Source organism: Bradyrhizobium sp. USDA 4341 (genome assembly GCF_054063755.1).
This window is the reverse complement of the sequence record NZ_JBSSGO010000002.1, coordinates 3,088,709-3,990,108: the sequence shown is the minus strand read 5'-3', so window position 1 is coordinate 3,990,108 and position 901,400 is coordinate 3,088,709. Positions and strand designations below refer to the sequence as shown.

General features: G+C 64.2%; 836 protein-coding genes, 3 tRNA genes, 17 pseudogenes and 2 riboswitches (2 of these 858 running past the window's edge). Of the genes and pseudogenes, 450 read left to right on the top strand and 406 right to left on the bottom strand.

Annotated elements, in window-relative coordinates:
* The 8 genes from ACVIGB_RS24915 to uca form a co-directional block, all read left to right on the top strand.
* Positions 1-414: the 3' portion of an SDR family NAD(P)-dependent oxidoreductase gene (locus ACVIGB_RS24915; protein ID WP_456720647.1), read on the top strand. It extends 330 nt beyond the left edge of the window; 414 of the gene's 744 nt are visible here — the last part of the coding sequence; its start codon lies beyond the left edge, outside the window; the stop codon is at positions 412-414.
* A 4-nt stretch (positions 415-418) separates the two neighbouring features.
* A complete protein-coding gene (locus ACVIGB_RS24910; RefSeq protein WP_092123821.1) occupies positions 419-1,063 on the top strand; it encodes a glutathione S-transferase family protein in 645 nt (214 codons plus the stop codon).
* 309 nt (positions 1,064-1,372) lie between these two features.
* A riboswitch (guanidine-I (ykkC/yxkD leader) is annotated at positions 1,373-1,483 on the top strand.
* Positions 1,484-1,561: 78 nt separating this feature from the next.
* The gene (locus tag ACVIGB_RS24905) at positions 1,562-2,635 is read left to right on the top strand and encodes a putative urea ABC transporter substrate-binding protein (protein ID WP_456720648.1); all 1,074 of its coding nucleotides are present in this window, start codon (positions 1,562-1,564) and stop codon (positions 2,633-2,635) included.
* A gap of 46 nt (positions 2,636-2,681) precedes the next feature.
* The gene (locus tag ACVIGB_RS24900; protein ID WP_456720649.1) at positions 2,682-3,500 is read left to right on the top strand and encodes an ABC transporter permease; all 819 of its coding nucleotides are present in this window, start codon (positions 2,682-2,684) and stop codon (positions 3,498-3,500) included.
* Positions 3,497-4,330 carry an ABC transporter ATP-binding protein gene (locus tag ACVIGB_RS24895; protein ID WP_456720650.1) on the top strand — a complete coding sequence of 278 codons (834 nt, stop codon included), beginning with the start codon at positions 3,497-3,499 and terminating at the stop codon, positions 4,328-4,330. The genes ACVIGB_RS24900 and ACVIGB_RS24895 overlap by 4 nt, the downstream gene beginning before the upstream one ends.
* On the top strand, positions 4,327-5,172 hold the full coding sequence (locus ACVIGB_RS24890; protein WP_456720651.1) for an urea amidolyase associated protein UAAP1: 846 nt from the start codon (positions 4,327-4,329) through the stop codon (positions 5,170-5,172). The genes ACVIGB_RS24895 and ACVIGB_RS24890 overlap by 4 nt, the downstream gene beginning before the upstream one ends.
* A complete protein-coding gene (locus ACVIGB_RS24885) occupies positions 5,169-5,807 on the top strand; it encodes an urea amidolyase associated protein UAAP2 (protein WP_456720652.1) in 639 nt (212 codons plus the stop codon). The genes ACVIGB_RS24890 and ACVIGB_RS24885 overlap by 4 nt, the downstream gene beginning before the upstream one ends.
* Before the next feature lie 3 nt (positions 5,808-5,810).
* Complete coding sequence (gene uca, locus ACVIGB_RS24880; protein WP_456720653.1) at positions 5,811-9,353, top strand: urea carboxylase; 3,543 nt, start codon at positions 5,811-5,813, stop codon at positions 9,351-9,353.
* Between the two features lie 44 nt (positions 9,354-9,397).
* On the opposite strand, the gene ACVIGB_RS24875 is transcribed toward uca, so the two are convergent.
* Positions 9,398-10,015, bottom strand: coding sequence for a GNAT family N-acetyltransferase (locus ACVIGB_RS24875; RefSeq protein ID WP_456720654.1), 618 nt, complete (start codon positions 10,013-10,015; stop codon positions 9,398-9,400).
* Positions 10,016-10,083: 68 nt separating this feature from the next.
* On the opposite strand from ACVIGB_RS24875, the gene ACVIGB_RS24870 reads away from it, so the two are divergent.
* Positions 10,084-10,998: a LysR family transcriptional regulator gene (locus tag ACVIGB_RS24870; RefSeq protein WP_456720655.1), complete on the top strand. Its 915-nt coding sequence runs from the start codon at positions 10,084-10,086 to the stop codon at positions 10,996-10,998.
* Between the two features lies 1 nt (position 10,999).
* Here ACVIGB_RS24870 and ACVIGB_RS24865 read toward each other — a convergent pair whose 3' ends face one another.
* From ACVIGB_RS24865 to ACVIGB_RS24835, 7 genes are all read right to left on the bottom strand, one after another.
* Positions 11,000-11,695 carry an ABC transporter ATP-binding protein gene (locus ACVIGB_RS24865; protein ID WP_176529142.1) on the bottom strand — a complete coding sequence of 232 codons (696 nt, stop codon included), beginning with the start codon at positions 11,693-11,695 and terminating at the stop codon, positions 11,000-11,002.
* Positions 11,695-12,444 carry an ABC transporter ATP-binding protein gene (locus tag ACVIGB_RS24860; RefSeq protein ID WP_342724466.1) on the bottom strand — a complete coding sequence of 250 codons (750 nt, stop codon included), beginning with the start codon at positions 12,442-12,444 and terminating at the stop codon, positions 11,695-11,697. Before ACVIGB_RS24860 ends, ACVIGB_RS24865 begins: the two co-directional genes overlap by 1 nt.
* Entirely contained in the window at positions 12,441-13,733 is a 1,293-nt protein-coding gene (locus ACVIGB_RS24855; protein WP_456720656.1) for a branched-chain amino acid ABC transporter permease, read from the bottom strand. Before ACVIGB_RS24855 ends, ACVIGB_RS24860 begins: the two co-directional genes overlap by 4 nt.
* Entirely contained in the window at positions 13,730-14,677 is a 948-nt protein-coding gene (locus ACVIGB_RS24850; RefSeq protein WP_173638683.1) for a branched-chain amino acid ABC transporter permease, read from the bottom strand. Before ACVIGB_RS24850 ends, ACVIGB_RS24855 begins: the two co-directional genes overlap by 4 nt.
* Positions 14,678-14,812: 135 nt before the next feature.
* On the bottom strand, positions 14,813-16,051 hold the full coding sequence (locus tag ACVIGB_RS24845; RefSeq protein WP_092123853.1) for a branched-chain amino acid ABC transporter substrate-binding protein: 1,239 nt from the start codon (positions 16,049-16,051) through the stop codon (positions 14,813-14,815).
* Between the two features lie 294 nt (positions 16,052-16,345).
* A complete protein-coding gene (locus tag ACVIGB_RS24840; protein WP_456720657.1) occupies positions 16,346-17,569 on the bottom strand; it encodes a TetR family transcriptional regulator in 1,224 nt (407 codons plus the stop codon).
* A 201-nt stretch (positions 17,570-17,770) separates the two neighbouring features.
* Positions 17,771-18,835, bottom strand: coding sequence for an alpha/beta hydrolase family protein (locus ACVIGB_RS24835; RefSeq protein WP_456720658.1), 1,065 nt, complete (start codon positions 18,833-18,835; stop codon positions 17,771-17,773).
* A 94-nt stretch (positions 18,836-18,929) separates the two neighbouring features.
* On the opposite strand from ACVIGB_RS24835, the gene ACVIGB_RS24830 reads away from it, so the two are divergent.
* Both ACVIGB_RS24830 and ACVIGB_RS24825 read left to right on the top strand, forming a co-directional pair.
* Entirely contained in the window at positions 18,930-19,739 is an 810-nt protein-coding gene (locus tag ACVIGB_RS24830; protein ID WP_456720659.1) for a LytTR family DNA-binding domain-containing protein, read from the top strand.
* 124 nt (positions 19,740-19,863) lie between these two features.
* The gene (locus ACVIGB_RS24825; protein WP_456720660.1) at positions 19,864-20,928 is read left to right on the top strand and encodes a ketopantoate reductase family protein; all 1,065 of its coding nucleotides are present in this window, start codon (positions 19,864-19,866) and stop codon (positions 20,926-20,928) included.
* A gap of 102 nt (positions 20,929-21,030) precedes the next feature.
* Here ACVIGB_RS24825 and ACVIGB_RS24820 read toward each other — a convergent pair whose 3' ends face one another.
* Positions 21,031-24,084, bottom strand: coding sequence for an AAA family ATPase (locus tag ACVIGB_RS24820; RefSeq protein WP_456720661.1), 3,054 nt, complete (start codon positions 24,082-24,084; stop codon positions 21,031-21,033).
* Positions 24,085-24,397: 313 nt separating this feature from the next.
* Positions 24,398-24,757 carry a hypothetical protein gene (locus ACVIGB_RS24815; protein WP_456720662.1) on the bottom strand — a complete coding sequence of 120 codons (360 nt, stop codon included), beginning with the start codon at positions 24,755-24,757 and terminating at the stop codon, positions 24,398-24,400.
* A 54-nt stretch (positions 24,758-24,811) separates the two neighbouring features.
* Here ACVIGB_RS24815 and ACVIGB_RS24810 point away from each other — a divergent pair, with 54 nt between their 5' ends.
* Complete coding sequence (locus tag ACVIGB_RS24810) at positions 24,812-25,540, top strand: sulfite exporter TauE/SafE family protein (RefSeq protein WP_092123865.1); 729 nt, start codon at positions 24,812-24,814, stop codon at positions 25,538-25,540.
* Between the two features lie 156 nt (positions 25,541-25,696).
* The gene (locus tag ACVIGB_RS24805; protein WP_092123867.1) at positions 25,697-25,891 is read left to right on the top strand and encodes a hypothetical protein; all 195 of its coding nucleotides are present in this window, start codon (positions 25,697-25,699) and stop codon (positions 25,889-25,891) included.
* Between the two features lie 266 nt (positions 25,892-26,157).
* Here the strand turns inward: ACVIGB_RS24805 and rnk are convergent, their stop codons facing one another.
* The 3 genes from rnk to ACVIGB_RS24790 form a co-directional block, all read right to left on the bottom strand.
* A complete protein-coding gene (gene rnk / locus ACVIGB_RS24800) occupies positions 26,158-26,577 on the bottom strand; it encodes a nucleoside diphosphate kinase regulator (protein ID WP_456720663.1) in 420 nt (139 codons plus the stop codon).
* Positions 26,578-26,878: 301 nt separating this feature from the next.
* Positions 26,879-27,409, bottom strand: a complete 531-nt coding sequence (locus ACVIGB_RS24795; protein ID WP_456720664.1) for a chromate transporter — start codon at positions 27,407-27,409, stop codon at positions 26,879-26,881.
* On the bottom strand, positions 27,406-27,972 hold the full coding sequence (locus ACVIGB_RS24790; protein WP_456720665.1) for a chromate transporter: 567 nt from the start codon (positions 27,970-27,972) through the stop codon (positions 27,406-27,408). Before ACVIGB_RS24790 ends, ACVIGB_RS24795 begins: the two co-directional genes overlap by 4 nt.
* Before the next feature lie 111 nt (positions 27,973-28,083).
* Between ACVIGB_RS24790 and ACVIGB_RS24785 the strand changes: the two genes are divergently transcribed.
* Together ACVIGB_RS24785 and ACVIGB_RS24780 are read left to right on the top strand one after the other, a co-directional pair.
* Positions 28,084-28,998, top strand: a complete 915-nt coding sequence (locus ACVIGB_RS24785) for a LysR family transcriptional regulator (protein WP_456725082.1) — start codon at positions 28,084-28,086, stop codon at positions 28,996-28,998.
* Positions 28,999-29,192: 194 nt separating this feature from the next.
* Positions 29,193-29,741, top strand: a complete 549-nt coding sequence (locus tag ACVIGB_RS24780) for a carboxymuconolactone decarboxylase family protein (protein ID WP_456720666.1) — start codon at positions 29,193-29,195, stop codon at positions 29,739-29,741.
* A gap of 240 nt (positions 29,742-29,981) precedes the next feature.
* On the opposite strand, the gene ACVIGB_RS24775 is transcribed toward ACVIGB_RS24780, so the two are convergent.
* On the bottom strand, positions 29,982-30,977 hold the full coding sequence (locus ACVIGB_RS24775; protein ID WP_456720667.1) for a GlxA family transcriptional regulator: 996 nt from the start codon (positions 30,975-30,977) through the stop codon (positions 29,982-29,984).
* Positions 30,978-31,041: 64 nt separating this feature from the next.
* Between ACVIGB_RS24775 and ACVIGB_RS24770 the strand changes: the two genes are divergently transcribed.
* Positions 31,042-31,746, top strand: a complete 705-nt coding sequence (locus ACVIGB_RS24770; RefSeq protein ID WP_456720668.1) for a DJ-1/PfpI family protein — start codon at positions 31,042-31,044, stop codon at positions 31,744-31,746.
* A gap of 30 nt (positions 31,747-31,776) precedes the next feature.
* Here ACVIGB_RS24770 and ACVIGB_RS24765 read toward each other — a convergent pair whose 3' ends face one another.
* Positions 31,777-32,268 (bottom strand): hypothetical protein, encoded by a 492-nt coding sequence (locus ACVIGB_RS24765; RefSeq protein ID WP_456749225.1) that lies wholly within the window; start codon positions 32,266-32,268, stop codon positions 31,777-31,779.
* A 235-nt stretch (positions 32,269-32,503) separates the two neighbouring features.
* On the opposite strand from ACVIGB_RS24765, the gene ACVIGB_RS24760 reads away from it, so the two are divergent.
* The 5 genes from ACVIGB_RS24760 to ACVIGB_RS24740 all read left to right on the top strand — a co-directional run bounded on the left by ACVIGB_RS24760 (position 32,504) and on the right by ACVIGB_RS24740 (position 38,225).
* Positions 32,504-33,568 (top strand): amidohydrolase family protein, encoded by a 1,065-nt coding sequence (locus ACVIGB_RS24760; protein ID WP_456720670.1) that lies wholly within the window; start codon positions 32,504-32,506, stop codon positions 33,566-33,568.
* 71 nt (positions 33,569-33,639) lie between these two features.
* The gene (locus tag ACVIGB_RS24755) at positions 33,640-34,752 is read left to right on the top strand and encodes an amidohydrolase family protein (RefSeq protein WP_456720671.1); all 1,113 of its coding nucleotides are present in this window, start codon (positions 33,640-33,642) and stop codon (positions 34,750-34,752) included.
* Between the two features lie 7 nt (positions 34,753-34,759).
* Complete coding sequence (locus tag ACVIGB_RS24750) at positions 34,760-35,173, top strand: Rieske (2Fe-2S) protein (RefSeq protein ID WP_173638671.1); 414 nt, start codon at positions 34,760-34,762, stop codon at positions 35,171-35,173.
* Positions 35,174-35,471: 298 nt separating this feature from the next.
* On the top strand, positions 35,472-36,089 hold the full coding sequence (locus tag ACVIGB_RS24745) for a glutathione S-transferase family protein (RefSeq protein ID WP_456720672.1): 618 nt from the start codon (positions 35,472-35,474) through the stop codon (positions 36,087-36,089).
* Between the two features lie 60 nt (positions 36,090-36,149).
* Positions 36,150-38,225, top strand: coding sequence for an FAD-binding oxidoreductase (locus tag ACVIGB_RS24740; RefSeq protein WP_456720673.1), 2,076 nt, complete (start codon positions 36,150-36,152; stop codon positions 38,223-38,225).
* A 51-nt stretch (positions 38,226-38,276) separates the two neighbouring features.
* Here ACVIGB_RS24740 and ACVIGB_RS24735 read toward each other — a convergent pair whose 3' ends face one another.
* Positions 38,277-38,630: a hypothetical protein gene (locus ACVIGB_RS24735; RefSeq protein ID WP_456720674.1), complete on the bottom strand. Its 354-nt coding sequence runs from the start codon at positions 38,628-38,630 to the stop codon at positions 38,277-38,279.
* 142 nt (positions 38,631-38,772) lie between these two features.
* On the bottom strand, positions 38,773-39,348 hold the full coding sequence (locus ACVIGB_RS24730; RefSeq protein ID WP_456720675.1) for a TetR/AcrR family transcriptional regulator: 576 nt from the start codon (positions 39,346-39,348) through the stop codon (positions 38,773-38,775).
* A gap of 125 nt (positions 39,349-39,473) precedes the next feature.
* Here ACVIGB_RS24730 and ACVIGB_RS24725 point away from each other — a divergent pair, with 125 nt between their 5' ends.
* Complete coding sequence (locus ACVIGB_RS24725; RefSeq protein ID WP_456720676.1) at positions 39,474-40,451, top strand: zinc-dependent alcohol dehydrogenase family protein; 978 nt, start codon at positions 39,474-39,476, stop codon at positions 40,449-40,451.
* Positions 40,452-40,520: 69 nt separating this feature from the next.
* On the opposite strand, the gene ACVIGB_RS24720 is transcribed toward ACVIGB_RS24725, so the two are convergent.
* The 4 genes from ACVIGB_RS24720 to ACVIGB_RS24705 form a co-directional block, all read right to left on the bottom strand.
* A complete protein-coding gene (locus ACVIGB_RS24720) occupies positions 40,521-42,521 on the bottom strand; it encodes a hypothetical protein (RefSeq protein WP_456720677.1) in 2,001 nt (666 codons plus the stop codon).
* 383 nt (positions 42,522-42,904) lie between these two features.
* Entirely contained in the window at positions 42,905-43,675 is a 771-nt protein-coding gene (locus tag ACVIGB_RS24715; protein WP_456720678.1) for a COG4705 family protein, read from the bottom strand.
* 75 nt (positions 43,676-43,750) lie between these two features.
* Positions 43,751-44,149 (bottom strand): hypothetical protein, encoded by a 399-nt coding sequence (locus ACVIGB_RS24710; RefSeq protein WP_456720679.1) that lies wholly within the window; start codon positions 44,147-44,149, stop codon positions 43,751-43,753.
* Between the two features lie 57 nt (positions 44,150-44,206).
* On the bottom strand, positions 44,207-44,962 hold the full coding sequence (locus tag ACVIGB_RS24705) for a COG4705 family protein (protein WP_456725083.1): 756 nt from the start codon (positions 44,960-44,962) through the stop codon (positions 44,207-44,209).
* Positions 44,963-45,227: 265 nt separating this feature from the next.
* Between ACVIGB_RS24705 and ACVIGB_RS24700 the strand changes: the two genes are divergently transcribed.
* The 4 genes from ACVIGB_RS24700 to ACVIGB_RS24685 all read left to right on the top strand — a co-directional run bounded on the left by ACVIGB_RS24700 (position 45,228) and on the right by ACVIGB_RS24685 (position 49,031).
* Positions 45,228-45,890: a response regulator transcription factor gene (locus tag ACVIGB_RS24700; RefSeq protein WP_456720680.1), complete on the top strand. Its 663-nt coding sequence runs from the start codon at positions 45,228-45,230 to the stop codon at positions 45,888-45,890.
* Positions 45,887-47,191, top strand: coding sequence for an ATP-binding protein (locus tag ACVIGB_RS24695; protein ID WP_456720681.1), 1,305 nt, complete (start codon positions 45,887-45,889; stop codon positions 47,189-47,191). Before ACVIGB_RS24700 ends, ACVIGB_RS24695 begins: the two co-directional genes overlap by 4 nt.
* Positions 47,192-47,379: 188 nt before the next feature.
* A complete protein-coding gene (locus ACVIGB_RS24690) occupies positions 47,380-48,192 on the top strand; it encodes an amino acid kinase family protein (RefSeq protein WP_456720682.1) in 813 nt (270 codons plus the stop codon).
* A gap of 14 nt (positions 48,193-48,206) precedes the next feature.
* Entirely contained in the window at positions 48,207-49,031 is an 825-nt protein-coding gene (locus ACVIGB_RS24685) for an amino acid kinase family protein (protein ID WP_456720683.1), read from the top strand.
* A 62-nt stretch (positions 49,032-49,093) separates the two neighbouring features.
* Here the strand turns inward: ACVIGB_RS24685 and ACVIGB_RS24680 are convergent, their stop codons facing one another.
* Positions 49,094-49,492 carry a hypothetical protein gene (locus ACVIGB_RS24680; RefSeq protein ID WP_244549789.1) on the bottom strand — a complete coding sequence of 133 codons (399 nt, stop codon included), beginning with the start codon at positions 49,490-49,492 and terminating at the stop codon, positions 49,094-49,096.
* 195 nt (positions 49,493-49,687) lie between these two features.
* Here ACVIGB_RS24680 and ACVIGB_RS24675 point away from each other — a divergent pair, with 195 nt between their 5' ends.
* On the top strand, positions 49,688-50,059 hold the full coding sequence (locus ACVIGB_RS24675) for a cupin domain-containing protein (RefSeq protein WP_456720684.1): 372 nt from the start codon (positions 49,688-49,690) through the stop codon (positions 50,057-50,059).
* A 24-nt stretch (positions 50,060-50,083) separates the two neighbouring features.
* On the opposite strand, the gene ACVIGB_RS24670 is transcribed toward ACVIGB_RS24675, so the two are convergent.
* The 5 genes from ACVIGB_RS24670 to ACVIGB_RS24650 form a co-directional block, all read right to left on the bottom strand.
* A complete protein-coding gene (locus tag ACVIGB_RS24670; protein WP_092123912.1) occupies positions 50,084-50,320 on the bottom strand; it encodes a hypothetical protein in 237 nt (78 codons plus the stop codon).
* Positions 50,321-50,410: 90 nt separating this feature from the next.
* A complete protein-coding gene (locus ACVIGB_RS24665) occupies positions 50,411-50,578 on the bottom strand; it encodes a hypothetical protein (RefSeq protein WP_456720685.1) in 168 nt (55 codons plus the stop codon).
* 43 nt (positions 50,579-50,621) lie between these two features.
* Complete coding sequence (locus tag ACVIGB_RS24660; RefSeq protein ID WP_456725084.1) at positions 50,622-51,740, bottom strand: acyl-CoA desaturase; 1,119 nt, start codon at positions 51,738-51,740, stop codon at positions 50,622-50,624.
* A 232-nt stretch (positions 51,741-51,972) separates the two neighbouring features.
* Positions 51,973-52,182 carry a cold-shock protein gene (locus ACVIGB_RS24655; protein ID WP_092123914.1) on the bottom strand — a complete coding sequence of 70 codons (210 nt, stop codon included), beginning with the start codon at positions 52,180-52,182 and terminating at the stop codon, positions 51,973-51,975.
* Between the two features lie 229 nt (positions 52,183-52,411).
* Positions 52,412-53,020, bottom strand: a complete 609-nt coding sequence (locus ACVIGB_RS24650; protein ID WP_456720686.1) for a TetR/AcrR family transcriptional regulator — start codon at positions 53,018-53,020, stop codon at positions 52,412-52,414.
* Positions 53,021-53,132: 112 nt separating this feature from the next.
* Here ACVIGB_RS24650 and ACVIGB_RS24645 point away from each other — a divergent pair, with 112 nt between their 5' ends.
* From ACVIGB_RS24645 to ACVIGB_RS24610, 8 genes are all read left to right on the top strand, one after another.
* Positions 53,133-53,828, top strand: a complete 696-nt coding sequence (locus ACVIGB_RS24645) for a PspA/IM30 family protein (RefSeq protein WP_456720687.1) — start codon at positions 53,133-53,135, stop codon at positions 53,826-53,828.
* Positions 53,829-53,912: 84 nt separating this feature from the next.
* Complete coding sequence (locus ACVIGB_RS24640) at positions 53,913-54,188, top strand: YiaA/YiaB family inner membrane protein (protein ID WP_456720688.1); 276 nt, start codon at positions 53,913-53,915, stop codon at positions 54,186-54,188.
* A 329-nt stretch (positions 54,189-54,517) separates the two neighbouring features.
* The gene (locus tag ACVIGB_RS24635; protein ID WP_456720689.1) at positions 54,518-55,573 is read left to right on the top strand and encodes a hypothetical protein; all 1,056 of its coding nucleotides are present in this window, start codon (positions 54,518-54,520) and stop codon (positions 55,571-55,573) included.
* The gene (locus ACVIGB_RS24630; protein WP_456720690.1) at positions 55,570-56,445 is read left to right on the top strand and encodes a HesA/MoeB/ThiF family protein; all 876 of its coding nucleotides are present in this window, start codon (positions 55,570-55,572) and stop codon (positions 56,443-56,445) included. The genes ACVIGB_RS24635 and ACVIGB_RS24630 overlap by 4 nt, the downstream gene beginning before the upstream one ends.
* Positions 56,442-57,641, top strand: coding sequence for a hypothetical protein (locus tag ACVIGB_RS24625; protein ID WP_456720691.1), 1,200 nt, complete (start codon positions 56,442-56,444; stop codon positions 57,639-57,641). The genes ACVIGB_RS24630 and ACVIGB_RS24625 overlap by 4 nt, the downstream gene beginning before the upstream one ends.
* Positions 57,638-58,759: a GNAT family N-acetyltransferase gene (locus tag ACVIGB_RS24620; RefSeq protein ID WP_456720692.1), complete on the top strand. Its 1,122-nt coding sequence runs from the start codon at positions 57,638-57,640 to the stop codon at positions 58,757-58,759. Before ACVIGB_RS24625 ends, ACVIGB_RS24620 begins: the two co-directional genes overlap by 4 nt.
* A complete protein-coding gene (locus ACVIGB_RS24615; RefSeq protein ID WP_456720693.1) occupies positions 58,756-59,751 on the top strand; it encodes a hypothetical protein in 996 nt (331 codons plus the stop codon). Before ACVIGB_RS24620 ends, ACVIGB_RS24615 begins: the two co-directional genes overlap by 4 nt.
* 192 nt (positions 59,752-59,943) lie before the next feature.
* Positions 59,944-60,150 carry a hypothetical protein gene (locus tag ACVIGB_RS24610; RefSeq protein WP_028332951.1) on the top strand — a complete coding sequence of 69 codons (207 nt, stop codon included), beginning with the start codon at positions 59,944-59,946 and terminating at the stop codon, positions 60,148-60,150.
* 293 nt (positions 60,151-60,443) lie between these two features.
* Here the strand turns inward: ACVIGB_RS24610 and ACVIGB_RS24605 are convergent, their stop codons facing one another.
* Both ACVIGB_RS24605 and ACVIGB_RS24600 read right to left on the bottom strand, forming a co-directional pair.
* Complete coding sequence (locus tag ACVIGB_RS24605) at positions 60,444-61,019, bottom strand: DUF2478 domain-containing protein (protein ID WP_456720694.1); 576 nt, start codon at positions 61,017-61,019, stop codon at positions 60,444-60,446.
* A gap of 81 nt (positions 61,020-61,100) precedes the next feature.
* Positions 61,101-62,510, bottom strand: coding sequence for an aldehyde dehydrogenase family protein (locus ACVIGB_RS24600; RefSeq protein ID WP_456720695.1), 1,410 nt, complete (start codon positions 62,508-62,510; stop codon positions 61,101-61,103).
* Between the two features lie 177 nt (positions 62,511-62,687).
* Here ACVIGB_RS24600 and ACVIGB_RS24595 point away from each other — a divergent pair, with 177 nt between their 5' ends.
* The gene (locus tag ACVIGB_RS24595; protein ID WP_456720696.1) at positions 62,688-63,068 is read left to right on the top strand and encodes a hypothetical protein; all 381 of its coding nucleotides are present in this window, start codon (positions 62,688-62,690) and stop codon (positions 63,066-63,068) included.
* Between the two features lie 104 nt (positions 63,069-63,172).
* Here the strand turns inward: ACVIGB_RS24595 and ACVIGB_RS24590 are convergent.
* From ACVIGB_RS24590 to ACVIGB_RS24575, 4 genes and pseudogenes are all read right to left on the bottom strand, one after another.
* Positions 63,173-63,271, bottom strand: a pseudogene (locus tag ACVIGB_RS24590) (short-chain dehydrogenase); the annotation flags it as partial.
* Positions 63,272-63,296: 25 nt separating this feature from the next.
* On the bottom strand, positions 63,297-63,584 hold the full coding sequence (locus ACVIGB_RS24585) for a DUF1330 domain-containing protein (protein ID WP_456720697.1): 288 nt from the start codon (positions 63,582-63,584) through the stop codon (positions 63,297-63,299).
* Between the two features lie 68 nt (positions 63,585-63,652).
* Entirely contained in the window at positions 63,653-64,123 is a 471-nt protein-coding gene (locus ACVIGB_RS24580) for a hypothetical protein (RefSeq protein WP_456720698.1), read from the bottom strand.
* Positions 64,124-64,197: 74 nt separating this feature from the next.
* The gene (locus ACVIGB_RS24575) at positions 64,198-65,133 is read right to left on the bottom strand and encodes an NmrA family NAD(P)-binding protein (RefSeq protein ID WP_456720699.1); all 936 of its coding nucleotides are present in this window, start codon (positions 65,131-65,133) and stop codon (positions 64,198-64,200) included.
* Positions 65,134-65,213: 80 nt separating this feature from the next.
* Between ACVIGB_RS24575 and ACVIGB_RS24570 the strand changes: the two genes are divergently transcribed.
* Positions 65,214-65,801: a TetR/AcrR family transcriptional regulator gene (locus tag ACVIGB_RS24570; RefSeq protein WP_456720700.1), complete on the top strand. Its 588-nt coding sequence runs from the start codon at positions 65,214-65,216 to the stop codon at positions 65,799-65,801.
* An 81-nt stretch (positions 65,802-65,882) separates the two neighbouring features.
* Here the strand turns inward: ACVIGB_RS24570 and ACVIGB_RS24565 are convergent, their stop codons facing one another.
* Positions 65,883-66,734, bottom strand: coding sequence for an SDR family NAD(P)-dependent oxidoreductase (locus ACVIGB_RS24565; RefSeq protein WP_456720701.1), 852 nt, complete (start codon positions 66,732-66,734; stop codon positions 65,883-65,885).
* Between the two features lie 197 nt (positions 66,735-66,931).
* Here ACVIGB_RS24565 and ACVIGB_RS24560 point away from each other — a divergent pair, with 197 nt between their 5' ends.
* The 3 genes from ACVIGB_RS24560 (at position 66,932) to ACVIGB_RS24550 (ending at position 69,675) form a co-directional block, all read left to right on the top strand.
* A complete protein-coding gene (locus tag ACVIGB_RS24560; protein WP_456720702.1) occupies positions 66,932-68,428 on the top strand; it encodes an aldehyde dehydrogenase family protein in 1,497 nt (498 codons plus the stop codon).
* A gap of 315 nt (positions 68,429-68,743) precedes the next feature.
* Complete coding sequence (locus ACVIGB_RS24555) at positions 68,744-69,034, top strand: hypothetical protein (RefSeq protein ID WP_456720703.1); 291 nt, start codon at positions 68,744-68,746, stop codon at positions 69,032-69,034.
* Positions 69,035-69,099: 65 nt separating this feature from the next.
* Positions 69,100-69,675 carry a hypothetical protein gene (locus ACVIGB_RS24550; RefSeq protein WP_456720704.1) on the top strand — a complete coding sequence of 192 codons (576 nt, stop codon included), beginning with the start codon at positions 69,100-69,102 and terminating at the stop codon, positions 69,673-69,675.
* Between the two features lie 531 nt (positions 69,676-70,206).
* Here the strand turns inward: ACVIGB_RS24550 and ACVIGB_RS24545 are convergent.
* On the bottom strand, positions 70,207-70,590 hold the full coding sequence (locus ACVIGB_RS24545) for a winged helix-turn-helix domain-containing protein (RefSeq protein WP_092123946.1): 384 nt from the start codon (positions 70,588-70,590) through the stop codon (positions 70,207-70,209).
* 162 nt (positions 70,591-70,752) lie between these two features.
* On the opposite strand from ACVIGB_RS24545, the gene ACVIGB_RS24540 reads away from it, so the two are divergent.
* A complete protein-coding gene (locus tag ACVIGB_RS24540) occupies positions 70,753-71,880 on the top strand; it encodes an alkene reductase (protein WP_456720705.1) in 1,128 nt (375 codons plus the stop codon).
* A 131-nt stretch (positions 71,881-72,011) separates the two neighbouring features.
* A complete protein-coding gene (locus ACVIGB_RS24535; protein ID WP_229167228.1) occupies positions 72,012-72,527 on the top strand; it encodes a GFA family protein in 516 nt (171 codons plus the stop codon).
* Between the two features lie 60 nt (positions 72,528-72,587).
* Here ACVIGB_RS24535 and ACVIGB_RS24530 read toward each other — a convergent pair whose 3' ends face one another.
* On the bottom strand, positions 72,588-74,072 hold the full coding sequence (locus tag ACVIGB_RS24530) for a hypothetical protein (protein ID WP_456720706.1): 1,485 nt from the start codon (positions 74,070-74,072) through the stop codon (positions 72,588-72,590).
* A 337-nt stretch (positions 74,073-74,409) separates the two neighbouring features.
* Here ACVIGB_RS24530 and ACVIGB_RS24525 point away from each other — a divergent pair, with 337 nt between their 5' ends.
* Positions 74,410-76,074, top strand: coding sequence for a thiamine pyrophosphate-binding protein (locus ACVIGB_RS24525; RefSeq protein WP_456720707.1), 1,665 nt, complete (start codon positions 74,410-74,412; stop codon positions 76,072-76,074).
* 276 nt (positions 76,075-76,350) lie between these two features.
* Here the strand turns inward: ACVIGB_RS24525 and ACVIGB_RS24520 are convergent, their stop codons facing one another.
* Positions 76,351-77,739: an LLM class flavin-dependent oxidoreductase gene (locus ACVIGB_RS24520; protein ID WP_456720708.1), complete on the bottom strand. Its 1,389-nt coding sequence runs from the start codon at positions 77,737-77,739 to the stop codon at positions 76,351-76,353.
* Positions 77,740-77,977: 238 nt separating this feature from the next.
* Here ACVIGB_RS24520 and ACVIGB_RS24515 point away from each other — a divergent pair, with 238 nt between their 5' ends.
* The 3 genes from ACVIGB_RS24515 (at position 77,978) to ACVIGB_RS24505 (ending at position 81,955) form a co-directional block, all read left to right on the top strand.
* The gene (locus ACVIGB_RS24515; protein ID WP_456720709.1) at positions 77,978-79,357 is read left to right on the top strand and encodes a M20 family metallopeptidase; all 1,380 of its coding nucleotides are present in this window, start codon (positions 77,978-77,980) and stop codon (positions 79,355-79,357) included.
* Between the two features lie 207 nt (positions 79,358-79,564).
* The gene (locus ACVIGB_RS24510) at positions 79,565-80,860 is read left to right on the top strand and encodes an MFS transporter (protein ID WP_456720710.1); all 1,296 of its coding nucleotides are present in this window, start codon (positions 79,565-79,567) and stop codon (positions 80,858-80,860) included.
* A gap of 249 nt (positions 80,861-81,109) precedes the next feature.
* Positions 81,110-81,955 carry an IclR family transcriptional regulator gene (locus ACVIGB_RS24505; RefSeq protein ID WP_456720711.1) on the top strand — a complete coding sequence of 282 codons (846 nt, stop codon included), beginning with the start codon at positions 81,110-81,112 and terminating at the stop codon, positions 81,953-81,955.
* A 210-nt stretch (positions 81,956-82,165) separates the two neighbouring features.
* Here the strand turns inward: ACVIGB_RS24505 and ACVIGB_RS24500 are convergent, their stop codons facing one another.
* The 3 genes from ACVIGB_RS24500 to ACVIGB_RS24490 all read right to left on the bottom strand — a co-directional run bounded on the left by ACVIGB_RS24500 (position 82,166) and on the right by ACVIGB_RS24490 (position 85,290).
* Positions 82,166-83,674: a tripartite tricarboxylate transporter permease gene (locus ACVIGB_RS24500; protein WP_229167324.1), complete on the bottom strand. Its 1,509-nt coding sequence runs from the start codon at positions 83,672-83,674 to the stop codon at positions 82,166-82,168.
* Positions 83,675-83,680: 6 nt separating this feature from the next.
* Complete coding sequence (locus ACVIGB_RS24495) at positions 83,681-84,166, bottom strand: tripartite tricarboxylate transporter TctB family protein (protein ID WP_456720712.1); 486 nt, start codon at positions 84,164-84,166, stop codon at positions 83,681-83,683.
* Between the two features lie 155 nt (positions 84,167-84,321).
* Complete coding sequence (locus ACVIGB_RS24490) at positions 84,322-85,290, bottom strand: tripartite tricarboxylate transporter substrate binding protein (protein WP_456720713.1); 969 nt, start codon at positions 85,288-85,290, stop codon at positions 84,322-84,324.
* A 382-nt stretch (positions 85,291-85,672) separates the two neighbouring features.
* Here ACVIGB_RS24490 and ACVIGB_RS24485 point away from each other — a divergent pair, with 382 nt between their 5' ends.
* From ACVIGB_RS24485 to ACVIGB_RS24455, 7 genes are all read left to right on the top strand, one after another.
* A complete protein-coding gene (locus ACVIGB_RS24485) occupies positions 85,673-86,089 on the top strand; it encodes a hypothetical protein (RefSeq protein WP_456720714.1) in 417 nt (138 codons plus the stop codon).
* On the top strand, positions 86,086-86,949 hold the full coding sequence (locus ACVIGB_RS24480; RefSeq protein WP_456720715.1) for an alpha/beta fold hydrolase: 864 nt from the start codon (positions 86,086-86,088) through the stop codon (positions 86,947-86,949). The genes ACVIGB_RS24485 and ACVIGB_RS24480 overlap by 4 nt, the downstream gene beginning before the upstream one ends.
* Before the next feature lie 28 nt (positions 86,950-86,977).
* Positions 86,978-87,895 carry an amino acid ABC transporter substrate-binding protein gene (locus ACVIGB_RS24475; protein ID WP_456720716.1) on the top strand — a complete coding sequence of 306 codons (918 nt, stop codon included), beginning with the start codon at positions 86,978-86,980 and terminating at the stop codon, positions 87,893-87,895.
* Between the two features lie 151 nt (positions 87,896-88,046).
* Complete coding sequence (locus tag ACVIGB_RS24470) at positions 88,047-88,778, top strand: amino acid ABC transporter permease (protein ID WP_092123970.1); 732 nt, start codon at positions 88,047-88,049, stop codon at positions 88,776-88,778.
* 2 nt (positions 88,779-88,780) lie between these two features.
* Positions 88,781-89,473 carry an amino acid ABC transporter permease gene (locus ACVIGB_RS24465; RefSeq protein ID WP_092126720.1) on the top strand — a complete coding sequence of 231 codons (693 nt, stop codon included), beginning with the start codon at positions 88,781-88,783 and terminating at the stop codon, positions 89,471-89,473.
* A gap of 18 nt (positions 89,474-89,491) precedes the next feature.
* The gene (locus ACVIGB_RS24460; RefSeq protein WP_456720717.1) at positions 89,492-90,223 is read left to right on the top strand and encodes an amino acid ABC transporter ATP-binding protein; all 732 of its coding nucleotides are present in this window, start codon (positions 89,492-89,494) and stop codon (positions 90,221-90,223) included.
* Between the two features lie 217 nt (positions 90,224-90,440).
* Positions 90,441-91,301 (top strand): D-amino-acid transaminase, encoded by an 861-nt coding sequence (locus ACVIGB_RS24455; protein ID WP_456720718.1) that lies wholly within the window; start codon positions 90,441-90,443, stop codon positions 91,299-91,301.
* Between the two features lie 149 nt (positions 91,302-91,450).
* Here ACVIGB_RS24455 and ACVIGB_RS24450 read toward each other — a convergent pair whose 3' ends face one another.
* The 3 genes from ACVIGB_RS24450 to ACVIGB_RS24440 all read right to left on the bottom strand — a co-directional run bounded on the left by ACVIGB_RS24450 (position 91,451) and on the right by ACVIGB_RS24440 (position 95,139).
* Positions 91,451-91,909, bottom strand: coding sequence for a carboxymuconolactone decarboxylase family protein (locus ACVIGB_RS24450; RefSeq protein ID WP_092123976.1), 459 nt, complete (start codon positions 91,907-91,909; stop codon positions 91,451-91,453).
* 35 nt (positions 91,910-91,944) lie between these two features.
* Entirely contained in the window at positions 91,945-93,555 is a 1,611-nt protein-coding gene (locus tag ACVIGB_RS24445; RefSeq protein ID WP_456720719.1) for an MDR family MFS transporter, read from the bottom strand.
* 435 nt (positions 93,556-93,990) lie between these two features.
* On the bottom strand, positions 93,991-95,139 hold the full coding sequence (locus ACVIGB_RS24440) for an HlyD family secretion protein (protein ID WP_456720720.1): 1,149 nt from the start codon (positions 95,137-95,139) through the stop codon (positions 93,991-93,993).
* A gap of 143 nt (positions 95,140-95,282) precedes the next feature.
* Between ACVIGB_RS24440 and ACVIGB_RS24435 the strand changes: the two genes are divergently transcribed.
* The 4 genes from ACVIGB_RS24435 to mctP all read left to right on the top strand — a co-directional run bounded on the left by ACVIGB_RS24435 (position 95,283) and on the right by mctP (position 99,230).
* Positions 95,283-96,194 (top strand): LysR family transcriptional regulator, encoded by a 912-nt coding sequence (locus ACVIGB_RS24435; protein WP_212313681.1) that lies wholly within the window; start codon positions 95,283-95,285, stop codon positions 96,192-96,194.
* Positions 96,195-96,422: 228 nt separating this feature from the next.
* Positions 96,423-97,394, top strand: a complete 972-nt coding sequence (locus ACVIGB_RS24430; RefSeq protein ID WP_456720721.1) for a Bug family tripartite tricarboxylate transporter substrate binding protein — start codon at positions 96,423-96,425, stop codon at positions 97,392-97,394.
* Between the two features lie 149 nt (positions 97,395-97,543).
* A complete protein-coding gene (locus tag ACVIGB_RS24425) occupies positions 97,544-97,729 on the top strand; it encodes a DUF3311 domain-containing protein (protein WP_050628491.1) in 186 nt (61 codons plus the stop codon).
* A 10-nt stretch (positions 97,730-97,739) separates the two neighbouring features.
* Complete coding sequence (gene mctP, locus ACVIGB_RS24420) at positions 97,740-99,230, top strand: monocarboxylate uptake permease MctP (RefSeq protein ID WP_456720722.1); 1,491 nt, start codon at positions 97,740-97,742, stop codon at positions 99,228-99,230.
* Here mctP and ACVIGB_RS24415 read toward each other — a convergent pair.
* Entirely contained in the window at positions 99,201-102,677 is a 3,477-nt protein-coding gene (locus tag ACVIGB_RS24415; protein WP_456720723.1) for an indolepyruvate ferredoxin oxidoreductase family protein, read from the bottom strand. The two genes, mctP and ACVIGB_RS24415, sit on opposite strands and share 30 nt — an antisense overlap.
* A gap of 154 nt (positions 102,678-102,831) precedes the next feature.
* Between ACVIGB_RS24415 and ACVIGB_RS24410 the strand changes: the two genes are divergently transcribed.
* Positions 102,832-103,287, top strand: coding sequence for an Lrp/AsnC family transcriptional regulator (locus tag ACVIGB_RS24410; RefSeq protein ID WP_456720724.1), 456 nt, complete (start codon positions 102,832-102,834; stop codon positions 103,285-103,287).
* A gap of 271 nt (positions 103,288-103,558) precedes the next feature.
* Here the strand turns inward: ACVIGB_RS24410 and ACVIGB_RS24405 are convergent, their stop codons facing one another.
* Positions 103,559-104,056 (bottom strand): hypothetical protein, encoded by a 498-nt coding sequence (locus ACVIGB_RS24405; protein ID WP_456720725.1) that lies wholly within the window; start codon positions 104,054-104,056, stop codon positions 103,559-103,561.
* 85 nt (positions 104,057-104,141) lie between these two features.
* Positions 104,142-104,555, bottom strand: a complete 414-nt coding sequence (locus tag ACVIGB_RS24400) for a muconolactone Delta-isomerase family protein (RefSeq protein WP_244549793.1) — start codon at positions 104,553-104,555, stop codon at positions 104,142-104,144.
* Positions 104,556-104,687: 132 nt separating this feature from the next.
* Here ACVIGB_RS24400 and ACVIGB_RS24395 point away from each other — a divergent pair, with 132 nt between their 5' ends.
* Positions 104,688-105,608 carry a LysR family transcriptional regulator gene (locus ACVIGB_RS24395; protein ID WP_092123992.1) on the top strand — a complete coding sequence of 307 codons (921 nt, stop codon included), beginning with the start codon at positions 104,688-104,690 and terminating at the stop codon, positions 105,606-105,608.
* A 194-nt stretch (positions 105,609-105,802) separates the two neighbouring features.
* On the opposite strand, the gene ACVIGB_RS24390 is transcribed toward ACVIGB_RS24395, so the two are convergent.
* The 4 genes from ACVIGB_RS24390 to ACVIGB_RS24375 all read right to left on the bottom strand — a co-directional run bounded on the left by ACVIGB_RS24390 (position 105,803) and on the right by ACVIGB_RS24375 (position 110,551).
* Positions 105,803-106,987 carry a serine hydrolase domain-containing protein gene (locus ACVIGB_RS24390; protein WP_456720726.1) on the bottom strand — a complete coding sequence of 395 codons (1,185 nt, stop codon included), beginning with the start codon at positions 106,985-106,987 and terminating at the stop codon, positions 105,803-105,805.
* A 325-nt stretch (positions 106,988-107,312) separates the two neighbouring features.
* The gene (locus ACVIGB_RS24385) at positions 107,313-108,098 is read right to left on the bottom strand and encodes a fumarylacetoacetate hydrolase family protein (protein WP_456720727.1); all 786 of its coding nucleotides are present in this window, start codon (positions 108,096-108,098) and stop codon (positions 107,313-107,315) included.
* An 11-nt stretch (positions 108,099-108,109) separates the two neighbouring features.
* The gene (locus tag ACVIGB_RS24380; RefSeq protein WP_456720728.1) at positions 108,110-109,474 is read right to left on the bottom strand and encodes an LLM class flavin-dependent oxidoreductase; all 1,365 of its coding nucleotides are present in this window, start codon (positions 109,472-109,474) and stop codon (positions 108,110-108,112) included.
* Between the two features lie 24 nt (positions 109,475-109,498).
* Positions 109,499-110,551, bottom strand: a complete 1,053-nt coding sequence (locus ACVIGB_RS24375; RefSeq protein ID WP_456720729.1) for an Ldh family oxidoreductase — start codon at positions 110,549-110,551, stop codon at positions 109,499-109,501.
* Between the two features lie 403 nt (positions 110,552-110,954).
* Between ACVIGB_RS24375 and ACVIGB_RS24370 the strand changes: the two genes are divergently transcribed.
* Entirely contained in the window at positions 110,955-115,070 is a 4,116-nt protein-coding gene (locus ACVIGB_RS24370; protein WP_456720730.1) for a bifunctional diguanylate cyclase/phosphodiesterase, read from the top strand.
* Here ACVIGB_RS24370 and ACVIGB_RS24365 read toward each other — a convergent pair.
* Both ACVIGB_RS24365 and ACVIGB_RS24360 read right to left on the bottom strand, forming a co-directional pair.
* Positions 115,044-115,418, bottom strand: coding sequence for a hypothetical protein (locus ACVIGB_RS24365; RefSeq protein WP_456720731.1), 375 nt, complete (start codon positions 115,416-115,418; stop codon positions 115,044-115,046). The two genes, ACVIGB_RS24370 and ACVIGB_RS24365, sit on opposite strands and share 27 nt — an antisense overlap.
* A 23-nt stretch (positions 115,419-115,441) precedes the next feature.
* On the bottom strand, positions 115,442-115,912 hold the full coding sequence (locus tag ACVIGB_RS24360; RefSeq protein ID WP_231168810.1) for a cupin domain-containing protein: 471 nt from the start codon (positions 115,910-115,912) through the stop codon (positions 115,442-115,444).
* Between the two features lie 219 nt (positions 115,913-116,131).
* Between ACVIGB_RS24360 and ACVIGB_RS24355 the strand changes: the two genes are divergently transcribed.
* Positions 116,132-116,731 (top strand): 3-keto-disaccharide hydrolase, encoded by a 600-nt coding sequence (locus ACVIGB_RS24355; RefSeq protein ID WP_092124003.1) that lies wholly within the window; start codon positions 116,132-116,134, stop codon positions 116,729-116,731.
* Positions 116,732-116,790: 59 nt separating this feature from the next.
* Here the strand turns inward: ACVIGB_RS24355 and ACVIGB_RS24350 are convergent, their stop codons facing one another.
* The 7 genes from ACVIGB_RS24350 to ACVIGB_RS24320 all read right to left on the bottom strand — a co-directional run bounded on the left by ACVIGB_RS24350 (position 116,791) and on the right by ACVIGB_RS24320 (position 125,964).
* Positions 116,791-118,293, bottom strand: a complete 1,503-nt coding sequence (locus tag ACVIGB_RS24350; protein WP_244549794.1) for a hypothetical protein — start codon at positions 118,291-118,293, stop codon at positions 116,791-116,793.
* 92 nt (positions 118,294-118,385) lie between these two features.
* Positions 118,386-119,492: a glycoside hydrolase family 5 protein gene (locus tag ACVIGB_RS24345; RefSeq protein WP_456749224.1), complete on the bottom strand. Its 1,107-nt coding sequence runs from the start codon at positions 119,490-119,492 to the stop codon at positions 118,386-118,388.
* Positions 119,493-119,557: 65 nt separating this feature from the next.
* Positions 119,558-121,876 (bottom strand): exopolysaccharide transport family protein, encoded by a 2,319-nt coding sequence (locus tag ACVIGB_RS24340; RefSeq protein ID WP_456720733.1) that lies wholly within the window; start codon positions 121,874-121,876, stop codon positions 119,558-119,560.
* A gap of 150 nt (positions 121,877-122,026) precedes the next feature.
* Complete coding sequence (locus ACVIGB_RS24335) at positions 122,027-122,779, bottom strand: polysaccharide deacetylase family protein (RefSeq protein WP_456720734.1); 753 nt, start codon at positions 122,777-122,779, stop codon at positions 122,027-122,029.
* Positions 122,776-123,591, bottom strand: coding sequence for a class I SAM-dependent methyltransferase (locus tag ACVIGB_RS24330; protein ID WP_092124013.1), 816 nt, complete (start codon positions 123,589-123,591; stop codon positions 122,776-122,778). The genes ACVIGB_RS24335 and ACVIGB_RS24330 overlap by 4 nt, the downstream gene beginning before the upstream one ends.
* A 4-nt stretch (positions 123,592-123,595) precedes the next feature.
* On the bottom strand, positions 123,596-125,044 hold the full coding sequence (locus ACVIGB_RS24325; RefSeq protein ID WP_092124015.1) for a lipopolysaccharide biosynthesis protein: 1,449 nt from the start codon (positions 125,042-125,044) through the stop codon (positions 123,596-123,598).
* Positions 125,038-125,964, bottom strand: a complete 927-nt coding sequence (locus ACVIGB_RS24320) for a DUF6492 family protein (protein ID WP_456720735.1) — start codon at positions 125,962-125,964, stop codon at positions 125,038-125,040. The genes ACVIGB_RS24325 and ACVIGB_RS24320 overlap by 7 nt, the downstream gene beginning before the upstream one ends.
* A gap of 418 nt (positions 125,965-126,382) precedes the next feature.
* Here ACVIGB_RS24320 and ACVIGB_RS24315 point away from each other — a divergent pair, with 418 nt between their 5' ends.
* Positions 126,383-127,351 (top strand): glycoside hydrolase family 26 protein, encoded by a 969-nt coding sequence (locus tag ACVIGB_RS24315; RefSeq protein WP_456720736.1) that lies wholly within the window; start codon positions 126,383-126,385, stop codon positions 127,349-127,351.
* 72 nt (positions 127,352-127,423) lie between these two features.
* On the opposite strand, the gene ACVIGB_RS24310 is transcribed toward ACVIGB_RS24315, so the two are convergent.
* The gene (locus ACVIGB_RS24310; RefSeq protein ID WP_456720737.1) at positions 127,424-128,512 is read right to left on the bottom strand and encodes a radical SAM/SPASM domain-containing protein; all 1,089 of its coding nucleotides are present in this window, start codon (positions 128,510-128,512) and stop codon (positions 127,424-127,426) included.
* Between the two features lie 404 nt (positions 128,513-128,916).
* On the opposite strand from ACVIGB_RS24310, the gene ACVIGB_RS24305 reads away from it, so the two are divergent.
* Positions 128,917-129,912, top strand: coding sequence for a glycosyltransferase family 2 protein (locus ACVIGB_RS24305; protein WP_456720738.1), 996 nt, complete (start codon positions 128,917-128,919; stop codon positions 129,910-129,912).
* Positions 129,909-131,222, top strand: a complete 1,314-nt coding sequence (locus ACVIGB_RS24300; RefSeq protein WP_456720739.1) for an O-antigen ligase family protein — start codon at positions 129,909-129,911, stop codon at positions 131,220-131,222. The genes ACVIGB_RS24305 and ACVIGB_RS24300 overlap by 4 nt, the downstream gene beginning before the upstream one ends.
* A gap of 81 nt (positions 131,223-131,303) precedes the next feature.
* On the opposite strand, the gene ACVIGB_RS24295 is transcribed toward ACVIGB_RS24300, so the two are convergent.
* Positions 131,304-132,395 carry a hypothetical protein gene (locus tag ACVIGB_RS24295; RefSeq protein ID WP_456720740.1) on the bottom strand — a complete coding sequence of 364 codons (1,092 nt, stop codon included), beginning with the start codon at positions 132,393-132,395 and terminating at the stop codon, positions 131,304-131,306.
* 190 nt (positions 132,396-132,585) lie between these two features.
* On the opposite strand from ACVIGB_RS24295, the gene ACVIGB_RS24290 reads away from it, so the two are divergent.
* Positions 132,586-133,533, top strand: a complete 948-nt coding sequence (locus ACVIGB_RS24290; RefSeq protein WP_456720741.1) for a cupin-like domain-containing protein — start codon at positions 132,586-132,588, stop codon at positions 133,531-133,533.
* A gap of 36 nt (positions 133,534-133,569) precedes the next feature.
* Complete coding sequence (locus ACVIGB_RS24285) at positions 133,570-134,751, top strand: GNAT family N-acetyltransferase (protein ID WP_456720742.1); 1,182 nt, start codon at positions 133,570-133,572, stop codon at positions 134,749-134,751.
* 68 nt (positions 134,752-134,819) lie between these two features.
* On the opposite strand, the gene wrbA is transcribed toward ACVIGB_RS24285, so the two are convergent.
* The 3 genes from wrbA to ACVIGB_RS24270 form a co-directional block, all read right to left on the bottom strand.
* Complete coding sequence (gene wrbA, locus ACVIGB_RS24280; RefSeq protein ID WP_456720743.1) at positions 134,820-135,419, bottom strand: NAD(P)H:quinone oxidoreductase; 600 nt, start codon at positions 135,417-135,419, stop codon at positions 134,820-134,822.
* A gap of 92 nt (positions 135,420-135,511) precedes the next feature.
* A complete protein-coding gene (locus ACVIGB_RS24275) occupies positions 135,512-136,210 on the bottom strand; it encodes a pirin family protein (protein ID WP_420968928.1) in 699 nt (232 codons plus the stop codon).
* Between the two features lie 70 nt (positions 136,211-136,280).
* On the bottom strand, positions 136,281-137,033 hold the full coding sequence (locus ACVIGB_RS24270) for an SDR family NAD(P)-dependent oxidoreductase (protein WP_456720744.1): 753 nt from the start codon (positions 137,031-137,033) through the stop codon (positions 136,281-136,283).
* Between the two features lie 116 nt (positions 137,034-137,149).
* Between ACVIGB_RS24270 and ACVIGB_RS24265 the strand changes: the two genes are divergently transcribed.
* The 4 genes and pseudogenes from ACVIGB_RS24265 to ACVIGB_RS24250 all read left to right on the top strand — a co-directional run bounded on the left by ACVIGB_RS24265 (position 137,150) and on the right by ACVIGB_RS24250 (position 141,702).
* Entirely contained in the window at positions 137,150-138,064 is a 915-nt protein-coding gene (locus ACVIGB_RS24265; RefSeq protein WP_342724370.1) for a LysR family transcriptional regulator, read from the top strand.
* 187 nt (positions 138,065-138,251) lie between these two features.
* Positions 138,252-140,687 carry a Nal1-like putative serine protease gene (locus ACVIGB_RS24260; protein ID WP_456720745.1) on the top strand — a complete coding sequence of 812 codons (2,436 nt, stop codon included), beginning with the start codon at positions 138,252-138,254 and terminating at the stop codon, positions 140,685-140,687.
* A 414-nt stretch (positions 140,688-141,101) separates the two neighbouring features.
* Positions 141,102-141,200: pseudogene (locus ACVIGB_RS24255) on the top strand (tripartite tricarboxylate transporter substrate binding protein); the annotation flags it as partial.
* Positions 141,201-141,348: 148 nt separating this feature from the next.
* Positions 141,349-141,702: a hypothetical protein gene (locus ACVIGB_RS24250; RefSeq protein ID WP_456720746.1), complete on the top strand. Its 354-nt coding sequence runs from the start codon at positions 141,349-141,351 to the stop codon at positions 141,700-141,702.
* A gap of 101 nt (positions 141,703-141,803) precedes the next feature.
* Here ACVIGB_RS24250 and ACVIGB_RS24245 read toward each other — a convergent pair whose 3' ends face one another.
* From ACVIGB_RS24245 to ACVIGB_RS24230, 4 genes are all read right to left on the bottom strand, one after another.
* Positions 141,804-142,289, bottom strand: coding sequence for a YbaK/EbsC family protein (locus tag ACVIGB_RS24245; protein WP_456720747.1), 486 nt, complete (start codon positions 142,287-142,289; stop codon positions 141,804-141,806).
* Between the two features lie 20 nt (positions 142,290-142,309).
* Positions 142,310-143,053, bottom strand: a complete 744-nt coding sequence (locus ACVIGB_RS24240) for a haloacid dehalogenase type II (protein WP_456720748.1) — start codon at positions 143,051-143,053, stop codon at positions 142,310-142,312.
* Positions 143,050-143,892 carry a dienelactone hydrolase family protein gene (locus ACVIGB_RS24235; protein WP_456720749.1) on the bottom strand — a complete coding sequence of 281 codons (843 nt, stop codon included), beginning with the start codon at positions 143,890-143,892 and terminating at the stop codon, positions 143,050-143,052. Before ACVIGB_RS24235 ends, ACVIGB_RS24240 begins: the two co-directional genes overlap by 4 nt.
* Positions 143,893-144,056: 164 nt before the next feature.
* Positions 144,057-144,941: an amidohydrolase family protein gene (locus ACVIGB_RS24230; protein ID WP_097671664.1), complete on the bottom strand. Its 885-nt coding sequence runs from the start codon at positions 144,939-144,941 to the stop codon at positions 144,057-144,059.
* Positions 144,942-145,401: 460 nt separating this feature from the next.
* On the opposite strand from ACVIGB_RS24230, the gene ykgO reads away from it, so the two are divergent.
* Positions 145,402-145,527, top strand: coding sequence for a type B 50S ribosomal protein L36 (ykgO, locus tag ACVIGB_RS24225; RefSeq protein ID WP_002718645.1), 126 nt, complete (start codon positions 145,402-145,404; stop codon positions 145,525-145,527).
* Positions 145,528-145,632: 105 nt separating this feature from the next.
* On the top strand, positions 145,633-146,304 hold the full coding sequence (locus ACVIGB_RS24220; RefSeq protein WP_371821749.1) for a tetratricopeptide repeat protein: 672 nt from the start codon (positions 145,633-145,635) through the stop codon (positions 146,302-146,304).
* A gap of 76 nt (positions 146,305-146,380) precedes the next feature.
* Here ACVIGB_RS24220 and ACVIGB_RS24215 read toward each other — a convergent pair whose 3' ends face one another.
* Positions 146,381-146,557, bottom strand: coding sequence for a hypothetical protein (locus ACVIGB_RS24215; protein WP_171948016.1), 177 nt, complete (start codon positions 146,555-146,557; stop codon positions 146,381-146,383).
* A 364-nt stretch (positions 146,558-146,921) separates the two neighbouring features.
* Between ACVIGB_RS24215 and ACVIGB_RS24210 the strand changes: the two genes are divergently transcribed.
* Together ACVIGB_RS24210 and poxB are read left to right on the top strand one after the other, a co-directional pair.
* A complete protein-coding gene (locus tag ACVIGB_RS24210) occupies positions 146,922-147,905 on the top strand; it encodes an alpha/beta fold hydrolase (RefSeq protein WP_456720750.1) in 984 nt (327 codons plus the stop codon).
* Between the two features lie 83 nt (positions 147,906-147,988).
* On the top strand, positions 147,989-149,725 hold the full coding sequence (poxB, locus tag ACVIGB_RS24205) for a ubiquinone-dependent pyruvate dehydrogenase (RefSeq protein ID WP_456720751.1): 1,737 nt from the start codon (positions 147,989-147,991) through the stop codon (positions 149,723-149,725).
* A 60-nt stretch (positions 149,726-149,785) separates the two neighbouring features.
* Here poxB and cycA read toward each other — a convergent pair whose 3' ends face one another.
* On the bottom strand, positions 149,786-150,178 hold the full coding sequence (gene cycA / locus ACVIGB_RS24200) for a cytochrome c-550 CycA (protein WP_092124037.1): 393 nt from the start codon (positions 150,176-150,178) through the stop codon (positions 149,786-149,788).
* 250 nt (positions 150,179-150,428) lie between these two features.
* Here cycA and ACVIGB_RS24195 point away from each other — a divergent pair, with 250 nt between their 5' ends.
* A complete protein-coding gene (locus ACVIGB_RS24195; protein WP_092124038.1) occupies positions 150,429-151,922 on the top strand; it encodes an FAD-linked oxidase C-terminal domain-containing protein in 1,494 nt (497 codons plus the stop codon).
* A 136-nt stretch (positions 151,923-152,058) separates the two neighbouring features.
* Here the strand turns inward: ACVIGB_RS24195 and ACVIGB_RS24190 are convergent, their stop codons facing one another.
* Positions 152,059-152,607 (bottom strand): hypothetical protein, encoded by a 549-nt coding sequence (locus tag ACVIGB_RS24190; protein ID WP_456720752.1) that lies wholly within the window; start codon positions 152,605-152,607, stop codon positions 152,059-152,061.
* A 274-nt stretch (positions 152,608-152,881) separates the two neighbouring features.
* Between ACVIGB_RS24190 and ACVIGB_RS24185 the strand changes: the two genes are divergently transcribed.
* Entirely contained in the window at positions 152,882-154,027 is a 1,146-nt protein-coding gene (locus ACVIGB_RS24185) for an acyltransferase family protein (RefSeq protein WP_456720753.1), read from the top strand.
* Between the two features lie 54 nt (positions 154,028-154,081).
* Here the strand turns inward: ACVIGB_RS24185 and ACVIGB_RS24180 are convergent, their stop codons facing one another.
* A complete protein-coding gene (locus ACVIGB_RS24180) occupies positions 154,082-154,567 on the bottom strand; it encodes a putative quinol monooxygenase (RefSeq protein ID WP_456720754.1) in 486 nt (161 codons plus the stop codon).
* Positions 154,568-154,882: 315 nt separating this feature from the next.
* On the opposite strand from ACVIGB_RS24180, the gene ACVIGB_RS24175 reads away from it, so the two are divergent.
* Both ACVIGB_RS24175 and glcF read left to right on the top strand, forming a co-directional pair.
* Positions 154,883-156,121, top strand: a complete 1,239-nt coding sequence (locus ACVIGB_RS24175; RefSeq protein WP_456720755.1) for an FAD-binding protein — start codon at positions 154,883-154,885, stop codon at positions 156,119-156,121.
* Positions 156,118-157,434 carry a glycolate oxidase subunit GlcF gene (glcF, locus tag ACVIGB_RS24170; protein ID WP_212313590.1) on the top strand — a complete coding sequence of 439 codons (1,317 nt, stop codon included), beginning with the start codon at positions 156,118-156,120 and terminating at the stop codon, positions 157,432-157,434. The genes ACVIGB_RS24175 and glcF overlap by 4 nt, the downstream gene beginning before the upstream one ends.
* A 185-nt stretch (positions 157,435-157,619) precedes the next feature.
* On the opposite strand, the gene ACVIGB_RS24165 is transcribed toward glcF, so the two are convergent.
* The gene (locus ACVIGB_RS24165; RefSeq protein WP_456720756.1) at positions 157,620-157,997 is read right to left on the bottom strand and encodes a hypothetical protein; all 378 of its coding nucleotides are present in this window, start codon (positions 157,995-157,997) and stop codon (positions 157,620-157,622) included.
* 404 nt (positions 157,998-158,401) lie between these two features.
* Between ACVIGB_RS24165 and ACVIGB_RS24160 the strand changes: the two genes are divergently transcribed.
* Positions 158,402-159,391, top strand: coding sequence for a TorF family putative porin (locus ACVIGB_RS24160; protein WP_092124043.1), 990 nt, complete (start codon positions 158,402-158,404; stop codon positions 159,389-159,391).
* Positions 159,392-159,672: 281 nt separating this feature from the next.
* Here ACVIGB_RS24160 and ACVIGB_RS24155 read toward each other — a convergent pair whose 3' ends face one another.
* Entirely contained in the window at positions 159,673-161,415 is a 1,743-nt protein-coding gene (locus tag ACVIGB_RS24155; RefSeq protein WP_456720757.1) for an ABC transporter ATP-binding protein/permease, read from the bottom strand.
* 309 nt (positions 161,416-161,724) lie between these two features.
* On the opposite strand from ACVIGB_RS24155, the gene ACVIGB_RS24150 reads away from it, so the two are divergent.
* Both ACVIGB_RS24150 and ACVIGB_RS24145 read left to right on the top strand, forming a co-directional pair.
* Positions 161,725-163,395, top strand: a complete 1,671-nt coding sequence (locus ACVIGB_RS24150; protein ID WP_456720758.1) for an L-lactate permease — start codon at positions 161,725-161,727, stop codon at positions 163,393-163,395.
* A gap of 146 nt (positions 163,396-163,541) precedes the next feature.
* Positions 163,542-163,958: an META domain-containing protein gene (locus tag ACVIGB_RS24145; RefSeq protein ID WP_456720759.1), complete on the top strand. Its 417-nt coding sequence runs from the start codon at positions 163,542-163,544 to the stop codon at positions 163,956-163,958.
* Positions 163,959-163,974: 16 nt separating this feature from the next.
* Here the strand turns inward: ACVIGB_RS24145 and ACVIGB_RS24140 are convergent, their stop codons facing one another.
* The gene (locus ACVIGB_RS24140; RefSeq protein WP_092124046.1) at positions 163,975-164,658 is read right to left on the bottom strand and encodes a hypothetical protein; all 684 of its coding nucleotides are present in this window, start codon (positions 164,656-164,658) and stop codon (positions 163,975-163,977) included.
* 171 nt (positions 164,659-164,829) lie between these two features.
* Between ACVIGB_RS24140 and ACVIGB_RS24135 the strand changes: the two genes are divergently transcribed.
* The 3 genes from ACVIGB_RS24135 (at position 164,830) to ACVIGB_RS24125 (ending at position 166,429) form a co-directional block, all read left to right on the top strand.
* Complete coding sequence (locus ACVIGB_RS24135; RefSeq protein WP_456720760.1) at positions 164,830-165,294, top strand: GNAT family N-acetyltransferase; 465 nt, start codon at positions 164,830-164,832, stop codon at positions 165,292-165,294.
* 76 nt (positions 165,295-165,370) lie between these two features.
* The gene (locus tag ACVIGB_RS24130) at positions 165,371-165,949 is read left to right on the top strand and encodes a bifunctional transcriptional activator/DNA repair enzyme AdaA (RefSeq protein WP_456720761.1); all 579 of its coding nucleotides are present in this window, start codon (positions 165,371-165,373) and stop codon (positions 165,947-165,949) included.
* 12 nt (positions 165,950-165,961) lie between these two features.
* On the top strand, positions 165,962-166,429 hold the full coding sequence (locus ACVIGB_RS24125) for a PaaI family thioesterase (RefSeq protein ID WP_456720762.1): 468 nt from the start codon (positions 165,962-165,964) through the stop codon (positions 166,427-166,429).
* A gap of 205 nt (positions 166,430-166,634) precedes the next feature.
* Here ACVIGB_RS24125 and ACVIGB_RS24120 read toward each other — a convergent pair whose 3' ends face one another.
* On the bottom strand, positions 166,635-167,162 hold the full coding sequence (locus tag ACVIGB_RS24120) for an ester cyclase (protein WP_456720763.1): 528 nt from the start codon (positions 167,160-167,162) through the stop codon (positions 166,635-166,637).
* 248 nt (positions 167,163-167,410) lie between these two features.
* On the opposite strand from ACVIGB_RS24120, the gene ACVIGB_RS24115 reads away from it, so the two are divergent.
* The gene (locus ACVIGB_RS24115; protein ID WP_143046836.1) at positions 167,411-167,608 is read left to right on the top strand and encodes a hypothetical protein; all 198 of its coding nucleotides are present in this window, start codon (positions 167,411-167,413) and stop codon (positions 167,606-167,608) included.
* A gap of 18 nt (positions 167,609-167,626) precedes the next feature.
* Here the strand turns inward: ACVIGB_RS24115 and ACVIGB_RS24110 are convergent, their stop codons facing one another.
* Positions 167,627-168,826, bottom strand: coding sequence for a hypothetical protein (locus ACVIGB_RS24110; RefSeq protein ID WP_456749223.1), 1,200 nt, complete (start codon positions 168,824-168,826; stop codon positions 167,627-167,629).
* Between the two features lie 106 nt (positions 168,827-168,932).
* Positions 168,933-169,409, bottom strand: a complete 477-nt coding sequence (locus ACVIGB_RS24105; protein WP_456720764.1) for a MarR family winged helix-turn-helix transcriptional regulator — start codon at positions 169,407-169,409, stop codon at positions 168,933-168,935.
* Positions 169,410-169,505: 96 nt separating this feature from the next.
* Here ACVIGB_RS24105 and ACVIGB_RS24100 point away from each other — a divergent pair, with 96 nt between their 5' ends.
* From ACVIGB_RS24100 to ACVIGB_RS24090, 3 genes are all read left to right on the top strand, one after another.
* Positions 169,506-169,874: an antibiotic biosynthesis monooxygenase family protein gene (locus ACVIGB_RS24100; RefSeq protein ID WP_456720765.1), complete on the top strand. Its 369-nt coding sequence runs from the start codon at positions 169,506-169,508 to the stop codon at positions 169,872-169,874.
* 689 nt (positions 169,875-170,563) lie between these two features.
* The gene (locus ACVIGB_RS24095; RefSeq protein WP_456720766.1) at positions 170,564-171,013 is read left to right on the top strand and encodes a hypothetical protein; all 450 of its coding nucleotides are present in this window, start codon (positions 170,564-170,566) and stop codon (positions 171,011-171,013) included.
* Between the two features lie 102 nt (positions 171,014-171,115).
* A complete protein-coding gene (locus ACVIGB_RS24090) occupies positions 171,116-172,657 on the top strand; it encodes an OpgC domain-containing protein (RefSeq protein ID WP_456720767.1) in 1,542 nt (513 codons plus the stop codon).
* A gap of 342 nt (positions 172,658-172,999) precedes the next feature.
* On the opposite strand, the gene groL is transcribed toward ACVIGB_RS24090, so the two are convergent.
* Together groL and ACVIGB_RS24080 are read right to left on the bottom strand one after the other, a co-directional pair.
* On the bottom strand, positions 173,000-174,646 hold the full coding sequence (groL, locus tag ACVIGB_RS24085; protein ID WP_092126735.1) for a chaperonin GroEL: 1,647 nt from the start codon (positions 174,644-174,646) through the stop codon (positions 173,000-173,002).
* Positions 174,647-174,822: 176 nt separating this feature from the next.
* Positions 174,823-175,119, bottom strand: coding sequence for a co-chaperone GroES (locus ACVIGB_RS24080; protein WP_018269780.1), 297 nt, complete (start codon positions 175,117-175,119; stop codon positions 174,823-174,825).
* Between the two features lie 319 nt (positions 175,120-175,438).
* Here ACVIGB_RS24080 and ACVIGB_RS24075 point away from each other — a divergent pair, with 319 nt between their 5' ends.
* Positions 175,439-175,957 carry a hypothetical protein gene (locus tag ACVIGB_RS24075; RefSeq protein ID WP_456720768.1) on the top strand — a complete coding sequence of 173 codons (519 nt, stop codon included), beginning with the start codon at positions 175,439-175,441 and terminating at the stop codon, positions 175,955-175,957.
* Between the two features lie 166 nt (positions 175,958-176,123).
* On the opposite strand, the gene ACVIGB_RS24070 is transcribed toward ACVIGB_RS24075, so the two are convergent.
* From ACVIGB_RS24070 to ACVIGB_RS24060, 3 genes are all read right to left on the bottom strand, one after another.
* A complete protein-coding gene (locus ACVIGB_RS24070; protein ID WP_456749382.1) occupies positions 176,124-176,378 on the bottom strand; it encodes a hypothetical protein in 255 nt (84 codons plus the stop codon).
* 207 nt (positions 176,379-176,585) lie between these two features.
* Positions 176,586-177,065 (bottom strand): hypothetical protein, encoded by a 480-nt coding sequence (locus tag ACVIGB_RS24065; RefSeq protein ID WP_244549799.1) that lies wholly within the window; start codon positions 177,063-177,065, stop codon positions 176,586-176,588.
* 541 nt (positions 177,066-177,606) lie between these two features.
* Positions 177,607-178,383, bottom strand: a complete 777-nt coding sequence (locus ACVIGB_RS24060; protein ID WP_456720769.1) for a protein phosphatase CheZ — start codon at positions 178,381-178,383, stop codon at positions 177,607-177,609.
* Between the two features lie 308 nt (positions 178,384-178,691).
* Here ACVIGB_RS24060 and ACVIGB_RS24055 point away from each other — a divergent pair, with 308 nt between their 5' ends.
* Complete coding sequence (locus tag ACVIGB_RS24055) at positions 178,692-179,501, top strand: L,D-transpeptidase family protein (protein WP_456720770.1); 810 nt, start codon at positions 178,692-178,694, stop codon at positions 179,499-179,501.
* Between the two features lie 207 nt (positions 179,502-179,708).
* Here ACVIGB_RS24055 and ACVIGB_RS24050 read toward each other — a convergent pair whose 3' ends face one another.
* The 5 genes from ACVIGB_RS24050 to ACVIGB_RS24030 form a co-directional block, all read right to left on the bottom strand.
* A complete protein-coding gene (locus tag ACVIGB_RS24050; RefSeq protein WP_456720771.1) occupies positions 179,709-180,551 on the bottom strand; it encodes a DUF2076 domain-containing protein in 843 nt (280 codons plus the stop codon).
* 208 nt (positions 180,552-180,759) lie between these two features.
* Entirely contained in the window at positions 180,760-181,602 is an 843-nt protein-coding gene (locus ACVIGB_RS24045; RefSeq protein ID WP_456720772.1) for a ChbG/HpnK family deacetylase, read from the bottom strand.
* Positions 181,599-182,645 (bottom strand): glycosyltransferase family 2 protein, encoded by a 1,047-nt coding sequence (locus ACVIGB_RS24040; RefSeq protein WP_456720773.1) that lies wholly within the window; start codon positions 182,643-182,645, stop codon positions 181,599-181,601. Before ACVIGB_RS24040 ends, ACVIGB_RS24045 begins: the two co-directional genes overlap by 4 nt.
* A gap of 139 nt (positions 182,646-182,784) precedes the next feature.
* Positions 182,785-183,762 (bottom strand): ATP phosphoribosyltransferase, encoded by a 978-nt coding sequence (gene hisG / locus ACVIGB_RS24035; protein WP_456720774.1) that lies wholly within the window; start codon positions 183,760-183,762, stop codon positions 182,785-182,787.
* Positions 183,759-184,949 (bottom strand): ATP phosphoribosyltransferase regulatory subunit, encoded by a 1,191-nt coding sequence (locus ACVIGB_RS24030; RefSeq protein ID WP_456720775.1) that lies wholly within the window; start codon positions 184,947-184,949, stop codon positions 183,759-183,761. Before ACVIGB_RS24030 ends, hisG begins: the two co-directional genes overlap by 4 nt.
* Positions 184,950-185,185: 236 nt before the next feature.
* On the opposite strand from ACVIGB_RS24030, the gene ACVIGB_RS24025 reads away from it, so the two are divergent.
* Positions 185,186-185,437 (top strand): type II toxin-antitoxin system ParD family antitoxin, encoded by a 252-nt coding sequence (locus ACVIGB_RS24025; RefSeq protein WP_456720776.1) that lies wholly within the window; start codon positions 185,186-185,188, stop codon positions 185,435-185,437.
* Between the two features lies 1 nt (position 185,438).
* Positions 185,439-185,741 (top strand): type II toxin-antitoxin system RelE/ParE family toxin, encoded by a 303-nt coding sequence (locus tag ACVIGB_RS24020; RefSeq protein ID WP_456720777.1) that lies wholly within the window; start codon positions 185,439-185,441, stop codon positions 185,739-185,741.
* A 28-nt stretch (positions 185,742-185,769) separates the two neighbouring features.
* Here the strand turns inward: ACVIGB_RS24020 and ACVIGB_RS24015 are convergent, their stop codons facing one another.
* Positions 185,770-186,522, bottom strand: a complete 753-nt coding sequence (locus ACVIGB_RS24015) for a 16S rRNA (uracil(1498)-N(3))-methyltransferase (protein WP_456720778.1) — start codon at positions 186,520-186,522, stop codon at positions 185,770-185,772.
* A 556-nt stretch (positions 186,523-187,078) separates the two neighbouring features.
* On the opposite strand from ACVIGB_RS24015, the gene ACVIGB_RS24010 reads away from it, so the two are divergent.
* Together ACVIGB_RS24010 and ubiA are read left to right on the top strand one after the other, a co-directional pair.
* A complete protein-coding gene (locus ACVIGB_RS24010; protein WP_456720779.1) occupies positions 187,079-187,813 on the top strand; it encodes a hypothetical protein in 735 nt (244 codons plus the stop codon).
* Positions 187,814-187,838: 25 nt separating this feature from the next.
* Complete coding sequence (ubiA, locus tag ACVIGB_RS24005; RefSeq protein WP_456720780.1) at positions 187,839-188,771, top strand: 4-hydroxybenzoate octaprenyltransferase; 933 nt, start codon at positions 187,839-187,841, stop codon at positions 188,769-188,771.
* A gap of 446 nt (positions 188,772-189,217) precedes the next feature.
* Here the strand turns inward: ubiA and ACVIGB_RS24000 are convergent, their stop codons facing one another.
* On the bottom strand, positions 189,218-189,742 hold the full coding sequence (locus ACVIGB_RS24000; RefSeq protein WP_456720781.1) for a DUF6101 family protein: 525 nt from the start codon (positions 189,740-189,742) through the stop codon (positions 189,218-189,220).
* 276 nt (positions 189,743-190,018) lie between these two features.
* On the opposite strand from ACVIGB_RS24000, the gene ACVIGB_RS23995 reads away from it, so the two are divergent.
* The 6 genes and pseudogenes from ACVIGB_RS23995 (at position 190,019) to lpxK (ending at position 195,634) form a co-directional block, all read left to right on the top strand.
* Entirely contained in the window at positions 190,019-191,407 is a 1,389-nt protein-coding gene (locus ACVIGB_RS23995; protein ID WP_456720782.1) for a TldD/PmbA family protein, read from the top strand.
* Entirely contained in the window at positions 191,394-192,203 is an 810-nt protein-coding gene (locus tag ACVIGB_RS23990; protein ID WP_456720783.1) for a 3'(2'),5'-bisphosphate nucleotidase CysQ, read from the top strand. Before ACVIGB_RS23995 ends, ACVIGB_RS23990 begins: the two co-directional genes overlap by 14 nt.
* Before the next feature lie 159 nt (positions 192,204-192,362).
* Positions 192,363-192,611 carry a DUF4170 domain-containing protein gene (locus tag ACVIGB_RS23985; protein WP_050628541.1) on the top strand — a complete coding sequence of 83 codons (249 nt, stop codon included), beginning with the start codon at positions 192,363-192,365 and terminating at the stop codon, positions 192,609-192,611.
* The gene (locus ACVIGB_RS23980) at positions 192,608-193,321 is read left to right on the top strand and encodes a lysophospholipid acyltransferase family protein (protein ID WP_456720784.1); all 714 of its coding nucleotides are present in this window, start codon (positions 192,608-192,610) and stop codon (positions 193,319-193,321) included. Before ACVIGB_RS23985 ends, ACVIGB_RS23980 begins: the two co-directional genes overlap by 4 nt.
* A pseudogene (locus ACVIGB_RS23975) lies at positions 193,284-194,619 on the top strand (3-deoxy-D-manno-octulosonic acid transferase). The gene ACVIGB_RS23980 and the pseudogene ACVIGB_RS23975 overlap by 38 nt, the downstream one beginning before the upstream one ends.
* Positions 194,612-195,634 (top strand): tetraacyldisaccharide 4'-kinase, encoded by a 1,023-nt coding sequence (gene lpxK / locus ACVIGB_RS23970; RefSeq protein ID WP_456720786.1) that lies wholly within the window; start codon positions 194,612-194,614, stop codon positions 195,632-195,634. Before ACVIGB_RS23975 ends, lpxK begins: the two are co-directional and overlap by 8 nt.
* Before the next feature lie 14 nt (positions 195,635-195,648).
* Here the strand turns inward: lpxK and ACVIGB_RS23965 are convergent, their stop codons facing one another.
* A complete protein-coding gene (locus ACVIGB_RS23965) occupies positions 195,649-195,876 on the bottom strand; it encodes a DUF2093 domain-containing protein (RefSeq protein WP_029079217.1) in 228 nt (75 codons plus the stop codon).
* 186 nt (positions 195,877-196,062) lie between these two features.
* Here ACVIGB_RS23965 and ACVIGB_RS23960 point away from each other — a divergent pair, with 186 nt between their 5' ends.
* Positions 196,063-196,896 carry a dienelactone hydrolase family protein gene (locus ACVIGB_RS23960; RefSeq protein WP_456720787.1) on the top strand — a complete coding sequence of 278 codons (834 nt, stop codon included), beginning with the start codon at positions 196,063-196,065 and terminating at the stop codon, positions 196,894-196,896.
* A gap of 107 nt (positions 196,897-197,003) precedes the next feature.
* On the opposite strand, the pseudogene xseA reads toward ACVIGB_RS23960, so the two are convergent.
* Positions 197,004-198,624 (bottom strand): annotated as a pseudogene (gene xseA / locus ACVIGB_RS23955) (exodeoxyribonuclease VII large subunit).
* Between the two features lie 165 nt (positions 198,625-198,789).
* Here xseA and purD point away from each other — a divergent pair.
* Positions 198,790-200,073: a phosphoribosylamine--glycine ligase gene (purD, locus tag ACVIGB_RS23950; protein WP_456720788.1), complete on the top strand. Its 1,284-nt coding sequence runs from the start codon at positions 198,790-198,792 to the stop codon at positions 200,071-200,073.
* A 134-nt stretch (positions 200,074-200,207) separates the two neighbouring features.
* Here the strand turns inward: purD and ACVIGB_RS23945 are convergent, their stop codons facing one another.
* Positions 200,208-201,440, bottom strand: a complete 1,233-nt coding sequence (locus ACVIGB_RS23945; RefSeq protein ID WP_038388024.1) for an acyl-CoA dehydrogenase family protein — start codon at positions 201,438-201,440, stop codon at positions 200,208-200,210.
* Positions 201,441-201,560: 120 nt separating this feature from the next.
* Between ACVIGB_RS23945 and ACVIGB_RS23940 the strand changes: the two genes are divergently transcribed.
* A complete protein-coding gene (locus tag ACVIGB_RS23940) occupies positions 201,561-202,466 on the top strand; it encodes an alpha/beta fold hydrolase (RefSeq protein WP_456720789.1) in 906 nt (301 codons plus the stop codon).
* 241 nt (positions 202,467-202,707) lie between these two features.
* On the opposite strand, the gene ACVIGB_RS23935 is transcribed toward ACVIGB_RS23940, so the two are convergent.
* Positions 202,708-203,166, bottom strand: a complete 459-nt coding sequence (locus ACVIGB_RS23935) for a nucleoside deaminase (RefSeq protein WP_223967159.1) — start codon at positions 203,164-203,166, stop codon at positions 202,708-202,710.
* Between the two features lie 129 nt (positions 203,167-203,295).
* Between ACVIGB_RS23935 and ACVIGB_RS23930 the strand changes: the two genes are divergently transcribed.
* From ACVIGB_RS23930 to ACVIGB_RS23920, 3 genes are all read left to right on the top strand, one after another.
* Complete coding sequence (locus ACVIGB_RS23930; RefSeq protein WP_456720790.1) at positions 203,296-205,482, top strand: pseudouridine synthase; 2,187 nt, start codon at positions 203,296-203,298, stop codon at positions 205,480-205,482.
* A 6-nt stretch (positions 205,483-205,488) separates the two neighbouring features.
* Positions 205,489-206,046 carry a 16S rRNA (guanine(966)-N(2))-methyltransferase RsmD gene (gene rsmD, locus ACVIGB_RS23925; RefSeq protein ID WP_092124078.1) on the top strand — a complete coding sequence of 186 codons (558 nt, stop codon included), beginning with the start codon at positions 205,489-205,491 and terminating at the stop codon, positions 206,044-206,046.
* 94 nt (positions 206,047-206,140) lie between these two features.
* Positions 206,141-206,758, top strand: a complete 618-nt coding sequence (locus ACVIGB_RS23920) for a hypothetical protein (protein WP_456720791.1) — start codon at positions 206,141-206,143, stop codon at positions 206,756-206,758.
* 88 nt (positions 206,759-206,846) lie between these two features.
* Here ACVIGB_RS23920 and mutL read toward each other — a convergent pair whose 3' ends face one another.
* Entirely contained in the window at positions 206,847-208,664 is a 1,818-nt protein-coding gene (gene mutL, locus ACVIGB_RS23915) for a DNA mismatch repair endonuclease MutL (protein WP_456720792.1), read from the bottom strand.
* A gap of 234 nt (positions 208,665-208,898) precedes the next feature.
* Here mutL and ACVIGB_RS23910 point away from each other — a divergent pair, with 234 nt between their 5' ends.
* Positions 208,899-209,219: a ribbon-helix-helix domain-containing protein gene (locus ACVIGB_RS23910; RefSeq protein WP_092124081.1), complete on the top strand. Its 321-nt coding sequence runs from the start codon at positions 208,899-208,901 to the stop codon at positions 209,217-209,219.
* A 188-nt stretch (positions 209,220-209,407) separates the two neighbouring features.
* Here ACVIGB_RS23910 and ACVIGB_RS23905 read toward each other — a convergent pair whose 3' ends face one another.
* The 4 genes from ACVIGB_RS23905 to ACVIGB_RS23890 form a co-directional block, all read right to left on the bottom strand.
* A complete protein-coding gene (locus ACVIGB_RS23905; RefSeq protein WP_456720793.1) occupies positions 209,408-210,976 on the bottom strand; it encodes a GMC family oxidoreductase in 1,569 nt (522 codons plus the stop codon).
* Between the two features lie 110 nt (positions 210,977-211,086).
* Positions 211,087-211,635 (bottom strand): gluconate 2-dehydrogenase subunit 3 family protein, encoded by a 549-nt coding sequence (locus ACVIGB_RS23900; protein WP_456720794.1) that lies wholly within the window; start codon positions 211,633-211,635, stop codon positions 211,087-211,089.
* A gap of 32 nt (positions 211,636-211,667) precedes the next feature.
* Positions 211,668-212,063, bottom strand: a complete 396-nt coding sequence (locus ACVIGB_RS23895) for a VOC family protein (RefSeq protein ID WP_456720795.1) — start codon at positions 212,061-212,063, stop codon at positions 211,668-211,670.
* Positions 212,064-212,384, bottom strand: a complete 321-nt coding sequence (locus tag ACVIGB_RS23890) for a c-type cytochrome (protein ID WP_456725085.1) — start codon at positions 212,382-212,384, stop codon at positions 212,064-212,066. It lies immediately after the preceding gene.
* A gap of 388 nt (positions 212,385-212,772) precedes the next feature.
* Here ACVIGB_RS23890 and ACVIGB_RS23885 point away from each other — a divergent pair, with 388 nt between their 5' ends.
* Positions 212,773-213,090, top strand: coding sequence for a hypothetical protein (locus ACVIGB_RS23885; protein WP_456749222.1), 318 nt, complete (start codon positions 212,773-212,775; stop codon positions 213,088-213,090).
* A gap of 149 nt (positions 213,091-213,239) precedes the next feature.
* Here the strand turns inward: ACVIGB_RS23885 and arfB are convergent, their stop codons facing one another.
* From arfB to ACVIGB_RS23845, 8 genes are all read right to left on the bottom strand, one after another.
* Positions 213,240-213,659, bottom strand: coding sequence for an alternative ribosome rescue aminoacyl-tRNA hydrolase ArfB (gene arfB / locus ACVIGB_RS23880; RefSeq protein WP_456720797.1), 420 nt, complete (start codon positions 213,657-213,659; stop codon positions 213,240-213,242).
* Positions 213,660-213,976: 317 nt separating this feature from the next.
* Entirely contained in the window at positions 213,977-215,341 is a 1,365-nt protein-coding gene (locus ACVIGB_RS23875; protein WP_456720798.1) for a M16 family metallopeptidase, read from the bottom strand.
* A complete protein-coding gene (locus tag ACVIGB_RS23870) occupies positions 215,338-216,729 on the bottom strand; it encodes a M16 family metallopeptidase (RefSeq protein WP_456720799.1) in 1,392 nt (463 codons plus the stop codon). The genes ACVIGB_RS23875 and ACVIGB_RS23870 overlap by 4 nt, the downstream gene beginning before the upstream one ends.
* 149 nt (positions 216,730-216,878) lie before the next feature.
* On the bottom strand, positions 216,879-217,610 hold the full coding sequence (locus tag ACVIGB_RS23865; RefSeq protein ID WP_456720800.1) for a hypothetical protein: 732 nt from the start codon (positions 217,608-217,610) through the stop codon (positions 216,879-216,881).
* Positions 217,611-217,710: 100 nt separating this feature from the next.
* Positions 217,711-218,208: a signal peptidase II gene (gene lspA / locus ACVIGB_RS23860; RefSeq protein ID WP_456725086.1), complete on the bottom strand. Its 498-nt coding sequence runs from the start codon at positions 218,206-218,208 to the stop codon at positions 217,711-217,713.
* Between the two features lie 185 nt (positions 218,209-218,393).
* A complete protein-coding gene (gene ileS / locus ACVIGB_RS23855) occupies positions 218,394-221,411 on the bottom strand; it encodes an isoleucine--tRNA ligase (RefSeq protein WP_456720801.1) in 3,018 nt (1,005 codons plus the stop codon).
* 213 nt (positions 221,412-221,624) lie between these two features.
* Positions 221,625-222,152: a sugar O-acetyltransferase gene (locus ACVIGB_RS23850; RefSeq protein WP_092124091.1), complete on the bottom strand. Its 528-nt coding sequence runs from the start codon at positions 222,150-222,152 to the stop codon at positions 221,625-221,627.
* 17 nt (positions 222,153-222,169) lie between these two features.
* Positions 222,170-223,153, bottom strand: a complete 984-nt coding sequence (locus tag ACVIGB_RS23845; RefSeq protein ID WP_456720802.1) for a bifunctional riboflavin kinase/FAD synthetase — start codon at positions 223,151-223,153, stop codon at positions 222,170-222,172.
* Between the two features lie 214 nt (positions 223,154-223,367).
* Here ACVIGB_RS23845 and ACVIGB_RS23840 point away from each other — a divergent pair, with 214 nt between their 5' ends.
* Positions 223,368-223,763: a response regulator gene (locus ACVIGB_RS23840; protein WP_016844467.1), complete on the top strand. Its 396-nt coding sequence runs from the start codon at positions 223,368-223,370 to the stop codon at positions 223,761-223,763.
* Between the two features lie 308 nt (positions 223,764-224,071).
* Here ACVIGB_RS23840 and ACVIGB_RS23835 read toward each other — a convergent pair whose 3' ends face one another.
* The 7 genes from ACVIGB_RS23835 to uvrC form a co-directional block, all read right to left on the bottom strand.
* The gene (locus tag ACVIGB_RS23835; protein ID WP_092124093.1) at positions 224,072-224,926 is read right to left on the bottom strand and encodes a TIGR01459 family HAD-type hydrolase; all 855 of its coding nucleotides are present in this window, start codon (positions 224,924-224,926) and stop codon (positions 224,072-224,074) included.
* A gap of 15 nt (positions 224,927-224,941) precedes the next feature.
* Positions 224,942-226,354, bottom strand: a complete 1,413-nt coding sequence (locus ACVIGB_RS23830; RefSeq protein ID WP_456720803.1) for an EAL domain-containing protein — start codon at positions 226,352-226,354, stop codon at positions 224,942-224,944.
* 175 nt (positions 226,355-226,529) lie between these two features.
* Complete coding sequence (gene prmB, locus ACVIGB_RS23825; protein WP_456720804.1) at positions 226,530-227,489, bottom strand: 50S ribosomal protein L3 N(5)-glutamine methyltransferase; 960 nt, start codon at positions 227,487-227,489, stop codon at positions 226,530-226,532.
* Positions 227,489-227,956: a molybdenum cofactor biosynthesis protein MoaE gene (locus tag ACVIGB_RS23820; RefSeq protein WP_456720805.1), complete on the bottom strand. Its 468-nt coding sequence runs from the start codon at positions 227,954-227,956 to the stop codon at positions 227,489-227,491. The genes prmB and ACVIGB_RS23820 overlap by 1 nt, the downstream gene beginning before the upstream one ends.
* Before the next feature lie 8 nt (positions 227,957-227,964).
* Positions 227,965-228,216, bottom strand: coding sequence for a molybdopterin converting factor subunit 1 (moaD, locus tag ACVIGB_RS23815; RefSeq protein WP_176529284.1), 252 nt, complete (start codon positions 228,214-228,216; stop codon positions 227,965-227,967).
* Positions 228,213-228,827: a CDP-diacylglycerol--glycerol-3-phosphate 3-phosphatidyltransferase gene (gene pgsA, locus ACVIGB_RS23810; RefSeq protein ID WP_016844474.1), complete on the bottom strand. Its 615-nt coding sequence runs from the start codon at positions 228,825-228,827 to the stop codon at positions 228,213-228,215. Before pgsA ends, moaD begins: the two co-directional genes overlap by 4 nt.
* A 97-nt stretch (positions 228,828-228,924) precedes the next feature.
* Positions 228,925-231,123: an excinuclease ABC subunit UvrC gene (gene uvrC, locus ACVIGB_RS23805; protein WP_456749221.1), complete on the bottom strand. Its 2,199-nt coding sequence runs from the start codon at positions 231,121-231,123 to the stop codon at positions 228,925-228,927.
* 264 nt (positions 231,124-231,387) lie between these two features.
* On the opposite strand from uvrC, the gene ACVIGB_RS23800 reads away from it, so the two are divergent.
* Entirely contained in the window at positions 231,388-232,011 is a 624-nt protein-coding gene (locus ACVIGB_RS23800) for an outer membrane protein (RefSeq protein ID WP_456720807.1), read from the top strand.
* 272 nt (positions 232,012-232,283) lie between these two features.
* On the opposite strand, the gene ACVIGB_RS23795 is transcribed toward ACVIGB_RS23800, so the two are convergent.
* From ACVIGB_RS23795 to ACVIGB_RS23780, 4 genes are all read right to left on the bottom strand, one after another.
* Entirely contained in the window at positions 232,284-232,496 is a 213-nt protein-coding gene (locus tag ACVIGB_RS23795; RefSeq protein WP_016844477.1) for a cold-shock protein, read from the bottom strand.
* 260 nt (positions 232,497-232,756) lie between these two features.
* Positions 232,757-233,617: a 23S rRNA (adenine(2030)-N(6))-methyltransferase RlmJ gene (locus ACVIGB_RS23790; RefSeq protein ID WP_456720808.1), complete on the bottom strand. Its 861-nt coding sequence runs from the start codon at positions 233,615-233,617 to the stop codon at positions 232,757-232,759.
* Between the two features lie 159 nt (positions 233,618-233,776).
* Positions 233,777-234,400 carry a ribonuclease T2 family protein gene (locus tag ACVIGB_RS23785; protein ID WP_456725087.1) on the bottom strand — a complete coding sequence of 208 codons (624 nt, stop codon included), beginning with the start codon at positions 234,398-234,400 and terminating at the stop codon, positions 233,777-233,779.
* Positions 234,401-234,578: 178 nt separating this feature from the next.
* On the bottom strand, positions 234,579-235,073 hold the full coding sequence (locus tag ACVIGB_RS23780) for a hypothetical protein (RefSeq protein ID WP_456720809.1): 495 nt from the start codon (positions 235,071-235,073) through the stop codon (positions 234,579-234,581).
* A gap of 166 nt (positions 235,074-235,239) precedes the next feature.
* Between ACVIGB_RS23780 and ACVIGB_RS23775 the strand changes: the two genes are divergently transcribed.
* The 3 genes from ACVIGB_RS23775 (at position 235,240) to ACVIGB_RS23765 (ending at position 239,085) form a co-directional block, all read left to right on the top strand.
* Positions 235,240-235,539 carry a hypothetical protein gene (locus ACVIGB_RS23775; protein WP_456720810.1) on the top strand — a complete coding sequence of 100 codons (300 nt, stop codon included), beginning with the start codon at positions 235,240-235,242 and terminating at the stop codon, positions 235,537-235,539.
* 43 nt (positions 235,540-235,582) lie between these two features.
* Positions 235,583-236,113 (top strand): DUF3617 domain-containing protein, encoded by a 531-nt coding sequence (locus ACVIGB_RS23770; RefSeq protein ID WP_092124104.1) that lies wholly within the window; start codon positions 235,583-235,585, stop codon positions 236,111-236,113.
* Positions 236,114-236,784: 671 nt separating this feature from the next.
* Positions 236,785-239,085 carry a TonB-dependent siderophore receptor gene (locus ACVIGB_RS23765; RefSeq protein ID WP_456720811.1) on the top strand — a complete coding sequence of 767 codons (2,301 nt, stop codon included), beginning with the start codon at positions 236,785-236,787 and terminating at the stop codon, positions 239,083-239,085.
* Here ACVIGB_RS23765 and ACVIGB_RS23760 read toward each other — a convergent pair whose 3' ends face one another.
* The 3 genes from ACVIGB_RS23760 to ACVIGB_RS23750 are packed head-to-tail and all read right to left on the bottom strand — an operon-like array spanning position 239,086 to position 241,754.
* On the bottom strand, positions 239,086-240,471 hold the full coding sequence (locus ACVIGB_RS23760; protein ID WP_092124106.1) for an ATP-binding protein: 1,386 nt from the start codon (positions 240,469-240,471) through the stop codon (positions 239,086-239,088).
* 9 nt (positions 240,472-240,480) lie between these two features.
* Complete coding sequence (locus ACVIGB_RS23755) at positions 240,481-241,203, bottom strand: response regulator (protein WP_171948219.1); 723 nt, start codon at positions 241,201-241,203, stop codon at positions 240,481-240,483.
* Positions 241,204-241,205: 2 nt separating this feature from the next.
* Positions 241,206-241,754: a MarR family winged helix-turn-helix transcriptional regulator gene (locus tag ACVIGB_RS23750; RefSeq protein WP_409334648.1), complete on the bottom strand. Its 549-nt coding sequence runs from the start codon at positions 241,752-241,754 to the stop codon at positions 241,206-241,208.
* A 331-nt stretch (positions 241,755-242,085) separates the two neighbouring features.
* On the opposite strand from ACVIGB_RS23750, the gene ACVIGB_RS23745 reads away from it, so the two are divergent.
* The 5 genes from ACVIGB_RS23745 (at position 242,086) to ACVIGB_RS23725 (ending at position 246,363) form a co-directional block, all read left to right on the top strand.
* On the top strand, positions 242,086-243,165 hold the full coding sequence (locus ACVIGB_RS23745) for a branched-chain amino acid aminotransferase (protein ID WP_456720812.1): 1,080 nt from the start codon (positions 242,086-242,088) through the stop codon (positions 243,163-243,165).
* Positions 243,166-243,373: 208 nt separating this feature from the next.
* The gene (locus ACVIGB_RS23740) at positions 243,374-243,880 is read left to right on the top strand and encodes a YegJ family protein (protein WP_456720813.1); all 507 of its coding nucleotides are present in this window, start codon (positions 243,374-243,376) and stop codon (positions 243,878-243,880) included.
* 73 nt (positions 243,881-243,953) lie between these two features.
* Positions 243,954-245,468, top strand: coding sequence for a histidine--tRNA ligase (gene hisS, locus ACVIGB_RS23735; RefSeq protein WP_456720814.1), 1,515 nt, complete (start codon positions 243,954-243,956; stop codon positions 245,466-245,468).
* Between the two features lie 110 nt (positions 245,469-245,578).
* Positions 245,579-245,782 carry a tautomerase family protein gene (locus tag ACVIGB_RS23730; RefSeq protein ID WP_044538952.1) on the top strand — a complete coding sequence of 68 codons (204 nt, stop codon included), beginning with the start codon at positions 245,579-245,581 and terminating at the stop codon, positions 245,780-245,782.
* 170 nt (positions 245,783-245,952) lie between these two features.
* Entirely contained in the window at positions 245,953-246,363 is a 411-nt protein-coding gene (locus ACVIGB_RS23725) for a thioesterase family protein (protein ID WP_456720815.1), read from the top strand.
* A 176-nt stretch (positions 246,364-246,539) separates the two neighbouring features.
* Here ACVIGB_RS23725 and proC read toward each other — a convergent pair whose 3' ends face one another.
* Entirely contained in the window at positions 246,540-247,370 is an 831-nt protein-coding gene (gene proC / locus ACVIGB_RS23720) for a pyrroline-5-carboxylate reductase (RefSeq protein WP_456720816.1), read from the bottom strand.
* Between the two features lie 177 nt (positions 247,371-247,547).
* Positions 247,548-248,048 (bottom strand): type III secretion system chaperone family protein, encoded by a 501-nt coding sequence (locus ACVIGB_RS23715; protein WP_016844492.1) that lies wholly within the window; start codon positions 248,046-248,048, stop codon positions 247,548-247,550.
* Between the two features lie 444 nt (positions 248,049-248,492).
* Positions 248,493-248,647, top strand: a riboswitch (FMN riboswitch).
* Between the two features lie 78 nt (positions 248,648-248,725).
* Between ACVIGB_RS23715 and ACVIGB_RS23710 the strand changes: the two genes are divergently transcribed.
* Together ACVIGB_RS23710 and ACVIGB_RS23705 are read left to right on the top strand one after the other, a co-directional pair.
* Positions 248,726-249,292, top strand: a complete 567-nt coding sequence (locus ACVIGB_RS23710; protein ID WP_456720817.1) for a 6,7-dimethyl-8-ribityllumazine synthase — start codon at positions 248,726-248,728, stop codon at positions 249,290-249,292.
* 119 nt (positions 249,293-249,411) lie between these two features.
* Positions 249,412-250,218 (top strand): SDR family NAD(P)-dependent oxidoreductase, encoded by an 807-nt coding sequence (locus ACVIGB_RS23705; RefSeq protein ID WP_456720818.1) that lies wholly within the window; start codon positions 249,412-249,414, stop codon positions 250,216-250,218.
* Between the two features lie 312 nt (positions 250,219-250,530).
* On the opposite strand, the gene ACVIGB_RS23700 is transcribed toward ACVIGB_RS23705, so the two are convergent.
* The 8 genes from ACVIGB_RS23700 to ACVIGB_RS23665 form a co-directional block, all read right to left on the bottom strand.
* Complete coding sequence (locus tag ACVIGB_RS23700) at positions 250,531-251,484, bottom strand: ribose-phosphate pyrophosphokinase (protein WP_171948021.1); 954 nt, start codon at positions 251,482-251,484, stop codon at positions 250,531-250,533.
* Positions 251,485-251,662: 178 nt separating this feature from the next.
* Entirely contained in the window at positions 251,663-252,271 is a 609-nt protein-coding gene (locus tag ACVIGB_RS23695; protein WP_456720819.1) for a hypothetical protein, read from the bottom strand.
* Positions 252,272-252,411: 140 nt separating this feature from the next.
* Positions 252,412-253,344, bottom strand: a complete 933-nt coding sequence (locus ACVIGB_RS23690; protein ID WP_456720820.1) for a MerR family transcriptional regulator — start codon at positions 253,342-253,344, stop codon at positions 252,412-252,414.
* A 74-nt stretch (positions 253,345-253,418) separates the two neighbouring features.
* The gene (gene pgeF / locus ACVIGB_RS23685) at positions 253,419-254,186 is read right to left on the bottom strand and encodes a peptidoglycan editing factor PgeF (protein ID WP_456720821.1); all 768 of its coding nucleotides are present in this window, start codon (positions 254,184-254,186) and stop codon (positions 253,419-253,421) included.
* Positions 254,183-255,241, bottom strand: a complete 1,059-nt coding sequence (locus tag ACVIGB_RS23680; RefSeq protein WP_456725088.1) for a class I SAM-dependent methyltransferase — start codon at positions 255,239-255,241, stop codon at positions 254,183-254,185. Before ACVIGB_RS23680 ends, pgeF begins: the two co-directional genes overlap by 4 nt.
* Positions 255,242-255,325: 84 nt before the next feature.
* Positions 255,326-256,168 carry a prolipoprotein diacylglyceryl transferase gene (lgt, locus tag ACVIGB_RS23675; protein ID WP_092124120.1) on the bottom strand — a complete coding sequence of 281 codons (843 nt, stop codon included), beginning with the start codon at positions 256,166-256,168 and terminating at the stop codon, positions 255,326-255,328.
* A gap of 5 nt (positions 256,169-256,173) precedes the next feature.
* Positions 256,174-256,665, bottom strand: coding sequence for a GNAT family N-acetyltransferase (locus ACVIGB_RS23670; RefSeq protein ID WP_456720822.1), 492 nt, complete (start codon positions 256,663-256,665; stop codon positions 256,174-256,176).
* A gap of 16 nt (positions 256,666-256,681) precedes the next feature.
* Entirely contained in the window at positions 256,682-257,413 is a 732-nt protein-coding gene (locus tag ACVIGB_RS23665; protein ID WP_456720823.1) for a dienelactone hydrolase family protein, read from the bottom strand.
* 178 nt (positions 257,414-257,591) lie between these two features.
* Here ACVIGB_RS23665 and ACVIGB_RS23660 point away from each other — a divergent pair, with 178 nt between their 5' ends.
* The 4 genes from ACVIGB_RS23660 (at position 257,592) to ychF (ending at position 260,733) form a co-directional block, all read left to right on the top strand.
* Positions 257,592-257,852 carry an accessory factor UbiK family protein gene (locus ACVIGB_RS23660; RefSeq protein ID WP_038388183.1) on the top strand — a complete coding sequence of 87 codons (261 nt, stop codon included), beginning with the start codon at positions 257,592-257,594 and terminating at the stop codon, positions 257,850-257,852.
* A 265-nt stretch (positions 257,853-258,117) separates the two neighbouring features.
* Entirely contained in the window at positions 258,118-258,843 is a 726-nt protein-coding gene (locus tag ACVIGB_RS23655) for a 50S ribosomal protein L25/general stress protein Ctc (RefSeq protein WP_092124122.1), read from the top strand.
* A gap of 55 nt (positions 258,844-258,898) precedes the next feature.
* Entirely contained in the window at positions 258,899-259,504 is a 606-nt protein-coding gene (gene pth / locus ACVIGB_RS23650) for an aminoacyl-tRNA hydrolase (RefSeq protein WP_456720824.1), read from the top strand.
* 131 nt (positions 259,505-259,635) lie between these two features.
* Complete coding sequence (ychF, locus tag ACVIGB_RS23645) at positions 259,636-260,733, top strand: redox-regulated ATPase YchF (RefSeq protein ID WP_456720825.1); 1,098 nt, start codon at positions 259,636-259,638, stop codon at positions 260,731-260,733.
* A 109-nt stretch (positions 260,734-260,842) separates the two neighbouring features.
* Here ychF and ACVIGB_RS23640 read toward each other — a convergent pair whose 3' ends face one another.
* Together ACVIGB_RS23640 and ACVIGB_RS23635 are read right to left on the bottom strand one after the other, a co-directional pair.
* Positions 260,843-262,009 (bottom strand): IS481 family transposase, encoded by a 1,167-nt coding sequence (locus tag ACVIGB_RS23640; RefSeq protein ID WP_456720826.1) that lies wholly within the window; start codon positions 262,007-262,009, stop codon positions 260,843-260,845.
* Positions 262,010-262,137: 128 nt separating this feature from the next.
* Positions 262,138-262,413: a metal-sensitive transcriptional regulator gene (locus tag ACVIGB_RS23635; protein ID WP_092124125.1), complete on the bottom strand. Its 276-nt coding sequence runs from the start codon at positions 262,411-262,413 to the stop codon at positions 262,138-262,140.
* A gap of 65 nt (positions 262,414-262,478) precedes the next feature.
* On the opposite strand from ACVIGB_RS23635, the gene ACVIGB_RS23630 reads away from it, so the two are divergent.
* Positions 262,479-264,872: a heavy metal translocating P-type ATPase gene (locus tag ACVIGB_RS23630; RefSeq protein WP_456720827.1), complete on the top strand. Its 2,394-nt coding sequence runs from the start codon at positions 262,479-262,481 to the stop codon at positions 264,870-264,872.
* Positions 264,873-265,036: 164 nt separating this feature from the next.
* On the opposite strand, the gene dapA is transcribed toward ACVIGB_RS23630, so the two are convergent.
* From dapA to trxB, 3 genes are all read right to left on the bottom strand, one after another.
* The gene (gene dapA / locus ACVIGB_RS23625) at positions 265,037-265,951 is read right to left on the bottom strand and encodes a 4-hydroxy-tetrahydrodipicolinate synthase (protein WP_456720828.1); all 915 of its coding nucleotides are present in this window, start codon (positions 265,949-265,951) and stop codon (positions 265,037-265,039) included.
* A gap of 566 nt (positions 265,952-266,517) precedes the next feature.
* Positions 266,518-267,438 carry a LysR family transcriptional regulator gene (locus tag ACVIGB_RS23620; RefSeq protein ID WP_029081982.1) on the bottom strand — a complete coding sequence of 307 codons (921 nt, stop codon included), beginning with the start codon at positions 267,436-267,438 and terminating at the stop codon, positions 266,518-266,520.
* A 2-nt stretch (positions 267,439-267,440) separates the two neighbouring features.
* Positions 267,441-268,406, bottom strand: coding sequence for a thioredoxin-disulfide reductase (gene trxB / locus ACVIGB_RS23615; protein WP_456749220.1), 966 nt, complete (start codon positions 268,404-268,406; stop codon positions 267,441-267,443).
* A 283-nt stretch (positions 268,407-268,689) separates the two neighbouring features.
* Here trxB and ACVIGB_RS23610 point away from each other — a divergent pair, with 283 nt between their 5' ends.
* Complete coding sequence (locus ACVIGB_RS23610; RefSeq protein WP_092124130.1) at positions 268,690-269,169, top strand: Lrp/AsnC family transcriptional regulator; 480 nt, start codon at positions 268,690-268,692, stop codon at positions 269,167-269,169.
* A 114-nt stretch (positions 269,170-269,283) separates the two neighbouring features.
* On the opposite strand, the gene ACVIGB_RS23605 is transcribed toward ACVIGB_RS23610, so the two are convergent.
* Complete coding sequence (locus ACVIGB_RS23605; protein WP_456720829.1) at positions 269,284-270,489, bottom strand: hypothetical protein; 1,206 nt, start codon at positions 270,487-270,489, stop codon at positions 269,284-269,286.
* Between the two features lie 197 nt (positions 270,490-270,686).
* On the opposite strand from ACVIGB_RS23605, the gene ACVIGB_RS23600 reads away from it, so the two are divergent.
* The 6 genes from ACVIGB_RS23600 (at position 270,687) to ACVIGB_RS23575 (ending at position 274,203) form a co-directional block, all read left to right on the top strand.
* Positions 270,687-270,869 (top strand): hypothetical protein, encoded by a 183-nt coding sequence (locus ACVIGB_RS23600; protein ID WP_456720830.1) that lies wholly within the window; start codon positions 270,687-270,689, stop codon positions 270,867-270,869.
* Between the two features lies 1 nt (position 270,870).
* Complete coding sequence (locus ACVIGB_RS23595; protein ID WP_456720831.1) at positions 270,871-271,620, top strand: thioesterase domain-containing protein; 750 nt, start codon at positions 270,871-270,873, stop codon at positions 271,618-271,620.
* Between the two features lie 86 nt (positions 271,621-271,706).
* On the top strand, positions 271,707-272,249 hold the full coding sequence (locus ACVIGB_RS23590) for an SGNH/GDSL hydrolase family protein (RefSeq protein WP_456720832.1): 543 nt from the start codon (positions 271,707-271,709) through the stop codon (positions 272,247-272,249).
* A 198-nt stretch (positions 272,250-272,447) separates the two neighbouring features.
* Positions 272,448-273,032 carry a protein-S-isoprenylcysteine O-methyltransferase gene (locus tag ACVIGB_RS23585; RefSeq protein ID WP_092124132.1) on the top strand — a complete coding sequence of 195 codons (585 nt, stop codon included), beginning with the start codon at positions 272,448-272,450 and terminating at the stop codon, positions 273,030-273,032.
* Positions 273,033-273,212: 180 nt separating this feature from the next.
* A complete protein-coding gene (locus tag ACVIGB_RS23580) occupies positions 273,213-273,407 on the top strand; it encodes a hypothetical protein (protein ID WP_092126756.1) in 195 nt (64 codons plus the stop codon).
* 265 nt (positions 273,408-273,672) lie between these two features.
* Positions 273,673-274,203 carry a hypothetical protein gene (locus ACVIGB_RS23575; protein ID WP_456725089.1) on the top strand — a complete coding sequence of 177 codons (531 nt, stop codon included), beginning with the start codon at positions 273,673-273,675 and terminating at the stop codon, positions 274,201-274,203.
* A 220-nt stretch (positions 274,204-274,423) separates the two neighbouring features.
* Here ACVIGB_RS23575 and ACVIGB_RS23570 read toward each other — a convergent pair whose 3' ends face one another.
* The 5 genes from ACVIGB_RS23570 to ACVIGB_RS23550 all read right to left on the bottom strand — a co-directional run bounded on the left by ACVIGB_RS23570 (position 274,424) and on the right by ACVIGB_RS23550 (position 280,497).
* Positions 274,424-274,828: a DoxX family protein gene (locus tag ACVIGB_RS23570; protein ID WP_212313370.1), complete on the bottom strand. Its 405-nt coding sequence runs from the start codon at positions 274,826-274,828 to the stop codon at positions 274,424-274,426.
* A gap of 351 nt (positions 274,829-275,179) precedes the next feature.
* A complete protein-coding gene (gene greA / locus ACVIGB_RS23565) occupies positions 275,180-275,653 on the bottom strand; it encodes a transcription elongation factor GreA (protein ID WP_092124135.1) in 474 nt (157 codons plus the stop codon).
* Between the two features lie 197 nt (positions 275,654-275,850).
* Entirely contained in the window at positions 275,851-279,315 is a 3,465-nt protein-coding gene (gene carB, locus ACVIGB_RS23560) for a carbamoyl-phosphate synthase large subunit (RefSeq protein ID WP_456720833.1), read from the bottom strand.
* 339 nt (positions 279,316-279,654) lie between these two features.
* Positions 279,655-279,730, bottom strand: a tRNA-OTHER gene (locus ACVIGB_RS23555).
* A 77-nt stretch (positions 279,731-279,807) separates the two neighbouring features.
* A complete protein-coding gene (locus ACVIGB_RS23550; protein WP_456720834.1) occupies positions 279,808-280,497 on the bottom strand; it encodes a class I SAM-dependent methyltransferase in 690 nt (229 codons plus the stop codon).
* Between the two features lie 126 nt (positions 280,498-280,623).
* Between ACVIGB_RS23550 and ACVIGB_RS23545 the strand changes: the two genes are divergently transcribed.
* Positions 280,624-281,163 (top strand): Dps family protein, encoded by a 540-nt coding sequence (locus tag ACVIGB_RS23545; RefSeq protein ID WP_456720835.1) that lies wholly within the window; start codon positions 280,624-280,626, stop codon positions 281,161-281,163.
* Between the two features lie 124 nt (positions 281,164-281,287).
* On the opposite strand, the gene ACVIGB_RS23540 is transcribed toward ACVIGB_RS23545, so the two are convergent.
* The 4 genes from ACVIGB_RS23540 to carA all read right to left on the bottom strand — a co-directional run bounded on the left by ACVIGB_RS23540 (position 281,288) and on the right by carA (position 284,957).
* Positions 281,288-281,839 (bottom strand): hypothetical protein, encoded by a 552-nt coding sequence (locus ACVIGB_RS23540; protein ID WP_456720836.1) that lies wholly within the window; start codon positions 281,837-281,839, stop codon positions 281,288-281,290.
* A gap of 62 nt (positions 281,840-281,901) precedes the next feature.
* Entirely contained in the window at positions 281,902-283,002 is a 1,101-nt protein-coding gene (locus tag ACVIGB_RS23535; protein WP_456720837.1) for a mandelate racemase/muconate lactonizing enzyme family protein, read from the bottom strand.
* A gap of 127 nt (positions 283,003-283,129) precedes the next feature.
* Positions 283,130-283,627: a PaaI family thioesterase gene (locus ACVIGB_RS23530; RefSeq protein ID WP_456720838.1), complete on the bottom strand. Its 498-nt coding sequence runs from the start codon at positions 283,625-283,627 to the stop codon at positions 283,130-283,132.
* Positions 283,628-283,763: 136 nt separating this feature from the next.
* On the bottom strand, positions 283,764-284,957 hold the full coding sequence (carA, locus tag ACVIGB_RS23525) for a glutamine-hydrolyzing carbamoyl-phosphate synthase small subunit (RefSeq protein WP_456720839.1): 1,194 nt from the start codon (positions 284,955-284,957) through the stop codon (positions 283,764-283,766).
* A gap of 161 nt (positions 284,958-285,118) precedes the next feature.
* Here carA and ACVIGB_RS23520 point away from each other — a divergent pair.
* From ACVIGB_RS23520 to ACVIGB_RS23500, 5 genes and pseudogenes are all read left to right on the top strand, one after another.
* Positions 285,119-285,821 (top strand): annotated as a pseudogene (locus ACVIGB_RS23520) (alpha/beta fold hydrolase).
* Positions 285,822-285,879: 58 nt separating this feature from the next.
* Positions 285,880-286,335 (top strand): GatB/YqeY domain-containing protein, encoded by a 456-nt coding sequence (locus ACVIGB_RS23515; protein ID WP_092124143.1) that lies wholly within the window; start codon positions 285,880-285,882, stop codon positions 286,333-286,335.
* A 15-nt stretch (positions 286,336-286,350) separates the two neighbouring features.
* Positions 286,351-286,818: a hypothetical protein gene (locus ACVIGB_RS23510; protein ID WP_456720841.1), complete on the top strand. Its 468-nt coding sequence runs from the start codon at positions 286,351-286,353 to the stop codon at positions 286,816-286,818.
* Positions 286,819-286,911: 93 nt separating this feature from the next.
* Positions 286,912-288,433: pseudogene (locus tag ACVIGB_RS23505) on the top strand (FAD-dependent oxidoreductase).
* A 158-nt stretch (positions 288,434-288,591) separates the two neighbouring features.
* Positions 288,592-290,202, top strand: a complete 1,611-nt coding sequence (locus tag ACVIGB_RS23500; RefSeq protein WP_456720843.1) for an acyl-CoA synthetase — start codon at positions 288,592-288,594, stop codon at positions 290,200-290,202.
* A 165-nt stretch (positions 290,203-290,367) separates the two neighbouring features.
* On the opposite strand, the gene ACVIGB_RS23495 is transcribed toward ACVIGB_RS23500, so the two are convergent.
* The 4 genes from ACVIGB_RS23495 to ACVIGB_RS23480 are packed head-to-tail and all read right to left on the bottom strand — an operon-like array spanning position 290,368 to position 292,144.
* Entirely contained in the window at positions 290,368-290,880 is a 513-nt protein-coding gene (locus tag ACVIGB_RS23495) for an SRPBCC family protein (RefSeq protein ID WP_456720844.1), read from the bottom strand.
* 32 nt (positions 290,881-290,912) lie between these two features.
* Positions 290,913-291,380, bottom strand: a complete 468-nt coding sequence (locus ACVIGB_RS23490) for an SRPBCC family protein (protein ID WP_092124148.1) — start codon at positions 291,378-291,380, stop codon at positions 290,913-290,915.
* Positions 291,373-291,837, bottom strand: a complete 465-nt coding sequence (locus ACVIGB_RS23485) for an SRPBCC family protein (RefSeq protein ID WP_092124149.1) — start codon at positions 291,835-291,837, stop codon at positions 291,373-291,375. Before ACVIGB_RS23485 ends, ACVIGB_RS23490 begins: the two co-directional genes overlap by 8 nt.
* Positions 291,830-292,144 (bottom strand): ArsR/SmtB family transcription factor, encoded by a 315-nt coding sequence (locus ACVIGB_RS23480; RefSeq protein WP_028333124.1) that lies wholly within the window; start codon positions 292,142-292,144, stop codon positions 291,830-291,832. The genes ACVIGB_RS23485 and ACVIGB_RS23480 overlap by 8 nt, the downstream gene beginning before the upstream one ends.
* 120 nt (positions 292,145-292,264) lie before the next feature.
* On the opposite strand from ACVIGB_RS23480, the gene ACVIGB_RS23475 reads away from it, so the two are divergent.
* The 3 genes from ACVIGB_RS23475 (at position 292,265) to ACVIGB_RS23465 (ending at position 295,080) form a co-directional block, all read left to right on the top strand.
* Positions 292,265-293,704: an LVIVD repeat-containing protein gene (locus ACVIGB_RS23475; protein ID WP_456720845.1), complete on the top strand. Its 1,440-nt coding sequence runs from the start codon at positions 292,265-292,267 to the stop codon at positions 293,702-293,704.
* Positions 293,705-293,711: 7 nt separating this feature from the next.
* A complete protein-coding gene (locus ACVIGB_RS23470) occupies positions 293,712-294,254 on the top strand; it encodes a hypothetical protein (protein WP_456720846.1) in 543 nt (180 codons plus the stop codon).
* A 208-nt stretch (positions 294,255-294,462) separates the two neighbouring features.
* Entirely contained in the window at positions 294,463-295,080 is a 618-nt protein-coding gene (locus ACVIGB_RS23465) for a LysE family translocator (protein WP_092126760.1), read from the top strand.
* A 7-nt stretch (positions 295,081-295,087) separates the two neighbouring features.
* Here the strand turns inward: ACVIGB_RS23465 and ACVIGB_RS23460 are convergent, their stop codons facing one another.
* From ACVIGB_RS23460 to ACVIGB_RS23450, 3 genes are read right to left on the bottom strand one after another with little or no spacing between them, the layout of a single operon-like run.
* Positions 295,088-296,011, bottom strand: a complete 924-nt coding sequence (locus ACVIGB_RS23460; protein ID WP_456720847.1) for an FAD binding domain-containing protein — start codon at positions 296,009-296,011, stop codon at positions 295,088-295,090.
* On the bottom strand, positions 296,008-298,689 hold the full coding sequence (locus tag ACVIGB_RS23455; protein WP_456720848.1) for a molybdopterin-dependent oxidoreductase: 2,682 nt from the start codon (positions 298,687-298,689) through the stop codon (positions 296,008-296,010). The genes ACVIGB_RS23460 and ACVIGB_RS23455 overlap by 4 nt, the downstream gene beginning before the upstream one ends.
* A complete protein-coding gene (locus ACVIGB_RS23450; protein WP_456720849.1) occupies positions 298,686-299,372 on the bottom strand; it encodes a TetR/AcrR family transcriptional regulator in 687 nt (228 codons plus the stop codon). The genes ACVIGB_RS23455 and ACVIGB_RS23450 overlap by 4 nt, the downstream gene beginning before the upstream one ends.
* 191 nt (positions 299,373-299,563) lie before the next feature.
* On the opposite strand from ACVIGB_RS23450, the gene ACVIGB_RS23445 reads away from it, so the two are divergent.
* The 4 genes from ACVIGB_RS23445 to ACVIGB_RS23430 all read left to right on the top strand — a co-directional run bounded on the left by ACVIGB_RS23445 (position 299,564) and on the right by ACVIGB_RS23430 (position 301,546).
* Positions 299,564-299,797 carry a DUF6894 family protein gene (locus ACVIGB_RS23445; RefSeq protein ID WP_092126762.1) on the top strand — a complete coding sequence of 78 codons (234 nt, stop codon included), beginning with the start codon at positions 299,564-299,566 and terminating at the stop codon, positions 299,795-299,797.
* Between the two features lie 9 nt (positions 299,798-299,806).
* Positions 299,807-299,983 carry a hypothetical protein gene (locus ACVIGB_RS23440; RefSeq protein WP_456720850.1) on the top strand — a complete coding sequence of 59 codons (177 nt, stop codon included), beginning with the start codon at positions 299,807-299,809 and terminating at the stop codon, positions 299,981-299,983.
* A gap of 209 nt (positions 299,984-300,192) precedes the next feature.
* Positions 300,193-301,356 (top strand): PepSY-associated TM helix domain-containing protein, encoded by a 1,164-nt coding sequence (locus tag ACVIGB_RS23435; protein ID WP_456720851.1) that lies wholly within the window; start codon positions 300,193-300,195, stop codon positions 301,354-301,356.
* A 7-nt stretch (positions 301,357-301,363) separates the two neighbouring features.
* Positions 301,364-301,546: a hypothetical protein gene (locus ACVIGB_RS23430; RefSeq protein ID WP_456720852.1), complete on the top strand. Its 183-nt coding sequence runs from the start codon at positions 301,364-301,366 to the stop codon at positions 301,544-301,546.
* Positions 301,547-301,984: 438 nt separating this feature from the next.
* Here ACVIGB_RS23430 and ACVIGB_RS23425 read toward each other — a convergent pair whose 3' ends face one another.
* Positions 301,985-302,782 (bottom strand): N-formylglutamate amidohydrolase, encoded by a 798-nt coding sequence (locus tag ACVIGB_RS23425; protein WP_456720853.1) that lies wholly within the window; start codon positions 302,780-302,782, stop codon positions 301,985-301,987.
* 102 nt (positions 302,783-302,884) lie between these two features.
* Between ACVIGB_RS23425 and ACVIGB_RS23420 the strand changes: the two genes are divergently transcribed.
* The 3 genes from ACVIGB_RS23420 (at position 302,885) to ACVIGB_RS23410 (ending at position 305,257) form a co-directional block, all read left to right on the top strand.
* The gene (locus ACVIGB_RS23420) at positions 302,885-303,787 is read left to right on the top strand and encodes a transglutaminase family protein (protein ID WP_456720854.1); all 903 of its coding nucleotides are present in this window, start codon (positions 302,885-302,887) and stop codon (positions 303,785-303,787) included.
* A 2-nt stretch (positions 303,788-303,789) separates the two neighbouring features.
* A complete protein-coding gene (locus ACVIGB_RS23415; protein ID WP_456725090.1) occupies positions 303,790-304,602 on the top strand; it encodes a transglutaminase-like domain-containing protein in 813 nt (270 codons plus the stop codon).
* A 256-nt stretch (positions 304,603-304,858) separates the two neighbouring features.
* Positions 304,859-305,257, top strand: coding sequence for a gamma-glutamylcyclotransferase family protein (locus ACVIGB_RS23410; protein WP_456725091.1), 399 nt, complete (start codon positions 304,859-304,861; stop codon positions 305,255-305,257).
* A 122-nt stretch (positions 305,258-305,379) separates the two neighbouring features.
* Here the strand turns inward: ACVIGB_RS23410 and ACVIGB_RS23405 are convergent, their stop codons facing one another.
* The gene (locus tag ACVIGB_RS23405; RefSeq protein WP_456720855.1) at positions 305,380-305,934 is read right to left on the bottom strand and encodes a chlorite dismutase family protein; all 555 of its coding nucleotides are present in this window, start codon (positions 305,932-305,934) and stop codon (positions 305,380-305,382) included.
* 210 nt (positions 305,935-306,144) lie between these two features.
* On the opposite strand from ACVIGB_RS23405, the gene dnaG reads away from it, so the two are divergent.
* Complete coding sequence (dnaG, locus tag ACVIGB_RS23400) at positions 306,145-308,157, top strand: DNA primase (protein WP_456720856.1); 2,013 nt, start codon at positions 306,145-306,147, stop codon at positions 308,155-308,157.
* Positions 308,158-308,410: 253 nt separating this feature from the next.
* Entirely contained in the window at positions 308,411-310,543 is a 2,133-nt protein-coding gene (gene rpoD, locus ACVIGB_RS23395) for an RNA polymerase sigma factor RpoD (protein ID WP_223977169.1), read from the top strand.
* Between the two features lie 99 nt (positions 310,544-310,642).
* On the opposite strand, the gene ACVIGB_RS23390 is transcribed toward rpoD, so the two are convergent.
* Entirely contained in the window at positions 310,643-310,879 is a 237-nt protein-coding gene (locus tag ACVIGB_RS23390; protein WP_092124162.1) for a hypothetical protein, read from the bottom strand.
* A 120-nt stretch (positions 310,880-310,999) separates the two neighbouring features.
* Entirely contained in the window at positions 311,000-313,834 is a 2,835-nt protein-coding gene (locus ACVIGB_RS23385) for a CHAT domain-containing protein (protein ID WP_456720857.1), read from the bottom strand.
* A 527-nt stretch (positions 313,835-314,361) separates the two neighbouring features.
* Between ACVIGB_RS23385 and ACVIGB_RS23380 the strand changes: the two genes are divergently transcribed.
* The 5 genes from ACVIGB_RS23380 to ACVIGB_RS23360 all read left to right on the top strand — a co-directional run bounded on the left by ACVIGB_RS23380 (position 314,362) and on the right by ACVIGB_RS23360 (position 319,039).
* A complete protein-coding gene (locus ACVIGB_RS23380; RefSeq protein ID WP_456720858.1) occupies positions 314,362-314,772 on the top strand; it encodes an ester cyclase in 411 nt (136 codons plus the stop codon).
* Between the two features lie 175 nt (positions 314,773-314,947).
* A complete protein-coding gene (locus tag ACVIGB_RS23375) occupies positions 314,948-316,246 on the top strand; it encodes a hypothetical protein (protein WP_456720859.1) in 1,299 nt (432 codons plus the stop codon).
* A gap of 32 nt (positions 316,247-316,278) precedes the next feature.
* On the top strand, positions 316,279-317,172 hold the full coding sequence (locus ACVIGB_RS23370) for a DUF4231 domain-containing protein (RefSeq protein ID WP_456720860.1): 894 nt from the start codon (positions 316,279-316,281) through the stop codon (positions 317,170-317,172).
* Positions 317,173-317,256: 84 nt separating this feature from the next.
* Positions 317,257-318,063: a lytic murein transglycosylase gene (locus tag ACVIGB_RS23365; protein WP_456720861.1), complete on the top strand. Its 807-nt coding sequence runs from the start codon at positions 317,257-317,259 to the stop codon at positions 318,061-318,063.
* A gap of 130 nt (positions 318,064-318,193) precedes the next feature.
* Entirely contained in the window at positions 318,194-319,039 is an 846-nt protein-coding gene (locus ACVIGB_RS23360) for an FRG domain-containing protein (RefSeq protein ID WP_456720862.1), read from the top strand.
* 263 nt (positions 319,040-319,302) lie between these two features.
* On the opposite strand, the gene ACVIGB_RS23355 is transcribed toward ACVIGB_RS23360, so the two are convergent.
* Positions 319,303-320,169, bottom strand: a complete 867-nt coding sequence (locus ACVIGB_RS23355; RefSeq protein ID WP_456720863.1) for an SDR family NAD(P)-dependent oxidoreductase — start codon at positions 320,167-320,169, stop codon at positions 319,303-319,305.
* A 160-nt stretch (positions 320,170-320,329) separates the two neighbouring features.
* Between ACVIGB_RS23355 and ACVIGB_RS23350 the strand changes: the two genes are divergently transcribed.
* From ACVIGB_RS23350 to ACVIGB_RS23315, 8 genes are all read left to right on the top strand, one after another.
* Positions 320,330-320,731 (top strand): response regulator, encoded by a 402-nt coding sequence (locus ACVIGB_RS23350; protein ID WP_092124170.1) that lies wholly within the window; start codon positions 320,330-320,332, stop codon positions 320,729-320,731.
* Positions 320,732-320,866: 135 nt separating this feature from the next.
* On the top strand, positions 320,867-321,478 hold the full coding sequence (locus ACVIGB_RS23345) for a LysE family translocator (RefSeq protein WP_456720864.1): 612 nt from the start codon (positions 320,867-320,869) through the stop codon (positions 321,476-321,478).
* A 639-nt stretch (positions 321,479-322,117) separates the two neighbouring features.
* Positions 322,118-323,332, top strand: a complete 1,215-nt coding sequence (locus ACVIGB_RS23340) for a GGDEF domain-containing protein (RefSeq protein ID WP_456749219.1) — start codon at positions 322,118-322,120, stop codon at positions 323,330-323,332.
* 51 nt (positions 323,333-323,383) lie between these two features.
* Positions 323,384-324,001 (top strand): peptidoglycan recognition protein family protein, encoded by a 618-nt coding sequence (locus tag ACVIGB_RS23335; protein WP_456725092.1) that lies wholly within the window; start codon positions 323,384-323,386, stop codon positions 323,999-324,001.
* Positions 324,002-324,201: 200 nt separating this feature from the next.
* Positions 324,202-325,560: a metal-dependent hydrolase family protein gene (locus tag ACVIGB_RS23330; protein ID WP_092124174.1), complete on the top strand. Its 1,359-nt coding sequence runs from the start codon at positions 324,202-324,204 to the stop codon at positions 325,558-325,560.
* A 411-nt stretch (positions 325,561-325,971) separates the two neighbouring features.
* Positions 325,972-326,736 (top strand): L,D-transpeptidase, encoded by a 765-nt coding sequence (locus tag ACVIGB_RS23325; protein ID WP_456720865.1) that lies wholly within the window; start codon positions 325,972-325,974, stop codon positions 326,734-326,736.
* A 210-nt stretch (positions 326,737-326,946) separates the two neighbouring features.
* A complete protein-coding gene (locus ACVIGB_RS23320; RefSeq protein WP_456720866.1) occupies positions 326,947-327,327 on the top strand; it encodes a hypothetical protein in 381 nt (126 codons plus the stop codon).
* Between the two features lie 1,011 nt (positions 327,328-328,338).
* A complete protein-coding gene (locus tag ACVIGB_RS23315; RefSeq protein ID WP_456720867.1) occupies positions 328,339-329,004 on the top strand; it encodes a CarD family transcriptional regulator in 666 nt (221 codons plus the stop codon).
* A gap of 554 nt (positions 329,005-329,558) precedes the next feature.
* Here ACVIGB_RS23315 and rpoH (ACVIGB_RS23310) read toward each other — a convergent pair.
* Entirely contained in the window at positions 329,559-330,455 is an 897-nt protein-coding gene (rpoH, locus tag ACVIGB_RS23310; RefSeq protein WP_021077401.1) for an RNA polymerase sigma factor RpoH, read from the bottom strand.
* A 217-nt stretch (positions 330,456-330,672) separates the two neighbouring features.
* Positions 330,673-331,653 (bottom strand): RluA family pseudouridine synthase, encoded by a 981-nt coding sequence (locus ACVIGB_RS23305; protein WP_456725093.1) that lies wholly within the window; start codon positions 331,651-331,653, stop codon positions 330,673-330,675.
* 63 nt (positions 331,654-331,716) lie between these two features.
* Between ACVIGB_RS23305 and ACVIGB_RS23300 the strand changes: the two genes are divergently transcribed.
* From ACVIGB_RS23300 to ACVIGB_RS23290, 3 genes are all read left to right on the top strand, one after another.
* Complete coding sequence (locus ACVIGB_RS23300; protein WP_456720868.1) at positions 331,717-332,052, top strand: hypothetical protein; 336 nt, start codon at positions 331,717-331,719, stop codon at positions 332,050-332,052.
* A gap of 126 nt (positions 332,053-332,178) precedes the next feature.
* Positions 332,179-332,826 carry a QcrA and Rieske domain-containing protein gene (locus ACVIGB_RS23295; protein WP_092124181.1) on the top strand — a complete coding sequence of 216 codons (648 nt, stop codon included), beginning with the start codon at positions 332,179-332,181 and terminating at the stop codon, positions 332,824-332,826.
* A 66-nt stretch (positions 332,827-332,892) separates the two neighbouring features.
* On the top strand, positions 332,893-334,623 hold the full coding sequence (locus ACVIGB_RS23290; protein WP_092124182.1) for a methanol/ethanol family PQQ-dependent dehydrogenase: 1,731 nt from the start codon (positions 332,893-332,895) through the stop codon (positions 334,621-334,623).
* 157 nt (positions 334,624-334,780) lie between these two features.
* On the opposite strand, the gene ACVIGB_RS23285 is transcribed toward ACVIGB_RS23290, so the two are convergent.
* The 3 genes from ACVIGB_RS23285 to ACVIGB_RS23275 form a co-directional block, all read right to left on the bottom strand.
* The gene (locus ACVIGB_RS23285) at positions 334,781-335,053 is read right to left on the bottom strand and encodes a hypothetical protein (RefSeq protein ID WP_456720869.1); all 273 of its coding nucleotides are present in this window, start codon (positions 335,051-335,053) and stop codon (positions 334,781-334,783) included.
* Between the two features lie 141 nt (positions 335,054-335,194).
* Entirely contained in the window at positions 335,195-337,522 is a 2,328-nt protein-coding gene (locus ACVIGB_RS23280; RefSeq protein ID WP_456720870.1) for a molybdopterin cofactor-binding domain-containing protein, read from the bottom strand.
* A 1-nt stretch (position 337,523) separates the two neighbouring features.
* A complete protein-coding gene (locus tag ACVIGB_RS23275; protein WP_092124185.1) occupies positions 337,524-337,976 on the bottom strand; it encodes a (2Fe-2S)-binding protein in 453 nt (150 codons plus the stop codon).
* Positions 337,977-338,473: 497 nt separating this feature from the next.
* Between ACVIGB_RS23275 and ACVIGB_RS23270 the strand changes: the two genes are divergently transcribed.
* Positions 338,474-338,548 (top strand) — tRNA-Glu (locus tag ACVIGB_RS23270).
* Between the two features lie 390 nt (positions 338,549-338,938).
* Positions 338,939-339,205 carry a helix-turn-helix domain-containing protein gene (locus tag ACVIGB_RS23265; protein ID WP_456720871.1) on the top strand — a complete coding sequence of 89 codons (267 nt, stop codon included), beginning with the start codon at positions 338,939-338,941 and terminating at the stop codon, positions 339,203-339,205.
* 739 nt (positions 339,206-339,944) lie between these two features.
* Here ACVIGB_RS23265 and ACVIGB_RS23260 read toward each other — a convergent pair.
* The gene (locus ACVIGB_RS23260; RefSeq protein ID WP_456720872.1) at positions 339,945-340,112 is read right to left on the bottom strand and encodes a hypothetical protein; all 168 of its coding nucleotides are present in this window, start codon (positions 340,110-340,112) and stop codon (positions 339,945-339,947) included.
* Positions 340,113-341,117: 1,005 nt separating this feature from the next.
* Here ACVIGB_RS23260 and ACVIGB_RS23255 point away from each other — a divergent pair.
* Positions 341,118-342,581, top strand: a complete 1,464-nt coding sequence (locus ACVIGB_RS23255) for a catalase (RefSeq protein WP_456720873.1) — start codon at positions 341,118-341,120, stop codon at positions 342,579-342,581.
* 119 nt (positions 342,582-342,700) lie between these two features.
* On the top strand, positions 342,701-343,438 hold the full coding sequence (locus ACVIGB_RS23250; RefSeq protein ID WP_456720874.1) for an MIP/aquaporin family protein: 738 nt from the start codon (positions 342,701-342,703) through the stop codon (positions 343,436-343,438).
* Positions 343,439-343,611: 173 nt separating this feature from the next.
* Here the strand turns inward: ACVIGB_RS23250 and ACVIGB_RS23245 are convergent, their stop codons facing one another.
* The 4 genes from ACVIGB_RS23245 to ACVIGB_RS23230 form a co-directional block, all read right to left on the bottom strand.
* Positions 343,612-344,517 carry a helix-turn-helix domain-containing protein gene (locus tag ACVIGB_RS23245; protein ID WP_456720875.1) on the bottom strand — a complete coding sequence of 302 codons (906 nt, stop codon included), beginning with the start codon at positions 344,515-344,517 and terminating at the stop codon, positions 343,612-343,614.
* Between the two features lie 263 nt (positions 344,518-344,780).
* On the bottom strand, positions 344,781-346,115 hold the full coding sequence (locus ACVIGB_RS23240) for an ATP-binding protein (protein WP_092124303.1): 1,335 nt from the start codon (positions 346,113-346,115) through the stop codon (positions 344,781-344,783).
* A 4-nt stretch (positions 346,116-346,119) separates the two neighbouring features.
* On the bottom strand, positions 346,120-346,776 hold the full coding sequence (locus ACVIGB_RS23235) for a response regulator (protein ID WP_456725094.1): 657 nt from the start codon (positions 346,774-346,776) through the stop codon (positions 346,120-346,122).
* Positions 346,777-347,390: 614 nt separating this feature from the next.
* A complete protein-coding gene (locus ACVIGB_RS23230; RefSeq protein ID WP_456720876.1) occupies positions 347,391-347,867 on the bottom strand; it encodes a hypothetical protein in 477 nt (158 codons plus the stop codon).
* Positions 347,868-348,269: 402 nt separating this feature from the next.
* On the opposite strand from ACVIGB_RS23230, the gene ACVIGB_RS23225 reads away from it, so the two are divergent.
* Genes ACVIGB_RS23225 through ACVIGB_RS23215 form a run of 3 tightly spaced genes read left to right on the top strand, consistent with a single transcriptional unit; the run spans position 348,270 to position 352,794 of the window.
* Positions 348,270-349,520: an efflux RND transporter periplasmic adaptor subunit gene (locus ACVIGB_RS23225; RefSeq protein ID WP_456720877.1), complete on the top strand. Its 1,251-nt coding sequence runs from the start codon at positions 348,270-348,272 to the stop codon at positions 349,518-349,520.
* Positions 349,521-349,533: 13 nt separating this feature from the next.
* Positions 349,534-352,641 carry an efflux RND transporter permease subunit gene (locus tag ACVIGB_RS23220; protein WP_456720878.1) on the top strand — a complete coding sequence of 1,036 codons (3,108 nt, stop codon included), beginning with the start codon at positions 349,534-349,536 and terminating at the stop codon, positions 352,639-352,641.
* 30 nt (positions 352,642-352,671) lie between these two features.
* Complete coding sequence (locus ACVIGB_RS23215; RefSeq protein WP_456720879.1) at positions 352,672-352,794, top strand: hypothetical protein; 123 nt, start codon at positions 352,672-352,674, stop codon at positions 352,792-352,794.
* An 891-nt stretch (positions 352,795-353,685) separates the two neighbouring features.
* Here the strand turns inward: ACVIGB_RS23215 and ACVIGB_RS23210 are convergent.
* The 6 genes from ACVIGB_RS23210 to ACVIGB_RS23185 form a co-directional block, all read right to left on the bottom strand.
* A complete protein-coding gene (locus ACVIGB_RS23210; protein ID WP_456720880.1) occupies positions 353,686-354,174 on the bottom strand; it encodes a hypothetical protein in 489 nt (162 codons plus the stop codon).
* Positions 354,175-354,300: a hypothetical protein gene (locus ACVIGB_RS23205; RefSeq protein WP_456720881.1), complete on the bottom strand. Its 126-nt coding sequence runs from the start codon at positions 354,298-354,300 to the stop codon at positions 354,175-354,177.
* 151 nt (positions 354,301-354,451) lie between these two features.
* Complete coding sequence (locus ACVIGB_RS23200; RefSeq protein WP_456720882.1) at positions 354,452-355,273, bottom strand: ABC transporter permease; 822 nt, start codon at positions 355,271-355,273, stop codon at positions 354,452-354,454.
* On the bottom strand, positions 355,263-355,868 hold the full coding sequence (locus ACVIGB_RS23195) for an ABC transporter ATP-binding protein (RefSeq protein ID WP_456749218.1): 606 nt from the start codon (positions 355,866-355,868) through the stop codon (positions 355,263-355,265). Before ACVIGB_RS23195 ends, ACVIGB_RS23200 begins: the two co-directional genes overlap by 11 nt.
* A gap of 160 nt (positions 355,869-356,028) precedes the next feature.
* On the bottom strand, positions 356,029-359,136 hold the full coding sequence (locus ACVIGB_RS23190) for an efflux RND transporter permease subunit (protein WP_456720884.1): 3,108 nt from the start codon (positions 359,134-359,136) through the stop codon (positions 356,029-356,031).
* A complete protein-coding gene (locus tag ACVIGB_RS23185) occupies positions 359,133-360,311 on the bottom strand; it encodes an efflux RND transporter periplasmic adaptor subunit (RefSeq protein ID WP_456720885.1) in 1,179 nt (392 codons plus the stop codon). Before ACVIGB_RS23185 ends, ACVIGB_RS23190 begins: the two co-directional genes overlap by 4 nt.
* A gap of 48 nt (positions 360,312-360,359) precedes the next feature.
* On the opposite strand from ACVIGB_RS23185, the gene ACVIGB_RS23180 reads away from it, so the two are divergent.
* The gene (locus ACVIGB_RS23180) at positions 360,360-360,803 is read left to right on the top strand and encodes a hypothetical protein (RefSeq protein ID WP_456749217.1); all 444 of its coding nucleotides are present in this window, start codon (positions 360,360-360,362) and stop codon (positions 360,801-360,803) included.
* Positions 360,804-361,334: 531 nt separating this feature from the next.
* Here the strand turns inward: ACVIGB_RS23180 and ACVIGB_RS23175 are convergent.
* From ACVIGB_RS23175 to ACVIGB_RS23155, 5 genes are all read right to left on the bottom strand, one after another.
* Complete coding sequence (locus ACVIGB_RS23175) at positions 361,335-361,736, bottom strand: cupin domain-containing protein (RefSeq protein WP_456720887.1); 402 nt, start codon at positions 361,734-361,736, stop codon at positions 361,335-361,337.
* Positions 361,733-362,749 carry an aldo/keto reductase gene (locus ACVIGB_RS23170; RefSeq protein WP_456720888.1) on the bottom strand — a complete coding sequence of 339 codons (1,017 nt, stop codon included), beginning with the start codon at positions 362,747-362,749 and terminating at the stop codon, positions 361,733-361,735. Before ACVIGB_RS23170 ends, ACVIGB_RS23175 begins: the two co-directional genes overlap by 4 nt.
* Positions 362,750-363,014: 265 nt before the next feature.
* A complete protein-coding gene (locus ACVIGB_RS23165) occupies positions 363,015-363,476 on the bottom strand; it encodes a hypothetical protein (protein ID WP_456720889.1) in 462 nt (153 codons plus the stop codon).
* Positions 363,477-363,767: 291 nt separating this feature from the next.
* Positions 363,768-364,013 (bottom strand): hypothetical protein, encoded by a 246-nt coding sequence (locus tag ACVIGB_RS23160; RefSeq protein WP_456720890.1) that lies wholly within the window; start codon positions 364,011-364,013, stop codon positions 363,768-363,770.
* Between the two features lie 302 nt (positions 364,014-364,315).
* Entirely contained in the window at positions 364,316-365,476 is a 1,161-nt protein-coding gene (locus tag ACVIGB_RS23155) for an NAD(P)-dependent oxidoreductase (protein ID WP_456749216.1), read from the bottom strand.
* A 189-nt stretch (positions 365,477-365,665) separates the two neighbouring features.
* Here ACVIGB_RS23155 and ACVIGB_RS23150 point away from each other — a divergent pair, with 189 nt between their 5' ends.
* A complete protein-coding gene (locus ACVIGB_RS23150) occupies positions 365,666-366,346 on the top strand; it encodes a response regulator transcription factor (protein WP_092126808.1) in 681 nt (226 codons plus the stop codon).
* Between the two features lie 56 nt (positions 366,347-366,402).
* Positions 366,403-367,770 carry a sensor histidine kinase gene (locus ACVIGB_RS23145; RefSeq protein WP_456720892.1) on the top strand — a complete coding sequence of 456 codons (1,368 nt, stop codon included), beginning with the start codon at positions 366,403-366,405 and terminating at the stop codon, positions 367,768-367,770.
* Positions 367,771-367,782: 12 nt separating this feature from the next.
* Here ACVIGB_RS23145 and ACVIGB_RS23140 read toward each other — a convergent pair whose 3' ends face one another.
* The 4 genes from ACVIGB_RS23140 to ACVIGB_RS23125 are packed head-to-tail and all read right to left on the bottom strand — an operon-like array spanning position 367,783 to position 370,554.
* Positions 367,783-368,523, bottom strand: coding sequence for a hypothetical protein (locus ACVIGB_RS23140; protein ID WP_456720893.1), 741 nt, complete (start codon positions 368,521-368,523; stop codon positions 367,783-367,785).
* Positions 368,472-369,821: a PQQ-dependent sugar dehydrogenase gene (locus ACVIGB_RS23135; RefSeq protein ID WP_092124317.1), complete on the bottom strand. Its 1,350-nt coding sequence runs from the start codon at positions 369,819-369,821 to the stop codon at positions 368,472-368,474. Before ACVIGB_RS23135 ends, ACVIGB_RS23140 begins: the two co-directional genes overlap by 52 nt.
* Positions 369,818-370,270, bottom strand: coding sequence for a DUF2231 domain-containing protein (locus tag ACVIGB_RS23130; RefSeq protein WP_456720894.1), 453 nt, complete (start codon positions 370,268-370,270; stop codon positions 369,818-369,820). The genes ACVIGB_RS23135 and ACVIGB_RS23130 overlap by 4 nt, the downstream gene beginning before the upstream one ends.
* Positions 370,271-370,308: 38 nt before the next feature.
* A complete protein-coding gene (locus tag ACVIGB_RS23125) occupies positions 370,309-370,554 on the bottom strand; it encodes a hypothetical protein (RefSeq protein ID WP_456720895.1) in 246 nt (81 codons plus the stop codon).
* Here ACVIGB_RS23125 and fdhD point away from each other — a divergent pair.
* From fdhD to cydB (ACVIGB_RS23110), 3 genes are all read left to right on the top strand, one after another.
* A complete protein-coding gene (gene fdhD / locus ACVIGB_RS23120; RefSeq protein WP_456720896.1) occupies positions 370,547-371,374 on the top strand; it encodes a formate dehydrogenase accessory sulfurtransferase FdhD in 828 nt (275 codons plus the stop codon). The two genes, ACVIGB_RS23125 and fdhD, sit on opposite strands and share 8 nt — an antisense overlap.
* 138 nt (positions 371,375-371,512) lie before the next feature.
* On the top strand, positions 371,513-372,910 hold the full coding sequence (locus ACVIGB_RS23115) for a cytochrome ubiquinol oxidase subunit I (RefSeq protein ID WP_456720897.1): 1,398 nt from the start codon (positions 371,513-371,515) through the stop codon (positions 372,908-372,910).
* Positions 372,911-372,925: 15 nt separating this feature from the next.
* Positions 372,926-373,915 (top strand): cytochrome d ubiquinol oxidase subunit II, encoded by a 990-nt coding sequence (gene cydB, locus ACVIGB_RS23110; RefSeq protein ID WP_456720898.1) that lies wholly within the window; start codon positions 372,926-372,928, stop codon positions 373,913-373,915.
* 329 nt (positions 373,916-374,244) lie between these two features.
* Here the strand turns inward: cydB (ACVIGB_RS23110) and ACVIGB_RS23105 are convergent, their stop codons facing one another.
* On the bottom strand, positions 374,245-375,492 hold the full coding sequence (locus tag ACVIGB_RS23105) for an oxalate decarboxylase family bicupin (protein WP_456720899.1): 1,248 nt from the start codon (positions 375,490-375,492) through the stop codon (positions 374,245-374,247).
* A 236-nt stretch (positions 375,493-375,728) separates the two neighbouring features.
* On the opposite strand from ACVIGB_RS23105, the gene ACVIGB_RS23100 reads away from it, so the two are divergent.
* Positions 375,729-378,044 (top strand): FdhF/YdeP family oxidoreductase, encoded by a 2,316-nt coding sequence (locus tag ACVIGB_RS23100; RefSeq protein WP_456720900.1) that lies wholly within the window; start codon positions 375,729-375,731, stop codon positions 378,042-378,044.
* Positions 378,045-378,053: 9 nt separating this feature from the next.
* Positions 378,054-378,446 (top strand): thioesterase family protein, encoded by a 393-nt coding sequence (locus tag ACVIGB_RS23095; protein WP_456720901.1) that lies wholly within the window; start codon positions 378,054-378,056, stop codon positions 378,444-378,446.
* A gap of 120 nt (positions 378,447-378,566) precedes the next feature.
* On the opposite strand, the gene ACVIGB_RS23090 is transcribed toward ACVIGB_RS23095, so the two are convergent.
* Together ACVIGB_RS23090 and ACVIGB_RS23085 are read right to left on the bottom strand one after the other, a co-directional pair.
* Complete coding sequence (locus tag ACVIGB_RS23090; RefSeq protein WP_456720902.1) at positions 378,567-379,241, bottom strand: helix-turn-helix transcriptional regulator; 675 nt, start codon at positions 379,239-379,241, stop codon at positions 378,567-378,569.
* Positions 379,242-379,302: 61 nt separating this feature from the next.
* Positions 379,303-379,563 carry a DUF305 domain-containing protein gene (locus ACVIGB_RS23085; protein WP_456749215.1) on the bottom strand — a complete coding sequence of 87 codons (261 nt, stop codon included), beginning with the start codon at positions 379,561-379,563 and terminating at the stop codon, positions 379,303-379,305.
* A gap of 424 nt (positions 379,564-379,987) precedes the next feature.
* Between ACVIGB_RS23085 and rpoH (ACVIGB_RS23080) the strand changes: the two genes are divergently transcribed.
* The 5 genes from rpoH (ACVIGB_RS23080) to ACVIGB_RS23060 all read left to right on the top strand — a co-directional run bounded on the left by rpoH (ACVIGB_RS23080) (position 379,988) and on the right by ACVIGB_RS23060 (position 386,427).
* Entirely contained in the window at positions 379,988-380,902 is a 915-nt protein-coding gene (gene rpoH, locus ACVIGB_RS23080; RefSeq protein ID WP_456720904.1) for an RNA polymerase sigma factor RpoH, read from the top strand.
* Between the two features lie 216 nt (positions 380,903-381,118).
* Positions 381,119-384,301, top strand: a complete 3,183-nt coding sequence (locus tag ACVIGB_RS23075; RefSeq protein ID WP_456720905.1) for an efflux RND transporter permease subunit — start codon at positions 381,119-381,121, stop codon at positions 384,299-384,301.
* Positions 384,298-385,563 carry an efflux RND transporter periplasmic adaptor subunit gene (locus ACVIGB_RS23070; RefSeq protein ID WP_456720906.1) on the top strand — a complete coding sequence of 422 codons (1,266 nt, stop codon included), beginning with the start codon at positions 384,298-384,300 and terminating at the stop codon, positions 385,561-385,563. The genes ACVIGB_RS23075 and ACVIGB_RS23070 overlap by 4 nt, the downstream gene beginning before the upstream one ends.
* A 165-nt stretch (positions 385,564-385,728) precedes the next feature.
* On the top strand, positions 385,729-385,971 hold the full coding sequence (locus ACVIGB_RS23065; protein WP_456720907.1) for a hypothetical protein: 243 nt from the start codon (positions 385,729-385,731) through the stop codon (positions 385,969-385,971).
* A 177-nt stretch (positions 385,972-386,148) separates the two neighbouring features.
* On the top strand, positions 386,149-386,427 hold the full coding sequence (locus ACVIGB_RS23060; protein ID WP_456720908.1) for a hypothetical protein: 279 nt from the start codon (positions 386,149-386,151) through the stop codon (positions 386,425-386,427).
* 693 nt (positions 386,428-387,120) lie between these two features.
* On the opposite strand, the pseudogene ACVIGB_RS23055 reads toward ACVIGB_RS23060, so the two are convergent.
* The 4 genes and pseudogenes from ACVIGB_RS23055 to ACVIGB_RS23040 form a co-directional block, all read right to left on the bottom strand.
* Positions 387,121-387,240 (bottom strand): annotated as a pseudogene (locus tag ACVIGB_RS23055) (integrase core domain-containing protein); the annotation flags it as partial.
* Between the two features lie 97 nt (positions 387,241-387,337).
* Complete coding sequence (locus tag ACVIGB_RS23050) at positions 387,338-388,462, bottom strand: alkene reductase (protein WP_456720909.1); 1,125 nt, start codon at positions 388,460-388,462, stop codon at positions 387,338-387,340.
* Between the two features lie 45 nt (positions 388,463-388,507).
* The gene (locus ACVIGB_RS23045) at positions 388,508-389,515 is read right to left on the bottom strand and encodes an MBL fold metallo-hydrolase (RefSeq protein WP_456720910.1); all 1,008 of its coding nucleotides are present in this window, start codon (positions 389,513-389,515) and stop codon (positions 388,508-388,510) included.
* Between the two features lie 24 nt (positions 389,516-389,539).
* Positions 389,540-390,409: an alpha/beta fold hydrolase gene (locus tag ACVIGB_RS23040; protein WP_456720911.1), complete on the bottom strand. Its 870-nt coding sequence runs from the start codon at positions 390,407-390,409 to the stop codon at positions 389,540-389,542.
* A gap of 441 nt (positions 390,410-390,850) precedes the next feature.
* On the opposite strand from ACVIGB_RS23040, the gene ACVIGB_RS23035 reads away from it, so the two are divergent.
* Positions 390,851-391,792 (top strand): ring-cleaving dioxygenase, encoded by a 942-nt coding sequence (locus ACVIGB_RS23035; RefSeq protein WP_456720912.1) that lies wholly within the window; start codon positions 390,851-390,853, stop codon positions 391,790-391,792.
* Here the strand turns inward: ACVIGB_RS23035 and ACVIGB_RS23030 are convergent.
* Positions 391,789-394,650: an ATP-binding protein gene (locus ACVIGB_RS23030; RefSeq protein ID WP_456720913.1), complete on the bottom strand. Its 2,862-nt coding sequence runs from the start codon at positions 394,648-394,650 to the stop codon at positions 391,789-391,791. The genes ACVIGB_RS23035 and ACVIGB_RS23030 overlap by 4 nt on opposite strands.
* Before the next feature lie 91 nt (positions 394,651-394,741).
* On the bottom strand, positions 394,742-395,173 hold the full coding sequence (locus tag ACVIGB_RS23025; protein ID WP_456720914.1) for a hypothetical protein: 432 nt from the start codon (positions 395,171-395,173) through the stop codon (positions 394,742-394,744).
* A gap of 189 nt (positions 395,174-395,362) precedes the next feature.
* Between ACVIGB_RS23025 and ACVIGB_RS23020 the strand changes: the two genes are divergently transcribed.
* Positions 395,363-396,286, top strand: a complete 924-nt coding sequence (locus ACVIGB_RS23020; RefSeq protein ID WP_456720915.1) for a helix-turn-helix domain-containing protein — start codon at positions 395,363-395,365, stop codon at positions 396,284-396,286.
* A gap of 17 nt (positions 396,287-396,303) precedes the next feature.
* On the opposite strand, the gene ACVIGB_RS23015 is transcribed toward ACVIGB_RS23020, so the two are convergent.
* Positions 396,304-396,930, bottom strand: coding sequence for a hydrolase (locus ACVIGB_RS23015; RefSeq protein WP_456720916.1), 627 nt, complete (start codon positions 396,928-396,930; stop codon positions 396,304-396,306).
* A gap of 14 nt (positions 396,931-396,944) precedes the next feature.
* Positions 396,945-397,760 (bottom strand): alpha/beta fold hydrolase, encoded by an 816-nt coding sequence (locus ACVIGB_RS23010; protein ID WP_456749214.1) that lies wholly within the window; start codon positions 397,758-397,760, stop codon positions 396,945-396,947.
* A gap of 358 nt (positions 397,761-398,118) precedes the next feature.
* On the opposite strand from ACVIGB_RS23010, the gene ACVIGB_RS23005 reads away from it, so the two are divergent.
* The 8 genes from ACVIGB_RS23005 (at position 398,119) to ACVIGB_RS22970 (ending at position 406,206) form a co-directional block, all read left to right on the top strand.
* A complete protein-coding gene (locus ACVIGB_RS23005; protein ID WP_342713089.1) occupies positions 398,119-398,757 on the top strand; it encodes a hydrolase in 639 nt (212 codons plus the stop codon).
* Between the two features lie 132 nt (positions 398,758-398,889).
* Positions 398,890-399,174 carry a XapX domain-containing protein gene (locus ACVIGB_RS23000; RefSeq protein ID WP_456720918.1) on the top strand — a complete coding sequence of 95 codons (285 nt, stop codon included), beginning with the start codon at positions 398,890-398,892 and terminating at the stop codon, positions 399,172-399,174.
* Complete coding sequence (locus tag ACVIGB_RS22995; RefSeq protein ID WP_456720919.1) at positions 399,171-401,048, top strand: amidohydrolase; 1,878 nt, start codon at positions 399,171-399,173, stop codon at positions 401,046-401,048. Before ACVIGB_RS23000 ends, ACVIGB_RS22995 begins: the two co-directional genes overlap by 4 nt.
* A 1-nt stretch (position 401,049) precedes the next feature.
* Positions 401,050-401,490 (top strand): DoxX family protein, encoded by a 441-nt coding sequence (locus ACVIGB_RS22990; protein WP_456720920.1) that lies wholly within the window; start codon positions 401,050-401,052, stop codon positions 401,488-401,490.
* 25 nt (positions 401,491-401,515) lie between these two features.
* Positions 401,516-402,469 (top strand): glyoxalase, encoded by a 954-nt coding sequence (locus ACVIGB_RS22985; RefSeq protein WP_456720921.1) that lies wholly within the window; start codon positions 401,516-401,518, stop codon positions 402,467-402,469.
* A gap of 8 nt (positions 402,470-402,477) precedes the next feature.
* On the top strand, positions 402,478-403,899 hold the full coding sequence (locus ACVIGB_RS22980) for an alginate export family protein (protein WP_456720922.1): 1,422 nt from the start codon (positions 402,478-402,480) through the stop codon (positions 403,897-403,899).
* Between the two features lies 1 nt (position 403,900).
* Positions 403,901-404,596 (top strand): YoaK family protein, encoded by a 696-nt coding sequence (locus ACVIGB_RS22975; RefSeq protein ID WP_456720923.1) that lies wholly within the window; start codon positions 403,901-403,903, stop codon positions 404,594-404,596.
* A gap of 8 nt (positions 404,597-404,604) precedes the next feature.
* The gene (locus ACVIGB_RS22970) at positions 404,605-406,206 is read left to right on the top strand and encodes a Na+/H+ antiporter (protein ID WP_456725095.1); all 1,602 of its coding nucleotides are present in this window, start codon (positions 404,605-404,607) and stop codon (positions 406,204-406,206) included.
* Between the two features lie 59 nt (positions 406,207-406,265).
* On the opposite strand, the gene ACVIGB_RS22965 is transcribed toward ACVIGB_RS22970, so the two are convergent.
* Both ACVIGB_RS22965 and ACVIGB_RS22960 read right to left on the bottom strand, forming a co-directional pair.
* Complete coding sequence (locus tag ACVIGB_RS22965; RefSeq protein ID WP_456720924.1) at positions 406,266-406,895, bottom strand: alpha/beta hydrolase; 630 nt, start codon at positions 406,893-406,895, stop codon at positions 406,266-406,268.
* Positions 406,892-407,830, bottom strand: a complete 939-nt coding sequence (locus ACVIGB_RS22960) for a ring-cleaving dioxygenase (protein ID WP_456720925.1) — start codon at positions 407,828-407,830, stop codon at positions 406,892-406,894. The genes ACVIGB_RS22965 and ACVIGB_RS22960 overlap by 4 nt, the downstream gene beginning before the upstream one ends.
* A 123-nt stretch (positions 407,831-407,953) precedes the next feature.
* On the opposite strand from ACVIGB_RS22960, the gene ACVIGB_RS22955 reads away from it, so the two are divergent.
* On the top strand, positions 407,954-408,847 hold the full coding sequence (locus tag ACVIGB_RS22955; RefSeq protein ID WP_456720926.1) for a LysR substrate-binding domain-containing protein: 894 nt from the start codon (positions 407,954-407,956) through the stop codon (positions 408,845-408,847).
* A gap of 5 nt (positions 408,848-408,852) precedes the next feature.
* Here ACVIGB_RS22955 and ACVIGB_RS22950 read toward each other — a convergent pair whose 3' ends face one another.
* The 3 genes from ACVIGB_RS22950 to ACVIGB_RS22940 are packed head-to-tail and all read right to left on the bottom strand — an operon-like array spanning position 408,853 to position 412,391.
* Positions 408,853-410,001, bottom strand: coding sequence for an FAD binding domain-containing protein (locus tag ACVIGB_RS22950; RefSeq protein ID WP_456720927.1), 1,149 nt, complete (start codon positions 409,999-410,001; stop codon positions 408,853-408,855).
* A 39-nt stretch (positions 410,002-410,040) separates the two neighbouring features.
* Complete coding sequence (locus ACVIGB_RS22945; protein WP_456720928.1) at positions 410,041-411,150, bottom strand: FAD binding domain-containing protein; 1,110 nt, start codon at positions 411,148-411,150, stop codon at positions 410,041-410,043.
* Positions 411,151-411,188: 38 nt separating this feature from the next.
* A complete protein-coding gene (locus ACVIGB_RS22940; protein ID WP_456720929.1) occupies positions 411,189-412,391 on the bottom strand; it encodes an MFS transporter in 1,203 nt (400 codons plus the stop codon).
* Positions 412,392-412,817: 426 nt separating this feature from the next.
* Here ACVIGB_RS22940 and ACVIGB_RS22935 point away from each other — a divergent pair, with 426 nt between their 5' ends.
* From ACVIGB_RS22935 to ACVIGB_RS22925, 3 genes are read left to right on the top strand one after another with little or no spacing between them, the layout of a single operon-like run.
* The gene (locus ACVIGB_RS22935) at positions 412,818-414,125 is read left to right on the top strand and encodes a c-type cytochrome (RefSeq protein ID WP_456749213.1); all 1,308 of its coding nucleotides are present in this window, start codon (positions 412,818-412,820) and stop codon (positions 414,123-414,125) included.
* 42 nt (positions 414,126-414,167) lie between these two features.
* The gene (locus ACVIGB_RS22930) at positions 414,168-414,656 is read left to right on the top strand and encodes a (2Fe-2S)-binding protein (protein WP_456720931.1); all 489 of its coding nucleotides are present in this window, start codon (positions 414,168-414,170) and stop codon (positions 414,654-414,656) included.
* On the top strand, positions 414,653-416,881 hold the full coding sequence (locus ACVIGB_RS22925; protein WP_456720932.1) for a molybdopterin cofactor-binding domain-containing protein: 2,229 nt from the start codon (positions 414,653-414,655) through the stop codon (positions 416,879-416,881). The genes ACVIGB_RS22930 and ACVIGB_RS22925 overlap by 4 nt, the downstream gene beginning before the upstream one ends.
* 16 nt (positions 416,882-416,897) lie before the next feature.
* On the opposite strand, the gene ACVIGB_RS22920 is transcribed toward ACVIGB_RS22925, so the two are convergent.
* Positions 416,898-417,569 carry a TetR/AcrR family transcriptional regulator gene (locus ACVIGB_RS22920; protein WP_456720933.1) on the bottom strand — a complete coding sequence of 224 codons (672 nt, stop codon included), beginning with the start codon at positions 417,567-417,569 and terminating at the stop codon, positions 416,898-416,900.
* Between the two features lie 202 nt (positions 417,570-417,771).
* On the opposite strand from ACVIGB_RS22920, the gene ACVIGB_RS22915 reads away from it, so the two are divergent.
* From ACVIGB_RS22915 to ACVIGB_RS22900, 4 genes are read left to right on the top strand one after another with little or no spacing between them, the layout of a single operon-like run.
* Positions 417,772-419,022: an FAD binding domain-containing protein gene (locus ACVIGB_RS22915; protein WP_456720934.1), complete on the top strand. Its 1,251-nt coding sequence runs from the start codon at positions 417,772-417,774 to the stop codon at positions 419,020-419,022.
* Between the two features lie 30 nt (positions 419,023-419,052).
* On the top strand, positions 419,053-419,352 hold the full coding sequence (locus ACVIGB_RS22910) for a DUF485 domain-containing protein (RefSeq protein WP_092124354.1): 300 nt from the start codon (positions 419,053-419,055) through the stop codon (positions 419,350-419,352).
* Positions 419,349-421,007 carry a cation/acetate symporter ActP gene (actP, locus tag ACVIGB_RS22905; protein WP_456720935.1) on the top strand — a complete coding sequence of 553 codons (1,659 nt, stop codon included), beginning with the start codon at positions 419,349-419,351 and terminating at the stop codon, positions 421,005-421,007. Before ACVIGB_RS22910 ends, actP begins: the two co-directional genes overlap by 4 nt.
* Positions 421,008-421,043: 36 nt before the next feature.
* The gene (locus ACVIGB_RS22900) at positions 421,044-421,487 is read left to right on the top strand and encodes a hypothetical protein (RefSeq protein WP_456720936.1); all 444 of its coding nucleotides are present in this window, start codon (positions 421,044-421,046) and stop codon (positions 421,485-421,487) included.
* 405 nt (positions 421,488-421,892) lie between these two features.
* On the opposite strand, the gene ACVIGB_RS22895 is transcribed toward ACVIGB_RS22900, so the two are convergent.
* From ACVIGB_RS22895 to ACVIGB_RS22865, 7 genes are all read right to left on the bottom strand, one after another.
* Positions 421,893-422,825, bottom strand: a complete 933-nt coding sequence (locus ACVIGB_RS22895; RefSeq protein ID WP_456720937.1) for a sugar-binding protein — start codon at positions 422,823-422,825, stop codon at positions 421,893-421,895.
* 92 nt (positions 422,826-422,917) lie between these two features.
* Positions 422,918-424,000, bottom strand: coding sequence for an ABC transporter permease (locus ACVIGB_RS22890; protein WP_456720938.1), 1,083 nt, complete (start codon positions 423,998-424,000; stop codon positions 422,918-422,920).
* A complete protein-coding gene (locus ACVIGB_RS22885) occupies positions 424,000-424,764 on the bottom strand; it encodes an ATP-binding cassette domain-containing protein (protein ID WP_456720939.1) in 765 nt (254 codons plus the stop codon). The genes ACVIGB_RS22890 and ACVIGB_RS22885 overlap by 1 nt, the downstream gene beginning before the upstream one ends.
* Positions 424,765-424,804: 40 nt before the next feature.
* Positions 424,805-426,154 carry a carbohydrate porin gene (locus ACVIGB_RS22880; RefSeq protein WP_092124359.1) on the bottom strand — a complete coding sequence of 450 codons (1,350 nt, stop codon included), beginning with the start codon at positions 426,152-426,154 and terminating at the stop codon, positions 424,805-424,807.
* Between the two features lie 312 nt (positions 426,155-426,466).
* The gene (locus ACVIGB_RS22875) at positions 426,467-427,528 is read right to left on the bottom strand and encodes an ABC transporter permease (protein WP_456720940.1); all 1,062 of its coding nucleotides are present in this window, start codon (positions 427,526-427,528) and stop codon (positions 426,467-426,469) included.
* The gene (locus ACVIGB_RS22870; RefSeq protein WP_456720941.1) at positions 427,525-429,051 is read right to left on the bottom strand and encodes a sugar ABC transporter ATP-binding protein; all 1,527 of its coding nucleotides are present in this window, start codon (positions 429,049-429,051) and stop codon (positions 427,525-427,527) included. Before ACVIGB_RS22870 ends, ACVIGB_RS22875 begins: the two co-directional genes overlap by 4 nt.
* A gap of 64 nt (positions 429,052-429,115) precedes the next feature.
* On the bottom strand, positions 429,116-430,081 hold the full coding sequence (locus ACVIGB_RS22865) for a sugar-binding protein (protein ID WP_229169362.1): 966 nt from the start codon (positions 430,079-430,081) through the stop codon (positions 429,116-429,118).
* Positions 430,082-430,322: 241 nt separating this feature from the next.
* Here ACVIGB_RS22865 and ACVIGB_RS22860 point away from each other — a divergent pair, with 241 nt between their 5' ends.
* Positions 430,323-431,588, top strand: coding sequence for an ROK family protein (locus ACVIGB_RS22860; RefSeq protein ID WP_456720942.1), 1,266 nt, complete (start codon positions 430,323-430,325; stop codon positions 431,586-431,588).
* A gap of 79 nt (positions 431,589-431,667) precedes the next feature.
* The gene (locus ACVIGB_RS22855) at positions 431,668-432,426 is read left to right on the top strand and encodes an SDR family NAD(P)-dependent oxidoreductase (protein WP_092124364.1); all 759 of its coding nucleotides are present in this window, start codon (positions 431,668-431,670) and stop codon (positions 432,424-432,426) included.
* Between the two features lie 130 nt (positions 432,427-432,556).
* Here ACVIGB_RS22855 and ACVIGB_RS22850 read toward each other — a convergent pair whose 3' ends face one another.
* The 21 genes from ACVIGB_RS22850 to ACVIGB_RS22750 all read right to left on the bottom strand — a co-directional run bounded on the left by ACVIGB_RS22850 (position 432,557) and on the right by ACVIGB_RS22750 (position 456,689).
* Complete coding sequence (locus ACVIGB_RS22850; RefSeq protein ID WP_456720943.1) at positions 432,557-434,926, bottom strand: xanthine dehydrogenase family protein molybdopterin-binding subunit; 2,370 nt, start codon at positions 434,924-434,926, stop codon at positions 432,557-432,559.
* 15 nt (positions 434,927-434,941) lie between these two features.
* Complete coding sequence (locus ACVIGB_RS22845) at positions 434,942-435,400, bottom strand: (2Fe-2S)-binding protein (RefSeq protein WP_456720944.1); 459 nt, start codon at positions 435,398-435,400, stop codon at positions 434,942-434,944.
* 15 nt (positions 435,401-435,415) lie between these two features.
* Positions 435,416-436,306: an FAD binding domain-containing protein gene (locus ACVIGB_RS22840; RefSeq protein WP_456720945.1), complete on the bottom strand. Its 891-nt coding sequence runs from the start codon at positions 436,304-436,306 to the stop codon at positions 435,416-435,418.
* Positions 436,306-437,319, bottom strand: a complete 1,014-nt coding sequence (locus tag ACVIGB_RS22835; RefSeq protein WP_456720946.1) for an ABC transporter permease — start codon at positions 437,317-437,319, stop codon at positions 436,306-436,308. The genes ACVIGB_RS22840 and ACVIGB_RS22835 overlap by 1 nt, the downstream gene beginning before the upstream one ends.
* Positions 437,312-438,328: an ABC transporter permease gene (locus tag ACVIGB_RS22830; protein ID WP_456720947.1), complete on the bottom strand. Its 1,017-nt coding sequence runs from the start codon at positions 438,326-438,328 to the stop codon at positions 437,312-437,314. The genes ACVIGB_RS22835 and ACVIGB_RS22830 overlap by 8 nt, the downstream gene beginning before the upstream one ends.
* Entirely contained in the window at positions 438,325-439,863 is a 1,539-nt protein-coding gene (locus tag ACVIGB_RS22825; protein ID WP_456720948.1) for a sugar ABC transporter ATP-binding protein, read from the bottom strand. The genes ACVIGB_RS22830 and ACVIGB_RS22825 overlap by 4 nt, the downstream gene beginning before the upstream one ends.
* Positions 439,864-439,936: 73 nt before the next feature.
* Positions 439,937-441,043 carry a TMAO reductase system periplasmic protein TorT gene (gene torT / locus ACVIGB_RS22820; protein WP_456720949.1) on the bottom strand — a complete coding sequence of 369 codons (1,107 nt, stop codon included), beginning with the start codon at positions 441,041-441,043 and terminating at the stop codon, positions 439,937-439,939.
* A 116-nt stretch (positions 441,044-441,159) separates the two neighbouring features.
* A complete protein-coding gene (locus tag ACVIGB_RS22815; RefSeq protein ID WP_456720950.1) occupies positions 441,160-443,121 on the bottom strand; it encodes a hydantoinase B/oxoprolinase family protein in 1,962 nt (653 codons plus the stop codon).
* A 3-nt stretch (positions 443,122-443,124) separates the two neighbouring features.
* On the bottom strand, positions 443,125-445,149 hold the full coding sequence (locus tag ACVIGB_RS22810; protein ID WP_456725096.1) for a hydantoinase/oxoprolinase family protein: 2,025 nt from the start codon (positions 445,147-445,149) through the stop codon (positions 443,125-443,127).
* A gap of 193 nt (positions 445,150-445,342) precedes the next feature.
* Positions 445,343-446,302 carry an AraC-like ligand-binding domain-containing protein gene (locus ACVIGB_RS22805; RefSeq protein WP_456659386.1) on the bottom strand — a complete coding sequence of 320 codons (960 nt, stop codon included), beginning with the start codon at positions 446,300-446,302 and terminating at the stop codon, positions 445,343-445,345.
* A 106-nt stretch (positions 446,303-446,408) separates the two neighbouring features.
* Positions 446,409-447,374, bottom strand: coding sequence for a LysR family transcriptional regulator (locus ACVIGB_RS22800; RefSeq protein ID WP_092124373.1), 966 nt, complete (start codon positions 447,372-447,374; stop codon positions 446,409-446,411).
* A 211-nt stretch (positions 447,375-447,585) separates the two neighbouring features.
* Positions 447,586-448,563, bottom strand: a complete 978-nt coding sequence (locus tag ACVIGB_RS22795; RefSeq protein WP_456720951.1) for a 5-oxoprolinase subunit C family protein — start codon at positions 448,561-448,563, stop codon at positions 447,586-447,588.
* Complete coding sequence (locus tag ACVIGB_RS22790; protein WP_092124374.1) at positions 448,553-449,428, bottom strand: 5-oxoprolinase subunit B family protein; 876 nt, start codon at positions 449,426-449,428, stop codon at positions 448,553-448,555. The genes ACVIGB_RS22795 and ACVIGB_RS22790 overlap by 11 nt, the downstream gene beginning before the upstream one ends.
* Before the next feature lie 43 nt (positions 449,429-449,471).
* Positions 449,472-450,872: an acetyl-CoA carboxylase biotin carboxylase subunit gene (locus tag ACVIGB_RS22785; protein ID WP_456720952.1), complete on the bottom strand. Its 1,401-nt coding sequence runs from the start codon at positions 450,870-450,872 to the stop codon at positions 449,472-449,474.
* Between the two features lie 14 nt (positions 450,873-450,886).
* Positions 450,887-451,129, bottom strand: coding sequence for an acetyl-CoA carboxylase (locus tag ACVIGB_RS22780; RefSeq protein WP_021082329.1), 243 nt, complete (start codon positions 451,127-451,129; stop codon positions 450,887-450,889).
* A 38-nt stretch (positions 451,130-451,167) separates the two neighbouring features.
* On the bottom strand, positions 451,168-451,896 hold the full coding sequence (locus tag ACVIGB_RS22775) for a LamB/YcsF family protein (RefSeq protein ID WP_092124377.1): 729 nt from the start codon (positions 451,894-451,896) through the stop codon (positions 451,168-451,170).
* An 89-nt stretch (positions 451,897-451,985) separates the two neighbouring features.
* Positions 451,986-453,173, bottom strand: coding sequence for an ABC transporter substrate-binding protein (locus ACVIGB_RS22770; protein ID WP_456720953.1), 1,188 nt, complete (start codon positions 453,171-453,173; stop codon positions 451,986-451,988).
* 30 nt (positions 453,174-453,203) lie between these two features.
* Positions 453,204-454,277, bottom strand: coding sequence for a branched-chain amino acid ABC transporter permease (locus ACVIGB_RS22765; protein ID WP_456720954.1), 1,074 nt, complete (start codon positions 454,275-454,277; stop codon positions 453,204-453,206).
* Between the two features lie 3 nt (positions 454,278-454,280).
* Positions 454,281-455,195 carry a branched-chain amino acid ABC transporter permease gene (locus ACVIGB_RS22760; protein ID WP_092124380.1) on the bottom strand — a complete coding sequence of 305 codons (915 nt, stop codon included), beginning with the start codon at positions 455,193-455,195 and terminating at the stop codon, positions 454,281-454,283.
* 1 nt (position 455,196) lies between these two features.
* Positions 455,197-455,919: an ABC transporter ATP-binding protein gene (locus tag ACVIGB_RS22755; RefSeq protein WP_092124381.1), complete on the bottom strand. Its 723-nt coding sequence runs from the start codon at positions 455,917-455,919 to the stop codon at positions 455,197-455,199.
* The gene (locus ACVIGB_RS22750) at positions 455,916-456,689 is read right to left on the bottom strand and encodes an ABC transporter ATP-binding protein (RefSeq protein ID WP_456720955.1); all 774 of its coding nucleotides are present in this window, start codon (positions 456,687-456,689) and stop codon (positions 455,916-455,918) included. Before ACVIGB_RS22750 ends, ACVIGB_RS22755 begins: the two co-directional genes overlap by 4 nt.
* A 100-nt stretch (positions 456,690-456,789) precedes the next feature.
* Here ACVIGB_RS22750 and ACVIGB_RS22745 point away from each other — a divergent pair, with 100 nt between their 5' ends.
* Both ACVIGB_RS22745 and ACVIGB_RS22740 read left to right on the top strand, forming a co-directional pair.
* On the top strand, positions 456,790-457,710 hold the full coding sequence (locus tag ACVIGB_RS22745) for a LysR substrate-binding domain-containing protein (RefSeq protein WP_176533312.1): 921 nt from the start codon (positions 456,790-456,792) through the stop codon (positions 457,708-457,710).
* A gap of 174 nt (positions 457,711-457,884) precedes the next feature.
* Positions 457,885-458,538, top strand: coding sequence for a TetR family transcriptional regulator (locus ACVIGB_RS22740; protein WP_456720956.1), 654 nt, complete (start codon positions 457,885-457,887; stop codon positions 458,536-458,538).
* An 8-nt stretch (positions 458,539-458,546) separates the two neighbouring features.
* On the opposite strand, the gene paaZ is transcribed toward ACVIGB_RS22740, so the two are convergent.
* Both paaZ and paaG read right to left on the bottom strand, forming a co-directional pair.
* Positions 458,547-460,574 carry a phenylacetic acid degradation bifunctional protein PaaZ gene (gene paaZ / locus ACVIGB_RS22735; protein ID WP_456720957.1) on the bottom strand — a complete coding sequence of 676 codons (2,028 nt, stop codon included), beginning with the start codon at positions 460,572-460,574 and terminating at the stop codon, positions 458,547-458,549.
* 103 nt (positions 460,575-460,677) lie between these two features.
* Positions 460,678-461,481, bottom strand: coding sequence for a 2-(1,2-epoxy-1,2-dihydrophenyl)acetyl-CoA isomerase PaaG (paaG, locus tag ACVIGB_RS22730; RefSeq protein ID WP_456720958.1), 804 nt, complete (start codon positions 461,479-461,481; stop codon positions 460,678-460,680).
* 339 nt (positions 461,482-461,820) lie between these two features.
* Here paaG and ACVIGB_RS22725 point away from each other — a divergent pair, with 339 nt between their 5' ends.
* From ACVIGB_RS22725 to ACVIGB_RS22705, 5 genes are all read left to right on the top strand, one after another.
* Positions 461,821-462,837, top strand: a complete 1,017-nt coding sequence (locus ACVIGB_RS22725) for an AraC family transcriptional regulator (protein ID WP_456749212.1) — start codon at positions 461,821-461,823, stop codon at positions 462,835-462,837.
* A 427-nt stretch (positions 462,838-463,264) separates the two neighbouring features.
* Positions 463,265-464,386: a branched-chain amino acid ABC transporter substrate-binding protein gene (locus tag ACVIGB_RS22720; RefSeq protein WP_229166805.1), complete on the top strand. Its 1,122-nt coding sequence runs from the start codon at positions 463,265-463,267 to the stop codon at positions 464,384-464,386.
* A 237-nt stretch (positions 464,387-464,623) separates the two neighbouring features.
* On the top strand, positions 464,624-465,667 hold the full coding sequence (locus tag ACVIGB_RS22715; protein WP_456720960.1) for a hypothetical protein: 1,044 nt from the start codon (positions 464,624-464,626) through the stop codon (positions 465,665-465,667).
* 84 nt (positions 465,668-465,751) lie between these two features.
* A complete protein-coding gene (locus ACVIGB_RS22710) occupies positions 465,752-466,609 on the top strand; it encodes an alpha/beta fold hydrolase (protein WP_456720961.1) in 858 nt (285 codons plus the stop codon).
* 46 nt (positions 466,610-466,655) lie between these two features.
* Positions 466,656-467,495 (top strand): class I SAM-dependent methyltransferase, encoded by an 840-nt coding sequence (locus tag ACVIGB_RS22705; protein WP_456720962.1) that lies wholly within the window; start codon positions 466,656-466,658, stop codon positions 467,493-467,495.
* A gap of 2 nt (positions 467,496-467,497) precedes the next feature.
* Here the strand turns inward: ACVIGB_RS22705 and ACVIGB_RS22700 are convergent, their stop codons facing one another.
* Positions 467,498-468,043, bottom strand: a complete 546-nt coding sequence (locus ACVIGB_RS22700) for a TetR/AcrR family transcriptional regulator (RefSeq protein WP_456720963.1) — start codon at positions 468,041-468,043, stop codon at positions 467,498-467,500.
* A 113-nt stretch (positions 468,044-468,156) separates the two neighbouring features.
* On the opposite strand from ACVIGB_RS22700, the gene ACVIGB_RS22695 reads away from it, so the two are divergent.
* From ACVIGB_RS22695 to ACVIGB_RS22680, 4 genes are all read left to right on the top strand, one after another.
* Positions 468,157-468,474: a monooxygenase gene (locus ACVIGB_RS22695; protein WP_092124395.1), complete on the top strand. Its 318-nt coding sequence runs from the start codon at positions 468,157-468,159 to the stop codon at positions 468,472-468,474.
* 160 nt (positions 468,475-468,634) lie between these two features.
* A complete protein-coding gene (locus ACVIGB_RS22690; protein ID WP_456720964.1) occupies positions 468,635-469,684 on the top strand; it encodes an aldo/keto reductase in 1,050 nt (349 codons plus the stop codon).
* Positions 469,681-470,535: an amidohydrolase family protein gene (locus ACVIGB_RS22685; protein ID WP_456720965.1), complete on the top strand. Its 855-nt coding sequence runs from the start codon at positions 469,681-469,683 to the stop codon at positions 470,533-470,535. Before ACVIGB_RS22690 ends, ACVIGB_RS22685 begins: the two co-directional genes overlap by 4 nt.
* A 119-nt stretch (positions 470,536-470,654) precedes the next feature.
* Positions 470,655-472,994 carry a Tex family protein gene (locus ACVIGB_RS22680; protein WP_456720966.1) on the top strand — a complete coding sequence of 780 codons (2,340 nt, stop codon included), beginning with the start codon at positions 470,655-470,657 and terminating at the stop codon, positions 472,992-472,994.
* A 237-nt stretch (positions 472,995-473,231) separates the two neighbouring features.
* Here ACVIGB_RS22680 and ACVIGB_RS22675 read toward each other — a convergent pair whose 3' ends face one another.
* Positions 473,232-474,695: a catalase gene (locus ACVIGB_RS22675; RefSeq protein ID WP_456720967.1), complete on the bottom strand. Its 1,464-nt coding sequence runs from the start codon at positions 474,693-474,695 to the stop codon at positions 473,232-473,234.
* 432 nt (positions 474,696-475,127) lie between these two features.
* On the opposite strand from ACVIGB_RS22675, the gene ACVIGB_RS22670 reads away from it, so the two are divergent.
* The 3 genes from ACVIGB_RS22670 to ACVIGB_RS22660 all read left to right on the top strand — a co-directional run bounded on the left by ACVIGB_RS22670 (position 475,128) and on the right by ACVIGB_RS22660 (position 477,857).
* The gene (locus ACVIGB_RS22670; protein WP_456720968.1) at positions 475,128-475,658 is read left to right on the top strand and encodes a hypothetical protein; all 531 of its coding nucleotides are present in this window, start codon (positions 475,128-475,130) and stop codon (positions 475,656-475,658) included.
* A gap of 146 nt (positions 475,659-475,804) precedes the next feature.
* Complete coding sequence (locus tag ACVIGB_RS22665) at positions 475,805-476,497, top strand: response regulator transcription factor (protein ID WP_021075850.1); 693 nt, start codon at positions 475,805-475,807, stop codon at positions 476,495-476,497.
* Positions 476,484-477,857: an ATP-binding protein gene (locus tag ACVIGB_RS22660; protein WP_456749211.1), complete on the top strand. Its 1,374-nt coding sequence runs from the start codon at positions 476,484-476,486 to the stop codon at positions 477,855-477,857. Before ACVIGB_RS22665 ends, ACVIGB_RS22660 begins: the two co-directional genes overlap by 14 nt.
* A gap of 212 nt (positions 477,858-478,069) precedes the next feature.
* Here the strand turns inward: ACVIGB_RS22660 and ACVIGB_RS22655 are convergent, their stop codons facing one another.
* The 24 genes from ACVIGB_RS22655 to ACVIGB_RS22540 all read right to left on the bottom strand — a co-directional run bounded on the left by ACVIGB_RS22655 (position 478,070) and on the right by ACVIGB_RS22540 (position 504,465).
* Positions 478,070-478,696, bottom strand: coding sequence for an FMN-dependent NADH-azoreductase (locus ACVIGB_RS22655; protein ID WP_456720969.1), 627 nt, complete (start codon positions 478,694-478,696; stop codon positions 478,070-478,072).
* Between the two features lie 9 nt (positions 478,697-478,705).
* Positions 478,706-480,277 (bottom strand): isochorismatase family protein, encoded by a 1,572-nt coding sequence (locus ACVIGB_RS22650; protein WP_456720970.1) that lies wholly within the window; start codon positions 480,275-480,277, stop codon positions 478,706-478,708.
* A gap of 18 nt (positions 480,278-480,295) precedes the next feature.
* Positions 480,296-481,144, bottom strand: a complete 849-nt coding sequence (locus tag ACVIGB_RS22645; protein ID WP_092124404.1) for an MBL fold metallo-hydrolase — start codon at positions 481,142-481,144, stop codon at positions 480,296-480,298.
* Positions 481,145-481,193: 49 nt separating this feature from the next.
* Positions 481,194-482,084, bottom strand: a complete 891-nt coding sequence (locus ACVIGB_RS22640; RefSeq protein ID WP_456720971.1) for an amidohydrolase family protein — start codon at positions 482,082-482,084, stop codon at positions 481,194-481,196.
* Positions 482,081-483,199, bottom strand: coding sequence for a vWA domain-containing protein (locus ACVIGB_RS22635; RefSeq protein WP_456720972.1), 1,119 nt, complete (start codon positions 483,197-483,199; stop codon positions 482,081-482,083). The genes ACVIGB_RS22640 and ACVIGB_RS22635 overlap by 4 nt, the downstream gene beginning before the upstream one ends.
* Entirely contained in the window at positions 483,196-484,077 is an 882-nt protein-coding gene (locus ACVIGB_RS22630) for an AAA family ATPase (protein ID WP_456720973.1), read from the bottom strand. Before ACVIGB_RS22630 ends, ACVIGB_RS22635 begins: the two co-directional genes overlap by 4 nt.
* A gap of 9 nt (positions 484,078-484,086) precedes the next feature.
* On the bottom strand, positions 484,087-485,109 hold the full coding sequence (locus ACVIGB_RS22625; RefSeq protein WP_028333322.1) for a xanthine dehydrogenase family protein molybdopterin-binding subunit: 1,023 nt from the start codon (positions 485,107-485,109) through the stop codon (positions 484,087-484,089).
* Positions 485,110-485,111: 2 nt separating this feature from the next.
* Positions 485,112-486,704 carry a xanthine dehydrogenase family protein molybdopterin-binding subunit gene (locus ACVIGB_RS22620; RefSeq protein ID WP_456720974.1) on the bottom strand — a complete coding sequence of 531 codons (1,593 nt, stop codon included), beginning with the start codon at positions 486,702-486,704 and terminating at the stop codon, positions 485,112-485,114.
* Positions 486,705-486,716: 12 nt separating this feature from the next.
* On the bottom strand, positions 486,717-487,196 hold the full coding sequence (locus ACVIGB_RS22615; protein WP_456720975.1) for a (2Fe-2S)-binding protein: 480 nt from the start codon (positions 487,194-487,196) through the stop codon (positions 486,717-486,719).
* A gap of 6 nt (positions 487,197-487,202) precedes the next feature.
* Positions 487,203-488,021, bottom strand: a complete 819-nt coding sequence (locus tag ACVIGB_RS22610; RefSeq protein ID WP_456720976.1) for an FAD binding domain-containing protein — start codon at positions 488,019-488,021, stop codon at positions 487,203-487,205.
* Between the two features lie 15 nt (positions 488,022-488,036).
* Complete coding sequence (locus tag ACVIGB_RS22605; RefSeq protein WP_456720977.1) at positions 488,037-488,480, bottom strand: SRPBCC family protein; 444 nt, start codon at positions 488,478-488,480, stop codon at positions 488,037-488,039.
* 3 nt (positions 488,481-488,483) lie between these two features.
* Entirely contained in the window at positions 488,484-488,921 is a 438-nt protein-coding gene (locus tag ACVIGB_RS22600) for an SRPBCC family protein (protein ID WP_456720978.1), read from the bottom strand.
* Positions 488,922-488,930: 9 nt separating this feature from the next.
* Complete coding sequence (locus ACVIGB_RS22595; protein WP_456720979.1) at positions 488,931-491,822, bottom strand: flotillin domain-containing protein; 2,892 nt, start codon at positions 491,820-491,822, stop codon at positions 488,931-488,933.
* 24 nt (positions 491,823-491,846) lie between these two features.
* Complete coding sequence (locus ACVIGB_RS22590; RefSeq protein ID WP_456659422.1) at positions 491,847-492,680, bottom strand: phosphoenolpyruvate hydrolase family protein; 834 nt, start codon at positions 492,678-492,680, stop codon at positions 491,847-491,849.
* Between the two features lie 3 nt (positions 492,681-492,683).
* Entirely contained in the window at positions 492,684-494,894 is a 2,211-nt protein-coding gene (locus ACVIGB_RS22585) for a Tm-1-like ATP-binding domain-containing protein (RefSeq protein ID WP_456720980.1), read from the bottom strand.
* Positions 494,887-495,669: an ABC transporter ATP-binding protein gene (locus ACVIGB_RS22580; RefSeq protein ID WP_456720981.1), complete on the bottom strand. Its 783-nt coding sequence runs from the start codon at positions 495,667-495,669 to the stop codon at positions 494,887-494,889. Before ACVIGB_RS22580 ends, ACVIGB_RS22585 begins: the two co-directional genes overlap by 8 nt.
* Positions 495,662-496,747 carry a branched-chain amino acid ABC transporter permease gene (locus ACVIGB_RS22575; protein ID WP_456720982.1) on the bottom strand — a complete coding sequence of 362 codons (1,086 nt, stop codon included), beginning with the start codon at positions 496,745-496,747 and terminating at the stop codon, positions 495,662-495,664. The genes ACVIGB_RS22580 and ACVIGB_RS22575 overlap by 8 nt, the downstream gene beginning before the upstream one ends.
* 1 nt (position 496,748) lies before the next feature.
* Positions 496,749-497,759 carry a branched-chain amino acid ABC transporter permease gene (locus tag ACVIGB_RS22570; protein WP_092124418.1) on the bottom strand — a complete coding sequence of 337 codons (1,011 nt, stop codon included), beginning with the start codon at positions 497,757-497,759 and terminating at the stop codon, positions 496,749-496,751.
* A gap of 130 nt (positions 497,760-497,889) precedes the next feature.
* Positions 497,890-498,708: a helix-turn-helix transcriptional regulator gene (locus ACVIGB_RS22565; RefSeq protein ID WP_092124419.1), complete on the bottom strand. Its 819-nt coding sequence runs from the start codon at positions 498,706-498,708 to the stop codon at positions 497,890-497,892.
* 138 nt (positions 498,709-498,846) lie between these two features.
* The gene (locus tag ACVIGB_RS22560) at positions 498,847-500,097 is read right to left on the bottom strand and encodes an ABC transporter substrate-binding protein (RefSeq protein ID WP_050401637.1); all 1,251 of its coding nucleotides are present in this window, start codon (positions 500,095-500,097) and stop codon (positions 498,847-498,849) included.
* A gap of 433 nt (positions 500,098-500,530) precedes the next feature.
* Complete coding sequence (locus tag ACVIGB_RS22555; protein ID WP_456720983.1) at positions 500,531-501,250, bottom strand: SDR family NAD(P)-dependent oxidoreductase; 720 nt, start codon at positions 501,248-501,250, stop codon at positions 500,531-500,533.
* Between the two features lie 19 nt (positions 501,251-501,269).
* A complete protein-coding gene (locus ACVIGB_RS22550; protein ID WP_456720984.1) occupies positions 501,270-502,514 on the bottom strand; it encodes an acyl-CoA dehydrogenase family protein in 1,245 nt (414 codons plus the stop codon).
* A gap of 113 nt (positions 502,515-502,627) precedes the next feature.
* Entirely contained in the window at positions 502,628-503,563 is a 936-nt protein-coding gene (locus ACVIGB_RS22545) for a helix-turn-helix domain-containing protein (protein WP_456720985.1), read from the bottom strand.
* Positions 503,564-503,691: 128 nt separating this feature from the next.
* A complete protein-coding gene (locus tag ACVIGB_RS22540) occupies positions 503,692-504,465 on the bottom strand; it encodes an SDR family oxidoreductase (RefSeq protein ID WP_456720986.1) in 774 nt (257 codons plus the stop codon).
* 136 nt (positions 504,466-504,601) lie between these two features.
* Between ACVIGB_RS22540 and ACVIGB_RS22535 the strand changes: the two genes are divergently transcribed.
* Entirely contained in the window at positions 504,602-505,510 is a 909-nt protein-coding gene (locus ACVIGB_RS22535; RefSeq protein ID WP_456720987.1) for a LysR family transcriptional regulator, read from the top strand.
* 37 nt (positions 505,511-505,547) lie between these two features.
* On the opposite strand, the gene ACVIGB_RS22530 is transcribed toward ACVIGB_RS22535, so the two are convergent.
* The 3 genes from ACVIGB_RS22530 to ACVIGB_RS22520 all read right to left on the bottom strand — a co-directional run bounded on the left by ACVIGB_RS22530 (position 505,548) and on the right by ACVIGB_RS22520 (position 506,810).
* Positions 505,548-505,715: a hypothetical protein gene (locus tag ACVIGB_RS22530; protein ID WP_456720988.1), complete on the bottom strand. Its 168-nt coding sequence runs from the start codon at positions 505,713-505,715 to the stop codon at positions 505,548-505,550.
* A 116-nt stretch (positions 505,716-505,831) separates the two neighbouring features.
* The gene (locus tag ACVIGB_RS22525; RefSeq protein ID WP_456720989.1) at positions 505,832-506,305 is read right to left on the bottom strand and encodes a hypothetical protein; all 474 of its coding nucleotides are present in this window, start codon (positions 506,303-506,305) and stop codon (positions 505,832-505,834) included.
* A gap of 43 nt (positions 506,306-506,348) precedes the next feature.
* Positions 506,349-506,810, bottom strand: a complete 462-nt coding sequence (locus ACVIGB_RS22520; RefSeq protein ID WP_456720990.1) for a hypothetical protein — start codon at positions 506,808-506,810, stop codon at positions 506,349-506,351.
* On the opposite strand from ACVIGB_RS22520, the gene ACVIGB_RS22515 reads away from it, so the two are divergent.
* Positions 506,803-507,735, top strand: coding sequence for a LysR family transcriptional regulator (locus ACVIGB_RS22515; protein WP_456720991.1), 933 nt, complete (start codon positions 506,803-506,805; stop codon positions 507,733-507,735). The two genes, ACVIGB_RS22520 and ACVIGB_RS22515, sit on opposite strands and share 8 nt — an antisense overlap.
* 66 nt (positions 507,736-507,801) lie before the next feature.
* On the opposite strand, the gene ACVIGB_RS22510 is transcribed toward ACVIGB_RS22515, so the two are convergent.
* The 3 genes from ACVIGB_RS22510 to ACVIGB_RS22500 all read right to left on the bottom strand — a co-directional run bounded on the left by ACVIGB_RS22510 (position 507,802) and on the right by ACVIGB_RS22500 (position 512,179).
* Positions 507,802-510,075 carry a TonB-dependent receptor gene (locus ACVIGB_RS22510; protein WP_456720992.1) on the bottom strand — a complete coding sequence of 758 codons (2,274 nt, stop codon included), beginning with the start codon at positions 510,073-510,075 and terminating at the stop codon, positions 507,802-507,804.
* A gap of 147 nt (positions 510,076-510,222) precedes the next feature.
* Positions 510,223-510,594, bottom strand: coding sequence for a DUF2946 family protein (locus ACVIGB_RS22505; protein WP_456720993.1), 372 nt, complete (start codon positions 510,592-510,594; stop codon positions 510,223-510,225).
* 160 nt (positions 510,595-510,754) lie between these two features.
* Positions 510,755-512,179 (bottom strand): aldehyde dehydrogenase family protein, encoded by a 1,425-nt coding sequence (locus tag ACVIGB_RS22500; protein WP_456720994.1) that lies wholly within the window; start codon positions 512,177-512,179, stop codon positions 510,755-510,757.
* 96 nt (positions 512,180-512,275) lie between these two features.
* Between ACVIGB_RS22500 and ACVIGB_RS22495 the strand changes: the two genes are divergently transcribed.
* The 3 genes from ACVIGB_RS22495 to ACVIGB_RS22485 all read left to right on the top strand — a co-directional run bounded on the left by ACVIGB_RS22495 (position 512,276) and on the right by ACVIGB_RS22485 (position 514,928).
* Complete coding sequence (locus ACVIGB_RS22495; protein ID WP_456720995.1) at positions 512,276-513,181, top strand: LysR family transcriptional regulator; 906 nt, start codon at positions 512,276-512,278, stop codon at positions 513,179-513,181.
* 123 nt (positions 513,182-513,304) lie between these two features.
* Positions 513,305-513,925 carry a hypothetical protein gene (locus tag ACVIGB_RS22490; protein WP_456720996.1) on the top strand — a complete coding sequence of 207 codons (621 nt, stop codon included), beginning with the start codon at positions 513,305-513,307 and terminating at the stop codon, positions 513,923-513,925.
* Between the two features lie 229 nt (positions 513,926-514,154).
* Positions 514,155-514,928, top strand: a complete 774-nt coding sequence (locus tag ACVIGB_RS22485) for an SDR family NAD(P)-dependent oxidoreductase (RefSeq protein WP_456720997.1) — start codon at positions 514,155-514,157, stop codon at positions 514,926-514,928.
* A gap of 203 nt (positions 514,929-515,131) precedes the next feature.
* On the opposite strand, the gene ACVIGB_RS22480 is transcribed toward ACVIGB_RS22485, so the two are convergent.
* From ACVIGB_RS22480 to ACVIGB_RS22465, 4 genes are all read right to left on the bottom strand, one after another.
* Positions 515,132-517,603, bottom strand: coding sequence for a TonB-dependent receptor (locus ACVIGB_RS22480; protein WP_456720998.1), 2,472 nt, complete (start codon positions 517,601-517,603; stop codon positions 515,132-515,134).
* A 324-nt stretch (positions 517,604-517,927) separates the two neighbouring features.
* Positions 517,928-518,602 (bottom strand): RraA family protein, encoded by a 675-nt coding sequence (locus ACVIGB_RS22475; RefSeq protein WP_456720999.1) that lies wholly within the window; start codon positions 518,600-518,602, stop codon positions 517,928-517,930.
* Positions 518,603-518,635: 33 nt separating this feature from the next.
* Positions 518,636-519,661 (bottom strand): amidohydrolase family protein, encoded by a 1,026-nt coding sequence (locus tag ACVIGB_RS22470; protein ID WP_456721000.1) that lies wholly within the window; start codon positions 519,659-519,661, stop codon positions 518,636-518,638.
* Between the two features lie 22 nt (positions 519,662-519,683).
* Complete coding sequence (locus ACVIGB_RS22465; RefSeq protein ID WP_456721001.1) at positions 519,684-521,012, bottom strand: MFS transporter; 1,329 nt, start codon at positions 521,010-521,012, stop codon at positions 519,684-519,686.
* Between the two features lie 202 nt (positions 521,013-521,214).
* Here ACVIGB_RS22465 and ACVIGB_RS22460 point away from each other — a divergent pair, with 202 nt between their 5' ends.
* Positions 521,215-522,150, top strand: a complete 936-nt coding sequence (locus ACVIGB_RS22460; protein ID WP_456749210.1) for a LysR substrate-binding domain-containing protein — start codon at positions 521,215-521,217, stop codon at positions 522,148-522,150.
* Between the two features lie 252 nt (positions 522,151-522,402).
* Positions 522,403-522,753, top strand: a complete 351-nt coding sequence (locus ACVIGB_RS22455; RefSeq protein WP_456721003.1) for a hypothetical protein — start codon at positions 522,403-522,405, stop codon at positions 522,751-522,753.
* Between the two features lie 9 nt (positions 522,754-522,762).
* On the opposite strand, the gene ACVIGB_RS22450 is transcribed toward ACVIGB_RS22455, so the two are convergent.
* Positions 522,763-523,476 carry a glutamine amidotransferase-related protein gene (locus ACVIGB_RS22450; RefSeq protein WP_456721004.1) on the bottom strand — a complete coding sequence of 238 codons (714 nt, stop codon included), beginning with the start codon at positions 523,474-523,476 and terminating at the stop codon, positions 522,763-522,765.
* Positions 523,477-523,559: 83 nt separating this feature from the next.
* Positions 523,560-524,534, bottom strand: coding sequence for a hypothetical protein (locus ACVIGB_RS22445; RefSeq protein ID WP_456725097.1), 975 nt, complete (start codon positions 524,532-524,534; stop codon positions 523,560-523,562).
* 448 nt (positions 524,535-524,982) lie between these two features.
* Between ACVIGB_RS22445 and ACVIGB_RS22440 the strand changes: the two genes are divergently transcribed.
* On the top strand, positions 524,983-525,525 hold the full coding sequence (locus tag ACVIGB_RS22440; RefSeq protein ID WP_456659442.1) for a cytochrome b: 543 nt from the start codon (positions 524,983-524,985) through the stop codon (positions 525,523-525,525).
* Positions 525,526-525,692: 167 nt separating this feature from the next.
* On the opposite strand, the gene ACVIGB_RS22435 is transcribed toward ACVIGB_RS22440, so the two are convergent.
* A complete protein-coding gene (locus ACVIGB_RS22435; RefSeq protein WP_171948063.1) occupies positions 525,693-526,166 on the bottom strand; it encodes an Lrp/AsnC family transcriptional regulator in 474 nt (157 codons plus the stop codon).
* Between the two features lie 141 nt (positions 526,167-526,307).
* Here ACVIGB_RS22435 and ald point away from each other — a divergent pair, with 141 nt between their 5' ends.
* The 7 genes from ald (at position 526,308) to ACVIGB_RS22400 (ending at position 533,604) form a co-directional block, all read left to right on the top strand.
* The gene (gene ald / locus ACVIGB_RS22430; RefSeq protein WP_456721005.1) at positions 526,308-527,423 is read left to right on the top strand and encodes an alanine dehydrogenase; all 1,116 of its coding nucleotides are present in this window, start codon (positions 526,308-526,310) and stop codon (positions 527,421-527,423) included.
* Between the two features lie 248 nt (positions 527,424-527,671).
* A complete protein-coding gene (gene leuC / locus ACVIGB_RS22425; RefSeq protein ID WP_456725098.1) occupies positions 527,672-529,060 on the top strand; it encodes a 3-isopropylmalate dehydratase large subunit in 1,389 nt (462 codons plus the stop codon).
* Between the two features lie 3 nt (positions 529,061-529,063).
* Complete coding sequence (gene leuD / locus ACVIGB_RS22420; RefSeq protein ID WP_456721006.1) at positions 529,064-529,714, top strand: 3-isopropylmalate dehydratase small subunit; 651 nt, start codon at positions 529,064-529,066, stop codon at positions 529,712-529,714.
* Positions 529,711-530,844, top strand: coding sequence for a 3-isopropylmalate dehydrogenase (gene leuB / locus ACVIGB_RS22415; protein WP_456721007.1), 1,134 nt, complete (start codon positions 529,711-529,713; stop codon positions 530,842-530,844). The genes leuD and leuB overlap by 4 nt, the downstream gene beginning before the upstream one ends.
* Positions 530,844-531,905, top strand: a complete 1,062-nt coding sequence (locus ACVIGB_RS22410; RefSeq protein ID WP_456721008.1) for an ABC transporter substrate-binding protein — start codon at positions 530,844-530,846, stop codon at positions 531,903-531,905. The genes leuB and ACVIGB_RS22410 overlap by 1 nt, the downstream gene beginning before the upstream one ends.
* Entirely contained in the window at positions 531,902-532,735 is an 834-nt protein-coding gene (locus ACVIGB_RS22405) for an ABC transporter ATP-binding protein (protein ID WP_456721009.1), read from the top strand. The genes ACVIGB_RS22410 and ACVIGB_RS22405 overlap by 4 nt, the downstream gene beginning before the upstream one ends.
* On the top strand, positions 532,732-533,604 hold the full coding sequence (locus ACVIGB_RS22400) for an ABC transporter permease (protein WP_456721010.1): 873 nt from the start codon (positions 532,732-532,734) through the stop codon (positions 533,602-533,604). Before ACVIGB_RS22405 ends, ACVIGB_RS22400 begins: the two co-directional genes overlap by 4 nt.
* Positions 533,605-533,694: 90 nt before the next feature.
* Here the strand turns inward: ACVIGB_RS22400 and ACVIGB_RS22395 are convergent, their stop codons facing one another.
* Entirely contained in the window at positions 533,695-533,901 is a 207-nt protein-coding gene (locus ACVIGB_RS22395) for a hypothetical protein (protein ID WP_456721011.1), read from the bottom strand.
* 215 nt (positions 533,902-534,116) lie between these two features.
* Between ACVIGB_RS22395 and ACVIGB_RS22390 the strand changes: the two genes are divergently transcribed.
* Positions 534,117-534,380, top strand: coding sequence for a hypothetical protein (locus ACVIGB_RS22390; RefSeq protein WP_092124442.1), 264 nt, complete (start codon positions 534,117-534,119; stop codon positions 534,378-534,380).
* A gap of 130 nt (positions 534,381-534,510) precedes the next feature.
* Here the strand turns inward: ACVIGB_RS22390 and garD are convergent, their stop codons facing one another.
* From garD to ACVIGB_RS22360, 6 genes are all read right to left on the bottom strand, one after another.
* Positions 534,511-536,052, bottom strand: coding sequence for a galactarate dehydratase (garD, locus tag ACVIGB_RS22385; protein WP_456721012.1), 1,542 nt, complete (start codon positions 536,050-536,052; stop codon positions 534,511-534,513).
* A 107-nt stretch (positions 536,053-536,159) separates the two neighbouring features.
* Entirely contained in the window at positions 536,160-537,608 is a 1,449-nt protein-coding gene (locus ACVIGB_RS22380; protein WP_456721013.1) for an aldehyde dehydrogenase family protein, read from the bottom strand.
* A 16-nt stretch (positions 537,609-537,624) separates the two neighbouring features.
* Entirely contained in the window at positions 537,625-538,980 is a 1,356-nt protein-coding gene (gene gudD, locus ACVIGB_RS22375; protein ID WP_456721014.1) for a glucarate dehydratase, read from the bottom strand.
* Positions 538,981-539,011: 31 nt separating this feature from the next.
* Positions 539,012-539,953 (bottom strand): 5-dehydro-4-deoxyglucarate dehydratase, encoded by a 942-nt coding sequence (kdgD, locus tag ACVIGB_RS22370; protein WP_456721015.1) that lies wholly within the window; start codon positions 539,951-539,953, stop codon positions 539,012-539,014.
* A 127-nt stretch (positions 539,954-540,080) separates the two neighbouring features.
* On the bottom strand, positions 540,081-540,986 hold the full coding sequence (locus ACVIGB_RS22365; protein WP_456725099.1) for a LysR substrate-binding domain-containing protein: 906 nt from the start codon (positions 540,984-540,986) through the stop codon (positions 540,081-540,083).
* 249 nt (positions 540,987-541,235) lie between these two features.
* Positions 541,236-542,573 carry an MFS transporter gene (locus ACVIGB_RS22360; protein ID WP_456721016.1) on the bottom strand — a complete coding sequence of 446 codons (1,338 nt, stop codon included), beginning with the start codon at positions 542,571-542,573 and terminating at the stop codon, positions 541,236-541,238.
* A gap of 212 nt (positions 542,574-542,785) precedes the next feature.
* Here ACVIGB_RS22360 and ACVIGB_RS22355 point away from each other — a divergent pair, with 212 nt between their 5' ends.
* Both ACVIGB_RS22355 and ACVIGB_RS22350 read left to right on the top strand, forming a co-directional pair.
* Positions 542,786-543,823, top strand: a complete 1,038-nt coding sequence (locus ACVIGB_RS22355) for an alpha/beta fold hydrolase (RefSeq protein WP_456721017.1) — start codon at positions 542,786-542,788, stop codon at positions 543,821-543,823.
* A 7-nt stretch (positions 543,824-543,830) separates the two neighbouring features.
* Complete coding sequence (locus tag ACVIGB_RS22350; protein ID WP_456721018.1) at positions 543,831-544,781, top strand: fatty acid desaturase; 951 nt, start codon at positions 543,831-543,833, stop codon at positions 544,779-544,781.
* Between the two features lie 3 nt (positions 544,782-544,784).
* Here ACVIGB_RS22350 and ACVIGB_RS22345 read toward each other — a convergent pair whose 3' ends face one another.
* Positions 544,785-545,396 (bottom strand): TetR/AcrR family transcriptional regulator, encoded by a 612-nt coding sequence (locus ACVIGB_RS22345; protein ID WP_456721019.1) that lies wholly within the window; start codon positions 545,394-545,396, stop codon positions 544,785-544,787.
* Positions 545,397-545,547: 151 nt separating this feature from the next.
* Between ACVIGB_RS22345 and ACVIGB_RS22340 the strand changes: the two genes are divergently transcribed.
* The 8 genes from ACVIGB_RS22340 to ACVIGB_RS22305 all read left to right on the top strand — a co-directional run bounded on the left by ACVIGB_RS22340 (position 545,548) and on the right by ACVIGB_RS22305 (position 553,201).
* The gene (locus ACVIGB_RS22340) at positions 545,548-546,573 is read left to right on the top strand and encodes a histone deacetylase family protein (protein ID WP_456721020.1); all 1,026 of its coding nucleotides are present in this window, start codon (positions 545,548-545,550) and stop codon (positions 546,571-546,573) included.
* A gap of 237 nt (positions 546,574-546,810) precedes the next feature.
* On the top strand, positions 546,811-547,740 hold the full coding sequence (locus tag ACVIGB_RS22335) for a Gfo/Idh/MocA family protein (RefSeq protein WP_456721021.1): 930 nt from the start codon (positions 546,811-546,813) through the stop codon (positions 547,738-547,740).
* 2 nt (positions 547,741-547,742) lie between these two features.
* On the top strand, positions 547,743-548,813 hold the full coding sequence (locus ACVIGB_RS22330) for an aldose epimerase family protein (protein WP_456721022.1): 1,071 nt from the start codon (positions 547,743-547,745) through the stop codon (positions 548,811-548,813).
* 35 nt (positions 548,814-548,848) lie between these two features.
* Positions 548,849-549,727, top strand: coding sequence for an SMP-30/gluconolactonase/LRE family protein (locus ACVIGB_RS22325; protein WP_456725100.1), 879 nt, complete (start codon positions 548,849-548,851; stop codon positions 549,725-549,727).
* A gap of 58 nt (positions 549,728-549,785) precedes the next feature.
* Positions 549,786-550,520, top strand: a complete 735-nt coding sequence (locus tag ACVIGB_RS22320) for a TetR/AcrR family transcriptional regulator (RefSeq protein ID WP_456721023.1) — start codon at positions 549,786-549,788, stop codon at positions 550,518-550,520.
* 19 nt (positions 550,521-550,539) lie between these two features.
* Complete coding sequence (locus ACVIGB_RS22315) at positions 550,540-551,409, top strand: hypothetical protein (protein ID WP_456721024.1); 870 nt, start codon at positions 550,540-550,542, stop codon at positions 551,407-551,409.
* The gene (locus ACVIGB_RS22310; protein WP_456721025.1) at positions 551,409-552,332 is read left to right on the top strand and encodes a DUF1932 domain-containing protein; all 924 of its coding nucleotides are present in this window, start codon (positions 551,409-551,411) and stop codon (positions 552,330-552,332) included. Before ACVIGB_RS22315 ends, ACVIGB_RS22310 begins: the two co-directional genes overlap by 1 nt.
* 86 nt (positions 552,333-552,418) lie before the next feature.
* Positions 552,419-553,201: an SDR family NAD(P)-dependent oxidoreductase gene (locus tag ACVIGB_RS22305; RefSeq protein WP_212315702.1), complete on the top strand. Its 783-nt coding sequence runs from the start codon at positions 552,419-552,421 to the stop codon at positions 553,199-553,201.
* A 359-nt stretch (positions 553,202-553,560) separates the two neighbouring features.
* Here ACVIGB_RS22305 and ACVIGB_RS22300 read toward each other — a convergent pair whose 3' ends face one another.
* Complete coding sequence (locus ACVIGB_RS22300) at positions 553,561-554,373, bottom strand: enoyl-CoA hydratase (RefSeq protein WP_456721026.1); 813 nt, start codon at positions 554,371-554,373, stop codon at positions 553,561-553,563.
* Positions 554,374-554,784: 411 nt separating this feature from the next.
* Between ACVIGB_RS22300 and ACVIGB_RS22295 the strand changes: the two genes are divergently transcribed.
* Entirely contained in the window at positions 554,785-555,438 is a 654-nt protein-coding gene (locus ACVIGB_RS22295; RefSeq protein ID WP_456721027.1) for a PilZ domain-containing protein, read from the top strand.
* 18 nt (positions 555,439-555,456) lie between these two features.
* Here ACVIGB_RS22295 and ACVIGB_RS22290 read toward each other — a convergent pair whose 3' ends face one another.
* Positions 555,457-556,161: a hypothetical protein gene (locus ACVIGB_RS22290; RefSeq protein ID WP_456721028.1), complete on the bottom strand. Its 705-nt coding sequence runs from the start codon at positions 556,159-556,161 to the stop codon at positions 555,457-555,459.
* 185 nt (positions 556,162-556,346) lie between these two features.
* Here ACVIGB_RS22290 and ACVIGB_RS22285 point away from each other — a divergent pair, with 185 nt between their 5' ends.
* The 7 genes and pseudogenes from ACVIGB_RS22285 (at position 556,347) to ACVIGB_RS22255 (ending at position 564,217) form a co-directional block, all read left to right on the top strand.
* The gene (locus ACVIGB_RS22285; RefSeq protein ID WP_456721029.1) at positions 556,347-556,967 is read left to right on the top strand and encodes a class I SAM-dependent methyltransferase; all 621 of its coding nucleotides are present in this window, start codon (positions 556,347-556,349) and stop codon (positions 556,965-556,967) included.
* Positions 556,968-556,990: 23 nt separating this feature from the next.
* A complete protein-coding gene (locus tag ACVIGB_RS22280) occupies positions 556,991-557,401 on the top strand; it encodes a DOPA 4,5-dioxygenase family protein (RefSeq protein ID WP_456721030.1) in 411 nt (136 codons plus the stop codon).
* A 135-nt stretch (positions 557,402-557,536) separates the two neighbouring features.
* Positions 557,537-559,918 (top strand): putative bifunctional diguanylate cyclase/phosphodiesterase, encoded by a 2,382-nt coding sequence (locus ACVIGB_RS22275; protein WP_456721031.1) that lies wholly within the window; start codon positions 557,537-557,539, stop codon positions 559,916-559,918.
* Between the two features lie 210 nt (positions 559,919-560,128).
* Positions 560,129-561,169: a DUF2778 domain-containing protein gene (locus tag ACVIGB_RS22270; RefSeq protein ID WP_456721032.1), complete on the top strand. Its 1,041-nt coding sequence runs from the start codon at positions 560,129-560,131 to the stop codon at positions 561,167-561,169.
* Positions 561,170-561,418: 249 nt separating this feature from the next.
* Positions 561,419-562,469: pseudogene (locus ACVIGB_RS22265) on the top strand (aromatic ring-hydroxylating dioxygenase subunit alpha).
* 8 nt (positions 562,470-562,477) lie between these two features.
* A complete protein-coding gene (locus tag ACVIGB_RS22260; protein ID WP_456721034.1) occupies positions 562,478-563,224 on the top strand; it encodes a GntR family transcriptional regulator in 747 nt (248 codons plus the stop codon).
* 12 nt (positions 563,225-563,236) lie between these two features.
* The gene (locus ACVIGB_RS22255; RefSeq protein ID WP_456721035.1) at positions 563,237-564,217 is read left to right on the top strand and encodes a PDR/VanB family oxidoreductase; all 981 of its coding nucleotides are present in this window, start codon (positions 563,237-563,239) and stop codon (positions 564,215-564,217) included.
* A 34-nt stretch (positions 564,218-564,251) separates the two neighbouring features.
* On the opposite strand, the gene ACVIGB_RS22250 is transcribed toward ACVIGB_RS22255, so the two are convergent.
* A complete protein-coding gene (locus ACVIGB_RS22250; RefSeq protein WP_456721036.1) occupies positions 564,252-566,213 on the bottom strand; it encodes a putative bifunctional diguanylate cyclase/phosphodiesterase in 1,962 nt (653 codons plus the stop codon).
* Positions 566,214-566,482: 269 nt separating this feature from the next.
* Between ACVIGB_RS22250 and ACVIGB_RS22245 the strand changes: the two genes are divergently transcribed.
* Positions 566,483-567,478, top strand: a complete 996-nt coding sequence (locus ACVIGB_RS22245; RefSeq protein WP_456721037.1) for a VOC family protein — start codon at positions 566,483-566,485, stop codon at positions 567,476-567,478.
* 1 nt (position 567,479) lies between these two features.
* Positions 567,480-569,111, top strand: coding sequence for a bifunctional 3-(3-hydroxy-phenyl)propionate/3-hydroxycinnamic acid hydroxylase MhpA (gene mhpA / locus ACVIGB_RS22240; RefSeq protein ID WP_456721038.1), 1,632 nt, complete (start codon positions 567,480-567,482; stop codon positions 569,109-569,111).
* Here mhpA and ACVIGB_RS22235 read toward each other — a convergent pair.
* The 3 genes from ACVIGB_RS22235 to ACVIGB_RS22225 are packed head-to-tail and all read right to left on the bottom strand — an operon-like array spanning position 569,101 to position 572,671.
* Entirely contained in the window at positions 569,101-569,574 is a 474-nt protein-coding gene (locus tag ACVIGB_RS22235; RefSeq protein ID WP_456721039.1) for a GlcG/HbpS family heme-binding protein, read from the bottom strand. The genes mhpA and ACVIGB_RS22235 overlap by 11 nt on opposite strands.
* Positions 569,575-569,613: 39 nt before the next feature.
* Complete coding sequence (locus ACVIGB_RS22230; RefSeq protein ID WP_456721040.1) at positions 569,614-571,119, bottom strand: aldehyde dehydrogenase family protein; 1,506 nt, start codon at positions 571,117-571,119, stop codon at positions 569,614-569,616.
* 10 nt (positions 571,120-571,129) lie between these two features.
* The gene (locus ACVIGB_RS22225; protein WP_456721041.1) at positions 571,130-572,671 is read right to left on the bottom strand and encodes a hypothetical protein; all 1,542 of its coding nucleotides are present in this window, start codon (positions 572,669-572,671) and stop codon (positions 571,130-571,132) included.
* Between the two features lie 308 nt (positions 572,672-572,979).
* Between ACVIGB_RS22225 and ACVIGB_RS22220 the strand changes: the two genes are divergently transcribed.
* The 6 genes from ACVIGB_RS22220 (at position 572,980) to ACVIGB_RS22195 (ending at position 577,500) form a co-directional block, all read left to right on the top strand.
* Entirely contained in the window at positions 572,980-573,747 is a 768-nt protein-coding gene (locus ACVIGB_RS22220) for a TenA family transcriptional regulator (protein WP_092124471.1), read from the top strand.
* 20 nt (positions 573,748-573,767) lie between these two features.
* On the top strand, positions 573,768-574,112 hold the full coding sequence (locus ACVIGB_RS22215; RefSeq protein WP_092124472.1) for a 2Fe-2S iron-sulfur cluster-binding protein: 345 nt from the start codon (positions 573,768-573,770) through the stop codon (positions 574,110-574,112).
* Between the two features lie 3 nt (positions 574,113-574,115).
* Complete coding sequence (locus tag ACVIGB_RS22210) at positions 574,116-574,412, top strand: ferredoxin (RefSeq protein WP_456721042.1); 297 nt, start codon at positions 574,116-574,118, stop codon at positions 574,410-574,412.
* A gap of 12 nt (positions 574,413-574,424) precedes the next feature.
* A complete protein-coding gene (locus tag ACVIGB_RS22205) occupies positions 574,425-574,754 on the top strand; it encodes a 2Fe-2S iron-sulfur cluster-binding protein (RefSeq protein ID WP_456721043.1) in 330 nt (109 codons plus the stop codon).
* A 127-nt stretch (positions 574,755-574,881) separates the two neighbouring features.
* Positions 574,882-575,691, top strand: coding sequence for a GntR family transcriptional regulator (locus tag ACVIGB_RS22200; RefSeq protein ID WP_456721044.1), 810 nt, complete (start codon positions 574,882-574,884; stop codon positions 575,689-575,691).
* 177 nt (positions 575,692-575,868) lie between these two features.
* Positions 575,869-577,500, top strand: coding sequence for a GMC family oxidoreductase (locus ACVIGB_RS22195; RefSeq protein ID WP_092124476.1), 1,632 nt, complete (start codon positions 575,869-575,871; stop codon positions 577,498-577,500).
* Between the two features lie 299 nt (positions 577,501-577,799).
* Here the strand turns inward: ACVIGB_RS22195 and hemE are convergent, their stop codons facing one another.
* On the bottom strand, positions 577,800-578,846 hold the full coding sequence (hemE, locus tag ACVIGB_RS22190; protein ID WP_456721045.1) for a uroporphyrinogen decarboxylase: 1,047 nt from the start codon (positions 578,844-578,846) through the stop codon (positions 577,800-577,802).
* A 121-nt stretch (positions 578,847-578,967) separates the two neighbouring features.
* Here hemE and ACVIGB_RS22185 point away from each other — a divergent pair, with 121 nt between their 5' ends.
* Positions 578,968-579,153, top strand: a complete 186-nt coding sequence (locus ACVIGB_RS22185; protein WP_456721046.1) for a hypothetical protein — start codon at positions 578,968-578,970, stop codon at positions 579,151-579,153.
* Positions 579,154-579,309: 156 nt separating this feature from the next.
* Here the strand turns inward: ACVIGB_RS22185 and ACVIGB_RS22180 are convergent, their stop codons facing one another.
* The 3 genes from ACVIGB_RS22180 to ACVIGB_RS22170 are packed head-to-tail and all read right to left on the bottom strand — an operon-like array spanning position 579,310 to position 581,742.
* Positions 579,310-579,600, bottom strand: coding sequence for a PilZ domain-containing protein (locus tag ACVIGB_RS22180; RefSeq protein ID WP_456721047.1), 291 nt, complete (start codon positions 579,598-579,600; stop codon positions 579,310-579,312).
* 56 nt (positions 579,601-579,656) lie between these two features.
* Complete coding sequence (locus ACVIGB_RS22175; protein WP_456721048.1) at positions 579,657-581,327, bottom strand: pilus assembly protein TadG-related protein; 1,671 nt, start codon at positions 581,325-581,327, stop codon at positions 579,657-579,659.
* Position 581,328: 1 nt separating this feature from the next.
* Positions 581,329-581,742 carry a TadE/TadG family type IV pilus assembly protein gene (locus ACVIGB_RS22170; protein WP_456721049.1) on the bottom strand — a complete coding sequence of 138 codons (414 nt, stop codon included), beginning with the start codon at positions 581,740-581,742 and terminating at the stop codon, positions 581,329-581,331.
* 397 nt (positions 581,743-582,139) lie between these two features.
* Here ACVIGB_RS22170 and ACVIGB_RS22165 point away from each other — a divergent pair, with 397 nt between their 5' ends.
* Positions 582,140-583,027 (top strand): LysR family transcriptional regulator, encoded by an 888-nt coding sequence (locus ACVIGB_RS22165; RefSeq protein ID WP_456721050.1) that lies wholly within the window; start codon positions 582,140-582,142, stop codon positions 583,025-583,027.
* A 30-nt stretch (positions 583,028-583,057) separates the two neighbouring features.
* On the opposite strand, the gene ACVIGB_RS22160 is transcribed toward ACVIGB_RS22165, so the two are convergent.
* Positions 583,058-583,273 carry a SlyX family protein gene (locus ACVIGB_RS22160; RefSeq protein ID WP_050401697.1) on the bottom strand — a complete coding sequence of 72 codons (216 nt, stop codon included), beginning with the start codon at positions 583,271-583,273 and terminating at the stop codon, positions 583,058-583,060.
* Complete coding sequence (gene trhO / locus ACVIGB_RS22155) at positions 583,266-584,018, bottom strand: oxygen-dependent tRNA uridine(34) hydroxylase TrhO (RefSeq protein ID WP_092126864.1); 753 nt, start codon at positions 584,016-584,018, stop codon at positions 583,266-583,268. Before trhO ends, ACVIGB_RS22160 begins: the two co-directional genes overlap by 8 nt.
* Positions 584,019-584,192: 174 nt before the next feature.
* On the opposite strand from trhO, the gene ggt reads away from it, so the two are divergent.
* The 4 genes from ggt to ACVIGB_RS22135 all read left to right on the top strand — a co-directional run bounded on the left by ggt (position 584,193) and on the right by ACVIGB_RS22135 (position 588,695).
* Positions 584,193-585,779, top strand: coding sequence for a gamma-glutamyltransferase (ggt, locus tag ACVIGB_RS22150; RefSeq protein WP_456721051.1), 1,587 nt, complete (start codon positions 584,193-584,195; stop codon positions 585,777-585,779).
* Between the two features lie 130 nt (positions 585,780-585,909).
* A complete protein-coding gene (locus tag ACVIGB_RS22145) occupies positions 585,910-587,118 on the top strand; it encodes an NAD(P)/FAD-dependent oxidoreductase (protein WP_456721052.1) in 1,209 nt (402 codons plus the stop codon).
* A 64-nt stretch (positions 587,119-587,182) separates the two neighbouring features.
* Positions 587,183-587,641 (top strand): FKBP-type peptidyl-prolyl cis-trans isomerase, encoded by a 459-nt coding sequence (locus ACVIGB_RS22140; protein ID WP_092124484.1) that lies wholly within the window; start codon positions 587,183-587,185, stop codon positions 587,639-587,641.
* A gap of 46 nt (positions 587,642-587,687) precedes the next feature.
* Entirely contained in the window at positions 587,688-588,695 is a 1,008-nt protein-coding gene (locus ACVIGB_RS22135) for a D-2-hydroxyacid dehydrogenase family protein (protein WP_456721053.1), read from the top strand.
* Between the two features lie 66 nt (positions 588,696-588,761).
* Here the strand turns inward: ACVIGB_RS22135 and ACVIGB_RS22130 are convergent, their stop codons facing one another.
* Positions 588,762-588,977 (bottom strand): CsbD family protein, encoded by a 216-nt coding sequence (locus ACVIGB_RS22130; RefSeq protein WP_456721054.1) that lies wholly within the window; start codon positions 588,975-588,977, stop codon positions 588,762-588,764.
* Between the two features lie 140 nt (positions 588,978-589,117).
* On the opposite strand from ACVIGB_RS22130, the gene ACVIGB_RS22125 reads away from it, so the two are divergent.
* A complete protein-coding gene (locus tag ACVIGB_RS22125) occupies positions 589,118-589,642 on the top strand; it encodes a cupin domain-containing protein (RefSeq protein ID WP_456721055.1) in 525 nt (174 codons plus the stop codon).
* A gap of 54 nt (positions 589,643-589,696) precedes the next feature.
* Positions 589,697-590,434, top strand: a complete 738-nt coding sequence (locus ACVIGB_RS22120; RefSeq protein ID WP_456721056.1) for an enoyl-CoA hydratase/isomerase family protein — start codon at positions 589,697-589,699, stop codon at positions 590,432-590,434.
* Positions 590,435-590,575: 141 nt separating this feature from the next.
* Here ACVIGB_RS22120 and ACVIGB_RS22115 read toward each other — a convergent pair whose 3' ends face one another.
* Positions 590,576-592,102, bottom strand: coding sequence for an amidohydrolase family protein (locus tag ACVIGB_RS22115; RefSeq protein WP_456721057.1), 1,527 nt, complete (start codon positions 592,100-592,102; stop codon positions 590,576-590,578).
* A 282-nt stretch (positions 592,103-592,384) separates the two neighbouring features.
* Here ACVIGB_RS22115 and ACVIGB_RS22110 point away from each other — a divergent pair, with 282 nt between their 5' ends.
* Positions 592,385-593,401 (top strand): alpha/beta hydrolase, encoded by a 1,017-nt coding sequence (locus tag ACVIGB_RS22110; protein ID WP_456721058.1) that lies wholly within the window; start codon positions 592,385-592,387, stop codon positions 593,399-593,401.
* A 119-nt stretch (positions 593,402-593,520) separates the two neighbouring features.
* On the top strand, positions 593,521-593,943 hold the full coding sequence (locus ACVIGB_RS22105) for a VOC family protein (protein WP_456725101.1): 423 nt from the start codon (positions 593,521-593,523) through the stop codon (positions 593,941-593,943).
* 33 nt (positions 593,944-593,976) lie between these two features.
* Here the strand turns inward: ACVIGB_RS22105 and ACVIGB_RS22100 are convergent, their stop codons facing one another.
* Both ACVIGB_RS22100 and ACVIGB_RS22095 read right to left on the bottom strand, forming a co-directional pair.
* Complete coding sequence (locus tag ACVIGB_RS22100) at positions 593,977-595,617, bottom strand: sensor histidine kinase (RefSeq protein WP_456749381.1); 1,641 nt, start codon at positions 595,615-595,617, stop codon at positions 593,977-593,979.
* On the bottom strand, positions 595,617-596,288 hold the full coding sequence (locus ACVIGB_RS22095; protein WP_456721059.1) for a response regulator: 672 nt from the start codon (positions 596,286-596,288) through the stop codon (positions 595,617-595,619). Before ACVIGB_RS22095 ends, ACVIGB_RS22100 begins: the two co-directional genes overlap by 1 nt.
* A gap of 466 nt (positions 596,289-596,754) precedes the next feature.
* On the opposite strand from ACVIGB_RS22095, the gene ACVIGB_RS22090 reads away from it, so the two are divergent.
* Both ACVIGB_RS22090 and ACVIGB_RS22085 read left to right on the top strand, forming a co-directional pair.
* On the top strand, positions 596,755-598,524 hold the full coding sequence (locus ACVIGB_RS22090; protein WP_456721060.1) for a glycosyltransferase family 39 protein: 1,770 nt from the start codon (positions 596,755-596,757) through the stop codon (positions 598,522-598,524).
* A gap of 504 nt (positions 598,525-599,028) precedes the next feature.
* Positions 599,029-599,358 (top strand): hypothetical protein, encoded by a 330-nt coding sequence (locus tag ACVIGB_RS22085; RefSeq protein WP_456721061.1) that lies wholly within the window; start codon positions 599,029-599,031, stop codon positions 599,356-599,358.
* 67 nt (positions 599,359-599,425) lie between these two features.
* Here ACVIGB_RS22085 and ACVIGB_RS22080 read toward each other — a convergent pair whose 3' ends face one another.
* On the bottom strand, positions 599,426-600,586 hold the full coding sequence (locus tag ACVIGB_RS22080) for a hypothetical protein (protein ID WP_456721062.1): 1,161 nt from the start codon (positions 600,584-600,586) through the stop codon (positions 599,426-599,428).
* Between the two features lie 2 nt (positions 600,587-600,588).
* Positions 600,589-601,299, bottom strand: coding sequence for a FecR family protein (locus ACVIGB_RS22075; RefSeq protein ID WP_456721063.1), 711 nt, complete (start codon positions 601,297-601,299; stop codon positions 600,589-600,591).
* 237 nt (positions 601,300-601,536) lie between these two features.
* Between ACVIGB_RS22075 and ACVIGB_RS22070 the strand changes: the two genes are divergently transcribed.
* Positions 601,537-602,841, top strand: a complete 1,305-nt coding sequence (locus tag ACVIGB_RS22070) for a phospholipid carrier-dependent glycosyltransferase (protein WP_456721064.1) — start codon at positions 601,537-601,539, stop codon at positions 602,839-602,841.
* Between the two features lie 153 nt (positions 602,842-602,994).
* On the opposite strand, the gene ACVIGB_RS22065 is transcribed toward ACVIGB_RS22070, so the two are convergent.
* Complete coding sequence (locus ACVIGB_RS22065) at positions 602,995-603,627, bottom strand: OmpA family protein (protein ID WP_456721065.1); 633 nt, start codon at positions 603,625-603,627, stop codon at positions 602,995-602,997.
* 162 nt (positions 603,628-603,789) lie between these two features.
* Between ACVIGB_RS22065 and ACVIGB_RS22060 the strand changes: the two genes are divergently transcribed.
* The 23 genes and pseudogenes from ACVIGB_RS22060 to ACVIGB_RS21950 all read left to right on the top strand — a co-directional run bounded on the left by ACVIGB_RS22060 (position 603,790) and on the right by ACVIGB_RS21950 (position 632,034).
* The gene (locus ACVIGB_RS22060) at positions 603,790-604,032 is read left to right on the top strand and encodes a hypothetical protein (RefSeq protein ID WP_456721066.1); all 243 of its coding nucleotides are present in this window, start codon (positions 603,790-603,792) and stop codon (positions 604,030-604,032) included.
* Positions 604,033-604,137: 105 nt separating this feature from the next.
* Positions 604,138-605,301: a winged helix-turn-helix domain-containing protein gene (locus ACVIGB_RS22055; RefSeq protein ID WP_456721067.1), complete on the top strand. Its 1,164-nt coding sequence runs from the start codon at positions 604,138-604,140 to the stop codon at positions 605,299-605,301.
* A 204-nt stretch (positions 605,302-605,505) separates the two neighbouring features.
* Positions 605,506-606,831, top strand: coding sequence for an MFS transporter (locus ACVIGB_RS22050; protein ID WP_456721068.1), 1,326 nt, complete (start codon positions 605,506-605,508; stop codon positions 606,829-606,831).
* A gap of 355 nt (positions 606,832-607,186) precedes the next feature.
* Positions 607,187-608,293: an efflux RND transporter periplasmic adaptor subunit gene (locus ACVIGB_RS22045; protein ID WP_456659504.1), complete on the top strand. Its 1,107-nt coding sequence runs from the start codon at positions 607,187-607,189 to the stop codon at positions 608,291-608,293.
* A gap of 134 nt (positions 608,294-608,427) precedes the next feature.
* Positions 608,428-611,565 (top strand): efflux RND transporter permease subunit, encoded by a 3,138-nt coding sequence (locus ACVIGB_RS22040; protein WP_456721069.1) that lies wholly within the window; start codon positions 608,428-608,430, stop codon positions 611,563-611,565.
* A gap of 21 nt (positions 611,566-611,586) precedes the next feature.
* Positions 611,587-612,195 carry a TetR/AcrR family transcriptional regulator gene (locus tag ACVIGB_RS22035; RefSeq protein WP_456721070.1) on the top strand — a complete coding sequence of 203 codons (609 nt, stop codon included), beginning with the start codon at positions 611,587-611,589 and terminating at the stop codon, positions 612,193-612,195.
* A gap of 162 nt (positions 612,196-612,357) precedes the next feature.
* Positions 612,358-612,981, top strand: a complete 624-nt coding sequence (locus tag ACVIGB_RS22030; protein WP_141340508.1) for a flavin reductase family protein — start codon at positions 612,358-612,360, stop codon at positions 612,979-612,981.
* 269 nt (positions 612,982-613,250) lie between these two features.
* Positions 613,251-614,517: pseudogene (locus tag ACVIGB_RS22025) on the top strand (SMP-30/gluconolactonase/LRE family protein).
* 377 nt (positions 614,518-614,894) lie between these two features.
* Positions 614,895-617,162 (top strand): acyl-CoA dehydrogenase, encoded by a 2,268-nt coding sequence (locus ACVIGB_RS22020; RefSeq protein ID WP_456721072.1) that lies wholly within the window; start codon positions 614,895-614,897, stop codon positions 617,160-617,162.
* Positions 617,162-618,445, top strand: coding sequence for an acetyl-CoA C-acetyltransferase (locus ACVIGB_RS22015; protein WP_456721073.1), 1,284 nt, complete (start codon positions 617,162-617,164; stop codon positions 618,443-618,445). The genes ACVIGB_RS22020 and ACVIGB_RS22015 overlap by 1 nt, the downstream gene beginning before the upstream one ends.
* Positions 618,446-618,447: 2 nt before the next feature.
* Positions 618,448-620,544, top strand: a complete 2,097-nt coding sequence (locus tag ACVIGB_RS22010) for a 3-hydroxyacyl-CoA dehydrogenase NAD-binding domain-containing protein (RefSeq protein WP_456721074.1) — start codon at positions 618,448-618,450, stop codon at positions 620,542-620,544.
* On the top strand, positions 620,526-620,987 hold the full coding sequence (locus tag ACVIGB_RS22005; protein ID WP_409334657.1) for an acyl-CoA thioesterase: 462 nt from the start codon (positions 620,526-620,528) through the stop codon (positions 620,985-620,987). Before ACVIGB_RS22010 ends, ACVIGB_RS22005 begins: the two co-directional genes overlap by 19 nt.
* A 167-nt stretch (positions 620,988-621,154) precedes the next feature.
* Entirely contained in the window at positions 621,155-621,349 is a 195-nt protein-coding gene (locus ACVIGB_RS22000; RefSeq protein WP_092124508.1) for a hypothetical protein, read from the top strand.
* Between the two features lie 80 nt (positions 621,350-621,429).
* On the top strand, positions 621,430-622,104 hold the full coding sequence (locus ACVIGB_RS21995) for an HAD family hydrolase (RefSeq protein WP_456721075.1): 675 nt from the start codon (positions 621,430-621,432) through the stop codon (positions 622,102-622,104).
* 199 nt (positions 622,105-622,303) lie between these two features.
* The gene (locus ACVIGB_RS21990; RefSeq protein WP_092124510.1) at positions 622,304-623,134 is read left to right on the top strand and encodes a DeoR/GlpR family DNA-binding transcription regulator; all 831 of its coding nucleotides are present in this window, start codon (positions 622,304-622,306) and stop codon (positions 623,132-623,134) included.
* 356 nt (positions 623,135-623,490) lie between these two features.
* Positions 623,491-625,035 (top strand): glycerol-3-phosphate dehydrogenase, encoded by a 1,545-nt coding sequence (gene glpD, locus ACVIGB_RS21985; protein WP_456721077.1) that lies wholly within the window; start codon positions 623,491-623,493, stop codon positions 625,033-625,035.
* A complete protein-coding gene (locus ACVIGB_RS21980) occupies positions 625,032-626,171 on the top strand; it encodes an ABC transporter ATP-binding protein (RefSeq protein WP_456721078.1) in 1,140 nt (379 codons plus the stop codon). The genes glpD and ACVIGB_RS21980 overlap by 4 nt, the downstream gene beginning before the upstream one ends.
* A 12-nt stretch (positions 626,172-626,183) precedes the next feature.
* Positions 626,184-627,269, top strand: coding sequence for an ABC transporter ATP-binding protein (locus ACVIGB_RS21975; RefSeq protein ID WP_092124513.1), 1,086 nt, complete (start codon positions 626,184-626,186; stop codon positions 627,267-627,269).
* Positions 627,269-628,171 carry a carbohydrate ABC transporter permease gene (locus ACVIGB_RS21970; RefSeq protein WP_092124514.1) on the top strand — a complete coding sequence of 301 codons (903 nt, stop codon included), beginning with the start codon at positions 627,269-627,271 and terminating at the stop codon, positions 628,169-628,171. Before ACVIGB_RS21975 ends, ACVIGB_RS21970 begins: the two co-directional genes overlap by 1 nt.
* Positions 628,171-628,977, top strand: coding sequence for a carbohydrate ABC transporter permease (locus ACVIGB_RS21965; RefSeq protein WP_021075985.1), 807 nt, complete (start codon positions 628,171-628,173; stop codon positions 628,975-628,977). The genes ACVIGB_RS21970 and ACVIGB_RS21965 overlap by 1 nt, the downstream gene beginning before the upstream one ends.
* Positions 628,978-628,986: 9 nt before the next feature.
* Positions 628,987-629,313, top strand: a complete 327-nt coding sequence (locus ACVIGB_RS21960; protein ID WP_456721079.1) for a DUF2160 domain-containing protein — start codon at positions 628,987-628,989, stop codon at positions 629,311-629,313.
* Positions 629,314-629,421: 108 nt separating this feature from the next.
* On the top strand, positions 629,422-631,164 hold the full coding sequence (locus tag ACVIGB_RS21955) for an ABC transporter substrate-binding protein (RefSeq protein ID WP_171948230.1): 1,743 nt from the start codon (positions 629,422-629,424) through the stop codon (positions 631,162-631,164).
* A gap of 159 nt (positions 631,165-631,323) precedes the next feature.
* Positions 631,324-632,034, top strand: a complete 711-nt coding sequence (locus ACVIGB_RS21950; RefSeq protein ID WP_456721080.1) for a hypothetical protein — start codon at positions 631,324-631,326, stop codon at positions 632,032-632,034.
* Here ACVIGB_RS21950 and ACVIGB_RS21945 read toward each other — a convergent pair.
* Entirely contained in the window at positions 632,023-632,835 is an 813-nt protein-coding gene (locus ACVIGB_RS21945; protein WP_456721081.1) for a tetratricopeptide repeat protein, read from the bottom strand. The two genes, ACVIGB_RS21950 and ACVIGB_RS21945, sit on opposite strands and share 12 nt — an antisense overlap.
* A gap of 73 nt (positions 632,836-632,908) precedes the next feature.
* Complete coding sequence (locus ACVIGB_RS21940; RefSeq protein WP_456721082.1) at positions 632,909-634,078, bottom strand: FAD-dependent oxidoreductase; 1,170 nt, start codon at positions 634,076-634,078, stop codon at positions 632,909-632,911.
* 73 nt (positions 634,079-634,151) lie between these two features.
* Here ACVIGB_RS21940 and ACVIGB_RS21935 point away from each other — a divergent pair, with 73 nt between their 5' ends.
* A complete protein-coding gene (locus ACVIGB_RS21935; RefSeq protein ID WP_456721083.1) occupies positions 634,152-634,625 on the top strand; it encodes a MarR family winged helix-turn-helix transcriptional regulator in 474 nt (157 codons plus the stop codon).
* A 246-nt stretch (positions 634,626-634,871) separates the two neighbouring features.
* Here ACVIGB_RS21935 and ACVIGB_RS21930 read toward each other — a convergent pair whose 3' ends face one another.
* The 4 genes from ACVIGB_RS21930 to ACVIGB_RS21915 form a co-directional block, all read right to left on the bottom strand.
* Positions 634,872-635,975 carry an alkene reductase gene (locus tag ACVIGB_RS21930; RefSeq protein WP_456721084.1) on the bottom strand — a complete coding sequence of 368 codons (1,104 nt, stop codon included), beginning with the start codon at positions 635,973-635,975 and terminating at the stop codon, positions 634,872-634,874.
* Between the two features lie 88 nt (positions 635,976-636,063).
* Positions 636,064-636,924: an SDR family NAD(P)-dependent oxidoreductase gene (locus ACVIGB_RS21925; protein ID WP_456721085.1), complete on the bottom strand. Its 861-nt coding sequence runs from the start codon at positions 636,922-636,924 to the stop codon at positions 636,064-636,066.
* A gap of 121 nt (positions 636,925-637,045) precedes the next feature.
* Complete coding sequence (locus ACVIGB_RS21920) at positions 637,046-637,549, bottom strand: DUF1993 domain-containing protein (RefSeq protein ID WP_092124521.1); 504 nt, start codon at positions 637,547-637,549, stop codon at positions 637,046-637,048.
* A 278-nt stretch (positions 637,550-637,827) separates the two neighbouring features.
* A complete protein-coding gene (locus ACVIGB_RS21915; RefSeq protein ID WP_456725103.1) occupies positions 637,828-639,144 on the bottom strand; it encodes a lytic murein transglycosylase in 1,317 nt (438 codons plus the stop codon).
* 211 nt (positions 639,145-639,355) lie between these two features.
* On the opposite strand from ACVIGB_RS21915, the gene ACVIGB_RS21910 reads away from it, so the two are divergent.
* A complete protein-coding gene (locus ACVIGB_RS21910; RefSeq protein ID WP_456721086.1) occupies positions 639,356-641,008 on the top strand; it encodes an ATP-binding protein in 1,653 nt (550 codons plus the stop codon).
* Positions 641,009-641,240: 232 nt separating this feature from the next.
* The gene (gene htpX / locus ACVIGB_RS21905; RefSeq protein ID WP_456721087.1) at positions 641,241-642,173 is read left to right on the top strand and encodes a zinc metalloprotease HtpX; all 933 of its coding nucleotides are present in this window, start codon (positions 641,241-641,243) and stop codon (positions 642,171-642,173) included.
* Positions 642,174-642,384: 211 nt separating this feature from the next.
* Here the strand turns inward: htpX and ACVIGB_RS21900 are convergent, their stop codons facing one another.
* The gene (locus ACVIGB_RS21900; protein WP_456749209.1) at positions 642,385-643,335 is read right to left on the bottom strand and encodes an aldo/keto reductase; all 951 of its coding nucleotides are present in this window, start codon (positions 643,333-643,335) and stop codon (positions 642,385-642,387) included.
* Positions 643,336-643,603: 268 nt separating this feature from the next.
* Between ACVIGB_RS21900 and ACVIGB_RS21895 the strand changes: the two genes are divergently transcribed.
* Positions 643,604-644,065 (top strand): GYD domain-containing protein, encoded by a 462-nt coding sequence (locus tag ACVIGB_RS21895; protein ID WP_456721088.1) that lies wholly within the window; start codon positions 643,604-643,606, stop codon positions 644,063-644,065.
* 267 nt (positions 644,066-644,332) lie between these two features.
* On the opposite strand, the gene ACVIGB_RS21890 is transcribed toward ACVIGB_RS21895, so the two are convergent.
* Positions 644,333-644,746 carry a nuclear transport factor 2 family protein gene (locus ACVIGB_RS21890; RefSeq protein ID WP_456721089.1) on the bottom strand — a complete coding sequence of 138 codons (414 nt, stop codon included), beginning with the start codon at positions 644,744-644,746 and terminating at the stop codon, positions 644,333-644,335.
* Positions 644,747-645,024: 278 nt separating this feature from the next.
* On the opposite strand from ACVIGB_RS21890, the gene ACVIGB_RS21885 reads away from it, so the two are divergent.
* The 4 genes from ACVIGB_RS21885 to ACVIGB_RS21870 all read left to right on the top strand — a co-directional run bounded on the left by ACVIGB_RS21885 (position 645,025) and on the right by ACVIGB_RS21870 (position 648,367).
* Positions 645,025-645,747 (top strand): S1 family peptidase, encoded by a 723-nt coding sequence (locus tag ACVIGB_RS21885; protein ID WP_456725104.1) that lies wholly within the window; start codon positions 645,025-645,027, stop codon positions 645,745-645,747.
* Between the two features lie 147 nt (positions 645,748-645,894).
* Positions 645,895-646,326, top strand: a complete 432-nt coding sequence (locus tag ACVIGB_RS21880; protein WP_456721090.1) for a hypothetical protein — start codon at positions 645,895-645,897, stop codon at positions 646,324-646,326.
* A 443-nt stretch (positions 646,327-646,769) separates the two neighbouring features.
* Positions 646,770-647,810, top strand: coding sequence for an IS110 family RNA-guided transposase (locus ACVIGB_RS21875; RefSeq protein WP_456721091.1), 1,041 nt, complete (start codon positions 646,770-646,772; stop codon positions 647,808-647,810).
* A 92-nt stretch (positions 647,811-647,902) separates the two neighbouring features.
* Positions 647,903-648,367 (top strand): hypothetical protein, encoded by a 465-nt coding sequence (locus tag ACVIGB_RS21870; protein ID WP_456721092.1) that lies wholly within the window; start codon positions 647,903-647,905, stop codon positions 648,365-648,367.
* A gap of 8 nt (positions 648,368-648,375) precedes the next feature.
* Here the strand turns inward: ACVIGB_RS21870 and ACVIGB_RS21865 are convergent, their stop codons facing one another.
* Complete coding sequence (locus ACVIGB_RS21865; protein ID WP_456721093.1) at positions 648,376-649,818, bottom strand: helix-turn-helix domain-containing protein; 1,443 nt, start codon at positions 649,816-649,818, stop codon at positions 648,376-648,378.
* Positions 649,819-650,060: 242 nt separating this feature from the next.
* Here ACVIGB_RS21865 and ACVIGB_RS21860 point away from each other — a divergent pair, with 242 nt between their 5' ends.
* The 3 genes from ACVIGB_RS21860 to ACVIGB_RS21850 all read left to right on the top strand — a co-directional run bounded on the left by ACVIGB_RS21860 (position 650,061) and on the right by ACVIGB_RS21850 (position 651,860).
* Entirely contained in the window at positions 650,061-650,270 is a 210-nt protein-coding gene (locus tag ACVIGB_RS21860) for a DUF4170 domain-containing protein (protein ID WP_016839740.1), read from the top strand.
* A 209-nt stretch (positions 650,271-650,479) separates the two neighbouring features.
* Positions 650,480-651,055, top strand: coding sequence for a hypothetical protein (locus tag ACVIGB_RS21855; protein ID WP_456721094.1), 576 nt, complete (start codon positions 650,480-650,482; stop codon positions 651,053-651,055).
* 22 nt (positions 651,056-651,077) lie between these two features.
* Positions 651,078-651,860, top strand: coding sequence for a glycine-rich domain-containing protein (locus ACVIGB_RS21850; RefSeq protein ID WP_456721095.1), 783 nt, complete (start codon positions 651,078-651,080; stop codon positions 651,858-651,860).
* Positions 651,861-651,959: 99 nt separating this feature from the next.
* Here ACVIGB_RS21850 and ACVIGB_RS21845 read toward each other — a convergent pair whose 3' ends face one another.
* Positions 651,960-652,847: a metallophosphoesterase family protein gene (locus ACVIGB_RS21845; RefSeq protein ID WP_092124534.1), complete on the bottom strand. Its 888-nt coding sequence runs from the start codon at positions 652,845-652,847 to the stop codon at positions 651,960-651,962.
* A gap of 147 nt (positions 652,848-652,994) precedes the next feature.
* Here ACVIGB_RS21845 and ACVIGB_RS21840 point away from each other — a divergent pair, with 147 nt between their 5' ends.
* The 3 genes from ACVIGB_RS21840 (at position 652,995) to ACVIGB_RS21830 (ending at position 654,466) form a co-directional block, all read left to right on the top strand.
* Positions 652,995-653,483: an NUDIX domain-containing protein gene (locus ACVIGB_RS21840; protein ID WP_229164821.1), complete on the top strand. Its 489-nt coding sequence runs from the start codon at positions 652,995-652,997 to the stop codon at positions 653,481-653,483.
* 39 nt (positions 653,484-653,522) lie between these two features.
* Positions 653,523-654,035, top strand: coding sequence for a GNAT family N-acetyltransferase (locus ACVIGB_RS21835; protein WP_092124535.1), 513 nt, complete (start codon positions 653,523-653,525; stop codon positions 654,033-654,035).
* 113 nt (positions 654,036-654,148) lie between these two features.
* Entirely contained in the window at positions 654,149-654,466 is a 318-nt protein-coding gene (locus ACVIGB_RS21830; protein WP_092124536.1) for an EthD family reductase, read from the top strand.
* Positions 654,467-654,650: 184 nt separating this feature from the next.
* On the opposite strand, the gene ACVIGB_RS21825 is transcribed toward ACVIGB_RS21830, so the two are convergent.
* The 6 genes from ACVIGB_RS21825 to ACVIGB_RS21800 all read right to left on the bottom strand — a co-directional run bounded on the left by ACVIGB_RS21825 (position 654,651) and on the right by ACVIGB_RS21800 (position 664,619).
* Positions 654,651-657,035 carry a TonB-dependent receptor gene (locus ACVIGB_RS21825; RefSeq protein ID WP_456721096.1) on the bottom strand — a complete coding sequence of 795 codons (2,385 nt, stop codon included), beginning with the start codon at positions 657,033-657,035 and terminating at the stop codon, positions 654,651-654,653.
* A gap of 112 nt (positions 657,036-657,147) precedes the next feature.
* The gene (locus tag ACVIGB_RS21820; RefSeq protein ID WP_456721097.1) at positions 657,148-657,570 is read right to left on the bottom strand and encodes a DUF2946 family protein; all 423 of its coding nucleotides are present in this window, start codon (positions 657,568-657,570) and stop codon (positions 657,148-657,150) included.
* 162 nt (positions 657,571-657,732) lie between these two features.
* Positions 657,733-659,796: a hypothetical protein gene (locus ACVIGB_RS21815; protein ID WP_456721098.1), complete on the bottom strand. Its 2,064-nt coding sequence runs from the start codon at positions 659,794-659,796 to the stop codon at positions 657,733-657,735.
* Between the two features lie 67 nt (positions 659,797-659,863).
* The gene (locus tag ACVIGB_RS21810; protein WP_456725105.1) at positions 659,864-662,674 is read right to left on the bottom strand and encodes a DUF4159 domain-containing protein; all 2,811 of its coding nucleotides are present in this window, start codon (positions 662,672-662,674) and stop codon (positions 659,864-659,866) included.
* Positions 662,674-663,615, bottom strand: coding sequence for a DUF58 domain-containing protein (locus tag ACVIGB_RS21805; RefSeq protein ID WP_420966477.1), 942 nt, complete (start codon positions 663,613-663,615; stop codon positions 662,674-662,676). The genes ACVIGB_RS21810 and ACVIGB_RS21805 overlap by 1 nt, the downstream gene beginning before the upstream one ends.
* Positions 663,615-664,619 (bottom strand): AAA family ATPase, encoded by a 1,005-nt coding sequence (locus tag ACVIGB_RS21800; RefSeq protein WP_176533166.1) that lies wholly within the window; start codon positions 664,617-664,619, stop codon positions 663,615-663,617. Before ACVIGB_RS21800 ends, ACVIGB_RS21805 begins: the two co-directional genes overlap by 1 nt.
* Before the next feature lie 229 nt (positions 664,620-664,848).
* Between ACVIGB_RS21800 and ACVIGB_RS21795 the strand changes: the two genes are divergently transcribed.
* The 4 genes from ACVIGB_RS21795 to ACVIGB_RS21780 are packed head-to-tail and all read left to right on the top strand — an operon-like array spanning position 664,849 to position 667,686.
* On the top strand, positions 664,849-665,505 hold the full coding sequence (locus ACVIGB_RS21795) for a DUF1285 domain-containing protein (protein WP_456721099.1): 657 nt from the start codon (positions 664,849-664,851) through the stop codon (positions 665,503-665,505).
* A gap of 32 nt (positions 665,506-665,537) precedes the next feature.
* A complete protein-coding gene (locus tag ACVIGB_RS21790) occupies positions 665,538-666,173 on the top strand; it encodes a CoA pyrophosphatase (protein WP_420971857.1) in 636 nt (211 codons plus the stop codon).
* Positions 666,170-666,433 (top strand): DUF6111 family protein, encoded by a 264-nt coding sequence (locus tag ACVIGB_RS21785; RefSeq protein WP_456721100.1) that lies wholly within the window; start codon positions 666,170-666,172, stop codon positions 666,431-666,433. Before ACVIGB_RS21790 ends, ACVIGB_RS21785 begins: the two co-directional genes overlap by 4 nt.
* Entirely contained in the window at positions 666,430-667,686 is a 1,257-nt protein-coding gene (locus tag ACVIGB_RS21780; protein ID WP_456721101.1) for a CCA tRNA nucleotidyltransferase, read from the top strand. Before ACVIGB_RS21785 ends, ACVIGB_RS21780 begins: the two co-directional genes overlap by 4 nt.
* 154 nt (positions 667,687-667,840) lie before the next feature.
* Here ACVIGB_RS21780 and ACVIGB_RS21775 read toward each other — a convergent pair whose 3' ends face one another.
* From ACVIGB_RS21775 to ACVIGB_RS21750, 6 genes are all read right to left on the bottom strand, one after another.
* Positions 667,841-668,113 (bottom strand): YodC family protein, encoded by a 273-nt coding sequence (locus ACVIGB_RS21775; RefSeq protein ID WP_456721102.1) that lies wholly within the window; start codon positions 668,111-668,113, stop codon positions 667,841-667,843.
* Positions 668,114-668,224: 111 nt separating this feature from the next.
* Positions 668,225-668,965: an HAD family hydrolase gene (locus ACVIGB_RS21770; RefSeq protein ID WP_456721103.1), complete on the bottom strand. Its 741-nt coding sequence runs from the start codon at positions 668,963-668,965 to the stop codon at positions 668,225-668,227.
* Entirely contained in the window at positions 668,956-669,852 is an 897-nt protein-coding gene (gene hemF / locus ACVIGB_RS21765) for an oxygen-dependent coproporphyrinogen oxidase (protein ID WP_456721104.1), read from the bottom strand. Before hemF ends, ACVIGB_RS21770 begins: the two co-directional genes overlap by 10 nt.
* Positions 669,853-669,854: 2 nt before the next feature.
* Entirely contained in the window at positions 669,855-670,220 is a 366-nt protein-coding gene (locus ACVIGB_RS21760) for a 6-pyruvoyl trahydropterin synthase family protein (RefSeq protein ID WP_092126881.1), read from the bottom strand.
* A 125-nt stretch (positions 670,221-670,345) separates the two neighbouring features.
* Positions 670,346-670,978: a 7-carboxy-7-deazaguanine synthase gene (gene queE, locus ACVIGB_RS21755; RefSeq protein WP_456721105.1), complete on the bottom strand. Its 633-nt coding sequence runs from the start codon at positions 670,976-670,978 to the stop codon at positions 670,346-670,348.
* 10 nt (positions 670,979-670,988) lie between these two features.
* Entirely contained in the window at positions 670,989-671,474 is a 486-nt protein-coding gene (locus ACVIGB_RS21750) for a tRNA (cytidine(34)-2'-O)-methyltransferase (RefSeq protein ID WP_456721106.1), read from the bottom strand.
* Between the two features lie 277 nt (positions 671,475-671,751).
* Between ACVIGB_RS21750 and petA the strand changes: the two genes are divergently transcribed.
* The 3 genes from petA (at position 671,752) to ACVIGB_RS21735 (ending at position 675,300) form a co-directional block, all read left to right on the top strand.
* Complete coding sequence (gene petA / locus ACVIGB_RS21745; protein WP_092124547.1) at positions 671,752-672,282, top strand: ubiquinol-cytochrome c reductase iron-sulfur subunit; 531 nt, start codon at positions 671,752-671,754, stop codon at positions 672,280-672,282.
* 72 nt (positions 672,283-672,354) lie between these two features.
* Positions 672,355-674,427: a cytochrome c1 gene (locus ACVIGB_RS21740; protein WP_456721107.1), complete on the top strand. Its 2,073-nt coding sequence runs from the start codon at positions 672,355-672,357 to the stop codon at positions 674,425-674,427.
* Between the two features lie 198 nt (positions 674,428-674,625).
* Complete coding sequence (locus tag ACVIGB_RS21735) at positions 674,626-675,300, top strand: dienelactone hydrolase family protein (RefSeq protein ID WP_456721108.1); 675 nt, start codon at positions 674,626-674,628, stop codon at positions 675,298-675,300.
* Positions 675,301-675,449: 149 nt separating this feature from the next.
* Here ACVIGB_RS21735 and ACVIGB_RS21730 read toward each other — a convergent pair whose 3' ends face one another.
* A complete protein-coding gene (locus ACVIGB_RS21730) occupies positions 675,450-676,448 on the bottom strand; it encodes a VOC family protein (protein WP_456721109.1) in 999 nt (332 codons plus the stop codon).
* A 342-nt stretch (positions 676,449-676,790) separates the two neighbouring features.
* Here ACVIGB_RS21730 and ACVIGB_RS21725 point away from each other — a divergent pair, with 342 nt between their 5' ends.
* Both ACVIGB_RS21725 and ACVIGB_RS21720 read left to right on the top strand, forming a co-directional pair.
* Positions 676,791-678,956: an anthranilate synthase component I gene (locus tag ACVIGB_RS21725; protein ID WP_456721110.1), complete on the top strand. Its 2,166-nt coding sequence runs from the start codon at positions 676,791-676,793 to the stop codon at positions 678,954-678,956.
* A gap of 114 nt (positions 678,957-679,070) precedes the next feature.
* The gene (locus tag ACVIGB_RS21720; RefSeq protein ID WP_092124551.1) at positions 679,071-679,610 is read left to right on the top strand and encodes an adenine phosphoribosyltransferase; all 540 of its coding nucleotides are present in this window, start codon (positions 679,071-679,073) and stop codon (positions 679,608-679,610) included.
* 136 nt (positions 679,611-679,746) lie between these two features.
* Here the strand turns inward: ACVIGB_RS21720 and ACVIGB_RS21715 are convergent, their stop codons facing one another.
* From ACVIGB_RS21715 to ACVIGB_RS21670, 10 genes are all read right to left on the bottom strand, one after another.
* Positions 679,747-680,415, bottom strand: coding sequence for a P-loop NTPase family protein (locus tag ACVIGB_RS21715; RefSeq protein WP_092124552.1), 669 nt, complete (start codon positions 680,413-680,415; stop codon positions 679,747-679,749).
* Positions 680,416-680,522: 107 nt separating this feature from the next.
* Complete coding sequence (locus tag ACVIGB_RS21710) at positions 680,523-681,266, bottom strand: P-loop NTPase family protein (protein ID WP_166214394.1); 744 nt, start codon at positions 681,264-681,266, stop codon at positions 680,523-680,525.
* 163 nt (positions 681,267-681,429) lie between these two features.
* Entirely contained in the window at positions 681,430-682,686 is a 1,257-nt protein-coding gene (locus tag ACVIGB_RS21705; RefSeq protein ID WP_456721111.1) for a M48 family metallopeptidase, read from the bottom strand.
* A 146-nt stretch (positions 682,687-682,832) separates the two neighbouring features.
* Complete coding sequence (locus ACVIGB_RS21700; protein WP_092124555.1) at positions 682,833-683,393, bottom strand: LemA family protein; 561 nt, start codon at positions 683,391-683,393, stop codon at positions 682,833-682,835.
* A 250-nt stretch (positions 683,394-683,643) separates the two neighbouring features.
* On the bottom strand, positions 683,644-684,609 hold the full coding sequence (locus tag ACVIGB_RS21695) for a small ribosomal subunit Rsm22 family protein (RefSeq protein ID WP_456721112.1): 966 nt from the start codon (positions 684,607-684,609) through the stop codon (positions 683,644-683,646).
* Between the two features lie 122 nt (positions 684,610-684,731).
* The gene (smc, locus tag ACVIGB_RS21690; protein ID WP_456721113.1) at positions 684,732-688,196 is read right to left on the bottom strand and encodes a chromosome segregation protein SMC; all 3,465 of its coding nucleotides are present in this window, start codon (positions 688,194-688,196) and stop codon (positions 684,732-684,734) included.
* Positions 688,197-688,542: 346 nt separating this feature from the next.
* Complete coding sequence (locus tag ACVIGB_RS21685; protein ID WP_050403998.1) at positions 688,543-689,199, bottom strand: DsbA family protein; 657 nt, start codon at positions 689,197-689,199, stop codon at positions 688,543-688,545.
* 122 nt (positions 689,200-689,321) lie between these two features.
* Complete coding sequence (locus ACVIGB_RS21680) at positions 689,322-689,801, bottom strand: DUF721 domain-containing protein (RefSeq protein ID WP_456721114.1); 480 nt, start codon at positions 689,799-689,801, stop codon at positions 689,322-689,324.
* Positions 689,802-689,833: 32 nt separating this feature from the next.
* Positions 689,834-690,154, bottom strand: a complete 321-nt coding sequence (locus ACVIGB_RS21675; protein WP_229164846.1) for a HigA family addiction module antitoxin — start codon at positions 690,152-690,154, stop codon at positions 689,834-689,836.
* Positions 690,126-690,410, bottom strand: coding sequence for a type II toxin-antitoxin system RelE/ParE family toxin (locus ACVIGB_RS21670; RefSeq protein ID WP_456721115.1), 285 nt, complete (start codon positions 690,408-690,410; stop codon positions 690,126-690,128). The genes ACVIGB_RS21675 and ACVIGB_RS21670 overlap by 29 nt, the downstream gene beginning before the upstream one ends.
* A 78-nt stretch (positions 690,411-690,488) precedes the next feature.
* Here ACVIGB_RS21670 and mutY point away from each other — a divergent pair, with 78 nt between their 5' ends.
* Together mutY and ACVIGB_RS21660 are read left to right on the top strand one after the other, a co-directional pair.
* Positions 690,489-691,595, top strand: coding sequence for an A/G-specific adenine glycosylase (gene mutY, locus ACVIGB_RS21665; RefSeq protein WP_456725106.1), 1,107 nt, complete (start codon positions 690,489-690,491; stop codon positions 691,593-691,595).
* Positions 691,596-691,663: 68 nt separating this feature from the next.
* On the top strand, positions 691,664-692,083 hold the full coding sequence (locus ACVIGB_RS21660) for a PaaI family thioesterase (RefSeq protein ID WP_092124561.1): 420 nt from the start codon (positions 691,664-691,666) through the stop codon (positions 692,081-692,083).
* 162 nt (positions 692,084-692,245) lie between these two features.
* Here ACVIGB_RS21660 and ACVIGB_RS21655 read toward each other — a convergent pair whose 3' ends face one another.
* The gene (locus ACVIGB_RS21655; protein ID WP_456721116.1) at positions 692,246-693,514 is read right to left on the bottom strand and encodes a flavin-dependent oxidoreductase; all 1,269 of its coding nucleotides are present in this window, start codon (positions 693,512-693,514) and stop codon (positions 692,246-692,248) included.
* 172 nt (positions 693,515-693,686) lie between these two features.
* Between ACVIGB_RS21655 and ACVIGB_RS21650 the strand changes: the two genes are divergently transcribed.
* Positions 693,687-694,307: a glutathione S-transferase family protein gene (locus tag ACVIGB_RS21650; RefSeq protein ID WP_456725107.1), complete on the top strand. Its 621-nt coding sequence runs from the start codon at positions 693,687-693,689 to the stop codon at positions 694,305-694,307.
* 163 nt (positions 694,308-694,470) lie between these two features.
* Here the strand turns inward: ACVIGB_RS21650 and ACVIGB_RS21645 are convergent, their stop codons facing one another.
* Entirely contained in the window at positions 694,471-695,385 is a 915-nt protein-coding gene (locus ACVIGB_RS21645; RefSeq protein ID WP_092124564.1) for a LysR family transcriptional regulator, read from the bottom strand.
* A gap of 151 nt (positions 695,386-695,536) precedes the next feature.
* On the opposite strand from ACVIGB_RS21645, the gene ACVIGB_RS21640 reads away from it, so the two are divergent.
* Positions 695,537-695,980, top strand: coding sequence for a nuclear transport factor 2 family protein (locus ACVIGB_RS21640; protein ID WP_092124565.1), 444 nt, complete (start codon positions 695,537-695,539; stop codon positions 695,978-695,980).
* Between the two features lie 4 nt (positions 695,981-695,984).
* On the top strand, positions 695,985-696,161 hold the full coding sequence (locus ACVIGB_RS21635; protein ID WP_456721117.1) for a DUF1127 domain-containing protein: 177 nt from the start codon (positions 695,985-695,987) through the stop codon (positions 696,159-696,161).
* Positions 696,162-696,228: 67 nt separating this feature from the next.
* On the opposite strand, the gene ACVIGB_RS21630 is transcribed toward ACVIGB_RS21635, so the two are convergent.
* The 3 genes from ACVIGB_RS21630 to ACVIGB_RS21620 form a co-directional block, all read right to left on the bottom strand.
* Entirely contained in the window at positions 696,229-696,915 is a 687-nt protein-coding gene (locus ACVIGB_RS21630) for a glutathione S-transferase family protein (RefSeq protein ID WP_456721118.1), read from the bottom strand.
* A gap of 143 nt (positions 696,916-697,058) precedes the next feature.
* Positions 697,059-697,385, bottom strand: a complete 327-nt coding sequence (locus ACVIGB_RS21625) for a hypothetical protein (protein ID WP_456721119.1) — start codon at positions 697,383-697,385, stop codon at positions 697,059-697,061.
* 253 nt (positions 697,386-697,638) lie between these two features.
* Entirely contained in the window at positions 697,639-698,772 is a 1,134-nt protein-coding gene (locus ACVIGB_RS21620; protein ID WP_092124569.1) for a site-specific DNA-methyltransferase, read from the bottom strand.
* A gap of 381 nt (positions 698,773-699,153) precedes the next feature.
* Between ACVIGB_RS21620 and ypfJ the strand changes: the two genes are divergently transcribed.
* Positions 699,154-700,089 (top strand): KPN_02809 family neutral zinc metallopeptidase, encoded by a 936-nt coding sequence (ypfJ, locus tag ACVIGB_RS21615; protein WP_092124570.1) that lies wholly within the window; start codon positions 699,154-699,156, stop codon positions 700,087-700,089.
* Positions 700,090-700,212: 123 nt separating this feature from the next.
* Positions 700,213-700,776, top strand: coding sequence for a molybdenum cofactor biosynthesis protein B (moaB, locus tag ACVIGB_RS21610; protein WP_456721120.1), 564 nt, complete (start codon positions 700,213-700,215; stop codon positions 700,774-700,776).
* A 127-nt stretch (positions 700,777-700,903) separates the two neighbouring features.
* Here the strand turns inward: moaB and ACVIGB_RS21605 are convergent, their stop codons facing one another.
* Complete coding sequence (locus ACVIGB_RS21605; RefSeq protein WP_456721121.1) at positions 700,904-701,845, bottom strand: bifunctional helix-turn-helix transcriptional regulator/GNAT family N-acetyltransferase; 942 nt, start codon at positions 701,843-701,845, stop codon at positions 700,904-700,906.
* Positions 701,846-701,938: 93 nt separating this feature from the next.
* Positions 701,939-702,508 (bottom strand): glycosyltransferase family protein, encoded by a 570-nt coding sequence (locus tag ACVIGB_RS21600; RefSeq protein WP_092124572.1) that lies wholly within the window; start codon positions 702,506-702,508, stop codon positions 701,939-701,941.
* A gap of 164 nt (positions 702,509-702,672) precedes the next feature.
* On the opposite strand from ACVIGB_RS21600, the gene ACVIGB_RS21595 reads away from it, so the two are divergent.
* From ACVIGB_RS21595 to ACVIGB_RS21580, 4 genes are all read left to right on the top strand, one after another.
* The gene (locus ACVIGB_RS21595; protein ID WP_456721122.1) at positions 702,673-703,839 is read left to right on the top strand and encodes a PA0069 family radical SAM protein; all 1,167 of its coding nucleotides are present in this window, start codon (positions 702,673-702,675) and stop codon (positions 703,837-703,839) included.
* A 161-nt stretch (positions 703,840-704,000) separates the two neighbouring features.
* Positions 704,001-704,447, top strand: coding sequence for a VOC family protein (locus ACVIGB_RS21590; RefSeq protein WP_456721123.1), 447 nt, complete (start codon positions 704,001-704,003; stop codon positions 704,445-704,447).
* A gap of 78 nt (positions 704,448-704,525) precedes the next feature.
* Positions 704,526-705,302 (top strand): ribonuclease HII, encoded by a 777-nt coding sequence (locus tag ACVIGB_RS21585; protein WP_456749208.1) that lies wholly within the window; start codon positions 704,526-704,528, stop codon positions 705,300-705,302.
* Between the two features lie 255 nt (positions 705,303-705,557).
* Positions 705,558-707,063: a glycosyltransferase family 39 protein gene (locus ACVIGB_RS21580; protein ID WP_456721124.1), complete on the top strand. Its 1,506-nt coding sequence runs from the start codon at positions 705,558-705,560 to the stop codon at positions 707,061-707,063.
* 94 nt (positions 707,064-707,157) lie between these two features.
* On the opposite strand, the gene ACVIGB_RS21575 is transcribed toward ACVIGB_RS21580, so the two are convergent.
* Complete coding sequence (locus ACVIGB_RS21575; RefSeq protein ID WP_092126889.1) at positions 707,158-707,970, bottom strand: uracil-DNA glycosylase; 813 nt, start codon at positions 707,968-707,970, stop codon at positions 707,158-707,160.
* A 192-nt stretch (positions 707,971-708,162) separates the two neighbouring features.
* Here ACVIGB_RS21575 and ACVIGB_RS21570 point away from each other — a divergent pair, with 192 nt between their 5' ends.
* The 6 genes from ACVIGB_RS21570 (at position 708,163) to ACVIGB_RS21545 (ending at position 717,797) form a co-directional block, all read left to right on the top strand.
* Entirely contained in the window at positions 708,163-709,821 is a 1,659-nt protein-coding gene (locus ACVIGB_RS21570; RefSeq protein WP_092124577.1) for an electron transfer flavoprotein-ubiquinone oxidoreductase, read from the top strand.
* A gap of 554 nt (positions 709,822-710,375) precedes the next feature.
* The gene (locus ACVIGB_RS21565) at positions 710,376-712,163 is read left to right on the top strand and encodes a tetratricopeptide repeat protein (protein ID WP_456721125.1); all 1,788 of its coding nucleotides are present in this window, start codon (positions 710,376-710,378) and stop codon (positions 712,161-712,163) included.
* A gap of 316 nt (positions 712,164-712,479) precedes the next feature.
* On the top strand, positions 712,480-713,367 hold the full coding sequence (locus ACVIGB_RS21560; RefSeq protein ID WP_456721126.1) for a 4-(cytidine 5'-diphospho)-2-C-methyl-D-erythritol kinase: 888 nt from the start codon (positions 712,480-712,482) through the stop codon (positions 713,365-713,367).
* Positions 713,368-714,496: 1,129 nt separating this feature from the next.
* The gene (locus ACVIGB_RS21555) at positions 714,497-715,423 is read left to right on the top strand and encodes an SMP-30/gluconolactonase/LRE family protein (protein ID WP_456721127.1); all 927 of its coding nucleotides are present in this window, start codon (positions 714,497-714,499) and stop codon (positions 715,421-715,423) included.
* 108 nt (positions 715,424-715,531) lie between these two features.
* The gene (locus ACVIGB_RS21550; protein WP_456721128.1) at positions 715,532-716,125 is read left to right on the top strand and encodes a GNAT family N-acetyltransferase; all 594 of its coding nucleotides are present in this window, start codon (positions 715,532-715,534) and stop codon (positions 716,123-716,125) included.
* Positions 716,126-716,153: 28 nt separating this feature from the next.
* Positions 716,154-717,797, top strand: coding sequence for a GMC family oxidoreductase (locus tag ACVIGB_RS21545; RefSeq protein WP_456721129.1), 1,644 nt, complete (start codon positions 716,154-716,156; stop codon positions 717,795-717,797).
* A 168-nt stretch (positions 717,798-717,965) separates the two neighbouring features.
* On the opposite strand, the gene ACVIGB_RS21540 is transcribed toward ACVIGB_RS21545, so the two are convergent.
* From ACVIGB_RS21540 to ACVIGB_RS21530, 3 genes are all read right to left on the bottom strand, one after another.
* Positions 717,966-719,468 (bottom strand): flavin-containing monooxygenase, encoded by a 1,503-nt coding sequence (locus ACVIGB_RS21540; protein ID WP_456721130.1) that lies wholly within the window; start codon positions 719,466-719,468, stop codon positions 717,966-717,968.
* A 72-nt stretch (positions 719,469-719,540) separates the two neighbouring features.
* Complete coding sequence (locus tag ACVIGB_RS21535) at positions 719,541-720,383, bottom strand: AAA family ATPase (RefSeq protein WP_092124583.1); 843 nt, start codon at positions 720,381-720,383, stop codon at positions 719,541-719,543.
* A gap of 104 nt (positions 720,384-720,487) precedes the next feature.
* On the bottom strand, positions 720,488-720,733 hold the full coding sequence (locus ACVIGB_RS21530; RefSeq protein ID WP_092124584.1) for a GlsB/YeaQ/YmgE family stress response membrane protein: 246 nt from the start codon (positions 720,731-720,733) through the stop codon (positions 720,488-720,490).
* 286 nt (positions 720,734-721,019) lie between these two features.
* Between ACVIGB_RS21530 and ACVIGB_RS21525 the strand changes: the two genes are divergently transcribed.
* From ACVIGB_RS21525 to sseA, 3 genes are all read left to right on the top strand, one after another.
* Entirely contained in the window at positions 721,020-722,195 is a 1,176-nt protein-coding gene (locus ACVIGB_RS21525; RefSeq protein WP_456725108.1) for a vWA domain-containing protein, read from the top strand.
* A 55-nt stretch (positions 722,196-722,250) separates the two neighbouring features.
* Positions 722,251-722,664 carry a rhodanese-like domain-containing protein gene (locus ACVIGB_RS21520; protein ID WP_016847778.1) on the top strand — a complete coding sequence of 138 codons (414 nt, stop codon included), beginning with the start codon at positions 722,251-722,253 and terminating at the stop codon, positions 722,662-722,664.
* Between the two features lie 147 nt (positions 722,665-722,811).
* Positions 722,812-723,669, top strand: a complete 858-nt coding sequence (sseA, locus tag ACVIGB_RS21515) for a 3-mercaptopyruvate sulfurtransferase (RefSeq protein ID WP_456721131.1) — start codon at positions 722,812-722,814, stop codon at positions 723,667-723,669.
* A gap of 10 nt (positions 723,670-723,679) precedes the next feature.
* Here sseA and ACVIGB_RS21510 read toward each other — a convergent pair whose 3' ends face one another.
* Positions 723,680-724,519: a hypothetical protein gene (locus ACVIGB_RS21510; protein ID WP_456721132.1), complete on the bottom strand. Its 840-nt coding sequence runs from the start codon at positions 724,517-724,519 to the stop codon at positions 723,680-723,682.
* A 328-nt stretch (positions 724,520-724,847) separates the two neighbouring features.
* Here ACVIGB_RS21510 and ACVIGB_RS21505 point away from each other — a divergent pair, with 328 nt between their 5' ends.
* Positions 724,848-726,095, top strand: a complete 1,248-nt coding sequence (locus ACVIGB_RS21505; protein ID WP_456721133.1) for a L,D-transpeptidase family protein — start codon at positions 724,848-724,850, stop codon at positions 726,093-726,095.
* Between the two features lie 71 nt (positions 726,096-726,166).
* On the opposite strand, the gene ACVIGB_RS21500 is transcribed toward ACVIGB_RS21505, so the two are convergent.
* Both ACVIGB_RS21500 and ACVIGB_RS21495 read right to left on the bottom strand, forming a co-directional pair.
* Positions 726,167-727,129, bottom strand: coding sequence for a D-2-hydroxyacid dehydrogenase family protein (locus ACVIGB_RS21500; RefSeq protein ID WP_456721134.1), 963 nt, complete (start codon positions 727,127-727,129; stop codon positions 726,167-726,169).
* Positions 727,130-727,255: 126 nt separating this feature from the next.
* Positions 727,256-727,498: a hypothetical protein gene (locus ACVIGB_RS21495; RefSeq protein ID WP_456721135.1), complete on the bottom strand. Its 243-nt coding sequence runs from the start codon at positions 727,496-727,498 to the stop codon at positions 727,256-727,258.
* 270 nt (positions 727,499-727,768) lie between these two features.
* Between ACVIGB_RS21495 and ettA the strand changes: the two genes are divergently transcribed.
* Together ettA and ACVIGB_RS21485 are read left to right on the top strand one after the other, a co-directional pair.
* Positions 727,769-729,418: an energy-dependent translational throttle protein EttA gene (ettA, locus tag ACVIGB_RS21490; protein ID WP_456721136.1), complete on the top strand. Its 1,650-nt coding sequence runs from the start codon at positions 727,769-727,771 to the stop codon at positions 729,416-729,418.
* Between the two features lie 169 nt (positions 729,419-729,587).
* Complete coding sequence (locus ACVIGB_RS21485; RefSeq protein ID WP_456721137.1) at positions 729,588-730,172, top strand: TIGR00645 family protein; 585 nt, start codon at positions 729,588-729,590, stop codon at positions 730,170-730,172.
* Between the two features lie 31 nt (positions 730,173-730,203).
* On the opposite strand, the gene ACVIGB_RS21480 is transcribed toward ACVIGB_RS21485, so the two are convergent.
* Positions 730,204-731,316, bottom strand: coding sequence for a toll/interleukin-1 receptor domain-containing protein (locus ACVIGB_RS21480; protein WP_456721138.1), 1,113 nt, complete (start codon positions 731,314-731,316; stop codon positions 730,204-730,206).
* 243 nt (positions 731,317-731,559) lie between these two features.
* On the opposite strand from ACVIGB_RS21480, the gene ACVIGB_RS21475 reads away from it, so the two are divergent.
* The gene (locus ACVIGB_RS21475) at positions 731,560-732,792 is read left to right on the top strand and encodes a lytic murein transglycosylase (protein ID WP_456721139.1); all 1,233 of its coding nucleotides are present in this window, start codon (positions 731,560-731,562) and stop codon (positions 732,790-732,792) included.
* 85 nt (positions 732,793-732,877) lie between these two features.
* Here the strand turns inward: ACVIGB_RS21475 and ACVIGB_RS21470 are convergent, their stop codons facing one another.
* Together ACVIGB_RS21470 and ACVIGB_RS21465 are read right to left on the bottom strand one after the other, a co-directional pair.
* Positions 732,878-733,162, bottom strand: a complete 285-nt coding sequence (locus tag ACVIGB_RS21470) for a hypothetical protein (RefSeq protein ID WP_092124594.1) — start codon at positions 733,160-733,162, stop codon at positions 732,878-732,880.
* Between the two features lie 236 nt (positions 733,163-733,398).
* The gene (locus tag ACVIGB_RS21465) at positions 733,399-733,704 is read right to left on the bottom strand and encodes a hypothetical protein (protein WP_050422015.1); all 306 of its coding nucleotides are present in this window, start codon (positions 733,702-733,704) and stop codon (positions 733,399-733,401) included.
* Between the two features lie 387 nt (positions 733,705-734,091).
* Here ACVIGB_RS21465 and ACVIGB_RS21460 point away from each other — a divergent pair, with 387 nt between their 5' ends.
* Positions 734,092-734,364 (top strand): (2Fe-2S)-binding protein, encoded by a 273-nt coding sequence (locus ACVIGB_RS21460; RefSeq protein WP_016843730.1) that lies wholly within the window; start codon positions 734,092-734,094, stop codon positions 734,362-734,364.
* 228 nt (positions 734,365-734,592) lie between these two features.
* The gene (gene bfr, locus ACVIGB_RS21455; protein WP_092126895.1) at positions 734,593-735,081 is read left to right on the top strand and encodes a bacterioferritin; all 489 of its coding nucleotides are present in this window, start codon (positions 734,593-734,595) and stop codon (positions 735,079-735,081) included.
* A 97-nt stretch (positions 735,082-735,178) separates the two neighbouring features.
* On the opposite strand, the gene ACVIGB_RS21450 is transcribed toward bfr, so the two are convergent.
* From ACVIGB_RS21450 to ACVIGB_RS21435, 4 genes are all read right to left on the bottom strand, one after another.
* Positions 735,179-735,592, bottom strand: a complete 414-nt coding sequence (locus ACVIGB_RS21450; RefSeq protein ID WP_456721140.1) for a hypothetical protein — start codon at positions 735,590-735,592, stop codon at positions 735,179-735,181.
* A gap of 177 nt (positions 735,593-735,769) precedes the next feature.
* Positions 735,770-736,123, bottom strand: coding sequence for a hypothetical protein (locus tag ACVIGB_RS21445; RefSeq protein ID WP_456721141.1), 354 nt, complete (start codon positions 736,121-736,123; stop codon positions 735,770-735,772).
* A 158-nt stretch (positions 736,124-736,281) separates the two neighbouring features.
* Positions 736,282-736,629 carry an MmcQ/YjbR family DNA-binding protein gene (locus tag ACVIGB_RS21440; protein WP_456721142.1) on the bottom strand — a complete coding sequence of 116 codons (348 nt, stop codon included), beginning with the start codon at positions 736,627-736,629 and terminating at the stop codon, positions 736,282-736,284.
* A 62-nt stretch (positions 736,630-736,691) separates the two neighbouring features.
* Positions 736,692-737,093 (bottom strand): nuclear transport factor 2 family protein, encoded by a 402-nt coding sequence (locus ACVIGB_RS21435; protein ID WP_456721143.1) that lies wholly within the window; start codon positions 737,091-737,093, stop codon positions 736,692-736,694.
* A gap of 138 nt (positions 737,094-737,231) precedes the next feature.
* Here ACVIGB_RS21435 and ACVIGB_RS21430 point away from each other — a divergent pair, with 138 nt between their 5' ends.
* Entirely contained in the window at positions 737,232-737,921 is a 690-nt protein-coding gene (locus ACVIGB_RS21430) for an ArsR/SmtB family transcription factor (protein ID WP_143046866.1), read from the top strand.
* A gap of 15 nt (positions 737,922-737,936) precedes the next feature.
* Here the strand turns inward: ACVIGB_RS21430 and ACVIGB_RS21425 are convergent, their stop codons facing one another.
* The gene (locus ACVIGB_RS21425; protein WP_016840968.1) at positions 737,937-738,182 is read right to left on the bottom strand and encodes a DUF2188 domain-containing protein; all 246 of its coding nucleotides are present in this window, start codon (positions 738,180-738,182) and stop codon (positions 737,937-737,939) included.
* A 119-nt stretch (positions 738,183-738,301) separates the two neighbouring features.
* Between ACVIGB_RS21425 and ACVIGB_RS21420 the strand changes: the two genes are divergently transcribed.
* Complete coding sequence (locus ACVIGB_RS21420; RefSeq protein ID WP_212311623.1) at positions 738,302-738,568, top strand: DUF2277 domain-containing protein; 267 nt, start codon at positions 738,302-738,304, stop codon at positions 738,566-738,568.
* An 87-nt stretch (positions 738,569-738,655) separates the two neighbouring features.
* Entirely contained in the window at positions 738,656-738,883 is a 228-nt protein-coding gene (locus ACVIGB_RS21415) for a hypothetical protein (protein WP_092124600.1), read from the top strand.
* Positions 738,884-738,939: 56 nt separating this feature from the next.
* On the opposite strand, the gene ACVIGB_RS21410 is transcribed toward ACVIGB_RS21415, so the two are convergent.
* A complete protein-coding gene (locus ACVIGB_RS21410) occupies positions 738,940-739,467 on the bottom strand; it encodes a collagen-like protein (RefSeq protein WP_456721144.1) in 528 nt (175 codons plus the stop codon).
* A 129-nt stretch (positions 739,468-739,596) separates the two neighbouring features.
* Here ACVIGB_RS21410 and ACVIGB_RS21405 point away from each other — a divergent pair, with 129 nt between their 5' ends.
* Entirely contained in the window at positions 739,597-740,583 is a 987-nt protein-coding gene (locus tag ACVIGB_RS21405; protein WP_456721145.1) for a hypothetical protein, read from the top strand.
* Here ACVIGB_RS21405 and ACVIGB_RS21400 read toward each other — a convergent pair.
* Both ACVIGB_RS21400 and ACVIGB_RS21395 read right to left on the bottom strand, forming a co-directional pair.
* Positions 740,580-740,840, bottom strand: coding sequence for a helix-turn-helix domain-containing protein (locus tag ACVIGB_RS21400; RefSeq protein WP_021076090.1), 261 nt, complete (start codon positions 740,838-740,840; stop codon positions 740,580-740,582). The genes ACVIGB_RS21405 and ACVIGB_RS21400 overlap by 4 nt on opposite strands.
* Before the next feature lie 169 nt (positions 740,841-741,009).
* Positions 741,010-741,777, bottom strand: a complete 768-nt coding sequence (locus tag ACVIGB_RS21395; RefSeq protein ID WP_092124602.1) for an SDR family NAD(P)-dependent oxidoreductase — start codon at positions 741,775-741,777, stop codon at positions 741,010-741,012.
* Positions 741,778-741,901: 124 nt separating this feature from the next.
* Here ACVIGB_RS21395 and ACVIGB_RS21390 point away from each other — a divergent pair, with 124 nt between their 5' ends.
* Positions 741,902-742,375 (top strand): hypothetical protein, encoded by a 474-nt coding sequence (locus tag ACVIGB_RS21390; RefSeq protein WP_456721146.1) that lies wholly within the window; start codon positions 741,902-741,904, stop codon positions 742,373-742,375.
* 85 nt (positions 742,376-742,460) lie between these two features.
* Here the strand turns inward: ACVIGB_RS21390 and ACVIGB_RS21385 are convergent, their stop codons facing one another.
* Positions 742,461-742,715, bottom strand: coding sequence for a hypothetical protein (locus ACVIGB_RS21385; protein ID WP_456721147.1), 255 nt, complete (start codon positions 742,713-742,715; stop codon positions 742,461-742,463).
* Between the two features lie 272 nt (positions 742,716-742,987).
* On the opposite strand from ACVIGB_RS21385, the gene ACVIGB_RS21380 reads away from it, so the two are divergent.
* A complete protein-coding gene (locus ACVIGB_RS21380) occupies positions 742,988-743,428 on the top strand; it encodes a hypothetical protein (protein WP_456721148.1) in 441 nt (146 codons plus the stop codon).
* 125 nt (positions 743,429-743,553) lie between these two features.
* Here the strand turns inward: ACVIGB_RS21380 and ACVIGB_RS21375 are convergent, their stop codons facing one another.
* The 4 genes from ACVIGB_RS21375 to ACVIGB_RS21360 form a co-directional block, all read right to left on the bottom strand.
* Positions 743,554-744,135, bottom strand: a complete 582-nt coding sequence (locus tag ACVIGB_RS21375; RefSeq protein ID WP_092124606.1) for an NUDIX hydrolase — start codon at positions 744,133-744,135, stop codon at positions 743,554-743,556.
* A gap of 19 nt (positions 744,136-744,154) precedes the next feature.
* A complete protein-coding gene (locus ACVIGB_RS21370) occupies positions 744,155-744,595 on the bottom strand; it encodes a GNAT family acetyltransferase (protein WP_092126901.1) in 441 nt (146 codons plus the stop codon).
* 14 nt (positions 744,596-744,609) lie between these two features.
* Positions 744,610-746,037 (bottom strand): FAD-binding oxidoreductase, encoded by a 1,428-nt coding sequence (locus ACVIGB_RS21365; protein ID WP_456721149.1) that lies wholly within the window; start codon positions 746,035-746,037, stop codon positions 744,610-744,612.
* A gap of 112 nt (positions 746,038-746,149) precedes the next feature.
* Positions 746,150-747,136, bottom strand: a complete 987-nt coding sequence (locus ACVIGB_RS21360; RefSeq protein ID WP_456721150.1) for an L-threonylcarbamoyladenylate synthase — start codon at positions 747,134-747,136, stop codon at positions 746,150-746,152.
* A gap of 78 nt (positions 747,137-747,214) precedes the next feature.
* Between ACVIGB_RS21360 and ACVIGB_RS21355 the strand changes: the two genes are divergently transcribed.
* Positions 747,215-747,291, top strand: a tRNA-Pro gene (locus ACVIGB_RS21355).
* Between the two features lie 216 nt (positions 747,292-747,507).
* On the opposite strand, the pseudogene ACVIGB_RS21350 reads toward ACVIGB_RS21355, so the two are convergent.
* A pseudogene (locus ACVIGB_RS21350) lies at positions 747,508-747,858 on the bottom strand (site-specific integrase); the annotation flags it as partial.
* A 195-nt stretch (positions 747,859-748,053) separates the two neighbouring features.
* Between ACVIGB_RS21350 and ACVIGB_RS21345 the strand changes: the two are divergent.
* Positions 748,054-748,335 (top strand): hypothetical protein, encoded by a 282-nt coding sequence (locus ACVIGB_RS21345; RefSeq protein WP_456721151.1) that lies wholly within the window; start codon positions 748,054-748,056, stop codon positions 748,333-748,335.
* Between the two features lie 1,164 nt (positions 748,336-749,499).
* A pseudogene (locus ACVIGB_RS21340) lies at positions 749,500-749,822 on the top strand (DUF736 domain-containing protein).
* A 306-nt stretch (positions 749,823-750,128) separates the two neighbouring features.
* Here ACVIGB_RS21340 and ACVIGB_RS21335 read toward each other — a convergent pair.
* Entirely contained in the window at positions 750,129-750,734 is a 606-nt protein-coding gene (locus ACVIGB_RS21335) for a MarR family winged helix-turn-helix transcriptional regulator (protein ID WP_456721152.1), read from the bottom strand.
* A 597-nt stretch (positions 750,735-751,331) separates the two neighbouring features.
* On the opposite strand from ACVIGB_RS21335, the gene ACVIGB_RS21330 reads away from it, so the two are divergent.
* The 19 genes from ACVIGB_RS21330 (at position 751,332) to ACVIGB_RS21240 (ending at position 770,292) form a co-directional block, all read left to right on the top strand.
* A complete protein-coding gene (locus tag ACVIGB_RS21330) occupies positions 751,332-751,874 on the top strand; it encodes a flavin reductase family protein (protein WP_456749207.1) in 543 nt (180 codons plus the stop codon).
* 20 nt (positions 751,875-751,894) lie between these two features.
* Complete coding sequence (locus ACVIGB_RS21325) at positions 751,895-753,364, top strand: 4-hydroxyphenylacetate 3-hydroxylase family protein (RefSeq protein WP_456721154.1); 1,470 nt, start codon at positions 751,895-751,897, stop codon at positions 753,362-753,364.
* Positions 753,365-753,381: 17 nt separating this feature from the next.
* Positions 753,382-753,762 (top strand): cupin, encoded by a 381-nt coding sequence (locus tag ACVIGB_RS21320; RefSeq protein WP_342724666.1) that lies wholly within the window; start codon positions 753,382-753,384, stop codon positions 753,760-753,762.
* Between the two features lie 184 nt (positions 753,763-753,946).
* Complete coding sequence (locus ACVIGB_RS21315; RefSeq protein ID WP_456721155.1) at positions 753,947-755,212, top strand: ABC transporter substrate-binding protein; 1,266 nt, start codon at positions 753,947-753,949, stop codon at positions 755,210-755,212.
* 46 nt (positions 755,213-755,258) lie between these two features.
* A complete protein-coding gene (locus tag ACVIGB_RS21310; protein ID WP_342724664.1) occupies positions 755,259-756,158 on the top strand; it encodes a branched-chain amino acid ABC transporter permease in 900 nt (299 codons plus the stop codon).
* Positions 756,158-757,081, top strand: a complete 924-nt coding sequence (locus ACVIGB_RS21305) for a branched-chain amino acid ABC transporter permease (RefSeq protein ID WP_456721156.1) — start codon at positions 756,158-756,160, stop codon at positions 757,079-757,081. Before ACVIGB_RS21310 ends, ACVIGB_RS21305 begins: the two co-directional genes overlap by 1 nt.
* Positions 757,078-757,824 carry an ABC transporter ATP-binding protein gene (locus ACVIGB_RS21300; protein WP_456721157.1) on the top strand — a complete coding sequence of 249 codons (747 nt, stop codon included), beginning with the start codon at positions 757,078-757,080 and terminating at the stop codon, positions 757,822-757,824. Before ACVIGB_RS21305 ends, ACVIGB_RS21300 begins: the two co-directional genes overlap by 4 nt.
* On the top strand, positions 757,824-758,516 hold the full coding sequence (locus ACVIGB_RS21295) for an ABC transporter ATP-binding protein (RefSeq protein ID WP_456725109.1): 693 nt from the start codon (positions 757,824-757,826) through the stop codon (positions 758,514-758,516). The genes ACVIGB_RS21300 and ACVIGB_RS21295 overlap by 1 nt, the downstream gene beginning before the upstream one ends.
* Positions 758,500-759,183: a DUF2848 domain-containing protein gene (locus ACVIGB_RS21290; protein ID WP_456725110.1), complete on the top strand. Its 684-nt coding sequence runs from the start codon at positions 758,500-758,502 to the stop codon at positions 759,181-759,183. Before ACVIGB_RS21295 ends, ACVIGB_RS21290 begins: the two co-directional genes overlap by 17 nt.
* 29 nt (positions 759,184-759,212) lie before the next feature.
* Entirely contained in the window at positions 759,213-760,541 is a 1,329-nt protein-coding gene (locus ACVIGB_RS21285) for an amidase family protein (protein WP_456721158.1), read from the top strand.
* Positions 760,542-760,794: 253 nt separating this feature from the next.
* On the top strand, positions 760,795-761,793 hold the full coding sequence (locus tag ACVIGB_RS21280) for an AraC family transcriptional regulator (RefSeq protein ID WP_456749206.1): 999 nt from the start codon (positions 760,795-760,797) through the stop codon (positions 761,791-761,793).
* A 148-nt stretch (positions 761,794-761,941) separates the two neighbouring features.
* A complete protein-coding gene (locus tag ACVIGB_RS21275; protein ID WP_456721160.1) occupies positions 761,942-762,940 on the top strand; it encodes a SphA family protein in 999 nt (332 codons plus the stop codon).
* A gap of 85 nt (positions 762,941-763,025) precedes the next feature.
* On the top strand, positions 763,026-763,763 hold the full coding sequence (locus ACVIGB_RS21270) for an alpha/beta fold hydrolase (RefSeq protein WP_456721161.1): 738 nt from the start codon (positions 763,026-763,028) through the stop codon (positions 763,761-763,763).
* Between the two features lie 40 nt (positions 763,764-763,803).
* Positions 763,804-764,247 carry a nuclear transport factor 2 family protein gene (locus ACVIGB_RS21265; protein ID WP_456721162.1) on the top strand — a complete coding sequence of 148 codons (444 nt, stop codon included), beginning with the start codon at positions 763,804-763,806 and terminating at the stop codon, positions 764,245-764,247.
* Positions 764,247-764,675 (top strand): hypothetical protein, encoded by a 429-nt coding sequence (locus tag ACVIGB_RS21260; RefSeq protein WP_456721163.1) that lies wholly within the window; start codon positions 764,247-764,249, stop codon positions 764,673-764,675. The genes ACVIGB_RS21265 and ACVIGB_RS21260 overlap by 1 nt, the downstream gene beginning before the upstream one ends.
* A 757-nt stretch (positions 764,676-765,432) precedes the next feature.
* Entirely contained in the window at positions 765,433-767,439 is a 2,007-nt protein-coding gene (locus ACVIGB_RS21255; protein ID WP_456725111.1) for a ParB/RepB/Spo0J family partition protein, read from the top strand.
* Positions 767,440-768,158: 719 nt separating this feature from the next.
* Positions 768,159-768,470 carry a DUF736 domain-containing protein gene (locus tag ACVIGB_RS21250; protein ID WP_456721164.1) on the top strand — a complete coding sequence of 104 codons (312 nt, stop codon included), beginning with the start codon at positions 768,159-768,161 and terminating at the stop codon, positions 768,468-768,470.
* A gap of 640 nt (positions 768,471-769,110) precedes the next feature.
* Positions 769,111-769,401 carry a DUF736 domain-containing protein gene (locus ACVIGB_RS21245; RefSeq protein WP_456725112.1) on the top strand — a complete coding sequence of 97 codons (291 nt, stop codon included), beginning with the start codon at positions 769,111-769,113 and terminating at the stop codon, positions 769,399-769,401.
* Between the two features lie 657 nt (positions 769,402-770,058).
* Positions 770,059-770,292: a hypothetical protein gene (locus ACVIGB_RS21240; protein ID WP_456721165.1), complete on the top strand. Its 234-nt coding sequence runs from the start codon at positions 770,059-770,061 to the stop codon at positions 770,290-770,292.
* A gap of 10 nt (positions 770,293-770,302) precedes the next feature.
* Here ACVIGB_RS21240 and ACVIGB_RS21235 read toward each other — a convergent pair whose 3' ends face one another.
* On the bottom strand, positions 770,303-770,692 hold the full coding sequence (locus ACVIGB_RS21235; protein ID WP_456721166.1) for a hypothetical protein: 390 nt from the start codon (positions 770,690-770,692) through the stop codon (positions 770,303-770,305).
* Between the two features lie 67 nt (positions 770,693-770,759).
* On the opposite strand from ACVIGB_RS21235, the gene ACVIGB_RS21230 reads away from it, so the two are divergent.
* The 8 genes from ACVIGB_RS21230 to ACVIGB_RS21195 all read left to right on the top strand — a co-directional run bounded on the left by ACVIGB_RS21230 (position 770,760) and on the right by ACVIGB_RS21195 (position 776,563).
* Complete coding sequence (locus ACVIGB_RS21230; RefSeq protein WP_456721167.1) at positions 770,760-770,969, top strand: helix-turn-helix domain-containing protein; 210 nt, start codon at positions 770,760-770,762, stop codon at positions 770,967-770,969.
* A gap of 541 nt (positions 770,970-771,510) precedes the next feature.
* Complete coding sequence (locus tag ACVIGB_RS21225; protein ID WP_456749205.1) at positions 771,511-772,413, top strand: hypothetical protein; 903 nt, start codon at positions 771,511-771,513, stop codon at positions 772,411-772,413.
* Between the two features lie 22 nt (positions 772,414-772,435).
* On the top strand, positions 772,436-772,996 hold the full coding sequence (locus tag ACVIGB_RS21220; protein WP_456721170.1) for a hypothetical protein: 561 nt from the start codon (positions 772,436-772,438) through the stop codon (positions 772,994-772,996).
* Between the two features lie 54 nt (positions 772,997-773,050).
* The gene (locus tag ACVIGB_RS21215) at positions 773,051-773,959 is read left to right on the top strand and encodes an AAA family ATPase (protein ID WP_456721171.1); all 909 of its coding nucleotides are present in this window, start codon (positions 773,051-773,053) and stop codon (positions 773,957-773,959) included.
* Positions 773,956-774,432 carry a hypothetical protein gene (locus tag ACVIGB_RS21210; protein WP_456721172.1) on the top strand — a complete coding sequence of 159 codons (477 nt, stop codon included), beginning with the start codon at positions 773,956-773,958 and terminating at the stop codon, positions 774,430-774,432. The genes ACVIGB_RS21215 and ACVIGB_RS21210 overlap by 4 nt, the downstream gene beginning before the upstream one ends.
* A complete protein-coding gene (locus ACVIGB_RS21205; RefSeq protein WP_456721173.1) occupies positions 774,429-774,929 on the top strand; it encodes an HORMA domain containing protein in 501 nt (166 codons plus the stop codon). Before ACVIGB_RS21210 ends, ACVIGB_RS21205 begins: the two co-directional genes overlap by 4 nt.
* Positions 774,926-775,828, top strand: coding sequence for a CBASS oligonucleotide cyclase (locus ACVIGB_RS21200; RefSeq protein WP_456721174.1), 903 nt, complete (start codon positions 774,926-774,928; stop codon positions 775,826-775,828). Before ACVIGB_RS21205 ends, ACVIGB_RS21200 begins: the two co-directional genes overlap by 4 nt.
* Positions 775,829-775,840: 12 nt before the next feature.
* Positions 775,841-776,563: a DUF6602 domain-containing protein gene (locus tag ACVIGB_RS21195; RefSeq protein ID WP_456721175.1), complete on the top strand. Its 723-nt coding sequence runs from the start codon at positions 775,841-775,843 to the stop codon at positions 776,561-776,563.
* Between the two features lie 53 nt (positions 776,564-776,616).
* On the opposite strand, the gene ACVIGB_RS21190 is transcribed toward ACVIGB_RS21195, so the two are convergent.
* The 8 genes from ACVIGB_RS21190 to ACVIGB_RS21155 all read right to left on the bottom strand — a co-directional run bounded on the left by ACVIGB_RS21190 (position 776,617) and on the right by ACVIGB_RS21155 (position 787,204).
* Positions 776,617-776,943 carry a pPIWI-associating nuclease domain-containing protein gene (locus tag ACVIGB_RS21190; RefSeq protein WP_456721176.1) on the bottom strand — a complete coding sequence of 109 codons (327 nt, stop codon included), beginning with the start codon at positions 776,941-776,943 and terminating at the stop codon, positions 776,617-776,619.
* Positions 776,847-777,440, bottom strand: coding sequence for a pPIWI-associating nuclease domain-containing protein (locus ACVIGB_RS21185; RefSeq protein WP_456721177.1), 594 nt, complete (start codon positions 777,438-777,440; stop codon positions 776,847-776,849). The genes ACVIGB_RS21190 and ACVIGB_RS21185 overlap by 97 nt, the downstream gene beginning before the upstream one ends.
* Positions 777,441-777,628: 188 nt before the next feature.
* A complete protein-coding gene (locus ACVIGB_RS21180; RefSeq protein ID WP_456721178.1) occupies positions 777,629-780,079 on the bottom strand; it encodes a hypothetical protein in 2,451 nt (816 codons plus the stop codon).
* Positions 780,076-781,668, bottom strand: coding sequence for a hypothetical protein (locus ACVIGB_RS21175; protein ID WP_456721179.1), 1,593 nt, complete (start codon positions 781,666-781,668; stop codon positions 780,076-780,078). The genes ACVIGB_RS21180 and ACVIGB_RS21175 overlap by 4 nt, the downstream gene beginning before the upstream one ends.
* A 430-nt stretch (positions 781,669-782,098) precedes the next feature.
* A complete protein-coding gene (locus tag ACVIGB_RS21170; protein ID WP_456721180.1) occupies positions 782,099-784,192 on the bottom strand; it encodes an NAD(P)-binding protein in 2,094 nt (697 codons plus the stop codon).
* A gap of 23 nt (positions 784,193-784,215) precedes the next feature.
* Positions 784,216-784,713, bottom strand: coding sequence for a hypothetical protein (locus ACVIGB_RS21165; protein ID WP_456721181.1), 498 nt, complete (start codon positions 784,711-784,713; stop codon positions 784,216-784,218).
* Positions 784,714-785,126: 413 nt separating this feature from the next.
* Positions 785,127-785,909, bottom strand: coding sequence for an iron-containing redox enzyme family protein (locus tag ACVIGB_RS21160; protein WP_456749204.1), 783 nt, complete (start codon positions 785,907-785,909; stop codon positions 785,127-785,129).
* 275 nt (positions 785,910-786,184) lie between these two features.
* The gene (locus tag ACVIGB_RS21155; RefSeq protein WP_456721183.1) at positions 786,185-787,204 is read right to left on the bottom strand and encodes an iron-containing redox enzyme family protein; all 1,020 of its coding nucleotides are present in this window, start codon (positions 787,202-787,204) and stop codon (positions 786,185-786,187) included.
* A gap of 599 nt (positions 787,205-787,803) precedes the next feature.
* Between ACVIGB_RS21155 and ACVIGB_RS21150 the strand changes: the two genes are divergently transcribed.
* From ACVIGB_RS21150 to ACVIGB_RS21120, 7 genes and pseudogenes are all read left to right on the top strand, one after another.
* A complete protein-coding gene (locus ACVIGB_RS21150) occupies positions 787,804-788,769 on the top strand; it encodes an iron-containing redox enzyme family protein (protein WP_456721184.1) in 966 nt (321 codons plus the stop codon).
* A gap of 391 nt (positions 788,770-789,160) precedes the next feature.
* Positions 789,161-789,355, top strand: a complete 195-nt coding sequence (locus ACVIGB_RS21145) for a hypothetical protein (RefSeq protein ID WP_456749203.1) — start codon at positions 789,161-789,163, stop codon at positions 789,353-789,355.
* A 129-nt stretch (positions 789,356-789,484) separates the two neighbouring features.
* Positions 789,485-790,846, top strand: coding sequence for a hypothetical protein (locus ACVIGB_RS21140; protein WP_456721185.1), 1,362 nt, complete (start codon positions 789,485-789,487; stop codon positions 790,844-790,846).
* A gap of 25 nt (positions 790,847-790,871) precedes the next feature.
* On the top strand, positions 790,872-791,873 hold the full coding sequence (locus ACVIGB_RS21135) for a hypothetical protein (protein WP_456721186.1): 1,002 nt from the start codon (positions 790,872-790,874) through the stop codon (positions 791,871-791,873).
* A gap of 157 nt (positions 791,874-792,030) precedes the next feature.
* The gene (locus ACVIGB_RS21130; RefSeq protein WP_456721187.1) at positions 792,031-793,488 is read left to right on the top strand and encodes a flavin monoamine oxidase family protein; all 1,458 of its coding nucleotides are present in this window, start codon (positions 792,031-792,033) and stop codon (positions 793,486-793,488) included.
* A gap of 207 nt (positions 793,489-793,695) precedes the next feature.
* A pseudogene (locus tag ACVIGB_RS21125) lies at positions 793,696-793,997 on the top strand (IS630 family transposase); the annotation flags it as partial.
* A gap of 190 nt (positions 793,998-794,187) precedes the next feature.
* Positions 794,188-794,451 (top strand): helix-turn-helix domain-containing protein, encoded by a 264-nt coding sequence (locus tag ACVIGB_RS21120; protein ID WP_456721188.1) that lies wholly within the window; start codon positions 794,188-794,190, stop codon positions 794,449-794,451.
* A gap of 221 nt (positions 794,452-794,672) precedes the next feature.
* Here the strand turns inward: ACVIGB_RS21120 and ACVIGB_RS21115 are convergent, their stop codons facing one another.
* Complete coding sequence (locus tag ACVIGB_RS21115) at positions 794,673-796,781, bottom strand: P-loop NTPase fold protein (protein WP_456721189.1); 2,109 nt, start codon at positions 796,779-796,781, stop codon at positions 794,673-794,675.
* A gap of 441 nt (positions 796,782-797,222) precedes the next feature.
* Positions 797,223-798,128 (bottom strand): LysR substrate-binding domain-containing protein, encoded by a 906-nt coding sequence (locus tag ACVIGB_RS21110; protein ID WP_456721190.1) that lies wholly within the window; start codon positions 798,126-798,128, stop codon positions 797,223-797,225.
* Positions 798,129-798,219: 91 nt separating this feature from the next.
* Between ACVIGB_RS21110 and ACVIGB_RS21105 the strand changes: the two genes are divergently transcribed.
* From ACVIGB_RS21105 to ACVIGB_RS21020, 18 genes are all read left to right on the top strand, one after another.
* On the top strand, positions 798,220-799,641 hold the full coding sequence (locus ACVIGB_RS21105) for an aldehyde dehydrogenase family protein (protein ID WP_456721191.1): 1,422 nt from the start codon (positions 798,220-798,222) through the stop codon (positions 799,639-799,641).
* 204 nt (positions 799,642-799,845) lie between these two features.
* The gene (locus ACVIGB_RS21100) at positions 799,846-800,748 is read left to right on the top strand and encodes a helix-turn-helix domain-containing protein (RefSeq protein WP_456721192.1); all 903 of its coding nucleotides are present in this window, start codon (positions 799,846-799,848) and stop codon (positions 800,746-800,748) included.
* Positions 800,749-801,212: 464 nt separating this feature from the next.
* Complete coding sequence (gene budA / locus ACVIGB_RS21095; protein ID WP_456721193.1) at positions 801,213-802,043, top strand: acetolactate decarboxylase; 831 nt, start codon at positions 801,213-801,215, stop codon at positions 802,041-802,043.
* 125 nt (positions 802,044-802,168) lie between these two features.
* Positions 802,169-803,896: an acetolactate synthase AlsS gene (gene alsS, locus ACVIGB_RS21090; RefSeq protein ID WP_456721194.1), complete on the top strand. Its 1,728-nt coding sequence runs from the start codon at positions 802,169-802,171 to the stop codon at positions 803,894-803,896.
* 258 nt (positions 803,897-804,154) lie between these two features.
* Positions 804,155-804,814: a helix-turn-helix domain-containing protein gene (locus ACVIGB_RS21085; RefSeq protein ID WP_456721195.1), complete on the top strand. Its 660-nt coding sequence runs from the start codon at positions 804,155-804,157 to the stop codon at positions 804,812-804,814.
* A 334-nt stretch (positions 804,815-805,148) separates the two neighbouring features.
* A complete protein-coding gene (locus ACVIGB_RS21080; RefSeq protein ID WP_456721196.1) occupies positions 805,149-805,307 on the top strand; it encodes a hypothetical protein in 159 nt (52 codons plus the stop codon).
* A 75-nt stretch (positions 805,308-805,382) separates the two neighbouring features.
* Positions 805,383-805,970 carry an ABC transporter substrate-binding protein gene (locus ACVIGB_RS21075; protein ID WP_456721197.1) on the top strand — a complete coding sequence of 196 codons (588 nt, stop codon included), beginning with the start codon at positions 805,383-805,385 and terminating at the stop codon, positions 805,968-805,970.
* A gap of 508 nt (positions 805,971-806,478) precedes the next feature.
* On the top strand, positions 806,479-807,885 hold the full coding sequence (fumC, locus tag ACVIGB_RS21070; RefSeq protein WP_456721198.1) for a class II fumarate hydratase: 1,407 nt from the start codon (positions 806,479-806,481) through the stop codon (positions 807,883-807,885).
* Between the two features lie 167 nt (positions 807,886-808,052).
* Positions 808,053-808,796 (top strand): (Fe-S)-binding protein, encoded by a 744-nt coding sequence (locus ACVIGB_RS21065; protein WP_456721199.1) that lies wholly within the window; start codon positions 808,053-808,055, stop codon positions 808,794-808,796.
* On the top strand, positions 808,793-810,346 hold the full coding sequence (locus tag ACVIGB_RS21060; RefSeq protein WP_456721200.1) for a lactate utilization protein B: 1,554 nt from the start codon (positions 808,793-808,795) through the stop codon (positions 810,344-810,346). Before ACVIGB_RS21065 ends, ACVIGB_RS21060 begins: the two co-directional genes overlap by 4 nt.
* Entirely contained in the window at positions 810,343-810,966 is a 624-nt protein-coding gene (locus tag ACVIGB_RS21055) for a LutC/YkgG family protein (RefSeq protein ID WP_456721201.1), read from the top strand. Before ACVIGB_RS21060 ends, ACVIGB_RS21055 begins: the two co-directional genes overlap by 4 nt.
* A 4-nt stretch (positions 810,967-810,970) precedes the next feature.
* A complete protein-coding gene (locus ACVIGB_RS21050) occupies positions 810,971-811,417 on the top strand; it encodes a hypothetical protein (RefSeq protein ID WP_456721202.1) in 447 nt (148 codons plus the stop codon).
* 373 nt (positions 811,418-811,790) lie between these two features.
* Positions 811,791-813,431, top strand: a complete 1,641-nt coding sequence (locus ACVIGB_RS21045; protein WP_456721203.1) for an NAD-dependent malic enzyme — start codon at positions 811,791-811,793, stop codon at positions 813,429-813,431.
* A 116-nt stretch (positions 813,432-813,547) separates the two neighbouring features.
* Positions 813,548-814,099 (top strand): FUSC family protein, encoded by a 552-nt coding sequence (locus tag ACVIGB_RS21040; RefSeq protein ID WP_456721204.1) that lies wholly within the window; start codon positions 813,548-813,550, stop codon positions 814,097-814,099.
* 51 nt (positions 814,100-814,150) lie between these two features.
* Positions 814,151-814,906 (top strand): YoaK family protein, encoded by a 756-nt coding sequence (locus tag ACVIGB_RS21035; protein ID WP_456721205.1) that lies wholly within the window; start codon positions 814,151-814,153, stop codon positions 814,904-814,906.
* Positions 814,906-816,972, top strand: coding sequence for an FUSC family protein (locus ACVIGB_RS21030; protein WP_456721206.1), 2,067 nt, complete (start codon positions 814,906-814,908; stop codon positions 816,970-816,972). Before ACVIGB_RS21035 ends, ACVIGB_RS21030 begins: the two co-directional genes overlap by 1 nt.
* Positions 816,959-817,162, top strand: coding sequence for a DUF1656 domain-containing protein (locus ACVIGB_RS21025; RefSeq protein WP_456721207.1), 204 nt, complete (start codon positions 816,959-816,961; stop codon positions 817,160-817,162). The genes ACVIGB_RS21030 and ACVIGB_RS21025 overlap by 14 nt, the downstream gene beginning before the upstream one ends.
* A gap of 8 nt (positions 817,163-817,170) precedes the next feature.
* On the top strand, positions 817,171-818,070 hold the full coding sequence (locus ACVIGB_RS21020) for an efflux RND transporter periplasmic adaptor subunit (RefSeq protein WP_456721208.1): 900 nt from the start codon (positions 817,171-817,173) through the stop codon (positions 818,068-818,070).
* A gap of 250 nt (positions 818,071-818,320) precedes the next feature.
* On the opposite strand, the gene ACVIGB_RS21015 is transcribed toward ACVIGB_RS21020, so the two are convergent.
* Both ACVIGB_RS21015 and ACVIGB_RS21010 read right to left on the bottom strand, forming a co-directional pair.
* Positions 818,321-818,770 carry a hypothetical protein gene (locus tag ACVIGB_RS21015; RefSeq protein ID WP_456721209.1) on the bottom strand — a complete coding sequence of 150 codons (450 nt, stop codon included), beginning with the start codon at positions 818,768-818,770 and terminating at the stop codon, positions 818,321-818,323.
* A gap of 203 nt (positions 818,771-818,973) precedes the next feature.
* Positions 818,974-819,213 (bottom strand): hypothetical protein, encoded by a 240-nt coding sequence (locus ACVIGB_RS21010; RefSeq protein ID WP_456721210.1) that lies wholly within the window; start codon positions 819,211-819,213, stop codon positions 818,974-818,976.
* A 1,297-nt stretch (positions 819,214-820,510) separates the two neighbouring features.
* Here ACVIGB_RS21010 and ACVIGB_RS21005 point away from each other — a divergent pair.
* The 7 genes and pseudogenes from ACVIGB_RS21005 to ACVIGB_RS20975 form a co-directional block, all read left to right on the top strand.
* Positions 820,511-820,696 (top strand): annotated as a pseudogene (locus tag ACVIGB_RS21005) (thiamine pyrophosphate-binding protein); the annotation flags it as partial.
* A 41-nt stretch (positions 820,697-820,737) separates the two neighbouring features.
* Positions 820,738-822,144: a cytochrome ubiquinol oxidase subunit I gene (locus ACVIGB_RS21000; protein WP_456721211.1), complete on the top strand. Its 1,407-nt coding sequence runs from the start codon at positions 820,738-820,740 to the stop codon at positions 822,142-822,144.
* A complete protein-coding gene (gene cydB / locus ACVIGB_RS20995) occupies positions 822,141-823,121 on the top strand; it encodes a cytochrome d ubiquinol oxidase subunit II (protein WP_456721212.1) in 981 nt (326 codons plus the stop codon). The genes ACVIGB_RS21000 and cydB (ACVIGB_RS20995) overlap by 4 nt, the downstream gene beginning before the upstream one ends.
* Before the next feature lie 123 nt (positions 823,122-823,244).
* Complete coding sequence (locus ACVIGB_RS20990) at positions 823,245-825,200, top strand: FUSC family protein (RefSeq protein ID WP_456721213.1); 1,956 nt, start codon at positions 823,245-823,247, stop codon at positions 825,198-825,200.
* Positions 825,197-825,400 (top strand): DUF1656 domain-containing protein, encoded by a 204-nt coding sequence (locus tag ACVIGB_RS20985; protein ID WP_456721214.1) that lies wholly within the window; start codon positions 825,197-825,199, stop codon positions 825,398-825,400. Before ACVIGB_RS20990 ends, ACVIGB_RS20985 begins: the two co-directional genes overlap by 4 nt.
* 10 nt (positions 825,401-825,410) lie before the next feature.
* The gene (locus ACVIGB_RS20980) at positions 825,411-826,703 is read left to right on the top strand and encodes a biotin/lipoyl-binding protein (protein ID WP_456721215.1); all 1,293 of its coding nucleotides are present in this window, start codon (positions 825,411-825,413) and stop codon (positions 826,701-826,703) included.
* A 164-nt stretch (positions 826,704-826,867) separates the two neighbouring features.
* Positions 826,868-827,164: pseudogene (locus ACVIGB_RS20975) on the top strand (DUF3551 domain-containing protein); the annotation flags it as partial.
* 601 nt (positions 827,165-827,765) lie between these two features.
* On the opposite strand, the gene ACVIGB_RS20970 reads toward ACVIGB_RS20975, so the two are convergent.
* From ACVIGB_RS20970 to ACVIGB_RS20940, 7 genes are all read right to left on the bottom strand, one after another.
* Positions 827,766-827,936 carry a hypothetical protein gene (locus ACVIGB_RS20970; RefSeq protein WP_456721216.1) on the bottom strand — a complete coding sequence of 57 codons (171 nt, stop codon included), beginning with the start codon at positions 827,934-827,936 and terminating at the stop codon, positions 827,766-827,768.
* Between the two features lie 3 nt (positions 827,937-827,939).
* On the bottom strand, positions 827,940-829,682 hold the full coding sequence (locus ACVIGB_RS20965) for an adenylate/guanylate cyclase domain-containing protein (RefSeq protein ID WP_456749202.1): 1,743 nt from the start codon (positions 829,680-829,682) through the stop codon (positions 827,940-827,942).
* A gap of 729 nt (positions 829,683-830,411) precedes the next feature.
* Entirely contained in the window at positions 830,412-831,149 is a 738-nt protein-coding gene (locus tag ACVIGB_RS20960; protein ID WP_456721218.1) for a hypothetical protein, read from the bottom strand.
* A gap of 396 nt (positions 831,150-831,545) precedes the next feature.
* Entirely contained in the window at positions 831,546-831,923 is a 378-nt protein-coding gene (locus ACVIGB_RS20955) for a tyrosine-type recombinase/integrase (protein ID WP_456721219.1), read from the bottom strand.
* Positions 831,924-832,840: 917 nt separating this feature from the next.
* Entirely contained in the window at positions 832,841-834,220 is a 1,380-nt protein-coding gene (locus ACVIGB_RS20950) for a caspase family protein (RefSeq protein WP_092118266.1), read from the bottom strand.
* A gap of 13 nt (positions 834,221-834,233) precedes the next feature.
* Positions 834,234-837,188, bottom strand: a complete 2,955-nt coding sequence (locus ACVIGB_RS20945; protein WP_456721220.1) for a hypothetical protein — start codon at positions 837,186-837,188, stop codon at positions 834,234-834,236.
* 15 nt (positions 837,189-837,203) lie between these two features.
* Positions 837,204-839,489 carry a hypothetical protein gene (locus ACVIGB_RS20940; RefSeq protein ID WP_143046749.1) on the bottom strand — a complete coding sequence of 762 codons (2,286 nt, stop codon included), beginning with the start codon at positions 839,487-839,489 and terminating at the stop codon, positions 837,204-837,206.
* A 565-nt stretch (positions 839,490-840,054) separates the two neighbouring features.
* Between ACVIGB_RS20940 and ACVIGB_RS20935 the strand changes: the two genes are divergently transcribed.
* Positions 840,055-840,390 carry a hypothetical protein gene (locus ACVIGB_RS20935; RefSeq protein ID WP_456721221.1) on the top strand — a complete coding sequence of 112 codons (336 nt, stop codon included), beginning with the start codon at positions 840,055-840,057 and terminating at the stop codon, positions 840,388-840,390.
* 107 nt (positions 840,391-840,497) lie between these two features.
* On the opposite strand, the gene ACVIGB_RS20930 is transcribed toward ACVIGB_RS20935, so the two are convergent.
* The 3 genes and pseudogenes from ACVIGB_RS20930 to ACVIGB_RS20920 all read right to left on the bottom strand — a co-directional run bounded on the left by ACVIGB_RS20930 (position 840,498) and on the right by ACVIGB_RS20920 (position 841,764).
* The gene (locus ACVIGB_RS20930; RefSeq protein WP_456721222.1) at positions 840,498-840,752 is read right to left on the bottom strand and encodes a hypothetical protein; all 255 of its coding nucleotides are present in this window, start codon (positions 840,750-840,752) and stop codon (positions 840,498-840,500) included.
* A 783-nt stretch (positions 840,753-841,535) separates the two neighbouring features.
* Positions 841,536-841,637 (bottom strand): annotated as a pseudogene (locus ACVIGB_RS20925) (SOS response-associated peptidase); the annotation flags it as partial.
* Positions 841,627-841,764: a hypothetical protein gene (locus ACVIGB_RS20920; protein WP_456721223.1), complete on the bottom strand. Its 138-nt coding sequence runs from the start codon at positions 841,762-841,764 to the stop codon at positions 841,627-841,629. The gene ACVIGB_RS20920 and the pseudogene ACVIGB_RS20925, both read right to left, overlap by 11 nt.
* A gap of 144 nt (positions 841,765-841,908) precedes the next feature.
* Between ACVIGB_RS20920 and ACVIGB_RS20915 the strand changes: the two genes are divergently transcribed.
* On the top strand, positions 841,909-842,760 hold the full coding sequence (locus ACVIGB_RS20915) for a tyrosine-type recombinase/integrase (protein WP_456721224.1): 852 nt from the start codon (positions 841,909-841,911) through the stop codon (positions 842,758-842,760).
* A 426-nt stretch (positions 842,761-843,186) separates the two neighbouring features.
* On the opposite strand, the gene ACVIGB_RS20910 is transcribed toward ACVIGB_RS20915, so the two are convergent.
* Entirely contained in the window at positions 843,187-845,019 is a 1,833-nt protein-coding gene (locus ACVIGB_RS20910; protein ID WP_456749201.1) for an outer membrane protein assembly factor BamB family protein, read from the bottom strand.
* 255 nt (positions 845,020-845,274) lie between these two features.
* On the opposite strand from ACVIGB_RS20910, the gene ACVIGB_RS20905 reads away from it, so the two are divergent.
* From ACVIGB_RS20905 to ACVIGB_RS20895, 3 genes are all read left to right on the top strand, one after another.
* Positions 845,275-846,849, top strand: a complete 1,575-nt coding sequence (locus ACVIGB_RS20905; protein WP_456721226.1) for a sugar ABC transporter ATP-binding protein — start codon at positions 845,275-845,277, stop codon at positions 846,847-846,849.
* A complete protein-coding gene (locus ACVIGB_RS20900; RefSeq protein ID WP_456721227.1) occupies positions 846,846-847,838 on the top strand; it encodes an ABC transporter permease in 993 nt (330 codons plus the stop codon). Before ACVIGB_RS20905 ends, ACVIGB_RS20900 begins: the two co-directional genes overlap by 4 nt.
* A gap of 74 nt (positions 847,839-847,912) precedes the next feature.
* Positions 847,913-849,064 (top strand): substrate-binding domain-containing protein, encoded by a 1,152-nt coding sequence (locus ACVIGB_RS20895; RefSeq protein WP_342712712.1) that lies wholly within the window; start codon positions 847,913-847,915, stop codon positions 849,062-849,064.
* An 80-nt stretch (positions 849,065-849,144) separates the two neighbouring features.
* Here ACVIGB_RS20895 and ACVIGB_RS20890 read toward each other — a convergent pair whose 3' ends face one another.
* On the bottom strand, positions 849,145-849,939 hold the full coding sequence (locus ACVIGB_RS20890) for a DeoR/GlpR family DNA-binding transcription regulator (RefSeq protein WP_456721228.1): 795 nt from the start codon (positions 849,937-849,939) through the stop codon (positions 849,145-849,147).
* 348 nt (positions 849,940-850,287) lie between these two features.
* Here ACVIGB_RS20890 and deoC point away from each other — a divergent pair, with 348 nt between their 5' ends.
* The 8 genes from deoC to ACVIGB_RS20850 all read left to right on the top strand — a co-directional run bounded on the left by deoC (position 850,288) and on the right by ACVIGB_RS20850 (position 859,744).
* Entirely contained in the window at positions 850,288-851,205 is a 918-nt protein-coding gene (gene deoC / locus ACVIGB_RS20885) for a deoxyribose-phosphate aldolase (protein ID WP_456725114.1), read from the top strand.
* A 10-nt stretch (positions 851,206-851,215) separates the two neighbouring features.
* Positions 851,216-853,603: an aldehyde dehydrogenase family protein gene (locus ACVIGB_RS20880; RefSeq protein ID WP_456721229.1), complete on the top strand. Its 2,388-nt coding sequence runs from the start codon at positions 851,216-851,218 to the stop codon at positions 853,601-853,603.
* A gap of 177 nt (positions 853,604-853,780) precedes the next feature.
* Positions 853,781-854,236, top strand: coding sequence for an RbsD/FucU family protein (locus ACVIGB_RS20875; protein ID WP_456721230.1), 456 nt, complete (start codon positions 853,781-853,783; stop codon positions 854,234-854,236).
* Between the two features lie 4 nt (positions 854,237-854,240).
* Complete coding sequence (gene rbsK / locus ACVIGB_RS20870) at positions 854,241-855,164, top strand: ribokinase (protein ID WP_456721231.1); 924 nt, start codon at positions 854,241-854,243, stop codon at positions 855,162-855,164.
* 7 nt (positions 855,165-855,171) lie between these two features.
* Positions 855,172-856,047: a carbohydrate ABC transporter permease gene (locus tag ACVIGB_RS20865; RefSeq protein ID WP_092124618.1), complete on the top strand. Its 876-nt coding sequence runs from the start codon at positions 855,172-855,174 to the stop codon at positions 856,045-856,047.
* A complete protein-coding gene (locus ACVIGB_RS20860; RefSeq protein WP_456721232.1) occupies positions 856,044-857,081 on the top strand; it encodes a carbohydrate ABC transporter permease in 1,038 nt (345 codons plus the stop codon). Before ACVIGB_RS20865 ends, ACVIGB_RS20860 begins: the two co-directional genes overlap by 4 nt.
* 49 nt (positions 857,082-857,130) lie before the next feature.
* Positions 857,131-858,570, top strand: coding sequence for an extracellular solute-binding protein (locus ACVIGB_RS20855; RefSeq protein WP_312000884.1), 1,440 nt, complete (start codon positions 857,131-857,133; stop codon positions 858,568-858,570).
* A gap of 82 nt (positions 858,571-858,652) precedes the next feature.
* Positions 858,653-859,744 carry an ABC transporter ATP-binding protein gene (locus ACVIGB_RS20850; protein WP_456721233.1) on the top strand — a complete coding sequence of 364 codons (1,092 nt, stop codon included), beginning with the start codon at positions 858,653-858,655 and terminating at the stop codon, positions 859,742-859,744.
* Positions 859,745-859,777: 33 nt separating this feature from the next.
* Here the strand turns inward: ACVIGB_RS20850 and ACVIGB_RS20845 are convergent, their stop codons facing one another.
* Positions 859,778-860,791: an AraC family transcriptional regulator gene (locus ACVIGB_RS20845; protein WP_456749200.1), complete on the bottom strand. Its 1,014-nt coding sequence runs from the start codon at positions 860,789-860,791 to the stop codon at positions 859,778-859,780.
* A gap of 524 nt (positions 860,792-861,315) precedes the next feature.
* Between ACVIGB_RS20845 and ACVIGB_RS20840 the strand changes: the two genes are divergently transcribed.
* The 3 genes from ACVIGB_RS20840 to serA all read left to right on the top strand — a co-directional run bounded on the left by ACVIGB_RS20840 (position 861,316) and on the right by serA (position 863,774).
* Positions 861,316-861,612, top strand: coding sequence for a hypothetical protein (locus ACVIGB_RS20840; protein ID WP_244549841.1), 297 nt, complete (start codon positions 861,316-861,318; stop codon positions 861,610-861,612).
* A gap of 157 nt (positions 861,613-861,769) precedes the next feature.
* Positions 861,770-862,138: a BA14K family protein gene (locus tag ACVIGB_RS20835; RefSeq protein ID WP_456721234.1), complete on the top strand. Its 369-nt coding sequence runs from the start codon at positions 861,770-861,772 to the stop codon at positions 862,136-862,138.
* Between the two features lie 382 nt (positions 862,139-862,520).
* Positions 862,521-863,774, top strand: coding sequence for a phosphoglycerate dehydrogenase (serA, locus tag ACVIGB_RS20830; RefSeq protein WP_456725116.1), 1,254 nt, complete (start codon positions 862,521-862,523; stop codon positions 863,772-863,774).
* A 9-nt stretch (positions 863,775-863,783) separates the two neighbouring features.
* On the opposite strand, the gene ACVIGB_RS20825 is transcribed toward serA, so the two are convergent.
* On the bottom strand, positions 863,784-865,223 hold the full coding sequence (locus ACVIGB_RS20825) for a helix-turn-helix domain-containing protein (protein ID WP_092124625.1): 1,440 nt from the start codon (positions 865,221-865,223) through the stop codon (positions 863,784-863,786).
* 144 nt (positions 865,224-865,367) lie between these two features.
* Between ACVIGB_RS20825 and ACVIGB_RS20820 the strand changes: the two genes are divergently transcribed.
* Complete coding sequence (locus tag ACVIGB_RS20820) at positions 865,368-866,996, top strand: isocitrate lyase (RefSeq protein WP_092124626.1); 1,629 nt, start codon at positions 865,368-865,370, stop codon at positions 866,994-866,996.
* 224 nt (positions 866,997-867,220) lie between these two features.
* Positions 867,221-867,748 (top strand): DUF4269 domain-containing protein, encoded by a 528-nt coding sequence (locus tag ACVIGB_RS20815; protein ID WP_456721235.1) that lies wholly within the window; start codon positions 867,221-867,223, stop codon positions 867,746-867,748.
* A 9-nt stretch (positions 867,749-867,757) separates the two neighbouring features.
* Here ACVIGB_RS20815 and ACVIGB_RS20810 read toward each other — a convergent pair whose 3' ends face one another.
* From ACVIGB_RS20810 to ACVIGB_RS20775, 8 genes and pseudogenes are all read right to left on the bottom strand, one after another.
* On the bottom strand, positions 867,758-868,972 hold the full coding sequence (locus ACVIGB_RS20810) for a PepSY-associated TM helix domain-containing protein (protein ID WP_456721236.1): 1,215 nt from the start codon (positions 868,970-868,972) through the stop codon (positions 867,758-867,760).
* Positions 868,965-869,990 carry an extracellular solute-binding protein gene (locus ACVIGB_RS20805; protein WP_456721237.1) on the bottom strand — a complete coding sequence of 342 codons (1,026 nt, stop codon included), beginning with the start codon at positions 869,988-869,990 and terminating at the stop codon, positions 868,965-868,967. The genes ACVIGB_RS20810 and ACVIGB_RS20805 overlap by 8 nt, the downstream gene beginning before the upstream one ends.
* A gap of 1 nt (position 869,991) precedes the next feature.
* Positions 869,992-872,325, bottom strand: coding sequence for a TonB-dependent siderophore receptor (locus ACVIGB_RS20800; protein ID WP_456725117.1), 2,334 nt, complete (start codon positions 872,323-872,325; stop codon positions 869,992-869,994).
* 278 nt (positions 872,326-872,603) lie between these two features.
* The gene (locus tag ACVIGB_RS20795; protein WP_456721238.1) at positions 872,604-872,837 is read right to left on the bottom strand and encodes a hypothetical protein; all 234 of its coding nucleotides are present in this window, start codon (positions 872,835-872,837) and stop codon (positions 872,604-872,606) included.
* Positions 872,838-873,047: 210 nt separating this feature from the next.
* On the bottom strand, positions 873,048-873,566 hold the full coding sequence (locus tag ACVIGB_RS20790; protein ID WP_456749199.1) for an acyl-CoA thioesterase: 519 nt from the start codon (positions 873,564-873,566) through the stop codon (positions 873,048-873,050).
* A gap of 91 nt (positions 873,567-873,657) precedes the next feature.
* A pseudogene (locus ACVIGB_RS20785) lies at positions 873,658-873,792 on the bottom strand (acyl-CoA thioesterase II); the annotation flags it as partial.
* 182 nt (positions 873,793-873,974) lie between these two features.
* Positions 873,975-875,090, bottom strand: a complete 1,116-nt coding sequence (locus ACVIGB_RS20780; protein ID WP_456721240.1) for a hypothetical protein — start codon at positions 875,088-875,090, stop codon at positions 873,975-873,977.
* 55 nt (positions 875,091-875,145) lie between these two features.
* Complete coding sequence (locus ACVIGB_RS20775) at positions 875,146-876,369, bottom strand: ABC transporter substrate-binding protein (RefSeq protein WP_456721241.1); 1,224 nt, start codon at positions 876,367-876,369, stop codon at positions 875,146-875,148.
* 203 nt (positions 876,370-876,572) lie between these two features.
* On the opposite strand from ACVIGB_RS20775, the gene ACVIGB_RS20770 reads away from it, so the two are divergent.
* The 10 genes from ACVIGB_RS20770 (at position 876,573) to ACVIGB_RS20725 (ending at position 885,739) form a co-directional block, all read left to right on the top strand.
* Positions 876,573-878,126, top strand: a complete 1,554-nt coding sequence (locus ACVIGB_RS20770) for an acyl-CoA synthetase (RefSeq protein ID WP_456721242.1) — start codon at positions 876,573-876,575, stop codon at positions 878,124-878,126.
* Positions 878,096-879,193 carry a phosphotransferase family protein gene (locus tag ACVIGB_RS20765; RefSeq protein ID WP_456721243.1) on the top strand — a complete coding sequence of 366 codons (1,098 nt, stop codon included), beginning with the start codon at positions 878,096-878,098 and terminating at the stop codon, positions 879,191-879,193. Before ACVIGB_RS20770 ends, ACVIGB_RS20765 begins: the two co-directional genes overlap by 31 nt.
* Positions 879,190-879,699, top strand: coding sequence for a hypothetical protein (locus tag ACVIGB_RS20760; RefSeq protein ID WP_456721244.1), 510 nt, complete (start codon positions 879,190-879,192; stop codon positions 879,697-879,699). The genes ACVIGB_RS20765 and ACVIGB_RS20760 overlap by 4 nt, the downstream gene beginning before the upstream one ends.
* Before the next feature lie 188 nt (positions 879,700-879,887).
* Entirely contained in the window at positions 879,888-881,147 is a 1,260-nt protein-coding gene (locus ACVIGB_RS20755) for an aromatic ring-hydroxylating oxygenase subunit alpha (protein ID WP_456721245.1), read from the top strand.
* Complete coding sequence (locus ACVIGB_RS20750; protein ID WP_050425761.1) at positions 881,147-881,644, top strand: aromatic-ring-hydroxylating dioxygenase subunit beta; 498 nt, start codon at positions 881,147-881,149, stop codon at positions 881,642-881,644. The genes ACVIGB_RS20755 and ACVIGB_RS20750 overlap by 1 nt, the downstream gene beginning before the upstream one ends.
* A 101-nt stretch (positions 881,645-881,745) precedes the next feature.
* Positions 881,746-882,540: an enoyl-CoA hydratase/isomerase family protein gene (locus tag ACVIGB_RS20745; RefSeq protein WP_456721246.1), complete on the top strand. Its 795-nt coding sequence runs from the start codon at positions 881,746-881,748 to the stop codon at positions 882,538-882,540.
* 3 nt (positions 882,541-882,543) lie between these two features.
* Positions 882,544-883,296 carry an SDR family NAD(P)-dependent oxidoreductase gene (locus tag ACVIGB_RS20740; protein ID WP_456721247.1) on the top strand — a complete coding sequence of 251 codons (753 nt, stop codon included), beginning with the start codon at positions 882,544-882,546 and terminating at the stop codon, positions 883,294-883,296.
* 1 nt (position 883,297) lies between these two features.
* Positions 883,298-884,233, top strand: a complete 936-nt coding sequence (locus ACVIGB_RS20735; RefSeq protein WP_456721248.1) for an alpha/beta hydrolase — start codon at positions 883,298-883,300, stop codon at positions 884,231-884,233.
* Complete coding sequence (locus tag ACVIGB_RS20730; RefSeq protein ID WP_456721249.1) at positions 884,230-885,423, top strand: acyl-CoA dehydrogenase family protein; 1,194 nt, start codon at positions 884,230-884,232, stop codon at positions 885,421-885,423. The genes ACVIGB_RS20735 and ACVIGB_RS20730 overlap by 4 nt, the downstream gene beginning before the upstream one ends.
* A gap of 55 nt (positions 885,424-885,478) precedes the next feature.
* Positions 885,479-885,739, top strand: a complete 261-nt coding sequence (locus tag ACVIGB_RS20725; protein WP_456721250.1) for a hypothetical protein — start codon at positions 885,479-885,481, stop codon at positions 885,737-885,739.
* 75 nt (positions 885,740-885,814) lie between these two features.
* On the opposite strand, the gene ACVIGB_RS20720 is transcribed toward ACVIGB_RS20725, so the two are convergent.
* From ACVIGB_RS20720 to ACVIGB_RS20685, 8 genes are read right to left on the bottom strand one after another with little or no spacing between them, the layout of a single operon-like run.
* A complete protein-coding gene (locus tag ACVIGB_RS20720) occupies positions 885,815-886,558 on the bottom strand; it encodes an NAD(P)H-dependent oxidoreductase (protein WP_456721251.1) in 744 nt (247 codons plus the stop codon).
* A 4-nt stretch (positions 886,559-886,562) separates the two neighbouring features.
* Complete coding sequence (locus ACVIGB_RS20715; protein ID WP_456721252.1) at positions 886,563-887,723, bottom strand: ABC transporter substrate-binding protein; 1,161 nt, start codon at positions 887,721-887,723, stop codon at positions 886,563-886,565.
* 34 nt (positions 887,724-887,757) lie between these two features.
* Positions 887,758-888,804 (bottom strand): branched-chain amino acid ABC transporter permease, encoded by a 1,047-nt coding sequence (locus ACVIGB_RS20710; RefSeq protein WP_456721253.1) that lies wholly within the window; start codon positions 888,802-888,804, stop codon positions 887,758-887,760.
* Complete coding sequence (locus ACVIGB_RS20705) at positions 888,804-889,676, bottom strand: branched-chain amino acid ABC transporter permease (RefSeq protein ID WP_456721254.1); 873 nt, start codon at positions 889,674-889,676, stop codon at positions 888,804-888,806. Before ACVIGB_RS20705 ends, ACVIGB_RS20710 begins: the two co-directional genes overlap by 1 nt.
* On the bottom strand, positions 889,677-891,611 hold the full coding sequence (locus ACVIGB_RS20700) for an AMP-dependent synthetase/ligase (RefSeq protein ID WP_456721255.1): 1,935 nt from the start codon (positions 891,609-891,611) through the stop codon (positions 889,677-889,679).
* A complete protein-coding gene (locus tag ACVIGB_RS20695) occupies positions 891,611-892,402 on the bottom strand; it encodes an ABC transporter ATP-binding protein (RefSeq protein ID WP_456721256.1) in 792 nt (263 codons plus the stop codon). The genes ACVIGB_RS20700 and ACVIGB_RS20695 overlap by 1 nt, the downstream gene beginning before the upstream one ends.
* The gene (locus ACVIGB_RS20690) at positions 892,399-893,253 is read right to left on the bottom strand and encodes an ABC transporter ATP-binding protein (protein WP_456721257.1); all 855 of its coding nucleotides are present in this window, start codon (positions 893,251-893,253) and stop codon (positions 892,399-892,401) included. The genes ACVIGB_RS20695 and ACVIGB_RS20690 overlap by 4 nt, the downstream gene beginning before the upstream one ends.
* A 5-nt stretch (positions 893,254-893,258) precedes the next feature.
* Positions 893,259-894,569, bottom strand: a complete 1,311-nt coding sequence (locus ACVIGB_RS20685; protein WP_456721258.1) for a phytoene desaturase family protein — start codon at positions 894,567-894,569, stop codon at positions 893,259-893,261.
* Between the two features lie 251 nt (positions 894,570-894,820).
* Between ACVIGB_RS20685 and ACVIGB_RS20680 the strand changes: the two genes are divergently transcribed.
* On the top strand, positions 894,821-895,456 hold the full coding sequence (locus ACVIGB_RS20680) for a TetR family transcriptional regulator (protein ID WP_456721259.1): 636 nt from the start codon (positions 894,821-894,823) through the stop codon (positions 895,454-895,456).
* Between the two features lie 22 nt (positions 895,457-895,478).
* On the opposite strand, the gene ACVIGB_RS20675 is transcribed toward ACVIGB_RS20680, so the two are convergent.
* Positions 895,479-896,618 (bottom strand): thiolase family protein, encoded by a 1,140-nt coding sequence (locus ACVIGB_RS20675; protein ID WP_456721260.1) that lies wholly within the window; start codon positions 896,616-896,618, stop codon positions 895,479-895,481.
* 18 nt (positions 896,619-896,636) lie between these two features.
* Positions 896,637-897,056 (bottom strand): Zn-ribbon domain-containing OB-fold protein, encoded by a 420-nt coding sequence (locus ACVIGB_RS20670; RefSeq protein WP_456721261.1) that lies wholly within the window; start codon positions 897,054-897,056, stop codon positions 896,637-896,639.
* A 97-nt stretch (positions 897,057-897,153) separates the two neighbouring features.
* Here ACVIGB_RS20670 and ACVIGB_RS20665 point away from each other — a divergent pair, with 97 nt between their 5' ends.
* From ACVIGB_RS20665 to ACVIGB_RS20640, 6 genes and pseudogenes are all read left to right on the top strand, one after another.
* A complete protein-coding gene (locus ACVIGB_RS20665) occupies positions 897,154-897,810 on the top strand; it encodes a TetR/AcrR family transcriptional regulator (RefSeq protein WP_456721262.1) in 657 nt (218 codons plus the stop codon).
* Positions 897,807-899,357, top strand: coding sequence for a class I adenylate-forming enzyme family protein (locus ACVIGB_RS20660; RefSeq protein ID WP_456721263.1), 1,551 nt, complete (start codon positions 897,807-897,809; stop codon positions 899,355-899,357). Before ACVIGB_RS20665 ends, ACVIGB_RS20660 begins: the two co-directional genes overlap by 4 nt.
* On the top strand, positions 899,354-900,145 hold the full coding sequence (locus ACVIGB_RS20655) for an SDR family NAD(P)-dependent oxidoreductase (RefSeq protein WP_456721264.1): 792 nt from the start codon (positions 899,354-899,356) through the stop codon (positions 900,143-900,145). Before ACVIGB_RS20660 ends, ACVIGB_RS20655 begins: the two co-directional genes overlap by 4 nt.
* Positions 900,146-900,154: 9 nt before the next feature.
* Positions 900,155-900,508 (top strand): annotated as a pseudogene (locus ACVIGB_RS20650) (enoyl-CoA hydratase-related protein); the annotation flags it as partial.
* 49 nt (positions 900,509-900,557) lie between these two features.
* Complete coding sequence (locus ACVIGB_RS20645) at positions 900,558-900,929, top strand: enoyl-CoA hydratase-related protein (RefSeq protein ID WP_456749198.1); 372 nt, start codon at positions 900,558-900,560, stop codon at positions 900,927-900,929.
* Between the two features lie 2 nt (positions 900,930-900,931).
* A protein-coding gene (locus ACVIGB_RS20640; protein ID WP_456721266.1) for an NAD(P)H-dependent flavin oxidoreductase crosses the window boundary here: on the top strand, positions 900,932-901,400 show its start. It continues 506 nt past the right edge of the window; only the first 469 of its 975 coding nucleotides appear in the window; the start codon lies at positions 900,932-900,934; the stop codon falls past the right edge of the window.

Sequence of the window (901,400 nt, the reverse complement as noted above, 5' to 3'; positions counted from 1 at the left end):
GAGCTCGCCTGCTTCGCCGGCTTCCTGGTCGGGCGCGAGGCGACCCGGCACATGCTGCGGCATGGCCGCGGCTCCATGCTGTTCACCGGCGCGACCGCGAGCGTGCGCGGCAGCAGCGGCTTTGCGGCATTCGCATCCGCCAAGTTCGGCCTGCGCGCGGTTGCCCAGGCGATGGCGCGCGAGCTCGGACCGAAGAACATCCATGTCGCGCATCTCCTGATCGATGCCGGCGTCGACAGCCCGGCCATTCACCAGCGGATGAAGGCCGCCACGGGCGTCGATGCGTCGGCGATCCCGCCGGATTCGTTGACACGGACGTCCTCGATCGCGGAGGCCTACTGGTTCGTGCATCAGCAGAGCCGCGACGGATGGAGCCATGAACTCGATCTGCGTCCCTCCGTCGAGAAATGGTGACGTCATGCCGGAGACGCTGACGCTATGGGGGGTGGGGACATCGCGGACGATCCGGGCCCATTGGGCATTGCACGAATTGGGGCTGGACTATCACTGCAAGCCGATCCTGCCGCGCTCCGGCGAGACCAAGACGCCGGAATACACGCTGCTCAATCCGCGGCAGAAGATTCCCCTGCTGCAGGATGGCGACTTCACGATCGGGGAGAGTGCCGCCATCGTCGCCTATCTGGCGCGCCATTATTCCAACCCGAACATCTCGCTCGTTCCGGTCGAGGAGCGCGACTTTGCACGATGGCTGGAATGGTGCTTCTTCATCGTGGCGGAACTGGACTCGACCAGCCTCTACGTGATGCGCCGCCATGACGTCCAAGGCCTCGCCCACATCTACGGCCATGCTCCGGATGTGGTCGTGAAAGCGGCCGAGTATTTTCGCCAGCAGCTCCGCCATGTCGAGGTCGCCTTGTCGGACGGCCGCCAGTATCTGATGGGCGATCAATTCACCAGCGCGGATATCCTGCTCGCGACATGCCTGGTATGGGCGATCGACTACGGTGTCGGGGTTTGCGACGTCGCAACGCCCTATCTCGACCGCGTCACGGCGCGGCCGGCCTATAAGGAAAGCGTCGCGATCAATACCGTGAAGAGCTGATCGGTCGCGCCATTCAGGGTTGGCGCTGCCGGGGACCGCCGATCTCGCATCCAGGCATCAGACCAAACCGGCCGTGCAGCCCGCGCCAGAGGCTGCCGCAAAGTACGCTCAGAAGCTTGCGCATCGACTTCCCCCTCGACATCCGCCGACTGCGATCCTGCTGACGTCGTCGGCGCAATGACAGAGCCAATTCTGGGCAGGCCTGCGTAGTTTTTAAGCAAAGCGTTCTCGCGGCCGCGCGGCGCGCGCCGAAAAATCTCATCAGATTCAAAAGCCGGCGGTGTGGCACGCCTCGTGCATCAGGGGCATCGAGTTGGCCGCTAGGGTTCCGACCTTGAGACACAAGGTGCTGGTCCGAGAGCAGCCGCTTGCGGGGGAGACATCCCCGCAGGTGCACGGCGGGATAAAAGCCCGGGAGACCTCGTTAGCCAAGGGATTGGCGGAGCGATGGTCTTTTCGCCAGTCCTTTTTTGTGAAGTTTCGCAAGAGGGATCGGCAATGAACAAATTCGTCTTCTTCCTCCGCTCTGTTGTCACCGGCTGCGCGATCGTGCTCGCGGCCGCATCCGTCGCTGACGCCGCACCGAAGAAAAGCTTCAAGGTCGCCTGGTCGATCTATGTCGGGTGGATGCCGTGGGGCTATGCGGCCGACACCGGCATCGTCAAGAAGTGGGCCGACAAATACGGCATCACGATCGAGGTCAAGCAGTTCAACGACTACGTCGAATCGATCAACCAGTATACCGCCGGCGGCTATGATGCCGTCACCATCACCAATATGGACGCGCTGTCGATTCCGGCGGCAGGCGGTGTCGACACCACCGCGGTCGTGATGGGCGATTTCTCCAACGGCAACGATGCCGTGATCCTCAAGAACAAGTCGGATCTCGCCGCGATCAAGGGCCAGACGGTCAACCTGGTTGAGTTCTCGGTGTCGCACTATCTGCTGGCCCGCGCGCTCGAGACCAGCAAGCTGAGCGAGAAGGACGTCAAGGTCGTCAACACCTCCGATGCCGATATCGCAGCTGCCTACAAGACGCCCGACGTCAACGCGGTCGTGACCTGGAATCCGATCGTGACGGAAATCCTCGGCTCGCCTGATGCAAAGAAGGTGTTCGACTCCTCGCAGATCCCAGGCGAGATCATGGACCTGATGGTGGTCAATACCGCGGTCGCCAAGGACAATCCGGATTTTGCCAAGGCGCTGGTCGGCATCTGGTACGAGACGTTGTCCAGGATGACGGCGAACGATCCGGCCGCGAAGGCTGCCAAGGAGGCGATGGCCAAGGCCTCCGGCACCGACCTCGCAGGTTTCGACAGCCAGCTCTCGACCACAAAACTGTTCGACAAGGCAACCGACGCCGAAGCCTTTACGCGCAGCCAGACCATCGGCGTGACCATGGACCGCGTCCGCAAGTTCCTGTTCGAGAAGGACCTGCTCGGCAAGGGCGCGAAGTCGGTCGACGCGGTCGGGATCGAGCTCGCCGACAAGTCGGTGCTGGGCGACAAGTCGAACGTCAAGCTGCGCTTCGATCCGACCTACATGGACGAAGCCGCCAAAGGCAAGCTTTGACGTCAAGCTCTGACGCGCGCCGCGTCGCCTCAAGCAGGAGCCGGACATGCGACTTGTGAACATACGGCCGGGACGGCAGACGCGATTCTATCTGCTCGCGCTGCCGTTCCTGTTGGTCGCAATCGCCTACTTCGCTGGCTCCAGCGCGCGGCTCACGCAAAACCCGAACGACAAGCTGCTGCCGGCGCTGCCCAGCATGGTGCAGGCCGTCAAGCAGATGGCGTTCGAGGTCGATCCGCGCACCGGAGGCTATCTGATGGCCTCCGACACCGTCGCGAGCCTGGGGCGACTGGGGTCGGCGCTGGCGATCTCGACGGTGGCGGCGCTCGTGCTCGGCATCGTGATCGGACTGCTGCCGGGCGCCAATGCCCTGCTCGGGCCGTTCGTGTCGGTGACTTCGATGGTGCCGCCGCTGGCGTTGTTGCCGATCCTGTTCATCGTGATGGGGTTGGGTGAGAACTCGAAGATCGCGCTGATCGTGATCGGGACGCTGCCCTGCATGATCCGCGACCTCGCCATGAAGGTGCAGGAGCTGCCGCGCGAGCAGATCGTCAAGGCGCAGACGCTCGGCGCCTCGACCTGGCAGATCGCGCTGCGCGTCGCGATGCCGCAAACCCTGCCGCGGCTGATCGACGTGCTGCGGCTGCAACTTGGACCGGCTTGGCTGTTCCTGATCGCGGCCGAGGCGATCGCCTCGGATTCCGGGCTCGGCTACCGGATATTCCTGGTGCGCCGCTATCTCGCGATGGACGTCATCATCCCTTACGTCGCCTGGATCACGCTGCTGGCGTTCCTGATCGATGCCGGCCTGCGCGTCACGCAGCGCAGGCTGTTCCCCTGGTTTGCCTCGGTGAGGGCGGAATGAGCGCGATCCGGTTCGACGACGTCTGGAAGGAATACGGCGACCACATCGTGCTTGAGCGCATCACGATGGAGGTCGAGCCGCGTGCCTTCATTGCGCTGGTCGGCCCGTCCGGCTGCGGCAAGACCACGCTGCTGCGGATGCTGCTCGGCGAGGAGCAGCCGAGCCGCGGCCAGATCTTGGTCGATGGCAAGCCGTTGCGCGCCGAGCCGGATGCCGACCGCGGCGTGGTGTTCCAGCGCTACTCGGTGTTTCCGCATCTGACCGTCCTGCAAAACGTCATGCTCGGCCGCGAGTTGCGCGACGCCAAATTCACGGCCCGGCTGTTCGGCGCCGCGCGCCGCGCCGCCGCCGACGAGGCCATGGCGTTGCTCGCCGAAGTCGGGCTCGCCGGTCAGGAGAGCAAATATCCATCGGCGCTGTCGGGCGGCATGCAGCAGCGCCTCGCGCTTGCGCAAGCGATCATGCGCGGCCCGAAAATCCTGCTGCTCGACGAGCCGTTCGGCGCGCTCGATCCGGGGATTCGCGCCGACATCCACCTGTTGATGAAGCGGCTCTGGAACGAGACCCACCTCACGGTCGTGATGGTCACGCATGACCTCAGCGAGGCGTTCGGGCTCGCGACCCGCGTGATCGCGCTGGAGCGGCAGCGCAACCGGCCGGAGGAGCGCGAGCGCTACGGCGCCACCGTGTCACGCGACCTCGAGATCTTCCCACGCCGCAGCGCCGAGCTGCGGTCATCAGTTCAACCGGCTCCGATCGGGACGACCCGGTCAGGCACGGAGCATCAGCCGGGACGGCCCGGCGCTCTCGTCTTGAAGGAGCAACCATGATCCTCACAGAGGAACAGAAGGCCGAGATCGCAGCGCATACCCGACGGTACAACGAGCTGAAGGCGGCAGGGCAGGAGCATGCGCCGCGGGCGCTGCCGGCGCCGACCGCGCGCGACGCTGCGCCGATCGCCACCGATGCCATCATCCATCGCGAGGTGATTCCGGCCGGCTGGTACTGGACCACCCGGCTGAACCGCGGCGATACGCTGCGTATCGTCAACAGTTCGGGGGCATCGACCGTCAGCCTGCTCGCCTGGAACAGCGCTGACACCACCGAGCGGCTCAACCACGCCGACACCATCAAGGTGCAGTGGGCGGCGCGGCTGCAGAAGGGGCGCGTCCTGCTCTCGGACATGGGGCGCGCGCTGCTCGGTATCACCGAGGACAGCAGCGCCGCGCATGATGCCCTGGTCGGCGGCTCGACTGCGGCGACCAACCTGGCCAAATATGGCGAAGGGAATTTCCGCAATACGCGCGACAATTTCATCCTCGCCGCGGCGAAGCTCGGGCTCGATCGCCGCGACGTTCATCCCTGCGTCAGCTTCTTTGCGCCGATCGCGATCGACGCGGGCGGCAAGTTTTTCTGGTCTGAGGCGCGCCGGCAAAAGGGTGATTTCGTCGATCTGCGCGCGGAGATGGACCTGCTGATTGCGCTGTCGAACTGTCCGCATCCGCTCGATCCCGCGGAAGGCTATCCGCAGGCGAGCGTGGAGATCGTGCGCTACCGCTCGGCCAAGCCCGCCGCCGATGATCTGTGCCGTACCGCGACGGCCGAGGCGATCCGCGCCTATCAGAATAATGCGCTGTATTTCGGCGAGATGAGCGAAGGAGCCGTGCGATGACCACGCAATCCGCTCAGAGCCGTGGCCGCGCCGTTCTCGACGTGGAAATTCCCGCGCGCAAGCCGTGGTCGGCCATCATCCGCAAAGGCCAGACGCTGCGGATCACCGATACCCATGGCCAGCAGGCGGTCGATACGCTGTTCTATCGCGCCGCCGACTTTGGCGAGCGCTACAGCGGCCAGGATACGCTGCGCGCGCAGGGTTCGGCCTATGTCGGGCTCGGCACCAGGATCATGTCCAATGAAGGCCGGGTGATGCTGCGCGTCACCGCGGATAGCTGCGGCCTGCACGACACCTCGGCGGGCGCCTGCTCCTGCGAGAGCAACACGGTGCGGTTCGGGCACCAGACCCGCTACCAGCACGCCTGCCGCGAGAATTTTGTGATCGAAGCCGCAAGGTACGGCATGTCGAAGCGCGACATCGTGCCGAACCTGAACTTCTTCATGAACGTGCCGATCGATCCCGCCGGCAACTTCACCGTGGTCGACGGCGTCTCCAAGCCCGGTGACGCCATCGAGCTGGTGGCCGAGATGGACGTGCTCTGCCTGATCTCGAACTGCCCGCAGATCAACAATCCCTGCAACGGCTTCTTCCCGACGCCGGTGCAGGTCACGATCTTCGAGCCGGAGGCTTGAGGCATGTTCAGCAAGGTCCTGATTGCCAACCGCGGCGAGATCGCCGGGCGGATCGGCAGAACATTGCACCGCATGGGCATCGGCTCGGTCGCGGTCTATTCCGACGCCGACCGCTTCACGCGGCCGGTGCTCGACGCCGACGAGGCGGTGCGCATTGGCCCGGCGCCGGCGGCCGAGAGCTATCTCAACGTCGATGCGATCATGGCGGCCTGCCTTGCGACGGGCGCGCAGGCGGTCCATCCCGGCTACGGCTTCCTGTCGGAGAACCGCCGCTTGGCCGAACGGCTCGCCGAGCACGGGATCAAGTTCATCGGGCCCCGGCCTGAGCATCTCGACGCCTTCGGCCTCAAGCACAAGGCACGCGAGATCGCCGAGGCTAGCGGCGTGCCGCTGTTGCCGGGCTCCGGCCTGCTGGAGACTATCGACGAGGCGGTGCGCGAGGCTGACAGAATCGGCTTTCCGGTGATGCTGAAGAGCACGGCGGGCGGTGGCGGCATCGGCATGCAGCTCTGCCACGACATGGCGACGCTGCGCGAGCGGTTTGAATCCGTGCAGCGCACGGCGCGCGCAAGCTTCGGCGATGCCCGGGTCTATCTCGAACGGTTCGTTGCGCGGGCACGCCACATCGAGGTGCAGATACTCGGCAACGGCAGGGGCGATGTGGTCGCGCTCGGCGAACGCGATTGCTCGCTGCAGCGGCGCAACCAGAAGGTTTTTGAGGAGACCCCCGCGCCGGGGCTCTCCGCCGAGATCAGGCAACGGCTGCATGCGGCCGCGGTGTCGCTCGGCAAGGCGGTGTCGTACGAATCCGCCGGGACGGTGGAGTTCATCTATGACGTCGCGTGCGAGGACTTCTACTTCCTCGAGGTGAACACCCGCCTTCAGGTCGAGCATCCCGTCACCGAGCAGGTCACTGGCGTCGACCTCGTGGAATGGATGATCCGGCAGGCGGCCGGCGAGGATGTGCTGGGCCAGGCCGGCGCGCTCGCACCAGAGGGCGCCGCGATCGAGGTGCGGCTCTATGCCGAGAACCCGGGCGCAGGCTTTCGCCCGAGCGCGGGCCGGCTGACGCAGGTCAGCTTTTCGCCGGATGCGCGGATCGACGGATGGATCGAGACCGGCACCGAGGTCTCGCCGTTCTACGATCCGATGCTGGCCAAGATCATCGTGTCGGCCGAGACGCGCGATGCCGCGATCGCAAAGCTGACGCGGGCACTGGATGATACGGTCGTCGCCGGCATCGAGACCAACCTCGATTATCTGCGCGCCATCGCGGCATCCGATGTATTCCGCGGCGGGCAGGTGGCGACCAGCGTGCTCGGCGCGTTCGCTTATCGCCCGCGCACCATCGATGTTGTCGCACCCGGTGCGCAGAGCGGGGTGCAGGAATTGCCCGGCCGCCTGCATCTCTGGCATGTCGGCGTGCCGCCGAGCGGGCCGATGGACGAGCGGTCGTTTCGTCTTGCCAACCGCGTGGTCGGCAATCCGGAGACGACGACCGCGCTGGAGTTGACGGTCAACGGCCCGACCCTGCGCTTCAATACCGATGCGATCGTCGCGCTCTCGGGCGCACGCATGAAGGCATCGCTCGATGGTGCCGAGGTCGCCCATGACGAGCCGGTCGCGGTGCGCGCGGGCCAGACGCTCGTGATCGGCAGCATCAAGGGCCCGGGCCAACGCGCATATCTCGCCGTGCGTGGCGGCATCGACGTGCCCGAGATTCTCGGCTCGCGGGCGGTGTTCGCGCTCGGCGCCTTCGGCGGCCATGCGACGGGCGCCCTGAAGGCCGGCGACGTGCTGCATATCGGTGCCGAGCCGTCGAGCCTTGCGGCGCCGCGCCGCGCAACGGAGGACGAGCGGCCGCAGCTCGCATCAGCGTGGCAGATCGGCGTGGTCTACGGCCCGCACGGCGCGCCGGACTTCTTCCTCGACGAGGACATCGAAACGCTGTTCGCGGCGAGCTATGAGGTGCACTTCAACAGCGCCCGCACCGGCGTGCGGCTGATCGGTCCGAAGCCGCGCTGGGCCCGCGCCGACGGCGGCGAGGCCGGGCTGCATCCGTCGAACATCCACGACAACGCCTATGCGGTCGGCTCGATCGATTTCACCGGCGACATGCCGATCATTCTGGGGCCGGACGGACCAAGTCTCGGCGGCTTCGTCTGCCCGGCGGTCGTCGCGCGCGACCAGCTCTGGAAGGTCGGCCAGCTCCGGCCGGGCGATACCGTCCGGTTCGTGCCGGTGAAGCGCGACGATCCGGTTGCAGGCCCCACGGTGCTGCGCGCGCCCGAACTCGGCTCGGCGGTTGTCGGCCGTCATGATGACGGCCCGATCCCCGTGGTGTACCGCCGCGCCGGCGACGACAATCTGCTGGTCGAATACGGCCCGATGGAGCTCGACATCGCGCTGCGGCTGCGCGTGCATGTGCTGGCGCAGGCGCTGGAGGATGCAAAGCTCGGCGGCCTGATCGACCTCACGCCCGGCATCCGCTCGCTGCAGATTCATTATGACGGCACCGCGCTGTCGCGAACGAAGCTGCTCGACGTGCTCAGGCGGATCGAGCGCGACTTGCCGCCGGTCGATGCGATGCGGGTGCCGAGCCGCACCGTGCATCTGCCGCTGTCGTGGCGGGATCCAGAGGCCGAGCTTGCGATGCGCAAGTATCAGGAGCTGGTGCGCGCGGATGCGCCATGGTGTCCGTCGAATGTCGAGTTCATCCGGCGCATCAACGGGCTCGGCAGTGAGGACGACGTCCGCCGCATCGTGTTCGATGCCGACTATTTCGTGCTCGGCCTCGGCGACGTCTATCTCGGCGCGCCGGTGGCGACGCCGCTCGACCCGCGGCATCGGCTGGTGACCACCAAGTACAATCCGGCGCGGACCTGGACGCCGGAGAACGCGGTCGGCATCGGCGGTGCCTATATGTGCATCTACGGCATGGAAGGGCCGGGCGGCTACCAGCTGTTCGGCCGCACCATCCAGGTCTGGAACACCTGGCGCACCACGCGGGTGTTCGAGCCTGATCATCCCTGGCTGCTGCGGTTCTTCGACAAGATCCGATTCTTCCCGGTCGACGCCGACGAGCTGCTTGACGCCCGCGCCGCGTTCCCGCACGGGCAATACGACATCAGGATCGAGCAGGGCGAGTTCTCCTACGCCGACTATGCGAAGTCCTTGGCCGAAGCGCGGCCGTCGATCGCCGCGTTCAAGGCGACGCAGCAGGCCGCGTTCGATGCCGAGCGCCAGCGCTGGCGCGAGATGAAGCTCGACGAGACGCGGGTGGAATCGATCGATGCAGGAGCTGCGGCAACCGGCATTCCCGACGGCCAGGTCGGCGCGTTCTCGGAGGTGCCGGGCAACATCTGGAAGATCCTGGTCGAGGAGGGCGCCGTGGTCGCAGCCGGCGACACACTCGCCATCATCGAGTCCATGAAGATGGAGATATCAGTGCATTCGCCGAGCGCGGGCCGCATTGCGTCGGTGCCGGTCAAGCCCGGCCAGACGTTGCGCGCCGGGGATGTGGTGGCGTTGATCCGGCCGGAGTAGATTCGGCCGCGTCGGTCTGCTGCGGTCCTGTCCCCGTCATGGCGCTATGGGGGACGATCGGACGGGAGCCGACAGCGCCACGCCTCGTTGGCAAGGAGCCGGCGCTGTCGGTCGGCGATGGCAGGCCATCCGGAGCGTACCACGCTGAGGACCGCAGCGTCGGCGGATGGACCTTCATCGCAAGCAAAATAGGCGCGAAGCCGTCCTTCGCAGCGGAAGCCGAGGCCGGTGTAGAGCTCGAGCGTACGCCGCAGGCGCCAATCCAGATGCACCTCGGCCCGCTCGACGGCGAGCACCTCGAAGGCATACCGCGTCATGAGATGCGCGACATGGCTGATGAGCAGGACCTCGTCCAATCGTCCGCTGCTCCAGATCGGCGCAAGCGTCGCCCGCCTCTCCTCCGGCTCGAGCGCTGCGAAAGCGGTAAGGCCGACGATGTCGCCTGACCCGGCGTCCTCGATCGCGAACGCGGCCGTGACATTCGCGCAGCTCAGCGTGGCTGCCATGCGCGCGGCCGCCGCCTGGCCGGAGCCGCCGCGATCGAGCTGCCGAAGCGTGCCGGCGTCCCCGAGCGGCTTTACCCGCGAGATCTCAGAACCGTGGATCCTGGTCAGCAGGATGCGGTCGGTGGCCAAGGCGGCGTGGCTGTCTGCGAATTGCATGCCCTATTGACGCATCGAACCAACATGCCGTCAAATGACCGGAATGGCAGTTCATATGCGGATTGGTCATGCCCCTGAATCCAAGACACGTTGACCTGTTTCGCGAGGTCGTGCGTCACAACGGAATCACCAAGGCGGCCCTGAGCCTGCGGATCGGGCAGCCCTTCGTCAGTCGCGCCATCGCGCGGCTGGAGCGCGAGATCGGCTTCGCGCTGTTCGAACGCGGGCGCGGCGGCGTCACGTTGACGCCGGAAGGCGAGATATTCCTGCATGAGGTGGAGCGCAACCAAGCCGGGCTGGAGTATCTGGCGCGTGCCGCGCGCGGCATTCGCGCGCGGGGCAGCGGGACGCTGAGGATCGCCTGCCTTCCAGCATTCACCTATTCGTTGATGCCGCGGATCGTCAGCAAGTTCTCCAGGAAGAACCCCGGCATCATGCTGTCGGTCGCCGTGCACAGCCCTGAACGGGTCTGGAGTCTGGTTGCTGCAGGCCAGTGCGATGTCGGGTTGGCGCGACCCCAGTCAGGCTTTGCAGCGGTCGACGACGAACTGTTGATGACGACCGACGCCATCTGCGTGCTGCCGCGTCAGCACCGACTGCGGTCCAAGCGGTTGATCGTGCCAAAAGACCTGCACGGCGAGGCGATGATTGCGGCAGCCCCGGGCGCGCCGCATCGATCGCGCCTCGAACGCGCCTTCGAAGACGCCGGGGCCGAGGTCAGAACGGTGGCGGAGATTCAGTACAGCATGCAGCGCTGCGCTCTGGTTGCGCAGGGGCTGGGCTTCTCGATCGTCGATCCCGTCGTGGCGCGGGATTTTGCCAGCGCCCGGATCGTGCTCAAGCCGTTCGCGCCGCAGCTGGAGATCACCACTGTGCTGCTGTTTCCGTCGCAACGGCCGCGCAGCCGTCTTGCGCTGGAATTCTGCGACCTGCTTCGCGCCGAGACCGCGGAATACAGGAAGCCCGCCCGCGCTCCGGCCTGACTCACACTTCCAGCCATTCCTCGCGAATGGCGGCATTCGCCTTGAGCTGGTCGGGCGTGCCTTCGAACACGACGCGGCCGTGGCCCATGATGTAGACCCGGTTCGAGATCTTCATCGCGATCGACAGCTTCTGCTCGACCAGCAGGATGGCGACGCCGGCCTTGGCGATCCGCGCGATCAGTTCGCCGACCTGCTGCACGATCAGCGGTGCCAAGCCCTCGGTCGGCTCGTCGATCATCATCAGTTCAGGATCGCCGAGCAGGGTGCGGCAGGTGGTCAGCATCTGCTTCTCGCCGCCCGAGAGCACGCCGGCCGGCGTGTCGGCGCGGCGGGCGAGGTTGGGGAACATGTCGAGCATCTCCTGCAGCCGCCACTTGCCGGGGCGGCGCGGGTCCTTGATGCCGAGGATCAGGTTCTGGCGCACCGTCAGGCTCGGGAAGATGTCGCGATGCTCCGGCACATAGCCGAGGCCGAGGCGGGCGATCTTGTGGCTCGGCAGGCCCGCGATGTCCTTGCCCTTGAAGCGGATGGTGCCCTGCGGCGGCACCTCGCCCATGATCGCCTTGACGGTCGTGGAGCGGCCGACGCCGTTGCGACCGAGCAGGCTGACCACTTCGCCGGCGGCGATGTCGAGATCGACACCCTGCAGGATGTGGCTCTTGCCGTAATAGGCGTGGAGATTTCTGACCTCGAGCATCAGTCGACCTCCTCGCCGAGATAGGCTTCCTTGACCTTCGGATTGCCGCGGATTTCCTCCGGGGTGCCGGAGGCGATGATGTGGCCGTAGACCAGCACCGAGATGCGGTCGGCGAGGCCGAACACCACGCTCATGTCGTGCTCGACGATGACGAGCGTGCGTCCTTCGGTGAGGCGGCGGATCAGCGCGACGGCGCGTTCGGTCTCGGCGTGGCTCATGCCCGCGGTCGGCTCGTCCAGCATGATGACGCTGGCGCCGCCCGCGATCGTGATGCCGATCTCGAGCTCGCGCTGCTCGGCATAGGTGAGCAAGCCCGCCGGCACGTCGCGGCGATGGGTGAGATGGATGTCGTCGAGGATCTGCGCGGTCCGCTGCTTCACCTCGGGCAGATTGTCGACGTTCTTCCAGAACGCGTAGCGGTGGCCGGTCGCCCACAGCACGGCGCAGCGGACGTTCTCCCACACCGTCATGCGGGCGAACACATTGGTGACCTGGAACGAGCGCGACAGGCCGCGCCGGTTAATCTCGAACGGCCGCAGGCCCGAGGTGACTTCGCCGTTCAGCCGGATCTCGCCCGAGGTCGGCTTGATATAGCCACTGATCAGGTTGAACGTCGTCGACTTGCCGGCGCCGTTCGGGCCGATGATGGCGTGACGCTCGCCCTTGGCGACGCTCAAATTGAGATCGCGGATGATGGCGACATTGCCGAAGCTCTTCTCGACGGCGTTGACTTGGATGGCTGCGGTCATGCGAGATACCCCCGATCACGAGCCACCGTCGCGGCGCGATCCCAGGCTTCGGCGACGCGCCGCCAGGTGATACGCGCGACCAGGAAGCCGCCGACCACCAGAACCGCGGCGGCCGCCCAGGTCGTCGGTGCGGTGGCGACGAAGGGAATGCCGAGCAGATTGATTGCGTCGCCACCCGAGAAACGCGCGACGGTCTCGATGCTCAGGATGATGCCGAGCCCAAGCGCCAGCGTCGGGATCGCCGCGACCAGATAGGACGGGACCACGGTGCCGAGGGTGCCGGCGCGGATCAGCGGACGGTGTTTCATCAGGATGCCGGCGATGCCGCCCGGCGCGAACATCACGATGGCGATGAAGATGATGCCGAAATAGAGCTGCCAGACCGAGGTGACGTTGGTCAGCCCGAGCTGCAGGTACGTCACCAGGATGGCGCCGAGGATCGGACCGAAGAAATAGGCGGTGCCGCCGATGAAGGCTGCGAACAGCACCAGGCCTGACTGCGTCGCGCCGAGATAGGCCGAGTTGGCGATCTCGAAATTGATCGCGGCGAGGCCTCCGGCGATGCCGGCGAAGAAGCCGGCGAACATGTAGGCGAGATAGCGCACCACATGCGGATCGTAGCCGATGAACTCGACGCGCTCCGGATTGTCGCGCACCGCGTTGCAGATGCGTCCGAGCGGCGTACGGGTCAGCGCATACATCGCGATCGCGGAGACCATCACCCAGAACGCGATCAGGTAGTAGACCTGGATCTGCGGCCCGAAGGTCCAGCCGAACAGCGGCATCAGCGCGGTGCGGTCGGTGGTGATGCCGGATTCGCCGCCGAACACACTGCGCAGGATCAGCGACGATGAGGCCACCAGTTCGCCGATGCCGAGCGAGATCATCGCAAACACCGTGCCGGCGCGCTTGGTCATGACCCAGCCGACCACCAGCGCGAAAGCCATGCCGCCGATGCCGCCCATCAGCGGGATCACCGGCAGCGGGATCGGCCAGTTGTGGCTCGCGACCGCGTTCATGGCATGCACGGCAAGGAAGCCGCCGAGGCCGTACTGCACGGCATGTCCGAACGACAGCAGCCCGGTCTGGCCGAGCAGGATGTTGTAGGACAGCGCGAAGATGATCGCGATGCCGATCAGGCTGAACGAGGTCAGCGAGCCGCCGGAGGAGAACACCAGCGGCAGTACGACCAGCGCTGCGGCTGCGACCAGCCAGACGCCATAGAAGCTCAGGGCGCCGCCGGACTCATGCTCGGCCGCGGCGGGAGCGGGGGTCACAGCGTTCGTCATGACTCGCGCGTCCCCAAGAGGCCCATGGGGCGGAAGATCAGGACCAGCACCAGCAGCAGATAGGGCAGGATCGGGGCGATCTGCGCGATCGTGACGTTCCAGATGTCGGTGAGGGGCGAGGCGCCGAGGCTCGGATCGAGCGGGCCGAACACGCTGGCGAGCGAACCGTTGAGCGCGACCGCGAAGGTCTGGATCAAGCCGATCAGCAGCGAAGCGATGAAGGCGCCGGGCAGCGAGCCGAGGCCGCCGAACACGATGACGACGAACAGGATCGGCCCGAGCAGCGCGGCCATGTCGGACTGGGTCACCAGCGAGGGACCGGCGATGACGCCGGCGAGACCCGCCAGCGCGCTGCCGACGCCGAACACCAGCATGAACACGCGGCCGACATTGTGGCCGAGATGGCCGACCATGCTCGGATGGGTCAGCGCGGCCTGCACGATGAGGCCGACCCGCGTCCGCTTCAGGGTGACCAGGAGCGCGATGAAGATCACGACCGAGACCACCAGCATGAAGATCTTGTAGGCGGGGTAGTTGGTGGAGAACACGGTGAAGGCCGGGAAATCGAGAGCTGCCGGAACTCGATAGTCGACCGGGCTCTTGCCCCAGATCATCGAGACGATTTCCTCGATCGCGAAGGCGAGACCGAAGGTCAGCAGCAGTTCGGCGACATGGCCGTGCTTGTGGGTGTTGCGCAGGCCGTAGCGCTCGACGCCCATGCCGACGACGCCGACCAAGAGCGGTGCGATCACCAGCGCCGGCCAGAAGCCGATCCAGCGGGTGAGCTGAAAGCCGAAGAACGCGCCCAGCATGTAGAAGCTCGCATGCGCGAAGTTGAGCACGCCCATCATGCTGAAGATGACGGTGAGTCCGCTGGACAGCAGAAACAACAGCATGCCGAACAGCACGCCGTTGAGTGTCGAGATGACGATGAGCTCAGCCACGGCGCACCCGCTTGAGACTGGAACGGTTCACGTGATCAATAACCTGTCGGTGAAATGAACTACGGCACCACGACGCTGCCGGAAGACGAACGCCTCCGCAACCCTGTGGTCGCGGAGGCGCCTTGCAGCGGCCGATCAGGGCCGCTTCATGTTGCAGGTGGTCGGAAGCATCGTCTGATCGGTGTCGATCTTGGAGACGGGGTGCCAACCCCAGCCGGTGTTCTCTTCGTCGAACGGCTCCTTGGCCTTGTCGGCCAACGTTCCGAACGAGGAGATGATGATCGGCTGGAAGAACTGGTGGTCGTCCTTGCGCATGAAGCCGTCGCCGCCGTCGAACACTTCGAACTTCATGCCCTCGAGTGCGGCCGCGACTTTCACCGGATCGATCGAATTGGCTTTCTCGGCGGCGGCCTTGAACATCCGCATCTCGTTGACGGCGCGCGGATACCACACGGAAATGCCGGTCTTGGCGCGGAAGTCCTTCTCGAAATCCATCGCCGCCTTGTTGCCGGAATTCGGGATGCCTTCGCTGATCTGGAACACCTGGTGGTCGAGGCCGGTCTGCTTGATCGCGGTCGGTCCACCGGCGCCGCCGGCATAATAGGTGTACCAGTTGACCTTGAGGCCGGCATCGGCCGCGGCCTTCAGCAGCAGCGCGAAGTCCTGTCCCCAATTGCCGGTCACGACCGTGTCGGCGCCGGACGCCTTGATCTTGGCGATGTAGGGCGAGAAGTCGGTGACCTTGAGCATCGGGTGCAATTCGTCGCCGACGATCTGGATATCCGGCCGCTTTTCGCCCAGCATCTTGCGCGCCTCTGATCGCACCGACTGGCCGAACGAGTAGTCCATGTTGATCAGATAGACCTTCTTGATCGACGGCTGGCCCTTCATGTAGTTGGTCAGCGCGGCCATCTTGATGTCCGAGTTCGCATCCCAGCGGAAATGCCAGTAGCTGCACTTCTCATTGGTCATGCTCGGATCGACCGCGGCGTAGTTGAAGTACAGCACTTCCTTGCCGGGGTTGCGCGAGTTGTTCTTGGTGACGAAATCTTCCAGCGCGGCACCGACCGACGAGCCGTTGCCCTGGGTGATGTAGTGGATGCCGGCGTCGACCGCCTTCTGCGCCTGCACCAGGCTTTCCTGCGGATTGGTCTTGTTGTCGAGGGGGACGATCTCGACCTTGTGGCCGAGGATGCCGCCCTTGGCGTTCAATTCGTCGGCGAGATACTGAAACGTCTTCAGGCCGCCTTCGCCAACGCTGGCGCCGCCGCCGGAGAGCGGATCGATATAGCCGATCTTGATGGTTTCCTGCGCGGACGCCGCGCCTCCCAACACCGTCAGCGCTGCCGCGGCGGCAACGATCAGCTTATGCATCCTGCGTTCCTCCCTTGCTCATGTTTCTGATTGATCTTGAACGATCGAGGCCGTCTCATAACCCCAATTGCCGCGCCTTCGCAACTTTCGCTTTGAATATGGTGTCAAGTTTTAGCGGAAGGTAGTATGATGTTATAGGCTATATGCCCTCGGAATCGGCCACTGTTTTGAATTACAGGTAAACTTTTGGATGAGGCCTGCGCTCGCACGCTGCCTCACTATTTGGGAACCAATGCCGTCCAAGCCTGCACGAAGCGAGCCGATGCTACAAGCTGCGGGACGCGAATTGGCGGCTCAGGCCGGATGCCGGCGCGGCTTGAGCCCTGCGAGAAACAACTGCGCGAAATGATCGGCGATCTGCGCTGGAGACCAGTCGCGCCTGGTCTTGAACCAGATCGGATACCAGTGGCCCATTCCAGTCAGAATACGCTCGGCGAAGTAGGTATCGATGCGGCGGAAGCGGCCCTCATCGATCCAGCGCTGATAGCTGTCCTGGTCCTGCCGGATCGTCGCCAGCACCTCGCCGACATAGGCTTTCCGGTCAGTTTCGTTGAGATAGTTGATGTTGTGGTAGGTCGCCTTCGGGCCGCAGGGCGTGTCGTGCAGCATCAGCAGCAGGCGGATCCTCTGCACGATGTGATCGAATGCGCCGAGGCGCTGGTCTTGCAGGTGCTCGCGAATGCTGATCTCGCCGGTGAGTCCGCGTCGCAGGCAAGCCAGCAGCAGGCTCTCTTTTTCGCTGAAGTGATAGTAGATGCCGGCGCGGGTCATGCCCGCATCGACGGCGATGCTCTCGAGCGACGTGCCCGACGGGCCCCTGCGGTTGAAGCTGTCGGAGGCAATCGAAAGCATCCTGTCGAACTTCGCGGCCCGCTTGTTCAACGCCGCGCGAGACTGCAGGAATGGGGCAAGGCTGAGCGGTTCGGGCATCTCGGGAACCGCGATCTCGCGCCGGTAAACGCCATGCGTGATGATGTCGTCGATGGCATCGATCGCCTGCTGGCGCGTGTAGTAGTCGCGTTCGGACAGCCAGAACGGCACCCAGTCCAGGATGGAGATGAGCGCCACCGCCGTGAGCTGTGGTTCGTCGCAGGCGATCGAGCCGTCCGCCACACCCCGATCCAGAATCTCCGCAAGCCGCGCGGCATTCTGCCAGCGCTTGGCATGGACTTCGCGGCTGTAGGGCGCGGCCAGCGCATCGATATCGGTGAACAGGATCATGCGCTGGCTTTCAGGCCGCAGCCTGCCGCGCACAAAGCGCCGGACGATCTCGAGCCCATCGATACCGGGCTCGGCCGCCGCCTCCATCTCGCGCCTGTAGATGGCGAGGCCACGCAGATAGCAATGAAAGATCAGGTCTTCCTTGTCGCGAAAGTGATGATACAGCGCGCCCGGCACGGCCTGCACCGCCGCCGCAACCTGCTCCATCGTGACATTGGCATAGGAGTGGCGGGCAAACAGCCGGGATGCAGCGACCAGAATCTCTTCAGCTCGATCTGTCAGCGCAGCGATTTGCAAGCTCCGATGCCCTTTCCGATTGCAGGACGACGCCGATCCTGACGGGGAGATAATCCTCTCGGCACCGAACTTTCAATTGTCGATTTGGCCCGACGAATGTCCCATCGCGTGATCCGGAGCATAAGATCATGACGCGGCGGCGCGCATCATGATCTCGTCTCGTTGCGTGAGCACGATCCCGGCGAAGGCCGGCTTCGCAGGCTACTCCTGCGCAAAGGCCTTGTCGAAGAAGGCGGGCAAGTCGTTGCGCAACTGTGTGAGCAGCGCCTCGCGATCGAAGCCGGGCGGATCTGCCGCGGCGTCGCCATCCAAGGTCTGGATCGGTGTGCCGGGGCGGTCCATGAAGGCGAAGTGCCACGCGTTGGGGATCATGTGAAATTCGGCATGCGGCACATTCTGTGCGACCCACTCGGCATGGAAGCGCGGCACCAGCCAGCGGTCGCGTTCCACTGCGTAAACCGCGGTCGGTATCCTGATCGCGGCGAGCGATGCGGCGGTGAAGAACACGCCGGCCGGCGCCATCGCCACCGCCGCGCGCACCCGCGGATCGGTCGCCGTGGGCAGCAATGTCGTCGCCGGCGGTGACTTGGAGCCGCCGCCCATGCTGCAGAACAACGGATCGTCCTTGCTGTCGGTCTTGCAATGCTCGCCGATGCGGGACAGGTCGACCTGGCCGCCGGCCAGCGCGATCACGGTGTAGCCGCCGGCGGAGTGTCCGACCGCCCCGATGCGCGGACCCTGCGCATCGGTCGCGATCTTGTCCTTCCATTCGGGGGTGGCCAACAGCGCATCGATCACCCGCGACGCCTGCCGCGGCCGTTCGGTGAAGAAGGTCCCCGGCGGCTGCTGCCAGATCGAATGATCTTCCCAATTGTCGCCGGGATGCCGCAAGGCCGCGACTAAATAGCCGTGCTGGGCCAGCGCCTCCGCCAGGCTGGTATGCCCGATCTCGGAGCCGCCCGTACCGTGACTGAGGATGATCAGGCCCTTGAACTTTGCATCTGGCGGCGCCCCGATCGCCACCCGGGCCGTGAACGCGCCCATCGGGATGGCACGGGCCGGCGTTTGGGTCGGGTAATAAAGTGCGACGGGGATCGCCGCTGGATTGGAGGGGGAGACCGGGATCGTGATCTGGCGCCAGCCCGCCTCGGCCGCCGCGGCCGCAGTGGGCGGCATCAGCACCGGGAGGGCCAGCAGTCCAAGGCAGAACCAGCGACAGGGCCAAAGCAGCCGGAGGCGAGCCGCCGGAACCAACGAAAATTTCATGAGCGCGTCCTCGAATGATCGACCGTCCGGCTGCTATAGGAAGGGGCGGTCTCGGGTCCACGTCCACTTCGCGAACGGCAGTTCTTATTCGCCAATGACCATCACCGAGCTTTTTCGCCAGGATTCGATGGCCTTGCCGCGGCGCCACGCCGCGCTGCTGCTGCCGGTGGCGACCGGTATCGGGCTCGCGATCGTGGGCGCGTTCGGCACCTATGTCGGGATGGGGTTGCTGACGCGGTTGCTGCATTTCGTTGCCGGGTCGCTCTTGATCACCACCCTGGTCATTGCCGTGACGGCGTTGGTGCGGCGCTATCTGTTCTCCGGCGCCGAGCCGCTCTGGGTCGCGGTCGGCGTCGCGGTCGCGGTTGCGCCGGTCGGCGGCTGGATCGTTCACCAGTTGCTATGGCTGCTGGCGCCGCAGGTGCTTCCCTTTGTGACCTACCGCGATCTCGCCCTGCAGGTGCTGTCCATCAACCTGTTCCTCGGCCCGCTGATCTGGGTCCTTCGGCGGGTACCCGCCGGAACTGCCGATCTTGCCGTCGACCCGGCACAGCCGACGTCCCCGCCGGACGTACGCTGTTCGATTCGGTCGAAATTGCCGTTTGCGCTCCGCAGCGCGGCCATCCTGTCCCTGAGCGCGGAGGACCATTATGTCCGCGTACGCACCGATCGTGGTGAGGCCCTGATCCTGATCAGGCTGGCCGACGCCGTCGCAGCCCTGGGACCGGAGACCGGGGTGCGGATCCATCGGTCGCACTGGGTCGCCCACACCGCGGTCCGGGGGCTGACCCGTCAGTCCGGCCGGCTCGGCGTCCAGCTCGACGACAATCTCGTGCTGCCGGTGAGTCGCGCCGGACAGAAACTGATGCGTAATCAGCAGGATAAGATGCCGCTCGGCGCCTGAGCCGACAAAGCCGCATCGTCGCGCCAAGGCGCTTGGCCGGATCGCCGGAACATCGTAAGACAAGTATCTGGTATACCACGGACCGCCCGCAAGAGGTCCGGGATTGGTCTTCGAGAGAGGAAACATGGCGCGCAACATTCTGATCCTTGGGGCTTCCTACGGCTCCCTGCTGGGGACCAAGCTTCTGATGGCCGGGCACAACGTGTCCCTGGTGTGCCGAAAGAACACCGCGGACCTGATCAACCGCGACGGCACCGAGGTGCGCATCAAGCTGCGGGACGAGAAGGAGCATCGCTCGATCTTCTCGCGCGACCTGCCGGGCAAGCTCGACGCCGTCACGCCCGCCGATGTCGACGTGTCGCGCTACGACATGGTCGGCCTGGCGATGCAGGAGCCGCAATACGCCAACCACACGGTTCGCGTGCTGATGATCAAGATCGCGGCGGCGAAGCTGCCCTGCCTGTCGATCATGAACATGCCGCCCCTGCCGTATCTGAAGCGGATTCCCGCGCTCGGCGGCATGGACCTCGAGGAAGCCTACACCAACGCCCAGGTCTGGGAGCGCTTCGAGCCGGGACTCGTCACGCTGTGCTCGCCGGATCCGCAGGCGTTCCGTCCGCCGGAGGAGAAGGCCAACGTGCTGCATGTCGGCCTGCCGACCAACTTCAAGGCCTCCGCTTTCGCCGACGACAAGCACAACAAGGTTCTGCGCGAGCTCGAAGCCGACATCGACGCGGTGACGCTCGACGGCCAGGACGTTCCGGTGAAGCTGAAAGTGTTCTCTTCGCTGTTCGTGCCGCTCGCGAAGTGGTCGATGCTGCTGACCGGCAACTACCGCTGCATCACGCCATCCGAGCCGCAATCGATCCGCGACGCCGTCCACGGCGATCTCACGCGCTCGCAGGCGATCTATGACCATGTCGATACCATCGCGCGGAAGCTCGGCGCCGATCCTGCCGATCAGGTGCCGTTCGCGAAATACGCCAAGGCGGCGGAAAGCCTGCTCAAGCCGTCATCGGCGGCCCGCGCGGTCGCCGCCGGCGCGCCGTTCATCGAGCGCGTCGATCTGCTGGTGAAGCTGATCTCGCATCAACTCGGCACGCCCAGCGCCGAGATCGACCGCACCGTCGAGACCGTCGACCAGAAGCTGAACGAGAAGATCGTGCAGGGCGGCTCGGGCGCCGAGTAACGGGAACGCACGTTGACGGCGGGGCAGGGCTCGAACCTGCACGACCGTCATGAGCGACGGGATAGCGATCAGCTTCGTTGATCTTGCTGTGGTCTCGGTCGGCTAAGCGGGCCGCGAAGGCAGCGAGGTCATCGCTTCGAGCTGCGCTGTTCGCGTCGCTAAGACAGCGAGCAGGCTCTTGTGCAGCCGATCCTCGGGTTCGAAATTTTGCGCGAGCGTTCGGATGGTCTCGGCAAATCGCATGCGATACGTCGCCGCCCTGTCGACGTCTCCGTAGTTCGCGAAGATCTCGGCGGCCGTGCGGTACACCCGCCAGGACGCAATCGGGAAGTCGGCACTGTCGACGATCTCCAGCGCGCGGGACAGCTGCAACCGAGCCTCCGCTGAATCGCCCAAGGCAAGCGCAGTACGCGCGAGCAGTCCGTGGGCCTGGGCCAGATGATTGAGATCTGGAGCCGTGGCCACATAGTCGTGGAGCTGGCGTGCACAGCTCTGAGCCTGCGTAAAGTCGTCAACCTGCAAGTAATATTCGCCGAGGCAATGATACACCTGCGTCGCGGCGGTAAATTCGATGTCGATGCCTTCCTCATGCCTGCGCCGCTCGATATCGTCGAATTGCCTGCGAGCTCCCGACGGATCGTTCAGGCCGACATAGGCCTTCGCAAGGACGGCCCGCTTGTGGAAGTACGTCGACTGATCGCCGACCAGCAGACTGTCGTCGACGCTTTCGCAGAGCTCCCGGGCTCCATCAAAGTCCATCGCTTCGACATGCAACCATGCAAGCGTCAGCCGGCACAATGCGCTGCTGGGGCCGTTCGCGTTCCTGACGGCAAGTTCCAGGCCGGCCGTGATTTCACGCCGCAGTTCGCGCCATTCGCCCAGATGAATGAGCGCGATGGATTCAAGAACGTTGAACAGAACAAAGGTGTAAACGTCGCCGGCCAAGCGCGCCAACCGCTTTCCTTCGGTGCCGGCGCGGCGGCACTCCTGATACCGCGACCTCCAGCAATCAACGATACCGGATATTCCATTGCGCCTGATCAAGACGCCATAGTTCGTGGCATTCGCACTCAGCTCGATCGCCCTGTCGCAGAGCGTGGCGTCCTGTTTGCGCCAGCCGTTGAGGAACAGGTTGACGCTCGCGCTGCTGCCCTGGACCAGAGCCTTGAATGTGTCGTCCGCAAGCATCTGGCTTCGCGACAGCACATCGTCAGCGGCCTCAAGGCAGGCGTGGCGATCCACGCGCAAGCAGAGACTGCTCACAGCCGTGAGGCCATTGAGCTGCTGCTTGATCTCGCCGGCCTGTTCGGCGCAGGCAATCATGTCGCGCAAATCACGGATCGAGCCGACGAGGTCGCCGCACGAGCGAAGCGCCCAGCTCCGCTCCCGCAAGAGAGCGACGCGGGTTGAGAATTGGTCGGCCGCATCGAAACGATCAAGTATGCCAAGCGCGCGGGTGAGATAGCTTGCGGCCTCCGCATGGCCGAGGCGTTTCGTCGAGCTCCTCGCCGCTTCCCTGAGGTAGCGCAACGCGCTCGGAAAGTCGCGACCCTGCTCAAAGTGAAGTGCGAGCGCGGGCGCTATTTCAGGGGTGCGGCCGGCATAGGCCTCCTCCAGCCTCTTGCCCAAGCGCTTGTGCGTCTGCGCGCGGTGCCCCGGCGGCAGATTCTGGTAAATGATATTCTGATAGAGAATGTGACGAAAGGCGTAGGAGCCCGAATATGTTCCATCGGGCCACTCGGAAACCCCCGAGCGAACGAGGATTTGATCCTTCCGGATCGACGCTTCGATGTCCCTTTCAACGTTGATCGCATCGTCGGACAGGCCGGCCGCAACGAGGGCCGCAGAAAATTCCTCACCGGCAACGCTGGCGACATCGAGCAGACGCCGCTCCTTATCGGTGAGGCGATCGAGCTCGTGGCCGATCATGTTCAGGAGGCTGTCTGGAATGCGATCTTGCGTGAATGTCGCCTGCGAGGCCAGGCGCCATCTGCCGTCGATTTCGACGATCGACTCGTGGTCGATCAAGTGTTTGAGCAGCGAGGCAACAAACAAGGGATGTCCCAGCGTTCGCTCGAACACGGGCTTTGACAGGCTGGAGGCAAGTTCCTCGTCGTCGAAGCGCAATGCCAGGTAACGCTCGACCTCCGAACGCGACAATCGGTCGAGGCGCAATTCGCTGCAGTATCCATGGATCTCGAGATCCCGATGCAGGCGACGGATGGGATGCCCGCCGGCGGAACTATCGGCCGGACGATAGGAGCAGAGCACCAGCACGCGCGCGTTGCCGTTTCCGCGCGCGAAGCGAGACAGCACGTCGAGTGTCGCGAAGTCGCTCCAATGCAGATCTTCGAGCACAAGCACCCAGGGGCGGCCGGTGCTCAGCGCTTCCAGAAGATCGCAAAATTCGCGCAGCATCCGCTCGCGTGTCGCGCCGAACACTTCGTCCTGGAAAGCCGCGCGTTCCGATGCGTCGATGGCGCCAGGCAATTGCAGTATCCAAGTCGGGGCGTGCGCGCGAACGGCCGAAATCAATTCCGGACCGTTTGCGCGATAACGGTTCACCAGCGCATCGATGAGTGGAAGAAAGACTTCGTCCGTTCCGAATCGTTCAGTGCAGCGCCCATAGAGCTGATCGAAGCCCTGTTCCGTCAGCTGCTCGATCGCCTTGGTGATGAAGGCCGTCTTGCCAATCCCGGCTTCTCCGGTGACAAAAGCCATCTGTCGTTTGCCGGACAATACATGCCGTGTCATCTGGTCGATCATCGCGAAGGAGGCTGTCCGGCCGACCACCAGGGTGGCGATCTCGACCTTCAGAGGTGCGACCGCGTTCGCGACCTCCCTGGGTGCTTCCCGCACCGTGCCGACAAAGCGGACGCCTTTGCGCGGCAAGGTCTTGATCAGCCGTTGCGCCTCGCCGGAATCGCCTATTCCCGTCCGGGCTGCGTTGATGCGGGTGGTGAGCGCTGACTCCGAGACGATGCGCCCGCCCCAGATTGCACTGATCAGATCGTCCTTGGTCACCACGCGGCCGCGGTGGCGGACAAGATATTCAAGGAGGTCAAAAACCTGAGGCTGCAACGGGATCGGACGTCCGTCACGGCGCAATTCCCGCTGCTCGGTGTCGAGAACAAACTCGTCAAATAGATACTGCAAAACAATGCCTTCGGAGGTGCACGCGAGGCGGACATTCAACCGGTACACCGGCCCGAAAGCAAGCACGCCCTTCAAAATCAAGGAAACGATAAGAACAAATTAAGCTCGCGTTAAAGCGTGGCGTGGCGTGGCGTTCGATACTTCCAGCCGTATCCAGCCACTCACACAAGGTGCTCGTGTCATGCGCTTGGAAGAAAAGGCGCGGCGTCTTACCCGCGTGTTCTATGGGTTGTTGTTTCGCAAGATGTTTCAGTCGATCGCGGCATCGGCCGCACCATTGTTTGACGGCAGGGCTTCAGCCCGAAGCGACCCGTTATTTTCTGTCGCCTCCACGAGTTCTTCCCGGAAAATGGGCTGGTTTGGGCGCCTCCTTCAAACGCTCCACCATTCGCGACGGCCGCAGGCAGAGCGCACCCTTCGACAGTATCGTCACCTGATCGACAACAGGTGGCACCAGTTTGCCTCGCGATCCGATGTTGGAGGACATGACAATGTCGGTCAGTGAAAAGTCGTCCGAACGCAAACTTCGGATTTCGGCATCGAGCGAGAATGCGCTGCTGGCAACGATCGCCATCTGCTTTGTCATTGTGCACATCCTTGCAGCCACGATGTTGACTTCGACGCGCCAGAGCGATGCCGGGGCGGCGCCCGAGCCGGCCGGACTGTCGTCCACGGACTGATCGCCACGTCGCTATTCCCAGATTTTGCGAACCGGAAGGGTTAGCTCATGGGCGACATTGCGTCGTTTTGCCTGCTTAGTATCGCCGTGTTTTGCGGCGCTTTCGTCTCGGGCCTCGCGGGTTTTGCCTTTTCGGCGGTGGCCGGCGCGATTCTGCTTCACGTTCTCCCACCACTGGAGGCGGTCCCGCTGATGATGGCCTGCAGCATCACCGTGCAAGTCACGGGTCTTTGGGCCTTGAGAAAAAGCATCCGCTGGAAACAGAGCTCCGCGCTGGTCGTCGGCGGATTGCTTGGCGTACCGATCGCCGTCTGGCTGCTGCAAGCCGCGGACGCGCGGATCTTCAGAGAGAGCTTTGGTCTCGCCGTCGCCTGCTATGCGGCCTACACCTTATTCCGGCCGGTGCTTTCTCATCGCTTGCAGATGAATGCGGGCCGTAATGCATTGATCGGTTTCGGCGGAGGCTTTGTCGGCGGGCTGACGGCAATGCCGGGTGCAATACCGACCATATGGTGTGACATCCACGGCGTGCCGAAAACCGAGCAGCGCGGAATGGTTCAACCCTTCATCGCGGCCATGCAGATATTCGCACTTGGCCTCATGCTGATCCGAGGAGATCTGTCGACAAAGGTCCTGGTCGACTTCGCCGTCAGCATCCCGGCACTCCTCGCAGGAACAGCGCTCGGGCTTTTTGTGTTTCGCTGCGTCGATGACGCGCTGTTCCGGCGAATCATTCTCGGCATCTTGCTGGTTTCGGGACTGTTGCTGGTGTTGTAGCTGCGCCAGCCGCGCCTCCGGTTACAATGGCAGCCAGTTGCTGGCTTCTCGCCATGCATCGGCGATTGGGAAAATGCAGAACCGCGATTGCCGAACGCATGGCTCCGCCTACCCAGGTGAGGTAGGCTCGCGCAGTTGCGGTTGGGAGCCACGGACATGCCGATCAAAACGCTTCCTCTTCTTGCAATCTATGGCGATCTGGAACGCGCGCGCGACATCATGCGCGCCTGGCAGCCGCTCGACCATCTTTCCCCCGACGATGCCGAGATCGTCGTGAAAGCGATCGCCGAGGGCATTGCGCGCGGGCGCCGGCACGGGCTCGAGTTGGGGCAGTGCCATTTGGCGGCTTAAGCCACGCGCTGAGCGATTCTGATATCGCCAGCACGTGAGGTGAGTACGCCGGTCAGGCTTCCTCTCCCCTTGCGGGAGAGGGTGGGGAGAGGGGTGGCCCGGGCGAGATGATTGGCATGGGTGTCGCTATCGCAGCGCCGACCGTGCCGTACGAATATTGAGAGAGACCGTCGTGTGGCACCCCTCTCCCCAACCCTCCCCCGCAAGGGGGGAGGGAGCCCTTCCGCCGGTGACTCCCTTACTTGCGTGAATGGCGATACTGCATTCTAGCTCTGCTGCTTCACGGCCAAGATCGTCACCGCACGCGTCTGGTGGCTCGGCGTCTGGAAATCGATGGTCTGGCCGACCGACAATCCGATCAGGGCGGCGCCGACCGGCGTCAGCACCGAGATGCGCCGGAGTGCGATGTCGGCTTCGTGCGGGTACACCAGCACGACTTCCCTGACGTCGCCGGTCTCGTCGTCGCGGTAGCGCACGCGCGCGCCCATACGGACCACGTCAGGCAGTTCGGAATCGTCGGCGACGACCCGGGCCCGGTCGGTCTCGCGCGCGAGGAACTGGGCCACGCGCGGAAACACCGCCATGCTGGAATCGGCCAGCGCGCTGAGGCGATGCGCCTCGCTCGCGGTGATCACGATCGGTGGCAACGCGGGAGCGGTAAAGTCGTTCGCAATGGTTCGGGTCATGTCGGATGATCTTTGCGGTTGATCGGAGGCGCGGCGACGCCGGCGCGTGGATGTCTCGCGCGATGCGTCGGGCCGAATGATCTTGATGAAGCTATGATTTTGACGGCGTCGAGAAACCGGACGGCGCGCGATCGCCGGCCGGCTAAGTGCCTGCGTGCAGACGTCCAGCGCGCAAGCCGAGGCGCGCAATGCGGGTGTCGATGCTCAACATGTCGATCATGGCACCATCAACATAGCCGCTCGTGACGTCGCATCCATTGCGGCGAAAGCGCGCACGCGCCATCGCCGTAGCAGTCCGGCGTCAGGGCTGGCCGATACCGGTGAGGCCGAGCACCGCGCCGGCGGCGAGCGCGAGCAGCGGATGGATGCGGGTGGTCGTGGTGGCGATCGCAACGATTGCCGCGATCAGGATGGTACCCCAACTCGAAGCGGACGCATGGGTGATCACGATGGCGCTGGCAGTGACGAGGCCGGCGGTGACCGGAACCAGCCCGGCCTGCACCGTGCGGCGCCACGGCCGGTCCTTGAAGCGTTCCCAGAGCCGCAGCGCGAAGGCGGTGACGAGCGACGACGGCCCGAACTTGGCGAGCGAAGTCACCAGTACGCCGGAGAAGCCGGCGACATGCCAGCCGACCAGCGGGACCACCATCATGTTCGGTCCGGGAGCAGCCTGCGCCAGCGCGAACAGCGCGCCGAATTCCTGCGCCGTCATCCAGTGATGGATGTCGACCACCTGACGCTGCATCTCCGGCAGGATGGTGTTGCCGCCGCCGAACGCGAGCAGCGAGAGCTCGGCGAAGATCAGTGCGAGTGTGACCAGGGTTCCGGTCATGGCGCCTGCCTCGATCGGAGGACAATGCTGAGCGGCGCGAGCGTCAATAGCGTTGGCAGCAGCGGCAATCTGAACACCGCGATCGCGAGCACGCAGAGCGCGCCGATCAATAGGCCGAGCACATCGCGGCGCAACGGCCAGGCGATCTTGATCGCGGTGGAGATCAGCAGCCCGGCTGCCGCGGCGGCGAGGCCGCCGAACAGATGACGCACCACCGGGTGGTCGGCGAAGCGGCCATAGATCACGCCAAGCCCAATCACGACCGCGGTCGGCACCGCGATCAGGCCGAGGATCGAAGCAAGGGCGCCGGGAATGCCGCGAAACTTGAGCCCGACCGCCACCGACATGTTGATGATGTTGCCGCCGGGCAGGAATTGGCAGAGCCCGAGCAAATCGGTGAACTCGGCGCTGGAGAGCCAGCCGCGCTTTTCCACCATCATGTGCCGCGCCAGCGGCAGCACGCCGCCGAAACCGGTCAGGCCGAGAATGAAGAAGCCCGTGAACAACTCGCCGACATCAGGTGCGTCATGCTTGGCGGTCTGTGCGGCCGGTATGGCGTCCATCGGCGGGGCGGCTCCGGTTCGTTCCTGAACCGACTTTAGTTGGCCGCGTGCCAAATATCCAATATATGGATAAGGGAATTTGCATATCTATTGCATATGGATCGCCTGATGATCGAGCTGCGCCATCTCCGCTATGCCGTCGCGGTCGCCGACGAGGGCCACATCACCCGTGCCGCCGCGCGCCTTGGCATCCAGCAGCCGCCGCTGAGCCAGCAGATCCGCGCGCTGGAAACCGCGATCGGCGCGCCGCTGTTTCGCCGGCAGCCGCGCGGGGTCGAACTGACCGCCGCCGGCCGCGCCTTCGTCGGCAAGGCCCGCGCGATCCTGCGCGACACGGAGCTTGCCGTGGAAGCCGCGCGCCGCGCGAGCCGCGGCCAGGAAGGGCAGCTTGCGATCGGCTTCACCTCGTCGGCCGCCTTCCATCCCTTCGTCACCGGCGTGATGCGCGAAATGCGCGAGCGCGCGCCGGCGATCACGCTGTCGCTCGAGGAGGCCTCGACCGGCGAGCTGATCGAGGCGGTCGAGGCCGACCGGCTCGATGCCGCATTCGTGCGCTCGCCGAGCGAGCGGCTGGAGAACCTCACGATCACGCATCTGCTCGACGAGGAGATGCTGGTCGCGCTGCCCGACCATCATCCGCGCGCCCGGAAGGATCCGCGCCGGCGGATCTCATTGGCCTCGCTCGCCGACGAGCCGCTGATCCTCTACCGCCGTCCGACCGGGCCCGGCCTATACGACAGCATCATCGCCGCCTGCCGCGCAGCGGGCTTCAGCCCGAAGGTGGCGCAGGAGGCGACGCGGATGGTGTCGACGCTCAGCCTCGTCGCGGCGGGGCTCGGCATTTCGATCGTGCCGGAATCCATGGCGCGGCTGGAGACCGCAGGCGTGTCCTATCTCCGCCTCGACCGCGCCACCGGCCTCGTCGCGCCGCTCGCGCTGGCCCGCAAGAAGGGCCCCGCTGGCGGCACGCTCGGCCGCCTGCTCGGGATCGTGACGCGGCGGGTGAAGGACCGTGCCGCCGTTTGAGGAAGTGTCGCGCGACGTGGCTGAGCATCAACGCAGGCCCCGCGGATGGCGTGGAATGTGGGGAGTTTGGCGAACGTTCGCGTCAGGGCGCGGCTAGATAGCTCCCATCGAACTCTGATGCCGGCGCGTCGATCGCAACAGCTCAGTTGCGTCCGGCTGCCTCGGGTTCAATCACCACAGTGAAAGGCAGTTCAATGGCACGTTTTCCTGTCCATACGCTCGACTCCGCACCGGAAGCCTCGAGGCCCGCCCTGCGTGACGTCGAGGCGCGGTTTGGCATGATCCCTAACCTTGCGGCGACGATGGCGACGTCGCCGGTGCTGATCCAGAGCTTCATCGGCATCTTCGACAAGGTTCACGGTGGCAGCTTCACCGAGCAGCAGATCCAGACCGTGCTGCTCACCGATGCGGTGACCAATGGCTGCACCTGGGCGGTCGCGCTGCATTCCGCGCTCGGCCTGCAGGCCGGCCTCGATCCTGAAGATGTCGATGCGATGCGTGCCGGCCGCTCGCCTGCCGACAAGACCCTCGGCGCACTCTCGACGCTGGCGAGGTCGCTGATCGAAAAGCGCGGGCGGCTCGACGACGAGGAGATCGAACGATTCCTGGCGGCCGGGTTCTACAAGGACCTCGTGCTCGAGGTGATTACCATCGTCGCGGCATCGACCATCACCAACTACACCGGCAGCGTGACCAATCCACCGCTTGAGGCGGGATTGCGGGCGCATGCCTGGAATGGTTGAGCCGATCTCAGCCGGCCGGTTGATCACAAGCGAGGCGCTCTACTTTACCTCGCCCCGCGTGCGGGGAGAGGTCGGAACGCATCGTTAGATGCGTTCCAGGTGAGGGGGAGCCTCCGCAAACGCAGCTATTGCGGTATATGCGGAGACAGCCCCTCACCCCAACCCTCTCCCCGTAAGAACGGTGCGAGGGAGCGTAGCAGCCGTCGCAATCGCCTTCGACCCAATCTCATCACGCTCTAGCTAACGTGCAAACCTGGCGCGGTAATCCTGCGGTGTGGTCGACAGCACGCGCAAGAAGCTGCGGCGCATCGTCTCTTCGGACCCGAAGCCGCAGCGCTGCGAGATTCGCTTGACCGGCAGGCGCGTCTCCGAGAGCAGGTGCCGGGCGCCCTCGACCCGCAATCGCTCGATCGCGCGTGCCGGCGTCAACCCGGTTGCATCTGCGTAGTGCCGGCTGAAGCTGCGCTCGCTCATGCCGGCCTGTTTCGCCAATGTCGAAAGCGAGAGGTCGTCGGCCAGATGGCCGCTGATCCAGTCATGCAGCGCGCCGAACCTGTCGTCAGTCGTTTGCAGCGACAGGATTTCGCTGAACTGCGCCTGTCCGCCCGGCCGCTTGAAGAACACCACGAGATAGCGGGCGACGGCAAGCGCCGCCGCGCGGCCGAGGTCTTCCTCCAACAGTGCCAGCGCGAGATCGATGCCGGACGTGACGCCGGCCGACGTCCAGAACGATCCGTCGCGCACGAAGATCGGATCGGACTCGACACGAACATCGGGAAAGCGTTCGGCGAGTTCCGAACAGAATTGCCAATGGGTCGCGGCACGACGGCCATCGAGAACACCCGATGCGGCGAGCAGGAACGCGCCGGTGCAGACCGATGCGGTGCGGCGTGCCTGCCCGGCGCGTCCGCGCACCCAGTCCACCAGGACGCGATCGGCCGCCGCTGCGTTGACGCCGTCGCCGCCAGGAATCACCAGCGTATCGACCGCAGTGCTGACGGCGGGCAGCGGGTGCACCGCGAGCCCGACGCCGGCCGATGCTTCGATCGTGGGCCCGTCCTTGGCGACGACGCGGACCTCATATGGCTCGGCATTGCCTGCCCTGGCCGCCAGCGCGTTGGCGGATGCGAACACCTGCAATGGCCCGGTGACATCGAGCAACTGCACCGCCGGGTAAGCCAGCACTTCGATCAGGCGGCGGCTTTTTGGCGAGAAACGTGGGCTGGTTGGCGTCATCGCCGAAACGTGCCGCGCTAGATTTGCTTTGTCCATAGTTCAAGCGAAGTTTGAGGGAAGTGCGATGATTGCTCACGATGTCCACTTGCGGATCGGATCACTGCTGTTCGAGGGCGTCGATCAAATCGACTTGACCGGGCCGTTCGAGGTGCTGTCGCGGATTCCGAATTCGACCTACCGCATCTACGGCAAGACCGCCGAGCCCGTCCGCGACATCAAGGGATTGCGGCTGACACCGGATGCGACGCTGGCCGAAGCGCCGCCGCTCGATGTGCTGCACGTGCCGGGCGGCTTCGGTCAGCAAGCCTTGATGGAGGACGCCGAAGTGCTCGGCTGGATCAGCCGGCAGGCGGCGGGCGCATGCCGCATTTTCTCGGTTTGCACGGGCGCACTGATTTGCGGAGCGGCCGGCCTTCTGAAGGGGCGCAGGGCGACGACACATTGGGCGTCGTTTCATCTGCTGCCGTTCTTCGGCGCTACGCCCGTGAACCAACGCGTGGTGGTGGATGGAAGCTTTGTCTTCGCCGCCGGAATCACGGCAGGCATCGATGGGGCATTGCGGCTTGCCGCCGAATTGCGCGGCGACGATGCCGCGCGCGCGATCCAGCTCTATATGGTGTATGCGCCGGAGCCGCCGTTCGACTGCGGCACGCCGGAGACCGCGCCACCCGAGATCCTGCAGCAGTCGCGCGAGGCCGTGCGCGCGATCACGGCGCAGCGGGAGGAGACCGCACGCCGCGTGGCCGCTAGGCTGGGTGTCGTGGTGTAGGGAGATTGAGAGCCGCGCTTCAGGTGCGCTCTAATTTCCCGGCTCGAAAGTGCAGTCGGCGCCGCCGCCGGCCTTGTCCTTGATCACCTTTGGATCGAGTGTGCAGGACAGTTTCGACAGCGCCTCGTAGATCGTGCCTGCGGCGCCGTCGGGCGGCACGCCGGCCAGCGCCACGGTCGCGTAGATCGCGTTGGCCTCACTGCCCTTCACGGTGTGGGTCCGGCTGCCGAAGGTCAGCGCGCAGGAGCGCGAGGTGATGTCGACATTGCTGGCGCGGCAGACGACCTTGTCGGCCGTGACGGTGATCTTCCCGGTGACGCGAACATTGCTGTTGCCGTTGAAGAACGCGGCGACCGCCTTCTTCTCCTTGGCCGGCAGCGGCGAATAGGGCGCCACCACGCCTGCGAGCGCCAGCGCGACCGAGCCGGACGTGGTCGCAGGCGCGGCCCATGCGGCGGACGAAGCCAGCCACAATGAACATGCGAGGATCGTCAATCGGCCAAGTCTCATTCCAAGTCTCATTCCCGTCTCCTGTATCTGCGCTTTCCGCGGCGCGGAATCGCTAGCACGCCTTGTGACCTGAATGGGTGATGCCGTTCACACGCGATCCGGCAACTTCACGTGAGGCCGGTGCGCGCATATGGCAGGGCGGCCCCGCGCGGATCGGCTTGCACGATCGCGCCTTCGGCGTCACAGTCCGCTCCGCGGCAGCGATGTCGCCAACAACCAAGACAAGACGATCAGTCCGAGGAACGCCATGGCGGCCATGCGCATCGACTGCGACATCCATCCCGCGGTGGGAGGAACGCGCACCACGTTGCTGCCGTATCTCAGCGATCACTGGAAGGAACAGGTGGTCAGCCGCGCCATCGACGGGCTCGATCTCAATTCCTATCCGCCGTCGATGCCGCTGTCGGGACGCGCCGACTGGCGGCCGGCCGACGGCCGCAAGCCGGGCAGCGATCTCGCCATGGTGCAGCGCGGCGCGTTCGACCAGCTCGGCGCCAGCCACGCCATCGGCAACGTCGTCTATGGCGCGCAGGCGGTGTTCGATCCCTACATGGCGGCGGACTTCTGCAAGGCGATCAATGACTGGATCGCGGCCGAATGGCTCGCCAGGGACACGCGGCTGCGCGCCTCGATCGTGGTGCCGATCCAGGCGCCGGACCTTGCCGTCGAGGAGATCGAGCGCCGCGCCGGCGATCATCGCTTTGTCTCCGTGCTGGTGCCCTCGCAGGGCGAGATGCTGCTCGGGCGGCGGCACTACTGGCCGATCTATCAGGCCGCGGAGAAGTACAGACTGCCGATCGCGATCCACGCCGGCAGCGCCTACCGCGGCGCGCCGAGCTCGATCGGCTGGCCGTCCTATCGCTACGAATATTATCTGGCCGAAGCGCAGGCGTTCCAGGCGCAGACGCTGAGCCTGATCTATGAGGGCGTGTTCGGGAAGTATCCGGGATTGACCGTGGTGCTGATGGAGTCGGGCGTCAGCTGGCTGCCGGCCTTCATGTGGCGCGCCAACAAGACCTGGCGCGGCGTCCGCGTCGAGGTGCCGTGGGTTGAGCGCGAGCCGGCCGCGATCATCCGCGACCATTTCCGTGTCACCATGCAGCCGTTCGACGCGCCGATGGATGCAACCGGCGTCGCGGACATCATCGACCAGATCGGCTCCGACAAGATGTTCCTGTTCGCGTCCGACTATCCGCATTGGCAGTTCGACGGCGACGATCCGATCCCGCCGCACCTGCCGGCGAGCCTCGTCAAGCGGATGTGCGAAGACAACCCGATTGAAACGTTCCCGCGTCTGAAGCTCGACTCGTAATTCGCGCATGACCCGGAAAAGTGGGAACCGGTTTTCCGAACAGATCAGCGCCAAACAAAATGGAGGATCGCATGAGTGACGTCATCGACCGCCCGATGCTCGACCAGGACACCACCGCCGCGACGCGGCTCAAGATCATCGATTGCGACATCCATCCGAGCATTCATGCGCACAGCGACCTCAACGAGTTCCTGCCGAAACGCTGGCAGCAGCATCTGAAGGAATACGGCAGCCATCTGCGCACGCCCTATATCGGCACCACGCCGTATCCGCGCTCCTCGCCGCTGATCGCGCGGCGCGATGCGTGGCCGCCGACCGGCGGCGTGCCCGGCTCCGATCTCGATTTCATGCGCAAGCAGCATCTCGATCCGTTCGACGTCGAGTTCGGCATCCTGCAGGTGCTCGACCTCTTCATCTTCTCGCAGCAGAACCTGGAATTCGGCGCGGCGATCCAGCGCGCCATCAACGACTGGCAACTCGCCTTCTGGGCGCACCGCGATCCGCGCCTGAAAGCCTCGATCCTGGTCGGGCAGGACGGCTCCGACCTTGGCCTCGCCGAGATCGACCGCTGCGCGAAGACCGGTGAGTACATCCAGATCAACGTCTCGCCGCGCGCCAACGAGCCGCTCGGCCGCCGGCGCTACTGGCCGATCTATGAGCGCGCGCAGGAGCTCGATCTGCCGATCGGCATCCATGTCGGCGGCTATGGCGGGCATGCGCCGACCGGTGGCGGCTGGCCGTCCTATTATTGCGAGGAGCACCAGTCGAACGCGCATACGGTGGCCTCGAACCTCACGAGCCTCGTGCTGGAAGGCGTTCCCGAGCGTTTCCCGAAACTGAAGATCGTGTTCATCGAGGGCGGCTTCGGCTGGATCCCGGCGACGATGTGGCGGATGGATCAGCATTTCGAGCGCTTCCGCAGCGAGGTGCCGCATCTGAAGCGCAAGCCGAGCGAGTATGTGAAGCAGCATTTCTGGTTCACGACCCAGCCGATCGACGAGCCGGATGAAGCGAAGCACCTGCGCCAGCTGATCGAATGGGTCGGGATCGACCGGCTGCTGTTCTCGTCGGACTATCCGCACTGGGACTATGACGACGCGCGCTTCGCCTTCAAGACGCCGCTGACCGACGCCGAGCGGCGCAAGATCTTCAACAGCAACGCCCGCGCGGTCTACAAGTTTTAGGACAAAGATGACCCGTCACATCGTCGCGCGCACCAGCGAGATTCCTGCCGGCGGCAACAAGGTGTTCGGCCTCGAGGGCCGCGACATCGTCGTGTTCCACGTCAATGGCGAGTTCTTCGCGCTGCTCAATCGCTGTCCGCATGAGGGCGCGCCGTTGGAGAAGGCGGCCTGCGTGGCGCGCCTGACCTCGCCGGAGCCCGGCATCTATCAGCGCGACCGTGTCGGCGAGATGCTGCGCTGTCCGTGGCACGGCTGGGAATTCGACATGCGCAACGGCCAGTCCTGGTTCGATCCCAAGCGGTTCAGGATCCGCTCCTATCCGGTCGCGGTCGAAAGCGGCGCCGAATTGCAGAAGGGGCCGTATGTCGCCGAGACGTTTCCGGTGCACATCGAGGACAATTACGTGATTGTCGAGGTGTAATAGGCTGCCCCGAATTTCGCGTCATGCCCGGCCTCGTGCCCGCCTTCGCTGATGCTTCGGCGAGGCTGAGAGCAAAGCTCGGCGAAGCCTTGGCGTAGCGGGCTGCCGGGCATCTACGTCTTGCTTTGCTGCAGGAAAGACGTGGATGGCCGGAACAAGCCCGGCCAAGACGGGAGAGTATTTATTGCGAAATATGCAATAATGAAGTGTCGTTGTCAGTGATTATAATGTGACGTGCAATGGGCCACCTTGAGCCTGCGGTCGGGATGACCCCGTCCACGACATCAGGAACGGCACCATGAAGCTCTATCACTTTGCTCTCTCCGGCCACGCACACCGCGCCCGCCTGTTCATGTCCCTGCTGGGCATTCCGCACGAGGTGGTCGACGTCGACCTCAGGTCCGGAGCGCAGAAGACGCCGGAATTCCTCGCGCTCAATCCATTCGGCCAGGTGCCGGTGCTCGACGATGACGGCACCATCATTGCCGACTCCAATGCGATCCTGGTCTATCTCGCGACCAAGCTCGGCCGCGCCGACTGGCTGCCGCAGGATGCAAAGGGTGTCGCAGCCGTGCAGCGCTGGCTGTCGGTTGCCGCCGGCGATCTCGCGTTCGGGCCTGCCGCGGCGCGGCTGATCACCGTTTTCGGCGCGAAGCACAATCCGGACGATGTGATCGCTCGCGCCCATGTCCTGCTGAAGCGGCTCGAAGCCCATCTCGCCGATCGTGACTGGTTGGTCGGCGCGCAGCCGACCATCGCCGATGTCGCGCTCTACAGCTATCTGTCGAGCGCGCCCGAAGGCAATGTCGATCTCTCCGCCTACCCGCGCGTCAACGCCTTCCTGCGCCGGATCGAGGCGCTGCCGGGCTTCGTGCCTTTTGCCAAGACTGCCGCCGGTCTGGCAGCGGCTGCGTGACATGTCGACCGGGCGTGCCTGCGGGCGCGCCCGTCCAACCCCGAAGGGGAGGGCGAGGCGATGAGCGACAGGCGAACCAAGAGCAAGCTCGCGACCTGGCATGCCGGCGAGATGGCGATCCAGCAGAAGGTCGGCGTCGCCGAGAAGATGGCGGCCGTCGGCCAGCGCGCGGTGCGGGATTTCATGCCCGACCAGCATCGCGATTTCTTCGCGCAGATTCCCTTCATCGTGGTCGGCAGCGTGGACCGGAGCGGCGATGTGTGGGCCTCGTTGCTGGCCGGCCGGCCCGGCTTCATCGCCTCGCCGACGCCGCGCAGCCTCGAGATCGATGCGCGGCCTGACGCCAGCGATCCCGTCAGCGAGGGCATGCGCGAGGGCGATGCGATCGGACTATTGGGAATCGAATTGCACACGCGGCGTCGCAACCGCGCGAACGGGCTGCTCCGTGCATCATCAGGCAAGGCGCTGAGCTTCGAACTCGATCAGAGTTTTGGCAATTGTCCGCAATACATCCAGCTGCGCGATTTCGCATTTGTGCGCGAGCCGGATATCGCTTTCACCGGAGAGGTCGAGCAGGGCACGACGCTCGATCAGGCGGCACGCGACACGATCGAGGCGGCGGATACGTTCTTCGTGGCGTCCTATGCCGAGCGCGAGGACCGTCGTCAGGTCGACGTCTCGCATCGCGGCGGCAAGGCCGGTTTCGTCCGTGTCGCCGCCGACGGCACGCTGACGGTCCCCGATTTCGCCGGTAATCTGTTCTTCAACACGCTCGGCAACATCCTCGTCAACGGCAAGGCGGGGCTGGTGTTCGTCGATTTCGAAACCGGCGACATGCTGCAATTGACCGGTGATGCCGAGGTGATGCTGGACTCGCCGGAGATCGCAGCCTTCCAGGGCGCCGAGCGGCTCTGGAGCTTCCGTGCCCGCCGGGTGGTGCGCAGGCGCGGTGCGCTGCCGCTGCGCTGGGCTTTCCGGGCCGAAGGCTGGTCGCCGAATGCCTTGATGACCGGCGACTGGGCGCAGGCCGCCGACCGGCTCCGCGCGGCGGAGCGCGCCGCGCAGTGGCGCCCGTTCAAGGTCACTGGGATCGTCGACGAGAGCCGTTCGATCCGCTCGTTTCATCTGCAGCCGGACGATGGCGCAGGGCTGCTGCCGCATCAGGCCGGACAGCATCTGCCGATTCGCCTCACATTGCCCGGCTCCGGCAAGCCGGTCATTCGCACCTACACGCTGTCGGTCGCGCCGTCGGATGGCATGTACCGGATCAGCGTGAAGCGCGACGGCCTGGTGTCGCGGCATCTCCACGACACGATCCATGTCGGCGATATCATCGAGGCGCGCGCGCCGAGCGGCGGCTTCACGATCGATGCGCGCGAGAAACGGCCCGCGGTGCTGCTTGCCGGCGGCGTCGGCATCACGCCGATGCTCGCGATGCTGCGCCACGTGGTCTATGAAGGGCTGCGCACCCGCGGCATCCGGCCGACATTACTGTTCCAGGCTGCGCATGCCAGGGCCGAGCGCGCGTTCGGTGACGAGTTGCAGCAGCTGGCTGAGACCGCCGGCGGCGCAGTCCGGATCATCCGCGTCCTCGGTGACGTCGATGGCGCCGAGCAGGGCACGGACTACGATGCCGCGGGACGGATCGACATGGCGCTGCTGTCGCGCGTCCTGCCGTTCAACGATTACGATTTCTATCTGTGTGGGCCGCCGCAGTTCACGCAATCACTCTATGACGCCCTGCGCCGCTACAACATTGCCGACGGCAGGATTCACGCCGAGGCGTTTGGTCCATCGTCGCTGGTGAGGAAGCCGGAGGTGGCCACAACAGTGCCGCCGCGCCGGCCGCCTGCGACCACGCCGGTGCCGGTCGCCTTCACCGCATCGATGAAGGAAGCGCGCTGGACGCCGGAATCCGGAACGCTGCTCGAACTGGCGGAGGAGCGCGGCCTCAACCCCGTGTTCAGTTGCCGTGAAGGCAATTGCGGAAGCTGTCGAACCCGATTGCTGGTAGGCGCCGTGACCTATCTGAAGGAGCCGACCGCCGAGGTGGCTGACGACGAGGTGCTGATCTGCTGCGCCGTGCCGGCGAAGCCGGATGGCGACGGCGAGGAGCGGCTCCAGCTGGATCTTTGATCAGCCGAGTTCGCCGACCACGCAATCCGCACGGCGCGCCGTCGCGGCTGCTCAGCCCATGCTGCCCGGCATGAAGCAGCGCGGCCGCGGGTGGCCATCGAGGTAATACGGCCAGACCATGGTGCGGCCGGCGCGGTTCGGTCCGGCGACGACGGCGTCCTCGGGAACGTCGACCCACTCACCCTCGAGGCGGACGCGATAGTGGCCGTCCTTGGTGTCCCAATCGGCATCGTCGACGCGCTGCGCGTCGCTGCCGTCGCAGCAGGGTCCCTTGCCGCTGTGCAGGCTCTCATACCAGCCGTTCAACTCGGGATGCTGGTGATCATGGGCTTGCACCGGGCCGATCGCCGGCAGCGCCAGCAAGCCGGTGGCAAAAAGCATCGCACGCCAAAACGGTTTGTTCATCTGATCCCCAGATCCGGAAAGGCCCAGCAGCCAATCCGGACATGGTCATCACGCGCCCGACATCAATAACATGACGATCGTCATATATTCACATTCTTGCGAGGCACTGTGTGCCGCCGGGCCAGGCCGGGTGCCGGCAAACTCAGGCGAGCAGGCCCATGACCTGGTCGATCACGGCCTTCACCCGTTTTGAATCCGGCCTCTGGTGCGCGAGCGCCAGCAGCCCGGCATGCACGACCATGATGGTGTGCGCGGTGACGTCGGGATCAAAACCCTTCCTGAACTGGGCGCGGTCGGCGCGCAGCCGGACGCGCAACAGCTCTTCGAGCTGCCGGTTGTAGCGTTCGATGCTCTTGCGAAGCTCGGCCTGATCGAGCGAGCCGTCGGTCGCGGAATTGATCGACAGGCAGCCGCGCTGTCCTTTCTCGCCCGAGCAGTAGGGGATGAAGCCGGTGAGCCACTGCCTGATGGCTTCGCTGGCCGGCCCCGGCTGCGCCAGCACGCGCTCGGCCCAGCCCAGGATGCCGTCGTGATAGCGGTCCAGCACCTTGAGGAACAACGCGTTCTTGTCGCCGAACGCCGCGTAGAGGCTGGGCTTCGCGACGCCGCTCGCGGCCGTGATCTCGTCGAGCGAGGTCGCCTGGAATCCCTTTTGCCAGAATACCTGACGGGCGATTTCCAGGACATCGTCCGGATCGAAGCTGCGCGGCCTTGCCATATTGCCCTTTTATGTACTCCCGCGTCGGATGTGAAGCCTTCACCTTGCTGTGAAGGCAGTCTGGACCATTGACGTCATCCATGTTCTGTACTTACTAGTACACAACGAAATCGGGAGATCGTGCCATGAAGGCTGTTCAGGTCGTTGCGTTCGGACGTGCCCAGGATGTGGTCAAGCTCAATGAGGTGCCCGACGTCGGCAGCCCCGGCGCCAACGAGGTCGTGGTCGCGGTGGAGGCCGCGCCAATCAACAACTCGGATTTCATGATCATCGCCGGGCGCTACGGCTATCTGCCGACGCCGCCGGCCACGCTCGGGATCGAGGGCGTCGGGCGGGTGGTTGCCGCGGGATCGCAAGTCAAGAACCTGAAGGTTGGCGATCGCACGTTGATCCCGTTCACGGTCCCGACCTGGACCGAACGCGTCAAGTTCACGGCGTCGTGGCAGCGGCCGTTGCCTGAGAAAGCGGATATCCAGCAACTCTCGATGATCGGGGTCAATCCGGCGACCGCCTATCTGCTGCTGACCGATTTCGTGAAGATCCCGCACGGCGGCTGGGTGATCCAGAACGGCGCCAATTCGGCGACGGCGCGGGCGGTGATCGCAGTTGCCAAGTCGCTCGGGCTCAAGACGGTCAACGTCGTCCGGCGCGAGGAAGTCGTGGACGAGGTCAAGTCGGTCGGCGGTGATGTCGTGCTGGTCGACGGGCCGGATCTCGTCAAGCGCGTCGCCAAGGAGACCGGCGGGGCGCCGATCCTGCTGGCGCTCGACGTTGTCGGCGGCGCGTCCACGTTGAACCTGATGAACTGCCTGGCGCCGAAGGCGGTGCTCGTCATCTACAGCGCGATGAGCGGACAGCCGTTCTCCGGCTCGGCATTGAGCGTGATCTTCAATGAAGTGTCCGTGCGCGGCTTCTGGCTCGGCCATTGGGGCAAGACCGCAACCGACGAGACCCTGACCAAGATGTACGACCACCTCGTGCCGATGGTCGCATCCGGCGCGATCAGCGCACCGGTGGTCGGGAGCTATGGCCTCGAGGGATTCCCGGAGGCCATCGCGCAGGCGGCAGCATTCAAGGGCAAGGTCATCTTCACGCCAAGCTAGGCTGTGTACCCGCGCAGCCGGTGGCGTGACACGGCAATGCCGTGTCAGCCGCCGGATCGCGACAGGCAGCTAGACGATGGTCGTGAGCACGAATGCGTGCCACGCGCCCCAGTCGATGCCGTCGAACGCACGCACATACATCGGCTCGGCGCCGGTGGCGGCGCCACCGCGGACCCAGACGTCATCGACGGCCGCGGCGCTGACGTCGATGACGGTGCTGGCTGCCCAATGGGAATTCGCGGAGGTCCAGAAGTAGCCGCTGTCGGCGGTGTTGCCGCCGTCGAAGAACTGATACTCGGTCGCGGGATTTCCGTCGACGTCAGAGTAGGACAACAGGTTGCTGACCTGGCTCCACTCGTTGATGTGCAAGGTCTGATCGTTGATCGAGGCGACGGGCGCGTGGTTTGGCAGCGACGTCAGGGTAAAGCTGTCCCAATTGCTCCAGGCGGTACCGTCGAAGGCCCGCACATACATGGTTTCGGAACCGCCGGCGGTGCCGCCTTGCACCCAGACACTGGCCAGATCGGACGCTGAAACGTCGATGGGGGTGCTGGCTGCCCAATGTGAATTGGCGGGCGTCCAGAAATAGGCGCTGTTCGCGGCGCCGCCGCCGTCCCAGAACTGGTACTTGGTGATCGCATCTCCGTCGGCGTCGGATGCCGTCGTCCAGTTGACGAGCTGCGCCCACTGCGCGGCGTTCAGCGAATGATCGCTGATCGCAACCGTCGGGGCGGTGTTCGTGGACGTCAGGGTAAAGCTGTCCCAATTGCCCCAGGCGGTGCCGTCGAAGGCGCGCACGTACATGGTCTCGGAGCCCGCCGCCGAGCCGCCCTGAATCCAGAGATTGTCCAGATCGGACGCCGAAACGTCGATGGGCGTGCTGGCCGCCCAGTGCGCATTTGTCGGCGTCCAGAAGTAGGCGCTGGTCGCGGCCGCGCCGCCGTCCCAGAACTGATACTTCGTGATCGTATCGCCTTCGGCATCGCTGGTGCTGAGCCAGCCCTCGGGTTTGACCCATTGATTGACGTGAACCGACTGGTCGTTGATGGTCGCAACCGGCGGCGTGTTGACCGTCGACGTCAGCGTGAAAGTATCCCAATTGCTCCACGCGGTGCCGTCGAACCCCCTGACCCACATTGTCTCGGAACCGGTCGCCGAGCCGCCCTGGATCCAGACATTGGCGAGATCAGCGGCCGAAACGTCGATCACGGTGTTGGCACCCCAGTGGGAATTGGTCGGAGTCCAGAAATAGGCGCTGGTCGCGGCCGAGCCGCTGTCCCAGAACTGATACTTCGTAATTGCATCGTTGTCGGCATCCGACGTCGTCAACCAGTTGCCGACGGTCACCCACTGGCCCATGTGCACGGAATGGTCGCCGATCGTCACGATGGGGGCCGAATTCGTCGACGTCAACGTGAAGGTATCCCAGTTGCTCCAGTCCGTTCCGTCGAACGCTCTGACCCACATGGTCTCGGAGCCGGTCGTGGAGCCGCCCTGGATCCAGACATTGGCGAGATCGGCGGCCGAAACGTCGATCACCGTGTTGGCAGCCCAATGGGAATTGGTGGGAGTCCAGAAATACGCGCTGGTGGCGGACGTTCCGCTGTCCCAGAACTGGTACTTGGTCGCAGCATCGCCGTTGGCGTCGGAGTAGTTCAGCCAGTTCGTGACCTGCGCCCATGTGTTGGTGTGCAGCTGCTGGTCGTTGATCGTGGCGACAGGCGGCGTGTTTGGAATCGTCGTGAAGGTGAACGTGGTCCAGGTGCTCCAGTCCGTCCCGTCGAAGGCGCGTGCCCAGAGTGTCTCGCTGCCGCCGACCGAGCCGGCACGCAGCCACACATCGGAGAGGTCAGACGCGGCAACGTCGATGACGGTGCCGGCATCCCAATGGCTATTGCTGGGAGTCCAGAAATAGCCGCTGGTCGCGGCGGTGCCGCTGTCAAAGAACTGAAAGCTCTGCGCGGGATTGCCGTCAGCGTCGAAATAAGTCAGCCATGGCTGCATCTTCTGCCACTGATTGTACAACAGGCTGTGGTTGCCAATCGTGACGACCGGTGCGGTATTGGCCATGGTTTGCGTCCTCGTGGTGCGCCGGTCGAAACCGGTTAATGTCCAAGGTGCAAGGCAATCAATTTTGTGCTCGCGAAGCGGGCTGGTGCTGAACCAGCGTCATTGGGCCGAGAGCAGCGCATCAAAAAAGCAGGCAGTATCAAGATCAGGATCGCAGAATTCGCGCGCGTCATCTATGACGGGCGTCACACCTCCTGGCCGAACGAACTGCGGCAAAACGTCCTAGACCCTCGCTTCGGAACCACGTCACACAGAGAGGCTCCGTTCATGCAATTCGCGACGGACCATCGACCGCGATCGGATCGATCGCGAGACGATGATCGCGCCGCGCCAACGTACCCGCACTCAGAGAACGATGTCCGGTGCGGGCAGAGGCTCGGCGTTCACGCGTGCTCTCCGGCCCGCTGCGGCAGGATGAAGACCAGGGCGGCGATCGCAACGGCGAGAGCGATCGATGCCGTGTAGCGGCTGAGCGCAAGGCCGCCGTGATCCAGCGGCTTGTCAAGGAAATCGCCGACAGTCGCGCCGAGCGGCCTGGTCAGGACGAACGCGATCCAGAACAGCACGGTGCGCGACACCCGCGTCCAGAGATAGGCGGCGGCGATGATGGCGATGCCGGCGGCGAACACGATGGCGCCGCCGCTATAGCCGAGGCCGGTGGAATCGGCCATCCAGTCGCCGAGCGCGGTGCCCAGCGTCTGCGAGAACAGGATCGTGATCCAGTAGAAGGTTTCGGCCGCCTTGTTGTCGATCGATGCGATCGAGACCGTTCCCATGGCGCGATGCCATGTGGCGAGGGACACGACGAGCAGTCCGGCGAGCAGCGATGAGCCGCCGAGATATCCGATTCCCAGCGAACGGTCGACGAAATCGGCAAAGGTCGTGCCGACGGTCGTCGTCGCGATGATCACGGTCCAGTAGAGCAGCGGATGAAAGCGCTTCGCGGCCATCTGCGCCGCGACGGCAACAGCGAAGATGACCGCGAAGATCGCGGTGCCGACGAGATAGCCGAGATTCATCGACATCGTGACGGCGTCGCCGCCGGTCTCGCCGAGCGTCGTGGCGAGAATCTTGATGACCCAGAAGCCGAGCGTGACGGCGGGGACTTTCCCCGCGCGCTCGTCCGCGGCGGTGTCGTGCAACAATAATTCCATGGGTTCTTCGCTCCGGGAGGCCGGGTCGCCGGCGGTCGATGCCGCCGGCGGTGGTCGAAATGATGGATGGAGAGATCAGGCCTTGATCGAGTCCATGATCGACAGCAGCTCGGCGAGTGCCTTCCTGCATTTGGCGGCGTCCGGGTTGGTCTCACGCACCGCATCGAGCGCACGATCGATCGCCTTGTCGACTGTGTGCCAGTCCGCAGCCGCGCGCGGCTTCAGTCCGGCTTCCGCTTCGTCCCATTTGGTCTCGAGATCCTTGATCCGCGTCTTGGCGCCGGCCAGGTCGCCCTTGTCGACCAGTGCCGCGACATCGGCGGCGATGCTGCGAAATGGCGTCAGGTCGCCGAGCCTGGCGGCGGCCGTCTGCGTGTGCGGCAGCAGCCTGAGGCCTGCGTTGGCATCGGGGAGCGGCTGGATGACTGCGAGCGCAACAATCGCCGTCGCAAGGCCGAGTGTCGTCTTGTTCATGGGTGGTTCTCCTGTGTGGGGGGCTTCGATGGGTGTCCGTCGGGACGCATGTCGAATTCACGCGCCGGGCGACGCCTCGGGCTTTCCGCCGGCGTCGGCTTCGAACGACAGCCAGGCGACCAGCGCAACGATCACGGTCAGAAAGGCGAGGCTGGTGTAGATCGTGCCGAAGCCGAGGCCGCCATACTCACGGGCCTGGGACAGCAGGTCGCCGAACGATGCTCCGAGCGGACGCGTCAGGATGTAGGCGAGCCAGAAGGTCAACACTGCATTGGCGCCGAGTGCGTAAGCTGCCGCGATCGCCGCGATCAGTGCCGCGAACGCGACCACCCCGACGTTGAAGCCAAGGCCCAGCGCTTCGGTCGCAAGATCGCCCGCAGCCGTGCCGAGCGCGAATGTGAAGAGGATCGCGGCCCAGTAGAACAGTTCGCGCCGTTGGGTCACGATACTGTGGATCGACAGCGTCCGCTCGACCGAAAACCAGATCGCGAAGGTCGCGGCCAGGGCGATCGCGAAGGCGGCCGTACTGACGTAGAGGCTGATCTCGAGCTTGTCGGTCAGTGCATCGGTGATCTGCGTCCCGACGATGCTGACGAGCACGACCGTCAGCCAGTAGACCCATGGCACGTAACGGTCCATCCGCAGCTGAATGGCCAGTACTGCGGCAAGCAGCGTGATCATCAGCAGCCCGGTCACACTGGTGCCAAGGCCGACATGGACGGCGAGGTAATCGGCGCCGGTCTCGCCGACCGTGGTCGACATGATCTTGATCAGCCAGAAGACGAGAGTGACTTCGGGGACCTTGCTCAGCATGCTGCGGCCGATGGGTCTGATATCCAGCACGGTGTGAAGCTCCGCTTTGACAGGGTCGGCGGTTCCGCCGAGTTCGACAGCGAGCGTGCCCTGCGAGACTTAGCCCCGGCTTAGGTGGGCGGTGCGGCCGCCATCTGGGCGCCGAAAGCCCCTAAGCCGCGGCTAAGTCGAAACTGATATGATCGCGCAGGCGTCGCGGGTTGTTCGGTGCGACGCAGTTTCGCCGGGCCTACTCCCGGCGCGGATCGGGATGGATTGCCAGGCGATGCGGGTGCTCGTGGTGGAGGACGACAGGATGATCGGCGCCGCCGTCGTCGAGGCGCTGCGGGATGCCGCCTATGCGGTCGACTGGGTGCGCAATGGCGATCTCGCCATCGAAGCCAGCCGCAGCGAGACCTACGACATTGCGCTGCTCGATCTCGGCCTGCCATTGACTGACGGTCTCGACGTCCTCAAGGCGATCCGGGAGCGCGCCTCGCGCCTTCCCGTGATCATTCTCACCGCACGCGATGCGCTGAACGATCGCGTCCAGGGGCTCGATCTCGGCGCCGACGATTACCTGGTCAAGCCGTTCGAGATCGCCGAGTTGCTGGCGCGCATGCGCGCGGTGCTGCGGCGCGAGGGCAGCGGAGCGCCCCCGGTGCTGACGAATGGCGAGCTTCATCTCGACCCGGCCACGCGGGAAGCCACCTTCTGCGAAGAGAAGGCGGTCCTCAGTGCACGCGAGTTCGCCCTGCTGCAGGCGCTGCTGGCGCGGCCGGGAACGATCCTCTCCCGTGCCGAGCTCGAACGCCAGATCTACGGCTGGCGCGAGGAGGTCGAGAGCAACGCGGTCGAATTCCTGATCCACGCCGTGCGCAGAAAACTCGGCGCCGCGGCGATCAGGAACGTGCGCGGCGTCGGATGGATGGTGGATCGTTCGAGATGATGAGATCGCTGCGCGGACGCCTGTTCGTCGGACTCACCGCGATCATCCTGTTGACGGGCGCCGTCGGAGGACTCCTGGCGTACAGATGGGCCTACAGCGAAGCGATCGAGATGCAGGACTCCGTCCTGATCCAGATCGGCAGCTTTGCGCTGAGTGCTCCGATCCGGCAGAGCCGACCGGTCACCGGCGTCGACGCGGAAGCCGAGGTTGCCGTCGTCGAGCTCGGCGAGGTGCCGCGCGGCTCCGCCGACGATCGCCGGCTTTGGGGACTGAAGGATGGGCTGCACAATGATGTCTATCACGCGCAGCCGGTCCGCGTGCTGCTTCGGACCCGGCCGGACGGCAGCCGCTTCGCGGTGACGCAGCAGACTGAGATCCGCACGGAGATCGCGGGCGATATGGCCGTACGCACGCTGTTGCCGATTGCCGCGCTGGTGCCGTGCCTGCTGCTGATGACGGCATTCGTGATCGCCCGATCGTTCCGGCCGATGTTGCGCCTCGCCGGCGATCTCGATGCGAGCAGGGTGGATGACGTCGGTGCCTTGCCGGCGACGGGCGCGCCAAGTGAGCTGCAGCCGTTCCTTGGCTCGATCAACGGGTTGCTGGGGCGGGTGCGCGTCATGATGGACCAGCAACGGCGTTTCATCGCCGATGCGGCCCATGAACTTCGAACGCCGATCACCGCGCTCAGCCTGCAGGCGGAAAATCTCGCCTCCCTCGACATGCCGGCGGAGACGCGCGACCGGCTCGATGCGCTGAAGAGCGGCATGCGGCGCACCAAGCATCTGCTCGAGCAACTTCTCGCGCTGGCGCGTCAGGACGCTGCGCCGGCCATCGTGAGCGCACCCGTGGAGCTGGACAAGATCGCAAAGGGCGTCGTCGCCGATCTGCTGCCTGAGGCCGCAGCGCGCAACATCGATCTCGGTTTCACGACGGTCGAGGTGGTCGCGGTGAGCGCTGATGAGCTGTCGCTGATCTCGGCGGTCCGGAACCTAGTCGAGAACGCAATCAAGTTCACGCCCAACGGAGGGGCTGTCGATCTTGCCGTCGGTCGGGAGGACGGAATGGCCGTCATCCAGATCGAGGACACCGGGCCGGGGATTCCGCCGCAGGATCTGGCGCGGATCGGCGAGCCGTTCTTTCGCGGCGGTCAGCCGAGCGGCGAGGGCGCCGGGCTCGGGCTCTCGATCGTGAAGCGGATCGTCGATCATGCCGCCGGTTCGGTTCTGTTCGAAAATGTGACCGGTGCCGGACGTTCAGGCCTGCGCGTGACCGTCAAGCTGCCGGCGGCCGGTGGGTAAGGCCTGGCAGCCGGCAAAATGGGTGCCAGCCGCGCGGCATCATCGCCATTGCATCTTGAGACCCGCCCTGCTTATCGCTACCAGTGCGGTTCGGATGCGGGCTTTGCGAGCCGCCGGTCGAGACCGGTTCGGATGTCGCGGGGCCGACGAAAGCAATGCCAGGCGCATTGGAGATAAGGACGTTCCTCATGGCAACCACGACGGCGGAGCTTGAAGCGCTCCTGATGCAGCGGTCGCTGACCGATCCGCAGCTCCTGGCGACGGCAGAGGCGGCGTCGAACTTCCGGATCCTGCCGGATGCCGCGGTGATCAAGATCGGCGGCCAGAGCGTCATCGATCGCGGCCGCGCCGCGGTCTATCCGCTGGTCGACGAGATCGTCGCGGCCCGCAAGGTGCACAAGATGCTGATCGGGACCGGCGCGGGCACCCGCGCCCGGCATCTCTACTCGATCGCGGCCGGGCTTCGGCTGCCGGCCGGCGTGCTCTCGCAGCTCGGCGCCTCGGTTGCCGATCAGAACGCGGTGATGCTGGGCCAGCTGCTCGCCAAGCACGGCATCTCCGCGGTCAGCGGCGCCGGCCTCTCGGCCGTGCCGCTCTATCTTGCCGAGGTGAACGCCGTGATCTTCAGCGGCATGCCGCCTTACGGGCTGTGGATGCGGCCCGCAGCCGAGGGCATGATCCCGCCCTACCGCACCGACGCCGGATGCTTCCTGGTCGCGGAGCAGTTCGGCTGCAAGTCGATGATCTATGTGAAGGACGAAAACGGCCTCTACACCGCGAACCCCAAGACCTCGAAGGGCGCCACCTTCATTCCGAAGATCTCGGTCGCCGAGATGAAGGCGAAGGGATTGCAGGATTCGATCCTCGAATTCCCGGTGCTCGATCTGCTCGCCACCGCGCGCCACGTTCGTCAGGTGCAGGTCGTCAATGGCCTCGTCCCCGGCAATCTCACCCGCGCGCTCGCGGGCGAGCATGTCGGCACCATCATCACCGCGAACTGAGCAGGGACACGACCATGGATGACACCATCAAGCACGTCGCTTCGCCGCTCGCGCGCCAGACCCTGCTCGACAGCGATCTCACCCGTCCCGTCGCCGGCGGACGCCCGATCCCGCTGCTGCCCTGGGTGCAGGTGGTGAAGATCGGCGGCCGCTCCATCATGGATCGCGGCCATCAAGCGATCCTGCCGATCGTCGACGAGCTACGCTCGCTGCTATCCGAGCACCGCATGCTGATCCTGACCGGCGCCGGCATCCGCGCGCGCCATCTCTACAGCGTCGGCCTCGACCTCGGACTGCCGGTCGGCTCGCTCGCGCCGCTCGCCGCAAGCGAGGCCGGCCAGAATGGCCACATTCTCGGTTGCCTGCTGGCGCCGGAGGGCGTGTCCTATATCGAGCATCCGACCATCGCGAGCCAGCTCGCGATCCATCTCTCGGCGGCCCGCGCGGTGGTGGGCAGCGCCTTCCCGCCGTATCACCATCATGAATTCCCGGTCTCGCGCATCCCGTTGCACCGCGCCGACACCGGTGCGTTCCTGATCGCCGATGCGCTCGGCGCCGCCGGCCTCACCATCGTCGAGGACGTCGACGGCGTGTACAGCGACGATCCGAATGGTCCCGACGGCAAGAAGGCCCAGCTGCTGCGCGAAACCAGCTTCGCCGATCTTGCCAAGCTGAAGGGGACGCTGCCGTTCGATCCCGCGCTGCTCGAGGTGATGGCCAATGCGCGCCATATCGAACGCGTGCAGGTCGTGAACGGCCTGGTCCCCGGCCGGCTCACTGCGGCGCTGCGCGGCCAGCATGTCGGCTCGATCATCCGCACCGGCGCGCGGCCGGCCTGAGACGGATGCAAGCGTCGCGCGCCGGGTTTGCCCGGCGCACGCCAATCTAACTGGGTCGGCGATTACTTGATCGTGGCGTGCACGGTGATGACCGAGGTGCCGGAGGCCTTCGGTCCCTGACCTGTGGCCTTGATGGCAAACGTATCGCTGCCCTTGTACTTGGCTTTCGCCCTGTACTCGAAGGTCGAGGCGTTGATCTTTTTCAATTTGCCATAGGCCGGCTTTTGCGAGATCGACGAGTCCGTCACCGTGCCGCGGATCCCGATCGGGATCTGGCAGCTTTCGCCTGCTGCGACGTCGATGTCGCCGGTCGAATTCTCGCCCCAATCCGCCAACGTCACCGACATCGAGCATTCCGGCACGGCCGGCGCCGCCGACGCCGGCGTGACACTTGATGCCGCGAGGATGAGCGCCAGGAAGGCTGCTCCCGACAATCGCGTCGTAACGATGCTCGTTCTCATGCAAGGCCCACTGCTGAAGGTTTTCGGCAACGGAATCCTGCAACGCCGGAGCAGGGGTGGCAAGGACTTCGGCTTGGATGTGTTGCACGGATTGAAATGGCCCGGGCACCTTGTTGCGCCGTTGCAGCGCGCCCATAGTTATCGCTCTGCGATGTGATCCGAACACAATCGTTCGCGAGACGAGAAAGGGTGCCAATGGCTGAAAGCAACGAGGGGCAGTCGAACGCCCGGCAGGCCGGGTTCACCGGCGTCACGCGCAAGACCCTCGAGCGACTGCAACTGCCCGGCGATCAGCGCGAGCTTGTCGTTGCCGAGGTCACCTATCCGCCCGGCGGGGTTGCTCCGCTGCACCGGCATCCGGTCGGCGGCGTGATCTTCATCGTCGAAGGTGTTGCCGAGTCCGCCTATGGCGACGAGGCACCGAGACAATATCGGGCAGGCGAGACCTTGCAGGATCGGGCCGATGTTCCGCACACGCTGTTTCGCAATTGCGACCCGGAACGGCCGCTGCGCTTTCTGACGATCTACGCGCTCGAACCCGGGCGCGCCTACACGATGGAGCCGTGAGGTTTGGGTGTTTCCGTGGGCTGTTCAGATCATCGCGAGCTTGATCTGGCCGCCTTCAATGGTCCCCGCCGCAAGGGCATCGCGAGCCATCTTTTCGAAGGTCGGCCAATTCGCGAGAAGATATTTGTGCGCCTGCATCTTCGTCGGGAATGTGGTTTGCAGGATGCAGTTCTGCCGCGCGTTTCCGTTCGCAATCTGAAAAGACACCGCTTGGGGTCCCTCATTGATCTCTTGTTCGGTAGGCTTGGGAAGCTTGCGCATGCTGCTCCTTCACGAAAATCTTCGCGCTCGTCGCGAATGGAATTCGGTCGTATCCCGGGGCGGGCGATCCGGTCGGGTGGTGCGCGGGACTTAATCGACGTCGGCGGCACCAGCCGCGGTCTTTTTGGCTTTTGCCGGGCGCTGCTTCGACGCCTGGTCCGGGCTCGGCGTGTTACGCACCGCCTCGGTCAGCATCTCGCGCAATTCGGCCTTGGTCTTGGGTGGTTCGCGCTTGCTCGGTTTTTGCCAGTTGGTCATTGACTTTATATGGGGATGCCCGAGGCAAAATGCTACCGCTCCCTCAAGCTTTCGGGTTTACCCCGGCCACCGGCGGCGGAACGGCCAGAAGGAAGCAAACCGATTCCACCAGGAGCTCATGTGCACGGTCGACGATATCGTCCAACGATCGCGTCTTCGCGAACATGGCCTGGGCTTCAGCCAACAACTGCTCGCGCGTCGGCATGCTGGGCAGATGCAAGTCGGCACGATGCTGCAACAGGAAAAGCGCGTCCCGCACCGACAATCCGGTTTCATGGACGGAGGATTTGATCGCCTGTGCGATGTATTCGGGATTGAAACGGCCGGCGAGCTGCTCGGCCGTCCGCTTGATCACGCGCGATCCCAGGCGTTGCTCGTTCTGGAGAACCTGGGTGGGCGGCGCCTTCAGATCCCAGACGATACCGAGCCAGGACAAGGCCACCAGAATATAATAGGTCGCGTCAATCTCCCACCAGCGGAAGCCCTGCCGCGCGCTGCTTTGATAGGCGTGGTGATTGTTGTGCCAACCCTCACCCATCGTAACCAGAGCCAGCAGCCAATTGTTGCGGGAGTCATCGCCCGTCACATATCGCTTGCGTCCGTGAACATGTGCGAGGGAGTTGATGCAAAACGTTGCGTGATAGACCAGCACGGTGCTCCAGAAGAAACCGACCAGGAGCCCCGGCCATCCGGCAACGAGAAAGCACAGAACTGCGACCACGACCGCCGGCAAAACCTCGAATTTGTGCAGCCACATCAACTCTGGATACGCGGCAAAGTCCGAAACTTTCGTCAGATCAGTTGCATCGTGCTGTCGATAGAAGATCCAGCCGAGATGACTGTACACGAGGCCCTCGTGCAGCGGTGAATGCACATCCTGCTCGGTATCCGAATGAAGGTGGTGATGCCGATGTTTCGCAGCCCACCAGAGGACGCTCTTCTGGGCGCTGCTTTGGGCCAGGAATGCGAGGATGAACTGAAACGTCCGGCTGGTCGAATAGGCTCGATGCGAGAAGTAGCGATGATACCCGGCCGTGATCGCAAACATGCGCAGCCAATACAGAGCGACGCAAATTGCAATCGCTGGCCATGAGACGCCCGACCAGATCGCCGCCAGACACCCCAAATGGACCAGCACGAACGGGAGCACCTGCGGGTACATGATGTCGTCGTGCTGCGGCGCTGGATCGATCTTGGTGGACACGCTCGCGACCTCAGCTGCTTCGATGCGCAGGCCGCTTCGCCGGCAGACGGTTCAAGTCCTGGTCCTGGCGGGCATTGCGCGCGGTGTTGATAAAGAGAACCCCGCGGCCGGGTGACCAGTCGCGGGGTCGCGTAACCAGAGGCTCTGCCAGTTCATCCGTGGTCAAAGCAGCATGGCTAATTGTCGCAGCTTACACCGCGCGGAGATTGTCCGCAGCAGATTTGCCGGTCCGGCGGTCTGCAACGATTTCAAAAGACACCTTCTGACCCTCGTTGAGGGAGCTCATGCCGGCGCGTTCGACGGCGCTGATATGAACGAAAACGTCCTGGCCGCCGTCGTCCGGCTGAATGAAGCCGAAACCCTTCTGGCCGTTAAACCACTTCACAGTTCCCAAGCTCATGGAACATCGTCCTTTAGTATAGATGCGTGTTTGGAGCCGCACCCGAGGGCGCAGCCGGCTAATTCGAAGTTCAGGGGGTGAGGGTCGTCAGTCAGGCACGCTATCAGCGGCGAGGCCAAGTCGTTCGGCCGAAACTCGATCCGAGATAGGTAGCTATGGTCCGGCCATTCCGCAAGTGGCGTTGCCCCTTTTCTGACCTCGACCGCTGCGCCCCCTCGGGCCGCGCGGCCTAATCCTTCGTCGCTGTCAGGCCGTCGACCATCGCGCGCGTCAAGGTCGAGATCTCGCTGCGCAGCGCGCCGATCGGTACCGCGATCAGCTTGTGTTCGAGCCCGAGCGCGACCATGCCATGCACGGCGGAGAACAGGCTGCGGGCGGTGACGCCGAGCTGTGCCGGCGAACGCTGCGGAAACAGTGCGGCGAGCGGCTTGTAGATGTGGCGGAACAGTTCCATCTGCTCGGTGATCGCCCATTCCGGCACCGGCTTGCCGGGCTGCATGCGATGCTCGAACAGCGCGCGCCACAGTTCGAGATTGTCGGCGGCGAAGTCGCAATAGGCGACCGCGATCCGGACCAGCATCTCGCGCGGCGCGGCCGCGCCGCGGATCTCGGCCAACGACAGCGAAGCATCGAGTCGGGCCAGCGTGCGTGAGCCGACGCGCAGAATCAGCTCATCGACATCCTCGACCAGATTGTAGACGCCGCCATTGGCGACTCCGATTTCCTGGGCCAGTTCGCGAGTTTTCAGGCCGCCGAGACCCTTTGCCGCAATTGCTCGTTCCGCCGCCTCGATCAGCGCTTCGCGCAGTTTTGCACGTCGTTCCAATGCTTTGGACATGTTTCACCCGTCGTTAACCGCATGTGTGAGCGTCGCTCAAATAATTCTTGAGCAATGCTCATTATGTGGTACAAGAGATTCATGAGCGATGCTCATAACAGGGAGTGGCCAAATGTTCAAAACTGTTTTGACGATTTTCCGCGGCAGCGTGGCGGCAGCCGAGGAGGAACTGCAAGATCGGACCGCGCTGGTCGTCCTCGACCAGCAGATGCGCGATGCTGCTGCCGCGGTCGACCGCTCGAAACGGACCCTGGCGCTGGCCATTGCCGGCGACCAGCAGGAGGGCCGGCGGCTTGAGGCGACCAATGCCCGGATCGCCGATCTCGAGATGCGGGCGTCGGCGGCGCTCGAAGGCGGCCGGGACGATCTCGCCCGCGAAGCCGCGCAGGCGATCGCCAACCTCGAAGCCGAACGCGACGCCGCGATGACCGCGCGCACGCTGTTCGCCACCGAGATCACCCGGCTGAAGCGTCACGTCGCCAATGCCGAGGCGCGCATTGCCGAGCTCGATCGCGGCCGGCGCCTCGCCCGTGCCTCGGAAGCGGTGCGTTCGCTGCGCCGAAGCGGCATCGAGGCGGCGCGCCCCTACGAGTCGACGCTGCCGGAAGCGGAAGCGACGCTGAAGCGGCTGCGCGAGCGGCAGATGGAGACCCAGGCGGCGGATGACGCGCTGTTCGAGATCGACACCGCCTCGGGCCCGCTCGCCACCGCCGAGAAGCTCGCCGAGCAGGGCTTTGGCCCGCGGATGAAATCGACCGCCGACGACGTGCTGGCGCGACTGAAAGCCAGGCGCCAGCCCCAAGCCTGAAACCTCAAGCCCGAGAACTCAAGCCTGAAACCTCGAGCCTGAAACCAAGCCAACTTCAAATCACCTATCATCAAGGAGCCGACCATGAACCAGACCATCCAACCCCACAGCGGCAGCTGGGTTGCCTTCACCTACGCATCCTTCGCAGCCTCTGCCTTCCTCGTCGCCGTCGGCGTGTTCTTCCTGCCGATCAGCATCTGGATGCAGGGCTATCTGACGATGGGCATCGTGATGCTGGTCCAGACCTGCATCACGATGACCAAGACGGTGCGCGACAATTACGAGAGCGGCAAGTTCGTGAACCGGATCGAGGACGCCAAGGCCGAGCGCCTGCTGATGGAAGTCTCCAAGGCGGCGTGAGAGGCCAGAGCCAGGACGAAGCGGCGGGTGGTTTTCACCCGCCGCTTTTGTTGGGAGGCGGGATCCTCCCGCGTCATTGCGAGGAGCTCGCGACAAAATTGCAAAGCAATTTTGCGCTGAAGCGACGAAGCAATCCATCGCGCCGCGTGCGCGGAAGGATGGATTGCTTCGCTTCGCTCGCAATGACGGGTGGATAGGTCGCAGGCCTCTTACGACCAACTTGTTCCGTTTCCGGAAGGCCTTGTTTACCCTGCGGCAAACCGCGCCAGGTTGTGCTCATGGCTCCTTAACAGGCCAAAGTGCAGAGATCGCGCCCGAGGGACAGAGAAATGGCGTCCACGGACAATCGCACCTCCGCTTCGCGCGGCAGCAGGAGCCTTGCCAAAGCGCGCGCGGCCTTTGACGGCCTGCGCAGCCATGGCGGCTTCTGGCTGAAGGCGCTGTCGCAGCCGACCATCGATCTTACCTTGCGCACCCAGGCCGGCCAGCGCACCCGCATTGTCGAATCGCCCGGCCTGTCGCTGCCCAAGGACGAACTCGACGCGCTGGTCGAGCAGCTGCGCATCGTTGCCGCCAAGACGCTGCCCGAGGAGAGCCTGACCTACGGCATCTTCTCCGGCGAGCCTGAGCGGCTGTCGCGCGCCATCATCACGCTGATCTCTGAGGAAGACACCGGGCGGCCGATCGCCTTCAACGCGCTGTCGGTGATGGACGTGCCGCTCGACGGCGAGCCCACTGAAGTGACCCATCTCGGCCTCGTCATGGTCGATCCCGATGTGCGCGGGCAGGGGCTGTCCTGGGTGCTCTACGGCCTGACCGCATTGGTGCTGTTCGCCCGCGACGGGCTGCGGCCGAAATGGATCTCCAACGTCACCCAGGTGCCGGCGGTGGTCGGCATGGTCAGCGACACCTTCTCGGACGTGTTCCCGTCGCCGCTGCCGGGGGCGCGGCAGAGCTTTGCGCATCTGCAACTCGCGCGCGGCATCATGGCAAGGCATCGCGCGGTGTTCGGCGTCGGCGAGGAGGCCGGCTTCGACGAGGCGCGCTCGGTCATCACCAATGCCTATACCGGCGGCTCGGATGCGCTGAAGAAGACCTTCGAGATTGCGCCGAAGCATCGCGATGCCGTCTACAACGCGTTTTGCGAGCGCGAGCTGGATTACGGCCGTGGCGACGATGTGCTGCAGATCGGCCGCGTCGATCTTGCCGGCGCGCGCCGCTATCTCATGAGCGAGGTGCCTTCGGGCTCATTGCCGGCGCTGCTCGCGGCGTCCGCAATGCTGGCATTGCAGCGGCTGGTGCTGCCGGTGGTCTACTGGATGGACGACACCCGCGCCTTCGGCACGCTGCGGCCACGCAGGCAGGACAAGGGGGCCGCGCGATGAATTTCGATTACTACTCCTTCACCGGCCGCAACATCGGCTTCATCGACGAGCACGAGCAGCAGCTGCTGCGCCGGGCGCGGGTGTTCGTCTGCGGCGTCGGCGGCATGGGCGGCGCCGCCTTCATGGCGCTGGCGCGCGCCGGTGTCGGCAAGTTCGTGATCGCCGACATCGATCGCTTCGAGGTCTCCAATCTCAATCGCCAGGTGTTCGCCTTCGCCGACGAGGTCGGCCGCGAGAAGGCGGCGGTCGCCGCCGAGGCCGCCAAACGCATCAACCCGACCATCGAGGTCGAGGTGCTCGGCGAGAACTGGACCAGTGCGCTCGCCGGCATTGCCGAACGCTGCCCGGTCATCGTCAACGGCATGGACGATATCGCCGCCGGCGTGCATCTGTACCGGACCGCCAAGCGCGCCGATGCAACCGTGATCGACGCCTATATGTCGCCGCTGCCGTCGGTGATCGTGGTGCGTCCGCACGATCCGCGGCCGGAGGCGCGCCTCGGCTTTCCGACGCTGGCCAAGGACTGGACTGAGATCACCGAGGACGACCGCCGCGCCGCGATGCGTGCCGAGATCGAGCACGTCATGCTGCATTCCTCGTCGCGCAACTATGTCGACCTCGCGATCGCCGGCGAAGTCGCGGCCGGCCGCCGCAGCCGGATGTCGTTCGCGCCGATGGTGATCTCGACCGGCATGCTGATGGCCTATGAGGCGGTCGCGCTGATCCTGGGCCGCACCTCCGGCACCGATTGCCGCGGCTGGTTCCTCAACCCGCATCGGCCCGCGATCGAGAAGCCGCGCAATGCGCTGGTCGCCGCCCTGATGCGTCCGCTGGTGCGGCGGGCGATCGATCAATTGACGGGCACCGCATGACCTCGGGGGTGATCGCCGATTCCATCGTCAATCTCTGCGGCGCCATCGGCGTCGCGGTGGCGATGATGACGTTCTACCGGCGCGATCCCAAGAGCCCGCTGACCCGCCGCCTGCTGCTCGCGCTCGGCGTGATCGCGACCCTGTTCCTCGACCGCGGTCTGGCGTGGTGGAGCGGAAGCTGGCTGCTCGATCGTCTCTCGGTGATCCCGGCCTCGCTGATTCCGCTCGGCGCGCTGATCGTCACCGAAGGCATCCTGCGCCGCCATGCGCCGCGCGCGGTCAAGATCGCGGCGCTTGGCGGGGGCATTCTGCTCGGCCTCGGCGGCACGTTCGGGCTGCAGCGCCTGGTGATGCCCTATGCGATCACGCTGGCGCTGTTCCAGCTGATTGGCTTTGCGACCTGCGCGCTGCTGCTGGCGACGCGCGACCGCGCCTCGCTGATGGCTTCGGAAAACCGCAGCATCGGCCGCATGGCGGTCGGGGCGCTGGTGGTAATCCCGTTCATTCTGACCGATTTCCGCACGCTGTTTCCCGACATTCCGGTCCGGCTCGGCGCGCTGGGGGCGCTGCTCACCGTCACCGTGATGCTGATCGCCGGCGGCGGCGCCGAGACGCGCCGGCACGGGCTCGCGATGACGGCGCTGCGGCTGATCTCTTCGGGGCTGCTCGGGCTCGCCGCGGCCTTCATGGCGCCTGACGTCGATGCCGCCCAGATGATCCGGTTCGTCGCGGTCGCGATCGCCGGCGTGCTGACCATCGGGCTGATGACCGACGCGCTGCGGGCGCTGTTCGAATCGCAGGAGCCCGGCGTGCTCAACTCGGTCGCGGCGTCGCCGGCGCAGACGCGGGAGCAGTTGATCGCCGAACTCGCACGGCATCCGATTTTCGAGAGCGCGCGGCGCTTCCGCGAAGACGAGCTCGGACCCTACGATCCGCCGTTGCTCCGCGACTTCCTGTCGAACAGGCGTGTGTTGCGCCGCTCCGAGGCGCCGTGGGGACTGGCACCGACCGACCCCGCCGCCGAGCGCATGGTCTCGCTGATGACCGCCAACAGCGCCTCCCATGTCATCGTGCTCGCGCATGATCCGCTCGACCTGATCGTGCTCGCCGTGCCGGTGACCGCTGCCGATCCAGCCACCGAAACCGCGCTGGCGCTGGTGCGGCGGCTGCTGGCGCTGACCCCGGAGGCCAAATGACGCTCGAGATCCGGGAGGGCGACCGCAGGGCGGCCTTCGACGCCGCGCTCAATGCCTATGGGCCCGACAGCCTCTACGTGCCGCCGCTGTGGAGCGATTTCGACCGGATGTTCGATGCCGCGAAGAATCCGTTCGTCACCGAAGGCCATGGCCGCTATGCCCTGTTCTCGGCGCATCGCGGCGGCCGCCCGGTCGGCCGCATCGCCGCCTCGATCCACGACGCCTCCAACCGCAAGCACGGCACGCGTCACGGCGCGTTCGGCTTCTTCGACTGTGTCGATGAGCCTGATGTGGCCGATGCGCTGTTGCGGACCGCCGAGGAGTGGCTGTCCGTGCGCGGCATGAGCCGCATTGCCGGCAATTTCAATCTCACGGCGATGCAGCAGATCGGGGTGATGACCGACGGCTTCGACCATGCGCCGTTCACCGACATGATGTGGTCGCCGCCGCATATCGCGCGCCACCTCGAACGCGCCGGCTATGCGGCGACCTTCCCGATGACGACGTTCGAGATCGCGCTCGACCGCGGCAAGCCGGAGCAGCTGCTCGGCGACAAGCAGCGCGCGGTGCTGGCGGATCCGGATTTCGTCTGGCAGCCGATCAAGCGCTCCGCCTTCAAGGTGCGGCTGGAGGATGCGCGGCTGATCCTCAATGACGGCTTTGCCGAGAACCCGATGTTCGTGCCGCCGACCGCCGCCGAATATCTGTTCCAGGCAGGTGACATGATGTGGATCATCGACAAGCGGATTTCGACCGTGGTCTATCACCGCGGCCGGCCCGCCGGCGCGATCATCGCAATCCCCGATCTCAACCCGCTGATCAAGGCGATCGGCGGCCGGATCGGGTTATCAGCGCCGTTCAAATTCGTGCAGCACCGCATCATGAACACGCGCGCGGTGCTGATCTATCAGTCGGTCTGCCGCGACCTGCACAATCGCGGCCTCAACGGCGCCATGCTCTACCGCACCGCGCTGGCGTTGCAGGAGGCCGGCTACCGCACGCTCGGCGGCACCTGGATCGCCGACATCAATGCTCCGTCGCTGCGCCAGGTCGAGAAGGCCGGTGCCACGCCGCTGCACCGGCTGCATCTGTTCACCAAGAGGCTGGCAGCGGCATGAGCGAGCTGACGCCGGATTTGCTGCGCGAGCTGGTCGCGGAGGCGCGGCTGGCGCCGAGCGTCCACAACATCCAGCCGACCCGCTGGCGTTTGCTTGGCGACGGGCGGCTGGCGCTGGTCGACGCGACCTGGGTGCGCGCGCCGGTCGCGGATCCCGCCGGACACGACGTGCTTGTGTCGCACGGCGCGGCACTGGAGGGCATGAGCCTCGCGCTCAACCGCCGCGGCCTCGCAATCACGGCTATGACCACGATCGAGCAGCCGCTGTCGCCGCAATTTACCGCGCTCTGCAGCTTTGCGATCAGGCAAGGTGTCGCGTCCGATCCGTTGGCCGGCCATGTGGCGCACCGGATGTCGTGGCGCGGCAAGTTTGCGGCGTCGCCGGATCAGGCTGCGCCGCTGGTCCAACTCGCCGTCGCGCGCGACGATTTGATCTGCATTGGGGATCGCCGGACGATTGCCGATATCGGCGGCTGGGCCGACCAGGCCGAGTTCTCCTTTGTCCGCGGCGACGACTATCGGGCCGAGCTGCTCGAATGGATGCGGCTGTCACCCAGCCACCCGCATTTTCTGCTCGATGGTCTCAATCGCGATGCGCTTGCCATGAGCGCGGTCGAGGCCACCGTCGCGCGCTACCTGCTCGGCGGCCTGTTCAAGCCGCTCGATCGTCTCGGCCTCGCCGCATCGCTGCTGTCAGACAGCGCCAAGACCGCTTCGGCCGCGGCGATCGTCCTGTTCTGTCGTCCGGTCGGTGAGGATCCACTCACGACGGGGCGGCATTTCTACCGCAGCTGGCTGGAGATCGATCGCGCCGGGCTGGTGGCATGCCCGATCTCGGCGCTGGCCGATCACCCTGACTTCAACGACCGGCTGCGCAAGCTCGGCAGGATCGGCACCGATCTGCGCCTCGTCAACGTGTTCCGCATCGGCTGGCCCTCCAAGCCGCTGGAACCGCGGCATTTCCGGCTGCCGGTCGATCGGCTCATCGTCTAGAGCGTTTTCGAGCGAAGTGGACACCGGTTCGCGTGAAGAAAACGCGTCAAAACAAGAATCTAGAGCTTCGGTTCTGATTCAATCAGAACCGAAAATGCTCTAGGCGCTGACAGATAAGGTGCGATATCCGCTGTCAAAGCTTCATGCGGTCGTGCTATGACGCCGCCCGCTAACCAAAGACCGGTGGAGATGATGTCGAAGCAATCGCTGCGCGAGGAGGCCGAGCGCCTGATCCGCGAGACCATGGAAAAGCGGAACCTGGTCGTCAAGCAGGGTACGACCAGGATCGAGGCCGTCTGCGGCAAATGCGGCGCGCCGAACCGGGTGCAGGCGGAAAAGGGTCAGTCCCGCGTCAAGTTCACCTGCAAGAATTGCGACCATAAGCAGGAAACGCTGTAAGCGCGTGCGTGGCCTGCAGGGTGGGTTAGCTGACCCATCCTCCGATTCTGTTTGTACCTTCATCCCCGCGCAAAGGCTTCGCCTTTGTCGCTGGAGGTGCGAGCGGAGCGAGCCTCGAAGGATGCACGGCCCGGCCGGTGGCCGTCGATCCTTCGAGACGCGCAAGAGCGCGCTCCTCAGGATGACGGTGATATCCTTGTAGTGGCGTAGGATGGGTGGAGCGCAGCGATACCCATCAATTGCATCGATGCGGCGAGATGATGGGTATCGCTGCGCTCCACCCATCCTACGAGCTACTTGAACGCCTCGCAGACCGTGGTGTGATCCGGCGCGATCCGGGCCGTGGTCCGCAGCGAGACATTGCGCCACCAGGCGTCCAGCGCGTGGCGGTCGCAGGCGAGCTTCACGCTCATCCCGCCGGCGAATTTGATCCAGTCGGCAAAGCTTTGGCGTGAGACCGCGATCACGACGGGAATATCGGTGTCGAGCGCGCGCTCGATCACGAAGCCAAGGCCCTTGCCGTCGCGTTCCCGCTTGCCGAAGCGGTTGACGATGACGAGATCGGCGCCTTCAGCGAGCGCGTCGGCAATGCGGACGCCGGCGTCCTGCAGCCGCGACAGATCGAGCTTGCAGCCGCTCGAACCAGAACTTGTAGTACTCGGAGCCGGCGGCTGCGCCAGCGGCAGCGTCTCGCCGCTATGCACCAGCACCGCCGACAGGCTGGAATCCGCGCATTGGCCTGATTGCACCATGCCGACCACGCGCGCGCCATGCGCCTTCAGGTTGCCGGCGAAGTCGCGCAAGATGGCGTCGGGATCGTCCTTGTCGTCATAGACCAGGGCGGCAAGGTCGCATTGGGCATCGAACATGATGGACTCTGTTCGTTGTGGAGGAGGGAGGCGGCCGCGGCGCCAAGGGGAGCCAAGGCGTCGCGGCCGCGTGTTTTCGGATCAGGCGGCCGGCGGGCCGTTGATGATCTGCAGCTGGGTGAATTCGGCGAGACCTTCCTCGGCGAATTCGGTGCCGATGCCCGACTGCTTGGCGCCGCCGAATGGGATGTTCGGGGCCATGTCGAGGTGCTTGTTGATCCACACCGTGCCGGCCTCGATCTGGGTCGCGATCTCATGCGCCCGCTTGATGTCGGATGACCAGACCGATGCGCCGAGGCCGTAGGTGGTGGCGTTTGCGCGGCGGATCACATCGTCCTTGTCGGAGTACTTGATCACCGGCAGCACGGGACCGAACTGCTCCTCGTCGACCAGCTTGGAGCCTTCCTTGATGTCGCGCACGATGGTCGGCTCGATGAAATAGCCGGGGCGGTCCATTGCGGCGCCACCGGCGATCACGTTGCCGTTCTTGCGGGCGTCGTCGAGGAACGCCTTGACCTTCTCGTACTGCATCTTGTTCTGCAGCGGGCCGAGTTTTGTGCCCTGCTTGGAGCCGTCATCGACGACGGTGTTCTTCGCAATGGCGACCAGCTCGTTGCAGATCTCGTCATAGACGGATTCGTGCACGTAGAGCCGCTTGATGGCGAGGCAGACCTGGCCGGAGTTCTGGAACGCGCCCTCGAAGATGCCGGGCGCCACCTTCTTCGGATCGACGTCGTCGAGCACGATGCCGGCGTCGTTGCCGCCGAGCTCGAGCGTGATCCGCTTCAACGTCTGCGACGCGCTCGCCATCACCTTCTGGCCGGTTGCGGTCGAGCCGGTGAAGGAGATCTTGCGGATATCAGGGTGCTTGGTCATGTGGTCGCCGAGATCATTGGCGTCGGCGATGAAGTTGAGCACGCCCTTCGGCAGGATGTCCTTGACCAGCTCGGCAAAGCGCAGCGAAGCCAGCGGCGTGGTGGGCGCAGGCTTCACCACCAGGGTGTTGCCGGCGAGCAGTGCCGACGGCAGCTTGAATGCCAGGATCAGCAGCGGATAGTTCCAGGGAATGATCGCGCCGACCACGCCGAGCGGGCGGCGATAGGCCTCGACCTTGCGGTCGCCGGAATTCTCGACCACGCGCATCGGCAGATCGAGCGAGCCGAGGTAGCGGAAGAAGCCCGCCATGCCCATGACTTCGCCGGTGGCATCCGCGAGCGGCTTGCCCTGTTCGCTGGTCAGGATGTGCGCGAGCTCGTTGGTATTGGCCTCGATCGCCTCGGCCATCTTGATGATGAGCTTGCGGCGCTCGTCCATCGGCGTGGCGGCCCATGCCGGGTAGGCGGCCTTCGCGGCGGCGACGGCCTTGTCGAGCTGCTCCCTGGAGGCGCGGGGGCATTGCGCCACCACCTCTTCGGTCGCCGGATTGAGCACCGGCATGGTCTGGTCGCCGGGTACCATCTTGCCGTCGATGAGAAGCTTGTAATCACTCATAGGCTTTGCTCTCCCTGGTCAAACGGGCCCTTCGCGGACCTCGCTATATCCTGTCATATATCACGATTGTAGCGGGTGGGCCACGGCCAAAGAGGGGCCCCCAATAACGGCTGGACGGCGGCCGTCCGAGCGATATATCTTTACGAATATAACGAAGGAATGATCCGGAGTGCCGGTATGCAGATCGAAACCCAGGAGCTCACCACCTGCGAAGTCGCGCCCGACGGCTGCGCGATTTCGCTGGGATTCGTCGACGGCAAGGGTGAGCCCGCAACCATCCGCCTGTCGATCAACCAGGTCGGCGCGCTGGTCATGACGCTGCCCGGACTGATCAGCAAGGCGCTGCAGACGCGTTTCGGCGATCAGAGCCTGCGCTACGCCTATCCGCTGGATTCATGGGTGCTCGAGCAGTCGACCGATCCGAGCCATGGCATGATGACGCTGAAGACATCGGACGGCTTCAGCGTCTGCTTCTCGATCCCGCGCGCGCAGCAGAGCGAGCTCGGCGAGGCGCTGGTGGCGCAGCCGGCGACGCCGGTGCGGGTGCGGGCGAATTGAGAGTTCGTAGGATGGGTGGAGCGAAGCGATACCCATCAAACAGCGGGCCGCAGGAGAGAGGATGGGTTTCGCTTCGCTCTACCCATCCTACGATTCCCTGCCTCCTACTTCCCCTTCACGAACGCGTCGCCGAAATCCGGATGCCAGCGCGACAGCGGCGGGCGGTTCTCGACGATGTCGCCGGCGGCCCACGGGATGCGGCGCCGTCGATCGCACGCAGATGCCTTGTCAAACTCCGTCCAGAATAGCCAGGCTGCCGCGCGTGCTCTTGAGCCTAAGACCAATTATCTTCTGGTAGGCGGCCGAGTCGTACCAGCGCTCAGCGGATTCTCGTGACGGAAATTCAACGACCACTGTGCCGGGATGCTCCCACTGGCCTTCCAGCACTGTCGCCTTGCCACCAGCAGCGAGAAACAGTCCCCCAAACGGCGCGGCCGTGTCCCCTACCTGCTTTCGATAATCTGCAAACATCGATTCGTCGTGAACCGTCAGCGTTACAATCAGGTAGGCTTTCATCTGAAACCCCTCATGCTCAACTGGTCGCCAGGCAAATGCTCAACATGCGACGCATACTCGCCGCATGACTAAGCCGCGCTCTGCGCATGTTGCCCCGCGGCGTTCCGCGCTTCGATAGCCTTGACAGAGTTTTCGAAGGCCCTCTCCAGCACGCGCCTGCCGATCGTTCCGAGTACGAGACCGAGCATTCGTCCCTTCAAGTTCTTGCCTTCCCGAATGACGACCACGTCAACATCGGTCGTGCCATTTGGCTGACGCGTGAAGGTGTAGGTGTGGCTCGACGCCCCGCCCCAGACGTTGGAGTCGGTGGTCGTTAGAACCACGCGGTTGAGATCGGACCAATCGTAGTGCAGGCGTTCCCAAATCCCGCCGGAGCCCTCCGTGACGTCGGCTGCCGTGTGACTCCGGCGATGCACCTTGAGATACTCATCGGCACTATTGCCAAAAAGCTTCGAACGTCCCGGTCCGAAATTGGTAAGCCCTCCGACGTATTGCTCGGGCGTCAACGTGGTTCTCTGATGGAGGTGAATCGTGGACATGTGTCGCTCCTTGTTGACAGCTTTCTGATGCCCTTCGCGACGACTCGAAGGACCAGGAAAGCGCCCGGTTCGCGCTAAGAGTTGGAGACGAGAGGTTCGGGAGCCTTGCCCGCTTCCAGCGTAGCCCCGGCCCGAAAGATCTCGATATTTTCGGCAAGCCATTGCGGCAGCGTTCTCGGCGACTTGCCGGTCAATATTTCGACAGTCGACGTGGTCTCTCCGAGAGCGGATTCGCGAAACATCTGGTCCAGCCCGACCAGCAAATCGGCGACCAGTGGCGGGAGGCCGTCAGCCAGCAGCGCGGCTCGCTGTTCGTCAGTCGACCGATGGTTGTAGACGACCGGGTTGCCGAGCAGGCTCGACAGCTGCTCGGCAACCTGCTGCATGGTCCAGGCCCGTGTCCCGGTCAGATGATAGGCGCGCTGCGACTCCGGGCTGAATTCCTCGAGCAACGCCACGCGTGCCACGTCGGCGACGTCACGGGTATCGATGAAGTTCACGCGCCCCTCGCCAGCCGCGCCCGCCCAGAAGCCGGCGGCGATTTGGCCAGCCGCGCGCTTGAGGATGTCGACGTATGCCGAGGGCCGCAAGACGGTCGACGCCACCGGCTGCTGAGCCAGATGTGCCTCGATTTGCATATGCCAGGCAAAAGGATTGAGGCGAGATGCCGGCCCCAAGGCGGAGAGTTTGACAACATGGCGGACGCCGGCAGCTACGGCGGCGTCGATCAGCGCGATCTCGTTCGCCACCTGCTGTGACGACGTACCATGCGAAACGAACAGCCGATCGGCGCCACGAAGCGCGCTCTGAAGCGTATCCGGTTGATCGAAATCGACCGCGGCGATGCTCGCACCCTTGGGCAGTTGCGGCGCATCGGGCCGCCGGGTCAGCACCGTGATATCGACCGGATCGGAAGCGAGGAGGCTGGCCAGCGTCGAGCCGACGCGACCCGTGGCACCGGCTATGGCGATCCGCGGCTTGTGCGACACCGGTTGGATTTTCTTGGACATAGCGAAGTCTCCCTTGTATCCTGGAACGATCGATCCAACATACATGGAACGATCGTTCCAAGATGTCAAGCGGGGTGTTGATGAGCGGCAAGCCGCAATTCGATGAAGTTGCCGTGATCGCTGCGGCAATCGAGGTTTTCTGGCGCAACGGCTATGCGGCCGCTGCCATCAGCGATCTGACGGAGGCCACGGGCTTGTCGCGCTCCAGCCTCTATCAGCGATTCCAGGACAAGGACGGCCTGTTCCGGGAAGCCCTCGCAGCTTATACGCAGCGCGTCTTGCGGCGCATGAACTCTGCCAAGGCTGATACCGCGCGCGGGCGACTGAGCGCGTTGCTGCGCGCGTTTTTGCCGGACAGGTCCCGGCCCGGGGGCTGCCTGATCGGGCGAAGCTGTGCCGAGATCTCGGCACTATCCAAAGCAGGACAGGCCGCCACACTGGCAGCAGCGGCACGTCAGCGTGACGTTTTGGCAAGCCTTCTGCGTGAAGGCGTGGTGGCGGGTGAGCTGCCCGAGGATGCCGACATCGATGCAATGGCTTGGTATTATCTCGGTGTGCTGCAGGCCGTATTGAATTTCCCGCAAGTGGGTGGCGATCCGAGCATGCTCGATCGCATGATCGACGTCGCCATGTCGGTTTGGCCCGGCACTCGTCTCAGCGGCTCATGACGTCAGTGCAAGCCAACGGGCCGCGCGAACGCGCGCCCGATGACAGGCTTCGTCGCCTCGCTCTCCGCAATGACGGTGTAACTACTTCCCCTTCACGAACGCGGCGAACACATCGCCGAAATCCGGATGCCAGCGCGACAGCGGCGGCCGGTTCTCGACGATATCGCCGGCGGCCCACAGGATGCGGCGTTCGTCGAGTGCGCGCGGCACGTCGTTGTCGGGGCACAGGATATAGAAATCGCCGGCTGCGAGGTGCTCGATCATGAAGTCGACGGTCTGCTCCGATGTCCAGGCGCCGGCCGGCTTCTCGGTGCGGCCGCGCGCGGTCAGCCCGGTAAAGACAAAACCCGGGATCAGGAGATGCGCCGTGATCTTGCAGCCGTCGGTGTTGCGCAGCTCGTGCTGCAGCGCCTCGGTGAACGCCTTCACGCCGGCCTTGGAGACATTGTAGGCGGGATCGCCCGGCGGCGTGGTGATGCCCTGCTTGGAGCCGGTGTTGATGATCAGTCCCGGCCGGCCGCGCTTGATCATGTTGGGCGCGAACGCCTGCGTGCCGTTGATGACGCCCCACAGATTGACGCCAAGGATGCGTTGCCAATTGTCCGCCGGCCCGAACATCGCGCTGCCGGGCTGGATGCCGGCATTGTTCATCAGGATGTCGGTGCCGCCGAACCTTTTCGCGACGGCGGCCTCAAGGCTTGCGACCTCGTCGGCGCGGCTGACGTCGACCGCAGCCGTCATGATGTCTGCGGCGCCGCCGGGTGCGGCAGATGAGAGTTTTGCAGCAGCCGCCTTCAGCCTGTCATCGCCGAGATCGGCAATGCAGACCTTCATGCCGGCTTCGGCAAACCGCGTCGCTGCGGCAAGCCCGATGCCGGATGCGCCTCCGGTGATCACGGCAACATGATTGGCTGATATCACGGGGTGGGGCATCGTCGGTCTCCGGACACATCTGTGGCTGAGGTTCTAAACCTATCATACTGCACGCACCACGCAGGTGCATGGGAGGGTTTCATGCGCGCCACCCTCGACAACGCTTGCCTCGCTTTACGGTTTCGTGCCCGCGCTGTAGAATCGTCGATATAACGCTTCCAAAACACCTCAGCCGACATTTTACAGGGAGTGCAAACATGGCTGTTTCGCAGGCTATTCCGATCACGCGCCATCCTTATGCCGATGGCTCCTACAAGAAGATGCTGATTGACGGCAAATGGGTCGACGCCGCCTCCGGCAAGAAATTCGAAACCCATAACCCCGCCACCGGTGAATTGCTCGCGTCCGTCGCTGAGGGCGATGCCGAGGACATCAATCGTGCGGTTGCGGCCGCGCGCCGCGCGTTCGAAGGGCCCTGGAGCAAGGTGAAGCCGTTCGAGCGGCAGAACCTGCTGCTCAAGCTCGCCGAACTGGTCGAAGCCAATTTCGAGGAACTGTCCCAGCTCGATACGCTCGACATGGGCGCGCCGATCAGCCGCACCCGCGGCAACCGGCTGCGCGCCCTCGGCATGCTGCGCTACTATGCCGGCCAGGCCACCGCGATCCACGGCGAGACCATCGAGAACTCGCTGCCCGGCGAGATATTCTCCTACACGCTGAAGGAGCCGATCGGCGTGGTCGGTGCGATCATCCCCTGGAACGGTCCGCTGACCGCCTCGATCTGGAAGATCGGCCCGGCGATCGCGACCGGCTGCACCGTGGTGCTGAAGCCGGCCGAGGAATCGCCGCTGACCTCGCTGCGCATCGGCGAGCTCTGCATGGAGGCCGGCATTCCGCCCGGCGTCGTCAACGTCGTGCCGGGCTACGGCGAGACCGCGGGCGCCGCGCTCGCTTCCCACCCCGATGTCGACAAGGTCGCCTTCACCGGTTCGCACGTCACGGGACAATCGATCATCCGCGCCTCGGCCGGCAACCTCAAGCGCGTCTCGCTCGAGCTCGGCGGCAAGTCGCCGGACATCGTGTTCGCCGACGCCGATCTCGACGCCGCGGTGCCGGGAGCTGCGATGGCGGTGTTCGCCAATTCCGGCCAGATCTGCAGCGCCGGCACGCGGCTGTTCGTCGAGCAGAAGGTCTATGACGAATTCGTCGGCCGCGTCGCCGAGTTCGGCAAGAAGCTGCAGGTCGGCAACGGCCTCGACCCCAACACCCAGATCGGGCCGCTGGTGTCGCAGCAGCAGATGGACCGCGTCTCCGGCTATCTCGACATCGGCCAGAAGGAAGGCGCCAAGGCGCTGGCCGGCGGCGGCCGCCTCACCGAGGGCGCGCTGTCGAAGGGCTATTTCGTGCAGCCGACCGTGTTTGCCAATGTGCAGGACAACATGCGCATCGCGCAGGAGGAGATCTTCGGCCCGGTGATCTCGGCGATCTCGTTCAAGGATCCGGACGAGCTGATCAAGCGCGCCAATGCCACCACCTTCGGCCTTGGCTCGGGTGTCTGGACCACCAATGTCAGCAAGGCGCACCAGGTCGCCAAGGCGCTGCGCGCCGGTTCGGTCTGGGTCAATTGCTACCAGGCGATGGATCCGGCGGTGCCGTTCGGCGGCTACAAGATGAGCGGCTATGGCCGCGAGTCCGGCAAGCAGCACGTCGAGGAATATCTCAACGTCAAGGCGGTCTGGATCAAGACGGGCTAGGTGGTGCTGCTTACCTCTCCCCGCTTGCGGGGAGAGGTCGCCGCGCTCTTGCGCGGCGGGTGAGGGGGTACACGTCTCGACGTTCGGCGTGCTCGCGGAAGGAAGCGCGGACCCCAACGCTGTCAGCGCTAGCTTCGCTCGTCCCGGTGCAAGAGCGGGGCGACGGAGCACGTACGTTCGGTGGTGCTGCAGGCATACTCAACGAGTGCGGGGCAAGCGCGAATTGTATTGGGTAAACCTGCAATAGATTATAGCGTGCAGCGCCATCCGAAGTATATTCTCCGCCAATTCCGGATTTGAACGCGCCGTGATTTCATGAATCCTGAGATTCCGCTCATTCCTCCCGTTCCGCAAGGGTTATTGGACGCAGCGCAGCGCGGCAAGTTGATCCCCTTCGTAGGCGCAGGTGCTTCCGTACTGGCTGGGTGCCCCTCCTGGGGCGCTCTTGCGGATGGCGCCTTAAGAGCCTGCATCAAGGCTGAAAAATTCAATCACGGACAATATGAGCAAATTCGCAATCTTCTGCCCCGTATGAAATTGTCGATCGCGCGCGCGATTGAAGCCGACCATATGCATCGCCAAGCAGACGCAGCTACCAACTCTTAGCGTCTAACGGGGTCTTCGACGGCGCTCTATCGGCCAAGCCTGAAGACCAACACGGGCGCGATCGTGTGATCGAGTGGGTTTCTCTCGCCTATCTGTGGGATGACGAAGAGCTTGATTCTCCGATCATCAAAAAGGTTTTCGCTGGCGGGGCGAGCGATCTAGAAACGATGGCCGAGTTCTTTTGGTCCGTTCGTGGCGATAAGCTGACCGAAAAGCAACGGCTAAAGGTGCTTGGATTCTGGGATCGCTGTCTGGTCTGGGTGCGGTCGCAAGCGAAGACGCCTACGCAGCTTATGGCCCGCTTGAGCCGCCTAAGTCCCTACCTGACAACGCTTGATGATGAAGGGAAGCGATTGCTGCTTGCGGTCGTGCCGTATGTTCACAACGACTATGCAACCGATCAAATGGTCGAGGAGATTGCGCGCCTTACCGACAGTAATCCGCCCGCCGCGGCTGAGATACTGGAGCGCATGCTTGAAGCGGGCGCACCGTCATACGACATTGACAACAAGCTAAGGGAACTCATCGAGAGACTTGCGGCGTTCGGCTTGCGCGATGCGGCTATTCGGTGCGCGGAAAAATTGCGCAAGATGCTTCCTGGCATGCTTGATCTCTATAAGAGACTTGGGGCTTCAAATTAATCGAATTTAAGATGCGATGACCCCGCCCGCCGTTTGCGTTTACCGGTAGGGCCGTCGCCTATGCACTCGATCCCTCCACAGACTCGTCATGCCCGGCCTTGTGCCGGGCATCCACGTCTTGGTTTCCACGTAAAAAAGACGTGGATGGCCGGGACAAGCCCGGCCATGACGATGTGGAAACGGCAGCGCCGAGCTCTTCGCTGCCATATGCGATTGCCCTACCGCATGTGGGGAGAGGCATAGGCCGCCTTTGGCGGCCGTCCATAAAATCGACGTCGAAGCTAAGCTTCGGCTATGTTGCATCGCCAGATGCAATCCGGGTGAGGGTACAGGTCTCAATCCTAGGCTCGCTCGCGGAGGGAAGCCCCTCACGCCAACGCCTGCATGATTTCTGAATACTAGAAAAATATCCCTGATTTGCCCGACGTGTCAAGTTGCCTTGTCGAACGCCGGCCGCCGCCGGCTACTTTGCATGGGGTTGTTTTCGATATTTTCGCAACGCGCCATTGCGACGGCCGCCGATTCCAGCGTTTACCGCCCCGCAGCCTTCTTCGGCTTGCCGATGTCGCTGCGCAGCGCTTCGAGGTCCTTGCGCACGGCGGTCGCCGCATCGCGCTCGATCTTGCGGTAGCGCGCCACCAAGGAGAGGCCGAACGGGGTCAGCACCGCGCCGCCGCCATTCTTGCCGCCGGTCTGGCGTTCCACCGCCGCCTGCCGGCAGATGCGGTTGATCTCGTCGACCAGGTCCCAGGCGCGCTTGTAGCTCATGTCCATGGCGCGGCCGGCGGCGGAGATCGAGCCGCATTCCTTGATCCGCTCGAGCAGCAGGATCTTGCCCGGTCCGATGCGGTCTTCGGCATCGAGATCGATCCGGACGCTCAACGAGGGGAGCGACGTGGCGCTCGTTTTCGACATGGCAAGCCTGCTTGTCTGTTCGCTAGATTGCCACTACCTGCTTTTGCGAACAAGATGAACCCGTGACATAACGGGCATGGTCCGGAAAAGTGGTAACCGGCTTTCCGGGGCGGATCATGCCCACTCTATAACGGAAACCACATAAGAATATTTGGGGTAGGCATGAGTTCTCCATCGCTGTTTTCGCCGCTCAAGGTCGGTCCCTATGAGCTGAAGCATCGCGTCGTGATGGCGCCGTTGACGCGGATGCGGGCGGCGCGGCCGAGCCTCGCGCCGCGGCCGATGAACGCGGAATATTACGCGCAGCGCGCCACGCCCGGCGGCCTGCTGATCGCGGAAGCCTCGCCGGTGGTCGCGACCGGCTTCGGCAATCCCGGCGTTCCCGGCATCTATAGCGAGGCCCAGATCGCGGGCTGGCGCGAGGTGGTGGATGCCGTGCACGCCAAGGGCGGGTTGATTTTCCTGCAGCTCTGGCACGTCGGCCGCGTTTCGCATTCCTCGTTCCAGCCGGATGGCGCGCTGCCGGTGGCGCCGTCGGCAGTCGCGATCCCCCCCGAATTCAAGTGCATGACGGCGGACGGCAAGGTGGTCGACTACGAGACGCCGCGTGCGCTCGAGACCCATGAAGTCGCCGTGATGGTCGAGGCCTACCGGCAGGGCGCGAGGAACGCGCTCGCCGCCGGCTTCGACGGTGTCGAGATTCACGGCGCCAATGGCTATCTGATCGAGCAGTTCCTGCAATCGCGCAGCAATCTGCGGACCGACCAGTATGGCGGCTCGATCGAGAACCGCGTCCGCTTCCTGATCGAAGTGACGCAGGCGGTGACCGAGGTCTGGGGCGCCAACCGCGTCGGCGTACGGCTCTCGCCCTACGGCATTGCCAATGGCAGCGGCGAGGCCGACCCGATGCCGCTCTACAGCCACGCCATCAAGGCGCTGGACAGGTTCGGGCTCGCCTATCTGCATTTCATCGAGCCGCGCGCCTCGGGCACCGGCCGCGCCGAGGTCGACTGGCAGAACGTGCCGTCCGCGATGGTGCTGTACCGTCCGATGTGGAGCGGTGTCCTGATATCAGCCGGCAACTTCGTCGGCGACAGCGCGCAGAGCGCGGTCGCCGAAGGTCATGCCGATGCGATCGCGTTCGGCCGCTATTTCATCTCCAACCCGGATTTGCCGCGCCGACTGCAGCGCGGCTATCCGCTGACCAAGTACAACCGCGCGACCTTCTATGCCGGCGAGGAGAAGGGCTACACGGATTATCCCGTCCACGACGAGATGGCGCAGGCGTAAGCGTAGCCGCACGTTGTTTTCGTAGCCCGGATGAGCGAAGCGACATCCGGGGCCGAACATGACGCTGTTCCCGGATATCGCTTCGCTCATCCGGGCTACGATGGCTCGGCCAGCAATACCGGGAGACCCCGATGTTTCCGGACGACGAGTTCGAGCCGACGAAGAAGCCCAAGCCGGTGGCGCTGGCAAAGCCTGCGGCCGGCCAGTGCCTGTGCGGCAAGGTGCGGTTCGAGATCGACGTACCGGCGCGCTGGGCCTGGCACGATCATACCGCCGCGAGCCGCCGCGCCCATGGCGCGGTTTATGCGACCTATGTCGGTAGCTGGAAGAAGCGCTTCCGCATCACGCAGGGCGAAAGCGAGCTCTCGCGCTACGAGGACGCGAAAAGCAAGACCGCGCGCAGCTTCTGCGCCAATTGCGGCACGCCCGTCATCTACGAGCGCGCGCGGTCACCGCACATGGTGAATATCCCGCGCGCGCTGTTTTCGGGGCGCACCGGCCGGCAGCCGCTCTACCACATCGCGATCGAGGAATTGCAGGAATGGGCCTACACAGGCGAGCCGCTGGTGCCGCTGAAGGGCTATCCCGGCGTGGTCTGGCAGCGTTCGAAAAAGAAGAAGCGCAGCGAGCGCGAGGGGATGTTCTAGGACAGCAAGTCGCGCGGGTCAGCTTTCGGAGCAAGGCGTCGCACCAAGACGCGGGCTACGTCAGTGCTTCACGTAGATGACCTCGTCCGTTCCTGCGTATTCCTCGGTCCACCCTCTCTTGTCGACGAGGAACCGTTTCAGAGGTTCGTGCGCCTTCACCCAGAGCACCGTGTCGATCTTGTACTTGGCGAGCACGGTGTCCCAGGCGGCCTCATCGATCTCCCATTTGATCAGACTGAAATAGTCGCGCAGCAACTCGTCGGGATAGGCGGTGGCCGACCGGCCATCGATGAACACCGGCACCGCACCACGTGTGTAGAAGATCAGGAGCCCGCCGACATTCCAGTGGTTCAGCAGCCGTGCGTGCGGAAAATGGCTTTGAAGATAGCGCGCATCCTTCTCCGAGAGCAGCTGCGGAAGCGCGAGAGCCGGTTTGACGACCATCAGCGTCAGCGGCACCGCGCACATTGCAACGATGCCGGCAACCAGCAACGAGCCTTGGACCTTGAGATCGTTCAGTCGTTTGGGCAGCAGCCGGTCGATGTGAAGCGCCAGCGGCATCGTTGCGAACATGAAGAAGAACGACATGTAGCGGTACTGATAGAATCCCAGCAGCAGGAACAGCCAGGACAGCAGCCGCGACTCCAGAGGTGCGGGCGAAGCGGCCGGGTGGCGGAGCTCGAACGCCGCAAATACGGCGATGAAGACGATGCCGGGAATGCTTCCGGGCACGGTGAAGTTCGCGGAATAAGACCACCACTCGGTGATGTGCGCCTGCGCAAAATGGCCCAGCGTGGTCGTGACGCCGTCGTAGATGTGCCAGCCAAGCGGATTGATCAGGATTGCGACAAGGCAGCCGGCAGCTGCGAAACCATAGATTCTAAGACCTGCCCAGTCCCGCCTGAGCACGGAGGCGGCGCCGAAAATGCCGATGATGAAAAGCCCGAGCACGAAGCCGCCATGCAGATTGGCCCAAAGCACCATCATCACCGGCAGCAAGAACCATCTGGTTCGCTTCAGGCACTCTGCGTAGAAAACGACGCAGAACAACATGGTCGGGGTGTTCGGCGAAGCGGCGAGATAGGAATTCGGCGCGGTCACGAACGCCGGGTAAAGCATGCAGGCGGAGAGAACGGAAATGCCGACCGCAAGTGTCGAGGCGCCGCTGCGCAGGCAGATCGATGCAAGATATCCGGTGATGACGGCGCCACATGCAACGACCGACAGCGTGAGACCGATATACCCCGTGTATTGAAACACCACGCTGGCGATCACGTCCCAGAGCCAGGACAGATTGTACCATTGCCTGTCGCCGAGGGTGAATGACCATGGATCCTGAAAGGGGACGTTGCCGCGCTCCCTGATCAGGTCTCCGGCGGCGAGGTGCCATCCGAGATCAAGGTGGCCGAGCAGGAGCGGCCCGTTCGACAGGTAGTACACGGACGTGACCGCGATCAGGAAGACATAGAGTCCCGGCTTCTCGCGCCCGATCGTTCCCGGTCCTCTATCGAGCCTGGTTCCGTTCCAGGCCGCCAGCGCGTCCATGACTGAACCCCCGCGATCGAATCGAGCCAACTGCGGGCCCTGCATGCTTTTCTGTGTGCTTGATGAAGGCAAACCATCGTGGCTTTAGGGCACTCTCGCTAAAGTAGCGTTAAAGTCGGCCGCGCAATTCGACGGCTCTCGTTGAGGTTCACGTCTGCCCCAACGCCAGCCTTCGAGGGATTGGCCGGAGGAGTGAAATGACGAGCGCGTGCCCTGGAGAGCCAGGCGCGCGCCAGCGGAATGCGGCCATGACCGGCCGCTCGATTGCTCCCCAAGCGCAAGTTTGGTCATCTCCCCCGGCGCCGTCGGCCAACGCGCTGGCAGGCCTGGAGGGAACATGAAGAATCGCATTACCGGCCGCTCCGCATTCCTGGCGCTGTTGAAGGACGAGGGCGTCACGCATCTGTTCGGCAATCCCGGCACCACCGAATTGCCGATCATGCATGCGCTGAAGGATCATCCTGACCTCACCTATGTGATGGCGATGCAGGAGAGCCTGGTCGTCGCCATGGCCGATGGTTTCAGCCGCGCCTCCGGCAAGCTGGTTGCCAGCAACGTCCATGTCGCGCCCGGTCTCGGCAATGCGATGGGCTCGCTCTACAATGCGAGCTTCACCGGCACGCCGCTGATCCTCACCGCCGGCCAGCAGGAACAAGGCCACGGCCTGACCGAGCCGGTGCTCTATGGTCCGCTGGTGCAGATGGCCACGCCCTTGGTGAAATGGGCCGTCGAGGTCACGCGGCTGGAGGACCTGCCGCGCATCGTGCGCCGCGCCGCCAAGATCGCGACCACGCCGCCGACGGGACCGGTGTTCATCTCGCTGCCCGGCGATATTCTCAACGCTGAGGCCGGCATCGAGCTCGGCCGCTCCACCCGAATCGACACAAGGGTCCGGCCGTCGGAGGATTCGTTGAAGGCGCTGGCCGCGCGCATCCTGAAAGCCGAGCGTCCGGTGATCGTCGTCGGCGACGAGATCGTCAAAAGCGACGCGCTGCGCGAGGCGGCCAATCTCGCCGAGACGCTGGGCTGCCCGGCCTGGCAATCGCCGACGCCTTATGGTTCGCATTTCCTCTCCGAAAGCCCGAGCTTCATGGGCGCGATCGCGCGGCTGCAGAAGGTCGCCCGCGATGTGCTGGCGCCGTATGATCTGTTGATCGCGCTCGGCGGCGATCCGTTGCGGATGTCGGTCTATAGCGAGGTCGATCCGCTGCCGGACGGGCTCTCGATCGTGCAGGTCGGCCTGGTCGACAGCGATCTCGCCAGGAACTATGGCGCCGAGATCGCGGTGAAAGCCGACGTCAAGGAAACGCTGCGCGCGCTGGTCCCGGCATTGAAGGAGCTCGGCGGCAGCGCGCTGGAGACGCGTGCAAAGCAGGGGCTCGCGGCGCTCTCGACGAAAAACTGGGCGGCGAAACGCAAGGCGCTGGTCGAGCAGATCTCGAAGGCGAGCCTGAAATCGCCGATCGATCCGGACTGGCTGGCGCTGCAGGTCGTGGAGGCGATGCCGGACAACGCGATCCTGGTCGACGAAGGCCTGACCTCGTCGCGGCAGATCCTCGGCTTACGCCCGCATCGCGACCGCTACGGCTATCACGCGCTGGCGTCGGGTGGCATCGGCTGGGGCCTGCCGGCCGCGGTCGGCGTCAGCCTCGCCAATCCGCAGCGCCCGGTGGTGTGCTATTCCGGCGACGGCTCGTCGATGTATTCGATCCAGTCGCTGTGGACCGCGGCCAATCACAAGCTGCCGCTGACCTTCGTCATCGTCAACAATGGCGGCTACCGCATCATCAAGCAGCGCCTGCTCGCCTTCCACGGCGATGACAACTATGTCGGCATGGATTTCATCGATCCGCCGGTCGATTTCACCGGCGTCGCGCGCTCGCTCGGGCTCGAAGCGATCAAGGTCACCGACCCGCAGGAGCTGAAGGGTGTGATGAAGTCGGCGTTCAGCCGGCCCGGTGCGAAGCTGATCGAGGTGATGGTGAGCAATTCGGTGAATTGATTTTTCTCCGTGCGCTCTCCTCTCTCACCGTCATCCCCGCGCAAAGGCTTCGCCTTTGTCGCTGGAGGTGCGAGCGGAGCGAGCCTCGAAGGATGCACGGCCCGGCCGGTGGCCGTCGATCCTTCGAGACGCGCGCAAGGGCGCGCTCCTCAGGATGACGGGATGGTGAGCTGTGCGTAACCCCGTCATTGCGAGGAGCGAAGCGACGAAGCAATCCATTGGCCCGCATATGCGGAACGATGGATTGCTTCGCTTCGCTCGCAATGGCAGAGGCAATCACTCCGCTGGGTCTGTCTGCGACTTCACCCGATACCGCCCCGCCGGATGCGTCGCATCGAGCCTTGCGCGGCCCGCGCCGAACAGCTTCTCCCGCAAGGTGCCCTTGGCATATTCCTGCTTGTAGCGGCCGCGCTTGACGAGCTCCGGCACCAGCATGTCGGCGATATCCTCGAAATCGCCCGGCGAGATCGCAAAGGCGATATTGAGGCCGTCGACGTCGGTGTCCTCGAACCATTGCTCGATCTTGTCGGCGACCTGCTCGGGCGAGCCGACCACCACGGGGCCGGCGCCGCCGATGCCTACATGCTCGGCGACCTCGCGCACGGTCCAGACCCGATCGGGGTCGGCGCGGGTGACGTTGTCCATCGCCGAGCGGCCGGCGTCGTTCTGTACGTGACGGACCTCCTGGTCGAGCGAATAGGTCGAGAAGTCGACACCGGTCCAGCCCGACATCAGCGCCAGCGCGCCCTCATGGCTGATATGGCTGCGATACTCGGCGTATTTCGCCTTGGCCTCGGCTTCGGTCGGCGCCACGACGACGCACATCATCGAGAACATCAGGATCTCGGCTGCGTTGCGGCCTTTCTCGGCGGCGAGCTCGCGGATTGCCGACACCCGCGGGCCGATCACCTTCGCTGACGGCCCCGACATGAACACGCATTCGGCGTGCTCGGCGGCGAACTGCCGCCCGCGCGGCGAGGTGCCGGCCTGGTAGAGCACCGGCGTGCGCTGCGGCGACGGCTCCGAGAGGTGAATCGCGTTGAGCCGGTAGTTGGCTCCGTCGTGCTGCACACGATGCACCTTCGATGGATCGGTGAAGATTCCGCGCGCGACATCGCGGATCGCGGCGTCGTCTTCCCAGCTGCCTTCCCAGAGCTTGTAGACCAGCTCCATATATTCGTCGGCTAGCTCGTAGCGGTCGTCATGCGCGGTCTGCTTGTCCTTGCCGGCGCCGCGCGCCGCGGAATCGAGATAGCCGGTCACCACGTTCCATCCGACCCGGCCGTTCGTAAGATGGTCGAGCGTCGACATCCGCCGCGCGAACGGGTAGGGCGGCTCGAAAGAGAGATTGCTGGTGACGCCGAAGCCGAGATTTTCGGTCACCGCGGCCATCGCCGGGATCAGCATCAACGGCTCGTTGGCCGGGGTCTGCGCCGCGTTGCGCAGCGCCGCATCCGGATTGCCCGCATAGACGTCGTAGACGCCGAGCACGTCGGCGAGGAACAGGCCGTCGAACCGGCCGCGCTCCAGCGTCTTCGCCAGATCGGTCCAGTAGGACAGTCTGTTGTAGTCCTTGGTGCGGTCGCGCGGATGGGTCCACAGCCCCGGCGACTGATGCGCCACGCAGTTCATGGCAAAGGCGTTGAGCCGGATTTGTTTTGTCATTGTCGAAACCTTGGTCGAAACCGTGAGCGCCGCTTCGAATGCTGCCCGGTCGGATGCCGGGCGTCCCCATCAACTTTGTTGCGACTTCCCACGTTTTGGCAAGGCCCCTTCGCGATTCACACCCTTCCGGTGGCGCGCCGATCCCGATAGGTTGCCGGCCTCCAGAAGCATGATCCGGGCGCAAAGCGTCGCGCTCCGGTGGGTTCATGCCAAGACGCGACCGGACGAAGGAACAATCATGGCGACACGGGCCGACGCAATCGCAAATGTGCGAGAGCATTTTCAATCGGGACAGTTCTTGCAGGAGCTGGACCGCAGGGTCGGCTACCAGACCGAGAGCCTGAATGCCGACAAGGCCGATGCGCTGCGCGCCTATCTGGTCGAGAATCTGCAGCCGGCCTTCGCCGAGCTCGATTTCAAGACCCGGCTGATCGAATCGCCGACCGGCCGCGGGCCCTATCTGATCGCCGACTACCAGGAGGATGCGGCGCGGCCGACCGTGCTGACCTATGGCCATGGCGACGTCGTCGACGGCATGGTCGGCGAATGGCGCGACGGGCTCAATCCCTGGCAGACCACGGTCAAGGGCGACCGGGTCTATGGCCGCGGCACCGCCGACAACAAGGGCCAGCATTCGATCAACATGGCCGCGCTGCGCGCGGTGAAGCAGGCGCGCGGCGGCAAGCTCGGCTTCAACGCCAAATTCATCATCGAGACCGGTGAGGAGATCGGCTCGCCCGACCTGCGCGAGGTCTGCGAGGCGCATCGCGAGGAGCTGAAGGCCGATCTGTTCATTGCCTCGGACGGGCCGCGGCTGTCGGCGGAGCGGCCGACCATCTTCCTCGGCTGCCGTGGCGGCAACCGCATCCATCTCGACGTCAATCTGCGCGAGGGTGGCAACCATTCCGGCAATTGGGGCGGTGTGCTCGCCAATCCCGCGACGATCCTGGCGAACGCGATCGCGAGCCTGGTCGACGGCAAGGGCCGCATGAAGCTCGAGATCCTGAAACCGCCGCCGATCTCGAACCGCGTTCGCGCCGCGCTCGCCGATGTCGAAATCAAGCCGACGGCGGATGAACCAGCGCTGGCGGAAGACTGGGGCGAGGAGGGCCTGACCGCCGCCGAACGGCTCTACGCCTGGAACACGCTGGAAGTGCTGGCGATATCGTCAGGCAATATCGACAAGCCCGCCAATGCGATTCCGGGCAAGGCGAATGCGGTGCTGCAGCTCCGCTTCGTGGTCGGCACGAAGTATCTCGAAGTGATCGACGGGGTGCGCGACTATCTGCACAAGAACGGCTTTCCGATGGTCGAGGTCTCGGGCGCGCAGCGTTTTGGCGCCTCGCGCACCGACATGGACAGCCCGTGGATCGAGTGGGCGGCGAATTCGATCCGCACCACCACCGGCAAGGCGCCGGCGGTGCTGCCGAACTTCGGCGGCTCGCTGCCGAACGACGTGTTCTCCGAAGGCCTCGGCCTGCCGACGATCTGGGTGCCGCATTCCTATCCGGGCTGCTCGCAGCACGCGCCCGACGAGCACATCCTGTTGCCGGTGACCGAAGAGGCGCTGACCATCATGGCCGGCCTGTTCTGGGATCTCGGCGAGGCGCAGCTTTAAGGTTGAAGGACGGGCTCGCTTTTTCCCCGTCATCCTGAGGTGCGAGCGGAGCGAGCCTCGAAGGATGAATCGGCCACCAGCGGGGCCGTGCATCCTTCGAGGCTCGCAAGAGTTCGCACCTCAGCGATGACGGGGATACATGGATGCCCGGCAAGGCCGGGCATGACGAGCGGAGAACTGGCGCCCGACGCCAGCAAGGAAAACGGAATGACTTTATCAACATCAACGCCGGCTGACGCGCAGCACACGGCCGCCACCACCAAGAAAAACACCACCCGCCTGATCGTCGCGACCTCGGTCGGCAATGCGCTCGAATGGTACGACATCTCGGTCTACGCCTATTTCGCGGTCTATCTCTCCAAGGCGTTCTTTCCGGCCAATGATCCGACCACCTCGCTGCTGCTGACCTTCGGCAGCTTCGGCCTGTCGTTCCTGATCCGACCGATCGGCGGCATCGTGCTCGGCGCCTATGCCGACCGTCACGGCCGCAAGGCCTCGCTGATGCTATCGATCGTGCTGATGACGTTGGGCACGCTGGTGCTGGCCTTGATGCCAACCTATCAAACCATCGGCATCCTGGCGCCGATCGCGGTGATGCTGGCGCGGCTGGTGCAGGGCTTTTCCGCCGGCGGCGAGTTCGGCTCCTCGACCGCGTTCCTGGTCGAGCACATGCCGGAGCGGCGCGGCTTCGTGGCGAGCTGGCAATTCGCGAGCCAGGGCGTCAGCGGCCTGCTCGGTGCAGGCTTCGGTGCGCTCTTGACCTCGCTGATGAGCCCCGAGGACCTGCAATCCTGGGGCTGGCGACTGCCGTTCCTGTTCGGCGTGCTGATCGGCCCGGTCGGCATCTACATCCGCAACCATGTCGACGATGCGACGCCAGCGCCGGCGGCCGGGAAGCAGGACTCGCCGGTGAGGGAAGTGTTCGCGCGGCAGAAGCTCGCCACGATGCTGGCGATCGGTGCGCTCGCGGTGTCGACCGCGGTGAACTATTTGATCGTCTACATGCCGACCTATGTGGTGAAGACGCTGAACCTCGCGCCATCGGTCGGCTTCATCGCCGCATTCGCCGCGCAGACGGCGGTCGCGCTGCTGGCGCCGATCGCAGGCCTCGTCTCCGACAGAATCGGGCGCACCACGCACATGATCCTGTTTGCGCTGCTGCTGCTGGTCTCGATCTTCCCGGCCTTCCTGCTGCTCACGGGCAAGCCGACGCCGACCATCATCCTGATCGGCGTGCTGTGGCTCGGCGTCCTCAAGTCGCTGTATTACGGGCCGCTTGCCGCGCTGATGTCGGAGCTGTTTCCGGCGGCGACGCGTGCGACCGGGCTCGGCCTCAGCTACAATATCGGCGTCACATTGTTCGGCGGCATGGGCCCGGCGATCATGACCTGGATGGGCGGCTTCGCGCCGATCGGTGAGCTCGCACCGGGCTATTACCTCACCGGCGTCTGCCTGCTCAGCCTGTGGGCGCTGTTCACCATCCGCCGGCTGCGGCTCGCATAGAGCATGATCCGAAAAAGTGCGAAGCGGTTTTTCGAAAAGATCATGCTCAAAATGGTGATGGATTTTCGTGAAGCGAAATTCAAATATCCCTGTTGCTGCACAGCAGCGTAGATAGTCGCAATCAAAGTTTCATCTGACGAAAGTATACGATGTCCGGCGTGCGTCATCCGTTTTAGGATGATGTCCGCCGGCACATCCTTCGTCGTGTCCGGTTCAGGATTTGGAATTGAAGGCAAGGAAGACCAAGGCATGAACGCCTCCACGACTGCGACCGCACGGACCAGCCGCAAGAGGCCACCGCCGGAGCCTGGCCAACCCGACAAGTTCAACGCGATCCAGAAGGTCTGTGCGATCCTGCGCGTGCTGGCGCAGCGCTCGCCGCTGCGGCTGACCGACATCGCCGACACCGCCTCGCTGAACAAGGCGACCGCGCTGCGCATCCTCAACTCGCTGATCGAGGAAGGTTTCGTCAGCCGGGTCGCCGGCGCCAAGACCTATGAGCTCGGCCAGGAGGCGCGGGTGATGGCGGTCGGCGCGCGCCGCTCGGTCGACATCGCCGAACTGGCGCAGCCGAGCCTGCTCCGGCTGTCGGAGCGCTCCGCTGATACGGCGCTGTTGTCGGTGCGCTCCGGCGTCGAGGCGCTGTATCTGGCGCGCTCGGTCGGCAGCCATCCGCTGCAGCCGAACTATCTGCAGATCGGCAGCCGCCGTCCGCTCGGCGTCGGCGCAGGCGCGCTGGCGCTCTTGGTCTGGCTGCCGGACGCCGAGATCGAGGCCGTGATCGAGGTGATCGCGCCGCGGCTGGCGAAATCGCCGCGCATCACGCCGAAATTCCTGCGCGAGCGGATCGCCGTGGCGCGCAAGGCCGGCCACACCGTGCTGATCGACGCCGCATTCCCCGGCATGGGCGGCGTCGGCGTTCCGGTCCGCGACGATGCCGGCGAGGTGGTCGCCGCGCTCTCGATCGGCGCGGCGTCCGACCGCATCCGCCGCCGCGAAAGCGAGCTCGCCGACATGCTGAAGAAGGAAGCCCAGGTGCTCGCCCGCGCGATGGCCCAGGCGCCGAAGAACGGGCGTCCGGCGAAGGCGGGGTAGCACGGCCGTGATGCGAGCACGGGCACCACTTCACCTCGCCCCGCTTGCGGGGAGAGGTCGGAACGCATCGCTAGATGCGTTCCGGGTGAGGGGGTACAGGTCTCACCACGTTCGGAACTGGTGGAAGCAGCCCCTCACCCCAACCCACTCCCCGTAAGAACGGGGCGAGGGGGCGCACTGCCGGCGCGGCGGCCGATCGATCGACCGACCCTAAGCCCCCTCGTCCAGCGCCACCAGCTCGCGCTTCCTGCGCAGCGACGGCAGCAGCGGGCCGACCAGCAGCACCAGCGCGAAGGCGAGGCAGATCGCCGAGATCGGCCGCTCCACGAAGGTCATGAGATCGCCCTGCGACAGGATCAGCGACTTGCGCAGATTGTTCTCCAGCATCGGCCCGAGCACGAAGGCGAGCACCAAAGGCGCCGGCTCGTAGCCGAGCTTGCGCATGAAATAGCCGATCACGCCGAACGCGATCATGACATGGACGTCGAACACGTTGTTGCTGGAGCAGTAGACGCCGATGATCGTGAACAGGATGATCAGCGGGAACAGCACGTTGTAGGGCAGCCGCAGCAGCTGCACCCACATCCCGATCATCGGCAGGTTGAGCACCAGGAGCATCAGATTGCCGATATACATGCTGGCGACGATGCCCCAGAACAGCGTCGGGTTCTGCGAGATCATCAGCGGTCCCGGCTGCAGGCCGTGGATCACGAAGGCGCCGAGCAACAACGCCATCACCACGTTCGGCGGGATGCCGAGCGTCATCAGCGGAATGAAGGCGCCGCCGGCCGCGGAATTGTTGGCCGATTCCGGTCCCGCGACGCCCTCGATCGCGCCATGGCCGAACCGCTCTGGATGCTTCGAGAGCCGTTTCTCCAGCGCGTAGGATGCAAACGACGCCACCACGGCGCCGCCGCCGGGCAGGATGCCGAGGAAGAAGCCGAGCACGGTGCCGCGTGCCACCGGCCCGGCGCTCGCCTTCCAGTCTTCCTTGTTGGGCAACAGCTGGGTGATCTTGGCGTTGATGATGTCGCGCTTGATCGCCTGCTCGGTGTTGAGCAGCACCTCGGCGACGCCGAACAGGCCCATCACGACGGGCACGAGGCCGATGCCGTCGATCAGCTCGATGCGGCCGAAGGTCAGCCGCGGCTGCGCGGTGATGCTGTCGAGCCCGACCAGGCCGAGCACGACACCGATGCAGGCCATCAACAGCGCCTTGGCCATCGAGCCCTGGGTGAGGAAGGTCAGCACGACGAGGCCGAGTACCATCAGGCTGAAATATTCGGCAGGTCCGAACGCGATCGCGACGCTGGCGAGCGAGGGCGCCACCAGCATCAGGGCGACCAGCGAGAAGGTGCCGGCGATGAACGAGCCGAACGCGGAGATGCCGAGCGCGGGGCCGGCGCGGCCCTGCTTGGCCATCTGGTGGCCGTCGATGCAGGTGACGACGGAGGCGGCTTCGCCGGGAATGTTGACCAGGATCGAGGTGGTCGAGCCGCCATACATCGAGCCGTAATAGATGCCGGCCATCATGATGATGCCGGACTCCGGCGTGCCCGACAGCGTGACCGGCAGCAAGAGCGACATTGCCGAGATCGGGCCGATGCCGGGCAGCACGCCGACCAGCGTGCCGATGAACACGCCGATGAAGCAATAGAGCAAATTGACCGGCAGCAGCGCGACGCCGAGGCCGTGGGCGACATTGACGAGAGTATCCATGGGCGCTCAACCGATCTCGAAGATGCCGCTCGGCAACTGGATCGCGAGCAGGTGCTTCAGCACCCACCACATCCCGAGCGGGGCAAGGATGGACAGCGGGATCGCCAGCGACCAGCGCACCGGATCGATCACGCGGAGCAGCAACAGCATCAGCGGGATCGCCGACAGCAGGAAGCCAAGCGGCTCCAGTGCAAAGGCGAACGCGGCGAGGCAGACGATGACGAGGACCGGCTTGCCCCAGCGCGCATTCTCCCAGCGCGAGGCGAAGCTCGGGCCACCTTCTGTGACCGCCGCGACCATGATCGAGATCGCGAACACGCACATCAGGATGCCGGTGTAGAACAGCACGTAGCCGGAGCCGGGATCGTTGATGGTGCCGAGCTTGAGCTTCAGCCCCGACCAGATCACGAAGCCGCCGAGCGCAAGCCCGATCAGCCCGCCCCAGAGCTCGGAGTTGTTGAGACGGAGTTTGACGTTGGTGCCGTTATTCATGGGAAGTGCCCTCGTCACATCGCAGGGTTGGGCATTGACCTATCCCCGTCATTGCGAGCGAAGCGAAGCAATCCATTTCACCGCGCGTGCGGAAGGATGGATTGCTTCGTCGCTGTCGCTCCTCGCAATGACGGAGAGAGACTTCGCGGCCAGTCCTACTTCTTCGCCAGCCCGAGCGTGTCGATCACCTTGCGCTCGGACTCGGTGACCTCGACCACGAACTTCCTGTAGTCCTCGGTGTTCTTGTAGTTCGGCACCATGTCGTATTTGGCCAGCGTTGCGATCACGGCCGGGTCCTCGATCGCCTTCTTGAAGGCGTCGTGCAGCTTGGCGACGATCTTGGGATCCATGCCCTTGGGGCCGGCGATGCCGAACGGCGAGTCATAGATCATGGGATAGCCGAGCTCCTTCAGCGTCGCCACGTCGGGATAGTTCGGCGAGCGCGTGCCGGTCCACACCATCAGCAGCCGGAGCTTGCCGGCGTCGACCAGTGGCCGCCAGCCAGTGGAATCGGCCTGCAGCATGGTGTGCTGGCCGAGCACCGCGGCGTTGGTCTCGGCGCCGCCCTTGAACGGCACCTGGGTCAGCTTGATCCCGCCGGCCATCAAGGCGATCTGCTCCATGCCGATATGCAGCGAGGTGCCGGTGCCCGGCGTCGCATAGGTCACCTTGCCGGGATTCTTCTTGGCGAAATCGACCACGTCCTGCCACGTCTTGAACTGCGACTCCGCATTGGTGGTGACGCCGAAGGTGTAGCCGGTGAGGTGGACGATGTAGGAGAAATCCTTCGCCGGATCCCACGACACGTCCTGCATCAAGGGCAGGCGGAACACGGTGATCGGAATCTGCGCGATGGTGTAGCCGTCGGGCTTGGCGCCGGCGGCCATCGTCGCCGGGCCCACGGTGCCGCCGCCGCCCGCCTTGTTGTCGACCGCGATCGGCTGGCCCAGCACCTTCGAGGCGCTCTCGGCGATCGCGCGCATCGAGATATCGGTCGAGCCGCCCGCCGGCCACGGCACGATCAGCGTGATCGGCTTGGTCGGATAATCCTGCGCCTGCGCCGCTGTTGACAGCAGCATGCCGGCGGCGGCGAGCAGGACCATCCAGGAATTGCGCTGCGACATCTCGATCTCTCCCCGTGTGGCCGCGTTCGATCGCGGCCGCGTCTTGTTCGGTGTTGGCAATGATCGTCCCTGGCGTCGCAGGGACACGCTGCGCATTGGACAGAACAGGGCGGGCAACGGAAGAGCGAAGGCGCCGACTGCGACAATTGGCCTGCCACCACGTGGCGCAACCTGCCGAGCCGCGGAATTCAATCGGCCTTTGGTCTGACGGAGTGGCAGCTCCTGGCAGCATGTGGGGAGGGCGCGCCGCCCCGCGCCTTGGCCGGCAAGCGGCGTTTGGTCAAGCGTATAATCCAGGGAACTCAGGGGCATCGGCGTCTTGCGGGATCGCGCCCTTCCGGTCATCATGGGGCGTCCGCCGCAGGAAAAACTTCCCCGACAGATGACGCTATCGCCCGACGCCACCGACGACGCTGTGACGACGGCGTTTGCCGGCATTCCCGCATTGCTCGACCAGGCACCGCTCTTGGTCTCGCGCGGGCGGCTGCTCGATTCCGACTGCCTGCTCGGCCCGATGGCGCGGCCGTTTCACGCCGCGATCCGGGCCGGCCGCATCGTCGAGTTCGTGCCTTCGCCGGTCCTGATGCGCTCGTGGCGCTTTGCCTATCGCGCGACGCCGCAGGCCTGGGCCGCCTATTGGCAGGCCGAGCCGAGACCCGGCTGGCACGATCTGCTGGCGCTGACCAAGCGCGGCGAGGCGGTGCTGGAAGGCGATCTGCATCCCTTCATGGCGCACCTGCAATACTTCAAGGACCTGCTGGCGCTGCCGCGGCAACACTTCGCGGCGGCCCTATCATGAGCGGCACGATCGTGAACGGCCATATCGAGCCGATGGTCGGCCGCTACGTTCACGTCGAGATCGGCGGCGAGCTGCACCGGATCTATTTCGAGGAGAACGGCAAGGGCATTCCGCTGGTCTGCCTGCACACCGCGGGATCAGACGCGCGGCAGTGGCGCCATCTGCTCGCAGATAGCGCGTTTGCCGAAAATTTCCGCGTCATTGCCTTCGATATGCCCTGGCATGGCAAGTCGAATCCGCCGAGAAGCTGGACCGGCGATGAATACCAACTCACCACCAACAGCTACACCGAGACCATCCGCGCCTTCTGCCGTGCATTGGGGCTGGAGAAGCCTGTCGTGATGGGCTGCTCGATCGGCGGCCGCATCGTGCTCAACCTTGCGATCGAACATGCCGCCGAGTTCCGCGCGCTGATCGGGCTCGAGGCCGCCGATTTCCAGGCGCCGTGGTACGACACCGACTGGCTGAACCGCCCCGACGTTCACGGCGGCGAGGTCTGCGCCGCGCTGGTGTCGGGGCTGATCGCGCCGCAGAGCCCGGCGCCTGCGCGGATGGAAACGCTGTGGGCCTACAAGCAGGGCGGCCCCGGCGTGTTCAAGGGCGACCTCTATTTCTACCGTGTCGACGGCGACCTGCGCGGCCGGGTCGCGTCAATCGATACTAAAGTATGCAAGCTCTATCTCCTCACGGGCGAGTATGATTTCTCCTGCACGCCTGAGGACACGAGGCGGACGGCAGCGGCAATAGGGGGCGTCAGCGTCACGATCATGGAAAAGCTCGGTCATTTTCCGATGAGCGAGAATCCGGACCAGTTTCGCCGCTACATCGCACCCGTCCTCGCCGACATTCTCACGCAGTAAATCGACGTTTCCACGAAGGAGTAGACGTATGACATCCAAATATCTGATCGGCCTCGCGTTCGCCGCCGCGCTCGGCGCGAGCCAGGCGCAGGCCGAGGAGCTGACGGGAACCCTGAAGAACATCAAGGATACCGGCGCGATCACGCTCGGCTACCGCGATTCCTCGATCCCGTTCTCTTATCTCGACGACAACCAGAAGCCCGTCGGTTATGCGATGGACATCTGCTACAAGATCGTCGATGCCATCAAGAAGGAGCTGAAGCTCGACAAGCTCGAGGTCAAGCTCAACCCGGTCACCTCGGCGACGCGTATCCCGCTGATGGCCAACGGCACCGTCGACCTCGAATGCGGCTCGACCACCAACAATGCCGAGCGCCAGAAGCAGGTCTCCTTCACCAACTCGCACTTCCTGACCGCGAGCCGCTACGTCACGAAGAAGGCGAGCAAGATTAATTCGATCGACGACCTCAAGGGCAAGACGGTGGTCTCGACCGCCGGCACCACCAACATCAAGCAGCTCACCGAGGCCAACCTCGCGCGCGGGCTGAGCATCAACATCATCCCGGCCAAGGATCATGCCGAGGCCTTCCTGATGGTCGAGACCGACCGCGCGGTCGCCTTCGTGATGGACGACATCCTGCTCGCGAGCCTCGTCGCCGGCTCGAAGTCGCCGGACGACTACGCGATCTCCAAGGATGCGTTCTCCAAGCCCGAGCCCTACGGCATCATGCTGCGCAAGGATGACGCGCCGTTCAAGAAGGTCGTCGACGCCGCCACTGCGGCGCTCTACACCAGCGCCGAGGGCCAGCAGATCTACGACAAGTGGTTCAACCAGAAGATCCCGCCGAAGGGCCTGAACCTCAACGTGCCGCTCGGGCCGGAGATGAAGAAGCAGCTTGCCAAGCCGTCGGATTCACCCGATCCGGATGCCTATCTGGTGAACTGATCGCAGTGTTGCGCATGACCCGTCGCCGTCGGCGGCGGGTCCCGAAAATAAACGTGTCCGGCCATTTTGGAGGAGAATGGCCGGACATTTGCATAGACGCCGCCCGTGATGTCGGCGTAATGCGTGATCGGCGCGATAGCGCGGGGGACCCGTGAACTACAATTGGAACTGGCACATCTTTCTCGAGCCGAACCCGATGGGGACCGGCACCTATCTCGACATGTTGCTGGCGGGACTGGTGGTCACCATCAAGGTGTCGGTGCTCGCCTGGATCATCGCGCTGGTCTCCGGCACGGTGATCGGCGTGCTGCGCACGCTGCCGTCGCGGACGGCGTCGTGGATCGGCTTCTGCTGGGTCGAGTTCTTCCGCAACATGCCGCTCCTGGTGCAGCTCTTCCTGTGGTTCTTCGTGCTGCCCGAGCTGCTGCCGAAATCCGCCGGGCTGTGGATGAAGCAGTTGCCGAACGCGCCGTTCTGGACCGCCGCGGTCGGCGTCGGCCTCTTCATGTCGGCGCGCGTCGCCGTGCAATTGCAGGCCGGCATCGGCTCGCTGCCGCGTGGCCAGAAGCAGGCTTCGACCGCGCTCGGCCTCACCACGGTGCAGACCTATCGCTACGTGCTGCTGCCGATGGCGTTCCGCATCATCCTGCCGCCGCTGACCTCCGAATTCCTCAACACCATCAAGAACAGCGCCGTCGCGATCACCATCGGACTGATCGAATTGACCGGCCAGGCCCGCTCGATGCAGGAGTTCTCGTTCCAGGTGTTCGAGGCGTTCACCGCGGCGACCGTGCTCTATCTTCTCCTCAATTTCGTCGTGGTGACCGCGATGCGCTTGCTCGAGCGCTATGTCGCGATCCCCGGCTACATCACGGGCAAATGACGATGCTCGGCAATCTCGATTTCGACGTCATCCGCCGCTCGCTGCCCTATCTGTTCTTCGAGGGTATGCGCTTCACGCTGACCTTGACGGCGCTCGCCGCGTTCGGCGGCCTCGTGTTCGGCACACTGATCGCCCTGATGCGGTTGTCGAGCTACAAGGTGCTCGGGCGCATCGCGGGCTTCTATGTCGACTTCATCCGCTCGCTGCCGCTGGTGCTGGTGATCTTCTGGTTCTACTTCCTGGTGCCTTACATCGGGCAGTGGCTGACCGGCGCGTCGCGGCCGATCTCGGTCGGCGCCTTCGCCTCCTCGCTGATCACCTTCGTCGCATTCGAGGCGGCCTATTTCTCCGAGATCATGCGCGCCGGCATCCAGTCGATCTCGCGCGGCCAGCCGGCCGCGGCCAGCGCGCTCGGCCTGACCTACGCGCAGTCGATGCGCTACGTCGTGCTGCCGCAGGCGTTCCGCAACATGCTGCCGGTGCTGCTGACGCAGACCATCGTGCTGTTCCAGGACACCTCGCTGGTCTACGTGCTGTCGATCCCGGATTTCCTCGGCGCCGCCAGCAAGGTCGCACAGCGCGACGGCCGCCTGGTCGAAATGTACCTGTTCGCCGCGCTGGTCTACTTCGTCATTTCCTGTGTCGCGTCCTTTGGCGTGCGCCGCCTGCAGGCGCGAATCGCCATTGTTCGCTGAACAACAAGCTGAGCCATCATGATCGAGATCAATCACGTCAACAAATGGTACGGGCCGAACTTTCAGGCGCTGAAGGATTGCACCACCAGCGTCGCCAAGGGCGAAGTGGTCGTGGTCTGCGGCCCGTCGGGTTCGGGCAAGTCGACCCTGATCAAATGCGTCAACGCGCTGGAGCCGATCCAGGGCGGCGACATCATCCTCGACGGCATCAAGGTCAACGATCCCAAGACCGATCTGCCGAAGCTGCGCTCGCGCGTCGGCATGGTGTTCCAGCACTTCGAATTGTTTCCGCATCTACGGATCATCGACAATCTCTGCCTCGCGCAGGAGAAGGTGCTCGGACGCAAGCATGACGACGCCGTGGTCACGGCCATGAAGCTGCTCGATCGCGTCGGGCTGACGGATCACGCCAAGAAATTCCCGGCCGAATTGTCGGGCGGCCAGCAGCAGCGCGTCGCGATCGCCCGCGCGCTCGCGATGAACCCGATCGCGATGCTGTTCGACGAGCCGACCTCGGCGCTCGACCCTGAAATGATCAGCGAGGTGCTCGACGTCATGGTCGACCTCGCCCGCGAGGGCATGACGATGATGGTGGTCACCCACGAGATGGGCTTTGCCAACAAGGTCGCCGACCGCGTCATCTTCATGGACCGCGGCGAGATCGTCGAGGACGCCAAGAAGGCCGATTTCTTCGGCACGCCGCGCAGCGACCGCGCGCAGAAGTTCCTGTCGAAGATCTTGCAACACTGAGGCTGGGGCTTCTCTCGGCCTGTCATTCCCCGGTGCGCAATTGCGCACCTGAGGGCGCGCGCAGCGCGAGCCCGGAATCCATACTCACGATCGTGGTTATGGATTCCGGGCTCACGCCTACGGCGTGCCCCGGAATGACGCCTGGTGAGGCTTTATCCGCGTTAACAATTTGCGTATAGGAAGGAGCAAATCGCGCCCCGTCCGCAGGAGAACTCGCGTGGAAAAGATCGCTTACGTCAACGGCTCGTTCGTGCCGCATTCGGAGGCCAAGGTCTCGGTGTTCGACCGCGGATTCCTGTTCGCCGACGGCATCTACGAGGTGGCGGCGGTGCTCGAGGGCAAGTTGATCGACAACGCCTCGCATCTGGCGCGGCTGAAGCGTTCGGTCGGCGAGATCCAGCTGGCGCTTCCCGAGACGCTGGAGCGGATCGAGGAGATCCAGAAGGAGCTGGTCAAGCGCAACGACCTTGTCAACGGCATGGTCTATCTCGAGGTCACCCGCGGCGCCGACAAGGGGCGCGACTTCGCCTTCCCGAAGGCCGACGTCAAGCCGACGCTTGTGATGTTCACCTCGGAAAAGGACATCATCAACGCGCCGTCGGCCAAGACCGGCATCAATGTGATCACGGTGCCCGACATCCGCTGGGAGCGGCGCGACATCAAGAGCGTGGCGCTGCTGGCACAGGTGCTGGCCAAGCAGGCCGCGGCCGCGGCCGGCGCCGGCGAAGCCTGGATGATCGAGGACGGCAAGGTCACCGAGGGCGGCTCGTCCTCGTCCTTCATCGTCACCCAGGACGACGTCATCGTGACCCGGCAAAACGGCAACGAGATCCTGCCCGGCTGCACCCGCAAGGCCGTGGTCAAGCTTGCCGAGGAGCGTCAGCTTCGCATCGAGGAGCGTGCCTTCACGGTCGAGGAAGCGCTCGCCGCCAAGGAAGCCTTCATCACCAGCGCCTCGGTGTTCGTGCAGGGCGTGGTCGCGATCGACGGCAAGACCGTCGGCACCGGCAAGGTCGGCCCGATCACCGACCGCCTGCGCGAGATCTACGTCGAGTTTGCCCGCGCGACGGCGGTTTGATCCATCCCATTCGTGCTGTCATCGCCCGGCTTGACCGGGCGATCCAGTAATCCACAGACGGCGGTGCTTGAGCCGAGAGGCCGCGGCGTACTGGATGCCCCGCATGAAGCGGGGCATGACGGTGGAATAAATGGCGGACAATATCGCCCTCACGCCGCGACCTTCACCTTCACCGGGTGCACCGCGCGGAAGCCGATGGCGATCCGGTTCCAGGCGTTGATGGCGCCGATCAGCGTGGTCAGGTTGACCAGCTCGCTGTCCGTGAACTGCGCGCGCACCGCCTCGTAGTCGGCGTCGGGCGCATGGGTCTCTGAAACCAGCGTCAGTGCTTCGGTCCAGGCCAATGCCGCGCGCTCGCGCTCGCTGTAGAGCGGCGACTCGCGCCAGGCGTTGAGCAAATAGAGCCGCTGCTCAGTCTCGCCATGCTTGCGGGCGTCCTCGGTGTGCATGTTGATGCAGTAGGCGCAGCCGTTGATCTGCGAGGCGCGGGTCTTGACCAGTTCGATCAGCGATTGCTCGAGGCCGCTCGCGGTGATCTGGCTTTCGACCGCCACCAGCGCTTTGATCGTCTCGGGGGCGGCCTGGTAGAAGTTCATGCGGGGTTTCATGGTCGTTCTCCTTGGTTATGGGTTGAGCAGAAAGGCTAGTGTGCACCGCCGCCGCCAGCGAGCTGGCCCGGCTTCTTCAGGAAGAGCGCCGCCACCAGCGCTACGATCAGCGCCACACCGAGCAGATAGAACGTGTCGCTGAAGGCGAGGATGTAGGCCTGCTTCTGCACGACCTTGCCCACCGCCGCGATCGCGCGGTGGGTGGCGTCGGCGTTGTCGGCAACGCCGTGGTTCAGGAAATACTGGGTCAATCCCTCAATCCGCGTACGGGTCGCCTGTTCCAGCATGGAGACCGACTGCATCAGCACGTTGGAGTGATATTGCTCGCGCTTGGTCAGCAGTGTCTGCAGCGCGGCAATGCCGATGGCGCCGCCGAGGTTGCGCATCATGTTGAACAACGCTGACGCCGATCCGGCATTCTCCGCCTCAATTCCGGCCGTCGCAACTGCCGACAGCGGCGCGAATGCCAGCGCCTGACCGACGGCGCGGACGACGTTCGGCCAAAGCAGCTGATCGGCTGCATAGTCGTTGGTCATGTAGATGTTCATGAAGTTGGAGCCGGCGAACAGCGCAAATCCGATGCCGATGACGATGCGGGGGTCGAAGCGCTGCATCAGCCGCGGCACCAGCGGGATCAGCACCAGCTGCGGCAGGCCGGTCCAGGCCAGCACCATGCCGATCTGCTCGGCGTTGTAGCCCTGGATGCGCGACAGATATTGCGGCAGGATGAACACCGAGCCGTACAGCGCGATGCCGAGCAGGAAGTTGGCCAGCATACCGAAGCCGAAATTGCGGCGGGCGAGCAAACGCAGATTGAGCAGCGGCTTCTCGACGGTGAACTCGACGATGAGGAAGGCGACCAGCGCCACGGCTGCGATCACCGACAGGCGGACGATGAAGGGCGAGCCGAACCAGTCGTCCTTGTTGCCTTCTTCGAGCACGGTCTGCAGCGCGGCGAGGCCGATCGCCATGGTGATGATGCCGAGCCAGTCGCCCTGGCGGATCAGCGACAGCTTCATCGGGCTCGGATCGAGCGAGACGTACAGCATCGCGATCATCACGGCGCCCGGCACCAGATTGACATAGAAGATGTACTGCCAGCCCCAGTTCTCGGTCAGATAGCCGCCGATGGTCGGGCCGATTGCCGGCGCGAACGTCGCCGACAGCGCGAACAGCGCCAGCCCGATCGGCTGCTTCGCCTTCGGCAGCAGCGTGATGATCAGCGTGAATGCCATCGGGATCAGCACGCCGCCGGTGAAGCCCTGCACGGCGCGCAGCGCGATCATCTGCGGCAGGTCCTGCGCCAGCGCGCAGGCGCCAGAGAACACCAGGAACAGGAACGCATTGGTGAGCAGATAGATGCGCACCGAGAACACCTGGGCGAGCCAGCCGGACAGCGGGATCACCACGATCTCGGCGATCAAATAGGAGGTCGAAATCCAGCCGCCGTCATCGATGCCCGCGCCGATTCCGCCCTGGATGTCGGCAAGCGAGGCGTTGACGATCTGGATGTTGAGCACCGCCATGAACGCGCCGAGCGTGGCGCCGATCACCGCGATCCAAGTCCTGGTCGGGATCGCGGGCGCGGCGGGGGCTGCGGGCGACGGGAGGGCGGCGGCGTTGGCTGTGGGCTGGAGCGCGGTCATCGGGAAGGTCCTTGCTTGCCCACGCAAGATGTATTAGGCGGCCGGTTTCGATAATCCGGGAAAGACTGGAAGGATTGTCCGGCGGAAATTGATAATCGACATGGCTGCCACTGCGGCCCCGTGGTGTCGACGAGTGAGGTGGGCACATCTCTCAGGCTCCCTCTCCCCTTGCGGGAGAGGGTGGGGAGAGGGGTGGCCCCGGGCGCTGAACGTCAATTGCCCGAACTGCTTCAATCCTGCCGACGCGTCACTTGCAGCAGGTGCGCAATCGCGATCCGTCTGATCTCAGCGCCAGCGGCACCCCTCTCCCCAACCCTCCCCCGCAAGGGGGGAGGGAGCCCTTCCACCGGCGTGCGCGGAACGAAGAAGGTCACAACAAAACGCGATCGACCCTTACGGCCGACCGCGTCAAATCAGTCGAAGAACGTTTGAACGCTAGCCGCCGCTCGCCCGCGTCGCCGACGCCAGGCGGCGCCTCTCCTCGCGCTCGGCCAGCACGGTTGCCTTGGTGTTGACGGTCGGGATCGCCGACATGCCCGGCCGCAAGAGACCGGTGAGGCTGTGATCGTCGAGCACGATCTTCACCGGCACGCGCTGCACGATCTTGGTGAAGTTGCCGGTTGCGTTGTCGGGCGGCAGCAGCGCGAATTCGAGGCCGCTGGCCGGCGACAGGCTGTCGACATGGCCCTTCAGCGTGGTGCCGTGAAAGCTGTCGACGGTGAGCTCGACCGGCTGGCCGTTGCGCACATGGGTCAGCTGTGTCTCCTTGAAATTGGCGACCACATAGACCGCATCGAGCGGCACGACCGCCATCAGCTGCGTGCCGGCCTGCACGTATTGGCCGACGCGGAGCGTGCGGGCGCCGACCGTGCCGTCGACCGGCGCGGTGATCCGTGCGTAGGACAGGTTCAGCTCGGCCTGCTGCTCGACCGCGCGGGCGCGGTCGACTTGCGCCACGGCCTGCGCGCGTTGGGTGGTGAGCACCTCGATCTTCCGCTCGGCGGCGAGCAGGCCCGATTTTGAGTGCTGCAATTGCGCGGTGCTGGCGCGCAGCGCAGCGTCGGTCTGCTGGGCGCGCTGGATGGTGCCGGAGCCGGTCTTCATCAGCCCATCGGAGCGAACCTGCTCCTCCTGCGCGAATTTCAGATTGGCTTCGGCGGCGGCGACATCGGCGGTTTGCTGGTCGATGATCGGGCGCTGCAAGGCGATCTGAGCATCGAGATTGCGCACCGAGGCATCGGACGCGTCGACATCGGCCTTGGCCTGACCGAGCGCCGTGCGATAGTCGCGGTCGTCGATCTCGGCCAGCAGCTGGCCGGCCTTCACCGGCTGGTTGTCGGTCACCAGCACGCGGGCGATGTAGCCCGACACTTTCGGGGCGATGATCGTGGAGTCCGCCTTCACATAGGCGTCGTCGGTGGATTCGAGATAGCGGCCGGTGGTGAGGTAGTCGTAGCCAAAGTCGCTGGCCACGGCGATTCCGAGCAGGGCGACGAGCCCGATGGCCATCCGCTTGACCGTCCGCCGGGATGGCCGAAGGCCGATTTTTACCGATTCTTCAGGGACATAGGTCGTGGTCGACATGACATCCTCCAGGCCGAACATTCGCGTCCTTCCAGAAAGGGCGCCGGATACGGCCCCTTAGATGCAATGTCCTGTCCGCTGTGATAATCCCGATAAAACTGGAAGCATTATCAAGCCAGCGCTGATAATCCGGACCTTGTTACATGGATCGCCTGACCAGTTTGACCGCCTTCGTCCGGGTCGTGGATTCCGGCGGCTTTTCCGCCGCCGGCCGCAAGCTCAACATGTCCACGACCATGGTGAGCAATCACGTCCAGTCGCTGGAAGACCGGCTCGGTGCCCGGCTGCTCAACCGCACCACGCGCAAGGTCAGCCTCACCGAGGTCGGCCAGGCCTATTACGAGCGTTGCATCCAGATCCTCGCCGACATCGAGCAGGCCGATGAGGTCGCGGGCGCGCAGCAGTCGGTGCCGCGCGGCACGCTGCGCATCTTCACCAACACCCATCTGGTCCAGTTCCTGTCGTCGACGGTTACCGAGTTCCTGGCGACCTATCCCGAGGTCAAGATTGATCTGATGATCGGCGAACGCTCGGCCGACCTGCTCGACGAAAATTTCGATCTCGCCGTGCAGATGATCCAGCCGCGCGATTCCGCGCTGATCGTGCGCCGCATCGCCACCTGGCGGCACGTGCTGTGCTGCTCGCACGACTACGTCGAGGCGCACGGCAAGCCGGAGCGGCTCGACGACCTCACGACCCTCAACTGCGTTCGCCATATCAACTACCCGTTCGGGGACGAGTGGCACTTCGTCGACCGCAAAGGCGCGCCGGCCGCGGTGAAGGTGGCCGGCAATCTCGTCTCCAACAGCGGCGAGACGCTGAAGCTCGCGGCGCTCGCCGGCGTCGGCGTGTTCCTCGCGGCGGGCTTCCTGGTCCGGGACGAACTCGAATCGGGGAAGCTGGTTCGGCTGCTGCCCGAATACCGGCCGGTCGAACTGACGATGAACGCGATCTACCCGCACCGCCATCACCTCTCGGCGAAAGTGCGCGTCTTCATCGACCTCCTGGTGCATCACGCCACCGAGCAGCAGAAGCTGATCAATCCGTATTCGTGAAGGACGTGGAGAGGACCGCACACGCACAGGTCTATGCCCGTCACCCTGAGGAGCGCGCACTTGCACGCGTCTCGAAGGGTCGACGGCCCGGCTGTGGCCGTGCATCCTTCGAGACGCGCTACGCGCTCATCAGAATGACGGGTCTAATAGTGCGTCATGACCACCCGGCATCCCTTGCATGGCGCGGGCGTGTATGAAGGTCCACGTCACCTGCCGCCGGGGCCTGCCATGTCGCTTCGTGTCCTCACCTCCATCGTGTTCGCGATCGCAGCAAATGTGCTGCTGCAGGCGCCGGCGCACGCCGCCTATCCCGACCATATCGTGAAAATTGTGGTGCCGTTCGCGCCGGGCGGCGGCACCGATGTCGTCGCGCGCACGCTGGCGCAGGAGATGCAGAAGGATCTCGGCGTCACCGTCATCATCGAGAACAAGCCGGGGGCGGGCACCATCATCGGCACGCAGAGCGTCGCCGCCAGCCCGGCCGACGGCTACACGCTGCTGATGGCGACCTTCGCCAACGCCGTCAACCCGAGCCTCTACGCCAGGCTGCCCTACGACGCCCACAAGGATTTTGTCCCGGTGGCGCTGGTGGCGCGGTCGTTCAATGTCGTCGTGGTCAATCCTGCTTCGCCGATCAAGTCGATCGCCGATCTGATCGCGGCTGCGAAGGCCGATCCGGAAAAACTGTCCTACGGGACCTATGGCACCGGCACCTCGGCGCACCTGGCCGGCGAATTGTTCAAGCACATGGCTTCCGTCAATCTCACCACCGTACCCTACAAGGGCGCGGCGCCCGCCATCACCGACCTCTTGGGCGGCCAGATCCAGGTGATGTTCACGACGGTCGCAAGCTGCGCGTCGCTGGTCGAGGGCGGGCAGCTGCGCGCGATCGGGGTGACCTCGGCCGAGCGCTCGGCGTCATTCCCGCAATTGCCGACGGTGTCCGAAGCCGGTGTGCCGGGCTACGCCGCGGAATCCTGGTACGGCCTTTACGCACCTGCGAACACGCCGCCCGAGATCATCGACCGCCTCAACAAATCGGCGGCCAAGGCCGTGCAGGCGGAAGCCTTCAGGAAGCTCAGCGTCAATGAGGGCCTCGTGATGGTGGCATCGCCCCCGGCCGAGCTCGACCGCTACTTCACGGCTGAGGAGGCGCGCTGGCGCAAGGTGATCCAAGACGCGGGCATCCAGGCGGAGTAGGCTGCCCGCTCGGCGCAGCGATCACATCTTTTTGCATCGCCATGCCGTAACCGTGATTCTAGACGCAACAAATGGTTCCTGGGGTCGTCGATGACGGGACGCCGGCAACACCGCCGGTTTTGATCGGACCCCGGGCTGGGGAGTGAGCCATGTGGATTCTGTTGCTGCTGCCGTTTATCGGCTTGCTGTGGGTGCCGTTCTATAATTTCGCCGAGCCTTCGCTGTTCGGTTTTCCCTTCTTCTACTGGTACCAGCTCGCGTGGGTGCCGATCTCCTCGCTGCTGATCTGGCTGGTCTATCGCAGCCGGCGGCCTGATGCTGATGAGCAGCGGTGAGGGGGCAGCCATGACTGATCATATCGCCTGGGTGGCGCTCTCCGTCTTCATCTTCTTCTTCGCCCTCGTCACCGTGATGGGCTTCTTCGCCGCGCGCTGGAAATCCGGCCCGGTGAGCGAGCATCTCGACGAGTGGGGTCTCGGCGGCCGTCAGTTCGGCACCTGGATCACCTGGTTCCTGGTCGGCGGCGACTTCTACACCGCCTACACGGTGATCGCGGTGCCGGCGCTGGTCTATGCGGTCGGCGCTTACGGCTTCTTCGCGCTGCCCTACACCATCATCGTCTATCCCTTCGTATTCGCCGTCATGCCGGTGCTGTGGAAGACGGCGCACGCCAATGGCTACGTCACCGCTGCGGATGTCGTCCATGGCGCCTATGGCTCGCGCAGCCTCGAGCTCGCGGTGGCATTGACCGGCCTGGTCGCGACCATGCCCTACATCGCGTTGCAGCTGATCGGCATGGAGGTCGTGATCAAGGCGATGGGCCTGACCGGCGAGCTGCCGATCATCGCAGCCTTCGTGATCCTTGCGCTCTATACCTATAGCTCCGGCCTGCGCGCGCCGGCACTGATCGCCTTCGTCAAGGACATCATGATCTACATCGTGGTGCTGACGGCCGTGGTCGTGGTGCCCTCGAAGCTCGGCGGCTATGCCGCGGTGTTCTCGGCGGCCAACGATGCCTTCACGGCGAAGGGCGGCGCCACCGGACTGACGCTGAAGCCCGCCCAGTATCTGCCCTATGCGACGCTGGCGCTCGGCTCGGCACTCGCCGCCTTCATGTATCCGCACACGCTGACCGGCATCTTCGCCTCGAAGTCGGCGGATACCATCCGCAAGAATGCGATCCTGCTGCCGGCCTATACGCTGCTGCTCGGCCTGATCGCGCTGCTCGGCTACATGGCCTATGCCGCCGGCATCAAGGTGACGTCGCCGAACGACGTGGTGCCGCTGCTGTTCAAGACGCTGTTCCCGGAATGGTTCGCGGGCTTCGCATTCTCCGCGATCGCGATCGGCGCGCTGGTGCCGGCGGCGGTGATGAGCATCGGCGCCGCCAATCTGTTCACCCGCAATGTCTGGAAGTCCTATGTCAATCCGGACATCTCGCATGCCGGTGAGGCGTCGGTGGCGAAGATCACCTCGCTGGTGGTGAAGGTCGGCGCGCTTGCCTTCATCCTGTTCCTGCCGACGCAATATGCGCTCGACCTGCAACTGCTCGGCGGTCTCTGGATCGTGCAGACGCTGCCGGCGCTGGTGTTCGGCCTGTTCACGGTCTGGTTCCGCGCCGAAGCGCTGTTGCTCGGCTGGGCGGTCGGCATCGGCTGGGGCACGTACACGGCGTGGAGCAACGGCTTGAAGCCGCTCGCCAGCATCTCGCTTGGCGATGCCAGCTACACCTTCTATGTCGGTCTCGGCGCGCTCTTGCTCAACATCGTGGTGGCCGTGATTGCGACCGTCGTGGTCGGCTTGATCTCACCCGCCAAGCGCGGCGCGGCGGCCTGAGCCGTCGTTGGCATCTGACGGGGCGGAGGTGAGAAGCGCGGTCAGCCGCGCTACCTCCGCTCTGGTCTTTTCGATCGCTTCATCCTTGACCGGCCCGTAACCGCGGATCTCCATCGGCGCTTTTGCAAGTGCGACGAGATCGGGCAGCGGCGCGGCATCGAGCTTGCCGAGCATGGTCTCGATCAGCGCCTCGTACCAGGTGATCAGCTCGCGCTCGGCGCGGCGCTCCGCGGTGTAGCCGAATACGTCGAACGGCGTGCCGCGCAGTCCCTTGAGCCGCGCCAGCAAGCGGAGTGGCGTCTGGATCCACTGGCCGAACGCGCGCTTGCTTGGCCGGCCGCGTGCATCCAGCCGTGCCGGCAGCAGCGGCGGCGCGAGATGGTACTGCACCGTGAAGTCACCATCGAATTCGCGCTTGAGTGTCTCGAGGAAGCCGGTCTGCATGTGCAACCGCGCCACCTCATATTCGTCCTTGTAGGCCATCAGCTTGAACAGTGAGCGGGCGACGGCGTCGGTCAATGTCTCGCTTCCGAGCGCGGCCTCGGCGCGACGGACGCGGTCGACCGTTGTGCGATAGCGCGCCGCATAGGCCGCGTCCTGATAGTCACGAAGGAAGTCTGCGCGTCGCGCGATCATCTGTTCCAGCGTCTCCGGGGCGTTGGCGTCGGCGTTCTCCGCTTTCGGCAAAAACTCCGGATCGGCGAACGCAATCCGCCCCCAGGCCAGCGCCTGCTTGTTGCGCTCGACCGCAACGCCGTTCAATTCGATCGCGCGGGTCAGTGCGTCCAGCGACACCGGCACCAGGCCCTGCTGCCAGGCGAAGCCGAGCATCATGATGTTGGCGAAGACGCTGTCGCCGAGCAGCCGCTCGGCCAGCGCATTGGCGTCGATCGCGGTGAGGTTGCCTGATCCGATCACCCGCTCGATGGCGCGCAAGCGAACCGGCGAGGCGAGGTCGGCGTCGCGGAAGCGAACCACGTCGCCGGTCGGCATCTCCGCAATGTTCACCGCGCCGCGCATCCCCTTGCGGTAGGTGCCGGACGCCTTCGCCGACGAGCTCACCACGAGGTCGCAGCCGATCAGCGCGTCCGCCGCGCCCTGGTCGATCCGCACCTGATGCAGCGCCTCGGGCGCCGCCGCCAGCCGCAGATAGCTCAGAACGGGGCCGAATTTCTGCGCGAAGCCGGTGAAGTCGAGCACCGAGACGCCGCGGCCCTCGAGATGCGCAGCCATCGCGATCAGCGCGCCGACCGTGATGACGCCGGTGCCGCCGACGCCGGTGACCAGCAGATCGTAGGGCTTCTCCAGTGCCGCAAGCTCCGGCGCCGGAAGTGCTGCGGCGCGCGCCAGCGGATCGATCGCGCTTGCGGTCTTCGCCCGCCGCTTGCCGCCTTCAATGGTGACGAAGCTCGGGCAGAAGCCGTTGAGGCAGGAAAAATCCTTGTTGCAGGTCGATAGGTTGATCTTGCGCTTGCGGCCGAACGGCGTCTCCTTCGGCTCGACGCTGAGGCAGTTGGATTCCACCGAGCAGTCGCCGCAGCCCTCGCAGACGAGGTCGTTGATGTAGGCGAACCGCGCGGGATCCTTGATCGTGCCGCGCTTGCGCTGCCGCCGTTTCTCGGTGGCGCAGGTCTGCTGATAGATCAGCACGGTGACGCCGGGAATTTCGCGCAGCTCGCGCTGTACGGCGTCCATCTCCTCGCGCGGGTGGATAGTGACGCCGGCGGGCAAATCCGCCGGCGAGAACTGCGCGGGACCATCCGACACCAGCGCAATTCGTGCGACGCCCTCGGCGCGGACAGAGTGCGCGATCGCCTGCACGCTGATCGGGCCGTCGACCGGCTGGCCGCCGGTCATCGCCACTGCATCATTGAACAGGATCTTGTAGGTGATGTTGGCGTTGGCGGCGATCGCCTGCCTGATCGCCATCGAGCCCGAGTGATAGTAGGTGCCTTCGCCGAGATTCTGGAACACATGGCTGTTGCCGGTGAATCTTGACGAGGCCGCCCAGTTGACGCCTTCGCCGCCCATCTGGATCAGCGACGAGGTCTCGCGGTCCATCCAGCTCGCCATGAAGTGGCAGCCGATGCCGGCCAGCGCCTTGGAGCCTTCCGGCACCTTGGTGGACGTGTTGTGCGGGCAGCCCGAGCAGAAATACGGCGTGCGTGTCGCGCCCGGCACCACGATCATGCGGTCCTGTTCCGGCCTGAGCGCGGCGACGCGGCGGGCAAGCTGCAATTCCGGAAACATCGGATCGAGCCGCCGCGCCAGCACGTCGGCCAGCATCAGCGGCGACAATTCGCCGGTCCAGGAGATCAGCCGTGCCCCTCGCTCGTCGTGCTTGCCGACCATCCGCTCCGGCTTGGAGCCGGGATAGTCGTAAAAATACTCCTTGAACTGGCTCTCGATGATGCCGCGCTTCTCCTCGACCACCAGGATCTCGCGCTTGCCCTTCACGAACTCCATCGCATCATGCAGCGCGAGCGGCCACACCATGCCGACCTTGTAGATGTCGATGCCGAAGCGGCGGCAACTGGCCTCGTCCAGCCCTATCAGCCGCAGCGCCTCCATCAGATCGAGGTGCGCCTTGCCCGTGGTGACGATGCCGTAGGTCGCGTCCTTGATGTCGTAGATGCGGCGGTCGATCGGATTGGCTTTCGCAAAAGCATAGACCGCGTGCTTCTTCGCCTCCAGCCGCTCCTCGATCTGCGGGCCCGGCAGATCCGGCCAGCGATAATGCAGGCCGCCGGGCGGCGGCACGAAATCCGGCCGCACGAAGGCGCGCGGCGGCGCAAGCTCGACAGAGGCGCCGGATTCGACGATCTCCGAGACCGCCTTGAAGCCGACCCACATGCCGGAAAAACGACTGAGCGCATAGCCATATTCGCCGAACGCGAGATATTCGCCGACATCGGCCGGATGCAGCGTCGGCATGAACCAGCTCATGAACGCGACGTCGGACTGGTGCGGCATCGAGGACGACACGCAGCCATGATCGTCGCCGGCAACGACCAGCACGCCGCCATGCGGTGAGGAGCCATAGGCATTGCCGTGCTTCAGCGCATCGCCGGAGCGATCCACGCCGGGCCCCTTGCCGTACCACAGCCCGAACACGCCATCGACCTTTCGATCCCTCTGCGTCTCGACCTGCTGCGAGCCGAGCACGGCGGTCGCCGCGAGGTCCTCATTGACCGCGGGCAGGAATTCGATGTGGCTCTCCTTCAGCCGCTCGCCGATCTTCCACAGTTCGAGATCGACGCCGCCGAGCGGCGAGCCGCGATAGCCGGAGATGAAGCCCGCGGTGTTGAGCCCGGCGGCGCGGTCGCGCCTGATCTGGTCGAGCGCGATGCGCACGATCGCCTGCGTGCCGGTGAGGAAGACGCGGCCACGTTCGCGGCTGTAGCGCTCGGACAGCTGGTAGGCGTCGAGTTGCGGCATCTGGCCCATGACTGACCCCTCCGAGAATCGCAATATGTAATGGGCAAGGCTATGCCTGAGTGTTTGGTAGGTCCTACCTATCTGTTCTCCATTGACCTAAATTTCGGTATGTTTTTGCGGTTAGCTTCGTATATTGGTATGATCTACCAAAGTGAGCTCTGCGATGATCGAAGAGCAAGACGAAAAAATCCTCGCCGAGCTGCAGAAGGATGGCCGTGCCACCAACCAGCAGCTGGCGGAAACCGTCGGGATGTCGACGTCGGCATGCTGGCGGCGGGTCCGCGCGCTGGAGGAGTCCGGCGTCATCTCGGGCTATTCGGCGCTGGTCGCGCGCGAGCGCGCCGGCTTTGCGACCTCGGCGATTCTGCATGTCTCGCTGGAGCGGCACGACACGAAATTCGTCGACGAGTTCGTCGCGCGGGTGATGCAGCGCCGCGAGGTGCTGGAGTGCTTCGCGACAACAGGCGATGCCGACTATCATCTGCGCGTCGTCGTGCGCGATATGGACGCCTACAACAGATTCCTCGACGAGTTCATGTTCCGCATCCCCGGCATCCGCCACGTCCGCACCAACGTGATCTTGAAGGAGATCAAGACCAGCGTGGCGTTGCCGTTTTGAGGACTCACCCGTCATTCGGCATGCGCGCAGCAACCTCCTCCGTCATTCCGGGGCTCGCGAAGCGAGAACCCGGAATCCATCTATCCGCAAAGTCAGCGGCCCAATGGATTCCGGGCTCGCGCCAAGTGGCACGCCCCGGAATGACGAGCAGATGGTGGCCGCGCCGCAGTTATCGTCTCACTTCGTAGGATGGGTGGAGCGGAGCGATACCCATCATCGTGCCGCGGATATCAGTTGATGGGTTTCGCTGCGCTCTACCCATCCTACGCCTCTACGCTTCTGCCAATTTGGTCCGCGCCAGGAGCATGAACACCATGACATGGCTGACCAGCAGCAGCGGCACGTAGAGCGCCGGGATATAGATGCCGGCGCCGAACAGGCCGGGATCCGCGTTCTTCGTCGCGCCCATGAAGTAGGCGTTGAGAAGATCCAGCGTGCCCCAGATGTTGAAGAACCAGACGATCGGAATGGCCACCGGCCAGCGCCACGACAGTGCCGCCATCGAGAGCAGCGCGAGAGCTGCCGCGGTCAGATCGCCCCAGCCGACCGCGCTGGCAAACACCGGGTTCACCTCCGGCGACACGAAGCCGGTGACCATGAAGTTCATCCCGAGAAACCGGAAGGCATGAAAAGCCGCAAGCAGCCGGAGCGCCTCATGGCGCGGCCAGGTGCGGAGCGCCGGCCAGACATAGGTCGCGGCCACCACGGCACTCGTCAGAAATGCTCCGGCGACGCTGAGCAAGAATGGAATGTTGAGACTTACTGGCACGGTCGGCTCCCGTCTGACTGTCGATCCGGTGAGGCCGGACCCGGCGATCGGGTCCGGCCTCGGCAAGGCGCTCAGGGCTTGACGCTTAGGGCTTGGCGACCAGCAGGCGCAGCGGCAGCAGCGGGCCGACCGCGATGTAGTCGTGGTCCATGATGTCCAGCTTGGACAACGGCAGCCCTTCCATGATCGCGTGCGCTTCGGATGTGTCCTTGGCATCGAGCAGGAGGATCACCCCGCGGCCGTCGGACCGCGAATACCACTCGCGAACCTTGCCGCTGAGATAGAGCTGCACGGTCTGCCGGATTTCATCCGGCATCACGGCCATCACCTGTTCGCGGGTGACGCCCGCCTTGACGGTCAGGATGACCATCACGCCGGTGGTGATGGTGGACGTGGCTTGGGCCTGTGTTTGGGCTTGGGCAAGAGAGGGAGCGGTCATGGAGGTTAAACCTGTCGAAGTGAGGGTGAGGGCAAGGAGGGTGTGACGGATTGTTTTCATCGGTCGCAGGTCTCCGTTCACGATTGACGTCGTGATGTCGCGTGGAGCAGCGCGCGTCGCGGTGCTGCTGCTTGTCGCTCCGATGTAGGACGACTTCCCGCGAGCGACTATTCGCGATAATGTTGACGGGCCATGAAGCAGAACTTCACAGTCAGGCAGGGCGCGCTCGACGGCGTGGAGGCGTTCCTCAGCGTCGCCCAGCACCGCAGCTTTCGTCGCGCGGCCACCGAGCTCGCGGTGACGCCGTCGGCGATCAGCCAGGCGGTGCGCGCGCTCGAGGCGCGCCTCGGCGCCGTGCTGTTCATCCGCACCACCCGCAGCGTCGGTCTGACCGAGGCCGGCGAGCGATTCCTGACGCGTGCCAGGCCCGCATTCGAGGAGCTGGTCGCCGCAAGCGGCGCGGCGCGCGAGCTCGGGCAGAAGCCGGCCGGGCTGTTGCGTCTTACCGTGCCGCGCTCGGTGGTGCCGATCCTGCTGGAGCCGCTGATCGCGTCATTTTGCAAGGCGTATCCCGAGATCGAGGTCGAGCTCGCCGCCAGCGAGGAGCTGGTCGATCTCGCGGCCGGCGGTTTCGATGCCGGCATCCGGATGGGCCAGTTCATCAACCCGGACATGATCGCGGTGCGTCTGACCAAGCCGTTCCCTTTCGCTATCGTCGGCAGCCCGGACTATCTCGCGCGCCGCGGCCGGCCCAAACGTCCGGACGATCTGCGCGAACACGCGTGCCTCAGGTTGCGGCGATCGAACGGCGGGCTCGCGCCGTGGTCGCTCAACGACAACGGCCGTTCGATCGAGCTTGCCGTCTCGGGATCGTTCATCGGCCATGATTTCCCGACGCTGGTCGGCGCGGCCATTGAAGGCGTGGGACTGGCGCAAGTGCCCGCGCCGCTGGTCGCCGGCGCCGTGAAGGAGAAAAAGCTCGTCCGCGTGCTGGAGCCATTCGCGACGACAACGCCCGGCGTATTTCTCTACTATCCCGGCCACCGCCAGATCATGCCGAAGCTGCGCGCCTTCATCGATCACGTGAAGAGCAGGTCGGCGGCGGCGCGTTGAGCTCGGTGCGAATTTGCGGCCTTCGATCAGGCGGCATGCTCGCGGGATTGGGCACCGCTCTCCCAGCGCGGGGCGCGCGCAGCGCGAGCCCGGAATCCATTTCACCACTTGTCTTGCGGTCCAATGGATTTCGGGCTCAGCCCTTCGGGCTGCCCGCAGGTGCGCAATTGCGCACCGGGGAATGACGGCGAGGGCTACACCCGCTTCTGCGGCTGCCAATCCGGCACCGTCTTCACCATGTGCCAGACCAGCAGGTCGAGAGCGCGGCTCATGCCGTCCCGCGACCTGGTATTGGTGAACGCGGACCAGCAGAAGTCTCCGTTGGTCCGGACCGAGATCGTCGTCGTTCCGTCCAGCAGGCCGCTGTGCCACCAGTTGTTGTTGGCGGTGATGAACAGGCCCTTGGCATAGCGGGGGTTGGCGGTGCTGGGCGTGCTCATGATGCGGAGGCTGTCGTCGGTGAGCAGCTGTTCGGTGTCCTTGAAGCCGTCGATATGGACGAACAGCGTCGTCAAATCGCTCGGCGTCGCAATCCAGCCGCCGTGCGAATCCATCCGGGCGACGTTCATCCGGTACGGATCGCCGCCGGTCTGGCTGTAATATTTGACCTCATTGCTGGCCCGCTCGCGCAGCGTATTGCCGGCAATCTGCATGTCGGCGATGCCGCATCGCTTCAGGACCGCGTCCTTGATGTATTGCTCGTAGCTCCGGCCGCTGAGCTTCTCGATCACGCGCCCGAGGATGCAATAGCCGAAGTTCGAATAGGCATAGGACTCACCCGGCGGACCGGTGAGCGGCATGTGCTCCAGCGTCCAGTTGATCAGCTCGCGATGCGTCAGGCCCTGGTTCATGAACATCGGATCGCGATACTGGTTTCCCCAGGTCCCGGTGGTGTGGGTCAGCAGATGCTCGATCGTGATCTGCTCGACAGGCGAGCGGGATGAGTCTGACGGCATCAGGCTTTGCAGGGTTGGCGTCGTCGGGTAGTCCTGACCGAGAATGGAGTTGGCGCCGAACACGTAATCGCCGAGCCGCAATTTGCCCGCTTCGACGAGGGTGAAGATCCCGGTCGAGGTCACCGGCTTCGATATGCTCGCGATGCGGAAGCGGTGCTGCGGCGTCAATGCTTCGCCGCTCTCCCGATCCGCAACGCCGAACGCCTCGACATAAGCCGGCTTTCCCTTGATCGAAACCGCGATGGAAAGACCGGGGACGTCGTACTCCTTCATGAAGTCGGCCGCGAGGCCCGCCATCTGCTTGCGTTGCTCAGATGTCGGAAGCTCCGCAGGCGGGTCGGCAAGCGCCGGCCACGGCCTGCAGGCGATCCCTGCGGCAGATAGCAGCGAGCCCTGGAGCAATGTTCGGCGTGAAAGCGGCATGGTCGCCTTGCCTGGTGGGTGCGAGCGGCGCGCACGTTATTGCGGTTCTGTTGTTTCTGTCACGTTACGAAGGGGTTGTGTGATGACGTCACGATGGCCCGACGGGAATGCGGATGCGTGACTCACAAGCCGCGCAACACACTCGCTGTCGTCCCGGGCAAGCGCAGCGCGACCCGGGACCCATAACCACAGGGTATAGTTGTCGTGCGACGCCGTGGCCCCAGCGAATTCCATCACACAAGGCGGTGGTTATGGGTCCCGGCTTTCGCCGGGACGACGGACGACACCGAGGGTGAGGCGCGCGGGTTGGCCGAGACCACCCGCCTCACACCTTCTCCCTCACGAGCCTGTTCCGCAATGTCCCGATGCCGGTGATGTCGATCTCCACCACGTCACCGTCCTTCAGGTCCGGCGAGGCGCCGTCGGTGCCCATCCAGATCACGTCGCCGGGCGACAGCGTGAAGTATTTCGAAAGCTCGACCAGGAAGGGCACGATGCCGAAGATCATCTCATTGGTGCGGAAGCGGCCGGTTTCCTTGCCGTTGACACGGATCGCGGTCTCCATGCGGTCGAGATCGACATCGGTCTCGATCCACGGGCCCATCGGCTTGAAGGTGTCGGCGTTCTTGGCGCGCCACAGGCCGCGGTCGGCTTTCTGCCAGCTGCGCTCGGAGACGTCGTTGCCGATCGTGTATCCGAACACGCAGTCCAGCGCATTGGCTTCGGTCAGGTGCTTGGCGGTCTTGCCGATCACCACGACCAGTTCGCCCTCGTAATGGATCTTCTCGGTCGCGCTTGCCGGGATCACGACATTCTCATCATGGGCGATCAGCGCGTTCTGCGCGCGGTAGCCGATCTCGGGTCGATCAGGCACGTTCGGCACGGTGCCGGCTTTGTCGGCGGCCTCCTTGAGATGCTTCAGATAGTTCAGCCCGACGCAGTAGAAGGTGCGCGGGATCAGCGGCAGCTCGATCTTGACGTCCTTCAAGGCGTGGGTCTTCGCCGTCTTGCTCCATTCGCCGAACGGATCACCGTTCACGGTGATGACGGTGTCGCCCTCGACGAGGCCCCAAGACGTAGGACCCGCGGCAGTGAATTTCAGCCAGCGCATGATGTGCCCCTCTATTCCGCGGCCTGCGCGCGGGTCTTCCAGGCGCCCGCGGCGGGGCGCTTCAGTCCGAGATTCTCGCGCAGTGTGGTTCCGGTGTAGTCCTTGTGGAACAGACCGCGCTTCTGCAACTCGGGCACCACGTGATCGACGAAGTCCGCGTAGGAGCCCGGCACATAGCTCGCCGCGATGACGAAGCCGTCGCAGCCGCGGCCTTCGAACATTTCCTCCAGCTGGTCGGCGATCTCCTTCGGGCCGCCGACCATCGCGTCCTGCACCTGGCCGCGGCCGGAGAAGGTGATGAAGTCGCGGGTCGAGGGATTGGTCTTGCCGGAGGTGCGCAGCACGCCGTCGCGGATGCCGAGCATGCCTTGCATGCCCTGCAGCTCCTCTGTGGTCAGCGGCTCGTCGATCGGTTTGGCGCCGAAATCGAAGTTGAGGCCTTCGGCGAGCAGCGACAGCGCGTCGATCTCGAGCGGCAGCTTCTGGATCACGGCCATCCGGTCCTCGGCCTCGGCCTTGGTCGCACCGGTGACCGGCGTGATCAGGTTGCAGAGGAACATCTGGTCGGGATCGCGCCCGGCCTTGGCGGCTTCCCCTCGGATCGCGTCATAGCCCTGCTTGGCGTTGGCAAGGTTGCGCGCCGCGGTGAAGATCACCTCGCCCCAACGTCCCGCAAAGCGCTGGCCACGGCCGGAGGCGCCGGCCTGGATCACGACGGGATGGCCCTGCTCCGAACGCGGCACCGTGAACGGGCCGCGCGAGGTGAAGAACGCGCCCTTGTGATCGAGCCGTTTCACCTTGGCCGGATCGGCGAACCGGCCGCTCTTCTTGTCGATCACCAGCGAGCCGTCTTCCCAGGCGTCCCAGTGGCCGAGCACCACTTCCATGAACTCGTCGGCGCGGTCGTAGCGGAGATCGTGCTCGAGATGCTGCGCGCGGCCCATGTTGAGCGCTTCGCCGTCATTGACCGACGTCACCACGTTCCACGCGGCGCGGCCACCCGTCATCAGGTCGAGCGTGGCGAAGCGGCGGGCGACGTCGAACGGCTCGAAATAGGTGGTGGACGCGGTCGAGGCGAGGCCGAGCCTGGTCGTGACCATGCCCATCGTGGTCAGCACCACGATCGGGTCCATCTTCACGCAGCGGATGCCGTATTCGACGGTGTGGGCGTGATCGTTGCCGTAGCGGTCGGGCATTGCGAGGCGATCGTCGAAGAACGCCATGTGGAACTTGCCGCGCTCCAGGATGCGCGCGATCTCCTGATAGTAGTCCGCCGACATCGAATCGTCGCGCGACTCCGGGTGACGCCAGGAGCTCGGCAGATTGGTGCAGTTCTGCGCCTGCAAAAAGCCAACCAGCGCCATTTGCCGTGTCATGCCGTTCTCCTGTACCTGAATGCGTCAGCGAAGATCGAGGTCGTCGGTGAGCTTGTAGTCGGCGGCGAGCGCCTTGAGCTTGTCCCAGGTCGCATCCTCGATCTCGATGCCGTTCTTGCGCCGTTCGACTTCGCGCAGATGTTCGATCTCGCCCGGATAGAACACGCCGCGGCTCCCTTCCGAGGGCGGCGTCGATTTCAGGTAGCGGGCGAAGTCGGTGACTTCGCGTCTGAAGTCCTGCAAGGGACGGAACGCGGCGACGTTGAACACCGCCATGAAGCAGCCGTCGTTGTGACGGCCGGTCGGCTCGACGCCGAAGCCGAGACCGGTCAGCAGGCCGCACAGCACTTCGACCATCGCGGCAAGGCCCGAGCCCTTGTAGCCTTCGCTGCCGCCGAGCGGCAGCAGCGCGCCGCCCTTGCGGTAGTCCGCAGGGTCAGTGGTGTCGCGCCCTTCGGCATCGATGATCCAACCCTTCGGGATGCTTTCGCCGCGCGCCACCGCGAGCTGGATCTTGCCAGCCGCGACCGCCGAGGTCGCCATATCCAGATAGAACGGCGCCTCGAGATCGGACGGCACTGCGATCGAGAGCGGGTTGGTGCCGAGCCGGGCCTCGCGGCCGCCGAACGGCGCGACATGTTTCGGCGAGCGGCCGGAATCGGCGGCCGCAATCCCGATCATGCCCTCGCGCATCGCCATCAGCGGGTAATGCGCCAGCCGGCCGACATGGCTCTGCCGGAACACGGTGCAGGCCGCGACATTGGCGGTCTTCGCCTTGTTGATGGTCATCTCCATCGCCTTGGCGTTGACGTGGAAGCCGAACCCCCAATGACCGTCGATCACGGTCGTGGTCGGCGTCTCCTGCACGACGGTCCATTTCGCGCCGGGGACGATATGGCCGGCCTTGATGCGGTCGATATAGGTCGGGATCGCGATCACGCCGTGGGAGTCATGGCCGGCGAGGTTGGCGTTGACGCAACCGGAGGCGACCGCGTTGGCCTCCTCCTCCGATGCGCCGGCGCCCCGGAGCAGCGCCGCGCCGATGCGCGTGAGACGGTCGGCCTGGACGATCGGCATGGGGTTTTCCTCGCGGTCCGCCCGCGTGATGCGCGGGTCTTGCTTGCTGTTGTCGGCGTCATGCTCTCAAAGCGCAGCCCGCCGAGCAAGGGGCGGAAAATCCGGTCCGCCATACCGCCAGCAGGGTGCTCCCGGCCGGGATTTCACTGAATGGAACGTGCGCGGTCGCGCTGCGGAATTTGGCTGCGCCCGCGGTGCAAGCCAGGCGGCTATCCGGGTGCCCCGGCCCTCCGCCTCAGCCTGGCACACTGGCGTCCGTAATATCCCGGAAAACGGCCTCCGGCATTCGTCAGCCGTTTACTTTGTCTCACAACTTGCCGGATACACTAACCATCACTTAGGCCTCTCGCGGGCAATGTTCCCCGGCAGATTGAAGGGGGTGGCCCTGGGGCCTTCAGGGATCGTGCAGTCGAGCATCGGGCGTACATTCGCGGCGTTGAATGCCACCAACGAAGCGATCCTGTACGCGAAATCACCAGAAGAATTGTACGGAAAGGTCTGCGAAGCCGCGTTCTCGAGCGGGAGCTTCCTGGCTACGACCGTCTTTTTGCTGGAGCCGGATACCGGTCGGCTGACATTCGCCGCCGGTTGCGGCGACGATGTCGCGCGTCTGCGCAGCATCAGCATCTCCACCCTCGCCAACATTCCGGAAGGCGACGGCGTCGCCGGGCGGGCGTTCCGCGATCAGAGCGCCAGCGTCAGCAACGACTATGTCAACGATGCCCGTTCGGCGGCCTGGCGCAGCGGCCTCGCGGCAGCCGGCGTCGGTGCGGCGGCGGCGATGCCGCTGGTCTGCAACGGGCGCAGCGTCGGCGTCTTCATGGTGACCCGGCGCGAGGTCGACTCGCTCGGCGAGGAGATCGTGTCGCTGCTGGAGCGCATTGCGGCGAACGTGTCCTTTGCGCTCGACAATTTCGACCATGAGGCGTCGCGCAAGAGCGGCGAGCGGGCGATGCGCCGGCTCAACCGCATGTTCGGCGCCATCAGCGCAACCAATGAAGCGATCCTTCGCGCCAAGACCGAGCACGATCTCTATCAGCGGGTGTGCGACGCCGCGGTGTTCAGCGGAAAATCCTTCGCCACGGTGGTGCTGCTGGCCGAGCCCGATACGCACTGGCTCGAGCCCGTCGCCGGCACCGGCGAGGCGCTCGACCTGATCACGCAGACGCGCTTTTCGACCGACCCGGACAATCTCTACGGCAAGGGGATCTGCGGCGAGGCGTTCCGGACCAAACGGCCGTGCATCGAGCACGACATTCCGATATCGACGGGCGCCTCGCAGGCGCAAGCCGGTGAGAGCGGTCTGATGGCCTGCGTCGCGCTGCCGCTCACGCGGTTCGGCAGGAGCATCGGCGTCCTGATCTTCTTCATCGGCAATTCCTGGGCCCGCGACGAAGAGATCATCGCGCTGCTGGCGGGCATCGCAGAGAACGTTTCGGTTGCGCTCGATACGTTCGGCCGCGCCACCGAGAAGGCCAAGGCCGATGCCGAACGCGAGCGGCTGTCGCGGATGTTCGCGGCGCTGAGCGCGACCAACGAGGCGATCATGCGCGCGCGGTCGCGGCTCGAGATGTTCGAGCTGGTCTGCGCCGCGGCCGCGCATGGCGGCGGGTTCAACTCGACCAGCATCCTGATCGCAAAACCCGGCGACGACTTCCTGGAGATGATGGCGGTGGCGGGGCCGACCGCCGAGAATGCGCGCCGCCTCAACGTCTCGCGCAGCGAGGCGCGTCCCGAAGGGCGCGGTGTTTGCGGCAGGGCGTTCCGCTCCCGGCACGCCTGCATCGACAACGATTTTCTGGGCGACGTCGCCAACAACCCGTTTCGCGAAATCATCGACCGCGAGGATGCGCGATCGGGCGCGGCATTTCCGTTGATCGTCGACGACGAGCCGGTCGGCGTGATGCTGTTCATCTCGGCCAAGCGCAACACTTTCTCGGCCGAGTTCGCCGAGTTGCTGCAGCGGCTTGCCGACAACGTCGCCTATGCGCTCGGCAGTTTCGATCGCGCCGACGAGAAGGCGCGCACCGAGGAGCAGAAGGAACGGCTGAGGCGGATGTTCGCGGCGCTGAGCGCGACCAACGAGGCCATCATGCGGGCGAAGTCCCGCGGCGAGCTGTTCGATCTGGTTTGCGATGCCGCAGCGGTCGGCGGGCAGTTCATCTCGGCCACCATCAGGCTGGTGCGGCCGGGCGAGGCCTTCCTGGAGAATGTGGCTGCTTCCGGCCCCGACCGGGTGCGGGCCCGCGAAGTCCAGTTGTCGGCCGACGCGACGCGTCCGGAGGGACAGACGCTGACCGGCGTTGCGATCCGCACCCGCAGGCCCTGCATCAGCAACGATTATCTCAGCGACTTCGGCCCCGAGTCGCATGTCTATCCGGCCGTGCGCGACAGCGGCAGCAAGTCCGGCGCGGCCCTGCCGCTGCTCAAGAACGGCGAGGCGATCGGCGCGCTGGTGTTCCTCTCCGGTGAGTTCAACACCTTCAGTCCGGAGATGATGGCGCTGCTGCAGCGGCTCACCGAGAACGTGTCGTTCGCGCTGGCCAATTTCGACCGCGCCGACGAGAAGGCGCGGGCCGACGCGCAGAAGGAGCGGCTGTCGCGGATGTTCGCGGCGCTAAGCGCGACCAATGAAGCGATCATGCGGGCGAAGTCCCGCACCGAGCTCTATCAACTGGTCTGCGAGGCCGCAGCGACCGGCGGCAAATTCACCTCGACCACCATCGCGCTGGCACAGCCCGGCAGCGACTATCTCCGCATTGTCGCGATCGCAGGCCCGGCCGCCGACGGCGCGAGCCAGGTGACGCTCTCGACCAGCGAGGCGCACCCCGAGGGACGCGGCGCCTGCGGCCGGGCGTTCCGGTCGGGCAAGGCCTGCATCATCAACGACTATTTCGCCGATACCGGTACCGCGGCGTTCCATGAGCGCGCGCGCCGCGATGGAACACAGTCCGGTGCCTCGTTTCCGCTGATCGTCAGCGGGGAGGTCGTCGGCGTCATGATCTTCGTGGCGATTGAGAAGGATACGTTCACGCCTGAGTTCGCCGAGCTGCTGCAGCGGCTCGCCGACAATCTGGCGTTCGCGCTCGAAAGCTTCGATCGCGCCGACGAGAAGCACAAGGCCGATGAGCGCATCGAATACCTCGCCTCGCATGACAGCCTGACCAATCTGCCGAACCGCGAGACCTTCAACGAGATGCTGCGTCACGCGATCTCGGCGGCGGACCGTCATCGCCGGCAGCTCGCGGTGCTGTTCATCGATCTCGACCGCTTCAAGGTGATCAACGATTCGCTCGGCCACGACGCCGGCGACATGCTGCTGGTGGCGATCGCCGAGCGGCTGCGCGGATCGTTGCGGGCGAGCGACGTGGTGGCGCGGCTCGGCGGCGACGAGTTCGTGGTCATCCTGGAGGACACCGCCGAACGTCACGACGTCGAGCGTATCGCCGGCGAACTCCTGGTCGCACTCAGCCAGCCGATGCAGCTCAGCGGGCACGAGTGCCACACCACGGCCTCGATCGGGATTGCGACCTATCCGACCGACGGCTCCGACGTGCAGACGCTCACCAAGAACGCCGACATGGCGATGTATCTCGCCAAGGAGGACGGCAAGAACGGCTTCCGCTTCTTCTCCAACGAGGTCAGGGCGCAGTCGATCGAGCGCCTGACGATGGAGAGCGCATTGCGCCGCGCGTTGGAGCGCGACCAATTCTCGCTCGAGTATCAGCCCAAGGTCGACATGGCGAGCGGACAGATCAGCGGCGTCGAGGCGCTGCTGCGCTGGACTCATCCCGAGCTCGGCAAGGTCTCGCCCGGGCAGTTCATTCCGCTCGCCGAGGAGATCGGTCTGATCGTGCCGATCGGCCGCTGGGTGCTGAAGGAAGCCTGCGCGCAGAACATGGCTTGGCAGCACCGCGGCCTCAAGGCGGTGACGATGGCGGTCAACCTTTCGCCGCGTCAGTTCGGCGATCCGAACCTGCTCGACGACATCGACGAGGCGCTGGCGGCGAGCGGCATGTCGCCGGCGCTGCTGCAGCTCGAGGTCACCGAGAGCATGGTGATGCGCAACGTGACGCGCGCGGTCCGCGTGCTCGACGCGATCCAGCACCGGGGCATTCGCCTTGCGATCGACGATTTCGGCACCGGCTATTCGTCGATGTCGCTGATGAAGCAGTTCCCGATCGACACCATCAAGATCGATCGCTCCTTCGTGCGCGATCTGCCCGATGATTCCGAGGACGTCGCGATCGCGCAGGCGATCATCAGCATGGGCAAGGCGCTCGGCATGACCATCGTGGCCGAAGGCGTCGAGACCTCCGAGCAGCAGGAGTTCCTGCGCGCGCATGCCTGCGACGAGATGCAGGGCTTCCTGTTCAGCCGGCCGCTGCCGCCGCGCGATCTCGCTGAATTGTTGAAGACATCGCCGGTGCTTACGTCGCCGCCGCTGCAGCCGTCGCTTGACGACGAGGCGATCGGTGAGGCCGGGTCGGATCTAGGGCGGAAACGCGCTGTCGTCTGACGGCTGCACGGGCAGGTCGCGGACGTCGGAATCGGTCGAAGCGATCAAGCGCGAGAAATCATACGGCCAGGACGGTATCGCCTGGCCGGCCAGGGTCTGGCGCAGCGCCGCTGACGCCTCCGCAAAGCTCGCCCCGTCGGGCAGGCGGAACCGGCGGCACCAGTTGGACGGCAGCGGTTCGGCGGCATTGCGCATCTCGAATGCCGGTCCCCACCACCACGCCGGCGCCGGCGGCCGTTCCGGTTCGGCAATGGCGCGCCAGCGCGCAAACTCGTCGGCGATGCGGGCAAATTGCAACTTGGCGGCGGGATGCATCGGAAGCCCTTCGTTGGGCCGTGATGATAGCATCGCCCCCACTTCGCGCAACGCGGCTACTTCTGTTCCACCTCGGTCGCGGTGGCCGGGCCTTCGCCCATGATCAGCAGCACGGCGTCTTCGTCCCTGGCGCCGTCCCAATGCACCTGCTTGCCGAAATGGGTGACGAAGCTTCCCGCCGGCATTGCCACGGTGCCGTGATCCGGATCGAATTTCGGGCCCGAGCCGACCCACCAGGTGCCCTTCAGCACGACGATGTAGCGATCGTTGGGATGGAAGTGCGGACGGCTGAAGTGATTGCCCTTGGTCCATTTGGTGTAGACCATGTAGAAGCCGGGCTTCGAGGGATCGCCGACCACCACGGCATTCTGCGCGCCGCGCGCGTCGACCGGGCTCCATGGAATCTGGTCCGGCAGCTTGTAGGTGACGGCGGCCGGATTGAGCTCGGCCGCGGAGCTGACGCTCAGCGTGCCGGCAAGGGCCAGCGGCATCATCAGGTATCGCCAGGACCGGTTCGACGCCGTCATCGTGTTCTCCCAGGTCAGTTCGTTCGGGCGACTGCCGCGCCCGTATGTCGCGTGATGCTAATCGCTCTCGCTTGCGCCGGACAAGACGCACTCGCGCATGTCTGCTCTCAAGATTGCGGCATCGGGCCGTGACACAACGCAGTTGCAATATGAAAAACGCATTTACGCGGCTGCAGACGATGATAGGTTGCGCGCCAACCAAAAGACGGGAGGATAACCTTGAAGAAGCATCTGTCGATACTGGCGGCGGGACTTGTGATCGGTGCGGCCGCGCTGCAATTTTCCACCGCCGCATCGGGTGATGACGGCTGGGTCACGCTGCTCGACAGCTCCAAGCAGGGCGACTGGGACGAGGTCGGCAAGGCCAATTGGGCGATGAAGGACGGCGCGCTGGTCGCCGACAAGCTCGACGGCAAGGATCTCTCCTATCTCGTCAGCAAGACCCAATACAAGGATTTCCAGATCAGGGCGGAGTTCTGGACCGACGAGGACGCCAACAGCGGCGTCTTCATCCGCTGCGAAGGCAACAAGGTGATCGACTCGAAGGTCTGCTACGAGGTCAACGTCTTCGACAAGCGGCCCGATCCGACCTACGGCACCGGCGCGATTGTCGACGTCGCCAAGGTCGATCCGATGCCGAAGGCGGCCGGCAAGTGGAACGTCTACGAGATCACGGCGCAGGGGCCGCATTTCGTCGTGACGCTGAACGGCCAGAAGACCGTCGACGCGCAGGATTCCAAGCACGCCAGCGGCTACGTCGCGCTCCAGTATGGGTCCGGCGTGGTCAAGTTCCGCAAGGTGCAGATCAAGCCGCTCTGACAACGTGCGCCGAGGAGAGCCCGGTCGCGGCGCGGCCGGGCTTGATCGGGTGTCATGTGCTATCCGCCGGAAGCCTTCAGGTCGTCGCCTTGCGTGCGCAGATGATGACCGATCACGAGCCCGGTCAGGCACAGCAACAGCCCGAGCGCCGGCGGCGCAAACAGCGCCTCCTCCTGGAAGATGCCGTTCACCAGCACCACCATCGTGCCGAACGCGGCGAGCCCCTGGATGAGGATTCCGGACGAGGCGTAGAGGCGCCAGGCCTGCAGCGCCACCGCAAAGAAGAAGCCAAGTGGCACCACTGCGCCGATCCCCATCTGGTAGAGCAAGACGCCGACGGCGCTCTCCACCGCGCCGTCGATCGTGCCGGCCGCTTGCGCGGCGTTCCAGTCGATCGAGAAGTAGCCTTCAGAGAGATTGCCGCCGACGCCGAGGCCACGACCGATCGGGTTGTGCAGGAATCCGTCCCAGCCGCCCATGAAGCCGATCACGTGAAAGTCGCCGATCTGGAGTCCGATATAGATCGCCGCGACGGCATACAGCACGAGTCCGACGAGTGCGACGGCAAGGGTGATGGTGGCGCCGAGCAGCCAGGTCGCCGTCCAGGCCAGGGCCACGAAGATGACCAGGATGAGCGCGCCCTTCACGCTGCAGAGGATCAGCAGCGGGATCGCGACCAGCGCCAGCCAGCGATATCCGACCGCGAACAGGAACAGGATGGAGAAGGCGATCCCGTAACCGAAGCTGATCGGGCTCATGTTCGGTCCGAAGATGCGCAAAATTGACGACAGTCCGAGATCCTCGAACAACGGGCTGTTGAGAAAGCTGAAGCGGAAGCGGTCGATCAGATCCACGGGGACATTGCCGGTTTGGCGCATCTCGGCTTCCCAGGCTCCGGAGCGGGTCGCCTTCAACTCGTCGAAGTGCCAGAACGTGTAGCCGTTGGTGATCTCGAGCCAGAAATCGCGAAACAGCAATTCGACATAGCCGCAGACGATCAGCAGCGTGGCGACGGTCACCAGGAACGGCGTGATGCGGATCTCGAAGGTTGCGGCGGTCAGCAGCGACAGCTGAAACAGAAACAGCGGAAAGGCAATGTTGCGCAGATAGACGAGGGCCGCATGCGCGTCCTGAGTGGCGCCGAGCAGGAAATACATCCCTACGACCGCGAGGGTCATCAGCCCCCAATTCATGATCCGGTCGATCTCGGGCGAATGCTGGCGCTCGCGCAGCACGTACAGCGCCAGCGTCACCAGCCACATGACCGCGCAGATCAGGAAATTGTAGCCCTTGACGAAATCCATCTCCTGCTCGGTCGTGATGTAGGACGACAGGATCGAGACGAACAGATTCTGGAAGAAGATGATGAAGACGGCGATCGACGGCGCATAGGCCGGCGCCGCGAGCACGATGGCGCAGCCGATCAGGCCTTCGACGACGATCGCGAGCCCTGCATTGGCCGCCTGCATGATCGGCGCGAAAGCGATCGATGCCACGGCGATGCCGAGCGCAGGAACGAGGTCGCCGGCCAACAGCGGCCGCGGGGCTATGTCTGCTCGCACAGGCTCTGACCTAAATGACCGGATGGGTGGCGTGCCACACCCGCATCGCCGATCTAGCCGCGCATTGTGTAAGAACCGGTTAACCAGATGGGTCAGCGCGTTCCGAGCAGCGCCCTCAGCACGTCGCGGTCGGCCTTGCCGGTGACGGCGTCGGCCAGGCCGAAGCCTTGCGACAGCTCCCAATGGGTCCAGCCCCAGCACTGCTGCCGGGCGTACGCCGTGACGCCGGCGAGCCAGCGCAACCGGCTGTCGCGCGGCGCGCCGGCCTTGAGCACCCCAAACTCATTGATGATGATCGGACGGGAATATTGCCGCTGCCAGGCGGCCGCGGGCTCGAGCCATTTATCGATGCCGCGGTCGGGGATGGCGCGGTCGACCATCGCAAGCGCCTTGGGCCTGTCCAGCGCGGTCAGCTGTTCCCGCAACTGCTGAACCTTCGGATCGTCGGCCCGGATCGGATAGGGCAGTCCGACGACGTCGTGGAGCGGCTCGCTCCGATCCCAATGGGCCTGATGGGTGAACACCATCGGATCGTAGAAGTGGACGGCATAGACGACATTCGGATCGTCGAGCGGCGCGAAGCCCGGCAGAGAGTCCGCACGCTGCCAATTGACCGGACCCGTGATCAGCGTGGTCTGCGGCAGCAATTGGCGAATGAAGCCGGCCAGCTCCCGGACTTCGCCTTGCCATTGCGCCGCATCGACCTCCGGCTCGTTCAGCAGTTCCGCAAACACCCGATCGGAGGGATAGCGCTGCATGATCCGCGCGAGCGCGGTCCAGGCGCTCTTCATTTCAGCCATCGCGCCAGGCGGATCGTCCTTGTGCAGCGCGTTGAAGTGCTGGCCCGAATGCAGGTCGATCGATACGGCATAGCCAAGTGCGAGCAGGGTCTTCATCGCGGCATCGACGGTTTGCAGACGGCTGTCGATCTCCGCGTTCGTGGCGAAGCGCGGCATGACGAAGTCGGCAGGCACCGGCAGCCGGATGTGGGTCATGCCGGCCTTGCGCAGTTCGAGCAGCAGGCCGCGTGGCGGCGCCGACCGCGGATCGACGATCCACCCGTCGGCATTGACGCCGCGCGACAAGGCCTTGATCCGGTCCGCGGGGACGCCTTCGATCAGGGCAGGGCAGGCCTGCGCGGCGACGGACAGCAGAATGGATGCGGCGGCGACGATGGCGGGGATCGATAGCCGGGCCATTGCAAGATCAACTCGCGATCAAGGTTGCAGCGGCGACGCCGAACGCGGCGCAGCTGGCGCGTGGCTCACGCATACTGCTTGTCGTGCTGCTGGTTTGCGACGGTGGACTGGAGTTCGTTGAGAACGACACCGGCGAGCTTGCGCTCGGCGCCACCGAGCGCGGTGATGATGTCTTCCATCGACGCGTTGATGTCGCGATCCACCGGCAGCGCCGCGATCAGCCCGTCGGCCATGTCGAACAGCCGCCGTTCGTCCACACCCCACGGCATCGGCGGACCGTCGAGGATCACGAGGTCGTAGCCACCGGCGGAGCGCGCCTGCGCGATCGCCTTCTGGATCGCCTCGCTGGCCTTGGCGGGATTGCCCTGGATCGCCGGCAGGATGGCAATGCCGTTTGCGGTGTTGATGGCGCGGGACGCCTTGCTGCCGATTGTGAGCCAGTCGAGCCGGCTTGGCTTGCTCTGAATCGGGTGCGCGACCCTGTCGGTCAGGGCGTGGACGGCAGCGTCGGCGTCGATCAGCAGGACACGCGCGCCGTCGCGCGCGGCGACGAGCGCGATGTTGAGTGCGACAACGCTGCGATCGGGATCGTCGGCAGTGCCGATCACGGCCAGCACCGGGACGGCCTCCGGGGCGGCGCCCGTCGCCAGCGCCGCATGGATCTGCCGCATCGTGTTGGAGAACGGCCCCAGCGCCGAACTGGTCCGCAGCGTCGGCCAGCCGAACCGTGTGACGTCGGCGGGATTGTCGCCGGTCAGGATGCCACCAAGCGTGCGCATGACATCGGATTCCTGCAGCTCGGCGATCAGCGGCTTCTCGATCACGGGCTTGTCGATGAGAGCGGCTGCCGGCTGGACCGCGGGCGGGGCCTGCACGGGCGGCCTGGCCTTGGCGATGACGGGCTGCCGCTCCGGTGCGGCATCCTGTTTCGGCTGGATCCGTGGACGGATCGGATCGGCGCCGGGCGCCAGCTGGCCGGCCGCAACGATCCACGCCGCGGCGGCGAGGGTGCCGAACATGAAGCCGATCATCGCGAGCAGGGTCATCGGCGGCGGGAAGGTGCGCTGCTGCGGGATCGTCGCATCGCCGATCACGCGCGCGCTCGAGGTGTTGAGGCTCTCCTGCTCCTCGGTCTCGCGCGAGCGCTTGAGGAAGGACTGATAGACGTCGCGGCTGGCATCGACCTCGCGCTCGAGCTCGCGCAGCCGCACCGACGCCTGGCTCATCTGCACGCTCTGGTGCTTCTGTACGTCGAGCGCCTTGTTGAGCGACGCTTCATAGTCGCGCGCCCGGGTCAGATCGTTCTTCGCGGATACCGCAAAGCGGTCGATCTCTTCCTTGATGGTCCGGCGCAGGTCCTCGACCTGTTGCTCGACCTGGCGCAGCGCCGGATGGCGCGGCCCGAGCTCGCCCTGCAGCTCGGCCTGCCGCTTCTTGGCATCGGCATATTGCGAGCGCAGATTGGCGATGGTCGGCGACTGCAGCGCTTCGGCGGTCGCGCCCGCGTCCATCGACCCGCGGCGGCTGGCTTCGATCTGGTCATACTTGGCCTGCGCATCGAGCGTGAGCGCCCGCGCCGCGGCCAGCCGCTGGTTGCCGACCGAGAGCTGCTGGTCGGTGAGCAGATTGTCCTGCGAGCCGACGAAGTTGTTCTGCGCCTTGTAGGTCGCGAGCGCTTCCTCGGCGTTGCGCAGGCGCTGCTGCAGCTCCTTCAACCGGCCGGACAGGTCGCGGGTGGCGCGGCGCGCGGCCTCGGCCTGCGATTGCTTCGACTCGGTGAGATAGGCCTTGGCGATCGCGTTGGCGAGCATAGCCGCCTTGACGGGATCGTGCGACCACACGTCGATGTCGACGATGAAGGTACGATCGGTCTTCTTGACGTTGATATGCCGGTTCAGCGTGTCGAGCGTCGTCATCTCGATCTGCTGTTGCTGCTCCGCCGTCGTTCGCGGCTCGATGCCGAACAGGCCGAGCAGCGTGGCGAGCAAGCCCGTGCTCGCGGCGCCACCGCCGAACTCGGGATCTTTCACCAGGCTGGTGTCGCGGATCACCTGCAGCAGCACATTGTTTGACGTGATCAGGCGCGACTGGCTCTCGACCACCATCGCGAGGCCGGAGACGTCCTGGGCGCGCGGGGTCAGCTCGCGTTCGACCAGCTGCAGTTCGCGCGGGTCGACATAGAGCTGGGCGCCGGCGGTATATTTCGGTGTCAGGCTCTTGCCGATCACGACCGCGATGCAGGCGCAGAGCAGCGCGACCGAGACGATCGCGACCTTGTGCACCCACAACAGCCGGACCAGCTCGAGCACGTTGAAGCCGGCCGGGATTGCGCCCCGGCGCGGCTCCGGCTTGGCCCGGTTGATCGGCTGGTCATAGCTAAGCATCGACCCCAGCTTCCGTCTGAATGGCCGCACGCATCGGCTGAGGAGCACTCTTTCGGGCCACGCAACGCGCACGAGGCGACGCGGAGGCGCAACACGAAAAATTAACCATACTCATTCGCCGACTATTCACCAGAAAGGAAAACAAAGGGTTTAAGCGCGGGCGCATCTGAACGCCTCCGCCATCGTCAGCACCGGGACATTGCGCCGCGCCGCCGCCTCCAGCGCGTAGGTCATCAGTTCAGGCGTGCAGCCATAAAGGCTCGGCGCGTCGGCGACGTCGTGGCTGTAGAAAACTAACCAGCCGTTGATGTTTGCCGTCTCGGCGAAGGCCATGTCGATCCGGTCGCGGGACATCTGGCGGTCGATCAGCGGCATGGCGCGGAGGAATTGCAGGTCGACCTCGCCGCTGTTCACGCCGGGCACGATGCTGCGGCAGGTGCGGAATTCGGACCTCAACTGGTGCTTTCGCGCGTAGGAGCCGTAGCCGAACGGGTAGGCGAAGCTCTCGACCGGCATGGTCGGATCGAGCGAATGGAAATAGGTCCGGTTGCGCGCGATCTCCGCGGCCAGCGAGGTCTCGTCGAGATCGCAGGCGCGGCGGTGCGAGAACGTGTGGCAGCCGACCTCATGGCCACGGCGATGCAGCGAGACGACGTCGTCGGCGCTGCCGGTGGTCCAGCCCGGCGCGTCCAGTCCAACCAGTCCGCCCGACACGTAGAACGTACCGCGGGCGCCGTAGGATTCCAGGATGTCGGCGCCGAATGTCGCCGCGCTCTTCGGCAGATCGTCAAAGGTGAAGGACACCATCGGCGTGGCATTGTTCAGGCGAAAACGCTCGACCTGCACATGCATCGCCAGCCGGTGGCTGACCTTGACCCTGGCTTCCGACCACAATGCGTTCATGAGCCAAGCTTCCGCAAGATCACATGGTAGTCGCCGTGGCGGACGTCGATCTTGCCCGGCAGCAACGCGTTGATCGTCTTTGCTCCGGCGTCGATCATCGCGGCCAGCAGCGGCTTGCGCCGGCGCATCTCGGGGTAGCGCGGGCTCTCGTACTTCTTCCGGTAGATGACCTGCAATCCGCGGCCGGCCGCGAACGCTTCGAGGTTGCCAAGGGTCACCAGCGGATGGAAATGGGTCGGGAACGGCGCCTCGCCCGGCAGCCCGGCGTGCTTCTCGCCTCGCACATGGCGGTAGAACCAGACGTGAAACCAGTGCGGGGAGTATTTCGTGACGATGCCCGACAGCGACTTCGGGTTCGGTGCGCCGATCAGCAACAGCCCGTTCGGCTTCAGCGCCTCGCAGAACCCGCTCAGCACGGCATCCACATCGGGGATGTGCTCGATGACGTTGTAGCAGATGATCAGGTCGAAACGCTGCGGCGGGAAGCGATGGGTCTGGATGTCGCCGAGGATGGCTTCCTGCGCATAGCTGTTGTTGCGGATCTGATCGGCGTCGATGTCGACCACGGTCACATGCGAACGCCGCAGCACGCCGAGCGGCAGATAGCTGGTCGAGCCGCCGCCGGCCTCGTAGATCGAGAGCGGACCGGCCGGCAGCCGGGCCTCGAGGATGCTGTGAACCGTGAGCAGGCTCTGCTTGGCTTCGCCGGGCGGCAAGGCCAGCAGCGATTCCGGATGGATTTCAGCGGGGACGGGCATCGAGAGTTCGGTGAGCGGGGCGGGACGCGTAGCAAGCGCGAGGGATCTGTTCATCGGCTCATCCAACGTTGCTGTTTGCGGATCTGGTGTGGAACATGACAAGGCCTCGCTTCAGCCGACCGCGCAGGCGCGCGATGTCGAACAGCCAGCAGAGCGCGGCGTAGACGGCCAACCCCGCTCCAATCAGCACGATGCTGGCGTGGAGATCGGAAAGGTCGAGGGCGCGGTCGAGCGCGCCGACGGTGAGCGCCATCGCGAGCGCGGCGATCGCGATCAGAGCGAGCCGGCCGAGCGGGATCGGAATCCGGAAAGCGAAGCGGCTCAGGATCAGGGCGCAGACAAAACCCGTGATGTCGGCGCCGAGCCGCGCCCATGCCGCGCCGATGGTGCCGTAAAGGCTGACCAGCACGTAGGACAGGATCACATTCGCGGCGATGATCGAAGCGGTGTTGATCAGGTAGAAGGAGTTGCGTCCCGACAGCAGGAAGCTCGCATGCAGATATTGCTGCGTCAGCACCTGGAACAGCACGGCGATCGCGATGACCGGCATGATCTCGCTTGCAACCGCGCGGAAGTCGGCGCCGAGGACGATGTTGGCGACATGCGGGGCGATCAGCGCGAAGCCGAGACAGGCCGGCAGCGTGACGCCGGCGAGCAGCTCCAGGCAATCGGCGAGATGGGTCCTGACGGCGACCGCGGCGTCGCCTTGCCGGGCATGGATCTGCACGGCCATCGGAAAGAACGCCGCGGCCATGCTCATCGCCGGCATCATCAGGGTCTGGCGCACCAGGTCGAGCGCCGCGACATATTTGCCGGCGTCGGCCGCGCCGATCAGGTTCGCGATCATGAAGCGATCGGTTACGCTCGAGATCGCGAGCAGCGTCAGCGACAAGGTCAGCGGCAGGCCGGTGCGGGCGAGCGAGCGCAGGTCGGCACGGTCGAAATTGACGATGGTGCCGCGCCATGCGCGGCGCGATTGCACGAGCACGGCGAGGAGATAGGCCGAGGCGGCCGCGAGCAGCAGCAGGACGCCGGTCGGGCTGACCAGCGCAACCACGACACCAAGGCCGAGCAGGGCGGCCGCGCGGACCAGCGTTGCCTTCATGACCGAGAGTGCCTTCAGCCGTGCACGCAGCAGATCCTGCGTCAGCTCGAACAGGCCGATCGCAATGGCGAGAACCACGGCCGCGAGCGCGGCAGCGGTATCGAGGCCGACGAGGCGGCCCAGCAGATAGGCGATCGGGGCGGTGAGGCAGCAGATCAGATAACCCGACGCCACCAGCCCGCGGACGTCGGTGCCGTCGTTGCGGGCGTGGCCGCTCAGGATCAGGTTGCGAAACCAGCCGACCAGGAAGACCGATATGACCGAAGCGAAGCCGACGCCGAGCAGAAAGACGCCATAGTCATGCGGAGCGAACAGCCGCGTGAAAATGAACACGCTGAGCAGTCCAAGCAGCGCCGAGAGCACGTTGGCCGTCAGGTTGATGCTGGCCTGTCCGATCAGCATGATGCGGCGAGCCCCGAGAGCCTTGTGGCCGCCGACGACGCCAGGATGGCGTCGCTCTCGGCCACGACCTCACGAATTGTCGTGACCGGCGTCCCCGAAAACGATGCGATCGAGAACGCGACGTCGTCTCTGTTGGCGCGCAGCAGCAACCGGGTGAGTTCGTCCTTGCTCAGGGTCGGATCGTCCCAGTAGCTGACGCATGGCGTCTTCGGCACGTCGGAGTGACGCAATGCGGCGGACTCGTCGTTCTCGACGAAGAAGCCGTACAGCAGGTATTCGGAGAACTCGCGGGTCCGGCACAGCGCTTCGATCCAGCTCATCCCGGTGACGGCCTCGATGCGTTCTGCGAGCGTGCGGGTGGTCTGCTTGTCCCAGAAGATGATGTGTCCGATGAAATCCGGCGCCGGGAAGGGCGGCGTCGGCAGGCCGATCAACTGGTGGCTGGTCTGGAGCCAGCGCGAATGGCGCGGCTGGTCTGCGGTGACGGCATCGGCCATTTTCAGGAGCGGGATCGTATTCGGATACTGGAAGCGCGAAAGATCGAAGTCGCGGAAGAACACGATGTCGGAATCCAGGATGCAGAACCGCTCATAGGGCAACGCGATCGTCGCCGCGATCTTCAGGATCTGCTGCACGTGCCAGCCGTTCACCGGCTTGGCGCGCAGCGACCACCAGAACTGGCGGCGCTTGCGCTGGATCATGCGCGGCAGCGGCCGCAGCCAGTCGGGCAGGAAGGAGGAGGCCGGAATGATGATGCGGCGCTCGCTGGCCAGCGGCGCGAACAGCGGCAGGTCGCAATCCGGCACCAACAGATAGTGCCTGGAGAAGGACGTGACGTGACGATCCACGCTCTCGCAGAGCAGCGTGCAGATATCCAGATCGCGCCCATAGGTCGGGGTCAGCAACGCGACAGGGTTCATCTCGTAACTCTCTCCGGCGACACCGTGTCAGGGCGGAACATCATGGCCGCCAGACTTGTCCTGAACCTCAGTTCAGCAAGATCGGTGCCGGAGCGTTTTGACCGGCCTGCCGGCGGCGGCGATGGTTAAGCAATGGTAAATGGCGGCCGGCCGCGGCTGTTAGCGGATCGGAAAGCATCGCTCGGCTGCGCGATTTTGACGCTGGATCGGGATGTTGCCCGGATATTGCAATGCTGGCGTCTCGAATGCCGATTTGGTCGGCGCAGGTGAGTGCACATGCAGATTCGATGGTATTTCCGGCGGGTGAGCGGCACGGCTGAACGGCGGGCTGCACCATCAGTCCATTTCGAGACATCCGCACTGTCGGCGCTGTGTGCTTTTGGCACGTGTGCCGCGAACGAGTCGACTGGAGCGCGGGATGTCGACTGATCGCGGAATCACGCGGCGCGGTGTCCTCGTAGTCGCGGCGCTTGCCCTGGGCGGACTGTCGACCGCGCGGGCCGCGCCGTCTGCCCGATCGCAGCTCGGTGCGAATTCGGCACGGTTTGCCGGCGCCTTCGTCAATTGGGGCGAGACCGGCCGCGAGCATGTGCTGCAGGCCTGGGAGAAATGGCTCAGTCGGCCGCGGTCGTCGGTGCTCGGCGTCGACTTCTACGGCCAGAGCAGCTGGGACGACTTTCACAAGCTCGATTGGGTGCCGGGGCTCTGGAAGAAGCTCAATCCGTCGCGCAATCTGGTGTGGTCGGTGCCGCTCACCATCACCGGCACGCCGCTCGCCGATGTCGCGTGTGGCGTGCACGATGCCGAGTTCGAGACGGCCGCGCGCGCGATTGCGGGAGCGCATCCGAAGGCGATCATTCGCCTCGGTTGGGAGATGAACATCTCCAACATGGGCTGGTTCGCCAAGGGCCATGAAGACGATTACATCAAGGCGTTCCGCCGCGTGGTCGGAATCTTCCGTCGCCATTCCCGCAGTTTCAAATTCGACTGGTGTCCAGGCTGGGGAGCTCAGGACATGCCAGCCGACGCCGCCTATCCCGGCGACGACGTCGTCGATTTCATCGGCCTCGACGTCTATGACTTCAAATCGGACGGCAGCGCGGCGGAGCGCTGGACCAATTCCTGTCTGAAGGCGCCCTTCGGCCTCGAATGGCAGCGCACGTTCGCAGCAAAGCACGGCAAGCTGATGAGCTATCCGGAATGGGGCGTCGGCCAGTCCGGCGACAACGCGTATTTCGTGCAGCAGATGCACGACTGGTTCGCCGCCAATCAGGCTGCGATCGCCTACGCGGCCTATTTCGATGTCGATGGCCTGTGGCCGACGCAGATCGACAACGGCCAGTTTCCGGAATCCGCGAGCCTGTTCCGCAAGCTGTTCGCGGGCTGAGCTCAACACGATCAAGCAAAAGCCCGATCCGTCCGTGGACCGATCGGGCTTCGCTGTTCCTCTCTTGCTGCGTCAGGCGGCCTTGGTGTTGGTCAACAGCGTCAGGCCCATCTTCAGCTTGTCCTGCAGCGTGCGCTGCGCGAGGCAGGTGAACAGGCAGAGCTTGTCGCAGGCGATGGTCTCCTTGCGGCGGGCCTGCGCTTCCTCGCTGTACCAGATCTCGCGCGCCGTCTGGGTGCGCACGTTGCCGATCGGCTTGAAGAACCAGCACACTTCGAGGCGGCCATCGGAGCGGATGAAATAATTCCGCATGCCGACTCGGCAGGGCATCACTTCCTTCGGCGCCTTCTCGCGGCGGAAATGGTTCGGCCAGGCCCGCAGCACGGCCTCGCCGTTGAGGATCGGCGCGCCCTCGCGCTTCATCCGAAGCAACTCGTCGCGGACCTTGATGAGATCGTCCATTTCGTTCTCGCCGATCCACAGCTCGTCCTCGACTTCCTGCGTGCCCTGCTCGACCGGCTGGAAGCTCAGCGCGGTGGCGCCAATCTGTTGGATCCAGTCGACCATTTCGGGCAGGCGGCGGAAGTTCAGCCGGTGCACGACCGGCTTGATGATGATCGGGAAATCCAGACCTTCCGCACGGCGCTGTTCGGCGACATTGCGGATGCCCTGCACGATGTCGCTCAGCGAGTTCTCAACGCCGCGCGAGTAGTTGTGGATCGCCGGATCGGTCGAATCGATCGAGATGTTGATGTTGAACGGACGCGCCTCGACGGTTTGCGCCACGATCTTCTTGTTGAGATAGGCGCCGCCATTGGTGGTGACGCCCCAGTGGATGTCGTTGTCGCGGCAGAACCGCAAGAGATCGAGAAAGCCCTTCTTGATGTAGGGCTCGCCGCCGGCGAACTCGACGTGATAGGCGCCGATGAATTCCTTCAAGCTCGCGAGCGCGCGCTGCCATTCGGGAATCGACATCTCGTCGCGATAGTTCGGACGGCGCCAGTAGTCGCAGTAACGGCACTTGTAATTGCAGCGTTCGACCACCTCCGCGAAGATCGCGGCCGGACGGGTGACGTCGCGTCCGGTGCGCAAATAGAGCTCTTCCGAGAGGGCGTTGCGGACGTGCTTGGTGCCGAGCGAGACGAGGTCGAGCGCTTTCAAGGTGAACCTCAGGCAGTGTTTTGCGTTGTTGCGACCGGATCGATCGAGGATTTATGGGTTGATCAGCAAATTGAATGCCAACTAAAGCGCACAACACGCGGCACGCGCGCGGACGGCTCTTAACCCTAAGGAACAGCTAACAGCGTGGCGCCGATCGCGAGGCCGCCCGCTCCACGCGGCCGTCTATCCCTGCAAATCGCTTCGTTCGACTTCAAATTAACCTTGCGACGAAGTTGCGGTAACGCGGGTCACGTCTGGAGCGGATTTTGCCATGAGGTCGCCGTAACGTTCGATCCGCGTCCGTATTGCCGCTCGTGTCGGTCACTTTGGGACGGCCATGTCCCATTCCGATCCGTGCCGGGATGATGCGTCGTGCGGATCGCGATTGCCAGGAGGGCATGGAGATGTCGACCGAGCTTGCTGTAGCGGACCGCGCCTGGGTAACCATCTCGCCCGCGCTGGATTGCTCCATTGAGACCGTCATCTGCATTCCGAGCTTCCGGCGCCCGAAGCACCTGCGGCTGACGCTGGAGTCCATCGTGGCGCAGTGTACCGAGCGCCGCTTCGCGATCGTTGTGGTCGAGAACGACGCCTCGCGGTGCGAGAGCGCGCCGGTCGCCGCCGCGTTTCTCAATTCCGGCAAGCTCAGCGGCGTCTGCATCGTCGAGCCGCGGCAGGGCAATTGCCAGGCGATCAACGCGGCGTTCGAGACCGCGCTCGAGACCTTTCCGAACGCGCAGAACTTCCTGATGATCGACGACGACGAGGTCGCCTCGCCGGACTGGCTGGAGCGGATGGTGGAGGCGGCCGAGACCTCCGGCGCCGAGATCGTCGGCGGGCCGGTGTGGCCGAATTTCGATGACAAGCACAAGGGCAGCCTCAAGCGCCATCCGGCGTTCGCGCCGGCCTATCATGCCAGCGGTCCGGTTCCGGTGATCTATGGCTGCGGCAACTGCCTGATCCGGCGCGCGGTGTTCGACAAGCTCGGACAGCCCGCCTTCGACCTGCGCTTCAACTTCCTCGGCGGCGGCGACCACGATTTCTTCGCGCGGGCGCGCCGCGCCGGCTTTCGCTTCTTCTGGGTCACGGACGCCGTCATCAGCGAGACCGTTCCCTCGACCCGGACTAGTCTCGGCTGGATCGTGCGGCGCGGATTGCGGATCGGTGCGATCAACTATCACATCGAGCGCAAGGCGGCGCAGACAATGTGGTCGCGCGCGGCCGTCAAGGCCAAGATGTTCGGCCTGGTGCCGTTCTCACTGTATCGCTTCGCTCGCATCGTGCTGCGCGAGCAGCAGGCCGTGATTGCGATGCACCCGATGGTGGTCGCGGTCGGCAGCGCGCTTGCCGTGCTCGGCATCGAGCCGCGGCCCTATGCAGCTTCCAAGATCGCGTCGTGAGTGAGTTGTCCGTCACCGCGGAGAGCCGGGCGCTGATCGCCGACATTGTGCGCCGGCCGGTGATGGATATCGTCCGCGGCGCATTCTTTGTCGGTATTCTCCTGCTGGTCTGGATATCGCTACGTCCGTTCGCGGATCTGAGCGGCTTCTATGTCGGCGACGTGGTCACCGGCAAGGATGCGGTGCTTTACGCCTTGTTCGGCGTGCTGACGGTCGCGATGCTGGCGCTGACCTCGCGCGACCATCTGCCGGCGCTGAAATCATTGCTGGCGCCGGCCTTCCTGCTGTTCGCGGGCTGGATCTGCGTCACCGTGGTGCTGTCGTCTGATCCCGCCACCTCGCTGCGCCGCCTGGCGTTGTCGGTGTTCGTCATCGTGGTGACCGCGACGCTGCTGCTGCTGCCGAAATCGCAGGGCGAATTGATGCGCTGGTTCAGCATTGCCGCCCTGGTCCTGCTGGTGACCTGCTATCTCGGCGTCTTGCTGGCGCCGCATTTGTCGATCCACCAGGCCACCGATCCGCAGGAGCCGGCGCTTGCCGGCAACTGGCGCGGCGCGTTCGGCCACAAGAACGTCGCGGCCGCGATGATGGCGATGCTGATCTTCCTCGGCATCTATCTGATGCGCGCCGGCGGCTGGCTGTCGGGCATCGCCGTGACCGGGCTCGCCGCGGTGTTCCTGTTCTTCACCGCCGGCAAGAGCGCGATCGTGCTCTGTGTCGTCGTGCTGATGCTGACCGCGCTGATGCAGGTGGTCCGCTCGCTGTGGGGCCGCGCGCTGCTGTTGCTGGCGCCGCTGGTGCTGCTCAATCTGTTCAGCGTCGGCACCGTGATGAGCGATACGCTTGCCGCGATCGCCGGCCGGATGCCGATCGACACCTCCTTCACCGGCCGCGCCGACATCTGGGCCTTCGCCCTCGAATCGCTGCATCAGCGGCTATGGACCGGCTACGGCTTCGAGTCGTTCTGGGGCACCAGCGCGATCCAGAACCTGCAGGAAGGCAAGGAGTGGGCGGGCTACGCCTCGCACAGCCACAATGGCTATCTCGATACCGCGCTCGGGACCGGTCTGCCGGGTCTCGTGCTGTTGATCGCGGCTGTTGTCGTCAAGCCGTTGCGCGACTTCCAGGCTGCGGATCGCGGCGGCAATGATGCTCCGCTGACGATGCTGTTCCTGCGCATCTGGCTGTTCGGCCTCTATCTGTCGTCGATGGAGAGCTTCTTCCTGGATCGCGCCGATACGATCTGGGTGACGTTCCTGATCGCGGTATTCGGGCTGCATTATCTGGCCCGGTTCCGGATGCGGGCGTAGAGCATGATCCGGAAAAGTGTGAAGCGGTTTTCCCTCGCGACAAACGCGTAGCGTTTGCGCGGAGATCATGCTCAAAAATAGCTAGAGCTGCGCGCGGACCGCGTTGGCAACGTCCGTCCACCAGCCGTCGAAATCGAACGGCAAGGGGGTGGTCGGCTGCTTCAGCGCCGTGACGATCCTGTCCGCATAGGCCGCACTGTCGGCATCGCGCGGCACCAGCAGGATGGCGCCGCGATTGATCAATTCCTTGAAGCGCGGATGGTGGTCGAATTCGTCCGGCAGCGCCGGACCGGTGACGATCAGCGGCCGGCCGGACTGCACACAGGCCAGGATGCTGGAGCGCCGCGCGGTCAGGCCCTCGGCCAGCGAATAGCAGAACACGTCGATCTCGCCGAGCAGGCCGAACACCTCGTGATCGGACGCGACATAGCCGGAGACGATCACGTCGCCCTTCAGCCCCAACTCGGCGACGCGGGCATAGAACTTCTGCTCGATATTGTCGGTGCCACGAATGAAGGAGCCGACATAGAGGATCAAGGGCTCCAGGCCCCGCTGCTTCAGGATCGCGCCGATCTCGAGCAGCCCGTTCGGCTGCTTGCCGGGATAGATCGAGCCGAAATGCCCGACGATGAGCTGGCCCTTGCTGCGTGCCGCGACGAGCCGCTGCAGCAACATCGAATCCGTGAAGCCGGCCGGCGCCGCGATGTTCGGCGGCAGCGGCGCCAGCACGCATTTCCGCACCATGCCGCGCATGATGCGGTCGTCGGCGAGCTCGCGGCGCACCAGCGGCGAGAACATCACGATGGTGTTGGCGAGCCACAGCGCGGGGATATAGGTCAGCCGGCGGATGCCGTTGAGGCCGGCCCATTCGTGCTGAATCAAGACAACCTTGCGGCCTCGCAGCCGGGCGAACAGCAGCGCGAGCAGCGGGCGTGCGATCACGCGCTTCCAGGCCACGATCGGGAAGTTGCAGACCACGCTCTCGGCGCTGCCGACCGCGCGCCAGATCTCGCCGATCCTGCCGTCGGTCTGGGTCAGGGTTAACGCCGTGCTAGCGCCGGGCTCGAGCTTGTCGATCGTCTCCTGCAGCAGGCGGGTGAACTGCCCGACGCCGCAGTGCATCCGCGGCCCGGCGCCGAGAAACAGCGCGCGATATCGGGGTGGTTCAGTCATTCAGTCCTGTCGGCCACGGCGGCCGGCTCCGGAAACGTCGCGGTTAGCCATATCGGCGAGACATTAGCTTTGCGTAACCCCGCGCGCATACGCGACGGCACCGTTCTTGCCAATCCCTGCCCAAGAGCTGCCAGCTCGTCCCGGAACGGGACATCGGATGAAGCGAAACGGCGCAGCCAGGAGCGCGACCATGACGACGGGCAAGACCTTTGCGAATTGGGATGACGACCATTCCAGGCTCTGGAGCCGTCAGCCGATCCGGCTCAAGCACACCATGCACAAGCAGCCGGCGTTCTCGATGGACGATCTTGCCAAGCTGATCGAGCACTATCCGCGCGAGCATTACAGCCTGGTCAAGACCGGCGCCAAAGGGTCGAGCCGGGTCTGGCGCGAGGGCGAGATCGGCAGGCTGCGCGGCCATCAGGTGATCGAGGCGATTTCGCGCGGTGGCCTGTGGCTGAACCTGCGCAACGTCACCGCGATCGATCGCCGCTACCGCGACATGATCGAGCGGATGTTCGGCGAGATCGCCACCAAGGTTCCCGGTTTCGATGCGCCGACCCATCAGGCGGGCATCCTGATTTCGTCGCCCGACGCACAGGTCTATTACCACGCCGATCTGCCGGGGCAGGGCTTGGTCCAGATCGCCGGCCGCAAGCGGGTCTACATCTATCCCAGCACGCAGCCGTTCATCAGGCCCGAGCATCTCGAGAACATCGCGCTGTTCGACGTCGAGGTCGATATCCCCTACGAGCCCTGGTACGATTGGCATGCGCAGGTGATCGATCTCGAACCCGGCCAGATGCTGAACTGGCCGCTCAATGCGCCGCACCGCGTCGAGAACCTCGACACCGTCAACATCTCGATGACGATCTCCTATGTGAACGACGACATCCGCCGCGCCCAGATCCTGCATCTCGCCAACGGCATGCTGCGTCATCGTTTCGGCTACACGCCGCGCAGCCGCAGCATCCGCGGCCCGACTTTCTTCGCCAAGCAGGTGATGCAGAAGCTGCTGCGCGACGGCAAATGGGTGCAGCGCGAACGCGCCGTTCGACGCGCGATCGACTTCCGCCTCGACGAGAGCGATCTCGGCAAGATCGTCGACCTGCCCAAGGCGGCGTTGGAGGCGGCCTAAGCGGGCTTGCCGGTAGCAGGTGCTGGAATGACGGTCTTGACGACAGCGGTTGAGAAATTCGGGGCGCGGGTCGCTTCCTATGCGGTCGGCTATCGCGTCGAATTGGTTTCCGACTGGGCGTATGCCGCCGCCCGCTGGGGCGCGTTCGAGCCGCTTACCGCGTTCCAGCATCCGCAATGGTATGCGTCATGGTACCGGGCCTTCGCGTCGACCGATGGCGTCGAGCCGCTGATCGCTGTCGTCACCGATGCCGCGACCGGCGAGCGGGCTGCACTGTTGCCGCTGATCTGTCACCGGCAAGGCAGCCTCCGCATCGTCGAATTCGCCGACCTCAACCTCACCGACTTCAACGCGCCGATCCTCGGCCCCGCCGCACCGCGCGATGACGTCGCTGCATGGCAGTTTTGGCGTGATTTGCAGGCCGCGCTGCGCAAAGCGCCCGGCGGAGCCGATCTGATCCGTTTTCGCAAGATGCCGGTCAAGCTCGCGACGCGATCCAACCCGCTGGCGCTGCTCGATGGCATCGGACCGTCGGTCGTCAACGGCAATCTGCTGGCCATCGGTGACGACCACAACGCCTGGCGCTACGAGCTGAACCGGAAGGTTCGCAAGGAATTGGGACGGAGCTGGCGCGTGTTCACGCGCGAGCCGTCCGCCTCGTTCAGGGTCGCCACAGATACCGGCGAGGCGCTGGACCTTCTCTCCGTCACGGAAGTGCAGCAGGGCGCGCGGCTGAACGGTCTTGGGCTCAATTATGTGCTCGACAATGCGGACTGCGCAGCCTTCTATCGCGACCTGGTGCGCGAAGGCACCGCGCGCGGCTATGCTGTCATGACCGCACTTGCGACAAGCGACGAAGTGGTGGCGACGCTGCTTGGCGTCCGCACCGGCTCGCGCTACGTCATGATCCGCATCAGCAATGCGGGCGAGAAATGGTCGGCCTGTTCGCCGGGGCGGCTGATCATCGATCGCACCATCGAAGCGCTGCACAAGGACGGTGTGCGGGAGTTCGATTTCTCGATCGGCAATTACACCTACAAGCGGCGGTTTAGACCGCAGCGCACGCCGCTGGTCGATCTCAGTGCACCCTTGAGCTGGCGTGGGCAGCCTTACGCGCTGCGGGACCGCGCCGTGCTGGCGCTGCGTCACTATCCGGAGCTCACCGCGCGGCTGAAGCAGGCGCTCGGCAAGTCAGCGCCCTCGCGCGAGGACGACTGAGCGAAGGGCGGCATTCCCGACCGAGAATGCCGCCTTGATCGCATTTGCCTCGTAGCAAGCCGCGAAGCTTAGCCGTGCAACTTTCTGGCAGCCTCCGCGATCGCGCGGCCCTGATAGCGCGCGCCGGCGAGCTCGTTCTCGCTGGGCTGGCGGCTGCCGTCGCCGCCGGTGATCGTGGTGGCGCCGTAGGGCGCGCCGCCGGTGACCTCGTCGAGCTTCATCTGTCCGGCAAAGCCGTAGTTCAGTCCGATCACCGTCATGCCGAAATGCAACAGGTTGGTGATGATCGAGAACAGCGTGGTCTCCTGGCCGCCATGCTGGGTCGCGCTCGAGGTGAAGGCGCCGCCGACCTTGCCGTTCAGCGCCCCCCGGGCCCAGAGCCCGCCGGCCTGGTCGAGGAAGTTGGCCATCTGCGAGGACATGCGGCCGAACCGGGTGCCGGTGCCGACGATGATCGCGTCGTAATTGGCGAGGTCGTTGATCTCTGCGATCGGCGCGGGCTGGTCGAGCTTGTAGTACGAGGCTTTCGCGACCTCGGCCGGCACGAGCTCGGGCACGCGCTTGATATCGACGGTGGCGCCGGCTTCGCGCGCGCCTTCCGCGACGGCATTCGCCATCGCTTCGATGTGACCGTAGGCGGAGTAATAGAGAACGAGAACCTTGGCCATGATGGCCTCCTTTGGGGGTTGAGGTAGGGGAAGATGATTTGGGGGGAGGAGCATGCGTGGACGTTCGTCCGCGCATGCAGGGTGAGTGGTGATCAGGCCGCGTCGACGAGCACGAGCTCGGCATCCTCGAGCGCGGTGATCTTCAGCTTGGCTTCATCGCGGATCGCGGCACCGTCGCGCGCATTGACGCGCACGCCGTTGACCTCGATGCTGCCGGCCGCCGGCACCAGATAGAGGTGGCGGGCCTTGTCGGCGGCGTATTCCGCGCTCTCGCCGGCCCTCAGCGTGGTGGCGAGCACCCGCGCATTGGCGCGGATCGGCAGCGCGTCGTTGTCGCCGGCGATGCCGGAGGCGATGGTGACGAGCTTGCCCGAGCGGTCCGCCTTCGGGAACGGCTTCGAGCCCCAGGTCGGGTGGCCGCCCTTCGTCGTCGGCTCGATCCAGATCTGGAAGATCTTGGTCTTGGACGGTTCCAGATTGTACTCGGAGTGACGAATGCCGCTGCCGGCGCTCATCACCTGCACGTCGCCGGCTTCGGTGCGTCCTTTGTTGCCGAGCGAGTCCTGGTGCGTGATTGCGCCTTCGCGAACATAGGTGATGATCTCCATGTTGGCATGCGGATGCGCCGGGAAGCCGGAGTTGGGTGCGATCTCGTCGTCGTTCCACACCCGCAGCGCGCCGTGGCTGACATTCTCGGGATCGTAGTAGCTCGCGAACGAGAAGTGGTGCTTGGCCTTCAGCCAGCCATGGTCCGCACCGCTAAGCTCTGCGAATGGTCTGAGTTCGATCATGGTCATTCCCCTTTCGATGTTGCTGAGGGGCCGGGCGCACCGCGCCCGGCGTCTCCTGATGATTTGCGGGTCAGGCGCCGAAGCCGCCGTCGACGTTGAGCACGGTACCGGTCACGAAGGATGCTTCCGGGCTTGCCAGGAATACGACGCCGGCGGCGACTTCCTCCGGGCGGCCGAAGCGCTGCAGCGCGTGCTGCAAGCGTTGCGTCTCTGCAAACTCGCCGCCGTCCTTCGGGTTCATGTCGGTGTCGATCGAGCCGGGCTGCACCACGTTGACGGTGATGCCGCGCGGTCCGAGGTCGCGCGCCGCGCCCTTGGTGTAGCCGACGACGGCCGCCTTGCTGGCGACGTAGTCGGCAAGGCCCGGGAACGAGGCGCGATCGGCGAGCATCGAGCCGACGGTGACGATGCGGCCGCCTTCACCCATCAGCTTCGAGGCGGCGCGGATCGCGGTGATCACGCCGTCGACGTTGATGGCCTCCTGGCGGGCGAGCGTCGCGGTGTCGGCTTTGGGATCGTCGACCGCACCGCCGGATGCGACGCCGGCGTTGTTGACGAGGATGTCGAGCCGGCCAAAATCCTTGGCGACGGTCTTCACCAGCTGATCGACATCGGATGACGAGGCCTGGTCGGCCTTGTAGGCGCGGGCATCGACGCCCTTGCCCTTCAACTCGGCGACCACGGCTTCCGCCTTTTCGGGAGACGCGACGTAGCTGATCGCGACGCTGGCACCCTCCGCGGCGAGTGCGCGGGCGCTGGCCGCGCCGATGCCGCGTGAACCGCCGGTGACGAGGGCAACCTTGCCTGAGAGCTTCTTGGTCATTTGGATTTCTCCACCGATTGAATTTGATGGCACTTGGATATGCCTCCGGCTGTGGTATAGAAATAGAAACTATTGAAACTCATTGTTTCCGAATTGAACGATCAGGACAGCGGCCCATGTCGAAACTGCCGGACTTCGAGGCGCTCGCGATCTTCGCAAAAGTCATGGAATTACGGTCGTTTGCGGCGGCCGCGACCGAGCTCTCGCTGTCCAAGGCGACGGTCTCGAAGGCGGTCAGCCGGCTCGAGGAGCGGCTCGGCGCGCGGCTGTTCAACCGCACCTCGCGGCGGCTGGCGCTGACCGATGCCGGCCAGAAATTGTCGGAGCGCGCCGCGCGGCTGCTGGCCGACGGCGAGGCCGCCGAGAGCGAGGCGCTGGCGCAATCGACCACGCCACGGGGCCTGGTGCGGTTCGCGGTGCCCATGACCTTCGGCGTCAAGACGGTGGCGCCGCTGCTGCCAGAATTCATGGAGGCCTATCCGGAGGTCGCGATCGATCTGCATTTGAGCGACGCGACGGTCGATCTGATCGGCGAAGGCTTTGATGCCGGCCTGCGGATCGCGCGGCTGCCGGATTCCTCGCTGATCGCGCGGCGGCTGTGCGGCATGCCGCGCTACACGGTGGCGGCGCCGTCTTATCTGAAGCGCTACGGCCGGCCGACCCATCCGATGCATCTCGCCGAGCACAAATGCTTCGGCTACGCCTACCTCTCGACCCAGGGCGTCTGGCACTACACCAACGCGTCAGGCGAGCAGGCGAGCGTGCGTCCCGCCGGCCAGTTGCGGGTCAACAATGGCGAGGCCGTGATGCCCGCGCTGCTCGCCGGCCTCGGCATCGCCGATCTGCCCGACTTCATCGTCGGCGACGCGATCGCGCGCGGCGAGGTCGAGGTGATCCTGAAAGGCTGGAAGCAGCCCGAGGGCGCCGTGCATCTCGTGACGCCGCCGGGCGGCCCGCGTCCCGCCCGCGTCGAGGTGTTGGCGGATTTCCTCGCCAGCCATTTCGCCAAAGGCCGCGCCCAGCGGAAATAGAGAGCCGCGCTCACCGGAAGTAGTCGACACCGCACACGCGGCTGAAGGCCGCGTGACCCGTCACATTCGTGTCATCCCTTTTAAATTGTATAAGTTGTGTGAACTAACCCATGATCGTGGGCCGCCGCGATCGTCTATTTCTGCGTCCTGAACCTGTTGCCGCAAAGCGCATTTTCGGAGGAACCAGATGATTGATCTGACCAAGCACGATTTCACGTCATTGTCGGTGAAGGATCTGCTCGATGCCCGCGAGGCTTATCACGTGCATCTGGCCCATCTGCAATCGGTCTACGCCACGGCGATCGGCCGTTATCTGATCCGCGACAGCGACCGCAACGCGACCGAACGGCGGCACCATTCCAAGCCGCAGGCGCTCGGACCGCGCACGCTGTTCAATTCGTCGGTCAAGGACTGGTCGTGGCCCTGCATCCTCGTCTTTGTCCGGGACTGGATGAAGCGCTCCGAGCTGAAGAACCATCCGGAGAAGCAGGACCAGCTGGTGCCTCCGTTCCTGTATCTGCCTGACGGGCGCGTCGTCCCCACCTGCGTCGTCAAGGTCGACCCGAACGAGGACAGCCCCGGCGTCGTCGATCCGCCGGTGTTCAAGAGCGATCTGGTTGGCGGCGGCTTTCCGGTCCAGACCATGATCCAGGGCAAGATCCATCGCGGCTCGATCGGCTGTCTCGTCACCAATGGCGAGACCGTGTTTGCACTCTCCAACCGCCACGTGGTCGGCGCGGCCGGGCGCGAGATCTTCGCCGGCTTCAAGAACACGGAGCGGCGTCTCGGCGTCAGCGATGCGCTGCAGCTCGGCAAGCGCGCCTTCAGCGACGTCTATCCCGGCTGGCCCGGCGCGCGCGTGGTGGCCAATCTCGATGCCGGATTGATCCGCGTCGACGACGTCAAGGGCTGGACCGCGCAGGTCTACGGCGTCGGGCAGGTCGGCGACGTCGTCGATCTCAATGTCGGCACCTTCCGCCTCGAGATCATCAACCAGCCGCTGATCGCCTTCGGTGCGACCAGCGGATTGATGAAGGGCAAGATCATCGGCCTGTTCTATCGCTACAAGACCGTCGGCGGCATGGAATATGTCAGCGATTTCGTGATCGGTCCGCGCGACAGCGATACGCCGCTCAACAACTATCCCGGTGACTCCGGCACGATCTGGTTTCTCGACGATCCGGACGCGAAGAAGAACGCCGGCGGCGCGCGCATCCTCAGTCCCCTGGCGCTCGAGTGGGGCGGCCAGGAATTGTTCGGATCAGGCGGCAAGATTCCGATGCAGGTCGCGCTCGGCATCTGCATGGCGACGCTGTGCCGCGAGCTCGATGTCGAGCTGATCGGCGACTGGAATGCCGGCCACACCGAGTATTGGGGCGAATGGGGACACGTCAAGATCGGCGCCTATGCGACCGGCCTGATCGATGCGAAGCTTCCCAAGCTCTCGAGCATGATGGACGCCAATTCCGACAATATCGGCCTCGACGACAAGCTGCTTGCCGACCTCAAGCCATATCAGCGCGGCGCATTCGCGCCGCTGGCCGACGTCGCCGACCTGGTCTGGCGCTTCACCCGGCACACCGACGAGAGCAACCATTTCGCCGACATGGACAAGCCGGGCAAGGACGGCAAGACGCTGCTGGATCTTTGCGCCGAGTCGACGCGCAACGTCGATCCGAAAGTCTGGAATGACTACTACGAAGGGATCGGCGAGGACCGTCGCGGCGCGTTGCCGTTCCGGGTCTGGCAGATCTTCGACGAGATGGTCGAATATGCCGCCGCCAACAAGAAGCTGGAGTTCGTCTGCGCCGCGGGAATCGTCGCGCATTACATCGGCGATGCCTGCCAGCCGCTGCACATCTCGCAATTCCACCATGGCCTCGATCTGAACGACAAGGCGCACGCCAAGGTGCACAGCGTGTACGAGACTACGATGATCGGCCGCCACGGCAAGGATCTCATCAAGATGATCCCCGACGCCCGGACCAGCGACGTCGCGGAGATCGTTGCGGGCGGCACGCCGACCGGGCGCGATGCTGCGGTCGCCGTGGTCGCGCTGATGCAGCGAACCGTGAAGCGCCTGCCGCCCATGACGATCGTCAATCTTTTCAATTCACACATGGGGAGTGGCCAGGTCGACGTGATGTGGTCGAAGCTGAAGGATGCGACGGCGGCCTGCATGCAGGACGGCGCCAAGACCTTGGCCCGGGTTTGGGAAGCGGCCTGGCGCGCCGGTGCGGGCGAAGATCGCGGGCAGGGCGGCAAGTTCGATCAGGGCAGTCTGAGCAAGCTCTACAACGATCCGAGCTTCCTTCCTGCATATCCGCTCCAGCAGCTCACACTCGATGCGGACGACCACATCGTTCCCGTCGGGGGAGGCAGAGCGCGGCGCCGGAGTGCGTCCACGGCACGGCGCGCGCGCCCGCAAGCCGCGAAGAAGGCAGCCAAGAAAGCGGCCAAGAATTCGGCGAGGAAAGCGGTCAAGAAGGCCGTGGCGCGCAAGCGTCCGGCTGCGGCCGCCCCGGTCCGCCGCGCAGCCGCCAGCAAGAAGACCGCGACCAAGCGCGGCGCGGCCAGGAAGCGGTCGGTTGGAAAGACGCGCAAGGCGGGGCGTCGGCGCTAACGGATCATGAAAGTCAGGTTGAATCGGTCTTGCGGCAGACTGGCTCTACCTCTCCCGCTTGCGGGGGAGGTCGCATCGCATCGAAGATGCGATGCGGGTGGGGGCTCTCTCCACGATGCGATTCGCGGAGAGAGCCCCCACCCCAGCCCTCCCCCGCAAGCGGGAGAGGGAGCGCACCGTGCTTGCGACTGCCATTCAACCTAATCCCGTCGTGAACTGAGACTTCATCCGGAAGGCCTGATCCTCCCCGGTCAGCCCGCATCGGCTGCGACGCGTGGGACGCTCGAGATCAGCGTCCCGCTCCTGCACCATGCGGACAAGCTGCGGCGCTCGCCGCGGCATCGCGATCAGCCGTGATTGCGAAAAAGATGATGGGGAAGAGACTCTCGATGAAGCGTCGCGAATTCCTGCAGGAGTCCGGCCGCCTATCTGGACGCGCCGGAGTTTTCAAAATTTGTTGCAGACGACAGCGCGCGCTTGATCGCGGCGGTGAAGAAGATCGGCAAGGTCGAACAGGGAACCTGGATCCATTGGCCTTCACATTTTGTTGTCTGCACGAACGATCCTTGGCCGCATTCATTTGCCATTTTTGAAGCAAGTCGCCGCGGGGAACCCGCGTGCGCGGATGAAATCGAACTCTCATTGAATAAAGGCACTGGGCATGCAGACGGAGCGGATTGTCCTGAGCTTAGCGATCGCGATCGGCGGCCTTGGCGCCGCGGCGCCTGCGTTGTCGCAGGAGTATCGCGGCACCTGGGAACAGCAGATGGCGTGCACGCCGGACGTGATGCGGCTGTGCAGCGATCAGATTCCCGACACCAACCGGATCGTCGCCTGCCTGCGGCAGAACACGACGCTGCTTGGCAGTTCCTGCCGTGCGGTGTTCGAGTCGAATGCGCAACAACAGGCACAAACGCAGGGGCGCGCACCGCAGCCGATGCAGCGGCCGCGCGCGCCGCAGCAGATGCAGCCGGCCCCGGTTGCGCCGCCGCGGCCCGACGATGATGAGGATTAGTGTCTAGAGCGTTTTCGAGCGAAGTGAACACCGGTTCGCGTGAAGAAAACGCGTCAAAACAAGAATGTAGAGCTTCGGTTCTGTTTCAATCAGAACCGAAGCTACGCACTGACTTCGGTCTGAGACCTGACTTCACAGACATCGACCCATTCGGCCGCGGTCAGTTCCGCCATCCTGTCGGGCGTGATGCGCACCGCACTGTGGGTCGAGCCTGCGGCCGGCACCACGACGTCGAATGCCTTCAGCGACACATCGCAATACACCGGCAGCGGCGTCTTCAGCCCGAACGGGCAGACGCCGCCGACCTCGTGGCCGGTGATGTCGGCGACCTCGTCGAGGCCGAGCATCTTCGGCTTGCCGCCGAACGCCGCCTTCACCTTCTTGTTGTCCATCCGCGACGTCCCGGCGGCAACGATCAGCACGACGCGGTCGCCGACCCGCAGGCTCAGCGTCTTGGCGATCCGCGCCGGCTCGACGCCATAGGCCTCCGCCGCCAAAGCGACGGTCGCAGAGCTCACAGCGGATTCGATCACGGAGATATCGGGCGCCTTCTCGGCGAAGAAGGCGCGGACGGAGGCGAGACTCATGACGTTCAGGACCTTGCTAGTCAGGATCTGGCAGACACCAGGGCAGGAAGTTCGGACAGGCCGTGGATCCGGTGATCGGGCACCACGCCGAGCTCGTCCATCTGGGTACGCAGCGCCTTGAACATCGTCAATGGGGCGACCGTCTCGCTCTCGACGCAGGCCAGCGCCATCGCTTCCGGCGTCACCCGCTCGATCCAGGCGACATTGAGTCCAAATGCCTTGGCGCCGCAGGCGTCCCACGGATTGGAGGAGATGAACAGAACCTCCGCGGGCGGCACGTTCAGCACCTCCTCGATCAGCGTGTAGGCCTCGGGCGCCGGCTTGAACACCTTGTGGGCATCGACGCTGATGGTTGCATCGAGCAGGCGGTCGAGCCCCGAATTGCGCACCAGCGCATTCAGCATGTCAGGGCTGCCGTTGGAGAGCATCGCGAGCTTCTTGTCCTTCATCGCCTCGAGCGCGGCGACGGCATCCGGATACAGCGCAAGATGCTGATACTTGTCGACGATGCGCCCAAAGGTCGCTTCGTCATATTGCAGGCCGAGGCAGCGCAGCGTGTAGGCGAGGGAATCGCGGGTCGCTGTGGCGAAATCCTGGTAGCGCCGCATCAGCGTGCGCAGCCAGGAGTATTCGAGCTGCTTGATGCGCCAGACCTGGGTGATGATGTCGCCATAGCCGGGGAATGCATCCTCGGTGATTTCGGCCACCGACTGGACATCGTAGAGCGTGCCATAGGCGTCGAAGACGATTGCCTTGATTGTCATCGTGGTCTCTCTTGCCCGCCGATCGTCGCATACAGGAATTTCCTGAGTGCGTCGATGGACTGATCGCGGACCTGCTCGTTGAATTCGAGGTGATGACCGAGCAGCCGCCCCGGTGTGCGATATTGCGGTACGTCAAAATCGTGATGGGCGCCGGGATAGACGATCAGCTCGATCGGATAACCAAGGCCCTGCTGCCGCGAGATGCCGTCATCGTCGCGGCCTTCCGCGAGGTTCCGGCACTCTTGCGCCGGCGTCCAGTCGTCGAGTTCGCCGACCATGATCAGGGTCGGCACGGTCATGTTGCCCTTGATGCCGAGGCAGCGCGGATAGAAGGCGACGGCGGCGCGAAATTTTTCCGTCGCGTTGACCTCGATCGCACCGTGCTCGACCGAGAACAATGCGAGCCATCCGCCTTGCGAAAAGCCGATCACGGCAATGCGTGTCGGATCGACCATGGATTGTCGGCTCAGGAAGCTCAGCGCGCGGTAGGCGTCGTGAACCGTTGCGGCAGGAGCATCGCCGGTGCAGGTGTTGCTGATGCCACGCGGGCCGAACCGGTCCACGGTGAGCGTGACATAGCCCCAGGCCGCGAGCCGTTTGCCCCAGCGCTCGTCGAGTTCTCGCCACTGCCCGCTGCAGCCATGCAGCAACACCACGGCGGGCAGGAGACCCGGTCGCTCCGGCCGCCGCAACAGGCCCTGCAGTGGCTGCGCGTTGTTGAGCGGGCTTTCGAACTCGACCAGCACAGAGGGCACCTCGGCTGCCGCCGCAGGCTTGCCGCCCGCGCTCCCGACCAGGAGCACGGCGAGGAGGGTGGCAAGTCGGGCCCGGTTCGTCATCGGCCGCCCCGCAAGCGTGCGGCCGACGATACTCCCTTAGATCATGATGCGCTTCCACGGAATCGCATCATGATCTCATCTCGTTATTTGAGGATGATCTCCGCGCAAACGCGTTCCGCGTTTGTCGCGAGGGAAAACCGCTTCGCACTTTTCCGGATCATGCTCTAAATCCCCAAAATCTTGCGCGCGTTGGCCTTCAGGACTTTGGGCCGGATCTCCTCGCGGATATCGAGCTTGGCGAAGTCGGCGAGCCAGCGGTCCGGCGTGATGACGGGCCAGTCGGAGCCGAACAGCATCTTGTCCTGCAGGATCGAGTTGATGTAGCGCACCAGGATCGGCGGGAAATATTTCGGCGACCAGCCGGACAGGTCGATATAGACGTTCGGCTTGTGGGTCGCGACCGAGAGCGCCTCTTCTTGCCAGGGGAAGGAGGGATGCGCGAGGATGATCTTGAGGTCGGGAAAGTCGGCCGCGACGTCGTCCATGTACATCGGGTTGGAGTATTTCAGCCGCATCCCCATGCCGCCGGGCATGCCCGAGCCGACGCCGGTCTGGCCGGTGTGGAACAGCGCGATCGCGCCGCCTTCGTTGATCGCCTCATAGAGCGGATAGGCCATGCGGTCGTTGGCGTAGAAGCCCTGCATGGTCGGATGGAATTTGAAGCCGCGCACGCCGTAGTCCTCGATCAGCTTGCGCGCCTCGCGGACGCCGAGTTTGCCCTTGTGCGGGTCGATCGAGACGAACGGGATCAGCACGTCGAGATGGTCTGAGGCGATCTCCAGCATCTCCTCATTTTTGTAGCGGCGGAAACCGGTTTCGCGTTCGGCGTCGACCGGGAAGATCACCGCGGCGATGTTCTTGGCGCGGTAATAGGCCGCGGTCTCCGGCACGGTCGGCGGATGCTTGTGCGGCGACTTGAAATAGTCGGCCATCTGCGCCTGGAAATCGTCATAGCCGTCGTCGCCATGCATGCCGCACGGCTCCTCGGCATGGGTGTGGATGTCGATCGCTGTGACCTTTTCGATGTCGGGCAGTTTGAGCTTGGGCATTCGGCTTCCCCGGCGGCGTGTTTGTTGGTGACGGGAAATAATTATATAATATAACAATTTTCGCAAGCGGTCTGAGTTGATGGGACGCGATGGCGAAGCGGGCTCGGTTCGGCCGCGAAATGGTCCTTGGGTGGGCGCGAGCGCGGCCTGCGAGCACGATTCGCTGGCCATGAATCAACCGTCAGGGCGCCGCGACGGGATCGGGGCTTGGCGCCGGATATCGCGACGGTCGCCGTTTCTGATGTGATCTCAATGGCGTGGTAGGTTGACCGACACCGGTTCCAGGCCGCGATATGGCCGAAAATCAGCCCATCTCGGTTGACATTCAACGGTCCGATGGCTTAGAACGCGGCCGTCCCGCGCGGTAGGCCGCTTGTCGGGATAATCCCATTTTGCCATCTATTGGCATTGATCAGGTACGGCCTCCAACACGGGCCTTTCGAAGTAACAGGATTGTCCCATGAAGGTCCGTAACTCGCTGAAGTCGCTGCGCGGCCGCCATCGCAACAACCGTCTGGTCCGCCGCAAGGGCCGCGTCTACGTGATCAACAAGGTCCAGCGCCGCTTCAAGGCGCGCCAGGGTTGATCCGGCGCGGGTCGGCCGATTGCGCCGATCCCAACACATCTCTTTCACAGGTCTTTGACGCCGTGCTGCTTTGCAGCGCGGCGTTGTGCGTCTAGACTTCGGGCCATGGGATTCAACTTCCTTGGACCTGGCAACCGCCGGCTGGCGATCCTGATCGCCGCGCTGCTTGCCGTGCCGGTCCTGGCCATGCCTGTCGCGGCCGCCGCGCAGGACGATCCGCGGGTGGTCCCGCCGCCGAAGGCCCAGAAGAAACTGCCCGAAGCCCCGACCAAGCTGCCGAAGGTTCCGGCCGACCGTACCCGCGGGCTGGATTTCCTGTTCGGCGCCCTGAAGGCTGCGCCCGATGAGGACAGCGCCCGCCACGTCGAGGCGCGGATCTGGGCGCTGTGGCTGCAAACCCCGAGCGATACCGCGGCGCTGTTGATGGTGCGCGCCAAGGCTGCGCTCGACGCCCAGAATATCGATGTGGCGCTGAAGCTTCTGGACGCGGTGATCAAGCTCCGGCCCGACTATGTCGAGGCCTGGAACCGGCGCGCGACGATCTACTATCTCAAGAACGACTACGTCCGTTCGCTGGGAGACCTGCAGCAGGTGTTGACCCGTGAGCCCCGCCATTTCGGCGCGCTGGCGGGTGTCGGCATGATCATGCAGGACATGGGCGACGACAAGCGCGCGCTGGACGCCTTCCGCAAGGCGCTGGCTGTCGATCCCTACCTCGAGAAGGTGCCGCAGATCGTCAAGCAGCTGACCGAGAAGGTCGAAGGCCGCGACATCTGATTGCGTGCGATTGACGCGAGGGGAGACGTTGCTCGCGAGCTTGATGCTTGCTCGCGATACGGTCCGGCGCAGGAGACTAGTGCAGGAACTTGCCGCGGGATGCGCTGTCCTGGGCGACAGCCGCATAGAATTGCTGAAGCTCCGCCTCCAGGTGCTCATTCACGAGCAGCAGGGCCTTCAGGGCTCCGCGCAGGTCGCCGTTGCAGCTCGCCACGATCTGATCGATGGCCACATCGCTAGGGTCGGAAATCATGGTACTCCTCCGATTACTTCCCGTTGAACTCGTCGTGCGGACGCAGGTTCCTGTGGATTCAGTGTACAAGCCAAGAGGCATCCCGGGTGCGTCCCGGTTTCGATGAAGCCTCGCCTCTGATGGCGAAATTGCCACCGGCAATCTATGGAATTACTAATGACGGTGGGATGAACCCGCTATCCACAGGCTGGGCGGATTGTGGACAACTGCGCCTTGGGCGCGAACCGGACAACCGAAAATTGGCTTTCCGAACAAGGGCATCCCAGGGCTGCGGGCAAATCGACGCGAAACCTGACTTCGGCTTCGTCGTAATTTTCAGGTGCCCAAGACACTCCAATTACCCAAGATCTTCCGGATCCCCTCGATGTTAACCGCGATCATTGCGCTGGCGGCCGCCGGGCTGGCGCTGGCCCTGGCGACGCAAATCGGCGTCATCCTCATCCAGGGGGCCTTTCCGCCTCGGGGCCGCATGGTCGATGTGACCGGCGCGCGGCTGCATGTGGTCGAACTCGGCCCGCGCGATGCCGCGGGGCCGCCGGTCGTGATGCTGCATGGCGCAAGCTCCAATCTCCGCGCAATGCGGCCGCTCGGCGACCGCATTGCCAAAACACGCCGGGTGATCCTGATCGACCGGCCGGGCCATGGCTGGAGCATGCGCGAGCGCGTGGCGGATTCGACGCCCGCGATCCAGGGCCGGATGATCGCGGAGGCGCTGACGAGGCTCGGCATCATCAGGGCGATCGTGGTGGCGCATTCCTGGGCCGGTGCGCTCGCGCTGCGCATCGCGCTGGATCATCCGGACCGCGTCGCGGGTGTCGTGCTGCTCGCCCCGGTCGCCTATCCCTGGCGTGGCGGCGCCGGCCGCTACAATGATGTGATCTCGACGCCGCTGATCGGGCCGTTGCTGGCGCACACCATCACGCTGCCGCTCGGTTATCTCGTTACGAAATCAGGCGTCCGCGGCGTGTTCGCGCCGCAGCCGATGCCGGCCGACTTCGTCCACGACAGCGAGACATTGCTCCTGCTGCGCCCGCGCGAATTCATCGCCAATGCGCGCGACCTCGTCACGCTGAAGGCCGCCGTGGTCGAGCAGGCGCCGCGCTATGCGGAGATCAAGGCGCCGCTGTCGATCATTTCGGGCGATGTCGACAAGACGGTCTCGACCGGCATCCATTCGCGGCCGCTCGCTGCGTCAGCGCCGAACGCGAAGCTCATCGTGCTGCCGGGTGTCGGCCACATGGTGCAGTACGCGGCGCCCGATCTCGTCGCATCCGAGATCGAGGCGATGGCCGACCGGTTGGTCCAACCGGCAGCAACAGCGGACAAGACTGTCCCCGCGAATCTGTGATCCGGTGAGGCTTGCGCGGTTGCAGCCTGCCGAACATCATGCGGCTGCGCGGCTCGACAGATATCACCCAAAGGACAAGCCCCATGCGGATCGACAACATCGCCGACCTCATCGCTGAAACCCTCGCCCAGGCCGGCGTGAAGCGCATCTACGGTGTCGTCGGCGACAGTCTCAACGGCTTGACCGAGGCGCTGCGCAAGCGCGGCACGATCGACTGGCTGCATGTGCGCCATGAGGAGGTCGCGGCCTTCGCCGCCGCGGCCGAATCCCAGATCACGGGCGACCTTGCGGTATGCGCGGGCTCCTGCGGCCCGGGCAATCTCCATCTCATCAACGGCCTGTTCGACGCGCATCGCAGCCGCACGCCGGTGCTGGCGATCGCGGCACAGATTCCATCAGCCGAGATCGGCGGCGGCTATTTCCAGGAGACCCATCCGCAGGACCTGTTCCGCGAATGCAGCCATTATTGCGAGCTGGTATCGGATCCGGCGCAACTGCCCTACATGCTGGAGAATGCGATCCGCGCCGCGGTCGGCAAGCGCGGCGTGGCCGTCCTGGTGCTGCCGGGCGACGTTGCGATGCGGCCGGCGCCGAAGCGCGACATCGCGCCGAACGCCGGCCTGCTGCCGCCCGTGCCGGTGGTGCGTCCGGCCGATGCCGAATTGAACGCGCTGGCCGCTTTGCTCAATGGCGCCAAGCGCATCACGTTGTTCTGCGGCCGCGGCTGCGCCGGCGCGCATGACGGCCTGATCAAGCTCGCCGAGACGCTGAAGAGCCCGATCGTGCATGCGCTCGGCGGCAAGGAATATGTCGAGTACGACAATCCCTACGATGTCGGCATGACCGGCTTCATCGGCTTCTCCTCCGGCTATGCCGCGATGCACGGTTGCGACGTGCTGCTGATGCTGGGCACCGACTTTCCCTACAAGCAGTTCTTCCCGACCGGCATCAGCATCGCCCAGGTCGATCTCCGTCCGGAAAATCTCGGCCGCCGCTGCAAGCTCGATCTCGGCATCGTCGGCGACGTCGGCGAGACCATCGCCGCGCTGCTGCCGAAGCTGACCGTCAAGACCGAGCGCAAGTTTCTCGACGCCAGCCTCGCGCATTACAAGGACGCCCGCGCCGGGCTCGACGATCTTGCCCGCGGCAAGCCGGGGCAAAAGCCGATCCATCCGCAATACCTCGCGCGCCTGCTCAGCGAGCAGGCGACCGAGGACGCGGTGTTCACCGCCGACGTCGGCACGCCGACGATCTGGGCTGCGCGTTACCTGAAAATGAACGGCCGCCGCCGTCTGGTCGGCTCCTGGGTGCACGGCTCGATGGCCAATGCGATGGCGCATGCGATCGGCGCGCAGGCGGCGCAGCCGGGGCGTCAGGTGGTGTCGATGTCCGGCGACGGCGGCTTTGCGATGCTGATGGGCGATTTGATCACGCTGACCCAGGCGAAGCTGCCGGTGAAGGTCGTGATCTTCAACAACAGCGTGCTCGGCTTCGTCGCGCTGGAGATGAAGGCCGCCGGCTTCATCGAGACCGGCGTCGATCTGAAGAATCCGGATTTCGCGGCGATGGCCCGCGCCATGGGCATTCACGGCGTCAGGGTGGAGGATCCCGGCGAGCTCGAGGGCGCGATCCGCAACGTCTTCGCGCATAACGGCCCGGCCGTGCTCGACGTCGTGACCGCGACGCAGGAATTGTCGATGCCGCCGACCATTACGCTCGAGCAGGTGAAGGGCTTCAGCCTGTGGGTGCTGCGCGCCGTGATGAGCGGCCGCGGCGACGAGGTGGTCGATCTCGCCAAGACCAATCTGTTGCCACGCTGATCGCGGTCACACGTCCGCCCTGGCATTTGGCGCAGGGCGGACGACGTCCGATACCGCCGATTACTTCTGCTTGCCGTCCTTGTCGAACGACGACACGTAGGCCCACAGATTGTTGGCTTCGGTCTCGTTCTTGATGCCGGCGAAGGCCATCTTGGTGCCGGGGATCTTGGCCTTCGGATCCTTGATGTATTCGAGGAAGGTTTCCTTGTTCCAGGTGATGCCGGAATTCTTGTTGGCATCGGAATAACTGTAGTCCGGCGCGGTGCCGGAATGGCGGCCGTCGAGGCCGTTGAGCTCGGGCCCGACCTTGTTCTTGGCGCCTTCGCCGATCGCGTGGCAGGCGAGGCATTTGTTGAACGAGGTCTTGCCGGCGGCGGCATCCTGCGCCAGCGCGGAGGATGCGGTGGCCAGCGATGTGACGACCGCCAGCGCGCTCAAGGTCTTTAGGTTCATGGGGTTCTCTTCGTTTCGTCCCGGGGGGTAGCGTTTGGTTTGTGGCATGTCCGGCTTGGACAGGACAAGCCACGAAACTTTGACAGGTTTCATGGCGGTCCGCTTGTCCGAGAGAGAACTCGCCATTGCGGGGCGGGGCAATCCGACCTTCGGCAGGGTGACTGAAACAGGGTGACCGAAACAGGTGCAGACCTGATTGATTTGTCGTAACAAATCCGCAAAGCGCGCCGAGCGCTCCGAGGGAACACCGATGTCCATCATGATGCCGGCGGCCGATCAGGCCGTCCTTGCCCGCCGCGCCGAAATCGTCGCCGCCTTGCGCGCAATCGTCCCGGGCGAGGGCGTGATCGACAGCGCCGCCGAGATGCTGGCCTATGAATCCGACGGCCTAACCGCCTACCGGCAGCCGCCGATGGTCGTGGTGCTGCCCGATACCACCGAGCAGGTCGCGAAGGTCCTCAAATATTGTCAAGCGCAGGGCATCAAGGTGGTGCCGCGCGGCTCCGGCACCTCGCTGTCCGGCGGCGCGCTGCCGCTCGCCGACGGCGTGTTGCTCGGGCTCGGCAAGTTCAAGCGGATTCGCGAGATCGACTTCGACAACCGCGTTGTCGTCACCGAGCCCGGCGTCACCAATCTCGCGATCAGCCAGGCGGTCGCCCATGCCGGCTTCTATTACGCGCCCGATCCGTCGTCGCAGATCGCCTGCTCGATCGGCGGCAATGTCGCGGAGAATTCCGGCGGCGTGCACTGCCTGAAATACGGCATGACCACCAACAATGTGCTCGGCTGCGAGATCGTGCTGATGTCGGGCGAGATCCTGCGCATCGGCGGCAAGTCGGCTGAGAATGCCGGCTACGATCTGATGGGGATCATCACCGGCTCGGAGGGGCTGCTCGGCGTCATCACCGAGATCACGGTGCGCATCCTGCAGAAGCCCGAGACGGCGCGCGCGCTGATGGTCGGCTTCGCCGAGGTCGAGGCGGCCGGCGAATGCGTGGCCGCCATCATCGGCGCCGGCATCATCCCCGGCGGCATGGAGATGATGGACAAGCCGGCGATCCACGCCGCGGAAGCCTTCGTCCATGCCGGCTATCCGCTCGATGTCGAGGCGCTGCTGATCATCGAGCTCGACGGGCCCCAGGTCGAGGTCGACGAACTGATCAAGCGGGTCGAGGCGATCGCGCAAGGCTGCGGCTCGACCTCCTGCCAGATCTCGACCTCGGAGGCCGAGCGCAATCTGTTCTGGGCCGGCCGCAAGGCGGCATTCCCGGCGGTCGGGCGCATCTCGCCGGACTATCTCTGCATGGACGGCACCATCCCGCGCGGCGCGCTGCCGAAGGCGCTGGCGCGGATCCGCGAGCTCTCGGAGAAATACGGCCTCGGCGTCGCCAATGTGTTCCACGCCGGCGATGGCAATCTGCACCCCTTGATCCTCTACGATGCCAACAAGCCGGGCGAGATCGAGAAGGCGGAGGCGTTCGGCGCCGATATCCTGCGTTGCTGCGTCGAGCTTGGAGGCGTGCTTACCGGCGAGCATGGCGTCGGCATCGAGAAGCGCGACCTGATGCCGGAAATGTTCACCGAGATCGACCTCAACCAGCAGCAGCGGCTGAAATGCGCCTTCGATGCGGAGGGTCTGCTCAACCCCGGCAAGGTGTTTCCCACCCTGCACCGCTGCGCCGAGCTCGGCCGCGTCCATGTCCACGCCGGCAAGCTGGCCTTCCCGGATATCCCGCGGTTCTAGGGCGGGTGCTCATAGGCGTGGGGCTTCGAGGGCAAGGCGGAAATCGCGGGCTCGCCACCGTCGACGGCATTTGACCCGAGGCGGATCGAGCGACATCGCCGCCCTGGCTGCTTAGCACCGGCTTGGGCAGCAACTGCTAGTTTGATAGATAGTCGATCCTATAGATGTAGTTCGATCCTCGTCCGATTTCCGCACGTACATTCGGGTTGAATTTGAGGCGCTCGTAGACCGGTGTTGTGACCTTCACCGTTTGGCTCGCAATTTCGACAACGTATTGCGATCCACCTCGGTGCGATTGAATTCGCAGATTTTGTGCACGGCCCTCGAGAACAATGGGAGCGTGGAAAAAATCCTGATACAGGATCTCGAGATTGAGGAAGGCGATGAGCACGGCCACAAGCGAAAACAAACATGCCCTGATATCGAACGGCCCAGTTAGCAACCGCTTAAGACACGTTCCCGCCCCCAAGACGCCAAGCAGTGCACCGAACACATAAAAATCCAAAACTGCGACGATCGAACTCGCGGGGTCAGCGACCCATAGGCCGAAATAGAGAAAGACCGTCACCAGCGCTGCCGTCAGGACGTAGCGCAACAGAACGGTGTCCTTGGTCATTGTCAACAGGACCGCGAAAAGCGCGACCATGGGCCAAAAGGCCGCTGCGAGGAGTTCCGCGAATGTCATGTCTGGAGTTCTGTGACGGCAGGCTACAAAAATCCATTAAGAGGCAGCACACCCTAAGGACCCGTCGATCCGCCAGGATCGGTCGATAAAATTCGACCGATCGCGCTAGTCAGCCGACAACCTTAACCGGTTGCTGCGGTTGCCGGCGCGCGCAGCGTGAATCGCCGGATCATCCTCCGCCTGCGGCCAGAACAGCAACGTCCAGCGTTTACACGGCCTTAGCTGATTGCTCGATAGTGTCGGCAAGACGCAGGTGTCCCCGGAAACGCAACCCATGTTCAGCCTGGCTGATCAACTGGCTCTTTCGCGCAATCGGCCCGCAGGTTTCGACTACATGCGGATTGCGCTGGCGGTATCGATCATCTGCCTTCACAGCCTGAACGTGACACTCGGGCTCGGCCGGGCGCTGGAAATATTGAGCTCGTTCCGTGTCGCGATCGCGATGATCCTCGCGCTGTTCTTTGCCTTGAGCGGCTTCCTGGTGACGGCGAGCCTGCAGCGGTGCAAGAGCCTGATTTCCTTCCTCGGCCTGCGCGTGCTTCGGATCGGGCCCGCGCTCGCGGTCGAGACGACGCTGTCGGCTGTCATCATCGGCTCGGTGTTCACCGAACTGCCGTTGGCGCAGTATGTCGCCGACCCGAAATTCCACGCCTATTTTCTCAATATCGTCGGCGACATCCATTACGAGCTGCCGGGCGTCTTCCTGCACAATCCGCTGCCGGACGTGGTGAATGCCCAGCTTTGGACGGTGCCGTATGAATTGTGGTGCTACGTCATCCTGGCGCTGCTCGCGGTGACCACGATTTGCTTCAACAGGGTGGCCTACCTTGTGTTCCTGGTGATCGTTCAGGTCGGGCTGGTGAGCTACGACGTCTACCGCTGGGAGGAGGTGCCGATCCAGCTTCGCCCGCACCTTCTGGTGTTCTGCTTCCTTGCCGGTGTCGGTTTCTACCTTTGGCGCGACAAGGTGCCGTACAACCGCACGGCGTGCCTGGTCGCGCTGTTGCTGTGCGCCGCCGGCATGGCCACGGGGCGCGGCGACGCGCTGGCGCCGGTGCCGGCCGCCTATGTCGCGTGCTATCTCGGCCTCATGAATCCGCGGCGGAACTGGCTCGTGTCGTCAGGCGATTACTCCTACGGGCTCTATCTCTATGGGTTCGTCATCCAGCAGTGCGTTGCCGCGTTCGGCCCGCCGGTTCAGCACTGGTATCTGAACATCCTGATCAGCCTGCCGCTGGCCTTCGGCGTCGCCGTCGCGTCCTGGCATCTGGTCGAGAAACATGCGCTGCGGCTCAGGGCGCAGGTCGAACGGATCGAGGCGGCGGTGCTCTCCCGGATTTCGATCGCAGCCTTCTGGCGCAAATCGCCCGAGCGGATCGAGTTGGCTGCGACGCTCGGCGGCAGCCGCGCGTCGGTCTGATACTGCACCGGAGGGGGAGGGCCTGCATCACAAGCCCTCCCGCGGCTCTGTCGATTACAGCAGCACGTATTGCGTCCGCTCGCGCTTGGCCAGCAGGGGAAGTGCCTGCTCCGCGATGTAGGTCTTGAAGTAGGCGCTCTCCGCATGTGCCTTGAACGCCGCTTCGTCCTGGAACAATTCGTAGAACAGGAACTGCGCCGGATTGTCCTTGCCGCGGCCGATCAGGAACAGCTTGGTGCCGGGGTCCTTCTGCGCCTCGGGCAGGAAGCCGTCGAGGATTGCCGCGACCTTGTCGGCCCGGCCTTCCTTGGCTTCCCATTGCGCCACGACCAGCAGGCCTGATGTGTTGATCGCATCGCTGATGGTTCTCGTGCTCATCGCATAGTGCTTCATTTGCATTCCTCCGTTGCTTTGCTCCGATCGAGCTTGCGATCCGGTCCAGGGCGAGACGCCGGCGATCGTCATGATCGCGGCGAACGAGCCGATGGCCGATCGTCGGGTGAGCATCATCGTCGTGGTCGTGACGTCCGAACGTTTCATGATCGCCTCCAGATGAAGTGCGCCAACCGTCTTGCCGGCCGAACCGCAATGCGACAGATAGGGGATCGCGCTGCGCACTCGGTTAGGCGACGGTCGAAATGTCGATGTCGTGAAAATGGTTCGACATCGGTCGAAGTGTTGCGTCTCCGCCTGCGCAGGAGGCGCGATGCGGCCAAAACCTCGAGCAGGGTGGCCCGACCGCCGTTCCCACCATTGTCGGGCGGCAAGCCCCGCTCCCGGGTCATTCCGTCGGCGTTGCGACGGTGGGGTTCGTCGCATTTGATTTCGGCGCCGAATTTCGTTACCGCCTAGCGGGTGGAAACGCTGAAAGTCAGAGACGTCCAGGACGTCGAAGAGGTGGTGCGCGCCGCTGTCGCCAGCGAGCAGCCGCTTGAGGTCATTGGTCATGGATCGAAACGCGCCGTCGGCCATCCGATGGCGACCAATGCGGTGCTCGACGTCTCGGTGCTGAACGCGGTCAGCTCCTATGAGCCGAACGAGCTGATCATCACCGTGCAGGCCGGCGCGCCGCTCGCTGACGTGCAATCCCTGATCGACGCCAAGAACCAGCAATTCGCCTTCGAGCCGATGGACATGTCCGTGCTGCTCGGCAGCGCGGGAGCCGGCACGATCGGCGGCATGATCGGCGCCGGCCTTGCCGGTCCGCGCCGCATCAAGGCCGGCGGCGCCCGGGATCATCTGCTTGGCGCGCACGCGGTGTCCGGCTTCGGCGACAGTTTCAAGACCGGCGGGCGGGTGGTGAAGAACGTCACCGGCTACGATCTCTGCAAGCTGCTCACCGGTTCCTGGGGCACGCTGGCGGTCATGACCGAAGTGACGCTCAAGGTGATGCCGAAGCCGGAAGCCGAGCGGACGCTGGTGCTGCGCGGGCTCGACGATGTCACCGCCAACAAGGCGATGACGGCAGCGCTGGGCTCGCCCTTCGACGTGTCGGGTGCGGCGCATTTGCCGGGTTCGGCGCTGCGGTCCGGGACCGGCGCGTTCGCCGGCCTCGCAGGCTCCGGCCAGCCGGTCACGCTGGTGCGGCTTGAGGGCATTTCGGCGTCGGCGGCGCACCGGGCGGCCTCGCTCAGCCAGACACTCTCCTCCTATGGAACGGTCGACAGCCTCACTGATGACGCCTCGGCCTTGATCTGGAGCGCGCTGCGCGACGTGGTGCCGTTCGCGGCGAACGGCACGCTCGGGGCCTGGCCGGTGTGGCGCATCGTTTGCCCGCCGGCTTCAGGCGGCGCGCTGGGCCAGGCGCTGTCGCGCGCCACCGGCGGTGATGTGATCTACGATTGGGGCGGCGGGTTGATCTGGGCCGCGGTGCCGCCGAATGCCGACGCGCAGGCCGCGCTGGTCCGCGGCCAGGTCGAGCCGATTGGCGGGCACGCCACCCTGATCCGCGCCACCGAGGATGTGCGCCGTGCGGTCGACGTGTTCCAGCCGCAGCCGACCGGGCTTGCCGCACTCGGCGAACGGGTCCGGGCGAGTTTCGATCCGAGATCGGTTCTCAACCGCGGCCGGATGATTCGAGGCGGGGGGGCATGAAGACCGAGTTTACCCTGGCGCAGCTCGCCGATCCCGACATCAAGGAAGCCGACAAGATCCTGCGCGCCTGCGTGCATTGCGGCTTCTGCACCGCGACCTGTCCGACCTATGTGCTGCTCGGCGACGAACTCGATAGCCCGCGCGGCCGCATCTACCTGATCAAGGAGATGCTGGAGAAGGACAAGCCGCCGACGGCGGACGTGGTCAAGCATATCGACCGCTGCCTGTCGTGCCTCGCCTGCATGACCACCTGTCCGTCGGGCGTGAACTACATGCACCTCGTCGACCAGGCCCGGGTCAGGATCGAGCGGGATTACGAGCGGCCGCTGACCGAGCGGCTGCTGCGATCGGTGCTCGCCTTCGTGCTGCCGCGGCCGGGCCTGTTCCGGATCAGCATGATCCTGGCGGGGCTTGCCCGTCCGTTCACAGCGCTGCTGCCAACGCCGTCGGTCGGTGCGGCGAGCCCGGGCCTGCTGCGGCGGATCAAGGCCATGCTGGCGCTGGCGCCGCGCAGCCTGCCGCCGCCGGGTCCGGCTGCGGGAACTGTGTTTGCGGCGACCGGCCGTCGGCGTGGGCGGGTCGCGCTGCTGCAGGGCTGCGCCCAGCAGGTGCTGGCGCCACGCATCAATCAGGCCGCGATCAACGTGCTGACCCGGCACGGCGTCGAGGTGGTGCTGGTTAAGGACGAGCAATGCTGCGGCGCGTTGACCCATCACATGGGACAGGACGCCGACGCGCTGGCGCGCGCACGGGCCAACGTCACGGTGTGGCAAAGGGAAGCGGACCAGAACGGGCTCGACGCCATTCTGGTGACGACCTCGGGCTGTGGGACAGTCGTCAAGGACTACGGCTACCTGCTGCGCGAGGACAAAACATTCGCCGAGCCGGCCGAGCGAATCTCGGCGCTGGCAAAGGATATCACCGAGTATCTCGCTGGCCTCGAGCTCGCGCCTTCAACGCAGAAAGGCGACATCACCGTCGCCTATCACTCGGCTTGTTCGTTGCAGCATGGACAGAAAATCACTCAACTTCCGAAAGAATTGCTTTCCAAGAATGGATTCGTGGTGAAAGATGTGCCCGAGAGCCATTTGTGTTGCGGTTCGGCGGGGACCTACAACATTCTCCAGCCCGACATTGCGAGCAGATTGCGCGATCGCAAGGTCGCCAATATTGCGCTTGTCAAACCGGACATGATCGCTGCGGGCAATATTGGTTGCATGGTTCAGATTGCCGGCGGTACGTCAGTTCCTGTGGTGCACACGATTGAGCTTCTCGATTGGGCGACAGGAGGTCCCCGGCCAGGATTGAATTGATCGACTGCCATTCGAGCATGATCCGGACCCCAGCCTTGCCCTGACGCAAACTGAAGGACCGGCGCTTCCCTGCTACAGACGCGAAGCGATCGCGCGGCTATCATGCCCGACAAGCGAAGTGGAAGGTGCCTCTCCTCGAGGTGCAGCTGCTGACCGGCAAGCGATCACTTCAATACGCGGTGGACTCAAATCAGCGGCAACAGGAGGACCACGATGGCGAAGTCGAAGAAGGCGAAGAAAAGCAAGAAGGCCAAAAAGGCCAAGAAGGCGGTAGCGGCGAAGAAGAAGTCCGCGAAGAAGTCGGCCAGGAAGACGGCGAAGAAGGCCGCGAAGAAGTCTGCAAAGAAGTCAGCCAAGAAGACCGCGAAGAAGGCTGCGAAGAAGGCCGCGCCGAAGAAGGCCGCGCCCAGGAAGGCTGCGAAGAAGGCCGCCAAGAAGAGCGCTCCGAAGAAGGCCGCCGCGCCGAAGCCGGCCGCCCCGGTCGCAGCACCCCCGGCGCCCGAGCCGCAGCCGGCCCCGAGTTGGGCCACGCCGAGCCACGAGCCGGCGCCGAGCTGGGGCACTTCCGACAGCGAGCACCACTAGCCGAACCTACACCGGTTCACCTGATCGAAGCCGCAGCGGACGCCGCTGCGGCTTTTTCCGTATCGGCCGTCCGTAGTTTTGCGGAGGCGCGATTCGCGTCGATACCGACCACAGCATGTCGAACTGTTGCTCGAATCCGATTTTGCGTGCCGCTCAACCGGGGCGGGAGCCTTGAGTCTTGTGGTGCAAATGCAACACCCGCCAACCAACGTGTGGCGAGGAGCCCAGAACGCCTAAAAAGTCGGCAGATGCATGTCTTTTCGCCTTCACGGTACCGTGCACGGGCCTCAGATTGATCCCACGCGATTGAGTTGCAGTCCGTTATCGCGCGCCCTGGGGGCCACCGGAGCTGGGCTGTCTTGAAAAGTAGATGGGGATCGTCATGAAGAAACTGGCTTTGTTAGCAACGGCGCTAGCAATGATTTCGAGCTCGGCAATGGCAGCTGACATGGCGGTGAAGGCTGTCAAGGCGCCGCCGCCGGCTCCCTTCGATCCCTGGGATGTCGCCTTCGGCGCCGGCATCATGAGCGACTACATCTTCCGCGGCGTCACCCAGTCCAACCACAATCCGTCGGTCACCGCCTATTTCGAGCCGCGCTACAACGTCAACAAGGACCTGCAGCTCTACATCGGCACCTCGACCGAAAGCATCTCCTTCGCTAACCGCGCTGCGGCTGAAGTCGACGTCTACGGCGGTATCCGCCCGACCTTCGGCGCCTTCGCCTTCGACATCGGTGTCTGGGGTTACCTGTATCCGGGTGGAACCTGCTACTTCGGCGCGCCGACCGACACCGCCGGCAAGCTGCTCAGCCCGGAGTGCGCAGCCAACGCCCTGCTGAACGGCAACGTGATGAAGAAGGACGTCTCGTTCTTCGAAGTCTACGGCAAGGCGACCTGGACCATCAACGACAACTGGGCGTTCACCATCAACGAGTACTACTCGCCCAACTTCCTCAACACCGGCGCCTGGGGCAACTACTCCTCGATCATCGGCAAGTACACTGCGCCGAGCACCGTGTTCGGCACCAGCGGCGTCGGCATGTATGTGTCGGGTGAGTTCGGCCGGCAGTGGCTCGGCACCTCCGATAGCTTCTACGGCGTTCCGGCGTTCCCGAACGGCATCAAGTATGCCGACTACAACACCTGGAACATCGGCATCGGCTTCACCTACAAGGTGTTCACGCTCGATCTGCGCTACTCCGACACCGACCTGTCGAAGGGCAATTGCAGCGCCTTCACCAGCGACTTCACCGCGGGCGGAACCACCAACGTCACCCCGATCAATCCGGGCGGCACGGGCTCCAACTGGTGCGGCGCAGCCGGTATCGCCAAGCTCTCGGTCGACCTGACCGCGATGTCCAACCTGAAGTAATTTCCTCTTCCGAGGATCGCGGGGGCGGCAGAGCAATCTGCCGCCCCCTTTGTTTTGCGGGCGCCGCTCCACCTCGCCCCGCGTGCGGGGAGAGGTCGGATCGCATCGAAGATGCGATCCGGGTGAGGGGGAGTTTCCGCAAACATGACTATCGCCAAATGCGCGGAGGCCCCCACCCCAACCCTCCAAGAGCGAGCTTCGCTCGTCTCGACCCCGTAAGAACGGGGAGCGGGAGCGCAGCGCCATCGCGGTCGCTGTTCGACCTTAATCTCGTCACGCAGTTACGACGCGGCGGCCTCGACCTTGTCACGCAAGGTGAAGCGGTCGCCGTCGCGGACCAGCGAAATGCTGCGCTGGTGGAAGGCGTCGAGCGTCGAACGGTGGCCGATCGAAACCACCGTGGTGTCGGGCAGCTTCTCGGCGATCAGTCGGTACAGCGCGGCCTCCGACGGCTCGTCGAGCGAGGCCGTCGCCTCGTCGAGGAACAGGAACTGCGGCGCATGCAGCAGCGCCCGGGCGATGCCGAGCCGCTGCTGCTCGCCGAGCGACAGCATCCGGTTCCAGTGCGCTTCTTCCTCGAGCCGCGCCGCGAGCTGCGGCAGTCCGACCGCCACGAGGACCTCGCGGACCCGTCCCGCATCGTAGCTCGCGGCCTGGCCCGGATAGACCACCGCGTCATGCAGCGAGCCGATCGGCAGATAGGGACGTTGCGGCAGCATCATCAGGCTGGCATTGGCCGGGATATTGACCGAGCCGCGGCCGAACGGCCAGATGCCGGCCACTGCGCGGAATAGCGTGGACTTGCCGGCGCCGGAGGGACCGGTGACCAGGGTGCGTTCATTGTCGCGAAGGCTGAAGCCGTCCGCTGCGAGCAGCGGCTTGCCGTCCGGCAGGGTGACCAGGAGATCGTCGAGATCGATCGCGTCACCGCCTGTGGGCTTGACGTGGATGATGTCCTGCCGCTGCGCGAGCGCATCGCCACCGCGGATCGAGTTCTCGAAGCCATCGAGACGCGCGACCACTGATTGCCATTCGGCCAGCGTCCGGTAGGCCGAGATGAAGAAGGACAGTGAATCCTGCACGCTGCTGAAGGCGGACGCGGTCTGCATCATGCCGCCGAGCTGGATCTTGTTGGCGAAATAAGCCGGTGCGATCAACACATACGGAAAGATCACGGCGGCTTGCGAATAGGTCGCGGTGAACGCGGTCAGCTTCTTGGTTCGTTGCATGATGTCGAGCCAGTTCCCGACCACGAAGCCGAAGCGATCGAGCAATCGCGTGCGCTCGGCCGGTTCACCGTGGAGCAGTGCAATCTGCTCGGCGTTCTCACGGGTCCGCACCAGGTTGAAGCGAAAATCGGCCTCGAACCGCTGCTGCCGGAAGTTGAGGTCGACCAGCGGCCTGCCGATCACATGGGTCAAGACCGTTCCGAGGATCGCGTAGACCAGCGCGCCCAGCACCAAATAGCCGGGAATCGCGAGGTCCTTGCCGAACAGATGCAGCGGCGCCTGATTGGAAAGGCCCCACAGGATGAAGACGAAGGAAGCAAGCGTCACCACGGCGCTCAATAGTCCGATCCCGAGCGTCAGGGTCTGTTCGACGAAGCGCTGGGTGTCGTCGGCGATACGCTGGTCCGGGTTATCAGCGGCGTCGCCGAGCAGTTGCATGCGATAGTGGTTGGCGTCGTGCAGCCAGCCGCCGAGATAACGCGTGGTCATCCAGCGCCGCCAGCGGATCTGCAGCCATTGATTGAGATAGAGCTGGTAGACTTTCAGGCCGATCCAGAACGCCGCGAGCACGCAGAAATAGCCGATCTGATAGGTGAAGACCGCCTGATCACGCTCCTGCAGCGCGTTGTAGAAAACATTGTTCCAGCGGTTGAACAGCACGGTCAGAAACACGCTGGCGAGCTCGATGATCACCACCGCTGCCAGAAGTCCGCGGCCTGCCCATTTGTCGTCGGAGTTGAAATAGGGCGAGGCGATGCGCCACACCGTCGCGAGCGTCGAGCGAATGTTGTTCACAGATTATCGTCTCCGGGGAAGTGGCCGCAACGGCCTGAAGAATCGGGACAATCGGCGTGATCCTCGACTAAAGTCGTAGGTCTGGCATGCAAGCGTTGGCTTGTCCCGGCGATCGAGTCAACTCTAGCATGACGACAACGGCGAGGGGCGGGGGACCTTCGATTTTTCGCGAGGATGTGAGCGATCCTTACCGATCGTTCATTCGCGAGCCGGGGCTGCAATTCTTCCGACGGACTCCCGCAATCGCACCAGCGCGCCAGCCTGCACCGAGGCCGGGGCGCTGCAAAAGAATGTGGGAAGGACCCCGAGATGAGCACCTGGAATCAAATCTACAATCCGCTCGGCAATGCGGGGCTGTCGACGCTGGCGGCCGCCATTCCCGTGGTCACGCTGCTGGTGCTGATCGCCAGCGGCAAGGTGAAGGCACATATCGCCGCCATCGTCGCCGTGATCGTGACCAACCTGATCACGATCTTCGTGTTCACGATGCCGGCCGGCATGTCGATCCGCGCATCGATCCTCGGCATCGTCACCGGGTTCTTTCCGATCGGCTGGATCGTGCTCAACGTCATCTTCCTCTACCAGGTCACGGTGAGGTGCGGGAAGTTCGAGCTGTTGAAGCGCGCGGTCGGCGGCGTCACCGAGGATCGCCGCCTGCAGTTGCTCCTGATCGCGTTCTCGTTCGGCGCCTTCTTCGAGGGCGCCTCGGGCTTCGGTACGCCGGTCGCCATCACCGGTGCGGTGCTGATCGGGCTCGGCTTCTCGCCGCTCGCAGCCTCCGGCCTGTCGCTGATCGCCAACACCGCGCCGGTCGCCTTCGGCGCGCTCGGCACGCCGATCCAGGGCCTTGCCTCGGTCACCGGGCTCGATCCCTACATCCTCGGCGCCATGGTCGGCCGGCAGCTTCCGCTGTTCTCGCTGATCGTGCCGTTCTGGGTGGTATGGGCGTTCGCGGGCTGGCGCGGCATGAAGGAAGTGTGGCCGGCGATCCTGGTCACCGGCGTGTCGTTTGCGGTCCCGCAATTCGTGATCTCGAACTACATCAATCCCTGGATCGTCGATATCGGCGCCTCGCTGATCTCGATGGGCGCGCTGATCCTGTTCCTCAAGATCTGGCAGCCGCGCCAGCTCTGGCTGTCGCCCGCGCTGCGCGGCCGCGATGAATCGGCGGCGACGATGGCGGCCGCCAAGCCGCTCGACAAGACGCCGTTGACCCAGGGCGAATTGTGGAGCGCGCTGCTGCCGTGGATCATCGTCTGCATCCTGATGCTGATCTGGGGCAACGGCGCCTTCAAGGCCTGGGCGAATGCCAACTTCGTCTGGAACTATCCGGTCCCCGATCTCGACAAGCTGATCCTCAAGGTGCCGCCGGTGGTAGCCAAGCCGACGCCGGAAGCTGCGGTGTTCGGCTTCACCTACCTGTCGTTCACCGGCACCGGATTGCTGATCGCCGCGATCATCTCGGGTCTCCTGATGGGCTTCTCGCCGCTCAAGCTGATCGCCGAATACGGCCGCACCATCCGCCTGTGCGCGATCTCGCTGATCACGATCTCGGCGATGCTGGCGATCGGCACGCTGACCCGGCTCTCCGGCGTCGACGCCACGCTCGGCCTCGCCTTCGCGGCGACCGGCGTGCTCTACCCGTTCTTCGGCACCCTGCTTGGCTGGCTCGGCGTGGCGCTGACCGGATCGGACACCTCGTCCAACATCCTGTTCGGCAACCTGCAGAAGATCACCTCCGAGCAGCTCGGCCTGTCGCCGATCCTGATGGCGGCGGCGAACTCCTCGGGCGGCGTGATGGGCAAGATGATCGACGCGCAATCGATCGTGGTCGCCTCCACCGCGACCAACTGGTACGGCCACGAAGGATCGATCCTGCGCTACGTGTTCTTGCACTCGATCGTGCTGGCGTGCCTGGTCGGTCTGTTCGTGACCCTGCAGGCCTATGTCTACCCGTTCACGGCGATGGTTCTGAAGTAAAGAGGCGAGGCGTCGCCCAAACGAAGGTCCCCGCGGGTGCGAGCCCGCGGGGATTTTGCTTTTCAAGCACTTTTTCTCGCGCCGCCATTCTGGCCAATCGCAGCCTCGTCCCATACAAGGGCGGCGTCGCAATTCCTGGGAATGGCATGATCTCGATGAAGCGGACTCTGAACGGCGGCATGGCCGCTTTGGTGGTCGTTGCAGCGGCGCTTGGCGCGGGGCCGGTGCAGGCCCAGGAAGAATTCCCGTTCGGCTTCGTGATGACGCTCGATGCCGCGCGCATGCCGGGCTCCAAGCGGATTCCCTCGATCGAGGTCGGCGACAATGGCGAGGTGATCCTCGAGCTGTGGTGCGACGGCGGCAAGGGTCAGTTCTCAGTTGCCGGCAACACCATCGTGTTCGTTCCCGGCGCGATGGAGAACCGCAACTGCACGCCGGAGCGGGCGCAGGCCGACAAGGATCTGCTCACAGCACTCGGCGATACGACGAGCTGGCGGCGGCAGGGTGATCAGGTCACGTTCATCGGAAGCAGGCAGCTGCGTTTCGTGATCAACAGCAACTGACGCGCATCGCGCGGGCTCAGGGCGTTGCGACCAATCCGCTTGCGGTGGCAACGATCCAGCGATTGCCCCAGCGCACGATGGAATCGACCCGGCCGAGGCCAGGGACGACGTCGCCGCGTGCGGCCATCTTGACGCCCTCCGGCCCCTCGAGCACGGCGGTGCCATCGCGGACTTCGACCACCGACCAGCCGGGAATCGTGCTCGGCCGGGTCTCCGCCGCTGCTCCCACGGGCTGCTTCGTTCCGAGCGCCGCGGCCTGCGCGTTCAGGCTGGTGGGCGCGGCGCCGAGAGCGAGCGGGCGCGGGCTGGCAGGGGTGTTCTTCGGAATGCTGCCGGTGACGACGGGGTCGGCGTTGGACGCGGCCCGGCGCTCGCCCCTCGATTCGCTTCTTGGGCTCGACCGCGTCTCGGCAACATGCGGGACAGGCGCTTCCTTCTGGGCAACCGGGATCGGGGCGGGAGCCGCAAAATCGTGCCAGTTGGCGCCGCCCGTCCATCCCAGCACGAAGCTTGCGGCCAGTGCGGTGGCTGCCAGCAGCGCGGTGCCGATCCGGTCGGCGAACGGCTCGCGCAGCAGCAGGGCGGCGTCGTGGTTCTCGTTGGAGACGTCCCAGAGGTCCGCCGTCTGCGCCGGCGAATGACCCTCCGTCACATCCGTTGGCCAGATGCTCCCAGGACTGATCGGCTCGCGGTCTTGCATGGCGTGACCCGTGTTCGGTGACGCAAAGGATGATCCTCGAAACTAAATCGAGCCTTAATTTTCGGTGACCGAACTGCGGCAGCACGAAGTCTTTTGGTCGCAGGCCCCGCAAATTGACGGGGCGGTGAGGGCTGCCGACAATCGCGACGACGACCCTGCGTTGGGCCAGAGATGCACAAGCCTGAAACCAGTATCGCCCCCGAAGACCCGCGGCAGCCCGACGTGCAGCAGCTGATCGATCTGTCGGACGCCCATATGCAGGCGCTGTATCCGCCCGATAGCAATCACCTCGCCCCCGTCGAGACGCTTGCCGTCCCGGATACGGTCTTCCTCGTCGCGCGGCGCGATGGCGAGGTGCTCGGGTCGATCGCCTTCCGCCTCATCGCGCCCGGTCATGCCGAGATGAAGCGAATGTTCGTGCGCGCCGACGCGCGCGGGCAAGGGCTCGGCCGCCGCCTGCTCGACGCGCTGGAGGACGCCGCGCGCGACCGGCAGATCGCGCGCATCAGCCTGGAGACCGGAATCCGGCAGCCGGAGGCGATCGGGCTCTATCGCGCCGCCGGCTACCGGGAATGTCCGGCGTTCGGGGGCTACGCGCCCGATCCGCTCAGCCTGTTCATGACCAGGTGCCTCTAACTCCAGGCGGTCGTTTCCGGACGCCGTCTCCGCAAAGCGGGTCGTCGCGGCGCGCGGGCGTCGCTATAGCGATGGCATGCTCGATTTCGCCGCACAGTATACAGCCTTTCAGCGCCGCGATCCGGCCTGGGACGGCATTGTGTTCGTCGCGGTCAGGACGACGGGCGTGTATTGCCGTCCGGTGTGCCGGGCGCGCACGCCGCTCGCCCGCAATGTGCGGTTCTACGGCAGCGCCGCGTCGGCCGAGCGCGCCGGCTTCCGGCCCTGTCTGCGCTGCCGTCCCGAGGCGGCGCCGTTCTGCCCGGCATGGAAGGGCACCAGGACGACGGTCGAGCGCGCGCTGGCGCTGATCGAAACGGGCGCACTCGACCGTGGCAATGTCGCTGCGCTGGCCGATCGGCTCGGCATCGGCGCGCGGCATCTGTCGCGTCTGTTCGCCGAGCATCTCGATGCCTCGCCGCTGCAGGTCGCACTCTCGCTGCGCGTGCAGCGCGCCAAGCGCCTGATCGACGGCAGCGATCTCCCGATCTGTCTGGTGGCGCAGCGCGCCGGTTTCTCCAGCGCAAGGCGCATGAACGCCGCATTCGCAAAGCTCTACGGCCGTTCGCCCGTCTCGCTGCGACGGAAACGGCTGCCAAACATCACGATGAAATAATGGAGATCAGCAATGGCCAGGAGCTACGGCACCGTCAGTGCCGAACAGAAACTCAAGATGAGCGGCCTCGAATTCGTGCAAGGGCTCGCCTCTGGCGCGTTGCCGCTCAACACCATCGCGCGGACCCTCGGCTATGACGTCACTGAAGCCGAGCACGGCCGCGTCGTCGTCACGCTGCTGCCGACGGATGCGCATCTCAATCCGGCAGGCACCGTGCATGGCGGGCTCACCGCAACGCTGCTCGACAGCTGCATGGGCCTTGCGGTGCAGTCGACGCTCGATGCCGGAACGAGCCAGACCACGCTCGAATTCAAGATCTCGCTGGTGCGGCCGATCACGCCGGACACCGGTCCGATCCGGGCCGAGGGCCAGGTGCTCAATTGCGGCCGCCGCATCGGCACCGCGGAAGGCAGGGTCACCGACGAGAAGGGGCGGCTGCTCGCACATGGCACGACGACGTGCCTGATCTTTCCGGCTTGATGAAGGGCCGCTGCGGAGAGACTGCAGCCGGCGCTGCATCAGGAGATGCCATGCCGGCGCAGTAACATTGGAATACGTCCAGTAAGTCGGCAGCTTGGAGAGTTTCAATTTCACTGAGGCGATCGATTGGCCTACCCGAACACATGGGACGAGCGTTCGGGAGTCTTGATGCGATCGTCGATGCAATCACGCCGCGCAGCCGTGTTCAGCGTGAGGCCGCTGCCGATCCCGGCATGTTGTTCCAGCCGGCGGGCAGTTCGCCGCCGGGCCGTGTCGCGGTGCCGTCCGGTTCGGGCAAGCGGATGAGGCCGAGTTGCAGCATGGCGGTGATCGCGTCTTCCTGTCCGAGCTCTTCGGCGATCCGTCCGTCCTGCACGCGCAGCACGGTCGTGCCGGCGAATGTCATCTTGCGCCCGGAGGCCGCGGGCAGCGAGCCGAGCCGGAAGTCGCTGAACGCAGTTCCGGTGTGGGTGCCGCCGCCTTCCCAGCGGCCGATAACGAGGTTGCCTTCCGCGACGAGATCGCCGACGCCCCGGAAATTGAGATCCGGAAACGCTTCGCGAAACTCGGTCATGAATTTCGTCACCGCGGCGCGGCCCTTCTTCGGTTCGTGCATCGGGTAATGCACGACAATGTCCGCCGCTGCGAGCTCGTTGATGATGCGCGGATTCCAGGGGTTGCCCCAGAACTCCTTGAACCACCGGCCTACGATGGTCTTGTTTTCCTCTGACATCGGATCGTCTCCATTTGCGCGTTGCCGGTATCGCGACCGGCGTTGTCTCGATGCGCGCAATAGGCATTCGAAGACGTGTGTCGAGCCACCCGATTCCGGATCGGGCGCGCGAGCGCGTCGGGGGCGAGATTCCGCTTTGTCGATATGGCGCTTAGCGCCGCTTCTCAAACGCCATCGTGCAATCGGAAAGCGGGTGGCCCGCAACACGCCGACGCGCAATCGTTGCCCGCAGCATGGAGGAGAACATCATGCGCAAATTTCATTCGATCGCCGCGCTGTGCGGCGACGGACTTCGGCCCGAGTTGCAAGCGCTGTTCGAGCGCCTTGCGATCGACCCTCGCTCTGAACTGTTCGTCAGAGATGACGGGATGCTTCAGTCCGGTCCTGACCCCAGTCCTGAGGCGGCGCGCGACAACGTCGTGCCGTTGAAGCGCAGGACGGCCTGAATCAGGAGAGCGCCGGCTTCAGCGCCACACCGACTTGTCGGCGTCCCAGCGCTGGCCTTTGAGCTCCTTGACCAGCGCGTCGATCGCGCCGTTGTCGTCCTTGGCCTCGCTGCCTTCCTCGTCGCTGCTGGAATCGTCGGAGAGATTGAGCTTGGCGCCGGCGCTGTCGTCCGACGTCGAGACGGTGGGGCTCGAGACCCACAGCATCAGCCTGTCCGAGCTGCCGGGCTTGTCGGGCGAGACGAGGGCGGTGACTTCGTAGTTCTGGGTGAGGCCGAGCGCCGGGTAAACCGCGCTGGGCCGCTTCAGCACCAGCTTGAGTTTGCCGGTATTCGCGTTCCATGTCGCGGAGGCCGGCTTTGCGGCAAGCGTCTTCGCCAGCACGCCCGCGATCGCGGATGCGAGCTTGTCCTTGTTGATCTTGTCGCCGTCACGCCAATCGGCGGCGGCGAAGCGGATGGTGCGGTCCATCTCGACCACGCCGCTGGTCCAGCCGGCCGCCATCACGCCGGGCGCTGATTTCGCCTTCGCAAGCAGCGCGCTGGCGTGCTCGGGATCGACGGTGAGGTTGATGGTCTGCTCGCCGGAGCGCATCGCATCGCAGGTCACCGCGAGGCTGGAGGTGCCGATCTCGACCGCCTCGCCTTTCAGGCTCTTGAGGAAATCGGTTGCCGCATCGAGCTTGACCCGCACCCCGATCGATTCCGGCGAGACGTCGGTGAAGTCCTTCGGCTGCGGCGTGATGCCGTCCTCGGTGGCCTGGTTGTCCTGGAATTCCTTCTCGCTGAGATCGGAATTGTCCGTCGAGGCGACCTCGGTCACGGTCTGGCCGATCGTAATCTGGCCGCGGAACTCAAAGCTGTCGCCGGTCTGCTTGCGGTTCAGCTTGACGGTCACCGGCTGCTTGTCGGCGACGCTCTGGGAGGTGCCGGTGAGCGTCTGGCCGTTGACGGTCAGGTTCGCGACGAAGCGGTCCTTGCGGTCGGAGCTCTTGTCGGCGGGATAGCAGACGTCGAGCACGGCCGCGGTCACGGTCTTCCCCTGCCGGGTTTCCTTCAGCACGACGTCGGCATTGCCGTCCATCAGGCCGTCGATCGCGGTGAAATAGCGCGTCTCGGGGCCATTCGACGGCGCCGCCTTCGTTTGCAGCTTCATCTGGGCGAGAGCAGGCGCCGAGGCGACGGCAAGACCGAGCAACAGGAGCGGGAGCGCGCGCATACGATAAGTCCTCGAAGGGCAGAATCGGTTCCGTCGTAACTAGCAAACCTCCGTCTCATTGGCCAAAAAAGAAGGCCGCCTAACGGCGGCGCCTCCAGAATCGCTGTCATGCGCGGTCTTCAGGTTCCTGGCCGCTCTCCAGTCTGCCGCGCAGCGTGCTGACGACGCGACTCACGGTTTCGATGTCCTTCATCGACAATCCGTCGGAAAGGCCGTTCACCCAGGGTAGCTGCAGGCGCATCGCCGCGTCGAAGCTTTGCCGCCCCTTCTCGGTCAGCACGACGAGCTGGGCGCGGCGATGATGCGGATTGGTCTCGAATGTGACGAGCCCGTCCCTTTGCAGGTCGTTGACGATCCGCTGCACGTTCTGTCTGGCAGCGCCGAGGTCGCGCGCCAGCCACGCGACCGGTTGCGGGCGTTCGGCGGTGACGATGGCGCCGAGGATCTGCCAGCGCGCGCTGGTCAGCCCAAGTCCCGCCACCATCCGGTCGCCGGCGGTGAACAGCAGGCTGTTGAGCCTGAACAGGTCGAGAATCAGGTCGCTCAGGGCTTCGCCGGCCGGCGTTCGTTTGATTTGCGGCATTTGTCACCATAAGTTTAGATTGACATCATGATGTCAATACAATATGTATCCATCGTAACAAAATGACATCATAGCACCAAATCAACGGAGCCGGCCATGCCGCAGATGCGCCCCCTCGACCCCGCATTCCCGATCGACCGCCAGCTCGCGGTCGAAGCCAGCAACATCGTACTCATCAACCTCTTCACGCTCGACAAGGCCGACGAGGAGATCTTTCTGAAAGCCTGGCAGGCCGACGCCGCCATCATGAAGCGGCAGCCCGGCTTCATCTCGACCCAGCTGCACCGCGCGCTCGGCGACAGCCCGGCCTATCTGAATTATGCAGTCTGGGAATCCACCGCGGCCTTCCGCGCCGCCTTCGCCAATCCCGAGTTCAGGGCCAAGCTTGCGGCCTATCCGGACTCGGCGGTGGCGTCGCCGCATCTGTTTCAGAAGGTCGCGGTGGATGACATCTGCGTCGCGTAGCGGGCTGTGGGCCTGGACGCCTCGTAAGGTCGTTGCGGTCGCGCATTGAGGCGTCCCACGTCGGGCGTATACTCATGGCCCCGCGCCGCAGTCGGGCCGCCGATGTCCGCTGTGCCGCCGTTAGCGGCGCTATAGCGGACCACATCGGGAGGTCCGAGATGGGCCAGGAAGAAACGTTGCTCTCGCTCTGCGCATCATGCGATCTGGGCCTTCTCGCGCGCCGCCGCCATTCGATAGCCTCAGCGGTTGTTTGAAACCTCCACGCGTTCATAATTCGTGAGTTGTGTTTGCCCTTGACAGGCACATGGTGTCCAAATCGATAAGGTTGCGTGTGGCCGAATTCGACATCCGCCAATGGATGCCACGTTTCGCATCTTGCCGTTACGCGACTTGTTTCGCCGCTCGGCAACGCAATGACACGCGACGGTTCGAGCCGAGTTGACACGGTTCCAAAAGGCGTTAGTCAGCCCGACCTTCCAGCTTTCCCAGGAACACATCGGCGCCGCTGCTTGAACCCGCCGCCGTTGGTGCTGCACTTCGTTGAGCTGCTGCTCGTCGAAGTTTAGGCCTCGCACGCAGGCTGTCGCAGCGATCGATGTTGTTCGCGAAGTGCCATAATTTGTCAGGTTTCTGTGGGCCTCGCGACGCCGCGACGTCCACCAATGTCTCGATCTCCGGGAGGGAGAGACATGATGAGGCGTTCGCGCAATTTTATCACGGTGGTTGCCGCGAGCTTCGTCGTCATATGGCTGGCTGCCTGGTTTGTTCTGGATACTGATCTGTCTTTTGAACAGGCCACCGCCGCTACATCAACAGGCGTACCCTCCAGGGTATTAGCTCCCGATCCTTTCAAAAAGGCCTACGCGGCCAACCAAACGACGACGCGGATACTTGCGCTGGATCAGGCGAGGCAACTCGCTTTCTGGACCTCCATTCTGAAAAACAAAAAGCAGGCTTGCGGTGTTGTTGTTCGGAACGTGTATCAAGGCAGCACCGAATCCGGGATCGATAGCTGGAGCATTCGCTGTCTGGACGGTAACCAGTATTCGATAAGTCTTGGCCCGGACTGGCAGGGCTCTGAGGCAGAGTTTCCGGCTTCAGGTTGCAATGGAAACGCATTCACCCGAGGTGCTGATTAGCGCCCGTCCGCCGAAGAGCATTTCAGCGCGCGCGACATCGTCTCTGTATGCCAGCGCTATCCGCTGCGGCGGTCGCCTCGTCGTCAACCTGCGAGAATGAGCATGACGATGACCCGATCGCGGCGTGAAACGGTGCTTTTCAAGCACCCATTCCGGATCGCAAGTGTCGAACGACTGTTACCGGCGGGCTCATACGAGGTTGTTACCGACGAAGAGTCCATGGAAGGCTTGTCATTTCCGTCCTTTCGGCCCGTTGCCACCATGATGATGGTGCCTGCGCCGCCGCCCAGCAGCTCCGTCGAGATGATAAGGATCAGTTCGATCGATCTAGCCGATTCTCGGGAACCGATGCGATGGCGCCCCGACAGTGACGCGCCTGTCGACCTCGACAGGGATCGCGGCGGGGCTGCGTCGAAGACTGACATCCGACGGACGGTGGCGGAGATTGAACGCATTGCCAAGGTGTTGCGCGGCCGGCATCGGCAGCTCGAACCTAAGCTACTCGCGACACCTGCGAAGCCACTGGCGCGCGCGCTGCCGGAGCTGAAGGAGCCCGGCCGGGACCTGCGCATCGATGCTTGCCGCGGCATTGCGCTCTGGTGCATCTTTCTTGACCATGTCCCCAACAACGTCGGAAGCTGGCTGACGCTGCGGAATTACGGCTTCAGCGATACCGCGGAAGTGTTCATGTTCGTCTCGGGTGTGACCTGCGCGCTGGCCTACGGCAAGGCGCATGCGCGCGGCGGCTGGCCCGGCGTGATCCGCCGTACGCTGCGGCGAAGCTGGGACATTTATGCCGCATTTCTGCTGCTCACTGTTGCTTGCGCCATCGTAGTTTACCTCGCAGGCGGCGGCCGGGTTGCCGACGAGACCAATACGCGCATTCTCCTGGAACATCCGGGAGCTGCGCTCGCGCATGCGGCGATCCTGCAATACCGTCCCGTCAACACCGACATTCTGCCGCTCTTCGTGGTTTTCCATCTTTTGTTCGCGCCACTGCTGTGGCTTCTGCTGCGAGTGCCGAACGTAACGCTCGGCGCCTCGCTGTTGCTTTATGCGCTGGTGCACCTCTTCGGCTGGACCGTTTCGACGTGGCCGAACAATGCTTGGTTCTTCAATCCGCTGGCCTGGCAGTTGCTGCTTGTGCTTGGAGCGTGGTGTATCACGGAGGGCGAGAGGTTCCGGCCGTGGATGACCTCACGCACGGCCCTTGTACTTGCCGCTCTCTATTTGGCCTTTAGCCTGACTATCGCATTGGGTTGGAGCATCAAACCACCGGAAGTGCTCGTCCCACAAGCCCTGGCGAAGCTGCTTTACCTAGTGGACAAATCGGATCTCGATCCCTTGCGATTGCTGCATTTTATTGCCCTTGCGATTTTGGCGGTATGGTTCGTGCCTCGCACTTGGCGAGGGCTGACGACGCCGGTGATGCGCGGGGCGATCCGCTGTGGCGAGAACTCGCTGGCAATCTATTGCTTCGGCGTTCTACTGGCTCTCGCCAGCCACATAGCGCTGGTCGACATCTCGGACGGGCTTGCGATGCAGATCGCGCTCAGTCTCGCTGGCATCCTGGTGATGATCGCGGCCGCAATGCTGCTGAGCTCGACTAGGATCAAACCAGGACAGCAATCGCCATCGGCTTGAAGACCACGCAGCTCTAAGAATGGCAATGAAAGGCGCAGGAAGTCACTGAGATCCCCGGCATTTCGCATTTTGGGGCAAACCCGGAAATCGGAACGCGCAACCGAAACTGTCCGTTTCACCCCGTGCACCAGACGTTCGATAGCCAGCTTGGCATGACCGAGAAGGGCCACAAGCGTATGTCGTCCAATGCTTCTTACTATGGCTCTCTCAGACGCCATTCGTCTTCCTCACCGTGCACCAGCCTGCCGAGTGATTGCCCTGCACGCAGGCTCATCACGCAGCCCACAAAAAAGAAGGCCGCCCGGAGGCGGCCTTCGATCTCGATGCGAATGTGGCGGGGGCTTAGAAGCCGCCCATGCCGCCCATTCCACCCATGCCGCCGCCGCCCGGCATCGCCGGCGCCGCATCCTTCGGCAGTTCGGCGACCATCGCTTCGGTGGTCACCAAGAGGCCGGCCACCGAGGAGGCGTCCTGCAGCGCGGTGCGCACCACCTTGGCGGGGTCGATGATGCCCTTGTCGACCATGTCGACATACTCCTCGGTCTGGGCGTCGAAGCCGAAGGTCTCCGACTTGTTCTCGAGGATCTTGCCGACCACGATCGAGCCCTCGACACCGGCGTTCTCCGAGATCTGGCGGACCGGAGCTTCGAGCGCCTTGAGCACGATGTTGATGCCGGCCTGGACGTCGGCATTCGGGTTGGTGAGACGGCCGACCGCCTTCTTGGCGCGCAGCAGCGCGACGCCGCCGCCCGGCACGATGCCTTCCTGCACCGCGGCGCGGGTCGCATTCAGCGCGTCCTCGACACGGTCCTTCTTCTCCTTGACCTCGACCTCGGTCGCGCCGCCGACCTTGATCACCGCAACGCCGCCGGCGAGCTTGGCCAGGCGCTCCTGCAGCTTCTCACGGTCGTAGTCCGAGGTGGTCTCCTCGATCTGCGCCTTGATCTGGCCAACGCGGGCGTCGATGTCCTTCTTCTTGCCGGCGCCCTTGACGATCGTGGTGTTCTCCTTGTCGATTACGATCTTGCCGGCGCGGCCGAGCATGTTGACCGTGACGTTCTCGAGCTTCATGCCGAGGTCGTCGGAGATCAGCTGACCGCCGGTCAGGATCGCGATGTCCTCCAGCATCGCCTTGCGGCGATCGCCGAAGCCCGGCGCCTTGACGGCGGCGACCTTGAGGCCGCCGCGCAGGCGGTTGACCACCAGCGTCGCCAGCGCTTCGCCCTCGACGTCCTCGGCGAGGATCAGGAGCGGACGGCCCGACTGCACCACGGCTTCCAGCACCGGCAGCATGGACTGCAGGCCGGTCAGCTTCTTCTCGTGCAGCAGGATGTAGGCATCCTCGAGCTCGGCGGTCATCTTCTCGGCATTGGTGATGAAGTAGGGCGACAGATAGCCGCGGTCGAACTTCATGCCCTCGACGATGTCGACCTCGGTATCGAGCGACTTGTTTTCCTCGACGGTGATGACGCCCTCGTTGCCGACCTTCTGCATCGCCTGCGCGATCATCTTGCCGATCGCGGCATCGCCATTGGCCGAGATGGTGCCGACCTGGGCGACTTCCGAAGAGGAGGCGACCGGCTTGGCACGCTTCTCGATGTCCTTGATGACGGCGGCGACCGCGGTGTCGATGCCGCGCTTGAGGTCCATCGGGTTCATGCCGGCGGCGACCGCCTTGGCGCCCTCGCGCACGATGGCCTGCGCCAGCACGGTCGCGGTGGTGGTGCCGTCACCGGCGGTGTCGTTGGTCTTGGAAGCGACCTCGCGCAGCATCTGCGCGCCCATGTTCTCGAACTTGTCCTCGAGCTCGATCTCCTTGGCGACGGTGACGCCGTCCTTGGTGATGCGGGGAGCGCCGAAGCTCTTCTCGATGACGACGTTGCGGCCTTTCGGGCCGAGCGTCACCTTCACGGCATTGGCGAGCACGTCGACACCGCGCAGCATGCGGTCGCGAGCGTCTCCGGCGAATTTTACGTCCTTGGCAGCCATTGATTTGAACTCCTGGAATGATTGGATGCGGTCGCCCGGTATCTACGCCCGTCATTGCCGGGCTTGACCCGGCAATCCATCGTCCTTGCAAGACTCTTTCGAAGTTGATGGATGCCCGGATCAAGTCCGGGCATGACAGCGGAGCGAGCGCCGCGTTTCTCGAATTGGTCGTGGCCTTACGCCAGCACGCCCATGATGTCGGACTCCTTCATGATCAGGAGCTCCTGGTTGTCGAGCTTGACCTCGGTGCCCGACCACTTGCCGAACAGCACGCGGTCGCCGACCTTGAGGTCGATCGGGATCAGCTTGCCGGCCTCGTCGCGGCCACCCGGGCCGACGGCGACGATCTCGCCCTGGGACGGCTTTTCCTTGGCCGAGTCCGGAATGATGATGCCGCCCTTGGACTTCTCCTCGGCATCGATACGCTTGACCACGACGCGGTCATGCAGTGGGCGGAAGGTGGATTTAGCCATGACGTTCCCTCTTGGAGGCTCGGTTTCAGGTCCGGTTCATCGAGACCGGCGTTGAATGCCGGCCCGGTCGGCGCAAGGCAGGACGCCCGGCGCATTTAGCAATCGTGGTGCGAGAGTGCTAATTGTGCGCCGGGAAATATGGCTTGGCGCAGTTTCTGTCAAGCAAACGGGTTAAGGCCTTGGTGAGGCCAATATAGGATGGTGGACCGGAAACCAAATCGTAGCGATGACGTAATTTTGTCAGACGTCATTGCTCCGCCTTAAGTTTTACGCTTGGCTGCATGACGGGTGCGGCCGGGAGATAGTTCGGGGGATGCATATGATCAGGTCACTCAACGCGCGATTGGTCGCACGGTTCGCGGCTGTCTCGGCGCTGACGACACTTTTGGGGGCGTGCGGCAGCATGAGCCTGCCGTCGTTGTCGTCGAACCCCCAGCCGGGGCCTGTCGAACCGGGAGTGGCACCGGAGATGCCGGCGTCGATCCGCCCCGACGAGATCGTCGGCCGCTGGGGCCTCGCCTCGTTCCAGAATCCCGCCGACCGCGCCCGCACCGAGGCCGCCGCACGCGGCCAGTGCAAGCAGCCTTACGCGATCGGCGCCGGCCAGAACGGCGGCGTCATCATGCATCTGGCCGACCAGGCCACCCCGCAGGAACTGCGGCTGAAGGGTTCCCCGAGCGGCAAGAACTATATCGGCCCACCCGGACCTGTGCCCGGCGAGCAGGACCGCGAGATCATCTCGTTCGACGGCCGGGTCTTGATTACCCGCTTCGTCGACAAGGACGCCGCCGTCCGCTACGGCAACATGGTCTACGTCCGCTGCGCGCCACGGGCGTAACGGCAAGGCATCTGCCTATCCCCGGCTAGCGCCACATCGGCAGTCTGCCTTTCCTTGTCGGCGAGGCCGGATTGCATCGCCAGATGCCAATCCGGGTGAGGGGTCTCTGTCCGCGGGTGATCCTCTTGCGATTTGAGTAAGCGGCGACAACCGCTCATCCGGCGTGCTACCGCCGCACTCCGACGCGATTGACGCCGCCATTCATATTGCCGCCCGCGTTATGACGAACCGCAGCACGCGCCACCGGACGAGGCCTGAGCACGACGCCTGCCCTCGCCACGCACCCCCCCGGATACCCGACGTACTGGCAATAAACGACGGCCTTAGCCGGTGCCGGACTGAGAGTGACACCTGCAAAGCCCAGCACAAGGCTGGCCGCAATTCCCGCAACTGTCACGGACTTGGTCGAAAAAATCTTCATCTGACGCATGGTGATCCTCCTCATCGCACGTGAACCGTATGGTGATTGAGCCGCTGCAGATGCGACCCAACGCATCGTCGGTGGCAAAGGATGTGTGATGTTGATGTGGATCAATGCCGGGCGTGCCTTGCCGCTATGCGCGATCAATTGACTTCGTCGAGAGGGCGGCTCGAGGAGCCGCCCTCTCGCGGTGCCGTTGCGCGGACTTCACTGACAGACGTACATGTGGCCGTCAGACATTTTCGTCATCGTACCGGGTTCGCAGCCGATACCATTGGCTGCCTTGTAGTCTGTCCATCCGGCATAACCGTAATACGGACTGACCCCGTGGTAGGCTCGTGCCGGATAGTAGGGCTGGCCAAAGTGGGGATCCGTCTGGGCGGCATATGCATCGGTCCAGTTATTCGTGCCCCAGCCAGCATAGACCGGCGCAGTGGCGGCTGCCGTGGCGACCGCGGCCGTGGCGGCGATCCCCGCGCCGACTCCGTACCCGTACGCAGCGCGCCGGGTGTGGCGACGCGCAACGCCCGCGACGCTCACGGGCGTCAGCGGTCGGCCCACACGCGCCTGGGCGCTTTCGACTGACGCCGAAATGCCGCCCTGCTCGGACCAGGTGATGGAGAACAGTGTCGCACAAGCGAAAGTCGAGAGCGCAATTGCAGTATTCCTGACAATTCTTCGCGTCATGTTCGATCTCCAGTGTTGAGTACTCCAGTGGCTCCCCCCATTCAGTGATTCCTCAACAAGCCGCAGGTATCAGCGCCCAAGAAACCCGCCGTGCATCGTCACGGTTTCAATGACGGCCGCGCCCGGGCGAAGCCTGTTCGCCCTCGGATGCGCGCGCAACGAGTGGCCGGCAAAGCTGTACTGTGTGTTGTGTGAAAGTGCGAAGCCCCGCTCGGGGCGACCGGATTCACTCCGGAAATCCGATGCAACCGGCACCCAATGTTGGCTTCCGGCACACGCATGACAACTTCCTCACACACAGTATGCGCCTGCGACAGCGGACCTGCCAGCAAATTTGCAGGTGTCACAATTGGCACAAACTGCATGCGGTCGAGACAGGGGTTCTGACTGATGTGTCACCTGACGTGGATGCAAGGAAAGCTGCCGCGCAAGGTCACAAAGCGGCGACCGTGATGATCCGACAACTCACGGGCTAGACCCATCGCCTAAACAAAAACGCCGGCCCGAGGGCCAGCGTTTCGTCTGTATCTACTCTTATCGCTCAATTGAACATCGCGTCGATGTCGTCCTGCGAGGCGTGGCCGGCGTCGCCGTCGAGCTTCGGGCCGTTGAGCAGGCGGGCATCGCCCTCGCGGGTGTCGACGATCGGCGGGACGTGGGTCTTGATGGCGTCGACGCCGCCCCAGATGTTCATCATCTCGTTGATGTGCTGTTCGATGAACTTCATCGTGTGCATCACCTTGCTGATGCGCTGGCCGGTGAGGTCCTGGAAGTTGCAGGCCTCGAAGATCGAGACCACGCGCTCCTGAATATCTTCGCTGAGCCGCTTCTGCTGGTCGGGCGTGACGTTGTTGGCGAGCGCGGTCGCGGCCTGGTCGATCGCCTCGACCGCTTCGAGGATCTGCTGGGTGGCCTGTTCGGTGCCGCCGACCACGGCGCCGAGCTCGCCATTGACCTTGGCCATCTCCTCGCCATTGAAGCTCTTGCCGTGCAGCACGGCGATCTCGCGCTTGGTGCGGCTGATCGCGTCGTGGATCAGGTCGAGCTCGACCTTGAGCTTCTCGCACTGTTCGACCTGCGCGCGGTAGGTCTCGAGCAGCGCATGCGTCTCGGCGACTTCGCGGGCGACGGCGGCATCGACGCTGTCGCCGGTGCGCTGCGCCGGTGCTGCGGCCATCTGGGCGCGGATCGAGCGAAGCTCCGCCATGATCTCCCGATGCATCGGACCGAGTTCGGCGCCGCCGGCAACTTCCGGCTCCGGCATCACGACTTCACCCATGGCCTGCTCGACACGAAAACGCTTACGCTTCACTGACATGATTTCATTCCCGCCCCTTCACTGCAGTCCGTTCTAGCGAGAGGTGATTTAACGTCAGGTTCACGCGGGAACAGTTTGCGCCGAGCGCGCAGCGGCTGCGATACCGGCGATTAACCATGTCGCCGCGGCGTTCACGCAAAATAAACGCTGTCAGGCAAAACCGCGCTGCATTGCCGACGTGGTGAATCGAAACGGCCGATCCGTTTACCAAACCGATGCGGTTTTCATTGCTTATTGACCACGTGCAACGGCGCAAGTGCGCTCCGTCCACGTCACACGTCACGACGAAACCAGTACAGAGTACGTCGATGTTCAGGAAAACCACGCTTGCGCTGCTCGCCGGCGCTTCTTCGCTTATCGCAATTCCCCAACATGCCATGGCGATCGACGCATCGGCTCAGCCCGAGCCCACCGTGATCTACGCCAACCAGGGCGCACCGCAGCCGCCGATGCGCACCGCCTATGTGCAGCCGCAACGCTCCAACATGGGTGGCGGCTTCATCGAATTCCTGTTCGGCGATGCGCCGTCGTCGCAGGGGTATTCGCGAGAGCCGATGTATCAACAGCAGCCGGCCTATTACGGCAACCGCCAGGGGCTGCCGCCGATGGATCCGCAGCAGCAGATGATCCGGCAGCAGGAGGAGGCGGCCGGCGATCCGACGCAGCGTCCGTTCGATCCCCGATATGAAAAGCAGCTGGTCGATTACAGCGGCAAGGAAGGCGCCGGCACCATCGTCGTCGATACGCCGAACAAGTTCCTCTATCTGGTGCAGGGCGACGGCCGCGCGCTGCGCTACGGCATCGGCGTCGGACGGCCCGGCTTCACCTGGGCCGGCGTCAAGACGATCTCGGCGAAGAAGGAATGGCCGGCCTGGACGCCGCCGCCGGAAATGCTGGCGCGCCGTCCCGACCTGCCGCGGCACATGGAAGGCGGCCCGGAGAATCCGCTCGGCGCCCGCGCGATGTATCTCGGCTCCTCGCTCTACCGCATTCACGGCTCCAACGAACCCTGGACGATCGGCACCAACGTCTCGTCCGGCTGCATCCGGATGCGCAACGAGGACGTCATCGACCTCTACGGCCGCGTCAATGTCGGCGCCAAGGTCGTCGTGATGTGAGGTGGTTTTGAAGCAGCTGCCGCAAAGATGGTGTCGTCCCGGCGAAAGCCGGGATCCATAACCACAGGCGGTTGTTACTGAGAGAAGCTGTAGCCCCAGCCGTGTCAAATCTCGCACGGTTGTGGTTATGGGTCCGGCTTTCGCCGGGACGACGGAATCAAAACGGCCGCTCGATTGGAGCGGCCGTTGTCGTTTCAGCGATCGCGTTTACGCGTAATCGCTGTTGTCGTCGCCGCCGTTGTCGTCGAAGTCGTCGGCGTCCTGATCATCGTCACTGTCCCGGTCGGCCTGCGCCTGGTCGAACGCGCCGGCGCGCGAGCCGGAATCACTGTCGCGGTTGGAGCTGATGTCGTTGACCCCCGCGTCACGGGCAAGGTCGCTCGACGACTGGTCGCCGCCCCACGGACGCGAACCGCCGCCGAGGCCGCCGGCGTCCGCCAGCGACTGGTGGCCGCTGCCACCCATCATGCCGCGGATGCTGGAGAGCAGCAGCCCGCCGCCGACCACGCCGGCCGCGGCCGCAGCCGCAGTGCCGAGGAACGAACCGCCGCCACCGGGCGCGCCGCCGCCGAAGGCCGGGGGCTGCGGGCCACCATAAGGCTGTCCGTATTGGGGCTGACCGTATTGGGGCTGACCGTATTGCTGCGGCGGCTGGCCGTAGCCGCCTGCCTGCTGGATCGCCTGGCCGGAGTTCCAGACCGGGCGGCTGCCGCCAACATCCGGCGGGCGCACCGGCGGCACCGAGCCGTGCGGCTGCTGCTGGCCCTGTCCGAAGATCGCATCGCGCATCGAATCGAGGAAGCCGCCGCCCTGCTGCTGTGCTCCCTGCTGCTGGCCGACCGCGGCCTCGAGCTCCTGGATCCGGTCGTGGGCGCGCTTCAGCGCCTCGTCCTGCACCAGCGCGGTCTGCACCAGCGTGTAAACCGCATTCGGCGCGCTGCGCAGGCCCTGCATGATCGCGGACATGGCCTCGTTGTCGCGCGGGGCATTCTCCAGCTTGGCGAGCCGGTCGAAGAGATCGTCAATCAGTTGGCGTTCTTGCGGTGTCATGGCGTTCTCCATCGCGTCGATCGAATCGGCGCGCGGCTCATGTAGGACGGGCTTTGTGGCGCAAGGAGTGGGGGCCAGAATTAAATTTCTGTATGCGACAATACGACCGGCGGTTTTCGTGAACCCAAAGCGTTTTCGAGCGAACCTGCCCCGCACTTGATGCGGGGTGGATCCCGGTTCGCGTGAAGAAAACGCGTCAAAACAAGGGTCAGGCCAGTGTAACTTTATTCAGGGCCAGCAGCGCGGGGAAATCCTCGCCTGCGAGATAGGCATGTTCGATCTCGCGCTGCGTCGTCAGCGGGTCGAGGTTTTTCAGGGTTTCATCGACGAAACCGGGATGGCACATCACGAGCCCGTCTTCCGGCAGGCCGTCGAGGAAGCCCTGCATCAGGCCTGCGAATTCGCTGCCGCGCGTAAAATCGTAGGCGCCGGCGAAGGCCGGGTTGAAGTGCAGGCCCGATCGCTGGGCCTTGATCCGGAATTGCGTGCTGAGCACGTTCAGCACCAGCGCTTTCGGCGCCGTCAGCTGGCGCGCCAGCGGGCCTTCGCGTCCGCACTGCCGCACCCAGGCCTTGGGCGCGCGCTCCTTCACGGCGCGCAGGAAGCCGTCGCGCACCTGCGGGAACAGTTGAGCGTGCTGGTGGCCGTCGACGAAATCGGGCGCGCGGCCGAACATTTCGTGGAAGGCGTCGAGCTGCGCCAGCACCTCGGCATGGACCAGATCGGCATCGAGCCGATGCATCAGCCCGGCGCGCAACAGCCTCGGGAACGGCAGGAACATGTCGCCATCGAGCGGACGGAAATGCATCGTCAGCGGCCGGAACGGCGCGGTCAGCGTCACGTGCAGCCCGATCGCACAGCGCGGGCTTTTCGCGACCGAAGCCTGCAGCGCAGCCGCAGCCTCGCGGCCGATTGCCGGCGTCACCATCATCACCGACGTCGCATTGAGACGGCCGCGCTCGATCAGGTCGCGGATCGCGCGGTTGACGCCGTCGCTCAGGCCATAATCGTCAGCACACAGCCAGATCCGGCGCGGCGAAGTCTCGCTCATTCGGCCGCGGTCCGCTCGGTGGCGCTTTGCGCCGCGCCGCCGTCGGCGTGCTTCTCGGTATGCTCGGCGACGAAGTAGATCGGCCGTGCCTTCAATTCGGAAAGGATCTTGCCGATATATTCGCCGACGATGCCGATCATGATCAGCTGCACGCCGCCGATCGTCATGACGCCGATCATCAGCGAGGGATAGCCGGGGACCTGCTTGCCGGTGGTCAGCACTTCCCAGAGGATCGAGAGGCCGAACAGGAAGGCCGCGCCTGCGAGCAGCGCGCCGAGCAGGCTGGCGAAGCGCAACGGCGCCACCGAGAACGAGGTCAGGCCCTCGATCGACAGGCCGATCAGCCGGCCGGCATTGAAGGTGGTGACGCCATGCGCGCGCGGCGCTGGCTCGTAGTCGACGCGGATCTGCCTGAAGCCGATCCAGCTGGCGAGGCCCTTGAAGAAGCGGTTGCGCTCCGGCAATTGCCGCAGCGCCAGCGCCGCGCGCGGCGACAGCAGGCGGAAGTCGCCGGCATCCTCGGGAATCTTCTGCCGCGCGCCCCAGTTGATCAGCGCGTAGAAGCCGCGCACGGAAAGCCGCCGCAACGCCGATTCATTGTCGCGATGCGCCTTCGCCGTGTAGACCACGTCGTAGCCGTCATCGATCCAGTGCGCGACCAGTTGCTCGACCCGGGTCGGGGGATGCTGGCCGTCGCCGTCCATGAACAGCACCGCGCCGCGGCGGGCATGGTCGAGGCCGGCCATCAGCGCCGCCTCCTTGCCGAAATTGCGCGACAGCGACACCACCTGCAGGTCGAGCCCGTCGGCGGCCAGGCCGCGCGCGATGGTCAGCGTGTTGTCCGCGCTGCCGTCGTCGACATAGACCACTTCGCAGTTAATGCCGTAACGGGCGCGCAATGACCGGGCGAGGTCGATCAGCCGTTGGTGCAGCGCCACAAGCCCGGCGGCCTCGTTGTAGACGGGCACGACGATGGACAGACCCTGCGCGGCGGCGGTCTTGGCGGTTGTGGTCAGGCTGGAAACGTCAGAGCCCAGCATCATCGGTCAGGTTCCAGAACTAGAGCGTTTTCCAGCGAAATCGGGTTCGCCTTCGCGTGAAGAAAACGCGTCACAACGAGAGATCATGAACACAATATGGTACCGACGGCCGGCTGTCGCCAACATGAACGGCCCCGCCCGCTCATTGTCGCAGGAACGCCTCGAGCTTGGCGAACAGCGGGTTCTCGCGGTCGAACACGTAGTCCAGCGACACCACCGACACGGTTTCGGCACCGTGCTCGCGCAGGAAGCTGCCGAGCGCGTAAAGCTTGCCCGGTGGGCAGTGCAACGTCAGCATGCCCGACGAGGTCGGGCTGCCGAACGGGGCGACCACGCCGAAGCGGGTATGCGCTTCGGACAGCAGCGCATCGTTGCAGCCGGCGAAGCGGGTACGCACCTCGCGGTACTTGCTGGCGCGGGCGCGCGCGGCGATGTGGTCGAGGATGACGCGCGCGGTCTCGCGGGCGCCGGTCGACCAGTCGGCATCGCGGGAGGCGACGAGGTTGGCTTGGCTGCGCAGCATCACGCCGTCGTCGAGCACCTTGAGCCCGTTGGCGGCGAGCGTCGCACCCGTCGTCGTGATGTCGACGATCAGCTCGGCGGTGCCGGCCGCGGGCGCGCCTTCGGTGGCGCCGGCGCTCTCGACGATGCGGTAGTCGCCGACGCCGTGCTTGGCGAAGAAGCCGCGCGTCAGATTGATGTATTTGGTCGCGACCCGCATGCGGTGATTGTGCTGCTCGCGGAAGCCGCTTGCGACGTCGTCGAGATCGGCCATGGTACGGACGTCGATCCAGGCTTGCGGCACCGCGACCACGACATTGGCATAGCCGAAGCCGAGGCCTTCGATCATCAGCACGCGCTTGTCGGCATCCGGAATGGTCTCGCGCACCAGATCCTCGCCGGTGACGCCGAGATGCACCGAGCCGCGCGCCAGATTGGCCGCGATCTCGCTCGCCGACAGATAGGCGATCTCGACATTGTCGACGCCGGCGATGGTGCCGCGATAGTCGCGCGCCCCGCCGGCCTTCGACAAGGTCAGCCCGGCGCGGGCGAAGAAGCTCTCCGCGTTTTCCTGCAAACGCCCCTTAGAGGGAACGGCGACGACAAACGGCGTGCTCATCGGGCGCCTCCGGAGGCGCCGGCCTTGCCATGCCGGGTCATCGCCTCGATCCAGACCGAGAAGCCGACCGCCGGGATCGGACTGGCCGAGCCGAGCTGCGTCATCAGCCCGTCATAGCGGCCGCCCGCGACCAGCGGCTCGGCGCCGTTGCCCCTGGCGTGCAGCTCGAACTCGAAGCCGGTGTAATAGTCGAGGCCGCGGCCGAACGCGGTCGCGAACCGCGTCCTCCGGATGTCGATGCCGCGCGCGGCCATGAAGCCGACGCGGCTTTCGAACTGGTCGATCGCCGCGGCAAGGTCGAGCCTGGCGTCGGAGGCCAGCGCGCGCAGCTGCGCGATTGCGTCGTCGGGATCGCCCGATATGGCGAGGAAGCGCTTGATAGTGGCGAGGGCATCGCGCGGCAGCGCGCCGCCCTTCAGCGTCGATTGCTCGAGGAAGCGGTCGGCGATCTCGGCGACAGTGCGGCCGCCGACATTGGTGGTGCCGGCGATCGACATCAGATCGGTGACCAGCGCCAGCGCCGCCTTGCGGTCGGATCCGGCCAGCGCTGCGAGCACGCCCTCATATTCGTTGCGGCCCGGCGCAGTCGCCAATGTCAGCTGCTCGATGTCGTCAGTCAGCGAAACCTTGCGGTTGAAATCCTTGATCAGCCGGCGCCGCCACACCGGATAGAGCTCGAGCGCATCGATCAGCGCGTTGAACAGCGCGACGTCGCCGGTGCGGATCTCGACATCGGTCAATCCGAAGGCCGTGGTTGCCTCCAGCGCCAGCGCCAACATCTCCGCGTCGGCCGCGGCGCGGTCCTGCCGCCCGAAGGATTCGATGCCGGCCTGCAGGAACTGGCTCGGCTGGCCGTCGCGATAGCGGAACACCGGGCCGAGATAGCTGAAGCCGGCCGGCTGGCCGGCGCGGGACGAGGCGAGGTAGTCGCGCGCCACCGGGATCGTGAGATCCGGGCGCAGGCAGAGTTCCTCGCCGCTCGGGTCGGTCGTCAGATACAGGCTTTTGCGGATGTCCTCGCCGGACAGGTCGAGGAACGGTTCGGCCGGCTGCAGGATCGCGGGTTCGGACCTGAGATAGCCGGCTTGCGCGAACGAGGCCAGCAGCGCATCCGCCCAAAAGGCCGAACCAGAAGCCGCTCCTGGGGCGGATCCGGTGGCGGGTCGTGGTGCGGCAGCTTCGCTCATCTCGACGTCCAAAAGGTCCGGATTCGGGTACCGGCACTGGTTCCAAGGGTGGTTCGGGGCAGCCCTTACCATGGCCGTATCACGGTTTCGACAGCGATCGACCAAGTGGCTTAATGATTGCGTGCGTTAACGATTTTACGACGGCTTGGCTAGGTGGAACCGGAACGTTCGATGGCCTATGGCAAACATTGCTAAAGCCTGTGGTCGCTCCCATAATTGGGGGAGAGGGCCCCATCATGAATATGAACGTCTCATTGACCGACGAGTTGAGCGAGTTCGTCAAAACCAAGGTTGCGAGCGGCCGTTACACCTCGGCAAGCGAGGTCGTGCGAGAGGCGCTGCGGATCATGGAGCAGACGGAAGAGGCGCGATTGGCATTCCTTCGCAATGCCTGGGCGGCGGGACAGGCGAGCGGCGACGCGGGTCCGGCTGACTTCGCTGAAATCAAGGCGCAGGGACGCGCCCGGTTGAAGGCAACGGGCAAGTAAATTGGGAGAGGTTCGCCTTTCTCGAATCGCGCAAAGCGACCTCGCCGAAATCTGGTTTCTCATCGCATCCGAAAGTGGGCCTGCGACGGCAGATCATTGGATCGATCGCATTGAAGCGCGCTGCGGCCAGTTGGCGCAATTCCCTGAATCGGGGCCGGCGCGTCCCGACATTGCCGCTGGTGCGAGGATGCTCGTGATTTCGCGGTGGCTGGCGCTTTACGAGATTATCCCGGGCGGCGTGCGCATCATGCGCGTCATCGATGCCGCGCGCTCTCTTGGAGAGCTGGATTTGTCCGGCGAATAGACCGCCGGCCCGCGGGCTGCCATTCCGGTTAGCCCTTTGCTCCCCAATCCCCCAGCGCCGCCTGCACCAGCGCCAGCGCGGCAACGGCGGCGGTGTCGGCGCGCAGGATGCGCGGGCCGAGTGCGAGACGGAGGATGTTGGGTTGGCGCAGCAGCAGCGCGCGCTCCTCCTCTGCAAAGCCGCCCTCGGGGCCGATCAGCACGTCGATCCCGCCGTTTGCGGCGGTCGCCGTCTGCAACGCCTGCACCGGGTTCGCCACTTCTGCCGCCTCGTCGCAGAACACCAGAAGCCGCGCCGGATCGCGCCCTGCCAGGAAACGTTCGAGCGGGAGGGGATCGGCGACCTCGGCAAGCGAGATGATCCCGCATTGCTCGGCGGCCTCGACCACATTGGCGCGCATCCGCTCGCCGTTGACCCGCGATACCTGGGTGAAGCGTGTCAGCACCGGCACGAGCCGTGCCGCGCCCATCTCGACCGCCTTCTGCACCATGTAGTCGAGCCGCGCATGTTTCAGCGGCGCGAACGCATAGCTCACGTCGGGCAGGCGGTCCTGCGGGCGGGTCTGCGCCGTGATCGTCAGCGTGTCGGCCCGCTTGCGGCCGGAAATCTCCGCGCGCCATTCGCCGTCACGCCCGTTGAACACCAGCACGGTATCGCCGGCGCCAAGCCGCAGCACGTTGCCGAGATAATTGCTCTGGTCGCGTTCGAGCGAGACGGTCGCGCCGGCACCGAGCGGGGCATCGACAAACAGGCGGGGGCTGCGAAAATCGAGTTCAGGCATGTCCTGGGTTCCTGAGCCGCGTTCTAGCCCAAAGGTGCTGCCAAGTATCGCCCGCTGCTGTTGATTGCGATCGGAGAGGATCGGCAGATTCCGTAATCGGCGTCGGGTGCCGGCTGAAACGGCTTCAATTCGGCGGGGCAAGTTAACCAAACCGGACGACACCGTAGTCCCGCGGACTCGTCAGGAACGCACCGGCCAACTAACTACAGTGGTGTCGATATATTGCTTCTGTCACCAAGTCATTTTGAAGTCCGAGGGGTCGCTTGCACGCGGCCCCTTTTGCCGCTCGGACAGCGCCTGGAGCCGCGGATTCAAACCGAGGCGTCGCCGAAAATCCCGTTCAGGCACATTTGATGGCCGGATTTACCGCCGTTCGCAGTCTAAAGGCTTCAAATCGGGGAACAATTTAATGTGGCCGGTGTGGCCCTACGCCGCGCTGTCGCCCAAATCCACGGGTTGTTAAGGGCTCACAGGAATCGTAAAACGCCCCCAATTTTCGTTGCTTCGTTTTGTTGCGCTGGGGTTGCCTGGACCTTTTGCCGGAGAAACACCCTCGATGATCCGCCGACTGATCGTGCTGACCGTTGCCGCGACCGCCCTGTCCGCGGGGCACGCCGCGGCCCAGAGCGCCTTTCCGGCGCCGTTGCCCAATCAAGGCCAGGCTGGCACCGCGTCGGATCCCGCGTTCCCGCCGGTGAACGGCGCGCGCCCAAGCCGGGCGAGCACCGCTCCGGATCCTGCGTTTCCGCCGGTCAACGGCGCGCCCGCGGCCAGGGTCGGCGGCGCGCCGTCGCCATTTCCGAGCAGTGGTGCGGCTCCGATCGCCGGCGGCGGTCTGTCGTCTCCGCCGCCCCCGCCCGGCGCCGGTGGTGGCGCCGCCGGTGACGCCTGCATGAAGGATTTCGTCCCGCTGCGCGAGGAGACCGAGCGGCGCGGCAAGGCGATCAAGGCGGCGAGCGACCGGCACGCCAGCCCCCAGGAGGCCTGCAAGCTGATCGGCAATTACAGCCAGGCCGAAGTCAAGATGATCAAGTATGTCGACGGCAACGCGTCGAAGTGCGGAATCCCGCCGCAGATCTCCGATCAGCTCAAGAACGGCCACAAGAATACCGAGGCGTTGCTGAAGAAGGTCTGCAACGTCGCGGAGCAGGCGGCGGCGCAGCCGCGCGGTCCCGCGGGGCCGTCGCTGAGCGACGTGCTCGGCTCGTCCGCCTCGCTGCCGGAAGCGACACCGACCAAGAAGGGCGGCAGCACCTTCGACACGTTGAACGGCAACGTTCTGACCCGATGATTGGGCGCCCGATGATTGACCAGCCATGAGCGATGTCTCCGCCCGCGTTGCCGACTCCACAGGCAACTGGGTGGACACCCATGCGCCGGTCTGGTCGCGGCCCTATCTGCGGCTTGCGCGCTACGACCGGCCGATCGGCTCCTGGCTGTTGTTGATGCCGTGCTGGTGGTCGGCGGCGCTCGCCGCCGGCGTCGCGCACGATGTGCGCTCGCTCCCGCTCGTCGTCCTGCTGTTCTTCGTCGGCGCCTTCGTGATGCGCGGCGCGGGCTGCACCTGGAACGACATCACCGATCGCGATCTCGACGCCAAGGTCGAGCGTACGCGGTCGCGGCCGATCCCGGCCGGGCAGGTCACGGTGACGCAGGCGGTGGTCTTCATGGTCCTGCAGGCGCTGATCGGGCTTGCCGTGCTGCTGCAGTTCAACCGCTTTGCGATCATGACCGGCATCGCCTCGCTCGTGATCGTTGCGATCTACCCGTTCATGAAGCGGATCACCTGGTGGCCGCAGGTCGTGCTCGGCCTCGCCTTTTCCTACGGCGCGCTGATGGGATTTGCGGTGACGCTCGAGCGCATCGATGCGGCCGCGATCGCGCTTTACGCCGGATCGATCGCCTGGGTGATCGCCTACGACACCATCTACGCCCATCAGGACGCCGAGGATGATGCGCTGATCGGCGTCAAATCCACCGCGCGCCTGTTCGGCGCACGCACCCATCGCGCGCTGGTGATTTTCTATGGTCTCGCCGTGCTGCTGATCGGCGTGGCGTTCGCGCTCGCGGGCGCGCGCTGGCCGGCCTGGATCGGCCTTGCGGCGTTCGCGCTGCATCTCGCCTGGCAGGTCCGCCGGCTCGACACCAGCGATCCCGCGCTCTGCCTGCGCATCTTCAAATCCAACCGCGACGCCGGCTTCATCCTGTTCGCGAGCCTGGTCGTCGATGCGGTGCTGCGCGCGGCGTAACGGCGACCTCTCGTCATTCCCCGGTGCGCAATTGCGCACCTGAGGGCTCGCGAAGCGAGAAGAGCAAGACTCGGACGATTCATGTCGCGAGAACGCGAGAGTATGCCCCGCCAGCCGATCAACAAAATCGGTGTCGTCCCTGCCTTGAGCCGAGACCCATAACCACGAATGCGAATTGGCTTGCAGAGCTGTGGCTCCAGCTCATCGCAACAATACAACCCTGTGGTTATGGGTCCCTGCTTTCGCAGGGACGACGCTTGAGGATGTCGGTAATGCCACCCACTCAGTGTCGTCCTGGCGAAAGCCAGGACCCATTACCCCAAATCTCAATTGTTGTGCGACGCTGGGGCCGCGATCACGCTCGTCACCGAAAGCGGTGGTTATGGGTCCTGGCTTTCGCCAGGACGACGAAAGAGGTGAGAGGCGTGGAGCGCAGCGAAACGAACTCAATTCCGTGCGATGATCTCGCGCTCGTCGCGATGCACGCTGGTGCCGTTGAGGCTGACGCCGGCGCGGCGGCGGACCAGGAATTTCGGGCGGCGCGCGCGGATTGCGTTGCGGCGACGGCGGCGCGGGGCAGGCTGGCGCGGCGCCGGCTCGGTCAGTTGCGGGAGATGGAAGATGTCGCTCCACATCTGCCAGGCGGAGCTGATCTCTTCGGCATCCGAACTGGTGCCGAGCGGAATGGAGAGCGCGGGATCGCGGTGAACCAGCACCAGCATCTGCGCGTCGTCGATGCCGCGCAGCGCGACGCCGAGGAAATCGCTGACGCGAACATTGACCGCCATCCGCATGCCGAGAACGGCACGGCGCAGCACGACATGTTCGCGGTGAAGCTCGACCTGCCGCATGCCGCCATCCGCGCGCGCATCCTGCGCGTGGAAGCTGAGCGGAAGGGAAAGAGGGTCGAGCCGCAATGCGCGGCTCGACCCGGCGGAATTGATTCCGCTTGTTGGTGTTTGACGCCTCAAAGCCTTAGTCTCCCCGCCGGGATTATGTTCCCGGTCGATGTGTGAGAGCCTAGCCGAGCGATGGCCGTTTCGGCTTAAAAAGCCTGGTTAACCGCTCCTCACCTGGCGCCATGATTGACAAGAGGTTGGCCCGCATGATTGACGAAGCCTTGCGCCGATCACTCAAATCTTTGTTGCCCGCCGGTGCAAAGTGCTTGAATTCCCTGTGAATCCGGCACATCTGGTTAGGTCTGTCGACGCCATTCCGGGCCCCCCTCAATCCGCAGGAATTCGTTCGTGAACTCTTCACCATCTGCATCGCGACACGGCGATACCTCCGATCTGTTCGACCAATCCGGCCTGAGCGACCTTGCGCAGCGCCTGGTCGAAGCCGCAAAGCGCGCCGGCGCCGATGCGGCCGATGCCATCGCGGTGCGCGGCGTCTCGCAAGGCGTCGAAGTCCGCGACGGCCGCGTCGAGGAAACCGAGCGCTCCGAAGGTGACGATGTCGGACTTCGGGTGTTCGTCGGCCAGCGCCAGGCGGTGGTGTCGACCAATGACGTCAGCGGCGACGGGATTGCAAAGCTCGCCGAGCGCGCGGTCGCGATGGCGCGGGTGGCGCCCGACGACAAATATGTCGGTCTGGCCGATCCCGCGCTCCATGCGCATGATTTCCCCGATCTCGATCTGCTCGACCGTACCGTCCCGACCACCGCCGAACTCGAGCAGCGCGCGATCGAAGCGGAAGCTGCGGCACTCGCGGTCAAGGGCGTCACGAAATCCGGCGGTGCGTCGGCCTCGACCGGGATCGGCGGCATGGTGCTGGTGACTTCGACCGGCTTCCACGGTTCTTACCTGCGCTCCAGCCACGGCATCTCGACGACGGCGATTTCCGGTGAAGGCACCGGCATGGAGCGCGACTATGATTTCACCAGCGCGCCGCATGCGTCCGATCTCGATTCACCCACGGCCGTTGGCCGCAAGGCCGGCGAGCGCGCGGTGGCGCGGTCGAATCCGCGCAAGGTCGAGACTTGCAAGGTGCCTGTGGTGTTCGATCCGCGGGTTGCGGGCTCGATCGTCGGCCATCTGGTCGGCGCCATCAACGGCGCCTCGATCGCGCGCAAGACCAGCTTCCTGAAGGACAAGCTCGGCGAGCAGCTGTTCTCCAGAGATATCCGTATCATCGACGATCCCTTGCGCGTGCGCGGCCTGCGTTCGCAGACCTTCGACGCCGAGGGCGTCAAGGTGAAGAAGATCGCGCTGATCGACGAAGGCGTGCTGACCACCTGGGTGCTGGACTCCGCGACCGCGCGCGAGCTCGGCCTGGTCACGACCGGGCATGCGCATCGCGGCGTGTCGTCCTCGCCGTCGCCCGGAACATATAATCTGCATCTCGAGCCCGGTGCGGTGACGCCGAAGGAGCTGATCTCCGATATCAAGCAGGGCTTCTATGTCACCGACCTGATCGGCTCCGGCGTCAACGGCGTGACCGGCGATTACAGCCGCGGCGCATCCGGCTTCTGGATCGAGAATGGCGAGATCACCTATCCGGTCAGCGAAGTGACCATCGCCGGACACCTGCTGCCGATGTTCAAGTCGCTGGTTGCCGCCAACGATCTGGAATTCCGCTACGGCGTCAATTCCCCGACACTGCGCATCGAGGGCCTGACAGTTGGCGGACGCTGATACGGACGACTGGACCAAGGCGCGCGACGCCGCCTTGCTGACCAGATCGGTGCAGGAGGCGGGCCGGCTCGCATTGTCGCTGTTCCGCACCGAATTGAAGAACTGGATCAAGGGCGCGTCCTCGCCGGTCTCCGAGGCCGACATCGCCGTCAACGACCTCCTGGAGCAGCAGCTGCGTTCGGCGACGCCGGCTTACGGCTGGCTGTCGGAGGAGAGCGCCGACAACGCGACCCGGCTCGACAGGCGCTTCACCTGGATCGTCGATCCGATCGACGGCACCCGCGCCTATCTCGCCGGCCGCGAGGACTGGTGCGTCAGTGTGGCGCTGGTTGAAAATGCATCGCCGGTGCTCGCGGCGGTGTATGCGCCGGTGACCGGGGAATTCTTCTTCGCCGCCCGCGGCCAGGGCGCCACCCTGAACGACGCTGGCGTGCACGCAACCGCGGGCACCGATTTCGATTTTCCCCGCATGGCCGGACCGAAACCGTTGGTGCAGCGGCTCAGCCCGACGTCGGACGAGATTACGCTGTTTCCCCGGATCGGATCACTGGCCCTGCGGTTGTGCCGCGTAGCACAAGGTCGACTTGACGCCGCCTTTGCGGGCGGGCAAAGCCGCGACTGGGATCTTGCCGCCGCGAATTTGATCGTGCAGGAAGCGGGTGGTAAGATGACCGCGCTCTCGGGGGATGCGATTGAGTACAATCGCCGGGAGGTGACGCATGGGGTGCTGGTGGCAGCAGGACGCGAACGTCATGCACGCATTGTCGAGCATTTTCGCAACCGTCCATTGCCGTGAGGCCCCGCCGATCCGCACCGTGTTTCCGATTGTGACGAACAGACTTGTTACGACAAACCTGTGACGACCAGATTTGTAACGACCAGACTCGTGACGACCAGACTTGTGACGACCACGACTTCATTTGCTTGCCGGGCATCTCGTTAGGAAAACCATCTCATGTCAGACAATGCCCAGCCACAGCTGCTTCACCTCGTGATCGGCGGCGAGTTGACCGATCTCGAGCACAACACCTTCAAGAACCTGGACGAAGTCGAGATCGTCGGCGTCTACCCGAACTATGCGACCGCCTATGCGGCCTGGAAGGCGAAGGCGCAAGCGACCGTGGACAACGCCCAGATGCGCTATTTCGTCGTTCACCTCCACCGGTTGCTCGATCCTGAGCAGGACACAAAGCACTCCCATTGAAACGACTTCTTCGCGATCTGCTGCGCAGCGGCTTCGTGCAGCGCGTGCTGGGTGTGCTTGCGGCTGAGTATCTGCGGCTGGTGTGGTACACCAACCGCTTCATCTATCAGCCGCATGACGTATACGGGATCGTCGAGCCCTTGATGCCGGCGATCTTCGTGTTCTGGCACGGCCAGCACTTCATGACGCCGTTCATCAAGACCAAGGACAGCTACCGTGCCAAGGTCCTGATCTCCCGGCACCGCGACGGCGAGTTCAACGCCCTTGCGGTCGAGCGGCTCGGCATCGGCACGATCAGGGGTTCCGGCGACCATTCCGGCGCGTTCCACCGCAAGGGCGGCGTCGGCGCCTTCCTGGAGATGGTTCGGACGCTGGAAGACGGCTGCAACATGGCCACCACGGCCGACGTGCCGAAGCGGGCGCGGGTCGCGGGCCTCGGGGCCATCATGCTGGCGCGGGAAACCGGCCGGCCGATCATCCCCTTTGCGATGGTCACCAGCCGATTCATCCGGTTGAAAAACTGGGATTCCACGACCATCAATTTGCCATTCGGGCGCGGCGCAGTGGTAGGTATTGAGCCGGTCTATGTGCCGCCCGATGCCGATGCCGCAACGATGGAAAAGCTTCGGCAGCACGTGGAGAATCTTCTCAACGAAGCGACCCGGCGCGCCTATGCAGCCGTCGGGCGGCCGGAGGCAGCGCTTGGCTAGCTCGCTACCGATGACGTTGCGTGTCTACCGCAAGCTGTCGTCCGCGATGGTGCCGCTCGCGCCTGCGCTGATCAAGCGGCGGCTCAAGCTCGGCAAGGAAGACCCCGAACGGGTCGGCGAGCGGCGCGGCATGAGCGGCGACGTCCGGCCGCAGGGGCCGCTGGTGTGGATTCACGGCGCGAGCGTCGGCGAGGTGCTGGCGGCGGTGCGGGCTGATCGAGCGGCTGCGCGCGCTCAATCTGCGCATCCTGCTCACCTCCGGCACGGTGACCTCGGCCGCGATCGTGGCCAAGCGCTTTCCGCCCGATGTGATCCATCAATACGTGCCGTATGACTCGCCGCGCTATGTCGCGCGCTTCCTCGATCATTGGCATCCGTCGCTGGCGCTGTTCATCGAGTCCGACCTGTGGCCGAACCTGATCCTGTCGAGCGCCGCGCGGCGGCTGCCGATGGTGCTGATCAACGGGCGGATGTCGCAGCGCTCGTTCCCGCGCTGGCGCCGGGTCTCCAACACCATCGGGGCGCTGCTCGGACGGTTCGACATCTGCCTCGCGCAGTCGAAGACCGATGCCGAACGCTTTGCCGCGCTCGGCAGCCCCAACGTCATGGTCACCGGCAACCTCAAGCTCGACGTCGCGGCGCCGCCGGCCGATCCAGCCAAGCTGGAGCGGCTGATGTCGGTGACGCGCGGCCGCGCGATCGCGGTTGCCGCATCCACCCATCCCGGCGAGGAAGAGCTCCTGATCGAGGCGCACAAATCGCTCGCCGGATTCTTCCCCGGGTTGCTCACGGTGATCGTGCCGCGGCATGCCGCGCGCGGCGAGGCGGTGGCGCGGCTCGTGACGGAAGCAGGCCTGCGCCCCGGGCTGCGCTCGCACGAGGATCTGCCGGTTGCGACCACCGATATCTATGTCGCCGACACGATGGGCGAGCTCGGCCTGTTCTACCGGTTGGCGCCGATCGTGTTCATGGGCGGCTCGCTGGTCGCGCATGGCGGCCAGAACCCGATCGAGGCGATCAAGCTCGGCGCTGCGATCGTGCACGGCCCGCACGTGTTCAATTTCACCGAGGTCTATGACGCACTCGATCGTGCCGGCGGCGCGCGGCGCGCCGACGATCTGGAAGCGCTGGTCAAGCAGCTTGGCCAGTTCCTCGCCGATCCCGCGGCACGCGATACGTCGCTTGCGGCCTCCGAGCGCGTCGTCGAACAGCTCGGTGGCGCGCTGGAGCGCACGGTGACCGCTCTCGAGCCCTATCTGTTGCAGCTGCAGCTCGAGATGGGAGCCGCCAATGCGTGAGCCGGCCTTCTGGCACCGGCCATCGTCTTGGACATCGCAACTGTTGAGACCGCTTGCCGCGCTCTATGGCGCGGTTGCCGCGCGGCGGATGCAGCGCTCCGGCATCGATGCCGGCATTCCCGTGATCTGCGTCGGCAACTACCACGTCGGCGGCGCCGGCAAGACGCCGACCGTGCTGGCGCTGGCAAAGCTGCTGCGCGAGCTCGACGAGCGGCCGGTGGTGCTCAGCCGCGGCTATGGCGGCCGGCTTGCCGGCCCGGTCAAGGTCGATCGTGACCACCATACGGCGGCCGATATCGGCGACGAGCCGCTGATGATGGCGGCGACATTGCCGGTCGTTGTCTCGCGTGACCGCGCCGCAGGTCTGGCGCTGGCGCGCGCACAGAACGCGAGCGTCATCCTGATGGATGACGGCTTCCAGAATCCGAGCGTGATCAAGGACGCCTGCCTGATCGTGATCGACGCCACGCGCGGCGTCGGCAATGGCCGCGTCATTCCGGCCGGACCGTTGCGCGCGCCGCTGTTGCCGCAGCTGGAACGCACCGATGCGCTGATCGTGGTCGGCGAGGGGGGCGCGGCGCAGAAGATTGCGGCCGATCTCGCGTCCCGTGGCAAGCCGGTATTGGCCGCGCATCTGAAGCCAGACCAGGCTTCGCTGGCGGCGCTGAGCGGCCAGCGCGTACTTGCCTTCGCCGGCATCGGCGATCCCGCGCGCTTCTTCAACTCGCTGCGCGCAAGCGGGGTCGACGTCGTGCGCAACACGGCTTTCCCCGATCATCATGCCTTCACCAAGGACGAGATCGCGCAGCTCGTTGCCGATGCGCGAGGTGACGCCTTGACGCTGGTGACGACGGAAAAGGATCTGGCGCGGTTGCGTGGTCCGGCCGGGATGCCGGCCTGGGCACAGGCGATCATGCCGTTCGCGGTGACGCTGCAATTCGAGGATGCTGCCGCGCTGCGGCGCCTGGTGACCGATCAGCTGTTCAAGGCGCGGAGCAGGAGGCTGCACACATGAACCCAGCCTCGAGCTTAAGCCTGCGACTTGAGCACGCCGGGATGGTGGCGCTGCAGCACGGCGGTCGGGGTCGCGTAGGCCTCCTGCAGGTCGACGCTCCAGTACTTCAGCTCGTCGAGCGGAATCCGGACGTCGGTGATGGCACAACGCACAAAGGTGCCAGGCGAGATCACGCGGAAATCGCCGTCGAGATATTGCACTTGCGCTTCGCCATGGCCCGAGGGACCGAACTTGTTCAGCACGTTTGAGCTCTCCGCCTTGCCTCGCACGAGGCCACCTGGATATTTATCAAGCCATCTATCACAGATAGGGGGTCATGTCCGCCCGTTAAACCACCGACTTGTGATGATTTGGCGGCAGACGTGCATGGTAGCGTTGCGGCCGTGGTCCGCTGTGTTTGCGGCGCCATAACGAGCCGGCCGGATCGGATGCGCCTCAAGTCAGTTTTCATGTGCCTCGCCATGCTTGCCGTGCCGGCCGCGGCGGCCGCGCCGCTTCCGGCCCCGCATCAGGTCGAAATTCCCGAAGGCAATGTCACGCTGCACGCGCAGCTCTACCGGCCCGATGGCGATGGCCCGTTCCCGACGGTCATCGCGCTGCACGGCTGCGGCGGTCTCGCCGGCCGTTCCGAGCAGGTCGCACCGCGCTATCGCGACTGGGCCGAGCAACTGCTCACATCAGGCCATGCGGTGCTGCTGCCCGACAGCTACGGCTCGCGCGAGCTCGGACCCCAGTGCCGCATAAGGGAGCATCAGGTCCAGACGCGCCGTGCGCGGGTTGCCGACATCAACGCGGCGCGGCAGTGGCTGGTGCAGCAGAAATGGGTGGCGAAGAGCCGTATCAGCCTGATCGGCTGGGGCAACGGCGCGGCCGCCTTGCTGTGGGCGGTGCGGCCGCAGATGTGGTCGCGCAACGTCGAGCCGGACTTCCGCTCGGCGGTCGCGTTCTATCCGGATTGCCGCACCTCGTCAGGCCTTGGCTGGAGCGCGCGGGTGCCGACGCTGGTCCTGATCGGCGCGCGCGACGATGTGACGTCATCATCGGCCTGCCACCAGATGGTCGACGGCGCGCGCGGCCGCAGCGCGCTGGCGCGGATCGTGGTCTATCCCGAGGCCTATCACGATTTCGACCGCGCCAACCTGCCGCTGCATGCGGTCGCGGCCTCGTCGGATGTCGACATCACGGAGCCCGGTCACATCGGCACCGATGCGAGCGCGCGCAAGGACGCGCAGAAGCAAGTCGCCGAGTGGCTTTCGCGCTAGAGCGTTTTCGAGCGAAGTGGACCCCGGTTCGCGTGAAGAAAACGCGTCAAAACAAGAATCTAGAGCTTCGGTTCTGATTCAATCAGAACCGAAGCGCTAGAGAAAAATCAGAACAGGCTGCCCTGATCGACCGGCTTGGTGACGCGCTTCGGCGCGGCCGGCTTCGCCTCACGCTGAGGCTTCGGCTGGCTCTCAGGCGTCACCGTCGCCGCGGGCTGATCGGCATCCGTGGTGGCAGCGACGCGGCCGTCGGCGAATTCGATCGACAGGGCGGCGTTCGGGCCGACCGCCGCGGCGGAATGGATCGCGTGTCCCTGCGCGTCGCGCACCAGCGCAAAGCCGCGCGCCAGCACGCCGCGATAGGACAGCGCCGACAGCAGCTGGCTGCGATGGGCGACCCGCGCCTCGAGCCGCTGCAGCGTGGTCAGCAGCGCGCGGCGGGCACGCTCGGCGAGGCGGTGGGTGCGCTCGAGATCGCGCGCGATCGCGTTGCGTTGGGCCTGCGCATTGGCGAGCTTGGAGGCCTTGAGCCGGATCTCGAGCCCGCTGAAGCGTTCGCGCCGGCGATGCAGCAGCGAGCGCGCCGACAGCGTGATGCGCTCGCCCGAGACGGTCAGCCGCTGGCGCGCATGCGCGACCTGGCCGCGCAGCACGCCGATCGTGAGGCGCGAGCTCGACGCGGCAAAGCGGCGGAAATGCGCGTGCGTATTGGCCTTCAGTCCGCGCGGCAGCCCGGCTGCGAGATGATCGAGCCGCTGCCGCGGGATCGCCAGCAGTTCGTTCGCCGCCGGCAGCGCACGCGCCGCGGCACGCAGTTCGTTGCGGCGGGCCTCCTGGCCGCGCTGCCAGCACACCATGGTGCGGCGGCCGAGCGCCTGAACCTCGACGAACAGCTCGCTGCGCACCGGCACCGCCATCTCGGCGGCCGCGGTCGGCGTCGGCGCGCGCTTGTCGGCGACGAAGTCGATCAGCGTGATGTCGGTCTCGTGGCCGACCGCGGAGATCAGCGGGATATGGCTCTCGGCCGCGGCGCGGACCACGATCTCCTCGTTGAACGACCACAGGTCCTCCAGCGAGCCGCCGCCGCGTGCGACGATCAACAGATCGGGCCGCGGGATCCTGCCGCCCTCCGGCCAGCGCGTTGAAGCCGCGGATCGCGGCCGCGACCTGTTCGGCCGAGCCGTCGCCCTGCACCTTGACCGGCCAGACCAGCACGCGGCGGGGAAAGCGGTCCTCGAGGCGATGCAGGATGTCGCGGATCACGGCGCCGGTCGGCGAGGTGACGACGCCGATCACCTCGGGGAGCCAGGGCAAGAGCTGCTTGCGGGCCTCGTCGAACAGGCCCTCGGCCGCGAGCTTCTTCTTGCGCTCCTCCATCAGCGCCATCAGCGCGCCGACGCCGGCCGGCTCCAGGGAGTCGATGACGATCTGGTACTTCGAGGAGTTCGGATAGGTGGTCAGCTTGCCGGTGGCGATGACCTCGAGGCCTTCCTGGGGCTTGAAGCGCATCCTTGCGTGGGCGAACTTCCAGATCACCGCCTCGATCTTGGCGCTCTCGTCCTTCAGGGCGAAATAGCAGTGGCCGGAGGAGTGCGGGCCGCGGAAGCCGGAAATCTCGCCGCGGACGCGGACATGGCCGAAGCGGTCCTCCACCGTCCGCTTCAGGGCGGAGGAGAGTTCCGAGACGGTGAATTCGGGCGCGTTGACGAGATTCGGAGCAGCGGTCATCTGGCCTATAGAATCGGGGTTTTCGACCCCGTGTGCAAGGTCCGGACGCCTCGTTTCAAGCGTCGAATCACATATCCACATCTGATCGAACCGCTGGTTGCTGCGGTCCGGGAGCGTGCTAAACCGGACAAAACGGCGTTACAACCCCTCTAATCGGCGACACAGATGAACATCCTCCTGCTCGGTTCCGGCGGCCGCGAACATGCGCTGGCGTGGAAGATCGCCGCATCTCCGCTGGTGACGAAACTCTGGTGCGCGCCGGGCAATGCCGGGATCGCGCGCGAGGCCGAGTGCATCGCGCTCGATGTCGCCGACCATGCCGCGGTGATCGAATTCTGCCGGCGCAATACGGTCGATCTGGTGGTGGTCGGGCCGGAGACGCCGCTCGCCGCCGGCATCGTCGATGATCTCGCCGCCGTCGGCATCAAGGCGTTCGGGCCGGGCAAGCAGGCCGCGCAGCTCGAGGGCTCCAAGGGCTTTACGAAGGACCTCTGCAGCGAGTTCAATATTCCGACCGGTGCCTATCGCCGCTTCGACAATGCGAAGGACGCGGTGGCCTATGTCCGCGCGCAGGGCGCGCCGATCGTGGTCAAGGCCGATGGGCTCGCCGCCGGCAAGGGTGTCGTGGTGGCGCAGACCTTGCTCGAGGCGGAAGCCGCTGTTGCGATGATGTTCGAGGGCGCATTCGGCTCGGCCGGCGCCGAGGTCGTGATCGAGGAATTTTTGTCGGGCCGCGAGATCAGCTTCTTCGCGCTGTGCGATGGCGAGACCGCAATTCCGCTGGCCTCAGCGCAGGACCACAAGCGGGTGTTCGATCACGACAAGGGGCCGAACACCGGCGGCATGGGCGCCTATTCGCCGACGCCGTTCGTGACGCCGGAGGTGCACGACCAGATCATGGCGCGGATCATCCTGCCGACGGTGGCCGGGATGAAGAGCCGCGGCACGCCGTTCAAGGGCGTGCTCTATGCCGGCGTGATGCTGACCGCGCAGGGCCCAAAACTGTTCGAATACAATGTCCGCTTCGGCGATCCCGAGTGTCAGGTGCTGATGCTGCGGATGATGTCGGACATCGTGCCGGCACTGCTCGCCGCCTGCGACGGGCAATTGAAGAACTTCGATCTGCGCTGGTACCCGGACCCGGCGCTGACGGTGGTGATGGCGGCCAAGGGTTATCCCGGCGACTACATCAAGGGCACGCGGATCGATGGCCTCGATGACGCCGCGAAGGTCGACGGCGTCGAGATCTTCCACGCCGGCACGGTGGCCAAGGACGGCGCAATCCTCGCCAACGGAGGTCGCGTGCTGAACGTCTGCGCGATGGGCAAGACGGTGACCGAGGCGCGCGACCGCGCCTATCAGGCCGTCGATCGCATCAAATGGCCCGAGGGATTCTGCCGCCGCGACATCGCCTGGCAGGCGGTGGAGGCGGAAAAGCCGACGGGCTAGCTCGCGCCGCACTTTTCGCTCGTCATGCGCGGGCTTGACCCGCGCATCCATCGCCTTCGATAAAGTCTCTTCGTGAGACGGATTGCCGGGTCAAGCCCGGCAATGACGATGGGTGTGTGGGACGCCGCTGTCGACTACAGCAAATCCCCGCCGGCCGCGCTCGCGGTGGTGCCGTGCTCGCGGAACGCCTTGATGACGTTCTTGCCGATCTTCCACTTGTGCACCTCGTCGGGACCGTCGACCAGCCGCTGCGAGCGCACCTGCGTGTACCATTTCGCCAGCGGCGTATCCTGGCTGAAGCCGAGTGCGCCGTGGAGCTGGATCGCGGTGTCGATCACCTTGTGCACCATGTGGGCGTGGAAGATCTTTGCGATCGAGTTCTCCTGGCGGATGTCGAGGCCCTTCTCCGCCTTATAGGCGATGTGCAGCAGCATCAGCCGGCCGATATAGAGCTCGCTCGCGCAATCGGCGAGCATGAACTGCACCGCCTGGCGGTCGGCCAGCAGCTGGCCGAAGGTCGAGCGCTTGGTGACGTGGGCGGCCGCCATGTCGAGCGCGCGCTGCGCCTTGGCGACGTTGTGCATGCCGTGGCGCAGCCGGCCATAGGCGAGGCGGTGCTGGCCCATGTTGAAGCCGTTGCCCTCGCCGCCGAGCAGATTGTCGGCGGGCACCTTCAGATCCTTGATCTCGATCTCGGAGTGGCCGCCATGGATCACATCGTCATGCGGGCCCTCGATCGCCATGTTGGCGACGTTGCGCTTGATGCGGTAGCCGGGGTTGGGCAGCTCGACGATGAAGGTCGAGTATTGCTTGTGGCGCGGTGCGTTCGGATCGGTCTTCGCCATGACAAGCGCGAGGTCGGCGACGCTCGCCGAGGACGAGAACCATTTCTCGCCGTTGAGGATGTAGTTCTCATTGCCGTCCTTCACGGCGGTGGTCTGCATGCCGGTGGCGTCGGCGCCGGCGGCCTTCTCGGTCATCGAGAAGCAGATCCGCTTCTCGCCGTTCAGCAGGGGTTTAAGGAATTTCTCCTTCTGGTACTCGGTGCCGTGCGCCAGGATCGTCATCATCGAGGCGTCGTCCGGCCCCTGCGTGTTCATCGAGAGCGCGCCGAGCATGCTTTCGCCGAGCTCCATCTGCACCAGCGCATTCGCGAGCGGGCCGAGGCCCATACCGCCATACTCCTTCGGCACGAAGGGGCACCACAGGCCCTGCGCGCGGGCCTTCTTCCGCAGCGGTCCCAGCACCTCGGCAAGCGGCTTGGTGTCGAGTTCCTTTTCCGCCGGAATGCACTCGTCGTGCACGAATTTGCGGACCTTCTCGCGGATCGCCTTGGCTTCGGCCGGAATCTCGAAATCGATCGACATGGCACTTCCTCATTTCGTGTTGTTGTTGGTTGGGCTTGAGGATGGCATAAACCTCACTTGGGCCAGCGGCAACGCCGAACAAAGTTTGAAGCACGGCGCACGCGACCGGGGGAGCCACCGATGCCTGATCTCGCTGATCTTTTTCCCGGCTATGAGTCCAAATGGATCAACACCTCGCAGGGCCGCATCTTCGCCCGCGTCGGCGGCAAGGGCCCGCCATTGCTGTTGCTGCACGGCTTCTCCTCGACGCATGTGATGTGGCACACGGTCGCGCCGAAGCTTGATGACAAGTTCACGCTGATCATCGCCGATCTGCCGGGCTACGGCTGGTCCGACATGCCGGACAGCGACAAGGACCATACGCCCTACACCAAGCGAGCCTGGGCGAAGACCATGGTCGAGGCGATGGAGCAGCTCGGGCATGTGCATTTCGCACTCGCCGGCCATGACCGCGGCGGCCGCGTCTCATATCGGCTCGCGCTCGATCATCCCGGCCGGCTGTCGAAGCTCGCGGTGCTCGATATCGCGCCGACCTACGATTACTGGCAGAAGCTCAATCGCCTCTCGGCGCTGAAGATCTACCACTGGGCGTTCCTGGCGCAGCCCTATCCGCTGCCGGAGACGCTGATCTCCAACAATGGCGAGTTCTTCCTCAAGGAGAAGATGGCGAGCCAGACCAGAACCAAGACGCTGGAGGCCATCGATCCGCGCGCGCTCGCGCATTACCTTGCGCCGTTCCGCGATCCAGCCCGCATCCACGCGATGTGCGAGGACTACCGCGCCGGCGCCTATGCCGACTATGAGATCGACAAGGCCGACGTCGACGCCGGCAACAAGATCACGATCCCGATGCTGGCGTTGTGGGGCGATGCCGGCGTTGCCAGCGCGGCAACCACGCCGCTCGACACCTGGAAGAACTGGGCGACCAATGTCAGCGGCGCGCCGGTGGCGTCGGGGCATTTTCTGCCCGAGGAGGCTCCGGACGCGACGGCGAAGCTGCTGCGGGAGTTTTTCCTGGCGGTTTAGCCGTAGCGGTTAAGCCCGTCATCCTGAGGAGCGGGGAACGCGCGTCTCGAAGGATGCACGGCCCGGCCGCTGGCCGTCGATCCTTCGAGACGCGCTACGCGCTCCTCAGGATGACGGGGATATGCCTGGCGTGCGTTGGAAGCAGCGTAGCCGGATGAAGCGAAGCGAAATCCGGGGCGGTCTCCGCGGAGAGAGCTCCCCGGATTTCGCTGCGCTTCATCCGGGCTACGGGAGCGCGCCTCTACCGCCGCGCCTTGAAAAAATCCTTCAGCAGCGTCGCAGACTCGGTCTCGCCGACTGCGCCGTAGACCTCCGGCACGTGGTGGCAGGTCGGCTGCGCGAAGAACCGCACGCCTGACTCGACCGCGCCGCCTTTGGGGTCGGCGGCGCCGTAGTACAGCCGGCGGATGCGGGCAAAGGAGATCGCGCCGGCGCACATGGTGCAGGGCTCCAGCGTCACGTAGAGGTCGCAATCGACCAGCCGTTCGGTGCCGATGGCCTCGGCGGCCTGCCGGATCGCCAGGACTTCCGCATGGGCGGTCGGATCGCGATCGGTGAGGGTGCGATTGCTGGCGGTGGCGATGATCTCGTAACCCCGGACAATCACGCATCCGATCGGAACTTCGCCGGCTTTTCCGGCGTTTTCGGCCGTTTTCAGCGCCAAATCCATGAAAGAAGGGGCTGACATGCCTCGTATCATCGGAAGAAACCTGCTAGTAGCTTCGCCTTCAGCAAAAGTGGATGCCGGTTTTGCGTCAAATGCGCTGCCAACAGGGCGCGTACGCCCGGCTGCCCTTGCACCCCAATTGAACGTCCAGCGAGATTATTCATGCCCCGCGACAGCGACAAAAACAACGATTCCCGCGGCCGGCGTGATCGGCCCGGCGGTGGCCAGGGCCGCGCCGGCGGTGGCAAGGGCCGCTCGGGCGCCGCCCGCGGACCGGACAAGAAATTTGCCAAGCGCGGCTTTGGCGACAAGAAGTTTGCCGGCAAGGGCGATGGCGAGAAGCGGCCCTATCGCGGCGGTCGCGAGGACCGTCCGCCGCGCCGCGAGTTCGGCGACAAGCCGAGGTTCAACCGCGATGACGCCCGTGGCGATCGGCCATTCCGCGATCGTCCGGCCCGAGACGGCGATGGCGAGAAGCGCACGTTCAAGCCGCGCGGCGACCGGCCGAGATTTGATCGCGGCGGGGATGGCGAAAAGCGTTCGTTCAAGCCGCGCGAAGATCGCGGCGGCGAAAAGCGCCCCTTTACGCCCCGCGGCGACCGCCCGAACTATAATCGCGACGACCGCGCGCCGCGGCGTGATCGCGATGATGCGCGCCCGGCGGGGCGGTTTGCCGATCGGAAGTTCGGCGACCGGAAGCCTTACGCGCCGCGCGAACGTGATGGCGAGAAGCGGCCCTATACGCCGCGTGGCGAGCGATCGTTCGGCGACCGTCCTTCGCGCGATGGCGACCGGCCCGCACGGAAATTCGGCGGCGACAGCAAGTTCAAGCGCGGTGCGGCGGATCGCGGCGGCGATCGTGATCGTGGCGATCGCGGCCCGCGCAAGGACTTTGGTGACCGGCCGCCGCGCGGCGAATCCAAGCCGTGGCAGAAGCGCGAGGGCGGCACCGATCGTCCGGAGCGTGGTTCGCGCCCGTTCCGCGACGGCCCGCGCAATTTCGACAAGCCGCGTTACGACAGGCCGCGCGACGATCGCGGCGGCGGCGAGCGGCCGCGGTTTTCGCGCTCCCGCGACGATCGCGAGCAGGGCGATCGCCATGAGCGGCCGAAGTTCAGCCGGCCGCGCTGGGATCGCAAGGGCGACTCCGGGGGGCGTGACGAAGAAGCCGGCGATCGTCGCCGCGAGCGCCCCGAAGGCCGCACCGACTGGCAGGAGCATCCGCGCAGCGAGGGCCGTTTCGGTGATCGGCCGCGCCGCGAGAATGAGGACGACAGCAAGGTCTTTGCCAAGCGCCCGGCGTTCGGTGGCCGCGGTGCCTATCGCGAACGCTCCTACGATGACCGCCGCGAGCGTCCCGAGCCGAAGCCGAAAAAGGCGGGCGAGCGCATCGCCAAGGTGCTGGCGCGCGCCGGTCTCGCCTCGCGCCGCGATGCCGAGGAGATCGTCACCCAGGGCCGCGTCACGGTCAACGGACGCGTGATCAACTCGCCGGCGCTCGACATCACCGAGAACGATGTCGTGGCGGTCGACGGCAAGCCGTTGCCGCCGCGCGAGCGGACGCGGCTGTTCATGTATCACAAGCCGCGCGGGCTGATGACGACGCATGCCGACCCCGAGGGACGGCCGACCGTGTTCGACAATCTGCCCGAGGGCCTGCCGCGGCTGATCTCGATCGGCCGGCTCGATTTCAACACCGAGGGCCTGCTGCTGCTCACCAATGACGGCGGCCTGGCGCGGACGCTGGAGCATCCCGACACCGGATGGCTGCGGCGCTACCGCGTGCGCGCGCATGGCGAGGTGACGCAGGGCCAGCTCGACCAGCTCAAGGACGGCGTCGAGGTCGACGGCGTCAAATACGGACCGATCGACGCGACGCTGGAGCGCGACCAGAGCGCCAACGTCTGGGTGGTGTTCGCGATCCGCGAGGGCAAGAACCGCGAGGTGCGCAACGTGATGGCGCATCTCGGGCTCGAGGTGAACCGGCTGATCCGGATCTCCTACGGCCCGTTCCAGCTCGGCGAGCTCGAGGAGGGCAAGGTCGAGGAGGTCAAGACGCGGGTGCTGCGCGAGCAGCTCGGCGAGAAGATCGCCAAGGTCGCAGGTGCGGACTTCACGCGGCCGGAGCAGCGTGACGCCGCCGACGGCGACGATGCGCCCGCCAGGAAGCCGAAGCCCAGCAAGCGCGAAACGATCAATGACCGCAAGGGCCGCCGCGTGCTGGTGCAACGCACCGGCAGCGAGGAAGCCCGCGCCCGCAACGAGGACGAGGCCAACGGCTACGGCCCGCCGCGCCGTCCCAAGCGCGGCTATCACGGCAAGCGCGATCTCACGCCGAAGGACGAGTAACGGTCGATGCGCGTCGTCGGGGGCAGGCTGAAGGGCCGCAATCTCGCGTCGCCGTCGGGCCGCGAGATCCGTCCGACCGCGGACCGCCTGCGCGAGTCCGTGTTCAATATCCTCGTCCACGCCTACGACAATCCGATTGAGGACGCCCGCGTGCTCGATCTGTTTGCCGGCACCGGGGCGCTCGGCATCGAGGCGGTTTCGCGCGGCGCGAAGTTCACGCTGTTCGTCGACAATGGCGCCGAGGCGCGGGCGCTGCTGCGCAACAATGTCGAGTCGCTCGGCCTTGGCGGGACGACCAAGGTCTATCGCCGGGATGCCACCGATCTCGGACCTGCGCATCCGGTCGAGCCGTTCTCGCTGGTGTTCCTCGATCCGCCCTATGGCAAGGGGCTCGCCGACAAGGCGCTCGTCTCGCTGCGCGACGGCGGCTGGTTGACGCCGGGCGCGCTGCTCGTCGTCGAGGAGGCGAAGGCCGCGGCGTTCGCGGCGCCCGCAGGGTTCGAGGAGCTCGAGCGGCGCGCCTATGACGACACGGAGTTCGTGTTCCTTCGCGAAAAAGTGTAGGGGCGCATTGGTGTCAGCGTCATCCGCTGACTTTATGGTGGTTGCGCCTTCTCCACCCCGAGACTGATTCAACGCCGTTTGCGGAGCGCGAACCATGGCCGACACTCTTGCCGGACTGGCCGGTCAGCTGGAGACGCACGTCAAGGCGTTGCGCCGTGCGGGTGATGACGCAGCGCTGCTTGCAGCCGCGCGCGATGCCGCCGACCAGATCGAGCGCGGTTGTGGCGCGCAGGATGGCGATGAGCGTGAAGCGCTCACAATGGTTCAGCGGTGGACGTTCAACGCGGCCGCCGATTGCTGGCCGGGCTGGAGCGTTTCCGACAAGCCGATCAGCCCGGACAATCTGCTCGCCGCGCGCGAGCTTGCAGAACGCTCGCTCGGGCTGGTGCGGACCCTGGAGCTCGGACCGTTGCGCGAGGCAACGGGCGTCTGGATGGTGGGAGCGTTCGATCTGGCGCTCGGTCGATACCACGAGGCCTCGCAGCTCTTCCGCGAGGCGCGGGAGCAGTATGTTGCAGCGAGCGCGCCCGGCCTCGTGCTGCTGACGGATGGCTATGCCGCGATCGTCCGGCAGGTCGGCAAGCAGGCAGCCGATGGCGATGATCTCGATCAGGTGTGCAAACGGATCGCGGCAGGCGGGTTCGAGGACGGCGATGAATGGATCGCACAGCTTCGCACCGCGCTGGAGGTCTTCGCCCGCAAGAATTCGTAGGATGGGTAGAGCGAAGCGAAACCCATCATGGTGCCGTGCGGAAAAAAGTTGATGGGTTTCGCTTCGCTCTACCCATCCTACGGGATCTTCATCGCCGCCCGAACAGCTTCTCGATATCGCTGAGCTTCAATTCGACATAGGTCGGCCGGCCGTGGTTGCACTGGCCGGAGTTCGGCGTGTCTTCCATCTCGCGGAGCAGCGCGTTCATCTCTTCCGGCTTGAGGCGTCTCCCGGCGCGGACCGAGCCGTGGCAGGCCATGGTGGCGGCGACGTGCATCAGCCGGCGCTCCAGCGGCAGCGCTTCGTCCCACTCGGCCATATGTTCTGCGAGGTCGCGCAGCAGCCCGGCCGCATTGGCCTTGCCGAGCAGCGAGGGCGTCTCGCGCACCGCGACCGCGCCGGGACCGAAGGATTCGATCGCGAGTCCGAACGATGCCAGCTCCTCGGCGCGATCGAGCAGCTTCTCGACGGTTGCCTCATCGAGCTCGACGATCTCGGGGATCAAGAGGATCTGCCGCTGCACGCCGTTCTTCGCCAGCGAGGCCTTCAATCTCTCATAGACGATGCGCTCATGCGCCGCGTGCTGGTCCACCACGATCAGGCCGTCGCGGGTCTGCGAGACGATATAGGTCTCGTGGATCTGGGTGCGCGCGGCGCCGAGCGGCCGGTCGAGCATATCGGGCGCGGCCGCGGCCTCGAAGCGGACATCGGCGGTCGGCGTGCCGACGTCGAAGGCGGCCTGCCCAGGCTCGGTGAAGGCCGGCGCCGCCGCGCCTTCGAACGCGCGCAGCGGATTGACCGGATAGGACGGCGAGCTGCGCCAGTCCCAATTGCCCGGGCGCGGTGGCGTGAAGGCGGGACGGAACGCCGAGAGCGCCGCGCCGTCAGCGGTGTTGGCCGCGGTGCGCTTGCCCTCGCGCGCCAGGCCATCCTTCAGAGCGTGCACGATCAGCGCGCGCACCAGGCCGGCATTGCGGAAGCGCACCTCGGTCTTGGCCGGATGCACATTGGCGTCGACGCCCTCGGGGTCGCAGGTGACGAACAGCGCCACCACGGGATGGCGGTCGCGCGGCAGATAGTCGGAATAGGCCGCGCGCACCGCGCCGAGGATCAGCTTGTCGCGCACCGGGCGGCCGTTGACGAACAGATATTGCCCGAGGGCATTGGCGCGGGTCAGCGACGGCGCGGCGGCAAAGCCTTCGACCGTGACGCCCTCGCGCTCGGCGCGGACCTCGATCGCCGAGCTACGGAAGTCCGCGCCCAGGATATCGCCGAGCCGCGTCAGGCGGCCGGCGGCGCCGGGCAGCGCGGCGGCCCAGGTGACCGGCGCACGCTCTTCGCCGGCCAGCGTGAAGGCGATGTCGGGGCGGGCCATGCCGAGGCGCCGCACCACCTCGCGGATCGCCTCCGCCTCGGTGCGGTCGGTCTTGAGGAATTTCAGCCGCGCCGGCGTTGCGTAGAAGAGTTCGTTAACCTCGACGCGGGTGCCTTGGCCGAGCGCGGCGGGCATGACCTCCGACTTCTCGCCGCCCTCGACCGACAGCGACCAGGCATGCGGTTCGCTGGCATGGCGCGTGGTGATGCCGAGCTTCGCCACCGCGCCGATCGATGGCAGCGCCTCGCCGCGGAACCCCAGCGTGCGGATGCGCAGGAGGTCCTCGTCGTCGAGCTTCGAGGTGGCGTGGCGGTCGACCGCGAGCGCGAGGTCGGTGCGCGTCATGCCGCCGCCATCGTCGGTGATACCGATCCGGCGCCGCCCCCCGCCATCGGTGAAAACGTCGATCCGGCTCGCGCCGGCGTCGATCGCGTTCTCGACCAGTTCCTTGACGACGCTCGCAGGGCGTTCGACCACTTCGCCGGCGGCGATGCGGTTGACGAGCTGTTCGGGAAGCTGGCGGACGGGCATGGGTTGAACGTTGGGAAAGCGATTCGAGGCTTGCGGTTACTATAAGTCGCCGCGCCGGCAAATGCATGGGAGGGCTAGGCCCATCGGCCGCACGTTGGGGATGATTCCGGCCTATCGCCTTGAAGACGCTCGTCTTCGGCGTCCGGTCCGTTACCCCCTACGTCGCGATTGTGGGGCCACGCACGCACAGGTATATCGTTTAGAAAAATTATAAGTTCTCGCCGGAGGAACGCCATGTGCCATCTTTTCGCGCACCAGCCGCAGCGTGACTATGAATCGCAGACCAGATCGCTGCGGATCGATGGCCATTGCACCTCGATTCGGCTTGAAATGTCGTTCTGGGACACGCTGGAGGAGATCGCGGCCAAGGAAGGCATGAGCCTGGCCAAGTTCCTCACCACCTTGCACAACGAGGTGCTCGACCATCACGGCGAGGTGAACAATTTCGCGTCGCTGCTGCGCTGCTCCTGCCTGATCTACCGCGCCAGGGCGAATGCGCCGGCGGTCGCTTCGGATTATCGCGAGACGGCGGCGATCATGGATGCCGCGGAATAGCGTCGCGCCGACCCATCACACAGGAAGAAAAAGCGGCCTTGTCCTGTTGGGCAAGGCCGCTTCAGTGTGAGGGGAACTGGATTTTCTTGCTGGAGCTTCGGTCCTGTTGAATCAGAACCCAAGCTCCAGCTTCTTGTTTCGACGCGTTTTCTTCACGCGAACCGGTGCCCACTTCGCTCGAAAACGCTCTAGATCTCCTTGCGCTGCATCGCGCCGGCGATGTGGTCGGCCTGCCGGATCGCCAGTGACACGATCGTCAGCGTCGGATTGCACGCCGCTCCGCTGGTGAACTGGCTGCCGTCGGAGACGAACAGGTTCTTGATGTCGTGGGTCTGGCCGAACTTGTTGACCACGCCATCGCGCGGCTTCTCGCTCATCCGGTTGGTGCCCATGTTGTGGGTCGAGGGATAGGGCGGCGTCGGATAGGTCGCGGTGGCGCCGACCGCTTCATAGACCGCGGAGCCCTGCTTGTAGGCGTGATCGCGCATCGCGACGTCGTTCGGATGATCGTCGAAATGCACGCTGGCGACCGGCAGGCCGAACTTGTCCTTGATTTTCGGATCCAGCGTGACGCGGTTGGTCTCCTGCGGCATGTCCTCGCCGACCAGCCACATGCCGGCCATCCGCGGATAGCCCTCGATCGCGCTGGTGAAGCTGCGGCCCCAGGCGCCGGGATTGAGGAACGCCGCCATGAAGGGCAGTCCGAGCGATAGCGTCTCCATCTCGTAGCCGCCGACGAAGCCGCGGCTCGGATTGTTCTTCGCCTCGTCTCGGATGATGCCGGCCATCGTGGTGCCGCGATACATGTGCACCGACTTCTCGAAGCTCGCATACACGCTGCCGGTCATGTGCCGCATATAGTTGCGGCCGACCTGGCCCGATGAATTGGCGAGCCCGTCCGGGAACATGCTGGAAGCGCTGTTGAGCAACAGCCGCGGGCTCTCGATCGAATTGCCGGCGACCGCAACCACGCGGGCCTTCTGGCGCTGCATCGCGCCGGTCGCATCGGCATAGACCACGCCGGTGACCTTGCCGGACTGGTCGTGCTCGATCTTGATCACCATGCTGCCGGGACGCACTTCGAGATTTCCGGTGGCTTCGCCCTTCGGGATCTCGGTGTAGAGCGTCGACCATTTGGCGCCCGACTTGCAGCCCTGGAAGCAGAAGCCGATCTGCTGGCAAGAGCTGCGGCCGTCGCGCGGCTCGCTGTTGATCGCCATCCGCCCGGTGTGCACTTCCTTGTAGCCGAGCTTCTTGGCACCGGCCTCCATTACCTTGAAGTTGTTGTTGCCAGGCAGTCCGGGGATGCCGTTGGTGCGGGTGACGCCCATCTTGTCCTCGGCCTTGGCGTACCACGGCTCCATCTCGGCGAGCGTGATCGGCCAGTCCAACAGGTTGGCGCCGGGGATGCCGCCATAGGCCGACTTGATCTTGAACTCATGCTCGTCGAAACGCAGCGAGGCGCCGGCCCAATGCGTGGTCGAGCCGCCGACCGCCTTCACGATCCAGGCCGGCAGGCCCGGAAAATCCTGGTGGACGCGCCAGCTGCCCGAGGTCGAGCGCGCGTCGGACCAGGCGAGCTGCGTGAAGCTGTCCCATTCATCGTTGATGAAGTCCTGGTTCTCGATGCGCGGTCCGGCTTCCAGGATCACGACCTTGATGCCCTTCTGCGCCAGCTCATTGCCGAGCGTTCCGCCGCCGGCACCGGAGCCGACGATCACGACAACGCCGCTGTCATTCAGATCGAATTTTGCCATTGTTTCCTCCTGGGCGTTAGCTGCTGCCGCGCGATGGGTCATCGCGCCATGATTCATTTTTCGAGCATGATCTGTTCGGAAAACCGCTTCACACTTTTCCGGATCATGCTCTAGGCCTTCGGCAGCCAGTCGATATCGGCGAAGCCGCGCTTGATGTAGCCGCCATGCTCGGCGGAGGAGCCCTCGTAGCCGAACCGCGGCCAGACCTCCTTGTTGTTGTAGAGCGAGACGATGAGGTCGCCGCGGATCTTCTGGAAGAACGCGCTTTGCTCGATCTGTTGCAGCAGCGCGACGCGATCGTTCTCCCAGGCGACCTGGGCATAAGGCATCTTGTGTCGGTCGTTGGCCGCCTGATCCAACCGGGCTATGCCCTCATTGATCAGCGATTTGACCGCCGGATCCTTGGCGGCCTTGTCATCCCACGGCTTGACCGCAGCGATGTAGTAGCTGTCGCCGAGGAAATCGTGCGGATAGATGTCGCGCGCCACCTTCAGCAATGTCTTCATGGTGGCCGGCGTCAGCGTGCCCGCCTCATCGGCCCAAGCATCGGTGATGCCAAGCCCCGTGGACGTCGCGATCGCGACTGCGGGTGCCGTGACGGCCGCGCCTTTGAGAAAGACACGCCGGTCATATTTGCTGCGTCGATCGATTTCTCTCATGGGTTTCCTCCGTAGCTTATTTTCTGATTGGACTAGCCGAAGCGCCCGCCGCGCTGGATCACCTCGATCTTGTAGCCGTCGGGATCGGAGACGAAGAAGAAGCGCGCCAGCGTCTTGCCGTCATGCTTGAAGTCGCGCAGCGGCCCGGGCGACAGTTTCTCCTTCTCGAAACGCGCGTGCTCGGCATCGACATCATCGACGACGACAGCGAGATGGCCGTAGCCGTCGCCGAGCGCATAGGGTTCCTTGCGGTCGAAATTGACCGTGAGCTCCACCTCGAAAGGCGAGGAGCGATGGCGCAGATAGATCAGCGCGAAATCGCCAAATCTCAGATTGTCCGCGATCTCGAGCCCGAACGCGCGCTTGTAGAAGTCGAGCGCTTTGGCCTCGTCGAACACGCGGATCATCGAATGCACGGGTTTCGCCATTCAGTTCAGCTCCTTCAGGTAGGCGATGATCATGGCGCGGGTTTCCGGCTTGGCCTGTCGGTAGGCCATCACGGCGCCGGGGATCACCTGTTGTGGATTGGTCAGCCAGGCATCGAGCCTGGCGTCGTCCCAGACGAAATCCGCGCTTGTGAATCCTGCGGAATATTTGAATCCGTCAGCCTTGCCGGCCTGGCGGCCGACGATCTTGTAGAGCGAAGGTCCTTGCCGGACGGGATCCGAAATGTTGGTGGTGTGGCAGGTCGCGCATTGCTGCTTGAACAGCGTCGCCCCGTCGGGCGGCCTGGCGGCAGGCAAGGGCATTTGCGCAGCCGTCATTTGCACTGCAAACATCGCGCTGCAAAATCCCAGCGCCAACGTCCACCTTGCGCGCAGCTTTGTCATATACATCACCGCCTCTGTGCGATGACTGTAGGAGGCTGAAATCGGCCGTTGGTAGTAGCGGGCTGTTTCACAGCAGAACAAAGCTGGGCGGTGATCTGGCGCGGAACCGGTCGTTGCCGCATATGCGGACGACAAATCCGCAAAATGACCGCGAAATCCCTGCACGATCACCACACGACGCAGCTTGCATTGCGCGTGCGCCGTTTGCGGAAATTCAGTCTCGCGCGATGGGGTTCAGGGTCGGCGCTGCAAACGGCGCACACCTGCGCCGCTCCGTCCATCGTCAATCAAAGTCCTGGAGAAATGGATGACGTTTGCAAGAACCAGCGTGCTCGCCCTTGCCATCTCGGCCGCGATGGCCGGCCCCGTCCTGGCACAGGGCGCGACTACGCCGGATACCCAGCTTCGCGGCGGTGCACAGGGCCGAGGTACCCTGCAGCAGGGCGGCGGCATGTCCGGCAGCGGCGATGAGGAAATGGCGGCGCAGCCGACTTCGCCAGCGCAAAAGAGCGGCACCAGCGCCAAGTCGGGCAACAAGGGAACGGTCGGCAGCGGCCACGCCACACCCGAAGTCTGGTGGTTCCGAGATGGCGCCTGCAACCAAGAAGTATTGATCCCGCGATGATCGGATCCCGGACGCAGCGCCGTGCCTGCGCTGCGTCCGGTGCTCCCTGGAGCCTTTTCCGTTCCGATTGAATCGGAACGCGGCTCTAGATTCTAGTTTTGACGCGTTTTCATCACGCGAACCGGGTATCCACTTCGCTCGAAAACGCTCTAATCGTCGAAACGTTGACTGCCGCGTCCCGCCTTGATGTCGCTGCGGCGTTTCTTGCCTTCGAGCCGGCGCTTCTTTGAGCCGAGCGTCGGCCTGGTCGGCCGCCGCGGTGTCGGCCGCACCATCGCCTCCTTCAGCATCTCGAAGAGTCGCTCGATCGCGTCCGCGCGATTGCGCTCCTGGGTGCGGAAGCGGAACGCCTGAATCACGATCACGCCGTCCTTGGTCATGCGGCTGCCGGCGAGCCGCGCCAGCCGCTGCGCCGCGTCCGGCGGCAGCGCAACCTTGTGGGTGTCGAAGCGAAGCTGGGCTGCGGTCGAGACCTTGTTGACGTTCTGTCCGCCCGGACCGGAGGCACGGACAAAGACGATCTCAATGTCGTTCTCGTCGATCGTAAGGTCGCGGGACAGCCGCAGCATGACATCACCCGTGGAGGGAAGAATCGGCGGCCGCAGGATAGCGGGTTTGCGCTGGGCGTGCTTGGGCGGTGTTGATGCAGCGTTCGTTACATCAGCGTTCGGAGTGCGGGGCCACCCCTCTCCCCACCCTCCCCCGCAAGGGGGGAGGGAGCCTGACTAGTCTGCTCACCTCACATTGCGTCGCGGCCGACACTTTCGCGGTCGGGCAAGTAAGGGGCGCACAAGCGGATGGGCTCCCTCCCCCCTTGCGGGGGAGGGGCGGGGAGAGGGGTGGCCACAACGGTGGTGTGTATGAAGAAGCGGCGTGCGTAACCGCGTCAGTTCGCTTTCGGCGGCGCCGATGCCGGCTGCGCAGCGGCTTGCGGGGCGCGGCCGACGATCACGGTGAGCAGGCCGTTGCCCCACAGCCTCTTGGAGACTCGCTTGACGTCGTCGAGCGTCACCGCATCGACGATGGCGCTGCGCTTCTCGATGTAATCGATCGGCAGCTTGTCGAGCTGGTATTGCAGCATCGCCTGCGCGAGCTTGGAGGAGGTGTCGAGCGCCAGCATCTGCGAGCCCTTCAGATAGGACTTCGCCTCGTCGAGCTCCTGCTGCGTCGGACCCTCCTCGGCGATGCGGCGAATCTCCGCCTCGATCGCATCGACGGTCTCGCCGGCGCGGTCGGCGCGGGTACCGGTGTTGCCGATGAACAGCGCAGAGTGATCCATCCAGAGCAGCGCCTCATAGATCGAATAGGCCAGCCCGCGCTTCTCACGCACTTCCTTGTACAGCCGCGACGACAGCCCGCCGCCGCCGAGAATGTGGTTCACCACATAGGCGGCCATGAAGTCCGGGTCGTGCCTGTTGATGCCGGGGCCGCCGAAGGTGACGACGGTCTGCGGCACGTCGAGCGGGACAAAGGCGCGCTGCGGCGGCTTGGTCGCCACGACGTCGGGAATCGCCGTCAATTCGGCCTTGGCCGGCAGGCCGCCAAAGGTGTTGTCCAGGAGCTTGCCGAGCGTATCGGGGTCGACGTCGCCGACCACGGCGATCCGCAGCGTATCCTTGGCGATGATGCGGCGGACATAGTCCTTCAGATCGGCGATCTCGATGGTCGGCACGCTCTCGAGCGTGCCGGTCGCCATCCTGGCATAGGGATGGTCGCCGAAGGCGAGCTCGAGGAACTTGCGGCCTGAGAGCGAGGACGGATTGGTCGATTCGCGGCGCAGGTTCGAGATCACCTGGGCGCGGATGCGTTCGACGTCCTTCGGCTCGAACCGCGCCGAGGTCAGCGCCATCCGCAACAGGTCGTAGGCTTCGTCCTTGTTGTCCTTGAGCATGCGCAGCGAGCCGCGGAACTGATCGCGGTTGGACTGGAAGCTGAGCTCGATGGCGCGGCGCTCGAGCCGCTCATGATAGGTCTTGGAATCGAGATCGCCGGAGCCCTCGTCGAGCAGGTCGGCGACCAGATTGCCGACGCCGGGCTTGCCGGGCGGATCCTGGCTGGCGCCGCCGCCGAAGGAATATTCCATCGCGATCAGCGGCACGGTGGCGTCCTGCACGAACCACGCCTCGATGCCGCCGGGCGACACCAGCCGCTGGATCTTGGCCGCGGCCTGCGAGGGCGCCGAGGTCAGCGTCAGCATCGCGGCACAGGCGCCGCCGATCAGCGCCGCGCGGCGGGTGATGGAATAGGTCACGAGCGCTTCTCCTCGCGTTTCGGCGCAGTATCCTTGATCAGATAGCCGGTCACCGACCGCTTCTTGTCGAGCCAGGTGGCGGCTGCCGCGCGCACCTGCTCGGCGGTGACGGCGCGAATGCGATCCGGCCAGCTCCTGATGTCGTCGATGCTGAGCCCGGTGGTCAGCGCGCCGCCATACCAGCGCGCCAGCGTCGCCTGGTTGTCCTGGGCGTAGATCGCCTCCGCGATCAGCTGGGTCTTGACCCGTTCGAGGTCCTCTGCGCGGGCGGGGTTCTGCGCGAGATCGGCGATCACCTTGTCGATCGCGTCCTCGATCTGCGCGAACTCGACGCCGGCCTTGGGCGTTACCGCGATCGAGAATTGCGACGGATCGAGCGCGGTGCCCTGGTAGCCGGCGCCGGCCGAGATCGCGAGGCCCTTGTCGATCACCAGCGAGCGATAGAGGTAGGAGTTGGCGCCGCCGCCCATCAATTGCGCCAGCACATCGAGCGCCTGGCTCTCGCCTGCCGCCGCCGTGGTCGCCGACGGCACCAGATAGTAGCGGCGCAGGTTCGGCTGTTCGACGCGGGGATCCGACAGCGTCACGGTGCGCGGCGCGGCCGGTGTCGGCTCCTGCGGCCGGACACGCTTCTCGGGGATCGCAGGTTGCGCCGGGATCGGGCCGAAATTCTTCTCGACCAGCGGGCGGATATCCTTGACGTCGACGTCGCCGGCGATGACCAGGATCGCGTTGTTCGGCGCGTAGAAGCGGCGGTAGAAGGCGAGCGCATCCTCGCGGTCGAGCTTCTCGATCTCCTGGTGCCAGCCGATCACCGGCCGGCCATAGGGATGGTTGAGATAGAGCGCAGCCATGATCTGCTCGGTGAGCCGGGCATCCGGGTTGTTGGCAACCCGCATGTTGAACTCCTCGAGCACGACGTCGCGCTCGGGCAGCACATTCTCATCCTTCAGGATCAGGCCGGTCATGCGATCGGCCTCGAACTCCATCATGGTGGGCAGCTGCTCGCGCGGCACGCGCTGGAAGTAGCCGGTGTAGTCGTTGGAGGTGAAGGCGTTCTCGTTGCCGCCGACGCGCAGCACGGTCTGCGAGAACTCGCCGGCCGGGTGCTTGGCGGTGCCCTTGAACATCAGATGCTCGAGGAAATGCGCGAGGCCCGATTTGCCCGGCGTCTCGTCGGCGGAGCCGACCTTGTACCAGATCATCTGCGTCACGACGGGCGTGCGGTGATCGGGGATCACCACGACCTGCAGGCCGTTGTCGAGCGTGAAGCTCGCAGGGCGTTCCGAGGTGACGGTGGTCTGGGCGCGGAGGCTGCTGCCCGACAGTGGGATGGTTGAAACAAAGGCGGCAGCGAACAGGGCAATCGATCGGCGTGAGGGCATCATGGTCCTTATGGAAGCCTGAACAGATGGCCGGGCATGAAAGACGCCACCGTACACGGTGCAGTCCGTGCCAGTCGTCACGAAGCGGAGAGACGGACGTCCCTCCGCATTAAGCTTTGCTCATGTCAGCCTTCGCCCAAACAGGCCAAGCGTCACTGGATCGGCTTTCCGGTCATGACGTCGTATTGGCCCTCGTTGACCTTCGGCTTCATCGGGCCGGTGCCATAGTCAAAGCCCGAGGACGGCGTCTGGTAGCCGGGAGGGGGCTCGGTCAGGGATTCGCGCGTCGGCTCGCCCGGGAACGGCTTGGACTCGCTGCTGTTCCCCTTGAAGATGCCGAGCAGACCACCGTTGTAGCCGAGCTGGCTCGGCATCAGCGACGGATTGGTGTTGGTGCCCGGCTCGAGCGGCTCCCTGCGGCCCTCGGTGGCCGTCTGCTGCTTGCGGCCCGCCTCGATCTCGGCCGGCGTCAACGCCACCGCTGACTGCCACGGCTCCTTCTTGACTTCCTTCTTGCGCGCCGCGATCGCAGCCTTGCGCGCCGCGATATCGGGGTCCTTCGGCCAGTTCGGTGCGTTGACCTGGGCGGCTGTGGCAGGCGGCGGCAGGTCGAGCTTCGGCGGCACCACCAGCGGCGAGCGCTCGCGATAATCGATGCCCTTGCTGGCGGCGCTCTTGGCGCCGAGCCCGGTCATCAGATTGTCGATGATCCGCTCTTCGAAGGTCAGGCCGTCATCGCCGTCATCTTCATCGTCGCCGGCACGCACCGGGCCGGCCGTCATCACCAGGCCGATCCCGGCCGCAACGAACGCCAGACGCAGGCCGCGCATCAGCGGCAGCCGGGACGTCTCGATCAGGTAACCGCGGACTTTGGTGTTGCGCATCGCGCTATTCCCATCTCAAAATTCACCAAAGCGATCACTGGCTTAGCGCACAGTTTCGCTGGGTGCAGGTCGGCCGCCGACCGGTTCGTATCGGCCGGGATCAGGGCGCTTTTACGGCGGGGGTCCCCATGACGGAATCATACAATAGGGCCGCCACGCCAGCAACGATCGCCACATCGGCGAGGTTGAATATGTACCAATTGAAGGTTTTTCCCCCGATCTCGATATGAAACAGGGCAAAATCGACCACGGCGCCATAGGCGAAGCGGTCGATCCCGTTCCCGATCGCACCGCCGATGATCAGGCCGAGCGACACCGTCGCGAGCCAGGTCCGCGACCGCGCCATCCAGATCGCCAGCGCGATCACGGCGGCGGCCTTGATCACCATCAGCAGGATCTGGGCCGCCGGGGTCTCGCTCTGAAACCAGCCGAAGCTGATGCCGGGATTCCAGGCCAGCACCAGGTCGAAGAACGGCGTCACCTCGACCGCGCCGCGGTGGGCAATGCCGAAGACGTAGAGCAGCCAGAGCTTGGAGGCCTGGTCGGCGATCAGGGTCGCGATCGCCGTGATCACGCCGGTGCGGACAGCAGGCGTCATCGGCTTGCCACCAAAGGCGTCGTCCCGGCCGAGTGCGCCGTTGCGCACGGAGCCGGGATCCATACGCCGTGCCGGGTATTGTTTGAATGACTCGGGGTCATCAACCTTCGTCCATTCGAGACAGCGGTGGTTATGGGTCCCGGCCCCCCGTGCGCAATTGCGCACTAGGCCGGGACGACGGCGAGTTAGGAGATGCTGACCCCCAGCGCCTTCCATTCGCGCAGCGCTTGCGCGTCGCGCGGCGAGACGTCGGGATATTCGGGATCCTCGCCGATCGTCGGCAGGATCTTCCATGAGCGTGCGCATTTGGTGCCGATCGCCTTCTCGACCACCACGGCGACGCCGGGCACGGCATCGAGGCGGAAGGCATTGGCCGGCGCCTCGCCCTCGCGCACCTCGTAGTTCGAGGTGATGCAGACCTCGGCGAGATCGATGTCGAACAACGTTGCCAGCATCTGTCGGTCGGCGATGTAGATCACCGGCGACGCCTCGAGCGACGAGCCGATCCGCTTGGCGGCGCGCTCGAGCTCGAGCGCACCGGTGACGACGCGGCGGACGTTGCGGATCGTCTCCCACTTCGCGGCGAGCGCGTCGTCACGGAACTGCTCGAGACCCTCGGGGAACAGCGTGAGATGCACCGAGGGCTCGGCGTTCGGCCGGTACATCCGCCAGGCTTCGTCGGTGGTGAAGCTGAGGATCGGCGCCAGCCATTTCAGGATCGCGTCGCAGAGCAGGTCGATCGTGGTCAGCGCCGCCTTGCGCGCCACCGAGGACGGCGGGTCGCAATACAGCGTGTCCTTGCGGATGTCGAAGTAGAACGCCGACAGGTCGGAGTTCATGAAGGCCGCGAGAGTTGCGACCACGGTCTTGTAGTCGAACGACGCATAGGCCTTGCGGATAGTCTCGGTGTGGCCGGCCAGTTCGTGCAGCATCAGCCGCTCGAGCTCGGGCATCTCGGCAAAGGCGACCTTCTCGCTCGGCTTGAAATGGTGCAGCGTGCCGAGCATCCAGCGGATCGAGTTGCGTAGCTTGCGATAGGTCTCGATGGTGTTCTTCAGGATCTCCGGACCGATGCGCTGGTCGTCGGCATAGTCGGTGGCGCAGACCCACAGGCGCAGGATATCCGCGCCGGAATCCTTGATCACCTTTTGCGGCTCGACCGTGTTGCCGAGCGACTTCGACATCTTGCGGCCGTTCTCGTCGAGCGTGAAACCGTGGGTGAGCACGATGTCGTACGGCGCGCGGCCGCGCGTGCCGGCGCTCTCCAGCAGCGACGAGTGGAACCAGCCGCGATGCTGGTCGGACCCTTCGAGATACATCACGGTGTCGTTGCCGCCATCGATCTTGCGGACGATGTTGCCGAGCTGCGGGAAGTTCTGGCGGTCTTCCAGCACGAAGGCGTGCGTGGAGCCGGAATCGAACCAGACGTCGCAGATGTCGTCGACCTTCTTCCAGTTTTCCGACGCGCGGCTCCCGAGGAAGCGTTCGCGAGCACCGTCCATGTACCAGGCGTCGGCGCCTTCCTCCATGAACGCCTCGGTGATGCGCTGGTTGACGACCTCGTCCTGCAGGATCTCGGCCGAACCGTCGCTGTTCTCGCGCACGAACACGGCGATCGGCACGCCCCAGGCGCGCTGGCGCGAGATCACCCAGTCGGGGCGGTTGGCGATCATGCCGTTGATGCGGTTCTCACCGGCCGGCGGCACCCACTGCGTGACCGAGATCGCGTGCAGCGCGCGGGCGCGCAGCGTGTCGCCCTTCTTCGCATGGCCATCCTCCGCGATGTCCTTGTCCATCGCGATGAACCATTGCGGCGTATTGCGGAAGATCACTGGCTTCTTGGAGCGCCAGGAATGCGGATATTGGTGCTTGAGGCGGCCGCGCGCGAGCAGCTTGCCGGCCTCGATCAGCGCCTTGATCACGGCCTCGTTGGCATCGCCCTTCTCGCCCTTGTCGTTGAGCACGCGTTTGCCGATGAAGCCCGGCGCCTGCGCGGTGTAGGCGCCGTTCTCGTCGACCGTGTAGGGGATCGCCGTCGGGATGCCGCGCGCATCGAGCTCGCGGGTGTTGGCCGTCCAGACGTCGAAGTCCTCGCGGCCGTGGCTCGGCGCGGTGTGCACGAAGCCGGTGCCGGTGTCGTCGGTGACGTGCTCGCCGGCGAGCAGCGGCACGGTGAATTCGTAGCCGCCGCCGAAGCCGCGCAGCGGATGGGCGCATTCCACGGCGTCCAGCGTGTCGCCGGGAATATCGCGGACCTTCTCATAGGACGTCACGCGCGCCTGCTTGAACACTTCCGCGGCGAGCGCATCGGCCAGGATCAGGAGATCGCCGGTCTTCGCCCAATTGTCGGCGGGCGCGTCCGTGACCTTGTAGAGGCCGTAGGCGATCTTCGGCGAGAACGAGATCGCGCGGTTGCCGGGCAGCGTCCACGGCGTGGTGGTCCAGATCACGACCGAGGCATTGGCCAGCGCGCCGTGCGCCGGCGAGGTGACCGGGAATTTCACCCACACCATGTCGGAGGTGTGGTCCTCGTATTCGACCTCGGCTTCGGCAAGCGCGGTCTTCTCGACCACGCTCCACATCACCGGCTTGGAGCCGCGATAGAGCGTGCCGTTGGCGGCAAACTTCATCAGCTCGCGGGCGATCTGCGCCTCGGCCGGATAGCTCATCGTCTCGTAGGGGTGGTCCCAGTCGCCGATGATGCCGAGCCGCTTGAACTCCTCGCGCTGCACGTTGATCCAGTGCGTCGCATAGGCGCGGCATTCCCTGCGGAACGCGACCATCGCGGCGGAGTCGCGGAAGTCGGGCTTCTGCTTGCCCTTGGAGCGGTAGTTCTCCTCCTCGATCTTCCATTCGATCGGCAGGCCGTGGCAATCCCAGCCCGGCACGTAGTTGGAGTCGAAGCCGAGCATCTGCTGGCTCTTGGTCACGACGTCCTTGAGGATCTTGTTCAGCGCATGGCCGATATGGATGTTGCCGTTGGCGTAGGGCGGGCCGTCATGCAGCACGAATTTGGCGCGGCCCTCGGCTTCCCGGCGGAGCCTGTCGTAGAGGCCGATGTCGTTCCAGTATTTCAGGATTTCCGGCTCGCGCTGGGGCAGGCCGGCGCGCATCGGGAATTCCGTCTGCGGCAGGTAAAGGGTCTTGGAATAGTCCCTAACGTCAGTCTTTTGGGCGTCGGTCTTTTGCGGCTTGTCGGACATAAAAGCTCTGATTTTGGCAGGTGCGGGCGCGGAAACGCGATCAATCGCGGGTGAAACGACGAAGTCCCGGTCTTGCGCCGAGCCTTCAGGCTCAGGCGGAAGCCGGGCCGCTAATCCGTATGATGCGCCGCGAAAACATGGGTTTTCCATAGCAGCCAAGCGGGGAAATCGCAAAGCCCCCGCCGCCGGCAAATCCAGCCCCGCGGGGCCGTCCTATGCCTGCCGCGGCCGGGCCGGGTTTCCTGCCACGATCGCGCCGGGGGCGACGTCACGCGTCACCACGCTGCCGGCCCCGACCAGGGCGCCGTCGCCGATCGTGACGCCGGGCAGGATGATGGCACCGCCGCCAATCCAGACGTCGCTGCCGATCCGGATCGGGCGGCCGAATTCAAGCCCGGCGCGCCGGGTCGCGGCGTCGCGCGGGTGGTCGGCGGTATAGATCTGCACCGCGGGTCCGATCTGGGTGCGATCGCCGATCACGACCTCGACGACGTCGAGGATGACGCAATTGAAGTTGAGGAACACGCCGTCGCCGAGGCTGATATTGCTGCCGTAGTCGCAGAAGAACGGCGGACGGATCACGGCGTCCTTGCCGACCTTGCGGAAGCGCGCGGAGAGCAGGGCGTGCAGCTCGGCTGCGGACGATGCGCCTGACGCGTTGTAACGCGCCATCCAATGTTCCGCCGCGGTATGGTCGGCGGCGAGCTCGGCATCGGGGCGATAGAGCTCGCCCGCCAGCATCTTCTCTTTCTCTGTCTTCAACCAATCACTCCGAGCTGCGGGAACGCGTCCGGCGCTGCGGCCAATGCCGCGCGCGCCTTGGCGCTGTCGTCATCCATCTGGCGTATCAACGCCTCGATGGTGTCGAATTTCAGCTCTTCGCGAATGAAACTGATGAAGGCGACATCGAGCACCGTGTCGTAGAGATCGCCCTTGAAGTCGAACAGGAACACTTCGAGCAGCGGCGCGCCGTTGTCGAAGGTCGGCCGGCGTCCGAAGCTTGCGACACCGTCGAACCGCACCTTGTCGTTTCCGTGGGCCTTTCCGACCCGCACTGCATAGATGCCGTGCTTCAAGCCGCAATGCTTGTCGAGGCGGATGTTGGCGGTGGGGTAACCGAGGTCGCGGCCGCGCTTCTCGCCATGGATGACCTTGCCGGTCACGAACCACGGTCCGCCCAGCATCGTGGTGGCATCGTCGACCTGCCCCTCGGCGAGCGCCATGCGGATGGCACTGGAGGAGACCGGGCGTTCCTCGATGTCGACATGGGCCTGCACATCGACCTCGATGCCGAGCCGCGGCGCTTCGCTGACGAGCAGGCTCGGCGAGCCGACCCGGCCCTTGCCGAAATGGAAGTCGTAGCCGACCGCAATCCCGCTGATGCCGAGCCGGCCGATCAGGTCATGGTGAATGAAGTCCTGCGCCGTGGTCCCGGCGCGCGCCTTGTCGAAGGTCATGACGACGGCGCCCGCGAGCCCGGTGGCCGCGAGCAGGCGCAGCTTGTTGGTCTCGTCCGTGAGGCGGAATTGCGGGGTGTTCGGGCTGAAGAAACTGCGCGGATGCGGTTCGAAGGTCACGGCGAGCGCGGGCACGCCGTGCGCTCTGCCCATCGCGAGCGCCGCGCCGATCACGGCGCGGTGACCGAGATGGACGCCGTCGAAATTTCCCATCGCGACCACGGCGCCCTTCGGAATGGCGCTTTCGGGGGTGTTGTCGCGGATAACGGTAAAGCCGGTGCTCATGTCAGGGATTCTTCAAGGATTCTTAAGCATGATTGTTGCGGGCCGGACCGTGACGCGGCGGCGGCGTGGAAGTCAAGCATAGCGAAAATCGCGTCAAATCCGTAACAATCCGGATTCAGCCGGTTAACGCGCTGTTTAACGCCTGCTGTTAGTCGTTGGCGGAAAGCTGCGTTCGTGCAGAAGCCAAGTTGCGTTAGTGGTTTTGGGGGGAAAGATGGCGGTTGATTTGTCCATGCCGGTTCTGGTGGTTGATGATTACAGCACCATGATCCGCATCATCCGGAATCTTCTCAAGCAGCTTGGATTCGAAAATATCGACGATGCCTCCGACGGCTCTGCGGCGCTCAACAAGATGCGCGGCAAGAAGTATGGCCTGGTGATTTCCGACTGGAACATGGAGCCGATGACCGGCTACGACCTGCTCAAGGAAGTCCGCGCCGATCCCAATCTCGCGACCACGCCCTTCATCATGATCACGGCGGAATCCAAGACCGAGAACGTGATTGCGGCCAAGAAGGCCGGCGTGAACAACTACATCGTCAAGCCGTTCAACGCGGCGACGCTGAAGACCAAGATCGAGGCGGTCTTCCCGGACATGGCGACCGCGTAAGCGCCCGTCCGTCGCATCAACTGAAGATCTCGTCATGCCCGGGCAGAAGCGCGTCTTCGCGCTAGATGTCCCGGGCATTTGCGTTTGATCGCGCTTCCCTTCACCCCGCCCCGCTCGCGGGACGAAGGGGGAAGGCGCCTGCAAGATTTCGGAATATTAGAAGAATATCGCTGAGTTGCCCGACGTGTCAAGTTGGCTGGCCGAGCGTCAGCCGCCGCCGGCTACTTTGCATGGGGTTGTTTTCGATATTTTGGTGACGCGCCCTGCGATGGTTTGTTTGCGGGGAGGGAACGCAGCGTCGCTTGCCGCTACCACTTCAGCTCGCGCATCAGCGCACGGGGCGGATGGCCGAATAACTCCTTCACCGAGGCGGGATCGAGCTGCTCGATGCCCTCGAACTGCTCGGAATGGATACCGCGGGTGACGAACAGGAGATCGATGCCGAAGCCGTGGGCGCCGGTGAGGTCGGTGCGCACGGAATCGCCGATCGCGAGCACGCGGCTGAGTTCGGTCGGACGCCCGCGGCGTTCCGCGGCCAGCGCCATGGCGCGCTCGTAGATCGGCCGGTGCGGCTTGCCGTAGAAGACCGCCTCGCCGCCGAGCTCGCGATAGAGTTCGGCAATCGCGCCGGCGCAATAGATCAGCCGGTCGCCGCGCTCGACCACGATGTCCGGATTGGCGCAGACCAGCGTCAGCTTGCGCTCGAGCGCCTTGAGCAGCGTGTCCCGATAATCCTCGGCGGATTCGGTCTCGTCGTCGAACAGGCCGGTGCAGATGATGTAGTCGGCCTGCTCCAGCGGCACCAATGTGGCGTCGAGGCCGCGATGGATCGAGCTGTCGCGCTCCGGGCCGATCCAGAATATTTTCTGACCGGGATGATCAGAAACAAAATGGCGCGTCAGGTCGCCCGAGGAGACGATCGCGTCATAGGTCTCGTCGGCGACGCCGAGCTTGCGCAGCTGGCGCTGCACGGAATCGGCCGGACGCGGCGCGTTGGTGATCAGGATGACGGTGCCGCCCTGCTGGCGGAAGGTGTGCAGCGCCTCGCAGGCTTCGGGAAAGGATTCAAGCCCGTTGTGCACGACGCCCCAGATGTCCGACAGCACCACGTCGACGTCGCCAGTGAGGTCGCGCAGCCGCTCCACGAAACGCAACGATGTCATGATGCGAACTGCCGGTCAGTTGGGCCCGAGCGCGCGGCGCGCCAATGCGGCGCTGCCGGTCGTGCGCGGTGGCGCTGCGGGGCTGGAGACGGGTGCGGAAGTGCCGGCGCCATTGAGGTCCTGGGGCTTGGTCTGCGGAGCCTCGGCGGTAGCAGATGCCCCTTCCGGCCGCAACGGCCGCGGCGGGGCGAACAGGAAGCCCTGGCCGAACCGGACATCGTAGTCGAGCAGGTCGACCACCGAGCGCTCGCCCTCGATCCGTTCGGCGATCAGGTCGATGCCGTAGCGGCCGAGCAGGTCGGACAGATCGGAGGGATCGATATCGCTGGTCGCGCTCTGCCTGGCGTCGAGCAGCAGCGCGGCCGGCACCTTGATGAAGCGGACGCCGCGATCGGCGAGCTCGCGCGGCTCGAGGCGGAGGTCGCTGACGTGATCGATCGAGAACCGGTAGCCGCGCTGCGACAGCGCTGCGAGATTCTCGCTTTCGACCGGGCCGAGATTGCGGAAGGTCGCCTGCTTGAACTCGAGCACGAAGGATGGGGCCAGCGCGCGGTTGGCCTCGAGGAAGTCGAGACACTGGGTGAAGTGCTGCGGGCTGGACAGCGTCGCGGCCGAGACGTTGCAGAACACGCCGACATCCTTGCTGCGGATCATCAGGCGGCGCAGCACCTGGACGCAGCGAAGCATCACCATGTGGTCGATGCGGCCGATCAGGCCGCCGACCTCGGCCGCTTCGATGAAATCGTCGGCGGCAAGGACCTGGTCGCGCTCGTCGCGCAGCCGTGTCACCGCCTCGTAGTAGCGCACCTTGCGCTGCGGCAGCGTCACCATCGGCTGCAGGTAGATGTCGAGGCGGTTATCGTCGATGGCGTGCCTGACGGCGGCAATGAGCTGGGTCTGGCTGCGTGAGATCGGCGATGGGGGCGCAGCCGGCGGCGCGGGCGCAAACACGACGGTCGGAGCCGGCGGGACCGGTTGCAGCAGATCGTCGCGCGGCGGGGCGACCGGCTGCGCCACCGGAGCTGCCGCCAGCACGTCCTCATGATGGGCGACGGACGCTGCAAGCTGCCGCACCAGGCCGCCAAGTTCGTTGATCTCGCCGGCCATGCCCTGGATCCGGTCGGCGCCGGTGGAGTTCGCCGAGGCGACGCGGCCTTCGACCGCGGCCAGCCGGCGGCCGAATTCGGCGACCTGGCGGGCGAGGTCGGCGGTGCCGCGCGACAGATCCGCGATCTGGCCGCCGACATCGCTGCGGTCGCGCAACCGCATCGAGACGGCGTTGTAGAGGATCAGGCAGGTGAGGGCGGTGAGCGCCACGATCGCCGATTCCGATCCGCTGATGCCCGCCACCGAATACAGGACGAAGCCGAGCGAAGCTGCGACCAGCACCATGCAGATGGCGATGAAGATCGTCGAAATGCGAATCATGTCGCGCGCCCGCGCCCTCTCTCCGAACGTCCCCGGAGCGCAAGCTTAGCACCATTGTTGATTCGACGGGCCAGCGATCTTCCGAACCGGCTGGAACTGCACACGATTTTCGCTTCGTCTTGGCCGGCCTCGAAGTCGGGCTCGTAATCGACCGGAGCCGGCCGCGGCGCGTCCGTCAGAGGTCGGCGGCAGCGATCCAGAACACCTCGCCCTCGGAGTCCTCGGTGTCGAGCCAGAGCAGCGGCAGGTTGGGATAGGCGGCCTCGAGATTGTCGCGGCCGCGGCCGATCTCGCAGAGTAGCCCGCCTTGCGGGGTCAGATGTCGCTTGGCCTCATCGAGCAGGCGGCGGACGATATCGAGCCCGTCAGTGCCGCCGTCGAATGCGATCTTCGGCTCGGCGCGGCATTCGCGCGGCAGCGCGGCCATGCCTCTAGCATCGACATAGGGCGGGTTCGAGATGATGAGGTCGTAGCGCTTGTCGCCGAGCGGCTTGAACAGGTCGCCGCGATAGAGCGCTAGGCGATCGTCGAGGCCGTGGTCGGCGACGTTGCGCGCGGCGACTTCCAGCGCATCCTTTGAAATATCCACCGCGTCGACCGCAGCGTTGGCGAAATGCCGGGCGGCCAGGATCGCAAGGCAGCCGGAGCCGGTGCAGAGGTCGAGCACGCCCTCGACGTCGGCGGGATCGCCGATCAGCGAGGTGCCGTCCTCGTCGCCGCCGAAATGCGAGTCCAGCAATTCGCCGATGAAGGAGCGCGGCACGATGGTGCGCTCGTCGACATAGAACGGCAGGCCGCGCATGTAGACCTTGTTGACGAGATAGGCGGCGGGCTTTCGCGTCGCGATCCGCCGCTCGATCAAATCGAGGATCTGCTTGCCTTCGGCGGTCGTGACGCGCGCGGTCGCGAAGGTCTCGAACTGGTCGGGATGCAAATGCAGCGTCTCGCAGATCAGGAACGCGGCCTCGGCCACCGGATCGGTGGTGCCGTGCGCGAACACGAGCTTGGCCGCGTTGAAGCGGCTGACCGCGTAGCGCAGGAAATCGAACAGGGTGTGAAGCTCGCCGGCGCCGACCTTCGGCGCTTTCGGCGCGGCGGGGTTGCGCCTGGCCGGCACTTTGCTGCGCTTCGCCATCAGGATTTGGTCCAGCGCGCGGCGGCCGCGTCGTCATGGTCCTGCGCCTCGATCCAGCTCGTGCCGCGCGCGCTTTCCTCACGCTTCCAGAACGGTGCGTTGGTCTTGAGATAGTCCATCAGGAACTCGGCTGCCTCGAACGCGGCCTGCCGGTGCGCCGAGGCGGTCACGACCAGCACGATGTTCTCGCCCGGCGCGATGCGGCCGAAGCGGTGGATGATGGTGAGGCCCTGCAACGGCCAGCGCGCCAGCGCCTCGTCGGCGTGGCGTGCAATCTCGGCCTCCGCCATGCCCGGGTAATGTTCGAGCGTCAGCGCGGCGATCGGCTCGCCCTGTTCGCTGCCGCGGCAGATGCCGCTGAAGCTGACGACCGCGCCGACATCGGTGCGGCCCTTGCTTAAGGCTGCGATCTCCTGCGCGACGTCGAAGTCGGCTTCCTGGATCCGGATGGTCGCTGCGATAGCCATAGGAAGATCTAACCGCCGGTCATCGGCGGAAAGAATGCGATCTCGCGGGCGCCGGAGATCGCAGCGTCCGGTTTGACATGGGCATGGTCAATCGCGGCGCGGATCACCGTGGGCTTCTCGAAGGCATGGGCGTAGCCGTCGTCGCGCGCGGCAAGCCAGCCGATCAGCTCGCCGACCGTGCGCACCTCGGCCGGCGGCTCGACGATCTCTTCGGCCTTGCCGATGCGTTCACGCACCCAGGCGAAATATTTCAGCTTCATCCCTCATCCTCCTTGATGAGGTGATGGATGCCGGCACGGAAGTAGTCCCAGCCGGTGTAGATCGTGAAGATCGCCGACATCCACAGCAGCACGATGCCGATCAGGGTGGTCGCCGGGAACACCTGCTCGCCCGCTTCGCCGGCGATCAAGAAGCCGATCGCCACCAGCTGGATCGTGGTCTTCCATTTCGCAAGCTTGGTGACGGGAACGCTGACCCGCAGGCCCGCGAGATATTCGCGCAGGCCCGAGACCAGGATCTCGCGGCACAGGATCACGATCGCCGCCCACAGCGTCCAGCCATGGATCGAATTGTCGGCGGCCAGCATCAGCAGGCTGGAGGCCACCAGGAGCTTGTCGGCAATGGGATCGAGCATCCGGCCGAAGGCGGACTGCTGGTCCCACATCCGGGCGTAATAGCCGTCGAGATAGTCGGTGATCCCGGCCGCAATGAACACGGCCAGCGCCACCCAGCGCAGCCACAACGGGCCGTCCAGGATCGATTGCCAGTAGACGCAGCCGATCACCACCGGAATCGCGGCGATCCGGGCGTAGGTGAGGATATTCGGGAGGGACATGGTCTTGGTCTGTCCCCGGGTCGTCGCGATGTTCATCCGTTCTACCAATACCGCTGAAGCCAGAAGGTCAACCGTGCGGGCGCCAAAGCACGGCGAGATTAGGCTGAATCGTCATGGCACCTTAGCCCCTTGTTTATGCATGTTCTTTTCGGAACGTTGCTTGCCACTTTTCCGCATCATGCCCTAGATGCCCTGTCGCAGGCGACGCCCTGATGACTCGCCTTTGGTTTAACCCGGCTGGGGCGTGGAAAAACTCGAAAATCTTGCGGGCACTCTCGGCACTGACGCCGGGAACCTTGCCGAGGTCGGCGATCGAGGCCCGCTCGATCTCCTTGAGCGTTCCGAAGTGGTGCAGCAAGGCACGTTTGCGCGACGGGCCGATGCCCGGGATCTCCTGCAACCCGGCCTCGCGGATGTCCTTTTTGCGCAGCTTGCGGTGCGAGCCGATCACGAAGCGGTGGGCCTCGTCGCGCAGCCGCTGGATGAAATAGAGCACCGGGTCGCGTGGCTCCAGCTTGATGGCCTCGCGGTCCGGCATGAACAGGGTTTCGCGCCCCGCATCGCGCTCCGGCCCCTTGGCCACCGCCATCAGCGAGACCTGGGTCAGCCCGAGATTCTCGAAAATCTGCCGGACTGCGTTGAGCTGGCCGCGGCCGCCGTCGATGATGACGAGATCGGGCCATTGCGGGAACGACTCGTCGTCCGCCTTGTCCCTTGCCTTGCTGGCTTCGCCCTCCGGTGGCTTCAGCAGCCGCTTGAAACGGCGCTCCAGCACCTCGCGCATCATCCCGTAATCGTCGCCGGGCGTCAGCCCTTCGGACTTGATGTTGAACTTGCGGTACTGGTTCTTCATGAACCCGTCGGGTCCCGCCACGATCATCGCGCCGACCGCGTTGGTGCCCTGGATGTGGCTGTTGTCGTAGACCTCGATGCGCTTGGGCGTATGCGGCAGGCCGAGCGTCGTGACCATGCCCTCCAGCAGCCGGCTTTGCGTCGCGGTATCGGCGAGCTTGCGGCCGAGCGCCTCGCGCGCGTTGGTGAGCGCGTGGCCGATCAATTCCTTCTTCTCGCCGCGCTTGGGCACGGAGACCTCGACCTTGGATCCGGCCTTCACCGACAGCGCGTCGGCGAGCAACGCGCTTTCCTCGATCTCGTGCGACAGCAGGATCAGCTTCGGCGGCGGCTTGTCGTCGTAGAATTGCGCAAGGAATGAGGACAGCACCTCCTCGGGCGTGAAGCTCTTTTCCGCGCGCGGGAAATAGGCGCGATTGCCCCAGTTCTGGCCGGTGCGGAAGAAGAACACCTCGACGCAGGAATAGCCGCCTTCCTGGTGGATCGCGAACACATCGGCCTCTTCGACGGTGCGCGGGTTGATGCCCTGCTGCGACTGGATCGCCGACAGCGCCGCGAGGCGGTCGCGGTACAGCGCCGCGGTCTCGAATTCGAGTTCGCCGGAGGCCTTCTCCATCTCGGCCGCGAGCAATTGCTTCACGGCGTGGCTGCGGCCGGAAAGGAATTCGGTCGCCTCGCGCACCAGTTCGCCATAGCCTGGGAAATCGATCTCGCGCGTGCAGGGGCCGGCACAGCGCTTGATCTGATAGAGCAGGCAGGGCCGGCTGCGGCTCTCGAAGAAGCCGTCGGTGCAGGAGCGGATCAGGAACGCGCGCTGCAGCGCCGTGATGGTGCGGTTGACCGCGCCTGCGTTGGCGAACGGGCCGAAATAACGTCCGGGCCGCGACTGCGCGCCGCGATGCTTGAGAATCTGCGGCGCCCAATGGTCGCCGGTGATCAGAATATAGGGAAACGACTTGTCGTCGCGCAGCTGCACGTTGAAGCGCGGCCGGAGCTGCTTGATCAGATTGGCTTCGAGCAGCAGCGCCTCGGTCTCGGTCGTGGTCGAGACGATCTCGATATGCGTGGTCGCCGCGATCATGCGCAGGATGCGCGCCGGCAGCGGCGCGTTGGCCCGCGCATAGGACGACAGCCGCTTTTTGACGTTCTTCGCCTTGCCGACATAGAGCACGTCGTTGGCGGCGTTGAGCATGCGGTAGACGCCGGGCGAGGTCGGGGCGAGGCGCACCGCATTCTCGATCGCCTCATGCCCGATCGAGAGCGTCCCCTCGGCGATTGTCTCGGTGGCGTCCTCCGATGCCTCGGGAAGACGTGCGTCATCCTCCTCCTCGGGGGCGGAGGTTTCCGGATCGACGTCGCTCGTGTCGAGCGTCAGGTCGTCCTGAGGCAGATCGGACTTTGCACTGCGCCGCGCCTTGGGATCAGCCTCGGGGTCGGTCTTGGGGGCCGGCGTCGGTCGCTCGGGAGAATCGTGAACCATGGGCCGTAAATTAAGCGCTTGGGCGGCCGGTCGCCAGCGCTGGCGGCGCAGGAAAAAGAACCCGATTGCAGGGCGTTACTGGCCCAGCGCGGCCGGCCGGGGCGGGTCGGTAACACATTGTTAAGACTGATGAGCGGGCCGCTAACCGGGCTTAACAACCCTTTAACTTAAAACTCTCGATAAACCTTAGCGAAAAAAGTGGAATTCCGTAACCACGCCGGCCCTGGGCCTGCGGGCTGCGGCAGTTGCGTGTGGAGAGTACCCATGACCCGGTTTGTTGCGCGTGCGCTGGCACTGATCGTCGCAGGCTGGACGACTTCTGCGGCGTCGGCCGACCTCAACTACGGCTCGCCCTATACCGTCTATCAGCCGCTCAATGCCTACAGCTGGGCCGGGCCCTATCTCGGCGGCAACGTCGGCTACGGCTGGGGTTCGGTCGAGAACAACCCGACCAAGCCGTCCGGTTTCGTCGGCGGCGTGCAGGCCGGCTACAATTTCCAGAACGGCTCGCCGTGGGTGTTCGGCATCGAGGCCGATATCCAGGGCACCACTGCCGACGATCGGTTCGCGCCCTGGAAGTATTCCAACCCGTGGTTCGGCACCGTGCGCGGCCGCGTCGGCTATGCGGTCAACAACGTGCTGTTCTACGCGACCGGCGGTCTCGCCTTCGGCGAACTGCGCGGCGAGACGTTTGGCATATCGGAGTCGCATACCAATGCGGGCTTCACCGTCGGCGCCGGTGCCGAAATGGGCTTTGCCCCGAACTGGAGCGCCAAGATCGAATACCTCTACGTCGATCTCGCCAACAGCAACTTCACGATCACCGGCGGCGCGTCGAATGGCTACAGCTTCAGCCTAGTTCGCGCCGGCATCAACTATCACTTCTGAGAACAAGAAAACGTCTGACATCAACTCCCGGCCGCGCCTCGCGCGGCCGGGTTTTTCTTGTGCCGAGCACGTCGATATCACGCGCGGCCACATGAACGCCGCGGCGTCCGCGAAACCAGTCGGACGGCCGCACGCACCGGATATGCGGGCACCGTCAATCGCGTCCGCATCATGCAGGTGGTCGTGCAGCGAGCGCGAGCCACGCGCCCGGCAGTCAACTCACACGCAACGCTTCATTCGCCGTTCATCACGAGCCACGCACTGCGCGCTCATCATGAAACCACCAGGTTGACCGCCTTCGGGCCCTTGCCCTTCTTGTCGGGTTCAACCTCGAACGTAATGCGCTGTCCTTCAGTCAGGTCCTTCAATCCTGCACGCTCGACAGCTGTGATGTGAACGAACACATCGCGGCCGCCATCATCAGGCTTGATGAAGCCGTAGCCACGCTCTCCGTTGAAGAACTTGACTGTCCCAGTCATGGCCATCGGGAAACTCCTCCCCCGTATTGCTCCACCGCTACGCGCACGCCGCGTAGCGGTTGACCGACATTCGCTTGTCGGAAGCTTGGCCACCTGAACAGGCCGGCGTCACGCCACCGGTCTGCCTGGATTTTATTTCGGCCTTGTCACTCCGCCGCAACCATTCGCGGAAGCGGAACGTAAAGCCAGTCGTAACAGGATGAGCATAATACGGTTCCGCGCGCGTTGCCTATGCTCAAATAGAACTTTTCAGTGGGTGCTACCGATCAAGGTTTAGGCGTTTCGAGTCTGAAGCGTCCGGCGCCGCCTTGACCAAGCGGTCTCTCAAGTTCGGGCAGGATGATCTTCAGCTCGCTCGCCAGCGTCCACGGCGGATTCACTATCAAAAGGCCGGTCGAAACGAGGCCTGCGCCGGTTTCTTGCGGCGCCACACTGAATTCCAAACGCAAGCATTTGCCCGCGGGCCGACTGCTTGCTGTTGCTGCAGCCACGCTGCGCGCGAGCTCGTCGGTAGCTCTCCGGGTTTTTACGGGGTACCACAAAAGATACGTGCCGGTCGGCCACTTCGCGAATGCTTCGGTGAAGGCACTCGCCAGCCGCTCGAACTCGTCCTTCGCTTCGAATGGCGGATCGATCAGCACCAGGCCGCGTCGTTCGTTCGGCGGCACGAATGCGGGCAGCGCCATCCAGCCGTCGAGATCGACGACGCGCGCCTGCGCATCGCGTCGCAATGCATCGATCAATTGCTTGCGCGCCACGGGCTCGATCTCGCAGGCCGTCATGCGGTCTTGCGGACGCAGCATCGCCCGCGCGATCAACGGTGAGCCGGGATAGGCTTTCAACTCGCCTCTCGGATTGAATGCCCTGACGATGTCGAGATAGGGCGAGATCAGCGGCAACGCCTTGTCGGACAGCCGCGCCTGCATCAGTCGCGCGATGCCGGTCAGCCATTCGCCGCCGCGCTGCGCTTCGCTCGACGTCAAATCATAGAGGCCGGCGCCGGCATGGGTGTCGATGACGCGGAACGGCGCCTGCTTCTCCTGCAGGTAGGTGAGCATGCGCACCAGCACGATGTGCTTGATGACGTCGGCAAAGCTGCCGGCATGAAAGGCGTGACGATAGTTCATGCGATGACGCTGCGCTCCAGAGGGTGCGCATGTTGTACTGCGTCATGCCCGGCCTGTCCCGGGCATCGTGCCTTATCTCGTTAGTTTCGTGATGGCGTCCATGGCCGGGACACTCGGCGCGACAACGCGCGTTTGCCCGGCCCTGACGCGGACGAGACTTCAGCCGCCGCGAACCGGCGGCATCAGCACCTGATCGCGGCGGCAGGCGCGGCGATCGATCTCCTCGCAGGAACGGAATTGCAGATCCTTGCTGAGGCAGATCCGCACCTCGCTGAGCCGCTTGCTGTCGCAGGTCACCGAGATCGCGGAGTTGCTGAGCCCCGGATTGGCCTTGATGAACGCCGTCTCCAACTCGTCGGGCGCGATCGTCTTCGGCTCCGTCAATTGCAGGAATTCCTCGGGGATCTTCACCGCGGCGCGGGCCTTGCGAATGGCTTCGAAATAGGCGCGTTCGCCGAGGCCGGAGCAGGTGCCGTGCTTGTCCCACTCGTTGTAGATCAGCCCGGGCGCCGGCATCAGGTCGAGCATCGCGGTCATGATGTTGCGGGCGAGGCGGGGCGAGGGCCGCTGGCAGTATTCCGGAAAGCCCCGCTCATATTGCGGCCACAGCCCGTGCACCACGAACGAGTATGGCCGTCCGCCGCACTGCGCCTGGGTGCCGCGGCCGTTGTTGCCGCGCTCGCTCGCCGCCTCGCAGAACGAGGGCGACCACGACAGCGACAGCACATAGAAATCGAACTCACCGGGCGCATTCTGCCGGCGATCCTGGGCCGAGGCCCCCATCGCACCACACAGAACAAAGGCAATTGAAATCAGAAATCGGGAAATTGTGACCAACCGAGGCATCAAACGCTCCCCTCACGCGACCGTTCAGAACCTAGCAGGCCGCTAGAACATTTCAAGAACAAAAAGCCGCCGTCTGGATGGCGGCGGCTTCCGTTTTGACCGAACTGGTCGGAGATCAGGGCCGGGCGGCCTTGCAGGACGGGTTATAGGCCCAGTTGCGGTCGAGCCCGACGACACACCATTGGACGCCCGGCTCGAGACTGAGAGAATCGCTGATCCCGGCAAAGCCGCCGTCCTCGATGATCGAATAGTGCACCTTGCGCACCTTGCCGTCGCTCAGCATCGCATCACCCGAGCAATAGCGGCGCGGAATGTTATCGGACTGCCAGGGGCGGAACGCGGTCTCATGGATCCGGCTGAAACCGGTGATCACGAGCGGCGAATTCCAGAAAGTGGCTTCCTTTTCGTGGAATTGATCGCTGATGACGTTCAGGGCCCTCTCGCAGGGTGCCACATTGCCGTCATAGCGCGGGCCGGACAGCCAGAAATTCAATTCGAACGGATTGGCGGCCTGAGCCGTGCCCCCGAACGCCAGAAGGCCGACCACGAGCGCGGCGCCGAGGCCAAGCGAGTGGCTGAGTTTATTGGGGGAGTTGAACAGGTTGCGCATGGGAATCCACCCGATGATCAGATACGGCGGACGGTGCCGTGAAGCCCCGGCAAGGTCAAGTGCAGCGCGGCAACACCTGCGGAGAAGTCCACCTCCAGCAGCCGGCTCGTTCTTTCCATGGTCGCCGGCGCACTCTATGTTGGTCGCAAGCGAAATGGAGTCTGCGATGCGAAGGAAATTGGCTGCGTGCCTGGTTGCCGTTTGCGGGATGCTGGCCGTTGGTCCGGCGCGAGCCGACTGGATGCAGCCGGTGCCGCCGTTCAAGGGCAATGATACCGGCGGTATCATCGCCTATACGCTGGCGGCCCAGACCGACGCGCGGCAGCTCGCCGTCGATCACTGCGCTTCCTACGGCAAGGTGGTCAAGTTCCTTGCGGTGCAGCGCTACCCGGGTGGCTACCTCTCGTTTGCCTGCCGCTGGGTGCCCTACGGTTCGGCCCAGAGGCCGGTGCGCACGCTCTACTGAGCGCACTCCAAATCCTTCGATCGTTCAGCCGGGAGCTCACCGCATGACCCGACAGCTTGCCTTGCTTGGTTCTGCTGTTTGCCTTGTCCTGTCCACCGGTGCCGCCAGCGCCGTCGATCTGCCGATCCGCAAGGCCGGTCTGTGGGAGATGAAAATGGTGCGCACCGGCGGGCCGATGCCGGAAATCACCATGCAGCACTGCACCGACGAGACCACCGACAAGGAGATGAGCGCGGCGGCCTCGCCGATGGCCAAGGAAGTCTGCTCCAAGCAGGACATCCAGAAGACCGCGACCGGCTATGTCAGCGACAGCGTGTGCAGCGTCGCCGGCATGTCGATGAAGAGCCATGCCGAGATCGTCGGCGATTTCAATTCCGCCTACACGGTCAAGAGCAGCTCGCACGCGGAAGGCGGCGCGGCCGGCTCCCGCGACACCACGATGACCATCGAGGCGAAGTGGCTCGGCGCCTGCAAGAGCGACCAGAAGCCCGGTGACATCATCATGCCCGGCGGCATGAAGATGAACGTCAAGGATATGGAAAAGCTGAAGGGCCTCCTGCCCAAGCAGAAGTAGGCGCATCGCATTCGATTGCCGCCGCGCGCCCTGAGCACGCCCTCTCTCATGTTGAGAAGGCGTGTCGTTTTGCACCACCATCATTGCGAGTAGCCCGCGACAAGATTGCAAGGCGATCTTGCGTTGTCTGTCATCGGGCGTGCGTTCGCGCGACCCCGTCAGTTTGCAATGATGCCGTTGGATCATGTGCGCCGACTCCGTCACGCCGGCGCATTCACTTCACCATTGTCGCCGAACGTTGACGCCAAGCGCGCGTCTCGGCGCACGGCGGTCGCCGGCCTCTTACCTTCAATAGAATGGATGTCAAACAAGACGTCAGGTGTTGGTCGCGGCCACGCGCAATGCACGACGGCATTGCAGGGCGACATCAACATCATTGAATGATCGCTGCGTGTCTCGCATTCGAGACTCTCTGAGAGAGCGACGACGTGCAGCGAATTCCTCGTGCTGAAAAGCTTGCTGCGACAACATGTCTTTTTGAATCGCTCCAGGGTTGCGCATCTTGAATCGTTCCAGTGTCGTGCATCGCGCGCTTCAATGGATTCTATTTTGCGCGTGTGGAATTCCGCGCATCCCGCCGATAGAAGTCCGCCCCAATCGAGCCCGCTCAATGACGAGCACGCGGCTCGATCAAGATCGGCCTGGGGAAGTGTGGGGATTGCTTGGTGGGAATGGCTTCGTCGCGGAGCAAGCGCAGCTTGCTTGCATCAACGGCTGCGATCAACGCAGCGCTTCTTGGTTCGGTCATGCTTGTGTCGATGGACGCAAACGTCGCCAGCGCTCAGGCACAAACCAGCTCTCCGCGGAACAACGTCAGCGTGCTTCCAGCCGTAACGGTGGATGAACCTGGCGCTGCAAGGAAGCGTAGCGCCGTCGCTTCAAGTCGGAACACCAGGTCTTCGCGCACCACCGTGGTGAGCGGACGCCGCACTGCTGCGGCGCCTGCTCAGAGCCAGGCTCCGCGGTCGCAAGGTGCGGCCGGCACGATCGGGACAACGACCGGTTACGTTGCGACCGGCAGCACGGCCGGCACCAAGACCAACACCGCACTGATCGAGACGCCGCAGTCGCTTTCGGTCGTCACGCAAAAGGAGCTCAGGGATCGTAACGTTCAGACGCTCAAGGACGCCGTCAATTACACGCCCGGCGTCACGACCACGGCGTTCGGCTATGATCCCCGGTTCGATAGTTTCTACATCCGCGGCTTCGATGCGACCTATGCGGGGATCTATCGCGACGGCCTGCGCCAGGGCGGCGGCAACTTCGCCATTCCCAAGATCGAGCCATACGGTCTCGACAGCGTGTCGATCCTCCGTGGACCGGCCTCGGGTCTCTACGGCCTCGGCTCTCCGGGCGGCATCGTGGATGTCACCACCAAGCGGCCGCCGTTGACCACATTCGGTGAGGTACAGCTGCAGGGCGGCAATTATGATCGTTACCAGGGCAGCTTCGACATCGGTGGTCCGGTGCCCGGCAGCGATCAGCTGTATTACCGGCTGACGGGTCTGCTTCGTGACGCGAAGACCTGGTATCCCGGCAACGACGACGATCGCACCTATATCGCGCCTGCGCTGACCTGGCGGCCCGACGTCGATACGTCCTTCACGATCCTCAGCGAGTATCAAAGCAGCCGAACCGCCGCGAGCATCGGTAACTTCCGCACGCCCGACGGAAAATTGACCAACATCTATTCGAATGATCCGGCCTTCAGCGCCATGGATCAGAAGCAATATCGCATCGGTTACGCGTTCGAGCACAATGTCGACGACGTCTGGACGGTGCGGCAGAACTTCCGCTTCTATCAGGTCGACACCGACGCCAAATACACCCAGATCGATTCCATCGACAGCAGCACCAATCTTGCGTCGCGGTCCGCCTGGCGGATCCTGGATAGCTTCAATACCGTGACCCTCGACAACCAGGCCGAAGCCAGGTTCATGCTCGGCGCGATCAAGAACACGGCGCTGTTCGGCGTCGACTACGGGCATTCCTCCTACAACGACAAGATCGGCTATGGGCCGGCTCCCGATCTCAATCTGCTGACGATGAATTACGGTGCCCAGGCGATCGCGTCGCCGGCATTCTCGATCTTCAACAAGCAGTCGACCGACGAGGTCGGGGTCTATGCGCAGGAGCAGGCCAGGCTCGGCGGCTTCATTCTGACGCTCAATGGCCGCCAGAGCTGGGTCTCGCAGACGACGACCGCAGGCCTGGACGGCGTGCCGTCAACGCAGAAGGCGACCGCCTTCACGGGCCGTGCGGGCCTCGCTTACGTCTTCGACAATGGCATTGCGCCTTATGTCAGCTACGCGACGGCGTTCGCCCCGCAGGTCGGCGTCGACGCATCGGGATCGCCGTTCAGGCCGACCACCGGCGAGCAGAAAGAGATCGGCATCAAGTACCAGATGCCGCAGGTGCCGGTGCTGTTGACCGCCGCGGTGTTCGACATCACGCAGGACAATGTGCTGCGCACCGATCCCAGCAACATGGCCTTCCAGGCGGCAACCGGGCAGGTCGAATCGAAGGGCGTGGAGCTCGAGGCGAAGCTGGCGCTCAAGCAGGGATTTGATCTCACCGCTGCCTACACCCATCTCAACGTCGTGATCACGCAGGGCAATCCGGATACGACCGGCAATGAGCTCTCCGGGATTCCGAAGAATTCCTTCGCGGCCTTCGGCAAATACACGTTCCAGTCCGGCGTCCCCGTCGAAGGGCTCGGGCTTGGCCTCGGTGTCCGTTATATCGGGACCAACTTCGGCAACGACCAGAACACGTTCCAGAATGCGGCAAGAACGTTGTTCGATGCCGTGATCGACTACGATCTCGGCAAGCTGGATCGGCGATTGCTCGGCGCCACCGCGCGCTTGAACGCGACCAATCTGTTCGACACGCACTACCAGACCTGCCAGTCCGGCTACTGCTATGCCGGCGAGCGGCGTCAGGTGATCGGCACCTTGTCTTACCGCTGGTAGCTAGACCGGCACCCGCACCGCCGCGCGCAGGCCGCCCATCGGGCTTTCGCCGAGCATGATGTCGCCGCCATGCGAGCGGGCGATGTCGCGGGCGATCGCAAGTCCGAGGCCGCTGCCGCCTTCGTCCTGGTTGCGGGCGTCGTCGAGCCGCAGGAAGGGCTTGAACACTTCCTCGCGCATGTCGGCGGGGATGCCGGGGCCGTCGTCGTCGACCGTGATGTTGAGATAGCGATGGTCGCGCTGGCCGGTGATCGAGATCGTGTTGGCGTGGCGCGCCGCGTTGGAAACGAGGTTGGCGAGGCAGCGCTTGAACGAGGCCGGTTTCACCGTGACGACGGGCAGGCCGTGGAACGCGACGGTCGCGGTGTGGCCGTGGCGTTCGGCGTCGCTGCGCAATTCCTCCAGCGCCATCGCCATGTCGGTCGGTTGCGCGACCTCGCCGGAATCGCCGCGCGCGAAGGCAAGGTAATCCTCCAGCATCATCGACATCTCGTCGACGTCCTTGCGCATCGCGTCGATCTCGGGGCCTTCGCCGATCAAGGCGAGTTCGAGCTTGAAGCGGGTCAGGATGGTGCGCAAATCATGCGATACGCCGGCGAGCATCGCGGTGCGCTGCTCGATCGAACGCTCGACGCGCGCCTTCATCTCGATAAAGGCCTGTGCCGCGCGTCGCACCTCGCGCGCACCGCGCGGCCGGAAGTTCGGTGCCTCGCGGCCCTTGCCGAAGCTTTCGGCAGCATCGGCCAGTCTGAGGATCGGCTTGATCTGGTTGCGCAGGAACAGTACGGCGACGATCAACAGGATCGACGAGGTGCCGACCATCCAGAAGATGAAGATCTCCGAGTTGGAGGCGTAGGCCGCGCTGCGCTGGGCGAAGATACGCATCACGGAATCGTCGAGCTGGACGCGGATCTCGACCACGTTGGACTTGCCGACGGTGTCGATCCAGAACGGACGGCTGATCTGGCGGCCGAGCTGCACCGACAGGGTCTGGTCGAGCAGCGAGAAGAACGGCTTCGGTCCCGGCGGCGGCATGTCGCCGGCGGGGAGGAAGTCGACCACGAGCTGCAGCTTCTGGGCGATGCCGCGCAGCTGCGCGCGGTCCTTGTCCTGCGGATAAATCTTGTAGACGTCGATCAGCGCGGCGATGTCGGATACCACCGCGGCGGACAGGCGGCGCGTCACCGTGTTCCAGTGCCGCTCCATGAACACGAATGCGACCACGGTCTGCAGGATCACCATCGGCACGATCATGATCAGGAGCGCGCGCGCATAGAGGCCGGTCGGCATCCAGCTCTTGAACGCATTGCCCATCCAGCCATTGGCCTTCGAGACGCGCTGCGAGGCGTTCTTGATCAGGGTCAGGCCGGTGTCGAGCGTGCTCATGGCTGCATCTTACGGCGAGGCGACCAGGCGATAGCCGATGCCGCGTACCGCCTGCAGGAACAGCGGATTGGCGGGATCGTGCTCGATCTTGCGGCGCAGGCGGTTGATCTGGACGTCGACCGCGCGTTCATTGACGGTGCCGCCGCTGGTCAGTTCGCCGCGCGGCACGGTCTCGCCGGGGGCGCTTGCGAGGATACGCAGCATTTCGCGCTCGCGGTCGGTGAGATGGATGATCTCCTCGCCCTGGCGCAGCTCGCTGCGTTCGATGTGGAAGATGTAGGGGCCGAACGCGATCTGTTCGACCACCGTGACTTGCGGCGGCGCGGTGCGCTTGAGGATATTGCCGATGCGCAGCACCAGCTCGCGCGGCTCGAACGGCTTGGCGACATAGTCGTCGGCGCCGATCTGCAGGCCCTCGATGCGGGCTTCCGCCTCATGGCGGGCGGTCAGCATGATGATCGGCACCGTCGAGGAGGTGCGGATGAAGCGGGCGAGATCGAAGCCGTTCTCGCCGGGCATCATCACGTCGAGGATCAGCAGGTCGAAATGCAGCCCGAGCAGCTTGGCGCGCGCGTCGGTGGCGCTCATCGCCGTCGTGACGCGATAGCCTTCGCCGGAGAGAAAGCGCGACAACAGGTCGCGAATGCGCCGGTCGTCGTCGACCAGCAGGAGATGCGGCGCATCGTCGGCCGGCTCGACCGGCGTGCGCACCAGGGTTGCAGCCTGCACCAGGTTCACTCCCTTGTTTTTCTGCCGCCGCCGAAGATCGCTTCGAGCACCTTGTCGGGATCATCGCGGTCGATCATCGCGCGGAGGAATTGGCGAACCGTCTCGACGCCGGCCGGATCGATGCCGGCGATCGCGCGGTTGATGCGGTCGGTCTGCAGCCCTGCGAGCTTGGCGACCAGCGCCTCGCCCTTCGGCGTTGCGTAGAGCAGGCGCTGCCGGCGGTCGTTGTTGCCGGTCTTCTGCACGATGTAGCCTTCGTCCAGCAGTTGCTTGAGCACGCGTCCGAGCGACTGCTTGGTGATGCGCAGGACGTCGAGCAGGTCGGCGACCTTCAAGCCGGGATAGCGGGTGACGAAGTGGATGACGCGGTGGTGGGCGCGGCCGAAGCCGAACGCCTCCAGTTCCTGGTCGGCGTCGCCGACAAAGTCGCGGTAGGCGAAGAACAAGAGCTCGATGATGTCCCAGCGCAGGTCGCGGCCGCCCGCCGCAGGAGCGTGATCATCTCCCTGCGAATCGGGCTTGGCAGCCATGCCTGAGATATTTATGTCAGTCATATTGACGTATCTTGGGTTCAATGTTACAAAACTGCCTGTCACGACGAAACATTAGATCGTTCCGTTCCCGACAGCGTTTGAGGCGGCCTGAAAAAGCCTGTGAGGCGGTTTGGGCCGCAAATTGGACTACCGTGCGATTGTCGAGCGGCATTTCGGCAAACATACTGGACTTCAGCACTCCGCAAAAGCATGTCTAACCGGCATGTTGGCGATGGAAACCGGCCGGGTTGCCGGCGGTGGTGAAGTTCGCACCAGCCGAGCCTGATGGCTCCGGGGGAAACAGGCCGTCGCCCGGTATGGCGCCGGTTCCGACAGCGGAAAGCAAGAAAAAATGACTTTGAAATTCGACATCCAGCCTTCGCCGAACGCCACATCCGACAAGGATCGTGCAGCGAAGCTCGTGGACCCGGGCTTCGGCCGCGTCTTTACCGACCATATGGCGATCGTCCGCTACAGTCAGGGCAAGGGCTGGCACAGCGCCCGCGTCGAGGCACGCGCGAATTTTCCGCTCGATCCGGCCGGCGCGGTGCTGCACTACGCCCAGGAGATTTTCGAAGGTCTCAAGGCCTACCGGCGCGACGATGGCGGTGTGAACCTGTTCCGTCCCGACGCCAATGCCCGGCGCTTCCACGATTCGGCCGAACGCATGGCGATGGCGCCGCTGCCCGAGGACGTCTTCATCGAGGCGGTCGAGCAACTGGTGCGGATCGATCGCGCCTGGATCCCGGGCGGCGAGGGCAGTCTCTATCTGCGGCCATTCATGATCGCGAGCGAGGTCTTCCTCGGCGTGAAGCCGTCGGCGGAATACATCTTCTCGGTTATCGCATCGCCGGTCGGCTCCTATTTCAAGGGCGGTCCCGCGCCGGTGTCGATCTGGGTGTCGGAAAACTATACGCGCGCCGCGATCGGCGGCACCGGCGCCGTCAAGTGCGGCGGCAACTATGCCGCAAGCCTGCGCGCGCAGGCGGAAGCGATCGAGCGCGGCTGCGATCAGGTCGTGTTCCTCGACGCGGTCGAGCGTCGCTACATCGAGGAGCTCGGCGGCATGAACATCTTCTTCGCCTTCGACGACGGCTCGCTCTCGACGCCGCCGCTCGGCACCATCCTGCCCGGCATCACCCGCGACTCGATCATCGCTCTTGCCAAGGATACCGGCACGCGCGTGCGCGAGGAGCCCTACACGATCCAGCAGTGGCGTGCCGACGCCGCCAGCGGCAAGCTGAAGGAAGCCTTCGCCTGCGGCACCGCGGCCGTCATCTCGCCGATCGGCAAGGTGTGCTCGGCGAGCGGCGACTTCCAGATCAGCGGCGGCGTCGCCGGCCCGGTCGCGATGGGCCTGCGCAAGAAACTGGTCGACATCCAGTACGGTCGCACCAACGACCCGCACAACTGGATCAGGAACGTCGCCTGACACAGCGGTTCCACCGCTGATCTGCTTCGATTTGGCGCCTCTTCCTATGCAAGGGAGAGGCGCTCTCGCTTTGGAACATTGGCAAGCCGACGCTTCGCCTCGGCCGTCATTTTTCCGTGTTGTCCGCCGTCATCGCATGAACGGCCTGGCGCGAGCGCGCGACCAAGTCTCGCCTCCCGCTTCAATCAATCCCCATTTGCGTGATGACATGACCAAAACTCCCGTAACACGTCTGACCTGTGCCGTGCTGATCGCGGCTGCGTTCGCGCTCGCCGGAACCAACACGGTGCGCGCCGAGGACCACTCGCCTGTTATCGATGTCCGTACGGCTGACCCGGAGATGAACGCCGCGATCAGCCATGCGCGCGAGACGCTTCCGGCGTTCTGGGCCTCCTATGAGGCGCCCAAGCCGTCGGAGACCCAGCACTCGCTCAAGGTCCGCTTTCCGACCCATCGCAACGAGGGCGAGCACATCTGGATGCGCGAGGTGAAGAAGCTGCCGAGCGGCGGCTATTCCGGCCGGTTCGCCAACCAGCCGCGCGACCTGCCGGGCAAGCGGGCCGGCGACCTTGCGGAGTTCAAGCAGGCTGACATCTCCGACTGGATGTTCATGCGCAACGGCAAGATCGTCGGCGGCGAGACCATCAAGCCGCTGCTGAAATCGATGCCGAAGGCCGACGCCGACGCACTACGCGCGCGGATGGAGCAGCCCTGAGGACCGGTGTTCGGCCGCGGCGAACGCGCAGAGCCGGGTTGCCGCCTTGCGCGTCCGCTGGTAAACGCCGCCAATGGCCGAGAAACCCAAAAAACCCCAGAAACTGAAGGCGCGCCTGCCGCGCGGGCTGGAAGATCGCGGCCCGGCCGCGATCAATGCCACGCGGGCGATGGTCGAGAAGATCCGCGCCGTCTACGAGCTCTACGGCTTCGAGCCGGTGGAGACGCCGGCGATGGAATATACCGACGCGCTCGGAAAATTCCTGCCCGACCAGGACCGTCCCAACGAGGGCGTGTTCTCGTTCCAGGACGATGACGAGCAGTGGATCTCGCTGCGCTACGACCTGACCGCGCCGCTCGCGCGCTATGTCGCGGAAAACTTCGACGCGCTGCCGAAGCCTTATCGGTCGTATCGGTTCGGTTATGTCTTCCGCAACGAGAAGCCCGGTCCGGGCCGCTTCCGCCAGTTCATGCAGTTCGACGCCGACACGGTCGGCTCGGCGACGCCGGCGGCCGACGCCGAGATTTGCATGATGGCGGCCGACACGATGGAGGCGCTGGGGATTCCGCGCGGCTCCTATGTCGTGAAGGTGAACAACCGCAAGGTGCTCGACGGCGTGCTCGAGGCGATCGGTCTCGGCGGCGACGACAATGCAGGGCGCAGGCTCACGGTGTTGCGCGCGATCGACAAGCTCGACAAGTTTCCTGCCGACGAGGTTCGCAAGCTGCTTGGTCCCGGGCGATGGGATGGCGGCGAAGAGGGCAAGGGCGACTTTACCAAGGGCGCCGAGCTGAGCCCGGCGGATGCCGATATCGTGCTGGCCGTCACGCAGAAGCGCGACGATTGGAAAGACGCCATCGCGGCGGCCGAGACCTACCTTGCAAAGAGTGAAGTTGGTCAGGCCGGTGTGAGCGAGCTCGAAGAGATCGCGAAACTGGTCGCGGCGTCCGGCTATGGCGCGGATCGCATCCGCATCGATCCCACTGTTGTTCGCGGCCTCGAATATTACACCGGCCCGGTCTACGAGGTTGAGCTGCTGCTCGATACCAAGGACGAGAAGGGCCGCCCGGTGCGGTTCGGCTCGGTCGGTGGCGGCGGCCGCTATGACGGGCTCGTCTCGCGCTTCCGCGGCGAGCCGGTGCCGGCCACCGGTTTCTCGATCGGCGTCTCGCGGCTGCAGGCCGCGCTCACGATGCTCGGCCAGCTCGATACGCAGGCCGAATTCGGCCCCGTCGTCGTCACCGTGTTCGACCGAGACCGGGTCGCCGACTACCAGAAGATGGTCGCGCAGCTGCGCCAGGCCGGCATCCGCGCCGAGCTCTATCTCGGCAATCCGAAGAACATGGGCAACCAGCTCAAATATGCCGACCGCCGCAACTCGCCCTGCGTGATCATCCAGGGCTCGGACGAGAAGGCGCGCGGCGAGGTGCAGATCAAGGATTTGATCGAAGGCGCCAAGGCGGCGGCTGCGATCGCGTCCAATCAGGAATGGCGCGAAACGCGCCCCGCCCAGTTCTCCTGCTCCGAGGCCGATCTGGTCGCCAAGGTCCGCGAGGTGCTCGCGCGGCACGACGTGAACTGGAGATAGCTGGTTTGTCATGCGCGGGCTTGACCCGCGCATCCATCTTCAAAAAGATGGCGCGCCAGCCAGACCGGCAGACGACCGGTTTGCACAACAACAACAAGGGAGTTATTCCGATGCCCGAGATCACTGTCAGCATGGCCGCCGGTCGCACCGATGAACAGAAGGCCGGCATGATGCGCGACATCACCCAGGCGCTGGTGAAGAACCTCGGCGTCGACGCCGACGCGGTCGTGATCCAGATCAACGAAGCGCCGCTGCATCACAAGATGAAGGGTGGCAAGACCTTCGTCGAGCGCGCGGCTGCGGCGAAGAAATAATCACATTCACTTCGTCGTCCCTGCCTTGTGCGCAATTGCGCACTGGAGCAGGGACCCATAACCACCAATGCTTGTGTGTATGTCCGCTGGGGCCCCAGCCATCGCAACACAAGCGTCGGTGGTTATGGGTCCCGGCTCAAGGCCGGGACGACAGTCTTTTTGAGGCGCTAATGGACGCACGCGACTTCATCAAGATCGGCATGAGGGCCGAACGCATGCTCGTGGTGCCGCCGGAGCGCACGGTCGGGCATTTCGTGCCCGGCATGCCGATGGTCTATGCGACGCCGATGATGATCCTCGAAATGGAGATGGCGTCGGGTGATGCCATCCGCGCTGCGTTGCAGCCCGGCTGGGTCACCGTCGGCACCGAGGTCGATATCCGCCATCTCGCCGCCGCGCTCGTCGGCGCCACCGTGCGGACCACCGCAAAGGTGATCGCGGTCGAGCGCCGCGTGATCCGCTTCGAGGTCGAGGCGTTTGAGGGTACGCGCGGGCTCGGCGAAGGCCGCCACGCCCGCGGTTTGATCAATGTCGAGAGTTTTAACAAGCGGCTCGCCGGGACGTCGGGCCAAGCGCAGTAGTCGAAGGTGTTGGTGCGGCCGAATCCACTTGTTCGGCGTCATCCTGAGGTGCGAGCCTTGCGGCGCACTTGCGCCGCTGGGCGAGCCTCGAAGGATGTGCCGCGGGCCGTGCACCCTTCGAGGCTCGCTTTCGCTTGCACCTCAGGCTGACGGACCGATTTGTGGTCGGCGAGAGGCTACTTCGCCAATTCTTTCGAGCGTCGCGTCGCCGCAGCGATCGCGCGGGTCATCAGCGGCTGCATGCCGTCGCTCGCCATCAGCACCTCGAGCGCGGCCGCCGTGGTGCCGCCGGGCGAGGTGACATTCTGCCGCAGCGTCGCCGACGGCAGATCCGAGCGATGCAGCAACTCGCCGGAGCCGGCGACGGTCGCGCGCGCCAGCGTGGTCGCGAGCTGCTCGGGCAGGCCGGCCGCGACGCCGGCGCGGGCGAGCTCCTCGGCGAGAAGGAAGACATAGGCCGGCCCTGAGCCGGAGACCGCGGTCACCGCGTCCATCAGGCCTTCATCGCCGATCCATTCGACCAGCCCGGTCGCCTTCAGCAGCGCATCCGTCATGGCGCGCTGCGCGGCGGTGACGCGCTTCGAGGGCACCGCGACCGTGATGCCGCGGCCGATCGCCGCCGGCGTATTCGGCATCGCGCGCACCACCGCGCCGCCGACCACCTCTTCCAGCGCGGAGATTGTCGTGCCGGCCATGATCGAGACCACGAGTGTCGACGGACCGACGAGTGCCTTCAGCGCGGCGCCGGCTTCGCGGAACGATTGCGGCTTCACCGCGACGACCAGCGTGTCGACCGTGCCGAGATCCTTCGTTTGCGGATTGAGCCGCACGCCGTTCGCGGCAAGCGCGGCGATCTCAGGCGAAAGATGCGGATCGATCACCGCGACATGCTTGGGCGAAAGGCCCTGCGCGAGCCAGCCGGTCAGCATCGCGCCGCCCATCTTGCCCGCGCCCGCAAGCGCGATGGTGCCCGTCGTATTCGTCAATGCGCTGCTGGATGTGTTCACGGGTCGCTCCACAAACTCTGTGTCGTCCCGGCCTTGAGCCGGGACCCATAACCACAGGCGGTTCTAGTGAAGCGTGACGCCAGCCACAAGCAGTTTGCGTGAGCCCCGCGGCCGCGGACTATGGGTCCCTGCTTTCGCAGGGACGACACCGAACGTGTGGACGCTAGAGCGAAACCCTTACGCCTCGCCCTCGGTATCGAACATCGCGGCGGCCATCGCCTCGGCGGTCGACTTGCCGGCCCACACCACGAACTGGAACGCCGGATAGTAGCGCTCGCAGGCATGGATCGCGTTGACCACCATGGCCTCGCATTGCGCGGTGGAGGCGGTGAGGCCGCCGGGCAGCACCAGCGCCTGACGATGCATCACCATGCCAGTGTGGGTCCACAGGTCGAAATGGCCGACCCATAGTTGTTCGTTGATCGCGGCGACCAGCCGCTGCACCTCGGCGCGCCGCGCCTGCGGCATCTTCATGTCGAAGGCGCAGGCGAGATGCAGCGCCTCGATCTCTCCCATCCAGGTGAAGGAGAGCTGATAATCGATCCAGTCTCCCTTGGAGACGATCGTCACCTCGTCTTCGCCGGAACGCTCGAACGCCCAGTTGTTGTCGGTGGCGATATCCTCGACCACCGCAAGCGGGTTGTTCCGGGAATCGATAATGCTTTCGAGGAGGGACATGCCGTCTCGGACCTTGTTCTTATGATCGCTTGATACGCACACGGAAGCCGGCACTTGCGACATACTGCGTCGTGGCCGAGTGCAGTTCCTTGACCGGGCTTCCGGATGCCCCTGGACCTGACGCCGATGAAGTGATGTGATTTGCGGAATCCGCGCAACCGCACGCCGAGTCCGTCCACAGCCAAAGCGCGCATCGTCCACAGCTGATCTCCGCCACACTTGTGATTTTGCGAACAAATCGGAATCTAGGCGTTCGCGTAACGATTTATTAACCATTTGCAGGCGCTTCGCCGGATGCGTGAATCAGCCTTTCGGGCGCTCACATCTCTCTGCAAGGGCCGCAGCGCGCTCATGGGGACATGCCGTTTCCCCATGCCAAAGGTGCTTGCCCAGCTGTCGCGGTTTGGTCATATTTCGTCTCAGGCACGTCCATCCCGGGCGTGCCGATGTTCTCAGGGCGGGGTGAAAATCCCCACCGGCGGTAAAGGGTGATGAGCCCAAGCCCGCGAGCGCCTTCTTCCGCGAAGCCGGGAGAAGGGTCAGCAGATTCGGTGTAATTCCGAAGCCGACGGTTACAGTCCGGATGAAAGAGAACGGTTGCGGCAGCCAGCGCGATTTTCGCGTGGGCTTGTGTCGTTGTCCGTGTGCCCTGATTCTGGTCCTGAAAGAGGAAAGCCATGAATCAGATGTTGCAAGACGCTGAAGTCCAGACCTCCCAAGCAGAAAGTGTTCCCGATACGCCGGCTCGTCCGCCGGCGCCGGAGCATCCGCACTTCGCCAAGCCGCAGCGCGTTGCCTTTGTGCAGTCGTCCTGGCATCGCGATGTGGTGGAAGAGTGCCGCATCTCCTTCCTGAAGGAGATCGAGGCCCGCCACATCACCAATGTCGACGTATTCGAGGTGCCGGGCTCGTTCGAGATCCCGCTGCACGCGCAACTGCTGGCGAAGACCCGCCGCTATACCGCGATCGTCGCGGCCGGGCTCGTTGTCGATGGCGGCATCTACCGCCACGAATTCGTCGCCGACACCGTGATCAAGGCGCTGATGGATGTGCAGTTGCGCACCGAGGTGCCGGTGTTCTCCGCGGTGCTGACGCCGCAGCAATTCCACGAGACCGAGGTGCACTACGACTTCTTCCGCAAGCACTTCGCAATCAAGGGGATCGAGGTCGCGGAAGCCTGCGCCAACACGCTGCTCAGCCTCGAACGGCTGCGCGGCCAGGTCGCGGCAGGGATACCTGGCTAACGCGTCAATAGTTTAAGGCCCGACGCAAAAGCGATTCCGGCATGCGTGCCGGGATCGCGCTCGCAGCCAGCGCGTTCGGTTATGATTGCCGGCATAATCAGAACGCGCGGGAGGCGCCCATGACCGAACAACATTCTTCCGACTGGCTCGGACTGTCGGGCCGCGTTGCCGTCGTCACCGGCGGAGGCGGCGGGATCGGCCGCGCCACCGCGGTCAGTTTCGCGCGCGCCGGCGCCAGGGTCGCCGCGCTCGATCGCGACGAGCGCGGACTTGCGGAGACCAAGGCAAAGCTTCGCGAGTTCGGCGATGGTCATCTCGTCGCGAGCTGCGACACGACCAGCGAGGACAACGTCGCGGCGGCCGCCGACGCCGTCGCGCGCACGCTTGGCCCTTGCGACATCCTCGTCAACACCGCGGCAGTGCTGCGCCCTGGCGGGCTCGACACGCTGCCGCTCGCCGAATGGAATGTGGTGCTGGCGATCAATCTCACCGGCTATTTCATCTGCGCGCAGGCGTTCGGTCGCCAGATGCGCAAGGCCGGGCGCGGCAGCCTCATCCACGTCGCCTCGATCGCCGCCAGCAATGCGCAGGGGCAGAGCGGCGCCTACAGCGTCAGCAAGGCCGCCGTCGTGATGCTCTCGCAGCAACTCGCCGCCGAATGGGGACCGCACGGCATCCGCAGCAATGTGGTCAGCCCGGGCCTCGTCGTCACGCCGATGAGCCAGGCCTTCTACGATACGCCCGGGGTCACCGAGCGGCGCACCGCCGTGGTGCCGATGCGCCGGATCGGCGCGCCGCAGGACATGGCGGACGCGACCCTGTTCCTGTCGAGCGATCGCGCGTCCTACGTCAATGGTGAGGAGATCATCGTCGATGGCGGCTATGCGCGGACGCTGATGAGCCACGTGCCGCGGCCTGGGTTTTGAGTTGGAGCGAACCACAAACTCGCTGTCGTCCCGGCCTTGAGCCGGGACCCATAACCACGAATGCGAATTGATTTACAACGCTGGAGCCACGGCCTTCGCAACAACAACGGCCTGTGGTTATGGGTCCCTGCTTTCGCAGGGACGACAGCGAGTATTGGCCTTGCCGCAAATTCGGTGTCGTCCCGGCCTTGAGCCGGGACCCATAACCACGAATGTGAATTGATTTACAACGCTGGAGCCACAGCCTTCGCAACAACAACGGCCTGTGGTTCTGGGTCCCTGCTTTCGCAGGGACGACAGCGAGTATTGGCCTTAATCGAACAGGCTGGAGACCGACTCTTCCGCCGCGGTGCGGCCGATCGCTTCGGCAATCAGGCCGGCGATCGAGATCTGGCGGATGTTCGGCGCCTTGTTGACGGCTTCGGTCGGCAGGATCGAGTCGGTGATGACCAGTTCCTTCAGCCGCGACGAGGCAATCCGCGCGGCGGCGCCGCCGGACAGCACGCCGTGGGTGATGTAGGCCGAGACTTCCTTGGCGCCGTGCGCGATCAGCGCCTCGGCCGCGTTCACCAGCGTGCCGCCGGAGTCGACGATGTCGTCGACCAGGATGCAATTGTAGCCGGCGACGTCGCCGATCACGTTCATCACCTCGGACTCACCGGGGCGCTCGCGGCGCTTGTCGACGATCGCAAGCGGCGTGTTGATCCGCTTGGCGAGGCCGCGGGCGCGTGCCACGCCGCCGACGTCGGGCGACACCACCATCACCTTGGCGAGGTCGAACTTCTCGCGGATATCGCGCACCATCAGGGGCGCCGCGAACAGGTTGTCGGTCGGGATGTCGAAGAAGCCCTGGATCTGGCCGGCGTGCAGGTCGAGCGTCATGACGCGGTCGACGCCGGAGTGCGAGATCAGGTTGGCGACGAGCTTGGCCGAGATCGGCGTACGCGAGCCGGACCTGCGATCCTGCCTAGCGTAGCCGAAATAGGGCACCACCGCGGTGATGCGGCGCGCCGAGGAACGGCGCAGCGCGTCGGTGATGATCAAAAGCTCCATCAGATTGTCGTTGGCAGGATACGACGTCGACTGAATGATGAACATGTCCGAACCGCGGACGTTCTCCTGGATCTCGACGAAGATCTCCATGTCGGCGAAGCGCCGGACCACGGCCTTGGTCAGTTCGATGCCAAGTCCCTTGGCAATGTCCTGCGCCAGCGCAGGATTGGAGTTGCCGGCGACGAGCTTGATTGATCCGTTCTTTGCCGACATCGATGCTTCCCCCCGCGCCTTGCTGGATACGACGTTCAGCATCTCAAGTCCTTACAGAACCGGCGGGTTTTCGGTGCGCGAGGGAATATCAGGGAGGCGCCGCCGCTGGCAACCCATTAGGCGCTTCGGCCCACGTTTTCCTGGGCAAAAAACGCCTTTCCCCGGGAGATTCCGGGGATTAGTTGGCGGAATAGCTGAGTGCCACGGTCTCTGGCGCGGCGGAGGCCGGGGCGCTCACCATCGCTGGCCCCCGGAGCTCCGGTGCCGGGCCATCCGCCGGGCCGCCATTGATCATGCTGGACAGGCCGCTGAGGCCGGCCTGGGCGATCTTGCGCAGCACCAGATCGTCGGCGGCGGCCCAGGCGTCGCGGCCGGCCTTGCCGGCGGGCTCCTCGCCGGACAGCCGGAGCGCCCGTTGCTGGTTGCTGTCGTAGACATCCCACACCCACGCGATCATGGTGCGGCCGCGCACCACCTGCGCCGAGAGATAGCTGCGCACGCGATAGGCGGCGGTGCTCTGGCGCGAGACGATCGACAGGCTGCGCAGCTTCGATTCGCTGTCGAGCACGCCGACCATGCGGTCGAAGACCTGGGGCGGCGGACCGTCGATTGATTCGAACGCGACGGTTGCGCCGCCGCTCGCAGGCGTCGCCATTGCGTAGGAGTCGGCCACGTTGCCGCCGGCCGCGCATCCGCCAAGTGCGCAGCCAATCGCCAGCCATGTGGCTGTGATCGCGGCACGCACGACTGTCCCAGTTTGAAACTGGTGGTTTGACGCTTCCCTCATTGCGTCCTGCGATATCGTTAAAACGGCTTAACGTCTAGGGCAGGACGGCCACAGCACTTAACCGATCAGGTCGGCCGCGTTGAGGAGAGGACCAAATTCCTTGCGCAACTCGTTGCGCAATTCCTGGCCCAATTCCCGACTCAGTCAGCTAGATGATGCCGCATGGCGTCGACGATCCATGCCCATTGCCGGTTCGGGCTGCTGTCCGGCGACTGGCCTCGCATGATGGCGACGAGTTCCCAATAGCGGGTCGCGCGGGGATCGTGTTGCGCATATTTGGTGCGGAGCCAGTTGCGGAAGTTGAGGTCGGGCTGTTGCGCCATCAGGCGCGCCGATGTCGCCAGCCACTGGCGTGCCAATGTATTGCCGACCTCCGACGTCGGTTCGAGCCCACTGTCGATCGCCAGCGTGGCCTCGCGCAGAATGGCTTCGCTGGCAATTCGGTGGGCTTCCGGATCGAAAGCGTCGCGATCCCAGACATCGCTGGCGTTGGATCTCATGTTGGCGATGAAGCCGGGATCGTTGAGGATCGCGGACAGTTCGATCCAGGCATCGCATTGCTCGGGTGTCGGATCGTCGGGCAGTTCGGGCACCGTCGTCTCGATCATCTGCCGGACCCATTTCCGGTCGATGTTGATGCCGTCGGACACTTTCTCGAAAAAACGTTCGACGACGTTGCGGCGCTCGGCGCGGGATAGCTGCGTCATGGACAGAAATCTCCTCAGATCTGCTTCGGTGAGTTGCGGTGAACGCAACGCAGCCCGCAGCGCGGAGGCGACGCGGCGCTGTGCCGCGATCTCCGCTTCCAGCGTTTCGAGACGGAGCTTCAGGGCCTCGACCAGCGAGAGTTCCTTGCTCAGGACCTCACTGATCGCGTCGAGACCGAGCCCCGCATCGCGCAGGCAACGGATCAGGTCGAGGCGAACCAGTTCATCGTCGGTGAAGACGCGATAACCGCTCGCGGTGCGGCCGGCCGGCGGCAGCAACCCCTGGTCCGAATAGAAGCGGAGCTTGCGGACACTGATTCCGCTGAGCCGTGCCGCCTCGCCGATGCTGTAGGTGCGTTGTGTCATGCGCCGCTTGTCCGGTCTCCAGCAGGTGGAGAGTCAAGACGCTTGTCGCACAAAAACGGTAGGGAAGCCCGGCGTCAGCCTTCCAGCGTGATGGCGTGAACATGCCGGCCGTAATCGGCTTCCTTGCGGTGCACAGAGCGGCGGTAGCTGAAGCAGCGCTCGTCGGAATATGTGTCGATGCCGAGATCGTCGATCATCAGCACGCCGGCATTTTCCAGCCGCATCCGGATGAAGGCGGGGAGATCGAACATCGCGTGGCCGTCGCGTTCGGCGGGCAAGAAGAACATGCCGTTCTCCGCATCGGCCCCGATGAAGCGTTCGACGAATTCGTTTCCGACCTCGTAGGATTCCTTGCGGATCAGCGGGCCGATGGCGGCGACGATGCCGCCGCGCTCGGCGCCGAGTTTCTCCATCGCATCGATAGTCGATTCCAGCACGCCGGTCAGCGCGCCCTTCCAGCCGGCATGCGCCGCGCCGATCACCCGCGCATGGGGATCGACGAACAGGATCGGGCCGCAGTCGGCCGTCGTGACCGAGATCGCAAGGCCTTCGGTGCGCGTGACGAGCGCGTCCGCCTTCGGGCGCACAGCGCCATTCCATGGACCAGTCACGGTCACGACGTCGGGCGAGTGCACCTGATGCACGCTGATGAAGTGAGCGAGCGGCACGCCGAGCTGCTCTGCCATCCGCCGCCGGTTCTCGGCGACCTTGGCCGGATCGTCGTGCGAGCCGAGCCCGCCATTGAGGCCGGCATAGATACCCTCGGAGACGCCGCCCTCGCGCGAGAAGAAGGCATGGCGCAGGCCCGGAATGGCCGACAGCAGCGGTGATCCCAATGTCATTGTTCGGTCTCGTCAGGCTGATCGCTGAGGCCAGCGATCGAGGTGAGGTGCGGGTCGGAGATGGCCATGACCTTGAACATCGAGCCCATCCCGCCGCGTCCGGAATCGGTCAGGCGCTTCAGCGCGCCGGCAATGTCGGCGGAGACCTCGGGTGAGGCTTTTGCCATCAATCCCGCGGCACGAGCCTCGACGCCGAGGCGCTTGAGGAAGTCGCCCTGCGTCGCCGGCCCGTGGACGCGCGCGCCGACATCCTCGGCGGCCCGCGCCAGGGCCTGAAAATCGACATGCGCCGTCACGTCGGCCTGTCCCGGGTTCTTCAGCGGGTCGGCGAAGCTGTGGCGCGCGATCGCCTGCAAGGTGTCGCCGGCGTCGCTGCGCAGATGGCCGTAATCGATGATCAGCGCGGCGCCGTCCTGGTCGCGCAGGCGCGTTGCGAGCTTCATGATCTCGCTGTCAGGCCGCCATTCGAACACCGCGCCGAGCGGGGCGGCGCGCACCAGCGGCGGCAGCAGCACCTCGAAGTGCGGTACAGGCTCGGGCGCGGGAGCGAAATACAGGTTGCCATTGGCATCCATCCCGACCGTGCGCTCGTGCCAGCCGGTCTCGCGGCGCACCATCTGGCGGATCGGCAGCACGTCGAAATATTCGTTGGCGAGGATCACCGCCGGTCCCTCCGGCACGTCGTCGATACTGTCGTGCCAGGTGATGTTGCGCACGCCGGTCAGCGTGGCGTGCTGCTTCTCGCGCAGCACCGGATTGACCTCGACGAGGTGGATGCTGAGCGACTGGTAGAGCGGCGGCAGCACGCGCAGCGCGCGCAGCGCATCCGACATCATGGTGCCGCGGCCGGGCCCGAGTTCGATCAGGCGGAGCGTGTCCGGCGAGCCGATCGCGCGCCAGATCGAGGCGCTCCACAGCCCGAGCAGTTCGCCGAACATCTGGCTGACCTCGGGCGCCGTGGTGAAATCGCCCTCGCGGCCGAGCGGATCGCGCGACAGATAGTAGCCGTAGCGCGGATGCGTCAGGCACAATTCCATGTAGCGCCAGACCGGCATCGGCCCGGACAGCTTGATCAGCTTCCTGATCTCATCCAGCAGTGGGGAGGGTTCGCTCACGGCCTTCCTTGGATTGCACTTGCTTTAGGTTGAACTCGGCGCCGGCCCGTTCGCCCTGCGGCGAACGGCGGCCGTGATGATGATAGCGCCCACAATGATCATTGGCACCGACAGCAGCATCCCCATGGTTAATCCGCCCCACAGGAATCCGAGCTGCGGATCGGGCTCCCTGAAATGCTCGCCGATGATCCGGGCAATGCCGTAGATCGTGATGAAGCTGCCGAGGATCAGGCCTGGCCGCTTGAGCGCGCCCATCCGGATCATGATCGCCAGCGCAGTGAACAGCACGATGCCCTCGAGCCCGGCCTCGTAGAGCTGGCTCGGATGGCGCGGCAGCGGTCCGCCATTGGGGAAGATCATGGCCCAGGGCAGGCTTGGATCGGCGTGACGGCCCCACAATTCGCTGTTGATGAAATTGGCCAGCCGGCCGAGGAACAGCCCGATCGGCGCGACCGCGGTGGTGATGTCGCCGAGTGACAGGATCGGGATGTTGTTGCGGCGGGCGAACAGCATCACCGCGGCGACGCAGCCGAGGAAGCCGCCGTGGAACGACATGCCGCCCTTCCACAATTCCAGGATCTCGGACGGGTGCGCGATGAAGAAGGGCAGGTTGTAGAACAGCACGTAGCCGGTGCGGCCGCCGACGATGATGCCGATGGTGACCCAGAGGATGAAATCGTCGAGCTGCGGCAGCGTGATCGGCGCCGGACCGCCCCACAGCCGCTGCTTCTTGATCAGCGAGCGCGCATAGATCCAGCCCAACACGATGCCGACGATATAGGCCAGCGCATACCAGCGGATCACGATCGGCCCGAGCGCGAGCGCGACGGGGTTGAACACCGGAAAGTCGATCAGCAGGAACGGCATCGGGATCAGAGCGCTTTCGTGTAGACGGCGTAGGGCACGCCATGAATGGGCGGAGCGTCATGCACCTTGCTGAAGCCCATTCTGAGATACATCGGCAAGGCGACCGTCATGATGGGGCTCGTGTGAAGCGCAATGGTCCGGCACCGGTCGCGCCGCGCCCTGGCGAGGCATTCCGACGTCAACGCATGCCCGAGTCCCTTGCCCCTGTCGACGGGGTCGACCACCAGCATGCGAATGACCGGCCATGCCTGATCGAAGAATGCGGCCTTTTTGACGCCGGGCCCAAAATAGCCGACCGCGCCGGCAAGCCGGTCGCCGAGCTCGGCGACGATGATCTCGCCGCCGGAACTCAATTCAGAAGTTTTTGACAGGCCGGCTCGCATCGCCGGCCAGTCGTTGAAGGCGTCACGGAATTGCTCGAAGGCCGTCACCGCAAGCCGGTTCACCTCGTCGGCGTCGGAGCTACGGTAGGCTCGAATGCGCACGGCTTCCGCCATCCCCGTGCTTCGGGCCTCAGACCAGGTTGCGGCGATAGAGCGCGAGCAGCCGCTCCCAATGGCGTTCGGCGGCGTCGCGGTCGTAGACCGGGCGCTTGGGGAAGGCGAAGCCATGATGGGTGCCGGGATAGATCTCGACCTCGTTGTTCGAGCCCTTCATGCCCGCCTTCACCTGCTCGATGATCTCCGCCGGCGCGTAGATGTCGGTCTCGGCGCAAGCGAAATAGAGCTCGGCCTTGGTCTTCTGCGCGGCGAGATGCGGGCTGTCGGGCTGGTCGGTTGCCAGATGTGTGCCGTAGATCGAAGCGGCGGCCTTGACGCGATCGGCGAAATGCGTCGCCGCGTTCACCGCGTAGCGACCGCTCATGCAATAGCCGACGGTGCCGATGATTTTGGTGTTGGCGGCCTTCTGCGTCTCGGCGTAGGCGAGCAGGCCCTTGGTGTCTTCCATGACCAGCGGGATGTTGAGCGAGTGCATCAGCTCGAACATGCGCTTGCGCTCGGGCGATTCCGGATCGGGATTGATCGGGCCGAGCTCCATCGCGCCGGCGCGGTAATACATGTTGGGCAGCATCACATAGTGGCCTGACGTGCCGAGCCGGCGCGCCATGTCGCGCAGCTCCTCGCGGATACCAGGCGCGTCCATGTAGAAGATGACGACAGGGAAGGGGCCGCCGCGCTCGGGATGGGTGATGAAGGTGGTGGTCTTGCCGTCCTTGGTCGGGATCTCGACGGTCTGCTCGATCATGGCGTTTCTGCTCGCGTTATGTGTGCGATTTCTGTTGTGAGTTCATACGATTGCAAGGAAACCGGAGCATGACAAGGCAAGCGCCCGTAAGGTCTGCTATTCGCGGCGGACTTGAACCGGGTGGCGGGGATCGCCATTGTCTTTTGCGCAAGCCAGTGAATGCGGAGAGTTTTGCCAGATGACCCAGACCAGCAACCGGTTTTTCGATGAGATCGGCCGTCTGATGAACGACGCCGCGGGCGCAGCCCAGGGCGTCAAGCGTGAGGTCGACACGGTCATGCGCAACCAGGCCGAACGGATCCTGCGCGACCTCGATGTGGTCAAGCGCGAGGAATTCGACGCGGTCAAGGACATGGCCCGCCTGGCGCGCGAGGAGAACGAGGCGCTGAAGGCGAGGATCGCCGCGCTGGAAGCCAAGCTCGGCGGTTCAGCCGGCTGACGGACGCCGCGTAGCCCGGATGGAGCGAAGCGCAATCCGGGGGCTGGCCCCGCTGAGGCGGTAGCCCCGGATTTCGCTTCGCTCCATCCGGGCTACGATCTGCCTCGGTAATCCAAGAAAAATCCCTTCATTTCCTTGTCATTTCGGCCCTTTGGGGCTAAAAGCCCGCCACGTCCGCGGCCCCCGCACCCCTGGAGGCTTGCTGTGGATCTGAGCATGGGCCGCGCTGCGGCCTTTAACTTTTTAAATACAAGGACTTAACGCTATGGCGACCGTCAAGGAATTGAAGGCGACCGCGCGTCCGAAGAGCGGCAAGGGGGCCGCCCGGGCAGAGCGTCGCGCCGGGAGAGTTCCCGGAGTGATCTACGGAGACAACCAGCCCCCCGTCACCATCTCGGTCGACGATCGTGAACTGCGCCAGCGCATCCTGGCGGGCCGGTTCCTGACCACGATCTATGACATCGACCTCGAGGGCAAGAAGCACCGCGTGATTCCGCGCGACTTCCACCTCGACCCGGTGAAGGACTTTCCGCTCCATGTCGACTTCATGCGGCTCGGCGAAGGCGCGACCATCCGCGTCAGCGTGCCGCTGCACGTCGTCAACGCGGAAACCGCCCCCGGCATCAAGCGCGGCGGCACCGTGAACATCGTCACCCACGCGCTCGAGCTCGAGTGCGCGGTCGACAACATTCCGCAATACATCGAAGTCGACGTCGGCAGCCTCGAGATCAACTACTCGCTGCATCTCTCCGAGGTCACGCTGCCCAAGGGCGTGAAGTCGCTGACCCGCGAGGACGCGACGCTGGTCACCATCGTGCCGCCGTCCGGCTACGCCGAAGAGCAGAAGGCCGCAGCTGCGGCGGCTGCTGGTGGCGCGGCTCCGGCCGCGGGTGCTGCAGCTCCGGCCGCTGCGGCGGCTCCGGCTGCGGGTGCTGCGGCTCCGGCCGCGGGTGCCAAGGCTCCCGCCGGCGGTGGCGACAAGAAGAAGTAATCGATCAGGTCGGCGCGCGATCGTCTGATGGCGCGCCGACGCGGGATGCCGCGCCATGCGCCTTTTTGTCGGTCTCGGTAATCCTGGCGCGAAATACGCCAGCAACCGGCACAATATCGGTTTTCTGGCGGTCGACGAGATTGCACGGCGTCATGGTTTCGCACCATGGCGCCGTCGCTTTCAGGGCGAGACCTCCGAAGGCGTGGTCGACCGTGAGAAGGTCGTGCTGTTGAAGCCGACCACCTACATGAACGAGTCCGGGCGCGCGGTGCAGGAAGCGGCGAACTTCTTCAAGCTCGCCCCCTCCGACATCACCGTGTTCCAGGACGAGCTCGAACTGCCGCCCGGCAAGGTACGCGTCAAGATCGGCGGCGGGATTGCCGGCCATAACGGGCTGCGCTCGATCTCCGCACATATCGGCAACGAATATCGGCGGGTGCGGCTCGGGATCGGTCATCCCGGCGTCAAGGAGCTCGTGCACAGCCACGTGCTGTCGGACTTCGCCAAGAGCGACCGGGCGTGGGTGGAGGCCTTGTGCCAGGCTGTCGCCGACAATGCCGGCCTGCTGGCTGCGGGGCACGACGCCTCGTTCGCCAACAAGGTGCATCTGACGATGCAGGCCAAGGGATTTTTCGACACCAAGGACGAGGGCACGAAGTAGATCCTCGTCGTCGCCGGGCTCGACCCGGCGATCCATTTTTCCAAGTGGGATGGATACGCGGGTCAAGCCCGCGTATGACGACCTCAGTCATTCAACCGTGCAGCGTGAGCGCGCGAGAGATCGGGACAAACATGGGATTCAAATGCGGAATCGTCGGGCTGCCGAACGTCGGCAAGTCGACACTGTTCAATGCACTGACCGAGACGGCGGCCGCCCAGGCGGCGAACTATCCGTTCTGCACCATCGAGCCGAATGTCGGTGAGGTGGCGGTGCCCGATCCGCGGCTGGAGAAGCTGTCGGCGATCGCAAAATCCGCGCAGATCATCCCGACCCGGCTGACCTTCGTCGATATCGCGGGCCTGGTGCGCGGCGCGTCGCAGGGCGAAGGCCTCGGCAACCAGTTCCTCGCCAACATCCGCGAGGTCGACGCGATCGCCCATGTGGTGCGCTGCTTCGAGGATTCCGACATCACCCATGTCGAAGGCAAGATCGCGCCCCTCGCCGACATCGAGACCATCGAGACCGAGCTGATGCTGTCCGACCTCGACAGCCTGGAGAAGCGCGTCGACAATTTGTCGAAAAAGGCCAAGGGCAACGACAAGGAAGCCAAGGAACAGCTCGAGCTCGTCAACCGCGCGCTGGTGCTGCTGCGCGACGGCAAGCCGGCGCGTGGGCTGGAGCGCAAGCCGGAGGAGGAGCGCGCCTTCCGCATGCTCGGGCTCCTGACCTCGAAGCCCGTGCTCTATGTCTGCAACGTCGAGGAAGGCTCGGCCAAGGAAGGCAACAATTTCTCCAAGGCGGTGTTCGAGCAAGCCAAGAAGGAAGGCGCGGTCGCGGTGGTGATCTCGGCCAAGATCGAATCCGAGATCGCGACGCTGTCGCGCGCCGAGCGCGCCGAGTTCCTGGAAACGCTGGGCCTCGAGGAGGCCGGTCTCGACCGCTTGATCCGCGCCGGCTACCAGCTGCTCGACCTCATCACCTATTTCACTGTCGGCCCGAAAGAAGCCCGCGCCTGGACCATCGACCGCGGCACCAAGGCGCCCGCCGCCGCCGGCGTGATCCACACCGATTTCGAGAAGGGCTTCATCCGCGCCGAGACCATCGCGTATGAGGATTATGTCGCCGGCAACGGCGAAGCCGGCGCGCGCGATGCCGGCAAGCTGCGGCTCGAAGGCAAGGACTACGTCGTCGCCGACGGCGACGTGATGCATTTCCGCTTCAATACCTGAGCGCGCTGTTCAGCCGTGCGCGCAGCAGCAGCGAATTAAGCACCGCTCTATCCCCACGTCGTCCCGGGCAAGCGAAGCGCGACCCGGGACCCATAACCACCGGCCGTGGTTATGAAGCACGCTGGGGCCCCAGCTTGCACAAACAACCACTCCCTGTGGTTATGGGTCCCCGCCTTCGCCGGGACGACACCGAATGTGGGGCTCGGCTTTCTCCCCACGTCGTCTCGGGCAAGCGAAGCGCGACCTGGGACCCATAACCACCGGCCGTGGTTATGAAGCACGCGGGGGCTCCAGCTCGCACAAACAACCGCTCCCTGTGGTTATGGGTCCCTGCGAAAGTGTTTGGTCCCATGTGATTGGCGAGGGCCTGCATTGGGGCCAGGTAGCCGAGGCATTTGAGGCGAGTTCGGTTGTAGTCGTGGACGAACTTGGCGATGAAGGCGTCCCGATCGGCATGGTCGATGAAGGTGCGCCTTGCACTGCCGCGCTTTTGTTCGCGGCCAATGGCTTCGGCGATACGGCGGTTGAAGCGTTCAACGAGACCGTTGGTCTGCGGGTGGTAGGGCTTGGTCAGGCGATGCTGGATGCCGCGCTGCTTGCAGAGCTGATCAAAGGGGTGGTCGCCGGACGGTTTCCCGACCGGCTTGTTCTTCTTGTCGACAGCAAAGCGGTCGGTGAACTCGGCGCCGTTGTCGGTCAGGATGGTGTGAACCTCGTGCGGGAAGTCGGCCAGGAAGCGTTTGAGGAAGTCGGTCGCGGTGGCTCCGTCCCGCCTGGAATGGATCTCGACAAAGACGTAGCGGGTGGCGCGGTCGATGGCGACGAAAGCATAGCTGGTGCGGCGTTGCAGAGCCGGCAGATACTTCACGTCGATATGGATAAAGCCGATGCTGGCGGTCTCGAAGATACCGGGCTTGGGCTTGTCAGGTTTGGCAAGCCGGCTGATGCCATTGCGCTGCAGGCAGCGGTGAATGGCGCTGCGGGACAGCTTGGCATTGATGCATCGCTGCATCACCTCGACGATGTCGTCCAGCGGCAACTGCAGCGACGTCCGCAACTCGCAAACCGCTCGCTCTTCGACGGCCGACAGGCTGGTCGTGAGGTTGTTCGGCCGGTGCGAACGGTCTCCAACCGTGGTGCGGCCGCGCCAGCGGTAGATCGTGGTCTCGCTGACCCCCAGTTCAGCCGCCAACTGGGCAACCGACTTCTTGCTGCGCTGGATGTAGGCGCGCGTCTTTGGTGTCGTGGTGGCGTTCGCGTGCAGGTTCAGTTCCATGACACGAGGTGCTCCCTGACAAAGGCCACGCCTCGTTCTACACCGATTCCATCCAACCAATCAGCAAGGACCAAACCCGAAGGCAGGGACGACACCGAGTGTGCGGACGGGGCACTGCCAAACAGCTCTCACCGGTCCGCGCGGCCGATCACATCCATCAACTCGGCGATCTTGCGCCGCTGGTCGGCCTTGTCGCCGGACGAGATCGCATGCTCGACGCAATGGGCGACATGATCGCGCAGGACCTCTTCCTCGACGCGGCGCAACGCCGCGCGCGCGGCCGCGATCTGCGTCACCACGTCGATGCAATAGCGGTCTTCCTCGACCATGGCGGCCAACCCGCGGATCTGACCCTCGATCCGTTTGAGCCGTTTTAAACAGGATGTCTTGACCTCGTCTCTCATAGGTCTCATATACCCCCCTAGGGTATATAAATCAAGGGGCCGGGATAGCGGCCGGGAAGAGTCTCGTGGCGCACACAGAGCACGACCATTCGCACGCCGATCATCACCATCATGGCGCGGCCGCGCATTCCTGCTGCGGCGGCAAGCATGATCACGACGCGACGCCGGCGGAAGCAGCGTTCGCGATCGATCCGGTCTGCGGCATGAAGGTCGATCCGGCGACCGCCAAGCACCGCTTCAGCTACCAGGGCGAGGAGTACCTGTTCTGCAGCGGCCGCTGCCGCGAGCGCTTCGAGGCCGAGCCGGACAAGTACCTCAAGCCGCGCGAGGCGGAGCCGCCAATGCCGGCCGGCACGATCTACACCTGCCCGATGCATCCCGAGGTGCGCCAGGTCGGTCCCGGCAGCTGCCCGATCTGCGGCATGGCGCTGGAGCCGGAGCAGATCTCGCTCGACGATGGGCCGGATCCCGAATTGATCGATATGGTCAGGCGGTTCTGGATCGCGCTGGCGCTGACGCTGCCTGTGTTCGTGCTCGAGATGGGCAGCCATCTCGGGCTGATGCATCTGGTGCCGCAGACCTGGTCGAACTGGATTTCGTTCGTGCTGGCGACGCCGGTCGTGCTGTGGGCCGGCGCACCGTTCTTCGTGCGCGGCTGGCAGTCGGTGGTCACGCGCAATCTCAACATGTTCACGCTGATCGCCATGGGCGTCGGCGTCGCCTATCTCTACAGCGTGGTCGCGACGCTGGCGCCGCAGCTGTTCCCGCCGGCGTTCCGCGACATGCATGGTGCGGTCGCGGTCTATTTCGAGGCGGCGGCCGTGATCACGGTGCTGGTGCTGCTCGGCCAGGTGCTGGAATTGCGCGCCCGCGCGCAGACCTCGGGCGCGATCCGCGCGTTGCTTGGTCTCGCGCCCAAGACCGCGCGGCGCATTACCGATCATGGCGACGAGGACATCGACATCGACGCGATCAAGGTCGGCGACCGCCTGCGCGTGCGCCCGGGCGAGAAGGTACCGGTCGACGGCGTCGTCATCGAGGGCAACGCGGTCATCGATGAATCCATGGTCACGGGTGAATCGATGCCGGTCACGAAGGCCGAAGGCGACAGCGTGATCGGCGGCACCGTCAACCAGAGCGGCGGCCTCGTGATGCGTGCCGAGAAGGTCGGTCGCGACACCATGCTGGCGCGGATCGTCGACATGGTGGCGAAAGCGCAGCGCTCGCGCGCGCCGATCCAGCGGCTCGCCGACCGCGTCGCCGGCTGGTTCGTGCCGGCGGTGATCGCCGCTGCCGTGCTCGCCTTCATCGCCTGGACGATGTTTGGCCCCGAGCCGCGCCTGACCTTCGCGCTGGTCGCCGCGGTCACGGTGCTGATCATCGCCTGTCCCTGCGCGTTGGGGCTGGCAACGCCGATGTCGATCATGGTCGGCGTCGGCCGCGGCGCGCATTCCGGCATCCTGATCCGCGACGCGCAGGCGCTGGAGCGGATGGAGGCGATCGACACGCTGGTCATCGACAAGACCGGTACGCTCACCGAGGGCAAGCCGAAGGTCGTGCGCATCATTGCGGCCGAAGGGTTCGACGAGAATGACGTGCTCCGTCTTGCCGCCAGTGTCGAGCAGGGCAGCGAGCATCCGCTGGCGCAGGCGATCATCGCGTCCGCCAGGGAGCGCGAGCTGGCATCGGGGGCCGTCAGCAATTTTGCCTCGCCCTCCGGCAAGGGCGCGACCGGCACGGTCGAAGGCAGGAAGGTTGCGCTCGGCAATGCGGTGCTGATGGGCGAGTTGAAGATCGCGACGTCGGTGCTGGACCAGGCCGCCGAGGCCGCGCGGTGGGACGGCGCGACGGCGATCTATGTCGCGGTCGATGGGCGCGTCGCCGGCGTGATCGCGATCGCCGATCCGGTCAAGACGTCGGCGGCGAATGCGCTGCAGGCGCTGCGTGCCGAGGGCCTGCGCATCGTGATGCTGACCGGCGACAATGAGACCACCGCGCGCGCGGTGGCGAAGACGCTTGGCATCGACGAGGTCGAGGCCGGCGTGCTGCCGGAGCGCAAGAGCGAGGTCGTGCAGCGGCTGCGCGGCGAGGGCCGCACCGTCGCGATGGTAGGCGATGGCGTCAACGATGCGCCGGCGCTCGCCGCAGCCGATGTCGGCATCGCGATGGGCGCCGGCACCGACGTCGCGATCGAGAGCGCCGGCATCACGCTGCTCACCGGCGACCTGATGGGTCTCGTCCGGGCGCGGCGCCTGTCGGTCGCAACCATGCGCAACATCCGCCAGAACCTGGCGTTCGCCTTCGTCTACAACGCCGCCGGCGTGCCGATCGCGGCCGGCGTGCTGTACCCGCTGTTCGGCATCCTGCTGTCGCCGATGGTCGGCGCCGCCGCGATGGCGCTGTCCTCGGTCAGCGTGATCGGCAACGCGCTGCGGCTGTCGAGGGTGAAGCTGGACTAGGCGTCTCTTACCTCGCCCCGCTTGCAGGGAGAGGTCGGATCGCATCGTAAGATGCGATCCGGGTGAGGGGGATTCTCCGAGAGTTCGTCTCTCACTTATGTTCGCGGAAGCAGCCCCTCACCCCAGCCCTCTCCCCGCAAGAGCGGGGAGAGGGAGAAGAGCGATCACGCCGGCAGCAGAAGCTGCGCACGCCGCTCCATCTCGGCATCGAGCCAGGTCGCAAGATCCTCGCTCACCTCCACCATCGGCAGCCGCACCTCGGGGCTATCGATCAGCCCCTGCCGCCACAGCCAGTGCTTGGCCGGCGCCGGGCTCGGTTCCGCGAACAGCAGCCGGGTCAGGCCGACGACGCTCTGCCAGGCCGCCAGCGCCGCGTCGCGCTTGCCCTGCTTCAGCAATGTGCGGATCGAAGCGAACGTGTCTGTTTCCAGATGCGCGGAGAGCAGGATCGCGCCGTCGGCGCCGTCCGAGAGCGCATCGAATGTCTGCGCGTCCTCGCCGGTCAGCACGCGGAAGCCGGCGGGCCGGCGGTTGAGGAAGTCGATCGACTGCGCGCGGTCGGCAGAGCAATCCTTCATGCCGACGATGTTGGGATGTTCCGCGAGCGTCAGCAGCGTCTCATTGGTCAGGTTCACCGCCGTGCGATAGGGAATGTTGTAGAGCACCACCGGCCACGACGCGTGATCGGCCAGCGCGTTGAAGTGCTGCACGAGCCCGCGTTGCGAGGGTCTGATGTAATAGGGGCTCGCGATCAGGTAGCCGTTGATCGGCCAGTCGGCCGTATCATCCAGCGCATCCTTCATCATGGCCGTCGAGGCGCCGGAGAGCCCGAGGCAGACCGGCAAATGGCGGGAGTTGGCACTGAGCTCGTCGAGCACGACGCTGACCAGCCCTTCCAGCTCATCGGTGCTGAGCGCCATGCCTTCACCGGAGGTTGCACCGAGGATGAACCCGTCGACAGGGCCACTGACATAGTGCCGCACCAGGCGGCGTAGCGAGGTGACGTCGAGTTCGCCGTCGCGGAACGGCGTGATCAGGGGCAGCCAGAGGCCCTGCAATTGCTGGTGTAGCTCAGTCATGTTCCATCTCCTAAGGGGGCAAAGCCGGAGACGGGACCAACAAAAAACCCCGTCCAGGCGGCGGGGTTTCGGGATCGGTTGAATGCGAAGGTGATCTTATCGCGCGCGATCTCGTGTCCCCGGGAGGGGAGCTTTTTTCGATGACAGAACGGCGCACGAAGTCGTGATCATTGGATAATGATGCTGCGCTGCGAGGTTGTTGTCAATCCACATGCTGACCGTGACGTGCGGCACGTTCGAGCATGACATCAAGGTGAAAGACCTGGAGGTGAAAGACCTGGAGGTGAAAGACATGGAGATGAAAAAAAGCCGGGCTCGAGTGAGCCCGGCTTAAGGTATTGGCCACGTGAGGCCGACACAATCACCTTCCAAGAGGGATTACTGAACTTCCGCGCCACTGGAGGAGGGGGACATATGCGCGACGCGACCGCTCAGCGTGCAAGCACTATGATCCCCATCGACGCCCTGCAGCAACTATCCAGGTCGCATGTCAGTCATGCGGAGATTCAGGGGCCTCTTGGGGCAGCGCGGAAAGCGTATAAACCAGCCCTATAAGGGCAGCTTAATCAGGACGGCCAGCGCTGCGCCTTGCTGACCACGAAGTCGCGGAACACCTGCACCCGGGCCACTGTCTTCAGCTCTTCCGGATAGACGAAGTAGGTGTCGAGCGCGATCGAGTCGGACTCGCCGAACAGCTGCACGAGGTTGTTCTGTTCGACCAGATAGTCCGGCAACGCTGCGATGCCGAGGCCCTGCTGGCAGGCGCGCACCAGGCCAAGGATGTTGTTGACCTTGAAGTAGGGTTCGCGCGGACCGGAGCCGTTGCGGCCGGCATCGATCAGCCAGCTGCGGTTCTGCAGATGCGGCGGCACCTGCGAGTCGCCGAGCATGATGATGCGGTGCGAGTCGAGATCATCCAGCGTCCGCGGCGTGCCGAAGCGCTTGATGTATTCCGGCGAGCAATAGGCATGGAAGCCGATCGAGAACAGCTTGCGCTGGATCAGGTCGGGCTGGGTCGGCTTGCGGGTGCGGATCGCGACGTCGGCCTCGCGCATCGACAGGTCGAGGTCCTCGTCGGTGACGATCAGCGAGATCCGGATGTCCGGATAGAGCGCGACGAACTCGTCGAGCCGCGGGATCAGCCAGTTGATGCCGAGCGCCGGCGGCGTCGTGATCTTGAGATCGCCGCTCGGCCGCTCGCGGCTGTCGGTGAGCTTTGCGCGCGCCGCCTGCAGCTGCATGAACACGTCATGCGCGGTGCGGAACAGCAGGTCGCCCTGCTCGGTGAGGATCAGGCCGCGGGCATGGCGGTGAAACAGCGAGACCGAGAGCTCCTGCTCCAGTGCGCTGACCTGGCGGGAGACCGCCGATTGCGACAGGCCGAGCTGCTCGCCGGCATGCGTGAAGCTGCCAGCCTCCGCCGCCGCGTGAAAGACCTTCAGCTTGTCCCAATCCATATCCGTAAATCCGTCGCGAGAGCGTGCCATGATTATTCCGCCGCTGCGCGATCGCTCGCGCGAAGAGCAATGAAGCGTTCCGCCTCGAGCGCCGCCATGCAGCCGAGGCCGGCGGCGGTGACCGCCTGCCGAAAGGTTTCATCCGCCACGTCGCCGGCGGCGAACACGCCGGGCACCGAGGTCGCCGTGGAATTCGGCGCCACCTCGACATAGCCCGACGGTTTCAGCTTGATCTGGCCTTTGACGAGCTCCGTCGCCGGCGCATGGCCGATCGCGACGAAGACGCCGTCGGTCTTGAGGTTGGTCAGTGCGCCGGTCTTGACGTTCTTCAGCCGCACATGGGTGACCTTGTTCGGGTTCTCCGACCCGCAGATCTCGTCGATCGCGGAATCCCACACCACCTTGATCTTGGGATGCTTGAACAGCCGCTCCTGCAGGATGCGCTCGGCGCGGAAATGATCGCGGCGATGCACGATGGTGACCTGCGAGGCATGATTGGTCAGATACAGCGCTTCCTCGACCGCGGTGTTGCCGCCACCGACCACCACGACTTCCTTGCCGCGGTAGAAGAAGCCGTCGCAGGTCGCGCAGGCCGACACGCCGCCGCCCTGGAATTTCTCTTCCGAGGGCAGTCCGAGCCAGCGCGCCTGGGCGCCGGTGGCGAGGATGACAGTTTCGGCGAGATAGACGTCCCCGGAATCGCAGGTCAGACGAAACGGGCGGTGGCCGAGCTCCAGCTTGTTGACGAGATCGGTGACGATCTTGGTGCCGACATGGGCCGCCTGCTTCTCCATCTGCTCCATCAGCCAGGGGCCCTGGATCACATCGGCGAAGCCCGGATAGTTCTCGACGTCGGTGGTGATGGTGAGCTGCCCGCCCGGCTGAATGCCCTGGATCAGGATCGGTTCGAGCATCGCGCGCGCCGCGTAGATCGCTGCGGTGTAACCGGCGGGGCCGGACCCGATGATGACGACCTTGGCATGGGTAGGCGCGGGCATTGTGAGATCCCTCTGTTTTGGGGATTTTGATCAAGGACTTGTGCGGGAAGCGCCCCGGAAACGCGTCACGGCGGCGCCAAAAGTGTCAAATCCAAGTCTAGGATATCTGGGAAGCTATGCAAGATTTGCAATCCATGGCAGCGATTTTTCCCCGGAACTGAAGTCACATTCGCGAAATCGTGCGCTGCACGCGCAATAAAATTGCGCAATGCCGGCTGCCTGCGCTATGAGAGTTGCCGGCAGACCTGCCAAACCTTCCGAACCCTGAGGGAACCCAAGTCGCGTGTCGAAGAACCTTGACGAGATCGACCTCAAAATCCTCGCCGAGATCCAGGCTGATGGCCGAATCACCAATGTGGAACTCGCCAAACGCGTCGGGATCTCGCCGCCGCCCTGCTTGCGCAGGGTCCGGGCGCTGGAGGAGGAGGGCTACATCCAGGGCTACCGCGGCCTGCTCGATCCGCGCCGCCTCGGCTACGACGTCACGGTGTTTGCTTCTGTGCATCTGTCGAGCCAGGCCGACGCCGATCTCCGCGCCTTCGAGAATTTTGTGCGCGCCGAGCCGTTGGTGCGGGAATGCTGGATGCTGTCCGGCGAAGTCGATTTCATCCTCAAATGCGTCGCTCCCGACATGGCGACCTTCCAGGATTTCGTCACCCATCTGACGGCCGCGCCGCATGTGCGCAACGTCAGGACGTCGCTGGTGCTGCACAATTCGAAATACGAAGCTGCGGTGCCGCTGGATCTCAAGGCTGCCGGATAGCGCGCGGCGGCGCGTCATTTCGGGGCGATGCGCCGGCATCGAACCAGGGTGCGCAACTACGCGTCTGACGTCTGGTGCCAACGTACCATGGTTTGAGCTTGGTGAAGGGTCTTCTCAGCAACCTCGGGCTGTCATCACCGAACCGTTTGCCTCGAATAATCCAACAGCCCCGGACGGTGAAGTCGCGACGTTGAACGCGAGCGGGCCGCAAGTAATCATGCAATAGTCGTAAACCGAGCGCCGGTCGTTTCCCATTAGAAACTGATAGTGGATCTGCATGAAGTTGAATCGATGACGTCTGAAGCGGACTGGACTTATCATTGAATGTATTTGGACGCGCCGAATCTTCGGGTGCTCGCCTGAATAGTCTCGACTGGTACGTTTCAGCGTGACGGGATCGAAGCGATAGAAGCTGATTGCGTCATCTCGTGCCTGGTACTCGACCCAGTCGATGGCAGACGTTCCGGCCACAAGTTGTGCCGCTTCCCGTATTTGGCCGCCCATCGGATGCAATGAGAATTTGGGAATCGTGGCGCCCACTGTGAGAATGCATAGCTTCGGTCCGTGCGTTGCAAGCAGAGGATCCAGCTTCAGCGCGCGCGCGACAGCCGCTATCGAGAGCGCGGCGCCAAGGGAATGGCCAACAATCAGAATTTCATCAACATCTGCGGCCCGAGCTGTTCTCAATATCAAGGCCGCAAAATCGCCGAGGCGCTTATCAAGCTCGCCTTTTTGCCCGTAAAGAAACTGGTAGGAGAAAATGGCATCATCAAGGATGTGGTTTATCCGACGCTTGGGTCCAATCCAGAGCATTGAGCTGATGAAGATGGCAAGCGATAGAAAAACACCAAGCAGCAATTGTTCAACCCAGAATGTAGCGGGTATGAGCCTGACAAGCAGATATGACAGCCCGACGCTGCAAAATGCGATCAAGAGCAAACAGCAATATGGAAAGACAAAGAAGAGAGCATATTTCCAGCTTGCGACCGCATATCTGAATAGTGTTCCGGTAAGGATGAAGTTGAATAGCGCTTTCACGGACTGAACGAGACGAGGCACCAGCCCGACTCCCGAATCGCGCCGGATGAGATCGTCCCAGCGCAGCATCTCGAAGGTGTTGTCGGTTTTCCAGTTTGGTCCCCATGCTTCCAGGTCGCATGAAGCATTGATTGCAGATGTGTTCGAGATTTCCGACAGCCGTGAAGAGGCGCCCCAAACCTTTTCGAAGCTCGACAGCGAGCGGCGCAAGCGTTCGACCTGCTCTTCTGGGGTGATTGGATCGTAACCGCCAATGTGGAAGACGTGCCGTCGTTGAATCATCTAGCAACTCGAATCGTTATGGACATTGGTTGCCACTCGTTCCGGAAACCGGACCGCATAGACACGTTACCCCGGAACTCTTGCGACGTTGATCCCGAAGCCTTGGTGATCTTGACCTTATTAAATTACCACTCCCTCCGCGAGGCGACACTCTTTGAGATGGCCTCGATCAAAAAAGTACAGAGGACCTTCCCATAGTGGAAGCCATTGACCGCCGGAAGGTCATGAACGGTCGTGGCTCGATCGCTTTTTCCGTGTGGCAAATCCGCGACAGTAAACCAATTGCGCGCCTCAGCACGCATTTCGAAATCGTTCTTGATTGTCACGATTCGCAGGTCTGGTTTAATGCGACTGGATTTGAGGTGGGCGAGGGATATTGAAATGAAGAGACTACGTTACAGCGCGGCGCTGGTATGCGCCGTCTTAACGGTTCTTTTTGCAAGCGGCTTACATTTGAACAACGCGGCGCAGGCTAGCCCCGCAATAACCGTTGCACTGAGATCGACCGGTTCGCCCGCTCGGCTGCATTCCTCCGCGGCGCACGTTTATTTGTTCCGCGGATTGTTGAACGTCTTTTCTTTGGGCATGGACGACCTCGCCGTCCAGCTGCGCGCGGCCGGCATCGCCGCGGTTGTCGCCAATCACGCCCAGTGGAGAGGCGTTGCCGACGAAATTATCGCGAACTATCGAGCGGGCCAGCGTGGACCCATTATACTGGTGGGGCACTCTCTTGGTGCGGATGCCGTGATGTCGATGGCAGAGTACCTTGGCCAGATGGGCGTGCCGGTCGCTTTGGTTGTCCCATTCGACGGAACGTCGCCTCATGCGGCGACGGCTAATGTCGCAAGGGTTTTAAATCTGTACAAGCATGAAAGCGCTCGAATAAGTCGCGGCCCCGGCTTCCGCGGCGAGCTTACAAACTTCTATGTTCGCGATGTAAACGTCGACCACTTCAACATCGATAAAAGCGCGGCGTTGCATAGCCTGGTGATACGAAAGATCAGGGCAATCGGGCTCGCTGTCGCGCGCCCACGACAACGCCAGAATCCTTCGAACTCGGATTTGCCTGCGGCCGGAGCTTCAACCAATTCCTCGCATGACGCCCAGAAGGCAGCTGGAGTTGGGGTTTGACACTGCATGTAAGGCTTTAGGTCACGTCTCTGTCGGGGCCCGGTGTTTGTATTGTTCTCTCTAGCACTTCAGGCCGGAGGCAGTCGGTGACGCCGTTCAGAAAATTCTCGGTCGCTATGGCCTTGTGTATCCTGGCGACCGTGTGCGCCGCCTTCACAAAACCGATTCATATCGTGGCGGTCGGCGCAAGCAATACGCAAGGCTGGTACGTCGGAAAGCAAGGTGCCTACCCGGCCAAGTTAGAGGTGCTGCTGAAAGGGAAGGGCGTCAATGCGAACGTCGTCAATGCCGGTGTTCCCTTCGATACCACGGCCGGCATGCTCAAGCGCATTGATAGCGATGTGCCAAGGGGAACCGACATCGTAATCTTGCAGCCTGGAGGCAACGACAGGCGTTTCCTGGTTACGAAGGAGCAGCGGGCGGCCAACATCGCCGCGATGGAGCGGCGGTTGCGTGATCGCGCCATCAAAGTGATCGTGTACGACGAAGAGATTCCTCCGCAGTATTACGCTTTTGACTTCATTCACCTCACGGCTGACGGCCATGCTTTCATAGCGTCGCGGTTACTCCCGCGAGTGTTGGCGATGATAGACCGGAGAGCCATCGCGGCCTCGCCGCAGGCGAGATAGAGCCCAGCGACGCCTCCGCCTTGGATTCGAGCGGTCGCACGGCCAACTTATCAGTGGAAACGGCCTGCAAGCCCTGTATGATTGTTTCATGCTGATCTGTGGATTTGTTTCGGTCAAATCTCAGACGCTCGCTAGGAACGGCGCCCTTTCGATGGTCGGCAGAGATGACGCGCCAGCGAAACGAGCCCTGGGCCCACGATGACGCCTGACATTGCCAAGTTCGTGTTTATCATGATGGCGGTCGGTTGGTATCTCATCCGCTACAGATACGCGCGTCGTGCTCGCCGTGAAAAGGTCTTGCGGAGCGCCCGGGGTGCTCGCGAAAACACCCTGCTGCTGATATCGCTCACCGGTCTCGGCATTGTGCCGTTCGTCTACATCGCAACAGCCGCACCTCATTTCGCATCGTACGTCTTCCGGCCAGCTCAAGCCTGGCTGGGCGTTCTCCTGGCGATTGCAGCGCTGATCATGTTCCGGCTGACCCATCGCGCTCTTGGTCGGAACTGGTCGGTAAGTCTCGACGTGCGGGAAAATCATCACCTGATCACCGACGGGATCTATCGAAAAATTCGCCACCCCATGTATTCCGCATTCTGGCTCTGGGCTGCCGCCCAGGCGTTGCTCTTGCCGAATTTGGTCGCCGGTTTCGCTGGCCTGATCGGATTTGGGACATTGTTTTTCGGCCGGCTTGCCAGAGAAGAACAGATGATGCTGGAAACGTTCGGCGACGAGTATCGCGAGTATATGGCACGGACCGGACGCATTATGCCGAGGCTGCTCTGAGCCGGCGATACGAGGTCGGTCTCGCCGGGCCCTGCACGCAAAGCAATCATTCCGTGTCGTTTTTGCCACATCTGGCAAAGAAAGGACCGTCCGAGCGTAAGCTTTGGTACAGCGTTAATTGCGCCGTAGCCGTCAGACGGTATGGTGTTCAGACTCAAGCTGTCCATCTCGGAGATCACGATGTTGAAATTTCTGGTTGCTGGAGTTGCTACATTCGGTTTCATGGCTGTCGCCAGTGCGGCCGACCTTCCTCGTCCGCAGCCGGTCGCCGAGCAGGCTCCGATTGGCAAGATGCCAATTGGCAAGTATCCGGTCGGCAAATATCCGGTCGGCAAGACCCCGGTTGGAAAAGCTCCCATCGTAACGAAGGGCTAGATCGAGGATCGTCCGGACAACGCGCTCCTTCAGCTTTTTTGCTGAAGGCGCTGTTCGGGGGTGATGTCTTGCCCTTAGTGAGGGTCTGAAGGTGCCGAAATCGAATCGGAAACGGGGCGGCCTGCGGCTGCTTGCCGGAATTGGTATCGTCATAGCTTCCGCGACTTTGGAAGCCGGCATCAGTCATGCGCAGCAATTGGCTGCGCAGACCGATCAAGCCCCGCTGCAGCAGGATAAGCCGCGTAAACCGTCGTCAAGGTCGGTCGTGGCAACGGCCGTTGTTGGACCGAGTGCTTCCGTTTCTGGAGCAGACGTCAAGCCGGCGCGAAGGTCTGTAGCCAAAGGGCCGTATTACGTGGACTTTCGTGCCCGCACGGCAGCTTCTTACGGGCACGCGTTCGTTTGGTACGGTAAGACAAGCGAGAAGATGGTCGACGTTGCGGGGCTGCACCCGGCGGGCGACGTCCTGCCTTATATGCTGGGACATCTGACGTGGGTACCCTCCGAGACGGGAGCAAGCTACGGCGACCTTGACGTGCAGTATTTGACGGCCAGCTATCGCGTGTATTTGAGCGAGGCCGACGCGAAGAAAGTCTTTGCGTATATCAAGCATCTTCAGGCGACCTCGCCTCTCTGGAACGCCGAAACGACCAATTGCACGGCTTTTATTGGTCGCATAGCGAGCTTCATGGGTTTGAAGACCCCATTCCATTTGCAGAAGCCCGAGGATTACGTAAACCAGTTGAGAGACATGAACGGCGGGCGCCAAACGGTGCAGCTCGCGTCTGATCCTTAGTTCTCCCGCAACTGGGCAAAGCCGCTATCGCGTACAGGCTGGTCGCATTGGAGCAGGCATCCCATGCGAACGTGTAAGCTTCTTCGGGTTGGTTCCATCACGCACAGCGCCCTCAGGCTCTCCTGACTCCTTTCGCATTGTTCGACGGATTGCCGCTGTAGTTGCGGCGTAGCCGCGAAGAACCCGTCCCAACTGAGCGGGACGGGTCTCAGCGATGTTGTTACTTCTTGCCCATCGCGGCGTCGACGCTGATCGGGCCGGGGCCCGAGGTCGCGAGGTAGAGGCAGGCGAAGCAGAACAGGATCGCTGCGGTGCCGTTGTTGAGCAGCGGCAGCAACACCGGCTCGGCCGGGTTCTTCAGCATGTGGCCGAGGAAATAAGCGAACGCCATCTCGCCCGACAGGATGAACGCGGCCAGCCGCGAGAACAGGCCGAGCATCAGGAGCGCGCCGAGCACCAGTTCAAGCCAGCCTGCAGCCTGGATCAACGGCGGGATATTGGCGAAGTAGGCGAGCACGGGAAACTTGAAGATCTTGGCGACGCCGTACTGAAACAGCAGCAGTCCGGTGATGAACCGGAACAGGCTCAGCGCCGTCGGCTGCCATTTGGAAAACATCTGGTCCATTGTCATTAACCCCCTGTTTGACACGCTGGAACATTGCACGATGCAGAAGCACACGGTGTCCGCCACCCGAATGTGATGTCAACACCTTGCACCTGGAATCATTCCTCGCTCCACGGAAGTTGCGAGAGAACGCACCAGTGACACGGTGACACGCCGCGATGCGTGTTGCGACGCAATCACCGGCTCCGCCCCAGTCCCCGACATGATTATACTGCATAAACATGTCACGGCCTCACTAGTATGCCGCCCACCCGCTCTCCACTCACATTGCTGTCAGACGGGGGGAAAACGCGGGCACAAAAAAAGCCGCGTGCAACACGCGGCCTTTTTGCACCAGTCACGTCAAGGTAACTACCGCCACTCGACCTTGGTGATCTCGTAGGCCTTGGCGCCGCCCGGCGCCATCACCTCGACGGTGGCACCCTTCTTCTTGCCGATCAGCGCGCGCGCGAGCGGCGAGGTGATGGAGATGCGGCCCTTCTTGGCATCGGCTTCGACCTCGCCAACGAGCTGCCACACCGCCTTCTTCTCGGTGTCCTCGTCGATCAGCGTGACGGTGGCGCCGAACTTGATGGTGTCGCCGGACAGTTTCGAGATGTCGATGATGTCGGCGCGCGCGAGCTTGTCTTCGAGCTCGGCGATGCGGCCTTCGTTGTGCGACTGCTCTTCCTTGGCGGCGTGATACTCGGCGTTCTCAGAGAGGTCGCCGTGCGAGCGTGCTTCCGCAATGTGTTCGATGATGCGCGGACGATCCACCGATTGGCGATGCTTCAACTCGTTCGTCAGCGCGGCGTATCCGCCCGCGGTCATCGGAACCTTATCCATCATCTTCGTCCTTCGTCGTGCGCGCCCGGCGGCCGTGCACGAATATCCAGTTCAGCTAACGCAGGAATCAGGACGCGAATGCGCCCGGAAGCCCAGTGATTTTCGGCCCCGCTAAGGGCCGTGACAACATCCAATCGCGCGGTGAGTTCCAGCCATTCGGCTAATTGACCGCTTCGGGCCTTCAGCCCGGGCAGCGGTCAGCTTTCGGAAAAGTAACTCTGAAGCGTGCGGACCTCAAGGTCCCCGTCCCGATAGGCCCGGATCCCCCGCGCGGCCGCCACCGCGCCTGAAAGAGTGGTGTAATATGGCACTTTATGCAAGAGGGCAGCCCGCCGCAGCGAACGGCTGTCCGCCAGGGCCTGCGGACCTTCAGTGGTATTGAAGACCAGCTGGACGTCGCCATTGGTGATGGCGTCGACGATGTGCGGACGCCCTTCGAGCACCTTGTTCACCTTTTCCGTCGGCACGCCGTGATCGCTGAGATAGCGTTGCGTGCCCGAGGTCGCCATCACCTTGAAGCCGAGCGAGTGCAACAGCCGCACCGCATCCGCGATGCGCATCTTGTCGTCGCCGCGCACCGAGACGAACACCGTGCCTTGCCGCGGCACGCGCGTGCCGCCGCCGAGCTGGCTCTTCGCGAATGCCACCTCGAACGAGCGGTCGATGCCCATCACTTCGCCGGTCGAACGCATTTCCGGTCCGAGCACGGTGTCGACGCCGGGGAAGCGCGCAAACGGGAACACCGATTCCTTCACGCCGACATGGTCGAGCTTCTTCTTCTTCAGCTTGAAGTCGGCGAGCTTTTCGCCGGCCATGATCCGCGCCGCGATCTTGGCGACCGGCATGCCTATCACCTTGGCGACGAACGGCACGGTACGGGATGCGCGCGGGTTGACCTCGAGCACGTAGATCTCGCCGTCCTTGATGGCGTATTGCACATTCATCAGGCCGACCACGTCGAGGCCGAGCGCGAGCTCGCGGGTCTGCCGCTCCAGCTCCTCGATGGTCTTCGCGTCGAGCGAATGCGGCGGCAGCGAGCAGGCGGAGTCGCCGGAATGGATGCCGGCTTCCTCGATGTGCTCCATGATGCCGACGATGAAGGTGTCCTTGCCGTCGCAGAGGCAGTCGACGTCGACTTCGGTCGCATCGGACAGATAGCGGTCGAACAGCAGCGGGTTCTTGCCGAGCACGGTGTTGATCTGCCCGGTCTTGTCGTTCGGGTAGCGTGCCTTGACGTCGGCGGGCACCAGCTCGGGCAGGGTGCCGAGCAGGTAATCGTTGAGCTGGGTCTCCTCGCGGATGATCTGCATCGCGCGGCCGCCGAGCACGTAGGACGGGCGCACCACGAGCGGCAGATCGAGATCGGCGGCCACCAGGCGGGCCTGCTCGACCGAATAGGCGATGCCGTTCTTCGGCTGCTTGAGGCGGAGCTTGTCGAGCACGCGCTTGAAGCGGTCGCGGTCCTCGGCGAGGTCGATCGCGTCAGGCGAGGTGCCGAGGATCGGCACTTCGGCGGCTTCGAGCGCGCGGGCAAGCTTCAGCGGGGTCTGGCCGCCGAATTGCACGATCACGCCGTGCAGCGTGCCGTTCTTGCGCTCGGTCGCGACGATCTCCAGCACGTCTTCGGCGGTAAGCGGTTCGAAATACAGCCGGTTGGCGGTGTCGTAGTCGGTCGACACCGTCTCCGGATTGCAGTTGACCATGATGGTCTCGTAGCCGGCGTCCTCGAGCGCGAAGCAGGCGTGGCAGCAGCAATAGTCGAACTCGATACCCTGGCCGATGCGGTTCGGTCCGCCGCCGAGAATGATCACCTTCTTGCGGTCCGAGGGCGCGCTCTCGTCGGCCAGCTCGCCCGCGAACGGCCGCTCATAGGTCGAATACATGTAGGCGGTGGGCGAAGCGAACTCGGCCGCGCAGGTGTCGATCCGCTTGAACACCGGGCGCACCCCGAGCGCGTGGCGCTTGGCGGTGACGTCGGCTTCGGTGGTTTCCGTGAGCACGGCGAGCCGCGCATCGGAGAAGCCCATCGCCTTCAGCGTCCGCATTGCGAACGCGTTCGGCGGCAGGCCGTTGCGGCGGACCTTGTCCTCCGTCTCGACGATGGCGCGCATCTCCGCCAGGAACCAGGGGTCGATCTTGCAGGAGTTGAAGATCTCCTCGTCGGTCCAGCCGAGCCGCATCGCTTGCGCGACCTGCAGGATGCGGTTCGGCGTCGGGGTGCCGAGCGCAGCGCGGATCGCGTTCTTGTCGTCGCCGCGGCCGAGCCCCTCGATCTCGATTTCGTCGAGGCCGGTCAGGCCGGTCTCGAGCCCGCGCAGGGCCTTCTGCAGGCTCTCCTGGAAGGTGCGGCCGATCGCCATCACTTCGCCGACCGACTTCATCGACGTGGTCAGCGTCGTTGAGGCGCCGGGGAATTTCTCGAACGCAAAGCGCGGAATCTTGGTGACGACGTAATCGATGGTCGGCTCGAACGAGGCGGGGGTGGCGCCGCCGGTGATGTCGTTGGCGATTTCGTCCAGCGTGTAGCCGACGGCGAGCTTGGCTGCGACCTTTGCGATCGGGAAGCCGGTGGCCTTCGAAGCCAGCGCCGACGAGCGCGACACGCGCGGATTCATCTCGATCACGACCATGCGGCCGTCGACGGGGTTGATGCCGAACTGGACGTTGGAGCCGCCGGTCTCGACCCCGATCTCGCGCAGCACCGCCAGCGAGGCGTCGCGCATGACCTGGTATTCCTTGTCGGTCAACGTCAGGGCCGGCGCGATGGTGATGGAATCGCCGGTATGCACGCCCATTGGATCGAGATTCTCGATCGAGCAGATGATGATGCAATTGTCCTTCTTATCGCGCACCACCTCCATCTCGTACTCTTTCCAGCCGAGCACGCTTTCCTCGATCAGGACCTCGTTGGTCGGCGAGGCGTCGAGCCCGCGCTCGATGATGTCGAGGAACTCTTCCTTGTTGTAGGCAATGCCGCCGCCGGTGCCGCCCATGGTGAAGGAGGGCCGGATGATCGCGGGCAAGCCGATTTCCGACAGCGCCATCAAGGCCTCGCCGAACGCGTGCTCCTGATAGCGTTTGCGGCGTTCGTTCTCGCCAAGCGTCCACTGCCGTTCGAGTTCTTCCAGCGCCTCGCCGGACAGCTTCTCCCGCTCGGCAAGGTATTTGTCGCGGTAGGACTTCTTCAGCGCCGAGGCGTTGGCGAGCCGCGATTTTGGCGTCTCCAGCCCGATCTTGGTCATGGCCTCGCGGAACAGCTGGCGGTCCTCGGCCTTGTCGATGGCGTCAGCGGTGGCGCCGATCATCTCGACGTCGAACTTGTCGAGCGTGCCCTGCCGGCGCAACGAGAGTGCGCAGTTCAGCGCGGTCTGGCCGCCCATGGTCGGCAACAGCGCGAAGCCGCCCGGTACGACGTTGCGCTCTTTCTCGATGATTTTGCCGACGATCTCGGGGGTGATCGGTTCGATATAGGTCGCGTCCGCCAGTTCCGGATCGGTCATGATGGTGGCCGGATTGGAATTGACGAGGACGACGCGGTAACCCTCTTCCTTCAGAGCCTTCACCGCCTGCGTGCCGGAATAGTCGAATTCGCAGGCTTGGCCGATCACGATGGGACCGGCGCCGATGATCAGGATGGTGGAGATGTCGGTTCTTTTGGGCATCAGCTCTCGCGGACTGGAATTTGGGCACAAAAAAAGGGCGCGCGTCCCGCGCGTCCCTCGAGCCATGCGCTACATTTTGTAGCGCCGGAAGCGCGATCCCTCGCGCGCGGGTGGTCTTTAGACCAGTTTCCGCACCTGCGAAACCCCCAAAAACGCCCAATCAACTGCGATTCTGGGGGAAATGGCTCATCGACCCATGCCCGGTTGGGGGTGCTCAGGATGCGGGGGGCCAACTGCTCAGTCCGTCTACGCTTTCGCTACGCTCAAGCTACGCCGGACACGCTTTGCCCCGCCGGTCCTGCGTGGCTGCGCCACGCGTAGCCCGTGAGCAGCGAAGGCTGGAGGCCCGGCCTGGAGTTGAACCAGGATAAACAGTGTTGCACCACTGCCGCGTCGACGCTTCCGCCACCGGGCCGAGTGGATCATTGCTGATTATTTCAGCGGCCGCTACGTTTACTTTTGGTTAACCCTAATATGTTGTTCAACCTCTGATCAGTGGCGGGCCACGAATGTCATCCGCCACGGATTGTGCCCGATGTTGCGCGGCGCGCGCGTGGCGTCAAAGCCCGCGGCGGCGAGCTTCGCGATCATCTCGTCTTCGCGGTAGCGCTGCAGCCCGATCCTGGTGCGCAGCTGCCGGTAATCGGACAGTGCGGTCGAGGCGAGCCCGATCAAGGCATCGCGCAGGAAGCCATGCGTCGCCGCGAAGCGCAGCAGCGCGATGACGTCCCTGGCCATGCCGACTTCCGGCCGCAGGATATCGCCGAGCACGAAACGGCCCGAGGGCTTCAGCAGGCGGTGGATCACGTCGAACGCGGAGTCGAGCTCCTGCGGCGTCATGTATTGCGCCACCGAGTTCATCACCACGAGGTCGATCGAATCCGCCGCCATGTTCTTCAGCTCATCGAGCGAGCGGACGCGGATCCTGGTGTCGTATGCGAAGCGCGCGACCAGGCGGCCGCGCACGCCGGGCGCCGGCTCCGCCAGATAGAGCTGGGCGCAGGCATTTGCGACCTTCGCCGCCGACAGCGCCTCACCGCAGGCATAGTCCAGCACCACGGCGTCGGGCGAGGTGATGTAGCCGATGATGTCGTTTGCGATGACCTGGAAATGCAGGTCGCGGTGCAGTCGGCTCGCATAGATCGTATGCGTGGAATCGTAATAGTCGATCCATTCATCCATCGCGTTTGGTATCCGGCAGAACGGGTTCCTGACTTCCAGGAACAGGTGGGCTGATGATGCGTTAGCGGTCCGGCGGCCAATGTTCAATGCGCCGAAATACGGGGGTTCCTAACAGGAAGGTCCAACGTGAGCAAAGCCAAGACTGACGCTAAGACTGACAAGATCTCGCCCGATCTCGATACGCCGAACGATCTCCCGCAAGCTGCGGTGGATACCATCTCGGCCTCGCTCAACACGCTTCTGGCGGACGCCTTCGCGCTCTACCTGAAAACCAAGAATTTTCACTGGCACGTCAGCGGCCGGCATTTCCATGATTACCATTTGTTGCTGGACGAGCAATCGGACGCGATCTTCGCGACCACCGACCAGCTCGCCGAGCGGGTGCGCAAGCTCGGCGGTGCGACGCTGAGGTCGATCGGCGATATCGCCAAGCATCAGACCATCAAGGACAATGACGAGAACTTTGTCCCGCCGCGCGAAATGCTGCGCGAGTTGATGGAAGACAACAAGCACATGGCGGCAGCGATGCGCAAGGCGCACAAGCTCGCCGACGACCATGAGGATTCCGGCACCGCCGGCCTGCTCGAAACCTTCATCGACGAAACCGAGCGCCGCACCTGGTTCCTGTTCGAAGCAAGCCGCCAGGAAGGCAGCAACGCGGCGTAGCTCCACATACACGTCGTCCCGGCCTAGTGCGCAATTGCGCACGGGGGCCGGGACCCATAACCACCATTGGCAATTGTTGCGCGGCGCTGGAGCCCCAGCGCGATGCGACAACACGATCCCGTGGCTATGGGTCCCGGCCTTCGCCGGGACGACGGACAGGATGCCACAGCCGCACCAGCGGCCCATTCGTGCCCATCACCGGATCGGTGGCGGGGATGGCCACCAGCGGGATCGTCTTCAGCGCCTTGGCGTGATTCTCCGGCGTCGGCCGTTGCAGGTCCATCGGCGGGCCCGGCGGATAGGCGCCGACCACGCTGAAGTCGGCGCTCGCCGACAGGCATTGATGCCCGGTGCCGGCCGGCAGGATCGCGACATCGCCGGCGGCGATCTCCAGCGCACGCCCGCGTTCGCCGCCGAACTGCACCCGCGCGCTGCCGCGGGCGACGCCCAGCACCTCGTGCACGGTGGCGTGGTAATGCGCGAAGTCGTAGACGCCGTTGCGCCACATCGCGCCCCAGCCATTGTCGCCGAACAGCTGCTCGATCGTGGCCTCGGGATTTTTGCCGACGTCGACCGCGGCCTTGTAGACCAGGAACGGCATCGGATTGTTCGGCACCAGGCCGTCGTCCTGAAAGACGATAGTCAGGGGTTCGGCATCCTTACTCACCACCGGCATGACGGCTCTCCAGCGTTGCGAGGGGCGGTGATATCAAACCGTCGGTCCGGAAACCGTTCCCGCTAGATCTTGAACTTCAGCACCTCATCCTTGAATTTGAGCCCATGCCCCGGCCGCTCCGGCGCCGTGATCATGCCATTGGCAATCTCCGGCGGATCGACCCAGAGGTCGTCGATCAGGGCCATGTTCTCGCACCAGATACCGTTCGGGATCGAAGCCAGAAGGTGCACGTTGAGTTCGGGGAACAGATGCGGCGCGATGGTGATGCCGAACGTGTCCGCAAGCGCCGCGATCTTGCGCAGGTCGGTCATGCCGCCGCGCATCGGGTCGGGCTGCAGGATCGGCAGGCAGGGATTGAGAAAGAACGGCCGCAGATCGTAGCGCGTGAAATGCGTCTCGCCGCCGACGACGCGCATGTCGAGCGCCGCCGCGATGCGCTGATAGCCGGCGAAGTCATCGGCCGGCACCGGCTCTTCCAGCCAGTAGATATCGTACTTCTCGAACTTGCGTCCCATCTCGATGGCGACATCGGCGCTCCAGCCCATGTTGACATCGATCATGATGTCGATGTCGGGCCCGAGCGCCTCGCGCATGCGGCGCACATTGTCGAGATCCTGCGCGGGCGTGTGAACATGCGCGACCTGCATCTTGATCGCCTTGTAGCCCTGCTTGACGAAATGCAGCGCCTTCTCGATCATCCCGTCGCCGCCGGCGCCGCGGAAGCATCCGGAACCATAGATGGGGATTTCCGAGCGATAGTGTCCCCACAGCCGGTGCAGCGGCAGGCCCGCGCGTTTTCCCACCGCATCCCACAGCGCGATGTCGAGCGCCGACATGGCCATCGCGGCGATGCCGCCGCGGCCATAGGTCATCGTCGCCGTCCACAGATCGCGCCAGATCGCCTCGATCGCGGTGGCATCCTTGCCGATCACGCGCGGGATGATGCACTCGTCGAGACAGGCCGCAATCGACTGCATCGCCGGGCGGAACACGAACAGATAGCCCATGCCGGTGATGCCGCCGGAGGTCTCGACGTCGCAGATCAGGATGTCGCGCGTCGCGCCCAGCGCTGCGCCCTTCAGCCAGCGATCGTCGGCCCAGGGCAGCCGCAGCATCGTGACGCGGATGTCGCGGATGGTCATGTCTGGATTGGCTGAGGTCATCGGACGTTTCCTTCCTTCCAGGCCGGATCATGTTGCCTGATCTCGGACAGGGGAACTCAATCACAGAGCACGGCCGCCAATCCAGCGCGCTTCGTCATGCCTCCAATGCGCCAAGACGTGATTGCCTTCAGGCGCTTTTGGGAAGCTCGAACACCATGCAGGTCGTGGTCGCGTGCGCGATCAGCTTGCCGTTCCCATCGGTGATGCGGCCTTCGGCGGTCGCGGCGCGACGGCCGGCGTTGAGCACCCGGCCCTCGGTGCGGATCTTGCCGGTGTCCTGGCTCATGCCGCGGACGAAGGAGATCTTGAACTCCAGCGTGGTGTAGCCCGAACCCTTCGGCAATGTTGTCTGCACCGCGAGCGCCATTGCGGAATCGAGCAGGATCGCGACATAGCCGCCGTGCACCGAGCCGATCGGGTTGTAGTGGCGCAGCCCGGGGATGCTGTGGATCACCACATGGCCCGACTCGGCGGTGCAGTCGAACGGTTCGACGTTCTCCATGATCGGCGGCTCCGGCAGGGTGCGGGCGAAGATGCCGCGCACGAAGTCGAGCCCGGGCATCGACGCCATCACCTCGATCGAGGAGACGCCGTAGACGGGCTTCGGGGTGGCGCTGTCGGTCATCGGGAAAATCTCCGTCATTGCGAGCGGAGCGAAGCAATCCATCGCTCCATGCGGGGATAGATGGATTGCTTCGTCGCTTCAGTGCAAAATTGCCTTTGCAATTTTGTCACGAGCATCCTCGCAATGACGGGTGTGTTTAAGCCGCCTGCTTCTTCTTCCGCATCAAATCGGCGAAGCGCTGGAACAGATAGTGCGAGTCGCGCGGGCCGGGCGAGGCCTCGGGGTGGTACTGCACCGAGAACACCGGCTTGCCCTCGAGCGCGATGCCGCAATTGGAGCCGTCGAACAGCGAGATATGGGTCTGGGTCGCACCGGCAGGCAGCGTGGCCTGGTCCACCGCAAAGCCGTGGTTCATCGAGGTGATCTCGACCTTGCCGGTGGTCTCGTCCTTGACCGGATGGTTGGCGCCGTGATGGCCCTGATGCATCTTCATGGTCTTGGCGCCGACGGCGAGGCCGAGCATCTGATGGCCGAGGCAGATGCCGAAGGTCGGCGTCCCCGAAGCGATCACCCTCTGGATGACGGGCACGGCATATTTGCCGGTCGCGGCGGGGTCGCCGGGGCCGTTCGACAGGAACACGCCGTCCGGCTTCATCGCCAGGATATCCTCGGCCGCCGTCGTCGCCGGCACCACGGTCACCTTGGCGCCGACACCGGCGAGCAGGCGCAGGATGTTGCGCTTGATGCCGTAGTCGATCGCGACGACGTTGAATTCCGGCGCGGTCTGCTGGCCAAAGCCCTTGCCCCACTCCCAGGGGGTCTCATCCCAGGTGAAGCGCTGGCCGGAGGTGACCATCGGCACCAGGTCCATGCCCTCGAGGCCGGGCCATTCGCGGGCCTCTTCCTTCAGGCCGTGCAGGTCGAACTCGCCGTTCCTGGCGTGCGCGATCACGGCGTTGGGCATGCCCTTGGAGCGGATCAGCGCGGTCAGCGCCCTTGTGTCGATGCCGGACAGGCCGATGATGCCGCGCGCCTTCAACCACTGATCGAGATGCTTGGTGGCGCGGTAGTTCGAGGGATCCGTGATCGCCGAGCGCAGGATCACGCCGCGTGCGCCGGGTGTCGCGGCCATGTTCACCGTCTCGATGTCTTCCTCGTTGGTACCGACATTGCCGATATGCGGGAAGGTGAAGGTGATGATCTGCCCGGCATAGGACGGATCGGTGAGGATCTCCTCATAGCCGGTCATCGCGGTGTTGAAGCAGACCTCGCCGACGGCGTGGCCTTCCGCGCCGAGACCGAAGCCTTCCAGCACGGTACCATCGGCGAGCACAAGGAGCGCGGTCGGTTTGTGGTCCGGCCAGGCGGGAGCGTTTTCGGGGGTTGTCATGAGCCCTTTAAATAGTCGCCGCACCCTGCGGCGTCAAAGCGAAAGGGCACGGATTCACACGGCAATACCCGCCGATTTGACAGGCCTGAACGGCCTTTTAATCTAAAGTTCCTTGAAGCGGCCGTTTGCTTGCCGAAAATGACCCGGTCCGGAGCTCCCGCATGGACAATACGATGCCGATCCTGCTCGTCCCGGGCCTCATCTGCTCACCGCGGATATTTGCCCCGGTCATTCCGGCGCTGTGGCGGTGCGGGCCGGTCACGGTCGCCAACCATGTCAGGGACGACAATATGGGCGCGATCGCCCGCCGGATCCTGGCCGAGGCGCCACCGCGCTTTGCGCTCGCCGGGCATTCGATGGGCGGCTACATCGCCTTTGAGATCATGCGGCAGGCGCCCGAGCGGGTGGCGAAACTGGCGCTGATGAGCACCCAGGCGAGGGCTGACACGCCGGAAGCAACCGCGCGCCGCCGCGGCATGATGGAGCGTGCCAAAAACGGTCAGTATCGGAGCGTGGTCGACGAGCTGTTTCCCGGCTTCGTGCATCCGTCGCGGCTGGGCGATACAAGCCTGCGCCCGGATCGTTGACGACATGAGCGAGGACGTCGGCGCGGAAGCCTTCATCCGCCAGCAAAATGCGGTGCTCAGCCGGCCGGATTCGCGGCCGAGCATGGCCTGGATCAAGTGCCCGACCCTGGTGCTGACGTCGGATACCGACAACACCGTTCCGAACTTATTGTCGGACGAGATGGCCAACGGCATTCCCGGGGCAAAGCTCGTGGTGCTCGCCAATTGCGGTCACCTGCCGCAACTGGAGCAGCCGCAGGCCTGCGCCGATGCGCTGGTCGAATGGCTCAGGAACTAGGTTGTCCAGTCGTCCCAAACTGCCTACATGAAGAGATTACCGGCTTAAGGACATCAGGATGCTGCGCGACGACATCAATACGGCGGTCAAGGAAGCGATGAAGGCGAAGGACGAGCGCAAGCTCTCCACGCTGCGCATGGTCAATTCGACCATCAAGAACGCCGACATCGACGCGCGCGGGCAGGGCAAGCCGCCACTGTCCGATGCCGACCTTCTGAGCGTCCTGCAGAAGATGATCAAGCAGCGCCAGGAATCAGTCGAGCTCTACGACAAGGGCGGCCGTGCCGAGCTCGCCGCCCAGGAACGCGAGGAGATCGCCGTGATCTCCGCCTATCTGCCGAAGCAGATGTCCGACGACGACGTGAAGGCCGCGATCGCGGCTGTTATCGCCGAGACCAATGCGGCCGGCATCAAGGATATGGGCAAGGTGATCGGCGCCTTGAAGGCGAAATACGCCGGCCAGATGGATTTCGGCAAGGCCAGCGGCCTCGTCAAGGCGGCGCTCGCGGGATAGCGGCGGAGGCTTCCGGTGTTTCGTGTCGCGGCGGACAGTCTGGAAGCCTACCTCGCCTTCGATCCCGGCCGGACCGCGGATCTCGAACAACTGCATGCGGTGATGCGAAAGGCCGCGCCTTCGCTCAAGCGGCATTTCCATGCGGGCACGCCGGCCGGTGAGGCCGGCATGCGCATGAACATGATCGGCTACGGTCAGTTTCGCTATGCGATCAGGTCCGGCAAGACGGCTGTCTGGCCCGTGATCGGGCTGGCGCTGCAGAAGAACTACATCAGCGTCTATGTCGCGGTGACCCGTGGCGGCAAGCCGCTGGTGTCCTGTTACGCCGGCACGCTCGGCGAATTGCGGGCGGGCGGCAACAATTTCAGCTTCGAGGCGTTTGTTGATCTGAAGCCGCCAGCCGTTGCGGCGCTGTTCGCCGAGGCCGCCGATATCTTCAAGGCGGACAAGGAGAACCCGGTCCGCTACATGCAGGGAAGCTGATTTCGGTCTGCCGAAAGGTGCGCCACGGACCCGTGCAGGGCCCTGCGAAGGCGGCGCCCTCGGGTGTAGTTCTGGAAAAACTGGAGATAGGCCATGGCCGATCAGCAAGCTCCTTCCGGTCCGGATCTGACACAAGGTGTGGCACTCGCCGAATTCTCGGGCACGATGTTGCTCGGCCATGTCGGCGACGAGGACGTGCTGCTGGTGCGTTCGGGGGGCGGATATTTTCGCCATCGATGCGCATTGCAGCCATTACCACGGCCCGCTCGCCGAAGGTGTGGTCGAGGGCGAGACCGTCCATTGCCCCTGGCATCACGCCTGTTTCGACATTCGCACCGGTGAAGCGACCGCCGCGCCCGCCTTCAACGCGCTCGCGGTCTGGAAGGTCGAGCGCGAGGGCGATCGCATCATCGTGCGCGAGAAGCGCGAGCAGCCGAAACCCCGCGTCAAGGGCCCGCGCGATGCGCCCGGCAGGATCGTCATCGTCGGCGGAGGCGCGGCAGGCTTTGCCGCGGCCGAGATGCTGCGACGGCAGGACTATCGCGGCAGCATCGTCATGCTGAGCGGCGAGACCGCGTCGCCGGTGGATCGGCCGAACCTGTCAAAGGACTTCCTCGCCGGCAGCGCGCCGGAAGACTGGCTGCCGCTGAAACCGGACAGTTTCTATGCTGACGCGGCGATCGATCTCAGGCTCAGGACCGAGGTCCAGTCGATCGACGCCGGCCACCGCAACGTCTTGCTCGCCGGCGGCGAAACGATTCCGTATGACCGGCTGCTGCTGGCGACCGGTGCGGAGCCGCTACGGCTGCCGATCCCAGGCGCTGATCAGCCCCACGTTCACGTGTTGCGCACGCTCGACGATTGCCGCGCGATCATCGCCTCGGCCAGCGGAGCGCGCCGCGCGGTTGTGATCGGCGCAAGCTTCATCGGGCTCGAGGTTGCGGCCTCGTTGCGCGCGAGGGAGATCGAGGTTCACGTGGTCGGGCTGGAACAGCGGCCGCTGGAGCGCGTGCTCGGGCCCGACATGGGCGATTTCGTCCGCGCGCTGCACGAGGAGCATGGCGTCGTCTTCCACCTCGGCGACACCGTGACCGCGATCGACGGCAAGCGCGCGCGCCTGAAGAGCGGGCCGGTGCTCGATGCCGACCTCGTCGTGCTCGGTGTCGGCGTGAAGCCGCGGCTGGCGCTGGCGGAGGGAGCAGGGCTCGCCATCGATCGCGGCGTGAAAGTGGACGCCTATCTCGAGACCAGCGTTCCCGGCATCTACGCGGCCGGCGACATCGCGCGCTGGCCCGATCCGCACAGCGGCGAGAACATCCGGGTCGAACACTGGGTGGTGGCCGAGCGCCAGGGTCAGACCGCCGCGCGGAATATGCTTGGGCAGCGCGAGGTGTTCGATGCGGTGCCGTTCTTCTGGAGCCAGCATTACGACGTGCCGATCAACTATGTCGGGCACGCCGAGCAGTGGGACGAGATCGCGGTGGACGGCAGCATCGCCGGCCGGGATTGCATGCTCCGCTACAAGCGCGGCGGGCGCGTGCTCGCGGTCGCGTCGATCTATCGTGACCGCGAAAGCCTCAAGGCTGAGATCGCAATGCAGCGGGCGGCAGCCTGACCGCTTTCCCCGCAGGGAGGGTTTATGGTCGAACGGCGATGGTCGAGAGCGTTTTCAAGCGAAATGGGAGACCGGGTCGCGTGAAGAAAACGCGTCAAACAAGAATCTAGCGCCCCGTTCCGATTCCATGGGAACGGAAAAGGCTCTAGTCTGCGGCCATGCTTCAGGAAGCCAAAACCTACGACGAGCTCTATCGCAACTTCCGCTGGGACGTTCCAGCGCGCTTCAACATGGCGACGGCCTGCTGCGACCGCCATGCCGACGGCACCGGGCGGCTTGCGCTGGTCTATGTCGACGAGGATGGCGGCAGCACGCGCACCTCGTTCGATGACGTCGCGGACGCCTCGCGCCGCTTCGCCAATGTGCTGACCGCCGACGGCCTGCTGCGCGGTGACCGCGTCGCGGTGTTCCTGTCGCAATCGCTCGAGTTGCCGGTCGCGCATCTCGCGGCGTTCCGCGCGGCGCTGATCTCGATCCCGCTGTTTGCGCTGTTCGGCGAGGACGCGCTCGAATTCCGCCTGTCGAACTCCGCGGCGAAAGCCGTCATCACCGATGAGACCGGCTGGGAGAAGATCGCCAAGATCCGCGATCGCCTGCCCGAGCTGAAGAGCGTCTACATCGTCGGCGAAAAGACGCCGGCCGGTACGAAGTCATTCTGGAGCGCGATCAAGTCGGCATCACCGGAATTTGCGACCGTCGACACCTCGGCCGACGATCCCGCATTGATCATCTACACGTCGGGCACCACCGGTAATCCGAAGGGCGCACTGCATGCGCATCGCGTCGTGCTCGGCCATTTGCCCAATGTCGAGATGTGCCACAATTTCCTGCCGCGACCCGGCGACCTGATGTGGACGCCGGCCGACTGGGCCTGGATCGGCGGCCTGATCAACGGCCTGTTCGCGTTCTGGTACCACGGCATTCCGATGGTCGGTCACCGCGCCCGCAAGTTCGAGCCGCAGGCGGCGATGCAGATGATGGCCGAACTCGGCATCCGCAACGTGTTCCTGCCGCCGACCGCGCTGAAGCTGATGCGGCAGGCCAATGTGACGAATTCCGGCGTCAAGCTGCGCAGTATCTTCACCGGTGGCGAGTCGCTCGGCGGCGAATTGCTTGGCTGGGTGCGCGAGACCTTCGGCATCGATGCCCATGAGGTGTTCGGCCAGACCGAATGCAATCTCGTGATCGGCAGCAATTCCAATCTGTTTCCGATCCGCCCGGGCTCGATGGGCCGCGCCACGCCGGGCTTCGACGTCCGCATCGTCAATGACAGGGGCGAGGAGCTGCCGCGGGGACAGCGCGGCATCATCGGCGTGCGTCAGCCGTGCCCCTGCACCATGATCGAGTATTGGCGCAATCCGGAAGCGACGCGCAAGAAATACGCCGGCGAATTCCTGCTGACCGGCGATCTCGGCGTCCAGGATGAGGACGGCTATTTCTGGTACGTCAGCCGCGAGGACGACGTCATCACGACCGCCGGCTATCGCGTCGGCCCGTCCGAGATCGAGCACACGCTAATGAAGCATCCGGCGGTCGCGATGTCGGCGGTGGTCGGCATCCCCGATCCGATCCGCACCGAATCGATCAAGGCCTGGATCGTGCTGCGGCCCGGCCATGCGCCAAGCGACGCGCTGGCGCGCGAGATCCAGGAGTTCGTCAAGGTCCAGCTCGCCGCCCACGAATATCCGCGCTTCGTGCAGTTCGCCGACAGCCTGCCGATGACGGCGACGGGCAAGGTGCTGCGGCGGGAGTTGCGGGCGCTGGGATAACTCTCCACCGTCGTCCCGGGCAAGCGAAGCGCGACCCGGGACCCATAACCACAGCCGTTTAATGTTGCGCGACGCGGTGGCCCCAGCGTGCTCCACCACGCTGAGCGGTGGTTATGGGTCCCTGCTTCCGCAGGGACGACAGTAGAGTACGACAGTGGAGTATGTTCACGGCATCGGGATGCCCAATTCCTTCAGCGCGGCCAGCATGCGCTGCGGGGGCTGCATCGGGATCACCATGGCCTTGCCGGTCTCCACGAGGCTCTTCAGGCTGGAGAGGATCGCCGGCCAGCCGGTGCGCCCGCCGGACAGGATGTCGTCGCTGATCGGGCGGTCGTGCGATTGCAGCAAGGTCAGCTTCACGCCGTCGCCGGCTGGCTCGATCTCGTAGGTGACGAGCGTCGGCCCGAGCTTTTCGACGAGCTGCGGCCAGTTGACGTTGAAGGTGACGGTCAGCCGCTTCAGCGGATCGCACGCGATCACCTCGCCGGAGATGTGCAGCGCGCCGTCGGGCGTGCGCACGATGTAGGCGCCGCCGACCCGAAGATCGACCTCGACCGCGTTGCCGGAGAAATATTGCCGGCTGAGTTCGGCATTCGTCAATGCCTGCCACACCTTCTCCGGCGTGGCGGCGATGTAGATCGCATAGACGATCGCCGGTTTGAATTTCTCGATGTTCATGTCCGCACGTGTCCTTCGATAGATTTTCATTGTCATTCGAAGCCGTCGATCCCGAGCGCGGCAGGCGGGATCGTGACCGCCTTGCCGGTCTCGAGCAGGCTTTTGAGCCCGGACAGGATCGCCGGCCAGCCCCTGGAAATCCCGTCGAGCAGCTTGCTGCCCGCGCCGAAGCCCTCATGGGTCACGGTCAGCTTCACGATCTTGCCATGCGGTTCGAGCGTGAAGACCACTTTGGTCGCCGGCTCCTCGCGCATGTCATCGTCGAGCACGTGCTTGAAGGTGTAGGCGAGACGCCGCGGCGGATCGGCGTCGAGGATCTCGCCGGTGTCGGTGGTCTTGCCGCCCATCACCAGCGCGAGCGGCGAGCCGACCTTCCAGTCCGATTTCAGCTCGGTGTCGAACCAGTACTGCCGGGTGAAAGTGCTCTCGGTCAGCGCGTCCCAAAGCTTGTCCGGCGTGGTCTCGATATAGGTGACGTAGACGAATTCGGGCTTAGGCATGGTAGGCCTCCCTGGCGCCGCTGGTGAGCAGGTCGGCCGGCAATTCGCGTCCGGTCTCCAGGAAGCTCTTCAGGCTTGCAATCACCATAGGCCAGCCGCCCGAGATGTCGCGCAGCGTCTTCGGACCGAGGTTGTCGTGCGTCATGGTCAGCTTGACCACTCCGCCGTGCGGTTCGATGTCGAAGGTCACGCGTGAGACCCCCTCGCGCTCGACGCCTTCCTTCACGACGTCCCAGCTGTAAGCGAGCCTCTTGGGTGGATCGGCGATCAGCACCTCGCCCTGCACACTGCGGCGGCCGTCCTTGGTCAGATGATAAAGCGAACCGACCTTCCAGTCCGAGCTGATGCGATAGCCGAACCAGAACCGTTCGGTGAAGTCGCTCGATGTCAGCGCATGCCACAGCTTCTCGGCCGTGGTCTCGATATAGGTGACGTAGACGTAATCCGGCTTACTCATCACGCTTCTCCAATTGCCGTTTCAATTCGCTGAGCGCGGCGAGCTTCCCGCGCTCGAACTTCCTGATCCACCGCTCGCCGATCTGATGGATCGGGACCGGGTTGAGGTAATGCAGCTTCTCGCGGCCATGCCTGATCGTGGTGACGAGGTTGGCCTCCTCGAGAATCACAAGGTGCTTGGTGACGGCCTGACGCGTCATGTCGAGGCCGTCGCAGAGCTCGCCGAGCGTCTGCCCGTTCTGGTCGTGAAGCCGGTCAAGCAGCGTCCGCCGTGAGGCATCCGCGAGGGCTTTGAAGACTTCATCCATGGGTCGGATAATAGGCAACCAAATGGTTGCATGTCAAGAGCGTGTGTTTGGGCGCCGGTATCGCCATGCTAGCGTCTCGCGCAGCCAACGCAGATTGGTATGGAACTCGGGGTGATGCGCATGGGTGGTCGCGCGACGGCAGTTTGCTGCACGTTTCTTCTTGTCCTGCTCGCAAATGCTGCGAGCGCCCAGCAGAAGATCGGCGACCCGCCCGAAGCCTCCAACATGCGGCTGGTTGGAACCAGCGACTTGCAGGCACGCAGCGCCTATCAGCCAACCATCCATCACCAGGGCGACAGATGGATCGCCTACATCGGCCATCACGGCGGCACCGACGACATTCCCGATCCCGTCAACCCGATGACCCGCAAGGCCGAGCCCAATGGCACCTCGATCGTCGACGTCACCGATGCCGCGCATCCGAAATATCTGCGGCACATCCCAGGGCAGGAAGGCAAATACGAATCCGGCGGCGCGCAGATGGTGCGGATCTGCGACGGCAAGGATCTGCCGAAGGGCGATCGCAACGCGGTCTACATGCTGCGCACCTTCGGCAGCGAGGCGCATGAGATCTGGAACGTCGCCGATCCCGCCAATCCCGTGCTGGTCAGCCGGATCGGCGGGCTGAAGGACACGCACAAGAATTTCTGGGAATGCGACACCGGCATCGCGCTCCTGGTGTCGGGCGCGCCGGACTGGCGCACCCGGCGCATGACGCAAATCTACGATCTCTCCGATCCGGCGCAGCCAAAGAAGATCAGGGATTTTGGCCTGCCCGGGCAGGAGCCGGGCGCGACCGGCGCGGTGCCGACCGAACTGCACGGGCCGATCTCGACCGGGCCGCAGGGCAACCGCGTCTATTTCGGCTACGGCACCGACAAGGGCGGCTTCCTGCAAATCGTCGATCGCGAGAAGCTGTTGAACGGGCCGAAGGAGCCGACGCCGGACAATCTGAAATTCCCGGAGATCGCGCGGATGCCGCTGTCCGCGCTGAACGGCGCGCACACGGTGTTTCCGATGCCTGGCATGCCGATCGCGGAGTTCGCCCATGACAAGGACGGCAAGAGCCGCGACATCGTGATGATCGTCGATGAGGCGATCCAGAACGAGTGCGGCGAGGCGCGGCAGATGGTGTGGTTCGCCGACGTCACCACGGAAGCGCGGCCGATGCTGATCTCGAGCTACACCGTGCCTGAGGCCTCCGGCGCATTCTGCGAGCGCGGCGGCCGGTTCGGCTCGCATTCGTCGAACGAGAGCATGGCGCCGGTCTATTACAGGAAGCTGGCCTTCATCGCCTTCTTCAATGCCGGCGTCCGCGCGCTCGATATCCGCGATCCCTATCATCCGAGGGAAGTCGGGTACTTCATTCCCTCTATCACCGCAGCGACCGACAAGCGTTGCGTCACGATCGACGGCAAGGACCGCTGCAAGGTCGCGATCCAGACCAACAATGTCGAGACCGATGCGCGCGGCTACATCTACGCGGTCGACCGCGCCAACACCGGCCTGCATATTCTCGAACTGACCGGCGCGGCGCGGGCCGTCGCCGGTCTGCCGTGAGCCGGCGATGATGCGCTCATGGCCGGTCATCGCGGCGATGTTCCTGGCGCTCGGCGGCCTGTCGGCCGTGGCCGGCTACGAGATGGCGTCGCCGCACCCCGCGCAATGGCGCGAGATCGCGTGGCCGTTCCCGCGCGACGGCTGGCCCGCCGGCCGCGCCTTCCGTTGCGGTGTGACGGAGTGCGGCACTGAGGTCGAGGTCTATCTCCGGCCGAAGCTCGGCTTCTGCAACTGCGACAGCGGCGTCGCCGATGACGACGAGGTCGATCGCGTTTCCGATGTCGACATGATCAGCCCGCGCTTTGTGCCGCTGAAGGCCGGCGATGTCGTCGATGTTGCCGATATGCGCGGACGGATCAGGGCGTATGATATCGAGATGCCCGAGGGGAAGCGTACCGCGATCGGCATCGCGGCCTCGCATCGCTGCGATCTCATGGCGGTGGCGGCGCAGGGCGGGGGAGATGCGGTGCAGGTCCAGCGGGCGACGTTGCAGTTTCTGGAGTCGCGAGAGATGAAAACGTGGATGACGGCCGCGATGGAAGGTCGCTGAATTGGGTTCCCTTACCTCGCCCCGCTTGCGGGGAGAGGTCGGATCGCATCGCGAGATGCGATCCGGGTGAGGGGGTACAGGTCTATCCACTTGCACCGCCTAGCGGAGGGAGCCCCTCTCCCCGCAAGAGCGGGGCGAGGGAGCGGGGATATTTCCATGACCGCCGCTCACGTGCATAATGACGACAAAGAAAGCAGAAGAGCCCATCATGTCCCTGCAAGCCTATTTCGCCTTCGTCGCCGCCTGCATCGCGCTGGCGCTGTTGCCCGGTCCGATCGTCACGATGGTGATCGCCAACGGGCTGCGCTACGGCACGCGCGCCGCGCTCACCAATGTGCTGGGCGCGCAGGTCGGGCTCGCGATCGTGATCGGCATCGTCGCGGTCGGGCTAACCTCGCTGATGGCGACGATGGGGTACTGGTTCGACTGGGTGCGCTTCGCCGGCGCGGCCTATCTGGTCTGGCTCGGCATCAAGCTGATCCGCTCGCCGGTCGAGGGCGTCGGCACCGACGATCGGCCACCGCCGCCACGCGGCGGCTTCTTCCTGCAGGGATTTCTGGTGCTGCTCTCGAACCCGAAGGTCTTGGTGTTCTTCGGCGCCTTCATTCCGCAGTTCATGGACATGGACAAGCCGCACATTCCGCAGGTGGCGCTGCTCGGCGTCACCTTCATGGCGACCGCCGTGCTGACCGACGCCGCCTACGCGCTGGCGGCCGGCCGCGCCCGAAAGTTCTTCTCCAAGGAGCGGACCCGGCTGATGTCGCGGATCTCCGGCGGCTTCATGATCGGCGGCGGCATCTGGCTGGCGCTCACCCGCGCGCGCTGAGCCTGCGCTACGCCACAACCCGCTCGACCACGTCGCGGACGAGGCCCGTCAGCAGGTCGAGCTTGTATCCGGTCATCGTCAGCGGCCTGGCCCCCGATGTTGCCAGCTCGGCGGCTTGCGCGATGGTTGACGCATTGGCCGGTTGTCCCTGCAGCGCGGCAGCGCATGCCGTGAGCCGCAGCGGGACCGGGGCGATGCCGCCGGCCGTGATGTGGATCTGCTGGAACGTGCCGCCGGATAACACCGCCCGCACGCAGATCTCGACCAGCGGCCATTCCGCATATGAGCGGCTGATCGCGCGCTTGTAGAGCGCGCGCTCGCCGGCCAGCGGGACAGGGAGCTCGATCCGCTCGATCCGTTCGCCCGATGCAAGCAGATTGTCGACAGTGCCATTGCTGCCGTCGCCGAGCATGTCGGTGATCGATAATCCGCTGCGCCGGTCAGTGACGATCTTTGCATCGTAGGCCAGCAGCGCCATCGCCATGGTCGATGGATGCGGCGCCACGCAAGGGCCGAGATCGAACGCGACGTGATAGAGATGGTTGCCCGATCGTGCCGGACAGTCGGAGCCGCCCTTCTTGAGACAGGCGATCTGCGGATTGCGGAAATACCAGCAGCGCGAGCGCTGCGCGAGGTTGCCGCCGAGCGTCGCCATGTGCCGGATCTGCGGCGTGGCGAGGCCCTGCGCGGCCGCAGCGATGCCGGGATAGGCCTGCGCGAGCCGCCCGTCGGATGCGATCGCAGCGATTGCGGTGAGGGCGCCGATGCGCGCCGAGCCGTCCGCACCCCACGCGACCCCGATCGTGTCGGGGCTGGCGATGAGATCGATGATCGATCCGCACGACAGGCCGCTGCGGCGGCGTTCCGACAGATCGGTGCCGGCGGCGCGGAATTCGGGTGCGGACAGTGCCTCTGCAATTGCGACGCTCATGCGGCATCCCTCCCTTTCAGCGCGGCGACGATGCGGTCGGGCCGGATCGGAATCTCGGTGAGGCGGACGCCGATCGCGTTGTAGATCGCGTTCGCGACCGCGGCCGAGGTCGGCACCGTCGACGCCTCACCGATGCCGACGCTGTTGCCGAGCACATGGTCGAAGCCGGCTTCGTCGAAATGGACGTCGATCTCGGGCGTGTCGGCGATACCGGGGATGCGATAATCCTCCATTCCCGCGGTCAGGACGTCGCCGCTGGTCGGATCAAGCTCGCGCGCTTCGTAGAGCGCGTAGCCGAGGCCCTGGATCACCGCGCCGCAAGCCTGGCTGCGCGCCAGCGCGGGCGCTGCGATCTTTCCGACCGCGATGCCGGTGTGCACGTTGAGCACGCGGACATGGCCGAGCCAGGTGTCGACCTCCACCTCGATCACCTGCACTGAACTCGGCACGCCGGCGCCGACCGCGATGTTCGAGAAGCGGCGCATCATCCAGCCGAACACCATGCCCATCAGGCCGACTTCGCGCAGCGGCGAGCGGATGCCGGGCGCGGTGTTCTTGCCGTCCTCGCCGCGCGTCTCCGTCACCGCGATGTCGGGCGAGCGCGCGATCAGCTCGCGCCAGGGCGCGTTCGAGCCGGGAACGGGCTTTCGTGTCGCCTGTTCGAGGATCGCGGCCTTCAGTTTCCGCACCGCCTGCAGCGTCGGCGGCATCACCGAGGCGGTGACGCGGCTGCCGCCGGAGCCCGGCCCTTCGGGCAGCGACGAATCGCCGATCCGCACGTCGATGTCGGCCGGTTCGAGATCGAACTCGCGCGCGATCGTGTCGGCAAGCACGCTGCGGGTGCCGGTGCCGATATCCTGCGTCGCGGTGCTGGCGACGATGCGGCCGGCCTTGACCGCGACCTCGACCTTCACGTTGGGCTGCCAGAGATAGAGCCAGTAGCCGGTCGCCATCCCGATGCCGCGGCGATAGCGCCCGTTCTGCGCCGGCTTCCGGTTGCGCCAGAGCTCGAGCCCGGATGCCCAGTCGTAGAGCCGCTGGCGGTTGGGATCGGGATCCCAGCGCTTGCGCAGGGCGATCGGGTCGACGTCGAGCCGCAGCGCGGCCTCGTCGATCGCCTGCTCCACCGCGAATGCCATCGGCGGACCGCCGGGGCCGCGGAAGGCCGCGCCGGGCGGCAAATTGCTGATGACGTCGAAATCCGAAAGGTCCTTCGCCTCGGCCGGATAGATCAGCCGCGCCAGGCCCGCGATCGTCGAATTGGTCGCGGCGCCCGTATCGGCATGCGCGGTGACGGAGAGTGCCTTCAGGCCGCCCTGGTCGGAGGGCAGCAGCGCGACCTTCAGCTCCGCGGCCGGACGATAGCCGGCAACGGAGAGCTCCTCCTGCCGATCGTAGGCGACCCGCACCGGCGCCTTCGCCTCGCGCGCGAGCTCGATGGCGGCAATCGCCTCCACGCCGAGGCTCGCCTTCGATCCGAAGCCGCCGCCGACGTGATCGGCGATCACGCGGACCTTGTCGTGATCGAGCTTGTAGCGTTTTGCGATCTGCTCCTTCAGGTGAAACACCTGCTGGGTCGAGGCGTGCAAGGTCAGCCGGTCGCCGTCGAAGCGCGCCACCGCGGCATGCGGCTCCAGGCACGCGTGCTGTTGCGTGGCGGTGCGGAAGGTTGCTTCGACGAGCAGGCGGTTGTTGGCCTGGCGCGCCTCATCGACCCAGTTGCGGGCTTTCTTGGCGCGCGTCGAGAACACCGCGGTCGGCCCGCGGATGTTCTGCTTCCATGGCGCCGGCCCGCCGGCGGCCTCCGAGACATTGCCGGCCCGCTTGCGGTTCGCTCTGTCGAACACCACAGGCGCGCCGTCCTTGCGTCCGGCGTCGAGGCCGACCACAGCGGGCAGCCGTTCGCTGGTCAGCTTGATCGCAGCCAGCGCGGCCAGCGCTGTCTTGCGGTCCTTTGCGGCGACCGCCGCGATCGGCTCGCCGACATAGCGCACGATGCGGTCGTCGCCGAGCAGCGACACCGCGGCGACACCGGCGAGCGCGCGCGCCGGTGCCAGTTCAAGCGCGGTGATGCGGGCATGCGCCTCGCGCGAGCGCAGGATCAGGCCTTCGAGCTGGCCGTCATGGTTGATGTCGACGGTGTATTTCGCCGCGCCCGTCACCTTGTCGCGCGCCTCGACGCGCGGCGCTGTGACATTGTCGCCGTCGAAGCGGCCGGCGCAGGCATCCGCCACCGCACGGAAGATCCCGTCATAGGCGCCGCAGCGGCAGAGATGGCCCGACAGCGCCGCGCCGATCTCCTCGCGCGGCGGCACTGCCGTCCCCCTGGTCGCGCGCCAGCGGTCGCAGAACGCGGTCGCCTCCACGATGAAGCCCGGCGTGCAGAAGCCGCATTGCAGGGCGTCATGCGCCATGAATGCCTTCTGCACCGGATGCAGCCCGGCTGCGCCGATGGCTTCCACCGTCGTCACCGCTTTGCCGGCCGCGGCGTGCGCCGGCATCAGGCAGCTTGCGACCGGCGCGCCATCGACCAGCACCGTGCAGGCGCCACAGACACCGGCGCCGCACACAAGCTTGGTGCCGGTGAGCTTGAGCTGGTCGCGCACGATGTCGATCAAGAGCGCATCGGGATCATCGGGCAGCGATTCAACGCGGCCATTGATGGTCGTCGTGCTCATGGATGTCCTCCTGTCTTGCGGCGTGTCGGCTTGTCCTTGATTGCCGCCTTCTTGACGGGCGGCTTCCCGGATTTCGGCAAGGATCTTGGCAAGGATTTCGGCACCGCGCCCGCGCAGAGCGTTCGCACCATGATCGCCATGTCCTTCAGGAACGCATCCGCCGGCTGCATCGCCGGATACTGCGACTTCGATGCGTACACCGACATTTCGACCAGCCGCGCGAATTCGGCCGGCGAGAGCTCCTGCGGCAGCGCAAGCCGATGCTTGCGAACGGTCCGCGAGATGGTGGCCACCATGCGTTCCGCGTAGCGTGCGGCGTAGGTCTGGTAGAGATCGCGCGCGTGCACGAGGTGTTCGGAATACAATTCCTCGAGATGCGGCGAGCCGTCCAGCGACGCGATCATGGTCGACATCCGCGCGGTCATGCCCGCGGCAAGGATGTCGCCGAGACTGCCGCCCGCCGTCTCTGCTTCGGTAATGGCCGTTTCCTCGGCGGCGATCGCGGACTCATGCACGCGCTCGATCACGGCGCGGAACAGCGCTTCCTTGGATTCGAAGTGATGATAGAGCGCCTGCCGCGTCAGGCCGGCCGCTTCGGCGACCTGCTCGATCGAGGAGCGGCGAAAGCCGTGCCGGCGGAAAACCAGCATGGTGGCGTCGAGAATGCGGGTTTTCGGTCCCATTTGACGATTTTGACAAATATGGGAGAACTGTCAAATCGCGATTTGGTGAGGGCAGTGCCGCGACGTGGCGGCCGTCCCGCACCTGTGTGAGCCGTATCACGGATCGGCGCGCGCTGCCCGCGTAAAGCTTCGTCATGCAAGGGCGAGCCCGATCGCCCGGAGCTTGCGAGGATACGGACATGGCCCAGGACATGACGCAGGTCTATTTCCACTGCTCGAATACGCGGGGCGTGTTGATGGATCGCCGCGGCACCTCGGTGACCAGCCTCGCCGAGGCCTGCGAGGCGGCGACCTGCATGATGCGATCGCTGGTCGCAACCGCCAGCCTGGAAGATTGGCGTGATTGGGCGGTGCATGTCAGCGACGAGGCCGGCGAGGAGATCGTCATCCTGTCCTTCGCATCCGTTCTCGGCAAACCGCACTGAGAGGAAGCCATGCTGTCGCTGCAGTCATTGCTACCTCTGCGCCGCGGCCTGAACGCGATCACGACCGGCTGGCAGAATTTGATCGAGCGAATGCGCGATCCCTACCGGCCCGAGCTGCACTACATGCGCGGGCCGGGCCCCAAATGGCGCGCGAAGCATCCCGTCCACGCCGCGTCGGCCGGTTGAACGCGGCGATCCATTTTAGAACGATCCCAGGAAATCGCGCTGAAGGCCGAGACGCATCGTCGCAGTTCGCGGACGTTCTCGTTGCGAGATCGCAACACGACCGACGATAAGTCCAACACTGGACGGGTTCTAATCGCCGCGCGACTGCGCGCATCCGTCATCGTGTTAGTGACGACAAGAATGGAGACTCCTGGAATTAGGTAGCGAAGGTGACTGCGACGACCAAATCCCTGCGGCGATGGGGCGCCGTCCACAAATGGACCAGCCTGATCTGCACCTTGTTCATGCTGCTGCTCTGCATCACCGGCCTGCCGCTGATCTTCCACGACGAGATCGACGATCTCCTGCACAGCCAGGTCAAGCCGGCCGAGGCGCCGGCAGGCACACCGCCGGCCGATCTGGATCATCTGCTCGCCAATGCGCTCGCGCGGGCGCCGGGCAAGGTGCCTCACTTCCTGATCTGGGATCGCGACGAACCCGGCGCGATGTGGGTCAGCGTTGGCCCGACGATCGACGCCGATCCCACCAACAACCTGCTGGTCCGGATGGATACGCATACCGGCGCCTATCTCGATTCCCCTGATGTGACCGGCCGCTTCACCTACATCATGCTGAAGCTGCACACCGACATGTTCGCGGGTCTGCCCGGAAAGCTGTTCCTTGGATTGATGGGGATCCTGTTCTGCGTCGCGATCGTTTCCGGCATCGTCGTCTACGCGCCGTCGATGCGAAAGCTGCGCTTCGGCGCCTACCGCGCGCAGCGGAGGCGCGTCGTGCGCTGGCTCGACGTCCACAATCTCGCCGGCATCCTGTTGGTGGCCTGGACGCTGGTGGTTGGCTTCACCGGCGTCATCAACACCTGGGCCGACCTCGTGCTCAAGATGTGGCAATTCGGCCAACTCGCCGAAATGACCGCGCAGTATAAGGACCGGCCGGTGCCGTCGAAGCTGACCTCGCTGAACGGGGCCGTTGGGGTCGCCAGGCATGCAGTGCCTGGAATGACGCCGAGCTTCGTCGCATTCCCGGGGACCCTGTTCAGCAGCAAGAGCCACTACGCGGTGTTCCTGCACGGCGATACGCCGCTGACCTCGCGGCTGCTGAAGCCCGCGCTGATCGATGCGGAAACCGGGACACTGACCGACAGCCGCGACATGCCCTGGTATGTGTCGACGCTTTACGTCTCACAGCCGCTGCATTTCGGCGATTACGGCGGCATGCCGCTCAAGATCGTCTGGGCGCTGCTCGACATCCTCACCATCTTCATCCTCGTCACCGGCGTGTATTTGTGGCTGCGCCGGCGCAAGGCGGGCGTCAGCCAGGAACGCGCCATCGCCAACGCCGCCTCCATCGACAACCCCGCGCTCACCTCGTGACATCAGCATGGTCGCACATCGTTCATTGAGCCAGATCTTCGCCGCTCCGCTCGTCATCGCGATCGTCAGCACGGTGGGATTGATCAGCGCGCTGGTCGGCGACGGCTGGTGGGATGCCGTCTCCTGGGCGGCGCTCGGCCTGCCCGTGCTGCTCTATCTGTTGTTCATCTGGCGGCGCCGGCCGAATTGATCGGGCTGGCTTGATCGTCGCCACGCAGGTGCCTCGCGTGCGGCATCGCGCCCGGTGCGAACACCGCAGATCATCTGCCACGGCTGCGTCGGCTCGGCGGCGGCGATCGAGGCCGTTCGCAAATCCAGAGTCGCGCGCGTGCCGGTCCGAAAGCGCAAGGCGATGTCAGTCAATCGTTCGCCGAGAAAGCGGCGGCTCGTCCCCGGCGGCCGAAGATACCAGGCTAGAGCATGATGAGATTGGGTTGAGCAGCAACCGCGGCGCTGCTGCGCTCCCTCGCCCCGTTCTTACGGGGAGAGGGTTGGGGTGAGGGGCTCTCTCTGCGCATACAGTGATGGCTGCGTTTGCGGAGGCTCCCCCTCACCCGGAACGCATCTGACGATGCGTTCCGACCTCTCCCCGCACGCGGGGCGAGGTGAAACGGAGTCCGTCGTATGGCTAGATCAGCGCTTCCGCGCGCAGCGTCGTCTCGATCTCGGCGAGGATGCGCGCCAGCCGCTCGGCCCATGCGGTCTCGCCGGCCTGGTCGGAGATCAGGTCCTGGCGGATCTCGATGCCGGAATTCATCAGGCCGCGCTTTTCGCCATGCACGGGGATCGTGTAGTCGGTCTCGTCGCTGACTGCATAGGGCTCGTTGTCGCCGACCACGAGATCGCCCTCGCTGCGCAGATGCTTCAGCAGCAGCCGCGGCAGCGCCTTGTCGCGGTGATAGAGCGTGCCGATGTGCCAGGGACGCGCGATGCCGGCGTAGACCGGCGTGAAGCTGTGCAGCGACACCAGCACCGTCGGAATGCCCTGACGCGTACGTTCGTCGATGATCTCGTCGATGCGCTTGTGGTAGGGCTCGAAGATCTGCGCGCGGCGCATCTCGGCGGCTTCGCGCGACAAGCCTTCATTGCCGGGAACGGTGGTGGCTTCGCTGATCAGCGGGACAGCGCTTGCGACATGCGGCGGACGATTGCAGTCGATCACGAGCCGCGAGTAGCGCTGCGCGATCAGGTGCGCGCCGAGCAGGTCGGAGAGCTGGGTTGCGACGCCGGCGATGCCGATGTCCCAGGCGATGTGCCGGACGAGCTCGCTTTCGGGCAGGCCGAGGTCGCCGAGCGGGGAGGGAATCAGCCTGCCATAATGATCGCAAGTCAGAAGGAACGGCGAGCGGCCGCCAGGATTATGTTCAAGAACCGGTGAAACATCGGTGTTTGTCAGCAGAAAGAACGGGCCACCGGCGTGATTCACGGGCTTTTTCCTCAACTTTGCCTATTCAAGGGGCATGCTGGTTTGGAATCGAGCAGCATTCTCTATAGATTTAGCGGCTCAAATCACGATGATTGTTTGAAGATGCCGCTCCTGACTATCCATCACAAGACCGTTTATCGCTATGCGCGCCCGGTGGCGTTCGGCGAACACCGCATCATGCTGCGCCCCCGCGACGGCCATGATCTGCGCGTGCTCGACAGCGCACTTGCGATCGACCCGCAGCCGATGTCGCTGCGCTGGATCCACGACGTGTTCGGCAACAGCGTCGCGATCGCCACCTTCGACGAGCGCGCCGACACGCTGTCGTTTGTCTCGACCGCGACGGTGGATCACAATCCGGCCGATACGTTCGCGCTGACGCCGGACGACGCCGCCTACTTCTATCCGTTCCTCTACGATGATGAGGAATTCCCCGACCTGCAGCAGTTCATCACGCCGCAATATGGCGACCCGAACGGCGAGCTGTCGGCCTGGGCGCGGCGCTTCCTCGATGTCGAGGCGCCGACCTTGACGTTCGAGATCCTGAGCGACATGACGCATGGCATTCGTGAGGCGTTCAGCTATCGCAAGCGCTTTGAGCATGGCACCCAGCATCCGCTCGATACGCTGCGGACGCAGTCCGGCACCTGCCGTGACTATGCGCTGTTCATGATCGAGGCGCTGCGCCGGCTTGGCATCGCCGCTCGCTTCGTCTCCGGCTATCTCGCGATGCCGACCGACAGCGCGCATGGCTATGTCGGCGGCGGTTCGACCCACGCCTGGGTGCAGGTCTATCTGCCGAGCGCCGGCTGGATCGAGTTCGATCCGACCAACGGCATCGTCGGCACGCGCGATCTGATCCGCGTCGCTGTCGCGCGCGATCCGCGCCAGGCGATCCCGCTGCACGGCGTCTATCTCGGCCCGACCGATGCCTTTCTGGACATGGATATCGACATCAAGGTCGTGTCGGTCGGCGAGAATGCGGCGGAGCGGGAGACGGCTTGACGATGCAGATCAAGGTCGGCTTCGAAATCACCTACACGGCTCCGCAGCCGACCCCGATGGTGATCATGCTGTCGATCCATCCGTCACGCTACGCCGATATCGTCGGCACCGAGAGCATTGCGGCCGAGCCGGATGTCCCGATCGGGCTTTATCGCGACGGCTTTGGCAATGTCTGCGGGCGTCTGGTGGCGCCTGCCGGTGGTGTCACCTTCCGCGGCAGCGCGCTGGTGCGGGATTCCGGGTTGCCCGATGTCGTCAATCCGGCGGCGCAGCAGGTTCCGATCGAGCAATTGCCTGATGACATGCTGCTCTATCTGATGCCGAGCCGCTATTGCGAGACCGACAAGCTGACCGACATCGCCTGGTCGCTGTTCGGCAACACGCCGCAGGGGTGGGCGCGGGTGCAGGCGATCACCGATTTCGTGCACCACCACGTGACGTTCGGCTACGAGCACGCCCATCACATGAAGTCGGCGCATGACGTCTATGAAAGCCGCGCCGGCGTCTGCCGCGACTTCGCACATCTGGCGCTCACCTTCTGCCGCTGCATGGGCATTCCGGCGCGCTACTGCACCGGTTATCTCGGCGACATCGGCGTGCCGCCTGATCCCGCGCCGATGGATTTTTCCGGCTGGTTCGAAGTCTATCTGTCGGGCCAGTGGTACACGTTCGATGCCCGCCACAACACGCCACGGATCGGCCGCATCCTGATGGCGACCGGCCGCGACGCTGCCGACGTCGCGCTCACCACGAGCTTCGGCCGCATGACGCTGACGAAGTTCATCGTGGTGACCGATGAGGTGGCGACGGCTTGATTCTTCCCAGCCATTCCGTCATTCAGGGCTCGCAGCTTTGCGCTTCCCGTCGTCGTCCCTGCGAAAGCAGGGACCCATACGCCGCGGCTCCTGTTGTTGACAGGACCCGTCGTTCCGGCGTCGCGCAACGATTTGGATTTGTGGTTATGGGTCCCTGCTCCCGTGCGCAATTGCGCACTAGGCAGGGACGACAGCGAGTGTGAGGCGCAGCTTGTGAGTTATACTGCCCCATTCTGCCGGAATGACTAGTGAGCTCATGATCTCCGACCTTCTCTTCGTCTACGGCACGCTGATGCGCGGCTTCGACCATCCGATGGCCAAGCTGCTCGCAGGCAATGCCGAGTTCCTCGGACCGGCGCAGTGCCGGGGCCGGCTCTACCTCGTGAAGCATTATCCGGGCCTCGTCGTATCGGACGATCCCGCCGACATCGTGCACGGCGAATTGTTCCGCCTGCGCGAGCGCGAAGCCATGCTGCGCGAATTCGACATGTACGAAGCCTGCGGCGAGGGCTTTCCGCCGCCGACCGAATATGTCCGCGAGATGCTTGCTGTCACGCTCGCCGACGGCAGCGTGAGCGAGGCGTGGACCTATCTCTACAATTGGCCGGTCACCGAGCTGCCGCAGATCGCGTCAGGAAAGTTTCTGGAGCATTAGCGCTCAGGCGCAATCCGCGTACGTCGTCATGCCCGGGCTTGACCCGGGCGTCCATCTCACTTCGCAAGTGTCCTTCTTTGATGGATTGCCGGGTCAAGCCCGGCCATGACCGAAGGGGGAAGTCACACTTCCCGCTCGACGCGGATGTCGACCTCGCGCTCGACATAGCTCCACTCCTCGGTCGCGCGCAGCATGCCGACCAGTTCGTCGAACAGGGCGACATGCTCGGGGGCGAATTCGAACCAGGTCAGGAAGTCGAAGGGCATGCCGAGGTCGCGGGCGTGAAACAGTTGGCGGGCGATGGCGGGGAGGAATTTCAAGGTGCCGGCGATGTGGTGCGACTTGTCCTCGAAGATCTCGCGGCGCTCCTGCTGCGTCAGCTCCCACCACGCCGCGGATTTCCTGATCGGGATCAGCGCCGCGTGCGTTGCCTCGCTGCGGCCGAGCCCGGCCTGCACGGCGGCGAGTTTCTCGCGCTCTTCCTTCTCGGTGTAGCGCAGATAGCTGGCAACGCCGGCGAGCCGCCAGGAGGTCTGCGCCGGCAACAGCGGCAGCGCGATCGACTCGCTCGCAACGATCGACAGCGCCGCGACCTTCGGCAGCGTCTCGCCCTTCACCCGCGTGATGGAGGTGACCTGCCAGCCGCCGCTCTGTCCGCCCCTGAATGTCGTGAACATGGGGCTATCCAATCCCGGAAGCGGGGAGGGGGCAAGCTTGCCGTGCAGGCTCTCCACCGTGGATTCGGGGGTAGCCCGCTCGACGGAGCCGTGACGGACCGGGCCTGTGAATAGCCCGGAAAAGCCCCACATAGTTCGGCATGCCCGGTCGTGCCGCTATATGGCTAACCGGTTGTCCGCGATTCGTCGCCCGAGGCCAGAATCACCCTGATGCGTTTCACGCCCGAATTCCTCGATGAGCTGCGCGCCCGGCTTCCGGTCTCGGAAGTCGTGGGCAGGCGCGTCAAGCTCAAGAAGGCCGGGCGGGAGTGGAAGGGGCTGTCGCCGTTCCAGCAGGAGAAGACGCCCTCGTTCTTCGTCAACGACCAGAAGCAGGCCTGGTTCGACTTCTCGTCCGGGCTGAACGGCAACATCTTCGACTTCCTGATGAAGACCGAGGGCGTGACTTTCCCCGAGGCGGTGGAACGTCTCGCCGCGATGGCGGGTGTCCCGCTGCCGGCCGTAGCGCCCGATGCGGCGCGGCACGAGCAGCACCGCCGCACCCTGCACGACGTGATGGAACTGGCGACAAAGTTCTTCGCCGACACGCTGGCCTCGCGCAACGGCGCCAAGGCGCGCGGCTATCTCGCCGACCGCAGCATCTCGCCGGCGACCCAGCTCCAGTTCCGAATGGGCTATGCGCCGCCGGATCGCTTTGCCCTGAAGGAGCATCTCGGTGCGCAGGGCATCTCCACCGAGGACATGGTGGAGGCGGGGCTGCTGGTGTCCGGCGAGGACAAGCCGGTGCCCTTCGATCGCTTCCGCGACCGCGTCATGTTCCCGATCACGGATGCCCGCGGCCGCGTCATCGCGTTCGGCGGCCGCGCGCTGGAGAAGGACGTTCCGGCAAAGTACCTGAACTCGCCGGAAACCCCGCTGTTTCACAAGGGCGACAATCTCTACAACCTGTTCACCGCGCGCCAGGCCGCGCATGACGGCGCGCAGCTGATCGTCGTCGAGGGCTATGTCGACGTCATCGCGATGGTCACCTCGGGCTTTCCCGGCGCCGTCGCGCCGCTCGGCACCGCGCTGACGGAGAACCAGCTGGCGATGCTCTGGAAGATGGTGGACGAGCCGATCCTCTGCTTCGATGGCGACCGCGCCGGGCAGAAGGCTGCCTATCGCGCCGCCGACCTTGCCTTGCCCCAGCTCAGGCCGGGAAAGAGCCTGCGTATTGCGCTGCTGCCGGAAGGGCAGGACCCCGACGATCTCGCGCGCTCCGGCGGCCGCGGCGCGATCGAGGATGTGATCGGCGCCGCGAGGCCGCTCGCCGAAATGATCTGGTCGCGCGAGATCGAGGGCGGCAATTTCGACACCCCCGAGCGCCGCGCAGCACTGGAGGCACGGATCGGCGAGCTCACCAATGGCATCCGCGACGAGGTGGTGCGCCGCTATTACCGGCAGGATTTGCAGGAGCGGCTGCAACGCAACTTTGCCCCGGAAGGGGGACGCGGCGGTTACGGCCGCGGCGGCTACGGCAACAGGGGCAATTTCGGCGGTGGCCGCGGCGGCGAATCACCCCGCCAGTTTGCCCCCCGCGGCCCGGGTCAGGGCGGCCGGTTCGGCGCCAAGGGCGGCGGCACCCCCGGGTTTTCACGGGGCCCCTATCAGGCCGCGAGCCAGCAACTGGCCAACAGCCCGATCATGCGCGGCCAGCGCAGCGCGATCTCGAGCCGCGAGGCGCTGATCCTGCAATCCCTGATCAATCACCCGTGGCTGCTGCACGACCATCTCGAGGAGGTGGCGGCCCTGGAGCTCGCCCATCCCGAGGCCCACAAGCTGCGGGCCGCCATCATTGCCGCCTTTGCCCACGACCATCACCATTCCCCGGACGTCGAGGAGCAGGCCGAGAAGATGCGCTCCGACCTTGAGGCGGGCGGATTATCGCATATTCTTCAAAGGGTTGAGCGGGCCATCACAACCCAGGCGGTGTGGGCGGCGCAGATCGGCGCCGCGCGCGAGGATGTTTTATCGACCTGGCGTCAACTCGTTGCCTTGCATCAGAAAACCCACGCCTTACTTAGGGAAAGAAAAGATGCGGAAGCGGCTTTGGCTGAAGACTCCAGCGAGGCCAATCTGGCATGGTTGCAGGATATCCAGGCCCGGATGGCAGAAGGCGATGGGACCGAAGCCCTGATTGAAGGGTTCGGCGAATTATCGGGCCGGTTCCAGCGTAATGTCTGATAACAAAAATGCTGCGGACGGCGCTGGCCGAACCCGCAAAAAGACTCGCCAAATCCATGGTTTGGCTGCAAAAACAGGGTTAAGCGAAACTTAATAGCCTCGCGGCTATTTCAAGATGGAAACCGTCGAGACGGATCAGAGGGGTGGCGAGATTATGCGCCGCCCTTTGTGCGTCGAGAGAGTAAATCTAGATTTCGTGCGGATGCGCGTGCGTGGCGCCATTTCGCATGACCGCGTTTCGGGAGCTTAGTGAATGGCCACCAAGGCAAAGACGCTGCAGGTTAAGGACAAGGAAAAAGACGACAAGGCAGCGGATGCTCCTGAGAAGGATGCCGCTGACGCGCCGTCGCCGTTGCTCGACCTGTCGGATGCCGCGGTGAAGAAGATGATCAAGCAGGCCAAGAAGCGCGGCTTCGTGACCTTCGATCAGCTCAACGAAGTGCTGCCCTCCGACACGACCTCGCCCGAACAGATCGAAGACATCATGTCGATGCTGTCAGACATGGGCATCAACGTCACCGAAGCCGATGACTCTGAAGGCGAGGACGAGAAGGACGACGGCGACGACGAGACCGACAACGAGCTCGTTGAGGTCACGCAGAAGGCCGTCACCGAGGTCAAGAAGTCGGAGCCCGGCGAGCGCACCGACGATCCGGTGCGCATGTATCTGCGCGAGATGGGCACGGTGGAATTGCTCTCCCGCGAGGGCGAAATCGCGATCGCCAAGCGCATCGAGGCCGGCCGCGAGGCGATGATCGCGGGCCTCTGCGAAAGCCCGCTGACCTTCCAGGCCATCATCATCTGGCGCGACGAGCTCAACGAAGGAAAGATCTTCCTTCGCGACATCATCGATCTCGAAGCCACCTATGCGGGCCCTGAGTCGAAGGGCGGCATCAACCCGAACCTGATTGGCAACAACGGCGCCGAGGGCGCCGCCGCTGAAGGCAATGGTGGCGACGTGCAGGCCGGCGCGCCGGCCCATGTTGCGCCGCCCGCAGCGCCGCCGTCGCCGACCCCGTTCCGCGCCGCGCCCGCCGGTGGCGAAGCCGGCGTTGAGGAGAAGGATCCGGCCGAAGCCGCCGCCGAGTCCGACATGGACGACGACGAGTTCGAGAACCAGATGTCGCTCGCCGCCATCGAGGCCGAGCTGAAGCCGAAGGTGGTCGAGACCTTCGACAAGATCGCATCCGAGTACAAGAAGCTGCGCCGCCTGCAGGAGCAGGACATCGCCAACCAGCTGCAGAGCGAGTCGCTGTCGCCCTCGCAGGAGCGCAAGTACAAGAAGCTGAAGGACGAGATCATCGTCGAGGTGAAGTCGCTGCGCCTCAACCAGGCCCGCATCGATTCACTGGTCGAGCAGCTCTACGACATCAACAAGAAGCTGGTCTCGTTCGAAGGCCGCCTGCTGCGCCTCGGCGACAGCCACGGCGTCGCGCGCGAGGATTTCCTGCGCAACTACCAGGGCTCGGAGCTCGATCCGCGCTGGCTCAACCGCGTCTCCAAGCTGTCGGCCAAGGGCTGGAAGAACTTCGTCCATCACGAGAAGGACCGCATCAAGGACCTGCGCCACGAGATCCAGTCGCTGGCGGCGCTCACCGGGCTCGAGATCGGCGAATTCCGCAAGATCGTGCACGGTGTGCAGAAGGGCGAGCGCGAGGCCCGTCAGGCCAAGAAGGAGATGGTGGAAGCCAACCTCCGTCTCGTGATCTCGATCGCCAAGAAGTACACCAACCGCGGCCTGCAATTCCTCGACCTGATCCAGGAAGGCAATATCGGCCTGATGAAGGCGGTCGATAAGTTCGAGTATCGCCGCGGCTACAAGTTCTCGACCTATGCCACCTGGTGGATCCGGCAGGCGATCACCCGTTCGATTGCCGACCAGGCCCGCACCATCCGCATCCCGGTGCACATGATCGAGACGATCAACAAGATCGTCCGCACCTCGCGCCAGATGCTGAATGAGATCGGCCGCGAGCCGACCCCGGAAGAGCTCGCCGAGAAGCTCGGCATGCCCCTGGAGAAGGTCCGCAAGGTCCTCAAGATCGCCAAGGAGCCGCTGTCGCTCGAAACCCCGGTCGGTGACGAAGAGGATTCGCATCTCGGCGATTTCATCGAGGATAAGAACGCGATCCTGCCGATCGATGCGGCGATCCAGTCCAATTTGCGCGAAACCACGACGCGCGTGCTGGCCTCGCTCACCCCGCGCGAGGAGCGCGTGCTGCGCATGCGCTTCGGCATCGGCATGAACACCGACCACACGCTGGAAGAAGTCGGCCAGCAGTTCTCGGTGACGAGAGAGCGCATCCGCCAGATCGAAGCCAAGGCGCTGCGCAAGCTGAAGCACCCGTCGCGGTCGCGGAAGCTGCGGTCGTTCCTCGACAACTAATGCCGTCATTGCAGGGCTTGACCCGGCAATCCATCGAAACAAAAACGGCGGGCCTGGGCCCGCCGTTTTTCGTTCTGATGAGGCAACCTGTCCGCGCCGCTACTTCTTCTTCGCGCCGACGCGCTCGATGGTCTTGATCTCGAGCGGCGGGCGGCCGCCCTTTTCGGCGATCTCGCGGTCCTGCTCACGCAGGAAGGCGCGCGCCGGCTCGTCGCCGTCCAGCCCGCCCAGCAGCTCCGAGGGCACGCGGCGGTTGGAGCGCTGCGAGCCGTCTTCATAGAAGACGTTGAAGAAGGCGAATTCGCCTTTGGGATTGGTCCCGGGTTTTTTCGGCATGGGCGGCTTGTCCCCGATCAGGCCGCCGCTGTCAAAGCAAATTACCTGCCCCCCGTGCCGATCTGCCCTGCGCGATTCGGCGGCGTAGGGCTCTTGCGCCGTAAATATGAGGCCTGCGCCTCAGCCCTCGAACAGCACGAACGCCGCCCACACGCTCGCGTCCCTGGCGCCGGCGACCTTGCCGTCGCGCGCATCGCGCCGGGTCTGGCGCAGCGCATCCGAATAGGTCAGGCCCTCCGCCAGGTGCTCATAAAAGCGCACGGTGAAGTTCGCGGTGCCCTCGTCGGCGACCGGCCACAGCGTCAGCAGAGCACGCCGTGCGCCGGCGATGCCGAGCGCGGTCGGCAGGCCGCGCAGGCCGCTCACAAAACTCTCGTCGCCGCGGCCGGTCTCGCAGGCCGAGAGCACCAGCAGATCGAGGCCGGACAGGTCCCAGTCCATCACTTCGAAGGCATAGAGATAGCCGTCCTTCTCGTCGCGCAGCGGCCATCGGCTGTCGCCGGCGCCGGACAGCACGATGCCGCTTTGCCAGAGCGTGTCGAGGCCGGACGCCGTGCTGTCGTGATAGAAGCCGTGGGTCGCCAGATGCGCGATGCGGGCCTTGCCGATCGCCTCGCGCAGCGCGGCTTCGCTGACGCCGCGCCCGGTCAGCATCTCGACCGGCGCGCCGCGCGCGCGGGCGAGTTTTGCGATCGCCTCGATTTCGGTCTTCGTGCCGGGCAGGGGCATCGGCCCCGGCTGGCCGTATTCGATACCGCCGGCGAGCAGCATCGCCCCCGTCCGGTCGAGCGTCTCGCGCGCATGGATCGCGATCAGCGCGTCGGGGCTGGTCAGCATCCGGATCGTGGTGCGGTCCTCCAGCAGGCCGCCGTCGGCGCTGGGCAGCAGCGAGAACGGCACGGCAAACAGGAATCCGTCCGGCACCACATAGAGCGTGGTCTTGTCCTTCAGGACAGGCTCCAGCGGCACGAACAGCCGCGCGCGGAGGTTCTGGAAGCGGCCTTTGCTGTCGAGCGCCCTGTCGTCGGGCGCCTTGTTGCCTGCTGCCTTGGCGTCGCGATCCGGCGCGGCGGCCTGCGTCGCGCGCAGCCGCGCGATCTCGGTCCGCACGCCGGTGTCGACCATCCGGCCGGGATCGCCGAGATCGACCACGCGCGGCTCGCTCTGCGCGGTCTCGACGATGGCGTAGAGCACGGTCGCGGAAAGCGGCTCCTTCGATTGGCGATCCGCCTTCCATTGCCGCGTGATGAAGTAGTTGATGACAGCTTCCTGCGGCGCGAGCAGCTGTGACGGACGGATCGGGTCCTGCGGCAGCTTCACGCCGGTCGCGTCGAGCCGCTTGTTCAGCGCCTTCTCGGCCGCGTCCTGCCGCTGCCACACGGATCTCGCCCAGTCGTCGATATTGCCCGACGAGAACAGCTCCTGCTTCTCGCCGTTGAGCCGCAGCGCCGCGCGCAGCAGCGCCGCGGTCTCCTCGTCCTTGCCCGCCATTTGCGTCTCGAGCTGGCGCAGCGCCGTGGCATCGCCGCCGCCGAGCGTCTTCCAGCGCAGCACCGCGGCGGCAAAGGCCGGCTGTGCCGCCGACGATCCGGCGCCGGTGGCGAAGCGGCCGAACGCGAACAGCAGATGGTCGGCATGGGCGCGGATCGCCTCGGCGACGGCGCGATCGCCTGATGTGCCGACCTCGCGCTTCATCCAGTCGAACATCTCGCGGTCGAGCGCGGTGAACGCTCGCGCGGCGCGGTTCGGATCGGTTGCGATCAAGGCTGTCGCGATGCCGAGCTTGATTTCGAAGCTGAGCGGATGCTGCGCGGTGAAGGCGCGGGTCGAAATCGCAAGCGCCGTCTCGCGCAGCCGCATGCCCGCATCTCGCTCGCCGCGCTGCTCGCGCTTGCCGGCCGCCAGCCCAGCTGCCTTGATGCGCAGGAAATCCGCGAAATTCGCCTCATTGGCGACGATCGCCTCCAGCCGCTCCAGATCGGCCGGCGGCATCGCGGCGTCGCCTGTGGCGAGCATGTCGGTGTAGAACAGCCATGCATCGGCCTGGCCGGCGAAGCTCGGATCCTTCGGCGCAAGCACGGTCGCGATCGCGCGATGCCGGCGGAAATAGCGGCGGGCATCGTCGAAGCGGCCGAGGTTGAGGAAATCCTGTCCGGCGTTGTTGACCGTCACCAGCGTGTTGAGATGGTTCTCGCCGTAACGCTTGACCCGCTTCTCGATCGCGAACAGATCGAGCTCGAGCGCCTTCGCCGGCGCGCCGATCTCGCGCAGCATGTCGGCATAATTGTTGGCGAGCTTCGCGGTGGTGCGATGATCGGGCCCCAGCGCCTTCTCCGAGCGCTCGAAATTGTGCCGGCCCAAATTCGTCGCCGACGCCGCCGAGCCGTTGGCCGAGAGCGCGACCGCGAGCTTGTCGTTGGCGATTAGCGATTCCTCGGAGCCTTCGCCCCAATAGGCGTTGAAGGCCGCGATCGCCTTCATGTAGAGCGGGACTGCTTCCGCGATCCTGGCGTGGTCGGATATGAGGATCGCGTACATCAGGAGCACGTCGGCATTGCCGGGCGGCGATTGCGCCGCCGCCTTGCCCTTGAACGCGCGGACGAACAGTTTTTCGGCCAGATCGTCGCGCTTGACCGCGCGCAGCGCGGCGGTCGCGTCGAAATACTGCTCCATGACGAATTGCGCGTCGTCGAGCTTGTCTGCCGCATCCAGTGCTGCAAGCAACTGTGCATAGCCCGCGTCGAACTTGCCGCCGCGCGTCAGCGCGATGGCGTTCTTCATCTGTGCGGTGATCGCCTGTGTGCCGCCGGCGCCTTGCGCCGGCGTGCGCTTGGCGGGGGAGTTCTGCGCCGCGGCGGTATCGATCGGTCGGTTCAGAACAGCGCCGAACACGAGGATGATACTGAGCGATGCGGCTATCCTGCGCGCGCGTGCGAGACCCCCGGTGATCGTCATCGCTGGCGCATCCTCATCGTGCAGTCCGTCATCGGATCGTGTTCCCCGCAGATGACGCCTTCGTCGCATCAGGCCCACGACGCTTTAGCGGCGCGCCTTTGCATGAACAAGACACGGCGGCCGGTTGCGCGTGGCGCGGAACCGGCGAGCCGAATTCGTGCTTCTTGGTCGCGGCCGATGCCTCCGGCGTTCATGCATCGCGCCCCGAATTGCTCCAGCGCAGGCGCCGTCGGATGCCGTGCGCCGCCGCTTGCATGCCACCGGCATGGTCAAGCCGTCGGATGATGTTACCGCCGGCATGCCGGCTGGTTGTGCCGCACGCATCAGGCGGGCCTGAGGAGCGGCAGCCCGCACGCAAGTCGCCGCACGTTCCCGGCGACCGCCTTTCGCTTCGGAATAGAAACGCGCGCCGGTCGAAAGCGGCGGCTTTTTCTGACCATCGTCACTTGCATCGTCCCGCTCGATTCGCGTATGAGGCGCATCCTTCCTTTTCTGCAACTTTTCCTTTGATCGAAGGCGCCCCGCCGATGTCCAACGCCACCCTCGACGCCAACAAGGCGCTGGTGCTCGCGCATTACGACGCCGTGACCCATCGGCTCGATCCCGATGCGATCCGCGCGCAGCTGGCGTCCGACTTCTTCGACCATGCCGCCGGCAAGCGGATGAGCGCGGAGGAAGTGATCGCGCATGCGACGGCCTTGCATGAGACCTTTGCCGATCTGTCGGCGGTGGCGGAATGCCTGGTGGCCGAGCGCGACATCGTCGCCGGCCGCTTCGTCTGGCGCGGCCGGCACCGCAGCCCGTGGCGCGGCATTGCCCCGACCGGCCGCCACGTCGAATTCCGCGGCATGACGTTCTGGCGGATTCACGACGGCAAGATCTCCGAGCGCTGGGCGGAGATCGACTTTGTCGATCTGGAGCGGCAGCTCAGGGACTGAGCTTCCGCCGCACCCTCCTTGTGCTGTTCCGATACACGGCGGCCGGTTCGACCGGCACGGGCAGCCGATCGGCGTCGTCCGCACGCCAGGATTTCGTGCTCCGGTTGCCTTGACCAAAGGTTGCTATTGGATGAGAATGATCTTTTGAATTGCTCGACGATATTTGGAAACGAGCATGGATATCGATTATTCCAAGACCTGTTTTGTGATCATGCCATTCGGATCGAAGCCGGTCGGCGGCAAGACCGTCGATTTCGACGCGCTCTATTCCGACATCTTCCTGCCCGCGATCTCCAGTGTTGATTTGCCGGAGGGCGGCAAGCTCAACCCGCACCGCACCGATCAGGATTTCTTCACCGGCGACATCAAGTTCGAGATGTTCCAATATCTCGAATACTCGCGCTTCGCGCTCGCCGACATCAGCGGCCTCAACTTCAATGTCGCCTATGAGCTCGGCGTGCGGCATTGCGCCCGCGAGGCGGGCACCGCGATCTTCCGGCAGGAAAAGACCGCGCCGCCGTTCGACATCAGCTCGATCAAGGCATTCCCCTACGAGTACGAGCCGGCGGGCGAGGCCGAGAAGGCACGCGCGCTGATCGCGCGGGTGCTGACGGAATCCCTGGTCCGTAACCGGCCGGACAGTCCGGTTCGCCTTGCTCTCAACGCGCAGCGGGAGTCCGGCCAGATCGACGACCTGCTGGCGCAGGCCGAGAACGCAATCCGGAACCTGGATTTCCCCGGTGCGATGGACATCTATCGGCAGGCGGTTGCCGCCGACCCCGGCAATCCATTGCCGAAGATGAAGCTCGGCCTCCTGTGCAAGAAGAACGACATCTGGGACGAGGCCCTGCAGCAATTTACGGACGCGACCGCGGTCACTCCGCGTTACAGCGAAGCGTGGCGCGAAAGAGGGATCGCCGAAAACGAGGTCGCGGAGCAGAACGGGAAGCAACTCGACGCCAGGCCGGCGCCAGGCGAGCTCTCCGTGCGCAAGGCCATCGAGCTCAATCAAAAGGGCTTCGATGCCTGGGGCGCCCTTGGCGGCATTCTGAAGCGCGCGAAGCGCTTTACGGAAGCGCTCGCCGCTTACGAGCAGTCGATGAAGGTCTCCGGCAGCCATCCCTATCCGTTGCTCAACGCCTTGGGCTTGCGCGCCCAGGTCGCGGGCAAGCTCGCGCTCACGCCGGCCGACAAGCTCGCGCTCGGCCGTGCGCTGGCCGTTCGCGAGGGACAGGCGAAACAGGATCCGCCGTTCGATCGGCCCTGGTGCTTCTTCGATGCCGCCCTGATCAAGCTCTTCCTGGGCGACGGCGCTGCCTTCAGGACCACCGCGCTGGCCGGCTTTTCCTATCCGGATACGGTCGGCTGGCAGCGCAAGACCTTTGTCGACAGCCTGCATTTGCTGCTGCCGGCGGCAAAGGAGCTGCCCGGATTGCAGGACGGGCTCGCTGTGCTGGAGCCGATGTTGTCCTGAAATAATTTGCGCGTTGCTCGAGGATATTTGCGATGGCCATATTGGAAACGATTGCGAACCGCCAGGCGCAGTGGTCAGAGACCGCAAACCAGCTGAAATCGACCATCGACCGGGCGCGCTGGTCGGTGTTCGGGCTGTCGTCGCTCGGTGCGGTCCTGGCTGCGGTGGCCAGCCAGCTGCCGGACAACACGACGGCGCCGCGCACCACGGTTGCGATCGCAGGCGCCGTGAGCCTCGCCATCGCGACCTTCTTCACCCAGCGTCTGCTCGGCGCCGATCGTATCTCGTCCTGGGTGCGTGCGCGCGCGATCTCGGAGCGTCTGAAGCGGGAGGCCTATCGCTTTGCCGCCAGCGCAGCCCCCTATGACGACGCGGCCAAGGCGGACGCCTTGCTTGACGACGAGGGTCGAAAGATCGAGGCCGATGGCGAGGACCTGCTGCCGCAGCTGGTCCAGGCCACGGGGCAGGGGTCGCTACCCCGCCAGGGCCTGCAACAGCAGCAATACGTCACGCAGCGCGTGCAGGGGCACATCGGCTGGTTCACGAAGCGAGCCGCCCGCTATCAGGTCATTGCATCGCGTCTGCGGCACGTCGAATTCGCGTTCGCCGCACTGGCAACCCTGCTTACCGCGGTTGCCGGCGTGGAAGCCAAGCCTGTGATAGCCGGTATTCCGTTCGATATGGTCGCCTTCACGGCCGTGCTGACCACGCTCGGCGGTGCCGTGCTCGCCCATGTCGAAGCCTCGCGCTACGATTTCCTGGTCACCACCTATCGTGCCACGGCGCGGCGGCTCGAGGACTGCACCAATCGGCCGCGCCCGTCATGGTCGGACTTCGTCAACGAATGCGAGAACATCCTCGCGACCGAAAACATGTCCTGGATCGCCAAGTTCACCGGTAAGCCCGGGGCGACGTCGAGCCCGTGAGAGGCCAAGTGGCGGTGCCGACGCTTTGACTGCCTCGTTTGCTCCGTGGCATGATCGGCCATTCGAAGCAGGAGGGATTGTTGCATGCTGAGGTGTCGTTTGGCGGTTGTGTTCGGCGCCTTGCTGCTTGCCACCCCCTCCTATGCCGCCCGCTGCGGCGGCAGTTTCCCCGCCTTCGTCCAGTCGTTCTCGCAGGAGGCGGCCAGTGCCGGCATCCAGCAGGATGTGATCTCGCAGGCGCTCGGCGGCGTGCAGCAGGATGGCGGGGTGCTCGCCTTCGACCGGCGGCAGCGCTACACCTTCAACAAGACCTTCGAGCAGTATGTCGCAACCCGCGTCGGCTCCGGGCGCATCAATGGCGGCCGCGCCATGTTGCAGCGGCACGCCGCGCTGCTCTCGAAGATCGAGCAGCAATACGGCGTGCCGCGCCAGATACTGGTCGCGATCTGGGGACTGGAGACCGATTTCGGCAAGGGTGACATGGGCAAGCTGCCGGTGTTCCGCGTGCTCGCCACGCTGGCGCATGATTGCCGCCGCACCGACCTGTTCCAGGGCGAGCTGCTCGCCGCGCTCAAGATCCTGCAACGCGGCGACCTCAGGCTCAACGACATGATCGGCGCCTATGCCGGCGAGATCGGGCAGACGCAATTCCTGCCGTCGTCCTACATCAAGTATGGCGTCGATTTCGACGGCGACGGCCATGTCGATCTGCGCCACTCGGTGCCGGACGTGCTGGCCTCGACCGCGAACCTGCTGCATACCAGCGGCTTCAAGATGGGCGCGCCCTATGGCGAAGGCAGCGCCAATTTCGAGGCGATGCGCGAGTGGAACAGGGCGGTGATCTATCGCAAGACCATCGGGTATTTTGCCGATCAGCTCATCGGGCGGTGAGGGGCGCGGCTTTTGCGTCTGCCGTCATTGCGAGCGAAGCGAAGCAATCCATCTTTCAACATATGGGGGACGATGGATTGCTTCGTCGCTTCGCTCCTCGCAATGACGGCTGACATGGCCGGGTGATGGCATGGAAACCATCGGCAGCCAAAAAATCTGGTCGTTCTTCGACCGCCGCGGATGCCAGATCGCGAAGAACGCGGCGGTGCGGGAGGGGCCGGGCCATCGCGTCGGCTCCTATCTCGAGCTCGCGACCAAGATCGCCGAGCTGCAATTCCTCAACCGCGACCATGTGCTGCTGTTTCGCGGCCAGGGCGCCGATTTCAGGAACGTCAAGCGCAACTCGTCGCTGAAGCCGACGCTGTTCCGGGCCGGCCGCGGCAATCCGGACCGCGCGACGCTGGCGGCGCGGTTCGCGACGCTGGCCCGCGCCGAGCAGATCCTGATTGCGGAATACGCGAAAGCAAAGCTGCTTGGGCTGGAGCGGCTGAAACGGCATCGCATCCTGCGCTGGTCGATCCTGCAGCACTACGAGGTCTGCACCACGCCGCTGCTCGACGTCACCCATTCGATCCGGATCGCGGCGTCGTTTGCTTCGCTGGCGGCGACCGGCACCGCCTTCCTCTATGTGCTCGGCGTGCCGAACCTCAGCGGTGCGATCACCGCGAGCGCCGAGGCCGGCCTGCAGATCGTGCGGCTCTCCAGCGTCTGCCCGCCCGCGGCGGTGCGGCCGCATATCCAGGAGGGTTATCTGCTCGGCGAATATCCTGAAGTATCCGGCACCGACGAGAGGGAAAACTATTTCCCCTACGAGATGGATTTCGGCCGGCGGCTGGTCGCAAAATTCTCGTTCGCGCCGGCGTCGTTCTGGAAGAACGACAATTTCCCGCAGGTGACGAAGAGCGCGCTCTATCCGTCGGAGCGGAGCGATCCGCTGTTCCGGCTGGCGCTTGGGGTGAAGAAGCAGTTGGAGTGATCAGGCTTCGCGGCGCGCCCGGGCTGATCGTGTCGCGAGGATGCGGATGTGTGACTCGCAGGCAGGTGTATGGACCCGCGGGCCGCGCAACATCCTCAGTGTCGTCCCGGGCTTGACCCGGGACCCATAACCACAAATGTTGGTTGTTGCGCGATGTCGGAACGACGAGTCCCGCTCGCTACGCCTACTGCGGAGTATGGGTCCCTGCTTTCGCAGGGACGACACCGGTTATATGCACGGGCTACCCCCGCGACGCCGCACATTCAACCGGCCCTCGCCGCCTCGCGCGCCAGCCGCCGCGCCGCCGTCTTCTCCATCATCCGCTGCATCACCTTCCAGTAGGTCGCAGGACGGAAGCGTTGCAGCAGGTCCATGAAGCGGGCGTCCTTGCCGATCAAGATGCGCGGCTGGTTTTTCTCGATGCCGGCGATGATGCGCTGCGCGGCTGCGGTCGGCGTGGTCTTGGCCAGCGCGTCGAAACGCTCGATCGATTCGGCGCGGCGGGCATTGTCGGTGATGCCGGCGCCGGTGCGCGAGTTGCGCGCGATGTTGGTGGCGACGCCGCCGGGATGCACGACGGAGAGCCGGACCGGGCTATTCGCCACCGCAAGCTCGTGGCGCAGGCTCTCCGAGAAGCCGCGCACCGCGAACTTGGCTGCGCAGTAAGCACTCTGGCCGGGCGGCGCGAGGATGCCAAAGATCGAGGAGACGTTGACGATATGCGCCTCGCGCTGCCGCGAAAGCAGCGGCAGGAAGGCGCGGCTGGCGTGCACCACGGCCCAGAAATTGATGTTGAACAGCCACTCCATCTGCGCCTGCTCGATCTCGTCGAACTGGCCGAGCAGTGCGACGCCGGCATTGTTGACGACGATGTTGAGCCCGGGATGGGCGGCGCCGGCGGCCTCGGCAAATGCCGTGATCTGCCCGGGCTCGCTGACATCGAGGCGATGCACCGTGACCTTGCGCGGGCTCGCCTTGGCGATCTCGGCGGCGGCGGCCTGCAGGCCGGCCTCGTCGCGGTCGGCGATCGCCAGATCGCAACCGCGCAGCGCCAGTTCATGCGCGAGCGCGCGGCCGATGCCGCTGGCGGCCCCGGTTACGGCGGCGGCAGATCCAGAGATCGCGGTCATGTCAGGTCAGCTCCATCTCAACGAGGGGTGGCGGGAGCCGTGAGGAACACGGCGGGTTTTCCCAATTTTCTCAGATTGGAACCGAACTATCCAGCGCCCAGGTGTTTGACCCTCGTCACACTTCTCAAACCGAGGCATTCAATCCAAGGGAGGCCCAGCCATGGGACAATCGAGACCCTGTCGCGCGAAGGCCCTGGTTGTCGAAGACGACCCGATGCAGCGCGAGATGATCGAATTGCTGCTCGAGGAGAGCGACTTCGAGGTCATTTCCTGCGAGAGCGCGGAGGCCGCAGAATTGGTGCTGCGGAGCAACGGCGACAGTGTCGTGCTGATGTTGACCGATGTCGAGCTGGCCGGAAACATGACCGGGGTCGAGCTCGCTTATGTCGCGAAGAAATACAGCCCCGATCTCGATGTGATCGTGACCTCGGGCAAGCCGCTGCGGCAGCGCCTGCCTGACGGCGCGACGTTCTGGGCAAAACCCTGGGCGCCGCTGGACGTGATCCGCGTCGCCGAGACGAAGGCGTCGGCGCTGTCGGGCGGCGGGGTCCGCAGGTTCTGACAAGACGAGCTCCTGACAAGCCCAGGGCCCTCATAACAGAGTTGTCAGCGCGGGGGAGGAGCCGCCGGCCGGTGGCTGCTTCCGCCCCGGGGGCCGGACGTGATATTGGCGGCTGATGTCCCTGGGGATTTTGAAATGACCTGGTCCTTCCTGCTGACCACCTTGATCGTGGTCGCCTCGCCCGGCACCGGCGTGCTCTACACCCTGGCGGTGGCGCTGACCCGGGGCTCGCGCGCGAGCGTGGCGGCGGCGTTCGGCTGCACGCTCGGGATCGTGCCGCAGATGATCGCGGCGATGCTCGGCCTTGCCGCCATCCTGCACACCAGCGCCATGGCGTTCGCGGCGCTTAAATGGGGCGGCGTGGCCTATCTGCTCTATATGGCCTGGCAGGCGCTGCGCGAACGCGGCGCGCTCGCCGTCGACACCGAGATCAAGCCGCGCTCGAGCGGGCGGGTGATCGTGACGGCCATCCTGATCAACATCCTCAATCCAAAGCTGTCGATCTTCTTCCTGGCCTTCCTGCCGCAGTTCATCGCCGTCGACGAACCCCATCCGCTGGCGCGGATGGCCGAGCTGAGCTGCGTGTTCATGGCGATGACCTTTGCGGTGTTCGCGGTCTACGGGCTGTTCGCGGCGTCGGTGCGCGACCGCGTCATCACCCGGCCGAAGGTGATGGCCTGGCTGCGGGGCAGCTTTGCCGCGGGCTTTGCCCTGCTCGGCGCCAAGCTAGCCTTCGCGGAGCGCTGACGTCGCATTCCCTGGCGCCTTGTGGCAGGCAATAAAAAAGCAGGCCTTGCGCCTGCTGCTGCCTTGCGTCCCTGCCTGGATGGTCCGGATCGGGTGCCCGGGCAGGGCAGGAGCCGCTACCCGGGCGAGAAAATTGGTTACTTCTTGGCGGCCTTCTTCTTGGTGGCCTTTTTCGCCTTCGCCTTCTTCGCCTTCTTCGCTTTCTTAGCCATAGTATCCTCTCAGGGTTTAATGGATTGAACGCGACTCCGAGGCATGCTTGGCGGAGGGCCAGCCTCGCAACATCCTCAGTATCAAACTCAGCAGATTCGGAGGCTGCTGCCGCGTGCTGTCACTGCGCTGTCATCGTGTTATCCACAGCTGTTACGTGTTTTCGCCAGTTTTTCGCCAGTGTGCGCGTGTCACGCATCGCGGCGGCGTCGCATCCGTCATGCTTAACGACGCGCAAACGGCCGCTGCGCCGATCTTCATCAATTCAAAACCACAGCACGGATTGGCGCGTGGCGGGTGAGAGTCCGTTAAGCGGCGCGGCCGCATCCTGTCGGTAAGGCAACGGGGATTGCCATTGGGAGAAACGCCCCAAGGGGCGGACGGTCATTTCAGGAGAGGCGAGGCCGATACGGGTCTCGAACAGGGGCGATGTTGAGCGTTCCGACGCTTTGGACGGTATTCGTTATCAATTTTCTCGCGCTCGGCCTGATCTGGGCCTATGTCGCGCGCAGCTATCCAGCTTTCGGTGCGGCGCGGTTCTGGACCGCGTCCACCTTCGTCGCGTCCGCCGGCGCCGCCTGCGCGATGCTTCGCGTGATGATGACGGACTCGCTGCTGCCGCTGCTCGCGGCAGGGACGCTGATGGTGTTCGCCGCCGGCCTTGCCGCGATGGGCATCGAGCGCTTCTACGGCAAGCCGGTCGGCTGGCGCAGCACCGCGCTGTCCACCGCATTCGCCTTCGCCGGCCTCGGCTTCTTCATCTTTGCCTATAACAGCATGCCGATGCGCATCCTGGTCTACACCGTCGCCCAGGTCACGCCGTTTGCGCTGACGCTGAAGCTGTTGCTGTCGCCCGAGAACGGCCGCGTCAACCCCGGCGCGCGCCTCGCCGGCATCGTCGCCTCCGTACTGATCTGCATCTATGCGCTGCGCCTCGTCGGCGCCGTGCTCGAGCCCGGCGAGTTCACTTTCGTTCGTTTCAGTGCGAGCCAGTCGCTGGTGATCCTGCTGATGGTGTTCCTGTCGATGGCGCTCAATTTCGGCTTCCTGCTGATGGCGATCGACCGGCTGCGCAACGAGGTCGCCGACCTCGCGCTGCTCGACGATCTCACCGGCGTCGGCAACCGCCGCCATCTGTTGCAGCGGCTGACCGAGGAATGCGCGCGCTCCGAGCGCAACGGCGAAGCCTTCGCGCTGCTGGTGATCGACCTCGACGGCTTCAAGGGCATCAACGACACCCATGGCCACGCCGCCGGCGACGCCTGTCTGCAGCACTTCACGCTGATGGCGCAGACAAGGCTCCGCCCGGGCGACATGCTGGCCCGCACCGGCGGCGACGAGTTCTGCATCGTGCTGCCGTCCTCGACGCTGCGCGAGGGCGCGATGATTGCCCGCCGCGTGCTGGAGGTCTGCCGCGCCGACGCCGAGCAGTGCACCGGCAACGACATTCCGATCGCGGTCTCGATCGGCGTCGCGCAATGGACCCGCGAGATCGGCTTGCATCCCGACCGCCTGGTCGCCGCCGCCGACCACGCGCTCTACGACGCCAAGAAGGGCGGCAAGAACGGCTATGCGACCTATGAGCCGAAGCTGCCTTCCGAGATGGTCGCTCTCGTGGAGGAGACCCTGCGCAAGCGCGCGTGAGCGTGCTAACGAGGGACGTGCTAACGAGGGGCGACACTGGATCTCTCCGTGATGATGCCTCGCCTGCTCACCGCACTCCTTGCGCTCGTGCTGTCCTCCGCCGCATCGGCCGAAACCGATCTTGCAGCGATCGCGCGATCGCAGGGCACGCCCGAGATTCCCGGGTTGAAGATGGTGTGGCTGTCGCCTTGGGGCGACGTCGCCAAATCCCACCCGTGGCGCAACATCATCGTGCACCAGACCGAAGGCCCGGCCGGCTCGGCACGAAATGGCGCCGCCGAGCAGCACAAGAACCCGACGCGCCGCGGCGTGATGGTTTGGGTTGAGACCGACGGCACGGTCTATTGGGCGGTCGCAGACAATCTGGTCCCGACCCACACCGACGGTGCCGACCGCAACGACAACAAGTACATCGACAACAGCAAGACCTATCGCCAGGTGAACAAGGACACCTCGATCGGCGTCGAGTTCGCCGGCAATTATCCTGATGTCACGAGGGGCCCGACCGACGCGCAGATCGCCGCATGGCGGGTGCTGGTAAGGGTGCTGTGCGCGCGTTACGGCATTCCGCTGGAGCGGGTCTATGCGCACAACTGGATCGACTTCAAGGACGCCCGCTACTGCGAAGGCTGCGCGCTCGCGACGATGGCGCGGCAGTGGGGCGAGTAGGGCGCGTATTTCATTAAAATCCAGGACGCCCGCTTTCGGGGACGAAGCGGAAACCCGATCCGACTTCAGGGAAATCGCCTTCTAACCCATCTCGGACATGAGCCGCGCAGGCTCTGTTTCATTGAAGCCGTCCAGCGTAGCCGATATGCTCGACGAGAGGTTGTAGAGGCTCCCGCGACGTCTGCCAGGAGGAGGACAAGATGAACTCGATGTCCCGAAGGATTTTCGTCGCCGCGCTTCCGCTTATAGCCGTCGGGCTCGCGTCCGCCGCTCGTGCGCAAGGCAATCCGCCAGCGAATGCCAGCGCAACGCTGTTCCAGAATGTGCGCATCTTCGATGGCAAAGGCTCCTCACTCTCCGCGCCGTCCAATGTGCTGGTCAAAGGCAACATCATCGAGCGCATTTCGACGGAGCCCATCGCCGCGGAGTTAGGCGTGACCGTCATCGCCGGGAATGGGCGAACGCTAATGCCCGGCCTGATCGACGCGCATTGGCATGCGATGCTGATACGGCCCAATCCCGTTCAGGCGGTCAGCGGTGACGCCGGATACAACAATATCGCGGCGGGCGTCGAGGCGACAGACACGCTTATGCGCGGCTTCACTACGATCCGCGACGTGGGTGGCCCCGTATTCGGACTAAAGAGTGCAGTTGACTCGGGGATTATCATGGGGCCCCGTATTTATCCCTCAGGGGCTATCATCACGGTAACCAGCGGACACGGAGATTTCCGCCAGTTGTCCGAACTGCCGCGGACGATCGGCGGCATGCTCAGCCGCATGGAACAGGTTGGCGGCAGTATGGTCGCCGACAGCCCCGACGAGGTGCGCGTCCGCGTCCGCGAGCAACTCATGCAGGGCGCCTCGCAGATCAAGCTGACGGCCGGTGGCGGTGTTTCCTCGCCGTTCAGTCCGATCGACGTGTCGACTTTCACGGAGGCGGAACTGCGGGCGGCTGTCGAAGCGGCCGACAATTGGGGGACTTACGTCACCGTGCACGCCTTTACGCCAGCGGCGATTCAGCGATCGATTGCTGCCGGTGTGAAGTGCATCGAGCACGGCTTCCTGATGGACGAGACAACCGCCAAGTTGATGGCCGAGAAGGGCGTGTGGTTGAGTCTGCAGCCCCTCCCCGAGGAGTTGAGACTAGGCTTTCCTATAGGCTCGGTTCAACGAGCCAAGGCTGATGAAGTTTGGCCCGGCATAGCCGCGACATACGAACTGGCGAAGAAGTACAAGATCAAGACGGCGTGGGGTACCGATGTCCTGTTCTCACAAGCGCTGGCGCAGCAACAGGGGGCAATTCTGGCCTCGCTTGTCCGTTGGTACAGTCCAGCCGAAGCGCTCGCCATGGCGACCGGAACCAACGCCGAACTGCTGGCATTGTCCGGCAAACGCAGTCCGTATCCTGGCAAGCTCGGAGTCGTGGAACAGGGCGCGCTTGCCGATCTGCTGCTGGTCGACGGCAATCCACTGGAGAATATCAACCTGATCGCCGATCCCGCCAAGAACTTCAGGGTTATTATGAAGGATGGGCGGGTATACAAGAACACCCTTTGACCGTAGCCGCTCCGGTCGGTTCATGTCTCTTGCTGGCCCTTAGCCGATATGGCCAAGAGCGCCTCCTTTGTCCGCTGCTGAGGCTAATGCGGACATTCGTCGGCAGGCGGATCTATGGGTATACGTCCCAGATCGAGGTGCGTGCCGAAGTATCATGCCAAAAACCAGCTTCGTAGGATGGGTGGAGCGAAGCGATACCCATCGACCTTGTGCTGCGCGGTGGGATGATGGGTATCGCTGCGCTCCACCCATCCTACAAACTGCCTGGATGTCGAGCGGTGCCTCTCAACCTTTGCGGAACAAGAGCTGGCGTTAACGACGCTTGGCGATTTCCAGCCTGAACGAAATCGCTTCGAAGCTTGTTAAAATTTGCTGGGTACCTGTTCGAAGCACAGGGATCGGGGGAAAGACATGGCAAAGCGGGCCAAACGTAGGAAGACTGAGGCGCTCGCGCTGCCGGTGATCGGAAGAGTTGCAATTGGCGCCGTGGCGGCTGCCGCATTGGGGTACGGTTTGCTGTGGCGGCCGGCGAGCGTTCAACCGATACGGAAGCAAGCCGCGCACCAGGTCCCGGCGCCATCTAGTCCTACGCCATCGGCGCCTATTCACGTATCGGCGCCAGTTCAGGCACCAGCGTCAGTTCCGGTTCCAATCCCGGCCCCAGCGCCCCGGGTCGAAACACCAAAAGCCGCTGACGCTCCCGGAAGATTTGTTCGGCAGGTGGTTGATTACGCCAGTCACCAGGCGCCGGGCACCGTCGTCATCGATACCGGAAACACATTCCTTTACCTCGTTCTGAACGATGGACAGGCGATGCGCTACGGCATCGGCGTCGGCCGCGAAGGTTTCACATGGTCCGGTGAACAGACCGTGGCCCGCAAGACAGAATGGCCGGATTGGCGTCCGCCGGCAGAGATGATTTCGCGCCAGCCTTATCTGCCGCGGTTTATGGCAGGGGGGCCCGGCAATCCGCTCGGCGCCCGGGCGATGTATCTCGGCGATACCGAATACAGAATTCACGGCACCAACAAGCCCGATACGATTGGGAAGCGGGTTTCGTCCGGCTGTATCCGGCTGACCAATGAGGACGTCGCGGACCTCTATGATCGGGTGAAAGTCGGAGCGAAAGTGATCGTGCTCCCGGCACAAGCTGCCCCCATCCTGGCCGAAAAATGAAACGTTCCTCTCTTCGGGTTGGACCGGAAGTCCCCCGGTTCGGTCGCTATGCGCGGCTTTGACCGAACGCCGACGTTCGTTGCTCGGTCGCGTTCAATCAGGCTATTGGCGGTCATCGAACTTTGGGGGTGCTCGATGCTTCGATGGCGTTGGATTTGCGCGGCGATACTGTGCGCTTTGGCTTCCCCTGCGTGGTCGGCAGGGTCGTCCGTGCCGTTTGCCGACGGTGGTTACATTCCGGACTTCTTGAAGATCGTTCGTCAATACAACGCGAGCGGCGATGAATTTCGCATCGAAGGGATTTGCAAATCAGCTTGCACGCTGTTCCTTGGCATTCGGAATGTCTGTGTTCAGCGCGATGCTCAACTGATGTTTCACGCTGGCCACGACCTTGCGGAAAACCGCACCGGTCCCGATACGCGTGCGAGCCGTGCGCTACTTTCCCAGTATAGCGAAGGATTGCGGCGCCATCTGCTCGAAGGCCATCATATGGATAGCGATGCATTCCATACGCTGAAAGGTCGCGTGCTGATCGAGCTCTTCGGCTATCGGGAGTGTCCACCGAGCGAGGGGACGCCCTCAACCCGATAGGCAGAGCGGCTGCTTCTGGCCCTTGGCGACATGGCCAGGAGCGCCTCGGGCGAGCAGCGAGGGTGGGCCGAAGCACGCCTGTGTCCGCCCACGGCTCCCCACTTTCGTCAATTTTGATCGCCATGTCAGATGTGGAATTTTTGCCGAAGCGTGGCGATCGGAGCCACGTGATCAATGTTTTCATTCCAAATGATTTGCAGGACGGGTTATGAAGAACGCAACACTGTTTGCCCTTGGTTTGTTGGCGGCGGGAGTTTGGTCACAAGACGGCGCGCGATGTCAGACCTCGCTTTCTCCTCCGCTTTCGATTGCGCCGCCGCGGTCGAATGAGGGAACGGCACCTACGGCCGCAACCAGCAGCGTCTGGCCATCGCCGGCGACCGCTAGGAATTCGGCGCCCCGTGCCGCTAAAGATTCGCCGCCACGCCCGACTGCCTCACGATCTGCCACTGTCGAGCACACGCCGTTAGAGCCCGACAGTGTCTCGCAGGCACAAGTGATCGACAGGTCACGGCCGTCGGCTAGACCTGTCCCCGATTACGATGGTTTTAGCGTCGGCATCGAGGACGACACGTCAAACCGGCCGACGCGACCCGTCAAGTCGCACCGGGCAAAGCATCCCGCGCTCGATCAGGAAGCTGATCGTGTCTCTGACCACCAATCAGTCGATCCCGGCGACGATGACAAGCTAAAGGGCAAGCTTACGATTTGCCGCGGCTGCAAGTAACAGGTGACACTCCGGGCGGACGTTTTGATTGGCCCTTCATTTTTCTGGAAGTCTTGCGGCGCAAGAACTATCGCCCGCAGCAGATTTCTGAAGCCGCCACCGGGCGTTTGACCCAAAGGAGATCCGTTGATTCCTCGATAGGGAACAAGTTGCCAAGAAACCACAGCTATCAAAGGGAATGCCAGCTGATCGCATTTCTCGTGGCGGCGCTCTCGCTCGCGGCCTATTAGTGAGGGACTGCAATTAATGATTTTGAGTCCAGCATTTTGGTTCTGACGTACTGATTGATCAAAGCGGGAAATGGCAGTGGAGCCAATTCCTCGAGCTGCGGGGCAAATCGCGAGATGAATTTTAGCGGTCAATCGCAATCCAATCGTTCAAATCCTGCGCGTCCCATACCGGTACCCTCCGTCGATCAAACGAGTGGGAGCCGTTGCATCGAGACGCGCTTTGGATTCAAGGCAACTGATCTGATCGTCTACCCGGCTCACGGCGTCGGCCAGATTGTCGCGATCGAGGAACAGGCGGTGGCAGGAGCTCAGCTTGAGTTCTTTGTCGTCTATTTCGCGAAAAGCAAAATGACGCTGCGAGTTCCTACAAGAAAGGCGGCAAGCGTCGGGATGCGTGAGCTTTCCGATCCGGCTGCCATCCAGCACGCGCGAAGTATCCTGCGTCAAGCGCCTCGCAGAGCGCGTGGCAATTGGTCCCGGCTTGCTCAGGAATATGAGAGCAAGATCAAGTCGGGAGATATTCTCGCCATCGCAGAAGCGATGCGCGATCTCTATCGGCCGGATTTGAATTCCAGCCAAAGCTACAGCGAACGACAGCTCTATACGGCTGCAGTCGAGCGCCTTTCGGGAGAGGTTGCCGTTGTCGACGGCGTCACCGAAGAAGCGGCCGTCAGAGAGCTTGAAAGTCTGATGATGACTGAGGCAAGGCGAGGCGCTTAGAGCAGTCTGTGGCGATCGGGACGCGTCTGGCGAATCTTCAGCGAGACGGTCCGCCGGGGCTTGGGAGTGCGCTGGAGCTTCGCGGCGAGGCGGCTCATGGCTCCGCGATACTTCCGGCATTCACGCGCTCCTCACACGAGACAAGCTTCGCGATGCTGATCGCTTCTTACTTGTCGAGCCTTGTCTCGGCCGGGTCCATCTTGCCGCACACCGGTCACGACCAGGGCACAACGCCGCCCGCTTAAAATACACACGGGCAGCGTTGGCTCTAGCCCCAGGATGTAAAGTGCAAAATCCTGACGAATAGAAAACTGCGTTGTCCTGCAAACGTTTCTTACCCAGAAGGGGTAGCGGGGCGATCGTGAGATGCGACCAGTGCTGCCTTCGAAGCGCCAGCGCGCCGGCACCACCTGCGTGTCAGCATTTACCCCCTAGCCGACATGGCCAAGAGCGCGGCAGGATGATGGGTATCGCTGCGCGCCATCCTTCCTACAGAAAACAAAAAAGCCGGCGTTGCCGCCGGCTTTCGTGTCTGTTGGCTTGCCGCCGCGCGATTAGTGCGCGGCTTCGAGAGCGGCTTCCTGCCGGGCGATCGTGCCCTTGACGGCCGACTGCACCTTCTCGAACGCGCGGACCTCGATCTGCCGCACGCGCTCGCGCGACACGCCGAACTCGGCGGCGAGGTCTTCCAGCGTCATCGGCTCATCGGCCAGACGCCGCGCCTCGAAGATGCGGCGTTCGCGCGGGTTGAGCACGCCGATCGCACCGTTCAGGGCCTGGCGGCGATGATCGAACTCCTCGCTCTCGGCCATCAAGGCTTCGGCGTTGGGCGAGTTGTCGACCAGCCAGTCCTGCCATTCGCCGGCTTCGCCGTCGTCGCGGATCGGGGCGTTGAGCGACGCGTCGCCGCCGAGGCGGCGGTTCATGTCGACCACATCCTGATCGGTCACGCCGAGGCGCTTGGCAATCAGCTTCACCTGGTCGGGGTGGAGATCACCCTCTTCCAGTGCGGAGATCTTGCTCTTCGCCTTGCGCAGGTTGAAGAACAGCTTCTTCTGGTTCGCGGTGGTGCCCATCTTCACGAGCGACCAGGAACGCAGGATGTACTCTTGTATTGACGCCTTGATCCACCACATGGCGTATGTGGCGAGACGGAAGCCCTTCTCGGGCTCGAATCGCTTCACCGCCTGCATCAGGCCGACATTGCCTTCCGAGACGACCTCGGAGATCGGCAAGCCGTAGCCGCGATAGCCCATGGCGATCTTGGCCACGAGCCTGAGATGGCTGGTGACAAGCTTATGCGCCGCGTCGCGATCGTCATGCTCGCGCCAACGCTTGGCGAGCATGTACTCCTGCTGGGGCTCCAGCATGGGGAACTTGCGGATCTCGGCGAGGTAACGTGAAAGGCCGGATTCTCCATTGAGGACCGGCAACGTAGCTGTACGGGCCATTACTTGCGCCCTCCAGTGGTTCAGGCCCCCGATAGCGGCGGGCCCGGCAGGTGGCCGCTGGGTTAAAGCCGGCCATGCTGCGATGTTCCGCGTTGGATATTCAACGCAGGTGCAACATACACCAAACTGTCCGTGATAGGGAAGGATTGCTGACGTCACGTCCCCGTGTGGCAGCCATAACCTGTTGTCATGGCAAGGCTTTTCAGCAGGGGGTGCGTCATACCGCCGCTGCCAGCGCCCGCTGCAGGAGAAGCAAATCCTCCGGCAAAGCCGACTCCCAGTGCAAAAGTTCCCCGGTCCGGGGGTGTTCCAAAGCCAGCAGATAGGCGTGCAGGGCCTGGCGGTCGAGCGCGGTGAGTGCGTCCTTACCTTCCGCGCTGAGCTGCCCGGCCTTGGTCTTGAAGTGGGCGCCGTAAACGCTGTCGCCCATCAGGGGATGGCCGAGATGGGCAAGGTGGACCCGGATCTGATGGGTCCGCCCGGTCTCGAGCCGGCAGGCCAAGAGCGAGGCGACCGGCTTGCCGTCGCGGCCGGCAAAGCTCTCTCGCACCTCGAAATGGGTGATCGCCTCGCGGCCGCTCTGGCGGACAGCCATTTTCTCGCGGGCATGCGGGTGGCGGTCGATCGGTGCGTGGATGGTGCCGTGGGGCCGGTTCGGCACGCCCCAGGCGAACGCCATGTAGCCGCGCTCCATCGGGCCGGTGCGGCCGTGGTCGGCGAATTGCGCGGTCAGCGACTGATGGGCGTGGTCGTTCTTGGCAATCACCATCAGTCCCGTAGTGTCCTTGTCGAGACGGTGCACGATGCCCGGCCGCTTGACCCCGCCGATGCCCGACAGGCTCGAGCCGCAATGCGCGATCAACGCGTTGACCAGCGTTCCCGTGGCGTGGCCGGCCGCGGGATGCACGACGAGGCCCCTCGGCTTGTTGATGACGATGATGTCGTCGTCCTCGAACACGATATCGAGCGCGATGTCCTCGCCCTGGGGCTCGGCGGGCACGGCCTCCGGCACGTCGATTATGATCGTATCGCCCTTGGCGACATGATAAGCGGGGTCGCGCACGACGGCGTCCTTGACGGCCACGGAACCGGCGAGGATCAGCGCCTTCAGCCGGGACCGCGACAGCTCCGGCGTGCGCTGTGCGAGCACGCGGTCAAGCCGGGCCGAGCCCTCGTCGCCTGCGACGATGACCTCCAGCTTCCGACCGCCATTCGAAGAAACCTGATTCAAATCGACCTGTTGCAAAGATAGAGCCTTGTGATGACCGACACCGCTGTGACCGAACCGACCCCCGACCAAGCCACGCTGATCGCGCGGGTGCGGCGCATGATGCTGATCGCGGGCCTGACCTCGGCATTGGCCGTGGCCGTCGTGTTGATTGCCATCGGCTACCGCCTTTATCGCAGCGAGGGAAGCCCCGTTTCCGTATCCGATGTCACTGCTGCGCTGCCGAAGGGCGCCCGTATCGTCGCAACCGGCGTCGCCGGTGAACGGCTGGTCCTCACGCTTGATATAGGCGGTGCAACAGAGATCCGCACATTTGATGCAAAGACACTGAAACCTGCCGGCAGGCTGAGCTTCGTCAACGAGCCCTGATCGAAGCAATCGCGAAGCGGCGCGGTCGATCAACCAAAAGCTGCAGCGTATTTTTTGCGCATGCGTTCGCGCATCGAGAATGTGTGCCGCCATCTTTTCGGCCGAGTTGCACGCTCAGCTTGCGCCATGTCGGAGTCCAACCCCAGCGCTTCCGTCGAACAGAGAGTTGAGTCCGATGCATCGGGTTCGTTCGCGGACCCGACGCGTCGCGCGGTGTTGACCGCGCTTGCGGGCTGCGCCTGTCTCGCCGCGATCGAACCCGCAGCCGCCGACGATGAAGACCAGCCCGGCGCCAGTGAGCGACCGCAAAAAGCCGACGTGCTGGTGCGCGCCGAAGGCGACAAGGCCGGCCAGGTCATCAAGTCGGATGATCTGAAACTCGGCGGACCGCCCATTCGCGCCTGGCCGCAGGACCCGAAGACCTCGGTCGTCCGCAAGGGCTCGCGGCTCAACGAGGTCGTGCTCGTCAAGCTCGATCCGAGCGAACTCGACGATGCCACGCGCGCCCGCGCGCCTGACGGCATCGTCTGCTACTCGGTCATCTGCACGCATGCCGGATGTCCGATCACTGCCTGGTTGAAGGAAGAGCAGGGCGACAAGAACGTTCTGAAATGCCTCTGTCACAACTCCGAATACGATCCGCGGCAGAATGCGCAGGTCGTGTTCGGGCCGGCGCCACGTCGCCTCGCGGCCTTGCCGCTGACGGTTGCCGACGGCGCGATCACGGTCGCCGCGCCATTCGTCGGGAAGGTGGGTGCTCAGCAAGGAGGATGAGGCCACACCGGGATTTCTGCATGACCTAAGCTGAAAAAACAAAACAGAGCAGGGAGGTAGCATCTCATGACAAGCAAGCAGTGGTTACTGTCGAGTTGTGTCGCATTCACGTGCCTCATTTCGACCTACGCCGTCGCGGGGCCGATTGAAAACTACAGTTCGGTGACCTCAGCGCGTCTCGAAAATCCCGAACCCGGCAACTGGATGCTGTATCGCCGGACCTATGACGGACAGGGGTACAGTCCGCTCAACCAGATCAACACCTCCAACGTCAAGGACCTTAAGCCGGTCTGGACTTTCTCGACCGGCGTCATCGAGGGCCATGAGGCGCCGCCGATCGTCAACAATGGCGTGATGTTCGCCGCGACCCCGATGGGGCAGGTGATCGCGCTCAACGCCAAGACCGGCGAGGAATACTGGCGCTACAAGCGGCAGCTTCCCGACGATCTGTTCCAGCTGCATCCGACCAGCCGCGGCGTCGGCCTGTGGCAGGACAAGGTCTACTTCGCTACCACCGACGACCATGTCGTCGCGCTCGACGCCAAGACCGGCAAGGTGGTCTGGGACACCAAGGTCCAGGACTACAAGAAGGGGCAGTACCTGACGCTGATGCCGCTGGTGGTTGACGGCAAGGTGATCGTCGGCGGCTCCGGCGGTGAGTTCGGCGTGCGCGGCTATGTCGTCGCCTACGATGCCGAGAGCGGCAAGGAGCTCTGGCGCACCTTCACCATCCCCGGCGAAGGCGAGCCCGGGCACGAGACCTGGAGCGGCGACGACTGGAAGTCGGGCGGTGGATCGGCCTGGATGACCGGCACCTACGACAAGGACAACAAGACGATCCTCTGGGGCGTCGGCAACGCTGCGCCATGGCCAGGCTCGGCTCATGCCGGCGACAACCTCTACACCAGCTCGGTGCTCGGCCTCGATCCCGAGACGGGCCAGATCAAGAAGCACTTCCAGTATCACCAGAACGATTCCTGGGACTGGGACGAGGTCGATGCGCCGATGCTGGTCGACCTGCAGCGTGACGGACGCTCGTTCAAGAGCCTGATCCACCCGGGACGCGACGCGATCTTCTGGGTGCTCGAGAACAAGCCCGACAAGATCAACTACGTGTCCGGCTGGCCGTTCGTGAAGACCAATGTCTGGAAGGGCATCGAGGCCGAGACCGGCCGGCCGATCGTCGATCCCGAGCACAAGCCGGTGATCGGCAAGCGGGTCGAGTTCTGCCCATCGCTGTGGGGCGGCAAGGATTGGCCGTCGGCGGCGTACAGCCAGAGCACCAAGCTCGTCTACGTTCCCGCCAACGAGAACTTCTGCGGCGGCTTCACGGGCGAGAAGCAGCCCTTGGTTCCCGGCCAGCTCTGGCTCGGCACCAAGCCGGAGGACATCGGGCTAACGCCGGCACCGAACGCCGATCATTTCGGCGAGTTGCAGGCGTGGGATCCGGCCACCGGCAAGAAGGTCTGGCAGCACGACTTCAAGACGTCGCAGCTGTTCGGCTCGGTGACGGCGACCGCGGGCGACCTGGTTCTCGCTGGCGGCACCAATGACCGGATGTTCCGCATCTTCAACGCCAAGACCGGCGAGCTGTTGTGGCAGCAGAAGACCAACTCCGGCATCATGGCGATGCCGATGTCCTATGAGGTCGATGGGACGCAGTACATCGCGGTCCAGTCGGGCTGGGGCGTCGACGCGCAGCGCATCCAGGACGCGCTCGCCGGCAAGGTTGCGGGCTTCGAGAACAACGTGCCGCAAGGCGGCGTGATCTGGGTGTTCGCGCTCGACAAGAAGTAAGGCACGCGATCGGAGCTTCGGTTCTATTGAATCAGAACCGAAGCTCCAGAAAGCGCTTCTCACCGATAGGGGGCGATGCGATCGGGAAGCGGCGGTTGGGGAGACCGCCGCTTCCCGGTCCGCTTTGGCTTTCAGCATGATCCTTCCGGATCATGCGCTACTTGCCCTTGGTATCGACCTTCTGCTTCTCGTCCTCGTTCATCTTCTTGATCGTGGGATCACGGGTGGCCTCGCCTGTGGTTTGGCCGGTGGTCGAGGGTGGACCGCTGCTCGGAACCGAGGTCTGGTCGGGCAGCACTTTCGCTGGACGCGTCGCGGTCGTGCTTGGCGGCGAGGCAGTTTGCGCAAACGCTGCCTGTGTCGCAAAAAGCAAGACGCCCGCGGACAAGATCGCCGCGAGCGTCTGGAATTTTCGAGGTGGGGTTCTCATCGATCTGCTCCTCTAAAGCGCGATCTAGATCGCGCTTTAGCTGATTTGCTGGGGCATGATCTTCTCGGAAAACCGCTTCGCACTTTTCCGGATCATGCCTCGGATCGATGAGAACGGCCCGCTTCAGCTAACGTTCCTGCCTCAGGTCTCCAGCTGCTTGCCGATCGGAAGCGCGCGGATGCGCTTTCCGGTGGCGGCAAAGATCGCGTTGCTCAGGGCCGGTGCGAACGGCGGCACGCCGGGTTCACCGACGCCGCTCGGCGGGGTGTCTGCCCCGGGCGGCACGATGTAGACGTTGGTGATTGCAGGCGACTCGTCGATCCGGATCACCGGGAAGTCGTCGAAATTGCTCTGCTGCACCTTGCCGTCCTTGAAGCTGATCTCGCCATATTTGGCGAGGCTCAGCCCCATGATCGCGGCGCCTTCGATCTGCGAGGCGATCCGCTCCGGGTTGACGTAGGTGCCGCAATCGATCGCGGTGTCGACCCGCGGCACCGTGAGCTTGCCCTTGTCGTCAACCGCCACCTCGACGATGGTCGCGATGTAGCTGACGAAGGAACGATGCACGGCGATGCCGAGACCATGGCCTTTCGGCACGCTACGGCCCCACTCGCCCTTCTCGGCGACCAGTTCGACCACCTTGCGCAGCCGCGCGGTGTCGATCGGGTAGCTGTCATAGGGCTCGCCGTAGTTCCAGGGATCCTTCACCGAGGACAGGTTCACGATCCGCGGGCTTCCGATCAGTTCCAGCAGCATGTCCTTCTGGTCGCGGCCCGTCGCATGCGCGATTTCCCCGACCATGGATTGCACCGCGAAGGCGCGCGGGATGTTGGACACCGAACGGAACCAGCCGATCCGCGTGAACGCGGCCGCTTCCGGATTCTCGCACTGCAAATTGGCGATCTCGAACGGGTTGTCGATCAGGCCCATGCCGAGCTCGAACGGCGCTTCGTGATTGGCGCCGGCGGCGAAGGTCGAGGCGATGGTCGGCGCCACGCTGCGGTGCCGCCACGCGATCACCTTGCCGCTCTTGTCGAGGCCGGCCTCGATCCGTTCCACGGAGACCGTGTGCAGGAAGTCGTGATGCACGTCGTCCTCACGGGTCCACTGCACCTTGACCGGCGCGCCGAGTTCCTTCGACAGCAAGGCCGCCTCGAGCGCGAAGTCGCATTTCGACTTGCGGCCGAAGCCGCCGCCGAGCAGCGTCACGTTGACGGTGACATTGTCCTCGGGGATTCCGAGCGTCTTGGCGACATCCTCGCGGGTGCCGCCGGGGCTCTGCACCGGCGCCCAGATCTCGGCCTTGTCGCCCTTGACGTCGGCAACCGCGACCGGCGGCTCCATGCTGACATGGGCGAGATGCGGCAGGTAATATTCGCCGACGATCACCTTGTCGGCACTCTTCAGCGCCGCATCGACGTCGCCTTCCTTGCGCACGATGAGCCCGGGCTTGCGCGCGGCTTCCTCGAGCGAGGCACGATAGGTGACGGAATCGTACTTGGCGTTGGCGCCGTCATCCCAGACGATCTTCAGCTGGTCGCGGCCCTTGATCGCGGCACCGGTGTTGCGTGCGATCACGGCCACGCCGCCGAGCGGTTGGAACTTGGACGGCCAGGGCCAGCCCTTGACTTCCATCACCTTCTCGACGCCGGGCACTTTCATCGCCGCGCTGTCATCGAACGACTTGACCTTGCCGCCGGTGACCGGCGGGCGGGCGATGACCGCATATTTCAGGCCGGGCAGGCGGGTATCGGCGCCGTAATGCGCCTTGCCGGTGGTGATGTCGTGCAGGTCGACGATCGAGACCTGGCCCTTGCCGAGATAGCGGAAGTCCTTCGGATCCTTCAGCTTGAGGCCTTCAATGCTCGGCACCGACTCCTTGGCGGCATCGGCGGCGAGATCGCCGAAGCCGATCTTGCGGCCACTTGAGCTGTGCACAACCTCATGGTTCTGCGCCTTCACCTCGGTCACCGGCACGCCCCATTTCTTGGCGGCGGCGGCTTCCAGCATTGAACGCGCGGAGGCGCCGATCTGGCGCATCGGGATCAGGTAGTGCCGCGTGCTGCGCGAGCCGTCGGTATCCTGGTTGCCGAACTTGACCTCGTCGCCATGCGCCTGCTGGACATGGACGCGGGACCAGTCGGCCTCCATTTCCTCGGCGACGATCAAAGGCAGGCTGGTGCGGACGCCGGTGCCCATCTCGGCGCGGTGCGCCAGGATGGTGACGACGCCATCGGGGGCGATCGCGACGAACACGCGCGGATCGACCACGACGCCGTGCGGCATCTTGCCCGCGCCGGTCTCATAGGCGAACGCCTGGCGCGTCATCACGGGCGCAGCGAGCACGAAGCTGCCGGCGATGCCGAGACCCTTGAGGATGCTGCGGCGCGAGACGTTCTCGACCTTCACGTGCTTCTCGAAGCCGCGAAGCTTGCCAGAATTGGTGGGTATGTTGGTGCGGATGTTCATGTCACACTCCCGTCGATGCGAGATGGACGGCATTCTCGATCCGCTGGTAGCAGCCGCAGCGGCAGATGTTGCCCGACATGGCTTCGCGGATCTGGTCGTGGTTGGGCTTCGGGTTCTGGTCCAGCAGCGCCGCGGCCTGCATGATCTGGCCGGCCTGGCAGTAGCCGCACTGCGGAACATTGACCTGGCGCCACGCCTTCTGCACCGGATGGTCGCCGGTTGGGTGCAGCCCCTCGATGGTGGTGACCTCGCGGCCGGCGACGTCGGAGACCGAGGTGATGCAGGCGCGCACCGCTTCCTTGTCGATGATCACGGTGCAGGCGCCGCACAGGGCCTGGCCGCAGCCGAACTTGGTGCCGGTGAGGCCGGCTTCGTCACGCAGATACCACAGCAGCGAAAGATCCGGGTCGCCATCCCAATTCTGTTCCTGGCCGTTGATTTTTAGTTTGATCATGGTCTGTCCTCGCTCTGCTTAAGCTATTGACCGGTGCGGGCAGGGCGGAACGTCTTCCATGGCCTGCGGCCGCGTTGATGTTTGTTTTTGCCAAGATATTCGTGAGCCAAATTGTCGTGCCTGCGGGCTTGCGCTTTGTTCCAAGCACTCCTCTCGCGTCTCGAGCGCCTTGCCCGGCGCAGCATGGTGAAGAGCTGCGATGTTAGCAGAGGCAGGCGCCGGGTGACTTCACAGGCAGGTGTTTTGCATTTCCGTTTGGCGAAAGCAGGGCCGTGCGCGATGCAGGGATGACATCCGGAGGTGGCCATCATGCGCGCGGCGCGGCCGCATCGCTGGTCCGTGCGCTGAGGCCCCGCAGGCGCAAGGGGCTTTCCGGGGCCGCTCCCGTGCCGAAATCGCCGGCACGGCATGGTAAGCATGGATGACAAAATCCCCGCCGCAACGCACAAGCCATCTTGCGGCAGGCCGATTTCAAGGCTATTGCCTTCCCCCTCAACGCTCCCTTCGTCTAGCGGTTAGGACGCGGCCCTCTCAAGGCTGAAACAGGGGTTCGATTCCCCTAGGGAGCGCCAGCAAACTCAGGCACTTAGGTAGCCACCAGCCGCGTTCGTTGAATAATGGTTGAATAAGACGCTGGTGAACAGCGGCGAACGCTTGGGGAATTTGCTGCCGACAGTAGCAGACTAGCCTCGGCGCGATGCCTCACTGTGGCTAGCGCATTCGCGAAAAATTTCCTCGTCGCCCTTGGTGTCCGAAAATATTCAAACCGCCGCTGACGTGCGCTGTCGTACGCGAGCGCCCTCGGATGTTCGCATTGACGTTGCTCGTCGCACAATCGACCCTTGTCCTGTCGAGCTTTGTGCGAATAGGAGGGTCACGTGAGATACAATCGACGAGAGAAAACTGGCGGACAACAGTCACAAGTCAGTCTATCCGCTCCGAAAGCCGCAGAACCGAGGACGATGCCATTCGCCCAACGGCTCACCTGCACAATTGGCGATGCATGCGAAGTGACCGGCTTGGGGCGCACGAAGCTTTACGAGTTGATAGCAGCTCGGCGTATCGCCACGACAACGATTGGACGTCGGCGACTAGTCGTGGTGCGCTCACTACTGGCGTCACTCGCGGCGCCTGAGTTGGGATCCCGCAAGCTCTACGCCAATCTTGGCCGAGCCGTTGGCTTGGGCGATGACAACGGCTTCTTCCTGATCTGGAATCCGGGAGACTAGCTCAAGATTTTGGGCTCTCGCGCTTCGCGCGGGAGCCCTTTCTCCAAGCTCCAGGCAGACGCTATCGACTGTCGTTGCCAGTAGCTCGGATGGATTGTTCTGCATGATGACGCGCTCTGCGCGCGGGTGCAGCGCAAGAGCATCGGCGGCGGAAATACCGCAAGAGCATCCAAGCCGGCCAAGAACCACGCAAGGCCGCAAGCGGTCAAAAGGAAATGCTCATGCCGATCGCCTGCAAGAAGCCTGCAAAGGAGGCTGCGGCAAAGAAGCCGGGCCGCAAGGCCGCAGCGGAAGTCAGCTTGGGCCGTCCTGCCGATCGCGGTTCACATCCGCCAGCAATCCGGGGCGGGTGGAGAAGAAGCGCTTCCCAACGCCCGGATTCAAATCAATGACGCGAAGGCCAAGCGTGCAATGAGGGCCAGTTTCGTCAAACTAGGTCATGGTACTCTCGGTCTGGGCGCACGCGGCAATGACCGCACCCGGTCGCAGCGTTCTTTGAACCAACGCCTGGCGAAGGAAAACCGCTGTTTGCTCACGAGAGGGCAGTGGCGTAGCCCAGCGTAGAAATCGGCGGGCTCGCACTCTCATTAGTGGGGGCCACGCTATCTCGTCGAAGCAGCGTTTGGCTGGTGACTTCGGCGCACCTGTTGGTCACGCAAATTACCCATGCGTTCGCGTCAGCGATCACTGACTCACGTGCTATGCTACCGCTGACATCGCGTATTCTCCGTCAATTGTGTCAGCGCTCGGCAAAGGCCGGTCTGCCATCGTGAGCGCCGGAACGTCTCGCGCTCCAGCGCGAAATCGGGGAGAGATGGCGCGCGTCGATGGCGCGATCGAACTCCACTTCTGACAGCGCATATCCCCCTTGACGTTTGACGAATGTCTGGCGCAGAGCGTGGGTCATTTCACGGTTCGATGCGGTGGGACAATAAAGCAAGGAATAGTCGAGATGGATGACATTCGAGTCGTGCTCGTACGTCGCGAAGTAGTGGCCGGCCTCCGCATCTGCTCCACACCTGGCGACAACAACCCTGCGAACCTCGAGGGGGAGACGATCAATCCGCTCGGCGCTCCAGGGAGGATCGCGAGGAGCGACTGGAGCGGCAGTTGTTCCGAATGACCATCCCAACGCGATAGCGGCAGCAAGCAAGGACGTTGCCGTTCTCATTTTCGAAGCAACTTGCTTCGATCGGGCCATTGCCGCGGCTGACAACGTGGATGGCTTGACGCATGGCTGGATGGCCTCCAGGAGGTAACCCTCGATGCTGTGAAGCTGCACTCTCTTGCACGTGTGAACATAGGGATCCTCTAACGACATGTTCGGATGCCGCAGAGTTGGCAGGACTACCTGACGTCTACCTGAACGGATCGCCTGCGCTCAGCCTTCGGGAATCAGCCAGCGTCACGGTTACGTTATTCAGTTGAATGCGAGAGCATCGGACAGCGCCAGTTTGGCCTACCAACGGCCGTTGGCTCTCCGTCATTCTCCATCAGAGATAACCACGAAGGCCCTTGCAGGCGGCGCTCGTTACGCAGGATCGCCACTGACCTAGGTGAGTCCCGTGGCTCAACTCCGCGCGACCCACGCCTCATTGGCTGTTCCGAAAAGCGCGATAGGTCGCGCCATACGATGTAACAGACCCCTCTCGCGAGCCACTATGTCGTGATCGACCGGGATTCGTCTTTTCAGTTTTGACGCCGCCTCCCGCTTCCGAAGGTTGGAGCAAGATCGCTACAATTAGAGCAATAGACCCTAAGTGTCCCCCAAGCAGACCATACATCTCCGTCGCACCCGGCTTCTCGCAAACGCAACTCCGTCAACAACCGGCGTTGCGAACGCAAGAGCCGTTGCCGCGAAGAGCGGCAGCGCTGCCGGGGATCTCAATGTCTCGCAATACAGGAGCAATCCATGGCCAAGCGCCCTACACTCACCACCGACAGCGGCATGCCGGTTTCCGACAACCAGAACAGCATCACGGCGGGGCCACGCGGCCCGTTGCTGATGCAGGACTTCGTTCTATTCGAGAAGCTCGCCCACCAGAACCGTGAGCGTATTCCCGAACGCGGCCAGCACGCCAAGGGCTCGGCTGCCTATGGCACGCTGACCGTCACTCACGACATCTCGAAATACACCAAAGCCAAGGTGTTGCAGAAGGGCGCAAAAACCGAAGCGTTCCTGCGCTTCTCGACGGTAGCGGGCGAGCGCGGTGCCGCGGACGCAGAGCGTGACGTGCGCGGCTTCGCGCTGCGCCTCTATACCGAGGAAGGCAATTGGGACATGGTCGGCAACAATACGCCGATATTCTTCGTGCGCGACGCGCTGAAGTTCCCGGACTTCATCCACACGCAGAAGCGGCACCCGAGGACCAACATGCGCTCGCCGACCGCGATGTGGGATTTCTGGTCCCTGTCACCGGAGAGCCTGCACCAAGTGACCATCCTCATGTCGGATCGCGGCCTGCCGCAGAGTTATCGCAACATCGACGGCTTCGGCTCGCATACCTACTCATTCATCAATGCCAGGAACGAACGCCATTGGGTTAAATTCCACTTCAAGACCATGCAGGGCATCAGGAACTGGACGAACGCCGAAGCCGCCGAGAAGGTCGCTTATGATCGCGAGACCCATCAGCGTGACCTGTTCGAATCGATCGAAAGGGGCGATTTCCCGAAGTGGAAGTTCTCCGTCCAGATCATGCCGGAGAACGATGTCGACAAGCACTGGTACAACCCGTTCGACCTTACCAAAGTCTGGCCGCACAAGGATTACCCGCTGATCGAAGTCGGCATCCTCGAGCTGAACCGCAATCCGCAGAATTATTTCGCCGAAGTCGAACAGGCCGCGCTTTCGCCCGCCAATATCGTGCCCGGCATCGGCCACTCGCCGGACAAGATGCTGCAGGCGCGCATTTTCTCCTATGCCGACGCACACCGCTATCGCGTCGGCGTCAATGCGGATCAGCTTCCCGTCAACAGGCCGCGCTGTCCCGTCCATACCTACAACGTCGACGGCACCATGCGGCTCGCAGGCAATCCCAATCCTGATGCCTATTACGAGCCAAACTCGTTCAACGGCCCGGTGCAGGACGAGCGCTTCCGCGAGCCGCCGCTGAAAATCTCCGGCGATGCCGACCGCTACAATCACCGCGACGGCAACGACGACTATCGTCAGCCCGGCGACCTGTTCCGGCTCATGACCGCCGCCCAGAATGAGCAGCTCTTCCAGAATTACAAGGCGGCGATGCAAGGCGTTCCGATCGAGATCGTCAAGCGGCAGATCGCCCACTGCTACAGGGCCGATCCCGAATACGGCGCCGGCGTCGCGAAGGCGATGGGCATCGATTTCAAACCGCAGACCATCGCGGCGGAGTAGGTCGCTCGCTTCACCTGCCGGCGGCGCTCCCTGCGCCGTCGGCCATCCCCAAGACCAACGGTTCTTTCCCGGCGCGAACCTGATCGCGCCGGGCGGTCAACCTCACTCTGGAGTCAACGATGTCCAACCGGATTGCACCAAAACTCCTTGCGGAGTTCATCGGCACCTTCGCGCTAATATTCATCGGCGCCGGCGCCGGGGCCGTGGTCGGCGATGGTGTCGGCCTGCCCGGTCTCGCCGCGATCGCCTTCGCTCACGGATTGACCGTCATGGTCTTCGCCTTCGCTTACGGCTCGGTGTCGGGCGGCCATTTCAACCCATCCGTTACTGTGGGTGTGCTCGCCGCCGGCGCCATGCGTGTCGGCGAGGCGGCTGGTTATATTGTCAGCCAGCTCGTTGGCGGTATTGTCGGCGCGCTCCTGTTGCGGGCCGTATTGGGCGGTGCCGAGACCGGCCTTGGTACGCCCGCGCTCGCGCACAATGTCGCTTTGGGTGCCACGACCCTCACGGTCACGGCTTGGGCCGGCTTCGTGATCGAGGCCACCCTCGCCTTCTTCCTGGTCACTGTCGTGCTCAGCACCGCGGTGGCGGGCCGCGCCGGCGTCCTCGCGCCGTTGGCGATCGGGATGACCCTGACCCTCAACATCATCATGGGTGGTGCGCTCACAGGCGCGGCCTTCAATCCGGCGCGGGCGCTTGGCCCAATGGTCGCGACCGGCAATTTCAACGACGCCTGGTTGTACCTGACAGCCCCGATCGTCGGCGCCATCGTTGCTGCCATTCTACACACGGGCCTCGCCCGGCTCGTCCACGAACGGATGCCGTCAGCCAGCGCCGCCCGGACGCCCGCCGAATGAGTCTCGTTTCGAGACGCGTGTTTCGAAGATCAGAGGAAATCGCGCCTGCTGCCGATCGGCAGCAGGCAGATCGCTACGTCCTTCGACGATGTCGTTCGCGAGCTGCGTCACGCGCCACAAAGGGCGGCCTAGTCGGTGTGTGATATCACACGGCGTCCGCAACCCCGATCGCCTTAATCGAGACGGCGACGGTAATAGCTCGGAGTTTCGCCGGTCAGCTTGTGAAACGCGCTGGTGAATGTGCTGGTATCGCTGAAGCCGACCTCAAGCGCAATCGCCGTGACCGATCGTTCGCGATTCGCCAATAGCTGCTTGGCCCGTTCGATTCGGCGGGTCGCGTGATATCGGTGCGGCGGTAGGCCGAACGAACGTTTGAACGAGCGGGAGAAATGATATCGACTAAGCCGCGCCAGCTCGGCCAGCGTCGCGAGCGGAATATCGTCGGCGACATGCTCCTCGACATAAGCAGCGACCCGCTTCTGTTGCCAGGAAGCAAGGCCGCCACGACTGACCGGCTGGTGGGGTTCCGTGTCGCCGTTGAAGCGAACGAGCTCATGCGTCAGCACGATGCCGAGAGCTTCGGCGTATTGCCGATGCGTCGTGCCCGCGTTCTCGATCACTGACTTGAGTTTGAGAGCGGTTTGCCAGAGATCGCGATCGTAAAAGAACAGGCGCGGCTTGAATTCGATCTCCTCAAACCGCAGCGCGGGATCGGCGAGCGGTCCGCTCGGATCAATGTAGAAGTAGGTTGTGTGCGTCAATGCGCGCGGTCTCTGCCATCCGCGGAAGACGTGCCCGGCGGGAACGAAAGTCAGCTTGTGCGTGAAATCGCGCAAGGTCGACCGCGGCAGGCCTTCAACAAAGGACTCCCCATCGTAGCGCTCGGCGATTTCTGCCGCAATGAGCAGGTGCCATGGAGCCCGGAATCCATATTCAAACTGGGTATGCCGCATGATCTGGACCGTCTCCCCGCGAAGGCCCGACCAGATCGTGGAACGGCGCTTGGCGATCTCAGGCGGGGAAATATTCACGAGTGGACTTGGGAGAGGTGGAAAGTTCGATTCGGCGGAACTGGCCATTATTCGATCTCCACTCGCTTGATACCCGTTTGACTCCGGGCGTTGTCGGTAGGTCGGGCGCGACCCGATCGGCAATCCCGGCCTGCATGTGACCGACGATCCGGAGCGAAGGAACAGGCAGCCAAACATGGCAACCTCGCCTTCGCCTCGGTCTCGGTTGGGCAAAATCGCACGCGCTCCATACCGGCCCAGCGCCGATGACCAAATGCAATCGGCAGTTCATGCAGGCGATACCTTGGGACAGCCTGTCCATCGGAGGGACTTCACGCTGGTTCAGGGAAAATGAGGCGAGCCTCAAAGCCGCCGCCGCGCCCCATGACGGGAGAAATAAGCGTTAGGCTGCCGCCGATCTGCTTCATGACGCTATCGACGATAGCGAGCCCAAGACCACCTCCGGCGCCGACCGAGCATCCACGAACGAAGGGATTCTTCAGGGTATCGAGGATCTCCGATGGAATGACGGCACCGCCGTTCAGCAGGCGAATCTGCCGGTCGTGGCTAACGACGAGCTCGATTGGCTCATCGGGGGCACCGTAACGAACCGCATTCTCGATGAGGTTGCGAAGCGTGATGCCGATGATGTCCAGTTCGCCCTGCACGATGAACTCGTCCGGACCTTCCGCGGTGACCACCAGCCTGTCCCTGACGTCTTCGCGCCGGCGAAACTCGTCGACGAGGATCTGCACGACCGTCATGATGTCGACGCGTTCCCGCAGCATCCCGACGCCCGCGCCGCTGCGCGACAGTTGCAGCAACTTCTCGGCAAGGCTGCTGAGCCCCTTGATCTGGACGACGATGCGGGCCGAGCGTTCGGCGTGCGGCGTTCCGGCGAGTTGGGCCGACAGCAATTGCATCTGGGCCAGCACGGCGGCAATCGGCGTCCGCAACTCGTGGGCGCTGTTCGCCGCGAACTGGCGCTCAGTCGCCAGAGCGCGCTCCAGCCGTTCAAGGAGCCGGTTGACCGCTGCCTGAATCGGCGCGAGCTCGGTCGGTAGCCCCATGTCAGGGATTTGCGACAGATTAGAGCCGTCGCGACGGCTGATCTCAACCCGCAGCTGATCCAGCGATCGCATGCTCCGAAAGACCGCCCAGCGGATCAGGAACCACAACAACGGCAGGAACAGCAGCAGTGGCCCGACGGTCAACGCAGTTGCGCGCCACAGCGACTCGGCACGGTGCGCCCTGGGCTCTGCAACCTCGATGAAATAGCCATCGGCGGCGGCGGGCTGCGCATAGACGCGATACTGCGGCGTGTCGTGGAATCCGGCCTGACGCGGCACCGGAAACGGTGTCTCAGGCGCATTCTCCGAGCGCATCGCGATTTCGCCCGTCGGTCCGACGATCTGATAGGCGAGGGCCCGTGGATCCATCGTGGCAACCAATTGCTTCGCCATTTGCTGCATGGCCTCCGGCTGCCGCACGGCCTCGTAGGTGGCCGGCAAAAGCCGCTGCGCGACCTCCTCGATCGCATCGTCGAGTCGTTCGTTGATCTCAAACACCGTGAGCGTGCCTGCGGCCACGCTGCCGAGGACCCACAGGGCTGCCATCGAGGACGCCAGCAGCCAGATCAGGCGCGAAACAAGGCTTCCGTGCGCCATGTTTTCACTCTCCCAGGCGGTAGCCGAGACCGCGCACCGTGCGGATGAAATCTCGCCCGAGCTTGCGGCGGACGCGGCTGACATAGACCTCGATGGTGTTGCTCTCGATCTCCTCGCCAAAGGCATAGAGCGCATCCTCGATCTGCTCTTTCGATACGATCGACTGTCGCCGCCGTCCGAGCACTTCGACCACGGCCCATTCGCGCGCGCTGAGTTCGACGGGCCGCCCATCCAATCGCGCGACTTTGAGCTCCCACTCCAATTCAACCGGGCCGATCTGAAGGATCGACGCCGCCTTTCCGAAATATCGGCGGCTGACGGCCTCCAAACGTGCATTCACTTCGTCGAGGTCGAACGGCTTGACGATGTAATCGTCGGCGCCCGCTTTCAACCCCTCGATCCGGTCACTGACAAGGTCGCGCGCGGTGAGGATGACAACTGGCAGCGCGTCACCACGGCGGCGAAGTTTGCGCAGGAAATCGAGGCCGCGCCCGTCGGGCAGGTGCAGATCAAGCAGCAGCGCGTCATAGGAGACCGTGCGTACCGCGTGCTCCGCCGGCTCCAGCCGCTCGAACCAGTCGACCGCATGTCCCGCCGCTCGAACGTGCTCCTGCACGGCCGATCCAAGGTGCGGTTCGTCTTCCACCAGCAAGACTCTCATGGGTTCACCCGTCGTCATCAAGCGTAGGTGCAGGGAAAAGCTGAAGCCAACCTGAACGCCACTGAGAGTAGGCTTCAGGCCGGCGTCAGGAAAGCTCGTTAGCGAACCCTGGCGTGAAAACATTCTCGGCAAGGAAAGGAGCAACTGCCATGAGGAGCACTGTTTTGAGCTGGTTCGGAATGTTGGCCGTGGTTGTCACCGTCTTCGCGACTATGGCGCACGCTGCCAAGACCGATCCAGCAAATGTAGCCGTTCAAGCCCATATAAGAGCATACGGCGTTGTTCACGGGATCGTTATTCCACCATTCAACGGATAATCCGCGGCGGTGACTTTCCGCCGCCGATTACTGTCAGTCGAACCGGGTGCTCAATCAGGCCGCCTCTGGAAAGGTTGCTCTGTGTAGCCTGTGCCGGCCGATCCCGATGCAGGTCTTCCCTACAGCTGCCGTACTGCGCATCCACTTTGCCAAACACCATTTCCGCGCTCGGGCAAGGGGTCGGCTCAGAACGAGGCTCGATCTCAGGTGCATGAAGCGCCTCAGCGCGCGGAACCGCGCTGAGGTCAACGGTCGTGGTTCAACGTATCAGGGCACGCGAAAATTTCCCGCGAATGATCAGCCGCACACCTGGACCTGGCGCGTGCGCCAGCCGTGAGTGGTGTGCACGCGCCGGTCTACGACGTGGCAGGTGCCGTTGTCGTAATACGAATCGTCGTAGCTGTAGGGATAGTCGTAGTATGCATAGTCATCATAGTAGCCGTAGGGATAGAACCCATAGCCCCGCCCATAGCGGTGGTGATCGAAGTCGTGATCGTGACCTCCCCGAACGACGGGGCCGGGGCCAAAGCCGCGGAAGCCGCCACCATTGCGGACGACGGCGGGGCCAGGGCCAAAGGCATGGACGCCGCCGTTAAATCCGCCGCCGCGGAAGCCTCCACCAGCAAAGCCACCGCCGTGGAAGCCACCACCGCCAAAGCCGCCACCGCCACCGTGGCCGCCACCACCACCGCCTCCGCCACGTGCCAGCGCCATGGTTGGCGCGGCCAGGCCAACGGCTGCAACAGCCAACGCGATCATTGCCTTTCGCAACATCTCATTCTCCATTCAAGATTTAGCACTCAGCACAAACCCGCAGATGGCGACTGTTCTGGAGCATTGCGATGAGCATCGGCATGACGGCGGCTCAACTCGACGCGAGCCTGTCGTGAATTGCTGTGGCCGACTTGGTTCGATCCCACCAGTTGCTGGGAGCGCAGTTCGGGCTGCACAGCGTCTTCGCAAAGGCGCGTTTGGAGAAAGCTGAAGCCAGCCTGAACGTCACTGCAAATGGGCTTCAGGCCCGTGTCAGAAAAGCCCGCTAGCGATACGACCAACGGTTTTCGTCGGAGCGGGAAAATGATGCATGCACGCCTGTTACAAACAGCCCACGTTATCGCGATTGATGGGGCGGACTCTGGTCATGGCCCATCGCCTCTTCGTCGGACATTGCCGCTTGTGAGGCTCCGTCTGCTTCTCGGTGTCGCGACGGTCGCTATCGCCTTGGCTGCGGGATTTGCGGCGGGCCGCTCGTTGCCGTCTGCCTCGATCGCGGCGCCCGTGAGCATCCCGGCGGCAGCTGCTGCCGATCCGGATCTGCCAGCCACGATTACTCTCTCCGAGTCGAAGCTTGCGAACCTGCAACTGCAGATCGAAGAGGCGAAGTCCGGTCCGCTGGTTCATGCCGTGTCGGCGACGGGCAGCGTCGGCTACGATCAGCTCCATGTCGCGCGCATCAGGCCCGTGGCACGCGGCCGGATCGAATCGCTCGATGTAAACCCCGGCGATCGGGTCGTTGCAGGTCAACGGTTGGCGGTCCTCGACAATTTCGACCTCAGTGCCGCGCATAGCAGAGCTCTGAGTGCCGAGGCGGCGCTCGGTCAGGCACAAGCGCAACTCAAGGCGGCAAATGCCGCTTATGACCGCGCGACAAACCTTATTCGTAACGACCTCGTGACGCAGGCCGAGGTCGAGGCGCGGCGCGCCACCGTCGCCACCATGGAAGCCGACCTTCGTACCAAGCAAGCCGAGTTGCAGCAGTACCGGGAGGAAGAGGCGCGGCTCTTGCCGATGCGTGCCGACGCCACAGGCGCAAGCCTCTCCGGCGATCAGCCGACGTCCGGCTCGCGGGGCGCCATCGTCGCGCCATTCGCCGGCGTGGTTGATTCGGTCTCTGTTGCGAAAGGCGAGATCACCGATCCCGCGACGCCGATACTGACCGTGTCGGACCTCTCGACCGTTTGGGTCCAGGCCGATGTCGCCGAGAAAGATCTCGGCGCAGTCAAGGTGGGCGATGCCGTCGAGGTGAGAGTAAGCGCCTTTCCAGGTCGCGCCTTTACCGGCCGTGTCACCTACATCCCCGACCAGATCGAGACGACGACGGGAATGGCCAAGGTGCGCTGTGCGATCCCTAACCCGGACGGCGCGCTGCGTGTCAATATGTTCGCCAACGTCACTATCCTCTCGCCGCAGGGCGGCGACGCTGTCCTGGTTCCGAGCGAAAGCCTGCAGGACGTCAACGGGCAGAGCGTCGTGTTCATTCCGACAGGAGATCGCCAGTTCGCCTGGCGTGTGGTTCGTACCGGCCCGGTCGCAAACGGAAAGACCCAGATCACGAGCGGGCTTGCGGCTGGCACCGCAGTCGTCGGCGAGGGCAGTTATTGGCTGAAGGCGGCTCTGATGCAGTCCACCATTCCGGACCAGGGCTAGGGGAGACATTACCGTGATCAACAAGATCGTCGATGCCGCCCTCGGCAACCGCATGCTCGTCCTGATGCTGGTCGCAACTCTGGTCGCCGCCGGCCTCTTGAGCATGCAACGCCTGCCGTTTGACGCCGACCCGGACATCTCGCCGCTGCAGGTGCTGGTGACGACGCAGGCTCCGGGTTTGGCTCCCCCGGATGTGGAACGTTCGATCACCTTGCCAATCGAGCTGGCCTTGCAGGGTCTGCCGGGGATGACGAGCTACCGCTCGATCTCGCGCTACGGGCTTTCCGTCATCTATGTGAAATTCGCCGATGGCGGCGACATCCTGACCGACCGCACGCTGGTTGCGCAGCGGCTGAGCCAGACAACGCTGCCCGCAGAGGCGGGAACGCCGAGGCTCGGGCCGCTGTCCGACGGCCTCTCCGAAATTTACCAGTTCAGGGTCGAAGGCAAGAACTACTCGCTCATGCAGTTGCGCTCGATCCTGGATTGGCAGGTCGCGCCGCAGCTCAAGCTGGTCCCGGGCATCACCGAGGTCAACGTCAACGGCGGCGAACTCAAGACCTACGAGGTCCGGGTTTCCGAGAACGCGCTAACGCACTTTGGTCTGTCGATCGAGGACATCTACAACGCGGTGGCGCAGAACAACCGCGCCATCGGCGGCGCGACGCTCGCCCGCAACGGTGAGCAGGCGGTCGTCCGCGGCGAGGGGTTGCTGCAATCGATCGGCGACGTTGGCAACATCGTGCTGCGCACCGCAGCCGGCGGGGCGCCGCTTTACGTCAAGGACGTCGCAGAAGTTGTCGAGGCGCCGATGCCGCGGCTCGGCGCGGTGACCAGCCAGGGCGACGGCCAGGCGGTGGTTGGCGTCGCATTGATGACGCTGGGCGAGAACACGCGCGTGGTTGCCGAGCGGCTCGCCACAGGCGTGCAACAGATCAACAAGACGTTGCCGCCCGGCGTGAGCATCGTTCCCTATTACGATCGCGCCGACCTGATCGATCGCGTGCTACAGACCGTCGCGCACAACCTGGCCGAAGGGGCCTTTTTGGTCATCATTGTGCTGCTCGCATTGCTGGGCAATTTCCGCGCCGCCGTCATCGTGGCGCTGGCCATCCCGCTCTCGATGCTTGCCGCCGTCACGGCCATGTATTTCACCGGCCTTTCGGGCAACCTGATGAGCCTCGGCGCCATCGATTTCGGCCTGCTGGTCGACGGCGCGGTGGTGATGATCGAGAACATCGTGCGCCGTCGCGCGGAGGCGCCATCTCTCCCGGCCGAGCAGGTGGTGCGCGAGGCCGCGCACGACGTGGCGCGCCCTGTTGCCTTTGCGGTCGCGATCATCACCTTGATCTATCTGCCGATCCTCAGCCTGCAGGGCGTCGAGGGCAAGATGTTCCGCCCGATGGCGCTTACCGTGATGTTCGCGCTGGCCGCCTCGCTGGCGCTGACGCTCACGCTGATGCCGGTGCTCGCGTCTTTCTTCCTGCGCAGGCCGGTCGCCGAGCGGGACAGCCGCATCATCGGTGTGGCCAGGAGCGGTTACGCGCCGGTGCTCGCGAGGGCGATGCGCCATCCCGCAATCACCATCCTTGTGGCGATCGCGATGCTGGGCAGCGCCCTGGTGGTCGGCTCCCGTCTCGGCGCTGAGTTCCTGCCGCGCCTGGAGGAAGGCGCGCTCACTGTCACCACCACCAAGCTGCCCGGCATCTCGCTCGAATCCGCGATCGCCACCCAAACGATGGTGGAGAAGACGCTCAAGACATTCCCCGAGGTCGAGACCGTCACCACGCTCGGTGGCAGTTCAGAGATTCCGACAGACCCGATGGGGGTCGAGCAAAGCGACACGTTCATCATTCTCAAGCCAAAATCGCAATGGCGCACCGCGCCAACCGAGGCCGGACTGATCGAAGCGTACAAGCAGGCTCTGGATCAGAGCGTTCCCGGCATTACGCAAAGCTGGGCGCAACCGATCGAGATGCGCATGGACGATCTCTTGCAGGGAGTGATGGCCGACCTCGCGATCGTCATCCGCGGGACCGACACGGCAACCCTCCGCGACCTCGCCGACCAGGTTGCGCGCGTGGTCTCGGCCGTTCCTGGGGCGGCCGACGTGCAGGCAAAACAGACGGTCGGGCAGCCGTATCTCCGCGTCATCGTCGATCGTGCCGAGATCGCGCGCCGCGGCTTCAATGCGACCCAGGTGCTCGACCTCGTCGAAGCGCTGGGCGGACGCACCGTCGGCACCATGAAAGATGGCGACGAGCGGTACAATATCCGCGTCCGGCTCGCGCCGCGCGACCGCGACAGCATCGACCATATCCGGGCGCTGCGCGTGAACAACGGCGCCGGCGTCTCAGTTGCCCTCGGCGATCTGGCCGACATCCGCTGGGAGCCCGGCCCGGCCCAGATCGAGCGCGAGGAAGGCAGGCGTGTTGTCAAGGTGCAGGCCAATGTGCGCGCGCGGCCGCTCGCCAACTTCGTGGCCGACGCGCAGCAGGCGGTTGCGGCCCAGGTCCGCCTGCCGCCCGGCTATGCGATCTCATGGGGCGGTAGCTTCCAGGACCTGCAGCAAGGCATGGCACGGCTGTCCGTCGTGGTACCCGCGGCGCTCGCCGTCATCTTCCTGCTGCTCTATCTGATGTTCGACAGCGCCCGGCTTGCGACGCTGATCTTTTTCAACGTGCCGTTTGCGGCGGTGGGCGGAATTTTCGCGCTCGCACTGCGCGGCATGCCATTCAGCATTTCGGCCGCGGTCGGCTTCATCGCACTGTTCGGCATCGCCATTCTGAATGGCGTCGTGATGGTGAGCTACATGGAGGAACGTCGCGGGGAAGGGCTCACTGCCGCAGTCGCGGCTTGGCAGGCTGCGATGACGCGGCTCCGCCCGGTTTTGATGACGGCGACCGTTGCCAGCCTCGGCTTCCTGCCAATGGCACTTTCGACGAATTCCGGCGCCGAAGTGCAGCGGCCGCTCGCCACCGTCGTCATCGGTGGCCTGATTAGCGCGACGGTGCTCACCTTGCTGGTGCTCCCGGCGCTCTATCCCTGGTTCTGCCGAATCCGCCGCCCCGTCAGCGCGACCGCACACGATGCCTCCCACGCGCCGCAGCCGGCGGAGTGAACTTGCACCAATTTGAAACCGAGACTTGTCATGGAAAAAATCTCTGACCCGACCGAGCGTGACATGCCGACCAGCGCCATTGCTTCCGAAGAAGACGGGCGCATCGACATGTGCTTCGCAGAGAACCTCGCCGAGCGCTATCGGGGTGTGTAACGGCGTGGGGTCGGGGCGCCGATTGGTGCCGCAAGCTCCTGAAGCCTCTTTGTATCGGAGGGCTCAACGACTGGCGCCGCGGGAGATATCGTGTGGCGCATCCGACACGATTCGAGCGCGTGACCTTTGCCTTCGGACGGCAACGGTTCTGCGTCGGCAGGACATCCTGCGATCGACGAGCTTGGCCCCGAAAGTACATTTGAGCTGCTGCACGAAAGAGCCCGTTCTTCAACGCCAGAGCCCCCACTGCTAGGGTCGATGGCGGCGGGGATTATGTCGCAATTTGAGATGGTTGCAGGTCCACGATTTGAACCTACTCGTCGACCAACCAGCCGGCGACGGATCGCCCACGAACGGCGGTTTTGGCGGACTATCGAGACTTGACGTTCCGAGTCAGGCTGCCCGCCGGTAAGAAAACAGGGCTTCCAAAATAGTGGGTTTCGCGATGTAGCGGACCCCCGCTACCATGCGTGATCCACTATTCTCGAAAGTGGGTTTTGGAGCGGCATGCCGTCGGCTCCACAGCAAATCCGTAGCGCGCCTATCCTGGCCAAGCGCACAATCCGGCGGTGTGCATTTGGACATGATGTGCCGCGGGTGCAAGACTCGGCTCGCAACTGAACCCGGGCTATCTGGCTCGCGCCGAAAGCTGTAGCCCAAAGAGGGGAAACCCGGCGACGGCGCGAAAAGATGATGAAGCAAACGTGAGTTGGGTACGGACAACCGGGTGCCTACGTCTTGGCCCAACGGTTCACCGCCGGAGAATTGAATGCGCACGTTTCTGGGCGCGATGGTCGCGCTGCTGATGGGCGGCAGCTGTCAGGCGCAAGTCTCAACCATGGGCACGACCGCAATGGGATTGCCGACGACACCCGGCGCAATCGTGTCGTCTCAACTGACGGGACCGAGCCCGTTTACCAGCCTGTTTTCTGCCGCGACCGTTCCCGGAGCGCCGGCCACCACGCTGGCGTCCCCTCCGCTGGCAGACGATCCGACCATTCCCGGAACCAGCCTGAACTGCTCGCCCGCCACGGCGGAGCTGTCGCCGTCCGTCATGACCGTGACCCCCGCAAGTCCCAGCGTGTCGGAAACCACGATCGTTACGATGAGCCCAACCGGAGGCACGCTCCCAACGATTCCAGGGGTGAGTGCGCCCACGACGAGCACAAGTTCCGCGCCGACGTTGCCGACGGCCATGCCGGTAGCCATTCTGGGCTCGATCACAGGCAGCACGACAGGGACTATCGCGCCGGCACCTGCGCTTGGAAGCTCGATGCCCGGAAGCTCGTGCACATCCGCGCCCGGAAATGCACTGGCCGATGCTGCCGCTTTGCCAACCTCCACGCCCGATATCCCAACCGGCCCTTCGACCGGAACCATTCAGTCGCCAACAGCCGACTTCGACACGACCCACACCAGCATCAGCCCGGCACCAGGCACGATGCCGACGCCGAACACGGCCGCGTGCAGCGAAAGCGTGTCGATGAATCTTGCCACCCCCGCCACGATGGCACCCTCCAGCACCCCGGGCGCTGCGGCGACACCGGGTGCGGCGCTGCCTTCCGGCTGTTAGTCGAGCTCGCGCGGGGAGGCGACCCGCGCTCGATCCGAGTGTCACGATCTCGTGTTTCCGTGTCGGTACACCGAGCAAATGCGCTCAGTCGGCGCGGTCGCCCGCGGCCGTGCCAGCCGGTCGAAGCAACAGCTGCGCCGCCGGCGAGAAGGCGTGCGATCGCATCAGAGCCGTCGCGACAAGACCCGTGATCCCGGACGCAGACAGGATCATCGCCACGACGATGAACTGGTAGATGCCTGCATAGACCGGGCTCGTACCTGAGACGACCATGCCTGCCATGACGCCCGGGATCCACACCAGCCCGAGCGACTTCATCATGTCGAGTCGCGGCAACAGGCTCGCATAGACCGCGCTCTGAAGGTAGGGCGCGACGGTGACCGCGGGCTCGGCGCCAAGCGACAGCGCCGCTTCGATGTGTCCGGTGTGGGCAGCAATTTCGGCTCTGAAACGTTCGATCGCCTGGGCGCATGAATTCATGGCATTGGCGATGATCATGCTCCCGACCGGGACGAGAGTCGAAATCTCCGGCTGCAGGCTGCGCGTTGCGAGCATCACCGCGATGATGGTTCCGGCGCCCGCGGCTATCGACCAGAAGCACATGAGAACGGCGCCGTTCATTCCCTTGAGGCGTCGCGATGCCGTGACCGCGGCCGCGATCGTCATCATGAACAGAATGACCGATCCGATCAGCAGGCTGCCGTGCAGCAGCACGGCCAGCACCACGCCAACCAACACCATCTGCACGAGGCCGCGTACGATCGATATGGCGGCCTCCAACCCCACATGGACGGCTTGCCACGCGCATAACGCCATGATGGCGGCACACAGCGCAATTGCGGCGGCAGCCTGCCCAAGGCCAATCAAGACATCGTCTCCGATGCTGCTTTGAAGCTCAGCCAGCATGCAACACCTCATGCGTTGGGCCGATCGCTGCGAGCCGGCCGCGCTCCATGACCATTGTCCTTTCGGCAAGCCGCATCGCCTGTGCGCGATTATGCGTCACGATCACGCATGTCATTCGCCGTTCCCTGACGATGCCCAGGATGAGCTCCTCGATGCCGCGCACCGATGCCTCGTCCAGTGCGGAGGTCGGCTCGTCCAGCAACAGCGCCTCGGGTTGATTTGCGAGCATCCGCGCCAGTGCGATGCGCTGCGCTTCGCCGCCAGAGAGATTGCTGACGTGGCGATCGGAGAATCCGGGCAAGCCGACACGCTCCAGCAGCGCGGCAATCCTGGTCGGCGCCAGGGCTTCGCCGCGCTGACGTGGTCCGAATGCGATATTGTCCGCGACGGTGCCCGGGAACAGGTAGGCTGTTTGCATGACCATGCCGACCCGCCGTCTCAAGCATTGTGGGGCGATGGAGCGGTAGTCCTTACCATTGAGCAGAACCGTGCCGGACGTCGGCTCGTCCAGCCGATTGAGCAGCCGAAGCAATGATGACTTTCCAGCTCCGCTTGGTCCCACGATGGCGAGGATCTCGCCGGCCATCGCCTTCATGCTGACGTCCCGGACGAGAACGCGATCACCGGACTTACGCGATAGCCGCACGGTTTCGAGGGTGGTCGCGCCGATCGGTTGGCGCCGGATTGACGCTTCCGAAGCAAACTGCGCTGCTACGCCTCTGTCGAGTGCACTGTCACCGCCACCAGGCGTCGGCTCATTCCGCAGGCGTCGGATATACATCATGTGCCGCAGCCTCATGTCGCCTGAACAGCCAGATCTGCAGCCGGTCCAGATAGAGGTAGACAACCGGGGTGGTGTACAGCGTCAGCACCTGCGACAGCGCGAGGCCGCCGACAATCGCGTAGCCCAGCGGCTGGCGGATCTCCGATCCGACGCCGGTGCCGATCATCATCGGGACCGCACCGAGGAGCGCCGCCATCGTCGTCATCAGGATCGGCCGAAAGCGTTTGATGCAGGCTTGGTAGATCGCCTCTTCGGTCGAGAGGCCTTCGGTTTGCTCGGCCTGGATGGCGAAGTCGACCAGCATGATGCCGTTCTTCTTGACGATACCGATCAGCAGGATGATGCCGACGATCGCGATCACGCTGAGATCGAAATGAGCGGCCATTAGCAGCAGCAAGGCACCCACGCCGGCCGATGGCAGCGTCGAGATGATGGTGATCGGATGGATCATGCTTTCGTACAGCACACCGAGGATCAGGTAGATCACGAACAGCGAGGCGGCAATCAGGATCGGCGTGCTGCTCAGCGATGCGCCGAACGCCTGCGCATTACCCTGGAAGCTCGTCTGCAGCGACAGCGGCGGGTGAAGCCGCTTCTCGATGGCCTGGATGCCGCTCACCGCCTGTCCAATGGCCACACCCGGGGCAAGGTTGAACGAGATCGTCACCGAGGGGAATTGTCCCTGATGGTTCACGACGAGCGGTGAGACCTTCACGGCGGAATCGACCAGCGTCGACAGCGGGACCTGCTGTCCGCTTGAGGACTTGACGTAGATGCCGTTGAGAGCCTCCGGGCCGTACTGGAACTTGGGATTGACCTCCAGGATGACGTGGTACTGCTGCAGCGTCGTGTACATGGTCGAGACGATGCGCTGGCCGAACGCGTCGTCCAGCGTATTGTCGATCGTGTAGGGCAGGATCCCGTAGGACGAAGCGACCTCGCGCTTGATCCTGATGTCAAGCAGCGGTCCCGAATTGAGCTGGTCGGTGGTCACGTCGGCGACGGTCGGCAGACTCTTGATCCTGTCCAGGAACAGATTGGCCCAATGGCTCAGTTCGCCGGCATCGGCGTCGCTCATCGTGTATTGGAACTGTGTCTTGTTCAGCCGTGCGCCGACGGTGATGTCCTGCGCCGGCTGCATGTAGAGTGTGATGCCCTGGATCTTCGCCAGATTGGTCCGCAGCCGCGCGATCACCTTGTCGATCGGATCACGCTGCTCTGCCGGCTTGAGCTGAATGAACACGCGGCCGTCATTCACCGTGTAGGTGCCTCCGCCTGCGCCCACCGCCGAGCCGACCGTGGCCACGGCGGGATCGCGCAGGATGGCATCGAGCATGGCCTGCTGGCGCTGCGCCATCGCCTGGAACGAGATGTCCTGTGCCGCTTCCGACTGACCCAGGATCAGTCCGGTGTCCTGCTGAGGGAAGAAGCCCTTCGGGATGATCACATAGAGATAGCCGGTGACCACGATGGTGCCGATCATCACCATCAAGGTGATGAAGCGGTGCCGAAGCACGACCTTCAATCCTGCCTCGTAGATGCCGAGCAGGGCATCGAAGCCGCGCTCGGACCAGCGGTAGAGCCGGCCATGCGCCTGGCTCTCCGGCTTCAGCAGGTAGGCGCACATCATGGGCGTCAGGGTTCGGGAAATGATCAGCGAGAGCACGAGCGCAACGCTCACCGTGATGGCGAATTCCCGGAACAGCAGTCCGACATAGCCGCCCATGAAGAACAGCGGAATGAAGACCGCGATGAGCGAGAAGGTGATCGCCATCACGGTGAAGCCGATCTCGCCCGATCCCTTCATCGCAGCATCATAAGGCGAAAGGCCCTCCTCGATATGCCGCGTGATGTTCTCGATCTCGACGACGGCGTCGTCGACCACGAAGCCGACTGCAATCGAGAGCGCCATCAGGGAAAGATTGTCGAGGCTGTAGCCCATCTCATAGAGGATCGCGAACGTTCCGATCAGCGACAGCGGCACGGTTACGGCCGGGATGATGGTCGCCCAGAAGCTCCGCAGGAATACGAAGATGACCATCACGACGAGTGCGACGGTCAGGAGCAGCGTGAACTGTACGTCGGCGATCGAGGCGCGAATCGTCTGGGTGCGGTCCGAGATGACGTTGATCTTGATGGCAGCGGGGATCGAGGCCTGCAGGGTCGGCATCAAGGCCTTGATCCGCTGGACCGTCTCGACGACGTTCGCGCCGGGCTGGCGCTGGATCGCCAGCATGATCGCACGCTGGTTGTTGTACCAGCCCGCGATCAGGTCGTTCTCTCCGGCGCTGACCGCTCGCCCGATGTCCCGGATCCGGACCGGCGAGCCGTTGCGATACGCGATCACGAGATCGGCGTATTGATCGGGGTTGAACAGCTGGTCGTTGGTGCTCAACGTGTAGGTCTGGCGTGGGCTGTTGAGCGTTCCCTTGGCGAGATCGACATTGGCCTGGCCAAGAACGGTGCGCACGTCCTCGAGGTTGATGCCACGCGCCGCCAACGCCTCGGGATCGACCTGGACCCGGACCGATGCTTTCTGTTGACCGCCAATGCCGACCAGCCCGACACCCTGGATCTGCGAGATCTTCTGCAACAGAATATTCTCGGCATAGGCATCCACTGTGGTGAGTGGCAGGCTGTCCGAGGTGAGACCGAGCACGAGGATGGGCGTGTCTGCGGGATTGACCTTGCGGATCGTCGGGGGATACGGCATCCCGGTCGGCAGATAGGCGCTGGCCGCGTTGATCGCCGACAGCGTGTCGCTGACCGCTCCGTCGATCTGACGGTTCAGGTCGAATTGCAGCGTGATCTGGGTGTAGCCGAGCGCACTCGCCGACGTCATCTGGGTAAGGCCCGGAATTTCGCCGAATTGCAGTTCGAGCGGCGACGCCACCGACGACGCCATGGTCTGCGGGTCGGCGCCGGGCAACTGGGCAGTGATGGACAACGTCGGATAGTTGACGTTCGGCAGCGCCGCCACGGGCATCAACGGGTACGCGATGAGGCCGGCAGCCAGCAATCCCACCATCAGCAGGACGGTTGCGATCGGCCGTTTGATGAAGGGGGCGGATATGTTCATGGGATCGGTGCCTGCATTGCGTCCTGGGCGGCGGCTTCTTCCGCGGCCTTGCCGTGGAGCGGGGCGACATGGGTTCCTGGCTGCAACTTGTACTGTCCGTCGATCACGACCTGCTCGTTGGCTGCGAGACCGGCGTCGATCAAGGCTTGGCCGTCGCTGACCTGCGCGACCTTGACCTGGCGGATCGATACGGTGTTGTCCGCATTCACGACGTAGGCGTAGGAACCGTTCGGTCCTTGCTGGATCACCGACGCGGGAACCGTGAGGCCGTTATGTCGGGTGTCGAGCAACAGCCGGGCGTTGATGAGTTCGCCGGGCCAGAGGCTTCTGGCCTTGTTCTCGAAGTTCGCCTTGAGCTGGATCGAGCCGGTGGTTTGCAGGATCTCGTTGTTGACAAGACCAAGCGTACCCTGGCCCAACCGGATCGTATTGTCCTGATTGTAGGCAACGACCGGAAGGGGCGAGTTCGTCTTCTGCTGTTGTTGCTGGATCCGCGGCAGAACGGTCTCGGGCAGGGTGAAGATCAGAGAGATTGGGTCGAGTTGCGTGACGATGCAGAGCCCGTTGGTGCTGGAGGGGCTTATGATGTTGCCGACGTCGATCTGACGGATGCCGACGACGCCGTCGATCGGCGACGTCAGTCGGGTAAAGCTGAGCTGCACCTTCGCGGCGTCGATCAGCGCCTGGTCCGCCTTGACGGCGGCGGTCAACTCGCTGACCTGCGCATTCTGCGTTTCGATCAGTTGGGGCGTGGCCCAGCCCTTGTCGCCGAGCTGGGCGTAGCGAACCTGATTGGCCTTTGCGTTCACCAGCTGCGCCTGGTCGCGCTCGAGGTTTGCCGTGTATTGATCGATCAATGCCTGGTACGGTCTGGGGTCGATCTGCGCCAGTAGGTCGCCGGCACGAACTTTCTGCCCTTCCGTGAAATTGATGCTGACGATCTGCCCCTGGATCTGGGCGCGAACGACGTCGGTGTTGTAGGCGATCACCGTTCCGACGCCGGTCAGATAGATCGGGACATCATGCTGGGTCACGGTCCCGGCAACGATCGGCACCGGAGGCGGCGGAGCGGGCTTGGCCGAGGCCTTTTGCAGCGGCAGGACATGGATCGCATACAGCAGTCCGGCGACCGCGGCAGTCGACACGACAACGGAAGCGATGATTGTCTTGTTCATGGATGTGGCTCCAGGGACGAGATGGCCTAGCAGCTGCCCGGCGTGGTGATGACTGTCGATGTCGTGGAGGAACATCCAGATGTCGTTGGTGCAGTTGATATCGTCGATGCCGTCCCGAGCGTGGGGATCGCCGGAGCGGTCGCAATCAGTGCCGTGCTTCCCGTGACAGGCAGCACGCCCGCCGTGGGAACGAGAGCTGCGGCGCTGACGCCGAGATTGCTGACCTCGGTCGAGCCCAGCGGAACGCCTGTTCGCGCGCCGCCGCCGGGCGTCGTCGGTGAGGTCGCCGTGGGATTGGATGAAGCGGCAATGCTGCTCGAGCCCGAGCCGCACATGCCCGATGTTCCGGCAGTGTCCAGCGCGCCGGACGACGTCGTCATTCCGGAACTCTGCGTCATCCCTGACGTCGTCGACATTCCGGAGGTGGCAGATAGCCCCGACGAGGCGTCCGCAGACGATGTTGAGCTCGTCGTCATTCCGCCACCGTCATAGGTCGACGGCGAACCGTACATTCCGGCGGGTGACGTTCCGAGGCTCGTGCATGCGGTGCCGATCGTCGGAACGGCGATACTGCCGGTGAGGGTTGGAGCAGGGCTGACACCGGCCGACGGCAGTTCAGTTGCGCCGAGGCCAATTCCCAATGGGGATAAGGGCGAGCCCGTCGCGCTGGTGAGCGGAGACGTGGCGCCGACCGTGGGCGTCGGGACCGCCATGCCGGTGACCTGGGCCGTTGCGGCCCCGCCCGTGGAGAACGCAACACAGACAGCGATCAACCAGCATTTCATGTCTATTCTCCATTCAACCGATCGGACACTTCAAGACTATGGAGGGCGCGTCGCGCGTCGTTGCGTCTTCGCACGAAACTCATTGAACCGAAGCAACCGTCCCCGAAGCAGGTCCGCTTCGGGACCGTTCCCTACTTCATTGAAGGGCTGCGCTCTGCCGAGTACGAACTCGCCGCGTGAGCGACTCCGTCGGTTGTTGTCCTTCGGACCGCCGTGATGGACGCAGGCCCTGTTGTGATCATGGCCAATAGCCGTCGGGGAGGTTCACGACGATCGGCATCGCCGTGCTGCGCACGACGACCCACCGGAACGGCAACTGTCGGGACGGATTGATCTCCATATGCGGGAGGAAGGCCGGCACATGGATGAAGTCGCCGGCGACCGCGTTCGCGGAAAACTCGCCCTTGTCGCCCCAGCGGATCCTGCAGCGCCCGAACAGCACGAATGCGATGGTATCCTGCTCACCGTGATGGTGAATGCCGGTGCGGGCTCCGGGCTCGACTTCGAACAGACCGCCCCAGATCGCCGACGCGATTCCCAGCGAGGGGGCGATCGCGGCGATGCGGTGGGAGCCAGGTGTTTGCGCCGTCGCGGAATCGAACCGATCCCGGCTGACCACATTGATTGCGGATTGGGTCATCGGACTGCCTCCCGTTCGGCAGGCGCCATGAACTCGGGGCCAACAGGATCCCGGATGGTTTCCGCGAGGATACGGTCGATATCGGCCATCGCGGCATCGTCGATCCGCCAACCGAACACGTTGGAGATCGGCGAAAGCTGCTCCGCGCGGCGGGCGCCCCACAGGGCGACATTCAATGGGCCGCGGTCGAGGACCCAGCGCACTGCAAGCTGGATCACTCTTCTGCCGAACCACTCCTGAGCGAAGCGATCGAGCCGCGTGACGGCCCCGATGTACTGCTCGAAGCGAGGCGCTCGAAACTTCGGATCGCTCTTGCGGAGATCATCTCCCGCGAACCGGCTGGAGCTGGACATCCGGCCCGACAACAGGCCGCGGCATAGCGATCCGTAGGCGAGCAGCGCGATCCTGTTATCCCGGCAGAAGGGAAGCACGTCCTGCTCGATCGCGCGCTCGAACATGTTGTACGGGGGCTGGGCCGCATGCAGCGGCGCGATCGCGCGGAACTCGTCCATCTGCGCCGGACTGAAATTGCTGACGCCGACAGCGCGAATCTTGCCGTCGCGATAGAGCGCGCCGACGGCCTCGGCGGTTTCCGAGATCGGCGTGAGCGGATCCGGCCAATGAATCTGGTAGATGTCGATGACGTCGGTGCGGAGCCGACGCAGCGACTGCTCGACTTCTTCCATGATGCGCGACCTGCTTGCGTTCCGGAACGGCTTACCGTCCTTCCAGTCGAGCCCGACTTTCGTGGCGATGACGGCGCGATGACGGCGGCCATCCAGCGCTCTTCCGACGATCTCCTCCGACCGGCCAAATCCGTAGACCGGCGCTGTGTCGATGAAATTGATGCCGCGATCCAGGGCTGCATGAATCGTCTTGACGGCCTCGCTTTCGTCGCTGCCGCCCCACATCCAGCCGCCGATCGCCCATGTTCCGAGTGCGATGCGAGACACGCGAATGGAGGTCCCGGGGATCTCGATGAACTCCATGTTGAGAGAGGGGGCAACGTTCATGATCTACTCCTGGTCGGTGCAGCAGTGCGCTGGCTTGCCTGGGACCACGCCGGGGGCGTGTGTCAGGAAGCGCTGATCGAGCGGTCTTGAACGAACCGCGGCGAGCTGCTGGGTTCTTCAGGCTCGAGGTGGGGCTGCCAGAGATGCATCCCCAATGAATTGGACTTCAGAGATGTCACGTTGAATTGAAGCCCGTCATCGATCCGCCGCCAGTCCGGATCGCTGCTTGGCGAAATCCGGACCGAGGCAGGGGTTGCCTAGGCGACTAGCCGCAGCTGAGCGGCAGAGGCGTACCGGGATGCAGATAGGACCAGCCGGAGCAATCCGGATAATCGTACAGTCCGTAGCCGGGCCGGTATCGACCATAACCGTGCATGGCGTGGTGGACGCCCGTGCCGTAGGGATGCGGATGATCGCCGACACCGACGTGGTCAGTGCCGAGCGCCGCCGCGCCGCCGACATGCATGCCCATGCCGAGCCCGCCGACATGCGCAGCGCCAACGCTGCCGCCGATATGTGCACCGCCGTCGAATCCGCCGATATGGGCACCGCCGGTCATGGCGCCCATGTGAGCACCACCGCCGAAGCCGCCCATGTGACCACCGCCGCCGAAACCGCCTCCATGACCGCCACCGCCACCACCGCCGCCGCCGCGTGCGTCGGCAGCACCCATCCCCAGCGCTGAGGCAACTGCAACCGTTGCCAGGATCATCATCACTCGTTTCATCATGACACTCCTTTCTGTATCGAAGCGTCCGGCAATCGATGCAGAGATCGCAACACCGCCCGGGCTTCGTGATGAAAGATTGGGAGCGACGATCGGCCTCGCCATTAAATTCGACTTCAAGAACGGCGGAAGCAGCCGGCTTCCCGAGAAGTTGAAGGGATCACTCGCCGCTGCGTGTTGCTCGACCCGGCTTCGAACTCTTTTTGATCGACCACAAACGAGAGAGCAGACCGGAACGTGATTCCGGCCTGCTCTCTCGGACGATCGTGCTGAAGGGTTAGCGATCCGTGGTCAGAACTCGCCCGTACCGGGTTCGCAGGGAACGTTGTTGCCGGTCCACGGCGCAGTTGCAAACGAGCCGACGCGCGGCGCCGGAATGCAGGCACGTCCATCAACGATGATGGGCGCCTGTGCCGCGGCGGAATCGGCTTCCACAGCGTGGCGCGGGTAGGTGACGTGTGCTTCACGAGCCATGGCCGGCGTCGCCAGCATCGCGACCGCAATCAGCCCGGCCGACAGCATCTTGAGTTTGGTCATCGAGGTTCTCCGTTGAAAAACAGCAGGCCGTATCAATGCTAGGCCCGTTGCAGCAGATACGGACGACGAGAGATCATCCCAATGCACAGCTTCTCACGTCCCTTCAATGCCGCGTGAGTTGGTGGTGGTGAGATCGGAAGATGATGAGGACACGATTGCGAGGAATGCATTGCGCGAGGACGATCCGGCCACGAACGCGCCTGCAGGTCGTTGCGCGAATTGGACATGCGAGAATGTCACAAGGTTGATGCTCGCGCCGGACATTGCCGTCGCGATTCAGCGGATCGACAGAAGCTTCCGTGTCAGGCTGGCCGTCGCTGGTCGCCGGCGTCGATCCCTGCCTCTTCGGACGCTACAAGGCCGAGCGCGGTCCAGTCGAGACCGCCATGGCCGCGCGCGATTCCGGTGATCAGCCGGTCGCGAACGACGCCGACCGAGGGCATCGGAGCGCCTGCCAGTTCGGCCTCCGTGAGGGCCAGGCGCACGTCCTTGAGCGCCAGCGGCATCGTCAATCCCGGCGCGAAGCTGCCGGCGATAAGCCTGCTGCCGTAGCTCTTGTGGACCCGGCTTCCGAACATCGTGCCGGTCATGATGTCGACGAACTGCTGCGGATCCTGTCCGCGTTTCCTCAGTACGGTGATGATCTCGCCAAGGACTTCGAGACTCGTTGCCGTCATCATGTTGCCGAGCAGCTTGATCAGGTTGGCCTGCGTTGGATCGGTTCCGACCAAGAAGGTCTGCCCCAGCGTGTCAGTCACGGGCCGGCAACGCTCGCAATGTTCCGGCGCGCCGGCGACAACGATGGCGAGCTGCCGGGCCTTGGCCGCGTCGGGGTTCCCGAACACGGGGGCCGCAACATAGCCCTGGCCGCGACGTTCGTGCTCGCGCGCAAACTCGGTCGAGGCACCGGTGCTGATCGTGCTCATCGAGAGATGGATCGCGCCCGACGGCAAGCAATCAGCTATGCCTGATGATCCGAAGAAGATGTCGCGAACGGCGTCGTCGTCGGGCAGCATGCTGATGAGGACGTCGCTACTGAACAGGCCCGGAAGATGCGTCGTCGCGTGTATACCGAGCGACCGAAGATCCTTCACACGCTCCGGCCGGCGCACATAGGCGATTACGTTGCAACCGTCAGCGACCAGGTTGGCCGCGATCGCCGTGCCCATCAGTCCGAGCCCGATCACTCCGATCTTTCGATGCTGATGTGGATCGGTGAGCGTGTCGCGCTTGGTGCTCACTTCGTCGATGTGGTTCGGCATGACCTGTTCGCCCTGATGGCCTCGTCTTTGGGCCACACTTAGGATCGCTTCGGACAGGTGTCGTCTAAAATCGAATTTAGGCTGCGCAGGGAGCGCTCGGTAGAGCCGCGGTCGGTCGCCCGCGATGGGCGCTAAACTCCTTAAATTGCTATTTAATGGCTGTTCGGTCGGAAGCAGGCTATCTGTTTCGCCGGATCCCACCGCGCTTGTGGAGGCGGTGAAATGCCCGGAGCGGACGGCGCCGGTCTCGCCAGGTCGAGCGGGCGGCGCGGTCCGGCTCATTTCTCTAGCGGTGTCCTCGGTGGAGACTGAGCTATGACTTGGCCAATCAGCGAGCATATGCTGTCCTCGCCGGGACCGATGTGCTTCGGAATGTTTGAGATCGAGCGGATGACGAAGGTCCTTCTGATAGAAGACGATGATGGAACGGCCGAGGAGATTGTCGCCGAGTTGAGCGGGCTCGGGTTTGAGGTCGAGCGGGCCTCGAACGGTGTTGACGGTCTCGCCAAGGCTCGATCGATTGCCCCCGACGTGCTGATCGTGGACCGCATGCTGCCCGGGATGGATGGTCTCGCCGTCATCGAATCGCTCCGAAGAGATCAGGTTGCCACGCCTGTCCTGGTGCTGAGCGCGCTCAGCGCCGTCGACGACCGGGTCCGCGGCCTGCGCAGCGGCGGAGACGATTATCTGACGAAGCCGTTTGCGGTCATCGAGCTGATTGCGCGCATCGAGGCGTTGTTGCGCCGACCCGCGGATAGCCGTGAGACCACCTTGCGGGTCGGCTCCCTCGAGCTCGATCTCATCGAACGGACGGCGTGGCGCGGAGATCGCCGGATGGATCTCCTGCCGCGCGAATTCCGGCTGCTCGAATACATGATGCGGCGAAACGATCAATTACTAACGCGAGCCATGCTGCTTGAAGAGGTCTGGAATTACAAATTTGTGCCTGCCACGACCAACCTTGTCGATGTGCATATGGGCCGCCTGCGGCATAAGGTCGACGCGCCTGGCGAACCGCAGATGATCCATAATGTGAGAGGCTCCGGGTTCATCCTCCGAGCGAAGTCATAGTCCCCTCGGCGTCTGGCATGTTGACGGGAGATATCAATAAGGGCCCGGCGGAATCGATGCGCCAATTCCAGTTCATACGCTCCAACACGTTCCGCTGGACCGCGGCGGTATCGGCGCTGTTCGCAGTCTTCGTGATCGTGCTGTTCGGATTTATTTACTGGAAGATCGATGCCTACCTGATTGCCCGGTCCGATCGCACGATCGGCATGCAGATGAACTACATGGCCGGGCTGCCGCACGATCGCCGCGTTGATGCCATCGCGGACCATCTCGGGCAGGATTCCAGGAGCGTGCAGTTCGCCGGACTGTTCGACGCACGTGGCAGCCGGCTTGCCGGCAATGTCGAAAGCGTCCCGCCGATGTTCAGGATCGACGGATCGGTGCAAGGTACCAAGGTGGCGCGAACGAACCAGGTTGATGGCAGCGACCCGACGATCCGGGCTGTGGGCAGGCGGCTGGACAACGGCGACGTCCTGCTGATCGGAAGAAACGTTGACGAGACCCGGGAAATATCGAGTGTCGTCGGTCAGGCACTCGCGCTCGGTCTCGTGCCGGCGCTCTGCCTTTGCCTGGTCGCGGGAGCCTGGCTGAGTTTGCGCGCCCAGCGGCGCGTCGAGGAAGTCAACCAGCGGGTCCAGCGGATCATTGCCGGCGACCTGCGGGAACGCCTGCCGCATCATGGTGTCGACGATCCGTTCTCTCGGCTGGCGGTGATCGTGAACGGCATGCTCGATGAAATGGAAACCATGATCAACGCGCTGGCGGGAGTTGGCAACGATATCGCTCACGACGTCCGGACGCCTCTGACGAGGGCGCGGCTGGCGTTGGAGCGCGGGCGTACGCACGCCACCACCTTGGAGCAATCCCAGGAGGTTGCCGACAGGGCCGTCGCCGGCATCGACCAATCGCTCGCGATCATCACCGCGCTCCTGCGGTTGACTGAGATCGAGAACAGCCGTCGTTCCGCCGGCTTTGGCAACGTCGCCCTGCATGAGATCCTGCGCGAGGCCTACGATGTCTATGAGCCGATCGCCGAGGACAAGCAGATCAAGCTCGGCGTCGATATCGACCTCAAGCTCCACGTTTGGGGTGACCGCGACCTGCTGTTCGAGGCCGTTGCAAATCTCGTCGATAACGCCATCAAGTTCACGCCCGCCGGCGGCGAGGTGAGGCTCGTCCTGTTGCGAGGCGATAACGAGTCGATCTTGCGGGTGTCCGACACCGGACCTGGGATCAACGAGGAAGAGCGTGAGGCGGTGTTGCGGCGGTTCTATCGGTCCGACAAGATGCGCAACACGCCTGGCGTTGGGCTCGGACTGAGCCTCGTCGCGGCCATCGCCAAGCTGCATGGCTTCCGGCTCGTGATTCAACCTGGTCCAGGCGGCCGCTTCGATATCGTGTGTTCCGATCGGAAAGATCGCTAGAAGTGCCGCGCCTCATTTTCGCAGTATCAGGTCCGAGCGCGACTCGGCGTCGGGACGGCCGATCACGACGACGCCATGGTTCAGGGCCTGATGACATGAATTGCAGGCATCGGTCAGCTCGCCATAGGCTTTGGAAAAGGCCGCCTGATCCTTTGCCTGGATCGCGCCGTTCAGGTCCTTGAACGGCTGATCAGTGACCCCGGCTATCATGTCGGGAAACGACATGTTCTGCTCGGTCGGATGCGCGCGCCCAAGCCTTGCGAAGGCGCCGTGAAGGTTTCCAAGCTCATACGCCGCGAAATCCCAATTGCTGTCCTGCGCGGCGCGCCAAAGCCGTTCGTGACGGGGCTGGATGGTCCCGATCATCAGATCGCTGATGGAGGGCACATACTCCACGGGCACAAGAGCGGCTTGATGCGGGCTGGCAGCACCGCTGGAGCGCAATACCACGGCCATCACGACCGCGCTGGCTGAAAGGCCAATTAGACAACAAGCAATGAGGCCGGATCGGGCAATCGTTATTCGTCTCGTCATGGCCGCGAACTCGGAGTTGATCGTAATCACGGTAGACGGAGACGCGGATTCGCCTCCGTCTCGGACGCCGGTCATGCCGGCGGTGTCGATGGCAGCAGGGAGCCTGGGCGCGGGGTGCCAGTGCGGCTCATTCTGACCGCACCGGTCCCGCTCGAGCGGTCGGCCGGCTAAGAGGCTGGCTTGGCCTGCGGCGCTGGACCGGACGATGAGACACGCCACACCGTGTTGCCGACGTCATCGGCGATCAGCAGCGCGCCGCTCCGATCGACGGCAAGGCCGACCGGCCGGCCATGCGTGTGATTATTCTCATCGAGAAAGCCGGTCACGACGTCCTGGGCCTGGCCGGAGGGTTTCCCGTCCTTGAACGGCACGAAGACCACCTTGTAGCCATTGAGCGGCGTTCGGTCCCAGCTTCCATGCTCGCCGACGAACGCCCCGTTGCGGTAGTTGGCAGGGAGGCCCGTGCCCGAGTACATCGCCAACCCCAGGGGGGCGACGTGCGAGCTGAGGGCGTAGTCCGGCACGATCGCCTTTGCCACGAGATCGGGCTGCTGCGGCTCAACGCGCGGATCGAGATGCTGGCCGTAGTAGCTGTAGGGCCAGCCATAGAAACCTCCATCCTGCACCGAGGTCAGATAATCCGGCACGAGATCCGGGCCGATCTCGTCTCGCTCGTTGGCGATCGCCCAGAGCTTGCCGGTTTCCGGCTCCCATTGCAGCCCGGTCGGATTGCGCATTCCACTGGCGAAGATGCGATGGGCTCCGGTGGCGCGATCGACTTCCCAGATCGCCGCTCGTTCGCGCTCGGCTTCCAGCCCGTTTTCGCCGACATTGCTATTCGACCCGACGCCGACATAGAGCTTGGTTCCGTCGGCGCTGGCCAGAAGGCTCTTGGTCCAGTGATGATCGATCGGCCCTCCGGGGAGATCGGTCAGCTTGGTGCCTTTCGCCGTGATGCTGGTCTGTCCATCCTGATACGGGAAACGCATGATCGAGTCCGTGTTGGCGACGTAGAGGTCGTGGCCAACCAGGGCGACGCCGAAGGGCGAGTTGAGATGATCGAGAAACACGGTGCGCTCGTCGGCAACACCGTCGCCATTGGTGTCGCGCAACAGCGTGATCCGGTTGGCGTCCCTGGCTTTGGCGCCGGCGAACCGCTGGACGATGCCGGTGATCAGATCCTTTGGACGGAAGACCGGCGCCTTCGGACCGTTGCTTTCGATGACGAGCACGTCCCCGTTCGGCAGAACGTAGAGCGAGCGGGGATGCTGAAAGCCGGTGGCGAGGGCATGGACCTGCAGGCCTTCTGGCACCTTGGGCGTCGCCGATCCCCACCCAACGGGTGTCGCGATCCGGATCGGCGGCAGCAGATATTGGTGCAGCGCCGGCAGCACGGGATTGGCGCCGATCTGAAGCTTGGGATCACCGCCCCTGTCGTCGCAGCCTGCCAGGCCCAACCCGGCAACAGCGACCATGATGGCGGCAACGCGCGGCAAAGCTGTCCTGCTGTCACTCATGCGCTTGCTCCACTGCGGCGGTTGTTGGTCAAGGTCCATCCCGTGGAGACCGCAAACAGGAGGAGGACGAGGGCGAGTCCCGACAGCGTCAGCCCGGTCGGGACCACGGCGGTGTAGCCGTCACGGCTGTGAACGAGGACATTGAGGATGGAGACGGCCACCGCGCAGGCATAGGGAAGCGCGCGGTTCCATGCCGGCCGCTGCTTCCGGAACAGGAGATCGATGACCGCGGCAATTGCCAGCAACGCAGCCATGACCAGCCCTCCGGCAATCAGCCACACGGAAAACCGCTCCCACATCACCTCTGCAGTCCGCCAGTAGGCGAAGTCGGTAAGGAACGCGGCGGCGAAATAGGCGACCGGAAACGGGACGAGGGCCGGGTGGATCGGTTGTCGATGGACGTTTGCCATTGCTCGACCGCCGTCAGCGGCATCGGTGAATACAGCCACGATTGTACGCTCCATGATTGCCCAGCCGTTGTGACCCCTCAGTGCGCGGCTTTGTTTGGACCGGCATGCCCGAGAAGGGTGTCTGCCTCCGAATATCGTTGCTGTTGAGAGAATTCCTTTCGGATTCGCACGTAAGCGTCGGACGGCCGCAAAGCCCTGCGATCAAGCGGAACTGAGCGCTGCCGTGCAAACAGGCAATCGCGACGCGCGAAGCGGAAGTAGCTCATCGTCGAGGCCGGTCGGCTCACATCAACACCGACATTCGGAACGGCAGCCATGATCATCGACAGCTCGCTCGAAAACAGTGCAAAGCTCATCTGGCGCGGCGGCAATCCGACGTTGTCGTCGAGGTTGATCGCCAAGGAGAAGGCGGTCGCGCTGACCTTCTGCGGATCCGCCAGCGCCGTGATGATGGCGACACCAGCCGACCTGGAGGACTTTGGAATCGGATTTGCGCTGACGGAAGGCATTGTCGAACGGGCCGGCGAGATTGCGAGCATCGAGCTCGTCGAGACCGATGCCGGGATTGAAATTCGAATGTGGCTCGAGGGAGATCGGGCAGATCGGCTGGTTGCGCGACGCCGCGCGTTGGTCGGTCCCGTAGGCTGTGGATTGTGCGGCATCGAAAGCCTCGAGCAGGCGTGCCCGTCGCCCGCGCGGGTGTCGAGCAATGTGAAGTTCCGCGCCCGCGATCTTTTGGGGGCCATGAGCGGTCTGGCGCCCTTGCAGCAGCTCAATCAGCAGACGCGCGCGGTTCACGCGGCTGCGTTCTGGCTGCCGTCCAGCGGGATCGGTTCGATCCGCGAAGACGTCGGCCGGCACAACGCGCTCGACAAGCTTGCGGGAGCGCTCATTCGCGACAACGTCGCGCGCGCGGCAGGGGCCGTTCTCCTGACCAGCCGCGTGTCGGTCGAGATGGTGCAGAAGACGGCAAGGATCGGCGCTCCCGTGCTGGTCGCAGTTTCGGCGCCGACGTCGCTTGCGATCCGGACGGCCGATCAGGCCGGCATTACCTTGATCGCGGTCGCCCGCGCGGACGGCTACGAAATCTTCACCCATCCCGATCGCCTCATCTTCTCCGACGATCGGCTGGTCGCGGCCTGAATGGTCTCAATGCGCGTCGTTCCCACGGGATGCGCATTTCATGCCAGCCCGTGCGTTCCGGCAAAGCGTCCCTGAGGGGCGGCCTACCTGCAGCAGGGTGGGAGCAGCTTGTGCGCGCTCCCGGAAAGGATAGTTGAGATGGATGCCACGGCGCTTCTGCTGTCGCGGATACAGTTCGGCTTCACGATCTCATTCCACATCATCTTTCCCGCTTTCACGATCGGTCTTGCCGCCTGGTTGACGGTGCTCGAGGCGATGCACTTGCGAACCGGCCGCCAAGTCTACCAGACGCTCTTTGAGTTCTGGCTCAAGATCTTCGGCATCGCGTTCGGAATGGGCGTGGTGTCGGGCGTGGTCATGGGCTTCGAGTTCGGGACGAACTGGAGCGTCCTGTCGAAGATATCCGGTCCGATCCAGGGACCTCTGTTGTCCTACGAGACCTTCACGGCCTTCACGCTGGAGGCGAGCTTTTTCGGTGTTCTGGTGTTTGGGCGGAAGCGGGTGCCGCCGTTGTTCTACCTGTTCTCCACGACCATGGTGTCGCTCGGGACCACGCTGTCCGCGTTCTGGATCATGACCAACAACAGCTGGATGCAGGTGCCTGTCGGCTACGTGCTCGAGAACGGCTACTACGTGCCGAACGACTGGACGGCGATCATCTTCAATTCGGTCGTGTGGTCGCGATTCCCGCACATGCTGCTGGCCGCCTATCTCACCGGCGCGTTCTGCGTTGCCGCGACGGGCGCATGGTATGTTCTTCGAGGCGACTACTACGCCGAGTCCAGGGTGATGCTGCGGATGGGGCTCTTCCTCGCAGCGGTGCTGATCCCTGTCCAGATGGTCTTTGGTCACCTGGTCGGCGACTATGTCCACACCTACCAGCCGGCGAAATTCGCCGCGATTGAGGGCCGCTGGCATGACGAACAGCCGGCGAGCGAGGTGCTGATCGGACTTCCCGATCCGGCAACCGAAAGCAACCGGTACGAGATCAAGATTCCGGTTCTGGGGAGCATCATCGGAAGCGCGAGCCTGACCTCGAAGGAGGTAGGACTGGCTGACTTTCCGCCGCAGGATCGTCCGCCGGTTCTGATCCCGTTCATGACATTTCGCATCATGGTCGGCTGCGGCATGATCATGCTCGCGGTGGCCTGGCTCGGGTCCTATCTGAGCATCAAGCGCCGGCTGCGGCAAAACCGCCTGATGCTTTGGGCGATCTTCCTCAGCTTCCCGCTTCCGTTCATCGCGATTCTCACCGGCTGGTACGTCGCCGAGGTCGGACGACAGCCCTGGGTGATCTACGGCCTTCTGCGAACCGCCGATGCGATGACGCCATTCCTGACGGCGCCCATGGCCATGACCTCACTCGTCCTGTTTGGCGCGGTCTACGTCCTCATCTTCTCGTTCGGCATCCTCTATATCTACCGGCTCCTGCGCGCTGGTCCGACAAGGCTTGCCGTGGAGCCGCCGCACGGTGCGTCCCCGAACCGTCCGATGTCTCTGGCCGAGCAAGACTTCATCGAACCACAATCACATTAGCGGAGGAGAATTGGGATGGTCTTGTTCTGGGTCGCGCTCCTCGCCATCAGCATCATGATCTATCTGCTGCTCGACGGCTTTGATCTCGGCGTCGGCATGCTGTTCGGCCTGACGAGGAGCGAGGCGGATCGCGACGTCATGCAGAATACGATTGCGCCCGTCTGGGACGGCAACGAGACCTGGCTCGTGGTGGTCGGCGTCATTCTGTGGGGCGCATTCCCCGTGGTCTATGCGACATTGTTGTCGGCCTTCTATCTGCCAGTCATCATCATGCTGTTGGGGCTGATCCTGCGCGGCGTCGCGTTCGAGTTTCGCCATCGCGCCGCGCGGCGGGTACGCTGGATCTGGGACCTGAGCTTCGTCGGCGGGTCGCTGTGCGCAAGTTTCATGCAGGGCGTGACGGTTGGCGCGCTGGTCGAAGGCCTGAAGTTCACGAGCGGTCTCTATGCTGGCGGTGCATTCGGCTGGCTGAGCCCGTTCTCCATCCTGTGCGGCGTTGGGCTCTGCCTCGGCTATGCCCTTCTCGGCGCCTGCTGGCTGGTTCAGAAGTGCCATTCTCACCTCCGGGAGCGAGCCCGACGCCAGATTCCGGTGCTGGCGATTGCCGTCCTGGTGTTCCTGGTCGCGGTCTTCATCCATGCTCTGATCGAGAACCTTCCGATCATGCATCGTTGGCTCGACCGTCCCTACCTGTTCGTGTTTCCCGCGACGGGGGCGGCGGCCGCGATGGTACTGGCCGGCAGTATCCTGCATCGCAACGATCGCTGGCCGTTCTATGCGGTCGCCGTGATCTTTGGCTCGGCATTCGGGACATTGGCGCTGTCGTTCTGGCCCTACATGATCCCCTTTGCCATCACGATCGACGAGGCTGCTGCGCCCCACGCCAGCCTTGCCTTCATGTTCTGGGGCGAGGGCATCTTTGTTTTTCCCCTGATGCTCATCTATGTCGCCGTTGGATATCGCGTCTTTCGGGGCAAGGTCGGCGGCATGCCGGGCTCCCATTGATCGCGCCGGCCGGGGATCAGCTGAGCAGAGGATCGCGATATTCGCCGGGTCTCGTGCCAGTCCGCCGGAGAAGCGCACGCCGCATCATGTCGGGATTTGCGACCCCCCAGCTCGATGCAACGCGCTACGGTGACGTTCGGCATTCGCTACGATGCGCTGCGCTGTGTCAGCCCGCGCAATCTCAACAAAGGCGCCAGAAGCAGACTGTGAGGTCGTTCGGCATCGAGGTGATCTGGCGATGCTTGCCATCGATCCTCTGAGTACGTGTCGAGCCGCGGGCGAGTTGCCCGCGGGCTGTTCGGCTGCAACACCGATCAGGACGCCCTGGTTCAAGCCTTCGGCATCACGCCGGGTGCGTTCTGCGGCCATCTGGCGATCGTAGCCTCGTCGACATTGAGATGCTGAGCCACGAGCTTCGGCGGCGTATGCGTCAGCCAGTTGGAGAGGGAGACCTCCTCGTAACGCGAGGAGCGGAAAACGCCGATGAACACGAGGTCGGTGTCGCCGGTGTTCTCGACATAGTGTCCGAGATTGCGCCTGACATAGCCGATGTCCCCGGCATTGAAATCCATTGTCATCGCCTTCGGACCGGTATCGAACACGGTCATGCGCCCCTTGCCTTTGAGGTAATATTGCCACTCGTCGGCATTCGGGTGCCAGTGCATCTCGCGCACGCCACCGGGACGAACCGTGACCAACGCGGCTGCGACGGTGGTGGACGCCTTGAAGTTCAGGCTATCGGCGACCTGGATGCTTCCCGTGTCGGACGACTTGACCGGACGGGATGATCCGAGCGGGAAGATGAAGGGGTGCGTTGCGACGGGGGCGTCATGCTGCACGGCTGCACGATCGGCGGCCAGATCGCCAGGTACGGAGCCCTGGAAGATCCACAGATTGTGCAGCGGTATCCTGGCGAAGGCCTCCGCTGGAACTCCGAAATTCTTGGCCAGCACCTCCGGCGGGGTGTGGGCGAACCAGTCGGTGACGAGCAGAGTGTTGAATTCGTCGGCGTGGCCGTCGTCGAAGCAGATAACGAATTCGCAGCCGTCCGGACCGAGGCCCTGCAACGAATGCGGCGCGCCGGCCGGAAAGTACCAGAGATCGCCTTCCTTGACGTCGGCGACGTAGGGACGACCTTCTGCGTCCAGAACCGTGACGCGGCACGTGCCGTAGGTCATGATCGCCCACTCGGCCGCCTGGTGCCAGTGCAGTTCGCGGATGCCGCCGGCCGTCAGCCGCATGTTGACGCCGGAAATCTCCTTCGAGATCGCAAAGTCGTCGACCGTGACCTGACGCGCCCATCCACCGTTCTGGATCCGCTTCGGTGCGTTGTTGAACGAGGCCCAGGTCTCGGGCATGCCGCCGACATCGGTGGCGGGCGCAGATTGCGCCGACGGAAACTGATCGCCCAGTGCCTTGTTCTGTGGGCCCGGATCGCTCAGATTTCCGGGACCCCTTGCATTGATCGCTCCCTCCGCCGGCTCGTCGGGATTGCCGAAGGAATTGGCCTTGGCCGTGGACACGGTCATCGCAGCGCCGATCGCCGATGCGGCCAGAAGGTTTCGTCTCGAAATCATGATCATGCCTCCAAAGCAATCATTCGCGGGTTTGCCGGCAGCGGCTTCCTCCCTTCAAGTTAGGAGGGCGCCGGAACGGACCAATCCTGAAAGGACGATGGGTTTTCCAGAATGCACTACGGCGTTTTGCAGGCCGCGAGACAGGCTCTTCGAGCGGCGCGATCCGGCATTTTCGAAAGAACCTTCCGAACAGAGACATACCTGATCCGACATCGGTATCCACAGAAGTACTCGCGATGTCAGAACGGAAAGCAATTCGCCCCTATCATCATCCGGCGGGAGGGTGGGGCGCCCTCAAGGCGCTCAGTGCGCGCCTGATCGAGCAAGGCATCCCTGTGAAGGGAGCCGTGACGCTCGGGTGCATGAACCAGCCCGAAGGCTTCGACTGTCCGGGCTGTGCCTGGCCGGATCCGAAACATACGTCGTCGTTCGAATTTTGCGAGAACGGCGCCAAGGCAGTGGCATGGGAGGCAACCGCCAAGCGCTGCACGCCGGAGTTCTTCGCCGATCGCACCGTGACCGAATTGTCCGGCTGGACCGACTATCAGCTCGAAATGGTCGGCCGCCTCACGCATCCGATGGCCTATGACGCTGCCACCGACCGCTACCTTCCGGTCAGCTGGAGTAAGGCCTTCTCGATCGTCGGCCGCCATCTCAAGGTGCTCCCGGATCCGAACATGGCGGAGTTCTACACCTCCGGGAGGACCTCGAACGAGGCCGCCTTCCTCTATCAGCTATTCGTGCGGGAATACGGCACCAACAACTTTCCCGATTGCTCCAACATGTGCCACGAGGCCACCAGCGTCGGCCTGCCGCAATCGATCGGTGTCGGCAAGGGCACGGTCGTGCTGGAGGATTTCGACAAGGCAGATTGCATTTTCATCTTCGGCCAGAATCCAGGCACCAACAGCCCGCGCATGATGACCAATCTGCGCGACGCCTCGCGGCGCGGCGCATCGATCATCTCCTTCAACCCGTTTCGCGAACGCGCACTCGAGCGGTTTCAGGCCCCTCAGAGCCCGGTTGAAATGGCGACGCTCGGCTCAACCCGAATCAGCTCGCAGCTCTATCAGGTGCGCGTCGGCGGCGACGTCGCGGTCATCAAGGGCATCATGAAGGTTCTGCTTGAGGAAGACGGCACGGCACGGGCGAATGGGGAGCAGGCGATTCTGGACTGGGAGTTCATCCAAGCCCACACGGTCGGCCTGGATGCGCTCGCGGCAGACCTCAAGGCGACGCAATGGTGCGACATCGAACAGTGCTCGGGGCTCCGTCGCGAAGATATCGAGCACGCCGCGCATGTCTACATGCGCGCCGAACGCGCCATCATTGTCTACGGCATGGGGATTACCCAGCACCGGCGCGGTGCACAGAACGTGCAGCAACTGGCCAATCTCGCTCTGCTGCGCGGCCATATCGGGCGCGAGGGCGCAGGCCTCTGTCCGGTCCGTGGCCATTCCAACGTTCAGGGAGACCGCACCGTCGGCATCACCGAAACACCGACGCATGACTTTCTTGATCGTCTTGAGGCCCGTTTCGGCTTCAGACCGCCCCGCGCGCACGGCCACAACGTCGTCACGGCACTTGAGGCCATGATCCGCGGCGAGGTGAAGGTGTTCATCGCGATGGGCGGCAACTTCGCCGCGGCGATCCCCGACTGGCAACTGACGCAACAGGCCATCCGCAACCTCGATCTCACGGTGCAGGTCTCGACCAAGCTGAACCGTAGTCACCTGGTCCATGGGCGCGACGCCTTGGTCCTGCCCTGCCTTGGTCGGACCGAAGTGGATGTGCAGTCGAGCGGGCGACAATCGATCACCGTGGAGGATTCGATGTCGATGGTTCATGCCTCCGCGGGACGCAATCAACCGGCTTCCGAGCATCTGCTGAGCGAGCCCGCGATCGTCGCCGGCATGGCGCGTGCGACCCTGGGGCAGCGTTCGGTTGTCGATTGGGAGGGCTTCGTCACGGATTACAATCGCATCCGCGATGCCATCGAGGACGTGATCCCGATCTTCCGGGCCTACAACGCGCGCATTCGCGTGCCGGGCGGCTTCCACCTTAATCCGAGCGCGCGCGAGCGCATCTGGGCCACGGCAACCGGGAAGGCCAATTTCCTGGTGTTTGACGGGCTCGGCGAAGACCCGAACGACGATCACCCCGAGACACTCTGGCTGAGCACGATCCGCAGCCATGATCAGTACAATACGACGCTCTACTCGCTATCCGACCGCTATCGCGGCGTGTACGGCCAGCGCGACATCGTGTTCCTGAACCAGCACGAGATGGAGAAGCGTGGCCTGGACGAGGGCGATAGGGTCGATCTGGTGACGGTATCGACGGACGGCATCGAGCGGCGGGTGCGCAACCTCCGCGTGGTCGGATACTCGTTTTCAAACGGCTGCTGTGCTGCCTACTATCCCGAGACAAACCCGCTCGTGCCGCTCTACGCACACGATCCCATCAGCTACACGCCATCGTCCAAGGGCGTCCCGGTCAGGATCGAACGCCACGCCGTGAGTGACGTGCCATCTGCTGCCGGGCACCTATAAGCGCGCCAGGTGAGCGCCTGCTATCAACGGAATGAGGAACATGCTGTCCAGCAAGAATCTAGCCGTGGGCATGACGGCCGAATTATCGATTGTGGTGACCCCCGAAATGACGGTCGGGCATTTGGTCCAGGGTATGCCGCAGGTCTATGCGACGCCGATGATGTTCGTCTGGCGATCGGCGCCGCGCTGCCGCCGGGCTATGTCCGGCACCTCGCGGCGACGCCGATCGGTGGCAAGGTGCGTGCGCTCGCTCGCGTCGTCGATGTCGAAGCGAAGAGCGTGATGTTTCAGGTGGAGGCCTGGAACGAACGGACAAGGATCGGAGACGGCACCCACCGTCGGGGCATCGTCCTCTTGCAGGAGTTCGAGCGGCGGTTTGGCGTTGGTAGGGGAGCGGCCTAATCGCGCAGGAGTCGACCTCAATCCGGCTGCGGCGCTGACGGAGGAGCGCGATCCGATCGTTGGTGGTACTTCGTCATCTCCCGCCCGGGCGATCCGCAATGCAAGCGCGATAGGCGACGTTCAGAAGCGGTCGACGACCTCCGGTGCCGGACGAATTTGCACCGGTACTTGATGAATCATGCGCCAGTGCCGTGGCGTGCATCCCGAGAACCGCTTGAACACTGTCGTGAAGTGGGCTTGCGTCTGGAAACCAACTGCCAGCGCGATCTCCAGCAAGGTCATCGCGGGATCCTGCATCAGCGCCTCGGCCCTCCGAATGCGCTCGCGCAACAGAAATTCGTGCGGCCGCAGACCCGTTGCCGCCCGAAACTGGGAGGCGAAGTGCATCCGACTCAGTCCTGCGACGGCGGCCAGATCGAGCAACGTGATCCGCGATGACATGTGGCAATCGATGTAGTTGCCGACCCGCTTGAGCCGCCACTTTTGCAACGACCGAGTGCGCCGGCGGTTTGATTCGACGGCGCCCGACACGAGCGAGCACCGGCTTGAGGATCGCAAGTCAAGCTGCCGTGGCGCGATCGTCAACTGACGGGTTTCGACCAGCTGGCTATCGCCAACGTGAACGGTAAGCCTGAGCGCTTGAGGGAACGGGCGGATGCCGTCCGGATCCCTGAAACGCGGCTCCTGCGGTTGCTGGGGCCAGCTCCCGATGGCCGCAGCTTCGCTCGCAGCGTCGGTGTCGGTCGAACGGGAACAGGAAGGTTTCTCTTGCAGCTTGCACGTCTCAGTGGACATCAGGGCTTCTCCCAAGGCACAGCGCATTTTCGGGACGAGGATTCACGCCGCGAGCAATGCGTCAGTCGGATCGAGTGGGAGCGACGCGATCGTCGTTGGGCGAGCTCGAACCCGCGGCAGCGCCTGGCGCGCTGCGTTCCACCGACATCTCCTGCTCCCGCTGCGCCACGATCCGTGCCGCGAGTTGCCTGAGTGCGTCGTCGGGACCGTACTTGAGATCGGTGCGCGCCATGTCGATCGCCCCCTGGGGGTGTGAAATCATGATGCCGGCGAAATCGCGATCGACGTCTCGGCTCGGCTTGATCAGCGGGCCTCGGCTCATTTTGCTGAGCGCAACATCGTTGTCTAACAGAAGCTGTCGCTCGTTGGCCGCGCTCCTCGTTCGGGCATGCGGCCGCGCGCTCGGATCGTGCGCCAGGGCGAATTGCGTCGCCATGACCGAGAGGCTCGTCGTCAGCGAAATCGCGCGCCTGCGCATAAACCCGCGTGAGAACAGGGACACTTCGAACTCCGGAAGTGTTGGCAAATGGGATCGGCATCGTGCGCAGGTTGCGCACCCGCTGTTTCTAACCTGGCAAAGAGGGGAGGCGCGCTCAATTAAATACGGATTTAGGAATCTCGAGAACGGCTGACGCGCGCTGACGTCGTCTAAAAGAGAATTCAGATTTCTTAATTCCTATTTAGTGGGCTCCCGACCGTGCCCGAACCTACAGTCTTGGGGCCGGCCTCAAATGTGGGAGCAGTAGATGCAGAGCCAGAGCGCAGCGGTCACCGTCAGGGGCATCGTCGGATCGACCCCTCCAGGAGCGGACTTCTTCAGCAGCTATTCCGCCGCGATCAGGCGATTTGACCTGCTGGAGCCTGGTCGAGAGCAACAGCTCGCACGACGCTGGCAGGAGCGCCGCGATCGGAGTGCAACGGATGAGCTGATCACGAGCCATCTTCGCCTCGCCGCAAAGGTGGCGCGGCGGTACAAGGGATACGGCCTTCCGATGGCTGACGTGATCGCGGAAGCGAACCTCGGCTTGGTGATCGCTGCGGCACGTTTCGAGCCGGGACGCGGCGCGCGCTTTTCGAGCTATGCGCTGTGGTGGATGAAGGCCACCATTCATGACTACATCCTGCGGTCCTGGTCCCTGGTCAAGATCGGCACCACCGCTGCCCAGAAGAAGCTGTTTTTCCGGCTTCGAGGGGAGATGCGGGCGCTGGCAAACGAGGGCGCCACGCTCACGCCGGAAGCGGCCCAGACCATCGCGGACAAGCTCGATGTGACCGCGCGTGACGTGGTCGAAATGGACAAGCGGCTGAACGGCGACCTGTCGTTGAATGTTCGCTTCGGCGACGAAGACAGTTCGACGGAATGGGAAGCGATGCTCGTCGACGAGACGCCGGACTCCGAGGCAATCGTTGCCGAGTATGACGAGGCGGCACGGCGATCGAAAGCGCTTCATGCCGCTCTCGATGTTTTGACCGAGCGTGAGCGACGCGTGTTCGAGGCGAGGCGGCTCGCTGAGCAGCCGTTGACGCTGGAGGAACTGGGGATCGAGTTGTCGATTTCGAGCGAACGGGTGCGACAGATCGAGACGAGTGCGTTCACCAAGGTCAAGCGGGCCACGATTTCGGCCGCGAAGGAGCATCCCCCGACGGAGCTGCACGCGTAGCGCGGTGCGAAGGCGCACTCGCGCGCATCATGCTCACCCGTTCTTGAACGAGCGAGTGGCGTCAATCACGGCCGCTCGACGGGTAAACGCGGCAAGACGAATAACGGCTTCGTCATGCTGCTCGAAAGTTCTGAATTCGTTTTTAGTTGAGCAGGACGGCGCACGGTTGCATGTCGTGTGGGTTCTGCGCAACCGAGTGTCGGCAGGGATCCAGGAATGGGAATTGTTCGATTTGCGCTGCGATTTCCGCACACCTTCTACGTTGTTGCGGCCCTGATTCTCTTCCTTGGTGGCGCGGCGCTCTGGTCCATGCCGACCGATATCTTTCCGGAGATTCGCATTCCGGTTGTGACCGTGATTTGGCAATACACCGGCCTCTCCACGCCGGAGATGGAGCAGCGCGTCAGCACCTATAGCCAATACTCGATCAGCGCCAATGTGAGCGGCATCAAGAATATGGAGGTGCAGACCCTCAACGGTCTGTCGGTCCAGAAGATCTACTTCCAGCCTGACGTCAACCTCGACCTGGCGATCGCGCAGATCGTCTCCGCCACGAACTCAATTCGTTCGCTGATGCCGCCGGGCATTCAGCCGCCGATCGTCGTGCAGTTCAATGCGTCCAGCGTTCCGGTGCTTCAATTGAGCCTGAAGTCCGACAGCCTGAACGAGCAGCAGCTCTATGATTTCGGCATCTACCGTGTCCGCCAGCAGCTCGCGCCGGTGCCCGGCGTCACCCTGCCGACGCCCGCCGGCGGCAAGTATCGACAGATCATGGTCGATATCGATCCCGACAAGCTGCTGGCCCGGGGGCTGACGCCGCTCGACATCGTCAACGCGGTCAACACGCAGAATCTGACGCTCCCCTCCGGGACCGCGAAGATGGGCGATATCCAGTACACGGTCCGCACCAACGCCACCCCGGCATCGATCGACGATCTCAACAGGATACCGGTCAAGTTCTCCAATGGTGCAACCATTCTGCTCAGGGACGTGGCGCAGGTCCGGGACGGGTCGCTCGTGCAGCAGAACATCGTCCGCGAGGACGGCCGTCGTTCGGTCTTGCTCAGCATCATCAAGAACGGAAACGCCTCGACGCTCGCCGTGGTCAACGGCGTCAAGAAGGCGCTGGCGGCGGTTCGCGCCTCGGCCCCGGCGGGGCTCAAGATCACCGAACTGTTCGATCAGTCGGTCTTCGTGACGAACTCGGTGAACGGTGTCCTGCGCGAGGGCGCGATCGCCGCGGGACTGACCGGGATGATGATCCTACTGTTCCTTGGATCGTGGCGGTCGACGTTGGTGGTCATGATTTCCATCCCGCTGGCGATCCTGTCGTCGCTCGTCGTGCTCTATTTCCTCGGCGAGACGCTGAACACCATGACGCTCGGCGGTCTCGCGCTGGCGGTCGGCATCCTGGTCGACGACTCGACCGTGACGATCGAGAATACGCACCGGCTGTGGACCGAGGAGGGGATGTCGCTCGCGGACGCCACGTTGCATGGCGCGGCCGAGATCGCCGTGCCGACGCTGGTGTCGACACTCGCGATCAGCTGCGTGTTCACCTCGGTGGTGTTCCTTGAGGGGCCCGCCAAATACCTGTTCACGCCGCTCGGGCTTGCCGTCGTGTTCGCGATGCTTGCGTCGTACGGGCTTTCCAGGACCCTGACTCCCATTACCATCGGCCTGCTGCTGAAAGGCGAACGCCGGCATGATCACGAAGGCAGGCCGACGAGCGTATTCGCGCGGATGTCCGCGGCGTTCGAGCGCGGCTTCGATCGGCTGCGTGGGGGTTATGCGGGGCTGTTGGCCCTACTGCTGCGGCGCCGGGCGATCGTCCCGATCGTCGCGCTGCTGATCCTCGGCCTCGGCGCGACAATGCTGAGCCTGGTAGGCCGGGACTTCTTCCCGTTGATCGATGGCGGACAGATCCAGCTTCACGTTCGAGCTCCGGCGGGAACGCGGATCGAAAGCACGGAGGCGATCTTTCAGAAGGTCGAAGACAAGGTCCGCGAGGTCATCCCGGAGACGGAACGATCGCTCATCGTCGACAATATCGGGCTGCCGGCGCGGGCCTATAACCTGGCGTTTGCGGACGGCTCGACGATCGGCATCAATGACGGCGTGATCCTGGTCTCGCTCAAGGGAGGTCACAAGCCGACCGCCGACTACGTCAGGAAGCTGCGTCAGGTGCTTCCGCAAGCATTCCCCGAGGACATCTTCTACTTCCAGGCGGCCGATATCGTCACGCAAATCCTGAATTTCGGCTTGCCGGCGCAGATCGACGTCCGGACCGTCGGCTACGGAACCAACAATCTGGCGGTGGCCAAGGAGCTTCAGAAGCGGCTCAGCGCCATTCCAGGAATCGTCGATGCCCATCTCCAGCAGGAAGTCGACGGCCCGGATTTCTTTGCGGACATCGATCGGACCCGCGCAGCCCAGCTCGGCCTGAATGCAAGTACGGTTGCAACCAACATCAATGTCAGCCTCAGCTCGTCGGTACAGGTCTCCCCCAACTTCTGGACCGACCCCAGCTCGGGCATTCCGTATTACCTCGCGGTACAGACGCCGGAATACAAGGTCAATTCGCTGAATGCATTGGCCAACACGCCAGTGTCCACCGCGCTCGCCGCCAGCGGACAGACCGTGCCCGGCATGCTCAGCAACGTCGCGACGTTCAAGCGGGACACGGTGCCGACCAACAGCAATCAGAGCAACATCCAGCCCGTGTTTGACATCTACGCCAGCGTGCAGGGCCGCGACCTCGGCAGCATCGCCGCCGACATCGGCAAGGTGACGGACGAGCTGAAAAAGGACCTGAAGCCGGGCAACTCGATTCAGGTTGTCGGTCAGATCCAGAGCATGAACGACTCGTTCCGGGATCTGGGGATCGGTCTCTTGTTCGCGGCCGTGTTTGTCTACCTGCTGATGGTCGTGAACTACCAGAGCTTCGGCGATCCGTTCGTGGTGATCCTGGCGTTGCCGGCGACGCTCTGCGGCATCGTGACCATGCTGTTCGTCACCGGAACGACCCTGAACGTGCCATCCCTGATGGGCGCGATCATGTCGGTCGGTGTTGCTTCGGCAAACTCCATCTTGCTCGTGACATTTGCCCGCGAGCAGCAGCTGAAGGGGCACACGGCCTTTGAAGCTGCGTTAAGTGCTGGTCATACCCGTATTCGTCCGGTGCTGATGACGGCTGCCGCGATGATCGTCGGCATGATCCCGATGGCCATTGGCGGCGCCGGAGAGGAGCAGAATGCGGCGCTTGCGCGGGCCGTGATCGGCGGCTTGCTGTTCGCGACGCCGACGACGTTGCTCATCGTGCCTTATCTGTTTGCCGTGCTGCGCAAGGGAAATGACGGAAAGCCGCACCACGGCGTATTCGAGGAACCGCAGCAATGACAGAGATCGGCATCGAGCCCCAGGATATCCCGTTGGCGCCTGAACGTGAAACCGGCTCCAGCAAGCCGCTGCTGCGGACGGAGGGCGAGCCGCCACGCCGGTGCGGCGCGCCGGTGTTCGGCGCTACCGCGCTGCTGTTGCTGGTGGCCGGACTTGGGACCGGCGGCTGGCGCCACTACGAGGCGGAGCGCCAGGTCGCTGCGACGGCCCAACAGGCGCGCAGCATGGCGCCTGAGGTGCGGGTGGCGACCGTGCGGGCAAGCGACAGCAAGATGCGCGTCACCTTGCCGGCCACCACTGCGGCGTTCGAAGCCGCCAACATTTTCGCCCGGACGAGTGGTTACATCGAAAAACGCTACGTCGACATCGGCGATCACGTCAAGGCGGGAGCGCTGCTGGCCGAGATCGTTGCCCCAGAGATCGATCATCAGATCGCGGAGGCGCGAGCAACGCTGGCGCAGAGCCAGGGGACTTTGCACCAGACCCAGGCGAGCCGCGAACTGGCGGAAGTGACGAACGCCCGCGACAGCAATCTGGTCAAGCAGGGATGGCTGACCGCGCAGCAGGGCGACAATGATCGTCTAACGCTTCGTGCACAGCAGGCGGCGGAGGGGGCAGCGCAATCCAACATCGCCGCGCAGGAGGCTCAGATCAGGGTGCTGGAGCAGCAGAAGGCCTATCAGCGCGTGGTGGCGCCGTTCGACGGCGTGATCACACAGCGCGCGATCGACAACGGCAGTCTCGTGCAGTCCGGATCGACCTTCATGTTTACCCTGATGCACGCCAACGTGATCCGCACGCAGGTGTTCGTGCCACAGGACGAGGCGTTCGGAGTGGAGCCGGGGGTCCAAGCCGTGGTGCGTGTCCCTGAAATGCCTGATCGGGCGTTTTCAGGTAAGGTGACCCGGATCGCGACGGCACTGCAGCCGGGCAGCCGTACGTTGTTGACGGAGATCGACGTTCCCAATCCGGACGGCGCGCTACAGCCCGGCACCTATTGTACCGTCGAACTGTTCATTCCGCGCCGGACACCGTCGATGATCGTGCCGGCCGATGCGGTGGTGTTCGATGAAAACGGACTGCACGTTGCGGTCGTTCGCGACGGCCGCGTCGATCTGCGCAAGATTTCGATCGCGCGCGACTTCGGCACCGAGGTCGAGGTGCACGACGGCGTCCAGCCCGGCGACCAAGTCATTCTCAGCCCGATGCTGAACCTGGCCGAGGGCAGCCGGGTCACCGTTCGCAAGCCGCAGACGAGCTAGATCGAGCCGAGGCGATGGTCGCCGCTTGGATGAATGCCATGCTGCATGAGAGTCACAGCACGTTGAGCGACCGTGAGCAGGGTTGCGTTTAGGTCCGTCGTATCAATCCGCACTTCTCCTGTAGAGCCAACATCCTTGGCCAGTCGTCCACGAAGGAGAAGTCTGATGACGATCAAAGTGCTTTCAGCGGGATTCATCGTTGCCGCGATTTTGGCGGGTCCGGTCAGTGCCCACGAGTACTATGGCGTAGCGGGGCGGGGCGCCGAGACCGCCCATGCGAGCGGGTCTCCCATCGCTCATTCCTCCGATGGGCTTCGCTGGGGTCCCGCGAACGGCGACATGTCCGAGATGCCGACCGATCAGCCCGGGGGAATCTGCGACCACGGCGATGACCCGCAGATCTGCTGAGGTCGTGGAAGAGCAGGGCGCGGCGGCCATGCGATGCCGCATGGTCAGGATCGCGCCCGGCAGGGCTGCTGGAGTCTGACATTATTTTTAACGGTCTGCTCTCGCAATCGTGTGCGGCTCAGCAAGGAGCGCTTCCTAGATCCAGAGCAGGAGCATTCAACCGATGGAGCATGAAGCATGAAACCTCTTACTTTACTCTGTCTGGCCGCTTGCCTGGTCTTTTCGGCCTCCGCTGCTTTGGCCCGGGGGAGCATGGGATCGCACATGTCAACGGGCGGCGCGCTCGGAACGAGCGCTGCGTCGCCGGGGACGAATTCGCTCGGCACGGCGCTGCCCTCATCCGACGTTGGCGGTCATCCGATGAAAGGACCGCTGCTCGGCACGAACCCTGCAATCGATCAGGAAGATGCACGACTTGAAAAAATGCTCGAGGGATCGATCTGTCGTGGCTGCTGAACAGCCACTCCTGTGATTATTGATTTTCAACGGAGTAAGGTCGATGCGTAGCATCTTCACTGTAGTAGCCTTGACGATCGCATTCGCTGGTCCTGCCGGAGCCACGGCAGCGCATCGCGGTCGTACGGACCATCATCTGACCGTTCGCCACCATGGCGGCGAGACATCGTTCGTCCCCGGGCAAGCTTACATGCGGTCCGGGCAATCGATGCAATACGACGATACGCCTCGATTTGACGATCCGTCCAGGTTCGGTGGCCAGCCGCTAGGCGCGGAGCCATAGAGACAGGGATCCGCACCTAGCGGGCTCTTGGACGATCGCGTGGTCTCTGTCCGGTTGGCTCGAGCCAGATGATGGAGACGTCACATCGATTGCGCCGACCTTGGGCAGTTGCGGTTGGTAGCCGATGGGTATCGTCATCCCGTTCGATCGGGAGGACGTCAACGCGGCTCTTGGCGCATGTTTCTCTCGGAGGGCAAAGCCTGCCTCATCCTGCGTTCAGGATTATGGCGGTCATCATTGAGGTCTGTGGTGTTCATCATCGCGGAGCTCGATGCTGCCGTTGCGACCTTCAGTTGGAGACAGGCGGCGGAGGCTATCCTCTGTCTGTCCGATTGATGCCGGAGCGAGCGCGAAATGCAGCCGCGCGACAATACCCATCAGCAGGGAAACGACGTAACTCGCCACTGTCAGCGTTCCTGCTGCTGCAAGCTACTGGTCCCCGGCGGCCGGTGGTTTCCTTTTTTGAGGGTGAGGTGCATGCGCTCGTGGCGGCCGTTCTGCTGCGGGTGGCCCGGCTTGATGCGCTCGACAGCCTCTCGAAGGCTGCGATGGCAGTTTCTTCGCTTCGAGCGCTCGGTGTTGGCGCCGGGACTTACCGCATTTGGTCCGACCGCCACCCGGAAGTTCCTATTCTGCTCGAGCAGTTTCCTCGTCAATGAACGGTAGGCTCGGATAATCGAGATACCCCGCATCCGACCCGCCATAGATCCCGACCGGCTGTGGCGAGTTGTAAGGGCCGCCAGTTCGTATCCGCGCCGGGAGGTCCGGATTGGCGAGAAAGAGGCGGCCGAACGCGACTGCGTCCGCCTCGCCGGAATTGACGATGTCGGCGGCACGCTCGGGGGTGATGCCGGCATTGACGATGAGAGGCCCGCGATAGTGCTCGCGGAATATCGCCAGCATTCGGTCGTAGTCCGGCGCTCCGGTCCACGCGTTGGTGTCCGCAAGGTGCAGATAGGCGAGCCCCGCGGTCTGTAGCCAGAGCGCGAGCTGTCCATAGGTGTCTTCCGGCTTCGGGTCCCGCGCGCTGTTGTAATCGGCAAAGGGCGACAGCCGCAGTCCGATCCGCGATCGCGGCACGACGTCGGAAATCGCCGCAACAATTTCGAGAAGCAATCTGGCGCGCGCTTCGATGCTTCCGCCATACTGATCAGTTCGCAGATTGATCGTCGGCGAGAGAAACTGGTGAACCAGATAGCCGTTGGCGCCGTGAATCTCCACACCGTCAAACCCGGCGCGAACGGCATTGGCCGCCGCCCGTCGAAATTCGTCCACGACGGCCTCAATCTCCGCGGTGGTCATCGCACGCGACGACGTGGCCGCGACGCGCACATAGGCGCCGTTGGCAAGCAGCGCCCATACCTGCAGCCGTTCCAGATCGTCATTCACGCCTGACGGTGACAGTGGTTGCCTGTTGGATAGCAGACCGCGCGCGCTCGCGCGGCCGGCATGCCAGAGCTGCGCGATAATCCGGCCCCCTTGCTTGTGGATCCGCTCGACGACCGCTTTCCAGCCCTCAGTCTGCGCGTCGGTCCACAGGCCGGGCGTTCGATCAAAGGCGTTGGACATCGGTCCTACATTGATACCCTCACTGACAATCAGGCCGGCGCCAGCGCGCGCCGCGTAATATTCGCCAGCGGAGCCATTGATGACACCATGTTCGTCGGCGCGCGAACGCGTCATCGGCGCCATGACGATCCTGTTGGGGAGACTGAGGTCGCCGAGCGCTGCGGGACGAAAGAGACCTGCCATGTTGTTCACCTTCGGTTGGGCTGTTCGCAAGATCGGCGCCGGCAGCTAGCGTCGCAGGACCGTCGTGTAATTCGCAGGGATCCATTCGAATCGGCCGCCCGTAGCGCGGACGTGTCCCAGGCCAGGGAAGGCAATGTGGGCGGCGGCGATCCACATGTCGGTTCGCGCGGCATCCGAGAACGCTGCCACGCGTTTGGCCTCGGCCGCGAGCGGATCGCTGTCATAGGTCACGGCCACGGCGGGATCCGGAAACTGGATCGGGGCGACATGGACGAGGTCTCCCCACACCAGCAGCCGATGGGGGCCGCTCGTCACCTCGTAGGAGGTGTGGCCCGGCGTATGGCCGAACGTCGGGATCGCGCGAATCCCGGGTGACAGCTCTGCGCCCTGCTGGAACGGCCGCAAGCGGCCAGAGTCCAGGTAGGGCTTCAACGAGGCGCGATCGCCTTCAAACATGGGCTTGAGGAAGGCTGGTGCCTCGTCCTCGCTCTTCGGATCGAGCCAGTAGTCGAGGTCGTTCTGGCTGACCCTGACGATGGCGTTTGGGAACGCTATCCTGCCATGCGGAGCTATACCTCCGACGTGATCGGCATGGAGGTGGGTGAGATAGACCTCGTCGATCTGCTCGGGCCGGTAGCCGGCAGCGATCAGGTTTTCGATGAGATGGCCGCAGCAGTCTCCGTACAGGCTGCCCGCGCCGCTGTCGATCAGCACGAGCTTGCTCCTGGTGTTGATCAGGAAGGCGTTGATCGAACCTTCCACGGGGGCCGCAAGCCGCTCCGCAGCGAGACGAGATTCGGCTTCGCCGGGATGGGCATCCGAAAGCCTGATGGCCTTGCGGCTCCCATCGGCGGCCGCCTCGTTCCGGGTCATCACCTCATGAATGGGAAAGGGGTGGGTGCCATCGAGGAGCGCCGTGATCTCAAGCTCGCCAAGCATGATCCGGTAGAAGCCGGGTGCTTGTGTGTGTTGCAGCGGAGCGGCCGCTTCGCAGCTCCGTCCAAGCAGGAGGCAAGCGATTGCGCTCGCGATGAACGTGCGGGCCGGGGTCATGATCCTCTCCATTGTCGTGCGCGATCAGCCGGCCGTTGTCCAACCGTCGAGAAAATCGAGCAGCAATTTGGTCACCGTTTCGGGCTGCTCCTCATGCGGAAGATGGCCGCAGCGCTGGATCGGTGCCACCTGCAGGTTCTCGGCCATCTCGCTCCAGACCGCTTGCATGTCGAACAGCTTTCCGACGGCACCGAAGTCCTCTCCCCAGATCGAGAGCACCGGACAGGCGATCTTGCTGTCGGCATCTGCAAGGTCCTGCGCGATGTCCTCCGGGCCGGCCCGGTAGTCGGACAGGGCTCCGCGGACGCCGCCTTCGGCGGCAAAGGCCTTCACATAGGCGGCGATTGCTTCATCGGAGATGCTCTGGGGATGGTGACACCAATCGGAGAAGAAGTGACGCAGCCAGATCTCTTCGCGGCCCGCCAGCAGGGCCTCGGGCAGATCGGCCACCTGGTGAAACAGGAAGAACCAGTACTGCCGCGCGATCTGCGCATTCATCTCGCGCGCGACGATCCGCGTCGGCACGTTGTCCATCACGACGAGCCTGTCGACCAGCGCGGGATGGTCCTTCGCCAGGCGCGTAGCAACCCGCGCGCCGCGATCATGCCCAACCAGTGCGAACCGGTCGATGCCAAGAGCCTCCGCCAGTTTGACGATGTCATTGGCCATCGTCCTCTTATCGTAGCCGGTCGAAGGCTTGTCGGTGTCGCCATAGCCGCGCAGGTCGGGCGCTATCACGCGATATCGCCGCGCAAGCTCGGGAATCTGGAAGCGCCAGGCGTAGCTCGTCTCGGGAAAACCGTGGAGCAGGATGACCGGCGGACCGGAGCCCGCGTGGCGATAGTGCTGGCGGATGCCGTTGGCCCTGATCGTATCGTGTCCTGCGTCGTCCATTGCGATCGGATCCCTGACCGGTGTGGGCGGCGAGCGATGCCGAGGCGACAGCGCTCAATTTGACGTGCATGTCCCGGCCGGCGCGCGTGCACATGAGCTCGCTGGGCGGGCTCGATTTTGTTCCGATGTTGATCCAAAACAAATCCCGCTGATTGCACATCCTGGCGCGCGGTTGTACGATTGCGTCCAGGTTGAACGTGAGGATGCTGCCGGTTGTGGCTCCCAAGTCCGTCTGGCCCGCCACGTGATCGGGCGAAAATCCAAGACATTTCGACCGGTATCGGCCTCAATGAGCGATCAGACAGCTGCGCCTGCCGATGGCGGGAGCAGGGACGACGAATTGCGTTCGTGTGCGATTTGGATCGCCATATCGAGGATTGCATATCGGCTATGACGGGTTCTTTTTACTACTGTTCAGCAAGGCAACGGTGAGCGCATATCGTGGCCGAACCAGACAGATCGTGCTCGCCATCTCGTGGACTTCATCACGTCACGACAATCATTGATGACGTGCAGCGCGCCGCTGGTTTTTATGCCGGCGTTCTCGGTCTGAAACGGGTCAAGAAAACGGTCTGCTACGATGACCCGGGCAGTTACCATCTCTACTATGGCGACGACGCCGGCAGCCCGGGAACGGTGCTGAGCACCCTGGCATGGCGATGCGTCGCAAAGGGATTGGTTGGGGTCGGCGAAGTCGTGCAGACCGCCCTTCGTGTGCCGGCCGGATCGCTCGAATGGTGGTCGGAGCGGCTCAAGGCCGCGAACCTCGCGTGCCGGTTCGATTATTCGCCATTTGGCGAGCCGCTGCTTTGCTTCGCCGATCCGGACGGAACCACGCTTGCTCTGGTGGAAGCGGTGGACGATCGTCGCGAAGCCGGGCGCCGCGATGCCGTTCGAGCGGTCATGGGATTGAACGAGGTGACCCTGAACGTCCGCGCGGAGGACGCCACGGTCGATATCCTCCAGGACGTGCTGGGTTTCAGGCGCGTTTCGCAGGCGGATGATTCGATCCGGTTCGTCGCACATGACGGTCCTGGAGGCACGCTGACGCTGCGGATGGTTGGCGCGTCGTCGCGGGGCCGGCTCGGGGGCGGCACGATCAGGCATGTCGCTTTCCGAGCGGCCAATATTGAAGATCAATCCGAAATGATCCGGAAGCTTCAAATACGGCACGACATCGCCGTGACCGAACCGATTGAGCGAACATATCTGACTGCGATCGGCTTCCGGGCGCCATGCGGCGTGCTTTTCGAGATCGCAACCGATGGGCCCGGCTTCGCGGTCGACGAGCCGCGCGATCAGCTCGGGGAGGGTCTTAGATTGCCTGGCTTTCTCGAGGAGCGTCGTCTGGAGCTGCAAAACATCCTGCCCCCACTGAGCTAGCCGGGCTTGCGGTCGTGTAACCCGTCGAGCAAGGCCTTGGTCCGCCGGAACGGCACGGCGTCGAAACCCTCGGTGAATTTTCCCAGCGTCCGCTCGAGCATCGCTGCAGCCTCGCTATTTCGTCGCTGCTGACGCAGGAAGCTTGCAAGACTTTCGGCCGACCTAAGCTCCCATCCAAGGGCGCCTTGCCGTTCCGAAACCTCGAGCGCCTCGCGCAAATGGGCTTCGGCCGGCTCCGAGTCGGGACCCTGCAATGTAGCCAGCACATCGCCGTGGATTCTCAGCGAATCCGGCAGCAACCAGAGCGCCTCCGTAGCCTTGGTTCGCTCCAGGCATTCCGCCGACGCCAGCAGTGCTTCTTCCGGTCGATCGTCAGCGGCCAGCACCTCGGCCAGGCGACCGAGAAACGGGATCGATACGTTTTCGTATTGTGCGCCGCTCAGCTTCGAGAGCGCCTCTCGCAACAATCTTTCGGCGGGCTCGATCTGGCCGCGCAGGAAGAGCAGCCTGCCTTCGAAGCCGATCGACGAAAACACGTAGCTTTGGATATCGTTATCCTGAGCCACCTGCCTGAACCGCTGTATCGCGCAAGCAGCCCTGTCGAGGTCCTCCAGGCTCAGGAACAACGAAACCCCGCACCAGCTGAGCGCCTGGCAGATCGACGTCGGATTGCCGGTCTCTTCCGCTTCGGAATGCGCCGACAGGCACGCTCGAACAGTTCGATCGAAGCGTCCCAGATTCCAATAGGCCCGCGCCATCACGCATTGCGCATAGACCGAGTGGTTCAGTCCCCATCGGCCAATCTGCGAGACGTCGCTATGAGTTCGGAAGTACTCGTGGGCCTCGCGTGCGAGTTCCAGGGCCGTCGCATACTCGGCGCGGAAGAAGAGCGACGCACTCTTCGCGCTTTTCGTCATCGCCAGCGCCGCCGGCTCGTCGGCGTCAGCCACAAGCGTCTCGATCCTCTGCGTCCCTTCCAGCGCGCCCTTGAAGTCGCCGCGCCGATGCTGGAACACGATGAGGCCCAGCCGAGCCCTCAGCTCCCATTGCCGGTCGCCCAGGCGTGCCGCAAGCTCGATTGCCCTGTTCAGCGCGTCGCGCGACTGGCCCGTCATGCCCTGGGTGAACATCACGGCGAGCCCGTGAGCTGCCTTCAGGACCATCTCGTTGCGTTCGCTTTCGATCGCCGGATCGAGAGCGTCGATCGCCCTGGTCGTCCATGCGATACATTCCGTCAGTAGCGAATTCTCCAGCCACACGGGCACGGCGGCGGCCGCGAGCGCAACGCCCGCCTGCGCGTGGCTGTCCGTCGAGAACGCCCAGTCCAGGCTTCCGCGCACATTATCGAGTTCCTGGACCGCATCCCTGAGGGTTTGCACCTGTTTCGGGCCGTCGGCGTATCTGCAGAGCATTTCGGTGACGCAGGCCGCTAGCCGGGCGGCAAGTTCGTTCCGCTCGGATTGCTCGACCAGCTTGGCAAGCGCGAACGCCTTGGTGATCTCCAGCAGCCGAAATCGGGTGCGCTCGGAGCCGATGTCGACCGAGACCAGCGATTTGCAGACCAGATCAGCGAGGATCGATGCGGTGTCGGCGCCCTCAGCTGCCGGAATCACGGAGACGGCGGCCTCGAGCGTGAAGCTGCCGGCGAAAATGCCGAGGCAACGGAGAACGTATCGCTCGCGCTCGCACAGCAGCTGATAGCTCCAGTCCAGTGCCGCCGCGATCGTGCGATGCCGTGCCGGCGTGCCGCGGCGCGCATCCGCGAGCAAGTGCACGCGGTCCTCGATCCTGGCGGCCAGTCCGTTGACGCCGAATGCGTCGACGCGCGCGGCCGCGACCTCGATCGCGAGCGGATTGCCGTCCAGTTCGCGGCAGATCTGCGCGGCAAAGCCGGTGTTGGCATCGGTAAGCTCGAAATCGTTGACGACCGCTGCCGCCCGCTCGACGAACAACTGAACTGCCGGATAGCCCAAGGCGTCCTTCGGTCCGAGGGACAGGCCCGCTGGAGGCACGTCGAGTGGAGGGAGCCGGAACACCTGTTCGCCATCGACGCGCAGCGGCTCCCTGCTTGTGGTCAGCACCTTGATGCCGCCGGCGCCGCGCAGCAGCTCACCGATGGCGGCCGACGCCCCGTCGATCAGATGCTCGCAATTGTCGAAAACCAGGAGAAGACTCTTGTAACGGAGCGCCGCCGCGATGCTGGACAATACGTCGCTCGAACGAGCGTCGATCGGGAGAGCGGACGCAATGACGCTTGAAATCAACGAGGCATCCGTGATCGAGCCGAGGTCAATCAGCCACACGCCGTCCGGAAACTGCGGCAACATCGCTTCCGCGAGCCGAAGCGCGACCGACGTCTTTCCGACGCCCGGCGGTCCGACGATACTCAGCAGGCGGCTGTCGGTCAGTTTTTGCTTCATCGATCGAAGCGCTTCGGCGCGTCCGACCAGCCGGTTCAGCTGCGCCGGCAGGTTGTGAGCCGCCTGCATCGCCGGCTGATCAACGGCTGGGCGCTCCTCTTCGAGCACCTTGATGGGCGCAACGAAGCGATACCCGCGTCCGGGACTGTTGACGATGTACTGGTTGGCGTTGTCGTCCTCGCCAAGCGCGCGGCGAAGCGCCGCCACCTGGACGGTAAGGTTCGCTTCAACGACGAATGTGTCAGGCCAGGCCATCTCGACGAGTTCGCGCTTACTCACCAGTTCGCCCGCGCGCTCGACGAGCGCGATCAGGATCTCGATCGCCTTGCCGCCGAGGCGAATGACGCGGTCGCCCTCGAGCAGGATTCGTTTGGAGGTGGAAAGGCGAAACGGTCCGAATAGAAACGTACGCTCTGGTCTATCGTTGCGGTCGGGCATCCTTTAGTCAGCCATGGGCCTTCTCAAGGGACCTCACTACGCCACAGCCCGGAGGGTGTCCACCCCTCAAGGATCCGCGCGAGTGAGGACGTCATAGCTGTTTTTCGCGCTCGACCTGGAGGGCAATAGCCTGCCAGCGGGCCATGATCGCGGTCACGGTGAGGCGTTCGGCCTCGACCGTGGACAGAGCCGCCAATTCCACCGCGACCGTGGCCATCTGCTCGATCAGATCGGCACGGGCGTGCAGCTGCGCGGTTTGCCGCTTGCTGACCCATCTGGACAGGGTTTCGGGCGCGAGCGTGGCGTCGCGTTCGAGGCCGGAGCGCAATGCCTCGCGAAGCGCTGCGGCGCGTTCGGCGGACTCCTTGACGGCTGCCTGCAGTTCTTGCGTCCGGCTCGCGAATTCCGCGTCACGAGCAGCGGCGCCCCCCGCGAACAGTCCGTTGATGTTGCCAAGGCTCACTTGCAGGCGAGCCAAATGAAGGCACAGATCCTCACCGAATTGAGCCAAATTGCCGTTCATCAAATCCTCGTCTCATCGATGTACGCAACTCTCTCGCGGCGGAAGGTCGCAGCCAAATAAAACCTTGCAAATTCCATGTGGTTGACGGCAACACCGCATCAGCTGCGGTTTTTTGGAACGATTTACTGGCCATGCGACGGGGCGGGGAATAACCATCGGCGCGGTGTGCAGAATCTCGACGGGGCTCCGATGGACGACACCGATACTTCATCAGACGGCTTCTACGGCCGTCGACTCACCTCGCACCTCGGAATGGAAGGCGATTGCGTTCGCAAGATCAATCGCCACGGCAAGCTCGCGCTTGCCATCACGCGATTGACATGTACCCGCTTTGTTCGTGAGCGGACTGCCGCGATTCCGTCGGAGCCTGCATTCAGCATCCTCCATCAACTGGGCGATCTGGACCGGCACTCATGCTGGCTCGCCGGCCGCCAGAGGTATTCCGGATCGTTCGGTGCGGGAACCGTAAGCGTCATCGACCTGCGCGACAATCCGCAGTGCGAGTTTAGAGGCCCGTTTGATGCGCTTCAGTACTACATCCCGCGCCGCGCTCTTGACGACTTCGCCTACGAGAACAGCGCGAAGCCGATCTCCACGCTGAAGTGGACCCGTGACCGGCGCGATCCCTATCTGTCCACGCTTTCGAACGTTCTCTTGAACGCCCTCGAAGAGGAGAGCGCGAACAATCAACTCTTCGTCGATCAACTCGGACTGAGCTTGCTCGCCCATTTCGCGCAGACCTACGGTGATCTCAGCAAGCGCGAGGGCATTCAGGAGGGGGGACTGGCGCCATGGCAGGAGCGGCGTGCCAAGGAGATCATGCGTGCCCGCCTCGCCAGCGGTTTGACGATCGCCGATGTCGCGGCCGAGTGCAGGCTGACGCCGAGCCATTTTGCCCGCTCGTTCCGGCGCAGCACGGGCATCGCTCCCCACGAATATCTCTCCCGGCTCCGGATCGACGAGGCCAAGCGCCTGATGACCACCACCAAGCTGCCGTTGGCGGATATCGCGCTGATCTGCGGGTTCGGTGACCAGAGTTATTTCACCCGGGTCTTCTCGCGCAGCGTGGGAACGAGCCCCGGCGCCTGGCGCAGGGCTCGTTCTGAAGGCTGAAGGGCTTCCGCCGAAACTTAGGTCGGATGGATCATGTCACGCGCGTAGGACAAGCCGATCCCGTATCCGCCGCCATGGGCCTCGACGATGGCTCTCGCGTGATCATAGGTCTCACGGCGGGTCCAGTCTCGCTGCAATTCCAGAAGGACCTGGATCCACGACGTTGGCCGTGCGCCTGCGGCTTCCATGCGGCGAAGCGCGAGGTCATGGCCGACCGTGGTGAGACCTCCGCAGGCGTCGCCGACCACGTAGACCTCGAGCCCGGCGGCCAACGCCGATAGAACGGTGAAGCTGACGCACGCTTCGGTCAGCAGTCCCGATACGATGAGACGCCGCCGGCCAGTTGCGAGAATCTTCCCGCGCGCGTTGTCGTCTTCCCAGACGTTCATGTTGCGCCGCTCGATCGGGACGATGCCAGGCAAGGCCGCACTGATCGCCGGCATCAGCGGACCGCTGTAGACTTTCGTCGCAGAGGGCGAAGCAATGACCGGAAGGCTGAACGCCGTGGCGGTCTTGGCCAGGGCGACCACGTTGTTGAGGAGGACTTGCCGGTCGATCGAGCTAACGCCGAAGGCGAGCCCGGCCTGCTGGTCGGCGAACAGGAGCGCGCAGTCTTTCGGTTCGAGAAGGGGAGCGTCGGTCATGTGATCACCCAATGTCACGACTTGAGGAATTCGAGCAGATCCGCGTTGAGCTGGTCCGCGTGGGTCGTGGCAGTCGCGTGCGGAGCTCCGGGATAGACCTTGAGCGTGGCGGACTTGATCATCTCGGCCGCGAGCTTTCCGGTGTACTGAAGCGGGACCACCTGATCGTCGTCGCCGTGGACCACCAACGTGGGAATGTTGATCTTCGCCATATCCGGGCGGAAATCGGTTTCGGAGAACGCCGTCACGCAGTCGATCGTCGCCTTGATCGAGGCCTGCAAGCCGATCTGCAGCGTCTGCTTGAATGTGCCTTGGGAAACCTTGGTGCCGTGGTTGGTCCCATAGAAAAGCGGACTGAAGTCATCAAGGAATTGCGGACGGTCCTTGGCGAGCCCGGCCTTGATGCCGTCGAAGACGGCCTTTTCGACACCGTCATGGTCCGCAGTTTTGCCGAACAGGGGAGTCACGGCGCTCACCAGCGCCAGCTTCGACACCCGCGAGGAGCCGTGACGCGCGACGTAGCGCACGATGTCGCCGCCGCCCATCGAGAAGCCGACCAGGGCGACGTCTGTGAGCTCGAGATGCTTGATGAGTTCGGCGATGTCATCTGCGAACGTATCGTAGTCGTAGCCTTCCCAGGGCTGGCCCGACCGGCCAAAGCCGCGGCGATCGAACGCCACGGCACGGAAGCCGTGACTGGCGAAGAACAGCATCTGGGCGTCCCACATGTCCGCGCTGAGCGGCCAGCCATGGCTGAACAGGATTGGCTTTCCGCTGCCCCAGTCCTTGAAGTAGAGGTCGGTACCGTCCCGTAATTTCAGCAGCGCCATCAGTTGCTCCTTTGTGGTGGCGATGGCCGCGCACAGATGCGTCGGGCCATCCTCCCCAAACTCATCGATGGAAGCCCCCTTGGCTTGGACGGCCTCGGCGCTGTTTGCACGGCCTCGCGGTCTCGGCCGAGCGCGCCGTCTGCAAGCTCCGAAGGGCGTGATCCCGGAGCGAGACATCTCCAAGAGCAGTTTTGTCCAAGAGCAGTTTTGTCGCACGCAAGCCTTCATCGCGACTTCGTCCAAGCAGCGAACAACCTGTCCAAGCGGCGGCGCCACCTCGGGTCATACACTCGAAGCCGTACGGACGCTGGATGTCATTCGCTCCGGCCGGCAATCGTCAATTCAAGGAGAAATCTCGATGTCCAAACTCGATATGCTGACCCCAGACAACAGCGCTATTGCGCTCATCGACTATCAGCCGGCGATGTACCAGGGCGTCCAGTCGCACGACCGCCTCGTGGTGTTCAACAACGTTCAGATCCTGGCGAAGGCCGCCAAGCTGTTCAAGATTCCGACCGTGCTGTCCACGGTGGCGAAAGATTCGTTTTCCGGACCGTTCATGCCTGAGGTCGCCGAGCTGTTTCCCAATCACGACATCATCGACCGCACCTCGATGAACTCCTGGCTCAATGCCAATTTTCGCAAAGCGGTCGCCGCGACGGGGCGCAAGAAGTTCGTGATCGGCGGCCTCTGGACCGAGGCCTGCGTGATGTTCCCGGCGCTGGACATGCTGAAGGAAGGCTATGAGGTCTACATCCCGGCGGATGCATGCGGCGACCTCTCCATCGAGTGCCACAACCGCTCGATGGAGCGCCTCGTGCAGGCCGGTGCGGTTCCGATCACCTCGTGCCAGTACGCGTTCGAGTTGCAGCAGGACTGGGCGCGCACCGAGACCTACGACGGCATGATGGAGATCCTGAAGGCGCATTCGCCTTACGGCATCCAGATCCGCTTCTCGAAGTGGGCGCTCGGCGAGCATGCGTCGGAGGCTGGCTAAAGCATGATCCGGAAAAGTGCGAAGCGGTTTTCCGAATAGATCATGCTCAAGCAAGGGGCTAACGCGCGATGACCTGATCTCATCGCGCCTTAGGCCGCCTGATTTCTCCCTCCATCCTCCGAGAGGGGTGCGATGAAGATCTACATTCTGTCCCTTGGCTCCGGCCTGCTGGTCGGCGTCATCTACAGCCTTCTCAACGTACGTTCGCCCGCTCCTCCTTTGGTGGCTCTGGTCGGTCTGCTCGGCATCCTCGTCGGCGAGCAGATCGTTCCCGTCGCCAGGCAGATCGTCGTTGGCGAGGGCATTGCCGCCGCATGGCGGCAGGCGAAATGCGCGCCGCACATGTTCGGCCTGCTGCCGGGGCGGCACGCCGAGGAAATCAAGACAACCACAGATGTTGCGGAGAAGGCGTCATGAGCGTTCCTGATACGATTCTGCATCGCGGCCTGTTCACCACGCTCGACCGTTCCAACCCGGCCGCGAGCGCCGTCGCCATCAAGGACGGGCGCTTCACGGCGGTTGGCCACGACCACGACGTGATGAAGCTCGCCGGGCCGTCGACCAGGGTGATCGATCTGAAAGGGCGGCGCGTCCTCCCCGGGTTGATCGACAATCATCTGCACATCATTCGCGGCGGGCTCAACTTCAATATGGAGCTGCGCTGGGATGGCGTGTGGTCGCTCGCCGACGCGATGGCCATGTTGCGCAAGCAGGTGGCGATCACGCCGCCGCCGCAATGGGTACGTGTCGTCGGCGGATTCACCGAGCACCAGTTCGCCGAGCGGCGCCTGCCGACGATCGACGAGCTCAACGCTGTCGCGCCGGATACGCCGGTCTTCATCCTCCATCTCTACGACCGCGCGATGCTCAATGCCGCAGCGCTGCGCGCCGTCGGCTACACCAAGGATACGCCGGAGCCTCCGGGCGGCGAAATCACGCGCGACGCGAAGGGCAACCCGACGGGGCTCCTGCTCGCCAAGCCGAACGCCAACATCCTCTATGCCACGCTGGCAAAAGGGCCGAAGCTGCCGTTCGATTATCAGGTCAACTCGACCCGGCACTTCATGCGTGAGCTGAACCGACTCGGCGTCACCGGCGCGATCGACGCCGGCGGCGGCTTCCAGAACTACCCGGAGGACTATGCGGTCATCCAGAAGCTCTCGGACGAGGGGCAGCTCACGATCCGGCTTGCCTACAACCTCTTTACCCAGAAGCCGAAGGGCGAGAAGGACGACTTCCTGAACTGGACCAGGACCTCCAAGTACCAACAGGGCACCGATTACTTCCGCCACAACGGCGCCGGCGAGATGCTGGTGTTCTCGGCCGCCGATTTCGAGGATTTCCGCGTCGCCCGGCCGGACATGCCGCCGGAGATGGAGGGCGAACTCGAGGGCGTCGTTCGCATCCTCGTCCAGAACAAATGGCCGTGGCGGCTGCACGCGACCTATGACGAGACGATCTCACGCGCGCTCGACGTGTTCGAGAAGGTCAACCAGGACATGCCGCTGGACGGCCTGCACTGGTTCTTCGATCACGCCGAGACGATTTCCGACCAGTCGATCGATCGCATCGCCGCGCTCGGCGGCGGCATCGCCGTGCAGCACCGCATGGCCTATCAGGGTGAGTATTTCGTCGAGCGCTATGGGTACGGTGCCGCCGAAGCGACGCCGCCGGTGAAGAAGATGCTCGACAAGGGCGTCAAGGTGTCCGCGGGCACCGACGCGACCCGGGTCGCATCCTACAATCCCTGGGTCTCGCTCGCCTGGCTCGTGACCGGCATGACGGTCGGCGGCTTGCGCCTCTATCCGCCGCGCAACTGCCTCGACCGCGAGACTGCGCTGCGGATGTGGACCGAGAATGTCACCTGGTTCTCGAATGAGGAAGGCAAGAAGGGGCGTATCGAGGTCGGGCAACTCGCCGATCTGATCGTTCCGGATCGCGACTATTTCTCGTGCAGCGAGGCCGAGATCGCCGATACGTCGAGCGACCTCACGGTGGTCGGCGGCCGTATCGTTTACGGTGCCGGGGATTTCAAGGCGCTCGACACCAACGCGCCGCCGCCGGCGATGCCGGATTGGTCACCGGTGCGCAGCTTCGGCGGCTATGGCAATTGGGTCGGATCGGACGGCAAGGCCAAGGCGATCCAATCGCAGGCGATGCAGATGTGCGGTTGCGCCAGCGCCTGCGGCGTGCACGGTCATGATCATGCCCGCGCCTGGACCGGCAAGCTGCCGGTTTCAGACCTCAAGAGCTTCTGGAGCGCGCTCGGCTGCGCCTGCTGGGCGGTTTGAGATGCATGCGAAGACCGGCACGCCGCGCTGGATCGCAGCCATCCTGTCATGGCCGTGGCTGCTGCCGATCGCCAGGGGCGCGCTGGTCTCCGCGTTCCTGATCGGCGGTATCCAGAAGCTCGCCGATTTTCCGGCAGCCGTCGTCGAACAGGCGCATTTCGGTCTGCAGCCGGCTTGGCTGTGGGCCATCGCGGCGATCGTCGTCGAGCTTGGCGGCTCGCTGCTGCTCATCGCCAACCGGTTCGTCTGGCTCGGCGCCGGCGGACTTGGCGTTTTGACTTTCGTGGCGATGCTGACCGCGAACGCATTTTGGCTGTCCACAGGCCACGAACGGTTCACGGCGATCAATGCGTTCTTCGAACACCTCGGCCTCATCGCCGGTCTTGTCGTCGTGACGATCTGCGCTGAAAAGACGCAATCTCGTCGAATCAGCGAATTCTAGTCCAATCTCGCTCAAGGAGTTGTCCATGAAACGGCTATCGGCATCGATTCTGCTCTTGTCGGTTGCGGCCATTGCCGCAGCGGCGCCAGCGGTCGCCAGGGATGCGGGAAAGGCCGGCAGGGAGATGGTTGCGGTGGCGCCGCAATACGACACGACGCATGTCTATGTCGCGCCTGATGACGTGGACAAGTTCGTGTCGAGCTTTCTGGCGACTTTCGGCGGTCAGAGCACCAAGCAGGTGGTTGCGACCGTCACACCCACGCCGAGCAGCACGACCTCGCAGCTGCTTCAGACGCCGGTCGGTACAGTCTCGCTGTTCGGCTTCAAGACGCCGGTGCCGTATCCGTTCGGCGCCGAACGGAACGGATATCTGGTCAGCGACATCGACGTTGCGATCAAGACCGCCCGTGCGGCGGGCGCCGACATGATCGTCACGACCTTCCCGGATCCGATCGGGCGCGACGCCGTGATCCAGTGGCCGGGCGGGGTTAATATGCAGATCTACTGGCACACGACCAAGCCGAACTACGCCGCCTTCGAGAAGATCCCGGAGAACCGGGTGTATGTTTCGGCCGACAGGGCGGATGCGTTCGTGCGGAGCTTCCTTGCCTTCTCGCGGGGGAAGGTCGTGTCGCAAACCGCGAAGGCCCCCGGGATCGAGATCGGCAAGACGGGACAGACTTACAAGAGAATTCGCATGGAATCGGCATTCGGCAAGATGGTCGTGCTCGTGACCGACGGTCAGCTGCCCTATCCCTACGGCCGCGAGACGACGGGCTATGAGGTGGCGGATCTCGACGCGACGCTTGCAAAGGCGAAGTCGGCCGGAGCCGCTGTCCTCGTCGAACCCTACACGTCCGAAGGAAGGTCCGCGGCGATCGTGCAGTTTCCGGGCGGTTACATCGCGGAGATACATGCGACGCCTGCCAAACATGCTGCCCGTGCAGACCCGCAGCCTCTTGAACGCGCCTTGAAGTAATGGTCGTCATGCCGGCATGGATCGACACCCGAATTGTCAGGACGTTATTGCCTCTTCTGGCGATCGCGTCCTCAGTCCATGCCGCCGTTGCGGCGGACGCGGATGATGCGACTGCGAAGCGACCTGCGATCCAGGCCAATCGATGGACCGAGGATTGGTCGGTGCTTGCCGATCCCAGGTTGCGGACCGAAACTTTCGACGGGCTCAAATACATTCCCCTGTGGGCCACGGATCCGAAGAGCTACGTCTCGCTTGGGGCCACGTTGCGCGAGCGCTTCGAGTCCAACAGTGCGGCGGCGTTCGGGACCAGCAACACCCCCGCGGACAGCTATCTCCTGCAACGGCTTCAGGTCCATGCCGACGTGCATTTCGACGAAAACTGGCGGGCGTTCGTCCAGCTTGAAGACGATCGTGCCTTCGACAAGCTGAACGTCTCCTCGGTCGATCAGGACCGCCTCGATCTGCGACTGGCGTTCATCGAGTATGTCAACACCACCGCGGCGGGCACCTTCAAGGCGCGCGCCGGACGTCAGGATTTTGCGTTCGACCTGCAGCGCTTCGTTTCATCGCGGGACGGACCGAACGTGCGCCAATCCTTCGACGCGGTTTGGGCCGATTGGGAGAGCGGTGCCTGGCGCATCCTCGGATTCGTCAGCCGGCCCGTTCAATATTTCGACGTGCGTCCGTTCGACGACACGTCGAACGACCGCTTCAAATTCAGCACCCTGCGCGTGGAACGGAAGGTATTCGGAAACGACGAGCTGTCCGGCTATTATTCGCTCTATGAGCGCAGTGACGCCAAGTATCTCGACGCGCGCGGCGATGAGCAACGGCATATCCTGGACATACGATTCGCAGGCAAGGGCGCCGGATTCGATTGGGACCTCGAGGCCATGGGGCAGGCCGGCCAGGTCGGTACGACGGACGTGCGGGCCTGGGCGGTCGGTGCGCGGACCGGCTACACCTTTTCCGATGTGACATGGCAGCCCCGCATCGGCCTGCAGCTTGACGCGGCATCGGGCGACCGCCACCCGGGAGACGGTGTGGTCGAGACCTTCAATCCGCTGTTTCCGAACGGCTACTACTTCACGCTGGGTGGCTATACGGGGTACACCAATCTCATCCATCTCAAGCCTGCGATCTTCGTCAACCCCACGGATCGGCTGAAAGTGATGGCGGCGGTTGCGTTCCAGTGGCGTCAGACGACGGCTGATGCGATCTATGTGCAGCCGAACGTGCCGGTCGCGGGAACGGCAGGAACCGGAAGCGCTTGGACGGGTGCTTACGGGCAGCTGCGCCTCGACTACGCCTTCAACGATCATCTCACCGGCGCGATCGAAGCGGTACACTTCGCAATCGGCAATACGATCCTCGGCGCCGGCGGGCACACGAGCAACTATCTCGGTGTCCAACTCCAGTATGGCTGGTAGCATGTCAAAGCCAATTTCCCTTCTTGCCCTGCTGATGAGCCTCAACGCAGGCTTCGTTGATACGGCCGGCTTCCTCGCCCTTCAGGGGCTCTTCACGGCGCATGTCACCGGCAACTTCGTCACGTTCGGTGCCGCCATCGTGCTCGGGACGTCCGGGGCGTTGGCCAAGCTGCTTGCGCTTCCCGTCTTCTGCTCGGTCGTGATCGTCACGAGGATCTTCAGCTTCTATCTCCCCGTCATGGGACTGCCGATCCTCCGCTCGATGCTGGCGATCAAGACCATGCTTCTCGCGATGGGTGGCGCAGCGGCCGTCCATTTCGGGCCGTTTGTGCAAGGAGACAGCTGGCAGGCGATTGTCACCGGGATGCTTCTCGTTGCCGCGATGGCCATTCAGAACGCGGCTCATCGCATCCACATGGGGACGGACCCGCCCAGCACTCTGATGACGGGAACGACGACCCAGATCATGATCGATGTCGCTGACGTCCTGCGGCGCGCGCCGGTCTCGGTTCTAACTGTTGCCAAGCCCCGTTTGGGCAAGATGTCGGCGAGTGTGGCTGCGTTCGCCTTGGGGTGCGGGGCCGGCGCCTGCCTCTATGCCAAGTTCGGCACCTGGTGCTTCGTCCTGCCTCCGCTCATCGCGTTGCCGGCGGTGTTCCTGGCGGGAGGCGAGCCTGCACCGGAAAAGGCGGCCTAGCGCGCGCGATGAGTTCAGCCGAGTCTTTCCAGACCATCCTTCTGCTGCTGATGATCGCCGTCATGCTCGACACGGTGGCTCGTCGCTTGCGACTGCCGTCCGCGTCGGTGCTGGTGCTGGCCGGCATTGTGCTGGCCCTGGTTCCGGGACTTCCCGAGGTGGAGTTCGACCCGGACTTCGTCATGGTGCTGTTTCTGCCGCCGCTTTTGCTCTCGGGCGCCTATTTCACGGTGTGGCCTGACTTTCGCGCCAATCTCAGGATCATCCTGCAGTTGGCGGTCGGGGCCGTCGTGTTGACGACCCTGCTGGTCGGTGTCGTGACGCACTTCTTCTTCCCGGCATTGCCCTGGGCCGCGTGTTTTGCGCTTGGCGCAATCGTTTCGCCGCCCGACGCCGTCGCGGCGCGTGCCGTGCTCGACCATCTCAACGTCCCGCCGCGCATCGCTGTCCTTCTCGAAGGCGAAAGCCTCATCAACGACGCATCGGGCCTTGTTCTCTTTCGTTTCGCGGTCGCCGCCGCACTGACCGGTGCCTTCAGCGCGGAGGCGGCCGCAGCAAGCTTCGTCTACGTTTCGGCCGTGGGCGTCGGGATTGGTCTCGCGCTCGGCTGGATATGCGCCTTCGTCGCCGGACGATTGACCGATGCCAGGCTCACCGTGGTCTGGACCTTCCTGTCGGCCTGGGCTGCCTATCTGCTGGCCGATCGCCTGCATGTGTCGGGCGTGCTTTCGACGGTTGCGTGCGGGCTGGTCCTCGGACGTCTGCAGCACAAGGCCTTGAGCGCAGCGTCCCGCGTGCAGGCGCTGGCGGTGTGGTCCGTCGTGACCTTCGTGATGGAGGCCCTGGTCTTCGTATTGGTGGGGTTGGCGCTTCGCGGTGTTCTCCACCGGTTCGGCTCGGATTGGGGGATCGTGCGCACGCTTGCGCCGGCAGCCGTGACGATCTTTGCAGTGATGGTGCTCGCCCGATTCGCGTGGATTTTCCCGACCGCCTACATTCCGCGAGCACTGATCCCGTCGCTTCGTGCGCGGGATCCCTATCCACCGCTGGCCGTTCCGTTGGTGATGAGCTGGGCCGGAATGCGCGGGGTCGTCAGTCTCGCCGCCGCATTGTCATTGCCGGAGCATTTTCCCGGCCGCGACATCATCCTGTTCGTGACCTTCTGCGTCGTCGCCGCGACCATCGTCGTCCTCGGACTGACGCTCGGTCCGGTCGCGAAGACGCTGGCGGGCAAAGAGTTCCTGCTCCGCGGTGAGGAGACGTTGTCGGAAGAGGTGCTCCGGGCCGAAATCGCCCGTGCGCAGTTCGATGCGATCCGCGCGCATTCTGTCGGGGCCGAGGGCGAGCACACGCACCCGCGACTCGTCGAACAATACGGACATCGCCTTGCGGTCGCGGAGGACCATGCCCTCGCCAAGGGAGTCCATGAGGAACGCAGGCTTCAGCACTACCGTGCCGTATTGATCGCGGTGGAAGCCGGCCGCAACAGGCTTCTGGAGCTCTTCAACGCCGGGCGCATTCACGACAGCGTCATGCACAGGCTGGAAGGAGAGCTCGATCAGGAGGAGCTTTTTGCGGCGCGTGTGGTCGAGCTGATCGAAGTTGACTGACGTGCGCGCCCCCAGCAATCGAGCCGAACTGCCGGAATGACAGTTCGGCTCGGATCAAGCTAGGCGACCTGAGCGTCAACGTTGGCAATCCAATCGCGGGCCAGATCGACGTCCGCTTGCGAAAGCTGGTGGCCGGCAGGCAGTGTCCTGAGGATCACCTTGGCTCCCGCGTCCGCGAGCATCGCCGACAGTCTGGCCGCATTGCCGGCCGGAACGATCGGGTCTTCCTGCCCCGAGAGGATGAGCACCGGTTTGCCGTCGAGCCTGGCTTTGGGCGGGTCAGACAGCGGCACCATCGCCCGAAGCAGGACTGCGCCGGCGAGAACGTCCGGCTTCATCAGGAGAAGCGCGGCCGCGATGTTCGCGCCGTTGGAAAATCCCACCGCGACCGGCGCCGCGATGCCGTGGCGTCGTCGCGCGTCGTCGACGAATGCACCAAGCTCGAGCGCGCGCCTGCGCACGTCTTGTTCGTCGAACACGCCCTCCGCCAGGCGACGGAAGAAGCGCGGCATGCCGTGTTCGAGGACGCGCCCGCGCGGCGAGAGCAGGGCCGAGCCCGGCGATATCATGGCGCCGAGTTGCAGCAGATCGTTCTCATCGCCGCCGGTGCCGTGCAGGAGCAGCAGCGGCGGCGCGTCGGCCTTGCTGGCTTTCTCAAAACGATAGACGAATGAGGGGGCGTCCGTCACGACACGGCTCCTTCCAGTTTCGGCAAGACACCCTCGATCTCCTTGCGATGCGACTCGAGGAAGCCCGGCAGCTTCAGTTCGTGTCCCAGCGTCTCCACCGGCTCATCGACGGCAAAGCCCGGGATGTCGGTCGCGATCTCGAACAGCACGCCGCCGGGTTCACGAAAGTAGATCGAGCGGAAGTAGTTGCGGTCCTTCTGTTCGGTCGGATGCAGTCCGTGATTGTCCACCAGGCGCTGCGCCATTCTGCCCTGCTCGGCGTCGTCGGCCGCGCGGAACGCGATATGGTGCACCGAACCGCCGCCCTGATGACCCCGCAGGAATCCCTTCGCCTCATAGATGTCGACGACGCTGCCGTTGACGTCACCGGCCGCCTTGTAGCGGATCACGGAGCCCTCTCGGGCCGTCTCCTTGAAGCCGAACACGTCAGTCAAGACCGCCGCGGTTTTCCCGGCATTGTCGAGCAGCAGCGTCACGCCGTGAAAGCCACGGATGGCGTGCTCGACCGGAACGTCGCCATTGCTCCAGGCCGGCTCGTCTTCGGCGCCCGGCACGCCGACGAGCGCCAGCGCCATACCGTCCGGATCCGTGAACGGCAGAACCGATTCTCCGAACCGCTTTTCCAGCGCTTCGTAATGGATGCCCTTTTCAAGAAAGCGCTGCGTCCAGTAGCCGAGCGAGCGTTGCGGCACGCGGAAGGCGGTCTGGTGGGTCTCGCCGACGCCCCTCCGGCCCGGAGGAACGCCCTGCCACGGAAAGAACGTCAGGATCGTGCCGGGCCGGCCGGTCTCGTCGCCGTAATAGAAGTGATAGGTGGCCGGATCGTCGAAATTGACGGTCCGCTTGACGAACCGCAGGCCGAGATCCCGCGTGTAGAAGCCAAAATTCCTGATGGGGTCACCAGCGATGGCGGTGACATGATGAAGTCCTGACATGTTCTTCCTCCAGCTCGAATGAGCAACTTCGTTTCGCGAATACATATCGGACGGCTTTGTTCTGAGGACAATTCGTGGTTTTATGGCATCTATGTCTACGATTTGGCGACAATCGAGGGGGAAATGGACAAGCTGGCGAGCCTGAGAGCCTTCGTGAAGGTCGTCGAAAGCGGCAGCTTCGCCGAGGCCGGCCGCCAGATGCGGCTCTCGCGGTCGGCGATCAGCAAATATGTCGGCGATCTCGAGGAGAGCCTCGGGGTGCAATTGCTGAACCGCACCACACGGCACGCAAGTCCGACCGAAAACGGCCAGATGTATTTCGAGCGGGCCGTCGTCATCCTCTCGGACGTCGATGCGGCGGATCAGGCGGTCACCCAGTTGCAGTCGGCGCCGCGCGGCCTGTTGCGCGTCAATGCGCCGATGTCGTTCGGCACGATGCGCCTCGGGCCCGCGCTCGCCGATTTCATGACGAAGTATCCCGACCTTCAGATTCAACTCGTGCTGAGTGACGATCTTCTGGACCCCGTCCAGGACGGCTTCGACGTCACGCTGCGGATCGCCGAACTGGAATCCTCGAGCCTGATCGCGCGCAAGATCGTCCCCGTCCCGCGGCGGGTCTGCGCATCGCCCGACTATCTGAAGCGTCATGGTACGCCGCTCCATCCGCAGGATCTGCGCGATCACGTCTCCCTGACCTACGGCTTCCTGCTGACGGGCAATCAATGGAAGCTGACGGGCGACGATGGCGTCCATTGGATCCAGCCGGCGTGGTCGCTGTGCGTCAACAACGCGGAGGTGCTGCGCGACGTGGCGGTCAGGGGCAAGGGCATCGCGCTGATACCGGAGTTCATCGCGGCGGAGGCCCTGAAGAACGGCAGCCTCCAGGCCGTCCTTGCGAACTATTCGGCGCCGCCGCTCGCGCTTTACGCGGTCTATCCGCCGACGCGACATCTCGCCGTCAAGGTCCGGGCCTTCATCGATTTTCTCGTCGATCGGTTCGGATCGGGCGCCGGCTGAGCGCGCTAATCTGTGCTCCTTTCGCGCGACCAGCGATTGCCGAGCGCGAGGCCGTATTGGTAGAGCGCGTTGCCATATTCCAGCTGCAACCGCTCAGTCGACTGCAGCGCGACGTCGACATTCGCGAGTGCCGATTTCAATGCGCGTGCGAGAACCGAGGCCTCGTAAGCTGCCTTGGCGGTCCCGCCTGCGGTGTGCGGCCGCACCACGAAGGCTGCGTCGCCGGTCAGCAGGACGCGGCCGAACAGGGTTTTCGGCACCGTCACGTCGAGGATGCTCTGAAGGAACGGGTCCGGCGTCTCTGCGACCAGCGCGGCCATCTTTGGATGGATCTCGCGCAATGCGCGGGCCTTCAGATCGGCAACGGCTTTTGCCGATGCCGAGCCGCGCGGAAGCGAGGATCGATGCCGAATGCCATCCTTGTCGGTCAGCACAGTCGCGAGCTCGGCGGCACCGACGTGCACGTACCAGACCCAGTTGAGCCGACGCGATCCGACCGCCACGGCGCCGTCGGGTCCCGGGATGAAATACGCCAGCATATGGCCGCCGTTGCGGGCTTCCGAGAAGGTGAAACGATCATCGAAGAATGGGAGAAGATCGGAAGGCACATTGCGTTCATCGAGCGTGCCTCTCCAGGCAACATAACCGGCGTATCTGGCCTCGACATCAGGAAGCATTTGACGCCGGACCGCCGAGCCCGAACCGTCGGCGGCCACGAACAGATCGCTTTCCACGACGGAGCCGTCGCCAAGCGTCGCCGAGACCTTGGAACCTGCCTGAGACACCGCCATCACCTCGGAGTCAGCCCGATAGCATTCACCGGGAACGGCTGCCCGCAGCGCCTTGTGGATGGCTTCCCAGGAGGTGAATTCCTGCGGCATGTCCTGGAGAACGCCATCGCCACCGTCCGGGTCGAGATATCGCCGGCCGCGGCAGGTCGTGAACGGGAGCGGACCTGCACCGTTTTCCTCGAGCAGCTGGATCAGCTCTCGCTGAACGACGATCCCGGCTCCTCGGGCCAGCATCGGACCCGGCACGCGCTCGTGCACGGTGACGGTCGCGCCCAATTTACGAAGCGTGATTGCATTGCAAAGCCCGGCGACCGATCCGCCGCTGATCGTCACCCTGAACTCATGATCGTGATGCCAGCTCATCTGCTTCTCCCTGACTTGCTGTTTCGCCAACTGGCGGGCTCACACGAGGTGCGCGCCCAGCTCGCGGCCGGACGCGGCGATAGCGGCGCCTGCCTGTCTGCGTTCCCGGCCATATCGCTGGAGCGCCTCGCCAAGCGGCGCCGATGCAAGGTGCTTTCGCAGCGCCATGGCGTCAGCCGCCGCCTTTGCGATGCCCATCCCCGTATGCGGCCGCACGACGAATGCCGCGTCTCCCACCAGCGCAATCCGTTGTGAGGTCATTCGCTCCGTTTCGTAGTCGAATATCCCTTGTACGAACGGCTGGGGTGTCGCTTCGATCGCCGCAGCGAAGGAACGCGGCAGCAATCGCTTGGCGTCCTCGACGAGTCCGTCGCGGGCGTGTGCGGAGATCGCGCCCGGAGGCAGCGAGTATGGATGGATGCAGCCTTCGCGGTCCGTAAGCACATCGTCCCGCCCTGCCGGTCCGATCGCCGGCCGATACCAGACCCAGTTGTACCTGCGATCTCCGGGCTCGGTTTCGCCGCTCGGTCCGGGGACCAGGAAGCCGATCACGTGGGAATGCGGCATCCGGAAGTATGCGAAGCGCTCGAGGAGGTCGCTGGCCGCGAAGCCCGGCAGGGCGCGCTCCGGCAAGAGGCCGCGCCACCCGACATAGCCGGCGTAGCCATTGTCCGCGGCCTGGCCGTCGACCGCGGCGCGCGCGACGGACGCGATGCCGTCAGCGCCAATGACGAGATCGGCCGACGCCTCGCTTCCGTCGCTGAAGCGAACCACGACCCGATCGGTCTCCTCGCGAAGATGTTCGACCTTTCGATCAAGCACGTATGAGTCGGCCGCGATCTGCTTTCGAAACACGCGATAGATCGAGTCCCACGACAGCTGCATCTGGGGCGGCATCTTTTGATCGATGGTCGGGCCCGTGTCGCCGAACACGATGCGTTCCCGCGCGACCACCCCGACGCGTGCGACATGTTCGCACCCGGCCGCGCGCAGAATGGCAAAGGTTTCGCGCTTGCCCAGCAGTCCGGCTCCGCGCCCTTCGAGCCCATGGACCGATCGCTCGTAGACCGTGACGTCGTGTCCATCCTGGGCCAGCAGCGTTGCGGTGAACAATCCCGCGAGGGAGCCTCCGACGACCGCGATTTGCATGTCTTGCGATCTCCAAATGCGTCCGTTCGACCTGGCGGTCAGTGATGCGCTGCCTTCCGGCCGAACAGTGTCGGCAACTGCAAGAGCAGGCCAACGGCCGCAAGTGCGGCGCCGTAGCCGCAAACGCCGAACCACGACGCGTGCGCATAGGCCCAGCTCGCGCCGAGGGATCCAAGCGATCCGCCGATGAACATGGCAGTCATGAAAACCGTGTTCAGCCTGCTTCGTGCCTCAGGACGGAGCGCGAAAATCAGGTGCTGGTTGGCCACCAGCGCTGCGTTCACGCCGACGTCGAGGAGCACCACTCCGACGGTCAGTCCGGCAATGGTGTTCCAGCTTCCGAACACTGCCCAGGAGGACAGCGAGATCGCGGCGGCGATCGCGATCACGAGATGAGGGCCGCGCTTGTCGGCCGTTCGGCCGGCGAGCGGCGCAGCGAGGATCCCCGACGCGCCGATGACGCCAAACAGGCCGGCGATCTCGGGGCCGAAGCCAAACGCTGGCTCTTGCAGATGCAGGGACAAGACGGTCCAGAACGCGATGAAGGAGGCAAACAACATCGCTTGCGTCGCAGCGGCCAGCCGAAGCGCCGGCTCCTCGATCAGCAAATGCACCAGCGAATGCAGCGCGGACCCATATCCCAGGCTCTGCGTCGGATGATGGCGGGGCAGGGTCGTGCGGACCAGCGCGGCGGCGCCGAGCGCCAAAGGCACACCAAGCCAAAACATCTCGCGCCATCCAAAGTGCGATCCGACGAAGCCGGCTATCGTGCGGCTGAGAAGGATCCCTCCGAGGATTCCGCTGACGACCGTTCCGACGGCGGCGCCCCGCGTCTTGTCGTCGGCGAGCGTCGCGGCGAACGGAACGATCTGCTGCGCCACCGTGGCCGCTACCCCCAACACAAGCGAGGCTGCGATCAACGCGAGCGCGGTCGGCGCAACAGCAGCGAAGGCGAGTGCTGCCGCCAGAACGACGAATTGCACGGCGATCAGGCGCCGCCTCTCCACGAGATCGCCCAACGGGACCAGCAGGAGGAGACCGACCGCGTAGCCAAACTGCGTGGCCGTGGGTATCAGGCCGATCGCCGAGGAGCCCGGATAATTTGCTTCGATGAGGCCCAACAGCGGCTGATTGTAATAGATGTTTGCGACAGCGATGCCCGCACAAGCCGCCATGGCAAACGTGCGTGCGCGGGTGAGTTCTGGAACCCGTTGGTCCGTGCTGAGAGCAGACGTCGACATGGCCGCAATCCTCGCTGGTCGGCGCGCAGCTTCAGTTCGCTGCGTCCGACGCTTGACTTCAAACACGATCGGCAGTTAATTATCAATTGATAAATAACAAGTCTGTGCAAAATGAATGGCTGTCATGTGCAGCGGGCTGCACAGTGCGCGGTCTTCCGGATGAAAGAGCTCTCGCAACGCATGTTACGCGGCAGGCCTGCGAACGTATTGGACTGAATGCGCATGCTTTGGACTGGCTTTTGAATCCGCGGGCGCATTGCGGCGGTGCGACCTCCCGGTCGAACGTCGTTGGCCGAACCGGCGACACGCCGCCGATGCTCCGCACCGTCGTGACCTCATCGGGAGATTGTTCAAGGGCCGCATCAAACTGAAAAGATGTTGCCTGCAGCGGACTGATATGGCGTTTCCATTGAGGAAGGAACGGCGATGAAGCTCAGGTCAGTTCTGCTCGCGCTGCTTGCCGTCGGGGCGATCGGCGGGACGGGGGCGCTTCTCTACGCCTGGGAATCGTCGATTGATCCGATCGATCCGCGATCAGCCGGGGCCACCGATACGGTGATGGTGCGGCGTGGCGCAAGCCTCGCGCTGCTTGGCGACTGTGCCACCTGTCACACCGCGTCCGGCGGAGCGCCGTACGCCGGCGGACTTGCGATGCCGACGCCGTTCGGCACGATCTACTCCACCAACATCACGCCCGATCCGGAGACCGGCATCGGCCGATGGTCGGAGCAGGCGTTCGTTCGCGCCTTGCGGTCCGGCGTGGATCGTGAAGGCCGCCACCTTTATCCGGCGTTCCCGTACGACCACTTCACGCGCGTGTCCGACGATGATGCGAACGCATTGTATGCCTTTCTGATGTCGCTCGATCCGGTCCGGTCGTCGGCGCCGCCAAACGGACTGCCGTTTCCGCTCAATATCCGCCTGACGCTCGCCGGCTGGAAGCTGCTGTTTCTGCATCAGGAGCGCTTCGTCGCCGATCCGTCGAAGGATGCGAAGTGGAACAGGGGGAAGTATCTGGTTGATGGGCTCGGGCACTGCGGCGCCTGCCACTCTCCGCGAAACCTGATGGGAGCAGAAGAGGTCTCGGCGAGTTTCCAGGGCGGCGTGGCCGAAGGCTGGCGTGCCTATGCGCTCGGTCGCAACTCGCCGTCGCCGGTCCCGTGGGATGAGGCGGCCCTGACGGACTATCTCGCACGTGGCTCGCATCCCCAGCATGGGACAGCTCAAGGGCCCATGGCGAACGTGACCGACAATCTGTCCCAGGTCGATCCCGCCGACGTCAGCGCAATGGCCTATTATCTGGCCTCGCTCGGCAAGGGCGAAGCACAGGCAAGCGCAAAAATCCCCGTTCCCAAGGGACCGGGACAATTTTCGCAGGCGGCTGGTGCGCAAGCTGCGACGCCGCCCCTCCAGTCCGATCCGGGCGGAGCGATCTATGGTGTCGCTTGCGCATCATGCCATGAGGGCGGCGGACCTTTACCGCTGGGTGGCGTCAGTCTTGGTCTCTCCACGGCCCTTGCCGACGAGACGCCAGCCAACCTGATCAATCTCGTGCTGCGGGGAATCCCCGCGTCCTCCGACGGTTCGGCGCGTCCGATCATGCCCGGCTTTGGCGATGCACTCGACGACCGGCAGATCTCCGATCTCGCCAACTACCTGCGCACGCAGTTCGCCGGCAAGACGCAATGGGACGGGATCGCCAAGGCGATCGCGGACGCAAGAGCCAACCGGTGAGTCGGACAAGAGAACAATGAGCAGAAGGGCCGCTGACGCGCCATGACAACGCTGACCGTTAACGGCGAGAGCCGATCTATCAAGGCGAGCCCGGACACGCCGCTGCTCTATGTTCTCCGGGACGAACTCGGGCTGAACGCGGCAAAGTATGGTTGCGGTCTCGGCCAGTGCGGTGCGTGCACCGTGATCGTCGATGGCAAGGCCATCTTCTCCTGCATCACGCCGGTAATGGTGCTGGAGGGGCGCTCCGTCACCACGCTGGAAGGGCTCGGGAGCCAGGCGGAGCCGGGCCCGTTGCAGCAGGCTTTCATTGCCGAGCAGGCGGCGCAATGCGGCTATTGCATTCCCGGCATGATGATGCGCGCCCAGGCGCTGCTCAATCGTGATCCGAACGTGACCGACGAATCGATCAGGGCCGAACTGCAGCCGCATCTGTGCCGATGCGGAACTCATATGCGGATCTTGCGTGCGGTCCGCCGTGCCGCCGACGAGCTGAAGAAGAGATCTGCCGAGGTGAGGACGGGGCGATGACGCATGCTGTCTCTCGACGGAGCGTATTGGCGGGTGCCGGCGCGCTCATTGTCGCCTTGCGATTCTCCGGAGCGCGCGCGCAGACCGAAACCGGCACCGGCGGAGGTCCATCGAAGCACGGTCTTCCCGGAAGTCTCGACGACACGCCAAACATCGACGCCTGGATTCGCGTCGATGCATCGGGCGCGGTTACGATCCTCACGGGAAAGGCCGAGCTCGGCCAGGGCCTCAAGACGGCACTGCTCCAGGTCGCAGCCGAGGAGCTGAAGGTGCCGCTCGATCGGCTGTCGCTCGTCACGGCAGATACCGCACGGACGCCCAATGAAGGCTATACGGCCGCAAGCCATTCGATGCAGGACTCCGGCACCGCAATCCGGCACGCGGCGGCTCAGGCGCGCGAGATCCTCCGTGACGAAGCCGCCCGCAGGCTTGGTGTGCCGGCGGCCTCGCTCCAGGTCCGCAACGGCGCGGTGTTCGGCCCTCACGGCGCACGACTGACCTATGGCGAGCTGGTTCGCGATCAACTGTTATCTGTGGAAGCGAGCACAACGTCGCATCTCACCGCGCCGGCAGACTTCACGGTGATGAACCAGCCGGTTTCGCGGATCGATATTCCGGCCAAGGTGACGGGCGGTAGCGCCTATGTTCAGGATCTGCGCCCCGAGGGGATGCTGCACGGCCGTGTCGTCCGTCCCCCGAGCTACGGAGCGATACTGCGCGATCTCGATATCGCGCCTGTCGAGCGGATGAACGGGATCGCCAAGGTCGTGCGCGACGGCAATTTCCTCGGCGTGATCGCAGACCGGGAGTGGACCGCCGTTCAGGGAATGCGAACGCTCGCTGCGACCACGACCTGGATCGAACAGCAAGCTCTGCCTGATAGCGCGGACCTGCCGGGCGCCCTGATCAACCTGCCTTCGCGCGACACGGCGATTCACGACGAGGGACGTCCGGGCAAGCCGGGGATCGCGGTCGAAGCGACCTTCAGCCGGCCTTACCTCACCCACGGCTCGATCGGTCCGTCCTGTGCGATGGCGCAATTCCAGGACGGCATGCTCACGGTATGGACGCATACGCAGGGCGTTTTCTTCCTTCGCAATGCGATTGCCGGCATGCTGCGCATGCCTACCGAAAACGTGCGCTGCATTCATGCAGAAGGGGCCGGTTGCTACGGCCACAATGGCGCCGACGATGCCGCGGCCGATGCAGCGATGCTTGCCGTCGCGATGCCCGGCCGGCCGATCAGGGTGCAGCTGATGCGTGAACAGGAGCACGCCTGGGATCCGTTCGGACCCGGCATGGTGGTCAAGCTCCGCGCCGCGGTCGGACCGGATCGCGTGATCGCGGATTGGCACCACGAGGTCTGGAGCCAGTCGCATATGATGCGGCCCGGACCTCCGGGAACGCTGACGGCCGCCCGACTGAAGTCCGACGCATCTCCACCCGCGCCGCCGGTTGCGCTGGCGCAGCCCGAGGGCGGCGGCGACCGCAATGCAATTCCGCTCTATGCGATCCCGAACTGCAAGGTGATCAGTCACTTCCTGCCCGACATGCCCTTGCGTGGCTCCTCCATGCGCTCGCTGGGCGGGTACCTCAACGTGCTTTCGATCGAGAGCATGTTTGACGAACTGGCGGCGCGCTCGGGACAGGACCCCGTCACGTTTCGACTTCGCCATACCGTCGATCCCCGCGCGCGTGAGGTCATCGAAACGGCGGCAACGCGCTTCGGCTGGGCCGCGCGGGTCAAGCGTTCCGACAACACCGGATTCGGCTTTGGTTTTGCACGCTACAAGAACCTCGAAGCCTGGTGCGCGGTGGCCGTCGAGATCGAAGTCGTACGCCTCAGCGGCGCCGTTCGCGTCCGTCGCGTCGTGGCGGCGGTGGATACGGGGCAGGTCGTGAACCCGGACGGCGTCCGCAACCAGATCGAGGGCGGCATCCTGCAATCGATGAGCTGGACGTTGTTCGAGCAGGTCACGTTCGATCGCACCCGTGTCACGTCGGTGGATTGGTCCGCCTATCCCATCATGCGGTTCGACAGCGTTCCGGGCGCGGTTGACGTTCACCTGATAGATCGGCCCGGCGATGGCTTTTATGGTGTCGCCGAGGCCGCGCAAGGGCCGACGGGAGCCGCGATCGCGAACGCGATCAGAGATGCAACCGGCGTTCGGATACATGATCTCCCGTTCAATCCCGCCCGCATCAGGAAGGCGATTGGCGCGTAACTCGAGGGAGCGGGATCTAGGCGATCGCCTTCGCCGGGAGGACGAAGCGAACGCCGCCCAGGAACGTCGTCACCTTTGCATCGATGATCGAATTGACGTCGGTTTCCAGGGGCATCGAGTAGATGAACTTGCGAACCCCGAGATAGAAGATCGCGGCGTGCAGGCCCCATACCATCTCGACTTCGAGATCGGTGGTCGGCAGCTCGTCGGTCGAGGGACGTCCGTATTCGACCCTGATCTCCTCGATCACCCTTTCGAACGCACGTTCGCGCAGCATCTTGAGATAGCGGGCGTTCAGTCCGAGGTCCCTGAGGCCCGCGAACATGAACAGGCGGATCCATTCGTAGGTGAGGATGACCTCGGCGTATTCGCGATAGAACTGGATCAGCCTGGCCTTGAGGGGGACCGAGCGATCGGTGATGATCTTCTCCCAGGACGGTTTCCAGCGCCCGACGAAAACTTCCTGATAGACCCGCTCGATCAGGGCTTCCTTGCTCGGAAAATAGCGATAGAGCAGGGGCTGCGTGATGCGCAGCCGCTTTGCGAGTTCGCGGGTCTGTCCCTCGAACCCGTGCTCGGCGAAAAACGACACGGCTTCTCGCGCGATGATGGCTTCCCGCTCCGACGGGTCCAGCCTCTGCTGCTCTCGGATCGGTGTCGGAAGACGCGCTCTTCTGGCCTGCTTCACGCCTGATTCGTCGGTTTGAGGACACTGCCGCACCCTCATACACCGATTTGCCGCCGGAGCCGACCGCAGCAAACGGTCATCACTTTTTGTTTATCAATTGATAAATAGCTGTTGACTCGCGCCGGGCGCCACGCCAATTATTGATCAATTGATAAATAAGCAGCGAAATGCTGCATCATCGATCACCGAAAGGAGGATGCTCATGAGCGACGACCGCTGGAAGCGTGGAGTGCCGCCGAAGGCACTTGTGATCGGCGGATCGATGGCCGGGCTGTTCGCTGCGTTGCTGTTGCGGCGGGAGGGCTGGGACGTCGACGTCTACGAGCGTATCGGCGCCGAACTCGCGGGCCGTGGCGCGGGCATTGTCACGCATTCGGAGTTATTCGACGTCTTGGGCCGGGCCGGCATCGATACCGCGGCCGCGGCGGTCGGGGTCGTCGTTCCGGGGCGGCGCGTGCTGGACCGGAGTGGCCAGATCGCGGGCGAGCTCGGGTTGCGGCAAGTGCTGACGTCCTGGGGACACCTCTACGGGCTTTTGAAGGCAGCGCTTCCGGCGGAGCACTACCATCACGGCAAGAACCTCGAAGGAGTCACGGAGGTCGGCGACCGCGTGGTGGCGCGCTTCTCCGACGGCTCCGAGGCCACGGGGGATCTGCTGATCGGCGCGGACGGCATATTCTCGAGCGTCAGGGCGCAGCTCGCTGCCAACGTCCAGCCCAAATACGCCGGTTACGTCGCCTGGCGGGGCCTCGTCAACGAGCGGGACCTGTCGGCCCGGACGCGGGCGGAATTGTGCGACTGGTTCGCCTTCAGCCTGCCTCCCGGGGAGCAGATGCTCGGCTATCCCGTTGCCGGGGCCAACGAAGAGATGGATGTCGGCGAGCGCCGTTTCAATTTCGTCTGGTATCGCCCGGCCGACGCCGACCATGGACTGGCGGATCTGCTGACGGATATCGACGGTGTCAGGCAGCCATTGTCGATTCCGCCGACCAGGATTCGATCCGATGTGATTGCCGCGATGCGTCGGGACGCCGAGCGGCTGCTGGCGCCGCAATTCGCCGAGGTCGTTCACCTCACGTCTCAGCCGTTCATCCAGGCCATCCTGGATCTCCAGACACCGCGCATGGCGCTCGGATCCCGCACCGTCATCCTTGGCGATGCTGCGTTCGTGGCGAGGCCCCATGTCGGAATGGGCGTGACGAAAGCCGCGGCGGATGCGGCGGCTCTGGTCGATGCGTTGCGAGGCTATCCGGCCGATCTGCCGATGGCGCTCGCGACGTTCGAATCGACCCGGCTTCCGTTCGGGGCCGCGGTCGTGCGGCGCGCCCGCCATCTCGGCGCGTACATGCAGGCGCAAATCGCCACGGCCGAAGAACGGGCGATGGCTGAGCGGCATCGCAGCCCCGAGGCGGTGATGGCGGAGACTGCGGTGGCAACCGGCATTGCCGCCTAGGCGAATTCAATGGAGGGAGGACAATCACCAATGGACCTGCAAACCATCCAGCAGCATCCGACGTTCAGACAGCTTGCGAGCGAGCGCACACGCCTTGGCGTTGCGATGTCGATCGTCATGGCCGCTGCCTACTTCACCTACATCCTGACCATCGCATTCTGGCCCCGGCTGCTCGGGTATCCGCTGTGGAGCGGCACCGTGATCACCTGGGGCTTGTTGGTCGGCGTCGGCCTGATCGCGCTCGGCTTCCTGCTGACGGCGGTCTACGTGCGGCGCGCCAATTCCCGTTTCGACAGCCTCAGTCAGCTGCTTCTGGAGGATCTCCGATGACGTCATGCCCGGCTTTCGCAGCCTTGTTTGTAACTGCCTTCGTCCTGCTTTCCGGGCCCGCAGCGGCTGACGCGCTGACATCGGCGACAGGCACGCGGCAACCGTTGAATGCGACGGCGATCGCCATGTTCCTCGGCTTCGTCGCGATCAGTCTTGGCATCACATGGTGGGCTGCGCGGCGTGGTACGAGCACGGCCAAGGACTTCTATGCTGCCGGCGGCGGTCTCAAGGGCGTCCAGAACGGGCTCGCGATCGCCGGCGATTACACATCGGCTGCGACATTCCTGGGCGTTACGGCGCTCGTCTATACCTCGGGCTACGACGGCATGATCTATGCGATCGGCTTCCTCGTCGGCTTTCCGATGATCCTGTTCCTGATTGCCGAGCCGTTGCGCAATCTCGGCCGCTACACCTTTGCCGACGTCGCGGCATACCGGTTGGCCGAAGTCCCGGTGAGGGCGGTCGCGGGCGTCAACACGCTCGTGATCGTGGTCTTCTATCTGATTGCCCAGCTGGTGGGGGCCGGCAAGCTGATCCAGCTGTTGTTCGGGCTTCCCTACATCTACGCGGTCGGCATCGTCGGCGTGCTGATGATGATCTATGTGACGGTCGGAGGCATGCTCGCGACGACCTGGGTGCAGATCATCAAGGCCATCCTGCTGATGTCGGGCTCGGTCCTGATGTCGATCCTGATCCTCGGGCACTTCGGCTTCAGTCTGGAGGCGCTGTTCCGTGAAGCCGTGACATTGCATCCGAAGGCCGACGCCATCATGGCGCCGGGCGGACTTGTCAAGGATCCGGTATCGGCGATCTCCCTCGGGCTCGCCCTGATGTTCGGCACGGCCGGGTTGCCGCACATCCTGATGCGCTTCTTCACCGTGAGCGATGCCCGCCAGGCGCGCACATCGGTGCTGGTCGCGACCGGGTTCATCTCCATCTTCTACAGCCTGTTGTTCGTGCTCGGCTTCGGCGCCATCGCGATCGTTTCGGCCAACCCGCAGTTTCGCGATGCGTCGGGCGGGCTCGTTGGCGGCGTCAACATGGTGGCTCTGCATCTGGCCGATGCCGTCGGCGGATCGCTGCTGCTCGGGTTCATCTCGGCGGTGGCGTTCGCGACGATCCTCGCTGTCGTATCGGGGCTGACGCTCGCGGGAGCCTCCGCGGCGAGCCACGATCTCTATGCCCGCGTGATCCGCCGGGGCCGTGCGAGCGAGCATGAGGAAGTGCTCGTCTCGAAGGCTGCCGCGGTTGCGATCAGCCTGATTGCGATGGGTCTGGGTGTCTTGTTCGAGAACCAGAACATCGCATTCATGGTCGGACTGGTCTTTGCGATCGCGGCGAGTGCGAACTTCCCGGTGATCCTTCTCTCGATCGTCTGGCCTGACCTGACGACACGCGGCGCCGTGAGCGGATCGCTCGCCGGCCTGCTGGCTTCGGTGGGACTGGTCGCACTTAGCCCGGGCGTATGGACCGCGGCGTTGAAGCTCGGGCCTGCACCATTCCCTTACGACAATCCGGCCCTGGTCTCGGTTCCCCTCGCCTTCGCCGTGTCATGGGCGGTGTCGGTGCTGGACCGCAGTGCGGCGGCCGCTTCCGTCCGCGCCTCGTTCGGTGCGCAGCACGTCCGTGCCCAGACCGGGCTCGGCGTCGAGTAACGCAGCGTGGATCACTCATCTCAGGGAGATATGACAATGAGCGTCGATGTGATGGAGAAGGGGCGAGCGGCCTGGCCTGACGCCATTCGCAGGGAGTTCGATACCAATCAGCTCAATGGGCGAGTCGGGACGCGACTCCTGTCCGAGACCGAGCGTGTGCGGGTCTGGGAAATCCGGCTTGCGCCGGGTGAACGCATCGGATTCCATCGTCACGTGCTGGATTACTTCTGGACCGCGGTGACGCCGGGCCGGGCGCAATCGCATGCCGAGGACGGGACGATCGTCGAAGCCGTCTACTCGGCCGGCGAGACGCGTCACTTCGTCTATGGCAGGGGTGAATACAAGATCCACGACCTCGAAAACGTCGGCGATGCCGATCTGTGGTTCACCACGGTTGAGTTCCTCGACAGCGCCAATGCGCCCTTGGAGCTTGGCCGCATCCGCGAGGGCGAAACTTCCTCCGAACGGGGCGAGTCCTGAGGGAGCTAAACTGCAGCCGAGCCACAGGCTGTCTGCGTAAGACCCGGGAGCCATGGAAGCCCTAGCACCGTTGCGACGCTCCGTCCGCAGAACGATGGGGGCGCGCATGAACGGCAGCTTTTGGCGGACCATCAGGACGCTACGCCCCAAGTCAGTCTACCCTGCGGTAAGAAAACAGGCCGCGCCACAATAGTGGGTTTCGCGACGTAGCGGACACCCGCTACCTTCACTGCCGTCGAATTCGGCGTCGGACTTCTCATGTGAGGGATTGGATAAGATGTCGTAGGTTCGGTTGGTGTGGGGAAAGGCGCGGTAGCCTTCCCCCGTCACCAAGGGTCCCGATTTCGTGCGTCGAGCCGCGATTTTCGACGAATCGGCGACGCCGCCTTCGGGCTGCGCACGCTGCTACTTCAGCATCGCCGCGACGTTGTCCTTTGTCACGACGTCGAGACCGGTGTGGATGATCTCCGGCACCTTCTGGCCCTTCTTGATGGCAAGCAGCGTATCCATCGCTTTCTCGCCCATCTCGAACGGACGCTGGCCGATCAGTGCGTTGACATAGCCCTCGTTCAGAAGTTCAAGCTGCATCTTGAGAGTATCGGCCACGACGAGCGTGAACTTGCCGGCGTCGATGTCCTTCTTGCTCTTGCTGGCGAACGCCTTGAAGCCTTCCGGGGCGAACATCGGCCAGCCGCCGACCGGGATGATCGCCGCGAGATCGGGAACAGCGGTGCGCAGATCGGTCATCTGCTGAACACCCAGCGCGGGGTCGTCGTTGCAGAACGTCGGCGATCCCCCGACTTCGGTCCACTTCGAGCCTTTGAGCGCTTCCCGGACGCCATCGACGCGTTCGGCCAGGTTCTTCGCACCCGGCCCGCCGGAGACCATCGCGTATTTGCCGCCATCGGGCCGGAGCTTCAGCAACTGCTTGCCGAGCGCGACGCCGAACTCCTTGTTGTCGGTGCCGATATAGCCAATCCGCTTCGAGCCCGGCGCGTCCGCGTCAAACGTGATGACGGGAATGCCGGCCGCAGTTGCCGCCTCGATCGACTTGGTCATGGCCGCGACATCGGCGACCGAGATGGCCAAGCCGTCCACCTTCTGGGTGATGAAATCCTGGATGATCTGCGCTTGCGTCGCCGGCTCGTGCTCGACAGGACCCTTGTAGATGCATTCGATGTTGCCGAGTTCCTTGGCTCGCTTCTGGCAACCGTCGCGCGCGAAATCGAAGAACGGATTGTTCATCGCCTTGGGCACGATCACGAATTTGTAGCTCTGGGCAAAGCCGGGTGTCGCCATCATGGCGAGGACCGCAGCGGCAAGAAGTGCCTTCTTCATTGTTTCCCTCCACATTTTTTGTGCCTATCCCTTGAAATCAGCGGCTTCCGGAGGCGGATAGGCGGACATTGTGATCCTCCAGGACGAACTCTTCAGGCCATGCGCGAGCGAAGACGATCGACCAGCACCGCTGCGATGATGATCACGCCCACCAAGGTCTGCTGCCAGTAGGAGTTGATCTGCGCGAGCACGAGGCCGTTGCGGATCACCTCGAGCAGCACGCAGCCGACGATCGCCCCGAGCGGGCCGCCGGCGCCGCCGGCGAGATTGGCGCCGCCGATGACGGCGGCTGCAATCACGTTGAGCTCGTAGGACGTCGCCATGTTTGCCGGCGCAGATCCCAGCCAGCCCGAGATAATGATGCCCTGCAGACCCGCGGCGAGCGCGCAGATCACGTAGATCTCGATCTTCACCCGTACGACCGGAATGCCGGTCAGCGCGGCCGCCTTCTCGTTGCCGCCGACGGCAAAGACGTGGCGGCCGAAACCGGTGTGATGCAGCACGATCGCCATCGCCACCGCAAGAACCACGAGATAGATGAACGGCGCCGGCATGCCGAATACGACGCCGGATGTCAGCGCGTAGAGATAATCGGCTTCGGGGCCGCTGGGAAAGCTGCCGCGGCCGTTGGAGACGACGTAACCGAGGCCGCGCACGATCGAAAGCATGCCGAGCGTGGTGACGAAAGGCGACAGCCCGAGCACCGCGATGCAGAAGCCATTGACGAGACCGACGATCAGCGCGACGCCGAGCCCCGCAAGGACCGAGACGAGCAGGATCAAGCCGGGCACATTGGCGATCACGGTTTTGCCGTCGTCGGCCAAATGCACGAACCACTCCGCGCCCGGCATGCCCGGTGTCGAGATTTGCGTCATGACCATGGAGGTGATCATCGCGGAAAAGCACATCACCGAGCCCACCGAGAGATCGATGCCGCCGGTGATAATGACGAAGGTCACGCCGAGCGTAGCGATGGCGATGAAGGAAAAGTTCTTCGCCACATTCTGCATATTGCCTTCGGTGAGGAAGTAGGGGCTGGCGAAGTTCATCACCACGAACAGCGCCACCAGCGCGAGCATGACGTACCCGGTCTGCGAGGCAAAGAAGCCGCTCTGCCACCATTTGGCCTTGCCGACATTGGTGAAGGTGATGGGAGATTCCAGGGGCGTGGCCATTACGCAGCCTCTCTCGCTCCCGTGATGAGGGAGGTGACTTCCTCGGGGCTGGTGTCGCCGATCGCCTTGTCGGCACGTTTTTCGCCGCGGCGCATCACCACGACGCGGTCACAGACCGCGAACACGTCGGGCATGCGGTGCGAGATCAGCATCACCGCGACGCCCTGTTCCTTCAGGCGATGGATCAGGCTCAGCACCTGCTCGACCTGGCGGACCGAGATCGCGGCCGTCGGCTCGTCCATCATCACGAGCTTGGCATTGGACAGCCGAGTCCGTGCGATCGCGACCGCCTGACGCTGGCCGCCCGACATCTGCTTGACGAGATCGTGCGGTCGGGTCTCCGAACGCAGCTCGCCGAACAGCTCCAGCGCGCGGGCTGCCATCGCCTTGTGGTCGAGAAACGCGAACGGACCAAGCTTGCGCTTGAGCTCACGGCCGAGGAAGACATTGGCCGCTGCCGTGAGATTGTCGGCGAGCGCGAGGTCCTGATAGACCACTTCGATTCCGACCGCGCGGGCATCGATCGGCCGGGCGAAATGAACCGGGTTGCCGTCAAAGCGGATCTCGCCGTGACTTGGCGGGAAGTTGCCGGCGATGATCTTGACGAGCGTCGACTTGCCGGCGCCGTTGTCTCCCATCAGGCCGACCACCTCGCCGGGAGAAACGCGCAGGTCGACGCCATGCAACGCGCGAATGGCGCCGAACTCCTTGCCGATGCCTTTCAGCTCCAGGACGGCCAGCCCGGCGTCGTGAGGGGTTACCATGGCTGGCCTCGCTCGGGCATGCTGGCAAACCCCCTCCGGCTCAGAAGTGCACCAGCGTGCGCAGACCAAGGACCCAGGCATTCTCGGTCTTGATGCCGGCGGCATTATAGCCGCGCCCGCCGGGATTGATCACGTACTGGGCGTCGAACTTGAGATTCATCCAGCCAGTCGCCTGCCAGCCGTACCAGGCTTCGATCGGAACTTCGTTTCCGCCCGCATTCAGGGTGAGCGCAGCCGAATTCACGTGGGTCGTACCCACTGCGAAACCGACTTCGTCTTCCGGACGCCAGGAGAACGTTCCGGTGTGCCGGAAGCCCAGGGCGACCTGGTAGTCCTGATACGACGTTCGGTGATCGGCGACCGTCGTGTTGAGGAACATGTACCAACCCTGTGCCTTTGCACCCTCAACGGTCAGCCGCTGCAGGATCGACTCATAGACGCCATAGCGGCCGCGTTGATCGCCCAGATTCTGGTCCGAGACGCCGCCGATGCCCGGGGCGATCGCGATGATACCCGGAAGGCCACCGTCAATCGTCGACGCGCTGTCATACCAGCCGCCGAATCTCCAGGTGCCGTTCAGGGGACCGCTCGGCGCCCAGACCACCTCGACCGGCACCAGCACGCCGGAGGCCCGGCTCGAACCGGGGACGCCCGGCAGGAAATAGGTCGCGGAGTCCGACGTCGTCAGATAGTTCGGGTTGGCGTCGTAGACGCCGACCGAAAGCTGCCATTCCTTGGCGAAGTTGTAGTGTGCGACACCGGCCCATTGGCTCACCGGCCAGTTGTAGATGTAGCCGCCCTGGATGTTGCCGGGCTGGCCGCCGCAGAAGGTCAGGTTGATGAACTCGCACAGGCCGAAGAAGAAGTCGGAGCCGACCGGAAGACGGCCGCCCTTGAGTTCAAGGCGGTCGTCGAAGAGCTTCTGCGAGTAGTAGAGTTCGGTGAGGCGCAGGATATTGCCGCGGCCGAACACTTCGTTGGTCAGCTGCAAGGCCGGAATGCCTGCGTCGTCATTCAGATTGTGGCCGAAGCGGTCGACCAGCGTAAGGCCGACCAGGCCGCCCTGGATGCCGGCAAGCTTCGCCATGTCGAACTTGGCCTGAAAGAACAGCTGTCCGGCGTTGGCGCCGACATTCTTGTTGCCGCCCGACAGATTGCCGACGGCTTCGTCGCCCAGCGTCAGGGCCAGCGAGATACCCCGCTCCTTCAGCTGCGTCCTGCCGAGATCGCCGAACAGATATGGTCTTGTCCAGAAATCATCGGTCTCAGCGTAAGGAATAGGCGGAGCTTTCGTTAAGAGATCGGCCGCATGCGCGCCGCCGCCGAACAAGGATAACAAAGCGATCCCCACGCCGCATGCCCGCGCGGTGTTTACAGACCTATGCAACATTTTCTGCACTCCCAGCGTCCCCGGCTTTGTCCATTTTTGTCTCACGTCCCTGCCCAAAGCCCTTCGGCCTGGAACGTGCCCCGTCAATCAATGTATCGACCCGTCAACTTGAGATAGAAACTGCGCGCACACCAAAGCCTTTCACGACGGTGGTGAGGGTCTGTCCGCGGCCCCACCGGGTTCGGCGTGCAGGGCCAACGTGGACGCGAGCGTCGTATGCCTGATCAGTCTTGCGCATTGAACTCTCTTCCCCTTGTTCCTCTACCCAAGTCGCCGCGGCCATATTCCCGATCGTGGTTCTTCGCAGTCGAGTCACGCTTGATCGCCCGCGCTCGTAGGCAACGCCGTCGCGCCGTGCGCAGATGCGCTTTGCAGAATTGTGGTTTCCTTTGCTCGAGGCGCCGTGCGGGCGAGGCCGGCTAGCGCCGCCTTGCGCCGCCGGCGGGCCTGCAATTGCTGATCCGCCAGCACGCCGATCAAAATCACGGTCCCCATCACCGCGAAGTTCAGGGAGTTCGGAATGCCGAGGATGTTCACGAGGTTCTGCAGCACCTGCAGCAGCGCTGTGCCCAGCACGATGCCGAGAATCGAGCCTTCGCCGCCGCGCAGGCTGCAGCCGCCGAGGACGGCAGCCGCGATCGCATAGAGTTCGTAGAAATTGCCGAAGGAACTCGGAGAGACCGAGTTGGTGTAGAAGACGAACATCACGGTCGAAACGCCGGCGAGGCCGCCGCTGATGACATAGGCGGTCGCGATCACGATGTTTGTGTTGATACCGGAGAAGCGCGCCGCTTCCTCGTTCTTGCCCACGGCATAAAGCCAGCGTCCGTAGACCGAACGATGCAGCAGCACGCCGAGGATCAGCGCCAGGATGATCAGGAAGATGAAGGTGTTCGGAATGCCCGCGATATTGCCGGAGGCGATGTTGCCCAGCGTGCTGGCCTCGTCACCATAGCCGAAGCCGCGTGTCGAATCGCTGGTGTAATAGCGCGCGGCGCCGCGATAGATCAGCAACCCGCACAGCGTCACGATGAAGGGCTGCATTTTCAGCCGCGTGATCAGGAAACCCTGGATGCCGCCCAGCGCCAGCCCGCCCATCAGGACCAGCAACAGCGCGATGGGCCAGGGCACCTGATACGTCGTCAGAAGGTCGATGAAGACGACGCCGAGCAGCGCGAACATCGAGCCGAGCGAAAGATCGATGCCGCCGGTGATGATGACGAGACCTTCGCCCAGTGCGAACACACCGAACAGGCCGATCAGATTGGCCATGTTCAGCAAGTTAACGAACGACAGGAAGGCCGGATTGATCGCGCCGGTGATGGCGGAGATCACCGCCAGCAGCAAGAACAGGCCGAGTTCCTTCTTCATCATGGCGCAGCGGTCTCCAGGGTTTCGAGCGCCTGGCCGACCGCCAGCCTCAACACGTTGTATTCGCTGAACTGGTCGCGCTCGAGCACGCCGCTTACGCTGCCTTCATGCATCACGGCGACGCGGTCGGAGACGCCGATGACCTCTTCCATGTCGGACGAGATCATCACGATCGCAACGCCCCGGTCGGCGAGGCTGCGCATCAGCGCGTAGATCTCGCTCTTGGCGCCGACATCGATGCCGCGGGTCGGCTCGTCGAAGAACATCACGCGCGGCTGCATGGAAAGCCACTTGCCCAGCACCACCTTCTGCTGGTTGCCGCCGGAGAGCGTCACGGCTTCGATGTCGAGGCTCGGCGCCTTGATCGACAGGCTCCTGGCCTGGTCTTTCGCGATTCTGCGTTCGGCCGCGCCGTTGACCAGCCACATCCGCGCGTGATCCAGCAGGCTCGCGAGCGACACGTTCTCCCGGATCGGCAGCTCCAGCACCAGCCCGGACTTCTTGCGGTCCTCCGGAACCAGATAGATTCCTTGCCTGATCGCATCGCGCGGCGAGGCGACACCGACCGGTTCGTTGTCGATCCTGATCTCGCCCCCCAGCAGCGGGTCAACGCCGAACACCGCGCGGGCAAGGGAGGTGCGGCCGGCGCCGACGAGTCCGGCAAGGCCGAGGATCTCACCGCGCCGCACGGAAAGGTCGATCTGCCGGTCGGGAAAGGCGGTCGTCACAACGCCGGCGATATCGCAGCCGCCCGGCTGCGGCGAGCGCGCCGGCGGCGTATACAGCGCCTTGAGGTCGCGGCCGATCATCAGGCGGATCATCGCGGCATTGCTCAGCTCGTCCCGCGCCAGTTCTCCCACCGTGCGCCCGTCGCGCAGCACCACGACACGATCGGCGCAGCTCATGATCTCGCCGAGCCGGTGAGAGATGTAGATCACCGAGATGCCGTGGGCCTTCAGGTCGGCGATCACCTCCAGCAACCGCTCCGTCTCCGAAATCGTCAGGCTGGAGGTCGGCTCGTCCATGATGATCACGCGGGCATCGATCGAGAGCGCCTTGGCGATCTCCACCATCTGACGCTCCGCGATCGACAAATTGTCCACCAGCGTGTTCGGCGTGAAATCGGCGCCCAGCCGTTGCAGCAGCGGCGTCACGCGGGCGCGCATCTCCGCGTTGTCCACCAGCTTCAGCGGGCCGCCGGCGAGCTTCTCGCGCCCGATGAAGACATTGGCCGCGACGTCGAGATTCTCGAACAGGTTCAGCTCCTGGTGCACAAAGGCGATGCCGGCCAGGGTCGCCTCGTTCACCGTCATCCTTGCGTGGTCATTGCCGCCGATGCGGATCACGCCCGCGCTCGGCGCGATTACGCCGGCCAGCACGCGCATCAGCGTCGACTTGCCGGCGCCGTTCTCGCCGATCAGGCCCAGCACCTCGCCGCGGCAGACGCGCAGATTGACGTCGTCGAGTGCCCTGACGCCGGGATAGGTCTTGCTGATACCGCTGAGTTCGAGCAGCGTCTCCGGCATTCGGCTTGTCCTCCTGCATCCCGCCCGGCAGCCTGTGGCGGCCGGGCGGTGAAGCCGACTGAAGTTACTTCTTCAGCAGTTCCTTCAGTTGCCCGGCGAACTCGGCGACGTTGGTCTTGCTGATCACCTTGGTCGGCACGATCAGCTTGCTGTCCTTCGGAATCCAGGACTTGTCGCCGTTCAGCGTCTTGATGATGTTGGTGGCGGAGAGATAGCCGAACTCGTAGGGCTGCTGCACGACCGTGGATTCGATCGTGCCGTCGGAAATGCCCCGCAGCGTCCGCTGGTCCTCGTCGAAGCCGACGATCTTCACCTTGCCGGCCTTGCCCGCGGCCTTCACCGCATCATAGATCAGCGGGGTCTCGTAGCTCCACAGGCCGGAGAGCAGCGCGATGTCGGGATATTTGACGAGCACGTTCTCCATGTTCGCCTTGGCCTTGGCAAAGTCCACCTGGTCGGTGAACACGTCGACCAGCTCGACCTTGGTGCCGGCGATCGATTCCTTGATGCCCTGTACGCGCTCGCGGGCATTGTCGGCGTCCATCGTTCCGACGAACAGCGCGATCTTGCCGCCGTTCGGCAGCGCCTTCTTGATCTCCTCGCCGGCCTGCCGCCCAGCCGCGACGTTGTCGGTGCCGATATAGGCGAGACGGTTGCTCTGCGGCGCGTCGCTGTCCGTCGTGATCAGCACGGTCTTGGCCGCGACCTTGTTCAGTTCTTCGGTTGCATGCGGCGCATCGTCGACCGAGATCGAGATGCCGGCGACGCCGCGCACCAAGAGGTCGTCCAACTCGCGCCGCTGGCCAGCCGCGGTGCCTTCGTTGGTGACGATCAGCTCGATATTGTATTCCGGGTGCTCCTTCTGCGCCTTCTCGAGCCCGCGGCCCGCGATGGTCCAGAAGTCGGCCGCGACATTGGTCACCAGCGCGATGGTCTTTTTCTGCTGCGCCTGTGCTATCCCTGTTGCCATCGCGAGCGCGGCTGCGCCCGCCAATAGCGGCACGATCAATCGTTTCATTGAGTCATTCATATGCACCTCCCTGTCGACACCCCCGGTGAGGGGTTTTCACGCTCGGCGCTTTTCACGCCTTATTTTATTCACGTAACTAATAAATTAGCGCGACAAAATGTCCAGTCAAGGATGTTGTTGCCCGTATCTTCAAGCAAGAATAGTGTTGCCGTGATGTATTGTTGCCACTACCGACGCCTTTTGACCGTTATATGAGTTGCTCGCGTTGAATAACTTCATTAAGCGAATTAAAAAAGCCGATATGAATGAACAGCCCGAACCGCTGAGACGCGCTTCGAGTTTGGCCCGCGGATCGAACCGCGGCCGGCTCGTCGAAGTCTTGCGGCGTCAGGGGCCATTGCCGCGCGTCGAGCTGGCACGCAGCACGGGGCTGAGCTTCCCGGCCATATCGGCCATCACGTCGAAACTGATGGCGGAAGACCTGCTGTGCGAAGCAGAGACGGCGACGGTGTGGCCCGACGATACCGACGAAGAGGATACGGACGGCCTGAACGGCCGCCGCCGCGGCCGGCCGGCGGTCTTGCTGACCCTGAACCCCGAGTTTGGCCGCATCATTGCGGTCTCGCTGCGCATGAATCTGATCGAGACATTGATCGCCGATTTCAGCGGCTCCGCCCTGGCGCAGTCGCGACTTGAGCTGACGACACGCGCGCTCGATGCAGCCGCGTTGTGCGATCTCGTGATCGCGCAGATCGACGCCATGATTGATGCGACGGCCACGCCGCGAGATCGGCTGTTGGGAATCGGGATTGCGTTGCAGGGCATCGTTGACTCCGACACCGGCCGGCATCTGTGGAGCCCGGCGCTGTCGATCACCGACGTCGATCTGGCGACGCCGGTCCGCCAGGCATTCGGCGTCGAAGTCGTGATGGCGAACGACGCGGTTGCGGTTGCGCTGGCCCTCGCAGCCGCCGAGCCGGCGCTGGCGCAGGGCCTCACGGCCACGATCATGGTGGGCCACGGCGTCGGCATGGGCGTCGTTGTCGACGGTGAAGCGCGCGACGGTGCCGGCGCAGGCAGTGAGATCGGCCATGTCAAGCTGGCGCCGAACGGTCCGCAATGCCGCTGCGGTCAGCGCGGCTGCATCGAGGCCCATCTCGCCGACTATGCGCTCTACCGCGACGCGCGTACCTTTCTCGACCTGCCGCCGGCGGTATCGCAGCAGCCGTCCGAGGCGCAGATGGCTCTGCTGCGCGCGCGGGCGCGCGCCGGCGATCCCCGTCTCGAGCAGTTATTCCGGCAGGCAGGCCACGCGCTTGCCGATGCGGTCGCCACGACGATATCGGTGCTGCGCCCACATCACATCATCCTCGCGGGTCCGGGCCTGCAGGCATTCGACATGATGCGCAGTGCCTATGAGGAGCGGCTCGAGCGGGCAGTGTTGCCGTGGCTGCTCAAGTCTACCGCGATCCATGTGCGTCCAAGCGAGTCGGCGACGATTGTCGACGGCATGGTGCGGCGGACGCTGCGGGTCGTGGACCGAAACCACATGGAGACGACCGAGTGAACCTCGGGAGCCGTGGCTCTTGGCTGGAGCCGCAGCAACGCAACCGACGCGCTTCAGGCGCCAAAGCGAGAGAATGCCAATGCAGGGTGCCATCTATCCAAGCCTCAAGGACCGGACCGTCCTGGTAACCGGTGGCGGTTCAGGCATCGGCGAGGCCATCGTCCGCCAGTTTATCAGCCAGGGCGCTCGGGTCGGATTCATCGATATCGATGTGACGTCCTCGGAGCAGCTGCTGTCCGATTTGGGAGCGCATGCCCGCGTGCACTTCGAGCACGCCGACCTGCGCGACATTGCCGCACTGCGACGCGCGGTTGCCGGCATCCGCGAGGCGCTCGGGCCGATCACCATCCTGGTCAACAATGCGGCGCGCGACGACCGTCACGCGATCGAGGACGTGACGCCGGAATTCTGGGACGAGCGGATCGCCGTCAACCTGAAGCATCAGTTCTTCAGCGCCCAGGCGGTCGCACCCGACATGAAACAGGCGGGGGGCGGTTCGATCGTCAACATCGGCTCGGTGAGCTGGGTGATCGGTCAGGGCAACATGCCCTGCTACACCACGGCCAAATCAGCCGTTCAGGGCCTCACCCGGGCGCTGGCCCGCGATCTCGGGCCGCACAACGTGCGGGTCAACTCCATCCTGCCCGGGTGGATCATGACGCGGCGGCAGCAGGATCTGTGGTTGACGCCCGAAGGTGTGGCCGAGCTGATGCAGCGCCAATGTCTCAAGCGCAAGCTCGTGCCTGATGACATCGCCCGCGTCGTTCTCTTTTTCGCCGCCGATGACAGCGGCGCCTGCACCAATCAGAGCCATATCGTCGACGGCGGCTGGGTCTAGCGACTGCCGACTGCGTTGACGAGCTGGACGGACGCGCGGCCAGCCTGAGGCGCGCGGCGAAGCTACGCTCCCGTATGATTGCGAGGGCAGACTTCAGGAATGGCCCGGCAGGTCTGCCGCCAGTTTGTCGCTACGTATTGGCGGCTGTCTGATGCGAACGTATCAGATTGTCGGCCCACGCATCGGCAATGTGGGGAAGGGTCAGATCCTGCTTGCGATCGAGCAGAAGTTCGAGCACGCGTGGCGGGGTCAAAGGAAGTGCCTGGACGCGCTTGCCCGTGGCGTTGGCAACCGCGCATGCGACGGCCGCTCCGACATTCAGGATCGGCACCTCGCCGGCACCCTTGGTGCCGAGCGGTCCGATCGACGGCGCACCCTCGTAGAGGCTGATCTCCACCGGCACGACATCGAGCGCTAGCGGCAAGCGATAGGTCTCGAAACCGCTCTGGCAGACGCGACCGTTGCTGCCGATCGTGACTTCCTCGTGCAACGCATAACCCAGCCCCTGCACGACACCGCCCTGGATCTGGCCATGGATGGCGCGCGGGTTGAGCGCGCGGCCGACATCCTGCACCACGCGATAGCTGAGCACCTCGACATGTCCGGTTTCCGGATCGACGGCGACCTCGCAGTCGTGGACCGCGAACACGGGGATGTCGATCGCGTCGATGAAATGTCCGGCGACGCAGCCAGGCATCGCCGGCACGCCGGCGCCGGTGAACGCGCCGGTGCCGGACACCGGGCCAGCCAGCGCCTGGGCGCGGGTCGCGACCTCCGCGACCGTACGGCCGGAGCCTGGCGCGCCGGCGATCTCGATCCGCCCGTCGCGCATCACGAGATCATCGGGCGCAGCCTCGATCATCTCGGAGGCGACCTTCAAGAGTTTCGTGCGCACCTCCTGCGCTGCCGACAGACTGGCCGCGCCGAGCGAAACGGTGGTACGGCCGCCGCCGACGCCGACATCATAACCGGCCGCATCCGTATCGGCGGCGCGGACGATCACATGCTCGGGTGCAATGCCGAGCGTGCTGGCCACGATCTGCGGCAGGCTCTGCATCATCGAGCCGGATCCAATCTCCACACCCGACGTGACCAGCGTCGCCGTGCCGTCGGCATTCATGTTCACCGTCGCGGCCGATGGGCCGACGAAGACGAACCAGGTGCCGACGGTGGTCGCGCGTCCATAGAGCCGGCCGTCGGTGCGCGCCGGCGGCGACGCTGCCGCATCGCGCAGCGTATCCATCCGCTCGAGCATCGGGCCGAGCACATCGCCGTCGAATACCTGGCCGGTGGCGCCGAGATCCTTGTCGCCGAGCACGTTGCGGCGGCGGAAGGCAAGCGGATCCATTCCGATCCTCGCCGCGATTTCGTCGGTGTGCCGCTCGAGCGCAAAGGTGTTGTAGACCCCGTTGCAACAGCGGAACGCGCCGTTCGGCGCCGTGTTGGTATAGATCGCGCGCGAGACCATGCGTACACTTCCAAGCCTGTAGTTTCCGCCGAGCGTGTGCGCGGTCATGGTGGTCAGGAAGATCTGTTCGCCGCCATAGGCGCCGCAGTCCATCAGGACGACCGCCTCGCGCCCCACGATGTCTCCCTCGCGCGTCACCGCCGAGCGGATGCGGATATCAGCGTTCTCGCGGAACAGGCAGGTCAGCATCTCCTCCTCGCGTGAATTGACGAGGCGCACCGGCCGGCCGCTGGCGCGGGCGAGCAGGGCGGCGAAGGGTTCAACGGCCAGATCGAACTTCAGACCGAAGCCGCCGCCGACCGGCGGCACCGTGACGCGGACTTGTGATGCCGGCACGCCCAGCAGGCGCGCGGTTGCGTTGCGGACGCTCCAGGGAACTTGCGTCGACGTCTCGATGTGGAAGCGTCCGTCCTCGTAGCTTGCGACCACTGCGCGCGGCTCGAAGGCCACGTGGTTCTGCCGGCCGACGCGAAAGCAGCTTTCGACGATCGCGACGTCGGGCCGGGCAAAGGCGGCATCGACGTCGCCGCGAACGACGGTCGCCTCCCAGGCGACGTTGCCGCCACGCGCGCTGCCTTCGAGCAAAACCTCATAGCTGCGCCAGTCCGGATGAACCAGCGGCGCACCCGATGCCAGCGCATCCGCCATGGTCAACACTGCGGGGAACGGCTCGATCTCCACGTCGATCGCCGCGAGTGCGGCCTGCGCCTGCGTCAATGTGGCGGCTGCGACCGCGGCGAGCGGTTCGCCGTCGTAGCGGATGACGTCGCGGGCGAAGAGGGGATGATCGGCGATGCCGATCCCGATCATGCCGGGCGCATCGGCCGCTGTCACGATCGCACGCACGCCCGGCATGCGGGCCGCTCTGGAGGTATCGAGACGAATGATCCGCCCCGCCGGCACACTGGCGCGTAGCACCGCGGCATGCAGCATGCCGGGCAGATATCGGTCGATAGTATAGCGCGTGCGGCCGCGCAGCTTGTCGGCGGCGTCGCGCCGGCGCAGATCCATCGTCGCGGAAACGTCTGACATCCTTGCGTCTCCCGATCATGTCGTGGCCAAGGCGAGCAGTGTCGCCTCGACGATGCGTTCATAGCCCGTGCAGCGGCAGATATTTCCGGTCAACGCCGCCCGGATATCGTCACGGGTGGCGGCAGGCCGGGTCGTCAGGAGATGGGTCAGGCTCACCACCATGCCGGGAAAGCACATGCCGCACTGGACGGCATCGCTGGCCTCGAGCGCGGCCTGGATGCGGTTCAGCGTTCCCTGAGGTGCGAGGCCTTCGACCGTGCGGATCTCGCGGCCATCGGCCAGCGCAGCGGGCAGCAGGCACGAAGGCGTGGGCTTGCCGTCGACCAGCACCATGCAGGCGCCGCAAAAGCCCTCGCGACAGACAGGTTTCGCGCCGGTCAGATGCATCTCTTCGCGCAGGATATCGACCAGCGGGGTGGCAGGATTGGCCGCAGAGGAGAGGCGATCGCCGTTGACGGTCAGGTTGAATCCCATGTCATCTCCGCGCGTTCATGAGCCAAGTGCAGCGATCGCGGCGCGGCGGACGAGGCCGGGTAGCACGCTGACACGATACCAGCCCGGCGCATCGACGCTGTCGCGGCCGACGAACTCGTCGGTCAGTTCGGCCGCGGTTCGTGCCGCCGCTGCGGCGTCGAGCGGACGTCCGAGAAGCGCCGCTTCAAGCCGTGGCCATCGCCGCGCGCTCGGTTCGACCGACCCGACCGCAATCCGTGCCGCCTGGACGCGGTTCGCCGCATCGACGCTGAGCGATAGGCTGACGATGGCGACCGGATAATCGCCCGATCGGCGCAGTGGCAGGCGGGCATGGGCCGTCTTGCGCTCCGCCCGAGGCACGATGATCCGTGTCACCAGGCGGCCGGGTGCGAGCGTTGATCGGACCGCGAGGAAATCCGCGAGGCCGATGCGCTCGCGACCGTCGCGGCCCGAGATCTCGACATCGGCATCGAGACAGAGCAGCGCCGGCACGCAATCCGCCGCGGCGAATTCCGACGCCGCGAGATTGCCGCCGATCGTCGCCATCGCGCGGATCGCGGGGTTGGCGGAGCCTCCGGCGGCGGCTGCGACGCCGGCAAATTCCGGAAGGCCGGCCAAAGCTGCCGCAAGCGCCGCGTGCGTGACCGCCGCGCCGATCTCGATGGCATCGCTGCCGATCCGGACCGCGGTCAGCTCGGCGATCCTTCCGATGGCGACATAGTGGCTCCTGAGCGGTTCGTGCCGGATCGGCGATCGCATGATCCATGTGCCGCCGGCCAAGGGGGCACCAGCGGCACCATATTCGCTCAACGCGTCGAGTGCGGCGGCGAGCGAAGGCGCGACATAGATCGATGCCGGCGCATCGCGCGCTGAGACCGGGCTATTCTGGATGGGAAAGCCTGACATCATTTGCGCCGCTCCTGCCGCAGGCGATCCAGCAGCACGCCGATGATGACGATCGCGCCGAGCACGACCATCTGGACGTACCCGTCGATCCGGGTGAGGTTCATGCCGTTGGAGAGAATGGTGATGAACAGGGCGCCGAGCACGGCGGTGCCGACGCCGCCGCGCCCGCCTGCCAGGCTCGTTCCGCCGACCACGGCGCCGGCGATCGCCTGCAGCGACAGCGCGCCGCCGAGGTTCGGTTCGCCCGATCCGGTCCGCGCGGTCATCATGATCGCGCCGAGCGCGGCAAGTCCCGAGCACAGCACATAGGTCGCGACCAGAATGCGTTTGACCGGCAGGCCGGCGACCGCCGCGGCACGCGGGTTGGTTCCGATCAGATAAAGCGATCGGCCGAAGACGGTGCGCGCCAACAGCAAATGAAGCCCGACGCCGACCGCGAGGGTGATCGCAATCGCCGCCGGCACGCCGAAGATGCTGCCGCTATAGAAGATCTGCGAGAACGGTGCCGGCACGCCTTGTACCGGCCGTCCGGCCGAAAGGGTGGTCGCAATCCCGATCGCGATATTGTAGCTGCCAAGGGTCGCGACGAAGGGATTGACCCCGAGCAGCGCGACGACCACGCCGTTGAAGAGACCGCACGCGATGCCGAGGGCGAAGCCGGCGCCGAGCCCGGCGAGCAGCACGGCGCCGGCGCCGTGGCCAGACGCCGTGGCGCCGGCCATCGCGAGCGCGCTGCCGACGCTGACCATCGACACCGTCGGGCCAAGCGCAAGGTCGAAGCCGCGCGTCAGGATGACCACGGTCTGCGCCATCGCGAACAGCGCCAGATAGCTGGTCTGCTGTGCGATGTTGAGCAGATTGGCCGGCGACAGCACCCCGCGGTCGACCGCGGCGAAGCCGAGCAACAGCACTGCCAGCGCGACCGGCAGGACCGCGCTCCAGAGTCGGCGGCCGAGCGTCAGCTTCGGCCGATCGGTGTCCTTGGCGGCAACGGTCAATTCGAGATCAGACACGCGGCTTGCTCCGTCGGCTGAGTTCGTCGAGCGCCACGGCTGCGACCATGATGACGCCGAGGAAGACCGGCTGGAGCCGCGAGTCGACGTGCAGGAGGTTGAGTGCGTTGCCAAGAATGGTGAGGAACAGTGCGCTGATGGCGACAATCTCGATGCGTCCGACGCCACCGCGCAAGCTGACGCCGCCGATGACGGCGGCGGCGATCGACTGCAGCATCATCCGGTCGCCGCCAAAGCTTGCCTGGCCGGAGCCGACCTGCGCCGTCAGCAGAATGCCGGTCAAGGCCGCAAGGACGCTCGAGACCACGTAGGTGCCCACGATATGGCGCTGGATCGTCACGCCCGACACCACGGCGGCGTCGACATTGCCGCCGATCGCGTAGACGTAGCGGCCGAACAGCGTGCGCCGCTGTGCAAACGCCATCACCAGGATCACGATCAGCGCGACGTGGGCGGTGGTCGGCAGACCGAATGCCTGGGCGCGTCCGAAGCCTTTCACGAATATCTCGGGCATGCCGTAAACGGGGATGCCGTTGGTGATCATGAGGCCGACACCGGCGGTCGCGGACATCGTGCCGAGGGTCACCACGAAGCCGGAGACCTTGAGCTTTGCCACGCAGAAGCCGTTGACGAGCCCGACCGCGATGCCGCAACCGAGTCCGGCCGCGACCCCGCTCGCGATGATGAGGACGTTGGAGCCGGGAAATGCGACCGCGGCGGCCGCCATCGTCTTGGCGGTGACAACGCTCGCCAGGGCGACCACTGCGCCAACCGAGAGATCGAAGCCGCCCGCGATGATGACCAGCGCCTGGCCGCAGGCGACGATTGCCAGCAGCGAGGCGTTGCGCAGGATGTTGAGGACGTTGATGATGCCGTAGAACTGCGCGTCGACCGCCGACATGCCGGCCACGAGCATCACAAGCAGGGCCGGCAGCAACCCGATCCGGCCTGCGATCGACCGGAGGCTGACCAAGCCCCGTGGCGCTGCGGCGACCAGGGCCGTGTTCATGCGACCTCCGCGGCGAGATGATCGCGGAAGAAGCTCGAAAGTACATTCTGCTCGGTCTTCTCGACGCCCGTCAGTTCGGCGGCGATGTGGCCCTGATGCATGACGTAGAGCCGGTTCGACAGCGCCAGCACCTCGGGCAATTCGGACGACACCACGATCACGGCGGCGCCGGCCTCGACGAGGCGCTTGATGAACTCGTAGACCTCGAGCTTGGCGCCGACGTCGATGCCGACGCTCGGCTCGTCGAACAGGAACACGGTCAGCTCGCGCGTCAGCGCGCGTCCCAGCATCACCTTCTGACGGTTGCCGCCCGACAGCGCGCCGGCGCTCCGTTCGATGTTCGGCGGCCTCAGCTGCAGCTGCTCCATGATGCCCGCGATCGTCACGCGTTCGGCGGCCTGCCGTAAGACGCCGAAGCGGGCGAAGGCGGGCAGGTCGAGCCCGGTCATCGATGCGTTCTCGCGGATCGGACGGGACAGCGCGAGCCCTTCGGCGATCCGGTTGGCGGGGAAGTAGGCGACGCCGCGCTCGAGGCTTTGTCTTGGGGTTGGAAATTCGTAAGGCGCGCCGTCGATCCGGATCGCGCCCGCTGACGCGCGCTCGATGCCGTAGATCGCGCGGATCAGCTCCGACTTGCCGCAGCCGACGAGGCCCGCGATGCCGGTGATCTCGCCGGCCCGGGCGTGGAAATTGACCTCCCGGACGCTGCCGTCGGCGAGCGTCAGGTTCTCGACGTCGACCATCACCTTGTCCGGCTGATGGGCGATGGCGGGAAACAGCAGGTCGATCGTCCGGCCGGTCATCAGTTCCACGAGTTCGCCGTCCGTCGACCTCGCGGCGTCGAGGGTCCGGATGTGACGGCCGTCGCGCAGCACCGTCACACGGTCGGCAAGGGCGCGGATTTCGCGCATGCGGTGCGAGACGTAGATCAGCCCGACATTCTGGCTCTTCAGGCGCGCGATCAGCTCGAACAGCCGCCCGGTTTCGCGTTCGGTCAATGAAGCAGTCGGCTCGTCGAGGATCAAAAGGCGGACGCGGCCGAGAAGTGCTTTGGCGATCTCGGCCATCTGCTGATGCGCGCGGGACAGGTCGTCGATCCGTTGCGCGGGATCGAGGTCGAAGCCGAGCTCGTCGATCAATGCCCTGGCGCGTTTGCGCATCTCGCGTGCGCGCAATACGCCGCCGCGCGTGACTTCGCGGCCAAGGAACAGGTTCTCTTCCACGGTGAGGCTCGGGATCAGCGAGAATTCCTGAAACACCGGACTGATGCCGATCTCTCTCGCGCGCTGCGGCGTCAAATGCCGGATCTCCTCGCCGCCGAAATGAAACGTGCCTTCGTCGCGTGGAAACGTACCGGATACGACATTGATCAGGGTCGACTTGCCGGCGCCGTTCTCGCCGAACAGGACGTGAAGTTCGCCGGCACGGACGTCGAGGTCGACGCGGTCGAGCGCGCGGACGCCGGTGAATCGCTTCGATATCCCCCGCAACTGAAGCAAGGGCTCGGGCGGCCCCGGGTCGGTCTCGACGTTCATCCGCTTCTCCGTGAGCAGGCAGGCGGGAGCACGGTTCCCGCCTCGATCGTTCAGGCCGGCTACTCGGCCATGCTTACTTGGCCTTGACCGAATAGACCGGCGTCCAGCTTGCGGGCGCCAGCACGAGATCCATCTGCAATTTCGGTGCGGAAGTCTTGTCGATCACCGTGGCCACCGGCTGCACAAGGCTCATAACCGGCTTCTTCTCGATCAGACGCACCGCCTGGTCGATCGCGATCGCGCCTTCGCCGACGGGATATTGGGTTGCGAAGGCGAGGATATCGCCGCGGTTCAGCGCGTCGAGCATGGCCTGGTTTTCGTAGGACGACACGATCTTCAGGTCGCTTCGGCCGGCCTCCGCGGCGGCGCCGATGGCAGCTTCGGCGGTGGGGGCGGTGCCCCAGATCACGTTCATGCCGGGATAGGCCTGCAATGCGTCCTGGATCAACTGGAGTTGCACCGCAACACCGGAGTCGCCGAACTTCTCGGCCAGAATCTTGGCGTTCGAATTCTTGGCGATGGCTTTCTTGAACCCTTCATTGAACGATTCCGCCCAGCCCGAGCCGGCCGGACCGGGGAACGTCACGATGTTGAGCTTGTCGCCGGGCTTGGTCTGCGCCAGCAGGCCGTCGCCGGTGACCTCGCCCATGGCGACGAAGTCGACGTAGTTGGCCGCGGGCAGTGCGTTCGGCGGCAGCGGATTGGTGACGCCGACCACCGGCACGCCCTTGGCCTTGGCCTCCTCGAACTTCTTGCTGAGCCCCGCGCCGGAGATTGCGCCGACGATGATCGCGTCCGGTCCGCTCGCCATGCAGTCATCGAACTGCGAAAGCTGCTTGGGCAGATTTTCGTAACCGCCGGCCTCGTAGAGGTTCATGTTGACGTTCATCGCCTCGGCCTGTTTCACGATGCCGTAGGCGACGGCGACCCAGAAGCTGTCCTTCATGTGCGGAAACAGCACGCACAGCCTGTAGGGCTTCTCGGCCTTCGCCAGCGGCGTGTAGTCCGCCGGCTTCGGCGTGCCGGATGACGCGTCGTAGACCTTCATTGGAAACCACGGTGTCTCGGTCCCGGCCCCCGCCGGCGTGGCGGTGCTGGCAAGAGCGAGGGCCGCGGCGATGCCGAGCACGGAGCGGATCGGCCACAGTCGGTTGGAAGAAAGGCACGTCGTGATCGTCATAGCGCTATCCTCATGGTTTGAATGAAAGTGCAGGCGATGCAGGGGAGGCGACGGCTTCGAATCCTCTTTGGTGCATGGACCGCGCCGTCTGCCGGCGGTGCGGCTGCCGATGACGATCAGCCCGCTTTCCACATCGCGACCGAGCGACGCTCGAACGCTTCGCGGAATTGACGGGTGGATTCGGGAAGCAGCGCGCCGGTGCCCCAATCGAGGATCACCGCGTGCTTTCGGATCACATCGAACGCGTTGATCTCTCCGCTCCGGTAACGCTGCGCCACCATCTCCGGATCGAGACGGGCATTGGCGACGCGCTCGGAGCGGATCTTGGTCCGGAGCGCCGCGGTCGCGACCCTGTCGATTTCGTAGTTGCAGAGCTCGGCGTCGATGGTGTGCACCACGACGCCATAATCCTTGGCGGCACGCTCGACCGAGACATAGTCGTCCTTGATGTCCTCGATGACGAGGTTCGGATCGCGCTCCAACGGATCGCCGAACCCGCCGCCGCCGGCGGTCGGACGCGAAAAGACGTCGCCTTCGCCGATCGGCACGTCCGAGAAGATCGAGCCCAATCGCTCCTCGGCGGCGCTGCCGGCGCGCTTCAAGGTCAGGCCGTGCGGCATCGACGGCAGGCCACCCTCGATGCCCCACACGATGGCGCGCTCGCGGTCGCAGATATAGGAGATCACGGTCTTCTCGGCCTGCAGCATTCGCGACGTCTTCACCACGCCGGCGCCGCCGCGCCATTTGCCGGGGCCAGGCGAGTCCTTGAGGATCTCGCATTCGGTGGTCAGGATCGGATTGGCGCGCTCCTGGCCTTCGACCGGCTGCGACATCAGGCCGGTGCCGAAGCAGGCGGTCGTGACATTGCTGCCGTCCTTGCCGTTGCGTCCGCCCCAGCCGCCGGGCAGCCAGTCGTAGAACATGAAGATCGGCTTGTCGGCGCTGCGGGCGTCGAGACCGCCGGTGAGCAGATATTCGAGATTGAAGGCGCAGGCGAGCGCGCGCTCCGGCATCAGCTTCGACCACATTTCGTAGATCGAGTTCATGATCTTCTCGAACGGCATCAGGAAGCCGGTGACCGCGATGGGCCATTTGGCATCGACGATCGAGCCTTCGGGGGCGATGATGTCAAAGCAGCGGTAGAAGCCGGAATTGAGCGGCAGATCGGGGAAGAAGGTCTTCATGCCGGCGGCAACAGCGGAAAAGGTCGCGCCGAACGCCGAGTTGTAGATCGAGCCGATGGTCGGATGGCTGCCGGTGAAGTCGTAGATCGCGCGGTCGCCCTTGATCGTCATCTTGATGCGGATCGGGATCATGCCTTCGCCGCCGGCCGGATCGCGGTCGATGTAGTCGACGGTCTCCCACTCGCCATCGGGCAGCGCTGCGATGCGCTGGCGTGCCGAGCGCTCGACATAATCCTGCACGGCGGCCAGCCCGGTCTCGACGGTCTCGCGGCCGTATTTGCCTACCAGACGCAGGATCTCGCGTTCGCAGACCGCGGTTGCTTCGGCTTGTGCCTGGATATCGCCGATGATCGAGGCCGGGTCGCGCGTGTTGGAGGCGATCAGATGCGCGACGTCCTTGCGCAAGCCGTTCTTGTCGAACAGGCGGACCGGCGTGATGCGCAGGCCCTCGCGGAACATCTCGCGGGCGGCGACGTCGAACGACCCCGGCACGCTGCCGCCGACGTCCGACCAGTGCCCGTTGGACTGGCTGAAGGCGATGATCTTGCCGTCGGCGAAGATCGGACGGATCAGCCGCACGTCGGAAAAATGCGTGCCGCCGGCATAGGGATCGTTGATCGCAAAGACGTCGCCCTCGTGCATGTCGCCTTCGAAATGGCGCATCACGTCCTTGCAGGTGAAATGCAGCGTGCCGACGTGGACGGCGATGTCCTGGTTGCCTTGCGCCGCGCATTCGCCGTTGGCATCATGCAGCGCGCTCGAGAAGTCGCGGTTGTAGATGACGAAGGAGTAGCACGTCCGCAGCACCTGCTCGCCCATCTGGTCGACGCTGGTGATGAAGGAATTCTTCAGAACCTCGAAGGTTACGGGGTCGAGCGGGAGAGCTCCGGCCATGGTTCACTCCTTCACGCGGATGATGATGTTGAGATATTTGTCGACCTCGGCGGCGGCGCCGGGCGGCACCACGGTGGTCGCATCGAGCTGCTCGATGATCGCGGGGCCTTGAAAGGAGAAGCCGCAGGGCAGGTCGTCGCGCTGATAGACGGGCGTATCGAGCCCGCTGCCGTCGAACCAGACCCTGCGGCTGCCAACCGGCTCGGGGCTAGCGCCGGTCGGCTTGTGAACGGCAAACTCGGCCTTGGGAACCACTCCGACCGCCTTCAGATTGAGGCGGAAGAAGCTGACCGGCGCGCTGTCGCGGCGAAAATTGTATTCGCGCTGGTGCTCGGCATGGAAGCTCTGCACCAGGTCGGCGATCGCGCCGATCGGCTGCGGCGCGTTCACCGCGAGCGAACGCCACTGGCCGCGATACATCATGTCGATCGACCGCTGCAGCACGATATCCTTCTGCGCGACGCCCTCATGGGCGAGCCGCGCGAGCGCGGCTTTCTCAATCTCGGCGAACTGCGCCTCGATCTCGTCGGCGTCGGCGTCGGCCGCGTCGACCATGCAGCTCTGCGAGAAATCGTGCTGCATGTCGACGAGCAGGCAGCCCAGCGCGGAGGTCACGCCGGGATTGGGCGGTACGATCACGACGGGAATCGACAGCTCGCGCGCGACGTCGACGCCATGCAGGGCGCCGGCGCCGCCGAACGCCACCAGCGCAAAGTCGCGCGGGTCGTAGCCGCGGCTGATCGAGATCAGCCGCACCGCATCCGACATGTTGGCATTGGCGACCTTGACGATCGCGTCTGCGGCCTCGTGCAGGCCGAGGCCGAACGGCTTGGCGACGCCGCTCTCGACGGCTTTGCGCGCCAGCTCGGGGTCGAGCTTCACCTTGCCGCCGGCGAGGTCGGTGCCGAGCCGGCCCAGCGTCACGTTGGCGTCGGTGTTGGTCGGCTGGGTGTTGCCGTTGCCGTAGCAGGCCGGTCCCGGATGGGCCCCGGCTGATTGCGGGCCGTTGCGCAGGGAGCCGGCCGGGTCGGTCCAGGCCAGCGAGCCGCCGCCGGCGCCGATGGTGAGCACCTCGATCGAGGCGAAGCGGATCGGATAGCCGAATTCGATGTGCCAGTCCTTGGTGACGCGCGAGCGGCCCTCATAGGCAAGCGACACGTCGGTGGACGTGCCCCCCATGTCGAGGCCGATCGAATTGGGAAAACCGCACAGGCCGGCGATATAGCGGCTGGCGATGGCACCCGCGGCGATGCCGGAGCCGGCGAGGCGCGCCGCGAAGTCCTTGACGCTCGCCGGTGTCATCACGCCGCCGCCGGTGTGCAGCAGCAGGAGATCGCGCGTGTAGCCCTCGTGCGCCAGGCGTTCGCCGAGCCGGCTCGTGTAATTGACGACCACCGGGCTCACGACGGCGTTGGCAACCGTGGTCGAGAACCGCTCATGCTCGAAGATCTCGGGAAGCACCTGCGAGGAGATCGACACTGGAATGTCAGGCATCTCCGCCAGCAGGATGTCGCGCATCACGCGCTCATTGGCGCCGTTGAGATAGGCGTTCATGAAGCAGACCGCGACCGCGGCGACGCCGCGACGCTTGAGGATGCGGGCGACGTCGCGTGCGGCCTCGACGTCGAGCGGTTCGATCACCTTGCCGCCGGCATCGACGCGTTCGGGTACGGTCAGGCGATCGCGCCGCGGCACATAGGGCGGGACAACGTCCTTGTAGGTGTCCCAGAGGTCTTCCTTGTTGGCGCGCCTGATCTCGATGACGTCGCGGAACCCCTTGGTCGTGACCACGGCGGTGCGGGGCAGGCGGCGCGTGATTAGCGCGTTGGTGGCAACCGTCGTGCCGTGCGAGAACAGCGCCACCCTGGAAAGATCGATTCCGGCCTTGGACACGCCGCCCATGATGCCTTCGATCGGATCGCGCGTGGAGGAGGTCTTCTCGATGCGGATGAGACCGGTCGTCTCGTCCATAATGCAGATGTCGGTGAACGTGCCCCCGACATCGACAGCCACACGAAGGTCCTGCACCATGCGTCTTCCTTTCGAACAAGCGTTTCGCCGATCTTAGGCAGAGCGGCGGCCCGGGTTCTTGACGCTGAGCGCAGGAAGACTTGTGCGAGAGAGCGAACCGCATCGCGGGCTATGCGTGCCCGGACCGGCGGCGGGCTGCCTAGGAAGCGGTCAGCCAAGCGGTCAGATGGGTGCGGTCGCGATGCCCTGTTCAGGCGTTGGCGGCGCGCGAGGTGGCGCGCGCCTCGCTCGGGGTGCAGCCGAACCGGCCGCGATAGTTGCGGCTGAATTGCGCCTGGTCGGCAAAGCCCCATTGGTAGGCGATTTCGGAGATGCTCTTGCGGCAGCTCGCGTCGCGCAGCAGGGCGTCGCACATCGATAGCCGCTGGTTGCGGATGTAGGCGCAGACGGTCAGGCCCTCGCCCTCGAAGATCTGGTGCAGATAGCGCAGCGAAATGCCGCAGCCGTCGGCGACCATCTGTGGCGTGAGCCGCATGTCGTCGAGGCGGGCACGGATGAACTGCTCGCAGCGCAGCAGGTGGCCGTTGCGCACCGAGGACGAGTGGCCGGTCAGCACGCGGTCGTCGGATTCGATGGCCATCGCAAGCAGCTCGATGAGGTGCTTGCCCATCATCGCGCGCGCCGTCTCGTCCATTTCCTCGATCCGCTCACTGGAGAGGCGCAGCGTGTCGACGAACAGCGCGCCGACGCTGCGGCTGGCGTCGAATTGCAGCGTGGCGAGGCGCTCGGGCCGCGAAATCCGGCTGCGCAGCACCGCGCTCGGGATCTTCAGACACCACAGCGCCGTCGGATCCTGATGGCTGAACTCGTAGGGGAGGTGGCTGCGCTCGATCAGGAACGCGCCCGGCCGGCAGTGCACGACCTTGCCGTCCTGCTCGAAACGGATTTCGGCAAGTTCGGGCACCGTGATCAGGAAGGATTCCTCGCGCTCGTTCAGGAGGTGCCGTTCATGGCGCTTGTACAGCAGGCCGTTGGCGATGTTTCGCGAGACCGAGAGAGGACCCATCGACCAGGCGCCGAGGCGCGCATTGAAGTCGCGGGTGCTCGGAAAGCGCAGGTCGAGCGAGTAATAAGTCTTCGAGACGACCTCCTGCCAGTACTGGCGGCGGGTCTGCAACGGGATGTCGTTGGTCGTGTAGGTGACTTGCATGTCTCACTCCCCGCCGCCGTCCGTGCCTCCGGTCGTCGTGTCCCCGGCCAAAGTTTGGCGAGGACTGCCGGACGGCGTCAAGTCGAATAAAACGGAAACAGATATTCTAGATTTCGATCGCCTCCTCGGCCTGGTGCCGGTGATCCATGCTGAGAGGAGGCCGGGCCGGCCCCACGCCTGCAACCGCAAAGCGCATGAAATCGCGGAACGCCATCGCGGCTTCCGACGGCCTGGTGTCGCGCCGCCAGGCAAGACCGATGTCCATGCTGGGCACCTCGTCCTCGATGACGCGGGTCTCGATCCGCTGTCCCTCCAGCGACCAGGGCCGGTAGATCAGGTCGGAAAGAATGGCGATGCCCATGCCGCCCGCGACCATTGAGCGCACGGCTTCGACCGAGGAGGTGCGGAAGATCGTGTTCGGTTCGAGCGAGGCGTTGCTCCAGTAGCGCATCGAGGTGTGCTTGGCCTCGTCGACGGTGAGCATGACGTAAGGATAGGTCGCGATCTCAGCGAGATGGACCCGCTCGGCACGGGTCAGCGGATGCTCGGGCGCAAGCCACAGGCGGCGCGGCGATCGCAGCAGCGTCTCGCTGGTGAGCTTGGCGTTGTCGCGCAGGTTCGAAACCAGCATCACCGCGAGATCGAGCGCGCCGTCGACGAGCGCGCGTTCAAGCACGTCACGCGGGGCCTCGAACAGCTCGATCGTGATACCGGGAAAGCTCGCCTGGAAGCGCTTCTGGTGACGCGGCAGGAAATAGCCCGACACGGTGTAGGTGACGCCGATGCGGACCGTCCCGAACAGCGGTCCCGCTGATATCTGCGTGTTCCGCACCGCTTCGGCGACGGCGGCGAGGATCTGACGGCCCTGCGACAGGAAGCGGCTGCCTTCCATGGTGACGGTCACGCCGTTCGGCGCGCGCTCCAGGAGGCGGGCGCAGACGGTCGCTTCGAGCTGCTGAATGGCCGCGGTGACCGCGGATTGCGAGACGTTGAGGTCGATCGCCGCCTGGCTGATGCGCCCGGTCTCGGCGGCGGCGACGAAGTAGCGGATCTGTTTCAGAGAAACGGACATCGCGGTTGTTCCGATGTTGCCTAACTCATGAGCGGTGTTTCTCAGCCCGGCTGCATTCGTTGCAACTCTCGTGCCGACAGGTGCAGAGCGCGCGGTGACGTCAATATCAGGCGCGAGAGGCCGCAACCGACAGCCTGAAGCCTGGAATACGCGCGGTCACCCCCGATCGGTGGCCGCGGTCTTTGGCGTATAGGGACGCGGCTGCCGGCGGCTACGCCAGCGCGTTGTGCAGCTTGCCCAGCAATTCCGACCGGCTCTTGCGGGCTGCAAGCGCCTGGTTCATGTCGACCTTGACGAACTTCACCGGCGTGTTGGGTTGCAGCTGGCCGATCAGATCCATGTCCGCGGCGATCACGGTCCCGACCATGAAGTAGCCGCCGCCGGAGACTGCATCACGATGCAGCACGATCGGCTCGGTGCCGCCGGGAACCTGGATCGAGCCGTAGGGATAGCAGGCATCGGTGATGTTGGACGGGTCGGAGCCGGCGCCGAACGGCGGTTCGCGCGGAACGAATTCGAGCGGCTTGCCGCCCTTGAAACGGTAGCCGATCCGGTCGGCTTCCGGCGCCACCTTCCAGGTGTCGGAGAAGAAGCCGTCGCCGGCCGCCTCGGTGATGCGGTGCCAGTAGAGACCGGGCATGGCGCGCAGTTCCGTCGGCATTCCCGCCGGTTGCCCGCGCAAATCCCTGGCAACGGTCCGTCCATCCTTGCCCGTCGCGGCGGCACTGCCGATTGGCAGTTCGTCGCCGGCTTCGAGCTTGCGGCCCTTGAAGCCGCCGAGCGCGCCAAGCGCGTAGGTCGAGCGCGAGCCGAGGACGACGGGCACGTCGATGCCGCCGGCGACCGCGATGTAGCCGCGCGCACCCTGCTTGAGGAAGTCGAAGGAGAGGATCTGGCCGCGCTTCACCCTGAAGCTGGTCCAGGTTTCGCGCGGCTCGCCGTCGAGTTTCGGCGGCAGCTCCGCGCCGGTGATCGCGACGGTCGCGTCCGCGGTGAATTCGAGCTCGGGTCCCATGAACACGGCCTCGAGCACGGCAGCGCCGGCGTCGTTGCCGACCAGCAAATTGGCTGCGACCAGCGCGTGACGGTCCATGCCGCCGGAGAGCGGGATGCCGATATGGTAGTAGCCCGGACGTCCGAGGTCCTGGACGGTGGTCGCAAGACCCGGCTTCAAAACCTTAACGGCCATGGAGAACTCCATCGAGCTTGGCGTTGTAGGCATCAACGTCGCGGTTGAACTCGGTCAGCGAGAACGAGACGTCGCGGATCACAGGCGCAAAGCGGCCGGCGTCGACGTCGGCGACTGCCGCGTCATAGGCCGCCCGGTCGATCGGCTTCCATTTCACGATGTCGCCCGGTTTGAACAGGCACATGAAGTCGCGCAAATAGCTGATGTTCTGGTTGGGATCATAGATCGGCATCGGCGTGATGCCGAACATCTGATAGCCGCCGGCGCCGCGCACCGAGTATATGCAGCTGAAGCAGCCGCCATGTCCGACAGTGAGCTTCGGCGTGTCGGTGCGCGGGCGCAGATATTTCGGCGCCTGAAGCTGCCGCTTGCGCTCGACCATCTGGTAGAGGAAGGGCAGGCCGGCGACGAAGCCGACCATCGAGACGAACCAAGGCGCGCTGGAATGCGCCTTGATGAAGGCGTCGACACTATCGAGGCCGTTGATGCGCGCGGCGTATTCGAGGTCGGTCCCGTTCGGATCCTGATGACGCTCGCGGAAGCGCATCAACGTCTCGTGCGTCCAGGGATCGTTGTACAGCACGGGAATCTCGATGATCCGGGTCTTGATCACCGGCTCCGATTTCTCGGATGCGGAATCCAGCCGCTTCAGCTCGGCCAGCAGATCGTCGGGCTTGATCTGATCCGGATCGAACTTGACCTGATAGGACGCGTTGGCCGGGCAGATCTCCGTGACGCCCTTGATCTTGGCGTCGCGCACCGCATTGGTGATGAAGAGGCTCTTGAAAAAGGCCTCGAGCGACATCGCTTCGCCGACCTCGGCGAAAATGTGCTCGTCGCCGCCGAAGGAAAATCGAGTTTGCATGACTAGCGGCCTCCTGTTGCTGACGGGGCGGATTCTCTCGCCATCATGGCGCGACCTTCGCGGCCGATGGCGGCTGAGCGGTGGCAAGGCCGGCGGCATGGGACTCCAGCCACGGTTCGAGCCAAGCCGTATGGAAGCGTCCGGCCTTGACGTCGGCGTCGCGCGCCAGCGCCTGGTGCAGGGGCTTTGTCGTGAAAATGCCCTCAACGCTGAGCTCGGCAAGCGCGCGCTCGAGCCGTCTGATGGCGCTCGGCCGATCCTTGTCGTGCACGATCAGCTTGCCGAGCAGACTGTCGTAGAACGGAGGCACCGTGTAGCCCTGATAGAGCATGCTGTCGAACCGCACGCCATCGCCGCCGGGCACGTTGAGCGCGCTCACCGTACCCGGATTGGGCAGGAAATTCCTGGCGGGGTCCTCGGCGTTGATGCGGACCTCGATCGAATGGCCGCTGACGCGCACCGCGTCCTGCTGGATGCGCAAGGGCTCACCGCCGGCGATCCGTATCATCTCGCACACGAGGTCGATGCCGGTGACCATTTCGGTGACGGGGTGCTCGACCTGGATGCGGGTGTTCATCTCGAGGAAGTAGAATTCGCCGGTCCTGTCGTCGTAGAGATATTCGAGCGTTCCGGCGCCACGGTAGTTGACTGCCTTGGCCAGCGCCACCGCGGACGTGCAAAGCTTTTCACGCACCGCTCGGGTGAGCGAGGGCGAGGGGGCCTCTTCCCAGACCTTCTGGCGGCGCCGCTGCAACGAGCATTCGCGCTCGAAGCAATGGATCACGTCGCGTCCATCGCCGAGCACCTGGACCTCGATGTGCCGCGCGCCTTCGATCAGCTTTTCGACGTAGAGCCCGCCGTCGCCGAAGGCCGCGAGCGCCTCGGCCTGCGCCTGCGGCATCAGATGGTGGAATTCCTCGGCGGACCGTGCGATGCGAATGCCGCGCCCGCCGCCGCCGGCGGCGGCCTTGATCATGACAGGGAAACCGGTTTTCTCGACCAGCGCGAAGGCAGCGTCCGCCGACTCGAGCCGCCCCCGGCTGCCGGGGACGGTCGGTACGCCGGCCGAGGCGGCGGCCTCGCGCGCCGCGACCTTGTCGCCCATCAGCCGGATCGATTGCGCGGTCGGGCCGACGAAGATCAATCCGGCCGCTTCGACCGCGGCCGCGAACTCCGCATTCTCGGCCAGGAAGCCGTATCCGGGATGAATGGCGTCGGCACCGGTGCTCTGCGCAGCAGCGAGGATGACCGCCTGGTTGAGATAGGATTTTGACGCCTGCGGCGGACCGATATCGACCGACTGGTCGGCAAGTCTCACCGCGAGCGAATCCTTGTCAGCCTTGCTGTAGACCTGGACCGTCGCAATGCCGAGATCGCGCGCTGCGCGGATGATGCGCACCGCGATCTCGCCGCGGTTGGCTATGAGGAGCTTCTTGATCGCCATGGCTGGTCGGGGGCTCAAACGTCGATTTCGGCGATCGGCTGGCCTGCCATCACGGCATCCTCGTTCTCGGCCAGGAAGCGAACGATCTTGCCGGCGGCGCCGGCCTTCACCTCATTGAACGATTTCATCACCTCGATGAGTCCGATCGTGTCGCTCTCCGCGACGACGTCGCCGTCGTTCTTGTAGACCGGCTTGTCGGGGGCGGGCTTGCGGTAAAAGATGCCCGGGAGCGGCGAGAAGATCTGCTGCGTTGCCATGGTTTCCTCGTGGATCGTTGGTTTTTTGCCGCGACGGCTCAGCGTGCGGTGAGATAGGGACGAACCGCTTCGCGGACGGCCTCCGCGATGGCGACGGCGTTCGGCGTGTCGGAGTGAATGCAGATCGAATCGGCGCCGACCACGATGTCGTTTCCCGCCACCGTGCGCGTCTTGCCCTCGTTGACGGCTCTCGCGCATCGGGTGGCGGCGTCGGCCGGATCCTTCGCCTCGTGCTCGCGCGTGATGATCAGGCTGCCGTCGGCATTGTAGTCGAGGTCGGCATAGTACTCGGCGACGAAGGCGTGGCCGCGGCGCTCATAGACCTGCTGGTGCAGCGTTCCCTTCATGCCGAGCAGCGGCACCTTGTAGACATCGGCGGCGTCAGCCACAGCTTCGGCGATGTCCTCGTTGCGCGACGCCATGCCGTAGAGCGCACCGTGCGGCTTGATATGATTGAGCGCCATGCCTTCGGCATCCAGGAACGCCTTGAGGGCGCCGATCTGGTAGAGCAGGCAGTTGGTCAACTCCTCGCGGCCGATCTTCATCTCCCGGCGGCCAAATCCCTGCAGATCGGGCAACGAGGGATGCGCGCCGACCTTGACGCCGAATTGCTTGGCGAGCTGCACGGTCTTGCGCATGTGGTTGAAGTCGGAGGCATGAAAGCCGCAGGCGACGTTAGCGACGTCGATATGGGGCATCAATGCCTTGTCGTCGCCCATCTTGTAGAGGCCGTAGGCCTCGCCCATGTCGCAGTTGATCACGACCATCTCCTGATTTCCTTCCAACTGGCTTTGCATACGACCGTCGCGGCCGCCCCGGGGTGCGTCTGGCGCACCCGGAGCGGCGCGTTGCCGGGTTACTTGGACACCAGATAATCGAGCGGGATCTTTTCCGAGATCGTCCATTGGTCGATCACCTTCGGCTTGCCGGCCTCGGTGTCGACGATCAGGTAACGGCCCTGGTTCTGGTGGTGAATGTCCTTGGTGAAGGTGCGCGGCCCGAACAGCGTGGCCTCGTCTTTCATCTTCTCGAGCTCGGCGACGACGGCTGCCGCATCGGTCGATTTGGCGCGTTCGACCGCCTTGGCCCAGACGTCGATCAGGACGTAGCCCGGATAAACGTACTGGCTGGACGGGTCGCCGCCGGTGACTTCCTTGTACTTCTTGTTGAACTCGTTGACCTTCGGGTTCGGATCGTCGCCGTAGACTGAGCCCTGCACGGGAACATAGAAGTTCGACAGATCCGGAACGGCGTTGATCCAGTAGCTGCCGTCGACGCCCGAGCCGTTGAGGATCATCGACTTGATGCCGGCGGCGCGGATCTGCTTGATGGCGGAGACGGCGCCCGGCATCATCGTGCAGAGCATGATGGCGTCGGGTTCCTTCGGCAGGCTCTTGATCCGCGTGATCTGCGAAGCGATCGAGGCATCGTCGTTCTTGAAGGTGTCGCTGCCGACCAGCTTGGCCTCCTTCAGGCGCGGCAGCATCCAGTCGAAGCCGTCGCAAATGCCCTTGTTGTAAACGGTCCAGCTGTCGAGCAGCCGATAAAAGCTGCGCGCGTTCTTCTTGGTGTACGCCCATTCCGACATGGTTGCGCCCTGCACCGGTGCCAGCACCGAGGCCGAGAACGAGAACGGGCCGACGCCGGGGATGCCGGCCTTGATCGATTCGGCGCAGAGGAAGAAGGAAACCTTGCCGGCGGCCTGCGCCTGCAGCGCCGCGGGTGCGCCGAAATCGTAGTCACAAGAGACGATCACGAGGTCGGCGCCCTGGTCGAGTACCGCAAGACCGGCTTTGGCGCCTTCGGCTTGATCAGTCTTGGTGTCGGCAAACACCGGCTTGATCTTCTTGCCGAGCAGACCGCCGGCCTTGTTGATCTCATCGATCCGGATCAGCGCCGCGTCCTGCGCCGGCTTGTCATAGGCCTGCATGAATCCGGATGCCGCGGTCGCAAAACCAACGACGATCTCGTCGGCCGCCTGGGCCGGTGTGAACCAGAGCGCGGATGCTCCGGCCAGAATGCCGAGTAATGTCGTAAAGCGCATATGCCACTCCTCCAATTTTACAAACGAGCGTCAGTGCAGTTCCTTCAGTGCGGTCTGGACCGGCCGGGTCAGGCGCCGCTGCAACGGCCATCGGCGCCAGGAGAACTCCCGGTTGCGGGTCAATCCCGTCGGCAGGTACATCAGGATCACGATGGTGATGATACCGATCGCGATCTCCTGGACGCCGTTCGGCAGGCCGACGGTGTGCCCACCCAGGCTGATGCCCTTTTCGAGATCACGGAACAGCTCGATCAGCACCGATATCGCGACCACGCCCGAGACCGCGCCGCTGAGGCTGTACATGCCGCCTACCACCAGCATCGACAGTGTGATGAAGGTGGTCCGCAGATAGAATGCGCCGGGATTGACGATGCTCAGGAAGTGCGCGTACAGCGCGCCGGCGAGCCCGATGATGAAGGCGCTGACGACGAAGGCGATCAGCCGTTCGCGGACGATGTCGATGCCGGAGGCGCTGGCGGCGACCGCTTCGTCGCGCGTGGCGCGCAGCGCGAGCCCCGAGCGCGAGTTCGAATAGAGATAGGCGATCGCGATGGCCACGGCGCCGCCGATCCATGCGGTCCAGACGTTCATGGTGGGCGGAATGCCGACGATCGAACCTTGTCCGCCCGTCACCGAATCCCAGTTCGAATAGACATTGTTGATGACGCCGAGCAGGCCGAAGGTCGCAATCGAGGCGGCAATGCCCGACAGGCGCATGATGACGCGCCCGACGATCAGCGCGAACAATGCGGCAAACAGGCCGGAAATCGGCGTCGCCACCCACATCGGCAGTTGCGCATGAAGCAGCCACACCGGCAGGCCCTTGAGCGTGATCGACTTCATGACGGGCGGAATGGTGAGCCAGGCGGTCATGTAGGCGCCGAGGCACATGAAGCTGATATGGCCGAACGACAGCAGGCCCGAATTGCCGACGAAGACGTAGAGGCCGACCACCACCATGATGTTGATGAACATCTCGACCACGGTGCGGTTGAAGGCCCGGCTGCCGAACTGATAGCTGAGGGCGGCCATGATGAGCAGCGCCACGATCAGCACGATCGGCGTGATGATCGTTTGCCGGATGACGGACGGCCGCTGCGACATCGATCAGACCCTCTGCTTGGCGGATTTCGGTGCGAACAGGCCCTGCGGCCGCACCAGAAGGACGACGATGACGGCGCCGTAGACGAACGCGTCCCGGAACACGCGGGCGTCGTGCGGCAAGGTCGCCTGGAACACGACGCTGGCGGCACCGATCAGGAAGCCGGCGGCAACGGCGCCGGGAATGCTGCCGAGGCCGCCGATCACGGTTGCGATGAACGCGATCAGCATCACGTTGGCGCCCATGCCGATGTCGGCGGTGCCGGAATTGGTCGCCAGGATCAGGCCGATCGCCGCCGCCAGCATGCCGCTGATGGCGAAGGCCAGCAGGATCACGCCGTTGGCGCGGACCCCGAGCATGCGCGCCATGGTGAAATTATCGGCCGCCGCGCGCATCTCGAGCCCATAGCGCGTGCGCTTCAGGAACAGGACGAGGATCACAAGCACGGCCAGCGTGATGATGATGGTCACGACCTGGAGCATCGGGATGTGGGCGCCGAGGACTTCGACCGGCAGGCCGAGGCTCGGCCACAGCGTGATCGACTTCGGCCGGCTGGAAAACAGCATCAGCAGGAGATGCCGGATGACGAAGCCGAGCGCGAAGGACGCGATCATCATTGTCGCCGGATTGGCGTTGCGGAAGCGTCGGAAGACGACGACCTCCGACAGGATGGACAGTGCGGCGCCGATCAGCAGCAGCAGCGGGATCAAGAGATAGAACGGCAGCTGGCCGGCAAACACGATCGCCGCCGCATCGATCGACGGCCACAGCATGGCGAAGACGCAAAAGGCGATGAAGTCGCCGTGGGCGAAATTGACGAGCCGCATGACGCCGAAGATCAGGGCGATGCCGAGCGCGCCCAGCGCATAGAGGCTGCCGAGGCTCAGCGCGTCGAAGATGATCTGGAGCAGCTCGCGCATCTCAGTGATCTCCGAAGCCGAAATAGGTCTGCTTCAGGCGATCATCCCTGACCATGTCAGCCGCGGGGCCCTCCAGCACGATGCGCCCGCCGCGGATCAGGACCATCCGCCCGCCCGTCATCATGGCGCGCGTCGAGCTCTGCTCGACGATCAGCAGCGTGAGCTTGCGCTGGGCCCGCAGCCGCAGCAGGATCTCGTAGACCTGGTCGATGATCTTCGGCGCGAGGCCCAGCGAGGGCTCGTCGATCGCCATGATGCGGGGCGCGGCCATCAGCGCGCGGCCGATGACCAGCATCTGCTGCTGGCCGCCGGACAGCATGCCCGCCGGGCTGTGTCGACGCTCGGCCAGCATCGGGAATTCCTGGTAGACCCGATCCAGGTCGCCGGCGATTGTCTTGCGGTCGGCGCGCATGCCGGTGCCGACCTTCAGGTTCTCCTCGATCGTCAGCGCGCCGAAGACGTTGCGTCCTTCCGGCACCAGCGAAAACCCGCGCCGGGCGATGTCTTCGGGCGCGGCACCGCTGATCCTTGCGCCGTCGATCATGATGGAGCCGGAGCCCGGCGGCACAACGCCTGCGATGGCGTTGAGCAGCGTCGACTTGCCGGCGCCGTTCGGGCCGGTCACGAACAGGATTTCGCCTTCGTCGACCGTCAATGTCACGCCGCGGAGTGCCGTGAGGCGCCCGTAGCTGACCGTGATGTCGTCGACGACGAGTGCGGTCATGACGCCACGGCCGCTTCGGCTGCGACCGGTGGAATCAATTCGTCGCGCTGCGTGCCCATATAGGCGTGCCGCACGGCATCGCTGTTGCGGATCTGGGCGGGCGGGCCGACTTCGATGATCTCGCCGGAATCGAGCACGAAGATGCGCTCGCAGAGCTCCAGCACGAGGCCGATATTGTGCTCGATCAGCAGCACGCCGACATTGAGCTCGGACGCGATCCTGCGGATGATGGCGGCGAGCTCGTGGCTCTCGTGCTCCGACATGCCTGCCGCCGGTTCGTCGAGCAGCAGATATCGCGGTGTGCACATGATGGCGCGGCCGATGGCAACGCGGCGCTCGTCCGTATAGGGCAGCGCGCCGGCAATGCTGTTGGCGAGATGCGAAATGCCGAGCCAGGCCATCACCCGCTCGGCCTCGCTGATGGCGTCGGGACGGCCTTGGCCGAGGCCGACGCCGGTCACTTCCAGGTTGTCCATGACGGGCAGCTCGCGGAAAAGCCGGCCTGACTGGAAGGTCCGCGCCACGCCTTTGCGTCGCAGCATGTGCGCTGCAATGCCGTTGAGTGGTTCGCCTTCCAGCTCCACGGTGCCCGCGCCGACCGGCTGGAAACCGGTCAATACATTGATAAGAGTGGTTTTGCCGGCTCCATTGGGGCCAATCAGTCCGGCGATATGTCCCCGCGGCACGGCCAGTGTAACGTCGGACAGCGCTTTCAGGCCTTCGAATTGGACGCTGACATCGCGCGCGACCAATTCCAAACCTTCGGACATCATCCCAACGCCTTCTCACCCGGAACCGACCGATTGATCTTTCCGTTCCGTCGCGGGATTGTAAAATTCGAAATATCGTTCGCTGATATCGGAAATTTTTATGTCTCTGACGTTCCGTCAGGTTCGGCACTTCATCGCGACGGCGGAGAGCGGACGCGTTTCCGCGGCCGCGGCAGCTCTGAACGTGACGCAATCGGCGGTCACGTCGTCGATCAAAGCCCTCGAGGCCGAGCTCGGCCGCAAATTGTTCGACCGCCATTCCAACGGCGTGACGCTGACTTTTGACGGCCACGAGTTCTTGCAGCGCGCCCGCGCGATCGAGGCGAGCGTGTCAGATGCGACGCGGGGGCCTCATCGCTGGGGGACCCAGGTCGACGGCACCGTGGACGTGGCCGTGAGCTATACCGTTGCCGGATATTTCCTGCCGCCGTTGCTGACGCGGTTCTGGCGGTCCTTCCCGGGCATCACGGTCCGGCTGCACGAGTTTCAACGTGATGCGATCGAGCAGAGCCTGATCAGCGGCAGCGTCGATGCGGCCATCATGCTGATCGCGAACCTGCATGACCGGCACTCCATTCGCTCGCGGCTGCTGTTGCGCTCGGCGCGTCGCTTGTGGACATGCGTTAATCATCCGCTGCTGCGCAAGGACAACATCAAGCTAACTGACCTCGCGAGCGAGCCTTATCTGATGTTGACCGTTGATGAGGCCGAGCGCTCCGCAATGCGCTACTGGCAGCATACGGCGCACGTGCCCAACGTCATCTTCCGCACCCTGTCGGTGGAGGCCGTCCGCAGCATGGTCGCGACCGGGATGGGGATCACCATCCTGTCGGACATGGTCTACCGTCCCTGGTCGCTCGAGGGACATCGCATCGAGCTCAAGACGCTTGATGACGACGTCCATACCATGGATGTCGGGCTTGCCTGGAAGGGCAACGCGACGCTCTCACCGGCGGCCCGCGCCTTCTGCGAGTTCGTCGCCCATTCCTATCCCGGATCGGAGCCGTTCAAGCTCGACTAGCGGCCCGGAGAGGCGCCATTCCAACTCAGCCATGGAATTATTCGACCGGATGGTCAATAAATGCTGGTTCGGACGCGGCCCGGCGGAAGCAGGGCGGTGGTCCCGGAATTTTGCCGTCATTTGATTCACATCTCTGGACGAGAGCCGAATACCCGGCCGAGGGAACCGAAAGACATGGCCCGATCGCGTGCCAAGGACTACGACGACAAGCGCCTCTCGATGCTGCATCGCTCGGCCGAGCTGTTTGCCGTATCGGGCTATGTCGGCACGTCGATGAACACGATCGCGGATGCGTGCGGTGTCTCGAAGGCGCTGCTCTATCACTATTATCCCGACAAGGAGGCGATCCTGTTCGATATCCTGTCGTCGCATCTCGAGAAGCTGGTGGCGGCGGTTCGGAAGGCGAGCGCACAGGCCGGCGATCCGGTCGAGCGCTTCCGAACGATCGTTGCGACCCTGCTCGAGCTCTACCGGCATGCCGACGCCGAGCATCAGGTCCAGATTGCTAGTCTCAAGCTGTTGCCGAAAGACAAGCAGCAGCCGCTGCTTGCGAGCGAGCGGATCCTGGTCGGGATCATGTCGGATGCGCTGGCCGCGGCCGTGCCGGCGGCGAAGCAGAAGCGCGTCCTCAAGCCGCTGACGATGAGCGTGTTCGGCATGCTGAACTGGCATTATATGTGGTTTCGCGAGGGCGGCCCGATGACCCGCGCCGAATATGCCGACTTCGTCGCGCAATTGGTGTTGGCCGGTGCCGCGGATGCGGCCGTCAGTCGGCCACGCAGCAAGGCAAAGCCCGCCGGCCGAAGCCGGCAGGCCGCGTTGCTCTGAGTTGCGCGTTACGTCCGCATCGCGTTCATCGTCAGAAGTTCATATGTCGCCGCGGTCTCGCCGGCCCCGGTCGTGATCTCGACATCCCAGCGCACCTCGCCATACTGTTTGTTGCGGGGCGTCTTCTCCTTCGCGGTCAGCCGCACCTGGATCTGTTCGCCAGGCTGGACCGGTTTGACGAAGCGCAGGCTATCGAGGCCGTAATTCGCCAACACCGGCCCGTAGTCGGGATCGACGAACAGGCCGGCCGCAAACGACAGCAGCAGGTAGCCATGCGCGACGCGGCCCGGGAAGAACGGATGTCCCTTGGTCGCTTCTTCGTCCATATGGGCGTAGAAGGTGTCGCCCGTGAAATGCGCGAAGTGCTCGATGTCGTCGAGCGTGATCTGCCGCGCCTTCGAGACCAGCGTGCGCCCGATCTCGAGATCGTCGTAGTGATAGCGGAACGGGTGCAGATCACCTTCGAGCATCGGGCTGCCCTTGGACCAGCGGCCGGTGACGCCGCTCAGCATGCGAGGGGAGCCCTGCAGCGCGGTGCGCTGCATGTAGTGCTGGAGACTGCGGATGCCGCCGAGTTCCTCGCCGCCGCCGGCGCGGCCCGGTCCGCCGTGAACCATCTGCGGCATTGGCGAGCCGTGTCCGGTGTGCTCGGCCGCGCAGTCGCGATCGATGATCGCGACACGGCCGTGAAAGCTGCCGATGCCGAACGCGAGCTCGGTCGCGGTCGGAATGTCGTGGGTGTAGACGGATGCGACCAGGCTGCCACCGCCGCGATTGGTCAGCGCGATGGCCTGGTCCAGATCGTCATAGCCCATCACGGTGCAGACCGGCCCGAACGCCTCGATCTCGTGGACCGCGGTTGCGGCGAGCGGCTTCGCGCAATGCAGCAGCAGCGGCGGAATGAACGCGCCGCGCTTCGCGTCGGCGTCGATCAGCTGGAAGCTGTCGGGATCGCCGGCCACCAATTCGGCCTCGGTGCGAAGCCTCGCCACGTGAGCAAGCACATCGCTGCGTTGGGCAAGGCCGACCAGCGGTCCCATCCTGACCTTCTCGTTCTCGGGATTGCCGATCGTGACCTTGGCGAGACGCTCGCGCAGCGCCGTGATGACGGCGTCGATCTGCGCTGCCGGCGCCAATGCGCGGCGGATCGCGGTGCATTTCTGCCCGGCCTTGACCGTCATCTCCTTCGCCACCTCCTTGATGAAGAGGTCGAACTCCGGGCTTCCCGACACGGCGTCCGGCGCGAGGATCGCGGCGTTGAGCGAATCCCGCTCGGCGATGAACCTGACGGCCTCGCGCGCGATGACCGGATGCCGTTGCAGCTTTTGCGAGGTGTCGGCCGAGCCCGTAAAGGACACTACATCCTGGCAGGTGAGGTGGTCGAATAGGTCGCCGGTCGATCCGACGATGAACTGCAGCGCACCGTCCGGCAGCACGCCGGATTCGGTGATCATCCGGACCAGTTCGTAGGCGACATAGGAGGTGACGGTCGCGGGCTTGGTGACGACGGGAACGCCGGCGAGCAGCGCGGGCGCCAGCTTCTCCAGCATGCCCCAACACGGGAAGTTGAACGCGTTGATATGCACCGCGACACCGCGCAACGGCGTGACGATATGCTGGCCGGCGAACGCGCCGCCCTTGGAGAGCCCCTCGACGTTGCCGTCGAGCAGGTATCTGGTGTTCGGAAGCTCGCGGCGTCCCTTGCTGGCATAGGCGAACAGCGTGCCAATGCCGCCATCGACGTCGATCATGGCGTCGGTGCGGGTTGCCCCCGCATGGAGCGACAGTTTGTAAAGCCGCTCCTTGTGCTGGCTCAGATAGTCGGCCAGCGTCTTGAGCAGGCTCGCGCGCTGATGGAACGACAGCTTGCGGAGATTCTTGCCACCGACCGCGCGGCCATAGGCGAGGATTTCGCGCATGTCGAGATCGCTTCTGGTCGCGAGCGCCACCACATCGCCGGTGACTGCGCTGTGAATCTCGGCGGCCGGTTCGCCGGAACCGGTCCAATGTCCACGGACGAAGCTGTTGAGCTTCATGACGGACTCTCCCGCTCGCGGGCCGCCGGATGGTGGCTGTGTCATTGAAATCGAACCCTTTGACCTGTGATCTATGTTGCGTCTTGCCGTGGCGGCGGAATGTTCAATTCTGCGTCCAGGCGCGTCCGACGAACCGCGGCGCGCGCTTCTCGAGGAACGCGGTCACGCCCTCAGCGAAATCCGAGGTCCGCCCGGCGCGGCCCTGGAAATCGCGCTCGAGGTCGAGCTGCGCGTCGAGTGTGTTGGTCTCGGACGCATCGAGCGCCTGCTTGATCAGCGCCAGGCCATCCGTGGGTTGCGTCGCGAGGTTGGCGGTGAGGGCGTGAGCCTCGGTCATCAGATCCGCATCCTCAACCATCTTCCAGATCATGCCCCATGACTGCGCCTGTTCTGCGGAGACAGGCTCGGCCAGCAGGGTCAAGGCACGCGCCCGGGCAGGTCCGACCAGCCGCGGCAGGAACCAGGTGCCACCGGAATCCGGGACCAGGCCGAGCTTGGCGAAGGCCTGAATGAACTTGGCCGACCGTGCGGCGATCACGATGTCGCAGGCAAAGGCGACGTTGGCGCCGGCGCCGGCCGCGACGCCGTTGACCGCGCACACGACCGGCATCGGGACGCTGCGCAGCTTGCACACCAGCGGGTTGTAGAATTTTTCAATTCGCACGGAGAGATCCGGCGTCTCGCCCGGCGTGAACACGCCGTCCGAAAGATCCTGGCCGGCGCAGAATCCGCGTCCGGCCCCGGTCAGGATCAGCGCGCGGCAGGACCTGTCCTGTTCGGCGTCCGTCAACGCGGTGAGCAAGGCGGTGTGCAGCTCGGCGCTGAATGAATTCAGGCGATCGGGCCTGTTGAGCGTCAGGACGCGATATCCGTCGCGGATATCGGTCAACACCATATCGCTGACCATGATTACCTCCCGTTGCGGCTTCTGATGACCGAGGGTCGCGTGGCCTGCGACCGGATTACTATTGACCGTCCGGTCAGTCAATTATAATTATCGCGCTCCAATGCGGACGGCGTCTTCGGGTTTATCGAGCGAGGATAATTCTATCCCCGGTCGGGACTTCGCGCACGACGTCAGATGAGCTTCGCGCACGCGGCACTAAACGGTGTATTTGCGCAGCTTATGCACGATGCTTGACAGTTGTCAGATCGAGGCATCGGCGGAACCCGCGAAAGGTTCACGTTTGCGGCTGCGCTGCATGGCCCCCATGCTCCGCGGTGCGCCGCCACAAATCAGCCGTATATGAACGGCGACCTCCGCCGCCATGAGGGCGAGCCGATGACAATGCAGTCGGGCGATATCACAGGGTTTCGATTCTCGACCGCGCATTTCGGCGAGCGGGACCGCTTGCCGATCTTTCGCGAGCAGATCGGGCGGATGATCGTCAAGCTCGATCCGGAGCCGCTCGACGACGGCGCGTTTCATGCCGAAGCCAATGTGCGCGAATTGTCCGGGCTCGGCATCGGATCGTGGGCGTGCAGCAATCTCAAGATCGCAAGACCGCGCGAACTGCTCGACGGCACCGACGACCTGGTGCTGACGATCATCACCAGCGGCAACACCCGTGCCTCGCAGCGCGGCCGCGATATCGAACTCGGCCCGGGCCAGGCGGTGCTGCAGTCGAGCGCGGAAGCCGCCAACATGGTGGTCCCGGTGTCGCCGAGCCGCTTCGTCGGCCTCCGGCTGCCGCGCAAGGCGCTGGCCTCGCTGGTCAACGATCCCGAAGACATGCTGATCCGCCCCCTGCCCGCGAACACGGAGGCGATGCGCCTCTTGGCGCTTTACATCAGGGAGCTCGACGACAGCTACCAGCTTTCGACTCCCGAGTTGCGCGGCGCCGTCGTCAAACACCTGCTCGATCTCGGCGCGCTGATCATCGGCGCCAACCGGGATGCGGCGGTAGCCGCGGAAGACGGCGGGTTGTCGGCTGCCCGGCTTGCCGCGGTCAAGGCCGACATCAGCGACAATCTCAGCTACGGCGACCTCACGCTGCCCGCGGTGGCTGCCCGGCTGAAGCTCACGCCGCGCCATATCCAGCGGCTGTTCGAGAGCGCGGGTTCGACATTCTCGGAATTCGTGCTCGGCCAGCGCCTGGCGCGCGCGCATCATCTGCTGACGGATCCGCGCCACAGCCGCACCACCATTGGCACGATTGCGTTTGAAGTCGGGTTCGGCGATCTGTCCTACTTCAACCGCACCTTCCGCCGGCACTACGGCGTGACGCCGTCGGATATTCGCGCGGTGCCGCGGCGTTCCTGACCGAACGTCTGAACTCCCCTGATGCGGCCCGACCGTTCCTTACGGCTCTCCGCAACCGATCACGGCCCGTGCGAGGCGGTGATCATTAGCGGCCGGTGGAGGCGCGCCCAAGCGCCACACGTTGAGGCGGCAGCACCACCGGTCGGAGCCGACGTCAAGCCGGCGGAGTCCGAGCCGCTGGCGCGGCCGTGATCGAACAAGCCATCAGCTGTGTGCTGACGCGCACACAGTGCGATTCCAGGCGCCAATGCACGGCAACGTGTTTCACATTGTTGCCCAATGTCGCATATGTCCAATCCCCCGTCGCCTCAGTCCGAGCCTGCTGCTCATCGCGCGCATACAAGGCAGCCCCCGGTGATCGTTGCGGCCGGCGATACCAGTCGATTGCGATGCATTGAGGCGACTTGAGACCATCGAGGAGAATATGATGAAGTTTGCACTTCGAGGATACTTTCTTGCGCTTGGCACGAGCCTGGCATTGTCCAGCGCGGCCATGGCCCAGGATATCAGTGTTGCCGTGGTTGGGCCGATGACCGGCTCGGAGGCGAGCTTCGGTCAGCAGTTCAAGAACGGTGCTGACCTCGCCATCGCCGACATCAATGCGGCGGGCGGCGTGCTCGGCAAGAAGCTGAAGCTGGAAGTCGGCGACGACGCCTGCGATCCGAAGCAGGCGGTGTCGGTTGCCGAGAAGATGGCAGGCGCGAAGATTCCGTTCGTGGTCGGGCACTTCTGCTCGTCGACCTCGATTCCGGCCTCGGACGCCTATGCCGAGGGTAACGTGCTGCAGATCACGCCGGGTTCGACCAACCCGCTCTTCACCGAGCGCGGGCTGTGGAACACGTTCCGCGTCTGCGGCCGCGATGACCAGCAGGGCATGGTCGCGGCCGCCTATATCATCAAGAACTACAAGACCAAGAACGTCGCGATCATCCACGACAAGACGACCTACGGCAAAGGCCTTGCCGACGAAACGAAGAACGCCATCAACGCGGCGGGCGTGAAGGAAAAGCTCTATGAAGCCTACACCAAGGGCGACAAGGATTTTGCCGCGCTGGTGTCCCGCTTCAAGAAGGAGTCGATCGATTTCGTCTATGTCGGAGGCTACTACGCCGAGGCGGCATTGATCCTGCGCCAGATGCGCGAGCAGGGGGTCAATGCCGTGCTGATGGGCGGCGACGCCTTGGTCGACAAGCAGTTCGCCGCGATCGCGGGTCCGCTTGCCGAGGGTTCGCTGTTCACCTTCTCACCCGATCCGCGCAAGAAGGTGACCGCGGCCGCGACCTTGAAGAAGTTCAAGGACAAGGGCATCGATCCGGACGGCTACACGCTTTACAGCTATGCCGCCTTCCAGATCTGGAGCCAGGCCGTCACCCGCGCCCAGACCACGGACGCCAAGAAGATCGCGGCGACCATCAAGAGTGGACACTGGGACACCGTGCTCGGCAACATCAGCTACACGCCGAAGGGTGACATCACCCTGATCGACTACGTCGTCTACCGCCGCGACAAGGACGGCAACTACGCCGAGTTGCCGGCCGCCGGTCAATGATCGCTGGCCGCGACATCGGCCGCTCCTCCCTGATCGATGTCGCGGCTGTGCCGGCTCACAGCGCCAACGGACCAACCCTCTGCCAGCCCCGAGGTGTTGGCGCTGTGACGCCTGGCCTGCGGCGGACAAGCTGCCCTTGGGCAGGTTGCCGCGTCAGTCACCGCATCGAGCCGATACGGCAATAACGATACCGTTGAATCCAATTTCGATCGATCACGGCAACCCAAGAGGCAACACGTGTCTGACATAAGCCTGAGCAATGGCGGCGGCCGCGGCGGTTCGGCCGATTGGCACGCTGCGGGACAATCCCAAGAACCGTCTCAAGGACCGTCCCACTCCTACCCGCTGCTGGTGCGCGATCACGGTCTTGGCACCGCGCTGAAGCTGTTGCTCGAGACCCTGCCTTATGCGCTGGCGCGATGGGGCGTGTTGCTGGGCTTTGCCGCCGCGTGCGCCATCTGGGCGGTGGTCGCCGTGGGCGGCGCGGTCTGGCTCGGCACCCATGTCGCCAGCGTGTTCGGCTATTGCTGGCTGCTTGGCATCCTGCTGCTCGGCGGGTGGATCTGGGGCGCCATCCTGCGTTACACGCTTCACATGATCGCCTGCGGCCATGTCGCCGTGCTGACCGAGCTGATCACGCATGGCCGCATCGGCAACGGCAGCGAAGGGCAGTTCGCCTACGGCCGTCGGATCGTGATGGACCGGTTCGGCGAGGTCGCGATCCTGTTCGGACTTGGTGCGCTGATCCGCGCCGTGCTCCGCGCGTTTCACAATGCGCTCGATACGCTCGGCGATTGGCTGCCGGCGCCCGGCATGAAGGCGATCGTCGGTCTGCTCAACACCATCCTGTCGGCCGCGACGCGCTATCTGGACAAGGTGGTGCTGTCCTACGACCTGGCGCGCGGCGGCGACGATCCGAGGCGCAACATCCAGGACGGACTGGTCTACTATTGCCAGAACGCCAAGCCGATCCTGGCAACGTCGGTCTGGATGGTCATCGTCGAGCGGATACTGAGCATCCTGCTGTGCCTGCTGCTGCTGGTCCCCGCCGGCGTGGTGACGGTCTGGTTGCCGGAGGCTGTCAGGGAGTATGGCGCCATGGTCACCTTCTTCATCGCGGCCCTGTTGGCGGTGACGGTGCGCGCGGCATTCATCCAGCCGCTATTTTTGATCTGCATGATGATCCGCTTTCACGCGCTGATCGAGAACCAGCCGATCAATTCGACCTGGGTCGGTTATCTCGACGGCCTCACAGATAAGTTCCGGCAGATCGGACGCTGAGACCGGAGGACGGCAGTTCATGCCGAACTGCAAGCCGGCGGGCCGATGCCGGATGCTGATGGTATTTCGCAACGGAGATGTTCGGTGACCGATATTACGCTCGACAATGACGGCGTCAGGCTTGCGGCTTCGGTCGATGGCCCGCCGGACGGTGAACCGATCCTGTTTCTGCACGGCCTGTCGCTCAGCCGGGACACATGGCAGGAAACCGGCGGCCGGCTGAAGGATCGATATCGGGTCTGGACCCTGGATTTCCGGGGACACGGGCACTCGGATCGGGCCCCGAGCTACGCGCTCGCCGATTATGTCTCGGACGCGGAGACTGCATTGGCGGCAATCGGGCGTCCGGCGGTGATAGTCGGGCACTCACTCGGCGGCTGCGTTGCCGGTGTGCTGGCGCAGCGCGGTGATGCCAATGTGCGCGCCGCCTTCCTCGAGGACCCGCCGTGGTATCTTGGCCAGCCGGGCGAGTGGGAGAAATCGGCATTCCCAAAGCTGTTTTCGATCGTCAGCGTGCGTCAGGCGGCGTGGCAGCAGGCGCGCGCGCCACTCGGCACCTACCTTGCGTTCCTTGCAGACTCTCCGACGCCCATGGGCGGGATCGGCAGCGATCATTTCGGCTCCCGTCATCTGTTGAGCCATGCGTCTGCGCTGCAGCGGCAAGATGGGCGGTGCTGGGCGGACGGAAACGTTGGGGCCTCGGTTCTTGCGGCGATTCCGACCGAGCGGGAATTCCTCTGTCCGGTCAGGATCGTTCAGGCCGATCCCGGATGCGGAGCGGCGTTGCTGGAGGACCACGATGCGCGCCTCGCGCACGACAATCCGCGTGCCGACATCGTTCGCTATGAGGGATGCGGCCATTCACCCCATCGCTCTATTGCGTTCGAGCAGCGCTTCGCAGCGGATCTGCAAGCTTTCTTGTCGGGCCTGCAGTCTGAGTGAGCACGGGCGCGGCCGCCTCCATTCACGAACCGAAGCGGGTAGATCCATGCAAGAGACGTCCGGCTACGATCCGAACTATGTGATGGGGCGTTCGACCGCGGAGACCGACAGGCTCAAGCGCCAGTCGCAGCTCTACGATGCGTCCACATGGCAACTCCTGAAAGAGGCCGGGCTCTCGCGGGGCATGAAGGTGCTCGACGTCGGAAGCGGCGCCGGCAACGTGTCGTTCATTGCCGCTGGCCTGGTCGGCGAAAGCGGGGCGGTCGTCGGGGTCGACAGTAACCCCGCCATTGTTGAGGAAGCCGCGGGCACGGCGCGCTCGCTCGGCCTGAGCCAGGTCTCGTTCCGGGTCGGCGATATCAGCACGATCGAGCTCGACCGCGATTTCGATGCGGTCGTCGGCCGGCTCGTGCTGATCTATGTGAAGGATCCCGCGGCGCTAATTCGGCACTTGCTCGGGCACGTCAAGCCCGATGGCATCGTGGCGTTCCAGGATCTCGACTGGGGCGAGGGGCCGATCGCCAATCCGCCGTCGCCGCTGCTGTCGGAGGCGTGGGGCGCTGTGAAGGAGATGTTCAAGCGGGCGGGCCTGAACAACCGCATGGGATTGTCGTTGCACGGGGCGTTCGTCGCGGCCGGGCTTCCGGCACCGCGCATGAGCCTGTTCGCGCCGGCTGGAGGCGGGGCGGATTTCGACGGCTACGACTATATGGCGAGCGGCCTGCGCAGCAATCTGCCGCATATCGTCAAGCTCGGCGTCGCCACCGAAGCGGATCTGGCGGTGGACAGTTTTGCCGAGCGCTTGCGCGCCGAAGTGGTCGCCATGCAGGGCGTCTTTGCGCTGCCGACCTTCGTCGGCGCATGGTCGCGCAGGCGGCCCGGCTGACCTCAGGCATTGTCAACGACCGCGTCGATGAACGTCGCGGCCAATTCCCTCAACTGCTTGCGGCTGTATCCGGCGCGCTCCATCACCGCCAGCCCGCGCGTGTAGGTCACGATGACGCGCGCCAGCCGGTTCGCATCGGCCGCGCTGTGCTTGCCCGGCGCCGTGCCGATGGCCTTGCCGATCAACTGCTCAAGCCGCGTGAGCACATCCTGCACTCGCTGACGCACATCCGCGCTTGAAATGGCTGCGTCGAGCGCCGTGCGTGTGGTCAGGCAGCCGCTTGGCGGCGAACCGTCAGTCATGTTGACGATGATCATGTCGAAGAACTGTCTCAGCCCCGTCGCGGCGTCACCGTGGGACAGTGCGTTGCCGGCCGCCTCCAGGAACTGCCCCGTATACCGATCGAAGGCGCGCAGGAAGATCGCTTCCTTGTCGCCATAGGCGTTGTAGAGGCTGCCGCGCAGCACGCCGGTCGCCGCAGCGAGGTCCTGCATAGTCGCGTCGTGCAGCCCCTTGCGCCAGAACACGTCGAGCGCGGTTGCGATCACCTCGTCCTCGTCAAACTGACGCACGCCTACCATGCGATTCGCTCCAGCAGATCATTATTGACAATATCGTCAAGATTGACAATCGTGTCAAGAATGATGCCCAGGAGGTCCAAATGATCACCGCCGTCACGACGTTCAGATTGCCGAAACCGGTCACGCGCGAGGAAGCGCGCAGCATCTTCCTGAGCACCGCACCGCTCTATCGCGACGTGCCGGGGTTGTTTCGCAAGACCTATGTGCTGTCCGAGGACGGCATGACGGCCGGCGGCATCTATTTCTGGAACTCGAGGGGTGAGGCGGAAGCGCTGTACACCGCTGCGTGGCGCGCCCGCGCCCGGGAGAAATATGGCGCCGATCCGACGGTGACCTATTTCGAAAGCCCCGTCGTGGTCGACAATGTGACCAAGGAGATCAGCTCCGACGACGAATAGCAGGCGCCGTCATCGCAGATCGACGGTGGCACGGAACTTTCGCTCGGCGCCCGATCGGCGCGTTGCCCGTATGTGAGGCGCGGCGCGCGTCCGCTTGTGTTCGGCACGCCCGCGAGGCTACTTTCTCTGCAAGCAAGAAAACTGCAAGGGAGCCGTCACGGTGAACCAAACTCCATCCTCACATCCCGCGCCTGCGTCGGCGCTGCCACGCCGCAGGCTCGGCCGCACCGGGCTCGATGTCTCCATTCTCGGCTTCGGCACCGCGCCGCTCGGCGACCTCTTCGCGCGGCTCGACGACGCCACCGCGATCGCAGCAGCGGAGCGGGCGTTCGCACTGGGTGTGAACCTGCTCGATTCCTCACCGCTCTATGGGCATGGTCTCGCCGAACATCGTTGCGGCACGGTGCTGCGCCGCGTGGCGCGTGACGATATCGTTGTCTGCACCAAGGTCGGGCGTTGGATGGACCCGTTCCGCGGCCGCGGTGACGGCTCGAACTTTGTCGGCGGCCAGCCGCACCGCGCGGTGGTCGACTATTCCTATGACGGCACCATGCGCTCGGTCGAGCAGTCGCTGCTGCGGCTCGGCACCGATCATATCGACTTGCTGCTGATTCACGACGTCGACGTCTGGACCCATGGTGCCGATGCGATCGAGGCCAGGTTCCGCGAGGCGATGGAGGGCGCCTATGTCGCGCTCGACAAGTTGCGCGCCGAGCGCGTGGTCAAGGGCATCGGGATCGGCGTCAACGAGGCCGAGATGTGCGTGCGCTTCGCCAGGGCCGGCACGTTTGACACCATGCTGCTCGCCGGCCGCTACTCGTTGCTCGAGCAGCCGGCGCTCGCCGAATTCCTGCCGCTGGCGCAGACGCAGGGCATCGGCGTGATGCTCGGCGGCGTGTTCAACTCCGGCATCCTGGCGACCGGCGCGGTTGCCGGCGCCAAGTACAATTACAAAGACGCGCCGGCTGATGTGATGCAGAAGGTGGCGGCGATCGAGCGCGTCTGCCGCGCCCACGGTGTGGCGCTGCCGACCGCCGCGCTGCATTTCGCGCTGGGCCATCCGGCGGTCGCGAGCGTCGTGCTCGGCGCACAGACGCCGCAAGAGGTCGAGCGCAACGCCGCCGCCTTGTCGTCGCCCGTTCCCGCCGCGCTGTGGCGCGACCTGAAAGCCGAGGGGCTGCTCGATCAGCACGCGCCGGTGCCGGCATGATGCGGATCGATGCCCATCACCATGTGTGGACCTTGGCGCGCGCCGATTACGGCTGGCTGACGCCCGAACGCGGGCCGATCTACCGCGACTTCGGCCTGGCCGACCTGATGCCGCATCTCGCCGCGGCCGCCATCGAGGGCACGATCCTGGTGCAGGCGGCGCCGACCGAGGCGGAGACGGCGTTCATGCTCGACGTCGCCAAAGGCGCGGAGTTGGTGCGCGGTGTGGTCGGCTGGATCGACTTCGATGCCGACGATGCCGCGACGCGGGTCGATATGATCGCCGGGCGCGAACTGCTGGTTGGCCTGCGGCCGATGGTGCAGGACATCGCCGACGACGACTGGCTGCTGCGGCCGGAACTGGCCGCGCCGCTTGAGGCCATGGCGCAGTACGGCCTCGTGTTCGACGCGCTGGTATTGCCGCGCCATTTGCCGCGGCTCGTTCAGGTGGTCGATAGCCATCCGGACCTGCAATTCGTGCTCGACCATTTCGGCAAGCCGCAGCTCGCAACCGGCGACATTGCGGCCTGGAAGGACGACGTCGCAAACCTTGCCGCGCGGTCCAACGTCGTCTGCAAGCTGTCGGGCCTTGCGACGGAGGCGGCGCCGAACTGGCAGGTCGCCGATTTGCGCGAGGCCGTGGATCATGCACTGGCATGTTTCGGGCCGCAGCGGATGCTGTGGGGCAGCGACTGGCCCGTCGTCAATCTTGCTGGCGGCTATGCACATTGGTTCGCAGCTGCAGAGAGCCTGCTGGCTGATTTGTCAAGTGAGGCAGGAGCTGCGATTTTCGGCGGCAATGCGGCGCGGGTCTATTTGTCAAGCCGCGGACGGCCAACATCCCGGAAATAGCGCGTGCGGCGCGCCAAATTTGATCCACAGCGCGCCTTGATGAATCATTCCGGGATGGTCCATAAGCGGCGTCCGCGCCATCGGTGATTTGGCGGCGCAACGGGGTGAGAGAGACAGGCGTGGCAAAGATCCATCATCAGATTGCGCAGGAACTGGGAGTTCGCGACGAGCAGGTCGAGGCCGCGGTGACGCTGCTCGACGGCGGCGCCACGGTGCCGTTCATCGCGCGATACCGCAAGGAGCTCACCGGCGCGCTCGATGACGCGCAGCTGCGCACGCTGGAAGAGCGACTGACATACTTGCGCGAGCTCGAGGAGCGCCGTACCGCGGTGCTCAACTCGATCCGCGAGCAAGGCAAGCTCGATGCCGCGCTCGAGGCCCAGATCATGGCCGCCGACAGCAAGGGCCGCCTGGAAGACATCTATCTGCCGTACAAGCCGAAGCGCCGCACCAAGGCCGAGATCGCCAAGGAGGCCGGGCTCGAGCCGCTCGCCGATCAGCTGTTGACGCAGCCCGAGAGCGATCCGAACGAGGCCGCTTCGCCGTTCGTTAATGCCGAAAAACAGGTCGCCGACGTCGCCGCCGCGCTGGACGGCGCGCGCGCGATCCTGGTCGAGCGCTTCGCCGAGGATGCCGACCTGATCGGCGCGCTGCGCGAGGAGATGTGGTCGAACGGCATCATGGCCTCGACCGTCCGCACTGGCAAGAAGACCGAAGGCGAGAAGTTCAAGGACTATTTCGATTTCTCCGAGCCGCTGTCGAAGCTGCCGTCGCACCGCATCCTGGCGCTGTTCCGCGGCGAGAAGGAAGAGATACTCGACCTCGCGATCAAGCCGGAGGCCCAGGAGCCGGTCGTCGGCGTGCCCGGCCGCTACGAACTCCGGATCATGAACCGCTTTGCAATCTCCAGCCAGGGCCGCAAGGGCGACAAATGGCTGACGGAGACGGTGCGCTGGGCCTGGCGCACCAAGATCCAGATCCATCTCAACATCGACCTGCGGATGCGGCTGTGGACCGCGGCCGAGACCGAGGCGGTGCGCGTATTCGCCTCGAATCTGCGCGACCTGCTGCTGGCGGCGCCGGCCGGCCCGCGTGCCACCATGGGGCTCGACCCCGGCTATCGCACCGGCGTCAAGGTCGCGGTGATTGATGCCACCGGCAAGGTGGTGGCGCATACGGCGATCTTTCCGCACGAGCCGCAACGGCGCTGGGACGAGGCGCTGGCCATTCTCGGCAAGCTCGCGATCGAGCATGGCGTCGAGCTGATCGCGATCGGCAACGGCACCGCCTCGCGCGAGACCGACAAGCTCGCCGCTGAGCTCGTGAAGCGGCTGCCCGAGCGTAAGATGACCAAGATCGTGGTCTCCGAAGCCGGCGCATCGGTCTACTCGGCCTCCGCCTTCGCCTCGAACGAATTGCCCGACCTCGACGTCACCATTCGCGGCGCGGTCTCGATCGCGCGGCGCCTGCAGGACCCGCTGGCCGAGCTCGTCAAGATCGATCCGAAGGCGATCGGCGTCGGCCAGTACCAGCACGATCTCGGCGAGGCCAAGCTGGCGCGCTCGCTCGATGCCGTGGTGGAAGACTGCGTGAACGCGGTCGGCGTCGATGCCAATACCGCCTCGGTGCCGCTGCTCTCGCGGGTGTCCGGCATCGGGCAGGGACTGGCGCAGAGCATCGTGCAGCACCGCGACGCCAACGGCCCGTTCAAGTCGCGCAAGGCACTGAAGGAGGTGCCGCGGCTCGGACCGAAGGCGTTCGAGCAGTGCGCCGGCTTCCTGCGCATCAGCAATGGCGAGGATCCGCTCGATTCGTCCGGCGTACATCCGGAAGCCTATCCCGTGGTGCGCCGCATTCTCGAGGCGACCAAGAGCGACATCAAGGCGCTGATCGGCAACGCCGACGTGGTGCGCGGGCTCAGGCCGCAATCCTTCGTCGACGACACCTTTGGTCTGCCGACCGTCACCGACATTCTGCGCGAGCTGGAAAAGCCCGGCCGCGACCCACGTCCGGCGTTCAAGGCGGCGGTGTTCAAGGACGGCGTCGAGGAGGTCAAGGATCTCAAGAAGGGCATGATCCTCGAAGGCACCGTGACCAATGTGGCCGCCTTCGGCGCTTTCGTCGATATCGGCGTGCACCAGGATGGCCTGGTGCACATCTCGGCGATGTCCAGGAATTTCATCAAGGACCCGCGTGAAGTCGTGAAGCCGGGCGACATCGTCAAGGTCAAGGTCCTGGACGTCGAGGTCGCACGTAAGCGCATCGCGCTGACGTTGCGGCTCGACGACGAGATCGGGCCGAAGAAGGACAATGCGGGCCCGTCGCGCGATTTCTCGCGCGGCTCGGCCAAGATGACGTCGTCGGCTCCGCGCCGTCCGCAGGAGCAGTCCGGCGGCGGCGCGCTCGCCGAGGCGCTGCGCCGCGCGGCCGAGAAGAGCGGGCGCGGCAAGCCGACGTGAGCGAGGTGAGGGCGGCAGCCAAGGCTGCCGGCCCCGTTCGAAAATCGACCACGTGACGCGTCTGACCGAGGCGTCTAAGCCGTCCCCGTCATCCTGAGGTGCCCGCGGAGCGGGCCTCGAAGGATGAATCGGCCGGAGACGGGGCCGTGCATCCTTCGAGGCTCGCAAGAGCTCGCACCTCCAGCGACAATGGCTACGCCATTGCGCGGGGATGACGGGGCGGATGGGCTGTCCCGGCTACAGCTCTCCGTCGGCATACCGCGCGAGCGCGTCCGCCACGCCCTTGCCGTAGGCGGGATCGGCCTTGCTGCAATTCGCAACATGCCGTTCCTGGATGTGCTTCGACGCCTGGCCGACCTGGCGGGCGGTATTGTCGAACAGCGCCTGCTTTTGTACGGCATTCATCTTGCGGAACAGATCGCCCGGCTGCTGCCAGTGATCTTCATCCACGCGATGATCCCAATGTGCGGCCGCGCCTGAGGTCTCGAGCGGCGGCTCGTTCAGTTGCGGCTGGTCGGTCCACTCGCCATGGCTGTTCGGCCAATAGGTCAGCGTGGCGCCCAGATTGCCGTCGGTGCGCATCGCGCCGTCGCGGTGATAGCTGTGGAACGGACATTTCGGCGCGTTGACCGGGATCTGGTGGTGGTTGACGCCGAGCCGGTAGCGTTGCGCGTCGCCATAGGAGAACAGGCGGGCCTGCAGCATCTTGTCCGGCGAATAGCCGATGCCGGGCACGACATTGGCCGGCGTGAACGCCGCCTGCTCGACCTCGGCGAAGACGTTCTCCGGGTTGCGGTTGAGCTCGAAATGGCCGACCTCGATCAGGGGATAATCCGCCTTCGGCCACACCTTGGTCAGATCGAACGGGTTGAACGGGAAGGCCTTGGCCTGCGCGTCCGTCATCACCTGGATGAACAGCGTCCAGCGCGGGAAATCGCCGCGCTCGATGCTGTTGAACAGATCGCGCTGGTGGCTCTCGCGGTCCTTGCCGATCAGTGCCTCGGCCTCGGCGTCGGTCAGGTTCTGCACACCCTGCCGGGTGCGGAAATGGAATTTCACCCAGACGCGCTCGTTGTTCGCGTTGATCATGCTGTAGGTGTGGCTGCCGAAGCCGTGCTGGTGACGGAAGCTCTTCGGAATGCCGCGCTCGCTCATGACGATGGTGACCTGGTGCAGCGCTTCCGGCAGCAGCGTCCAGAAATCCCAGTTCATGTCGGGGTCGCGCACGCCCGTGCGCGGATGGCGCTTGATCGCGTGGTTGAGGTCGATGAAGCGCAGGGGATCGCGAAAAAAGAACACCGGCGTGTTGTTGCCCACTACATCCCAATTGCCTTCGTCGGTATAGAATTTCAGCGCGAAGCCGCGGATGTCGCGCTCCGCGTCCGCCGCGCCGCGCTCGCCGGCAACGGTCGAGAACCGCGCGAACATCGGCGTCTGCTTGCCGATATCCGAGAAGATGCTGGCCTTGGTGTAGCGCGTGATGTCGTGGGTGACGGTGAAGGTGCCGTGCGCGCCGGCGCCCTTGGCGTGCATTCGACGCTCCGGGATCACTTCGCGGTGAAAGTGCGCCAGCTTCTCGATCAGCCAGACATCCTGCAAAAGCGCCGGCCCGCGCGGACCCGCCGTCATGATGTTCACATTGTCGGTAACGGGTGCGCCGGAGGCGTGGGTCAGAAACGGTCTCTTGATCTCGTCGCTCATCGAAAGCTCCTTGCTGGAAGTCAGCACTCGTCGTCCCGGCGCCGAGGGAAGCCGGGCGAAACACGATTGCATCGCGGATGGGTTACGGCCGGCGCGACGGGGGACCCGGTGATCGACAAATTGTGAACCGGGTCTACGATCCCGCCACGACGACGTCGTTTCTTGGATCGCTGCAGGATTAAGAAACCCGGCGGATCGATTCAACGCGCGCTAACCGCTGATTCCAGCCAAATGTCCGTCGATCTCGGCCAACGCAGGCGCGGCGCGCGATCCAGCCATTTGCCGCGCGTGCCGGCCTCCTCGCCAATCCTAAATCCGGCGTCAGAATCTGGCGCATTTGTCAGTTGAAGTCGGCCTCACGCTTGCGTCTTCTGATCATGCTCTGCGTGCGGCGACACGAGGTTTGCCGCGGTCCCAATCAGGGAGGATTTCATGACGAACAGGCTCTTCACGCTTCTCACGGCGGCGACGCTCGCCGTCAGTGTTGCGCTTGCACCCGTAGCCTTCGCCAGAGGTGGCGGCGGTGGCGGTGGTGGGCACGGCGGTGGCGGTGGCGGTGGCTTCGGTGGCGGCCATGGCGGCGGTTTTGGTGGCGCCATGGGCGGCGGCATGCACGGTGGCGGTTTTGGTGGCGGAATGCATGGCGGTGGTTTCGGCGGCGGCATGCGCGGTGGAGGTATGGCGTTCGCCGCCATGGGCGGCGGCGGACATTTTGCCGGTGGGCATTTTGGCGGCGCGCGCTTCGCCGGCGCACCGGCGTTCGGCCCGCGATTCGCCGGCGCCGGATTCCACGGCTCGCACTTTTTCCATCATGGCGGCTTCTTCCACCACCATCACCGCTTCCATCGCTTCGCCTTCTTCGGCGGGCCCGTCATCTATGCCGATTACTATGACGGCTGCTACCGCAGGGTATGGACGTCGTACGGGCTGCAATGGGTCAATGTGTGCGGGGACTATTGGTGATCGCCCAACGAACCGCACCGTTGTCGCGGCCGTCGCCAGGCGTTCCATCCAGCCCCGGAATGGGATAGTCTGGCGGCGACCGTTGCGGGGCGCTCGGAGAGTTTGAGAACTCGGGGAGTTCAGGACAACTCGGAGAGTTCAAGAACATGACCGGAGCTCACCGCCGCATTCTCGTCGTCGAGGACGACCCGGAGACCGCGGGTCAGCTCGTCGAGGAGCTCACCACCAGCGGCTATGACGTGGATCTGGCTGCGAACGGCCGCGAGGCGCTGAGCCAGGGGGCGGCGCGCGACTATGCCGTGATCACGATCGATCGCATGCTGCCCGACATCGACGGCATCACGGTGATGCGGCAGATGCGCGACGACGGCATCGCGGTGCCGTTCCTGATCATCAGCGCGCTCGGCGAGGTCGATGATCGCGTGCGCGGCCTGCGCGCCGGCGGCGACGACTATCTGGTCAAGCCGTTTTCCTTTGTCGAGCTGCTGGCGCGGCTGGAGGCGCTTGGCCGCCGCAGCGAGACCGTTGCCAAGGAGACCATCCTGCGGGTCGGCGATCTCGCGGTCGATCTGATCGCGCGGACGGCGAGCCGCCGCGGCCGCAAGATTCCGCTGCTGCCGAAGGAATTTCAGCTGCTCGAGTATCTCGCGCGCAACGAAGGCCGCGTGGTGTCGCGCGCCATGCTGCTGCAGCATGTGTGGGATCTGCACTTCGATCCTTCCACCAACATCATCGACGTCTATGTCGGCCGGGTACGCCGCAAGGTCGACGACCAGCAAGCCTATCCGCTGATCCACACGATCCGCGGCATCGGGTACTGCCTCCGTGCTCCTGGCTAAGACCCTCAGATCGTCGACGTTCCGCCTGGCGTTGATCGCCATCGGTACGTTCGGCCTCATCGTGTCCGCGATCTTCGCCTATGTCTACTGGTCGACGCTGTCCTATGTGCGCGACAGGTCCGACCGCGCCATCATGACCGAACAGGCAAGCCTGGATGATGCCTATGCGCGGTCCGGCCGCGATGGCCTGACCGCGTTGATCGCGCAACGCATCGCGAACAAGGGGCTTGCCGATCAGGTTTATCTGCTGGTCGGCCCCGGATCCGTGGTGCTCGCGGGAAATCTCAAGCAATGGCCACCAGACACTGTTGGAGATGGATGGACCGAATTTCGAACCTCGCTACCACAGCTGCCTTCTGGAACCGCGCTCGTGCGCGCCGTGGCGAAGACCTTGCCAGGCGGTGATCGGTTGCTGGTCGGCCGCGACATCAGCGATCTCGACGGCTTCATGGCGCAGATCAGGGCTGCGGGCATCGCGGTCGTCGTGCTGATCATCGGCCTTGCGGCTGCCGCCAGCATCGGGGTCACACGGCGAACCGTCGGCCGGATCGAGTCGATCAATGCGACCAGTCGCGCCATCATGCTCTCCGGCCTCGACCAGCGTATCCCGCTCCATGGCAGTCATGACGAATGGGATCGCGTCGCGGAGAACCTCAATCTGATGCTGGATCGCATCCAGACCCTGATGGGCGACGTCAAGCAGGTCAGCGAGAATATCGCCCACGACCTGCGCACGCCGCTGACCCGGATGCGCGGCCGGCTCGAGAAAGCCTATCACGCCCCGCGCAACGGGGAGGGCGATGCGGCGCTGATCGGCGACACCATCGCCGATCTCGACGCGGTGCTCGGGATGTTCGCATCGATCACGCGGATTTCCGAGATCGAGACGCGGGCCCGCAAGGGCGCGTTCCGCACCGTCAATCTGGTCGAGATCGCAGGCGAGGTGGTCGAGCTCTACGATGCCGCCGCCGAGGAGGTCACCACCCATCTCGACCTTGCCGGTGATCCGGCGGTGTTGGTCACCGGTGATCGCGACCTCCTGTTCGACGCCATCGCCAATCTGGTCGACAACGCCATCAAGCATGGTCGTCCGGGCGGACGGGTGACCGTGACCTGCGACAATGACGAAGGTGAAGCGGTGATTTCGGTCACCGACGACGGCCCCGGCATCCCAGCCGAACAGCACGATCGCGTCTTCAAGCGCTTCTATCGGCTCGAGCAAAGCCGCTATACGCCAGGCAACGGCCTCGGCCTCAGCCTGGTCGCGGCGGTCGCAAGCCTGCACGGCGCGCGCATCGAATTGCGCGACAACGCACCGGGACTGCTGTGCAGGCTCGCATTTCCCGTCGCGGAAACATAGGGAGTATTAGCGCCGTCGCGAGAATGCGGATATATGTCCGCCGGACGTGCAACAAACTTGGTGTCGTCCCGGGCAAGCGAAGCGCGACCCGGGACCCATAACCACCAATGAGCATTGCTTTTGCTGAGCTGGGGCCACAGCTCGCTTCAACGACACGACCCTGTGGTTATGGGTCCCTGCTTTCGCAGGGACGACGATGTGGTGAGAGCAGGTCAAAACCGCCCCGCCATCTCCGCGAGCCGGCGATGCGCGGCCTCGCGGGCGGCGCGGATCGGATCAGTGGGGCCGGTGGTCGGGCCGATCGGCACGAAGCGGACGTCATTGATGCCGATGAAGCGCAGCGCTTCGCGCAGATAGGGCGTCGCCATGTCGATGCGGCCGCGGTTCATGCCGGTGATGAAGTCGCTGCCGCTGGCGATGATCACGACCGTCGGGCGGTCCTTGAGCAGCGGCAGATAGCCCTGCGCCGGATCGAAGCGGAAGGTCAGGCCGGGCTGGATGATGACGTCGAGCCACTGCTTGAGCTTATAGGGGATCGAAAAATTCCACATCGGCGTCGAGATCAGCACGCGGTCGGCCAGCGACAGCCGCAGCGCCAGGCGCTCGGCGACGGCAAAGGCGTCGTGTTGCGAATTGGTGAACGTCTTGCCGCCGATCCGGGCGTATTTCGCCTCGAGCAGATAACCCTCGAACTCCGGCAACGGCTCGCGCCAGAGGTTCATCGCGTCGATCTCCCAGTCCGGCCGCATCTCGCGGAAGCGATCGAGAAAGGCGCGCGCGCCGGCTGCCGATTCCGAATCGGCGCGGGGAGAGCAGGCGACGTGAAGCAGCTTCGGCACTACGCCTCCTCAGCCGAGCGCCTTGATGACGGTGTCGGCATTGGTCACCACGGAGACGTTCTGGAGCGCGAAATTGATCGCAGCGTTGTGCCAGTCGGCATTCATGGTCGAGCAGCAATCCTCCGGCACGATCATGAAATAGCCCTTGTCCGCGCCGGTGCGCGCGGTGTGCTCGACCGACATGTTGGTCCAGGCCCCGGTGTTGATGATCATGTCGCGGCCGGTCGCCTTCAGGATGGTCTCGAGCCGGGTGCCTTCCCAGGCGCTCATCCGCATCTTCTCGACCACGAAATCGCCCGGGCGCGGCTCGAGCCCGGAGACTGGCGCCGCGCCCCAGCTGCCGCGCACCATCGCCTTGCTGTCGACCAGCCCCTCGAATAGCGGCGCATTCAGCGTCACGCCGGGCGCGCCCGGCTCGACGACGAACCAGACATGGATGATGGCGACGCCGCGGGCACGGGCGGCCTCGGCGACACGGCGCACATTCTCGACGACGTGCTGCTCGCGGGCATGCGCCGGCGCGCCGGAAGAGGCGAACGCGCCGCCATCCATGATGACGTCGTTCTGCATGTCCTGGATGATCATCGCGCAGCGCTGCGGATCGATCTGCATCTCGCCGGCGGTCAGGTTGAGCGCAGGTGCGGACGATGGGGCACTCGCCGCGCCATGCTTGCCGCTCATATAGGGCTCATGGCGCGGCCCGACCTTGGTCGGGATCGCGTAGACCGAATGGGTCGCGGTCAGATAGAGCGTGCGGAAATCGGCGCCGCCCCAGGCGAGGTTGGCGACGAGCTCGGGCAGGCGGACCTTGCCGAGCAGATCGCCGCCGGGCGAATAGACCCAGACGCCGCCGGGTGCGGTGACCCAGACATTGCCGCGCTGGTCGCACTTCATGCCGTCGGGCAGGCCGGGCTCGAGCTCGGAGCGGATGCCGGAGGCGAACACACGCGGATTGGCGAGCGAGCCGTCGGCGCCGACATCGAAGGCGCGGATCAGCGCCTGCACGGTGTCGTTGACATAGAGGATGCGCTCGTCGGGCGAGAAGCACAGTCCGTTCGGCTGCTCGAACAGATAACGGTCGACCAGCAGTTTCGGCGCGCCGCCGCCGGGCGGCACGCGATAGACGCCCTGGAAGCCGAGCTGGCGCGGCCGCTCGACGCCATAGACCGGCATGCGGCCGTACCAGGGGTCGGAGAAATAGATCGCGCCCGAGGAATGCACGCAGACGTCGTTCGGGCTGTTGAGTTCCTGGTTCTCGTAATGCGAGGCCAGCACCTCGCGCCGCCCGTCGGGCCGCTCGCGGATCAGCGAGGAGGTCGCATGCTCGCAGACGATCAGATTGAGGTCGGCATCATAGGTCATGCCGTTGCACTTGTTCGACGGACGCTTGACCTCGACCACGCCGCGCCGCGCATCCCAGCGCCGGCGCACGTCGCCCGGCATGTCGGAGAACAGCAGGAAGTGATCGAGCGGATGCCAGATCGGTCCTTCCGTGAAATCGAAGCCGGTGCCGACCTGGCCGACCGGCGCGTAGGGATCGATCAGGTCTTCGAACTCCGCGCGCAGCGTGACATGCGTCATCGCGTCCGTCCTCCGCGTCTACGCCGGGAACCAGCTGCGTTGCGGCAGGCTCTGCACGACAGGACCTGGCACCTGGTCGTGCAGGCGGCCGACCACCATGCCGCCCTCGATCTTCGCCGGGCGATCGTGCACCGGCAGCAGATAGCGCGAGCTCGAGAGCAGCTTCTTGATCGCGGCCTTCTCGGCGCGCTTGCTGGTCCCATGGTTGCCGGTGGTGCGCGGCTCGGCGTCCTGGATCTCGTTGAACGGCGTCACGATCTGGTCGTTGAAATCATAGATCACGTCGCCGCAGATCGTCGCGATGCCGTCGGCGGTGTGGACGTGGATGTTCATCGAGCCTTCGGTATGGGCGTTGGCGGCATCGCAATAGACGCCCGGCATCAGTTCGACCGGACCGGTGATCTCGAGATCGAGAAAGCGCAGCGCGCTCTTGGTGTGCAGGCGGTCGATCAGGTGCTTGATGTCGGGTGCGGGATATTGCGGGTGCATCAGGCCGGAGACCGAGTACTCCAGCTCCTTGCGGTTGACGACGACGGTCGTGTTCATCGGGAATAGATCGTCCTTGCCGGCATGGTCGATGTGCAGGTGGGTGTGGCAGACGAAGCGGACGTCGCCCATCCGCACGCCGTGGCGGGCGAGCTGGTTCTCGATCATGTTCTCGTGAAACTGGAGGCCGCGCATGCCGAGCGTCTCCATGATCTGGTTGGAGCGATAGCCGGTATCGACCAGCACGGGGTAGGGGCCGCCGAGGATCAGGAAGCCGAGCGTCAGCACGCGGCGCGTGCGGCCGCAATTGTGCCCGAGCACGAGGAAGCTCGATTCCAGCTCGATATCGCCATAGTCCAGGATCTTGATCTCCAACGGCATCTTTCTCCCTCCCAATTCGTGTTCGTTGTTGCGTTCGTCCGCAGCGCGCCTATGGCCTCAGCCGATAGACCCGCGCCGCCGTCGTGCTGAAGATCGCCTCGCGCTGCTCGCGGCTGAGCCGTTCGGCGGCCGCCTTGAAGGCGTCGATGAGATCGCGGTAGCTGGTCCACAGCTTCTCGATCGGAAAGTTCGAGCCGAACAGGCAGCGGTCCGCGCCGAAGATCGCGACCGTGTCGATCATGACGCCGGCGATATGCGCGGCATCGTTACGATGGATGAAGGTGCCGAGCCCGGACAGCTTGGACACCACGTTGGGACATTGCGCCAGCCGCGCCATGCCGGCGCGCCAGGCGGCACGGCCTTGCGGCGACAGATCCTCCAGCATGCCGGCATGTTGCAGGATGAACGTCACGTCGGGGCAAGCCTCGGCGAGCCCTGCCGCATCGGCCATCTGCGGCGCGAACACTTGCAGCTCGAAGCTCCAGCCATAGTCGGCGAGGTGGCCGACATTGCGCCGGATCACCGGATCGGTGCAGAGATCGGGACGGGCCGCGAAGCGATAGAGCGGGTTTTCGTGCCAGTGCAGCTGCATGCGCACGCCGCGCACCAGAGGATAACACTTCAACCGATCGAGCTGCGGCCGGACGTCGTCGACGGAAAAATCGGCATAGGCGACGAGCGCATGCGGCCAGCCGTGCTGATCCGCGGTCTGCTGCACCCAGGCCGCCTCGTCCTCGAACTGGCCGTTCGGCCAGTTGGTCTGGACATAGACCGAGCGGGTGACGCCGGTGCCCTTGAGGTCGTCGAGATATTCCCCGATCGGATAGTCGCGGCGGATCGGCTCGTAGGGGCCGAAGATGCGCGGCTGCATCGGGCCGGACAGCCAGGCGAGATCGGCCTGACGCCAGATGTGATGATGTCCGTCGACAATGCCGGTCACGCAGCTCTCCTTGTTCCAAGCGACAGCAGATGCGCAACGACTGCCGCGCTCGATCCGCCGTCCACGAGATCATCGACCAAGCGCTGGATCGCGATCAGCGCCTCGGTTTGCGGCTTGAAGCCGGGCGAGGTCGCGAGCGGCGTCAGCCAGCTCACGCGCCAGGCCCGGCGCGACAGCTTTGCGACCGCATCGCGCAGCGCCGCCGGGTCGCCGCGCTCGAGGCCGTCCGAGACGATCACGACCGCGGCGCCGCGGGCATATCCGCCGAACCGCGGCACAGCGAGGAAGGCCTGCAACGCGTCGCCGATCCTTGTGCCGCCGTCCCAATCGCTGACCAGGAAGGAGGCGGCGTTCAGCGCCTGCTCGCGCCGCTTCAATCGCAGCGCCCGGGTGACACGGGTCAGACGCGTGCCGAAGGTGAACACCTCGACATTGCCGGCCGCCTGTATCAGCACATGCGCCAGCCGCATGTTCTCCTCGGTGCGCGCCTTCATCGAGCCGGAGACGTCGATCAGGAACAGGATCTTGCGCGGGCGCTGGCGGCGGCGCATCCGGCCGAGCCGCAGCACCTCGCCGTCATTGCGCACGCTGTCGCGTAAGGTACGGCGCAGGTCGGCGAATGGGCCGCTCTTCGCGCGCCGCCGCCGGTGGCCGCGGCGCCGCGGCAGCCGCCGGTCCGCCTCGCGCGCCAGCCGGCGCAGCGGATCGCTGGTCGCGGTCTGCGCGAATCTTCGCTCGACCAGTGCTTCGGCGCGTGCCGCAGCGAGGCCGGATTCATTGGCCTCGTCGGCAAGCGGCGGCTCGTCCTCGCCGCGGCCTTCCTCTTGCAGGCGGACAGTCTCCTCGTCCTCGCCCTCGGCCTGCTCGATCGCATCAGTGCCGCGGAAATGGATGTCGAACAACCGGTCATACGTCGCGCGGCGCTCCGGCGGCGGCGCCAGCGTGGCTAGCCCGGCCCGGCGGATGTGCTCCAGGCTGCGCGGCCCGAGCAGTTCGATCGCGGCGAGGAAGCTCGTGGTCTGTTCCGGCGCGACCAGGAAGCCGTTGGCGCGCAGCAGCGCGACAAAGGTGACGAAGATCTGCGCGGCGCGCGGCAGCTTGAGATCGTCGCTCACGCGGCTGCCTCCGCGATGATCGCATCGAGCCGGGGTGAAATGAAATGCAGATCCTCCTCGTCCTTCAGCGCAACGCCGATCGAGCGCTTGAAGGCATCCGGCCAGCGCGCGCCACCCTTGTTGAGCAAGGTTGCGGCCTCGGCCCAGTCGACCGCCTCGGCAACCCCCGGCGCCTTGCTCAGCGGCTCGCGGCGCAGCCGGCCGACCGCGGCGACCACGGCGCGCGCAGTCGCCTCGGCGACGCTGGAGGCCCGCATCATCACAATCCGGGCCTCGCGCTCGGCATTCGGATAATCGATCCAGTGATAGACGCAGCGCCGCCGCAGCGCCTCGTGCAGGTCGCGCGTCCGGTTCGAGGTCAGCACCACCACAGGATGTTCGGCGGCGCGGATGGTGCCGCGCTCGGGGATCGAGATCTGGAAGTCGGAGAGGAACTCGAGCAGGAAGGCCTCGAACTCCTGGTCGGCGCGGTCGATTTCGTCGATCAGGAGCACGGTCGCGTCGGGCGCGCGCAGCGCGGCCAGCATCGGCCGCTCGATCAGGAACGACTCGCCGTAGATGTCGATGCTCTCCTCACCCGCTTGCCGGATCGCCAGCATCTGGCGTGGATAGTTCCACTCGTAGAGCGCGGCGGCGGCGTCGATGCCTTCATAGCATTGCAGGCGGATCAGCCGGCGGCCAAGCACGGCGGCGATGGCTTTCGCGGCTTCGGTCTTGCCGACACCCGGCGCGCCCTCGAGCAGCAACGGCTTGCCGAGCGCGAGCGAGAGATAGGAGGCCGTCGCGATGCCGTCGTCGGCGAGGTAATAGGCCGCGCGCAGCGCCTTCTCCAGCGCCTCGGGGCTGTCGATGCCGACGATGTTGCTGCGGACCGGCATGGAAGGACCTCAGCGCCGCGGTTGCGGCCGTGCGCCGCCCTGTGCCTTGATCGCGCGCAGCACTTTCTCCGGCGTGATCGGCAGGTCGTCGATGCGCACGCCGACTGCATTGAAGATCGCGTTCGCGACCGCGGGCAACACCGGATTGGCGCACATCTCGCCGGGTCCCTTGGCGCCGAACGGGCCGTCGGGCGCGGGGCGCTCCAGCACCGCGATGTCGTGCGGGCAGATGTCACCCGGTCCCGGCATCAGATATTCGACGAAATCGCGCGGGCCATGCACCGGCTCCGGATAATAGGGCTCCGGCGTCTCGTAGAGCGCGTGGCTGACGCCCATCCAGGCGCCGCCGACCAGCTGTTGCTCGACCAGCCGCGGATTGAGCGCGCGCCCGAGCTCATAGGCGGAATCCATCCTGACCATGTCGACCTCGCCGGTCTCGTCGTCGACCTCGACCTCGGCGACCAGGCAGGCATGCGCATAACATGTCGCCGGCGACATCTCGCCGGTTTCCGGGTCGACGTCGGAGAGCGGCACCAGGAAGATGCCCCGGCCGGAGATCGTCTTGCCCTGCTTGAACTGCGCGGCGATCGCGACGTCCTTGGTCGAGATCGAGCGGTGCGGCGCGCCCTTGACGTGGATGTTGCCGCGCCCGTCGGTCTCGAGATCGGCGGCGTTCACCTCCAGTTCCTCCGCGGCCGCCTCCATCATGACGCCGCGCGCTTCCCGCGCCGCGGCCATCACGGCGTTGCCGACGCGATGGGTGCCGCGCGAGGCGAACGAGCCCATGCAATGCGGGCCGGTGTCGGAATCGGCGGTGTCGACATACACGTCCTCGACCGGCACGCCGAGCGTTTCGGCGCAGATCTGCCGCGTCACCGACTTCATGCCCTGGCCGAGATCGATTGAGGACAACGCCACGGTAAATTTGCCGCTCGGGTTGGAATGCACCAGCGCCTGGCTCGGATCGCCGCCGAGATTCATGCCGATGGGATAGTTGACTGACGCGATGCCGCGTCCGCGATGCCGGGTCATGGTCAGCGCCTCCTGGTGCCGAAGACGGATGAGAAGCGGGTGGCACCATGCGACGGCGCGCTCGGCCGCAGTGGCGGAGGTGATGTTGGCGGTGAGGGAGGCGGCGGTGGTGGCGGCTCGCGGGTCGCGGCCGGCGCGCGGTCATACGTCGTGCGCTGCTGGATCGGTGCGGCCGACGGCGCATGCGTCTCGCGCGGCGTCAGCGTCACGGCGGCACGGATCCCGCCGCCATCCTTGCGCGACGACATGCGCTTGAACTCCTCGCGGAGCGGCCATTTGGCCTTCTCCGCGGCGACCTGCACGCATTCGATCAGCGCGGTGTTCTTGGCCTCGCGGCGATGCGCCTTCATGTCGCCGTCGCGATACGCATTGAGGATACGGAACTCCATCGGGTCCATGCCGACGAGATGGGCGAGCTTGTCCATCTGGCATTCGATGGCGAAATCCATCGCGGTGACGCCGAAGCCGCGCATCGCGGTCGCCGGCGTGCGGTTGGTGAAGACGCAGTAGACGTCGCCATGGACGTTCGGGATCGTGTAAGGGCCGGGCAGATGGGCGGCGCATTTCACCGCCGCATAGCTCGACAGCCGCGTATAGGCGCCGCTGTCGAAATAGGCGCGCACCTTGCGGGCGACGACGCGGCCGTCCCGCATCACGCCGTCCTTGATGTAGATGCGCTCGGCACCGCGCGGCGGGCCGTATTGCATCTCCTCCTCGCGCCCGAATACGTAGCGCACCGGTCGTCCGGTCAGCATCGCGCCGAGGATGCAGAGCGGCTCCGTCAGAGTATCGACCTTACCGCCGAAGCCGCCGCCGACCGTGCCGCCGATGAAATGGAAGGTGTTGGAGGGTACATCGAGGATCTTGGCGCAGGTATCGACCGAGAAGAATAGTGCCTGCGTCGAGGTATAGACGATGTAGCGGCCGTTGGTGTCGGGTGCGGCAATCGAACCGTTGGTCTCGGTCGGCGCGTGCTCGATCGGCGACATCTGGTAGCGCTGCTCCAGCACATGGTCGGCCGAGGCCAGGGCGCGGTCGGCGTCGCCGAAGCGCAACTGCTGGCGATCATAGGTCTCGTGATAAGTGAAGGTGTTCTTGGGATAGACCTCGTTGACCACGGGCGCGCCGGGCTTCAGCGCGTCTTCAACGTCGAACACCGCCGGCAGCGGCTCATAGTCGATCTTGACCTTCGCAATGGCTTCAAACGCCTCGCGCGGACTGTCGGCGACGATGGCGACGATCGGCTCGCCCTTGTAGCGCACCTTGTCGACCGCGAGCGACGGCTCATCGTCCTTGCCGAAATTGATCAGGCTGAGTAGCGTGTTCAAATTGTGCGGCACGTCGGAGGCGCGGATCACGCGCCGCACCCCCTGCGACCGCTCGGCCTCCGACGTGTCGATGCGCCGCAATCGTGCATGGGAATGCGCGCTGCGGACCACCTTCAGGTGCAGCATGCCCTGCAGCTTGTGATCGTCGAAATAGGGCGAGGTGCCGGTGACATGGCCGAGCATGTCCTGGCGCTGTGTGCCCTTGCCGATTTCTTTCAGATTATCGTCGCGCTCGTCGGCGAAGAGGTCCTTGCGCAATTCCAGCATGGCACTGTTCCCTTACGCGCGAGCTTGGCCGCCGGAAGCGGCGGCCAGCACGGCGTTGATGATCGGCTCGTAGCCGGTGCAGCGGCAGATATTACCGGAGATCGCCTCGACGACCTCGGCGCGGCTCGGCTGTGGATTGCGGTCGAGCAACGCCTTGGCGGCCATCAGCATGCCCGGCGTGCAGTAGCCGCACTGCGCGGCGAAATTGTCGGCGAAGGCGCGCTGCAGCGGGTGCAGGTTGGGGCCGTCCTTGATGCCGTCGAGCGTCTCGACCGAGCGGCCGGCGACTGTTTCGGCCAGCGTCAGGCAGGAGAGATGCAGCTCGCCATCGATCAGCACACTGCAGGTGCCGCAGCCGCCCTGGCCGCAACCGAATTTCGGCGTCATGTCGCCGATCAGCTCGCGCAGCGCGACCAGAAGATTGGTGCCGCCATCGACGAAAATCGCGACGTCACGGCCGTTGTGCTGAAATTGGAGAGGGGTCTTGGCCATCGCGATTTATTCCTGACCGGACAACAGGCGCTTGAGATGGACGCCGACGATCTCGCGGCGATACCAGGCGCTGGCGAGCGCATTGTCGGTGGGCGAAGTTCCTTCGACGGCAGCCGCGGCCGCCGCATTGATCGTGGATGTGTCGAGCGACCGCCCCTCCAGCGCGCGTTCGGCAGCGCGAGCGCGGATCGGAGTTGGCGCCATCGAGCCGAGCGCGACGCGGGCGCCGACGATCCGGCTGCCGTTGACCGGCAGATGGGCCGCGAGCGTGATCACCGCGCCGCCCTTGGGCTTGATCCGCGCGATCTTGCGGTAGCGGAAGGCATCGGCACTGCCGGGCTTGGCAAAGGAGATCGCGAGCACCAGTGTGCCGGCCTGCCGGTCGCGCGATTGCAGGAATTCCTCGATTCCGATCTCGCGGCCGCCGAGCCCACCCTGCACCGACACGACGGCGTCGAGCGCGAGCATCGCGACCGTGAAGTCGCCATACGGCACGGGTGCGAACAGATTGCCGCCGACCGTACCCATGTTGCGCACCGCCGGTCCGCCGATCGAGCGGGCAGGGCCGTGCAGGAAGCCGAGATCGCGCTCGGCCAGGATGCGCGCGAAGGTGACGCCGGCGCCGAGCGTGATACGCGAGCCGGACGCGTCGATCCGCGTCATCGCCTGGTCGCTGGCGCGCACGACGGTCGAGATCGAGATGTCGCCCTCGTTCAGCGCCCGCATCACCAGCGTGCCGCCGCCGAGATAGCGGGCGCTGCGATCCGACGACAGCGCCGCCGCGGCCTCATTGGTGCTGGTGAAGGTCTTCACCGTGACTGGCATGATGTCCTACCCCGCTTACGCGGCCTCCTTCAGATGCCGGCGGATGGCGTCGAAGCCGGCCTGGTAGATGTCTTCCGAAACCATGTGCGTGATGCGATCCGTGTCCTCGGCCCGCGTCGTGAAGCGCGACTCCCAGTGCCAGAAGGTGCGGTCGCCGTCGGTGACCGGCAGCAGGCGGACATGCGCCACGTAGTTGAACATCGGGACCGGTGTATCGAGCAGGCAATAGCTGAACGATTGTTCGAGGTCGGACAGCGCCAGCAACTGCTCCCGCAGCTCGGCGCCATCCTTCAGCTTGAAGCGCCTGACACAGCCGATCTTGTCGGACGGCTGCGCCCGCTCGATGCCGCTGGTCGCCACCGCCGGGTGCCAGCGGTCATGGCCGTTGAAATCGCGCAGCACGGCCCACACCGCATCGGTCGGTGCATCCAGGATCGTGCTCTTGACGATGTGCGGCACGGCCTACCCTCCGAACGCCCGCTTCAGCGCGTCGAAGCCGCCCTGGAACACGCCGCCGCCGATATTGTTGACCAGTTCCGTCTCGCGCTCCGACGCGCAGTCGAACTCGGCGGTCCATTCCATGAACGTCTGGTCGCCGTCGGTGACCGGCGTGAGCCGCAACGTCGCGACATAGTTCTCGACGCCCATCGGCGATTCCAGGATCGAGTAGGTGCAGAACATGTCGTAGTCAGACAGGCCGAGCAGCTTCTCGCGGATGCGATCGCCGTTGCGCAGGCGAAAATCCCTGACGCAGCCGATCTTGTCTGAGGGCTCGCCGCCCTCGATCCGGCTCTCCGCGATCGCAGGGTGCCAGTTCGGCAGCCCATTGAAATCGCGGACGCGCGCCCAGACCCGATCGTTGCGGGCGTTGACGACAGTAGAGACGTAAACCCGTGCCATGTTGCGAGCTCAGTCCTTCTTGCGCGGCGTGCGTTCGGGGCGCGGCTCGCCGCCGCCTTCGGGTGCTGCCGGCTTGGCGTCGCCGCCGCTCTTGCGTGCGGAGTCCTTGATGCCCTGCATGTCGCGGGCCTCGCGGATCAGGCCGGGCATCTTGGCCAAGCTGCCGCCTTCGACGCCGATGTCCGACAGAATCGAGTCGATCAGCGGCGCCTGCACGCGGTAGCGCAGCGCCGAGTCGATCACCTCGTCGGTGGCGCTGCGACCGGAACCGCCACTATTTCCGTTGCCGTTGAGCCCGTCGACCTGGAGGATGCGGATGCCCTCGATCTTCTCCATCGGCTTGACGCTCTCGCGCACGATGCCCTCGATCCGGTCGAGCAGCTTGCGACGGAACAGTGAGTAGCGGGCCTGGTCGGTCAGCACGTTCTCGGCCTCGTTGAGCAGGCGCTGCGCCTCGGCCTCGACTGTGGCACGGACCCGTTCGGCCCCGGCCGCGATCCTGGTTTCCTCAGCCTGCTTCTCGGCGAGCAGAACCTCGACGGTCTTGCGCCGCTTGGCGATCTCGCTCTCGCGTGCGGTGACGACGCGCTCGGCCGCTTCGGTGGCGTGGACCCTCGCGTCCTCGGCGGCGGCGCGCGCCGCGGATTCCTCCAGCGACTTCTGGTGCAGCGCGATGGCTTTCTCCATCAGCGCGGTCTCGACGTCCTTCTCCCTGTTCACCTCGAGCTTGCGCAGCTCGCGCTCACGGCCGATCCGGGCCTCGTCGAGGCCGCGGTCGGAGGCGATGCGGGCGCGCTCGACCTCTTCACGCGCCGCGATCTCGGCCTCCTGCAGCGATTGATTGCGGGCGACCTCGAGCTGCTCGATCGAGCGCCGCCGTTCGATCCGCGCGGCCTCCAGCGCCTGCTCGCGGGTCACGTCGGTGGTCTCGACCTCCTTGCGGGCCGTGATCTCGGCCTGCTTGACCTGCCGGTCGGCGTCGATCCGCTCAGAACGCTTGGCGGCGAGCGCGATCACGCGTTCCTCGTCGGCGAGCTCGATCGCCCGCTTCTGGTCGATGTTGAGCACTTCGCGGGTCCTGGAGGAGGTGATCCGCTCGCTCTCCAGCGCCAGCTCGACATCGATGCGCTGGCGTTCGACCGCGTCGCGGCGCTTCAGCTCGGCGGCCTCGATCGCTCCGGTGCGTTCGATCTCGAGCGCGCGGGTTTCGCGCTCGGCACGGATGCGCTGCGCGGCGACCGACTTCTCCTGCGAAATGCGCGCGGCCTCGATCGATTCGCGCGAAGCGATGTCGGCTTCCTCGATCGCGCGGGTGCGTGCGATCTCCAGGGAGCGGACATGTTCCTCCTGGGCGATCCGCGACGCCTCGGTGGCGTCGCGCGCGGTGATCCCGGCGATCTCGATCGCCTGGTTGCGCTCGATCTCGAGCTTGCGCGTGATGTGATCGGCGGCGATGCGCTCGGCCGCCAGCGTCTTCTCTCTGATGATCCGAGCGGCTTCGACCGACTTCTGCGCCTCGATCTCGGCTTCCTGGATGGTTCGCACCTGCTGGATTTCCAGCGCGCGGGTGCGTTCGTCGGAAGAGATGCGCTCGACATTAACAGTCATGGTCTGGGCGATGCGCGCCTTCTCTGTGGCCTCACGAGCCGCGATCTCGGCCTCCTCGACGGCGCGGGTGCGCTCGATCTCGCGGCGGCGGGTTTCTTCTTCGTTGGCGATGCGGGCATCGGTGACGACGCGGTCCTGCTGGATGCGAGCCTTCTCGATCGACTCGCGGGCCGCGATTTCGGCTTCCTCCACCGTGCGCATCCGCTCGATCTCGCGCTGACGGACCTCGCGTTCCGAGGCGATGCGGGTGGTGTCGACCGAACGCTGGTTGGCGATCCGCGCCTTCTCGATCTCCTCACGCGCCAGCAACTCCCGTTCTTCGACCGCGCGGGTGCGCTCGATCTCCCGATGCCGCGTCTCGCGCTCCGAGGCGATCCGAGCTTCGGTGATGGCCTGCTCATTGGCGATGCGCGCCTTCTCGATGGCTTCGCGCGCGGTGATCTGGGCCTGCTCGGCCTCGGTCTCGCGCAGCGCGCGCTCGCGGGCGACTTCGGTGCGTTGCAAGGCGCGGCGCATCTCGATGTCGCGCTCCTGCTCGAGGCGGGCGGTCTCGCTCTCGCGCTCGATATCCAGCGCCTGGCGTTCGGCCTCCAAGTTGCGGGAGCGGATCTTGATCATCGAGTCCTGTTCGATGTCGTTGCGCAGCTTGCGCTTGGCCTCGATGTCTTCCATCAGGCGGGTCAGGCCTTCGGCGTCGAAGCGGTTCGAGGGGTTGAAATATTCGAGGTCGGTCTGGTCGAGATCGGTGATCGCGACCGATTCCAGTTCGAGGCCGTTCTGCGCCAGCGCTTCGGCGGCGTTGGCCTTGACGCGGGCGACATACTCGCCGCGCTGCTCGTGCATCTGCTCCATCGTCATCTCGGAAGCAACGGAGCGGATCGCGGAGATGAACTTGCCCGAGAGCAGGGTATGCAGCTGTTCCGGCTCCATGGTGCGGCGGCCGAGCGTGGCGGCGGCGATCGAGACGGCCTCGCGGGTCGCCTGCACCCGGACGTAGAAATCGGCCTCGATGTCGACGCGCATGCGGTCGCGGGTGATGACGGCATCCTGCCTGGAGCGCACGATCCCCATCGGCAGCACGTTCATGTTGACCGGCGTGTAGTCGTGGATGAACGGCAGCACGAAGGCGCCGCCGTTGATCACCACCCGTTCGCCGAGGAAACCGGTCCGGACGAAGGAGGTTTCCTTCGATGAACGGTGGTAGAGCCAGTTCACCACATAGACGATGATGACGATCGCGACGATTGCGACGATGAGCCAGAGGATCAATTCACCGACCAGCATCCCTGACATGTCTTCCTCCCTTGGTCACGGCGGCTAGCGCGCGCCGATCGCCTTGAACTTGCGAACCTGATCCGTCAGCGCCCGCTCGACCGGCAAGCGCTCCATCGAGGAGGCGCCGTAGAAGCCGTGGCAGTTGCGGGTCTTCTTCATGATGAAATCGGCATCCGCGGGGTCCGCGATCGGGCCGCCATGCGCGAGCACGATGATGTTCGAATTGACGCTGAGCGCGGCCTCGGCCCAGGCCTCGATGCGGGCGGGGCAGTCGGCGAGCTTCAGCGCGGTCTGCGCGCCGATCGTGCCGCCCGTGGTCAGGCCCATGTGGCAGACGATGATATCGGCGCCCGCGATTGCCATCGCGGTCGCTTCCTGCTCGCTGAATACATAGGGCGTGGTCAGCATGTTCTTGTCATGCGCCTTCGCGATCATGTCGATCTCGAGCGCGTAGGACATCCCGGTCTCTTCGAGATTGGCGCGGAAGGTGCCGTCGATCAGGCCGACGGTCGGGAAGTTCTGCACCCCGGCAAAGCCGATCGCCTTCAACTGGTCGAGGAACACGTCCATGTCGCGGAACGGATCGGTGCCGTTGACCCCCGCGAGCACCGGCGTCTTGGTCACGACCGGCAGCACCTCGCCGGCCATCTCGACGACGATCGCATTGGCATCGCCATAGGGCATCAGTCCGGCGAGTGAGCCGCGGCCGGCCATGCGGTAGCGGCCGGAATTGTAGATCACGATCAGGTCGACGCCGCCGGCCTCCTCGCATTTTGCCGATAGGCCAGTGCCGGCGCCGCCGCCGACGATCGGCTCGCCGCGTGCGATCATGGCGTGAAACTTCTTCAGCAGCGCCGCGCGTTCAAACCTGGGCATGGGTCACCTCGCCACTCTCCGCCGGCTACCGGCGCGTCCGAGCAGCGGACGGAACGCGCTGACGATGGCGGCGGTGAACTCGGGATCGTTGATGTTGCGCTTGATGCGGATGATCTGGCGGTTGCCGGTCTGGCGCACGGTCTGCTCCAACGCGCGGAACAGCGCCGTGTCGGCATCGGGGTCCCAGAACGGCTGGCCGGGCGCATCGAGCGCGGAGACCCCGCCTTCGGCCAGAAAGAAACGCACCGGCCCGTCCATCTGGTTGAGGCGTTCGCCGATCCAGCGGCCCATGCGCTCGTTCTCTTCCGGCGTGGTCCGCATCAAGGTGACCTGCGGATTGTGGATGTGGAATTTGCGCTGCCGGTAGCGCTCCGGAATCGTGTCGGGCGCGCCGAAGTTCACCATGTCCAGCGCGCCGACCGAGCCGACATACGGCACGCGGCTGCGGATGATGGCGCCGAAACGATCGCCGGTCGCCGGGAATACGCCGCCCATCAGGAGGTCACAGACCTCGGTCGTGGTGAGATCGATGACGCCGGCGAGCTGGCCGGACTCGACCAGCTTCTCCATCGAGCGGCCGCCCACGCCGGTGGCGTGGAACACGAGGCACTCGAAATCCTCGCGGAGGTCAGCCGCGATCTTCTGCACGGCCGGCGTGGTCACGCCGAACATGGTGATGCCGATGGCCGGAAGATGAGCGCCTGTATCGCGCGGCTTGCCGGTCTGTTCCTCGAGCCGTGCCTTGACCATGCCGACCATGGCATGGGCGCCGTTGCCGAGCACCGTGCGCGAGATCGAGTTGAGGCCCTGCACATCGGTCACCGAATACATCATGGTGATGTCGGCGGGACCGACATAGGGACCGACGTCGCCGGACGCGACCGAGGAGATGATGAGCTTCGGTACGCCGATCGGAAGCGCGCGCATGCCCGGCGCGACCAGCGACGCGCCGCCCGAGCCCCCGGCGGAGATGATGCCGGCGATATTACTCTGGCGGCGCAGCCATCGTTCGAATGCCTCCGCCATCGCGGTCACCGAGGCGCCGCGATCGGCGCCGAATACGCCGGAGCCGCCACGGCCATGGTTGAGGGCAATCTCCTGCGCGGTGACGTCGCAGCTCGCCGCCTTGCCGCTGGTCGAGACGTCGACCAGCCGGGTGCGCAGGCCGCTGGCCGCGATGATATCGCGGATGAAGCGCAGCTCCGCACCCTTGGTATCGAGCGTGCCGACGACCAGCACGACCGGCGGCCCCGATGTCCTCGACGTCGCCGGTTCGCGCCGCGAGCGGGTTGCTTCCTCGAGACGCGTGACGGCGATGGACTGCGTCCGCGCAGCGGCTTCGATACGGGCGATCGGCACCGGTTGCGACCAGCGTGTCGGCAGCACGGGATTGGAGACGTAGATGCGAGTCGGACCCTTGCGTTCCGGCTGCGGCGCGCCGGCCGCCTCAGCTTTTTTCGGCGCCGTCTCGGCATCGATCTCGTCAGCGCCGTGGGTGCCGACGCCGAGCAGCCGCTGCTGCAGCTCGCGGTCGGTCGCAAGGCGGGCGGAGTCGATGATGCGATTGATCCGGCCATTGACCATGATGGCGACGTTGTGCGACACCGCGGTCGCGACGCCGATGTTCTGCTCGATGACCAGGACGGACATGTCACCTTCCTCGCCGAGGCGCACGAGCATGTCCTCGACTTGCGCGACGATCACAGGCGCAAGTCCCTCGGTCGGCTCGTCCATGATCAGGAGTTGCGGATTGGTGAGCAATGCGCGCGAGATCGCGAGCATCTGCTGCTCGCCGCCGGAGAGCTGGTTGCCGCCGTTGTTCTTGCGCTCGGCGAGGCGCGGGAAGGTGTCGTAGATGCGCTCGATGCTCCAGGCGCCACGGCGCAGGCCGCCGGCGAGCGCAAGGTGTTCGTCGACCGTCAGCGAGCGCCACAGCCGCCGGCCCTGCGGCACATAGCCGACGCCGAGCCGGGCGATCCGCGCCGGATTCAGCCGCGTGGCCTCTTCGCCGCGAATCCGGATCGAGCCACTGCTGGCGCGGACCAGGCCCATGATCGCCTTGCACAGCGTGGTCTTGCCCATGCCGTTGCGGCCGACCACCGAGAACACGCCGGTATCGAGCGTGAGGTCGACGCCCTGCAGCGCATGCGAATGGCCGTAGTAAACGTCGAGGCCCTTCACCTCGAGCGCGGGCGCGGGGCGGCGGTCATTCATGGCCGCCTCCGAGATAAAGCTCCTGCACCTCGGGATCGGACTCGATCTCGCGCGGCAGGCCTTCCTTGAAGATGCGGCCGTTGTGCATCATCGTGACGCTCTCGACGACGCGCAGCGCGACGTCCATGTCGTGCTCGATGATGATGTAGCCGATATGCGCAGGCAGCGAGGTCAGGATCTCGATCAGCTCGCGCCGCTCGGTCGGCGACAGTCCCGCCGCCGGCTCGTCGAACAGGATGAAGCGGGGTGCGCCGGCCAGTGCAAGCGCGATCTCGAGCTGCCGCTGCTGGCCATGCGCCAGTTCGGCGACGCGCTGGTGCTTGACGCCGGCAAGGTGCACGGCCTGCACCAGCGTTTCGGTCGCGTGCATCAGCGCATCGTTCTGCCCCGGGCGCAGGAACGAGAACCGACCGCGCGAGACCCCGCGGCAGGCGAGATAGACGTTGTCCTGCACGGTGAGGCCGGGAAACAGCGCCGAGATCTGGTAGGTGCGGCGCAGTCCGCGGCGGATGCGTTCATAGGGCGGGAACTGGGTGATGTCCTCGCCAAAGAAGCGGATCGTGCCGGAGGAGGGCGGGAAGTCGCCGGTGATGCAGTTGAACAGCGTCGTCTTGCCGGCGCCGTTCGAGCCGAGCACGGCGCGGCGTTCGCCGGGCCGCACGGTGATGGTGACGTCGGTTAGCGCCGCCAGCGCGCCGAACAGCCGGGTGACGCCGCGCAGCTCCAGCGCCGCGCCGGCGCCGACCACGGACAGCCGCTGCGCGACGCTATCCATGGCGGCCTCCGCCCGAACGTTGCGTCGCGGATGCGCTATGCCGCCGCCAGCGTTCCCAGAGGCCGATCACGCCGTCCGACGACCAGAACACGATGGCGAGGAAGCCGAGCCCGATCAGCAGGCGGAAGCGGTTGCCGTCGAGCCCGAACTTGATCAGCACGTCGAGCGCGAAGGTGCGCAGCAGCACGAAGATCAGCGCGCCGATGAAGGGACCGATCGGCCGCGTGATGCCGCCGACCACCGCGATGATCAGGACGTCAATGCAGGCGCCGACGCTGACTGAGCCGGGCGAGATCTGCCGGTAGTTCCAGACCTGCAACACGCCGCCGAGTGCCGCGATGAAGGCGGCGAAGGCGTAGGCCGCGATGCGGTGGGCGTTGGGGTTGAAGCCGAGCGCCGCCATGCGGCGGGGGTTGTCGCGGACGCCCTGCAGCGCGAGGCCGAACGGCGCGCGCGAGACATACTGGACGGCGAAGTAGCAGATCGCGGCGACGCCGAGCGTCACGTAGTAGAAGGCGATATCGGCGCGCCAGTCGACGCCCCAGAAATGCGGGGTCGCGACGGTGTTGATGCCGGTATGGCCGTTGAAGATCGCCCAGTTCTGGTTGGTGAAGTAGTAGAATGCCGCTCCGATCGCGAGCGTGATCATGATGGTGTAGATGCCCTCGGTGCGCACCGCGAGCGCGCCGCCGAGCGTGCCGAACAGCGTCGCCAGCGCCAGCGCCATCGGCGTTGCGAGCCACCACGGCCAGCCGAGGCTGATATTGGCGTTGCCGCTCATGCCGAACACCGCGACCATGTAGCCGGCGAAGCCCGCGATCGTGAGCTGCATCAGGCTGACCATGCCGCCATAGCCGGCGAGGAACATCAGGCTCAGCGCGATGATGCCGAGTATCAGCGTGGTGGCGAAGATCTCGATCAGGAAGAAGCCGTTGGCGATCAGCGGCATGATCACGAGGAGCAGCGCGACCAGCCAGGCCGCCGGATTTTGGATTTCCGGCCAGGCGCGTATCAAGGCGCGGCGGGTCGCGTTGGCGGAGGGATCGGGGCGGAACTGGGTGCTCTGCAGCAACGACATCTCATCGCCTCGCGAGCAGGCCCTGCGGCCGCAGCGCCAGCACCACGACCATGATCAGGAAGGTCACGACGATGGCGTAGGTCGGGATGTAGACCGAGCCGAGTTGCTCGGCGAGGCCGATGATGACGGCGCCGAGCGCAGCCCCCGGGATCGAGCCCATACCGCCGACGATCACGACCACCAGCGAGGCGAGCAGGAAGCGGGTGTCCTCGCCCGGCGAGAGTGACTGGAAGGTGCCGCCGACGACGCCGGCGATGCCGGCAAGGCCCGCGCCGAGTGCGAACACCAGCACGAACACCAGCTGGATCCGCACCCCGGTCGCGGCCAGGATGTCGCGGTCGTCGACCCCGGCGCGCACGATCATGCCGATCCGCGTGCGGTTGAGCGCCAGCCACATCGCGATCCCGATCACGACGGAGGCTGCGAAGATCACGAGCCGCACCAGCGGATATTGCAGATAGACCGGCTCGCCGGATGATTTCACCGCGGTCAGCAGCGGCAGCTGCACCGGGCCGATCAGCCAGCTCGGGGTCTGGACCTGGTAAAAGTCGCCGCCGAACACCCAGAGCATCAGATCGGCGAACACGATCGAGAGCCCGATCGTCACCATGGTCTGCCGCAGGTCCTGGCCCTCCATGCGGCGGAACACGGCGAGCTGCAGGATCACGCCGACCAGCGCCGCCGCGATGAAGGCGACGATGAAGCTCAGGATCCACGACCCGGTCCAGGTGCTGATGGCGTAGCCGATATAGCCGCCGAACAGATAGAGCGAGCCGTGCGCGAGGTTGACGTTGCGCATCAGGCCGAAAATCAGCGTGAAGCCGCTGGCTACCAGGAAATACAGCCCGCCGAGCGTGATGCCGTTCAGCACCGCGTTGAGGAACACGCGCTTGCGGCCGATCGCGGCCTCCAGCCCCGGCGGCCAGATCGCGAACACCAGCCACAGCAGCACCGCGACCGCGATGATCACGATCAGCGCCCAGGCCGGATGGCGTTCGATGAACCTGGCCATCTCCGTCGCGTTCCCTCAGTGGTCGCGACCGTCTGCCGGGCCGCGTATCCTTGCATCCTACCGAGGGCAAAGGCGGCGGATTTGATCGAGAGTATCTTTTATCGCTGCTCCATCGTTGTGCGGAACTTGTTCACGGCCGCAACACCTTGGCGGCGCGGCGATAGTCGGTCGGGGCCATGCCGACATTGGCTGCGAAGAAGCGGGTGAAACCGCTCTGCGAGGAGAAGCCGAGATCGAAGCCGATATCGGCGATCGGCGCTTCGGTCGCCACCAGCGCATCCAGCGCCTGCTCCATGATCAGCGTGTTCATGTAGAGGTGAGGGGTGACGCCGGTCTGGGTGCGGAACAGCCGGTAGAAATGCGGCCGCGACAACCCCGCTTCGCGCGCGATCGCATCGAGCTCGATCTCGGCGCCGGGGCTTTCCGACATCAGCTTGATCGATTTGCGCACCCTGAAATCGGTCACCGCGGCGGCGGCGGGCGCGTCCTGCGCCGCCTGCCAGCTCTCCTCGTAGCAGGAGTCGATCAGCTGCCGGAGCTCGCAGTCGAGGCTGCGCAGCGACGGCGCGCCGCACACCAGTGCTGCGGTGCGGCGGATCAGCCGGTCGAGCGCCTCGGTGCGCGGAAAGAAGGTGCGGCCGAACCGCAGGCCCTGCGCGCTCGCGGGCTGCGGCGCGAACCATTCGGCATTGACATAGAGCACGAAGAAGATCGCACCGTGGTCCATGTCGGTCGGCAGAAAATTGTGCGGTTCCCACGGGTTGACCGCGACCACGGTGTCGTCCTTGAGCAGCAGGCGCTGCTCGGAGACGTCGATCTGCGCCGGCGTGCCGCCGACATGAAAGATCAGGTGCCCTTCGCGGTGCGCATGCACGTTGAAGGGACGGTTCAACTGATAGACCGTCGCGCGACCGAACCGGCCGTGGAAGACGGCAAGCGCCCTGCTCATGCCTCCCCTCCCGCGGGATGTTCTTGTCTTTTCGACAAGCGTTCATCATCCGCCCGCGGAAAGCAAGGGCGAGCAGGGCTGTTCATGCAACCGCGCGCTTCCGTCACGGCTGGCTTGCTCGCACCTGCAACAAATACGTCAGTACTTCTTGCACTCCGGGACCGTGCGGCTCGGCAGGCCGATCTTGGCGAAAACCGCCGGATCGTAGCCCAGCGTCTGGTTGACGTTCGGGATCACCTTCACGACCTTGCTGAACAGCGCGCCCTTGCCGTCGTCGACCACCTCGGTGACGAAATTGGTGCCGATCGCCTGGCGGTTGGCGTCGAGTTTGATCTTGCCGTTCGGGGCGTCGATCTCGATCTTCGCCAGTGCGTCCTTCAGCTTGGCCTGGTTGTTGGAGAGATCGCCATTGACCTGCCGCAGCGCCAGGATCAGCGCCATGGTCGAGCCGTAATAGTTGGTGGCGAGCAGCGACGGGCTCGGGAAGCGTTTGCTCTCCGGGAACGAGTCCTGATAGGCCTTCACGAATTTCTGCCAGCCCGGATCCTCCCAGGTATCGGCCTGGCCGCTCGCGGCGATGGTGCCGATCAGCGCGTTCTTGGCGCTGCCCTTCGACGACAGGATGGTCTGGTCGATCATGATCGAGCCGCCCATCAGATGCGCCTTGCCGCCGGCCTGCTGATACTGGTTGAGGAAGTTGACGGCGTCGGCGCCGCCGAGGCCGAGATAGATCGCATCGACATCGTCGGGCAGGGCGGCGATGACAGAGGCGAAGTCCTTGGTGCCGAGCGGCACCCATTGCCGGTTGGTGACCTGGCCGCCGGCGCCGCAGAACTCGAGCACCAGGCCGAACACCTGGGTGTAGATGAACGAGTAATCCTCGCCGACCGTCGCGATCTTGCGATAGCCCTTGGTCTCATAGGCATATTTGCCGAGGCCGACCTGCCATTGCGCGCCGTCCATGTTGTAGCGGAAGAAGTTCGGCGCGGGATCGACATAGGTCGTCTCCTGCGCGCCGGAGGCGGCGTTGACGAAGGTCAGCTCCGGATGGGTCTTGGCAAAATTCTTCACCGCGATGCCTTCGTCGCCGGACAGCGGCGACAGCAGGATCTGTACCTTGTCCTGCTCGATCAGCTTGCGCACCGCGCGCACCGCTGAGTCGGGCGTCGCGTCGGTCGAGGCGACGACGAACTCGAGCTCCTTGTCGCCGATCTTCTTGCCGAGCACGTTGAGCGCGGTCTGGTGGCCGCGCATGCCGTCCTCGCCGAGCACCGTATAGGTGCCCTCGAGCGTCGCGGTGACGCCGACCTTGATCTTCTCCTGGGCGAACGCCGTGCCCGAAAGCAACAGGCTGCTCAACGCAATCAGTCCTAAACTGCCTTTCAACATCGCTCTCCTCCCTCTGTGTTGTCACCGGCGTCCACATGGCCTGACGAAGGCTGATGGGCGTCCGGTTGTTTGCCGGCAAAGCTAGCCGAAGCCAGGCGCGGCGCGGATGTCGTCACTGCGGAGGTGCTTAACGGGCAGTCTCATTTTGATTGTTGCGCCGCAACGAGGTTTGCGGCGGGACCGCATGCACAATCGTCGTCCCGGCGAAGGCCGGGACCCATAACCACAGGATTGGGTTGGTGAGGAAAGCTGTGGCCCCAGCCTCGCGCAATAATCACCATCGGTGGTTATGGGTCCCGGCCTGCGCCGGGACGACACTGAATTTGCGCACGCGTCAATTGCGCATTCGGCGTCCACCGCATCTCACGCCGCGTTCGTGCGCCGCGAGGCCGCGAAGTAGCGCGGAGCGGCAACGTGGTCCGGGCATCGCCTGCTACGGCATGTGGTGGCCGGCGGCCTGTCCGCCGTCGACGTGAAGCACTTCTCCTGTCACGAAGCCTGCGCCATCGAGGTAGAGCACCGCGTCGACGATGTCGGGGATCTCTCCCATCCGGCCGACCGGGTGGAGCGCCGCCAGCGCTTGATGCGCCTCCGCCGGGTGCATCGGGGTCTTGATGATCCCGGGCGACACCGCGTTGACGCGGATTCCGGTCCTTGCATATTCGATCGCGAGCGCGCGGGTTGCGGCGTTCAGGGCGCCCTTGGTCAGCGAGGCGAGGGCGGCGGGAACGCTGCTCATCGGTTGGTCGACGAGACTTGTCGTGATGGTGACGACGTGGCCGTGGCCCTGCTTGCTCATCAGCTCCAGCGCGCGCCGGGTCATGTGGAAAAAGCCGGTGACGTTGGTCGAGATGTAGCTGGCGTAGTCATCCTGCGTATAGGCGGTGAATGGTTTCGCCATGAAGATGCCGGCGTTGTTGACCAGCGTGTCGACGCGGCCGAAACGCTCCAGCGCCGCCTTGAACACGTGCTCTGCCGTATCGGCTGCGCCGATGTCGCCCGCCACCGTGACGATATCCGCATCGGCGGCCGGCTTGATCGAGCGTGACGTCGCGACGACCCGGCAGTTGCGATCCCTGAAGGCCTGAACGAGGCCGGCGCCGATCCCCTGCGATGCGCCGGTGACGACTGCCACTTTCCGCTCTGTGCTCATGATTGCACTCCTTTTCGCGCTACGCTGCGCCGCTTGCGGCGAGCGGGCTGTAGTCGCGGCTCTTGAACATCGTATGTAATTGCCGCCGCCGGATGCCGAGATTGCCGCCGTCGAAGATCGGCAGCGCGAGCGCGTCCTGCAGCAGGCCGCCGAATGGCGCCTCATGATCATAGCTGTCGATCCCGACCACCCGCATCAGATCGGTGATCACGCGCACGGCGGACTCGGAGCCGAAGATCTTGGCCTGCACCGCCAGCTCTTCGGCCGCGGGCGACTGGGTGTCGAGGGCATGGCAGGCGCGCCAGCTGAGAGTGCGTGCCGCCTCGATCGTGGTCTTGGCATCGGCGAGCGCGTATCCGACCGCCTGATGCTCGATGATGGGGTGGACGCCGCCGCGTTTTTCGCTGCGGGCAAAATCCAGCGCGAACGCGAAGGCCGCCCGCATCAGCGCGACGCCGAAGATTCCGACCAGCGCCGCGGTGCCGGTGAACGCCGCCGCGGTCAGCGCCAGACCTGAGCCTTGCTGTCCGAGCAGATTGTGGTGCGGCGCCGTGACATTCTGAAAGCCAAACTGCGGGACGAGGTGCGCGCGATGACCGACGCTGTCGATCGCGCGTTCGAACACAAGGCCGCTCACCGGACCTTGCACGGCAATGATCGAGATGCCCGCATCGGGCGCTGCTGCCGGATCGGTGCGGCACACGATGGTCAGAAGATCGGCGCCCTCGCGATTCCAGCCGGTGGCCGAGGACACCCATTTCTTGCGGCCGTTGATCAGCCAGTTGTCGCCCTCGCGCCGGGCGGTGGTGCGGACGCCCTCGCCGGGCGGCGGCGAGGCGGCGTTGGCGCTGCCGCCCGGTTCGCTGGAGCAGAAGGCGGCGAGCGGCGCGCCGCTGGTCTTCAGGAACGGCGCGAGCAGCCGCTGGCACTGCTCCGGCGTGCCGCCGAGCAGCAGCGGCAGCAGGCCGAGCACGCTGCCGAGCATGGTGAGCGTCACGCTGGGGTTCACGCTGTAGAATTCCTCGGCCAGGATCGCCATGTCGATCATGCCGGCATTGTCGCCACCCGCCGGCGCCGGAATGCATTTGCGCAGATAGCCGGCCGCCACCATCGCCTCGTAGGTCGGTTTGGTGGCGAGGAAGCGCTGCTCGGGCGTCGCCAGCTTTTCGGCGGCCCTGGCCTCGGCCAGCACCTCCCTGGCAAACTTACGGGAGGCGAGCTGCAGCTCGCGCTGCTGTGCGGTGAGCGTGAAATCGATCGCCATGCCAATGCCCTCCGTGTCGGCGGTTCGGGCTATGGCTATCGCGGTGTGGTCAGGAAATCTTGGACGGCAGTGCCCGATTTCTTGGCGCGGAGTGAACCAAATCTCATCGGGCTTCAGTGCGCGGCGGCGCGGCGGAACTCGCGCGGGGCGAGGCTATTGTGGCGCTTGAACAGGCGGTTGAAATGCGAGATGTCGCGGAAGCCCGCGGCAAAGGCGATTTCGGCAATGGTCTTGTGCGCTGAGGTGCGATCGAGCAGGGCGCGCGTGCACGCGGCGATCCGCTGTTCGTTGACGTGCTCGCCCACGGAACGGCCGGTGCTCGCAAACAGGCGGTGCACGTAACGCTCGGAGCAGCGGAATTTCGTGGCCAGCGCCGGCGCACCGAGCTCGGGGTGCTCGCTGTGGCGGGCGATATGGTCAAGCATCATCGACAGCAGCACCGGCGTATGCACGCGCTCCGCCGCCATGTCGGCGAGGATGTCGGGTGCGTGCGCGATCAGCTCGGCGATGTGCGTGCCGAGCATCGCCGAGGTTGTTGCGATTTGACCGCCGCTCAGGCAGAGCTCGGCGTAGCTCGCCAGCGTCCGCGAGAGCGCGCGGCCGGTTTCGGTCGCAGACAGGCCAAGCCGCGGGCGATCGAACAGCGTGTCCGGCAACAGGCGACGCGGCACGGCAAAGCAGAACAGCTTGAAGTGATGCCGGTGGGCGATCTCGAACGGCTGCGTCGTATCGGCAACCGCGAGATCGCCGGGGGCGCTGATCTGCTCGTGGCCGCGCTGCGAGGTGCGCCCCAGCCCTTCGAGCTGGAGGTTGACGAAGCAGAGGTCGTCGGTGCTCGCAGCGATGTGCGAGGCGAGCCGGTGCACGATGTGCCCGCTCGCCGTGACGCGCGATATCTGCAGCGGCGCGGCGTCGACCTTGCAGATCGCGCCCGCAAACGATTCCTCGGCAATCCTGCGCGGCTCCAGTCGCACGAAGGCAGCTGCGAGGTCGTCGGCCCAACTGCCGAAGGGCTGATCCGGACGGGCCGGCCTGGTCGACCATTCCATGTGCGCCTCGAATAGACCGTCACTGCGAAGGGCCCAGCGGGGCGAAAGATATCGCCGGCCAAACCGGCGGTCAAATTCCGCCGGCGGACTGGTCCCCTGCAAGGAAAGGCGTGCAGGGAACGACGGCCTCACTTCGTGGTGTAGCCGCCGTTGACCAAAATGGTCTGGCCGGTCATCCACCAGCCGTCCGACACCAGGAGGCGAATCCAGGGCACGATATCCTTGATGTCGGTGAGGCCGGTCTTCGAGAACCCGGACAGCGCCGCTGCCGATTTGTGATAGGCGACTGCATCCGCGCCTTCGGCCGGATAGAAGAACGGCGTGTCCATCGGGCCGGGGCCGATCGCAGTCACCGAGATGCCGCGTGCGCCGAATTCCTTCGAGGCCGCGCGGGTGAAATGCTCGACCGGCGCCTTGGTGCCGGCATAGGCGGCATAGAACGGCGTGTAGGCGCCGAGCAGCGACGTCACCAGCGTGCAGATCTTGCCGTTGTCGTTGACGTGACGGCCGGCCTCCTTGAGGAAGAAGAACGCGGACTTGGCGTTGACCGCACTCATCGCGTCGTATTCGGCCTCCGAGATCTCGACCATCGGTTTCTTCAGCACTTTGCCGACGGTGTTGATCGCGATGTCGGGACGGCCGATCGCAGCAACGGCATCAGTGAACAGCTTCTCCATCGCGCCCGAGGTCGTGAGGTTGGCCTGGAAGGCGACCGCGTTGGCGCCGGCAGCCTTGATCGCGGCGACGGTCGCGTCGGCGTCGGCCTTGGTCGCAGCGCTGTTGTAGTGGATCGCGATCGCCTTCGCGCCGTGGGCCGCAAGATCGCGCGCGATCAGGCCGCCGAGGTTCTTGGCACCGCCGGCGATGATGACGGTCTTATCCTTGATGCTGTGGACGGGCATGGCGTTCGGCTCTCCGGATCGTGCGGCCGCGCCCTGCGGCCGCTTTCTGGAGGCCACGATATCGTCTAGGATTTGCCGATAAAGCCATGCATTCTGACGTCACTTGTCAGAAATGGCGAACAATCGGGGCCCGATCTTGGACCGCATCGATCTCTTCCGCATCTTCGCCCGCGTCGTCGAATGCGCGAGCTTTACGCGGGCGGCCGACACGCTCGGGCTGCCGCGCTCGTCGGTCTCGTCAGCGGTCGCGGAGCTGGAGCAGCGCATCGGCGCCCGGCTGCTGCATCGAACGACGCGAAAGGTGTCGCCCACCCATGATGGCGCGGCGTTCTACGAACGGTGCCTGCGCGTCGTCGCCGATGTCGAGGAGGCCGAGACCCTGTTCCGCCATGCCGCCGCCGAACCGTCGGGCCGGCTCAGGGTCGACGTGCCCGGGCGGATCGGCCGCCTGATCATCGCGCCGGCGCTGCCCTTTTTCCTCGATCGCTATCCGCAGATCGACATCGATCTCGGCGTCACCGATCGCGCCATCAACCTGATCGCGGACTCCGCCGATTGCGTGGTGCGCGTCGGCCCGCTCGGCGATTCCGGCCTGATCGCGCGGCCGCTCGGCAATCTGACGCTGATCAACGTCGCGAGCACGGGATACCTCGCGCGCCACGGCACGCCGCAGACGCCGGATGATCTCGGCGCGCATTGGGCGGTCAACTACGCCTCGCCTTCCACCGGCCGCATCGAGGAATGGGAATGGTGTGAGCAGGGCGCGTCGCGCACGATCGCGATGCGCGGCCGTGTCACCGTCAACAGCGCCGAGGCCTATATCGCCTGCTGCCTCGCCGGCCTCGGGCTGATCCAGATTCCGGCCTACGACGTGAAGCGGCATCTCGATGCCGGAGAGCTCGTCGAACTTATGCCGCAGCATCGCGCCACGCCGATGCCGATGACCTTGCTCTATCCGCACCGCCAGCATCTGTCGCGGCGGCTGCAGGTGTTTGCCGATTGGCTGACGGCACTGCTGAAAGAGAAGCTGCTTGTCGCGGGCTAGAACTTCAGCGTGATGTAGGTCCGAAAGCTGCAGCGCGTCATCGCCTGCTGTTGCCGGCGCGGGTCGAGGTCGTCCTTGTCGCGCGCTTCACCTCGACCTTGGGCTGGAAAAACAGGCCGGGCATCACCGAGACCAGTCCGAAGGTCATTCCGAGGAATGCCAGGAACGTATCGAGATAATTGATCTCCATTTCAGTTGTCTCCATTCGGCTTGCACCGGGCTTCCCCGGTGCAATGCGTTCGATGAACTAGATATGGTCCGGTACATTGCTCGGTACAATAGAAACATTGATCTCGGAGCAATACTTTCAATGCTCCGCGTCTAGGCGGCAATCCGTGCCTCCTGAAGCGCGTCCGGGTGCCGCTGCTCGATGGCTTTGACGGAGTTTTCGAATGCTTTCTCCAGGACGCTCCTGCCGATCGACCCGAGCACGAGACCGAGGACCCATCCCCTGAGATTCTTGCCGTCGCGCACCACGACCACGTCAATGTCGGTCGTGCCATCGGACCGCCGCGCGAAGGTGTAGGTGTGGCCCGACCTGCCGCCCCACACATTGGAGTCGGTCGTTGTCAGGACGACATGGTCGGGATCGGACCAGTCGTAGTGCAAACGCTCCCAGATGCCGTTCGAGCCTTCGGTCACGTCAGCATCCGAGGGGCCGCGATGATGCACCTTGAGATAGGCGTCGGCGCTGTTGCCGAACAGTTTGGAGCGGCCCGGCCCGAAGTCGGTGAGACCGGTGACGTACTGCTCGGGCGTCAAGCTTGTCGTCCGATGAAGGTGGATCGTGGACATCTGTCGCTCCTGCACCAAGTGATGGAAGGCTCCGCTGTGGGGGCTAATTGGAGAGTGCGCCCGACTTGCGGACGGTCACGCTGTCGCCGTTCCGGCTGATCTCCAGTGCGCCTGCCTGGTTCGGCGTCGAGAGCAGGGCACGTTGACCGGGCGCCAGCACCGAGACGAAGCGGACGGGGGTTCCGGCCTCGCCCTGTGCGAGCGTGGTCACGACGCGATATCCGTCGGGCTCGACCGTGTAGTAGGCGACGCCGGATACGTTGCCCAGATGGATGCTTTGGGCCTCGATCGGCTTGAGGTCGCGCGCCTCTGCGGCCCCAAGCGAGGCGCCAAGTGAGGCGAGGGTGAACGCGGCGGCGAGAACTGAACTGCGGATCGACATGGGATCCTCCATTGGCTTGAGTGTCAGAATCTGGGCGGCGAGCGATGGCCCGTCTGCTCCCTTGCCGGAGGAGATGGTCAGGCTATGATCATCGATCAAACAGATGGGATCGATAATGGCCATTGATGCCGTCAATCTGGGTCGGATCGACCTGAACCTGCTTGTTCATCTCAATGCGCTGCTCACCGAACGGAGCGTGACCCGGGCGGCAGGCGCCGTCGGCATCGGCCAATCCGCGATGAGCCACAATCTCGCCCGCCTGCGCGAACTGTTCGATGACGAGCTGCTCACGCGAGGGCCCGATGGCATGCGCCTCACCCCGCGCGCGATGACCTTGCTCGATCCGGTGCGGACCGCACTCGCCCAGGTCGAGGCGGTGCTGCTGCGCGACCAGACTTTCGATCCGGCCACGGCGGTGCGGACGTTCAGGCTCGGCCTGTCGGACAGTATGGAAATCCTGATCGTGCCGCGCCTCCTGGCGCGCATGCGCGAGATCGCGCCGGGCATTCACCTGCGGCTCTATAATGTCGATACGTCCCGGCTGCTCGATGACCTCGACGCCGACGAAGTGGATCTCGCGCTCTCCTATGGGCCGATCCAGCAGGGACAATTGCATCACAAGCAGCGCGTGCTGTTCACCGAGAGCTTTCTTTGCATGTTCAATGCCGAGAAGACCGGTGTCACGCCGCCCATCTCGCTTGAGGACTACATCCGGCTTCCGCACGTACTGACCAGCCTGCGGCCGGGGCGCAGCGCGCGCGGCTTCGTCGATGAAGCGCTCGAAGAGCTCGGTCTGCAGCGCTCCGTTGCGCTGACCACGCCGCGTTTCCTGACCGTGCCGTATCTGGTGGCGCAAGCTCCCGTGATCGTCACCATGGGCGCGCGGCTGGCGCGCCGCTTCGCCGCCGATCTCGGGCTCAGCCTCAGTCCGCCGCCGGTGAAGGTGAAGGACGTCACGGTGTCATTGCTGTGGCATGCGTCCTACCATCACGACCCGGCTCATGTCTGGTTGCGAGACCAGCTGGTCCAACTGGTCGCCGAACTGTGAGCCGGCACGGCGGGCGCGCGCCTCACGCCGCGCCTGCTTCTAGGTGTCGCGAACTCTGGCCTTCCATCAGAACTTCTGCGTGATGCCGGCATAGAAGCCGCGGCGCGGGCCGTATTGCGGCGCGAACACGCCGATGCCGGAGCCGTCGCGGATCTGGTAGACAGTGTCGAACAAATTGACGACGTCGAAGCGCAGCGTGGTCGGCTTGTTCGGTGCGACAATGTGGAAATCGTGCGAGACACCGACGTTGACCTGCGCGTAGGGCGGCACCGTGTCCGTATTGGCAAAGCCGGCGCGCAAGCCTGAGCCGTAGATCACCGACGCGCTGAACTTGGTGTCGTGCCATTGGTACCAGCCGCCCACCGATGCGGTCAGCGTCTGCGCATGGTCGGTGTTGATATAATTGTTTGCGATAAAGGCGAGCGCGACCGGATCGAACAGGTACTGGTTCGATACAACGTTGGTGGCGACTTGCTTTGCGATGGCGACGTTGCCGTAGAGATGCAAATTGTCGTGGTCGTATCTTGCCGTCAGCTCGACACCTTCGTTGGTGCCTTTCGCATAGTTGAAGGCGGTCAGGACGTAGGCCTGGCCGAACTGGCCGTCGTCGAGCAGATCGGTCGCGATCTTGTAATAGGCGTCCATGCCGACCTCGAGGCCGGGGATCGCATAGACCTTTTGCGTGACGCCGATGTCGAACACGTGCGAGCGCTCCGGCAGCACGGGGTCATTGGCGGTGGTCGCCGGCTGCGCCGTCGTATTTTGCACCAGTCCCAGATTGGTCGGGGCAGCCAGCACCTGCTCGGGTGGGGTGAAATTGCGCGCATAGCCGGCATGGAAGGTCGTGCCGTCATAGGGCTTCCATGTCAGGCTGATCCGCGGGCTCAGCTGGTTGGCATCGACATATTGCCACATCTGGTCGAAGCGCAGGCCGGCATTGAGCGTGAGCTGGTTCGTGATCTTCCATTCGTCGGCGATGTAGGTGGAGAACAGATATCCGGTCTTGGCGCTGGAATCGAACACCGAGAGCGGCGCATCGATCGGGTTGCCGGAATCGTCGAGCGGCAGCACGGTCGAGCCATTGTTGACTAGCGTGCGTTCGCCGCTGAAGGAAACCCCGAACTTCAGCGTGTGCGCGAAGCCCAACCGGTAGGAGGTGTCCTCCTGGATGCCGTTGATGAAGCTCTGGCGATACACGTCCGACGCCACCCCGTTGAAGACGAGATCGCCGACCGGATCGGGCATGAAGTGCAGCTGGCTGTAGCGATTGAAATAGGCGACCTGGTAGTCGAACCCGTCGCCCGACTTCTGATAGGCCACGACGTTGAACTGGTTGAATTCGTGTTGCCGTTCGTTGAGCAACGCGGAATCGAAGTTCGAGACGCCGTAGGCGGTGAAGGCGGGAGCCTGGCCGGGATTGTTGGGGATCTGATAGCCGCCGTTGGAGACGCCGCCGATATAGGTCAGCCGGCTGGTCGGATCGAGCGCGGTCGACACGTAGGCAAAGCCCTTCTCCTGGTCCGTCCGGTCGTGGATGGCGCTGTAGGCCGGCGTCGGGTTCTCGATGCCGATATCGCTGCCGAAATAGCGGCCGGAGACGTAGTACTGGGTTTGTCCGATCGTGCCGCCGTAGTCGACGCGTGTGGTGAAGGTGCCGTGGCTGCCGCCATAGACACTGACGCTGCCGGAATTGTTGAAGGCATCCGCCTTGGTCTGGATGTCGAGCACACCGGCGGTGCGCAGGCCATACTGCGCGGGCAGCGCGCCCGTGATCAGCGCCATGCTGCCGACGATCCCGGTGTCGATGATCTGGCCGAACGCGCCGACGCCGTCCGGCAGCATGATCCCGTTGATGCGGTATTGCAGGTTGGCGTGCTCGTTGCGCACGTGCAGTTCGCCGCTTGCGGCCGAGTCCTGCGAGACCCCGGGCGCCTGCAGCAGGGCCTTGTCCAGGGTGGTGTCGGTGCCCTGAGGCAGCGACTCGAGGCGCTGCTGGTTCATCTGGTAGCTGTTGGCGCCGGTGGGTGCGAGCAGCGCGGCGCGGGCCAAGTCGAGCCGTGTGTTCTGGCTTGCGACGGCTTGCGCCTCGGTCTGTTCTGGAGATTCCGGCGTAGCCGATACCGCGCCGGTTCTTCGCGCGCGGCGACCGCCTCCGGTCGCAACGCGCGTCTTCGGCTTGTTTGACCCGGCTGGCGCGGTGTGGCGCTGCGGTGCCGTCACCGTGATGTCCGGAAGCGTCGTTGTCGGCGCGGTCGTCTGCCCGAATGCGGCGCCGTTGATCCCGCAGACCAAGAGCGATGCAGCGCCGGCGGCGACCCGTCGTTTGATGGTTCCTGACATGTTGGTTCCCGATCTCGCGAGGCTGCGATCCGGATCCTCACCGAAGGACGCGGTCGAGCCCGCCGTCGATGCGCGACGGCGAAATTCCCCATTGATCAAACGGCAGCCGACATGTGGCCGCGTTCGAAGTTCAGTCGTGCAGGGAGTTCAGGAGATCGGAGGCGCGCGCGGCTGATAGTGCAGCCGGCCGATGTCGAGCGGAGCCGCATAATTGTCGATGTGCCAGGCGAGCAGAGCTGCGGCATCCGGCAGCTGCAGTGGTGGCAGCGCCGGCGTCGGCATTGCCGAGTTGACCATCGCCACGACGGCGCAGATGGCGCAAAGGTCCGCAGCCTGATCGGAATCGGGATTCGAACGAGGCTCGTCGCGCGAGACGTTCTCGACATGCGCCGCTGATGACGTCGTCGCATATGCCGGCGCAATGGCATGAAAATGGCCGAACGACAGCACGAACTGGATCGACAGCGCCAACAGCGCCAGCCGAGCCCCGTGCCTGATGTTCGAACGAAACCACTTCATGACGACGCCATTTCCGCGTCGAGAGGTCACAAGACCGATGGACGGCGCCTGCGACGCGGTGTCGCACAGTTTCGAAAACGTGCCAGCCTGTCAATGCGCATTGCCTGTTGATGCGATCAATTTCCGGCCGTCCGGGCGATTCTGCAACACCGCGTTCGCGTCAGGCTGCGCGCGCACCAAGCAACGTCTTCGGCTCCAGATAGGCCTCCAGCCCGAACGGGCCATTCTCGCGGCCCAAACCCGATTGCTTCATGCCGCCGAACGGCGCCAGCGGTTCGTGCGGCGCGCCGTTGATCACGACGCGGCCGCTGTCGAGGCGGGCGGCGATCTGTTCCGCATGCGCCCGGTCACCGAACACATAGGCGGAGAGGCCGTAGCTGGTGTCGTTGGCGATCGCGACGGCGTCGTCCTCGTCGCGATAGCTGAGGATCGCCAGCACCGGCCCGAAGATTTCTTCGCGCGCGATCCGCATCTCGTTGCTGACATCGGCAAAGACGGTTGGGCGCACGAAATAGCCGGAGAGTCCCTCGGGCTTGCCTTCACCGCCGGTGAGCAGGCGCGCACCTTCCTCGAGACCGAGATGGATGTAGCGTTGCACGCGCTCCCATTGCGTCTGGCTCACCATCGGACCGACGGTGGTCGCAGGGTCGCGGGGATCGCCGACCTTCACGCGCGTCTCGATCGCGGCCTTCAAACACGCCTCGAACTCGGCGCGGCGGCGTTCGGACACCAACACGCGGGTGCCGGCGACGCAGGCCTGGCCCGAATTCATGAAGCCGGCCTCGATCACGCCTGGGATCACCGCGTCGAGGTCGGCATCGTCGAGGATGATGGTCGGCGACTTGCCGCCGAGCTCGAGAGTCACCCGCTTCAGGGTGTCGGCGCTCGCCCGCACGATCGACTTGCCGACGGCGGTCGAGCCGGTGAAGGAGATCTTGGCAATGTCGGGGTGGGCGGTGATCGCATTGCCGACATCGGCGCCGCGGCCGTTGACGACGTTGTAGATGCCGGCGGGCAGGCCGGCCTCGTGCAGGGCGCGCAGCACCACCTCGGTCTGCATCGCGCTCATCTCGCTCGGCTTGATCACCGCGGTGCAGCCCGCGGCGATCGCGTAGGCTAGCTTGTTGCAGATGAAGCCTGCGTTGGAATTCCACGGCGTGATCAGCCCGACGACACCGACCGGCGCCATCACCACGCGCGCCGTGCCGATCTCGCGCTCCAGGGAAAAGTCGGTGAGCGTGCGCGCGGCGGCGAGGAATGCGTCGGCGGCGTAGTCGGCCATCCAGCTCGATCGCGAGACCGGCGCGCCGTATTCGGCGAGGACGGCCTCGCGCAGCTCGTCGACATGCGCGCGCATCGCGGCGTGCAGTGCGTGCAGCATCTTCAGCCGTTCGTCCTTGCCGGTGCGCGCCATCACGGGCAGCGCGCGCTTCGCCGCCGCGACCGCGGCGTTGACGTCGTCGGCGTCGCCGAGCCGCACCTGGCCGATCACCGCGCCGGTTGCCGGATTGTGCAGGTCGAACAGCTCGCGGCCGTGAGGCGTGACGAACCGGCCGTCGATATAGATGTGCTCGATGATGCGCATGTGATCTCTCCGCGTTGCGATAGGGCGGAGATAGGTCTGGCGATTGGTCCCGATTAGTGGCATTAAAGGGGATGAATTAGTCCGGAAATCGGGACAATGAGCCGGGGCCGACTGATCGAGCTGGAGGCGGCGGTCGCGGTCGCGCGGCGCCGCAGTTTTCGCGCCGCCGCAGCCGAGCTCGGGCTGTCCACCACGGCGTTGAGCCAGGCGATCGCCGAGCTCGAGGCGCGGCTCGGCGTCCGCCTGTTCAACCGCACCACCCGCAGCGTGTCGCCGACGCCGGCCGGCGAGCAGTTCGTCGCCGAGGTCGCGCCGGCGCTGACCGCGATCCGCGACGCGGCCGATTCCGTCAACCAGCACCGCGCGACGCCGACCGGGGTGCTGCGGCTCAACACTTCGGCGGGCGCGGCACAGCGCATCCTGCGGCCGATCGTCTTCGAATATCTCAACCGCTATCCCGAGATGTCCATCGACATCGTCACCGAAGGCAGACTGATCGACATCGTGCGCGAAGGCTTCGACGCCGGCTTCCGCCTCGCCGAGCAGGTGCCCGCCGACATGATCTCGGTTCCGCTCGGGCGCGATGAGCGATTGGTCATCGTGGGCGCGCCCGCCTATCTCAAGGGGCGCAAATTGCCGCGCGTGCCGACCGATCTCACGGCGCATGACGGCATCCGCATGCGCCTGCCGGCGGGCGCGGTCTACCGGTGGGAATTCGAGAAGGATGGCGAGCAGGTGCTGGTGGACGTTTCCGGCCGGCTGACGCTCGACGATTCCGGCCTGATCCGCGAGGCGGCGCTCGCAGGATACGGCCTCGCCTACATGTCCGAGTGGGATGTCGTCGATGACCTGCGCGAGGGGCGGCTGGTTCAGCTTCTCGCCGCGTGGACGCCATCGTTTCCGGGACTCTGTCTCTATTATCCCGGCCGCCGCCATGTACCCGCAGGCCTTCGCGCCCTCATCGATCTGATCCAGGAGCGGCGTCGACAGACCGAGGACTGAGTGCGTGTAAGGTGCGCCGATCGGCGGCAGATCCGTCGCCGGCTGGCTGTTCACGGGCCAGGCGCCGTGCTGGCATTGTGGATGTCCGACGGGTATAGTTTGCCCGCACGTGACGGTAACCTGATGTCCACTTTCGCAAGCAAATCCGGTCTCGCAGTCATCGCCGCAGTGCTCTGTCTCGGCGCCCAGCAGGCCAACGCCCAGGCTGGACCTGTGCGCTACTGGACGCCGGGCTCGCTGTTCGGCTTCGGCGGCAGCCTGGCCGATGGCCAGAAGGCGGACACTTACGGCAACTTTCCGGGCTTTGACGCCACCGCCCCGCAAGGCGGCGACTTCTCGTATCTGAACGGCCGTCCGGATGGCTGGTTTATCGGCAGCGAAGGCGGCCGCGCCGGCTGGAACACGCTCGGTCGATCGGCGGCGTTCGGCTCGCTCGAATATCAGGGCGCGCAGGTCGGCTACAATTTCAAAGGCGTCGGTGATACGCCGGTGACGTTCTTCGCCGGCTTCGACTCGTTGAAATACAATCCCCCCGGCGCCGGCGGGCCGCTGGCGCCGTTCAGCGGCAATCCCGGCGTCAACGCCGGGTATACGGCGCGGGCGGGACTGGAGTTCCGCCCGACCTCGAATGTCACCCTGTCGTTCGGGGCTGGTTTCACCCAGCAAGGGGCGGAGCGCATGGACAGCGACATCCATTCGCAGCTGCTGCCTGGCCAGTCTCCGGTTCTGTTCGGCGGCCGCTAGCGCGACGAGATTAAGTCGAATGGTCATCGCGCTTTAGCTCCTTGTTTGAGCATGATCTCTTCGGAAAACCGCTTCGCACTTTTCCGGATCATGCTTTAGCGCGTTCGAACAGATCGAGGGCATGAAGTAGCGCTTCAGCGCAAGACTTTGGCGTTGCGGTCCTGATCCAACCAAAACTTCAATCAGAACTAAGAAGGCTCGTGGTCGCGAGCACAATCAGGATCGAACCATGGACATGCAAGGCAAGATCGCACTCGTCACCGCCGCGGCGTCGGGCGCCGGCCGCGCCGGCGCGCTCATTCTCGCGCGCGAGGGCGCGGCGGTCGTGGTCGTCGACCAGAACGAGGCTGGTGCGAAGGCGGTGGTCGACGAGATCAAAAAGGGCGGCGGACGCGCGCTGGCGCTGACCGGCGACCTGCGCGACGACGGCTTTGCGCGCGACATCGTCGCTGCAACTGTGAAGGAGTTCGGCGCGCTCGATTGCGTCTGGAATCATCTCGGCATTCCCGGTCCGTCCGTGATCGACGATCTGGAAGGCTGGGACCTCAGCGTCGACCTCAATCTGCGCTCGCAGCTGATCACCACCCATGCGGCGCTTGGGCAGATGATGGCGCGACGCAAGGGCAGCATCCTGTTCACCGCATCGACCTCGGGTCTGGTCGGTTCGCCGTGGAGCCCGACCTATTCGGCGGCCAAGGCCGGCGTGATCGGCCTCGCGCGGGCGCTCGCCAAGCGCCACGCCAAGGACGGCGTGCGCGTCAATGCGATCTGTCCTGGCGCGATCGACACGCCGATGCTGCGGGTGTTCGTCAACCGGCCCGACCAGCCGGGCCACAACGAGGCCGACCCCGAAGAATTGATCAAGGCCGCGGTGACCCGCAACCCGATGGGCCGCGCCGCGCGCCCCGAGGAGATCGCCGAGGTCGCGGTGTTCCTGCTGTCGGACAAGGCGTCGTTTGTCACCGGCATCGCGATGCCGGTCGACGGCGGGACGGTGGCGTAGCGCGCGGCATCAGTCAGGCTGGCGGAGTTGATGTCGGGTTGCTCCATCCACGTCATTGCGAGCCACCCGGTCGGCGCATAGCGCCGCCGGATGACAGGCTCCGCGAAGCAATCCATCACGCCGCGAGCAAAAATGGATTGCTTCGTCGCTTCGCTCCTCGCAATGACGGCGTCGAAAGCATCGCGGGCCCGCAGGAAATTCCCCTAAAACTTCGCCCTGATGCCGGCATAGGCGGCGAGCGGCATGCCGGGCACGAAGGTGCGCGGATCGTTCAGCTGCGCCATCAGGTTGGGGAGGCCGCCGGCGCTGGTAAAGCCGCCCGTCTGATAGAACGCGCCGCTCAGATAGTAGTGCCGGTTGAACACATTGTTGATCAGGCCGAACACCTCGATGTTCTTCGTGACCTGGTATGACGTGTGCAAATTGACGACCGAGTAGGCCGGCACCTTCGGGCTCTGGTTGGTGTAGTCATGGATGATCCACTGGCTGCCCACGACGTTGAGGTCGGCGCCGACCTTCCACGCATCTGTCACGTTGTAGTCGACGCCGGCCTTGAAGCGGTGCGCGGGAATGCCCGGGATGTGGTCACCCGGCGTGACGTTGACAAATTGCGCGCCGGCGTCGTTGGTCAGGGCATTCGGATTGTTCGGCGAGGACAGCGTGATCGCGCTTCGATAGGTGGCGTCGACGTAGGTGTAGTTGGCGTAGGCGTTCCAGCGATCGAGGCGATAGTCGAGCTTGGCCTCGATGCCCTGCCGCAAGGTTTGCCCGGCATTCTGGAAGAAGCCGAAATTGTTGACGCCGAGCGGGCTTGTCACCTGGATGATGTCGTCGTCGGACAGGGTGTGGAACACGCCCAGGCCCCAGCTCAGCACGCCGGTCCTGGCGTCGCGGCCCCAGCTGCCGCGCAGGCCGGCCTCGACGGTGTGCGACACCACCTGCTTGAGCGGCGGGTCGGCCACCAGGAAGGTATCGATCATGCAGGGATGGTTGGGGTCGGAGCAGCCGAGCTCCAGCGGCGTCGGCGCGCGGTTGGCCTCCGAATAGCCGGCATAGGCGGTGAGGTTCGGGGTGATCTTGAAGGTGCCGCCGATCACCGGGTTGAAGCGCTGGAAACGATTGCTGCTGTTGAGCAGGTCGTTGGTCCCGGTCTGGTCCTGCAGGTCGATCTGGGCATAGTTGAACCGTCCACCTGCAGTGACCGAGAACCTGTTCGTCACGTCGAACGTGTCGGTGAGGTAGACGCCGGTGTAGGTGTTGGTTGCGCGCAGATCGACCGGGCTGAGACCGGCGTCGGGCTGGTTGATGAAGACCCCGGTGCCCGTCACGAACAGATTCTGGTCGACGGTGCCGAGCTCGCTGGTCGCGGTAAACTTGGTGTTGCCATGGTCGACGCTGACACCCATGACGACGTGGTTGTCGTGCCCGAACAGTCTGTCTGTGTTGGTGAACTGGGCCGTACCGCCAAAGCTGTTGGTCGCGGCCCGGTTGCGATCGATTTCGCCAAGGAAGGCGTTGCCCAGTGTGTTCGGAGTCGCGGGACCATCCGCAGGACCGAAAACCGGAAGGCCGTCGCCGATGCACAAGGTCGTGGGATCGTCGCACGGCGCAACGTCGGTGCCGTTGCCGTCGACATGGGTCTGCCGGAAACCGCGGAAATAGGCGTTGCCCTGGAACGACCAGGTGTCCGAGAAATTATGGCTCAGCGTGGCGTTGACGAAGGCGAGCTGCAGCATCGTCGATTGCGGCCAGGTGTAGACGCTCGACCAGCGCTGATTGAGCATCTCGACCGGCGTTGCGGCGACGTTGCCGAGCAGATTGCTGGCGCCGGTGAAATTGACGTGGAATTCGGTGTCGTCGTTGCGCGCGCCGATGTCGACATACATGCGGTTGACGTGTGACGAATTGGCGTAGTCGCGCCATCCGCGATCATAGGCGGATTCGAACGCGGCATAGGCCGAGATGTTCTCCTTCTGGCCGCCGGCCTGCACGCTGCCCTGCACGCGCCCATAGGAGCCGCCGAACACTTCACCCTCGACGCCCTGATAGGTGAAGCCGTTCTTCATCTGGATGCTGAGCGCGCCGCCGATCGCGTTCAGGCCGAACACGGGGTTGTTGGGAACCAGCGACACCCGGTCGATGGCCTTTTCCGGGATGAAATCCCAGTTGACGACGTCGCCCCAGGATTCGTTGATGCGCACGCCATTCTGATAGACCGCGATGCCCTGCGGCGTTCCCTGAACCGGCGAGGCGACGAAGCCGCGGTAGTCGAGATTGCGCTGGAACGGATTGCCGGTCTGGTCGGTCAGCGTGACGCCGGGCAACTTGCGGTTCACCGAGTCGAGAAAGTTCGTCGAATAGTTGCGGCTGAAATCCGCCGAGGTCAGCACCTCGGTGTTGGACGGGATCTTGTCGCGGTCAAGCAGGCTCGAGTCACGGTCGGAGGGGCCCGGGACCCCGGCGCCGCCCTCGGGCGCCGCCGCGGTTTGGGCCGGCGCGGCCTGTGTTCGGGCGGTTCGCGAGGTCCGCACCACCGGCCGGGCGGCAGGCTTGATGCTGCGTGTGCCTGAAAGCGGCGAGGGGGCAATCACGGTGACCGGCGGCAGTTCGGTCGGGGCGGGGGTCTGGGCCTGCACCATCGTCAGCGGCGCTGCGGCGCCGATGGCGGTGAGCATGGCCGCAGCGCCGCGCGTAGTGACCGAACCAGACAAAAATCGTGTTGCCGTACGCAACAACGCACCAGCCATAACGCCCACCCTGTTGTCCCGGTTCGACTTTTATCCCCGACGAACCTTGGCTTTGAGACTGCGGGAGCGCTGGTGCTTTGGCAAACAAGATGTGTCCCGGAGGTCCGGGATTCTTTTCCATCGGCAATCGGGAAAAATTCCCGATGCCGGTGGACGGGCCCGCCAACCGGCTGCGCGGTGGTGATTCTCGCCGGTTTTGCGGAGACTTATGCCCAAGAGGCAGGCATTCCGCCTCCCGGACACGGCGGCAGGTTAATCCTTGAACTCGCAGCCGAGGCGGTGCAGGGCATCGTCAACCCAGCGGCGGTCGCTGGTGCCGGCGAGGATCTGCTGGATGGCCTTTTCTTCGCTCGCCTTCTTGGCCTCGGTCAGCTTGCAGACGGCTTCCGCCTCGTCATGCGGCACGCAGAGCACGCCGTCATCGTCGGCCACGATGAGATCGCCGGGCTCGACGATCATGCCGTCGACCGAGATGGCGCAATTGATCTCGCCCGGGCCGTCCTTGTAGGGGCCGCGATGGGCGACGCCGGCGGCAAACACCGGGAACGAACCGGCGCGGATCGCGCCGGCATCGCGGATCGAGCCGTCGATCACGAAGCCCGCGACGCCCTTCTTCTCGGCGAGCGTCGACATGATCTCGCCGATGATGGCGTTGACCAGGACGCCGCCGGCGTCGACCACGATGACGTCGCCCGGCTGGGCCAGGTCGATCGCCTTGTGCACCATCAGGTTGTCGCCGGGCCGGGTCTTCACGGTCAGCGCCGGGCCGCCGAGCCAGCCGCCCGCATGCATCGGCCGCAGCCGGTTGGTGCCCGCCATCCGCGACATCACATCGCTGATATTGGCGACCGGCAGCGTGCGGTAGCGCGCGACGAGGTCGGGCGAGACTTTCCGCTTCGCCTTGTGAATTGCAAATCCTATGGCCATCGGTGTTCTCCGGTGTGTTGTCGGCGCGATCGGCTAGTGCGCGCGGCGGTCGAGATGGGCATTGAGGCGCGGATAGACGCGGCGGGCGTTGCCCTCGAAGATCTTGGCCTTGTCCTCCGTGCGCAGGGGCAGCGCATCGATGTAGCGGCGGGTGTCGTCGAAGTGATGCCCGGTCTCGGGATCGATGCCGCGGACCGCGCCGACCATCTCCGACGCAAACAGGATGTTCTCGACCGGGATCACCCTGGTCAACAGTTCGATGCCGGGGAGATGATAGACGCAGGTGTCGAAGAACACGTTCTTCAACAGATGCTCCGACAGCGGCGGCAGCTTCATGTCCTGCGCCAGGCCGCGGTAGCGGCCCCAGTGATAGGGCACCGCGCCGCCGCCATGCGGGATGATGAACCGCAGGGTCGGGAAGCGCTTGAAGATGTCTGAGGTCAGGAACTGCATGAAGGCAGTGGTGTCGCCGTTGAGATAATGCGCGCCGGTGCCGTGGAAGCAGGGATTGCAGGACGAAGAGACATGGACCATCGCCGGCACGTCGAGCTCGACCATCTTCTCATAGAGGGGATACCACCATTCGTCGGTCAGCGGAGGATCGCACCAATAGCCGCCGGCGGGATCGGGATTGAGGTTGCAGCCGACGAAGCCGAGCTGCGTCACGCAGCGCTCGAGCTCCTCGATGCAGTTGGCGGGCTTGACGCCGGGGCTCTGCGGCAGCTGGCACACGGGTACGAAATTCTGCGGGAACAGCGTGCAGACCCGGTGCACGAGGTCGTTGCAGATCGTGGTCCATTCCCGGCTGGTCGCTTCCTTGCCGACATGGTGCGCCATGCCGGCGGCGCGCGGCGAGAAGATGGTGACGTCGGTGCCACGCTCCTTCTGCAGGCGGAGCTGCGCGCCCTCGACGCTGGTGCGGATCTCGTCGTCGGTGATGCCGAGATTGGTGGTGAGCGGCCGGCGCGATCTGTCGGCGAGGCCGGCGAGCTGCTTGTCGCGGAAGATCTGCAGCTTGGCCGGCTCGGTGGTGTAATGGCCGTGACAGTCGATGATCATGGTTGCTTCCTTGGCAGAGTTGTCAGTGGGCGACGGATGACGGGATCGCGCCCGTCAATTCGGTCTCGCGCGGTTTGACGCGCATGGTGGCGGCGATGGCGGATGCGACGAACAGGAAGCCGGCGATGCCGACCAGCGCCCAGGAGAAGCTTCCGGTGGAGTCCTTGATCAGCCCAATGCACCAGGGGCCGATCAGCCCGCCGAACTGCGCCAGCGTGTTGACCATGGCGATCGCGGCGGCGCCGGCCGCGCCGGTCAGCAGCGAGGCGTTGATGCTCCAGAACAGCGGATTGCCGGCGTTCAGGCTGAAGCCAACGATGCAGAGCAACACGAAGGCCAGCACCGGGCTCGCCACATAGGCGCTGCCGAGCATCGCGACGGCGGCGAGCAGATAGACGGCCGCAAGATGAAACTTGCGATCGCCTGTCTTGTCCGAGCTGCGGCTGACCACGATGGTGCCGACGACGCCGAGCAGCGGCGGGATCGCCGACAGGAAGCCGACCTCGATGTTGCTGAGATTGCCCATGCCCTTGATGATCTGCGGCAGCCACAACAGCAGGCCATAGATACCGACCAGCGCGCAGCCGAACAGCGCAGCCAGCAGCCAGACCCTGATATCGAGCACGCATTCGATCAACCTGTGCTGCCCCTGTTGTTCGATCTCGGCCCGCTCGGCGGCGAGCTCGCCCTCCAGCCAGGCGGCCTGCTCTTTGGTGAGCCAGTTCGCTTTGGCGGGACGGTCGGTCAGATAATAGAGCGTGAAGAGGCCGAGCAGAATGGTCGGCACGCCCTCGGCGATGAACATCCATTGCCAGCCATGCAGGCCGGCGGCGCCGTCGAGGAAGGTCATGATGCTGGTCGAGATCGGCCCGCCAAGCACGGCCGAGAACGAGCCGGCGATGATGTAGCCGGCCACGGCACGGGCGCGATAGCGCGTGGGGAACCAATAGGTCAAATAAAGCACCACGCCGGGCATGAAGCCGGCCTCCGCAACGCCGAGGCCGAACCGCATCACATAGAGGCTGAGCGGATTCCAGACAAAGGCGGTGAGCGTGGCGACGAGGCCCCAGGTGATCAGGATGCGCGCGAGCCAGATCCGGGCGCCGAGCCAGTGCAGCATCAGATTGCTCGGCACCTCGAGCACCATGTAGCCGAGGAAGAAGATGCTCGCCGCAAAGCCGAAGATGGCGGGGCTGAGGCCGAGGTCCTTGTTCATCGTCAGGCCGGCGTAGCCGAGATTGATGCGGTCGAGATAGTTGAAGAACATCATGACGAAGAGGATCGGAATCAGCCGCCAATAGACCCGGCGGATGGTTTGCTGTTCGAGCTCGCTGATGGACGCTTGGCCCATTGGAATCCTCCCTTGCTTTCTTGTTATCGCGCCTGTGATCCGAACCGGGCGGAGCACCTGTTATTCGCGGCGATTTCGCATGGCTGACCGGCCGCGCGTGTTGCCCCTTGGAGCATCCGCGTTTTGGCGCCAAGATCGGGAAACGGACCTGGGAGGTCAAATACCGCTTTGACCCGTCACTTATAGGGAAACGGAATAAGCGATGGATTACAGGCAGCTTCGCTACTTCATCGCGGTCGCCGAAGAGCTCAGCTTCAGCCGCGCCGCCAAGCGGCTGCATGTCAGCCAGCCGCCGCTGAGCACACAGATCAAGGCGATGGAGGAGGAGCTCGGCACCCAGCTGTTGTCGCGGACACGGCGCGCGGTCGAACTCACCGAGGCCGGCCAATTGCTGCTGGAGCACGCACGGCGGGCCGTCAGCGAGCTCGACCTCGCATCGGAGACCGTGCGCCGTGCAGCGCGCGGTGAAGCCGGCGCGGTCCGTGTCGGCTTTACCGACTCGGTTCCGATGCTCGATATGTTCGCCGAACTGTTCCGCGGCTTCCGCAGCAGCTATCCGCGGGTGAAGATCGAACTCAGGCACATGTCGACGGCAAAGCAGCTGCAGGCCCTCGCCGACGCGGAGCTCGACGTCGCGATCATGCGCCCGCCGCTGGATTTCCGGCCGGCGGCCGATCTGCAGGTTCACGTCGTCTGGCGCGACCGGTTGATGGTGTTCCTGCCGATCGATCACCCGCTGGCCGCCGCGCCCGGCAAGCTCAGCGTTGCGGACCTTGCCGAGCACGAATTCGTCGGCATGGCGGAGAGCGGTTGCGGCGTCGGCGACCAGGCGGCGATGCTGTGCCGGCGCGCCGGCTTTGCGCCGCGGATCGCGCAGGAGGCGCACGAACTGCGCACGGTGCTCAGCCTCGTCGCCGCCGGGATCGGACTTTCGATCCTGCCGTCCTGTTACCAGCAGGCTGGCGTCATGAACGTTGTTGCGAAAGCGCTGGACACGCCGGATGCGGAGAGCCGCATGCTGGTGGCGATGCGCTCGAACGCCTCGCTGCTGCCGCGCCGGTTCGTCGAATGCGCGCTGCAGGCGGCATCGCGAAGCGCACCGCCGCTGGTCCCCGAGGTCGCTGCGGCGATCCGCTGATCGAGCCGTGCCGAAGCCGAACGCGCGGGCTTGAGATGGCGACTTGCCGCGCGTGGCACGCGATGGTCCGCACACCCCATACTTTCGTCGCCCGTAGTCTCCCGGAATGCAGTCTGGCGCTGCTCTTGCATGGCCAAACGTCAGGTGCTGGGGCGCCGATTCGTCGTGCTTTCGCCTGTGACGCCAATGCCGCGGGCGAACGGTCGAGCGATGTGCGCCCGTAGCTGGATCGACACTTGCGGAGACGACACCATGCACGCCATCACGCGTGCGGCACTGCTGCTGGGGGCGATGTGGTTGACATCGCCGACCCTGGCGCGCGACGACGGCCGCTACGCCAATTCACCTCTGAAGCCCTGGTTCGAAAACCTGCACAGCGGTTACGGACAATGCTGTTCCGACGCCGACGGATACGTGGTCGCCGATCCGGACTGGGAGTCGGATCATGGCCATTATCGCGTGCACATCGACGACGAATGGGTCGTGGTGCCGAACGAGGCCTTGATCACCGAGCCGAACAAGATCGGGCGGACCATGGTGTGGAAGCACTATATCGACGGCCACCCGCGCGTGCGCTGCTTCATGCCGGGCAGCATGACCTGAGGCGCTGTCTTACGCGGGCTTATGGACGGTGAGAAAGCGCGTCACCACGCCGCCGAGCGTGGCGTGGTCGAGAGGTGCGGTGAGCGATGCCTTGGCCGTCTCGACCACGGCATCAGGCGCGAGGCCGCGGCGCAGATCGCACAGCGCGTCGGCATAGTCGACGGTGAATTCCGGATGCGGCTGCACCGACAGCGTGGTGCCGTTGGCATAGAGCAGCCCGGCATGCGGTGTGAACGCGGACGCCATGATGGTGCGTGCGGAGGTGGGCGGGGCGGTCACCTGGTCCTGATGCGAGGCGGCCGCCGCGATCGTCTCGCCGTCGATCAGCCCGTTGTCCGGCGCTATCCGATAGACATGGCGGCCGATGCCCCAGCCTTTCTCGGATTTGCGCACGGTGCCGCCGAGCGCCTGCGCGATCAGCTGGTGGCCGAAGCAGACGCCGACCAGCGGAACGCGCTTGTCATGGGCGGCGCACACGAAGGCTTCGAGCGGCGCGATCCAGGCGACATCGTCATAGACACCGGCCGCTGATCCCGTGATCAGGATCGCATCCAATGTGGCTGGATCCGGAAGTGCCTCACCGTTGGCGACGCTCACGACATCGCAGGCGATCGACGGATCGGCCGTGGCCACCATCCGCTGGAACATCTGCGGATAGCTGCCGTGGCGCTCGCGGAATTGCGGACTGACGAGCCCGGTTTCGATGATGGTGATGCGGGGCATGAACGCGCTGACGGATGGGCGGGATGCCTCAGCGTTTACTCCGGAAGCGCCGACGGCCGCAAGCCGCGCGGCGCGGCCGCCGCTCAATTCCGTGACGGCGCCGCCGCGTCGATCGTCGCGGTGTGCTGCGCCGCCGGCGTCGTGCTGACGATCGCCGGTGCCGGGCTTTCGATCGCCGGCGTCGTCGCGACGATCGCCGGCTCGGTGCGGTAGCGCGGCAGCTGATCCTCGAGCGAGTAGCCGACGCAGAGCGCGAGGCTCGACCACACCGCCATGCTGAAATATAGCGACATCCAGGCGATCTCCTCGCGCCACTCGGCGATGTCGTGGGTCACGACCCAGCGCCGGCTGACGTCGCGCAGGCCATCGAGTGGATGCAGCAGCGTGCCGCCGGCGGCGAGATTGGCGCGCCAGCGGTTCAGATACATCGGGACGTCGATGGTCATCAGGAAGGCGAGGAAGGCGGCGATGCCGACGATCGCGACGATGAAGGCCCAGCGCACCGGGCCCTGAAACTCGGGCAGCAGCCGGCACAGCGCGATCCCGACCAGGAAGAACACCACGGCCCAGATCGAGTTCTCGATCGCGTTGCAGAGGTAGTGGGTGGTCAGCACCGCATACCAGGAGAAGCATTCCGCGATCACGATCAGCGGCACGATGATCCAGGCGATATTGATGGTGGTCTCGGCGCCGGTCATGGTGCCGAGCTGATGCAGCACGATCGCCCATTGCGCGGCGAAGCAGACCTCGGCGACGGTCGCGACGGTGCGGCCGACCACGACGCTCGACAGCCAGGTGTCGAACAGGCAGATGCGCTGCACGTCGGCGCGCGGCAGCACCGAGCGGAACGCGCAGCCGAACACATAGGCCGCGCAGAGCAGCAGCATCAGGCCGATGCCGGACGTATTGCTGAGGCTGCCGTTCGACTGCTCGTGGAACTGTCGGTACAGCGCGAACCAGATCGCGATGTTGGCGGCACTGACGAGGCTCAGGAAGCCCCACCACCGGACCACTGGATTCGACCAAGCCAGCGAAACCGGCCGCGCCCGCCACTCCATGCTCATTCACCGCTCCGCGTGTAACCGAACTGATATCGAATTGTAGCAATTCTGTCATAGAAGACAGCGAATCACGACTAAAAAATGCGTGTGGGCGCGGAGCCGGGCGGCTCCGATTGTGACAGCGTTTGTGACAGCGGGCGCGGTTTGTGACAGTGAGCGCGTGGCTGCGCCGGACCCTCCGTTCGTCATTCCGGGGCGCGCGGAGCGCGAGCCCGGAATCCATTTTGCCGCGACGATGTGGCCCGATGGATTCCGGGCCTGCGCGCTGCGCACGCATCCCGGAATGACGAGGAGGGAGCGCAGGCCTCCAGCCTTCGCGATCGTGATCGAAGGTGACGCCCGCCCCCGTAGGCAGGCGTTGCGCGATCATCTATGGAACGGCTTCCTTTTTCGGGCCGAACCCGCACGGGCTGGCTTCAAGCGCAGGCGCCTTGTGACGACGGACATGACGGCCAGCTACGATCCGCTGTTGCGCAGGATTCACTGGGCGACGGCGGTGCTGTTCATCGCGGCCATGCTGATCGGGCTTTATTGCGGGCTGCAGCCGGCGGGGACGTCGCCGCGGCGCGAGCTGCTCGAGGTGCACAAGTCGCTCGGCGTCACCCTGTTCTTCCTGGCGATCCTGCGGCTGATGGTGCGCGCCGTGACCACGGCGCCGCCGGAGCCGGGCTCGTTCTCGCCGCTGGTCAGGATCGCCGCAAGGCTCAATCACTGGGCGCTCTACGCCATCCTCTTCGTGATGCCGGTGACCGGATACATGTTCTCGTCGGCCGGCGGCTACTCGCTGCGCTATTTCTGGACCTTCAGCTGGCCGCGCCTGTTCGCCGACAACAAGGCGGTCGCGGAGGCGGGCGAGCTGGCGCATGGCCTGCTTGCCTACTTCGTTTATGCCGTGGTCGCGCTGCATATCGCGGCGACGCTCTGGCATGTCGTCGTCAAGAAGGACGAGACGCTGGCGCGGATGTGGCCGCGCGCGAGGGCGCAATGAGCAGGATTGTCCGCGGGCTCCGTTCACCTCTCCCCGGCGGGGAGAGGGCGATTTGCGCAGCAAATCGGGTGAGGGCGTGCTGCTCTAACGAGAGAGCGTAACCCCTCACCCGGCGCTGCGCGCCGACCTCTCCCAAGGGAGAGGTGAGTCGGAGCCGCACTCGGCGATCAGCCGCGCAGCGCGGTTTCGGGAATGGTGCGGCGGACCACTTCGCGCATCGCGAAGCTGGAATGGATGCGGGCGACGCCCGGCATCCGCGACAGATGCTGCTTGTGGATGCGCTCGAAGTCGGCGATGTCGCGGGCGATGACCTGCAGATGATAATCGTCGCTGCCCGACATCAGATGGCAGGACACGACATCGGGGCAGCGTGCGATCGCGGCCTCGAAGGCTGCGAGATAATCCTCGCTCTGCTTCTCCAGCGTGATGGTGACGACGACGGTTGTCACGAGGCCAAGCGCGGTCGGCTCGAGGTCGACCCGGTAGCCGCGGATCACACCGATCTCCTCGAGATGGCGGATGCGCCGCGCGCAGGCGGTCGGCGACAGCCCGACCTTCTCGGCAAGCTCGATCTGGCTGGCGCGAGCGTCGGCGACGAGCTCGGCAAGGATTCTGAGATCGATACGATCGAGACCGTCCACGCAGTTTTCCTTCGAGCGGTGAGCTGGAAACGAAGGATATGAGCGTATCTGTATGTGCACAAGCCGGAATTCGCTGAGAAACGCCGTGTGACGAGGAATAGCCTTGAGGCTAACGGAAACGAATCCTTCAAGGAGCGGACCATGCGCATCGGCGTGCCCAAGGAAATCAAGGTCGAGGAATATCGGGTCGGGCTGACGCCTGCCTCGGTGCGGGAATATGTGGCGCACGGCCACGAAGTCGTGGTCCAGCGCGGCGCCGGCGACGGCATCGGTGCCGGCGATGACGTCTACACCCAGGCCGGCGCACGGATTGCCGACACCGCCGAAGAGGTTTTCTCGGTCGCCGAGATGATCGTGAAGGTGAAGGAGCCGCAGCCGTCCGAATGGATCCGGCTGCGCGAGGGGCAGATCCTGTTCACTTATCTGCATCTCGCGCCCGACGTGCCGCAGACCGCGGGGCTGATCGCCTCCGGCTGCACGGCGGTCGCCTATGAGACCGTGACCGACGCGCATGGCGGGCTGCCGCTGCTCGCGCCGATGAGCGAAGTCGCAGGCCGGCTGGCGATCGAGGCCGCGGGCGCCGCGCTGCGCAAATCCGCCGATGGCATGGGCAAGCTGCTCGGCGGCGTGCCGGGCGTTCCGCCGGCGCGCGTCGCGATCATCGGCGGCGGCGTGGTCGGCACCCATGCATCGCGGATGGCGGCCGGGCTCGGCAGCGACGTCACAATTCTCGACCGTTCACTGCCGCGGCTTCGCGCGCTCGACGACCTTTTCCTCGGGCGCGTCCGCACCCGTTACGCCACGCTGGAAGCGATCGAGCAGGAAGTTTTCGCGGCTGACGTTGTGATCGGCGCGGTGCTGGTGCCCGGCGCCAGCGCGCCAAAGCTGGTGTCGCGCGCACAGCTCGCAGGCATGAAACGCCGTGCGGTGCTGGTCGACGTCGCGATCGATCAGGGCGGCTGTTTCGAGACCTCGAAGGCGACCACGCATCAGGCGCCGACCTATCTGGTCGACGACATCGTGCATTATTGCGTCGCCAACATGCCGGGCGCGGTGCCGGTCACCTCGAGCCACGCGCTCAACCACGCCACCTTGCCGTTCGGCCTGGCGCTGGCCTCGAAGGGGCTGCGCGCGCTGGTCGAGGATCCGCATCTGCGCGCCGGCCTCAACGTCCATCGCGGCCGCATCACCAACCGCGCGGTGGCCGAGAGCCAGCATCTGTCGGCCGTGATGCCGGAGGAAGCGCTGGCGTCGTAGGAATTCCGACACAAGGTTGGCGATCTGTAGCCCGGATTTCGCTTCGCTCCATCCGGGCTACGGCTTTGTCAAGCTGCCCAGGCGCAGCCCTCCCTCGATGGCATGTTTGCCACTCGGCTCTGGCCGGGCGGTCGCCCGCGTGATTTGATGCCCGCAACGCCAAGCCGCGCAAAGCGGCGATCAGCGGCGCGCGCCGCTGGCCTCAAGAAGCCGAAGGGAGGACTGTCTTGGAAAAGACCGGTCGTACGATGCTGGCCAAGATCTGGGACCAGCATGTCATTGCCCGCCTGAGCGAGGACACTGACCTCCTTCATATCGACCGCCATCTGCTGCACGATCTCGGCGGCTCGCGCGGCCTGCTCGATCTCAAGAGCCGTGGCCTCAAGGTTCACAATCCCGAACTGACGTTTGCGACGCCGGATCACGCGTTGTCGACGGCGCCCGGCCGCGCCGGAACCAGCAAGATCGGACAGGAATTGCTGGCCGCGCTGCGGACCGAGACGGCGGCGAGCGGCATCACGCTGTTCGATGTCGACCAGCCCGGCCAGGGCATCGTCCATGTCATCGGGCCGGAACTCGGCTTGAGCCTGCCGGGCGCGACGATCGTCTGCGGCGATAGCCACACCTGCACCCATGGCGGCCTTGGCGCGCTCGCCTTCGGCATCGGATCGAGCGAACTCACGCATGTGTTGGCGACACAGGCGCTGATCCAGCGCCGCCCGAAGACGATGCGCGCGCGCTTCGAGGGCAAGCTGCCGCTCGGCGTCACCGCCAAGGACATGATCCTCGCGCTGATCGGGCATGTCGGCGCGGCCGGCGGCACCGGCTGCGCGGTCGAATATGCCGGCAGCGCGATCCGCGCGCTGCCGATCGAGGGACGCCTGACGATCTGCAACCTCTCGATCGAGCTCGGCGCCAAGATGGGCATGGTAGCACCGGACGAGACGACGTTCGAATTCCTGCGCGGCCGCCCTTACGCGCCGCAGGGCGAGATGTGGGATCTCGCGGTCAAGGCATGGCGCGAATTGCCGAGCGATCCCGATGCGGTGTTCGACCGCGAGGTCGTGATCGATGTCGAGACAATCATCCCGCAGGTGACCTGGGGCATCAGCCCCGAGCACGTCGTGGGTGTCGATGGCCTCATTCCCGATCCGAAGACGGTCGACGATCCGGCGCGGCGCGCCGCGATCGAGACCGCGCTCGAGTATATGGGCCTGCAGGGCGGTGCGCCGATTGCCGGCACGCCGGTCGACTGGGTGTTCATTGGCTCCTGCACCAACAGCCGGCTGAGCGATCTGCGCGCCGCGGCCGAGGTCGCTCGCGGCCGCAAGGTCGCGGCCGGGGTCCGCGCCTGGGTGGTGCCGGGCTCGGAAAACGTCAAGCGCGAGGCGGTCGCCGAAGGGCTCGACAAGATCTTCATCGAGGCCGGCTTCGAATGGCGCGAGCCCGGTTGCTCGATGTGCCTTGCCGCCAATGGCGAGGTGGTGGCGCCCGGGCAGCGCTCGGTCTCCACCTCGAACCGCAACTTCGTCGGCCGCCAAGGGCCACGCGCGCGAACGCATCTGGCGAGCCCCGCGAGTGCTGCGGCCTCGGCCATTGCCGGCGCGATCGCCGATGTCAGGATGATGGGACGCTAGACGATGCCAAAACCGTTCGACAAGCTCACTGCAACCGCCGCGCCGATCATGCGCGCCAATATCGATACCGACGTGATCATCCGGATCGAGCGCCTGGTCGGCAACGGGGTCCGCGGCACGCTCGGCAAATGGGCGTTCGGCTCGCTGCGCTATCTGCCCGACGGCTCGGAGAATCCGGATTTCATTCTCAACCGCGAGCCGTATCGGGAGGCGGAGATCCTGGTCACGGGGCCGAATTTCGGCTGCGGCTCGTCGCGCGAGGGCGCGGTGTGGTCGCTGCAGGAGCGCGGCATCCGCGCCATCATCGGCTCCGGCTTCGGCGACATCTTCTTCGCCAACTGCTTCCAGAATGGAATCCTGCCCGTCGTCGTCGACAAGGCGGTGGTGGATTCGCTTGCCGCCGACATCGCGGCGACACAGGGCGCGGGCAAGGTCTCGATCGACCTCGAGGCACAGACCATCGTCTCGCCGTCGGGCGCGCGGCATTCCTTCGAGATCGATCCGCGGCGGCGCGAAGGGCTGTTGAAGGGGCTCGACGAGGTGGCGCTGACGTTGCAGCGCGACGACGAGATCCACGCCTTCCAGGCTTCGGACCGCACAGCGCGGCCCTGGATTCATTTTCAGAAGACACCCGTTTCAAGGACACCGGCATGAGCACGCAATCCAACATGGTCAAGGTTGCCGTCGTCGGCGGCGAGGGCATCGGTCCCGAGGTCACCGCGCAGTCGCGCCGCGTGCTCGAGTGGTTCGCGGCCAAACGTAACGTACCGATGACCTTGCGGGAGGCGCAATACGGCCTGATCCCGTATCTGGCGACCGGCAAGGTGCTGCCCGAGGATACCGCGGAGGCGATGGACGAGGCCGACGCCATCCTGTGGGGCGCGACCGGTGGACCGGAGACCACCGAAGTGCCGGCGGCGGCGCGCAAGGCCGGCAGCCTGCTGGGGCTGCGCAGCAAATACGATCTCTACGCGAACTTGAGGCCGATCGTGGCGAGCCCGGCGCTGTCGGCGTCGGCGCCGCTCAAGCCCGAGGTGCTCGACGGCGTCGACTTCGTCATCATCCGCGAATTGACCAGCGGCATCTATTTCGGCGAGCCGCGCGGCATCGAGACATTGCCGGACGGCCAGCGCCGCGGCTTCAACACCGAGCAATACACGACGAACCAGATCCGCCGCGTGGCGCGCTCGGCGTTCGAGCTGGCGCGAACCCGGCGCAACAAGGTCTGCTCGGTCGACAAGGCCAATGTGCTGGAGACCAGCGTGGTCTGGCGCGAGGAGGTGATCAGGCTGCACAAGGAGGAATTCTCCGACGTCGAGCTGACCCATCTCTATGTCGACAATGCCGCGATGCAGATCGTGCGCGAGCCGCGGCAGTTCGACGTCATGGTGACGGGCAACATCTTCGGCGACATCCTGTCCGACTGCGCAGCGATGGCCTCGGGCTCGCTCGGCATGCTGCCGTCGGCCTCGCTCGGTCCGGTGGATCGCTTCGGCCGGCGCAAGGCGCTCTACGAGCCGGTGCATGGCAGCGCGCCCGATATCGCGGGCAAAGGCATCGCCAATCCGCTCGGCTCGATCCTCAGCGTCGCGATGCTGCTGCGCCTGACGCTGAATCGCCCGGAGGATGCCGACCTGCTTGAGCAGGCGGTGCAGACCGCGCTCGCCTCCGGCGCGCGCACCGCCGATATCGCCGAGGCCGGTGCAAGGAAGCTGTCGACCGCCCAGATGGGCGACGCGGTGCTCAGCGCGCTCGACAGGATCTCGGCGAAGGAGCACGCGTGATGGCGCGCCTCACCATGCCCCATGTGTCGAGGCGATCGGCTCTGACGGTGATCGCCGCGGGCGGCGCGACGCTGGCGGCCGGGCGTGCATGGGCGCAGGCGGCTACGGGGCGCGCGATCTATCCGGTCGCGGTGCCGGTCTATCAGACACAATTTGTCGCTGACCGCATCGGCTACTTCAAGGAGGCCGGGCTCGACTGCAAGCTGGTGCAGGGCGGCAGCGGCGTGAAGACCCGCGAGATCATCGCCTCGTCACAGGGCGACATCGGCATCGGCGACGTCACCCATCCGATGCAGCTGACCAATCACGGCCGCGCCGCGCGCGTGCTGCTGCCGGTCGACACGCGGTCGAACTCGGTGATGTTCATCCTGCGCAAGGATCTGAAGGACCAGGGCATCAACTCGCTGGAGGCCTTCACGCAATGGAAGCGGCCCGACGGCCGCAAGCCGATCGTCTCGGTCTCCTCGCTCGGCGGCACCAACCATGTCTGGGCGTCCTACTACATGGAAACCATGGGGCTCGACGACAAGGTGACCTGGATCGGCACCGGCAATGTCGACACCATGCTGGGCTCGCTGAAGTCGAAGCAGGTCGATATCCTCGTCAGCTCGCTGTCGCTGCTGAACGAGGCGCAGCAGCAGGGCTGGGGCGAATTGCTGTTCGACGGCACCGACGAGGTGATCTGGAACAAGCATATCGGCGGCAAGGTGCCGGTGACCGCGCATTTCACGCTACAGGCCACCATCGACAAGGACCCCGCGAAGATGCAGGCCTACGTCACCGCGCTGTGGCGCGCATCGCAATGGATCAAGACGCACAAGCCGGCCGAGGTCTACGACGCCATCGAGCCCTATGTCGGCAGCACCTCGCGCGACGCCAACCTGCTCGAGATCACCGCGATCCAGAAGGTCGCGGACTATGAGGGCATTGTCGACGCGGCGAGCTTCGCGCGCGGCGAAAAGGTCTGGTTCCGCGAGATGACCGGCATCAAGCCGCTCAAGATCGCCGACGTGGTCAACTCCAACCTCATCGACGCGGCGCGAAAGGCCTATCCGGGTTGAGCGCGCTCGAGACGAGCGCAACCTTGTCGCCGCGCGCCTCGGCCGACCGCCGCGTCGAGGTCAAGGGCCTGAGCAAGTCGTTCCAGCTCGCCAGGACCACGATCGAGGCCGTTCGTGACGTCAGCTTCGACGTGCGACGCGGCGAGTTCGTCGCGCTGCTCGGGCCGTCGGGCTCCGGCAAGAGCACGGTGCTCAACATGATCGCCTCGCTGATCCGTCCCACCGGAGGCGAGATCCTGATCGACGGCAAGCGCGTCGTCCCCGGCAAGGCGACGCCCGATGTCGGCTACGTCTTCCAGCGCGACACGCTGTTTCCCTGGCGGACCGTCGCCGACAATATCGGGTACGGGCTGGAGCTATCCGGCGTGCCGGCTCAGGAACGGAAAGAGCGCATCGCGCAATGCGTCGCGCAGGCAGGCCTGAAGGGATTTGAGAACGCCTATCCATCGGCGCTATCAGGGGGCATGCGGCAGCGCGCGGCGCTGATGCGGACGCTGATCGTCGAGCCGCAGATCCTCTTGATGGACGAGCCGTTCGGCGCGCTCGACACCCACACCAAGATCGACATGCACGAGGTGCTGCTTCGGATCTGGGAGCGCGAGCAGCAGACCGTGCTGTTCGTCACCCACGATCTCGGCGAGGCGCTGACACTCGCCGACCGCATCATCCTGTTCTCGGCGCGGCCGGGCCGCATCAAGGACATGTTCGAGGTCGACTTCGCCCGTCCGCGCGATGCGGTGAAGGTGCGCGAGACCCCGCGTTATGCCGAGCTGTTTCAGCACATCTGGCACTCGCTCGGCGAGGAATTCGTCAAGGGCCGCAGCGCATGAGGCGATACAGCATGCTCAGTACGATCGGTTGGCAGGTCCTGATCTGCGCCATCGTGCTGTCGGTCTGGCAATGGGGCTATGACCTGCGCACGAGATTGCCGTGGCTGGTGCCCGACCTGCTCGATCCGTACTTCATTTCGAAGCCGTCGATGATCTTCGACAACTTCCTGATCCAGAGCTGCCTGACGACCAAGCTCGGCGTCTTCAACGGCTGGTTCAACGGCGAGTTCGCAAAATGCCTGGCGCGCAACGAGAACAATCTCTGGGCCGCGACGGCGATCACACTGAAGAACACCTTCTTCGGCTTCGTCACCGGCGTGGTCAGCGGCTTCGTCGCCGGGCTGATCCTCGGGCGATCCGACCGTCTCAGCGCAATCTTCCAGCCGTTCATCACCGCGGTGAATTCGATTCCGCGGATCGCACTGGCGCCGATCATCGTGCTGGCGTTCGGGATCGGCGACATGTCGAAGATCGTCACCTCCTGGATCGTGGTCGTGTTCTTGGTGTTCTTCAACACCTTCGAGGGCGCGCGCTCGATCGACGAGGGTTTTACCAACGCGGCGCGGCTGCTCGGCGCCAGCGAGTGGCAGATCACCCGCACCGTCGTGATCCCGTCGACCATGGCCTGGGTGTTCGCTTCGCTGACGCCCGCGATCTCGTTCGCCCTGATCGGCGTGATCGTCGGCGAGTTCATCGGCGCCGAGCGCGGCATCGGCCGCCTCATCATCGAGTCCGAGGCGCGAGGGGAAGCCTCGGGCATGATGGTCGCGGTCGCGGTGCTGATGCTGGTCGGCGTCGTGCTGTCGGCGATCATCTGGCGGCTGCAGGCTTATCTGCTGCGCTGGCAGCGCCAGCGCAACGCCGAGTAGGAAGCGGCCCGCGGCGACATCGCATTTGTCGCGCGCGGGCCTTTCCAGACATGGGATTTTCAGACTTGGGATTTTCAGACCTGGGCTGGCTCAAATTCGGGCTGCGGTTTCCGGCGGAGCTGCGGCTGCGGTTTCCGTCGACGAGGTTTCGCCGTCGAGCCAATCCTGCTCCTTGGCCAGCGCGCGCCAGGCCGCCTCCATGCGCTTGAAGCGATTGTAGGTCGGCTCGTCGTCGGCGCGCTCGGCAAGCTGCGCGCAGTTCTCCGCATTGTCGAGGAAGTGCTGCGATTGTTTCATGGAACGTCCTCCTGTTGATGGGACGTGGGCCATCAAATCAGGCTATTCAACGCGTGGAACATGAGCATTTCGCCACACAGGTGAATGCCTGTTCAGCGAGGTTCCCCGCGATATTCCGCATCTGCGCGAGAGCGTCTGCAGCAGGGACGACATAGGAACGGTTTGTCGCACCCGACGTTCCTCCTCCACATTGCCACTCGAGGAGGAGAGACGTCATGAGGAAGTATCTGTTTGCCGCGGCCATGGTGACCGCGATCGCTTCGCCCGCATTCGCCGATGAAATCGGTGTTCGTGCCGGCCCCGTCGGCGCCGGCGTCACGGTCGGCGAGTCGCATGAATATCGCGATCGCGATCGGGATCGTGACCGCACCACGGTGATCAAGGAGCGTGAGCCGCGCAGTGATCGGACCACGGTCATCAAGAAGCAGGACGAGTTCGGCAATCGCAGCAAGACCGTGATCCATCACGACGACGATTGATACCGATCAAGACCATGAAAATGAAAGTCCGCCGCTGACCCCGTCACGGCGGACTCTTCGTTTGCCGGGGAGTTTTTCTGGCGTCATTCCGGGGCTCTCGCTGCGCGAGCCCCGGAATGACAAGGTGGGCCTAGGTGACCGGCGCCGGGTTGAACAGCGTGAGATCGTTATGAATGCCCCAGCGGTCCGACCACGGCTTGGTCCGGCCGCTCGCGACGTCGAGGATCAGGCGGAACAGGTCCCAGCCGGTCTCCTCGATCGTCTTCTCGCCGGTCGCGATGCAGCCGGCATCGAAATCGATCAGGTCCTTCCAGCGCCGCGCCAGCTCGCTGCGGGTCGCGACCTTGATGACGGGGGCTGCGGCAAGGCCATAGGGCGTGCCGCGGCCGGTGGTGAACACCTGCAAGGTCATGCCGGAGGCGAGCTGCAACGTGCCGCAGATGAAGTCGCTCGCCGGTGTCGCGGCGAACAGCATGCCCTTCTGCCGTGCCTTCTCGCCCGGCGACAGCACGCCCGCGATCGGGCCGGAGCCCGACTTGACGATCGAGCCGAGGGATTTTTCGACGATATTGGCGAGCCCGCCCTTCTTGTTGCCCGGCGTGGTGTTGGCGCTGCGGTCGGCACCGCCCCGGGCGAGATAGGCGTCATACCAGGCCATCTCGCGGATCAGCGCGCGGCCGACGTCCTCGTTGACGGCGCGGCGGGTCAGCAGCTGGATGGCATCGCGCACCTCGGTCACTTCCGAGAACATCACCGTCGCGCCTGATCGCACCAGCAGGTCGGCGGCGAAGCCGACCGCGGGGTTCGCCGTGACGCCCGAGAACGCATCGCTGCCGCCGCATTGCAGGCCGATCACGAGATCGGCGGCCGGGCAGGTCTCGCGCGTGCGGGCGTTGAGCACCTTCAGGCGCGCCTCGGCCTGGGTCATGATGGCGTCGACGATGGCGCCGAAGCCGTCAAAGGCTTCGTCCTGCATCCGCACGATGGCATCGCTGACGCCTTCGGGCACCAGCCGTTCCGGCGCGAGCTTCTCGCAGCCGAGCCCGACGACCAGGATCTCGCCGCCGAAATTCGGATTGAGCGCGAGGTTCTGCAGGGTACGGATCGGCACCACGGCGTCGGGTGCGGTGATGGCGACGCCGCAGCCATAGGCGTGGGTCAACGGCACGACGTCGTCGACATTGGGATATTTCGGCAGCAGCTCGGCGCGGATGCGCTTCACTGCATATTCCATCGTGCCCTTGACGCATTGCACGGAGGAGGAGATGCCGAGGATGTTCTTGGTGCCGACCGAGCCGTCGGGATTGCGAAAGCCTTCGAAGGTGAAGCCCTCGAGCGGCGGCAGCGCCGGCGGCACCGCGGTTGCGATCTCGAGCTGATCGAGCGGCGGCGCGTCGGGCATGCGGATGCGCGCCTCGTCGACCCATTCGCCGGCCAGGATCGGCGACAGCGCATGGCCGATCACCTCGCCGTAGCGGATGATCGGCGCGCCCTCGGCGATGTCTTCCAGCGCCGTCTTGTGGCCCTGCGGCACGAAGGCGCGCAGCGTCAGGCCGCAGGCGAAGCGCGAGCCGGCAGGCAGGCCGAAATCATTCACGACGATCGCGACATTGTCGCGCGCGTTGAGCTTGATGTAGCGGGGCTGCTCCTGCGCGCCGATCGACTGGTCCATGAGGGCTCCGGAAGTTTGTGGGGCGGGTTAGCCGAAGGCGTAACCCGCCATGTTTGATGTGCGGTGCCGATGGTGGATTACGCTGACGCTAATCCACCCTATGAATCTCAACCCGGGAAGGTGTAGGCCGTCTTCACCGTGGTGTAGAACTCGCGGGCGTAGGCGCCCTGTTCGCGTGCGCCGTAGCTCGAGCCTTTGCGGCCGCCGAACGGCACGTGGTAATCGACGCCGGCGGTCGGCAGGTTGACCATCACCATGCCGCTCTCGCTGTTGCGCTTGTAGTGCGAGGCGTATTTCAGGCTTGACGTGCAGATGCCAGAGGCGAGGCCGAACTCGGTGTCGTTGGAGATCGCCAGCGCCTCCTCGTAGTCCTTGGCGCGGATCACGCAGGCGACCGGGCCGAAGATCTCCTCACGGGCGATGCGCATCTGGTTGTTCGCCTCGGTGAACAGCGCCGGCTGCAGATAGAAGCCGGGCGTCTCGCGGTTCAACAGCTCGCCGCCCCAGTGCAGGCGGGCGCCTTCGTCCTGGCCGATCTTGATATAGCGGAGGTCCTGGTCGAGCTGGCTCTGGTCCACGACAGGGCCGACATGCACGCCGCTCTTCAGCGCGTCATCCACCGAAAGACCCTTCATGCGCTCGGTCATCGCGGCGACGAAGCGGTCGTGAATCCCCGCGGTGACGATCAGGCGCGAAGAGGCCGTGCAGCGCTGGCCGGTTGAGAAATAGGCGCCGTTGACCGCGACCTCGACCGCGACCTTGACGTCGGCGTCGTCGAGCACGACCAGCGGGTTCTTGCCGCCCATCTCGAGCTGGAACTTCTTCATCGGATTGGAGAGCACGCAGGCCTGCGCGATCTTGCGGCCGGTCTGAACCGAGCCGGTGAAGGAAATCGCGGCCACATCGGGATGATCGAGCAGGGTCTGGCCGACTACCGATCCGGAGCCGACCACGAGGTTGAACACCCCGGCCGGAATCCCGGAGCGGGCGATGATCTCGGACAGCGCGTGCGCGGAGCCCGGCACCAGTTCGGCCGGCTTGAACACCACTGCATTGCCGTAGCAGAGCGCCGGCGCGATCTTCCAGGCCGGGATCGCGATCGGGAAATTCCAGGGCGTGATCATGCCGATGACGCCGACCGGCTCGCGGGTGATCTCGACATCGAGACCGGGGCGCACCGACGCGCCTTTCTCGCCCATCAGCCGCAGCGCCTCGCCGGCGAAGAACGCAAAGATCTGCCCGGCGCGCGCCACCTCGCCGATGCCTTCCGGCAGCGTCTTGCCTTCCTCGCGCGCCAGCAGGCGGCCGAGCTCTTCCTTGCGGGCGAGGATTTCGACGGAGATTTTGGTCAGCGCGTCAAAGCGCTCCTGCGGCGTCGCGCGCGCCCAGGCCGGGAAGGCGGCCTTCGCCGCGGCGATCGCCTTCTCGGTCTGCGCTTTGTCGGCCTTGGCGTATTCGCCGACCACGTCGGCCGTGTTGGAGGGGTTGATGTCCCGCGTGATGCTTGTTCCGTCGATCCATTCGCCGGCGATGAAGTTCTTCTGGTGAGCGGTCATGTTTCCACCTTTCTTGTTAGCGCACGAGGCAGGGACGCTTGTCGTCGAAGGTCCAGCCGGGGATCAGGAACTGCATGGCCAGTGCGTCGTCGCGGGCGCCGAGGCCATGCTGCTTGTATAGCGCGTTCGCCGCCTCGATGGCACCGCGATCGAGCTCGATGCCGAGGCCCGGCCGATCCGGGATCGCGATCTTGCCGCCCTTGATCTGCAGCGGCTCCTTGGTCAACGCCTGGCCGTCCTGCCAGATCCAGTGGGTGTCGATCGCGGTCACCTTGCCGGGCGCGGCGGCGCCGACATGGGTGAACATCGCCAGCGAAATATCGAAATGGTTGTTGGAGTGCGAGCCCCAGGTCAGGCCGTTGTCGCGGCAGGTCTGCGCCACCCGCACCGAGCCCTGCATGGTCCAGAAATGCGGATCGGCGAGCGGAATGTCGACCGCCCCGAGCCGCAGCGCATGGGAGAGCTGGCGCCAGTCGGTCGCAATCATGTTGGTCGCGGTCGGCAGTCCGGTGGCGCGGCGGAACTCGGCCATGATCTCGCGGCCGGAGAACCCGGCCTCGGCGCCGCAGGGATCCTCGGCATAGGCCAGCACGCCAGGCATGTTGCTGCACAGCCGGATCGCCTCGTCGAGCGACCATGCGCCGTTCGGATCGAGCGTGACGCGGGCTTTCGGAAAGCGCTTGGCGATCGCCGTGACGGCCTCAATCTCCTGTTCGCCGGCGAGCACGCCGCCCTTGAGCTTGAAATCGGCAAACCCGTAATGCGCCTGCGTCGCCTCGGCGAGCCGCACGATCGCCTCCGGCGTCATCGCCACCTGATGGCGCAGGTTGAACCAGTCGGGCTTGCCGCTCTCGCCTTCGACATAAGGAAGGTTGGTCTTCCTGCGGTCGCCGACGAAGAACAGATAGCCGAGCGTCTCGACGCTCGCGCGCTGCTGGCCTTCGCCGAGCAGCGCTGCGACCGGGAGATTGAGATGCTGGCCGAGCAGATCGAGCAGCGCGGATTCCACCGCCGTCACTGCATGAATAGTGACGCGCAGGTCAAAGGTCTGCTTGCCGCGGCCGCCGGCGTCGCGGTCGGCGAAGGTCTGGCGCATCGACGCCAGGATGTTGTTGCAAGCGCCGATGCTCTGGCCGACGACGAGGTCGCGGGCGTCCTCGAGCGTCTTGCGGATCTTCTCGCCGCCCGGCACCTCGCCGACGCCGGTGTGGCCGGAGTTGTCGGTGAGGATGACGAGGTTGCGGGTGAAGAACGGCGCATGTGCGCCGCTCAGATTGAGGAGCATGCCGTCGCGGCCGGCGACCGGGATCACCTCCATCGCCGTGACGACGGGGGCGCCGGCAAAGCCGGTGCGGATCGTGTCTTGAATCATCTGCTCCTCCCTTGGTCGTTGGCCGTTCGGCTTATTCCGCCGCCTGCCGGGTCGCGGCCTGCGGCAGCTTTGCCACCAGTGCTGCCAACTCGGCGATCTCCTGCTCGGTGAGATCGGTGAGCGGCGGCCGCACCGGGCCGGAATCGCGGCCGATCACCTTCATGCCGGCCTTGATGATCGACACCGCATAGCCCTTCTTGCGGTTGCGTATCGCGATCAGCGGCAGGATGAAATCCTTCAGGCCCGCATGGATGGTCTGATGATCGCGCCGGCGCACCGCGGCGTAGAATTTGGTGGCGAATTCCGGCACGAAGTTGAACACCGCCGACGAATAGGTGGTCACGCCCATGTCGAGATACGGCAGTGCAAAGGTCTCCGCGGTCGGCAGGCCGCCGATATAGGTCAGGCGGTCGCCGAGCCTGGTGTAGACGCGGGTCATCAGCTCGATGTCGCCGATGCCGTCCTTGTAGCCGACGAGGTTCGGGCAGCGCTCGCAGAGACGCGCCAGGGTGTCGGGCTGCAGGATCGCATTGTCGCGGTTGTAGACGATGACGCCGATCTTGACCGACGAACACACCGCCTCGACATGGGCGGCGAGGCCGTCCTGCTCGGCATGCGTGAGATAGGGCGGCAGCAGCAACAGGCCGTCGGCGCCGGCCTTCTCGGCTCCGATTGCGATCTCGCGCGCGATTGCGGTACCGTAGCCGGTGCCGGCCAGCACGGGAACGCGGCCCTTGGTCTCTTCGACCGCGATCTTCACGACGTGGGGAACTTCAGCCGGCGTCAGCGAGAAGAACTCGCCGGTGCCGCCGGCGGCGAACAGGCCGGCGACGTCATAGCCGCACAGCCAGTCCATGTTGGCGCGATAGGTCGCCTCGTCGAACGAATAATCCGGCTTGAACGGGGTCACGGGGAAAGACAGGAGGCCGCCACCGATTCTCGCGGCCATTTCCTGAGGGGTCAACTTGCTCATGGCGCCACTCCTGGAATGATGTTGGGATAGGGGATGCGCGAGCAGCGCGCGTCCGTGGCGGAATTCTTAAGGAATGCTTCGATGCGCGTCCAAGCCAAACGCGGTATCGAGCGATGCGCAATCGGCATCAATCGCCGCGCAGATGCGGCGCTGCGATTTCGGTTGCGATCTCGATCAAGGACGGCAGCAACTGGTTCTCGTGATCGCGCCGCCACACCATGAACAGCTCAACCGGCACCGGCGTGCGCAGCTTCAGCGGCTTCAGCTTAACGTCCGCGATCTTCAGGCTGGCTGCGGCCTCCGGCACGATCGCGACGCCGAGCCCGGCGCGCACCATGGCGAGGATCGAATGGATCTGGCTGAGATGCTGTACATAGCGCGGCAGCACGTCGGCGCGCGTGAACAGCGACACCAGGAGATCGTGGAAGTAGCGCGCCTCATAGGGCGAATACATCACGAAGGGCTGGTCGTCGAAATCCTTGATGCTGACGGTCTCCGCCGCAGCCAGCGGATGCTTTTTCGGGATCGCAGCGAGCAGCGGCTCGGCCACGACGCGCCGGCTGGCGAATTCCGGCCGCGCGATCGGCGGGCGCAGCAGGCCGGCATCGATCTGGCCGGTGGTGAGCGCCTCGAACTGGTCGCCGGAGACCATCTCCTTCAGGGAAAAATCGACCTCGGGCAGGCGGGAGCGGGCGGCCGCGATCAGATCGGGCAGGAAGCCATAGGCGGCCGCGGCCGTGAAGCCGATCTTGAGCGAGCCGGTCTTGCCGAGCGCGATGCGGCGGGCGACTTGCGAAGCGGATTCAGCGAGCTTGAGGATGCGCCGCGCTTCGGGCAGGAAGCTGCGTCCCGCCGGGGTCAGCCGCACTGAACGGCTGGTGCGCTCCAACAGCGGCGCGTCGATGATGTGCTCGAGCACCTGGATCTGCCGGCTGAGCGGCGGCTGTGTCATGTTGAGCCGCGCCGCGGCGCGGCCGAAGTGCAATTCCTCGGCCACCGTGACGAAACAGCGGAGCTGGCTCAGGTCGAACATCGATGCTAGCCTGGAATGGATCGCGCGAGGATTTGTACGTTCTAGCATCGATGCCTCCCACTGGCCAAGAAGACAAACAAGAAGACAAAGACGGCGGCCGAAGCCGCCGTTTTTTGAGTTTTGTTCCCAACTCTATCCCCGTCATTGCGAGCGAAGCGTAGCAATCCACCGCGCGGCATATGCGGAAGCATGGATTGCTTCGTCGCTGTCGCTCCTCGCAATGACGGGGCCATGGGCATCCGCAGCCGCTCAGGCCGCCTTCAGCTGCACCCGCTTGATCTCGCCGACGATGAACAGATAGGCGATCGCCGCGACCAGCGCGTTGGCGCCGACGAATACCAGCGCGCCGTTGAACGAGCCGGTGGCGGCGAGGATGTAGCCGATGATGATCGGCGTGGTGATCGAGGACAGATTGCCGAAGGTATTGAACAAGCCGCCGGAGACGCCGCCGGCTTCCTTCGGCGAGGTGTCGGAGACGACCGCCCAGCCAAGCGCACCGATGCCCTTGCCGAAGAAGGCGAGCGCCATGAAGCCGACCACCAGCGCCTGGCTGTCGACGTAGTTGCAGGCGATGATCACCATCGACAGCAGCATGCCGCCGACGATCGGGATCTTGCGCGCCATGGTCAGCGAGCCGGTGCGGCGCAGCAGGTAGTCCGAGATGACGCCGCCGAGCACGCCGCCGATGAAGCCGCACAGCGCCGGCAATGTCGCGACGAAGCCGGCCTGCAGGATCGAGAGCCCGCGCTCCTTCACCAGATAGACCGGAAACCAGGTCAGGAAGAAGTAGGTCAGCGTGTTGATGCAGTATTGGCCGATATAGACGCCGAGCATCATGCGGTTGGCGAGCAGCTGGCGAATATGGTCCCAGCCGGGGCCGCTGTCGTGCGTCTTGCCGGCCTTCGCCGCGTCCATGTCGACCAGCGCGCCGCCCTGCTTGATGTAGTCGAACTCGGCCTCGTTGATCCCAGGATGGTCCTTCGGCTCGTAGATCGTCTTGATCCAGGCGATGCCCATCACGATGCCGAGCCCGCCCATCACATAGAACACGTGGCGCCAGCCGTATTCGTGCGCGATCCAGCCCATCAGCGGCGCGAAGATCACGGTCGCGAAATACTGTCCGGAGTTGAAGAACGCCGATGCGGTGCCGCGCTCATTGCCGGGGAACCAGGCCGCGACGATGCGGGCATTGGCCGGGAACGATGGCGCCTCGGCGAAGCCGACCAGGAAGCGCAGCCCGAACAGCAGCACCACGGCGGCGCCCGCGGAGAGGAACCCGACCAGGCCCTGCATCGCGGTGAAGATCGACCAGACGATGATGCTGATCGCATAGACCCATTTGGAGCCGTAGCGGTCGAGCAGCCAGCCGCACGGCACCTGCGCGATCACATAGGACCAGCCGAAGGCGGAGAACACGTAACCCATCGCGACGGGGTCGAGATGCAGTTCCTTGGAGAGGGCGGGGCCGGCGATCGAGAGCGTGGCGCGATCGGCGTAGTTCACGGTGGTGACGAGAAACAGCATCGTCACGATCAACAGCCGGACGCGGGATCGCCGCGCGTCCGTGGCGGACACAATTGCGCTCATTCGCGCCTCCTCGAATATTTCCTCGGGGTCTGTCCTAGAGAGATGACGGCAATGGGTCCAAGCCGAAACGGGTATTGATCGATACCAATTTTGAATGGATCGGCCCGGTGCGATGCCACCTTCGCCGCTCTTGCTTCGGTTCCTAATTAGTGTACTATAAGTACAGTTATTGAGGGCGCAGCGTCGCGCCTCCCGTTCGAGGTCGAATGCGCATGACCGCGCCACGCGACTATGAGGTGTTCGAGGCAGGCAGGGTGACCTTGCAGGGCGGCGCCGTGTTTCCGCAACTTGCGCTCGCCTACAAGACCTACGGCACGCTGAACGCGGCCAAGGACAACGTCATCCTCTATCCGACGTCGTTCGCCGCGCAGCACTACGACATCGAATGGCTGGTGCAGCCGGGCGGGGCGCTCGATCCCGAGTGCTACTTCATCATCATTGCGAACCTGTTCGGCAACGGCCTGTCATCCTCGCCGTCGAATTCGAACGAGGTGCTCGGCGGCGCGCCGTTTCCCGCCTTCACCTTCTATGATGCCGTCGCCATTCAGCGGCGGCTGCTGGTCGAGCGGTTCGGCGTGACCAAGCTCGCGCTGGTCTACGGCTGGTCGATGGGCGGCATGCAGGCCTATCACTGGGCCGCGCGCTACCCTGATATGGTGGAGCGCGCAGCGGTGGTCTGCGGCAGCGCAAGGTGCTCGCCGTATAATCATGTCTTCCTCGAAGGTGTGAAAGCTGCGCTGACCACCGATCCCGCCTATCAGGATGGCCGCTTCGTCGCCAAGCCGACGGCGGGCCTTCGCGCGATGGGGCGCGTCTATGCCGGCTGGGCGATGGCGCATGAGTTCTATCGCGACGAAGTCTGGCGTGAGGCCGGCTTCAGCTCGTTGGAGGACTACCTCGCGGGATCGTGGGACGGTGCCTTCGCGCGGCGCGATGCGAATAATCTGCTGGCGCAGGTCGCGATCTGGCAGGCCGGCGATATCAGCCGCTGCGATGAATTCGGCGGTGACTTCGACCGCGCAATGGCTGCGATCAAGGCCCATGTGCTGCTGATGCCGGGGCGTACCGACCGCTACTTCGATCCGCGCGACAACGAGGATGAGCTCGGCCGCCTGGTCAATACCCGCTCCGCAGCGGTGCATCCGATCCCCTCGATCCATGGGCACCGGGCCGGCAATCCGGTCAACAACGCCGAAGACCGTGCCTTCATCAACGCTGAAATCTCGGCGCTGCTGCAACGTGACAGGTGAGACGACCATGAGCACCGCAGAGACCAGTGATGCCGGACCTCGCCTGAAGCCGCTCAACCCGCTGACCTTGCGCGACCTGTCGGCCAAGTCGAACCTTGCCGGCGCGGTGCGCGCGGCAAGCCATTACGGGATGATCGTTGTGGTCGGCGCGCTGATCTGGCTGGTCTCGTCGCACTATGGTCTCGCGTGGGCGTTGCCGCTGATTGCCATCCAAGGCTACTTCGTCGCGTTCCTGTTCATGGTGGTGCACGAGACCGCGCACAAGACGGCGTTCCGCAGTCACGCGCTCAATCTTGTGGTCGGCAATCTATCCGCCTTCATGATCGGATTGCCTTACCAATATTACTGCCTGTTTCACTGGGACCATCATCGCTACACCCAGGATCCGGAGAAGGACCCGGAGCTGATCGTCGGTCCCAAGCCGGCGTCAGACACCCAGCTCGCGATTGCCTATTCGGGGCTGTTGCAGGTGCTGGTCCGGATCCGGCTGATGTTTCGGCATGCACTCACCGGGAAGGTGATCGTGCCGTGGATTCCGCAGCACAAGCAAGCCTCGATCGTGCTGGAAGCAAGGCTCTATCTTGCAGGTTATCTGCTGTTGCTGGCGGCATCGCTCGCGCTGCACAGCGCGATCCTGCTCTGGGTGTGGATCGTGCCGCTGCTGGCCGGTCAGCTCATCCTGCGCCCGTATCTTTACGCAGAGCATACCGGTTGCGAGCGGACGCGGAGCGCGTTCGAGAACACCCGCACCACGATGACAGGCCGGATCATGAAATGGTTCGCCTGGAACATGCCCTATCATGTCGAGCATCATGCCTATCCGACGGTACCGTTCCATGCGTTGCCGAAGCTGAACGCCATCGTCGATGGCCACATCGTGTATCGCGGCAGCAACTATCGCGCCGTGACGCGCGAGACCTGGGCCTGGTTCCGCCGTCAGCGGCAGCGCTCGGCTTGATGCTCACGCCTCGGCGTGCGGCCGCAGCACCAGATTGACGAGGTTGCGGGCATAGGCCGGCGTCAGCGGCTTGATGCCGAAGACATAGCGGTAGAACAGGCTGCCGTAGATCGCGTCATAGATATCGCCGGGTACGCCCGGCGCGCCGATGCTGCCGTCCTTCTGGCCGGCAGCGATGATTTCCAGCATCCTGGCGCGACGCAGGCCGAGGTAGCGCTCGTAGAACAATTCTGCCGTGCCGGTCTGCGAGATGCATTCCGAGATCACCGCGAGCTGCACCCGCCCGAACTCGCCCTGCAACGCCTCGACATAGGTCGCGACGTGGCGGCGGATGCGGGCCACCGGATTGCCCGCTTCAGGCAGCGGCACGGCCCGCGAGGCCTGGTCGAGGAAGGCATCGATCAGCAAGGCTTCGCGCGACGGCCACCATTTGTAGATCGTCATCTTCGAGACGTTCGAATGTCTCGCGATCGCGTCGATGGTGGTGGCGGCAAGGCCGGTGGTCGCCATCAGGCTATAGGCGCTGTGCAGGATCGCGGCCGTGGTCGCGGCGGAACGTGGCCGGCCGCGCCGCCCCGTTGTCGTATCCTCCGTCTCCACCTTGCTTCCCGCCATGGCCGGGATTCGTCTCCTGCGTGTTTGAATCATTGCGCTGCCTGCGGACATAGCATGAAATCGCGCGCTGTTTCAGATCATCGCCGCCGCTGATACTGTACAATTCGCCAGCGAAGGCTCAGCCCAACTGCTCATCGAACAGGAGTATCCCGTGAAGGCCGTCTACAGTGATCTGCACCGCAGCCATGATCCGCAATTCTTCCTGGTCCGCGGTGTGGTCCAGCGCACCACCGAGCAGCCCGAGCGCGCCGACCGCCTGCAGGCGGGCCTGAAGGCCGGCAAGCACACGCTGATCGAGCCGACCAAATTCGGGCAGGGCCCGCGGGCGCGGGTGCACAGTCCGGAATATCTGAGCTTTCTCGCCGATGCCTGGGACGAATGGTCCGCGCTCGGCAACGCCGGACCGGAGATGATCGCGAACATGCATCCGGTGCGCAACGCCGGCACCTATCCCACCCATATCGTCGGCAAGCTCGGCTGGCATACGGTCGACACCGCGGCGCCGATCGGCCCCGGCACCTGGGCCGGCGCCTGCGCCTCCAGCGACGTCGCGGTCACCGCGGCGCAGATGGTGCTCGACGGCGAGGACGCCGTCTACGGGCTGTGCCGTCCGCCCGGTCACCACGCCTATCGCGATCTCGCCGGCGGCTTCTGCTTCCTCAACAACAGTGCCATCGCGGCCGAGCACCTGCGCCAGAAGCACGAGCGCGTCGCGATCCTCGATGTCGACGTGCATCACGGCAACGGCACGCAGGGCATCTTCTACGAGCGGCCGGACGTCTTCACCGTCTCGATCCACGCCGATCCGTCGTTCTTCTACCCGTTCGTCTGGGGCTATGCGCATGAGCGCGGCGCCGGGCCCGGCCTTGGCACCAATCTGAACATTCCCCTCGCCAAGGGCACCGGCGACGACGACTACATCAAGTCGCTCGCGGCGGCGGAGAAGGCGATCCGTTCCTTTGCGCCGACCGCGCTTGTGGTCGCACTCGGCCTCGACGCCTCCGAGAAGGACCCGCTCGCAGGCCTCGCCGTCACCACCGACGGCTTCCGCCGGATCGGCGAGGCGCTCGCCCGTTTCGGCCTGCCGACCGTGCTGGTTCAGGAGGGCGGCTATCTCTCCGACATCCTCGGTGCCAACCTGACGGCGGTGCTCGGCGGATTCGAGGCCGCCCGCTAGCGCGGCTTCGAATGGCGCGGTGACCGGTTCGCGCGAAGAAAACCCGTCAAAACAACAGTCTGGAGCATCGGTTGTGATGGATCAGGACCGATGCCCCCGCCGTGCGCCCCACAACAAGGCGTCGTGGAGCTGCGCCTTTGCAACCAAAGCCGGATCATGCCGTTGGTATCCGGTGCTGGCCTATGACCTTGCCTGGCGGCATCGGCCGTCCGGGCGGGCAGCAACGCGAGGACGGCCATGAGCGATCTGCTTCGCATCGCCATCGTCGGTTTCGGGGAGATCGCGTGCCGGCAGCACGTGCCTGCGATCGCGAAGACATCAGGCGCGGCACTCGTCGCGGTGGCCGATCCGGCCAAGACCCCATCCGGCCTGCCGCATTTCCGCGATTTGCAGGAGTTGTTGCGCGACGGGCCGGAGATCGATGCGGTTGCGCTGTGCACGCCGCCGCAGGCGCGTCACGCGCAGGCTGCCGCAGCACTCGCCGCCGGCAAGCATGTGCTGCTGGAGAAGCCGCCTGGGTCTACGTTAAGCGAACTCACGCCGTTGATCGCGGCCGCGGCCGAGGCGGGCCGGACATTGTTTGCGGCATGGCACTCGCGCTACGCACCCGCGGTTGGACCGGCGCGGCAATTGCTCGCCGGCCGCACGATCAACAAGGTGACGATCATCTGGAAGGAAGACGTCCGCGTCTGGCATCCAGGCCAGGCCTGGATCTTCGAGGCCGGCGGCTTCGGCGTGTTCGATCCCGGCATCAACGCGCTGTCGATCCTGACCGAGATCCTGCCGCGTCCAGTCTTTGTCAGGAGTGCGGTCCTGGACTTTCCTTCCAACCGGGAGGCGCCGATTGCCGCAGCAATCGAGCTGTCCGATGAGAACGGCCTGCCGATCCACGCCGAATTCGATCTTCGCCAGACCGGGCCGCCGAGCCGGGACATCCTGTGCGAGACCGAGGCCGGGCCTGTGACGCTGTCGAAAGGCGGACGGCAGCTGCGCGACGGCAGCAGGTTGCTGGTCGATGCCACGGATGAAGAATATCCCGCGCTGTACCGCCGCTTCGTCGCGCTGACGTCGGACGGAAAATCCGAGGTCGACCTCGCGCCCTTGCGGCTGGTCGCCGATAGCTTCATGCTGGGGCGACGGCGCTCTGTCGAGGCGTTCGGGGACTGACAATGACATCAGCCAGCATTGCTCGCGCGCCCTTCGGCAAATTGCACGACGGCACCGTGGTCGAGCGCGTGACGCTGCGCGGCGCGCACGGCTTCGAGGCCAGCATCCTTCCCTTCGGCGCCACGCTGCAAACGCTGCTGACGCCCGATCGCGGCGGGCATTGCGACGACGTCGTGCTGGGCCACGACGAGTTCGACGGCTATCTCGCGCAACGCAAATTCTTCGGCGCGACCATCGGGCGCTACGCCAACCGGATTGCCGCCGCGCGTTTCGTGCTCGATGGCGAGACGGTGAAACTCGACGCCAACAACGGCCCCAACGCGCTGCATGGTGGCCTGCAGGGCTTTGATCGCAAGCTGTGGCGGATCGCCGAACTATCCGATGAACCGCGGCCGGCGGTGGTGCTGGAGCGCGAAAGCCCGCATGGCGAAGAGGGCTATCCAGGCAATCTTCAGACCCGGGTGACCTATCGCGTGCGCGCCCCGATGGAACTCGCGGTCACCTTTGAGGCGACCACCGACCGGCCGACATACGTCAACCTCACCAATCACAGCTTCTTCAATCTCGACGGTGCGCGCTCGGGCACGCAGATCCTCGATCATCTTTTGACGATCGCCTCAGACCATTTCCTCGCGGTGGACGCCACCGCGATTCCGTTGCCGGGCTCGCCGCAGCCGGTTGACGGCACGCCGTTCGACTTCCGCAAGCCCACTGCGATCGGCGCGCGGATCAGGATGAACGACGAGCAGCTGCGGCTCGGGCGCGGCTACGACCACAATTTCTGTCTGGCCTCGGGGACAGGCCTTCGCCTCGCCGCACGCCTCGAGGCGCCGCATAGCGGCCGCGTGATGGAGCTGTTCACCGATCAGCCGGGGTTGCAATTCTATTCCGGCAATTTCCTCGACGGCTCGAGCGCCGGCAAGGGCGATCGGCTCTATCGCCAATCCGATGCGCTATGTCTCGAGCCGCACGCCTGGCCGGATACGCCGAACCGGCCCGACTTCCCGTCGGCGCGGCTCGATCCCGGGCAGATCTATCGACGCACCGCAATTTATCGATTCTCGACCATGTGAGTGACGCCATGACCGACCGTGCCGCCGAGCCGCTGATCGAAGAGGTGCCGACATCCGTGCTGTCCGCCGAGCGCTGTCATCTCGGCGAGGGCCCGACCTATGACGCGGCGAGCGACACCGCCTGGTGGTTCGACATCCGCGAGCGCCGCCTGTTCGAGCATCGTTTTGCAAGCGGCCGCACCGTCATTCACGAGCTGCCGAAAATGGCGAGCGCGCTGGCGCGGATCGATGGCGAGCGGCAGCTGATTCTCACCGAGGATGGGCTTTACGTCCGGCAGGTCGCCAGCGGTCGCCTGGAGTTGTTTGTCGCACTCGAAGCCGACAATCCGGTGACGCGCTCCAATGATGCGCGCGTGCATCCGTCGGGCACCTTCTGGCTCGGCACCATGGGGCGCCAGGCCGAGCACGGCGCAGGTTCGATCTACGCGCTGCATCACGGCCGTATCACGCGGCTCTATCCCGGGATCACGATCCCGAATGCGATCTGCTTTTCGCCCGCCGGCGACGTCGGCTATTTCGCCGATACCGCGACCAACGTGCTGCATCGCGTACCGCTCGATCCATCAACCGGACTGCCGACCGGCGAGCCCATCGACTTGATCAGACATCAAGGCACCGGCGGGCTCGACGGTGCGATCGTCGATGCCGATGGGATGATCTGGAACGCGCGCTGGGGCGGCGGCTGCGTCGATGTCTACGATCCCAGCGGCCGGCACCTGCGCTCGCTGAAGGTGCCGGCGAAGCAGTCGAGCTGCCCGGCCTTTGCCGGCCGCGATTTCTCGCGCGTGCTGGTCACCTCGGCCTGGCAGGACATGGACGAGGCACAGCGCGCGGCCGATCCCGGCCACGGCCAAACCTTTCTGCTCGATGCCGCGGCACGCGGCCGTGCCGAGTCTGACGTCAAACTGTTCTGAACGCGGGCCTGCCGCCGCCTTGTTGACGTGACCTGAATATTTGGACGATAGTACAAATATGGTCCGCAAACCTGCCAAGCCCGGCATGAAGGCCGCCAGCACCCGCAAGCCGAACATGCGCGAGGCGATCCTTGCCGCGGCGGAGGAATTGTTCTCGACCTACGGTTTCAACGCCGTCTCTGTACGCGACATCGCGCAGGCAGCCGGCGCCAATCCCGGCAGCGTGACCTATCACTTCAAGACCAAGGACGGCCTGCTGCTGGAGATCTACCGGCGGCATTGCGGCCCGATGAACCGGCGGCGCTCGGAGCTGTTGGCGGCGGCGCGGCGGGTCCGCGACCTGCAGGACCGGCTGGAGGCGATCGTGCGCGCCTATGTGCTGCCGGCCTTCACCTCGGGCAGCGATCTCGCCGGGGGCGGGACGCGATTCACGCGGTTGCGCGCGATCATGTCGGCCGAGGGCAACGAGGTCGTGCGCAAGATCATCGCGCAGACCTTCGACGACACCAGCCATGCCTTCATCGACGCGATCCATGAAAGCCTGCCGCATATTCCGCGCACCGATCTGGTCTGGCGCGGCCACTTCCTGCTCGGTGCGCTCTATTACACGCTGGTGACGCCGGAGCGCGTCTCGCGCCTGTCGCGCGGCAGTGCCGACGGCACCGATGCCGGCCATGCCATCGAGCAGCTGGTGCGCGCGACGGTTGCCGCGCTGCAGGCCGCGCCGCTCGATCAACCAGCGCCTGTGCCGCGCAAGGCCGCAAGCGTGAATCCAGGGCGCGCGCTGACCTGACCCCGCGGAGTTCGTCGCCATGGAGAAACTTCGGCTGCGCTCGGTGCTTGGCAATCACCCGCACGTCCACGCGGTGAAGAGCGGCGAGCTGCGCTCGGAGCTGTTCGATCTCGACTTCACCGAGTTCACGCCGACCAATGCGGCGTTCAAGCCGATGGTGCGCGAGCAGGCGTTCGATGTCTGCGAGATGGCGATCGTGACCTATCTGATGGCAAGGGCGCACGGCAAACCACTGGTGCTGTTGCCGGCCGCGATGGTCGGCCGCTTCCAGCATGGCCACGCGCTATACCGCGCCGACCGCGGCACGCTGATGCCAACCGATCTCGAAGGCAGGCGGGTTGGCATCCGCTCGTTCACCACCACGACGGGCGCATGGATGCGCGGCATCCTTGCCAACGATCATGGCGTGAACCTCGACCGGATCGACTGGGTCACGTTCGAGGACCCGCATGTCGCCGAATATGTCGACAGCACCGAACGTGCCCCGAAGGGCAGGGCCATCATCCAGATGCTGAAGGACGACGAGCTCGATGCCGTGCTGGGCGAGACCTTGCGCGATCCGGCGCTCAAGCCGTTGTTCGCCGATCCGGCCGCAGAGGCGGCGCGGTGGTACGCGCGACACGGCGTCGTGCCGGTCAATCATCTGGTGGTGGTGACGACGCAGCTTGCGACATCGCGCCCGGACGTGGTGCGCAGCCTCTACGAACTCCTCAAGCGCGCCAAGGCGAACGCCGGTTCCGCGAGTGCGCCGGACCTGCTGCCGTTCGGCGTCGAGGCCAACCGCAAGCCGCTCGAACTGATGATCGACTATTGCGTCCAGCAGGCGCTGATCCCCCGGCGGATCACGGTCGACGAGCTGTTTGACGACACAACACGGGACTTGAACTGATGACAATCTCCAGCGATCCGCGGCAGTGGCAGGTCGGCATGCTCGGTTATGGCGAGGTCGGACGCATCCTCGCCGAGGACCTGCGCCAGCAGGACGTCAAGGTCGCTGCCTACGATATCAAGCTCGACCGCGCGGAGGGCGCGCCGCTGCGCGCGCACGCGGCGGAGACCGGTGTCGCGCTCGCGCAGTCCCACGCCGATCTCGCGGCGCGGGCCGATTTCATCATCTCTGCGGTGACGGCGAGCCAGGCGGTGCCGGTGGCCGAGGCCTGCGCGCTCGCGATCCGGAACGGCGCCTGGTTTCTCGATTTCAATTCGGCGTCGCCCGGCGCCAAGCGGCGCGCGGCAGCCCACGTCGATGGCGCCGGCGGCCGCTATGTCGAGGGCGCGGTGATGACCTCGCTGCCGCCCTACCGGATCAAGGTGCCGCTGCTGCTCGGCGGCCGCGGTGCGCGGGAACTGGCGCCGCTATTGGTGGCGTTTGGCTTCGCCGCGAAGGTCGCGAGCGACGAGCTTGGCGTGTCGTCGGCGGTCAAGATGTGCCGCAGCATCATGATCAAGGGCCTCGAGGCCATGGTGATCGAGAGCTTTACCACCGCACGCGCCTACGGCGTCGAGGACGCGGTGCTCGCCTCGCTCAAGGAGACCTTTCCCGGCATCGATTGGGAGAAGCAGGGCGCCTATTTCTTCCAGCGGGTGATCGAGCATGGCCGGCGGCGTGCCGAGGAGGTGCGCGAGGTGGCCGAGACCGTGCGCGAGGCCGGGCTGACGCCATGGTCCGCTTCGGGCACCGCCGAGCGGCAGGGCTGGATCGCCGATCTTGCCGATGACGGCGTGTTCGGGGTCAAGGGAACGCCGCACTTCGCCCGCAGCGCCGATTGGCGCACCGAGGCCGACCGGATTCTCGCGCGCATCAAGTCCTGACCTCTCGCGCGGGGAATCCGGCGCGTTCCCTGCCGACGCGCAATGCGCTATTGCTCCGTGAACAGTTTTGGTCTGGAGGCACTCCCATGAAGAATTCCGGCAAGGTCGTCGCCATCACCGGGGCGGCGCGCGGTATTGGCAAGGCCTGCGCCGCGCGGTTCCTGTCCGATGGCGCCAGGGTTGTGATCTCGGATGTCGACGCTGCGGGGCTCGTCCACGCCGCCCAGGAGCTCGGACATGAGGATCGGTTGCGGGCCGTCGAGGCCGATGTCAGCAAGCGCGCCGATGTCGATCGCATCGTAGCTCACGCGGTGAAGGAGTTCGGCCGGCTCGACGTCATGGTCAACAATGCCGGCGTCGCGCGCAACCGCGACTTCCTCGATATCAGCGAGGCCGAGTTCGACGACGTGATGGGGATCAATCTCAAGGGCGCGTTCTTCGGCGTCCAGGCCGCGGCGCGCCAGATGATCGCGCAGGGCGGTGGCGGCGTCGTCGTCAACATGTCCTCGGTCAACGCGCTGCTCGCGATCCCCTCGCTTGCGACCTACGCGATGTCCAAGGGGGCGATGAAGCAGCTCACCTCGGTGGCCGCCGTGGCGCTGGCGCCGCACGGCATTCGCGTCGTGGCCGTCGGGCCCGGCACCATCCTGACGGAGATGGTGGCGACGGCGATCTTCTCGTCGGAGGACGCGCGGCGCAGCGTGCTGTCGCGCACCCCGGCCGGGCGCTGCGGCGAGCCGAGCGAGGTTGCCTCGGTCGTGGCGTTCCTCGCCAGCGACGACGCCTCCTACATCACCGGCCAGACCATCTATCCCGACGGCGGGCGGTTGATCCTCAACTACACGGTGCCGGTCAACGAGAAGAAGTAGGGGGCAGGTTCAATCGCGAGCACACTGCCAAAATATCGAAAACAACCCCATGCAAAGTAGCCGGCGGCGGCCGGCGTTCGACCAGGCTACTTGACGCGTCGGGCAAATCAGGGATATTCTTCTAATATTCAGAAATCGCTCGACATCATCATCTGTCATCGCCCGGTTTAACCGGGCGATCCAGTACGCCGCGGCCCATCGGCTCAAGCACAACCGCCTCTGGAATACTGGATCGCCCGGTCGAGCCGGGCGATGACAGTGTGTTGCGTGGCAACGACGACGGCGGATTGGACCCCGCTGTTACCGCACTCTCAGCTGTCACTACCGCGAAAGCATGCGCGGGTGATGACACCGGATGGCTAGCGGCCCTTGAACTGCGGCTTGCGCTTTTCCATGAAGGCGCTGCGGCCTTCGCGGAAATCCGCGCTGTCCATGCAGTCGATGCCGATCTGCTTGATCGCGGCCATGTCGCGATCGGCGGGATCCTTCAGCACCTGCGCGATGGTGATCTTGGCGGCCTTGATCGCCAGCGGCGCGTTGCCCGAAATCGTGCGTGCGATCTCCATGGTCGCGTCCCACAACTCGGCATCCGGCAGCACGCGATCGACGAGGCCGATCCGCAGCGCTTCCGCGGAGTCGATCCGCATGCCGGTATACATGATCAGCCGCGCCCAGGACGGGCCGACCAGCGACACCAGGTGGCGCAGCCCGTCATAGCCGTAGGCGATGCCGAGCTTGGCGGCGGGAATGCCGAACTGCCCGCTGGCGCCGGAGATGCGGATATCGGTCAGCATCGCGACCTGCATGCCGCCGCCGAGGCAGAAGCCGCGGATGCAGGCGATGGTCGGCTTCGGGTAGTCGGCGAGCAAGGCGCGCTGGGCGGCGCTGCGCCGTGAATATTCCTCGGAGGCCGCGGCGTTGTGGCGGGTCTTCTCGAACTGGCTGATATCGGCGCCGGACACGAAGGCCTTGTCGCCGGCGCCGACCAGGATCACGACACGGACGACCGGATCGTCGCGCAAGGCGATCAGCGCCTCGCCGAGCCCTTCCCACATCTCCAGCGACATCGCATTGCGCTTGTCCGGATTGTTGAAGGTGATGACGCCGACGCCGTCGACCACGCTTTGCAGGATCTTGCCGTCGGCAAGCGACTTGTCTGAGATGTTTGGCATTTGAGGATCCGGTCTGATTTCGGCCAAGGCTGGCATCAAAAGGCTGGCATCAAGGTTGAGGCTAGCACCCGGTTGCGCGCCAAGGCAGGCGGTTTAGGGCACGGCGCGATTGCAACGGCGTGCGGCAACTCTCCCGGTAGTTGTACGGCTCGCAAAATAAACTGACGCGAAAGGGTTGCGCCATAGAGTGCGCCGCCCGCGCTCTGTCCCGGCTTAACTTTTTCCTAGTCTTTCGACGGTACGACTGTACGCACCTGCGCGCCAGGACGATGCGCGACGCGCTGGGACGCAACCCGCGGCCTTCCCGCTGCAATCGCGTCGGTAACGGATGTCCCCGCCACCAGACCGACCACCGATGTCGGTCAACCCCAGACCTCCGTGCACTCAGATCGCCTCGGGCGAGGTCCAGTCGTGTCTGTCGAAAAGTTTCTCAAGCAACGCGCGGTCAGGATCATCGTCAACGGCAGCTATACGCTGCCGAACTGGTACGATGCGCAGGGCAAGCTGCGCACCTTCGCCTGCCGCACCACGCGCGTCTCGCCGTTCCGGATGATCGTGGACGTGCCCGTCGTCGGCAAGATCGGCGACCGGTTGACCTCGTATTTCGAGGAGTTCGGCAAGTTCGAAGGCTGCATCACCGACACGATGAGCGGAAGCTTCCTGCTCGAGCTCGAGATGACGCATGCCAGGCGTGAGAAGTTCGCCGACAAGCTGACCTGGATCGAGAAGAAGCAGAGGGATCCGGGCATCCGCGAGACGCGCAACAATCCGCGTTTTGTTCCGGTCGCGCCGCATGCCATGCTGACGCTGGCGGACGGCACCATGCAGAGCTGCTTCATCATCGACATGTCGCTGTCGGGCGCGGCGGTGTCCTCCGAGCTGCAGCCGCCGATCGGCATGCCGCTGGCGATCGGCGCCTGCGTCGGCCGCGTGGTCCGGCATCTGCCGAACGGCTTCGCCATCAAATTCGTCGAGACCTACAGGCAGGGCGATCTCGGCCGCCTGATCGCGCGCAAGTCCAAGGACCTGCTGGTGGTGTCCGCCGACGCCGACCCGGTTGCCTGACGGCGGGAGCCCGCCGGCTTACGTCAGCTGTTCCGGATCTTCGGCCGCGCGCATGCGCGCGATACTGTCTTCGGTCGCCGCCGCGCCGGCCGCCGCGATCGCGATCTCCCGCGCCAAATTGGTGCATTCGGCCCACAGCAGGAAGAACACCAGCGGTGGCCGCTCGCGCGCCTCCAGCATCTGCCGGCAGCGCTCCGCGGCGCCGTCGAGCGCCCACCACTGCCGGGCGACGACCATGACCTTGCGGAAGCTGCGCAGCGTGCCGGAGAATTTTTGCGGATCGGCACCCACTATGGCGCCGCAATGGTTCAGCCAGTTCAGCGCCGCATAGATCGCGATGCCGTAATCCTCGATCGCCGTTCCCGTGAAATCGACGACGGTGTTGTCGTGCGCGCGCTGGCGCAGGAAGGCGTCGATCATCTCGGCCTGGCGCGCCGGATCGACCAGCAGCGAGGTGTCTTTCCGCGGCACCATCGGGACATAGCGCATCGCCTCGAGCCGCGTGTGCTCCCAGATCGCCCTGCTATCGCCGAGCAGGTCGCCCGGCTTGCGCTTGCAAGCCGGATAGACCAGTACGCCGTTGTCGGCGAGATCGAGATAGCGCGGCACCACCTTGTCGAGTGCGGCGAGAAACGCGCAGGGATCGGTGAGGCCGCGCAAGTCGCTGGCGGCGTCGTCCGTCTGTGCAGGCCTGTTGCCGCGTGTCCAGCCGAAATTGGCCATCCCCGGACGCCCCGATCTCAACCTCGCCATCAGGTTAAATGGAAAATGTGGCGATGCAAATGCGGCATTTGCTGCTGCGCAGCCGCGCGTGTCGGCTGCTGCCGGTTGACGCCGGAGACCGCCGCGCCTAGCTGATGGTTAATGGTGCGCAACGCGGGTTGCTGCCGCTTTCGGGACCTATCGCCGTGACCGCTTCTGATCGCCAGTCGCATTGGCAGACCGTCTATCTGACCAAGGGCGAGCAGCAGGTGAGCTGGTCGCAGGCCGATCCGCAGCCATCGCTGGGCTTGATCGAATCCGTCGCGCCCGGCCGCGATGCGTCGATCATCGACATCGGCGGTGGGGCCTCGCGCCTCGTCGATGCGCTGCTGGCGAGGGGCTTTCATGATCTGACCGTGCTCGATCTCTCGGAAGCAGCGCTGGCGAGCGCGCGGGAACGGATCGGCGCGACAAGCGCAGCGGTGCGCTGGGTGGCCGATGATGCGACGGTCTGGCAGCCGCAGCAGGCTTTCGACATCTGGCACGATCGTGCGGCGTTTCATTTTCTCGTCGAGGAGAGCGATCGCTCGGCCTATCTCGACAGACTGCATCGCGGCGTCAAGGCAGGCGGCCACGCCGTGATCGGCACCTTCGCGCTCGACGGTCCGGAAAAATGCAGCGGCCTGCCGGTGCAGCGCTATGATCCCGCAACGCTCAGCCGGACCATCGGCCCGGCCTTCGAGTTGATCGCGCATGAGGCGCATCGGCACGTCACGCCCTGGGGCGCGACGCAGTCGTTCCAGTTCAGTGTGCTGCGGCGGACGTGACCGGCCGCGGAAGGAGAGGCGAGATGACGGACGGGCCACGGACGATCGGCGAGATCGCGAGCTATCACGCCCATGTCTATTACGACCCCACCACCAGCCGGGGCGAGGCCGAACGCCTGCGCAACTGGATGGGCGAGCGTTTCCTGGTCACGCTGGGGCGCTGGCACGACGTCAAGGTCGGCCCGCACGACCAGGCGATGTATCAGGTGGCGTTTGCGGCCGAGCTGTTTCCGACCCTGGTGCCGTGGCTGATGCTGAACCATGGCAGCCTGAGCATCCTGGTCCATCCCAACACGACCAATCCACGCCGCGATCATCGCGACGATCCGCTCTGGATCGGCACGCCGCTTGCCGTCCATGCCGACAAGCTGCCCGAAGAGTCCGAAATGGAGCAGGCGCCGGCCCCGAACACGTCGCCGACATTGCGTCCCTGAGCGTCGCGGCAGTTGCGTAAAGTTTGACGCAATTCCGTTACAGCCAAGTCGTTTCAAACTCATCGCGTTTTGCAACGTGAGGTTAAGCCGGCATTCCTAGGCTTACCCGACATTTCAGGGTCGGGCGCATTAGGCATGTTCTTTTCGTTTCGAAGCTGGTCGCTGTGGCGGGTGGTCGGGCCTCTGCTCGCCATCGTGTTGCTGCTGGGCGGTCTGTCGGCCGGCAGCCTGCAGGTGATGTCCGCGGTGCGCGCCTATGTGGCGGGCGAGAGCCTGTGGTCGAAGGGGCAGAAGGACGCCATCTACTACCTTCAGACCTATGTCAGCACCGGCGCGCCGCTCTATCTGCAGAAGTTCGATGCCGCGATCGCGGTGCCGCTGGCCGATCGCACGGCGCGGCGCGCGCTGGAAGCGCCAGGCAACAACGACGCCGTGGCGAGGCGTGGCTTCGCCAAAGCGGGCAATCACGACGACGACATCGGCGGCCTGATCTGGCTGTTCAAATATTTCCGCACGATGCACCACGTGGCCGGCGCGGTGACGGCCTGGCGGAATTCGGATGCGCTGCTCGATCAGCTGATTGAAATCAGGAACGAGGCCGCGAGCGACGTCGCGCTGCATGATCCCTCGGCTGCGACCATCAAACACTGGGCCGAGCGGATCGGCGCGGTCGACGCCGCGCTGAGCACGCTCGCCGTCGATTTCTCCGACCAGTTGGGGAAGGCGTCGCGTCAGGTCTCCGCGCTGCTGCTGCTGGTCAATCTCGTGATCGCGGCCTGCCTTGCCGGCATCGTGCTGTTCCACACTAGGCGCATGCTGTGGCGGCGCTGGCTTGCCGAGACCGCGCTCGCGGTCGAGAAGGAGCGCGCCCAGCTCACGCTGGCCTCGATCGGCGACGCTGTCATCGTGACCACGCAGGACGATCGCGTCGGCTACATGAACGGCGCAGCGCAGCGGCTGATCGCGTCGGGGCAGGACGTGACCGGATGGCAGCTTTCATCGCTGTTCAACATTGCCGAGCAGCCGGTGCGGGGATCGTTCCAGAGCGCCGATGCCGACGACGAAGGCCGGCCGCAGCAGCGGCTGCTGGTGCGGCCGGATCATTCCAGCGTGCCGGTCTCGGTGGTCGAGACCCCGATCGTGCATGCCGGCGAACCGGCCGGCCGCGTCATGATCATTCACGACATGACCGCCGAGCGGCGGCTGGTCGAGGAACTGGCGTGGGCTGCGTCCCATGACGCGCTCACCGGCCTTGCAAACCGGCGGCAATTCGAGTTCGAGCTGCACAAGGCGATGTCGGGCTCGCCGGTCGTGGGCGCCGATCTGATGCTGATCGACCTCGACCAGTTCAAGATCGTCAACGACACCTGCGGCCACATGGCGGGTGACCGGCTGCTGAAGCAGGTGGCGAAGCTGCTGGCCGCCGAGGTCAGCGACAGCGGGCTGGTTGCGCGTCTCGGCGGCGACGAATTCGGCATTCTGCTGTGTGACGATGGCTCCGCCACACACGACGTTGCTGCCGATGTCGCGGAGCGGATCAGGGCGGTGGTCGAGCAGTCGAGCTTCGTCCATGAGGGCTCGAGCTTCCGGATCAGCGCGAGCATCGGTCTGGTCGCGCTTGCCGACAGCGCCGGCGTGCAGGACGCGTTGCGGCTTGCCGACGTCGCCTGCTTCCTCGCCAAGGACAAGGGACGCAATCGCGTCCAGGAACACCGTCCGTCCGATACCGGCATGGCGGTGCGTGTCGCCGAGATGAGCTGGGTCAATCGCATCCGCAAGGGATTGGATGAGGGACGCTTCTGCCTCTACGAGCAGGAGATCCGCCCGATCAACGGTGCGCTGAAGGGCAATGAGCGGCGCGAATTGCTGCTGCGGCTGCGCGACGAGAATGGCGCGCTGGTGCCGCCCGGCAGCTTCCTGCCCGCGGCCGAACGCTACGGGCTGATGCCGCTGATCGACCGCTGGGTGGTTCGCCGCGCCTTCGAGATCATCGCCGAGCGCAAGCACCACCCGCGCAAGATTGCGAGCTACGCCATCAATCTCTCCGGCGCCACCATCGGGGACGGCGACTTCGTCGACTTCGTCGCCGAACTGTTCGCGCAGCATGATGTTTCGCCGGCATTGGTGTGTTTCGAGATCACCGAGACCAGCGCCATCTCCAATCTCGACGAGGCGCAGACGTTCATTGCGCGGCTGCGCGAGATCGGATGCAGCTTCTCGCTCGACGATTTCGGCACCGGCATGTCCTCGATCGCCTATCTGAAGCACCTGCCGGTCGACATCATCAAGATCGACGGCTCATTCGTGAAGGAGATCCTGAACAGCAAGGTCGATCGCGCGATGGTCGAGATGATCACCAAGACCGCGAAGATCATGCAGAAGCAGGTGGTCGCCGAATTCGTCGAGAGCCTCGCGATCCTGGACGAGTTGCGCCAGATCGGGGTCGACTACGCGCAAGGGTACGCCATCGGGAAGCCGGTCCCGGTGCTCACCCTCCGGGAAGAAAAGATCGCCTGAGTCACCGAAATTGTCCCGAATCGGGACTTTGTAGGCCATTTCGACCCTCACAGGGCTGATTCGCCGGCACTTTCCATCCGAAAAACGTTTAAAAATCCTGTCGTTGCCCGCTTTCGTCTCGATTATGCCTTACTCTAATTCCCTGATATGATGTGTGAACGGTGAATCCAACGTGGGCCGGGTAACAGGCCCCAGAGCACCGACTTGGGGATGATGGGTCAACGTACGACGAAAGCAGCCGCGCGTAAGTCGAACCGCGGCGTGTCTCTGGTGGGCAGCACGGCGTTCGCCGTGACCGCGCTCGTCATGTCGTCTGGCCTTGCCGCCTGGATGGTCGGCATCGACCCGACCGCTTGGCTGCATGGGCCGGCACTCGCCAACACCACCGCCTCGCTGAATTTCGACGATCGCTTCGGCTCTCGCTCCACGATCAATACGGCTTCGCTCTATTATCCTCTGCGCCGCGGGTTCCGTTCGAGCCGCGGCGATTTCGATTCCGAGTTCGGTCAGATCGAGGACGCGCTGGCCGGCCAGCTGCGTGACACCCAGACCGAACTGCCGGCCAGCCAGCCGGCGACGGCATCGGTCGCGGCCACGACCTCGACCGCAGCTTCCGCCGTGCCGATGCCGCGATCGCGGCCGGTCGAGGCCAATCTGCTCGCGCGCAACGATCAGCCGCTGCCGCCGCAGGCGCCGGTGCAGCAGGGCGACAACCGGACGTTCCTGCAGAAGATCGCCGACATGATGCCGGGCAAGCTGCACCTGGCCTCGATCGATCCGAATGATGGCTTGTTGTCCGGCCCGAGCCCCGATCTCGGTGCGCTCGGTTATGACAGCACCACGGCGGTCTACGACATCACCGGCCGCATCGTGTACATGCCCGACGGCACGAAGTTCGAAGCGCATTCGGGGCTCGGCAATCTGCTCGACGATCCGTCGCATGTGACCGCCCGCAACGCCGGTGCGACGCCGCCCGGCGTCTACGAGATGAAGCCGCGCGAGAAGCTGTTCCACGGCGTGCCCGCGCTGCGCATGACCCCGGTCGATGGCAGCGATACGTTCGGGCGTGTCGGCCTGCTCGTCCACAGCTACATGCTCGGGCCGAACGGCGACTCCAACGGCTGCATCTCGGTCAAGCACTACGACAAATTCCTGCAGGCCTACCGCAGCGGCACGATCAAGCGCATCGCCGTCGTGGTCAGCATCAAGGACGTCAAGTCGGCCTCGACCCGCGCGGCGTCGAACTCGTAGGCCGCACCGGCGCGGCCGGGTCGTCGAACCCTTCAAATCCTCAGTGAGTCTCCTCGCCTCGGGCGCGAAAGCGCCGGGGCGATGCGCCGTTGGCGCGGCGGAATGCGCGCCAAGACCCCCGGCTGCTCCTCATTACTTAATAGATGTATACATAGATATCCTATTCGCGGACTATAATACCGTGATTTGTCATATTCGGAAGATTGATGTATACATAAAGTATCCGAAGAGATCCCAAGAGGGCGACCGATGCCAAAACCCTTTCCAATGAACGCGTGGTACGCAGGCGGCTGGGATGCCGAGATCAAGCACGCGCTGTTGCCGCGGACGATCTGCGGCAGGCATGTCGTGATGTACCGAAAGGGGCGATGGCGAGGTCGTGGCGCTCGAGGATGCCTGCTGGCATCGCCTCGTGCCGCTCTCCAAGGGCCGGCTCGACGGCGATACCGTGGTCTGCGGCTATCACGGCCTGAAATACAATGCGCAGGGCCGCTGCACCTTCATGCCTTCGCAGGAGACGATCAATCCGTCGGCATGCGTGCGCGCCTATCCCGTCGTGGAGCGCCATCGTTTCATCTGGCTCTGGATGGGCGATCCCGCGCTGGCCGATCCCGCGCTGGTGCCCGACATGCACTGGAATCACGATCCGGCATGGGCCGGCGACGGCAAGACCATTCACGTCAAATGCGATTACCGCCTCGTCGTCGATAATCTGATGGACCTGACCCACGAGACCTTCGTGCACGGCTCGAGCATCGGCAATGATGCGGTCGCCGAAGCGCCGTTCGACGTCACCCATGGCGAGAAGACCGTCACCGTCACGCGCTGGATGAGGGGCATCGAGGCGCCGCCGTTCTGGGCCAGGCAGTTGCAGAAGCCGGGCCTGGTCGATCGCTGGCAGATCATCCGCTTCGAGGCGCCATGCACCGTTAATATCGACGTCGGCGTCGCGCCGGCCGGATCGGGCGCGCCGGAGGGCGATCGTTCGCAGGGCGTCAACGGCTATGTGCTCAACACCATCACGCCGGAGACCGAGAAGACCTGTCATTATTTCTGGGCCTTCGTCCGCAATCACCGCATCACCGAGCAGCGCCTGACGAGCGAAATCCGCGACGGCGTCGCCGGCATCTTCCACGAGGACGAGATCATCCTGGAAGCGCAACAGCGCGCGATGGACGAGAATCCGGACCGCGTGTTCTACAACCTCAACATCGATGCCGGTGCGATGTGGGCGCGGCGCGTCATCGACCGCATGGTGGCGAAGGAAAATCCGTCACAGCAGTTGCAAGCGGCGGAGTAGGCCGAGCCATGGCGGAACGCGAAGCCGATCGCTCAGTATCGCACACCGTGCGGGCGCAGCTCGCACTGCGCGACCTGGTTCTCTCGGGCCGCTTGCGGCCGGGCGAGCGCATCTCGGAACTGCAGGCGGTCGAGATCACCGGGGTGTCGCGCACGCCGGTGCGGATGGCGCTGGTCCGGCTGGAGGAGGAGGGCCTGCTGGAGGCGATCCCGTCCGGCGGCTTCATGGTCAAGGCGTTTTCCGAGCGCGACATCCTCGATTCGATCGAGCTGCGCGGCACGCTGGAAGGCCTTGCCGCGCGCTTTGCCGCCGAGCGCGGCGTCTCGTCGCGCGATCTCGAGCCGCTGAAGGAATGCCTCAGCGAGATCGACGGCCTGATGCGGCAGGACCCGATCTCCGTCGAAGCCTTTTCGTCCTATGTCGCGCTCAACGCACGCTTCCACGCGCTGCTCACCGAACTGTCGCGCAGCCCGCCGTTGATCCGGCAGATCGACCGCGCCTCGGCGCTGCCGTTCGCCTCGCCGAGCGGCTTCGTGATGGCGCAATCGGCCTTGCCCGAGGCGCGCCAGATCCTGCTGATCGCGCAAGACCATCATCGCGTGGTGGTCGACGCCATCGAGAACCGGGAGGGCGCGCGTGCCGAAGCGATCATGCGCGAGCATGCCCGGCTTGCGGCACGCAATCTGCGGCTGGCGCTGCGCAACCGTACTCACCTTGATCTGCTGCCGGCGCTGGCGCTGGTCACCGCCGGCTGAACGGAGCGCGCGATGCGATTTATTGAAACCTGGACGTCGGCCACGCTGCTGGCGACGCGCGATCTCACGCCCGGCATCCGCGAGTTCCTGCTGCGGCCGGACGATTTCACCGGCGCGCCCTATGCCGTCGGCAGCCACATCGATGTCGGCGTCACCATCGACGGCCAGCCGCAGACCCGGTCCTATTCGCTGGTCGGCGAAGTCGATCCGCAAGGTTTCCGGATCGCGGTACGGCACGCACCGGATTCCCGCGGCGGCTCGCGCTATATGTGGTCGCTCGCGCCGGGGGCGCGGCTCATCATCACGCTGCCGACTTCGCTTGTGCAGCTCGACTGGACGCGGCGGCAATTCTGCCTGATCGCGGGTGGCGTCGGCATCACGCCGATCGTCGGTGCGGCGCAGGCGCTGGTTCGCCGAGATGCCGGCGTGGCCTTGCACTATGCCGTACGCACGCGCGGCGACGCGGCCTATCTCGATACGCTCGAGCGCCTGCTCGGCGACCGCCTCATCGTCCATGCCGGCGACGAGGGCGGGCGGCTCGACCTCGACGGCGTCTTCGCAGGCTTGCCGCAGGATACGATGACGTTGTTCTGCGGCCCGATGCGGATGCTCGATGCGGCGCGGCGTGCCTGGGAGGCGTCCGGCCGGGCGATGACCGATCTGCGTTACGAGACCTTTGGATCGAGCGGGCTGCTGCCGACCGAGGCGTTCCGCGTGCGGCTCAGGGGTGAGGGGACCGAGTTCATGATCCCGCGCGACCGCTCGATGCTGGACGTGCTCAACGAAGCCGGCCATGAGGTGATGAGCGACTGCCGGCGCGGCGAATGCGGCGTCTGTGCGATCGATGTGGTCGATGTCGACGGCAAGATCGACCACCGCGACGTGTTCTTCAGCGACCACCAGAAGCAGGAGAGCCGCAAGATCTGCGCGTGCGTCTCGCGCGCCCGCGGCACCATCACGGTGGACACCTTGCATCGCGCCGACGCGCCGTGATGCGCTCGACCGGTGCGCGGGCGTTCGATCCGCGCTAGGCCGCGTGCTCCGAGTGCTGTGCATTGTGATCGAGCAGCGCGGAGATATCGCTGCCCGACATTGGCCGGCCGATCAAATAGCCCTGCACCTCGTCGCAGCTGGTCTGCCGCAGATATTCGAGCTGATCCGCGGTCTCGACGCCTTCGGCCACGACGCCGATCTGCAGGTCCTGCGCGAGGCCGATCACCGATTTGACGATCGCGGCGCAATCCGGCTGGGTCAGCATGTCCCGGATGAAGGATTGATCGATCTTGATGCGGCTGAACGGCAGCTTGCGCAAATAGGTCAGTGACGAGAAGCCGGTGCCGAAATCGTCGAGCGCGACCGTCAGGCCGAGCTCGAGCAGCCCGTTCAGGATCGCCGGCGCCGATCCGTATTTCGAGATCAGCATCGATTCGGTGATTTCGATCTCCAGCCGGTTCGGCGCGACATTGGCCTCGGCAAGCGCCTCGACGATGGTCTGCAGGATGCCGACGTTCTGGAGCTGGACCGCGGAGAAATTCACCGCGATCCTGATGTCGTCCGGCCAGCGCGACAGCATCGCGCAGGCGCGGCGGATCACCCACTCGCCGAGCTGATGGATCAGTCCGCTCTCCTCGGCGATCGGAATGAAGACGCTGGGCGGGATCAATCCACGTGTCGGATGCTGCCAGCGCAGCAGCGCCTCGAAGCCGGTGACGCGGCCTTTGCGGATGTCGAGGAACGGCTGGTAGACCAGAAACAGCTGGTCCGCCTCGATGGCCTGTTCGAGGTCGCGCTGCAGGGCGCGGCGGTCGCGCGCCGACTGGTCGTCGCTGGCCTCGAAGAAGCAGATGGTGCCGGGGCCGGATTTCTTCGCCCGGTAGAGCGCGATGTCGACATGCTTGAGCAGATCGTGGGAGGTGTTGCCGTCCCGCGGCGCGAGCACGATGCCGATGCTGATCGCGCTGGTGATCTCGAACCCGTCGATCTGGAACGGATCGGCAAACGCCGCGACGAACCGCTCGGCGATCGCGAGCGCATCCTCGGGCCGCGTCAAATTGGACATGATCAGCGCGAACTCGTCGCCGCCGATCCGCGCGACATGCTCGGCCGCGCGCGTGCAGCGCTGCAACCGGGCCGCAAGCTGCACCAGGAGTTCGTCGCCTGCCGGATGGCCGAACCTGTCGTTGATCTCCTTGAAGCGATCGAGATCGAGCAGCAGCACGGCGAATTCCTCGCCTGAGCGCTCCAGCCGGCTCAGCGCGCCGTTGAGCGCCTCGTTGAAGGCGACGCGGTTCGGCAGATGCGTCAAAGGATCCTGCCGCACCGTCCGTTCGGCTTCGTGCTGGGCGATGATGCGGCGCCTGAACTCGAATGCATTGACGAACACGCCGCGCAGCAGCACGGAGCCGTAGACCAGGACGAGCACGACCATCAGCAGATAGATGAAGTCGCCGTCTCTGCCGAGGCAGATCGCCGTGCCGACGAAGATCGGCCCGGTAAAGGCAATGGCGGCGATCGGGATGGTGGAGAAGGCGAAGGCGCCGCCGGCCAGCATGCCGGCGCAAAGACACGTGATCACCAATTGGGCGCCGCTCGATGCGTTCGCAAAGAAGGCGACGGGGACGACGCCCCAGGCCGCGCCCAGCGCCAGCGCATTGCGCACCAGCCGGTACATGGTCCGGCGCGACACGAATTGCGGCTTGGCGATGCGGCGCGATGCGCGCACCTGCATGCCGAAGAACAGCGCCGCGCTGCTCACCGCAGCGGCCCACACCAGCGCGAAGGCCCAATCCGGCGATTGCCACAGCGCAGCCGCGAGCACCAGCGCATTGCAGGCGTTGGCCAGCATGATGCCGAAGGAATAGCCGAGCACGAGCGAAACCTGCTCGGCGCGGATGTGGCCGGCAAGCGCTTCATCCGTCGGTGGTGCGCCGAAGGCCGCGAGGTCACCCGCGAACAGGGCCGCGAAATATGATCTGAGATCGATACGCATCTCACTACGTTGCCTGCATGGTCTGGCCATCGCGCGGTGCCGAAGAATTCTCTGCAAACCTTTGACAAACTATGAACTATTGGAACGAACCGTGCCACGGCGGGCTCACGTTTTGGTTCCCGCCGGCAGGCATTGCTAACAAATCGATACAAATGCGTGATGTGACGTCACGGACCGGCAGAGATGGCCCAGCGCCACGCTGCTTGATCGCCCGCCGGTTTTTCGCAATGACTTGAGTTCCCACGAACGGCAAGAACCAGAAGGTGCGCATGAGCTTGCCGACCACGAACCACGATCCCGGGTTTCGGATCACGCGGGCCAGCCACGTCGTCCTGACCGTCTGTGACCTCCCGGCGAGCCGGCAGTTCTACGAAAACGTGATCGGGCTGATCCTGACCGCCGAGGAGGGCGATGCGCTCTATTTCCGCGGCGTCGAGGAGGCCTGTCATCACAGCCTTGTGTTGCGCAAGGGGGGAGACGCCGTCTGCGCGCGGCTCGGCTTGCGGGTGTTTCAGGATGATGACCTCGACCGGCTCAAGGCCTTCTTCGAAGCGCAAGGCTGCGAGGCCGCCTGGGCCGAGGTGCCGCACCAGGGCCGCACACTGCAGGCGACCGATCCGGCCGGCACGCCGCTGGAGTTCTGCGCGACCATGCCGGTCGAGCCGCGCATGATCACCAAATTCACCCGCCACGCCGGCGGCTCGGCGCTGCGGCTCGATCATTATCAGGTGCTGACGCCCGACGTGCGCAAGGCGTGCGAGTTCTATACCGCGGCCGGCTTTCGGCTCAGCGAGTATATCGCGCCCGCCGGCACGTTCGATCTGCGCGGCGTGTTCCTGCAGCGCAAGGGCAATCCGCACGACATCGTGTTCTTCAACGGCGCGGGACCGCGGCTGCATCATTTCGCGTTCCTCGCGCCCGAGGTCCATCATTTGCTAAACGCCTGCGACCTCGCCGGCGAGCTCGGCTATGGCGCGGCGGTCGAACGTGGCCCCGGGCGGCACGGGCCGGGACACGCGATGTATGTCTACATGCGCGATCCCGATGGGCACCGCGTCGAGCTGTTCAACACGCACTACCAGATCATGGACATCGAGAACGAGCCGATCGGCTGGGACCCGTCCGACCACAAGATCTCGTTCCCCTGGGGACTGCCGGCGCGGCAGGCCTGGTTCGAGGAGGCGACGCCGTTCGAAGGTGTCGCGATCCGCGAGCCGCAAATGAAGCCGAAGCCGTTGACGCTCGAGAGTTACCTCGCGAAGTAGCATGTCGATGTCAGTCGCGAACCCCGGGCATGATCCCCTGTACGACGTGGCAATCGTCGGCCTCGGGCCGGTCGGCGCCGTCTTCGCCAATCTGCTCGCGAAAGCCGGCCTGAGCGTCGCCGTTGTCGAGCGCACTGCCGACATCTACGACAAGCCGCGCGCGATCACACTCGATCACGAGGCGCTGCGCGTGCTGCAGGCGATCGGGCTCGGCGATTTCATGGAGCAGGCGATCGCCCCGCATAACGGCTCGCATTATCTCGGTGTCGACGGCGAGATCATCAAGATCTTCGACCCGATGCCGCCGCCGTATCCGCTCGGCTGGATTCCGAACGTGACTTTCGTGCAGCCGGATGTCGAGCAGGCGCTGCGCGACAAGCTTGCCGAATATCCGCAGGCCGACGTTTTCCTTGCGGCCGTCGGCGTGGCGCTCGAGCAGGACACCGGCGCGGTAACGTTGACCGCGCGGCGCGAGCAAGGCGACGAGTTCCTGATCCGCGCGCGCTATCTGATCGGCTGCGACGGCGCCAACAGCTTCGTGCGCAAGCAGCTCGGCATTGGCCTCGACGACCTTGCCTTCGATGAATGGTGGATGGTGGTGGATACGCTGACCAGCGACCCCGCCAAGCGGCCGGCCAGGAGCTTTCAGTATTGCTGGCCGTCGCGTCCCGGCACCTTCGTGCCGGGGCCGCGCAATCTGCGGCGCTGGGAAATCAAGCTGCTGCCGGGCGAGGACCCCGAGGCAGCCGGTGCGCCCGACAACGTCGTGAAACTGCTGAAGGGCTTCACCGACATTTCCGATCTCACGATCTGGCGCTCGGCGGTCTATCGCTTCCACGCGCTGCTTGGGCAGCGCTGGCGCGACCGCCGCGTGCTCCTGATGGGCGATGCCGTGCACCAGACGCCGCCGTTCCTCGGGCAGGGGCTGTGCGCCGGCATCCGCGATGCCGTGAACCTTGCCTGGAAGTTCAGGCTGGTTCTCCGTGGCGACGCCGACGAGACGTTGCTCGACGCTTACGAGATCGAGCGTAAGCCGCATGTCCGCGCCGTCGTCGCTAGCGCCAAGGAGTTCGGCAAGATCATCGGCGAACTCGATCCTGTAGCGGCTGCCGAACGTGACGTGCGGTTGCGCGCCGACCTGAAGGCCGGCAAGGCCGAAACCATCAGGCAGAAATTCATTCCCGATCTCGTCTCCGGTCTGATCGCGCGCGATGCCGTTCTGGCCGGGCGGCTGTTCGTGCAGCCGCATGTGCGTGCGCCGGATGGGCGGACGTGCCGGCTCGACGATCTGCTGAGCCTGGAGTTCGCGATCGTGACGGCGGCTGCGGAGCCGATGGCGTGGCTGTCGGACGCGTCCCGTGCTGCCTGGCAGCATCTCGCCGGCGAACGTGTCGTCATCGCCACGTCAGGTGAAATCGGCGATGCCAACGGCATTCTGAGCGTGGTCGAGCGCGACGGGCTGTTCGCCGACTGGATGCTGCAACATGGCGCCGCCGCGGTCATCGTGCGGCCCGACCGTTACGTCTTCGGTGCCGCCGGCAGTGCCGGCGAGCTCAATATGCTCGTCGGGCAACTGCTCGAAGGTCTCGGTGCGAGACATCAGTCGTTCCCGGCGACATCAGTCACTTCTTGATGTCGGCTGCGACCAGCACGCGGTGGCCGTGCAGCAGCTCTTGCAACGCCTGCAGGGCTGCGACGCCGCATTGGGTGTCCTGCTCGCCGTTGCCGCCGCTCAACCCGATGCCGCCGACAACCTCGTCGTCGACCACGATCGGAAAGCCGCCGACGAACACGGCAAATTTTCCGTCAAAGCTCCACTGGATGCCGAAGGCCTCGTTGCCGGGCAGGGCAGGTCCGTTCGGCGGTTGGTTGAACAAATGGGTGGAGCGCTTGTGTCCGGCCGCCGTGAACGCCTTGTTCCAGGCAATCTGGGGACCGGTGATCCGCGCGCCATCCATCCGCTCCAGCGCCAGCGGATAGCCGCCGTCGTCGGTCACGCAGACCGTCTCCGCAAGGCCGATCTCGGCGGATTTGCGGATCGCGGCCGCGATCATGTGGCGGGCTTCGGCAAGTTCAAGTTTGAAAGACTGTCTCATCGCTATCTTCCGGAATTGGAGTGGGTCTTCGACCGCGGCTCATGTGCCGCGGTAGACCGTCTTGATCTGGGTGTAGAATTCGAGGCCGGTGCGGCCGGACTCGCGGAAGGTCGAAGTGCTCGACCGCTTCAATCCGCCGAACGGCGCGTTGATCAAATTGCCCGTGGTGGTGCGGTTGATCTTCACCGTTCCGGACTGGATGTCATTGGCGAAATCATGCATCGCGCGCGGGTTGCGCGTCACGATCGCGGCGGACAGTCCATATTCGCTGGCATTGGCCTTGGCGATCGCGTCGGCATAGCTGTCGACCTCGATGATCGCGATGACCGGGCCGAAGATCTCCTCGCGTGCGATCGTCATGTCCTGGGTCACATCGGTGAAGATCGCCGGCGACACGAAGTATCCGCCGTCATAGGCGGCACCGGTGAGCCTGTCCCCGCCATGGAGGTGCGTCGCTTCCTTTTTCCCGATCGCGACGTAGCGCAGCACGGTTTCGAGCTGCCTGGCTGTGGCGAGCGGCCCCATCTCCATCCCGCTGGTGAGGCCGCTGCCGATCTTGATCGCCTTCACCTTGGCGAGGAGCCGCGCGGTGAACTCGGCTCGCACCTGCTTCATGACCAGGACCCGGCTGGTGCCGGTACAGGCCTGGCCGGCCAGCGACAGGCCGCCTTTGACGGTCAAATCGACTGCCAGATCGAGGTCGGCGTCGTCCATGACGATCAGCGGATTCTTGCCGCCGAGCTCCATCTGCGTGCGGGTCGTGAAGCTGACCGCGCGGCAAATCTGTTCGCCGGCGGACGTCGAGCCGGTGAAGGAGATCGCGCGAATGACCGGCGGCTCGGTGATCGCAGGCCCGATCTCGCCGGCCTTGCCGGTGATGAAGTTGAGCGCGCCGCTCGGCAGGCCCGCCGCAATCAGCGCCTCCGCGAGGCGATAGCCGCTGAGCGGCGCATCGGACGACGGCTTGAACAGCACCGTGTTGCCGGTGATGAGGGCCGGCGCGATCTTGCGCGCCGGGATGGAAATCGGAAAATTCCAGGGCGTGATCACCGACACGACGCCGAGCGGCTCGCGCAACGTATAGACCGTCATGTCCGAATCGTCGTTCGGAAACACCTCGCCGGTGAGCGACTGTCCCTCGACGGCATAGAACCGCAGGGTCTGCGCCGAGCGCAGCACCTCGTCGCGGGCGAGGCCGAGCGATTTGCCCATTTCCCGCGTCATCTCCCGCGCGATGTGATCGGCGCGCGCCTCGAGATGATCGGCGGCCCGGCTCAGGATGGCGGCGCGTTTGGAGATCGGCGTCCGCCGCCAGCCCTCGAACGCGGCGGCCGCGGCATTGACGGCCGCTTGCGCATCGGCGGCGGTCGATTCCTGGAAGCGTCCGACCAGGTCGCTGTTGTCGGCGGGATTGATGTTCACGATCAGTCTGCCGGACGCACTTGGGATCCGCTCGCCGGCGATTAGGTTCGGAAATTCCGCGATCCCTGCGCTGCCCTCCGCGGAAGGGTGCGCGTTGCGTATCGTCGTTTCAGCTATCGTCACAGGATTCTCCTCAATGCCAGATCAGCACCGCGCAGACGGTCGACACCGCGAGCCCGGTCAATACGGGGACCATCGCCGTCCGCACGATCTGGAAGACGGGGACGCGCGCGAAGCCGGCCACTGCGATCAGCGACGACCAGGCCACCAGGGTGCCGCCGCCGGTCCACACCGCGCCCATCTGGCCGATTGCGGCGAGCGTCGCGGGCTCCATTCCGACCGACGGTGCCAGCGCGCCCGACAGTGAGCCGGTCAGCGGCAAGCCGGCAAAGCCCGAGCCGTCGATGCCGGTGATCATGCCGGCGATCAGGATGCCGAAGGCGACGAAAAACTCGTTGCCCGGTATCCAGGCCTGCGCGGTCTGGATCAACTCGAACAGGAGGCTCGGCGCCTGGGCTGCGGGCACGCCGAGGATCGGCGCAGACAGGCCCGGCTCGGCCCCGAGAAAGAAGAAGCCCGCGATCGGCAGTACGGAGCCCATCGCCTTGAATGCGAAGACGAAGCCTTCGGTGACGTGGTCGGCGCTGGTGTCGAGGAATTTGCGGAGGTCATCGGTGATGAAGGATGCGCAGATCATCAGGATCGCGGCGACGCCGCCGACCAGTGCGGCAGCGTCGCCGCCCTTGAGGTCGTGGCCGATGCCAAGCTTGGCCAGCACCATCACCGCGATGACGCAGAGAAAGGCGAGCGGGGTCGCAACCGCAAAGAATTTCGACCAGCCCTCGCGGCGCGTCGGCACCCCGGCGAGTTCCTTGTCGATCTGCGCCTGGGTCGCGAGCGGCCGCTGGCCGTCGGCCGTGCCGCGCGCGATCTCCGCCTTGTCGAAGCTGCCTTCCTGCTCCAGCCGTGCCAATTCGCCGTTGCTGGACTGCGCCTGCCAGCGCTCCAGCAGCCGCTCGTCGGCCTTGGTGATCGACTTGCGGATCGAAAGATAGGCGAGCGTCAACGCGATGCCGCCCGTGATGAGGGACAGCACCAGCGCGCGGTCCGCGACGGTGGCGGCGCTGACCGCGGCGCCGGCCGCCTTGGCGCTGATCCCGGGCGCGACGCCGATCACATAGTCCGACGACAGCGCCATGCCTTGCCCGGCGATCGCGATCGCAATGGCACCGCCGAGCGGCGACAGGCCGGCCGCAATCGCCGCGGGCAGCAGCACCGCGGAAACCAGCGGCACTGCCGGCGTCGGCCAGAAAAACAGCGAGATCACATAGGTGATGGCGGCAAGCACGAAGTAGGCGGTGTGTCCGCTCTTCATAATGGCGCGGAACGGTTCGACCATGCGAATGTCCGAGCGCAGCACCTTGAGCGCGTTCAGCAGCGCCGTCATCAGCGCGATCACCAGGAAGATGTTGAACAGCTCCTTGGCGGCGGTGAAGCTCGCGTTGAAGACGCTGGCAAGCGCCGCGACCGGGCTGTGCGTCCAGGCAAGCGCGACCAGGAGTGTCGCGATCACCGACGGCACCACGACGTTGGCGCGCCAGATCATGGTGAGAACGATGACGGCGACGCCGAGCAAATAGACCCAGTGCGCGGCAACGATCGGAGCGTGCTGCATGGTTGTTGCTTCCCCCTCTAATGCCACGAATAATGTATACTGTATTCCGCAATGGCAAGCGCAAATTGCGGGCTGGCGATCCGTGCGTCGCAGAAGGTTGGGAGCATCTCCGACCGCATTTTTGTGCATCTGAAGCACAAAATTGCGGCGTTTCAATGCGGTTGGTGTCGGGTGGGATGGGTGGCCGGGAACCCGGCCTTCGGTGTTGACAGGCGCAAAGATAGTATACAGTATACCGAAATAGTCGACCGAAACGGACCGATGGTCGTTGCCGGACGGCGATTTCTTCACGGCACAGGAGCGCCACGATGCAAAAGCTGATGGATCACGTGGAATTTCGAGCGGCCCTCGAAAATGCCATCAAGGGAAAGAGCGCCAACAAGGCTCCGTTCAGCGTCGCCTGGGCGAGCGGCAAGCTCAGCCGCGCGCATCTCGCGCGTTGGGCCGAGAACCACTATCACTATGTCGGTCCGTTCGCCGACTACCTCGGCTACATCTATGCGCGGATGCCGGAGCAGTACCAGGAAGCCAAGGACTTCCTGCTGGCCAATATGTATGAGGAGGAGATCGGGGGCGACCGTCACACCGATCTGCTGATCCGCTTCGCGGAGGCCTGCGGCACGACCGCGGCGCGCATCAAGAACCCCGACAACATGACGCCGACGACGCGCGGGCTGCAGAGTTGGTGTTATGCGGTCGCGATGCGCGAGGATCCGATCGTCGCGGTGGCCGGCCTCGTGGTCGGTCTGGAGTCGCAGGTCCCCTCGATCTATCGCAAGCAGACGCCGACCCTGCGCGAGAAGTACAAGTTCACCGACGAGGAAGTCGAGTTCTTCGACCTTCACATCGTGTCGGACGAGATTCACGGCGAGCGCGGCTACCAGATCGTGCTCGAGCACGCCGATACGGTCGAGCTGCAGCAGCGTTGCCTCAAGATCTGCGAGATCGGCGCACAGATGCGGCTGCTCTACACGACCGCGCTATACCACGACTATGTCGCAAGCGACATTCCGCTGGCGGAGCTCGATCTTGCCAGCGGCGTCTCCGCTGAGGAACGCGTGCTGTTGCAGGCCTGAGCGCGGGGAGCAGCGGCGCGATGCCCAACGTCATCTTTCACCGCAACGGCGAGACCTTTGTCGGCGAGGTCAAGGAGAACACCAATCTCGTCGTCCGCGCCGGCATCCGCCAGTTTCCCTATCCCAACTTCCTTTACGGCTGCGGGATGGGGAAGTGCGGGAAGTGCGCGTCGCTGATCATCAAGGGCGGCGAGCACCTGCCGGAGCCGAACTGGAAGGAAAAGAAGCGCCTCGGTGCCAGGATCGAGCAGGGATATCGCCTCGCCTGCCAGCTCTGGCTCACGCATGACGTTGAACTGTCGCAGGAGGCAGCCCCGCTGGTCGACGTCGTCGCGCCGGCCGGCGCCGCGGTTGGGAGGACGTGACCGATGTATGTGATACTGACGAGCAAGCCGGGGCAGTTTCGCACCGAGATCGCTGACGGCCTGCGGCCGCTCGCGGCCTACGACTACCTGTTCTACGGCATCAGGAAAGCGACGTTCGTGATTGCCGAGCTGGTCGAGGAAACCAAGGTCAGGGTGATCGACGAGGCCTGGTCGCCGCCGATCGTGAACGAGGTGCCCTCGAAATTCCTCGAGAAGTTCGAGACGCCCGAGCGGGCGCTGAACGAACTCGAGCACCTCATCACATTCGGTCACATGGACACCAAGCTGCGCAAGCGCTGAGCGGATGGCGGGATGATCGAAGTCACGTTTCTGACCAATGGCGGGAAAACCGTCACCGCGGCGGAGAACAGCAATCTGCTGCGCGTCTCGCTGCGCGAGCAGGGCGGCATTCCGTTCAAGTGCGGCGGCGGCCTGTGTGGAACCTGCAAATGCCTGATCGAGAAGGGCATCGAGAACACCGATGCGATCAAGCCGAAGGAGCGGAAGCACCTCACCGACGCGCAGTTCGCCGCCGGCTATCGGATGGCGTGCCAGACCTTTCTCACCGGCAGCGTGAGCGTGTCGTGGGTGCCGAAAGCCGCGGTGCCGCCGGTTCGACCTGTAGCTGTTGACGGCGAATGAGCGCGGCTTGATGGCATGCAGCCGGCGGTCTAAATACGCAACAGCGGTCATTCGGCCAGGACTCTGGCAGCTCGCTGGACCTCCGGTGTCCATGCATTGAGCGAAGCGCGGCCGGACAGGTCGGTTCATGGCAGGCAAGCTCGGAAGCTCCAAACGTCTCGGCGACGACTACCTCTCCCTCCACGGCAGGGTGATCGAGGAGCTGCGGCAGGCGATCCTGAGCCGACGGCTGAAGCCCGGCGAGCGGCTGGTCGAGGGCCGCCTCGCCGACGAGCTCGGTGTTTCCCGCAATCCCGTGCGCGAGGCGATCCGCGTGCTGGAGTCGGAGGGGCTCGTCGAGGTGACCGCGCGGCGCGGTGCGTCCGTCATCACGATGAGCGACGAGGAAGCGCGCGAGACGGTCGAAGTCCGCGCGCTGCTCGAGGGACAAAACGCGCGCCTGGCTGCGCGTCGCCGCGAAGAGAGCATCATCAAGCGGATCGCGGCGGTGTTGAAGCAGGGCAACGAGGCGGTCGCGGGACGGCGCTACGACTTGTTGTCGGATCTCAACCAGCAATTCCATCATGAATTGGCGGAGGCCGGCCGCAACCGCGTGCTCGCCGATCTGCTGAAGCGGCTGCGCGAACGCACGGCGATGCTGTTCTCGCCCACCGATCCGGTGCGCCAGGCGCGAACCTGGGATGAGCACGCCGCGATCCTGCGCGCCATCATCGCCGGCGACGAGCGCGCCGCCGCCACGCTTGCCGCCGAGCACGTGATGCGGGCCGGTGCGGATTTTCTCTCGAGCCTCCATGTGCCCGATGAGGAGACCTCGCTGGAGGCGGCGTCGGCGAAATACGGCCTGCCGTCCGGCTCCCGCGTGGATCAGGCGGTGACCAAGCCGACGCGCCGGAACCAGCAGCGCGCCGGTACACGCCGGCGAAAAGCAGAGGGCTGAACGCGCCCGTCGCGTTGATGGTTTGCGGCCGCCGATCCCGCGGTCAGAGGTCCGGTGGTACCGCTCCGGATCGTCAGCTAACTTTCTTGACCGTATCTGCCACGCTCGCTACGTCTCTTCCCAATGCTGGGCAGGGGTGCAACCCTGCCGGCCGCGCCGCATGGCCGGGGGAAACCAATGAACAACAACAAGGATGGCGCGTCGCCAAACGACGTCGCCGAATTTGATTACGTGATCGTCGGCGCCGGCTCGGCCGGCTGCGTGCTCGCCAACCGCCTGAGCGCCGACGGCAAGCATTCGGTGCTGCTGCTCGAGGCCGGGCCGAAGGACACCAACATCTGGATCCATGTCCCGCTCGGCTATGGCAAGCTGTTCAAGGAAAAATCCGTCAACTGGATGTACCAGACCGAGCCCGAGCCCGGCCTGAACGGGCGGCAGGTGTTCCAGCCGCGCGGCAAGGTGCTCGGCGGCTCCAGCTCGATCAACGGGCTGCTCTATGTGCGCGGCCAGCACGAGGACTATGACCGCTGGCGGCAGCGCGGCAATGCCGGCTGGGGTTATGACGACGTGCTGCCCTATTTCAGGAAGGCGGAGGATCAGCAGCGCGGCGGCGACAAATATCACGGCGCGGGCGGCCCGCTGCCGGTGTCGGACTGGCGGCATGCCGATCCGCTGTCGGAAGCCTTCGTGCATGCCGCGGCCGAGGTCGGCATCCCGACCAATCCGGATTTCAACGGCGCGACCCAGGAGGGCGCGGGCTTCTTCCAGACCACGACGCGGCGCGGCCGGCGCGCCTCGACGGCGAGGTCCTATCTGCGGCCGGCGCTGACGCGCGGCAATCTGCATGTCGAGACCTCGGCGCTGGCGCAGCGCATCCTGTTCGACGGCAGGCGCGCGAGCGGCGTCGCGTACAAGCAGAATGGACAGTTGCGCACGGCCAAGGCGCGCAAGGAAGTTCTGGTGTCGAGCGGCGCGTACAATTCGCCGCAATTGCTGCAGCTGTCCGGCGTCGGACCTGCCGATCTGTTGAGGCAGCATGGCATCGAGGTTCTGCTCGATGCGCCCGGCGTCGGCAACGACCTGCAGGATCACATGCAGGTGCGCATCGTCACGCGCTGCGCCCAGACCGTCACGCTGAACGACGTCATCAACAATCCGGTGCGCCGCGTCATGGCGGGCCTGCGCTACGCGGCGTTGCGCAAGGGGCCGTTGACGATTGCGGCCGGCACGTCGGGTGCGTTCTTCAAGACCAGTCCGCGGCTGGCGTCGCCGGACATCCAGATCCACTTCCTGCCGTTCTCGACCGACAAGATGGGCGAGAAGCTGCATCCGTTCTCGGGCTTCACGGCTTCGGTCTGCCAGCTGCGCCCGGAGAGCCGCGGCTCGCTGAAGATCAGGAGCGCGGACCCGAGCGTGCCGCCGGAAATCCGCATCAACTATCTGGCGACGGAGACCGATCGCCGCGCCTTCATCGACGGCATCCGCATCCTGCGCAAGATCCTGGCCGCGCCGGCGCTGAAGTCATACTCGGTCGGGGAAGTCGATCCCGGCGCCAAGGTGGTCAGCGACGACGATTTGCTCGATTTCTGCCGCCGCACCGGCAGCACGGTCTATCATCCGACCTCGACCTGCCGGATGGGCAACGATGCGCTCGCGGTCGTCGACCAGCGGCTCAAGGTGCGCGGTGTCGAGGGGCTGCGCGTGGTCGATGCTTCCGTCATGCCGGATCTGATGTCGGGCAATACCAACGCGCCGACGATCATGATCGCGGAGAAGGCGTCGGATATGATTTTGGAGGATGCAAGGTAAGGGTCGTTAGATCGGGGACCGTCATCCCCGCGCAAAGGCTTTGCCTTTGTCGCTGGAGGTGCGAGCACTTGCGAGCCTCGAAGGATGCACGGCTCCCGCTCTATTGGCTCGGAGAGGTCCGGGGCCGTCGACCCTTCGAGACGCGCGCAATGGCGCGCTCCTCAGGGTGACGGTGACAGAGCGGGCGTAGCCCGGATGAAGCGAAGCGTAATCCGGGGCCGGTCTATCGACGGAGGAGAGAGTCCCGGATTTCGCTTCGCTTCATCCGGGCTACGGGCCGACAAGCCGGGCCACGAGCCTCACCCCTTATACGCGCGGACCCGTGCGACCATCTGCTCGACATGGGCGATCGGCGTCTCCGGCAGGATGCCGTGGCCGAGGTTGAAGATCAGCCGCCCCTTGCCGAAGTTCTCCAGCACATCGTCGACCGCGCGGTCGAGCGCGGCGCCGCCGGCAATCAGGGCCAGCGGATCGAGATTGCCCTGCACGGCGACGCGGCTCTGCACGCGCTCGCGGATCATCGACGGCTCGGTGGCCCAGTCGATCGAGACGGCATCGACGCCGGTTTGCTCGACATAGGCCGGCAGCATGCCCGCCGCGCCGCGCGGAAAGCCGATGATCCGGGCACCGGGGACCAGCTTGCGCACCCCGGCAACGATGCGCCGGGTCGGCTCGATCGACCAGCGGGCGAACTCGCGTGGCGGCAGCACGCCGGCCCAGGTGTCGAAGATCTGCAGGCAATCGGCGCCGGCCTTGAGCTGCCCGACGAGGTAGTGGATCGAGTTCTCGACCAGGACGTCGATGATCCCGGCGAACGCGTCCGGATGGCGGTAGGCGAGCATCCGCGCGGGGGCCTGGTCCGGCGTGCCCTGTCCGGCCACCATGTAGGTCGCGACCGTCCATGGCGCGCCGCAGAAGCCGATCAGCGCAATGTTCGGCGCAAGCTCGCGCCGGACGCGGCGCAGCGCCTCGAACACCGGCTCGAGCTTGTCGAAATTGGCCTGGGTGGCCAGCGTCGCGATCTCGCCGGGCGTTGCCAGCGGATCGAGCCGCGGCCCTTCGCCGGCCTCGAAGCGCACCGAACGGCCGAGCGCGTAGGGGATCACCAGGATGTCGGAGAAGATGATGGCGGCGTCGAAGTTGAACCTGCGGATCGGCTGCAGCGTGATCTCGGTTGCGAATTCGGGCGTGAAGCAGAGATCGAGGAAGCCGCCCGCCTTGGCGCGCAGCTCGCGGTATTCCGGCAGATAGCGGCCGGCCTGCCGCATCATCCAGAGCGGCGGCACGGCTTGCCGGTGGCCCGACAGGAGGTCGATGAGCGGCTTTGTGGTGGGATCCTGGGGCACGCGAAAGTTCCTGATCACGGTCAAAATTTGGCCCCTGATACACGCTGCGGCGCAATGGGCCAAGGCGGTTCTGGAACCCCGGTTTGCGCGGGTGCGTTGTCCCCCGGAATGGAGGGACGACATGGCCGAGAAATTCGATCCTGCCGCGCATGACAAGCACGCCGAGAAGCCGCACGAGGCACGGGCTGCCGGCCGCAAGGCGCGCTCCCGATTGAAGGAGGGGCTGGAGGATACCTTCCCGGCCTCCGATCCGGTCAGCGCCACGCAACCTAAGCCATCGAAGCACGACGGCAATCGGGACAATTAGCCGGTATATCCCTGCGCTCGCTAACCACGATGCGAAATGGGTTCAGCCGTGCGAGGAGCGGCTCACTGCGGAGCGGTGGTTCGAAGCGCACCGCGCCCGCGGTGTGGGGTGCGATCGTCGCGGCAGGAATCGCCGTATCGTGATGCTCTGGACCGGCTAGACCGGACCGCTTTCGGGGCGCTGCACCCGGTCAAATTCGAAGGTCACGCCGAGCCGGCGCTCCAGCCGCCAGACCAGAATGCAGTGCCGCCGGATCGGTTCGCTCTCGATCTCGAGATCGAACGCGAACGGAATTGCGACATCGTTTTCGACGGCCAGCCCCGCGCCGCCGGTCGAGATGTTGAGCACAAGGCATCCGACGCCGGTGTTGCGGAAGAAGATCGTTCCGCGCTTCATCAGGACGGTTCGCTGGCTGTCGATCTTGTATCTTTTTATTGTTGTACTCACGCCAGTCTCCTACCCCGATGTGATGCCGGCTCGCGATCGTTTCTCCGGGGAACGCCCTAGTTCACCAGCACCGCGCCGTCGCAGCGAACGCCCAGCACCCAGACGTCGACCTGGCCGAGCCCGATGCCGAGCGTCGAGAGCAGGGACGCCAGCACCTGATCGATCGGACTCGTGACGGCGTTGAGGATGCCCATGACGAGCGCGCCCAGTCCCGGGATCGGAAGCCCGAGCGGGCCGACATTGATGGTGAGCGATAGGTCTCCGAGCAGGGTTGATGTGAGCGACGTGAGGAAGTTGGTCGTCGTCACCGTCTTCTTCGTCCCTGCCTGGATGTCGCTGTAGCTGAAATTGACGTTGGTCGGCGTGGTGTTGCCCATGCCGGCATGGGCGAGGCCGGTGACGGTGACGAGGCCAAGATTGACCAGCAGCGCCGGCGGCGGATTGGGCTTGGTCGTGAAGTTGGTCATGTCGGCAACCGTGACGTTGCCGATCCAGGCGTCGACGATCCCCGGCGTCACGCCGATCGTGACCTGCGAGGTGTTGATGTTCGGATGGCCGCAGGAGACCGCGTTGAGCGTCGCGGTACCCGAGGCGACCTCGACATAGACCGGGAGGTTGATCGCGGAAACGCTGCCGGAGCCGAGCACATTGATGGTCGCCAGGATCCTGGTCTGCGCAGTGTGGACGCTCACGCCCTGGGTGCCCATCGCGATCCAGCTCGAGCCGACCGGACGCTCGCCGATCGTTGCGATCACGGATACGTTGGCAATGCCGGGCAGGCCGAGATTGATCGAGGTTGCGATCTGATGGCTGCCGTTGGCGATCTGCGCCACCGTGTTGATGAGGTCGAAGACCGAAACGCTGGCGCCGACCTTCGGTTTCTGTCCCACCGTGAGGTTGGCGAAGGGGCCGAGATCGACCAGGGTGCCCGGCGAAATCCTGGTTGAGGAGCCGGTGACGGCCTGTGAGATCGTCGACAGTGCGGTCGTCGCCGCGGTGGCGCCGTTGGTGATCTGCTGTGTGGTCAGCGCGGCCGCCATGATATCGCCGACCTTGAGGTTGCTGCTCAGGAGGTCGCCATAGGTGACGCCGGTCAGGTTGACCCGGGTTGCCAGCGCCGACAGGAAGTCGAGGGCGTCGATCTTGGCGCTGATCAGCGAATTGTAGTCCATCACCGAGAGCGACAGCGTGGTGCCGAGCATGGAGCCGAGCAGCGCGTTGAGCGCCCCGCCGTTGACGGAGAGCAACCTCGACCCGATCGCGAACGAGGCCATTTCGGTCGACGTCGCGGTGGCGGTCGTCGTGATGTTGAAGCTGCTCGCGCCGGTCAGATAGCGCGCGAAGTAAAGTGGGGTCTTGGTCGTCAACGTGACGCGCGCGGCGTTCGGAATGCCGACCGCCGGGGTCACGAAACGGGCCTGCGGCGCGACGGCGCTGTTCGCGGTGTAGGTCCCGGTGTCGACCTTGACCAGCGCGCTGGCCGGATAGTTGTTCTGCGTCACCGTCGCGGAGGCGGCGTTGACCGGATTGCTCAGATTGGCGGCAGCGACGATCGCGGCGAGGTCGGCGGTGCTCTGGGTCTTGCGCCGGTCGGCGAAGATCGTGCCGAGATCGATGGCAAGCCCGGCGCACCCGATCAGGAGCGTCATCAGGCCGGCCGACATCATCGCGAAGTTGCCTCGTTCGTCGGCGCCGAAGCGCCGCATCAGCATGAGGATGCCGCTCATGCTAGAATCCCCCGTACTGGATCGCAGCGGAGCGGACGATAGTGCTCGCCGGAGCGGGGACGAAAGGCAGCTTGTAGATGAAGTTGCCGGTCGCGTTGTAGTTGACCGTCACGACGTAGACGTTGGCGTTCAATGGGGACGGTGCGGCATTGACGGTGAGATTGCTGGCTACGAGTAGCGGGTAGGTCGATGCGTTGGCGGTGACGTAGCTCGTCGCGAGGCTGTTGCGTTCCGTGTCGGTCATTCCGGCGATCGACGACCGCGCCGCTTCGGCGGCGAGTTGCTGGACGCCATGCACCATCGCGAGATACGAACCGAATACAATGATGCCGAAAATGAAGGCGAGAAACAGCGGCAGCATCAGCGCAAATTCGACAGCAGAAGCGCCGCTTCGACACCGAAATAACCTGGTCATGGCATACCTCGAAACGCAAAACTGGGGCGCCACGTTGCGAGGCTTTGATTAAGGAAAACTATGAAAACGCTTCCGCGAATCAGTGACCTCAATCCAGATGGATGGCAGCGTTCAAACTTATTGGGTGGGCGACACTTTATGGGGCGATCAGGATTTTTGATGCTGTGTCCGCAGAAACCCGGGGTCTGATTGTGTTGAGGTGCTGCGTGTGTGTGCAGATGCAGTCGTCCGATACCGTAGCACTACGTGGCAATGCACGTAACAATACATAAGGCCTGCAATTGCAGTGGCAGCGCGACAAATTGAAACTAAACGAAAGTGCAACCAAATGTTAGTATAGCTGAATCACATACTGGAGAACGTAATTGCGTCCCGTGCTGAGATTGGAGGGCTCGCGATGCACAGACCACGTCAGCATTTGAATATTCCGACAGAGATCGTTCGCACCGTCGTTGCGATTGCGGAGACGGGAAGTCTATCGAAGGCCGGCGAGCGTCTCGGCCTCAGTCAGCCGGCGATCAGTTCGCAGGTCAAGCGACTGCAGAGCCTGGTCGGCGGCGCGCTCTTCGTCAGAACGGCGAACGGCACCACGACGACGGAGCTCGGCAAGGTCGCCGTGCAGCAGGCAAGGCGAATCCTCGAAGCGAACGACCAATTGCTTCGGCTCGGCGGCAATCACGAAGGACCGCAGCCGCTGCGGCTCGGAATAAGCACGATGCTCGCCGAGGAATTCCTCAAGCTGCATCCGGCCGACGTACTCGCCGACGTGATGGTTCACGCCGACATGTCGCCGATCGTCATCAGAGGATTGATCGACGGCTACATCGACATTGCCTTCGTCTACAGCAACCCTTCGCTGGAGAACGAACACGAGGTGACGATCGCCGCCGAGGCCGAAGAGCGCTCGGTTTGGGTACGGTCACGCGATTTTGTTCTGCGGCCGGGCGCCCCGATCCCGATCCTGGCGTGGCCGGGCGACGACTGGATGATCCGGACGCTCACCAAGCACAACATCTCGTACAAGATCGTGTTCAGGAGCCCGAACCACCAGCTGCGACTCGAAGCCGCACGGGCCGGATACGGCCTGACGGCATGCCCCGAGCGGATGATCCCGTCCTCGCTGATCTCGGCGAAGGACTATTATCTGCCGGAGCTTCCGTTGCAGAAGCGCCTGCTGTGTGTTCGCCCGGGCCTCGAGGGAAGCCGCGCGACGGCGATGGTGCAGCGGTTATCCAGCCTGTTCTTCAGCGGCGCAAAGCCGATGCGTCAGGTGAGCAACATGTAATCCGGCGCCACCGGGCTCCGGCGATACCGATCAGTAGTGCGGCGGGCGCTCGTTGGCGGGGCCCGGCGCCTGGCGTTCGGCTTCCTGAAGCCGATCGCGCAGCTCGGCGAGCTGGCGTGTCAGCGCGTCGATCTGCTTCCATTGTGCCGTGATGGTCTGGTTCAGTGTCTCGATGGCTTCATCCTGGTAGGTCAGGCGGACCTCCAGCGCATCGATCCGTTCGCTCAGCTTTGCCGCGTCATTCATGCACGGCGTCCTCGTGCCTACGTTCACGCAGGCCGTGGCCGAGCGCGACCCGTTCGTCGAATACAAAGCAGTCGCCGCGCCAGCGGCTGTCCTGCCGCGGCGTTTCCTCGAGATATTTCAGGATGCCGCCCTTGAGGTGATAGACCTCGCTGAAGCCTTGCGCGAGCAGATAGGCGCTCGCCTTCTCGCAGCGGATGCCGCCGGTGCAGAACATTGCAATCCTGCGGTGCTTCGCGGGATCGAGCTGACGCGCGGCAAATTCCTTGAATTGTCCGAAGCTCGCGATCTTGGGATCGACCGCGCCTTCGAAACTGCCCATCGCGACCTCGAACGCGTTGCGGGTGTCGAGCACCATGATGTCAGGCGAGGCGATCAGTTCGTTCCAGTCGCCGGCGTCGACATAGGTGCCGACCTGCCGCGTCGGATCGACCGTGGTGTCGCCGAGCGTCACGATCTCCTTCTTCAGCCGCACCTTGAGCCGCTGGAACGGCATCTGCGCGGCTTCGGAGAATTTCAGCTCGAGATTGTCGAGGCGGCCGCCGAACAGCGGCCCGTGCCTGAGCTCAGCGACGAAACCATCGACGGCTTCGTCGCTGCCGGCGATGGTGCCGTTGATGCCCTCATGTGCGAGCAGCACGCTGCCCTTGAGATCAAGCCCGGTGCAGAGCGCGCGCAGCGGCTCGCGCAATGCGCGGAAGTCGGGCAGCGCGGCGAACTGGTAGAAGGCGGCGACCTTGAGGGGCATGGCCGGGGTGTTTATCAGGCCCGCCAGACCGGCGAAACCCCGCAAAGCCATGCATTATCGGGGTAATTCCTCTGGCATACCATGCATTGCCCTGCCGGGGACGAATGTGCCATGTACTCCACATCCACCCGCCGCAGCAGCATCAGACCATCACGATCAAGCGAGCTCTCCGTCATGAGGAATTTCCACTTCGCCGGCCGTTCCACGGTCCACGCCCAGAACGCGATGGTCGCAACGTCGCATCCGGAGGCGGCGCTGGTGGCCATCGACGTGATGCGCGCGGGCGGAACGGCCGCCGACGCTGCGGTTGCGGCCTGCGCGCTGCTCGGTGTCATCGAGCCGCAATCGACCGGCATCGGCGGCGACTGCTTTGCACTGATCCAGCCGAAGGGCGAGGGCAAGATCACGGCCTATAACGGCAGCGGCCGGGCGCCGATGGCGGCCACCGCCGAGTGGTACCTCGAACGCAAGATCCATTCGGTGCCGCTGACCTCGGCGCATGCCGTCAGCATTCCCGGCGCGATCGACGCCTGGGACGTGATCCTCAGGGATCACGGCAAGTTCGGCTTCGACCGGCTGCTGCAGCCCGCGATCAAGGCCGCCGAGGAGGGCTATGTCGTCGCTCCGCGCATCGCCTTCGACTGGAAGAACGGTTTTGAGAAGCTGAAGAACGGCACCAACACCGAGCGCTATCTGCTGCCGCACGGCAAGCCCGCGGTCGCCGGCGACGTGATCCGCCAGCCCGAGCTCGGCAAGACGCTGCGCGCGATCGCGCAAAAGGGCCGCGACGCCTTCTATAGCGGCGAGATCGCCGCCGACATGGTCGACACGCTGCGCGGTATCGGCGGCCTGCACACGCTGGAGGACTTTGCGGCACATTCGACCGAGACGACCTTGCCGATCGGCACGATGTACAAGGGCTATGACGTCTGGCAGTGCCCGCCGAACGGCCCCGGCATCACCATGCTGGTGATGCTCAACATCCTGTCGCGCTTCGACCTGACCAAGTTCAAGCCGCTCAGCATCGAGCGCTTCCACCTCGAGGCCGAGGCGGCACGCATCGCCTACATGATGCGCGAGCAGTACATCGGCGATCCCCAGCACGCGCATGTCGATGTCGCCGGCATTCTCTCGAGGGAGTTTGCCGACGAGCACATCAGGAACATCCGGATGGACCGGCTGCTCGAGCTGCCGAACGTGGCGCCGCCGATGAATCCCTCGACCGTCTACATCACGGTGGTCGACAAGGATCGCAACGTCTGCTCCTTCATCAACTCGATCGCGCATTCGTTCGGCTCGGCGATCGTCTCCAACAAGACCGGCGTCCTGCTGCAAAACCGCGCCGGCGGCTTCCGCATCCAGCCCGGCCATCCGAACTGCATCGCGCCGGGCAAGCGTCCGCTGCACACCATCATCCCGGCGCTGGCCACAAAAAACGGCCGCGCGGTGATGCCGTATGGCGTCATGGGCGGGCAGTATCAGCCGGTCGGCCAGACCCGCGTGCTGACCAACATGCTCGACTATGGCTGCGACATTCAGGAGGCGATCGACATGCCGCGCGGCCTGCATTACGAGGGCGTCTACCAGCTCGAGGACGGCGTGCCGGCGGAGATCGTCGAAGGCCTGAAGAAGATCGGCCACAAGACCACCAGCGTGGTGGCGCCGCTCGGCGGCGGCCAGGGCATCTGGATCGATTGGGAGAAGGGCACGCTGACCGGTGGCTCCGATCCGCGCAAGGACGGCTGCGCGCTCGGCTACTGAATGTCGCAGGTCGCAGGGCCGGATATGCGCTGCAGGAACAAGCTGTTCTCGCAGGGATTGGTGCTGGAAGCCCTTTCCCGCGAGGACCGTCATCAGCTCCCTCGATTCAGATGATACTGACCAGGCCGACTTGCGCGGCGGCGTCTCGCCGTGGTTTGTCGCCGCAACGCCACCATCGCGTCCCACGCTATCGGACAATCTCGGCTGCGATGCGCTTATCGTCGGCGCCGGCATCACCGGCTCGCTGGTCGCCGAGCGCCTGACCCGTCAGGGGCTGGACGTCGTCATTGTTGATCGAGAGCGCCCCGGCCGGGGCAGCACGGCAGCCAGCACCGCGATGTTGTTGTGGGAGATCGACCGTCCGCTTGTCGAACTGACCGCGATGTATGGCTTCGAGCGGGCTGCGCGCGCCTATCGGGCTAGCCTCGATGCCGTGACCGGTCTGATCGCGCTGGTTCGTGAGCACAAGCTGCCCGGAGAGATCAGAAAGAAGCGCTCGCTCTATCTGGCGGCCGGCAGCTCCGTAGCCGACTTACTCGACGAGCATCGGCTCCGCCGCCGCGCCGGCCTGCCCGGCGACTTCCTCGATCATGGACAACTGCTCGAGAGCTACCGGATAGCGCGCGCAGGCGCGATCGTCTCGCCCGGCGCGGCAGATGCGGATCCGCTCCAACTTGCCTACGGACTGCTTCACCTCGCACGCGCGCGCGGTGCGCGGCAGTTCGATGCGGAGGCCATAGCGTTCGATCCGGCCGGCGAAGCAGTGACCGTGGGATTCGAGAACGGTCGCGAAATTGCCGCGAGGGCCGTCGTGCTGGCGACCGGCTATGTGATGCCGGATATCGTTCGGTCGACGGTCCAGGCCGTGTCCTCAAGCTGGGCGATTGCGACCACGCCGCAGCCGCAGAACATCTGGAAGGATGGCGCGCTGATCTGGGAGAACGCCAAGGATTATCTTTACGCCCGGACGACGCCAGCGGGCCGCATCATCATCGGGGGCGAGGACAGCGATGAGATCATCGCGCCTGATGCCCGCGACCGCTTGATCCCGGAGAAGGCGCGGCGGCTCGTGCAACGTCTCGCCGCGCTCTGGCCGTTCGCCGCAACGGAGATCGAATACCGCTGGGCCGGCACGTTCGACACCACCAGCGACGGGCTGCCGCTGATCGGTCCGGTGCCCGGCGCGAAGCGCGTCTATGCGGCGTTTGGCTATGGCGGCAACGGCATCACCTTTTCCTATCTGGCGGCGCAACTGATCGGCGATCTCATCGCAGGGGGCAGCTCGCCGTTGCTCGATGATTTCGCGCTGGACCGCGATGGCGGCATGGCCGGTCATTGAAAAAGCGGCTAGGGATTTCGCCCGCGCTGGGCTAGAGACGGCCGTCCTTCACGAGAGGTGCAAGATGCGATCTTCACGACGCACGATCATCACGACTGCATTCGCCGGCCTGGCGGCGGCAGTCTCCACGTCCGTTGCCGGCAGGACGGCAGCGGCCCAAACCGCAGGAAAGCCCATGACCACAGCTTCAGGCCTCCAGATCATCGACAGCAAGGTCGGCACCGGCGCCTCGCCGAAGACCGGCCAGACCTGCGTCATGCACTATACCGGCTGGCTCTACGAGAACGGCCAGAAGGGCAAGAAGTTCGACTCCTCCGTCGACCGCAACGAGCCGTTCGAGTTTCCGATCGGCCAGGGTCACGTGATCAAGGGGTGGGACGAGGGCGTCGCCACCATGAAGGTCGGCGGCAAGCGCACGCTGATCATCCCGCCGAACCTCGGTTATGGCGCGCGCGGCGCCGGCGGCGTGATTCCGCCGAATGCCACGCTGATGTTCGACGTCGAACTGCTCGGCGTAAAATGACCTGATGGCCGTCAAGTAACCGGCCCATGACAAAAGGGGCGCAGCGATGAAGATTTCGATCCTCGACGATTATTTCGACACGCTGCGCACCCTCGATTGCTTCCGCAAGCTCGATGGCTACGACGTCACGATCTGGAACGATCATGTCCAGGACGTCGATGCGCTCGCCGAACGGCTGCGCGACACCGATGCGCTGGTGCTGATCCGCGAGCGCACCCAGATCCGCACCCCGCTGCTTGAACGTCTGCCGAAGTTGAAGCTGATCAGCCAGCGCAGCGTCTATCCGCATATCGACATCGACGCCTGCACGCGGCTCGGCATCATCGTGTCGGCGGGCCAGCATGCCGATACGCCGTCCTACGCCACCGCCGAATTCACCTGGGGCCTGATCCTCGCTGCGATGCGCGCGATCCCGCAGCAGATGGCGGCGCTGAAAGCGGGCAAATGGCAGATCGGCGTCGGCCATACGTTGCGCGGCAAGACACTCGGCATCTACGGCTATGGGCGCATCGGCGCCGTGGTCGCGGGCTATGGCAGGGCGTTCGGTATGAACGTGCTGGTCTGGGCGCGCGAGCCGGCGCTGACGAAGGCGCGCGCCGATGGCTATGAGACCGCCGCCAGCAAGGCCGATTTCTTTGCCCGCTGCGACGTGCTGTCGCTGCATATGCGGCTGGTCGACGCAACGCGCGGCATCGTCAAGGCGGAAGACCTCGCGCGAATGAAAGACACCGCGCTGATCGTCAACACCAGCCGCGCGCCGCTGATCGAGCCCGGCGCGCTGGTCAACGCGCTGCGCGCCGGCCGGCCCGGCATGGCCGCGGTCGACGTCTACGAGAAGGAGCCGCTGCGCGACACTGCCGACCCGCTGCTCAACATGGACAATGTTGTCTGCACGCCGCATCTCGGCTACGTCTCGCGCGACGAATACGAGATCCAGTTCACCGATATCTTCGATCAGATATTGGCCTACGCCGCCGGCACGCCGACCAATGTCGTCAATCCGGATGTGCTGGCACATCCGGATGTGCTGGCGCATCCGCGTCCGCGGGGCTGATTGAGCATCTGCACGGAAAAGACCGGCCTGTTGGCCGGTCTTTCTCGAAAGCAGATCACGCAATGATCAGAGCTTCTTGTTCGCTGCGGCCGCGGCCCTGTTCACGGCATCCTTTGTGATCTCCTTGGCGTCGCCGAGCGCCTTCTGACCCTTGCCCCTGGCTTCCTGTATTGCGCCTTCGCCCTGCATCTGCTCGGAACCGGTGGCCTCGCCGATCTTCTGCTTGGCCTTGCCCATCGCCTCGTTGGCGGTACCCTTGATCTTGTCGCTGGTGCTACCCATTGGCCTGTTCCTCCAAATACATTGAAACTTCGCAGGAGCAACGCGCGGCGGCGCCGGAACGTTCCGATTTTCCGCTCGCCTGCGCGGCTGCTTTTCGGTAGCGTTCACGCACGAAAACTTGACCAACGAAAGCAAGAACGATGAGCGGTTCCCACGATCACACCCATTCGCACGACCACGATCATCACCATCACGACGACGAGCGCTGGAAGCACGACGGCGTCCGGGTGATACCGGGTAACCAGCTCGATCCGAATGTGCCGTCGACCGCCGGCATGGACCGCAAGGCCGCGATCAATTTCGCCCGGGTCGGCGCGCAGAAATTGTGGGCAGGTACCGTCAGCATCAAGCCGGACGCCAAGACCGGCGCGCATCATCACGGCCATCTCGAAAGCATCATCTATGTCGTGAAGGGCAAGGCGCGGATGCGCTGGGGCGAGAAGCTGCAATTCACCGCCGAAGCCGGTTCCGGCGATTTCATCTTCGTGCCGCCCTACGTGCCGCATCAGGAGATCAATGCCAGTCCCGACGAGGTGCTGGAATGCGTGCTGGTGCGTTCCGACGGCGAGGCGGTCGCGATCAATCTCGACATCGAGCCGGTCGAGAAGCCGGAGAACGTGCTCTGGGTCGATCCGGTGCACCGGCATCCCGACGAGAAGAAATAACGTCGCGGCGCAGCCGCGACGAAAGACAATAACAACAAAAGCAGGGAGGCCAGCATGACGCTCGTTCGTTACGAGAGCGCCGACCACGTCGCGACCATCACGATGGCACGCAGCGATAAGCACAACGCGCTCAACAACGCGTTGTGTACCGAGCTGCGCGACGCCTGGCTGCGGTTTCGGGACAGCGACGATCGTGTCGCGGTGCTGGCGTCGTCGGAGGAAAAGTATTTCTCAGTCGGCGCCGATGTTGGTGATCTCCCCGCCAACATGTGGCACGCCGTGCCTGGCCTCGGCGTCGAGTTGGACAAGCCGGTGATTGCCGCGACATCCGGCTGGGTCGTGGGTGGCGCCTTCGTGCTGGTCCAGATGGCCGATCTGTGTGTGGCGTCGGAGACGACGCGTTTCATCTACCCGGAGGGGAAGATCGGCACCACCGCCGGTGGCGTCTCATCGGTGATGGCGCGGATGCCGCACAAGATCGCGATGGAGTTTCTGCTGGTCGGCGACGAGATGTCGGCGGAACGCGCCTTCCAGATCGGTTTCGTCAACAAGGTCGCGCCGAAAGGTCAGCACCTCGCGCTGGCGCAGGAGATGGCTGCGAAGATCGCCGGCAATGCACCGCTGGTGGTCCGCGCGTTGAAGAAGCTGGCCCGCGAGGCGATGCCGAAGGGACCTCTTGAAACAGTCGCCGATGCGCGGCGGCTGCTCGATGAGGTCAGGGACAGCGAGGATCTCAAGGAGGGCGTGAAGGCCTTCGCCGAGAAGCGGAGGCCGAACTTTACGGGGAAGTAGGGCGAGCGGCAGCGCTCGCCGTATTCGTCATTCCGGGGCTCGCGAAGCGAGAGCCCGGAATCCATTCCGCCACACGATATGCGGCCCGATGGATTCCGGGCTCGACGCTGCGCGTCGCCCCGGAATGACAAGATGTGAGACTTACGCAAACACCCGGTGATCGATCGCCCCGTTCGGCACCACATAGCCGTAGCGCGTATTCGACGGCTCCGCGCCGGCCTTCTCATACTGCGCCTTCATCATCGCGAAGCGGTCGCCCTTGATGTCGAGCATCGCGCGCTTCGGCTGGATGTTGTAGAGCCGGGCATTGTTGTCGCCGAAGACCGCCGTCTTCACTGGTCCGTCGGCGGGCCCAAGCGGCGCGTAGCCGAACTTCTTCTGCATCACTTCGGGGATTTCGAGCCGCCGCAGGCCCTCGATCTGCCATTGCGGCGCGCCGGTCCACAGCGCGTCGGTGCCCCAGCAGACGTGGTCGACGCCGAGGCCCTTGATCAGGGTCCCCATCAGCGCGGCGCAGACATTTGGCTCGGCGACCAGCGTGGTCGCGAACAATTGCCCGACATCGCCGTAGACATTGTTGACGCCGTATTGCGCCGGGATGTCGGCGAGGTCGGAGGTCCAGGCGATCCGGCCGGTGCGCTCGAATTCGGCCAATGCGACCTTGGGATCGCCCCCGACATGGCGATAGGCCGAGTGGTAGATCACGAAGTTGAGCTGCGGCCAGTCCTTGGCCGCTTGGCCGACATCGGCAACGTCTGCGAAGCCGCGCAAATTCGGATACTGCTTCTCGATCCCGGGTGGAAACAGTCCCTTGTGCACGCAGACATTCTTGATGCCCGCCTTCACCATTTTCTCATAGCCCTTGTAGGCGACCTTCTCGTCGTCCAGCCGCCAGGGATAGCGGCTGATCTCCTTGTGGGTGTTGTCGCCGATCGTGTAGCCCTTGCAGGATTCCGGCCTCAAGGCCAGCGCAGCATCGAGCTTGTCGAGCCAGCCGGGTTGCCCGGGCGTGAAGATCGCGTGACAGAACACGCGGCGCGAGCCGGCCTCGTCGTTCATCTTCTTGCGCGCATCGGCCATCTGCTCGTTGGTCAGGAACCAGTCCTGCTCAATGTCCGACGGCGCCGAGGAGATCAGCGCGATCTTGGTGTCGGAATCGAGAAACATCTCCTTCTTGTAGTTGTTGAACTTCAGATCCTCGATGGTCTGCTCGTGATCGTTGAGCTCCTTGTTCCAGCCGGCCTTGCCGACCGCCTTGCGCATTTCCACGAAGCCCATGATGCGGGTGTCGTCGCGCAGGAAATGCGTGTGCATGTCCATGATGAACTGGTCTTTCAATCCGTTGGCGCGCTCTTGCGCCATCGCAGGCGTTGCCGCCTCGGCCGGCGTCACGTCGAACAACGGTCCGTAGACCTGGTTCATCGCGACAAAGGAAGCAGCCATACCGGCCGCGGTCTGGAAGAACCGGCGGCGATCGAGACCCTGCTTGCCGCCGAGATCGTCGGCCATCGCCAGCAGACGTGCCTCGACCTCGCGCTGCCGTTCGTTCTGCGGGTCGGGATAGAACTCGTCGCTGGAGACGATCTGGGTCGGAATCGGCGTCTGGTACTGGCACAGTTCGGAGGGCATCAAGGCGGCAAGTTCTTCGTCGGTGAGATTGCTGCTCATTCTTCGCTCCCGCATCTCGCCGGATTTTTCCGGTCGGACCGCGGCGGAGACTAGGACCAAGTCCGTCCGTCGTCCGCGCCGATTGCCGGAAACCGCGTTCACAAAATCGTGCGCTGTATTTGCTGTCATTGCGAGGAGCGTAAGCGACGAAGCAATCCATACTCTTGCTGCAAGTGGCGCCATGGATTGCTTCGCTTGCGCTCGCAATGACGGTTGTGGATGCTAACGCCGTGCAACCCGAGGGGCCGAACGAAGCCCCATCGTTCAGAGGGGAGGCGAACCATGATGCCAGCAGACCATTCGCGGCGCACCATCATCAAGGGCATCGGCGTTGCGGCAGCAGCCGGTGCGCTCGGCGCGGCGCCGGCGCAGGCCGCGACCGCAGTTCCTGCTGAGGGAGAAATATGGAGCAACGAATACTGGGCGAAGAAGGGTGACGTTCCGCTGTGGATGTTCCGCAAGCGGGTCGGTGCGCCGAAGCCGGGCGAGCCGGCACGGCCCGTGGTGTTCTTCGTCCACGGCTCGTCGGTGACGTCGAGGGTGTTCGACCTCACGGTGCCGGGCAAAGGCGAGTATTCGTTGCTCAATGTCTTTGCGCGCTACGGCTTCGATTGCTGGACCATGGATCACGAGAACTACGGCAAGTCGGGCCGCACCTCGGGCAATGCGGATATCGCGAGCGGCGTCGACGATCTGAAAGCGGCGGTCGAGGTGATCGCGCGCGAGACCGGCGAGAGGCGATATCACTTCATCGGCGAATCCTCCGGCGCGCTGCGCGCGGGCGCCTTCGCGATGGCCGCGCCCGATCGCATCGATCGCCTGGTGTTCGCCGCCTTCACCTACAAGGGCGAGGGCTCGCCGACGCTGGCGAAGCGCGCCGAGCAGCTTGCCTACTACCGCAGCCACAACATGCGCACGCGCGACCGCGACATGATCCGTTCGATCGCGACCCGCGACAGGCCGGGCACGTCGGACCCCGCCGTGATGGAAGTGCTGGCCGATGTCGAGATGCAGTTCGGCGACCAGATCCCGACCGGCACCTATCTCGACATGACCGCCAATCTGCCGGTGGTGCATCCGGAGAAGGTGCTGGCGCCGGTGCTGCTGGTCCGCGGCGAATATGACGGGATCGCGGCGGTCCCCGATCTCGAGGAGTTCTTCAACAAGCTGCCGAACGGCGACCGGCAGTTCATCATCCTGCCCGGCACCGCCCATTCGGTGGCGCTGGCCACCAATCGTGAGCTGTTCTGGCATGTGACACGGGCATTTCTGACCATGCCGACGCCGATCGTGACCTGAGGCGGCCTGCGGCAGGACGCCGCAAGAAAATCTGTGCGGCGATGTCGGGATCCGGCCATGCGGTTCGTCCTCGGGGCACAACCCCGCCAACAGGAGTTCTTCGCGTGGCCAATCCCAAAATGATCTTCGTCAACCTGCCGGTCAGCAACCTTGCCCATGCCACCGCCTTCTATGAGGCGATCGGCGCGACCAAGAATCCGCAATTCTCCGACGAGACCGCCTCCTGCATGGTGATCTCCGACACCATTTTCGTCATGCTGCTGACCCACGACAAGTTCCGGCAGTTCACGTCGAAGAAGATCGCCGACGCCAAGACCACGAGCGAAGTGCTGGTCTGTCTCTCCGCCGACAACCGCGACGCAGTCGACGGCTACGTGACCAAGGCGAAGGGCGCGGGCGGCACGGCCGATCCGTCGCCGAAGCAGGATTTCGGCTTTATGTACGGCCGCAGCTTCGAGGATCCCGATGGGCACATCTGGGAAGTGATGTGGATGGACCTCGAGGCCGCAACGAAGGCGCAGGCCGCGGCGGCCACCGCCTGAGCCGCCGCACGATGCATTAGGTAGGACAGCACCTCAGGCTGCGGAGATGCCGTCCGGCCGGGCTTCGGTCATGGCCTGGGCGGCTCTTCTCCCCTGAGGCAGGTCGGCTTGCCGGCAGCTTGGGACAGGAAAGTTCAGTTCGACCGTGGTGCCGCCTCCAGGCGTCTCGCAGAGGGAAACGGTGCCGCCGTGGGTGGTCATCACCTGGGAGACGATCGAAAGCCCCAGTCCAGTTCCTTCCGTGCGGGTGTTGCCGCGCTTGAAGGGCTCCAGCAGCAGTTCGGGCTGACCGAGTTGGAGTCCCGATCCGTAGTCAATAACGCTCAACCGCGCCGGTGCTCCGACCTCGATGAGGACGGAGCCACCTGCGCTGCCATGCGTCACGGCGTTTCGGATCAGGTTCGAGAGCGCGACAGCGATCGCGGTTTCCGAGCCACGCACCCAGACCCCAGTCACCCAGGGCTCCAGCAGCAGTTCGGGCTGACCGAGTTGGAGTCCCGATCCGTAGTCAATAACGCTCAACCGCGCCGGTGCTCCGACCTCGATGAGGACGGAGCCACCTGCGCTGCCATGCGTCACGGCGTTTCGGATCAGGTTCGAGAGCGCGACAGCGATCGCGGTTTCCGAGCCACGCACCCAGACCGGGTGACGAGGCTCGGTGAACTCGACATCGCTTCCGTTCTTCAACGCCATCGGCACGTGTTCGGCCGCAACCCTGCGCGCAAGCGCCGCAAGATCCATCTCGATCAGTTCGGCAGGTTCCGCGGAGATACGCGCCAGCTGGAGCAGCATGGTGACGATCGACGACAGCTTCTGGTTCTCGGCGATCAGCCTGGCGCGCAACGGAGCGTCCTCGACCTGCTCGAGTATGGTGCGCGCATTGGTCAAGGGCGTACGAAGTTCGTGTGCCGCATTCGACAGGAAATTTCGTTGCGATTTCGACGCGACGTCTATTCGCGATAGCGCGCGATTGAAAGCCGCGACGAGAGGCAAGAGCTCGGCTGGTGCATCTTGTTCCGGCAGTCGGCGGCCATCCGAAACCCCATCGATCATCTCGGCGGCCGCCGCTACGGCCCGGACGGGACGCGCGATGAGCGTCGGCACGAAAACCATCGCGGTAAACGCCGTCGCCGCCAGGACAAGGATGATGGGGAGCGCGACAATTGTCGCATCGGTGAGCATTCCGGTCGTCAGTTGCGCTGCCGTATAGGCCACGCCGCCGGTTTCAATCCACACCTCGCCCACAGGCGTATTTCTGACCGCCGACATCTTCTTCAGATTCGTGGTTTCGCCGTCAAACGCGTAGGCGAGGAAACTCGTCCCGTCACGCGATGTCTGGGTCTTTTGTGGACGCCACTTCGGGATCGGGCCGTAGCTGACCTCTCCACTCTTGTCGGACACGACATACCAGAATGTCGGGAAATTGCGGGTGATCTCGTCCAGCCTCGAGGTCCGTTTGAGAGCCAGCTGCCCGGTCTCGTTGCGGATGACAGCTTCCTTCAATGCATCGGCGACGTCGGCGGCGGCCCAGGTGCCGTCATCGTCGCCGCCAAATCGGATCAGCAGCGCCGCTGCGCAGAGCAGCATGATGGTCGTCACGGCGCCGATCAGCGTCGCGGACAGCACCGCGATCGAGCGATGGACGCGCTTGAGCCTTTGCCACTTCAAAATCATCATTCGCCACTCAGCAGATATCCGAGGCCACGGACCGGTTTGATGACGACCTTGCAGTTGGCTGCGCGGAGGCGCCGGCGCAGCCGCGAAACGTGAGCCTCGATCGCGTTTGATTGAATCTCGTCGTCAAAGCTGTAAGCAGCGACTTCAAGGGTCTCCCGCAGCACGACGCGCCCAATGCGCCGGACCATCGCTTCCAGAATCGCCAGTTCACGCCGCGGGACAACAATGGGCGCGTGATCGACGCAGACCTCGCGATTGAGGACGTCGTAGCTCAGATTGCCAATGCGAACGACCGCCCCTCGATCCAGAAACAGACGGCGCAGCACCGCCTTGGCTCGCGCAATCAGCTCGATCGGTTCGAATGGCTTGGCCACGTAGTCGTCCGCCCCGTCGTCGAGGGCGCGCGCAATATCAAGGGGGTCATCAAGCGCCGTCAGCACGATCGTCGCGGGGCTGGGCTTCTGCTGCTTCAGGTCGCGCAGCAAGGCCAGACCGTCGCCATCCGGCAGTCCACGGTCGATCACCACGAGTTCAAAGCTTCGCACGGCGACTGCGGCGCGCCCCTCCTCAAGCGTTGTGACCATGTCGGATGCGCCGAAGGCCGTAGCCAAGGTATCCCGCAGCCATGGCCCAAGCTGAGGGTCATCCTCCACGACCAGAACTCGCACCGCATTCTCCCAAGCATAAACCACGGCTTCTACCATTACGGACGGATTACAATAAGATTACGGCCGGCAAGAAAACTGCGGTGTCCACACGAATGCTTTGATGTGATTGGCCTTTTCCTGGTGGCTCGATCGGCCATCCGCGAATGGCCGTGTGATCGGATCGACCCCTGATGGGGGCCAGTCCGAAAGACTCAATCGGGGGCACCGCACACGTCAGTGCTCCAGAGCCGATCAGCGTTATGACAGCGAGCGAGCTTTCGCATGCGCATCCCCTCTCGGCGATTTCCCCGCCAGAGACGTCGATCAACATGACCGGCGAATGACGGCGCCTCGGCGCGCAAGAATACGTTGACAGAGGCATGAACAGGGCCACGTCAGGCTATCGTAATGGTCGCTGTGAAAAGCATGGCGGACAACGCGGCTCGCATCGCGCTTTCCGATCTCCGTCCCCAGGCTTCCGAACGATATGCCGGTCGATTTTGCGTTCTCAGCGATGGCCAAGCGGTCAGATCGCAGCCCGGCGTCATGGCGCCGTCCGTTCAATCGATGGCTGGAGGGAGTCGAGGCAGGGTGGTCGGTGCCGCTGCTGCTCGCCTGCTTCGTCGGCATCTGGACGGTGTATCTGTCAGTGGCCTATCACGGCGCCGGCCTGCATCCTGACGTGCTGGAGACCTGGACGTATGGCAGGCATTTCGCATGGGGTTATCCCAAGCATCCGCCGTTGATGGGGTGGACGACGGGTGCGTGGACCTCGGTCTTTCCGCTCACCGACTGGTCGCTGCAGCTGATGGCGATGACCAATGCGGCGTTGGCCTTGTGGTTCGTTGACCTCATCGCAAGAAGGTTCGTGACCGGGCACAAGCGCCTGATCGTGCTGCTCCTGATGATGCTGACCCCGGCATACCAGTTTCATGCGCAGCGCTTCAACGCCAACGCCGTGTTGCTCGCGGTCTGGCCGCTCGCAACCTACTGCTTCCTGCGCGCCTTTGAAACGAGGGCGCCGCTCTGGGCGATTGCTGCGGGGGTCACGGCGTCGCTTGCAATGCTGGGCAAGTACTATTCCATCTTTTTGATCGCCAGCTTCGCATTGTCGGCAATCATCCATCCCTCGCGACGAACCTACTTCACCTCCAGTTCGCCCTGGATCTCCACTGCTGTCGGGCTGATTGCGCTATCTCCGCATCTGCACTGGCTGGCCACGACAGGCGCGGAGCCTGTCCACTATGCCGCGACACATGTGGGGGCTGGTTTTCCTGCGTCGCTGCGGGATGCCGTCAATTTCCTGTTGGGCCTTGCTGCGGCGACGAGCGTGTCCGCCGTGACGTGGGCGATGATCGCCGGGTATCGAATCAAGCGCTTTCCTCGGGATTTTGCGGCGGCGGATCCCAACCTGAAGCTCATCGGCCATGTCGCGATCGGCACGATCGCTCTTCCTTTCATCACGTCCATATCGCTCGGCACCGACCTGCCGTCGCTATGGGCGCTTCAGGGATTGTTCCTGCTCGCCGTGCCCGTCGTGTGCAGCACGCGTTATCGGATCGAGCGGTTCTATACGGTCAATGCAGCGCTCCTGGTTGCCGGAATTGCAATCGTCGCCGCCGTGATGGCGGCCCCAGCCCATGCGCTCTACCGCAACAGCTACGGCTATGAGGAAGGGCGAAACGTCTATCACAAGGCTGCAGACAAACTCACCCGGCTGTGGCACGAGCAGATGGGCACGCCGCTGTCGATCGTCGGCGGCAACGATAGCCTTGGGGTCGCGGTGGCCTTTTACAGCTCCGATCACCCGCATTATGGCGATCCTTTCGCCTACCAATATTCATTGGCACTGCCTCGCGAGGTGACATTGGAGCGCGGCTGGGCAGCGCTCTGTTTCGATGACCAGGACGATTGCCTTGAATGGACCGAGCGAATGGCAGCTCACGCCGGAAGCTATGTCAAACGGGAGTTTTCCGTTCAATCGAGCCTGTTCGGAATTCCAGGCATCAAGCGAAACCTCGTTGCATTCCTGGTGGCACCGCTTCGTCAGCCGGACGATGCACCGTCAAGCCTCGTCAATGATGCCGGTCAGGGCGGAGGATATGTTTCTCCGCAAACCGATCCGCCGCTCCGCGCGGAGCCGGATGTCGCGCTGCCGGAGAATCAGCCGCCGGGAAATGCGCCGCAGACGACCGATCCAGGAGCCAACATGCTGGTGGATCATGGAGCAGCAACGCTCTTCGTCGTGCTGCGTTGATCAGGCTTATTCCCGGAATGCCGCCGTGATGATCGCGTCCGTAATCTTGCGGTAATCGGCTCCCGCTTTATCGGCGGCGGGGTCAAGGGCGTCATATCACGAAGGATAGCGGTCCATGCTTATCAGGTTGGTTTGCATCAGCCTCGGCGTTTGCGGAGTCATCGGTGCCACCGCGGTCGCGCAGACATCTCCATCAATGACCGGTTCAACACACCCGGCAACCGCAACGCGGCCGTCAATCAGTCGCGCCGATAAGATCAACCTCAACACTGCTCCTGTCAGCGAGCTGGTGAAGCTTCCGCACCTTAGCGTGCGCGGCGTCACTGCGATCACCGAGGCGAGAGCAAAGTCAAAGTTCAAGGATTGGAATGATTTCGTGGCCCGACGGGTTGTGCCGCGATTCGTCAGGAGCGAGCTCAAGGAGCTCGTCACGTTCTAGAGGGGCTCTGTCGATCGCCGCCTAAAGGCGGCGCGGTTGTTGAACGCGAACAAGGATATGCTTCAATGAAACGAGTAGCTGTTTTTGCGACCGTGGCGGTGATCGTCACGGGATGTCTTGCGTCGACAGAAGCCACGGCACGCGGCCGGCGGGGAGATGCGGTCGCTGTCGGCATCGTCGGCGGCTTGGCCGTCGGCGCGCTGTTGGGCTCCACCATGGCTGCCGGTGCGGCTCCGGCCTATGTCTACGAGAGGGACTATTATTCGCCGCCCCCTGTCGTCCACTACCATCGTCACGTGTACGAATACGGCGACGAATATCCGGGCGGATATGATTACGGTTATCGATCCGGGTACCGGGAAGGCTACTCGGACGGCTATTGGGACAACGATTGAACGGAGACCGGCGTCGTCGCAGGCAGACCGTTGTGACACGGCGCGGGTCCGAACGAGCGGCCCCGCCCTAATAACTGATCCGCAGCCCGACGCCGCCGTGAAGCGTGTTGCCGACCGGCTGCGGTCCGGCGGTGCCGTTGAGGAAGAGGTCGGCGATCCAGCCCTTGGTGATGCGGAAGCCGACGCGACCGCCATATTCGAACCAGCCCTGGTTGCCGATCGTCGGCACGATGGTGCCATCGCCGGTGACGGTGGCGACGATGCCGGAATGGGTGGCGAAGGATTGCACCCAGCCGCCATTGATGTTGGTTTCGATGTTCGATCCGAACAGATGCGTCCACTGGCCGCCGATCTTGACCAGGCTGGTGCGATCGGTGCCGTCCGCGATGGTGGCGTCGAACGGATTGAAGGCAATTGCAGGATCGCTATAGCCCTTGACCCGCTGCCAGAGCTGCCAGACCTCGACCGAAGCCGCGACCTCGTCGCGCGCCGACAGCCGGTTGATCCAGCCCGCCCGCCCATAGACGCCGTAATTCTCGCTCGAGGTCTCGCCGGTGACCGACACCGGGCCGAGGCTGGTCGCGTAGCTGCGGGTGTAGCGCACTTTCTCCGACGGCGAGAGGATGGTGCCGATATCGAAGAATGGCCGCGACGAGCCCCAGTCGACGAAGTCGTAGCGCAGCGCGAAGGCGCCGATCGGCGCGCTGGTGACGTTGTAGCCGCCCTCGCCATATTGCGTGTAGGCGATGCCGGCGAGCAGCGACAAATTCGGCGTAATGGTCTTGCGGCCGTGGATGCCCGCCGAGAACGAACCGGCGGAGCCGAAGGCACTGATGCAGTCGTCGCAATTGACCTGCTCGTTGACGCCGAGCAGCACCGATCCGAGCACGCGGTTGGTGATCATCTGGTTGAAGCGCTGGTCGGCGAGGTTGTTGATCGAACTGCCGCTCGACGGCGCGCCGGTGATTGGTGTCGGCGACGGGCTGGGCGTGGGTGTCGGCGTGGGCACAGGCGTGGGGGTCGGCGTTGGCGATGGTGTGGCAGTAGGTGTCGGCGTCGGCGTTGGGGTCGATGTACAGTTCGACGACGCTGACAGCGTATCGGGATTCGTACAGTTCGGCGTCGGACTCTGCGCCTGAGCCGGCGCAGCCCACGCCTGCAGCATCGCGAGCGACAGCGCCATGGTCAGGACCGTCGACAGGATCAGGTGATCGATACGGCGTGCCATCGTCACCGTCCGCACAGCATGCCGGTCGGGTCGTCCTCGACCGGCGGCGTCACCGGTGACGCGTCGGCGAACTGGGTGACGGTGCAGAGGCCCGCGGCCTGGGTGCAGGTGGAGGCAAAGGTCCAGGGCGGATTGTTGGTCTTCTGGATCGTGGTGCGGCCGCCGCTCGAGGTGATGATCGCGGTGTCGCCGGGCTGCGTCAGATCGATGCATTGCCGGTTCGACGTACACACGGTCGACGCGCCTTCCTGCAACACCACGGTGGTCTTGCCGCGCTGCGACAGGATGTCGAGCACCGTACCGCGAACGCCGATGGTCGCAAGCGGCGTGGTGATCGTGTAGGCGGCCTTGTTGGAGTGGCCGGTGACGAAGCGAAACGCTCCCGAGGTCAGGCGGATCGCAACATCGCGATAGTGATGCTCGTCGTCGAACACGGTGCGATCGAGCTTGAGCGAGGCATTCGGTCCGAGCGACAGGTTGGTGCTGTCGGCCATCACCAGCCGCGCGGCGCTCTCGAGGCCGGTGCGCACCGTCTCGTCGCGCAGCAGCGCGTCGCCGACATTGATCGCCGTGGTCGCGGCCGCAACGCGGACGACCTCGTTCTTCACCATGGCCGCTTCGCCGACGCGCGTTTGCGCCTGAACGGGATGAGCCGTCAGTGCGACCGCGAGACCGAGTGCAAGTAAGGAGAAAAAGCTGTGGCGCGAATTCATTGCAATACCAATCGACTTAACCCTCTCATCGTACCGGATCGCGGACGCAGCTGATATTGTATAATTGTCACAAGCCGTGTTGAGTTGCGCCGGATGGTGAGTATCGATGGATTCGAAAATGCTCGCGGCTGCGGACATCAACGTGAGATTTGATCACACTCGTCACATACATCACACTCGTGGCCGTCGTAGCTCACACTTCGCTCACACTGGTTCCCCTCGCAGCGTGCTCGCCCTTTGATCATCGCATCCGAATCTCCTTCTGTTCTGCGGCGTCCGGTCGCGCGCACGGCGATCGTCGCAGCCATCATCTTCGTCGCCGCCCATGTCGTGCTGCTGCTCGGGATCACCACACCGGACAAGCTCTATTTCGATGAGGTGCATTACGTGCCGGCGGCGCGCCAGATGCTGTTGCCGGTGATCGAGGGCCCGATCCTCAACCCGATGCATCCCCCGCTCGCCAAGGAGATCATCGCGCTGTCGATCAAGGCATTCGGCGACGTGCCGCTCGGATGGCGCTATCCCGCGGCGCTGTTCGGTGCGCTCGCGCTGGTCGCCGTCTATCTCGGCGCCCTCGCGCTGTTCGCCTCGCAGGAGCGCGCCATCGCGGCTGTGCTGCTCGCCTTCTTCAACCAGATGCTGTTCGTGCAGTCGCGGATCGCGATGCTGGATATTTTCGCGCTCGCCTTCTGTCTGTTTGCGATCGCGGCCTTCATCCATGGCTTCAGGCAGAAGCGCCCGCAGTCTGCCTTCGCGCTGACGGGAATTTTCGCGGGGCTTGCCTGTGCCTGCAAATGGAGCGGGTTGTTCGTGCTCGTGACCTGCATCGCGATCGTGCCAGTGATCCGCCTGATGCAAGGCTGGCGCACGCGCTTCGCTGACGCCAACGCGGAGGACTGGTACCGGCCGGACCTGTGGCCGGATTTCCGTCTTCCCCACTTCATCGTCTGTTTCGTGCTGATCCCGTCGGCCGTCTATCTCGCGAGCTTCGTGCCGCTGTACGGCTTCTCGTTCACCGACCTCGTCGAGGCACAACGCCGCATCTTTGCCGACAACACCACGACCGCGATCGCAGGCCACACCTATATGAGCGCATGGCCGTCCTGGCCGTTCCTGATGCGTCCGGTCTGGTATCTGTTCGAGAAGGCCGCCGACGACAGGTTCGCCGCGATCGTGCTTCTCGGCAATCCGCTGGTATTGTGGCCGGCGTTGATCGCGCTGATCGTCGCGCTGCGCGACTGGATCGTGACCCGCAGCCGCGATGCGTTTCTGGTGCTGGCGTTCTATCTCGGCCCGTATCTCGCCTGGGCGCTGCTGCCGCGCACGCTTGGCTTCATCTATTACTACCTGCCGGCTGCGACCACCGCGAGCTTCGTGCTGGTCTACGCCTTGACGCGGAAGGGGGCGCCGCGCTGGCTGTTGTGGGCCTTCGTGGCGGTGGGATGCGCAGGCTTCATCGCGATGCTGCCGGTCACGGTTGCCGCTATCGGGACGTCGATGGCGACCTTCAATCGGCTGATGCTGTTCCAGAGCTGGATTTGAATCTTTCGGGACAAGCGATCCGCCTGCCGGGGCTGATAGGCGGATCCAAAGCGTTTTCGAGCGAAGTGGACGCCGGTTCGCATGAAGAAAACGCGTTCAGATGAAAGGCGGAGCTTCGGTTCAATCTGAACCGAAGCTCCAGGCTGCGGGAGATTACTGCGACGCCGTCTTGGTATCCATGTTGACGACCTGCACGCGGCGGTTGGTCGGGTCCATCGGCGCGCTCGGATCCTTCGGCCGGGTCTTGCCGTAGCCGACGGTCACGAGATCAGAGCCGTTCAGGCCGTAATGCTCGACCAGATAGTTCTTGATGGTGTCGGCGCGGCGCTCCGAGAGATCCTGGTTGTAGGCCTCGCTGCCGATCGCGTCGGTGTGGCCGGCGACGACGAAGGTCGTGCCCTTCATGCTGGCATCCGACAGCGCCTTGCCGAGCTCCTGCACCGCCTGGGTCGAGCCCTTGGCGATGTCAGCCGAGTTGTAGTCGAAGTGAATTTCCAGATCGATCTTCGGCTTGTTGGCGGCGATGTCGGCGATCTCCTGGCGTTCGCCCAATGACAGCGAGCGGGTCTGCCGGTTGCGAACGGTGTTGAGGAAGCCCGCCTCCTTGGCCGACGCGGCCGGGTCGACCTGCGTGCCGGCGGAGAGGCCGCGGGTGGCCGACTTCGGCTTCAGCGCATTGAGGATCTGGGCGGCCGGAACGGCGTCGCTGCCGGCCAGTGCGACGCCCGCCGTCATCGACAGCGCAGCGCCGATTGCCAAAAGAGACAAGGAAAGAGAGCGGGTCATGGTTTTCGTCCTTAAATGTCAGGCCAGCCAATCCGGCTGCTATCGTTTTGATGCTGGGAACCTAGGACCGGTTCAAAGTCGCGAATGTGATCTATGTCACAGTTGAATGGACCGGCCCCTGTCTCGTGCCGTGCAGGGGCCGGCGACGGAGAGGAGAGCATCTTGGTCCACGTCAATCGTGTCCTCCGCTCGATCAATGACGAAGGCGCTTCGCGCTGTGTCGATATCTTCGTTCGCCCGGAAGGGACGATCGGCTTCGAGGAATATCGGCGGGACGTGGAAGATGGCCGCGGCTGGTTTCCGGTTGGCGGTCATTCGTCCCGGGTCTTTCATGAGGAAGGCGCCGCGCTGGAGGCGGCGATGGCGGACGTTCCCTGGTTGCGGCGGGCCGTTGGATCGCAGTAGCCGGTCCGAAGCGCCCCACGCGTCCAGGCGTCGATGATCATGCGCGGCTGATTTGCGCCGCGCGGCTCTCCACAGCTGCGCGAATCTCACTACATTGCCTGGGCAATGCCCCGCGCCGCCGAACCCTTATCCCTGAACAATGCCGTCGCCCGCCATATCTGGCTGCGCGCGCAGCGGCTCGATACAACGGCGCCGTTCGGGGACGGGGCGTCAGCCGTGGCGGCCGCCGTCGACCATCTCGGCTATGTGCAGATCGACACCATCAACGTGATCGAGCGCTGCCACCACCACATCCTGTTCAGTCGGATTCCGGACTATCGCCGCGCCGACCTCAAGCAGGCGCAGAGCCAGGACAAGAGCGTGTTCGAATACTGGACGCACGCGCTGTCCTACGTGCCGTCCAAAGACATCAACATCTTCCTGCCGGCGATGAAGGCACACAAGCGCGAGGGCCATAAATGGTTCGCGTCGGTGACGCCGTCGGATACGCGCAAGGTGCTGCGGCTGCTGCGGTCCGGTCCGCTGACCATCCGCGACATCGACGACGACGTACTGACCGAGAAGGAGCATCTCTGGCAGAGCCGCAAACCCTCCAAGCGTGCGCTGCAACTCGCCTTCTATGGCGGCGTGGTCACGGTCAGCGAGCGCGCCGGCATGCTGAAGACCTATGAGCTGATGAGCAGGCATTTCGGCTGGGACAAGCCGCCGAAGCCTGCACCGGCCTCGGCGCGGATCGCCTATCTGCTCGACCGCGCGCTGCGCTCGCAGGGCATCGTCAGCTTGGACTCGATCTGCCATCTGGACGCGCCGAGCAAGAAGGCGGTGCGCAGCCTGATCGAGGCGAGGGTGCGCCGCAAGGAGCTGGTGCGGATCGCGCTCGATGGCGCCGGCAAGCAGGAGCATTGGGCACAGCCCGAGGTGCTGGAGGAGACCGGCGAGGGGGATCCCGCCCTGGTTCACATCCTCTCGCCGTTCGATCCGCTGATCATCCAGCGCAAGCGCACCGAGCTGTTCTTCGGTTATGGCCACAGGTTCGAGGCCTATGTGCCGAAGGAGAAACGCCTGTTCGGCTATTTCGCGCTGCCGGTGCTGGTCGGCGACGATATCGTTGCCGCCCTCGACCTGAAGACCGACCGGCAGAATCGGAAGCTCCTGCTGCAGAAATGGAGCTGGGTCGGCAACGGCAAGAAGCAGGCGGGTCGCAAGGAGCTGAAGCGCCGCATCGAGGAGGAGCTCGACCGTTTCGAGCGTTTCCAGCTGGCGGACTAGGGGCTGGCTCGCCGTCATTGCGAGCGCAGCGAAGCAATCCATCGCGCCACAAGCGGAGAAGTGGATTGCTTCGCTTCGCTCACAATGACGCCGTGGAAAACGCCCGGGGTCCCGTCTGGCCTGTGTGCTATGAGTTTTTGCCATTGCTCAATGCGGGGCCACCCAATAATCCTCAAGGCAAGCAATAGCTTTGGGGGGAAACAGATGAGCCAAACCGCAACCGTCGCGCCCGATCGCGGCGCCCGCAGCGAGATCGAGACGTCCACGATCCGCGCGATCTCCTGGCGGCTGATCCCGTTCCTGATCCTGGCCTACTTCTTCTCCTATCTCGACCGCGTCAATCTCGGCTTCGCCGCGCTGACCATGAACAGCGAGCTGAAGTTCTCGCCGGTCGTGTTCTCGTTTGGCGCCGGCATCTTCTTCATCGGCTATTTCATCTTCGAGGTGCCGAGCAATCTGGCGCTGGAGCGATTCGGCGCCAGCAAGTGGATCGCCCGTATCATGGTGAGCTGGGGCATTCTCTCGGCACTGATGGCGGCGGTCTATGATGAGCACAGCTTCTACGCATTGCGCTTCTTCCTCGGTGTTGCCGAGGCCGGCTTCTTCCCCGGCATCATCCTCTATCTCACTTACTGGTATCCGGCCGAGTATCGCGCGCGCTTCCTCGCCGCCTTCGCGCTCGCAGTGCCGATTTCGACCGTGATCGGCGCGCCGATCTCCGGCCTGTTGCTCGGGCTCGACGGCGTGATGGGGCTGAAGGGCTGGCAGTGGCTGTTCGTGATCGAGGGCATCCCCTCGGTGCTGCTCGGCGTGGTCACCTGGTTCTATCTCACCGACCGGCCGGAGAAGGCCGATTGGCTCTCGGCCGAGCAGAAGGCGTGGCTGAAGGCGAAGCTCGATGCCGAGGTCGCGGCCAAGCAGGCGGCGCAGCACTTCACGCTCGGCCAGGCGTTGTCCTCGCCGAAGGTGCTGGCGCTCAGTGCGGTCTATTTCGGCTTCGTCGCCTCGCTCTACGGGATGCAGTTCTGGCTGCCGCAGATCGTCAAGGCATTCGGTCTCACCAACGCACAGACCGGATTCGTCACCGCGATCCCCTATGCGTTCGGCACCGTCGCGATGATCCTGTGGGCGCGCCGGTCCGACGCCATGCGGGAGCGCGTGTTTCATGTCGGCGCGCCGCTTTTGCTCACGGCGCTGGCGCTCGCCGTCTCCAGCTACATCACCGATCCGACCATGACCATGGTCGTGCTGACGGTGGCCGCGATCGGCGTGTTCTGCACCTTCGCGGTGTTCTGGACGCTGCCGACCGCCTGGCTGTCAGGCACCGCCGCCGCCGGCGCGATCGCGCTGATCAACTCTATCGGCAACCTCGCCGGTTTCGGCGGGCCCTATCTGATCGGCTGGGTGAAGGAGACGACCGGCAGCACGTCGACGGGCCTCTTGGTGCTGTCGCTGTTGCCGCTCGCGGCGGGCCTCCTGGTTTTCCTCGGCAGCCACGAAACCAAGACCGAGTTTGCGAGCGCGAAGTAACGATGACGCGAACGTCGTGACGGCTGCGTAGGATGGGTAGAGCGAAGCGAAACCCATCGTTCTTTGTCCGCGGCGAGATGATGGGTTTCGCTTCGCTCTACCCATCCTACAGATCCCGCCAACACGCGCCGCCGCCGTAGCCCGGATGGAGCGAAGCCCAATCCGGGGTCGCCGTGTGCAGACCGTCCCCGGATTTCGCTGCGCTCCATCCGGGCTACGCAATTTCCAGAATTTCCCCGCTTAACCCCGCGTTAATTACTGCGTCCCTCACGAATTGGTTACTACTGACGAATATTGACATTCATCAGTGATAAATCGATACTCTTCATCAGTCGTCAGCCGATGGAGATTTCAGATGTTCGTTCGTTCCGTTTTGTCGAGCTATTACAGGCTCTTGACCGGAGCAACGCTGGCTTTCGCGGTGTTCGCGCTGACCGGCTGCAATGAAAAGGCAGCCGAAACCGCCGATCCCGGACGCCCCGTTCTGGTGGCGACCGTCCATTACGAGGCCGAAACGCCTGAGCGCAGCTTTGTCGGCACCATCAAGCCCCGTATCGAAGCCGATATGGGCTTTCGGGTCGCCGGCAAGGTGGCCAAGCGGCTGGTCGAGGTCGGACAGACAGTCGACGTCGACCAGCCCTTGGCCACCCTCGATGAGGTCGATCTGAAGCTGCAGGCCGAGCAGGCGGAGGCGGAATTCCGCGCCGCCACCGGCGTGCTGGCGCAGGCCGCGGCCGCCGAGCAGCGCGCCAAGGACCTGAAGGCCAAGGGCTGGGCCACCGATGCGGCGCTCGATTCCGCCAAGGCCGCCGGCGACGAGGCGCGGGCGCGGCTGAACCGCGCCGAGCGCTCGGTCGAGCTGACCAAGAATTCCCTCTCTTATGCAACGCTGGTGGCCGACACGAGGGGTGTCGTCACCGCGACCATGATCGAGCCCGGCCAGGTGGTTGCCGCGGGCCAGGCTTCGATCCGTGTCGCCCGACTTGGCGAGAAGGAAGCTGTCGTCGCGATCCCCGAGACGCTTCTCGCTCGTGCCAGGTCGGGCGTTGCCACGGTGACGCTGTGGTCAGATGCCAAGAAGACCTATGCCGCCAAGCTGCGCGAGGTCGCGCCGCAGGCCGATCCCGCCACCCGCACCTATCTCGCGAAGTTCTCGCTGCCGGACGCCGACGAGGCCGTCTCGCTCGGCATGACCGCAACCCTGACCCTGGCCGACAAGGCGACCGAACGGGTCGCCAAGCTGCCGCTGTCGGCGCTGTACAGCCAGGGCGGCGATCCCTCGCTCTACATCGTCGATGACAAGGGCGACATCGCGCTGAAGCCGGTCAAGGTGAAGGCCTATGAAAGCAACAACGTCGTCATCTCCGGCGGCGTCGACGATGGCGCCAAGGTGGTCGCCCTCGGCGTGCAGAAACTCGATCCGAGCCAGAAGGTCCGGGTCGTCTCGTCGCTGTCGTTCTGATTGGTTGTTGTTCCGTCATTGCGAGCGAAGCGAAGCAATCCATCTCGCAGCAAGACAAGTGTGGATTGCTTCGTCGCTAACGCTCCTCGCAATGACGGCCGTGGCGATAACGGTTTGGGGATTTGGAGACTGACATGAAGCGCTTCAACCTTTCGGCCTGGGCGGTCAGCCATCCGACGCTGGTGCTGTTCCTAATGATCATCCTCGGCGCCGCCGGCTTCTTCTCCTACGAGAAGCTCGGCCGCGCCGAGGATCCGTTCTTCACCGTCAAGGTGGTGAACGTCTCGGTGATGTGGCCGGGCGCGACCTCGCAGGAAATGCAGATGCAGGTCGCCGATCCGATCGAGAAGAAGCTGCAGGAGCTGCCGTTCTTCGACAAGGTGCAGACCTATTCCAAGCCGGGCTTCACGGCGATGCAGGTCTCCTTCAAGGATTCGACCTCGCCGAAGGACGTGCCTTATCTCTTCTATCTCATCCGCAAGAAGCTGGTCGACGTGCAGGGCGAGCTGCCCTCCGGCATTCTCGGGCCCGTCGTCAACGACGAGTTCTCCGACGTCGATTCGATCCTCTATATGATGACCGGCGACGGTGCCGATTACGCGCAACTCAAGAAGGTCGCGGAAGGTTTTCGCCAGCGGCTGCTGAAGGTGCCCGGGGTCACCAAGATCGACCTTTACGGCACCCAGGACGAGCGCATCTTCGTCGAGTTCTCGCATGCCAAGCTTGCGACCCTCGGCATCACGCCGCAGGCGCTGTTCGACTCGCTCGCCAAGCAGAACAACGTCACCCCGGCCGGGACCGTCGAGACCTCGTCGCAGCGCGTGCCGCTGCGCGTCACCGGCGCGCTTGACGGCGTCAAGGCGGTTGCCGAGACGCCGGTCGAGAGCAACGGCCGCGTGTTCCGGCTCGGCGATATCGCAACCGTCAGCCACGGCTATGTCGATCCGCCGAGCTTCAGGGTGCGTCAGGAAGGCAAGCCCGCGCTCGGGATCGGCGTCGTCACCGCCAAGGGCGCCAACATCCTCGAGCTTGGCAAGGAGGTCCAGCAGGCGACCGCAGAGTTCCTGAAGGCGGTGCCGCAGGGCATTGACGTCCAGCAGATCGCCGATCAGCCCAAGGTGGTCGAGCACGCCGTCGGCGAGTTCGTGCACTCCTTCGTCGAGGCGCTCGCGATCGTGCTGTTCGTCTCCTTCGTCGCGCTCGGCTGGCGCACCGGCATCGTGGTGGCGCTCTCGGTGCCGCTGGTGCTCGGGATCGTCTTCATCGTGATGAATGCAATGTCGCTCGACCTGCACCGCATCACGCTCGGCGCGCTGATCATTGCGCTCGGCCTCCTGGTCGACGACGCCATCATCGCGGTCGAGATGATGGTGGTGAAAATGGAACAGGGCTGGGACCGCATGAAGGCGGCGTCCTTTGCCTGGGAATCCACCGCGTTTCCGATGCTCACGGGAACGCTGGTCACAGCCGCCGGCTTCCTCCCCATCGGCTTTGCCAATTCGGCGGTCGGCGAATATGCCGGCGGCATTTTCTGGATCGTGGCGATCGCGCTGGTCGCCTCCTGGTTCGTCGCGGTGATCTTCACGCCCTATATCGGCGTCAAGCTGCTGCCGAACATCAAGGTGCACCAGAACCACGATCCGCACGCGATCTATGAGACGCGGATGTATCGCGGCCTGCGCAGCGTGGTGCAGTGGTGCGTCGATCACCGCATCAAGGTGGTGGCGGCGACCGTCGGCGTCTTCGTGCTTTCGATCATAGGCTTCGGCCACGTCCAGCAGCAGTTCTTCCCGCTGTCGGAGCGGCCCGAGCTGTTCCTGCAGCTCCGTCTGCCCGAGGGCACGGCCTTCAACGTGACTGAAAAGGCGGTGAAGCAGGCCGAAGGGCTGCTGAAGGACGACCAGGACATCCAGACCTATACTGCCTATGTCGGCCAGGGCTCGCCGCGCTTCTGGCTCGGCCTCAACCCGCAGCTGCCGAACGAGGCCTTTGCCGAGATCGTGATCCTCGCCAAGAACGTCGAGGCGCGCGAGCGCGTCAAGGCGAAGATCGAGCAGGCCGCCGCCGACGGCGCGCTGAACGAGGCGCGGGTCCGGGTCGATCGCTTCAACTTCGGTCCGCCGGTCGGCTTCCCGGTCCAGTTCCGCGTGATCGGGCCCGACGCCAACAAGGTGCGCGACATCGCCTACCAGGTGCGCGAGGTGATGCGCCAAAACAAGAACGTCAAGGACGTCCAGCTCGACTGGAACGAGCAGTCGCCTTACCTGAAGCTCGCCGTCGACCAGGATCGGGCGCGCGCGCTCGGCCTGACCCCGCAGGACGTCTCGCAGGCGCTCGCGATGCTGATCTCGGGCGCGCCGGTCACCACCATCCGCGACGGCATCGAGAAGGTCGGCGTGGTCGCCCGTGCGGTGCCGTCCGAGCGATTCGATCTCGGCCGCGTCGGCGATCTCACCATCACCACGCGGAACGGCGTAGCGGTGCCCCTCCAGCAGATTGCCAAGATCGAATATGCGCATGAGGAGCCGATCCTGTGGCGGCGCAACCGCGACATGGCGATCACCGTGCGCTCCGACGTCGTCGACGGCGTGCAGGCGCCCGACGTCACCAACCAGATCTCGCCGAAGCTGAAGGACATCCAGGCCCATCTCGAGCCGGCCTACCGGATCGAGCCGGGCGGGGCGTTCGAGGAATCCGCCAAGGGCAATGCGTCGATCTTCATCCTCTTCCCCGTGATGGTGATGGTGATGCTGACGCTCTTGATGATCCAGCTGCAGAGCTTCTCGCGCCTGACGCTGGTGTTCCTGACCGCGCCGCTCGGCATCGTCGGCGCCTCGCTCGGGCTGAACGTCGCCAACCAGCCGTTCGGCTTCGTGGCGCTGCTCGGCCTGATCGCGCTCGCCGGCATGATCATGCGCAACGCGGTCATCCTGGTCGATCAGATCGAGAGCGACGTGTCCTCCGGCCTGACCCGGCGCGAGGCGATCGTGGAGGCCACCGTCCGGCGCGCCCGGCCGGTGGTGCTGACCGCGCTCGCGGCGATCCTCGCCATGATCCCGCTGTCGCGCTCGGCGTTCTGGGGCCCGATGGCGATCACCATCATGGGCGGTTTGTTTGTTGCGACTTTCCTGACCTTGCTGTATCTGCCGGGCCTTTACGCCCTCTGGTTCCGCAAGACCCTTGATGAGAGCGGCCCCGAGCAAACCGATACTGCGCCGCAGCATGCCGGTGAGGGGCAACTCGCATTTCCACTTGCTGAGGCGGCCGAATAATTGAAGATTGAGCAGGCCAACATGACACTGATCCAGGAACATAGCGAAACCGACACCCGCGAGCGGATTCTCGTGGTGGCGGAGCGCTTGTTCCGGCAGATCGGCTACCAGAAGACCACGGTCGCCGACATCGCCAAAGAGCTGCGGATGAGCCCCGCCAACGTGTATCGCTTCTTCGATTCGAAGAAGGCGATCCACGAAGGCGTGGCGCGCGGCCTGATGGGCGGGGTCGAGGTTGAGGCCCAGCGCATCGCGCGATCGGAAGGGCCGGCAGCGGCGCGCATGCGCCAAATGATGAAGACGATCAATCGCATGAATACCGAGCGCTATGTCGACGATTCCAAGTTGCACGAGATGGTCGAGATCGCGATGCAGGAGGATTGGCAGGTCTGCGTCACCCATATGGAAACGATCGGCCACACCATCGGCGAGGTGATCGCGCAAGGCGTGGCGACGGGCGAGTTCGAGGTCGACGACCTCGAAGTCGCCGCGCTGTGTGCCGGCACGGCGATGATGCGGTTTTTCCATCCGCAGATGATCGCCCAATGCGCGACCAAGCCGGGCCCGACCATCGACCAGATGATCGATTTCGTGATCGCCGGCCTGTCGCCGCGCATCCCCGCCAATTGAGCGCCGGCACTGACGTTTTCGTCAGTTGACTCTTCCCGCATTGCAAGCGAAGCGAAATCGTAGCCCGGATGGAGCGCAGCGCAATCCGGGGATGCTTCCACGTGTGAGACGAGTCCCGGATTGCGCTGCGCTCCATCCGGGCTACCGTGAGAGGGGCCCAGCGTGACCGCCAAAGACCTGCATTTCTACGAGCCGAAGAATGGCCACGGCCTGAAGCACGACCCGTTCAATGCCATCGTGGCGCCGCGGCCGATCGGCTGGATCTCCTCGCGCGACAAGGGCGGCAACGTCAACCTCGCGCCCTACAGCTTCTTCAACGCCTTCTGCTACGTGCCGCCGATCATCGGCTTTTCCTCCACCAACTGGAAGGACAGCGTCGCCAACATCCAGGACACCGGCGAGTTCGTCTGGAACTTGGCGACGATGGATCTCGCCAAGCACATGAATGCGACCGCGGCGCATGTCGCGCGCGATGTCGACGAGTTCAGGCTCGCAGGGCTGACGCAGGTCGCCGGCAAGCTCGTCAACGTGCCGCGCGTCGCCGAGAGCCCGGTGTCGTTCGAATGCAAGGTGAGCCAGATCGTCCAGCTCCAGGGCGCCGACGGCAAGAAGGCCGAGGCCTGGCTGACGCTCGGCGAGGTGGTCGCCGTCCACATCGACAAGGCCTTCATCAAGGACGGCGTCTATCAGACCGGTCTCGCCCACCCGATCGTCCGCGCCGGCCGCCGCGGCGACTATTTCGAGATCAAGCCGGAAAACATGTTCGAGATGATCCGGCCGGATTGATATTGTCCGTCCAGCCGTCATTGCGAGCCAACGGGTCGCGCGAACGCGCGCCCGATGACAGGCTCTGCGAAGCAATCCATCTCTCCGCACAGGGATGGATGGATTGCTTCGTCGCTTCGCTCCTCGCAATGACGGAAGCGGGAACCACGACAATGTGAAATTTCGGCGCCCAGTGATGAAAAACCGTCACTCGCAACCTCAGAGCGAGCGGTCTAACCTCCCGCGCGCCAGGCCGGATCAACGGCCGGCCAACACAGTGGGAGGATGCGATGACACGCCAGGAGCGGAGCGGTCCAAACGGCGCGCACAGCGGTCAGAAACAAGAGCGGCGCGATCCGAACGTTTCACGTCGAACACTCGTCCAGGGATTGGCGGTGGGGGCGGCCGCTGCCGCAGCCGGCGTCAGCAGCGCGCTGGCCCAGAACGCGCCCGCGCCGGTCGGACCGCCGACAACCATCACCAGCCCGCCGCGCGACTTCAGTCCGCGCGGTGCGCCGACCACCTATTTCTGGGACCCCGACATCATCGCGGTCGATCCGTCCTTCGACGATCTTGCCCAGCCCAACACCTCGATCAAACGTCTCCATACCGGGCTGTTGTGGGCGGGAGGGCCCGGCCTGGAGCTCGCAGGGCCGCTATCTCCTGTGGAGCGACATCCCGAACAACCGGCAGATGCGCTGGTCGGAGGATGATGGCCATGTCAGCGTGTTCCGCACGCCGTCGAACTACTCGAACGGCAATTCGTTCGACTTCCAGGGCCGCCAGCTCTCCTGCGAGCATCTCACCCGCCGGGTGACGCGCTACGAGAATGACGGCACTGCGACGGTGCTGGCCGATAACTATCAGGGCAAGCGGCTGAACTCGCCGAACGACATCGTCGCACATCCCGACGGCAGCTACTGGTTCACCGATCCGCCCTATGGCGGCCAGCTCTACGAGGGCGAGCCTGACGCGGCCGGTGGCCCGAGCAACGCGGCCGGCAAGCTCAACCCGCGGATCGGGCAGCCCGCGGGCTTCGCGCCGGCCAAGCGCGAACTGCCGACCAATTGCTATCGCATCGATCCCTCGGGCCGCGTCGATCTCGTGGTGAGCGAGGACCAGGTGCCGGACCCGAACGGCCTCTGCTTCTCGCCGGACTACAAGAAGCTCTACGTCGTCTCGACCGGCAAGGGACCGGGCGACACCGGCCCCGGCGGCAAGGGGGACGTCTTCGTGTTCGATGTCGGCGCCGACAACAAACTCTCCAACGGCAAGCGGTTCAGCGATTTCACGATCGACGGCGTGAAGTGCGGACCGGACGGCATCCGCTGCGACGTCAACGGCAATGTCTGGTGCTCGAGCAATGCCGGCCGCGCGGTCGGTTACAACGGCGTGACGGTGTGGTCGCCGGAAGGCAAGCTGCTCGGCCGCATCCGGCTGCCCGAGGTCTGCGGCAACATCACCTTCGGCGGCCCCAAGCGCAATCGCCTCTTCATGGCCGCAAGCCAGTCGCTCTATGCGGTCTATACCGCGACCCAGGGCGCGGGGCCGGCGTAAAGTATCCGCGTGGGAGACTGCGCTCCCTCTCCCGCTTGCGGGGGAGGGTTGGGGTGGGGGCTCTCTCCGCGAGTCGTATCGTGGAGAGGGCCCCCACCCGCCGCGCTGATGCGCGGCGACCTCCCCCGCAAGCGGGAGAGGTGGGGAGCCTGCCGCGAGACCGGCACTTGGTTCGTCCTGCTTTCGCGGTGCTACCACCCCTGCTACCTGATTGTCGCAGCTCAGCTTTCGGAACTGAACGGGTGGTCTGCCGTTAACAAACGGCGGCCTGGCCGCGTCAATTTCGCTTTATTTGAACAGCGAAGTGTTCACCGGTGAACGGCACTTTCCGATAGGATCATCACCCATCCGCGCTGCCGATCCATGAGGACCCCACCATGAGCTTCCGCCGCGATTACCTTTCCAAGCCGATCTTCTCCTGGGCGCGTGGCGTGCTGCCGACCATGTCGGACACCGAGCGCGAGGCGCTGGAAGCCGGCGACGTCTGGTGGGACGCCGATCTCTTCACCGGCAATCCCGACTGGTCGAAATTGCTGGCGTTCGCGCCGGCCAAATTGACCGACGAGGAGGACGCCTTCCTGCACGGTCCGGTCGACGAGCTCTGCGCGATGCTCGACGAGTGGAAGATCAATTGGGAATGGCGCGATCTGCCGCCCGAGGTGTGGAGCTTCATCAAGGCGAAGAAATTCTTCGGCATGATCATCCCGAAGGAATTCGGCGGCCTCGGCTTCTCGCCTTATGCGCATTCCGAAGTGGTGCGCAAGATTTCCTCGCGCTCGCTGACCGCGGCCGTCACCGTGATGGTGCCGAACTCGCTCGGGCCGGGCGAGCTCTTGATGCGTTTCGGCACCAAAGAGCAGCAGGACAAATGGCTGCCGCGCCTGGCCGCGGGCCAGGACATTCCCTGCTTCGGGCTGACCAGCCCGGAGGCCGGCTCGGACGCCGCCTCGATGATCGACACCGGCATCATCTGCAAGGGCAATTTCGAAGGCCGCGAGGTGCTTGGGCTGAAGCTGAATTGGCACAAGCGCTACATCACGCTGGGGCCGGTGGCGACGCTGCTCGGCCTCGCCTTCAAGGCCTATGATCCCGATCACCTGGTCGGCAATCAGGAAGAGCTCGGCATCACGGTTGCGCTGATCCCGACCCATCTGCCCGGCGTCTCGATCGGCCAGCGCCATCTGCCGGCGATGCAGGTGTTCCAGAACGGCCCGAACTGGGGCCGCGACGTCTTCATTCCGCTCGACTACATCATCGGCGGCCAGGAGCGCCTGGGCCAGGGGTGGAAGATGCTGATGACGGCGCTCGCCGCCGGCCGCGGCATCTCGCTGCCGTCGCTGTCGGCCGCCGGCGCCGCCTACGCCGCGCGCACCACCGGCGCCTATGCCCGCATTCGCGAACAGTTCGGCATCTCGATCTCGAAGTTCGAGGGCATCGAGGAGCCGCTGGCGCGCATCGCCGGCACCGCCTACCTGCTCGACGCCGCGCGGCGGCTGACCTGCGCCGCGCTGAACGAGGGGCATCACCCCGCCGTCATCTCAGGGATCATGAAGCTGCACGCCACCGAGCGGATGCGGATCGCGATCGACGACGCCATGGACATCCATGGCGGCAAGGGCGTGATCGACGGGCCGCAGAACTATCTCGGCGGGCTCTACCGTTCGGTGCCGGTCGGCATCACGGTCGAGGGCGCCAACATCCTGACCCGCAACCTGATCGTGTTCGGGCAGGGCGCAATCCGCGCGCATCCTTATCTGTTGCAGGAGATGAACGCGCTCAGCGAGAGCGATCGCGACAAGGGCCTGACTGCGTTCGACACCGCGTTCTGGAAGCATGTCGGCCACAGCTTCGCGACCATGTTCCGCGCCTGGGGCCGCAGCTGGACCTTTGGCCTGTTCGCACCGGCGCCGGATGCCGGCGACGCAACGGAGTTCTATCGCCAGCTCTCGCGCTACGCGTCGGCGTTCGCGCTGTGCGCCGACATGGCGCTGCTCACCCTCGGCGGCGCGCTGAAGCGCAAGGAAATGCTCTCCGCGCGCTTCGGCGATATCCTGTCCGAGCTTTACTTGCTGTCTGCCGCGCTCAAACGCTGGCAGGACGAGGGGCGGCAGAAGGAGGATCTTCCCGCGCTCCAATGGTGCATGGCATCCGGCTTCAAGACCATCGAGAACCGCTTTGCGGAGATCCTCGCCAATCTGCCCAACCGCCCGGTGGCATGGATGCTGAAATTCCTGATCCAGCCGTTCGGCGCGCGCGTCACGGGGCCGTCTGATAGAGTCGTGCATCTCTGCGCACAACTCGTGCTGTCGCCGTCGGCGGCACGCGACCGCCTGACGCCGGATCTCGCCTTTGTCGAGGACGACGGCGGCATCGCGCGACTGGAAAAGGCCTTCCGTCTCGTCACCGAGTCCGAGGATGCGGCCAAACAGCTGCGCGCGGCGCGGCTGCATGACTGGAAGGAGGCCGTCAAGAAAGGCGTCATCACCGAGGCCGACGGCGAGAAACTCGCCGCGGCCCATGAGGCCGTCGCCAAGGTCATCGAGGTCGATGATTTTGCGCCCGAGGCGCTGTCCCCGATTTACAAGAAAACCGCCGACGTGCATCAGTTCTTCCAGGAGCTTGGTGAGCAGAGGGCGGCGAGCTGATGGCGCGACCAGTCTTTATCGTCGACGGCAGCCGGACGCCGTTCCTGAAGGCGCGTTCCGGTCCCGGCCCGTTCACCCCGGTCGACCTCGCCGTGCAATGCGGCCGGCCATTGCTGGCGCGGCAGCCTTTCGCGCCCACCGCTTTCGACCAGGTCATCCTCGGCTGCGTCAACGTGATTGCCGACGAGATGAACCCGGCGCGGGTCGCAGCACTCCGGCTCGGCATGGGCGAGCAGATGGTCGCCTTCACGGTGCAGATCAATTGCGGCTCCGGGATGCAGTCGATCGATACCGGCTACCGTTACATCCGCGAGGGCATCTCCGACCTGATCCTCGCCGGCGGCGCCGAGGCGCTGAGCCACGCGCCGCTGGTCTGGCCCAATTCGGGCGTGCGCTGGTTTGCCGGCTTTGCCGGCGCCAAGGGATTAGGAGCCAAGATCGCGGCGGCGCTGAAGGTGAAGCCGAGCTACTTCAAGCCGATCATCGGCCTCGAGCGCGGGCTGACCGATCCGATCACTGAACTGAACATGGGCCAGACCGCCGAGAAGGTCGGCCATCTCTTCGGCATCACCCGTGCGCAGTCCGATGCTTACGCCGCCGAGAGCCACCAGCGGCTCGCCAACGCGCAGAAGCAGGGCTTTCTGAAGGGCGAGGTCGAGACCGCGTTCTCCCGCGACGGCAAGTTCTACGACCATGACGACGGCGTTCGCCCGGACTCGACACCCGAGACCCTGGCAAAGCTGAAGCCGGTGTTCGAGCGCCCGTGGGGCCAGGTCACCGCCGGCAATTCCTCGCAAATCACCGACGGCGCCTCCTGGGTGATCCTGGCATCCGAGACTGCGGTGGCAAAGCATGGGCTGACGCCAAGGGCCGTCATCCTCGACAGCCAGTGGTCGGCGCTCGATCCGTCGATCATGGGCCTCGGTCCGGTGCTGTCGGCGAGCGCACTGCTCAAGCGCAACGAAATGACATTGCAGGACGTCGAGACCTGGGAGCTGAACGAGGCCTTTGCGACCCAGGTGCTGGGCTGTCTCGCCGCCTGGAACGACGACAAATTCTGCCGCGAGATTTTGGGACTCGACGGCGCGGCCGGCGAGGTCGACCGTGCCCGGTTGAACGTCGACGGCGGCGCGATCAGCCTTGGCCATCCCGTCGGCACCAGCGGCAACCGCATCGTGCTGCATCTGGTCAATGCGATGAAGCGGCTCGGCACCAGGCGCGGCGTCGCCACCGAATGCATCGGTGGCGGGCAGGGCGGCGCGATGTTGATAGAGACGGTGTGATCATGGATTCACGGATCATGGACGTTCTCGCCGATCGCGTGCTCGAGCTCGGGCCGACCCCGGCCGCCGACAGCCCCTACAGGAATTTCAAGCTGACGCGTGACGAGGACGGCATTGCCTGGCTGCTGTTCGATCGCGCCGGCACCAGCGCCAACACGCTGTCCGCCGATCTGCTTGAGGAGCTCGATGCCGTTGTCGCGGCGCTGGAGAACCAGCGGCCGACCGGCCTCGTGGTGCGCTCCGCGAAAAAGAGCGGCTTCATCGCCGGCGCCGACGTCAAGGAATTTCGCGGCGCCAGCGACCCGCGGGCGGTCGAGACCGAGATCGGCCGCGCCCATGCGGTGATCGACCGGCTCGAGGCATTGCGCGTGCCCTCGGTCGCCGTCATCCACGGTTTCTGCCTCGGCGGCGGCCTCGAGGTCGCGCTGGCCTGCCAGATGCGGATCGCGATCGACGATGCCAGGTTCGGCTTCCCCGAGGTGATGCTCGGCCTGCATCCCGGCCTCGGCGGCACCGTGCGCTTCACCGAGCTGGTCAACCCGATGCAGGCGATGACCTTGATGCTGACCGGCAAGACGATCGACGCGCGCCGCGCCAGATCGCTCGGCCTGGTCGATGCCGTCACCCAAGAGCGCCACGTCCGCAACGCGGTGAAGGATGCGGTGTTCGGCCGGCTGAAGCGCGCCAAGCCCGGCATGCTCAACGCGATCCTCAATCTTGGTCCGGTCAGGGGCTTGCTTGCCTCACGGATGCGCAGCGAGGCCGAGAAGGCCGCGCCGCGCAAGCATTATCCGGCGCCCTACGCGCTGATCGAGCTCTGGGAAAAGCACGCCGGCAACCGCTCGGCGATGCTGAATGCGGAGAAGGCCTCGTTCGCCAATCTGATGGTGACGCCGACGGCGCAGAACCTGATCCGCGTGTTCTTCCTGCGCGAGCAGATGAAGAAGGCGGCCGGCAGCGGCAACAAGGTTGCGCACGTCCATGTCATCGGTGCCGGCGCGATGGGCGGCGATATCGCGGCCTGGTGCGCCAACCAGGACATGCGGGTAACGCTCGCCGACATGAAGGCCGAACCGATCGCTGGCGCCATGAAGCGCGCCGCGGATCTGTTCGGCAAGATCATGCGCAAGGAGATCGACCAGCGCGACGCGCTCGACCGGCTGATCCCCGACATGGACGGCGAGGGCGTCCGCAATGCCGATCTGATCATCGAGGCGGTGCCGGAAAAGCTCGAGCTGAAGCAGAAGGTCTATGCCGGGCTTGAACCGAAGATGAAGGCTGGCGCGATCCTCGCCACCAACACGTCGAGCATCCCGCTGCAGGATCTGCGCACCACGCTGGCACGGCCGGAGCGGCTGCTCGGCCTGCATTTCTTCAACCCGGTGTCGCGGCTGCAACTCGTCGAGGTCGTCAGCCATGACGGCACCGATGCCGCGATGCTCAGGGAAGCGCGCGCCTTTATCGGCGCCATCGATCGCCTGCCGCTGCCGGTGAAGAGCTCGCCGGGCTTCCTCGTCAACCGCGCGCTGACGCCCTACATGCTGGAAGCGATGATGATGCTGGACGAGAAGACCGACCAGCGCCTGATCGACGCGGCCGCCGTCGAGTTCGGCATGCCGATGGGGCCGATCGAGCTCGCCGACCAGGTCGGCCTCGATATCTGCCTCGATGTCGGCGACATGCTGCGCTCGAAGTTCGGCGACAGCCTGCCGCCGACGCCGGCCTGGCTGCGCGAGAAGGTCGCGAAGGGCGAACTCGGCCGCAAGACCGGCAAGGGCTTCTACACCTGGAAGGACGGCAAGGCGGAGAAGGCGCCGCTGCCGGAGACCGGTCCGAAAGTGAGCGACGAGATGATCGATCGGCTGGTGCTGCCGATCTCCAATGTCTGCATCGCCGCCTTGCGCGAAGGCATCGTCGACGACCCCGATATGGTCGACGGCGCGATGATCTTCGGCACCGGCTATGCTCCGTTCCGCGGCGGCCCGCTCAACTACGCGCGCACGCGCGGCGTCGAGGCTGTCGTATCCGCGCTGCGCGCGCTGGCGCAGAAATTCGGCGATCGTTTCGCACCCGATGCAGGCTGGGAGACCTTCAAGTGACCGACACCCAAGCGCCTGAAACGCATGTTCACGCACCGCCGATCAGCGGCAACGAGCCGCAGGGCGATCTCTGCATCCGCACGCTGGCGATGCCGGCCGACACCAACGCCAATGGCGACATCTTCGGCGGCTGGCTGCTCAGCCAGATGGACGTTGGCGGCGGCGTGTTCGCTTCCAAGCTGGCGAAGTCCCGCACCGTCACGGTCGCGATCGAGGCGATGAACTTCCGCAAGGCGGTCTATGTCGGCGATCTCGTTTCGGTGCACGCCAATCTCGTGCGTGTCGGCCGCACCTCGATCACGGTGCATCTCGAAGCCTGGGTGCTGCGCCGCCGCGAACAGCAGTCGATCCTCGTCACCGACGGCAATTTCACCTACGTCTCGATCGACGATCAGGGCCGTCCGCAAACGATCCAGCGCGATGGTGCGACGATTTCGACCTGACGTCTTTCGCGCGAAAAGCGCCGCTGATTCGGCGCAAGAGAAAACGCGTCGAAACTGAGACCGGAGCGCCGCTCGATTGCAAAAAGCGGCGCTTCGCTTCGCAAATAAACTGAGGAACAAACAGACGGTGATGCCGTTGTCGGCGCGGAATCAAACCGAGGCCGACAATGTCTGACTGCTACGTCATCGAAGTGAGTTCACAGACCGCGGGTATCGTGGTGCGCGATACCGGTGGTTACGCGTTTTTTGCAGCCTCGCACCGCTTCCAGGCCCTCGAAGGCCAGATCTTCCGCAACGCACGCGAGGCCGAGCGCGCGGCGCGACGGCTTGTCACCGGCCAGGATCTGCAGATGGCCTCCTGATGAGGAGCCACGCGGCGCGCCGTTTGCGCGCGCCGCAAGAGTCTGTATTGATGCATCCGAACTCACGGAAATTTTTTCGGATGTCGCAGACACAAGGCAGAGCACTGCTGTTCGATATCGACGGCACGCTCGCCGACACCGATCCGCTGCATCTGGCAGCGTTCAACCAGGTGCTCGGCCCGCATGGACACAGCTTCGATCACGCGCGCTTCGGCAAGGAACTGCAAGGCTTCTCCAACGCGTCGATCGGCGAGCGTTTCCTCACCCACGAACCGCCTGAACGCCGCGCCAGCATCCTCGGCGAGAAGGAGCGGATCTTCCGCGAATTGGTCTCCGGCCAGATCGTGCCGGTGCCGGGATTGATGGCGCTGCTCGACCGGGCCGATCGCGTCGGCGTGCCGATGGTCGCGGTGACCAACGCGCCGCGCCCGAACGCCGAATTGCTGCTCTCGGGGCTGGGTATCGCGCACCGTTTCAAGGCTGTCGTGATCGGCGATGAATTGGCGCACGGCAAGCCGCATCCCTTGCCGTATCTGGAGGGGCTGCGCCTCGCAGGCGCGTCGGCGCAGGCTTCGCTCGCCTTCGAGGATTCACGCTCCGGCATCCAGTCCGCGACTGCGGCGGGCATCGCGACGATCGGGATGCGAACCGGGCTCGGTCATGCCGATCTGCTCGCGGCCGGCGCCGTCGCCAGCGCGGCGGCATTCGATGATCCGGAATTGATTCGCCTGGTTGCATCGGCCATGGCGTGGTGAGGAAACAGCTTGGTGAGGTATTGTGCCGAGACGTTGCCGGCCCGACATTGCTGCAACGCAGTCCTTAACCCCGGCGATGCTTGCTCGTTGACCTCCGTGCCGAACGGTCGCACCATGGGCTAGAGCACGATCCGGAAAAGTGGAAGCCGGTTTTCCGAAAAGATCGTGCTCCAACCGTCGCCGTTTCAAGGGGGCCGCCGTGGCCGGACTCTCCCATCGCCAGACTGAAATCCTCAACATCGCACGTGCATTCGGCCGGGTCATGGTCGAGGACCTTGCCAAGCGATTCGAGGTGTCGGCGCAGACCATCCGCAAGGACCTCAACGATCTCTGCGACGAGCGGTCGCTGACCCGCATCCATGGCGGCGCCATCATCGCCTCGGGCGTCGAGAACCTCGCCTATGAGGCGCGCCGCTTCGTCGCCGCCGAGGAGAAGAAGGCGATCGGCGCCGCCGCGGCCGCGCGGATTCCAAACGGCTGCTCCCTGTTCATCAACATCGGCACCACCACGGAAGAGGTCGCCAGCGCGCTGACCTCGCATGAGGACCTGCTTGTCATCACCAACAACCTCAACGTCGCGATGCTGCTGTACCGTCATCCGCGCATCGAGGTGGTGGTGGCCGGCGGCACGGTGCGCCGCGCCGACGGTGCGGTGGTCGGCTCCACCGCGACGCAGTTGATCGGCCAGTTCAAGGTCGATTACGCGATCATCGGCGCGTCCGCGATCGACGAGGAGGGCGCGCTGCTCGACTTCGACTATCGCGAGGTACAGGTGGCGCAGGCGATCATCGCCAACGCGCGCAACGTGATGCTGGTGTCCGATGCGACAAAACTCCGCCGCAGCGCGCCGGTGCGGATCGCCCATATGAGCCAGATCCAGACCTTCGTCACCGATTCGCCCTTGCCCGCAGGCCTCGCCAATATCTGCCACAGCCGCGGCATCGAGGTGGTCGTCGCGATGGACAAGCCGCAGGCCGATATCGACGACAACGGCGCCGACGCCGCACCCGCGACGCTGCGCAGCGCTTGATTCCGAACTCTCTGATCAAAGCGTTCATCATCAGACCCGTCACCCTGAGGTGCGAGCGCAAGCGAGCCTCGAAGGGTGCGCGGCCCGGCCGGTGGCCGTCGACCCTTCGAGGCTCGCTCCGCTCGCACCTCCAGCGACAATGGCTACGCCATTGCGCGGGGGTAACGGGTTCAGCAGGAGAGTTCGGCGTGATGGCGATAAATTCGCGAACCCGCTGCCCCTGCCGCGATCAATCCGCCCAAAAAATCCCCAGCTAAAGTTCCCTATTTTCACTTTGCTTTCGTTTTCGGTTGTGATCTACTTCAATCCGAAAGTAAAATCGTCAAAGCGAAGACGGTTGCCGGGGGAAGCGTTCTTTGGACCGAATTTACGACCTCGCCATCATTGGAGGCGGCGTTAATGGCTGCGGCATCGCGCGCGATGCGGCGGGCCGGGGCAATTCTGTTTTCCTTTGTGAAATGAATGACTTGGCCAGCGGAACGTCGTCCTGGTCGACCAAGCTCGTGCATGGCGGCCTGCGCTATCTCGAGTATTACGAGTTTCGTCTGGTGCGCGAGGCGCTGATCGAGCGCGAGATCCTCTGGCAGATCGCGCCGCATATCATTCGCCCGCTGCGTTTCGTTTTGCCGCACCATTCGGGCCTGCGCCCGGCCTGGCTGCTGCGGCTCGGCCTCTTCCTCTACGACCACATCGGCGGCCGGCACCTGCTGCCGGCGACGCGCTCGGTCGATTTGACGCGCGACGTGGTCGGCAAGCCCCTGATCCCCGGGCGCTACACCAAGGGCTTTGAATATTCCGATTGCTTCGTCGACGACGCGCGGCTGGTGGCGCTGACCGCGCGCGATGCCGCCGATCGCGGCGCCGAGATTCGCACCCGCACCCGCGCGGTGGAGATCAGGCAGATCGACGGCGTCTGGCACGTCACGGTCGAGGACGGCGCCACCGGCGCGCGCGACACGATCAAGGCGCGCGTGCTGGTCAACGCCGGCGGTCCCTGGGTCGAGCAGGTGCTCGCCACCGGTGTCGGCGTCAACGCGCGGGCCAAGGTGCGGCTGGTGCAGGGCTCGCATATCGTCGTGCCGAAACTCTACGACCACGACCGCGCCTACATCTTCCAGAATGCCGACGGCCGCATCATCTTCGTCATTCCCTACCAGAACGATTTCTCGCTGATCGGCACCACCGATCGCGACTATGACGGCGATCCGGCCGAGGTGAAGGCGACGCGTGAGGAGATCGAGTATCTCTGCGCCTCCGCCAGCGAATACCTTGCCAAGCCGGTGAAGCCCGAGGACGTGGTCTGGAATTACTCCGGCGTGCGTCCGCTCTATGACGACGGTGCGAGCGAAGCCAAGGCCGCGACCCGCGACTACGTCTTCGAGCTCGATACGCCCGGCGGTGCGCCGCTGCTGTCGATCTATGGCGGCAAGATCACCACCTATCGCCGCCTCTCCGAAGAGGCGCTGGAGCGGCTGTCGCCCTATCTCCGCGGCGCGAAGGCGCAGGAGGGCTGGACCGGCAAGGCGCCGCTGCCCGGCGGCGACATGGACGTCTCCGCGGTCGCCGCGCTGAGCGCCGAACTGGTTCGCAACTATCCGTTCCTCGCACAGTCCCACGCCAACCGTCTCGCCCACGCCTATGGCACGCGCGCCAGCAAGGTCTTGGGCAATGCAGCAACGGCTGATGATCTCGGCCGCTCCTTCGGCGCCACCTTGACGGAGAGTGAAGTCCGGTACCTGATGGCGAACGAATGGGCGCGGACCGCGGACGATGTCGTCTGGCGACGATCCAAGCTGGGCTTGCGGATGACGGCGGGTGAAATCGCCGCGCTCGACGAGTGGATGGTCGCCAACCGCGTGTCAGGTGAACGTCCCCTCCGCGAAGCGGGAGGACGGGCATGAGCGTTACCCTGCAGAATGTCACGCGAACCGTGGATGGCATTCAGACCATCCGCGATGTTTCGCTGACGCTGGAGCGTGGCACGCTCAGCGTGCTGCTCGGGCCGACGCTGTCGGGCAAGACCTCGATCATGCGACTGCTCGCCGGCCTCGACAAACCGACCACCGGCCGCGTGCTGGTCGACGGCAAGGACGTCACCGGCGCCGACGTGCGGCAGCGCTCGGTGGCGATGGTCTATCAGCAGTTCATCAACTATCCCTCGCTGACGGTCTACGAGAACATCGCCTCGCCGCTGCGGGTGCAGGGCAAGCCGAAGGCCGAGATCGAGCAGCGGGTGGCGGAGGCGGCAAGCCTGTTGCGGCTCGAGCCCTATCTGAAGCGGACGCCGCTGCAGCTCTCCGGCGGTCAGCAGCAGCGCACCGCGATTGCGCGCGCGCTGGTCAAGGGCGCCGACCTCGTGCTGCTCGACGAGCCGCTCGCCAACCTCGACTACAAGCTGCGCGAGGAACTGCGCGCCGAGCTGCCGCGGATCTTCGAGGCATCGGGTGCGATCTTCGTCTACGCCACCACCGAACCGTCGGAGGCGTTGCTGCTCGGCGGCGACACGGTGTGCATGTGGGAAGGCCAGGCGCTGCAGACCGGCGCCACGCCGAAGGTCTACCGCCATCCCGACACGCTGCGGGTTGCGCAAGTGTTCTCCGATCCGCCGCTCAACATCATCGGCATCGAGAAGAAGGGCGACCGGGTGATCTATGCCGGCGGCGAGCAGGCGCCCGCGGTGGGGCTGTACGCCAATCTGCCTGACGGCACGTACAAGATCGGCTTCCGTGCGCATCAGCTCGAGGTCGGGAGCGTCGTGCCCGGCCGCCACAAATTCTCCGCCACCGTGACGGTGACCGAGATCACCGGGTCGGAGAGCTTTGTGCACGTTCATGTCCACGATTCGAACTGGGTCGCGGTGCTGCACGGCGTGCACGAATATGAACCCGGGCAGGTGCTCGAGGCCGCGCTCGATCCCGAGAATATCTTTGTGTTTGACGCCGCTGACCGCCTGGTCGCGTCGCCCGCGACCGCGTTTGCTAGCGAATTGTATGGCAGTTCGCTTGCGGCACGCGTGTCAGCCAGCAAGAGCAATTGAGGGAGATGCCCGATGGCTCGCATTGACCTCGTCGATCTCGCGCAATCCTACAGCGGCAACGACGCGCCGCTGGAATCCTTTGCGCTGAAACCGGTGACGATGACCTGGCGGCAGGGCGGCGCCTATGCGCTGCTCGGGCCCTCCGGCTGCGGCAAGACCACGCTGCTGAACCTGATTTCCGGGATCGTGACGCCGTCGCGCGGCAAGATCCTGTTCGACGGCCAGGACATCACGCCGCTGTCGACGCAGAAGCGTAACATCGCGCAGGTGTTCCAGTTCCCTGTCATCTACGACACCATGACGGTCGGGCAGAACCTGGCCTTCCCGCTGAAGAATCGCGGCGTCGCGAAGGCCGAGGTCGATGCGCGGGTCAGGCAGATCGCCGATTTGCTCGACCTCACGCCGTATCTGAACCGCAAGGCGACGCGGCTCACCGCCGACGCCAAGCAGAAGATCTCGCTCGGCCGCGGCCTGGTGCGCTCCGACGTCGCCGCCGTGCTGTTCGACGAGCCGCTGACGGTGATCGATCCCGAGCTGAAATGGCAGCTGCGCTCGAAACTAAAGGCGCTGCATCGCGAGCTCGACCTCACGATGATCTACGTCACCCACGACCAGACCGAGGCGCTGACCTTTGCCGATACCGTCGTCGTCATGCATGACGGCCGCGTGGTGCAGAGCGGCACGCCGGCCGAACTGTTCGACAAGCCGGCGCATACCTTCGTCGGCTACTTCATCGGCTCGCCCGGCATGAACATCGTGCCCGCCGAGGTCTCAGGCCACGAGGCGCGGATCGACGGCCATGTCATCGGCCTGCATCGAAACTATGGTGTCCTGCCGGCCGGCAAGAAGATCGAGATCGGCGTGCGGCCTGAATTTGTCGATGTCGCGGCACCCGCGTCCGGGCTGCTGTCGGCCACCATCGAGCGGATCGACGATCTCGGCCGCATCCAGTTCGCCCGCGTCCGGATCGGCAACACCAAACTCGCGGCGCGCGTGCCGCCGGGCTTCTCGATCTCCGGCGATACCGCCGGCCTGATCTTCAATCCCGCCAACGTCCACGTCTATGCCGACAGCCATTTGGTCGAAGGGGTCGCCTGATGGACAAGACCATCAACCAAAAAGCCTGGTTCCTGGTGCTGCCGGTGTTCCTGGTGGTGGCGTTCTCGGCGGTGCTGCCGCTGATGACCGTCGTGAACTATTCGATGCAGGACACCTTCGGCAACAACCAGTTCTTCTGGAACGGCGTCGGCTGGTTCAAGGAGCTGCTCGATCCCTCGACCGATCTCGGCGGCCGCTTCCTGGCCTCGCTCGGCCGCAACCTGTTCTTCTCCGCCGTGATCCTTGCGATCGAGGTGCCGCTCGGCATCATCGTCGCGCTGTCGATGCCGCGCGAGGGCTGGAGCGTCGCGGCCTGCCTCGTCATCCTCGCGCTGCCGCTCTTGATTCCATGGAACGTGGTCGGCACGATCTGGCAGATATTCGGCCGTCCGGATATCGGACTGCTCGGCTATGTGCTGAACCACCTCGGCTTCAACTACAACTACGTCTCCAATGAGGTCGACGCCTGGGTCACGGTCATCGTGATGGACGTCTGGCATTGGACCAGCCTCGTCGCGCTGCTCTGCTACGCCGGCCTGAAGTCGATCCCCGACGCCTACTACCAGGCGGCGCAGATCGACGGCGCCTCGCGCTGGGCGGTGTTCAAGGCGATCCAGCTGCCGAAGATGAACCGCGTGCTGCTGATCGCGGTGCTTCTGCGCTTCATGGACTCGTTCATGATCTACACCGAGCCGTTCGTGGTCACCGGCGGCGGACCCGGCAACTCGACGACCTTCGTCTCGATCGAGCTCGTCAAGATCGCGCTCGGCCAGTTCGACCTCGGCAAGGCCGCGGCGCTGTCGCTGGTCTACAATCTGATCATCCTGATCGTGTGCTGGGTGTTCTACACCGTGATGACCAATGCCGGCTCCGAGCGTCCGGTCAAGGAAGGAGCGGCGTGATGCATTCGATCCCCGGCCGCCGCCTGATCATGGCGCTGTTCCTGATCTTCCTGCTGTTGCCGATCTACTGGCTCGTCAACATGAGCTTCAAGACCAACGCCGAGATCGTCTCGACGATGACGCTGTGGCCGCATACGCCGACGCTGCAGCACTACCGGCGCATCTTCACCGACGAGAGCTGGTATTCGGGCTACATCAACTCGCTGGAATATGTCGTCATCAACACCGTGATCTCGATCGCGGTGGCGCTGCCGGCAGCCTATGCGTTCTCGCGCTACCGCTTCCTCGGCGACAAGCACCTGTTCTTCTGGCTGCTATCGAACCGCATGGCGCCGGCGGCGGTCTATGCGCTGCCGTTCTTCAACCTGTACTCGGCGATCGGCCTGTTCGATACGCCGTGGGCGGTCGCGCTCGCGCACTGCATCTTCAACGTGCCGCTGGCGGTGTGGATCCTCGAAGGCTTCGTCTCCGGCGTGCCGCGCGAGATCGACGAAACCGCTTTCCTCGACGGCTATTCGTTCCCGCGCTTCTTCATCAAGATCCTGGTGCCGCTGATCGCGAGCGGCATCGGCGTCGCCGCCTTCTTCTGCTTCATGTTCTCCTGGGTCGAGCTGCTGCTGGCGCGCACGCTGACCTCGGTGCAGGCCAAGCCGATCGCAGCGATCATGACGCGCACGGTCTCGGCTGCCGGCATGGACTGGGGCCTGCTTGCCGCGGCCGGCGTGCTCACCATCATCCCCGGCGCACTCGTGATCTGGTTCGTCCGCAATTACATCGCGCGCGGCTTCGCGCTCGGCCGGGTTTAGGAGGGGCTCATGGACAGCATCGCATGGATGGCATGGACCTGGCCCACTGCGGTCTTCTTCGTGCTGCTTGCCTCTACGCTCGGGATGATGACCTGGCTCGCGATCGCCTATCCCGAGGCGGAGCGGGTCGGCGTGCTGCGCATTCCGACCACGCGCGGCGACCGTCTGTTCGTCTCGCTGGTGCTGGCGGCGGTGATCCACCTGCTGTGGGTCGGCCTCGTCGGCATCGATCCGATTTTCACCCTGCCGATCGGCGAGGGCGTCGAGATTTCGAGCCTGTGGCTCGGAACGGTAATTTCGCTTCTTTCAGCCGTGGTGATTTTTCGCACCGTCTGAAGAACGCGAAAAAGAGCAGATCCGGGGTCTACCCGGGCCTGATTTAGTCGCTGCAACCGGAGGAATCTAATGCGACATTTACGAATGACTAAAGATAAGCTTTTGACGATGACCAGCGCGGTCGCGCTCGTCGCAGCATCGGTCACTCTTGTCGCGCCGGCCCGCGCCGACGAGGCGGCCGCCAAGAAGTGGATCGACAGCGAATTCCAGCCGTCGACCCTCTCCAAGGACGACCAGATGAAGGAGATGCAGTGGTTCATCAAGGCCGCTGCCCCCTTCAAGGGTATGGAGATCAACGTCGTCTCCGAGACCCTGACGGTGCACGAATATGAATCCCGCACGCTCGCCAAGGCGTTCGAGGAGATCACCGGCATCAAGGTCAAGCACGACATCATCCAGGAAGGTGACGTCGTCGAAAAGATCCAGACCCAGATGCAGTCCGGCAAGAACGTCTATGACGGCTGGATCAACGACTCCGACTTCATCGGCACCCACTTCCGTTACGGCCAGGCCGTCGACCTGACCGAGTGGATGAAGGGCGAAGCCAAGGACGTCACCGATCCGATGCTCGACGTCGACGACTTCATCGGCAAGTCGTTCACGACCGCACCGAACGGTCACCTCTATCAGCTGCCCGACCAGCAGTTCGCGAACCTCTATTGGTTCCGCTACGACTGGTTCACCAACCCGGAATACAAGGCCAAGTTCAAGGCCAAGTACGGCTACGACCTCGGCGTGCCCGTGAACTGGTCGGCCTATGAAGATATCGCCGACTTCTTCACCAACGACATCAAGGAGATCAGCGGCGTCAAGGTCTACGGCCATATGGACTATGGCAAAAAGGACCCCTCGCTCGGCTGGCGTTTCACCGACGCCTGGCTGTCGATGGCCGGCAACGGCGACAAGGGTCTCCCGAACGGCCTGCCGGTCGACGAATGGGGCATCCGCATGGAAGGCTGCCGTCCGGTCGGCTCGTCGGTCGAGCGTGGCGGCGACGTCAACGGCCCGGCGGCGGTCTATTCGATCGTCAAGTATCTCGACTGGATGAAGAAGTATGCTCCGCCGCAGGCGCAGGGCATGACCTTCTCCGAGTCGGGCCCGGTGCCTTCGCAGGGCAACATCGCCCAGCAGATCTTCTGGTACACCGCCTTCACCGCCGACATGGTGAAGCCGGGGATTGCCGTGATGAACGCGGACGGTACGCCGAAGTGGCGTATGGCTCCGTCGCCGCACGGCTCGTACTGGAAGGACGGCATGAAGCTCGGCTACCAGGACGTGGGTTCGGCCACGCTGCTGAAGTCGACCCCGGTCGACCGCCGCAAGGCGGCCTGGCTCTATCTGCAGTTCATCGTCTCCAAGACGACGAGCCTGAAGAAGAGCCAAGTCGGTCTCACCTTCATCCGTGAATCCGACATCTGGGACAAGTCGTTCACCGAGCGTGCGCCGAAGCTCGGCGGCCTGATCGAGTTCTACCGCTCGCCTGCGCGCGTGCAGTGGACCCCGACCGGCAACAACGTGCCTGACTATCCGAAGCTCGCTCAGCTCTGGTGGCAGAACATCGGCGATGCGTCGTCCGGTGCGAAGACGCCGCAAGCTGCGATGGACGCGCTCGCCGCGGCCCAGGATTCGGTGATGGAGCGTCTTGAGAAGTCCGGTGTGCAGGGCGCCTGCGGACCGAAGCTGAACAAGAAGGAAACCGCCGAGTACTGGTACAAGAAGGCCGAGAAGGACGGCACCATCGCTCCGCAGCGCAAGCTCGCGAACGAGAAGCCGAAGGGCGAAACGATCGACTACGACACGCTGATCAAGTCGTGGCCGGCCAGCCCGCCGAAGCGCGCCGAAGCGAAGTAAGAAGGCGTACCAGCCCACGCCATCCGCAAAAGGCCGGGAGCAATCCCGGCCTTTTCTGCTGGATCTGTGGCTGTGGAGGCCGGTTCAGGATTGTGCTCAAATGACGCGATGAGTCATATGCGTCTACTTGTCATCGCATCATGATCGGGGAGTTTCGTCATGCGCATGACTTTTCGCTGCGATCCGCGGCTCGCCGATCACCTGCCGCGGCCGTTCCCGGCCCGCAGCGCATTGCCCGATTGGCTGCGTGCGATGCCGGCGAAGGCGCATTCCGACATCCACGACCGCGAGATCCGCACAGTCAAGCAATGCCCGCCCTTCGTCGATGCGATGGCCCATGGGGTCATGATCCCGCTGCCTTGCGATGTCAGGGTCGAGCGCGGCGCCTTCGCCTGGGACTGGGACATTCCGGAGCCCGCGACGCAGGGCCATCCGCGCGCGCCGCTCAGCTTCCATCCCGCTGCGCAATTCGCCGGCGCGCCGTTCGCCAACGGGCAGGCTGCGCTGAAATTCAACAGCTTCTGGACCATCGAGCTCGAGCCGGGTTGGTCGCTGTTCGCGACCCATCCGGTCAATCGCGACGACCTGCCGTTCCGCGTGATCTCGGGGCTGGTCGACGCCGACCGGTTTCACGACGGCGGGATCAATTTCCCGGCAGTCTGGACCCAGCCTGATTTTGCCGGCGTGCTGCCGAAAGGGACGCCGGTCGTGCAATGCTTCGCGGTGCCGCGCGCGGCCCCCGAACTGGTGTTCGAAGCGTTCGACGACGCGCACCGTGAAGCCTATTCCAAGGTCGTCGGTGACGTGTTGGCCGCACCCAACGTCTATCGCAAGCATTTCCGCGCCAAGCGCGGCCGGCTAGTGACCTAGCGCCGCACGCAGCGCGCGCTCATCGAGCCACAGCCGGCCGTGCGGGGCCGAGGTCAGCGCCATGGCGATCGATCCGAACAGATGCGGGCGCAAGGCATAGGCGCGCGCGAAGGCCTGCATCGCGGCGTCGGGCTCGCCGCTCTCCTGCAGCGTGATCCCCAGATTGAGCGCGGCTTCGGCGTAATCCGGTTTGATCTCGAGCGCCTTGCGATAGGCGCGTGCGGCGCCGTCGTGATCGCGCAAATCCTGCTTTGCGACACCGAGATCGAACCACACCGAGGCCGGCGCCGCGCTCGCAACGGCGCGCTCGAGCAGGCTCACCGCATCGGTGAGATTGCCATCTTCCCAGGCAAGCCGGCCGAGCCTCGCATTGGCTTCCTGATGCTCGGGGATGGCCTTGAGGATCGCCTCCCAGGCCTCGTCTGCCTGTGCCTTGCGGCCGGCCAGCTCCAGCGTGCGTGCCTTCTCGACGAAGGCCTCGCGCTGCGGCTTGAGCGCGATGGCGCGGTCGAGATGCGTCAGTGCCGCATCGAATTCACCGCCGCTGCGGGCGAGGCGCCCCGCGAGCAGCCGCGCCGCCGCGTTGTCCGGGCGCCGCGCCAGGCTGGTCTCGACATGCCTGCGGGCCGGTGCGATCTCGCCTTTGGCGAACAATACGGCGGCGAGCAGATGGCTCAGCATCGGCTCGCCGGGCTGGCGCGCAAGGCCGCGCTCGCAGAGCTCGATCGCTTCGCCATGCCGGCCGCTGTTGAAGGCGGCGGTGGCGCGTCGAACGATATCCTCGGCGTTGTCCTTGCTCATTCCCGCATGCGACCGTGGTCAGGCTTGCTCGATCCGCTTCATGCTATGCGCCGCCGCAGGTCATGGCCAGAGCTCATCGCGTCGCGGAGTGGACCGCTGCCGCGCGCATCTGCATGTACGCCTGGTGGTGCGCCAGCGTCAGTTCCTGGCTGATGTGCGACAGCTCGGTCGCGGCGGCTTCGGCGGCCTCGCCGGCGGGCTGGGCGACGCGCACGAACATCCCGGTCTCGTACGCGCGAACGGCCTCGCGCCAATCCTTTGATCCCACCAGATGCGCCGCCAACTCCTCCGCATCCAGCATCGCGGCGTTGACGCCTTCACCGCCGAACGGCGACATCAGATGCGCAGCATCGCCGAGCAAGGTGATGCCGGCGCGGTTGGTCCAATGATGCCCGACGGGCAGCGCGTGGATCGGCCGGAGCGCGAATTGATCATTGCTGGCGCGAAGCAGGTCGAGCAGGGCATCGGCCCATCCGGCGAATTCGCCGAGCAGCGCGTGACGCATCGCGGATGGCGAGGTGACGTCGAACCGCCCCTCGGCCCATTCGACGGGCACGCGGAAGACCGCATAGCCGCGCAGATGCGCGTTGCCGTTGCGCAGGACCATCAGGCTGCGGCCGGCGCTCTCGGCGCCCATCTTGCCGCGGCCGACCAGCTCCGACAGAGCTGGGTGCCGCGTGTCGACATCGTCGATGCCGAACTCGATGAAGGTCAACCCGCTGTATTGCGGCTGATAGCGCGACACCAGCGGCCGCACCCGGGACCACGCGCCGTCAGCGCCGATCACGAGATCGAACGGCCCTTCGCGCGCACCGTCGAACAGCAGATCGTAACGGCCGTCATTGCGGGGCGCGACCTCGCGCAGGCAGCGCGCCCAGGCAACGGCATCCGGCGGCAAGGATTGCAGCAGCAGGTCGCGCAGCGCCGTGCGGTCGACTTCCGGACGGTCGCCGGTCATGTCGTCGTCCGCGAGCAGCAGCCGGCCATCGCTCGCGTACAGTCGGCTGCCCTGATCCTCGTAACGTGCGATGCGCAGGAAGCCGTCGGTGAGCCCGGCGCGCGCCAGCGCCAGCTGGCCGCTCTCGGCGTGCAGGTCGAGCGTTCCGCCCTGCGGCCGCTCGGTTGCCGAGCTGTCTCGCTCGAACAGGCTCGTCTTGATCCCGGCAACATGCAGCAGGCGGGCGAGCGTCAGACCGCTGGGGCCGGCGCCGACGATGGCAATGCGAAAGAGATCTGAACTCATGGACACCAGGCTCACAAGAGGATACATAGGTACCTATCTAGTATAAATAGGTACCTATGTAAATGGTGGGATCGTGACCGATTGGGATCTGTTCGATCGTCCGGCGCCGCTGGTCAATATGGCCTCGCGCAGCTTCCTCAGGCTCGGTGAGCGGCGCGTGAAACCGCACGGCTTCAGCATAGGCCAGTTGCCGGTGATCTATCTGTTGCGCGACGGCAAGGCGATGTCACAGCGCGATCTCGCCCGCGCCGCCAAGGTCGAGCAGCCGTCGATGGCGCAGATACTGGCGCGGATGGAGCGCGATGGCCTGGTCCAGCGCACGCCGATGCCGGGTGATGGCCGCAGCCAGCTGGTCTCGCTGACCAAAGCGGCCAAGGCCAAACTGCCGGCTGCGCGCAAGGCGCTGCATCGCAATCAGGACCAGGCGCTTGCGGGTTTCAGCGCGGCCGAAGCCGCAACCCTGCTTGACCTGCTGCGGCGGCTCAATCGAAACCTCGACCGCATGGTCGCGGAGGAGGTGGAGAGCGGCGAGGCTGCCGACGCGTAGGAATCCAAATGCGTGCATTGAAAAAAGGCCGGGAGCGATCCCGGCCCTTTCTGTTTTCCCAGTTGTCATCGCCCGGCTTGCCGCCTTCGCTAAAGTTTCGGCGTGCCCGGGATTCAAGGCCTCGTCGAAGCCTTGGCGTAGACGGGACCGGGCGATCCAGTACCCCGCGGCGTCTCGATCAATCGCTGGCGTCTCTGGAATACTGGATGCCCCGCCTTCGCGGGGCATGACAGGCTTTGGTGTACGTCACTCCGCCGCTTCGGTCGCCTTCAGCGTCGGATAATCCGTGTAGCCCTTGGCGCCGCCGCCGTAGAAGGTCGCCTTGTCCCAGTCGTTGAGCGGGGCGCCGGCCTTGAGCCGCTCGACCAGATCGGGGTTGGAGATGAACGGCTTGCCGAACGCGATCAGATCGGCGGCACCTGCCTCCAGCACCTTCTCCGCCAGCGCGAAGTCGTAGCCGTTGTTGGCGACATAGGCCTGCTTGAAGCGCTTGCGCAGCGAGGCGTAGTCGAACGGTGCGATGTCGCGCGGGCCGCCGGTCGCGCCCTCGATGACGTGGATATAGGTCAGCTTCAGCGCATTGAGCTGGTCGACGATGTAGTCGAACAGCGGTTGCGGATTGCTGTCGGAGACGTCGTTGGCCGGCGTCACCGGCGAGATGCGGATGCCGGTACGGTCGGCGCCGGCCTCCTTGGCGACTACCTTGGAAACCTCCAGCATCAGCTGGGCGCGTTTCTCGATCGAACCGCCATACGCGTCGGTGCGCTTGTTGGTGCCGTCCTTCGCGAACTGGTCGAGCAGATAGCCGTTGGCGCCATGGATCTCGACGCCGTCGAAGCCGGCCGCCAGCGCATTCGCGGTGCCGCGCTTGAAATCCTCGATGATGGCAGGGATTTCCGACAGCTCCAGCGCGCGCGGCTCGGACACGTCGGCGAAGGTGCCGTTTACGAAGGTCTTGGTCTTGGCGCGGATTGCGCTCGGCGCCACCGGCGCGCCGCCATCCGGCTGCAGCGAGGTGTGCGAAATACGGCCGACATGCCAGAGCTGGATGAAGATGTGGCCACCGCGCTCATGCACGCGATCGGTGACCTTGCGCCAGGCCGCGACCTGTTCCTTCGAGTAGATGCCGGGGGTGTCCTGATAGCCCTGGCCCTGCTGCGAGACCTGGCTCGCCTCGGTGATCAGAAGGCCGGCGGAGGCGCGCTGGCCGTAATAGTCCACCGCGAGCGGGCTTGGCACCATGCCGGGCGGCACCGCGCGGTTGCGCGTCAATGGCGCCATCACGAAGCGGTTCGGCAGCGTCAGCGGGCCAAGCTTGTAGGGCTCGAGAAGTTTGGTCGGTTGGCTCATGTGAAACGGTTCCAGACAATGACGGATGAGGAGAGATTTGTGCATTGCCGCGACGAGCGCAATGGCCGGGATATGCTCAGTTTGCAGGCTAGCCGCGCACGATTCCGCCCATGTGGCCGGCATCGAGGAACAAGGTATGCGCGTTCACATAGGAGGATTCATTCGAAATCAGGAACAGCGCAGTATAGGCGACCTCCCAGCCGGTGCCCTGGCGGCCGAAAGGCACTGTCACGGCGCGGTCCGATCGCCTGCGGCTGGCATCGCGGCCCATCGGCGTGTCCATGAAGCCGGGCGCGATCACATTGCAGCGAATGCCCTTGTCCTCGCCGGCCCGCGCGATCGCCCGTCCCAGCGCGATCTGCGCCGCCTTGGAGGATTCATAGGCCGGGTTGCGGCCGCCGGCGCGCTGGCTCGCCATCGAGGAGATCAGGATGATCGCGCCGCCCGGCGCCATCACCCCGAGCGCCTGCTGCGCGAACAGCATGTGGCTGCGCACATTGACGGCGTAGTCGCGGTCCCAGGCTTCCGCCGTCATCTTCGGCAGCGACAGGCCGGAGGAAATGCCGACATTCAGCGCCAGCCCGTCGAGCCCGCCGAGCTTTTGCGCGCAGCGTTCGACCGCGGGCGCGATCGCCGCGACGTCGGAGACATCGACCACATCGGTGAAGGCCTTGCCGCCTTCGCCTGTGATCTGCGCGACGGTGTCGTCGGCGGCGTCCTTGTTGACGTCGAGGCAGGCGACCGAGGCGCCTTCGCGCGCGAACAGCACGCTCATGGCGCGGCCGTTGCCGATCGGCGGCGCTTCATCCACGGTCGTGCGCTGTCCCGCACCGACCACGATGATGCGCCGTCCGGCGAGGCGGCCGTGATTTTTCGCAAGCCCCAGCGATTCCGCATGCAGCGAGGCGGTGGGATCGATGGCTTTCGGTGCGTGGGTTGTGGTCGGCATGGCGTGCTCCCTGACGTCTTGTTGTTGTCAGGGAGCAGTAGCACGGCCGGGCGTGCGAGGCGACGTGTCGCGCCGAAGCCTTGGCGAGAGGTGAGAAAATCCCGCCGCGGGGAATATCGCGTCAGCTCACGCCGAGGAAGTCGCGCTTGCCGATCTCGACGCCGTTGTGGCGCAGGATGCCGTGCGCAGTGACGGCGTGGAAGTAGAAGTTCGGGAACGAGAAGGCGCTGACGAATTGCTGGCCCTTCAGGGTCATGGTGCGCTCGGCGCCGATCGGGAAGGTGACGTCCTTGGCGTCGGCGCCGTCGAACTGCTCCGGCTTGAACGATTTCACATAGTCGATCGTCTTCGCCAGCCGCTGTTTCAGTTCGCCGAAGCTCTTCTCGGTGTCGGGCGTCGACGGCACCTCGCTATGGGTCAGCCGCGCGCAGCCGCGTGCGGCGTGATCGCAGACCAGCTGCACCTGCTTGGTCAGCGGCAGCATGTCCGCATAGAGCCGCGATCCCAGCAGCACCTCGGGCGCGATCTTCTTCGCTTCGCAATGCGCCTCGGCCTTGGTCAGCTCGCCGGTGAGGCTGTTGAGGATCTGCAAGTACGCGGGGACGACGGCGTCATAAAAGGACATGTGGATGCTCTTTGTTCTGATGAAATCCGGATCTGCCGAACGGCGATGCTGCACATGGGGCCGCGAAGGGAAGAATACAACTGCGGACGGCTGTAACACTTGGTCAAATATTTCTCGCGGTGCCGCTCTTAGTCCCGTCATCCTGAGGTGCGAGCGCAGCGAGCCTCGAAGGATGCACGGCCCGGCTGGTGGCCGTCGCCCCTTCGAGACGCGCTACGCGCTCCTCAGGGTGACGGTTCAAACGCACTGCTAGCTACGCAGAAAGCCCGACGACGTCGCTACCGCGTCGGCGGCATCGCGGCGTCCGCGGCCGGTTGCGCACGGCCACCGCCGCGCATCCGCGCCAAGAGCTCCGCGGTCGGCCAGGAATCTGCCGGCAGGCCGTATTTCATCTGCATCGCCTTCACCGCGCTGCGGCTCGCCTGGCCGAGCACGCCGTCGATCTTGCCGACGTCGTAGCCCGCGCGCGCGAGAAGAGATTGCAGCTCCTTGATCTCGCCAAACGGCAGTTGCGCGACCGGCGCGTGCGGCCGCTGCATCGGCGGTGCGCCTGCGATGCGGCCGGCGAGATAACCGGCGGTGGTCGAATAGATCAGCGAGTTATTCCACTCGGTGTAGGCGGCGAAGTTTGGATAAGCGAGGAAGGCTGGTCCCATCCGGCCCATCGGCAACAGCAGCGAGGCCGGCATCTCGTCATTCGGCAGAGCCTTGCCGTCGGTCAAGCTGACGCCGAGGGCTGCCCATTTCGAGCGCGGCAGCTTGATGGTGAGGTCGGCCTGGTCCCACGGAAAGTTTGCGGCCCGCGGCACGCGCACCTCCTGCAGCCATGGCTCGCCGCGCCGCCACTTCAATCCGTTGGCGATGTAGTTCGCGGTCGAGCCGATCACGTCGGGGCCGCTGGCGAGCAGGTTGCGATGGCCGTCACCATCGTAATCGACGGCATAGTTGAAATAGTGCGTCGGCAGGAATTGCGTCTGGCCGAGCTCGCCGGCCCATGAGCCGATCATCTCGTCGGGCGTCAGGTCGCCGCGTTCGATGATCCTCAGCGCCGCGATGGTCTCGCCCTGGAACATCTCCGAGCGGCGGCAATCATAGGCCAGCGACACCAGCGATTTCAGCGTCGGCAGATTGCCCATCTGGACGCCGAAATCGCTCTCCAGTCCCCAGAACGCGGCGATCACCGCCGGCGGCACGCCATACTCCTTCTCGGCGCGCGCGAACGCGGCCGCGTAGGTCCGGATGTATTGCTGGCCCTGCTGCATCCGGTAGTTCGCGGCCATGCGGCCGGCGAACTGGGTGAAGATCTGCCCGAACACGCGCTGGCCGCGGTCGCGGTTGACGATGCCCTGGTCGTAAACCAGGTAGGGCGCGGCCTCCGCGATCGTGCGCTGCGAGACGCCGGCGGCGACCGCCTTCTGCTTCAGCTCGGCGAGGAAGCGATCGAAGCTCTGCCCGTTGTGGCAGGACGCAGCCCTTGGCGAGGCCACCGCGGCCGGGCGCGGCCTGACCGGGGCGGAGCCTGCGGGATTGGGCAGCGGCTGCTGCGCCAGGGCAAGTGAGGAGAGCGCCAGCGCCCCCGCGATCGCTGCGATCATGATCGGGGCGCGGAAGGGAGAAGCTGGCATCGATGTCACCGGCTAGAAAAGAGGATCAAGACACATCCTGCATACACCAGGGTGACACCGGGCAACAACGGGGGTGCCCTGTTAGACCAATTGGGCTTCGGCAGGTTCAGTCGTCGCCGCTATGATCGGCAGGTGATTCGCGGGCAGGGTGTCGGCGGATCGATCACGCCCGGAGGGACCCATGTGGAGTTTTCTCGAGCGTCTGTTGGATTCGTCGACGTTTTCGCCACACGGCATCTGCCTGTTGTGGGAGCCGGAGTTGATCTGGCTGCACGTGATTTCAGACGCGATCATTGCCGCTTCGTATTTCTCGATTCCGTTTGCGCTGGCGATCCTCGTCTCCAAGCGGCGCGACTTCCAGTTCGGCTGGATGGCCTGGCCGTTCGCCGCGTTCATCCTCGCCTGCGGCCTCACCCATGTGTTCTCGATCTACACGCTGTGGGTGCCGATCTACGGGCTCGAAGGAATAGTCAAGGCGCTCACCGCCGTTGCCTCGATCTTCACCGCGGTGCTGCTCTGGCCGCTGATCCCGAAGATCCTGGCGATCCCGACCGAGGCGCAGCTGCGCGAGGCCCATGTCGCGCTCGCCGAGGAGGGACGGCAGCGCCAGCGCTCGGAAGTCCTGCTCGAGCGTTTCCGCGAGGCCGAGGTCAATGAGAGCAAGATCCGCCAGGCGCAGAAGATGGAAGCGGTCGGCCAGCTCACCGGCGGCATCGCGCACGACTTCAACAACATCCTCACCGTCATCACCGGCACCATCGATATCCTGGCCGAGGCGGTGACCCACAACCGCGAGCTCACCGAGATCACCTCGCTGATCCGCGATGCCGCCGAGCGCGGTGCATCGCTGACGCGGCATCTGCTTGCCTTCGCGCGCAAGCAGCCGCTGCAGCCGAGCGATGTCGACGTCAATGCGTTGATGGTCAACACCATCGAGCTGCTCCGGCCGACCATCGGCGACCATGTCGATATCGATTTTCGCCCCGCACCCGATCTGCCGCGTGCGCTGGTCGATTCCAACCAGCTGGTCACCGCGATCATCAATCTCGCGCTGAACGCGCGCGACGCGATGCCGAAGGGCGGCCGACTGCGGATCGAGACCCGCACTGCCGAACTGAAGCCATCAGACGTGCGAGGCCATGATGGACTTGCCGCCGGCGACTATGTCGCGATCGCGCTGATCGACAACGGCCAGGGCATCGCGGAAGCCGATCTGGCGAAAGTGTTCGAGCCGTTCTTCACCACCAAGGACGTCGGCAAGGGCACCGGCCTCGGGCTTTCCATGGTCTACGGCTTTGTCAAGCAGTCCAACGGCCACATTGCGCTCGACAGCGAGGTCGGCCGTGGCACCAGGGTGATGCTCTATCTGCCGCGCGCGGCGGTGCTCTCGCCGGCCGTGTTACCCGAGCGGCGGCAGCCGGAGGTGCGCGGCGCGCAGGAAATCGTGCTCGTCGTCGAGGACGACAGACTGGTGCGCTCCTACGTGCTGACCCAGATCGAGAGCCTCGGCTACACCACGCGCTCGGCCAACAATGGCGGCGAAGCGCTTGCCGTGCTCGACAGCGGCGCGCCGGTCGATCTCTTGTTCACCGACGTCATCATGCCCGGTGCGATGAACGGACGCGACCTCGCCACCGAGGCCGAGCGGCGGCGCCCCGGCCTGCGCGTGTTGTTCACGTCGGGCTACACCGATGACGCCATCGACCAGGACGGCAAGCTCGAGCAGGGCATTCTGTTCCTGGCCAAGCCCTACAGCCGCGCCCAGCTCGCCCGCATGCTGCGGGTCGCGCTGCGTGAGCGGGAGACCGCGCGCGCGCAGGAGCCGGCAGAGTAGGCAGGCTTCCGTAGCCCGGATGAGCGAAGCGATATCCGGGGGCAGTGTTCCCGCATGTCGCTTCGCTCATGCGGGCTACGGACTCATCCGGGCTACGGCAATCGACATGACCAATCGGTAATCCGCGCCGCGTCGCTGCGACGCACGCCTTCCCCTTGCGGCTTCAGCGGCAAAATCCCTACCTCAGCGGCGTCAGTTGTGGCAGCATTCCGCTCGCCGTGAGGGAACCACGATGAATTATTTCCGCACTGCGCTCCTGCTTGCCGGCCTCACCGCGCTGTTCATGGGCGTCGGCTATCTGATCGGCGGCGGAACCGGCGCCGTGATCGCGCTGATCGTCGCGGCTGCGACAAATCTGTTCACCTACTGGAATTCCGACCGCATGGTGCTGTCGATGTACGGCGCCCATCAGGTCGATGCGCGTTCGGCGCCGGACCTTTACAATCTCGTCGCCGAACTCGCGCAGCGTGCCGCGCTGCCGATGCCGCGCGTATTCGTGATGGACGAGGCGCAGCCGAACGCGTTCGCGACCGGCCGCAATCCGGAGAACGCCGCGGTTGCCGTCACCACTGGCTTGATGCAGCAGCTCAGCCGCGAGGAGCTCGCCGGTGTGATCGCGCACGAGCTCGCGCATATCAAGCATCACGACACGCTGACCATGACGATCACCGCGACGATCGCCGGTGCGATCTCGATGCTGGCGCAGTTCGGCATGTTCTTCGGCGGCAACCGCAACAACAACGGCCCCGGCATCATCGGCTCGATTGCGATGATGATCCTGGCGCCGCTCGGCGCCATGCTGGTGCAGATGGCGATCAGCCGCACCCGTGAATACGCCGCCGACAATTTTGGCGCACGCATCGTCGGCCAGCCGATGTGGCTGGCGTCGGCGCTTGCGAAGATCGAGAACGCCGCGCACCAGCTGCCGAACATGGAGGCGGAGCGCAATCCGGCCACCGCGCACATGTTCATCGTCAACCCGCTGTCGGGCCACGGTGTCGACAATCTGTTCGCCACCCACCCCTCGACCGCGAACCGCATCGCCGCGCTGCAGCAGCTCGCCGCCGAACTCGGCACCCAGACCGCGCCACGGCCGGCCGGCGCCAGCTATCCGCCGCGCAGCCCGTGGGGCGGTGCCTCAGGCCAGCGCGGGCCGTGGGGCTAGGGCGTGAGACGGAATCCATCTTTGCGCTGCAGCCGCGAAGGCGGTGTTCTCCCTCGCCCCGTTCTTACGGGGAGAGGGTTGGGGTGAGGGGCTGTCTCCGCAGATTAGGTTGATAGCTGCATTCGCCGAGACTCCCCCTCACCCGGAACGCATCTGACGATGCGTTCCGACCTCTCCCCGCACGCGGGGCGAGGTGAAGTGAATCGCGCCGCTACGCGCTCGCGGCGTCCAGGCGCTCGACCTGCCCCTTGCTCAGCTCGAGCCTCGCCGCCGCGACCAGCGTCGCGACCTGCTCGGGCTTGGTTGCGCTCGCTATCGGTGCGGTAATGCCGGGCTTGGCCATCAGCCAGGCGAGCGCGACCGCGGCCGGCTCGGCGTGGGTCTCCGCGGCGACCTCGTCGAGGCCGGCGAGGATACGCATGCCGCGCGGGTTCATGTATTTCGGAATGCTGCGCGCGCCGCGCGGGCTCTTGGCGAAGTCGCTCTCCGAGCGGTACTTGCCGGTCAGGAATCCGGCGGCGAGGGAGAAGAACGTGATCACGCCGACGTCGTTCTCCTCGCAGACGCGCTGCAGCGCGCCTTCGTAGCTCGATCGCTCCGCCAGGCTGTATTCGGGTTGCATGCTCTCGTAGCGGGGCAGCCCGTTGGCCCTGGAAATATCCAGCGCGCTCTTGAGCCGCTCCGCCGAGAAATTCGAGGCACCGATCGCCCTGATCTTGCCGGCCTTGATCAATTTGTCATAGGCCGCGAGCGTCTCTTCCTGCGGTGTGGTCTCATCGTCCTTATGGGACTGGTAGAGATCGATGTGGTCGGTCTGCAGCCGCCGCAGCGAGTCCTCGACGGCGCGCGCGATGTAGTCCGGCTTCAGGCCGACATTGCCGCCTCCCATGTCCATGCCGACCTTGGTGGCGACGATGATGCGGTTGCGGTTGCCGCGCGCCTTCATCCATTTGCCGATGATCGTCTCGGACTCGCCGCCGTGATGACCCGGCACCCAGCGCGAATAGACGTCGGCCGTATCGAGGAACGTCAGTCCATGCTCCAGCACGGTGTCGAGCAGCCGGAAAGATGCGGTCTCGTCCACCGTCCAGCCGAACACATTGCAGCCGAAGCAGAGGGGAGGGACGGTGATGCCGGAGCGGCCGAGCGCGCGATGCTTCATGAGTGTTCTTTCTCTTGTTCTTGACGGGAGGCGCGGGACACTGAGGCAGATTGCCCTTGTTTGCAAGGCACCGGGCCGGCCGCAACGATCTGAGGCGAATCCGCAAGAGATCGATTGGAAGGAATGATGCAGGCCGTGCGTCAGGTCAGCTTCGCTGCCCCTCAGTCTGCGTCTTCGGGCGATTTCGTCGCAGCGCAGGATTTCATTCGCAGGACGTTTGATGTAGATTGTGGCGCGAGCTGCCACCGGTCACGCCGAATTCCGGAGAATGAGCGGCAGCGCAACTGGCCATCGGCAGGCCGCTTCGTCCTCATTTCAGTACGAAATCTTCTTCTGCCCGGGCGGCGCCCGGGTGAATGCCTTTTTTTATTCCCAGCCAAATGGAGGGATTGCCATGCACTTCTGCCTCTCAGGGGAATACACGCCGCGTTCCATCAACAGCATCATGGAGAACCCGACAACCAATCGGCTTGAGGCGGCCAAGAAATTGATCGAGACGGCCGGCGGCAAATTGATTTCGATGTACAGCATGGCGGCCGATGGCCCCGGCGTGATGGTGATCTTCGACGTGCCGGATCCGACCGTCGCACCCGCCATCACCGGCGTGGTCGTGGCGTCCGGCGCCATCCAGAATGTGAAGCTGGTCCGGCTGTTCACGCAGGACGAGATCAAGGTGGTGCGTCAGCACGCGAGCAAGCTCAAGGCTGCCTACTCGCCTCCAGGAAGTTAGCGGGCACGGACGACGAAACGCGGCGCAGATCGATCTGATGACCGCTGTCCCTCGCGCGCGGCGGCGCTTCGCAGCGTCCCGCGCGGAGGCGAGGACCGTTGCGCGCCGCAGATCCGGGGCGCGTTCAACGAATGGGCAGTCGCTCAGGCGGATGTCGCGCGCGCATGCTGGCTCGCATAGCCCCGGCCGGTTGTGCCGTCGCATGACGTCCGCCGCCTCGTTCAGCGTGTCTTCGGCGCGGCGATCACGGCACCACGCCATCGCCGCTCACAAGGGCGGAGAGTCCAGATACACGTAAAGCGCCGCGATCTTGCCGTCCCGCGCGATGATGAAATCCACGCCGGTATAGACCGGCGTTTCGCGTTTCGGCCCGGAGCCCCACGCCAGGCGTCCTGAATTGTGCAGCGCCTGCGGCGCGCCATGCGGCGTGTAAACAAAGTGCGGATGCGTCGCGCGGAGATCGCCGGCGAACTTGTCGAGTGCGTCGCGGCCCACGAGAACGCCCGGCGGGGCGTAGAGCACGCAATCCGCGGTGTAGAGCTCTTCAATTGCGGCCCTGCGGCGCACCGGATCGCCTTCGCCGAAGACCTCCGGAAGGTTTCGGGTGAGCAGCGTCTCGATCACCCGGACGTCAGCTCCCGCGGAGGGGGCGACGCTGGTTTTGCTGGCATGCTCGTTCATCTGAGACCTCCATGTGATATCTGAAATCATGTGGTCGCAGCCGCCGTTGCGAAACGGCAATGATGGAAAGTCATCGTTTCACATTTTGATGCATCGACGTGACGGCGTTGCGGTCGAATGCGCTTTGGCGGGCCTCATCGTACGTCGAGCCCTCTTCAGCCACCTCTCAGTGCGGTGTATGTACAAACGTTGTCGCCAAGCGATTTGCGCGGCGGCGTTGAAGGGCAGGCGCTTGGGGTCTGCGGGGTTGGGGTCTGAAGGTGCATCACTTGGTTTCGATGCTGGGCGCGGCGTCGACGGCGCGCGCGGGATTGCCTGTTCGCATGGTCCGGCTGGCCTGCGGCCTGGTGATCGGTTGCGCCATCAATGGCTTCGCTCCGCAACGCGCGGCGGCGCAGGTGCCATTCTCCCCGTTTCGACCAGTGCGACAGACGGAGGCTGCGAAGCCGCTGGCGCGTGATGTCACTGGTCCGCCGGCCGCCAGCCAGCGGCTCGACGGCACCGCATTCTTTGTCGACGATCTCGGGCATATGCTGACCGCGCGGCATGCGGTCGCGGATTGCGCCCGGATTGTCGTCAGCAAGGAGGGCCGGGCCGTCGCGGCGCGCGTGGTGGCGCTGGCCGCGAGCGACATTGCATTGATCAAGGTGCCCCGCACGCTGGGTCTCGCCGCGGTATTCCCGCGCGCCGACACGTCCGTCGCCAACGACATGGTGTTTGCCGAGGCCTATGACCGCCTGAAGCCGATGCTCGCGCATGGCGGATCGCTCGGCAATGCGTTCGTCGATACCACCCTGCGCGATCCCGAGCACCTCGTGCTGCGCTCGAATGTCACCTTCGGCACTAGCGGTGCGCCGGTGCTGGATTCCCGCGGCCTCGTCGAAGGCGTGGTGAGCCGCAGGACCACGGTCGATCGCGTGCTGGCGTCGATGCCGTGCACGCCAAATTTTTTCTTGCCGCGCATGGCGTGCGCTTCCAGGAAGACGACCGGCCGCAGATGAGCGGCACCGCGTCACGCGCGCATCGCGCCGCCAGCATCTCGGCACGCGTCACATGCCTGCAACAATGACCGACTAGTTGCTGCAAGCGCTAATACTCTCGCGTTGTCCTGTCAGCCGGCTGTCCGCGGTCAACCCTTGTCCAGAACCATGCTCATCTTGCGGGGCACGCTCGTGCTCTCGTTCGGCCTCTTGATCCTGTCCCCAGCGCCGGGCCACGCTCAAGACGCCAACTTTCGCAATCCCGAACAGGCGCCGCCGTCATGGGCGCAGTTTGCCAAACTGGTCAAATACCGGTTCGAGGAATGGATCGCGGCCGACGAGATGGTTGCCAATCGCTTCCGCAACTGGGTCATCGAACATTCCGGCAAGGAGAATGGCCCGCCGCCGACGCTCGTGGTGCGCGCCTGGCTCAATCCGGACGGCACCGTCGAGCGCGTCGCGTTTCCGGCCTTCAATGACGCCGGCGCCACCGAGGACCTACGGACCATCCTGAAGCGCGGCAATGTCGGCGAGGCACCGCCGCCGGAAATGTTGCAGCCGCTGAACCTGCGCTTCTCGCTCAATCTGCGCAAACCCTGAGCGGCTGGCTACACATCTGTATTCTGGGGTCCTCGCTCTTCGTCATTCCCCGGTGCGCAATTGCGCACCTGAGGGCTCGCCAACGGGTCGCGCGAACGCGCGCCCGATGACAGGCTCCGCGAGAGCCCGGAATCCATTTCACTACCCATGATGCGGCCTGATGGATTCCGGGTTCTCGCTACGCGAGCCCCGGAATGACGAGGGGGAGACATGCGCGCGCCCCTAGCGCGGGTGCGACGGAGCCATGGCGCGCGTTGGGTGAGAATTTCAACGTCGTCCCTGCGAAAGCAGGGACCCATAACCACAAATGCTGTTCGTTGCGCGATACTGGGACTACGAGTCTCGCCTACAATGTTCTTCACGGAGTTGATGGTGTGGACGGCCCCCTACGGCATCAGTATGCCAGAATGAGGTTGTCTAGATCTCATACATGGGAGCCGTCCGTGAACCAGATTATCCGCATTGGGATGGATACGTCGAAGCATATTTTTGTGCTGCATGGGGTTGATGCGTCCGAGCAGCCGGTCTTACGCAAGAAGCTTTCGCGCAAACTCGTGCTGGAGTTCTTCGCCAAATTGCCGCCGACGGTGATCGGGATGGAGGCATGCGGAGCTTCGCAATATTGGGCGCGAGAGCTTTCCAGGCTGGGCCATGAGGTGAAGCTGATGGCACCGCAATTGGTGAAGCCCTACGTGATGCGGAACAAGAATGACGGGCGAGACGCAGAAGGCCTGTGTGAGGCGATGAGCCGGCCGAGCATGCGCTTTGTGCCGGTGAAGAGCGCCGAGCAACAGGCTGCGCTGATGCTGACGGGTATCCGCGACGGACTGATCGCCCGGCGCACCCAATTGACCAACACGATCCGCGGCCATGCGGCGGAGTATGGCCTGATCGCGCCCAAGGGGCTGGAGGCGATCGAACCGCTGCTGGCGCGGATCGCGCAGGACGAGACGCTTCCCGCTCTGGCGCGCGAGCTGTTTGTCGTGCTGGGCCGGGAGTGCGTCAGGCTCGAGGGCGAGTTGGAGGTGGTTGAGGCCAAGCTGATGGCCTGGCACCGCGGCGATGCCACGGGCCGGCGCCTGGCGCAGATTCCGTCGATCGGTCCGATCATTGCAACGATGCTGGTGATGAAGACACCTGATCCGGGCGCGTTCCGCTCCGGTCGTCACTTTGCGGCTTGGCTCGGCCTCACGCCCAAGGACCATTCCACCGCAGGCAAGACCAGGCTCGGCAAGATTACCCGGGCGGGCGACCAGGACCTGCGCCGTCTGCTGGTCGTCGGGGCCACGGCGGTGATCCAGCAGGCCAAGCGGGGGCGCGGTCATCACTCGCGCTGGCTGCTGGCGCTGATCAAGCGTAAGCCGCCGAAGCTTGCGGCCGTGGCGCTCGCCAACAAGGTGGCGCGCATCGTCTGGAAGCTGATGGTGACGGGGGAGAGTTATGACGCCGCACGGCTGAATGCCGCGACGACGGGTACCGCTTAACAGATTGGCCGGCTGGCGGGCTCGCTCGTCAGCCGACCCGGAGCTGCAAGAGCGGATGGAGCGATCGATCGAGCAACGATGCGAGACAATCCGTGGGACCCATCGGCCGTCAACAGGTCGCGGAGTTGTTTGGAACTCGCATCGCGCAAACCATCTTGGCCAGCGATCTACTCGATCGCACCCAACAGGCCGGACATATGGATGCAAGCGATCCGATCTTGCCAAAAGGCTCTTGTGCCACGGGGGCCGTCCACATATGGGTCCCTGCTTTCGCAGGGACGACGCATGGGGTGAACACCATGGCCAAACAACAACCCGGACGTTCGCGGCGCAGCTTTGTCGGCGTCGCCGTCGCCGGGATTCCCGCCACGCTCATTTTGCGAGTTAGCGCAGCCTCCGACAAAATGACAAAACCGCAAGCCGAATATCAGGACACGCCGAACGGCATCTACTCCTGCGGACTGTGCACGCTGTTCGTCGCGCCCGATGGCTGCAAGGTGGTCGAGGGCGCCATCAGCAAGGACGGCTGGTGCAAGGCCTTTGCGGCGGTGGATTGAGTGTAAGCCTACAACTCCCGCGCATTCGAGAACGCGAACGACGACACCCGCCGCGTGGTCTCGTCCAGGATCAGGGTGCGCGTGATCGGCGGCTCGGCACGCTGGCTGCAGTTCTCGCGCTCGCAGAGCCGGCAGTTGACGCCGATCGGGGTGCCCTCGACCTTCTCCAGATCCATGCCGATCGCATAGACGAGCTTTGCCGCATGACGGATCTCGCAACCGAGCCCGATCGCAAAGCGCGGCTGCGGCTGCGGATAGGGCGCCACCGGCCGGCGCACCGTCTGCGCGATCGAGAAGTAGCGCGTGCCGTCCGGCAGCTCGATCACCTGGCTCAGCAGGCGGTCGGGCATGTCGAAGGTCGAATGCACGTTCCAGAGCGGGCAGGTGCCGCCGAATTTGGAGAACGGGAAGGTGCCGGAGGAAAACCGCTTCGACACGTTGCCGGCATTGTCGACCCGCAGCAGGAAGAACGGCACGCCGCGCGCGTTCGGCCGCTGCAGCGTGGTGAGGCGGTGGCAGACCTGCTCGAAGCCGGCGTTGAAGCGCTGCGCCAGCACGTGGACGTCGTAGCTCAAGGCCTCGGCCGCGGAATGAAATGCCTGGTAGGGCATCATCGCGGCCGCCGCGAAATAATTGGCGAGCGTGATGCGGTACAGCCGGCGCGCGGTGTCGTCGAGCGGACCGGCGCGGCTGACGATCGCGTCGATCGCGGCGCCGCATTCGACAAAGCCGATCTGCAGCGCGAGCTGGAAGCTGCGGCCGGCACTGTCGACCAGTTCGGAGATCAGCAACTGACGGCGATGGCGGTCGAAACGGCGCAGCGTCTCGCGCATCACGTCGACCGGCATGACGCGGGTGACGATCGAATGTTTTTCGCGCAAGCGCGTGGCGAGTGCCGTGAACAGGCCTTCGGTCGGCACGTTGAGCTCGTCGCGCAGATTTTCCGCCGCGGTCTCGAGCTCCGGAAAATAGTTGCGGTTGGCCTCGATCAGGTCGCGCACCCGCTCGATCGGGTTGGCGTCGAACTGCGAGCCTTCGCGATCGGCCATCTGCGCCGCCACCAGCGTCTCGCCGCGGCGCGCCTCGGTATAGGCGGCGTAAAGCCGCTGCAACGCATGCGTCACGCCGGGGCACAGCTCGGCGAGGTCGCGCAGTTCCTGCTTCGGCAGGTCGATCTGGCGGAACAGGGGATCGGAGAAGATCTCGTTGAGTTCCGCGAAGAAGCGGTCCTCGTCTGCGGTGGCGAGGTCACGCAGATCGAGGTCGTAGGTCTCGGCCAGCCGCAGCAGGATCTGCGCCGTCACCGGGCGCTGGTTGCGTTCGATCAGGTTGATGTAGGAGGGCGAGATGCTGAGCCCCTCGGCGATCTGGGTCTGCGACAGCCCCAATTGCTGGCGGATCCGCCGAAAGCGCGGACCGACGAACAGCTTCTTTCCGGACTCGCCCGGCATGACAGCTTTCCTGACCTATTTTGTGACAAGATTTACAAATCGACATTTATTACAAGTTCAGATGTTACATGACATCACCAATAAAAAACAAGGCACCTGTACGAACTTCCCGTTTTCGCGTTTATCTCCTGGCACGCACTTCGCGATGCTCTGTCAAGAATGTCGATACGGCGAGTAGGTCGCGGGGATCAAAATTCAGGCGGCTGAGCAAGGGCAGCAGGATTTTTTAGAGGAGACTGACGATGAGCAAGGGCAGCAATTTCTGGGTGATCGGCGGCGAGTTCGGCTCGATGAACTTCCACAAGCTCGTCGAAGGCTCCGCCCAGGTCCGCGGTCCGTTCAAGACCCGCAAGGAAGCCGAAGAGTGCTGGAAGGAAGTCTCGGAAGAGAGCCGCCACAAGGCCGGCGTGCGCTTCTCGATCGTCGAGGAGCCGTCGCGGGTTTCGGCCTGACACCAAAATTACCTGAGCTAAGAAACGTCCAAGGACGGCGGCCCCATCCGGTTCATCCGGGTGGGGTCGACCGCTTTTGGGACAGTGCCGGGATCTTTCATCTGGGGATAAGTGGCCACCTAAGTGCTTGGGAACCAACGTGCTTTGCGGACGTCATGGTTGCTGATAGGTTAATGGTAAGGCAACCCGTCACCACGAGGCCGTAAGGCATGTCCGATCCGCAGAACACCGGCAGCGAGGCGCGCGAGATGCGGCCGACGCTGCGAGAGGCGCTGCGGCGGGCGCGGATCGAGGCGGCCGATCGCACCGGCGTCGTCGTCGAGTTGCGCGATGCCGAAGTGGCTCGGCTCGAGATCCTCAACGACGCGCTCGATCCCTTGTTTGCGCAGGTGCCGGAGAAGGTCGATCTGTTCGACCGCGGCATCAGCCAAGGCGAGACGCCGCGGCTGTGGATCGACGTGGTCGCGCATGTGCTGATGGGGCGCGACAAGCGCATCTACCGCTTCGTGCAGGACACGAGATTCGGCCGCATCGTGCTTGCGGAATCGCACGACGTGGCCGTGATGGTCGATGCGGTCACCGACTATGTCGCGCGGCGCATGATCGAGCGCGAGCATGCGATGGTGGCAACGCCGCTTCCCGTTGCCGAGCCGCCGGCACCGCCGCCCGTGCCGGTGGTGGCGCCAAAGCGCCGCGGCGGGGTCGGCATGTTCGTGCTCGGCTTCATCCTGGGCGCGCTGGCGCTGTTCGGCTTTGCGCTGCTTGCGAGCTTGCAGAACTTCTAGCCGCTGACCGGCGGGGGGCATCGTGGTCGTAACTCCCGCCTCGGCATTTTTCGGCATCCTGGCGGCGGCCGCGGTGGTCGGCAGCGCCGTGCTGTTCGGCAAATGGCAGACGCTGCGGCGCGCCGAATATATCCGCACCTTCAAGTGGCCGGCGGGCCTATTGGCCCGGCTCGAGAAGCATCACCCCGGCTTCGCCCGCAAGGACAGTGCGCTGGTGTCGCGCGGCCTGCGGCAGTTCTTCCTCGCCTATCTGATGAGCGGCAAGCGTTACGTCTCGATGCCGTCGCAGGCGGCCGACGACCTCTGGCACGAATTCATTCTCTACACCCGCGAATACGACGCGTTCTGCCGCCGCGCCTTCGGCAGCTTCCTGCATCACACCCCCGCGGTCGTGCTGGTGAAGGAGCGGCGCCGGAGCAATGAAGGGCTGCGGCGGGTCTGGTGGTATTGCTGCAAGTACGAGAACATCGATCCCGTCAGGCCGACGCGGCTGCCCCTGTTGTTCGCGCTCGACGCCAAGCTCAGCATCGCGAACGGCTTCATCTATCACACCGACTGCGAGGCGTTGCGCCGCAGCGGCATCGGTGGCAGCAGTCCCTATTGCGGCGGCGATTTCGCCGACTCGTCGATCGACGGATCGTCGGCGGGTTTTGGCGATGCCGGCAGTGACGGAAGCCATGGCGGCCATGGTGGCGACGGGGGTGGCCACGGCGGCGGAGATGGAGGCGGTGGCGACGGTGGAGGTGGCGGCGACAGCGGAGGCGGCTGCGGCGGTGGTTGTGGCGGCGGCGGGGGCGGTGATTAGAGCGTTTTCGAGCGAAGTGGGCACCGGTTCGCGTGAAGAAAACGCGCCAAAAACAAGAATCTGGAGCTTCAGTTCTGATCAATCAGAACCGAAAATGCTCTAGGACAATCGTGTTTGCTTCAGCTCGCGAATGCCGTCGTGAGCGCCGAGGCCGCGCACGGTCTGCTCGCAGCGCCAGCCATTGCCGTCGCGCTCGATCGAGAACAGATTGTAGGCCGCCGCCGGATAATGCTTGCGCGCCAGCGCCGATGCCGACGGCACGCCGATTGCCGGGATCTTCCGCTCGGGGCCGTCGAACCACATCGTCGAATGGATGTGGTCATGGCCATGCAGCACCAGCTCGACGCCATGCCGCTTGAGCAGCGCCAGCAGCTGATGCGAATCGGTCAGCCGCTTGGCGCGCCCGTCGGAGTGCAGCGGGTGATGCACCAGGAGGACGCGAAAGGCCTCCTCCCGCGACAGCTGCGCGAGGATCGTATCGAGCGCAGTGAGCTGGGCATGGCCGAGCCAGCCGGTCGCCATCAGCGGCGGCGTCGGCACCGCCGAGGAGACGCCGATCAGCGCCACCGGGCCGCGGCGGCGCACGAACGGAAAGTGCGACGCCGCGCCATCGGCGTCGCCGCGCAGATAGTCGCCGAAGTGACTGACGAAGCGATGCCGGGTCGCGCGCACATAGGCATCGTGATTGCCGGGGACCACGGTGACGTCGGCCGCGCCGCCGACACCCTCGAGCCATTGCCGCGCCGGATTGAACTCGGCATCCAGCGCCAGATTGACGAGATCGCCGGTCACGGCGACATGGTCCGGCTGCTGTGCCTGCATGTCCGACACCAGCGTGTCAAGCACGTCGCGGCGATGATATTTGTGACGGTTGCGCGTCCAGTTCAGGTAGCCGAAGGCGCGCTTGCCGGCGAGATCGCGCAGCCGCGCCGCCGGCAGCGGCGGCAGATGCGGATCCGACAAATGCGCGAGACGGAACACCGCCATCACGCGATTCCCTTCGGATTGTCGGTGAAAAATGGCCGGCAGCCGGTCATGTCGTGCTATCCCGAACGTCCTGCCCTGTATTGGCAAGAGCTGCGCAGGCGCGCAAGGATCAAAGCACGGATCAAGCACCATGATGTCGAGGCTTCAGTGACGGTCCTGCTCGATTTACGCAAGCGCTACGAGCCGCAGATCAGGTGGGTGTTTCATCTCTACTGGCGGCTGGCCCGCAGCATGACGCTCGGGGTCCGCGCCGTGGTGCTCGACGCCGACAACAAGGTGTTCCTGGTCAAGCACAGCTACGTCCAGGGCTGGTATCTGCCCGGCGGCGGGGTCGAGGTTGGTGAAAGTTTTATCGAAGCGCTGCGGCGCGAGCTCGAGGAGGAAGGGCGGATCGAGCTCGACGGCACGCCGGTGTTGCACGGCATCTTCCACAACAGCCACGTCTCGCCGCGCGATCATGTCGCGGTCTATGTCGTCAGGAACTACCGGCAGGACCGGCTGCCGGAGCCGAATCGCGAGATCGTGGCCTGCGGCTTTTTCGACCCGGCTGATCTGCCTGATGACACCACCCCCGGTACGCGGCTGCGGATCGCGGAGGTGCTCGAGGGCAAGCCGCCGCCGGCGACATGGCGGTGATGGACCGCGCCCGCGCCAGATGCTATCCCGCGCCCCACAATGACAGAACTGTCCCTGACCATCCTGCCCGAGACCCCGAAAGACGCCCAGGCGATCGAGCGCCTGCATGAGCGCACCTTCGGGCCCGGCCGCTTCGCGCTCAGCGCCTACCGGTTGCGCGAGCATGTCGATCATCTGCTCGACGTCTCCTTCACGGCGCGGATCGGCACGCTGCTGGTCGGCTCGGTGCGCCAACTCCCGGTCACGGTCGGCGATACGCCGGCCCTGATGCTCGGACCGTTGACGGTCGAGCCGCCGTTCCGCAGCCGTGGCGTCGGCCGCGCGCTGCTCGAGCGTGCGATCAACGACGCCCGCGCCAAGGGCCATCGGCTCATCGTGCTGGTCGGTGACGCGCCGTATTATTCGCGGGTCGGCTTCAAGCCGGTCCCGAAGGGACGGATGACGATGCCCGGCCCGGTCGACTACAGTCGCCTGCTTGTCATGGAACTGGTCGACGGCGCTGCCGAGGGCGTATCCGGGCCGATCCAGCCGGACTGGAGCAAGGCGATCTGACATCCGCGCGAGCGTCGCCGGAACGGTTGCGCGCTGTCGGAAACTGAAGCACAGTTGAGGCAAGCGCCGGGACAAGACCGGCGCATGTCATGTCAACAGGGAGAGTGCGCGCCATGATCAAGGTCAGTGTGATGTATCCGAACAATCCAGGCGCACGCTTTGATCACGAGTATTATCGCGACAAGCACATGCCGCTGGTGAAGGCGCGCCTCGGCGATGCCTGCAAATACTACACCGTCGACAAGGGTCTCGCCGGCGGCGCGCCGGGGACGCCCGCAACCTATGTCGGGATGTGCCACATCTTCTGCGACTCGGTTGAGGCCTTCGCGGCCGGCATGGGCAAGCACGCCCAGGAGATCATGGGCGACATTCCGAATTACACCGATCTGCAGCCGGTGATCCAGATCAGCGAAGTCGTCGTCGGCCACTGATCGTTTCGATCGAGCGAATCTCGCGACTCCGCTCGCGTCAGAGACGCTTGTGGCCCGGATGGAGCGAAGCGAAATCCGGGATCAGTTCCGCCGCGGGCGCAGTGTTCCCGGATTGCGCTGCGCTCCATCCGGGCTACGTGATTGCATATCCCTCTGCCGCAAGCGGCGGAGGGATACGCTTGGCTCAGAACTTCAGATTGGCGAAGGCCCGCACGCCGAGGCCCGGCATCAGCACCTCGTCCTTGGTGTAGGACACCGAGTTGCGGATGTTCTGGTTGAGCAGATTGTTGCCGACCAGGCCAAGCGTCATCTCGCGCGCGCCGATCCACGACGAATTCAGCTTGGTGTTGTAGGTGATCTCCGCGTTCAGCAAGTTGTATCCCGCGGTCGGGGTCTCGCCGATGACCGCGATGTCGCTCTGCGCGAAGGCGTGCACCAGGTTGATGCGGGTGAACCAGTTGCTGTCGCGCCAGTAGACGCCGCCGCCAAGCCGCACCGGCGGAATCCGTGGCACGTTGCTGCCGTCGGTGAAGGTGGCGCGCACCACGTCGAACTGGTTCTCGATGCCCCAGATGCCGCCGTTGAGCGGGCCGATGTCGAGCTGGCTCTGGAATTCGGCGCCGCGGAAGATGGCATCGCGCTGCGAATAAATCGCCTCCTTCAGGTCAAGCGGCGCGGCCGGATCGGCTGGATCAACACAAGCAGTACTACCGTCGCATGTGTTGCCGTTCAGCCGGCGGAAGATGAAGCCGTTGAACCTCGTGTAATAGCCGGTTAGTTCGAACCGCAGAGGACCCGCCGCCCGCCGCAACCCGACCTCAATCGATTTTGCCGTTTCGATGCCAAGATTGGGATTGCCGATGTCGAACGTGGCGGTCGCGTCGTGTCCGCCGCGCGAAAATAGCTCTGCCGGCTTGGGCGCGCGTTCGACATATTGAGCGGTAACGCTGGCGACCAGATCGTACGGCAGATTCTGGAGCAGCCCGACGCTGGCGCTTTTCGGTGTGAAATGCAGGTTGCGCGGCGTGGCAGGACCAATTGCGTTGGGATCGACGGTGAGATCAAAGACATCGGGTATGAACGCCGGCGTCATTCCGGAGAGATTGACGCGCTCGATGCGTCCGGCGATCTGCGCCTTGGTGGTCTCGCTGAACTTCAGCTCGTTAAAGACATAGCCGGCGACCCTGTTGTTATTGTTCGGATCCCACAAACCGTTGATCGGGCTTCCTAGGTCGTCGGGGCTCGGCGCGGTGAGTTCCTGATGGCCGGCCTGCAGGCCGAACGCCGTGGTGACCGCCGCAAAGCGGGCATTAAACGGCATCATCTGCACTTCGAGCCGGCCTTCCTGTTCCTTGTTGGTGAAGGTCTGCCGGATGCCGAGGGTCGAAGGATCGGCAGGATCGGCAAGGCCGATCTCGTTGTGGCGATAGTCGGTCGCACCGACCCAGAACCGCACGGCGTCGATTGCAGCCGCATCGGGCCGGTACTCGCCCTTCACCGCGATCTTGGTCTGGTGCGCGTCGATCCGGGTCTGGTGATCGGAACCGTCGATTCCCGGAATGTGATAGAGCGAGTCGTTCTGGGTGATCGACGCACCGATATAGCCGCCCTGGAAGAAATAGGACGCGCCGACCGAGGCACCGTCCGACTGCGTCGCGGAGTTCGGTTGGCGGCCATTCACCGGCCGCGTTTGGTCGAACAGATACGGATAGCTTGGGATGCTGTAGTCGCTGGTGGTGCGGCCATAGACATCGGCATGCACGGCGACATTGCTGCCGCCAGCGTCCAGCAGCATTCCGCCCTCGACGCCGCGATTGACCGAGCTCACCGACGTGCGGGTCTCGACATTGACGCAACCGGGCGCGCCTGTGTCGACCAGCGGCGCCTTCACCGGCAATCCGTAGCTCTGGAACGGCGACGCCGCGCAGGTCGGCATCGCGTCGGGAATGCGGTTGTTGGTGGCGCTCACCACGCCGCCGATCGAAGTCGAGCCGTAGCGCAACGCGGCAGGTCCCCGCACTACCTCGATCTGGTTGGTCGAGAACGGATCGATCGGCACGAAATGATCTTCGCCGAGATCCGAGACGCCGCCGCCGCCGAGGCCATTCTCGACAATGCCGACGCGGTTGACGTCGAGGCCGCGGATGATCGGCCGGCTCGATGCGCCGGGCGCGAAGCTCGAACCGGTGATGCCGGGTTTCGAGAACAAGAGATCGCCGAGCGTGGCGCCGCCGGAGCGCCGCAGTTCCTCATTGGGCACCACGGTGACGGTTGCGAACTGGTCGGTGACGACGGGCAGCACGCCCTGCTGTGGTGCGGGCGCCGGTGCCGCTTGCGCCGGTTGCACGGCTGCGGCGCGTTCGCGGTTGCGGCTAGGCGCAGCCCGGACGACGTGAACCGGCGCGCGCGTCGGCGCGGTGCGGTGCCGCTGGATCGGGCTTGGCGCCGTCACCGTGATGTCAGGGAGTTGCGTCGGCGGGTCATCGGCCAGCGCGCCGCCATGCATTGCGCCGAGCAGCAGCCAGCTCGCGCCTCCGATGTGGAGTGCTCGTTTCTTCTGAAGTGTCATTGTCCCGATCCAGGTGCCGTCGAAATGACGGATCGATCCCGATTTGCCCTGCTGAAGCAGGCCGCAACTGTGACGCGGCCGTCCGCTCAGGGCGTGCAGCAATCAGTCGATGTCAGGACAAAGGAGGTGCGCGGGAGTGGAAGGCCGCAGGCGCCGACTTCAGATGGACGAATTCGGCATTGGTGGTGCGGAACAGAAGCTCGACGGCTTCCGGCAGCAATAGCACCGGCGGCGCCGTGAACAGCATGCTGCTCGCGAGCGAGATGACGGTGCAGATCGCGCAATGATCCGCCGGATGCCGGCCGTTGTCGTGCTTGGTGGGCGGCTCGGTCCCGGTCACCTGGACCGCGAGGTCCGGCGTCGCCGAGGTCCCGATATAGGCGAGATCGAGCAGCGACAGGCCGGTCTGGACCGCGGGCGCCGGTTGCGCGGCCGCAATGGGGTGGAAGTGCCCGAACGACAGCACGAACTGGACGGCGAGCGCGAATAGCGCCAGCCGCGAGCCAGTCTTGATGCGTCTCCGGAACCACTTCATGCGATAGCGCCCACCCACGGAAGCGCGCGAATACCCCGGCGGTCCCGATGTTACATTATAACATCGGATGGCGGACGCGATGTCAACCAACGTTCAGACACACTGTGTCGATGTGTTGCCGGTGTGTGTTTGCCGCAACGCAGACGCGAGCCCGACCGGGGCTCAGCGTCCCTCACGCAGCCAGGTTGCCGCGAATGCGCCGAGCAACAGCAGCAGGCCGACCAGGCCGGCGAACATCGGCAGCACGCCGACGCCCTTGACCACGCTGGCGTCGCGCATCTTGACGCCGAGCCAGCCGTCGCCGCGGAAGATCGTCGACGCGCGCACCGGTACGATGCGCGGCATGTCGAGGCTCGATCCGTCGACGATGCGCCGTGCGTCGCCGCCGGACGCCTGCGCCAGCGGCTTCAGCATGTCGGTGGTCGAGGTGACCTCCGAGAATTCCTTCGGGTTGGTCGGGCCGACATTGATCAGCGCCTTCAGCGTGCCGTCGGTGGCCTGCCACAGACCGAGCTCGCTCGCGGGCAACGTGGCGCGCCACTCGCCGGGATCGCCTGCGGTCAAGGTCAGTTCATGCGTGGCGCCGCTCGGCGACGTGACGGTGACCGGCGCGACGGTGTCGGCCATGGTCTGCCGCACCACCATGAGGTCCTTGCCCTGCACCTGCATGCGCAGCGCCTCTTCGTCGAGGTCGGGCTGCTTCATCAGCCAGTGCGACACCCGCCGCAACAGATCGAGATGCGGTCCACCGCCTTCATAGCCGCGCGCCCACAGCCAGATCTGGTCGGAGAGCAGCAGCGCGACGCGGCCTTCGCCGAACCGCGACAGCAGCAGCAGCGGCTTGCCGTCGGCGCCGGTCATGACCGGCGGGTTGATCGCGTTGCGGGTGTCGACGGTGCGGAAGAACCGGCTCCAATGCGGCGGCTCGGCGTTCGAGCCTTCCAGCCCGCGCGTCACCGGATGGCGTTTCCCGGCATCGCTCAGATGCGCGTAGAACGGCTTCTCGGTCACGCCGACCGGCTCGGCCGGCAGCACCGAATCCAGCGGTGTGCGCCAGATGCTGGTGGTCGAGGCGTAATCGGGACCGGCCGAGACCAGCACCGCGCCGCCGGAGCGGACATAGCGCGCGATGTTGTCGAAATAGGCGATCGGCAGCACGCCCTGACGGGCGTAGCGGTCGAAGATGATCAGCTGGAATTCGTTGATCTTCTGCTGGAACAGCTCACGGGTCGGAAACGCGATCAGCGACAGCTCGTTGATCGGCGTGCCGTCCTGCTTCTCCGGCGGACGCAGAATGGTGAAGTGGACGAGATCGACGCTGGGGTCGGACTTCAAGAGATTGCGCCAGGTGCGCTCGCCGGCATGCGGTTCGCCCGACACCAGCAGCACGCGCAGCTTATCGCGCACGCCGTCGATCGCCACCACGGCGCGGTTGTTGACCGGCGTCAGTTCGTTCTCGAGCGGCGAGGCCTCGATCTCGACGATGTTGGGCCCGGCATGCTTGATGTCGATGTCGACACTCGAGGTCTGGCCGCTGCTCAGCGTGCGCTCGTTGATGACCTCGCCGTCGCGGCGGATCGTGACCTTGGCGCGCTCGCCGGTGACGCCCTGGTCGTCGAGCCGGTAGGTGATGGTCTGGGTCTGGCCGACGATGCCGAAGCGCGGCGCCGCCGTGATCGCGATGCGGCGGTCGCGCTCGTCCTTGCGGCCGGTGATCAAGGCGTGCACCGGTGCCTGGAAGCCGAGCGCCTGGGCGTTGGCGGGAATATCGTGCACGCGGCCGTCGGTGATCATGAACGCGCCGGCGACCCGCTCGACCGGAACATCCGACAGCGCCGACGTCAGCGCGCCGAACAGTTTGGTGCCGTCGGTTTCGCCGTCGGCCTGGCCGGCCTCGACGACCCGGACCTCGAGGCCCTTGATCTGCTTCAGGCTGTCGACCAGCGCCTGCCGCGCCTTGTCGGTCTCCTGGTTGCGCGTGCCGAAATTCTGGCTCGGGCTCTTGTCGATCACGACGGCGGCGACCGAGGTCAGCGGCTCGCGGTCCTCGCGGGTGAAGGAGGGATTGGCCAGCGCAAGCAGGATCAGCGCCAGCGCGGCGACACGCACCGCGGCGCCGCGCGCGCGTGACAGCAACAGCAGTGCCGCGATGACGACGATCGCGCCGAGCGCGATCCACAGCACGATCGAGGGAACCAGCGGTGTGAACGCGATACCGTAGTTCATGGCTTGCTTCTATTCGTTGTGAGCATGATCTGTTCGGAAAACCGGTTCCCACTTTTCCGGATCATGCTCATTGTCCCAGCCGCTCGATCAAGGCAGGCGCGTGCACCTGGTCGGCCTTGTAGTTGCCGGTCAGCGTGTACATCACGATGTTGACGCCGGCGCGGAAGGCGAATTCGCGCTGGCGCGGTTCGCCCGGCGTCAGCGGCAGCATCGGCTGCCCGTCGGGACGGATCGCCCAGGCGCCGGCGAGGTCGTTCGACGTGATGATGATCGGCGAGACGCCGTCGCCACCGCGCGCCGGGCGCTGCGCAGCCTCCTCGTCGTCCTCGCGCGGCAGCGCCTCGACCCAGGTCTGGCCCGTGTTGAATCGGCCGGGGAAGTCGCGCAGCAGATAGAACGTCTTGGTCAGCACGTGCTCGCGCGGCACCGGCTCGAGCTCGGGCACGTCGAGGGTCGACAGCAATTCGCGCAGCGTCTGCATGCCCGGCGTCTGCGACGCGCCATTGTCGCCCGGCGGCGCCTCGACAGCGTCGCGGGTGTCGAAGATCACGGTGCCGCCCTGCTTCATGTAGGCGTCGATCTTGTTGATGGCGTCCTGCGCCGGCTTCGGCGCGCCGGGCACGATCGGCCAGTAGATCAGCGGGAAGAATGCCAGCTCGTCGCGCGCGGGATCGATGCCGACGGGATCGCCGGCTTCCAGCGCAGTGCGCTGCCCAAGGAACAGCGTCAGTCCGGACATCCCGGCCTTGACGATGGAATCGACGTCGGCATTGCCGGTGACGACATAGGCCAGCCGCGTCTGCGACACCGCCTTGATGGCGAAGTCGTCGCTGCTGGCGTTCTGGGCGCGCGTCGGTGACGGCACCATCATGGTCGCAAGGACGAAGGCCAAGGCAAGCACCGCGGGCGCGGCGCGGCGCCGGATCAGCGCGGCAAGGCCGCCGCCGAGCATCGCCACCACGATCGCATCGAGCAGGAACAGCGCCAGCGCCGTCGACAGCATGATGCCGCGCAGGTCACGCGGCTCGGTATTGGTGTAGGTCGCATGCTTCGCGCGCAGGCCGGAGGTGTCGAGCGGCGCAATGCGGTCGGCGGAGGCGAGCGTGTTGACCGCGATCGGGCTCTCGGCGGTGCCGTAGAAGCCGGGCGGATGGTCCGCGGTGCCGCGGTCGCGATAGTCAGCCGACATCGGCTTGGCGGTCGAAGGCGGCGGGCCGAAGGCGCCGAAGCCGTCGAGCGTGCGCAGCGGCGCCACCGTCTCGGCGTTGGGATCGCTGGCGACGCCGGGGCCGGGCTTCGAGGTGTAGCCGGACATGTCGATCAGCCGGCGCAGCATCTCGACGAAGGTGCCGGACATCGGCAGATCGGACCAGCGCATGTCGGCGCCGACATGGAACAGGCTGACCACGCCCTTGCCGCGATGCTCGCCGGTGACGAGCGGCGTACCGTCTTCCAGCGAGGCCCAGCTCTTGGTCGCGAGCACGGCGTCGGGCTCGGCCAGCACCTGGCGACTGACGGTGATGTCCTTCGGCACGGTGAGGCCAGTGAACGGGCCGTCGGCGGCGAACGAGGCCATGTGTTGCGGCTTCTCCCAGGTCAGGCTGCCGCCCAGCGTGCGTCCGCCGCGGCGCAGCTTGACGGGAACGAGGTCGTCATCGGCCTGGGCGAGGCGAGGGCCTGCGAAGCGCACCAGCACGCCGCCTTGCTCGATCCAGGCATTGAGCCGGTCGCGGATCTCCGGCGACAGCGTGCCGACATCGGCCATCACGATCATCGGCAGCCGCTGGTCGAGGAATTGTCCGATCACCTGCTGCGGCGCGCCGCGATCGCCGAGCCTGACGTCGGCGAAGGGCGACAGCGCGCGGGAGAGATAGAAGGTCGAAGCCAGCAGCGGCTGCGCGGTGTCGTTGCTCGCGCCCGAGACGACGCCGATGGCGCGGCGGCGCCAGCGCCGGTCGAGCAGCTGCACGGCGCCGGCCGAATGCTCACCGGAGATTTCGAGCCGCGCGATGTCGTTGCGCAGTTCGATCGGAAGATCGAAGGCGGCTTCGGTCTCGCGCTCCTGCGGGCCGAATGCGTAGCGGGCCTCGCCGATCGGCGAGCCCTTGGCGTCGACCGCGCGCACCGTACCAGCCGCGATGCCGCTCTCGGTGCGCAGCACCTTCACCGTCATCTTGGCGGCGGCGTTCTCGGCCGCGACCAGCGCCTGCGCGGATTGCGCGCCGCCCGCATAGATCGTCAGATTGCGGCTCTCGATCACCTTGCCGAGACCTTCGGTGAATTCGCTGCCGCGGCCGGTGTCGACGCCGTCGGACAGCCAGGCGATATCGCAGTCGCCGGTCGATTTGAGGAAACGTTCCAGCGTCGCCAGGGTTTCAACGCGATCGATCGAGTAGGGCTTTGGCGCAAGCTGGCGCAGCGCGACGCGCGCGGCGCCGGCCGGCATCAGCGTGATGTCGCGCGTGGGCTCGGACAGCGGCACCAGCGCGACGCCGCGACGGTCGCTGTCGGCATTGGTGACCAGCTCGTCCGCGGCCTTGATCCGCGCATCCCAGCTCGAGGCCGCGCTCCAGCCGTCGTCGAGCAGGATCACCAGCGGCTGCTTGCCGGCGGCAACGCCGGTCTGCGGATTCCAAATCGGTCCGGCGGCGGCGAAGATGACCAGCGCGGCGGCGGCGAGCCGCAGCAGCGTCAGCCACCACGGCGTGCGCGACGGCGTCTCCTCCTTGGGCGCGATGTCGAACAGCAGCCGCGTCGGCGGGAATTCGATCCGGCGCGGCCGCGGCGGCATCACACGCAACAGCCACCACAGCACCGGCAGGCTGACCAGCCCCAATAGCAGCAATGGTTCGGCGAAGGAGAGCGGGAGGCCTGCGATCATGCGCTGCGTCCCGCCTTGACGGTTGAGCGGCCGCCGCCCTTGCTCACCATCATGCCGGCATGCAGGAACAGCAGCAGTTCGGCCGCGGAGCGGCTTGTGGTGTGGGTCGAGAACAGCCAGTCGAGCCGGTTGGTCTCGGCACGGATCTGATCGCGATGCAGCGCGACGCGGGCGACATAGTCGCTCGCCCAGCTCTCGGCGCGGCCCGCGGTGATGACGCTGCCGGCCTCCGGCTCGACGAATTCGACGCGGCCCGAATAGGGGAAGGTCTCTTCGGCGGGATCGACGACCTGGATCATCGTGCCGTGCGCGCCCGACGAGGCGAGCCCGGCCAGCATGGTCGTGATCTCCGCGATCGGCGACCAGAAATCCGACAGCACGACGACTTCGGCCAGCGACGACGGCACGAAGGACGGCGGCAGGCTCGCGCGCGTCTTCTCGTCGTGCAACATCGCTTCCGCCATCTTGTCGATCACGTTGAGGCTTGCGGTCGGGTTCAGCAGGCCGGGAATGCCGACGCGTTCTCCGCCCGCAACGAGCAGCTCGGCAAGCGCGAAGGCGACGATCAGTCCGCGTTCCAGCTTGCTGTCGCGGGCTTCGCGCGAGGCAAAGGCCATCGAGGGCGAGCGGTCGGGCCAGATCCACACCGTGTGCGCGGCCTCCCACTCCTGCTCGCGGACATAGAGATGGTCATCGCGTGCCGAGCGGCGCCAGTCGACGCGCTGCGACGGCTCGCCGGAGACGAAGCGGCGATATTGCCAGAAATTCTCGCCCGAGCCGGCGCGGCGGCGGCCGTGCAGGCCATGGATGACGTTGGCGGCGACACGGCGGGCCTCAAGCACAAGACGCGGCAGCGATGCGGCGAGCGTTCGGCTTTCGCCATCGGCACGTCGAACCGCCAGGATCTCCTCGTTCTGGTGCCTGTTGTCTGCCGCCATCAACCGATCCGCGTCTTCAACTGCTTGATCACGTCAGGAATGGTGCGGCCCTCGGCGCGCGCCGAGAAGGTCAGCGCCATGCGGTGCTTGAGCACGGGCTCGGCGAGATCGAGCACGTCGTCGATCGACGGCGCGAGCCTTCCGTCGAGCAGCGCGCGGGCGCGCACCGCGAGCATCAGCGACTGGCTGGCGCGGGGACCGGGTCCCCATGCGATCAGCTTGCCGGCTTCGCCGCCCTCGGTGCCAGGGCGCGCGGCACGCACCAGCGTCAGGATCGCCTCGACCACGGAATCGCCGACCGGCAGGCGGCGCACCAGGCGTTGCGCCGTGATCAGCGTCTCGGCGTCCATCGACGCCTTGGCGAGCGTCTCATCGGCACCGGTGGTTTCGAACAGGATGCGCCGCTCGGCGTCGCGATCGGGATAGTCGACGTCGATTTCCATCAGGAAGCGGTCGAGCTGCGCCTCGGGCAGCGGATAGGTGCCTTCCTGCTCGAGCGGGTTCTGCGTCGCGAGCACGTGGAACGGCTTCGGCAGATCGTGCCGCGCGCCGGCAATGGTGATGTGCTGCTCCTGCATGGCTTGCAGCAGCGCCGACTGGGTGCGCGGGCTGGCGCGGTTGATCTCGTCGGCCATCAGCAGCTGCGCGAACACCGGACCCGAGATGAAGCGGAACGAACGCTTGCCGGCCGAGCTCTCGTCGAGCACTTCGGCGCCGAGAATGTCCGACGGCATCAGGTCGGGCGTGAACTGGATGCGCTTGGCGTCGAGACCGAGCGTGACGCCGAGCGTTTCGACCAGCTTGGTCTTGGCGAGACCGGGGACGCCGATCAGCAGCGCGTGGCCGCCGGACAGGATCGTCACCAGGGTGTTCTCGATCACCTGGTCCTGGCCGAAGATGACGGTGGCGACCGCTTCCTTGGCAGCCTTGATCTGGCCCGCGACCTGCTCGGCCGAGCGGACGATCACATCTTCCAGTTTTTCGACGCTGTCTGCACCGGCCATTCGATCCGCTCCTTCTTGACGATGCGCTCGATTCTCGCGTCGTCACCACATGGACCGCATGCTAAACCTATGCGAAGGCCATGTATTCGTTGAATTAAACTATCCCCACCTTATCGGTATTTCAGGGTATGAACGGCATCACGATGTGGCGAGAATGACATCCCGACCACATCTCAGGATACGTGCACCAAATGTGCCAGATTGAGGGTTGGAAACTTCAGGGCAAACAATGGCGAAGCAAGGGCAGAGCGATTCCGGCAGTGAAACTACGGGGCTCGAAACGAAGGCCCTCGGAGGCAAGGGCCTCGAAGGGCTGACCACTGCCGCCAATCAAGCCGCGACATCGGCTCCGGCCGGCCGCAAGGGCCTGCCGCCGGTTCATCTATGGAATCCGCCGTTCTGCGGCGATCTCGACATGCGAATCGCGCCCGACGGCACCTGGTTCTACATGGGAACGCCGATCGGACGCCCCGCGCTGGTGCGGCTGTTCTCCACGATTCTGAAGCGTGAGGACGGCAAGCACTTTCTCGTGACACCGGTGGAGAAGGTCGGCATCCGCGTCGACGACGCGCCGTTCCTTGCGGTGGAAATGCAGACGGAGGAAGACGCGCGCGGCCGTTTGCTCCGGTTCCGCACCAATGTCGACGACTGGGTCGATTGCGAGAAGGGCCACGGCCTCAGATTCGAGGCTGCCGAGGATGGCGGATTGACGCCCTATCTGCATGTCCGCGCCGACCTGTGGGCCAAGGTCACCCGCGCGCTCTATTACGATCTGGTTGACATGGGCGAGGAGCGGATGGTCGATGGTCAGGAGATGTTCGGCATCGAGTCCGGCGGCGAATTTTTCGCGATGGCCGATGCCAGCCAGGTGAGGGGCGCACTTTGAACGAGCCGTTGCTGAAGGTGAAGCCGGCGACGATCAGCTCGACGGAATTCTTCGCGCGAGCCCGCACGCGGCTCGATTTCGAAGTGCCGCCGGGCCTGGTCGATCCGCATATCATTCCGCGCACCGGAGATTCCGGCAACGATCGCATGCTCGAGATCGTCGCGCAGGAGCAGCCGGTGCGGCCGGCCGCGGTGCTGATTCCGGTGGTCGATCATCCCGAGCCGACCGTGCTGTTGACGCAGCGCTCGCCCAATCTGTCGAGCCATGCCGGTCAGATCTCGTTTCCCGGCGGCAAAATCGACGCCACCGATGCCTCGCCGCTCGATGCGGCGCTGCGCGAAGCCTGTGAAGAAGTCGGGCTGAAGCGGGAATTCATCGACCCTGTCGGCTATCTCGACCTCTATGGCACCGCGTTCGGCTTCCGCATCCTGCCGACGGTCGCCAGGGTGAAGCCGGGATTTACCTTAGAGATCAACGAGGCCGAGGTCGTCGATGCGTTCGAGGTGCCGCTCGCTTTCCTGATGAACCCCGAGAATCATCAGATCCACACCAAGGAATTCCGCGGCATGGACCGGTCCTACTACGCGATGCCGTTCGCCGAGCGCTACATCTGGGGCGCGACCGCCGGCATCCTGCGGGTGCTGTATGAGCGGATCTACCTGTCATGATCCGCACGGTGTTGACCGAGGTCGGAATCTTCCTGATCCCTTTCGCGGTCTATGCCATCTTCCTCATCGCGACGCGGTCCGGCGTGACGGTGCCGACATCCTGGCCGCTCGACATGATCGCGAAGCTGACGCTGGCGGCGCTGGTGCTGGTCATCGTGAGCTTCGTGCTGCTCGCCGAATTGACCGGTGCGCCGCCGAACTCGACCTACGTTCCCGCCCATATCGAGAATGGCAGGCTGGTGCCGGGAGCTGAGAGATGAGCGAGGTGCGCCTGTTGTCCGACGCGCCATGGCTCGCTTCGGGGCCCGCGGCGCGCGTGCTCGGCCTGCTCAATGCCGACGGCGAGGAAGCGCGGGTGATCGGCGGCGCCGTGCGCAACGCGCTGATGCGGATTCCGCTCGCCGACATCGACATCGCCACCACGGCATTGCCGGAGGAGGTGATCCGCCGTGCCAAGCGGGCGGCCATCAAGAGCGTGCCGACCGGCATCGAGCACGGCACCGTGACCCTGGTCGTCGACGGCCATCCCTTCGAGGTGACGACGCTGCGCGAGGACACCGAGACCTATGGCCGCAAGGCCAAGGTGGCGTTCGGGCGCGACTGGGTGCGCGACGCCGAGCGGCGCGACTTCACCATCAACGGTCTGTCGGTCGACGCTTCGGGCGTCGTGCATGATCACGTCGGCGGTCTCGCCGACATCGAAGCGAGGCGCGTGCGCTTCATCGGTGATCCCGCGCAGCGGATTGCCGAGGATTATCTGCGCATCCTGCGCTTCTTCCGCTTCCACGCCGCCTATGGCGCAGGCGAGGTCGATCGCGCCGGCTATCTTGCCTGTATCAGCGGGCGCGCCGGACTTGCCGGCCTCTCGGCCGAGCGCATCCGCATGGAGATGCTCAAGCTAGTGGTCGCGAACGGCGCCGCCGGCGCGGTGGTCGCGATGGGCGATGGCGGGTTGTTGCTGCCGCTGTTCGGCGGCGTCGCCTATACCGGGCCATTCGCGGCGATGATCGAGATCGAGCAGCTGATGGCGCTTAAGCCGAGCGCGACGCGCAGGCTGGCCGCGCTGACGGTCGCCGTGACCGAGGACGCGCGGCGGATCGCAAGCCGGCTGCGGCTCTCCAACGCCGAAGCCAAGGCGCTCGACTCGATGGGCCATCGCTGGTGGCGCCTGCCCGGCATGGACGAGGCGCGTGCCAAGCGCAGGCTCTACCGGCTCGACGAGGAGCCGTATCGCGACCGGCTGCTGCTCGCCTGGGCGCGAACCGGCGCGGACCGCGATGTCGATCAATGGCGCGCGCTCGCCACGCTGCCGCAACGCTGGCGCGCGCCTCACTTTCCGTTGCGGGCGTCGGATTTCATCGCGCGCGGGATTGCCGAAGGACCGGCGCTGGGGCACGTCCTGACCCTGGCTGAGGATGCCTGGCTAGCCGCGGATTTTCCGCTCGATCCGCAAGTGTTGTCTGGCATCGCCGACCAGACCGTTTCCCGTTTCACCCGCGACCATCGGCTCTAGATTTTCTTGCCGGGTTTCTCGCCGGATTTTCTTGCCGGCATCTCGATGCCGCCGTGATCATCGGCGGCACGGTGACGATTGGCTGAACGACGATTGAACTTCGTGTGGAGACGATGCCGCCGGCATGTGCCAGGCAGCATCGCGCCAACAGATCTCAAGCCGCCTTACGCTTCTTCTTGCGGTCGCCGTCGTCGTCCTCGTCGTCCGCTTCTTCCTCGTCGTCGTCTTCGTCCTCGTCGTCTTCCTCTTCATCGTCTTCCGGATCGATTTCGGCCGACTCGAGTGCGACGAGCGGCAGGGTCTCGCGAAACAGGTCGCCGTCCGTGCCCATCCACAGGCACTCGACCTTGTCCTCGTCGACCTCCACCACCGTGATCGGATGGCCGCCGGATTTCAGCATGACGACATCGCCTGGTTTCAGTTCCATGATTTTCCCTCCGCGCTGGATGACGCGGACGGCAAGCTAGCGACCGGTGATGACAGTCCGATCACGGCCGGCGCCTGGCGCGGTGGATTTGCGGTGAAAACAGAAGCTGCGTTATTTGCGCGCGGCCGGAACCAGTTCGGTCAGCGAGCGGATGATGCGGTCGGGCTTGATCGTCGATCCCGGCGGCAGCCCGACACCGTGCACGTCCATCCAGATCGCGTAGATGCCAAGCCGCTGCGGCGCCACGACTTCCCACTCCAGATTGTCGCCGATCATCCAGGTATCAGATGCGGTGACGCCGAGTGCCTGCATCGCGTGCAGATAGGCGCGCTCCTCGGGCTTGCCGAAGCCGTGCTCGCCCTCGATCTGGATGTGATCGAAGCGATGGCCGAGCGCGAAGCGCTCGACCTTGGCGCGCTGCATGTCGGCGGCGCCGTTGGTGACCAGTGCGAGCTTGATGCCGAGCGCCTTGAACGCATCGATCGCTTGATGCGCGCCAGGGAAGACGAACATCTCCTCCTCGCGATAGGCGGTGAAGCGATCGGCGATGCGGTCCGCGAGATCGTCCGGCAGCGCACGGTGGCCGGCCGCCGCAAGCTGAGCGAAGCCGCCCTTCACGGTGAGCCGCCGCGCCTCGCCGAGCTTGATCCGCCAGATCGGCTCGGCGGTCGACCAGAATTGCCGTGCAGAAGCCAGCAGCGCGGTCGCGACCATGTCCGGGGGCAGGGGAGCGAGCTCCGCGGCGAACTCGGTAGTGATCGTGTTCCAGGCGATCTCGGGACGTCCATAGGCCGACAGGATGGTGTCATCCATGTCGATCAGCATCGCGCGCGGCAGGTTCATTACGGCCATTTCACCTCCGGCGGCAGCGACGACAGGATCGAATCGACATTGCCGCCGGTCTTCAGGCCGAAGATGGTGCCGCGATCGTAGAGCAGGTTGAACTCGACATAGCGCCCGCGGCGGATCAGCTGCTCGTCGCGATCCTGCGCGCTCCAGGCGGCCTCGAAATTGCGCCGCACCAGGTCGGGATAGATCTTGAGGAAGCTGCGCCCGACGTCCTGGGTGAAGGCGAGGTCGGCTTCCCAATCGCCGCTGTCGTGCCAGTCATAGAAGATGCCGCCGATGCCGCGGGCTTCCTTGCGGTGTGGCAGATAGAAATAGTCGTCGCACCATTTCTTGTACTTGTCGTAGTCGGCGACGCCGTTCGGCCCGCTGCAGGCCGCTTTCATCGCGGCATGGAAGGCGACCGTATCGGGGTCTTCCTGGGTGCGTCGCCGGTTCAGCACCGGCGTCAAATCGGCGCCGCCGCCGAACCAGGCCTTGGTGGTGACGACGAAGCGGGTGTTCATGTGCACGGCGGGTACGTTCGGATTGCGCAAATGCGCGATCAGCGAAATGCCCGAGGCCCAGAACCTCGGATCGTCGGCGGCGCCGGGAATCTGCGCGCGGAATTCGGGAGCGAACTCGCCATGCACGGTCGAGCAGTGCACGCCGACCTTCTCGAACAGCCGGCCCTTCATGATCGACATCACGCCGCCGCCGCCGGGCTTGCCGGTATGGTCGGTGCGATCCCAGGGGGTGCGCACGAACCGGCCGGCATTGCCGGGATAGAGCGCTGCGGGGGCATCGTCCTCGAGCTTCTCGAAGGCCGCGCAGATGTCGTTGCGCAACGCTTCGAACCAGCTGCGCGCACGCGCCTTGCGGTCTTCGATGATGGTGGGATCTGTTGGCAGCATGGCTAACCTTGCGGGCCGAAATAGGTGCAACTCTCGTTGCAGCTGTCGCGATGGACGCTGACGCGGGTCAGCTTGCCCGCGTGTTGCAGCCGCTCCCAGATGAAGCGTGAGAGATTCTCCAGCGTCGGGACGCCGATCGCCTCGATCTTGTTGAGGAACTTGTGGTCGAGCGTCTTCTGCACCTCGGCCATGGCGCGTTCGAGCAGGCCGAGATCGACCACCATGCCGGTTTTCGGATCGGGTGTGCCGCGGACGGTAACCTCGGCTCGAAACGAGTGACCGTGGATCTCCTCGCTGGCAGTGCCAAAGGTCGTTCCGGATAGCGCATGCGCAGCCTCGAACCGAAACGCTTTCGTCAATTCCCACATCTCGTTCAACAATCCAGTTCTGTCTCAGAGCATGATCCGATTGAATCGGATCATGCTCTTAACCTTTTGTTTGGTCGCGTTTTCTTGACGCGAACCGGTTTCCACTTCGCTCGAAAACGCTCCAGTCATCTAATGCCGAGCGTCTTGTGCGTCTGCACGCTGAGGCGCCATTGCGGGTGCTTCAGGCAGTATGCGATCGCCCGCTCGGTATTCTCGATCACGTCGGGGCCGTCCATCGGCTGCAGCGAGAAGCGCTCGAAGGCGAGCCCGGCGAAGTCTTCCGGCGCGTTTTCCGGCTGCGGATAGACCAGCTTGAGTTCGTGCCCCTTGCGCACCACGAGCTCGGATGCGGCCTTGGGGCTGACGCAGATCCAATCGAGCCCGTCGGGCGGGTCGATGGTGCCGTTGGTCTCGATCGCGATCGCAAAGCCGTGGCCGTGCAGGGCCTCGATCAGCGCCGTGTCGACCTGCAGCAGCGGTTCGCCACCGGTCAGCACCACGTAGCGGTCGGCTTCGCCCCCGGTCCACTGCGCAGCGATGGTGCCGGCAAGCTCGGCCGCGTCCGCATAGCGGCCGCCGAGCGTGCCGTCGGTGCCGACGAAATCGGTGTCGCAGAACCGGCAGACTGCGCCGGCGCGGTCCTGCTCGCGGCCGCTCCAGAGATTGCAGCCGGCGAAGCGGCAGAACACGGAGGCCCGGCCCGCATGGGCGCCTTCGCCCTGCAGGGTGAGAAAGATCTCCTTGACTGCGTAGCTCACCAAAAATCCCTTAAGTTACCGAACCGGCAGTTCCTGAACCGGCAAGCCCTGAATCCGTCTGCCGCAGCGCTTCTCCGACTGCCATGGCCGCGGTGACCGCCACATTGAGCGAGCGCAGGGACGGCTTGATCGGAATCAGCAGCCGCGCATCCGCGGCGGCCACGACCGCCTCGGTCACCCCTGCCGTTTCGCGCCCGAAAAGCAGGACATCGGAGGCCGTATACGCGAAATCAAGATAGGATTTCGCCGCCTTGGTCGTGAATAGGACCAGCCGGCATCCGGCATCGGCCCGCCATTCCTCGAATTTCGACCATGAGTCGTGACGCTTCAACCGCACATGGTCGAGATAGTCCATACCCGCCCGGCGGAAATTCCGGTCCGAGGTGTCGAACCCTGCCGGTTCGATGATATGGGCTGCCACGTCCAGGCAGGCGCAGAGGCGCAGAATCGTCCCTGTATTCTGGGGGATGTCGGGCTGGAACAGCGCGATCTGCATGCTGCGGGCGACCTGTGAAATCCGGATGAAATTGTCTCAATAAAACATCGCTTGGCGCGGATTTCGTGCATTGCACGTGTGCGAGCCGATAGCGGGCTTGCGCTCGTCCGGCAAGGGTGCCAATAGAACGATTCTGGACTGCTGTTCCGCCATTTGGGGTGGGGAATAGCGGTTTTCTGCCGCCGCGGGGGCCGCGGGCGCCGGCAGCCTTTCTTGGGGCGCGTTCTGCGTCTCCGGGGCGGTTCCACCGGCTGCAGAAAAGAAAGGGCTAGGAATCGTGACGACAGCGTCTTCGGCGGACCATCCGACACGCCGTGATTTTCTCTTTGTTGCAACCGGAGCTGCCGCCGTCGTCGGCGCAGCCGCGACCGTTTGGCCGCTGGTTGCCCAGATGAACCCGGATGCCGCGACGATCGCGGCCGGCGCGCCGATCCAGGTCGATCTGACGCCGATCGCCGAGGGCCAGGACATCAAGGTCTTCTGGCGCGGCAAGCCGATCTACATCAGCCATCGCACCAAGAAGCAGATCCAGGAGGCCCAGAGCGTGGCGCTCTCGAGCCTGCCCGATCCGCAGCCCGACTCGGCCCGCGTCAAGGCAGGCCACGACCAGTGGCTGGTCGTGATCGGCATCTGCACCCATCTCGGCTGCATCCCGATCGCCCATGAGGGCAATTACGACGGCTTCTTCTGCCCCTGCCACGGCTCGCAGTACGACTCCTCCGGTCGTATTCGCCAGGGGCCGGCGCCCGCCAACCTGCCGGTGCCGCCCTACGCCTTCCTTTCCGACACCAAAATCCAGATCGGCTAAGTCCCGGACCCTCCGGGATTTCGGCTTCCCCTTGGACCCATCGCGTCGTTTTTCTTCTTCAGGATCGCATCAATGAGCGGACCATCTGATTTTCAACCGAGCAACCCCGCTTTGAAGTGGATCGAACGGCGCCTTCCGATCTTCGGCCTCGTCCACTCCTCGTTCGTGGCCTATCCGACGCCGCGCAACCTGAACTACTGGTGGACCTTCGGCGCCATCCTTTCGATGATGCTGGCGCTGCAGGTCCTGACCGGCGTGATCCTGGCGATGCACTACACGCCGCACGCCGATCTCGCCTTCAAGTCGGTCGAGCTGATCGTCCGCGACGTCAATTACGGCTGGCTGCTGCGCAACATGCATGCCTGCGGCGCGTCGATGTTCTTCTTCGCCGTCTACATCCACATGTTCCGCGGCCTCTATTACGGGTCGTACAAGGAGCCGCGCGAGGTGCTGTGGATCCTCGGCGTCATCATCTACCTGTTGATGATGGCGACCGGCTTCATGGGCTACGTGCTGCCGTGGGGCCAGATGAGCTTCTGGGGCGCCACCGTCATCACCAATCTGTTCTCGGCCGTGCCGTATTTCGGCGAGAGCATCGTGACCCTGCTGTGGGGCGGCTATTCGGTCGGCAACCCGACGCTGAACCGCTTCTTCTCGCTGCACTATCTGCTGCCGTTCGTGATCGCCGGCGTGGTCGTGCTGCACATCTGGGCGCTGCATGTCGCGGGTCAGAACAACCCGGCCGGCGTCGAGGCCAAGACCGAGAAGGACACCGTGCCGTTCACGCCGTATGCGACGATCAAGGACGCGTTCGGTGTGTCGTGCTTCCTGATCTTCTTCGCCTGGTTCATCTTCTACATGCCGAACTATCTCGGCGACGCCGACAACTACATCCCGGCGAACCCCGGCGTGACCCCGGCGCACATCGTGCCTGAATGGTACTATCTGCCGTTCTACGCGATCCTGCGCTCGATCCCGAACAAGCTCGCCGGTGTCGCGTGCATGTTCGGTGCGATCATCGTCTTGGCATTCCTGCCCTGGCTCGACAACGCACGAACCCGTTCGTCGAAGTATCGTCCGCTGGCCAAGCAGTTCTTCTGGATCTTCGTGGTGGTCTGCATCCTGCTCGGCTATCTCGGCTCGCAGCCGCCGGAAGGCATCTATGTGATCGCCGGCCGGATCCTGACGGTTTGCTACTTCGCCTACTTCCTGATCGTGCTGCCGCTGCTCGCCCGTATCGAGACGCCGCGCCCGGTGCCGAACTCGATCGCCGACGACGTGCTGGCGAAGAGCAAGGGCAGGGCCGCGACCGCAGCCTCCGTCATGCTTGCGCTGGTGGTGGCTGGCGGCCTGTTCGCCGGCAGCACCCAGAACGCCAAGGCCGAGGAGGGCGGCGACGCCCCGCCGGCCCAAAGCTGGTCGTTCTCCGGCCCTTTCGGCAAGTATGATCGCGGCTCGCTGCAGCGTGGCCTGAAGATCTACAAGGAAGTCTGCTCGGCCTGCCACAGCCTGAATTACATCGCATTCCGCAACCTGGCTGATGCCGGCGGCCCCGGCTATTCGGAAGCGCAGGCGGCAGCTCTCGCGGCCGAGTACAAGATCAAGGACGGTCCGAACGACCAGGGCGAGATGTTCGAGCGTCCGGGCCGCCCGGCGGATTACTTCCCGGCGCCGTTCCCGAACGAGCAGGCCGCGCGCGTGGCCAATGGCGGCGCGGCACCGCCGGACCTCTCGCTGATCACCAAGGCGCGGTCCTACAAGCGCGGCTTCCCGCAATTCGTGATCGACTTCTTCAGCCAGTACCAGGAGCAGGGACCGGACTATGTCGACGCCGTTCTGCAGGGCTTCGAGGACAAGGTTCCGGCCGGCGTAACGATCCCGGAAGGCTCGTACTACAACAAGTACTTCCCCGGCCACGCCATCAAGATGCCTAAGCCGCTGTCCGACGGTCAGGTGACCTTCGACGACGGTTCGCCGGCGACGGTGAAGCAGTACGCGCACGACGTCACCACGTTCCTGATGTGGGCGGCCGAGCCGCGCATGGAAGAGCGCAAGCGGATCGGCATGCAGGTGTTCTTCTTCCTCGTGATCTTCGCCATCCTGATGTACTTCACCAAGCGCAAGGTCTGGGCCAACGCCCACTGACCTCAGGTCTCGCGCGTTTGAAAAAGCCCCTTCGGGGGCTTTTTTGTTTTGTGCGTGTTCAAACCCTGGTTCGAGAGAAAGGCGTTTGTGCTTCTGCGGTCATGACGAGTGCGCGAGGGCGCCGCAGGGCGATTGCGTCCGCCACCGAGTACGGACAAAATGCCGGCCAATCAGCTGGCAAACATTGCGGAGGAACTCATGGGTACCACCATCAACTTCAAGCGTCCGGACGGCAAGGAAGCGTCAGGCTATCTCGCCAACGCCGCGCGCGGCAACGCGCCCGGGGTCGTCGTGATCCAGGAATGGTGGGGCCTGCAGGACCAGATCAAGGGAATGTGCGACCGCTTCGCGCGGGCCGGTTTCGATGCGCTGGCGCCCGATCTCTACAAGGGCAAGGTGGTGCCGTATCACGACACCGACGCGGCCGGCAAAGAGATGAACTCGCTCGACTTCATGGACGCCACCACGCAGACGGTGCGCGGCGCCGCGCAATATCTCGGCAAGAACGGCGCCAAGGTCGGCCTGACCGGCTTTTGCCTCGGCGGCGCGGTGACCATCATCGGAGCCACCAAGATCCCGGAGCTGACCGCCGGCGTGGTGTTCTACGGCATTCCGCCGGAGCAGGCGGCCAAGCCGGCGGACGTGAGAATTCCGCTCCAGGGCCATTTCGCCACCAAGGACGACTGGTGCACGCCGGCACTGGTCGATGGTTTTGAGAAGGCGATGAGGGCCGCCGGCAAATCGCTGGAGCTGTACCGCTATGACGCCGAGCACGGTTTCGGCAACGAGCAGCGCCTGTCGGTGCACGACCGCCAGTGTGCGGAACTGGCCTGGGACCGGGCGACGGACTTCTTCAAGAAGCATCTGGGATAACCCGATCGCGAAAACCACCGGCGTCGTCCCGGCGAAGGCCGGGACCCATACGCCGCGGCGGTTGTGATCAAAGCAAGCTGGTCGACGGCTTTGCCAAACTACTACGCCCTGTGGTTATGGGTCCCTGCTTTCGCAGGGACGACGGAGAACTAGTTTTCCGCCTTCACCCCGTCCCACCACGGGCAGGTGCCCGACATCAGCTTGAAATTGCCTTCCAGCACTTGCACCGGTGCGCGCTTGCCTTCTGAGGCAGCGCGCATCCGCATCTCGCGCGCGACCGCGCGGTCCTCCGGCGACAGCCAGACCCGTTCGTGGCCCCACAGGCTCGGGCCATCATGCATCTCGAACGGCGTCCAGTTCGCGGGATCGATCTCGCGGCCGCCCCAGCCGCACTCGACCATGAAGGCTGACGGCGACTTGGCGTAGAACGATGTCATCAGATCGTTGGTGTGGCGGCCGAGCGTGACGTTGACCCGGTCTTCCTTCATCGCGATGTCGTAGGCCTGACCGACATCGTCGAGCGAGAACAGCTCGACCATCAGATGATGCATGCCGTTGCTGCCGGTCTCGATCAGCGCCAGCGAGTGATGGCGCGCATTGATGTGGAAGAAATAGGCGCGGAACGGCTTTTCGATGTAGTCGCTGAGGCCGAAGCCGAGCACATCGACATAGAAGCTCATGACGGGTGCGATGTTCTCGACGGTCAGCACCGCGTGGCCGAGCCCGAGCGCGCCGGTGCGGAAGCCGGAGATCGATCGTCCCGGTCGGAACGGCGTGTCGTCGATCTCGGGGCCATGAAACGCCTCCAGACGGTTGCCGGCCGGATCCCGAAACGAGATCAGGCCGCGGACCCGCCGCGCGTCGGCAAGCGCCTGCGGCTCGGCGGTCACGGCGACACCGGCATGCTCGAGCCGCGCCGCCAGCGCGTCGAGGGCTGCTGCATCCGCCACCTCCCAGCCGAAGAACCTTGTCCCTTCGCCCTGCGCGCGGTCGATCACGATACGCTGCTTGCGGTCGTCCATCCGGAAGGCGAGCAGCGTGTTGCCGCGCTCGATCGCCTGCAGCCCGACCAGGCCGGTGCCGAACTGCCGCCAGTCGTCGAGCGCGTCGGAGCCGAAGCCGGCATATCCGAGACCCAAAATCGCCATCTGCGCCTCCACCATCTGTCTGTTTTTTGGGCGGCTGACCGGCCGCCATTTCGACAAATCCTACGCGGTTTCCGGTCCCTTCAAACCCCGAAAATGCCGTCCACGCGGGCGTCCAGGATTGGGGCAGGGGTGTCGGGCCATCCCTTGACACGGCTCGCGCCCGGTGGTGAGTAGCGGCCATGAGCACCGTTGCCAGTCCATCCCGTCGTTGGTGGCCCACCTTCTCATAGGTGGCCGGTGCGTTTTCATTTCTCAAAAACGTCGAAGGTCGCCATCGCAGTGCGACGGTCCCTTCGTTTGTCCTGTGTGGCGCTCTCTTCCCAAGTCTCGTAAGAGGATCACATGAACAGGACAGTCTTCTCCCTGCCGGCCAAGAGCGAATACCTCACCAATGGCGGCCTCGCGGTTGCGCGCGTGGTCGAGCAGTTCACCGGCGGCGCCAACCGCCTCGACGAGCTGATCGCGCTCTTGGACCGCCGCCGCGGCGTGGTGCTGTCCTCGGGCACGACGGTGCCGGGCCGCTACGAGAGCTTTGACCTCGGCTTTGCCGATCCGCCGCTGGTGCTGGAAACCACAGGCACCGATTTCTCGTTGCAGGCGCTGAACCCGCGCGGCGAGGTGCAGATCGCCTTCCTCGGCGACGTGCTGCGCGAGCCCTGTGTCGCAATCACCGAGCGCAGTGCGACCAGGCTCGCGGGCCACATCATCCGCGGCGCCGCGCCGGTCGAGGAAGACCAGCGCACCCGCCGCGCCAGCGTGATGTCGCTGGTGCGCGACATGGTGGCGGCATTCACCTCCAATGCCGATCCGCTGCTCGGGCTGTTCGGCGCCTTCGCCTATGATCTCGTGTTCCAGATCGAGGACATCGTGCAGAAGCGTGCCCGCGAGGCCGACCAGCGCGACATCGTGCTTTACGTGCCGGACCGCCTGTTGGCCTATGACCGCGCCACCGGCCGAGGCGTGGCGCTGAATTACGAGTTCTCGTGGAAGGGCAAATCCACAGCCGGCCAATCGCACGAGACCGCGCCGAGCCTTTACGCCAAGACCGGGCGTCAGGGCTTTGCCGATCACGCCCCGGGCGAATATCAGGCGACCGTTGAAGTGGCGCGCGCGGCGTTCGCCCGCGGCGATCTGTTCGAGGCGGTGCCCGGGCAGCTGTTCGCCGAGCCCTGCGACCGTTCGCCGGCGGAAGTGTTCCAGCGGCTTTGCCGCATCAACCCGTCCCCCTATGGCGCGCTGATGAATCTCGGCGACGGCGAATTCCTGGTCTCCGCATCGCCGGAGATGTTCGTGCGCTCCGACGGCCGCCGGGTCGAGACCTGCCCGATCTCGGGCACCATCGCGCGCGGCTCGGACTCGATCGGCGACGCCGAGCAGATCCGCAAGCTGTTGAACTCGGAGAAGGACGAGTTCGAGCTCAACATGTGCACCGACGTCGACCGCAACGACAAGGCGCGCGTCTGCGTGCCCGGCACCATCAAGGTGCTGGCGCGGCGGCAGATCGAGACCTACTCAAAACTGTTTCATACCGTCGACCACGTCGAGGGCATGCTGCGGCCGGGCTTCGATTCGCTCGACGCCTTCCTCACCCATGCCTGGGCCGTGACGGTGACCGGCGCGCCGAAATTGTGGGCGATGCAGTTCGTCGAGGACCATGAGCGGTCGCCGCGGCGCTGGTACGCCGGCGCGATCGGCTGCGTCAATTTCGACGGCAGCATCAACACCGGCCTCACCATCCGCACCATCCGCATGAAGGACGGTCTCGCCGAGGTGCGCGTCGGCGCCACCTGTCTGTTCGACTCGGATCCGGCCGCCGAAGACCGCGAATGCCAGGTCAAGGCCGCGGCGTTGTTCCAGGCGCTGCGCGGCGATCCGCCGAAGCCGCTGTCGGATTTCGCGCCTGACGCCACCGGCTCGGGCAAGAACGTGCTCTTGATCGATCACGACGATAGTTTTGTACACATGCTGGCCGATTACTTCCGCCAGGTCGGCGCCAACGTCACCGTGGTCCGGCACATCCATGCCCAGGACATGCTGAAGCAGCGCGGATGGGACTTGCTGGTGCTGTCGCCCGGGCCGGGTCGCCCGGAGGATTTTGGCATCGCGAAAACCATCGACACCGCGCTCGAGAAGAAGCTGCCGATCTTCGGCGTCTGCCTCGGCGTGCAGGCGATCGGCGAATATTTCGGCGGCCAGCTCGGCCAGCTCGGCCAGCCCGCGCATGGCCGGCCGTCGCGCGTCCAGGTCCGTGGCGGCAGGCTGATGCACAATCTGCCGAATGAGATCGTGATCGGCCGCTATCACTCGCTCTATGTCGAGCGCGATAGCGTGCCCGAGGTGCTGGCGGTGACCGCGACCACCGAAGACGGCGTCGCGATGGTGATCGAGCACAAGACCCTGCCGGTCGGCGGCGTGCAATTCCATCCGGAATCGCTGATGTCGCTCGGCAACGAGGTGGGCCTGCGCATTGTCGAGAATGCATTCCGGCTTAACCCGGGGGCAAATTGATTTGGACCGTCATTGCGAGCGCAGCGAAGCAATCCACGCCCCCTCCGCGGAGAGGTGGATTGCTTCGTCGCTTGCGCTCCTCGCAATGACGATGCGGAAAAAGGCGAGAGACCAATGACCTTCGACCACGACATCAAGGCGACCGTTCGCACCATCACGGACTACCCGAAGAAGGGCATCCTGTTCCGCGACATCACGACGCTGCTCGCCGATGCCCGCGCCTTCCGCCGCGCGGTCGATGAGCTGGTGCATCCCTGGGCGGGGGCGAAGGTCGACAAGGTCGCGGGCATCGAGGCGCGCGGCTTCATCCTTGGCGGCGCGGTGGCGCATCAGCTCTCCGCCGGCTTCGTGCCGATCCGCAAGAAGGGCAAGCTGCCGCACACCACGGTGCGGATCGCCTACTCGCTGGAATACGGCATCGACGAGATGGAGATGCATGCCGACGCCGTGCAGCCCGGCGAGCGCGTGATCCTGGTCGACGATCTGATTGCGACCGGCGGCACCGCGGAGGGCGCGGTGAAGCTGCTGCGCCAGATCGGCGCCAATGTGGTCGCCGCCTGCTTCATCATCGACCTGCCCGATCTCGGCGGCGCCGCCAAGCTGCGCGCGATGGACGTTCCGGTACGCACGCTGATGGCCTTCGAAGGGCACTAGCGCCAGTCTCTCCAACTCGTCGTCCCTGCGAAAGCAGGGACCCATGACCACGAATAGTGATTGTGGAACGATGCTGTGGCCCCAGCCTTCGCCAAACGCACAACTGTGGTTATGGGTCCCGGCTCGCGCTTCGCAGTCATCCCCGCAGCAGCAGCATGCTCAGCTCGAGATCGCGGAACGTGGTGTAGTTCTTCCGGATCCACTGATGCAGCTCGGTCGATGAGTCCCTCTCCTGGCGCAGATAGCCGGTGAAGGAGAAGGTCAGCCGGTCGATATAGGTCTTCAGGAACACCGGCAGCGCACGGAAGCGCAGCACCCGGCTGCCGGTCATGACCGGCGGCAGCTCGCCGCGGACCACGAACTCGTTGTCGATCACGACGAGCGCGTTCGGCGGGATCATGCCCTGCAGCGTCTGGTAGCCGTGCACCGAGGCGCGGTCGGTGTCCGCCACATACAGGATCACAGGCGAGACGCGGCGGCGCAGCGCCTCCTTCATCAGCCCGATCTGGTCGACCATTTTGAAGAATTCGTCGAAGGCGTGGTAGCCGAGGTCGATCACCTTGGCGATGCCGTCATTGACGATGACGCGGTCCATCAGCTGCATCTTGCCGTAGGTGTCGATCACGTCGGCGGTTTCGGTGATCCGCGGCAGATAGTCGAGCAGCGACGGCTCCTTCAGATTGATGTCGTAGCAGACGACGTCGCCGTTCTTGAGCAGCAGGAATTCGCCGAGCAGCCGCGCGATCAGCGTCTTGCCGACCTGCGGGCGGGGCGAGCAGATGATGTAAACGGGCGTGGACGACATCGCCCGCTATATCAGGCCAAATTTTCGTCCAATCCAGCCCCATCGCCGCCCCCCGGCGCGATTTTTTTTCGCTGCCGGGCGCGACTTTTCGCTGCCTCCGCGCGCGACTACTTTTCGCCCTTGGCCGACTTGGCGCCGACCAGGTCGGTCAGCTTGATCCGGTCGAACTCGCTCCAGACATTGGCGAGCCAGTGCCGGACATAGCCGCGCAGCACGAAGGAGTAGTTCGCGGCGTCGTCGTTGATGCCCTTGTTGGCGACGAATTTCAGGAACGGAACCGAGGAGACCTCGACCTGCTCGTAGGCCATTTCGTTGAGCTTCGGGATGGTGAGGTCCACGGCATCCTTGATGCGGTGGAAGTAGGAATTGTAGGTCGCCTGGTCCCATTGGAAGAACTGGGTGTCGTTGATGAAGTTCTTCACCAGGAAATACTTCGCGCCGCTCATGAAATTGGCGGTCTCGGCGATCTCGTCCAGCGAGGCGATCGACGGGCCGAGGATGTGGAATACGGCGAAGGTGATCTGGCCGGAGCGCGCGGCGTCGAGGAAGCCGATGTCGCGCAGCGAGGCCAGCGCGGGCGAGAGCAGGCCGGCGCGGACGTCGATCACGGTGACCGAGGAACCGGCGTTCAGCGTATCGAAGATCTTCATCTGGTCCGCGGTCGTCGTCATGTCGACGATCTCGGTGATGTCGGGGTGGAAGCGCTTCAGCGTGCCGCGCGGCGACTCGGTGTCGAACGCCCGGGTCTGCACGTTGTTGGCACTGAAATAGTCCAGGAGCGTCCGCGAGACGGTGGTCTTGCCGACCCCGCCCTTGTCAGCGCCCACCACGATCACAACCGGCTTTGCCATGGAAGTCCCTTAAAGCGCGCTCCCGACCGCGATGGCGATCGGCAAGTCCCCACACTGCTTTGGGCGCGAACATGGCAGAAACGAGGGAGAATTCAATTCCTTAAGGTGCCCATGACCGGCTTGGTGGGGATTTCCTTAATGGACTGAGTGGTCTAGGGCACGATCAGCGGTGCCGGCCCCAGGGGCCTTGAAGCGGGCCTTGAAGCGGGCCTTGCAGAGGACCCAGCGGTCCCAATGGTCCCTGTGCGGGGCTGGTGCCCGGGAGCGGCGGCGGATTGTTCGGTTGTGCAGGCGGCGTGTCGCCCCACGGGCCGTGGGTGACAGGCGGAGGCTGGTCGCCCGCCGCGGACGGCTGGTCCTGCGTTCCCGTCGCGTCCGATGTCTCATCCGGCAGCGCCAACGGTCCGGGATCGTGGCCGCCGGCGTATTTCACCAGGGCATCGACCCGGGACTTCACCGACGGATGGGTGGCAAACAGGTCGGCAAAACCCTCGCGCGGATTGTCGACGCAGAGTTCCATCACCGCCGAGGTGGCGCCCGGCAACTCGCCGCGGTTCTCGATCTTGCGCAGCGCCGAAATCATCGCATCTGGATTCTTCGTCAGCTCGACCGATCCGGCATCGGCGAGGAATTCGCGCGACCGCGACAGCGCAAGCTTGACCACTTGCGACAGCAGCCACGCCAGCACGATCAGCGCGATCGCGATGATGATGACGATGATCGCGCCGCCGCCCGAGCCCTTGCTGTCGCGGTCCGAGGATGACGACGATCGGGAGGATGACGAGGATGACCAGCCGCCACCACCGCCGCTCCACGACAGATTTGTGAACAGGCGGAAGAACAGCTCGCCGAAGAAGCCGACCACGCCGGCGATGATCACGGCGACCACCATCAGCTGCACGTCGCCGTTCTTGATATGGGTGAGCTCGTGGCCGAGCACGGCCTCGATCTCCTGGTCGTTCAGTGCCCTCAACAAGCCCGTGGTGACCGTGACGGCGTATTGCCGCGGGTTCAGCCCGGTCGCGAACGCGTTCAGCGCCGGGCTGTCCATCACCTTCAGCTTCGGCATCGGGATGCCGCGCGAGATGCAGAGGTTTTCGAGGAGATTGTAGAGCCGCGGTTGCTGCTGGCGCGTGACGCTTTCGCCGCCGGTGACGGCGTCGATCATCTTCTGGTGGAAGAAATAGGCGATCACGATCCAGGCCACCGCCGCGATCGTCGCCCATGGGAAGGCCGAGACCAGATCGCGCGAGGCATGGGTCAGATAATAATCGGCCGTGCGGCCGCTATCGATCATCACCTCCGCGACCAGCGCGCCGGCATAGACCAGCACGTAGATCAGCAGGAACAGGCCGGCGAGCAACAGCATCGAACGAAACTTGTTCGATGCGATATGCGTGTAGAGACCATAGGCGGCCATGGTGCGCGTCCGCTCTCACCGTCATTCCGGGGCGCGCGGCACGCGCGAACCCGGAATCTCGAGATGAGTGAGTGAGATGAGATTCCGGGTTCGATGCGTTGCATCGCCCCGGAATGACCGAAGGGGCGTCATCTCGAAGGAAGTAATCAGAACTTCACGCTCGGTGCCGCCTCGACCTCCGTGCGGCTGGCGCCGAGGTCGAAGAAATCCTTGCGGGTGAAGCCGAACATGCCGGCGAACAGTGCGGCCGGCATCTGCTGGATGCCGGTGTTGTATTCCTGGACCGCGTTGTTGAAGAAGCGGCGGCTCGCGGCGATCTTGTTCTCGAGATCGGAAAGCTCGGAGGCGAGCTGCTGGAAATTGGCGTTGGCCTTGAGGTCCGGGTAGGCCTCGGACAGCGCGATCAACCGGCCGAGCGCGCCGGAGAGCTGGTTCTCCGCCGCCGAGACCTGGGCCGGTCCCTGAGCAGAGATCGCCGAGTTGCGCGCCTTGATGACGTCGTCGAGCGTGCCGCGCTCATGTGCGGCATAGCCCTTCACGGTCTCGACCAGGTTCGGGATCAGATCGTGGCGCTGCTTGAGCTGTACATCGATATCGGCAAAGGCCTGGCTGACGCGCTGGCCGAGCGCGACGAGGCGGTTGTAGGCGCCGAACGCAAACAGCACGAGTAGGACGATGACGCCGATAACGATCCAGCTGGTCGACATGACAGGGCAGCTCCTGATGGACGAAACGGCGGCACCGTAGCCCAAGATCGGGGCGCAGGGCAGCCCGCCGCGAAAAGGTGGGCATGGATTGGTCGGAACAGAACCAAGATTGGTTCAACATTCGTCGTCCCGGCGAAAGCCGGGACCCATAACCACCAATCTTGATGATGAAGCAAAGCCGGCGCCGCTTGTGCCCCTTCCGCGGGCCGCGGCGTATGGGTCCCGGCCTTCGCCGGGACGACGCAAGCAGCTAAACTGCATCGCCCCAGCGCCAGCGCCGGGCGCGAGCGTAATCGGCCTTGGCGCGGCGGGGCACCTTGGCGACGACGACGCCCTCGGACGTGCAGAGCTTGGCCGCAACCTCGACCTTGCCGACATCCGGCTGCGCCAGCACGCGCGATGGCCGGTTCTCAACGCGCGCGCGGCTCAGCGCGACATAGGCGAAGCGCTCGTCCTCGAATGGGGCATCGGCGCCCTTGACCTGCTTGTGCGCGCGCGAGCGTTGCAGGCGCTGCGAGAAATGGCACCAGTCGGGCGCGACCAGCGGGCAGCCGCCGTCATGCGGGCAGGGGGCTGTGACATGCGCGCCGGCGGCGATCAATCGGGCGCGCAGCGCGATGATCCGCGCATAGCCCGCGGGCGTGCCGGGTTCGACGACCAGCAGCGTGTCGCGAGCTTTGGACCACAGCGCATCGGCCAGTGCCGCGCGCTCGGCCTCGCCGAGCTCGCCGATCATGTAGCTGGCGACGACGAGGTCGGCCGGGTCGGCCTTGTCCAGCAGGGCGCGGGCTTGGCCGAGTTGGTAGCTGGTGTCGTGCAGGCGAATGCTGCCGTGAAACAGCCCCTCGGCGAGCGTTCGCAACGCGCCGTTGGCGTCGAACAGGGTGAAGCCCTTCAGCGATGTGAACGTCTCCGCCGCCGCCCAGGTCGCAGTCCCGGGGCCGGCGCCGACGTCGAGCAGGCTCGCTGGCGCAAAATCCGGCCGGATCTCCGTCAGCGCATTGAGGCTCGCCACCACGGCCGCATAGGTCGCCGGCATCCGCGCCAGCGCGTAGGCCAGCGCATCGGTCTCGGTCCGGATTGTCCCGGAGCCACCGCCCTCGCGATAGGTCTGTGAGATCACCGCGGCGCGGCCCGCGGCATCGCTGCGCGAGCGGCCTTCGAGCCTGGCGTTGAGGGCCGCGCGCAGTTCGGCGGGGAGATCGGGTGAGGTCATGGTTCGCCGTCATCCTGAGGTGCGAGCGCTTGCGAGCCTCGAAGGATGACAATCACGAGTCGTGGCCCACCCTTCGAGACGCCGCGCGAATGCGCGGCTCCTCAGGATGACGCCTGAGTGCGTTACGCCACGTTCTGGTCGAGGATATCGACCGCACCCTGCAGGTCGACCGACACCAGCTGCGACACGCCGCGCTCGGCCATGGTGACGCCGAACAGCCGGTTCATCCGCGCCATCGTGATCGGATTGTGCGTGATGATGATGAAGCGGGTTTCGGTCGACGCCGTCATCTCGTTCAGCAGGGTGCAGAACCGTTCGACGTTGTGGTCGTCGAGCGGCGCGTCGACTTCGTCCAGCACGCAGATCGGCGACGGGTTGGTCAGGAACACCGCGAAGATCAGCGCGAGCGCTGTCAGCGCCTGCTCGCCGCCTGACAGCAGCGACAGGGTCTGCGGCTTCTTGCCGGGCGGCTTGGCGATGATCTCGAGGCCGGCCTCGAGCGGATCGTCGCTCTCGATCAGGTGCAGCGCGGCTTCGCCGCCGCCGAACAGCTCGGTGAACAGCCGCTTGAAGTGGTTGTTGACGGTCTCGAACGAGGTCAGCAGGCGCTCGCGCGCTTCGCGGTTGAGGCTCTGGATGCCCTGCCGCAGCCGCTTGATCGCCTCGACAAGGTCGTCGCGTTCGGTGGTCAGCGCGGTGTGCTGGGTCTCGACTTCCTTGAGTTCTTCCTCGGCGCGCAGATTGACCGCGCCCAAGCGCTCGCGGTCGCGGCGCAACTTTTCAAGTTCTTCCTCGACCTGCGCGACCGGCGGCAGCTCCGCGCCGGGCTCGATCTCGGCCATGCCGACGACCGCGCTCGGCTCAACCTCGAGCATGTCGTGGATTTCGCGTTCGATGTCGGCGAGGCGGCGGCGGGTGCCTTCCATGCGCTCTTCGGCGCGCGCGGTGGCTTCGCGGGAGGACGACAGCGCTTCGAGCGAGGCCTTGGCGAGGCGATCGGTTTCCGCCATCGCGGCTTCCGCGGTCGCCAGCGCATCGGCCGCGATCCTTCGATCGCCCTCGGCGTGCTCGATCTCCGTGATCAGCGCGCTGCGCTTCTCGGCGAACACTTCCGGCGCATTGGCCAGTTCCTCGCGCTCGGCCGACACCTCGGCGATGCGCTCTTCGATGGTCCCGACCTGCGAGGCGGCGCTGGTCTTGCGGCTCTGCCACTCGTTGCGTTCGGCAACGATGGCCTGCACGCGGCGGTCGGCGAGTTCGGCCTCGCGGGCGAGCGCCTGCGCCTCGGCGCGGACTTGCGCCGCGGCACGGCGCTGGTTGTCGATCTCGGCGCGAACCGCGGCGAGCTGGGCTTCGGTCTCGACGCCCGGCGGCAGTTCGGACAGCGCGGCAACTGCGTTCTCATGCGCGGCTTCGGCCTCGGCGCGGTCGGCGGCGACGCGGCTGTGCGCCTCGGTCAGCGCCGATTTGCGCGCAGAGTGGCGGTTGATCTCGCGTTCGGTCGCGGCATGGCGCTCACGCGCAGCGTCGGTCTCGCGGCGGGCGGCACGCACGGCTTCGCGCGACGCACCCTCGGCGGCGGATGCCGAGCGCAGTTCTTCTTCGGCGGTCTCCAGCGCCTGGCGCTTGGCGGCGGCATCGATGCGGGCCTGTTCAAGCTCATGCTCGATATCGACCAGGCGGGCGCGTTCGGCGAGGCGGCGGGCCGCGCCGGTCGGGGCATGCGCGTCGGCGACAAAGCCGTCCCAGCGCCAGACGTCGCCTTCGAGCGACACCAGCCGCTGGCCGGTCTTCAGCTGCGACACCAGCGCGGCGCCGCGTTCTTTGGCCACCACGCCGATCTGGGCCAGACGGCGCGCCAGTTCCGGCGGCGCCTGGACGTGATCGGCCAGCCGTTCGATTCCGTCAGGCAGCGCAGGATCGCCCGCGGCTTCCCCGACATTGGTCCAGCGCATCGGCGCAGAGGAATCCACCGGCGCGTCGAGGTCGTCGCCGAGCACGGCGCCGATCGCCTTTTCGTAGCCCTTGGCGACCGTGATGCCGTCGATGATCGGCGGCCACAGATTCTTGGTCTCGCTGGTGACGAGCTTGGAGATGGTGCGGGCTTCGGTCTCGAGCCGCTGCACGCGCTTATCGGCTTCAGCGAGCGGATTGCGGGAGGATTCCAGCGTCTGCCGTGCGGCGGCGTGATGCGCCTCGCTCTCCTGCACAGCCGCCTCGGATTCGGCGAGCGTCTGCTGCGCCATTTCCATGGCGGCGGCGAGCGCGTCGATGTCGCCGAGATTGCCGGTCTCCTGCGCGAGCTTGGTTTCTTCGGCCTGGACGTTGGCGATCTCCTGATCGAGCCGCGCCAGCCGGTCGCGATGCGTGCGCACGCCGGCTTCGAGCTGGTTGCGCTTGGCGGTGAGGTCGGCGAGCTGCGTGGTCAGCTCGGAGAACTGGCGCTCGGTCGCGGCCAGGATCTCCTCGGCCTCCGAGACGCGCTCGTCGACGCCGGAGCGCTTCTCGACCCGCGACTTGATCTCTTCCTTGAGCTCGGCGTCTTCGGTGTCGAGCCGCTGCAACGCGATGTCGGCATCGGAGGTCTGCTGCTGCTCGCGCGCGATATCCTGGGCGAACTGGGTGAGGCGGCGATCGAGCTCGCCGACGCGTTCCTTGGCGCGCTGCTCCTCGCGATCCAGCATCTCGCGCGCATTGGTCAGGCGCTGCAGGCCGGCGGCGGCGCGCGCCTCGGCGTCACGGAGCGCGGGCAATTCGGCGGCGCGGATCGCCTGGATGCGGGCGGATTCGGCCTGCTCGCGGGTGCGCTCGGCCATCTCGCGCACGGAGATGTCATGGGTGTGCGCGGCGTCGTTGACGTCGGCATTGGCCTCGATCCAGCGCAGATGGAACAGCATGGCCTCGGACTTGCGCACCTTGGCGGCGACCTCGCGGTAGCGAATCGCCTGGCGCGCCTGCTTCTTCAGACCTTCCATCTGGCCGCTGAGCTGGCCGATCACGTCCTCGACGCGGGTGAGGTTGGTTTCGGCCGCCTTCAGCCGGAGTTCCGCCTCGTGGCGGCGGGCGTGCAGGCCGGCAACGCCGGCGGCGTCTTCCAGCACGCGGCGGCGCTGCTCGGGCTTGGCTTGGATGATCTCGCCGATCTTGCCCTGGTGGACCAGCGCCGGCGAACGCGCGCCGGTGGCGGCGTCGGCGAACAGGATCTGCACGTCGCGGGCGCGCACGTCGCGGCCGTTGATGCGGTAGACCGAGCCGGCCTCGCGCTCGATGCGGCGGGAGATTTCGAGCAGCTGGCTGTCGTTCATCGCGGCCGGTGCGGAGCGATCGGAATTGTCGATCGTCATCACGACTTCGGCGTGGTTGCGCGCCGGACGGTTGCCGGAACCGGCGAAGATCACCGCATCCATGTCGGCGGCGCGCAGCGACTTGTGCGAGGTCTCGCCCATCGCCCAGCGCAGCGCTTCGACGAGATTGGATTTGCCACAGCCGTTCGGTCCGACGACGCCGGTCAGGCCCGGCTCGATCATGAAATCGGTGGGTTCAACGAACGACTTGAAACCGTGCAGGCGGAGGCGCGTGAGCTTCATGTACACAAATCTCGTTTGGCCGGGCGCGAATCTCCCTGCCGTGACAATACCATGGAAGGCAATGTCGGTGTCTGGGGTGAATAGCTGCGTGCAGCTCTCATGAGCGGCGACAATGGCGATGCTAGTGCGTCAGGGCAACCGCTTGACCAAGCTTTTCCCAAGGGATTTGCAAGGGATTTACAGGGGTTTTGCGGCCTCTGCATGTCCTCCAAGATTCGCATCGCGCGAATCAGGTTTTCAACAACCAAATAATGCGACGGCGGCATGCCGTGATCGCAAATCATCCACAATTATCGTGCCGCGACTCGAACGCGGGCATGATGACGTCAGATTCGCGGGCGCGGGATCAGCTCTTCAGCAGCGGGTCGATGTGCTTGCTGAACTCCTCGAACGAGGTCTCGCCCTTCAGCATCTCGCCATTGACGAAGAAGGTCGGCGTCGAGTTCACCTTCAGCACGTCGTTGGCGTATTTCTGGTCGGCGGCGATCTTGTCGAGCAGCGTCTGATCCTTCAGGCAGTCCTCGACCTGCTGCTGGCTGAGGCCGGCCTGCTTGCCGATCCGCGTCAGCGTCTCGGTGGTGTTCTTGACCACCCAGTCGTTCTGCTGGCGGAACAGCAGGTCGATCACCGCGAAGAATTTCGGCGCGTCGTCCTTGGCGATGCAGCGCGCCAGCATCGAGCCGGCGGCGGCCTTGATGTCGAGCGGGAATTCGCGGAACACGTAGCGGACCTTGCCGCTGTCGATGTAGGTCGACTTGATCTTCGGGAACACGGTCTCGTTGAAATTGGCACAGTGCGGGCAGGTCATCGAGGCGTATTCGATGATGGTCACCTTGGCGTCCTGCGGGCCGAGCCCCATGTCGGGCAGCGACTGCGGCTTGGCGACCTCGGCGGCGGTCTGCGCGAACGCGTCCGTGATCAGGCGCAGCGGCGACAGCCCGGCGAGGGCGGCAAGCCCGGTCAGCGAGAGAGCGGTGGTGAAAGCGCGGCGCGTGATGATCAAGGTCAGCTCCCGGATTGGCGCATTCAGGCCAGAATGAAGGGGGTCCCGAAAAGAAGCCTTCGCTAGCTTGAAACGACCATTGTGGCAATGCCGGGATCTCGCGGCCGAGCCTGCGAAAAGCGTCAATTTCGCTTGATCGAGGCACCCAGTCGGGCCAGCGCGGCGCGCAGATCATCGTCCTCGACGGCCTCAAGATTTGCCGCCTCCCGGGCCACGGCTTTGGCGTCGGGCTGGCGCGGCCGGGTCGGGGGGGCGCGGCGCGAAAGCGGCGCCTGCCGGATCGTCAGGCGGCCGACCGCGTGCCAGCCGAAGAAGCGGTTCACCCGTTCCAGGATGACGTCGGAGGAGTGCTGGATCTCCAGCGCCATCGGCCCCTCGACCCGCAGCACCAGCGTGGCCGGCTCCTGCGGTTGCCCCTCGACCGGCCGAGGCCACTGGATCTTCAGCGGCTCGCAATAGGCCGCGATCCGGTCGCCCGCGATCTCGGTCCAGCGCGTCACCAGTTCGCGTGCGGCAAAGCCCTGCTTGGCATAGGCGTCGGTGAAGACGTCGCTGAGCAGGATCGACAGGGGCTTTGCGCTGATCGGGCCGGGTCTGGGCATGGGAGGGGTTATAGCATGTTACGGAGCCGCCATCAGGCCGCGCGCGGCCGGATGGCCTTGAGATCGCGGTCGATCTCGCGACGACGTTGCATCAGGTCATAATCCATCTGTAATCCGAGAAAGAACCCCTCCGAAACGCCAAAATAGCGCGCGAGGCGCAGGTCGGTGTCGGCGGTGATGTCGCGTTTGCCGAGCACGATCTCGTTGATGCGACGGGGGGGCACATGAACGGCTCGCGCCAGTCCGTTCTGACTGAGGCCCATCGGGTTGAGGAACTCCTCGAGCAGGATTTCGCCGGGGTGGGGGTTGCGGAGCAGCCCGCTCTTAGTCGTGGTAGTCGACGATTTCGACATGTGCCGGTCCTCCTTCATCCCATACAAAGCAGATCCGCCATTGATCGTTGATGCGGATCGAATGCTGCCCCAACCGGTCGGCTCTCAGCGCCTCCAGGCGGTTGCCGGGCGGCACGCGCAGGTCACCCAATGCACGGGCTTGGTTCAGAAGACGAAGTTTCCTGAGCGCAACGTTCTGGATATCTGGCGGCAGTCTCTTGCTGCGCCGGCCCGACCAGATCAATGCTGTCTCGGGATCGGCGAAGCTCTGGATCATGTGCAGACTATAACGCGTCGCGTTACAGTCTGCAATGAATAGCGCGGCGGTGTCTGAGCCCCGAGGAGAAACGTGTCCCTGTCACGAGCGACCAAGCAAAGACCGTTGCGAGAAGCCGCCGACCGCCCGGCACGTCTGCTCGCCTGGTACGACCGGCATCGCCGGCGGCTGCCGTGGCGTGCAGAGGCGGGGGAGCGGGCCGATCCGTACCGCGTGTGGCTGTCCGAGATCATGCTGCAGCAGACCACGGTCAGGGCGGTCGGACCTTATTTTGAGAAATTCCTGTCGCGCTGGCCCGACGTGACCGCGCTCGGCCGCGCCTCGCTCGACGATGTCCTCAGGATGTGGGCCGGGCTCGGCTATTATTCGCGGGCGCGCAACCTGCATGCCTGCGCGGTTGCGGTGCTGAATGACCATGGCGGAGTGTTTCCGGATACCGAGGAGGGGCTGCGCGCGCTGCCCGGAATCGGGCCCTATACCGCGGCGGCGATCGCCGCGATCGCGTTCGACCGCCGCACCATGCCGGTCGACGGCAACATCGAGCGCGTGGTCACCCGGCTCTACGCCATCGAGGCGGCGCTGCCACTTGCCAAGCCGCTGATCAAGGAGATGGCGGCGACATTGCTCGCCCCGTCCCGCGCCGGCGACGAGAACTCTCGCGCCGGCGATAGCGCGCAGGCGCTGATGGATCTCGGCGCCACCATCTGCACGCCGAAGAAGCCGGCTTGCGCATTGTGTCCGCTGAATGACGATTGCGCAGGCCGCGCCCGCGGCGACCAGGAGATGTTTCCGCACAAGGCACCGAAGAAGAGCGGCACGTTGCGCCGCGGCGCCGCCTTTGTGGTGACGCGCGGCGGCGAGCTGCTGGTGCGTTCGCGCCCGGAAAAGGGCCTGCTCGGCGGCATGACCGAGGTGCCGGGATCGCAGTGGCTTGCCGGGCAGGCGGATGCCGCCGCACTGGCGCAGGCGCCGGAGCTCAAGGGCGTCACGCGCTGGCACCGCAAGATGGGCGTGGTCACCCATGTGTTCACGCACTTTCCGCTCGAGCTCGTGGTCTACACGGCCAGTGTTCCGCCGCGGACCCGCGCGCCGGACGGCATGCGCTGGGTGCCGGTGGCGACGCTGGACGGCGAGGCGTTTCCCAACGTGATGCGCAAGGCCATCGCGCACGGGCTGGATCTCTAGCGGGAGGCGACCTGCTGACACCATGCTGGCAGCAGGTCTCGGCTACGACGTCCAAAACGGAGGCCGCCATGATCGCAACCGCACTCGACCGCATTCCGATGCCGCCAGTCGCCAAGCTGCTGGGATGGCACGTGGCTGACGCACGTCCGCAGGACGGCTGGATCAGGATCGTGTTCGACGGCAAGCAGGATTTCTGCAATCCGGCCGGCTTCATCCAGGGCGGCATGCTGTCGGCGATGCTCGACGACACGATGGGCCCGGCGGTGTTCATCATGACCGAGGGCAGGCTCTTCACCACGACCATCACGATGAACGTGAACTTCCTCGCGCCTGCCAAGCCAGGACCGATCACCGGCGAGGCGACCGTCACGCAACTCGGCAAGACCATCGCCTTCGTCGAGGGCCGGCTGACCGCCGCGGATGGCTCTTTGCTCGCCACCGCGAGCAGCAGCATCCGCCTGGTGGAAGCGTCGCGGGCGCTGCGCTAGGGCGGCGCGCGCGCTATAGCAAACCCGTCATGCTGAGGTGCGAGCGGAGCGAGCCTCGAAGCATGCACGGCCACCAGCGCGGGCCGTGCACCCTTCGAGACGCCGTTTCGCGGTTCCTCAGGGTGACGGAATCATAGAGCGGCGCTTTGATGCACGCAGCACTTAGGCTCCCGCCCGCTGCACGATCGGCGGCTTGGCGTTCAGCCCCTCGACCTGGAAGCCGGCGACGCGCTTGTAGTTGGCGGCGATGTCTTCCAGCTCCTGCTGCGACAACACCTCGGTGACGACGCCAAAGCCGTCGGGTGCGCGCTCCTCGACGAGTTGCATCACCTGTTCCGGGCCGTTGCGGCGGTTCAGCATCACGAGATCGGTCGTCGCCGGGCGCCGCTCGGCCTCATAGGCCGATAGCGCCGCCTGCGTCGGGCCATGCGCCAAAATCTCGCGCGTCAGCGTGCGCGCATCGAGGATCGCCTGCGAGGCGCCGTTGGAGCCGATCGGGTACATCGGGTGCGCGGCGTCGCCCATCAGCGTGACGCGGCCGAAGGTCCATTGCGGGATCGGGTCGCGATCGACCAGCGGATATTCGTAGGCGTGCGGACAGTTCCGGATCAGGCCGGGCACGTCGAGCCAGTCGAAATTCCAGCTCTCGAACCACGGCAGGAACTCGTCGAGTTTTGCCGTGCGGTTATAGTCCTCGCGGCGCCACTGATAGGTCGGCGGCATGTGGCGCTCGGCGACCCAGTTGATGTCGAACTTGCCGTCGGGGCCGGCCGCCTTCGAGATCGGATAGCAGACGAATTTCAGGATCTCGTGGCCGGCCATGATCATGGTGCGGCCGGTCAGGAAGGCATTGCCGCGGGTGATGCCGCGCCACAGGATGCGGCCGTTCCAGATCGGCGGCCCTTCCTGCGGATAGAGCTTCTCGCGCACCGCCGAATGGATGCCGTCGGCGGCGATCAGCACCGCGCCGTCGTAGCTGCCGGCGGGCTTGCCGGTCGCCTTGTCGATGAAGTCGGCGCGGACGCCGTCGGCGGTCTCGGTCCAGCCGGTGAGATGATGGCTGGTCAGGATGTTCTCTGGCCCCAGCCGTTCGGTCGCGGCATCGAGCAGCAGCTGCTGCAACCGGCCGCGATGGATCGAGAACTGCGGCCACTTATAGCCGGCCTCGAGCCCGCGCGGCTCGCTCCAGATCGGCTTGCCGTGCTTGGAGAAATAGGCGAGCTCGCGGGTCCGCACGGCCGATGCGTCGAGCACATCGTGCAGGCCGAGCTCGATCAATTCGCGCACCGCATGCGGCAGCACGTTGATGCCGACGCCGAGTGGCCGCAATTCGGGCACGCTCTCGAAGACGCGGCAGGGCACGCCGATCTGGTGCAGGCTGAGCGCCAGCGTCAGCCCGCCAATTCCGCCACCTGCAATGAGCACAGTCATGAAAAGCCCTCTCGATTGGCCATGGTCATCGCATGGCGGCACCGCCGCGGGCAAGGTCCGCGGCACCGCGCGGGGTGGACGGCAAGGGGTGCTGCCGCTAACGTCCGCCGCATCTCAAAACAAGCCAGGCCGGGTTCGCACCGAACCGACAAGGCCCGCAGAGGACAACGACATGCTCAAGCTCTATACCGCCCCCGGCACCTGCGCGCTCGCGTCCCACATCGCACTGGCCGAGGCCGGCGCGCCCTATTCGGTCGAGCGGCTCGATTTCAAGATCAACCAGCAGAACAGCCCGGAGTATCTGAAGATCAATCCGAAGGGCCGCGTTCCGGCGCTGGTGACCGACCACGGCGTGCTCACCGAGACGCCGGCGATGCTGGCCTACATCGCGCAGACCTATCCGCAGGCGAAGCTCGCGCCGCTCGACGACGCCTTCGCATTCGCCAGGCTGCAGGCCTTCAATTCCTACCTCTGCTCGACGGTGCATGTCTGCCACGCCCACAAGATGCGCGGCGCGCGCTGGGCGACCCAGGAGACGTCGTTCGCCGACATGAAGTCGATGGTCCCGAAGACCATGGGCGCCTGCTTCAACCTGATCGAGCGCGACATGCTGAAGGGCCCGTGGGTGATGGGCGACAGCTACACGGTCGGCGACGCCTATCTCTACACGCTCACCCTCTGGCTCGATGGCGACGGGGTCGACATTGCGACCCTGCCCAAGGTGAAGGCGCATCGTGCCGCGATGGAGCAGCGGCCGGCGGTGCAGAAGGTGTTGGCCGAGCAGAGGGTGTAAGCGCGAGAAATTCGGTGTCGTCCCGGGCAAGCGCAGCGCGACCCGGGACCCATAACCGCGAATGATCGTTGTTGCGCGACGCTGGGGCCGCAGCGCGCTCTCACAACGCAACCCTGTGGTTATGGGTCCCGGCCTTCGCCGGGACGACATGTGGAGCGTGCCGTCACACCTTCCGCGTCTCGAGCTCTCGTCCGGTCTCCAGCATCAGCCGGCGCAGCCAGATCGAACCGGGATCCATCTGCGCCCGGGTCGGATAGAACATGTGCTGCTCGTCGATTCCGGGATCGAGCGGTGGCGTCACCGTCACCAGCGATAATTGCTTCGACAGCGCGGAGATCAGCCGGCGCGGCACGAAGGCGACGAGGTCGGTCCGCGCGGTGACGTGCAGCGCCTCGATATAGCCCGGCACCACCAGCGCGATCCGCCGCTGGATGCCCTTGGCGCGCAGCCAGGTGTCGATCAGATCCTCGTTGTGGCCGCGGATGATCACGGCGACATGCCGCGCGGCGAGGAACGCCTCGCGCTTCTTCAATTTGATGCCGGCGGGGTGACCGCGCCGCACAGCGAGCGCATCGATGTCGGTGTAGAGCCGCTGGCGGTGAAATCCCTTGAAGGAGTTGCCGATCGAGATCACGAGATCGATGGTGCGGGCGAAGTCGGGCGTGAAGATCGGGGAGCTCCGCCACGGCACCACGTCGATGGTGACGTTCGGCGCCAGCTGCGTCACCTTCTCCATCAGCCGCGGCATCAGCAGCTCGACCGCGAGGTCGGGCATCATCAGGCGGAAATGCCGCTCGCTGCGCGCGGGGTCGAAATCATCGGAGACGAATAGCGTGCGTACCTGGTCGAGCGCCTGCGCGAGCGGTGAACGCAGCGCCTGCGCCCGCGGCGTCAGCTCCATCCGCGCGCCGTTGCGCACCAGCAGCGGATCGCCGATCAGGTCGCGCAGCCGCTGCAATGCGTGGCTGGTCGCGGGCTGCGACAGATTGAGCCGCATCGCGGCGCGGCTGACATTGGCATCGCGCAGCAGGGCATCGAGTGCGACCAGCAGGTTGAGGTCAAGCGAATTCAAATTCATCAGGTGAATATATATCATACCACCTATCGATTGGAAGAATGTGCGTCAGGGCCGCATGATCGGGAGGCAAGGCGTTCTCACGCGAAGCGAATAGCGCTTCGCGTGAGGAAATGCCTGAAATCAGAGCCAACCCATCACAAGGAGACACGCCATGAGCGCAGCCGACAACAAGAAACTGGTGCAGGAAATATTCGCGATCGCAGGCGATCCCGATCCCGCGGTGCGCGAGAAATCGCTGCTGGTGGCCAATCTCGCCGACGACGCGATCTGGACCGTGACCGGGCAATATTCCTGGTCGCGCACCTTTACCGGCAAGCAATCGATCATGAACGACCTGCACGGCCACGTCCGCTCCAGGCTGGTGGAGCGCGGCCGCACCATCGCCCATCGATTCATCGCCGACGGCGACATCGTCGCGGTCGAGGCCAAGGGCAACAACCTCACCAAGGAAGGCCAGCGCTACGACAACGATTATTGCCTGGTGTTTCGCTTCGACGGCGGCCGGATCAAGGAAATCCGGGAATATTGCGACTCAGTGCTGACCGAGAAGGCGCTCGGTCCGTTTCCGGCGGCCGCGGTTCGCGCGGCGGGTTAGGTGCTTGGTTGCCGGGCTCGCGGCGGCGCCCGCCTGGATCAGGCAGTGGCGTGAGAACCGGCGCGCATGGCGGCAGCTTGCAGCCATGAGTGAACGCGAGCTGCAGGATATGGGGATCTGCCGCGCCGACGTCGTCGACCACGGCCGGTATGACAAGGGCAGGCCGTACTGGCCGCCGTGAGATCGAAAGGATCGCCGCATGCAGGGTGGGCAGGGCGCCATGCGTCCTTGCCCACCCTGCGCAGTGCTTACGCCACCTTGGACTTGAGGTGGCCGAACATGATGTCGCGGGCCGCGTCGTCCATCTCCGCCTTGAAGGTGTGCTTGTCCTTCAGCGCGATCGCGCGCGCCGCCGCCGGCCGCGCCGAGATCTCGTCGACCAGCCGCTTCACGTTCGGATATTTGGCGTAGCCTTCCTCGCCGAGGATGAACGGCGCCATCCGCGCCCAGCCCCAGAACGCCATGTCGACGATCGTGTAGCTGTCGCCGACCATGTAGCGTGATTTCGCCAGGTGATCGTCGAGGATCTTGTAGTGGCGATGCGCCTCGTACTGGTAGCGGTTGTTGGCGTAGTCGAGGTCCTTCGGCGCGAAATGCTTGAAATGCACCGCCTGGCCGGAATACGGGCCGAGCCCGGTCGCGATGAACATCAGCCAGGACAGCGTCGCGGCGCGGTTGGCCGGCGTGTTGGCGGGCAGGAACTTGCCGTTCTCCTCGGCGAGGTAGAGCAGGATGGCGTTGGAGTCGAACACCAGCACCCCGTCATCGTCGATCGCCGGCACCTTGCCGTTCGGATTGACCTTGAGGAATTCCGGCGCGAACTGCTCGCCCTTGCGGGTGTCGACCGGGATCGCCTCGAACGGCAGGCCGGATTCTTCCAGGAACAGGGCAACCTTGTTCGGGTTCGGCGCACCGTTGAAATAGAATTTGATCATGAAGGGACTCCCTTGGTTCTTGTGACCGGCGAGATCGGGACGCGGCGGGGGGGGGGGGGGACGGCCGCTTGGCCCCTCATGCGCAAAATTCGCTGCAATGCGCAAGCGACGAGTTTGTGAATCAGGGTCGCGTGGCGCGCTGGTCAGCTGCCCCAGAAGAAGCCCAGGATACCCGCGACGATCAGCGCAATTCCCGCGACGTCCAGCACGGCGGCGGAGCGGGTCGCGGCATGCAGGTGGGACAGCTGCGTCGCGCGCTCGGAGCCGCGGGCATAGCCGTGCACGATGATCTCTTCATTGAACTCGCCATGCGCCTCGAGGGCGAGCGTCAGGCCGACGCAAACCAGCAGGATGCCGAAAATGATCAGGCCGAAGAATCCGAGCAGGCCGATCAGCAGCATCGGAAACATGCCGAGCAGGAAGACCGGCAACAGCGGCACCAGCAGCAAGGTCTCGGATTGTCTTCGCATCGGGCGACCAATCGAAACGGCAAGTGACGGAGCCGAATGTAGTCCCGTCATCGCGGCGCAACAAGGCGGCCGGCGTTCAAGACGGCGTCATCGACCTCGTCATTCCGGGGCGCCGCGGAGCGGCGAGCCCGGAATCCATTGCGCCACTTGCTCAGCGGCTCGATGGATTCCGGGCTCTCGCTTCGCGAGCCCTCAGATGCGCAATTGCGCATCGGGGAATGACGAGAGTAGATGACTGGAATTGCGGCGGCGCTCAGACCACCGCCATCTCGGAACGGATCTCGGCGCGCAGCTCGTCGATCAGCCGCAGGCCGGTCTTGGTCTCGACGTGCCAGAAGGTCCAGCCGTTGCAGGCGCCGGAGCCCTGCGCGACCGCGCCGATGCGGTGGATCGAGCCGACCTTGTCGCCGAGCATGATGGCGCCGTCGGCGCGCACCAGTGCGCCATGGCGCTTCTTGGCATCGACCAGCTTCGCGCCGGGGACGATCATGCCGCGCTCGATCAGTTCGGAGAATGCCACCCGCGGCGCCTCGCGTGCGGTCATGAACGGGGCCAAGGTCTCGGCCGGCAGCGGCTCGATCGCGGCGATGCGCGCTTCGGCGGCGGCGGCATAGGTCCGGTCGCGCTCGAAGCCGATATAGTTGCGGCCGAGCCTTTTGGCGACCGCGCCTGTCGTTCCGGTGCCGTTGAACGGATCAATCACGAGATCGCCGGGCTTCGACGACGACAGCAGCACGCGGGCGAGCAGCTGCTCGGGCTTCTGCGTCGGATGGACCTTCTTGCCGTCGTCGCCCTTGAGGCGTTCCTCGCCGGTGCACAGCGGGATCAGCCAGTCGGAGCGCGCCTGCACGTCCTCATTGGACGCCTTCAGCGCTTCGTAATTGAAGGTGTAGCCCTTGGCCTTCTCGTCGCGCGCGGCCCAGATCATGGTCTCGTGCGCGTTGGTGAAGCGCCGGCCGCGGAAATTCGGCATCGGATTGGACTTGCGCCACACGATGTCGTTCAGGAGCCAGAAGCCGAGGTCCTGCATGATCGCGCCGACGCGGAAGATATTGTGATAGGAGCCGATCACCCACAGCGTTGCCGACGGCTTCATCACGCGGCGGCAGGCGAGCAGCCAGGCGCGGGTGAAATCGTCATAGGCAGCGAACGACGAGAACTTGTCCCAGTCGTCGTTGACGGCATCGACATGCGATTCGTCGGGGCGCTTGAGATCGCCCTTGAGCTGCAGATTGTAGGGAGGATCCGCGAAGACCAGGTCGACCGAGCCGGCCTGAAGCTTCGACAACTCGGCCACGCAATCGCCAATGACGATGTGGCTCGACGGGGCACTCTCAAATTTAGTGCGGGGCGCCCTTGCAGACGCCCCGCGACGCGACACTACCATGACTCAAGAACTCTGACTCAGGCGACGCTGTCGGCGACGCGGGACTAAACAACCGACTGGCGTCACATTGACCCGGCAAAGTAAAAATCGACTTAATTGGAAATGTTCATGCAAAAGATTGCAGCATCTTTTGCGCGACATGGCGCAGTGTCGTTTGCGTTGTGCTGCAACATCAGCGCGTTCGGCGAAAAATTTTGCGGATCATCAAACCGGCACGATTCGGCCGGTAAATTGGCCGCTGCTCGCAGCGGTTCGCACTGCAAAGGATGCGCGTCTGCGGACTAGGCAATTTTTGCCGGGCAGGATATTGATTAACAGAATGGAAATTTTAGGTTGGTGTGTCCCGCATTGGGGCGCCGGCTGGAATGAAGGGAAACCGCCATGCGCTATGATGATTTCCGCCGCAGCGACGATGTCGAAGACCGTCGCGACGACAGCGGAGGCGGCGGTGGTGGTGGCGGCTTCGGGATTCCGATGGGCGGCGGTGGCGGGCTCGGTATCGGCACGGTCATCGTGCTCGGCCTGCTCGGCTATGCCTTCGGCATCGATCCGCGCATCCTGATCGGCGGCGCCGAGATTCTCACCGGCGGTGGCCAGGCGCCGAGCTATCAGACCGACCGGCAGTCGTCGGGCGGGCAGGCCAAGCGCGGCGCGCCGACCGACGAGATGGGCAGCATGATCGCCGGCATCCTCGGCGAGATCGACGATCGCTGGAGCGAGATCTTCCAGGCCTCGGGCCAGACCTACACCGGTCCGAAGATCGTGCTGTTCCGCAACGCCACCAATGGCGGCCGCTGCGGCATGGCGCAGTCGGCGATGGGGCCGTTCTACTGCCCGCCGGACAAGACCATCTTCCTCGACACCGGCTTCTTCCGCGAGGTCGAGACGCGCTTCCGCGGCTGCTCGGGCAACGCCTGCAAATTCACCGCGGCCTATATCATCGCGCATGAGGCCGGCCATCATATCCAGAACCTGCTTGGCATCATCCCGCGCGTGAACCGGTTGCAGCAGCAGGCCGGCAGCAAGGCCGAGGCCAACGCGTTGCAGGTCAAGGTCGAGTTGCAGGCCGATTGCCTCTCCGGCGTCTGGGTCAACCGCGAGGAGAAGAAGCGGCCGGGCTTCCTCGAGGCCGGCGACATCGACGCCGCGCTGACCACGGCGAATGCGATCGGCGACGACACGCTGCAACGGCAGGCGACGGGCAGGGTGGTGCCTGATTCCTTTACCCACGGCTCCGCCGCGCAGCGCAAGCAATGGTTCATGACCGGCTACCAGCAGGGCACCGTGCAGGCCTGCAACACGTTCGGTGGTGGTTAAAGGATCGGAAGCATTTGAGCGTCATGGCCGGGCTTGTCCCGGCCATCCACGTCTTTATCTTTGATAGACTGCAAAGACGTGGATGCCCGGGACGAGCCCGGGCATGACGAGAAGATGCAAATCATGTCCTCGATCGACGAATCCAAATCATTCATCCCGCTCAACATCGCGGTGCTGACGATTTCCGACACCCGCACGCTGGCGGATGACAAGTCGGGCAACACGCTGGCCGACCGTCTCACCGCGGCCGGCCACAAGCTCGCGGCGCGCGAGATCGTCACCGACGATGTCGAGGCGATCCGCGCGGTGATCCGGCGCTGGATCACAGACCCGGGCGTCGATGCCGTCATCACCACCGGCGGCACCGGCTTTACCGGCCGCGACGTGACGCCGGAGGCGGTCGAGCCGCTGTTCGAGAAGCGGATGGACGGCTTTTCGATCGCCTTCCACATGCTGAGCCATACCAAGATCGGGGCATCGACGATCCAGAGCCGCGCCACCGCCGGTGTTGCGGGCGCGACCTTCATCTTCTGCCTGCCCGGTTCGCCCGGCGCCTGCCGCGACGGCTGGGACGGCATTCTGGCCGCGCAGCTCGACTACCGTACCCGGCCCTGCAATTTCGTCGAGATCATGCCGCGGCTTGATGAACATTTGCGCCGCCCGAAGGCGAAAGGCGCGAGCGCGTAGCCATAACCGTCATTCCGGGGTGCGCGAAGCGCGAACCCGGAATCCATTGGGCCGCAGGTCATGTGGCCCAATGGATTCCGGGCTCATCGCTGCGCGATGCCCCGGAATGACGGTGAGGGGGTGACGCCTAAAGCTCCAGCTCCCAGGTCTCCCCGACCAGATCGACGCCAAAACTGTGGTGCTTCTCTTCCTTGACCCGCTGAAATCCGGCGCGCGCATAGATGCCGCGCGCGGCGACCAAAATGCTCTGGGTCCACAGCGTCATCTTCCTGTAGCCCATCTCGCGTGCGGAGCGGATGCATTGCTCGACCAGGGCGCGGCCGACGCCGAGCCCCCGGGCCTTCTCCTCCACCGCGAGCAGCCGCAGCTTGGCGATTCCGTCGCCGCCGTTGACCAGGAAGACCGAGCCGACCGGCTCGCCGTCGACCTCCGCGATCCAGCAATGCTCGCAGGCCGGATCGAACGATCGCAGAAACTGCGCGCAGATCTCGGCTACCAGTGCCTCGTAGCTGATGTCCCAGCCATACTCCTCCGCGTAGACGCGCCCCTGTTGCGAGATCACCCAGCCCATGTCGCCGACGCGATGGCTGCGCAGCAGGAAGCCGGCGGGCTTCTTGGCCGCAGGCTCCAGCGACTGCTCGATCGTGCCCATCGCGCGCACGACGGCGGCGCGGCGGTCGCCGTCCATCTGCTTCAGCAGCGCGCCGACCTCGCTGCGCGAGCGGCTGTCGAGGTCGGCGGCAGCAGCGCGGCCCTTGGCGGTGAGGGCCACCTCGTTGACGCGCTTGTCGGCCTTTGACGGCTTGCGGGTCACGATCTGGCGGCGCTGCAGTGCCTGTAGCGTCCGGCTGACGAAGCCGGCATCGAGGTCGAGATCGCGCACCAGGTCCGTCGCGGTGCAATCCGTGCGATGCGCGAGCTCGTAGATGATGCGTGCTTCCTGCAGCGTGAACGGGGAGTGCAACAGCTTCGGCTCGATGATGCCGAGCTTGCGGGTATAGAACCGGCTGAAGCCGCGGACCGCGGCGATCTGGCTCTCGAGGGCGGTGTCATGGGAGTTTGATTTCATCAAACATATTATTTGACGGAATCAAATAATCCGCAAGCGCTTTCTGGCGCGTTTGCTTCGCGCGAACCGGTGCCTGCTTCGCTTGAATATGCCTTACGCCACCATGATCCGGCTGCGCAGCATGGTGCGTGAGGAGCGGCCGAGCCGGCGCAGCAGCCGCGCCTCGGAGCGGCGGGCGTCGGGCCGGTAGCCGCCGATCCGCTCGTAATGCTCGCGTGCGATCAGGAGGCCCTGTTCGGCCGAGGGCCCGGCGATCATTCGCGCGACGAATTTGAGGCCGTCGCGCAGGCCGGGGTCGGTATAGGGCGCGCGGGCGTAGCGGAAGATGCCGGCGCGGTCCTTGCCGCTCGCCGCCACCATCTGGATGAACTGGGTGGTCTCCTCGATCCAGCCGGCATCGAGCACCGCGCCGGGATGCAGGAACATCAGCCAGGACGACCGCGCCTGCCGGGCGCCTGCGGCGAGCGCCGCGGCGCGGGTGCCCTCGAAACGCAGGAAGTGACAGCCGGCGATGTCGGCAACGCGCTCCATCACATCGCTGTTGGTGCGGTCGACCAGCAGCACCTCGCGGATGACGCCGGCGGCCGCGCCCGGCACCAGCGCGGCCAGCGTTGCGACCGCGGTGCGCTCGACTCCGTCGGTGGGGATGATCACGCTCAGCATGATTTTGAGGCTTCGGTGGCTCAAACGGTGGAGAAACTCCGGCCGTGTTATCACCTTGTCATATTCAAAGCAGCCTGTTCGCCTGCGGATTTTTACGCCATCACTTTGTGGATTTTCTCGGTTCGTGTTCTTGATTTGTTCTCGGGTTGTGCTAGCTTCAAAGCATGAGCCGAGCATCCTCTCATGCCCTCAAGCACCCGCCGGTAACGGCGCCCTCCGATAACCCGGCGGGTGCACCCACCCCTTTTCCCGAGCTTGCGGTCGCGATCGAGCGCGAGCGGCGGCGCGGCCGCGGCGCGCAGTCCAACGCCAGCGGCCGCTACGAGGCCGAGGCGCGGACAGCCTTCGACGACGGCTGGCAGAGCCTCGACGACCTGCCGCCGTTTTCGACCAGCGTGGCGCTCGACACCTCGCGCAAGGTGATCACCCGCAACGACTCGCCCGATATCGGTTTCGACCGCTCGATCAATCCTTATCGCGGCTGCGAGCATGGTTGCGTCTATTGCTTCGCGCGGCCGACCCACGCCTATCTCGGTCTGTCGCCGGGGCTCGACTTCGAATCGAAGCTGTTCGCCAAGCCGGATGCGCCCGCGCTGCTGGAAAAGGAGCTGGCGGCGCCCGACTACGAGGCGCGGATGATCGCGATCGGCACCAACACCGATCCGTATCAGCCGATCGAGCGCGAACGGAAGATCATGCGCGGTATTCTCGAGGTGCTGGAGCGCGCCGGTCACCCGGTCGGCATCGTCACCAAGTCGGCGCTGGTGACCCGCGACATCGACATCCTGGCGCGGATGGCCAAGCGCAATCTCGCCAAGGTCGCACTCTCGGTGACGACGCTCGACCCGAAGCTCGCCCGCACCATGGAACCGCGTGCCTCGACCCCGTCGAAGCGGCTCGAGGCGATTAAGCGGCTCGCGGATGCCGGCATCCCGACCACGGTGATGGTCGCGCCGGTGATCCCGGCGCTGAACGATTCCGAGATCGAGCGCATCCTCGATGCCGCCGTGCATGCCGGCGCGAGGGAGGCGAGCTATGTACTGCTGCGGCTGCCGCTCGAGGTGCGCGATCTGTTCCGCGAATGGCTGATGGCGAACTATCCCGACCGCTATCGGCATGTCTTCACGCTGATCCGCGACATGCGCGGCGGCCGCGATTACGACTCGCAATGGGGTACAAGGATGAAGGGCACCGGCCCGATGGCCTGGATGATCGGCCGCCGTTTCGAGATCGCCTGCGAAAAGCTCGGCCTCAACAAGCGGCGCACCAAGCTGACCACCGATCACTTCGCCAAGCCGAAGCGCAGCGGGCAGCAGCTCAGTTTGTTCTAGTTGGAGGCCCGTAGCCCGGATGCAGCCAACGGGTCGCGCGAACGCGCGCCCGATGACAGGCTCCGCGAAATCCGGGGCCTTGCATCGCGGCCAAAACTTTCCCGGATTACGCTTCGCTCCATCCGGGCTACGAAGAAGAAGTCAAAACAGTGAGTGCAACAATGAGTAACGCCCCGACCGCCCGCTTTACCGTCCTCACGCTCGGCGTCAGCGACATGCGCGCCAGCATCGCCTTTTACGAATCGCTCGGCTTCACCAGAAAGATGCGCGCGACCGGCGAGGAGGTTGCCTTCTTCGAGACCGGCGGCTCCGTGCTCGGGCTGTTCCCGTGGCATCTGCTCGCCGACGACGCCGGGTTGCCCGATCAGCCGCGCCCCGCCGCATTCCGCGGCGTTGCGATTGCTTGGAACTGCAACGACGATGCCGAGGTCGATCGTGTGATGGCATTTGCGCTGTCGAAAGGCGCCAAACTGCTCAAGCCCGCGCAACCGACCAGCTATGGCGGCTATTGCGGCTATTTCGGCGATCCCGACGGCCACGCCTGGGAAGTGGTGCGCGCGCCGGGCTTCGAGGTTCTCGACAGCGGGCGGGTGTCCATCCCGGATTAGAGCGAGCTGAATTGAATAACGGGGAAGGGCGTCGGGTTCCCGGTTGCGCCGAGGAGCCGGCTTGATCACCATCCCCGCATGATTCGGGATAACTCCAAAAACGCGTCAAAAGCCACGTCGAAAAAGGCGCCGGCCAAATCAGCCAGGCCGGACAAGCGCGTCGTCGCCGTGACGCGGCCGAGCTTCCGGCGCGAGCGCGCACTGATCAAGCGCGGCATCTGGCCGGTCGCCGGCTGCGACGAGGCCGGACGCGGCCCGTTGGCTGGTCCGGTGGTCGCCGCCGCCGTGGTACTGGATCCTGCTCGCGTTCCCAAGGGGCTCGACGATTCCAAGCGGCTGACCGCCGAGCGCCGCGAGGAACTGTTCGAGGAAATCTGCGCCACCGCAGCGTTCTCGGTCGCGGTGGCCTCGCCGGCGCGAATCGACCGCGACAACATCCTGCGGGCCTCGCTGTGGGCGCTGGCGCGCGCCGTCCATGCGCTGCCGGAAATGCCGAAACACGTCTTCGTCGATGGCCGCGACAAGCTCGCCACACCCTGTGACTGCGACGCCGTGATCGGCGGCGACGGCATCGTGGCCTCGATCGCTGCGGCCTCGATCATTGCCAAGGTGACGCGCGACCGCCTGATGTGCGCGCTGGCGCTGGATTGCCCCGGCTACGGTTTCGAGCAACACAAGGGCTATGGCGTCCCCGAGCACCTCGAGGCGCTGGATCGGCTCGGCCCCAGCACCCATCACCGCAGCTTCTTCGCGCCGGTCGTCGCCGCGCGGCTGAAGCATTTCCCGGTCGCGGCCGAGCCCGATCTGTTCACGGCGGACGCCGAAAGCGAAGCCGCAGCATCCGCGGCGGCATAGCGCGCACCGTCAACCCACCCAAGCTGTCATCGCCCGGCTCGACCGGGCGATCCAGTATTCCAGAGACAGTCGTGCTCAAGCCCAGCCGCCGCGGCGTACTGGATCACCCGCTTTCGCGGGTGATGACAGCTGAGACTGACTTTACCGTGCAGTCTGGCGCGACACCGTTGCCTCCACCGCCGCCGCCGTTTATCAAAACCCTCGGGATCAGATGGCGCCGCTCCGTGCGGGTGGCTGGGGCATTTCAGGCGTTTCATGCGGTTTACCTCCCTGGTTGTCGAACTGATCCGCGCCCGGCCGCGCCTCGTGGTGTGGGTCGTCGTGCTGGTGCAGGCCGCGATCTGGCTGTTGCTGCCGCTGATCTTCTACGGCAGCCCGCCCGGCAATCTCGCCACCGTCCTCGCCTTCGGCCGCGAGTATCAGGTCGGCACCGACATGGGGCCGCCGCTGGCGTTCTGGCTCGCGGACATCGCGTTCCGTGCCGCCGGCAATCACGTATTCGGCGTCTATCTGCTGGCGCAGGTCTGCGAGATCGCCACCTTCATCGCCTTCTACCAATTGGCGCGCGCCATCGTCGGCGGCCCGCAGGGCGGGCTGGCGGTGCTGCTGTCGATGACGGTCGTGGTGTTTTCCTCGCCAAGCGTCGAGTTCGGGCCGCTGATCCTGGCGCGTCCGCTGTGGGCGCTCCTGCTGCTGCATTCCTGGCAATTGATCGGGCAGGATCGGCGCGCCGCCTGGTTCGCCTGGTCGATCGATTGCGGCCTCTTGCTGCTGACGACGCCGGCGGCGCTCGGCATGATCCTGCTCGTGGTCGGCTTTGCGCTTGCAACCGAGCGCGGGCGCCGCACGCTGCGCGCGGTCGATCCGCTCTATGCGCTGCTGGTCATCATCGTGCTGGCGCTGCCCTATCTGATCTGGCTGGTCCGCGCCGACGCGCTGGCGCTGCCGGCATTGCCCGCGGCTGCCGATCTCAAGGCGCGCGCGCTGCGCTGGGGTGTCGTGCTCGGCGGGCTGATCGTGGCGACGGGTGCGATCGTGCTGCTGGCGATCCTCAATTCGCGCTGGTTCGCCCGCGACCGTGAGGATGCCCCGATCATCTACCGTCCGCCGGTCAGTCCGCTGGCGCAGCACTTCGTTTATTTCTTCGCGTTCGCGCCGGCGATCGTGAGCAGCTTCGTCTCCGGGCTGTTCGATCTGGATCGCGCCTTCGGCGGCGCCGGCGTGGCGCTCCTGATGTCGGGCCTCGCGGTCGTCGTCGCGATCGGCGATCTGATCCATCTCAGGCGGCAGCGGCTGTTGCGCTCGGTGTGGGCCTTCGCTGTCGCTGCGCCCGCCGCGGTCGCAGTGGCGGCGGCGCTGTTCCTGCCCTGGACCAGCACCACCGAGGTGCCAACCTCGCTGCCGGCAGCCGCGATGGGACGTTTCTTCGACGACAGCTATGAACGCCGCACCAACCAGCGCCTGCGCGCGGTCGCCGGCGACCCAGAGCTCGCCAGCCTGGTTGCGTTGAACGGGCGCCGTCCGCATCTTTTGCTCGACGCCGCGCCGCAACGGACGCCGTGGCTGTCGGTCGCAAAGTTCAACGAGACCGGCGGCGTCGTGGTCTGGCGCGCGCAGGACACCGCCGGCACGCCGCCGCCCGAACTCGCGCAACGCTTCCCCGGCCTGGTGCCGGAAGTGCCGCGCTCATTCGATCGGCTGGTCAACGGCCGGCAGCCGGTGCTGCGGATCGGCTGGGCGATCGTGCGGCCGAAGGGGTAGGGATCAGTAGATCTGTAGGATGGGTGGAGCGAAGCGAAACCCATCGATTGATGCTCGCTGCGCTAATGATGGGTTTCGCTGCGCTCTACCCATCCTACGAAGCAAGCACCTTCGCGATCGCGCGCAGATCCTGCCACGACAATCGCTTGTAGGACGGCGAGCGCAACAGATAGGCCGGATGGAAGGTGGCGACGGCGCGGATCGTGCGCGTGCCGGTGTCGTAGTCGATCCATTTGCCGCGCGTGCGCATGATGCCCTCGCGCGTGCCGAGCAGCGCCTGCGTCGAGGGATTGCCGAGCGTCACCAGCACGTCGGGATTCACCAATTCGATATGGCGCTGGATGAAGGGCAGGCACACCTGCGTCTCCTGCGGCGTCGGCGTGCGGTTGCCCGGCGGCCGCCACGGAATGACGTTGGCGATATAGGCTTTGCTGCGGTCGAGCCCGATTGCCGCGATCATGCGGTCGAGCAGCTTGCCGGAACGGCCGACGAACGGCAGCCCCTCGATGTCCTCGTCGCGGCCCGGCGCCTCGCCGACGAACATCACGCGCGCCTGTGGATTGCCATCGGCAAACACCAGCCGGGTCGCGGTGTGCTTCAGCGCGCAGCCGTCGAATGTCTCCATCAGCGTACGCAAGGCTTCAAGCGTCGGCGCGGTGCGTGCGGCCTCGCGCGCGGAGGCGATTGCGGCGTCCGGCGCGATGCTGATTTCGCTGCGCGGAACGGCGGGCATCGGCGGTGGCCGAAGCGGATTGAGTGCAACCGATGGACGCGGCGCGGCGGGGGCGGGAACTGGCTCGGGCTCTTCCAGCCGGTTGATCGGCTCGTCGCCAAGCGCGCAATCGACCCCGGCCTCGAGGTAAAAGGCCAGCAATTGCTGCAGTGTAGGGGTGGGCTCGGGCGTCAGGGCCATGATGGCTGCAATCTAGAGCATGGAGGAGAAAAGTGGAGGCTCGATTTCGGAAAAGATTATTCTCTGCGGTATCCGGGCCGTGCAAAGCCATGGAAGCGCAATTCCATGGTTGTCCTTCCGCCAAAAATCGGAAACAACGACTTTTGAAAAGCTTAGAAGCGTTCTCAATGGGCTGAGATCAAGATCATGAGTGCTGAAGACCTTCCCCCGCGCGAGTCTATGGAATTCGATGTCGTCATCGTCGGCGCCGGCCCGTCGGGCCTGTCGGCCGCGATCCGGCTGAAGCAGCTCAATCCCGAGCTCTCGATCGTCGTGGTGGAGAAGGGCTCCGAGGTCGGCGCGCACATCCTGTCGGGTGCGGTGATCGATCCGGTGTCGCTCGACAAACTGATCCCGGACTGGCGCGAGGACGCCGACTGTCCGTTGAAGACCCAGGTCAAGGAAGACCGCTTCTACTGGACGACGTCGCAAGGCTGGTTCCGCATTCCGAACTTCATCATGCCGCCGTTGATGCACAATCATCACAACTATATCGGCTCGCTCGGCAATGTCTGCCGCTGGCTGGCGCCGAAGGCGGAAGCGCTCGGCGTCGAGATCTATCCGGGCTTTGCCGCCACTGAGGTGCTCTATGACGACAAGGGCGCGGTGCGCGGCATCGCGACCGGCGACATGGGCATCGCCAAGGACGGCAGCCACAAGGATTCCTACACCCGCGGCATGGAGCTGCTCGGCAAGTACACGTTGTTCGCCGAAGGCGCGCGCGGTTCGCTGTCCAAGCAGCTGATCGCGAAGTTCAAGCTCGACGCCAACTCCGAGCCGCCGAAATTCGGCATCGGGCTGAAGGAGGTCTGGCAGATCGATCCGGCCAAGCACCGCAAGGGACGGGTTCAGCATACGCTGGGATGGCCGCTGAACGACAAGACCGGCGGCGGCTCGTTCCTCTATCATTACGACGACAACCGCGTCGCGGTCGGCTTCGTCGTGCATCTGAACTACAACGACCCGTATCTGTCGCCGTTCGACGAATTCCAGCGGATGAAGACGCATCCCGATATCCGCGAGCTGTTCGAGGGCGGCAAGCGGCTTGCCTATGGTGCGCGCGCCATCACCGAGGGCGGCTACCAGTCGGTGCCGCGGCTCTCCTTCCCGGGCGGCGCGCTGATCGGCTGCGCAGCCGGCTTCGTCAACGTCCCGCGCATCAAGGGCGTCCACAATGCGATGGGCTCCGGCATGCTCGCCGCCGAGCACGTCGCGGCCGCGCTCGGCGCCGGACGCGCCAATGACGAGCTCGTCGAGTACGAGAATGCCTGGCGCTCGTCCGCGATCGGCAAGGACCTGTTCAAGGTCCGTAATGCCAAGCCGTTGCTGTCGAAGTTCGGCAACCTGCTCGGAATGGCGCTCTCCGGCTTCGACATGTGGTGCAACACGCTCGGTTTCTCGCTGTTCGGCACCCAGTCGCACGCCAAGCCCGACCGCAAGACGCTCGATCCGTCGAAGCAGCACCAGCCGATCGCCTATCCGAAACCGGACGGCAAGATCTCCTTCGACAAGCTGTCGTCGGTGTTCCTGTCCAACACCAACCATGAGGAGGACCAGCCGGTCCATCTCAAGGTCGCCGACATGAACCTGCAGAAGACGTCGGAGCATGACGTGTTCGCCGGTCCCTCCAACCGCTATTGCCCGGCCGGTGTCTATGAGTGGGTCGAGGAATCGGCAGGTCCGCGCTTCCAGATCAACGCCCAGAACTGCGTCCACTGCAAAACCTGCGACGTGAAGGATCCCAACGGCAACATCACCTGGGTTCCTCCGGAGGGCGGCGGCGGTCCGAACTACGAGGCGATGTGAGGCCAAGGGCGAGGCTGACGCGGCCGACCACATTTGCGTGAGGTAGATTGCGTCTGCGCCGCAACCTGCGCTTTGCCTCTCCCCTTGTGGGAGAGGCCGGATTGCATCGACAGATGCAATCCGGGTGAGGGGTACCGGTCCATCGCGGGACTTCGACCGACGGATAGACCTGAACCCCTCACCCGGAATTCAAGCTTCCGCTTGAATTCCGACCTCTCCCACAAGGGGAGAGGTGGAACTGGCCGCGTGGCGAGCCCCCGAGGCGCTTTTTGCTTCCGCACGCGAATATGCCGGGGCCGGTCACGATACCGCCATAGTGGGAGGGTCTTGCGGTGGGGCTGGCTGGATCGGCGGCCTAACGGCCTAATCTGCCAATTGATTCGGCATGGGTTACCTTTGGGCGATCCTTGCGGATAAACGCCAAAAGCGGCATTGTCGCTCGCCGTGATGCCGCCGCTTGGGTTCGCATTTTGAGACTGATCGCAAGACCTTGTCGCGAAGATCTTGGCCGTAAATCCTTCGTGGCCTTAAACCCCTGGAGCAAGGCGAACGTGATGCTGTCCACCCGTTTCAACCGCCTGACGATTGCCGTTCTTGCTGCCGCGGCGCTTGCCGTGCCTGCGCAGCTTGCGGCGCAGACGCCCGACCATCCGACCGACAATGCCGCGCAATTCCCGAGCAAGACCGACCTGAAGTCGCTGACCACCGCCGGCAGCTATCTGGCCGCCCGCCACGCCAGTGTCGAGCGCGATGCGGCCTCGGCTGCGGCGTTCTACCGCTCGGCGCTGCGCACCGATCCGAAGAATTCCGAGCTGCTCGACCGCGCCTTCATCTCCTCGCTCGCCGATGGCGACATCGAGGAGGCGGTGAAGCTCGCCGACCGCATCCTGACCCAGGACAAGGCCAATCGCGTCGCCCGCCTCGTCGTCGGCGTGCGCGACCTCAAGCTGAAGAAATACGCCGCCGCGCAGTCCAACATCAGCCAGTCGGTCCGCGGCCCGATCACCGATCTGGTGGCCACGCTGCTGTCGGCCTGGGCGGCCTATGGCGCCGGCGACAGCAAGGGCGCAGTGGCCTCGATCGACAAGCTGACCGGCCCCGAATGGTATCCGATCTTCAAGGATCTGCACGCCGGCATGATCTACGAGCTGTCCGGCAAGGAGAAGGATGCCGGCGCCCGCTTCGAGAAGGTCTACAAGCTCGACGATTCGATGCTGCGCACGGTCGATGAATATGCGCGCTGGACCTCGCGCAACAAGGATGCCGCCGCCGCGACCGCGATGTACGAGGCGTTCGACAAGAAGCTGCCGCGTCATCCGCTGGTGCTGGAGGGCATCAAGGAAACCAAGGCCGGCAAGAAGCTGCCGCCGCTGATCGATTCCCCGCAGGCCGGCGCCGCCGAGGCGCTGTACGGCATCGGTGCGACGCTGACCCGCCGCGGCGGCGAGGACCTCGCGCTGGTCTATCTGCAGCTTGCGCTCTATCTGCAGCCGAACCATCCGCTGGCGCTGCTGTCGCTCGCCGATCTCTATGAATCGGTGAAGAAGCCGCAGATGGCGATCAAGGTCTATGAGCGGATGCCGGCGTCCTCGCCGCTGAAGCGCAACGCGCAGATCCAGCTCGCGACCAATCTCGACGCCGCCGACCGCAGCGACGAGGCGATCAAGATCCTCAAGGAAGTCACCACGGATCAGCCGAAGGACATCGAGGCGATCCTGGCGCTCGGCAACATCGAGCGCGGCCGCAAGAAGTTCGCCGACTGCGCCACCACCTATTCGCAGGCGATCGACGCGCTGCCGGCCGCCGGCGGCGACAAGAACGCCTGGGTCACCTATTACTACCGCGGCATCTGCGAGGAGCGCTCCAAGCAGTGGAACAAGGCCGAGGCCGACATGCGCAAGGCGCTCGAGCTGCAGCCCGAGCAGCCGCATGTGCTGAACTATCTCGGCTATTCCTGGATCGACCAGGGCATCAACCTCGACGAAGGTATGAAGATGATCAAGCGTGCCGTCGATCAGCGTCCTGACGACGGCTACATCGTCGATTCCCTCGGCTGGGCCTATTACCGGATCGGCAATTACGACGAGGCGGTGAAGAACCTCGAGCGCGCGATCGATCTGAAGCCGGAAGATCCGACCATCAACGACCATCTCGGCGACGCCTACTGGCGCGTCGGCCGCACGCTGGAAGCCAAGTTCCAGTGGGCGCATGCGCGCGACCTCAAGCCCGAACCGGAAGAGCTGCCGAAGATCCAGGCCAAGATCGACAACGGCCTGCCGGACGACACCTCGAACGCCGCCTCCGCCGACAAGAAGAAGGACGACGACGGCAAGGGCGGTTGATCGGCCGTCCACGCACTGCATTCTCCGGAAAATACCGTGATGCCCGGGCCTCGTCCCGGGCATTTGCGTCTATCCTCCGTCGTTCCGGGGCGCCCGAAGGGCGAACCTCAGGTGCGCAATTGCGCACCGGGGAAGCTCGAGATTCCGGGTTCGACGCTGCGCATCGCCCCGGAATGACGGAGCAAGAAACGTCGATGCCCGGGTCAAGCCCGGGCATGACGAGCGGAGGCGGAATTTCCGTGCAAACAAAGGGATAGGATCGTGAGGCGATTTACGCTAATCGCAGCACAATGTTTGTTTTTAGGGGTTTATCGCCGTGCCGGCGCTGATTGAAGAAGGGCGTGCCAAGGTCAACCTGACGCTGAGGGTTGTCGGGCGGCGCGTCGATGGGTTTCACGACCTGGAGAGCGTCGTCGCGTTTGCCGATTGCGCCGATCGTCTCACGCTCGAGCCGGGGCCCGAGCTGTCGCTGTCGATGCTGGGGCCGCTGGCCGATGCCTGCGGCGATACCTCGGACAATCTGGTGCTCAAGGCCGCGCGGCTGCTCGGCGAGCGCGTCGCGGACCTCGAGGTCGGCCACTTCACGCTGGAGAAGGTGCTGCCCGTTGCGGCCGGCATCGGCGGCGGCTCGGCGGATGCCGCGGCCGCGCTACGGCTTTTGGCGCGGCTCAACGAGCTCTCGCTCGACGACAGCAGGATCATGGAGGTCGCGCTGCAGACCGGCGCCGACGTGCCGGTGTGCGTCGCCTCGCGCGCCTGCGACATGACGGGCGTCGGCGAGGGCCTGCTGCCGCTCGACCTGCCGACACTGCCCTGCGTGCTGGTCAATCCGCGCGTGCCGGTTGCGACCAGGGATGTCTTCAATGCGCTCGGCCTGCGTCATGGCGAGCTTTTGATCGGCGCCACCGATGTCGTGATGCAGGGGCCGTCCTGGCCGGACGCCGGCCGCGTGGTCGACGACTGGATCGCGGCGCTTTCGCGCGGCACCAACGATCTCGAAGCCCCTGCCGTGCGCATCGAGCCGGTCATCAGCGACGTCTTGTCCGCGCTGCGTGAGACCAGGGGCGCTCGCCTGGTGCGCATGTCGGGCTCCGGCGCGACCTGCTTTGCCTTGTTCGGAACCGACACCGACGCCCAGGCCGCCGGCGAAAAGCTCCGCGCCGCGCACCCCGGCTGGTGGGTGCATGCGGGCGCGCTGAGCTGAATTTCTCTCCGTCGTCATTCCCCGGTGCGCAATTGCGCACCGGGGAATGACGCACGGGGGTGCGACAAACGGCCCCGACGGGTAACGCAGATTGTAGGATGAGCGAAGCGAAACCCATCGCCTTATGCCCGTGGCGCCAATGATGGGTTTCGCTGCGCTCTACCCATGCTACGGAGCTGCGCGCCGTCAGCGCTCACTAATTTGTTCCGATTTTCAGAATTTAGCTTGACGCCTGACCCAACTCGGATGTTCAATACATGCGTCTCACCCGATCGAGGGGCGCTTCGCGGTCGTCACGAACGTGGGTCGAGATGCGGTGGACGCCGAGCGTGCGGCTGACGAAGGCACGCGAAGCGGACGGTGAAGTCGTGTTGTCCTGACGCCCTCGCGGCCGGTGTTTCCTCGCAAGATGCAAAAGCGTGTTGCGGAGACGGTGACAAGCAAGCCCAGTCTCGCCGGGGAGAGCACGAAGTAAGCCGTAACCCATCGCGCAGGGAAGCCGGAATGCTCCGGTTACACCTGTGGTCCTACCCCCGAGCTTTCTACCTTTTGCACGGGGCCCATGGGTGCAATCGGCACCCGGCTTTCCCTACGAGAGCGAGGGCGGAACGAAGAGCAAAGCTCGGGCGGATCACGTCGCGAGAACGCGGATGTATGACTCAAAAGTCGAGCCACACATTCAGTGTCGTCCCGGGCTTGACCCGGGACCCATAACCACAAATGGAAGTTGTTGCGCGACGCTGGGGCCACAGCCCTCTCCAACAACACAACCCTGTGGTTATGGGTCCCGGCCTTCGCCGGGACGACGATTGTGGATGTGGGTCGGTGCCAAACAATTGGTGTCGTCCTGGCGAAAGCCAGGACCCATTACCCCAAATGAGAATTGTTGTGCGATGCTGACGCAACGATCCCATTCATTACCAAGCGCGGTGGTTATGGCTCCTGGCTTTCGCCAGGACGAGGTTGTGGGCGTAGCCATGGTGCTGCCCACCACCTCAACGCCGGGCAGCGTTGCGCCCCGGATTGCTTGGCAAGCCAAACCCCGTTTGCCATAACAGGATGAAACAACAACGTTGTGCGTGCGGGGCCGTTCGGAATCCGCCTGCAGCCAATGAGCCGGGAGGATGCCATGCCCAATATCCGCGTACTCGCCACCGATCTCGAGTTTCCCGAAGGTCCCGTCGTGATGCCCGACGGTTCGGTCGTGCTGGTCGAAATCCGCGGCCAGCGGCTGACCCGCATCTATCCCGACGGACGCAAGGAGATCGTCGCCAAGGTGCCGGGCGGCCCGAACGGCGCGGCGCTCGGCCCGGACGGCAAGATGTACGTCTGCAACAATGGCGGCTTCTCCTGGATCCCGACCCGCAACATGATCATGCCGGGGCCGCAGCCGGAGGATTATCTCGGCGGCTCGATCCAGCGCGTCGATCTGCAATCCGGCAAGGTCGAGACCGTGGTGACGACGTGCGGCGAGCATGAGTTGCGCGGGCCGAACGATCTGGTGTTCGACAGACAGGGCGGCCTGTGGTTCTCCGATCTCGGCAAGCGCCGCGCCCGCGAGATGGATGTCGGCGCATTCTATTATCTGAAGCCCGGCATGAACGAGATCGTCGAGGCCGTGCACGGCATCCTGCCCGCCAACGGCATTGGTCTCTCGCCGGACGAGAAGACCGTCTACATCGCGGAGACGCCGACGGCGCGGCTGTGGGCCTATGAAGTGGCCGAGCCCGGCACCATCAAGCCGCGCGACGTGATCTATCGCGGCGAGCGCGGCAAGCCGATCGCGGGCCTCGGCGGCTACCAGATGTTCGATTCGCTCGCCGTCGAAGCATCGGGCAATGTCTGCGTCGCGACGCTGATCTCGGGCTGCATCTCGGTGATCGCGCCTGACGGCACGGTGGTCGAGCAGGTGCCGACCGGCGACCGCGTTACCACCAACATCGCCTTCGGCGGACCCGATCTGAAGACTGCCTACATCACGCTGTCCGGCAAGGGCGAACTGATCGCGATGGACTGGTCGCGGCCGGGCTTGCCGCTGAATTTTCTGAACAAGTGACGTAAGAACGTCATTGCGAGCGAAGCGAAGCAATCCATGCCGCCACGAACACGGAGGGGGTGGATTGCTTCGTCGCTTCGCTCCTCGCAATGACGGAAAGGAATCAAAATGCCCTGGCTTGAACCGGTCACCCTTCGCGGCGCGCATGCGCGGCTCGAACCGCTGTCCCATGATCATCGCGACGGTCTCGTCGACGCAGTGAAGGACGGCGGTCTCTCTCAACTCTGGTACACCTCGATCCCGCAGCCGGAGAACATGGCCAAGGAGATCGACCGAAGGCTCGGCCTGCAGGCGGCCGGATCAATGCTGCCGTTCACCGTGTTCGATGCCGACGGCCGGATCTCGGGCATGACGACCTACATGAACGTCGACACGCCGAACCGCCGCGTCGAGATCGGCTCGACCTGGTACGCCAAGCGTGTGCAGCGCAGCGCGGTCAATACGCAGTGCAAACTGCTGCTGCTCCAGCACGCCTTCGAGAGGCTCGATTGCATCGCGGTCGAGTTCCGCACGCACTTCTTCAATCACCAGAGCCGGCGCGGCATCGAGCGTTTGGGTGCCAAGCAGGACGGCATCCTGCGCAGCCATCAGATCGCGCCCAACGGCACGTTGCGCGACACCGTGGTTTACAGCATCATCGCCAGCGAATGGCCGACGGTGAAGGCGCATCTCAACTATCAACTCAACGAAAAGCCGCGCTGACACGTTGGTCGGCGCCAGAAACGAGACGATGGAAACGTTCGATTATGTGATCATCGGCGCAGGCTCCGCCGGGAGCGTGCTGACCAACCGGTTGAGTGAAGACGCTGCTGTCAAGGTTTGCGTGCTGGAGGCGGGGCCGAGCGACTGGCATCCCTACATCCATCTGCCGGCCGGCTTCATCAAGACCTTCCACATGAAGAGCGTGAACTGGGCCTATCAGCAGGAGGTGGGTCCCTACACCGGCGGGCGCAGCATCTATGCGCCGCGCGGCAAGACGCTCGGCGGCTCGTCCTCGATCAACGGCCACATCTACAACCGCGGCCAGCGCCAGGATTTCGACACCTGGGCGCAGCTCGGCAATCGCGGCTGGGGTTATCCCGACGTGCTGCCGTACTTCCGGCGCATGGAGAGAAGGATCGGCGAGGGCGACGACACCTATCGCGGCCGCGACGGCAATCTCACCGTCACCACGATGGACTGGCAGGATCCGCTCTGCGAGGCCTTCATGGCGGGCGCGGTCAGCCTCGGCATTCCGCGCAACCCCGACTACAACGGCCAGATCCAGGAGGGCGTCTCCTACTGCCAGCGCACCATCCTGAACGGCCGCCGGGTCAGCGCTGCGACCGCATTCCTGCATCCGGCGCGGAAGCGGCCGAATGTCGACGTGCGCACGCATGCCCATGTCACCGGCATCATCTTCGAGGGCAAGCGCGCGGTCGGCGTGCGCTACAACCGGGGCGGCAAGCACGGCGATCCGCTCGAGATCCGCGCCACCAAGGAGGTCATCCTCTCCGGCGGCGCCTATAACTCGCCGCAACTGTTGCAACTCTCCGGCGTCGGTTCGCCCGACCTGCTGAAGTCGCACGGCATCGAGGTGCGCCACGCGCTGCCGGGTGTCGGCGAAGGCCTGCAGGATCACTACGCGCCGCGCTCGGTGGCGCGGGTCAAGAACATCCGGACCATCAACGAGCTGCGCCGCGGCTTCAGCCTGTGGGGCGAGGCGATCAAATGGGCGACGACCCGGCGCGGGCTGCTGTCGCTGTCGCCGACCATGGTCTACTGCTTCTGGCATTCCGGCGAGACCACCGAGAGCTCCGATTTGCAGCTCACCTTCACACCGGCGAGCTACAAGGAAGGCGTGCAGGGCCAGCTCGAGGACGAGCCCGGCATGACGGTGGCCTCATGGCAGCAGCGGCCGGAGAGCCGCGGCTATGTCCGCATCCGCTCCGCCGATCCGTTCGCGCCGCCGATCATCCAGACCAACTATCTTGCCGAGGAGATCGACCGCCGCGTCGTCGTCGCCGGCATGAAGCTGGCGCGCCGGCTGCTCGCCTCCGAGCCGCTCAAGCCGTATTTCGCCTATGAGGACTTTCCCGGTCCGAAGGTCACGAGCGACGACGAGCTGCTCGCGGCCGCGACCCAGCGCGGCACCACCACCTTTCATCCCGGCTGCACCTGTCGGATGGGCCCGGCCGACGCGCCCTGGGCCGTGGTGGATGACCAGCTTCGGGTCCATGGCATGGAGGGCCTGCGCGTGATCGACGCCTCGATCATGCCGCGGATGATCTCGGCCAATCTCAACGCCTCGACCTTGATGATCGCCGACAAGGCCTCCGACATGATCCGCGGCAAGACGCCAGAGGTGGCCGCGAAACTGCCGGAGTATGCGTGAGGGAAAGCTGTGCGCGCCGATGCTTCTTGATCAGCGCGCTGTGTCTAGCACCGTCATGCTGAGGAGGCCGCGAAGCGGCCGTCTCGAAGCACGACGGCCCGACTGGGGCCGTGCATCCTTCGAGACGCGCTACGCGCTCCTCAGGATGACGGGACTGCTATCAGGAGCTCAGCCGTAGACGAACGCCTTGTCATCGAGGTCGATCGCCGGGAATTCATCCTTCTCGGCCCAGTAGTCCTGGTTGTGCTGCCACTCCGGCTTGTCGCCGCGCTTCGGCAGCAGGTGCATGCCGCGCATCATGTAGCCGGGGTTGAAGTTCTCCGGATCGATCCACGGCAGCAGCGGCATGTTGTGGTCTTCGGGGCGCAGCGCCGGCGTCACCTTGCTCACGCCCGTCGCCTTCATGTGCTTGAGCATGCGGCAGACGAAGTCGCCGACCAGATCGACGCGCAAGGTCCAGCTGGCGCGGAAATAGCCGAACACCCAGACGAGGTTCGGCACGCCGGTGAACATCATGCCGCGATAGGTCACGGTGTCCTTGAAGTCGAGCGGCTTGCCGTCGATTGCGAAGTCGATGCCGCCATTGGCGGAGAGGTGGAAGCCGGTCGCGGTGATGATGATGTCGGCCTCGATCTCCCTGCCGGACTTGAGCAGGATGCCCTTCTCGGTGAAGCGCTCGATCTCATCGGTGACGACGGAAGCCTTGCCGCCCTTGATGGCGTGGAACAGGTCGGCATCCGGAATGAAGGCGATGCGCTGCCGCCACGGCCGGTAGCGCGGCGTGAAGTGGGTGGCGATGTCGTAGTCCTTGCCGAGGACGGCCTCGACCGCCGCCAAAAGGTCCTTCTTGGCGCCCTCCGGCTCGGCGAAGGTCCGCCTGGTGAACGCGTCCTGTTCGAACAGGATCTTGCGGCGGGTGATCTCGTGGATCCAGGCCTCGTCGACCTGCAGCCGGCGCAGCTCCTCGGCGATCTCGATCGCGTTGCGGCCGGTGCGGAAATAGGTCGGCGAACGCTGCAGCATGGTGACATGGCCGGCATCCTTGGCCATCGCCGGGATCAGGGTCGCAGCGGTGGCGCCGGAACCGATCACGACCACGCGCTTGCCCTTGTAGTCGAGGTCGTCGGGCCAGGTCTGCGGATGCACGACCGTGCCCTTGAACTTCGCCATGTCGGTCCATTCGGGCGTATAGCCCGCGTCGTGGCGGTAGTAGCCCTGGCACATCCAGAAGAAGTTCGTCGTGAAGCGCAGCTGCTCGCCGGTGTCGATGCGAACAGCATCGATGGTCCAGAGGTTGGTCTCGTTCGACCACTTCGCCGCGGTGATGGTGTGCCGATAGCGGATGTGGCGGGCGAGGTCGTTCTCCTCGATCACCTCGCCCATGTATTTCAGGATCTCGGCTGCGCTGGCGATCGGGGCGCTGGTCCACGGCTTGAAGCGGTAGCCGAACGTATGCAGGTCGCTGTCGGAGCGGATGCCCGGATAGCGGTGGGTGGACCAGGTGCCGCCAAAGGTCTTCTGCGTCTCCAGCACCACGAAGCTGGTGCCCGGGCATTGCGTGGTGAGGTGGTAAGCGGCGCCGACGCCGGAGATGCCGGCGCCCGCGATCAGGACGTCGAAGTGCTCGGTCGTGACGGGCTCGGCGGCGCGGATTTGGGTCTGGACGTTCATCTTCCCTGGTCTTCTTTTTGGTTGGAGCCGGTGAGCAAAACGCCGGAGCGAATGCCCCGGCGCTTGCGTGAACTAGACTTCGCGGCGGCTGAGGAACGCCAGCCGCTCGAACAGGTGCACGTCCTGCTCGTTCTTGAGCAGCGCGCCATGCAGCGGCGGGATCAGCTTGCGCGGATCGCGCTCCCTGAGCATCTCGGGCGTGATGTCCTCGTTCAGCAGCAGCTTGAGCCAGTCGAGCAGCTCCGAGGTCGAGGGCTTCTTCTTCAGGCCCGGTACTTCGCGAACCTCGAAGAAGATCCGCAGCGCCTCTTCCACCAGCCGCTTCTTGATGCCGGGGAAGTGCACGTCGACGATCTTGTTCATGGTGTCGGCGTCGGGGAACTTGATGTAGTGGAAGAAGCAGCGGCGCAGGAACGCGTCCGGCAGTTCCTTCTCGTTGTTCGACGTGATCATCACGATCGGGCGCAGCTTCGCCTTGATGGTCTCGCCGGTCTCGTAGACGTGGAACTCCATGCGGTCGAGTTCGAGCAGCAGGTCGTTGGGGAATTCGATGTCGGCCTTGTCGATCTCGTCGATCAGGAGCACCGGGCGCTTCTCATGGGTGAAGGCCTCCCACAGCTTGCCGCGCTTGATGTAGTTCTTGATGTCGGACACGCGCGCGTCGCCGAGCTGGCTGTCGCGCAGGCGCGACACCGCGTCGTATTCGTAAAGGCCCTGCTGCGCCTTGGTGGTCGATTTGATGTGCCAGGTTAAAAGCGGCGCGTCGATCGCCTTGGCGACTTCCTCGGCCAGCACGGTCTTGCCGGTGCCGGGCTCGCCCTTCACCAGCAGCGGGCGCTCGAGCACGATGGCGGCATTGACGGCGACCTTGAGGTCATCGGTGGCGACGTAGTCCTTGGTACCCGTGAATTTCATCGATCTGTTTGCCTTGTTTCGTTCGTTGGCCACAGGGTCTCACCTTGGGCCTCAACATGAAACGACCGCTCTCGCAGCGGCCGTTGGAGATGCAAATTTTTCGATCACGCTCGTCTGATCATCGATACGATCACCAGCACGATGCAAGCGCCGATCGTCGCGTTGAGGATGTCGCGGATCGCGCTGCCGCCGAGGCCGACGCCGAGGCGCGGCAGCAGCCAGCTTGCCACCAGCGCGCCGATGATGCCGACAACCATGTTGCCGATCAGCCCGAAGCCCGCGCCGCGCACGATCAGCCCCGCGAGCCAGCCGGCAATCGCACCGATCACCAGTGCCGCAATGATGCCCATTCAAACGTCCTGCCCAATGTCTTGTCAGGCGCAATTGTAATTGAAAAAGCCGGGCGGTCTAGGGCGGATTCCGCAGCGCAGCGGTACCCTGAACGGCGCGGCACGCATGGAATGTCGACCGTCATGTTTCCGCCGCGCGGAATGACCGCCGCATGGATACGGGGCGGGGCGTCGTTGGGTGGACCCCCGCAAGACATGGCGCCAGGGGCCAAATCAAGGCGGATCGCCGGTCTCGGCATGGCTCGGCCCCTTGACGCCACCGGTCCAGCGGGCGATCTAGGTGAGTATGTTCCTGCAGTTCTTCACATCGCTGCGCGACGCCCAGGTCCCCGTGACGCTACGGGAATATCTGACCTTGATGGAAGCGCTTGACGCCGATCTCGCCGAACAGACCGTCGAGAACTTCTACTATTTGTCGCGCACCGCCCTGGTGAAGGACGAGCGCAATCTCGACAAGTTCGACCGCGTGTTCGGCACCGTGTTCAAGGGGCTCGAGAGCCTGCTCGACGCCATGGGCAAGGCGGAGATCCCCGAGGAGTGGCTGAAGAAGCTCGCTGAGAAGTATCTCACGGAGGAAGAGAAGAAGCAGATCGAGGCGATGGGCTGGGACAAGCTCATGGAGACCTTGAAGAAGCGCCTCGAAGAGCAGAAGGGCCGTCACCAGGGCGGCAGCAAGTGGATCGGCACCGCCGGCACCTCGCCGTTCGGCGCCCACGGCTATAATCCCGAGGGCGTGCGGATCGGGCAGGAGAAGAACCGCAACAACCGCGCCGTGAAGGTGTGGGACAAGCGCGAGTTCAAGGATCTCGACGGCAATGTCGAGCTCGGCATCCGCAACATCAAGGTCGCGCTGCGGCGGCTGCGCAAGTTCGCGCGCACCGGCGCGCCGGACGAGCTCGATCTCGACACCACGATCAAGGAGACCGCCAACCACGGCTATCTCGACGTGCACATGCGTCCCGAGCGGCGCAACGCGGTCAAGGTGCTGGTGTTCTTCGATATCGGCGGTTCGATGGATTCGCATATCGAGCAGGTCGAGGAATTGTTCTCGGCCGCCAAGAGCGAATTCAAGCACATGGAATATTTCTACTTCCACAACTGCCTCTATGAAGGCGTCTGGAAGCAGAACAAGCGGCGCTTCACCGATCGCACGCCGACCTGGGACGTGCTGCACAAGTACCCGCACGACTACAAGGTGGTGTTCGTCGGCGACGCCTCGATGTCGCCTTACGAGATCATGGTGCCCGGCGGCTCGGTCGAGCATGTCAACGAGGAGGCCGGCTCGGTCTGGCTCGACCGCATCACCCGCACCTATCCGCACGCGGTGTGGCTCAATCCGGTGGCGCAGAAGCACTGGGACTATTCGGAATCGACCACCATCATCCGCCGCCTGTTCTCCGAGCGCATGTATCCGATCACGATCGAAGGTCTGGAGAACGCGATGCGGGAGCTGGTGCGGTAAACGCGCAAGGCGTCGCGCGCCGACGGGCGTGCCAACAACATCCAGGGAGAGCCCCATGCCCCAGAACATCCACCGCGGCATCAAGGTGATGATCGACGAGGCCAATGCCGAGATCGAGACCATCAGCGCGGCCGATGCGATCACGCTGATCGGCAAGAACGACGTCGTGATCGTCGACATCCGCGATCCCCGCGAGATCGAGCGCGATGGCAAGATCCCCGGCGCATTCTCCTGCACCCGCGGCATGCTCGAATTCTGGATCGATCCGAACAGCCCGTATGCCAAGCCGATCTTCCAGGAAGACAAGAAGTTCATCTTCCACTGCGCCGGTGGCCTGCGCTCGGCACTCGCCGCCAAGACCGCGAAGGACATGGGCCTGAAGCCGGTCGCCCATATGGGCGGCGGCTTCGCCGCCTGGCGCGAGGCCGGCGGTCCGATCGAGGCGTGGGAGCCGAAGAAGAAGGGCTAAGCGGCGCTGGTTCCTTATCCGCCGTCATTCCGGGGCGCGCGCAGCGCGAACTATGGTGCGCAATTGCGCACCTGAGAATCTTGCAAGACAACCTCTGGATTCCGGGTTCACGCTTCGCGTGCCCCGGAATGACAAGAAGGAATGATCATGACCACCACCGACGATCCGCTCGTTTCGACCGAATGGCTGGCTGCGCATCTCGGCGACGCCAACGTCAAGGTGCTTGACGCGACCTTCAAGCTGCCCGGCGTGCTGCCGCTGCCGAAGGACGACTACCTCGCTGCGCATCTGCCCGGCGCGGTGTTCTTCGACGTCGATGCGGTGTCCGATCATGCCAATCCGCTGCCGCATATGTTTCCGAACGCCGAGCAGTTCGGCCGCGACATCGGCGGGCTCGGAATCAGCAATGCCGACACCGTCGTGATCTATGACGCCGGCGGCTGGGTCGCCGCGCCGCGCGCCTGGTGGATGTTCCTGTCCTATGGCCATCGCAACGTGCGCATCCTCAATGGCGGCCTGAAGAAGTGGCGCGCCGAGGGCAGGGCGGTCGAGAGCGGCGAGGTGAAGGCGAAGCCTGCGACCTTCAAGGCAAACTACGATCCGAAGCGCGTGCGCAGCATCGAGCAGATGATCGCCAATGTCGAAAGCCGCGCCGAGCAGGTGATCGATGCTCGCGCCGCCGAGCGCTTCGAGGGCCGCGCGCCGGAGCCGCGGCCGGGCATCCGCGCGGGCCACATCCCGGGCGCCCGCAACGTGCCCTACAACCAACTGTTCGATGCCGCGACCGGCGAGATGAAGCCGCTCGACGATCTGCGCAAGTCGTTCAGCGGTGCCGGCGTGAAGCTCGATGCGCCGATCGTGACGAGCTGCGGCTCCGGTGTCTCGGCCGGCGTGCTGACGCTCGCGCTCTACCGGCTCGGCGTCACCGACACCGCGCTCTATGACGGCTCATGGTCGGAATGGGGACAGGCGAGCGGCCCGCCGATCGCGACGGGGCCAGCCTGATAAATAGCTTCTAACGCCGGGTGAGCGGAACCAGGGTCGGGTTGCCGAACGGATCGAGCTGCTGCTGAACGGCCTGCCGCACCGGCGGCGCGCGGACGACCCGCCGGCGCTCCTTGCGATGTGCCGGCTTGCCGGTGGCGTTGCGCTCCGGCTTCTTCGCCTTGGTGGCCTTCGGCGTGGCCGGCGCTTCGACAACAACTTCGGGTCCGCCCAGCGTTGCGATCCTGCTCGCGGCCGCGATGGCCTCCGGTGACGGCGGCGGTGCGGGCTCCGGCGTAGCCATCGCGGGTGCCGGTGCGGCGGGCGCGGGTTCGTTGGTTGCGACAGGCGGATCGGTCACCGCGGCGACCTTGGCCTCGGTTGGCATCGGTGCCGCTTCCGTGGAAACCGGTGCGGGCTGCGATGCGGGCGAGGGATCCGCGGCCGGAGGCTGTGGAGCGACCTCAGCGGACTGCGCTGGTGCAGGAGTTTCGACCGTCTGGGCTTCCAGCTTCGGCGGTGCCGGCGATGCGTCATCCGCCGTCACCGCGGCGAGCTTCGCCGGCTCGGCTGGAGGAGAGGCTTCGGCAGGAGCAGCCGGCTCGGATGCGACTGGGTCTGAGGGTGTCGAGGGCACCGGGCTGTCGGCTACCGCCTTGTCGGCGGCTGATGGCTCGACCCGCACCATGGCGAGCACCGGCGAGGTCTCGGGCTGCTGAGCAAATTGCGGCTCGGGCGGGACCCGGCGGGCCGGAATGCTGGCGAATTCCTCATGCGCCGCGCGAAACAGCGCGGCTGCCCCTAACCCGAACACCACAAGCGACGTCGCCAGCACGATCGCGGCGAACAAGAAACGAAGGCCGGGGAGCATGGGCGCGGGTTCCCCCTTCTGCGGGAGGGTCTTCGATGTCGGGGGAACGCGGTGACCACACAAGAAAGCCGGCGTCGCAAGCGCGAATCAGGCCGATTCGAAGATATCGCAACCCTCGAAGACTGTTTGTTACAAAATGCGGGTGATTGATGACTTTGGGCAGGTGGACAAACATTCCCGACCCATGAGACATCTTTGCCGCAGCGTTGACGGCACATCACAAAAGCCCGAAATGGCCCGGATTTCGCGGATTTGTCTTGAATGCGCCGCTATCTTCCTGCATTGGGCCGTTAACAGTCCGGTGTGGCTTGGGGACTATAATAGAGCAATGATGATCAACCGCATTCTGACGATTTGCGCTGCCGCGGCTCTCGGCGTGGCGGGAACCTCGCTCGCGCGTGCGCAGCAGGGCTATCCAGCTCCCCAGGGCCCGGTCTATTCGGCCGCGCCGCAGCCCTATTCGCAGGGCAACATGCCGGATTTCGACTCGCTCGACGATGAAGACGCGCCGCGCAATTCGGCCGGACTGCCGCCGCCCGGCCCGGTGATGTCGCCGGATGACCCGCGCTATGGCCGCCCGATGAATGCGCCGGTCTATTCCGATCGTGGTGCGCCGTCCGGTCCGGTGATGTCGCCGGACGATCCGCGCTACGGCCGCCCGATGAATTCCCAGCCGGTCTACTCCGACCGCAGTGCGCCGACCGGTCCGGTGATGTCGCCCGATGATCCGCGCTATGGCCGGCCGATGGGGCCGCCGCCGGTGATCTATGGCGATCGTCCGGGGGCGCAGCAAGCCAATCGCGACAATGGCGTTCCGGCCGCCGGCGTGTCCTACGGCGACGACCGCGGCGGCATGCGTCCGCCCGAGGGCGTTACCGGAGCCGTGTCGCAGCAGCAGGCGCCGGTCGACGCCAATGGCAAGCCGGTGCAGATCGCAGCCCTTCCACCGGACGAGCAGCCGGAAGATGGCCCCGCGCAACTGGCGCCGAACCTGCGCCGCCAGGAAGTGGCGTTCGCGACCAAGGAGCCGGCAGGCACCATCGTCGTCGATACGCCGAACACCTACCTCTATTACATCCTCGGCAATGGCCGGGCGATCCGTTACGGCGTCCGTGTCGGCCGCGACGGTTTCACCTGGACCGGCGTGCAGAAGATCACCCGCAAGGCCGAGTGGCCGGATTGGCATCCGCCGACGGAGATGATCGAACGTCAGCCCTATCTGCCGCGCTTCATGGCCGGCGGACCCGGCAATCCGCTCGGTGCCCGCGCGATGTATCTCGGCTCGACCGTGTACCGTATTCACGGCACCAACCAGCCGTCGACGATCGGCAAGTTCGTCTCGTCGGGTTGCATCGGCATGCTGAACGAGGACGTTTCGGACCTGTTCGAGCGCACCAAGGTCGGCACCCGCGTGGTTGTGCTGCCCGGCGGCGCAGCCCCGGGCACGACGACGGCTTCCGCCGCGCCGCCGCCCAATCCGATGGCTCCCGCGCCGACGCAGGCCCAGGCCGCGCCGCTGCCCGGCACGCAGCCGACCTCGGTCCAGCCGCTGCCCGCGCCGGTCACGGTGCGCTAGACCAACCGGCAATTCTTCAAGAAAGGCGCGCGAACAGCGCGCCTTTTTTGTTTGCCGATCGATGTCCGATCTCAGGCCAGCCGCCGCGGCGGCTCGCTACCCTTGGTGAAGGCGTCGATGCACGCGACCATCTGCTGATAGTGCGTCTGCAAGCTTTCGCGCGTCGCATAGCCGAGGTGCGGTGTGATCACGACATTGTCGAGCTTGCGGAGCGGGTGATCTGACGGCAGCGGCTCGACCGAGAACACGTCGATGCCGGCGCCGGCGATCTTCTTCTCGCGCAGTGCGACGAGGAGGGCGTCTTCGTCGACGATTGGCCCGCGCGCGGTGTTGACGAGATAGGCCTGTGGCTTCATGCGGGCGAGATCGGCGGCGCCGACCAGCCCGCGTGAGCGCGGGCTCAGCACGACATGGACGGTGATGATGTCTGATGTTGCGAACAGCTCGTCCTTGCTGGCGTAGCCGACGCCGGCCTCCTTGCATTTCTCGGGCGTCAGGTTGGGGCTCCAGGCGATCACGTTCATGCCGAAAACCTTGGCCATGCCGGCGACCTTACTGCCGAGCTTGCCGAGGCCGATGACACCGAGCGTCTTGCCCTCGATCTCGGTGCCGGCAAAGCTCTGCCACGCCTCGCCGTCGTGCATGCGCGCATTCTCGCGGCCGATGCCACGCGTCAGTTCCAGGATTAGGCCCATGGTCAGGGGTGCGGTGGGATCGCGACTATATTGGGTGCCGCACAGCACCACGTTGCGCTCCTTGGTGGCCTCCATGTCGATCGCGGCGTTGCGCATGCCCGACGTGATCAGCAGCTTCAGCCTGGGCAACGCGTCGAGCAGGCTGCGCGGGAACGCCGTGCGCTCGCGCATCGCGCAGATGATCTCGAAGTCCTTCAGCTTCTCCGCTGCTTCCGCCTGGCTCGCGAACGGCTGGTCGAACACGGTGACCTCGACGCGATCCTTGATCGCCGGCCAATCGGCCAGCGAAAGCGCGATGTCGAAATAGTCGTCGAGGATTGCACAGCGGAGCCGCGTCATCGGAAAGGTCCATTCAGGGTGAGGGCGACGGCGGACAATCAACCGTCGGGGAGCCCCCGATGGTCGCGCGCAATCGGCGGGCGTGCAAGCGGCCGCGGTTTCAAGAAGCGGCGATTGCCGGACGGCTCAGGATGGCTTGCGCGTCTTCGCGGTGCGGATATCGGCGAGCATCGAGCGGACTGCCGGCGACAGCGCCATCTGCTTGGCGCGGCAGGCCGGACCCGGGCCACGCATATAGTGCAGTTCCGGTCGATAGGGATTGACAGCCTTGGCAACGAAGGCCCGCCAGAAGGCGCTGAATTCGGCGAACAGCGTCGCCTCGCGTTTGGTCGTCGGCCGCGAAAGAGGTGCTGAAATGATGGTAGCCATGACGTGGCCTCAACTGTTTGTCACGGTTCTGCCGCGAAAATCGCCGTTTTCGGCGTTGAGAACGAGTTTTGGCCTGATTTATTAAAAGATAGTTTCAATTGTCGTGATTCGGCGCACAGATGGTGCCGAACCCGTAATCACACGTGGCGAATGGACGGAACGTGGTGAACGGATGGAAAACGACCGCCCCGCGGTTGCGCTTTCGGGGGCCGGCCGTTACATCGGCGACAGCAAAATTTCCACAAATCGGATCAATTCCAGGGACAGCGGATGGCTCGCCAGTTCATCTATTTCATGCAGGGTCTGACCAAGGCGTACCCGACCCGCAAGGTGCTCGATAACATCCACCTGAGCTTTTACCCGGACGCCAAGATCGGTGTGCTCGGCGTCAACGGCTCGGGCAAGTCGACGCTGCTCAAGATCATGGCCGGTCTCGACAAGGAGTATAACGGCGAAGCCTGGGTCGCCGAGGGCGCCCGCGTCGGCTATCTCGAGCAGGAGCCGCACCTCGATTCCGCACTCAACGTCCGTGAGAACGTCATGCTCGGCGTCGCCAAGCAGAAGGCGATCCTCGACCGCTACAACGAGCTGGCCGTCAACTATTCGGACGAGACCGCCGACGAAATGACCAAGCTGCAGGACGAGATCGAGGCGCAGGGCCTGTGGGATCTCGACAGCAAGGTCGACCAGGCGATGGACGCGCTGCGCTGCCCGCCCGACGATGCCGATGTCACCAAACTGTCGGGCGGTGAACGCCGCCGCGTCGCGCTGTGCCGCCTGCTGCTCGACCAGCCGGAATTGCTGCTGCTGGACGAACCGACCAACCATCTCGACGCCGAGTCGGTGTCGTGGCTGGAAGGCCATCTGCGCAACTATCCCGGCGCGATCCTGATCGTGACCCACGACCGCTACTTCCTCGACAACGTCACGGGCTGGATCCTCGAGCTCGACCGCGGCAAGGGCATCCCCTACGAGGGCAACTATTCGTCCTGGCTGCAGCAGAAGCAGAAGAGGCTCGAGCAGGAAGGTCGCGAGGACGCCGCGCATCAGAAGACGCTGGCCCGCGAGCAGGAGTGGATCGCATCCTCGCCAAAGGCGCGTCAGGCCAAGTCCAAGGCACGTTACCAGCGCTATGAGGAGCTGCTGAAACAGGCCAGTGAAAAGCAGACCCAGACCGCGCAGATCACGATTCCGGTTGCCGAGCGCCTCGGTCAGAACGTTGTCGACTTCGAAGGCCTCAGCAAGGGTTTTGGCGACCGCATGCTGATCGACGATCTCACCTTCAAGCTGCCGCCGGGCGGCATCGTCGGCGTGATCGGTGCCAACGGCGCCGGCAAGACCACGCTGTTCAGGATGATCACCAAGCAGGAGATGCCGGACAAGGGCTCCATCACCGTCGGCGAGAGCGTGCATCTCGGCTATGTCGACCAGTCCCGCGACGCGCTCGACGGCAAGAAGACCGTGTGGGAGGAGATCTCAGGCAACAACGAGCTGATCCTGCTCGGCAAGAAGGAAGTCAACTCGCGCGGCTATTGCTCGTCGTTCAACTTCAAGGGCGCCGACCAGCAGAAGAAGGTCGGCGCGCTGTCGGGCGGTGAACGCAACCGCGTGCATCTCGCCAAGATGCTGAAGTCGGGCGCCAACGTGCTGCTGCTCGACGAACCGACCAACGACCTCGACGTCGACACGCTGCGCGCGCTGGAAGAGGCGCTGGAGGATTTTGCCGGTTGCGCCGTCATCATCAGCCATGATCGCTGGTTCCTCGACCGCATCGCGACCCACATCCTGGCCTTCGAGGGCGACAGCCATGTCGAATGGTTCGAAGGCAACTTCCAGGATTACGAAAAGGACAAGATGCGCCGGCTCGGCCAGGACAGCATCATTCCGCACCGCGTGAAGTACAAGAAGCTGACGCGGTGATTGGTTGAAGTAGTCGAGCGCGGCTATCGCGCCGCGTTCGACCACCCACTCGTTTTGCAGAATCGTGACGGCATCGCGGCGCAAATCTGCGGCCAGTTGTCGCTTTTCAAGTGCGCGGGATTGCGTAGATAGAGCGCTCCGCAATTCTCAATTCCGCGAGCACTCCAACATGTCCGCACTATCAGACGCGCCCGCCCGCTCGAAGGGCCGGTCGCTGCGTCCCGTTCCCATGCTGATCTTCGGATCGCGCTGGCTGCAATTGCCGCTCTATGTCGGCCTGATCATCGCCCAGGGCGTCTATGTCGTGCTGTTCCTGAAGGAGCTGTGGCACCTGTTCGCCCATGCCTTCGATTTCAGCGAGCAGCAGATCATGCTGGCCGTGCTCGGCCTGATCGACGTCGTGATGATCTCGAACCTCCTGGTGATGGTGATCGTTGGCGGCTACGAGACCTTCGTGTCGCGCCTCAATCTGCAGGGACATCCGGACGAGCCGGAATGGCTCAACCACGTCAATGCCAGCGTGCTGAAGATCAAGCTGGCGATGGCGATCATCGGCATCTCCTCGATCCACTTGCTGCGCACCTTCATCGAGGCCGGCGCGCTGTCGTCCGGCAAGGGCACCTACACCGAGACCGGCGTGATGTGGCAGACCATCATCCACTGCGTCTTCATCCTGTCGGCGATCGGCATCGCCATCGTCGACAGGCTGTCGAACGACTCGATCGAAGGCGCCAAGCAGCAGGTTGGGCATTAGCCGGGATAGACTGGCGATGGCTGGCGCGGCGTCATCGCGCCGCGCGCTGGCCAAACAATGCCGGCGCGGTGATCCTGCCCAGCCATTCCGGGATTTCCGCGGCCCCGCGCGGGAATCCGCGCGCCATCGCGAGGATGAATGTGGTCTGCCAGACGCCGAATAGCACCAGCCAGGCCAGCCAGTCCGGGAATTTGACGATCGCGCCGTAAACGGCTCCGGCCGCTATGGCAGCGATCCAGTTCACGACAACGCTGTCGAGCCGCCTAAAGCCGGGATTGGTCAGCAGGACGCCAAGAATTGTGATCGCGCCGCCAATGGCTCCTCCGACGCTGCCGATGACGTAGCCCATGAACGGATTATTGCCGAGCGTGTCCCTGACCTCGGCGGGGGTGGCGGTTGTGTCGGCGGTACCGGCGTCAGCGGCGGCGACGGCTTTCGAATACTGGCCGAGTGACTGAAGCGTGACGCTGCTGGCATCGTAGGCCGCGATCCAGGCCGCTGTCGTCACCGCAACCACCAGTGCCAGCTGGAACCGGTCCTTGACGCCAAATATGAAGTTGCAGATCGCGATCACCAATCCAAATATCACACCGGGCAGGATCGTTATCCCACCGGTCGGCGTGGAATCCACGAACGAATATTGCAGAACGCCGGTGGCATACCTCACGGTAATGAAGCTGCCGACAACCGAGAAAAGCGCCAGCACGACGAAGGGCCAACTGGATCGGCCGCGCGACTGCGCGCGCTCGGCCGCCAGCATGCGGTCCACCGCGGCTCGCGTCTCGGCCGCGGCACTGCCCTGCGGCTCCAGCATCGTGACCGCCTTGAGATAGGCCGGGACCTGGTCGAGCGGGGTCGGCGCCATCATCACCGGCAGCACGCGATTGCTCGGGTTCGGCCACCTGGCTCGGGCAAAGGCGAGCTCGCTCAAGGTGTAGCGTCCCTTGGTCACCGATTCCGGGCTGATCAGGAACACCATAAAATCGCTGCTTTCGATGGCTTTTTCGACGCGCGCATCGAAGCTGTCGCCCGGCGGGAGATCGTCGTGCGAAAAGAAGACGTCATGGTCGCAATTGCGCAGGGACTGAGCGATGTTGTCAGCCTGCGATTCCAATTCGGAGGGAAATGACAAAAATATGCGCATGGCAAAACTTACCACCCAGAATTGAATTCTGACATTGCCAAATCCACGTTGCAATGCCTGTTTCCGCTAGTGTGCTGAATGCGAAGTTCGTGCGATTTCGCGGCAGCCGCTTTCACGAACTTCGCATTCATAAAGCACACTAGAATCATAAGTTTGCTAGTGTCCTTATCGAATCCGAAGTTCGCTCCGAAGGTGCGGCGAATGATACGAACTTCGGATTCGGGACACTAGGTGAGATCGATCATGAAATGGCCAGCCACCATCGTCGCATGCGCGGTGCTGCTGTGTGTGCCGCTGCAACGGCCCGCATCCGCCGCCGACGCCGCGTTCACCCAGTTCATCGCCTCGCTATGGCCGGAGGCCAAGGCGGCCGGCGTGTCGCGCGAAACCTTCGATCGCGAGACGCGCTCCCTCGAGCCCGACTACAAGCTGCCCGACTTGATCCTGCCGGGGCGTCCGAAGACCGGCGCGCCGGCGCAGGCCGAGTTCGTGCAGGTGCCGGCCGACTACATCAAGGAGGCCTCGATCGCGCGGCTCGCCACCGAGGGGCAGCGCCTGCTGCAGAAGTATCGTTCGTCGCTCGACGCGATCGAGAAGCGGTTCGGCGTGCCGGCCACCATCGTGCTGGCGATCTGGGGCCGCGAGACCGACTACGGCCGCTATTCGCTGCCCTACGACGCGCTGCGCGTGGTGGCGACGCAGGCCTATGTCGGCCGCCGCAAGGATCAGTACCGCACCGAGTTCATCCTGGCGCTGAAGATCCTCAGTGAGGGCGCCGTGACGCGCAAGGAGCTGCGCTCATCCTGGGCCGGGGCGACCGGATACACCCAGTTCCTGCCGTCGGAATATTACAAACATGGCGTCGACCTCGACGGCGATGGCCGGGTCGACATCTGGCACTCGGTGCCGGACGCGCTCGCCTCCGCCGCGCAACAGCTCGTCAACAAGGGCTGGCAGCCCGGCGTGCGCTGGGCCTATGAGGTGCAGGCGCCGGCCAACGCCGATTGCACGATGGGCGTGCCTGAAGTGACCAAGCCGATCAGCCAGTGGCTGCGGGCAGGCTTCGTGCCGGTGCGCGGGCAGAAGCTCAGCGCCACCGAGCAGGCGCAATCGGCCTCGCTGCTGCAGCCTGAAGGCATCTACGGTCCGGCCTTCCTGACCACGCCGAACTACTTCGTGATCAAGGAGTACAATTTCTCCGATCTCTACGTGCTATTCGTCGGCCATCTCGCCGACCGCATGACGAGCCCGCAGCCATTCGCGACGCCATGGTCGGCGTCGAAGCAGCTGCGCTCCGCCGATGTCGAGGCGATGCAGCAGCAGCTGACGAAGGTCGGGCTCTACAAGGACAAGCTCGACGGCAAGGCCGGGATGCAGACCCGCGCCGCGCTCGGCGCCTATCAGAAGCAGGCCGGGCTGAAGGTCGATTGCTGGCCGAGCGAGGCGGTGCTGCGCGCGATGAATGGGCAGCGCTGATCGCCAAGCCTGCTTGGTGGCGGAAAACAAAAACCCGGCCGCGAGGCCGGGTTTCGAGGGTGATGCTGAATAGCGTGTCGGTGGATCAGTCGCAAACCTGGATGCGACGGAAGCGCCAGCCGTAGCCGTCCCAGAAGCGCTCACGAACCCAGCGGCACGGAGCCTCTTCGACGTAAACCGGTGCCGGCGCAACATAGACCGGGGCGGGACGGGCGCCTGCGATCGCGCCGCCGAGCAGGGCGCCGCCGATCAGGCCACCGGCAACGCCGGCCGCGATGGCCCCGCCGTCACCAGCCTTGGCAGCCGGTGCAACCGCCAGCGAACCGGCAATCGTGGTAACGGCGACAAGGGCAGCTAAAGTCTTCTTCATGTCTTTGGCTCTCCTGGAAGGTGGTGGCGACGTGGTTCGGCGCCGGGTTTAGGTGACTCACACGCTGATCTCAAACTGCTGTCTTGCTAAACAGCGCAGAACAGTCAACCGAAAGTAAACGTCCGCAGGCTCATCGCGCAGAAAAGCGGTTTTTTCTGGCCTTCTACAGCAGACGTCCCGGACAAACAGTCGGTTTTCCGGGACATCTGGTTCGAATTAATCGAGATGAACGGCGATCAATCGCAAACGCGGACTCGGCGCACGCGCCAGGTGTAGCCGTCCCAGAACCGCTGACGCTGCCAGAAGCAATCGGGACCGTAACCGGGCTCGGCGACATAGGCCGGACCGGGCGCGTAGTAGCCATAGCCCGGACCGTAATAGCCGTTCTGCGAAGCGATCGCTCCACCGACGATGGCGCCACCGATCAATCCCGCAGCGACGCCAGCGGCGACACCGCGTTGTGCCTGGGCGGGGGCGGGCACCGCCACAGCCGAAACCGCCAGAGTGGCGGCGGCGCAAAGCGCCAGCAATGTCTTCTTCATGACCTCACCTTTCTCACGGGAGCAGGGACAGCGTGCGTTGGCGATCTGTCTCGCCTCAAGGGTTCCATATTCCGCTTGAATGATCAATGAACGACGCTGCCGTATTCGCGTCCAAATGCTTGCAGCTTTTGGCATATCTTGCAACGCACAAGCCCGTAGTACTGCGATGAACCGATACTTGTGGCGATGGAAGCCGGGATTGGCCCGGTAGACCCGTCCGGTGGGTTTCGTATTCCCGAAAGACGGGGCCGACCGATTTAGATTCATTCCAATATGAATCCTGCATCAGTTTGGAATTGCTACAAGAACCGGCTTTTCCCTTTGCATCCGGCCGGGGCCGACAATATCCATATTGGCGAGCATCACCCGTTGGACCCGCTTCTTCTGATGATTGTCTGTTCCTGTAACGTCCTCAGCGACCACGATGTCCGCAATGCCGTTAATGGCGGCGGGTCTGTGACACGAAATGCCAAGCAGGTTTATGGCTGCCTCGGCTGTAGCGCCGAATGCGGCCGCTGCGCGCGCACCATCAAGGCGATCATCGACGAGGCGCTTGGCCCCTGCGCCAAGGCCTGCTGCTCCGGCTGCCCCCACAGCGGCCATCCGCACGCCGCCAACGAAGACGCCGAGCCGGCCGAATTCGCGCTCGCGGCCTGCTAGGGCCATTTCCGGTTCTGGTCGACGCAGAACCGAAGCTTTCCCGTTTCAATGCGTTTTCTTCATGCGATCCGGCTGCAACGTCGCCGGAAACGCTCTGCCTCCGCAAATCCCTTAAATCCGGTTGTCCACGCGCTGCTTCCGCGAAGGGTTGCTCTCTCCGGCAATCTGATTTAGAAGCGTTCTAAATTCAGTGCTGGCCGGTTTTGGCCGCGACAGGTGGAGTGGATCATGCAAGGCGACCCGAAGGTCATTGATTATCTGAACAAGGGGCTGCGCAGCGAACTGACCGCCATCAATCAGTACTGGCTGCACTACCGGATGCTCAACAATTGGGGCCTCCTGGAGATGGGCAAGGTCTGGCGCAAGGAGTCCATCGAGGAGATGGAGCACGCCGACAAATTCGTCGATCGCATCCTGTTCCTCGACGGCTTCCCGAACCTGCAGGTGCTCGATCCCCTGAAGATCGGCCAGGACGTCAAGGAGATCATCGAGTGTGACCTGGCCGCCGAGATCGGCGCCCGCACGCTCTATCAGGAGGCGGCGACCTACTGCCACGGCGTCAAGGACTATGTCAGCCGCGACCTGTTCGAGCAGCTGATGAAGGACGAGGAAGACCACATCGACTTCCTCGAGACCCAGCTCGACCTGATCAAGCGCATCGGTCTTGAGCTCTACACCCAGAAGCACGTCGGTCATCTGAAGGGCGAGGAGTCCTGATCGGCCTCTTCGCGCTCGGAGAGTGGCTTTCAAAAATGCGAAAGGCCGTCCTTGCGGGCGGCCTCTTTCGTTTTCGCGATCCGGATGAAGTGATCGGTCAGTAGCAGCGGATGATGTTGATGGTGCGATCGCCGTCGCGGCCGGGCACCGTCACGCTCTCGGTGGGGCAGCTCGACACATAAGGCCGATCCGACGGCACCACGGCCGGCGGATATCGATGCGCCCAATCCCAGGGCACGTCCTGGGTGTAGGTATAGCGAACGTCGTTCGACGCCGGCGCCGGGACCTCGGCGGCGAAGGGAACGCCGGCGACGGCGTCCTCGTAATATCCGCTTGTCCCCGGCAACACGATGCCGGGCACGCGCACATGATGACGGAAAGCCGGATGGTGCGCGGAAAACGTGCCGCGCGGCGCCGTTCCGGATCTCGCATGGGACGCGGTCGAGGAAGCAAGCAGCAGCGCTGCAACGCCGAGGGACGCCATCAGCGCCCCATATGTTCGATACACCATTGGTCGATGAGCCATTGTTCGACAAGCCATGGCCGGCACCACTCGCGGTTACGGAGCATTTGTGCAGACGCTAGGCCGCGCCTGAGGGCGCCCGCAAACTCATCCTTAATTATTGGTTAAAAAGTAAGGTTAACAGGAGGTATCTGTTTCAAATTGGCGCGACTGCGTGGCAGTGCCTCAGACCGCGTCCGCCGGAACGAAGCAGCTGATGATGATGTTGCCGCGGTGGTGCACGTACCACACCACGGCCTCGCCGACCGGATTGCCGCGATCGCGGATGATCGCGCGCTCCGGCACTATCATCCATTCGCCCTCGATCGGCACCCAATAGGCGCCGCCCCGAACGTCATAGCTCGTGCGATGGCCGTCGGAGATATCGCAGCACGGCACGCCGTTCGGCGCGATCACGCTTTTGAACCAGGCGCGGATATCGGGCGGCACGTTGTCGTATTGGCCGTTGTCGAACGCCAGCGCTGCGCCCGCCGTCATGGCGAGCCACGCAAGCATCGCGCCATGCGTGAGCCTTCGCATCGCATCCCTCCGCGACAGCCTTGTGCGTGACACGCGCGCATTGTCTCGCGCGCGAATCCGATGTTGGTGCGATTAGGCACGAACCGCGCACGAGATGCATGCCCAAAGAATCAGCGAGGCAGCGCTGCTGTCCGTGATGCAGTGCGGGATCGCCGCGTTCAGGCCGGCTTCTTCGTGCGCGCCTTCTTCGCAGGCTTTGCTGCGATATTGTCGCGAGCCATTTTGAGCGTGCTGCGTAGCGTGACTTGATCGGCTTTCGCGAGGCGGACATTGGTGCTGCCGCTCTTGCCCCAGCCGCCCGGCACCGGTCGGAAGATTTCCGGCTCGGCCTCGACCACGACAGCCTGTTGCTCCGGCGTCAGCTTCACCATGCCCCAATCCTTGTCGGGATAGCCGAGCGTTGCGAAGATGCGGTTGCCGACGCGAAAGTCGGCGGTGCCGTGATGCGCGCCTTCGACCACCTCGGGCAGGCTCAGCGCTGTGCGGCGGAAGCGGGTTGCGGACATGGTCGCCGACCTCGATCTCGTCGGCGAAGCCTAACACGTGTTGCTGATGGAGGCGTGTCCAGCTAGCTCGCCCTCAGCACGTTGAGCGCATACCATCCCCAATAGACCCGGTGACGCCGGATCAGGCCGTCCTCGATCTCCATGACCTCGACGAGATCCATCTGATCGCCGTCCGGTGACTGGCGCGGATATTCCCAGGTGAGAATTCGACCGTCGCTGAAGAAACCCTGCTTGAAGCGCCGCCGCTGCGGCGGGTTGGTGCGGAACACGCGCGTGATGAACTCGCGCAGCGCGGCGCGACCCTGGACGATCCCGTCGGTGGTCTGCATCAGGTGCTGGACCAGCGGGCTTTCGATGGAGGCATCGGGCGCATAGAGCGCCAGCGCCGCCTCGAGGTCCTTGTTGCCGAGGGCCTCGTCCCAGAGTTTGTAGATGCGTTCCGCGTCGGTATTGCTGGCTGTCATGATTGTTCCCTTGTGTTCGTCTGATGGCACCAATTTGATAGGAAGAGGCTGTCGCGACGTTTCAGGAAAAACTGAAATGAGTTTCGCGGCACGGCGAATGCGGATAGGACGTTCTTGCGCGATCCGGAGGACGATGCGGTGAGATCATCCCAATCCGTGCAGACGGGATTTTCGCGGATCGCCGAGGCATTGGGCGATCCGGTGCGCGAAGCCATGGTCAGCGCGCTGGCCGACGGCAAGGCGCTGCCGGCCGGCGAGCTTGCCGCGGTGGCCGGCATTTCGCCGCAGGGCGCCAGTGCGCATCTGCAGAAGCTGGTGGATGCGCGCGTGCTGTCGGTGTGGGCACAGGGCAGGTTCAGATATTACCGGATCAGGGACGACGACGTCGCGGCGCTGATCGAGAACCTCGTCGATCTTGCGGCGAAAGCCACAGTCGGGCGCAAGCGGGCGATGCCCGCCGAGCAGCTCCGGCAATCGCGCACCTGCTACCATCATTTGGCGGGCCAGCTCGGCGTGCTGCTGTCGAATGCGCTGATGCGGCGCCGCCTCGTCATCATCGACGGCCGCGATGGTCGCGTGACCGAGCAGGGGCTGGCCTGGTGCCGCGCCGAAGAGATCGATTTCGATCCGGCGCGGCAGCCGCATCTGCGGCTCTGCAATGACTGGACCGAGCGCGTGCCGCATCTCGCGGGTCCGTTCGCCAATGCCGTGCTGGCGCGGCTGGTCGCGATGCGCGGCGTTGCGCCGCATCGGATTCCGCGCGCGTTGCGGATCACCGACCGGGGGCGGGCGTTCTTCGACCGGCTCGGCGTCGAGGTTCCATTCTGACGCCGCGAGATCGTGCTAGCGGCCGTCCTCGACCTCGGTCTCCGGGCGGTCATTGCCGGAGGCGGTTTCGGTCAGCCATTTGCCGTCCGACGTCTCGTACTGGATCGCCTCGGTGCGCCCGGGAACGCGCTGCTCGTTGGCGGCGCGCCGGGCGGCGGCAAGCGCCGCGGCATGGGTTGGAAACGGCTCCGAGAACACCCCGTTGACGGTATAGGCCCAGCCGCCATCGTGCTGGACGACCTTGTAGATCACGTGGCTCATCCGGGACCTCGTTTCCGCCGTGGACGATGAGGCTGCCAGAATAGACCACGATGTCGTATTTTGCAGCAGGCGATCGTCCTTGAGACACAAGCCCCGAGGTGCGGGCGAGGGAGACCGACATGTGCCGCAATATCAAGACGCTGTTCAACTTCGAGCCGCCCGCCACCGAGGACGAGATCCACGCCTCGGCGCTGCAATTCGTGCGCAAATTGTCCGGCTTCAACAAGCCGTCGCAGGCCAATGAGGCCGCCTTCAACCTTGCCGTGACGGAAGTCTCGGACGCAGCGCGCAGGCTCCTGATCTCGTTGCAGACCACGTCGCCGGCGCGCGATCGCGAGGTCGAGGCGGAGAAGGCGAGGGAGCGTTCGCGGCTGCGGTTCGGCTGAGGCGAGGGCATTCCGTGATGCAGGTCACGGTATGGCGCACTGCCCGCGGGCATTATGGCCGTTCACCCCGGTCCCGGAGCAAACGCCATGAAGCCTGCCGCCCTGCTCACATTCTGTTCGATTGCGTTCGCCGCTCTCTGGACCTGCGGCATGCTGTGGTCGAGCGGCACGATCGACCTCGCCAACGTCATGATCCTGTCGGCCTGCGGGGCGTTCGCGGGTGTTGCCTGGTACTACGCGATGCGCTGGGTCTTCCAGCTCATGCAGCTCGCCCGGCCGTCCGATCCTCCGGCCAATCCCGGCGCGGAGCGGTAAACATCGACCGCGACACGGACACAGCTGGCCGTGTCGCTGCGTGAGGACAAAAAGGGTTACTTCTTGTCCTTCTTGCGGTGCTTCTTCTTTTTCTTGTGATCGTCGTCCTCGTCGTCATCATCAGCGAAATCGATCGCGTCGACGTCAAGGGCGATCGCCTCCGCTGCCGCGCGCTCGGCGGCATCGCGTTCGGCGAGCTCCGCGGCTTCACGCTCCTTGGTGCGCTTGTAGTCTTCCCAGGCGTCGAAGATCATGTGCAGCCACGGCATCACCTGCTCGATCGACGGCAATTGGCCGGGCGAGCCGGCTTCACCGCGCGGGCCGGCCGGACCTTGCGGGCCCTGTGGACCAGCTTCGCCGCGCGGACCCTGCACGCCAGCCTTGCCTTGCGCCCCCGGCTTGCCCTGGGGGCCAGCCTTTCCGACCACGCCGGCCTTGCCCTGCGGACCCGGCTTGCCGCGCGCACCTTCGGGCCCCGGCCGCCCCGGATGTCCCTGCGGGCCGGGCTTTCCCGGTTCACCCTGACGGCCCTGCGGCCCCTGCGCCCCTCGTGACCCCTGGCGGGAAACTGTCTCGTCAGCCACTGCTATGCTCCGTCGCGATTTGAAGCCGCTTGTAACAGAGGTTGGAGCACGGCTTCAATTCTGCCTGCCGGCGCCGATGCAAGCGATCAACAGTCATAATTCCGTGCGCATATGACAACGGAGGGCGTGTTGCGGGTTCTGGACGGCATGTACCGCGAAGCTGCGGGCGAACCGCAACCGCTCGACATCGTCGTGACGCGGCACGATGTGCTTGACGAAGCGATCTTTCGCAGCACGGGTGTGCTCGAGCTCTATGAAGGGCTGTTTCCTGCGAGCGAGCGCGACAGCCCTGACGACATCGTGCGCTGGCTGTTGTCGGATGATGTCGGCGAACGGCGTCACTTCAGCGTCGGCGGCCGCGAGATGTCCTATCGTCTCGACTCGCGCTGCTTCATCCTGCGCGCCGGCGCCGCGCGCGCGGTCGGGCTCGGCTTCTTCACCTACGATCACGCAAGCGAACTGATCTATTGCAACCATGTCGGCGTCGCGAAGGCGTGGCGCGGCGGCGGCCTGGCGCGCGCGTTCTATCGCGAGATGGTCGCCATGCTCGATGCGCTGTTTCCGAACAATATCGGCGTGGTGCTCGAGGTCGAGCCATTCGATCGCGATCGCGTGGCTGCGATCATCGCCGATCTCGAGCGGACAGGCAGGCGGCAGCTCGCGGCGGGTGAGCAGGACGAGATCCGCCGATTGCTGCGCGTAAGCTGGTACGACAGGCTCGACTATTCCGTGTTCTGCGACGCGCACACGATGCGGCCACTCGTGTGCCGCTCGCCATGTCTTGATCCGTCGCTGCCGTCATCGGATTGGGCAAATGGAGAGGAAAACTATTGGCTGATGTGGCAGGCGCGGACCGGCGTGGCCTCGGCGGAGGTGCGCGCAGGTCAGCTCTGGCACAAGGCTGCCGCCGCGATCTATGTCGAGATCCTCGCAAAATCCCTGGTTGCGGCGGATCCGAACGGCCGGCGCGGCTATTGGGACTATGCGACCGCACTGGTGGGCCAGACGCTGCAACGGACCGCGGTGGCCGACGTGCGTCTCGCACGCTGCCTCGGTGACGATGACGCCGCGTTGCTGTCGCGCTGGCGGCGTCTTGCGATCGACCTGCCGATCTAGGCCGCGGCGTGCTCGCTGTGCGGCACGTCGATGCCGTCGGCCGAATATTCGCGGATCTTGTTCCGCAAGGTCCGCACCGACAGTCCGAGCACGCGCGCGGCACGGGTGCGGTTGCCGTCGCAGCGTGCGAGCGTTTGCAGCACCAGTTCCCGCTCGACCTCATCGACGGTCGCGCCGATCAGCAGTGGGACGATTTCATTTGGAGCCAGCGACGGCAGCAGTGCTTCCGGCGACGGTACGGTGGACGCGTAAGACATGAACTCCTCCCGATCAACGCCCGCCTCGTCGATGAGGCGGAGACATCGAGAACCAACTACCCCGTAAATGCACGGTGTGCCGGTTTGGTTAACAATTCCTTAACGCGCCCCTAACTCCCTGCTTTGTAAGCAAAATACCCAGAAATCGCCACGATTGCGGTTCCATCGGTCACAGTGTCCGGTAGCCGCCATCGACCATCACGATCGATCCCGAGACATAGGCCGACAGGTCCGAGGCGAGGAAGATCGCGGGGCCGACGATGTCCTCGGGCTTGCCGGCGCGGCCGAGCGGGGTGTGGTCCATGAAGACTTTCACGAGGTCGGGATTGGAGGCGCGCACCTTCTCGTTCAGCGGCGTCTCGATGAAGCCGGGGCCGATCGCGTTGACGCGCACGCCGTCCTTGCCAAGCTCGGCGGCCAATGCCTTGGTGAAGCCGAGCACGCCGTGCTTGGAGGCGGTATAGGCCGGTGAGCTCGGGGTGCGCAGATGCACGAAGGACTGGATCGAACCGATATTGACGATGCGTCCCTTGTTCTTGCGCAGCGGTGCGAGGAAGGAATGCGTCACGTTGAAGACGCCGGTGAGATTGATCGAGATGATGTCTTCCCAATCCTTGATCACGGCCTCGTCGGCGCCGAGTATGCCGTTGCGGCGCGCGATGCCGGCATTATTGACCAGGATCGAGACAGGTCCGACCTTGTCGGCGATTTGCTTCGCCATCGCGATGCAGGCGTCGAGGTTGGTCACGTCGAGCGCAAAGCTCTCCGCCTTGCTGCCGGCGTTCCGGATTTCCTTGGCCGCTTCCGCCGCCGCATCACCGTTCATGTCGAGCAGCACCACGCGCGCACCCTCGCGGCCGTAGCCCGCGGCGATGGCACGCCCGATGCCCGAGCCTGCCCCCGTGATGACGGCGATGTGATTGTCGAGAAGGGCCATGGTGTTTCCTCGTTCTGATTTATGAGCGTTGTCGACAACACTATTCAAAACTGCGCCAACCGAAACGCCAAGCCGCGTTTGCGCGTTGCTGTTATCCGGATTCGGATGACAGTGCGGACCGATCATGGACCAGCATATCAGACATTGGAAAGTCGCGATCGCGCGCTTCTGCGCGGCGCCTGATCCCGACTATCGCGAGATGGCCAAGATGATCGCCGAGATCGCCACGACCGACATCGACGAAACGCTGCGGCATGCGGCCGCACAGGTGCTGCCGATCCTGCGCCAGGCGGCGCAGAAATCGGCCGACCGCCGCACCAGATCGATGGCGCTGCGCCGTCTCGGCATCGTCAGCGATGCGCTGCACATGCTGTCCGCGCCGCAGTTCGGCCGGCGTGGCTTGACGCCGAAGGTACTGACGCAGGAAGAGCGCTGCCGGCAATTGCTTGGCCTGCCGTTCGGCCGCCGTCTCGCCGCGACCGAGGTCCATCAGGCGTTCAAGCGCGCCGCCAAGACGGTGCATCCTGACGGTGGCGGCAACGGCCCGGCATTCCTCGAACTCGCCGCCGCGCGTGACGCGCTGATCAAGCATCACTGACGCGGGATGGCGTTACGGCCTGACAGCACAAGGGCGGACGCCGCGCTGTTGCCGCGTGTCTGCCCTGTGCGTGATCGGGGGGCGCTCAGAACGAGCAGGTGCCGTTATTGAGGAGGCCGGTCTTGTAGCTGAACGCGGCGTCGAAGGTCGGCAGCTCCTCGCTGACGACGGCGAAATTCGCCGGCCACGGCGTGGTCGGAATGCTCTGGTCCCAGATCTGGCAGAAGCCGGTGTCTTGCCAACGGATCAGATGATAGGGCGTGGCGCTGGCCGGGCTTGCCGCGGCAAGCACGGACGCAGTGGCGGCGATGGCGGCACAGGCAATCGCAAGACGACGCATGGAAAATCTCCGGTTTGAAAAAGTGAATGCTCCGCGGGGAAATCCTGGAGCTCAGGGGCCGATCGCCCCGGACATGCAGTGAGTGTTGCAACCCCGGGAACAGGTTCAACGCCGCTTGCGCGGACATTCCCGTCACCAACGGGCGCCTGCTGTGCCAAATTGCGCCTGACGACGCGCTTGCTACAGTCGGCGCATTGCGATTCGTGCCCGCGTCGCGACGCGAGCAAATCGACGTGAGCCAATCGATGTGAGAACATCCTGGGAGACCGCACATGAAACTTTCATCCACCCTTCGCGCCGCGCTGGTCGCACTGATAGCCTTCACCGGCCTCGCTGTCTCCACCGCCGCGCGCGCCGACAGCGGCTTCGTGACGCTCACGATCTACAAGGCCGGATGGTTCATCGGCGGCTCCGGCGGCGGCGGCGTGCTGACGTTCCGCGGCCGCTCCTATCGGCTGTCCACCGGCGGTCTCGACTACGGCCTGGTGTTCGGCGGCTCCAAGACCGTGCTGCGCGGCCGCGTCAGCAACATCAATCGTCCGTCCGACGTTGCCGGCGTCTATGGTGCGGCGGGCGCCGGGCTTGCCCTCGGCCGCGGCGCGCGCGCGATCGTGCTGACCAATCAGAAGGGCGCGGTGCTGGAATTGACCGGCCACCAGGTCGGCCTGATGGCCAATGCCGATCTGAGCGGGCTTGCGATCACGATGCGCTAGCGCATGACGGTGTGGAGCGGGACCAGTGAGTGGCCCCCAATCCTACTGTGCATGGGGTTGTTTTCGATGTTTTTGTCCAGCTAATCGCGCAAGCCGCATCGGTCCAGGCCGGGGCGAGGCGGCGTTCACCTGAACAGATGCAGCGCGGCGTATTGCAGCAGCATGATGGTCTTGCCGTCGACGATGCGGCCATCGCTGATCATGGCGAGCGCGTCGTCGATCGCAAGCTCCAGCACCTCGATGTCCTCGCCCTCGTCGGCGAGCCCGCCGCCGTCGCTGACGCGCATCGCGGCGTCGTATTCGGCGACGAAGAAATGCAGCTTCTCGGTCACCGCCCCCGGCGTCATGAAGGCTTCGAACACCTTGCGCACATGCGCGAGCCGGTAGCCGATCTCTTCCTCCGCCTCGGCGCGGATGCGTGCTTCCGGCGCGGCGTCGTCGAGCATGCCGGCGGCGACCTCGATCAGGAGATCATCATAGCCGTTGGCGAAAGCGGGGTAGCGGAACTGCCGCACCAGCACCACGGTGCGGGTGTTCAGATTGTAGGGCAGTAGCGCCGCCCCGTTGCCGCGGTCATAGACCTCGCGCACCTGGGTCTGCCATTCGCCGTTGCTGCGGCGGTAGTCGAAGGTCGCGCTCTTCAGCTCGTAGCGGCGCTTCGAAAGCAGCTGGACGTCCTTGACGCGGACGCGGTCGGCGATGCTCATGCGTAACCCTTCAATTCCGTCACGACGTCGCTTCGCGACCGTCGAGCCATTTGGCCAGCATCACCGAGGTCGATTCTTCATAGCCGAGCGATTGGTAGAATGCGCCGGCCTTGGCGTTCTCTCGGCGCACCAGCAATTGCAGCTTCGGCACGCCGGCATTGCGCAGCCAATCCTCGGCCGCCGCCATGATGGCGCGGCCGAGCCCCTTGCCCTGGCGGTTGGGATCGACGGCGACGTAATAGACCCAGCCGCGATGGCCGTCATGACCGACCATTGCGGTTGCGACGATCGTGTCCGAGTTGCGTCCGACCAGGATGGCCGAGCTCGGTCCGCGCCGTGCCAGTGCGATGTCGGCGGCGGGATCGTTCCACGGTCGGGTCAGGCCGCACGCCTGCCACAGCGCGACGACAGCGGCGACGTCGGCGTCGGTGATCTCTGCAATGGCGAGAGAGGAGGGCATTGTCGCCTGCACGGTCACAGCACCTTGCCCGGGTTCATGATGCCGAGCGGATCAAGCATCGCCTTGACCTGCCGCATCAGCTCGATCGCGACCTTGTCCTTGACGTCAGGCAGCTCGTCGCGCTTGAGCACGCCGATGCCATGCTCAGCCGAGATCGAGCCGCCCATCTGCAGCACGATCTCGAACACCACGGCGTTGACGTCATGCCAGCGCGCCAGGAAGTCGGCCGCATTGGCGCCGACCGGCTGGCTGACATTGTAGTGGATGTTGCCGTCGCCGAGATGGCCGAACGGCACCGGCCGCGCGCCCGGGATCAACTTCACGACGGCCGCGTTGGCCTCCGCGATGAAGGCGGGAACGGCTGCGACCGGCACCGAGATGTCGTGCTTGATCGAGCCGCCCTCCGGCTTCTGCGCCGCCGACATCTCGTCGCGCAGTTTCCAGAACGCCTGGCGCTGGCTCAGATTGGCGGCGATGACAGCGTCATCGACGATGCCGTCTTCCATGCCCTGGGCGAGGATCGCCTCCAGCGCATCGCGTGCATCGTCGCGCGACGACGACAATTCCATCAGCACGTACCAGGGATGCTTGCTCTCCAGCGGATCGCGGATATCGATGCCGTGGCGGATCGAGAAATCGACCGCGATGTCGGCCAGCAGCTCGAAGCTCGTCAGGCTGCCCGCCGCCTCGTTGCGCGAGATCGACAGCAGCTTCAATGCCGCCGCCGGTGACTTCAGGCCGACATAGGCGGTCTCGACCGCGCGCGGCTTCGGAAACAGCCTTAAGGTCGCTGCCGTGATGATGCCGAGCGTGCCTTCGGCACCGATGAAGAGGTTGCGCAGGTCGTAGCCGGTGTTGTCCTTCTTCAGCTTGGACAAAGCGTTCAGCACGCGGCCATCCGCGAGCACGACCTCGACGCCGAGGGCCATCTCGCGCGCCACGCCATAGGCGAGCGCTCCGGTGCCGCCGGCATTGGTCGAGAGGTTGCCGCCGATGGTGCAGCTGCCTTCGGCGCCGAGCGACAGCGGAAACAGCCGGTCGACGTCGGCTGCCTTCTGCTGCGCGATTTGCAGCACCACGCCGGCCTCGCAGGTCATGGTGTTGGATTCGACATCGATGTCGCGGATCTTGTCGAGGCGCCGCAGCGACACCACGACCTCGCCATGATGCGGTGTCTGGCCGCCGACCAGGCCGGTGTTGCCGCCCTGCGGCACCAGCGCGATCCTGTGCTCGCTCGCAAGCTTGCAGATCGCAGCGACTTCGGCGGTCGAGCCCGGGCGCAGCACCAGGGGCGAGCGGCCGTGAAACAGGTCGCGCTCCTCGGTGACGTAAGGCTCGATGTCGGCGGCATCGGTCACGGCATATTTGTCGCCGACGATAGCGCGGAATATTGCAAGCAATTCGGGCGGAAGCGGCGGCACCGCTGATTGGACGATGTTCATTTTTTCTTGGTCTTTCACTCAGTCGGGATTCTTTATCGAGGCATGACCTCAGCGCAAACGCTTCGCGTTTGTCGCGGGGAAAACCGGCTCGCACCTTTCCGGGTCATGCTTGTTACCGCCCAACAGCTGCGCGGCGCAGCCGGTCATTGATGGCTTCGCCCAGCCCGTCCTCGGGAATGGGCATCACGGCGATAGCATCTGCGTTTCTCGTGTCGAGCGTGCGAAGGTAGCCGAACAGATTGGCGGCGGCCTCGGCGAGATCGCCGCGCTCGGACAGGTTCATCTCCACGGAGGCGCATTCGCGCCGCCCGACCTTGACCGGCCCGAACGCCAGCAAGGCTTCACCGACATGGACATCGCTCGCATTGAGCCGGACCGGTGTCCGCGGTGCATAATGTGACGCGAGCATGCCCGGGGCGATCGGCTGAGCGTCGCCTTCCACATCGGGCGGCGGCGATTGCAGCGGATGGCCGAGCACGCGCTCGATCTCGGCGCGCGTCAGCCCGCCCGGCCGCAGCAGCACCGGATCGGAGAAGCAGCCGACGATGGTGGATTCGACGCCGACCTCGACCGGGCCGCCGTCGACGATCATGTCGATTCGGCCCGCCAGGTCGCCGCTTACATGCTCGGCCGTGGTGGGCGAGACATGGCCGGAGAGATTGGCTGACGGCGCTACCACAGCACCGCCGAAGGCCTTGATGATGTCGCGTGCCACCTTGTGGGCCGGAATTCGTATCGCGACCGTGTCGAGCCCAGCGGTCGCGAGCTCGGCGACCGGGCAGGAGAGCGCCTTCGGCAGCACCAGGGTCAGCGGACCGGGCCAGAATGCTTCCGCCAGCCGCAAGGCCTGCCCGTCAAACAGGGCGATCCGGCGCGCGGCGCCGAGATCGGCGACATGGGCAATCAGCGGATTGAAGGCCGGCCGGCCCTTGGCCTGGTAGAGCCGGGCGATCGCGGCGGCGTTGCCGGCGTCGGCGCCGAGGCCATAAACCGTCTCGGTCGGAAACGCTACCAGGCCGCCCTCGGCCAGGACCCCGGCCGCGGTCGCCGTGGCGGCGGCACCGGCGGGCAAAATGTGCGTTTTCAGGCCTGTATCCACTGTGACTAGATTCCTCAATTGGGCGCCTTGTGTCCCTTGCGGTCCCCGAAACCCGACGCTATAAGCCGGCCTCTTAGTCGGAGTGTGGCTCAGCCCGGTAGAGCACTGCGTTCGGGACGCAGGGGTCGCAGGTTCGAATCCTGCCACTCCGACCAGATTTCCTTAGGTTTTTTGTTCTCATCGGTGGCCGTTCCCGAGTCAACCACCGATTTGACCACCGAAACATACCGCGCTTTTTGGCCAATGGCTGCAGCCGCCCCGTGCAAGTGATCGGGATGGTGATGGCCATAGGTATCCTGCAGGACCTCCGGCGACATGCCGAGGAACCCGGCCGCCTCCCAAATCGGCACGCCGCGCTGCATCAGCCAGGTCGCCGCCGTGTGGCGCAACGTGTGCGGAGTGACTTTCCCGGGCAGCTTGGCCAGATCCACGGCAGATTTGAAGCCTTTTTTCACGGAAGCGACCGGCTTGCCATTGAACTCGACGAAGCAGGTGCTGATCAGCTTCCGGTCTTTCCAACGACGCATATGTGCCAGCAGCCGGGGTGGAAGCGGGGCTGGCGTCTGACGCTTCTTGGTGGCTCGCTTCCCGATCGGCCTGCGGTAGAAGATACCACGCTCGAGATCAACGTACGAGTGCCCAAGCTCGGGGTATGGCGATGCCGCCGCGATCGCGCCCGCCCTCGTGCCGGTGTAGAGGCCGATCAGGATAAATCTGGCCACGTGTCGCAGTGGTCGGCGGTCTGTCCGTATCGGGTCGCCCTTTGAGCCGCCAGCGTGGATTGTCTGCTTCTCCCGATAGCGCCAACATTGCCATACCAGAGCCGCCGCCTCTTTGCGTGTCAGCCACCGGTCGCGCGCCTCGCCTTTCGGCGGGAGGGACACGCGAACCGTGCCCCGGTGAAAGCCCTCTTTTGCATGATGGTTGATCGCAGCGCGGAAAGTCTCGAGATCACGGCGCGCGCCGCCCTTTTTGCCGCGATGTCTGACGTAAGCCGCACAGGTTTGCGCGTTGACCGCCGACAGCTTCTTGCCACCCCAAAAATCGTTGAGCCGGTCGATCCTCGCTTCAATTTCAAACTGATCACCGGGCTCGCCGATGTCGGTCAAATAGATCGACAGCACGTCGGCACAATCGATGTCGTCGATATCTCTTCGGCTGCGCTCCGGTTGATACTTTTGCGCGATGTAGTCCGCTAACGCTTGCTCTGCTTTCTGCGGAGGCTTTGTTTCAGACGCGCTCGCAATGCATCCTGTGGCGATATGCCGGTCTCCGTCCTTGATGATCCAAACGGACTGGGCGACGAGATTGCCTTCGCGATAACGGGCTTTGCGTCTGTAGAGCCGGGCTCCTTTGCTTGGACGCGGCATGATTCCCTCATTCTCTCTATATGAAAGAGTGTCGTGTAATCCTTGCCCGCAATGCGCTCGATGATGAGCCTTCCGCGAGCACTCTCTCTGCGCAATCCGGACGCGGTCATCGAGCCATCGGGAAAAGCCACGGCCGCTGCCACAGAAAGCCGAAGTGGATCGTGCAGGCCAACAGCTTCGCGCTGCCTTGATGCATCGATCATGCTAGTGAAATCGCGATCGGCGAAAGCACTAACGTGCCGCGTTCGGTAAGGCGCCCCTTTGCGCTGGACGTCTCAAGGTCATCAGTGCCCATCGGCACATACAATCAACGCATGGACGGCAACTCAATTGCGACGAGCCGCAGTTTGGGCCGACATGAGCGGACAGGAGCAATGCCTGAGACGGGAGCGCCAGCGTTATCCTAGGTGCGGATATTGATCACTTTTGCGAGGCCTCATTCTTGTTTGTCGCTCCGGCTGGCTTCTTGACTGGCCAATGTCCGCTGCCGTCGTTGGCGCGGGCGAAACACACTCGGTGAAGCTGAACCCGTTGATGGGCCGTTGACCGCAATCCACACGGCAGCCAACAGGCCTGGCCGATCCGTTCAACGACATTCTGCGGTTGCTGGACGTGGCTCGCGCGATTCTATCGGGTCGGATGTTCTGCGGGTACTGGCAGATCTGACAGGTTGTGCATTGGCCTGACGCGCCGCCAGGGACACTCGGTTCGAAGTTTCCGATGCGGTCAATGTCCGTCCTCTGGCTCCCTCCGTGGACGATTTCCCTGCTTGTGGACGTGACGACCTATGGGAATCGCCCCGCCATCCGAAACCCTCGCCAGCTCCTTTTTTCCCGCCGGCAAACCGGCTCCTCGCGGCCGCTTCGCTGCAAAAAAGGCGCTCTCTCGGGTGCGCCGCTGCGCTTCGCCCCGGCGGGTTCAATGGCGCTTCGCTCCCCATGACGGTCTCGCCATCGCAGGGGATCGGCCCTGCGGCAGCGAAGGAGACAGACCATGACTGCAATCGGATTCGTCAGCCGTACGGACAACGGCGGCTTCAGGGACGAGCTCAAGACTTTGCCATCCGTGCCCATATCGACATCGTCCCCAACAGCGGAAAGTCGACCGAGGCTCAGCCGGATTTCCGCATCCTCGCGCAGGGAGTCGAGATCGGAGCCGGCTGGATCCGACACGGCGAGAGTAGCGGCAAGGATTACGTCAGCCTGTCACTCGCAGCACCCGAACTTGGGTCTCGCAAGCTCTACGCCAACCTCGGCCGAGCCGTCGGTGTGGGCGACGACAACGGCTTCTTCCTGATCTGGAATCCTGGAGACTAGCTCAAGGGTCTTGGCCTCCCGCGCCTCACGCGGGAACTCTTTCTTTTCTCCGGGCGCATGCCGCGATGATCCCCAATCGGCAGGTTTGCCAATTTGATGCGTCGCAGATTAAGGTGCAGTCAATCTGTGTGCCATCGCTAATTTTTGCCGAGATGAAACATCGCTGCTTGAATGTGCGATCGGCATGCATTCATCGAATTTGGAAGCGGCATCTTACAGTGGCTCTAACGGCCATGTCGTCGGTCCGAAACTTGATCTGCTTCAAGCGCACGGATATTCGAGGTTGGTCCGCTCACCAGTAGTCCACTATCGAGCATTCCTGCGTGTACTTTTCTTACGGCGTTGTTCATTCGCTCTGACCGCATCAGAAGCTTGACTGTGCTGAAACTCCAATTTTGCCTGAACATGTTCGGCAAGCTTCACTGCACCTTCCCCGTTGGAAGCAAGTCGAGAAAGTAATCGAGACAGAAGTTCAAATTCCTCGCGCGTCAACACGCCGAAGAACGCATCGTTGACCGGACGCTGCAAGGAAGCGAGGCGGATCAACCGGTCAATGCCGTGTCCGGTAAGGGCGAGCTGCACGCGCCGCCCGTCGTTTGGATGGGTGGTCTTTTCGATCAGGCCGTCGGAAACCAGCTTGTTCACCTCGCTGGTGACGAAGGCACCGCTCAGGTGGAGCCGCTCGGCCAATTGGTTGATCCCCATCGCCTCTTCCGTCTTGTTCTTGAGCGCGATCAGGATCAGATACTGGGTCGAGGATAGATCAGCAAAGCTTGCGAATCTCGCTCGGGCAGCTTCCAGGCTACGACCGAACGCGAAATAGTCGTAGAGCAGACCGCGCAAAGTGCGGTCTCCGTCCTTGTCGAGCAGTTCGGGTTTCGACGCTGTCAAAAGCTGATCGAGCAAGGTCATCCTCCTGCGTCGGTTCTGGGATTTGCCTAGAAAGCATGCAGGCGTGCGATCGGCAAGGGTTGACGCTGTTATATAGCGTTGTGAAAAAGCTAGTATACATAGTTATTTATGGGGGCGATCCGAGGCCGTGCAAATCCGCGTTCGGCAGGTGGTTGTCCGGCCGTTCTCTCCACCCGACCGCAGTAGCCGCGCCAATACCGCGAGCCCACGTGGGGCGCGTCCGCCAAGGCCAATTTCAATCAGATGATCATCTCGGAAAATGTAGAGGAACCCAAGATGAACGAGCTCCGGAGCGGGATGCCGTCAGCTGCCGCAGAGTGTATCGAGGCTCAAGCTCCGATCCCCGTGACAGTCGCGTAGACCAACTTGGTCTCGCGGCCATGTCGCTACGAGGAAGGGTCCCGCGAATCGCGCGGCGTATTGGCTAAATCCCAACGGTGCGGATGGTTGTCGGGACGAGCAACCATCTGGATGTCGATCCCGGGAGCCGGTGCAAGGCAATCGTCCCCGCATGAGGCCTGAAAAGGCGCGATGCGATTAGGAGTTGACGTGCCCAAATAGCTTTGTTAGATAGCTATCTACAGAACATAATTGGGAATGAGACAGCGAGGCGGGTGTCCCATGGAGGACCGTGCGTTCAGGCGTGCTTTGGGAGAGTTCGCGACCGGCGTTGCCGTAGTGACCGCGCGTGGCAGCGGCGAAGAGCTCATTGGCATGACCATGAGTTCGTTCAATTCCGTTTCGCTCGATCCGCCGCTTGTGCTGTTCAGCGTCGACCGCTCGGCGCGGAGCCTGCCAGCGATGCGCGAAGCCAAGGGCTTTGCCGTCAATATCCTGGCGCGCGACCAGGAGCAGATTTCCAATCAGTTTGCGCGTGCGCTTTCCAACAAATGGGATCAGGTCAAGACCTCGGTCGGCCACGCCGAGGCGCCGCTGATATCTGGCGCGCTGGCGCATTTCGAATGCGAGCCGTTCGGAAACTACGACGGCGGCGATCACGTCATCTTCGTTGTTCGCGTCGTTCGTCACACCACGCGCAGTGAGCCGACCGCGCCGCTGATCTTCTTTCGCGGCCGTTACCGCGATCTTGTCGACGAAACCGAACGCGAGCCAACCTGGCCGCTTCCCATCCATTACTAGCTTCGAACCGGAGAACCGCGATGCGCAGTGCGAAGGAATATCTGTCGGGCCTGAAGGACGGCCGCACCATCTACATCAATGGCACCTCGGTCGGCGATGTGACCACACATCGTGCTTTCCGCAATCTTGCGAGCTCTATGGCGGGCTTGTTCGAGTTCGCGAGCGCTCCCGAGAATGCTGAGCTCATGACGTTCGACACCGGCGCCGGTCGTGCCAACCGTATCTGGCAGCTTCCGGCGTCCTACGCCGAACTTGTGGAGCGGCGCAAGGCGCTGGAGGCTTGGGCCGGCTTGCATGCAGGCTTCATGGGCCGCGCGCCGGACCACGTCGCGTCCTGCATCTCCGGGCTTTACATGGGGCTCGACGTTTTCAAGGCGTATGATCCGGCGCGCGCCGGCGCGCTGGAAAGCTATTACCGCTACGCGCGCGACAAAGATCTCTATCTCACCTACGTCATCATCAATCCCCAGGCCGACCGCTCGAAGGGCGCCGCGGAGCAAGCCGATCCGTTCCTGACCGCAGGCGTCGTCGATCGCGACGCCGAGGGGATCACCATCCGCGGCGCCAAGATGCTGGCGACCGGCGGCGTCGTTGCCGACGAGGTTTTCGTCACCACCATCCAGCCCATGCGTCCGGGCGAAGAGCGCTACGCGATGTCCTTCGCTATCCCGATGAACAGCAAGGGGCTCAAGATGCTCTCCCGCAAATCCTACGAGGATGCCGCGGGCGCAGTGTTCGACAATCCGTTGTCCAGCCGCTTCGACGAGAACGACTCGGTTCTCTATTTCGACGACGTGAAGGTGCCGTGGGACCGCGTCTTCGTCGAGGGCAATGTCGAGATGTGCCAGAAGCAGTTCCACGCAACGCCGTGCCACGTCTACCAGAATTACCAGGCGATGGTGCGCCTGAGCGTGAAGCTCAAGTTCCTGAGCGGCCTAGCGCACCGAACGGCCGAGATGAACGGCGTCACTCAGTTTCCGCAGGTGCGCGAGATGCTGGGCCAGCTTGCGGCCGAGACCGGAATGGTAGACGCGCTTGTGGCGGCGATGGAAGCGAAAGGTTCGCAGGCCGGGCCTTATTTCATCCCTGACCGACATACGCTCTACTCCGCGCAGGTGCTGACCCAGCAACTCTACGCGCATATCGTCAACACGCTGCGCGAGCTCGCCGGCGGCGGCATGATCATGCTGCCATCGTCGGTTGCAGATTTCGAGAATCCGGAGATCGCGGCGTTGATCAGCAAGACCCAGCAGTCTCCGAAGGCCAATTCGCACGACCGTGTGAAGTTCTACAAGCTCGCCTGGGATGCCGTGGGCTCCGAGTTCGGCTCGCGCCATCAACAGTACGAGATGTTCTACGCCGGCGCGACCTTCGTCACCAAAGGCCATTCCTATCGCACCTATGACTGGGCCGGCGCCGACCGGCTGGTCCAGGGCATGCTCGATTCCTACGACCTCAACGGCGTCTCGTGCACCAGCAAAGCCGCCTGAACCAGGGAGAACATCCAATGCCCGTCAACAAGAAGCATGACGAATTCTACACGCTTGACATGAACACCGGCTGGGAAGTGCCGGCAGGCTATCCGGCTGGCATCCAGCAGAAGATTCTCTCAGGTGGGCTCGACGAGGAGAATCGGCGAGGCACGCGCACGCGGCTGCTTCGCTTCGCACCGGGCGTCTACACGACAGCGCCGTTTTCCCACGAGTATTGGGAGGAGGTTTATCTGGTCTCGGGCGACCTGATCGTCGGCAACGACGCGAAGGGCGAAGGCGGCAAGAGCTTTCCGCCGAACACCTATGCCTGCCGTCCGCCGCACGCGGCGCACGGACCGTTCAAGTCCGTCAACGGCTGCCTGCTGATGGAGATCCACTACTTCGATCCGGTGTGACGTCTCGCTCGCACACGGTTTGAGTAGGCAGCGGATCTCATCTATCTCGGGGAAAATCATGAAGCTTAAGAACGCGCTTTCTACGATTGCATCTTGGCGTTGGTCATGGGGTTCGCTTTTCTCAAGCTCGTGCTGCCGGCCTCAGCCAACATTCCTTCAGTCGAAAGCTGATGGTCTCGCGGCAGTGCTCGCGATCAGTATCGCTGCGGCAACGCCCGCCGCGGCGCAGGAGAAGCCGAGTTCTCTCGGGCTCGGCATCTTCACCTTCACGTCGGGGCCAGCCGCCGCTTACGGCATGCCCGGCAAGAATGCGGCCGACCTGATGATCGATGAGATCAACGCCAAGGGCGGTATCGGGGGCGTGCCGGTGAGTGCGATCTATGTCGATGAGGCGCAGGGTGCTCAGGGCGTTATTGCCGAGTACCGTCGTCTTGCTGGCGAGGCCAGGAACCAGGTGATGGTGGCCGCACTGTCCAGCGCGAACTGCCTTGCGCTCGCTCCAATTGCCGAACAGCTGGAGGTCCCGACCGTCGGCTGGAACTGCGACACCCATCAGCTCCTGCTCGACGGGAAGAGCAAGTACATGTTCCGGCCCAACGGCAACACCGTGCCGGAGTTTGTCGCCTATGCGGCCTACCTGCTCGAGCGCAAGCCCGACGTCAAAACGGTCGCAATCATTAATCCAGACTACGCTTTCGGCCACGACGCGGCGACAATCTTCAAGGCGGCGCTCAAGGCGTTGAAGCCTGACATCGAGGTCGTTGCCGAGCTCTATCCCAAGCTCGGCTCGCCGAACTACCAGACCGAGATCTCCCGCCTCACCACGGCACATCCTGATGTCGTCTTCTCGAATCTATGGGGAGCCGACCTCGAGAATTTCGTGCGTCAGGCCACACCGCGCGGGCTGTTCTCGTCCAGCCAGGTGGTCCTGGCGCTCGGCGAGACCGTGTTGCAGCGCGTTCCGCTACCCGACGGCGTGATCGTTGGCGTGCTCGGCGACGGTTGGTGGATGTCACCCGACGCCAAGGCCAATGTTGAGACCACGAAGTTCGCGGCGGCTTACAAGCAGCGCTTTGGCGAGTATCCGGTTTTCCCGTCGATCAAGATGGCCAACGCCTTGATCTATGTGAAAGCCGCCTATCAGGCCGCGATGCAGAAGAACGGCGGCAAGTGGCCAACGCGGGCGGAAATCGCCGAGGCGATGAAGGGGAGCAGCGTGGCGACCCTGACCGGCACCACAAAGACCCGCGCGGACAATGATGGTCTTGTCGACCAGATCGTCGGCGTCACAATGAAGACCGAAGGTCGTTCCTTTCCGCTGATCGGCGAGATGGCGCGTTACAAGGGCGACAGCCTGATGCCGGCGCCGGGACAGGATCCGATTGCGTGGGTTTCAACGCTGAAGCCGGAGTTCGCGAAGACGCTGTCAAAGCCTGGAAGCTACAAATAGACGGCCGTCCGCGTCACTTGTCTTCGCCTCAGAAAGCGCAAGCCCGATGTCGAATACAATCATCCCCTTGCTGTTGGACAGTTTGGCCAGCGCTGCGTTGATCTTCTTCGCGGCGGTCGGCCTCACGCTGGTGTTCAGCGTGCTCCGCGTGCTCAACGTCGCCCATGGCAGCCTCTATTCGATCGGTGGCTATGCTGCCGCGTCGGCTTGCCTGTTCATCGCAAGCAAGCAGCTCAACCCGTATTTGTCGTTCGTTGCGCTGCTGTTCAGCGCCGTGTTCGTCGCCGCGATCTTCGGCCCGCTGATTGAGCGTAGCCTGATCCGCTGGACTTACGGCAAGTCGGAGGCGGTGCAGATATTGATCACCTTCGGGATATTCCTGATCCTTGAGGATCTGCAGCGCATGATCTTCGGCGTACAATCCTTCTACGAGGATACGCCGACGCGGCTGCTCGGCACGTCGAAAATCGGCGGGGTCGTCTATCTCAACTACCAGATATTGCTGATCGGACTAGCGTTGCTCGTCGTGATCGGACTGCGGCTCCTGATCAATCACACAAGGCTCGGGCGGCTGATCACCGCTGTCGTGACCGACCGCGAGATGGCGCAGGCGATCGGCATCGACACCAACCGGATCTTCATCCTCGCGTTCTCGCTCGGCGTGTTCCTGGCGGCGCTGGGCGGGGCGCTGGCGACCCCGACCTCCGGAATCGCGCCAGGGCTCGGCGCGGACACCATGGTGCTCGCTTTTGCGGTGGCGGCGATCGGCGGCCTCGGGCAGATCGAAGGCGCCGCGGTTGCCTCACTGATCGTCGGCGTGGCGCGCGTGCTTGCGATCTATCTGGCACCGTCGCTGGATGCGGTCGCGCCCTATGCGGCGATGCTGGCGGTGCTGCTGATCCGTCCCTACGGCCTGTTCGGCTCAGTCACGGCGCGGAGGATCTGATGCGTATCATCCCTGCCGCCGCCGCAGTTCTCGTTCTCGCCGCACTTCCGCTGTTTGCGCCCTGGCTGCAATTCGTGCTGACTCTGGCCGTCGCCAAGGGCTTTGCCGCACTTGGCGTGGCCGTGTTGCTGCGCGCTGGGTTGATCTCGATCGGCCATGCGATGTTCTTTGCCGCCAGCGCCTATAGTGTTGCGTTCCTGGCGCGGGCCGGGATCAACGATTTCGGCGTGCTGCTGATCCTCTCGGTGCTGTCTGCAGCGCTGGTCGGCGTCGTCGCCGGATCGTTCCTGGTGCGCTATCGCGCGATCTTCTTTGCAATGCTGAACCTCGCCGTCTCGATGGTGTTCTACGCGCTGTGCGCCAAGCTCTACGGCGTTACTGGCGGCACCGACGGCATGGCGGTACCGATTCCCGCGATCTTCGGGGTCGTGGTCGCCGAGCCTGTCTTCAAGAGCATCTTGTTCTATCTCAGCCTGGGGCTGATGGTGTTGGTGGGGCTTGCCGTGCAGCGCTATTTGAACAGCCCGCTGGGGCAAGCACTTTCGGCGGTCCACACCAATGAGATCCGGCTTGAATATCTGGGAATTCCAGTGTGGGCCGTGCTCCTGATCGCCTATGTCATCTCGGCGGCGTTGGCCGGGCTCGGCGGCGCGATTGCCGGCTTTGCGATCGGCCGGGTGGTGCCCGACTTCGCGTTCTGGACCGCGTCAGGCCATCTTGTGCTGGTCGCCGTGCTCGGCGGCATCGGCGGCGTGCCCGGTGCGTTTCTCGGTGCGCTGTTCCTGGAGTTGCTGCACAGCGCGGCCGTTACCGTGACTGATGCCTGGAACATGATCGTCGGAGCGGCCTTGATCGTGGTGATCATGTTCATGCCGCGAGGGTTCTACGGGCTGTTCTCGCGCAAGGAGGCGTCGAGCCTATGACGCGTCCGATCCTTGAGGCCGAAGAGCTTCACGTCGCCTTCAACGGGGTCAAGGCCGCCGACGGCGTCAGCATCTCAATTTACGACGGCGAGTTTCTCGCCATCATCGGTCCAAACGGTTCGGGCAAGACGACGTTGCTGAACATTTGCACCGGATACATTCGCCCGCGATCGGGCAGCGTACGACTTGACGGGCAGGCCATCACCCGAATGTCGCCGCGAGCGATCGCGCGGCGCGGCATGGCGCGTGCCTTCCAGATCCCGCAGTTGTTCTCCGCGCAACGTGTGATCGACAATATGATGCTGGCGCTTGCTGCCAAGGACGGCCTGTGGAATGTGATGCGTCCGCTCGAGATCGCAAGCCGGCGCGAGGAGGCCGAAGCGCTACTCGACCTTGTCGGGCTCGCCGGCGACAGTGAACGAATCAGCAGCACGCTGCCCGAGGGGCATCGCAAGCTGCTCGACATCGCGGTCGCGCTTGCGCTCAAGCCGCGGCTCCTGCTGCTCGACGAGCCGACGAGCGGTGTCAGCGCGATCGAGCGCTTTCCGCTGATGGAGGCACTGATGGGCGCGCTGCGCCAGCGTCGGATTACGGCGCTGTTCGTCGAGCACGACATGGACGTGGTCGCTCGCTATGCGAGCCGCGTGCTGGTCTGGAACGCCGGCAACATCATGGCCGAAGGACGGCCCGACGAGGTGTTCAGCAATGCGCTGGTGCGCGAGCGCGTTGTGGGAGTGGCATGATGCTCTGTGTCGACAAGGTCAGCGTCTCGATCGAAGGCGTGCGTGTGCTACGCAAGGTCAGCTGCGACATCGTCGCGCGAAAGACGACGGTGTTGATTGGCCGCAATGGCGCCGGCAAGACAACGGCGCTTCGCGCGATCATGGGGCTCATCCCGCACGACGAAGGCTCGATCCGCCTCGATTCCGACGATCTCGGCAGCATGCCGGCCTACACCCGCGCCCGGGCCGGTATAGGATATGCCCCGGAAGATCGCCGACTGATACCGGAGCTGAGCGTGGAGGAGAACATCCGCCTTCCGGCCCTGGCACTCAACCTCGACAAGGCGGAAATCGGTCGTAGGCTGGACGAAATCTACATGCTCCTGCCAGAACTGCATGTGATGCGGTCGAGGCCTGCGGGCGGTGTTTCCGGCGGGCAGGGCAAGATGGTTGCGCTGGGCCGTGCGTTGACGGTGGCGCGCAAGGTCCTGTTGCTCGATGAACCCTTCCAGGGCCTGGCGCCGGCCCTCGCGCTCGAATATGCGCGGACGCTCGGCGAGCTGCGCAAGCACCGGCCCGAACTCGCCTTGCTGATCACGGAATCCTCGCCGGTTCTGCTCGACCGCGTTGCCGATTGCACACTGCAGATCGAGCGCGGCGAGATTCTTGTTCCAACTACCAAGGATGACAAAGCCCATGTTCATGAAGTTTGACCGCATCGCGAAGGATCGAGCCGATCATATCGGCGTCGAAATCGAATCGCTCGTGATCGCGGGTTGGGCGGGCAGGGACGCGGCGGCGATCGAGCACCATATCGAGGAGCTTGCCGCGCTCGGAATCCCGCGCCCGTCGACGACGCCGCTTTACTACCGTGTTGCGGCTCGGACACTGACGCAGGCGAATCGCTTGACGGTACTCGGTTCGGACAGTTCCGGTGAGGTCGAGCCCGTCGTGGTCGCGATGGCCGATGGACTTTGGATCGGAATCGGATCCGACCATACCGATCGCAAGGCGGAAGCTACAGGGATCGCACTTTCGAAGCAGCTTTGCGGCAAGCCGATCGGCCTGCAGCTCTGGAGCTACGCTGATGTCGAACCGCACTGGGATGAATTGGTCCTTCGTTCCTGGGTGACGATCGATGGCAAGCGGGTGCTGTATCAGGAAAGTCCTGTCTCGTCGCTAAGAACACCGCGCGATCTCATTCGTCGCTACGCGAACGCCGATCTACTCCCTGCCGGGACCTTGATGTTCTGCGGGACGCCGGGTGCGATCGGCGGAATTCGCCCGGGGGCGCGCTTCGAGATGGAGCTGAGCGATCCGGTTCTGAAACGCTCCCTGACCCACGGCTACGATATTGACGTCCTGCCGGTTATCTCTTGACCGCCACCTCCGGTGAGGAGCTTCGACGAATGACCTCAGCATCCGATCAATCCCAACCCACCGCAGCGGCAAGGTTGGAGGTCGCCCTCGCGCTCGCGAACTCATCCGATGCGGAGAATACTTTCACCGCTTTGTTTGCGGAGAGCGCCCGGTGCGAGGCTGAAGCTGCCGATCGGCGAGCCGTGGCGGGGACCAGGCGCGGTCCGCTCGATGGTCGCATCGTCTCGGTCAAGGCACTTTTCGACGTCGCCGGCGCCGTGACGAGCTCGGGGTCCGCCGTATTGCGCGCCTTGTCCCCTGCCGCCGAAGACGCCCTGGTCGTGAAGCGCTTGCGGGCGGCCGGAGCCGTGATCATCGGCAAGACCCAGATGACCGAGTTTGCCTTTTCCGCGCTGGGAACCAACCCGAACGATGGGGTGCCGGGCAATCCCCGGGACCGCCGCCGCGCCCCGGGGGGATCATCGTCGGGGGCTGTCGTCTCGGTCATCGATGGCATGGCGGAAATCGCCATTGGCAGCGACACGGGAGGGTCGATCCGAATTCCGGCGGCACTGTCGGGCGCAACCGGCTTCAAGCCGACGAGTGGGTTCGTGCCGACCGCCGGCGCATTCTCGCTGTCGTCGAGCCTCGATACCATTGGGCCGATTGCCTCGAGCGTCGCGGACTGTTTCGCTGCCGATCAGGTGCTGTCGGGTGGCGACGTGGTCTCGCGGCCGCAGGCCGCCTCCCCCTACACCTTTCGTCTCACTGTCGCTCGCGGTCGCTTGTTCGACGGCTGCGAGCCGGAAGTACTTGACGCGTTTGAGAACGCCCTGGAGCGGCTTCGATCTTGTGGTCTGCAGATCGAGGACGGATCGATCGAACCTGCTCTCGATCGCGTTGCAGAGATCGACAGGATCGGCACTTTTCCGTCGATCGAGGTCGGCGCTACGCTGCGCAGTCTCGGGCTATCGCACCTGGATGGGATCGATCCGAAAACGCGGGTTCGCATCGAAGCGGGTGCCGGCATCCTCGCCGTCGATTATGTGCGCATGGTGCGGCTCCGGCACGCCGCAATCCGGGCTTTTGAGCAATCCTTCAGCAATGATGAGGTCTTCATTCTACCAACGACGCCAATTCGTGCGCCGCTTCTGTCGGCGCTCGAGGAGGATAGCGCGTTCCATAAATTCAACGGACTGGTGCTTCGCAATCCCCGCGTCGCCAACATGCTCGATTGTCCGTCGATCTCGATGCCGTTGCCGGTTGACGGCCTGCCCGTGGGCCTGATGCTGATCGGCCGCAGGAACGCCGACCGGCGCTTGCTGGAGATCGCGACCAGTGTGGAAACGATGCTGCGAGGCCATTCGCATGCCGTTTAGGACTTTCGCGAAAGGGGCGCCAGATCCGCTCGAGTGAGGGGATTGTGCAAAAGTGCATGTGAAACGGCAGCTTGCCGATTGTCGACACAAGGCGATGGGCGCCGAAGCAAGGCGCTTCTGATGCGGCGGCCCGATAGCGGGCTTTGCGATGCGGCAGAACACACTGCTGGCAGCCGTGATGTCGTGCGTCGATCAGCCGATTGCGCTATGGTTGCGGTGTCGCGGTGTCGCCGACGATTGGAGAGGAGCAGTGATGACTGTATCGACCTCGTTCATCGCAGATCGTCTGTTCGACGCGAAGCACCTGGTTCTTGCAAGCGGTGACCTTGACGAAGTCGTCGACGGATGCAGCAGGATGCTGCGGCCGCACGACCTGACCATGCGAGGGCGGGGCGCGAAGCTCGCCGCGCGCTTGCATCATCTGCCAATAGGGCCGATTTCGCTCAGCCGGCTGCGCTATGGGGGCGATGTCACCGTGGTGCCCGAATTGTCGGAGGAGGGGAATTTCCTCGTCACGCTGCCGGTGCAGGGCAGTGCGCAGTTTCGCTACGGTTCGGCGGCCGCCGACGTGACACCGGGGCACGGCACGATCGTAGGGCCATACCGGGAATTTCGACTCGACATCGAAGGTGCCTTCGACCAGATCTTGCTGCGGCTGGACCGCCGGCGGGTGGAGGTCGTTTGCGCGAACCTGCTCGGCCTCGACAAGGCGATGCCGGTTCATTTCGATCTCGCGCTGCGCGGCGTCCCGGCGTTCTGGCACAAGCTGCTCGAGGCCGCCGCCAGCCTGTCGATGTTCAGCGACGCGCTGGCGCATCCGACGATGTTGGTGCGGCTCGAGGAACTGATCATCGAATCGCTGCTGATGGCGCAGCCGAACAATTTCAGCGCCGCGATTGCTGCGGCGAACGGGGCAGCCCCGTCGGCGCAGGTGCGCAAGGCGATGGACTATATGCGCGAGCACATCGCCGATGCGGTCAGCCTGGGGCAGGTCGCTCGGCACTGCGGGCTCAGCCTGCGCAGCCTCCAGGCCGGGTTCCAGCGCGATCTCGGGACGTCGCCGAGCCGGTGGCTGCGCGCGCAACGGCTCGACCGGGTGCACGCCATTCTGTTGTCATCTGAACCCGGCAGCGTCGCGGTAACCGACGTCGCGCTGCAATGCGGCTTCTTCCACCTTGGCGATTTCTCGATGCGTTTCAAGGAGCGGTTCGGCGAGAAGCCGTCCGCCGTGCTGGCAAAGCGTCGCTCGTAGCGCCGCGCATCCACGAAAATTTCGCGATTCCGATAATCGTCTTCGCGCACGCGATAGCGCCGCGTCGCCCTCTGTCCAACAGTCCGGCTAACGAAACCTGCCGCCGCCATCCGGTGACGAGAGCAGGAGGCTTTGGATCGGAGGGGACATGTTTTCTACACGGATATTTACCACAGGATTGACGTTCGGTCTGGCGATGGCTTGCACGCAGGTCTCTGCGTTCGAGGCTGGCTATATCGGCTCGGCGCAGAAGCCGGGCCTTGTGCTCGGAAATGCCGCGATCACGCCGCCGGCCGGCCTTTACATGTTCGACCAGGCGGTGGCCTATTCGGGATCGATCGTCGGTCCGGGCGCGCCCACCGCCGCAGGCGGCGGCAAGACCGACGTTCACATCGCGGCCGGAGCCGCAGGACTGCTCTGGGTGCCCGGATGGACGGTGTTCGGCGCAACCTACGATGCGGTGATCGTGCAACCGTTCATGATGCTCGACGTCGGCTCGCCGCTGAACGTCAATCCGCTCGGCATGCACAATACGTTCCTGGCGCCGGCGGAGCTGAGCTGGAAGCTCGGCGACAGAGGTGTGTTCGTCAAGGCGGGCTTCGGCATGTGGATGCCGACTGGCACCACGTCGGGCCCGAACGGGCTCGGAAATGTCGGCGCGCCCTGGTGGACCTTCCAGCCGAACCTCGTCGTCTCCTATTTCAAGGACGGCTGGAATCTCACCGCCAACATGTTCGAGGAAATCAACACCGCTAGCTCGGTGACCGGCTACACCAGCGGCAACGTGCTCCATGCCGAATTCACCGCGACCAAAACCATCGGCAACTGGACATTCGGTCCGGTCGGCTACTACGTCGGACAGGTGAGCGACGACAAGTCCAGCGCGTTCTATGGCGGAGCGGTCAACCTCAAGCGTTACGACATCTGGGCCGCCGGCGCGCTGGTTGGATACAATTTCGGTCCCGCCGCGTTAAGCGTGTGGGTGACGCACGAGCTGTCGGCCAACGTTTCCGGAGGGACAGCGGTGCCCGGCATCGACAGCGCGGCCGTCTCACGCGGTCTCACGGTGTTCGCCAATCTGAGCTACCGGCTGTGGGCGCCCGATGCTCCGGCCGCCGCGCCGACGCGGACATCGTTTCGCAAATAGCAGCATTCGCGTCGGCGCAACGCTCGACATAGCGCTGCGTGGGCGTGCGACTGCACATCAAGCCATCGAAAATTGGAGACCATTGATGTCCTATGCAGTTGAAAATTGGGGTGGTGGAGGGGATCGGATCGTCCTTGTCCACGGCAGCCTTGGCGTCGGCGCCGCCGCATTCGGGGAGCAGAAACCGCTGGCCGACACCTTCGCCCTTGCAGTCATGACCCGCCGCGGCTACGGCGACACCGCACCAATCGATGCGGTGGATGTCCTGCGCGACGCGGCTGACGTCATCGAGTTGCTCGGCGACGGTGCGCATCTGGTCGGCACGTCGATGGGAGGGATCGTTGCGATGAACGCCGCGGGCCGGCGTCCCGACCTCGTGCATTCGCTCACGGTGATAGAGCCGCCCGCCTTTGCACTGGCATCCGATCTGCCGGCGGTGCGCCGGGTGGCGGAGGCGATGCGCAAGCATTGGGCCACCGCCGATCGGGCGAAACGCCACGCCTTCGTGACCGGCTTCCTGGCGGCGCTCGAGATGAACATGCCGATGCCCGATCCGCTTCCCCCGCCAGTTAACGCCGCGGCCGGTGTCCTCGTCACCGAGCGTCCCTGGAGCGTCGATGTGCCGGTCGGTGCTGTCGCCGACGCGCGCTTCCCGAAGCTCGTCGTCACCGGCGGCTGGAGCGAGGCCTTCGATGGCATCAGCGGGCGGCTCGCCGACCTGTTCAACGTCGAATGCCACTGCCTGCAAGGTGCGGGTCACGCGGTCCAGAAGGTTGGTGAGCCCTTCAACGCATTGCTGCTGCGGCACATGGCGTCCGCCTGAGTCCATTCATTCAAAAACTGAAACCCAAGGGAGACTATCGATGACCATCACGACCGAAGACAAGATCGACATCCAGGAACTCACCGCGCGGACCTATATCGGGCTCGACAGCGAGGACGCCGGTGGGTTCGCCTCCGGCTTTGCCGACGACGGCGTCTTCGTCGCCCCCTACGGCGAGTTCGTCGGCCCCGCCGCGGTGAAGGAATTCATCACCAAACACATCGCCGCTGGCAAGGAAGACGGCGTGCGGCATTTCCTCACCAACCACGTCGTCGATGCTCACGAGGAGGGGGCACGCTATCGCTTCTACATCACCAAGATGAACATCGCGATCGGGCCGGTCGCGATCGCCACCGCGGGCGGCGATTGCATCGTAAAGCGAACGGTGGAAGGCTGGCGCTTCAAGCGCTTTCAGTTGACGATCGATCCGGCGATGTTCGGTGACGCCAAGCCGGTCGTAGCGCCGGTCGCCAAGAGCAAGTGATGGGGCATCTGGAGCCTTGCTCAGCGGATCGTCGATCGCGCGACGCTATTCAGGCTGATGCAGGGAGCATGCAGGGAGCCGCGACGATCCGCTTTTGCCGGGCAGCGATGGATTGTGACGTTGTTGCCCGTCGCGAGATCGCGAAAGTTCGGACAGGTCTCCAAATCCTTTGTGACCAGGCTTTCCTTGTGAGGAGCCTATCGATTTGGGACCGGCTGGAGGAGCAGGGGGCTTACAGATGGAAAAGCGCTTATGGATGGAAGGGGGATTTCGCGCCAATCGTGCGTCAACCTCGCTTGACGGATTCGCGGATTTTCCGCGACGAGCTCGTGAGCCTAAGCGGGGGCATGCTGGAAATTCCGTTCGACTTGCGCTTCAGCTATGACGACGAGCGCAACATCGCTCTTGTGACTCCAAGCTCAAAATGAAGACGCGGGAGATGCTCGAGCGTGGATGGGAGAACATCCGCGCGCTGGGCTTTGTGCGTTCATACGGGATAACGACTGAAGACTGAGTTGCGACCTCGAGAAGGCATCAGGCGAGGTGCGAGAGAGCTGAAGAAAAGCTTTTCAACGCGCAGCTCAGTCGCGCGACGGCAATGGCCCGCAACGAGGTCCAGTTTCGTCAAACGGGTCGTCGTGTTTCTTGTCCAGGCGCGTGCGGCGATCGCCGCACCAGGCTCTTGTGGACCGAGCCGCATGGCGTCTCGGCCATGCGGCTGCGATCCCTTGCGCAGACAGATATTATAATGTGTCGCTCACCGGAGGCACTCGCCCGAGTGCCCCGCCGTCATTGCATGCCCGCGTCGCTATCACTGCCCTGTCGGCGGCTGCCTTTTTGATCTTGTCACCTGCGGCTTAATTTGAATTCTTCCGAGTTGCTCAGCGTTCTCATCATCGAGAGCTACGGGGCTCCGCCCCTCGCGCGCGCCAGGGTAAAGCGCCGGCTGGCGCCGGCGCCGACCCGCGCGGTCTCCCCGGTCTTCCGCGCTTCGCTCATTTGCCGACCTTGGACGAATTGGCACGCGCTTGTGCAGACCCGCTTCTCGCGAAGCGGCCCTGTTCGGGCGGGCGAGCCCCCTCCGCCCGGGTCGCCCTGGCACTTGCTACCCCCGGTCTCGCCGACGGGCAGGGGCGCAGGCGCGGAGTGCGCCTTGCACCCATGGAAGCAAAAGGAAGAATGATCATGTCGGCCAAATCAGTTGGAATACCGAGCGGAACAGAGGTTCGCATTCCGCTCAGCAAGCTCAAGAAGTCCCCGAACAATGCACGCAAGACGCCGCACAGCGAGGCGGCGATCGAGGCCTTGGCGGCGAGCATCGCGGCCAAGGACATCCTGCAGAATCTGGTCGTCGAGCCGGAGGTCGATGGCGAAGGAGCTGCCACCGGGTTCTTTTGCGTGACCATCGGCGAGGGCAGGCGGCTGGCCCAGCTGCTGCGGGTAAAGCGCAAGGAGATCAGGAAGAGCGAGCCGATCCGCTGCATCGTCGATACCGCGAACGACCCGCACGAGATCAGCCTGGACGAGAATGTCACCCGGGAAAGCATGCATCCGGCCGACCAGTTCGAGGCGTTCAGGAAGCTCGCGGACGAGCGCGGCCTCGGTGCGGAGGAGATCGCGGCCCGCTTCGGTGTCACGGCGCATGTGGTGCGGCAGCGCCTGCGGTTGGGCGCGGTTTCGCCCAAATTGGTGCAGCTCTATCGCGACGGCGATCTGACCCTCGAGCAGCTGATGGCCTTTGCCATTGTCGATGATCATGCCCGGCAGGCAGCGGTCTATGATCGGCTGTCTCATGACCGGGATGCCTCTACGATCCGTCGCCTGCTCACCGAAGCCCATGTCGCGGCCACGGATCGCCGCGCGCGCTTTGTCGGCCTTGAGGCCTATACGGAGGCGGGCGGCACGATGCTGCGGGACCTCTTCACCGAGGATCGCGGCGGCTATCTGGAGGACGTGGCGCTGCTCGATCTGCTGGTGACGGCACGGCTTGGCCGCGAGGCGGATACCCTGCGGGCGGCCGAGGGATGGCGGTGGACGGAAGCCCATCTCGACTTCCCGCATGCCCACGGCATGCGCCGCGTCTACCCGCATGCAGTTGAGCTTTCGGCGGAAGATCAGGCCGCCCTGCAGTCTGTTCAGACCGAGTTCGACCGGCTGACCGAGCAGCACCAGACGGCGGAGGAATTGCCTGACGACGTGGACGTGCGGTTTGGCGAACTGGAAGCCGAAATCGAGCGGCTGGAAGCAAAACGGCAGGTCTACGATCCCGCCGACGTCGCGCGCGGCGGTGCTTTCGTGGTCCTCAATCACGACGGCACGGTCCGCATCGAACGCGGCTTTATTCGTCCCGGAGACGAGAAATCCGAGGCTGAAACCGGGCCGGAAAGCGACGCCGAGGCGCGGAATGAGGACGACCGGGGAGGCGAGGAAGCCGGGCCGGATGGCGAAGACGACGAGAGCGCGAGCGACGAGGAGGAGGAGGACCAGCCGCTGTCCGACGCTCTTGTTCGCGACCTTACTGCGCACCGAACCTTGGGGCTGCGTCTCAATTTGAGTGAGCAGCCTGACGTCGCCATCGTGGCGGTCACCCATGCGCTCGTCGCCCAGATCTTCTATCTCGGCGCGGCGGCGCATGTCGTCGGCATCCAGCCGGTGAAGACCGATCTCGCTGCACACGCGGACGGGATCGAGGACACGCCGGCAGGCAAGGCGTGGTCGGATCGCCATGCCAATTGGGCGAGGCAGATGCCCCGGGACCCGAGCGGGCTGTGGGATTTCGTGGCCGAACTCGACCACGACAGCCGCATGGCGTTGTTCGCGCATTGCGTCTCCCTGACGGTCAACGCGGTCAAATTGCCATTTGACCGGAGGCCGCGCGCCTTGGCTGCGGCCCGCCGTTTGGCCGAGGCCGTGGCCCTCGACATGACCTCCTACTGGCGCCCGACAGCGCGCAGTTATCTCGGCCGCGTCACCAAGGCGGGCATCCTGAAGGCCGTCCGCGAAGGCGTCGGCGGGGAGGCGGCCGAGCGGATGTCAGACATGAAGAAGGCCGACATGGCGCAGGCCGCAGAGCAGCTGTTGGCGGCGACGGACTGGCTGCCGTCGCTGCTGCGGACGACCGCGCCGCAGGGGCAGACTGACGTGCAAAGCGAGGCGCAGGGCGGTGAACCTCAAGCGGAAGCTGCGGAGTGAAACCGGCGCCGGGGCCGCGCGGGCGGCCCCGGCGGGGTCAAAATTTTCGGCCGCGCACCTGACGGCGCGCGGCCAATTCCATTGATGCTAAGTGGCGACTTTCCACGCAAACCCTTTCTCCGATCGAGGGCACGACCCGTCCCGATCTCCGCCGGTTGCTGCAGCCAGGGTGGCCGTATCGCGATGCCTTCGATCCTGACCAGCGAGGCATAGATCGGTGCGAGGAAGCTCGGATCGTGTCTTGACGGCGCCTGTCGAGAACGCATTCGGGCGGACAATTCTGGCGGTGCCGTGGGTTCGTTGCGCGCAGATGTGGCTGGCTCCCTTACGTTGATCCGGCTGCGTCCTCGCTGCGAGTGATGCGCGGACATCGGCTCTTTTTCGACCGATCCAGCCGCTGTCTGATGCTGCGCCAGGGGCCGTCGCCACGGAAATCTCCGTCAGTTCCGTTGTGGGCACGCGTTCAACGCAGTCACGATTGGGCTGATCAAGCCCGAGGGGCGGCAAGAGCCTCGATCGCCTTCCCGCAACGGCTGCGCCTGCTTTTTTCCCCTGCCGCCAAGCGGCGGCATTCCTCGCGGGAAGACAAAAAAGCAGGCTTTCGCCGTCCTCCGCTGGCGCTGCGGGCCTCGTGGCTGCGGGCCGATCGCTCCCCGGGCAAGGGATCGCCATCGAGGCTGCGATGGGCGCGGCCCGAGCAAAAACAGACGGAGATCACCATGGCGACCATCGGCACTTTCACCGCTTCCGACACCGGCTACGCCGGCTCGATCAAGACACTGACGCTCAACATCAAGGCAAAGCTCGTCGCATCCGAGAAGGACAACGACAAGGCTCCCGACTACCGCATCTTCGCAGGCGCGACCGAATTCGGCGCCGCCTGGAAGAAGACCGCCCGCGACAGCGAGCGCGAATACCTCTCGGTCAAGCTCGACGATCCGAGCTTCCCGGCCCCGATCTACGCCTCGCTGGTGAAGGTCGAAGGCGATGAGGGATTCAGCCTGATCTGGTCGCGCCGCAGCGGCGACTGAAGCCGGGGATCATCGGCCCCGCCTCCTCGGAGGCGGGGCATTTTGCGTTGCTTACGCCGCGTTGAAGGAAGGCAGAAGAGCATTTTCTCCATCAAGAGGGAGGCGCGCACCTGCGGATTTGCTGGGCATTCCAAGGCCGAATTGATGCGCGGGGTTGCGAATTTATCGAGCTCTTGAGAGCGTCCTCTCTAGGCGGTTCGTGAGCTCAATCGCCATTCATGCGGCCGACTGACGCCGGACAATTCGACTCGATAGCCAGCACCATGGCCACGCCCCGGGTGCGAAACTGAGCCGCTTTCCCGGCGAGATAATCGGCACTGAATCGCGAGTGACCCGAGAGGCAACGCATATTTCGAAGCGTGGCCCAAGCGCCGTTTGCGCGGGTGAATAACGCTCTGCGGCAAGGCCTGTCTCCTTCCTCCGAAGAGGACGATTCCCTGCTTATGGCGCCACGACCTATGGCAACCGTCCCCCATCCAAAACCCTCGCACGCTTCCTTTTTTCTCCGCCGGCAAGCCGGCTCCTCGCGGCCGCTTCGCTGCAAAAAAGGAGCGGGCTCGGGTGCGCCGCTGCGCTTCGCCCCAAGGGTTCGGATGTGGGCCGGCCGCCATGACGGTCTCGCCATCGCAGGGCATCGGCCCTGGCGGCTTCAGGGGGCCAGCTCAAATTTCTGCCCCTCTGCGCCGACATCGACATCGTGCCCAACCGCGATAAGTCCGACGATATCTCACCGGACTTCCGCATCTTCACCCAAGGGATTGAGGTCGGATCCGGTCGCATTTTGACCGGCGAGTGCCGCGGAACTGACTACGTCAGCCTGTCACTCGCAGCACCTGGCCTCGGAGGCCGCAGGCTCTGCGCCAACCTTGGTCGAACGATTGGCTTAGACGGAGACGGTAGCTTCTTCCTGATCTGGAATCCTGTCGACTAGGTCAAAAGAAAGGGCTCCCGCGCATCGCGCGGGAGCCCTTTCTTGCGTTCTGGAAGTCAGGTTTTGAACGTCGCCGACTGATGTGACAGCGCCCCCCAACTGAGCGCACGTAGAAGAGCGAGCGCGGCTGAACAGCCTGCGAGATATCCCATTACGATCGAAAAACGCCCTCGCACAGAGCGGAGTCTTGCCTGGAACTGAAGGTCGTTCGATGGCTTTTTCTCTTCGTTCCGATGAAGAAAATCGCTCCATCGCCGATGGAATTCGCGTCAACTATGGACCGCAGAGAGGCTAGAATTGATGGCTTGGACACGCGCCGAGCGGCCGATTTTTTCGAGTGCCTCGTGGATCAGCAGATGCGGTCTCGGCAAGATGAGGAAGGGTTAGCGAGTAGCAATGAGCAGTGGGCGTGATAGCAAGATAAAAGCACTGGCGCCAGCGACCGCGTAAGCCGTTGTCTGCACATCCAAGAGTTGGTGATACCGTAGGCGGCGGTGTCGCCACTAGGGATCTAAGGCAATGCTGTCATTCGTCAATTGCGTCTGCGACTTGGCGGCGGTTCATTCGCGTCACATATCCGCGTGCTTCTTAAGCCAGGAGCCCGTGTCATCCGTGGCGTCGACGACAAATTCGAAGTCAAGCTTGGCCGGACAGAGAATGCCAAAGGCAGGAAGGGAATCGGTGCGCGTGCCGGGCGGCGGAAAAGGTAACGCCAGTTCGGATCGCGCGTCGAGCTTTACAGGCGACCGGATTAGTCGTGGATACGCGCAACGTGCGGTGCTTGCCGGGCGGGGGAAAGTCAAGGGACTACGCCAGGGTGTGATCAACGTCCGTATTGTGCGCATCAAGGCGAGTGATCTTGGCTGCTCGGTCTCAAGTCTGATGCCATGACGCCATCGAGCTACATCGCCGCGAGCGCAACCCTTACCTGCTGGATAGAAATCTCGAGCGCACGGAGGAAGGTGCGGAGTTCGCGCCGGCTGGCCTCCTCCATGCGGAGGTTGTCGACGCTGAGAGCTGCTTCAACCAACTCTACGAGGGAAACCGCCTCGGATGCGCAACTAGGCGTGCCGTGATCGACGTTTGGTAGTTGAGCGTGGACGACGATCTTCCCGTCGATCGTCATTCGAGCGGAAACTTGCAATGGAACGAATTGAGCTACTGTCGTAGCTGCGATTTCAACAATAGCGGCGGGGACGCGTGTCTCCTTGCATCGGTAGCCGAAGCGGTATGCGTGCCCGGCACAATCGTGCCCTGGGAGTTCAATGAATGGTTCGAGATCAACAGGCACAAGCTTCTCCTCTTTGTTGAGTATACTCAATTGATGAGTTTACTCAACAAGAAGCATCTCGCCGTCGATGGACGAGATGAAGCAGATTGTTGCTCGGAACTTGAGGCGTCTCCGCCACGAGAGAAAGTTCAGCCAGGAAGAGCTTTCGTTTCAGGCGAAAGTCGATCGCAGCTACATCAGCCAGCTGGAGACAGGTGTCTACAGCGCATCGGTCACGATGTTGGCAAAGCTGGCGAAGGCTCTGGGTGTGGAGGTCAGCGAGCTATTGAAGGGGTAGCGCGGCGGAAGGGCTAGCGGTGCCTAGGGCGCCGTGCCGATCGCCAGGCGAGCAATGCTCACTATGGCCCAAGCCTCACCAGGAGCCGTCTCAAACTGTTGTAGAGGTATGTTGACCGCAGTTAGGTATCGGGAGCCGGCGGGCCGATTTAGGGCGATGGTTCGCTCGGGCGCCGCGGACCTCTCTAATGAGCGGTGGGCATCTAGCTTAACGGGGGAGCGAATCCCTCCCTCTCCGCCATCTCTTTTTGACAGCGCAGAAGTCCTTCAAAAACAGGCTTTTCTCGAACCGCCGGATTTTTGCGGTGGAGCACCACGGTGGAGCACCGTGATCGTGGGAATTTGCCATTGGCGCGGCAATCGCGCCAGCGGAAATCGGCGTCTAAGCAGCGAGAAAGCGCGGGCGCGAACGCGGACGACATCGCCACCCGCGGCGACAATCTCAAGGTGAAAATCCGCGTTTGGGGGCGTTCGGAGCCGGGCGACTCACCTTATATTACCTACCCTTTGTGAATCGCTTGAGGTTCGGCGTGCAGTGTACCGTGCGTTTCCCGCCACAATGGATCGACATCACCAGGTTCGAGCGCGCGCTGCTGAGCTCCTGCGGCCCGCACGATGCTGGCACCTATCAGGTCATCTTTGAATTTCCTGTCGGCTGCAAGATCATGGTCGATGCGGCGACGCGCCTACTCTCGCTCATCAATCAGCTGGCATCGACCACGCGCACGGTGCTTCTCGACTTTCAGGAAGGCGACGCCGGCACCATGGGGTATCTCAACCGCATGGGATTTTTCGATCACCTCGCAGCTGACGTGGAAATCGTTCAGGGCTGGCCGGTCTATTCCGCGGCCGAATATCATCGCGGCGGGAACTCCGCCCTCGTCGAGATTGCCCGCATCAACAAGGATGCGCGCGATGAGGATCTGCCCACCCGCCTGACCAACGCCTTGATGCGCTCCTGCGGCGATCGCACGGACGCTTCGGCGTTGGAGGGGGCGGCCTGGACGATTTTCGCCGAACTTATCGACAACATATTCTCCCACAGCCGCACCGCGCTCGATGGCTATGCGGCGCTGCAGGTGTATTCTGGCGGCAACCGGCTTTCGGTGGCGGTCTCGGACAGCGGCATTGGAATCATGGACACCCTAAGGCCCTCTCTCCAATCCGAATTCCCTCGCCTGCACAACCTGTCGGATACGGACCTGCTGGTCGAAATCTTCAAGCAGGGCGTGTCGCGTCACGGGACGGATCGCGGCTGCGGGCTCAAGGGCTGCGCCAGCAAGGCCATCAAGTTCAATGCGCACCTTGATGTGCGGCTCCCGCAGCAACGGGTTCTCTTGACCCCGGCGCAGGGCAGTTACCTTCCCAATACGGCCCACTGCTACGAAGGGTTGCCGCTCATGTGGGGAACCCATATCGCGTTCATCTTCGGACTGGGGTCTTGAACCCAGGGCCGAATCTGGTTAAATGAAGCCAATGAACCAGGGAGTGCGGGTGCTGCAGTTGCGCAACGTTATGGACAAAGCGGAGGGCTGGGGTCGTGACCAAGGGCGCGAGGTGTATCAGCGCATGCTCCGGTTCGTCGAAGACAGCCCTGGCGTCCTGGTCTTCAAGGTGTCCATGAAAGGCGTGAACCGGCTCGACATTTCCTTTTCGTCCGAGACCGTCGTTGAGCTGGCCCGCCGCTTCCGTACGCGAAAGGGCTTCTGCCTTGTCGATCTCAGCGATCAGGACCTGATCGAGAATCTGGGCGCCGCGGCGGAGAAGAAAGAGCAGCCGATGCTCGTATGGCATGATCGCTCTGCCGACCTGATTGGCGCCGTGCCCAGCGAAGGGACGCGTGAGGCTTTCTCGTTTGCGATGGGCCGGCCCGAGTGCCGCGCCTCCGAGTTCGCACAGAGCAGGGGTATCTCGATCAACAACGCCAGCATGAAATTCAAGCAACTGTGGGAGCAAGGTTTCCTGCTTCGGCGGGAAGCTGTCGCCGAGAGCGGCGGCGTCGAGTTCGTCTACCAACGCATCGGCTAAAAATTTTTACACCCTGGTTAAGTGGCTTCACTGAATGAGAATGAGGAGCAGATCATGACCGCCCATCCCGACTTCAACCGGCCCAAAGGCATCCAGCGCATCCGACCGCTGCCCGACCCGTCGCTGGGCCGCCTCTGGGATTCCATCATCCTGGCCGGAACGGTGAAGGACCAGTTGCTCTCGCAGGCGATGTTGAACTTCAGCATCCGCGGCAAGGTCGACCGCAGCGTCCTGCCGCTGCACGGCGTCATCATGCTGGTCGGGCCGCCCGGCACCGGCAAGACTTCCCTTGCGCGCGGCCTCGCCCACCGCACGGCGCAGTCGTTCCAGAACGGAAAATTCCAGCTGCTGGAGGTGGAGCCGCATTCGCTCACCAGCGCCGCCATGGGCAAGACGCAACGCGCCGTGTCCGACCTGTTCGCGCAGTCGATCACCGAAGCGGCCGCGCGGGGGCCGACCATCGTCCTGCTCGATGAAGTCGAGACCCTCGCGGCCGACCGCAACAAGCTGAGCCTGGATGCGAACCCCGTCGACGTCCACCGCGCGACGGATGCGGTTCTGGTCCAGCTCGACGTACTCGCCGAGCAGAACCCGCACTTGCTGTTCGTCGCGACCAGCAACTTCCCGAAGGCGGTCGATGCGGCCTTCACCTCGCGCTGCGACCTGGTCGTGCACGTCCCGTTGCCGGACGCCGAGGCCTGCGCCGCGATCCTGTCGGATTGCCTCAATGGCCTGGCGCAAACCTATCCGGCCATCGGAAAGCTGGCGAAATCCGCCGACCTCGCGCGCTGGGCATCGGCTTCGGTCGGGCTCGATGGCCGCGCCATCCGCAAGATGGTGGCCAATGCCTTGGCGAGCACGCGCGACATCGCGATGGACCCGAACACCTTGACCTCGGACAAGCTGCTCGCCGCCGCCAAGGCGGCGACGGCCAGCCGGTTGAATGTGGAGAAGAGAGCATGACGACCGTTGCCAGCCGGACATTCATCAGCACTCCCGGCCGCGAGGCGATGGCGACGTGGACCGCGATCGTCGATTTGCTCACGCAGGGCAAGAACACGGCTGCGCGCAACGAACTGCTCGCGGTCTCGGGCGTAGCCGCCAGCGTGATCGCCGACCATGCGCCCAAGAGCGATGCCATCGTGGTGACCTGCGACGGCCCGCGGACGCGGATTTACTGCGTCTACGACGATGACGCGATTGAAGGGTCGGACGCGAACGAGGACGGGCTCGGCTTCGACCCGCTCAGCGGCGACTGGCGCGTCTCGTTGCCGTGCTTGCCCGACGATCTCGGCTGGGTGCAGGGCGCGCTGAAGAAGCACTCCGAGCGCGTCACGGCGCGCGCGCTGGGCGATGGCGCCGAGAAGAGCGACAGCGGCAATGCCGCGGTCACCGCCGTGTTGGTCTTCGACCAGAAAGGATTCATGGGATCATGACGAGCGTTGGCGTCTATTCCTACACGCACTCGGTCACCTACGTGGCAGACAACGTCCTCAAGAGCCTGAAGGATATCATCCGGCTGAGCGGGCTCGATCCCTCCAAGCTCGTCAGCGACTGGACGGTGCTGATGAGCGGCCTGACCACGTGGCTCACCACCCAGCATCTCAGGTCCGTCACGCTGGAGGTGTACAACCCGGCGACCGACGGCCTCGTCGGCCGCTGGGACATCGACATCGCCTACGGCGCGTCGGGCGACGGCAGTTTCTGGACCGACACCGACCAGATCAAATACGCGATCCTCAAAGCCGGGCTTTGGCCCAGCGAGGCCAGCTACCGCATCGTCGTCGACACGGCGGACGGCCGGCCCCACGTGGCGGGCTGGAGCGACACCTCGTTGCGTTCGACGGCAGGTTTCGTGCGGCACAGCCTCGGTTCCACCATCGAGCACAACGGACTGGGCGGCAGCGCCGCGTACTGGAGGAAAGCCGGATGATCAGCCTCGACGAAGCCTTCCGCAAGTTCAAGAGCCGGCTCGAGCTCAACGACCGCGAGCAGAAAAACGCGAGCCAGCGCCACACCGAGGTGCGCGAATATCTGCAGACGAAATTCGCGGTCGAGCGCAGCTTCCTGACCGGCTCCTATGCGCGTCACACCAAGACCAAGCCACTCAAGGACATCGATATCTTCTTCGTGCTGAAGGAGCGCGAGCGGCACTACCGCAACAAGGCGCCCTCCGTGGTGATCGACGCCTTCTACGATGCGCTGGTCGAAAAATACGGCAAGAGTGCCGTTCGCAAGCAGAGCCGCTCGATCAATATCGATTTTGGCGTTGTGGTCGACGCCGAGGACAACACCGATTATCGCGTCGTCAGCGTCGACACCGTTCCCGCGTTCGCGTCCGGGGACGATTATGAAATTCCCGACACCGACACCGGCACGTGGATCAAGACAAATCCCGACATCCACGCGCAGAAGGCGGTCACGGCGCACCAAGCCTTCTCCAATGAATGGAAGGGCCTGGTGCGCATGGTGAAGTATTGGAACAACAATCCCCGCCATGGCACCGACAAGCCGGTGAAGCCCTCGTTCCTGATCGAAGTGATGGCGCTGCAGTGCCTTCATGGCGGTTGGCAGGGCCGCTTCGACTACGAGCTGCAGGCGCTGTTCTCCACCCTTGCCGACCGCATCTTCGACGAGTGGCCGGACCCCGCCGGCCTCGGGCCGTCGATCAGCAACGGCATGGACACCGCGCGCAAGACCCGCGCGCGCGACCTTTTGCGCCAGGCCAGCCGCGATGCCAGCATCGCCATCAACCTCGCGCGCCGGGGCCAGAACGGTGAGGCACTGAAGGCATGGCGCGCGCTGTTCGGCCCCAAGTTTCCGCTTTCGTAAGGAGGGTTCATCATGACCGAGTGGTCGCTTTCCGTGCTGCTGTCCGGGCTGCACGAGGACATCCAGCAGAAACTTGCAATCGCGCGCAAATCCTTTGCCCATCCCGGGACCAAAGGCGACGCCAGCGAAAAGGTCTGGCTGGAGATGCTGCAGGACTACCTGCCGCAGCGCTATCAGGCCGCCTCGGCGCACATTGTCGACAGCCACGGCAACTTCAGCGACCAGATCGACGTCGTGGTGTTCGACCGGCAGTATTCGCCGTTCATCTTCAAGTATCAGGGCCAGACCATCGTCCCGGCCGAGAGCGTCTACGCGGCCTTCGAAGCCAAGCAGGCGATCAATGCGACGATGGTGGAATACGCGCAGAAGAAGGTCGCTTCGGTGCGGCGCCTTCACCGCACCAGCCTGCCGATCCCGCACGCCGGCGGGACCTACCCTGCCAAGCCCCTCATCCCGATCCTCGGCGGCTTGCTCACCTTCGAGAGTGACTGGAGCCCTCCCTTCGGTGCGCCGCTAGAGCGCGCGCTCGCGGTAACGGATGAGCTGGAGCGCCTGGAAATGGGCTGCGTCGCCGCGCACGGACACTTCGCGTTTGACCCATCCGCCAAGAAATACTCCTTCACCAAGGAGGGGCGACCGGCGACCGCCTTCCTGTTCAACCTGATCTCCACGCTTCAGTTCAGCGGCACGGTGCCCATGATCGACATTCAGGCCTACGCCCGCTGGCTGTCCTAGGAGATATAAGCGCTCCATCCCGTTTCTTGATTTGCCACTGCGCAGATCAATCTTTACTCGTCCTCGCTAGTCCAAGAAGTCGTGTCGACCTTGATCTCTGTGTGATCGGAATCGAAAGCGGCCGGCGTGCTTGCGGCGGCAAACGTCGTGCACTCGAAGGGGAAGCTTTCGTTGAACTCCACGCTGTCTCGCTTGCCTCTCGCCATCAAGCTTACGTTGACCGATCCAGTAAACCGATATCGGATCGCATCTGCGGCCAGAGAGACGACTTCCGCCTCGTCTATCAGTACGCCCTCGGTGGACTTCCCGAGATAATTGCCAATTCGTCTATCGTTTGATTGATGAAGGCTCCGGTCGCTTCGTCGTTCAACTCTCTGCACAGCGCGGAAACGACCTTTTCCTTTATCTCGTCGATCGTCACGAAGAGATCATCGAGGGCGACGAGAGCCCCGTCGGCAAACTCATCAATCTCCTGTTCGGATTTCAATTCCGTGTCGGGCCTGACGTGAGTACGCTTGTTGAGTTCCTGGAAGGCATCCCCCAATCCCGCGTGAAGCTCGCTTGGCTTTATGCCAAGTCTGGTCTTGAGAAAGTCATCCGTCAGGCCACCTCGGCAAGTGTACAGAGCGCGCTGCCGCCGCGTAGGTCCTTCAACGTTCTTGTCCTGCTTGAACCATGGGCACCGCATGACGTCAGCAGTCGGCGCCATGGTTTCTAACACATGAGCTGTCAGCTCCCGAAATGAGCTTGCGGACTGGTTGGCCCTTGCAGGGTTGTCTTCTTGCGTCAGTACCTTGAGCGCTCCGTCTAGCTGACGAACAGAGAAGTCGTCGGGCAAACGCTTCCGTACTCTTTCGACGAGTTCCTGATCCGGCATTGCCGCCCCCTGTCGCATTGGTGGAAGTTTTCAAGCGTGCAACCCGCGCCTTCACTAACGCTTGGCGAGCAATTTGTCAGCGAGGTTCGGCGCCGGGCCGGCGCGCTCGTGGCCGCAGCGGACGGCACGCGGGAGCGACTTAGAATGGGCCTGACCTGCACGTGACGACGGCACTATGATGACTGCCGCTATATCGCTGAAGCCGGCCGTTTTGCGGACGCGAGAACTGCCTCGGCCAACGGGGGAAGCTGCAGCCGTTTTGCGAATCGCTGATCCAGCCCTTTGACGACGTCCGCAAATGCCGGCGCAGTCATTTCCTCGCGGGATAGCCCAAGGAACGTCACGATCCTCCCGGCGAGCGCGGTCAGCATCGGAGAAAGCTTGGCGCAAGCCGGATTGAGCTTAGTCGCCATCGCTGCGGCGTTGGCGGACCACATGCAGCACGCCAGGGTTTCAAGAAGATCATTCGGAAGACGGTCGTGTCCACGGTCAAACGCAAGATGGCCTAACGCGGGATCGGCGCCACTAAAAACCGGCTGCAGCAGACGACCGACCAGACGCGGCCATGTCTCCGCTTGGGTCGGATGGTGGCAGGGGAGCACCTGAACGTGCGAAGGTTTGTAGGACGCGTCGTGAGGCCCGGGCCATCCGGCGACTATGACTATCATGATCATCGCCCGTAGGCGAAGGACGTCGATTTCGTCGAACGGCCGGTCCGGCCGACGCAGGTCCTCCGTGTAGTCGTCCACCGCGCCTACGATCGCTCCGACATCCGCTTCGCGTCGCCGTCTCGCCAATTCCAGCGCCGCTTTCGGCGACTGCCGCGGGTCTTGCGGATTGAATCCTTCATCGACGGCCTCATCCCCGGCTGTCTCGTCCCCGGTATCGATCGCGGCAGTCTCTTCCTCGCTCGTCTCGCCGGCACCTTGGACATCACCCAAGGAACCAAGTCCCAACAGACGATTCAGCGCGGCGCGGACGAAGGATCCATTGCTTCCCGAAAGCGAGCTTCGTTCGGCCTCCGACGCCTTGATATCCCGACGCCTGCCCTTCATGAAGGCAGCGTAGTCGAGATGTCCGGTCTGCTGCTTTTGGACATTCTTCCCGCTCGGTCCGAGACGAGCCGTACCGGGGACCGTCGTTCCTTCGGACTTGGGCGTCGACAGCCGTTGAATGACGTCTAAAAGCCAAAGCCCCTCGTCATCATCCATTTCCAGTTCACGGATCGCCCGTTCGGCACCAGCAGTGAGGGGATCCCTCGTCTGCGCCTGCAGTTCCTGAGTTCGCGCGATCACCGCGATGCACGACTTCGTGCCGTCGCGATGGTGGAATCGCGCGAATACGGGCGGCAACCCAGGCTCCGTGAGCCTGAATTTCAGATCCTCACCCGTTCCGGGCAACGCTTGCAGCTTCGACCCCAGCGGCTTGCAATGCGCATCGAGCAGCTCGAGTGTGCAACGGCCGCGATCGTAGGCGCTTCTCATCGTCCTTGTGGGCCACCAATGTAGCGTGTCATAGACGAGCTCGAAGGTTCCCGGGTCTCGAGCCTGCATCTCTTCGAGAGGCAGCCGTTCGTGCTCCCGCATCTTCGGGATTTCGCCAAGCTTGAGTGCCTTCTCGGCCTTCAACAACTGCACCAGGTCCAGGGCGTCGAATACGATGCCTGTGGGCAATCTTCTATAGAGACAGGCCTCCGCATTGGTGGCGGGCTGTTCCGCGTCTCCCAATGCAGGCGTCGTGCAGTTCGCGCTCCCGGCCAGCACGTGATCCGTACGGCCGATCGTGGCGACGATCATCTTGGCGTGGATGAATCGACTGCCGGTTTCCGGCAGATGGGTGCGGCTGAACCCGCGTAGATCGGAGACCTGAATGGGTGCTTTGCGCGGGACCGAGTCGGCTGGGAAGGCCTTCTCTTCGGCGTCGATCAGAAGCACCGTCTTCTTGGGGCGAAGCAGTGTCCGCAGCGTCTTGACCGCTTTCAGATCGTCGTCCCAGTAGGGAGACAGTACTGTCAGTCTGTCGATCGGCCGCTGCCGCCCGACCAGATCGGCGAACTGCGTCGCCAACCCGGCCTGCGCATTCGCCACCAGAAGGCCAGCGCTCGTTCCGTCCGAAAGCCGGACGATGACCCCGGGGTCGGACTCCTCCGTCAACCACGGACTGCGATCGCGCGCCCAAAACAGTTTGTCCTCGACCGCCTTTTGTCGTCCGTCCAAGAATGCCGTTGCGTAGTGCCAGCCCGCCAACACCAGTTGGCGCTCTGGGCTTTCCTGACCGTTGCATTCGACGCCGGCGGATAATTCGAGATTCCCGGCAAGGCCGGAAGCGGTGGCGTTCGCGGAAGCGACGATCAGCCGGCCACGGTTCTTGCCGATCTGCACGATCACCTTGGGATGGAAGACGCCGTCCACTCTGGCCTTCGAAAGCAGATAATTGGTGCCTGCCAGCTTGGGCGGGTTGGCTCCCTCCGCGAGAGCAAGGCTCACCATGTCCGCGTCGCAGACGAGCATGACATTGCGGCATCCGGCGCCCCGAAGTCGGCTCAACACGATGGACTCGAACGCGTCGAACTCGACGCAGAACGTCGTCATGATAGTGGTGTGGAAACCTGAATCCTGGAATGCTTCGTAGAGCTTCATGCGGCGCCTACGAACCGGCTGCCGCGCCTCGTCAGCCCGCTTTCGTCGACGAGGTGCAGGTCCCGCAGAAAAGTCAGAGCCGGCCCGAGCCGCGGATTGGTCGGCACCGGACCGTCCTTCGCGCGCAGGCGCAGCTTGCCGTCGTGGGTCTCGACCAGAAACGTGTAGTCGCGCTGATACTGAAGCTTGCGCATGGCCACCCAAAGGTGGCGCTGCAGGATCCGCTTCTTGAAGATGAGCTTCAGCAGATCGGGAAGCGGCGTATCGCCGTGGTCGTCCAAGAACGCGAGTTCGCTGGCGAACGAGCGTCCCGCCGCGTCCGGATGATCGCCTCCGTGCTGGGCGGCGAAAAACTTCCGATCCGTCCCGCATTGCCTGGACAGAACGGCCAGAAGCTCGACCGCAGCGTGCGCGCTACGCAGCGGGGCCTGACGTTCGTCCGTTCCCGCTTCGAGCACGGTCGAACACAGCGCCATCTCCGACGTCGGTTCTTCGTCCGCAAGGCAGTGGCTGGCTTTCGGCAAACCGGCGACAATCTCCGACCAGGTCCGCGGCCATCCTGCCTGCGGGATATCGAGCCTCTCAAGGCTCGCATCGATCAACTGGTCGGTCGTCAAGCCGGACTGGTGGGTCTCGAGGGTATCGAGCAGCCACTTGAGCAGGCCTTCGTAGGCCATGCGCCCCAGATCGCCGGCATGGTACGCCCACCAGCGACGACGTTGCATCTCGAGCTCCGGTTCATCGAACGGGATTTTCGTACCGTTCCCGTCATGCCCCGCGTACAGGTGCCACCGCATGTCTTCGGCGTTCATGTCCTCCTCGAAATGCCCGATCAAGCGGAGCGCCAGGATCAGCGTCTTGCGTCGAGAATGGTCCTTATCGGTCGCGTCGGCATACTCCGCGAAAAGCATGCGTTCGTAGACCTCGCGCTCCAGGCTTTGTGGATGAATGCGGGACGGCAACAGCGGTGCGAGCTCTTCCAACAAGGGAAGCGAAGCCTTGCCCGTCCTGACCAGGCGCAGAAATTTGGTCCCGAGATATCCGGCGGCTCTCGCGAACGCCTTGGCGAAGTCGTCGCCGACTACTTCCGTCGGGACCGAAAGCGAATGGGTCTCGGCGTCCCCGAGCACGCCGGTCTCCCGAAGCTGGCTTTCATAAGCCGCACCGAACGCGCCCCACGACTGCTTCAGATACGGCTTTCCGCTCGCACCCGGGTCCGTGTGATCGGCGAATTCGACCGGGCCGCCCTCATGTTCCCGCAGCGTGTCCCGGGCCCAACGAAGGCCGGCCACCCCGGTTTCCTGGCGTTCCTTTCCTTGGTTCGCCTTCGCGGCGATCAGCGCGTACGCCGCCTCGGCACGGCGAACGGTCTTCTTCCAGACTTCGGGATCGGCGTCATGCTTCTGCCTGGCGTACTCCTCGCTTAGCCAAGGATAGAGGCCGTAATACCGGGTCCTCAGCGTCACGTTGCTGATCCCGGGCACTAGGTCCTGATAAAGGCGAATACTTGGTGCTTGCAGACCGAGCGGATCCAGACCGCCCTTTTGGCGCACCTGCGTCCATTCCGGTACGGCAACAAGCTCGGCCATCGTGATGCGTCAAACCATTCCCGGGAAGATGGCCCGATCGTTCCATGAGCCGACATCGGAAACAAGGCTACCACGCCCGCAGTCGCTAGTTTTCAGCTGAAGGTTGCGACCACTCGGACGCTCTCCAGACGCGGCGGGGCCAGGCGGTACACAGCGGTGGTCACAAGCTTTCGCCGGACTCCGATTTTACGGTGTTTTTGGAGCTTACCAGCGTCTGCCACAACTCGCCCAGCTTCGGGTCCGCAGGCGCGTATTTAAGGTAGGCCTGCACGACCGGGTGGCTTGGCGTAATGTCCATCGCCATCGTTGTCGATGCCGCAACCCCCTGCGCAATAGCACGCCGGTTTTCTGGGAGGGTGTGCGCCGGATCGTTTCGAATCGAACTCTTCAGCTTGCGGTACTTCGCAGAGCCGATGCTCGTCGACGGGACTCAATCGTCACGCGATGAACCGGACCTGCTTATCTCAATCGCCCGTCGGCGCGCGATCTCGTTGCCGAGCCTCTCAAGCGCCTGCCGCCCATTCAGCCGGACGCGATGCGACTGCGCCGCTTTTAATTTCCGGAAAAGTGCGTCGCACATTTTCCGGTCTGCGACGTCGCCCCGCCGGTGAATCATTATCGACAGCCGATCCGCACAATTCAAAAGATATATTTCCGATCCATTAAGGTCATCCTCTTCGTTCAGATCCTCAAACGGGGCCGCGCGCCCGATCGCCCGTCTCCAGAGGAGAGTACGAAAATAACTCGTCAGAAAATACCGGTAGCCTTCCTTCGAGCGGGTTTCATTTTCAATGTGAAAGGGGAGCTCGTCCCCCGTGCCCGGGTTGCCTGCGATTGTGTAGGCCGAGAACGCGGCCTCTGCCCGCCTGAACTCACCGTACAAGCCCGCCTTGTAGTCCGGGCCGGTACGGACGACGACCGCATCGAAACGAAGGGATGGCTCTCCGCCTTCGAACTCGGCTTCCATCGCACCATCGATGAATGTCGCGGTCTTTAGCATCGCCTGTTTGTATTCGAACTTACCGAATTCGCGCAGCAACCTTACCATATACCAGCCCATCGGCGATTGCCGCCGGGAGTAGACGGTAGGCGACGGCCCGGCAACGAGCACGCAAAACTCGTCCTTGAACTTGGCAGACACGACAGCCGCGTTGTATCCCCTCTTGTCAAAAACAACTTCGATCGCGTCCTCTATCTCGTGGCTGGCCATCGCCGACAGATCGCCGTCAACGGCCTTTTCGATTGACTCGATCACGGCCGCTGCCAGCGGCGCCCCGATGCCCTGGCCGCCCAGTTCGGCATCGATCCTGTCATAGATCTTCCTTTCGAGACCCCGCACGACCCGCGAGACGCGGTACGGTGCCGCTTCCCCAGCGGCCGTGCGCGGGAAACCAGCGGCCCGCTGCCCCCAATACCAGGAAACCGGCCCAGCGAGCCCATATTCTTCGGGGCAACCGAGTTCGATCTTCCGATAGCGCATGTTGCCGACCACGCCGCAAAATCGAAACCACAGCTCCGGGGAGATATTGGTCAATGGCAGGAATTCGAATATCCGATGGTGTTCAAAGTCGCGGATCAGGTAGTGCGCCAATTCGATCATGCCGCTCTCGCCGTTTCCAGAAATCAGAATTCGCTTGCGCTTGCCTTCCTTGAATCCCGCGGCCCGGTAGAAATCCGGATTGCCCGATTGCCAGTACGAGCAATCGTTCGCCAGCGGGCGCTTGCTTTCGCTATCGCGCAGCTGCTTGTCCTTTCCGAATCCGGTGGCGACGATGATGACGTCGTATTCAATGGCATCCGCCACCTGATCCTTCCGAACCTTCTGAAACGCCGTGTCTAGTTCGGAAGGCGGGGATGCGGAAATAGCTTCCAGCAGGGCTGCCGGAAACGACGGTGAGTCCAGAACAAGCATCGGCTTGCCGCCTCGCCCGAAAACCTCGAACGCGGGCTGATCAAAACCGAGAGCGATCCCCAGGCAGGATCTATAGTGATGAAAGGCGCCGGCGAGTTGCTCGGCGACAAGGGGCGCGTAGCCGCCCGACCAATTCATGAAGGGAAACAGTGTCCGCCTGGCCGGATTGTACCGATTGATCGGGCTTTCGATTGCCCATTGATTCAGGTCGGGGTGCAGATATCGGAAGGGCGCTTCCCGGAAACGGCGCAGCAGAAGGTGGTCCGATTCGAACACATGAACGATGCAATCGCTCCGGGCAGACAGCGCCACAGCGCACGTCATCCCGGAGATGCCGGCTCCCACGATGGCCACCTTCTTGTCACGCGTGACAATTCCTGTGGCGCACAGGGCGTGACAGAGTCGCAGGGACCGGTACTGCTGATCCGGAATTGAGATGTTGTATCGGGAAAAAAAGGTCGCGGAATATATGTGAGATGTCGCGCCGTCCGCTGCCCGCGCGGCCCGCAGGGTGAGATCGCAGAAGCTCTTTCCGAATTTGCGGCTGTGCTCGGCCCGGACCACCCGCGCGTATGTCCGGCGCTGCCGCTGTCTTTCGTTTTTCGATTTCATGCTGCTGCTCCTGACTTCGGCGTTCATGGATAGTTCGGCGCATTCTTGAGGATGGGCGGCAAGTTCGCGCAGTGCGACAGCTTCTGCCGATCGATTAGTTTTCGCGTCCTCAGAGTGAAGGAAGCATAGTATTTTGGATCGTTCTGCTCGCAAAGATAGGGCAGGTGATCCTCGATGTCATAACCGAACGAAGCGATCCATTCCTTGTCGTCGATGATCTGGAAGATCTCATCGTAGGCCGTCAGCATGTTGGCCACGTAGATCTGATAGCGGACGAGTTCGGTCGGGTCCGGATCCGACTTCAGCCGAAGATAGTTGGGCCTCGCGAGACGGGGGTACTGTAACGTCGCCTGGCTGTACGCTAGGTAAACCTGACGCGCACTCGCGCGTTGCGCGTTGATCCGGGTCAGGTGGACCTGAACATAGATGCCCGCGAGCGCCACGATCGCGACGGCTGCCGATACGATCTGCGCGATATTGCTCTTGGGGCGCGGTGCCGGCGGCTCGGATGTCGTCGTCATGCGATCGTCCTGCTATACCGATCAAGTCGGCCTGCGTGGTTAGGAGGCGGCCCGACGCCAAGAAGGTAGCATCGAGCGATCGCAAGCGTTCCTGCTGTGCGATCAGGGATACAAGGTCGCCCACGTCGTCGATCGCGGACTAAGTCAGAGCGGCTTCCACCGCCGAATGCCGACAGTCCTTCGGAGTCGCCGTCCGTGATCATCCAAACCCGCCGCAAGTACCGTCTGGTAGTCCTCACAGGTTTCGAACCGTCGCCAGGCTGCCCGCTCTTGCCGTCGGCAGGGCGTCAGATCAGTGCAAAAGGCTTGTCTCGCGGCGGCGTGGTCCTTACGAGACGCACGGAGTGTTACCCGCACGCCGATCGGCCGCGAGCACAAGATCGCGACGCTGACCGGGCATGTCGATCGGTGGCCTATGAGTAGTGCTCGTGTGGACTACTCGGAAGGGCATCACTTGACATCTTCGGCGCGGTCGTAAACCGAGCGCCAACCGCGTTCCCGGGCTGACGGTATGTCACGACTCGAGGAGAACGATATTTATTGCTGATGCCATCGAAGAATAGGACGAAATGATTTGCGGTTTGTTCAATGGTCTCAAATATCTTCATGACCTGGCCGTACGACATCGGCCACTCCATCTCAATTATCGCCTCGATCGTTAGTTCCGAGTGCTTCATTTCCGCATCAATCTTGTCGTGCATTTCGAACGCGCTGAACAAGGCGGAAGCATAATCGTAGTTTGAGCGCAGCCCGCTATATTTATCTTCGATTTCCTTCACCGTCGGAGGTTTCTCGCGCGCTTGCATGACGCAGAAGACCGCCGAGTATGACAGGGCACTATCCATGCTCTTCTCATAGAGAAAATTCGTCAAAGCCAACGTTGACGCAAGCGGCGGTCTATTGTCGATTGCACGGCGGGATAGACCGCACTTCTCCAAGCCATTCAGGAAGATTTCATCGTGAAGAGCTTCTTCGGCGTAGTGCGTCCACAGTTCGGATAGGTGCTTGGTAGAGCCGTCGATGCGGCTTGCACCGGCAGCCATGTATTCATTTGCAGCCCGAACAAAAAAGTAATGTTCAATTCCCCACCCCAGAACCTCGCTTTTGGTCGCTTCGTACCCAAAGAGGCGTTGGGGAAATTTCTGCGACATGATGAATTTGTTCCAGAAGATCGAAGCCTCACGAATTTTCTTCACAAGCGCTCTTTTCCTCAAGCTTCTCGCGGTGCTCAAATCCAAGATCATCTGCTCGCTCGAAAGTACGTCGAGTATTTGTCTGGCGGTTCCGGTCGAAACGCCGCTGCGTCCCGCTAGGTCTTCGATTGAATCGGAAAGATGAAGAGTCTTGAGAATCGCAGCAGCGGCGTCGGGCGCTGATGCCTTCGAACGTAACGGCCATCGTATTGTCTTCGACTACGAGTGAACGAGGTTCAGTCCGAGTAGAGATGTTGGGATGGAGAATGAACATCGCTCTAGACCTTCGTTTCTGGACGCTGCGACGCCTCTGAGCGATACGAGCGCCGCTTCGCACCGATATCGAACACGCCGTAAAGGAAGTAATATCTTTCTATTTCGTCGAACCACAACTCGAGCGTTTCCTTGAACAAAGAGACGGTCGCGATAATCCTGTTTGCCCGTTCAGAGCAGATCTCTTTGATAGGTTCAAATACATCGCGCATGACGCTTCCGTGATTGAACCCTTCGTCGAGCGCCACGTGTTGGATCATTGGTTCGACAAATCCAGTATTGTCCGGATCATAATGGCGGGCTACGGCGTCATAGAAACTTCGCGCTCGCGCGGCGTCGCTGCCGGTAGATTCCAGTAGTCCAGAGCACGCCGCATAGCAGAGATGGTCGATGCGGGCCGCACGTCTAGCCATGTTGATGACGGCCATCGTCGATGGGAGCGGTCCAACCTTATCAACCGTCAGCGGATCAATATTGCGACGCTTGAGGCTATCGGCGAAAAATCGAAAGTGATCGTATTCCTCCGAATGGTGCTTCGCGAATATGCGTCTCACGCGCGTATCCGAAGTACAGGCAGCGGCGTAGGCCAATCGCGCATTTGCGCCACGGATGAAATGGTAGGATTCAATGAGCCAGCCGTCCAGAACGCCTTGAGTTGCCGTACCCCACGTCAGGGATGACCAGAGTGACCGCGAAAACAAGCTGGGATTCCAATCTCGGTAAAGATCGGCAAGCAGTGAGGCGAGTTCTTGTCCGGTATAACCGGCCGGTTCGGCCTCGATCGCCAGATCGTGTTCGCGCAAAACTGAAAGGAATCGCGCCAACGTTCCTTCTTCGACGTTTGCGCCTTTCGCTATTTCGGCAACCGTCGAAACACCGTCGATGCGTTCGATCACACCGGCAAATGCTTGCGACGGCACACCCCGAAATTCGAAATAATCCGTGTTCGTCGACAAGACAAGAAGATGTCTCTCCTCGTCTATTTGAACAGGAAAGCGAAGAGCCGGACGAGCACTCATCTGCATTGACTTGCCCCCGTACAATTCCGTGCGTTTTTGCTGCGCTGCAGTTGCGCCGACGGTGCTGCAGCAGGAGACCGATATTTGATCCTATCACGCAATTTGGTCTTGCGGCAATCGGAGCGTGCATGTAGTTTCGTGCGGTCTCAACCGGAGATCATTGCTATGACTAGTTCAATTTCTGGGCGAAAGCCGCTCCCTGAAGAAGAAGTGGTCGTTCACGTGCCGAAGGGCACAAAAGCTAAGGTGCGGGTCGAGGAATCGGATCCGAAGGACTTGACGTCGGAAATAACGATTCAAGTCAGCAAGCAGAGGAAGCCGACAGCGATGCCCGTTATAGGCGTCATCGTAAAGTAGGCGGTTCGATCGGTAATCAGGCGGTGGCTGCAGGAAATGACCGGCACGGATTCGTCGACACGCCCCGTATTCGATACGGATAATGGGTCATGCGGTACATTCTGTCCTGACGCAGCTTGCGCTTGTCGTGTCAGGAAGATTGCAGGCTGCTCGCTTCCTCTGAAGAGCGCAGGTCCGTTAGAGGTTGAACGTCAGTCCGGCGGTGCCTCGGACAAGGCCTCGACGGACATGCTTTCGACCTTACCAGCGTGCTGATTGCGATGCTCGATGACGATGCCCGGCCTTTTCTCTCTCCGCACGTGCGGATGAGGGACAGTCTGGCGCTCGTTACGTTGCGGGCTCCAGGTATCGAAATTTCCTTTGCTCGGACGGCCGCAGACGTACTGCGAAGAGCAGTGCCGCTGATGTCGGGCGGCTTGTCCGTTGCCGAAATAAGGAAAGAGGTGGGACTTTCAAAGAGTGGCTTCGCCGATCTGTTCGGCGCCCTAGCAGAACATGGCCATGTTACCGACGTTGGCATGTTGGTCGCGAGCCGCGATCTTGAGCGTCAGATTGAAGCCTATTTCAAAATTTGTGACGACTGGGCTCTCGAGATTTTCGAAAACCCATTCTGGAGAATATTTTTGAGCGGAAACGCGAGCGAATCCCAGATTCTCGGATGGGGAACAGAATTCTATCATCGAACTCTCGGCGCCGACGAGCACAATCTTCTCGCCGTTAGAAATTGCCAATACGCGGAAATGCTTCTTGGATTGAAAGACCACTACGAAGAAGAGCTCGGCCATAGCGAAATGTTTCTCCGAGCGCTAGTGAATTGCGGCATCAACGAAGATGGCCTAAGGGCAGCCGCTCCAATTCCGACGACAAGAAGCCTGATTTTGTACATGTCTGAACTGGCGAAGTCGGACAGTTGGGGATATCTGGGTTGCTATGGCGTGCTCCACTCGCCTCGAGTGGGGCAGACGCCAGACGCTGCGTCAGGCCAGTTTGAAGCTTTTTCCCGCATGTATCCGCGATCAGGACCGGTCTTTGACGCGTTTCTCAAACACACACTTCTCGACCTGCAACTTGATCACGACAAGATACTTCTGGAGACGTTGATCCGTGGCAGGAATTACTTCTCGGAGGACGAGGCGCACCGAGCCATTCGAGGAGCTTGGGGAATGACGCAGTCGTTTTCGAGCTTCTTCGACGGCATTCTCGAGTATTACTAGGTTTGTTCTGCCTGATAACCAACATCGCGAGCGAATATCCGGTGTTTGTAATTTCGCATACTGATCGGCTTCAATGCTTGGTCCGGAAGCGCGGGCTGAAGCTGATGGAGAGTCAAACTGCACCGCGGCGGTCGCAAACATCGGCACCAAACCCTGGCGGCGAGGATGTCTTCGGACGCTGGATCCCCGCTGAATCGTGGCCGCGAAGAGATGCCGCATTCCTGCCTCTACGGCGATGTGCCGTCATCTGGCCCTTCGTCTTAGCTGCAAGGGCCGAGCGTCAAATGACGAGCACCTGAATTATTTAACTGTCGCGCGAAATTTCGCGTGCCGGAATGCAATCTTAGATATATACTACCGATATAGTCCATCAGTTTTTTGAGGGGGCGTCATGGCCGAACAGAAGTCTGTTTCTACCGAACTCGAGGTGACTCAAGGTTCGAGCGGGGAATTGGTTATTTCGGGCAATGTTCCGAATCTTCACGACACTCCCGAAAAGATCCATCAGCTTCTGGATTTGTTGGGCTTGCCGAAAGGCACCTCGGTCCGCGTGACTACGAAGGCGACTTCGGTCATCGTGCGTTGATCCATGCCGGCCCCGTCGCGGACCGGATCGTACGGAGTGGCACTCGAGGCAAGGAGACTGCGACCCGAGGTCGTCCTCAAGGAAACGGGAGAGGGAGTTCATCTGCGGTTCGCCCATTGGGAAGTCTATATGCCGAAGGAAGCCCTCGACCGCGTTCCGATCCTGCGCCAACTTCTCGCTCAGCGAAGCTATGGGTCGCGGCAACGCCTGGATAGGGAGAGCGCGGGTGTGGTCGCGCTTCTCGATGCCCAGGGGTGCTTTATGCCTGAGGCGGTTCGCGAACTTCGCTTGTGCGATTTGCTCCATCGCTTCCAGCCGATACGCTCTCTCTTCTACTCGGAATACTACGGCCATCCTGCTTGGGACATCATCCGGTCCGGGAGAGCCTCGAAAGCGCAGCTAGTTGCGTGGGTGATCCACAATTACCATATCTCGCGATCAGCAGGAGTGATCGCTGCGAGAATGGCGTCTCGGACTCAAGCGGAGCTCTTAAAGCGCTTCTTTCGAGAGGATGCGTTGGAGGAGTTTTGGCACTGCGACCAATTCTACTTCGTCGACGATCCCAACCTCAGGTTCGACCCGGAGGCTGTCAAGTCGTACGTTCCGTTGCCGGCATCGACCGGTTTCGAAGAGACCGCTCTTCGCGCCGCCGATGAAAGTTGGATAGGACATCTTCTCATCGCTTACTTTCAGGAATCGAGCATCGTCTTCGGCGACGACAGTGAGGAGTTCTACGACTCGGTCGAGGCGAACTATGGACTGAACAAGTTCTTCGCAGGTTGGCGTCGCCATATGACTCTTGATTTGGATCACGGCCATGCCGATGGATTGAAAGACCTCCTGGATAGCGGTCAGCCGATTTCCGTTTCGGAAGCGGAACTAGGCCTTCGGAGCGTACAGCTCGCTCACTACTTTCTGGTACGGGCTCTCGATCAGATTCAAGCACAGGAGGGATCTGCTCTGCAGCACCTCGAAGGCAGACAGCCAGACGAGTTGGTTAAGCGGTGGAACGCCTCTCCGGCGGCCTATGAGGAACACCAAGTGCGGCATTCGCCCGCACTCGCCCAATATCTTCTGAACGCCGTCGGTGAGGCAGCCTTCCATTGTTTGGCGTTCTCGCGGACCCACGACGAGATCATCTGCGCGGGAAAGTTCGCTGCCTCGCTCAAGGAGCTGGTCGTGCCGGGCGCGATGATGGTGTCTGGCGAAATGAATCCCTGGCTGGCCGCTGTCCGCAACTTTCTGCTCGAGCGCGCAAGCAGCTTTGGTGCTGTTTTGGCTCTGACCGAGGACGTCCTGTGCGTGATTGCCCGGTGTGATCTAGCCCGTCGAGAGGTTGTTCGAGACATCGAGATCCGGCGGCAGAAGCTTGCACTCACCGTTCCAGCGTTAGTTGCGGGCTCGGAAAGGGCACGGTTGATGGAGCTTCTGGCCCTCGCGGCGGAGGACCGGAGGATCCCGCCGGTCGAGCTTGGGTTGTCGCTTCATTAGTCAATGCTCGCCACGCGGATCGTTCATGTTTGGTGGCCCGGAATTCGAGTTTGTTGGAAATTACCGCGTGCAGAGCAGATCGCGAGGCGAAGAATCGCGTCTGATCGGTCGATGGGGCGTCCCATCGGATGGCGAGCTCAACAACGATCTCGTAAACGGTTCGCTGCGTCGACATCCGCTTTGGCTCGGCAAAGCGACGGTCGCTCTGGCGGCGGCTTTCGTGAGCGAACGCCATGGTGCATTCCTCAACGAGCCGGACGTCCTGTACAAGAGATCCCATTTCGTGCCGCGCGATACGAATTGCGCTATGCCCTTCGACATGGTCGATGTCGGGAAAGCGGCATCGCGCTGGGTAAGCCGCCGTCGATATCTACGAGCGCTCCTCGGACCTTCTTGCCAGGCTGAGGTGGAAGCGTCGATCGGGGACGTTCGAATCGTGGCTGCCGACGAATATTTCGTTCATGAAGCGGGTCACTTGCTGGGTTACGATACTGCCCGGAAGTACCAGGACGGCTACTTCCGCGTCGCTGGTCAGACGGCCTGGCCTCTCATCTACGTCGAGGAGTTCCGGGCGGACATCGTCTCGTTCGAATTCGCCGCTGAATTGCTGAGTGGAACGAGAGCTGCCGCTCTTTTCTTGTACAACGTATTTCTTCGTCTAGGCTCTCACATTGAGTCCGCCGACAAGTTTGCAACGGAGCCGTACGGCCCGATACCGCTCATGCTTTTCACGATGCTCATGGGCCTCGGATGGATCGAACCGGGAGATCGGGATGCGGCGATCCGATTGTCCTCCCTGCGGCCCGATGACATCGTAGCCGTCATGCGGATATGTGCGGAGATGGGTTGCCGCCTCTTGGTCGCGCCGGAACTGGAGTTGAAATCCAGTCTCGATGTCGCAATGAACTCGGCACGCTACGTCAATCGCGTTAGGAGCGATGCGGCTGCCGTCGCGCAGTTCGAGCGTGTGTGCACCTCCGCCCTATCTTCTGCTCGCGCTGGTCGTGGCGACGTGCGGACAGCCTAGATCGGTCGGGCGCGGACCGGTCGTCGTGTCGCTTCTGCCCAGGATTTGAATTCATTCGTAAGGAGACATTATGGCTCGTTCTCTCTACGCGCGACTGGACCAACGGTTCGGAACAAGGCCGCCAGCGTTTCAAAGACAACGCGATCTGCAAAACCGGATGGCCGATTTCTCTCAGAAATTCGACACGGACATTATGTTCGCCCCGGCGAAGGCGGTGAAGAAGGCGCGCGTTGCCGTCGTCGGCGCGGGTTTCGCCGGTCTCATGGCCGGTCACAATCTGTCCCGAACGTGCGAGGTGCACGTCTACGAGGCGCGCGATCGCGTGGGTGGCAGGGTGTGGACCCAACTCCATGCTTCGTCTCACCGTGCGATCGAAGCGGGTGCGGAACTGATCGGGTACAACCATCCCACCTGGCTGATGCTCGCGAAGCAGTTCGATCTGGGTCTTACGGTGCTGACGACCGAGGACGCCTTCACGTCCTTGGATCTCGAGATGCCTTTGTCGCTGGAAGGGAGGTTGTTGTCGCCCAAGGAGGCGAAGCAGGTCTACGACGAGATGGAGCCGGCGATCGCGAAACTCTGCGCGGAAGCGAGGAAGCTGCCGGATCCCTACAAATGCTGGGAGGCGCCCCACGCCCACAATCTCGACAAGACGAGCCTGGCGACATGGATAAAGATGCAGGATTGCAGCGATCTTGCGAAGCGGGCGCTGGAAGCCCAGTTCGCCAATACGAACGGCGCGCCTAGCGATCGGCAGAGCCTGCTGGCCAACCTGGCCGCGGTTCGGGGCGGTGGACTTCATGGCAAGCCCGACGATTACTTCACCCAATCGGAGACCGTGAAGTGCGAACACGGCAATCAGGCGCTCGCGATCAAGCTGGCCAAGAGCATCGTCGCAGCCGGCGGAAAGGTCGAGATGGAAACGCCGATTTCGCTGGTGGACATCCGTGCGGACAAGGTGGTCCTCACGTCAGCGGCCGGCGGGGAAACCGAGTTCGACTACGTCGTGCTCGCGATTCCGCCGAGCTTGTGGCCGTCTGCGTCGTTTGCCGGCGAGATCAGAATAAATCCACCCATTCCACCTGAGTTTCGGGTCTCGATGGGCGTGGCGATCAAGTATCTGAGCGAACTCAAAAGTCGCTTCTGGTTCGGCGCAGGTCTGTCTCCCAACGGCACGTCCGAGACGATCGGATTGACCTGGGAGGGAACGGACAATCAGATTCAGATGGCGGATCAGACCGTGGAGCTCAGTCTGTTCGCAGGAGGCCGTGCGGCGGAGGCGGCGATCCAACTGCTGAGCGCTTCCGGCGAGCTCCAGCTAAATGCCTACTACGCCGGTGAATTGGACAAGCTCTTCGCGGGCTATTCGGGCAATCTGGTCGGCAATCCCACGTTCGTCTCCTGGCCCGACGAAAAATGGACGAAAGCGGGTTATTCATGTCCTGCTCCGGGCGAAGTCACGCGGATCGGCCCGTTCCTAAGCCGCCCCTTCAACGTGCGGCTCGTGTTCGCGGGCGAACACTGTTGTCTGCCGTTCTTTGGCTACATGGAGGGTGCGCTCCAATCGGGATTGGCGGCGGCGTCCGCCATCGTCTGCAACGAGGGCCTCGCTTAATGTGCAACGACGACGCTTCGGGACTTCGCGCGCGTTTCGCTGGACCCACCGCTCCCGGGCCCGCGTGCGCGCGACGCCCACATCGCCCCTGCGTGTCGGTAAAGCGCGTGCCTGATTTTTGACTCATGGATCGATTCGTCCAGGCCTCCGACAGGAGGACGATATCGGGTCGAATTGCACAAAGCCGAGCGTGACGAACTGACGGCAATGCTCAGCGGCGGCGAGCATGCCGCCCGCAAGCTGAAGCGGGCGCCGATTTTGTTGGCGGCCAATGGAGGTCGCCGCGACGAGGAGATTGCCCGGACCGTGAGCGTCAGCCTATCCACCGTGGGCCGGATCAAGCGCCGCTTCGTCGAGGGCATCTGGAGCGAGCCTTGAACGAGGATCTGCGTCCGGGCGCGGAGCGCAAGCTGACCGGCAAGCATGAGGCCCTGCCGGCCGCAAACGCTAGACGCTGCTGGCCAACGCGATGGCTATCTCATCTGACTGTTCACGCTTTATTGTACCGCTTCATCACGTGTGTCCGAATTTGCTGAATTTTGACGTGCAGGTGAGATGGCTGGATTGAAATAGCCGCGGCTCATCCAGGCGATCCTGCGGCCGTGTTGAAGTCTCGCTCTTGTTGCGCTCTGTATAAAGCCGGTGCTTTCTCGCATTCCCGGATTATCTAGGTGTCTGCTTTCGCGACAAGGAGGGACTATGGGCGGTCGATCGGAGAACGACGGACGGAAGAAGTCGAGTTGCGCTGCCGTGACTACGGAACCCAGAGAGCCGAACCCACTTCCATTCTCTGAGCGGCTCAGCTGTACGATCGATGAAGCATGCGAAGCGACCGGCTTGGGGCGTACAAAACTCTACGAGCTGATAGGTGCCGGCCAAATCATCACTACAACAGTTGGACGCCGACGCTTGGTGATCGTGCGATCGCTTGTCGCACTCCTAGGCACCGCCGTATTGGCATGAGCGACCGCCGCTATCGGCCTCTCTTGACGAGTCACTCTGGCCGCGCAACCAATATCTTTCAGCCGATTTTGCTCGCGCGTTTTTCGGTCTGCTCTTTCGACGGACGAGACCGGCTTGTGGGGGTGCCCGCACCGGGGTGTGATGAAGCGGCCTGTCCTTGGACCGAGGGAAACCAGTAGGCGACCGGCATTATCGCGGTCGGGCCCTATCTCGCCTGCTTTTTATGCCCGTTTTCCCATAGGCACCACATTGCTTCCGCTCCTAGGTATCAGTGGCACCACTGCCGCTCTGGCCAGCTCTTCCAGCGCTGTCGCAATGTACTTCGCGTAGTGCCGCTCGATCATTTTGACGGAGGTGTTGTGCAGTTTGGCGACCTGTTGGATCGGTAGACCCTGTCGGAGGCCGCGCACAATGCTCGAGTGCCGTAAAGCATAGGGAATAACGTCAGGCATAGTGGTGCGTTCGCGAATAGCGCTCCAAGGGCGTGTAAGCTCAGCTCTTTTCCATGGGCCACGTTCGGACCTTTTCCAGTCGATGCCGTTCGGCTCCTGTTTGTGGAGCCAGCGCTGGAATAGCGTCGAATCGCTGGGCCGCCCGACGATTGCGGGCAAAAGTGTCTCAATAACATCGTCACCAACCGGCACGGGGACAGAGCCGCCATTGCCGCCGCGCCCTTTGTACGAGCCTGGGACCATTAGACGACGCTGAGAGGTTTGTAGGTCGCTTACCCGCATGCGCCGGACCTGGGCATACCGCGCACCGGTGGCCGCCAGACATACGACGATCTGGTACAAATCGCCCTCGAATCCTTGCTCCTCGTCAACCTCGAATGCTGCTTGAAGTATCTCAGAGACCTGTTGATCCGTCAGGATCTGATTGTCTCGAGCTACCGATGTTTCATCAATGTCGTCGATCCGCTCGGCTTTGAAGCCGGCTCTCACGTCGGTGAGAAACGTGGGATTTAGCTTCTTTCTAACCGCGGTGAGCCGCGGCCATGAGGCGTTGAGAGCGGCTTTTAGGTCATTCATGAGCCGCTGCTTTGTCGTGACCTTGAGCTCCTTTGGCAGTCCTTCACGCCAGGTGAGCAAATCATCTTCCTTCAGCGCATGCAGCTTCACCGCCGCGAGAGGCGCAGCTTCGAGCCGAAGGGCGAGGGCGTTCAGAAAGCGCTTGATCTGACGAGGATTGCCTTTCGTTCCGGCGGCCAACACCGGACTGACCCGATCGGCCAGATTCAACGGCTCGATGATCTCTTCGAAACGCTTTCCGACCGCTTCCTTGATAGACTCTCGCTCGATGCCTTTGCCTTGCCAAGGGCGGGCCAGAGCGGTTCGACCGAGAATAAGAAGCTTGGTGAATTCCGCTGACTCCTCGCCCAACACCCTTCCGAGCAAAAGGAGCGTCACGTAGATGCCGGTCTCAGTTTCGCCCAGCGCAGGGATGCGAAAGGGGACCTGGAGCAGCTTTTCCAGATAGGACCGCGTGTAGTTTTGCGGTGCGTCGCGCATGGTCGCGAGGGCGTCCATGTCGGGCAGGTTCTTGAAGTGATCGCGGACGGCTACTTCGATCATTCCCTCGTCCGCGCCGACCACGAAGGCGATCTTGTCCCACAGCACGAACAGGCGGATAGCCTCCAGCGTTTCGATGGCTGTCTGCGGCAGGCAGCGGTCAAGGTCGTCGATCAAGACGACAAGTCGCTTGATGTCGGCCTTCTTGATGAGCTCCTTGTAGGCCTCTCGGAACTCCTTGATTTCGGCTGGAACGTTTTTGCTGGCGGACTCGTCCGTCTTCTCCTTCTTCAGATCCCCAAGCTGCTTCAGGGCGGCCTCTCGGGAGTCCTTATCGGTTACGGTGTTCTTGATCAACTCGACCGCGCCGCCAAAGATATCTTCGAGACCGAAGACTGGAATCCCGGTGAAGGCAGTAATTGCGAGGCTTCCGCCCTTTTTCGCGACTTTCAGCCAATCGAGGCTTTTGATGATTTTCTTGACCTCGTCACCCGCCTTGGTCAGAAGCGAGCGCTTTTCGATGAGTCCGTTCACGACGCCTTCGATCAGAGCGATCTTGGCATCCTCGAAGCCCTGAAATTGCCAGCCGCTGAATTTGAGGCAAAGTACGTCGCCGCCCTCGGGGAAAGCCGCCTCGACCATTTCAAGCACGCTGGATTTTCCCGCGCCCCAATCGCCATGGACGCCGATCGTCACCGCCGAATTCGAGGTTTCGTTGATCAGCCGAACGATGGTTCGTGCGATCGCCTCGTTGTTGAGCAGGTCGACCTTGGTCTCCTGATCGCTCAGATAGCCGAGTGGCGCAACTTTCACGGTCGTCACGCGATCCTCCCTTGGCCGACATTGGTCAGGCGACATCGGTCGGTTAGCTGAAATTTTCTCCCGGATCCTGAACTAAGGCTCTATGTTGCGTTCCGCAAGTTAGACGGGCGACCGCAAGGTTTGCTAAGTGAGGTTGTCCCCAGGATGAGCATCGACGACGACGGGACCAGAACTGATCCACTCTCTGCCGTGGCTGAGTCAACCGAGATTGACCCCGCCGAGCACTGCGTCGCGGTTGCCTCCGCGGCACAAAAACCACATTTCTGCGAGGCTCTTTAAGATCGTGGACTATTTCCATAACATTCGATGAGTGAATGGCCGCAGTTGGCGCGGAGCCGAAAATTCGACGAACCGGCGATTTCCGGAAAGGGTCGATTATGTTGCAAAAGATTTGCAGGGGCAGTGAGATGTCGACCGAAAGTGCTTAATGCGTGATTCCGGCTACTTCTCCCGTGACTTCCCGCTCCTGATCTCCTTCACGAGATCAACGAGTGCTCGTAGCGCCGCCGGAACGTGCCGTCGTCCCGGATAGTAGAGGCATATGCCGTCGAAGGGCTCGGTCCACTCATCGAGAACACGAACTAAACGATTCCTTTTGATGTCCGGAAGCACCTGCAACAGGTTTAGATACGCAAGGCCCAAGCCGGCCAACGCCGCCTTTTGCACCAGGGCCGGTTCGTCCAATGTCAGGACCCCGTTTAGTTCGACGAGAAATCGCTCGCCCCGCTTTTCGAGCTCCCATCTGAAAACGGACCCGCTGGGGAGGCGCCTCTGAATGCAACGATGATCCTTCAGGTCGGCCGGAGACTTCGGTTTGGGGTACTTCCGAAAATATGCTGCCGACCCGACGAGCGCGAAGCTCTGCCGCGGGCCGATGGGTATCGCAACCATGTCCTTTGGCACGCTTTCAGCAAGCCTGACGCCGGCATCAAATCCTTCGTCCACGACGTCGACGAAGCGTCCGTCGGTTGCGAGATCAAGGGTGACTGCAGGATACCGCCGAACATACTCCTCGAAGATGGGCCACATCTGATGCGCGGCTTCGACGGAAGCGTTGATCCGCAGCGCACCTGACGGCGTAGCTTGGCGGCTAGTCGCTGCCATGACCGCATGCTCGATTTGCTTGAGTGCGGGCGAGACGCTGGCGACGAACTGCTCGCCGGCCTCGGTAAGCGATACGCTGCGTGTGGTTCGGTTGAATAGCCGCACGCCCATCCGCCGCTCGAGGGTGGACACTGCATGGCTCAGTGCGGAGCGAGACATCCCGAGCTCGTCGGCCGCTGCGCGGAAGTTGCGCTGCCGCGCGACAGCCAGCACCGCAGTGAGTTCGGCTAAGCCGGGCTTCATTGTTCGATTTCCTGCACCACTTCATCCTGAATTGGATCGGTTATGCCGTCAATCTAGGAGCGCTATGTGTGTCGAACGAAAGGAATCCGGAATGCGCAAGATCGAACGAGCCTACGTCGGCGGAAAGCTGGTGGTGCCCCACGGCACGGAGTTCTTCCAACTGTTCAACCCGTCTGAGGAGGAAATCATAGGCCAGGTCCGGTTGGCGGACGAGCAGGACGCTCGGGCGGCTATCGCTGCCGCAAAGGCGGCCCAGGCCCCGCTTTCTCGTATGTCGAAGGCCGAACGTATCGACATGCTCAGGCGGTTGCATGCGGAAATCGAACGCCGACAGAAGGCGATCATGCTGGCCTCGATGCTGGAGTATGGCGCTCCCGCAAAGCGCGCCGAGGCCGCCGCCCACCACGCTACGCAATCGGTCGCCGATGCCATCAAGATTCTCGAATCCTACGAATTTGAACGGAAAGCGGGCACTGCGGACGTCGTCATGAGACCGATCGGGGTAGCCGGCCTCATCACGCCCTGGAACAGCAACGCGGGCTTCATCTGCTCGAAAGTCGCGTACGCGCTGGCCGCCGCGTGCGCTTCGATCGTGAAGCCCAGCGAGATGAGCGCCTTCCAGACCGATGTCGTCATCGACGCTTTCCTTGCGGCAGAACTGCCGCCCGGCGTTGTCAACATCCTTACGGGGCGCGGCGAAACGGTTGGTGCCGTGCTGGCCTCGCATCCCGATGTCGCGAAGATCTCATTCACAGGGTCGACCGCCGTGGGAAAACAGATCCTCCGGGTCGGAGCGGAGACCTGCAAACGTGTCACACTGGAGCTCGGCGGCAAATCGCCGACGATCATTCTCGACGACGCCAATCTGCAGAAGACCATTCCCATGGCGGTCGCGGCCGGCTTCATAAACAGCGGCCAGGCGTGTCTCGCCGGTACGCGCATCCTGGTGCCGCGCAGCATTCAACTGGCGGCGGAAGAACTGATCCGGCGCTCGGTGGAAGCCACCAAAGTGGGGCTCCCCGACGATCCGGACGCCGTGATCGGGCCTATGGTGAGTGAGAAGCAGTGGGAGCGCGTGCAGCGCTACATCCGTAGCGGCGTCGCGGCAGGCGCCCGTCTCCTTACCGGAGGCGAGGGCCGTCCCGAACACCTGCGGTGCGGCTGGTTCGTCCGTCCCACGGTCTTCACCGATGTTCGCAACGACATGCAGATCGCGCAGGAAGAGATCTTCGGGCCGGTCCTGTCCGTTCTGCCTTACGACGATGAGGAGGAGGCGATCTCCATCGCGAACGACACAACGTACGGTCTTCAAGGCTACGTATTCTCCGCCGACACGAAGCGAGCTCTGCGCGTCGCCGCCCAAATCGATGCTGGCAGAGTGCAGGTGAATACGCTCACCCACGAATCGCTCGCGCCTTTCGGGGGCGTCAAACAATCCGGGATCGGTCGCGAGAACGGTGTGTATGGACTCGAAGCATTCCTTGAGCCGAAGGCTATCCTGACCGCGATCTGACACCGGGCGAGTGGCCTCGAGACCTCTGGACTGTGCGGTCACGGATGGCCACCGCCTGCGATTTCGGCGTTCTGATCGGAGACGTACCACATCGTTCGATTCTCGCTCGTGCTTAATTATCCGCCTGGGCAGGCCGGCAAGTAGACCACTGTCCGAAGCGGTCGCGCGGTGTGAAGCACGACGGCTCTCCGATTGGAGGGAGCAATGACTGACGCTTATGGACGACGGCTCGGCGAACGATTTCAGGTCGAAAACGCACCTGCGATCTCCACCCGAACATTGCGTAAAGCTGACATCGCCGTCACGGAGGTCCGATGTGACAATCCGATTTCGGAAATGAGCGGCTCGCTTCGACAGGAAGATGCATTTCTCGTCGCTTTGCAACTCCGCGATCGTCCGAGTTGCAGATACTGGGAAGATGGCCAACAAGCTCCGATGTGCGACTTGCGGGCCGGCGAGTTCATTTTGTCAGATCTAAAACGGGAGCCCAGCAGCCTCCTCGACAAGCCCTATCACACTTTGGCTTTCTATCTGCCGCGTGCGGCGCTGGACGCGATCGCTGACGATGCCAACGCGCCGCGAATTGGCGATCTGAGCTATAAGCCCGGAGTGGGCGTCAACGACGTCATCATCTCTAAGCTGGGGAGCTTGCTGCTTCCCACCCTCAGCCATCCCGATCAAGCCAATCCGTTGTTTGTCGACCACCTTCTCATGGCGTTTGGGGTGCACATCGCCCAGACTTACGGAGGCATGCGGCCGGAGTCGCGGCCGATGCGAGGCGCGCTCGCGCCCTGGCAGGAGCGACGTGCGAAAGAATTTCTTCGCGCCAACCTTCAGGGCGTGCCGCTTAAGGAGGTGGCGCGGGAGTGCGGCCTGTCGGTGGCTCATTTCTCGCGCGCCTTCCGCAGCACACTGGGAGTGGCGCCGCATAACTGGCTTATTGAGCAGCGCATCGTGCTATCCAAGGAAAAGCTGTGCGATGACCGGCTGTCGCTCACAGACATCGCTGCGGAATGCGGCTTTTGCGATCAAAGCCATTTCACGCATCACTTCACCCGTATTGTCGGCGTGAGTCCAGGCGCATGGCGCCGGGCGCTCAAGGAATAGAAAGCGAGCAGAGTTTCGGCTCGCAGACTATAGGGATCGCGCTCTCGACATCCTTTGCTTGAACGAGATGTGACCCAATTGTGCCTTTGACGCCTTTGATTGCGGCTCAGAGCGGCACGACGGGCAGACCCCAAATTTAATGCTGGGGGGAAGTTCAGGACGCTCAAACTTGGCGCTAGAACTCTGCCGCAATTGAACCGCCGTTTCTTACAGCTCTGTTCGATGCTGCACGGTTTTCGAAGGTTCCGCCATGCTCTCAGACGTCGCGCAAGATTCGTCATAGCGGCGATCGTTCCACGAAAGATGACCATCTGCGTTCTCGGCATAGTCACAGTCGAGTTTTGAACACGCACTGTGCGGCAGCCTCCTCAAGGTGTCGGCTCAGGTGACGCGCGCAAGCACAATCGCGTCGACCCGACGAGTGCGTGGAGATTCGGACTCGCCTTGAATGCATGAGGTACCAAATGCCAACCGTGACCATAGACATTCCGAGGTCGCTCAAGACCGCGCTCGACGAGGAAATCGCGCGCGTCGGTGGCGACGAATCCACTTACATCACCGCGGCCCTTGCCGGACACCTTGGAACAAAGGTGCACACCTTGTTTCAAGTCTCTACATCCGGCGCGCTGGTGGCCGGCGTTTACTCTCGCGCCGTCAGCGTAAAAGCCATTCTCGATCACGGGGATTTTGGTCTTGGTACCTTCGCGGATCTGGACGGCGAGATGGTCATCGTCGAAGGGCGCGTCTATCAGGTTAGAGGCACCGGCCACGTATCGGAAGCGCCTGACGATGCTGGTGCTCCCTTCGCCGTCGTAACCCGATTTGCTCCGCAAATCGACGTCGAAATCGGGCCCTTGGCGACGCTCGCCGAGCTGACGGCTCGGTGCGACGGCTTGCGCAATTCTGCGAACATCTTCTACGCGGTGCGCCTTGATGGCCACTTCTCGGCCATTCGCACCCGAGCGGTCAGTCCGCCGCAAGAAGGAGCGCGCCTTGCGGAGGCCGCGAAATCTCAAAGCGAATTTCACTTCGAGCACATTGAAGGCACGCTCGTTGGCTTATGGTCTCCCGGCTTCTCCAGCGCGTTCAGTATTCCGGGATACCATCTTCATTTCATCTCCGAGGATCGCCGGCACGGCGGACATCTCCTCGACTGTTCCGCCTCGAAGTTGCGGCTGAGAATGGAGCCGCTGGCCGACTACCATCTCGCGCTGCCGGAAACCGAAAGGTTTCTCAAGGCCGATCTCAGCAAGAACTCGCCCGAAGAGCTGGCTTACGCCGAGCAGGCACATTAGGCGGCCTCACCAATCTACGCATTACGTCCACGCGCTCCCGCGTACACCCGAGAGGCAGTCTATCGATCTGGCCAGCCGCAGACTCATTCGCCATTAAAACCCAACCTCAACTTCAGGAGACAATGATGAACAGTCCCGTCAAGAAAAAATCGCCGGCGGCGCCGGAGGTGAAACTGATCGCGGATCACACCGGGTCACGGCAAACGGGCGCGGAACTGGTGGTCCGGACGCTTGAAGCCCAGGGTGTCACTCATGTCTTCGGAATCCCCGGCGCCAAGATCGACGCGGTATTCGACGCGCTCGTCGATTCCAAAATCAAGACCGTTGTATGTCGTCACGAACAAAATGCGGCGTTCATCGCGGGCGGAATTGGCCGCATGACGGGTAAGGCAGGGGTGGCCATTGCGACGAGTGGTCCGGGTGTCTCGAATCTTGCGACGGGCCTGGCGACGGCCAATTCCGAAGGCGATCCGATCGTGGCGCTTGGTGGCGCCGCTCCTACTTCCGAGTCCTTGAAACCCGTCCATCAAAGTCTAGACGGCGTGTCTGTTCTCCGGCCGGTGACCAAGTACAGCGTCTCCGTTGGTTCTTCGGACGCGGTCGGCGAGGCGCTCGCGAACGCGTTCCGCGCGGCCGAATCCGGTCGGCCCGGCGCGGCCTACGTGAACTTGCCGAAAGACATCATGGCGGCGCCGTGCACGCATGACGTGGTGGCGCCGCCCAAGCATTCAGGCCTCGGCCCGGCTGACGGTGCGGCGATCGCGGAAGCGGCTCGCTTGATCAACGCTGCCAATAACCCTGTTGTCCTGCTCGGACTTCTGGCCAGCAAGCCAGCCAATGCGGAGGCCGTTCAAGAATTCATCGATCGTAATAAACTGCCGGTTGTCGGTACCTTCCAGTCGGCAGGTGCGCTAAGTGCACATCTCTTCGAGAATTTCGGCGGACGCGTTGGCCAACTCGCCAACCAGCCGGCGGACGAATTGCTGGGCTCCGCCGATCTGGTCATCACGATCGGCTATGATCCTATCGAATATCCGCCGTCGGAATGGAACAGGACCAACCCTCGCAAGCTGATCCATGTGGACGTTCTTCCGGCCGACCTGGACAATTGCTACCGACCCTGCGTCGAACTCCAGGGGAATATCGCAACGACGCTCAATCAGTTGACGTCCCTAGTGAAGCGCGCCCATCGCTCGGCCCTGTCGGACAAGGTCCTTCGGCAAATCATGAGCCATCGCGAGGAATTGGCAAGAGCGGCGGCGGAACTCGCGGGCACGCCAATTCATCCCATGCGGTTGGTTCACGAACTGCAGCCGTTTCTCAATACGGACATCACCCTTTCCCTCGATATGGGATCCTTCCACCTTTGGCTCGCACGTCACCTCTACAGCTACAACCCGAGGCAGATCCTTATCACCAACGGTCAGCAGACCTTGGGTGTCGCCCTGCCGTGGGCAATCGCCGCTTCCATCGTCCGGCCGGCCGAAAAAGTGCTGTCGATTTCGGGCGACGGCGGCTTCCTGTTCTCAGCCGCCGAATTGGAGACCGCCGTCAGGCTAAAGCAGAACATCGTCCACATGGTCTGGATCGACGGTTCCTACGACATGGTCGGCGTGCAAGAGAACGCGAAGTATGGCCGGACCTCCGGCGTCGATTTCGGTCCGGTGGATGTAGTCAAGTATGCAGAAGCGTTCGGCGCCACAGGCCTGATGATCAGGTCTCCCGAAGAGATCACGCCGGTGCTGAAACGGGCGCTGGATTATCAGCAGGGTCCGGTGCTCATCGGCGTTCATGTCGACTATCGGGACAACCACAAGCTCTTCGAGATGGTCAACGACGACAGCTTCCACTAGCGGCACACGACAGTTCCAGGTGGCGCCGGCAGCGTAGTGCCGGCCCGCTTACACCTTTAACGAGAGAGAGTGAGGCTATGTCAAGCTCGGCTTAGCCCGAGAAACTAGAGACCACCTCCGAGCTACCCGCGAGCAATTTATTGCGGCTCGCGAAATCAGGAAAATGGGTGTTGGGCGCTGAAACGCGGAGCCAATCGCTATGTGCGCCCACTCCGTCTGACGTAGGAGCCAATGGTGTCAGTTCGACGGAATGGAAACATGAAATTCGTTGCAGATCAACTCGCAGATAGCCTCCAAACCAATGCAACGAAGCCGCCGGCTGGAGCCGGTTTGCCATTTCCTTGTTTGGCAAGAAGTCTAGCGAAGCTCCTTGAGACGGCGCGACGCGAACTCGACAGTGATCGTGAGGCAGCAAAGGCATCGCTGGTCACGGCGTCATCCATCCTGCAGTCAGAAATTGAACGTAGCTCAGGCGCTAACGGATCCAGGCCGGGAGCATTGGCGAGCTGGCAGATAGCTCGCGTGCGCGCATTTATCGAAGAAAATTTACACAGAAATATCGACGCTAAAGATCTCAGTGCTGTAGCGCAGCGGAGCCCGGCGCATTTTGCGCGCTCGTTCAAACAAGCCTTTGGAGAACCCCCGCATGCTTACGTGATTAAGCGGCGTCTCGAGAGAGCCTGTCATTTGATGGTAACAACCTCAGAACCGCTGAGTGAAATAGCTCTGGACGTCGGTCTTACGGATCACGCGCATTTGTCCAAACTGTTCCAGCGCGCGTTTGGTCAAAGCCCATCGATCTGGCGGCGCGAGCACGAGGTCAAGGACTCAATCTCAAGAGCGGGTATGAGGGAAGAACGCTTAATTGACGTTCGCTCGAATGATTGGGCGAGTACCGATGAAACAACAGGGACCTGATTTGGGTGAAAGGCTCTGTTTACGGATACGTCCAATCAATTCCTCTCCACCGAACGGACTGCTTCAGGAGTCTCACATTCCAGACGGAGCGAATGGAAAAAGGGCCGTCGTCCGTTGGCCGCGCCAACTCCACCATGTTGGCGCCCGACCAAGGTATGAGGAATTGCGAACAGAACAATGTTCGGCAATCGGCTACGCCGTTCCTATGCCGCCGGCCGCATCGTCCTCGCTTTAAGCGGGTTCAACTTCGTCTTGGTGATGCGAACGTGGAGCTCGAGCGGAGAAAGCTAATGCTGCCCGCACATCGGAGACGAGCACAATAGAGGACCGCAGTATGACCATGACGCAAATCCTGATCGTCGCTCGTGACGCTCTAATCCTATGGGTAAATCTTGCAGTAATGCCTGCGGAACTGGCATTCGAGGTCATTGAGGCAGAACTAAAACGGCGAGGTATCGACCCGCATACCCGCTCATCGATTGACGGCGCATGAGACGACGGGAATGCATAACGTTGGCCGCAGGTCCGGCTCTGACCTTGTGTCTTAGCGCGCGCTGAACGAGCCGCAATGCCGGTAATAGGGCTGCTGACCGTAGCGAATCCACCGGATTGGGCGACGAATGGCATTCGCGTCGGCCTTGCCGAGGCTGGATACATCGAAGGTCGCAACCTCATCATCATCTCGCGCTCAGCTGGGGGGCAATTTAGCAGACTGCGCGCGCTGGCAGCTGACCTGGTGAGCACCGAGGTTGCTGTCATTCTGGCGTCAGGTTTGCCGGTCCCAGCCCGCGCGTCGAAGCAAGCTACGACAAAGATTCCGATCGTGTTTGCCTACGGCGGCGATCCGGTTGCTGATGGCCTTGTCGACAACCTCAACCGCCCGAGATCAAACACTACGGGAGCAATCTTCATCGCCACTGCCTTGCTCGCAAAGCGCAAGCAACTACTGCGAGAAATCGTGCCCTGGGCGATCGACGTTGCGCTGCTCGTGAACACGAATGGAACGTTGGCCGGGCGCCAAATTGAGGATGCCAAGGCGGCCGCACGAGAGGTGCGTCAACGTCTTCATGTCATCGATATCAACAACGACGGAGAAGTCGACACTGCGTTCGAGAGCATGAGCCGGTTAAAGGTGGACGTTCGAAATGATCATTAACTCAAGACGGCAAAGTCGGTGGGCCTCACGATCCCCACTAGGTTGTTGGAGCTTGCCGGCGAGGTAATAGAATGAGGTCAAGCTGAAGCAACAGGGATAGCAGAAAGAGGCCGATCGCATTTCTGAAAGCCTTCTGTGAGCGCAAGCTCGTATCGCCATTTGATCGCGGTCGCTGTTGAAGCGAATGCGCGCAATACAATGCCAATTTGCACAAACTCCAATTTCCGTATCGCGATTTGCGCACTCGTTGGCCGCGCCATGCAGGTGGATAGGACGGCTGACCGTTAATGTCAGTGTGCAGTCTGCGACCGTCTGCAGCGGTGTCCTTCGCTATTCGCGCAGTCAGATGCACGGGCTCGCAGCCCAATACAAGAAAAGTCTCGCGGTACGATGCATATTATCACCCGAACAGTGACAGTAGGGCTGGGTGCCATGACCAAGAGAGCCGGGCTTGAGACTCGTTGCTCATCTGGAGGGATCAGCTCACCGGTTCTCTGAGGAGTGTGCAATGGAAAAGTTTCGAATCGAAAGCGATAGCCTCGGCGAAGTGCATGTGCCTGCTGAAAAGCTCTGGGGAGCGCAGACGCAACGTTCGCTGGAGCATTTCAGCATCGGTCATGATCTGATCCCACGCGAGATGGTAAGCGCGTATGCCATCCTCAAAAAGTCAGCCGCCAATGCCAATCATGCCGGCAAGCGTCTCGACGCCAATGTTCACGAGCTGATCGTCCGGGTCTGCGACGAAATTCTCGGTGGCCAGCATCACGACATGTTTCCACTGCATGTGTGGATGACGGGCAGCGGCACCCAATTCAATATGAACGTGAACGAGGTCATCTCCAACCGCTGCACGCAGCTCGCCAGCACGAAGATCGGCAGCAAGACGCCGGTTCACCCGAACGATCACGTAAACATGTCGCAATCGTCGAACGATTCATTCCCCTCGGCGATGTATATCGCTGCCGCCGTGGGCGTGAATGATCGCCTTGTTCCCGCCGTGAAAGCGCTGCGCGACGCGTTTGCCAGCAAGGCTGTCGAATGGGCCGACATCGTCAAGATCGGTCGGACGCATATGCAGGATGCGACGCCGCTTACCTTGGGTCAGGAATGGTCAGGTTATGCGGGCATGCTGGACGATGACCTTGAGCGCATCGAGGACGCTCTCAAGGGCACTTATCGGCTGGCGCTCGGCGGCACTGCGGTGGGTACAGGTATCAATGCGGCACTTGGCTTTGCCGATAAGGCAGCCGCCGAGATTGCCAAACTTACCGGCCTGCCGTTCGTAAGTGCACCGAATAAATTTACCGTGCAGGGTTCGCACGATGCGCTCGTGCAACTCTCGGGCACGCTACGCACCCTGGCCACTTCGCTGTATAAAATCGGCAACGACATAAGGCTGATGTCCTGCGGGCCGCGTGCCGGCTTCGCGGAACTGCTGATCCCCGAGAACGAGCCCGGCTCGTCGATCATGCCGGGCAAGGTCAACCCGACGCAGGCCGAAGCTTTGACGATGCTCGCTGTTCAGGTGATGGCGAACGATGTAGCCGTGGGCTTCGGCGGCGCCGGCGGCTATCTCGAGATGAATGTTTATAAGCCGTTGATGATCGCCAATGTCGCCCAATCGATCACCCTTCTTACCGATGGTTGCACAAACTTCCGCAAATTTCTGGTCGAAGGCACACGGCCGAATCTGAAGAAGATTGCCGAATATGTCGAGCGCTCCCTGATGCTTGTTACGGCCCTCGCGCCGGTGATCGGCTATGACAAGGCATCGAAGATCGCCCACCATGCACTTGAGCACGATCTTACGCTGAGGGAGGCCGCTCTTCAGCTTGGCTTCGTCGGCGCCGAGGAATTCGACCGCGTCGTCGATCCGAAGAAGATGGTGAAGCCCTATGTCGCCACAGCCGTTTAGGGCGCGCCGGTACGGGCCGCGACGGACTGCGCTGCATTTGCCGCCGTTAATTGAGAGCTCAACGTCACTTACTGTGGTGCATCAGGCAAATCGGATCGTACGACCGAGGCCAAAGCTGCGCTGAGCGGCGGGGTTTTCGGACGTGAAGGACAGAAAAGAGGTAAGTTATGCGCATCGGGCTTTTTATTCCTTGCTTCATTGATGCCGTCCTCCCCGAGGTCGGCATCGCTACGCTCGAGCTGCTTGAGCGGTTCGGCCACGACGTCGTGTACCCGCGTGACCAGACCTGCTGTGGCCAACCGATGGCGAATGGAGGCTTCAACGCCGAGTGCGCCGATACCGAGGCGCTGTTCGTGCGCAACTTTTCTGGCTTCGATTACGTCGTCTCACCGTCCGGCAGCTGCGTTCACCACGTCCGGGACAATTTCGACGCGATAGAGCAGACCGACGAGGTCAAGGAGATCCGTTCGCGGACCTTCGAGCTGGTCGAATTTCTTCACGACATCCAGAAGGTCGACGCCTTTCCGTGGGCCAGATTTCCGCATCGGGTCGGATTGCACAACAGTTGCGGCACGCTGCGCCGGCTCAAGCACGCGCTTCCGTCCGAGTTGCACGCGCCCTTCTTCTCCAAGCCCATCGACCTGCTTTCCAAAGTTGACGGCATCGAGTTTGTTCGGCCGGCGCGCCCCGACGAATGCTGTGGCTTCGGCGGTACGTTCTCGGTGTTCGAGGAGGTCGTTTCCACCAAGATGGGCTACGACAAGGTTCGCGACCATGCGCAGGCCGGCGCCGAATACATCGTCTCGGCTGACAGCTCGTGCCTGATGCATCAGCAAGGCTGCGCCGAGCGCATCGGCGTTCCGATCAAGTTTATTCACGTCGCCCAGATCCTGAACGGAGCCAGCGCATGAGCACGTCACGCGAGCGAACCGACGACGCCATGCTCCATCCCGAACTGCGGGCCGAGGGCGATGCCGATGCCATCATCCGCGGCGGCCGCCGCCTTGATCACGCCGAGGGAACATCGAAGCCGCTGCGGTCGACTCCCGAGCCGCAGCCGCGGGGCGCCAAGGTCCGCGGCAATCGGCCGATCGACCAGCAGGAGGCTGCCGCGCGCTTCATCGCTGCCACCGAACACGAGAAGATGCACGACGAGCGGCTCTGGGATCTGCGACAAAAGCGCGACCGGGAGATGCACGGCATTCCTGAATGGGAGGAGCTTCGTTCGCTCGCTTCGGCAATCAAGGAGCACACGCTCACCCATCTTGACGAGTATCTCGACCAGTTCGAGACCAATGCGAGAGCGAACGGGATCCATGTGCATTGGGCACGCGACGCCGCCGAGCATAACCAGATCGTGCATGGTATCTTGCGCGACCACGGCGCGACATCGCTGATCAAAAGCAAGTCGATGCTGACCGAGGAGTGCGGCTTCCGGCATTACATGGCTTCCGTCGGGATCGACGTGATCGAGACCGATCTCGGCGAGCGGATTCAGCAACTTGACAACGAGGATCCAAGCCATGTCGTGGTGCCCGCCGTGCACAAGCTGCGCACCGATGTGGCGGGAGTATTCTCGCGTACGATCGGCACCGACCCTGGCAACACCGATGTCCACTATCTGGCGGAAGCACAGAGAGAGGCGACCCGCCCGCTGATCCTCAATGCCGACGCGGGCATGACGGGGGCCAATTTCGTGGTCGCCGAGACGGGGACATTCGTCGTCTGCACCAACGAGGGCAACGCCGATTTGTCAGCCAACGTGCCGAAGCTGCACATAGCCTCGATCGGCATCGAGAAGATCATTCCCCGCCTTGAGCACCTGGCGGTGCTCCTCCGCCTCTTGTCGCGCAGCGCCCTCGGCTCGCCGATGACCCAGTACACCTCCCATTTCCGCGGACCTCGAGCGGAAGGCGAAATGCATGTGGTGCTCGTAGACAACGGCCGGTCAGCCCGCCTGGGCCTGGACGAGTTCTGGACGTCTTTGAAGTGCATCCGCTGCGGTGCCTGCATGAACACCTGTCCGGTCTATCGCCGCAGCGGCGGCCTGAGCTATGGCGCCACCTATTCCGGCCCGATCGGGCTCATCATCGACCCTACCTTCAACGCGCGGAAATACAGCAACCTGCCATTCGCTTCGTCGCTCAACGGCAGCTGCACCAATGTCTGCCCGGTGAAGATCAACATCCACGAGCAGATCTATGCGTGGCGGCGCGTGCTCGTGAACCAGCATGAGGTGCCGCTCGCCAAGAAGGCCGCCATGAAGGCCGCCGGGGCGCTGTTGTCCCGGCCCGCTGCCTACCGCGCCGCGATCGCCTCGGCCGATACGGCGCTCGCCCATCTGCCACGCTTCGTCATCTACAACGGCCTCAACGCCTGGGGCAAGCACCGCGAAGTGCCGCATCCACCCAAACAGACCTTTCACAGCTGGTATCACGCGAACCGGGGAGCGAAGCCATGAGCAGCCGCGAGGACATCCTGGCCTCGATCCGGGCCAATCTGCCACGAGTGGACCGGCCGCTGCCTCACGTCCCCCTCTTTGACAGCGATCCGCCGGGTTCGCTTCTGTCGGCTTTCAAGGACAATCTGCATCGCATGGGCGGCGTGTTCCTCGATCCGCCGGCCTCCGGCGACGCTTTGGCGCCGGTCCGGGCAAAGATCGCGGACGCTAAAATCGTCTGCTCAACCGTGCCGGAGATCGCGGGCAACCGCGATATCGCTACCGTGGCCGCGCCACGGGACCTCGCGGATGTCGATTTTGCCATCGTCCGCGCATCGTTCGCCGTCGCGGAGACCGGCTCCGTACTCCTGAGCGATGCCCACCTTCACGTCAACGGCGTCGCCTACCTCGCGCAGCACCTGATCGTGCTGCTCGATCCCGCCGACATTGTCGTCAACCTGCACCATGCCTATCGCCGGCCCGAGTTTCGCGACAGGCACTATGCCAGCTTCCACACCGGCCCATCCGCCACGGCGGATATCGAGGGTGTGTTGATCCACGGGGCCCAAGGCGTGCGCTCGCTTTCGGTCCTGCCCCTTACGAGAGCGCAAACGCAACCCAACCATGAATCAGAGAGGTGATCCCATGAACCAGACCGCAATTGCTGAACGCGCCGACAAACTGGTCGGCCTTGAGGGCCCGCTGTCGGCTTCGGCTGAAAGCCTCGACCTGCAGGTCGAGCGAATATTGGGCCATCTGGAGGCCAAGCCGACGAACCTCGCTCGCTACATCAATTTCATCGGCCCGACCGATCGGAATGAGACGCTGTTCTATCGCACCCGTACGGAGAAGCTAATGAGCAAGTTTTTTGGATGTCTTTTCGCCGGACTTTTCGCTGCGGCCCTAACTGCGGCTCCCGCTATGGCGCGCGAGCACCGAGCTAGATCGTGGCATGACAAGAATGGGACGATTATCGACAGTTCTCGCGTCGTTCACATCAGTGGGCGTCACTGCATCCGCGCCCCAGACGTTGGGGCATTTGCCTCAGATCCCTACAGGCAACCTCCGTGCGAACCGGCACGGTGGTACTGAGACACGGATGACTGCGGTAAGCAGTACGGCGAGAAAGATCCAGAGTATGACGCCAAAGGCGAGAGGTATTGTGCTGACCCTAGTCCTCGTCGCCATTGGTGGTCTGGTGCCAACATCGCAAAAAGCGCATGCGACAAGCCACCGGCATTCGTGTTGGGGCGGAGATGTGTGTCGCGGCCAAGGTATCTTCGGAAAGTACGCTGGAAAAAGGTGCGCCGTCCCACGGACTACACCAAGGGAAGCGCCTCAAGATGATTGGCCCGCGAATATGATCTTGGGAAGCCTTCGGACATATCGATAGCCTTCCGCACCTAGCACTGCCCCTTACAAAAGCGCAAACGCAACCCATCAATTGGACGAGAAAGGTGAACCCATGAACCAGACCCCAATAACTGAAAGCGCCGATAACCTGGTCGGCCTTGCACTCTTGAATGATCCTGCGCGCAACAAAGGCACCGCATTCACCGAGGACGAGCGCCAGCGGTTTGGCCTCGATGGTTTGTTGCCGCCTTCGGCGGAAAGCCTCGACCGGCAAGTCGAGCGGGTGTTGGGCCATCTGGAGGCCAAGCCAACGGACCTCGAGCGCTACATCTATCTCATCGGGCTGTCCGATCGGAATGAGACGCTGTTCTATCGCACCGTGATGTCCGATCCGATGCGGTTCCTCCCGATCCTTTACGATCCGACCGTGGCCGATGCCTGCCTCACCTTCGGCCACATCTATCGGCGAGCACGCGGTATGTACATCACGCGTCACATGAAGGGGCGGATCGCAAAGGTGCTGCAAAATTGGCCTGAACGGGATGTCCGCTTCATCTGCGTGTCGACGGGCGGCCGAATCCTCGGACTAGGCGACATTGGCGCCAACGGCATGGGCATTCCGATCGGCAAACTCCAGCTCTATACGGCTTGCGCCGCGGTGCCTCCGTCGCATCTCCTCCCAATCTTGTTCGACATCGGCACGACCAATGCGGCGTTGCGCGCCGATCCGACTTATCTCGGCTTGCGTGAGCCGCCTCCATCCGAAGAGGAACTCGATGAACTCGTCGAAGAATTCGTTCAGGCCGTGCAAAAGGTGTTCCCCGGCTGCTGCATCCACTTCGAGGACTGGAAGGGCACGGACGCGATCCGCATCTTCAACCGGTATCGGGACAAGGTGCTGTGCTACAACGATGACATCCAGGGCACTGCGAGCGTCACTATCGCCGGCCTCACGACTGCCTTGCAGATTAAAGGCGCGCCTCTGAAGGACCAGCGGATCCTGTTCCTCGGCGCCGGGTCGGCCGGGATCGGCATCGCCAACATGATCGTCGAGGCGATGCAGATGGAGGGTCTGACACGCGACGCCGCACGCTCCCGCATCTCGATGTTCGACATCAAAGGCTTGGTGGAATCGTCACGCACCGATCTCTCCGACGCGCAGAAGGTCTATGCCCATAAGGCGAACTCGTCGAAGGACCTGGTCCAAACCATCGAGAGATTCAAGCCCACGATCCTGATCGGCGTCAGCACGAAAGGCGGCACCTTCACCCAGCCGGTCGTCGAGACCATGAGCCGCCTCAATGAGCGTCCGATCATCTTCGCGCTGTCCAACCCGACTGAGAAGGCCGAGTGCAACGCCGGGCAGGCTTACGCCTGGTCGAAGGGCAAGGCGCTCTACGCTGCGGGCGTGCAGTTCCCAGACGTGACATTGAACGGCGAGACTTTCCATCCTGGGCAAGCCAACAACTTCTACGTCTACCCAGCGGTGGCCTTAGCAACCTATGTGGCGCGACCGCGGCTGATCACGGACCAATGCTTCATCGTCGCCGCTCAAGCGACTGCCGATCAGGTAGATGCCGGGCTGCGCGCCAAAGGCATGCTCTATCCGAGCCAGGCAAACATCCTGGAAACGGAGGTCACGACCGCGGCGCGCGTTGCCGAGTTCATGTTCGATCAGGGCCTGGCGCAGGTCGAGCGGCCTCGCGATGTTCGGGCCTGGATCGAAGGCCAGCTCTACAAACCTCAATACTGATACGGGTTCCCGGGGCGGCTGGCAGTGGCCGCCCCGGATCTTGCGGAGGGCGAACTCACAGTCTCGACCCCGCGAACACGCGGGAAGCCGAAGACCGATCATTGCGGAGCGATCCAGTGCGAGACGAAGTCATACCGGAAGTGAAAAACCAAAAGCTATCTTCGTGGGATGTCGCCTACGCAATAAACATGGCGATAGCGTGCTTCATCACTTATTGGATAATGACGCATACCCTGTCTCGATTTGTCGACGAGCCTTCCGACTTTTTGGGCGGGATGTGGGCGGTAGTCGCCACCGTGTTCGTCTTCAGAGAAACCCGTCTCGGGAGCCTGTCTGCAGGTATCGCACGCCTAATAGCCACGTGCGTGAGCTTCGCGCTGTGTTTGCTCTACCTCTCACTCTTCCCGTTCACTCCGGTTGGGATGGCAGCATTGATAGCCATCGGTACATTGGCAATGGCGCTGTTAGGACGGCGTGAGGACATCGTCACTGTAGGAATAACGACGACCGTTGTCATGGTCGTTGCAGCAATGAGCCCCGTGGACGCCTGGCAGCAGCCGTTGCTCCGTCTTGCCGACACTGTGGTGGGGATCGCAGTAGGTGTCGTATGTCAATGGACAGGCTCGCACCTGTTTCAAAGCGTTATCGGGACGCCTAAGGCACAATGAACCTCCTCATTGGCGGAGACATACCGAGTCCTATCGATATCCGGTGGGGGCATGACGGTGGCAGACAGGTCTGATGTTCCGCGTGCTTGGCCCCTGACCCCTTCGGTCGACACCTCGCTCGGCACGATGTTGCTCCCGTTCGTGCTCAGCGTGACCGCAGGAAGCGTCGATGTCATCAGCTTCCTGAGCCTTGGCGGGCTGTTCACCGCCCACATTACCGGCAATCTGGTCATTCTGGCCGCGCACGTAGTCGACGGCGGCATCGCCACGATGGCGCCGATGCTGTCCGTTCCCGTCTTCATTGCGGCACTCGGCCTGACAAGGCTGCTGGTGGCGGGCCTGGAGACAATGCGAATCGCTTCGCTGCGGCCGTTATTGGCGCTGCAAGTCATGCTGCTCTTGGGCATGTTACTGGTGTGCGTCACGGCAAATCCTGAAATCGATCCAAACGCGTGCAACACAATTATCGCTGGCATGCTCGGCGTTGCGGCCATGGCGGTGCAGAACGCCCTTGTGCAGATCTCGCTGCGAGGAGCACCGACGACAGCCGTGATGACCAGCAATATCACGCGGTTTGTGATGGATATCGGAACCGTGGTCTTCAGTCGCGATCTGCGCGACGTGGCCAGAGCCCGCGATCGAGCGCAGCATACGTGGCCAACGATAGTCGGCTTTGCCGCAGGCTGCGCTCTTGGCACCGCGTGTAAGGCTGCGGTCGGTCTTCCCTCCCTGGCGCTGCCCGCCGGCACCGCGTTGATCGCATTCGCATTGGGCTTTTCCAGCCAACGCGACGGGAGCGCAGGTTGATGGGGCCGGTTCCGATTTCGCTATCTGCAATGACCGCGCAACCGGAGACCAGTCAGTCGCCGCGGCGGATACCGTCGCTGCTCCCTAGTCTGCTCTTCGGCCTGCGCCTCTGGGCCGCAGCATGCCTCGCCCTCTACATCGCATTTTGGCTCCAGCTTGATAATGCCTACTGGGCGGGCACGACGGCCGCGATCGTGGCGCAGCCAAGTCTCGGAGCCTCGCTACGGAAGGGGCGGTTCCGCATGGTGGGCACGGTGCTCGGTGCCGTGGCGATCGTGATCCTCACCGCTTGTTTTCCGCAAAGCCGTGCTGGCTTCCTCCTGGGTCTTGCTTTCTGGGGCGCTGCATGCGGCTTCGTCGCGACTATTCTGCGCGGCTTTGCCGCCTATGGCGCCGCCCTCGCCGGCTTCACAGCCGTGATCATCGCGAGCGACGAACTCGGCGCGACCGGCGGGCCGAGCGGAGACATCTTCTTGTTGGCCCTTACACGGGTCAGCGAGATCTGGATCGGGCTGGCCTGCGCGACTTTGGTCATGGCTAGCACCGATGTTGGTCGAGCGAGGCGTCGCCTCGCCGAGTTGTTCGCCGTTCTGCGGTCGGAACTCACCCACGGGTTGGCCCGCGCGCTCGCCGGAGCGGGTGGTGACGAGATGCGCATGAGTCGCCGCGATCTCATTCGGCGGACCATGGCACTCGAACCCGTGATTGACGAAGTGATCGGCGAAGCGCCGGATCTGCGACTAAGTTCGCAGGAATTGCGGGCGGCGGTCCAAGGGCTATTCGTGGCCCTTTCAAGCTGGCGCATGGTTTCCAATCATCTGGAGTTGGCTCCGAGGGAGCGCCGCAGGGATGAAGCCGAAGCTGTTTTGCTAAGCCTACCCACGGCGTTGCGCTCAACGTCCGTCGAAGGCGATCTGGCAAGCTGGGCGACCAATGCCGCTCACTTGCGGCGCATCTGTGCCGCCGCGGTGAAGGCTATGATGGCACTACCGGTCGACACACCTTCGGCGCGGATGTTGGCCGATGCGGCCGCCGAAGCGCTGATGGGCATCACACGTACGCTCGACGGCATTGCAATGATAGTTGGTCGGGGTCGATGCGAGCGGAAAGCTCGTGCGGCACAGCTACAGATTCCCGACTACCAGCCCGCGCTGATCAATGCGGTGCGCATATTTGCGACCATCTGCTGCGTCGAGTTCTTCTGGATCACCACAGCATGGCCGAGCGGGGCCGTAGCGATCGCCTGGTCGACAATCTTCATCACCAGTTTCTCGCCCAATGTGGGCCAGGCTTACGCCACCGCCAAGAGCCGCTGGCTCGGCGTTACAATGGCCGCCGTCTGCGCGGCGGTCATCAAATTCGCCGTGTTGCCCGGCTGCGAGACTTTCCCCAGCGTGGCGATGGCGATCGGTGTGGTGCTGATACCGGCGGCGGCGCTGTCCACGCTTCCCTGGCAGCCGGCAATGTTCGGAGCCATCGCCTCCTGGTTCCTCCCGCTCGTGAACCCGGAGAATGTGATCAGCTACGACTCGGTGCAGTTCTACAACTCCGTGCTGGCCATCATTGTAGGGGCGGGGGTGTCTACACTTGCGTTCCGCCTGGTGCCGCCTGCCTCACCAGCATTCCATGCTGCCCGCCTCTTGGCTCTCACTCTTCGTGATCTGCGCGAGATCACGACAGCTAGGACAATAGGAACACGAAGTGCATGGGAAAGTGCAGTATACGCTCGGCTATCAGTTTTTCCCCAGCAAGCAGCCTCGCTGCAGCGCTCCCGGCTGCTCGTTGCCCTTTCGGTCGGGTCCGAAGTCATCCGGCTTCGCCGTATCGCGCGCCGGCTCGGAGAGAGTGCGCAGATCGATGCCGCGCTTGAGCCCCTAGCGTGGGGCAGGAGCGCCGTTGCAAGAGAGAGGTTTGAGCATCTCGACAACGCTCTCTCGACGCGTCCCGCTGCCGGTAGGAAACGCACGTTGGTGCTGCGGGCGCAAGGCTGCATCCGCGTCATCTCCGAAGAACTCCTTCGACACGCAGTCTACTTCGACGCGAAGGCTATCCATGAGCTTTGTTGAGGTCGATTTGTTCGGCGTCTACGTAGCGCCGATCTCGGTGATGATGGTGGTGGCTTGGCTCATCCTGCTGCCGGTCCGCTGGGCTGCTGACAGAGGCGGCATCCTGCGGCTTGCGTGGCACCCGGCGCTTCTGGAGTTTGCCGTCTACGCTATCATCGTCTCATGCATCGTTCTTTTCGCAGCAAATTGAGTCTGCTCATGTTGGAAGTCGATTACAGCCGCGACGGAGCGCGCCGCCGAATCAACCGGACAGCTGTCACTCTCGGGGTGGTGGGGCTTGCGAGCCTGGCCGTCTGGGCGGCATGGAGCGCCTATATGGAGACCCCTTGGACGCGTGACGCCACCGTACGCGCCTATGTCGTCGCCGAGGCGCCCGAGGTTGCGGGACGGATCGTTGAGCTTCCCGTAGCCGACAATCAGTACGTGCGCAAAGGCGATCTTTTGATGGTCGTCGATCCGACAGACTACAAGATCGGCGTTAGCCTTGCGGAGGCGGCCCTCGAACAGGCGAGGGCGACCGCACAGAACGCGGACGCGGAGTTCCAGCGCCGGCAAAAACTGGACGATCTCGCAGCCTCGACCGAGGAAAAGCAGACCTTCGCCGCCAACGCCCTGGCCGCGCATGCTGGCTATCGGCGTGCCTCTGCAAATTTGGATCAGGCCAATGTGAATTTGAGGCGGACGCGGATCCTCTCGCCGGTTAACGGCTATGTGACAAACTTGCTGGTGCAACTCGGCGATTACGTCAACATCGGACAGAAGAGCATTTCCGTAGTCAACGTCGACTCCTTCTGGGTCGACGGCTATTTCGAGGAGACCATTCTGTCGAAAATTCACGAGAGCGACGCGGCGGCGATCAAGTTGCTGGGCTATCGACAAATCCTCCGAGGTCATGTCAAGGGAATCGCGAGGGGCATCAATGTCGCGAACGCGCAACCGGACGCCGCGGGCCTCGCATCCGTGAACCCGATCTTCACCTGGGTCAGGCTCGCGCAGCGCGTGCCTGTTCGGCTTCATATCGATGACGTGCCGGAGGATGTGCGGCTCGTGGCCGGCATGACGGCTACCGTGGAAATCAATCCCCGTTCTCGAAAATGACTACTGGGATAATTCGCTTCCGACCTCTGACGAACGCCGATTACCGACCGCACATCAGTCCGCGCCAAACCGGATACGTCAAGTTCGGCACAATCAATGACCGGGTCCGCACAACCGATTCCCCTCGGACTCGCTGGGCTATGCGGATGCGGGCAGAGGAGAGATGCCTTAATCCAGAAAATATTGCCAAGCGCGCTATCACGATGAAGATCGGATGCGGCTCAATGGCAGTTGTCGTAAAAGCGAATTGTCAGAACTGCCGAGCTTGCATCTCTTCGAACTCTTCCCGGCACGCAAGGCTGAACTCGTGCAAAAAGTCAATCGTCCCATCATTCGCCATGTCGCGCAGTTCGAGGAAGCTCTTGTCGGGCTCCAGGTATGTACCCAGGATCCTACGAATAATGTCATCCGCACTGCGCACCACTTGCGTCGAGGATAAGACGCGCATCCTGCTGAGCTTCGCATAGAGTCCGACCAGACTAGGAATGTCAGCCTCGCCGTGCTGAAGCGCATCAATGTAGCACTTCGTCGCTTCCTCGATAAAATCGCGGTAAAGCATCTGCCGCCGATTCTTGTCGTGCTGGAGCCATCGGGCGCGGACCTGGATTCGGTGGCTCATCCAATTTGCAGCAGCACTTGTCAACCCGCCCGCGATTGTGCCGGTCAGAGCGGCGAATGCAGAAATGATCGAAGCCTTCATGAGCGGTATTTCACCAGAAGCGTTCAGCGGTGGGCCGAACCTGAGTGCTAATGTGATGGCGGTGGCGTTTCGGTAATCAGCCGCAAGCTACGCTTTGCGTCTCGAAAACGAGATCCCGGCACCGTCGAAGGCCGAACGCGGGTCGGCTGCATACGGCGGGGCAACAGGCCCGCCGATTGCCGAGATAAAAAGCGAACGCGTCCTCATGATAACCCCGGCGGCGCTTTGTCTTTTTGGAAAACTGATAGCCCTGCCGCACCCAGTTCGCGAGCGCGTCGCCGATAGTTGGCTTCCTCTGTCGCCAGTTCGTCGAGGTGATCTTGCGGCAAACGGCTCGTGATCGCGACGGCGCGTTGGACTGTCAGCACATTAAGCGCGTTCAAAATGCGCTCAATCTCCCGCTCGCGGGCGACCTTCCGGCTTGCAAATGGGAAAGCGATCATGCTGCCTCCGTCATGCTGCATAGGCTCCTTCTCACGGTGTAATGCGCTTTAGAACCTGCGGAGTGGCGTTACTTTCGGATGGCCTCTTTCCCGCAGAGATGATCTCCCTACATGGATCACTGAGCTCCGCACTCTTCGCTCTGAGACAGGCCGCTATCTCATCTGGATCGGGAATATATGGACTGCAAAGTCTGAACACGTCGGGCGTGCAGGCTCGACGTTCATCCGGCGTTCCTTGCGCCATCGAGCCGCCGGCAGAGTTGATCACCGAAACCAAAGCCAACAGCAGACAGCGCCGATCGAATGACGCGGGCCGTAGCCACACCCAGCTGCATTTTCTGTCCGTGTCCATACGAATGTCCTACGATGGGATCCATACGTCGAGTCGCCATAACGGCAGGTAGAGATAAATTGCTCGTGGATCACGCGCTTGTACCGAACCGGCGTCGTTTGTAGCCCTTGTGCAAAGACTGCCCGAGGCCCAGCAACAACCAAGTTACCGCAAGGCTCTCAAAGCAGAATCCCCGCTGCCCGCGGGCAAGCACGATAAGCCAATTATAGATGAGCTCGTTTGCTGCTCCTGGAGAGCGTCCTGCTCACGATATATGGATGGACGAGGGGGGCGCTCTGTTTTCTCGAAGTCTGGGGCGAAACACTTGAAATACTGGTGCCGCTTAGGGTCCGTCGCGGATTTCGATCCTCACCTTCCTATTCGATCTCTGAAATCGGGATACTGGCGGACTGGACTCTCTCGCCACTATCGCTGCCTTCGCCAGCGGCACGTGCGAAGCCGCGGAGAGTCGTCACTATCGCTCCAGGTCGCAGTCTGGATATCGCCATGACAAGCCGCGCTGCTATTTCCCGCAGGAATGGCCGAAACTACCCCCCTGGCCGCCCTTCTGTAATTGAGCGCGAGCCTTCACCGCTAAATCCTCCTTCATTCCGTCGCTCGTGGCCGCGAGATGAAATCGTAAGGGCACCCAAGAGCTCTGAAGACGCATGCATTCGGCAGCATCAACGACACCCGCGAAGCCGCGGAAATACACACAGCTGAGCAGACCGATCAAATCAATTGCGGTCGAGCTTGGATAGAGTCCCGCTGAGGTAATTCGCTCTCATTGGATGGATGACGGATGTGAAGATGTTGGAAGACGTCACCCATTAGCGAACTCGAGGAGCCCCAAGTTACGGCGAAGCGTGCAGACCCTCGCTCCGCCGAGAGGGTCTCTGCGGAGTCCCCAGGTCCCGCGGACACCCTCTGCGAGGGAGGTACTGCGCAAACGAAAGAAGGAAACCGATGAACAATATTGCGTCCGAATACCTCGTCGAAACCCTCGAGAAGACAGGCGTCGAGCGCGTCTACGGTGTGGTCGACGACTCGCTCAACGGTCTTACCGATGCGTTGCGGCGGAGAAACTTGATCGATTGGATCCACATGCGTCAGGAAGAGGCGGCCGCCTTTGCGACGGGAGCTGAAGCTCAATCTAACGCTCTAACAGGCAAGACGGATTAGGAAACCAACCCATGGTCTGGACCGCGCTTCTACTGTCTCGTCTGCAGTTTGCCTTCACGGTATCGTTTCATATCATCTTCCCGTCATTCACGATTGGGCTTGCTGCGTGGCTGACGGTGCTCGAGACGTTTCATCTGGTCACCGGCAGGCCGGTGTATCGCCGTGTCTTCGAATTCTGGCTCAAGATATTCGGCGTGACATTTGGCATGGGTGTCGTCTCCGGAATCGTGCTCGCCTTTGAATTTGGCATGAATTGGAGCCGGCTCTCAGAGATGACAGGACCGATTCAGGGTCCGCTATTGACCTACGAGAGCTTTACGGCGTTTGCCCTGGAGGCATCGTTCTTCGGCGTGCTGATCTTCGGACGAAACCGGGCCTCGCCAGCGGTCTACCTGTTTTCAACTTTGATGGTGGCGCTCGGCACGACTTTCAGCGCCTTCTGGATCATGGTGAACAACAGTTGGATGCAGGCACCGGTAGGCTACGCGATCGAGAACGGCATCTTCGTCCCGAACGATTGGAAGGCGATCATCTTCAGTCCGGTCGTATGGGTCCGCTTTCCTCATATGCTGGTCGCCGCCTATCTGACCGGCGCATTCTGTGTCGCTGCGACGGGAGCATGGTACCGCTTGCGCGGAACATATGCGGTCGAAGGAAGGCTGATGTTGCGAATGGGCCTGTTCCTTGCAGCTCTTGTCGTTCCCGTTCAGTTGTTTCTTGGTCATCTGAACGGCGACTACGTTCACGAAAAACAACCCGCTAAATTTGCTGCGATCGAAGGGCGCTGGCATGACGAACAGCCTGCCGGTGAGGTCGTCATCGCTATTCCCGACGAAGCGAGGGAAGAAAACCATCTCGAACTCAAGATTCCCTATCTTGGAAGCGTCATCGGATCGATGCGGCTTGACTCGAAGGAGGTCGGGCTGACCAGCTTTCCGAAAGAGGATCGGCCGCCCGTCGCGATTCCTTTCTTTGCCTTCAGGGTGATGGTGGGATGCGGCCTGCTGATGTTGGCCTTGGCTTGGCTAGGCTCGTTCTATCTTTTGTTTGATCGCAGGCGAGGTGAGCGGTTGTTACTGTGGGCGACTTTTCTGAGTTTCCCGCTGCCGTTCGTCGCGACGTTAACGGGTTGGTTCACTGCCGAAGTAGGTCGTCAGCCTTGGAGCGTATATGGCGTTTTGCGAACGGCAGATGCCATCACGCCGACGCTGACCACACAGGCTGTAGCGATCTCCCTGATCATCTTCGCAGTCGTCTACTTCGTCATATTTAGCTTCGGGATTTTGTATGTCTATCGGCTGTTGAAGGCCGGGCCCGTTGAATCCGAGAAGTTGCTTTCCGTCAACCCAAAGCGTCCGCTCGGGGTTACTGGCGCTGGTCCGGTTCCGGGAACGACGCGAGGAGGAAACCGGACATGATTCTTTTTTGGGCAGGTCTGCTTGGCGTAACCACATCTCTCTACGTTCTTTTGGATGGCTTTGACCTGGGCGTCGGCATCCTGTTTGCGTTCGCCGATGAAACAAATCGCCGGAGGATGCTCAGTGCGATCTCGCCCGTCTGGGACGGAAACGAGACTTGGTTGGTCATCACCGGCACAGTCTTGTTCGGAGCCTTCCCGGCCGGGTATGCGGCGCTCCTGTCGGCCTTCTATCTTCCCCTTGTGCTGATGTTGTGCGCATTGATCCTGCGCGGCGTTGCGTTCGAGTTTCGCTACAAGTCGATGGGCTTTCGCTGGTTCTGGGACTTGGGCTTTGCGGGAGGATCGTTGGTAGCGACATTCGTTCAAGGCATGACGGTCGGCGCCTTGGTGGAAGGCCTGCCCATGAAGGACGGACACTATGTTGGCGGTACGTTCGGTTGGTTCAGTCCGTTCGCAGCGCTGTGTGGGCTTGGACTGGTGTTCGGCTACAGTCTTCTTGGCGCAAGCTGGCTCGTCCGGAAATGCGAGGGGCCGACCAGAGAGCACGCTTATCGATTGCTGCCTGTATTGACCATTGGGGTGCTTGCATTTCTGGCAACTGCCCTCGTTCTCTCCCTGGCAATGCATCTTAGCCTGATGAATCGCTGGTTGGAGCGTCCATACCTGCTCATCTTCCCGCTGATCGGAGCAATATCTTCAATCTGCTTGCTGAAGCGCGGACAGCGGCGAGATGACTTGGCTCCCTTCAGATTCTCCGCTCTGATCTTCATGGCGGCATTCGGCACCTTAGCTTGCTCGTTTTGGCCATACATGATTCCGTTCGCGCTCACCGTCGAGCAAGCGGCGTCACCCCCGTCCAGCCTGAGCTTTATATTCTGGGGGGCAGGCCTCTTGGTCATGCCACTCACGCTCATCTACACGCTGCTGGTCTACCGATTATTTCGAGGAAAAGTCACCGATGCGCGCTACGAGTAAGCGCGCCTTCAAGTTGGCGACTTCGAGAAAAGGCGATCGAGCATCTCAAATGATCGTAGCAGATCAAATACGGGCCCGCCCGATGGATCACCACCCTCCTGCGCTTGAAGACTGGAGAGCGCCGTGACGACTGCGGTCGACAGACATCCAGCGGTCTTTGCGGGACTGCCTCTGAGTTCCTGGGCCTTCGCGATCAGGATCTGGTTGGCAATCGTATTGGCGCTCTACATAGGCTTCTGGCTTGAGCTGGAAGCACCGTCGTCGGCTGCGGTGACGGTTACCATCCTCGCGCTACCAACCCGAGGGCAGGTTCTCGAGAAGGCCGTCTTTCGACTGATTGCAACCGTCATTGGCGTAGCGGCATCGATCATCATCATTGGTCTTTTCGTCCAGACCGGCAGCCTCCTTCTGGTTGCATTTGCAGCCTGGCTGGGAATTTGCGTCTATACGGTGGGATTGCTGGACGGCAATCGTGCCTATGCGGCAGCGCTCAGCGGCTACACAATAGCAATCATCGCTGTTCAGCAGATTGACAATCCCCAACATGTCTTCGACTCCGCCATGGCGCGCGGAGCCGCTATCATGGTCGGGGTCCTTACTGTCGCAGTCCTGAACGATCTGCTGGCTGCACCGGATCATCATCCGCAATTGACCGCTCAACTCGAAGCCCTTCGTCACCGAATAGCCGACTACGCGCGGTGCATTCTCAACGGAGAAGCGATGCCTGTCATGACGGCGGTGGGATTGTTGCGCGACATCGTCGCCCTGCGGCCCGAGATTGCCAGCCTCGCTGCAGAATTGAACAGCGGCCCGGCAAGGAGTGCCGCCGCCCGCAATGTGATGGTAGGCCTTGTTGCCGAGCTGTTCGCCGCTCGAGCCCTGGAAATGTCGCCTGCGGCTGTCCAATTGCCATTGCGTGACCAAGTCATCGCCCAGCTCGAGAGGAAACCCGGCGACCCGGCCTCGTCATCAGATGTATTACTTCTCGAATATCAGGCAAAGGATTCGGAGCCTGCAGTAGCTTCCCAATCATGGTGGGCCAAATATCTCATTCGAACGGATGGAGAGGTGAGGAGGAGCCTCGACGACCTAAGTGCAGGCAGGCGTCCGCCAAGAGCATGGCGCGCGCCGTTGTATCGTTCCCATCGTATTGCGGCTGAAACAGGCATTAGGGCAACGGTCTACTTTTTGTTGGCAGCGACCTTCTTCGCAATGAGCGGATGGTCCTCGACAGAGGTTTCGCTGTCGTTTATCGCGATCATCATCGGGTTGGGCGCTACGACACCTGATTTGCGCGCTTTCACAATGATAGCAGTTGTGGCGGCGCCAGTCGCATCACTCATGGCTGGCATACTGGAGTTCGTCGTTCTAGACGGCGCCACGTCGTTTCCCTTGCTGGCGATCGGCCTGGCGCCGTTCATGATCGGAGCTGCGCTCCTGATGACCTTGTCGAACCGGATCCTGTCGGCGCTCGGACGTCTTAACCTGGTCTTCATCCTCGTGCTTGTTGCCCCCAGCAATCCACAAACCTACAATCCGCAGACGTTTTTGTTCTCCGTTCTCTTCCTTCTGCTTGCGACAGGCCTTCTGTTTGCGGCGGAGATCTTCATTCCTCCGACATCGAACGATCGTCGCCGACATTGGTTGCTGGCCTCGGCGTACCGCGACCTCAAACACTTGCCAAGTCAGCGAAGACGCGATCTTGCACCCGAGGAGGCCATGTTTCGCGATTCCGGTCGGGTCGCGCAGATCTTGGCCGCCGGCGGCAACACCCCTCAGCATCGCTCGGCAATGGAAGAGGCCATGGCGATCTTTGACCAGGCGGCGACCCTTCGCCTGTGTGAGGTTGAGCTGGATCGGCTTGCCCAAAGTCCGCTGCGGACTGAGGTCGGCACGGCGTACACTTCGCTCGTGAAGCGGGATCCCGGCGCCATCGTCGCATCGGCCCATGCGTTGAACGAGGTGGCATCCATCCGAGACGTTTCCGTGGCGGGCGCCAGCGCAGCGCTCCTCCTCGCAAGTGTCACGTTCACCTCGTCGCGTCTCGGCGCGGAATTTTCCGCGGAGGGAAGGTCATGACCCACAGCTATCGGGAACTGGTGATTGGCGGGGTATTAATCGCGCCCCTCCTTTCCTACGCCGTAGCGACGATTGCTCTCATCGTAATATTGCGGCCAGTTCTACATCTCGTTGGATTTTCCGATTGGTTCAGCAATCCGCCGATTGCGGAGCTTAGCTTATATATCGCCATCTTCGGATTGCTGACGTTGTTGTTCTAAGGAGAAAGTCGTGGAAGCTCTTGTCAACGGGGACCAAGTCTCAACAGGCGATGCCCAGCACGACAAAATGCAGGCTGATATCGGCGGCGGCAAAGCCCGGCTGCCGGAGGCAGAGCACATCGAACGTGTCGACCCAGACGCCGGCGGTCATCAATCGCAGGCTTCGCCGGAATCGGCGACGATTCCTTCTAAGAAGCGCAATGCCGCTTCAGTTTTCCTGGTCGCGCTTGGTAAGCGCCTTGCCACGCTTGCGATCGCACTACTCGCCATCTTGACCGCCTTTCTAACTTGGCAGCACTACGTAACGGCCCCCTGGACGCGAAATGGAACCGTGCGTGTACAGGTCGCGAGCGTCGCACCTCAGATATCGGGTCAAATCAACGATGTAAGGGTTGTCGATAACCAATTTGTGCACAAAGGTGACGTCCTTTACACGATCGAATCGTTTGATTTCGAAGTTGCTCGACTCACTGCAATCGCAACTGTTCAACAGCGAGCCGCGGACCTCCAGGTCAAGCAACTCGAATCCGAGCGACGCCAGCATTTAACTAACTTGGCTACGACCCCGGAGGAGCAGCAGATCTATGCCGGCAATGCCCTTCAGGCGAAGGCCGCGCTCGATGCCGCTCAACAACAGCTCGCTCAAGCGGAGATCAACCTTCAAAGGACCAAGGTGCGCAGCCCTGTGAACGGGTATGTCACGAACCTGCTTATGCGGGCCGGCGATTTTGCGCATGCCGGAACCAGCAATATCTCCACCATCGATACCGACAGCTTCTGGATTGACGGGTATTTTGAAGAAACAAAAATGGCGGGAATCTGTGTTGGGGATCGCGCGGACGCGAAGTTGATGGGCTATTCTCAGCCGATCATCGGACATGTTGGAACGGTCACCCGAGGCATTAGCACTTCGAATGCGGCTTCAGGTACCCAAGGTTTGCCCAATGTTGATCCAGTCTATACCTGGGTGCGTCTCGCCCAGCGCGTGCCGGTTCGCGTATCCATCGACACCGTACCGGCGGGTGTGCCGCTCGTGTCCGGAATGACTGCCACGGTAACCGTCCGGCCGACATCAGGGACCGATCATCGAAGCTGGCTCGATCGCCTGCGCGCGGACGTCCTGGACCAGCTCTCTGATCTTTTCACGGGACCGCCGCCGCGTCCAAATTGCCTGCCAGTCTTCACTCCGGAGCGGGCTCCGATAGAGTCGATTCCTGCGGAAGACGTACCGCGCGCAATGTCTCCGGAGCAGATCAATCCAGGCCTGGCGCCCGGCATGAATCGATCACCCGGCATTCGCTGATCTCGTCTGGTAAAACGCGAGGGCGCTCTGGAGTTTCGGTCGAAGGTCGCGGGGAGGATTTGAAAGATAGCAGCAGCTGTCGTTGACAGAATAGCGAAGTGGCCCCCTAAGTGGGGCAGGTATGACCAAGATCTTCGGAAGCACGTCAGCTACTCTATGCAGCATCAGGAGGAGCAACGTGCATGTTCAAATTTGCGATCGCTGCAGCGATTCCACCTGGCGCCGCCTTGGTTGTGCTTGTCAGCGCTTTAGGCGCAGCGACTCCCGCAAGTGCGGCTTCATATCCGGTCTGCCTGGCCGGCGGGTCCAACAATGCGCTGCGCTGCAATTACGCGAAGTTCGAAGAATGCCGCGCTAGCTCGTCTGGCGGCTTGGGCTATTGCCTTGCGAATCCTGCGTTCGTCTTCAATGCGCAAACGCGCTATCGCAGATCAGGTGAAATCATCATCGATCGACGCTGACCCGCCCGCGAGCGATGGACGAGGCGCACCGGCGAAGAGGAGCGCCGCTTGGCTGCATAATCCCGAACCGCAATGCACTGTGATCGAACGATCGCTTCTGGCGCAAAACGACCGTCGACGAAGTTGTAAGGTCCGAAAAGGGTTTTCCCGATACTCGTTTCAACGCGAAAAAATTCGAGGAGAAAATTAATGCCCAAATGCTCGACCGGGTTGCGAGCTCTTCGTCATACGTTAGTTCCTAAGTATCTAATGTAGCAACCTTTTCTGCCGTGATCGAGATTCGCGCCCGCTTGGCGCTGTCCGAAAACCGCGCGCTGCATGAAAAAAAATCCCTGAATGGTAGTGAGGCCGGTCCGAGAGCTGAGGGGCGCCCGAGGAATTGACCACCCCCTACCCAGCATCGTATTAGCCCTCCGAGTGATCGACACGGATCCCCCCGCTGGATCTGCGCCGTTAGTCCAAGTGGAATTCTTGTCTTATTTCGCCGAACTTTTCGTGCGTGAACCACCAATCGCGTCATTCCGACTCTCGCCGTCACGCTTGCGCAAGCGCATCGATCGTCAAAGGCGAAGAGTTCAAACAAAAGTCGAGCGATGAACTTCTACATGGCCAACGCCACTAAGCTCATGATGAGTAATGGATCGTAAATCGAAATGAAGGCCATCGCCGTAGCAATATCGATCATGATTGCCTCGCTGGGTCGGTCCTTCGCTAAGCCCATCGTGAGCGGCATCTCAGACGGGCCAACAGCGGCGGACCTGTCATAGGCCATCAATTAGTCGGGGATGCCGGCGTCCCGAAGCGCGCCCTGGATGCCTTCCCGGACAAAGAGTGATCTAATCGGAAACAGATAGTGTGCGTGGGAAGCTCGGAAATCCGGCTGAAATTCGAGCAGACGCTGAGCTGCCTGCCTCGCTTCAAGCGGCTTCTCATCTCGAATTGCGTTTGCGATGAACGCTGCCAGCGAATGAACATCAGGTGCCCTCTGTAGCGCCTGATCGGCAACACGAAGTCCATTCGCATAGTCATTCTGCGAGAAATATGCCCAGCTTGTCATGTACCAGACTCGAACCAACAAGGGATCGCGAGGGCTCAGCCGCATCACATGATTGAAGCTCTTGATTGCTTCCTCCGGCTGATCGCACATTAGCGTTACTGCCCCCCGACTATACCATGCCGGAGCGAGGTTCGGGTTGAGCTTTACCGCGCGGTCGACCAGTGAAAGGCCGAGGTCGTATTTTTGCCCGAGATAGACGAGAACATGCCCTGCAGCGGCTTGAACGAATGCATCAGCTTCGTCCAACTTTCTTGCCGCCTCCGCACTTTCGAGGGCTTCCTGTAATCGGTCAACGGACAGTTTTACTCCGGTGAACGCCTGAAAGGCTAAGCCACTGAAGGCCAACATCGCATGCGCGGCGGCATAGCTTGGGTCAATCTCCAACGCTTGTTTAAAGATGGCGTAGGCCTGCATAAAATCCGGACCCGTCCTTCGATAGTAGAAAGCCATCCCTTTCAAAAATAGGTCATAGCTATGAAGTGCCGCTGGCTGGTGGCCGGCCCGCTCGATTTCGGCGACTTCAAGTGCAGGGGCAATCGACGAAACGACCTTCTCGGTGATTTCATCCTGCAACTCGAACACATCGGCCACCGCGCCATCAAACTTGTCAGCCCAAAGGTGAGCGCCGCTGGTGGCATCGATCAACTGCCCCGTGATGCGCACTCTTCCGCTTCCCTTTCTGACGCTGCCCTCGAGAACGTATCGAACACCAAGCTCGCGACCTACTTGCTTTATGTCGACTGCCTTTCCCTTATAGGTGAATGAAGAATTCCGGGCGATGACGAACAGCGATTTGAAGTGAGAAAGACCCGTAATGATATCTTCAACTATCCCATCCGCGAAATACTCCTGGTCGGGATCACCAGACATGTTCTGAAATGGCAGGACCGCGATCGAAGGCCTCTCGGGAATGGGGGGAGCCGCCTTAGGTTGGGCAATCTGACTTGCGGCAAGTCCGCTCGCTGGCGCTTTGAGCGAATGCGTAGCGTAGATGCGAACCGGTCGGTCGATGTTCTTAAGTGATTTCTCTCCGAGGTCTTCAAAAGAAAACTCTGTCTTGCCTCTTACCTGCTCGAAGGCACTTGCCGAAAGGCTGACGCCGCCAGGTTTGCATTCGCCTTCAATGCGCGCAGCAATGTTGACGCCATCGCCAAATATGTCGTCACCCTCGATGATGATGTCACCAATATTGATGCCGATACGGAAAGCAATATGGGGACCGGAACTTGCGGCGTTTCGCTCTGCCATCCTTTCCTGGACCGAGACCGCACATGTGACAGCGTCAACGGCGCTGGCGAACTCAACCAGCATGCCGTCGCCCGTGGTTTTGACGATGCGCCCATAGTGCGCTTTGATCGCGGGATCAACGATATCGCGCCGGTGGGACTTCAGGGCTTCAAGAGTGCCGACCTCGTCCAACCCCATAAGTCGGCTGTAGCCGGCCACGTCCGCCGCCAGCACAGCTACCAGTCGTCGCTCGACCCGACTACGGCTCACCTGCTTTTACCCGAAAGCCCCTTTGACGATATGCGATCATAATAGGTCTGGCGACCTCGGTCGATGCCTCTGTTGGGTCACACTCGAAAGTTGGTGGGATTTCCGTTGGGGTCCGTTAGGCCCCAGTGAGCAGACATCCGCGGACCGCGCGATGAGATCTGAGAGCGGCCATACCCCACGCCATTTCGATCGACTTCCTCTTCACCTGAGCGAAATCGATGCCGATCATCGCCTTCGGTCTAAGTGGGCTTTTTGTTTTAATTTCCGAACTTTTTGCGTGTGAACCAGCAAGACCGGTCGGCGACAGTCAAGCCCAGACTTTTGACCACCCCCCATCCCAGACCGCACGTCGGTGAAGCGATCTCGTTCCATCAATGCGAACTCACGGTCCGAAAAGAACTACTCCAAGAATTGTGCTGCAAAAGACGCAGGGTAGGGTGCCGGTCCGATGGAAGACCTCAGACTGTTGCAACTTGACGATACCTTCCACGGTCGCCCGGGGTTGCGGTCGTGTCGGCACCACTCTCGCGCCTCCGCCGGATGTGATCGACTGGCATGGCAACCTGGCCGCAAGGCTCCACGCATCGATGGTCGTCGATAGCGAGTCGACGCACCCTAGATTTCGCCAATGCTAGGACTTGTAACAGGGGTCAGAAGGCATTCGCCTCTCCATGAAGCATAGGGTGGGACCTTCTAGGCGAACTCCTCCAGCGACTTTCCCGCGAAGCCTCTTCCTTTTCTTAAATCTGTGCTCTTCGTGGGGCTCGCCATTTTCACCGCTTTGGACCCTATCCGACCAGCTACGGGTAACCCGTCGATGGCTGGCCGGTGAGCTGCAGGTCCGCGTTTGATCCACGTCGCCCATTCAGTGGATCTGATGCGGATCAGGTTCGTGAGGTTCTTCCGTCCCCGTCGTGGTCGCTCAGTAATGTGAATGAAGCCGAGCCGACGGGCTTCATGCATGGCCGTTTGCACAGTCGTGCGACACACTCCCGCGACGGCCGCGATCTTGTCATAAGGCAGGTCACAAACGCCGTGATGTTTGATCTCGCCAGCAACGATGGCGAGCACAGCGCGTTGCCCTTCAGTAAACTTCGCCCTCATTGCAGGTGGCATGGCTGACGAACTGCCGAGCGTGCGCCGCCGATCCCGCGAGGCCTGACGATTCGGTGAACGTGGCCGTTGCCGAGTCGTAAAGCGCGACGACACACGTGCATGAAGTTTGCCCACCGACGATTGCGCGACGAACCCGCGCTGTGGTTTCCGCTTCTGAATGGCCTCAGCGAGAAACTGAGCCTCATCGCCGCTGATTGCCCCAACGGGCCAGTGGCGGCGCCAGATTGCATCTAAAAGGGTATCTAGCTCATCGGGCGAGGTTGCGGAATTGACGATTTCGTAGAGCGCCGCCGCAGCGGTCGAGACGGCGCTCATTGGGCGCCCCTGGAAGCCGTTCGGCTGATGGCCGACCAAGCGTCGCGGCGCCTGCCAAAGCGCCCCAGCGGCCGATCCAGTGCATCGTAGGCAGCATACCGCTTTGCCGAGACGCGCTCGTACCGACCCAGCCGCTGGCGGCCGAAATAGACGGAATGCTCGAGAGGCTCGAATTGGGGTTTGGGGTCGGCCTCAGAAACACTTTGAGTTTCAATGCCGGATGAATTCCCCAAATCATCGGCTAAGTATTTGGTGATGCTAGGACGACGCTCTCCCCTAGGGAGCGCCATGAGCAAATTATATCATTGTAACTCCTTCCTGATTTCCAGACTTTGTCCCACTTGAGTTTGCGGTGGGACACCATGTGTGCGCCAAGCGTTCTCGCGGCACCTTTATTCACTTCAGCTTGGCCATGGCCGCGTCGGCCGTCTTTTTCTTGCTCACCGTCCTGGTATAGCGCTCAACCTCTTCCAAGGTCTGGTGTCCTGTCACCGCCATGATCTCATGCGGCGCAGCACCGGACTCAGCGAGAGCTGTTGACGTCGCTTTGCGAACGCCGTGCACCGAACAGTGCGGAAGGTCCGTTTGGCGACACCAATCCTTGAACTTGTTTCCGAAACCATTAGCCGTGAAGGGCTTGCCGAATTGGGTTAGCAGAAAAGTCATGTTCGAACCGACGTTTGCAGCAGCGATGCTGGTCGCCAACCCCGGATGCAAGGGAATGTCGATGTCGATTGGATTAACCGGCGCGCGCGCGAGGCTTACAAGAGACAAGTCAAGGATTTCATTGGGACCAACTCAAAAGGGCTTTTGTCGCGAACGGGTACGCTATCGCCTTTGGTTCTATACCAGGCGAGCAAAAGTCCAGAATAGCCATTGCCACTCCTCAGACTGTGCTTGTCGGACCTCCGCGCGAACGACAACTCGTCGCTTTCAGCAGCGGCCACGGGCAGCGGCCGACTTGTGCAGCCAGCTCAACGGCACAGCCTGCCACGCAGCCGGCGAACGCCGCGCGAGGTGGTGATGGAATGGCTGCGGCCGCGCACCGGACGACCTTGATTGCGGCATGCGATTGCTAGGTGCCCGAGAACAAGGCGGCCCCAGACGCCGCTTGGCGGCCTATTCTGCTCTGATATCGCTTGGCGCCTTGTTGGTCCATGTGGCGCAGGGTCCGGACACTGCACCATCCTCTTCGCCTTTGAGCCAACAGGGTGGACCGCGAAATCTGGATCAACACTCCAACTTGCTACGTCGATTGGCGCGGTCTAATTAAACTGGTCAAAAGGATGCAAGTTTGGTGCTTACCCAGTGCTTACCCGCCCGCTAGGCGAACGACGGGCGTTTTCGACAATCCCTTGAAATTGCTGGCGCACCCGACACGATTCGAACGTGTGACCTTTGCCTTCGGAGGTCAAAGCTGCTTGTTGGTGATCCGGGAGGTCCCGCTTGGTTGGAATTCGGTAGCTTCCGGGAAGAGGTGTTATCAGATGTGATTGTTCATTTCTGCTGCGAATTGGTTGAAGGTTATGGAGGTAGTGACCGACATTTGACAACCGGAAAGGGCACTTGGTTTTCCCGACGAAACGGGTCGATCTGACACTGATAAGGTTTCACACAAAACCTTATCAGTCGATCTGTGCTGCCAGAAACATCGGCGGCGTCCGTTCAACCGCGAACAGCCGCGCCCGCTGCTACACTGGTACAAGTGGCGGTGACGCCATTGCGCCACTCACGGAGATCACGGGCGCGGATGTCGCATCTGAATCAGCCGTGGAGGTTGCGTAATTGTCCCATCGGGTCAGATCAAACGTGCTCGCAGTGAGAATTCGGAAATAGAGTGCGCTGTTATTGCGCAATGCCTCCCAAGCATAGGATGGCAGGTTATACGTAGCACCGGTGAAGCGCGACTTGACTTTCGGATCGTTCCAGGAGGCGTAGAAATTGCTGGCGGTTCGTTGTGCCGGATAACCAAAACAGTTCGGATCGCTCGTAATCTCGAATGCATAATACGCGTTGGTGCCGGGCTTCACGTTGAACGCGGGACCGTTGTTTCTCGAACGATCATAGGTGTTGGGGCCGGTTACCACGGGTCCTTGCTGGGCGGTCGGCGGCTTCGCCGGTTGGCCCGTCGCTGGGGTTCGTTCATCGACCACGATCGTCAGTGGCTTCGAGTTGGTAAAGACGTCATCGTCGACTCCGACCGCAAAATAATTCGGCGTCTGTTCGGGCGGCATCAACGCCAGGATCGCTTGATGGAACTGCGGCAGCGACCCGGTGAAATTGCCGCCGTCCCAGATTGACAGAAGCTTCTCGGTAAAGAGCCCGTTGCTCTGGCCGTCTTGCGATTCCTGATTGTCTTGACAGCCGGAGATCAAGATCACCGAAGCGGTGATCTCGCCACGCTTGCGGGTCCATTGCGCAGCTTCGTACATCGGCATGTCGCGCTCGAAGACATCGAGCGCGATGGCCGGAGGAATTGACCGCTTTCGTATCGCTGCAACGTCGGGCGCGGGGCCGCGCGCACGCGTATTGGCAGCGCGCCCGTAGACGGACTTGAGATTCTGTAATCCCCGGCCCTGTGGGAAAATTGGAATTGCCTTACGTTTCGACTGCGGCCAACGGACGCCGGTCGGGATGAACAGCTCACGAATGACAGTGCCGCTGTGGCAACTATCCGAATAGACCTCGATGCGCACGTTAGCCGCAAACTGGCCCCACAGATTGTAGAGTTCGTGTCCGAGTACCATGCGGTCGTAAGCCACCCAGGTGTCGTCAAGACCGTTGGGCGAGTCTCCGGTCGTGTCCGGTACCTGACCGCCGTGACCTGAATAGGAAATGACGCAGGTATCTCCGGACTGGAGATTGTAGGCAGCCTGTCCGATGGCTCCGAGAATGGCGTCGGCGGTAGCCTCACCATCAAGAAGCTTTTGCGTCGTGAAACCCTGCGACTGACAAATCGTCTCCATCGCATTGGCATCGTTGATGCAGCCAGCCAGTGTACCAGCCCAGCCGTTGTACTTCGATGCATCGACGCCGTTCAAACCAATATGTAGAGAAAAGCCCTGACTCATAACATTCTCCTTCCTACAGAAGATCAGCGGTAATCCCGATAACGCTGCCCTTGTTGAGGTCCCAACTGCGCCAGCCGGTCGTGACCGTGCCGCTTGCGCGGGTCTCGACCAGCGCAAACTGCAGCGTCTGATGCGCCAGATACTCGTTGATCGGCAGCGTGAATGAAGCGTCGGCAGTGCTGGCTTCGGCCAGACTGACAGTCTCGATGTGGCTGCTTCCCTCGAGGCGTGCCTGGACGGCAAGCGCAGTCAATTGATGGTTGGAAAAGTTGAGCTGATTGATGAACGTCACGGTGCTGGTGACGTCTTCGACGAACACGTCAAGCTCCTCGATCGAGGTCGCGGCGACCGCGGTGGCGTCGGCAAACGTCCGTGTGGTCGCCGGATCGACCTTCGCGGTAACGGTTGTCCCTGGCGCGAGCGTGGTGTTGACGGCGACCAGACTGTTTGTTCCGCTTGGTGTCGACGTCACCAGGTCGGTGACGTTCATGGCCTGCTGTGTGCGATTCGTGAGTGTCGCGGTGTCTCCTTGCAGCGCCACCGTCACCGGACCGGATTCGGGAGGGCCGACCACATTGCTGTCGACGATCAACGCAGCGTTGACGCTGCTGCCGTCCGGCAGCGTGAAGGTAACGCCGCCCTGAATGCCGCTGCGATCGAGCACGGCGGTAAGAAGCGCGGCATTCGCCAACGGCAGGCTGAGGGTAATGGTGATGGCGTCGAGTACGGTGAGTGCTTGCGGCGTGCCCAATTCGGCTGGCAACGCCCACGAATAGCCGACCGTGGCCGCAACGAACGGATCCGTTGGATAGACGATCGTTGGAGTGCTGCCGGACGGCGTCAAGGCGACAAGTTTCGCGCCGAGCCGCACCAACGCCCCGGGAGTGACGTCGGGAATCAGTGTCGTGGTCAAGGCGTACCGATTGTTCGCCGGATCGACATCGAGCAGGCCATACAGCATGATCATCGGCCGGAAGGCTTTGCTGCCGCTTCCGTCGCCGAAACGCCCGACCCGGTACGCTGTCGGCGCGACCATGAACCGTCCTGGCTGTTGCAGCGAGCGAAACACGCGGAACGCCGGATCACGCAACGTGGTGACTTCATCGAACGCTTTCAGCGCGGTTTCGCCAAGCTTCAGGGAATCCTGGCAGCCGATCGCCGTGACAACCCAGCCGTCATTGCGCTGGAGATAGAAATTCCCGTAGCTGCTGCACGGCAGCGAAGCGTCGGTGGTCTCCTCGCGGACCACCGAACGGGTCACCAGCGTTCGGTGCGGGCTGGTTGTTGCCGGGATGAGATGCGGCTGAATGTCCGCAGGCGGTATTGGCGTGACGCCAAGGTGTGGAACGGCCGGCGTCGCTGGCGCCCGTCCACCAATCGAAGGGCTCTCACGGTCGAACTGCACTGAACCCGACGGACTCACGATCTTCAGGTCCTGCCTGACCAGCGTTGGCCCGCGCACCTGCGCCGGAAGATCGTTGACGGTGGCCACCCTGGCAATCTGGTGGACGAGGCCGCCTCCGATCACGTGCAATGCCTGGAAGCTGTCAAAGATGTACTGGTAGGAGGTGAAAGCGTAGGAGACGACGACGCGCGGCGGCTCGCCGGTTCCCGGATATGCCAGCGACGCATAGGTCAGCCGCACCCAATCGTCGAGCAACGCGACGGTGATCGTGATCTGGTCGCCGGCCTGGGACACCGTCCCGGGAAATCGCTGGGATTGACTCTCGCTGCTACCCGCCCGGCGATACGGGATCTGCAGTGCACATGACAGATTCTGCAACGGAACCGGTTGCAGCTTGCGATCCGGATTGGCCGCGGCGGCGGCGACCGTCTCGGGCGTCATCGCAGCCTTGACGGTGAGCCGCACGGTGGCTGTCAGTCCGGTTCTTGCGGTGCCGTCCGAGCCAAGCACCGAGCCGGTTTTAGCCAGCACAAAGGAAAACGTCGCGCTCGCGGCATTGTCGCTGGCTGCGGGCTTCACCAACGTGAAGGTCGGCGCATACCAGCCGGCCTTCGGGTCGAGCGCATCGGGCCACCAATACGCGGCGACATCGGACACCAGCGGGTAGTTCTGGGTGGGCGTCTGGGTATCATCGAGATGCAGCGGCAGCACGTGCATATCGTTGCCGATGAACGTATGCGCGTGCGCATTGAGAACGATGCCTTGGCTCGTGGCGCCGCCCGCGATCAGTGCGGCTGCCGAGGGCTGCGCGACGTGGCTTGGGGTCATCGCGAACGGCAGGGAGGTAAGCCGATTGTTCATTGCAACAAGTGGCACCGCCGCCGGCGCCGCCCGCAATGCCGTTTCGCCGCCCGGCAGGTTCTTGCGCAACTCCGGCACCCGGTTCGCGGTGCCGTCGGCATTCACGACCACCAGGGACAAATAAAGGCTGCGATCCAGGCCATCGAGAATCCCGCCAAGCACCAGGTCGAGCGACAAGTCGTCAATCGGCGGGCCGTCGACGATCTCGGTCGCAAGTCGAAGCCGCGACGGCCGTCGGTCGAACGCATAGAGCACGTCGAGCGCAGCCTCCGGCGGCAGGGACGTGGCGATGATGCCCTCGACCCGCGTCCCGAACAGATCGGTTCCGGCATAGCGTGTGCGGCTGTCGCGCAGAGAGCACCGGCCGGCACGCACGAACAGCTTCCGGCAGGGTGCGTCGAGCCGCGAGGCGAGGGCGGCGATGTCCTGTTCGGGGGTATCGAACGCAATTACCAGCGACAGTGAACCGCATGTCACCAGCGGTGCGATGGAAGCGTCGCCGACCGTCGGCATCCGCGACAGCACCAGCGACAACGCGACTCGCGGGCGGCCGGCGGTGTCGCGCGCGACTCGCGGATTGCCCGAGAGATGGTCGTAACCATCTCTCGTGCGCCGGACCAGGACCGATGCTGGACCAGGCAGATCAAGCCTGCTCCAGCCGGATGTCGTGCTCGGCGCGACGCGTGATCCAAGGGCAGACATGGCTGCTCCGCCCGCCTATGCTGGTTCGAAGCTCGAAAACACAACCTCGTCCTTTGGAGCCGGCGTGCCCTTCGATGCGCCGCCATCTCCGGGTGCCCCTGCCCAGCCGCCCACTTCGCCATAGCCGCCGGAAGCGGGCGCTCCCTTGCCGGCCGGCGGTGCCGTCGGTTTCAACGTACTGGGCGGAGGTACGACATGACCGGTCGAGGGCGGCGGCGTTGCGGGCGCACCTTGTCCATTTGTCGTTGAGGCGATCGCAGACAATGGGACATCCTTCTTTGTGACGTTGGGATCGTCAGGTGTCGGTACTGTCACCATCAAGCCGCCGCTGCCGCCGGTGGAGATGGGAGTGGTCGTCGACCATTCCTGTCCGTGGGTGAACAGCGTACCCTTGACCACGACCCGAACCGAATATTGGAACTTTGGCACGAAATTCTTCTGCCCGGTGTAAACCAGCCAATAGCGTGGCGTGTTTTGATCCGCGAACTTGAAGGTGAACTTGACCGGGTCGCGGTCATTGCCGTCGTCGCGCTTGCCCAGCGCCTGCATCGTCACTTCGACGTATTGGGTGTCGTCGGTCAGATTGGCGCCAAGCAGGATCGGCCCGACCGAGAGTGTGCCGGCCTCTTCAACGCGGACTTCGACAGCGATCGTGTTATCTGGCGTTCCGAGGGGGCTCGGATCCAAGTCGACGATGTCTTTCTCGACTTGCACGCGTGCGTAGGGATTCTCGAATTCGCTCGGCGGCTCGGTAAAGTGAATCTGCCGCTTCAGGAACATCTTGTCCGGCTCCCAGCCCGCCGGCGGATGGGCAACGTCGCTCTTCTGCTTCATGAATGTCGCGGTATCGAAATGAGCGTCCGGCCCGTCGGACGGACTGAAGACGTGTCCATCCCATTGCAGGGCGCCGTCAGCGTTGGGGTAACCAACCTGACAGGACAGGAATGCCACGGGCTCGCCCACCCATTTCTGCGTCGGGTCCGGCCAGTTCACCACCGGCTTGAAGACGCGCGCGACCTTGCGGTCCCAGTCGCCGATATCGACCGTAAGGAAATATACTTTGTCCTTGGCGGGATTGGCCCGGATTTCGTCCGCCACGCCGTCGAGCGTGCCGCCGACTTGATAATTCTGCAGGTAGGCGATCTCCTTGGTCTCGTGATACTCTAAGTCGAGGTTGGTGCGCTGCTCGCGCAATTTGAACGCGGCGCCGCCGCCGAAGCCGAGAAAGCCGCCGCTGGCTTGTGCCGGCTGTTCGTTGAACGGCGCCGGGTCAAAGATCACCTGCTTCGCCAGATCCATAAACTTCTGGAAGATAAGGTCGCTTCGCTTGTCCATGTATTCCTGTAGCTTGTCCGCTCCAGGCAGTGACTGGTCGACGAATGTATGGACCTCGATGTCGCCGGATTCGCGGAGGCTGTCGTATTGGGCTTGAATGTCAGCACTCCAGAACAGACCGCCGGCGTGCGCGGCGCCCGAGAAGTGATCCTGAATTCTTGACCAATGACCGGTGATATCGATCGTCATCAACGGACTGACCACCCGGACCATCATGTTCTGCGTCACGTTCATCACGCCGGTGCCGAGGTTATGAAAGCCGCTATAAGCGACTGCCGCCGGAATACTGCCGAGCAGGGCGCTGTAAGCCTTCTCTGCGCCTGGATCGATGGTGCCGGGGCCTTGCCCTGACAGCTTCACGAACATCGGGTCGATGTTGGTGCCACGATAGCTCTGCGGCACCGTGCGGGGCATAGCTCCCGCTGGTAGATAGGAGCGGCTGAGCCCGATCGTCGGTGGCGCTCCTGCGATTGGGCTCTTGCTCGACATCACGGCCGGAATGCCGCGGCTGTCGCCCGGCAAGGTATTGGAGAGCACGCACTGATTGCTGACGATGGGAATGAAAGTGAACCAAGGTTTTTGATTCGAGGTGTATCGCCACAACGGATTGTCGTGGCCGCGAACCTGATCGATCAGCGCCGCATGGGCGTCGGCCAACACGTTGTCCGGCGGTGCAGCGGTCGTCGCAAAATTGATAAGCCCGCCTGCCACCTCGTTGTCGGAGCTGGTTTCGCCCACAGTTGTGCCGCTCGATCGCACGCCGGCGAAGTGGATCATGCTGAACTTGTAGTCTCCGTTGGGCTTTCGCGCGAGATTGACCTGCTCGGGTAGCCAGTAATACACAGGCGCTTGTCCGGCTGCCTGCAGCTGCTGGTTGTGCGCATCAACCCAATAGCTGATACGCCACCCAGATTTCGTCACGACCTGATTGCCGACTGCGAAAAGTGGTCCAACTGGCGTTACCATAATATGCTCCGCTTGGTTGCGGCGAGCGACAGCTACGAGAGAGGTGTCTAAACCGCCTCGCCGTATGGAATGTGCCTGGTGCTTCCCAGAAGGGCAGTACTTATGAGATGTGGTTTACGCTTGGCCTCTCAGCGCTGCGAAGACGCGACAGGCCGGTCGAAATTGCAGTACGCACAACGAGAACGTTCAAGAAGTTCGTAGGGTCGACAATTGCGATGCGCAGCTTGGCGCCATCATCAACAAGCAACGGAAACAATAGAAGTATTGATTGAGTTGTTAGTCTTGCATATCTCCCTCAAGCCAATACTGGCTTTCGGAATGGATGCGACTTTTTACAGCATTGTTCTTGATCCTTGCCCCAGCATGCTAGACCCGCTGTGGTCGTTCAGTTGTGATATCATTCACCGTTTTAGCGACGATCTGAGGAACTGGTAAACAGCTCCTGCTTCTATTCGATCCACTTCGCCAAGCATGGTACTTACATTTGAATTTTCTCTTGAGAAAAATCTGCTGAGCGAGAAACTCAAGTTGGCCGGCCGCTGGATCATCACGACGGTTTCGATCAATGGCGACTTCTGATCCATCTCAGACATTTCTGGAGACGAACCTGAACTCTGCTGTTGGGCTGCAAACATTCATTGTCAGGTCGAATCGATGGGCGACGATGAGGGCACAGATCGGCAGGACACGGAGAAGTTCGCGCGAAATCCACTCGCTGTTATCAAAAATTCGGAAGCTTCCACCGCAAACGATGACCGGCGTTCTGATCCTTGCGCGCGCAGTGACGCTCTTCGAAGAGGCACAGCGGGGCAACTATGACGGCGGCGAACAGGGGCGGGGTCTGCTCCTCAGCCGAGAGCTTGCCGATGCGGTGCTCCGCGTCGCGGGTGCAACGGCGTAACCCTCACCGGCGGCGGCTTCGGCCGCCGCCCAAGGAACGGGCGCCGCCATTGACTATGAACTATTCGAAGTCACCCCAGCGCGACCGCATCGTTCGAAGAGCAAAGACTAGGACGGTTCACGCTTCGGAGCAGTCGCCGCAGTGCTGTAGGTCTTCGCGAAGGCGGCCGCGTCCTGCGCCGCTCTGATTTCACGAGCGGTCTTCAGTGCCCGACGTAGAAACGGGTCTTCAGTCTCCTTCGTCAAAGTTATCAGCTTATTGCAATTGTGACAGTTGACTTGCAGGCCGTCGCGAATTCGATTGGCCTTCTCTCTGAAGACGCGCGTGCAGACTGGGCAACGAATTTTGACTTTGTCATCCATCGATTTAGCGCCTGTGTCTGATTAAATCCTAAAAGAATGGCGCATCTGAGCCGTCATCCGGTCAATCGCGTCGGTGTATTTGGCTCCTGCGAAATGCTGATCTGCAACGTACAAGCCCGTGGCCAAAATTGCCGCAATGAGAAGTGTTCGGATCATGAGGTTGGCTGCAGCGCTCGCGGAACGCCGTATACCGGGACGCGCTTATTTTCGTGCTCAACGAGGTCAAGCACGTTCTTGCAGACCGGACACTCGAACGACCTAAGCTGATAGCGTTCCGCAATAGGCGAAAGCCCGATCAACTTCCGTTCTACCTGACAGATAAGACAAACAGCGAGCGGCATGATGGTCGTCAGTTGTTTCGATAATGCGTTGGTACTTGAAAAATGGTGCGCCGTTCGCTTTGGGCGTCGTTGGCCGTGACCGCAAGGCAGCTCTGCGGCTCCGTGACCCGCCGCGCTGAGAACGTGGCGGGGTCACGTCACAACAAAGTCAGGGCCGAGCAATAGGGGTCCAGACGACCTAACGGTATTTCTGATGCCCTAATAAAGTCTTATACGACGATCAATTCTGCAATTCCGGCGGTGTTGCATCGGTTGCATCGTTTAGCACGGCGCCGTATCAGGGCTCATGCGGGCATTACACCCTCGTCGGATCAGTACCGATCAGACCTTTCGCCCGTTGCCGTCGCAAAGGTCGCACCGCCGAAGCCAAGGGCGGTCAATTTGCTGTCTTAGGATCGCTCGATCTTAAAGCTGCGCTTGGCTGAACATCTTCCGATTGCCCTCATAACGATACCGAGACGTCTTCCTTCGTCGCGCCGCGGGCGACGATCTTGAGAGCGTCGTCAGGCAATGGCCGCTGCACCGCCTTTGCCTCATCCCAAGGCCTTGGTGGTCGGAATCGACTCCAGGGACATGTCGCGCTTGTAGTCGACGATCTCGACGGTCTCGACCTCCTCGATGCGCTTGTCGATGGCCTCTTTCGCGCGATCGTACTTCCAGTTGTTGCTCATGGATTGTTCTTTCGGATCGGATTGCGGCGCCTGGCCGCTGCGAACTTCTTGGTCGGCTTCCAACGGCCACTACCGGAGCCGAAACCCATCGGGCGGCAGCCGCTCGACCGTCGGTGGGAGGGCCGCAGCGCGCGAAGAGCGCCTGTGCCAAGCCGCACGCGCCCCGGGACCGTAAACGCTGCAATTGTCTCCTACTACCAGTCCAGTGCCTTCCGCGACGGTCTCGCCAAAAGCTCACAACAGATGCGCCGAGCAATCTTGAAGCGTTTCCGTGAAGAGCATGGGGAAAAGCGGATCGCATTTATGCCCAGAAAGGCACTTCAGGCGATTTTGAGCAAGAAATCCCCGGCGGCCTCAAACTGGCGGAAGGCCCTTCGCGGCTTGATCGACCATTGCCTCTCGCTCGATATGCTTGCGGTGGATCCGCTTGCAGGCGGGAAATTGGTCCCGATTAGATCCGACGGGCATCATCCGTGGGAGCAGGAGGAGTGCGGCAAGTTCGAGAGCCACCATCCGATCGGTACGCGCGAACGGTTAGCATATGAACTCCTGTTGCAGGTCGGGCAGTCACGTTGCGACGTCGTAAGGATGGGCAAGCAGCATGTTCGGAACGGAACGCTGTCCCTCAAACGTCAAAAGACCGGCGTGCCGTTCGACGTGCCGGTGATGCCGGAGCAGCAGCAGGCAATTGACGCAATGCCTGCAAATGATCAGCTCAATTTCTTGGTGACTGCCCAAGGTAAGCCTTTCAGCGCGGCAGGTTTCGGGAATTGGTTTCGGGAAGTTTGCGATGCTGCGGGTCTACCGAAGCGATGCACATCCCATGGTCTCCGTAAGGCCGCTGCAACGCGACTCGCAGATCGCGGCGCCACCACAACAGAACGCAAGGCGTGGTTCGGGTGGAGAACAGATAGCGAGGCTGAACGTTACACCCGCAGCGCAGACCGAAGAATGCCGCCGCTACTCAGGTCAGGAATCAGGCCAACCACCGATTGACCACCGAAACACCGTGAACAAGGGGCGATAAAGGTGGTCAATCGCAACCGAACTTCATTGTTTTCGTTGTTATTTTCGATTGCTACTTACGTTCGGGACGCAGGGGTCGCAGGTTCGAATCCTGCCACTCCGACCATTCTTTCAAGCACTTATAGTTTCTGTGTTTTTTGTGCGCAACGAAATGCGCATCGATTTCGGGCGCGGCAGCCATGTCGGTCGATTCGATTCGACGCCGCCCGGAACCTGACGCGCGACGATTGTTGGGCGCGAGGGAAAGGCCGCCTGACGTGATATTGCGTAGCACGTCACCAAGCACCAGAAGGCCTCCCGTCGGACCTGTCAGCCGATCCTGGCCGACATCAAAGCACGAATAGCCCGTGGCGAGTAGTGCTCAACGTGCCGTCGCAAATGCTGACATCGCGTTTGTCAGGGGTTGCCGACCTCGAAGGCCAGCAGAACGTTGCCGGGCAGGCCGCCCCATTGCGCGTAGCCGGAATTGACATACAGCATGCCGTCGACGACGACCGCGCCGGGGCCGTCCATGGCGCCGCCACGGGCCGGAACACCATTCACCGTGGTGTAGTCGCGCGCGGTGTCGATCTCCCAAAGCAGCCGCGCGTCATCGGTGGCGTAGGCGCGCAAGAAACCGCTCACGCCACCCGAGAAGACGACGCCCGGAATGAGGGTGACCGCTGCGGAGAGGGCGGGACTGCATTGGGGACGATCGCCACAGGCAACCGGCGCCACCTGCATCGCGATTTTCCCGGTCGCAAGATCGAGGCCAAACAGGCCACCGCCTTCGCTGGAGTTGAGACGCCTCGAGCCGTCCCTCAGAAACCGCACGTCCGAATTGGCGACATAAATTCGCGCCTGATCCGCGGCGGAGCCCCATTCGGTTCCTCCCAATGGGCCACCTTGGCCGATCCGCGTCTGCCACAGGATCTTGCCCTCATGGTCGGGATCGAGTGCGTGCACCACGCCGGATTTCTGTCCAATCACCAGCACGCGTTGTCCGTTATGCAAGGTCACCAGGATGGGCGATTGTCCGAAGTCGTGGTCGGGGCCGCGGTCCTGCGGACAGTTGCTCTGGTCGGTGCCGAAGCACGCCACGACGAAGCTGTCCTTCGGCGTGGCCTGCTGATGCCAGAGCATTCGCCCGGTCGCGAGATCGAACGCGAGGATGGCATCGCTGGTGTCGGTTGCCGGGTCGGCATAGCTGTTCGATGTCGCGATATAGACCGCCTGACGCTGAACATCGATCGTCGGTGCGGACCAGACCGATGCGCCGGCCGGCCCGAACAACTGGGTCCCGACGGCGTTCATCCGGGTGGGATGCGGCGCTTCAGGGATGGTGTAGGTCTTCCAGATCTGCGCACCGGTCTCGGCCTTCAGCGCAACGACGCTGCCGCGAAACGTGCAGCATTGGTAGGTGGGCCGGGATCCCGTGGCCTCCTCGATCGATGACACCCCAACATAGACAACGCCGGAATAGAAGGTTGGCGCACCGGTAATCCGCGCGGCCAGATGATCCTCGACCCTGCTTTTCCAGATCAACGCGCCGGTCGTCGCATTCACGGCGTAGACGTTGGCGAGCACATCGCCAAAGACGATGGCGGACTGGCCATTATCCATCGGGGCAAGACTGATGGCCGCCCTGACCGGTGCGTCGGTCGGAAACACCCAGCGGGTGCATCCGGTCTTGGCGTCGAGGGCGTGGACCTTGCGGTCGCCGCCGCCGACGAACAACAAGCCGCCGATGACAGTCGGCTGGGCGTTAGCGGTGGACATGCCAGGAAACCCGTACGCCCACTTCAAACGTAGCCGCGGGACCTGGTCTGGCGCGAGGCCGGCCATCGCCGCCGGCTGAAACCGGCTGTTGTTGAGATCCGCGCCCCAGCCGTTCCACCGTGGCCCATCGATCGGTTGCGGGAAACCGGCCTCGCTCTGCGCGCATTGGCCTGTACTGTCGGCCGACGCATGCGAAGCGGCCTTGCCGGTGACGAGTGAGGCGATGGCCGCCCGCTCGTCATTGCTCAGCCCCTGCGCGAAGGATGACATCGCGCCCGTGGTGATCGCACCCAGGACCTCATCGAACGACCTTGATTGCAGCGCGGTGCGGCTCGGCGCGCGAATATCGGTGTTGCTGCTGTCGTGACACTGCGCGCAGCGTTGCGCGTAGAGGGCGGCTCCGCCTTGCTGCGCTGTCGCAGGAAAGCACGACCAGATCAGGACGACGGCAATCGCAGCACTCAGTTTCATCGCGGTTCACCGGCGTTGGCTTTGATGAGATGAGCGACTGAAGCGTAGCACAACCTGCCGGCTTCCATTGTGCATGGGGAGGCCGGCGGCGTGTGCCGGGCGGAGCCGGACCCGCCCCCAATTCGAGCCCCGGACGGCGTGATCTCCCATTGACAGGCCGCCTGATGTGATAGAATTATAACACAATAAGTTGCAAAAATAACAAGATGTCATCATCGCATCAGCGTTCCGCGCGGCGATGGGAGGAAAATGGAATTGTCCGGTTCGATCGCGGCAGAGCCTCGGCCGTCGGCGTCGCTTTTGACGGTCGGTGGCATCAACAAGCGCTTTGGCGGCGTGCGCGCGCTGCGCGACGTCAACCTCGAGGTCGTCTCCGGCGAGGTACATGCGCTGCTGGGCGAGAACGGCGCCGGAAAATCCACACTGATCAAGATCCTCAGCGGCGTTCATGCCGCCGACAGCGGCACGATCGAGATCGCCGGCAGGCCAGTGATGTTCGACAGCCCGGCAAGATCGCGCGAAGCGGGGATCGCCGTCGTCTATCAGGACCTCAGCCTCGTCGAATCGCTGAGCGTCGCCGACAATCTGTTGCTCGGCCGCGAGCCGCGCGCGCGGTTCGGCTTTGTCCGGAAGCGCGAGCTGATGGCCAAAGCCGAAGCGTTCCTGAGCGAACTCGGCATTCCCCTTGATACACGCGCGACGGTCGGCTCGCTGCCGTTCGCCTACCGCCAGATGACGGAGATCGCCAAGGCGTTGATGGGCGAGGTGCGGCTCTTGATCCTCGATGAGCCGACGTCCTCGCTGACGTCCGATGAGGTCCGTATCCTGTTCGACGCGATCGGCAAGGCGACGCGCCGCGGCGTCGGCGTGATCTACGTGACCCATCGGCTCAACGAGGTGTTCGAGATCTCGCAGCGTGTCACGGTGCTGCGCGATGGCGCCAATGCGGGCACGTTCGTCACCGCCGATACCGACATGAAGCGGCTGGTGAACGCCATCATCGGCACCGATCGATTGGCGCCGGCAGCATCGCGCGCCGCGCCCGCGGCAACGCGTTCCTTCGATTCATCGCTGGTTCTGTCCCTGTCGGGTGTGTCCAACGACCGGCTGGCGGCCGTCGACTTGACGGTGATGAAGGGGGAGATCCACGGCCTTGCCGGATTGATCGGCAGTGGGCGCACCGAGATTCTGGAGACGATCTTCGGACTTCGGCCGGTCGAGCGCGGCGCATTCGAGATCGAGGGCCGGCCATGGCTGCCGAAGAGCGCGGCTGATGCGATCAACCAGGGCGTCGCGCTGGTGCCGGAAGATCGGCACGTGCAGGGCCTGGTGCTCGACCATTCGATCGAACGCAACATCACCTTGCCGCGGATTCCGCATTTCTCGCGCTGGGGCTTCATGCAGCAACGCGCCGCCGCCCGGCGTGCGGACGCCGCGGTCGCGCGGCTTTCGGTGAAAGCGCAAGGAGCTTCCAGCCTGGTCAGGACACTGTCCGGCGGCAACCAGCAGAAGGTCGTGTTCGGAAAATGGAACGATCCGCGGCCGCGCGTGCTGCTGCTGGACGAACCGACGGTCGGCGTCGACGTCGGCGCACGCGAGGAAATCTATGGCGTGATCCGCAATGCCGCCCGCGACGGCAGCGGCGTCCTGATCGTCTCATCGGATCTCGTCGAACTGATCGAGCTCTGCGACCGCATCTCGGTGATCGTCGATGGACGCGTGGCGCGAACGCTGGCGCGCGGCGAGATCGATGATGCCGAAGAGCTCCATCATCTCCTGCAGATGTACCAGGCCTCCGGACAAGGCATATTGCAAGAGCTGCCCGCATGACCGAACTGACCGCGCCAAATGTCGTCGCCTCGTCGACCCGAACCGATCGTCGCCGCAAGCTGCTGCAGAACCTGCTGCGCGGCGAGCGGCCCTACATGCTGTACATCGCCTTCGTCGTGCTGTTGGTCGTGTTCAGCCTGTCCTCCCCCTGGTTCCTGTCGCTCGACAATTTCCTGAATATCGGACGCCAGACGACGCTGGTGTCGATCATCGCGGTCGGTATGACCTTCGTGATCATCGCACGTCAGATCGATCTGTCGGTCGCATCGACATTGGCGCTATCCGGCATGGCCGCGGCGCTCGCCATGAGCCAGATCAACAACAGTTGGATCGTCGGCGCGATTGCCGGGCTCGGCACCGGTGCGCTGGTCGGACTGCTCAATGGCATCCTGACCACGCAGCTCTCGATCCCGTCCTTCCTGGTCACGCTCGGCTCGTTGAGCATGGCGCGGGGGCTGGCGATGATGGTGACCAACACCAAGCCTGTCATCATCACCAACGAGACCTATTTTGCGATCTTCGGCGAAGGCACGTTCCTGGGCATACCCGTTCCCATTGCCTGGACGCTGGTGGCGATGATCGTCGGCATCCTGCTGCTGCACTACAACGTGTTCGGCCGTCGCATCTATGCGGTCGGCGGCAATCCGACCGCGGCGCTCTATTCCGGCATCAACACCAAATGGGTGACAACCGCGGCATTTGTGCTGACCGGCGCGCTGGCCGGGCTTGCGGCGCTGGTGCTGTCCGCGCGCTCACATGCCGCGCGGCCCGACGTCGTGCAGGGGATGGAGCTCGACGTCATCGCCGCCGTGATCCTCGGTGGCTGCAGCCTGTTCGGCGGGCGCGGCTACATCCTGGGAACGCTGTTCGGTAGCCTTATCATCGGCACGCTCAACAACGGCCTCGTGCTGCTCGGCGTCAGCTCGCCGATGCAGCTCGTCATCAAGGGAGCGATCATCGTGGCCGCGGTCGCCTTCACGAAACGCTAGAGCACGATCCGGAAAAGTGTAGGGGCAAGGTCGCCGGCCTCCGGTCAATCGGCGACCAAAAAAGGGAGGAAACAATGAAGCCAATCTTGCGACAAACCCTGCCGCTGACCGCACTGATCGCGGCGACGGCCATTTCGATTGCCCCCTCGGCCCGCGCCGAAGTGCCGGCAAGCTGCGTCAAGGGCGTCGATCTCGCGACGCTGGGACCGAAATCGATCGTCGGCCAGGGGCCGCACGGCGAGAAGGCCGCGTCGCCGGAGGTGCTCGCGCTGTCGGACGCCGACGCCGCCAAGATCAAGGAGAAGCATTTCAAGGTCGGCATCTCCATGCAGACCGTCAACCTCGACTGGGCGCAACTGCAGATCCAGGGCATCACCGATACGCTGAAGAAGTACGGCGTGACGGTGACCGGCGTCGCGTCCGCCGAATATCAGGTCGACAAGCAGATCGCCGACATCGAGAACACCATCCAGCAGCATCCGGACGGCATCATCTCGATCCCGGTGGATTTCACGGCGACGGCGCCGACCTACAAGAAGATCGCCAAGGCCGGCATCAAGCTCGTGCTGATGGACAGCATTCCCACCGGCCTCAAGCATCCGGAGGAATATGCCTCGATGATCTCGGCGGACAGCCAGGGCAACGGCCAGATCGCGGCCCAGATCCTGGCCTCCTGCGTGGCGCAGGGCGCGACTATCGGTCTCGTCAATTTCGGCGTCGATTACTTCAGCACCAACGAGCGCACCAAGGGTGTCCGCGAGTGGATGCAGAAGAACCGTCCCGACATCAAGATGAAGCAGGTCGACTTCACCGATCCGCCGAAGGTGTCGCAGATCGCGGGTGACTTCCTCACCGGCAATCCTGATATCAAGGGCCTGTTCGCGGTCTGGGATCAGCCGGCGCTCGATACGCTGAGCTCGATGCGCGCGCAGGGCATCGACATTCCGGTTACGACGGTCGATCTCGGCCTGCAATCGGCGATCGAGATCGCCAAGGGCGGTCCCTTGAAGGCGACCGGCTCGCAGCGTCCCTATGATCAGGGCGTCGCGGAAGCGATGGCGATGATGAACGCGCTGCTCGGCAAGGAAACGCCCGGCTGGATCGGCGTGCAGTCGCTGCCGGTGACGCAGTCGAACGTGCTGGAATCCTACAAGACGGTGTTCAAGAAGGAGCCGCCGCCGGAGCTGACCGACGCCTGCAACAAGGCGAAGCCCGCCTGCAACTGAGCCGCAGGAGTTCGATGCGTGGTCCCGCGAGCCCGCGCATCGTGAGCAGCCTGATCCGGGCGTGCCAGCCCCCGCTCGGATCAGGTTGCGCTGGTCACGTACTCGACAGGAAGGCTGCGGAAGTGCTTGCGCATCTCCGATGACGCCGCGCCGCCGACGATGATCCGCGAGAACGCGCCGATATCGGAGAAGAATGCCGACTTGAGACTGCCGAGCTTACTCGCGTCGATCACCAGGGTGCTCTCCATCGCGGTCTCAATGACGGCCTGCTTGACCGCGACTTCGTGAAAATTCGAGCAGCTCGCGCCGCGGGTCCAGTGCACGCCGCCCGCGGAGATGAAGGCCTTGTTGATCCCGAGCCGCCGCAGATAGGACAGGCCGTCGTCCGACGCGAACGATTGCGACGAGGGATGATAGAGCCCGCCCATCAGCATCACCTGCGTGCCCGGCCGGCGCGTCACGATCGATGCCACGTTCATCGAATAGCAGATCACCGAGAGCGGCAGATCCTCGGGCAGGCAGTCCGCCAGCGACTGCATCGTGGTGCCGCAGTCGATGAAAATCGTATCGCCTTCCCTGATGGAGGCGGCGGCAGCCCGACAGGCGAGGCGCTTGTCCTGGGTGTGCTGGTCGATTTCCTGCTCGAACGTGTACTTGATGCCGGTCGGCGACGCCGCATTGACGACGTAGCCGCCGAGCAGGGCGAGAGCAGCCTCCGGACCAGCGAGGTCGCGCCGCACTGTCATTTCGGAAACCTTGAGGAGCTCGGCGGCGTCCTTCAGGTGCAGCGCACCACTCGATTCGACGGCGCGGCGCAGCCTCTGCAGGCGCTGGACGCGTGTCTCGCTTGGTCGTGCGTTGGAGGTTTCAGCCATTTTGATCGCCGAGCTTGCTTATCCGATTGACAATGATCTTACAATGTTGTGAGTTTATCAACGTCGATTTGTTACAATAATAACATCCAGTCCGGCGGGCTGATCCAGTGTCGAGACGATATCGTCCGCGGCAGGCGGCAAACCGGCGGCAAGGTCAGGGGAGGATCACATGTTGCGATCGACACATTCAATCTATCTGGCCACCTCGTCGATTCGCTAGGACCGCAAGGCGCTTCCATGACGCAGAGCGTCTTCATCCAGAATCCGTCCCCGTTGGCCGTGCAATCGCCTTCCCCGGGCGGCGAGCATTTGCATCCGCTGCCGCGCAACAGCGGCCGTGCGCTCGAGATGGATTGGGTCGACGACATCAGGATCAACCTGTCGGCCACCGAACGGCGGGTCGCGAGCCTGCCGGGCCGGCGAACCGTGAAGAAGGACGCACAGGCGGGGTGGCTGCTCAAGGCGATCACCTGCATCGACCTGACGACGCTGAACGGCGACGACACGGCCGAACGGGTCAAGCGGCTCTGCGCCAAGGCCAAGGCGCCCGTGCGCGGCGACCTTCTCGAGCAGCTCGGCTTTGCCGGGCGCGCGCTGCATACCGGAGCGGTCTGTGTCTACGATCGGTTCGTCGGCACCGCTGTCGAAGCGCTCGATGGATCCGGCATCCCTGTCGCCGCGGTCTCGACCGGGTTTCCCGCAGGCCTCGTGCCGCATGAGCTGAAGCTGAAGGAGATCGAGGCGTCGGTCCGGAATGGCGCGCAGGAAATCGACATCGTCATCACGCGTGAGCACGTGCTGACCGGCGATTGGCGGGCGCTTTATGCCGAGGTCCGGGATTTCCGCGCGGTCTGCGACAACGCGCATCTGAAGACGATCCTGGCCACGGGTGACCTCAAGACGCTGCGCAATATCGCCAAGGCCTCGATGGTCTGCATGATGGCCGGCGCCGACTTCATCAAGACCTCCACCGGCAAGGAAGGTGTCAACGCGACGCTGCCCGTGACGCTGGCGATGCTGCGGATGATCCGCCTCTATCAGGAGCGCACCGGCTACAAGATCGGCTTCAAGCCGGCCGGTGGCATCTCGACGGCAAAGGACGTGCTCAACTACCAGTTCCTGATGAAGGAGGAACTCGGACGCGACTGGCTCGAGCCGGATCTGTTCCGCATCGGCGCCTCCAGCCTGCTCGCCGACATCGAGCGGCAGCTCGAGCATCATGTGACCGGCCACTACTCGGCTTTCAACCGCCACCCCGTGGGATGAGACTCCAGCGATGAGCGTCGCCAATTATTTCGAGACCATGGAGTATGGCCCCGCGCCCGAGGCGGACGGCGAGGCGCGCGCCTGGCTAGCACGGCATGGCGCCACGTTCGGGCACTTCATCGCCGGCAAATTCACGGCGCCGCATGCGGGCAAGCACCTCACGACAAGCGAGCCTGCCACCGGCAAGGTGCTGGCGCGCATCGCGCAGGGCGACGCTGCCGATGTCGAGGCGGCGGTCAACGCCGCGCGCACCGCGCAGGTCGCGTGGGCAAAGCTCGGCGGTCACGGCCGCGCGCGTCATCTCTATGCGTTGGCGCGCATGCTGCAGCGTCACGCCCGGCTGTTCGCCGTGCTGGAGGCGATCGACAATGGCAAGCCGATCCGGGAAACCCGCGATCTCGACGTGCCGCTCGCCGCGCGCCATTTCCTCTATCACGCCGGCTGGGCGCAGTTGCAGGACCGCGAATTCGCCGATCAGGTGCCGATCGGCGTGATCGGGCAGATCATCCCGTGGAATTTCCCGCTGCTGATGCTGGCCTGGAAGATCGCGCCGGCGCTCGCCGCGGGCAACACGGTGGTGCTGAAGCCGGCGGAGTTCACCTCGCTCACGGCCCTGCTGTTCGCCGAACTGTCGGCCGAAGCCGGCCTGCCGCTGGGCGTGCTGAACGTCGTCACTGGCGATGGCGCCACCGGTGCGCTGCTGGTCGAAAGTCCCGGCGTCGACAAGATCGCCTTCACGGGTTCGACCGAGGTCGGGCGGCTGATCCGCCAGTCGACTGCAGGGACCGGAAAATCGCTGACGCTGGAGCTCGGCGGCAAATCGCCGTTCATCGTGTTCGACGATGCCGACATCGACGGCGCCGTGGAAGGCGTGGTCGACGCCATCTGGTTCAACCAGGGCCAGGTCTGCTGCGCCGGCTCGCGGCTGCTGCTGCAGGAGGGGATTGCGGAGACCTTCCGCAGGCGCCTGATTCGCCGCATGGAGACGCTTCGTGTCGGCATGCCGCTCGACAAGGCGATCGACATGGGCGCTGTGGTCGCGCCGGTGCAGCTCGAGCGGATCAAGTCGCTGGTCGAGATCGGGGTGAAGGAAGGCGCCGAGAAATATCAGGCGTCCGGCGCGTTGCCGACGGAAGGCTGCTTCTATCCGCCGACCCTGCTCTGGAACGTGCATCCGTCCTCGACGGTTGCGACCGAAGAGATCTTCGGCCCTGTCCTGGTGGCGATGACGTTCCGCACACCGGACGAGGCCGTGATGCTCGCCAACAACACGCGCTACGGCCTTGCCGCCAGCGTGTGGAGCGAGACGATCGGGCTGGCGCTCGACATCGCGCCGAAACTCTTGGCCGGCGTGGTCTGGATCAACGCGACCAATCTGTTCGACGCCAGCGTCGGCTTCGGCGGCTATCGCGAGTCCGGTTTCGGCCGCGAGGGCGGCCGTGAAGGCATGTTTGAGTATCTCAAGCCGAAGGCCTGGAGCGGGCGCAAGGCGCGGGCCAAGCCATCGCCGCTGCCGACGGCGTCCGGCGCCAGCGCCGGCTTTGACGTGCCGCCGATCGATCGAACGGCCAAGCTGTTCGTCGGCGGCAAGCAGGTCCGTCCGGACGGCAATTATTCGCGCGCGGTGCTCTCGCCGAAGGGCCGACGTCTCGGCGAGGCAGGCGAGGGCAATCGCAAGGATATCCGCAATGCGGTCGCCGCGGCGCGCTCAGCCGAGGGGTGGGCGCGGGCGACGGCGCATAATCGGGCCCAGATCCTTTATTACCTTGCCGAGAATCTTTCCGCGCGTGGCGACGAGTTCAGCCGCCGCATCGCGGACATGACCGGTGTCTCGGCAGCGAAGGCGCGCACCGAGGTCGATGCGAGCATCGAGCGGCTGTTCAGCTATGGCGCCTGGGCGGATAAATTCGAGGGATCCATCCACGCGCCGCCGCTGCGCGGCGTGGCGCTGGCGATGCATGAGCCGATCGGCGTGGTTGGTGTCGCCTGTCCCGACGAGGCGCCGCTGCTTGCCTTCATCAGTCTGGTCGCGCCGCTGGTTGCGATGGGCAACCGGGTCGTCGCGGTGCCGAGCGAGCGGCATCCGCTCGCCGCGACCGACTTCTACCAGGTGCTCGAGACCTCAGACGTGCCAGGCGGCGTGGTCAACATCGTCACCGGCGATCGCAACGATCTGGTCAAGGTCCTTGCCGAGCATGACGATGTCGATGCGCTCTGGGCATTTGGGTCGCAGGACGCCTCGACAGCGGCCGAACGGCTGTCGATCGGCAATCTCAAGCGCACGCTGGTCGATCAAGGCCTCGCAATCGACTGGTACGACAAGGCCGCGAGCGAGGGCCCGATCCTGCTCCGCCATGCCGTGCAGGTGAAGAACATCTGGATTCCGTATGGCGACTAGAGCGTTTTCGAGCGAAGTGGGTACCGGTTCGCGTGCAGAAAACACGTCAAACAAGAATCGAGTGCCCCGTTCCGATCCAATCGGAACGGGGCACTAGAGACGTCACCTTGCGGTGATAGGGATGGGGATCCGGACCGCCAGAGTCCGGCGAGTTTGAAGACAAGGGAGGGACGCAACATGCTCAAGGGCATCAATCCATTGCTGAATGCCGACGTGCTCTACGCCCTGCGGGCGATGGGGCACGGCGATCGCCTGGTGGTGTGCGACACCAATTTTCCGGCCGACTCGATCGCGCGCCAGAGCGTGCTTGGCAGGTTGCTGCGCATCGACAGTGTGAGTGCCGCCAAGGCGGTCGAAGCCGTTCTCTCGGTGATGCCGCTCGATACATTTGTCGACGACGCCGCGATCCGCATGGAGATCGTCGGGCAGGCCCAGGAAGTGCCGCCCGTGCAGCGCGAGGTGCAGGCCGCGATCGATCGCGCCGAGGGACGATCCTGGCCGCTCGTGGGTGTCGAGCGCCATGCGTTCTACGAGAAGGCCAAGACGGCCTATTGCGTAATCGCGACCGGCGAGCGGCGTTTCTACGGCTGCTTCCTGTTCAGCAAGGGCGTCATCGCGCCGGACGGGGAGTGACGACATGAGCAAGCATGGCGTCGCCGTCCTCGGCGTCTTCGTCGTCGACCTGGCGTTCCGCGCCGGCAACATGCCGGCGATCGGCGAGACGATCGCCGGATCGGGATTCGCCATGGGACCCGGCGGCAAGGGATCCAACCAGGCTGTCGCGGCGGCGCGGGCCGGTGCCAGCGTGAGCTTCATCTCCCGGATCGGCAGCGACGCGTTTGGCGAGCTTGCGATCAAGACCTGGGAGGCCGAGGGAATCCGGCCGCGCGTGGCCAGGACGGCGGACGCGCCGACTGGAGCTGCGTTCATCTACGTCCACGAGACGCGCGGCGATAACGCGATCATCGTGGTGCCGGGCGCAGCATGCGGGATCGGTCCGGCCGATGTCGACGCGGTGGCCGACGCCATCCGCGACAGCCGCGTGTTCGTGACGCAGCTCGAGCAGCCGGTCGATGCGGCGCGGCGCGGGCTCGAGATCGCGCGCGCCGCCGGCAGCATCACCGTGTTCAACCCGGCGCCGGCTATCAAGTTCGACTCTGGCCTGTTTGCGCTCTGCGATTATGTCGTCCCCAACGAGACCGAGGCCGAAGCGCTGACCGGCATCGCGGTCGGCGATCTCGCCGGTGCCCGCCGCGCCGGCGATGCCTTGCTGGCGAAAGGCGCAGGAACGGCGCTGATCACGCTCGGCGAGCGCGGCGCCTTGTTTCATGCGCGGGATCGCTCGGTGCACGTGCCGCCCTTCGCCGCAGGCAAGGTGGTCGAAACCACCGGCGCAGGCGACGCCTTCGTCGGCGGCTTCGCGGCGGCGCTCGCCGACGGCGCCGATCCGCTGGAGGCTGCGCGGTTCGGTTCGGCCACGGCCGGAATCTCGGTGACGCGACCGGGCACCGCGCCCGCGATGCCGCGGCGCGCGGAGATCGACGCGCTGCTGAAGGGATGATCGCGCGATGATGCGGAATGATCCGATCAAGCATGTCTTCATCTGGCCGGCGGTGCTCGTCGTGCTGGCGATCTCGATCTTTCCGCTGATCTATTCGCTTACCACGAGCTTCCTGAGCTACCGCCTGATTCCGCCGATCCCGCCGCGGGTCGTCTGGCTCGGCAACTATGCCACGCTGTTGCAGGAGCCGCGGTTCTGGAACGCGATCTTCACGACGACGCTGATTGCCTTCATCGCCGTCGGGCTGCAATACGCGATTGGGTTCGGTGTCGCGCTGGCGCTCAACGCGCGCGTGCCGGGCGAGCGGCTGTTTCGCGTCGCCTTGCTGCTGCCCATGCTGCTCGCGCCGGTCGCGGTCGCGCTGGTCGCGCGCATGATGTTCAACCCGACGATGGGGCCGCTCAACCAGTTCCTGTCGAAGTTCGGCTTGGTCAACCTGCCGTTCCTCACCAATGGACATTGGGCGCTCGCCTGCATCATCGCGGTCGAGGTCTGGCAGTGGACCCCGTTCGTGATCCTGATGATGCTGGCCGGCCTGCAAACGCTTCCCGAAGACGTCTACGAGGCCGCCGAGCTCGAGAATGCCAGCGCCTGGCAGCAGTTCTGGGGCATCACCTTTCCGATGCTGCTGCCGATCTCGGCCGCGATCGTCTTCATCCGCCTGATCGAGAGCTACAAGATCATGGACACGGTGTTTGTGATGACGGGCGGCGGGCCGGGCGTCGACACCGAGACGCTGACGCTGTTCGCCTATCAGGAAGGCTTCAAGAAGTTCAATCTTGGCTATACGTCGGCGCTCAGCTTCCTGTTCCTGATCGCGATCACGATCATCGGCGTCACCTATCTGGCGCTGCTGCGGCCGCATCTGGAGAAGCGCCGATGAGCGGACAGGGCTTGACGGGACTGTCGCGATGGAGCCGCCGCCTGGTCGCGGTCGGCGTCCTCGTCTGGTGCCTGATCACGGTGTTTCCGCTCTATTGGGTGGTGGTGACCGCATTCAAGACGCCGCCGGGCGTGGTCGGCGGACCGACCTATCTGCCGTTCATCGACTTCACGCCGACCTTGCAACCCTTCATCGATCTCTATCAGGGGATCCGCGGCGAGTTCTTCCACACCTTCCTGAATTCGACCATCGTCGGCCTGTCTGCGGCAGCCATCGCCACCGCGATCGGCGCGATGGCGGCCTATGCGCTGGTGCGGTTCGAATTCAGGGTACGCCTTGGTGCGGGCCTCGTGTTCTTCCTGCTCGCGCTCGGCGGCTATCTGCTCTTCAACGCGACGTTCGGATTCACCCGGCCGCAGGCGCTGCTACTCGCGTTTCCAATCGCACTGATCGCTGCTGTCGTCGCCAATCGCCTGCCGTTGCCCGGACCGATCCTCGGCAATGAGGACATCCTGTTCTGGTTCGTCAGCCAGCGCATGTTCCCGCCGATCGTCACGGCCTTTGCGCTGTATTTGCTCTACAGCGAGATCGGCCGGCTGGGTTTCCAGCTCATCGACAGCTTCGTCGGCCTGACGCTGTGCTATGTCGCCTTCTCGCTGCCGATCGTCGTCTGGCTGATGCGCGACTTCTTCGAGGCGGTGCCGATCGAGGTCGAAGAGGCCGCGATGGTCGACAACGTGCCGAGCTGGCGCATCTTCTTCGGCATCGTCGTGCCGATGTCGATGAACGGGCTGCTGGCGACATTCATGATCACGCTGGCCTTCGTCTGGAATGAGTTTCTGTTCGCGCTGTTCCTGACCAATTCCAGATGGCAGACGCTGCCCATCCTGGTGGCGGGGCAGAACAGCCAGCGCGGCGACGAATGGTGGGCGATATCAGCTGCGGCGCTCGTCGCAATCGTTCCCATGATGATCATGGCGGGCCTGCTCAGCCGGATGATGCGGTCGGGCCTGCTGCTCGGGGCCATCAAATAGCAAAAGACCTTGTAGGGAGGACTAGACGATGCTGCGACGGACGTTCCTGATGCTGACCACCTCGCTGGCGATGGCCTGTGCCGCGAGCCAGGCGAATGCTGCCTGTAGCCCGGATTACACCGGCGTCACCCTGACGGTGGCGTCGCAGACCGGACCTTATATCGCATCCGCGCTCAAGCTCGGCGCGGACGAATGGGCCAAGAAGACCTGCGGCAAGGTCAATGTCGTCGAGTTTCCATGGTCCGAGCTCTATCCGAAGATCGCGACGTCGCTCACGGCGTCGGACGCGACGTTCGACCTGGTCAGCTTCGCACCGGCCTGGCTGCCGGATTTCGTCCCCTATCTCAGCGAGATGCCGAAGGAGATGCAGTCCGGCAAGGACTGGGACGATATCGAGCCGGCCTATCGCGAACGCCTGATGGTGTGGGAAGGCAAGATCTATTCGCAATCGATGGACGGCGACGTCCACACCTATACCTACCGCACCGACCTGTTCAGCGATCCCAAGGAGAAGGACGCTTTCAAGGCCAAATACGGCTACGACCTCGCGCCGCCGAAGACCTGGAAGCAGTATCTCGACATTGCCGAGTTCTTCCAGCGGCCGGACAAGGGCCTGTGGGGAACCGCGGAAGCGTTCCGTCGCGGCGGTCAGCAGTTCTGGTTCTTCTTCAGCCACGCCGCGGCCTACGCCAACAATCCGAACTATCCGGGTGCGATGTTCTTCGACCCCGAGACGATGGACGCGCAGATCAACAACCCGGGCTGGGTGAAGGGGCTCGAGGAATACATCCGCGCATCGAAGCTCGGGCCGCCCAACGCGCTGAACTTCTCGTTCGGCGAGGTGAACGCTGCGGTGGCCGGCGGCCAGGTGGCGGAATCGATCGGCTGGGGCGACACCGGTGTCATCGCCGCCGATCCGAAGCAGTCGAAGATCTCGGGCAAGGTCGGCTCGGCGATGCTGCCCGGTTCGGACGAGATCTGGAACGCCAAGACCAAGAAGTGGGACAAGTTCCCGAGCGTGCTTCCGGGCCCGTTCATGGCATTCGGCGGTTGGCAGATCGCCGTGCCGAAGGCCGGCAAGAACCAGCAGGCGGCGTGGGACTTCGTCAAGACGCTGACGAGCCCCGAGGTGTCGGGCCAGGCGGCGATCACCGGCGGCAGCGGCGTCAATCCCTATCGCAAATCGCACACCGCCAATCTGCAACTGTGGAGCAAGATCTTCTCGCCGGAAGAGGCCAAGGAATATCTTGGCGCGCAATCGGACTCAATCAACGCCAAGAACGTCGCGCTCGACATGCGTCTGCCCGGCTATTTCTCCTATACCGAGGTGGTGGAGATCGAGCTCGGCAAGGCGCTGGCCGGCCAGACCACGCCGCAGGCGGCGCTCGACGCGATGGCGAAGGAGTGGAATCGCCTGACCGACGAATTCGGCCGGGCGAAGCAGCTTGCCGCCTATCGCGCCGCGATGGGCCTCCCGCCCAAGAACTAGCTTTCCAGTGAGACCTCCGGATGATGCGCGAGCGTCATCCGGGGCTTGACCAGCCGTCGACGAAAGGACGGAAAAGGATTCCATGGCGCACGTCGAGATCGAGAACGTCAGCAAGGCATACGGGCCCTACAAGATCATCGAAGGGCTCGACCTCAACGTGGCCGACGAGGAGTTTGTCGTGCTGGTCGGCCCGTCCGGCTGCGGCAAGACCACGACATTGCGCATGATTGCGGGACTGGAGGCCGTCACCAGCGGAACCATCCGCATCGGCAACCGCGACGTCACGCAGTTGCGCCCCGGTTTGCGCAATTGCGCGATGGTGTTCCAGAACTACGCGCTCTATCCGCACATGACGGTGGGGGAGAACATTGGTTACGGCATGAAGGTGCGCGGCGAATCGCGCGCCAGCATCGAGAAGGCCGTCAATGACGTGGCGCGCGTCCTTGACCTCGAGCAATACCTGCAACGCCGGCCGAAGCAGCTTTCCGGCGGGCAGCGCCAGCGCGTGGCGATCGGCCGCGCGATCGTGCGCAGCCCGGACGTGTTTCTGTTCGACGAGCCGCTGTCCAATCTCGACGCCAAGCTCCGCATCGAGATGCGGACCGAGATCAAGGCGCTGCATCGCCGTCTCGCCAAGACGATCGTTTATGTCACGCACGACCAGGTCGAAGCCATGACGATGGCCGATCGCGTTGTGGTGATGAACAGAGGCCGGATCGAGCAGGCGGCCGATCCGATCACGATCTACGAGAAGCCCTCTAATCTCTTCGTCGCGGGTTTCATGGGCGCGCCCAGCATGAACTTCATCGATGGCGAGATCATAGCCCGCGACGGCGCGCTCACCTTCACCGCCCCATCAGGTACGGCTTTGCGCATACCGAAGTCCCGCGAGGCGGCCTACGCAGCAAGCGTCGGTAAGCCCGTGGTGCTCGGCGTGCGGCCCGATCATGTGTTGCAGCAGGGCGTGCCGGCGGGTTCTTCCGTCCGGCTGCTCGTGAAAGACGTGGAGCCGCTGGGGCCGCACACGCTGGTGATCGGGACCGTCGGCGGCTTTGCGTTTACGGCGCAAATGCCGGTCGGCGTTGCCGCTGAGCCGGATCATGTCATCGACGTCGCGCTCGATCTCGAGCGAACGCATTTGTTCGACAAGGCGTCAGGGATGGCCATTTCCTGATTTGCCGCGGCGTTGAGTGCAACCTAAGCTCTCTTAGCTGCAGAACCCTCGGGCTCGTCGCACCGTATCGGACGGATACAGGCCAAATGTGGAGCGGTACACCGCTGCGAAACGGCCCAGATGCGTAAAGCCCCACTTCAGTGCAACTTCGCTGATCGGGAGCATGTTCTCCGGTCGCGACAGCTCATCGTGGATCGCTTCAAGTCGAATCTTCCGCAGATAGGCGACAGGCGTCGTGCCGTGAATTTTGCGGAAGCCCAATTGCAGCAGCCGGCTGCTGACACCAACCGTTGCAGCAAGATCTGATATCGTCAGCGGCAGATGAGGATTGGCCCGCATATACTCGACAGCCCGCCGAATGTAACGCGGCGGCGCATCCGGCGGATAGCGGTTCAACCGGTCGCTCAGCCGATGCGGGACGTTCTCTAGGATGAGCTGGATCGCAGCTTCGGAGAGCAGCGCGCTGGCTTTCGGAGAGCGCGCCAGGATGCCGTCATACAAGCCGGTCGCGCTGGCACGAACAAGCTGAAGAAGGGTCTGCCCGGCGCCGGTCGATAGATCGACGACCGGTGTCAGATTGAGGTCTTCCAGCGCTGTGCTCCCGAACGTCGCGGACAGCACCTTTGTCACCATGCCCGTATGCAAGGTGAGCGTGACGCTCGCGTATCGTCCATCGACCGCTTCGACCCGCTGCGCCTGCATCGTCGGAAGCGGAACGATCGCGATCTCGGCGGGGGTTCGTTGCACGCTCTTTCCTGCAATGCGCATCTCGGCCTTGCCGGCATTCAGCAGGCTTATCGCGAGCTCACCCGACGTCCTCTCGTACGAATAGTGCCAATCCCAACCTGCAGACAGTTCCGCCCGCACGATGTCGATTTCCGCCCCAATTGCAATATCCGCATGCCAGCGAAACGATTCGTCGGGCTGGGGCGAGGAACGCGCATTGATCCCGTGCGGCTGGAGCATTTCCAGCAGCTCTTCAAACGATGATCCCGATCGCGTCGGAGGTGCAACGAGTATGTCTTCGACCATCAAATTCCCAACCATCGGATGTTTGCTGTCCGCGCAATGACCCGATTCATCGGGATCGGGTATCGATCGTTCAGGGCGTCCGCCACACGCATAGACCGCATCACAACACTAGCACAGCTTTGCTGGGTTCGGCCCGCGTTCTTCTTCTTGATCCCTTCAATATCCGATTTTCGAACGAAGTATCCGGATTACGCAACGGAGGTGCGGAAGGTAACATTTGATCTCATTCGCACGCCTGGATCGCGCGAAAGTTCCGATTTGGTTGCGCCACGCTGACGTTTGAGAGCACGCGCGAATGCGCAACGTTCGCGACCGATCGTGCTAGCCACAATCCGAATGCCTCCATCCGGAATGCGATGCCGTCCATGGACTCATAGCCCATTTGGCCTAATTGCTTTCGACCTACTCAAACGGGTTATGAAAGCATGCATACAAGGATAACTTGCGTATTCGCGCTCACGGTTCTTTCGTCCATACCTGCGTTGGCCGATAGCTGCGCAGATCACGTCCAGAGCACCGGCGTTCCGATGGTAACGGGCATGACGCACAAGACCTGGATGACCTTTCCGTCGGTCAATCCTGGTGCTGCCCTCGACAAGGTGTCCCGCGCCGTTCTGGCGGAGGGTTTCGTCGGTGTGAACGTAGACAAGAAGCTTGGCACCGTGACCACGCAGCAGGAGACCAGCGGATCCGGCCGGCCGCAGACGTTGCAAGTCGTCGTCCGCAAGGACGGCAAAGGCAGCCGCGTCGATGCGACGTTCATCTTGCCTCCCGGACAATTGGCTCCAGGTGTCGGCGATAACCTCTGCCGTGTCGTGAATGCAGCCGGTCAATGAACTCCGCCCATCTGTGAATCCAAGCTGACGCGCGAAGTGTAACTGGCCGCGCGTGTACGGGTGTCGTTCGGTCCGACCAGGCGAACCCACAATCCATACTTAGAGAATCGGGACGCAGGCGCCGGCCTTCGCCCACAGCAATGAAACAGGAGAGACGATGCGTAGCGCTCACATTCTGAAAGTCGTTTTGATGGCCGCCACTGGTGCAGTGGTGTTTTCCGCCTCCGCGATTTCGGCTCCGTTACAGCACGGTGCCGGCGCTGCGGCCGCGGTGCCGGCGGTGACGGAGAAGGTCTGGTGCCGTTACGGGTCTTGCTATGACAACGGCGGCGGCGCTGCCGTCGGCGGACTGGTCGGTGGCCTGATCGGGGGCGTCATCGCGGCCGGTGCTGCCAACGCCGCCGCGCAGCAGGACGCTGCCGCCGCCCAGCAGCACGCGACGTCTTGCGCCCAGCGTTATCGTTCGTACGATCCGGCGTCGAATACGTTCCAGGCAAAGGACGGCCGGCGCTATCCCTGCCAGTGAGCAGGTAAGATGCAGGCGGCGACATAGCCGGCTTGCGGGCACCGGAGCAGCGAAGTGAAACCGCCGCTCCGGATATGCCCTCGGCGACGAGCTAAGCACGAATGGGATGGCAAGCTCCGGCCGGTGAGCCGGAGCAGGCGTTCGAACGCCCCAGGAGCCGCAGCGGCGCCTCTGCCGGCGAGTTGACCAAGACATATGGCTAAAGTGGCCGAATCGGTTCCCGCTCTGTGTCTGGAGGCGCGGATCGAGGGGACTTCATCGGAAATCGCAGGGTGCGCCGCCCACATGGCGGCTTCTGACGCGATTGTTTTCCATGTTATCACCTGATCCGTCGAAACTGCGTTCGTGCCTAATCTGCCCGAACCTACGAGCCTGGATCTTGATGATGTTGTCGCTGCCCAAGACCAAAATACGCGTGCTGCTGCTGGAGGGCGTGAATGATTCAGCAGCCCGGATGTTCGAGGCGAACGGCTATACCGAGCTGCAACGTCTGCCCAAGGCGTTGGGGCCCAAAGAGCTCAAGCAAGCGCTGTCGGGTATCCATATGCTGGGAATTCGGTCGCGGACCCAGTTGACCGCGGAAATCCTCGAGGCCGCCGACCGGTTGCTCGTTGTCGGCTGCTTTTCGGTCGGCACCAATCAGGTGGATCTCGACGCCGCGCGAAAGCTCGGAATACCCGTATTCAACGCGCCATATTCCAACACCCGCAGCGTGGCTGAGCTGACCATCGCCGAGATCGTCATGCTGTTCCGCCGGATCTTTCCGCGTTCGGTCTCCGCACATGCCGGCGGCTGGGACAAGTCGGCCGAGGGCAGCCGTGAGGTGCGGGGCAAGACGCTGGGCATCGTCGGCTACGGCAACATCGGCTCGCAGCTGTCGAACCTCGCGGAAGCCATGGGCATGCGCGTGATCTATTTTGATCAGACCGACAAGCTCCGCCACGGCAATACCGAGCCCGCAGAATCGCTCGACGCGTTGCTTGCAGCGAGCGACGTCGTATCGCTGCATGTGCCGGAGACGCCGACCACCGCCAACATGATTGGCGCAGCCCAGCTCCAGTTGATGAAACCCGAAGCCTATCTGATCAACAACTCACGCGGCACCGTGGTCGATCTCGATGCGCTGGCGAGCGCCCTGCGTGAGGGCCGGCTGGCGGGTGCCGCGGTCGACGTGTTTCCGGTCGAGCCGGTGTCGAACGAGGCGCGCTTTGTCTCGCCGCTGCAGGGCCTCCCCAACGTCATCCTCACGCCGCATGTCGGCGGTTCGACGGAAGAGGCGCAGGATCGCATCGGCGGCGAAGTTGCGCGCAAGCTGATCGATTATTCCGATGTCGGGTCGACCTTCGGGGCGGTCAATTTTCCGCAGGTGCAATTGCCGGCGCGACCGACCGGCACCCGCTTCATCCATGTCCACCGCAATGTTCCGGGCGTCATGCGTCAGGTCAACGACGCGGTTTCCCGGCACGGGATCAACATCCTGGCGCAATATCTGCAGACCGATCCGGAAGTCGGCTATGTCGTGCTCGAGACCGACGTCGTCGGCGGCGAGGGGGAGGGACTGCTGGCCGATTTGAAAGACATTGACGGCACGATCCGCGTGCGGGTGCTGTATGACGCGAACCGGCCGCAGGGGTGATCGACCTCGTCAATCCGCCGAGAAGCCGAACGGGACGCTCGAGGTCCTGAAATCGTCGGGAAGAATCTCGCGTCCGATCGGAGGCGCCGACCGCGCTGCGCATCTCGGGCGATGGCAGACCCGGCAGGCGACGCCGATCGGGGTCGGCTCATCCGCGTTCGGCCCCTGTCCGTCGCGCGTGTAGATCAGCTGGCTTGCATGCTCGGCGGCGCAGCCGATCGCGATCGCCCGCTCGACGCGGATGGCGCCGAATGCGCCGCCGCCGGCGGTCACGGTGCGGGCGATCGAGAAGAACCGCTGTCCGTCGGGCAATTCCAGCCACTGCGTGACGATCTGGCGTGGCGTCTTGAAGATATCGTGGACCGACCATAGCGGACACGCGCCGCCGTGTTTCGCAAACGGGAAGCCGGCACCATCGAGCAGCTTGGAAATGTTGCCGGCCGGATCGACGCGGATCAGGAAGAACGGCACTTTCTCGAGACCCGGCCGCTGCAGGGTCGTCACGCGGTGCGCGATCTGCTCGAAGCTGGTGCCGAATTGGCGCGCCAGCGCCTCGAGATCGTAACGACGCGTCTCGACCGCTTTGGCAAACACGGAATAAGGCATGATGAGTGCGGCCGCGGCATAGGCCGCGAGTGCGCGGCGGGCCAGCAACTCGGCGCTCTTGCTGGTGAACTTGCCGTCTTCCACCGCCGCGCCGATCTCGCCTTCCAGTTCCAGATAGGCGAGTTGCTTGGCCAGCTGGAAATTGAGGCCTGCGGTATCGAGCGAGTCCTCGAGCAGCAACTGTCTGCGATGGAGGTCCAATCGCCGGACCGAACCGAGCATGACGTTCGGCGGCAGATAGCGGACCTGGAGCTTGTGACGCTCGCGAAGCCGCTCGATAAATCCGGCTGGTCCGGCCGGTTCATGGACGAGCCGCTCGGCGGCATCGTCGAGGTTGGCGAAATTGTTGCGGCGCGCGGCGAGAAATCGCCTGACCTCGGCAACGGGATCGTTGGCGTCAAAGTTCTCCTGCCCCGGGTGGGACCCGCCACCCACCAGGTCCGGCGCCCGTCGCTCCGCAAGTGCCAGCTGCTCTTCGCGATAGGCGGTGTAGAGGCGCAGGAACGCTTCGGTCATCCCGGGATAGCTGACCGCGAGATCGCTGACTTCGAGCGCGGGGATGTCGATGTCGGCAAACATCGGTTCCTTCAAAACCGACTGCATGCGCGCGGTGTGATCGGCGCCGCCGTCGCCGGCGAGATCGGCCAGATCGATCTTGTAGGTGCGGGCAAGGCGAAGCAGCATATCCGCCGTCACCGGCCGTTGATTGCGTTCCAGCAGCGCGACATAGGGGGCCGAGATTTCGAGATCGGCCGCCATGTCCGCCTGGGTCAGCCCGAGATCACGGCGCAGCCGCCGCAGCCGCGGGCCCATGAAAACGGAACGGGCGCTTGAGGTTACCATCGCCTAATCCACGGATTGTAAGATTCTTACAACAATACATCGGTTTCTTGTAAGTTATGACAAGTTTTCCGCGCCAGGTCTAGCTCCCGGCGAGGCTGGCCTTACAAAGAGACCAGTTATTTCGTCACCGAAGGGATCACGGACATGAACTTCCAACCGCGCGGGATCAGCATCCAGGGGCCGGCTTCGTATCAGAGCGAGCTTGAGGCGGCCGAAGCGCTCCTCAAGACCAAGGACACCTGGAACGGCGTCACCGCCGAGGCCGTGGCGCGCATGCGCCTGCAGAACCGCTTCAAGACCGGTCTGGATGTCGCCCGTTACACGGCTGCGCTGATGCGCGCAGACATGGCCGCCTATGACGCCGACAGCACCAAGTACACCCAGTCGCTCGGCTGTTGGCACGGCTTCATCGCCCAGCAGAAGCTGATCTCGGTCAAGAAGCACTTCGGCACTACCGACCGCCGTTACCTCTATCTGTCCGGCTGGATGATCGCTGCGCTGCGCTCCGAATTCGGGCCGCTGCCCGACCAGTCGATGCACGAGAAGACCTCGGTGCCGGCGCTGATCGAAGAGCTCTACACCTTCCTGCGCCAGGCGGATTCGCGTGAGCTCAACGACATCTTCCGCGCGCTCGATGCGGCCCGCAAGGAAGGCGACAAGGCCAAGGAAAAGGCGCTGATCGAGAAGATCGACAACTTCCAGACCCACGTCGTGCCTGTTATCGCCGACATCGACGCCGGCTTCGGCAATGCCGAGGCGACCTACCTGCTCGCCAAGAAGATGATCGAGGCGGGTGCCTGCGCCCTGCAGATCGAGAACCAGGTCTCCGACGAGAAGCAGTGCGGCCACCAGGACGGCAAGGTCACCGTGCCGCACGAAGTGTTCATCGCGAAGATCCGCGCTTGCCGCCATGCGTTCCTCGAGCTCGGCGTCGAAGACGGCATCATCGTGACCCGTACCGACTCGCTCGGCGCCGGCCTGACGCAGCAGATCGCCGTGAGCCACAAGCCCGGCGACCTCGGCGACCAGTACAACAGCTTCCTCGACTGCGAGGAGGTGACGGCTGCCAATGCGCGCAATGGCGACGTCATCCTCAACCAGAACGGCAAGATGATGCGTCCGAAGCGTCTGCCCAGCAACCTTTACCAGTTCCGTCCCGGCACCGGTGCGGATCGCTGCGTGCTCGACTGCATCACGTCGCTGCAGAACGGCGCCGACCTGTTGTGGATCGAGACCGAGAAGCCGCATATCGAGCAGATCGCCTCGATGGTCGACCGCATCCGCAAGGTCATTCCGAACGCGAAGCTGGCCTACAACAACTCGCCGTCGTTCAACTGGACGCTCAACTTCCGTTGGCAGGTCTACGACGCGATGAAGGAAGCCGGCCAGGATGTCAGCAAGTACAACCGCGCCGAGCTGATGAAGGTGGAATACGACGGCACGCCGCTGGCGATCGAAGCCGACGAGCGTATCCGTACCTTCCAGGCGGATTCGGCCAAGCGCGCCGGCATCTTCCACCACCTGATCACGCTGCCGACCTATCACACGGCTGCGCTGTCGACCGACAATCTCGCGAAGGAGTACTTCGGCGACCAGGGCATGCTCGGTTACGTCAAGAACGTGCAGCGTGCGGAGATCCGTCAGGGGATCGCCTGTGCGAAGCATCAGAACATGGCGGGATCCGACATCGGCGACGATCACAAGGAGTACTTCGCCGGTGAGGCCGCCCTCAAGGCGGGTGGCGTCCACAACACGATGAACCAGTTCGGCTAATCGATCGAAAAGGTCATTTAGACATCGGCTGGACAGGCGGGATTGCGAGGCAGTCTCGCCTGTCTGCTCGTTTGGCGGGGCGATTTCGACCACGGTGACGCGGTCGAATTCGCCCCGTAGCGTTTGCAGACCGTCCCCTTAAGGCTTACGCCCGCTTGTCGAGGTTCCCCCATTCCACGCCAGCGTGGTATTGCCTCGCTGCGACCTTGAGGGCATGCCACGCGATGACTGTCGGGCACTATGCATCCGCCGTCACCAGCTCCGCCGTGATGGAGCTGCTCAAGCCGTTCGATCCCCGCATCGTCGGAACGCTGCCGCTCGGCATTGCCGTGCCGGGTAGCGACATCGATATCGTTTGTCATGCGCCCGATCCGAACGCTTTCGCGGACATCGTTTGGACCCACTACCAATCGGCCGATGATTTCGTGCTCTACCGATGGGCCAAGGGAACGCGGCCGGCCATTGCCCGCTTTGTGTGGGATGGCTGGCCGTTCGAACTGTTCGGTGACCTGCGTCCGGTCGATCAGCAGCAGGGCTGGATCCATTTCGAGGTCGAGCGGCGGCTGCTCGCGCTTGATGACGGACGGCTGCGGCGAGCCGTCGGCAGGTTGCGGGCAGATGGCCTCAAGACCGAGCCTGCGTTCGCCGCCGTGCTCGGGATATCAGGCGATCCCTATCGCGGATTGCTCGAGCTCGCGGCTGAAACGGACGCCGCGTTGCGCGCCCGGCTCGCGGCGTGCGGCTTCGGCTGATCGCGAGGTTCATTCGCCCGGAACGAGGTGGCCCACCGGCTGTCGCGCGAGGCGCCGGTGCCTGCGACGGGACAGATAGAGCAGCAGACCGGTCACGGCGAACAGCGGCATCATGGCGGCGGCCAGCATGAACGCGAGCTTGCCGGGCCAACCCAGGATGGCGCCGCAGTGGATGTCGAGCACGCCGGCAAGGACGCGCTCGCCAAACGTCTTGTCCGCGTAACGATCCGACGAGATGACGCGTCCGGTGACGGCGTCGATCCGGAATTCGTCGCGCACGCTCTCGAGCGACGAATCCCGCGGCCATGACCGCACGCGCACCGCCGTGCCCGCACCGGCCGGCAGGGTCAGCAGGACCCGTCCGTAATCGTTGTTCTCCTGCTGCAGGAACGTGGTCCAGACCCGATCGAAGGCGAGCGGCTTTGCTTCGGCCTTCGCTTCGGTTTTGGCTTCGCCCTTGCCCGCGGCGGCCGCCGCGCCGCGTGGTGGCTTGGGCTGCATCGCCGCATCCGTGGCCTGCGGTCGCGCCAGGAGCCAGTTAGCGCCGGCCTTGTACCACTCGAACGAGTACCACAGGCCGGTCAGCGTCATCACCAGATAGACCGGCAGCACCCAGGTGCCGATCACGGCGTGCAGCGAGCGGTGCAGGCCGCGCCCGCGCAGGCCCAGGTTGGGCTTCAGCCACATCTTCACGCTGCGCGCGCGATGCGGCCAGCGCAGCACGAGGCCGGTGATCAGCATCACGATCAGGCAGACCGCGGCTGATCCGGTGATCTTGCGGCCCATGCCATTGCCGTCGCCGGGCAACAGCAGCCAGCGATGCAGCCTGCGGACGGTTGCGAAGAAGTCCTCGCCGCGCGGCGAGCCGAGCAAATGTCCGTCATAGGGATCGACATAGACCGAGGAGGGACGTGTGCCGCCTTCGCTGCGGGCGAAGCGGATCCATACGGCCGCCGACGGATCGCTCGCCATCGTCACGGCCGAGGCCCTGCCGAAGTCGCCGGCCGACTGCAGCCGTGCGACCAGTTCATCCGGTGTTAGCCGCCGCGTCGCACTGGCGTCGACGCGCATGATGTGGCTGTTCAGGCTGGCCTCGATCTCGTCTTCGAACGCCATCGTCGCGCCGGTGATGCCGACCACGGCCCACAGCAGCGCCAGCGCGAGGCCGGCGAGGGAGTGGACCTGCAGCAGCGCGGCCTTGATCGGGCGGCGGATATCATTCATCGAAGCCGGCCTTTCGGATCAGTGCGACTGCGGCCGCTTGCTGCGCGGCGATCTCGTCGATGGGGAGAGGATCGGCAGCGAATGATCCGATTCCCTCCACGATCGGCGCCCGCTTTGCGGTCGCAAGCACGGGGTATTCCAGCTCAGCGGTGGAGAAGATCGTCTGGGCCTCGGGCGTGACGAGGAATTCGAGGAACGCGCGTGCTGCGGCCGGATGCGGTGCGTGCCGGGCGATCGCCGCGCCGGTCAGGTTGACGTGACTGCCGCCACCCGCGAACGCAGTCGGCACCGCCTTCACCGCGTCCGCCCATGCACGCCAGTCATTGCCGTCGCGGCCGTCGCGGAGCTGGGCGAGCGCGACCGTGTTGCCGATCCCGATGTCGCAGCGTCCCTCCGCGATCTCGCGGATCACGTCGTTGTCCTTGCCGTTCGGCTTGTGGGCCAGGTTGCGCTTCAATCCGCCGAGCCAGGTCTCTGTTGCTTCTGTCCCGTGATGGGCGAGATAGGCGGCGATCAGCGCGACATTGTTCTGGTGCGCGGCTGGCCGCATGCACAGTTTGCCGCGCCATCTGGGATCGGCGAGCTCTTCATAGGTGATCGCCGCGAGCGGGTTGTCCTTGCGTGCGAACACCACGCGCGGTCGGATGGCGAGCGCGATCCACTGGCCGTCGCCGCCGCGCAGGTTCGCGGGCACCGCCTGGACAAGCGCTGGCGATGCCAGTACCTGCGTCAGCTCGCGCGCGGCAAGCTGGGTCGTCTTGTCGAGGCCGATGGTGAGCAGGACATCCGCGGGCGAATTGTCGCCTTCCGCTGTCACTCGCTTGACCAGGCTGTCCTCGACGAAGACGGTGTTGACCTTGGTGCCGGTCGCTGCCGTGAAGGCCGCGATAACAGGCTCGACCAGATTGGCTTCGCGGGTCGAGTAAAGCGTCAACTCGTCGGCGCGGACCGGGGTGCAGGCGCACGCGAGCGCGGCCAGGGCGACCATCAGTCCGATCGCTGTCCGTGCCGTGGCCATGCTAGAATTTCACCGTCGCCGAAAGCGAGAAGCGCCGCGCGTCGCCCATCGCCACGGCCAGATTGCTGACGGCCGAGGGATAGTAGACGGTATCGAACAGGTTCTTGACGTTGAACTGATAGACCACCGGGAACGTCTGGACCTTGGTCTCGTAGGTCGCAAAGACATCCGCGACGGTGTAGGCCGGCAGCAGGAAGCTGTTCGTGGCGTCGCCGGGCCGGTCGCCGACATAGCGCGCGCCGCCGCCGAGACGCAGCCGGCCGGGCAGGGTGGTGCCGAAATCATAGACCAGATAGAGCGAAGCGGTGTTGAGCGCGACGTTCTGCAGTGCCTTGCCGGCGAGCGTCGGATCATCGGTGACGCGCGCATCGGTATAGCCATAGCTGCCGATCATGCTCCAATTGTCGGTCAGCCTGCCGGTGACGTCGAGTTCGACGCCGCGCGAGCGAACCTTGCCGGCGGTGCGGTACTCGACAATGCTTGTCGCAGGGTTGAGCTGCGAGACCAGCACGTTCTTCTTGTCGATATCGTAAAGCGCAAGTGTGCCGGAGATCCGCTTGTTGAAGTCGAACTTGACGCCGGTCTCCCACTGGGTGCCCTCTTCCGGGGCGATGTTGGAGCCGATCACGACGCCGCCGGTGAGCGGCGCGATGGTCGAGGTCGGTTTCAGTGACTGGGTGTAGCTCGCATAGAGCGAGACCTCGTCGGTGAGCTTGAGGATCGCGCCGCCGAGTGGCAGTGCCTTGTCCTGCGAGACGTTGGTGTTGGTGATGAAGGGCCGTCCCTTGCCCGCGATCTGGTCGTATTCCATGTAGCGCACGCCGCCGACCAGCGCGAAGCGCTCGGTCAGATGCAGCGTGTCCTGGAAGAACAGCGACCACTGGCCAAGCTTGTCCGTCTGGGCGCTGTCGACGGCGGACACGGTGGTGCCCGGCGTGATCAGCCCATAGACCGGATTATAGAAGTTGAAGGTCGGCGTCGCCTGCCGGATCAGATTGTCGCGGTAGATCGTGCGGTACTGGCCGTCGCCGCCGAACAGCACCTCGTTGCGGAAACCGCCGAGCCAGACATTGCCCTGCAGGTAGGAGGTGCCGTAGCTCGCATTGCTGAGCGAGCCCTGCGTGCCGTCATTGCTGCGGGTCTCGGCGCCAGTCTTGGTGTTGATGCCGGTGACGCGGAGCTGGTTGGCGCTGAACGTCTCGGTGTTGTAGCTGTAGGCCGCGAACAGCTTCCAGTCCTGGTTCAGGCGGTGCTCGACCGAGGCCTGCATCAGGTCCGAGGTGCCCCACATGTTGTTGAAGGGCTCGTCGAGCCGGCGCGTCGCCGGGATCGCCAGCGGCGCCTTGGTTGCGGGATCGAACGCGGTGCCGCGGTCGAATGGCGTGATGAACTCGCGGTGCTCGTAGTTGAGCTGGACGGTGGTGTTCTCGCCGTACCAGGCCAGCGACGGCGCGACCAGCATCTCGCGGTGGCGTCCGAAATTGCGCCAATAGTCCTCGCTCACGCCATAGCCGATGAAGCGATAGGCGAGGCCGCCATTGCCGATCGGGCCGGTGATGTCGATGGTGCCGTCGGCGCCGCTCTTGTTGTTGGCGTAGCTCGAGCCGAGCAGGGTCACCGATCCGTGCTGGTAGAGCTCGGGGCGCTTGCTGATCGTGTTGACGATGCCGCCGGGATCCATGATGCCGTAGAGCAGCGACGCCGGGCCTTTCAGCACTTCGACGCTCTCGACCGCAGCGTTGAGGCTGCGGCCCTGCACCAGCGGCATGCCGTTGCGCATGATCGAGCCGTCGCGGTTGTCGCCGAAGCCGCGGCGCATCACCGCATCCTGGGTGCCGGCCAGCGTGTTGGCCTGGGTGACGCCGCTGACATTGGCGAGCGCGTCGTCGAGATTGCGCGGCAACTGGTCCTTCAGCACCTGCTCCGGCACGACGTTGACGGTCTGTGCGGTGTCGAGCGGTGAGGCGCCGCTGCGCAAGGTGGTCGAGCTCGGCATCGCGCGATAGTGCAGCTTGGCTTCGTTCAGCACGGCGGCGCTAGCTGCCGCGCGCTCCGATGGGGTCGGGGGCGTCGGCTGGGCATTCCGGCTGCGCTGCCGTGCCGCGGCGGCCGACTGTGTTCGCTGTGCCGACCGCGCCGAACTGGCTGCGGGCTTGCGCTTCTGTGTCGGTTGCTCGACCGTGACCGGCGGCAAGGGGACGCTCGATTGGGCGCTTGCCGGCGTCGCCGCCGAGGAGATATCTGCGAGCAGGAATGCTGCGCCGATCAGCAGGCGGGTGCGGCCTTTGTCGGCGGCATTTCGACGGTCGCCGACAATCCGGCCATCAGCATTCACAGGCACTCTTGCACTTCCGATTCACGCAAACCTATTCACGCCGCGCCTCTAGCAGTCGGCGCGCGCGAAAAGAACCGGAGCAGACTTGAATCCCTCTAACCGATAGGATTTGAATCGTTCTAAGACGCAACGAGGCTCGCGCGTGTGCGCGAGCCCCGCATCTCATGACTTGATTGTCGCGCATGCGCGTCAAATGGTCGCGCGATCCTGGCCTGAGGTCAGCGGTCGTTGTCCTGTCACGCCTCAAGCGTAGGTTAGCTCGTGTGGCGCGATGCGCCTCACGACATCGCCAAGCTGACGGGTGCCGAGCCGACCATTCCTGTGCTCACGCCGTCGCGTGCCATCGATTCGATTGCGGTCCAGTTCTCGCGGAAGATCCGCGCGGCCTCGTTGGCACTTTCCGCCTGGATCGTCAGACTGCACGCGCGTCTCGCGCCATTGCTGGCCAGCTGGAAGTAGAGAACATATCCAGACGGTTCCGCACTCCGTGCGCCCGACGGTGCCTGCTGCATGTAGGTTTTCCCCAATCGTGTTTTTGTTGCGCCACCCGCAGGCAGGATTGGACCGAGATGCGGCACAGTCGTGGTTCAAAATGCGCAATCTGCACGATTGCGCATTTTGTCTGCCGGTGTTGCCGGGATTCAACAGGTCTTGGAACCGGTGATGAAGAGCGGCTGCAACTCAGCCGCGATCACGACGCGCGTTCAACCGTCGCGGAGGGCTTACGCATCGCCATCCGGATGCACCATCAGGGTTTCCTGGATCGAGGTCGCGAGCATCGACCCATCGCGGTCATGGACGCGGGCGATCGACAGCCCGCGGCCGCCATCGGCGCATGGGCTCTCGGTTTCGACATGCATCCAGGCGTCGGGCGCGAATGCACGATGAAACCAGATGCAATGGTTGAGGCTCGACAGATAGAGCGGCGCGCGAGACTGCAGTTCGCGCAGATGGCCGCCGACGCTGGAGAAGTTGAGCCACCAATCCGAGAGATAGGCGAACACCGCGGCCTGGGCGCGGGAACCGGCGGCGAGCGGCTGCCGGCATCTGATCCAGAAGCGCAGGCGCGGCTCTGCCGTCGTGGCCGAGAGCTGACGTTCGATCTCGGGGATGCGGAAATCCATGCTGGGCTTGATGTGCGGCGAATAAGGGCCGAGCGGCCGCAACTGCGCCATCAACTCGTCGGGGATCATGGTCTGATCGGGCAGGCTTTCGGGATCTTCCGGCGGCGCAAACGGCACCGCGTGCCGCGGGCCCCGGCTGCGCTGCGCAGAACGTAGCCTGCGCGCTCAGTACGGTACGGCCGTCCCCTTGGCTGCCGACGATATGGCGGGAGGAGAACCGCTTGCCGTCCTGCAGGACCTCCGCGTCAAAGGTGATGCGCCGGGTGGGATCGGCGCCGCGCAGGAACAAGAGCTGGAGCATCGCCGCCGGGCGATCTTCGGGCGCGCTGAGCGTTGCGGCCATCATGGCCTGGCCGAGGATCTGGCCGCCGTAAGAGCGCCCGTTGAGATTGCCGTCGCCGAAGCGGCTGCGATAGCGCAGCGGCGCAATAGTCTCGAGCGAGACCAGCGCCTCGGCCGCCTTGTCGTCCCACGGATCGCACGCGGCTTCATTACCCTCCGCGGCGTGGATGTCTTGCCCGTCCATCACATCGCCGGGAATTTCTGCGGTCCCGGATAGAGCGGATAGCCGGCAGCAACGCCATATTCGCTGATGCCGAATCCGGTCTCGTTGCCGCTTTCGAGCCGGACGACATGGTCCGACAGCGTGCGTGCGATGGCGCGTGTCGCCGCGTCGTCGAGGTTCCAGATGTCGTGGGCTGCATGGTTCTCGCCGCGGTCGTCGCCATGGGTCCAGCCCTGCAGGCCGCCATACATGCCGGCCTTGAGATAAAATCGCGTCGGCAGTCCGTGCATCCTGACGCGGCGCGGCTCGCCGCGATCGAAGCTGAAGGTGAAGTCGGCCACAGCGATGGTCTGGCCGAGCGGATCGTCGGCCCATTCGATCGCGTGCTCGACCGAGGTCACCTCGCGATGCGAAACCGATCCGTCGGCTTCGCGGCGGAACTCGGAGCCCGAGATGTAATGCGGCTTGCCCGGCGTGCGCTCCTTGATGAAGACCGACAGCGCCGACTGCGGGAACTGGAACATCGACCAGCTCCAGAAGAAATTGCGATGGGTTGCAACCGGCGGCCTGGTCTCGTCGGTGCGCATCTCGGAGCGCAGGCCCCAGGAGCGGTCACGCTGTCCCCACCACAGTTCCGGTTCGATGTTGGTGCGCTTGCCGTCGGCGACGATCCAGCCGCGCCAACGGCCGAATTGCGAGACGCGCGCGAGGTCTTCCTCGACGACGCCGTTGCGCTCGCGAAGATTCTGCTTCTCCTGCGCCGCCGGAAAGCTCGCCTTGAATTCGAGCTGAAAGCTGATTCCGGACGGATTTTCGGCGAGCGACAGCCGGTGCAGGCCCATGCCCTCGACGATCTCGATCCTGAGCCCGCCGACTTCGGTCTCCAGCGGACGGGTTCCGAGCCGGCGCGAGGCACGGAAATTGTGCTGGCGGCGGCCGATGGTGATGCCGGCAAAGCCGTCCATCACGTTGCGGTTTGGATAATAGCCGAGCCCGATGTCGATCAGCAATTCGGTGCCATCGATCGGATGCGCGGTGTACCAGTAGCGTTCGGTGAAGCGGATATCGCCGCCGCCTGCCTTGGCAAACGGCTGCGGCGTCTGGTGGCCGATGAGATCGTCCTGGGCTGTCAGCATTGTTCTTGTCCTTGGTGTTTGAGCCGGTTCGGTCAGTCGGATGCGTGGCGCGGGATCAGTCCTTGGCCGGGCCTGCGCCCACGATGTCGCCGAACAGCACCCAGGTCTTGCCGTCGAAGCGGGCGAAGCGCCGTTCGGTGATCGCCGCGTAATCCTGCGGCGTGGTCTGGATGGTGATGCCCGGGAGCAGCATCGGCAGCTCGATGCCGCTGAGGTTGGTGGCCTGCTTCAGCACGTTCTCCCGCGTGAGATTGTCGCCGCAGCGCTGCAGGATGATCGCGCCGAGTTGCGCTGTGGTGTAGCCGGTGACGGCGATCACGTCGTTCGGATCCATCCCCGGCATGTATTTCGCGGCGAAGGCGAGATAGTCGGCCATGCCCTTGTCGTTGGCCCAGGCCGGATCGTTGGGCGTCTTGTAGGAGGTCGTGGTCAGGATGCCGGTCGAGGCCTCGATCCCTGCCGGCACCAGCACGCCGGCAATCGAATTCGCGGTCGAGCCGAGGAAGATCAGCGGCTTCCAGCCGAGCTCATGAATCTTGCGAATCGCCATCGAGGCGAATTTGTTTTGCGCGGCGATCAGGATGGTGTCGGCGCCGGACGCCTTCAAATTCACGATCTGGGAGTCGATCGTGGGCTCGGTCGATTGATACATCGCCTCCTTGACGATCATCGTGTCGGCTTTCGCGCCCAGTCCTTCCTTCAGGCCAAGGACAAAATCCTTGCCGATGTCGTCGGCCTGCAAGAGCACGCCGATCCTGGCGTCCGGCTTCTCGCGCAGGACGTAGCGGGCGATGATCCGGGACTCGTTGACGTAGGTCGGCGAGTAGGGCGTCGTCCAGGGAAACTGCTTGGGATCGTTCCAGCGGGCGGCGCCGCTCTGCACGAGAAGTTGCGGAACGCCATTGCTGTTGAGATACTTCTGGATCGCGGCGTTGGTCGGCGTGCCGAACGGCGCCATGATCGCGAGCACCTTGTCGTTCTCGACCAGCGCGCGCGTCACCTCGACGGTCTTGGGCGGACTATAGGCGTCGTCGCGGGTTACGAAATTGATGCGGCGGCCGTTGATGCCGCCTGTCTCGTTCAGCATCGTGAAATAGGCGAGCATGGTCTTCGGGAAGCTCGCATAGATCGACGCCGGTCCGCTGTAGGGCGCATTGGCGCCGAGCAGGATCTCGGTGTCGTTGACCCCGGGCCCATAGGCCTTCTGGGCGTTCGCTGTTCCGAGCGCGCCGGTGAGCGCGAACGCCCACACGGCAAGCGTGACGATTGGCTTCCGCATCTTCCCCTCCCATGACGCCCTCTTTTGCGGGGCTCGTTGATCCTTGCGGCGGTGCCTTCAAGGGCTTTACCCGTCGCGTTGGCTGTGTAATAATAGACCGTCTGTCCGGATTATCAACTGAAATCTCCGGGCGGCGTATCGGCGTCACGCATGACGGAAACATCCGCAGGCGCGCGCGGCCGCATGGCCGGTGAGGAGGAAACATGAAGCTGACGCAGGCGCTCATCTCGGCGGTGCAGTTGCGCAAGGATGCGCCCGGCACCATCCATGCGGGAAGGTCGCGAAGCTGGAAGCAGATCGGCCGGCGCGTCGCCTGCGCCGCGGGCGGACTGCGGCGGCTCGGCGTCGAGGCCGGCGATCGCGTCGCGATCCTCGCGCACAACAGCGACCTCTATATCGAGGCGCTCTATGCCATCGCCTGGGCCGGTGCGGTCGCTGTGCCGCTCAACACGCGCTGGGCGGTCGCCGAGAATGCCTATGCGATCGACGATTCCACGCCAAAACTGTTGCTGCTCGACAAGGCCTTTGCCGAGATCGGCTCGGGGTTGCGTGGTGCGAAATCACTCACCGCGATGGTCTATCTGGACGAGGGACAGGTTCCCGACGGCATGCAGGGCTATGACGAGCTTGTCGCGAATGCGCCGATCGAGGATACCTCCGGCGCCTACAACGATCTCGCAGGCATCTTCTACACCGGCGGCACCACCGGCTTCCCCAAGGGCGTGATGCTGTCGCATGCCAATATCATCTATGAATCGCTGGTTTGGATCTATGCGCTGCGGTTCCGCGAAGACACGCGATATCTGCACTCGGCCGGCATGTTCCATCTGGCCGGTACCTCACCGATGATCGCACTCACATTGGTCGGCGGCACCCATGTCACCATCCCGAAATTCGAGCCCGAGCTCGCGATGCGGACGATCGCCGAGCACAGAGTGGACTACTGCCTGTTCGTGCCGACGATGCTCAACATGATGCTCAATCATCCGTCCTTCGGCAGCTATGACCTGAGCAGCGTGAGGGATTGCGAATATGGCGCCTCGCCGATGCCGGATGCGCTGCTGGTCAAGCTGATGCGCGTGCTGCCGAGCTGGCGCTTTCACCAGGGCTACGGCATGACCGAGAGTGCGGCGCTGGCGACGATCCTGCCGTGGGAGTACCACGCGCTGGAAGGACCGCTGGCGGCAAAGCGCAAATCGGCAGGGCGGGCGGCGCCGGGTGTCGAAGTCCGCATCATCGATTTCGCGGGCAACGAAGTGCCGCGCGGGACGGTCGGCGAGATCGCGATCCGCGGCGCCGGCGTGATGCTCGGATACTGGCGCAAGCCCGAAGAGAGCGCGCGGGTGCTGCGCAACGGCTGGCTGCATACCGGTGACGGCGCCTGGATGGACGAGGACGGCTTTGTCTATATCGTCGATCGCCTCAAGGACATGATCGTCTCCGGCGGCGAGAACGTCTATTCCGGCGAGGTGGAGAACGCCATCTTCCAGCACGAGCAAGTCAGGGAATGCGCCGTCATCGCGGTGCCCGATCCGCAATGGGGCGAGGCGGTGCACGCGATCGTCGTGCCGAAGGACGGCGCACGGCTCGATTCCGAGATGGTGATCGCGCATTGCCGCACCCTGATCGCAGGTTACAAATGCCCGCGCTCGGTCGACATTCGCCACGAGCCGCTGCCGCTGACCGGCTCCGGCAAGATCATGAAGTCGGCACTGCGCGAGGAGAAGTGGCAGGGCTATACGAGGTCGGTCAATTGATGCAGGACGTTGCGAAACGATCCGATGATGTGTCGGCCGTGCCGGAGCCTGTTCGTCCGGTTACAGTCAATGACGACGCAGTGCGCGCGGCGCTCGCGCAGCATCTGTCGCGGATCTCCGGGAGCCGGACGGAGATCACGGGCTTCGGCCGCAAATCGTCCGGCTTCTCCTGGATCACCTACGCTTTCGTGGCGCGCTCTGCGGCTGACGGGGATCGCAAGCTGATCCTGCGCGTCGGTCCGCCGAACGGGCTGTTTGCGCCTTACTCGGTGCTGCCGCAGGTCTATGCGCTGCAGTCGCTCGCCGGCAGCGGCGTGCCGGTTCCGGCGCTGGTGTCATCAGAACAGCATGGCGCCGAGATCGGCTTTCCGTTCTTCATCTGCGCGCATGTCGAGGGCGACGTTCCCGCACCCTGGGCCGCGAGCGAGCTCGATCCGGACCACAAGCGCGCGATCGCCCGGCAGTTCGTCGAGATCCTGGCATCGCTGCACCGGATCGACGCGAGCGCAACCCCTTTTGCACCGCTGCAACAGGGCGGAGAGCGCGCCGAAGTTCGCACGATCGCCGGCTGGCGTGCGTCGCTGGCGCGTCCAACGGCGCGCTATTATCCGCTGCTCGATTGGGGCGGACGCTGGCTTGAGGATAACTGCCCACAGCCGCCGTGCCGCACCATCGTGCATGGCGACTACCGGATTGGGAACTTCATCGAGCGCAATGGGCGGATCGCCGCCATCCTCGATTGGGAGCTCACTCACGTCGGCGATCCCCATGAGGATCTGGCCTGGGCGATGATGCCGACCTTTAATGCCAGGAGCCGCAAGCTCTATGGCGTGCTCGAGCGGGCGGAGGTGATCGATCTCTATCAACGCGCCTCCGGCATTGCCGTCTCGGACAAGAGCCTCGCCTTCTACGAGGCCTATGCGCTGTATCAGGCGGCGGCGATCCAGATGTGCGCGGTGCGCGCCTTCGAGGTCGATCGCTTCAACGACATGCGGCTCGCCGTGATGGCAAGCCAGATGCCCTCGATCGTACGGGCCTTCGAGCGCGCATTGGAGGCCGCGGCATGAGTGCATCCTTCGAGCGGCTGATCGACGGCATCATCGATGCCCTGCAAAGCCATGTCGTACCGAACAGCAGCGACGATTTCGTCCGCGGGCAGGTGTTCTCCGCGATCTACGCGCTGAACGGGTTGAAGCTCGCGGCCGACTGGAAGGCCGGGCCGCTGCTGGAGCAGGTGCGTCTGCAGGACGATACGTTCGCGGCGGTCGAGCGACTGGCCGACGGCATGATGCATCCGGAGATTCCCGCGATGCCGCGCATCCCAAGCGACATGTCGGACGCCGCCGCGATCGAGGCATTGCGCGATGACGGCGACCGGCAGCTGGGGCAGCTTCTGCTCTGGGCGAGCGGCGCGGACGCGCGTGCGGTCAATCGCGATCTCGCGACCGGGATCGAGCAGTTGCTGCGGCGGGCGATCTGCGACCAGCTCAAGATCGAGCTTGCGACGACGCCGAAGTCGATGCTGCAGCAGATCGCGGGCGGCGAACGTGATGGCGGCGCGGCGCCGGTCTGAGGCGGTTACGCCGCCGTCCACCGGGGGTTGCATCGTTGTGCGCTGCTCCGGGAACCAGCCGCGGTGTTCGCAAAGAAGCTTGCAGGCCCGTTGCGCCCGTGTTATTCATTGACCGAACGGTCGTTCGGATTATTATTGGCGGCCGGTGAAAGCATCCGCGGCAAGCGGCCGGCGAGGGAGACGGAGCGATGAACATGATGACCGGCGTCTCGCCATGGGAGCGGCTGATCCGGCCCGACCGGGTGCACGGATCGCTGTACACCGACCCCGAGATCTTCGAGGCCGAGCTCAAGAACATCTGGTACCGGACCTGGGTCTATGTCGGGCACGAGAGCGAGGTCCCGAACGCCAACGACTACGTCGTCAAGTCGATCGGTCCGCAATCCGTGATCATGACGCGCGACGAGCAGGGCAAGGTCAATCTGCTGCTCAACCGCTGCTCGCATCGCGGCAACCAGGTCTGCTCCTTTGAGCGCGGCAACGCGCGCTCGTTCACCTGTCCGTTCCACTCCTGGACCTTTGCCAATGACGGCCGTCTGGTCGGCTATGCCTTCCCGGACGGTTACGAGGGACAGGACAAGTCGCAGCTCGCGCTCGGGCGGGTGACACGCGTCGAGTCCTACCGCGGCTTCGTGTTCGGCTCGTTCGCGGCCGATGGCCCGACCCTGAAGGAACATCTCGGCGGCGCCGCCGAGACCATCGATCGGCTGGTGCGCACCTCGCCGGAGGGCGAGGTCGAGGTCACCGCGGGCTTCCTCAAGCACCGCGTCAAGGCGAACTGGAAGTTCATCCTGGAGAACGAGTGCGACGGCTATCACCCGGCCTTCGTGCACACCTCGATCTTCGGTGTCGCCGACAGCATGATCGGAAAGCTCTACGGCGGCGCCTCGACCGCACTGACGCGTGATTACGGCAACGGCCATACCGAGATCGACCTGCGGCCCGAGTTTCGCAAGCGCGACGCGCCGATGAGCTGGTTCGGAACCAGCGAGGAGCGGCTGCCCGACTACACCACGCGGATGAAGACCGCCTATGGCGACACCGCGGCGCGCGAGATCATGATCGACGGCACGCCGCATGTGATGATCTTTCCGAATCTGTTCATCGCCGAGATCCAGATGTTCGTGATCCAGCCGCTCGGCGTCGACGACAGCGTGCAGCATGTCACTGCGCTGCAGTTCAAGGGCGCGCCCGATCTGAACCGCCGGCTGCGCCAGCAGACCATGGGCTCGGTCGGCCCGGCCGGCTTCCTGCTTGCGGATGATTCCGAAATGTACGAGCGCTGCCATCGCGGCGTGCAGGCGCGCAATCCGGAATGGATCTTCCTTGGCCGCGGCGAGAAGCGCCAGCGGCAGGACGAGCTCGGCTTCACGGTCGGCCACGTCACCGACGAGGTGCCGTCGCGCGGCATCTGGACCCATTATCGCAAGCTGATGGAGCCTAACTGATGCTGTCGCGCGAGAGCAGCGCCACGTTGATGAGCGCCATCACCGCCTTCCTCTATCGCGAGGCGCGGCTGCAGGACGAGCATCAATATGAGGCCTGGGAAAAGCTCTGGACCGACGACGGCGTCTATTGGGTGCCGGCCAACGGCGCCGACATCGACCCGGAGCGGCAGATGTCGATCATCTACGACAACCGCTCGCGGATCGCGCTGCGCGTCCGCCAGCTGATGACCGGCAAGCATTTCACCCAGACGCCGCAGTCGAACCTGCGCCGGCTGATCTCCAACATCGAATTGATGGATGAGCAGCCGGACAATGGCGACATCGCGGTCGCCAGCAACAGCCTGATCTTCGAATCGAGCCTGCGCGACGACACGCTGTGGGCGGCGCGCAACGAATACCGGCTGCGCCATGTCGATGGCGAATTGCGGATGGCCAGCAAGAAGGTCATCCTCGTCAACAACGACAAGGCGATCTACACGCTGTCATTCCTGGTCTAAAGCGCGATGACTTCATCGCGCTTTAGAAAATTGTTTGCGCATGATCTGTCCGGAAAACCGCTTCACACGTTTCCGGATCATGCTTTAGGGAAGGTCTCGCCATGATCGACAAAGGCCCCGTTCTGCTCGACATCAGCGACGGCATCGCGCGGCTGCGGCTCAACCGGCCCGACGCGGCGAACGGCATGAGCGCGGAGCTGTTGAGCGCATTGTGCGACGCCATCATGGTCTGCCACGGCCATCCGGATCTACGGGTCGTGCTGCTGAGCGGCGAGGGCACCAATTTCTGTGCGGGCGGCGATGTCCGCGCCTTTGCCTCCAAGGGCGAGAAGCTGCCCGACTATATCCGCCAGGCCACCGCGTATCTGCAGAATGCGGTAACCGGATTGCTGCGGCTGGAGGCGCCGGTGATCGCCTCGGTTCAGGGCTTTGCGGCGGGTGGCGGGGGCTTCGGTCTGGTCTGTGCCTCCGACATCGTGATCGCGGCGGAATCGGCCAAATTCCTCGCCGGTGCGACACGGGTCGCGATGGCGCCGGATGCCGGCGTCTCCGTCACGCTGTCGCGGCTGGTCGGTCTGCGGCGAGCGATGTCGATCCTGCTGACCAACCCGGTGATCCCGGCCGCGGAAGCCCTGCAGATGGGCATCGTCACCAAGGTCGTTCCCGATGCCGAGCTCGCTGACGCATCGCTCGCGTTGGCGCGCGAGCTCGCGGCTGGCGCGCCGAAGGCGCTGGCGGCGACCAAGCGGCTGGTCTGGGCCGGCACCGGCACCAGCATCGAGCAGTGCCTGTCGGAAGAGGCGCGCACCGTTGCCGAGCTCTCGGGAATGGCCGACGCGCGCGAAGGGCTCGCCGCCGTGATCGAGCGGCGCAAGCCTGTCTTCACGGGGCGCTGAGACGTGGTGGACACCTTGCCGTTCGGGCGTCTCGATGGCCGCCGCGCCTTCATCTCCGGCGGTGCGCGCGGCATCGGCGCGGCGATCGTCCGCAGCTTTGCCGGCGCAGGCGCCAGGGTCGTGATCGCCGATCTCGACGTCGCCGCAGCCTCAGAGCTTGCGCGGGAGACCGGCGCCGGCGTCGCCGGGCTCGACGTCAGCGACGCCACGGCCGTGCAAGCCGTGATAGCGCAGGACGGCCCATTCGACATCGTCGTCAACAATGCCGGCGTCGATCAGCACGCCTTCTTCACCGACACCACGGCGGATGATTGGGCGCGGCTGATCGCGGTCAATCTCACCTCGGTGCTGGCCTGCACCCACGCCGCTTTGCCGGCGATGCAGGCGGCACGGTTCGGCCGCATCATCAATGTCACCTCGGAGGCTGCGCGGCTCGGCTCCAAGGGCGGCGCGGTCTATTCCGCGGCCAAGGGCGGCGTGATCTCCTTCACCAGGAGTATCGCGCGCGAGAATGCACGCTTTCGCATCACCGCGAACGCGATCGCGCCGGGACCGATCCGCACGCCGATGCTGGAACAAGCCGTGGCAAAAGGTGGCGACAAGATCCTGCACGCGATGACCGGCGCGACGCTGCTCGGCCGGCTCGGCGAGCCGGAGGAGGTTGCGGCCGCCGCGCTGTTCCTGGCTTCCGACCAGGCTGCCTATATCACCGGCGAGACGCTCGGCGTTTCCGGCGGCATGGGCATCGGCGGCTGAGATGGCCAGCACAGGCGACGATATCGCCATCACGCCGGTCGATCGCGCAATCGAGCGCCTGCGCGCGATCTATCGCGGCTGGAGCCGCGACACATCGGTGGCACAGATGCGCAGCGATTGGGATGCGGCGTTTGCCGGCTGCTCGGTGCCGGTGAGGCGCGAGCCGGCTTCCGCCGGCGGCATCGACGGCGAATGGCTGGTGCCGGCAGATGCACCGCGCGACAGGGCAATTCTCTATTTTCACGGCGGCGGATTCCGCATCGGCTCGGTCGCGTCGCATCGCGACCTGGCCGCGCGGATCGCCGATGCATCCGGCTGCCGCATGCTCTCGATCAATTATCGCCTGGCGCCGGAGCACCGGTTTCCGGCGGCGCTCGATGATGCGCTGATTGCCTATCAGTATCTCTGCGGTCAGGGACTGCGTCCTGCCGATATCGCCTTCGCCGGGGACTCGGCCGGCGGCAATCTCGTGCTCGCTGCAATGCTGGCAGCGAGAGACCGCGGCCTGCCGCTGCCCGCGGCCGGCGCGCTGATGTCACCCTGGACCGATCTCACCGCTGCTGGCGCGAGCTATGAGAGCAGGGCCGAGGCCGATCCGATCCACCAGCGCGCGATGATCCTGGCGCTCGCCAAGAACTATCTCGGCAAGGACGGTGATCCCCGCGATCCGCTGGCCTCGCCGCTTTATGCCGATCTCAACGGTCTGCCGCCCCTTCTTGTTCAGGTGGGAGATCGCGAAACCGTCCGCGATGACTCGACGGAGCTAGTCGCAAAGGCGAGAGCCGTCGGCGCCGATGTCGAGCTGCAGGTCTGGGACGGCATGATCCACGTCTTCCAGATGTTCCCCGAGATTCCGCAGGCGCGAGAGGCGATCGCGTCTCTCGCGGTTTTTCTGCGCAACCATCTTCACATCGGCCATGAGAGGGCGCCACAATGAACGTTATGACCTCGGATCCGCGCCAGCTCACCGAAAGCGAGTTCCATTTCCCGGAGCAGCCCAATCTGCCCGAGGAACTGCGCATGCTGCGTGAGCAGGTCCGCCGCTTCGTCGAGAAGGAAGTGGTGCCGCACGCCGAGGCGTGGGAGCGCGACGGCAAGATCCCGCGCGAGATCTATCGCCGCATGGGCGCGCTCGGCTTCCTCGGCATGCGCCATGCGGCCGAATATGGCGGCACCGACATGGGGCCGCTGGCCTCGATGGTATTCGCCGAGGAGCTCGGACGCTCGAGCTTCGGCGGCTTCACCTCGTCGATCCTGGTGCATACCGACATGTCGGCGGTGCACATCAGCCTGCGCGGCACGCCGGAGCAGAAGCAGAAATATCTGCCGGCGATCATCCGCGGCGAAACGGTCTGTTCGATCGCGGTGACCGAGCCCGACGCCGGCTCTGATGTCGCAGGCCTCAAGACGCGTGCGCGGCGCGACGGCGATCATTGGGTGATCAACGGCGCGAAGATGTTCATCACCAATGCGGTCTATGGCGACATCCTGATCGTCGCGGCGCGCACCGATCCACACGCCAAGGGCAGCCGCGGCATCTCGCTGTTCATCGTCGAGCGCAACACGCCGGGCATAACGGCAACCAAGCTCGACAAGCATGGCTGGCTCTGCTCGGACACCGCCGAGATCGCCTTCCAGGACGTGCGCGTGCCGGCGGAAAACCTGCTCGGTGAGGAGAACAAGGGTTTCTATGGCATCATGGAGACCTTCCAGAACGAGCGGATCTGCATCGGCGGCATCTGCGCCGGCGAGTCCGCCAAGGCGATCGAGCTGACGACGAACTATGTGAAGACGCGGCAGGCGTTCGGTGGCCCGCTCTGGAACCAGCAGGGCGTGCGGCTGAAGCTCGCCCAGCTCGCGGCGAAGGCGGCCGCGGCGCGCGCGCTGGCCTATCAGGCCGCCGAGCTTGCGGCGGCGGGGCAGGAGTGTTTGCGCGAGGTGTCGATGGTGAAGGCGCTGTCGCCGGAGGTGCTGCACGAGGTCGTGCATGGCTGCCTGCAACTGCACGGCGGCTCGGGCTTCATGCGCGGCACCCCGATCGAGCGCATGGTGCGCGACGCGCGGGTGCTGACGATCGGCGGCGGCGCCACCGAGGTGATGCTGGAAGAGGTCGCCAAGCGGATGTGAAACGGGTAAAACGTCTTATTGAGCAGACGCATCTCGTCCACCTTCAGATAGGTCGATGTCAGACCCCGAACTGGTCAAAAGCTGGAAGGTTACTGAGACGCTGCTGGAGCGTGCACGACATGCCTTGCCGGACGCACCCGTAGACCACGAGCAAGCCTGCATAGCGCTGCTGGCCCAATACCGGGAGTTTCTGGAACACAACGAACTCGAGCTGACGCTCGACGTCCTTGAAGAGCTTGGCCATCTCATCTCATCTCAGCTCGCGGCGGCTTTTGGCGCGATTTGGAGCGCACCGCCGAAAATATGGGCCTGCTAGATCGGCTGCCCGCTCTGCAAAAGGTATTTTCTCAGGCGCCCGTGCCGCCTAAATCCCGATAGCACCTTTACGCGCTTAGCCGATAGGCTTGCCCTGACCGATGGTGCGCGCCGCGATCCCCGGCTTCAGTCGCCAGTCCTCGCCGAAATCCGCGAGCGGATGGAAGAACAGCGGCTCGGTGGTCTCGAGCCGCCGCAGCCGCTCGGTGTAGTCGTCGAGATAGCGATGCCGCGTGGTCTCGTCGACGAAATTCACCGAATACGACACGAAGGGCGGCAGCACCTTGCAGCCGGCATAGGCCAACATGCCGTTCTGGATCGGCCACAGCACCACATCGAGCGCGCCGACCAGCCCGTCGGGCGCGCACATTCCGGGATGGGCGGCCGTCGAGGTCACGACCATAGCGCGGCGGCCGGCGAGGCCGCCGGTGTCGTAACGGCGGCCGGCGCCATAGACCGCGCCGTTGACGAACACGCGGTCGATCCAGCCCTTCATGATGGCGGGGACGGAGAACCACCACAGCGGAAACTGCAGGATCAGGAGGTCGCACCACAACAGCTTCTCGATCTCGGCGGCGATGTCGCCGCTGAGCGAGTCCTGTTGCAGATTGTATTTCTGCTCGCGATCATATTGCAGCCGGTCGGGAAACCGTCGCTCGCCAAAGTCTTCAGCGGTCGCGACCGGGTTGAAGCGCATAGCGTAGAGATCGGAGATCCTGACCGTGTGCCCGAGCGCGGTCAGTTCCACCACCGACCGGGCCAGCAGCGCAGCGTTGAAGGACTGCGCCTCCTGATGGGCAAAGACGATCAGGACCTTCATCGTTCTAGTTCACCGGCTTGAAGCTGAGCGTCGCCGTATCGGCCTGCATGATCTGCAGCTTCTGGTTAGAGAAGCGGACGCCAGGACCGAAGCTGATCGGCGCCATCACGCCGGTCTCGACATTCTTGGTCTTCTCCAGCTCCGAGATCGTGCAGGCCCAGGTCGGTTGCTTGCCGCAGCGCTCGATCGCTGCGATCAAAACCTTCGCGGCGGCATAGCCGGTCATGGTGTAGCGGTTGATGCCCTTGAATTCGGCTTCCGACACCAGCGGCTTGGCCTTCTCCAGAAATGCTTTGCCGGCTGCGCCCGCGAACGGCTCGACATAGTCGACCGCATAGATGCCGTCGCCGGCCGGGCCCATCAGCTTCAGCACCGGTTCGATGCGGCCGGGCCAGAAGATGCCGGTCACCGGCTTGATGCCGAGCTTCTCGAGCTCCTTCATCATCGCGATGTTCTCGCCGATGATGCCGCCGGCCAGGAACACCTCGGCGCCGGAATCCTTCAGCTGCAGCATGTCGGATGAGAAGTCCTGCTGACCTTTCTTGTAGTTGCCGCTGTAGACGACGTTCAGCTTCTTGGCCTTGACCACGGTATCGAAGCCGTCGCGCACGGTGATGCCGTAATCGTCGTCCTGGGTGATCAGGCCCCACTTCTTGCCGGGATTCTTGTCGGCCAGGAAGTTGACGAGGTGGATGATGCCTTCCTCGTAGGATTGGCCGACCACGAACACATTCTTGCGCGGCGGCTCCCAGAGGAATTTCACCGGCGCGACGTCGATCACGGTCGGGATGCCGGACCTCTCCAGTACCGGCATGACAGCGATCGACTGGCCCGAGCCGGAGATCCCGATTATCGCGAACACCTTGTCGACGTCGATCACCTTCTTGACGCCCTGGATGGTGCGCGCGGTGACGTAGCCGTCGTCCTCCAGCACGTACTTGATCTTGCGGCCGTTGATGCCGCCGGCGGCATTGGCCTCGGCGATTGCGATCTTGTGGCCGATCGAGGCCGCGACGCCGAGCAGCGCCGGCGGTCCGGTCAGGGGCTCGACGTCGCCGATCAGGATCTCGCTGTCGGTGATGCCGGGATCGGCGGCGGCGGCCGGGCCGATCGCAAGGCAGGCCGCGGAAAGCAGCAGTGAGGCTGCCGCCAGATGTCTGATCATTGTCTCCTCCTCATGGTGTTGCGTCTTTTTTTGGTTAGTAGCGCAGCGGCCAGTGCACCCAGGTCCGCTTGATGTCGTGCCAGGCGCCGACCAGTCCGCGGGGCTGGAAGCGCAGGAACAGGATGATGACGAGGCCGTAGAGCATGCTCTTCAGCTCCTGCGCGCCGGTCGTGAAGGTCGCGTCCATCTGCGCGCTGAACAGGCCGAAGATCAGCCTGGTCGCCTCCGGCAGCAGCACGATCAGGACCGTGCCGAGCACGGCGCCGAGCGCGGAGCCCAGCCCGCCGACGATCAGGATCGCCAGCGCCTCGATCGAGAGCAGGAACGGAAAGCCCTCGACGCTGACAAAGGAGAGATAGATGCCGTAGAGCGCGCCGGCGAGCCCGGTGATGAAGGCCGAGGTGACGAAGGCGAACAGCTTGTAGGCATGCAGATTGATGCCCATCACGCGCGCTGCGGTGTCGTTGTCCCTGATCGCAACGAAGGCGCGGCCGACCCGGCTGCGGCGGATGTTGAGGGTGGCGAACAGCGTCAAGGCTGCGAAGGCGAGGCAGAGATAAGTGAAAGCCGGATCGCTGTCGAAGCTGATGCCGAGGATCTCCGGCCGCTGCACCTGGATGCCGCGGGCGCCGTTGGTGAGCCAGCGCATCTCCAGGATCACGGTGTTGATGATGAAGGAGAAGGCGAGTGTGGTGATGGCGAGATAGAGCCCCTTGAGCCGCAGCGACGGCGCGCCGACGATCAGGCTCGCCAGCGCCGGCACCACGCCGGCGCCGAGGAAGCCAACCAGCGGCGGCATGTGGTACTTCGAGACCAGCACCGCGTAAGCATAGGCGCCGGTGAGGAGGAAGCCGACATGGCCGAGCGAGATCAGGCCGGTGTAACCGGTCAGGATGTTGAGCCCGAGCGCGCCGGTCGTTGTGATCAGGATGATCATCAGGAACGACAACGCGTAGGAATTCAGCAGGTAGGGCGCAGCGATCAGTGCCAGCAGCAGCACCGCCGACCAGAGCCAGACCGGCGGGGAATCGATCAGCGCAACCAGCTCGCCATAGCTCTGTTTGTAATCGCCGGTGCGCATCAGACCCTCTCGATGTCGCGTTCGCCGAAGATGCCGAATGGGCGGATCATCAGCACGACGATGATCATGGCAAAGCCCGCCACCTCCTTCATACCGGAGCCGAGATAGCCGCCGGCGAGGTTTTCGGTGATGCCGATCAGGAGGCCGCCGAGGCCGGAGCCGAGCACTGCGTCAAGCCCGCCCAGGATCGTGGCCGGAAACGCCTTCAGCCCGAGCTGGAACATCGCCGGCGACAGATCGTAGGAGAGCGCGAAGAACACGCCGCCGATGCCGGCGATCACCGACGACGCGGCCCAGGCCAGTGCATGGACTCTTGTTGCGCTGATGCCCATCAACAGCGCGGTGCGGTCGTCGGCCGCGACCGCGCGCATCGCGACACCGACCTTGCTGTAGCGGAAGAACGCCCAGATCGCGGCGAGTAGCGCCAGCAGCGTCACGATGACGGCAATCTGCCCGGTGCGCACGCCGATGCCGCCGAGATGCACGATGCCGCGGCCCATGCCGATATCGAGGCCGTGCGGATAGGCGTCCCAGACGAAGTTGATGGCCGAGCGCAGGATCACCGCGAGCCCGATCGTGACCATCACGGTCGCGAACACCGGCTCGCCCAGCATCGGCCGCATCACAAAACGCTCGATGATGAGGCCGAGCAGGATTGCGGCGAGGATCGCGCCCGCCGCGACGACGAACACATTGCCGCTGACTGTGGTCGAGATGGTCCAGGCGATATAGGCCGTGATCATGGTCATCTCGCCCTGCGCGAAATTGACCAGCCCGGTGGACTTGTAGATCACCGCAAAGCCCATCGCGATCAGGCCGTAGATCGCACCGATCGCCAGCCCCGAGATCAAGAGCTGCAGGAGATACTGCATTCAGCCCTCCGACTGGTAGATGATGCCGAGCTCGCGCGCGAACTTCTTCTCGATCATGGCGCGGCGGACCTTCTGCGTGGCGGTCAGCTCGCCGTCGTCGTGGTCGAGCTCCTTCTCGAGGATGGCGAAGCGGCGGATGTTCTCGACCCGGGCGAAGCGCTTGTTGGTCTCGCCCACGATACGCTCGACCAGCTCGTGCACTTCGGGCAGCTGCGACAGCGACTTGTAGTTGGTATAGGCCAGCGCCCGATCGCGCGCCCAGCGGCCGACATTGTCGTAATCGACCTGGACGATGGCGCCGAGGTACTTTCTGGCCTCACCGACCACGATCGCTTCCTTGATGAATTCGGAATCCTTCAGCGCATTCTCGATCTCCGACGGGGCGATGTTCTTGCCGCCGGCGGTGATGATGATCGCCTTCTTGCGGTCGACCACGGCGATCTCGCCGTTGTCGAGGACGTCGATGATGTCGCCGGTGCGCAGCCAGCCGCCTTGTTCGAGCGAGGCGGTCGAGGCCTTCTCGTCGAGGAAGTAGCCCTTGAAGACGCCGGGGTTGCGCAGCAGGATCTCGCCGTCGCTGTCGAGTTTCCATTCCGTCTGCGGCAGCGGCACGCCGCAGCCGCCGATCCGGTGGTGGCTTTCGGTCTGGATGAAGGCGACGCCGCCGCTTTCGGTGAGGCCATAGCCCTGCGACACTGGACGGCCGATGATGTCGAAGAAGCGCAGCGTCTCCGGTGAGATCGAAGCGCCGGCGCATAGCCGGTGCCGGCTGTAAGCGAAGCCGAGATGGCGCTGCAAATTGCGGAATATCAGGAGGTAAAGCAGCCCGTAGGCGGCGTGATCGAGCCAATTGGCCTTGCCGGCCTGCCGGCGGTCGGACAGCGTGCGGCCCCAGGCGAGGCAGGCCTTGGTAAAGGCCTGCCTCAGCCGGCCGCTCTCGCCGAGGCGGAACAGAAGGCTCTGTTGTAGCTTCTCGTAGATGCGGGGCACGCCGACAAAGAACGTTGGCGCGATCTCGCGAATGTTGATCGCGACTGTGTCGATCGATTCGGCAAACGACACGGTGCCGCCGAGTACCAAATGCGTCACCGTGCCGTAGCAGCGCTCGGCGACGTGGCAGAGCGGCAGATAGCTCACCGCCTCGAACGGCTTGTCTGCAATGCCGACGGTCTTGGCGTAGGCATAGGCGGCGTAGACGAGATTGCGGTGGGTCAACATCGCGCCCTTGGGCGGGCCCGTTGTGCCCGAGGTGTAGACGAGGATACAGACATCGTCGGGTGCGCCCTGGCTGATCAGGCGGTCGAGGGTGGCGTTAGCCTCCGGGTTCGCGTCGGCGTAGGCCTTGCCGCGTTCGCAAAGCGCTGCGAACGACATCAGCTCGGACTGGCGGTAGTGCCGCAGGCCCTTCATGTCGACGCAGACGATGGCCTCCAGATCCGGCAGGCCGCCATTGCTGGCCATTGCGTCGAGCACCTTGTCGGTCTGCTCCTGATCGCCGGTGATGACGACCCGGGCGCCGGAATGCTTGACGATATATTGCAGCTCGACCCAGGGATTGGTCGGATAGATGCCGACCGCGACTGCGCCGATCATCTGGGCGCCAAGATCGGCGTAGAACCATTCCGGCGTGTTCTCGCCGGCAATGGCGACCCGGTCGCCCGGCTTGATCCCGAGCGCGAGCAGGCCGAGCGCGACCGCGCGCGCGGTCTCGTAGTAGTACCGCCAGGAATAGGGATTCCAGATGCCGTAGTCCTTCTCGCGCAGTGCCAGCGCATCGCCATGCATGGCGGCCCGCTGCCGCAGCAATTGCGGGATGGTGATGGCGGCATCCGCAAGCGCCGCCTGCAGCGCGTCGGCGCCTGCCGCAGGCGCGCGGCGCGCGGCGCTGGCTTGCAGCGGCGGATGCGTGGTGCGCAGGCTGTCCATCGTCGACATCACGCGCCTGCCTTCATCGCTTCGGCGCGCTGGCCGCCGAGATAGGCCTCCGCGACGGCCGGATCGCGCCTGACCTCGTCGGGCGTGCCTTCGGCGATCTTACGGCCGAAATTCAGCACATGGATACGGTCGGAGATGTCCATCACGATGCGCATCTCGTGCTCGATCATCACAACGGTGATGCCGAGGTCGTCGCGGATGTCGAGCACGAAGCGCGCAATGTCTTCGGTCTCCTCCTGGTTCATGCCCGAAACCATCTCGTCGAGCAGCAACAGTTTCGGCTCGCAGGCGAGCGCGCGGGCAAGCTCGACGCGCTTCTGCTGGCCGTAGGACAGCGTGCCGACCACGGCGTCCCTGATATGCTCGATCTCGAGGAATTCGATGATCTGCTCGACGCGCTGCCGGGCCGCGATCTCTTCCTTGCGGGTGCGGCCGAAGAACACCACGGCGTCGAGCACGGTCGAGCGCAGATGGGTGTGGCGGCCGGTCAGGATGTTCTCGACCACGGTGCCGTGCTTGAACAGCGCCAGATTCTGGAAAGTGCGGCCGATGCCGACGGCCGCGAACTTCCACGGCGAAATGGTCGAAAGGTCGATGCCGTCGAAGGTGATCCGGCCGCCGCTCGGTCGCAGCACGCCCGAGATCATGTTGAACAGCGTGGTCTTGCCGGCGCCGTTCGGGCCAATCACGCTGCAGATCTCGCCAGCTGTGACCTGCAGGCTGACATCGGCGACCGCCTGCAGGCCACCGAAGCGCTTGGACAGGCTCTCGACTGTGAGCAGCGCGGTCACGACAGCCACCGCTTGCGGCGCTTGTAATGCTTGACGTCGCGCAGGCTCTTGCGGCCCGCGGAGGAGACGCCGAGGTAGAATTCCCGGACGTCCTCGTTGGCGGTGAGCCTCGCGGCCGTGCCGTCGAGCACGACGCGGCCGGTCTCCAGGATGTAGCCGTAATCGGCGATATCGAGCGCGCGCTGCGCGTTCTGCTCCACCAGCAGCACGGTCATCTTCAGCTCGTCTCGCAGCCGGACGATCACCTCATAGATGCGGTCGATGATCAGAGGCGCGAGGCCGAGCGACGGCTCATCGAGCGCCAGCAGCGCCGGATCGGTCATCAGCGCGCGGCCGATCGCGAGCATTTGTTGCTCGCCGCCGGACATGTAGCCGGCGATCTGGTCGCGCCGCTCATAGAGTCGCGGAAACAGCGCAAACACCTTGTCGCGGCGCTCGCGCGCCTCGGCGCCGGTCCTGGTGTAGCCGCCCATTTGCAAATTCTCGTCGATGGTCAGCGCCGCGAACACGCGGCGGCCTTCCGGAACCTGCACGATGCCGCGGCGCACCAGTTCATCCGGCGCGAGGTGATCCACCTCGTCGTTGCGGAAGCGGATGCTGCCGTTCTCGATCACGCCTTCCTCGGTGTAGAGGATGCCGGACATCGCCTTCAGCAACGTCGACTTGCCGGCGCCGTTGGAGCCGAGCAGGGCGACGATGTTGCCTTCGGGCACCGCGATCGAGACATCGCGGATCGCCTCGATCGCGTTGTCGTAGACGATCCGGATGTTACGGAATTCGAGCAGGCACTCCGGCGCCGGCGCGGCCTGGGGCGCGGCCTGTGGCGTCGGATGCGGAATGGTCGTCGGCATCGCGTTCAGACCCGGCCGGCCGATCGGCGCGGCCGCGCGGCGAAGATCGCATCGGTGACAATCTTGGCGGTCTCGGCACAAGCCTGGGTGCCGCCATTGCCATATTGCTTCACCGCGTCGCCGACGCACCACAGGCCTTCGATGCCGGTCTCGCGCGGCAGATCGTAACCGGCGCAGCTGCGTTGCGCCGGCCAGTCGTCGCGCATCACCCGGATCGACAGGATTTTCGCCTGGTCGAAATTGGCGAACTGCTCGCGAAGGTCCTCGAGCGCAAGCGCGACCTCGGCGTCGGAATCGAAATCGCCGAGCGCCGGCACCGGCACGGCATAAGCGACGTAGAGGTGCCAGCCGGGCGGCGCCAGCTCCGGACAGGTGGCGGAGAGGTTCGCCATGTTGCAGAGCCGGCGCGTCTTGCCGAAGGTGACGATGCCGGGATGGTTGATCAGCGGCTCGCGGCTCGCGACATTGATGACGATGTTGGCGGCCGGGCGAAGGTCGTTCTTCACCTTGGCGATGTAATCCGCCGGGAACGCCGCGCTGCCGGCGAGCGCGACGGTGGCTTTCGGTCCGGCGTTGCTGATGACGAGGTCGGTGTCGATCCGCACCCGCTCGCCGTTCCGGAGCACGGTGACGCCTTCGACGCGGCCGTTGGCGGTGTGGATCGTGGTCGCCGGCGTGGCGAGCCAGATGTCGCCATTGCGCCGGATTGCGCCGCCCAGGCTGTTCCAGACGCCGATCGTGCCCTGCGGGCAGAAGCCGAACTTCTTGAAGGCACCCTTGCTGGTGAAATAGGTGAGGAAGGCGCGGGCCGGCAGCTCGGCGGCGTTGCAGGCGAAGATCGCCGCGCAGAGATTGCGAAACAGCGCGTGCACCGTGGCGTTGCTGGTGTAGCCCTTCAGCCAGTCCTCGGTCGATTGCCGCCCGTCGGGCAGGTTGCCGGAACGGGCATCGGCGAATTTCTCCAGAATGCGCGAGGCTTGCTTCGTGAGTTGCCCGAGCAGCAGCGACCAGCCGCCGCGGCCGACATCGATCACCTTGCCGTCGATGAAGAACGAGCTCGCAGGCTCCGGCGCGCGGATATCGAGCGGCGCGCCGACGGTGTGGAAGGTCTCCTCGAACACGCCGCCGAACTCGATCGCGATCGCGCCGATATTGACCTTGAAGCCGTCGATCTCCTCGGTCGAGGCGCGCCCGCCGAGCCGGTCCTTGTCGTCGACGACGAGCGTATGCAGCCCGCCATGGGCGAGACGCGCCGCGGCGCATAGCCCGCCGGCGCCGGCTCCGATCACGACAGCATCGACCTTATGAGAATCCACGCGCAGCCTCCCTCGATGCCGCCGGATTGGTTCCGGCGTGCGCAATCTGCTTGCTTGATGGCAGGCACTCTAATATAATCCGACCGGTCGTTCAAATTATTTTTTGACGCAGGTCGCGCGCCGTGGCGAGCGATGGAAGAGTTCTGGTGGATGGCGCCCGCAAAGGGGAGGAGGGCGTGGAGCGGCGGTAGTATAGAGAGACGGGTGTCGTCCGATTCCGGCGACGCCGATGGTGCACGAGAGAAACGAGTATGGCGCGGACGCGCTCAGAAAACTACGACGAGATCCAGCGGGGCATCCTCACCACCGCCTGCGGCCTGTTCGCGCGGCAGGGCTACATGCGTGCCTCGATCGCCGACCTTGCGGATGCCTGCAAGCTGTCGCGCGGCGCGCTGTATCATTATTTCGACTCGAAGGAAGCGATCCTGTTCGCGATCCTGGATGCGCATATCCGCGAGATGATCGCCGATGTCGAGGCCGCGATGGCCGGCAAGGCGGCAACGCTGGAGCAGTTTCGTGCGGCGATCCAGGCCATCGTCGCACTCAATGCGCGCTCGAGCGACGAGCAGCGCGTCATCCTCAACGACCTCTCGTTCCTCGGTGAGACCGAGCAGGATGCGATCAAGGCGCTGGAGCGCCAGCTCGTCGACACGGTCTCGGATCTCCTGGTCAAGCTCGACAAGGAAGGCAAGATCGTCAGGCGGACCAAGAAGATCTACAGCATGATGCTGTTCGGCATCCTGAACTTCAGCCACACTTGGTACGATCCGAAGGGCGGCGTCGATCCCGGCGAGTTCGCCGACATGGTGGTGGACCTGTTCCTGTACGGTTTCACCATGCCGGTGCCGGCCAAGGACGCCGCGCGGCCGCAGCGCCAGCGCGCGTGAGCTGGCGCGTCTTCGAGCGGCGTCACCGTTGCAGGATGTGCACGTAACAGACCGCGCCGACGCCGACCATATGCGCCAGCCCAATGCGCGCGCCGCCATGCTGGCGTGGGCCGGCCTCGCCACGCAGCTGCATCACGATCTCGCCGATCTGGCCGATACCGGTGGGGCCGATCGGGTGTCCCATCGCGATCAGGCCGCCGGAGGGGTTGATCGCGCATTGCCCGCCGATATCGAGCGCGCCGTCCTTCAGCATGCGAACGCCATGCCCCTCGGGGCAGAGGCCGATGCTTTCGATGTAGTGCAGCTCCTCGACCGTGAAGGCGTCGTGCAGCTCGATGATGTCGAGATCCTTCGGCGTTAACTTGGCCTGCGCCAGAGCAAGGTCGGCGGTCTCCTTGGTGAGCGCCGCGTCGAAGCCGGCGCCGGGCGGATAGACCCGTTCGCTGCGGCCGACCGAGGCCGTGGTGCGAATGGCGCGGCCGGCGTCGATGCCAAGCCTGCGAATGCCGTCCTCGGATGCGACGATCACGGCGGCGGCGCCTTCGCCGATCGGCGTGCATTGCAGTGACGTCAGCGATCCCGACACTCGCTTGCCGCCGAGCACCTCGTCGAGCGTGCGCTCTTGCTGTCGCTGCGCGTTCGGATTCTTGGCGCCGTTGCGGTGGTTCTTCACCGCGACCATGGCAATGTCCTCGGTCGAGGCGTTGTGGCGGACCGCGTATTCATTGGTCAGCAGCGCGAAATGCGTGAAGGGGACGATGGCGTCTTCGGCGAGGTTTCCGATGCCGGTCTCGGGGCGCCGCACCGGATTGCGCTTGTCGACGCCAACCGCCAGGGCAACATCGGAGATGCCGCTCGCGACCTCGATGCAGGCATGGCGGAACGCGGTCGATCCGGAGGCCGATGCATTCTCGACATGCATCAGCGGCGCGCCGGTCGCGCCGAGATGGCGCAGCATCGGCCGCCCCGACGCCATGCCGAGCAGCGCGGTCGCGACATAGGTCGATTCGACCGCGGGCCATTCGATGCGCGCATCGGCAAGCGCGGCGCGGATCGCGGTGAGGCCGAGCTCCACATAGGGTGTCTCGCTCGGGTTCTGGTAGCGATGCCAGCCGATGCCGACGACGTAGACCGGCCGCAGCTCGTTGAGTGATCGTGTCATGGCAAACCTCCGGATCAATCAGGATGCGATGCTGAAGCGGAGATCGAGCACGGTCTCGCCGCTCTCGCTCTGTCCGATTGCGGCGAGCCTGCCGCTCACGCGCTGGCCCGGCACAACGGGCGCGCTGTCCTCGGCAAGTAGGGTGCGAATGACAGGGCCGTCGTCGAGCGCGACCTTGACGATGGTGAAGGGAGCCGGACGGTTCTTGTCGGCGTGGAGGTGAACGGTTGCCTCCGCAAGCAGCGTTCCCTGGGCCGAGAGTTCGCAAGGCGTCAGCGCATCGCCGTGGCTGCCACAGCGCTCGCAGCCATAGGTCTGCATCGGGAAGAAGACGTATCCGCAGCGGCAGCGGCCGCCCTTGAGGCGGACTGTCGCCCCCGCCTGGTCATTAGATGCTGCGGAATACAGCCCTGGTTTCAGTAGCTTGTTCGGTTGCATGCGTTTCCTCCAAAGAAACTTGTTGACTGACCAACAAACATTATTTTAGCTTGAATGCAAGCAAGAAGTGGCCGCACGGCAAAGGGAGCGAAGCTGAATGGCACGAGCAGTTCGACGCGCGCAGGAGCAGCGAGATGACGCGCCCGTATCGGTGTCACGGCGGACCCAGGTCGAGCGGCGCGACGAGGCGGAGCGGCGGATCCTCGAAGCGGCCGCGCTGATCGTCGCTGAAAACGGGCTCGAGGCGATCACGCTGGCGGAGGCCGGCGAGCGCGCCGGCTACAGTCGCGGTTTGCCGTCGCACTATTTCAAGACCAAGGCCGACCTGCTGTCGGCGCTCGGCACCTACATCATCGAATCCTTCATCACCGAACGCCGCGCTTCCGCGCCGGGGCTGACCGGCTACGACAGCCTGCTCTCGTCGTGCCGATACTACTTCGTGATGCCGGCGCGGAATCCTGTGATGGCGCGCGCCTTTCATGCCGTGCTGGCGGGCGCGCTCACCGTGCCGCCGATCACGGCCACCGTGGCGAAACTCAATCGCGAAACCCGAGGCGAGATCGCCGCCGCCCTCAGGGCGGGAATGGCCGAGGGCCGGTTGCGCGCCGATATCGATCCGGAGACCGAAAGCGCGTTGATCATCGCCACGCTGCGCGGATCGGTGGCGCAGTGGCTGGTCGATCCGGAGGGACTGAATCTCGAGGTCGTCAGCGCGCACTTCATCGCGACGCTCGAACGTAGGCTGGCGAAATGAGCATCCTGCCGAACAGCGTCGAATACTGGGCCGCCAATCGCCCCGACGATATCGCCTTCATCGAGGGCGATCACCGGATGACCTGGTCGCAGCTCAACGACGCCGCGAACCGCGTCGCGCACGGCCTTGCGGCCAGAGGCGTCGTCGCCGGCGACATCGTGGTGTTGCGGACCCAGATCCGGATCGAGTGGCCGATCCTGAGCGAGGCGATCGGCAAGCTGCGCTGCTCGCTGCTCGGCCTGAACTGGCGGCTGACGCCATCGGAGACGCAGTACGTGCTGTCCAACAGCGGCGCCCAGGTCATCGTCTGCGACGATGAGGATCCGGCGGCGCTGAAGCCCGCATTCGAGGGTTTGCCGATCAAGCTCGCGGTCTCGATCGGTTCCGCGTCGCCAGGCTTCGTCGCATTCTCCGATCTGCTCGACGGGCCCGCCGAGCCGCCGCTGCATTCCACCGGACGGCCGCCGCTGATCCTCTACACATCAGGCACCACGGGCCTGCCCAAGGGCGTGGTCTCGGCGGTGCAGCCGGGCGTGCAGATGGATCAACGCACCAGCGAATATCTCCGCGACGTGGCGCAGACCCGGCGCGGTCAGCCGGGCGGCGTCTCGCTGCTGACGCTGCCGCTGCATCATGGCGCCGGCCCGTCGCAGGTCTGGGGTGCGATCCAGCTCGGCAACCCGGTGATCCTGATGCGCCGCTTCGATCCGGAAGGCGCGCTTCGCCTGATCGCAAAGCACCGCGTCACCAACTGGACCGGCGTTCCCACCATGTACAAGCGCCTGGCGGCGCTGCCGAAGGACGTGCTCGACGCTTACGACGTGTCGTCGATCCGCGCGCTGTCGGTCGGCGCAGCGCCGGTGCCCTACGAGCTCAAGCGCTGGATCATCCGCTATTTCGGCGCAGGCGTGCTTGGCGAAGGCTACGGCGCGACCGAGGTAGGCATGATCAGTTTCCTGCCGCCGGAGATGCAGGAACGCAAGCCCGGGTCCAGCGGCCGCCCGCACAAGCATGTCGACATCTCGATTCGCGATGCCGACGGGCGCGAGCTGCCGCGCAACCAGTCCGGCGAGATCTGGATCAGGACGCCGGTGACGATCCGCTCCTATCTGAACGGCAAGCCGCTCGGAGCGGACACGTGCGACGACGACGGATACTTCCGCGTCGGCGATGTCGGGATGCTCGACGACGACGGTTATCTGTTCATCACCGATCGCGCCAAGGACATGATCATCGCCGGCGGCGTCAACATCTATCCGGCCGAGATCGAGGCCGCGATCCTCAGACATCCCGATGTGCAGGACGTCGCTGTTATCGGCATCCCCGACGACGAGTTCGGCGAGCAGGTCAAGGCGTTCTGCGAGCTGAAGCCGGGCCACATTGCCGACGAGGCCGCGATCCTCGACTTCTGCCGCGACCACCTGGCTTCGTACAAGCGGCCGCGAACGCTGTCGATCGTCGATGAACTGCCACGCAACACCATGGGCAAGCTGCTCAAGCGCGAATTGCGCGAGCCCTACTGGAAGGGACGGGAGAGAAACGTATGAGTGATATTCTTGATCTGAACGGCAAGGTGACGCTGATCACCGGTGCGGGCCAGGGCGTCGGGCGCCAGATCGCGCTGCATTTCGCCGCGCACCATGCGGCGGGCATCGTCGTCAATGACTACTTCCTCGATCGCGCCGAGCAGGTCGCGCGCGAAATCGATGCCGCCGGCGGCAAGGCGATCGCGGTGCAGGCCGACGTCACCGATCTTGGCTCGGTCAAGGCGATGGTCGGCAAGGCCGAGCAGGCCTTCGGCCCGATCGACGTTCTCGTCAACAATGCCGGCAATGCCGGCGCGACCCCCGATCCCGATGCACGCAAGCCGTTCTGGGAGACCGGCCCTGAGGTCTGGAACAGCTTCATCGGCGTCAACCTCTACGGCGTCATCAACTGCGCCTCGGCCTGCATCCCGCAGATGATCGAGCGCAAGGGCGGCCGCATCGTCACTATCATCTCCGATGCCGGCCGCGCCGGTGAGGCGGGCCTCGAGGTCTATTCGGGCGCAAAGGCGGGCGCCGCGGGCTTCACGCGTGCGGTGGCGCGCTCGCTCGGCCGCCACAACATCACGGCGAACTGCGTGGCGATTGCCGCGACCCTGACGCCCGCGATCGAGGCGCGGCTGAAGGCCGATCCCGAGCGGCAGAAGAAGATGATGGAGAAATACGTCATCCGCCGCCCGGGCCTGCCGTCCGACGTCGCCAACATGGTGCTGTTCCTTGCCTCCGATGCGAGTGCGTGGATCACCGGCCAGACCTATCCGGTCAATGGCGGCTTTACCTTCGCATTGTGAGGCGTAGCGATGACTACTGAGAGCGAACAGGTCGTTCTGACCGAACGGCGCGGCCACATCCTGGTCGTCACCCTGAACCGTCCCGAAGCGCGCAACGCGTGCAACGCTGCGCTCGCGCACGGCATCTGCGATGCGATGGATCTGCTCGACGCGGAGGATGCGCTGTTCGCGGGCGTCATCACCGGCGCGGGCGGCAACTTCTCGGCCGGCGCCGATCTCAAGGCGGTCGCGCGCGGCGAGCGCGGCGTGACGGAACGCGGCGGCTTCGGACTGTTTCGCCGGCCGCCGCGCAAGCCGCTGATCGCGGCCGTCGAGGGCTATGCCGTCGGCGGCGGGCTCGAGCTCTGCCTGTCCTGCGATCTGATCGTTGCCGCACGTGACGCCAAGATGGGACTGCCGGAAGTCAGGCACAATGTCGTCGCCATCGGCGGCGGCCCTGTTCCGACTGCCAAAGCGGATCCCCTATCACGTCGCCATGGAGCTAGCGCTGACCGGACAGTTCAAGGGCGCGGGGTACTTCGAGCGCCTCGGCCTCGTGAACCGGCTCGTCGAACCGGGGCAGGCGCTCGAGGCGGCGGTTGCCTTCGGCAACGAGCTCCTCGTCAATGGCCCGACGGCACTCGCTGCGTCGAAGGAGATCATCTTCCAGGCCGCGAACTGGACCGATGAAGAGGGCTGGACCGCGCAGGGGCCGATCGCAGAACGCGCACTGAAGTCCGAGGATCGCACCGAGGGGCTGAAGGCATTCGCCGAAAAGCGCAAGCCGGTCTGGAAGGGACGCTGATCATGCAGGCCGCTGCCCGCCGGAGCGCGCTCCCCGCTGCGATCGCACAGCGGCTTCGCCTGCCGCTGATCGCGGCGCCAATGCTGCGTGTCTCCGGCGTCGATCTCGTGACGGCGGTCTGCCGCTCCGGCGCGATCGGCGCGTTTCCAACCGCGAACGCTCGCTCGGTCGAAGAGCTCGATGCCTGGCTGGATCAGATCGAGCGCAATGTCGCCGATCTCGGCCGGCCGGCCGCGCCGCATTGTCCGAACCTCATCATCCGCCAGCCGCGCTTCAAGGATGATCTCGCCTGTCTCGTCCGGCACAAGGTCGAGATGGTCATCACCAGCGTCGGTTCGCCGGCGGCGGCGGTCGCGCCGCTGCATGATGTCGGTTGTCTCGTGCTCGCAGACATCGCTTCGCTCCGTCATGCCGAGAAGGCGATCGAGGCGGGCGCCGACGGCCTGATCCTGCTCACCGCCGGTGCCGGCG

Excerpts from the sequence above, each read along its gene's own strand:
- ACVIGB_RS24015 (WP_456720778.1), bottom strand. The coding sequence starts at position 186,522 with ATGCCTGAACTCGATTTTCGCAGCCCCCGCCTGTTTGTCGATGCCCCG.
- ACVIGB_RS21540 (WP_456721130.1), bottom strand. The coding sequence starts at position 719,468 with ATGAACGTCCAGACCCAAATCCGCGCCGCCGAGCCCGTCACGACCGAG.
- ACVIGB_RS21945 (WP_456721081.1), bottom strand. The coding sequence starts at position 632,835 with ATGAGCAAGGACAACGCCGAGGATATCGTTCGACGCGCCACCGCCGCC.
- ACVIGB_RS21255 (WP_456725111.1), top strand. The coding sequence starts at position 765,433 with ATGTCGGCCAAATCAGTTGGAATACCGAGCGGAACAGAGGTTCGCATT.
- ACVIGB_RS23240 (WP_092124303.1), bottom strand. The coding sequence starts at position 346,115 with ATGGCGCACGGAAGCCTTGTTTCGCGCCTGATCTGGCTGCTGGCGTCC.
- ACVIGB_RS24185 (WP_456720753.1), top strand. The coding sequence starts at position 152,882 with ATGTTCAGCCTGGCTGATCAACTGGCTCTTTCGCGCAATCGGCCCGCA.
- ACVIGB_RS22815 (WP_456720950.1), bottom strand. The coding sequence starts at position 443,121 with ATGGCCGGAGCTCTCCCGCTCGACCCCGTAACCTTCGAGGTTCTGAAG.
- ACVIGB_RS22915 (WP_456720934.1), top strand. The coding sequence starts at position 417,772 with ATGAGCGACGACCGCTGGAAGCGTGGAGTGCCGCCGAAGGCACTTGTG.
- ACVIGB_RS24400 (WP_244549793.1), bottom strand. The coding sequence starts at position 104,555 with ATGAAAACAATCCGTCACACCCTCCTTGCCCTCACCCTCACTTCGACA.
- ggt (WP_456721051.1), top strand. The coding sequence starts at position 584,193 with ATGAGGAATTTCCACTTCGCCGGCCGTTCCACGGTCCACGCCCAGAAC.
- ACVIGB_RS21620 (WP_092124569.1), bottom strand. The coding sequence starts at position 698,772 with ATGGTAGTGTCGCGTCGCGGGGCGTCTGCAAGGGCGCCCCGCACTAAA.
- ACVIGB_RS23665 (WP_456720823.1), bottom strand. The coding sequence starts at position 257,413 with ATGATCGAGCAGACCGTCGAGATCCCGACCAAGGACGGCAAGACCACC.
- ACVIGB_RS21960 (WP_456721079.1), top strand. The coding sequence starts at position 628,987 with ATGGACAGCATCGCATGGATGGCATGGACCTGGCCCACTGCGGTCTTC.
- ACVIGB_RS23830 (WP_456720803.1), bottom strand. The coding sequence starts at position 226,354 with ATGATTCGCATTTCGACGATCTTCATCGCCATCTGCATGGTGCTGGTC.
- ACVIGB_RS24710 (WP_456720679.1), bottom strand. The coding sequence starts at position 44,149 with ATGAACAAGACGACACTCGGCCTTGCGACGGCGATTGTTGCGCTCGCA.
- ACVIGB_RS24245 (WP_456720747.1), bottom strand. The coding sequence starts at position 142,289 with ATGAGTCTCGCCTCCGTCCGCGCCTTCTTCGCCGAGAAGGCGCCCGAT.
- ACVIGB_RS22765 (WP_456720954.1), bottom strand. The coding sequence starts at position 454,277 with ATGTCGCAGCGGCCGTCCGTCATCCGGCAAACGATCATCACGCCGATC.
- ACVIGB_RS24125 (WP_456720762.1), top strand. The coding sequence starts at position 165,962 with ATGGCCAGGAGCTACGGCACCGTCAGTGCCGAACAGAAACTCAAGATG.
- ACVIGB_RS21835 (WP_092124535.1), top strand. The coding sequence starts at position 653,523 with ATGACAGAACTGTCCCTGACCATCCTGCCCGAGACCCCGAAAGACGCC.
- ACVIGB_RS22115 (WP_456721057.1), bottom strand. The coding sequence starts at position 592,102 with ATGAGCAGCAATCTCACCGACGAAGAACTTGCCGCCTTGATGCCCTCC.
- ACVIGB_RS22140 (WP_092124484.1), top strand. The coding sequence starts at position 587,183 with ATGCGATCTTCACGACGCACGATCATCACGACTGCATTCGCCGGCCTG.
- ACVIGB_RS24360 (WP_231168810.1), bottom strand. The coding sequence starts at position 115,912 with ATGACGGCGTCGAACCGGTCCTGGCGATACCTGATGATGCCGCTGGCC.
- ACVIGB_RS21705 (WP_456721111.1), bottom strand. The coding sequence starts at position 682,686 with ATGGCCGCCTATGGTCTCTACACGCATATCGCATCGAACAAGTTTCGT.
- ACVIGB_RS23780 (WP_456720809.1), bottom strand. The coding sequence starts at position 235,073 with ATGCGCAACCTGTTCAACTCCCCCAATAAACTCAGCCACTCGCTTGGC.
- ACVIGB_RS22305 (WP_212315702.1), top strand. The coding sequence starts at position 552,419 with ATGAAGAATTCCGGCAAGGTCGTCGCCATCACCGGGGCGGCGCGCGGT.
- ACVIGB_RS24765 (WP_456749225.1), bottom strand. The coding sequence starts at position 32,268 with ATGAGACTTGGAATGAGACTTGGCCGATTGACGATCCTCGCATGTTCA.
- ACVIGB_RS23040 (WP_456720911.1), bottom strand. The coding sequence starts at position 390,409 with ATGGACGACGCAGGACACGATACGATCAGGGCCAACGGCATCCGCCAG.
- ACVIGB_RS24190 (WP_456720752.1), bottom strand. The coding sequence starts at position 152,607 with ATGACATTCGCGGAACTCCTCGCAGCGGCCTTTTGGCCCATGGTCGCG.
- ACVIGB_RS24725 (WP_456720676.1), top strand. The coding sequence starts at position 39,474 with ATGAAGGCTGTTCAGGTCGTTGCGTTCGGACGTGCCCAGGATGTGGTC.
- ACVIGB_RS23385 (WP_456720857.1), bottom strand. The coding sequence starts at position 313,834 with ATGACGATCACCGGGGGTCTCGCACGCGCGCGCAGGATAGCCGCATCG.
- ACVIGB_RS21185 (WP_456721177.1), bottom strand. The coding sequence starts at position 777,440 with ATGCCGGATCAGGAACTCGTCGAAAGAGTACGGAAGCGTTTGCCCGAC.
- ACVIGB_RS22610 (WP_456720976.1), bottom strand. The coding sequence starts at position 488,021 with ATGCCAGTCACGGTGAAGACCTTCACCAGCACCAATGAGGCCGCGGCG.
- ACVIGB_RS22625 (WP_028333322.1), bottom strand. The coding sequence starts at position 485,109 with ATGACCCGGCATCGCGGACGCGGCATCGCGTCAGTCAACTATCCCATC.
- ACVIGB_RS20970 (WP_456721216.1), bottom strand. The coding sequence starts at position 827,936 with ATGGCCTATGACAGGTCCGCCGCTGTTGGCCCGTCTGAGATGCCGCTC.
- ACVIGB_RS23890 (WP_456725085.1), bottom strand. The coding sequence starts at position 212,384 with ATGCCCTTGCCTGCCGCCAGGCCGCCCGACGGGGCGACGCTGTTCAAG.
- ACVIGB_RS23550 (WP_456720834.1), bottom strand. The coding sequence starts at position 280,497 with ATGGATGAATGGATCGACTATTACGATTCCACGCATACGATCTATGCG.
- ACVIGB_RS24605 (WP_456720694.1), bottom strand. The coding sequence starts at position 61,019 with ATGTTCGATGCCCAATGCGACCTTGCCGCCCTGGTCTATGACGACAAG.
- rbsK (WP_456721231.1), top strand. The coding sequence starts at position 854,241 with ATGAGCAAGCATGGCGTCGCCGTCCTCGGCGTCTTCGTCGTCGACCTG.
- ACVIGB_RS21475 (WP_456721139.1), top strand. The coding sequence starts at position 731,560 with ATGAAATGGCCAGCCACCATCGTCGCATGCGCGGTGCTGCTGTGTGTG.
- ACVIGB_RS23670 (WP_456720822.1), bottom strand. The coding sequence starts at position 256,665 with ATGGCGGAAGCCGTGCGCATTCGAGCCTACCGTAGCTCCGACGCCGAC.
- ACVIGB_RS24770 (WP_456720668.1), top strand. The coding sequence starts at position 31,042 with ATGATTGCTCACGATGTCCACTTGCGGATCGGATCACTGCTGTTCGAG.
- ACVIGB_RS24720 (WP_456720677.1), bottom strand. The coding sequence starts at position 42,521 with ATGGCCAATACCGCACCGGTCGTCACGATTGGCAACCACAGCCTGTTG.
- ACVIGB_RS23500 (WP_456720843.1), top strand. The coding sequence starts at position 288,592 with ATGCTTCAGGAAGCCAAAACCTACGACGAGCTCTATCGCAACTTCCGC.
- ACVIGB_RS21180 (WP_456721178.1), bottom strand. The coding sequence starts at position 780,079 with ATGAAGCTCTACGAAGCATTCCAGGATTCAGGTTTCCACACCACTATC.
- ACVIGB_RS21580 (WP_456721124.1), top strand. The coding sequence starts at position 705,558 with ATGCGGTTTACCTCCCTGGTTGTCGAACTGATCCGCGCCCGGCCGCGC.
- ACVIGB_RS21035 (WP_456721205.1), top strand. The coding sequence starts at position 814,151 with ATGACGGTGGCAGACAGGTCTGATGTTCCGCGTGCTTGGCCCCTGACC.
- ACVIGB_RS21605 (WP_456721121.1), bottom strand. The coding sequence starts at position 701,845 with ATGAAATCAAACTCCCATGACACCGCCCTCGAGAGCCAGATCGCCGCG.
- ACVIGB_RS21955 (WP_171948230.1), top strand. The coding sequence starts at position 629,422 with ATGACCAGCGCGGTCGCGCTCGTCGCAGCATCGGTCACTCTTGTCGCG.
- ACVIGB_RS24145 (WP_456720759.1), top strand. The coding sequence starts at position 163,542 with ATGATCTCGATGAAGCGGACTCTGAACGGCGGCATGGCCGCTTTGGTG.
- purD (WP_456720788.1), top strand. The coding sequence starts at position 198,790 with ATGAACATCCTCCTGCTCGGTTCCGGCGGCCGCGAACATGCGCTGGCG.
- ACVIGB_RS24080 (WP_018269780.1), bottom strand. The coding sequence starts at position 175,119 with ATGGCTAAATCCACCTTCCGCCCACTGCATGACCGCGTCGTGGTCAAG.
- ACVIGB_RS22045 (WP_456659504.1), top strand. The coding sequence starts at position 607,187 with ATGTTCGTTCGTTCCGTTTTGTCGAGCTATTACAGGCTCTTGACCGGA.
- ACVIGB_RS21000 (WP_456721211.1), top strand. The coding sequence starts at position 820,738 with ATGGTCTGGACCGCGCTTCTACTGTCTCGTCTGCAGTTTGCCTTCACG.
- ACVIGB_RS23380 (WP_456720858.1), top strand. The coding sequence starts at position 314,362 with ATGTCCAACGCCACCCTCGACGCCAACAAGGCGCTGGTGCTCGCGCAT.
- ACVIGB_RS24110 (WP_456749223.1), bottom strand. The coding sequence starts at position 168,826 with ATGCGCGCGCTCCCGCTCCTGTTGCTCGGTCTTGCCGTCGCCTCGGCG.
- ACVIGB_RS23285 (WP_456720869.1), bottom strand. The coding sequence starts at position 335,053 with ATGAGAACCCCACCTCGAAAATTCCAGACGCTCGCGGCGATCTTGTCC.
- ACVIGB_RS24460 (WP_456720717.1), top strand. The coding sequence starts at position 89,492 with ATGATCGAGATCAATCACGTCAACAAATGGTACGGGCCGAACTTTCAG.
- greA (WP_092124135.1), bottom strand. The coding sequence starts at position 275,653 with ATGGATAAGGTTCCGATGACCGCGGGCGGATACGCCGCGCTGACGAAC.
- ACVIGB_RS22000 (WP_092124508.1), top strand. The coding sequence starts at position 621,155 with ATGTCTGACTGCTACGTCATCGAAGTGAGTTCACAGACCGCGGGTATC.
- ACVIGB_RS23210 (WP_456720880.1), bottom strand. The coding sequence starts at position 354,174 with ATGGTTCCGGTCGAAGGGCCGGTTGGGATATCGGGCGTGGAGGTTGGC.
- ACVIGB_RS22940 (WP_456720929.1), bottom strand. The coding sequence starts at position 412,391 with ATGTCGACGTCTGCTCTCAGCACGGACCAACGGGTTCCAGAACTCACC.
- ACVIGB_RS23015 (WP_456720916.1), bottom strand. The coding sequence starts at position 396,930 with ATGACCGACGCTCCCCTTCTCGAACCGAAAGACTGCGCGCTCCTGTTC.
- dnaG (WP_456720856.1), top strand. The coding sequence starts at position 306,145 with ATGCGTTTCACGCCCGAATTCCTCGATGAGCTGCGCGCCCGGCTTCCG.
- ACVIGB_RS22460 (WP_456749210.1), top strand. The coding sequence starts at position 521,215 with ATGGATTACAGGCAGCTTCGCTACTTCATCGCGGTCGCCGAAGAGCTC.
- ACVIGB_RS24575 (WP_456720699.1), bottom strand. The coding sequence starts at position 65,133 with ATGTCCAAGAAAATCCAACCGGTGTCGCACAAGCCGCGGATCGCCATA.
- ACVIGB_RS23375 (WP_456720859.1), top strand. The coding sequence starts at position 314,948 with ATGGATATCGATTATTCCAAGACCTGTTTTGTGATCATGCCATTCGGA.
- ACVIGB_RS22090 (WP_456721060.1), top strand. The coding sequence starts at position 596,755 with ATGCCGGTCGATTTTGCGTTCTCAGCGATGGCCAAGCGGTCAGATCGC.
- ACVIGB_RS23820 (WP_456720805.1), bottom strand. The coding sequence starts at position 227,956 with ATGGCTATCGCAGCGACCATCCGGATCCAGGAAGCCGACTTCGACGTC.
- ACVIGB_RS22975 (WP_456720923.1), top strand. The coding sequence starts at position 403,901 with ATGTCAAAGCCAATTTCCCTTCTTGCCCTGCTGATGAGCCTCAACGCA.
- ACVIGB_RS21900 (WP_456749209.1), bottom strand. The coding sequence starts at position 643,335 with ATGAAGCATCGCGCGCTCGGCCGCTCCGGCATCACCGTCCCTCCCCTC.
- ACVIGB_RS24895 (WP_456720650.1), top strand. The coding sequence starts at position 3,497 with ATGAGCGCGATCCGGTTCGACGACGTCTGGAAGGAATACGGCGACCAC.
- ACVIGB_RS24775 (WP_456720667.1), bottom strand. The coding sequence starts at position 30,977 with ATGACGCCAACCAGCCCACGTTTCTCGCCAAAAAGCCGCCGCCTGATC.
- ACVIGB_RS21215 (WP_456721171.1), top strand. The coding sequence starts at position 773,051 with ATGACCGCCCATCCCGACTTCAACCGGCCCAAAGGCATCCAGCGCATC.
- ACVIGB_RS22360 (WP_456721016.1), bottom strand. The coding sequence starts at position 542,573 with ATGAGCGCAATTGTGTCCGCCACGGACGCGCGGCGATCCCGCGTCCGG.
- ACVIGB_RS22170 (WP_456721049.1), bottom strand. The coding sequence starts at position 581,742 with ATGACCAGGTTATTTCGGTGTCGAAGCGGCGCTTCTGCTGTCGAATTT.
- ACVIGB_RS21555 (WP_456721127.1), top strand. The coding sequence starts at position 714,497 with ATGCCCAATATCCGCGTACTCGCCACCGATCTCGAGTTTCCCGAAGGT.
- ACVIGB_RS24250 (WP_456720746.1), top strand. The coding sequence starts at position 141,349 with ATGCAGACGGAGCGGATTGTCCTGAGCTTAGCGATCGCGATCGGCGGC.
- ACVIGB_RS22125 (WP_456721055.1), top strand. The coding sequence starts at position 589,118 with ATGAGCGGTTCCCACGATCACACCCATTCGCACGACCACGATCATCAC.
- sseA (WP_456721131.1), top strand. The coding sequence starts at position 722,812 with ATGACCACCACCGACGATCCGCTCGTTTCGACCGAATGGCTGGCTGCG.
- ACVIGB_RS22410 (WP_456721008.1), top strand. The coding sequence starts at position 530,844 with ATGGCGCGCCTCACCATGCCCCATGTGTCGAGGCGATCGGCTCTGACG.
- ACVIGB_RS21695 (WP_456721112.1), bottom strand. The coding sequence starts at position 684,609 with ATGACCTCACCCGATCTCCCCGCCGAACTGCGCGCGGCCCTCAACGCC.
- ACVIGB_RS22445 (WP_456725097.1), bottom strand. The coding sequence starts at position 524,534 with ATGGAGTGGCGGGCGCGGCCGGTTTCGCTGGCTTGGTCGAATCCAGTG.
- ACVIGB_RS24690 (WP_456720682.1), top strand. The coding sequence starts at position 47,380 with ATGGCAACCACGACGGCGGAGCTTGAAGCGCTCCTGATGCAGCGGTCG.
- ACVIGB_RS22890 (WP_456720938.1), bottom strand. The coding sequence starts at position 424,000 with ATGGCCACGCCCCTGGAATCTCCCATCACCTTCACCAATGTCGGCAAG.
- ACVIGB_RS24500 (WP_229167324.1), bottom strand. The coding sequence starts at position 83,674 with ATGGATACTCTCGTCAATGTCGCCCACGGCCTCGGCGTCGCGCTGCTG.
- ACVIGB_RS21820 (WP_456721097.1), bottom strand. The coding sequence starts at position 657,570 with ATGAAGTGGTTCCGGAGACGCATCAAGACTGGCTCGCGGCTGGCGCTA.
- ACVIGB_RS20710 (WP_456721253.1), bottom strand. The coding sequence starts at position 888,804 with ATGCGCACCGGCGATTACAAACAGAGCTATGGCGAGCTGGTTGCGCTG.
- ACVIGB_RS21595 (WP_456721122.1), top strand. The coding sequence starts at position 702,673 with ATGAGCCGAGCATCCTCTCATGCCCTCAAGCACCCGCCGGTAACGGCG.
- ACVIGB_RS21415 (WP_092124600.1), top strand. The coding sequence starts at position 738,656 with ATGAAGCCTGCCGCCCTGCTCACATTCTGTTCGATTGCGTTCGCCGCT.
- ACVIGB_RS23700 (WP_171948021.1), bottom strand. The coding sequence starts at position 251,484 with ATGTCGGCAAAGAACGGATCAATCAAGCTCGTCGCCGGCAACTCCAAT.
- ACVIGB_RS23750 (WP_409334648.1), bottom strand. The coding sequence starts at position 241,754 with ATGACTGACATAAATATCTCAGGCATGGCTGCCAAGCCCGATTCGCAG.
- ACVIGB_RS24240 (WP_456720748.1), bottom strand. The coding sequence starts at position 143,053 with ATGACAATCAAGGCAATCGTCTTCGACGCCTATGGCACGCTCTACGAT.
- ACVIGB_RS22500 (WP_456720994.1), bottom strand. The coding sequence starts at position 512,179 with ATGCGCATCATCGAGCACATCTATATCGACGGCCGGTTCGTCACGCCT.
- ACVIGB_RS24555 (WP_456720703.1), top strand. The coding sequence starts at position 68,744 with ATGAATCCTGAGATTCCGCTCATTCCTCCCGTTCCGCAAGGGTTATTG.
- ACVIGB_RS22830 (WP_456720947.1), bottom strand. The coding sequence starts at position 438,328 with ATGAACACGGCCCTGGTCGCCGCAGCGCCACGGGGCTTGGTCAGCCTC.
- ACVIGB_RS21520 (WP_016847778.1), top strand. The coding sequence starts at position 722,251 with ATGCCCCAGAACATCCACCGCGGCATCAAGGTGATGATCGACGAGGCC.
- ACVIGB_RS21100 (WP_456721192.1), top strand. The coding sequence starts at position 799,846 with ATGACTGACGCTTATGGACGACGGCTCGGCGAACGATTTCAGGTCGAA.
- ACVIGB_RS24365 (WP_456720731.1), bottom strand. The coding sequence starts at position 115,418 with ATGCTATCATCACGGCCCAACGAAGGGCTTCCGATGCATCCCGCCGCC.
- ACVIGB_RS21785 (WP_456721100.1), top strand. The coding sequence starts at position 666,170 with ATGATCCGCACGGTGTTGACCGAGGTCGGAATCTTCCTGATCCCTTTC.
- ACVIGB_RS21205 (WP_456721173.1), top strand. The coding sequence starts at position 774,429 with ATGACGAGCGTTGGCGTCTATTCCTACACGCACTCGGTCACCTACGTG.
- ald (WP_456721005.1), top strand. The coding sequence starts at position 526,308 with ATGCGCATCGGCGTGCCCAAGGAAATCAAGGTCGAGGAATATCGGGTC.
- ACVIGB_RS21210 (WP_456721172.1), top strand. The coding sequence starts at position 773,956 with ATGACGACCGTTGCCAGCCGGACATTCATCAGCACTCCCGGCCGCGAG.
- ACVIGB_RS21170 (WP_456721180.1), bottom strand. The coding sequence starts at position 784,192 with ATGAAATCGAAAAACGAAAGACAGCGGCAGCGCCGGACATACGCGCGG.
- ACVIGB_RS21140 (WP_456721185.1), top strand. The coding sequence starts at position 789,485 with ATGCCGAAGGAAGCCCTCGACCGCGTTCCGATCCTGCGCCAACTTCTC.
- ACVIGB_RS21085 (WP_456721195.1), top strand. The coding sequence starts at position 804,155 with ATGAAATTCGTTGCAGATCAACTCGCAGATAGCCTCCAAACCAATGCA.
- ACVIGB_RS21700 (WP_092124555.1), bottom strand. The coding sequence starts at position 683,393 with ATGTCGACCAGCTGGATCGTTATCGGCGTCATCGTCCTACTCGTGCTG.
- ACVIGB_RS23690 (WP_456720820.1), bottom strand. The coding sequence starts at position 253,344 with ATGACACAACGCACCTACAGCATCGGCGAGGCGGCACGGCTCAGCGGA.
- ACVIGB_RS23275 (WP_092124185.1), bottom strand. The coding sequence starts at position 337,976 with ATGATCAAACTAAAAATCAACGGCCAGGAACAGAATTGGGATGGCGAC.
- ACVIGB_RS23020 (WP_456720915.1), top strand. The coding sequence starts at position 395,363 with ATGGACGACACCGATACTTCATCAGACGGCTTCTACGGCCGTCGACTC.
- ACVIGB_RS21845 (WP_092124534.1), bottom strand. The coding sequence starts at position 652,847 with ATGGCGGTGTTCCGTCTCGCGCATTTGTCGGATCCGCATCTGCCGCCG.
- leuD (WP_456721006.1), top strand. The coding sequence starts at position 529,064 with ATGCCAAAACCGTTCGACAAGCTCACTGCAACCGCCGCGCCGATCATG.
- ACVIGB_RS22850 (WP_456720943.1), bottom strand. The coding sequence starts at position 434,926 with ATGTCAGACGTTTCCGCGACGATGGATCTGCGCCGGCGCGACGCCGCC.
- ACVIGB_RS22220 (WP_092124471.1), top strand. The coding sequence starts at position 572,980 with ATGCAAAAGCTGATGGATCACGTGGAATTTCGAGCGGCCCTCGAAAAT.
- ACVIGB_RS22685 (WP_456720965.1), top strand. The coding sequence starts at position 469,681 with ATGATGCGGATCGATGCCCATCACCATGTGTGGACCTTGGCGCGCGCC.
- ACVIGB_RS23135 (WP_092124317.1), bottom strand. The coding sequence starts at position 369,821 with ATGAGTGACAGCAGGACAGCTTTGCCGCGCGTTGCCGCCATCATGGTC.
- ACVIGB_RS21625 (WP_456721119.1), bottom strand. The coding sequence starts at position 697,385 with ATGCGAAGACAATCCGAGACCTTGCTGCTGGTGCCGCTGTTGCCGGTC.
- ACVIGB_RS22875 (WP_456720940.1), bottom strand. The coding sequence starts at position 427,528 with ATGATGAAGAAGGAACTCGGCCTGTTCTTGCTGCTGGCGGTGATCTCC.
- ACVIGB_RS22395 (WP_456721011.1), bottom strand. The coding sequence starts at position 533,901 with ATGAAACAATCGCAGCACTTCCTCGACAATGCGGAGAACTGCGCGCAG.
- ACVIGB_RS22510 (WP_456720992.1), bottom strand. The coding sequence starts at position 510,075 with ATGTCAGGAACCATCAAACGACGGGTCGCCGCCGGCGCTGCATCGCTC.
- ACVIGB_RS24445 (WP_456720719.1), bottom strand. The coding sequence starts at position 93,555 with ATGACCGCGCTCCAGCCCACAGCCAACGCCGCCGCCCTCCCGTCGCCC.
- ACVIGB_RS24425 (WP_050628491.1), top strand. The coding sequence starts at position 97,544 with ATGTGGATTCTGTTGCTGCTGCCGTTTATCGGCTTGCTGTGGGTGCCG.
- ACVIGB_RS21290 (WP_456725110.1), top strand. The coding sequence starts at position 758,500 with ATGTTCATGAAGTTTGACCGCATCGCGAAGGATCGAGCCGATCATATC.
- ACVIGB_RS21740 (WP_456721107.1), top strand. The coding sequence starts at position 672,355 with ATGAGCGGACCATCTGATTTTCAACCGAGCAACCCCGCTTTGAAGTGG.
- ACVIGB_RS24295 (WP_456720740.1), bottom strand. The coding sequence starts at position 132,395 with ATGACTGAACCACCCCGATATCGCGCGCTGTTTCTCGGCGCCGGGCCG.
- ACVIGB_RS22390 (WP_092124442.1), top strand. The coding sequence starts at position 534,117 with ATGAGGAAGTATCTGTTTGCCGCGGCCATGGTGACCGCGATCGCTTCG.
- ACVIGB_RS24505 (WP_456720711.1), top strand. The coding sequence starts at position 81,110 with ATGAACGCCTCCACGACTGCGACCGCACGGACCAGCCGCAAGAGGCCA.
- ACVIGB_RS20780 (WP_456721240.1), bottom strand. The coding sequence starts at position 875,090 with ATGCTGACAGCCCAGGACGATCTCATCGGCCACCAGACGCCGCAGCCG.
- ACVIGB_RS23470 (WP_456720846.1), top strand. The coding sequence starts at position 293,712 with ATGATGCGCTCATGGCCGGTCATCGCGGCGATGTTCCTGGCGCTCGGC.
- ACVIGB_RS23785 (WP_456725087.1), bottom strand. The coding sequence starts at position 234,400 with ATGGGGGCCTCGGCCCAGGATCGCCGGCAGAATGCGCCCGGTGAGTTC.
- ACVIGB_RS22760 (WP_092124380.1), bottom strand. The coding sequence starts at position 455,195 with ATGCGCGAGCTGCTCCAGATCATCTTCGACGCGCTGAGCCTCGGCAGC.
- ACVIGB_RS20960 (WP_456721218.1), bottom strand. The coding sequence starts at position 831,149 with ATGAGCGCCGTCTCGACCGCTGCGGCGGCGCTCTACGAAATCGTCAAT.
- ACVIGB_RS24650 (WP_456720686.1), bottom strand. The coding sequence starts at position 53,020 with ATGTCCAAAGCATTGGAACGACGTGCAAAACTGCGCGAAGCGCTGATC.
- ACVIGB_RS20715 (WP_456721252.1), bottom strand. The coding sequence starts at position 887,723 with ATGATCAGACATCTGGCGGCAGCCTCACTGCTGCTTTCCGCGGCCTGC.
- ACVIGB_RS24105 (WP_456720764.1), bottom strand. The coding sequence starts at position 169,409 with ATGCCGCAAATCAAACGAACGCCGGCCGGCGAAGCCCTGAGCGACCTG.
- ACVIGB_RS21155 (WP_456721183.1), bottom strand. The coding sequence starts at position 787,204 with ATGCAGATGAGTGCTCGTCCGGCTCTTCGCTTTCCTGTTCAAATAGAC.
- ACVIGB_RS24755 (WP_456720671.1), top strand. The coding sequence starts at position 33,640 with ATGAGTGACGTCATCGACCGCCCGATGCTCGACCAGGACACCACCGCC.
- ACVIGB_RS21650 (WP_456725107.1), top strand. The coding sequence starts at position 693,687 with ATGCTCAAGCTCTATACCGCCCCCGGCACCTGCGCGCTCGCGTCCCAC.
- ACVIGB_RS22120 (WP_456721056.1), top strand. The coding sequence starts at position 589,697 with ATGACGCTCGTTCGTTACGAGAGCGCCGACCACGTCGCGACCATCACG.
- ACVIGB_RS21970 (WP_092124514.1), top strand. The coding sequence starts at position 627,269 with ATGGACAAGACCATCAACCAAAAAGCCTGGTTCCTGGTGCTGCCGGTG.
- ACVIGB_RS23535 (WP_456720837.1), bottom strand. The coding sequence starts at position 283,002 with ATGACCTCAGCCAATCCAGACATGACCATCCGCGACATCCGCGTCACG.
- ACVIGB_RS22995 (WP_456720919.1), top strand. The coding sequence starts at position 399,171 with ATGAGCGTTCCTGATACGATTCTGCATCGCGGCCTGTTCACCACGCTC.
- ACVIGB_RS21795 (WP_456721099.1), top strand. The coding sequence starts at position 664,849 with ATGGCGAAGCAAGGGCAGAGCGATTCCGGCAGTGAAACTACGGGGCTC.
- ACVIGB_RS24010 (WP_456720779.1), top strand. The coding sequence starts at position 187,079 with ATGATCCGCCGACTGATCGTGCTGACCGTTGCCGCGACCGCCCTGTCC.
- ACVIGB_RS22785 (WP_456720952.1), bottom strand. The coding sequence starts at position 450,872 with ATGGCGATCAAGAAGCTCCTCATAGCCAACCGCGGCGAGATCGCGGTG.
- ACVIGB_RS22525 (WP_456720989.1), bottom strand. The coding sequence starts at position 506,305 with ATGTCCACGATCCACCTTCATCGGACGACAAGCTTGACGCCCGAGCAG.
- ACVIGB_RS22530 (WP_456720988.1), bottom strand. The coding sequence starts at position 505,715 with ATGGAGACAACTGAAATGGAGATCAATTATCTCGATACGTTCCTGGCA.
- ACVIGB_RS22235 (WP_456721039.1), bottom strand. The coding sequence starts at position 569,574 with ATGAGACAGTCTTTCAAACTTGAACTTGCCGAAGCCCGCCACATGATC.
- ACVIGB_RS21550 (WP_456721128.1), top strand. The coding sequence starts at position 715,532 with ATGCCCTGGCTTGAACCGGTCACCCTTCGCGGCGCGCATGCGCGGCTC.
- ACVIGB_RS20845 (WP_456749200.1), bottom strand. The coding sequence starts at position 860,791 with ATGGTTGGGAATTTGATGGTCGAAGACATACTCGTTGCACCTCCGACG.
- ACVIGB_RS22805 (WP_456659386.1), bottom strand. The coding sequence starts at position 446,302 with ATGCAAGTCACCTACACGACCAACGACATCCCGTTGCAGACCCGCCGC.
- ACVIGB_RS22960 (WP_456720925.1), bottom strand. The coding sequence starts at position 407,830 with ATGTCAGGACTTCATCATGTCACCGCCATCGCTGGTGACCCCATCAGG.
- ACVIGB_RS20770 (WP_456721242.1), top strand. The coding sequence starts at position 876,573 with ATGAAGCTGACGCAGGCGCTCATCTCGGCGGTGCAGTTGCGCAAGGAT.
- ACVIGB_RS22175 (WP_456721048.1), bottom strand. The coding sequence starts at position 581,327 with ATGAGCGGCATCCTCATGCTGATGCGGCGCTTCGGCGCCGACGAACGA.
- ACVIGB_RS22020 (WP_456721072.1), top strand. The coding sequence starts at position 614,895 with ATGAGCTTCCGCCGCGATTACCTTTCCAAGCCGATCTTCTCCTGGGCG.
- ACVIGB_RS20735 (WP_456721248.1), top strand. The coding sequence starts at position 883,298 with ATGGCCAGCACAGGCGACGATATCGCCATCACGCCGGTCGATCGCGCA.
- ACVIGB_RS21110 (WP_456721190.1), bottom strand. The coding sequence starts at position 798,128 with ATGAAGCCCGGCTTAGCCGAACTCACTGCGGTGCTGGCTGTCGCGCGG.
- ACVIGB_RS21525 (WP_456725108.1), top strand. The coding sequence starts at position 721,020 with ATGTTCCTGCAGTTCTTCACATCGCTGCGCGACGCCCAGGTCCCCGTG.
- ACVIGB_RS21925 (WP_456721085.1), bottom strand. The coding sequence starts at position 636,924 with ATGCCGACCACAACCCACGCACCGAAAGCCATCGATCCCACCGCCTCG.
- ACVIGB_RS20720 (WP_456721251.1), bottom strand. The coding sequence starts at position 886,558 with ATGAAGGTCCTGATCGTCTTTGCCCATCAGGAGGCGCAGTCCTTCAAC.
- ACVIGB_RS20755 (WP_456721245.1), top strand. The coding sequence starts at position 879,888 with ATGAACATGATGACCGGCGTCTCGCCATGGGAGCGGCTGATCCGGCCC.
- ACVIGB_RS21135 (WP_456721186.1), top strand. The coding sequence starts at position 790,872 with ATGTTTGGTGGCCCGGAATTCGAGTTTGTTGGAAATTACCGCGTGCAG.
- ACVIGB_RS22245 (WP_456721037.1), top strand. The coding sequence starts at position 566,483 with ATGAGCTTGCCGACCACGAACCACGATCCCGGGTTTCGGATCACGCGG.
- ACVIGB_RS22320 (WP_456721023.1), top strand. The coding sequence starts at position 549,786 with ATGGTCCGCAAACCTGCCAAGCCCGGCATGAAGGCCGCCAGCACCCGC.
- ACVIGB_RS22570 (WP_092124418.1), bottom strand. The coding sequence starts at position 497,759 with ATGGCCAGGTTCATCGAACGCCATCCGGCCTGGGCGCTGATCGTGATC.
- ACVIGB_RS22770 (WP_456720953.1), bottom strand. The coding sequence starts at position 453,173 with ATGCGCTTTACGACATTACTCGGCATTCTGGCCGGAGCATCCGCGCTC.
- ACVIGB_RS24385 (WP_456720727.1), bottom strand. The coding sequence starts at position 108,098 with ATGCGCTGGCTGAAATTCACTGCCGCGGGTCCTACGTCTTGGGGCCTC.
- ACVIGB_RS21480 (WP_456721138.1), bottom strand. The coding sequence starts at position 731,316 with ATGCGCATATTTTTGTCATTTCCCTCCGAATTGGAATCGCAGGCTGAC.
- ACVIGB_RS21080 (WP_456721196.1), top strand. The coding sequence starts at position 805,149 with ATGACCATGACGCAAATCCTGATCGTCGCTCGTGACGCTCTAATCCTA.
- ACVIGB_RS22345 (WP_456721019.1), bottom strand. The coding sequence starts at position 545,396 with ATGGCGGGAAGCAAGGTGGAGACGGAGGATACGACAACGGGGCGGCGC.
- rpoH (WP_021077401.1), bottom strand. The coding sequence starts at position 330,455 with ATGGCCCGTACAGCTACGTTGCCGGTCCTCAATGGAGAATCCGGCCTT.
- ACVIGB_RS24580 (WP_456720698.1), bottom strand. The coding sequence starts at position 64,123 with ATGTCCACGATTCACCTCCATCAGAGAACCACGTTGACGCCCGAGCAA.
- ACVIGB_RS22470 (WP_456721000.1), bottom strand. The coding sequence starts at position 519,661 with ATGATCATCGACTGTCACGGCCATTACACCACCGAGCCGGCCAAGCTG.
- ACVIGB_RS22450 (WP_456721004.1), bottom strand. The coding sequence starts at position 523,476 with ATGCCCCGCATCACCATCATCGAAACCGGGCTCGTCAGTCCGCAATTC.
- ACVIGB_RS23480 (WP_028333124.1), bottom strand. The coding sequence starts at position 292,144 with ATGGATGAAGTCTTCAAAGCCCTCGCGGATGCCTCACGGCGGACGCTG.
- ACVIGB_RS24380 (WP_456720728.1), bottom strand. The coding sequence starts at position 109,474 with ATGACACGGCAAATGGCGCTGGTTGGCTTTTTGCAGGCGCAGAACTGC.
- ACVIGB_RS21390 (WP_456721146.1), top strand. The coding sequence starts at position 741,902 with ATGGACCAGCATATCAGACATTGGAAAGTCGCGATCGCGCGCTTCTGC.
- ACVIGB_RS23050 (WP_456720909.1), bottom strand. The coding sequence starts at position 388,462 with ATGGCAGGTCTCTTTCGTCCCGCAGCGCTCGGCGACCTCAGTCTCCCC.
- ACVIGB_RS21940 (WP_456721082.1), bottom strand. The coding sequence starts at position 634,078 with ATGAGTTCAGATCTCTTTCGCATTGCCATCGTCGGCGCCGGCCCCAGC.
- ACVIGB_RS21825 (WP_456721096.1), bottom strand. The coding sequence starts at position 657,035 with ATGACACTTCAGAAGAAACGAGCACTCCACATCGGAGGCGCGAGCTGG.
- ACVIGB_RS23390 (WP_092124162.1), bottom strand. The coding sequence starts at position 310,879 with ATGCCGAAAAAACCCGGGACCAATCCCAAAGGCGAATTCGCCTTCTTC.
- ACVIGB_RS24320 (WP_456720735.1), bottom strand. The coding sequence starts at position 125,964 with ATGAACCCTGTCGCGTTGCTGACCCCGACCTATGGGCGCGATCTGGAT.
- ACVIGB_RS23840 (WP_016844467.1), top strand. The coding sequence starts at position 223,368 with ATGGCGGTTGATTTGTCCATGCCGGTTCTGGTGGTTGATGATTACAGC.
- ACVIGB_RS24160 (WP_092124043.1), top strand. The coding sequence starts at position 158,402 with ATGAAGAAACTGGCTTTGTTAGCAACGGCGCTAGCAATGATTTCGAGC.
- ACVIGB_RS22550 (WP_456720984.1), bottom strand. The coding sequence starts at position 502,514 with ATGGCGATCGATTTCACGCTCACCGCACAGCAGCGCGAGCTGCAGCTC.
- ACVIGB_RS22580 (WP_456720981.1), bottom strand. The coding sequence starts at position 495,669 with ATGGATAGCGTCGCGCAGCGGCTGTCCGTGGTCGGCGCCGGCGCGGCG.
- ACVIGB_RS22085 (WP_456721061.1), top strand. The coding sequence starts at position 599,029 with ATGAAACGAGTAGCTGTTTTTGCGACCGTGGCGGTGATCGTCACGGGA.
- ACVIGB_RS24135 (WP_456720760.1), top strand. The coding sequence starts at position 164,830 with ATGCACAAGCCTGAAACCAGTATCGCCCCCGAAGACCCGCGGCAGCCC.
- ACVIGB_RS21805 (WP_420966477.1), bottom strand. The coding sequence starts at position 663,615 with ATGGCGGCAGACAACAGGCACCAGAACGAGGAGATCCTGGCGGTTCGA.
- paaG (WP_456720958.1), bottom strand. The coding sequence starts at position 461,481 with ATGGTCAGCGATATGGTGTTGACCGATATCCGCGACGGATATCGCGTC.
- ACVIGB_RS24235 (WP_456720749.1), bottom strand. The coding sequence starts at position 143,892 with ATGACGAACCGGGCCCGACTTGCCACCCTCCTCGCCGTGCTCCTGGTC.
- ACVIGB_RS24490 (WP_456720713.1), bottom strand. The coding sequence starts at position 85,290 with ATGTCGCAGCGCAATTCCTGGATGGTCCTGCTCGCCGCCGCCGGCATG.
- ACVIGB_RS23060 (WP_456720908.1), top strand. The coding sequence starts at position 386,149 with ATGAAACCTCTTACTTTACTCTGTCTGGCCGCTTGCCTGGTCTTTTCG.
- ACVIGB_RS24055 (WP_456720770.1), top strand. The coding sequence starts at position 178,692 with ATGTTCAGGAAAACCACGCTTGCGCTGCTCGCCGGCGCTTCTTCGCTT.
- ACVIGB_RS21465 (WP_050422015.1), bottom strand. The coding sequence starts at position 733,704 with ATGAAGAAGACATTGCTGGCGCTTTGCGCCGCCGCCACTCTGGCGGTT.
- ACVIGB_RS24480 (WP_456720715.1), top strand. The coding sequence starts at position 86,086 with ATGAGCGGCACGATCGTGAACGGCCATATCGAGCCGATGGTCGGCCGC.
- ACVIGB_RS21195 (WP_456721175.1), top strand. The coding sequence starts at position 775,841 with ATGACCGAGTGGTCGCTTTCCGTGCTGCTGTCCGGGCTGCACGAGGAC.
- ACVIGB_RS21020 (WP_456721208.1), top strand. The coding sequence starts at position 817,171 with ATGTTGGAAGTCGATTACAGCCGCGACGGAGCGCGCCGCCGAATCAAC.
- ACVIGB_RS22950 (WP_456720927.1), bottom strand. The coding sequence starts at position 410,001 with ATGAGCTGGCATCACGATCATGAGTTCAGGGTGACGATCAGCGGCGGA.
- ACVIGB_RS23280 (WP_456720870.1), bottom strand. The coding sequence starts at position 337,522 with ATGAACATCCGCACCAACATACCCACCAATTCTGGCAAGCTTCGCGGC.
- ACVIGB_RS22505 (WP_456720993.1), bottom strand. The coding sequence starts at position 510,594 with ATGAAGTGGTTTCGTTCGAACATCAGGCACGGGGCTCGGCTGGCGCTG.
- ACVIGB_RS23835 (WP_092124093.1), bottom strand. The coding sequence starts at position 224,926 with ATGACATCGTTGCGTTTCGTGGAGCGGCTGCGCGACCTCACTGGCGAC.
- ACVIGB_RS24860 (WP_342724466.1), bottom strand. The coding sequence starts at position 12,444 with ATGACCGCAGCCATCCAAGTCAACGCCGTCGAGAAGAGCTTCGGCAAT.
- ACVIGB_RS22780 (WP_021082329.1), bottom strand. The coding sequence starts at position 451,129 with ATGGCAACGCAGCAGATCTTCTCGCCGCTCCCGGGCATCTTTTACCGC.
- ACVIGB_RS22675 (WP_456720967.1), bottom strand. The coding sequence starts at position 474,695 with ATGAGCGACGAGATCAAGAGACCGTTTCTGACCCACGCCTCCGGCGCA.
- ACVIGB_RS24530 (WP_456720706.1), bottom strand. The coding sequence starts at position 74,072 with ATGGACGCGCTGGCGGCCTGGAACGGAACCAGGCTCGATAGAGGACCG.
- ACVIGB_RS21530 (WP_092124584.1), bottom strand. The coding sequence starts at position 720,733 with ATGGGCATCATTGCGGCACTGGTGATCGGTGCGATTGCCGGCTGGCTC.
- ACVIGB_RS24075 (WP_456720768.1), top strand. The coding sequence starts at position 175,439 with ATGATCAGGTCACTCAACGCGCGATTGGTCGCACGGTTCGCGGCTGTC.
- ACVIGB_RS21145 (WP_456749203.1), top strand. The coding sequence starts at position 789,161 with ATGGCCGAACAGAAGTCTGTTTCTACCGAACTCGAGGTGACTCAAGGT.
- lgt (WP_092124120.1), bottom strand. The coding sequence starts at position 256,168 with ATGCCGTTCCTGCTGATCGACTTTCCGGTGTTCAACCCCGTCGCGCTC.
- ACVIGB_RS22645 (WP_092124404.1), bottom strand. The coding sequence starts at position 481,144 with ATGCCGTTGGAGATCAAGATCCTGGACTATGGCGATATCGAGCTGGAA.
- ACVIGB_RS23800 (WP_456720807.1), top strand. The coding sequence starts at position 231,388 with ATGACCCGGTTTGTTGCGCGTGCGCTGGCACTGATCGTCGCAGGCTGG.
- ACVIGB_RS22010 (WP_456721074.1), top strand. The coding sequence starts at position 618,448 with ATGGATTCACGGATCATGGACGTTCTCGCCGATCGCGTGCTCGAGCTC.
- ACVIGB_RS24600 (WP_456720695.1), bottom strand. The coding sequence starts at position 62,510 with ATGAGTGATTACAAGCTTCTCATCGACGGCAAGATGGTACCCGGCGAC.
- ACVIGB_RS21265 (WP_456721162.1), top strand. The coding sequence starts at position 763,804 with ATGACCATCACGACCGAAGACAAGATCGACATCCAGGAACTCACCGCG.
- ACVIGB_RS23025 (WP_456720914.1), bottom strand. The coding sequence starts at position 395,173 with ATGAACGGCAATTTGGCTCAATTCGGTGAGGATCTGTGCCTTCATTTG.
- ACVIGB_RS23335 (WP_456725092.1), top strand. The coding sequence starts at position 323,384 with ATGATGCCTCGCCTGCTCACCGCACTCCTTGCGCTCGTGCTGTCCTCC.
- ACVIGB_RS22990 (WP_456720920.1), top strand. The coding sequence starts at position 401,050 with ATGCATGCGAAGACCGGCACGCCGCGCTGGATCGCAGCCATCCTGTCA.
- ACVIGB_RS20890 (WP_456721228.1), bottom strand. The coding sequence starts at position 849,939 with ATGGCTGAAACCTCCAACGCACGACCAAGCGAGACACGCGTCCAGCGC.
- ACVIGB_RS23660 (WP_038388183.1), top strand. The coding sequence starts at position 257,592 with ATGACCCAGACCAGCAACCGGTTTTTCGATGAGATCGGCCGTCTGATG.
- ACVIGB_RS24260 (WP_456720745.1), top strand. The coding sequence starts at position 138,252 with ATGATTGATCTGACCAAGCACGATTTCACGTCATTGTCGGTGAAGGAT.
- ACVIGB_RS24025 (WP_456720776.1), top strand. The coding sequence starts at position 185,186 with ATGAATATGAACGTCTCATTGACCGACGAGTTGAGCGAGTTCGTCAAA.
- ypfJ (WP_092124570.1), top strand. The coding sequence starts at position 699,154 with ATGCGCTATGATGATTTCCGCCGCAGCGACGATGTCGAAGACCGTCGC.
- ACVIGB_RS21655 (WP_456721116.1), bottom strand. The coding sequence starts at position 693,514 with ATGACTGTGCTCATTGCAGGTGGCGGAATTGGCGGGCTGACGCTGGCG.
- ACVIGB_RS20835 (WP_456721234.1), top strand. The coding sequence starts at position 861,770 with ATGCGTAGCGCTCACATTCTGAAAGTCGTTTTGATGGCCGCCACTGGT.
- ACVIGB_RS20690 (WP_456721257.1), bottom strand. The coding sequence starts at position 893,253 with ATGCCGACGACCATTCCGCATCCGACGCCACAGGCCGCGCCCCAGGCC.
- ACVIGB_RS22725 (WP_456749212.1), top strand. The coding sequence starts at position 461,821 with ATGAACGGCGACCTCCGCCGCCATGAGGGCGAGCCGATGACAATGCAG.
- ychF (WP_456720825.1), top strand. The coding sequence starts at position 259,636 with ATGGGATTCAAATGCGGAATCGTCGGGCTGCCGAACGTCGGCAAGTCG.
- ACVIGB_RS21915 (WP_456725103.1), bottom strand. The coding sequence starts at position 639,144 with ATGATCGCAGCGATCGCGGGGGCGCTGGCGCTCTCCTCACTTGCCCTG.
- ACVIGB_RS23465 (WP_092126760.1), top strand. The coding sequence starts at position 294,463 with ATGTCCCTGCAAGCCTATTTCGCCTTCGTCGCCGCCTGCATCGCGCTG.
- ACVIGB_RS24095 (WP_456720766.1), top strand. The coding sequence starts at position 170,564 with ATGATGAGGCGTTCGCGCAATTTTATCACGGTGGTTGCCGCGAGCTTC.
- ACVIGB_RS21565 (WP_456721125.1), top strand. The coding sequence starts at position 710,376 with ATGCTGTCCACCCGTTTCAACCGCCTGACGATTGCCGTTCTTGCTGCC.
- ACVIGB_RS24440 (WP_456720720.1), bottom strand. The coding sequence starts at position 95,139 with ATGTCGACCACGACCTATGTCCCTGAAGAATCGGTAAAAATCGGCCTT.
- paaZ (WP_456720957.1), bottom strand. The coding sequence starts at position 460,574 with ATGAAGCTCAACAGCTTCGTCCGTGGACATTGGACCGGTTCCGGCGAA.
- ACVIGB_RS22555 (WP_456720983.1), bottom strand. The coding sequence starts at position 501,250 with ATGAGCACAGAGCGGAAAGTGGCAGTCGTCACCGGCGCATCGCAGGGG.
- ACVIGB_RS24180 (WP_456720754.1), bottom strand. The coding sequence starts at position 154,567 with ATGAAACGTTCGGACGTCACGACCACGACGATGATGCTCACCCGACGA.
- wrbA (WP_456720743.1), bottom strand. The coding sequence starts at position 135,419 with ATGGCCAAGGTTCTCGTTCTCTATTACTCCGCCTACGGTCACATCGAA.
- kdgD (WP_456721015.1), bottom strand. The coding sequence starts at position 539,953 with ATGAGCAAGTTGACCCCTCAGGAAATGGCCGCGAGAATCGGTGGCGGC.
- ACVIGB_RS24595 (WP_456720696.1), top strand. The coding sequence starts at position 62,688 with ATGCAGATCGAAACCCAGGAGCTCACCACCTGCGAAGTCGCGCCCGAC.
- ACVIGB_RS22590 (WP_456659422.1), bottom strand. The coding sequence starts at position 492,680 with ATGCCCAGGTTTGAACGCGCGGCGCTGCTGAAGAAGTTTCACGCCATG.
- ACVIGB_RS24315 (WP_456720736.1), top strand. The coding sequence starts at position 126,383 with ATGTCGACTGATCGCGGAATCACGCGGCGCGGTGTCCTCGTAGTCGCG.
- ACVIGB_RS21015 (WP_456721209.1), bottom strand. The coding sequence starts at position 818,770 with ATGAAGGCTTCGATCATTTCTGCATTCGCCGCTCTGACCGGCACAATC.
- ACVIGB_RS21885 (WP_456725104.1), top strand. The coding sequence starts at position 645,025 with ATGCTGGGCGCGGCGTCGACGGCGCGCGCGGGATTGCCTGTTCGCATG.
- ACVIGB_RS23440 (WP_456720850.1), top strand. The coding sequence starts at position 299,807 with ATGCTGTCGCTGCAGTCATTGCTACCTCTGCGCCGCGGCCTGAACGCG.
- ACVIGB_RS20945 (WP_456721220.1), bottom strand. The coding sequence starts at position 837,188 with ATGTCTGCCCTTGGATCACGCGTCGCGCCGAGCACGACATCCGGCTGG.
- ACVIGB_RS22630 (WP_456720973.1), bottom strand. The coding sequence starts at position 484,077 with ATGCCGGTCCGCAGCAACATCGTCGGCATCGACAGCCCCGAGGCGCTG.
- ACVIGB_RS23945 (WP_038388024.1), bottom strand. The coding sequence starts at position 201,440 with ATGTCGATCGATTTCGAGATTCCGGCCGAAGCCAAGGCGATCCGCGAG.
- ACVIGB_RS22545 (WP_456720985.1), bottom strand. The coding sequence starts at position 503,563 with ATGGAATGGTCGACCAGGCCGGCCCGTCCGGATCAGCCCTTCGGCAGT.
- ACVIGB_RS20675 (WP_456721260.1), bottom strand. The coding sequence starts at position 896,618 with ATGACACGATCACTCAACGAGCTGCGGCCGGTCTACGTCGTCGGCATC.
- pgsA (WP_016844474.1), bottom strand. The coding sequence starts at position 228,827 with ATGAACATCGCGACGACCCGGGGACAGACCAAGACCATGTCCCTCCCG.
- mctP (WP_456720722.1), top strand. The coding sequence starts at position 97,740 with ATGACTGATCATATCGCCTGGGTGGCGCTCTCCGTCTTCATCTTCTTC.
- ACVIGB_RS23295 (WP_092124181.1), top strand. The coding sequence starts at position 332,179 with ATGTCGGAGTCCAACCCCAGCGCTTCCGTCGAACAGAGAGTTGAGTCC.
- ACVIGB_RS20900 (WP_456721227.1), top strand. The coding sequence starts at position 846,846 with ATGACCGAACTGACCGCGCCAAATGTCGTCGCCTCGTCGACCCGAACC.
- ACVIGB_RS21950 (WP_456721080.1), top strand. The coding sequence starts at position 631,324 with ATGCGCATGACTTTTCGCTGCGATCCGCGGCTCGCCGATCACCTGCCG.
- ACVIGB_RS24040 (WP_456720773.1), bottom strand. The coding sequence starts at position 182,645 with ATGATGCTGGGCTCTGACGTTTCCAGCCTGACCACAACCGCCAAGACC.
- ACVIGB_RS23885 (WP_456749222.1), top strand. The coding sequence starts at position 212,773 with ATGACGTTTGCAAGAACCAGCGTGCTCGCCCTTGCCATCTCGGCCGCG.
- ACVIGB_RS22930 (WP_456720931.1), top strand. The coding sequence starts at position 414,168 with ATGACAACGCTGACCGTTAACGGCGAGAGCCGATCTATCAAGGCGAGC.
- ACVIGB_RS22540 (WP_456720986.1), bottom strand. The coding sequence starts at position 504,465 with ATGCCCGTCCACAGCATCAAGGATAAGACCGTCATCATCGCCGGCGGT.
- ACVIGB_RS20895 (WP_342712712.1), top strand. The coding sequence starts at position 847,913 with ATGAAGCCAATCTTGCGACAAACCCTGCCGCTGACCGCACTGATCGCG.
- ACVIGB_RS20810 (WP_456721236.1), bottom strand. The coding sequence starts at position 868,972 with ATGAATGATATCCGCCGCCCGATCAAGGCCGCGCTGCTGCAGGTCCAC.
- ACVIGB_RS24745 (WP_456720672.1), top strand. The coding sequence starts at position 35,472 with ATGAAGCTCTATCACTTTGCTCTCTCCGGCCACGCACACCGCGCCCGC.
- ACVIGB_RS22275 (WP_456721031.1), top strand. The coding sequence starts at position 557,537 with ATGTTCTTTTCGTTTCGAAGCTGGTCGCTGTGGCGGGTGGTCGGGCCT.
- ACVIGB_RS23030 (WP_456720913.1), bottom strand. The coding sequence starts at position 394,650 with ATGCCCGACCGCAACGATAGACCAGAGCGTACGTTTCTATTCGGACCG.
- ACVIGB_RS23940 (WP_456720789.1), top strand. The coding sequence starts at position 201,561 with ATGCCTGATCTCGCTGATCTTTTTCCCGGCTATGAGTCCAAATGGATC.
- ACVIGB_RS24885 (WP_456720652.1), top strand. The coding sequence starts at position 5,169 with ATGACCACGCAATCCGCTCAGAGCCGTGGCCGCGCCGTTCTCGACGTG.
- ACVIGB_RS20795 (WP_456721238.1), bottom strand. The coding sequence starts at position 872,837 with ATGCAGCAGGCACCGTCGGGCGCACGGAGTGCGGAACCGTCTGGATAT.
- ACVIGB_RS23515 (WP_092124143.1), top strand. The coding sequence starts at position 285,880 with ATGCTGCGCGACGACATCAATACGGCGGTCAAGGAAGCGATGAAGGCG.
- ACVIGB_RS24210 (WP_456720750.1), top strand. The coding sequence starts at position 146,922 with ATGTTAACCGCGATCATTGCGCTGGCGGCCGCCGGGCTGGCGCTGGCC.
- ACVIGB_RS22795 (WP_456720951.1), bottom strand. The coding sequence starts at position 448,563 with ATGGCCGTTAAGGTTTTGAAGCCGGGTCTTGCGACCACCGTCCAGGAC.
- ACVIGB_RS24900 (WP_456720649.1), top strand. The coding sequence starts at position 2,682 with ATGCGACTTGTGAACATACGGCCGGGACGGCAGACGCGATTCTATCTG.
- ACVIGB_RS21060 (WP_456721200.1), top strand. The coding sequence starts at position 808,793 with ATGAGCACGTCACGCGAGCGAACCGACGACGCCATGCTCCATCCCGAA.
- ACVIGB_RS21815 (WP_456721098.1), bottom strand. The coding sequence starts at position 659,796 with ATGAACTACGGTATCGCGTTCACACCGCTGGTTCCCTCGATCGTGCTG.
- ACVIGB_RS23790 (WP_456720808.1), bottom strand. The coding sequence starts at position 233,617 with ATGAACTATCGTCACGCCTTTCATGCCGGCAGCTTTGCCGACGTCATC.
- ACVIGB_RS22050 (WP_456721068.1), top strand. The coding sequence starts at position 605,506 with ATGAGCCAAACCGCAACCGTCGCGCCCGATCGCGGCGCCCGCAGCGAG.
- ACVIGB_RS20645 (WP_456749198.1), top strand. The coding sequence starts at position 900,558 with ATGTCGTCGCCATCGGCGGCGGCCCTGTTCCGACTGCCAAAGCGGATC.
- ACVIGB_RS24100 (WP_456720765.1), top strand. The coding sequence starts at position 169,506 with ATGCCGCAGATGCGCCCCCTCGACCCCGCATTCCCGATCGACCGCCAG.
- ACVIGB_RS21270 (WP_456721161.1), top strand. The coding sequence starts at position 763,026 with ATGTCCTATGCAGTTGAAAATTGGGGTGGTGGAGGGGATCGGATCGTC.
- ACVIGB_RS21640 (WP_092124565.1), top strand. The coding sequence starts at position 695,537 with ATGAGCGCAGCCGACAACAAGAAACTGGTGCAGGAAATATTCGCGATC.
- ACVIGB_RS24290 (WP_456720741.1), top strand. The coding sequence starts at position 132,586 with ATGACGACGGGCAAGACCTTTGCGAATTGGGATGACGACCATTCCAGG.
- pgeF (WP_456720821.1), bottom strand. The coding sequence starts at position 254,186 with ATGACATTGGGATCACCGCTGCTGTCGGCCATTCCGGGCCTGCGCCAT.
- ACVIGB_RS21280 (WP_456749206.1), top strand. The coding sequence starts at position 760,795 with ATGACTGTATCGACCTCGTTCATCGCAGATCGTCTGTTCGACGCGAAG.
- ACVIGB_RS24540 (WP_456720705.1), top strand. The coding sequence starts at position 70,753 with ATGAGTTCTCCATCGCTGTTTTCGCCGCTCAAGGTCGGTCCCTATGAG.
- ACVIGB_RS20825 (WP_092124625.1), bottom strand. The coding sequence starts at position 865,223 with ATGGTAACCTCAAGCGCCCGTTCCGTTTTCATGGGCCCGCGGCTGCGG.
- ACVIGB_RS20850 (WP_456721233.1), top strand. The coding sequence starts at position 858,653 with ATGGCGCACGTCGAGATCGAGAACGTCAGCAAGGCATACGGGCCCTAC.
- ACVIGB_RS22195 (WP_092124476.1), top strand. The coding sequence starts at position 575,869 with ATGAACAACAACAAGGATGGCGCGTCGCCAAACGACGTCGCCGAATTT.
- ACVIGB_RS23085 (WP_456749215.1), bottom strand. The coding sequence starts at position 379,563 with ATGAGCCGAGGCCCGCTGATCAAGCCGAGCCGAGACGTCGATCGCGAT.
- ACVIGB_RS23620 (WP_029081982.1), bottom strand. The coding sequence starts at position 267,438 with ATGGCACGCTCTCGCGACGGATTTACGGATATGGATTGGGACAAGCTG.
- ACVIGB_RS24390 (WP_456720726.1), bottom strand. The coding sequence starts at position 106,987 with ATGCCGCTTTCACGCCGAACATTGCTCCAGGGCTCGCTGCTATCTGCC.
- ACVIGB_RS23445 (WP_092126762.1), top strand. The coding sequence starts at position 299,564 with ATGACGCAGGTCTATTTCCACTGCTCGAATACGCGGGGCGTGTTGATG.
- ACVIGB_RS24610 (WP_028332951.1), top strand. The coding sequence starts at position 59,944 with ATGTCGAAGCAATCGCTGCGCGAGGAGGCCGAGCGCCTGATCCGCGAG.
- ACVIGB_RS22900 (WP_456720936.1), top strand. The coding sequence starts at position 421,044 with ATGAGCGTCGATGTGATGGAGAAGGGGCGAGCGGCCTGGCCTGACGCC.
- ACVIGB_RS24070 (WP_456749382.1), bottom strand. The coding sequence starts at position 176,378 with ATGAAGATTTTTTCGACCAAGTCCGTGACAGTTGCGGGAATTGCGGCC.
- lspA (WP_456725086.1), bottom strand. The coding sequence starts at position 218,208 with ATGACGCCTGCTGTCCGCACCGGCGTGATCACGGCGATCGCGACCCTG.
- ACVIGB_RS22860 (WP_456720942.1), top strand. The coding sequence starts at position 430,323 with ATGAATGAACAGCCCGAACCGCTGAGACGCGCTTCGAGTTTGGCCCGC.
- ACVIGB_RS24730 (WP_456720675.1), bottom strand. The coding sequence starts at position 39,348 with ATGGCAAGGCCGCGCAGCTTCGATCCGGACGATGTCCTGGAAATCGCC.
- ACVIGB_RS22205 (WP_456721043.1), top strand. The coding sequence starts at position 574,425 with ATGATCGAAGTCACGTTTCTGACCAATGGCGGGAAAACCGTCACCGCG.
- ACVIGB_RS22515 (WP_456720991.1), top strand. The coding sequence starts at position 506,803 with ATGGCCATTGATGCCGTCAATCTGGGTCGGATCGACCTGAACCTGCTT.
- ACVIGB_RS24825 (WP_456720660.1), top strand. The coding sequence starts at position 19,864 with ATGGCGCGCAACATTCTGATCCTTGGGGCTTCCTACGGCTCCCTGCTG.
- ACVIGB_RS22745 (WP_176533312.1), top strand. The coding sequence starts at position 456,790 with ATGTCTCTGACGTTCCGTCAGGTTCGGCACTTCATCGCGACGGCGGAG.
- ACVIGB_RS21395 (WP_092124602.1), bottom strand. The coding sequence starts at position 741,777 with ATGGCCCTTCTCGACAATCACATCGCCGTCATCACGGGGGCAGGCTCG.
- ACVIGB_RS23325 (WP_456720865.1), top strand. The coding sequence starts at position 325,972 with ATGGCAAAGCGGGCCAAACGTAGGAAGACTGAGGCGCTCGCGCTGCCG.
- ACVIGB_RS24615 (WP_456720693.1), top strand. The coding sequence starts at position 58,756 with ATGAGCGAGCTGACGCCGGATTTGCTGCGCGAGCTGGTCGCGGAGGCG.
- ACVIGB_RS23910 (WP_092124081.1), top strand. The coding sequence starts at position 208,899 with ATGTGCCATCTTTTCGCGCACCAGCCGCAGCGTGACTATGAATCGCAG.
- ACVIGB_RS24060 (WP_456720769.1), bottom strand. The coding sequence starts at position 178,383 with ATGTCAGTGAAGCGTAAGCGTTTTCGTGTCGAGCAGGCCATGGGTGAA.
- ACVIGB_RS20730 (WP_456721249.1), top strand. The coding sequence starts at position 884,230 with ATGAACGTTATGACCTCGGATCCGCGCCAGCTCACCGAAAGCGAGTTC.
- hisS (WP_456720814.1), top strand. The coding sequence starts at position 243,954 with ATGGCCGAGAAACCCAAAAAACCCCAGAAACTGAAGGCGCGCCTGCCG.
- ACVIGB_RS21645 (WP_092124564.1), bottom strand. The coding sequence starts at position 695,385 with ATGAATTTGAATTCGCTTGACCTCAACCTGCTGGTCGCACTCGATGCC.
- ACVIGB_RS23695 (WP_456720819.1), bottom strand. The coding sequence starts at position 252,271 with ATGAGGGAAGCGTCAAACCACCAGTTTCAAACTGGGACAGTCGTGCGT.
- bfr (WP_092126895.1), top strand. The coding sequence starts at position 734,593 with ATGCAAGGCGACCCGAAGGTCATTGATTATCTGAACAAGGGGCTGCGC.
- ACVIGB_RS23185 (WP_456720885.1), bottom strand. The coding sequence starts at position 360,311 with ATGAACAAGACAATCATCGCTTCCGTTGTCGTGTCGACTGCCGCGGTC.
- arfB (WP_456720797.1), bottom strand. The coding sequence starts at position 213,659 with ATGCTGCGGCTGTCCCGCGACCTTACGATCGACGAGAACGACATTGAG.
- ACVIGB_RS21345 (WP_456721151.1), top strand. The coding sequence starts at position 748,054 with ATGATGGTTGATCGCAGCGCGGAAAGTCTCGAGATCACGGCGCGCGCC.
- ACVIGB_RS24065 (WP_244549799.1), bottom strand. The coding sequence starts at position 177,065 with ATGACGCGAAGAATTGTCAGGAATACTGCAATTGCGCTCTCGACTTTC.
- ACVIGB_RS22790 (WP_092124374.1), bottom strand. The coding sequence starts at position 449,428 with ATGCAAACTCGATTTTCCTTCGGCGGCGACGAGCACATTTTCGCCGAG.
- ACVIGB_RS24645 (WP_456720687.1), top strand. The coding sequence starts at position 53,133 with ATGTTCAAAACTGTTTTGACGATTTTCCGCGGCAGCGTGGCGGCAGCC.
- ACVIGB_RS23485 (WP_092124149.1), bottom strand. The coding sequence starts at position 291,837 with ATGAGTAAGCCGGATTACGTCTACGTCACCTATATCGAGACCACGGCC.
- ACVIGB_RS24685 (WP_456720683.1), top strand. The coding sequence starts at position 48,207 with ATGGATGACACCATCAAGCACGTCGCTTCGCCGCTCGCGCGCCAGACC.
- ACVIGB_RS23770 (WP_092124104.1), top strand. The coding sequence starts at position 235,583 with ATGACCCGACAGCTTGCCTTGCTTGGTTCTGCTGTTTGCCTTGTCCTG.
- ACVIGB_RS23255 (WP_456720873.1), top strand. The coding sequence starts at position 341,118 with ATGGCCAAGCGCCCTACACTCACCACCGACAGCGGCATGCCGGTTTCC.
- ACVIGB_RS24670 (WP_092123912.1), bottom strand. The coding sequence starts at position 50,320 with ATGCGCAAGCTTCCCAAGCCTACCGAACAAGAGATCAATGAGGGACCC.
- ACVIGB_RS24115 (WP_143046836.1), top strand. The coding sequence starts at position 167,411 with ATGCGCAAATTTCATTCGATCGCCGCGCTGTGCGGCGACGGACTTCGG.
- ACVIGB_RS24140 (WP_092124046.1), bottom strand. The coding sequence starts at position 164,658 with ATGCAAGACCGCGAGCCGATCAGTCCTGGGAGCATCTGGCCAACGGAT.
- ACVIGB_RS22255 (WP_456721035.1), top strand. The coding sequence starts at position 563,237 with ATGCGATTTATTGAAACCTGGACGTCGGCCACGCTGCTGGCGACGCGC.
- ACVIGB_RS23215 (WP_456720879.1), top strand. The coding sequence starts at position 352,672 with ATGGAAAAAATCTCTGACCCGACCGAGCGTGACATGCCGACCAGCGCC.
- ACVIGB_RS22800 (WP_092124373.1), bottom strand. The coding sequence starts at position 447,374 with ATGTCCGTTTCTCTGAAACAGATCCGCTACTTCGTCGCCGCCGCCGAG.
- ACVIGB_RS21770 (WP_456721103.1), bottom strand. The coding sequence starts at position 668,965 with ATGGCCGTAATGAACCTGCCGCGCGCGATGCTGATCGACATGGATGAC.
- ACVIGB_RS23775 (WP_456720810.1), top strand. The coding sequence starts at position 235,240 with ATGCGAAGGAAATTGGCTGCGTGCCTGGTTGCCGTTTGCGGGATGCTG.
- ACVIGB_RS23580 (WP_092126756.1), top strand. The coding sequence starts at position 273,213 with ATGTTGAAATTTCTGGTTGCTGGAGTTGCTACATTCGGTTTCATGGCT.
- ACVIGB_RS22065 (WP_456721065.1), bottom strand. The coding sequence starts at position 603,627 with ATGACCCGCTCTCTTTCCTTGTCTCTTTTGGCAATCGGCGCTGCGCTG.
- ACVIGB_RS22130 (WP_456721054.1), bottom strand. The coding sequence starts at position 588,977 with ATGGGTAGCACCAGCGACAAGATCAAGGGTACCGCCAACGAGGCGATG.
- ACVIGB_RS21995 (WP_456721075.1), top strand. The coding sequence starts at position 621,430 with ATGTCGCAGACACAAGGCAGAGCACTGCTGTTCGATATCGACGGCACG.
- ACVIGB_RS23710 (WP_456720817.1), top strand. The coding sequence starts at position 248,726 with ATGAATCAGATGTTGCAAGACGCTGAAGTCCAGACCTCCCAAGCAGAA.
- ACVIGB_RS22165 (WP_456721050.1), top strand. The coding sequence starts at position 582,140 with ATGCACAGACCACGTCAGCATTTGAATATTCCGACAGAGATCGTTCGC.
- ileS (WP_456720801.1), bottom strand. The coding sequence starts at position 221,411 with ATGTCCGACAAGCCGCAAAAGACCGACGCCCAAAAGACTGACGTTAGG.
- poxB (WP_456720751.1), top strand. The coding sequence starts at position 147,989 with ATGCGGATCGACAACATCGCCGACCTCATCGCTGAAACCCTCGCCCAG.
- dapA (WP_456720828.1), bottom strand. The coding sequence starts at position 265,951 with ATGACTGAGCTACACCAGCAATTGCAGGGCCTCTGGCTGCCCCTGATC.
- ACVIGB_RS24695 (WP_456720681.1), top strand. The coding sequence starts at position 45,887 with ATGATGAGATCGCTGCGCGGACGCCTGTTCGTCGGACTCACCGCGATC.
- ACVIGB_RS22440 (WP_456659442.1), top strand. The coding sequence starts at position 524,983 with ATGACGGCCAGCTACGATCCGCTGTTGCGCAGGATTCACTGGGCGACG.
- ACVIGB_RS21065 (WP_456721199.1), top strand. The coding sequence starts at position 808,053 with ATGCGCATCGGGCTTTTTATTCCTTGCTTCATTGATGCCGTCCTCCCC.
- ACVIGB_RS23090 (WP_456720902.1), bottom strand. The coding sequence starts at position 379,241 with ATGTCCACTGAGACGTGCAAGCTGCAAGAGAAACCTTCCTGTTCCCGT.
- ACVIGB_RS23585 (WP_092124132.1), top strand. The coding sequence starts at position 272,448 with ATGACGCCTGACATTGCCAAGTTCGTGTTTATCATGATGGCGGTCGGT.
- ACVIGB_RS21485 (WP_456721137.1), top strand. The coding sequence starts at position 729,588 with ATGTCCGCACTATCAGACGCGCCCGCCCGCTCGAAGGGCCGGTCGCTG.
- ACVIGB_RS24805 (WP_092123867.1), top strand. The coding sequence starts at position 25,697 with ATGCCGATCAAAACGCTTCCTCTTCTTGCAATCTATGGCGATCTGGAA.
- ACVIGB_RS22485 (WP_456720997.1), top strand. The coding sequence starts at position 514,155 with ATGGACATGCAAGGCAAGATCGCACTCGTCACCGCCGCGGCGTCGGGC.
- ACVIGB_RS22670 (WP_456720968.1), top strand. The coding sequence starts at position 475,128 with ATGACGAACAGGCTCTTCACGCTTCTCACGGCGGCGACGCTCGCCGTC.
- ACVIGB_RS21830 (WP_092124536.1), top strand. The coding sequence starts at position 654,149 with ATGATCAAGGTCAGTGTGATGTATCCGAACAATCCAGGCGCACGCTTT.
- ACVIGB_RS22110 (WP_456721058.1), top strand. The coding sequence starts at position 592,385 with ATGATGCCAGCAGACCATTCGCGGCGCACCATCATCAAGGGCATCGGC.
- ACVIGB_RS21010 (WP_456721210.1), bottom strand. The coding sequence starts at position 819,213 with ATGATCGCTTTCCCATTTGCAAGCCGGAAGGTCGCCCGCGAGCGGGAG.
- ACVIGB_RS21030 (WP_456721206.1), top strand. The coding sequence starts at position 814,906 with ATGGGGCCGGTTCCGATTTCGCTATCTGCAATGACCGCGCAACCGGAG.
- ACVIGB_RS22455 (WP_456721003.1), top strand. The coding sequence starts at position 522,403 with ATGCACGCCATCACGCGTGCGGCACTGCTGCTGGGGGCGATGTGGTTG.
- ACVIGB_RS21570 (WP_092124577.1), top strand. The coding sequence starts at position 708,163 with ATGAGTGCTGAAGACCTTCCCCCGCGCGAGTCTATGGAATTCGATGTC.
- garD (WP_456721012.1), bottom strand. The coding sequence starts at position 536,052 with ATGGACCAGTCGATCGGCGCGCAGGAGCAGCCCCGCTACATCAAGCTC.
- ACVIGB_RS22595 (WP_456720979.1), bottom strand. The coding sequence starts at position 491,822 with ATGTCAGGGATGCTGGTCGGTGAATTGATCCTCTGGCTCATCGTCGCA.
- ACVIGB_RS22720 (WP_229166805.1), top strand. The coding sequence starts at position 463,265 with ATGAAGTTTGCACTTCGAGGATACTTTCTTGCGCTTGGCACGAGCCTG.
- ACVIGB_RS21505 (WP_456721133.1), top strand. The coding sequence starts at position 724,848 with ATGATGATCAACCGCATTCTGACGATTTGCGCTGCCGCGGCTCTCGGC.
- ACVIGB_RS22300 (WP_456721026.1), bottom strand. The coding sequence starts at position 554,373 with ATGCCAAACATCTCAGACAAGTCGCTTGCCGACGGCAAGATCCTGCAA.
- ACVIGB_RS21370 (WP_092126901.1), bottom strand. The coding sequence starts at position 744,595 with ATGCCCTCCTCTCTCGCCATTGCAGAGATCACCGACGCCGACGTCGCC.
- ACVIGB_RS23655 (WP_092124122.1), top strand. The coding sequence starts at position 258,118 with ATGGCGACCGTCAAGGAATTGAAGGCGACCGCGCGTCCGAAGAGCGGC.
- leuC (WP_456725098.1), top strand. The coding sequence starts at position 527,672 with ATGCTGGCCAAGATCTGGGACCAGCATGTCATTGCCCGCCTGAGCGAG.
- ACVIGB_RS23000 (WP_456720918.1), top strand. The coding sequence starts at position 398,890 with ATGAAGATCTACATTCTGTCCCTTGGCTCCGGCCTGCTGGTCGGCGTC.
- ACVIGB_RS22935 (WP_456749213.1), top strand. The coding sequence starts at position 412,818 with ATGAAGCTCAGGTCAGTTCTGCTCGCGCTGCTTGCCGTCGGGGCGATC.
- ACVIGB_RS23250 (WP_456720874.1), top strand. The coding sequence starts at position 342,701 with ATGTCCAACCGGATTGCACCAAAACTCCTTGCGGAGTTCATCGGCACC.
- ACVIGB_RS24330 (WP_092124013.1), bottom strand. The coding sequence starts at position 123,591 with ATGAACAGATCCCTCGCGCTTGCTACGCGTCCCGCCCCGCTCACCGAA.
- ACVIGB_RS24865 (WP_176529142.1), bottom strand. The coding sequence starts at position 11,695 with ATGCTCGAGGTCAGAAATCTCCACGCCTATTACGGCAAGAGCCACATC.
- ACVIGB_RS24655 (WP_092123914.1), bottom strand. The coding sequence starts at position 52,182 with ATGAGCTTGGGAACTGTGAAGTGGTTTAACGGCCAGAAGGGTTTCGGC.
- rpoH (WP_456720904.1), top strand. The coding sequence starts at position 379,988 with ATGCAGAGCCAGAGCGCAGCGGTCACCGTCAGGGGCATCGTCGGATCG.
- ACVIGB_RS23730 (WP_044538952.1), top strand. The coding sequence starts at position 245,579 with ATGCCCGAGATCACTGTCAGCATGGCCGCCGGTCGCACCGATGAACAG.
- ACVIGB_RS20820 (WP_092124626.1), top strand. The coding sequence starts at position 865,368 with ATGAACTTCCAACCGCGCGGGATCAGCATCCAGGGGCCGGCTTCGTAT.
- ACVIGB_RS24430 (WP_456720721.1), top strand. The coding sequence starts at position 96,423 with ATGTCGCTTCGTGTCCTCACCTCCATCGTGTTCGCGATCGCAGCAAAT.
- ACVIGB_RS24030 (WP_456720775.1), bottom strand. The coding sequence starts at position 184,949 with ATGAGCGAAGCTGCCGCACCACGACCCGCCACCGGATCCGCCCCAGGA.
- ACVIGB_RS24510 (WP_456720710.1), top strand. The coding sequence starts at position 79,565 with ATGACTTTATCAACATCAACGCCGGCTGACGCGCAGCACACGGCCGCC.
- ACVIGB_RS22845 (WP_456720944.1), bottom strand. The coding sequence starts at position 435,400 with ATGGGATTCAACCTGACCGTCAACGGCGATCGCCTCTCCTCTGCGGCC.
- ACVIGB_RS21380 (WP_456721148.1), top strand. The coding sequence starts at position 742,988 with ATGAAACTTTCATCCACCCTTCGCGCCGCGCTGGTCGCACTGATAGCC.
- ACVIGB_RS21220 (WP_456721170.1), top strand. The coding sequence starts at position 772,436 with ATGAAGCCAATGAACCAGGGAGTGCGGGTGCTGCAGTTGCGCAACGTT.
- ACVIGB_RS21675 (WP_229164846.1), bottom strand. The coding sequence starts at position 690,154 with ATGTCGAAATCGTCGACTACCACGACTAAGAGCGGGCTGCTCCGCAAC.
- ACVIGB_RS23200 (WP_456720882.1), bottom strand. The coding sequence starts at position 355,273 with ATGCTGGCTGAGCTTCAAAGCAGCATCGGAGACGATGTCTTGATTGGC.
- smc (WP_456721113.1), bottom strand. The coding sequence starts at position 688,196 with ATGAAGCTCACGCGCCTCCGCCTGCACGGTTTCAAGTCGTTCGTTGAA.
- ACVIGB_RS23075 (WP_456720905.1), top strand. The coding sequence starts at position 381,119 with ATGGGAATTGTTCGATTTGCGCTGCGATTTCCGCACACCTTCTACGTT.
- ACVIGB_RS22750 (WP_456720955.1), bottom strand. The coding sequence starts at position 456,689 with ATGTCCGAAGGTTTGGAATTGGTCGCGCGCGATGTCAGCGTCCAATTC.
- ACVIGB_RS24465 (WP_092126720.1), top strand. The coding sequence starts at position 88,781 with ATGCTCGGCAATCTCGATTTCGACGTCATCCGCCGCTCGCTGCCCTAT.
- ACVIGB_RS23595 (WP_456720831.1), top strand. The coding sequence starts at position 270,871 with ATGAAGAGACTACGTTACAGCGCGGCGCTGGTATGCGCCGTCTTAACG.
- ACVIGB_RS22380 (WP_456721013.1), bottom strand. The coding sequence starts at position 537,608 with ATGACCGCTCACCAGAAGAACTTCATCGCCGGCGAATGGATCGACGGA.
- ACVIGB_RS21335 (WP_456721152.1), bottom strand. The coding sequence starts at position 750,734 with ATGACCTTGCTCGATCAGCTTTTGACAGCGTCGAAACCCGAACTGCTC.
- ACVIGB_RS22945 (WP_456720928.1), bottom strand. The coding sequence starts at position 411,150 with ATGCAAATCGCGGTCGTCGGAGGCTCCCTCGCGGGATTGTTCACCGCA.
- ACVIGB_RS21165 (WP_456721181.1), bottom strand. The coding sequence starts at position 784,713 with ATGACGACGACATCCGAGCCGCCGGCACCGCGCCCCAAGAGCAATATC.
- moaB (WP_456721120.1), top strand. The coding sequence starts at position 700,213 with ATGTCCTCGATCGACGAATCCAAATCATTCATCCCGCTCAACATCGCG.
- ACVIGB_RS23455 (WP_456720848.1), bottom strand. The coding sequence starts at position 298,689 with ATGAGCACGACGACCATCAATGGCCGCGTTGAATCGCTGCCCGATGAT.
- ACVIGB_RS20805 (WP_456721237.1), bottom strand. The coding sequence starts at position 869,990 with ATGGCCACGGCACGGACAGCGATCGGACTGATGGTCGCCCTGGCCGCG.
- ACVIGB_RS23165 (WP_456720889.1), bottom strand. The coding sequence starts at position 363,476 with ATGAAACGAGTGATGATGATCCTGGCAACGGTTGCAGTTGCCTCAGCG.
- ACVIGB_RS20935 (WP_456721221.1), top strand. The coding sequence starts at position 840,055 with ATGGCGACTTCTGATCCATCTCAGACATTTCTGGAGACGAACCTGAAC.
- ACVIGB_RS24845 (WP_092123853.1), bottom strand. The coding sequence starts at position 16,051 with ATGCATAAGCTGATCGTTGCCGCCGCGGCAGCGCTGACGGTGTTGGGA.
- ACVIGB_RS24715 (WP_456720678.1), bottom strand. The coding sequence starts at position 43,675 with ATGGAATTATTGTTGCACGACACCGCCGCGGACGAGCGCGCGGGGAAA.
- ACVIGB_RS22185 (WP_456721046.1), top strand. The coding sequence starts at position 578,968 with ATGGCCGAGAAATTCGATCCTGCCGCGCATGACAAGCACGCCGAGAAG.
- ACVIGB_RS20855 (WP_312000884.1), top strand. The coding sequence starts at position 857,131 with ATGCTGACCACCTCGCTGGCGATGGCCTGTGCCGCGAGCCAGGCGAAT.
- ACVIGB_RS22365 (WP_456725099.1), bottom strand. The coding sequence starts at position 540,986 with ATGTTCGACCTGAGCCAGCTCCGCTGTTTCGTCACGGTGGCCGAGGAA.
- ACVIGB_RS23125 (WP_456720895.1), bottom strand. The coding sequence starts at position 370,554 with ATGATCATGGCTGCCGTTCCGAATGTCGGTGTTGATGTGAGCCGACCG.
- ACVIGB_RS24195 (WP_092124038.1), top strand. The coding sequence starts at position 150,429 with ATGTCCATCATGATGCCGGCGGCCGATCAGGCCGTCCTTGCCCGCCGC.
- ACVIGB_RS23765 (WP_456720811.1), top strand. The coding sequence starts at position 236,785 with ATGGCTTCGTCGCGGAGCAAGCGCAGCTTGCTTGCATCAACGGCTGCG.
- ACVIGB_RS22985 (WP_456720921.1), top strand. The coding sequence starts at position 401,516 with ATGAAACGGCTATCGGCATCGATTCTGCTCTTGTCGGTTGCGGCCATT.
- ACVIGB_RS23680 (WP_456725088.1), bottom strand. The coding sequence starts at position 255,241 with ATGCCGGTCTGGCGCTACATGGAATTGTGCCTGACGCATCCGCGCTAC.
- torT (WP_456720949.1), bottom strand. The coding sequence starts at position 441,043 with ATGACGATCACGACGTGCCTTTCTTCCAACCGACTGTGGCCGATCCGC.
- ACVIGB_RS23145 (WP_456720892.1), top strand. The coding sequence starts at position 366,403 with ATGCGCCAATTCCAGTTCATACGCTCCAACACGTTCCGCTGGACCGCG.
- ACVIGB_RS23570 (WP_212313370.1), bottom strand. The coding sequence starts at position 274,828 with ATGGACCAGATGTTTTCCAAATGGCAGCCGACGGCGCTGAGCCTGTTC.
- ACVIGB_RS20920 (WP_456721223.1), bottom strand. The coding sequence starts at position 841,764 with ATGAGCAACAACTGGAAGTACGATCGCGCGAAAGAGGCCATCGACAAG.
- ACVIGB_RS24760 (WP_456720670.1), top strand. The coding sequence starts at position 32,504 with ATGGCGGCCATGCGCATCGACTGCGACATCCATCCCGCGGTGGGAGGA.
- ACVIGB_RS21050 (WP_456721202.1), top strand. The coding sequence starts at position 810,971 with ATGAACCAGACCGCAATTGCTGAACGCGCCGACAAACTGGTCGGCCTT.
- ACVIGB_RS23005 (WP_342713089.1), top strand. The coding sequence starts at position 398,119 with ATGTCCAAACTCGATATGCTGACCCCAGACAACAGCGCTATTGCGCTC.
- ACVIGB_RS23345 (WP_456720864.1), top strand. The coding sequence starts at position 320,867 with ATGACCTGGTCCTTCCTGCTGACCACCTTGATCGTGGTCGCCTCGCCC.
- ACVIGB_RS22495 (WP_456720995.1), top strand. The coding sequence starts at position 512,276 with ATGAGCCGGGGCCGACTGATCGAGCTGGAGGCGGCGGTCGCGGTCGCG.
- ACVIGB_RS21920 (WP_092124521.1), bottom strand. The coding sequence starts at position 637,549 with ATGTCCTTTTATGACGCCGTCGTCCCCGCGTACTTGCAGATCCTCAAC.
- ACVIGB_RS21895 (WP_456721088.1), top strand. The coding sequence starts at position 643,604 with ATGAGCGGCAGCGCAACTGGCCATCGGCAGGCCGCTTCGTCCTCATTT.
- ACVIGB_RS24395 (WP_092123992.1), top strand. The coding sequence starts at position 104,688 with ATGAAGCAGAACTTCACAGTCAGGCAGGGCGCGCTCGACGGCGTGGAG.
- ACVIGB_RS24545 (WP_092123946.1), bottom strand. The coding sequence starts at position 70,590 with ATGTCGAAAACGAGCGCCACGTCGCTCCCCTCGTTGAGCGTCCGGATC.
- rpoD (WP_223977169.1), top strand. The coding sequence starts at position 308,411 with ATGGCCACCAAGGCAAAGACGCTGCAGGTTAAGGACAAGGAAAAAGAC.
- ACVIGB_RS21120 (WP_456721188.1), top strand. The coding sequence starts at position 794,188 with ATGGGCGGTCGATCGGAGAACGACGGACGGAAGAAGTCGAGTTGCGCT.
- ACVIGB_RS21535 (WP_092124583.1), bottom strand. The coding sequence starts at position 720,383 with ATGAAATTCACGGGTACCAAGGACTACGTCGCCACCGATGACCTCAAG.
- ACVIGB_RS22315 (WP_456721024.1), top strand. The coding sequence starts at position 550,540 with ATGGAGAAACTTCGGCTGCGCTCGGTGCTTGGCAATCACCCGCACGTC.
- ACVIGB_RS21285 (WP_456721158.1), top strand. The coding sequence starts at position 759,213 with ATGACCTCAGCATCCGATCAATCCCAACCCACCGCAGCGGCAAGGTTG.
- ACVIGB_RS24660 (WP_456725084.1), bottom strand. The coding sequence starts at position 51,740 with ATGTACCCGCAGGTGCTCCCGTTCGTGCTGGTCCATTTGGGGTGTCTG.
- ykgO (WP_002718645.1), top strand. The coding sequence starts at position 145,402 with ATGAAGGTCCGTAACTCGCTGAAGTCGCTGCGCGGCCGCCATCGCAAC.
- ACVIGB_RS21075 (WP_456721197.1), top strand. The coding sequence starts at position 805,383 with ATGCCGGTAATAGGGCTGCTGACCGTAGCGAATCCACCGGATTGGGCG.
- ACVIGB_RS22225 (WP_456721041.1), bottom strand. The coding sequence starts at position 572,671 with ATGCAGCACGCTCCGATCGTTGCCGCGCACTGGGTCTATTTGCTCGGC.
- ACVIGB_RS22885 (WP_456720939.1), bottom strand. The coding sequence starts at position 424,764 with ATGGTAACCCCTCACGACGCCGGGCTGGCCGTCCTGGAGCTGAAAGGC.
- ACVIGB_RS20660 (WP_456721263.1), top strand. The coding sequence starts at position 897,807 with ATGAGCATCCTGCCGAACAGCGTCGAATACTGGGCCGCCAATCGCCCC.
- ACVIGB_RS24750 (WP_173638671.1), top strand. The coding sequence starts at position 34,760 with ATGACCCGTCACATCGTCGCGCGCACCAGCGAGATTCCTGCCGGCGGC.
- ACVIGB_RS24870 (WP_456720655.1), top strand. The coding sequence starts at position 10,084 with ATGCCCCTGAATCCAAGACACGTTGACCTGTTTCGCGAGGTCGTGCGT.
- ACVIGB_RS24520 (WP_456720708.1), bottom strand. The coding sequence starts at position 77,739 with ATGACAAAACAAATCCGGCTCAACGCCTTTGCCATGAACTGCGTGGCG.
- ACVIGB_RS22740 (WP_456720956.1), top strand. The coding sequence starts at position 457,885 with ATGGCCCGATCGCGTGCCAAGGACTACGACGACAAGCGCCTCTCGATG.
- ACVIGB_RS21510 (WP_456721132.1), bottom strand. The coding sequence starts at position 724,519 with ATGCTCCCCGGCCTTCGTTTCTTGTTCGCCGCGATCGTGCTGGCGACG.
- ACVIGB_RS23930 (WP_456720790.1), top strand. The coding sequence starts at position 203,296 with ATGCCCCGCGACAGCGACAAAAACAACGATTCCCGCGGCCGGCGTGAT.
- ACVIGB_RS22210 (WP_456721042.1), top strand. The coding sequence starts at position 574,116 with ATGTATGTGATACTGACGAGCAAGCCGGGGCAGTTTCGCACCGAGATC.
- ACVIGB_RS24855 (WP_456720656.1), bottom strand. The coding sequence starts at position 13,733 with ATGACGAACGCTGTGACCCCCGCTCCCGCCGCGGCCGAGCATGAGTCC.
- ACVIGB_RS24150 (WP_456720758.1), top strand. The coding sequence starts at position 161,725 with ATGAGCACCTGGAATCAAATCTACAATCCGCTCGGCAATGCGGGGCTG.
- ACVIGB_RS21440 (WP_456721142.1), bottom strand. The coding sequence starts at position 736,629 with ATGTCCGCAACCCGCTTCCGCCGCACAGCGCTGAGCCTGCCCGAGGTG.
- ACVIGB_RS22955 (WP_456720926.1), top strand. The coding sequence starts at position 407,954 with ATGGACAAGCTGGCGAGCCTGAGAGCCTTCGTGAAGGTCGTCGAAAGC.
- ACVIGB_RS24635 (WP_456720689.1), top strand. The coding sequence starts at position 54,518 with ATGGCGTCCACGGACAATCGCACCTCCGCTTCGCGCGGCAGCAGGAGC.
- ACVIGB_RS21420 (WP_212311623.1), top strand. The coding sequence starts at position 738,302 with ATGTGCCGCAATATCAAGACGCTGTTCAACTTCGAGCCGCCCGCCACC.
- ACVIGB_RS24810 (WP_092123865.1), top strand. The coding sequence starts at position 24,812 with ATGGGCGACATTGCGTCGTTTTGCCTGCTTAGTATCGCCGTGTTTTGC.
- ACVIGB_RS22895 (WP_456720937.1), bottom strand. The coding sequence starts at position 422,825 with ATGAAGAAGGCACTTCTTGCCGCTGCGGTCCTCGCCATGATGGCGACA.
- ubiA (WP_456720780.1), top strand. The coding sequence starts at position 187,839 with ATGAGCGATGTCTCCGCCCGCGTTGCCGACTCCACAGGCAACTGGGTG.
- ACVIGB_RS21710 (WP_166214394.1), bottom strand. The coding sequence starts at position 681,266 with ATGGCAAAGCCGGTTGTGATCGTGGTGGGCGCTGACAAGGGCGGGGTC.
- ACVIGB_RS21545 (WP_456721129.1), top strand. The coding sequence starts at position 716,154 with ATGGAAACGTTCGATTATGTGATCATCGGCGCAGGCTCCGCCGGGAGC.
- ACVIGB_RS21320 (WP_342724666.1), top strand. The coding sequence starts at position 753,382 with ATGCCCGTCAACAAGAAGCATGACGAATTCTACACGCTTGACATGAAC.
- ACVIGB_RS21445 (WP_456721141.1), bottom strand. The coding sequence starts at position 736,123 with ATGCGAAGGCTCACGCATGGCGCGATGCTTGCGTGGCTCGCCATGACG.
- ACVIGB_RS20655 (WP_456721264.1), top strand. The coding sequence starts at position 899,354 with ATGAGTGATATTCTTGATCTGAACGGCAAGGTGACGCTGATCACCGGT.
- groL (WP_092126735.1), bottom strand. The coding sequence starts at position 174,646 with ATGGCTGCCAAGGACGTAAAATTCGCCGGAGACGCTCGCGACCGCATG.
- ACVIGB_RS21045 (WP_456721203.1), top strand. The coding sequence starts at position 811,791 with ATGAACCAGACCCCAATAACTGAAAGCGCCGATAACCTGGTCGGCCTT.
- ACVIGB_RS23405 (WP_456720855.1), bottom strand. The coding sequence starts at position 305,934 with ATGTTCACGACATTCAGGGGCGGACAGAGCGGCGGCTGGCAGGTCACC.
- cydB (WP_456721212.1), top strand. The coding sequence starts at position 822,141 with ATGATTCTTTTTTGGGCAGGTCTGCTTGGCGTAACCACATCTCTCTAC.
- ACVIGB_RS22105 (WP_456725101.1), top strand. The coding sequence starts at position 593,521 with ATGATCTTCGTCAACCTGCCGGTCAGCAACCTTGCCCATGCCACCGCC.
- ACVIGB_RS22970 (WP_456725095.1), top strand. The coding sequence starts at position 404,605 with ATGAGTTCAGCCGAGTCTTTCCAGACCATCCTTCTGCTGCTGATGATC.
- ACVIGB_RS23355 (WP_456720863.1), bottom strand. The coding sequence starts at position 320,169 with ATGACCGCGATCTCTGGATCTGCCGCCGCCGTAACCGGGGCCGCCAGC.
- ACVIGB_RS23340 (WP_456749219.1), top strand. The coding sequence starts at position 322,118 with ATGTTGAGCGTTCCGACGCTTTGGACGGTATTCGTTATCAATTTTCTC.
- ACVIGB_RS24435 (WP_212313681.1), top strand. The coding sequence starts at position 95,283 with ATGGATCGCCTGACCAGTTTGACCGCCTTCGTCCGGGTCGTGGATTCC.
- cycA (WP_092124037.1), bottom strand. The coding sequence starts at position 150,178 with ATGAACCTAAAGACCTTGAGCGCGCTGGCGGTCGTCACATCGCTGGCC.
- ACVIGB_RS22480 (WP_456720998.1), bottom strand. The coding sequence starts at position 517,603 with ATGCTCACCGCCATCGGCGCCGCAGCGCCGCTGACGATGGTGCAGGCC.
- ACVIGB_RS23170 (WP_456720888.1), bottom strand. The coding sequence starts at position 362,749 with ATGAACGTTGCCCCCTCTCTCAACATGGAGTTCATCGAGATCCCCGGG.
- ACVIGB_RS20985 (WP_456721214.1), top strand. The coding sequence starts at position 825,197 with ATGACCCACAGCTATCGGGAACTGGTGATTGGCGGGGTATTAATCGCG.
- ACVIGB_RS24705 (WP_456725083.1), bottom strand. The coding sequence starts at position 44,962 with ATGCTGAGCAAGGTCCCCGAAGTCACTCTCGTCTTCTGGCTGATCAAG.
- ACVIGB_RS21105 (WP_456721191.1), top strand. The coding sequence starts at position 798,220 with ATGCGCAAGATCGAACGAGCCTACGTCGGCGGAAAGCTGGTGGTGCCC.
- cydB (WP_456720898.1), top strand. The coding sequence starts at position 372,926 with ATGGTCTTGTTCTGGGTCGCGCTCCTCGCCATCAGCATCATGATCTAT.
- ACVIGB_RS24230 (WP_097671664.1), bottom strand. The coding sequence starts at position 144,941 with ATGCCCAAGCTCAAACTGCCCGACATCGAAAAGGTCACAGCGATCGAC.
- ettA (WP_456721136.1), top strand. The coding sequence starts at position 727,769 with ATGGCTCGCCAGTTCATCTATTTCATGCAGGGTCTGACCAAGGCGTAC.
- leuB (WP_456721007.1), top strand. The coding sequence starts at position 529,711 with ATGAGCACGCAATCCAACATGGTCAAGGTTGCCGTCGTCGGCGGCGAG.
- ACVIGB_RS23150 (WP_092126808.1), top strand. The coding sequence starts at position 365,666 with ATGACGAAGGTCCTTCTGATAGAAGACGATGATGGAACGGCCGAGGAG.
- ACVIGB_RS24475 (WP_456720716.1), top strand. The coding sequence starts at position 86,978 with ATGACATCCAAATATCTGATCGGCCTCGCGTTCGCCGCCGCGCTCGGC.
- ACVIGB_RS22160 (WP_050401697.1), bottom strand. The coding sequence starts at position 583,273 with ATGAATGACGCGGCAAAGCTGAGCGAACGGATCGATGCGCTGGAGGTC.
- ACVIGB_RS24790 (WP_456720665.1), bottom strand. The coding sequence starts at position 27,972 with ATGGACGCCATACCGGCCGCACAGACCGCCAAGCATGACGCACCTGAT.
- ACVIGB_RS22080 (WP_456721062.1), bottom strand. The coding sequence starts at position 600,586 with ATGGCACGCCGTATCGATCACCTGATCCTGTCGACGGTCCTGACCATG.
- ACVIGB_RS22310 (WP_456721025.1), top strand. The coding sequence starts at position 551,409 with ATGACAATCTCCAGCGATCCGCGGCAGTGGCAGGTCGGCATGCTCGGT.
- ACVIGB_RS24375 (WP_456720729.1), bottom strand. The coding sequence starts at position 110,551 with ATGCCGATCGTCCAGGCCGACCGTCTCACGCGCATCGGCGCGGCGCTG.
- ACVIGB_RS21310 (WP_342724664.1), top strand. The coding sequence starts at position 755,259 with ATGTCGAATACAATCATCCCCTTGCTGTTGGACAGTTTGGCCAGCGCT.
- ACVIGB_RS23195 (WP_456749218.1), bottom strand. The coding sequence starts at position 355,868 with ATGAAGGCGATGGCCGGCGAGATCCTCGCCATCGTGGGACCAAGCGGA.
- hemF (WP_456721104.1), bottom strand. The coding sequence starts at position 669,852 with ATGCTGCCAACAGATCCCACCATCATCGAAGACCGCAAGGCGCGTGCG.
- ACVIGB_RS20700 (WP_456721255.1), bottom strand. The coding sequence starts at position 891,611 with ATGTCGACGATGGACAGCCTGCGCACCACGCATCCGCCGCTGCAAGCC.
- ACVIGB_RS21460 (WP_016843730.1), top strand. The coding sequence starts at position 734,092 with ATGATTGTCTGTTCCTGTAACGTCCTCAGCGACCACGATGTCCGCAAT.
- ACVIGB_RS24090 (WP_456720767.1), top strand. The coding sequence starts at position 171,116 with ATGACGATGACCCGATCGCGGCGTGAAACGGTGCTTTTCAAGCACCCA.
- ACVIGB_RS21680 (WP_456721114.1), bottom strand. The coding sequence starts at position 689,801 with ATGCCCAGACCCGGCCCGATCAGCGCAAAGCCCCTGTCGATCCTGCTC.
- ACVIGB_RS23905 (WP_456720793.1), bottom strand. The coding sequence starts at position 210,976 with ATGGCAAAATTCGATCTGAATGACAGCGGCGTTGTCGTGATCGTCGGC.
- ACVIGB_RS23795 (WP_016844477.1), bottom strand. The coding sequence starts at position 232,496 with ATGGCCATGACTGGGACAGTCAAGTTCTTCAACGGAGAGCGTGGCTAC.
- ACVIGB_RS20875 (WP_456721230.1), top strand. The coding sequence starts at position 853,781 with ATGCTCAAGGGCATCAATCCATTGCTGAATGCCGACGTGCTCTACGCC.
- carB (WP_456720833.1), bottom strand. The coding sequence starts at position 279,315 with ATGCCCAAAAGAACCGACATCTCCACCATCCTGATCATCGGCGCCGGT.
- ACVIGB_RS21025 (WP_456721207.1), top strand. The coding sequence starts at position 816,959 with ATGAGCTTTGTTGAGGTCGATTTGTTCGGCGTCTACGTAGCGCCGATC.
- ACVIGB_RS22650 (WP_456720970.1), bottom strand. The coding sequence starts at position 480,277 with ATGACGCATGTCACGCTGCGCGCGGAGTTCGAAGACCTGATCGATCCC.
- ACVIGB_RS20880 (WP_456721229.1), top strand. The coding sequence starts at position 851,216 with ATGAGCGTCGCCAATTATTTCGAGACCATGGAGTATGGCCCCGCGCCC.
- ACVIGB_RS22980 (WP_456720922.1), top strand. The coding sequence starts at position 402,478 with ATGCCGGCATGGATCGACACCCGAATTGTCAGGACGTTATTGCCTCTT.
- ACVIGB_RS21260 (WP_456721163.1), top strand. The coding sequence starts at position 764,247 with ATGGGGCATCTGGAGCCTTGCTCAGCGGATCGTCGATCGCGCGACGCT.
- ACVIGB_RS20705 (WP_456721254.1), bottom strand. The coding sequence starts at position 889,676 with ATGCAGTATCTCCTGCAGCTCTTGATCTCGGGGCTGGCGATCGGTGCG.
- ACVIGB_RS24665 (WP_456720685.1), bottom strand. The coding sequence starts at position 50,578 with ATGACCAACTGGCAAAAACCGAGCAAGCGCGAACCACCCAAGACCAAG.
- ACVIGB_RS22270 (WP_456721032.1), top strand. The coding sequence starts at position 560,129 with ATGATGGGTCAACGTACGACGAAAGCAGCCGCGCGTAAGTCGAACCGC.
- ACVIGB_RS23935 (WP_223967159.1), bottom strand. The coding sequence starts at position 203,166 with ATGATACGAGGCATGTCAGCCCCTTCTTTCATGGATTTGGCGCTGAAA.
- ACVIGB_RS20680 (WP_456721259.1), top strand. The coding sequence starts at position 894,821 with ATGGCGCGGACGCGCTCAGAAAACTACGACGAGATCCAGCGGGGCATC.
- ACVIGB_RS21730 (WP_456721109.1), bottom strand. The coding sequence starts at position 676,448 with ATGGCGATTTTGGGTCTCGGATATGCCGGCTTCGGCTCCGACGCGCTC.
- rsmD (WP_092124078.1), top strand. The coding sequence starts at position 205,489 with ATGCGCGTCGTCGGGGGCAGGCTGAAGGGCCGCAATCTCGCGTCGCCG.
- trxB (WP_456749220.1), bottom strand. The coding sequence starts at position 268,406 with ATGCCCGCGCCTACCCATGCCAAGGTCGTCATCATCGGGTCCGGCCCC.
- ACVIGB_RS23760 (WP_092124106.1), bottom strand. The coding sequence starts at position 240,471 with ATGAGCACGCTCGACACCGGCCTGACCCTGATCAAGAACGCCTCGCAG.
- ACVIGB_RS23175 (WP_456720887.1), bottom strand. The coding sequence starts at position 361,736 with ATGACCCAATCCGCAATCAATGTGGTCAGCCGGGATCGGTTCGATTCC.
- uca (WP_456720653.1), top strand. The coding sequence starts at position 5,811 with ATGTTCAGCAAGGTCCTGATTGCCAACCGCGGCGAGATCGCCGGGCGG.
- ACVIGB_RS21720 (WP_092124551.1), top strand. The coding sequence starts at position 679,071 with ATGACCTTCGACCACGACATCAAGGCGACCGTTCGCACCATCACGGAC.
- ACVIGB_RS20750 (WP_050425761.1), top strand. The coding sequence starts at position 881,147 with ATGCTGTCGCGCGAGAGCAGCGCCACGTTGATGAGCGCCATCACCGCC.
- prmB (WP_456720804.1), bottom strand. The coding sequence starts at position 227,489 with ATGGCGAAGCGCAGCAAAGTGCCGGCCAGGCGCAACCCCGCCGCGCCG.
- ACVIGB_RS20860 (WP_456721232.1), top strand. The coding sequence starts at position 856,044 with ATGAGCGGACAGGGCTTGACGGGACTGTCGCGATGGAGCCGCCGCCTG.
- fdhD (WP_456720896.1), top strand. The coding sequence starts at position 370,547 with ATGATCATCGACAGCTCGCTCGAAAACAGTGCAAAGCTCATCTGGCGC.
- ACVIGB_RS20815 (WP_456721235.1), top strand. The coding sequence starts at position 867,221 with ATGACTGTCGGGCACTATGCATCCGCCGTCACCAGCTCCGCCGTGATG.
- ACVIGB_RS22490 (WP_456720996.1), top strand. The coding sequence starts at position 513,305 with ATGTCCACTTTCGCAAGCAAATCCGGTCTCGCAGTCATCGCCGCAGTG.
- ACVIGB_RS22475 (WP_456720999.1), bottom strand. The coding sequence starts at position 518,602 with ATGGCCATAGGATTTGCAATTCACAAGGCGAAGCGGAAAGTCTCGCCC.
- ACVIGB_RS20865 (WP_092124618.1), top strand. The coding sequence starts at position 855,172 with ATGATGCGGAATGATCCGATCAAGCATGTCTTCATCTGGCCGGCGGTG.
- ACVIGB_RS20840 (WP_244549841.1), top strand. The coding sequence starts at position 861,316 with ATGACGCACAAGACCTGGATGACCTTTCCGTCGGTCAATCCTGGTGCT.
- ACVIGB_RS23845 (WP_456720802.1), bottom strand. The coding sequence starts at position 223,153 with ATGAGCACCGGCTTTACCGTTATCCGCGACAACACCCCCGAAAGCGCC.
- ACVIGB_RS23300 (WP_456720868.1), top strand. The coding sequence starts at position 331,717 with ATGACCGACACCGCTGTGACCGAACCGACCCCCGACCAAGCCACGCTG.
- ACVIGB_RS22035 (WP_456721070.1), top strand. The coding sequence starts at position 611,587 with ATGACACTGATCCAGGAACATAGCGAAACCGACACCCGCGAGCGGATT.
- ACVIGB_RS22565 (WP_092124419.1), bottom strand. The coding sequence starts at position 498,708 with ATGAGCAGGGCGCTTGCCGTCTTCCACGGCCGGTTCGGTCGCGCGACG.
- ACVIGB_RS22600 (WP_456720978.1), bottom strand. The coding sequence starts at position 488,921 with ATGGCACGGGTTTACGTCTCTACTGTCGTCAACGCCCGCAACGATCGG.
- ACVIGB_RS23330 (WP_092124174.1), top strand. The coding sequence starts at position 324,202 with ATGAACTCGATGTCCCGAAGGATTTTCGTCGCCGCGCTTCCGCTTATA.
- ACVIGB_RS23960 (WP_456720787.1), top strand. The coding sequence starts at position 196,063 with ATGCGCCTCAAGTCAGTTTTCATGTGCCTCGCCATGCTTGCCGTGCCG.
- ACVIGB_RS22870 (WP_456720941.1), bottom strand. The coding sequence starts at position 429,051 with ATGCCGGAGACGCTGCTCGAACTCAGCGGTATCAGCAAGACCTATCCC.
- ACVIGB_RS23460 (WP_456720847.1), bottom strand. The coding sequence starts at position 296,011 with ATGAGCGTCGCAATTGCAGAGGCACTGTCCGCACCCGAATTCCGCGCC.
- ACVIGB_RS23490 (WP_092124148.1), bottom strand. The coding sequence starts at position 291,380 with ATGCCTAAGCCCGAATTCGTCTACGTCACCTATATCGAGACCACGCCG.
- ACVIGB_RS23705 (WP_456720818.1), top strand. The coding sequence starts at position 249,412 with ATGACCGAACAACATTCTTCCGACTGGCTCGGACTGTCGGGCCGCGTT.
- rnk (WP_456720663.1), bottom strand. The coding sequence starts at position 26,577 with ATGACCCGAACCATTGCGAACGACTTTACCGCTCCCGCGTTGCCACCG.
- ACVIGB_RS22290 (WP_456721028.1), bottom strand. The coding sequence starts at position 556,161 with ATGGCCAATTTCGGCTGGACACGCGGCAACAGGCCTGCACAGACGGAC.
- ACVIGB_RS20910 (WP_456749201.1), bottom strand. The coding sequence starts at position 845,019 with ATGAAACTGAGTGCTGCGATTGCCGTCGTCCTGATCTGGTCGTGCTTT.
- ACVIGB_RS23870 (WP_456720799.1), bottom strand. The coding sequence starts at position 216,729 with ATGATGCCCTCACGCCGATCGATTGCCCTGTTCGCTGCCGCCTTTGTT.
- ACVIGB_RS22910 (WP_092124354.1), top strand. The coding sequence starts at position 419,053 with ATGGACCTGCAAACCATCCAGCAGCATCCGACGTTCAGACAGCTTGCG.
- ACVIGB_RS21175 (WP_456721179.1), bottom strand. The coding sequence starts at position 781,668 with ATGGCCGAGCTTGTTGCCGTACCGGAATGGACGCAGGTGCGCCAAAAG.
- ACVIGB_RS21365 (WP_456721149.1), bottom strand. The coding sequence starts at position 746,037 with ATGAACATCGTCCAATCAGCGGTGCCGCCGCTTCCGCCCGAATTGCTT.
- ACVIGB_RS24050 (WP_456720771.1), bottom strand. The coding sequence starts at position 180,551 with ATGACACCGCAAGAACGCCAACTGATTGACGATCTCTTCGACCGGCTC.
- ACVIGB_RS24265 (WP_342724370.1), top strand. The coding sequence starts at position 137,150 with ATGTCGAAACTGCCGGACTTCGAGGCGCTCGCGATCTTCGCAAAAGTC.
- ACVIGB_RS24700 (WP_456720680.1), top strand. The coding sequence starts at position 45,228 with ATGCGGGTGCTCGTGGTGGAGGACGACAGGATGATCGGCGCCGCCGTC.
- ACVIGB_RS23260 (WP_456720872.1), bottom strand. The coding sequence starts at position 340,112 with ATGACCCACGCTCTGCGCCAGACATTCGTCAAACGTCAAGGGGGATAT.
- ACVIGB_RS23115 (WP_456720897.1), top strand. The coding sequence starts at position 371,513 with ATGGATGCCACGGCGCTTCTGCTGTCGCGGATACAGTTCGGCTTCACG.
- ACVIGB_RS23265 (WP_456720871.1), top strand. The coding sequence starts at position 338,939 with ATGCCATTCGCCCAACGGCTCACCTGCACAATTGGCGATGCATGCGAA.
- ACVIGB_RS24410 (WP_456720724.1), top strand. The coding sequence starts at position 102,832 with ATGATCGAAGAGCAAGACGAAAAAATCCTCGCCGAGCTGCAGAAGGAT.
- ACVIGB_RS21975 (WP_092124513.1), top strand. The coding sequence starts at position 626,184 with ATGGCTCGCATTGACCTCGTCGATCTCGCGCAATCCTACAGCGGCAAC.
- ACVIGB_RS22560 (WP_050401637.1), bottom strand. The coding sequence starts at position 500,097 with ATGTTGAAAGGCAGTTTAGGACTGATTGCGTTGAGCAGCCTGTTGCTT.
- ACVIGB_RS24130 (WP_456720761.1), top strand. The coding sequence starts at position 165,371 with ATGCTCGATTTCGCCGCACAGTATACAGCCTTTCAGCGCCGCGATCCG.
- fumC (WP_456721198.1), top strand. The coding sequence starts at position 806,479 with ATGGAAAAGTTTCGAATCGAAAGCGATAGCCTCGGCGAAGTGCATGTG.
- pth (WP_456720824.1), top strand. The coding sequence starts at position 258,899 with ATGCGCCTTTTTGTCGGTCTCGGTAATCCTGGCGCGAAATACGCCAGC.
- ACVIGB_RS24495 (WP_456720712.1), bottom strand. The coding sequence starts at position 84,166 with ATGAATAACGGCACCAACGTCAAACTCCGTCTCAACAACTCCGAGCTC.
- ACVIGB_RS21330 (WP_456749207.1), top strand. The coding sequence starts at position 751,332 with ATGAGACAGCGAGGCGGGTGTCCCATGGAGGACCGTGCGTTCAGGCGT.
- ACVIGB_RS21250 (WP_456721164.1), top strand. The coding sequence starts at position 768,159 with ATGGCGACCATCGGCACTTTCACCGCTTCCGACACCGGCTACGCCGGC.
- ACVIGB_RS21780 (WP_456721101.1), top strand. The coding sequence starts at position 666,430 with ATGAGCGAGGTGCGCCTGTTGTCCGACGCGCCATGGCTCGCTTCGGGG.
- ACVIGB_RS24565 (WP_456720701.1), bottom strand. The coding sequence starts at position 66,734 with ATGCCCCACCCCGTGATATCAGCCAATCATGTTGCCGTGATCACCGGA.
- ACVIGB_RS23350 (WP_092124170.1), top strand. The coding sequence starts at position 320,330 with ATGGGACAATCGAGACCCTGTCGCGCGAAGGCCCTGGTTGTCGAAGAC.
- ACVIGB_RS21590 (WP_456721123.1), top strand. The coding sequence starts at position 704,001 with ATGAGTAACGCCCCGACCGCCCGCTTTACCGTCCTCACGCTCGGCGTC.
- serA (WP_456725116.1), top strand. The coding sequence starts at position 862,521 with ATGATGTTGTCGCTGCCCAAGACCAAAATACGCGTGCTGCTGCTGGAG.
- ACVIGB_RS22135 (WP_456721053.1), top strand. The coding sequence starts at position 587,688 with ATGAAGATTTCGATCCTCGACGATTATTTCGACACGCTGCGCACCCTC.
- ACVIGB_RS23065 (WP_456720907.1), top strand. The coding sequence starts at position 385,729 with ATGACGATCAAAGTGCTTTCAGCGGGATTCATCGTTGCCGCGATTTTG.
- ACVIGB_RS22015 (WP_456721073.1), top strand. The coding sequence starts at position 617,162 with ATGGCGCGACCAGTCTTTATCGTCGACGGCAGCCGGACGCCGTTCCTG.
- ACVIGB_RS21230 (WP_456721167.1), top strand. The coding sequence starts at position 770,760 with ATGGACGAGATGAAGCAGATTGTTGCTCGGAACTTGAGGCGTCTCCGC.
- ACVIGB_RS24795 (WP_456720664.1), bottom strand. The coding sequence starts at position 27,409 with ATGACCGGAACCCTGGTCACACTCGCACTGATCTTCGCCGAGCTCTCG.
- ACVIGB_RS24625 (WP_456720691.1), top strand. The coding sequence starts at position 56,442 with ATGACCTCGGGGGTGATCGCCGATTCCATCGTCAATCTCTGCGGCGCC.
- ACVIGB_RS23360 (WP_456720862.1), top strand. The coding sequence starts at position 318,194 with ATGGAAACCATCGGCAGCCAAAAAATCTGGTCGTTCTTCGACCGCCGC.
- ACVIGB_RS24570 (WP_456720700.1), top strand. The coding sequence starts at position 65,214 with ATGAGCGGCAAGCCGCAATTCGATGAAGTTGCCGTGATCGCTGCGGCA.
- ACVIGB_RS24045 (WP_456720772.1), bottom strand. The coding sequence starts at position 181,602 with ATGAGCGAGACTTCGCCGCGCCGGATCTGGCTGTGTGCTGACGATTAT.
- ACVIGB_RS21775 (WP_456721102.1), bottom strand. The coding sequence starts at position 668,113 with ATGGAACTGAAACCAGGCGATGTCGTCATGCTGAAATCCGGCGGCCAT.
- ACVIGB_RS23725 (WP_456720815.1), top strand. The coding sequence starts at position 245,953 with ATGGACGCACGCGACTTCATCAAGATCGGCATGAGGGCCGAACGCATG.
- mutL (WP_456720792.1), bottom strand. The coding sequence starts at position 208,664 with ATGCCCGTCCGCCAGCTTCCCGAACAGCTCGTCAACCGCATCGCCGCC.
- ACVIGB_RS21435 (WP_456721143.1), bottom strand. The coding sequence starts at position 737,093 with ATGACAGCCAGCAATACCGACGCGGAACGCATCTACAAACTCTGGGAC.
- ACVIGB_RS24780 (WP_456720666.1), top strand. The coding sequence starts at position 29,193 with ATGGCACGTTTTCCTGTCCATACGCTCGACTCCGCACCGGAAGCCTCG.
- ACVIGB_RS22260 (WP_456721034.1), top strand. The coding sequence starts at position 562,478 with ATGGCGGAACGCGAAGCCGATCGCTCAGTATCGCACACCGTGCGGGCG.
- ACVIGB_RS23235 (WP_456725094.1), bottom strand. The coding sequence starts at position 346,776 with ATGAGAGTCTTGCTGGTGGAAGACGAACCGCACCTTGGATCGGCCGTG.
- ACVIGB_RS21400 (WP_021076090.1), bottom strand. The coding sequence starts at position 740,840 with ATGTCTTACGCGTCCACCGTACCGTCGCCGGAAGCACTGCTGCCGTCG.
- ACVIGB_RS23715 (WP_016844492.1), bottom strand. The coding sequence starts at position 248,048 with ATGTCCCTCCTCGAAAGCATTATCGATTCCCGGAACAACCCGCTTGCG.
- ACVIGB_RS24830 (WP_456720659.1), top strand. The coding sequence starts at position 18,930 with ATGACCATCACCGAGCTTTTTCGCCAGGATTCGATGGCCTTGCCGCGG.
- glcF (WP_212313590.1), top strand. The coding sequence starts at position 156,118 with ATGAAGACCGAGTTTACCCTGGCGCAGCTCGCCGATCCCGACATCAAG.
- ACVIGB_RS23045 (WP_456720910.1), bottom strand. The coding sequence starts at position 389,515 with ATGACCCCGGCCCGCACGTTCATCGCGAGCGCAATCGCTTGCCTCCTG.
- ACVIGB_RS21375 (WP_092124606.1), bottom strand. The coding sequence starts at position 744,135 with ATGAGCATCGCCGACCGCGTCCGCGTCAAGGACGTCCAGCTGCTTTCG.
- ACVIGB_RS23180 (WP_456749217.1), top strand. The coding sequence starts at position 360,360 with ATGACTGTCGATGTCGTGGAGGAACATCCAGATGTCGTTGGTGCAGTT.
- ACVIGB_RS23865 (WP_456720800.1), bottom strand. The coding sequence starts at position 217,610 with ATGCGCAACACCAAAGTCCGCGGTTACCTGATCGAGACGTCCCGGCTG.
- ACVIGB_RS21385 (WP_456721147.1), bottom strand. The coding sequence starts at position 742,715 with ATGCGTCGTCTTGCGATTGCCTGTGCCGCCATCGCCGCCACTGCGTCC.
- ACVIGB_RS23245 (WP_456720875.1), bottom strand. The coding sequence starts at position 344,517 with ATGGCCAGTTCCGCCGAATCGAACTTTCCACCTCTCCCAAGTCCACTC.
- ACVIGB_RS21275 (WP_456721160.1), top strand. The coding sequence starts at position 761,942 with ATGTTTTCTACACGGATATTTACCACAGGATTGACGTTCGGTCTGGCG.
- ACVIGB_RS24415 (WP_456720723.1), bottom strand. The coding sequence starts at position 102,677 with ATGGGCCAGATGCCGCAACTCGACGCCTACCAGCTGTCCGAGCGCTAC.
- ACVIGB_RS22280 (WP_456721030.1), top strand. The coding sequence starts at position 556,991 with ATGACGGACGGGCCACGGACGATCGGCGAGATCGCGAGCTATCACGCC.
- ACVIGB_RS23070 (WP_456720906.1), top strand. The coding sequence starts at position 384,298 with ATGACAGAGATCGGCATCGAGCCCCAGGATATCCCGTTGGCGCCTGAA.
- actP (WP_456720935.1), top strand. The coding sequence starts at position 419,349 with ATGACGTCATGCCCGGCTTTCGCAGCCTTGTTTGTAACTGCCTTCGTC.
- ACVIGB_RS21760 (WP_092126881.1), bottom strand. The coding sequence starts at position 670,220 with ATGTGGGAATTGACGAAAGCGTTTCGGTTCGAGGCTGCGCATGCGCTA.
- ACVIGB_RS20775 (WP_456721241.1), bottom strand. The coding sequence starts at position 876,369 with ATGCGGAAGCCAATCGTCACGCTTGCCGTGTGGGCGTTCGCGCTCACC.
- ACVIGB_RS23495 (WP_456720844.1), bottom strand. The coding sequence starts at position 290,880 with ATGAACATCGAGAAATTCAAACCGGCGATCGTCTATGCGATCTACATC.
- ACVIGB_RS24735 (WP_456720674.1), bottom strand. The coding sequence starts at position 38,630 with ATGAACAAACCGTTTTGGCGTGCGATGCTTTTTGCCACCGGCTTGCTG.
- ACVIGB_RS22855 (WP_092124364.1), top strand. The coding sequence starts at position 431,668 with ATGCAGGGTGCCATCTATCCAAGCCTCAAGGACCGGACCGTCCTGGTA.
- ACVIGB_RS22925 (WP_456720932.1), top strand. The coding sequence starts at position 414,653 with ATGACGCATGCTGTCTCTCGACGGAGCGTATTGGCGGGTGCCGGCGCG.
- ACVIGB_RS24120 (WP_456720763.1), bottom strand. The coding sequence starts at position 167,162 with ATGTCAGAGGAAAACAAGACCATCGTAGGCCGGTGGTTCAAGGAGTTC.
- budA (WP_456721193.1), top strand. The coding sequence starts at position 801,213 with ATGCCAACCGTGACCATAGACATTCCGAGGTCGCTCAAGACCGCGCTC.
- ACVIGB_RS24630 (WP_456720690.1), top strand. The coding sequence starts at position 55,570 with ATGAATTTCGATTACTACTCCTTCACCGGCCGCAACATCGGCTTCATC.
- ACVIGB_RS24450 (WP_092123976.1), bottom strand. The coding sequence starts at position 91,909 with ATGAAACCCCGCATGAACTTCTACCAGGCCGCCCCCGAGACGATCAAA.
- ACVIGB_RS21670 (WP_456721115.1), bottom strand. The coding sequence starts at position 690,410 with ATGATCCAGAGCTTCGCCGATCCCGAGACAGCATTGATCTGGTCGGGC.
- ACVIGB_RS24875 (WP_456720654.1), bottom strand. The coding sequence starts at position 10,015 with ATGCAATTCGCAGACAGCCACGCCGCCTTGGCCACCGACCGCATCCTG.
- ACVIGB_RS22250 (WP_456721036.1), bottom strand. The coding sequence starts at position 566,213 with ATGCGTATCGATCTCAGATCATATTTCGCGGCCCTGTTCGCGGGTGAC.
- ACVIGB_RS23105 (WP_456720899.1), bottom strand. The coding sequence starts at position 375,492 with ATGATTTCGAGACGAAACCTTCTGGCCGCATCGGCGATCGGCGCTGCG.
- ACVIGB_RS20930 (WP_456721222.1), bottom strand. The coding sequence starts at position 840,752 with ATGGATGACAAAGTCAAAATTCGTTGCCCAGTCTGCACGCGCGTCTTC.
- ACVIGB_RS21965 (WP_021075985.1), top strand. The coding sequence starts at position 628,171 with ATGCATTCGATCCCCGGCCGCCGCCTGATCATGGCGCTGTTCCTGATC.
- ACVIGB_RS22400 (WP_456721010.1), top strand. The coding sequence starts at position 532,732 with ATGAGGCGATACAGCATGCTCAGTACGATCGGTTGGCAGGTCCTGATC.
- ACVIGB_RS21750 (WP_456721106.1), bottom strand. The coding sequence starts at position 671,474 with ATGCAGATCGCGCTGTTCCAGCCCGACATCCCCCAGAATACAGGGACG.
- ACVIGB_RS22100 (WP_456749381.1), bottom strand. The coding sequence starts at position 595,617 with ATGATTTTGAAGTGGCAAAGGCTCAAGCGCGTCCATCGCTCGATCGCG.
- ACVIGB_RS24680 (WP_244549789.1), bottom strand. The coding sequence starts at position 49,492 with ATGAGAACGAGCATCGTTACGACGCGATTGTCGGGAGCAGCCTTCCTG.
- ACVIGB_RS23160 (WP_456720890.1), bottom strand. The coding sequence starts at position 364,013 with ATGACCAAACTCAAGATGCTGTCGGCCGGGCTGATTGCGGTCGCGATG.
- ACVIGB_RS23900 (WP_456720794.1), bottom strand. The coding sequence starts at position 211,635 with ATGAGAGAAATCGATCGACGCAGCAAATATGACCGGCGTGTCTTTCTC.
- ACVIGB_RS20940 (WP_143046749.1), bottom strand. The coding sequence starts at position 839,489 with ATGGTAACGCCAGTTGGACCACTTTTCGCAGTCGGCAATCAGGTCGTG.
- ACVIGB_RS21880 (WP_456721090.1), top strand. The coding sequence starts at position 645,895 with ATGCTCATCTTGCGGGGCACGCTCGTGCTCTCGTTCGGCCTCTTGATC.
- ACVIGB_RS23920 (WP_456720791.1), top strand. The coding sequence starts at position 206,141 with ATGGCCGACACTCTTGCCGGACTGGCCGGTCAGCTGGAGACGCACGTC.
- ACVIGB_RS24275 (WP_420968928.1), bottom strand. The coding sequence starts at position 136,210 with ATGATCGAACTCAGACCATTCGCAGAGCTTAGCGGTGCGGACCATGGC.
- gudD (WP_456721014.1), bottom strand. The coding sequence starts at position 538,980 with ATGATTCAAGACACGATCCGCACCGGCTTTGCCGGCGCCCCCGTCGTC.
- ACVIGB_RS22620 (WP_456720974.1), bottom strand. The coding sequence starts at position 486,704 with ATGCTGGAATTGCGCAAGGACCTCTTCGCCGACGAGCGCGACGATAAT.
- ACVIGB_RS24905 (WP_456720648.1), top strand. The coding sequence starts at position 1,562 with ATGAACAAATTCGTCTTCTTCCTCCGCTCTGTTGTCACCGGCTGCGCG.
- ACVIGB_RS22335 (WP_456721021.1), top strand. The coding sequence starts at position 546,811 with ATGAGCGATCTGCTTCGCATCGCCATCGTCGGTTTCGGGGAGATCGCG.
- ACVIGB_RS24640 (WP_456720688.1), top strand. The coding sequence starts at position 53,913 with ATGAACCAGACCATCCAACCCCACAGCGGCAGCTGGGTTGCCTTCACC.
- ACVIGB_RS22350 (WP_456721018.1), top strand. The coding sequence starts at position 543,831 with ATGAGCACCGCAGAGACCAGTGATGCCGGACCTCGCCTGAAGCCGCTC.
- ACVIGB_RS24525 (WP_456720707.1), top strand. The coding sequence starts at position 74,410 with ATGAAGAATCGCATTACCGGCCGCTCCGCATTCCTGGCGCTGTTGAAG.
- ACVIGB_RS23740 (WP_456720813.1), top strand. The coding sequence starts at position 243,374 with ATGACCAAAACTCCCGTAACACGTCTGACCTGTGCCGTGCTGATCGCG.
- ACVIGB_RS21240 (WP_456721165.1), top strand. The coding sequence starts at position 770,059 with ATGCCAAAGGCAGGAAGGGAATCGGTGCGCGTGCCGGGCGGCGGAAAA.
- ACVIGB_RS22755 (WP_092124381.1), bottom strand. The coding sequence starts at position 455,919 with ATGACCGCACTCGTCGTCGACGACATCACGGTCAGCTACGGGCGCCTC.
- ACVIGB_RS22865 (WP_229169362.1), bottom strand. The coding sequence starts at position 430,081 with ATGAATGACTCAATGAAACGATTGATCGTGCCGCTATTGGCGGGCGCA.
- ACVIGB_RS23410 (WP_456725091.1), top strand. The coding sequence starts at position 304,859 with ATGATCTCCGACCTTCTCTTCGTCTACGGCACGCTGATGCGCGGCTTC.
- ACVIGB_RS24335 (WP_456720734.1), bottom strand. The coding sequence starts at position 122,779 with ATGAACGCATTGTGGTCGGAAGCCAGGGTCAAGGTCAGCCACCGGCTG.
- ACVIGB_RS24305 (WP_456720738.1), top strand. The coding sequence starts at position 128,917 with ATGTCGACCGAGCTTGCTGTAGCGGACCGCGCCTGGGTAACCATCTCG.
- ACVIGB_RS22055 (WP_456721067.1), top strand. The coding sequence starts at position 604,138 with ATGCCCCGCGCCGCCGAACCCTTATCCCTGAACAATGCCGTCGCCCGC.
- ACVIGB_RS23530 (WP_456720838.1), bottom strand. The coding sequence starts at position 283,627 with ATGACCGACAGCGCCACCCCGAAGCCCGTCTACGGCGTCTCCTCGATC.
- ACVIGB_RS22840 (WP_456720945.1), bottom strand. The coding sequence starts at position 436,306 with ATGTCAGGCTTTCCCATCCAGAATAGCCCGGTCTCAGCGCGCGATGCG.
- ACVIGB_RS21600 (WP_092124572.1), bottom strand. The coding sequence starts at position 702,508 with ATGCTGAGCGTGATCATCCCCACCGACGGAGTCGAGCGCACCGCGGTC.
- ACVIGB_RS21325 (WP_456721154.1), top strand. The coding sequence starts at position 751,895 with ATGCGCAGTGCGAAGGAATATCTGTCGGGCCTGAAGGACGGCCGCACC.
- ACVIGB_RS21735 (WP_456721108.1), top strand. The coding sequence starts at position 674,626 with ATGGGTACCACCATCAACTTCAAGCGTCCGGACGGCAAGGAAGCGTCA.
- ACVIGB_RS22825 (WP_456720948.1), bottom strand. The coding sequence starts at position 439,863 with ATGAACGTCGAGACCGACCCGGGGCCGCCCGAGCCCTTGCTTCAGTTG.
- ACVIGB_RS21630 (WP_456721118.1), bottom strand. The coding sequence starts at position 696,915 with ATGATCAAATTCTATTTCAACGGTGCGCCGAACCCGAACAAGGTTGCC.
- ACVIGB_RS24340 (WP_456720733.1), bottom strand. The coding sequence starts at position 121,876 with ATGCTTAGCTATGACCAGCCGATCAACCGGGCCAAGCCGGAGCCGCGC.
- ACVIGB_RS21450 (WP_456721140.1), bottom strand. The coding sequence starts at position 735,592 with ATGGTGTATCGAACATATGGGGCGCTGATGGCGTCCCTCGGCGTTGCA.
- ACVIGB_RS22575 (WP_456720982.1), bottom strand. The coding sequence starts at position 496,747 with ATGTCGTTGCTGCAGAGCACCCAGTTCCGCCCCGATCCCTCCGCCAAC.
- ACVIGB_RS24835 (WP_456720658.1), bottom strand. The coding sequence starts at position 18,835 with ATGAAATTTTCGTTGGTTCCGGCGGCTCGCCTCCGGCTGCTTTGGCCC.
- ACVIGB_RS24910 (WP_092123821.1), top strand. The coding sequence starts at position 419 with ATGCCGGAGACGCTGACGCTATGGGGGGTGGGGACATCGCGGACGATC.
- ACVIGB_RS20950 (WP_092118266.1), bottom strand. The coding sequence starts at position 834,220 with ATGAGTCAGGGCTTTTCTCTACATATTGGTTTGAACGGCGTCGATGCA.
- ACVIGB_RS24215 (WP_171948016.1), bottom strand. The coding sequence starts at position 146,557 with ATGATTTCCGACCCTAGCGATGTGGCCATCGATCAGATCGTGGCGAGC.
- ACVIGB_RS21980 (WP_456721078.1), top strand. The coding sequence starts at position 625,032 with ATGAGCGTTACCCTGCAGAATGTCACGCGAACCGTGGATGGCATTCAG.
- ACVIGB_RS22775 (WP_092124377.1), bottom strand. The coding sequence starts at position 451,896 with ATGGTCGTGATCAACTGCGACATGGGCGAGGCCTACGGCCTCTACAAG.
- ACVIGB_RS22200 (WP_456721044.1), top strand. The coding sequence starts at position 574,882 with ATGGCAGGCAAGCTCGGAAGCTCCAAACGTCTCGGCGACGACTACCTC.
- ACVIGB_RS23430 (WP_456720852.1), top strand. The coding sequence starts at position 301,364 with ATGGTCGCACATCGTTCATTGAGCCAGATCTTCGCCGCTCCGCTCGTC.
- ACVIGB_RS24220 (WP_371821749.1), top strand. The coding sequence starts at position 145,633 with ATGGGATTCAACTTCCTTGGACCTGGCAACCGCCGGCTGGCGATCCTG.
- ACVIGB_RS22330 (WP_456721022.1), top strand. The coding sequence starts at position 547,743 with ATGACATCAGCCAGCATTGCTCGCGCGCCCTTCGGCAAATTGCACGAC.
- ACVIGB_RS21055 (WP_456721201.1), top strand. The coding sequence starts at position 810,343 with ATGAGCAGCCGCGAGGACATCCTGGCCTCGATCCGGGCCAATCTGCCA.
- ACVIGB_RS22215 (WP_092124472.1), top strand. The coding sequence starts at position 573,768 with ATGCCCAACGTCATCTTTCACCGCAACGGCGAGACCTTTGTCGGCGAG.
- ACVIGB_RS23635 (WP_092124125.1), bottom strand. The coding sequence starts at position 262,413 with ATGAGAGACGAGGTCAAGACATCCTGTTTAAAACGGCTCAAACGGATC.
- ACVIGB_RS21890 (WP_456721089.1), bottom strand. The coding sequence starts at position 644,746 with ATGAACGAGCATGCCAGCAAAACCAGCGTCGCCCCCTCCGCGGGAGCT.
- ACVIGB_RS23605 (WP_456720829.1), bottom strand. The coding sequence starts at position 270,489 with ATGATTCAACGACGGCACGTCTTCCACATTGGCGGTTACGATCCAATC.
- ACVIGB_RS24270 (WP_456720744.1), bottom strand. The coding sequence starts at position 137,033 with ATGACCAAGAAGCTCTCAGGCAAGGTTGCCCTCGTCACCGGCGGTTCA.
- ACVIGB_RS21500 (WP_456721134.1), bottom strand. The coding sequence starts at position 727,129 with ATGACGCGGCTCCGCTGTGCAATCCTCGACGACTATTTCGACATCGCG.
- ACVIGB_RS21855 (WP_456721094.1), top strand. The coding sequence starts at position 650,480 with ATGTCCGATCCGCAGAACACCGGCAGCGAGGCGCGCGAGATGCGGCCG.
- ACVIGB_RS20725 (WP_456721250.1), top strand. The coding sequence starts at position 885,479 with ATGTCAGACCCCGAACTGGTCAAAAGCTGGAAGGTTACTGAGACGCTG.
- ACVIGB_RS24560 (WP_456720702.1), top strand. The coding sequence starts at position 66,932 with ATGGCTGTTTCGCAGGCTATTCCGATCACGCGCCATCCTTATGCCGAT.
- carA (WP_456720839.1), bottom strand. The coding sequence starts at position 284,957 with ATGACAACCCCCGAAAACGCTCCCGCCTGGCCGGACCACAAACCGACC.
- ACVIGB_RS23100 (WP_456720900.1), top strand. The coding sequence starts at position 375,729 with ATGTCAGAACGGAAAGCAATTCGCCCCTATCATCATCCGGCGGGAGGG.
- ACVIGB_RS24620 (WP_456720692.1), top strand. The coding sequence starts at position 57,638 with ATGACGCTCGAGATCCGGGAGGGCGACCGCAGGGCGGCCTTCGACGCC.
- ACVIGB_RS21800 (WP_176533166.1), bottom strand. The coding sequence starts at position 664,619 with ATGGCCGGTGCAGACAGCGTCGAAAAACTGGAAGATGTGATCGTCCGC.
- ACVIGB_RS21725 (WP_456721110.1), top strand. The coding sequence starts at position 676,791 with ATGAACAGGACAGTCTTCTCCCTGCCGGCCAAGAGCGAATACCTCACC.
- ACVIGB_RS22075 (WP_456721063.1), bottom strand. The coding sequence starts at position 601,299 with ATGAATTCGCGCCACAGCTTTTTCTCCTTACTTGCACTCGGTCTCGCG.
- ACVIGB_RS23010 (WP_456749214.1), bottom strand. The coding sequence starts at position 397,760 with ATGGCGCTGCTGAAATTACGGGACGGTACCGACCTCTACTTCAAGGAC.
- ACVIGB_RS21130 (WP_456721187.1), top strand. The coding sequence starts at position 792,031 with ATGGCCGATTTCTCTCAGAAATTCGACACGGACATTATGTTCGCCCCG.
- ACVIGB_RS23190 (WP_456720884.1), bottom strand. The coding sequence starts at position 359,136 with ATGAACATATCCGCCCCCTTCATCAAACGGCCGATCGCAACCGTCCTG.
- ACVIGB_RS21300 (WP_456721157.1), top strand. The coding sequence starts at position 757,078 with ATGACGCGTCCGATCCTTGAGGCCGAAGAGCTTCACGTCGCCTTCAAC.
- ACVIGB_RS24345 (WP_456749224.1), bottom strand. The coding sequence starts at position 119,492 with ATGGCCCGGCTATCGATCCCCGCCATCGTCGCCGCCGCATCCATTCTG.
- ACVIGB_RS21425 (WP_016840968.1), bottom strand. The coding sequence starts at position 738,182 with ATGAGCCACGTGATCTACAAGGTCGTCCAGCACGATGGCGGCTGGGCC.
- ACVIGB_RS24675 (WP_456720684.1), top strand. The coding sequence starts at position 49,688 with ATGGCTGAAAGCAACGAGGGGCAGTCGAACGCCCGGCAGGCCGGGTTC.
- ACVIGB_RS24485 (WP_456720714.1), top strand. The coding sequence starts at position 85,673 with ATGACGCTATCGCCCGACGCCACCGACGACGCTGTGACGACGGCGTTT.
- ACVIGB_RS23540 (WP_456720836.1), bottom strand. The coding sequence starts at position 281,839 with ATGCCGGTGGTGAGTAAGGATGCCGAACCCCTGACTATCGTCTTTCAG.
- moaD (WP_176529284.1), bottom strand. The coding sequence starts at position 228,216 with ATGAAGCTGAAATATTTCGCCTGGGTGCGTGAACGCATCGGCAAGGCC.
- ACVIGB_RS22615 (WP_456720975.1), bottom strand. The coding sequence starts at position 487,196 with ATGGCCAAGACCCCTCTCCAATTTCAGCACAACGGCCGTGACGTCGCG.
- ACVIGB_RS23365 (WP_456720861.1), top strand. The coding sequence starts at position 317,257 with ATGCTGAGGTGTCGTTTGGCGGTTGTGTTCGGCGCCTTGCTGCTTGCC.
- ACVIGB_RS22465 (WP_456721001.1), bottom strand. The coding sequence starts at position 521,012 with ATGGGCCAAGCGTCCATCAGCGAGCTCGAACAGCAAACCATCCGCCGG.
- ACVIGB_RS24740 (WP_456720673.1), top strand. The coding sequence starts at position 36,150 with ATGAGCGACAGGCGAACCAAGAGCAAGCTCGCGACCTGGCATGCCGGC.
- ACVIGB_RS23745 (WP_456720812.1), top strand. The coding sequence starts at position 242,086 with ATGACTTTGAAATTCGACATCCAGCCTTCGCCGAACGCCACATCCGAC.
- ACVIGB_RS23420 (WP_456720854.1), top strand. The coding sequence starts at position 302,885 with ATGCCGCTCCTGACTATCCATCACAAGACCGTTTATCGCTATGCGCGC.
- ACVIGB_RS22585 (WP_456720980.1), bottom strand. The coding sequence starts at position 494,894 with ATGAATGACCGCCGCCCCGCGCCCGCGCTCGAGGTGAAGGGCCTCGAC.
- ACVIGB_RS22880 (WP_092124359.1), bottom strand. The coding sequence starts at position 426,154 with ATGTTGCATAGGTCTGTAAACACCGCGCGGGCATGCGGCGTGGGGATC.
- ACVIGB_RS24585 (WP_456720697.1), bottom strand. The coding sequence starts at position 63,584 with ATGAAAGCCTACCTGATTGTAACGCTGACGGTTCACGACGAATCGATG.
- ACVIGB_RS21715 (WP_092124552.1), bottom strand. The coding sequence starts at position 680,415 with ATGTCGTCCACGCCCGTTTACATCATCTGCTCGCCCCGCCCGCAGGTC.
- ACVIGB_RS24535 (WP_229167228.1), top strand. The coding sequence starts at position 72,012 with ATGTTTCCGGACGACGAGTTCGAGCCGACGAAGAAGCCCAAGCCGGTG.
- hisG (WP_456720774.1), bottom strand. The coding sequence starts at position 183,762 with ATGAGCACGCCGTTTGTCGTCGCCGTTCCCTCTAAGGGGCGTTTGCAG.
- alsS (WP_456721194.1), top strand. The coding sequence starts at position 802,169 with ATGAACAGTCCCGTCAAGAAAAAATCGCCGGCGGCGCCGGAGGTGAAA.
- uvrC (WP_456749221.1), bottom strand. The coding sequence starts at position 231,123 with ATGGTTCACGATTCTCCCGAGCGACCGACGCCGGCCCCCAAGACCGAC.
- htpX (WP_456721087.1), top strand. The coding sequence starts at position 641,241 with ATGAATTATTTCCGCACTGCGCTCCTGCTTGCCGGCCTCACCGCGCTG.
- mhpA (WP_456721038.1), top strand. The coding sequence starts at position 567,480 with ATGTCGATGTCAGTCGCGAACCCCGGGCATGATCCCCTGTACGACGTG.
- ACVIGB_RS21910 (WP_456721086.1), top strand. The coding sequence starts at position 639,356 with ATGTGGAGTTTTCTCGAGCGTCTGTTGGATTCGTCGACGTTTTCGCCA.
- ACVIGB_RS23450 (WP_456720849.1), bottom strand. The coding sequence starts at position 299,372 with ATGGGACCGAAAACCCGCATTCTCGACGCCACCATGCTGGTTTTCCGC.
- ACVIGB_RS24515 (WP_456720709.1), top strand. The coding sequence starts at position 77,978 with ATGGCGACACGGGCCGACGCAATCGCAAATGTGCGAGAGCATTTTCAA.
- ACVIGB_RS20760 (WP_456721244.1), top strand. The coding sequence starts at position 879,190 with ATGAGTGCATCCTTCGAGCGGCTGATCGACGGCATCATCGATGCCCTG.
- ACVIGB_RS21585 (WP_456749208.1), top strand. The coding sequence starts at position 704,526 with ATGATTCGGGATAACTCCAAAAACGCGTCAAAAGCCACGTCGAAAAAG.
- ACVIGB_RS22355 (WP_456721017.1), top strand. The coding sequence starts at position 542,786 with ATGACCGCGCCACGCGACTATGAGGTGTTCGAGGCAGGCAGGGTGACC.
- ACVIGB_RS23850 (WP_092124091.1), bottom strand. The coding sequence starts at position 222,152 with ATGCTGGCGGGCGAGCTCTATCGCCCCGATGCCGAGCTCGCCGCCGAC.
- deoC (WP_456725114.1), top strand. The coding sequence starts at position 850,288 with ATGGATTGGGTCGACGACATCAGGATCAACCTGTCGGCCACCGAACGG.
- ACVIGB_RS22705 (WP_456720962.1), top strand. The coding sequence starts at position 466,656 with ATGCAAGAGACGTCCGGCTACGATCCGAACTATGTGATGGGGCGTTCG.
- ACVIGB_RS21860 (WP_016839740.1), top strand. The coding sequence starts at position 650,061 with ATGAGCAAGGGCAGCAATTTCTGGGTGATCGGCGGCGAGTTCGGCTCG.
- ACVIGB_RS22665 (WP_021075850.1), top strand. The coding sequence starts at position 475,805 with ATGACCGGAGCTCACCGCCGCATTCTCGTCGTCGAGGACGACCCGGAG.
- ACVIGB_RS23415 (WP_456725090.1), top strand. The coding sequence starts at position 303,790 with ATGCAGATCAAGGTCGGCTTCGAAATCACCTACACGGCTCCGCAGCCG.
- trhO (WP_092126864.1), bottom strand. The coding sequence starts at position 584,018 with ATGCCCCTCAAGGTCGCCGCCTTCTACCAGTTCGCCGCGCTGCCCGAC.
- ACVIGB_RS21305 (WP_456721156.1), top strand. The coding sequence starts at position 756,158 with ATGCGTATCATCCCTGCCGCCGCCGCAGTTCTCGTTCTCGCCGCACTT.
- ACVIGB_RS24890 (WP_456720651.1), top strand. The coding sequence starts at position 4,327 with ATGATCCTCACAGAGGAACAGAAGGCCGAGATCGCAGCGCATACCCGA.
- ACVIGB_RS22695 (WP_092124395.1), top strand. The coding sequence starts at position 468,157 with ATGATCACCGCCGTCACGACGTTCAGATTGCCGAAACCGGTCACGCGC.
- ACVIGB_RS23370 (WP_456720860.1), top strand. The coding sequence starts at position 316,279 with ATGGCCATATTGGAAACGATTGCGAACCGCCAGGCGCAGTGGTCAGAG.
- ACVIGB_RS23230 (WP_456720876.1), bottom strand. The coding sequence starts at position 347,867 with ATGTTGCGAAAGGCAATGATCGCGTTGGCTGTTGCAGCCGTTGGCCTG.
- ACVIGB_RS23985 (WP_050628541.1), top strand. The coding sequence starts at position 192,363 with ATGTCAGACAATGCCCAGCCACAGCTGCTTCACCTCGTGATCGGCGGC.
- ACVIGB_RS21865 (WP_456721093.1), bottom strand. The coding sequence starts at position 649,818 with ATGCCGGGCGAGTCCGGAAAGAAGCTGTTCGTCGGTCCGCGCTTTCGG.
- ACVIGB_RS24325 (WP_092124015.1), bottom strand. The coding sequence starts at position 125,044 with ATGCTGATCGGACAGGCCAGCATCAACCTGACGGCCAACGTGCTCTCG.
- ACVIGB_RS23290 (WP_092124182.1), top strand. The coding sequence starts at position 332,893 with ATGACAAGCAAGCAGTGGTTACTGTCGAGTTGTGTCGCATTCACGTGC.
- ACVIGB_RS22040 (WP_456721069.1), top strand. The coding sequence starts at position 608,428 with ATGAAGCGCTTCAACCTTTCGGCCTGGGCGGTCAGCCATCCGACGCTG.
- ACVIGB_RS22520 (WP_456720990.1), bottom strand. The coding sequence starts at position 506,810 with ATGGCCATTATCGATCCCATCTGTTTGATCGATGATCATAGCCTGACC.
- ACVIGB_RS20670 (WP_456721261.1), bottom strand. The coding sequence starts at position 897,056 with ATGCAACCGAACAAGCTACTGAAACCAGGGCTGTATTCCGCAGCATCT.
- ACVIGB_RS20745 (WP_456721246.1), top strand. The coding sequence starts at position 881,746 with ATGATCGACAAAGGCCCCGTTCTGCTCGACATCAGCGACGGCATCGCG.
- ACVIGB_RS21495 (WP_456721135.1), bottom strand. The coding sequence starts at position 727,498 with ATGGCTACCATCATTTCAGCACCTCTTTCGCGGCCGACGACCAAACGC.
- ACVIGB_RS20665 (WP_456721262.1), top strand. The coding sequence starts at position 897,154 with ATGGCACGAGCAGTTCGACGCGCGCAGGAGCAGCGAGATGACGCGCCC.
- ACVIGB_RS23895 (WP_456720795.1), bottom strand. The coding sequence starts at position 212,063 with ATGGCGAAACCCGTGCATTCGATGATCCGCGTGTTCGACGAGGCCAAA.
- ACVIGB_RS23475 (WP_456720845.1), top strand. The coding sequence starts at position 292,265 with ATGGGTGGTCGCGCGACGGCAGTTTGCTGCACGTTTCTTCTTGTCCTG.
- ACVIGB_RS21930 (WP_456721084.1), bottom strand. The coding sequence starts at position 635,975 with ATGAGCCAACCGACCAAACTTCTCGAGCCCTACAAGCTTGGCCCGCTG.
- ACVIGB_RS23640 (WP_456720826.1), bottom strand. The coding sequence starts at position 262,009 with ATGGAACTGAACCTGCACGCGAACGCCACCACGACACCAAAGACGCGC.
- ACVIGB_RS21470 (WP_092124594.1), bottom strand. The coding sequence starts at position 733,162 with ATGAAGAAGACTTTAGCTGCCCTTGTCGCCGTTACCACGATTGCCGGT.
- lpxK (WP_456720786.1), top strand. The coding sequence starts at position 194,612 with ATGCGTGAGCCGGCCTTCTGGCACCGGCCATCGTCTTGGACATCGCAA.
- ACVIGB_RS21660 (WP_092124561.1), top strand. The coding sequence starts at position 691,664 with ATGATCGCAACCGCACTCGACCGCATTCCGATGCCGCCAGTCGCCAAG.
- ACVIGB_RS21295 (WP_456725109.1), top strand. The coding sequence starts at position 757,824 with ATGCTCTGTGTCGACAAGGTCAGCGTCTCGATCGAAGGCGTGCGTGTG.
- ACVIGB_RS21200 (WP_456721174.1), top strand. The coding sequence starts at position 774,926 with ATGATCAGCCTCGACGAAGCCTTCCGCAAGTTCAAGAGCCGGCTCGAG.